The organism is Streptomyces sp. NBC_00104, assembly GCF_045160825.1.
Classification (GTDB): Bacteria; Actinomycetota; Actinomycetes; order Streptomycetales; family Streptomycetaceae; genus Streptomyces.
Genome location: NZ_CP108215.1, coordinates 8,503,875 through 9,426,620 on the forward strand (window position 1 = coordinate 8,503,875; position 922,746 = coordinate 9,426,620).

Consider the following 922,746-nt stretch of genomic DNA (forward strand, 5'->3'; position numbering starts at 1 on the left):
CGCGGACGGGCCTCGGCGATCGACGAGGCCTCGATGACGTCGCGGACCCCGAGGGCCCACAGGTGACGGGTGACGGTGGACCGGACCCGGGGATCCGCCACCACCACCATCGCGGTCGGCTTGTTCGGACGGTAGGCGACCAGGCTTGCGGGCTGCTCGAGGAGAACGGACACCAGGCCTCCGGGGTACGGGACGGGGGCGGGTTCGTCGGCTCGTGGGGTCGAAGCCGGGACGAACCGTGCTTTCAAGGTCACAGAGGTCTTCGGCATCAAACCTCTGCTCCTTTAGAGAATGATCACGATTTAGTGAGTAACAATCCGTGCAATTCGGACACGTCTTCGATCATTCGAAGACCGAACGGTGTCGCTTCGCGTCGATACAAGGCCGAAAGTGGCCGTATCGACAAAGGGATGGTTTCCATCGGCGTGGCGAGGACGCGAAAAAGGACCGCACGCCCCACGGCGTACGGCCCTTGCTCCAGTGCTACGAGGTGCTACGAGGTGCTACGAGGTGCTACGAGGTGTTGCGAGATGCTGCGAGGTGCTACGAAGCGTTCAGCGGGACTGCGGCCCCCGCCGCTGCGGCAGCGTCACCACCGCCGCGTCCCCGGGGTCGGCCCCCGGAGGCAGCCCCGCGATCTGGGCGAGCAGATCGCACCACGAGGCGAGATGCGCGGCGGTGTCGGGGACGCCGCCCAGGACCTCGCGCGGGGTCCAGGACGCCCGGATCTCGATCTGCGACGCGGCCGGCCGCGTCGCCAGCCCGCCGAAGTAGTGCGAGCTCGCTCGCGTCACCGTCCCGCTCGGCTCCCCGTACGACAGCCCCCGGGACTGCAGCGCGCCCGTCAGCCACGACCAGCACACCTCCGGCAGCAGCGGATCGGCCGCCATCTCGGGCTCCAGCTCCGCACGGACCAGGGTCACCAGCCGGAAGGTGCCCTGCCAGGCGTCGTGGCCCGCCGGGTCGTGCAGCAGGACGAGCCGGCCGTCGGCCAGATCCTCGTCGCCCTCGACGACCGTGGCCTCCAGGGCGTACGCGTACGGGGCGAGCCGCTGTGGTGGCTTGGTCGACTCGATCTCGATCTCCGGCCGCGGCCGTGTGGCCCGCAGCGCTTCGACGGCGGAGCGGAACGGCAACGGTGCCGTCTCCGTAGCATCGCGCTCCCCCTCTTTCGCGTCGTCCATCCCGCCAGCGCCGTCCGACAGTCGTCCCTGAGCCGCAGCCATGCCGGAACATTAAGGGGAACCGGGCCTCGGCGCAGGGCAAGACACCCGTGCGCTGGGTCACGGTCGCATCGCGCTCAGCGAACGGCGGCCGGGATCGGTGGCCGGAAAAAGCAGGGTCCCGGTTGTCCACAGCCCGGGCCGTCGCTGTCAAGCGGGCGTGCGAGACTTTGCTGCGTGAGTGCCAACGCCAGCCCCTCGGGCCACCAGCCGACCGCCACGTACAACTCCGCCTTCCTGAAGGCGTGCAGGCGCGAGCCCGTGCCGCACACACCGGTGTGGTTCATGCGGCAGGCCGGGCGCTCGCTCCCCGAGTACCTGAAGGTGCGCGAGGGCATCGGGATGCTGGAGTCGTGCATGCGGCCCGAGCTGGTCACGGAGATCACCCTCCAGCCGGTCCGCCGGCACCACGTGGACGCGGCGATCTACTTCAGCGACATCGTCGTCCCGCTCAAGGCCATCGGTATCGACCTCGACATCAAGCCCGGCGTCGGCCCGGTCGTCGAGAAGCCGATCCGCAGCCGCGCCGACCTCGCCCAGCTGCGCGACCTGACCCCCGAGGACGTCTCCTACGTCACCGAGGCGATCGGGCTGCTCACCGCCGAGCTCGGCGAGACCCCCCTCATCGGCTTCGCCGGCGCCCCCTTCACCCTCGCCAGCTACCTCGTCGAGGGCGGCCCGTCCCGCACGTACGAGAACGCCAAGGCGATGATGTACGGCGACCCCGAGCTGTGGGCGGACCTGCTCGACCGCCTCGCCGAGATCACGGCCGCGTTCCTCAGGGTCCAGATCGAGGCGGGCGCCTCGGCCGTCCAGCTCTTCGACTCCTGGGCCGGCGCCCTCGCCCCGGCGGACTACCGCCGCTCGGTGCTGCCCGCCTCGGCGAAGGTCTTCCGGGCCGTCGAGTCGTACGGCGTCCCGCGCATCCACTTCGGCGTCGGCACCGGCGAGCTGCTGGGCCTCATGGGCGAGGCCGGGGCGGACGTCGTCGGCGTCGACTGGCGCGTCCCCCTCGACGAGGCCGCCCGCCGCGTCGGCCCCGGCAAGGCGCTCCAGGGCAACCTCGACCCGACCGTCCTGTTCGCCGGCACGGAGGCCGTCGAGACCAAGACCCGCGAGGTCCTCGACACCGCCACCGGCCTGGAGGGCCACATCTTCAACCTCGGCCACGGCGTCATGCCCAGCACCGACCCGGACGCCCTGACCCGTCTCGTGGAGTACGTCCACACGCGGACCGTGCGCTAGTGAGCTGGTCCGGAGATCCTGTCGCAGTAGCGGCAGATCCGGTCGATGATCTGGTCGGCGGTCTTGGTCCACTTGAACGGCCTGGCGTCTTCGTTCCAGGTCTTGATCCAGTCTTCGAGCGCGGTCTTGAGTTCGTCGAGGGAGCAGAACACACCTCGTTCGAGGCAGCGCCGCTCCAGTTCGGCGAACCATCGCTCGACCTGATTGATCCACGACGAGTACGTGGGTGTGAAGTGCAGATGGAACCGTGGGTGCGCGAGCAGCCACTCGTGCACCGCCGGCGCCTTGTGGGCAGAGAGGTTGTCGCAGATCACGTGGACCGTCAGGCCGTGCTCGGTCTGGCGGTCGATCTCGTCGAGGAAGCCGCGGAAGTCGACCGCCCGGTGCTGTGCGGACAGCTTCCCGATCACCTTCCCCGTGGCGATGTTCAGCGCCGCGAACAGGTCGATGGTGCCGTGCCGGACGTAGTCGAAGCTGCGCCGCTCCGGCGTGCCGGGCACCATCGGCAGCACAGGCGCTGTCCGTTCCAGGGCCTGGATCTGCGGCTTCTCGTCCACCGCGAACACCACCGCGTTCGCCGGCGGCGCCAGATACAGGCCCACCACGTCCCGGATCTTGTCGATCAACAGCGGATCCGGGGAGATCTTGAAGTTCTCCGTGCGCCACGGCTGTAGCCCGAATGCCCGCCAGATCCGCAGCACACTTGACGGCGAGATCCCCACCCGCCTGGCCAGCTCACGCTTCGACCAGTGCGTCGCCCCGGCCGGGACCTCTTCCAAGGTGCGCACCACCACTTGTTCCACCTGGGCATCGGTGATGGTGCGTGGCACCCCCGGGCGCGGCTCGTCGCTCAGACCGTCCAGCCGGTCACGCAGGAACCGGGCCCGCCACCGGGCCACCGTCTTGCGGTCGGTCTCCAGCCGGGCGGCCACCGCGGTATTGCTCAGCCCGTCGGCACACGCGAGCACGATCCGTGCCCGCTTCGCCAGGCCCTGCGCTGTAGTTCGGCGCTTGGCCCACCCCTGCAACGTCAGCCGCTCGGCTTCGGACAACACCAGCGGCTCCAGCCTGTTGTCCCCCATGGCAACAGCAGACCGCAGACCACAGTGACTGTCACCGGCTGAACCGTGATCTGAAACGGAACACGACTCACGTGGCGAGACCAGACCTCAAGACCGGCTCACTAGGTGTTCTGTCCCGGGAGGTTGGGGACGCGGCTGGCGGGTGGTTGGCCCTTGAGCGCGGTGTGTCCGCGGTGGTGATTGTAGGTATGCGGCCAGTCGGGAAACGTCTCGCGTCGTTCGGCTTCTGAGCGGTAGGGGCGGGCGTAGGTCCACTCGTCCAGCAGGGTGCGGTTGAATCGGGACGGAGCCCCGCCCCCGGGATCAACGGCCGGGCCGGGGCCCTCCGGGCCCCGGACGCGCCGATCTCGGAACTCAGGTCGGCGATTGGTCGGCGTCGGGCCGAAGGCGGTTCGTCGTCACTCACCCACCGGGACGGCACGTTCGCGATGCCGGCAGCCCTCGACCGTGCGGCGGGTCCGTACTCCGGCAGCAGCGGGTACGGACCCGCCGTGCGGGTGTTCGTCAGGCGGCGGTCCGCGGCCGCTCCTCCAGGGGGTGCCGCAGCGCGTTGCGGTAGGCCGCGAGGCGGCTCGTCCGGCCGATGGTCAGGGCTCCGACGAGTCGGCCCGCCCGGTGGTAGGCGATTTCGAGGCGGCGGGCTTCGAGGTCGTACTCGACGACGTGGGCCTCGTCCGCCGCGGCCGGCAGACCGACCGAGCGGATCTTGACGGCGTGCAGGTCCGACCAGAAGGACGGCACGCCCCTGTAGGGCTGCGGTGCCGCCGGGTTGAGGAGCGTGTGCGCGGCGGTGGCCGCGTGTTCCACGGCGTTGGTCCAGTGGCCCAGCGCCAGCGCCTCACCGTCGGCCAGCGGTTGCGGCACCTTGGCGACGTCTCCGGCGGCGACCACATCGGGCACGACCGTCCCGTCGGGGCGCAGGACGCGCAGATACGGATCGCAGCGCACCCCGCCCTCGACCGCGAGGGCGGAGCCGGCCAGCCAGCCGGTCGCGGGGACCGCTCCGAGGGCGAGCACGGCACTGTCGGCGGGCAGTTCGGTGCCGTCCGAGAGCCGGACGCCGGCGATCCGGCCGTCGGCGGACGAGCGGAAGTCCGTGACCGTGGTGCCGGTGCGCAGGTCGATGCCCGCCTCGCGGTGCAGCGCGGCCATGTACGCGCCGCCCGCGGCGCCGATGGCACGTTCCAGCGGCTGGGAGCCCGCCTCGACCAGAGTGACGTGCAGCCCCCGGCCGCGGGCGGCGGCCGCGATCTCGCCGCCGAGGAAACCCGCCCCGACGACGACGAGCCGACGCCCCGGCACGAGTTCGGCCCGCAGCGCCAGCGCGTCGTCCCGGCCGCGGAGGGTGACCACACCCCGCGGCGGTACCGGTCGGTCCGAGGGCCAGCCGCGCGCGGTCGAACCGGTCGCGATGAGGAGCCCGTCGAACGGCAGGCGAGACCCGTCGGACAGGGTGACGGTCCTCGTGCGCTCATCGAGGCCGACCGCCGGCCGGCCGAGGAGCCAGCGGGCATCGAGGTCCCCGGACGACGGCAGTGCGGTGCCGGGGGGCCGCCCGTCGGAGGTCAGCACCTGCTTCGACAGGGGCGGACGGTCGTAGGGGTGGTGAGGTTCGTCGCCGACGATGGTCAGCGTCCCGGGGAAGCCCTGGGCGCGCAGGGCCTCGGCGGTCCGCAGGCCGGCCAGGGAGGCACCCACGATCAGCAGGTCGCGGGGGTCGGTGCGGCTCACGAGGCGGCCGGACCGACGGTGACGGCTCGCACCGGGCAGACCGCGGCGGCCTTCTCGGCCTTGTCGCGCAGGGCCTCGGACGGACCGGCGTCGTACACGAGGTAGTCCTCGTCGTCGAAGGAGAAGATCTCGGGCGCCGCGAAGACGCACTGCCCGTGGCTCTCACAGAGGCTCATGTCCACGGTGATCTGCATGTCTGGCTCCGTTGCTGGTGCAAGGTCGAGTGGGTCGAGTGGAGGGGGCCGGTGCCGCTCAGGCCACCGGCGGGTTGAAGCGGGAGTAGCCGGGCGCCGTCCAGCGCAGGGGCGAGGCCGCGGAGATCTCCCGTACGGCCTCGACGGAGAACTCCACCAGGCGCTGCGCGCCGGGGACCCGCGCGATCTCCTCGGCGTCCCACACGATGCGGGTGGTGCCGGTCAGTTGGAGCGTGGAACCCGTCTCCCAGTCGGGGACGACGAGGCCCGCGGCCGGGTTGAGCATCAGGTTGCCGAGCGTGAGGAACATGGCGTTCCCCACGTAGTCGGGCCAGCGCAGCAGCGTCGGGGAGAGAACCCGTACGAAGCCGGGGTTCCCGCCGCGGTGCGAGGCGTCCGCGTCGCCCCGGTCGGAGGCGGTGGCGATGAAGAAGGTGTCCGCGGTGCTCACCGCCCGGTGCTGGGCGGCGCTGAGTTCCGTGCCGTCGGTGACGGTACGGGCTCCGGCCGCCCTCGCCTCCTCGCTCGGCGGCAGGGTGTGGTGGTCGCGCTTCTGTATGTACTTGGGGCAGTTGGCGATGACCTGGTCGAGGTCGACGCGCAGGCCGCCCCCGTCCCGGACGGCCGTGCCGTTCATCCGCATCCGGCGCCGGGTGGCGGGCTCGATGGCGATCATCCCGATCCTGGCCGGACCTTCGGCCCCGGCCTGCACCATGACCGCCGACAGCGGGTCCTCGGGGAGCGGGAGCGCGTCGATGACGAGGGTGCGGGGGTCGGGCACCCGGAGGAACCCGGGTGCCCCCGTCAGCTGGGTGGCCCAGATCCGGCCTGCGCGATCGGTGCTCCCCACGACGATCATCGGCTGCTCGGCGAGGAATGCCGCCGCGACGGCGGGGACGGAGTCGCCGATGCCGCCGAGGGAGAAGCGTGCCTGGTCGGTGAGGGCCGCACGCTGCTGCACCGCGAGTTCACCGCTGTGATAGGTAGCCACGGCATTCCTTTCCGAGGGGTCCGACAGGGGGAAGTGACCGAAGGGGGGAGCGACCGAAGGGGGAGTGACCGAAGGGGGAGTGACCGAGGGGGTGCGACCGCTTCCTAGAAGAAGCCGCAGGTCGGCGCGCCGGTGGTGGGAGCGTCGGCCGGGTCGGCTCCGGTGGGGGCGTAGATCTCCAGGCGGATGCCGTCGGGGTCGGTGAAGAAGATGCCGCCGGAGGTGGCGCTCTCGCCGTGCGGCACGACGCCGTCGTAGCTGAACTCGGCGCCCAGGCCGCGCAGCACCTCTTCGGTGGCCCTGACCTCTTCGATGGTGTCGACCTGGAAGGAGAGGTGATGCAGGCCGGCCCGGTCCGCGGCGAAGGGGGTGTCGCTCTGCTGCCAGAGGGTGACGAGCAGGCGGGAGTCGCGGCCGAGGAAGGCCCAGCGGCGGCCCTCGTCCTTGCCCTCGGCCAGCACGTCGAAGTCGAAGACCTCGCGGTAGAACGGCAGCGAGCGGTCCATGTCGGTGACGTTCAGTCCGACGTGACCGGTCTGCAGGTTGGGTGCCTTGCTCATCGTCGATCTGCCTTCTGTAGGGGCCACGAGGCGTTCCTCGTAACCGGTGAAAACGAAGTTAGTGGTTAGGGTCGAGGATCGTCAACCGGTGATCAAGGAATGACCGGTTATCGTTGGTGGGGTGATACCCGTCTCCGCCCCGCAGGAAGGACCTGGCCTGTGTCGTCACCCATCGAGGCCGACCCCCGGCCGCTGACCGGTGAGCCCCTTTCCATCGACCTGCTCAACACCCGGTGGATCGACGCCGAGGGGCGCCACGACCTGCTCGACTCCGTCGCGGGCCTGGCGGTGTGGCTGGGCAGCCCACCGGTCCGCCAGAGCCTCGGCGACCGTCCCGTACCGGCCGACGAGAGCACGCTGGACCGGCTCCTACGGGCGCGCGCCGCCCTGGACCAGGCCGTCACCGACCCGGACCGTCCGACGCCGGCCGCCGTGACCGCCCTCAACGACGTCCTGGCGCACGGCCTGGTCCGCCACCTGCTGCGCCCCGACGGCCGACCGGACACCGTGGTCGAGGTGGAGGCGCCGTCCTGGCTGCCGGCCTGGTCGGCGGCCGAGGACTTCCTGCGGCTGCTCGCCGACCGCCCCGACCGGATACGGCCCTGCGCCAACGACGCCTGCGTGCTGCACTTCTACGACGTCTCGAAGAACGGGACCCGGCGCTGGTGCTCGATGGCGGGCTGCGGCAACCGTGCCAAGGCGCGCCGCCACTACGCCCGCCACAGCCCTCTCTGAGCGGAGCGCATCGGGCCCGCGACGCAGTGGCGCCGGCCTGTGTGGGTACGCCAAGGGGCCCGGACCTCGTGAACATCCGAGGCCGGGCCTTGCGTACGGTCCCCTTGCGTACGGTCCCCTCGCGCACGGTCCCCTGGCGGGTGTCCGACCGGCCGCGGCACGAGAGGTACGCGGTCAGTCTCCGTGGGTCTCCGGCACGTCGATGCGGTACTCGACGCCGCCCGCCGCCCGCTCCCTCAGCTCGGCGCGGCGGATCTTCCCCGAGGTGGTGCGCGGCAGGAATGGCACGAACTCGATCACCCGCACCCACTTCTCGGGCGGCAGCTCCGCCCGCACCCGCTCCAGAATCCCGTGTGCCGTACCGGCTCCGACAGGGTGGTCCGCCACGGCGACCACATAGGCCTTGGGCGCCCACAGGCCCACGGGATCGGGCACCGGCACCACGGCCGCGTCGGCCACCGCCGGGTGGCGCAGCAGCACCTCCTCCAGCTCACGCGGGGAGATCCGGTGGTCGAACGCCTTGAACATGTCGTCGGCGCGCGCCAGATAGGTGAGCGCGCCGTCCGGGGTGCGCAGCGCGAGATCCCCCGTGTGGTAGTAGCCGTCGGCGAACGCCTTGTCCGTACGGGCCTCGTCTCCCACATAACCCCGCATCAGACCCACCGGGCGGTCCGTCAGGTCCAGACAGATCTCACCCGGCCGACCGTCCGGGACCTCCTGCCCGGTCTCCGGGTCGAGCAGCACGACCGTGTAGCCGGGCAGCGGGAAGCCCATGCTCCCGGGCGCGGGCGGACACCCCGGGGGATTGCCGATCTGACCGGTGGTCTCCGTCTGCCCGTAGCCGTCCCGCAGGCCGATTCCCCACTCCCGCTCGACCAGTTCGATCAGCGACGGCTCCAAAGGTTCACCGGCCGCCACGGCCTCCCGCAGGGCGGGCGGCCGGGGCCCCAGGCCCTCGGCCGCCATGCCGCGCCACACCGTCGGCGGCGCGCAGAACGTCGAGATCCGCCGGCTCCGCAGGATGCCCAGGATCTCGGCGGGCGTGCTGCGCGCGGCGTCCAGCGCGACGACGGTCGCCTCCGCGTTCCACGGCACGAACAGCGAGCTCCAGGCATGCTTGGCCCAGCCGGGAGCGGAGATGTTGAGATGCACGTCGCCGGGCCGGACCCCGTTCCAGTACATGCCGGAGAGATGCCCGACCGGATAGCTGACGTGCGTGTGCTCCACCATCTTGGGCTTCGACGTCGTACCCGAGGTGAAGTAGCGGAACAGCGGATCGTCCGCGCGCGTGGGCCCGCCGGGGGCGAAGCCCACGGCCGCGCCGGCCGAGTCCTCGTACCGCAGCCAGCCCCCGGCCAGGTCGCCGCCGCCGACACCGATACCGGTCCAGCCGCCGGGGGCTCCCGCGAAACGGTCCGCCAGCTCGGACTCGGCGACGACGTACCGCACGCCGCCGCGCAGCAGCCGGTCGGTCAGCTCCTGCGGGGTCGCGGTGGTGTAGGTGGGGATGACGATCACGCCGAGCTTGATGGCGGCGAGCATCGTCTCCCACACCTCCTCACGGTTGCCGAGCATCAGCAGCAGTGGGTCACCGCGCCGTACCCCGATCGACCGCAGCCAGTTCGCCACCTGCCCGGAGCGCCGGGCCAGTTCCCCGTACCCGATCAGTCGGTCGGTCTCGGGGCCGCCGGAACCGACGATCCGCAGCGCGGCGCGGTCCTGCCGTGCGGCGACGCTGTCGAACCAGTCGAGAGCCCAGTTGAACTCGGCCGGACGAGGCCATCGGAACTCCGCGACGGCCTTGGCCCGGTCGCTACGGTGCAGCAGCAGGAGGTCCCTGGCCGCCAGGAACTCCTCCGCGGGCGACAGCGCCCTCATGCCGAGTCCCCCCTGCGGGCGCCGACCACGCCGGAGCCGCTGCCCGACTGATGCGGGATGATCACCGGCTCGGCCGCGGGGCGTGGCTGCTCGACCGGGCGCAGGGCGTCCACCGCGATGGCGTCGGCGTCCCGGTAGAAGAGCGTGGACACTCCCGGGCGGCTGCTGCCGACCTGGGTGAACCAGCGGGTGTGCTCGGTCGGGATACCGATGGCGTACAGATCGGGCTGCGCCCTGCCCTCCGCGTTCACGACGTGGAACGGGCTGACGGTGACATCCATGCCCCCGGTGACATGACGACTGCCGCCCGGCCCGTCGATCACGTACGGGCGGACCATGCCCTCCGCGACGAGCTGCTGTGTCAGGGGTGAGGTGTCACGGCGCAGGTCGGGTGTCGGGATACGGGCGTCGATCAGGGTGTGCACCAGTCGGGCCGAGCCCGCCACCTGCGGTGAGACGACCCTGAAGCCACCGGCCCGCTCATCGGTCCCGAAGTCGGTCCCGGGGCCGGCCACCTCCACCAGCCCCTGGCGGATCAGCGCCCGCAGCTGCTCGACGCGGGACATCGGGGGACCGGCGGACAGCAGGGCGTTGACGGGCAGGAACCGGCGGTGGAAGAAGCCCGTGTGCGACTCGGGAAGCAGACCGCCGTAGTCGACCGCCTCCCGAACGACGTTGCGGATGTCACGCAGGACGTCCAGCGCGGACTTCAACGGCCCGTCCAGGGTGCCGAGCGCGGCAGCCGCCAGATCCTCGTCCACCACCTTCAGCAGCCGCTCGCGGAACTCCTCGCCGGAGGCGAACCGCGTCTCGCCGAAGGGCCGGGCCAGGGCGTCGAGATCGATCGGCGGTACGCCGTCGAGGCCCATGGCCGACAGCAGGGGGCCCCGCTCCTGTCCGGCGCGCAGCGCGGCGGCGTGAGCATCGGCGAACACCTCCGCCGCCGTCCGGCCGCGGGAGATCCGGACGTGCGTGACGTAGTAGACGTGCTCGACCTCCTGGAGCAGCAGCGGCAGCACGTCCGCGGCGAAGTCCAGCTGGTCGCCGCCGGACTCCTTGAGGCGGGCGGCGCGGGCCGCGCGCAGCGCGTCCGCGGTGAGGAACAGCGCCTTGTGGCTGAAGTCCGGCCGCTTCTGGTTGCGCCCGCGCGCCGGGATGGGCAGCCCGCTGCGCGAACCGGCGACGATCCTCGGCTCCCGGCCGCTCGCCCGGTACACCAGCTCCCCGTCCTCGCCGGTGTCGAACTCGCCACCGCGGCCGACGGTCAGCGACAGCATCACGTCGTAGAAGGACAGCCCGAGACCACGGATGCCCACGGTGCCGCCGGCCGGGATCGTGTCCTCGCCCAGCGGCATGTCGGCCGCCGAGTCGCCGCACAGATAGTGCGTGCCGGGCGTGCGTCCCGTGAAGGCCAGCATCTTTCGCTCGAAGTCGTCCGGGGAGTTGACGGGGTGCCCGGTGGCGAGCACGACCCGGTCGGCCTCCAGCAGATGCGGAGCCGTGTCGAGGCTGAGCAGATAGCCGCTGTCCGCGCCGGTGCGCAGCGCGGTCACCCGGCCGGTGACGGGGACGACCTCCACATGCGGGGGCAGGTTGTCCACGATGCTCTGGTGGACATCGGCGAGGTACTGCCCGTAGCGGACGCGGGGCGCGTAGTCGTCCGGTCCCAGCGGTTCCTCTCCCGCCTCGGCGCGCTGTGCGATCCACTCGCCTAGGGAGGGGCCGGCGCCCGGGCGGTGGGGGCCGCCGTCCGGGGCACCGGAGTACATGGTCACTTGGCTGATGACGGTGTTCATGGTGAACCAGGGGTCCTGGTCCGTGCGCCACACCCGGCCGGCGCCGACCTCGGTCGCGTCGACGAGGTGGATCCGCACGGGACGGGGCGTGGTGCCGTGGGCGGCCCGTTCGGCCTCGGCCGTGGCACGGACGGCGAGCCGCTCCAGGACGGAGATGCCCCGGGGGCCGCTGCCGACGACGGCGATGATCAGTGGGCGCGTATCGGATGAGTATCCGGACACAGGGAATTCCTTGGTGGTGAGGAGGAACGCGCGAAAAGGAAGCCGCACGGCACCGGAGCCGCACGGGTAACCGGGCGGATCGGTCACACGGGCAGGGCGGCGCTGTCGCCGTGCTCGCCGCCGTGGACCGCCGCGGCCCGGTCGAAGGACTCCTGGATGTGCGAGAGCATGCCGAGCAGGTCGTCGGCGCGTAGGCGCTCACGCCCCGGCGCAGGCAGCGCGCGGATCGGCATGGAGCCGGTCGTGTACCACTGGAGGCTGCCGCGCGCGTCGATGTAGCTGCGTGAGCGCTGGGCGTTGTCGGCGTGCAGACAGTACGGAACGTCGAGGATGCCGCGGCGGAACGCCTCCGTCAGGGCGCGGCCCGTGTCGGGGTGGATCTCCAGGACCGCCTCGACGAGGGACCGCGCCTCGGCGAGCACGCCGTACTCGTCCCCGGCGTCCGGCGTGCGCCCCCGCTCCGCGGCGGCGGCCAGCGCGGCCTCCTCCAACGCGTGGACGTTGTCCTGGATGGTGGGGATCCGGTGCGCCTCGGCCGGCGTCTTGACGATCAGGCGCTCGGTGCCGGTGAGTGCGGCCAGCCGGGCGCTGTCCCGCAGCAGCGCGAGGGCGCCCTCGGTGGTGCGCGGGAACACACCCATGTACGTGTAGAGCACGACGTGCCAGTCGAGGCCGGCCAGGTGCTCCCCGGCCAGGGTGCGCAGGGCCAGCAGTGCCTCGACGTCCTGGTCGTGGTGGGTCTGCTGGGCGTAGCTGAGGGAGATGCTGCGCAGCCCGTGCTGCCGGAAGAAGATCCCTTCCAGTACGGACAACGCGATGAGCAGACCCGGCGGGCAGAGCTGGCCGAGCATGCAGCCGCCGAAGCTCTCCAGGTGCGTGCCCGGTCGCGACGCCAGCAGTTCGCAGCTGCGCGCCCAGGCGTCCACCGACTCACGGATCGGGGTTCTGCTGTAGGGCAGGCAGTACGAGACCGGCCCGCCCTCGGTGGCATCGAGTCCGGCGTCCAGGAGGGCGCGGACGATGTGGAGCGGATCGGCCGAGCCGTGCCGTACCTGGACGGCGAATCCGTCGCCTGAGAGGCCCGACACGAGGTCGCGGGTGGTGTCGGCGCCGTGGGCGACGATGGGGTAGCCGTTGAGGTCGGTGCCCTCGGCGAGCGCGTGGCGGGCTGACGCGATGTCCCCGACACGGGTGTAGCTGTCGATCGTGAGGGTGCCCACCGCGCGGGCGCGGGCCTGCTTGACGGCGCGCAGTCCCGCGCGCATGCGCGGCAGGTCGGCGAAGCCCATCCGGGGCTGCACGACCAGTTCCCCGGCCCGGCGGGCGGCGGCGACCGCCGACGAGAACACGCCCGGCCCACCGTCGGGGTGCGTGACGTCGCGACTCCGGGCCGGGACGGGGTGGGAGCCGGTCACCGCGCCCCCACAGCGGTGAGTGCCTGCCGGGGGGCCTGGGTGAGATAGCGGCGGAACTCGGCGACTCCGGCCGCGTCCTCGAAGACGGCGTCGAACCCGGCGGACATCAACTCCGGCCCGTAGGTGCCCGCTTCGGCGCCGCGCACCCCCAGCTTGCCGCCGATGACGATCCGCAGATCGCGCAGGTCCGGTTCGTCGCGCAGGCGGCGGACCGCTCGGGCGCCGTCGAGCGCGCCGTGTCCGTTGACGCTGCTGATGACGACCAGCTCCGGCCTGAGACGCCGGCATTCCTCGATGAGCAGGTCGTCGGGGACGCACGAGCCGATGTTGGTCACCTCGTGCCCCATCTCTTCGAGGAGGAGCTGAAGGAAGACGAGGTTCCAGGTGTGGGAGTCCGAGGAGACGCTGGAGACGAGCACGTGGTGGCCGCCGCGCTCGACGGAGGTATGGGCAAGGGGTTCCGGTGCTTCCGGCCGGTCGGCGCGGACGGACTGGACGCTGTACGAAGACAAGGAACGGCTCTTTCGACTGGCGGAATAGCGGGTCCGCGGATGGCGGATGGCGGGTGCGGGAGAAGCAGAGGGCAGGGGACGGGGCGGGGGCCCGGTCAGGGCGGCGGAGCCCCCACCCCGTCCGGTCACGGGGCCGCGGTGACGCCGACGGGGCGCAGTGGCTTCTGCGGGGTGCTGGCGGCGGCGGGACGGGTGCGGATGGCGAGCACGGTGCAGCCGGTGCGGCTGGACATCTGGTGCTCGGTGCCCGGACCTTCGACGACGAGGTCGCCCTTGACGTACGAGATCCCGTCGCTGTGGTCCAGCACTCCGTCGAGGACCAGCATCAACTCGTAACCGAGGTGCTCGTGGAAGTCACCGTGCGCACCCGGGGGAAAGCGGAGCAACAGGCCGACGGAGTCCTCGTTCTTCGACTCGTCCGGCGCCCACAGCACGTGGTGCTCCACGCCGATACGGCCCGGCTCGGACCAGGGCACCCAGGCGAGATCGCTGAGTTCGAAGCCGCTGCGGAACACGTTCGGGATATAAGAGATGTCCGACACTGTTTACCTCTCGGGATTTCTTGGAATACCTCGAGAAGCGTATGCAGGCCTGGCCGGGGTAGTTCCCTGCTTCCGCCGATGGGCGTTATCAAGATTTTCGATGGCGGCCGGAAAAAGAAAGGGCGGGTGGGGGTGCGGACCGAATCGGTCCGCACCCCCACCCGCCCTCTCGATGGGGTACTGAATGGCGTCACGCCATTTGTGTCACCGCTTCCCTGCCGACGCGCGTCGCCACGTCGCACACGGCCGAGACGGCCGCCCTGGCGAGTTCCGGGCCGGCCCACAGGGCGCGAACCCCGAGCTGGGCCCGGGGGAGACCCGGCAGCACCGCCAGGTGATGGCCCTCCTCGGGCTGACGTAACGATTCGCTCGGAAGCATGGCGATGCCGTATCCGGTGCGGGCCAACTGGCGGGCTCCGCCCATCGATCCGGCCTCGATGACCTGCGGGTCGATGCCGTACGCCTCGCGCAGGGCGGTGACCAGGATGTGGTGCGAGGCGCAGTCGGGGTCGACCGCGAGCACGCGGACGGAGGCCAGTGAGGTAGCCAGGTCCGCGGACTCCACGAGAGCCGTGGATCCCACCGGCACCACTTCGAGAGGGGGAAGCTCCTCGATGACGATGCCGGCGGGCGCGTTCTCGGGAGCGGAGCAGTCGCCGTGCACCAGGGCCACATCCACCTCGCCGGTGCGTACCGCCTCGTAGGCGTTGCTCATGGCCAACTGCCGGGGTGAGACCTGGACCTTGGGGTAGCGGTAGCGGCAGTCACGGATCAGCGAACCGATCCGGGTCTCCAGCAGCAGGGCCGAGGCGCCGATGGTCGTGCGTCCCTCCGTCTCGCCCGATGGATTGAGCGCGCTGGCCATTTCGTCGACGACGTGGAATATTCGAGTCGTGTATTCGTGAAATATTTCCCCCGACGCTGTCAGGCGGACGCCGTGTGGCAGTCGCTGGACCAGCTGCATGCCGACGCGCGATTCCAGCGAACGAATATGAGACGTGACGCTGGACTGTGCATAGCCCAGACTTCTGGCGGCTTTGGTGAGGCTCCCCAACCGGGCGACCTCACGAAATGTCCTGAGTTGATAGAGCGCAAGATCTATCGTCACGGTCCCCCCCATGAGACACGTATCCCCTGTGGAAAAAGCCGATCCGGTCGTTCCGGCAGGGGCGCCGGGAAAGACCTCGCGACGCGTGCCCTGGAATCGGCCACTCCGGAAAGGCGGCCCTCTTCCCCAAGGGTCGTTCTTCCGGGACACTCATCATTCTAACGGCTCAGTGATCGATGTTGCGTTATGTAAGAATCCTGCCATAGGCATGTGCCTCCGACAAGTCACGTCCCCATTCACCCCGTAAGGACCCCTCATGCTCCCCGACGCTCCTGCTTCGGCGCCGGCGGACATCCCTCCGCTGAACGGCGAACCCCTGCCTCTTGAGTTCGTCAACACCGTCTTCCCCGTGCGCGGCGCGCTGTGCGACGGCTTCCGCACCCCGGAGCACGTCGCCTGGTGGTTGGGCGCGTGCCGTCACCGATTCGCGACGCGTATCCCGGACAGCGCGCTGTCCGGGATCGGCGCCTCCGACACGCACTGCTTCGTCCTGCTCAGGGATGCGGCCCGCCGACTGGTCGACGCCTATGTCCACCAGCACGATTCCGATCCCTGGGACGTGGCCCAGGTCAACAGGGTGTCGAGCCTGGGCAGGCCCTGGCCGCAGCTGCGCTGGAACACCGGCGGGCGGCCCATGGCCGTGGAGGTCGGTACGGCCCCGCCGATCGTAGCCGTCCAGGTCGAGATCGCCCATGCTCTGGTCGACCTGCTGGGCGGTGAGTCGGGAATGGAGCCCCGGGCCTGCCCCGCGCCTGGGTGTGTCTTCTTCTTCGACCGCGCGCGCTCCCGCCGGGAGTGGTGCTCGACGGGCTGCGGCAACCGGGCCCGGGCCGCACGGCACTACGCCCGGCATCACCGCCTTTCGGGAACCTGACACACTCAGACAGACGCGAATCTAACGGTCGAAGGTTGAGTGGTCCGTTAGATGAGGTGGACAATCCATGAATCTGCAGCATTGCGCGGGTGCATCGGAATAACCGATCGCTGCCATCTGTGATCACCCCGGTGACGGAGTGCGAGGACGCCATACGTTTTTCGGCGGAAGCCGCACCGCCGTGGAAAGGGCCCCTCGAGTCCTCTCCACGGCCCAGACCGACAGGGGACACCTCATGCTCCGCTCCGCACGTCAGGGCAGAACCTCACTGAAGACCGTCGTGGCCACCACGGCCCTCGCGGGGATCGCCGTGCTGGCCCCGGCCGACGCTGTCGCCGCTCCGTCCGCGCCGGCCGTCGCCGACACTTCGCGAGGCGCCAACGATCACGTCCTGTACTGGAACAACGCCATCCTGGACGTGTTCCGCAAGACCGGCGGAACCCCCGGCCCGCTGACCCGCGGCGGCGCGATCATGGATCTGGCGATCTACGACGCGGTCAACTCGATCCAGACCATCGGCAAGCCGTACCTGACCAAGGACACCACCGCCGCCGGTGTGTACGGCGCCCTCAACACGTCGATCGACTACGCGGCGTACACCAGCCTGCGGGGGGCCTTCCCCAACTACCCGGTCGCCGACCTCGACGCGAAGCTCAAGACGGCGCTCGCCATGCCCGACAGCTCCACCGAGGCGACGCGCGAGCGCGGGCGGCTCCTCGGTACCAAGACCGCGGACGCCCTGCTCGCCCACCGTGTGAACGACGGCTCCGCCGACACCACCCCCTACGTGGTGACCGATGCCCCCGGCCACTGGAGGCCTGCCGCGGGCAAGCCGGCCGGCGCCCCCAACTGGGGCAAGGTCAAGCCCTTCGCGCTGACGTCCGGCTCGCAGTTCCGTCCGGGGACGATCGGCGGGTTCAAGTCCGCCGACGAGCTTCTGAAGAGCCCCGAGTACGCCAAGCAGGTCAACGAGATCAAGCGCATCGGCGGCAGGAACTCCACCGCCCGCACCGCCGACCAGACCCGGCTCGCGCACTACTGGGCCAACGACATCGACGGCACGTACAAGCCGGTCGGCCAGCAGTACGACCACACCCTGGTGATTTTCCGCAAGTACCGGCCGAACGCCAGCTCCTTCGAGAGCGCCAAGCTCTTCGGTCTCACCTCGGTCGCCCTCGCCGACGCGGCGATCGCGATCTGGGACTCCAAGTACAACACCGACTGGGACGTGTGGCGTCCGGCGGACGCCATCACACGCGCCGGTGAGGCTCCGAACCCGGACATCGTCCCCGATCCGGCCTGGCAGCCCGAGGAGCAGGACACCGCGGGCAACAGCTTCAGCCCCAACTTCCCGACGTACGTCTCCGGTCACTCCGGCGTGGGCGCCGCGTGGGCCGGCATCCTGCGGAGCTACTTCGGCACCGACAAGCTCTCCTTCACCGGCGGCACGGACGACCCGCTGGCCAAGGGTGTCACCCGTTCCTTCACCAGCCTGAGCGCCGCCGCGCAGGAGAAGGCCGACAGCCGCAAGTACATCGGTGTGCACTTCGAGTGGGACAACACCGCGGCCCTGTCGCTCGGCTACAAGGTCTCCGACCAGGTGTTCCGCAGCGTTCTGAACTGACGACCGTTCTGAACCGGCCGTTCTGAACCGGCCGTTCTGAACCGACCCGAAAAGCCGCCCGACCGGTCGGCCGCGCCCTTGAGGGCGCGGCCGACCACCCGGGACCGGGTGCGCGTATCCGTCAGGCGGTTCCGTCGTCCCCTCGTACGCGACGGCTGTGCCGGGCGACGCGCACCCGGTTCCCACAGCCCGCCGTGCACCACTCGCGGCGGGCATGGCTTTGCACGAAGTACAGGATGCAGCCGGGCGCGGCGCAGGCCCGCAGCCGCTCCGCCCGCTCCCCGCCGAAAAGGGACACCGCCGCCGCGGCCACCTCCCCGAGGGCCACCCGCCGAGGATCACTCTCCAACCACCGCTGCACGGTCGGGAAACCCGGCTCCGCGGTCAGCTCCTGCCACTGGAGGGCCAGCCGCGCCGTCGCGTTCACCACGTCGAGGTGCGCGGGGTCCGGGGCCCCGCCCGAGGTCCGTACGGCACACAGTTCCCGCAGAGCGCGGCGGAGTTCCAGGAACGCGTCGACATGGGCGGGCCGCGAGGGCGCCGCCTGCCGGAGGGGGTGTGCCAGCGCAGGGGAGAACCGCTCCGCGTGCGTCTCCAGCCAGGCGTCGAGATCCGCCGGCCGGGTCAGCGCGTCCACGAGACGGCCACGCATCCCACCCTTGATGTAGGTGGTGTTGACCAGGTCGAGCGGCAAGGGCTCGCCGGACAGGGGGAGCTGTTCGACGGCTGAACGGCCGCGTACCTGATTCGTGGTGTCGCCCATCGCCCCATCCTGGCCTGATCGAAAACCCTGCGCACAGCTAATGCTTGTTGTTATTGTTCATCCATTAGCTCGTCCATTGGCTCATCCGTTAGCTCATCCATCCGTGCAGTCCCCGTGGAAGGAACCCCGTGTCCGACGCCCCGGTCACCGAAAGCCCTGCCCCCCGCCGGTTAGCGGCCGTACTCTCCAGCAAGGCACCGGCCCGCGCGGCCACCTCCTTCATCTCGGTCGCCACCCTCGGCGGAGTGGTCGCGCTCGTCCTCCTGGTCGCCACCGGCAAGCTGCTCGACCAGACGGTGCTCATCCCGCCGCTCGCCGCCAGCGCGGCCCTCGTCTTCGCCGCTCCGGCGCTCCCGCTCGCCCAGCCCCGCAGCGTCGTCGGCGGCCAGCTGGTCTCCGCCGTCGTCGGCTTCCTCTGCCTGGCCGTGGCCGGCAGCTCCATCTGGACCGCGGCGGTCGCCGGCGGTCTGGCCATCGGCGCGATGGCCGCGGCCCGCACACCGCACTCGCCCGCCGCCGCCACCTCGGTCATCGTGGTCCTCACCGAGCCGCAGACCGCCCTGTTCCTGTTGCTCCTGCTGCTCGCCACGCTGGTGATCGTCGGCGTCGGGATCGTCGCGGGGCGCAGTGGCAAAACGGCCCGCTACCCCACCTACTGGTGGTAGGCCCGGCCGATGACAAGCCGCTATGGACAGCTGCTGTTCACCGAGCAGGTGCGCGACCACCAGGAGAGGCAGGGCAGCCGCCTCAACTACGCGCACATGACGGCGGGACCCGAGACCGCCGACCGTCTGACCGGGCGTGAGACCGCGTTCGCCGCCACCAGGACCAGCTTCTATCTCGCCAGTACGGGCTCCACGGGCTGGCCCTATGTACAGCACCGTGGCGGCCCCCCGGGTTTCCTGCGGGCGCTCGACGAGCGGACGCTGGGCTTCGCCGACTACCGGGGGAACAAGCAGTACATCACCACCGGGAACCTCGACACCGACAACCGCGTCTCGCTGCTCCTCATGGACTATCCGTCCCGGAGCCGGCTGAAGATCCTCGGCCGTGCCCGGACCGCCCACGTCGACGCGTGGCCGGGGTCGGCCGGCGACCTGCTGCCCGGTCGCTACTCGGCGACGGTCGAGCGGATCGTTCTCATCCAGGTCGAGGCGTACGACTGGAACTGCCCTCAGCACATCGAACCCCGCTACACCGAAGCCGAGTTGGAGGAAGCGCTCGGCCCGGTCCGGCAGCGCATCGCGCGACTGGAAGAGGAGAACGCCCGGTTGAAGCAGGCCCTCCGGTCCCACCCCGAGTCCCATGCGTACTGAGCCCCTCGCGGCCTGTCCGTCACCGTCCTTCGCCGCGCACCCGGGGATGGCACGCGCCTTCCCCGGAGGCCGGGCGACCCTGGGACTGATCGCGCCGCTGGAGTCGTTCGCGGGTGACCTTCCCAGCATGGAGGGCCATCTGGAACTCGCCCGCACCGCCGAGGACCTGGGCTTCGCGTCGCTGTGGCTGCGCGACGTCCCGCTCCTCGTACCCGGCCAGGGAGACGGCGGACAGCTCTACGACCCCTGGGTGTACCTGGGGGCCCTGGCCACCGTCACCCGGCGCATCACCCTCGGCACGGCCAGCACCGTGCTCCCCCTGCGCCACCCCGCCCATGTCGCCAAGGCCGCGGTCTCCGCCGACCACCTCTCGCGGGGACGGATGCTGCTCGGCATCGCCGCCGGGGACCGCCCCGCCGAAATGCCCGCCTTCGGTCTGACCGGAGCGGACATCGGAACGCGGCTGCGCGACGGCTGGGACTATCTCCGCCACCTCACCGGACCGTCCACCGGCGGATACTCGTCCCCGCTCGGAGAACTGGGCCCCGGCACCGAGCTCGTACCGAAACCTCTCCACGGCCGACTGCCGATGCTCATGACCGGCCGCGGCGGGCAGGCACTGGAATGGACCGCCGAACACGCCGACGGCTGGCTCTACACCGCACTCACCGTCGAACAGCAGCGCATGAACACCGCCCGCTGGCGCCGCCTGACCGGCGAGGCGGGCACTCCCGGCTCCAAGCCGTACGCCCAGGCCGGCTACCTCGTCCTCCACGACGACCCCCGCTCAGCACCCCGGCCCCTTCCCCAGGGCTGGTCCATGGGGCGCGAACCGCTCATCGAGCTCTTCAAGGCGTACGAAGCGGGCGGCGTCGACCAGCTTCTCCTGAACCTCCGTCACAACACGCGTCCGGCACGGGAGGTGATGGCCGAGCTCGCGGAACATGTGCTGCCGCATTTTCCGACGGAGCGGGGCGCTGAGCAGCCGCCTCCCTGAGCCCCTGTCGACGCGGGGGCCGCCGCGCCCGGTCCGGGCCCCGGCTTCACCAGCCGGGCCGGGCCCGGCGGCCGAACAGCAGGCCGCGGGGCTCGGGCGGGGGTGGGGTGCCGGGGCGCAGGGGCCAGGCCAGGAGCATGCCCGCGACGAAGCCGACGAGGTGGGCCGCGTACGCCACCGAGCCGATCTCGGAGACACCCTCGTCGGACGAGTAGACCGCCTGGAGCACGAACCAGGAGCCCAGCACCAGCCACGCGGGCAGTCTCAGGGGTAGGAAGACCAGGAACGGGACGAGCACCCAGACCCTGGCCCTCGGATAGAGGACGAGATACGCGCCGAGGATTCCGGCGATGGCCCCGGACGCGCCGATCAGCGGCTCGCCGGAGTCGGCGTTGAGGAACGCGTAGCCGTAGGACGCCGCGTAGCCGCAGGCCACGTAGAAGAGCGCGAACCGTATGGGGCCCAGCCGGTCCTCGATGGTGGTGCCGAAGATCAGCAGGAAGAGCATGTTGCCCAGCAGGTGCAGCCAGCCGCCGTGCAGGAACAGCGCGGTGAGGACGGACAGCGCGGGCGACTTGTCGTAGCCCGGCGGGCCCAGCGCACAGCCGCCCGACCGGGCGAGTTCACCGGTGGGCACCAGCTGCGGCAGCTGATGACGGATCAACTCCTGCGGCACCGCCGCGTACTGCTCCAGGAACGCCTGCGTGTGACACAGCCGGGCCAGCTCGCTGTCGCCGGGCACGGAACCGGCGAGACCCGGCATGAAGACGAAGACGAAGACGTTCGCGGCGATGAGTGCGTAGGTCACGTAGGGCGTGCGGCCCACGGGGTTCACGTCATGGACGGGGATGACCACACCGGACTTGTGCCCGGGAAACGGGGCCGGAATCAGCGTGCCCGGTGTCGGCGTGGGCCTCGGCGCCGCCGCCGGTGAACGTGCGGGGCGGGTGGTGCGTATGACTTCTCAACCGCGGATCTACGTGAGGAACAGGCGATGAACGACCGAGTTGCCCCGGCGATGCACGCCACCCCCGATGGTGAGGCCGAGATTTCGCTGGTGGTGCGGCTGCCCTGGGAAGACGTGGCCGCGCTCGGCCAGGAGGCCGGGCGGCTGGCGGCGCGGATGCAGCGGCCGGTGACGCTGGACGAGGCGGTCAGCCATCGGCTGCGCTCTGCTCGGCCCGCCGCGGCGCATGCGAAGCCGGCTGCGGCGCCGACGGCGCCCCCGGCTGTGACCTCGTCCGCTTCGGTGTCCTCGTCCGCCTCGGTGTCCTCGTTGCCGGCTCGGCCGCCGGCGGAGCAGGCTCGGCAGGCGATCGATCGGATCACGGGTACGTCGGCTGTGTGACGGGGGCGCCGTAGGGGTGCTTGCGCGTTGTCGGCCGCGGGATCGTCGTGGCCGGTCGCGCAGTTCCCCGCGCCCCTCAAGAGCCCGAGCGCACCGCCGCTGTCGCCTTTCTCGCCGCCACCAGGATCGGGTCCCAGACCGGGGAGAAGGGCGGGGCGTAACCGAGGTCCAGGGCGGTCATCTGTTCAACCGTCATGCCCGCTGTCAGGGCCACCGCCGCGATGTCGACCCGCTTGCCCGCGCCCTCCCGGCCGACGATCTGGACGCCCAGCAGGCGGCCGGTGCGGCGTTCGGCGAGCATTTTCACCGTCATGAGGGCGGCGCCGGGGTAGTAGCCGGCGCGGCTGGTGGACTCGATGGTGACGCTGACGTACCGGAGGCCGGCCCGGTCGGCGTCCTTCTCCCGGAGGCCGGTGCGGGCGATCTCCAGGTCGCAGACCTTGCTGACGGCGGTGCCGACGACGCCGGGGAAGGTGGCGTAACCGCCGCCGACGTTGGCGCCGATGATCTGGCCGTGCTTGTTGGCGTGGGTGCCGAGCGGGATGTGGCGCAGGCGGCCGGAGACCAGGTCGAGGACCTCGACGCAGTCGCCGCCGGCCCAGATGTTCTCGTGGCCCCGGACACGCATGGCGAGGTCGGTCAGCAGGCCGCCGTGGTCGCCCAGGGGCAGCCCCGCCGCCTTCGCGAGGTCCGTCTCGGGGCGAACGCCGATGCCCAGCACCACCACGTCCGCCGGGTACTCGGTGTCCTCCGTGGCGACCGCGCGGACGCGGCCGTCCTCGCCGGTGCGCAGGGCGGTGACCTCGGCGTCGTCGACCATGGTGATGCCCAGGCCCTCCATGGCCTTGTGCACCAGGCGGCCCATGTCCGGGTCGAGGGTCGACATGGGCTCCTTGCCGCGGTTGACGACCGTGACCTCGTACCCCCGGTTGATGAGCGCCTCGGCCATCTCCACACCGATGTAGCCCGCGCCGACGACCACCGCGCGGCGGCCCTCGGTGGCGGTCAGGGTGTCGAGGAGGGCCTGGCCGTCGTCCAGGGTCTGCACGCCGTGCACCCCGGGGGCGTCGACGCCGGGCAGGTCGGGGCGGATCGGGCGGGCGCCGGTCGCGATGACCAGTTTGTCGTACGCGGTCCAGGACTCGGTGCCCGAGTCGAGGTCCCGCGCGCGCACGCGGGCGCCCTCGACATCGATCTCCACGACCTCCGTACGCATGCGCAGATCGATGTCACGGGCCCGGTGCTCCTCGGGCGAGCGGGCGATGAGCCGGTCCCGTTCGGGGACGTCGCCGCCCACCCAGTAGGGGATGCCGCACGCCGAGTAGGAGGTGAAGTGGCCCCGCTCGAACGCCACGATCTCCAGATCCCCGGGGCCTCGCAGCCGGCGTGCCTGCGACGCGGCGGACATGCCCGCCGCGTCGCCTCCGACGACCACCAGGCGTTCCCTCGAACGTTCTTCACCGCGGCTCATGTTCATGGGAACACGCTACGGGCGTCCCGCATTTCGGGCCGGGCGCCTTCGGTCCGACCGGCCGTCAGTCCTGCTCGTCCTGCTCGTCCATCTCATCCTTCTCGGGCTTCTCGGGTGCGGCGGCCGGGAGCGAACCGGCGGTGCCCTCGGGAGCCGTCGCCGGTGCGGGCCGGCGGGAGCGGGCGAAGCGGAACCACAGGAGCAGGACGAGGGCCGTGGCCAGGGCGAAGGGAAGGATCGCGGCGAGCGCCATGCCCAGCCAGCGGAACACGGCGACGAACGCGTTCCAGCCGCCCGCCAGCGCGTCCATGAAGCCGGGGTCGTCGTCCTCGACGGCCTTCTTCACCGCGGTCTCGGACAGGGAGAGCGTGATGGTGGCGAGGCTCGTGCGGTCCTTCAGGGACTTCTGCTGGGCGAGCAGCGACTCCAGGTCGGCCTGACGGCTGCTCAACTCGCCTTCCAGGGTGACCACGTCGCTGAGTTTGGTCGCCCGGTCCATCAGCTCGCGGATCCGGGCCACGCTCGCCTGCTGCGTCTTGATGCGGCTGTCCACGTCGACGACCTGGTCGGTGACGTCCTCGGCCTTCGTCCTGCGCTCGATCAGCTTCCCGGTGCCCTCCAGTTCGGTGAGGACCTCGTCGTACTTCTCGCTGGGCACGCGCAGGACGACCCGGGTGCGTTCGCGGTCCTTGCCGTCACGGGTCGTGGACTCGTCGCCGATGAACCCGCCCGCGTTCTCGACGGTGGTGCGGGCCTCGTCCAGGGCCGTCGGAACGTCCTTGACCCGCACGGTCAGGGTGGCGGTGCGGATGATGTGGCTCACGGCGATGCGGGTAGGTGCGTCGGCGGCCTTGCCGCCGCTCCGGTCGCGGTCGCTGCTCTCGCCGTTCAGGGCGCCCTCCTGCCGGGCCGCCGAGTCGTCGACCTTGCTCAGGGAATCCGCCCCGTCCGCTCCGCCATCGGCGCCGGCGCCGCAGCCCGTGAGGGCCAGGGCGGCGGCGAGGAACAGGGCGGCCAGGGCCCCTGCGGGCCGCCGGGAACGTCGTACGTGTGTTTCGGCCATTGCGGCGTACCCCCCGAGGGTCGTGGCAGGCGTGCTTGCCCGCCTTGCTGACGATTCTTCGACGCGGGAGGGGGCCGGAACGTTGGCGGGATCCGGTCCCGAAGCGGTCACGGTCGGGACTCGGCGAGGCCACAGGGGCGGACGGTCCCACGGTGGGACCGGCGTCATGACTGTCAGTGACATCTGAGAGGGTGGAGCCATGAGCGGATCACGTACGGACGTCGGGCGCGACGCCGGGCATGTCGTCGTCATCGGGGCCGGGATCGCGGGGCTCGCCGCCGCGCACGAACTGCTGGAGCGGGGTGCGAGAGTGACCGTCCTGGAGGCCTCGGACCGGGTCGGCGGCAAGCTGCTGCCCGGCGAGATCGCGGGCGCGCGCGTCGACTTCGGCGCCGAGTCGATGCTGGCCCGCCGCCCCGAGGCGGTCGCCCTCGCGCGCGAGGTCGGCCTCGCCGACCGGCTCCAGCCGCCCGCCACCGCCACGGCCTCGCTCTGGACCCGGGGCGCCCTGCGGCCGATGCCCAAGGGGCACGTCATGGGCGTCCCCGGCGCCGCGTCCGCCCTCTCCGGGGTCCTGTCCGATGAGGGCCTGGCCCGTATCGAGCGCGACGCCGACCTGCCCCGCACCGAGATCGGCGACGACGTGGCGGTGGGGGAGTACGTGGCGGCCCGCCTCGGCAGGGAGGTCGTCGACCGCCTGGTGGAACCCCTGCTCGGCGGCGTCTACGCGGGCGACGCGTACCGCATCTCGATGCGCTCGGCCGTCCCGCAGCTCTTCCAGGCCGCCCTGACCCACACCTCCCTCACCGAGGCCGTCCGGGAGATCCAGGAGCGTGCGGCCGCCGCCCGGCAGACCGGGCCGGTCTTCATGGGCATCGAGGGCGGCGTGGGCCGGCTGCCGCTCGCGGTGGCCGAGTCGGTGCGGTCACGCGGCGCCGAGATCCTCACCCGGACGCCGGTCACGGAGCTGCGCCGCGAAGCCTCGGGCGGCTGGCGTGTCGTCACAGAAGGTGCCGGAAGCGCCGGGACCCGTGTCCTGCACGCCGACGCGGTCGTCGTGGCCGTCCCCGCCCCGGTCGCCGCCGGCCTCCTGCGCGCCGAGGCCCCGGAGGCCGCCGCCGAGCTGTCCGGCGTCGAGTACGCCTCGATGGCCCTCGTCACGCTCGCCTACCGCCGTGCCGGCGTCACCCTCCCCGAGGGCAGCGGCTTCCTGGTGCCGCCGGTCGACGGCCGCACGATCAAGGCGTCCACCTTCGCCTCCCAGAAGTGGGGCTGGATCGCGGACGAGAACCCGGACCTGCTGGTCCTGCGCACCTCGGTCGGCCGGTACGGCGAGACGGCGATCCTGGACCACGACGACGCCCACCTCGTGGACGTGTCGAGAACGGACCTGCGCGAGGCCACCGGCCTGTCCGCGGCGCCCCTCGAAACCCGCGTCACCCGCTGGGACGACGGCCTGCCGCAGTACCCGGTCGGCCACCACGCGCGCGTGGCCCGCGTCCGCGCACACGTCGGGAAGCTGCCGGGCCTCGCGGTCTGCGGCGCGGCGTACGACGGCGTGGGCATCCCGGCCTGTATCGCGAGTGCCGCCGCCGCGGTCGACCAGATCCACGGTGACCTGCGCGCGGTGCGGGATCTCACCGCCAACCCGGTGCAGAGCCCGCACGGCGGAGCGGGAGAATAGGACCATGAGTGACGACGCCCCCACCACCGAGTCCGGCCGGATCCCGAACAAGGGCAAGCTGGCCAAGGACCTCAACGAGGTCATCCGCTACACGCTGTGGTCCGTCTTCCGGCTGAAGGACGTGCTGCCGGAGGACCGCGCGGGTTACGCCGACGAGGTCCAGGAGCTGTTCGACCAGCTCGCCGCGAAGGACGTGACCGTCCGCGGCACGTACGACGTGTCGGGCCTGCGCGCCGACGCCGACCTCATGATCTGGTGGCACGCCGAGACCGCCGACCAGCTCCAGGAGGCGTACAACCTCTTCCGCCGCACGAAGCTGGGCCGCGCGCTCACCCCGGTGTGGTCGAACATGGCGCTGCACCGCCCCGCCGAGTTCAACCGCTCGCACATCCCGGCGTTCCTCGCCGACGAGACGCCCCGCGACTACGTCAGCGTCTACCCCTTCGTCCGCTCCTACGACTGGTACCTGCTGCCCGACGAGGACCGCCGCCGCATGCTCGCCGACCACGGCAAGATGGCCCGCGGTTTCCCGGACGTCCGCGCCAACACGGTCGCGTCCTTCTCACTGGGCGACTACGAGTGGCTCCTCGCCTTCGAGGCCGACGAGCTCTACCGCATCGTCGACCTCATGCGTCACCTCCGCGCCTCGGAGGCCCGCATGCACGTCCGCGAGGAGGTCCCGTTCTACACGGGCCGCAGGAAGTCGGTCGCGGAACTGGTGGCAGGCCTGGCCTGAGCCCTGTCAGAGGCGCGGGGCCGTCACCGACGCGGCTCCGCCGCGCGGGCGCGATCAGCCACGACCGACGCGCAGCCGCTCCGCGGCCCCGACCCGCGGAGCGTGGGGCTTCTGTTCCGGCCGCGGCGCGCAGGCAGCCCTCCGCTCGGGCACCCGCCCCTCCAACAGGTACGCCTCCAGGTACCCGTTGACGCACTTGTTGGGCCCGCCCGAGACCCCGTGATTCCCGGCGTCCCGCTCGGTCACCAGCACCGACCCCCAAAGCCGCCGGTGCAGTTCGATCGCTCCCTCATAGGGCGCGGCCGCGTCCCGCTCGGCCGCGAGGATCAGCGTGGGCGGCAGCTCACCGGGCCCGGTCCGCACGTCGAGCGGCTGCTGACGCGGCCCGCCCCAGTACGCGCACGGCAGGTTCGTCCACACGTTGTCCCACGTCTCGAAGGGCGCGGTCCGCGCGAGCCGCGTGTTGTCGCGGTCCCAGTCCCGCCACCGCGTCGGCCAGGGCCCGTCGTTGCACTCCACGGCCGTGTAGACGGCGCGGGTGTTCTCCTGCTCGACCGCCGCCTCCGGGTACGGACCGGCGATCCGGGCCAGCGGCTTCGGGTCGCCCTTCAGGTACGCGGAGAGCGCCAGGGCACGCTGCGGCCAGTAGTCGTCGTAGTACGCGGCCTGCAGGAACGCGCCCTGCAACTGCCCCGGCCCGACCTTGCCGCCGGCGGGCCGGGTGGCCAGCCGTGCCGCCGCCCGCTCGTAACTCCGCAGCACCTTGTCCGGGGTGTCGCCCAGCCCGTACACCTGGTGGTGCTTGGCGACCCAGGCCCGGAAGTCCGCCCAGCGTTCCTCGAACGCGGCCGACTGGTCGAGGTTGTTGCGGTACCAGATCTGTGCGGGGTCCGGGTTCACCGCCGAGTCGAAGACCATCCGGCGTACGTGCGAGGGGAACAGCGCCGCGTACAGCGCCCCGAGGTACGTCCCGTACGACGCCCCCATGAACGTCAGTCGCGGCTCGCCGAGCGCGGCACGCAGGACGTCCAGGTCACGGGCGTTGTTGAGGGAGTGGTAGTGCCGCAGCGCGCTCCCGCCCCGCTGCGCGCACGCCCGCGCGTACGCCTTGGCCCGTGCGATCCGCTCCTTCTTGTACGCCTCCGACGGGTGCGTCGGCGCGGGTGAGGGCCCCTGGCGCAGCAGCTTCGGGTCCTGGCAGGACAGCGGCGCCGACCGCCCGACCCCGCGCGGGGCGTACCCGACCAGGTCGTACGCGGCGCCGACGCGCTTCCAGTCCGGGAGGGTGCCGACGAGGGGAAAGAACATCCCGGAGGCCCCGGGCCCGCCCGGATTGAACACGAGCGCCCCCTGCCGGGCGACCTTCCTCCCCTTCGCGTCCTTCCTCGTGGCCTCGATCCGGCTGACGGTCAGCGAGATCTGCTCGCCGTTGGGCCGCGCGTAGTCGAGCGGCACCTCGACCGTCCCGCACCGCACCCCGTCCGGCAGCCCCTCCACCGCCGGACACTTCCCGAACCGGATGCCTTCGGCCGCGGCCCGCTCGGCCGGCCCACTCGTCCGCGTGTCGCCCCCGGCCGGGGGCGCGGCGAGGCCGCTCAGCACCACCGCCGCGACAGTCCCGTAGAGAACGGCAGCTCGCATCGAGGATCCCTCCGAAGCACGACAGCGACAAAAGGATGTTTCGTGTGAGAAGGGGCAAATGTAAAGCACCGGCCGCCCGTGTGTTCTTCCGGGGCGCGGGGGAGTCGCGCGATCAGCACGAACGAACCGCAGCCCGCGACCCGCCCACGCCGATGGCGCTATCGATGGCCGAACGCCGCCCGTAACGCGGCGGACTCCACCGCCCCCACCCCCCGGACGGCCACCGAGACAAGGTCCGCCGAGTCACCCCCGCCCCGTTCCACCACGGCCCCCAACACCCGCACCCCCTCCGCGGACGCCCACCGCGTACACGGCTGCCCCTCGACCCGCACGATGACGAGACAGCTGAGCGTCAGCACCAGCGGCAAGGCGAACCACAAGGCGACCAGCACGCGGTGCTCCTCGAAGCCCTGCGAGGGCAGCATCAACGCCAGCGCCCCCAACCCGCACACGCCCAGCGCGGCGCCCCGTACCTGGGTGACCGCGTCGGCGACGCTCGTGCGCACGGCCTCCGGCACGGCCAGGCCCGCCGCGACGAGCCGGTCGGACAGGCGGCGTACGGGGTCCGCGGTCGCGGCGCTCCGCCGTACGGACGCTATCCGGGACTGCCCGCCGGGGCCTATCGCGCCGATGACCGAGCGTTCCATCTCGTCGCGCCCGTCCGGGTCCACGACCGTCGCCCAGCCGGTGTGGGCGAGGAGGAGGCGGCGCCGGCGGGCCATGGAGACGAGGGTGAGGTCGGCGACGCGCGCCGGGCCGCCGGACAGGAACGCCGCCTCGTACAGCGTCAGCCGGTGGCAGTGGTGGGCGTGGTCCGCGTGGACGTCGGTGTCGGCGTCCGCCGCACGCAGCGAGGTCAGGCACAGTCGGGCACAGGACACGCCGGCGGCGGCCCAGGCCAGGAGGAGGAAGAGGACCCAGAGCATGGCGTGTTTGTATGCGCCGGCCGGAGGCGGTGGCGCGCGATGTCCTTAATCCGGAGGGAAGGTTCCCGGTCTCTTCCGTTTGTTCGCCCTTGCGGCCCGCAATTGCCAGGCCCCGCAATGGCCAGGCCCCGCGAGCGGCGGGACGGCCGAGTTGTCGCGTTGTAGGGTCCGATCGGGGGGTGATCATGTCGGATCGCGGCTGGGACGACGACAGCGAGTACCAGGAGGCGGTCCGGCGGGCCGAGCGGGCGACGCGGTTCGGCTGGTCGGCCATCGGCGGCACGCTGGGGGCCCTCGGCTGTGCGCTGATCGCCGCGGTCGTCGTCTGCGCGGCCGTGGTCGTCGCGTGCGTGTACGTCGTGGTGGCGATGCCGGACTAGTGATCTGGTCCGGAGATCCTGTCGCAGTAGCGGCAGATCCGGTCGATGATCTGGTCGGCTGTCTTGGTCCACTTGAACGGCCTGGCGTCCTCGTTCCAGGTCTTGATCCAGTCTTCGAGCGCGGTCTTGAGTTCGTCGAGGGAGCAGAACACGCCGCGTTCGAGGCAGCGCCGCTGCAGTTCGGCGAACCACCGCTCGACCTGGTTGATCCAGGACGAGTACGTGGGCGTGAAGTGCAGCTCGAACCGGGGGTGCGCGAGCAGCCATTTGTGCACCACCGGTGCCTTGTGGGCGGAGAGGTTGTCGCAGATCACGTGGACCGCCAGGCCAGGATCGGTCTGGCGGTCGATCTCGTCGAGGAAGTCGCGGAAGTCCACGGCCCGGTGCTGCGCGGACAGTTTGCCGATCACCTTGCCGGTGGCGGTGTTCAGGGCGGCGAACAGGTCCACGGTGCCGTGCCGGACGTAGTCGAAGCTGCGGCGCTCCGGGGTGCCCGGGATCATCGGCACTACCGGAGCTGTCCGTTCCAGGGCCTGGATCTGCGGTTTCTCGTCGACCGCGAATACGGCCGCGTTCGCCGGCGGGGCGAGATACAGTCCGACCACGTCACGGATCTTGTCGATCAGCAGCGGGTCCGGAGAGATCTTGAAGGTCTCCGTGCGCCAGGGCTGCAGCCCGAAGGCCCGCCAGATCCGCAGCACACTCGTCGGTGAGATCCCCACCCGCCGGGCCAACTCCCGCTTCGACCAGTGGGGGGCGCCTTCGGGCACCTCTTCCAGCGTGCGCACCACCACCTCTTCCACCTGGGCGTCGGTGATGGTGCGGGGCACGCCGGGACGCGGCTCGTCGGACAGGCCATCGAGACGGCGTTGCAGAAATCTGGTCCGCCACCGGCTCACGGTCCCGCGATCGGTGTCCAGCCGCGCGGCCACCGCGGTGTTGTTCAGCCCGTCCGCGCAGGCCAGCACGATCCGTGCCCGCTTGGCCAGGCCCTGCGCGGTTGTCCGCCGTTTGGCCCACCCCCGCAACACCAGCCGCTCGTCCTCGGATAACACCAGCGGTTGCAGCCTGCTGTCCCCCATTCCACCAGCAGACCGCAACCGCCAGCCGCTGTCACCGCCCAAGCCGAAATCTGAAACGAACCACGACTCACGTGGCGAGACGTGAACTCAAGACCAGCTCACTAGGTGATGCGTGACCGGATGGCGCGTGACCAGCAGGTCCGGCGGGTGGCTCTCAGCCGTCGTCCTCCACTGGCCCGTTGGCGGCCGGCGGCAGGGTGTAGCGGGGTGCGGACGTGGCCGGGGCCGGGGTGGTCGGTGTGGGTGACGGGGTCACCGGGACGGGGGAGCCGGGGTCGTTCAGCGGGCCGGACGTGGCCGGGGAGCCGGTGGGGGCCGGGGCGCCCGCGGCGAGGGTGTCGCGGGCGATCGCGTCGTAGTCGACGAGCCCGGTGGCCTCCAGGACCTTGATGTGGTCGAGGACGGTGGTGTTGGCGTCGTCGGCGAGGCCGCGGACCAGCGAGTTGCGGGTGGTGGCGCGGACCTGGGCGACGACGGAGAAGACCTTGCCGTGCGCCAGGCGCAGGATGTTGGCGAACTCGCGGTCGTAATTCGCGCCCTGCGCCGCCGTCAGGGTGTCCAGCCACGCCTTCTGCTGGTCGCTCGGCTGATTGGGCAGGGGCAGGCCGAGGCGCGCGGCGACGTCGCGGACGCGGGCGTCGAGGACGGTGTGCCCCTCGATGAGATGCTCCCCGGCGGTCCGTACGGCCTCGGTGGTGCCCTTGGTCTCGGCCTGCTGCCCGGCGGGCAGCTCCCACAGCCCCGCCAGCCTGACCTTGGTGACGAACTCCCGGTCCAGGGCGGACAAGGGACCGTACCGCGTCGTCACGGTGGACGCGTTGAGCACGCTGACGTCGGTGCCCGAGCGGTCCGCGTAGGACCAGATCGGGAAGACCAGCGCGATGAGCGTCGCCGTCAGTCCGGCGACGATGAGTCCTGTGCCACTGAACAGTCCCCCTCTGCCGTTGGTGGTTCGCATGGTGCCTCCTGCTCGCGGCACCGCACGCTAGTGCGCAACGGGTGCTGATTGGCCTACGGACCGGTATGTTACTGCCCGGTCTACGCCAACTGCCGTATGCGGAGGAACGGTTGAGGAGGGGGCAAAGCGCGTCGGATGGGGTACGCGAAGGGGTGGATGAATGGCGCTGAAACGTGTCACAAGGGGCGGTGAACCCGTGTGAGGGGCACGGGTTTGTTAATCGCAGCACATCTGCGGGTGAACACCCCGGCTCAGCGGCGTAGCAGCACCCTGCGGGTCGCGCGGGCCAGCCGGGCCGTCGGGCGCTGGGAGAGCGGGGCGGGACCCGAGCGCTCCAGCCACCACCGGCGTACCTCGCGGAGGACGTCCGCGTCGTGGGGGCGGCCCGTGAGCAGCACGTGCTCGGCGAACGAGAGCGCGTCGCGCCGGTAGCCGTCGGTCATCGGGTGGCCCTGCGCGTACGCCACGAAGGCCGGCCGGTACGACGAGCCGAGGATCTCCGGGAGCTCCGGCGCCACCTTCGCCACGACGTCCGCCCGCTTGGCGGCGAGGGCCCGCGCCTGCACGCCGAGCCGTACCCGGTCGAACCCCTCGGGCACCGGCGTCCCCGCGACCAGCGCGGACAGCAGCGCGGCCTGCGCGAGCCCGAGCCGCTGCCGGGCGACGGGCTCGGCCTCCTCGACGGCAGTCGACTCGGCCGCGGGCGCCTTCCTGCCGGGGCTCCGCACCTCGGCCTTCTCCAGCACCCCCCGGATCGCGCCCAGCTCCCGCTCCAGCTCGCCCGGCTCGGGGAAGTTTTCGTCGCGCTCCAGGAGGACGCCCGGCGGGGTCACGCGGGAGGTGAGGTCGGCGAGGACGTCGAGGACCTGCTGGGGGACTGGGTGGGCGTGGCTGTCGTGCCAGACCCCGTCCCGCTCGAAGCCGCCCGCGACATGGACGTACGCGATGGCCTCGACCGGCAGCTCGTCGAGTGCCTTCGCGGGGTCCTCGCCCCGGTTGACGTGGTTGGTGTGGAGGTTCGCCACGTCGATGAGGAGCCGGACGCCGGTGCGGTCGACGAGGTCGTAGAGGAACTGCCCCTCGGTCATCTCCTCGCCCGGCCAGTTGATGAGGGCCGCGATGTTCTCCAGGGCGAGCGGCACGGGCAGCGCGTCCTGGGCGATGCGGACGTTCTCGCACAACACGTCCAGGGCGTCCCGGGTGCGCGGCACCGGCAGCAGATGCCCGGCCTCCAGCTGCGGCGACGCGGTGAGGGCGCCCCCCGCCCGGACGAACGCGATGTGCTCCGTGACGAGGGGGGCGCCCAGTGCCTCCACGCGCTCGGCGAGGGAGCGCAGGCGCTGCTCGTCGGGGCGGTCGGCGCCGCCGAGACCGAGGGAGACGCCGTGCGGCACGACCGTGACGCCCCGCTCGCGCAGCCGCAGCAGCGACTCGGCGATGTGGCCGGGACAGACGTTCTCGGCGACGACCTCGACCCAGTCGACACCGCCCCCCGACCCGGCCATGCGCTCGATGGCGTCGGCGATCTCCGGCCGCCAGCCGATCCCCGTCCCCAACTGTGCGATCTGCTCCATCGTCCCCTCCTCGGTCACGTCGGCCACGGCCGCACCAGGACTGCGTCTCGTCGAGCCGCGTCTCCTTACGGCGGACCTGTGTTCCGGCGTGACGGAGTCATGGCCCCGGCGGCCGGGGCCGAACCCCGTGGAGGGGACCTTCAGAGCAACATTTGAGCTTTCTGTTCGAGCGTTCTACTGGACCTGCGGCTGCCCCTGGTCCTTGTTGATCTCCTCCGGGTCCGGACGGCCGGTGGGGACCTGCCCCGACTGGAAGGGCGACGGCGTCGACTTCACGTCCGGGTTGGTGGACGGCTCGGCGGGGGGCGCGGCGGGCGGCAGCTGACCGGGGACGGGCGGCGGCGGGCCGGTCGGGCTGGCGGTACCGCTGACCGAGTTGTCGGCGATGGTCGCGAAGTCGACCACGCCGGTGCCCTCCAGGATCGTGATGTGGTCCAGCACGGTCTGGTTGGCGTCGGAGGCCAGCTGGCGGATCAGCGTGTTGCGGGTGGAGTTCCGCACGGTGGCGATCGCCGGGAAGATCTTGCCGTGGGCGGCCCGCAGCAGGTTCGCCCAGGTCTTGTTGTACTCGGCCTCGGTCTTGCTGGCGGTCATCTGGTCCAGCCAGCCCTGCTGCTCCGCCGTCGGCTGGTTCGGCAGCTCGACGCCCAGCTTCGCCGCGATGACCCGCGACCGCTTGTCGAGGTCGGAGTGGCCCACGATCAGGTGGTCGGCGGCCTCCCTGACGGCCTGGCTGCCGCTGCGCTCCAGCGCCTGCTGCCCGGCCGGCAGCTCCCACAGACCTGCCAGCCGCACACGGATGAGCAGGTCGCGGTCGGCGGGGGTGAGCGGCCCCCACTGCGTGGTCACCGTGTCACCGGTGAGCGCGGCCGCGGCCGTCGCGTTGCGGTTGGGGTACGAGTAGAAGATGGGGTAGGCGACCGCGGTGAGCGTGCCGGCGATCGCCAGGGCGACGAGGACAGAGCCCTTGGAGCGTCGCAAATGAGCCTCCCGGAGGAAACCAACTGATCGTTGGGGACTGACTGTTGCTTGGGGTGCGGAGGTGCCGCTGTGTGTCGGGTCGGGGTCCCGTTCGGGGCCGGGCCCGGGGCCGCGTCAGATCGTGCCGTTGGCGATCGCGTCGAAGTCGACCTGGCCGGTCTTCTCCAGGAACGTGATGTGGTCGAGCACGGTCTGGTTGGTGTCCGAGGCCAGCTGGCGCACCAGGGTGTTCTCTGTCTGGTTCCGGATCGCCCCGATGGTCGGGAAGATCTTGCCGTGGGCGGAGCGCAGCAGGTTGGCCCACACCCGGTCGTACTGGTCGTCCGTGGCGTTGCTCATCTGCTGCAGCCAGCCCTGCTGCTGCGCGTTCGGCACGTTCGGCAGCTCGACGCCCAGCTGGGACGCCACGGCCCGCGTCCGCTCGTCGAGGTCCTTGTGGCCCACGATCAGGTGGTCCGCGGCTTCCTTGACCTCCGGGCTCTTCGACCGCTGCATGGCCTGCTCGGCGGCAGGCAGCTCCCACAGTCCCGCGAGACGGACACGGACGATCAGGTCCCGGTCGGCGGCCGTCAGCGGCCCCCACTGGGTGTTCACCGTGCTGGAGGCCATGTTGGCCTGGGCGGTGCCCGAGCGGTCGGCGTAGGACCATACGGGGAACGCCAGCGCGCCGACGGTGACGACGAGGGCAAGGCTGGCGATGAGCGAGCCGTTGAGACGCCGCAAAGTGATCCTCCCGGATGATGCCAACTGGTCGTTGGGGCAGTTACTTGGCCAGTACCGGGAAGTACGTGCGGGGTGCCGGTGTTGTTCAACGACCTTTGAACCGGCTGAGGACGGCCGGCTCGGGCGGACGGGACGCGACAGGCGCCGGTCGGTGACCCGTTCGCTGGGCAAGGCTCTCCAGAGGGGCCCCCTCCGCGGCGCACCGGTCGGCGATGGTGTCGGTCAGGGCGCCGAACCGCTCGGCATCCCCGTCCCGGGCGGCGGCGAACAGCCCCTGGAAAGCGGTGGCGAGTGGGGTGTCGCCCGCCTGCAGGGCGAGCTGTACCGCTTCGAAGAGCCGGCTGTTGGCCTCGGCCGGGCTCAGGGAGCCCGTGGCTCCGAGGAACTCGTCGAACTTCCGGCAGGCCGCCGCCGAGGACGCGCCGGTGGCATCGGCGCCGGATGCCTGTCCGAGGGGGCCGACGATGAGCGCGAATGCCACGACGAGAGCCGCCGGGACACAGGCCAGAGCGATGGTGAGGTGCCGGTCGAGCAGTGCCGGACGTGGGTGAGGGGACCGCGGAGGAACGGCCGACAGGGAGAGGGGCGGTGGTACGGCCGGTGCCGGCGGGACAAGCGGGGCCGACGGCACCGACGGCACCGACGGCGTGGGTCGTACGTGCGGTGCGCGGAGAAGTGGCGCGCCGGGGGGACGTTCGTCCCGGAGGTGGGACAGGGCGCGGGAGGCCGCCGCGCCCGCGAGTGCGCAGAGGAACCCGCCGGTCAGAATCCGCAGCAGCGTGTCGCGGATCAGGGACGGCGGAAGGTCCAGCGCGCACCGGCTCGGAACGATGGCGAGTGCGTCGGCGCAGCCGGCCAGGAGGACCCCGGCGAAGAACACCACCGTCAGCAGGGAGCCGGTGAGAAAGGCGGTCAGCAGGGCGAACGGAATCGCGAGCCGGTCGTGGCGGCGTACTCGGACCGTCACGGCGGCGGCGATCCCCTGGAGCAGCATCGCGGCGCCGATCTGCCAGTACGTGAACGCGAGGAGGAAACCGTCCTGCCCGCGCACCGCCTGGCTCACGCCCTCACGCAGCAGCACCCGTTCCAGGAGCTGGAACCACGCGAAAGCGGCGGCTGTGGCGGTGCTCGTCAGCAGCACATGCCGAGCCCACCCGGTGTCGTACGAAGGCCGGCGGCGCCACGGTGCGGCGACCGGGAGCAGCCACACCGCGGCCATGGCCATGACGAGCGGGGTCCACTGGGCGAACCGGAGTGTCAGCGGGTGTTCGACGAGGGCCCACAGCCAGTAGGGACCCACCGGTGCGGAGGCGTCGGCGAGGGCGTACAACTCCCGGGCGGAGTCGTGGACGGGGCCCAGTGCGTCGCCGGCGTCGTACAGCAGCATCCATCCGCTCAGGAGCACCGCGAACGGAAGCGCGGCGGCGAGCAGCCCGGCTTGCCACGCCCTTCTCGGTGGGCGCTCCCCGGTGGCGTGCCAGAGCGCCGCCGACCGGGAGAGCCACGCCGACAGCGCCACCATGAGCGCGCACAGCGCGAGGGACCACACCACTGCCGCCGGTCCCGGAACGAGGGGTCGGTCCGTCAGGACGATGCCGCTCTGGGGTGCGAGCGGCACGCCGACGACCAGCCCGAGACCGAGGCCCAGCGCCGGCAGGAGGACCACCCGGGTGCCACCGCCGAACAGGGCGGCGCGCCAGACACCCAGTCCGATCACGGCGAGGGCGGCGGGGACGCACAGCAGCACGACCGTCCAGCGCGCGTCGAGGGCGTCGAGCCGGTTGAGCACGAGCCACAGAAGGGTGAGCAGTCCGCTCGCGGCGACCGAGACGGCCAGACCGGCGGCGAAGCACTCGGTGAAGCGGAGCCGGAACAACTCCTGCGGCCGCACGATCTCGGCGGCCCGCGCGGCCGCGGACGGGTGCACGGCCAGCGGCCCGCGGCGCCACCAGGGAACGGGCCTACCGCGCGCGGTACCGAGCACGTCCAGCAGCCCCGGCCCCGCGCCCCAGACGGCCGCCCGCACATCGGCGCCGTACTCACGCATCCGCAACACGGACACGCAGGTCACCCGGACGAGGGCCACCAGCACCAGGGCACGCCAGGTCACCGACAGGACGCTGTGGGCCGGTGTGCCGATCAGCGCGACGGCGAGCGGCAGCAGTCCGGTGGGGACGAAGGCCAGGGCCAGGGCGACAGTGAGGTAGGTGACGTCGACGTCCTTGTTCCGCAGGTGCGCCAGTTCGTGCAGGACGACGGCACGGGCACGCTGCGGGGCGAGGCCGAAGGAGGCCACCGTGCCCTGGGCCAGCGCCACGCGGTACCGGCCGCTCCGGCCGAAGGTGAACGCGTCCACCTTGCGGTCGTCCATGCCACTCACCCAGAACTCCGGGGGCCGGGGCAGGCCCGCCTCGCGGCACAGGGCGTGCAGCAGCGCCAGCAGCGGGGCCTGGTCGGGGTCATGAGGTGACAGGGGCTCCAACCGCCTGTGACGCGTCAGGAACCAGGGCAGCAGGACGTAGATCGCCGCCGCCGTCGACGCCAGCAGCAGGATCCCGCCGAGCACCCACCACGCCTTCTCCCGCTCGTACGGGGCGATGCAGGACAGGAAGCCTCGGGTGTAGGAGAGGGGGTCCGTCGCGGGTGGCTGACCCTCCGGGGCCGCCGCGCACCGCTGGTAGACCGCGACGGCCCGGTCACCGTCGGGCGAGAACGTGAAATAGAGCAGGTTGTGGATGAAGGCCGTCGTCCCCAGCAGAGCGGTGACGACGAGGGCCAAGCGGAACTTGGCGCCGCTGGGCAGCGCGAACGGGTCGGGCGGGGCGGACGACACCAGGCCTCCGGCAGGTCACCGGCGGACGCGGGCCGCGCCCGCCAGGGCGTCCGCCAGCAACCGGGCCTGCGTCTCCCTGAGTTCGGCCCTCAACAGAGTGCGGTACGCCTCCTCGCGCAGCCACTCCACCTGGTCGGGTGTCAGCACGCCGTCCGTCTCGGCGTCGGCCTCGCCGTCGCCCCGTCCGAACAGGCCTCCGAGCCATGTCCGTACGGCGGTGCCGCTGCCGTCGGCGAGGTTCGCGGCGAACGCTCCGACGAACGAGGAGAGTGCGCCCTGCACCATCGCGAGGGCGAAGGGAGTGAGCAGGACGACGACCTCGGCGCCGCCGGCGCCCAGCATGCTCTCCTTCGACCCGCCGCCGTCACCTGCCGCCGCTTTCAGCGTTCCCACGGGGTCGCGGAAATAGGCCCGGCTGTTCATTCCGAAGAGGACCATCTCCTGGGGTGCGACTTCGGAAACCACGATGCGGGTCACTTCACGCACCAGATCTTCATCCACCGCCGTGAACCGATCACTCATGGCCGCCCCTTCTTTTCGTGAATGCGGATCAACTGATCTGGCGTACGTAACTCACGCCGTCCAGCATGAGGGACTCGAATGCGTAGCCGTATTCGTTTCCGATGTCGGGTCGCTCGATGTACCAGCTCTCGTAGATGATCGGCCCACCGGGGACGTAGAGGGTCATCCGTGAGTCCTCCACGACCGCCGGTCCTTCCAGTACCTGGCGGTTGTTGTACAGCAGACTCACGGTCCCGTCGCCGAAGAAGGTGATCTTGTCGACCCGGGCGGAGCCCTCTCCGTCCCCGTCCCACTCACCCACCAGTTCCTCGGGCACCTGGCCGGTGATGGATTCTTCCTCGGGAGGGGGTTCGACCTCTTCTTCCCCCTCTTCCTCCTCTTCGGGAACGCTTTCCGTCGGCTCGTCGCTCTGGATCGGATCCGTGGACTCCACGGTCTCGCCGACCGATGATCCTGAATCGTCGTCCCCGGAATCACCGCCGGACGAACCGTCGTTACCGCATCCGCCGAGCAGGAGTGCGAGTAGCAGAGCGAGCAGTGCCGAAATCGCCGAACTCCGGAACAAGGAAATGCTGATGACGCCCCCCGATGCATCAAGCCCGTTGCGGGCGGAATGATGACGATGCCCGGTTTCTATTCCACTCGGCTTGACGCTCACACCTCATCGACCAAAGCGGTCGGAATATTTCCGTCTGCTTTCGTTCGGTGCAGGCTTGTGATCTGAAAGTCGTGTAATCGGGGCGGATGGTGGGTCAAGAACGCAACGCGGTGTGGTCCGCGACCACCGTGCAGGAGCCCGGGGCGACCTCCGTGAATCCCGCGTCGCGGACGACGGGGAGGCCGGCGGTGGTGAGGTCCCGCCAGTGGGCGGGGGCGGCGGTGCGGACGGCGAGCGGGAAGCCCGCGTCCCGCCAGGCGGCGCGGGCCGCGCCGTCGAGGTCCCACCAGGCGAGCTGGGCGCCGTGACCGGCCTGGGCCATCGCCTTGCCCGCCGACATGTCGACCTCGGGGTTCAGCCACAGGACCGGGGCGGCGGGGTCGGGACCGGCTGGCGGTTCCGGGTCGTCGAGGTCCGTGCCGGAGACCTGGAGACGGGCCAGGTCCTTGGGCCAGCCGTCGAGCGGGACCGGCGGGAAGACGCGCACCTCGGCCGACTTGCCCGCCACGGTGATCCCCGGCAGCGCCTCGGCCCGCCGCCACTCCGCGCCGCGCGCCCGCCGGACCACCTTCCGGATCCGGGCGTCCTGCCAGCTCCGCATCGCCTCGGCCCACTCCCCGTCGCCCACCGACCGCGGGTCGCTCAGCATCACCAGCACGGCCCGCGCCGCCGTCTCCAACGCGTCCGTACGCGCCGGGGGAGCGGCCCGCTCGATGCGCGCGACCAGGGGCAGCACGAACTGCGGGGCGTCGTCGCGCGGAGTCCGCTCGTCCTGGAAGGGGCTGTCCTGGGAGCCGGTGGGGGCTCGGGCGGGGTCGGGGGTCGGGTCGCTCGTGGTCACCCGCCCAGTCTGCCAGGCGAAAGATGTGTTCCCTCGACACGTACTCGTTCGGTTGTACGAGGATGGAGGCATGGAACGTCAGTTACCGCTGAGGCTGGAGGGTGTCGGCCGCCGTTACGGGTTCCGTGGCGCCTGGGTGCTGCGCGGCGTCGACCTGGAGATCGCCCCCGGCGCCCTGATCCGGGTGGAGGGCGCGAACGGCACCGGCAAGTCCACGTTGCTCCGCGTCCTCGCCGGGCTGGACGCGCCCACGGAGGGCCGGGTGACAGGGCGCCCGCGGACGGCGTACGTCCCCGAACGCTTCCCCGCCGCACTGCCGTTCACCGCCGCCGAGTACCTCACCCACCTCGGTGCCGTCCACGGCCTGGACCGACCGGCCGCCGCCCGCGCCGCCGCCGAGTGGCTGGAGCGCTTCGGGGCCGCCGAGTACGCCCGTACGCCGATGGCGGAGCTCTCCAAGGGCAGCAGCCAGAAGGTCGCCGTGGCCCAGGCCCTGCTCGCCGAACCGGAGTTGCTCGTCCTCGACGAGGCGTGGACCGGCCTGGACACCGACGCCCGTGAGGAGTTGGAGCGGGTGGTGGCCGAGCGGACCGCTGCCGGGGCGACGGCGGTGTTCGTCGACCATGACCCGCGGCGGCTGGCGGGGGCGCCGGACGCGACGTACGCGGTGGTGGGGGGTGCCCTCAACCTCCGTACTGTCCCCGTCCCCGTCTCCGCCGCTGTCGTCGTCGAGGGGCGTGGGACGGCGGGCGCCCACATCCCCGACGGGGTGCGGAAGTTGGCCACGTCCGTCGAGGAAACGGCCGCCGGGGCACACCGGTTCACCGTCCCGCAGGCCGTCTCGGACACGCTGCTCAGGGCGTTGCTGGGGGCCCGGCCCCCGTGGCACGTGGTGAGCGTGGGCCCGGAACCCGCGGCCCTGGCCGAACCGGAACGGGAACCGGAACAGAAACCGGAATTGGAAAAGGAACTGGAACTGGAAGTGGAAAGCTCCTGATGACCGCCCTCCTCCGTTACCAGGCAGCCCTCCTCGTCCGCTCCCAGCGCTGGCTGCCGCCCGTCATCCTGTACGCGGCGTTCCTGGCCATCGGCGTGCAGCGCGGACAGCCCGTGCTCGACTCCCTCGGCTACACGGCCGCCGCGCTGCTGCCTGTGGCCGCGTGGCTGATGCGGATCTGCGTCACCAACGAGCCGCCCGCCGCCCGCAGTTGTACGGGTGCGGCGGCCGGACCGGGCCGGGCGCATCTGGCCTGCGTCCTGGTCGCGTTCTCGGCGGCCGCGCTCCTCGGCACGGCGGCCACAGTCCTTGTCACGATCATCAGCGCTCCCACGAGCACGGACCATCAGACGCGCGTCGAGGCACTCCCGGCGGGCGGCGCCGGCCTGTTGGCCGTGCTCGTCTGCGCCCTCCTCGGCACGGCCGTCGGCGCGCTCACGAACTGGCCGCTGCTGCGCTCGCCGGGCCGGGCCGTCCCCGCCCTCCTGCTCGGCGCGCTGCTGGCCCTGGTGGTGGCCGGTTCCCCGGCCCGGGCGGCGGTCACGGCCCTGGTCGACGGCTCGCGGCACGCGACGATCCCGGTCCCGGTCCTGCCGCTGATCGCGGCCGGGCTCCTCACGGCCGCCGCCACCGCCGTGGCCTGCGCCCTGACGACCCGCCGCTCCGCCTGAACGGGCGGCCGGCGCTTCAGCCGGAGCAGGCGGTCCGTTCGGCCTCCCGCCATGCGCACACCGGGCACAGGGTGATCCCCTTGTGGGACTCCGGGTACTCGGTGGGCTTCTGGCACAGCACACAGTCGGCGAAGGGCGGGCCGTCGGCCGTGGTCCGCGCCGCGGTCGGGGACGGTCCAGCGGCCGGGGACGGTTCCGCCGTCGTCGGTTCGGATCCGCGGTAATCGCTCATATGTCCAGCGTAGAGCGACCGCGCGGGGGCCGGCTCAGCGTGCTGCCGCCGCCCTCGCTGCCGTCGCCGCCGTGGTCCCGACCAGCTCCGACACCTTCACGAACCGGAACCCGCGTGCCCGGAGCGCCGGCACGATCTTCCGTACGGCCCTCTCCGTGACCGGCGCGGCACTGCGCGTGCAGTGCATGACCACGACGGATCCCGGCCGCACTCCGTCGAGCACGTCCCGCACCACGTCGTCCGCGTCCGTCGCGAACGCGTCCCCGCTCGGCACGTCCCACTGCACCGCCGTCACCCCGGACGCGCTCAGCCGCCGCAGCGCGCGGCCGTCGTAGCAGCCGCCGGGAAACCGGAAGTACGGCATGGGGTCCAGGACCCCCGCTTCACGGAAGACCCGATAGGCCCGCTCCAAGTCCGCCCGCATGCGCTCCGGGGCCATGGTCGGGAGGCCATAGCAGTTCTCGGTGAAGGCGTGGTGGCTGTACGAGTGGTTCGCGACCTCGAACAGCGGGTCCCGCCCGATGGACCGCGCCTGGATCGGATACTCCTCGACCCACCGCCCCGTCATGAACACCGTGGCCGGAACCTTCAGCTGTCGCAGCGCGGCGATCAGCTGCGGATTGTCGAACCGTTCACCCGCGGCGGCCCTGTCCCCCTGATCCGCGGTCATGTCCGCGTCGAAGGTGAGCGCCACGGTCTTGTCGGTGCGGCTCCGGAGGCCGTGCTCGAACACCGGCGTCAGCCCGGCCGGGCCCGGCGCGAGCGTGGGCGGCCGGGGCACCGACGCGGCCGAGGGGCTGGCGGTGGCGTTGACGATGCGCGTCGAGGCGTGCGGAGTGCCGCAGGCGGCGAGGGCGGCGCCGAGTGCGCCGAGTGCGCAGAGCGCGGTGATGCTTCGTACAGGACTGATCACCGTACGAAAGTACGGCGGTGGGATCAGCGGATAGTCAGTTCAGCTGCGGGATGGCAGGGAGTCCGGCCCGAAGTCACCCGCCTGGCCGATGAAGGGCGTCCAGGCGGCGGGGGAGAGGGTCAGCTCGGGGCTGACGGGGAGCTTGGAGTCGCGGACGTGGATGGTGGAGGGGAGGGTGGCGACTTCGACGCAGTCGTCGCCCTGATCGCTGCTGTAGCTGCTCTTGAACCAGACCGGTTCAGCGGTGCTCATAGCGCTCCTCGCATTCGCTCCAACAGGCCCATGGAGTCCTGTGGGGAGAGGGCCTGTGAACGCAGTCTCGCATAGCGCATCGAGAGTGCGGCGACGTCTTTCTGGTCAGCGATCAGGCGGCCGGTCTCCTGCCCCTCGGAGTACGCGTACCGCTTGCAGTCCGGCGTTTCGAGCAGGCGGATGGGACCGGCCAGGCCCGCGTGGTGCTCGCTGTCGGCAGGCATGATCTGAAGGGTGACCTGGCGGAGTTCGCAAACAGCCAGCACATGATCGAAGAGGCTGCGGGTGGCCTCCCGCCCACCCAGTCGCCGCATGAAGACGGCCTCCTCGATGACGAAGTCGAAGGTCGTGTGCGGCCGTTCCCGGAGCAGCCGCTGCCTGTCCGTGCGGGCCGTCAGCCTGCTTTCCAACTCGGTGTCGGACAGCGGCGGAACACGGTTGTTGAACAGATCCCGCGCGTACGTCTCCGTCTGCAACAGCCCTGGGATCAACCGGCACTCGTACGTGCAGAGGCTCACCGCATGCCGCTCCAACTGCGCCCACCGGCGGAACCACGACGCGAGCCCTGGCTGTCGCGACACGTGCTTCGCCGCCCTCAACAGCGCCCCCGTGCCCCCCAACACCTGATCCGCCCGCTCCACGAACACCTCGTCCGCCATCCGCCGCCCCAGCTCGATCGAGGCGACCGTATGGACGCTGAACCGCACCAGTGGTGCGAACTGCTCCCGCATATGTCCGTGATGCTCCCGTAGTGCCTGCACGAACGCCCCGAACGTCTTCAGGCTGTCGGACGGGTCGGGTTCCCAGTCGACGCTCATGCTCGGCCACCTCCGGGTGAGTCGGATCTCCCCACGATCAACTCACCCAGAGTCACGAACGGTTACGCGTACTGTCCATCGAACACGCATGTACGACCCGGTGCCGTACATGCTCGCCGCACACCACCTCTACCAGTCGGTGAGGTCCACCAGGAGATCGCAGTGCGGGTCGTCGGGGCTGGGCCGGTGCCGTTGTTCTTCCTCCACGAGCGAGGGGAGTGAGGCGATGAGGGCGGTGAGGGCGTCGGTGAGACGGATGTCGGCGCCGATGACACCCGTGCCGTCGGGGTGCCGCACGTACAGCCGCAGCAGGCCCTCGCCCCGCATCAGGAAGCCGATCAGAAAGGGGTCCTCGTCGTCGCCGGGGTCCGACAGGGCGCGCAGGACGCCGAGGGCCCGGTCCGGTTCGGACTCGGGGGCGGGGGTGATCCGCTCCGGGTGGAGGCGGATCAGCGTCATCCCCATGACGTCACCGATGTCGTCGCTGCTGTAGAGCTGGGTTCCGGCCAGGGTGGTGCGCAGGATGCCGGGGATGTACGCGGGGGCCACGACGTCGTGGGGGATCTCGTAGAGGAAGGTGATGCCGTCCGCGTCGTCACCGGCGTGGACGGCGATCCGTACGGCGCCCAGGGCGGGCAGCACACCGAGCAGGCGGCAGCCTGCGGAGAGGGGCGCGTTCAGGTAGTACAGCAGCAGACGACTGACCGCCGCCTGCTGCTCCCGGTCCTCGGAGTGCGTCACTTGTTCATCCATGCGGGGCACTTGTTGTTGGGCTGGTTGCGACAGTAGGCGTTGATGACACCGATCTTCTGACCCTTGCCGGCGTCGTACTTCTTGTCCTTGGTGTAGCGCGAGTACTGGACGATGACCTTGAAGCGGACCTGCTGCGGCTGGCTGCCGGTGCGGATGGCGACGCCGTCGTACTCCAGTCGACCGTGGTGGTCGTTGTGGTCGACCTTGCCCTTGATGGCGGCGGTCAGGATCTTACAGACGCGGATGTTGTGGCGGTAGGTGAAGTGCTTCCAGCCGAAGGCCGAGTTGCCCATGCGGGTGACTATCTTGCGCCCGTCGGGGTCCGTCGCCGTGCAATGGACGCGCTTGTCCCAGGGGTTCGGCTTCACCGGGGCGGGCATCGCCTGCGCGGAGCCGGACAGGAGTGTCGTGGTGGTGAGTACGGCGCATGCCAGCGTGGCGGTCCGTTTCATGCTGCGAGCATGACATTTTGATGATTTCTTGCCTATTGTCCTTTGGGGAGCCCTCGTGGCCTGCCGGACTCCGTTGCTCCCTGCCGGTGGGCGCGGTGACCGCTCGGCCGATCGGTCTGTCCGCGCCCACGATCGCAGGGGTCAGGCGGTCATGAGCGACGCCACGGCCCCGTCACCGCGAACGTCGTCCCCGGGGCGTAGCAGTTGACGTACATCGTGTCGCCGTCGGGGGAGAAGGTGACGCCTGCGAACTCGCCCCACTCCGGCTCGTCCGGGGTGCCGATGTTCTGGGCGTTGCGGGCCATGGCGTAGACGGCGCCCTTTCGGGTGACGCCGTAGACGTGTTGCGCGCCGTTGCCGTCCTCGCAGACCATGAGGCCGCCGGTGGGGGCGAGGCAGATGTTGTCGGGGGATTCGCCGGGGAGCTGGAGGTCGGTGTCGGGGCCGAAGGCGATCACCAGGGTGAGGGTGCGGTGGTCGGGGTCGTAGCGCCAGATCTGGCCGTAGTGGTCGGCGGCGGAGCCGTCCGCGCTGCGGGCGAAGGAGGAGACGAAGTAGACGCAGCGGCCGCCCCAGTAGCAGCCCTCCAGTTTCTGCGCGTGGGTGATGCCCTTGGGGCCGAAATCCTGGTGGCGGATGGCGGTCTGGGTGGCCAGGGGGTCGGGGACGTCGACCCATTCGATCCCCTCGAAGCACGCTCCGGGGTCCTGGATGGGGGAGAGGTCGGGTACGCCCGGGACGCGCATCGCCTGGAGGCGGCCGCCCGCGCGCAGTGAACCGAGGCCGCCCTTGGGCTTGTCGGGGAGGAAGCGGTAGAAGAGGCCGAAGGGGCGCTCGAAGGCGTCCTCCGTCTCGTAGACCACTCCGCGCTTCGGGTCGACGGCGATCGCCTCGTGCTGGAAGCGGCCCATCGCCGTCAGCGGTACGGCTCCCGAGCGGCGCGGATCGGCCGCGTCGACCTCGAAGATGAAGCCGTGGTCCTTGGTGTAGCCGTTGGTGCCGGCCTTGTCCTCGTTCTCCTCGCAGGTCAGCCAGGTGCCCCAAGGGGTGGGGCCGCCCGCGCAGTTGACGGCGGTGCCGGCGATGGCGACGCGTTCCGAGAGGACCTTGCCGCGGGCGTCGAGCGTCAGGGACGTACAGCCGCCCTTGGCCATCGGGTCGTAGGTGAGACCCTCGACCGCGGGGACCGGGATACGGCCGGTGTGGCGGTTCTCGTGGTTGCGGACGAGGTGCACGACGCGAGCACCACCGCGTCTGCCGGGGAAGGCGGACATTCCGTCGTGGTTGCTGGGTACCTGGCCCTCGCCGGAGCGGAGGGGGTCTCCCTCTCGGGACAGGACCTGATAGCGGAAACCTTTCGGCAGGTCGAGCAGGCCGTTCGGGTCGGGGATCAGGGGGCCGTAGCCGGAGTGGCCGAGGCCGCTCTGCGCGGCGGCCGTGCCCGCGAAGAGTTCGGACAGGGCTCCGGTGAACGAGATGCCTGCGATGCCTGCGCCCAGGGCGCCGGAGCGGGCCAAGGCCTGACGGCGGGTCACTGACACGGGAATACCTTCCTGTTGGCGGACAGGATGTGACCCGCCTGTGTGTATCACGCGGTCACGGCCACGTGAACCACGCGCAGAGAGGGAGACGGAGGAGTCGGCTCCGTGTCACTCGGTCGGAGGGGGTGGGGAGGGAGGGGGCGGGGGAGACGGGTGGGGCCGCGGAGGTGCGGTGTCCGGCGGTCCCGCCTGGGCTCGTTCCAGGAAGCGGAGCAGTTCCACCGGGAAGGGCAGGACGAGGGTGGAGTTCTTCTCGGCGGCCACCGCCACCACGGTCTGCAGCAGGCGGAGTTGGAGGGCGGCGGGCTGCTCGGACATCTCCTTGGCGGCTTCCGCGAGCTTCCTCGACGCCTGCAGCTCCGCGTCCGCGTTGATGATGCGGGCGCGGCGTTCGCGGTCGGCCTCGGCCTGCCGGGCCATGGAGCGCTTCATGGTGTCGGGGAGGGACACGTCCTTGATCTCGACGCGGTCGATGGTGACGCCCCACTCCACGGCGGGGCTGTCGATCATCAGCTCCAGGCCCTGGTTGAGCTTCTCGCGGTTGGAGAGGAGGTCGTCGAGATCGCTCTTGCCGATGATCGAGCGCAGGGAGGTCTGCGCCATCTGGGAGACGGCGAAGCGGTAGTCCTCGACCCGCACGACCGCGTTCGACGCGTCGACGACCTTGAAGTAGACGACCGCGTCGACGCGGACGGTGACGTTGTCGCGGGTGATGCCCTCCTGGGCCGGGACGGGCATCGTCACGATCTGCATGTTGACCTTGCGGATGTGGTCGATGCCGGGGACGACCATGGTGAAACCGGGGGTTCTGGGCTCGCCGCGCAGGCGGCCCAGACGGAAGACCACGCCCCGTTCGTACTGTTTGACGACTCGGGCCGCGGCCGCGACGTACACGGCGGCGGCGGAGCCGACCGCCGCGGCGGCTATGACCAGCTCTTCGACCATGACGACCCCCTTCGAGCCGTCCCGTATCACCGGGAATTCCACGATATGCCGGGGACGGGGAGATGGGCGAATGCCGTCGGGGAGGAGCACGCGACTCGGCGCCGCCAGGTACCGCCGCGCCCCACCTGTGCGGGGTGACGCGAGGACGCCCCGGTCCGAAGACCGGGGCGCCGGGTTTCCACATCGGGGTCAGGACGTTCCCGATGTCACCTTCTCGGGTTCCGGGACCGTCATCCGTACCGGTTCCGTGCCCGTCGCGCTGTGCCGGGACGCCCAGTTCTCGAGGGCGGTGCGGCAGGCGTGGTCGAGGTGGTGGAGGCCGGTGAGGTGGAGTTCCACAGGGCGGTCCTGGGGGAGGGCCTCGAGGTTGTCGAGGATCTTCGGCAGGCGGAGGAACGTCGCGTTGCCGGAGAGGTAGGCCTGGACCGGTCCGGCGCCCTTGTCTATGACCTCCAGCTTGATGTGCGAGGCCTCCCAGGCGGTCTTGGCCACCGAGAGGGCCAGACCGATCAGTACGCCCTCGAACATGTTGACCGCGACGATCGCCACGGCCGTGGCGATCAGGATCAGCGCCTCGCCCCGGTGCGTGCGCCAGAGGGAGACGACCTCGCGGAACGGGATCAGCTTCCAGCCCGCGTGGACGAGGATGCCGGCCAGGGCGGGGAGCGGGATCAGGGCGAGGGCGCCCGGCAGCAGGGCCACGAAGAGCAGCAGCCAGACGCCGTGCAGGACCCGGGACGCCTTCGTCTTCGCGCCGGCCTGGAGGTTGGCGGAGCTGCGCACGATCACCGCGGTCATCGGCAGCGCGCCCAGCAGCCCGCACACGGTGTTGCCGGCGCCCTGGGCCATAAGCTCCTTGTCGTACTCGGTGCGCGGACCGTCGTGCATCCGGTCCACGGCCGCCGCGCTGAACAGGCTCTCGGCGGAGGCGATGAGGGTGAAGGCGAGGATCGTGCCGAGGATCGCCACGTTCGCCAGCTCGCCGAAGGCATCCAGGCCGGGGGGCTGGATGACGTCCAGCAGGCCCTTCACCTCGACGTTCGCCACCGGGAGGCGGAAGGCCAGGGAGGCGAGGGTGGCCAGGAGCACCGCGGCGAGCGCGCCGGGGACCAGCTGGACCTTCTTCGGCAGGCGCTTCCACAGCACCATCACGGCGATGGTGCCCGCGCCGACCGCGAGCGAGGCGAGCGCGGCGGTGCTGCCCAGGGCGTCGACGACGGCGCCGGGCAGACCCGCGATCTTGTCGATGCCGGAGGCGGGGGCCTTCAGGCCGGCCGCCGCGTACAGCTGGCCCGCGATGATCACGAGGCCGATGCCGGCGAGCATGCCCTCGACGACGGACACGGAGATCGCGCGGAACCAGCGGCCCAGCTTCAGCGCGCCCATGGCGAGTTGCAGCAGACCGGCGGCGAGCACGATCACCCCGAGGGCGGGCAGCCCGAACTGGCGGACCGCCTCGAAGACCAGCACGGTCAGACCGGCCGCCGGGCCGGAGACCTGCAGGCTGCTGCCGGGCATCAGACCGGCGACGAGGCCGCCCACGATGCCGGTGACCAGGCCGAGTTCGGCCGGTACACCGGAGGCGACGGCGACGCCCACGCACAGCGGGAGGGCGACCAGGAACACGACGAGCGAGGCGCCGAAGTCCTGACGCAGGTGGGGGAACCTGGAGTTGAGGGGGGACTTGGAGGTCATGGAGGTCTGGGACGTCATCTCGGACACCTGGCCGCCGCTCACAGGGTTTCGAACGTGTCGGTGTCCGCGCGGTGTTCGCGGACGGCTCCGGTGTGGACCTCGTAGTACCAGCCGCGCAGCCGCAGCCGGCCGTCCGCGAGGCGCTTCTCCACGCACGGGTAGGAGCGCAGGCGCAGGAGCTGGCTGAGGACGTGGTTCTGCACGCCGTCGGCGACGGTCGGATCCTCGACCGCCCCTTCGGGGCGCGGTGTCGCGTGGGTCAGCCAGTCGCGTACGGCGGGTACGGCGTCCAGGTCGTCGCCGCGCACGAGGGCGCCGACTGCGCCGCAGTGCGAGTGTCCGCAGACCACGATGTCGGTGACGCCGAGGACCTCCACGGCGTACTCGATGGTGGCCGTCTCGCCCGTGGGGCGGTCCGGGGCGTACGGGGGGACGATGTTGCCGGCGGTGCGCAGCTCGAAGAGCTCGCCGGGCCGGGCGCCCGTGATCAGGGCCGGGACGACCCGTGAGTCGGAGCAGGTGATGAACAGGACCTCGGGGGACTGGCCTTCGGCCAGCCTGGCGAACTCCTCAGGGCGCTGTCCGAACGTACGGGCGTTGTCGATGAGGGGCTGCATGATGTGGTGACTCCTCCTGGCGCGCCTCGGTGGCGCGTCGGGCTTGCACGACAGAGTGGGGGGAACGGGCTCCGCCGCTCAGCAGCGGAAGACCTGGAGAACGGCCGGGGTGTGGGCCGTGACGGGTCTCGACGTCCGGTGGTGCGGTGTCGAGGGCCGTTCGGGTTCGCTCGCGGCCGCCGGGTTCTCCCCCAGCGACGGACGCGCGTGCGCCCCGGGAACGGTGTGGGTGACCACGCGATGCCGGTCGCGTGCGCGGCGAGGACCGGTCGGGTCCTGTGAGGGTGCGCACGTGCGGATGGTGACGGCCTTGTCACGCACCGGCTTCGCTGTGAGGAGGTTTCCGGGCTCGGCTTTGGCCTTGACATGGCCCAGCGTGTGCGCGGCTGCGAAGGAAGTCGTGGGAGCGAAGAATATGAGGGTGAGCAGGACGGCGGCTAGGGCCGACATGGCGGTCCGGGTCGTCGTACCTCGCAATATGAGCCTCCCCACGGGCAGTTCTCGGTGTCTCCCACGCATCAACAGTTGCTCGACTTGGTCAACCGATGGTCAACCACTGGTCAAGAAACACGTTAACCCTGCAAAGTTGTTTGCAGGGTTAACTTAACGTTGCAAGCTGAAGAGAGCCTGAAAAGCGAGGTCGGGTTGGCCGGAATCGACCCTTGACCTGGGGGAGTTCCCGTGGAGCGGCCTACGGCCGGTGCCTGTGGGCTCAGTGCTCCAGGAGTCGCTGGGCGTCGCGCGCGAGGGCGGTGAGGCGCGAGATGGCGCGGAAGTACTTCTTGCGGTAGCCGCCGTTCAGCATCTCCTCGCTGAACAACTGGTCGAAGGGCAGCCCCGAGGCGAGCACGGGCACCTCGCGGTCGTACAGCCGGTCGGCGAGCACGACGAGCCGCAGGGCCGTGGACTGGTCCGGGACCGGCTTGACGTCGGTCAGGCAGACCGCCTTCAGGCCGTCCGTGAGGGCGCCGTACCGGCTGGGGTGGACCCGTGCGAGGTGGTCCAGCAGGTGCGGGAAGTCGTCGAGCGAGGCGCCGTCGGTGGCGTACGCCGCCTTGGTGACCTCCTCGTCGGAGTACGGCGCCGGTGCCTCGGGCAGGCCGCGGTGGCGGTAGTCCTCGCCGTCGATGCGCAGGGAGCGGAAGTGGGCCGAGAGGCCCTGGATCTCGCGCAGGAAGTCGACCGACGCGAACCGGCCCTCACCGAGCTTGCCCGGCAGCGTGTTCGAGGTGGCGGCCAGCGCCACGCCCGCGTCGACGAGCTTGCCGAGCAGGGTCGACACCAGGACCGTGTCGCCCGGGTCGTCCAGCTCGAACTCGTCGATGCACAGCAGGCGGTGCCCGGAGAGGGTCTGCACCGTCTTCTGGAAGCCGAGGGCGCCGACCAGGTTCGTCAGCTCCACGAAGGTGCCGAAGGCCTTGAGGGAGGGTTCGGCCGGGGTGGCGTGCCAGAGGGAGGCCAGGAGGTGGGTCTTGCCGACGCCGTACCCGCCGTCCAGGTAGACACCGCGGGGGCCGGCGGGGACCTTGGCGGCCTTCGCCCTGCCGAAGCCGAGGAAGCCGCGCCTGCCCGCGCCGGTCGCGTGCGCCCCGCCGAGGCCCGCCGCGAAGCCGCTCAGGACGCGGACGGCCTCGGTCTGGCTGGGCTGGTTCGGGTCCGGGAGGTACGTGGCGAAGCGGACCGAGTCGAAGCGGGGTGGCGGCACCATCTCGGCGACGAGCCGGTCCGCGGGGACGTGTGGCTCACGGGCGCACAGGGACGAGGGGGCCGCTTCGGGTATCGGGCCGATTCCGGACACGGTGGCTGAGGACGACGACACGGTTACCGAGTTTAAGGGTCGTGCCACACTGCACGACATGCGACGCCTGTTCCCTGTGACCGAAGAGACAGCGGCCCGGACACCGGAGGCGACCGGTGATGCGAAGGCGGCCGGTGATGCGAAGGCGGCCGAGGTGCGAACGTCGGGCGAGAGCGAGGGGCTGAGTGCGGCCGGCGGGCCGGATCCCGTCGACCGGGAGTGGAGTCTCGACGAACTGGCCGCGGCGTATGCCTATCCCGAACCCGCGCCGGGCGGGCGGGAGCCCTGGCTGCGGGCCAACATGGTGTCGACGCTCGACGGCGCGGCCCAGCACGGCGGGCGTTCGCAGCCGATCTCCAGCGACGCCGACATGCGGATCTTCGGCACGCTGCGAGGGCTCGCGGACGTGGTGATCGTCGGCGCGGAGACGGTACGTCAGGAGGGCTACCGCCCCGCACGCGCGCGCGAGGCGTTCGCGCAGGCGCGCCGGGCGGCCGGACAGACACCGGCGCCCGCCGTCGCCGTGGTGAGCGCGAGTCTGGATCTGGACTTCTCGCTGCCTTTGTTCAGCGCGCCGTCGGTCCCCACCATCCTGCTGACCGGGGCCGCCGCGGCCCCCGACCGGGTCGCCACCGCCGAGAAGGCCGGTGTCCGGGTGGTGGTCGCCGGGGACGGCATGGGCGTCGACCCCGCCCGGGCCGTACGGGCCCTCGCCGACCTGGGGCTGACCCGGCTGCTCAGCGAGGGCGGACCCCGGCTCCTGGGCCAGCTGATCGCCGCCGAGGTGCTGGACGAGCTGTGTCTGACCGTGGCGCCGATGCTCACGGCGGGGGACGCCCAGCGGATCGCCGGGGGCCCCTCCGTGCCGGTGCCCAAGCGCTTCGCACTGGCGTCCCTGCTGGAGGAGGCCGGGTTCCTGTTCGGTCGCTACCGTCGTACGTGAAAGCGGGCGGAATCCACCGTTCCGTTTAGCGTTCGCCGGGCACACTAGAACCCTGAGGAGTGAGGGCCCGAGGGCCCTCCGAGGAGAAGGGCGCCTGTGGTGTCGTTCACGAGCGTATTGATGATCGAGAAGGCTCTGACGTCCGCGGACGTGGAGTTCGTCACGACCCTGCACGGCGACGAGCGGGCCTCCTTCCATGTGCTGCTCCAGCCGCGCGGCAATCAGGCCGACCGGTTGCTGCGGGCCATCGACGACCTCGCCCTCGGCGAGCTGGACGAGGCGGCGCGGGAAGGGGAGACGCCGGAGGGGGAGCAGGCGCGGGACGCCGGGGAGCGGGCTCTGGAGGTGTCGCTGCAGGCGCTGCGGGTGGCGGGGAGCACCGCGGAGGGGCGGTTGATCGAGGACCATCCGCTGGACGCGTTGAAGTCGCTGGTGGAGGAGGTCGGGGCCGATGAGGTGCTGGTGCTGACCGATCCCCACTATGTGGAGGAGTTCTTCCACCGGGACTGGGCCTCTCGGGCTCGGCACAAGGTGGGGGTGCCGGTGTTGAAGTTGTTCTCCCACAGTCGGGCTTGAGGGAGGGGCGCCGTAGGGGCTGCTGTGTTGCGCCGGGTGCGGGTGCGTCGTGGCTTGTCGCGCGGTTCCCCGCGCCCCCGGAGGGCGCGGCCCCTGGCCCACGGCTACATGGGCGCCCTGGTGTGTGGCTAGGGTGGGGGCGCGCCTGCTGTGAGGCGTGGATCGTCTTCGTACCGTCGCTTGGAGAACAGACATGGCACCCGGACTGCCTACCGCCATGGATCGGCCGCACTTCATCGGGATCGGTGGGGCCGGGATGTCGGGGATCGCGAAGATCCTCGCGCAGCGGGGCGCCAAGGTCGCCGGCAGCGACGCCAAGGAGTCGGAGACGGCCGAGGCGCTGCGGGCGCTCGGGGCGACCGTGCACATCGGGCACGCGGGGGAGCACCTCGCGGACGACGCCACGTGTGTGGTTGTGTCGTCGGCCATCCGGGCGGACAACCCGGAGCTGGCCCGCGCCGCCGAGCTGGGCATTCCCGTCGTCCATCGGTCGGACGCGCTCGCCCGGCTGATGGACGGCCTGCGGCCGATCGCGGTGGCCGGGACGCACGGCAAGACCACGACGACGTCCATGCTGGCGGTGTCGCTCGGGGAGCTGGGGCTGAAGCCGTCGTACGCCATCGGGGGCGATCTCGACGTACCCGGGTCGAACGCGCTGCACGGCGACGGGGAGATCTTCGTCGCCGAGGCGGACGAGAGCGACCGGAGCTTCCACAAGTACGCGCCCGAGGTGGCGATCGTCCTCAACGTGGAGCTGGACCACCACGCCAACTACGCGTCCATGGACGAGATCTACGAGTCCTTCGAGACGTTCGCGGGCCGGATCGTGCCCGGTGGCACGCTGGTGATCTCGGCCGACCACGAAGGCGCGCGGGAGCTGACCTCCCGGCTGTCCGGGGTGCGCGTGGTGACGTACGGCGAGCGCGAGGACGCCGACGTACGGGTGCTGTCGGTCGTGCCGCAGGGGCTGAAGAGCGAGGTCACGGTGGTGCTGGACGGGCAGGAGCTCGTCTTCGCGGTGTCCGTGCCCGGGCGGCACTACGCGCACAACGCGGTGGCCGCGCTGGCGGCCGGCGTCGCGCTGGGCGTGCCGGCGGCCGAGCTGGCGCCCGCACTGGCCGCGTACACCGGGGTGAAGCGGCGGCTGCAGCTGAAGGGCGAGGCGGGGGGCGTCCAGGTGATCGACTCCTACGCGCACCACCCGACCGAGATGACCGCCGACCTGGAGGCCATGCGGGCCGCCGCCGGGGACGCGCGGATCCTGGTGGTCTTCCAGCCGCACCTGTTCTCGCGCACCCAGGAGCTGGGCACGGAGATGGGGCAGTCCCTGGGGCTGGCGGACGCGTCGGTCGTCCTCGACATCTACCCCGCCCGTGAGGACCCGATCCCGGGGGTCACCAGCGAGCTGATCATCGAGGCGGCGCGGAACGCGGGCGCCGACGTCACGGCCCTGCACGACAAGGCAGAGGTGCCCGACGTGATCGCGGGAATGGCGAAGCCGGGTGATCTCGTTCTCACCATGGGCGCGGGTGACGTGACGGACCTGGGCCCGCAGATCCTGGACCGTCTTTCCAGCTGAGGGGCTGAGGCTCATGTCGTACGACGTCGAGAAGCCGGACGAGCAGTGGCGCGCGGAGCTGACACCAGCCGAGTACGCCGTGCTGCGGCAGGCCGGTACGGAGCCCGCGTTCGTCGGTGAGTACACCGACACCAAGACCAAGGGCGTCTACTCCTGTCGCGCCTGCGGTGCCGAACTCTTCACCTCCGACACGAAGTTCGAGTCGCACTGCGGCTGGCCGTCCTTCTACGACCCGAAGGACAGCGACGCGGTGGAGCTGCTCTCCGACCGGTCGCACGGCATGGTGCGCACCGAGGTGCGCTGCGCCCGGTGCGGCTCGCACCTCGGACACGTCTTCGAGGGCGAGGGGTACGCCACCCCGACCGACCAGCGGTACTGCATCAACAGCATCTCGCTGACGCTGGCCGCCGACGAGAGCTGACCTCGGGCCGGGGAGCCGTTGACGCCCTCTCACCTGTCGTCGCCCGTACGCCTGTTGCCGGGGTTGACTACGTGACTACTGTGTGAAGGGTGTTGACGGGGCGGATCGAGCGGAAGACGAAGAGGTCGAAGGCCCGGTCGGGCACCGGCCCCGCCCGTCGGGCGGATCGGGAAGCCCCTCGGACGGGGCCCGTGGCCTGACGTGAACGGACTGGTCTACTTCCTGGCGGCCGGCGTCCTGTGGACCGGCTTCGCGGCCCAACTGCCCGGCCTGCGGGAGAACTGGCGTGACCCGCTGAAACGCGCGCTCTGTGCCGTGATCTTCCTCGCCGGCTTCTGCTTCGCCCTCGGCGCCCCGCCCACCGTCGGCCTCATCAACCACATAGTCGGCGTGCCCAACGCCGCCGCGTGCGTCACCTACGGGGCCGTGAACGCCTTCTCCGCCGCGTCGCTCGTCCTGATCGTCCACTGGCGCGGTGCCGACGACCCCGCCCGGCTGCGGCGGGTCTCCCGCAGGTGGCTGCTCACGTACACCGTGATCATCGGGGTGCAGACCGCGCTCTTCGCGGCCGGGGACGCGCCCGTCGAGCGACGCACGGACTTCGACACCTACTACGCCGGCACGCCGTTCATCCGCGAGATGATCGTCCTCTATCTCGTGGCCCACATGGCGGCGGCCTTCACCACCACGTTCCTGTGCTGGCGCTGGACCCTCCGGATCAGCGGCTGGACGCGGCGGGCGCTGGCCGTGCTCGCCGTCGGGTGGCTGTGCACCAGCACGTACGGCGTGGTCAAGATGATCGCCGTCGCCGGCCGCTGGAGCGGGTACCACTGGGATCCGCTGAGCACCCGGCTGGCGCCGATGCTGGTCACCGTCGGCGCGGCCCTCACCTCGGCGGGCTACGTCCTGCCGCTGCTCGGGCCGCGCATCGACAGCCTCGTGGCCTTCCTGCGCCTCGGCCCGCTCTTCCGGCTCGTCGGCTCCGGGAACAGCAGCATCAGACGCGACAGGCGCGACAGACGCATCAGACGCAACAGGCGCAACCCCTTGCTGTCCTGGCGCTCTCTCGGCGACGTCGAGCTCCGTCTGACCCACCGCACGACGGCCATCCGGGACGGACTTCGGGACGTGTCCGTCCACTTCGACGAGGCCGTCCGGGAGCGTGCCTACCGCCAGGCGCTCTCCCTCGGTTCGAGCACCGCTGAGGCCGAGGCCATCGGGGACGCGGCCATGGTGGCCGTCGCCGCGCTGGTCGGCGCCCACGACCGTGCCGGGGGCCTGGATCCGGCCGTCCTGGACAGCGTCGCCCTCGACGCCGTCGCCGGACTCGCCGGCGGGTACGCGGGCCCCGCGGCCGGCGGGCAGAGCCTGGACACCGGCCAGCCCTCCCTGATCCGGATGTCCCGGGCGGTACGGGCGGGCGTCGTCGAGGGCGCGGTGCGCGCGGAGCGCGCGAAGAGTCGACAGGCGCGATGAAGCCGGGTGGGGGCCGGCCGCGCCCACGCGGCGGAGTCGCCCATCGGCACCGCCCCGCGATCCCTACGGGGCGGTGGTGCTGAGGTCCCGGAGAATCTCCCGCTCTCGCGAGGTGAGTGGGGGGCCCGACAGCGGTGGGAGGACCGGGCCCAGGGCGGTGGACAGGAGCAGGGCGGGGTGGAGCAGGTGGAGGGCGTCCGCCTGGAGGGTGGTCACCCTGCACATGGCGGCGGAGACGCGGTACGAGCCGGTGGCGACGCGGGCCATGCGGCCGGTGTAGGCGGACAGCAGGCGGTCGGCGATCGTGGGGGACTTGCCGCGGACCCCGGGGAACCACTGGTCCTGGCCGACGGACATGGTCCAGGCGGCGTTCACCACCTTCGCGGCCGCCCGCTGCGCCCGGCGTGCCAGTCCGGGCGCGCCGACGCCGGTCCGGTCCAGTTCCCGGCCCAGCTCGCGCGCGCCGAGCGCGGCCACCGACATGCCCTGCCCGTAGACCGGGTTGTAGGTGGCGACGGCGTCCCCGAGTGCCACCAGGCCCTCGGGCCATGTCCCCGACTTCTCGAAGTAGCGGCGCTCGTTGCGGGTGCTGCGGCTGAGGGTCACGTCGGTCAGCGGCTCGGCGCCGGCGATCAGCCGGCTCACGAGGGGGTGGCGCAGGCCGCGCGCGAAGGGCACGAAGTCGTCGGGTGAGCCGGTGGGTTCGGCACCCCGGGTGCCGCTGAGACTGACCAGCCAGCGGTTGCCCTCGATCGGGAGGAGGAGCCCCGACCGGCCGGGCCGGCCGGCCGCCGGGTCCGCGGTGACCTGCGCCGGCGGGAAGGATTCCGCTCCCTCGGGGATGCGGTAGAGACGGGTCGCGTAGACGAGCCCGGAGTCGACCACGTCCTTGCGGATACCGGTGATGCCGAGGGCCGCGAGCCAGTGCTCGACACGGGTGCCGCGGCCGCTCGCGTCCACGACCAGCTCCGCGCGCAGACTCTCCTCGGCCCGGTCCCCGCCTCCGTCACCGGTGATCCGGACGCCGGTGACCCGCTCGGCGGTGCCCAGGAGGCCGGTGGCCGAGGCCCGCCGGATCCTGACGCGGGTGGTGCTCTCGAGGACGGCGTCGCGGACGGTCCAGTCCAGCAGGTCGCGGCTGCCGATGAGCAGGGGGTGGGTGTCGTGGTGGCGTGAGCGCCGGTACCAGCCCTGCGGGCCCAGCGTCACCAGGCCCGAGGTGAGGCCGCGTTCCCGGGCGCCCGCCGCCAGCAGCCGCTTGCGCACGCCGCCCCCGGGCACGAGCTCGTCGATGGCGTCGCGTCCGCTGGGCAGGAGGACATGGGCGTGGCGGCCCTGCGGGAGGCCCTTGCGCGGTCGGGGTGCGTCCGGAAGCTCGTCGCGTTCCAGCACGATCACTTCGTCGACGGACCGGGCCAGGGCCGCTGCGGCGAGCATGCCGGCCATACTCGCACCGATGACGACCGCGGTACGCGGCATGGATCCCCCTGCGCTTGGTGGAAGCCCTCACCGTACCCTCGCGTGCCTGATCGCCCTAGAAGATCAAAGCAACAGTGCGCAGACGAGACCTCCCGGGCCCCCTCGCCTCCCTCGCCGCCCGCACCCGGGGTGGCGGCCCGCAGCTCGCCCAGCCGCTGCTCAACGAGCGTGGTAGGTAAGGTGCTCCGGCGGCTCGGGGGATGTGCGCCGGGGCGCCGGGGCGCCGGGGGACGGGACGCGGCCCCGCCCGGTGACACATCGGGCGGGGCCTCCTTCGTCGGACGGTCAGCTCGTGGCCCGTACCGCGTCGCGGATCACTGACGCGACCTCCTTGGGGCGGGAGACCGCCACCGCGTGGGAGGCGCCCTCGATCTCGGTGACGGTGGCACCGGCGCGCTTGGCGCCGAAGCGCTGGACGTCGGGGTTGATGGCCTCGTCGGCGTCGGCGACGACGGCCCAGGAGGGCTTGGCCTGCCAGGCGGCGGTCGAGGTCTGCTCGGTGAACACCGAGGCGGACAGGGGGCGTTGGGAGACGGCGAGGATCCTGGTGACCTCGGCCGGGACGTCGGCGGCGAAGATGCCGGGGAAGGCGTCCGCCTTGATCGTGACCTCCACGGCGGGGTCGGCGCCCTCGACGGGGTACGTCCACTCGTCGAGGTTGGCGACGAGCGGGGACAGCGGGAAGCGGCCCTGCAACTCGCCCAGGCTCTCGCCCTGTTCGGGGACGTACGCGGCCACGTAGACCAGGCCGACGACGTTCTCGGCGGCGCCGGCCACGGTGATGATCGCGCCGCCGTAGGAGTGGCCGACGAGGACGACGGGGCCGTCGATCTGGGCCGCCGCGGAGGCGACGTACGCGGCGTCGGAGGCCAGGCCGCGCAGCGGGTTCGACAGCGCGCGGACCGGGATGTCCTGGCCGCGCAGTTCCTCGATGACGCCGGCCCAGCTGGACGCGTCGGCGAAGGCGCCGTGCACGAGGAGGACGGTGGGGGTGGGGGACATGGCGGGGTTCTCCTTCTCGGTCGCCGGGTGCGCCCGGCGACCGTGGGTGTCTCGGGGGTCGTGGGTGTCCAGGGGGTCGGGCGGGGTCAGCTGCCGTGCAGCGCGGTGCGCAGGGTGCCCGTGGCCAGCGTGATCGCGGCCTCGGCGGCGTGCGTCTCCCGCAGGGCGTTGAGCATGACGAAGTCGTGGATGATGCCCTGGAAGCGCACGGCGGTCACCGGTACGCCCGCCTCGCGCAGCTTGTTGGCGTACGCCTCGCCCTCGTCGCGCAGGACGTCGGCCTCGCCGGTGATGACCAGGGCCGGCGGCAGGTCCTTGAGCTGCTCGACGCTCGCCCGCAGCGGGGACGCGGTGATCTGGGCACGCTCGGCCTCGTCGGTCGTGTACTGGTCCCAGAACCACTGCATGCCGTCACGGCGCAGGAAGTAGCCGGTGGCGAACTGGTGGTAGGAGCCGGTGTCGAAGCTCGCGTCCGTCACCGGGTAGAACAACACCTGCTGGACCAGCGGGACGTCACCGCGCTGCTTGGCCATCAGGGTCAGCGCGGCGGTCATGTTGCCGCCGACCGAGTCACCGGCGACCGCCAGCCGGGTACCGTCCAGGTCCTTGGACGCGCCCTGCTCGACGATCCACTTCGCGACCGCGTAGTTCTGCTCGATGGCCACCGGGTAGCGGGCCTCGGGGGAGAGGTCGTACTCGGGGAAGACCACGGCGGCGTGCGCGCCGACCGCCAGCTCGCGCACCAGCCGGTCGTGGGTGTGCGCGTCGCCGAACACCCAGCCCGCGCCGTGGATGTAGAGAACCACCGGCAGGACGCCCTCGGCGCCGGCGGGCCGCACGACGCGTGCCCGGACACTGCCCGTCGGGCCGCCCGAGACGGTGATCCACTCCTCGTCGATCTCCGGCTTCTCGATCTCGCCGGACTGCACCTCGTCGACCGCCTTCCGGCCCTCCGCGGGCGGCAGTTCGAAGAGGAAGGGCGGGTTGGCGGTGGCCTCCGCGAAGGCGGCGGCCGCCGGCTCCAGGACCGGCCGGGTCGGCTCGAAGGTGTCGGACATGTGGTTCTCCCGATGTGTCGCGATGTCTTGCGGTGTGGTGCGGCGTGCGGCGCTGCGATGCGGTGCGGCGTGCTGCGCTGCGGCGTGCTGCGGTGTCGAGCGATGTGTTGCGGTGGTGTCGAGCGATGGGGTGTGCGGGACATGCCCGCTGCGCGGGACAGGCCGGCCGTGTGGGACAGGCCGGCCGTGTGGGCCGTGCGGGCAGCGCTTCGGCCAGCACGCTAGAGCCGGAAGGGCGTGGGGAATTGCCCGCCAGCGCACGGAAGCCGGTCCGAGAGCGCACGGACACGCGGAACGCCGAGCCCGGTGCGCTGTGAGGACGAACGCGGTGCGCTGCCGGAACACGGAGAAGGGACCGTCCCGCCTAGCTTCGAACGCGGCGCCGCATTTCGAAGCGTCCCCCTCTCAGGAAAGGCACCCCCCGTGGTCGACATCGACGAGGTCACCGCAACCCCCGGACCCGACCTGCTCACCCCCGACAACTGCGCGGTCCTGTTCGTGGACCACCAGCCGCAGATGTTCTTCGGCACCGGCAGCGGCGACCGCACCGCGATCATCAACGCTGCCGTGGGCCTGGCCAAGGCAGCCCGGGTCTTCGACGTGCCCGTGGTCCTCAGCACGGTGGCCGCCGAGTCCTTCTCCGGCCCGCTCCTGCCGCCGCTCGCGGACGTCTTCCCCGACCACAAGATCGTCGACCGTACGACGATGAACGCCTGGGAGGACGTCGCCTTCGTCGAGGCGGTGAAGGCCACCGGCCGCAAGAAGCTCGTCATCGCGGGCCTGTGGACCGAGGTCTGCGTCGTCCTGCCCGCCCTGTCCGCGCTCGCCCAGGGCTACGAGGTCTACGTCGTCACCGACGCGTCCGGCGGCGTCACCCCGCAGGCCCACGAGCACGCCGTGCAGCGCATGATCCAGGCCGGCGCCGTACCGGTCACCTGGGTACAGGTGCTCCTGGAGTTTCAGCGCGACTGGGCGCGCGCGGAGACGTACGGGCCCACCACCGAGGTGGTCAAGGAGCACGGTGGCGCCTACGGTCTCGGGATCGTCTATGCGCAGGCCGTCATCGGCGAGCACGCGGCGGGCTGACGGCTCACGAACGGCTCACGGACGGCTCACGGACGGTGCTCCGCCCGGCGGAGCGGAAGGAGTGGCGGGTTGTGCACAAGCTGCTGACGGACCTCGTCCACACCCTCGCCCCGCCGCGCGGCGACCGGCACGGACCGCTGCCGCCACTGATGCTGACCCTGACGGTGGTGACCGGGGTCGTGGACGCCGTCAGCTATCTGGGCCTCGGGCACGTGTTCGTCGCCAACATGACCGGCAACGTGGTCTTCCTGGGCTTCGCCCTGGCCGGCGCCGACGGGCTGTCCGCGCTCGCGTCCGTCGTCGCCATGGCCGCGTTCCTCGCGGGCGCCGTGGCCGGCGGCCGGTCCGCGGCGCGGTTCGCGGCCCACCGAGGACGGCTGCTGGCCGTCGCCACGGTGTTCCAGGCGGTGCTGGTCGCCGGGGCCGTCCTCACGGCCGCCGTCTCCGACGACCGGGTCGACGACCCCGTCACGTACGCCCTGATCGTGCTCCTCGGTCTCGCCATGGGCCTGCAGAACGCGGTCGTACGGCGCCTCGGTGTGCCCGACCTCACCACCACCGTGCTGACGCTCACCCTGACGGGCCTGGCGGCGGACTCCGCCCAGGCCGGCGGGGAGGCACCCCGGCCCGGTCGCCGCCTCCTCTCCGTCCTCGCCATGTTCCTCGGCGCCCTCGCCGGAGCCCTCCTCCTGCTGCACACCGACCTCACGCTCACCCTGGGCCTGGCGCTGCTGCTGCTCACGGCGACCTCGGTGGCCGCGTACCGGTTCTCGGCGGCGAACGCGGCCTGGACGAGGCCGCCGGACTGAGACGCGGGTGGTGCCGGCTGCCCGTCCGCCTGCCTCCGGTCTACCGGCTACGAGGCCGCATGCCCCGTCCGCCTGCCGGAACCCGTCCCGCGGAGTCCCGCCACTCGCTCGGTGACATGCCGTACGCCGCCCGGAAGACCCGGCTGAAGTGGGTGGCGCTCAGGAAGCCCCAGCGGCCGGCGACCGAGGCGATGGTACGGCGGTTGCGGACGCCGAGGACGAGGTCGCGGCGGCACTCCTCCAGTCGGCGCCGCTGGATCCAGCGGCCCACGGTCGTGCCCTCGTCCTGGAAGAGCTTGTGCAGATAGCGCACCGAGATGTGGTGGGCCCCCGCGATCACCTCGGGCGACAGGTCCGCGTCGGCCAGGTGCTCGTCGATGAACCGCAGGACACGTGCCACCAGCGGCGACCGGCCGCCGGGGGTGTCCGTCCCGGTCCTCCCCAGTTGCTCCGTGGCGAGGGTGGCCAGCAGGTTCACGGCGTTCCGCGCGAGCATCTCGCCGACCACGGGGGCGGCGGCGACCGCCGTGTCCGCGAGCTCGGACAGGAACGGCGACAGCAGCGTCCCCAGCCGGGAGGACCGGGCGACGGGGGTCGCGACGACGCGCCGCAGGTCGCCGTCGTCCAGCCCCAGTTCCTCGCACGGGACGAGGAAGACCTTGAGCCGGCAGCGCCCGGGGAAGTCCGGTAACGGCGGGTGGTTCGCGTCGTAGAAGCAGATGTCCCCCGGCTGGAGGGAGACATCCGGTGTCCGTCCGGCGGGCGGGACGCCGGCCCCGCGCACCCCCACCAACAGGTACGCGCCGCCGGTCCGCGCGGTCAGCCGGTACGCCCCTGTCCCGGGCCGCCCGTCCCCGGGCAGCCCCGTGGCCCTCCCGTCGAGGGCGGGATCGAGGTCGAGGACCGCGATGCGGAGGCCCGCCGCCGCGAGGGTGCTGGTGTCGGACCTGGTCATCTGTCGCTTCCTCCACGGCTGTTCGAACACACCGTCCATCACTGCACCCGGAGCGTAGGAAGGGAGATGTGAAAAAAGAGTGACCGTGAAGTGACGGTGGCGGCTGTGGGCCTTGCGGTGGGACGGCTGTCCGGAAGCCCTTCACCCAGTAGCTGCTCGCCTGGACTCCGGCCGCCGTACACGCCTGCGCGACCCACTCCTCCAGCCAGGTGCCATCGCGCCGCAGTGGTGGAACAGGTCGTGGACCCGGTCCCACGGCCCGGAGCGTCCCGGCACATCACGCCATGAAGGGGCTAGACGTCACCCGTGCGCGAGTCGTACGTCCGGGCCCGCTCGGCGGCGAAGACGCGCAGCAGGTCGTGCTGGGCGTAGCGGCCCGGCGCGTGTTCGGTGACGAGGTGGGCGTCGGCGAGGTCGTCGAGCAACAGCCGGGCCCGACGGGCCGGGAGGCCGGCCAGGGATGCTGCCGTGTCCGGGTCCAGGTCGGGGCCGGGGTGCAGCGGCAGCAGACGGAACAGCCGGGCGTGCTCCGGCGGCAGACGACGGTACGAGCGGGCGAAGACGGCGCGGAGGTCGGGCGTCTCGCCGACGTCGGTGGTGGCGGGGCCGTTGGGGGCGCGGAACCTCTCATCGGTGCCGACGGGGCCGGGAGGGGAGTCGGGCGTCCCTCCGGGGGCGGCGAAGGCCGTACGGGTGTGGGGTGTTCCTGCGGCGCCGGCGAAGGCCGTACCCGTGTGGGGTGTTCCTGTGGTGTCGGCGAAGGCGTCGAGGCTGTCCCGGGTGTGACGCAGCTCGGCGGCGAGGGCCGGAAGCGGGAGACCGGGGCGGCCGGGGCGGCCGGTGGCGCGGGCGGCGACGATCCGCAGGGCCAGGGGCAGTCGGCCGCACCGGGCGACGATCTCGTCGGCCGCCTCGGGCTCGGCGGTCGGCCGGTCGTGCCCGAGGTGTGCCGCCAGCATCGCCCGCGCGTCCGCCGCCGACGGCAGGCCCAGGCGCAGCGGATGGGCGCCCGAAGCGATCAGCCCCGACAGCCCGTTGCGGCTGGTGACCAGGGTCAGGGAGCCCGGCGACGCGGGCAGCAGCGGCCGTACCTGCTCGGTGTCGGCCGCGTCGTCCAGCAGGACCAGCAGCCGCCGGCCGGCCAACAGGCTCCGGTACAGGCCGGCGAGGGAGTCCGTGCGGCCCGGCATACGCGCGGGCGGTACCCCGAGCGCGGTGAGCATCCCGCGCAGCGCCTCCGCGGGGTCCAGGGGTGCCTCGACCGCGTCGAACCCCCTCAGGTCGACGTGGAGTCGGCCGTCGGGGAAGCGTCCGGCGGCCATGCGTGCCCAGTGCGCCGCGAGGGCCGTCTTGCCGATCCCGGGCATCCCGCTGATCAGCACGGTGGCGGGCGCCGCCGCGTGGAGGGCGCGTACGGTCGGGGGCGCCCCGGCGGAGACGGCGACCGCGTCCGTGAGCTCTGCCAGGCGTCCGAGTTCGGACCGTCTGCCGACGAAGGCCGGGAGGTCGGGCGGCAGCGGGGAGAGGCCGGCGGCGGGGGCGGAAGCCGGTCCGGGCCGTGGCGTGTTCGAAGGGGGTCCCGGCGGTCCGGCCGTCCGGGCCGCCGGGGAGCCCGGTGCCGGGTGCGGACCGGCCGGCCCCCACTCCTGCCGGAGCACCCGGGTGTGGGCCGCGGCCAGTTCCGTGCCGGGTGCCACCCCCAACTCCTCGGCCAGCAGCCGTCGTACACGTTCGTACGCGGCCAGGGCCTCCGCCTGGAGGCCGGAGGAGGCCAGGGCCAAGACGAGCGCGGCGTGCAACGACTCGTCGAGCGGGTCGAGTTCGAGGGCCTGACGCAGCCGGGGCAGCACCTGCTCGGTCCTCCCGCCGAGGAGCGCCGCGTCGGCGGCCATCCGGGCCGTGTGAACCAACTCGCGTTCCACTGCGGCGAACACGGTGTGCTCCCGTACGGCGGCGGGGATCCCCATCGCCACCGGACCGCGCCACTCGCTCAGCGCGTCCACGAAGTGCCGCGACGCCGCCTCGGACCGTCCGGTGGCCGCCGCCCGCTTGCCCCGCTTGGTGAGCGCGCGGAACCGCAGCAGGTCGACCTCGTCCTCGCCCGCCTCCAGGAGATAGCCCCCGGCCCGGCGCAGCAGCCGTCGTCCGGGAGCCCGGGGCGGCAGCCCGGGTTCGAGCAGTCGCCGCAGCGAACCGGCGTACCGGCGCACCACGTTCCGCGCGCTGGCCGGCGCCCGCTCGGGCCACAGCACGTCGACGATCTCGCCCAACGGCACCGGCCGACCGGCACGCACCACCAACAGCCCCAGCAGCGCCCGCTGTTGGGGGAAACCGAGGTCGAGCTCCTCCTCGCCCCGGCGCACCCGAAGCGGTCCCAGTACGTCGAACCGCATCACGTCCCTCCGCATCACGTCTCCCACATCACGTGCCCACAGAAGCGGGTCGGTTGGCTGAGGTCGACCCGATCGGCCCGCCCCGGCACGGCACCTCACGCGAGGTCCTCGCCAGGGAGAGGGCGCCGGTCACCCGCATCGTTCGCTCGCGGTGAGCAGGGACCGGACCCGGTCGGCGTCGGGGTGGCCGAGGGTGATGAGAAGGGTGAGGGCCTGCTGCCGCACCTCGCGGGCGGTGTCGTGGTCGCTCATCGCGGCATGGGTGTCGCCGAGGTGGACGAGGGTGCAGGCCTCCAGGTACGGCACGCCCAACTCCCGGTAGAGGGCGAGGGCGTGGCCGTAGCCGAGGAGGGCGTTCGGGTGGCGGCCGAGGTGGTGGTGGGCGTAGGCGATGGTGTGCCAGGTGGCGGCCTGGCCGTAGCGGTCGCCGAGTTCCTGGAGCAGGGGCAGGGCCTGGTGGCAGTGGTTCAGGGCCTCCCGGTGCTCGCCGAGCAGCGCGTGGTACCAGCCGACGGAGTTGAGGACACTGGCGTACGCGGCACGACGGCCGCTGTTCCGGAACAGCTCCATGGCCAGCCGGTTGTGGTGGAGGGCGCCGGGCAGATCCCCCTCCTGGTCGCGGGTCCAGCCGAGGCTGCGATGGGTGTCGGCGCGCCCGATGTCGTCCCCGAGGCCGGTGAAGAGCTCCAGCGCACGGTCGAGGCGGGGGCGGGCCGACCCGTGCAGACCGAGCCGGCTCTCGGCCCGGGCCAGCGCGCGCAGGCCCCTGGCCTCCCAGGCGGGTTCGGCCATGCGCAGCGCCGCGTCGAGCGCGATCCGCTGGACGGTCGCCCAGTCGTGCCAGTGCCCCCGCCGGTCGAAGAACGGCTCCAGCGCCCAGGCGAGCAGACACGCCGCCCGGTCGCGGCCGGACCGGGCCGCCGCCCCGACGACGGCGAGCAGCACCGGATACTCGGCGGTCAGCCAGGCCAGCGCCTGCGCGTGGCCGACGAGCGGCTCGGCGCGCAGGCCGGCCGGGGGCGGGCCCGGTGGCATCGGGTCCGCGTACGGGGCGAGCAGCGGCTCGGTGGCGTGCGCGCTGTGCAGGTAGTACGCGTACAGCCGCTCGGTGGCTTCCTCGCGCCAGGCGTCCGGGACCTGATCCGCCAGGAGTTCGGCAGCGTGGGAGCGCAGCAGATCGTGCAGGGCGTATCGGCCGGGGGCGGGCTCGCCCACGAGGTGGACGTCGGCCAGCTCGGTCAGGAGCGAGCGCGCCCGGCGTACGGGCAGCTCGGCGAGCGCGGCCGTCGACGCCACGGAGAAGTCCGGGCCGGGATGCAGTGCCAGCAGCGGGAAGAGGCGTGCTGCCTCGGCCGACACGGCACTCAGCGACCAGGAGAACACCGCCCCGACGTTCGCGGACGCGTCGGTCCGGCTGAACGCGTCCAGGCTGCCGTGCGCCGCGCGCAGCTCCGCCGCGATCGCCGACAACGGGAAGCCCGGGTGCGCCGCGGCCCGCGCCGCGACACAGGCCAGCGCCAACGGAAGTCCCCCGCACAGGGCCGCGATCTCCGCCACCGCCCGTGCCTCACCCGCGAGCCGTCCGGCTCCCAGTCTGCGTTCGAGGAACGTCCGCGCCTGCCCGGCGTCCAGCGGACGCAACGCCAGGGTGTGGGCGCCGTGCGCGGAGACCAGGCCCGACAGCTGGTTGCGGCTCGTCACGATGGTCAGACAGCCGGGCGTACCCGGCAGCAGCGGCCGCACCTGCTCGGTGTCCCGCGCGTTGTCCAGCAGCACCAGGTACCGCCGGCCCGCCAACAGGCTGCGGTACAGCGCCGCCTGGGCGTCCACCCCGTGCGGGACCCGCTCCGGGGGGACCCCCAACGCGTCGAGGAAGACCCGCACCGCTTCCCCCGCGCCCATCACCGCACCGGACGGCGCGAACCCCCGGAGGTTGACGTAGAGCTGCCCGTCCGGGAACCGGTCGGCGACCCGGTGTGCCCAGTGCACGGCGAGTGTGGTCTTGCCGATCCCGGCCATACCGCCGATCGCGCTGATCACCACCGTGCCGGCGGGGCGCACGCCGTCGCCGTCGTTGCTGTCACCGCCGCCATCGACATTGACATCGACATTGCCGTCGTCACCGTCGTGGCTGTCACCGCCGTGGTCGGCGAGGAGCGCCAACACCTGCTCCAGCTCGGCGCTCCGCCCGGTGAACATCGGTAGGTCGTGGGGGAGTTGGGCGGGAACGGCGGCGGGTACGGGGGCCGCGCCGTGCGGGGTCGGAGAGCCGGCCGCCGTGGTCACGGCCGCCGTGGTCGCGGCCTCCGAGGAAGCGGCTGCGCGACGCGAACCGGCGCTGTGGGTAACGGTGTTGTGCGTACCGGTGCTGTGCGTACCGGTGTTGTGATGGCCGATGTCGTGCCGACCGCTGCTGTGGGGACCTGCGTGGTGCGGATCGTCCTTGTGCGATGTCGCGTCGGCCCGCCCGGTGGCCCGCAGTACAGTCTGCCGGGCGTCGCGGAGTTCCGGCCCCGGATCGATGCCCAACTCGTCGGCGAGCCTCGCGCGGGCGGCCCGGTAGGTGCCCAGCGCCTCGGCCTCGCGCCCGGTGGCGGCCAGCGCGAGCACCAGCCGGGCCAGCAGCGGCTCGTCCAACGGGTCTGCGGCCGCGGCCTCCTGGAGCATCGGCAGGACGGCGGCGGGACAGTCGGCGCGCAGCGCCGCGTCGGCCGCGTCCCGTACGGCCGCCGGCCGTTCACGATCGACCGCCCCGAACCCGGCGCGGTCCCGCACCTCGGCGGGGAGCCCGTCTCCGACCGGCCCGCGCCACAGACCCACGGCCTCGGTGAGCAGCTTCACGACCCGCGCCGCCGACTCGCGGGTGTCGCCGCCCACCCGACGCGCCTCGTCCCGCAGCGCGCGGAACCGCAGCAGATCCAGGGAGTCGGCGTCGACCAGGAGCCGGTATCCGCCCGCGTCCCGTATCAGCCAGCGGCCGACGGCACGGTTGGGCAGACCGGGCTCCACCATGCGCCTCAGCGAACCCACATGACGGCGGACCACGTTCACGGCACTGTCCGGCGGCCGTCTCCCCCACAGCACATCGACGATCTCGCTCACCGCCACCGGTTGCCCGGCCCGCACCAGCAACAGCCCCAACAGCGCCCTCTCCTGCGGACGTCCCCACGCCGGTGCCGCACTCGCCCGCTCCACCCGCACCGACCCCAGAACCGCGAACCGCACCGGCTCCAGCGCCAATTGGCCCTCCTCGTATCTCGTATCTCGTATCTTCTCCCCGCCCCATGACCATACGTGACTCCGCGTCTTACCCAGAGTTACGCGCATGTCATCGCCCCTGAGGGAGCCGGGCTCGGCACCGTCACCGGTGCGCCGCCCCGCCGGGTCGCCGCCGCCGGTGATACAGCTGTTCATCGAAATCGAATAGGTCTCCGAAAAGAGGGGTGGAGTCGGTGAACTCGGTACGGAAGAACGGTCTTCGGGACTCGGTCGACGCGGCCGGATCGGCCGGGCGGCACGCGGTGGTGGTCGGGGGAAGCCTCGCGGGGCTGCTCGCGGCGCGGGCTCTCGTCGGTCACGCCGAGCGGGTGACGATCGTGGAACGGGACCGTCTCCCGAAGGAGGACGAGGAGGGGACGGCGTCCCGGCCGGGCGTACCGCAGAGCCGGCACCCGCATGTCCTGCTGGAGGGCGGCCAACGCGCCCTGGACGCGCTGCTGCCCGGGTTCATGGCGGAGCTGAAGGCGGCGGGCGCGCCGCGGGTCGGGATGCCGGCGGACATGGTGCAGTTCCAGAACGGCCGCTGGTTCCGGCGGGTGCCCGCGTCGACCCACATACACACCGGGTCGCGGGCGCAGGTGGAGCGGTTGGTGCGGCGTCGGGTCCTCGCCGAGCCGTCGGTCACGCTCGTCGAGGGGACCGACACCGTCGGCCTGCTCGGGGACGCCACACGCGTTCGGGGCGTGCTGGTGCGCGAGCGCGGTGCCGGAGCCCGGGACGAACAGCGGGAACTCGCCGCCGACCTGGTCGTCGACGCCACCGGTCGCGGCACGAAGGCGTCGCGATGGCTGGCGGCCGTCGGAGCGGAGGCCCCGCACGAGGAGATCATCGACACGGGGCTCGCGTACGCCTCCCGCGTCTACCGCGACACCGGCGGAACCCTGGGCGGTGAACCGTCCGCCGACGCGCTCGGCCTCCACATCGTCCCCGACCCCGCACAGCCGTACGGCGCCGTCGTCGTCCCCCTGGAGGACGGCACCCACCTGGCCACCTTCTCCGGCCTGCGCGGCGACGAACCGCCCACGGACGAGGACGAGTTCGAGGCCTACGCCAAGCGGTTGCCGCACCCCGTGGTGCACCGCTGGATACGCGGAGCCGAGCCGCTGTCGCCGGTCTCCGGCTTCCGGCGGACCGCGAACGTACGACGCCGCTACGACCTGCCCGGCCGCCGCCCCGCCGGATTCCTGGCCACCGGCGACGCCCTGTGCACCTTCAACCCGATCTACGGGCAGGGCATGGCCGTCGCCGCGCTGAGCGCCGTGGCCCTGCGGGACGCGCTGGCCGACCCGCGTCGTACGCCCACCACCCGCCGGGTGCAGCGGGCGCTGCTCGCGACGTCGCGGCAGGCGTGGGACATCTCGGCCGGGGCGGACAAGAAGATGCCGGGAGCGATCGGCAACGCGGTCGCCGTCCGGCCCGCGGACCGCGTCGCCGGCTGGTATCTGCGCCGGGTGCAGGAACGCGTCCCGGGCGACCCCGTCGTGGGCCGCGCCTTCCGCTCCGTCGTCTCCCTCAAGGAACCGCTCGGCGCCCTGTTCGCCCCGCCCGTGGCCCGGGCCGTTCTCTTCGGGCCCGCCAAGGAGACCCCTGCCGAGCCGCCGATGACGCGTGAGTGACGTGAGGGAACGGAGGACTCCGCCTCCGGGCCCTTGACTCCGGGGGAAAGCGCTTGCCACACTCGCGACCCGCCACATGGATCGCCTGCCGCAACACCGCCGTACGGCCCGGTCCCGTACGCGCCCGCGCCACTCCAGGTCATCGGCCCGTCGGGTCCCCCGACCGTGGACGACCCGGTCGAATCCGGTTCGACTTGGGTCGACTCAGGTTCTACTCGGGTTCGACCAGGAGTGCGCGGCGGACGGCGGACGCACGGCAGGCGCGCCGATCCCCCCACAGGAGAAGCCGAAATGGGACGCAGAGCCGCAGCCCAGCCCACGGACACCGCCATGCCCGCCATACCTGACGGAGCGTCAAACTCCGCTGCCATGACCGTGGTTGCGGTGGACCCCCGTACCCCCACCGCGCGCCGCACACGAGCCCTCGCCACCGCGGCCTGCGCCACCGCCCTGCTCACCGGGGCCGCCGCGCTGACCGCACCCGCGAGCCCGGCCCCGGAACTCGCCGCGGCCCCGGTTGCCGCCGAGGCGCGGGTCGCGGCGGCGTGCGGCGAGGGCTCGTACCAGGCGGAGGCCGTGCTCAGCGGCTCCACCTGGACCGCCCGGCGCGGCAGCGGCGTCACGTACACCGGCACCGACATGCGCGCGGCGATCCAGGCCGCCGTCAACAGCCTCACCTCCGGCCGGACTTCGAAGGAGCGGGTCGTCGTGCGCGGCTCGGGATCCATCGGCGCCGGCTCCCGGGTCTCGCTGCCCAGCTACACCGTGCTCGACGTGTGCGGCACGATCAACGTCACCGGCACGGGCTCCGGCGACCAGGCGCCCGTCTACTCCCGCGGCACCCGCGACATCGAGGTCCAGCACCTCAACCTCACCGGCACCCCGCTGTACGGGATCTTCCTGCGCAACGTCCAGAACGTCGTCCTCGGCCAGCTCGACATGCGCCTCTCGCGCGGCCTCGGCGTCCGGATCGACAACCGGGGCGACACCAGCCAGTGGACGCGGAACGTCAGGATCGACAACGTGTACGTGTCCGGCGCGAGCAGCCACGCCGTCGAGACGTACGGCGTCGACGGGCTCACCGTGGGCACGGTGACCGCCCGCGACGTCGGTGAGTCAGGACTGCTCCTCAACCAGACGATCAACGCCACGGTCACCAAGGTCGACGCGGACGGCGCGGGCGCCGGCACCGGTTACGCGGCCTTCCGCATGGCCAACCGCAACGGCCGGGTGGGCAGTTCGTACCCGACCAACATCCGGGTCGGCGAGGTGATCGCGCGCGGCGGCGGACGCGGCGTCTTCTGTGTCTCCGAGAGCGGCGGCGCGGTCATCGACCGCGTCAACCTCACCAACACCGGCAACAACGCGATCCTGATCGAGAACTGCTACAACGTGAACCTCGCCGCCCAGAGCGGCACGGTCTCCGGCGGCGGCGAGATCCGGCTCGCGGCGCGATCGGAGTTCGCCAACAACCGTGACATCGCCGTCCAGAACCTGACGGTCACCAACTCGTCCATCAGGGAGAGCCCCTGCGGCGAGAACACCACCTTCCGCAACAACCGCCTGGTCAACAGCACGGAAAGCATCTGCTGACCAGCCCTCCCGCAGGGCGCGCCCGGAACCCGCTCCCGGGCGCGCCCGCCCTGCCGCTCCCGGCTCAGGCCACTCCGGGGGCCGACGCTGCGATCAGGGCGCCGCCGCGTAGCACCGGACGGTCACCGTCTGGTCCGCGCTCCACCGCTGCTCGACCGTGTCCAGTAGCTGCCAGCCGAGCCGTTCGTAGAGGGCCGCCGCGGCGGTGTCGGACGCCACCACGTCGAGCACCGGATGCAGACCGCGCCGCCGCGCCTCGGCGACGGTCTGGGCCATGAGCAACGCGCCGAACCCCCGGCCACGGGCCGACGGAGCGACGAACAGTCGGCTGACCACGGCCGTCTCGTCGACGCCCGCACCCGTACGGGCGCTCCACAGTCCGGGCGCCGCGTCGTCCGCGCCGCTCCGGGACAGGCCGACATGACCGGCGATCCGGCCGTCGAGTTCCACCACCCAGGCGGCGACGAGCGAGGGCGGCGTCAGCCATTCAGCGGGCCGGTCGGGCCGGTTCAGCGGATAGCCGTCGCGTTCGTGGACCTCCGCGAGCACCGGGGCGCAGTTCCCGAGATCGCGATCGGTCCGATACCGGACAACAGGGGTCGCACGTCCACCGGCCTTGCTCTCACTCTTCACGGCTGCATGGAAACACAGTCCACGGAGCCACCGCCGGGAAATTCCACCCGCCACGAGCGGGCCGCTCCCTCCCTCGCCCCGCTCGGCCGACCACCTCCCGAGCCCCTCCCGCCTCTCCCGTACCGCACCCGTCACCCAGGCCTGCTTGACGGCGGTGATGTTACCGGTAACACTGCGAGGGTCCCCGTCACGGAGAGGTGGAGTCCCGCGTGCCCGACACACCGACCGCGCAAGAGGTGAGGCAGATCCGACCGGCCCCGGAGGCAGGGGTGTTCAGCCCTGCCGCGGTGGTCGCGTCCTGTGTCGGCTTCGTCCTCATCGGCGCGCTCCAGGCGCTCTACGGCCCCGCCATCCCCGCCTTCCGTGACGAGTTCGGCCTGTCGCCGTCGGCCGCCGGACTCGGGCTGAGCGCCCACTTCGTCGGCGGGGTCGCCGGCGTGCTGCTCTTCGACCGGCTCTACGGGCGGATGGGCAACCGACGCATCCTCGGCACCTCGTACCTGCTGATGGCCCTCGGCGCCGCGGGCTTCGCCCTCGCCCCGAACTGGCCGGCCGCTCTGGCCGCCGCCCTGCTCGCCGGACTGGGCTTCGGCGGCATCGACTACGGTCTCAACCAGCTCTTCGCCGTCGGCTTCGGCCACCGCTCGACCGCCATGCTGAACATCCTCAACGCCCACTTCGGCATCGGCGCGATCCTCGGCCCGGCCCTGGTCGCCGCCGTCGGCGCCGAGCACTATCCGGCGCTCTTCCTCGCCTTCGCCGCCGCCAACCTGCCGCTGCTGCTCTGCCTGCGCGGCGTCCGCGACCAGGTGCCCCAGCCCGGTTCCGGCACGACCGGGACGACCGGCACGACCGGGACGACGGCGGGCGGGTCCGCGCGCGGCCGCAGCCTGGGCTCGGTGCTCGCCGTGTTCGTCACCCTCTACGTCCTGCACGTCGGCATCGAGGCCGGGGTCGGCGGCTGGGAACCCACCCACCTGGAGACGGTCGGATATGGCGCCGGCGCCGCCGCGACGGCCACCTCCGTGTACTGGCTGATGATGACGGTCGGCCGCTTCCTGGTCGCCCCCCTCGCCCTGCGCCACTCACCCCAGGCGATCATCACCGTCTCCTGCGCCGGCATGACCGTCTGCCTGCTGCTGGCCTCGGTGCCCTGGCTCGCCCCGTACGCCTACGCCGGAGTCGGCCTGTTCATCGCCCCTATCTTCCCCACCGGACTGCCCTGGCTGAACGCGGCCGCACCCCGGGCCCGCCGGGCCGGCGCGCTCGTCATCGCCGCCTCCATGATCGGGGGAGTGGCGGCGGGCCCTGCGCTCGGCAAGGCCATCGAGTGGTCCGGCGTCCGCGCGGTCCCGCTGCTGCTCTGCGCGGTCTCGGCCGTGTGCCTGCTGGCCACCCTGTGGCTGATCCGCGCCACCCGCACCGACCCGCCTGCCCTGTGACCCGGTTGAACCGACCCCGCCCAGCCACCCGTACGCCCGAGCCCCCACCCGTACGCCCGAGCCGCCCACCCGTACGCCCGAGCCCCCCACCCGTACGCCGGATCCGTCCCTGCCGTCGCCCGCCGTACGCCCCAGCCGAAGGGAAACAGCCTTGCGCACGCCCGCTCTGACCACATCGACCGACGGTTTCCTCCTCCACGGTGAACCGTTCCGGATCATCTCCGGCGCGATGCACTACTTCCGCATCCACCCCGACCTGTGGGCCGACCGGCTGCGCAAGGCCCGGCTGATGGGCCTCAACACCGTGGAGACGTACGTCCCCTGGAATCTCCACCAGCCCGACCCGGACAGCCCACTCGTCCTCGACGGACTGCTCGACCTGCCCCGCTATCTGAGCCTGGCCCGCGCCGAGGGCCTGCACGTCCTGCTGCGCCCGGGCCCCTACATCTGCGCCGAGTGGGACGGCGGCGGCCTGCCCTCCTGGCTCACCTCGGACACCGACATCCGGCTGCGCTCCAGCGACCCCCGCTTCACGGACGCCCTCGACCGCTACCTCGACATCCTGCTGCCCCCGCTGCTGCCGTACATGGCCGCCAACGACGGCCCCGTCATCGCCGTCCAGGTCGAGAACGAGTACGGGGCGTACGGCGACGACACCGCGTATCTCAAGCACGTGCACCAGGCGCTGCGGTCCCGGGGCGTCGAGGAGCTGCTCTTCACCTGCGACCAGGCAGGCTCCGGCCACCACCTGGCCGCCGGGAGCCTGCCCGGCGTCCTGTCGACCGCCACCTTCGGCGGCAGGATCGAGGAGTCACTGAAGGCGCTGCGGGCCCACATGCCCGAAGGGCCGCTGATGTGCTCGGAGTTCTGGATCGGCTGGTTCGACCACTGGGGCGAGGAGCACCACGTGCGGGACGCGGAGAGCGCCGCCGCCGACCTCGACAAACTCCTGGCGGCCGGCGCCTCCGTCAACATCTACATGTTCCACGGCGGCACCAACTTCGGCTTCACCAACGGCGCCAACCACGACCAGTGCTACGCCCCGATCGTCACCTCCTACGACTACGACGCCGCCCTCACCGAGTCCGGCGACCCCGGGTCCAAGTACCACGCCTTCCGTGAGGTGATCGCCCGCCACGCCCCGGTCCCGGACGAACCGGCCCCGGCCCCCGCACCCAAACTCTCCGGAATCACCGTGGAGTTGAACCGACAGGCACCCCTGCTGCCGTACGCGACCTCCCTCGAAGCCCCGGTGGAACGCACCGAACACCCGCTCACGATGGAGGAGTTGGGGCAGCGCTCCGGTTATGCCCTCTACCGCACGACCCTCCCCGAGGCGGGCGACGGTCTGCTCCACTTCGCCGGCGGTGTCGGCGACCGCGCCCAGGTCTTCGTGGACGGCGCCCCGGTGGGCGTACTGGAACGGGAACGCCACGACGAGACCCTGCCCCTGCGCGTCCCGACCCCCGGCGCCACACTCGACGTCCTGGTCGAGAACATGGGCGGCGTCAACTACGGCCCCCGGATCGGCGCCGCCAAGGGCCTGCTCGGCCCGGTCACCTTCAACGGCACCGCCCTGCTCGGCTGGGCCACCCACCGGCTGCCGCTGGCCGACCTGTCCACGGTCCCCTTCGCCCCCGCTTCCGCCGAGGCGACCCCGGTCACCGTCCCCGCCTTCCACCACGGCACCTTCGACGTCGACACCCCCGCCGACACCTTCCTCGCCCTGCCCGGCTGGACCAAGGGCCAGGCCTGGATCAACGGCTTCCACCTCGGCCGCTACTGGAACCGGGGCCCGCAGCGCACCCTGTACGTCCCCGCCCCGGTCCTGCGCCCCGGCGCCAACGACCTGGTGCTGCTGGAGCTCAACGCCACGACCAGTTCCCGCGCCGAGTTCACGGACACACCCGACCTGGGCCCGGTGAAGCCCTGATGGCGTCGGCCCACCATCTACGGCTCCCCGTCGGGCAGGAGCCGCCCCTGCGCGGCCACCTCCCCTTCGTCGACGCGCCGGAGGCCGCCGATCCCATCGAGGTCACCAGCCGTTGGCTGACACGGGGCGGCCGTCCGTGGTTCCCGGTCTCCGGCGAGTTCCACTACACCCGCTACCCGGCGGGGGAGTGGGAGGAGGAACTGCTGAAGATGAAGGCGGGCGGGGTGACGGTCGTCGCGGCGTACGTCATCTGGATCCACCACGAGGAGACCGAGGGCCGCATCCGTTTCGACGGCGACCGCGACCTGCGCCGCTTCGCCGAACTCTGCGCCCGCCACGGCCTGGACTTCGTCCCCCGCATCGGCCCGTGGGTCCACGCCGAGGTCCGGGGCGGCGGCCTGCCCGACTGGGTGCTGGCCCGCACGGACGCACCCCGCACCGACGACCCGGCCTACCTCGCCCCCGTCCGCACCTGGTACGCGGCGATCGCCGAACAACTCCACGGCCTGGACCGTTCCCACGGCGGCCCGATCGTCGCGATCCAGATCGAGAACGAGCTGTACGACCAGCCGGGCCATCTGCTCACGCTGAAACGGATGGCCCAGGAGGCCGGCCTGTCGGCTCCCCTCTGGACGTCGACAGCCTGGGGCGGCGTGCGACTGCCGCCCGACGAACTCCTTCCCCTCTACGGCGGCTACACCGAGACCTTCTGGACCGAGGCGGACGGCGGCTGGCCCGACACCTGCCGCAAGCACTTCTTCTTCACCCACCAGCGCGACGACGAGGGCATCGGCGCGGACCTCCGTCCGACGACGGTACGCGGTGGTGATCCGCAGGCGCTGGCCGGTCGATTCCCCTGGGCCACCTGCGAGTTGGGCGGCGGCATGGCGGTGTCCTACCACCGTCGGCCGCGCGTCGACGCCGCCGACATCGGCGCCCTCGGCCTCACCAAGATCGGCTGCGGATCGGTCTGGCAGGGCTACTACATGTTCCACGGCGGCACGAACCCGCCGGGGGACCTCACCACCCTCCAGGAGTCGCACGCCACCGGCTGTCCCAACGACCTCCCCGTCCTCACCTACGACTTCCAGGCCCCCCTCGGCGAGTACGGCCAGTACCGCCCCTCCTACGACGAACTCCGCCTCCAGCACCTTCTGTTGGCCGACTTCGGCCACAGAATCGCCCCGATGGACTCGGTCCTGCCCGAGCGGCGGCCGGCAGGCCAGGACGACCGGGAGACGCTGCGGTGGGCGGTCCGCGGCGACGGCCGATCGGGCTTCCTCTTCGTCAACAACCACCAGCCGCACGAGCCGCTGCCGGACCACCCGGGCACGACGTTCACGATCGAGCTCCCGGGGAGCCCGGCGGATGCGGCGGGCGCGGGGGGCGCGGGGGGCGCGGAGGATTCTGCCGGCTCGGCCGGCTCGGCCGGCTCGGCCGGCTCCGTGAGCGCGGCCGGGCAGGTTCTGTCGTTGCCCAGCGCACCTGTCACGATCCCCCGAGGGGCCTACTTCTGCTGGCCCTTGCGGCTGGACGTCGCCGGGCTGCGGCTCGACTGGGCCACCGCGCAGCCCGTCTGCACGGTCGACGACGGGCGCGGCCGTACGGTCCTGGTCCTGGCCGCGACCGACGGCATCACCCCCGAACTCGCCCTGGACATCCGCACGGTGACGACGGTCCGCGCACCGTCGGGCGAGGTCACCACCGCGGGCGACCGCATCCTGGTGACCGGGCTGCGCCCCGGCACGGATGCGCTGGTCGAGGTCGACACCACCGACGGCGGCCGTGTCGGCCTCCTGGTCCTGGACGCGGCGACGGCCCGTACCGCCTACCGGGGCCCGGCCTGGGGCGCCGAGCGGCTCGTCCTCGCCGACGGCGGCGTCGTCTTCGACGCCCACGCCGACGAGGTACGCGTCCACAGCACGGCCCCGGAACCGTCGTTCGCCGTCCTGCCCGCCCCGGAGCGGGCTCCGGTGGTGGCCGGGGCGATGGTGAAGGAGGCGGCGGACGGGGTGTTCGTCCGCTACACGGTGGTGGCGGAGGACGACGGGCGCCGCGGACCCGGCGGCACGGAAGGCGTACTGCCGGTCACCCTGGTCCGACCCGCGGGCGAGGCGCCGCCGGTCACGACGGGCGTACTGGGACGGGCGAGTGTGCCTGCCGACGAGTACTTCGACACGGTGGCCGCCGAGTACGCCATCGCGCTGCCGGACGATCCACCGCCCGGCACCCTCCTCCGCGTCCACTGGACCGGCGACGTGGGCCGCGCCTCTGTGGGGGATCGCCTCGTCGCCGACCAGTTCCACGCGGGCCGTGTCTGGGACATCGGCCTCGACCGGCTGCCGGCGGAGGCGCTGCGGGCGGAGGGGCTGCGGCTGCGTGTGCTGCCGCTGCCCGCCGGGGCGGCCGTGTACGTACCGGGCTGGACGGGGGACTCCGAGATTCCGGCGGAGATCGTCAGGGCGGAGTGCACCACCGTCCGCACCTGGCCCCTCCGTCCCGGCTGATCCCCGGCTTTCCTCGCCCCCGCCGCCCCTACCCGTCCCATCCTCAAGGGGCTGCGCCCCTTCGACCCCAGCTGCGGGTCCGTCGTGGTTGCTCGCGCAGTTCCCCGCGCCCCTTGAAGGTCCTGCGGCCCTTTAGGGGTGCGGGGAACTGCGCGAGAAGCCCCACCTACCCGCACCCGACAACCCACCCCTCGGGGTCGAAGGGGCAGCGCCCCTGGGGACGGGACGGGTAGGGGCGGCGGGGGCGAAATCCCCGGACCTATCCTGTGGCCCCACGCAGAACACGACAGACCGGCCCCCTCGAAGAAGGAAGCAGCCGCATGCCCCGAAGCACGACGGACGGCAGCGCGGCCGAACGCCCCGGCGGAGCCGCCCGCGGCCGCAGCCGACGCAACTTCGCCGGCTCCCGCCCGGTGATGGACGACGTGGCCCGCCTCGCCGGCGTCTCCAAGCAGACCGTCTCCCGCGTCCTCAACGACAACCCGGCGGTCCGGGCGGAGACCCGGGAGGCCGTGCTGGAGGCCATGCGGACACTCGGCTACCGCCCCAGCCGCAGCGCACGCTCGCTGGCCAGCGGCCGGACCCGGATGCTCGGGGTGATCTCCTTCGACGCGGCGCGCTACGGCCCCGCCTCCACCCTGACCGCGATCAACACGGCGGCCCAGGAGGCGGGTTACCTCGTCAGTTCCATCGCCCTCGACACGGCGGACCGGGACACGGTCGTCCAGGCGGTGGACCGGCTGTCCGCCGAGGGCGCGGACGGGATCATCGCCATCGCCCCCCAGCGTCCGGTCGCCACCGCACTCGCGCGGTCCCGCCCGGACACCCCGATGGTGATGCTGGACAACGGTCTCGGCGACGGCACCCCCGTCGTCTCCTCGGACTTCACGGGGGGCGCCCGGCTGGCGACCGAACATCTGCTGGCCCTCGGCCACCCCACCGTCCGGCACATCGCGGGCCCGACCGGCTGGACCTCCGCCGACCGACGCGCCGCGAGCTGGCGCGCGACCCTGCGGGAGGCCGGCGCACGCGTCCACGAACCCCTCGTCGGGGACTGGAGCGCCGACTCCGGCTACGAGCTGGGGCGGCGGCTCGCGGACGACCCGGACGTCACCGCCGTGTTCGTCTCCAACGACCAGATGGCGCTCGGCCTGCTGCGCGCCCTGCACGAGGCCGGGCGCCGGGTCCCGGACGACGTGAGCGTGGTCGGCTACGACGACATCCCGGAGGCGGCGCACCTGCTGCCGCCGCTGACGACCGTCCGTACGGACTTCTCGTCGATCGGCACGAGGGCGCTGCGCTTGCTGTTGACGCAGTTGGACGACCCGGCGGATACGGGTGAGGCTTTGGAGAAGGACCCGGTCATCCCCGTCGAACTCATCGTTCGTGACAGTACGGGGCCGGCACGGTAGCGCTCCGTGCCGGGGCGCCAAGGTGCGTCAGCGGCTGCGGGTACGCCGAGGCTGATCGCGCAGTTCCCCGCGCCCCCAGAAGAAGCCCACCGACCCGGCACCGAGAAGCTGGGCGGTGCCGGGCCGAGTGCTCTGAGGACCTACGGCTTTCTTGCGATCGCCCCGTACATCGCGATGTCCTCGTCGCGGATGTCCTGCTCGCCCGTGCCGTCCGGGTGCCACTTGTGGACCTGGACGATGCCGGGCTCGACGAGTTCGAGGCCGTCGAAGAACTCGTGGGCCTCGTCGATCGTGCGGAGCCGCATCGGCATGTCGCGGGCCGCGTACTCGCGGGCCACCCGGCCCACCTCCTCGGGGGCGAACTCGGCGGTGCCGATGGTCATCGCCAGATAGCTGCCCGAGGGGAGGGGTTCGAGGAGACGGCGGACGATGCCGACCGCGTCGTCCTCGTCGAGGACGAAGTGGACGATCGCGATCACGGTGAGTGCGACCGGCTCGCTCAGGTCGAGGGTCTCCAGGAACTCGGGGGAGCCGAGGACGGTCTCCGGGTCCTGGAAGTCGGCCTCGATGTAGGCGGTCCTGCCCTCGGGGGTGCTGGCCAGCAGCCCCTGGGACAGGGTGAGGACGATCGGGTCGTTGTCCACGTAGACGACCCGGGACTCGGGGGCCACCGACTGGGCTATCTCGTGGAGGTTGGGGGAGGTGGGGATGCCGGTTCCGATGTCGAGGAACTGGCGCATGCCCGCCTTCTCGGCGAGCCAGCGCACCGCGCGGTTCATCCAGTCACGGTTGGCGCGCATGTGGACCGGCAGGGCCGGCCACTCGTGCGCCATCGCGTCACCGGCCTCCTTGTCGGCCGGGTAGTAGTCCTTGCCGCCGAGGATGTAGTCGTAGATCCGAGCGGAATGCGCGTGCTCGGTGTCGATCCGGTCGGCCGGCCATCCGTTGTCGGGCAACGCCGCCCCTCCCATCAGGTCGTGTGGTCCAGGTGCACGGTCGGGCAAATGCCGGGGGTTCGGCAAGCGGTGAACCCCGGGTTCGAACAGGTGGTGCGTCAACGAGACGTGGCAGCAAGGGAATCAGAGCAGGAAGTCGGCCTCGCCCGCCTTCACTCCGGCCAGAAAGCTGGTCATCTCACGGGGGGTGAAGAGCAGCGCCGGCCCGTCCGGGTCGGTCGACTGGCGTACGGCGACCCGGCCGTCGGCGAGCTTCTTCACCTCGACGCAGGCGCCGCCCGCGTCGTCGCTCCACGGCCGGCGCCAGTCCTGGGTGCCGAGATCACGGGCGGGCATGCCGTTGCGGACGCCGTTGTGTACTCCGTCGGGTATGTGGTGGTGCACGTCAGAGCTCCTTGCGTATCGCACCGAGGAGGACCTCGGTCTTGCGGGCGGGCGCCGACTGCGCGCCCAGCCGGTCCAGGGCCTCGCGGTAGACGACGACGTCGTCGCCCTTGTCGAGGTACACGGCGCCCACCAGACCGCTGAGGTAGACGATGTCCGGCAACTCGGGTGCCCTGAACCGGAAGAGGTGGAACGCACCGGCCCGCATCGCCGGATGCGGACCGTTGTGGAACGGCATGAGCTGGACCGTCACATGCGGCAGCCGGTTCAGCTCGATCAGATGGTCGATCTGGGCGCGCATCACGTCCGGTCCGCCGACCGGCCATCTGAGCACCGTCTCGTCCATCACCACCCACAGCCGCGGCGGTTGCGCACGGGTGAGGAGTTCCTGGCGCCGCATCCGCAGCGCCACCCGCCGCTCGGTGTCCTCGGTCGCCGCGTGCGGGTTGCCGGCCCCGAGCAGGGCACGGGCGTACTCCTCGGTCTGGAGCAGGCCGTGCACGAACTGTGCCTCGTACGCGCGGATCTGGAGCGCCGCCTGCTCCAGGCTGAGGTAGGCGGCGAACCAGTCGGGCAGGACGTCACGGTAGGTGTGCCACCAGCCGCGTTTGTTGGCCTCCCGGACCGACTTCAGGAAGGTCTCGATCTCCTGCTGGTCCCGTACGCCGTAGACCTGGAGCAGTTTCTCGACGTCCGGGAGGCGGAGCCGGGCGACCTTCGCGGCCTCCAGACGGCGGATCGTGGAATGGCTGACACCGATCGCCTCGCCCGCCTGCTCGAACGTCAGTCCGGCACGCGTGCGCAGCTCCTCCAGCTGTCTGCCGAGGATCATGCGCAGCACGGAGGGGGCGCCGCCCCAGTCCGTCTCCGCGGTCACGCCCACCACCCCCTCACGCCGAGCACAGAGGTCATGTCGCACTGCCTTACGGCTCTTGCGCACTTTCCTTCAAGGGTTGCGCGTTGTTGTACGAGTCGCTTCGAGAGCGCAGTCTGACACGATCTTGGCGCGAACGGGGGCGTCATGCGACGCACAAATTGCAAATTTCAACTTGCTGGTTGCGAGGTGTTGTTCGCGGATGCCACAGTGGACGTACCGTCACGGCTTCGGCGAACACCGGGGCCGCGCGGCCAGGTTGGGGGAGATGTGGCCGCAACTCAGCGCTGTCCGCCACGAGTTGCAAGAGTTCGCGGCGAACGGCGAGGCGGCCGTGGCACCGGCACCACCCCGGTGCGAAGGGCCAACGAAAGGCATACGGCGATGGCTCCGCCCACCCTCCCCCCGTCCACGGACCGGTTAGCCCCGACCATGTACCCACCCCTTGGAACAGAGGCCTACGAACCCCACAGAGCGGGCGTGTTCGGACTGCCCGCGGTGCCCGCGTCGGCGGGCGAGGCGCGCAGAACCGTGCGCGAGTTGCTCGGCGAGTGGGGGGTGCGTCCGGAGACCTGCGAGGACGCTCTCCTGATCACGTCCGAGCTGGTCACCAACGCGTTGACACACACGGACAGCGAGTGGATCGTGTGCCGGCTGCACTTCACCGGCCGTCGGCTCCGGATCGAGGTGGAGGACCAGAACAGCGGTCACGCACAGCCTGCCCGGCGTCGTCCGGGCCCCGACGACCAGAACGGGCGTGGGCTCATGCTGGTCGGCATGCTCAGCAGCGACTGGGGGGTGCGCCACACCCCACAACGGTCCGGTCGCGTCGTCTGGGCAGAACTGCCGTCGGAGGGCCGGGAAACCCCCGAGCCCGCCCCTCCGACGGCCCCGCACGAGAACACGGCCCCGCACGAGAACGAAGGTCTCCCCGTGACCGACCCGTCCTGGACCTAGGCCACCTGGCTCCCACCGCCACGTTCGCCGGTGAGGGTGACCGGAGTCCCGCTCCGGTCACCCGCCGGCCTGCCCGGACGTACGCTGCCTCCGCAGTGACCCCCTCACCGCTGGAGGCATGGTGCGCACCGAGTCCGAGATCGACGTCCTCGTGCTGGGCGGGGCAGGCGTCGACACGATCGTGTACGTCCCCGAGTTGCCCCTCCCGTTCGCCGACAGCCATCTGGTGCCGGCCATCGAGACCCGGGCCGGGCAGACCGGTGACTTCATGGCGGTCGCCACGCACGCGCTCGGCCTGCGGACCCACCACCTGGATCTGCTCGGCGACGACCCCGAGGGCGACCTGGTCCGTGCCCTGCACCGCGACCGGGGCGTCCCCTTCACCGAGGCGCCCCTGCCCGGCGGCACCCGGCGGGCGGTGAACCTGGTCGGCCCGGACGGGCGCCGCTGCTCGCTCTACGACGGCAGCCGGAGCCAGGAGGTGGACGAACTGCCGCCGGAGGCGGTCCGGTCACTGGCCGGGGTCAGCCACCACGTCCATGTCTCCATCAGCCAGCCGTGCGCGGCCTCGCTGCCGGTGCTGCGCGACCTGGGAGTGCCCGTCTCGACCGATCTGCACGACTGGGACGGCATCAACCCCTACCACGAGCCGTTCGCGTACGCCGCCGACCTGGTCTTCCTGTCCGCCGCAGCGCTCGCCGACCCGGAGAAGACCATGCGCCGGATCGCCGAGCGGGGCCGGGCCCGGACCGTCGTCGCCACGGACGGGGCGCGGGGCGCCTACCACCTGGCCGACGGCGAGCTGAGCCACATCCCGGCGGTGGCCCCGCCGACGCCGGTGGTGGACTCCAACGGGGCGGGCGACGCCTTCGCGGCGGGCTACCTCTTCGGCCGTCTCACCGGCGAACCGCCGCACCGGTGCGGCCTCTTCGGCGCGATCGCCGGAGCGTACGCCTGCACCGTCCCCTCGACCCGTACCGATTCCATCGGCCGCGCCGAACTGCTCGCCCGGGCGGAGGAGTTGACTCCCTGAGGTGCGGCCGGAGTCGCAGGGGCGCAGGGTCGGGCGGACGCTGGGCCTCAGCCCGGCCGGAGCCCCGCCGCGACCAGGCGCGCCTCCATCTTGCGGCGGGCCGCGCCGAGCACCGCGAGCAGGAGCTCCTTGCTGGACTGGCGTTGGCGCACGTCGCAGAGGACGACCGGGACGGTGGGCGCCAGATCGAGGGCCTGCCGGACCTGCTCGGGGTCGACCTCACGGCGGCCGTCGAAGCAGTTGACGCCGACCGCGAAGGGAATGCCGCGGGACTCGAAGAAGTCGACCGCGGCGAAGGAGGAGTCGAGCCGCCGGGTGTCGGCGAGGACCACGGCTCCGAGGGCACCGCTGCACAGGTCGTCCCACATGAACCAGAACCGGTCCTGGCCCGGCGTGCCGAAGAGATAGAGCACCAGCTCGGGGGAGATGGTGATTCGGCCGAAGTCCAGGGCGACGGTGGTGGAGACCTTACGCTCGACGCCCCTGAGGTCGTCCACGCGTCTGCCCGCCGCGCTGATGTGCTCCTCGGTCGCCAGCGGGGTCACCTCGCTCACCGAGCCCACCATGGTGGTCTTGCCGACGCCGAAGCCACCCGCGATGAGGATCTTCAGGGCGGTGGGTACGACCGGCTCGGAGCTGACGGACACCATCCATCACCCTTTCGACGAGTTCCAGGCCCGGCCGCCGTCGCGGCTCACGCGTCCTGCACGTAATCGGACGGGGTTTCCGAACGGGGCGCCGCACTCAGGTATTTGCCGACCTGCTTGACCAAGGTGCCCATCTCGAACGCCATCATCCCGACGTCCACCTCCTCCGAGGCGATGGCGGCCAGCCGCGCGCCCCGGCCCGCGGCGGTGACGAAGAGGAACGCCCGCTCCATCTGGATGACCGTCTGCTGGACCTCGCCGCCGTGGAAGTGACGGGCCACGCCCCGGGCCAGACTGTGCATGCCCGAGCCCACGGCGGAGAGGTGCTCCGCGTCGTCGAACCGGATGTCCTTCGACTTGCCGATGAGAAGGCCGTCCCCGGACAGCACGATGGCGCAGCGGATCTCGGGTATGCGTGCCACGAGTCCGTCCAGCAGCCAGTCCAGTTGGGGACCGGGTCGTACCTGCTCTGTCATGTCGTGCCTGTTCCTCACGGTCGGTCGGCGCCAGGGGCGGCGCCGGGTCGTCGGGGCGCCGGGGGCAGCGCCCGTCAGGCGGCGCCGGGGCCGGGTCGTGGTGTGCGCGGACCGTCGGTGTCGTCCGGTCCGGCCAGCCGGGCCCGCGTCGAGCCCCACCGGATCGCCACCATGGCGCGGGCCAGGTCGTCCGGGCAGAGCGTGTCCTGTGCGTCGTCGTCCGCTCCGGGTGCCTCGGCCGTGTCCTCGCCGGGCGGAGGCGCGGGTGGAGTGTTCCGGGGGCGCCGGGGCAGGCTTTGGGGGCCCTGGGGGAGGGGCGGGGCGCCGGCCTCGGTGCGGGGCGTGTCACCGCTCATCCGGGTCACCGGGTCGTACCGCGCGTGGTGCCGATGGGGGTCCCTCCGCGCGAGTGCGTTCGAGCGCGGGGGAGGGTGCCTGGCATCTGATTCCTCGTGGGACAGCGAACATCCGATGGCGATGGGGGGTGCCGCGAGCCGCCCGGCCTCCCCTGTGCTCCGGCCTGACACGCCGTCGGCGAATGTCTGCGGGCGGACGGAACGGTATCAGGACCCGAGCCCCGTCGTCAGCATCCGCCGGGGCGCAACTTAGCGCCGCGTGGCGGCGATTGACGAGACGTCCGGAAGCGTGCGACGCGGGCGCGGTACGGCTCGGCGGACGGACCGCTTCCGGAGGGTTCCCGAAAGCTGACTTGTCGACACATCAGCGTCTCAGGATCAGCACTACCCGGCCACATCCGGCGCCTGGGTGGGTGGCTTGAATTCTGCGGCGACCTGCTCAAACATGCACGCATGGCACGACAGTTTGGTATTTGGCGGTGCACAGCGCGGAGGGAAGACGCCTCCGGGCGGGTGTGCCTGGTGGTCAGGTGGACAGTTGCCCGATTCCGGGTCGGCATGACCGAGCAAGTTCGACTAGGAAAGTATCAAAATGTGGACATCACCGTACTCATATCTCACATTCGGGCTCAGATTTCAACAGCCCACGTTTCGGCCAAACCATTTAAACGATCTTGGCGTGAGAGGTTGATTTGTAGACCATGTTGCACGTCGGCCAGGTCCCCCCTTGGAACCACAGCCTGACGTACAGCCACCGCGCCTTCCGGCGCGGGGAAACGCGAGAAGGGCTTGGCGTGGAACACGTCTTCACAACGCAGGACCACGAGGATCTACGGCAGCGTGTACGAGAGTTCGCCGAGCGTGTGGTACGGCCACTGATACCCGAGATGGAGGCCTCCCGTACCGCGCTGGTGGGGCTCTCCCGGCTGATCGCCGAGCAGGGCTGGATCGGCGCCACGATCGACCCGGCCTACGGCGGTATGGGCGCGGGCCATCTCGCCAAGACCGTCATCATCGAGGAACTGGCCCGGGTGAGCGGCGCGATGGGGGCCATGGTCCAGGCCTCCCAGCTGGGCGTCGCCAAGATCGTTCACTTCGGCGACGACAGCCAGAAGAGCTACTGGCTGCCGAAAATCGCCCGGGGAGAGGTACTGCCGACCATCGCGGTCACCGAGCCGGGGTCGGGGGGACACGTAGCCGGCATGGAGAGCAGCGCGGTACGGGACGGCGACGACTACATCCTCAACGGCCGCAAGGTCTTCGTCGGCAACAGCCATGTGGGCGATGTGCACGGTGTCGTGGTCCGCACCGGGCCCGGCTCCAAGGGCATGACGGCCTTCCTCGTCGAGTCCGACCGGCCCGGCTTCTCCCTCGCGCGGCAGGTGCCCTCCATGGGGCTGCACGGATTCAGCTTCGGGGAGCTCATCTTCGACAACTGCCGGGTGCCGGCCACCAACCGGCTCGGTGCGGAGGGCGAGGGACTGGCCGTCGCCTACTCCTCGTCGGTGCTCTACGGCCGCCTCAACCTGACCGCGGTGTCCCTGGGTATCCACCAGGCGGTGTTCGAGGAGACCGCCCGGTACTGCGGTGAGACGCAGCGCTACGGGAAGCCGCTGGGGCACCTGCCCAACATCAAGATCGAGCTGGGGCGGATGCTGCAACGCCTCACCCTCGCACGGCAGAGCGCCTATCTCGCCGCGCATCTGCTGGACAACGGGCGGCCCTGCGACGTCGAGCTCATGTCCGCGAAGCTCTACAACGTCGAGTCGTCCATCGAGTCGGCCCAGGCATCCGTGAAGATGCACGCGGCCTGCGGCATGTTCACCGACCGACCGGTGGAGCGCTATCTGCGCGACGCCTTCCACATCTACGCACCCGCCGGCACCTCCGACATCCAGGGCCTCAGGCTGGGCGAGTTCGCGCTCGGCGAGGACAAGGGCCAGTGGTCCGAGCGTCTCGCCGATCTGGTCCGCACCCCGCGGGTCGAGTCGCGGGAGCCGGAACTGAGCCCGGTCGGCGAACTGGTCTAGGGCCACTCCGGTCTCGTCCGCCGGCGGGGCCGGTCAGCAGAGAAACCGCGGACACAGCGTCGTGTCCGCGGCTTTCGTGAGCCGGGTTCCCGGCGGCCCGTTTCCCCTCGACCTCACCGGACCGGCGGTGCCCGGTGGGGCTCAGTTGCCGCCGGCGATGACCTGGATCTGGTCGGACATCTCCTGCGCCATGTGCTTGATGATCTCCAGCCGCTGCCGCCCCCACGTACGGGAGTCGGTGTCGACGACACAGATCGTGCCCAGGTTGATCCCCGCCAGCCTGTCGACCAACGGCGCGCCCATGTAGGAGCGGATACCGATCTCGTCCACGACCGCGTTGCCCGCGAACCGCGGGTAGTCGCAGACGTCGTCGAGCACCAGCGCCGCGGTCCGCTTGACGGTGTGCGGGCAGAAGCCGTGGTCGAGACGCATCTCCCGGCTCACCGAGGTCTCGGCCGCCTGCCCCTGCGCGATGTTGACGGGTCCGGCGTCCGGCGTGTACAGCCCGGCGAAGAACTGCCGCCTGTCGTCGACGAAGTTGACCATCGCGTACGGCGCGTCCAGCTCCAGGGCGAGCCGACGCGCGAACTCGTCGAACTCGGCCCGGGGGGCGTTGCCGAGCCCCAGCTGGGCGATCCTGGCGGCGCGTTGCGGGCCGGCCGGATCCTCCGGGGTCAGGAGCAGACGGTCGAGCGGTGGCTCATAGGAGGAGTAGGGGCTGTTCATGAGAACTCCGTTCGGGGTCGGCTGAGTTGAGTAAGGATCAACGGAGCACGGGTGGCTGGTACGACGCCACGTCGGGTGTCATGCCGAGCAGATGCTGTACGAGTTCGAGGAGCACGCCCGTACCGGAGCTGCAGTGCCGGGCGTCGCAGAACACGATCGGTGCGTTGGACTTCAGCCCGATGGCGTCGCGGACCTCCTCGATGGAGTACTGGTACGCGCCGTCGAACTCGTTCACCCCCACGACGAACGGGATTCCGCGCACCTCGAAGAAGTCCACCGCCGGGAAGCACGCGTCGAGCCGGCGGGTGTCGGCCAGCACCACCGCGCCCAGCGCCCCGTCGGACAACTCGTCCCACATGAACCAGAACCGTTCCTGCCCGGGTGTGCCGAACAGGTACAGGACGTGGTCCGAGTCGAGGGTGATACGGCCGAAGTCCATGGCCACGGTGGTGGTGGACTTCTCCTCGACCCCGTCGAGGCTGTCGGTACGGACACTGGCCGTGGTGATGACCTCCTCGGTGCTCAGCGGCGCGATCTCGCTGACCGCCCCCACGAAGGTCGTCTTGCCCACCCCGAACCCTCCCGCCACGAGGATCTTCAGGGCGGTCGGGAAGGGGTCAGAGCCGTGCGCGTAGGCCATCAAGCACCGCCTCCAAAACTTCTCGGTTGGCGGCGGAGGCCGCCTCGACGGCACGGGGCGCCCGTGCGGTGAGCGCCTCGTGCTGGACTAGGTCGGACAACAGGACTTTGGTGACGGCGACCGGGAGGTTCATCCGCGCGGACACCTCGACCACCGGCACCGGCCTGGCACACAGGCCGAGCACCGTGTCGTGGTCGGGGCCGAGGTCGGTGCTCGGCAGGATGCCGGTGGCCATCACCAGGGTGAGCAGGTCGAAAGGCGTCGAGGGCCGAGTGCGCCCGTTGCTGACGGTGAACGGCCGGACTAAGCGTCCGGCCTCCTCGTCCAGGAACATCTCGTCCGTCATCGCGTCACATCCCCGCGCTGGACGGTGCGGTCGGGCGACGGGCCGGCGTGGCGAGGAACGGCTGCACGGCCCGGATCAGCATGCCCATCTCGTAGCCGAGCGTCTCGGTGTGCGTCGTCGCGTCCGCGGTGACCGCCAGCACGGCGCCGTGGCCCGCCGAGGCCACGATGAGGATGCCGTTGTGCAGTTCCACGATGACCTGACGGACGGTGCCGCCGTTGCCCAGCACCCTGTCGTGACCGAAGGAACGGCCCAGGGAGTTGAGCCCGGAGGCTATCGCGGCCAGCCGGTCGGCGTCGTCGGCACCCAGATCCACATGTGCCTTGCTCAAGCCGTCGGACGAGAGCAACAGCACCTGGCGGGTACCGGGGACGGTCTTCTTGAGGTTCTCCAGCAGCCAGTCGATGTTCTGTCCGGTGGGGTGGCTATCGCTCACCATGGTGGGGTTCTTCTCCTTGCGGTTGGGGCGGGGCCCAGCGCGTGTCGTCGACGGGGATCGCGTCGGAGGTGGCGCCGGCGAGACCGAAGCCTCGATTGATACCGGCCAGGAGGCCGGGGCTGAAGTTCAGGTCCTGCTCGGTGGTCTCGGGACGTGGAGCGGGTCCCTGGCGGAGCTCGGGGGCCAGGTGCTCCATCGCACGGCGCTTCGGCAGGACCGGCCTGGCGGGCCCACCGGACCCGTGCGGCGCGGCCGACGGACGCTCGTAGCCCGAGGGACGGTACTCGGACCGTACGTCGGAGACGGGCTGCGCCCGCTCGTGCCGGGCTGCCGCCGGGGGCGGCACGGGTGCGGCCGGCCGCTGCGGTACGCCCGCCGGGGGACCGGCCTGGGAGGGGAGGGAGACCGGGTGACCCAGGTGCGCGTGGTGCGGTACGGCGGCCGGCGGAGCCGCGTGGGACGGGATCTCCCAGGCGGGCGCGGACGCCTGCATCGGCTGGGGCGCGGCGGGCGGCCGCACCTGGACCGGTGCCTGGGGCGCCGGCCCCTCCTCCTCGCCCAGCAGCCCCTGCGGGAGCACCAGGATGGCCTGGACGCCGCCGTAGATGTTGCCCTGCAGCTGGACCGCGATGCCGTGCCTGCGGGCCAGGGACGAGACCACGAACAGACCGATCCGGCCGTCGGCGAGCAGCTTGGCGACGTCGATGCGGGCCGGGTCGGCCAGCAGCGTGTTGATCCGGTCCTGGTCCTCCTGGGGGATGCCCAGGCCGCGGTCCTCCACCTCGATGGCGATGCCGGCGGTCACCCGGCGGGAACGCAGGAGGATCTGGGTGTCCGGGTGGGAGAACATCGTGGCGTTCTCGACCAGTTCGGCCAGCAGGTGGATGACGTCGGCGACCGCGTGGCCACGCAGGGTGCCCTCGATCGGCGGCACCAGCTTGACGCGGGAGTACTGCTCGACCTCGGCGATGGAGGACCGCAGCACCTCCGTCAGCGTCACGGGATTGGTCCACTGGCGACGGGAGACCGCGCCGCCGAGCACCGCGAGGTTCTCGGCGTGCCGCCGAATTCGGGTGGCCAGGTGGTCGATGCCGAAGATCCGCCGGAGCAGATCCGGGTCCTCGACCTGGTTCTCCAGATCGTCCAGCTCGCGGATGGTGCGGTGGACGAGCGACTGCAGCCGTCGGGCCAGGTTGACGAAGACCTCGACCTTGTCGCTGTTGTCGTCGGAGGCGGCCTGGAAGTAGCTCGCCGCCCAGACGAGGGCCTCGCGGGCCCGGTGCTGGGCCTCCGTGACCTCGTACTCCAGCTTCTGGTACGGGTCTTCGGCACGTGGCGCCTGGTAGGCGAAGCCGCGCGAGAGCAACTGCTCGCCCCGCTTGAGCCGGGTCAGGTCCTCGTCGAGCGCCCAGTTGCCGGTCGTGATGGCCCGCCGCAGCGACTCGGCGCGCTTGGCGTCGGACCTGGCCCGCTTCCTGGCCGCCATCACGGCCCCGGCTATGCAGCCGCAGCCGAGGACGGCGCCGCCCGCCAGCACGCCCCAGGTGGCGGCGTCGGCCGTGCCCTCCTGCAGTCGCAGGACCGTGCCCGTGACGGCGGTGGATATTCCGGCCATGAACGCGGCCGGGAGTACGGCGAGCCGCGTCAGCCGGGGTTGCGGAGCCGAGGAGTTCGCGGAATCCGACGCCCCGGGCTTTCCGTGCCGGTGACGGGAAGGGGGAGTCGTCGTGTCCGGCCGACCGTGTTCCGGGGTCGTTGCGAAGGGTGGGGGTTCAGGCATCGGAGTCCTCTCGATCAGCCAGTACGCGACAGAGTAACGAAGAACGTCAACTATCTGACCAGCAGCCCTGGACGCTCAGGGGAGGTCTGTCACCTGAAGTGCCGTCAGTGGCGGCAAGGGCCTGCGACGCCTTTTTACCGCCTATTCATGACGCGGCGCCGCAACAGTTCTTCACACCTCGGCCAGGATGCCGCGCCACCTGTGAAAGAGGGACCGTCGGGCGGCGGGTCACCTGCGGGTTCTGTCGTTCGGGCGCTGGTTCCCGGTCGCGCGAAGCGCACGGTTCAGGCCATTCGGCCGTTGTGCTGTCTCGTGTCAACTCGCGCCGTGGTAAAGGGGAGTCGGGCGTGAGGCCGGTTCGGTCGCACATGCTGGGCACGGCGACTCCAAGGAACATTCACACCAGGAGGGCCGGAAAGCGTCCAAGGTCGACGCCCGGCCATGCTTTGGCTAAGCTTTAGACTTCAACGGAACGTTGGGGGCAGCCGGTGTGAGAACCTACTCGACGGGTGATTTTCCGTCATCCGATCCTTTCGCAACTCCCGTGATCTTAACGGGAGTTGCGTCAGCGTATGCTCTGGCGCATCTCCCGGGGGCTGACGCCGTAGCGCCGGCGGAAGGCCGTGCTGAGGGCGCTCGCGGAGGAGAAGCCCACGGAGTAGGCGAGATCCGTGATCGTCATGTGGTCGCACTCCGCGCACAGTAAGCGGTCCCGGACGAGCCGCAGCCGCTCCTCGCGGATCAGTTCGCGGGGCGTGGTCCCCGCCTTCTGCAGGGCCAGTTGGATCTGGCGCAGCGACCAGCCGAGGGCGTGCGCCACCGCCGTACCCGTGAGATGGGGGTCGGCCACGTGGTCGCGCACATAGCGGCGGACCATCGCCTCCACCTCGCCCAGCTGTCCGGGGGCGTCGGGGCGGTCGTCGCCCGCGGTGAGCATGCACACCAGCTCCACGACCCGGTCGGAGACGGCGTTGAACTCCGGGTCGGTGAGATGCTCCCGCTCCTCGTGCAGCCCGGTCAGCATCGAGCCGACGATGCGGCCCAGGCCGGTCGCGAGGTTCAGACCACTGGCGACCGGCGACCTGCTGTTGAGCCGGCCGTCCACCTCGCGGGCCGGGATGGTGAAGATGAACGCGTCGATGGCGTCGCTCTGGAGGCACTGGAACGGTGACGCGAAGGTGACCAGTGCCGCCGTGCCCGGGGTCAGCCGGGCCTCCTCGCCGTCCTGCCGCAGGACCATCTCACCGCTCATCGGCAGCAGCAGCCGGTAGTCCTCGTCCGGGTCCTGGCGCACCTGGCGCATGGTGCGGGTGTACTCGATCTCGTCGGACCGGTACTTCACCAACTGGTACGTGTCAGTGCGCTGACGGACGGTCTCGCCGCGGAAGTTGTCCGACTGGGCGTACTTGAAGCCCATCCGGGACTGGTACGAGCCGATCTGCTCGGTCCAGAAGTCGGCACGCTCGCGCGGGGCCAACTCCTCGGTGGTCAGCGCCTCGACGCTGTAACTTCCCGCGGGCAACGGGCTCCTCCCTTGTGCCGGGCCCCCGACGACGTCCTTGTGGTCACTTACGGTCCGCGGTGCGGAAATCTTCAACTTCTGCTTGATCAAAGATAGTTACCGACCGGTCGGACCCGGAGGGCACCCTAGCGTGGCAAGCGGTTGCCATGCCGCCCGGGCCGGTGTGGCCGAATATGCCGGGGGAAAGTCGCGTGTTCATCCGCGCCCCTTGCGTCACTCGTGCGCCCTGTGACAACTTCCCTGCGCGTCACGGAAAGTACCCGCGCGGTCGCGCCGCTAGCGTCGGGCGCTCCGTCAACTCCCGCCCGGCGTCCCGGACCCGCCGACGCCTGGGGACTTGAGGACGTAAGGACTTGTACTTCATGACCGAACCGATACCGCAGGCGGTGGCCTGGGCCCTGGCAGCGGCCCTGCTCGCCACCGCCGTACTCCTGCTGCGCCAGCACGGGATCACCAGGCGGCAGCGCAGAAGGAACGCCGTCCTCACCGACGACGTGCGGGCCCGGGAGGAGGAACTGCGCCATCTGGTCACGGTCCGCCTGCCGGCCCTCGCCGACCACCCCGGCCAGAGCGTGCCCGGCGTCGGACCGCTCGACGGCCGGCTCGCCGAGACGGAGTTCGGCAAGGGCCTCGACGAGGTGCTCGCCCGCTTCTCCGGCGCCGTCGAGCACGCCCAGATCCGCGCCGACCAGTCCGCCAAGGCCGCTCTCAAGGCGTCCATGCGCTCGATCCAGGCCCTCGCCAACGAGCAGCAGATGTCCATCTCCGAGATGCAGGACCGGCACGACGACCCCGACGTGCTGCGCGACCTTCTCGAAGTCGACCACACCAACGCCCAGTTCGGCCGCCGCGCCCAGGCCATCGCCGTCCTGTGCGGCTCCTGGCCGGGCCGGCAGCGCGCCACCTCCCCGCTCGTCGAGGTCGTCCGGGGCGCCACCTCGCGCATCCGCGACTACCGGCGCGTACGCGTCCACGGCCAGGTCGACATCGCGGTGGAGAGCCGCGCCGTGGAGCCGGTCGTCCTGGCGATCGCCGAGCTGCTCGACAACGCCGCCCGCCACTCCCAGCCCAACACCACGGTCGAGGTGAACGTCCGACACGTGCACAACGGCGCGTGTGTCGTCATCGACGACGCGGGCGTCGGCATGGACGGCCACGCCGTGGAACGCGCCACCCAGCTGCTCAGTGGACGCAGCGAGGTGGACGTCACCCGCCTCGACGACCCGCCCCAGTTCGGCTTCGCCGTCATCGGGATGCTCGCCCGGCGCTACGGATTCACCGTCTCCGTGGACACCCGCTCGCCGTACGGCGGCGTCCGCGCCGTCGCGTTCCTGCCCGCCGCGCTGCTCACCCACCTGGAGCCCGCCGCACCGGAGCCACAGATCGAGCTGACACCCGTGACCGAGACCGCCCCCGCCCTCCGCCGTGCTCCTGCCGACGACACCCCCGACGACACCACCGAAGGCGGTCTGCCCAAACGCCGCCGGCGCACCCCCAAGCGGACGGCCGCCCCCGAGCCGGAGCCCGCGACGGCCGAGGAGATCCCCGGCCGCTCACCCGAGGAGAACGCCCGCATCATGGGCGCCTTCGCCCGCGGCACCCGCTTCGGCCGGGCGGCGGGACGCATCCTCGACGAGGACGAGTACGGTCCCGACCCCACCGCCGGCCCCGCGCGGACCACCCCCCACGAGAACGAAGGGACCCCCCACGCATGATCGAGCCCACGACGAACGAGCTGGGCTGGATGCTCGACGACGTACTGAAGGTGCCCGAGGCCCGCCACGCCATCCTGCTCTCCGCCGACGGCATGCTGCGGGCCCACTCCGCCGACATCGGCCGCGACGACGCCGAGCGCCTCGCGGCCGGGCTCTCCGGACTTCAGTCGATCAGCCGCAGCACCTCCGAGTTCTGCGGCTCGGCCGACAGCCCGTGGCGGCAGACCCTGATCGAGTTCGGGCACGGCTTCGTCTTCCTCGTCGCGGCCGGCGAGGGTGCCTATCTCGCGGTGTCCACCGGCGACGAGGTCGACATGGAGGCGGTGACGTACCGCATGCACAAGCTCGTCGACCGGCTCGGCAAGGTGCTGACCAGCCCGGCGCGGCTGGACACGGGCAGCAGGGCATGACGCCCCGCCGCCGGCCCGAGGGGCGTCTGGTGCGGTCGTACGTCGTCACCGGCGGCCGCGCCCACCCGACCCGCAACACCCTGGACCTGGTCACGCTGCTGATCGCGACCACCGACCTGTCGCTGGCCGGCCTCACCCCCGAGATGCGCCGGATGATGGAGCTGTGCCGCCCCGGCGCGCTCTCCCTCGCCGAGGTCGCCGGCCATCTGCACCTCCCGGTCAGCGTGACCAAGGTCCTGGTCGCCGACCTCATGGACAGCGGCCACATCGTCACCCGCGCACCGATCCCGGCCGCCCGGCCGTCCGACGCCAGAATCCTCCAGGAGGTCCTCGATGGGCTCCGCGCCCGCCTCTGACGACGTCTACCTGCGGCCGACGGTGAAGACAGCGGTCAAGCTGCTCGTCGTCGGTCACTTCGCGGTCGGCAAGACCACGTTCGTCGGCACGCTCTCCGAGATCCGGCCGCTGCGCACCGAGGAGGTCATGACCGAGGCCGGCGCCCTGGTCGACGACCTCGCCGGCACCCGCGACAAGACCACCACCACGGTCGCCATGGACTTCGGCCGGCTCACCCTCAACGACTCCCTGGTGCTGTACCTGTTCGGCGCCCCCGGGCAGCAGCGCTTCACCAAGCTCTGGCAGGACATGACCCGGGGCGCCCTCGGCGCGCTGGTCCTCGCCGACACCCGGCGTCTGTCCCACTCCTTCGACGTGATGGGCGTCCTGGAGGAGCTGGACCTGCCGTACGCCGTCGCCGTCAACGACTTCGACGGCGCCCCCGTGCACGACCTGGACGAGGTGCGCGAGGCCCTCGACCTGCTCGACGAGACCCCGCTGGTGCGCTGCGACGCCCGCGACCCGGAGTCCTCCACCCGGGCCCTGATCTCCCTCGTCGAGTACCTGCTGAGCCGCGAGACCGAACTGGAGCACGCGTGACCCCCGCATCGCCGTCCGGCCCGCCCCCGGGCTGCCCGGCCCACCAGCCCATGTACGGACCGGAGTTCGCCGCCGACCCGGCCGCGTTCTACCGGCGGGCACGCGCGACCGGACCGACCACCCCCGTCGAACTGGCCCCCGGCGTACGCGCCACCCTCGTCACCTCCTACGAGGCCGCCCTGCACGTACTGCGGAGCACGGAGACCTTCGCCAAGGACCCGCGCCGCTGGAACGACCTCAACGACGGCACCGTCCCTCCGGACAGTCCCGTCGTCCCGATGATGATGTACCGGCCCAACGCCCTGTTCTCCGACGGCGAGGAGCACCGAAGGCTGCGCGGCGCCATCACCGACAGCCTGGCCCGGGTCGAGCCCAACACCCTGCGCGGCTACGTCGAGCGCAGTGCCGACACCCTCATCGACCGGTTCGCGCCCACCGGCAAGGCCGACCTCCTCGGTGAGTACGCCCAGGTCCTGCCCCTGCTCGTCTTCAACCACCTCTTCGGCTGCCCGGCCGAGCTCGGGCTGAAGCTGGTCGAGGGCATGTCCGGCATCTTCGACGGGGTGGACGCCGAGCGGGCCAACGAACTGCTCACCGCCACGCTCTTCCAGCTGGTCACGCTGAAGCGGAGGCAGCCCGGACCGGACGTGACGTCGTGGCTGACCCTGCACCCGGCGCGGCTCACGGACGAGGAGATGATCCACACCCTCGTCGTCCTCATGGGCGCGGGCACCGAGCCGCAGCAGAACCTCATCGCCAACGCCCTGCGTCTGCTGTTGTCCGACGACCGCTTCGCCGGAGACCTGTCCGGCGGCAGCCTGCCCGTCGAGGACGCCCTCGACGAGGTGCTGTGGACCGACCCGCCGATGGCCAACTACGCCGTGCACTACCCGAAGCGGGACGTGATGTACGAGGGCGCGCTGCTGAAGGCAGGCGACCCGCTCGTCGTCTCGCTGGCCGCCGCCAACACCGACCCCGCCCTGACGCACGATCAGCGGGCGGGCAACCGGGCCCACCTGGCGTGGAGCGCGGGCCCGCACAACTGCCCCGCGCAGAGCGAGGCCCGGCTGATCGCGTCGGTGGCGGTGGAGAAGCTCCTCGACCGGCTCCCGGACGTCGAACTCGCCGTACCGGTAGGGGCGTTGGAGTGGCGTCCGGGTCCGTTCCACCGGGCGCTGGCCGCGCTGCCGGTGACGTTCCCGCCGGCGGCCGTGGTCGGTGCCACGGCCGAGGCGCCCGCGTCTCCCGAGAGCCGTGCGGCGGGGCCGTACGGCAGCGGTTCCGGCGCCCGACCGCCGGAGCCCACCCGCCCGAAGAGCGGATGGGCCCGGCTGCTGGCCTGGTGGCGCGGCGAGTAGCCGCAGTGTCGGCGGGCCTGACGGACGCGGGCGTCCGTCAGGCCCTGCGGACGGGGAGGCGGCGGTGGCCGTTGGAGATGAACGACTCCACGTGTCCCAACTCCTCTTGCGTGGCGCTCAGTTCGAGCGACGGAAAACGCTCGAAGAGCGCCGGGAGCGCGATCCGGGCCTCCATGCGGCCGAGCGGGGCGCCCAGGCAGTGGTGCACCCCGTGGCCGAAGGCGAGGTGCTCCTTGTCGGTACGGGTGACGTCGAAGACGTCGGCGTCCTTCCCGTGCCGCTCGGGGTCCCGTCCGGCGGCCGCGTACGAGGCCAGGATCGTCTCGCCCTTGGCGATCACCACGCCCTCCGGGCCGCCGAACTCGGCGAGGTCGAGGTCCTCCACGGCGTAGCGCAGCGGAAGGCTCGCCACCGGCGCCTGTACCCGCAGCGTCTCCTCGATCACGTCGTCCCAGGTCGCGCGGCCCTCCCGGACATGGGCGAGCTGCTCGGGGTGGGTCAGCAGGGCGTGCACGGCCTGGTCCAGGAGGTTGACCGTGGTCTCGTGCCCGGCGCTGACCACCAGCACCAGGGTGTCGAGCAGTTCCTGCTCGCTGAGCCGGGTGTCGTCCTCGTGACGGGCCGCGATCAGCCCGCTGGTGAGGTCGTCGCCCGGCGACTCCCGCTTGACGGCGACGAGTTCGCCCAGCACGCCGTACATCCGCTCGTAGGCGGCGGTCATCTCACCGGGCTCGGCGGACGTGTCGAACAGCTTGTCCACCAACTCCTTCAGCACCAGCCCACGTTCCTCGGGCAGCCCGAACAGCTCGCTGATCACCTGGATCGGCAGCGGGTAGCAGAACTCCTGTCGCAGATCGACCGTGTCCCCGCGCCGGAAGCCCTCCTCGACGCGGTCGAGCAGTTGCCCGGTGATCTCCTCGATGCGCGGCCGCAGCGCGGCCGTCCGGCGCGCGGTGAACGCCTTGGAGACCAGGATCCGCAGCCGTTTGTGGTCACCGCCGTACGCGGTGAACATGTTCTGCACCGCGATCCAGGCGAACAGCGGCCACTCCGGGGTGATCTCACCGGCGGCGAACCTCGGCCAGTGCTGTCGCGGGTCCTTGGACACCCGGGGGTCGGTGAGCAGTCGCTTGAGCAGGTCGGGGCTGCTGACGGCCCAGGCCTCGACATCGTGCGGCCCCGGCAGCACGACCCGGGTCGCCGGACCCGTCTCGCGGATACGGGCGGCCTCACCGTGGATGTCACGGCCGGTCGCGTCAATCACCAGGGGGCTCGGGTGGCCCATGGGGGTCCTCCTGCGGTCGAATACAGTCCAACAGCACAACGTGAGCACAACGTAGAAGCCCGGTCACGCTACGGCTTGGTGGCGTCGCCGGGCGAGATCACCTGGCGCGTGCTGCGTACGACGGCAACTTCCCTGCGCGTACTCGCAAGTCGGCTCCCGGACCGGCTCCTAGGATCGGGCGCACCCCCCCCATGAAGAGCCGGTGAGTGCCATGACTGTCAGCAGGGCCCCGCGCTGGATGTGCTCCTACAGCCCCGAAGTTCGCACCGTGCCGGCCGGGCGCTGGTGGAACGCCGTCCGGGTACCGGTCGCCCTCGGCGCACTCGCGCTCGAGTCCCTCGGGGACGACACCGGCGCCGTCATCAAGGACGGCTACGGCGGCATCATGTACTGGCTGGTTCCCCCGGGCGACGGCTCCGCGTGGCGCCTGCCCGACGTCCAGGTCCTCGGCCGGGGCAGCCATGTGGCGGTCCCGCCCCTGCGCCGTACCTCGGGCCCCGGCCTCTACTGGCGCGTCCCACTCTCGAACGACAGCTACTGGACCGACGCCGAACGCCTCCGCGCGGCCCTGACGGCGGCGGTCACGACCACCTTGTGAACGCCGAACCGTTCCTGGGGACTGGGCGGGTGTGAGCCCGTTCGGCCGCGCGCCCCGAACGGTCTTGGGCGAGCTGGTCCCCGGCGTACTCGACCCCGGGGCAGCGACACGCATCCTGTGCGTGGTCCGATCCCGGGAGGCCCCCGCGGCCGGAGGCCGCTGATGAACACAGCCCTGCGCGACCTGGGCAATTGGGTACGGCCAGTGGCGACGGGGAGGCCCCGGACCATCTCTCTGGTGGAGCGGGGGCCCCGCACGCCGGCGCCGTATCCGGCGTCCCAGAGCGCGTGATCACGTTGACCCGGACGGTCCAGGGCGCCACAAGCCAGGAAGCCGACCATCACACGATCGAGTCAATGCGGCCTCGTGCGCTCTTCGGCGAGCAGTTGCCTACCCCGCGCCTTTCGGGGGCGCGGGGTAGCTGCGCGGACGACCACTGGACGACCGGCACTCGCCGAACGGCCTCAACCGCCGAGTTTCGCGGCGTGCTGTTCCGGCTGCCCGGCGGAGCGCTTCCGCCGGGGCTCCTGATCCGGCAGCCAGCCGAAGGCGAGTGTGCTGCCCACCGCGCCCATCAGCAGGCCCACGACGAACCCGCCGATGTTGGACGTGAGCCAGGTGCCCAGCGAGAGCATGATCCCGAGGATGGAGTAGAACAGGCGCTGAGTGGGGTTGAAGAGGATCAGCGACCCGCACACGATCATCAGCGAGGGCAGGAGGTAGCCCGCCAGCCCCTGCATTCCGATCTTCAGGATGACCGGCAGCGGCGCCTTCATGGTCAGCAGGATCTCGGCGCCGCCCAGCACCAGCAACAGGCCCCCGGCGAACGGCCGGTGCCCTCTCCATTCCCGGAATCGGCTCACTGCGGGCAGCCCTCGCTCGTGAACCTCATGTGCAGGTCGGGGAGCTTGAAGACGGCCGCGGTGGCGGCATAGTTGTGCTGGTACAGATCGGTGATGGTGACCGAGTCGGCCTGCTGGCCGTAGACACCGGGCGGACCCTGCTGGTCGACCTTGTCGAACGTGCTGGAGTCACGGCCGATCTCGATGTTGTTGAACGAGGCGTCGCCCTTGATCTCGTCGGAGTCGATCGCCAGGTTCTTCACGCTCACCGGCGTGGACTTGTTGCCGGCGGTGAGGACCAGCTGGATGCCGCCGAGGTCGACGCTCTGGCACAGGTTCGTCAGCTTGCCGCTCTTCACGACCGAGGTCACGACCAGCACCTGACCGCCGGTGTCACCCTGGTTGGGGCTGTTCTCGATCATGTGGTCGAGCGAGCCGAACTGGGCGAAGCCATTGCCTTCGAGCTTGTCGGCGGTGACGACGAACGGCATGCCGGAGATGGCGAACTGGACACCCAGAGCGCCCTGCGCGGTGAGGATCATCAGGCCGGCGGCGACCGCCGTGGCCGGCACCGCCATCACGGCGGCGCGCTTCAGCCGGACCCGCCCGCGTCTTCCGGACGCTTCGGGACCCTCGGGTCTTTCGTTGGTGGACGCCGTGGCATCCGAGGACGAGGCCATGTGTGCTCCCTGGACTTCCAAGTCATTGCAGATGGGGCTTCGACGGCACGTTGTCCTGGCGCGGACAGCGGTTGCGGCGCACGCCTGAGCACCCCTCCCGTGGGTGCAAGGGCTTACTAGCTACGCCGCAGTAGCCATTCGCGAAGTTACCGGGGGTTACTTTCAAGGGTCAAGGTGCTTGTGGCAAAAGGATGTTGGTTGTGCCGCCCCTGTGAAAGCTGAACATCCCTCACCTTTGGTTTTGCCTCGAAGGACCCTGATCCCGCCCCTTCCCGGAGGGGGCCGCGCACTTTCAACTTCCGTCCAATGTCTTGACGTTGACTGTTCGTCAGGTCTACAACTCTCCCGGGTTTCCCCCACGGATCCGTGGCGCCGGATCCGACGCGCAGCGCACGCCACCGTCCCGAACTCCCCGTCGCAGACGGGGTGCGGGTGGCATCACCTGAACGCGCTGCGCGGCCCGACGCAGCACCACCCCTCGCCGCGGTGCCGGGCACGGTCGCCTTCCCCTCCACTGGGCCGTGTCCGGTCCCCGGCTGTCGCTGTCGATCCGTCACGTACGGAGAAGGCGTGTCACGGATCGGCGGCGGCCTCACCGCGCCGTGCGGCATCGCCGCGTTCCCCCGCGCGAACGGTGTCCACTCGCGCGCACATCACCGCAGCCCGCGCTTCGCGGGGGCGGTCACCCGCACCTTCCGAGGGCCGTCACCGGCGGCCCTCACTTCCTGAGAAGAGGCACCCCCATGCGTACGCGATCCCTCCTTGCCCTCGCCGCCACCACCGCCGCCGTGATGGTGGCGGCCGTCAGCCCCGCCTCCGCCGCCGACACCGTGCTCACCACCGGCGGCCTCGCCGGTGACGCGGTCGCGGTCGGCGACGTGCTCAACGCGTCGCTGGCGACCGGCACGACGGGCAAGTTCTACTCCAGCGCGACGGGCACGAGCGGCGTCTCCTGTGCCGCGTCGACCTTCACCGCCACGGTCACCGACAACCCGGCCGCGCCCGGCACCGCCACCGAGCGGGTCGACGCCCACACCTTCGGCAGCTGCACCAGCAACGTCGTCGGCGTGCTCGGTGTCACGAGCGTCACGGTCAACAACCTGCCCTACACCACCACCGTGACCTCGGACGGCGTCGTCACGGTCAGCCCGGCGGAGGGCTCGGTCCTCCAGACCACCGTCGTGCTGCGCACCCTGCTGGGCAGCATCACCTGCGTCTACCAGGCGGCCAGCATCACCGGCACGTCCAGCAACGACGACAACAGCATCAACTTCACCAGCCAGCCGTTCGCGAAGACCTCGGGCTCGTCCCTGTGCTTCAGCACCGGCTACTTCACGGCGAAGTACGCGCCCGTCACGGACGCCACCCAGGGTGACGCGACGGTCTACACCAACTGACTCCGGGCGCTGGTCGGTCACCGGTCCGGCGGCCGGTGACCGACCTGCCGCACACGTCAGTCGTCCGATGCTCTCAGTTGCCCGATCGTCGCCCTGATCACCTGCCCGATCAGTCGTCGATACGAGAGCGGCGCCCGCGTCCGCGGAGGAAGAGGGCGGCGCCCACGGCGAGCACCAGGGCCGTGGCGCCGCCCGCCACCAGCGGCACCAAGGCGCCGCTCTCGTCGGTCGTGGAGGCGACGGGGCTGCCCGCGTCGGCCGCCTGCGCGTCGTCGGCGCCGTCGGTGTCCGCGCCGTCGGTGTCGGCGGGCGGCGCCTCGGTGGACTCCGCCGGCGCCGTGGTGGCGGGCTCGGGCTTCTCGGCGGCCGGCTTCTCGGTCGCCGTCTCCTCGCTCCGGGCGGGCGTCTCCCGCGAACCCCCGTCACCCGCGCCGGAGTCGGCCTGCTTCGCCCGGGGGAACACCACATCGGAGCACGAGTAGTAGGTGTCGACCGTGCTCGTGTTCTGCCAGATCGTGTACAGCACATGGTGCCCGGACCGGTCCGCCGGCAGCTTCGCCGAGAACCGGTAGGAGCCGTTCCGCAGCGGCGGGTCCGTGATCGAGGCGAACGGCTTCCCGGGCAGATCGGACCACTTCAGCGGCTCCGTGGGGTCGTACCCGGGTTTCGTCAGGAACAGCTTGAAGGTCCCGGTGTGCGGGATCGTCGACCGGTACGTCAGGTTCAGCGTGGCGCCGGGGGAGAGGCGGGTCGAGGGCCAGTCGGCGCGGGCCAGGTCGAGCCCCTTGTAGGGCGCGAGCCCTCCGCTGCACAGCCGCCCGTCCGGGACGACCTCCCGGTCCCGTCCGTTCACCCCGGCGATCCGCATGTTGTCCCACGCGGTGAAGGGCGCGCCGTTCGCGGCGACAGCGGCCCTGCACGCCGCGGACCCCTGGCTGCCGCCCTCCGGTGAGCAGGCCGAGACCCGGCTCACCGGATCCGTCGGCGCGCCGTGCGCCCAGGCCGGAGTGACGGCACCGGTGGTGAGAAGCAGCGGAGCCACGACGGTGGCGGCGGCGGTCGTGACCGCGGTGCGACGGCCGGCGGAGCGCCGGGCGGTGGTGCGAGGCGCGGCGCTGCGGCGGGCGGACAAGCGGTACATCCGGTACGTCCGATCCATGGGGGTCGAGAGCTGACGGGTCCACCGTGTCGTACGGGACCCGTGGGTGCCGCGTTCAACAGCGCGCCCCTGTTCGACCGGTCGTATCCGGCCATGCGCCGTGCGGCGGCGGAGCCTCGGCAAACCCGGCGAAGCGGCACATCCGGCCCCGACTGCCGGGCGGCATAGGGGAGTTCCCCGGGGGCCGAGGGTTTTCCCCGTATCCCCACGACCTGGGCCTTGCCTAAGGTCATCGCACAGCCGAACCACAGGTAACCCCTGGTGGCACGGCTCGCGCCTGGCCGGCCTTCGCGCCAACCCTTTCTGGACCCCCGCCGCTTCGACGAAGAAGCGTTTCACTGCCGCTCCTCCCCTGACATGAGCAGGCCACGAAAGGCGAAGCCCTTGCGTACCTCCCCCTCTCGTACCGCCGGACGGAAGCTCATATCCGTCGCCGCGGTCTCCGTCGCCCTGGTGGCGGGCATGACCTCCTCGGTCGCCGTGGCCCAGGCCCCGTCCGCGAAGGCCGACGCCGCCCCCGCCGTCGCCGGTGCCACCGAGGCCGCGCCCGGTACCACCGCCGAGCGCCTGATCGTCGGCTACAAGGCCGGCGCCGCCGAGGCCACGTCGAACAAGGCCGCCGACGCCGACGCCGCGGCCAAGGGCAAGGAGGCCGGCGAGAGCCTCGACTTCCAGCGCCGGCTCGGCAGCGGCGCGGCCCTCGTCGACCTGGGCGAGGACCTCACCAAGACCGACGTCGCCGACGTCATCGCCGAGTACCAGGCCGACCCGCAGGTCGCCTATGTCGCCCCGGACCGCCTGAACAAGGCGCTGGCCACCCCGAACGACACCGAGTACAGCAAGCAGTGGGACCTCTTCGAGGCCACCGCGGGCATGAACGTGCCGGCCGCCTGGGACAAGGTCACCGGCACCGGGGTGACGGTCGCCGTCATCGACACCGGTTACGTCGCCCACTCGGACCTCGCCGCGAACATCGTCGGCGGTTACGACTTCATCGCCGACACCGCCGTCTCCAACGACGGCAACGGCCGCGACAGCAACCCGGCCGACCCGGGCGACTGGACCTCGGACGGCGAGTGCGCCACCGACTGGGAGGCCACCACCTCCTCCTGGCACGGCACCCACGTCGCCGGCACCATCGCCGCCGCCACCAACAACAGCAAGGGCGTCGCCGGTGTCGCCTACGGCGCCAAGGTCTCCCCGCTGCGGGTGCTCGGCAAGTGCGGCGGCTACGACTCCGACATCATCGACGCGATCACCTGGGCGTCCGGCGGCACCGTCTCCGGCGTGCCCGCCAACACCAACGTCGCCAAGGTCATCAACATGAGCCTCGGTGGCGGCGGCGCCTGCACCACCGCGACCCAGAGCGCGATCACCGCCGCCGTGAACCGCGGCACCACGGTCGTCGTCGCGGCGGGCAACAGCAACGCCAACGCGGCCAACTACTCGCCGGCCAGCTGCAACAACGTGATCTCGGTGGCGGCCACCAACCGCGCCGGCGCCCGCTCGTACTACTCCAACTTCGGCTCGGTCGTCGACATCGCGGCCCCCGGCGGCGAGACCCGCACCACCGAGTCGGGCGGCATCCTGTCCACGCTGAACACCGGCACCGCCGGCCCGAGCGGCGAGACGTACGACTACTACCAGGGCACCAGCATGGCCGCCCCGCACATCGCGGGCCTCGCCGCGCTCGTGAAGTCGGCGAACTCCGCGCTGACCCCGGCCCAGATCGAGTCCGCGATCAAGACCAACTCGCGTGCTCTGCCCGGCGCCTGCTCGGGCGGCTGCGGCGCGGGCCTCGCCGACGCGGCCAAGACGGTGCAGGCGGTGACCGGCGGCTCCACGGGGGGCACCACCTTCACCAACACCACGGCCGTCTCCATCCCGGACAACGGCGCGGCGATCGAGTCCTCGATCTCCGTGACCGGCCGCACCGGCAACGCGCCCTCGGCCCTCCAGGTCGGCGTGGACATCACCCACACCTACCGAGGTGACCTGGTCCTGGACCTGGTGGCCCCCGACGGCTCGACCTACCGTCTCAAGGCCTCCAGCTCGGACTCCGCGGACAACCTGGTCACCACCTACTCGGTGAACGCGTCCAGCGAGGTCGCCAACGGCACCTGGAAGCTGCGTGTACAGGACGTGGCGTCCGCGGACACCGGCCGCCTGAACAACTGGAAGCTGACCTTCTGACGCCCGGGCCGAGAGGCCGGGGCCCCGGCTGAACAGCCGGGCACAGAGACCGCCACCCCCCACTGCCGGCGGCCGACCGATGCGAGCGGGCATCGGTCGGCCGCCGGCGCATGTACGAACGAGCGCGCCGTCGGGCGTTAGCGTATGCGTATGTCGACAGAGAAGTTCGAGGGAGCCGGACCGGCCGAGAGGCGGGTCGGAGGACCGGCCGAGGCACCGGCCGGGGGATCCGGTGCGGCTCCGGTCACGGTGGTGTGCCCCCGCTGCGGGGCCTCGGAGCCCTCGGTGCGCACGGTCCCCGACGCCTGCGCGGCCCCCGACTCCCCGCGCTCCGGCCTGTCCGACCGGCTGGCGAAGGCCCCGGGCGTGCCTACGGCCCTCGACAGTTTCACGCACTTCCTGGAAGGGATGGTCCTGGCCGGCATCGGCGCGGGCCTCGCCTACAGCGGCGTGCAGAACGACAAACCCCTCTACACGGCAGGCGGCACGGTCCTCGCCGCCCTCCTCTTCGTCGGCACCCTCTGGGTGATCCGCGGCGAGTCCCGCGAACGCGCCACCGTCGCGGCGGGGAAGCCCCGCGCCGAACACCTGTGGCAGCCCGCCCACTACTGCGCCTCCTGCGAGTCCGTCTTCTACCCCGGTGGCAGCCCGTGGCCGGGCCCGCTGACGACGGACCAGTTCAGGAAGTACGTATGGACCGAGGCCGGCTTCGACCAGCAGATCGACGAGCGGCTGAGCAAGGTGGAACTGCCGCCCCGGACTCCCGCCGGCTCCGGCCCTTCCGGCCCGCAAGGAGCCCCCGGCCATGCCTGACGCTCCCGTGATCCGCGGCGACGACCCGGCCTCCTTCGCGCACAGCGTTTTCGCGGAACGGCATCCCGCCCTCATCCGCAAGGTCCAGGACGCCACGCCCTACGGCCCCGAACAGCGCCGCGCCCTGGACGAGTTGCTGCGGAACACCCTCCACGGCACCGTCGAACCACCGGCCGACGACGAGTGGTGGGACACCTGGAACGTCCGCCGCCACGCCGGCCGCTCCTGGTTCTCGCTTCCCTTCCTCGCCGCCGAGAGCTGCTTCTACCGTCAACTCCTGTGCGCCGTCGGGTACTTCGGGCCCGGCCCCTGGCAGGGCGTGGACCCGTTCCGCCCCTTCAAACTGGCCGAGCTGGACACCCCCGAGGCGGCCGCCGAACTCGCCGCCCTCGGCCCCCTGTCCCACGAGCCCCTCCAGGACCAGCTCAAGGCCCTCCTCCACGGCTCCCTCTGGGGCAACCGGGCGGACCTGGGGTTCCGCATCCAGACGGCCGAGGAGACCAGCGCCGCCGCGTCGTCCCCACTGGTCGCGGACGACAGTGGGTCGCTGCTGTCGCTGCTGACGGACGACGACCCGGGCTCCGGCGTCAGGACTCTCTGCCTGGTCGCCGACAACGCGGGCCGCGAACTGATCCCCGACCTCCTCCTCATCGACCACCTCCTCACCCACGGCCACTTCGACCGTGCCGTCCTGCACCTGAAGCCGTACCCGTACTTCGTCTCGGACGCCACCACCGCCGACACCCTCGACGCCGTACGCCACCTGGTGTCCGCGAAGACCGACGCCGGAGGCCGCCTGTACGCCGCCCTCCGCGACGATCGCCTGACCCTCCGCGCCCACCCCTTCTCCTGCGCCCCTCTGCCCTACGCGGCCATGCCCCCCGACCTGCACGACGACTTCGCCTCCGCCGACCTGACCCTGATGAAGGGCGACCTGAACTACCGCCGCCTGGTGGGGGACCACCTCTGGCCCCCCACCACCCCCTTCACCGAGGTCACGTCCTACTTCCCCGGCCCGGTCGCAGCCCTGCGCACCCTCAAGTCCGACGTCATCACGGGCCTGACCCCCGAGACGGAGACCGCCCTGGTGACAGCCGAGGGACAGGCGTGGCGCACGAGCGGGACGAGGGCACTGATCCAGCTCAAGGTCTGACGACGGCGGGATGTCCTTCGAGAAGCGGGGCGCAGCCCCCGCTTCTCGAGGGGCGCGGGGAACTGCGCGACCAGCCCCCACCGAACCCGCACCTGGGGGTCGAAGGGGCACAGCCCCTGAAGGAAGGGACGGGTAGGGGCGGCGGGGGCGGGAAAACCCCCTGGATTCACGCGATGGTGTGATCATGTCCCCCTGTCCGGATGCCCGCCGCAGGCCACGGGTAGGGCCCGGCCATGACGCAGCCGTTCGAACTCCCGCACTTCTACATGCCGTATCCCGCGCGGCTGAACCCCCACCTCGAAGAGGCCCGAACCCACTCCTCCGCGTGGGCACGGGAGATGGGCATGCTGGAGGGCTCCGGCGTATGGGAGCAGGCGGACCTGGACGCGCACGACTACGGCCTGCTGTGCGCGTACACCCATCCCGACTGCGACGGCCCGGCGCTCTCGCTCATCACCGACTGGTACGTGTGGGTGTTCTTCTTCGACGACCACTTCCTGGAGCTCTTCAAGCGTTCCCAGGACCGCCCCGGCGGCAAGGCCCACCTCGACCGACTCCCGCTCTTCATGCCGCTGGACCTCTCCACCCCCGTCCCGGAACCGGAGAACCCCGTGGAGGCGGGCCTCGCCGACCTCTGGGCGCGTACGGTGCCGTCGATGTCGATGGACTGGCGCCGCCGTTTCGCCGTGGCCACCGAGCACCTGCTCAACGAGTCGATGTGGGAGCTGTCCAACATCAACGAGGGCCGGATCGCCAACCCGGTCGAGTACATCGAGATGCGCCGCAAGGTCGGCGGTGCTCCCTGGTCGGCCGGTCTGGTCGAGTACGCGACCGCCGAAGTGCCGGGCCCCGTCGCGGAGTCGAGGCCCCTCAGGGTCCTGATGGAGACGTTCTCGGACGCCGTCCATCTGCGCAACGACCTGTTCTCGTACCAGCGGGAGGTCGAGGACGAGGGCGAGAACAGCAACGGCGTGCTCGTCCTGGAGACCTTCTTCGGCTGCGGCACCCAGCAGGCCGCCGAGACCGTCAACGACATCCTCACCTCCCGGCTGCACCAGTTCGAGAACACCGCGCTCACCGAAGTGCCCGCGCTCGCCCTGGAGAAGGGCCTCGCCCCGGACGAGATCGCCGCCGTGGCGGCCTACACGAAGGGGCTGCAGGACTGGCAGTCCGGCGGCCACGAGTGGCATATGAGGTCCAGCCGCTACATGAACGAGGGCGCCACCTCCGCACGTGGCCCGCTCGACTTCGGCGGCGTGGTCCTCTCCGGCCCCGCGCTGGTCACCCGGGCGGGGTTCGGCAGGTCGGCCGCCGATGTCGGGGCGCTGCTCGCGACCGCCGCGGCGGAACGGCTGCGCGCCCATGCGCATGTGCCGTACCAGAAGGTGGGGCCCTCCCGACTCCCCGATTTCTACATGCCGTTCAAGGTGGAGCTCTGCCCGCACCTGGACGCCGCCCGCCCCCGCCTCACCGCCTGGATGCACGCGATGGGCATGCTGAGCGAGGGCGTCTGGGACGAGGAGAAACTCGCCGCCGCCGACCTGCCGCTCTGCTCGGCCGGCCTCGACCCGGACGCGACGCCCGAGCAACTCGACCTCAGTTCCGCCTGGCTGGCCTGGGGCACCTACGGCGACGACTACTACCCCCTCGTCTTCGGCCACCGCCGCGACCTCGCCGCCGCGCGCCTGACCACGGCCCGGCTCTCCGACTGCATGCCCGTCGAGGGGGAGCAGGTCCCCGTCCCGGTGAACGGCATGGAACGGGGCCTCATCGACCTCTGGGCGCGTACGACGGCGGGGATGACCCCCGACGAACGACGCGGTCTGAAGGCGTCCGTCGACAAGATGACCGAGAGCTGGGTGTGGGAGGTGTTCAACCAGATCCAGAACCGCGTCCCCGACCCGGTCGACTACCTGGAGATGCGGCGCGCCACCTTCGGCTCCGACCTCACCCTCAGCATGTGCCGGATGGGCCACGGCCCGCAGATCCCGCCCGAGGTCTACCGCAGCGGGCCCGTCCGCTCCCTGGAGAACGCGGCCATCGACTACGCCTGCCTCATCAACGACGTCTTCTCCTACCAGAAGGAGGTCGAGTACGAGGGCGAGGTCCACAACGCGATCCTCGTCGTGCAGAACTTCTTCGGCTGCGACTACCCGACCGCGCTCGGTGTGATCCACGACCTGATGACCCAGCGGATGCAGCAGTTCGAGCATGTCGTCGCCCATGAACTGCCCGTCGTCTACGACGACTTCGAGCTGTCGGAGGAGGCCCGCACCATCATGGACGGTTATGTGACCGACCTGCGGAACTGGCTGTCCGGCATCCTCAACTGGCACCAGCGGGTCGACCGTTACAAGCCCGAGTTCCTGGCCCGCCGAGCCCACGGCTTCGTCCCGGACCGCCCACCGGTGCTGTCCTTCGCTCCGGTGCACGCCGGCTGAGCCCGGGCCGGGTCACGCCGGCGGAATCCCCGCCCGGGTCACGCCGGCCGGCTCACCACCGCCGCCCGGGTCGCGTGCTCGACCGCGGCCCGGGCGAACGCGCGCACGACCGGGTGCGGACGGCTGCCGTCGCCGGCGAGCTCCGGCTGGAAGAGCGTGGCCAGGAAGAAGGGGTGGCCTGGCAGTTCGGCGATCCGGACGTGCCCGTCCTCGTCGTGCCCGGAGTACCGCAGACCGTGCGCGCGCAGGGTGTCGAGGTGACGGGTCGGGCCGTACGCGCAGAAGTACCGCTCGACCGACCGCTCGGCGTTCATCACGGACTGTGCGAGCGAGCCCGGCTCGACGACGACCGTCGCCTCGTGCCCGACCAGGGAACAGGCGAGCGGCTCGATGAGGAAGTCCTCGGCACCCGGCTCGTTCTCGGCGTGCGCGACCCGGGTGAGCCCGCACACGTGCCGGGCGTACTCCAGCAGCGCGTGCTGGAAGCCGCCGCACGTGCCCAGGAACGGGATGCCCTCCTCCCGGGCGGTCCGGATCGCGGAGAGCACCCCGGCCTCGCTCCGGTACGGGCTGCCCGGCACCACCCACACCGCGTCGAAGCCGCGCACGGCTCCCGCGTCGTCGGCGGCGTCCTCGGAGGGGATCCAGTACGCGTCGAGGACGAGCCGGTCGCGTCCGGCGAGGGCGTCGAGGAGGAGCGGGATCCGGCTGTGCGAGACGACGTCGGGGGACCGGTCGCCGACGATGGCCAGTCGCGCGGACCGGGCCGCGGGGGAAGAGGCGGGCTGAGCCGCGTGGTTCGTCATGCCCGTCATCCTGGGCGCGACCCCGACTTCACGTCCAACGATGATTCCTGCACGCTCGATAAGCGTTGCTGATGGACTGCCGATGGGCCGCCTGACGGTCCGCCTGACGCACCGCCTGACGGGTCGCCTGACGGGTCGGCTGACGGGCCGCATGGTGGGCCGGCCGTAGGCCTGCGCGATCCTGTCCGCCATGGATCCGCATCTGCTGCGTACGTATGTCACCGTGGCCCGGCTCGCCTCCTTCTCCGAGGCCGCGCGCGAGCTGGGATACACCCAGTCCGCGGTGTCCCAGCACATCGCCGCGCTGGAGCAGGATCTCGGCGCCCCGCTGCTGACGCGGCGCCCCGTCGTCCCCACGGCCGCGGGCGAGCGGCTCCTCGAACACGCCGGACCCCTGCTGCTGCGCCTGGAGGCGGCCCGCGCGGACGTCGTACGGATGGCGGCCGCACCCGAGCACGGGCTGACCCTCGCGGCGACCCCGACGGCGCTCGGCCCCCGGGCGATCGCCGCGCTGCCCGCCGCCGGGGTGACCCTGCGGACCCTCTCCCGGGACGAGATCCCGGCGGCCGTCGCCACAGGCACGGCCGACCTGGGCCTGGTCGACGGGATCGCCGCCCCCAGCGACCCCCTCCGCCTCCCCGACGTGGCACCCCTGGCCTCCCGGGGCGTCGGCGAGGAACCCGTCTGCGTGCTCCTCCCCACCGGCCATCCCCTCGCCCGCCGCCCCGGACTCCGCCTCACCGACCTCGTCGACGCCCGCTGGCTCGATGCCCCCGGCGCGGGCCTCCCGCTGGACCGGCTCCGCACCGCGAGCGCCACCGGCGGTCTGCGCACCGCCCTCCGCTACGAGGGCACCGACCTGCGCACGCTCACCACCCTCGCCGCCGCCGGACACGGACTCACCGTCCTGCCCCGCCACTTCGCCGCCGACGTCCCCGGCGCGGTCGCCGTCGCCCTCGTCGAACCCCGCCTCGTGCACCGTACGGAAATCGTGTATGGCGGAACGCCCGGCGGAGCGGCGGCGGCACTGGTGCGGGAGCTGACCGGGCCGCGGACGACGTGACGTCGCCAGGGGGCGTACGCCGGATGTGACGGGGTGTCAGTCTCACTCTTTCGTGGCTCGTCGCGCCGTGATGCGCCGGGTAGGTCTCCGGCCGGAGGCGACACCATGGAACAGACCGCGTTGAGACCCAAACCCATGCCGGGGCAGGAGTCCGGTGACGGCCGCCCACCCGGCACCGTCCGGCGTCCGCACGCCGCACCCCGCCGCACCCGGCAACGACTGATCACCCTGCTGTTCGCCCTGGTGACCTGCGCGGTCCTCGTCCTCTCGGGCGTCGGACTCGGCACCATGGGCGCCACAGCGATCGGTGTGAGCACGCTCGCGGAGCCACGGGAGGAGGCGAGGGGGTCGGAACCCTCCGTCCGGTCGGGTGGAGGCGGCCGGACGCCGCCCGATGCCACCCCACCCCCGCGCGCGGACGGTCCGGCGCCCGCACGCCCCACCCTCGGCGTCGAGGTCGTCGACGCTCCCGGCGGCACCGCGGGCGGCGGCGCCCTCGTCGTCGGCGTCCACGTCCCCGGCCCCGGCCACACCGCGGGCCTGGTCCGCGGCGACGTCGTCCTGGCCCTGGGCGGCACCCGGACCGGATCGGCGGCCGACCTCGCGCGAGCGATCGCCGCCGCGCGCCCCGGAGCGGCGGCGAAACTCGTCGTGCGGCACGCGAACGGCACCCGCCGGCACCTGGTCGCCGTCCCCGGAGTCGTCACGTGAGCCGTCCCCGGCGAGCCGTTACGAGGCCACCCTGAAGTGGCTGGTCAGCCGCCCCTCGTCGTCCAGTACGTGGAACGCCAGCCCGGGCGGCGCGTCCCGGTCCGCGACCTGGTCGCCCTCCCAGGGCAGCCGCAGCGTCCAGGTGACCCCGGGGCCGACGATCAGCGGACGCCCGGCGAAGGTGGTCGCGGCGGGCGTGTGGGCGTGCCCGGTGACGATCCCCGCGATCTCCGGCCGCCGCCCCAGCAGCCGGCCGAGCTTCGTCGGCTGGCCCAACCGGTAGGCGTCCGGCAGCGGGTGGTGGAGCGTCACCGGCGGGTGGTGGAAGGCGAGCAGCACGGGCCGCTCGCCGTCGAGTCCGTCGAGGGTCTCCTCGATCCAGGTGTACGTCTGCGCGTCCAGTTCGCCCTCGTCCTGCCCCGGAATGCTGGAGTCGCACATCAGCACGGCCGCGTCCGCGAAGACGTGCGCGCTGTTGACCGGCCCGTCGGCGGGCGGCTCCCCGAGCAGCGCCTTGCGGTAGGGCGCCCGGCTGTCGTGGTTGCCCGGGCAGGTGAGCACCGGGAAGGGCGCCCCGCCCTCCCGCAGCCCCAGGAGGCGCGCGGCCTCCTCGTACTCGGCCTCCGTGCCGTGGTCCGCGATGTCCCCGGTCACCAGCAGCGCGTCCACCCGCCCCGGCAGCCCCCACAGCAGATCCCGTACCCGCTCGGCCCGCCGGGTCGCCCGGTCGCTCCCGTCCAGATGCAGATCGCTGATGTGCGCGAGTACGAGCATCGTCGTACGCCTCCTCGGGCGGTGCCTGACCGTGTCTGACTTAATGGAACAGTCGAATACAAGCATTAGTTCTAACGATTGGACAAGCTGCAGGCATTAGCGGCGCGGGTTGCTCGCGGACCCCTCGTAACCCACTGGCCGGACCCGGCGCCCGAGGGGCACGATGGCGGGATGCTGAGCACCCTTCTCGCCTTCCTCGGCGCCTGCACCCTGATCGCCGCCTCGCCCGGCCCCAGCACGGTGCTGATCATCAAGGAGTCCCTGCGCAGCAGGCGTTCCGGCTTCCTGACCGTGCTCGGCAACGAGACCGGCGTCTTCGTCTGGGGCCTCGTCGCCGCGTTCGGCCTGACCGCCCTGCTGGCCGCCTCCGAGCTGGCGTACGACGTCATGCGGATCGTCGGCGCGGTCGTCCTCGTCGTCTTCGGAGTACAGACCCTGTGGCAGGCGCGCCGTTCCGAGGTCCAGCCGGAGAGCGTCGGGGAGGCGGCCGGGAAGAGCGGCTGGGCCTCGTACCGGGGCGGACTGCTGCTCAACCTCGCCAACCCCAAGGCGGCGATCTTCGCGATGTCGTTCCTGCCGCAGTTCGTGCCCGAGGGTGCGCCCCATCTGCCCACCATGGTGGGGCTCGCCGCGCTCTGGGCGGTCTACGAGATCGGCTACTACGGCCTCTACGTGTGGTTCGTCGGCAGGATGAAGGCCGTGCTCTCCCGGGCGGGTGTGCGGCGGCGCCTGGAGCAGGTCTCCGGAGGCGTTCTGCTGCTCCTCGGCGCGCGTCTCGCGCTGGAGAGCTGACGCCGGAGCCGGACGACGGTCGACGCCACGCGGCAATCGGCTCGCGTGCGCTGCGGCGGAGGGGCAGGATGCTGCCCGTAGCCCCAGGACTTCCGAGCACACGGAGGCATGGATGACCGGCACGCCCGGCGACCGTCCCGCGCCCACGCCGTCCACCGCCGAGGCCCCGCCCGCGCCCTTCACCGCCGACGACCACCGGGCCCGGATGCGGCGGGCGGCGCGGGCCGCCGCGGACGCCGGGCTCGACGGGCTGCTGGTCGCACCCGGCCCGGACCTGGTGTGGCTGACGGGACACCGGCCGCCGGAGACGGAGCGGCTGACGATGCTGGTGCTGCGCGACGGCGTGGACCCGGTGCTGGTGGTGCCCACCCTGGAGGCCCCGGACGCCGCCGAGGCACCCGGCGGCCCCGCGCTCACGCTCCGCGACTGGACCGACGGCAAGGACCCGTACGACGCGGCCGTCTCCGTCCTCGGCCCGCGCGGCCGCTTCGGCGTCAGCGACAACTCCTGGGCGCTGCACCTGCTCGGCCTGCAACGACGGCTGCCCGGGACGACGTACGTGGCGCTGACCGAGGCCCTGCCGATGCTGCGGGCGGTGAAGGACGCGGCCGAGCTGGAGCGGATGGCGGCGGCGGGCGCGGCCGCCGACCGGGCGTACGAGGAGATCCGCCAGGTCCCCTTCGCCGGCCGCCGGGAGACCGAGGTCGCCGCCGATCTGGCCGGGCTGCTGCGGCGGTTCGGGCACTCCCAGGTCGACTTCACGATCGTCGCGTCGGGCCCGAACGGCGCCAACCCGCACCACGAGGCGGGCGACCGCGTCATCCGCCACGGCGACATGGTCGTCCTCGACTTCGGCGGCCTCAAGGATGGCTACGGCTCCGACACCTCCCGCACCGTCCACGTCGGCGAACCGGACGCCGAGGAGCGTGAGGTGCACGACATCGTGCGGGCCGCCCAGGAGGCGGGGTTCCGCGCGGTACGGCCGGGCGCGGCCTGCCAGGACGTCGACCGGGCCGCCCGCGCGGTCATCACCGGGGCGGGGTACGGCGACCGTTTCATCCACCGCACCGGGCACGGCATCGGCGTCACCACGCACGAACCGCCGTACATGATCGAGGGAGAGCAGCGGCCCCTCGTGCCCGGCATGTGCTTCTCGGTCGAACCCGGCGTCTATCTGCCGGGCCGTTTCGGCGTACGGATCGAGGACATCGTGACGGTGACCGAGGACGGCGGCCGGCGTCTCAACACCACCCCGCGCGAGATGGCGGTGGTCGAGTGACCGACCGCGTGCCCCTGCTCCCCTGAACCCCCGGACGACGGCGCGACCATGACCCAGGTACCGACACCCACCGCGGACAGCGTCCGCCGACTGGTCCGTTCCCTGCTGAAGAACGGGGAGGGGCCCGGCGGCGGCAAGGGCGGCGACGGCCCCGAGGTGCGGCCCGTCGCCGGGGACGACACCCACGGCACCTGGTGGGTCGGCAGCCGTCATGTGCTGCGCCTCGCGACCGACCGGCACGCCGTCGGGCGGCAGCGGCGCGAACTGCGGCTGCGGGACCTGGTTCGTCCGCATGTCGCCGTCGCCGTCCCGGTGAGCGTCGCGCACGGCGAGTGGTCCGGCGGGCTCACCTACACGCTCGACACGAGGCTGCCGGGCGGTACTGCCGAGGACCACGACGTGTCCGCCGTGGGCGAGGCGGATCTGGCGGCGCTCCTCACGGGGCTGCGCGAGGTACCGCTGCGGCAGGCCGAGCCGCTCGGGGTGCCCCGGCTCGCCCCGCGCCCGCTGGAGGCGCTGCGTACGGCGGCGGGGCGCGCGGCGCGGCATCTCGCCGCGGCCGACGAGTTCGACGCGGGGCGGCTCGGGCAGCTGACGTCCGCGAACGCCGCGCAGTTGGCGGCGCCGGGCGCGGTGCTGGTCCACCACGGGCTCACCGGGGACCACCTCGTCGTCAGTGCCGACGGCCGGGTCCGCGGTGTCCTCGACTGGGGCGACGCCGTCATCGGTGACCCCGCCGAGGACATCGCCGGGCTCGCCACGGCCGTCGGCGCGCCCGCCGCGGTCCGCGCGGCCACCCTCGCCGGCTACGGCGCCCGCCCCTGCCTACGTGGCCTCTGGCTGGCCCGCTGCGACACGGTCATCGCCCTCGCGGAGGGGGTGCGGGGGCGGGCCCCGGCCCCCCTGCCGGTCCTCCGGAACCGCCTGCGGCGCACCTGGGAGGCGATCCTGCTGGAGAGGGTGACGGATCTGCGGGGCGAGGACTGAGGACTGAGAACTGACGAGGGGCGCCCCATGGCTCGGGTCGTGCGTGTCGTGTGGCGGCCGCGGGCCGTATGTGGCTGATCGCGCAGTTCCCCGCGCCCCTGAAGGGGCTGCGCCCCTTCGCCCGCATGACTGCGGGCAAGCGTGCCGCTGGGGCGATGGGGGCACCTCCCGGTCGAGCGCAGCCGAGAGCGGGGGAGGGTGTGGCGCGGCGGCACCCTGTCAGCGCCGGTAGGCGCCTCCTCCCCCCCGCCCGGCCCCAGCCGCCGGGTGCCGGCTCACGCCACCGTCAGCACCGCACACGACTCCCCGCCAAGCGTCAGCACGCCATCCGCTCCCGGCGCCTGGACCGGGTCCCAGGCCGCCAGCACCCGCGCGTGCGGCACCCCGACGGGAATCGCGGCCGGCTCGGTGCCCAGGTTCATCGCCACACGCACATCCCCCCGCCGGAAGCCCAACCACCGGGCCTCCTCGTCGAAGGCGACCTTGACGTCGGAGAGGTCGGGGTCGGAGAGGTCGGGGAAGGTGTGGCGGAGGGTGATGAGGGTGCGGTACCAGGCCAGCATCCGGGCGTGGGGCTCGTGCGCCGGCTCGGACCAGTCGAGGCACGAGCGGTCGCGGGTCGCCGGGTCCTGGGGGTCGGGGACGTCCTCCTCGGCCCATCCGTGCGCCGCGAACTCCCGGCGCCGCCCCCGCCGTACGGCCTCCGCGAGTTCCGGATCGGTGTGGTCCGTGAAGAACTGCCAGGGCGTCGACGCGGCCCACTCCTCGCCCATGAAGAGCATCGGCGTGAACGGGCCCGTGAGGACGAGGGCGGCCGCGCAGGCCAGCAGGCCGGGGGAGAGGGTGGCGGCGAGACGGTCGCCCTGGGCGCGGTTGCCGACCTGGTCGTGGGTCTGGGTGTAACCCAGCAGCCGGTGCGCGGAGACGCTCGTACGGTCCAGGGGGCGGCCGTGGCGGCGCTCCCGGAAGGACGAGTACGTGCCGTCGTGGAAGTAGCCGCCCGTCAGGGTCTTCGCCAGGCCCGACAGACCGGCCCGCGCGAAGTCCTCGTAGTAGCCCTGCGACTCGCCGGTCAGGGTGGTGTGCAGGGTGTGGTGGAAGTCGTCGTTCCACTGGGCGTGCAGGCCCAGCCCGCCCTGCGCGCGCGGGGTGACCAGACGGGGGTCGTTCAGGTCCGACTCGGCGATCAGGAACAGCGGTCGGGCGACCTCCTCGGCGAGCCCGTCCACCGCCGTCGACAGTTCCTCGAGGAAGTGCAGGGCGCGGGTGTCCTTGAGCGCGTGGACCGCGTCCAGCCGCAGGCCGTCCAGGCGGTAGTCGCGCAGCCAGGCGAGCGCGCTCTCCAGGAAGTACGCCCGTACCTCGTCCGAGCCGGGCGCGTCCAGGTTGACCGCCGCGCCCCAGGGCGTGTGGTGCCGCTCGGTGAAGTACGGGCCGAAGACGGGCAGGTAGTTGCCGGAGGGGCCCAGATGGTTGTGCACGACGTCGAGCACGACCCCGAGGCCCAGCTCGTGCGCCGCGTCCACGAACCGCTTCAGCGCCTCGGGCCCGCCGTACGGCTCGTGCACCGCCCAGAGCGAGACGCCCTCGTAACCCCAGCCGTGCGTCCCGGGGAACGGGCACACCGGCATCAACTGCACGTGCGTGACGCCCAGTTCGACGAGATGGGCGAGGCGCCCGGCCGCCGCGTCCAGCGTGCCCTCCACGGTGTACGTGCCGACGTGCAGCTCGTACAGCACCGCGCCCGGCAGCCCGCGCCCGGACCACTGCGCGCGCCACGCGTACCGCCCGTGGTCGACGACCGCGCTCAGCCCGTCGGGGCCGTCCGGCTGGCGGCGCGAGCGCGGATCGGGACGCACCGGACCGTCGTCGACGGCGAATCCGTAGCGCGTGCCGTCCGACGCCTCCGCCTCGGCCGTCCACCACCCCGGCCGCTCCGGATCGCGCTCCATGGCATGCGTGGCGCCCGCGCGGTGGAGCGTCGAACGTTCGGCCTGCGGTGCCCACACCTCGAACTGCACGGAACGGTTCTCCCTCGGCTGCCGGTCGTGGTCCTGGGTAGTCAGGGGGTCGGCCGCTCCGGGGAAGTACGCGCACACCCCCGGAACCGCTTCTGTCCATCGTGCTGCAAACGAGATCGTCGCGCGCCCGGATCACCGCTTTTGCCCGCCCGCGTCGCTCGTCCGTCGGGCATGTCCGGGGATGGTCACCGTTTACGGCCTGTCTGGACACCTCCGGCCCCCCTGACCGACAATCACCTGCGTGACGTCGTCCTTCGAGTTCCACACATACCCCGCGCGGCTGTCGGACGCCGAGCGCGACCGCGCGCTGAGGGCGCTCCGTGACGGCGTCGCACTGGGCCGCCTGTCGCACGACACGTTCATCCGGCGGATGGAGCTGGCGCTCACCGCCCGCCGCTCCGACGAACTCGCCGCGCTCACCGCCGACCTGCCCGCCGAGAAGCGCTGGTCCCGGCTGGTGCTCGGCACCGTCGGGGCGGTCTCCGGTTTCGGCGTGAAGCTGCGCCGGGCCTGGCAGGCCGAGCGGCTCCCCAAGCTTCAACTGCCGCACCCGGCGAGCGACCACGCCCTGCGCATCGGCCGCGACCCCGCGAGCGGGCTCCGGCTCAGCCACGAGACGGTCTCCCGGGTGCACGCCGAGCTGAGCCGGCAGGGCGGCATGTGGATCCTGCGTGACCTCGGCTCCACCAACGGCACCACCGTCAACGGCCGTCGGGTGATCGGCGCGGCCGTCGTCCGCGACGGCGACCAGGTGAGTTTCGGCCGCATGACGTTCCGTCTCTCCTCGGAATGACCTTCTGACCGATCCCACGGCAAAGCTCTGGCCTGGGATTTACCCAGCGAGTTTGTCAACTTCCCTTCCGTTCGGGGGTGTTGACGTACGTTCTCGGCCGTGACTGACTGTGCTTACACCATGCACACCAGGTGAACCGACGGCGCCACATTCGTGGAGGTGTGCCCTGCCGCCACTCCTCCGCTACCCGACCGTGGACGACTTGTCCGCCCGCGCCGCGGCCCTCGTCGCCCGACATCCGCACCGCGCCCGACTGCGCCGCGTGGGCACCTCACGGGCGGGCACGCCGATGTGGCTGCTGTCCGTCGGACGAGGCAGCCGCCACACCCTGATCGTCGCCGGTCCGCACGCCAACGAACCCGTGGGCGGCGCCACCGTCCTCCGGCTCGCCGAACGGGCCCTGGCCGACCCCCGGTTGAGCGACGCCGCCGACATCACCTGGAACCTGCTGCTGAGCCTCGACCCCGACGGCTCCCGCCGCAACGAGGGCTGGCTGTCCGGCCCGTACACCCTCGGGCACCACTTCCGGCACTTCTTCCGCCCCGGTTTCCTGGAACAGCCCGAGTGGCTGCCCGACGGCGCGGCCGGCGCCGCCCTGCCGGAGACCCGCACCCTGCTCGGCCTCCAGGACGAACTGCGGCCCTTCTTCCAGTGCTCGCTGCACGGCGTCGACATCGGCGGCGGCTTCGTCGAGCTGACCCGTGAACTGCCGGGCATCGCCGAGCGCGTGGCCCGCATCGCCGCCCGCCTCGGCATCCCGCGCGAGCTGAGACCGTACGACACCCTGTACTGGCCCTGCCTCGGCCCCGCCGTCTACCGCATCCCGCCCCCGCGCCGGGGCGACCTGGCCGCCGCCATCACCGAGGCGGCCGTCGAGTCCACCTGGTTCCACCCGCACCGCTACGGCACGGTCACCGCCGTCGTCGAGGCACCCATGTGGGGGGTGACCGCCGTCGAGGACGTCTCCCCGACGCCGGACGCCGACGCCGTACTGCGCACCGTCAGCCGCGCCCTGCGCCGCGACACCCGGCTCCTGGAGGGCATCCTCGCCCGGGTCCGCCCCTCGGCGAGCGGCGGCCCGGACGCGGCCCGGCTCCTCGCCCCGGTCGACGACTATTTACTGGTCGGGCCGGGCCTCGCCGACTCCTGGGACCCCGACGTCCACGACGGCGCCGCCCGGCCCCTGCCCCCGCTCGACACCGCCCGGCTCACCACCCTCGCCATCTCCGGCCGCCGGGTCGCCCTGCGCACAGCCGGGCTGCTGCACCAGCTGGTGACCCGCGCCGGACGCGACCCGGGCGACGCCCTGCCCGAGCTCGACCGGCTCATCGACGAGTGGTGCGCCGAGTACCGCGACGGCTACGGGGCACGCTGGATCCCCGTCGCCCGCCAGGCGGAATACCAGGCCCACGTGGTCCTCGCCGCGTTCGACCTGGCCGCCGGGCGCCCGCGCACGTCGGGGTCCGCCCCCCACGGGACCTGCCCGGACGCCCACGCGGACTCCCGTTCGGGTGAGCCGGATTGGAGTTCCGAGCCCGCCGTGCCGATGCACCGGGAATGACGAACCCCACCCGCGCGGTACGCGGCGGCCTGCTCGCCGCACTCGCCCTCCTCACCGTCGGCGCCTCGGCCCCGGACCGGCCGGCCGCCACCCACGGCGACTGGCTCTACGTCTCCCTCACCCGGGGCGACGCCCGCTCCTCCGACACCCGCGGCACCCTGCTCCTCTGCGACCCGCCCCAGGGCCACGGCCGCGCCGCCCAGGCCTGCGCGGAACTCCGCGAGACCAGCGGGGACATCACCCGCATCCCCCACAGGAACGCCCTGTGCACCGAGATCCACGCCCCCGTCCGAGCCACCGCCGAAGGCCGGTGGAACGGCAGATCGGTCACCTACGAGCAGACGTTCGCGAACGCCTGCGTGATGGCGGCCCGAACGGGAGCGGTGTTCGCCTTGTCGGACTGACGGTCACCCACAGGGGGCGCGGGGAACCGCTCGACCAGCCGCTGACGGCCCGCGGCCGCCCGACAACACGACGAGGCACCCCGGCAGGCGCACTCAGGACCCCGTGTCCCCCCGCGCACACGCCGCGGCCGCCAGCACCGTCCGCACCTGGTGCTCGACCTGGTCACTCACCGGCACCCACCGCGCGTGGAACCGGTCGGCGAAGGACTCGCACCACTCGGCGACCAGCTCTTCGAGGAGCGGTGCCCCGGGGGCGTCGGCATCCACCAGCGCGCGCCGCAGCATCGCCGCGGCCCGCAACGGGAGCCGGCGCCCGAAGGCGTCCACACTGCCCACGTACGCCGTCGACAGATCCGCCGGCGGCCCGTCGGTCCAGTCCCGGGCCAGCCCCGGCACCAGGGCCAGCGCCCACCGGGCGGCCCTCAGCAACGGTCCCTCGGGGCCCGGCAGCCGGGGCAGCGCCTCGGCGAGGACCCGCTCCACCCGGGCCGCGTCCGAGAGGAGCCGTCGCGCCAGATGGCGCAGCGCCGCCGCCGGGGCCGGATGCGGGGCCGTGTCGTCCACCAGGTCGCTCGCCCACATCGGCACCTCCACGACCGCCGTCAGGCCGCCGTACCGGTGGGCGTGGTACCAGGTGCTGTGGCGGGCGTCGTCCGGCATGCTCGGGTACGCCGCGTGGCCCCCGGGCCGCGGCATCACGAACACCCCGGGACCGGAGACGGGCCAGCCCGCGGCGTCGGACGCGCCCATCTCCACCGGTATGCCCAGCTCGGCCGCCGACTTGGCGAACGGCTCGGCGAGCCCCGGCACGTCCTTCGTCAACTGCACCCAGCTGCCGCCGAGATCGGTGCCGTGCAGGGTCACCTGGAGGTAGGGCCGCAGCTCGCTGATCACCCTCAGCAGGGCGTGCGTCTCGGGCGGCAGCCGGTCCGGCGGCAGCACGGACGGCGACCACTCCGGCTGCTCGGGACCGGCCGGCCGGAAGAACCCCAGGTGGTAGTCGAGGAGGGTGCGCGGCGCCGGGGTCGTGTGGAGCCTCGCCCCGTCCGGGTCCGCGCAGAGCACGAAGTGCCAGGAGACATCGGCCCGCAACTCCCGCTCATGGACGATCCGTTGGGCCAGGGCGAGCACCGTGGAGCCGCCGGTCGGCTCGTTCGCGTGGGCGCCCGCGACGACCAGGACGGCCCGTCTCGCCCGGCCCACGGACAGCAGCCACAGCGGCCGGCCGGCCCGCGAGACACCGATCCGCCGCAGCGCGCACAGCTCCGGCCGACGGTTCGTCAGATTCCTTGCGGCCGACTCCAGTTCAGCCACTGTGGGATAACCGAGCTCCAACAGGAGACCCACCCCCGTCCAGTCCACCTGGCATCAGAATCCACACACCCGGCGGAGCCGGGTGTGGATGTGGCCAGTGTCCTTCCGTGGAAGGGGCGGCGCCCAGGGGCGCCCAGTCGCATTCACCGTCACCCGGCACGGGAGTGACCGCTACCCGGCGGCCGAGCCGCCGTCACCCGGCAGTCGAGCCGCCGTCACCCGGCGGCGTATCCACCGTCACTCGGCAGGACGTCACCGTCACCCGCCAGGGGCGTCACCGTCACCCGGCAGGGACGTCACCGTCACCCGCCGACCCGCTCCAGCAGCGCGACCGGCAGCACCTCGAAGAGCTCCGCCATCCGCACGACCCCCGCGAACTCCCGCCCCTCGCCCAGCACATCGGCCCACCGCCCCTCCGGCAGCACGAGCCGGGTGTCCCCCCAGCCGCCGGCCTCCGCCAGCCGCAGCGACAACCGTGTCACCGCCGTGACCACCTCCCCGGACCGCGCGAAGGCCACACAGTGCCCGGCGCCGGCCCCGTCCGCCGACAGCGGCGTGTAGGCCGCCGCGTCCCCGAACACCTCCGGCCGCCGCGCGCGCAGCCGCAGCGCGGCGGAGGTGAGCCGGAACTTCTCGGACTCCCCGTCCTGCGGGGTGAAGGCCCGCCGGTTGTCCGGATCCACCAGCGCCCGGTACTCGCTCTCCGTCCCCTGGTAGACGTCCGGCACCCCCGGCATCGTCAACTGCACCAGGGCCGCACCGAGACCGTTCGCCCGCACGTACGGCTCCAGCTCCTGACGCAGTGCGGCGACCCGGGCGTCCACGGCGGGCCCGCGTGCGACGAAGTCCGCCACCGCCTGCTCGTACGCCGGGTTCTGCTCGGTCCAGGAGGTGTGCAGCCCGGCCTCCCGCACATGCTTCAACAGGGCCCCCTGAAGCCGCTCCTCGGCCGCGGGCCCGAGCCCGAACGCGGTCTGCCAGGCCGCCCACGCCAGTTGCGGATCCGGCACACCCGCCCCGTCCCGCGTCACCTCCGCCAGCACATCGGCCCACCGCCCCGGGCACTCCCCGAGCACCGCGATCGCCGCCCGCACATCCGCACTGCGCTTGGTGTCGTGCGTCGACAACACCGTCCCCGTCGCCGGCCAGTCGCGCTGCACACGGGCGCAGTAGGCGTGGAAGTCCTCCGGCGACACGGCCGGACTCCCCGGATCGCCCCCCACTTCGTTCGCCGACAGCAACGGCACATAGCGATAGAACGCCGTGTCCTCCACCGACTTCGCCCGCAGTGCCGACGAGGTCTGCGCGAACCGCGCCCGGAACTCCGCGTGCCCCGGCCCCTCACCCACCCGGCCCAGCACCAGATCCCGTACGGCGTCCACCGACCGGGCCTCCTCGGGCACCACGAACACCGCGCGCGCCTCGGCCGCGGCCTCCTCGGTGACGACCAGGGCGGCGTCCTGGGAGGTGTACGGCCGGTACACCTCCATCCGTGCGAGCAGCTCGCACAGCGCGGTGCGCAGCGCCCACGGCGCATGGTCGCGCAAGGCCGGCTCGGGGGAGCGCTCGCACAGCCGGTGCGCCACCCGGGTGAGCCGTTCCACCTCCGTGGCCAGCTCGTGTGTGAGCACCCGGTACGCGGCCCGCCGCACGGTCGACTCCCACTCGCCGCCCCGGTCGGCCTGCGCGGCCGTGAAGCGCCGGTACTGCCCCAGCAGCTCACCCGCCCCCGCCGGATCCGTGAACAGTCCGTCGACGTGCCGCAGCGCGTCGTAGCCGGTGGTTCCCGCGACCGGCCACGCCGCCGGCAGCGCCTCCCCGTCCGCCAGGATCTTCTCGACGACGGTCCACCGCCCACCGGTCGCCTCGTGCAGCCGCCGCAGATAGGCGTCGGGATCGGCGAGCCCGTCGGGATGGTCGACGCGCAGCCCGTCGACGACACCCTCCTCCAGCAGCTGAAGGATCTTCGCGTGGGTGGCGTCGAAGACGTCCGGCTCCTCCACCCGCACCCCGATCAGCTCCGAAATGCTGAAGAAGCGCCGGTAGTTCAGCTCGGTGCGGGCCAGCCGCCACCACGCCGGCCGGTACCACTGCGCGTCCAGCAGCTGCGGCAACGGCAGCTTCTCGGTGCCCTCCCGCAGCGGGAACGCGTGGTCGTAGTAGCGCAGCTCCCGCCCGTCCACCACGAACTGGTCGATCTCCGCGCCCAGCGGCCCGCCGAGCACCGGCAGCAGCACCCGCCCGCCCTGCGCCTCCCAGTCGATGTCGAACCACCGCGCGTACGCCGACTCCGGCCCCTCCCGCAACACGTCCCACAGCGCCCTGTTGTGCCGGGGCGCCATGGCCATGTGGTTGGGCACGATGTCCACGACGAGACCGAGGCCGTGGGCCCGCGCGGTACTGGCCAGCGCCCGCAGCCCCTCCTCCCCGCCCAGCTCCCCCCGCACCCGGCCGTGGTCGACCACGTCATAGCCGTGCCCCGACCCCGGCACGGCTTCCAGCACGGGCGAGAGATGGAGGTGCGACACCCCGAGCGAGGCGATGTACGGCACGGCGGCCGCGGCGGCGGAGAAGGGGAAGTCGGGCTGAAGCTGAACCCGATAGGTGGCGGCAGGCACGACAGAGGTCATGCACTCCTACGTACCCGCCCCAGGACATTTGGAGCACCCTGACACGCGACGACACCCTGCTTTCGAGGGGCGCGGGGAACCGCGCGATCAGCCACGGACCACCCGCAGCCAGGAACCGAAGCCACCCCTGCGGCGAATCCCGCGAGCGGGCCGGGCCTAGGTCGGCCGCCTGAAAACAGCCAGGCTCCGATCCACCAGAGTCACCCGGTCCCCGGCCGCCACCTTCGGACCGTCCACCGGAACCGCGTCCTCCCGCCCCGTGTCCACGACCATCTGCCACTGCGGCCCGTGATTGACCGGCACCACGAACTCCAGCGGTTCCGCCGAGGCGTTGACCAGCAACAGGAACGAGTCGTCGGAGATCCGCTCGCCACGCGCACCCGGCTCGGAGATCGCGTTCCCGTTCAGGAACACCGTCAGCGCCCCGGCCCGCGACGAGTCCCAGTCCCGCTGCGCCATCTCCTGCCCCTCGGGCGTGAACCAGGCGATGTCCGACAGCTCGTCGTGCGTCCCTTCCACCGGCCGGCCGTGGAAGAACCGCCGCCGCCGGAAGACCGGATGATCCTTCCGCAGCCACACCATCGCGCGCGTGAACTCCAGCAGATCCCCGAAGACCTCGGCTCCGTCGCCGCCCTCCCCGTCCTCCCGGTCCTCCCCGTCCTCGCCGGCAGGCCACGGCACCCAGGACAGCTCGTTGTCCTGGCAGTACGCGTTGTTGTTGCCGCCCTGCGTCCGCGCGAACTCGTCCCCGTGGCTGAGCATCGGCACGCCCTGCGACAGCATCAGCGTGGCGATGAAGTTCCGCATCTGCCGGACCCGCAGCGCCGTCACCCCGGGGTCGTCGGTCTCGCCCTCGGCTCCGCAGTTCCACGACCGGTTGTGGCTCTCCCCGTCCCGGTTGTCCTCGCCGTTCGCGTCGTTGCGCTTGTCGTTGTAGGAGACGAGATCCCGCATCGTGAAGCCGTCGTGGCAGGTCACGAAGTTGATGGAGGCCAGCGGGCGCCGCCCGTCGTCCTGGTACAGGTCCGACGATCCGGTCAGCCGCGACGCGAACTCCGCCAGTGTGCGCGGCTCGCCCCGCCACAGGTCCCGGACCGTGTCCCGGTACTTGCCGTTCCACTCGGTCCACAGCGGCGGGAAGTTCCCGACCTGGTAGCCGCCCTCGCCGACGTCCCAGGGCTCGGCGATCAGCTTCACCTGGGAGACCACGGGGTCCTGCTGGACGAGGTCGAAGAACGACGACAGCCGGTCCACCTCGTGGAACTGCCGGGCCAGGGTCGCGGCGAGGTCGAAGCGGAAGCCGTCGACATGCATCTCGGTGACCCAGTACCGCAACGAGTCCATGATCAGCTGCAGGACGTGCGGGGACCGCATGAGCAGGGAGTTCCCCGTGCCCGTCGTGTCCATGTAGTAGTGCGGGTCGTCCGTGAGCCGGTAGTACGACGGGTTGTCGAGGCCCTTGAAGGACAGCGTCGGACCCAGGTGGTTGCCCTCGGCGGTGTGGTTGTAGACCACGTCGAGGATGACCTCGATCCCGGCCTCGTGCAGTGCCCGGACCGCCGACTTGAACTCCAGCACCTGCTGCCCGCGGTCGCCCCAGGAGGCGTACGCGTTGTGCGGGGCGAAGAAGCCGATCGTGTTGTAGCCCCAGTAGTTGCTGAGGCCCATGTCGGCCAGACGATGGTCGTTCACGAACTGGTGTACGGGCATCAGCTCCAGTGCCGTGACGCCCAGTGCGGTCAGGTGTTCGATGATCGCCGGGTGGGCGAGCGCCGCGTACGTGCCGCGCAGCTCCTCGGGCAGCCCCGGGTGCCGCATGGTCAGCCCCTTGACGTGGGCCTCGTAGATCACCGTGTGGTGGTACTCGGTGCGGGGCCGGCGGTCGTCGCCCCAGTCGAAGTACGGGTTGACCACGACCGAGGTCATCATGTGCGGTGCCGAGTCGAGGTCGTTGCGCTGGTCGGGCGCTCCGAAGTGATAGCCGTACACCTCCTCCCCCCACTTGACCGAGCCGCTGATGGCGCGCGCGTACGGGTCGAGGAGCAGCTTCGCGGAGTTGCAGCGCAGCCCGCGCTCCGGCGCGTACGGGCCGTGCACACGGAAGCCGTACCGTTGCCCCGGCATCACGCCGGGCAGGTACGCGTGCCGCACGAACGCGTCCGTCTCGCGCAGTTCCACCGCCGTCTCGGAGCCGTCGTCGTCCAGCAGACACAGCTCTACTCGATGCGCGGCCTCCGAGAAGACCGCGAAGTTGGTACCGGCGCCGTCGTACGTGGCGCCGAGCGGATACGCCTGTCCAGGCCAGACCTGCATGGATACGACTCTTCCAGTTGTCGCGCGTCGCTGGGTGCGACTCCGCAGGGAGTCTCCCCCAAACTGATGGAACCTCCTAGGGCATACGTCCCTCCTGCCCAGTGGTGGACACATCGTGACGCCCCGCGGGCCTCCAGTGTCGGGTCATCGCCGTCGACCGCTATGAATCGGCTCACTCCCGAGGTGGTAGCGGGCCGGAACGGGCAAGTCACGTGGGGTAGTTGAGAAACGACCTGTCCATCCGGCTGTATCGGCACCCGCTACCGGAGTACCCTTCCTTGATCGTTGAGTAGGGGCGAGCTCGGGGGAGCGGAAGGCGGTGCGCGGGTGGGCTCGGGAGGGCTGGAGTTGCCTCCTGGTGACGAGGGTCACGAGGGGAACTCCACAGATGTCCCACCCGGCGCGGTGTCCCTGGCGCGGCCGATGGACAGGGGTTCCATCGGCCCCGAACTGGACTGGAACGCCGACGCCTGGCTCGAAGTGCGTACGCGCGCCCAGCGGGCCGGCCGCGCCTACATCTGGCTGAACCTCGTCGAGCAGCGGCTGCGCGCCGTGGTGGCCGCCGTGCTGCGGCCCATCTACGAGCCCGTCCACGGCGACGACTGGGTGGTCGCCGCCGCCGGACCCGCCGGACAGGAGTGGGTGCAGCGGGCCGTCGCGGTACGCGAGGTCAGCCGCCGCAAGGGCTATCTGCTCGACCCCGCCGACGACAACGTGCTGAGCTTCCTCACCCTCCCGCAGCTGCGGGAGCTGATGGTGCAGCACTGGCCCTGCTTCGAGCCGTACGTCGACGAGCGGCGCGACGTGGAACTGGCCCTGGACGAGCTGGAGGTCACCCGGAACGTCGTCTCCCGCAACCGTGCCCTGTCCGAGGCCGTCCTCGCCCAGGCCGAGCGCGCCTCGGCGAAACTGCTGGAGATCCTGGGCGCGGGCAGCGACGTGCCCTCCGCGCGCCGGCTGCCCGTCGACGCCGTCGAGGACCTCGTCGGCGAACGGTACGCGGACGTCGTCGGCGTCCACTCCGACCGGGTGCGGCTGCTGCGGCAGTTCCCCGCCGAGGACCTCTTCGGCGGCGCCCGCCGCCTCGACGCCATCGGCATAGGCCTGAACCTCCTCGTGCAGAACTTCTCCGGGCGGCGGCTGGTGCGGCTCGCCGAGTCGGGCTGCCGGGTGCGGCTGCTCTTCCTGAATCCCGCGTCCAGCGCGGTGAAGCGACGCGAGCGCGAACTCGGCATAAAACGCGGCGAGTTGAGCCGTGCCGTGGAGATGAACATCCTCCATATGCGCCGGGTCCGTTCCAAGCTGCGCGACCCCGGCGCCTTCGAGATCCAGGTGTTCGACGAGACGCCCCGGTTCACCGCCTACCTCGTAGACGGCGACGGCACGGACGGTGTCGCCGTCATCCAGACCTATCTGCGCCGCACCCGGGGCATGGAGGCGCCGGTCCTCGTCCTGCGCGGCGGCAACCGGGTCCTCAAGGCGCACGAGAACGGCGAAGCCGGGCTTTTCGACACCTACCGCGAGGAGTTCGAAGTGGCGTGGGCGGACTCACGACCGGTGTCATGAACCGGGCCGGGGACGGGGCCGTGAACCGGGCCGTGAACGGGACTGTGGCTCCGGCTGTGGCTCCGGCCGTGGCCCGGGTCGCGACCAGGGCTGTCGCCGGGTGGCGGGGCGCCCGGCGGAATGCGGTCCTCGGATTGTCAGTGGCCCATGCGATGGTGGTGGTCACTGGGGGAAAGCACCACCAAGAAGGGGGGCCAGCATGGGTTGGCACCGGCAGCTGCTGATCGGCTTCGACCTGGAGACCACCGGGACGGACCCGCGCGAGGCGCGTATCGTCACGGGCGCGGTCATCGAGGTCAAGGACGGGGAGCCGGTCGGACACCGGGAATGGCTCGCCGACCCGGGCATGGAGATCCCGGAGGAGGCGGTGGCGGTGCACGGCATCACCAACGCCCGTGCCGTGGCCGAGGGCAGACCTGCCGACCAGGTCGCCGACGCCATCGCCGACGTCCTCGTCTCCTACTGGAAGACGGGCGTCCCGGTCGTGGCGTACAACGCGGCCTTCGACCTGACCCTGCTCTCCGCCGAGCTGCGCCGGCACGCCCTGCCGTCCCTGCGCGAACGACTCGGCGGCCGCGACCCGGCCCCGGTCATCGACCCGTACACGATCGACCGCTCCGTCGACCGCTACCGCCGCGGCAAGCGCAACCTCGAAGCGGTCTGCGGGGAGTACGGCGTCCCGCTCGACGCCGCGCACGACGCCTCCGCCGACGCCCTGGCCGCCGCCCGGCTCGCCCGCGCGATAGCCCAGCGCCATCCGAAGGTCGCCGCCCTCGGCCCGGCCGAGCTGCACCGCCGCCAGATCGACTGGTACGCCGAGTGGGCCGCCGACTTCCAGGCCTTCCTCCGCCGCAAGGGCAACCCGGAGGCGGTCGTGGACGCGATCTGGCCGCTGCGCGAGCCGGCGGAGGAGACGGTATGACGACCACGCCGATCTCCCTCCGCGAAGTGCGGGACAGCGACCTGCCGTTCTTCTGGCGGCACGGGTCCGACACCGAGGCACAGCAGGTCGCCGCTTTCACCCGGGACTACCACAACGACCGGGAGCTCTTCGACCAGCACTGGGCGAAGATCCGCGCGAATCCCGACATCCTGCCGCGCACGGTGGTCGCCGACGGCGAGGTCGTCGGCAACGCGGCGGTCTTCGGCCCGCCGGACGAACGCGAGGTCACCTACTGGATCGACCGCGCCCACTGGGGCCGAGGCATCGCCACCGCCGCCCTCACCGCCCTGATCGACCTCCACCCCGCCCGCCCCCTGTACGCCCACGCGGCCGCCGACAACACCGGTTCGATCCGCGTCCTGCGGAAGTGCGGCTTCGTCGTCACCGGCCACGATCGGGGCTTCGCCCTGTCCCGCGACGCCGAGATCGACGAAGTGGCCCTCATACTCCGGGCCGCCTAGAGCGGGCCTCCTCCGGGCTGTCCGGGCTGGGCGTCTCTCAGAACGGATACCACCGGACCGTCTCGTCCCCGTCCCGCAGCGAGGCGACGCGGCGTTCGAACTCGGTCAGTGCCTTGGGGTTGGTCGGCGCGTGTTGGGCGACCCAGGCGCAGCTGGCCGTCTCGCGGGCGCCTCGCAGTACGGAACAGCCGTCCCACGCGCGCACGTCCCAGCCGTACGCCGCGGTGAAGGTGTCGTACTCCCCGGCCGGAAGCCCGTAGCGGTCGTGGGAGAGGGCCATGACGACGAGGTCGTGTTCGCGGAGGTCGCCGGAGAAGGTCTCCAGGTCGACCAGGACAGGGCCGTCGGGGCCGAGGTGGACGTTGCGGGGGAGGGCGTCGCCGTGGATCGGGCCCGGGGGAAGGTGGGGGGTGAGGGCGGCCGCCGCCGACGCGAAGCCGTCGCGGCGTTCGCGGAGGTAGGCCGCGTCCGCCGGGTCGATCGCGTCCCCGGCGAGGCGCAGCCAGCGCTCCACACCGCCCAGCAGTTCACGGCGGGGCAGTGCGAAGGGCGGGGCGGGGAGGGCGTGGACCAGCCGAAGGAGTTCGGCCAAATCGCGCGGCCCGGCGGGGCGTACGGAGTCGGGCAGCCGGTGCCACACCGTCACCGGGTGCCCCTCGACGAGCAGGGCCTCCGGCTCGGCGGCCCGCACCGCCGGGACGTCCGCGTCGGCGAGCCAGTCGGCGACGCTCAGTTCGCGGCGGGCCCGGTCCAGGAGTTCGGCGTCGCGGCCCACCTTGACCACCAGGTCACCGGCGGCGAACACCGCGTTCTCGCCCAGCGCGAGCAGCCGCGCCTCCCCGGCCGCGCCGGGCAGCACACCGGCCGCGGCCAGTACGTCCCGCGCCCGTGCCTCGTCCATCCTTCGCCTCCGTGTCCGTCCGTCCGACGCTCGCCCCGGGGCGTCAGGTTCACGCCATCCAGGGGTCAGTCTCGCATTCGCACAGGTCGGGCCCTGTGCGCGGTGCCTTGACGCCCTGTCATGCCCTCAGCACGATGACGGACATGACCTTGGCGACCGCGACGCCGAAGCGCCCGCGACCGGTGAAGCGGCGCACCTCGGCCGGGGACGGGGAGCGGCGCCTCCTCGACCACGGCGCCTGGTTCCTGGTGCTGCCCGCGCTGATCCCCATCCTGGTGCTGAGCGTCGGACCGCTGTTGTACGGGATCGCGCTGGCGTTCACCGACGCCCAGTCCGGCCGGACCGAACCCACCCGCTGGATCGGCACGCTCAACTTCCAGGACCTGCTGCACGACACCCTGTTCTGGGACTCCTTCCGCATCGGCCTGCTGTGGGCGGTCGGCGTGACCGTGCCGCAGTTCCTGCTCGGCCTCGGCCTGGCTTTGCTTCTCAACCAGCCCCTACGGCTGCGCTGGCTGGCGCGGGCGCTCGCGATCATCCCCTGGGCCATGCCCGAGGTGGTCGTCGGCATCATGTGGCGGCTCGTCTACAACCCCGACGCGGGCATCCTCAACGAGACCATCCGCGACCTGGGCCTCGGCGACGGCCGCGACTGGCTGAGCGGACTGGCCACCGCCCTGCCCGCCGTCATGGTGGTCGGTGTCTGGGCGGGCATGCCCCAGACCACCGTCGCCCTCCTGGCCGGCCTGCAGAACACCCCGCGCGAACTGCACGAGGCCGCCGCGATGGACGGCGCGGGCGCCTGGCGCCGCTTCCGCACGGTCACCTGGCCCGCCATCCGTCCCGTCGCCCTCGCGATCACCGCCCTCAACTTCATCTGGAACTTCAACTCCTTCGCCCTGGTGTACGTCCTGACCAACGGCGGCCCGGGCGGCCGGACCCGCCTGCCGATGCTCTTCGCGTACGAGGAGGCCTTCCGCTACGGGCAGTTCGGGTACGCGGCGGCGATGGGATGTGTGATGGTCGCGGTGATCTCGATCGTCCTCGCGTTCCATCTGGTCGGCCGGCTGAGGCGGGGTGGTGACGCGTGAGGACCGGCAGGGCTGCACGAACCGGTCAGTACGCGGCCCTCCTCGCGTATCTCGTCTTCCTCGCGTTCCCCTTCCTCTGGCTGGTCTCCACCGCCTTCAAACCGGCCCGCGAGCTGGGCAGTCTCCACCCGACCTGGATCCCGAAGGACCCGACCCTCGACAACTTCCGGCAGGCCTTCGACGAACAGCCCCTGCTGCAGGCCGCGCTCAACTCGCTGGTCGCGGCGCTCGGCGCGGCCGTCGTCGCCGTACTGATCGCGACCCCGATGGCGTACGTCATGGCCCGGCACCGCACGACGCTGTCGCGGATGGCGACCGGGTGGGTGGTGGTCAGCCAGGCGTTCCCGTTCGTGCTGGTGATCATCCCGCTGTTCCTGGTGCTGAAGAACCTCCGGCTGATCAACTCCATGCCCGGACTGATCATGGTGTACGTGGTGTGGGCGCTGCCGTTCGCCCTGTGGATGCTCGTCGGTTACGTCCGCGCCGTGCCCGCCGAGCTGGAGGAGGCGGCGGCGGTCGACGGGGCCGGGAAGCTGCGCACGCTGGTGTCGGTGACGGCGCCGCTGCTGGCGCCGGGCATCGTGGCGACGGCGCTGTTCGCGTTCATCACCGCCTGGAACGAGTTCTTCTTCGCGCTGGTGCTGCTCAAGACCCCGGAGAAACAGACCCTGCCGGTGGTGCTCACCCACTTCATCGGCGCGGAGGGCGTGGCCGACCTCGGCCCCCTGGCCGCCGCGGCCTTCCTCGCCACGCTCCCCTCGCTGGTCGTCTTCGCGGTCATCCAGAAACGGATCACGGGCGGCATGCTCGCCGGGGCGGTGAAGAGCTGATGCGCGCACGACGGCTGATCACCACCCTGCTGCTGTGCCTCCTGGCCGGCGGCTGCACCGGCGACGACACCGCCTCCGACGACGGCCGCGTCACCCTCCGCTTCCAGTCCCTGGCCTGGCAGGAGGAGTCCGTCGCGGCCAACAAGGAGCTGGTGAAGGAGTGGAACGCGACCCACCCGGACGTCAAGGTCGAGTACGTCCAGGGGTCCTGGGACAGCGTCCACGACCAGCTGCTCACCTCCTTCGAGGGCGGTGAGGCGCCGGACATCATCCACGACGCCTCCGACGACCTCGCGGACTTCGCGTACGGCGGCTACCTCGCCGATCTGCGCGAGCTGCTGCCGGAGCGGCTCAGGTCGGACATCCCGGAGCGCAGTTGGGAGACGACGACCTTCGGGGACGGGATCTACGGGGTGCCGTTCCTCCAGGAACCGAGGGTCCTGATCGCCAACGCCACCTGGCTCCGCGAGTCGGGCGTACGGGTTCCGACGCCCGAGAACCCGTGGACCTGGGCGGAGTTCCGCGAAGTCGCCGAGGAGCTGAGCGGCGACGGCAGGTACGGCGTCGCCTGGCCGCTGAAGGAACCGGTGTCGGCCACGCTGAACCTCTCCCTGTCGGCGGGCGGGCAGCTGTTCCACCGGGACGCGGACGGCAAGGTCCAGGTCCGCTTCGAGGCGGCCGACGCGGTGGTCCCGAAGACCGTGCACGACGAGGTGAACAGCGACGGGAGCGCGTCGAGCACCACGCTCGGCATGGGCGGCTCCGACACGCTGCCCGGCTTCTTCGGCGGCACGTACGCGATGGTCCCGCTCGGCTTCTCGTACCGTCAGCAGATCGTCCAGCAGGCCCCCGAGGGCTTCGACTGGCAGGTGCTGCCCGCCCCGGCCGGCGCCGACGGCCTCACCCAGGGCGTCAGTCCGCAGACCCTGTCCGTCGCCGAGGACAGCCCGCACAAGGAGGAGGCCGCCGCGTTCATCGACTTCCTCCTCCGCCCCGAGAACATGGTCCGTCTGGCCCTCGGCGACTGGATGCTCCCGACCGGTACCGAGGCCCTCAAGGACCCCGCCCTGCACACGACCGAGCACGACTGGGCCACCGGCACCGCTCTCGCCGCCCATCTGCGTTCCGCCCCCGCCCAGTCCGTGCGCGGTTACCCGGAGTGGAAGGACAAGGTCGCCACCCCCGCCTACCAGGAGTACTACAGCGGCGCGATCGACCTCGACGAGCTGCGCGAACGGCTGGAGGACGACGGCAACCTGGTGCTGGCCCGCTATCAGCGCTGAGCGGCCGGCCGCTCAGGTCACCGTCGAGGGGTCCACAGGGCCGGCACGGTCCGGGAGCCGGAAAGAGATTGCACGAGACGTATCGTCTTGCGTACGGTCGATCCATGACCTCCCACATCGCCATGTTCTCCATCGCCGCCCACGGGCACGTGAACCCGAGCCTCGAAGTGATCCGGGAGCTGGTGGCCCGAGGCCACCGGGTGACGTACGCGATCCCGCCGGCCTTCGCGGAGAAGGTGGCGCGGACCGGTGCCGAGCCGAAGCTCTGGCACTCGACGCTGCCCGGCCCGGACGCCGACCCCGAAGCATGGGGGGCCACGCTCCTCGACAATGTGGAGCCCTTCCTGAACGACGCGATCCAGGCCCTGCCGCAACTCGTCGAGGCGTACGAGGGCGACGAGCCCGACCTCGTGCTGCACGACATCACCGCGTACCCGGCGCCCGTCCTCGCCCACCGCTGGGGCGTGAAGGCGATCTCGCTGTCCCCGAACCTGGTCGCCTGGACCGGCTACGAGGAAGAGGTCGCCGAACCCATGTGGGCCGAGCCGAAGAAGACGGAACGCGGCAAGGCGTACTACGCCCGCTTCCAGGCCTGGCTGGAGGAGAACGGGATCGCCGAGCACCCCGACTCGTTCGTCGGAAGGCCCGCCCGTTCCCTGGTCCTCATCCCGAAGGCGCTCCAGCCGAACGCCGACCGGGTCGACGAGAGCCGCTACACCTTCGTCGGCGCCTGCCAGGGCGACCGCGCGGCACAGGGTGGCTGGTCGCGACCGGCAGGCGCGGAGAAGGTGCTGCTCGTCTCCCTCGGCTCGTCCTTCACCAAGCAGCCCGACTTCTACCGCGAGTGCGTGAAGGCCTTCGGCGACCTGCCCGGCTGGCACATGGTGCTCCAGGTCGGCAGGCACGTCGACCCGGCCGAGCTGGGGGAGATCCCGGCCAACGTGGAGGTGCGGGACTGGGTGCCGCAGCTCGCGATCCTCAGGCAGGCCGACGCGTTCATCACCCACGGGGGCGCCGGGGGCAGTCAGGAAGGGCTCGCCACCGCCGCGCCCATGGTCGCCGTACCGCAGGCCGTCGACCAGTTCGGCAACGCCGACATGCTCCAGTCGCTCGGCGTCGCCCGCCATCTGCCCAGGGAGGAGGCGACGGCCGGGGCCCTGCGGGAGGCGGTCCTCGCCCTCGTCGACGACCCCGAGGTGGCGCGCCGGCTCGACGAGGTGCGGCGGGGGATGATGGGCGAGGGCGGCACCCGACGGGCCGCCGATCTCGTCGAGGCCGAGCTGAGCGGCGGATCGAGGCGGCACTGACCAAGGCGGCACTGACCAAGGCGGCACTGACCAAGGCGGCACTGACCAAGGCGGCACTGACCAAGGCGGCACTGACCAAGGGGCGGATAGCGGGGCAAGCCCGAAGGTTCCACTTTTACCGTGAAGTCCCGGCACGTTTTAGGTAACGGTCCGGTCATTTCATAACGCTCGGGTAACGCCCGGCCTGCGAGAGAAACGCATTGACTCTGTTGCCGGGTTGGACCGTTACCCCCTCCGAAAGGTTGTGTTCGGCGCTTCTTGTACCTCGGGTGAACGAATCCCAAGCTGGATGTGAATTCACTTCGAACGCCAGGAAGTTGACCCATGCGCCGAGACATACCCGACCTCGCGGAAGTGCGCCGCGTCACGCAGAAGAAGCGGGACGCCTGGTGGACCGTGCTGCTCGTCGACCCGGTCGCCACGCCGCTGGTGCGGCTCACCGCGAAGTACACGAGGATCACGCCCAACCAGCTGACCTGGGGCGCCTTCCTGCTGGGCCTGGTCTCGGCCGGCTTCTTCGCGCTGGGCGACTGGCGCTGGCTGATCGCCGGAGCCGTCGTCTACCACCTGAGCTTCATCCTCGACTGCATGGACGGCAAGGTCGCCCGGCTCACCGGCCAGGGCTCCGTGTTCGGCGCCTGGCTCGACTTCGTCTTCGACCGCGTCCGGGTGGCGGCCTGTTCGGTGGCGCTGATGGCCGGTCAGTACCACCGCACGGGCGAGACCTTCTACATCTGGCTCGCCGCCGCCGTCATCGGCTGCGACGCGCTCCGCTACATCAACTCCCTGGAGACCTTCAAGGTCCGCCACACCATGCGCAAGCAGATCAAGGCCCGGCTCCGTGAGGCCCGCCGCGCCGAGAACGAGCGGGAACTCGCCTTCATGGAGGACCTGCTGCGCGAGAACCCCGAGGCCGACATCGAGCAGGACCTGCGCACGGCCACCGCCGAGGTCACCCAGGCCGCGCCGCAGACCCAGGTCGTCGACCTGCACCAGGAGTTCCGCCGCCGCTTCCCCGCCTATCTGCGCATGCGGTCGTTCCTGCTGCGCCACCGGGTCCGCCCCCATCTGATCAGCGGCATCGAGTTCCAGATGGGCGTCTTCATAATCGGCCCGATCGTCGACTCGGTGATGGCGGCGACCGTCGTCTCCGGCGCCCTGCTGCTCGTCTTCGAACTGGCCATCGTCTACAAGCTGTTGCTGTCGACCCGCGACTTCACCCGCACCCTCGACTCCTTCGACCGGGGGGACGTGGCCACGGCGGCCTGAGCCGGCAGAGGTACGCGGACGTGGCCGGGGCGGTGTCACCCTCCCGGCCACGTCCGCGTGGAACCAGCCGTAGGAACCGGCCTGAGACGGGCCTCGGACGGGCCTCGGACGGGCCTCGGACGGGCCTCGGACGGGCCTAGGACCCTTACGCGCTCGTCTCTCAGGGCGAACCTGCCCCGACGTGCATATCGTGAGCCCATGACGACGTACGCGGCGCTCCTGCGCGGGATCAACGTGGGCGGCAGCAAGAAGGTCCCGATGGCCGACCTCCGGACCCTGCTGACCGGCCTCGGCCACGACGGCGTGGCCACCTACCTCCAGAGCGGTAACGCGGTCTTCACCAGCGACCACGGAGACGAGAACTCCCTCGCCGCGGACATCACGACCGCCATCGGGAAACACTTCGGTTTCACCGTCGACGTCCTGGTGCGCGACCACGCGTACCTGGAGTCCGTCCGAGAGGACTGTCCCTTCCCGGCAGCGGAGTTGGAGGGCAAACAGCTCCACGTGACGTACTTCTCGGAGACCGTGGACGCGTCCCGCTTCGAGGGGATCGACCGACAGGCCTTCCTGCCGGAGGAGTTCGGACTCGGAGACCGCGCCCTGTACTTGTACGCTCCGGAGGGCCTGGGCCGCTCCAAGCTCGCGGAGACCCTGTCGAAGCCCCGCCTCCTGAAGGGCCTGATCGCCACGACCCGCAACTGGAACACGGTCGTGAAATTGGCGGAACTGACACGGACCGGTTGACACGGACCGGCTGACCCCGGCCGACCGACTCCGGCCCCGTAAGGCGAATTCCGGGGGCGCGGGGCCGTATCCGTGTGCGGCCCCGCCACGTGGGCGGGAAACATCCCCCGTGCCCGCAGTCGCCACACGGTCGTCACATCCCACTCCGTGGGCGAGCCGTTTAATGTACCCATGCGCTATATCGTCATCGGCGCCGGCGCGGTCGGCGGAGCCATCGGCGGCCGCCTCGCCCAAGCCGGCCACGAGGTCGTCCTGGTGGCCCGCGGCGCCCACCACACCGCCCTGCGCGACCACGGCCTGCGCCTCGTCACCCCCGACGGCGCCCACACCCACCACCTCCCCACGGTCACCGACCCCGCCGCCCTCGGCCACCTCCGTCCCGACGACGTCCTCCTCCTCGCCGTGAAGACCCAGGACACCGAGCCGGCCCTCGCCGCCTGGGGTCCCGCCCCGGTGACCGGCGGCGGCACCGCCGCGGAGCGGCTCCCCCTGGTCTGCGCCCAGAACGGCGTCGAGGGCCAGCGCCTCGCCCTGCGCCGCTTCCACCGCGTGTACGGCGTGTGCGTCTGGCTGCCCGCCACCTTCGTCGAGCCCGGCGTCGTGTCGGCGGCCGGTACCCCGCTCACCGGCATGCTCCACCTCGGCCGCTACCCGCACGGCACCGACGAGACGGCCCACCGCATCGCCGCCGATCTGGAGAAATCCCGGTTCGAGGCCCCGGTCGTACCGGACGTGCGGCGCTGGCAGTACGCCAAGCTGATGGCCAACCTGGGCAACGCCCTCGAAGCGGTGAGCGGCCCGGCCACCGGCGAGGCGGCGGGCGCGCTGTACGCCCGGGTGCGGGCGGAGGGCGAGCGGGTCCTCGACGCCGCCGGGATCGCGTACGCGAGCGCCGAGGAGCAGAGGCGGACCCGGGGCGACAAGATCACCCTCGTCCCGCTGGACGGCGCTTCGCGCGGCGGCGGCTCCTCCTGGCAGTCCCTCGCCCGGGGCACCGGCACCATCGAGGCCGACCACCTCAACGGCGAGATCACCCTGCTGGGCCGCCTGCACGGCGTACCGACCCCGCTCAACGACCTGCTGAGACGGCTCGCGAACACGTTCGCCCACGAGCGCAGGGAGGCCGGTTCGCTGCCGGTGGCGGAGCTGACGCGGCTGGCGGACGAGGCTGTCGCGTTTGTTCAAGAGGACCGGGCGACCCGTCCCTAGCGTGAGGTGCATGAAGAACCACGACACCACCCGCCCGGACCGGCACCCGCACCACCCGTACATGGCCGAATGCGCCGCCGAGGCGGCCCGGATCGCCCGGGGCGTCACGGCGGAACAACTCTCCCGGTCCACCCACTGCGGAGACTGGGACGTCCGCGCCCTGGTCAACCACTGGGTCCTCTACACCTCGCACGGCCTCGAACACCGTGCCCTGCGCAAGCCGCTCCCCGAGGCACTGACCCTGCGCGACTTCACCACCGACCCCGACTGGGCCGACGCCTACGCCGCCCAACTGGACCGCGCGGTCGCGGCGTGGGCCGATCCCTCGGTGTGGGACGGCGACATCGACCTCGGCATGGGCCCGTTCCCGGCCACCGACCTCGCCGGCATGGTCATCAAGGAGATGGCCGTCCACGGCTGGGACGTCGCGGCGGCCACCGGCGAGCGCTTCCGGATCTCCGACGCCGCTGCCGGGTTCATCCTCACCGTCGTGGAGACCCACGGCGCCCTCTACCGCCAGTACGACGGCTTCGCCGACCCGGTACCGGTACCGGCCGACGCCCCGGTGTTCGACAGGGCGCTGGCGTCGAGCGGCCGGGACCCGAAACAGGGTGCCTGACGACGAGGGCCTCGACGTCGTCGTCGTCGTTCAGGCCGCGGTGAGCTGCCACTGACGCAGCGCGGCGGTGTAGCGGCGCAGCAGCAGCGCGGCCACTTCGAGGGAGGGGCCGAGCACCTCGGCCAGGACGTCCGCGCCCGCCGCGTCCGCGCCGGCGGCGATACGGTCCGGCAGCCGGCCGGGCGCGATGACGTACGGCGCCACGGCCACCCGTTCGCAGCCGAGCGCCCGCAGCTCCCGTACGGCGTCCTCCGTACGGGAGAACCCCGCGGGAAACGCAGCGGAGGCGAACGCGGGTCGCACGGCGCACCAACCGGTGTGCCGCCACTCCCGCGCGATTTCTGCGATCACCGCGATCGCCTCCGGGTCAGTGGACCCCGCCGAGGCCAGGACGACCCCGGTCGAGGACTTGTCGGCGGGGTCCAGCCCCGCCTCGTACAGCCGGCGTTCGAGGGCCGACAGCAGCAGGGGGGAGGGGCCGAGGACCTCCGCCTGGCGGACGCGCAGGCTCGGCGGGGCCTCCCGCAGGACCGCCGGGATGTCCGCCTTGGCGTGGAAGGCGCGGGTCAGGAGCAGGGGCAGGGCCACCACGTCCTGTACGCCCTCCGCCGCCAGGTTCTCCAACACCCCGTGCACGGACGGCACGTTGAAGTCGAGAAAGCCGGTCTCCACGCGCAGCCCGGGACGCATCGCCCGCACACGCCGTACGAGGGCGTGCACGGTCGCGGCGTGCCGCGGGTCGCGGCTGCCGTGGGCGATGACGAGAAGGACGGGACTGCGCATGGGGTTCGGCTCTTTCGGCTTTCTTCCTTCAGTGTTTCCTGCGGGGACTGTCAGCGGCTCACGAGGAGGCCGCGGCTGCGGAGCACCCACCGCTCCAGCGGGCTGAAGATCAACAGGTCGATGGCGATGCCGACGATCAGGATGAGGAAGATGGCGAGGAAGACCTGGGACATGCTGCTGTTGGTGCGGCCCGCCTCCAGCAGCTGGCCGAGGCCCATGCCCATGTCCGGGGCCTTCGCGATGATCTCGGCTGCCATCAGCGAGCGCCAGGAGAACGCCCAGCCCTGCTTCAGACCGGCCACATAGCCGGGCAGCGCGGCCGGCATCACGATGTGCCAGGTGCCCTTCAGCCCGGTCGCGCCCAGGGTGCGGCCGGCCCGCAGGAACAGCGGCGGCACCTGGTCGATGCCGGACACCAGGCCGTTGGCGATGGACGGCACCGCGCCGAGCAGGATGACCGTGTACATCACCGACGGCTCCAGGCCCAGCCAGACCACCGCGGGCGGCACCCACGCCACCGACGGCAGCGACTGCAGACCGGAGAGGATCGGGCCGAGTGCCGCACGGATGATCCTGACCCGGGCCACCAGCAGCCCGAGCGGGGTGCCGATCAGCAGGGCCAGCAGGAAGCCGAGCAGGCCGCGGGAGACGCTGGTCCAGATGTATTCGAGGAGGGTGCCATGCAGCCAGGCGCTCTGTACCTCGTCCCACACCGTGGACGGCGCGGGCAGCTTGTAGGTGGGGGCTACCTCCGCCCAGACGAGGAGCTGCCACACCACGAGCGTCAGCGCGACCGCGATGACAGGGGGCAGCACCTTCTGCACGAGGACCTGGCGCAGCGGCGGCCGACCGGTCTGCACCGAGTCCAGCGCGTCGAGGCCCGCCTCCAGGCCGGCGAGGTCGTCGGAGTCCTTGACGTTCTGGCCGGGGCCGGCGTCGCCCTTGGTCTCAGTGCTGCCCATGGCGGCGGATCTCCCTACGCAGTTCTTCGGTGATCTCGACGGACAGCTCCGCCACGGCGGTGTCCTCGATGCGGCGCGGCTGCGGAATGCCCACCGTCCACTCGCGGGCCACCCGGCCCGGGCGCGAGGACAGCAGGACGACGCGCTCGGCGAGCCGTACCGCCTCGCGCACGTTGTGCGTCACGAACAGCACCGAGACCTGGGTCTCGCTCCAGATGCGGGTCAGCTCGTCGTGCAGCACGTCGCGGGTGATGGCGTCGAGCGCGGCGAACGGCTCGTCCATCAGCAGCAGCTTGCTCTCCTGGGCGAGTGCTCGGGCCAGGGCGACGCGCTGGCGCATACCGCCGGACAGCTCGTGCACCCGCTTGCCGTACGCGCCCTTGAGCCGGACCAGACCGAGCAGCTCCTCGGTCCGCTCGCGCCGGTCGTTCTTCGGAACTCCCCTGAGCCTCAGGGCGAGTTCGATGTTCTTGCCCGCGGTCAGCCACGGGAACAGGGCGTGCTCCTGGAACATCAGGGCCGGACGCCCGTCGGTCGAGATGCTGCCCGCGCTGGGCTTGTCGAGCCCGGCGACCAGATTGAGCAGCGTCGACTTGCCGCAGCCCGAGGCCCCCAGGAGGGTGACGAACTCGCCCGGCGCGACATCGAGGGTGATGTCGTCCAGGACGAGCTGCTGCCCGGCGGGACCGGCGAAGGACTTCGACACGTGCTCGATACGGGCGGCTTGCTCGACAGCCTGGACGCCGTCGGCGGCCTTGGCGAGTGCGGTGGCCATGGTCGTCACCTCCTGGGAACTCATCGGACTGTGCGGTTACTTGACGCCGAGACCGGCGTCGTCGACCGCGGGCTCACCCGCGGCCTTGAGGACCTTGTTCAGCAGCGTCAGGTCGTAGATGCCGTCCAGCTTCGGCTTCTCCAGGAGACCTGCCTTCACCGCGTGCTCCGCCTCGGTGTTGAGGGTGGACGCCAGCGGGTCATCGGTGAACTGGATGGACTCCCACGCCGGGTCGAGCACGTCCGCGGGCAGTTCCTTGCCGGTCTCGTCCTTGAGACGGGCGTTCGCCGCGGCCTTGGCCTCGGCCGGGTTGGCGTCGATCCACGCGGTGGTCTTCACCGAGGCGCGCAGCACGGCCTCGACGACGTCCGGGTGCTCCTTGAGGAAGGCCTGCCGCACGATGATGTTCGTGATCACGAACTTCTTGTCCGGCCACAGGTCCGCCTCGTCCAGCAGCACCTTCGCGCCCTCGGCGACCAGCTTGGACGCGGTCGGCTCCGGCACCCAGGCGCCGTCGATGGCGCCGGACTTGTAGGCGTCCGGAGCGATCGCGTTGTCCGTGCGGACGACGGAGACGTCGCCCTTGCCGCTCTGCGCGTCGACCTTCCAGCCCTGGTCCGCGATCCAGTTGAGGAACGCCACGTCCTGCGTGTTGCCGAGCTGCGGGGTGGCGATCTTCTTGCCCTTGATGTCCTTCAGGGACTTGATCTTGTCCGGGTTGACGACGAGCTTCACGCCACCGGACGCCGAACCGCCGATGATGCGCAGGTTCTTGCCGTCCGCCTTGGTGTAGCCGTTGATGGCCGGGGAGGGGCCGATCCAGCCGATGTCGATGGAGCCGCCGTTGAGGGCCTCGATCTCGGAGGGGCCGGCGTTGAAGGTCGTGTACTTCGCCTCGGTCCCGCCGAGCTCCTTCTGGAAGAAGCCCTTCTGGTGACCGACCAGGGCGGTGGCGTGCGTGAGGTTGCCGAAGTAGCCGATGCTCACGGAGTCGAGACCGTCGATCTTCTCGGCCCCGGCGGCGACCTGGGCGGAGTCGTCGTCCTTGGCCTCGGAACCGTAACCGCAGGCGGCGAGAGCGAGAAGGGGAAGCGTGGCGATGGCCGCGAAGGCGCGCCGGAAAGCGGCGGAGCGGTGTGCAGGCACGGGAGGTGTTCCTCTCGGAGGCCCGGCGGTCACGGTCTCTCAGGTCGTGGCCGGGAGGTCGGGTTTTCGTCTACGGCGGTGGGGGGTGAGGGCGCGCAAGCGGTGCGCGTACGTCATCGCACACATCGCGCCACTCCGCCCTGCCCGCTCCCGAGGGCGCCGCTGCCCACACGGCCGCCCTCCTTCGCGAACGTCGCGTAGAAGTCCTGGGGGTTCATGTCAGAAGTCCCACCCGTCGTCGTCGGACTCGTCCTTGACGGGCTCGGGGGAGGCGAACGACTCGCCGACCATGCCGGCGGTCAGCGTGGTGCCGTCGGACGGGTCGATCAGGATGAAGGAACCGGTACGGCGGGAGTCGGCGTAGGAGTCGACCGGCAGCGCCTCGGCGGTGCGGATCTTGACCCGGCCGATGTCGTTCGCGACGAGCTGTCCCGGGTGCGGGTGCAGGGACAGGTCGTCGAGCGTGAGGCGGGAGGGGATGTCCTTGACGATCGCCTTGACCGTGCGGGTGCCGTGCTTGAGCAGCACGCGGTGGCCCACCGTGAGCGGCTGGTCGGCCACATGGCAGACCGTCGCCTCGATGTCCTGCGTGGTCGGGGGCGCGTCCTTGCTGGGCACGAGCAGATCGCCGCGCGAGATGTCGATGTCGTCCGCCAGCAGGAGGGTCACCGACTGCGGGGTGTACGCCGCGTCGACCGGCTTGCCGAGCAGGTCGATGCCCGTGACCTTGGTCGTCCGGCCGGAGGGCAGCACGGTCACCGAGTCGCCGACGCGGAACGTACCGGCCGCGATCTGGCCCGCGTAGCCCCGGTAGTCCGGGTGCTCGGCGGTCTGCGGACGGATCACGTACTGCACGGGGAGGCGGGCGTGGCAGTGCGCCAGGTCGTGGGCGACCGGGACGGACTCCAGGTGCTCCAGGAAGGTCGGTCCGCCGTACCAGTCCATGTTGGCCGACGGCTCCACCACGTTGTCACCGGCGAGCGCCGAGATCGGGATGGAGGTGATCTCCGGGACGCCCAGCTCGGACGCGTACGCCGTGAACTCCTCGGCGATCCGCGCGAAGACCTGCTCCTCGTACGCGACGAGGTCCATCTTGTTCACGGCCAGCACCACGTGCGGCACGCGCAGCAGCGCGGCGATCGCGGCGTGCCGGCGGGTCTGCTCGACGACGCCGTTGCGGGCGTCGACCAGGATCACCGTCAGCTCGGCCGTGGAGGCACCCGTCACCATGTTGCGGGTGTACTGCACGTGGCCGGGGGTGTCGGCGAGGATGAACCGGCGGCGCGGGGTCGCGAAGTAGCGGTACGCCACGTCGATCGTGATGCCCTGCTCCCGCTCGGCCCGCAGCCCGTCGGTGAGCAGCGCGAGGTCGGGGGCCTCCTGGCCACGGCTCGCCGAGACGCGCTCCACGGCCTCCAGCTGGTCGGTGAGGACCGACTTGGAGTCGTGCAGCAGCCGGCCCACGAGGGTGGACTTGCCGTCGTCGACGGAACCGGCGGTCGCGAACCGCAGCAGAGTGGTGGCCGAGAGCTCCTCGGCGGTGATCGTGCTCATGCTTAGAAGTACCCCTCGCGCTTCCGGTCTTCCATCGCGGCCTCGGACATCTTGTCGTCGGCACGGGTCGCGCCCCGCTCGGTGAGCCGGGAGGCGGCGATCTCGGTGATCACGGCGTCCAGCGTGGTCGCGTCGGAGTCGACGGCGCCCGTGCAGGACATGTCACCCACGGTCCGGTAGCGGACGAGGCGCTTCTCGACGGTCTCGCCGTCCTTGGGGCCGCCCCACTCGCCGGCGGTCAGCCACATCCCGGCCCGCTGGAACACCTCACGCTCGTGCGCGAAGTAGATCTGCGGCAGTTCGATGCCCTCGCGGGCGATGTACTGCCAGACGTCCAGCTCGGTCCAGTTGGAGAGCGGGAAGACGCGGACGTGCTCGCCGGGCGCGTGGCGGCCGTTGTACAGGTTCCACAGCTCGGGGCGCTGGCGGCGCGGGTCCCACTGGGAGAACTCGTCGCGCAGGGAGAACACCCGCTCCTTGGCGCGCGCCTTCTCCTCGTCCCGCCGCCCACCGCCGAAGACGGCGTCGAACTTCTCCGCCTGGATCTTCTCCGTCAACGGCACGGTCTGGAGCGGGTTGCGGGTGCCGTCGGGGCGTTCGCGCAGTGCTCCGCGGTCGATGTAGTCCTGCACGGAGGCCACGTGCAGGCGCAGTCCGTGTTCGGCGACCGTGCGGTCGCGGTACTCCAGGACCTCGGGGAAGTTGTGGCCGGTGTCCACGTGCAGCAGCGTGAAGGGGATGGCGGCCGGGGCGAAGGCCTTCAGTGCCAGGTGCAGCATGACGATGGAGTCCTTGCCGCCGGAGAACAGGATCACCGGCCGCTCGAACTCGCCCGCCACCTCGCGGAAGATGTGGACCGCCTCGGACTCCAGCGCGTCCAGATGGGACAGGGTGTACGGGGTGCCGGTCTCCCCGGAGACGGCGGCGACGGTCGTCGTCATGCCAGACCCCTCTCGGTGAGCAGCTTGTGGACCAGCGCCGCGGACTCCTGGACCGTCTGGTCCTGCGACTCGATGCGCAGGTCCGGGGTCTCGGGAGCCTCGTACGGGTCGTCGACCCCGGTCAGCCCGGAGATCTCCCCGGCCGCCTGCTTGGCGTACAGACCCTTCACATCACGTACGGAGCACACCTCGACCGGCGTCGCCACATGCACCTCGACGTACGCGGCACCGCTCGCCGCGTGGCGCTTGCGGACCGCCTCGCGGCTGTCGGCGTAGGGAGCGATGACCGGCACGAGCGCCTTGACACCGTTACGGGCGAGCAGGTCGGCGAGGAAGCCGACGCGCTGCACGTTGGTGTGCCGGTCGGCGCGGCTGAAGCCCAGGTCCGCGGTGAGGAACTCGCGGATCTCGTCGCCGTCCAGGACCTCCACGAGGTGGCCCTCCTCGCGCAGGCGGCCCGCGAGTTCGTAGGCGATGGTGGTCTTGCCGGCACTCGGCAGACCCGTGAGCCAGACGGTGGCTCCGGTGGCTCCGGTCGTCACGTGGTTCTCCTGATTCGTCGCGGGAGCACGGTCCGTCCCAGGGACGGTGCTCCCGTCGGTGTCAGCTGTCTCGGCGGTGTCGGCGGGTACTGCGGCGGTCACAGGTGCAGCCCGCACTCGGTCTTGGCGTTGCCGGCCCAGCGGCCGGCCCGCGCGTCCTCGCCCGGGGCGACCCGGCGGGTGCAGGGGGCGCAGCCCACGGAGGCGTAGCCGTCCATGAGCAGGGGGTTGGTGAGCACGCCGTGCTCGGCGACATAGGCGTCCACGTCGTCCTGCGTCCAGCGTGCTATCGGCGAGACCTTGACCTTGCCGCGCTTGTCGTCCCAGCCGACGACCGGGGTGTTCGCCCGGCTCTCGGACTCGTCACGGCGCAGGCCCGTCGCCCATGCGTCGAAGCGGGTCAGGCCCTCTTCGAGCGGCTTGACCTTGCGCAGGAAGCAGCACAGGTCGGGGTCGCGGTCGTGCAGTCGGGGCCCGTACTCGGCGTCCTGCTCGGCGACCGTCTGACGCGGGGTGATCGTGATGACGTTGACGTCCATCACGGCCTCGACGGCGTCCCGGGTGCCGATGGTCTCCGGGAAGTGGTAGCCGGTGTCGAGGAACACCACGTCCACGCCGGGCCTGGCCCGGGAGGCGAGGTGCGCGACGACCGCGTCCTCCATCGAGGAGGTCACGCAGAAGCGCTTGCCGAAGGTGTCCACGGCCCACTGGAGGATCTCCAGTGCCGAGGCGTCCTCCAGATCACGGCCGGCCTGTTCGGCGAGCGCCTTGAGCTCGGCGCGCTTCGCCGCTTCCGGGTCGGCCGCGTCCTTCGAGGACGCGGATGTATCGGAATCCGCCTGAACGGTAGTCATATGTGATCCCCTCCGCTGTCGGCTCGCTGAAGCCCCCGGGCCAGCAGCCCGAGGAACTTCAACTGGAAGGCTCGATTGCAGGCCCCGCATTCCCACGCGCCGTGACCTTCTTCGTTCGGACGCAGGTCCTCGTCACCGCAGTAGGGGCAGTAGAAAGGGGCGGCTCGCTCGCTCATGAGAGGGCCTCCTCGCTGGCGCGGGTGACCCAGGAGGCGAACCGCTCGCCGTCCTCGCGCTCGTCCTTGAACCGCTTGAGCACGCGCTCGACGTAGTCGGGGAGTTCCTCGGAGGTGACCTTCAGACCGCGTACCTTGCGGCCGAACCCGGCCTCCAGGCCGAGCGCGCCGCCCAGGTGCACCTGGTAGCCCTCGACCTGCTCGCCCTGGTCGTTGAGGACGAGCTGCCCCTTGAGACCGATGTCCGCCACCTGGATACGGGCGCAGGCGTTCGGGCAGCCGTTGATGTTGATGGTGATCGGCTCGTCGAAGTCCGGGATCCGGCGCTCCAGTTCGTCGATCAGCAGGGAGCCGCGCGCCTTCGTCTCGACGATGGCGAGCTTGCAGTACTCGATGCCGGTGCAGGCCATGGTGCCGCGCCGGAACGGCGACGGGTTGACCGTGAGGTCCAGCGCCTCCAGGCCCGCGACGAGCGAGTCGACCTGCTCCTCGGTGACGTCGAGCACGATCATCTTCTGCTCGACGGTGGTCGCGACCCGGCCGGAGCCGTGCGCCTCGGCGAGATCGGCGATCTTCGTCAGCGTGGTGCCGTCGACGCGGCCCACGCGCGGGGCGAACCCGACGTAGTAGCGGCCGTCGTTCTGCGGGTGCACGCCCACGTGGTCGCGCCAGCGCGCCACCGGCTGGTCGGGCGCGGGGCCGTCGACCAGCTTGCGCTTGAGGTACTCGTCCTCCAGGACCTGGCGGAACTTCTCGGTGCCCCAGTCGGCGAGCAGGAACTTCAGGCGGGCGCGGGTGCGCAGCCGCCGGTAGCCGTAGTCACGGAAGATCGAGATGACGCCCTCGTACACGTCCGCGACCTCGTCCAGCGGCACCCAGGCGCCGAGCCGCTGCCCGATCTTGGGGTTGGTGGACAGACCGCCGCCGACCCAGAGGTCGAAGCCGGGGCCGTGCTCGGGGTGGCGGACACCGACGAAGGCGATGTCGTTGATCTCGTGCGCCACGTCGAGCAGCGGCGAGCCGGAGATCGCGGACTTGAACTTGCGGGGCAGGTTCGAGAAGTCCGGGTTGCCGATGATGCGCCGCTGGATCTCGTCCATCGCGGGCGTGCCGTCGATGATCTCGTCCGCGGCGATCCCGGCGACGGGTGAGCCGATGATCACACGGGGGGTGTCACCGCAGGCCTCGGTGGTGGACAGGCCGACGGCCTCCAGCCGCTCCCAGATCTCGGGGACGTCCTCGACCCGGATCCAGTGGTACTGGACGTTCTGCCGGTCGGTGATGTCGGCCGTGCCCCGCGCGAACTCCTGCGAGATCTCGCCGATCACCCGCAGCTGCCGTGTGGTCAGCCGCCCGCCGTCGATCCGAACGCGCAGCATGAAGTACTTGTCGTCCAGCTCCTCCGGCTCCAGGATGGCGGTCTTGCCGCCGTCGATCCCGGGCTTGCGCTGGGTGTACAGCCCCCACCAGCGCATGCGGCCGCGCAGGTCGTTGGGGTCGATCGAGTCGAAGCCGCGCTTCGAGTAGATCGTCTCAATGCGTGTCCGCACATTGAGACCGTCGTCGTCCTTCTTGAACTGCTCGTTGCCGTTCAGCGGGGTGAAGTGCCCCGCGGCCCACTGGCCCTCACCACGGTGACGGCTCACCTTGCGGCGGGGCGTGGCGGGGTTCTGCGGGGTGGCGGCCATGGTGTGTATGTCCTTCGGGAAAGGCGTGGAATCGGCTCTGACCTGCGCTTGCGCGCGCATAGCGGGCACACGCGGGCAGCGTGTGCGGCGCCTGCGCGTCCTTGCGCGGGCTGAAAACAGAGGAAGGTGCGGCGCTGGTGCCCGGGGGTCGTCCAACCCCTCGCGGCAGGGGTGTCAGCTCACCGGACAGATGGCGCTGGACATGCGGCCGAGATCGACGTGCCGCCGACTCACCAAGGCAATTCCAGTTCCAGACATGACGGAAGCGTGTCACGCCTCTTTAGACCGAGTCCACCGTCATCCACATTCCGGACAAGGATGTCTCGCATGTCGAGACGATGTGATGTGGGTCATGGTGTGGAGCCGGCCGCCCCGGGCCAGGGCCCCGGCGTCGGCGCGTCCGCCTCCTCCGTCACCTTCGTGTCGAACAGGGTGAACCCCCGCCGCAGGTAGTTGCCCATGGCGTGCTCCCCGTCCCGGGTGCAGGTGTGCAGCCAGACCCGCTTGGTCGGCGGCAGCCCCGGCCACCGCTCGGCGAGGTCCCAGGCCCGGGCCGTCCCGTACGACAGCAGGTGCCCGCCGATGCGCCGCCCCCGGAAGGCCGGGATCAGTCCGAAGTACACGATCTCCACGACCCCGTCGTCCTGCGGCTCCAACTCGACGTAGCCGGCCGGTGTGCCTCGGTCGTAGGCGACCCAGGTCTCCACGCCCGGCCGGGCCAGGTGCTCCTGCCAGCGGTCGTACGGCCATGCGAGCCGGTCCAGCCAGAGGATGTCGCCGCCGACGGAGGCGTACAGGAAGCGGCTGAACTCGGGGGAGGGGACCTCGGCGCGCACGATGCGGACGTCGTCGCCCTCGGGCGCGGCGGCGGGAAGCAGATCGCTCGGCGAGGTCTGTTCCAGGGACCAGGTGGTGACGGGGCTGCTGCTCATGGGCCCAGAGAATCACGGGCCCCGGCCCGCCTCCAAGGTCGGGCCGGGTCGCCCTGTCGGGCCGGGCCGGCCTTGGACTCGGAGTCGGCCTCGGAGTCGGGCCGCCCTTGGGGGCGGGCCGGGATTCCTAGCTCAGCGCGCTGTCGACGTCCGACAGCCTCACCGCGTACAGCACCCGCTCCGGGATGGGGTCGGTGAGCGTCCACACCTCGCCGGTCTCCGGGGAGTAGGAGAGGGAGGCCGTGTGGCGCCCCCAGCAGGCGTACGACTGGAGGCCCGACGTCTCGTCGGCCTTGTCCTGCGCGCACCGGGCTGCCTCGGCACCCTCCTCGTCCTGGCGCCAGAGAGTGCCGTGCCGGTCGCGCTTCCCGGCGGCCTGGTCGACGTACCAGTCCCCCTTGTGGGCCAGGACACCCCGGACACCCGCGGCCTCGGTCTCGTACGCCTCGGTGGCGACGGCGACGCTCTCGCGCCCGGTGGTGGTGAGCATGCCGGTGCGGTCGGCGGTGGTGTCCAGGGCGTAGCGCCAGATCCGGGCGGGCTCCTCACGGCTCGGCCGGAACCGCTCGCTCGCGACGACCGTGGGCGGTGTCGACGTCCGGTCGAGGGAGAGCGAGCCGAAGCAGGGCACCCCGTCGTTGTCGCGCGCGTCGCAGCCGCCCGCCGGCGGACGGTAGGCGGCGACCGCGGGCAGCGCGTACCGGTAGTGGTGGGCCGACCAGCCGTCGCCGGTCTTGCCGATCACGTCGCTGTCGGTCACATCGGGGCGGAGGAAGCGGGCCAGGTCGAAGACGTACAGGGAATCGTCCCGCTCTCCGCGGCTCTCCGGGCCTCGCGCGGTGACGATCAGCTTGTCCTCGTACCAGACCATGCCGCCGAGCCGGGAACGCAGGCCCTCGAAGCCCTGCCCGTCGGCCGTCGGGACGACCAGCAGAACCCATCGGTACCGGAGGTCCGTTGGGTCGGCGGCGTCGACGAAGGCGACCCTGGCGAGCCCCTCGTCGTCGGTGTCGGCGGCACCGGTGACGCCGGCGGGCGGGCCGCCGGCCCCCGTCGTGTCGCCGGGGGTGTCGCTCTCGACGCCGGTGTGCGTCCAGCCGGCCGCGATGACCTGGTTGTTCCGGGACGTGGTGACCGAGCGGGGGACCCACTTGTCGTCGACCGCGTCGCCCGGCTCCCAGCAGTACGCCCGCGCGGCCACCGGCTCGACGGGCAGATTGTCCTTCTCGGTGGCGAAACAGTCGCCCTCGCCGCGCATCGCGTGGTTCGCGCTCCGCAGCACCTCGTCGACACCGACCCCGCCGCCCATCGCGTGGGAGAGGGTGCGCAGCTCGGTGGTGTCGGTCAGGGTTTCCCGGAGCTGAAGCCCGCGCAGCTCATCGGCGGAGGTGATCGAGGAGAGCGCGCCCGGCGTGGCCCCGCCCGCCGCCTGCGACGTGCTGATCAGGGTGGCCGCCGCCGTGAGCGCCAGCGCGGTCCCCGCCAGGGACGCACGCAGCGCACGTCCCCTTCTGCGTCGACGGTGCCTGCCGCGGTGCTTCATCAAACCTCCCGGGGACGGCCAACTGCCAACCAAGAACAAGATCTTGACGGAGAGGCAGGTGGGGCGGCCTGGCAGCGATGCTACGTCAGTGGGACACGTGTCATGCCGAGGTCCGGAGAAATACAGGGAGATCCCTCACCCCGACGCCATGATCCGTTCACGGGGAAGGGGTTGAGAATGTTTGACGTGCGATCAGGGGTTCGGCTCGGCTCTCTCGTGCCCCGGACGCCGATCCGCCCGGAGCAGGTCACCCGGAGTGACCCCCCGGGCCCTGACCACCCCCGGTGCCACCGAGTACGGCAGGAGGTCCAACGGGGTTGCGGGGAGGCGGACTTCGACATCGGCCCGTTCGGTGAACCGGTACGGCCGGTGGTCGAGGAAGGCGCCGAGGTAGCGGCGTACGCGGGACATCTCGGCGCGGACGGTGACGGTGCGCGCGGGGTCGCCGAACATGTCGTCCGCGAGGGCGGCGGCGCTGCGGCCGCCGCGGTGGAGGGCGAGGAGGTACAGGAGTTCGGCGTGGCGGGGGGTGAGCGCATGGGTCCAGGAGCCCGCGCAGCCGGCGACGGTGACGGTCCAGCGGCGCGGGTGGGAGACGTCGAGGGTGATGTGCGTGGCGGTCGGGGCGGGCGCCGGGTCCGTGGTGGGGCGTATCAGCCAGCCGGCGGGCAGCGGCTCGACGGTGCACAGTCCGAGCGCGGGAAGCCAGCAGCGGCCGGGGGAGAGGGACTGGGGGAGGGCCACACGGCTGGTGTACGGCATACCCGTCACCGCGGCCGTCCAGCCGTCCCGGTCGACGGCGACCGCGCGGCCGCCGATCCGGGCCAGGACCGGCGCCGCCACCGCGCGCAGCTGTTCGAGCGAGGTCAGGTGCAGGTCCCGTAGGCGGGCCTGGGCGAGTTTGGCGACCGTGTCGACGAGCGCGAGGGTGGAGGGGTGCAGCGTCTCCAGGGGTCCGCTGATGTCCACGGCGCCGAGCAGCCGGCCGTCGCGCGGGTCGGTGATGGGGGCGCCGGTGCAGGTCCACGGGTGCAGGGCGCGGACGAAGTGCTCGGCGGAGAAGACCTGTACGGCGCGGCGGGAGACGAGCGGCGTGCCGATGCCGTTCGTGCCGACGGTCTCCTCGCGCCAGTCCGCGCCGATCCCGAGGCCGTGCCCGTCGGCCTTGCGGAGCACCGCCGTACTGCCCTCGCGCCACAGCACCCGGGCGTCGGCGTCCGCGACCATCATGATGTGCTGCGCGGTGTCCGCGAGGGAGAGCAGCCCCTCGCGGAGCACGGGCAGGACGTGGCGCAGCCGCGAGGTCCGGCGGCGGCGCTCGACCTCGTCGCGGCCGAGGAGGTCGGACCGGAAGTCGTGGTCGGGGTCGATGCCGCTGCGCACCGTGCGGCCCCAGGACTCCCGGATCGCGGGGCGCGGGGCGGGACTCGAAGGGCGGCCGTCGAGGGTGGTGGCGCGCACCTCGCCGAGGACCCGGGCCGCCCGGGCGGCGTCCGTGGCGGTGAGCCGCGTGACTTCCATCGGAGAGTGCGGCACATGTTCCTTCCCGGCAGGCCGGTCCGCTCCACGGCCCCTGATGGCCGCGGAAGTCCGGATCCGCGCGACGGCGTTGACTGCGGGCTTCCCAGTCTGCCGCTCTTCGGCCACGGAGGGACACACTCCGGCCACAGAGCGCAGACGAGTTGCAACCCCCTGCAACCCTGGCGAACCGCCGTACGCTCCTTGAAACTTGTTCAACGTCGCCCGTGCGGCGCATGCGCTCCGCTCACCGGGGCCCGAGAAGCGGGGGTGGTGCCGTGTCGGCGCAGCACCACCCCCGCGTCGCACCACTCGAGAGAGGGCGTCCCGCCCGCCGGGCGGGTTTCAGCTCACCGGACGCGCCCGTTCCACCACCGACGCCAGATCCAGGGTGTGCGGCAGCGTGCCGAAGGCCGTGCCCCAGTCGCCGCCCAGCCGGGAGGCACAGAACGCGTCGGCGACCGCCGGGGGCGCGTACCGCACGAGGAGCGCGCCCTGCAGAACGAGGGCGAGCCGCTCCACGAGCCGGCGTGCGCGGGCCTCGATGCCGTCCAGATCGGCGAGTTCGGTCAGCAGGTCCTTGATCGCGCCGTCGAGCCGGTGGTCGGCGCCGCGGGCCCGGCCCACCTCCCTCAAGTAGGCGTCGAGGGCCTGTGGTTCGCGCTGCAGGGCCCGCAGCACGTCGAGGGCCTGGACGTTTCCGGCGCCCTCCCAGACGGAGTTGAGCGGGGACTCGCGCAGCAGACGGGGCATGCCCGACTCCTCGACATAGCCGTTGCCGCCGAGGCACTCGGAGGCCTCGACCACGGTCGGGGTGCAGCGCTTGGTCACCCAGTACTTGGCGACCGGCACCGCGAGCCGCAAGAACGAGCGTTCGCTCTCGCTGCCCGCCCCGGCCGCGTCCACCTCGGCGCTGTCATAGGCTGCCGCCAGCCGCACCGCCAGCGCCGTCGCCGCCTCCGACTCCAGCGCGAGATCGGCGAGAACGTTGCGCATCAGCGGCTTGTCGATCAGCCGCCCGCCGAACGCCTCCCGGTACGTGCAGTGGTGCACCGCCTGCGCCACCGCCTGCCGCATCAGGGAGGCCGCGCCCAGGGCGCAGTCCAGCCGGGTGGCCGCCACCATCCCGATGATCGTGCGCACTCCCCGCCCCTCGTCCCCGACCCGGCGCGCCCACGTCCCGTCGAACTCGACCTCGGCGGAGGCGTTCGACCGGTTGCCCAGCTTCTCCTTGAGCCGCTGGATGCGGAACACGTTCCGCGAGCCGTCGGCCAGTACCCGGGGCACCAGGAAACACGTCAGCCCGCCCGGCGCCTGAGCCAGCACCAGGAACCCGTCCGACATCGGCGCCGAGCAGAACCACTTGTGGCCCGTCAGCTCGTACGTCCCGTCCTCGGCCAGCGGCCGCGCCGCGGTCGTGTTGGCGCGTACGTCGCTGCCGCCCTGCTTCTCGGTCATGCCCATCCCGAAGAGGGCGCCGGCCTTCTGGTCGGCGGGCCGCATGTCCCAGTCGTAGACCATGGACGTCAGCCGCGGTTCCCATTCGGCGGCGAGCACCGGGTCCGTGCGCAGGGCGGGCACCGCCGCGTGGGTCATGGACAGCGGGCACCCGTTGCCCGCCTCGACCTGGGTCCAGACGACGAACGCGGCGGCCCGCCGCACATGCCCGCCGGGCCGTGTCCAGGCCGCCGTCAGCCCGGCCGAGACACCTTTGCCGAGCAGCCGGTGCCAGGACGGATGGAACTCCACCTCGTCCACCCGGTTCCCGTACCGGTCGTACGTCCTGAGCTTCGGCGGGTTCTCGTTCGCCAGCCGCCCCCACTCCTGCACCTGCGCGGAGCCGGCCGTACGCCCGAGCCCCGACAGCTCGTCCCGCGCCTCCTCCAGCACCTCCGGCGCCAGATGCCGCTCGACCGCCTCCGTCAGGACCTCGTCGGCGGCGAAGACGTCGTAGTCCACCAGGGGCGGAGCCTGATTGGTCACGTGGTGGGTGCCGGCTGCCATGAAGGGAATCTACCCCTCGGCAACGCGTCGTCACGGTGAAGCTCACCGGTGTCCGGCGGGCAGGTGTCCGGCGCCGTATCAGGAGGGTCCGGCGCCGGATCGTGGATGCCGGGTCAGACGGGCGCCGCGAGCTCGCCCGTTCCCAGTTCGCCTGTGCCGAATTCCTCCTCAGGGTCCCGTACGGCCTCCCCGTACTGCTCCTGCGGCCAGCCCGGCCGGTAGATGGTGTCGAGGTAGCGCTCCCCGAGGTCCGGGGAGACGGCCACCGCCGTGGTGTCGGGCGAGCCGTTGCGGGTCAGCCACTCGGTGGCACCGCTGACGACCGTGCCGGTGGAGCCCCCGAAGAGGAAGCCGCGCCGGGCCATGCGGTGACAGGCCCGTACGGTGTCGCTCTCCTCAACCCGGACGACGTCGTCCACGTAGGACGCGTCGAGCAGCGCCGGGGTCACGCTCGTGCCGAGCCCCGGGATCATCCGGCGGCCCGGCGCCCCGCCGAACGCCACCGAACCGACACTGTCCACGGCGACGATCCGCACCCGGCGCCGCCGCTCCCAGAACCACTGGGCGCAGCCCATCAGCGTCCCGGAGGTGCCGACCCCCACGAACAGCACGTCCAGACGCGGGAACTGCCGGGCGATGGCGGGCGCCGTGGTGCGGTAGTGCGCCTGCCAGTTCGCCTGATTGGTGTACTGGTCGAGCCACACGTACCGCTGGTCGGTGGCGCACAGCGCGCGGACGTACGCGATCCGGGCGCCGAGGAAGCCGCCGTGCGGGTCGGGCTCGGAGATGACGTGGACCCGGCTGCCCAACGCCTCGATCATGCGCCGGGTCTGCGGATTGCACCGGGAATCGGTCACACACAGAAACCGGTAGCCCCGGCTCGCCGCGATCATGCTCAGCGCGACGCCCAGATTGCCGGACGACGACTCCACGAGCGTCGAGCCCGGCCGGAGACGTCCCTCCCGTTCGGCGGCCCGCACCATCTCGGACGCGGCCTTGAGCTTGATCGAGCCGGCGAAGTTGAAGCCCTCGCACTTCAGGAAGAGCCTGTGTCCGACGACCTGTCGCAGATCGACGTACAGCTCCTCCTCGTTGAAGTCCGTGGGAACGGATATGACTGGCACCGCTGCCCCCCTGGTTGTGCAATGTCGTACTCGCTGCGCCCGGCCCGGTCAGCCGTGGCGGCGCAGCTCGTGGAAGAAGTCGTCCACGACCCGCAGTCCGCCGGAGCGGGCCACTTCGTCGTGGACATATCCGCCGACCGCGAGGTCGAGGACCCCGAGGCCGAAGGGCGAGAAGACCACCGGACGGTCCGCCGGCACGGTCGCCCGGCCGGTGAGGACGTCGTGGAGCGTTCCGTCGAGGAAGTCCCGTGCGCCGGTGAGCTGTTCGGTCAGGTGCGGCGACGTGTTCGCCTTGAGGCAGTGCTCGACGTCGTCGACGAAGTTCGCCGACGCGAGCAGCACCTCGGGCGCGAGATCGCGCAGCGACACGTGCAGCACCAGGGGGTTGTGGGCGAACCACTTCGGTTCACGGATGTGCGGCTCGCCCGCGATCGTCGCGAAAACCACCAGGTCGCTCGCCCGGATCACGTCCTCGGCGCTGTCGTACACGGCCACGCGCCCGCCCGCGTCGGACCGCTCCAGGTACCCCCGGAACCCGGTCGCGCTGTCCGCGGACAGGTCGTGCACCCCCACCTCCTCGAACCCGAACCCGGTCGCCGCGAGGAACGTGTGGATGTACCGGGCGATCAGGCCCGCCCCGAGGAAGCCGACCCGGACCGGACGCGGCGCCCCCCGGCGCGCGCTCAGCCGGCCGGCCGCCAGCGCCGCCGATGCAGCAGTCCGGCTCGCGCTGATGACCGAGGCCTCCAGACACGCGAACGGGTAGCCGGTGACGTGGTCGTTGAGGATGAGCACGGCGGACGCGCGCGGCAGCCCCGACGCCGTGTTCTCCGGGAAACTGGAGATCCACTTCAACCCGTCCACCTGGAACCTCCCGCCCAGCGAGGCGGGCAGCGCGATGATCCGCGAGGACGGACGGTCGGGGAAGCGGAGAAAGTACGACGGCGGATTGACCGTGTCGCCCGTCTTCCCGTCCCCGTGCAACAGGTAGGCCGACTCGACCAGTTCGACGATCTCCCGTTCCCGGCCCCGCAGGGCCCGCTGCACCTGGGCGCCGGAGATCACGGCGAAACCCGGAACCTCGGTCATCAGAACCTCACCTCGTCCTTCGCGTCGGGGACCTGTGTGTCGCGGTCGGTCGGCCGTACCGGATCCGCGAGACCCACCAGCACCTCGCGCGGCCCCTCGAAGGGCTCACGACTGTGGGCGGAGCGGATGTTGTCGACGAGGAGCAGGTCACCGGAGCGCCACGGCTCGCGGACGGTGTGCGCCTCGTAGACCTCGTTGAGCGTCTCGACGACGTCGGCTCCGATCGGGTCGCCGTCGCCGTAGCGGGTGTTGAACGGCAGCCCGTCGGCCCCGTACAGGTCCACCAGGTACTCGCGCACCTCGGGGTCCATGGTCCATTCGTTGAGGAACGCGATCTGGTTGAACCAGCAGCGGCGGCCGGTCACCGGATGCCGGAGCACGGCGGCGCGCCGCTGCCGGGTGTGCAGGGATCCGTCGGGCCGCCAGGCGAACTCGATGGAGTGCGCCCGGCAGTAGGCCTCGACGACGGTCCGGTCGTCGGTGCCGAACGCCTCGGCGACCGACGCGCCGATCTCGTCGTTGTACGAGCGGGTGAGCAGCCAGCCGTCCCGCTCGAACCGCTTGGTCAACTCGGGCGGCAGCGCGGCCAGTACGGCCTCCGCGTCGGCGACCCCGGTCGCCCCGCCCCGCTCGGCGGCTTCGAGGCAGGCGAGGAGCATCAGGCCGGGGAACTCCAGGGTGTAGCTCAACTCGTGGTGCATGCACATCGGTTGGTTCGACGGCCAGGCCGTCGACGAGTACACACCGTCCGCGTACGTCCGCCGGGGCGCGAAGGCCTCCCTCTCGGTCATCAGCGTGTCGGTCAATCCACGGAAGACCGCGCCCACTTCGGTCGCGTCCCGCAGTCCGAGGCCGCGTACGAGGACCGCGCCGTGCTCGGCGACGGCGGCACGCAGGGCGTCCCGCCGGGCGGCCGCCCAGCGGGGAGCGGGTTCGGCGGGGGAGACGGTGAGGAGCGGAGGCCTGCCGGGCGCTGTCCCGATGTCCGGCAGGAGTGCGGGGGCCGAGGACGACGGTGTCGTCCTCGTGTCCTTTCGGCGGCGGCTCGCGGAGCCGCGGCGGCTCAGGAAGCTCATGACGACGACCTCCCCATGGTGTCGGCGACGGTGTGCGCGCCGGCCCTCGTGTCGATCAGCCCGGCCAGCTCGGACAGGACGGGCCGCCCGGTCACGTCCTTGGGGGACACCGCCCGGTCCAGGGCGATCGCGAGCTTCACCGCCGACAGCGAGGTGCCGCCCCGGTCGAAGAAGTGGTCGTGCCGGCCGATGCGGGCCCGTGGCACACCGAGCACCTCCGCCCACGCGGCAGCCAGCCGCTCCTCGGTCGGCGTGACCGGAGGCTCGCCCGACTCGTCCGCCGCCGAGTCGAGTCGCTCGGCCAGCGTGGTCAGCGTGCGCCGGTCGATCTTGCCGTTGGCGGTCAGCGGCAGGCTCTCCCGCCAGTGGAACACCGACGGCACCATGTAGGCCGGCAGCGAGGCCGCCAGCCGGTCCCGCAGCTCCTCGACCGCGAGCGGCCGGCCGGAGTGGAAGGCCACCAGGTGCGCGCCCCGGGCGACCACCACCGCGCCGTCCCGCACACCCGCCACCCCGAGCAGCGCGTTCTCCACCTCACCGATCTCGATACGGAAGCCCCGCACCTTGACCTGGGTGTCCCGCCGGCCCAGGAACTCCAGCTTGCGGTCGGGCCGCCAGCGCCCGTGGTCCCCGCTGCGGTAGAGCCGCTCGCCGGGCCGGTACGGGTCGGTGGTGAACGCCCGCGCGGTGCGCTCGGGATCGTTGACGTATCCGCGTCCCACACACACCCCGGAGAAGACGATCTCCCCCGGTGCGCCCAGCGGCACGAGGGAGAGGTGCTCGTCGACGACGTACACACGGACGTTGCCGACGGGACGGCCCAGTGGCACCCGGCCCCCCTCCGGCGCCCGGTCCATCACCTCGTGGTTGGTGTCGTCCGAGGTCTCCGTCAGCCCGTAGGCGTTGACCAGCGGTATCCCCGGCTCGGTGGCGAACCAGCGCTCCGCCAGCTCCTTCTTCAGCGCCTCCCCGGTGACCGAGACCCGGCGCAGGTCGGGCAGCTCCCGGGGGTGCTGCTCCAGATGGGCGAGGACCGCTTCGAGGTACGACGGCACCACCTGGACCACGTTCGCCCGGCCGTCGGCGATCCGGTCGACGAACCGTTCGACGTCCAGGACCACCTCCTGCTCCACGAGCAGCGTCCGCCCGCCGACCAGCGGCGCGGCCAGCAGCTGCCACAGGGAGATGTCGAAGCACTGCGGCGCGGTCTGCGCGACCACGTCCCCCTCGCCGATGTCGAGGTCGTCGAGCTTGGCGTGGAGGTGGTTGAGCATCCCGGCGTGCTCGCACATCGCGCCCTTGGGCTCGCCCGTGGAACCGGACGTGAAGTAGATGTACGCCAGCCGGTCCGGTGCGACCTCCATGCCGAGGTCGGAGTCCGGGTGGGCCTCGTCGTACGCGTCCTCGACGAGCAGCCGCCGCGCCCCGGGCAGCGCGGGCAGGGCCTCGTCCAGCGCAGCTGTGCTGCCCCGTTCGGTGAGCACCAGCTCGCACCCGGCGCGGGCGAGCGTGGTGGCGATGCGCTCGGCGGGGAAGTGCGGCTCGACGGGCAGGTAGGCGCCCCCCGCCTTGAACACCGCGAGCACGGCGGCCATCCAGTCCAGGTTCCGCTCGGTCACCACCGCGACGACGCCCTCACGGCCGAGGCCCCGGACCAGCAGCGCCCGACTGAGCTGGTTGGCACGGGAGTTGAGCTCGCGGTACGTCCAGCGCCGGTCGCCGTGGACGGCCGCGACGGCGTCCGGGTGCGCCACGACCCGCTGTTCGAACAGCTCGTGCACCCGGCGGTCGGGCAGTTCGCGGTGCGGCCCTGCCAACCCGTCGAGCTGGAACCGGAGTTCGTCGTCCGACACCAGACTCCGCCGCCCGTGCTCGGCGTCCGGTTCGGCGGCCAGCAGGGTGAGGGCGGTGACGTGGTACCCGGCGATCCGGGCCGCGCCGTCCTCGTCGAGCACGTCCGTGCGGTACCGCAGCCGCAGCGCCGGACCATCGTCGCGGTGCACCAGGCCCACCCGCAGGACCACGTCCTGGTCGAGGTCGCCGTCGCCGCCGCTCGTGTCGAGCACGGTCTCGAACGGCGGTTCACCGAGGCCGAGTTCGCGGCGCAGCGCGGCCACCGGGAACCCGGCGTGCGTCAGCAGCTCCGTGGTGACCCGGTGGGTGTGCCCCAGCAGTGCGCGCCAGGTGTCGCCGGGTGCGGTGGTGAGCCGGCACGGCAGTATGCGGCCGTCCTCCAGCCAGCCGGTGGTGACCTCGCCCTCGCCCGACAGCACGGCGAGCACCTTGGCGTGGGCGGCGAGCAGCGCGGCTGTACCGTCCAAGACGGTCAACAGGCCTTCTGGCAGGACGACTTCGTAAGCAGCGACCCCTTTCGCCGGGTCGGCGCTCCACCGCGGAACCACGGTCCGCCCCCCGGCGGTGAGCACCTCGTGCCAGTATTTCCGGGCAGCGTCGCCCGACTCCGACCGATCCATTTCTTTCCCCCGATTCACCGTGATCCGGTGGTCTCCGTCGCCGGGTTCCCGCCCCAGCGCGCGTGCGGCGGCACCTCCTCGCCCTTCATCAGGAAGGAGTCCGGCGCGAGCACGGCCCCCTCGCCCAGCACCACGCCGTAGTGCACGAACGCCTCGACCTCGAGCGTGCAGCCGGCGCCGATCGTGACGTGGTCGGACTTGAAGGTGCCGTCCTCCTGCGAATGCGCCTGGATCTTGCTGCCGGCCGCGAGCGTGCAGTCGTCCCCGACGGCCGTCAGCGTCCGCTCGGTGATGAACGCCCCGTCGTCGAAGACCCGGCGCCCGATCCGCACCCCCAGCAGCCGCCAGACGAAGCTCTTGAACGGGGTGCCGTTGAGCATCGTCAGGTGTTTGTCCGGCAGTTTCCACAGCCGCTCCTGCCGCCAGAAGACGGGGTCGTAGATGGAGCACAACCGTGGCCGCAGCGGCCGGAAGCGGGTCAGGGACCGTTCCACCAGCGTGTAGTAGAAGACGGTGAACACCAGCGCCGCCAGGGGCAGCGCGGCGAGCGCGAGCAGTCCCGCGATGCCGTCGCCGTGCCCGTACAGATCGACGGCGATGAAGCCGAGCACGGTGAGCGCGAAGGTGTGCAGCCAGCGCAGGAACAGGAACAGTCCCATCGAGCGCAGGTTGAAGCGGTTCTTCGCGGCGAGCCGGCGGCGCAGTTCCTCGCCCTCGCGCAGGTGGTCGAAGCGGCTGTCGCGCTCCACCGAGCGGGGGATCTCGAAGGGCGGCGAGCCGAGCAGCCCGACCCCTTCGCGGATCTCGCCGTCGAGCGGGACCAGCACCTTCGTGGCCAGCAGGCAGTTCTCGCCGGTCCGGCCGCCGACCGGGTAGGCGATGAGATTGCCCAGGAAGTTGTGCCCGCCGATCGCCGTCCGGGACACCCGGAACGACGTGGCGGAGTAGTCCGCGTTCATCACCGACAGCCCGTCCGCGACCATCGTGCCGCTGCCGACCTTCACCAGGTACGGCGTCTCGTGCTGCACCGCGGTGCCGAAGTTGGATCCGGTCTGGTCGACGCGTGAGAGGTCGTAGCCGAGGGCCTTGAGGCAGGGGACGATGTACGAGCTGTCGCCGCACAGCCACGTGAAGAACTTGAGGTTGGTCAGGCGGGCGATCGCGCGGTGCACCGAGTAGTGGAAGCCGTACAGCGGATAGGTGCGGTCCGGCTCCACGAGCGGGCGCAGCAGTCGCGGGACGACGAACACGACGACGGCTCCGACGGCGACGGAGCCGGCGAACAGCGCGAGCGAGAGGGCCATCGCCTCGACGTAGAAGCGTGCCGAGGTGAGGTGCCGCGACGCCGGGTCGAGGAGGGTGTCCAGTTCGGGCGCGGCGGTGAGCAGGAGATAGGCGCCGCCGACCGTCAGCGGCACGTACAGCAGCAGCGTCTGGAGCAGGGCGGCGAGGCCGTATCCGGCCCGCCGGAGCGTGCCGCACGGGAGGGGGGCCACCCGGACGTGGTCCACGTCCGTGCGCCGGGCCGGTGAGCCGTGCCGGCTCTCCCCGGCCGGGACCGACTCCTCGGCGCGCAGCGCGGAGGAGTGGCCGAGCTGGGAGCCGTCGCCCAGGGCGGTCCCGATGTCGAGGACGGTGTGCTCGCCGACGAAGACGTCCCGGCCGAGGGTCACCGGGCCGGTGCGGATGCGCCCGGCGCGCGCCCGGTAGCAGAGGAAGACGGAGTCCTTGCGGATCACCGTGCCCGCGCCGATCGTCAGCAGGTCGGTGCAGACCGGGACGGTGCGGCTGAGGATCGTGACGCCCGGTCCGATGCGGGCGCCGAGGGCCCGCAGGTACAGCACGTACAGCGGGTTGCCGACGAACAGGATCATCGGGCTGGTGTGCAGAAGCGCCTTGACGATCCAGAACCGCAGATACGCCGGGCCCCACACGGGGAACTCCACGGGCTTCCACCGCCCGACCAGCAGCCATTTGGCGGCGACCGGCAGGGTGCACAGGGCGAGGAAGGCGAGCAGGCCGAAGACCGCCGAGCGCAGATAGATCTCGACGAGCCCCGAGGCGTCCGCCACCCACTCGTACCCCAGTACGTATCCGGAGGTGGCGAGCAGGCCGTATCCGGCGAAGAGGAGCAACTGCAGCGCCCCGCACAGGGCGTACCGGAACGTGCTGCCGGGGGGTGCGGCCTCGGCGGGCACCGGCAGGGCGGCCGACGGAGCCGGCGCCTCGGCCAGTGCGGCGGCGAGGCCGCGGATCGTCGGGTGGCCGTAGACGTCCCGGATGGAGACCGACGGCAGGTCGGGGTGCTTCCTGACGCGGGCACAGAAATGCGCCATTGTCAGCGAGTTGGCACCGAGGTCGTCGAAGAAATGGCTTTCTGCGGGCACATGTTCGACGCGTGCGACGCCGGCCAGAACTTCGGCGAGGAGTCGCTCGGTGGCGGTGTACGATTCCGCCGCGTCCGGCTCGGCCCCCTGGACCTCGCCCGGTTTTTCCACCACGTGTCGTGGTGCTGGCAATGTCATTGAATTTCTCCGCGACAGGTATTGCGATGGAAGGCGCCCGGGGGTGAACGGGACGGCGCGCGGAATGACAGAAGGAGAGGGGATGGGAAGCGGTGACGCGTGTGGCGGAATTGATCAGGCCTGGTCGGAGCCTGGGCGAATCCCCTGAGGTGTGCTGGGCCGGCACCTGGTCCAGGTGGCCGCAGCCGAATGCAATCCGGATTCTTTCGGTACATTCGGGAACGGGTCAAGGGAGGTCGGGTGATTGACGCTTTCCCGCCCCTTTTCCGATCTCTTCCGGCCTGTCGTACCTGAGCCCGTACGGCGTTTCAGCGGGGAACTTTCCGAAAAGACGGTACAAGCACGCTCGGACGTTCCACTTCCGGCCCCTCATTGATTCAGCCAGCACGTTCATGACAGAAAAGGCGATTTGGAATCACCTTTGGTTTCTGCTGGGTTTCCCTTTGTTTGCTGCCCCGTGACGCGACCGGAGGGAAAGGTGCGCCGCGCGCGGGCCCTGTCGCGACCGACGGCACCGGGAGGTGAGGGCGGCACGCGCAGGCGGATACCTTTAGGGCGTGCAGCCAGCAAGTCAGTCACCCCCACCGTCCGAGAGCCCCCATGGGCGTCTCCACCGCGCGCGTGCCCTCTACCGGGACGTCTCCAAGCGCAGGACCGCCTGGCTGCTCCTGAAGGACACCGTCAACTCCTGCATCGAGTACCGCATCCTGGGCCTCGCGGCCGAGGCGGCGTTCTTCACGCTGCTCTCCGTGCCACCGCTGCTGCTCAGCATGATCGGCCTGCTCGGCTACGTCGACGACTGGACCGGCGCCGACACCATCGCCAGCCTGGAGCTCAACCTCCTGGAGGCCTCGCGCACCGTCCTGTCCGACAAGGGCGTCGCACAGATCGCGCAGCCGATCCTGGACGACGTGATGAAGGGCGGTCGCCCCGACGTCATCTCCATAGGATTCCTCTTCGCCCTGTGGTCCGGCTCCCGCGCGGTGAACGTCTTCATCGACACCATCACCGTCATGTACGGCCTCGACGGCGTCCGCGGCATCGTCAAGACCCGCCTCATGGCGTTCCTGCTCTTCATCGTGGCCCTGCTGATCGGTTCGGTCGCCCTGCCGCTGATGGTCGCCGGGCCCGACGCCGTCGTCCGGATCGTCCCGTGGTCGGCGACCGTCGTCCAGGTCCTCTACTGGCCCGTCGTGATCGTCCTGTCCATCGTCTTCCTGACGACGCTCTACCACGTGTCGGTGCCGGTCCGCTCCCCCTGGGTCGAGGACGTACCGGGCTCCCTCATGGCCCTCGGCATGTGGGTCCTCGGCAGCTTCCTGCTCCGCATCTACCTCACCAGCACGGTCGAGGGGGCGACGATCTACGGCTCGCTCGCCGCCGCCGTCGCCGTCCTCCTCTGGATCGGCGTGAGCGCCTTCGCCGTCCTGGCCGGCGCCGCCGTCAACGCCGCCATCGACCGCGTCTGGCCCGCCGCCGCCACGGCCGCGGCCCGCGCCGCCAACGAGCGCCTCCGCGAGGAACAGGCCGCCGAGTACGTCGCCCGCGCGGCCGCCGCCCGCTCCCACGACCCCGAGGACCCCGACATGCCCTCCGAGTTCCCGGAGCGCTGGTCGCGCTTCCTGCCACCGGAGGACGTGACGTCGAGGCTGCGGTCGCCGGTGAAGAAGACGGACGAGTAGCGCGTTCGCGGTGGCGAGTGCGTCCAAGAGGGTGCACGGGTGAGTCCGCAGGAGCATCGGCATTCTGTGGAGAGCCGGGGGTGCCGTGTGGAGCCGGGGGTGCCGTCGGGGTGTGGGTCTGTGCGGGTCTGAGTGGGTCTGTTGCGGGCTGCGGGTGGTCCGTGGTTGCTCGCGCGGTTCCCCGCGCCCCTGAAGGGCACGGCAGTACCCGGCGGCCACAGGCGTAGCCTTTTTCGTGTGTATGCGGAAAGGGCGTCTCGGCTGGACGGGGCTGTGGTCTGGATCAACAGTCCCGGTGGCCCTGTCGGCCCCGGCTCCGGGCGGGTGCTGCCCGACGGGTGCATGGATCTGCTGTGGCACGACGGCCGGCTCATGGTCGCCGGACCGGACACGCGCGCGTACGTCACCGAAGGGGGACCGAGCAGCTGGGCGGGCCTCCGGTTCTATCCGGGCACCGCGCCCGCCTTTCTCGGTGTGCCCGCGCACGAGTTGCGTGACCGGCGGGTGGAGCTGGCCGATCTGTGGTCCCCGGCGCTCGTACGGCGGCTCACCGCCCGGGTGAACGCGGCGGGTGATCCGGCGAGCGGGCTCGAAGAGGTCGTCCTGGAACGGGCGGCCGATGTGGGGCGCCCCGATCCGGTGCTGCGGCGCGTCGTCGTCGCCCTCGACGCGGGGCGTGCCGTCGCGGCGACCGCCGACGAACTAGGGCTGGGGGCACGGCAGTTGCACCGCAGGTCACTCGCCGCGTTCGGGTACGGGCCCAAGACGCTGGCGCGGGTGCTGCGGCTGCGCCGGGCGCTCGCACTCGCCCGGAACGGCGTGCCCTTCGCCGAGACGGCGGCCCGCACCGGGTACGCCGATCAGGCACATCTGGCGCGTGACGTACGGGAGTTGGCGGGGCTGCCGCTCGGCGAGCTGCTCGGCCGACGGTAGCGGAGGCGGGCCGGGTCGGGTGCCGGTGGTGGGCCGGGTCGGGTGCCGGTGGTGGGTGTCGGCGGTGGGGGACTGTGGTGGGGGCCGGTGGGACGGCTACTCGGGGGCGGGCGCCGGCAGTGGTGCGAAGAGGTCGACGCCGTTGCCGTCGGGATCGAGGATCACGGCGTACCGGTGGCCCCACACCGCGTCCCACGGCTTGAGCTCACCGCGGTACCCGGCGTTCACCAACTCCTCGTACACCGCGTCGACTTCGGCCGGACTGTCGCACAGCAGGGCCAGCCCCGCGCCGCCACCCGTCCCCGGGCGGTACTCGGGGTGGAAGGAGCGGACGGTCTCCTCGGTGTCGAGCAGCAGCCGCAGCCCGCCGGGCAGTTGGGCCTCGGCGTGCGGCTGGTGCTCGGCGCCCTCGGGGAAGGCGAAACCGAGCCGGCGGTAGAAGGTGACGGAGGCGGCCATGTCCGAGGCCACCATGCCGATCGCGTCGAGTCGTGGAGTCATACGGCCACCGTAGGCGGACCGGCGACGGCCGGTCTTGAAGGAATCGGACACCCGCCCACACCCGTCGTGAGACCGGCCCCCGGAGCCTCACCATCCCCTCGTGGCGCGAAGTGGCCCTTGTGGGTAAGCGCTCTCACGGAACGGACTCTTTGGCTCACCTGTGGAACAACTGTGCGGCAGGATGGAGGGCATGCTCAAGCTCCGTACCGCGCGTGTTCTGCTGCCCCTGGCGTTCCTGCCGTCGCTGCTCACCGCCTGCGGGACCGAGAAGGTCGTGGTCGCGGGCCGCGAGCCCCTGATGCCGTCCCCCGACCGGGCCGAACTCCACGCCCGGGCCGAGGCGTTGGGCCTCGCGCCCGGGCTCGTCTATGTCACCGAGTCCCCCGGCTTCACGCTGGCCCGGCAGTCCGTCGGCGTGTACGGCGCCGACGGCTTCTCCGCCGCCTACTGGTCCCGGAAGAACAGCGCCCAGCTCCTGCTCCTCGTCGACCACGGCACGATGACCGCCGGCAGCTGCCCCGAACTGCCGCTCGGCCAGGGCACGGGCGAGCCGGTCGGCTGTGAACGCGACGGGGACGCCTGGTACCGGACCTCGGCGGGACAGCACGAGTACGCCGTACCGGAGGACGGCCACCTCGTCCGGATCAGCGCCGCCGCGGCCACGGTCGACCGCGACGCCCTGCGGGCAGCCGCCCTCGCCGCCCACCGCCCCACCGACGCCGAACTCGCCTTCCTCCTCCCGCCCCGCCACCACGACAAGCCCCGGCCCCCGCACGACGGCATGCCGATCGAACGCGGCGACCTGCCCCCGGCGGGCGACGGAGCACCCGACAACGAGGTGGGCGCCTCGGGCTGAGCCGCGCCGCCACGACGGGAACGGTCCCATGAGGCGGCCCGGGGTGGTGGCCCGACGTGGCGGCAGGGCGGCCGGACGTGGTGGCGTGGTGGCGTGTCGGCCGGACGCGGTGGCGTGGTGCTCCGAGGCGTTGGGCGTGATGTGCCGTCGATCAGGGGGAGGGGATACCGCCCGGCTGCTGCGGGCCGAACGCCGTCATGAAGCGGTCGCGGAACTTGTCCATCCGCCACACCGGCGTGGTGTCGGCGGGCTGCAGACCGTCCGTCCAGCCCCAGTCGGAGATCTTCTCCAGCACCTCGGGGTCCTGGGCGACGATCGAGACCGGCACGTCGTGGCTGGGGTTGTCGCCGGTGACCGTCTTGTTGGGCTGGTGGTCGCCGAGGAAGATCAGGACGGTGTCCTTGGAACCGTACTTCGCGACGTGGTCGACGAGGCTGGTCACCGAGTACTGGATGGACTTGCGGTACTCGTCCCGGACGGCCAGGGGATCCTTCCAGACCTCCGTCGGGTCCTTGCCCTCGGCCTTCTGCAGCGAGTGGTAGACCGACCCGTCGCCGACCTGGTCCTCGGGGATCGTGCTCGGGATGGGCGCCCACGGGTTGTGGCTGGAGGTCAGGATGATCTCCGCCATCATCGGCTCACGGTCCTCCTTGCCGTGCTCCAGCTCCTCGAAGGCCTTCAACGTGTACTGGTCGGGCATGGTCGACCAGCTGAACTTCGGCCCCTTGTAACCGAGTTGGTCGGAGTCGTAGATGTGGTCCAGGCCGAAGTACTTGCCCTCCGGCCAGGCCATCTGGGTGCCCGGGACGATACCGACCGTGCGCCAGGCGCCGGTGCGGCGGAACGCCTCGGTGAGGGTGAGACGGTCGCTCGCGACGAGCTGGGAGTAACGCGACTGGTTCTTGATCCACAGGCCGGACAGGAACGTGGAGTGCCCCAGCCAGCTGCCGGCGCCCGTGATGGGGGAGCGCAGCCAGCCGCTCCGCGACGCGTACCCGGCGTCCTTCAGCTCCTGCGTCTTCCGCGCGAGCGTCTCACCGAGCGGCTCGCCCATCCGCGGGTCGTCGATCGCGGAGCGGCCGTAGCTCTCGATGAACGTGATCAGTACGTCCTTGCCGCGCAGCCCGGTCAGCAACTGGTCAGGCGGTACGTCGGCGAAGGCGTCCACCGCGGCCTGCTTGCGGAACGCCTCCCCGTCCTTCAGCCCGTCGCCCACCGACTCGATCCGGTTCTCCACGAGCGTGGCCGCGCTGTGCGAGGCCACCGGCACGTCGGATATCTCCAGCGTCAGCGTCGAGCAGGTGATCCACGCCGTTCCCAGGACGAGCAGCGTACGGCTCGCCGTGTGCCGGTTGCGCACCATCAGCCTGCTGATCCGCAGGACCGCGAGGGTCATCAGCACCGGCAGCGCCAGCGCCAGCGCGATCAGCCCGACCGTCGCGGCCTGCGCGACCGCGCCGCCGAGCGAGTCCTTCATGAACGACTGTGCGTCGTCCAGCAGAATCCAGTCCAGCACCAGGTCGAACGGCCGGTCCAGGGTCCAGTACGACCCCATGTCCAGCGCCTTGACGATCGTCAGCAGTCCGAGCACCGCCCCGACCACCACCACTGCCACCCGCCGCGCCATCGTCGGCAGTACGAGCAGCAGCCCCGCCACGAGGATCCCCTCCGCCGGGATCCGCAGGAACCGGCCGAAGTCGATCTCGGTGATGTCGTTCGGCACGACCAGCGCGAACAGGACGAGGACGATGGCCAGCCCGGTCACGGCCCAGGCGACGGCCCGCGCGGCCCGGGGGTGCCTCGCACGCCAGCCGGACGGGGACGCGATCCGCTCGGGGCCGGGATCGGGTTCAGGACCGGGCTCGGCGGAGACATCGGGCGCAGGACCGGGCTCCGGGGCCGACTTGGCCTTGAGCTCGGTCTCGTTCCCGTTCCCGTTCCCGTTCCCGTGCTCGGGCTCAGGTTCGGGTGCGGCGGACGGCTCGGGCTCGTCTGCGTCGGCCTTGAGGTCGGACTGGGGCTTCTCGGGGTTCTCCGCTTCGGCCTTCAGGTCGGACTCGGGCTTGTCCGCTTCGGTCGGGAGAGCTGACTGGGGCTTCTCGGGGTTCTCCGCCTCGGCCTTGAGGCCGGGCCCGCCCTCGGACTGTGCCTCCTCGGACTGTCCCTCCTCGGGCTCCGCTGCCGTTGCCTCGGTCTCCGTTACCGCTTCCGGCTTCGGAGGGGCGGCGTCCTCCGGGGCTTTGTCGTCATCCGGCGCCGGTGTCGGTCCCGGAAGCTGCGGAGAGCGTATGTGCGACAACCCGAAGGTCCTTCCCTGTGGAGCATGTGGAGCTCAGTGCTGGTGGAGCGGAGTGGGCCGGGGCCGCGGGACCGCCGGGACACCCGATTGGCCATCCCTATGCGTACGGTCCCACGACGCCAACCGTTCACCCGAACTCAGGGCCGCCGCAACCCCTTCACCGAACCGCGACGCACCCGGCGCCCACCCCTCAGGCCGAGCGCAGCGCCCCCGTGCTGGCCCGCTCCACCAGCCGCGTCGACAACTCGGTGCGGGTGCCCTCCGGCTGGTCGCCCTCCATCATCCGCACGAGCAGCCGAAGCGCGGTCTGGGCCATCTCCGAGAGCGGCTGGCGGACGGTGGTCAGGCCGGGAGTCGCCCAGCGGGCCTCGGGAAGGTCGTCGAAACCGACCACGCTGATGTCGTCCGGCACCCGCAGCCCCCGCTCGGCCAGCGCCTCGTACACGCCGAGGGCCATCTTGTCCGAGCAGACGAAGACGGCGGTCGGAGGCTCGGGGAGGTCGAGCAACTGGAGCATACGGTGGCGTGCGGTGGTCTCCATGAAGTTGCCGTAACGGACGTACTCCGGCCGGTACGGCATTCCCGCAGCCGTCAGCGCGGAGCGGTAGCCCGCCACCCGGTCGCTGCTGCACATCTTGCGCCGGTACCCGGCGATCACGGCGATCCGTTCGTGCCCCAGGGACAGCAGATGGTCGGTGGCGGTCATGCCGCCCTGCCAGTTGGCGGCGCCCACGGACACCACGCCGGCCGGCGGTTCCAGGACCGGGTCGATCAGCACGAAGGGGATGCGGTGCTGGGTGAGCCAGGAGTACTGGGCGGGGGACAGCTCCGCCAGGTTGAACAGCACGCCCGCCGAGCCGCGGGCGGTCAGCTTGTCGAACCAGCCGCGTTCGGGGCGGGCGCCCCGGGTGCGGGTCAGGCCGGCCGAGACCACGACCTCCAGGCCGGCGTCGTGGGCGGCCTGTTCGACGCCGTGCAGCACCGCGCCCGACCAGGAGCTCTCCAGCGAGTGCACGACCAGGTCGACCATGCGCGGTGGTTGCGACGCCTCGAACCGGGGTCGCCGGACATAGCCGAGCCGGTCCAACGCCTCGGTGACCCGGCGCCTGGTCTCGGGGGCCACGTCCTCCCGGCCGTTGACCACCTTCGAGGCCGTCGGCACGGACACCCCGGCCTCGCGCGCCACCACCGCCAGCGTCGGCCCGGCCGTCACGCTCCCGCCCCGCACCATCGCGACTCCACCTCTCAGTGCCCGTCCCGAGGGCCGGTGAAATTTTCGAACAGCGTCGCCCCCGCGACGGAAGCCCGACCGCGTAGCAAGCGCTTCCTACGTTAAGCCCAACTCAACACGGCGGGAAGAAGCAGGGATTCAGCTTGATCTAGCGCGGAACCCCGGGCGTTCACGTCCGGGAGGAAGCGCTTCTCTGGATCGCTCTGACTTGCAGGTGCCCACGGGGCTGCACTGTTGACCTCAGCCAGGTCGCTTCTGGTTCTCGATGTACTCCTTGATGATCTCCAACGGTGCTCCGCCGCACGAGGCGGCGAAGTACGAAGGCGACCAGAAGTGGTCACCCCACAGGTACTTACGGATATGGGCTGGGAACTCCTGGCGGAGCCGCCGGGCAGAGACGCCCTTGAGAGAGCCGACCAGCCGGGACAGGGCGACTTTGGGCGGGTAGTGCACCAGCAGGTGGACGTGGTCCCTCTCCCCGTTGAACTCCACCAGCTCGGTGTCGAAGTCCGCGCACACGTCACGCATGACCTCCTCGCAGCGCCGAAGGATCTCATCGGTGAACGGGCCGCGCCGATACTTTGGTGTGAAGACCAAGTGCGCGTGAAGGGTGTAGACGACTGTTCTACCCCTACGAATATTGGGGTTTGACTCCCAGCGTGGTGACATAGATCAACGATACGATCACGCCTGTGAAACTCGTTGTGCAGGTAAAGCTGATGCCGGAGGCCGGGCAGGCCACCGCGCTTCTCGCGGCCCTGCGCACGGTCAACGAGGCCGCGAACTGGGTGTCGGCGGTGGCGTTCGAGCAGGGCGTGCCGCGTGAGTACGAGCTGCGTAAGCACACCTACGCGGAGTTGAAGTCGCGGGGGTTGGGAGCGCAAGCAGCCCAGCACACCATCAAGAAGGTCCGCGACGCCTACACGACACTCAAGGCCAACATCAAGGCTGGGAACCTCGGCAGACCGGGCTCGAAGCGGCGCAGGAAGGCCGAGTCCAAGCCCGTCGCCTTTCGGCCCGAGGCAGCCCAGCCGTACGACGACCGGTGCCTGAGCTGGCAGTACGACGCGCAGACGGTGTCCATCTGGACCACTGCCGGACGCATCCGGGGTGTGCGGTTCGTCTGTTCCGCCGACGGCCTCAAGATGCTGCGTGAGCACCGGCAGGGCGAATCGGATCTGGTGGAACGCGACGGCGTGTTCTACCTGATCGCTACCTGCGAGGTCCCCGAGGAGAAGCAGTACGAGCCCGACGGGTTCATCGGCGTCGACCTCGGCATCGTCAACATCGCCACTACGTCCACCGGCTACCAGGCCGCCGGGCGCGACCTGAACCACCACCGCAAACGCCACGGCGATCTACGCGGCAAGCTCCAGCGCAAGGGCACCAAGTCCGCCAAGCGGCTGCTGAAGAAGCGCAACCGGCGCGAGCAGCGCCATGTCTCCAACACCAACCACATCATCGCGAAACGAATCGTGACCGAGGCTGAACGCACCTCGGCCGGAATCGCCCTGGAAGATTTGGGCGGCATCCGGCAGAGGGTACGGCTCCGCAAGCCCCAACGGGTCGCGCTCCACTCCTGGGCCTTCGCCCAGCTCGGAGAGTTCATCGCGTACAAGGCACGCCGAGCAGGCGTGCCCGTGGTTCACGTCGACCCTGCCCACACCTCGCAGACATGCTGCGAGTGCGGGCACGTCGACAAGAAGAACCGGGTCGACCAGGCCCTCTTCATCTGCCGGAACTGCGGGGTCGTTGCCCACGCGGACCGGAACGCTTCCCACAACATCGCCCAACGTGGCGCCGTGGTGTGGAACGCGGGGCGTGAGTCACGCGTCCCAGCCACCCCGTAAGGGGTGGCAGGACGGAGGAGCCCACCCAGCCGCCAGCTGGGCACTACCTCCAAGCCCGGCCCTTCAGGACCGGGTCAAGTTGACAGGACCGCCCCAGCCAAAACTTTCGAAACCTCGAACAACGGGCAGGGGGCTCTGCGGAGGGTCGGCCGCGGACCGGGGCGCGGACGCCGGGCTGGGCGAGGCCGGGGCGGCTGTGGGGGCTGGTGGGGCGAAGAATAGAGGGCGGGGGCGGCTATGGGCGCAAGGCGGGCGAGGGATGGGCGAGGGTCGGGTCAGTTCTCTGCGCGGGAGTTCCGGGTCCCGCACCCTGGCCGGAGGCGCGGCTGGGAAGTGCCCGAATCCCCGCACCCGTCACCCGTCACCCTTCATCCGTCTCCCTCACTCGTCTCCCTCACTCCGCCGCGCACACCAGCCGGAATCCGCTGAAGTCCGCTTGGAACTCCGCGGCGACGAGGTCCTGGGCGTGGATGCCGGCCAAGGTGCCGGTGAAGCGCAGCCGGGAGCCGTAGTCGTCGGAGAGGTGGGTGAAGTCCAGGACCGGTCCCATGGGGGTGCGTACGCCGTCGCGGAGGTACCAGAAGCGCGCCTCCGCGCCGTCGACGCTCGCCCCCAGGGTGACCGGCCGCCCCGGCTCGACCTCGACCACGGCCACCTGCCGGGCCCCGTCCTCGTCGCGTTCGAGGAGGCTGAGCACGGTACGGCCCCCGCCCCGCCACTGCTGGCCGCGCTGCGGCTCGCCCTCGGGTTCGGCCCAGGTCAGGTCGAGGGCGACGTAGGACGCGGTGTTGTACCGGAGGGTCAGCCCGGCGGCCTCGCCGAAGGTGCGCGGCCGGGCCTCGACGGTGACCTCCACCTCCGCCCGGTGCTCGGTGATCCGCTGGGCCAACAGACTCTGCTCCCACAGCGATTCGGGACCCTGCCGGCCACGCAGCCGGATCCAGCCGGGACGGGCGGCCGTGTCGGCCCAGGAGGCGTCCGGCTCGGCCCGCAGACTGCTCCACGGCCAGGACAACGTGCCCTCCTGCGCGGCCGGCACGAGGGCGGACGGTAGTGCGCCGGGCGCGAGTACGGAGGGCTGTGCTCCCGGCGCGAGGGCGGACGCCGACGCGGCAGGCACGGCAGGCACGGCAGGCACGGCAGGCACGGCAGGCACGGCAGGCACGGCAGGCACGGCAGGCACGGCAGGCACGGCAGGCACGGCAGGCACGGCAGGCACGGCAGGCACGGCAGGCACGGCAGGCACGGCAGGTGTGCCGACGCCCGGCGGGACCACGGACGCATCGAAGCCCACCGGCGACGCTTTCCCAGCCGCGCCCGCCGCCCCTACGGCCGGTGTCTGCACCACCATGGCCGGTGTCTGCACTTCCACGGCCGATGTCTCCGCCTCCACGGCCGGTGCCTCCACCTCCCCCTGCGGCACCTCCACCTCCACCGCCGGATGCCAACCCCCTTGCCGCAGCCGGGGCCAGCCCTCCGCGTCCCAGGTCACCGCCTGGACGGCGGTCTCCCGGCCCAAGGGGCAGCGGATGCCGTGGTCGGTGTGCAGGGGGCGCGCGGTGAGGTGGCTGAGGAACCACTCGCCGGTCGGCGTCTCGACCAGTTCGGCGTGCCCGGCCTTCTGCAACGGGCTTTTGGGGTCGTCCCGGGTCGTCAGCAGGGGCAGGCCGTCGAGTTCGTACGGGCCGGTCAGTGTGCGGCCGCGCGCCACCCGCACCCCGTGTTCGACTCCGGTACCGCCCTCGGCGAGGACCAGGTAGTACCAGCCGTCGCGGACCAGGAGCTTGGGGCCCTCGATCAGCCGGTCGTGCTGGAGCAGGAGATGGGTGTCGCCCAGGGGGCGCAGGGTGGAACGGTCCAACTCCGTCAGGACGATCCCGGCGAACCGCTTGCCGCCCGGGCGGTGGTCGCTCTGCATGTTGAGCAGCCAGAGCCGGCCCTCGTGGTGGAACAGCGCGGGGTCGAAGCCGTGGCTGGAGATTCGCGCCGGCGCGGTCCAGTCGCCGTCGACCGCCGGGGCCGTGCTGACGTAGGTGTCCAGGTCGAAGTAGCGCGTGCCGACCGACCGCACGATCGTGTAGACCACCCAGAAACGGTCGCCGTCCCAGCTCAGCGAAGGCGCCCAGATGCCGGCCGAGTCGGGGACACCCGCGAGAGAGCCGCCCGGGGCCGCGCCGCGCACATGACCGGCGTACTCCCAGTGCGCGAGATCCCTGGAACGGTGTATCGGGATCGTCGGGAACCACTCGAACGAACTGGTCGCCACGTAGTACCACTCGCCGACCCTGATCAGGGACGGGTCGGGGGCGAAGCCGCGGATGACGGGGTTGCGGGCCACGGTCCTGGCACCGGCTCCCGGCGCTCCGGAGAAGGCCGTCACTTCAGCGCCCCCAGCGTCACGCCCGACCGCCAGTAGCGGCGCATCGCGGTCATCATGACGGCCAGCGGGACGATGGACAGCAGGGCGCCGGTCAGGACGAGGCTGGTCACGTCGATGCCGGACTCCAGCGTCTTGCCGGTCCAGTAGTAGAGGCCGAGGTTGAGCGTCCAGTTCTCCTTGCCGCGCAGGACGGTCAGCGGGAGGAAGAAGGCGTTCCAGGTGTTGACGAAGGCCAGCAGGAAGACCGTCGCGCCGCCCGTGGTCATCATCCGCAGCACGATGCTGAAGAAGATGCGCAGCTCCCCGGCCCCGTCGATCCGGGCCGCCTCCAACAGCTCGAAGGGGACCGTCGCCTCGGTGTAGACCTTGGCCAGATACACGCTGAAGGGGTTGATGAGGCAGGGGATCAGCATCGCCCACGGGGTGTCGACCAGGCCGATCTTCGAGAACATCAGGTACAGCGGGAGTGTCAGCAGGGCGATCGGGATCAGGAACGACCCCACCACGCACGCGAACACCACACCCCGGCCCGGGAAGTCGAAGCGGGCCAGGCCGTAACCGGTCGCCAGCGCGATCAGCGTGCCGCCGAGGGAGCCGACACCGGCGTACAGGAACGAGTTGGCGGTCCAGCGCAGGAAGATGCCGTCCTCGTAGGTGAACAGCTGGTGCAGGTTGTCCCAGAGGTGCATGTCGGAGAACCACATGCCGTTGCTCTGGTACAGCCCCACCCGGTCCTTGGTGGCGGCGACGATCAGCCACCACACCGGGAACAGGCTGTAGACGCTCGCCAGGATCAGGCCGAGCAGGATGAACCGCTGGCCGCCGCGCCCGCGTGAGGCCGCGTCGGGGCCGGCGATCCGCCGTACGGGAGGCACGCCGGACCTCCCGGCCTTCCCGGATCTCCCGGTGTTCCGGGGCTCTTCGGTGTTCCCGGATTTCCCGGGCTTCTTGGGGGAGTCGGTGGTGGTCGTGGCCATCAGTCGACCTCCTTCGAGGTCAGCCGGTAGAAGAGGAGCGAGGCGACGCCGAGGATCAGGGCGAGGAGCACCGACAGGGCGGCGGCGTAGTGGTAGTTGCCCGCGTTGAACGCCTGGTTGTAGATGATCATGATCGGGGTGAAGCCGTCGTCGACGGTCTCCGGGGTGATTCTCCGGAACAGCGCCGGCTCGTTGAAGATCTGGAGCATCTGGATGATGGAGAGCAGTCCGGTCAGGACCAACGCCCCGCGTACGAACGGGATCTTGATGCTCAGCGCGATCCGGGACTCGGAGGCGCCGTCGAGGCGGGCGGCCTCGAACAGTTCGCGGGGCACGCCCTGGAGCGCCGAGTAGATGATCACCATGTTGTAGCCGATGCCGTGCCAGGTGAGCAGGTTGCCGATGGACGGCCACACCATGGAGGGTGCGAAGAAGTTCCAGTCGAACCCGAAGAGGTCGCCGATCGGGGTCAGGGGGCCCACCTCGGGGCTGTACAGGTTGATCCACACGATCGCCGCGACCACGCCGGGGATCATGTACGGGACCAGCAGCACGATCCGGAACCGGTTCGCGGCCTTGGAGGTGAGGGCGTCCAGGAACAGTGCCAGGACCAGGCTGACCAGCAGCATGAACGGGATCTGGACGCAGGCGAACAGCACCACCCGCAGGATGGCGCCCGTGAACGCCGAGTCGGTCAGCCCGAGTCGGTAGTTGTCCAGCCCCGAGAACTCCCGGGTCGCGCCGCCGAGGCCGAGCCCGGACTGCTTCTCCTGGAACAGCGACTCGTAGACCGCGTACCCGATCGGCAGCAGATAGAGGAAGACGAATCCGAGCTGGAAGGGCACCGTGAACGCGGCACCCTTCCAGCGCTGGGAGCGAATCATCGAAGGATGCCTCAGCCCTTGACGTTGATACCGCGCGACTTCAGGTCCTTGACCGTCCACTCCTGCATGTGCGCGAGCAGGTCGGTGACCTTCTGTTCCTTGCTGACGACCTTGCCCCATTCGCTCTGCAACTCGGTGAACATGGCGGTCCAGTTCGGGCCGTAGACCCAGTCCGCGGTGACGGTGCCCAGGCTGTCGGTGACGATCTTCTCGCCGGGCGCGTAGTTGTCGCCGAGCAGCTTCTCGGAGATCGCCTCGGAGACGTAGGCGTCGCTGTCGGCCAGGGCCGGCATGACACCGCTGCCGGTCTCCGGGCTCGCCATGGACTTGACCGCGCCGGTGTCCGTGGACAGCCACAACGCCGCCTCGGCCGCCTGCTTCTTGTACTTGCACTGTTCGGTGACCAGGTTCATGCCACCGCTCTGGTTGGTGCCGGCCGGCGTCTTGGCCGCCTCGCCCTGGTACGTCGGCCAGGGCGAGAGCGCCCACTTGCCGAAGGAGTCGGTGAAGTTCTGCACCATGCCGGACATCTGCCAGGTGGAGATCTGGCGGGTGACCGTGCCGCCCTTGTCGTAGTTGCGCTGCACGGCCGCGTAGTCGGCGAAGGAGAGCTTGGAGTTGAGGTCGTCGTCGATGATCTGCTGGATCACGTCGGCGGCCTTCAGGCTGCCCTCGTCCTGGAAGTCCACCTTCCAGGAGTCGCCGTCGATCGCGTACCAGTGGGCACCGGCCTGCATGGCCAGCACCTCCAGGGTGCTCGGGTCCTCGCCGGCGTAGTTGGTGATGTGGATGTCGTGCTTCTTCAGGACCTTGCCGGCGGCGATGAAGTCGTGCCAGGTCGCGGGTGCCTTGAGGCCGTACTTGTCGAAGACGTCGGTGCGGTAGATCGTGAAGGCGGGCGCCGAGCTGGTGGGCACGCCGTAGACCTTGCCCTGCACCTGGACACCGGCCCACGCACCGGCGTTGAACTTGTCCTCGCTCGACCCGACGTACTCGGTGATGTCGGCGAGCGCGCCCTGCGACACCCAGGTCGTCACGTACTCGGCGGTGTTCTGCAGCAGACAGGGGGCGTTGCCCGCCTTCACCGCGTTGCTGAGCTGTTTCTGCATGGTCAACTGGTCGGTGACCTTGGTGTACTTGAGCTGGACGTCCTTGTGGGAGGCGTTGAACGCCTTGACGAGGGCCTCCTGGCCGTTGGCCCAGCCCCAGAAGGGGAGGGTGACCGGACCGGAGGCTCCGGAGGAACCGTCGTCGCCCGAGTCCGAGCCACCGCACGCGGCGAGCAGACCTGTCAGCGCCACACTCGCGACGGCGACGCGGGCGAACCTTCTCCGAGGGCTGAGGGAGTTCATCGTACGGTCATCCTTCGAGACGTAGACGATCGCGGAAGCGAGGGCGAGGGGGCCGAGGGGCGGCTCGGTGGGGCGACGGCGAGCGAGGCGGACCGTCAGCTCGGGTCTCGGGGCCCCTACGGAACGTTGTAGTAAACGGTTGCTGTGAAACGTAGGTCGCCTGATCGGCTCACGCAAGAGCGCGACGGCAAATTATTACGCCGAATTGTCGCTGGGGTTGCCGGAAGCGGACGTTCGGCGGCCGTTGTGTGACGGGGCGTTCCCAGGTCAGGGGTGTGCCGTGCGGCGGGAAGGCGGGCGCGAGCGCAGGGCTTGCGAGGGCGGGGTGTGAAAACGTTTACGCGGCCCGCGCATTGATTGCGCGCGAGGGTGGCGGGCCGGTTCAGGCGACCCGGGCCAGGTCCGTGTGCCGTACCTGGTGGGCCGGTGGCAGACCCGAGGCGAGACGCTCCAGTTCCTCGACGACGGTACGGCCGAGGCGCTCCAGCTCGTTGCCGAGGGAGCCCGCGATGTGCGGGGTGAGGAAGACGTTGGGGAGGTTGTAGAGCGGGGAGCCCACGGGCAGCGGCTCCGGTTCGGTCACGTCGAGGACCGCGTTGAGCCGGCCGGAGAGCAACTCGTCGGTGAGGGCGTCCGGGTCGACCAGGGCGCCCCGGGAGGTGTTGATGAGGACGCCGCCGTCCCGGATGAGCGCGAGTCTGCCGCGGTCGAGCATGCGGTAGGTCGCGGGGATGTCGGGGGCGTGGAGGCTGACGATGTCGCTGGTGCGCAGCAGGTTCTCCAGCGCCATCGGCTCGGCGCCCAGCGCGGCGGCCTCCGCCGTGTCGACGTACGGGTCGTACAGCGAGACGGCGAAGTCGAACGGTTTCAGCAGGTCGAGGAGTCGACGGCCGACACGCGAGGCCCCGATGACGCCGACCCGGCGGCCGACGTTGCCGATGGCCGCGGTCTCGGCGGGGGAGGGGTAGGTGTGTGTCCGGCGGAAGCGTTCGCGCTGGTCGAAGGTGTCCTTCCCGGCCAGCAGGATCATCGCGAGGGTGTACTCGGCGACCGGCAGCGCGTTGCCGGCCACCGCGCTGGAGACGGTGACCCCGCTCTGCCACAGTGCCCTGCCGACCAGCGCGCGGACCGAGCCCGCGGCATGCAGGACGGTCCGCAGCCGGGGCACCGCCGCGAGTACGTCCGCGTCGAGGTGCGGGCAGCCCCAGCCGGTGATCAGCACCTCGGCCCCGGCCAGCGCGGAGGCGGCGGCGGGATCGGCGAAGTCCCGTACGACGAACTCGGGGTCGATCTCGACCGCCTCCCGCAGCCGTGCCATGAGCGGAGGCGGGAAGAGCAGGGGCAGATGCACCGGATCCATGGCGAACACGGCTCGCGTCGACTGGGCGCTGGGCATGACTCTCCTGGACAGCTGGGGGTGGACGGAAGGACCGCACGAGGCGGTGTGGTGGGGTTTAGAAAACGTCTTCTACCGTAGATCCGAGTCCGACGGGCGGTCAATCGCCATGATCGGGTGTCGTGCGCGGATCACCGCTGGGGGTCGTCCGTGAATGCGCAGGTCGTATGGCTGTGACGCGGGCGACGAGGTGGAGCCGGGCGAGGGTGCTTGGGAGAGGGATGGCCGGCGCTTCGGTGGGGGTGGAGGGAAACCGTGGTCTGGCGTAATCGGTTACCCCGTGTGGCCGGTTGCTGAAACGGCGTGGGGGCGGCGGGATCTTCTGTGGGTGCGCCCGGAGTCCGGAGCCCGGAGCTCGAAAAAGGCAACCGGTTCCCGTGGCTGTGAGGTTCGGGCGCCGATGGACCGGTCCGACGCGTCGACCGGTATGCGCGGCCGACCTGCCGTGTTCACGCTCTTCGGGGACTCGTCGACGCCACGCGAGAGGGTATACGGCAATGTCCCAGGGGTGGTGCGGAGTTTTCGAAAACTGGTCAAGGCCCTTGACGCACTTTGCGGTCAGGAACAAGCTCTGCCTCGTCGGCCGGTAGAAACCGGTTGTTGCGTGGCCGGTTCTCCGTACATCCCGCACAGCCCCGGGCCCGATCGCCCGGGAATATCTTCAACTCCCCTTGCACGTAAGGATGTTGCTCATGACCGACAGCCAGGGCCCCGGTCTGTCCCGGCGCACCCTCCTCCAGGCCGCCGGTGCCACGGCCGCCGCGTACTCCCTGCTCGGCGTGGCCACCGGCACCGCGAGCGCGGACGACGGACCCGAGGCCGCCGACCGGCTGGTGGTGTACCCCGTCCCGACCGGGCTGCCCCTCAACACCAGCTTCTCCGTCAAGGCCCGTACGCCCGGTGGCGCATGGCAGTCGGTGCCCGTGCTGCGGGTCCGTACGAAGACCATCAACGAGAAGACCGGCTCCGGCGTCGTGCGCAGCTCCTCGGTCGCCAACCTGGACTTCCACGGCACCGTGGAGATCCAGGTCACCTCCTCGAAGGGTGCCGTCCCCTCCGCGCGGATCCGCCCCCTGTCGTACGACCTCGCGCACGAGGTGAGCGGCGACACCATCACCTTCGCCCTCACCGAGCCGCGCAACCTCTCCATCGAGATCGGGGACGCCGACGGCGGCGCGTTCGACCTCTACGACAACCTCCAGCTGCACGCCAACCCGATCGAGAGGTGGCGGCCCGAGGAGGACGACCCGGACGTCATCTACTTCGGCCCGGGCATCCACACCGTCACCGACAACGTGGTGAAGGTGCCCAGCGGCAAGACGGTGTACCTGGCCGGCGGCGCGGTGCTCAAGGCGCGCGTGGAGTTCACCCACGTGGAGAACGCCCGTCTGCTCGGCCGGGGCATCATCTACGACTCGGACGCCGCGACCCTGGTGGCGTTCTCCCGCGACATCGAGATCGACGGCATCCTCGCGCTCAACCCCAAGACCGGCTACTCCTGCACCATCGGCCAGTCGCAGCAGGTCACCGTCCGCAACCTGCACTCCTACAGCTTCGGCCAGTGGGGCGACGGCATCGACGTGTTCAGCAGCGAGGACGTGCTGATCGAGGGCGTCTTCATGCGCAACAGCGACGACTGCATCGCCGTCTACGCCCACCGCTGGGACTACTACGGCGACTGCCGCAACATCACCGTCCGGAACTCCACCCTGTGGGCCGACGTCGCCCACCCGGTGAACATCGGTACCCACGGCAACCCGGATAAGCCCGAGGTCATCGAGAACATCGTCTTCAGCGACATCGACGTCCTCCAGCACCGCGAGCCGCAGGTCCTCTACCAGGGCTGCTTCGCCCTCAACCCCGGCGACAGCAACCTCATCCGGGGCGTCCGCATCCAGGACGTCCGCGTGGAGGACTTCACCTGGGGCCAGCTGCTCAACATGCGCGTGATGGCCAACCGGTACAACGCCTCACCGGGGCGCGGCATCGAGGACGTGTACGTCCGTAACCTGACGTACAACGGCACGCACGCCTCCATGGCCATCCTGACCGGCTACGACGCGGACCGGCCCATCAAGAACCTGACCTTCCAGAACCTGACGGTCAACGGCACGGTCGTCCACGACAGGATGAAGAAGCCCGGCTGGTACCTGACGACCGACATGGTCCCGATGTTCGCCAACGAGCACGTCCAGAACCTCCGCTTCCTGGACGCCGACACGCCCGCCGTCACCGCGGCCCCGGAGATCACCAGCGCGGGCGAGGCCACGGCCACCATGAAACGGGCCTTCAACCACCTCGTCACGGCGACCGGTCTGCCCACCTCGTTCGCCGCCGAGGGCCTGCCCAGGGGCCTGAGCATGGACCCGAGGACGGGCCTGATCTCAGGCGTCCCGTCCCGCCCCGGCTCCTGCACGGTCACCGTCTCGGCCGCCAACAGCGCCGGTACGGCCACCAAGTCCGTCAAGCTCACCGTGCTGCACCCGTAGGACCAGGAGACATCTGTGCTTCCCCTCAGCAGACGGTCGTTCCTCGGCGCGGCCGGGTTCACGGCCGTGGCCGGCGCCGGACTCCTGTCCGCCTCCGCCACGGCCGCGTGGGCGGGCTCCACCGGAGCGACCCGCACCTTCACCCATCCGGGCCTGCTGCACACCGCCGCCGACCTGGACCGGTTGAAAGCAGCGGTCGCCGCGAAGGAATCACCGGTCCACGACGGCTATCTGGCACTCGCCGCCCACGCCCGGTCCAAGTCGACGTACACCATCCAGAACACGGGCCGGATCACGTCCTGGGGGCGCGGCCCGAGCAACTTCATGGGGCAGGCGGTCGCCGACTCGGCCGCCGCCCACCAGAACGCGCTGATGTGGTGCGTGACCGGTGACCGGGCCCACGCGGACAAGGCGCGGGACATCCTCAACGCCTGGTCGGCGTCCCTCACGATGATCACGGGCGCGGACGGACCGCTCGGCGCTGGCCTGCAGGCCTTCAAGTTCGTCAACGCCGCCGAACTGCTGCGGTACTCCGGCTACGACGGATGGACGGACGCCGACATCGCCCGCTGCGAGCGGTCGTTCCTCGATGTCTGGTACCCGGCGGTCTCCGGCTACATGCTGTACGCCAACGGCAACTGGGACCTGACGGCCCTTCAGACCGTGCTGGCCATCGGCGTGTTCTGCGAGGAGCCCGTCCTCTTCGAGGACGCGCTGCGCTTCGCGGCGGCGGGCGCGGGCAATGGTGGCGTCGCGGGCCGGATCGTCACCGCCGCCGGCCAGGGCCAGGAGTCCGGCCGTGACCAGGGGCACGAGCAGCTGGCCGTCGGCCTGTTGGGCGACGCGGCGCAGGTGGCCTGGAACCAGGGCGTCGACCTGTGGGGCTTCGACGGTCACCGCCTGCTGGCGAACGCCGAGTACGCCGCCCGCTACAACCTCGGCGGCGACGTCCCCTTCACCCCCGACCTGGACCGCACCGGCAAGTACCTCAAGAAGACCGTCTCGGCCGTCGGGCGCGGCACCCTGCCGCCGGTCTACGAGATGTACTACGCCCACTACGCCGGAGTACGCGGCCTCGACGCCCCGGCTGTCGAGGCGGCTGTCTTCCGTGGTGCGAACGGCGCCCGGGTGGTCGAGGGCGGCAACGACGATCTGCCCGGCTTCGGCACCTTCGCCCACGCCGGGTCGGCGGCCCCCGCGTCGACTCCCGCACCGAGGCCTCCGGCCGGGGTGACGGCGGTGGGTGCCCGTGAGGCCGTGACGGTGGCGTGGCTGCCGTCGGCCTGGGCAACCGGGTACGACATCCTGCGGTCCACCCGCCCCGAGGGCCCCTACGAGAAGGTCGCCACCGGCCTCGACGAGCCGACGTACACCGACACGGACGTGCGCGGGGGACGGACGTACTACTACACCGTCACCGCCGCCAACTCCCGGGGTGTCAGCGGCACTTCGAGCCCGGCGGCCGCCTCCGCCGGTCTTCCGGAGCCCTGGTCCAGCCAGGACCTGGGGACGGTCCGGATTCCCGGCTCCGCCGCGTTCGACGGCGAGCGGTTCGTGCTCCGGGCGAGCGGTACGGCGGACACGTACCACCTGGCGCATGTGCCACTGCGCGGCGACGGCACCGTCACGGCACGGATCGTGTGGCCGCTCAGCTCCCAGTACTCCAAGATCGGCGTCACGCTCCGCGACTCGCTCGACGCGGGCGCCGTCCACGCCTCGATGCTGATCCAGGGGCTGCCGCTGCACACCTGGAGCGGGGTGTGGAGCGTACGGGAGGTGGCCGGGGGCGACATCTCGGCGACCGGCAGTACCCCCGTGCCGCCCTCCCAGCAGCAGGCCATCACCACGTCCGCCGCCTTCCCGATCTCCAGCCTGGGCACGCTGCCGCAGTCGGCGACACCGCTTCAGGCCCCGTACGTGGAGGGCGCGGGCGACGGCTACCGGCTGCGGGCCCCGTACTGGGTAAGGGTGACCCGCACGGGCCGCCGGTGCACCGGGGCGATGTCCCCGGACGGCATCCACTGGACCGAAGTCGGCTCCACTGAGGTCGAGTTGGGGCGTTCGGTGTACGCGGGGCCGGTCCTCACGTCCTGCCTGGGCGTGGACGAGGAGTACGCCGAGACGGGCACCGGGGCCTTCGACAACGTCAGCGTCGTGTCGGCCGCCCAGGGAGAGGTCTGGTCGGTGGCCCGTCCTGCCCGGCGGGTGACCGACCTCAGGGCCACCGCCGGAGCCGACGCGGTCGAGCTGGCCTGGACCGATCCCGACCTCTCCGCCCGCTACCGGGTGCTGCGTGCCACCCACGCCGACGGCCCCTATCTGACAATCGCGACCGGCGTCGCCCCGGTCGGCTTCGGCGCCCGCCTCCGGTACGCGGACGCCACGGGCGCCCCCGGCACGACGTACCACTACGTCGTCACCAAGACGAACAGCGGCGGACGAGGCCCGCGCTCGAAGCCGGCCGCAGCACCGACGCCGAGCCCTTCCCGTCCCCAACTCACCTCTTCCACCGGGGCGTTCGCCAATGCGGGAGACGCCTTCGCGTACCTGATCCGTGCCTCGCACGAACCCGTACGGTTCACCGCGAGCGGGCTCCCCGACGGCCTCCGGGTCGACCGGCGCACCGGTCTGGTCTCCGGAACCCCCACCCGGACCGGCGAGTTCACCGTCACCCTCACCGCCGGCAACGCGGCGGGCGACGGAACCGGCACCCTCACCCTGACCGTCGGCACACCCCCGCCCGCCCCCTGGACCTACGGCGACCTCGGCGACCCGGTCCTCGACGACCGGCTGTTCGGCACCCTCGGCGTGGTCGCCGTCAGCACCCCCGGCAGCACCTCCTACGAGGAGGACGGAACCTTCGTCGTACGGGGCGCGGGCGTCGACCTGACCGTCAACAACCAAGGGATGACAGGCCAGTTCGTACGGCGGCCGATCACCGGTGACTGCGAGGCCGTCGTCCGCCTGGACTCCCGGACCGGGGCCACCGCCGACCGGGTCGGGCTGCTGATGGCCAAGTCGCTGTCGCCGTTCGACCAGGCGGCCGGGGCGATCGTCAGCGGCGGGACCAGCGCCCAGCTCATGCTCCGCACGACCGTGGCCGGACGGTCGGCCTTCACCGGTGACGCCAAGGTCACCACGCCCTGCCTGCTGCGGCTGAAGCGAACCGGGACCCTCTTCGCCGCGGCGGTCTCCACGGACGGAGGCGTCACCTTCACCCCCCTCGCCGAGGGAGAGATCCCCGGCTTCGGTGACGCCCCCTACCACGTGGGCCTGGTGGTCTGCTCCCGCAGCCCGCTGACCCACGGCACCGCGCGATTCAGCGAGGTGAGCATCACCCCCACATAGGCGGCGCCGGGGGAGGGGCGGACAGGGACACCCGCCCCTCCCCCGAAGCCGCCGATCCTCCATGGACGGGAGACGCACCGATGAGCCGCACTTCCCCCCACACCGACCCCGAAGAATCCGCCCACGAAGGCGAGTTGAGCCGTCGCGGTCTGCTCAGGACCGCCGGCGGTCTCACCGCCGCCCTCGCGCTGGGCGCCGCCTCCGTCGCGACCACGGCGGAGGCGGCCCCGGCCACCTTCACCCACCCCGGCATGCTGCACGCCTACGGTGAACTCAACCGCGCGAAGGTGCGGGTGGCCGCCGGAGACGACCCGTGGCTGTCCGGCTGGAACCGCCTGACGGCCAACTCCCACTCCGCGAGCACCTGGACACCCAACCCGCAGGCCACCATCATCCGCGGGGGAACGGGCCAGAACTACGGCATCCTCTACAACGACATCCACGCCGCCTACCAGAACGCGCTGCGCTGGAAGGTCGCCGGCACCACCGCCAACGGCGACGCGGCGGTCCGTATCCTCAACGCCTGGTCCTCGACGCTCACCAGCGTCACCGGCAACGCCGACCGGTTCCTGGCCGCCGGGATCTACGGCTACCAGTTCGCCAACGCCGCCGAACTCATGCGCGGCTACAGCGGATTCAACCTGGACCGGTTCAAGACGATGATGCTCAACGTCTTCTACCCGCTCAACAACCAGTTCCTGAAAAGCCACAACGACGCCTGCATCACCAACTACTGGGCCAACTGGGACCTGTGCACCATGAACTCGATCCTCGCGATCGGGATCCTGTGCGACGACGGCGCCAAGTACGACCAGGCCGTCAACTACTTCAAGAACGGCGCCGGGAACGGCTCGATCGCCCACGCCGTCCCGTACCTGCACACCGACTCCGCCGGCTACGCCCTCGGCCAGTGGCAGGAGGCCGGCCGCGACCAGGGCCACAGCGTCATGGGCATCGGCCAGATGGGCGCCTTCTGCGAGATGGCCTGGTCGCAGGGCGACGACCTCTACGGCTACGACGGCAACCGGTTCATGAAGGGCGCCCAGTACGTCGCCAAGTACAACCTCGGCCAGAACGTGCCCTTCACCAGCTACACCTGGGGCACCGGCCAGAACTGCGCCCAGCAGACCCACACCGCCGTCTCCTCCGAGAGCCGGGGCCAGCTCCGCCCGGTGTGGGACCTCGTCCATTACCACTACGCGCGGCGCCGGGGCCTGTCCGTCCCGTACATCACCGCCATGGCCGAGAAGGTCCGCCCCGAGGGCGGCGGCGGGGACTACGGCTCGACCAGCGGCGGCTACGACCAGCTGGGCTTCGGCACCCTGATGTACGCCAAGTAGCCGACGACCTGCCCCAGGGCCGCCGTCGCCCGAACGGCCGTCAAAGAACCGGCCCGACCGGAATACCGCGAAGGGATGTGGTGCTCTGAGGTGAACGACGGTTCACGAGCGGGCGGGCGTGAGGAGCTGGTGCGCGATGACGGCAGACCGGCAGGACCCCGTGGCCGGTACGCCGTACGGGGACGTACGCGGCACGTACGTGTACGGGGACGGCTACGAGGACGGTGTCGCGGTCTTCCGGGGCATCCCGTACGCGGCCCCGCCCTTCGGCCCCCGCCGGTTCCGCCCGCCCGTCCCGCCCGAATCCTGGGCAGGGGTGCGTGACGCCGTCGCCTTCGGCCCGACGCCTCCGAAACCGCCGTACTCGGAGGCGTTCGCCCGCTATCTGTCGGACCCCGTCGTCCCGGGCGACGCCTGCCTCAACCTGAACGTGTGGACACCGGAGCCGGGCCACGGGGCCCGGCTGCCGGTCATGGTCTGGATCCACGGCGGAGCCCTCACCCGGGGCTCGTCGGCGGTCCCGGTCTACGACGGCGCCTCCTTCGCCCGCGACGGCGTGGTGCTGGTGTCCCTCAACTACCGTCTGGGCGTGGAGGGCTACGGCCTCTTCCCAGACGCCCCGCCCAACCTCGGACTGCGCGACCAGCTGGCCGCGCTGAAGTGGGTGCGGGAGTCGATCGCCGGGTTCGGCGGCGACCCGGACCGGGTGACCCTCTGCGGCCAGTCGGCGGGCGCCATCAGTGTCGGCGCGCTGCTGGCCGTACCCCGCGCGCGGGGCCTGTTCCGGCGGGCCGTGCTGCAGAGCGGGCCGCCCGAGGCCCTGGACCGGGACAAGGTGCGCCGCATGGTTCGCCGGATGGCGACCCGGCTGAAGGTTCCGGCGACCGCCGCGGCCTTCGGCGCCGTGGACCGGTCCCTCCTCGCCGAGGCACAGGCCGAGGTCGGCCGCCTCAGCAGCCCCGTGCTGGGCGGCCCCGCCTTCGGCATCGTCGTCGACGGCGACCTGCTGCCCACCGATCCGCTGGAGGCCCTCACCGAGCACGGCGCGGCCCCGGGGATCGACCTCCTCATGGGCTGGACCCGCGACGAGCACCGTCTCTGGCTCGTCCCCGGCGGCCTCCAGGAGCGCGTCGACCGCCTCGGCGCGGTCGCGCTGACCGCCGCCCGCGCCCGCTGCCACTGCGGCCCCGAGCTCCCGCGGCGCTACCGCGACCTCCACCCCGACAGGGGCATGGCCGACCTGGTCGGCCGGCTCGTCACCGACCACCTCCTGCGCGTCCCCCTGCACCGCGTGGCGGACGCCCGCCTCGACCGGGCCCGCTCCTACCTCTACGAGTTCGCCTGGTCCTCCGGCGTCCCCGCCCTCGGCTCCTGCCACGCCCTCGAACTCGGCTTCGTCTTCGACACCGGGGACACCCCCGCCTCCGCCAGGCTCGCCGGCGAGAACGCCCCGCGCGACCTCGCCACCGCCCTGCACGGCGCCTGGGTCCGCTTCGCGACGGACGGCACCCCCGGCTGGCCCGCCTGGGACCCCTCCCACCCGGTCCGTGTCTTCGACTCCCCGGACGACGGCCGGATCGCCCTCGGCCCCTACGACCCCGAACTCGCCCTCTGGGACGCGGACGCGAGACGCTCCCACAGAGTGCAGGGCGCCGGCACCTTCGTCACCTCCGGCGGAGGCCCGCTCCCGGCCCTGCGCCGCTTCCGCCGCACTCCTTGAGGGGGTTCTCCGCTTCCCCCGTCGGCCGGCGGCGGAGACCGTCGAGACGGCCGGCCTATCCGTGGTCCGAGCCCGGCTCGGCTGGGTCGCCGGGGGGCGTACGGGGCTTGGTGTGCAGGATCTCGCGGGCCTGCTCCGCGGCGCGGGCGGTGCTCTCGGAGACGAAGTCGAGGAAGCGGGCGACGTTCTCCAAGCGGTCGGCGGCCGGAGTGCCGGGGCCGAGGACGCCGACGCCCTGCCGCGCGACCTCGACGAGCTGGGCGATGGCGCGGGCGCTGGCCAGCATCGACTGGTACCAGACGTCGTCGTCGACGATGTAGCGCTCACGGCGGCGTTCGCCCTGTTCCCGGCGGATCATGCCCTGGCTGTCGAGGAACGTGATCGCCTTGGAGACGGACGCCGGGCTGACCTGGAGGCGCTGGGCGAGTTCGGAGGCGGTGAGGCTGCCGGTGTCGGTGAGGGTGAGGCAGGCCATCACGCGGGCCATCATCGTGGGCATGCCCGAGGCCATCATGACGGTCGTGAACACCTCCTCGTACTCGCGTACGGCTTCGGCGTCGCGTCCGTGGGCCTGCTCGGGTGCCTGTGCCTCCCGGGGTGTGGTCTGCCTGCGCCGGTGGGCGCGGCGTTCCGTGGCGCGGTGGGCCAGGTCGGCGCGGTAGGCGGTGGGGCCGCCGTTGCGCAACACCTCGCGCGTGATGGTCGAGGTGGGGCGGTCCAGGCGTCGGGCGATCTCCGCGTAGGCGAGGCCGTCGGCCAGCCCCGTGGCGATCTGCTGGCGCTCCTGCTGGCTGAGCCTGCCTCCCGGCATCGCTGTCTCCTTCGTGCTCGTCGTGCGTCCACCATAGCGTTCACCCTCACTCTGTTGCAACGGAGTCGATGAGGGTCGTTGCGTTAGGCTCAAGGCCGTTGCAACAAATTCATGAGTTCTACCTGCATGAATAGGATTTAGACGCAACGAGTTCGTTGCGGGATATTTGAATGCAACGTAGCTTTTCCATCGTTAGAAACAACGAGCCGAAGGAGAGCACGATGCAGAAGTTCGACACCCCCGCCCCGGTCTCCGCCGTCCTGAACATCCCCGCCGGACGCGTGCAGCTCATCGCCGCCGACCGGGCCGACACCACCGTCGAGGTCCGGCCCGCCGACGCCTCCAAGGGCCGCGACGTCAAAGCCGCCGAGCGGACCACCGTCGACTACCGCGACGGGGTTCTGCGGATCGAGGCCCCGGAGGCGAAGAGCGAGCTCTTCGGCCCCTCCGGATCCCTGGAGGTGACGGTCCGGCTGCCGTCCGGCTCCCGCGTCGAGGCGAAGGCGGCCGGCGCCGAGTTCCGCGGCGTCGGACGGCTGGGCGACGTGGTCGTCGACGGCGCGCTCGGGCACGTCAAGCTCGACGAGGCCGCGAGCGCCCGCCTGACCCTGCTGGCCGGCGACGCCTCGGTCGGCCGCCTGGACGGCCCCGCCGACATCACCAGCGGCAAGGGCGACCTGCGCGTCACCGAGGCCGTGCGCGGCACCGTCACCCTGCGCACCGGGCACGGCGAGATCTCCATCGGCGCCGCCGCCGGGGTCTCGGCCTCCCTGGACGCCGGCACCTCCCACGGCCGGATCCACAACGCGCTGGTGAACACCGAGGGCGCCGACGCCCAGCTCGACATCCACGCCACCACCGGCTACGGCGACATCTCCGCCCGCAGCCTCTGACCCGCGACCTCCGACCCGCGACCTCCGACCCGCAGCCCCTGAAGGAGCACCCATCATGAGCAACCCGGCCATCGCGGCGAACGGGCTGCGCAAGTCCTACGGCGACAAGGTCGTGCTCGACGGCGTCGACCTGACCGTCCCCGAAGGGACGATCTTCGCCCTGCTCGGCCCGAACGGCGCGGGCAAGACCACCGCCGTCAAGATCCTCTCCACTCTCGTCTCCCCCGACCCCGCCTCCGGCGAGATCCGCGTCGGCGGCCACGACCTCGCCGCCGACCCGCAGGCGGTCCGTGCCGCGATCGGCGTCACCGGGCAGTTCTCCGCCGTCGACGGGCTGATCACCGGCGAGGAGAACATGCTCCTCATGGCGGACCTGCACCACCTGTCCCGGCGTGAGGGGCGCCGGGTCGCCGCCGGACTGCTGGAGCGCTTCGACCTGGTCGAGGCCGCGAAGAAGCCCGCCTCCACCTACTCCGGCGGCATGAAGCGCCGTCTCGACATCGCCATGACCCTGGTCGGCGACCCGCGGATCATCTTCCTCGACGAACCGACCACCGGCCTCGACCCGCGCAGCCGCCACACCATGTGGCAGATCATCCGCGAACTCGTCTCCGACGGCGTCACCGTCTTCCTCACCACCCAGTACCTGGAGGAGGCCGACGAACTCGCCGACCGGATCGCCGTGCTCAACGACGGCGGGATCGCGGCCGAGGGAACCGCCGAGGAGCTCAAGCGGCTGATCCCCGGCGGTCACGTCCGGCTCCGCTTCTCCGACCCGGCCGCGTACCGGAGCGCCGCCTCCGCGCTGAGCGAGGTCACCCGGGACGACGAGGCGCTGGCGCTGCAGATCCCCAGCGACGGCAGCCAGCGCGCGCTGCGCTCCGTCCTCGACCGGCTGGACTCCGCCGGCATCGAGGCCGACGAGCTGACCGTGCACACCCCCGACCTCGACGACGTGTTCTTCGCCCTGACCGGCTCCACCGTGCCCACCCAGCGCGACCAGCCCGAGGAGGCTGCCCGATGAGCTCCCTGTCCCTCGCCGTACGCGACTCGTCCACGATGCTGCGCCGCAACCTCCTGCACGCGCGGCGCTACCCGTCCCTCACCCTGAACCTGCTGCTCACGCCGATCATGCTGCTCTTGCTCTTCGTCTACATCTTCGGCGACACCATGAGCGCGGGCATCGGCGGCGGAGACCGCTCCGCGTACATCGCCTACCTCGTGCCGGGCCTGCTGCTGATGACCATCGGCAGCACCACGATCGGCACGGCGGTGTCCGTCTCCAACGACATGACCGAGGGCATCATCGCCCGCTTCCGCACCATGGCGATCCACCGCGGCTCGGTGCTCATCGGGCACGTCATCGGCAGCGTGCTGCAGTCGGTCGCCAGCGTGGTCCTCGTGGGTGCCGTCGGCGTGGCCATCGGCTTCCGGTCCACGGACGCCACGGCCCTGGAGTGGCTGGCGGCGTTCGGGCTGCTCACGCTCTTCGCCCTGGCGCTCACCTGGATCGCGGTCGGGATGGGACTGATCAGCCCGAACGCCGAGGCCGCGAGCAACAACGCGATGCCGCTGATCTTCCTCCCGCTCATCTCCAGCGCGTTCGTGCCGGTCGACGCGATGCCGGGCTGGTTCCAGCCGATCGCCGAGTACCAGCCGTTCACGCCCGCCATCGAGACCCTGCGCGGACTCCTCCTCGGCACCGAGATCGGCCACAACGGATGGCTCGCCCTCGCCTGGTGCCTGGGTCTCGCGGCGCTCGGCTACTTCTGGTCGGCCTCGAAGTTCCACAGCGACCCGGCATAACCGCCATGACGACCCAGGGCGGCGTACCCCGACACGGTGTCGGCGTACGCCGCCCCGTCCGTCCGCGGCCCAGCGGGTCCCCTGCCCCGAGCTGTCTTTCCGGGGGCGCGGGGAACTGCGCGACCGGCCACGAACAACCCGACCCGGCAACCCGCCCGCCCCCCCCGGCAACCCGCCCTCAGCCGGCAGACGCGACCCCGTCCCCCACCGCCCCCACCGCCCCCACCGAATCACGCACCACCACATGCGTCCCCAACAGCACGTGCTCGTCCGGCGATGCGCGCCCCCGCTCCCGCCCCAACGCCATCCGCACGGCAAGCCGCCCCAACTCCTCGTACGGCACACGCACCGTCGTCAGCGGCGGATACAGATCGCGCGCGAACGGAATGTCGTCGTAGCCCACCAGGGACACATCCCCCGGCACCGCCACCCCCGCCTCGCGCAGCGCGGTGAGCGCCCCCGCCGCCACCATGTCGGTCGCCGCCATCACCGCCGTGAAGTCGAGCCCCTCCGCCAACGCCCGCCGCATCGACCGGTATCCGGAGTCGCGCGTGAAGTCCCCGGCCAGCCGCAGCGCCGGGTCCGCCTCGACGCCCCGCGCGCGATGGGCCGCCAGATACCCCCGCTCACGCCCCTGCGCCGTCGTGTGCTCCGGCTTGCCGCCGAGGAAGAGGATGCGCCGGTGCCCCTGGGACAGGACATGCGCGCACAGGGCGTACGCGCCGCCCTCGTTGTCGTACTCGATGACCGTGACCGGCGCACCGGGGTCCAGCGGCGGCCGCCCGCACAGCACGAGCCGTGATCCGGCGGCCGCCAGCGCGTCGGCGACCCGGGCGGTGCGCGACCGGTACTCGGGGGTGTCCGCGCCGCCGCCGACCACGATGACCGCGGCGGCCCGCTGCGCCCGCATCGTCTCGATGAAGTCCCTCTCGTGCGCGGCGTCGCCGTCGGTGCTGCACACCAGGCAGAGATGGCCGAGCCGGGTCGCCTCGCGCTCCACGCCGTGCGCCATCAGCGCGAACGAGGGGCCGGTGATGTCGTCGAGGACGAAGCCGAGGGTGGGTGTGCCGACACCGGCGATCGCCTTGGCGCGGGCGTCGGCGACGTAGTCCAGCTCGCGGACGGCCCGCAGCACCTGCGTCCGGGTCGCCGCGCTCACCGGATAGGCCCCGCCGAGCACCCGCGACACCGTGGCCGCCGAGACACCGGCGCGCGCGGCGACGTCCCGGATCGTGCTGCGGCCCCCGCCGTCGGCGTTCTTCCTGGTCATAGCCCGCCCTACCCCGTCTGTCGGCAACACCTCGGTAACCGGTTTCCCCGGGACGGAGGCTAGCAGCGGGGGAGCGGCCCGGTACGCCGTGTCCGTCGGCTCAGGGGCTACGGCGAGGCCTTCGGCCCAGGGCATACGGCGAGGCCTTCGGCCCAGGGGCTTCAGCCCAGCGTCTTCGCGATCGCCGAGATCGCCTCGGGTCCCACCCGGCAGCACCCGCCGATCAGCCGGGCCCCGGCCGCCCGCCACCCCTCCACCTGCTCGGTGGTGAACGTCGACCGCCCGGTCCAGGCCCGCGCCGACGCGTCCCAGGTCTCGCCGCTGTTCGGATACACGACGACGGGTTTGCCCGTGGCCCGGACAGCCGTCTCGATCGCACCGTCCACGTCGTCGGGCGAGCAGCAGTTCACACCCACGGCGACGACCTCCTCCACGTCCGCGGCGAGCGCGAAGGCCTCCTCCAGCGGCTGCCCGGCGCGGGTGCGGTCGCCGTCGACGGTGTACGACAGCCAGGCGGGCACCTCCAGACCGCGGATCGCCCGCAGCAGCGCCTCGGCCTCGTCGGTGTCCGGGATCGTCTCCAGGGCCAGGACGTCGGGGTAGGTGGCGGCCAGCGCCTCCAGCCGGGGCCGGTGGAACCGTTCCAGCTCGGCCACGCTCAGCCCGTACCGGCCCCGGTACTCGGAGCCGTCCGCGAGCATCGCCCCGTACGGGCCGACCGAGGCCGCCACCAGCAGGGGGCGCGAGATGCCCCTCGCCTTGGCCTCCACCGCCGCGTCCACGGCCAACTCGACGCTCAGGGACATGAGTTCGGCCGCCCGGTCGCGTCGGATACCGCGCTTGGCGAAGCCCTCGAAGGTGGCCTGGTAGCTGGAGGTGATCGCCACGCTCGCGCCCGCCTCGAAGTAGGCGAGATGGGCCTCGGTGATCGCCTTTGGCCGCTCGGCGAGGAGCCGCGCCGACCACAGCTGGTCGCTCAGGTCGTGACCGGCCGATTCGAGCTGGTTGGACATACCGCCGTCGAGGACGAGCGCATCGGCCGCGAGGGTCGCGGCGAAGGGGCCGACACGGGGACCGGGGATGCCGGGGAAGCCGGGCGTGTTGCTGGTCATGCCCTCGACGGTAGTCGAGCCGCGGAGGTGGGCCCACCCGATTGTGTCCAGTACATGAACAGATTGACCACCATGTGGAACGCGGCGATACGATCGCGCCCTCCCCGTCCCCATCACACCGCAGCCCCCGGGAACCGCCATGACCACCACCAGCACCCCCGAGGCCACCGAGCCCGAGCCGAACCCGGTTCCGGCCGACGGGACGGCCTCGGCGACGAACGCGGCCGCCCCGGGCCGCACGTTCGGCCTCACCGCGGCCACCGCCCTCGTCATGGGCAACATCATCGGCGGCGGCATCTTCACCCTCCCCGCCGCCGTCGCCCCCTACGGCACGGTCAGCCTGCTCGCCTTCGGGGTCCTCTCCGTGGCGGCCGTACTGCTGGCGCTGCTCTTCGGAAAGCTGGCCAGGCGCAGCCCCGTCACCGGCGGCCTCTACGTCTACCCGCGCGACGCCTTCGGCCCCTTCGCGGGCTTCCTGTCGGCCTGGTCGTACTGGACGATGTGCTGGGTCAGCATCGCCGCGCTCGCCGTCGGTGTCGTCGGCTACGTCGACGTGCTGATACCCCTGGGCGACAGCAAGGCCGTCCTGGCGCTGGTGGCCCTGGCCGCCCTGTGGCTGCCGGCCGCCGCGAACTTCGCGGGCACCCGCTACGTGGGCGCCGTGCAGATCGTCTCCACCGTGCTGAAGTTCATACCGCTGCTGCTGGTCGCCACCATCGGCCTGTTCTTCATCGACACCGACAACTACGGCCCCTTCAACGCCTCCGGCGAGAGCGCCCCCGGCGCGCTGGCCGCCGCGGCCGCCCTCCTCCTCTACAGCTTCCTGGGCGTCGAGTCGGCCGCCGTCAGCGCCGGCGAGGTCCGTGACCCGGAGCGCACCGTGGGCCGCGCCAGCGTCCTCGGCACGCTCGCCTCGGCGCTGGTCTACATCCTCGGCACGGTCGCCGTGTTCGGCCTGGTCCCGCACCAGGAACTCGTCGAGTCCGGGGCGCCCTTCGCCGACGCGGTCAACTCGATGGCCGGCGGCACCTGGGGCGGCACGGTGATCGCGCTGGTCGCCGTCGCCTCGATCGTCGGCTGCCTCAACGGCTGGGTCCTGCTCAGCGCCCAGATGCCGTACGCCGCCGCCCGCGACGGTCTCTTCCCCAAGCCCTTCGCCCGCGTCGGCAAGGGCGGCGTCCCCGGCTTCGGCGTCCTCGCCACCGCCGTCCTCGGCACGCTCCTCATCGTCGTCAACTACGCGGACGACCCGGACACCGCCTTCCGCGTCCTGGTCCTCATCACCACGTTCACCGGCTGCGTCCCGTACCTGCTCTCCGCCGCCGCCCAGCTCTACTGGCTGGCCAGGGGCACGCGCGAGCGGGTCCGCCCCGCCGGCCTGGTCCGCGACCTGATCGTCGCCGCCCTCTCCTTCGCCTTCTCCTTCTGGCTGATCGCCGGCGCGGGCTACGCGGCCGTCTACCAGGGCGTCCTGTTCCTCTTCGCCGGCATCCCGGTGTACGTCTGGCTGCGCGGTCGGCAGGAGGAGCCGGGGAAGGCCCGTACCGAGGCCGAGGCCGAGGCCGGGCCCGAGGCCGACACCACCACGGCGTAAGCGCGCGGCACGAGACGGGCGGGCGGCCGCTGACCCCCGTACAGCGACCGCCCGCCCGAGCTTTGTCTCATCCAGGGATACGCCGGTCTCAGCCCGTGGCCGCGTGCCGGCCGCCCCGGCGCCGGTTGTTCCTGCGGCGCCGGCTGATCGGTACCAGCAGCCCGGACAGCAGGCCGACGGCGAGCGCGTACGGCCACCAGCCGAGGCCGCTGTCCGCGGAGGCGGCGGCGTTCTGTGTACGGGCGTCCTGCGCGCCGGGGCCGGAGTCGGAGCCCGCGGCGGTCTTGACGGTCGGCGACGGACCCGCCTTCGTCTCGGTCAGGACGACGTCGTTGCCGTCGCCGCCCCGGTAGCTGATCCGGTACGTGTTGTCGGCGAGCTTCACCTTGGCGCCCTCGCGGAGCCCGGTGAACGTTCCGGTGTTCCCGCCCTTGCCCCGGTGGTCGAGCACGGTGATGCTCTCGCCGGGTCCGCCGACGGCGGCCAGGGCCGCGAAGTCCAGCCCGCCCGCCAGCCGCACCGTCCCGTGCACCTTCAACGGCCGCTTGCGCAGCACCAGTTCGCCCTTCCCGGTCTGGGTGTAGCCCCCCGTCACCGTGAGGCCGGCCACGACCACGCCCTCGTTGGTCACCGCCCCCTTCACCGTGCCCTTGCCGGACAGGGACCTGGTCACGCGCAGCCCGGCGGTGCCCACGTCGAGCCTCGCGCCGGCGGTGGTGAGCCGAATGGTCCTGCTGCGGGTGAGAGCCGCCCCCGAGCGGAGCGCCAGCGTGCCCTTGGTGACGGTCGTCGCCCCGGTGTACGTCACCGCGCCGCCCGTCAGCGTTGTCGTGGCCGCACCCGACTGCGTGAGCGAGCCGGTGCCGCCGACTCGCGACAGGGTCACGGGCTTCGACACATTGCGGACGATCAGCGAACCGTTGTTGACCACCTTGTAGAGGTCGCCCTTGGTGTACAGCCCGCCGTCGCCGCCGGACTGGCCACTGCCCAGCCGCAGCACCGCGCCCTTCTCGACCGTGGTGGAGCCGTTGTAGTACTGGACGGCGGCGAAGGTGACGTCGTTGCCCCTGGTCCCCTTGATGACGATGTCCCCGGCGCCGGGCGTGGAGAGCGTGTCGTGGAAGCGGCCGCCGCCGATGGGGGCGCCCAGCGTCACCGGGCCGTTGTAGTCGAACGTGAGCAGCGAACGGGACCGGGCCGCCAGCAGGTTGATGTAGACCGTCTCGGCCGTGCCCGGCATGAAGATCCTGTTCGTGGTGCCGTCGCCCCACTGGACGTTGGCGCCCTTGATGTTGGTGCCGCGCTTGTTGACGTTCTTGCGTGCGGGCGTCCAGTTCAGGGCGGGGTCGCTGAGCGAGGGGTTCGTGTCGCCGCCCTGGTCCGACCAGCTGTACTGGCCGGTGAGGATCACCTTGCTGCCGGGCCGCGACTGGACGTTGATGTCGCTGCCGTACTCGCGCTGGTAGAAGTCCATGCCCTGGGTGACGGTCTGGCCCAGCGGGGTGTCCACGGTCCAGGTGCCCTGGTTCAGGACCTTGCGCGCGTTCGGCAGCGAGGTCGCGAACTCCGGGCGTCCGGCGTTCACGCCCGTGCCGTTGTCGATGACACCGGTGAAGGGATGGGTGCCCGACAGGTCCCAGGTCGCCCAGAGGAACCTCGGCTGGGTGACCAGGCCGGAGCCGCTGATGGTTCCCAGGTTGTACTGGACGTTCTTCAGGGCGAGCCGCAGGGTGCCGTCGACCCGGATGTTGTTCTGGTTGAGCCGGAACGCCGGGGTGCCGTACGGATAGTGGCCGATCACGCCGGTCGAGCCGCTGTCGCCGTACTGGAGGGTCGCGCCCTTCGCGACGGTCACGGCCGGCGGGTCCGGGTTGGCGACGGTGACGTACGGGTGGTTCCCGCCGAGCGTCTTCACCACCTGCCGCTGCCGGGACTTCGGCAGGGTGAAGTCGCTGTCCCTGGTGAGGACCAGTGTGCCGGTGCCGCGCACGGTGAGCGTGCCGGTACCGCTGAACACACCGCCGTACGTGGTCGTCCCGGACGGCACGGTCACCACCGTGTCCCCGGTGAGCGTGACGTTCCGCCCTGCACGGACGTCGGAGGTCACATCGCGGGGGCCTGCGGCGGTCGCGGTCGGGGCGCCGAGCATCAGGGCGGTGACCGCCAGGGCTCCGGCGGCCGCCGCTGTCTTGTGGGTTTGGCTGCGCACGTCATCGGAGACGCGCCGGGGCTCACCCGATAACAGAAACTTCGCCGTGTCCGGCTTCTTCGCGTCGGTTCGTTCCTGTGAGCTTGTGTTCGTCATGCCCGACCCGTTGACCTCGGCGTAACACGCCCTTACCTTTCAGCCGTTCGGAATGACTGATCTTGTGCGAAATGCCGAACGAATCTGTTTTCTTTTGTCTCCCCCCACGTGCAGCACCATCTGCAGAGAGGCAGACCGCGTGAGCCGCGAGCACGAACTCCCCGAACCCCCCAACCGCAGGCTGCTCCTCAAGGGCGCCCTGGCCGCCGGCGCCCTCACCACCCTGCCCGTCGGCGTCGCCCAGGCGTCCACGCCCCAGGCCTCCACGTCCCAGGCCTCCGCTTCCCGCCCGGCGTACGCCAACCCGCTGGTCCGCAACCGCGCCGACCCGCACATCAACCGGCACACCGACGGCTTCTACTACTTCACGGCGACCGCGCCCGAGTACGACCGGATCATCCTGCGCAGATCCCGCACGCTGCGCGGCCTGTCGACGGCCGACGAGTCCGTCATCTGGCGCAAGCACGAGACGGGTGTGATGGGCGCGCACATCTGGGCGCCGGAGATCCACCGCATCGACGGCAAGTGGTACATCTACTTCGCCTCCGCGCCCGCCGAGGACATCTGGGCGATCCGCATCTGGGTCCTGGAGAACTCCCACCGGAACCCCTTCAAGGGCACCTGGGTCGAGCGCGGCCAGTTGAAGACCGCCTGGGAGACGTTCTCCCTGGACGCCACCACCTTCACCCACCGGGGCTCCCGCTACCTCGCGTGGGCGCAGCACGAGCCCGGGATGAACAACAACACCGCGGTCTGGCTGTCGAGGATGGCCGACCCGCTGACCCTGACGGGTCCGCAGGTCCGGCTCACCACACCGGAGTTGGACTGGGAGGTCATCGGTTTCAAGGTCAACGAGGGGCCGTCGGTCATCAAGCGCAACGGCCGGCTCTTCATGACGTACTCGGCGAGCGCGACCGACTTCAACTACTGCATGGGCCTGCTGACCGTCGACGCGGACGCCGACCTCATGGAACCCGCCAACTGGTCGAAGTCCCCGACACCGGTCTTCACCAGCAACGACACCACCAAGCAGTACGGGCCGGGCCACAACAGCTTCACCGTCGCCGAGGACGGCCGCACCGACGTCCTCGTCTACCACGCCCGCCAGTACAAGGACATCGTCGGTGACCCGCTCAACGACCCCAACCGGCACACCCGCGTCCAGCGCCTCGGCTGGAAGCCCGACGGAACCCCCGACTTCGGAGTCCCCGTCGCCGACGCGGCCACCCCGAACAACGGTAAGGAGAGCTGAGATGAGACGTGCGTACGCGATGCTCCTCGCGCTCTGTCTGGCGCTGGCCGGCGCCCTCGTCACCGCCGGCCCCGCCCAGGCGGCGCCGCAGACGATTCCCAACGGCACCCAGTTCACGGACACTTCGGGCAACGCCCTGCACGCCCACGGCGGCGGGGTCATCAAGGTCGGCTCGTACTACTACTGGTTCGGCGAGAACCGGAACTCCGACAACACCTTCAAGTACGTGTCGGCGTACCGCTCCACGGACCTGAAGAACTGGGAGTTCCGCAACAACGTCCTGACCCAGGCCACCGACCCCGAGCTGGCGACCGCCAACATCGAGCGGCCGAAGGTCATGTACAACGCCTCCACCGGCAAGTTCGTGATGTGGATGCACAAGGAGAACGGCACCGACTACAGCGAGGCCCGCGCGGCCGTCGCCGTCTCCGACACCGTCGACGGCAACTACACCTGGCAGGGCAGCTTCCGCCCGCTCGGCACCCACATGTCCCGTGACATCACCGTCTTCGTGGACACCGACGGCACCGGCTACATGATCTCCGCGGCCCGCGAGAACTACGACCTGCAGATCTACCGGCTCACCGCCGACTACACCGGCATCGCCGCCCTCGTCGCCGACCCCTGGCACGGCGGCCACCGCGAGGCGCCCGCCCTGTTCAAGCGGGGCGGCGTCTACTTCATGCTGACCTCGGGCGCCACCGGCTGGAACCCCAACCAGCAGCAGTACGCCACCGCCACCAGCATCGCGGGCCCCTGGACGGCCATGGCCAACGTCGGCGACTCCACGACGTTCGGCTCGCAGACCGCGTACGTCCTCCCCGTGCAGGGCACCTCGACCACCTCGTACCTCTACCTGGGCGACCGCTGGGGCAACGCCTTCGGCGGCAAGGTCAACGACTCCCGCTACGTCTGGCTGCCGCTGACCTTCCCGACCTCCACCACGATGTCCATGTCCTGGTCCCCGGAGATCACCGTCGACACGGCCACCGGCACGATCAGCGGCACCAGTGCCACGTACAACACGCTGATCGCCCGGCACTCCGCCAAGTGCGCCGACGTCACGAGTCAGTCGCTGTGGGCGGGTGCCCAGATCAAGCAGTACGCCTGCAACAGCGGCAACAACCAGAAGTACTGGTTCAAGTCCGTCGGCAGCGGCTACTACCAGCTGATGACCCGTCACAGTTCCCTGTGCGTGCAGGAGAACGCCACCACCGTCACCCAGGAGAACTGCAACTCCTCGGCCACGAACCAGCAGTGGTCGCTGACCACCACGGGCAGCTACGTCAAGGTCGTCTCCCGCGCGAGTGGCGAGTGCCTGGACGTGAACGGCGCGTCCACCGCCGACTCGGCCGCGATCATCACGTACACGTGTGGCAGCGGGACGAATCAGCAGTGGACGCGCGGAACATGACGGACTCTCAGCCCAGGAGGTCGATCGCGTCGATCGACGTCCCCGCACTGAGATAGGACGTCGCCCCCGAACCGCTCACCACGTTGATCCTCAGCACGTTGTACTGACTCGTGTCCGCCAGCCAGGCGGACGCCGGGACGCTGTAGGTGAACGTGTGGTTGTTGCCCCGGTAGGACCCGTTCGTCAGCGACCGGGTGTTCGGCTGGGTGGGCGGGGAGGGGATCGCCGAGGTCCAGGTGTCGTTGACGACGACCTGCGGCCGGCCGTTGGCGTAGGCCGTCGTCACACCGATGCGCAGGGTGTGGGCGGCGGCAGCCTGCGCGGCGGTCAGCCGGAAGTAGACGAGGAGACCACTGTTCACGTCCTTCCAGAGGTAGCAGGGGAAGGCCGAGGTCTCGGTGCCGCTGCCGATCACCACGTTGCCGGTCCAGGAGGCGGCCCGGACGTCCGACGGATGCGCGTACGTCATCAGGTCGGCGTTCTTGAAGCCGCTCGGCGTGCCGTTCCAGTCGTTGATCCGCCAGATCGCGCCCGCGTTGGACGGGTCGTTCGTGGACGGGATCGCGATCGAGTTGAGCGTCGTCGTACCGCCCGCCGTGACCGTCACGGAGGTCGTGTACACCGCCAGCTCACCCTTGAACACCGTGAGCGTGTACGTCCCCGGAAGCACCCCCGCGATGGAGAAGTAGCCGTCCGACGCCCGTGCCGAACCCCAGTACTGCGCCGTCGAGTTGGCGAGCCCCACCGTGTACGCGTACGACGTGTTCCGGCCGGTGATGCCGACGCCCGCCACCCGGCCCCGGCCGCTCGCGGAGGTGTACCCGGACAGGCCGAGAGAGTCCGCCCACGGCGTGGTCAGTGTGCCCGGGAACAGCGACGAGGAGGGCGCCCCGCCGTCCGTGAAGGCGATGACGTACGGGCCCTGGAGGCCGAACCGCTGCTCCTCCGTCTGGTTCTGGCCGTAGTACAGGATCTCGTAGAGGCCGCCGCCGTCCGCGCTCTGGTGGCGCAGCAGGGAGCGGTAGAAGGGGCCGCCGGAGGCCTTCTCGTGGTTGCTGCGGACCATCCACAGGCCGACGCTGCCCGTCTTCCAGCCGATGTAGTCGTAGTCCATCACCCGGAGCCTGGAGTAGTGCTTCGAGCGGGTCTGGCCGTCGGACTTCGCGAAGACGTCCGAGGCCTCGATGGTGGTGGGCGCGTAGGTGTACGAGTCGGGCTCGTCGTTGAGGAACAGGCCCGCCTTCACGCGCACGATGTAGCGGGTCGCCGAGACCGAGGTGTCGGCCTTGTTGGTCCACAGGTAGATGTTGTTCTCGCCGCTGCGGGCCGCGTAGTAGTGCTTCAGCGTGCCGTAGGTGACGGAGACGAGGATGGTCGAGCCGGACTGCCTGATGCTGACGGTCGAGCTGCCGAGGCCGGACTCGATGTGCGAGTTCATGCCGCCGTAGCCCTGGTACTCCGTGCCCCGGTAGACGAGCGAGGACAGGTCGCCGTTGCTCTTCCTGACCTTGAACACGAGGTTCGCGCCGGTGTCGATCACGTAGTTGGTGCCGTCGTCGGTGTAACCGAAGGCCGCGGCGCGGGCGGTGCCGGCCAGCGGTCCGGCGAGCGCGGCCCCGACGGCCGTGGCGGCGGTGCCGGCGACGAAGCCGCGACGGCCCAGGCCGGGCGAGGCCGGTCTGTCGGCGGAGGTGGAGGCGGAGGTGGGGGTGGGGGTGGAGGCGGAGGTGGATTCGGACATGGGGGTCCTCCTCGTGAGGCGTGGGGGGAGTGCGGGTGATTCGGAAGGGTGACAGTTGAATCGTTTTCGCGAAAGGGCTTTCGCCGCAGGGAAGTTGGCAATCTTGTGAAAACCGGCTGACATCTAGAAAGCGCTTGCCAGACGATGTACCGTCCAGCCGCCGGGTCATGTCATTCCTCGGGAGGAGCCGCAATGAGACGTTTCACCATCGCCGCGCTGACGGTGGCGACGACCCTGGGCACCGTTCTCACGGCCGTACCGGCCGAGGCGCACCGGGGCCGACCCGCGCTGGGCCTGGAGAACTGCGCCGAGAACGCCTGCCACTTCGACGTCCCCGCCGGCACGTACGACGTGACCGTCCGCCTCGGCGGCGCGACGGCGGCGAGCACGAAGGTCACCGGCGAGACGCGCCGCACGCTGCTCGCCGAGACGGTCACCCAGGCCGACGAGCCCGTCTCCCGCAGCTTCACCGTCGACGTCCGCACCCCCGAGGGCGAGCCGACCGGCGCCGAGGGCACCCCCGGCCTGGACCTCGTCATCGGCGGCGCGGCGCCCGCCCTCGCCGACATCCGCGTGACCCCCGCCCAGCGGGCCCGTCAGATCTTCCTCGTCGGCGACTCCACGGTCTGCGACCAGCCCGGCGACCCGTACTCCGGCTGGGGCCAGCAACTCCCGCAGTACCTGCGCAAGGGCGTCTCGGTCGCCAACTACGCCGACTCCGGCGAGAGCACGGTGTCCTACCTCGCCGACTCCCGGCTGTGGGCCACGGTCCAGCCGAAGATCCGGCGCGGCGACCTGGTCCTGATCCAGCTGGCCCACAACGACAAGCAGACCGACGAGGCCACCTACCGGGCCAACCTCGAAACCCTGGTCGCGGGCGTCCGCGAGAAGGGCGGGAAGCCGGTCCTGGTCACCCCGATCGTCCGCCGCTGGTTCAACTCCGACGGCACCCTGAACAACGGCACGGCCCTGCTGGTCAACGGCCTCGGCGTCGACCACCCGGCGGTCACCCGCGCGGTCGCGGCCGCCCATGGTGTGCCGCTGGTCGATCTCACCGCGAAGACGAAGGCGCTGGTCGAGTCGCTGGGCACCGAGGGTTCCAAGGCGCTCTACCTCTACAACGAGAAGCGCGACAACACCCACACCTCGGTGCACGGCGCTACCGTCTACGCCGACCTCGTCCGCGACGAACTCGTCGCCCAGGGGCTGGTCCCCGAGGGGCGGACCAGGGTGGGATGAGACCCCTGGGGCGTTCCGACCGGAACCGGGGCGCCCCAGGTTTGTACGCGGGAGGGGGCGGGTGGTTTGGGTGCGTTGGCGGGTGCGGGTGCGTCGTGGTTGCTCGCGCAGTTCCCCGCGCCCCTGAAAAGCAGGGGCTGCGCCCCATGCTTCTCGGCCCGCAGCCCTGCCGATCCAGGCCCGCAGGGGCCTGGTCTCTCAGGGGTGCGGGGAACTGTGCGAGAAGCCCCACGCACCCGCACTCGACAACGCACCCAGCCACCCCGGCCCCTCCCAGTCAGAAAGCGCACCACATGCCCTCCCAGCCCCACGACGACCGCACCCTCAGCCCGTACACCGGTTACACCCGCGCCCACTGGGAGGCTGCCGCAGACTCGCTGCTGGCCGCCGTGGAGCCGTACGCGACCGCCGACGGGGCCCTGTACCACCTCCCGGGCGACCGGACCAGCTGGTCCGGCCGGCTCTCCGACGGGCTGGAGGGGTACGCCCGTACGCTGCTGCTCGCCGCCTTCCGCCGCGACGAGAAGGCGCTCGCGCGGTACGCGGACGGACTCGCGGCCGGGGTCTCGGGCGTCTGGCCGCGCATCGAGGACCGCGGTCAGCCCCTGGTGGAGGCCGCGTCGATCGCCTTCGCGCTGCGTGTGACGCGCGACCTGCTCTGGGACCGGCTCGACGACGGCGTCCGTCAGCGGGCAGCGGCCTGGCTCGGCGACGCGCTCACCGCCGAACCCTGGCCCTGTAACTGGGAGTTGTTCCCGGTGACGGTCGGCGGCTTCCTCGAAGAGATCGGCCATGAACCGGAGTTGGCGCGCCGGGTCATCGACGAGCGGCTCGACCGGATCGAGCAGTGGTACGTCGGCGACGGCTGGTACACCGACGGCGACGGCCGCAAGTTCGACTACTACAACGGCTGGGCCATGCACCTCTACCCGGTGCTGCACGCCTGGCTGGCCGACGACGAACGCCTCCTCGCCCGCTACGGAGACCGCCTGTCGGCCCATCTCGGCGACTACGCCCGGCTGTTCGGCGGCGACGGCGCCCCTCTGCATCAGGGCCGCTCCCTCACCTATCGCTTCGCGACGACGGCTCCGCTCTGGCTGGGCGCCTTCACCGGCCGTACGCCGCTGTCGCCGGGCGAGACGAGGCGGCTGGCGTCGGGCGCCCTCAAGTACTTCCTCGACCGGGGCGCGGTCGACGACCGTGGCCTGCTGTCGCTGGGCTGGCACGGCCCGAACTCCGCCGTACTGCAAGGCTATTCGGGCCCCGCCTCCCCGTACTGGGCCAGCAAGGGCTTCCTCGGCCTGCTGCTGCCGCCGGACCACGAGGTGTGGACGGCGACCGAGGAGCCGGGGCCGGTGGAGCGGGAGGACGGGCTGCGCCCGGTGGGGCCGCCCAACTGGCTGCTTCAGTCCACGCGTTCGGACGGCCTGGTCCGCCTCCACAACCACGGCAGCGAGGACGTCCGCTACGACCCCTTCTACACGCGGCTCGCGTACTCGACGGTGACGGAGCCCGTGCCTCTGGCCGAGCCTGCCGGGACGTACGACAACAGCGTGATCGTCGGCGGTGACGCGAGCCGTGCCGGCATCGAGCCGCTGGGGGTGGGGGTGGGGTGGGCCGCCTCCCGGCACGCGGTCGGTGAGGAGCCCGGGGCCGGAGTGCGGGTCACCAGCCTCGTCGTGGCCCGGGGCGCGGCCGAGGTCCGCGCCCATCTGGTGAGCGGAGCGGCGCCCGGGACACCGGTACGGGTCACCGGATGGGCGGCGACAGAGGGCGTTCAGGTCGAACTCCTCCCCGTTCACGGCCTGTCGGACACGGACGGCGGCCCCGGCCTCGCCGGCGAGATCGGCGAGGCCGACGAGGCCGCCACCCTCTTCGTGGCCCTCGCCCGCCTCACCGCCGACCCCGACCCCCTGCCGCTCCCGGAACTGGTGTCCGTGACGGTGGAGGGGGCTCACGACGTGGTCGTGACGTGGGCCGACGGCGAGCGGGCGGCGTTCCGCTTCGCCTTCGACCGTGGAGCTACGGCTTCAGACGGGCGATCTTCAGCGTCTTCGTGGTCGGTGACGCCCCGTTGAGGGCGGTCGTGTACGACGGGGTGACGGGCGCGTAGGCCCAGGTCAGCGTCCCGTCCTTCAGGACCGCGATGTCGCCGGAGATCCGCGCCTTGACGACCTTGTCGGCGCCCTGGAGCTTGCCGCTCCAGTCGACGAGGCGGAAGTGTGTGCCCGAGAAGGTGCCGGTGCAGGTGCCGCTCGCGCACTTGGCGTTCTTCAGGGTCTCGTAGGAGACGAGGAGCCGGTTCTTGCCGTACGGGGCGACGCGCACGTTGACGTGCTCGGTGCCCTTGGCGGAGGTGAGGTAGACCGGCTTGCCCGAGGGCGTGTTGCGGTTCTTCAGGAACGCGACGGCGACCTGGTGCGTGCTGGTCTTCGGCTTGACCGTCCAGCCCCGGCCGCTGGAGTCGTCCGGGTTCTTCTTGGCGGAGGCGGCGCCGCGCGAGGCGAAGGCGGTGGCGTAGCGGCCGGTGGAGGACTTCACGAGGTCGCCGGTGCGGCCCGCGAAGGTGCCGCCGCAGTAGCCGGCCCAGCACTGCTCGCGCTGGACGACGGGCGCGTTGTCGGGCGCGGCTATGCCGGTGGAGACGAACAGGCCCGAGCGCCAGTCGTCGAAGCAGAGGGAGGTGAAGTCGCCGCTCGTCTCGGCGCGCAGGGCTATGCCCTCGTTGTGGGAGCAGCCCCAGCCCCAGCCGCCGCCGAGCTTCTTGCCCTGGGGGTTCACATACGCCAGCTTGTCGCCGAAGTGGCCGTCGGCGAAGCCGCCCGCGCCGTGCACGACGAAGTAGGCGCCGTACTTCTTGCCGTTCCAGGCGAGCTGGCCGTCGAGCAGCGGGGCCGTGTCGTCGGAGGAGGCGCCGGTCAGCTTGGTGCGCCAGGCCTGCTTGCCGTTCCGGTAGCGGATCAGCGCGGCGGCCGTCTCCTTCCACTTGTTGGTGTCGGCGACCCGGGTCAGCAGCGCGAACCCGTCGTTGTGCGCGACGAGCCCCCCGATCTCCTTCGTCCCCTTGACGACCGAGTCGGCGCCCGCGCGCTTTCCGGCGGCCGTCAGCGGGGTGACGTGGACACCGTCCGACGCGGGCCAGGCGACCCGCAGCGTGCCGTTCGGCGCCACGGCCGTCGCCGTCCGCGTCCACTCCCGGCTGTTGTTGTAGCCCGCCGAGAGATAGGGGAACTTCGCCGACAGGCTCACGGTCGTGTGCGTGACGGTGAGATCACCGGCCGCGGCGGTGGGCGCGGGCGCGGCCCCGGCGGTCGCGTACCAGGCGCCCGCCAGCACGGACGCTGCCACGAGCGAGCCGATGACGGGCTTGCGCGCGAGGTGGCGACGACGGTGTCCGGACGGGGCGGAGGGGGCGGGTGTTGCAGGTGTCATGTTCTGTGGTCGCCGCCGAGGGACGGAAGGTTGCCGTCGGGGCGGCAATTGTTTGAGTCCTCAAGATTCCTCGCGGGGGCACACGCCGGGACTACGCCCCCTCGGGACTACGCCCCCTCGGGACTACGCCCCCTCGGGACTTTCCCGGGGCCAGTGCGTGAGGGCCAGATGCAGCGCCTCGACGGCCTTGTCCCATGACCGTCGTACGTCCCGGGGCGCGCCGAAGCTGCCACCGGCCTCCAGGGCGCAGAAGCCGTGGAAGGTGCTGCGCAGCAGTCGTACGGCGTCCGTGAGGTCGGGTTCGTCGAGGCCGTACGCGCGGAGCATGCCGTAGGTGATCTCGGCGGTACGGCGGAAGCCGGGGGAGGCGGCGACGACGTCCTGGTCGACGCGGATCTGGGTGGCCGCGTACCGGCCGGGCCGCTCCAGCGCGTACTCCCGGTAGGCGCCCGCGAAGGCGGCCAGCGCGTCCTTGCCCGCCCGCCCGGCCACGGCGGCGGTGATGCGGTCGATCAGCTCGCCGCCCGCCAGCAGCGCGACCCGCGTCCGCAGATCCTGGAGGTTCTTGACGTGCGAGTACAGACTCGCGTCCTTCACCCCGAAGTGCCGCGCCAGCGCGGACAGGGTGACCCGCTCGAACCCGACCTCGTCCGCGAGATCGGCCGCGGCCTCCACGACCCGGTCGACGGTGAGCCCGGCACGGGCCATGGAGACCACCTCTTCACCTCGGAGACCCAGGACGCCAAGGCTACCGCCTGGTGATCAAGGGCTCGGAGGCCCTGTGGCCGAGGGGTCGCAGGTCAGCCGATCGGGGCGTACAGCACGCCGAGCTTGTCGATCTCGGTGCCCGCGCGGCCGGTGAAGCCGACGATCTGCCAGCCGGAGGGGGCCGTGAAGGTCTTGGTGTCGGAGGTGGCCGTGCCGGAGGAGAGGGTGCGGCCCTTGTCCGTGCCGAAGGCGGCGGAGAAGATCCGGGTGCGGCCGTCCTTCTGGCCCTGCGTGAGCTTCACGGAGGTGAGGTGCTCGCCGGAGGCCAGGGTGAGCGAGGCCGCAGTGCCGCCCGTACCGCCGTGGGTCAGCGTCGTACCGCCGTCGTGGGTGAGCGAGACCGCGTCGAGACGGGAGCCGCCGCGCAGGGTCAGCGTGCGGGGCGAGACCGTCGAGGGGAGGTTGTCCGCGTCGTTGTACGCCGTGCCGTGCGGACCGCCGAAGAAGTCACCGGCCCTCAGGCCCGAGTTGAGCTTCCAGGAGAAGTCGACCGTGTGCGGGAAGTGGTCGGAGAGGTTGCCGCCCGCCGAGTCGAGGAATGTCGCCCAGTCGTTGTTGTAGCGGTTCGCGGTCAGGTCGACCACGTTGCTGTCCCGGTAGAAGACCTTGTCGACGACCTCGCAGTCATTGGTCGGGGCGGTCGTCGGGCAGACCAGCGCGTCGGCGCCCAGAGCCGGGGCGACACCGCCCTTGATCAGCTGCACCCACGGGTCCGTGAGCCCGTTCTCCGACACGAGCGAGCGGATGTTGTCGCCCGTGCGCGTGTAACGGGTGTTGGTGTCACCCATGACGATCACCGCGTTGCCCGCCGAGTTCGCCTTGATGAACTCCGAGAGCTGCGTGACGTTCGCCCGGCGGGCGGCGAGGGCGGCGTCGTCGGAGTCGGCGTTCGTGTGCACGTTGTAGAGGTCGACGAAGACGCCCTCGTCGAGCCGCACCCGGGCCAGCGAAAAGCCCTTCGGGGTGAGGCAGTTGGTGCCGGTGCAGTTGTTCCACTTCACCCGCTCGAAGTCCTCGAACGCGTAGTCCGAGAGGGTGTTGAGGCCGTCGCCGAACGGCACCCCGCCGCTGGTCGCCGTGCGGTACGGGTGGTTGTCGCCCGCGTACAGCGCCGCGTGGTAGTTGAAGTCCTCCTGCACGTTCACGATGTCGTACGCCCCGAGGCGCGGCGAGATCAGCGGGGTGTTCGTCGCCGGCTTGCCGGAACTGAGCCCCTCCGGGAGGCCGGCGACGTTGTACGTCAGCACGTTGAACGTGCCGCTGGTGGCGGCCGCCGCCGGCGTCGCGCCGGTGGTGGCGAGGCCGGTGACGGCCAGCGCGCCGGCGGCGAGGATGCCGAGCAGTCTTCTCGTGGGGCGTGTGGAGCCTGTGGGACGCATGGGACTCGTGGGGCTCATGGGGCTCTCCGGAGGGCGCGGGGGAAGATGAGCGGTGCTCAGGTTCGATCGCCATCAGTGTGACGTGCAAGGCCAGTTGGGGAAACAGTGAGGGACGTGGCGATCCGCCCTATCCAGGGAACCCGGCGGCCACTCCTTGATCTTTCGACGTTCATGTTTCGCCTCGATCCTCCACAGGCGGCGCGGTAGTCGCGTCGCGGAAGGCAGCCGCGGAAGGCAGCGGCATCAGGAGGCGTTTCATGGGACACGGACACGCGCACGGTCACGGGCATCACCACCACGGACATGACCACGACCATGAGCACGAGGCACCGGCCGCCCTCCCCGCCGCCTTCGACACCTCTGTGCCCGACGAGGCGCTGACCCCCGAGCAGCAGTCCCGCCGCACCCTGCTGCGCCGCGCCGGCCTGCTGGGGGCGGGCCTGACCGCCGCGAGCGTCCTCGGCCAGGCGGCGGCGACCGCCCCCGCGTACGCGGGCACGAACAGCCGTAAGCGAGGCGGCTTCCTGTGGCTGGCCGGTGACCACCACATCCACACCCAGTACAGCAACGACGGCAAGTACCGCGTCGTCGACCAGGTCCGCCAGGGCGCCAGGCACGGCATCGACTGGATGGTCATCACCGACCACGGCAACGCCACCCACGCCAGGATCGGCGTCGAGAAGGTCAACCCGGACATCAAGGAGGCCCGGGCCGCGTATGAGGACACCCTCGTCTTCCAGGGCCTGGAGTGGAACATCCCGGCCGCCGAGCACGGCACGGTCTTCGTGCACCCCGGCAAGAACGAGGTCGCCGTCCTCAAGCAGTTCGAGACCGACTACGACGGCAGCGTGAAGGGCGCCTCGGACTCGACGCCCGCCAACGAGGCGCTCGCCATCGCGGGCCTCGGCTTCCTCGCCGAGCAGGTCCGGCGCCGCAAGGTCAAGGACGCCCTGATGCTCGCCAACCACCCCGCCCGGCGCGGTGTCGACTCCCCGCACGAGATCCGCGGCTGGCGCGACGCGACCGGCGCGAGCGGCCGGATAGCCGTCGGCTTCGAGGGCGCCCCCGGCCACCAGGCCGCCGGCCTGCCCGCACCCCTCGGCATGGCCCGCGCCCGGGGCATCTACGACAACAACCCCAGCGCCAACTCCTTCCCCGGCTACCCGCTGGAGAGCTACCGCACCTGGGGCGGCTTCGACTGGATGACCTCCACCGTCGGCGGCCTGTGGGACAGCCTCCTGGCCGAGGGCAAGCCGTGGTGGATCACCGCCAACTCCGACTCCCACCAGGTCTACGCGGACACCGCCGTGCGCGGCGGCCCGGACAGCGACTACGCGGCCAACGGCAAGCACACCGACCCGGTCCACGGCGGCAAGATCGACATTACCCAGGGCGACTACTGGCCCGGCCAGTACAGCCGCACCCACGTCGGCGCCGACGGCTTCACCTACGCCGCCGTGATGGAGGGCATCCGCGCCGGCCGTATCTGGGTCGACCACGGCCAGCTCATCAGCGGCCTCGATGTCCGCCTCTCGGGCGGCGGCCGCTGGGCCACCCTCGGCGGCGCCCTGCACGTCAAGAAGGGCACCAAGGTCACGCTCACCGTCGACGTGGCGCTCGCCGGTGGCCCCAACTGGGCCGGGTTCGTACCGAAGTTGGCCCGCGTGGACGTCATCCGGGGCGATGTGACGGGCACGCCCGCCGACAAGGACACCTTCACCGCGCCGACCGCGAAGGTCGTGAAGTCGTACGAGGTGAACAAGTCCACCGGCCTGGTCCGGCTCACTTACGGCCTCGGCCGGGTCGACCGTCCGCACTACGTCCGCCTGCGCGGCAGCGACGGCAACCGCTTTGCCGTCGGCCCGATGGGCGCGGCCGTCGACCCGGCGGGCCCCGCCATCGATGTCGTCGGCGACGCCGACCCGTGGCGCGACCTGTGGTTCTACGCCAACCCGGTGTGGGTCCTGCCCTCATGACGCCGTACGCCCTCTCCGTGGACGCCGGGGTCGGGGACCTGCGCGCGGCCGACCACCTGCTGCACACGCTGGCCGCCGAACTCGCCCTTCCCGAGGGCGTGTTCGGCTGTACGCACCTGGTGCGCGGAGACCGGCCACGCGTCGCCCTGTCCCTCGCACTCCCGTCGGAGCCGCTCCCGCGCATCGCCCGGGAGCGGCTCACGGCCCGGGGGTACGAGGTGTCACCCGGCATCCCCGACCCGATGGGCCGCGCGGTGCTCTACCCGGGCGTCTCCTCCCTCACCGGCACGCTGACGATCGCGGAACTGCTCTCCCGCTCCGCGATCGCCCGCGTGACCGTCCTGGGCTCACCCGGCCCACCGGCCCCGGAGAACGAACTGGCGACACGGGATCACGTACGTCCGCACTGGCACGAGGGCGAACTCGTCCTCACCGCCATGCCTGCGGCCGGTGGCGTCCTGGTGCCGTTCGAGGTCCCTGATCCGACGCCGTGCTGCGCGGACCCCTGAGCGGGAAATGCGCATAAAGGGGTGCCCGAAGGCCGTTGGGAGAACTGTGCAACCATTCTCTCCCTTGTGATCCATGTAAGGACAGGGTGCTTTGCGCCCGCCCTATGGCCTTCATTCCGATTCGTGCATTTTTCGGAGCGTTCGAATTGACAACCCTTGACAAGAGCAGACGTGTTCGCCGGAGTGCCGGCGCACGAAGATCCGGTGCGATGACGCTGCGCAAGGCCGCGGCGATCGCCGTGACCGCGGGCACCGTACTGCTGGCCACGCCCGTGGCCTCACCCGCGCAGGCGGCCGCCGCGCCCACGGTCAGCGCCAAGGGCGCCTACCTGCTGGACAACGCGACCGGCACCAAGCTGTTCAGCAAGTACGGCGACACCAAGCGGCCGATGGCCAGCACGACCAAGATCATGACCGCCCGCGTGGTCCTCGGCCAGACCGGTCTCGACCTCGACCGCAAGATCACCATCAGGCAGGCCTACCGCGACTACGTCACGGCCGAGGGTGCGAGCACCGCGGATCTGAGGACGGGCGACCGTGTGACGGTCCGGCAGTTGCTGTACGCGTTGATGCTGCCCTCGGGCTGCGACGCCGCGTACGCCCTCGCCGACACCTTCGGCACGGGTGACACCCGCTCCGCGCGGGTGAAGTCGTTCATCGGCAAGATGAACAAGAAGGCCGCGGACCTCGGTCTGACCAACACCCACTTCGACTCGTTCGACGGCATCTCGACGGCCGGCGAGAACTACACCACCCCGCAGGACCTGGCGAAGCTGGCCCGCAGCGCGATGAAGTACTCGACGTTCCGTACCGTCGTGAAGACGACGAAGACCGTGCGCTACGCGACCACGAGCACCGGCGGCACCCGTACCTACACCTGGTACAACACCAACCAGCTGCTCGCCTCCTACTCCGGCGCCAACGGCATCAAGACCGGCACCGGCACATCCGCGGGACCGTGTCTGGTCTTCTCCGCCACCCGCGGTGACAAGACCGTCATAGGCGTCGTTCTCAACGACGGCTACCGCTACACCGACGCCGCGAAGATGCTGGACTACGGATTCGGCACCAGCACCGCGTCGAGCATGCAACTGCGCCCGCTGCCCACGGGCGCACAGCGGGACTGACCGGGCGCCAGAGGGGACCCGGGAACGCACGCCGTTCCCGGGCCCCGTGCCGTGCGGGCGCCGACGCACCTCCCCTGTGCGGATCGGCGTCCTCGAACGCCTGCGGCGACACGGGCCCGCGACGGCCACCCGCCGCATGTCCGCGCGGCAGCATGCCGGTACCGGTACCGGTGCGGCTGAGGAGGATGCGTGAACGGGCTGATCTCGCTGGTCGGCGTGGCGGTGGTGCTGATCATCCTGCGGGACGTGTTCCACACCCTGTGGCACCCGACCCGCCACGGAGGACTGAGCCGGATCGTCATGACGGCCCTGTGGCGACTGTCCTCCCGCACCAGTCCCCATTGGCGTGCCACGGGAGTGGCCGGGCCGCTCGGCGTGGCGGGCGTGGTCGCGATGTGGACGTGCGGCGTGGCCCTGGGCTGGGCGGTGGTGTACTGGCCGCACATGCCGGAGGGCTTCGTCTTCTCGAGCGCCCTGGAGCCGACCCAGCACTCCCGTCCGGTGGACGCCCTCTATGTCTCCCTGGTGACCGTGGCCACCCTCGGCCTCGGCGACATCACCCCTGCCGAAAGCTGGCTGCGGATCGTGGCACCGCTGGAGGCGCTGGTCGGATTCGCGCTGCTGACCGCCACCGTCTCCTGGGTCCTCGGCATCTTTCCCGCGCTCGCCCGGCGCCGGACGCTGGCGCTGCGCATCTGCCATCTGCGCCGGGCCGGGCTCACCGACGAACAGCTCGACTCCGAGGCGGGAGCCCCCGTACTGGACGCGCTGGCCGCCGAGATCGCCGGCGTCAGCGTGGACTTCGCGCAGTACCCGGAGTCGTACTACTTCCACGACGGGACCGGCGACACCTCGCTGGCGCTGAGCATCGGCCACGCCGCCGCACTCGCCGAGCGGACCCGGCTGGCACAGCACCCCGGTGCTCGCATCGCGTCCCTCGTCCTCGCCGCCGCGCTCGACGACTTCGCCACCGTGCTCGACGAGCGCTTCCTGCACACGGGGAAGCCCCGACCGGAGATCCTCGACGCCTACGCTCGTGACCACGGCGCCGCCCCGCCGGACAGTCACGCGGCCCGCTGAACGGAGAGGCGGGGCATCCGCCGGGACCTGCTGGACCCCGCCCACGACGGACGCACCCTAGCGTCCGTGGCGGGGCACGGGACACGGCTGGACGAGCCCCGCGATCTCCGCTCCGTGCTGATCCCACGCGCCCCACTGCTCGCCCGTCATCGCTCTTCCACGGTGCGACAGCGGCCGGTCGGCGTGATCGCCGACCGGCCGCTGTACGGGCCAACTGCCTTCCTACGCCGTTGTCGAGAACACGAACGAGAACTCCGCCGGCCCCGCCGTCAGGTGGTACTCCGGGAGTGGCCCCGGCCCGCAGGACTGGGAGCCGACGCCCATCTGGCCGTGGTCGAGGTTGACCCACACCGTGTCACCGGACTGAAGGTCCGTCAGATGCCCGGCCACGTCCAGCTGTTCGGTGGTCCAGCGGCGGGCCGTGAACGAGAACTCCGGATCGCCGTCGATGCGCAGTCCGCCCAGCTCCGCCCAACGTACGTCGGGACGGGCGCCGTTCTCCTGGGGGCGGACGTACGGGGTCTGCAGCTCGTCGACCGTGGAGTGGTGACGGCGCACCATGGACGCCGACTTGGTGTCCGGGTAGCCCTCGCCGGGACCGCCGCCGTACCACTTCACGGCGTCCGCCGACGACAGTCCGAAGCGGATGCCGAGCCTCGGCAGCGGCACGGTCCAGTCGCCCTCCGGGTCCACCGACACGGTCAGCTTCAGCCGGGTGTCGTCGGCTGTCCACCGGTAGGTCGTGCGCAGACCGACCTCCCGCGCGGCCGGCGCCACCCGCGTCCGTACGGTTAGCGCGTCGGCGCCCAACTCAACTCCGTCCAGGCGGTGTTGCACGCGATGCAGGCCGAGCTCCCGCCACAGCTTGCTGTAGCAGGTGTTGCCGTTCCACGCGCCCTCGTCGTTGTCGGTGGTCGCCCGCCACACGTCCAGGCGCAGCCCGGTCACGTCAAGGCCGCCGATGGTCTTCAGCGCGCCCGTACGGACGTCGAAGGAGGCCGGGCCGAGATGGATCAGCCTCTCGCTCGCCGTGGGACCGTCGCCAGGCGCCACGGTCGGCAACGGCCTTTCCACGACCGGCAGTTGGGCCCACGCCACCTGGTGGTCCTTCCTGCCCCACGCCGTGTCCTCGGCCAGCAGCGCCCGTACGGTCCACAGCGCCTCGCCCGCCGGTCCGCCGGTCGGCGGCTGCGGCAGCTTCACCTCGGCGGACTCGCCGGGCTTCAGGGCGGGCACCGACAGGGTGCCCGCCTCCACCGTCTTCCCGTCGATCTCGTACGCCCACTCGAAGGCCAGCGAGGACAGATCCGCGAAGTCGAACGCGTTGCGCACCCGGACCGTGCCGGCCGAGCCGTCGCCGTCGATACGGACGGGCTCGATGACCTTCTTGAACTCGATCAGGCCGGGGGACGGCGTCCGGTCCGGGAAGATCAGGCCGTCGCAGACGAAGTTGCCGTCGTGCAGCTCCTCGCCGAAGTCGCCGCCGTAGGCGTAGCCCAGCGTCGGGTGCTTGACGCCGTGGTCGATCCACTCCCAGATGAAACCGCCCTGGATGCGCTCGTGCGCCTCGAAGATGCGCTGGTAGTCGGCGATGCCGCCGGGGCCGTTGCCCATGGCGTGCCCGTACTCGCACTGGATGAAGGGCAGCTGCCGACGCTTGTGGGTGCCGCCGTCCAGGCGCTGGCCGATGCGCTCGGTCTCGGCGTGGTCGGCGTACATCCGGGAGTAGATGTCGGTGTCGCGGCAGTCCCAGTCGCCCTCGTAGTGCACCAGGCGCGAGCCGTCGCGGCCGTGGATCCACTCGGCCATGGCGGTGAGGCCGCGGCCGGTGCCGGCCTCGTTGCCGAGGGACCAGATGACCACCGAGGGGTGGTTCTTGTCGCGCTCGACCATCCGGGCCGCGCGGTCCAGGAGGGCCGGGGTCCAGCGGTCGTCGTCGACGGGGTTGTCCCGCCAGTTCTGCTCGGTGAAGCCGTGGGTCTCCAGGTCGCACTCGTCGATCACCCAGAGGCCGTACTCGTCGCAGAGGTCGAGGAAGGCCGGGTGAGGCGGGTAGTGCGAGGTGCGGACCGCGTTGAGGTTGTGCCGCTTCATCAGCAGCACGTCCTCGCGCATGGTCTCCAGGTCGAGCGCGCGGCCCATCGTGGGATGCCACTCGTGCCGGTTGACGCCCTTGAAGAGGATCGCCTTGCCGTTGACCTTGAGCAGGCCGTCCTCGAGGACGACCGTCCGGAAGCCGATCCGCAGGGGGACCCGCTCGCCCTCGGTGACCAGTTCACCGTCGTACAGCCGAGGCGTCTCGGCGGTCCACGGCTCCACCGGCACCGTCACCGCCTCGCCGGTCGCGACATCGATGTCGAGGGCGGGCACGAGGACCCGGCCGTCGACGTCGGAGTCGACACGCAGGGTCCCGATGCCGCCGACGTGGTCGTAGGAGGCGTGCACGAAGAAGTCGAGGGCGCTGCCCGCCGGGCGGTGCAGCAGAGTGACGTCCCGGAAGATGCCGGGCAGCCACCACTGGTCCTGGTCCTCCAGATAGGAGCCCGCCGACCACTGGTGGACCCGGACGGCGAGGACGTTCCCCGCCGGCTTCAGCAGGTGCCCGACCGCGAACTCGTGCGGCAGCCGGGACCCCTTGAACTCACCGATGTCCGTGCCGTTCAGCCACACCCGGGCGCAGGACTCCACGCCGTCGAAGCGCAACACCGCCCCGCCCTCGGTGAGAGCGGGCCACCCCTCCGGCAGGTCGAAGAACCGCAGATGGTCACCGGTCGGGTTCTCCGACGGCACCCTCGGCGGGTCCACCGGGAACGGGTACAGGTGGTTGGTGTAGATCGGCGCCCCGAAGGCCCCGTCGCCCTGCAGCACCCAGTGGCCCGGCACGGCCACCTCGGCCCAGCCGCCCGCGTCGAAGCCGGGGGCGGCGAACGAGTCGTCCTCGGCGTCGACGGTGGGAGACAGCCGGAAGCTCCAACTGCCGTTCAGCGACAGGGACTGCGCGTCGGAGGACGCGTACCAGGCACGGGGCGGCAGGGCCCCGCTGCCCGGCGAGACGTCCTCGACGTAGTCGACGGATGTGCCGGTGGTGCTGCCGGTGCTGCCGGTGGTGCGGAAAGACATCGGTCTCCTTGCTGATTTCCTAGCCCTTGATGCCGGTCTGCGCGATGCCCTGCACCAGCCAGCGCTGGAGGAAGAGGAAGACGAACACCAGGGGCAGGATGGAAATGGCCGTGGCCATGAAGATCAGATGGAAGTTGACGGTCTGGCCGGTCGTGTAGTTCGAGAGCGCGACCTGGACGGTCCACGCGCTCGGGTCCTGGCCGATGACCAGGGGCCACAGGAAGGAGTTCCACCCGCTGATGAACGTGATCGTCGCCATCGCGGCGAAGAAGTTCAGCGAGTTGGGTACGACGACCCGCCAGTAGGCGCCCATGTAACCGAGCCCGTCCACGCGTGCCGCCTCCTCCAGCTCCTTGGGGAACCCCAGGAAGTACTGCCGGAACAGGAAGCAGGTGAAACCACTGAAGAGGCCCGGAATGATGAGACCCCGGTAGGTGTCGATCCAGCCGAGGGACGACACCAGCACGAAGCTGGGCACGAAGGTCACGGCGGTCGGGACCATCAGGGTGCCGAGGACCATGTAGAAGACCTTGTTGGCGTGCTGGTACGGGATGCGGGCCAGGCCGTAGCCGGCCAGCGAGCAGAACAGCAGGGTGCCGACGGTGTGCAGGACGCCGACGACCGCCGAGTTCCACAGCGAGCGCGCGAAGTCGACCGACGGGTCGTCGAACGGCTCGCTGACGTTGCCCCACTGGATGTCGGTGGGGAACCACTTCCATTCCTCGCCCGTGATCTCCGGGTCCGTCATCAGCGCGTTGCGGACGATCAGATAGAACGGGATGAGGAAGAGGAGCGCGGCGATACCGGTGGCGAGGTAGAGACCGGTCGAGCCGATCACGCTGCCGCTCCGGACGCGACGCGGCTTGGCCGAGACGTCGACCCGGTCCACTCGGTCCGACGGAGGTGTCGTGGTGGTGGTCACTTGGACTCCTCACCCCTTCCGAATCCCATGAACTTGCCCTGGAGCAGGGTCACGAGGCAGATCAGTACGGTGAGGATCAGCGCGCCCGCGCTGCCCGCGCCGTAGTCCTGGCTGTCACCGAGCGCCTTGTAGTACAGCTCGACCAGCGGCGGTCTGCCCCACGTGGTCTTGTTCAGCAGGTTGAAGAACTCGTCGAAGGCCTGGTACGCCGCCACGAGCAGCAACAGGATCACGGCGGTGGAGGTCGCCCGCAGCTGCGGCAGGGTGATGTGCCAGAACGTCTGCCAGCCGGGCTTGGCGCCGTCGATCGAGGCGGCCTCGTACAGCTCCTGCGGGATGTTCTGCAGGGCCGCGATGAAGAGGATCATGTAGAAGCCGGCCTGGAGCCAGAGGCGTACGGTCAGGATGACCAGCCAGTACCACGGCGGATCGGGGCTGGCCAGCCACGCGGTGTTGTCGATGCCGAAGAGGCTCAGGAAGGTGTTCAGCATGCCGAAGCGGACACCGCTGAAGATGGACATCTTCCAGACCAGCGAGGCGGCGACATAGCTGACCGCCGTCGGCAGGAAGAACACCGAGCGGAAGAACGCCCGCATGAACCGCAGCCGGTTCACCATCAGCGCGAGACCCAGCGAGGTTCCCCAGGTCAGCGGCACGATGAAGACGGCGAAGATCGTGAAGGTGACGAGGGAGCGGATGAACTCCTCGTCGGTCAGCATCGTCACATAGTTGTCGAGGCCGACGAACTCGCTCGGTGTGACCGTGAAACGGGCCTCGAAGAACGACAGATACAGGCTCCACAGGATCGGCAGATAGACGAAGATCGCCAGGCCGATCAGGAACGGCCCGGTGAAGAGCCAGAAGTTGAAGGTGGGGGAGCCCCGCAGCCCCCGCCGCGGCTTGGCCGGGGAGGCCTTCGCCGGGGCGGGGCTGGAGACGCCGTCCTTGGTGATGGTCGACATGTCGTGAGTACCTGTCCGCCGGCCTATCCGAACAGCTTCTTCAGTTCCTTGTTGACCTTCGCGTCGGCCTTGGTGAGTTCCTTGTCCGGGTCGCCGCCCTTGCGGACGGAGTTGGCGAGGACGTCCTCCAGGGCGGTGATGCTCGCCTGGGTCCAGCCGATGTTGTCGAAGTTGCCGTACTCGTTGAAGAGCTTGACGCCCTCAGCGGGCAGACCCGACTTCAGCTTGTCGGCCGACGCCGCGATCGAGGTGCGCGGCGGGATGTGGAAGCCGTAGGAGAGCGCCCAGTCCTCCTGGTACTCCTTCTGGTCGATCCACAGCCACTTCACGTACTCCTTGGTGGCTTCGAGGTTCTTGCCCTTGGCGTTGACGAACATCGACCAGCCGCCGTTGTAGACGGACTGCTTGCCCGCGTCGCCGACCTTCGGGAACGGGAAGATGCCGAGGTCGTCGCCGAGCGCCTCCTGCATCTGCGGCATCGCCCACATACCGCACCACTGCATCGCGGTCAGGCCCTGGTTGATCGCGGACGGGTCCCAGAAGTCGGTCGGGGCGTCGAGCAGCAGGTCACCGCTGGTGAACAGCTTGCGCAGCTGCTTGAAGCCGTCGACGACCGCGTCCGTGTGGTAGGCGATCTGGTTCTTGTCGTCGAGGTGCTGCGCGCCGGCCGACCAGATCAGCGGGTTGATCATCGAGTGCAGGGTGTTGCCGAGGTAGGCGCCCTTGACCTTGTCCGTGGTCAGCTTGGCGGCGGCCTCGATCAGCTCCTCCAGCGTCTGCGGGACCTCGACCCCGGCCTTCTCGAACAGCGACGGCCGGTAGAAGAAGAACTGGGGGTCGTCGATCATCCGGATGCCGTATATCTTCCCGTCGACCGTGTGGGAGGCGATGTCGGCCGGGTTGAAGTCGTCCTTGACCGGGTTGATCAGGTCGCTGAGGTCGGCGACCTGGCCGCTCTCGATCATCTGCAGCTGCGGGTGGAACTCGAAGCAGTCGGGGGCCTTGTCCGTGAGCAGCGAGGCGAACAGCTTGCTCTCGAAGTTGGAGCCGGTGATCCACTGCGTGGTGACGTTGGAGTCCTTGTAGGCCTTCGCGTACCTCTTGATGGCCTGCTCGGTCCCGGCCTCGCCGTACGCGTGGAAGTACTGCGTGAGACCGGCGCCCCCGCCGCTGCTTCTGCCGGTGTTGCCACCACACGCGGCCAGTCCGCCGGCGGCGGCCAGACCCAGCGCGGCCCGCAGGGCGGTACGGCGGTCGAGGTTGCTGTTCCTGAATGCCGACATGCTGACGTCCTTGTCTCGAGTACGGCTCGGCTCTGTGCCTATGGCTCGGCGGCTCAGTGCCAGTTGGCTCAAAGGGGCTTGCGGTGCGGGACGTTAACCTTCGGCTAAGGCTTCGGCAAGGGGTTGGACGAAGTCTGTTCGAAGCGTTGTATTCGGTTCGGTGTTCCGAACGTCCGTGCGGTGCAAAGGGTTTGACGTGGGGGGTGAGGGCCGCCGGGTCAGGGTCCGGCGGCCCTCGGCTCAGGGGTGTCGCTGGAGCCGTTCGCGCTCTTCAGCGCGTTCTCGGCGTCGTACGACCGGCTTGCCCGTCGCCGGGGCGGCGCGTTTGCCCGGCTTCTGTCCGACCGACTGGAGCGCCCCTTCGAGCGCGAACGTCGCCGCGCCCAGGCACGCCGGGTCCGTGGGGATCAGGGAGAGGACGATCTCGGTGGCCGCCATCGGGCGCGGCAGCGCGTGCCGGGCGACGGCCTCGCGCACCTCCGCGACCAGGGGCTCGCCCAGGGCGGCCGCGACCCAGCTGCTGAGCACGACCACCTCGGGATTGAACAGGTTGACCAGGTCGGCGATCCCCGCGCCGAGATATCGGGCGGTGTCCCGCACCACCTTGACCGCCACCGGGTCGTGCCGGGCCACGCCCTGCGCGAGTGCCGCGATGGTGGCCGTCTGGTCCTCGGGATGCAGCAGCGTGCTGCGCGGGCTCAGCTCCCGGAGGTTCAGCATGATCCCGGGGGCGCCCACATACGTCTCCACGCACCCGTGGTTGCCGCAGTGGCACAGCCGGCCGTCCAGGACGATCGTGGTGTGGCCCCACTCCCCGGCACTGTTGCTCACCCCCCGGTGCAGCCCGCCGCCCAGGACGAGCCCGGCGCCCACACCGGTCCCGAGGTTGACGATCACGGCGTCCCCGCGCCCGCGCGCGGCCCCGAACCACAGCTCGGCCACCGCGACCGCGCGCAGCGGGTTGTCCAGGTAGAGGGGGTAGGCGATGTGCTCGGTCAGCAGGTCGAGCAGCGGCACGTCGTGCCAGTCCCAGTTGGGCGCGTACTCCGAGATGCCGGTGGCGCGGTCCACCTGCCCCGGCACGCTGACCCCGACGCCGAGCACCCGGGCGCCCTCGATACCGGCCTGCGCGACCACCGAGCCGACGGCGGCGGCGACATGGCCGACCATCTGCTCGGGGAGGCTCTCACCGGCGCGGACGTCCTCCTCGGCGCGGGCCAGGACGTTCAGCGCGAGGTCGAACAGCTCGACATGGACGTACGTCTCCGCGATGTCGACGCCGATCAGCGCGCCCCCCGACGCGTTGACGGCCACCAGTCCCCGGGGGCGGCCCCCCGCCGAGTCCTCGAATCCGACCTCGGTGATCATGCGGAGGTCGAGCAGCTCACCGACGAGCGTGGCGACCGTGGCCAGGCTCAGCCCGGTGGCGGCCGCCAGCTCCTGCCGGGAGGTGGGAGACTTGGCGATGATCTGGCGCAGCACCTCGTAGCGGTTCGCGGTGCGAATGTCGCGTGAGGTGCGCTTCACCGACGACATGATCCCCTCGATCCCTCCAGGCCATGACGAGGCCTGTTGCCCCGGCGCGGTCGCCAACGTTAGGGCGCGGAAGGACTTTCGACAAGGGGTTAGGAAAGGGGCTGTACAAAGTCCCGGCAGGTTGGCGTGCCCTCGAGTGCGAGGGGGAGCCGCGCGACCGAAAACAGACGGCCCGTGGTTTTGGGGCTCCCTCCCCGCGGAGCGCTCAGCCGCCGAGCACGTCCTGTACGAAACGGTTGCGGAACTTGGCCATCGGATCCAGCGCGTCGGCCACCCTGCGGAAATCACCCAGTCGGGGGTACAGCCGCCCCAGCTCGGCCGCCGGGACCGTGAACACCTTGCCCCAGTGCGGCCGGGCGTCGAACGGCGCGAGCACCTCCTCGACCCGCCGCACCACCGGCAGTACGGGTGCCGCGTCCGCGATCCAGGTGAAGTGCAGTGCGACCGTGTCCCGCCCCTGGGCGGGGCTGAGCCACTGCTCGTCGGCGGCCGTCGTACGGACCTCGCAGACCTGCAGCACGGGTGCCACGGAGTGCCGGATCTCGTCCAGCGCGTGCAGGGCAGGCCCGGCGAACGAGCGCGGCAGCAGATACTCCGACTGCAGCTCCTCCCCGCTGCTCGGTGTGAACTCGGCCCGGAAGTGCGGCAGCCGCTCGTGCCAGGGTCCGGGCACACCGAACTGCGCGGTGCAGTTCACCGCCGGCATCCCCGGCACCGGATGCATCGCCTCGGTCGCGGGCGCGGCCCACGGGAAGTCCGTCGTGGACCGGTCCGTGCGCCGCTTGACCCACACCTGGTCGAAGCCCGAGTGCTGCCAGCGGGTGAAGAGACTCACGCTGTACGCAGACGCCGACACGTCGGCGAAGTCCAGCCCGGCCAGGGGGAGTTCACCGAAGACGTGCTGGCTCACCTCGAAGGCCGGCTCCAGGTCGAGGGTGAGCGCGGTGACCACACCGAGGGCGCCGAGCGAGGTGACCGCCCCGCCGAAGCGGTCGTCGCCGCGCGTCAGCGTCAGCGTCGTACCGTCCGCCGTGACCAGCTCGACCTCGCGCACGGCCGCCGCGAGTGGACCGTTCCCGTCGCCCGAGCCATGGGTGCCGGTGGCGACCGAGCCCGCCACCGAGATGTGCGGGAGGGAGGCCATGTTGTGCAGCGCGAGACCGTGGGCGTGCACGGCGTCGGCCAGCTCCGCGTACCGGACACCGCCCCCGACCCGTACCGTACGGGCCGCCGTGTCCACCTCGATCGCCGACGGCAGCCCGGTCAGGGAGAGCAGGACGCCCCCGGGGCCGGGCTCCGCGATCTCGTTGAACGAGTGACCGCTGCCCAGCACCCGCACCCTCTCGCTGTCCGCGACCAGGGCCCGGAGGGCGTCGACGGAGTGCGGCCGGTGCAGCTCCTTGGCGGTGTACGTGATGTTCCCGGCCCAGTTGGTCAGGGTCTCCGTCGTCATGCTCGATGTCCTCCACGTTCCGCGAGCCATGGGGCCCGTCCCGCGGGCCGGCCCCAGCCGTCGGGGCCATCCTCCCTGCCCGTCCATTGACCCTCTCGGGAGCCCCTGCCTACGGTAGAGAGCGGTTGCTGTTCGGCCGTCTCTCCCCTCCGGAAGGTCCTTCCTTGCCCGAGCGTCCCCGCGCACTGTTCGCCATGACGGCCGAGAACCTTCCACAGATCTTCCCGCCGGACGTGCTGTCCCGCCTGCGAGAGACGGTGGACATCGATCCCGCTCTGGTCGCCGCGAACTTCACCGATCCCGAGGTCCGGGAGGTGCTGGCGGAGGCCGAGGTGCTGGTCACCGGATGGGGGTGCCCCCGCATCGACGAGGCGGTCCTCGACGCGGCGCCCAAGCTGCGGGCGGTGCTGCACTCGGCCGGCTCGGTCAAGGGGTTCGTGGCCCCAGCCGTCTGGGAGCGGGGGATCGCCGTCTCCACGGCCGCCGCCGCCAACGCCCTGCCCGTCGCCGAGTACACGCTCGCCATGATCCTGCTGGCCGGCAAGGACATCCTCGGCCGCCGCGAACGCCTGCGGGCCGAGCGCGTCTCGCCGGGCTGGGGGTTCGTCCCCGGTATCGGCAACCACGGCCGCCGCGTCGGCGTCATCGGGGCCTCCCGCATCGGCCGCCGCGTCATCGAACTGCTCCGCCCCTTCGACCTGCGGGTGAGTCTCGCCGACCCCTACGTCGACGAGGCCGGGGCCGCCGCTCTCGGCGTACCCCTCCTGCCGCTCGACGACCTGCTGCGCACGTCCGACATCGTCACCGTGCACGCCCCCGACACCCCGGAGACCCACCGGCTGATCGACCGCCGCGCCTTTTCCCTCATGCCCGACGGGGCCGCCTTGATCAACACCGCGCGCGGCGCCCTCGTCGACCACGACGCGCTCGTCGACGAGCTGCGCGCCGGGCGGCTCTCCGCGATCCTCGACGTCACCGACCCCGAGCCGCTGCCCGCCGACTCCCCGCTCCTCGACCTGCCGAACGCCTTCGTCACCCCGCACCTGGCCGGCTCCCAGGGCAACGAGGTCGCCCGCCTCGGCCTCGCGGTCACCGAGGAGGCCGAACGGTTCGCGGCCGGAGGGGAGTTGGCACACGCGCTGGACCGCGCCACGCTGGCACGCATGGCATGACCACGGGCCCTGCGGGCGACCACGGGCGATTCCGGCGCGCCTTCGCGACGGGCGGGGCGGGGTGCGCGGGCGGGGCGGGGGAGTCGCGCCGGGCGCGGATGACGGTGGGCGCGACCGTGCCTCGCCGGACACCGGCACCGCCACCGGACACCGGCACCGGACGCCAGGAGCGGCGCGACACACACCGGGTGGAGCTCCAGGCCGCCGGAAGAGCCGGCGACACCGTCTGTGAGGCGCGTACGCACCGCGATTCCGCCTGTACCCGCGGCCCGCGCGTACCGCGATCCCGCCCGTAGCCGCGGCCCGCGCATACAGCGATCGCGGCCGTGTCGTATCCCAGCCATGTCCGCTCCCGGCCGTGTCCGATTTCGCCGGTGTCCGTTCCCGGCAAGGCCGCCGCGAGGACATGCCACCCGCTCACCCGCTCACCGGCCCGAGGGCGCGGTCACCGATCCGAGCCGATCGCTGCCCGCGCGCCGGGCGGCGCGCGGGCGACCTCGTCGAGGTGTACGGCACCGGCCTCCCCGGCAGCAGGTTCTGGTGGTCCTCGACGGGGCCCGGCCAGGCCGACGCCGCCCGGATCCGGACGTGCCGAGGGCCCCCGCTCCCACCTCCGCGCGGCCGGAGGCATACCGTGAGGAGGCGAACAATGACGACGGACGACTTCTCACGTGACGTCGGGAGCGAGGAGAACGGGATGGGCAGCCGCACCGCACTGGTGGAGGACCTGATGGAGAGGTTCCCGCACGTGCCACGGGAAGCCGTCTTCAAGGAGGACCTGCTCAGGGGTGGCATGGCCTTCGACGCCTCCGCGCTGAGCGACAACGAGAAGGGCGAGGTCAAGCCGAAGTCGTACTTCATCTTCTCCTTCGACCACGGCACCCTCCCCGAACTCGGCGAGGCCGCCCTGCGCCGCCCGCCGGAGGAGATCATCCTCACCGGCGGCCCGTACGACCTGCGGCGCACGGTCGTCTCCGTACGGGTCAACCCGTCCTCGCCCTACCGCGTGGCCGCCGACGAGGACGGCCTCCTCGGCCTCTACCTCGACGGCACGCGCATCGCGGACGTCGGCGTCCCGCCCATGCCGGAGTACTACCGGCACACCCTCTCCAACGGGAAGTCCGTGATGGAGGTGGCCCCGACCATCCAGTGGGGCTACCTCATCTACCTGACCGTCTTCCGCGTCTGCCAGTACTTCGGCGCGAAGGAGGAGTGCCAGTACTGCGACATCAACCACAACTGGCGCCAGCACAAGGCGGCGGGCCGGCCGTACACGGGTGTGAAGGACGTCGACGAGGTCCTCGAAGCCCTGGAGATCATCGACCGGTACGACACGGCGAAGACGTCCACCGCGTACACGCTCACCGGCGGCGCCATCACCAAGACGGTCGCGGGCCGCGACGAGGCCGACTTCTACGGCCACTACGCCAAGGCCATCGAGGAGCGCTTCCCGGACCGCTGGATCGGCAAGGTCGTCGCGCAGGCGTTGCCCCTCGACGACGTCAAGCGCTTCCACGACTACGGCGTGAAGATCTACCACCCCAACTACGAGGTGTGGGACGAGTACCTCTTCAAGATGTACTGCCCCGGCAAGGAGCGCTACGTCGGCCGCGACGAGTGGCACAAGCGGATCCTGGACTCGGCGGGCGTCTTCGGCGCGCGCAACGTGATCCCCAACTTCGTGGCGGGCGTGGAGATGGCCGAGCCGTTCGGGTTCACCACGGTCGACGAGGCCATCGAGTCGACCACCGAGGGCCTGCGTTTCTTCATGTCGCACGGCATCACGCCCCGCTTCACGACCTGGTGCCCGGAGCCCACGACCCCGCTCGGCAAGGCCAACCCGCAGGGCGCGCCGCTGGAGTACCACATCCGGCTGCTGCAGGCCTACCGCGCCACGATGGACGAGTTCGGGCTGTCGTCGCCGCCCGGATACGGCCCGCCCGGACCCGGCAACGCCGTCTTCTCCGTCAGCTCCTTCATGGACAGCCTCCCGGCCGTCGACGAGGAGACCCCCGGGGAGACCCCCGAGGGGATTCCCGCTCGGTAACTCCTGCGACGGTTGAGTCTTTTGGGGTCGGCATACGTACAACTGCACAGTGTGACCGTTGGTAACCGCATTTGAAGGCGCGGCTTGTCAGTTGTGTGGGAACCGTGAAAAGCTCTGGGGCACCGCAAGGTGGTCCCCCTCCAACTCCCTTGAATAAGAGGGTAGTTGACTATTTTTGCGGACTTCCCCCCTCGCTCTGTTGGATGCAGGAGACCCATGCCCGACCTGCCGAAGCCTCAGGACGCAGCAGAGGCCGCGCTCTTCTCGGAGTGCTGGGACGCGGTGCTGTCGTACGCCGACCTGTGCACGTCCGGTTCGACCGCGGCGACCCAACTGGCCACCGAGGCCTTCACGAACGGCATGCACGAGGCGCACGCCCTGGAGGCCGAACGCGGCGCCGGCCGGCGCGCCCTGCGGCTGCCTCGAATACCGTTCCTCCTGACCTGGGTCAGGACCAGCGCCGCGGTCTGGGAGAGGGACGGCCAGGGCCACCGGCTCGACCCCGATCTGCGCCTCTGGCTCAACTCGGAGAAGGCCGCGCGCTACATCGGCCCGCCGCTGCACCGCCCCCTCGCCCTGCGCGCCCTGCGGGACATGCAGGAACCCGACGCGGCCCTGCTGTGGCTGGCCGAGGTCGAGTCGCTGCCCCTGGGCTCGGTGGCCCGCCGGCTCAGCCTCGACCCGGCGGTCGCCCGGACCGAACTCGACCAGGTGCGGGTGCTGTTCAGGGACCGCTGCCACCGCAGCCGGCTCGACGCGCCCATGCACGCAGACTGCCGCACCTATACCCGGCTACTGGACGCGGTCACCCGCTCGCCCGGCACCGACACCCCCGAGGACCTCTCGCGGCACCTCGCCACCTGCGTGGGGTGCGCCGAGGCCGCGGCCTGTCTCGGCCTGCACGGCGGCGGCCTGCCCGCCGCGCTCGCCGGCGGAGTCATCGGCTGGAGCGGACTCGCCTATCTGGAGCGCCGCCGCCGCGCGGCCGACGCCGGGCTGCTCCCCGGACGCGCGGACTCCACCGGCACCGACCGAGGGCTCTCGCCGGGCAGGGAACCGAGGCCCCGGTTCGGCCGCAACGGGCTGCTCGCCGGAGCCGGCCTCGTCTCCGTGCTGGCGCTCGCCGTCTCCCTCATGCCCTTCGGCGACGAGGAGACCGTCACCGACGGCGCGTCCGCCGGCGAGTCGGCGGTGGTGCAGCGGGACCCCCGCTTCCCGGTGACCGGGTCCCCGTCCGACGGCGGGTCGTCCGAACTGCAGAGCACGTCCCGGCCCGAGAAGACCGGTTCGGGCGACGAGGACGGCAAGGGCGACGGCAACAGCAACGAGGAGCCCCAGGGCGACGCCTCGACGCCGGCCCGCGTCTCCCACGAGCCGGTCGACCCCGGCAAGTCGTCCCGCGCCACCTGTCACGTCCGCTACCAGGTCGTCAACGAGTGGCCCGGCGGCTTCCAGGCAGCCCTCACCGTCACCTCCACCAAGGCTCTCGACGGCTGGCGCGTCGGCTGGACCTACGCCGCGGACCAGCGCGTCACCCAGATGTGGGACGGCACCTTCGATCAGGAAGGCTCCCAGGTCACCGCCACCGCCGCCGACTACAACAAGACCGTCGCGGCGGGCGGCACCTTCGGCGTCGGCTTCCTCGGCATCTGGCAGGGCTTCGACAACCCCGAACCCGTGGACTTCACGCTCAACGGGCGCTCCTGCGCACAGGCGGACTGAGCGCGGGCGGACAGCTCACTCGCGGGTGTGAAGAGCTCGTGGAAGCGGCGGGCTCTTCACACGGCCGCACAGCCGCACGAGCCGACGAAGAGGGAACCTTGCCCGGGCCGGTCCCGGCGGGCGAGAGAGACGAAGAGGCGGGCGATCGCCGTCGAACGCGCACCGGGACTCCCTCCCGAAGCGCCGACGACGTCCTGCGACGGTCGCCACACCTCTTGATCGAACTCCGGGCGCAGGACACTAACATGGGGTGATGGGCACTCCCACCTCGCTGTTGCGGGCCTTTCGGCCCCAAGTCCAAGAGCGTCTCTACGACTTCTACGAAGAGCTGCGGAGCGCCGACGACCTCTTCTGGGACCGCACCCTGGGCGCGTGGATCGCGACCGGGTACGCGGTGGTCAGCAAAGCCGCGGGTGACCCGGGCCTGTCCTCGGTGCGTTATCCCGACATCGAGGCCGTCCCCGAGGAACTGCGGCCGCTGGCCCGGGTCCTGAGCCGGCAGATGCTCTACAGCGACGCCCCCGAGCACGCCCGGCTGCGCGCCCTGATCAGCAGGGCCTTCACTCCGCGGGCCGTCGAGACACTGCGCGCCCGGATCTTCGAAGCCGTCGACCGGATCATCACCCACGCGGCTCCGGCCGGGCGGATGGACATCGTCGCGGACCTCGCCCGACCTCTGCCGCTCACCATCATCTGCGACCTCCTCGACGTACCGCGGCAGGACCGCCCCGCCCTCGCCGCCTGGTCCGAGCCGATCGCCGAAGCCATCGGCAACTCCCGCCTCGACGCCGACCGCAACCGCGAGGCATCGCAGAGCATGACGGACATGCTCGCCTACTTCCGCGAACTCCTCACCCGCCACGACACCCCGCCCGCCCCCCACACCCTGCGCGCCCTGGTGACCGCACAGGCCGAGAACACCGACCAGGACCTCGACGAACTTCTCGCCAACTGCGCCCTGCTCCTGATCGCCGGTCACGAGACCACCACCCACTTCATCGGCAACGCCACACTCGCCCTGCTCCGCCACCCGCACGCGGCCGACCAACTGCGCCGCCGACCCGATCTGATGCCCGCCGCGGTCGACGAACTGCTGCGCTACGACGCCCCGGTGCAGCTGATGCTGCGCCGGGCCCGGCACGATCTGGAACTGGCGGGGCGCACCGTCTCCGAAGGGCAGACCGTGCTCCTGGTGTGCGGCGCCGCCAACCGGGATCCGGCCGTGTTTCCCGATCCCCATGTGCTGGACTTCGAGCGGTCCGGCTCCGGCGGACGGCACATGGCGTTCGGGCACGGCCCGCACTTCTGCCTCGGCGCCGCGCTGGCCCGGCTGGAGGGCGCGATCGTCCTGGAAGCACTCCTCACCAGGCTCCCCGGTCTGCGGCTCGACGGCTCCGCGCCGCAGTGGCAGCGCAGCCTCAACTTCCGCGGTCTCACCCGCCTGGACGTCGCCTTCACCCCTCCTTCGGACGATCACGGCAGCGGTAGTCAGGTCTCGTCGGCCGACGGTTCCCGAGGCGGTGCCGGCCGCGCGACGCAGGCCGGCACCTGCCCCGTCAGCCCGGCGCCCGGCGGTGTCGCGGGCCCGTGACGGCGGCCCCGGCGTGCCACCCGCGTCTGTGGTGCGGGCGGGGCTTCCATAAGTCGCACTGCAGTGGCACTTCAGAAACTCTTGCTTGTCGTGAAGTCCCACTGCACGGATGATCGGACCATGAACGAACGCGACCCTCGACGGGGTGAGGGCCGGTGACCTGGGCCGAGGGGGGCGTCGCCGCCGTCGGCTGGGGCGGAGCGGGGTTGTTGCTCACCGCGTACGCGATGGCGTCGGCCGAACGGATCCCCGCCGGAGGCCGCGCCTTCCAGTTGCTGAACCTGTTCGGCGCCGCCGCCCTGACCGTCAACTCCGGATACCACCAAGCATGGCCCTCCGCCCTGCTCAACACCGCCTGGATCGTCATCGGCCTGGCCGCCCTCGCCCGCCGCGCGCCCCAGGTCCCGTAACCGCGTGCCGCTGTCGGCCGTGCCGTAATTCGGTGGCGTCGAGGACCGTGTAGCTCTAAGGTCGGTGGTGTTCGCGCGGCGACCCACGGTTGCCGCAGGTGACTGTGCTTGATTGAGGAGGTGTGACCGATGGCTGTCGTTGAGATGGGCGCTGCCCGCATCCGGAAGTTCATCAAGTCCACCTCCGTGGCCTCCGGCTGACCTCACTCCTTCCCGCGCCAGTGCGCGCGGTGCCGGGGCCACCCTTGTGAAGGGTCACCCCTTGTCTTTCTCCACTCTCCTGGGTTCGTCCTCGTCCTCCTCGCATCCGCTCGTGCCGTACGGCTGGGATGCGGGCTGGGAGGCCGAGTTCGCCCCGTACGCCGGGCAGGGGCTGCTGCCCGGTCGGGTCGTCCGGGTCGACCGGGGCCTGTGCGACGTCGTCACACCGGCCGGTACCGTCCGCGCCGACACGGAGTTCGTCGTGCCCCGTGACCCGATGAAGGTCGTGTGCACGGGGGACTGGGTCGCCGTCGACCCCGAAGGCCGCGACCCGCGCTACGTGCAGACACTCCTCCCGCGCCGCACCGCCTTCGTCCGCTCGACCTCGTCCAAGCGCTCCGAGGGCCAGGTACTGGCCACCAACATCGATTACGTCGTCATCTGTGTGTCGCTCGCGGCCGAACTCGACCTCGGGCGGATCGAGCGGTTCCTGGCGCTGGCCATGTCCGGTTCGGGTGGCGAGCAACCGCTGCACTCGTCGGCACTGTCCTGGGAGTCCGGCGCGCAGCCGGTGATCGTGCTCACCAAGGCCGATCTCGTACCGGAGGCGGCCACGCTGGCGCATCTGGTGCAGGACGTGGAGACCGTCGCGCCCGGCGTCGCCGTGCTGACGGTCAGCTCCGCGCTCGGCGAGGGCCTCGACGTCCTCGCCGCGGTGCTCTCCGGCGGCACCTCCGTACTGCTCGGGCAGTCCGGCGCCGGCAAGTCGACCCTCGCCAACGCGCTGCTCGGCGAGGACGTCATGGACGTCCGGGCCATCCGCGACGTGGACGGCAAGGGACGGCACACCACGACCACCCGCAACCTCCTCGCCCTGCCCGGCGGCGGGGTCCTCATCGACACCCCCGGGCTGCGCGGCGTCGGCCTGTGGGACGCCGAGAGCGGGGTCGGGCAGGTCTTCACGGAGATCGAGGAACTGGCCGCGGACTGTCGCTTCCACGACTGCGCGCACCTCGCCGAGCCCGGCTGCGCGGTCCTCGGCGCGGTCGAGTCCGGTGAACTGCCCGAGCGACGGCTCGACAGCTACCGCAAGCTGATCCGCGAGAACCAGCGGATCGTCGCGAAGAGCGACGCACGGGTGCGGGCCGAGATCCGGAAGGAATGGAAGCGGAAGGGAGCGGAGGGGCGCGCGGCGATGGAGGCCAAGCGAGGCGGCCGACGCTGACCTTCGCCCGCGGGAGTCCGTGGCCCGTCGCGTGACCGCGGGGAGTCCGCGGCCTGTCGCGCTCCCGCGGCGGAGCCGCATCTCGGCGCGGCACCGCGCCCCTCGGACATGACGCCGCGCCCCTGCTTTCCGGGGGGGCGTCATGTCCGAATCCCGCCAGCCCCGGCGGTCGGCGTGGTCGACACTTGATGTCATGAAGGACGAGGACACCAGGTACGAGGCCGTGCGCAGCAGGGACGGACGGTTCGACGGGGAGTTCTTCTTCGCCGTCGCGACGACCGGGATCTACTGCCGGCCGAGCTGCCCGGCGGTGACACCGAAACGGGAGAACGTCCGCTTCTACCCGACCGCGGCCGCCGCCCAGGGTGCCGGGTTCCGGGCCTGCCGACGGTGCCGACCGGACGCCGTGCCCGGGTCGGCCGAGTGGAACGTGCGCGCGGACGCCGTGGGCCGGGCCATGCGGCTCATCGGGGACGGCGTCGTCGACCGGGAGGGCGTCGCCGGGCTGGCCCTGCGGCTGGGGTACAGCGCACGGCACGTCCAGCGGCAGCTCACCGCCGAGGTCGGCGCCGGGCCCGTCGCCCTGGCCCGCGCCCAGCGGGCCCACACCGCCCGCGTCCTCCTCCGGAGCACCGCCCTCCCGGTCACCGAGATCGCCTTCGCGTCCGGCTTCGCCAGCGTGCGCCAGTTCAACGACACGATCAGGGCGGTGTACGCCATGACGCCGAGCGGCCTGCGCGCCGGGGCACCCCGGCGGCCCGCGGGATCGCCGACCGCCGGTATCCCACTCCGGCTCGCGTACCGGGGCCCGTACCAGTCCACCGCGCTCTTCGACGCCCTCGTCGCCGAGGCCGTCACCGGCGTCGAGGAGGTGACCGGCGGGCGCGGCCACCGCATCTACCGGCGCACCCTCCGCCTCCCGTACGGCACCGGAATCGCCGAGGTCGACGAGCGACCGGGGGGCCGCCGGGCGCGGACGGCGGCGGCCCGGGACGGGGCCGGGCGGGCAGGCCGTCCGTGGCGTGCCGCGTCGTTCCCGGGCGGCGACCCCACCGGTCGGCCCGGCGGCTGGCTCGACGCGCGGCTTCATCTCACCGACCCCCGGGATCTCACCACCGCCGTGCAGCGGCTGCGTCGGCTCTTCGACCTGGACGCGGATCCGTACGCCGTGGACGAACGCCTCCGGGAGGACGCGCGGCTCGCCCCGCTCGTCGCCGCCCGGCCGGGACTGCGCTCGCCGGGCGCGGCCGATCCGGAGGAGTTCGCGGTACGGGCGCTCGTGGGGCGCGAGAAGGCCGAACGGCTGGTGGGGATGTACGGGAAGACGCTGGACGCCCCGCACGGGACGCTGACGCACCTCTTCCCCGAGCCGGCCGCCCTGGCCGGCGTGGAGGGCCCGCTCGGAGCCCTCGCCACCGCCCTCGCCGACGGCACCGCCCGCCTCGACGTGGGCGCCGACCGGGACGACACCGAGGCGGCACTGCTCGCCCTGCCGGGCCTCGACGCCCGAACCGTCGCCGCGATCCGTACCCGCGCGCTCGGCGACCCGGACGTGGCCCCGCCGGACGAGACCGTGCCGGACACCTGGCGGCCCTGGCGGTCGTACGCCCTCCAACACCTCAGGACAGCGGGCGATTCGGAGCCGGACACCGCCGCATGGCGACAGGCACAGGCACAGGCACACAAGCAGGCACAGGCACAGGAAAAGGGAGTTCAGTCGTGAGCACCGCGCAAGGGACGTACTACACCGTCGTCGACAGCCCCGCCGGGCAACTCCTCCTCACCGCCGACGGGTTCGGCGCTCTCACCTCCCTCTCCGTACCGGAGCAGAAGGGCGGCCGGGTCCCGCTGCCGGGCTGGCTGCGCGACCCGGGCCCCTTCCGGGCGGCCGAGGAACAGCTCGCCGCCTACTTCGCCGGTGAACTCAAGGAATTCCAACTGGAGCTGGGCGGCGAGGGCACCGAGTTCCGGCAACGGGTCTGGGCCGCGCTGGAGGACGTCCCGTACGGCGGGACCACCACATACGGGGCCATCGCCGCCCGCATCGGCGCACCCCGTGCCGCCGTCCGGGCCGTGGGCGGCGCGATCGGCGCGAACCCCCTCCTCATCGTCCGCCCCTGCCACCGGGTGATCGGCGCGGACGGCACCCTCACCGGGTACGCCGGCGGCCTCGACCGCAAACGTCTCCTCCTCGGCCTGGAGGGCGTGCTGTAGCTCCGCCCCACCGTGCCCGCGACCGGCCGTACTTGGCCCGCGTCAACCGGCGCGGGCCAGGTGCGTCCAATGGTGTGAGGGTGCGTGCACGGGACCGTCGCGCAGGGAAGTGATGAGGGGCTTGTGTCGCTTCCGCTGAGCGAAGGGCGGCCCCGCATGACCGACAGCCCGACCCGCACGTGGCCCATGACGCGTCCGACGGCCGCCGCCCTCGCCCTCGTCCTGCTCGCCGCGCTCGCCCTCGTCGGCGCCCTCCCCGCGAGAGCCGACGTGCCGTCGGACCCCGCGGCCGCCCGGCGTTGGACCGGCACCTGGGCAGCCGCCGCCTCCGGTACGGCGCCCGCGCTGCCGGGGGCGTCGATCCGCAACGTCGTCCACGTGAGCGTCGGCGGCAGCGCCGCGCGGGTCCGCGTCTCCAACCGGCTCGGTACGGCCGCACTCCGCCTGGGCGCCGTGACGGTCGCGCTGCAGAAGCCGGGAGTGCCGAACAGCCCCGACGCGATGCCCGGTTCCCTCCGCACGGCCACCTTCGGCGGTGCCCGCACGGTCGTCGTCCCGGCGGGCCAGGACCGGCTCACCGACCCCGTGGCGCTGCGCGTCCCGGCGCACGGCAATCTCCTCGTCACGCTGTACACACCGCACGACTCGGGGCCGGCCACGTTCCACCGCTCCGCCCGGCAGACCAACTTCCTCGCGCCGTACGGGAATCGGGCGGCCGACGAGAACGGCTCGGCGTACACGACGGCCATCGGGAGCTGGTACTACGTCACCGGTGTCGACGTACTCGGCTCCTCCGCCGTCGGCAGCGTCGTCACGCTCGGCGACTCGATCACGGACGGCAACGGCTCGACGGCCGACGCCAACCGCCGCTGGCCCGACCGGCTCGCCGAACGGCTGCGCGCGCTGCCCGCGGCCCGCAGGCTCGGCGTCCTCAACGCGGGTGTCTCCGGCAACCGGCTGCTGCGCGCCGGCGTGGGCCCGAGCGCCCTGGACCGGTTCGACGCGGACGTCCTCACCCGCACCGGCGTACGCACGCTGATCGTGATGGTGGGCATCAACGACATCAAGGGCACCCCGAACGTCACCGACCCGGCCGCCCTCACCGCCGCGTACCGCAGGGTCGTGGACCGTTCCCACGCCCGCGGCATCCGCGTCGTCGGCGCCACACTCACCCCGTACGGCGGCCACGGCGCGTACACGTCGGCCCGGGAACGCGTACGGCAGGCGGTCAACGCCTCGATCCGCGGTGACGGGATCTTCGACGCCGTGGCCGACTTCGACCGGGCCGTCCGCGACCCCGTCCGCCCGCACCGGATCCGGCCCGCCTACGACCCCGGCGACCACCTGCACTTCAACGACGCGGGCATGCGCGCCCTGGCCGACGCGGTCGCCCTGTCCGACGTGGCCCCGTGAGGGCCGGCCGGCCCCGCCGATTCCAGCCGGTGTCAGCCCCCGAACACCACGCCCACCCACCCGCCCGCCACCAGCAGGCACGCGAAGAGCTCCGCCAGGACGCTCGACCCGCCCGAGCGCATCGCCGTGCGCGTGGCGGCCTTCGCCGCGCCGTGGTGGCCGAGACGGAGCCGTTCGGAGAGGTAGATGCCCCCGATGAAGCCGGGGATCGCGCCGAGGACGGGGAGCAGGACGAAACCGAGGAAGGCGCCGACGCCGGCGTACACGCCCATCCGGGGGGTGGCGCCGCTCTCCGCCAGGCGCCGGGGCGGCAGGACCCAGCGGAGCGCCCGGGAGGCGAGCAGCACGACGGTGGCGCCCACCAGCACCCACCAGGCCTCGGGCCGCGGGTCCTCCAGCGCCCACCACATGACCCCGGCCCACACGAGCAGCGACCCCGGTACGCCGGGCACCAGCACTCCGCACAGGCCGAGCAGCAGCACCACCGCGACCAGCAGGAGTTCCCACGCTCCCATCTGCCCAGGGTGCCGGACCGCGCGGGAAAGCGCAGGTCAGTACTGTCAGTCCCGGGTCACCCAGGCCCGCTCGTACGCGTGCCAGCCCAGCTGCAGCCGGGTCGTCACACCGGTGAGCTCCATCAGACGTTTCACCCGGCGCTGTACGGTCCTCAGACCCAGGTCCAGCTGTTTGGCGACGCTCGCGTCGGTCATGCCGGCCAACAGCAGGGACAGGATCTCCAGATCGGTGTCGTCGGGGCCGTCCGGTACGTCCTCGGTGACCCGGCCGGCGCCGAGCCGCAGTGGCAGGGCCTGCCGCCACACCGACTCGAACAGGCCCGACAGCAGCTCCAGCAGACCGCTCGCGTGGACGACGAGCGCGGCCGGCTCGGCGGTGTGCGTGGTGAGCGGGACCATCGCGAGTGTCCGGTCGGCGATGACGAGCTTCGTCGGCACCTCGTCCATCACCCGTACCCGCTCCTTGCGGCCCAGCGCGGCGGACAGCTCGGTGAGACCGCTGTCCTCGTCCAGGACGGCCCGCTCGACCACCACGCGGTAGCCGACGCCGCGGCCGGTGGCCTGTTCCTCCGCGGGGTTGTTCTCCGGCCCGGAGACCGCGATCGGAGCGCCGGTGACCATGGCGCAGACCTCCTCCGTGGCGCCGAGCTGAATCTGCAGGAAGCGCTGCGCTATGGCGGCCGAGCCGATCACCACCTCGACCAGGTCGTGTGCGGCGGGCTCGGCGGCGCTCGCCCGGTACTCCTCGGCCAGCAACGCCGCCGCCAGCTCCGCCTTCTCCAGCTCGTGCCGCTGCTGGGTGAGCAGCGCGCCCAGGGCCACGCCGGGGGGCGCGGCCACCCAGCGGCCGGGGCGCGCGGAGGACTGGGCGGCGAGACCGTGCCGCTCCAGCCGGCGCAGGGCGCGTTCGGTGTCGTGCTCCCCGAGCGTGAGCCGGCGCGCCAGGTCCGGTACGTCGGCGGCGCCCACGGACACCAGGGCCCGGTACGCCGACTCGTGCGTCTCGTCGAGACCGATCGCTCCCAGCATGCGGCGACCCCCTCCCTCATCGCGCCGTCCGGCGCGCTTCCGCCTCGGCACATCATCACCGCACCACCGGTCCCACCGACGAGGCGGGGTCCCACAGCGGAATCCCAGGAACATGCCCCACACTCGGGCCGACCGGCCCACGCGCCCGCACCGCGCGCCGGTCACCCCGGCGCCGCCGGGCGGTTTCTCCTGTGGGGGGTGGCACCGCCCGGCGGTCTCTTCGCGCCAAGTCCTCCGCTGCCCACCGCCTCCCGCTTCCCCCTGCTCTCTCGACTCCCTTGCCTCGCACCGGAGTTCGACGTGTAGTCCGACACGCCGTGGTGTCGTCGGCTCTGCGGACCGATTTTCCGGATGCCCCGTTTTCATACGGCTCCTGAGGTGGACAATTAGGGGCATGAGCCAGCAGGGGGAGAGGCCGACCGGTCACGAGGACGACTGGTGGCGGCAGTTGTACGACGACGCCAACGGGGACACGGGCCCTTCGGTGGCGGCCGATTCCCTCGACGACCGTTTCGCCTCGGCGGCGGACACGGTGGGGAGGCCGCCGGCGACACCGGCGACACCGGCGACACCGGTGGATCCGCCGAGTGTGCCGGGTGCGCGGGATGCGTCGACTCCGGGGAATCCGACGAGCGCGCGGGGTGCGTCGGGCCCGCCGGGCGTCTGGGGGGCCGTCCCCGGTACGTCGGGTGCCTGGGCAGCCGTGCCGGGTGCGTCGGCCGCCGGGGGAGCTGCGGGCGGCGGGCCGGGCAGGGCGGGCGGATCGGGTACCGGGCCGACCGCGACGAGTGGACCACGCGCGGTCCCGCACGTCTCGGGCCCGGCCCCCGGCACCCCGGGTGCCCTCTCGGACAGAGTGCCTCCCCAGGGCTCGCCGGGCGGATCCGGTGGACGGGGTGGGCTCGGCGTACCGAGCGGCCAGGGCGGTCAGGGCAGCCAGGGCGGCCAGGGCGAATCGGGCGGGCCGGGCGGGCGGGGCGGACCTGGCGTGCCTGGTGCACCCGGCGTGCCCGGCGCGCGAGACGGTCAGGGCAGGCAGGACGGGCAGGACAGGCAGGGTGGAGGAGGTGGTCGAGCGGGCGACGCGCCGGGTTCCGCCTCAGCCTCTGCGTCCACCCCGCCCGCCCCGCCCGCCGACCGCCCTCCGCGTCCGCCCGTCGACCCCACTCCCTCAGGCCCCACCACGGACCCCTTCCGCCGCAGCGGCCTCGTCCCGCAGCCCGCGCCCTGGGAACCGCCGCCGGCCCAGCCGTCGGGCCCCGTGACCTTCCCGCCCGGGCCCACCCCGCCGGGCTTCCGCGGGCCCGCGCCCTGGTGGCGTACGCCCGCGCACCCACCCGCGCCCACGCATCCACCCACGCGCGCGGTGCCCGCCTCGCGCTCCTCGACGGACGCGCCACCCCCTTACCGCGGCAGCCCCCCGATGGACCCGCCTCCCGGAGCCCCGCCCGGGCAGGACACCCCTCGTGACGGCACACCTCCGCAGGACACCCCCCGTGGCGGACCGCCCGCCCACGACGCCCTCCGCGGCGGCACGCCCCCGCAGGACGCTCCCCACAGCGGCACACCCTCTCCGCCGCCTCCGCGGCTCCCGTCCACGCCGCCCCCTCCACCGTCCTCGTCGGCCCCGCCCCCTCCGCCCGAGCCGTCGGCGTCCCCCCGCCCCGCCGTCGAACCCTCCGACGCTCGGCCTCCCACCCAGCTCGACCTCCCCACCCTTCAGGCGCAGGAGGTCACCCTGGTGACCGGGACCGAGCGGGTGCGGGTCGAGTACGTGGGGTCGGGGCCACCCACGTACGACGCGGAGCCGACCGCGTTGCCGCCGGCGGATCCGGAGGATCTGGGGGATCTGGTGGCGGACACGGTGCTGGACGGCGCGCGCTACGGGGCGTGCACGCTGCGGGCCGCGTCGCTGCGCGGCGACTCGGCGCGCTACCGGGGCGAGCCGCGCCGCGACGCGCTCCTGACCGCCCGTTTCGGTCTGGGCGAGCAGGCGCTCGTCCTGGTGGCCATGGCGACCGGCGCCCGGGCCACGCCGGGAGCGCACCGCGCGGCGACGGAGGCGTGCCGGTGGATCGGGCGGGCCGTCGGGCTCAGCCATGCGCGGCTGGTGGAGGACATCCGGGCGGCCCGGCGCGGTGACCTCAAGTCCGGTCTGCACCGGCTCACCGACCGCAGCCTCGGCAAACTGCGCGCCAGCGCCGTCGAGCAGGGGCTCGATCCGGAGGAGTACACGGCGAGCCTGCGCTGTCTGCTGCTGCCGGCCGACCCCCGGTGCCGTACGCGCGTGTTTTTCGGGGTCGGCACCGGCGGACTGTTCCGGCTGCGGGACGGGGAGTGGCAGGACATAGAGCCCCGGGTCGCCGACACCGCGGGCGCGCCGGTGGTCGGCTTCGGCTCGCTGCCGCACGAGACCCCCGACGGCGACCGCCTCACCATGGACCTCGGCATCACGACACCCCCGAGCCCGTACGAGCCCGCCCCCGCGCCACCCCGCGAGCCCTTCCGTTTCCGCGCCTCCGTGGCCCGCGAGGACGACGTCCTGCTCCTGTGCACCGGCGGTCTGGCCGAACCGTTGCGCGGTGAGGCCCCGCTCGCCGAGCATCTGGCGACCCGCTGGGGAAGCGTCGAGCCACCCGGTCTCGCCGCCTTCCTCGCCGATGCCCAGGTCAGGGTCAAGGGCTACACGGACGACCGTACGGCCGCCGCCGTGTGGGAGGCCTGACGGCGACCACCCGGAGGGCGAGAGGGGCGTCAATCAGCCGCGCCCGGCCGCAGGTTGGCCTGTACCAGCGCAGGATTCCGGCCAATCAACATCATCGGGCGAGCGACCGGTCTCGGTCGGGGGGCGCCATGCGCGTACGGCAGCCGTGTCCCGGTGGTATACGGCCGGATCGGCAACCCCGCAGGGGAGGTTGGGCTGAACGGTCGCGGTCGGGCGGAGGTGCCCGGAGTGGGGGCGTGGCGCCGGGTTCGTCGGGCTGTGCGGTGGTTTCGCGGGAGGGGAAGCGCTCTCACCACGCACGGACGGCTGGCTTGACTCTGTGCGTTTGAAGGCGTACGGAGGGTCGTTGCCGATTCGGCATGAGTGCCGCGATCCGGACGGGGCATGGATCCCCGTGAACGTGTTCGAGCAGGAGGGGAATCGGCATCGGCGTGTGGGCGGGGGTCATGAAGAGGCAGGCGCGAGGGGGCGGTCCCGTGGCGATCGGGGCCTCCTCGGGAGAGGCCGTGGAGGAAGCGGCCGGCGATGCGGAGGACAAGGCCGGTGCCGGACAGCTCAGGCGCAGACTCGGGCGGGCGGACCTGAGGGCGGTGCCCGAGGCCCGCAGGGCTCTGCGGGAGCTGTTGCGGCAATGGGGGCGGCCGGGAAGATCGGAGATAGCGGAACTGCTGACGAGCGAACTGGTCACCAACGCGATCATCCACACCGACCACGACGCGGTACTGACCGCCACGGTCTCACCGCGCGGACTCCATGTGGAGGTACGGGACTTCGTGGGGCGCAGACCCAAGCCGAGGATGTCGAACGCCGACGACGCCACCCACGGACGCGGTCTCCTTCTCGTCCAGTCCCTCGCCGACGCCTGGGGGGTCCAGGCGCACGGGGTGGGCAAGGCGGTGTGGTTCGACCTCGACGGCGGGTTGACGCAGTAACGACGGGGCCCCTCGAAAGGGCGTCGAACCACGAGGCCGAAACCCAGGCCGAAGCCCAGGCCGGACGTGAACCGGCCGGACGTGAACTGGCCGGACGCGAAACGGCCGGACGCGAAACGGCCGGCGGTGAACCGGCCGGACGCGAAACGGACAGGGGCGCGGCTTCGTCGCCGCGCCCCTGTCCGATGTGTGGCTCGTGATCAGCCGAACTGCTGCTCCAGGTCCTTGAGCTTGCGCTCCAGGGAGTCGAGCCGCGGCAGGGCCATCGTGTCGTCCTCCGCGGTGAGGTCGACGGTGATCGACTTGTCAGAACCGTTGCGCACGGGCTGCAGGGAGGGACGCGAACGTACGGGCAGTTGATCCGGCGTCGATATGGCAGGCTCCGAGGCGACCTGAGCCGCGGGCACGCGCTCCACGGTGGTGTCCACCTGGCGTCCGCCACCGCCACCGCCGCCACGACCGGGCAGACCCCGGTGGCCCCGGCTGATGGCCTTGAGGTGGGCGCGCTCCAGGCGTTCCTGCTCCCGCTTGCGCGTCCGGTTCTCTTCCTTGATCCGCTTGTCCTCGCGCACCTCGTCCACGGCCTCGTCCAGGCTGCGCACACCCTCCAGGAGCATCAGCGACCAGGCCTTGTACGTCTCACGCGGGGCCCGCAGCCAGCGGACGATACGGATCTGCGGCAGCGGACGCGGCACCAGGCCCTGCTCGCGCAGTGCGGCCCGGCGGGTCTGCTTCAGCGCGCGGTCGAAGAGCACCGCGGCGGACATGGACATGCCGGCGAAGAACTGCGGGGCACCGTCGTGGCCGAGGCCCCTGGGCGCGTGCACCCAGTTGAACCAGGCCGCCGCACCGGCGAACGTCCAAACGAGTATGCGGGATCCGAGGGCCGCGTCACCGTGGCTGGCCTCGCGCACCGCGAGCACCGAGCAGAACATGGCGGCGCCGTCCAGGCCGAACGGAACCAGGTACTGCCACCCGTTGCTGAGGCCAAGGTTCTGCTCGCCGAAGCCGACCAGGCCGCGGAAGGAGAGCGCGGCTGCGACCGCGGCACAGCAGAAGAGGAGGATGTAGGAGGCCGTGGCGTAGAGGGCCTCCTTGCGCCTGCGGCGCTCCTCACTGCGTTCCCATGAATCCTCGGTCTTCGCGTGCTCCCCGGAGCGCTTGCCGCGCGCGAGCACCGCAACCGCCGCCAGCATGCCCAGGAGCAGTACGGCGCCCGGAAGCAGCCAGTTCAGCGATATGTCGGTCAATCTCATCAGGGGTCCCTTGCATTGGGATAGGGCGTAACGCCCGCCATAGTGGCCCAATCCTCGCGGCCCTCAGGGGGTTTCGGGACAAGAGACCGCCAAAGAAGTGCAATGAGTGACGCCAGGCGGCATTCTGCTCGAACTACCGCGCGAGGGACGGGAGTAGAGTGCGAGTGAGATTACCCGTTCGAATGGTTCTACGGAAAGTTCCTGCGACAAGTGAGGAATTCGTGAACCACCTGTAACCCAACGAGGGTCCCACCCGGAGTGGATCTTACGGCACCTGCCCCGGGCGATCTCCGGGGGGTCGTCCGGCGCGAGGTGTCCCGGTGATCGCTACGGGACGTCAACTGGTGAGGGCGGCAGTGAGTTTCGTGATCCGGTCCGCCTCGCAGGTGCGCGGGCAGGAGGCGCAGGTGTCGTCCGGGGCCACTGTGTAGAACATGCAGCAGCTCGCCCGGTCCCTGGTGGACAGCGACTCGCCGCCGGGGCCGGTCAGTTCGCGGAAGCCCGCGGCGCCCACGTAGGGCCGGGTCGCGCCGGGCAGGAGCAGCTCCAGCTCGCGACGGCAGCGCTCCTGTTCGTCGGGGCCCAGGAGTTCGGCGACGTACCAGATCCCCTCGACGACCTCGTCGGTCGCCATGCCCCACAGCGCGCGTCCGCGCCGCCGCATCCGCGGGCCGAAGCCGCCGAGCACCGGTTCTATGTGCTCGGCGAACGCCGTGCGCAGCTCGGCCCGCAGTGCCTCCTCGTCCGGGACCACCCGGGCGCCCGGCTCGGCGGACGCCGGATCGCCCGGCAGGCAGCTGAACGTTTTGCCACGCACGGCCAGCCGGCTCTGCTCACGCTGGAACGCCACATGCCGGGCCGGGAAACGCGGCACCCGGCGCTGCAGGAACCAGGGGACCGTGAAGAGCAGACAGGCATACCAGGAGTAGCGGTGCAGCCCGAAGGCCGCCACCACGTCCGGGCGGCCCTGCCGGCCGTAGTCCCGCAGTATCTGGGCCTCGTCCCACGCGAGGAACGCGTCGAGCTCGGCTCCGGCCGCCGCGAGCCCGGCGGCGGAGACCCACCCCTCACCTGTGGGCAGTGGATCCGTGGGAGCGAGTTCTGTCACGCTCACCATCGGCAGGACCTCGGTCAGGCGCGCGTACGCGGCCGTCACGGGCGACGTGCGGGACGTGGGGGCCGGTGCCGGTGCTGAGTGGGGCATACGGAGACCGCCGTTTCACCATCGCTGCCAAGTAAGGCTTACCTTACCCGAGGTGGGCGCTCGGGGGCAGGCAGAGGAAGACGCTCCGGTTCGACCTCGGTTCGACCTCGGTTCGACCGGGGCTGCTCGGAGCCAGATCCGGGGACGAATGCCTCTGATCTGGCTCCGCGCGTGATCTGGCTCCGCGCGGCCCGGGTCGGTTGCTGGGCATCAGGCGCTGAGACCCCACAGGCCGAGCTGCTCCCCGGCGGCCTCTGGGTACGCCACGTCGAGGTTGTTGTGTTTCCCCGCAGGTGGCCAGAAGCGCGGTCGGTGACGAGCGAACCGGCTACTCGAACAGATGCCGGTGTGCCCTGCTCCAGGCGATCCTGTTGTCGAGTTCAGTCAGAAGCCCGCCGGCCACCCAGGTGGCTTGGGGCTCATGACCCTGTTCGGCCAGCCGACGCACGAGGTCGGCGTTGTCCTGTTGCCTGCCGATAACGGCGCCCACGATCCCGGCGGTCGAGTCAAGGCCGTACGTGTTGCAGAAGACCTCCAGCCGCCGACGGCGGTCGGGAGGCGCCGGGTAGCGCAGCCAGCGCAAGCACTCGGCGTCGTCGCGGAACGGGGCGACGTACTCCAGCGCGTAGGCCACGTCGTGCAGCCGCGGTGCCGGGCGGGCGAAGTCCCAGTCGATGATTCCCACCGGTTGGTCGCCCTGCCACACGACGTTCCAGGGGCCGAAGTCCCCATGGCAGATGACCTCGTGGTCGCCGGGGCTGCCCGCGCCTGTGGACCAGGTCGTGCCCGGCGGGGGCGAGAAGCCGGCGCAGGCGTCGTGGTAGTCACGCAGCAGCCGGGCGAAGTTCCTCAGGCCTTGGTCATCCACGACCTTGGCCCAGCCCGCGGCCCCGGAGTCGCCCTTGACGAAGGTCAGAACTTCACGCCCTTCACCGTCGATTCCCAGGGGGCGGGGCGCATGGGCGAAGCCGGCCTCCTCCAGGTGCCGCAGTAGCGCGTGGACGCTGGGTGTCCACGGCTGGACGGGCCTGCGGACGGTGTCACCGATCCGCACCACCCGACGATGGGTACCGTCCTGCATCACTTCCTCACTGGCCACCCGATGCACGCTACCCAGCCGCCCGAGCTCGCGGCACCTCGATGACGTCGGCAACGAAAGCGGTCCGAAGCGCGCCTCGACCGGGTTGGCCGCACCAAGGGCGTCGCGACAAAGGTGTGCAAACCTTCGGGCCGGCTCGGCTGTCTCCCCTGATGCCGGACATTCGTTCTCTCCTGGGCTCCGGGATGCGGCCGTTCCTTGCGGACGGTCAACCGCATGCCTTGCGGCCAGCCCTTGAGCAGGCCCCCGGTGAGTTCCGTGCCCCGGGCGCTGTTGCGGACCTCGCCGTAGGTCTCACTGGCCGGGATCCGGGCCGATGCCGGGATCTTCAGGACGTGATGGTGGATAGCCGCTCTGCTGGCCATGCCGACCGAGTAGGGCAGCCATCGGGCCCGGACGAGCCAGGCCACGAACGCGCGGGTGCCGCGCGCGGAGTCGCGGCGGATGAGGGTCTGCGGCCCCCACCCGTAATTCCTTGGGCGGTTGGGCCCAGGGCGAGGCGGGCGGTTGTGAGGTGGTCGGCGATGGTGTTCGAGCCCGCGTTCCCATGCGCCGCCCAGGAGGGCGCAGGTGCCGATGGCTCGTTCGTCCGGCGTGCCCCCATAACCGGCGACAGTTACCGTGGCTACGTTAAGTGACGTCTCATCACTCTTTGGAGTCGATATGGCTGACTGTGCCGCCGTCTCTTCCTCGTTCTGCGCTGTCGCCCCCAGCCCGGAACTGCGCCAGCGCATGCTGGACGAACTCGACCAAGTACGCGGTGGTCCGGGCGAGCTCACGAACCTGCTCGGCTTCACGAGCACGCCCACACGCCTGGGTTTCGACGACGGGACGATCTTCCCGCCGGAGGAGTTCCCGCCGGGGACCCCGCGCGCCACCATCAGCGCGGCGGCGGCCGACCGGGCGCCGCTGCGCGGCACCATCAGGGTGGTCGTCGTCCTGGTCGACTTCTCGGACAAGCCGATGACCAGGACGGCGGCGGACCTCGACAAGCTGTTCTTCTCGGTCGGTGCGATGCCGCACGGCAGCGTGCGCGAGTACTACCGCGAGGTCACGAACGGCTTGGTGGACCTCGTCGGCGAGGTCCACGGCCCGTACCGCATGCCCGAGACCATGGACTGGTACGCGGCCGGCAACTTCGGCATCGGCAGGCCCAGCGGGCCGTTCCGGTCACCGGAGATGGCGAAGTCCGCCGTGGAGGCCGCGGACCCGAGCGTGGACTTCGCGCCGTTCGACAACGACGGGAACGGCTACGTCGACGCTTTCATCGTGGTGCACGCCGGGCCCGCCGCCGACAAGACCGGAAAACCGTTCCACATCTGGTCACACAAGTCGACCCTGCCCGGCGTGCACCAGACCGACGGCACCAAGGTCTACGGGTATCTGACCATCTCCGAAGACGCGAGGATCGGCGTCTGCGCGCACGAACTCGGACATCTGCTCTTCGGCTTCCCCGACCTCTACGACGCGGACGACAGCTCCGAGGGCGTCGGCTCGTGGTGCCTGATGGGAGCCGGCTCCTGGGGCGGAGGCGGAGACATCCCCACGCACCCGTCCGCCTGGTGCAAGGTCAACCAGGGCTGGGCCACGACCAAGGTCGTCACCACCAGCGGCAGTGAGTCCTTCCCGGACGTCAAGTCCAGTCACACCGTCCACCGGCTCTGGAAGAACGGCGCGGGCGGCAGCGAGTACTTCCTCCTCGAGAACCGCCAGCGGACCGGGTACGACGCCTCGCTTCCGGGCGACGGGCTGCTGATCTGGCACATCGACGAGAACCAGCCGAACAACCGGGACGAGAACCACTACAAGGTCGGCCTGATGCAGGCCGACAACCAACACCACCTCGAACTGAACCAGAACCGCGGCGACGACGGCGATCCGTACCCCGGAAGCAGCGGCAACACCACGTTCACCTCCTCCAGCGCACCCGACTCGAAGTCCCACGCGGGCGCCGGTTCCTGTGTCTCCGTCACCCGGATCTCGCCGTCGGCGGCCACCATGACGGCTTCCGTGGCGGTCTCCTGCGGAAAGGCCCCGATCAAGGAGATCAAGGAAGGCAAGGAGATCAAGGAACCGCTCAAGGAGGCGAAGGAGCCGTCCAAGGAGGCGAAGGACTTCAAGGACCGCGTGGAGGGGGAGGTGAAGACCAAGGAGCCGTTCAAGGAGCACAAGGACCTCAAGGACCGGAGGGAGCACAAGACGCCGTACAAGGAGTTCAAGGACGACTTCGACAACTCTGCGGACGTGACGACGCGATCGACCGGCGGGGAGGACGACCCCACCGCCGCCGCCATCGTGGACCTGCAGACCCGGCTCGCCGCGCTGGAGCAGACCCTGGGCGGGGCCGGCGGCACGGGCGATCCGACCGAGCCGTTCATCGGGACCGAACTGCGGCCCGACCTGATCGGCGGACCGCGGTACGGACCGGGCGCCGACGCGCTGCGGGAAGCGGTCGAGGCCGGCGACGCGCAGGCCAAGCGGTCGTACGACAGTCGCCCCCAGCAGTGAGGGGAACGCTGCTGCTCCTGGCCGCCCCCGGCGACGGCGGCGCGGCGGCGGTGGCCCGCGCGCTGTCGGCCCGGGGCGGCCACGGAGGCGTTCTGACGCTCACGCCCGCCGACCTCGCCCGTGCCCGGTGGAGCCACCGGGTGAACGGCGGGGGAGAGGCGTCCACCCGGATCACCCTGCCCACCGGGCAGGTGCTGGACGACCGGACCATCGGCGCGGTGCTGCACCGCCTGCCGGGCCTGCCGCTCACCCCGGGCGCCGAGAACGGCCCCCGCGCCAAGGACGCCCTGTACACGCACAGCGAGCGGCAGGCCCTCGTCGCCAGCTGGCTGCTGTCCCTCGCGCCCCGGGTGATCGGCCTGATCAGCGCGTACGGAACTGCCTACGGCACCCTCTCCCGGACGACGGCCCTCGTCCACGCCGAACAGTGCGGGCTGCCGGTGGCCCGGCGGGGCGGGGCGACGCGCGGCGGCCTGGTGGGCCTGCCCGCCCCCGGGGAACGGCACGTGCCGCGCCTCGCGTGGCCGGGCGGCCCCGGAGCGCCGGTCCCGGTCGACGTGCTGCCGGAGGCACCGGCGGCGTACCACGACAGTCTGCTCATCGCCGGGGACCGCGTGATCGGTCCCCGTGCCGGCGACTACGGCGAGCGCTGCCACCGCCTCGCCGGCGCGCTCGGCACACGGCACTTCGAGCTCCGGTTCGCGCCCCGCCCGACCGGCGCCGTCGTGGCGGACGTGCACCTCTGCCCGCGCCTGGACGACCCGCTGCACGTCGAGGCCACCGCCTCCTTCATGGTGGCCGTCGCCGGACAGCCCACAAGGAGGCCCGAGTGATCCTCTTCTTCGGCCGTACGGACGACCCGCCCCTCACCCGCGCGATCAGCGCCGCACGGGACGCCGACCTGCGGCACCTGGTGATCGACCAGGCCCGCACCGCCCGGTACGACCTCGTCGTCGGAACGGACGCGCTGGACGCCCGGTTGACCGTCGAGGGGATGCGGGTCCCGCTCGGCGACGTGTCGGCCGTGTACGCCCGCCCGCTGGAGCCGCCCGCCGACGGGGACCCGGCGGCCCGGGCGCGAGCGGCGGCATTCCAGGAGTGGTTCGTCGGCTGGCTCGACACGACCCCGGCCGTCGTGGTCAGCCGGCCCGGCGCCATGGAGTCCAACTCCTCCAAGCCGTACCAGGCCCAGCTCATCGGACGCTCCGGCTTCGCCGTACCGGAGACGCTGGTCAGCGACGCCCCCGACGAAATCCTCGCGTTCCGCGCCCGGCACGGCCGGATCATCTACAAGTCGGTCAGCGGCATCCGCTCCATCGTCAGGGAGTTCACCGACGCCGACGAGAGCCGTCTCGCTCTCGTCCGCGGACTCCCGACGCAGTTCCAGGCCTACGTGCCGGGCCAGGACGTACGCGTCCACGTCGTCGGCGAGGACACCTACGCCGCGGCCGTCGACAGCGACGCGATCGACTACCGCTACGCCGACCAGGGCGGGGAGTCCGTCCGGCTCGCCCCGTACGACCTGCCCCCGGACACGGCCCGGCGCTGCGTGGAACTCGCGGCCTCGCTCGGCCTGCCGCTCGCGGGCATCGACCTGCGCCGCACACCCGACGGCGCGTGGGTGTGCTTCGAGGTCAATCCCATGCCGGCCTACAGCTACTACGAGGCGCACACCGGCCTGCCCATCTCCTCGGCGCTCGTCGCATACCTCGACGGCCGCCGGGCCGCGGCTCCCGTGGGGGTGTGAACCGTGGTCCAGGCCGTCGAGAACCTCACCGCACTCACCCTCCGGCTCCTCGCCCGGACCGCCCACCCACGGCTCGACGCGTGGGACCTCGCCACCTGCCAGGTACTCGCCTCCCTCCCCGTACCGGGCCTGGCCGATCTGATCTCCCCCAACCTCACGGGCTCCCGGCTGAGTCTCGGCATCCGGCGCGAGCTCCTCCAGGACGTGGTGCCCGGGGCGACCCTCCACCTCCGGGCGAGACTCGGCTCCTCGGGCGACGTCCTGGCGGAACCCCACCCGGCCACCGGCGACTTCCGGGTCGAGCGGCCCTGACCGGTTCCATTCGGGACCTCTCCCGTAGATCCGGTGCAGCCCCGGTGTCCACCGGCCGATGGACCGACCGAAGGGCACCGACCGAAGGGCACCGACCGATGGACCGACCTCCTTGTGCCCTGGGCGATGCCGCCACCCGAGCCGGAGGACGTCGCCGTGGGCGGCTCCCGGGAGCCGGTGCCACCGTGGCCGCCGTCGGTCAACGGCCATGAGCGCGGCCTTCCAGAGCCATGCCAGGTGGTCCTTCCAGAGCCATGCCCGGTGGTTCGGATCGGCGGCTCAGGGCAAGGGCGGCGACGTCGGTGACGGCGTACCAGGCTCGGAATCCTCTCGCGGCGGGCCTCTTCCTCGCTCCCGACCCCGCTGTGGTGGCTGGCGGATGTTCACGCGGTGGGCGTGGCGACAGCGGATGAGTGGGGCCGGTGCGCGGGCTGGGGACGGCCTGTTCGTCGGCCCGGGCGCATGAGGCCGGGAACGGCCCGGTGCCTCCGCCGCGACCGCATCGCCGCGAAGACCTTGCTCCTCACGCGTTGTCAGATGAGGGAGACGGCGACCAGTGCGGTGGTGGAGCCGCCGAAGACCACGGTGTTGCGCAGGTAGGTCTGAGCGCGCACCCAGTGGGGGAAGGCACCCTCGGCGGCCTGGAGGAAAGTCGCTACTTCGACGCGGGCCAGCTCCGGGTCGCCCTTGCGGCGGAAGGCGGTCTCCACGGACTTCACCGCGGTGAGGTTGCTGCGGACGATCACCACGTTCATCAGCAGCACCAGTGAGTGGGGCCGATTCGCCCGCCGGTGAAGGGTTCGGGGGACTCGGCTCCGGCAAGGGCGTCTTCGGCGTCGTGAGCGACGGGCCGCGCCCGCCCTGGACGGCTCGTTCCGGTCCAGGGTCCCGCCGTTGATGCTTCAGGACTGAACGCTTCAGTGCAGCGCCAAGCTGTTGTCGGGGGTCAGGCCGCTGAGCTTTTCGGGGTTGACCTGGAAACGCAGGTTCTGGATGCGGCCCTCGACGAGGTCGAACGAGAGGGCGCCGACTGTGTGTCCGTCGAGGGTGGCCAGGACACCGAGCTCGCCGTTGATGACGGCCGGCTCCATGGTCAGGGCGGCCAGTTCGGGCTTGGCGAGGAAACCCACGATCCAGCGCGCGACGTGGTCGGTGCCGTGGAGGGGGCGGCGGGCGGCGGTGACCTTGCCGCCGCCGTCGGACCAGGCGGTGACCTCGGGGGCGAGCAGCTCCATGACGGCGTTCAGGTCGCCGCCCGCGCAGGCCTCCATGAACCGGGTGGTGACCTGCCGGCGCCGGGTCTGGTCGGTGTCGAAGCGGGGGCGGCGGGCCTGGACGTGCTCGCGTGCGCGGTGGGCGATCTGGCGGACTGTCGGCTCGGGACGTTCGAGGGTGTCGGCGATCTCGGCGTGCGAGTAGCCGAAGACCTCGCGGAGCAGGAAGACGGCGCGTTCGACGGGGCTGAGGGTTTCCAGGACGACCAGCATCGCGGTGGAGACGCTGTCGGCCAGTTCGGTCTCCGCGGCGATGTCGGGGGAGGTCAGCAGGGGCTCGGGGAGCCACGGGCCGACGTAGGTTTCGCGGGTCGCCCGTGCGGAGGTGAGGCGGTTCAACGAGAGGTTGGTGACCGTGCGCACCAGGTAGGCCTTGGGGTGGCGGATCGCGTCGCGGTCCGTGGTGCTCCAGCTCAGCCAGGTGTCCTGGAGGACGTCCTCGGCGTCGGTGACGCTGCCCAGCATGCGGTAGGCGGTGGCGAACAGGAGCCTGCGGTGTTCGATGTACGGGTCCTGCTCGTCCCTGGCGTCGACCATCGGCTCATGTTGCCAGCGCCGTAACCAGGGCGGCAAGGCCCTGGATCATGGCGCTGGGAGCCGATGCGCCCGTCATGCCGCGGGCCTGCGGGTGGCGCGGCCGCCCCTGGAGACGATGGTGGTGACGTTCACGCGCTTGCTGAATCGGTAGGTCGTGAGCGGGCTGCCGCTGACCATCTCCTTGTACGCGACGGCGCTCCGGCCGGTGAGGTGCACGCGGCGAGGGGTTTCGTCGGCCTTGGTGAACTGGATGACGGCGTCCCGGCGGCCGAGGCTGACCGGCTGGTGGAAGTAGCCGAAGCGGAACGGTTTGACGGCCTTGCCGCGCACGAGCCGCGCGATGGTGTCGGCGGTGTACTGGGCGGTGGGCAGGCCGCTCTGGCAGGTGCCGTGGATCTGTCCCCAGGCCAGACGGACGGCGGCGGCGTCGCCGATGGCGTGGATCTCCGGGTGGGAAACCGAACGCAGGGTGGCGTCGACCAGGATGAGGCCGCGGTCGTCGGTGGCGATCCCGGCGTCGGCGGCCAGCGGCGACACCTTGACGCCGGTGGTCCACAGGCAGGCGTCGGAGCGGACGAGCCGGCCGTCGGCCAGTTGGACGGCGTCGGGCAGCACCTTGGTGACGCGGGCGCCGGTCTCCACAGTGACGCCGAGGCGGTCCAGCGCGCCGTAGAGGTAGGCGCGGGCCTTGGGACCCATCATGCCGCCGGGCTCGTCCAGGCTGATCAGCGTGACGTTCAGGCCGGGGTGGCTCTCGGCGATCTCGGTGGCCGCCTCGATGCCGGTCAGGCCGCCGCCACAGACGGTGACCGTACCGCCGGACGCGGCGACCTCGGTGAGGCGTGTGGCAAACCGACCTGCGATCTCCGGGTTGTTGAGGGTGAACGCCTGGGTGTCGGCGCCGGGGACCTTACCGGTGTCGGTCGAGCTGCCCAGTGCGTAGACGAGAGTGTCGTACCCGAGGGTCTCGGCGCCGTCGACGGTGATCTGCCGGGCCTCGGGGTCGATGGCGGTGGCTGTGCCCTGGACGAACGTGACGCCGGTCCCGGCGAGCAGGTCGGGGATCTGATGGTCGGCCAGCTCCTGACCGGCGGCGATCTGGTGCATCCGCAGCCGCTCGACGAACCGGCTCGAGGGGTTGACCAGGGTGATCTTCACGTCGGTCCGGCGGGTGCGGTGGGCCAGCCGGATGGCGCTGAACAGGCCCGTGTAGCCGGCGCCGAGGACGACGATGCGGTGGCCGTTGTTCATTGGATCTCCCAAGGTCGGGCACCGGCTTCGGTGTCGGTGTCGGTGACGCCCATGGGACAAGCAAGCAGCACCGGACGTGACAGGTCGCCGATGTGAACCACATCACACCATGCCCCCCTAGTTGGTGTGCCGACAGGAACCCGTCGGCTGCCTCGCTCTACGGGGCCGACCGAGGTAGCGCAGGACGCCGAAGAGGGCGGGCTCCGACTGCCGCTCAAGCCGGCATGCATCCGACGCCCCGGCGCTCCCTCTCACCCCCCCCCGGAGGAAGCCGGACTCCGCGAGAGACTCCAGCGTCAGGTCCTCGACGGCGCAGACTGACAGGGGCCCAGGTTCAGCTCAACGCGACGCCCCCCGCTTGGCGTTCCATCCGCAGGAATACCGGCGGGACCCCGGCCCCAACTGTGACCGGCTGCCAGGCAGGTCCGGAGGCGCACCGTTCCGCCGCAGGTCAGCAGGCCGCCGGTGGGGAGTTCCGTAGAGCGGGCCTGTCCCACGCCCGAGCGCGAGGTGGGGAGATTCAGGGAGCCTGAACACCATTCGGTGTCACTCGGTTCGCGGTACTCCTCGCTGGGCGGTGGGTCCGGCGCTGGTTGTTCAGGGCGTCGGTCGCGTGCTCGTCGCAGCCCTCGCGTCCGCCGGCCGGCCCGCAGCGCGGTGTAGGTGAACGGGCGCGTCGGGCCGCGCAGAGTCCACCACACCGGCTCGTCGGCGGCTGGCCGGTGGCCATCCTGAGGCAGGTCGCCGAGGCAGAGCGCCAGCCATGCGAAGGCTTCCGGGGAGGCCGGGCACGCCATCGACGCCCTCACCCGCAGGGGGCGCCGCCGGAGGGCAAGCGCCGTCTGACCACCGAGAGTGTGCCGCGACAATGGCGCGGACGCTGCCGGAGCCGATGCTCCTGGCCACCGTGAACAGCCCTGACCTTCCTCCCGGGTGGGCAGCGGAGCCCAAGTGGGGCGGTTCTCCGGACACTCGGACGTGTCTCACCTACTGGCGCCGTGCAGTTGCTCGGCCAGTCCGACGATGATGCCCTCCGGGCCGCGGAGATAGCAGAGCAGATAGCTGTCCTCGAACCGGGCGATCTCGCCGACGAGTTCGGCGCCGTGAGGGCGCAGGCGGGCAACGGTGTCCTCGAGGTCGTCGACGGCGAACATGACGCGGTGTGTGCCCAGAATGTTGTGCGGCCGGTTGCGCGGCCCGGCGCTGATCACCGCGGGGCTGCGGTACTTCGCCAGCTCGAGCCGGCTGTGACCGTCCGGGGTCCGGAGCATCGCGATGTCACAGTGGACGCCGTCGAGTCCGGTGCACTGGTCGGCGACGAGGCCCTCGACCTCCGCCCTGCCCTCCAGCTCCATACCGAGTTCCACGAAGAACGCGATGGCGGCATCCATGTCCTCGACGACGATGCCGACGTTGTCCATCCGCTGAATCGCCATGCTGGTCTCTCCTTCTTCGTGTCGTGCGGCCGGTGGTGGCCGTTGATGTCCCTGGGACGGAGCCGGTGGCACGTTCTCGACATCCTCGGACCGCCGAACTCCGGGGGACGTCTTTCCGACCGGCGTCAAGCAGGCGGAGGACAGTGCTGCCGACTGCCTCTTGTGCGTGCTGAAGACGGTGGAGAGGTAGGTGTCGTTGGGTGGGAGGGCGAGAAGACGTGGATGTGTATGAAGCGGTGGACAGCCGCCGTGCCGTGCGGGCGTTCAGTGATGAGCCGGTGTCCAAAGAGGTGCTCGGACGCGTGCTGGCCGCGGCGACGCGGACTCCGTCGAGTGGGAACCTCCAGCCGTGGCATGTGTATGTCGTGACCGGCGAGCCCTTGGCCGAACTGAAGAGGCGCGCGACGGCGAGGGCACTGGCGGGAGACCCGGGTGATGAGCGGGAGTATCCGATGTACCCGGCCGAACTGGCATCGCCGTATCGGGACCGTTTTCCGCCGCGGCTGCTCAGCGGTACGAAGTGCTGGGAATCGGGCGCGACGATCCCGACAGGCCCATGAAGATCGCCGCCTTGAACTCGGAGGCGTTCGGGGCGCCGGTCGTGCTGTTCTGCTACCTCGACCGGATGATGGGCCCCGGACAGTGGGGGGACGCGGGGATGTACTTGCAGACGGTCATGCTGTTGCTGAGGGCGGAACGGTTGCACAGTTGCCCCCAGGTGATGTGGACGATGTATCGCAAGACCGTCAGCCAGATGGTAGGAGCCGATGACGGGCTCGTGCTGTTCTGCGGTGTTTCGGTGGGATGCGAGAAGGAAGGCGTGCCACGGCCGCGGACCGGGCGGGCGGACATGACGGAAACCGTGAGCTTCATCGGAGTGTGACCGCCAGGCGGTCGAGATCCACAGGCACGAGGGCAGGAACGGCCACTCCGACTACATCTGGGTCAGGGCCAGGACCCCAGCGTGTGGACTGCCAGGAAAACGCAGAGTGTCAGCTGCACCGCCCCGATGACGCGGTGCCCGATCCGCAGCAGCACGACGGCCGTGACGCCCACCGCCAGGGCCAGAGCACCGAATCCCAGCACCGGCGCCCAGTCCAGGGGCGGCGCGCTGGTCGCTGTCTGTGCGGAGTAGGTGTCCATCCGACCCAGTCCCCGTACGGCGAGCACGATGGCGACCAACATCCCGGCCGCCACGTCCGCCACCAGTACGAGAAGCAGGAGACAACCTGCGGCGAGGGGGCCCTCTCCGCTGGAGGGCTGCTTGTCGGCAAGTTCGGGCATGGCTCGACGATCGCGCGGAATCCACCCTTCCGAACGGCCCGTCACCGACCCGCAACCCAGGCGTGCTCCGCTCTTCATGGGCCCGGGTGAGCGCGGCCGAGCTCGCGCCGCGCGGCGGCGCCTTGTTCTCGAAGGCTCAGCCTCCCCACCACCACGGCCCAGGTCAGGAGAGGTTCGGACGGTACGCCGACGTGCAGACCCACGACCAGTACCAGTGGTCCGGGTGACCCACGACCAGTACCAGTGGTTCGAGACCGCCCTCATGGACACCCCGCCGATACTCCCGTCCTCCACCGCGCCGGCGGCGACACCGCGTCGCCGCCGGCGCGGTGGAGGAAGGCGCCCTCAGGCGTTGGGCCACTGGTCCTGGTCCCCGTCCCGGGCCTGGTCCTGGTCCCGGTCCTGGGCCGGTTCCGGGAACTCCGTGCCGTCGGCATCACCGCGTACATGACCTGGCGGACACGCCAGGCGGTTCCTGGTGACGATGAAGGCGTACGTCTGGTCGGCCGAGGCCGCCAAGGGGGAGGCGTACGACACCGTCGAGATCCCGGCGACGCACACCGAGGCCGCCGACGAGTGGCGCGACAAGCTGCTCGAGGCCGTCGCGGAGCACGACGAAGAGATCACGGAGCTGTACCTGGAGGGCCAGTAGCCCACCGAGGAGCAGCTGTACGCCGCGGTCCGTCGCGTCACCATCGCGTCCGGCACGTCCGGCACGTCCGACGACACCACGGTCACCCCGGTGTTCTGCGGTAGTGCCGTCCCGGGTGTTCTGCGGTAGTGCCGTCCCGGGACGTTTCGCGACGCCCGACGGCGAGGTCGACCACCTGTGCGAGGTCCTGGCCGCCCACGAGGCCACCGAGCCTTTCGTCGGACACACCCAGCGCTCCTTCGTCGTCCAGGGCGACGTACGCGAGACCGTGCCGCGGTACCTGGAGGAGAACCCGGAGACGATCAACGCCATGGCCTACTTCGACCTCGACCTGTACCAGCCGACGAAGGAACTCCTAGAGGCGATCAGGCCGCACCTGACCAAGGGCGGCATCCTCGCCTTCGACGAGCCGGCGCACCCCAAGTGGCCCGGTGAGACCACCGCTCTGAGGGAGGTCTTCGGCCTCGACCATGCCCCTGCGCCAGCTCCCCGGCCGCGAGCCGCCGGTCATCTACATGAAGTGGGGTGAGTGACGGGCAACAAACCCGGCGCGACAGGGCGCGTCCCTCCCTGTCGCGCCACCGGTCACCGGACCTGGGAAGCCTTGGTGCGGGGCCACTGCCGGGGCGCCGAGTGCACCGCCGCGACGGTCCTGCGCCAGGACGTGTCGATGTCGTGCGGATGCCCGTACGTCCTGAAGGTTCTTGACGTGCGAGTACAGGCTGGCGTCCTTGACGCCGAAGCTGCGGGCAAGGGCCGAGAGGGTGACCGCTTCGAAGCCGACCTCGTCAGCCAGAGCGGCAGCGGCCTGGGTGATCCTGTCAACGGTCAGGCCCGCTCGCGTCTTCATCCGCTCTCCTATTTATGTGTAGCTTGCTCCCTTGGGCGATAGGCATGTGCCGCGAAGCGTTAGCCGCTCGGCACGCCATAGTGACGTCGGTCACTCGTTTCATCTCTGGTGGACGTGGGACGCGTACGCCCACTCGCGCCTGGCGGTCCTGGGTGTCAGGGTCGCGGCCTTCGCTTCCCTGTTCGCTGCGGTGTGACTCGCTTCGCCCGAGAGGGCCCGGCCGTCCACGTTGCACGGACTTGACCCGACCCGACCTTGTTGTGCAAGACTCACTGTGAGTTCGAGGCTACCCATCGCTGCGCGAGTGGGTACCGGTCCGTGGAACGACCGGTGCGCTCGATTCGACCCCGATTCGACCCCGTGAGTACCGGCAGCGCGGATCACCGCTCTGAACAGGGAAGATGGGGTGCGGCGGAGGTTACTGGTCTTGACGACCGGCAACAACCCCAGTAGTGACCCAAGCGCCCCCATGTACCCAGTCGGCCGCGCTACTCGACACACGAATCGGCTCGGAGGAGGACCCGTGGAGCAGGCCGGACCGCGCTCGCGCCAGGCCACCGCCGAGAGTGCGCCGGACGCCGCCGCCACTCGTCCGGCGTCGGCCTACCGTGTGCCCGCGCAGCCCGGAGTCGCGGACGTCGACCGGGAGCGGGGCATCGCGGCGGACGGCACCGCCGCGGCGGTACGCGGCGACACCGGCCCCGTCATCGACGCGGCCCGGGGCGAGCACACGCACAGCGAGACGCCGATCCCGCTGCCGCGCACGCAGGGGCGCCCCGTCGTTCAGCGGTCCTCCGTGCGGGGACAGATCCTCGACGCGCTGCGGGCCGCGCTCGCCGGCGGGGAGCTGACGCCGGGGGAGGTGTACTCGGCGCCCGCGCTCGGTGAGCGGTTCGGGGTCTCCGCCACCCCCGTGCGCGAGGCGATGCAACAACTGGCCATCGAGGGCGCGGTCGAGGTCGTGCCCAACCGGGGCTTCCGTGTCGTACGGCGGGGCGCCCGGGAACTGGCCGAGCTCGCGGAGGTGCGGGCGCTGCTCCAGGTGCCGGTGATCATGCGGCTCGCGCGGACGGTGCCGGCGGACCGCTGGGGTGACCTGCGGCCCCTCGCCGACGAGACGGCCCGGGCGGCGTCCTCCGGGTGCCGGGCGACGTACGGGGAGGCGGACCGGGCCTTCCACCGGGGGGTGTTGGGGCTGGCCGGGAACGAACAGCTGATGCAGATCGCGGACGATCTCCACCGGCGTACGCAACTGCCGTTGGGGGGCGGCCAGGTGGGGAGCGGGGGCCGCGTCGAACTCATGGCTGACGCGGCGGAGCACATCGCGTTGGTGGACGCGTTGGTGGCGGAGGACCTGGAAGCGGCCTGCTGCCTGGTGGAGAAGCATTTCGGCACGGTGGGCTGAGGGCGCGTTCTTGACCGCGGGTCGAGAAGCACGGGGCGCGGCCCCTGCTTTTCAGGGGCGCGGGGAACTGCGCGACCAGCCCCTACCCGCCCGTGGACGAACAGCCACCTGACCGGTCACGCCGTCGCGGCCGGCGGTGGTGCCAACTGCCGTGCCAGCCACGTCGGTACACCTCCCAGCAGACGGAACAATCGCCCCGCCTCCTCGCGGAGCCGGGACGCCTCCGGTTCGGATGCGGTGTCGGCCAGGGAGACGAGTGCGGGGGCGGTGCCGACGAGATAGCCCAACTCCTCGCGGATGCGCAGGGATTCGGCGAAGCCGTGCCGGGCCTCGGCCAGCTCGCCGTCACGGAGGGCGAGTCCGGCGAGGTGACGCCAGGTGAAGGACTGCAGGAGCAGGTCGCCATGGGCGGTGGCCCCGGCGTGGGCCCGGCGGTAGGCGGCGCGAGCGGCCTGCGGGGAATGCGCGAGGTTCTCGGCGAGGACACCCCGGCGGAAGTCGAGCAGGGCCCGGCCGGGCGCACCGGGGGCGATCAGCGCCGCCGCCCGGCCGAGCGCGGCCCGTGCCTCGTCGGAGCGGTCCCGGACGCCGAACAGCGTGGCCGCGTAAGCCAGTTGGCCGCGCTCGCAGGCCGCCGCGCCGCGCTCGTCGTCGGTGCGGGCCTGCGCCTCGGCCGTGCGGAGCGCGTCCTCGGCCTCCTCCCAGCCCTGCTCGGTGTAGAGGCAGCGCTCGACGAGCAGCGCGGTCCGCTGGAGCGAGGCCTGTGGGCTGTCGGGTTCTATCAAGGCGGCCGCGTCGACCCAGCAGGCGCGTGAGCGCAGCCGCCATACCGCGGTCTGGAGTGGATCGTCACCGGCGGTCGTTCCGTTACCAGACATGGCGGTGTGCGCCACGTTGCCCTCCCCGAGCACGCCCTTGAGCTTTGAGTGGTGGCCGCATCTCAGCACGGATTCCGGGGCCCGGCCAAGGGGGTGGGTGAAGGAATTCACAAAGTCATGGGGTGCGGACGGCGCACTTGGATCTTCGTCCACCACCCCAAGGCCTCAACTCATGCGCAGGGCCAGGAAGAAGTCCAGTTTGTCCTCCAGTCGGGAGAGGTCCCGGCTCGTCAACTGCTCGATGCGGCCCACCCGGTACCGCAGCGTGTTGACGTGCAGATGGAGCCGTGCGGCGCACCGCGTCCAGGAGCCGTCGCACTCCAGGAACGCCTCCAGGGTGGGGATCAGCTCGGCGCGGTGCCGGCGGTCGTAGTCGCGCAGCGGGTCGAGGAGACGGGCCGTGAAGGCGCGGCGCACGTCGTCGGGGACGAAGGGGAGGAGCAGGACGTGCGAGGCCAGTTCCTGGTGGCCGGCCGCGCACACCCGGCCGGAGCGGGCCGCCGCCACCCGGCGGGCGTGCCGGGCCTCCTCCAGGGCGCCGCGCAGCCCCTCCGCCGAGTGCACGGCCGCGCTGACGCCCAGGGTGAGCCGCCCGTCGTCGTCGAGGCCTGCGGTCAGCGGGTCCCGTACGGCCGCGAGGAGCGTGTCGGCGTGGATTCCGGACTCGGAGCCGGCGGGCTCCGAGGAGAGCGCCGGGAGGGGGACGAGGGCGATGGCCTCCTCACCCGTGTGGGCCACCGCGATCCGGTCCGAGGGTTCGGGGCCCGTCGCCCGGGGATCGACGAGGATCTCCTCCAGGAGCGCCTGGGCGACCGGGCCGCCGTCCATCTCTCCGCCGTCCCACTCGACCCGGGCCACCACGACCTGCCAGTGCGGCGCCGAGCCGAGGCCGGGCAGCAGCACCGGCGCGGCGACCCGCAGCCGGGCCGCGATCTCGGCCGGGGCCGCTCCCGCCTGCACCAGCTCCAGGACCTCCTGGGCGAGCCGTCGCCGTACCGTACGGGCCGCCTCCCGGCGGTCGCGCTCGACCGCGATCAGCTGGGTGACGCCGTACAGCAGGTCGAGCCGCTCGGCGGGCCAGTCGCCGGCGTCGGCCTCCACCGCGAGGAGCCAGTCGGACAGCACGGTGCCGCGCACGTCCCGGGCGGCGGCCCCGGTGCCCGTGCCCCGGCCCGCGCTGCTGATCGGGAACAGCGAGTACGTCGTGGTGCCGACGGCCACGCGATGCGGTCCGTGCCGCCCCGTGCGCGTCGCCGCCAGGTGCTCGGCGGACAGCCGCGCGCACAGCTCGGCGGGGAGGGCGGGCCCGCCGACCTTGGGGCCCGCGACGAGCCGGCCGGCGGGGGAGAGCACCCAGGCGCGGAGGTCCAGGTCGGAGCCGAGCAGGTCCAGGACGACGTCCGGGCCGCCGCCCGCCGGGCCGGAGGTCATCATCCGGCGGTGCCGGTCCACCACGGCCGCCAGATCCCCGGCACGCTCGCCGGAGACCTGCCGTACGACGTGCTCGGTGATCGCCGCGAAGGCCACCGACTCGTTGACCGCGAAGAGCGGCAGCCGGTGCCGGGCGCAGGCCACGACGAGGTCCTCCGGGATGTCACCCAGCTCGGCCTCCCCGGCCGCCAGCGCGGCGACCCCGGCGCCGACCAGGAGCCGTACGAAGGGCTCGGAGTCGGTGGCGTCGCGGTGCCAGGCGAGGCCCGTGAGCACCAGCTCGCCGCCGGAGAGGTAGCGGCTGGGGTCCCTGAGGTCGGTGGTCATCACACCGCGCACGGTGCGGTCCAGCTCGTCCCCGCCGCCGAGCAGCCGCAGGCCCAGCGCGTCGGTGTCCAGCAGTGCGCGCAGGCGCATTCTCGTCCCCGCCGTTCTTGTCTAGAAAACAACGTTCGGTTCGCCCGGGAAGCGTGCCCGTGACTTCCGGAGGAGGGTGGTCGTGAAGGCCGGGGGCCCTGTGTGTGCTGGATGTTTCCAGCCGAAAACGAAGAGGTTGCTGAGGGCCTCCGTTCATACGAATCTACAAGATGAGCCCCTTGGCCAGCCAACTCCTTCATGTTTTCCGTGACTGACCGGGGCGGAGGAGCGCGCTGTGTACTGAAGGTCGAGACACGCGAACAGCCCAGGAACGAGCCGGGCCCGCCGCACACGATCTGGCTCAAACAGAACGACACAAGACGAGGAAGAGAGCCGGTCCCATGGACTTCCTTCGCCCCGCCAGCTGGGAGGAGGCGCTCGCCGCGAAGGCCGAGCACCCCACCGCTGTGCCGATCGCCGGCGGCACCGACGTGATGGTCGAGATCAACTTCGACCACCGTCGGCCCGAGTATCTGCTCGACCTGAACCGCGTCGGCGAACTCTCCGAGTGGGAGGTCGGCGAGGAATCGGTTCGCCTGGGCGCGTCCGTCCCGTACACGCGGATCATGGAGGACCTCCGTGCCGAGCTGCCCGGCCTCGCCCTGGCCTCGCACACGGTCGCCTCCCCACAGATCCGCAACCGCGGCGGCGTCGGCGGCAACCTCGGCACCGCCTCCCCGGCCGGCGACGCCCACCCGGCCCTCCTCGCGGCGGGCGCCCAGGTCGAGGCCGAGTCCGTACGGGGCTCCCGGCTCATCCCCATCGACGACTTCTACACCGGCGTCAAGCGCAACGCCCTCGCGCCGGACGAGCTGATCCGTGCGGTGCACATCGCGAAGGCGGACGGCCCGCAGCAGTACTCGAAGGTCGGCACCCGCAACGCCATGGTCATCGCCGTGTGCGCCTTCGGGCTCGCCCTGCACCCGTCGTCGCGCACGGTACGGACCGGCATCGGCTCGGCTGCGCCGACCCCCGTCCGGGCCAAGGCCGCCGAGGAGTTCCTGAACGCGGCGCTCGACGAGGGCGGCTTCTGGGACAACGGCCGGATCATCACCCCGTCGGTCGCCAAGCAGTTCGCCGACCTGTGCGCCGGCGCCTGCAACCCCATCGACGACGTCCGCGGCACCGCGAGCTACCGCCGCCACGCCGTCGGCGTCATGGCCCGCCGCACGCTGATGTGGACCTGGGAGTCGTACCGCGGCACCGCCGCCCGCACGGAGGGAGTCGCGTAATGCGCGTCAATTTCACGGTCAACGGCCGTCCGCAGGAAGCCGACGACGTGTGGGAGGGCGAGTCCCTGCTGTACGTGCTGCGCGAGCGCCTCGGTCTGCCGGGTTCCAAGAACGCCTGCGAGCAGGGGGAGTGCGGGTCCTGCACCGTCCGGCTTGACGGCGTACCGGTGTGTTCGTGTCTGGTCGCCGCCGGACAGGTGGAGGGCCGTGAGGTCGTCACGGTGGAGGGGCTCGCGGACTACGCGAAACAGCGCGCGGAGCACGGTGGTTGCGCGTCCGGTGCGTGCGGCACGGCCGGTACGGCCGGTACGGCCGGTACGGCCGGTACGACCGGGACTTCGCTCGATGAGGCCAAGCGGTGGGCCGCGACGGGTACGGACTCCCAGACCGGTGAAGGAGGCGAACTCTCCCCGATCCAGCAGGCGTTCATCGACGCCGGCGCCGTCCAGTGCGGGTTCTGCACGCCCGGTCTGCTCGTCGCGGCCGACGAGATGCTGGAACGCACCCCCAACCCGAGCGACGCGGACATCCGCGAGGCCCTGTCGGGCAACCTGTGCCGCTGCACCGGCTACGAGAACATCATGGACGCGGTCCGCCTCGCGGCCGCCCGGCAGTCCGAAGGGGTCTGATCATGGGAACCACCGGCCTGCCCACCAACATCACCCAGGGCTCCCGCACCAAGGGCGGCATCGGCGAGTCCACGCTCCGCCCGGACGGCACCCTCAAGGTCACCGGCGAGTTCGCGTACTCCTCCGACATGTGGCACGAGGACATGCTCTGGGGCCAGATCCTGCGCTCCACGGTCGCCCACGCCGAGATCGTCTCCATCGACACCGCCGAGGCCCTCGCCACGCCCGGCGTCTACGCCGTCATGACGTACGACGACCTGCCGACCGAGGTGCGGAACTACGGTCTGGAGATCCAGGACACCCCCGTTCTCGCCCACGGCAAGGTCCGCCACCACGGCGAGCCCGTCGCGATCGTCGCCGCCGACCACCCGGAGACCGCGCGCCGCGCCGCCGCCAAGATCAAGGTGGAGTACCGCGAACTGCCGGTCATCACCGACGAGGCCTCCGCGACCGCGCCGGACGCGATCCTCATCCACGAGGGCCGCGACGACCACCACAGCGGCCACGTCCCACACCCGAACATCCTCCACCGCCAGCCGGTCATCCGCGGCGACGTGGCCGCGGCCCGCGAGCGCGCGGACGTGATCGTCAAGGGCGAGTACGTCTTCGGCATGCAGGACCAGGCCTTCCTCGGCCCCGAGTCCGGGCTCGCCGTGCCCGCCGAGGACGGCGGCGTCGACCTCTACATCGCCACCCAGTGGCTCCACTCCGACCTGCGCCAGATCGCGCCCGTCCTCGGCCTGCCCGAGGACAAGGTCAGGATGACCCTGGCCGGCGTCGGCGGTGCCTTCGGCGGTCGCGAGGACCTGTCGATGCAGATCCACGCCTGCCTGCTGGCGCTGCGCACCGGCAAGCCGGTGAAGATCGTCTACAACCGCTTCGAGTCCTTCTTCGGACACGTCCACCGCCACCCCGCCAAGCTGTACTACGAGCACGGGGCGACGCGCGACGGCAGGCTCACGCACCTCAAGGCCCGCATCGTCCTGGACGGCGGCGCCTACGCCTCCGCCTCCCCGGCCGTCGTCGGCAACGCCGCCTCGCTCGGCGCGGGCCCGTACGTCATCGACGACGTCGAGATCGAGGCCATCGCCCTCTACACCAACAACCCGCCCTGCGGCGCGATGCGAGGCTTCGGCGCGGTCCAGGCGTGCTTCGCGTACGAGGCGCAGATGGACAAGCTGGCGGCGAAGCTCGGCATGGACCCGGTGGAGTTCCGGCAGATCAACGCCATGGAGCAGGGCACCCTCCTGCCGACCGGCCAGGCCGTCGACTCCCCGGCCCCGGTCGCCGAACTCCTGCGCCGCGTCAAGGCGATGCCCCTGCCGCCGGAGCAGCAGTGGCGCACGGCGGGCGAGGCGGCGGACGTACGACAGCTCCCGGGCGGCCTGTCCAACACCACGCACGGCGAAGGTGTCGTACGAGGCATCGGCTACGCGGTCGGCATCAAGAACGTCGGCTTCTCCGAGGGTTTCGACGACTACTCGACCGCCCGCGTCCGTATGGAGGTGGTGGGCGGCGAGCCCGTCGCCACCGTCCACACGGCCATGGCGGAGGTCGGCCAGGGCGGCATCACCGTCCACGCGCAGATCGCCCGCACCGAGCTGGGCGTCACCCAGGTGACCATCAACCCGGCGAACACCCAGGTGGGTTCGGCCGGTTCGACCTCCGCGTCCCGTCAGACGTACGTCACGGGCGGCGCCGTGAAGAACAGCTGCGAACTGGTCCGGGAGAAGGTCCTGGAGCTGGGCCGCCGGAAGTTCGGCACGTACCACCCCGCCTGGGCGACCGCCGAACTCCTCCTGGAGGGCGGCAAGGTCGTCACCGACGCCGGTGAGGTCCTGGCCGACCTGGTGGACGTCCTCGGTGACGAGGCCGTCGAGGTCGAGGCGGAGTGGCGGCACCGGCCGACCGAACCCTTCGACCTGCGGACCGGGCAGGGCTTCGGCCACGTCCAGTACTCCTTCGCCGCGCACCGGGCGGTCGTCGAGGTCGACACCGAGCTGGGCATGGTCAAGGTCGTCGAACTGGCCTGTGCCCAGGACGTCGGCAAGGCCCTGAACCCGCTCTCGGTCCTCGGCCAGATCCAGGGCGGCACCACGCAGGGCCTCGGCATCGCCGTCATGGAGGAGATCGTCGTCGACCCCACGACCGCGAAGGTCCGCAACCCCTCTTTCACGGACTACCTGATCCCCACGATCCTCGACACGCCGACCATCCCCGTCGACATGCTCGAACTCGCCGACGACCACGCGCCGTACGGGCTGCGCGGCGTCGGCGAGGCCCCGACCCTGTCCTCGACTCCGGCCGTGCTCGCGGCGATCCGGAACGCGACGGGCTTGGAGCTGAACAGGACGCCGGTACGCCCGGAACACCTCACGGGTACGGCGTAGTAGTCGGTCGGGGCGCGTAAGAGCTCGGGGGTGCGGTTCGTCGGCGGGTGCGGGTCCGGTGGGGCTTCTCGCGCAGGTCCCCGCGCCCCTGAAAGACCAGGCCCTGCGGGCCGCCTGAAGACGGCGGACCTGGCGGGCTGGAAAGCAAGGGGCGCAGCCCCTGCTGCACGGGGGAGCCTGACGGCGGTCCTCCTCGTCTTCTTCGCCCTCGACCCGATCGAGAGCCGGCCGGGCGTGCACCAGCCGCCCGCCTGCCGAGTACCTTCCACCAAACCGTGCTTGAGGAGACCGAGAGATGCTGGACATCGCCGAAGAGCTGCGCCGGTGGGTCGAGCAGGGACGTGACTTCGCCGTGGCCACCGTGGTGGCCGTCGGCGGCAGCGCGCCCCGCCGGCCCGGCGCCGCCCTCGCGGTGGACGCCGACGGCACGGCGATCGGCTCGGTCTCCGGCGGCTGTGTGGAGGGCGCTGTCTACGAACTGTGCCAACAGGCGTTGGCGGACGGCGAACCGGTCCTCGAACGCTTCGGCTACAGCGACGAGGACGCCTTCGCCATCGGCCTGACCTGCGGCGGAGTCATCGACATCCTCGTCACACCGGTGCGGGTCGGCGACCCCGCCCGCCCGGTGGTCGCCGCCGCGCTGTCCGCCGCCGCGAGCGGGGAGGCGGCGGCCCTGGCCCGGGTCGTCTCCGGTCCGGCGCAGCTGCGGGGCCGCGCTCTGCTGGTCCGCCCGGACGGCTCGTACGACGGTGGCTACGGCGCCCATCCCGAACTCGACCGCACGGTCGCCGCCGAGGCCCGCGCCCTCCTCGACGCGGGCCGCACGGACACCCTGGAGATCGGTGAGCAGGGCTCTCGGTGCGGAGCACCGCTCACGGTTCTCGTCGAGTCGTCCGTCCCGCCGCCCCGGATGATCGTCTTCGGTGCGATCGACTTCGCGTCGGCGCTGGTCCGCGTCGGCAAGTTCCTCGGTTACCACGTCACCGTCTGCGACGCCCGCCCCGTCTTTGCGACCCGCGCCCGCTTCCCGGAGGCCGACGAGATCGTCGTCGAGTGGCCCCACCGCTATCTTGAGCAGACGTCGGTGGACGCCCGCACGGTCCTCTGCGTCCTCACCCACGACGCCAAGTTCGACGTCCCCCTCCTCCGGCTCGCCCTGCGGCTCCCGGCGGCGTACGTCGGCGCGATGGGCTCCCGCCGCACCCACCTCGACCGCAACGAACGCCTCCGCCAAGTCGGCGTCAGCGAGTTGGAGCTGGCCCGGCTCCGGTCTCCGATCGGGCTCGACCTCGGTGCCCGCACGCCGGAGGAGACCGCCCTGTCCATCGCCGCCGAGATCGTCGCCGCCCGGCGTGGCGGCAGCGGCGTCCCCCTGACCGGCGCGCACACCCCGATCCACCACGACGGCACGCCCGGAGTCATGGAGCTGCCGAGCCTGCGGGTCTCCTGACCCGAACCTGTGCCGGTGACTTGACCCCCCGGGGCGGCAGGAGCGACCGTTTCCGATACGGCAACAGCACTACGGGGGCGGACGGTTGAGCACGGCGAGCAGCGAAGAGCGCCCGGACGGGGTCGCGGGCGCGGGCCCGGACAGCGGAACGGGCCCGGAGGTGACCCACGGCGTGCCGACCTCGGGCACGGACGAGGCCGCGACCGACGGCGGTTCGGGGCAGGGAGCGAACGCGGCGGACGGTGAACCCGCCTCGGGCGAGAGCCGGGACGGCGAAAGCGTGGCCTCGGGCGGGAACTCGTACGGTGGTGGCGTGGCCTCGGGCGGGAGCTCGGACGGGGGTGGTGCGGACGCGGGCGGGAGTCCGGCCGACGGCGGTACGGACCCGGGCGCCGACGGCAGCTCGGCCGAGCCCGAGCCCGAGCCCGAGCCCGGTGCCGGTGACACCCGTGACGAGCGGCGGCTGTCGACCGCGTCGACGACCCTGCTGGGTCTCTTTCTCCTGGCCGAGGTCGTCTTCGTCTGCGGAGCCCTCGTGACGCTCTGGCCGGCGGTGCTGGAGACGGTGGAGCCCGGGGCGGACCCCACGGCCACCGCGCGCTGGTCGCCCTTCGGTCTCGGGAACTGGTCCCTGACCGCGGACACCGCGATGCTGCTCGCCGTGGTCGTGTGCAGCGCGCTCGGCAGCTTCGTCCACGCGGCCACGTCCTTCGCGACGTACGTCGGCAACCGGCGGCTCTACGCGAGCTGGCTGTGGTGGTACCTCCTGCGCGCCGGTATCGGCATAGCCCTCGCGCTCCTCGTCCATCTCCTGTTGCGCGGCGGCCTGTTCGCCGGCAGCTCCGGCGCCGGTGCGACCAACCCGTACGGCTTCTCCGGTATAGCCGGGCTCTGCGGACTGTTCTCCAAGCAGGCCACCGACAAGCTCCGCGAGATCTGCGACACCCTCCTCAGCACCACGGGCGACGGCGACCGCGACCGCCGAGACGGCCTGGCCGCCGCCCGGAACGGGGGCCCGGGCCCGTCCTGACCGGCCCCCGGCCCTCAGGGCTCCCGCCGGGTCACTCCTGCTTGCGCGCCAGCACGTACGCCTGCGGGGTGTTCGCCGTGGTGCCGGGTCCGTCGGCCTCCCGCACCAGGCGCGCCGACTCGACGAACCCGGCGTCCCCCAGCAGCCCGGCGATCAGATCCGGCGGGAAGCGGTGGACGTCGAGGTCGAGGGGGTGACCGTACGCGTGGGACAGGTGCACGGACTCGGCGCCGACCTTGTAGGCCATCGCGAGGAGGCCGCCGGGCGCGAGGACCCGGTGGAACTCGCGGAACATCGCAGGGAGTTCGGTGGGCGGGGTGTGGACTGTGGAGTACCAGGCGAGGGCGCCCGCCAGGGAGCCGTCCTCGAAGTCGAGCGCGGTCATCGTGCCCACGTCGAAGCGCAGTCGGGGGTGGGCCCAGCGGGCCACGGCGATCATCTCCGGCGAGAGGTCGATCCCGCAGACGTCGAGACCCAGCGAGGCCAGATGCCCGGTGATCCGCCCCGGGCCGCACCCCAGGTCCGCCACGCGCCCGCCCCCGGCGCCCAGCACCCGCTCGGCGAACACCCCCAGCATGGCCCGCTCGAACGGGCTGTTCGCCAACTCGTCTCTCAGCAGCTTCTCGTAGTCGGCGGCGACCGTGTCGTAGGACGCCCGGGTGGCGTGCGAGTGGGGTGTGGTCATGGTGCGGGACAGTATCCGGAGGGTCTGACAATGACCGCGAACACCAGCCGGGACCAGGCCGGTCGTGGCTCAGGCCGAACCCCGGCCGTCGTCTGCGAGCAGCCGGTCCATCGCCCGCCCGAACATCCGCCGCGCCAGCCGTCCCAGCGGCCGGTCGAAGAGACCCGGCAGCCACCGCACCCGCAGATCCTCGCGCCACACCACACGGGACGCGCCGTCCCCGTAGGGATGGACCTCGATCTCGGCCCACCCGGTCACGAACGAACCGTGCTTGACGAGACGGCACGTCCCGGCGGCCTCCCCGCTCGGCAGCTGCCAGACCGTGACCTCCATCGGGTCGTCGAAGGCGAGCGGCCCGACACCGCTGCGGGCCACGAACACCGTGCCCACACCGGTCGGGGGAGGCGTGCGGACGGTGACGCGGGTCAGCGGGACGACTTCGGCGTGCCGGGGCCAGTCCGTGAGGCGCTGCCAGGCCCGGTCGGCGGGGAGCCGGGGGAAGCGTTCGAGGAGGAAGAGGACCACGGAGTGATCGTAAGCGAACAATTGCGGACGGGACCGGCCCGAGGCGGGCATCCGGGGCGAGCTCCCAGCCCAGCCCAGTCCAGCCCAGTCCAGCCCAGCCTGGCCCGGCCCGGCTGAGCACCGTCCGGCGCGGCGGACGCGGACTCACACGTCCAGCAACTCCCGTGCCGCCACCGGCATCCCCGTCTCCAGCGACCGGTTCGCCGCCAGCCCCGTCACCAGCGAGCGTGCCCCGTCCACCGCATCGGCGGCCCGCCCCAACCCGTCCGGGACCGGCTCCCCGAACAGGTCGGTCAGCATGCGTACATCGCCGCCGCCGTGGCCGCCTTCGCCCGTCGGTACCTTCACCTCGCGGGGCCGTTCCCAGAAGCGGCGCACCAGGAGCTCGGTCCGGCCGGGCTCTTCGCCGGCCTCGGCGCCGTGCATGACCGGGCTCGCGCCGGTCGTGCGGACGTGGGGGCGGGTCCAGGTGGACTCCTCCACCAGCAGCTCGACACGGCCCTCGCTGCCGTTGAAGGCGATGCGGTAGCCCTCCCAGGGGGAGTAGGCCGTCAGGTGGTAGGTCAGGGTGGCGCCGGAGACGTAGCGGACGAGGACCGCCATGTCGTCCTCGATGGTCACGCCGGGGCCGAAGACGTTCTGGTCCCGGTGGTAGCCGTCCTCCCGTTCGGCGTCCAGGTAGAGCGAGGTGAGGACGGGGGAGTCCTTGAGGTGGAGGGCGAAGGGGTCGCTCTCGGCCGCCGGGGAGCCGTGGGCGCGGGTGTAGTCCCGGGCGAGGCCTCGACGGCGGCCCGCCTCGTCGCCGTAGAAGAAGAGGCCGCCCTGGGCGAAGACGGTGTCGGGGCGGGTGCCGAGCCACCAGTTGACCAGGTCGAAGTGGTGGGTCGACTTGTGCACGAGCAGGCCACCGGAGTCGGCCTTGTCGCGGTGCCAGCGGCGGAAGTAGTCGGCCCCGTGCCGCAGGTCGAGCAGCCACTCGAAGTGCACCGAGCCGACCTCGCCGATCTCGCCGCTCGCGATCAGTTCCCGTACGGCCGAATGCACCGGGTTGTAGCGGTAGTTGAAGGAGACGCGCACCTCGCGGCCGGTCCGCCGCCGGGCGTCCAGGATGCGGCGGGCGCGCTCGGCGTCGGTCGTCATCGGCTTCTCGGTGACGACGTCGCAGCCCGCCTCCAGCGCGCGGACGATGTAGTGGTCGTGGGACCGGTCCACCGTGCACACCACGACCAGGTCGACCCGTTCGCGGCGCAGCATCTCCTCGAACTCCTCGGCCCCGTACGCCGGTACGGGCGGGCGGTCCGGGTGGTCGGCCGCGATCCAGGAGTTGTGGACGGCCATGCGGTGCGTGTTGGGGTCGCAGAAGCCGACCAGGTCGACGCGCTCCGCGAACGGTCCCGTCAGCGCCTCGGTGAACATCCGCGCACGGGCACCGAGCCCCACCACGGCGGCGCGGCGGGGTCGTAGGGAGGTGGTGCAGGGGTCTTGTCGTGACATCCGGACCTTCCCTAGGGTCATACAGGGGGGTGGAAGCGCTTTCTGGCGAAAGAGGTGACCCACTCATGCCCCGAATCAGGACGAGGAAGTCCTGGGAACCCCGTGCGGCGAAGTCCTGGAAACCCCGTGCGGCGGCCACCGCGCTGGCGCTCTGCGGGCTGCTCACCGGCTGCTTGGGACCGGACGGGTCGGGCAGTGTCGGCGGCGATGTCGTCCTGCGGTACACCTGGTGGGGCAACCCGGACCGGGCCGCCAGAACCCAGGCGGCCGTCGACCTCTTCGAGAAACGGCATCCGGGGATCGACGTACAGACCTCTTTCGCCGGCTACGAGGCCTACAAGCAGAAGCTCGCCACCCAGGCCGCCGGAGGCGACGCGCCCGACGTGATGCAGCTCGACTACCGGATGATCGACCAGTACGCGTCCGGGGGCGTGCTCCTCGACCTCGCCGGACAGCAACCGGTCCTGGACACCGCCGAGTTCGAGCCCGGGCTCCTCGCCACCGGCAAGGTCGACGGCAAGCAGTACGCCGTACCGCAGGGGCGCGGCACCGAGACCATGGTCTACGACACCGAGAAGTGGCAGGCCGCCGGCCTGGAACCACCCCGGGTGGGCTGGACCTGGAGCGACTGGGCCGACGCCATGCGGAAGGTGGCGGCGGAGACGGGCGTGCCCGGCGGCACCGACCCGGGGCAGAGCGAGGACGCCTTCGAGATCTGGCTGCGCGGCCAGGGCAGGGCCCTCTACACCGATGAGCGGGAACTCGGCTTCACCGCAGACGACTTGACCCGCTGGTGGACCTTCACCGACGAACTGCGCCGCGAGGGCGCCGTCTCGCCCGCCGAACAGACCACCCAGCTCGACGGCACGGTCGAGAACACCCCGCTCGGCCGGGGCAAGGCCGCCTCCGACGTCAACTGGGACGCCCCCGCGAGCGGTTACCTCGCCCTCGTGCCCACCGGGATCTCCCTCGCCCCGATGCCGGCGGGCGAGGACGGCACCCCCGGCCAGTACTTCAAGCCCTCCATGTTCATGGGGGTGGCCGCCGACTCGGAGCACCCCGAGGAATCCGCCCGGCTCGTCGACTTCATGCTCAACGACGACGAGGCCGCGAAGATCCTCGGCGCCACCCGGGGCATCCCCGTCAACGAGTCGATCCGCGAGGACATCGCGGCCGGCCTCAAGGACTTCGACAAGACCATCTACGACTACCAGGCCACGGTCGAAGGAAAGCTCGACCCGCCGCCCCAGGCGCCCCCGTCGGGCGACAGCGCCCTGCAGACCACCTTCCAGCGCGACTACGACCAGGTGTCCTACGAGCGGATGTCCCCCCGCGAGGCCGCCGAGAACTACCTCACCGAAGCGAAGGCGGAGCTGCGGTCATGACCACCACGCACGTGCCGGCCACCGCGCGCGGCAAGGCAGTCGCCCGGCCCGACCGTCCGCCCCGGCGCCGCCGCCGCGAGGGCGCGGCCTGGGTGTTCCTGTCCCCCTGGGTGCTCGGGGCCTGTGTCCTGACCCTGCTCCCGATGGCCGTTTCCCTCTACCTCTCCTTCACCGACTACGACCTCTTCAACGCCCCTCGGTGGGTGGGTCTGCGCAACTACACCCAGATGTTCACCGAGGACCCGCGCTACTGGCGCTCGGTGCTGACGACCCTGCTGTACGTCGTCATCGCCGTACCGCTCCAACTGGCCCTCGCCCTCCTGGTGGCCCTGGCCCTGAAGAACATGAAGCGCGGCCGGGGCTTCTACCGCTCCGCCTTCTACGCCCCCTCGCTCCTCGGCGCCTCCATGTCCATCGCCCTGGTCTGGCGGGCGATCTTCAACGACGGCGGCACCGTCGACAACCTCCTCGGCACCGGCGGCTGGGTCAACCGGCCCGGCTGGGCGCTGCTCGCGGTCGCCCTGCTCACGGTGTGGCAGTTCGGCGCCCCGATGGTCATCTTCCTCGCCGGACTCCAGCAGATCCCGGGGGAGTTGTACGAGGCGGCCGAGGTGGACGGCGCGAGCGCCTGGCGCCGGTTCCTGTCGATCACGGTGCCGATGCTGTCGCCCGTGATCTTCTTCAACCTGGTCCTCCAGACGATCCAGGCCTTCCAGGTCTTCACCCCGGCGTTCGCGATCAGCGCGGGCAAGGGCGGACCCGCCGACTCCACGCTCTTCTACACCCTCTACCTCTACGACCGGGGCTTCGTCGCCTCCCACATGGGCTACGCCTCCGCCATGGCCTGGGTCCTGCTGCTCGCCATCGGCGCGGTCACCGCGATCCTGTTCCGCACCTCCCGCTCCTGGGTCTTCTACGCCTCCGAGGAGGACCGATGACCACCACCACACCCTCAACTCCCTTAGTACGCAAGCCGGTTGCCTGGCGGCGCGTGGCCCTGCACGCCGGCTGTCTGGCCGCGCTCCTCGTCATGCTCTATCCGCTGGCCTGGCTCCTCGCGACCTCCGTGAAGCCGGCCGACGAGGTCATCGCCAGCCTCGACCTGCTGCCGAGCCGCCTGGAATGGTCCAACTACGAGACGGCTCTCGACGGTGTGAACGACGTCTCGGTGGGCCGGCTGCTCGGCAACTCCCTGCTGATCGCCGGCGGCGCGGTCGTCGGGAACGTCCTGTCCTGCTCCCTGGCCGCCTACGCCTTCGCCCGCCTGCGGTTCCGCTTCCGTGGACCGCTCTTCGCCTTCATGATCGCGACGATCATGCTGCCGCACCACGCCGTGCTGATCCCGCAGTACATCATCTTCAACCAGCTCGGCATGGTGAACACCTACTGGCCGCTGATCCTGCCGAAATTCCTCGCCACGGAAGCCTTCTTCGTCTTCCTCATCGTGCAGTTCATGCGCGGACTGCCGAGGGAGCTGGAGGAGGCGGCACGCATCGACGGATGTGGACCGTTCCGGAGTTTCTTCTCGGTGATCCTTCCGCTGACCCGCCCCGCTCTGATCACCACCGCGATCTTCACCTTCATCTGGACCTGGAACGACTTCTTCACCCAGCTGATCTATCTGTTCTCGCCCGAGAAGTTCACCCTCACCCTGGCGCTGAGGTCCTTCGTCGACGCGTCGAGCACCTCGGCCTTCGGACCGATGTTCGCCATGTCGGTGATCGCCCTCCTCCCGATCGTGCTGTTCTTCCTCGCCTTCCAGCGGTTCCTGGTGGAGGGCATGGCCAACTCCGGGATCAAGGGCTAGGGGTGAGCACCATGCGCACGAGCGGCCAACGCGAGGCGGGCGAGATCTTCGGCCCCCGGATGACGCTGTTCGCGGACGTGCTGAGCGTGGGGATCGCCGTGGCGGTGGTGAGCCTTCCGCTGGTGACCCTGCCCGCGGCGCTCTCCACGGCCTGCGCGGTCCTGCGGGGCGTACGGGAGGACCGCCCGGCCACGGCCGGCCACTTCCTCGTGGCACTGCGGCGACGGCTACGGCCCGGCGACCTCGGCGCGGGGCTCGTGGCCCTCGCCGGCCTGGTCCTCGTCCTCGCCGATCTGGCCCTCGCCGGCGCCGGACTCCCCGGCGGCCGGGCCTTCGCCCTCCTCGCCGCCGCCCTCGGCACCGGCGCCGCGGTGATCGGCCTGCGCGCCTGCGGACGCCCCGAGTCCGTGGACGACTGGCCCGCGGCGGTGCGGGGAGCGGCCCGGGACGCGGTGCGCGATCCGGGCGGCAGCGCACTGGTCGTCCTGGCCGTGGCGACGGCCACGCTGAGCGCCTGGATGCTGCTGCCCCTCGCGTTCCTCGTACCGGGGCCGCTGGCGCTGGCGCTCACCGCCGTCGACGTACGCGGAAAAGGAGTCGCTCCTCACCAGCGTGTGTGATGGGCTGGCGCTCCGGATGTCTTGTGGAGGGTGAGCGGAACGGTGAACAGGCGGCGGCGGAAGAAGCTGTCCCGACGGCTGGTGCTGGCCGCGATGATCGGTGACACCGCCCGTGTCGCCGCCCTGCTGCGGGCCGGAGCCCCCGCCGAGACGACCGACGCGGAGGGGACGACGCCCCTGTACGCGGCATCCGTCCACGGAGCGGCCGAGGCGGTCGGCCGGCTGCTGGCGGCCGGGGCGTCGCCCGACACCGAGAGCGGACACGGCGCGGAAGGCACACCGCTGTGCGGCGCCGCGTGCTGGGGGCACACCGAAGCGGTGCGCGAACTCCTCGCCCACGGCGCCGACCCAGACCTCCGCGAGGACCACGGCACGGGCCGCTCCCCGCTCGACTGGGCGGCCGCCGGCCCCCACCCCGAGACGACGGCTCTGCTGCTCGCCGCGGGGGCCCGCCCTTCCTGAGCGTCTGCCTTCCTGAGCGTCTGCGAACCGCGCGGACGCGTACGGTCGGCTCAGAACGCGTACGGCCCGAACCGGCCCCAGGCCACCACGGCCGCCAGGATCAGCAGCACCAGACTCGGGACGGTCTCCTTGGTCTCCTTGCGGCGGACGTGGTAGACGACAGCGCCGATCATCGTGAGGACGAGGCCGGTGGCCGCGAGCGGGACGAACACCGGGGCTATGTCGAGGGCGGCCGGGAGGATCAGGCCGATGGCGCCCAGGCCCTCCAGCGCGCCGATGGTCTTGACCATGCCCGGCGAGAAGTCCTCGACCCAGGTCATGCCCGAGGCCGCCAGCTTCTCCTTGGACTGGGTGGTCTTCATCAGGCCGGCGGCGAGGAAGGCGGCCGCGAGCAGGCTCGCGATGATCCAGAGGGTGACGTTCATGGCGGACTCTCTCAATTTTTGAGTTGAACTTTCAAGGGAAGTGGGGGTTCAACCTAGAGCCGTGTGAGTTGAAGCGTCAAGTCATTCCCCTACGTGATCACTTGAAGCGGCACGTAGAGTGGGCGCCATGGAGACACCGCAGCAGTCGCGTCGGCTGACCGATGAGGAGATGGAGACCTGGCACGCGCTGGCGGGTGTGATGGTCAGACTGCCGAGCGCGCTGGACGCACAACTGCAGCGGGACTCCGGGCTCAGCCACGTGGAGTACCTGGTGATGTCGATGCTGTCCCAGACGGAGGGACGCACCCTGCGGATGAGCGACCTGGCCGGGTACGTCGGTTCGTCGCTGTCCCGGCTGTCCCATCTCGTGAAACGGCTGGAGAAGAGCGAGTGGATGCGCCGGGAGCCGGACCCCACCGACGGGCGCTACACGCTCGCCGTCCTCACGGACGCCGGACACGCCAAGGTCGTCGAGAGCGCGCCGGGTCACGCCGACGCCGTACGACGCTATGTGTTCGACGCGCTCACCAAGGCCCAGCAGCGGCAGCTGCGGGACATCGGGCGGCGCATCTGGAGGACCGTCGCGCCCGACGACCACTGTCTGCCGCCGTCGGACTGACGCCTCAGGGGTGGTCGGCCGGCGGGCCGGTCGTCCCGCGGACCTCCAGGGCCGGCGTGGTGAGGACGACCCTGCCGGGCCGGGTCGGGTCGGCGATGCGGTCGAGAAGGCACTGGGCGGCGGCGCGGCCCACGTCGTGGCTGGCGTTGTCCACGGTGGTGAGCCAGAGATGGCGCAGGCGTGAGACGTAGGTGTTGTCGTAGCCGACGAGGGAGAGGTCGCGCGGCACCTTCAGGCCCAGCTCCTCGGCTGCGGAGAGGGCGCCCACGCAGGCCATGTCGTTGAACGCCACGATGGCGGTGGGGCGTTCGGGGGTGCCGAGCAGCCGCACCGTGGCGCGGTAGCCGCCCTCCTCCGTCAGGTCGCCCCGCTCGACGGCCGCCAGGTCGCTCAGCCCGTGCTCGCCCATCACCGCCTCGAAACTGCGGCGCCGCAGCGCCCCGACCACGCCGTCCCCCGCGATGTGGGCGATGCGCCGGTGCCCGAGGGCGATGAGGTGCTCGGTGGCGAGGCGGGTGCCGTGCTGGTCGTCGCCCGCGACGACGTCCACGTGGGGGAGCGTGGGCTCGCGGGCGCCCGCGACCACGGTCGGGATGAGCCCGGCCGCCGTGCGCAGGGCCTCGGACGGCGGCAGGGTGCCGACCGCGATCAGCCCGTCGACCCGCAGCTCGGTGAACGTGCGGGTGAGGTCCTCGCCGAGCCGTCGGTTGAGGTGGCCGTCGGCCAGCAGCATGCGCAGACCGTTGTCGTGCAGCCGGGAGTTGAGGCCGTCCAGCAGCTCGACGAACCAGGGGTTGCGCATGTCGTTGAGGAGGACGCCGACCGTGCGGGTACGGCGCTCGCTCAGGCTGCGCGCGGCGGCGTTCGGCCGGTAGCCCAGCTGGTCCACGGCCGCCAGCACGGCCTCCCGCTTCTCGGGGCGCACCTGGTCGGAGCCGCGCAGCACCAGGGAGACCAGTGACTTCGACACGCCAGCCCGCTCGGCGACATCGCGGATCGTCGGGGGTCTCATGGCGTGGACCGTTCCATAGCCGGAGCGCCCTTGTCAAAGGGGTGGAAAGGGGTTGACAGCAGTGGAGAACGCCTCGCAAAGTGAGCGCCGTACGTTCTGGAACGGTCCAAAACGCGGTCCGGGATTCCAGTGAGGGTCCGAGGAAGGGCAGTCATGGTGAGTGCGCTCGGTGTCGCCGTCGTGGGGTTCGGCTGGATGGGACGGGTGCACACCCAGGCGTACGCCCGGGTGCCCCACCACTTCCCGGGGCTGAGCCTGCGGCCCGAGCTGGTCACCGTCGTCGAGGAGGTGCCCGGGCGCGCCGAGGAGGCGGCCCGGCAGTTCGGGTTCGCCCGGACCGCCCGGGACTGGCGCGAGGTGGTCGACGACCCGCGGATCCAGGCGGTCAGCATCACCGCGCCGAACTTCCTGCACCGGGAGATCGGCGTCGCGATGGCCGAGGCCGGCAAGCACATCTGGATCGAGAAGCCGGTCGGGCTCACCGCCGCCGACGCCCGCGCCGTCGCCGACGCGGTCGCCCGGGCCGGCGTCCAGGGCGCCGTCGGCTTCAACTACCGCAACGCGCCCGCCGTCTCCGCCGCCCGCGAGATGATCGCCGCCGGCGAGATCGGCACGGTCACACACCTCCGCATCCGCCTCTTCAGCGACTACGCCGCCCACCCCGAGGGCGCCCTGACCTGGCGGTACGAGCGGGAGCGCGGCGGCAGCGGCGTCCTCGGCGACCTTGCCTCGCACGGCGTCGACCTCGCCCGCTTCCTGCTCGGCGACATCGCCTCCCTCACCGCCGACACCGCGATCTTCGTCCCCGAGCGGGCCCGGCCCACCGGCGCCACCGCCGGCCACACCCGTGCCTCGGGCGGCGAACTCGGCCCCGTCGAGAACGAGGACTACGTCAACTGCCTGCTCCGCTTCGCCTCCGGCGCCCGGGGTGTCCTGGAGGCCTGCCGGGTCTCCGTCGGCGAGCAGAACAACTACGGCTTCGAGATCCACGGCACCAAGGGCGCGGTCTTCTGGGATTTCCGCCGCATGGGTGAACTGGGCGTCAGCAAGGGTGACGTCTACCAGGACCAGTCCGTCCACACGATCTTCGTCGGCCCCGACCACGGCGCGTTCGGCGCCTTCCAGCCAGGCTCCGCCAACGCCATGGGCTACGACGACCTCAAGGTCGTGGAGGCGTACCACTTCCTGTGCTCGATCGCCGAGGGCACCCCGCACGGGACCACTCTGGCCGACGCCGTGTACAGCGCGACCGCGCTGGACGCCATGAGTCGCTCCGCCGAGTCCGGGGCATGGGTCGCACTCTGAGCCCGTGGGCCGTTCCCGGCTCCGAACTGCCGTTGCCCGGGCGTCAGTTGCGGACGAGTAGCTGGAAGTCGAACGAGTAGCGCGAGGCACGGTAGACGTGGGTGCCGTACTCGACCGCGCGCCCGGTGTCGTCGTAGGCCGTGCGCTGCATGGTGAGGAGTGCGGCGCCCTCCGGCTCGCCGAGGCGCTCGGCCTCCTCGGGGGTGGCGATGCGGGCGCCGACGCTCTGGTGGGCGCTGTGCAGGGTGATGCCGGCGTTGCGCATCATCCGGTACAGGCCCGTCGACTCCAGGCGCTCGGTGGCGAGGTCCAGCAGTCCGGACGGGACGAAGTTGGACAGGAACGCCACCGGCTGGCCGTGGGTGAGGCGCAGCCGTTCGAAGAGGTGCACCTCGTCGCCCTCGGCGACGCCCAGGGCGGCCGCGACCTCGGCGGACGCCTGCCGGATCTCGCTCAGCAGCACCTTGGTCGTGGGCTGCTGTCCGGCCGCCTCCAGGTCGTCGTACAGACTGCTCAGCTCCAGCGGCCGTTTGACCTGGCTGTGCACCACCTGCGTGCCGACGCCCCGGCGGCGTACGAGCAGGCCCTTGTCGACGAGGGACTGGATGGCCTGCCGCACGGTCGGCCGGGACAGGCCGAGACGGCCGGCGAGCTCGATCTCGTTGCCCAGCAGGCTGCCCGGGCCGAGCGCACCGTGCTCGATGGCCGACTCCAGCTGCCGGGCCAGCTGGTAGTACAGCGGCACCGGGCTGCTCCGGTCGACGCTGAGGCCGAGACTCCCTGTACTCCCCGTAGTCGCGCTGGTCACGCCCATGAGGGTATCCGTCCGTCCGGATGACAGGAACCCCTGTCATCGCGTTGTCCTTACATGGCAGCGGGATGGGGTCGGTGAGGGACCGCCCGACGGGCCTCCGGGAGGTGGGCCGGCGGCCGGGCGGAAACCCTCGGAGACCGTCGGGGACTCCGTGTCCCGTCAGAGGTGGCGGCGCTGGTTGGCCACCTCGCGGTCGTACGTCACGCGCGCCTCGACGGCCGCCGGGCGGGAGGCGGTCGCCGCGACCGGGACGTCCCACCAGGCCTGAGCCGGGGGAGTGGTGGGCGCCGGGTCGGTCTCGACGTACACACAGGTGGGCCGGTCCGAGGCGCGGGCCGTCGCCAGCGCGTCCCGCAGCTCCTTCACGGTCTTGGCGCGCAGGACGTCCATGCCGAGGCTGGCCGCGTTCGCCGCGAGGTCGACCGGGAGCGGGGCGCCGGAGAAGGTGCCGTCGGCGGCGCGGTAGCGGTAGGCGGTGCCGAAGCGCTCGCCCCCGACCGACTCGGAGAGGCCGCCGATGGAGGCGTAGCCGTGGTTCTGGATGAGGACCAGGTTGACGGGCAGGCACTCCTGGACGGCCGTCACGATCTCCGTCGGCATCATCAGATACGTGCCGTCCCCGACCAGCGACCAGACGGCCGTGCCGGGCGCCGCCTGCTGGACACCGATCCCGGCGGGGATCTCGTAGCCCATGCAGGAGTAGCCGTACTCCAGGTGGTACTGGCGGGGGCTGCGGGCCCGCCACAGCTTGTGCAGGTCGCCGGGGAGCGAACCAGCGGCGTTGATGACGACGTCCTCGTCGCCGACGACGGCGTCGAGGGCGCCGAGCACCTGGCTCTGGGTGGGCACGGCGTGCTCGTCGGCCGGGGTGTAGGCGGCCTCGACGATCCGCTCCCAGCGCTCCTTGCCCACCCGGTACTCGGCCTCGTACGCCTCGCTCACCCGGTGGCCGTCCAGCGCCTCGGTGAGCGCCGTGAGACCGGCCCGTGCGTCGCAGACCACCGTCCGGGCCGCCAGCTTGTGGGCGTCGAAGGCGGCGATGTTGAGGTTGACGAAACGGACGTCCGGGGTCTGGAACAGGGTGTGGGAGGCGGTGGTGAAGTCGGTGTAGCGGGTGCCGACGCCGACGATCAGGTCGGCGGTGCGGGCGATGTCGTCGCAGACCGCCGTTCCGGTGTGGCCGATGCCGCCGAGATCGGCCGGGTGGTCGTACCGCAGCGACCCCTTGCCGGCCTGCGTGGACGCGACCGGGATGCCCGTGGCGTCGGCCAGCGCCTTCAGCGCCGCCTCGGCCTCGCTGTGGTGGATGCCGCCGCCCGCGACGATCAGGGGCCTTCGCGCGCCGCGGATGGCCCGCACCGCCTCCGCCAGCTCGACCGGGTCGGGCGCGGGGCGCCGTACGCGCCACACGCGCTCGGCGAAGAACTCCTCCGGCCAGTCGTACGCCTCCGCCTGGACGTCCTGTGGCAGGGCGAGGGTGACGGCGCCGGTGTCGGCCGGGTCGGCGAGGACGCGCATGGCGTTCAGGGCGGCCGGGATCAGGGCCTCCGGGCGGGTGATCCGGTCGAAGTAGCGGGAGACGGGGCGCAGGGTGTCGTTGACCGAGACATCGGCCTCGGTGGGGTGCTCCAGCTGCTGGAGCAGGGGGTCGGCGGTGCGGGTCGCGAAGTAGTCGCCGGGGAGGAGGAGTACGGGCAGGCGGTTGATGGTCGCCAGGGCGGCGCCGGTGACCAGATTGGTGGCTCCGGGGCCGATGGAGGTGGTGACCGCCTGCGCGGAGAGGCGGTTCAGCTGGCGGGCGTAGCCGACGGCGGCGTGCACCATGGACTGTTCGTTGCGGCCCTGGTGGAACGGCATCGTCTCCTCACCCGCCTCCAGGAGGGCCTGGCCGAGCCCCGCGACATTCCCGTGGCCGAAGATGCCCCAGGTCCCGGCGATCAGCCGGTGGCGTACGCCGTCGCGCTCGGTGTACTGCGCGGACAGGAACCGCACCAGCGCCTGGGCGACGGTCAGACGGCGGGTGGGCTGGGACATCGGGACCTCACAGGGGCGAAGGGTTGGCGTGGGGGCGGGGCTTGTGCGGGGCGGGCTTCGGGTACGGCGGGGTCTGTGCGTGCGGGGCTTCGTGAGCGGCGGGGTGTGTGCGGGGCGGGCTCGGGTCGGTGTGGGCTTGCGGTGTTCCGGGACTTCAGAGCAGCCCGACCGCGGTGTCGACCGCGGACTCCACGCCGCCCTCGGCGGGGTAGAGCAGGGAGCGGCCGACGACCAGGCCCTGGACGGTGGGCAGACGCAGGGCCTTGCGCCACTTCTCGTAGGCGACCTCCTGATCCTTGCCCACGTCGCCGCCGAGAAGCACGGCCGGCAGGGTGGACGTCTCCAGGACCTCGGCCATGGCGTCGGGGTCGTCGGTGACGGGCAGCTTCAGCCAGGTGTAGGCGGAGGTGCCGCCGAGCCCGGCCGCGATGGCGATGGAGCGGATGACCGCCTCGGCGCTCAGGTCGTTGCGGACCGTGCCGTCCACCCGGTGGGAGATGAACGGCTCGACGAACAGCGGCAGTCGGCGTGCCGCCATGTCGTCGACCGCCCGGGCCGTGGAGTACAGGGTCCGCAGGGAGCCGGGGTCGTCGTGGTCGACGCGCAGCAGCAGCTTGCCCGCGTCGAAGCGGAGCCGCTCGATGTCCTGCGGGCGGTGGCCGGTGAAACGGTCGTCCATCTCGAACGAGGCGCCGGCCAGCCCGCCGCGGTTCAGGGAACCCATGACGACCTTGCCCTCCAGGACGCCCAGGAGCAGCAGGTCCTCCAGGATGTCGGCGGTGGCGAGCACGCCGTCCACGCCGGGGCGCTCCAGCGCCACGCAGAGCCGTTCGAGGAGGTCGGCGCGGTCGGCCATGGCGAGGGGGCGGTCGCCGACGCGGAGCGCTCCGCGGGCGGGGTGGTCGGCGGCGATGATCATCAGGCGGCCGGTGGCGCCGATCAGCGGGCGGCGGGTGCGGCGCGCTGCCGCTTCGGCGACGGCCTCGGGGTGGTGGGCGCGGATGCGTGTGAGATCGGGGATGCGGATGGGCAAGGGGGGCTCCGTTCCAGGGGCTGGGCCCCTTTGACCCCTGGGGCGCCTGAGAGCTCGGGGGTGTGGGTGGTGTGGCGGGTGCGGGTCCGGTGGGGGCTGGTCGCGCAGTTCCCCGCGCCCCTGAAAAGCAGGGGCTGCGCCCCGTGCTTTTCGGCCCGCGGGCCCGCCGTCTTCCAGGCCCGCAGGGCTTGGTCTTTCAGCCCCGCAGGGCCGGTCTTTCAGGCCCGCAGGGCCGGGGCTTTCAGGGGCGCAACCCCTGCTTCTCAGGGGCGCAGGGCCTGGCCTTTCAGGGGCACGGGGAACTGCGCGACCAGCCCCCACCCACCCGCGGACGGAGGCGAACCGCATGGTCATCCACCCGTCAACAGCTCCTCGACCTCCTCCGGCGTCGGCATCGCCGAGGAGCAGGCGAGCCGGGACGCGACGATCGCCCCCGCCGCGTTGGCGTGGCGCATGATCCGCTCCAGGTCCCAGCCGCGCAGCAGCCCGTGGCAGAGGGAGCCGCCGAAGGCGTCGCCCGCGCCGAGCCCGTTGACGACCTCCACCGGCACCGGCGGCACCTCGGCGACCGTGCCGTCGCGGTGGACGGCGAGGACGCCCTTGGGGCCCTGCTTGACGACGGCCAGCTCCACACCCGCCTCCAGCAGCGCCTCCGCGCAGGCCCGGGGTTCGCGTACGCCGGTGGCGATCTCGCACTCGTCGAGGTTGCCGACGGCGACGGTGGCGTGCCGCAGGGCCTCGGCGTAGTACGGGCGGGCCGCCTCGGGGTCCGTCCAGAACATCGGGCGCCAGTCGAGGTCGAAGACGGTGATGCCGGACCTGCCGCGGGCCTTGAGCGCGGCGAGCGTGGCCGAGCGGCTGGGCTCCTCGCTCAGACCGGTGCCGGTGATCCAGAAGATGCGGGCGGCGCGGATGGCGAAGCAGTCCAGCTCGTCGGTGCGGATCTCCAGGTCGGGGGCCTTGGGGCGGCGGTAGAAGTACAGCGGGAAGTCGTCCGGCGGGAAGATCTCGCAGAACGTGACCGGGGTCGGGTACTCCGCCACGGGCGTGACGAAGCGGTCGTCGACACCGAACTCCTTGAGCGCCTCGTGCAGGAACGTGCCGAACGGGTCGTCGCCGGTCCGTGTGATCACGGCGGTGCTGTCACCGAGCCGTGCGGCGGCCACCGCGACGTTGGCGGCCGATCCGCCGAGGAACTTTCCGAAGGACTCGACGCGTGCGAGCGGGACGCCGGTCTGCAACGGATAGAGATCGATTCCGATACGGCCCATCGTGATCAGATCGAAGGATTCGGCGGACTCGGGCATGCGCGTCGCTCCTCGGGTGGGGGATGCGGGCCACCGGAGGTCCACGGCGCACGGGGATGCGAGCACGTGTGTCCGGATGTATCCCAGGTGTAGGACCCGAAGCGACCCTCTGTCAAGACTTTGTACTGACATCCTGACCTGCTCGTGAAATAATGTCTTAACAAAGTCTTGACAGGGGGGTCCGCCAGGGGTTTGTATCCCGTCCCAACGAAACAGCGCAGTCGGCCTACCGGCACAATGATCCGGACTTCGAATGTCCGGGCCCGCGCGGGCACTCCGCTCGACGCTGTCCCGTTCCCTTTCCCCCTGTCGCACAGTGAGGTGCAGGAAAGATGGACCGCACGTTTCACTCCCGCTCACGCAGAGTGGCCCCCTTCTTCGCCATGGCCGCGGCGTCCGCGTTGCTCATAGCCGGCTGCTCCAGCGGTTCCGGCGGCAAGGAGTCCGAGGAGGGCGGGGCAGACGCCTCCGCGGGCAAGGCCGACACCCCCCGGATGAAGGTCGCGCTGGTCACCCACCAGGCCCCCGGCGACACCTTCTGGGACATCGTCCGCAAGGGCGCCCAGGCGGCGGCCGCCAAGGACAACATCGAGCTCATCTACTCGGCGGACCCGAACGCCGGCACCCAGGCCAACCTCGTGCAGAACGCGATCGACCAGAAGGTCGACGGCATCGCCATCACCCTCGCCAAGCCCGACGCGATGAAGGACGTCGTGGCCAAGGCGACGAAGGCGGGCATCCCCGTGGTCGGCCTCAACTCCGGTCTGAGCGACTGGCAGAACCTCGGTCTGATGTCCTTCTTCGGGCAGGACGAGAGCGTGGCGGGCGAGGCGTTCGGCAAGCGGCTGAACGACGTCGGCGCCAAGAAGGCCGTCTGTGTCGTGCAGGAGCAGGGCAACGTCGGCCTGGAGCAGCGCTGCGCGGGTGTGGAGAAGACCTTCGAGGGCGACACCGAGATCCTCAACGTCACGGGCACCGACATGCCGTCCGTGAAGTCGACCATCAGCGCCAAGCTCAAGCAGGACACCGCCATCGACTACGTGGTCGCCCTCGGTGCCCCCTACGCCCTGACCGCGGTCCAGTCGGTCGCGGACGCGGGCAGCAAGGCGAAGGTCGCCACCTTCGACCTGAACAAGGAGCTGACGGACGCCATCAAGAGCGGTGACATCGAGTTCGCGGTGGACCAGCAGCCGTATCTGCAGGGCTACTTGGCCGTGGACTCGCTGTGGCTCTACAAGAACAACGGCAACTACAGCGGCGGCGGCGAGGAAGCGGTGCTGACCGGCCCCGCGTTCGTCGACGAGAAGAACGTCGACACGATCGCCAAGTTCGCCGCGAAGGGCACCCGGTGATCTGAATGACCCAAGCAACGGCACCGGCGGCGAGTTCCCCCTCGTCGCCGGCTCCGCCGGCCGGCGCGCAGAAGGACGGGCGCACCGTACAGCGCTCGCTCGGGCGTCGGCTGATGGCCCGCCCCGAGGTCGGCGCGCTGATCGCGGCGATCGGCGTGTACGTCTTCTTCTTCTCGGTGGCCCCGTCCTTCCGTGAGGCCAGTTCGCTGGCGACCGTGCTCTACCAGGCCTCCGTGATGGGCATCATGGCGATCCCGGTGGCCCTGCTGATGATCGGCGGGGAGTTCGACCTGTCCGCCGGTGTCGCGGTCACCACCTCCGCGCTGACCGCGGCGATCATCAGCTTCCAGCTGACGGTGAACGTGTGGACCGGTGTCTTCGTCGCGCTGATCATGTCGTTGGCGGTGGGAGCGTTCAACGGCTGGCTGCTGATCAGGACCGGCCTGCCCAGCTTCCTCGTCACGCTCGGGTCGTTCCTGATCCTGCAGGGCTCCAACCTCGCCGTCACGAAGATCTTCACCGGCAATGTCGCGTCCGACTCCATCAGCGACATGGACGGCTTCGACCAGGCCAAGAGCGTCTTCGCCTCCGAGATCGGCATCGGCGGCGTCGACGTCAAGATCACGGTCTTCTACTGGCTGGCGTTCGCGGCGATCGCCACCTGGCTGCTGCTGCGCACCAAGTTCGGCAACTGGATCTTCGCCGTCGGCGGCAACAAGGACAGCGCGCGGGCCGTCGGCGTGCCCGTGAACTTCACGAAGATCGCCCTGTTCATGGGCGTCGGCGCGGGCGCCTGGTTCGTCGGGATGCACCTGCTGTTCTCGTTCAACACGGTGCAGTCCGGTGAGGGCGTGGGCAACGAGTTCCTGTACATCATCGCCGCGGTGATCGGCGGCTGTCTGCTGACCGGCGGCTACGGCTCCGCGGTCGGCCCGGTGATCGGTGCCTTCATCTTCGGCATGGTCTCCCAGGGCATCGTCTACGCCAACTGGAACCCCGACTGGTTCAAGGCCTTCCTCGGCGTGATGCTCCTGATCGCCGCCCTCGTCAACTTGTGGGTCCGCAGCCAGGCGACCCGGAGGTGAACCACCCCATGACCAACACCAACGGATCAGCGGCCAGCGGTGCGCCCGCGAAAGACACCGCCGAGGACACCGTCCCGGAGGCGGCGGCGCCCGGCCGGGACCAGCCGATCGTCGAACTGCGCGACGCGGGCAAGGCCTACGGCAACATCCGCGCCCTGCACGGTGTGAACCTCACCGTCCACCCCGGCAAGGTCACCTGCGTGCTCGGCGACAACGGCGCCGGCAAGTCCACCCTCATCAAAATCATCTCCGGGCTGCACCAGCACACCGAGGGCGAGTTCGTCATCGACGGCAAGCCGGTGCGCTTCTCCACCCCGCGCGAGGCCCTGGACGCCGGCATCGCCACCGTCTACCAGGACCTGGCCACCGTGCCCCTGATGCCGGTCTGGCGCAACTTCTTCCTCGGCTCGGAGATGACCAAGGGCCCCTGGCCCGTGCGCCGCCTCGACATCGAGAAGATGAAGAAGACCGCGGACGAGGAACTGCGGAACATGGGCATCGTCCTGGACGACCTCGACCAGCCCATCGGCACCCTCTCCGGCGGCCAGCGCCAGTGCGTGGCCATCGCCCGCGCCGTCTACTTCGGCGCCCGGGTGCTGATCCTCGACGAACCCACCGCCGCCCTCGGCGTGAAGCAGTCCGGTGTCGTGCTGAAGTACATCGCCGCCGCCCGCGACCGCGGCCTCGGCGTCATCTTCATCACCCACAACCCCCACCACGCCTACATGGTCGGCGACCACTTCAGCGTCCTGCGCCTCGGCACCATGGAACTCTCCGCCGCCCGCGACCAAGTCAGCCTCGAAGAACTCACCAACCACATGGCCGGCGGCACCGAACTCGCCGCCCTCAAGCACGAGTTGGCCCAAGTACGCGGTGTGGACGTCGAGGAACTCCCCGAGGCGGAAGACCTCACCGTACCCGTGGGCCCCTCGAAGGACGGGACCGCGTGACACCGGCGGCTGCTCCCCGCGAGCAGCCACGCCGCTGACGACGGCCGGGTCGTCAGGACGCCTCTGCGGGTATGACAGCCCCTTCGACGGAAGGGGCGTCCAGGAGAGGCATCCCGACGATCGCGGCCGTTCGCGCCGACGGGGCTTCGGGCGACGGATCCGTTGCCGGTCACCGCGACCCGACAACCCCCGGAACCTGCGGTTCAGCGCTGCCGCCAAGGGACTTGACGGTGTCTCCCCGGCTCGCGGACTTGGCTGGCGATCGCCTTGCTGTTCGGTTACCGGGCCGTCACCATGAGGTGTGCCGCCCGGAGCCGGACGCCCGAGGAGACGCCTATGGACAGGTATGAGCAGCCCTTCGCCACGAGCGTCGTCAGGGACCTGCACGACACCTCACTGGACGAGGTGCCGGAGTCCGCTCAGGAGTCGGTCATGGCAAGGATGCTCGCAGGTGGCGGAGAGCCGGTGGCCGCCTTCCAGTCGTCGCTCTGACCGGCCTGGCCGGAACGACGAGGGATCGTACCGGTGACGGTGGCGCGGCCCTTCCGCCAGTTTGTGATCAAGGTGCACAGCCGTTGCGATCTGGCCTGTGACCACTGCTACGTCTATCAGCACGCCGACCAGAGCTGGCGCGGGCGTCCGGTGACGATGTCGGAGGAAACGTTCCGTCGTGCGGCTGGGCGGATCGCCGAGCATGCCGCCGCGCACCGGCTCACCCGCGTCCATGTCGTGCTCCACGGCGGCGAGCCCCTGCTCGCCGGACGGGAACGACTGCGCGGCTTCGCCCGGGACCTGCGCTCCGCACTGCACGGCGTGGCCGAACTCGACCTGCGCATGCAGACCAACGGACTCCGACTGGACGACGCGTTCTGCGCGATGCTCGTCGACGAGTCCATCGTCACCAGCATCTCGCTCGACGGCGACGAGGCGTCCAACGACCGCCACCGGATCAGGCGGAACGGCTCCGGCTCCTACCGGGATGTGGTGTGCGCGGTGCGTCTCCTGGGTGCACCGCCCCACCGCGGCGCCTTCGGCGGACTGCTCTGCACGGTCGACGTCGAGAACGATCCCGTGGAGGTGTACCGGGCGCTGGCCGAACTCCGCCCGCCCGCCATCGACTTCCTGCTGCCGCACGCCACGTGGGAGTACCCGCCACCCCGCCCCGGCGGCGAGACCGACTACGCGGACTGGCTGATCGCCGTGCACAAGCAGTGGACCGCGGACGGCATGCCGACACGGATCCGGATGTTCGAGTCCATCAGCCGGCTGAGCCATGGCCGCGGCAGCCTCACCGAGGCGCTGGGGCTCGGCAGTTCGGACCTCCTCGTGATCGAGACCGACGGCGCCGTCGAACAGGCGGACTGGCTGAAGACGGCCTATCCCGGAGCTCCGGAGACGGGCATGCACATCGCCACCCACCGCCTGGAGGAGGCCGCCGAACACCGGGGCATCCAGGCCCGCCGCGCCGGACTGGACGGGCTGAGCGCGCAGTGCCGCGCCTGCCCCGTCGTATCGGTCTGCGGCGGTGGGCTCTACGGACACCGCCACCGCACATCCAACGGCTTCGACAACCCCTCCGTCTACTGCGCGGACCTGCTGAAGGTCACCGAGTACGTCCAGTCCACGGAACGCGCCGCCGCCGCCGTCCGCCACGGCTGGCACGCTCTGCCCTGGGCCCACTTCGACGAACTGGCCGGAGGGTACGGCGGCACGGCGGCCGTCCGGTCGCTGGCCGCGGCCCAGAACAGCCAGCGACGGGCCCTGCTGGCGGGCGCCCACCGCGCGGACACCCAGGGTCCGGGCGCCGGCCCCGGGCCCGGCCCAGGACCGAGCCCGGGAAGCGGCGGGCCGGCGGACTCGGTACCGGGCTGGGAGGCGGTCCTCGGTCTGCCCGCGGCCGCCCTGGACGTGCTGCTGGCCGACCCGTACCTACGCGTGTGGGCCCTCGCCTGCGGCCAGTCGGTGCGACGGCGGGCCGAGGGCCACCCGGCCGAGGCCGCGCTGTCGGCCGTCGCCCGCACCGGCGGACAGCTGACCCTGTCCGTCCCGCTGCGGCACGGACCCGAGGGCTCCGCGATCCATCTGCCCGGCGTGGGGCGGCTGTTGCTGCGCGCCGGCAGCCGGGACCGGCGGTCCGGGACGGTCACCGTGACGGCCGCCGACACCGCGCTCACCGTCGAAGGGCGGACCCTGGGCCGGGAACGGCCACCCGACGGCATGATCTGGCAGCCCCTGCGACGCCTGTCCGCGGATGGGCTGGACGTGGCCCTGGACGACCTGGATCCCTCCCGCGACTGTTACGGCTACGAGCCGCTCTCCCGCCTTTCCGAGGCCGAATTCCGGCAATGGGAGGCGATGTTCGGGGAAGCCTGGCAGCTGATCCGGACGGCATACCCCGACTACGCGCAGGGGATCGCCGCGGGCCTGACCACGGTGACCCCGCTCGCGCCCGCACTGTCCGGCGACGACGTCAGCGCCACCTCCCGGCACGCCTTCGGGGCGGTCGGCATCGCGCTGCCCCGCTCGGCCGAAGACCTGGCCATGCTGCTCATCCACGAGTACCAGCACGTCAAGCTGGGCGCGATGTTCGACATGTTCGACCTGCTCGACGGCCTCGACGACCGCCGCTACCACGTGCTGTGGCGCCCCGACCCCAGACCTCTCGACGCGATCGTCCAGGGCGCGTACGCCCACCTCGCGGTCGCCGACGTCTGGTGGATCCGGGTCCGCCGCGGTGCGACCGGTGTCGGACCCGCCCTGTACGAACGCTCCCGCGTGGAGGCGGACAAGTGGCGTACGGCCGTGCTGGACGCCCTCGACACCGTGGCCGGAACCGGCTCCCTGACCGCCCTGGGGCACCGCTTCGTGCGCGGGCTCCGGGGCGAGGCCGAAACCCTGGGCGGAGTGGCCGAAACCGGTCCGATCGCGGTGTAATGACGGGTCAACTCCTGTTCCCCGCACCGGTGTCCGGTACAACTTGCTCTGGCCAACCCCTGGCACCCACAGTAGTTTTCGCGTTCCAATGGATCCTGGAGGAGATCCAGCTGTGATGCTCGGGGCTGGGAGGCCCGAGGTGGGCGACGGGGGAGGGGAAAGGCGAGTCCATGATTCATCCGGCTTCTGAGAAGACACCGGCGACGGTTTCCTCCGATCCGTATGTGTTCTTCATGAGCTATGCGCGGACTCCGTTCAAGGGGGACCGGCCGAAGAAGGACGATTCGGATCTGGCGCTGGAGCAGTTCCATGCCCAGTTATGCAGCGACATCATGCAGTTGACCGACCACGACGGCGAGGAATCACCCGGATTCCTGGACCAGAGGATGGGCGTCGGCGCCGACTGGGAGAACAGACTGAAGCAGGCCCTGGCCACCTGCCGGGTCTTCGTGCCGATCTACACCAGCCGGTACTTCACGCGAGAGTGGTGCGGCAAGGAATGGGACGCCTTCGCGCGGCGTCAGGAGGAACAGCTCCGAACCCGGCCGTACACGGGTAACGCGATCGTCCCCGTGCTCTGGGTGGGGACCCAGCACTGGACACCGCCGCGGGTGGCGGCCAAGGTGCAGTACGCCCACCCCGACCTGGGTAAGGATTACCTGCAGTCCGGTCTCTACGGACTGAAGCAGGCAGGCCGCCGCGTGAAATACCGCAGCTCCGTGTGGGCGCTCGCCCAGATGATCGTCAAAGTGGCTCAGCAGACCAGTCTTGAACCGTGTGACGTGGAGCTGTTCAAAGACCTCCGAAACGTCTTCGAGGGGGACTGACAGGATGCCGATGTTCTTCATGAGCTATGCGCGGGTTCCTGTTCCCCGACACCGGGACGCGTCACAGGATCCCAATCGACTGGTGTTCCGGTTCTTCGACGAGCTGCGCGGCAAAGTGGCGCGTCTGACGAACAGCACACCGGAGCAGGCGGGCTTCATCGAGCTGCCCGGAACACCCGGGGAGAAGTCGATCGAGGCGCTCTACGCCTGCCGGGTCTTCGTTCCGCTGTACTCCAAGCGGTACTTCAGCAACCCCCAGTGCGGGAAACAGTGGACCGCCGTCACCCAGGCCGTACAGGGGATCCGGCCGAGCATAGTCCCGGTCCTGTGGACCCCCCACCTGCCCACCGCGCTTCCCGAGAAGGTCAACGGGCAGTACTTCGAGACTCCGGCCGGTATCGGTGAGGCCGCCGAGAACTACGCCTCCATGGGACTCCACTGGCTGCTCGACCAGATGCTCGATGTGCCCGAACGACCCGCCCCGGAGGACGAGCAGGCGGTCGCGCAGGTCGCCGCCCAGGTGGACCAGGTGACCGACTGGCTCGCCCAGCGCATCGTCGACCAGGCGGCCAGGGTCCCCGAGCGGACGCGGATCTCGTCCGGTGGTGGGCGGCCGCTGACACTGGCGGGGCTGGACGACGCCTTCGCCGACCCGCCCTTCGCCTCCCCGCTGCGCATCACCGTCCTCGCCCCGACCGAGGAGCAGTTACCGGGTGGCCGGGACAACACCCGCTATGGACCGCGCGTCGACGACTGGAGGCCCTACGGGCCGGCCTTCGGTCCCCTGGTCGAGCAGATGGAGGCACTGGCCCGCAACATGGGCTTCCAGCCCAGCGTGCTGCCCTTCCACAAGACCCGGGCCGAGCTGAGAGGCACTGGGCTGCCGGCCGCGCCCTGGATCCTGGTCGTGGATCCCTGGGCGTTGGAGATCCCCCAAATGGCTGCCCAGGCACGGGAGTTCGACAGGGCCAGGCATCCGTGGACCGCGGTGCTCAGTACCCTGGCGGAGGACGACCCGCAGACCAAGGAGGAGTCCGATCGACTGCGCGGTCTGCTGACGACGTGTTTTCCCCGCTTCATCGGCGAGGGGCGTACGGGAGAGCAGGCGGCGGTGCGCGGCCTGGCGGGCGCGGATGTCTTCAGCCGCTGGTTCGGCGAACTGGCCGAGGCGACCAAGATCCGCTATTTGCGGTACATTCATTCGCAATTGTCCCGGAGTGGCACAGGCCTTCGGGACGTTCCGGAGGGCACACCATGACCGGCGATGACGCGGGCGCGGGCAGGATCATCACGTTCTACTCGTACAAGGGCGGTACGGGACGGACGATGGCGCTCGCCAACACGGCCTGGATCCTCGCTTCCTCGGGCAAGAGCGTGCTGGTGGTCGACTGGGACCTCGACGCGCCGGGGCTGGACCGCTTCCTGCATCCGTTTCTGAGCGAGAGCCAGCTGCGCAGCACGCCGGGGGTGCTCGAACTCGTCAGCCGGTCGACCCAGTTGATGCTCCAGAGCTCGAACCTTCTGGAGCAGCCGCACCAGGCCGAACTGGGTTCCGAATCGTCCGCCGCCCTCGACAACTGGGCGGCCGACGGGATTTCCCTCAACAGCTGTCTGATCCAGGTCGACTGGAGTTTCCCCGAGGGCGGCCAGCTCTACTACCTTCCGGCCGGCACCAAGAACAAGGGCTACCTCTCGGCGTTCTCGCAGTTCGACTGGAAGCCCTTCATGGACGGACCGCTGGCCACCAGGTTCCTGGAGGGACTCAAGCACGAGTTCGTCGAGAACTTCGACTACGTCCTCATCGACAGCCGGACCGGACTCAACGACATCTCCGACATCTGCACCGTCAGCCTGCCGCACACCCTGGTCACCTGCTTCACCCCGAGCAGCCAGAGCATCGAGGGCGCGGCCGGCGTCGCCGAGCGCATCGACGGGATGTACGGCAACCGGGACATCCGGATCCTGCCGGTCCCCATGCGGGTGGAGAACGCCGAGGCCGACCGGCTGGACGCCGCGCGGGGGCAGATCCAGTACCGCTTCGACCGGATCGTGCGCAAGCACCTCACCGACCGGGACCCGGAGGACTACTGGGGCAGTGTGGAGATCCCCTACCGGCCCATCTACTCCTACGAGGAGACGCTGGCCCCGTTCCGGGAGCAGCCCGGGGACCCCAAGAGCCTGCTGGCCGCCTACGAGAGACTCACCGAGGTCATCACGGACGGTCAGGTCGCCTCGCTTCCGCGCATCGAGGAGCCGCTGCGGCGGGCGACCCTCGACAGATACACGCGGCACCGCCCGCCGCGCATCTCCGACGTGTACGTCAGCTTCGTTCCGCAGGACCGCAACTGGGCCAACTGGGCGGGCGCGGTCCTGGAACAGGCCGGTTTCAAGGTCCATCTGGCGCAGGAGGGCACGGCCGAGGGCGCACAGCTGAGGGACGAGATCGAACGAGGCGTCGAGTCCGCCTCGCACACCCTCGTCGTCTTCTCCGAGGCCTACCTCAGGTCGTCCCGCTTCCGCACGACCTGGGAGGCGGTCTACGCGGAGGGCGACCGCCGCTCCCACCAGCTCGTGTCGATGCAGGTCGACCGGCAGATCACCCTGGACGCGCCGTTCACGGACCAGCTCGCCGACATGACCCGCTGCGACACCGGGGAAGCGGGCCGGAGCGCTCTGCTGGCGAGCTTCGGCCGCAACGCGGACGCGTTGAGGCACGACCACTTCACGGGCGGCGAACAGAAGTTGCCGCGTTTCCCGGGCGCCGAGCCCCCGGTGTTCTCCGTTCCGCTGCGTACCTCGTCCTTCACCGGACGGACGGAGATCCTGGAAGGCATCCGGGAGAAACTGTGGCAGGACGACACCCGGGCGCTCGTGCTCAAGGGCATGGGCGGGGTGGGAAAAACCCTGCTGGCCCAGGAGTTCGCACACCGCTACAAGAGCGACTACGACGTCGTCTGGCACATTCAGGCCGAGCAGCGGATCCTGGCCGTCGAGCAGGTCGCGGCCCTGGCCGAACCGCTCGGTCTGCCGGAGCGGACGAACCCCACGGACACGGCCAGGACCGTGTACGAGGCTCTCAACCAGGGTGACAAGTACGACAGTTGGCTTCTGATCCTGGACAACGTCCCGGAGCCCGATCACCTCCCCGAGTTCATGATGGACGGCCGGGGCGGCCACATCGTGGTGACCAGTCAGCGCGCCGAGGGCTGGGGACGTTTCGTGGACACCGTCGACGTCCCCGTGTTCGAGCGGGACGAGAGCATCTCCCACCTGCACAGCCGACTGCCCGACTGCGGCTGGACGGAGGCCGACCAGATCGCCGAGGCGCTGGGTGACCTGCCGATCGCGATCGAGCGAGCCGCGGCCTACATCGAACAGACCAGGGCGGACGTCCGCGGCTACATCAAACAGCTCCAGCCCCAGGCCACCGGAGCCCCGGACGAGAACACGGTCGGGGAAGTCGTCAAGTCGAGCACCAACACCTGGGAATTCGCCCTCGGGCAGCTGAAGGAGAAGTTCCCGCCCGCGGTGAAGCTTCTGCAGATCTGCTCCTACTACAGTCCTGAGCCGATCTCGATGGACCTGCTGGAGGGCTTCGAGGTCTCCCGGGTACTGGGCGGGGTCCGCACGGTCTCCCGCGCGTACAAGGAACTCAGCCGCTTCTCCCTGGTCACCGTGGACCGCAAGGCCCGGAGCGTGACGGTGCACCGCATGATGCAGATCGCCATGCGGGAGGAGATGACCGAGGCCGAGCGCGAGGCGGCCCGGGAAGTGGTCTACCGCTCGCTGATCGCCGCGCGGCCGAGCGGGGACGACCCCGAGAACCCCAACACCTGGGAGAAGTACCGCATCATCTGGCCCCATCTCGGCACCCCGTGGGCCGAGACCGCCCCCGACGAAGGCATCAAGGAACTCTTCGTGGACCGCGTCCGCCAGCTGCGCCGACGGGGCGAACTGAGCCAGGCGATGGAGTACAGCCTCAAGCGGGTCGCCTCCTGGTCCCTGGAAGGCTCGCCGGACGAGCGCTGGACCCTCCACATGCGCTTCCAGATCGCCAACATCCTGCGCGCACAGGGCAGATACGAGGAGTCGCTCTCCTTGGACCAGGAGGTCCTGGAACGGCAGCTCGCCGTGCTCGACGACGTCGACGACCAGCACATCCTCATGACCACCAGTAGCATCGCGGCAGACCTGAGAGGCCTGGGCCGGCTGTCCGAAGCACTGCGCTACGACGAGGAGACGTACCAGAGATACGGCGAGATCTACGGCGAGGACCACGCGCGGACCCTCAGCGCCGCCAACAACCTCGCCGTCGCCCTGAGGCTCTCCGGCGACTACCACCGGGCCCGCGATCTCGACCGCAGGACGCTGGAACTGCGCGAGGCGATCCAGCTCCACGACCACCCCCTGACCATCGAGTCGGCGGTGAACCTGGGCCGCGACCTGCGTGACTGCGGCGACTACGAGGAGTCCGTCACGCTGCTGAAGCGCGCGTACGAGCGCTGTCTGCGCAACGCGCGGCTCACCCAGGGGTCCCCGACCGTGCTGAACACGGCCAAGGGGCTCGCGGGTTCACTGCGCAGGGCGGGCCGGGCGGTGGAGGCCGAGGAACTCGTGCGCCATGTTCTCCGGAGCACACCCGAGGGAGAGACGGGAACGACCTCGGAACGCCTGCTGCTGGAGATGAGCCTGGCCGGCGACATGGCCGCGCAGGGGCGCATCGACGAGGGACTGAGCCTGATCCGACGGGTTCTGGGGGACCTGAAGAGCAGTCTCGGTGAAGACCACTCCCACACCATCGCCTGCTCGGTCAACTACGCGGTCCTGCTGCTCGGCGACGGCCTGTCCATGCGACCGGAGGCGGCGGCCGAGGCGCGGGAGCTGCTGCGACTGGCCCAGGTCAAGTTCGCCAAGCTCAACGGCGACAACCATCCCTTCGTCCTCATCTGCCGTGCCAACCTGGCCGTCGCGGACGCCGCGCTCGCCGGGTGGGAGGAGGCCCGCAGAACCAGCGTCGAAGCCTACGACCTGCTCAAGGAAGTGCTGGAGCCCACTCATCCGTCGACGTTGACCTGTGCCGGGAACCTCGCTGTCATCCTGAGCCATCTGGGCAGGGCGGACGAGGCCCGTACCAAGCAACAGGACACGCTGGCGGCGTTGAGCAAGCGCATCGGCAGCGAGCACCCCCGTGTGCTCGCCCTGCAGCAGTGGGATCTCAACTGTCTCGACCTGGAGCCGCACCCGATCTAGCCGCCCCGAGCGGGACGTGCGGTCGTTGCCGGGTGCCGGCAATGACCGCACACGCGGGGGAACATGCGGGGGAAGCCGTCAACGGCGGGCCTCGTCGCGAGCCCAGGCGAGCACCTGTGGCAGCGCCGGCAATGCCGCGAAGTGGGCTGCGGACGGCTGCAGTACGGCCTTGGCCGAGGGAATCTTCCTGGACAGCCAGTGGAAGTGGGCGACCGGGGCGAAGACGTCGTGCTCTCCGTGCCAGAGCATCACGGGCATCGACTCGTCGATCTGCTTGAGGTCGAACCCCCAGTGCGTGCGGAACGCGACCAGATCGTCCACCCAGCCCATCGGCGCGCGCGGATCGTCTGCCGTACTCTCGCCCTGCTCGGTCTGGTCCACGGCGGAGAGATAGTTCCTGAGGAGGTGCTGGCGGATTCCGGCGTCCTCCACGATGACCCGGTCCACCTTGGGCATCTCCCGGTGGAGGGAGGCGAGGAACACCATGGGATCACGCCGGATGGTATCGGCGTTACGGGCCAGCCGGCCGCCCAGCTCGGTCACGTCCGGCGCGTGGCGGTCGAGGAGCTTGTACGTCTCGACATTGGAATCGGACATCCCCTTGAGCCAGTCCAGTCCGTCGCCGTCGGCGTCCGGCGGGGCGAGGGAGACCAACGCGGCGACGCTCACCACCCGGTGGCGGAGGTTGCGCGCCGCGCAGGCCAGGGCATGCGGGGCGCCGCCCGATCTGCCCACCACGGAATACCGGTCGAGACGCAGTGCGCGGGCGATGGCGTCGATGTCCTCGGCGGCGTCGACGACCGTGCGTTTCTCGTGGCGATCGGACCCGCCGTACCCGGGCCGGTCGTAGGCGATGAGCCGCACGCCGAGCTTGTGCAGATCGAAGGTGCGCAGTCGGGGGCCGAGGCGGCTTCCGGGGGTTCCGTGCAGCAAAAACACCGGATGTGCTTTCGGATCGCCCCAGGTTTCATAGGCGATCGTCCGTTCGTCGGACGTCTGCACTGTCGCAACCACCCGATGCCCTCCCGTTGCCAGTGGCCGTGGACTGGAGCGCGGGACCTCCCAGCATTACGCATGGGAAGCCCCGCTCCTAGTAACTGCTCAGCCGTTCTGGCTTCATGTGGCAAGAATTGGGTAAACGTGGCCCGCTCGGCTGTTCATGCCCCAAGGTAGTGCACCGGGCAACGGGTCGCCGGACGAGGACGGAATTGGTGGTGGCCGAGTGAGTCATGGGGTATGCCGCCTCACCGCACTCCTGAGGCCCGTTCCGCCCCTCCGTGGTGCCCGGCACCTGGGTGAAGGCGCGACCACCCGTCCGGAGCAGTACGGACGCTGACGTTCCGGAAAGTGGTGTGTCTCACGCTCCGCCGGCGGGCTCGGGGCGGTGTACACCACGTGGCCGATAGCCCAGTGCGTCGGAGCGGCCCAGGAGGTCGGCCAGCAGCCAGACGATGGCCAACCACATCTCCGTCCCTTGCAGCCCAGGCTCCGGGCCCGGGCCCGCCGCACCCGGTCCGAACCCGAACCCTCTTCCCTCCTGCCAGCGGGTCAGGGCGGCGGTGAGTTGCCGCTCGGCCCACCCGCGGATCTCGGCCGACCGGTACCCGTCGTCGCTTCCGCCCCTGCCGCCCAACTGCCGTGTGCACAGCCACAACGGATGGGCGACGTCCAGTACGTTGCAGGCGTTCTCCCGGCCCGCACCGAAGTAGCGCGGGTCGCGGGCGTGGTCCAGGACCGCGTCCACGACCCGTTCCGGATGGGGGACGGGTACCCCGAACTGGGCGAAGGAACCCCGCGTGAGCCGGTAGTAGCCGTTCACCACCTGGAGGCGGCCCGCGGTGGGTGAGGGACTGCCCCACATGCCGGTCCAGGGGTCGGCCCGGGTGAGGAGCCAGCCGAAGAGGGCTTCGAGGGTGCCTGCGGTGAGGCCGGTCGTGTCAGGTTGTCTCAGGTTCCAATGGGCGGCTGTGGCCCAGGAGTCGATCCAGGCGCCGGCGCCCCACGCCCCATCCCGCCAGGGCAAGTGTTCCAGCCGGGCGATGAGTTGACTGGCCGTCATATCGCTCGCGCCGCGTATCGGTTGTGGCAAGGAAGCGCCCAGGAGGTTCAGCGCGTAGCCCACCGACAGGACGTGGTACAGCGCCGGGCCCTCGCCGGGGAAGCCGTCGGTGTCCATGGGGGGTGGTCGCTCGCCGAGTTCGGGTACCAGGCCGGTCTCCCGGTCCTGGAGTGACACCAGGCGCTCGATGTGTTCGGCCCTGTCCACCTGCCCGGGGGCTGAGGCCAGCAGCAGGTCGGCGATCTCCACGGCGTCGCAGTGGGCCCGCACGGTGGGCGCGGTGCCGGGGCGGTCGGTGTAGTGGTCGCCGTCCCAGCTGAGGGCGAGGATGTCGGCGGCCTGGGCGCGGGCGGTGTCGGCGAACCGGGCGAGCACGTCACCACCGGCCCGGCTTCCCGCCCTCCGCCCCTCGGCCTCTCCGCCTCCTGCCTCCCGTCGATCCCGAATCCTCCGCGCGGGATTCCCCGCCGCCACCGTCCACGCCGGTACGTCCTTCGTCACCACGGCCCCGGCGCCGATCACGCAGTGGTCGCCGATCGTGACGCCGTCGACGACGACCACGTGGGAGCCGATCCAGACGTCGTCGCCGATGGTGATGCCCCGGCTGGTCTGGGGCTGCCGGAAGATCGGCTGGTCGGGGGCCATGGAGTGGTTGAAGCCCAGGAGCGAGGTGTGGGCGCCGATACGTACGCCGGTGCCCAGGGAGATGGTGCCGCGGGCCACGGTGAACGGGTTCAGTGTGCAGTCCGTGCCGGTGGTCAGGTCGCCGGTGACGTAGGCGTGGGCGGCGATGTACGAGTCGTCGCCGAGCCGGAGGAGGCCGGGGAAGACCGCCGCCGAGCCGGCCACGTAGCAACGCTCGCCCACCGCGCTGTCTCCGCCGAGCGACCGCTGCCGCTCCCGCTGCGCGGCCCGTTGCACCTCCGTCGCCTCCTTCTCGAACAGCCAGGGGCAGTGATCGAAACGGTCGGACTGGTCGGACTGGTCGGGGGCGTCTGCGGGCGGCTGCTGTCGGTGATCCATGGGGCGCACGCTAGGCAGACGTGCGCCTCGCGAGGAAGAGGGCCCGAGGGGTGACGCGGTGTACGGGGCCGGGTGGGTGAGAGAGGGCTACGGGCCGGTGTGTCGCGGCTTCCGCGTCGCGGTCGGCATCTCATCCTTTTGTCTCTTTGAAGGCTTGTCGTCATCGCTCCGGGATGGGTCCATGCGTGTGAATGCGAGTGCCACTCCGGTCGTCACGCCCGTCGCCGTTCCGGCGGCCCGCGCGCCGGTCCTCGGCCCCGTCGCCGTGGTCGCCGGAGCCTTCACACTGGCCCAACTCCTGCTCGTACCACCGGGGATGGGGCTCGGCTGGGACGAGACCGTGTACGTCAGTCAGGTCAGCCCGCATGCGCCGCCGGCGTTCTTCAGCGCGCCGCGTGCGCGGGGAGTGCCGTTGCTGGTGGCGCCGGTGGCCGCGTGGTCGTCGTCCACCGGGTTGCTGCGGGTGTATCTGGCGGTGCTGTCGGGGGTGGGACTGTACGTCGCCCTGTGCGCGTGGCGGGGGCTGTTCCCGGTGCGTGTGCGGGTGGTCGCGGGGGCGTTGTTCGCGTCCCTGTGGGTGACCCTCTTCTACGGCCCGCAGGCCATGCCCAACTACTGGGTCGCGGTCGGTGCGCTTGTCTGCGTGGGGTGCTTTCTGCGGGTGCGGAAGGATCCCGGGGACCGGGCGGCGCTGTGGGGTGTGGGCGCCGGTACGGCGTTGATGGCGTGGATGCGGCCCACGGACGCCCTGTGGGTGAACCTTCCGCTGTTCGTGCTGCTGGTGGGCGCACGGGAGTGGCGGCGGCCGCGGCTGCCGGGGGCGATGGTGGTGGGGCTGGGGACCGGGGCGGGGGCGTGGGTCGTCGAGGCGTACACCCAGTTCGGCGGGCCGGCGCGGCGGCTGGCCGACGCGTCGCGGATCCAGGGCGGGCTGGGCTGGAACATCGCCGTCGACGACCAGGTGCGCAGTCTGGTGGGGCGTACGTTGTGCCGTCCGTGCACCGGCGACCTGCCGCATCCGGCGATTTTCGCGTGGTGGTTCGCGCTGCCGGTGCTGGCCGCGATCGGGCTGGCCGTCGCACTCAGGGCCGGGCGGGCGACGCCCACGGTGGTGCCGCTGGTCTGTGCCGCCACGGCCGCGGTCCCGTATCTGTTCCTGATCGGGTACGCCGCTCCGCGCTTCCTGCTGCCCGCGTACGCCCTGCTCGCGCTCCCGGTCGCCGACGCGCTGCTGAGTCTCCTCCGGCGGCCGGGGGGAGCCTGGCGGCCCGTCCTCGGGGCGGTCGTGGTGCTCGGGGTCCTCGGGCATCTGGCGGTGCAGTACGCGGTGCTGGCCCGCACCGTCGAGCGCACCACCGCCTTCCATCGCGACTGGGACCGCATCGCCGCCGAACTGCGTCGCCTCGGCGTGCGGCCGCCCTGTCTGCTGACCGGTGACTACGCCATCCCCATCGCCTACTACGCGGGCTGCTCCTCCGCCCACACCCACGGCAACAACGCCAACACCACCCGGGAGGGCATCCTGCGCACGGCCGAGCGCGTCCCCGTCGCCGCCCTCGTCGCGCCGGGGGGCGGCCCACCCGAGTTCGCGCGCGCGTGGCCCGCTCACCGGGCCGCCGGGTTCCGGCTGTATGTGGCGCCGACGGGGGACCGGGCACGCACGGCGCCCTAGGGGGAGATGACCGGCCGGTGGATCGCGCCGGGCGGGGGATCAGGAAACGCCGGTGATGAAGCCGTCCCTGGCCTTGTCGAAGGTGGGGCGGTAGGCGTCCCAGTCCGCGTCCGGGGCCGAGAGGTAGATGTCGTACTCGCGTTCGCCCTCGCGGCCGAATCCGAGGTCGATGGCGCGGAAGGCGCGGGCCCGGCCCTGGAAGGTGAACTCCCAGACGGCCGCCGGCTGCCCGCGGAAGGTGGTCTGCTGCATACGCAGCTTCCGGTACGAGCCGGGGTAGTTGATCTTGGTGTTCGCCTCGATGTCCTTGAAGTGGGCCAGGGGGTGCGAGCCGGCGGGGTCCACGACACCGATCGTGAGTTCGACCAGGTCTGTCTCGTCGGTGTAGGAGATCGACTCTGCCGTCCGTTTGCCGGCCTTCCAGCCGTCGGGGACGGGGAAGGAGACGCCGAGGGTCTCGTCCGTGACCAGGTGGAAGCCGTCGGGGACGGGGGAGGGGGCGTAGGACGGGGGCGCGGTGGAGCTTCCGCTGCCCGGGGAGGCGGCGCCCCCCTCGGGGTTCGACCTGAGGTAGAGCGCGGCGCCGACGACCGTGGCGGCCACGGTCACCGTGACGGCGACCGTGACGGCGACCGGGACGGCGATCCGGCGCTTCGTCCGACCCGGGCGGGTCGGACGGCCGGCCTCAGGGCCCGCGCCTCCCGGGCCGTGCGCGTCGTGACCGTCGTGACCGTCGTGAGCGTCGTGCGGGGTGCCGGGGGAGCCGCCCCGGCGGCCGTCGAGGTCCGGTCCGCCCCGGCCGCCGCCGTGCTCCCGCTCACGATCGGCCACCGGGTCGGTTCCCCGGTCCGTTCCGCCCCCCGCGCCCTGGCCCGTGCCCCAGCCCGTTCCCGTCCAGCCCGTTCCCGTTCCCGCTCCCGAGAGTGTCCTCTGGTCCGTGTGCCGGCCGCCGGTCGTCCGCTCGTTGTACTCGTCGTACGAGCCCCCGTCGGCCCGGCCCCCGGCCCCCACTATCGGCTGGGCGATCGTCACCTGTCCGGAGACCACGGCCCGCAGTGCGCGTTCGGTCTGTTCCGTCGTGGGGCGGTCGGCCGGGTCCTTGGCGAGGAGGGCCTCGATGAGGGGTTCCAGGGCGCCGCCCCGCTTCGGGGGCTCCAAGGGGTCCACGGCGATGGCGTACGCGGCCTCCATCGCGGTGAGGCGGCGGAACGGCGGGCGGCCCTCGACCGCCTGGTAGAGCGTCGCGCCCAGGGCCCACAGGTCCGAGGCCGGGCCGGGCTTCTGGCCGCGGATCCGCTCCGGGGCCATGTAGTGGATGGAGCCGACCATCTCACCGGTCTTGGTCAGGGTCGAGGCGTCCGCGGTCATCGCGATGCCGAAGTCGGTGAGGACGACGCGACCCTCGGCGCCGAGCAGGACGTTGCCGGGCTTGACGTCGCGGTGCAGGACACCGGCGGCGTGCGCGGCCCGCAGCGCGGCGACCATGCCCAGACCGATACGGGCCGCCTCCTCGGGCGGGAGGGTCCGGCTGTCCGTGAGCAGGTCGGCGAGCGTGGGAGCCGGCACGTACTCCATGACGATGCAGGGCCGACCGTCACCGGCGCCGCCCCGGACACCGTCCGCGTGGCCGTCCGCGTGGCCGTCCACATGGTCGTCCACGACGTCATGGACGACGATCACGTTCGGGTGCGCGATCCGGGCCGCGCTCCGGGCCTCGCGGCGCGTGCGTTCGTACAGGGTGACGAGGTCGTCGGGCGACAGATGCGGCTGCACATGCAGCCGCTTCACCGCGACCTGGCGGTCGAGGACCTCGTCCCCGGCCCGCCACACCGTGCCCATGCCACCGCGGCCTATCTGCTCCGTGAGCCGGTAGCGCCCGGCGACGAGCCGCCCTACGTCCGACACCACGTGCCCTCCGCCAGCCCTGCATACGTTCGATTCGCCTCGTCACCATAACCGGCCCGAGGTGAGGGCAGGGAGGAGGACCGGTCCCAGGGGCGGGCGGTGAGCGGTCCGTGGCGTCACGGCGTCACGGAGTCACGGAGTCACCGAGTGTGTGCCGGTGAAGGGTGCGGGCCGCCCGGTCGGGGGCCCGCACCCTGACAGGCTCGGGTCGCTCGTTCCTCACACCGGCGGGGCGACGAAGACTCCGCGGTCGACGTCGTTGAAGGACTCCTTGGCGACCAGCTCGTTCATCGGGTTGGCGGTGCCCCACTGGTCGGTGACTTCGGGCCGGGAGAAGTCGTAGACGTGCGGGTGCCAGGTGTCCTCGTCCAGCAGTTCCAGCTCCGTCGTGTACTCGACGGTGTTGCCGTGCGGGTCGAGGAAGTAGGTGAAGGTGTTGTCGCCCGCCATGTGCCGACCGGGACCCCAGACCTTCTGGTGACCGGCCCGGATGACGCGGCCCGAGCCGCGCATGTACTCGTCGATGCCGCGCATCTCGAAGGAGATGTGGTGCAGGGAGGTGTGCGGGCCCTTGGCGATGGCCATGGAGTGGTGCTGGTTGCTGATCCGCATGAAGTGCATGACGTCACCGACGTACGGTGAGCTGAGCGTGTCGGAGTGGCGGAAGCCGAGGTGACGCTCGTACCACTCGCGGGTCCTGTCGAGGTCCGGGGAGTTGAGGACGACGTGCGACAGCTTCACGGGGATCGCCTCCTTCTCCTCGATCTTGCGGTGTTGCCGCACCTCGACGTCCGCCGAGACCTCGATGGTCCGTCCGTCGATGTCGAAGAAGCGGAAGCCGTAGCCGCCGCCGGGGGTGTCCACCTTGCCCGGCTGGGCGAGCAACTCCACACCACCCGCGAGAAGTCGCTCGGCGAGCGTGTCGACGTCCTCGGTGCTCGCGGCGCCGTACGACACGAGGTCGAGCCGCTTCTCGTCGGCCTTGCGAAGCCGTACGACGTACTGCTCGGGGGAGCCCTCGGCGGCCAGGAAGGAGATGCCGGAGTCCTCGGCGACCTTGGTGAGGCCCCAGACGCCCGCGTAGAAGTCGAGTTGCTTGTCGTAGTCGGGCACGGCGAGGTCGACGTGCCTGAGGTGGGTGAGCAGACGCATGGTGTCAGTCCTTCCGGAGGAGGGCGGCGGCGTTGGCGCCTCGTACGGCGTGGAAGTCGGGGTCGGTGAGCCGGGCCGCGCGCAGGGCGCCGACCGGGTCCTCGGTGCCCATGTCGAAGGGGAAGTCGGAACCCAGCAGCACCCGGTCGGCACCGGCGACGCGGATCAACTCCCGCAGTACGTCCGGGTCGTGGACGAGCGAGTCGAAGTGGATCCGCTTGAGGTAGCTGCTGGGCGGGTGGGCGCAGCCCGCGCCCGCGTCGGAGCGGGTCCGCCAGGCGTGGTCGGAGCGGCCGATGTGGGTCGGGAGATAGCCGCCGCCGTGCGCGGCGATGATCCGCAGGCCGGGGTGCCGGTCCAGTACGCCGGAGAAGATGAGGTGGGACAGGGCGACGGCGTTCTCGGTGGGCTGGCCGACCACGTTGGACAGGTACCACCGGTCCAGACGCTCGTCGAGCGTGCAGCCGAAGGGGTGCAGGAAGAGGAGCGCGCCCGTCGCGGCGGCCCGGGCCCAGAAGGGCTCGTAGGCCGGGTCGGACAGCTCCCGGCCCGGCGCGTGGGAGGAGATCTCGACTCCCAACAGCCCTTGCTCCAGGGCGTGTTCGAGCGCACGGACGGCCTGCTGCGGGTGCTGGAGGGGTACGAGGCCGAGGCCGCGCAGCCGGTCGGGTGCCTGGGCGCAGTGCGCGGCCGTCGCCTCGCCCGCCAGCCGGTACACCTTCTCGGCCGTCTCCTCGTCCGCCCAGTAGTGGTAGTGCGAGGGGGACGGGCTGACGAGCTGGACGTCCACACCCTGGGCGTCCATCGCGGCCAGCCGTACGGCGACGTCGGTGGCCCTGGGGAGGAGGGCGCGGACCATGGGGCCGCTGACGGCCAGGGAGGCCGGGCCGTTGCGGCGGGCCTCCAGCGCCCTGGCCTCGGCCAGACCGGGGAGCCCGGCCACCGCCTCCTCGACCTCGGGGATCAGGACGTGCGCGTGGACGTCGACGGTGGGGGCGGTCACGGCGCGTCCGTGAGGAAGGCCATCGTGCGGCCGATGAGGCCGGGCACGTCGGCGTCCCGGACGCCGTCCAGCTGCCACTGCCCGAGCTGCACGGACGCCTCGACGACGGTCCGCACGCGCGGGATGCGGCGCTCGTAGTAGGCCTGGAACAGCTCGTCGTCCCATGGCCGTCCGCCGGTGAGCAGCTCGGCCAGCACGGAGGCGTCCTCCAGGGACTGGGCCGCGCCCTGGGCGAGGGTCGGCGGACAGCAGTGCGCGGAGTCGCCGACGAGCACGACTCGGCCGCGGTGCCAGGAACCCTCGACCAACAGCCGGTTGAACCAGGTGTAGTTGACCTTCTTCGGGTCGGTGATGTGCTTGGTGATCTCGGGCCAGTAGCCGCCGTAGTGCTCGGCGAGCCGCCGCATCTCGTCCGCGTACGACTCCGGGGGGATGGAGGCGCGATCGCGGTTGGCCTCGACCACATAGGCGTAGACCGTGTCCTCGCCCGTCGGGCAGAAGCCCGCGATGTACGCCGGGCCGCCGTACGCCAGGTCCGTGCGGACCACGCCCTCGGGGCGCGGGGCCGGCGCGCGCCAGATGGCCATGCCGGTGGGTTCGGGCCGGTCGGTGATGCCGACGGCGGCGCGGGTGGCGGAGTTGAGGCCGTCGGCGGCGATCACCAGGTCGTAGCGGTCGGCGGTGCCGTCGCTGAACCGCACCGACACACCCTTGTCGTCCTGCTCCAGGCGCTCGGCGGTGGTGCCCAGGCGCACACCGGCGCCCGAGGCGCGGACCGCGTCGATGAGGATCTGCTGCAGCCGGGGGCGCCGCATGCCGAGCGTGGCGGGCAGGTCCTCCCCGCCCGTCCTGATGTCCTCGGCCACGTGCGTCACGGTGCCGTCCGGGGTGGTCACGCCCAGCGAGGCGAAGGCGAACCCGGAGGCCTCGATCTGCTCCCAGACGCCGAGTTCGCGCAGCACGCGCAGGGCGTTGCCCTGGAGGGTGATGCCGGAGCCCGTCGTGGCGTTCCAGTCCGGCTCTGCCTCGATCAGGTCCACGGCGAGGCCGGCGCGGCGCAGCAGGACGGTGACGGCGTTGCCGGAGGCGCCGCCGCCGATGACGAGGACTCTGCGGGGGCCGGTTCTCTCGGGCATGGGGAACTCCCTTGTTCCGCCGATCGGTTGACGGCGAGTGGTGGTGTGAGCAGGGGGAGGGGTGGCGGGAGGGGCAGGGGGTTATTTGACGGCGATCGGGTTGACCGGGGAGCCGACGGCTCCGGTGATGGGCAGGGGTGCGGCGGTGAGCCAGAACTCGTACACGCCGTCCGCCGCGCAGTCGTCCGCGAGGGCGTCCGGGTCCCACATCTCGCCGATGAGCAGCCCGAGGTGGGGGATGGCGATCTGGTGCAGCGGCTGGAAGGCGTGCTCGAACTCGTTCGGCCGTACCTCGAAGCCCCAGGTGTCGGTGGCGATCGCCGCGATCTCGGTGCGGTGCAGCCAGCCGGCCGTGGTGAACGACAGCCCCGGAGCGTCGCCGCCCGCGTAGTCGCCCCAGCCCTCGCGCCGGGCGCGGGCCAGCCGCCCGGTCCGTACGACGACGATGTCACCGCGTCCCACGGTCACCCCGTGGGCCTCGGCGGTCGCCGTCAGATGCTCCTCGGTGACGGCGAACCCGTCGGGCAACTCGCCCTCCTCGCCGATCACTCGGCCCACGTCGAGGAGGACGCCGCGCCCGGCCACGTACGGCGCCATGTGCTCGATGCCGGTGACGAGGTCGCCGTCGGAGGTGACGACCTTCTCGGCCCGCCGCCCGTTCCAGGCGTTGCCGTGGTCGAAGATGTGCCCGAGGCCGTCCCACTGGGTGGAGCACTGCAAGGGCATCGCGATCACGTCGTCGGCGCCGCCGATCCCGTGCGGGAAGCCTTGATTGCCCAGTGCCGCGTCCGTGCCCGTGTCGAGCATGGTGTGCACCGGGTTGGTCCGGCGCCGCCAGCCCTTCTGCGGGCCGTTCATGTCGAAGCTCTGCGAGAGCGAGAAACTCACCCCGCGCCGCACGAGGGCCGCACCCTCCCGCCGCTTGGCCTCGTCGAGGAAGTTGAGCGTGCCCAGTGCGTCGTCCTCTCCCCAACGCCCCCAGTTGGAGACCGACTTGGCGGTGGCGGCGATCGCGCCCTCGGGGTCCGCACGGTCGTGGGGGAAGGCGGCGGAGGAGAAGAGGGAGGCAGAGGAGGAGGGGGAGGCGGAGGCGGAGGAGGTGGGAGAGGTCATGACGCGGACTCCTCGGCGACACAGCGGGTGCGCTGGGCGCCCAGCCCCGTGATCGAGCCGTCCATCACGTCGCCGCCCCGCAGCAGCCGTCCCCAGTGCATGCCGTTGCCGGCCGGGGAGCCCGTCAACACCAGGTCACCCGGCAGGAGTCGGGCCGTCCGCGAGGCGTACGACACGAGTCGCGCCACCCCGAAGAGCATGTCCTTGGTGGACTCGTCCTGCATGGTCTCGCCGTTCAGCTTCAACGTGACCCGCAGGTCGCCGGAGTCCGCGACCGAACCAGCCGGCACGATCCACGGGCCGAGCGGGGTGAACCCGGGCGCGTTCTTGCTGCGCAGCCAGTCGGTGCCGATCGCCTTCATGTCCCGGCGGAAGACGGTGGCCCGGTCGGTGAGGTCGTTGGCGATCGTGTAGCCGGCGATGTGGTCCATGGCCTCCTCGACGGACACCCGGTAGGCGGGCCGGGAGATCACGGCCGCCAACTCCAGCTCCCAGTCGGGCTGTTCGGCCCAGGAGGGCAGGACGACATCGTCGTACGGGCCCGTGATCGCGCTCGGCAGACCGATGAACACGTACGGCAGGTCCTCGGCCGCCCGGCGGTCCATCACCGCGGCGATCTCCGCCCGCGCCTCCGCGACCGAGCGGGGGTCGTCGGGCGAGCGGTGGGCGACCTCCAGGTCGATGACGTGCTGCCGGTAGTTGGCGCCGGACTGGAAGATCTGGCGGGGCTCGACGGGTGCGTGCACCCGCAGCCCGTCGAGCGGCTGCCAGGCGTCCGAGGAGGCGTTCGAGACGGTGTCCGGGGAGGCGTTCGAGGTGGCGTCCGGGGACGCGTCCGGGGAGGCGTCAGGGGACGCTGTCGCCGCCAACTCGTGGAGGCGGGGCAGTAGTTCGTCCCAGCGCTCCAGGAGGGTGCGGATCGTCAGGTCCGGGGCGGCCAGGGCCCGCCGCAGGTCGAGCGCGCGGCGGTCCGGCGTGACCAGGGTGGGGAAGGGAGCCCCGTCGAGGGCTGAGACGGTGCCGAGGGCGAAGGGTCCGGCGAAGGCGGCGGACGCGGCTGGGGGTTTCACGAACGTGTCCTCCTCGTTGCGATGCGACTAATCTGGCCCGGCATCTCGTAATCTGGGAAATCGATTCTGTGGATGCGGATCATCCACCCTGTTTATGCCGCAGCCTTCGCACGCGGGAGCGCACCGTGAACCTGGCCAGCCTCGACCTCAACCTCGTCGTCGCCCTGCGCGCACTCCTGGAGGAGCGCAACGTCACCCGGGCCGGCCGCCGGGTAGGGCTGAGCCAGCCCGCGATGAGCGCCGCCCTCGCCCGGCTGCGGCGTCACTTCGACGACGACCTGCTCTCCCGCGTCGGCGGCCACTACGAGCTGACCGCCCTCGGCCAGGTCCTCCTCACCCGCACCTCGACCGCCTGTGACCTGCTGGAACGCCTGTTCACCAGCCAGGCCGACTTCGATCCGGCGGTGGAGTCCCGTGAGTTCACCCTGGTCGCCTCCGACTACGCGGTGGCCGTCTTCGGCGCCGAGCTCGCCCGGGTGATCCACCAGGAGGCGCCGGGCATCCGGCTGCGCTTCACGCAGACGCCGCCCGGGCTCGTCGAGGGGCTCGGCACCCTGCTCAGCACGACCGACGGGCTGCTCATCCCGCACGGCATCATCAGCGACTTCCCCGCCACCGAGCTCTACCAGGACCAGTGGGTCTTCCTCGTCGCCGAGGACAACCCCGAGGTCGGCGAGAGCCTCACCCGGGACGACCTGACCCGGCTGCCCTGGGTGACGTACCAGCGCACGTACGACGCCCCCGCCGTACGGCAGCTCGGCATGCTCGGCATCGAACCCCGGGTCGAGGTCTCCGCCGACAGCTTCACCGTGCTGCCCTTCCTCGTCGCCGGCACCCGCCGCATCGCCCTCGTCCAGCAACTCCTCGCCGAACGCCTCCGCGACGTCGCCCCCGTGCGCGTCATGAAGGCGCCGTACGAGACGGTGCCGCTCCAGGAGGCCCTCTGGTGGCACCCGGTCCACACCCACGACGCGGCCCACATCTGGCTCCGGGAAACAGCGGCGCGCGTGGGGGCGGCGGTGGGCGCGGCGGCGGGGGAACCGGATGCGCGGACGGGGCCGGGAGCCGCGGCGGTCTCCGACGGGGCGGACGATCCTGAGGGAGCGGAGGATCCTGAGGGAGCGATGGATTCCGCCGCCCCGGCCGCATCCGTCCCCGCCGCGCCGGCCGCATCGGCCTCCGCCGAGCCGCCCGCGTCTGACACGAGGTAGGCCGTGCCGCCTCCGGGAAGGGCTGAGTCCTCCCTCGCGTCGGCCGCTCCCGCGCGGAGCGGGCCGGAGGGCTGCCGAGCAGGCAGTCTTGGGCCCTGGCGGGGCTCGGCATCCATCGGGCGGATGGGCGTTATCCGGTACTTCGATCACCTGGAGGCTAGGCGAGGGACGCGGCCTGGCTCATAGTCGGGGCAGTTCCCCGATGCCCGCCGCTCGGGCTTCGGGGGCGTTTCCCCCGGGTGCGCCGGTGCCCCGCGGCGTGGTGACGGCCACGGCGACGGTACGGCCCCGCACTCTTCCGCCACCGCTCGTGGAGTTCCCGTATGCCCGAATCTCTGTCCCTGCCCGCGTCTCCGCCCGCTTCCGCCTCCGGCGCCGTGCCCCACGGCGGCGGCAAGGGGCGTGCCGCGCTCCTCATGGCCGGCAGCTGTCTGCCGGTGCTCGGCGCCGTCCTCATCGCCCCCGTGCTGCCCAGGATGCAGGACCACTTCGCGTCGGTGGCCGGCGCCGAGGTCCTCGTCCCGGTCGTCCTGACCGTTCCGGCGCTCGCACTCGCCCTGCTGGCACCCTTCGCCGGGGTCCTCGTCGACCGGCTCGGGCGCAAACGCCTGCTCGTCGTCGCCACCGCGCTGTACGCGGTCTTCGGCACCGCGCCCCTGTGGCTGGACTCGCTCGGCGCGATCGTCGCCAGCCGGGTCCTGGTCGGCGTCGTGGAGGGCGCCATCATGACCTGCTGCACCACGCTGATCGGCGACTACTACACGGGCCGGACGCGGGAGCGCTACCTCGCCCTGCAGACCGTGTGCGCCTCCGCCTCCGCGACCGCGTTCTTCGTCATCGGCGGCGCGGTCGGCTCGGCGGGCTGGCGCGCGCCCTTCTGGCTCTACGCCGTCGGGCTGCTGCTCGCGCCCGTGATGGCGGCCGCGCTGCCCAGGCCGCGCCCGGGCGGGACCGACGCGGCCCCCGGAACCGGCGTGACCGAGGAGCGCGACGGGGCCACCGGCGCGGCCACGGCCGCCGGAGTCGCTGAACTCCCGGCCCAGGTGCGGCCGTTCCCGCTGCGAAGGCTGGCCGGCATCTGCGTACTGACCGTCTTCGGCGGCATGGTCTTCTACACCGTGCCCGTCGAAACGGCGTACCTGCTCGACGACTTGGGCGTGACGTCCACCGGTGTCATCGGTCTGGCCACCGCGCTCGCCAGCGCCGCCACCGTGGCCGGTTCCCTCGCCTTCACCAGACTGCCGGGCACCCCCGAGAGCCGGCTGCCCGCCGTGCTCGCCCTGTGCGCCGCCGGGTTCGTGGTGATGGGCCTGGCCGGCAACCCCGTGCTGCTGATCGCGGGCGGCATCCTCAACTGCGTCGGCACCGGCATCCTGCTGCCCTCGCTCCTCACCGTGGCGATGTCCCGGCTGGACTACGCCGACCGGGGCCGCGGCACCGGGCTGTGGACGGCGGCGTTCTTCGCCGGAGAGTTCGTCTGCCCGCTCGTGCTGCTCGGCGTCGCCTCGGCGGCGGGCGGCCTGGCCGCCGCCGTCGGACTGCTGGGCATCGCCTCGGCCCTGGTGTCGGCCGGGCTGCTGCTCGCGCGGCGCCGGGTGCGAGCGGTGGAGTCGCGGTAGCCACCGGCGCCGAGCGCGGGCTCCGGCAGCCCCCGCGAGCCTCGTGGTACGGCGGCGGCTGCTCCGGGACGGCGGGCCGTCGGCTCCACCCCCGAGCGGCACGCCCGTTTCCCTTCCCCGCTCATCGCCCCCGTCACCGGCGGCTCCCGCTCCTCGTGTCGTTCTCGACCTTCATGCCGATGGGAAGGGCGATGATGCTCGTATGACCGTGACACCGTTCAACCCGCGTGCACTGCTGGCGAAGAGCCGGCTCGGCGTCCTCGCCACCCTCAAGTCGGACGGCCGCCCCCAGCTGTCCCCCGTCATGCCCTTCTACGACGAGGAGGCCGGAGTCATCCGCGTCTCCACCACCGAGGCGACCGCGAAGACCGCCAACCTGCGCCGGGACCCGCGCGCCGCTCTCGAGGTGACCAGCCCCGACGGCAGGTCCTGGGCCACCGCCGAGGGGACCGTCCGCCTCACCGGACCGGGCACCGACCCCGAGGGCCCGGAGGTCCAGGCCCTGGTGGACTACTACCGGGCCGCCGCCGGGGAGCACCCGGACTGGGACGAGTACCGCGCGGTGATGGTCTCCGACCGCCGGGTCCTCATCACCCTCACGGTCGACCATGTCTACGGCGCCGCGATCGGCTGACGGCGCCGACGCGCACCCCTGACCAGGGCGGCGTGTACCCGTGACCAGGGCGCCGGACGGCGTGCACTTCTGACCAGGGCGCCGGACGGCGTGCACTTCTGACCAGGGCGCCGGACGGCGTGCACTCCTGACCAGGGCGCCGGACGGCGTGCACCCCTGATCAGACGGCTGGGTCGTGCCCGTTCCGTGCGTCGACGGAGGCCATGAACTCCAGCATCCGACGGTTCACCTGCTCCGCGTGGTCCATCCACGGTCCGTGGCCGGTGTCGGAGAAGATCTCCGCCCGGGCCCCCGGTATCAGGCGCGGCACCCGCTCCACCTGTCGCCGGGGGTGCACGAGGAGGCTGCGTCGGCCGAGCGCCAGGTAGAGAGGGGTGCGGACGGTGGACAGTTCCTCGTCGGTGAGGGGCAGGGGAGCGGGGCGGCGGATGCGGTAGGCGCGGACGGCCGTTCTGATCATCGTGCGCAGCTCGGGCACGACGAGGACCGGCTGCTCCAGCCAGGCCGCCAGACGCGGGCGCAGCGCCTTGGGCGCGAAGGTCGCGAAGAGGCTGGCGAAGATCCACACGAAGAAGCGCAGCCCCACCTTCTCCAGCCCGCCGGGGTCGAGGAGCGTGACCGAGGCGAGGCGGCCGGGGGCGCGGTGCGCCTGGTTCAGGGCGAGCCAGCCGCCGTAGGAGGCGCCGACCAGATGGACGCGGTCGAGCCCGAGCCCGGCGAGCGTCTCGTCCAGCCAGCGGGCGGCGTCCTCGGGCCGGTGGATCGGGGCGCGGGGGACACTCCGGCCGGGGTCGCCCGGGGTGTCGAGGGCGTAGACGGTTCGCTCGGCGCTGAGGGCGGGGGTGTTCGGGTACCACATGGCGGAGCAGGAGCCCGCTCCGTGAATCAGGACGACGGGGGTCCTTGACCGGGCCCTCGGGTCGGCCGGGCCGTAGCGGTACACGTGCGTGGTGCCGAACGAGGTGTTCACGTCCTGTTCCTCGCGAGCGGTCGCGCCCAGCGCGTACACCGCCTCGCAGGCTGCGAAGTGGCGGTCGCGCAAGGCGTCGCTCACATAGCGGCCGACGTCGGCACGGTTGCTGGCAACGGTCGGGGACACGTCCACCTCCGAGGTCTCGGTTTCGTGATACGAACGTACCATGATGTTGGTACGGATGTACCATCAAGGCTCCTTGCCGACGAGGACGACGAAGACCATGAGACGAGCGGAGAACGGGTCGATGCCCAGACGCGTGGACCACACCCAGCGGCGTACCGAGATCGCCGAGGCGCTCGTCAGGGTCGCCGGGCGACAAGGGCTGCACGCCGTGGGGATGCGCGACGTGGCGGCGGAGGCGGGCGTCTCCCTGCGGCTCGTGCAGTACTACTTCGAGACCAAGGAGAAGCTGTTGCTCTTCGGGCTGGAGTTGCTGGCCGAGCGGTTCGGGGAACGGGTCGCCGACCGACTCCGGGCCGCCGGGGACGGCACGGGCACCGGCACCGGCCCCCGAGCGACGGTCGAGGCCCTGCTCATGGCGGCACTGCCGACGGACGAGGAGAGCCGCACGTTCCACCAGCTCTACACCTCCTACGCCGTCCTCTCCATGACCGACCCCTCCCTCGCGGCCCAGCCCTTCATCAGGCGGCCCGACGCAGCCGAGGACGCCCTGACCGGTCTCCTGCGGCGGGCGCGGGACGAGGACCTGCTGTGGCCGGGCGCGGACCCCCGACTGGAGGCGATCGGTCTGCTGGCCATGTCCGCCGGGCTCGGCACCAGCGTCCTCGTCGGCCAGCGCGGCCAGGAGGCCGCGACGGAGGTCCTGGAACACCATCTGAACCGGGTCTTCCAGGGTTCGGCGGACCGGGCGGGCTCGCGGTAGGGCGTCCGACGTGGTTCGGCGTAACGTCGTGACTGTGGACTCCACGGCTGGCGGGCTCGTGTCCCGTGTCGCGCGTGAGCTCGTCCCCAGGGCGGACGAGCTGACCGCCGAGGTGGAACGCTGCCTGCGCCGCGAGATGCCCGAACTGTGGGAACACCCCGACGCCATGGCCTCAAAGAACGTCGCCGAGCACGTCGTGGGGGTGCTCTCCGCCCTCCAGTACGGCGTCGACCCGGGCAGCATCGAGGTGCCGTCCGCCGAACTCGCGCGCGTACGCCGCCTGGCCCGGCACGGCATCCCCGTCAGCGCGGTGCTGCGGGCCTTCCGCCTCGGACAGGGCGTCGTCCTCGACCGTCTGCTCGAGGAGATGCCACGCCGCACCGACGACGCGCCCCTGGTCAGCGAGGCCGCGCGTCGCCTGATCAGGGCGGCGACCGGATACGTGGACCGCACCTCCGAGCAGGGCGTCGTGGCGTACGAGGAGGAACGGGACCGGCGGCTGCGGTGGCGGCTGTCGATGGTGAACGAGGCGAGCATGCGCATCGGCACGACCCTGGACATCGTCCGCACCACCCAGGAACTGGCCGACTTCGCCGCCGAGCACTTCGCCGACCTCGTCACCGTCGACCTGCTCGACTCCGCGCTCAACTCCCACGCCACCCCGCCCGACGACCCGCTTCCCGCGTCACCCGTGCTCCACCGGGTCGCCCAGCGGTCGGCCGCCCACCCCGGCCGGGCGCCCGCCCGTCGGCAGCCGCACACCTTCCCGCCCGACTCCCCGCCCTCCCGCGCCCTGACGACGGGCCGGCCGACCAGGCACCGTCTCGACGGCGGACGCCGGGGACCGCACTGGGCCTCGGAGTCCCCGGCCGGCGGGTGTGCCGGGGGCGACGGCCGGGGCGGACGCGGCGGCTGGATCGAAGAGGGCGGTGGCGGGAGGGCCGGGAGTCCGGCGAGCGCGGCGAGTGCCGAGATCGCCGGGCGGGCCGACGACGGCGCAGATGCCGGGGTTGGCGGTGGCGGTGCCGGTGGCGGCCGGGCCGTGAACGGTGGTCGTGTCGGCCGTGCCCGTCCGGTGCACTCCACGCTGGTGGTGCCGTTGCGGGCGCGGGGGGCCACGCTCGGCGTCGCGCAGTTCTGCCGGGACCGTACCCCCGACGCGTTCGACGACGAGGATCTGCTGCTCGCCCAGGAGATCGCGGCGAGGGCGGCGGTCGCCGTCGACAACGCCCGCCGCTACACGCACGCCCGCGCCACCGCGCTCACCCTGCAACGCAGCCTGCTCCCGCGCCGCACCCCGAGGCAGTCCGCCGTCGACGTCGCCTTCCGCTACCTCCCCGCCGACGCCCAGGGCGGCGTGGGCGGCGACTGGTACGACGTCATCCCGCTCTCCGGTGCCAGGGTCGCCCTCGTCGTGGGCGACGTCGTGGGCCACGGCGTCCACGCCGCCGCCACGATGGGCCGTCTCAGGACCGCCGTACGCACCCTCGCCGACATCGACCTGCCACCCGACGAACTCCTCACGCACCTGGACGACGTCGTGATCCGCCTGGCCGCCGAGGTCGAGGAGAGCGGCGCGGACGACGAGGCCGGGGCCGTCCCGGGCCCGGACGCCGGGCCCTCCGCCCCCGGGGCGGCCGAAGGCGCCGGGGACATCGGCGCCACCTGCCTCTACGCCGTGTACGACCCCGTCTCGCGCCGCTGCGCCCTCGCCCGCGCCGGTCATGTGCTGCCCGCCGTGGTGACCCGGGACGGCACCGTCGACTTCCTGGAGCTGCCCCCCGGGCCGCCGCTCGGCCTGGGCGGGCTGCCGTTCGAGGCGGTGGAGTTCGAACTGCCCGAAGGCAGTCTGCTCGCCCTCTACACCGACGGTCTGATCGAGGCCCGGGACCACGACATCGGCGCGGGCCTGGCCCGGCTCCGCGACGCCCTCGCCCGCCCCGCCCCCACCCTGGAGGCCACCTGCGACGCCGTACTCGAAGCCCTGCTGCCCGCCAGGCCACCCGACGACGTCGCCCTGCTCCTGGCCCGGACCCGTGCCCTCGGCGCGGGCCAGGTCGCCACCTGGGAGCTGGAGGCCGACCCCGCCGCCGTCGCGCGGGCCAGGGCGTACGTCACCCGGCAGCTGAGCGACTGGGGCCTGGAGGAGCTGGAGTTCACCGCCGAGCTGGTGGTCAGCGAACTCGTCACCAACGCCATCCGCTACGGCCGGCCCCCCGTCCGGCTGCGCCTCATCCACGACCGCACCCTCATGTGCGAGGTCTCCGACTCCGGCGGCACCACTCCGCACCTGCGCCGCGCACGTGTCTTCGACGAGGGCGGCCGAGGCCTCCTCCTGGTCGCGCAGCTCGCCGACCACTGGGGAACCCGCCGCGCCCGCCACGGCAAGACGGTCTGGGCCGAGCTGAACGACTCCGCGACCGCCGCGTTCCCGGCACAGGCCGCCCTCTAGTGCCGCGGCAGGCAACGGGCACGGCCGCCCGCCGACCGTGTGGTTCCGGGCCCGTGCGGCCGCCCGGTCCTGTGCCTCGCGGAACGCCCCCGGCGTCTGCCCGGAGGGCCGTGAGGGCCAGGGGCGTGAAGCGGCCCGCCGGATGTCCGGCGGGCCGCTTCGGGGACGTCGGGGCGGAAGGGGGAGGCGCCCCGACGAGGCTTCGGGAGCCCTCACCTCACATGTGCACCACCGGGGCCGCGTCGGGGTCGTGGACGGGGGCGCCGCGCCGGTAGAGCAGGAAGCTCACGACCACGCCGGCGGCGAAGAAGACGGCGGACCACAGGTACGCGGTGGAGTAGGCCTCCAGGCCCGCCTGGGCGACGACGGCGGGGTCCTTCGGGTTCCGGCCGACCAGGTAGTCCGCGGCGGCGCTGGTGGAGAGCGTGTTGAGGAGAGCCGTGCCGAGGGAGCCGCCGACCTGCTGCATCGTGTTGACGGCGGCGGAGGCGACCCCGGCGTCCTCGGTGGCGACACCGTCGGTGGCCAGGCTCATGGCCGGGGCCATGATCAGGCCGAAGCCGAGTCCGGCGAGGACCAGCGGCGGCATGATGTCGGTGGTGTAGGAGCTGTTCAGGTCGAGGGCGGTCAGCCAGGCCATCGCGGCGGCGGCGATGCCCATGCCCAGCGGGACCACCGGCTTGGGACCGATGCGCGGGATGAGCATCGTGGAGGCCAGCGTCGAGGTCAGCATCAGCCCGGTGATCATGGGCAGGAAGGCCAGCCCGGTCTCGATGGGCGTGTAGCCGAGGCTCTGCTGCAGGTAGTAGGTGAGGAAGAGGAAGACACCGAACATGCCCGCGCCGATGATCAGGACGGAGACGAACGACGCGCCGCGGTTCCGGTCGAGCAGGACACGCAGGGGCAGCAGCGGATGCGGGGAGCGGGTCTGCCACACCGTGAACGCGACGAGCAGGACGGTCCCGGCGAGCAGGAAGCCCCAGGTCGCCGGCGAACTCCAGTCGTGGCTCTCGGCGTTGGAGAACCCGTAGACCAGACAGAACAGCCCGACGGAGACCAGGACGGCACCGGGCACGTCGATCCTGGCGGTCTTGTCGCGGCTGCCGCGGCCGAGCAGGATCACCCCGCCGACGAACGCGACGGCGGCGAAGACGAGGTTGACGTACAAGGTCCAGCGCCAGTCGAGGTGCTCGGTCAGTACGCCGCCCAGCAGCAGGCCGACGGCGCCGCCGGCCCCCGCGATCGCGCCGTAGACGCCGAAGGCCTTGCCGCGTTCCCTGGGGTCGGTGAACGTCGTGGTCAGCAGCGACAGTGCGGCCGGGGCGAGCAGCGCCCCGAACACACCCTGCCCGGCCCGTGCGGCCACGAGCATCTCGAAGCTGCCGGCCGCCCCGCCGACGGCCGAGGCGCCGGCGAAGCCCACCAGCCCGACCAGGAAGGTCAGCTTGCGGCCGAACAGGTCGGCTATCCGCCCGCCGAGCAACAGCAGGCTGCCGAAGGCGAGGGCGTAGGCGGTGACGACCCACTGCCGGTCGCCGTCCGAGAAGCCCAGATCCTGCTGGGCCGAGGGCAGCGCGATGTTCACGATCGTCGCGTCCAGCACGACCATCAGCTGCGCCAGCCCGATGACGGCGAGGATCCACCAGCGATGGCGATGTGGCGGACCGGCGGTCGGCAGGGGGGACGTGGGGGACGTGGGGGACGCGCCGGTCGGCGTGTCGGTGGCGGTTCGAGGCATGACGAAACTCCGGAGGAAGTGATCAACAGAAGAGAGAGGGGCGGTGGTGCGAGGCGGGACGGCTGCGTCGGTGGAGCTCGTCACGAGGTGGGAGAAACGCCGCGCGAGACGAATCCGCGCGAGACGAATCCGCGCGAGACGAATCCGCGCGAGACGAATCCGCGCGAGACGAATCCGCGCGAGAGGAAGCGGTGAGAGACGAAGCGGTGAGAGAGAAGCCGCGAGCGCAGGAGAAGGGCGGGTCAGGCAGGGCAGTCGGGTCAAGCAGGTCAGTCGGGTCAAGCAGGTCAGGCCGCCGGGGCTCCGGACCGCTCGGCTTCCCGGCTCCGGTGGCCGGTGGCGGTGCCGACGGGGAGCACGGCGGCGATCAGTTCGGGGCCGGGGCCGTCGAGGGCTCGGCGGCGGGCCTCTCCCGAGGAGGCCGGGGAGAACGTCTGCCAGTACCGGGACTGGCGGTTGAGCTTGCCGATCAGCGGCATCAGATGGGTCGCGGCGGGGACGGGGACGCCCAGCAGGTCCGCCGTCTCGTCCCCGAAGGACTGCCGGAGCACGCTGTGGATGAGGTAGCGCAGATGTTCCTCGGACAGGACGGCACCCGGCGCCCCGGCCATCGCGCGGGCCTGTGCGTCGACCATGGCGGTGGTCAGCGCGCGTGAGTTGTCGTCGGGCGCGGCCGTCCTCGCGTCCAGCAGGGCCCGGAGGCGCTCGGCGTCGGCGTGGTCGAGCACGTTCCCGTAGAGGGTCTCGTCCAGGCCGAGCAGATGGGCGACGTACGACCAGTAGCGGTAGAGGGAGTGCTCCTCGTCGGGGTCGATCTCGATCCCGATGGCGGCCAGGGCCCGGAAGGACACGAGGGTGAGGCCGAGCCACGTACGGGCCGGGTCGTCCTGGCCGGTCGGGGGGCGCCGCCGGGCGAAGGTGTTCCAGGCGGACGCGCCGCCCTCGGCCGCTCCCCCCTCGCGCTCGAACGCCGTGAGGCGTATCCGGGCGTGGAGCAGCCGCAGCTGAACGGTGCCCAGGTAGCCGGGGGCGCCGCGCAGCAGCCCTCCCGGTCGCATGGTCTGGCGTGCCCAGACCCCGGCCCCGGCGAGTCGGCGCGGGGCCATCACCGCCGGACTGCCCGCTCGGACGAGGCGACCCGCCACGGCCGGGGACGCGTAGGTGTGGGCGAGTGTGCCGGTGATCGAGCAGAGCCCGAACCACAGCGGAGGCACGGAAAGGCTCACGACGTCGCCCCGGTGCGCCATCAGCGGGTCCACCCCGGGAGGGGTGGACTCCAACTGCCGCAGCAGTGCGGCGACGGCCTCCGGCGCCGGCTCGTGCAGGCTCGCCAGGCCGCCCCGGAGGCCGACGTCGAGGGCCCTCTGCGCCGGGGCGCCGAGGAGGTCCAGCTCGGCGACGACGGCGTCGGCGAGCGGGTCCCCGGCGTGAAGGCCGGTCGCCCGCTCGGCGGTCGTGGGGGTGGGGGTGGGGTGGAGTGCGGTCATGGGTTCTCCATGCGAGAGAAACGCTCTGACACCTGTCAGATTAGCGATAATCTGACAGGTGTCAAATAAGATGCACGTGGGTCCCTAAGATGAGCGGGACCGCCCGCCGCGTCAGGGCGTCAGGGCGTCAGGGCATGAGCTGTGAGCCGTAAGCCGTAAGCGATGGAGGCAAGCGTGGGAGCAAGAGCCGAATCCGCTCGACGGCCGGGGCGCCCCGGCGCGGACACTCCCGCGGTGCCGGAGGAGGAGAGTGTCCTGCGGCGCGGGCTGGAGGCCTTCGCGGAACTCGGCTACGACCGGGCGTCCGCCCGCGAACTGGCCCGCCGCCTCGGCGTCAGCCACAACTTCATCAACGACCGCTACGGCTCCAAGGCGGCGTTCTGGCGCGCGGTGGTGGACTCCGCGCTGGGGTCGCAGCTGGCGAGCCTGCCCGAGGCCGATCCCTCCGCCGACGACGCGGAGAACCTGCGGCGGCTCATCACCGGTTTCTACCGGGTCGCCGCCGACACCCCCCTGATCGCCCGGCTCTTCGTCGACGAACTCAACCAGGACACCGAGCGGTTGGACTATCTCTACGACAACTACATCGGCGTCGTCGTGGGGAACATGGCGTCCATCATCGACCGGCTCGTCGCCGCCGGCCGCATGGCACCCATCCCGATGGACGTGCTCTTCTTCGCCATCGTCCCGACCGTCTCCGGCATGCTGGACGTCCCCCTCGCCCGCCGCCTCGGCCGCCCCGAGTCCTCCTCGCCGGAGCGGACCGCGGCCACGGCGGAGTCGTTGGCGGCGCTCGTGCTCAACGGGTTGCTCGGGACGGGCCGGGAGGGCCGTTCCTGAATCCCGGGGTGCCACCCTGCGTGGGCCGGGATGCGCGGCGTCCCCTCAGCCGTGTGAGGTCGGCCGGTGCGGCCTGCCCCGCGCCGTATGCCCCCCTCGGCCCGGCGCGGAGATCCATCAGAAGCCCTCTAGCGCAGCGGCACCGTGTCGAGCAGTTCGCCGGCCATCCGCTGCGCGGGCGTCGCGGTCTGGTCCGCGATGCGTCGGAAGGTCTCCTCGGCGGGGCGGGCCGGCCAGTCGGCGGGAAGGTGGCGGGCGGGGAGCCGGGGGTCGGTGCGGATGGTCCAGAGCCACTCGCTGACGAGCCGCAGCCGCGTACCGATCGGATCGTCGCCGGGCCCGGAAACGGACTCCGCCCCTGAGTCGGAGCCGGGCGCTTCCGCTGCGTCCGAGGCGGACCCGGAGCCCGAGCGGGAAGCCGCCCCGGAGTCGAGACCGGAAGCAGCCCCGGAGCGGAGACCGGAAGCCGCCCCGGAGTCGGAAGTGGGCCCGGGGCCCGGGGCCAGTAGGGGCGTCCAGCGTTTGTCGAAGGTGACGTAGCGGGCCGCGATGCTCTCCAGGTCCCAGGTGTCGCGGATCATCAGCTCGATGTCGGTGGCGACGTTCGCCTGGGCGTGGAAGATCTTGACGTGGTCGGTGAGCCCGAGCTCGGCGACGACTCCGGCGATGCCGACGTTCCCCGGGGCGATCCACAGCCCGCTGTACAGGGCCCCGAACCCGGACCAGGCCAGCCGTGAGCGCAGGTCGTGGCGCTGGCGCTTCCAGGAGTCCGGGAGGGAGAAGCCGAGGAGGGTCCAGGTGCCGTCCCAGTCGTCGTTGACGGCGCCCTGCCTCCAGATGCGGGTGCGGCCGTCCCACAGGACGCGCGTCGCCTGCGGGGTGAGGCCGAAGTACATCCTGCGGCCCTCGCGTTGGCGCCGCAGCAGCCCGCGGTTGACCATGCGGGTCAGCGTGGAACGTACGGCCTGCTCACCGACGCCGACACGGCCGAGTACGTCGATGATGCTGCCCGAGTACACGCCCAGATCACGGTCGCCCTCCTCCAGCACATGGTTGCCGAAGAAGGCGAGCATGAGTGACTGCGGGCGCGGCTGCGGGCCGTCCGAGATGTCGCTGTCCGGGGTGTCCAGGATGTCGTAGTCCTCCACGGGGCAAGAGTACGGCCGCCCGCCGACACTCCGGCGGGCGGCCGTACCAGGTCACCGGCCGTCGGCGGGGTGGGCGAGGTCGTACGGCCGCAGATAGGGGGTGGGGCGGTACGGCACATAGCGGGCGGGCGTCGTGGAATCGGCTTCGGCGGCAAGGGAGTTGAGGGACTCCGCGTCCGTGCCGCGCCACCTGCCGGTGGTGACGCGCTCCTCCAGGGTGTGCAGGGCGGCGAGCTGCTCGGCGGGGCTGAAGGTGCAGTGCCCGGCGTTGTCGACGTTCGCCTGCCGGAGGAGCGAACCCGACCCGGCGGCCGTGACCGCCCGGCGCAGCGCGCTCTCCGTCTGCACGGGGACGAGGGCGTCGCCGATGGTGTGCACGCTGAACTGCGGCTTGGTCAGCTCGCCGGTGAAGGAACTGGTGCCGCTCATCCACGCGACGGCGTCCGGGTCGGCGCTGATGCGCGGCGCGCGGTCGAGGGTGGCGAGGTCGGCCTTCAGGGAGAGCCCGGCCTTCTTGTACAGCTCCCGGACCTTCTTGCTCACCGACGACTGCCCGAGCAGCTTCGCGTAGTCGACCCCGGTGTTCCAGGACATGTTGCCGCCCGCCCGGACCTCCGCCTCCTGCCGCCGGTTGAACGCGGCGACCTTCAACAGCCCCTTGACGGCGTCGTACTGGTTGACCTGCTGCGCCTCCCAGTCGTCCGCGGCGGGCCGGGTCTGCGTCGGCTGGTTCCAGACCGGGATGTTGTGCAGGGCGGCGGCCAGCGCGATCCGCGCCCGCCCCTCGGCCGTCGACTGCGCCGAGTCGACCACGGTCACCAGTGCGTCCGCCGCGCTCGTGGCGGCCGCCTGGTCCGCCAGTCCCGTCAGGGGCACGTCGGAGTCGGGCGCGAGCAGCGTCTTGAGGGCGAAGACCGGGTCGAGCGTGTTGTTCCAGTTGGCGACGCCGCCGTGGACCAGGCCGCACAGCGACAGCGAGCCGTCGATCCGGTCCGCGTGCCGCTCCGCGATCGCGGTGGTGACGAGCCCGCCGTACGACCGGCCCCAGGCGAGGGTCCGGCGCGCCGCCCCGAAGCGGTCGTCGAACACGGACAGGGTGGCTAGCTGGTCGGGCACCGCGTCCGTCACCGCCCAGCCCGTACTGGCGTACGACGACCCGATCAGCGCATATCCCTCCGCGAGCAGCAGCGCCTTCGTGGCGGTGTCCGGGCCGTTCTGCGCGGGGTTGGGCGTGCCGGCCTGCGTGTAGCCGTGGCTGTAGAGCAGTACGGTGCCGTTCCAGTTCGCGGGAACGTCCATCAAGTACGTTGCCCCGGAGGGGAGTTGCCCCTCGACGTGACTCGGCTCCGCGGTGGCGGCCACGGCCGACGTGGGTACGGCGCTGACGGCGAGCAGGAGGGCCGCGGCGCAGGCGGTACGGCGCGCGGCGCGGATGCGGGCGCCGGGGCGGGGCGTACGGGTGCCGACGCCGGTGCCGGTGCCGTTGTCAGTGCCGGTACGGGTGGGGGTGCCGATCGTCATGCGGAGATCTCCTGGGCGTGGGGGGCGTGGGGGGCGGTGGGGCGTTCGGCGGCGTCCGCCAGGGACGCCTCGTTGCTCTCGCGCACGAAGCAGACGGTCACCGCGGTGATCAAGGCGCCGCCGCACAGCAGCAGGGCGACGGGGGTGCTGCTTCCGCTCCCGGCCACCAGGCTCCCGGCGATCATCGGGGAGAACCCGGCGCCGATGAGCGTGGCGCCCTGATAGCCGAGCGACGCCCCGGTGTAGCGGACCTTCGTGCCGAACATCTCGGTGAGCAGCGCGCCCAGCGGCCCGTACATCACGGACTGGGCGAAGCCGTGTCCCAGGACGACCGCGAGGATCAGCAGTCCGGGTGACTTGGAGTCGACGAGGGCGAGGACGGGGAAGGCGAGTGCGGCGGAGGCGATGGCCCCGGCGAGGACGACCGGGCGGCGGCCGACACGGTCGGAGAGCGCCGACGCGCACGGCAGCACGACCAGCGCGACGGACGCGGAGACCGTGAGCGCGGTGAGCACCTGCGGCCGGGCGTAGCCGATACCGGTGGCGTAGGCGATCAGGTAGCTGGTCAGCAGCGACTGTGCGGTGAACGCGCCGATACCGACACACGCGGCGAGCACCAGCGCGCGCGGGCGGCGCAGTACGTCGACGATCGGCAGCCGGGCCTGCGTGCGGTCCTTCTTGACCTGGGCGAAGAGCGGGCTCTCGACCACCTTCAGCCGGACGAAGAGCCCCACGCCCAGCAGGACGACGCTGAGCAGGAACGGCACCCGCCAGCCCCAGGCGGCGAACTCGTCGCGGGGCATGGCGACGACGAAGGTGACCACGAGCGAGGAGAGCAGGGAGCCCAGCGGTGCTCCCATCTGCGTGAAGCTGGACCACAGTCCGCGCCGCTTCTCCCCGGCGTGCTCCACGACCATCAGGGTGGCGCCGCCCCATTCACCGCCGATGGCGATGCCCTGCAGCACCCGCAGGGTGATCAGCAGGACGGGGGCCCAGACGCCGATGGTGTCGTAGGTGGGCAGCAGGCCGATCAGGAAGCTGGCGCCGCCCATCAGACCCATGGTCAGCAGCAGCATGGACTTGCGGCCGAGGCGGTCGCCGAAGTGCCCGAAGAGGATCCCGCCGAGCGGGCGGGCGACGTATCCGGCGGCGAAGGTCCCGAACGCGGCGATCGTGCCGACCGCCGGGTCCGCGCCCGGGAAGAACAGCTCACCGAAGACGAGCGCGGCGACCGTTCCGTAGACGAGGAAGTCGTAGAACTCGACGGCCGTACCGAGCAGCCCGGACAGCGCGACACGACGCAACTGGCTTCTGCGTTCAGCCTGTTCGGGGCTCGGGGGTGGTGATGCGGTGGGGGACGAGGGCATCGCGGGCTCCCTTGACCGGGGGATGGACACCGCGAACTTAGGCGGTTGTGTAACCATCGTCAATAAAGTGCCCAACATTGACAGCTCCGGGACAGGCGTGGACCGGGGCCGCGTGGAACCCTGCCGCTGTCGGCGCGCGTTGGGTCACGATGGGGACCGTCAAGCCCGTTCCCCGAGGCCGGCTCGTACAAGAGGCCTCCTCCGCGAGGAAAGCAAGGAAGCCATGACCACCATCGCCGTCATCGGAGCCGGGCCGGGTCTCGGCGCGGCCGTCGCCCGTCGCTTCGGCCGTGAGGGGTTCACCGTGGCGCTCGTCGCCCGCGACCCGGAGCGGACGAAGTCACTCGCCGCCGACCTGAGCGACGAGGGCGTCACGGCCCAGGGGTTCGCCGCCGACGTACGCGACCCGGAGGCCCTGGCCGCCGCACTCGACGCGGCCCGCGCGGCGCTGGGGCCGATCGAGGTCCTGCAGTACAGCCCGTCGCCGCACCGGGACTTCATGCTGCCGGTGCTGGAGACCGGTCACGCCGACCTCGTCGGCCCGATCGAGTTCTCGGTCTACGGCTCGGTCGCCGCCGTGCGGCAGGTGCTGCCCGGTATGCGTGCCCTCGGCCGCGGCACGATCCTCCTCGTCAACGGCGGCACGGCCGTGGTCCCGCACCCCGACCGGGCCGGCACCTCCATCGCGTTCGCGGCGGAGAGCGCGTACGGCCACATGCTGCACGACAGCCTCGCGGCCGAGGGCATCCACGTCGCCCAACTGGTCGTGCCCGGCGCGATCGTCCCCGGACACCACCGCAAGGACCCGGCCGTCCTCGCCGACACCCTGTGGGGCATCCACCGCGACCGTCACGGCTTCCGGCACTTCGCCGACGACCTCGACGCCGCGTAGCCGGCCGACCGGCTCTTCCGGGCCGGGGGAGGGGGGCGTAGGCGGTCAGCCCCGGTGCGGGCCGGCAGGGTCGGGACGGGCCGGGCGGCGGGGAATGCGTCGGCGTGGGTGCCGCGCGCCGGGGTGGTCCGCGGGGCGCTCGCCCGGTCCGGTGTCGTCGCCGACGGGGTGGGCCGGGGCGACGCGGAGGCCCGCGAGCCGGCCTCCGCGTTTTCGCCCCCGCAGCCGGGCTCCGCGTCCTCGCCGTCGCAGCCGGCCTCCGCGTCTTCGCCGTCGCAGTCGTCCCCGTGCCGTGACGGGAACCGACCCGCGCGGGGTGGGAGGGCGCCGACCTGCGCCGGGTGGGACGGTGGCGACCCGTCCCGCCACCGCGCGGCGGCCGACGCGCGGGCGTCCGGGGCGGGTGTCACGCTGAGAACACAGGATCCGCGAATGCGAAGGGGAATCCCGTGATCACCACTGACCTCACTCCCGGCTCCCCCTGCTGGCTCGACCTCGGCGCCCCCGACGTCCCGGCCGCGGCGGCCTTCTACCGCGCGGTGCTGGGCTGGGAGTTCGAGCCCATGAGCGACGGCGGGGGCGAGGGGGAGGAGATGGAGGGCGAGGGCGGAGTCTTCCGGAAGGACGGAAAGATCGTCGGCGGGCTCGGCGAACTCACCGAGAAGGGCGCGCGTCCGGCCTGGATGATCTACTACACCGTCACCGACGCGGACGCCACGACCCAGGCCGTGGAGCGCGCCGGGGGCACGGTGCGGGTGCCGCCGAGGGATCTCGGCGACTGGGGCCGGATGGCGCAGTACAGCGACCCGCTGGGCGGCCAGTTCGCCGTCTGGCAGCCGGGCAAGAACGCGGGCTTCGAGCTGGCGGACGAGCCGGGCTCGTTGTCCTGGACCGAGCTGTTCACGACCGATGCCGCGGCCGCCAAGGAGTTCTACGGCGGTGTCTTCGGCTGGCGGTTCGGCGACATGCCGTTGCCGGGCGACGCGGGCACGTACCACCTCATCACCCCCGCCGGACTTCCCGAGGAGCGGATGCAGGGCGGTCTCATGGAACTGCGCGCCGCCGACCTCGGCCTGACGGACGGGCGGCCCTACTGGCACCCTGTCTTCGCCGTCACCGACTGCGACGCCGCGGTCGCCGCCGTCACCGGGAACGGCGGCAGCGTGCAGATGGGACCCCAGGACATGGAAGGCGTCGGCCGGCTGGCCGTCTGCCTCGACCCGTCGAACGCGGACTTCGTGCTCCTCGTCCCCGCCGAGAGCTGACGTCCCGCGAGCCCCCTCGCCGCCTCTCTTCGGCCCGCCCGGACGCCGTCGGAAGCCGTCTCGTTCGGCAATGGCGCGCTCACCGTTGCGTAAAACAGGATCAGCGTCCATCATCCCATCAACAGGAATCCTGTTAATTCAACGTTGCAGCGATGGGCGGGGCCGATCATGTCGTTCAGTGCCAGAATCCAGGCCAGAGGGGTTCAGCTGCTGCTCAGCGGCGTCATGACCCGTGTCCACAAGGACCTGCGCTTCACCGACATCCCGAAGCGGACGGAAACCCTGCGGGTGGAGACCGGTGCCGGACCGGTCGACTGCACCGTCTACCGACCCCCGGTCACGGTCGCCACGCCCGCTCCCGTCTACGTCAACTTCCACGGCGGCGGCTTCATCGTGGCCCGCCCCGAGCAGGACGACCACCTCTGCCGCTACCTGGCCGCCACGGCCGGCTGTGTCGTCATCAACGTGGACTACGCCGTCGCCCCGAAGCGGATCTTCCCCGTCGCCGTCACCCAGGCGTACGACGTCACCCAGTGGGTCGTCGAGAACGGCTCGGCCCACGACTGGGACGGCTCGCGGGTCGCCGTGGGCGGACACAGCGCGGGGGCCAACCTGACCGCCGGTGTCTGCCGTACGGCCCGCGACCGGGGTGCCTTCACCCCGCGCCTCCAGATCATCGACTCCGCGCCGCTCGACATGGTCGCCGACCCGGCCACCAAGCTGTCCCGCATCGCCAAGCCGCTGCTGAGCCCCCAGCTCATGCGGATCTTCACCGCCGCCTACGTCCCGGACCCGGCCGACCTCGCCGATCCCCTGGTCTCGCCCGGTCTGGCCGACGACCTCGCCGGACTGCCGCCCGCCCTCGTCATCACCGCCGAGAACGACCGCCTGCGCGACGAGGGCGACGCCTACGCCAAGGCCCTGGAGGCCGCGGGCGTCCCGGTCACCCACCGCGTCTTCGAGGGCGTCGACCACTACTTCACCCACACCGGTCCCGCGCCGGCCGGCAAGGAGGCGATCGAGCTCATGGCCACCGCCCTGCGCACCGCCCTCGACACGGCGGTCCCGGACGCGGCCTGACGCCGACGCGGCCCGACGGGGGCGAGGTCTGGCCGGGGCGCGATCCGTCGCCGGCGCGGTCTGACGGGCGCGCGATCCGTCGCCGGCGCGGTTGACGTCGGCGAACGGCGACGGGGTGGTCTGAGTCCACGCAGCCGACCGGCGCGGCTCGGGTGGAGCGCCCCGCTCCCCGCGAAACGGACATCTGTCCGGTACGTCATCGTCTCGGCCCTGTGCCCGCTCGGCGATGCGGTCACGTCCTTCGTTCCCGACCCGGCGGCTCCGGGCGGCCCTGTGGGCACTTCCGTGCGCATGGGGCCGCCTCTTCAGCCGTTCTCGATGCCTCGGCCCCGGCCTCGGCCCCGGCGTGGCCGGAGCGGGAGCGCCCTGCCGCCGCCGTGGCGAGTGCGCTGATCCGATGATCCCGCGCACGGCGCGTATCAACTGCCGCGTGTATCAACTGCCGTACGCAATAAGGCGTGTCACCGGTACCGGGAGCTGCCGTACCGTCCTCTCCACCCGCCTGGGCAGACACCGGAACGAACGAAGGGCACCACGTGCAGCTCAACACCCGCGAATGGGGCGCAGGTGACCGGACGGCTCTGCTCGTCCACGGCATCATGTCCGACTCCCGCACCTGGCGACGGGTCGCCCCGGCGCTCGCGGAGCGCGGCTACCGGGTGATCGCCGTGGACCTGCGCGGCCACGGTCTCTCACCACGCGGCGAGTACAGCCCGCGGCTCTTCGCGGACGATCTCGTCGACACGCTGCCCCAGGACGCGGACCTGGCCATAGGTCACTCCCTGGGCGGGCTCACCCTCTCCCTGGCCGTGGAGCGGCTGCGGCCCCTGCGAGCGGTCTACTCGGACCCGGCATGGTCCTCGGCCGACCCCGACCGGCACATCGGCCCCGAGATCTTCGCCTCCTTCAAACAAGCCACCCGCGCGCAGACAACCGCGCTCAACCCGCGCTGGGACGCCGAGGACGTCGACGTCGAGATGGCCACCCTGGCGGCCTGGGACGCCGACTCCGCGCACTTCCTCGGCGGCCGCCCGCTCACCGGCTTCGTCCCCGACCGTCCGGCCGTCCCCTCCCTCGTCCAACTCGCCGACCCCAGCTTCCTGGTCGGCGCCGCGGACGCGGACCGGCTGCGGGCGAGCGGCTTCGAGGTCCGTACGGTCGCCGGAGCGGGCCACACCATCCACCGCGACGACTTCGACGGTTTCATGAAGTCCCTCGACGGCTGGATCTGACCTCCTCGCTCCCCGCCCCGACTCCGTCCACGGCGAGGAGGACGGCCTGAGGGGTTGTCGGACCCCCGTGCCATGTGTCGCGGTGGACGTCGCCGGGTGACGCGTGTGATGCGGTGCCTAGGCCGTGGCGCGAGCTCTCTCGTACAGGACCGGGTCGTGCGCGTTGACGATGCTCAGATCGGAGTCGCCGCGCCGGTGCAGCTCCGCCAGCCGGGCGTGGTTGGCGCGCACCGTCTTCAGGTCGTACGCCACCAGGTTCTCCATGGCGCGCAGGGCGCGCGGCACGGGGGAGCGCCCGTCGAGTGTTCCGCGGTGGTAGAAGGCGTCGCCGGCGTGCAGGATCCAGCGGGTCCCGGTGTCCACCGCGACGCAGGCGTGGCCCCGCGTGTGTCCCGGCAGGGAGATCAGGACGATCCCGGGGGCGATGGTGTCGAGTTCCTGGGCGGCGGCGAATCCGCGCCACGCCTCGCCGTCCGGGGTGTGCTCGACGATCTTCGGGCCGTGGGCCCACTGGGCCGACCGGTACCGGAACCGCTCCCGCCGGGACGGGGCGATCACGGAGCCCAGGGCCTCGGCCGCGGTCGTGTGGATCTGGGCGCCGGGAAAGTCGGACACCCCTCCGATGTGGTCGAGGTCGAAGTGCGTGACGACGATGTGACGGACGTCGTCACGCTGGAACCCGAGGGCCTCGACCTGACGCGCCGCCGTCTCCTCCGCCCGGAGCACGGGCCTGATCAGACGCCGGGTCGGCCCCATCCGGCGTGCGGGATCGGCGATGTCGTGCAGCCCGAACCCGGAGTCCACCAGCACCAGTCCGCCCGGCGCCTCGACCAGCAGGACATGGCAGACCAGCGCGCCGGTGGGCGGGAGCATGGTCCCGCAGTTGAGGTGGTGCACCTTCACGGCAGTACCGCTTTCGAGGTGTCGACGAGAACGAGCCGCGACTCGCTCCCGGCCTCCGTCCGAAGGCCCGCGGACAGCGTACGACCGGGAGCGACCGCCCAACCCTCCCTCATGCACAGCCGATTGCGCCGCTTGACGGAAACCCTGTCCTAGAAGGCCCAAGATCTTCTTGGGCCTTCTAGGACAGGGGCCGGGTGGGCTGCTCGGGCGTGGTGCGGGGGGTCCACTCGGCTCCGGTGCGCAGGCGGAAGGCGGCGACCGCGGCCTCCACGGTGGGGAAGAAGTGCCCGGGGTCGATGGTGCGAGTGAGTCCGTACCGTTCGATCTTGCGCCGTACGGGGTCCTTGAGCTCGGCGAACACGAGGTGTACGTGGGCCGCGTTGAGCGCCTCGTCGAGTTCCTCCAGGACGTCGGCGGCGGTGGTGTCCACGTCGGTCATGGGCTCCGCCGCGACCACGATCCAGCTCGGCCGCGGGTCGGTGCCGGCCAGGCGCCTGATCTCGTCGCGGAAGGCCTTGGCGTTGGCGAAGATGAGCGGGGCGTCGAAGCGGTAGATCACCAGGCCCGGCAGCTGCCCGGCCCGCGGGTAGGAGCGGACGTCGTGGTAGCCCTCCATGCCCTGCACCCGCCCCAGCACTGTGTTGTACGGCCACCAGGCGCGTCGGAAGACGTTGAGGACGGACAGGGCCACGGCGACGGCGATCCCGGGCAGCACGCCGAGCAGGGCCACGCCGGCGAAGGCCGCGAGGCACAGCAGGAACTCCGCCCGGCGCTGCCGCCACAGCCGTACCGCCCCCGGGATGTCGGCCAGGGACAGCGACGCGGTGATGACCACGGCGGCGAGGGCCGGCTGGGGGAGATCGCGGAACAGGCCCGGAACCAGGACGAGCATGAGGACGATGAGCGCCGCTCCGACGACCCCGGTGAGCTGACTTCTGGCCCCCGCGCGCTCCGCCACCGCCGTACGGGAGCCGCTCGTGCTGACCGGGAAGCCCTGGAAGAGACCGGCCGCCAGATTCGCGACCCCGACCCCGGCCATCTCCTGGTTGCCGCGGACCTCCTGCCCCGTGCGGGCCGCGAAGGCCGACGCGTTGGAGATCGTGTCGGCCAGGGACACCAGGGCGATGCCCAGCGCCCCGCCGAACAGCGGTACGAGGTCCGAGAGACGGACGTCCGGGATCGTGAACGGCGGGAAGCCCTCGGGCAGCTCTCCGACCAGGTTGACGCCGCGCTCGCCGAGGTCGAAGACGGTGGCCGCGGCGATCGCGAGAACCACCATCACGAGCACGGCGGGGATCTTCGGCAGGAAGCGTTGCAGGACCAGGATCAGGACGATCCCGCCACCGCCGACCGCGGCGGCGGCCGGCACCACCGCCCCGTCGGCGAGCTCCCGCACGAAGCCGACGCACTCGCCGATCAGGTTGTCCGCCTCGACCTTGAAGCCGAGCAGCTTGGGCAGCTGACCGATCAGAATGGTCAGGGCCAGACCGTTCATATAGCCGATCATCGTCGGTTTGGAGATCAGATCGGCGATGAAACCGAGCTTCGCCACCGAGGCCAGGATCATGATGGCCGCCACCATGAGCGCGAGCACCGACGCCAGCGCGACAGCGCGGCCGGGATCCCCGTCCGCCGCCACCAGGGGCAGCACGGTGGCGGCGATCATCGGCCCCAGGGAGGAGTCCGGGCCCAGCACCAGGATCCGGGACGGCCCGCACACCGCGTATCCGAGCAGACAGAGAATCGTCGTGTACAGCCCGGTGATGGGCGGCAGGCCCGCCAACTCGGCGTACGCCATGCCCTGCGGCACCAGCAGCGTGGTCAGGACGACTCCCGCGACCAGGTCCTTGACCAGCCACTCGCGCCGGTAGGACGACACCGCACGGACCCCGGGAACGGCCCGCAACCGGGAGAGAAGCCCTCGGTTCTTGCGCTGCGTCGCCACCGACCGCCCTTCCGTTGTGCCCCGCTGTTCCTGGTGCTCTCCGGTTGGCGCCCTGGGACTCGGGAGTCACCCAGGGCAAGCGTGGCACGCGAACGGCGAGACCTGTATTCGGCCGGTGAAGTGGCGCTGCTCGAACCGGCGACGCCCGTGCCGTCGGCGCACGCCGTCGCTACGCCGCGGGTCGGGCCCCGGCCCGGCCCCTGTGTGGCTCAGGAGATGCCGGGCCCGGGGCGGGAGAGGCGGATGGCGGCGCGGTGGAGGGCGAGAGGGGGCCTTGCCGACGCCTGCCTCGCGGGCGACGGAGGCCATGGAGACGCCGAGTCCCCTTGGTCTCCCCCTGAATCGCCTGAATCGCCTGAATCGGCGGAGGGACCGGAGTATCCGTGCCCTCCGCCGATGGGGACGAACGGTGGCGTCGATCGGTCAGTTGAGCGCCCACTTCTGGTTCGTCCCGCCGTTGCACGTCCACAGGTCGATCTTGGTCCCGTTGGCGGTGCCGTTGCCGACGGCGTCGAGGCAGAGGCCGGACTGGTTGTTGGTGATGGTGCCGTTGGAGTTGACGGTCCACTTCTGGTTGGTGCCGCCGGTGCAGTCCCAGATGATGACCTTCGTGCCGTTGGTCGTGCCGTTGTTGTCGGCGTCGAGGCACTTGTTGCCGTAGACCACGAGCTCGCCGCGCGAGGTGGACGTGAAGGTCTGGTTGTGTCCGCCGACGCAGTCCCAGAGGGCGGCCTGGGTGCCGTTGGTGATGGTGTTCTTGGCGAGGTCGAGGCAGCGGTTGGAGCCGGTCCCGATGATCTCGTTGCCGTTGGTGCCCGCGATGCCCTGCAGGAGGACGGCGTCGAGGTTGGGCGCCCAGCCGCCGCTGTTGGAGAACTTCATGGTGTTGCTGCCCTTGGCCGTACCGACCAGTACGGAGACGGTGCCGGGGGTGCTCCAGGAGCCCGTCGGCGGGAACGAGACCACCGTGGGCTGCTGGCCGTTGACCTGGAGCGTCGCCGTACGGGCGGTGGTGTCGCCGTTGACGTAGGCGATGGTGGCGAGCTTCACGCCGGAGGTCGAGGCGTTGACGCCGTTGAACGTCAGGGTGTTGGCGGTGCCGTTGCCGATCCAGCCGACCAGCGAGCCGCCCGAGCAGTTCGCGCAGGTGGCGTTGGCGGCGCTGCCGGCCAGGGTGTTGGACGAGGACTCGGCCTCGTAGGTGGTGCCGGAGGCCTCGGTGCCGGAGACGGTGAGCAGCACCGCTTCGCCGGCCGGGACGCTGGTGGTGTAGCTCGTCGCGGAGCTGCCCGCGTTCGTCGCCGTCCATACGTTGCGCACGGAGGCCGAGGCCGCGGTCAGGCCCAGGTCGGACCAGCGGGCCGTGACGGAGGCGGCGGAGGAGGTGCGGTTGAGCAGCAGCACGGCACGCTGGCCGGTGCCCGAAAGAACCTTGCTGTAGACCTGCAGGCCCTTGGTGTCCTCGGCGACCTTGACACCCTGGAGGCCGCGGGCGTCCTGGTCGATGGCGACGACCTCGGAGTTGGTGAGGATGTCGCGGGTCGTGGTGCTCATGGTGGTGAGGTTGTTGCCGGCCAGCAGCGGGGCGCCGGAGATCGCCCACAGGCTCATGTGCGTGCGGTTCTGGGCGGCACTGAAGCCGTTCATGCCGACCATCAGCATGTCGGGGTCGTTGTAGTACCCGGTGTGCTGGGACGACGGGTGCAGCGCCTTGTCGAAGTTGGCCAGCATGTTGGCCGCGGACGGGCTGTTGCCCCAGAAGATGATGTCGGTGCTGGTGCGCCACATGGGGGCCAACCCCGCGCCCCAGTTCCAGGAGTTGCCGGTGCCCCACTCGCAGAACGACAGGACCAGCTTGCGGCCGGTGATCGCGGTCGCGGCGTCGTTGGCGGCGCTGATCGCCCTGTACGTGGTCTCCTGGTCGAGGCCCTCGGCGTTGCCGCCGCACCAGTCGATCTTGACGAAGTCGAAGCCCCACTCCTGGAACGTCTGCATGTCCTGCTGGTAGTGGCCCTCACTGCCGGTGTTGGGCGCGGCGGGCCTGGTGGTGGGGTAGTAGTAGCCGCAGCCTTGCTTGCCCGCGTCGGTGTAGATGCCCGCCTTGAGGCCCTTGCTGTGGATGTAGTCGGCCATGGCCTTCATGCCGCCGGGGAACAGGCTCTCGTCGGTGACGATCCTGCCGTTGCCGTCGCGGGCGCCCTGCCACCAGCCGTCGTCGATGTTGACGTACTTGTAGCCGGCGGCGGACATGCCGGACGAGACGAGTGCGTCGGCCTGGGCCTTGATGGTGTTGTAGTCGATGCTGCTGGCGAAGCTGTTCCAGGAGGCCCAGCCCATCGGCGCCGGCGGAACCGCGACCTGGTTGGTGGTCACCGCGACCGGCGCGGTCCGGCCGAGATCCTCCGACGGTGTCCGGCCACCGCCCAGGGCCACGAGCCCGGCGAGCGCCAGGCTGAGGACCAAGGCCCGGACGACGAGACGTCTTGTCCAGTGGGTCACGGCGGTTCTCGCTGAAGACATGGAGTCAAACCCTTCCCTGAGGCGAATGAACGACAACAGATGCGGACGTAGGGGCAGCACGCGTTTCAGGCGCATGCCAAGAGCTGAACAGGCAGGGAGGTGAAGTTCGCCTGATGGCGGGTGCCGCCGTCCGCAGGCCCGGTCAGGGGACACGCACTCCACGTCCGGACGCGACCAGTCCATCGTGTTACCGTTCACATTTTTTTCAGGCTCCATGCGACTCGGTGGCAGATGGCGCGGCGGGAGGTGGAGCAAGGCTTGCGCCTGAAACAGCTCCGAGGTGGAGCCCTGTGTGCCCCCGGCACCGGGCGTTTACGCGTCAGTGACGCAGGGAGAGTGTGAACGGTAACATTCGGCCCTGCAATACTCCGCGCGGAACTTTTCTCCTGACGTCCCGTCGGGCGAGGTCTGTCGAGTTGTGTCGAGATCTGTCGAGGTCTGTCGTGGGTGATCGAGGGGAACCCCGAGCTGTTGAAGAAGATCGTCACCGCTGCGGGTACGGTATGGCCGTCGATCCCGACTCCGAACGGTGACTCCGTGGACAACCCCACGACCGGCCCGTACCGACGAGGAGCCGTCCCCACCATGCAGGAAGCGACTCCCGCCCCCCGCTCCGGCGGGGGACCGCAGGCTCCGAAGACCGTCAGTATCCGGGACGTCGCCAAGGAGGCGGGCGTGTCCCACCAGACCGTGTCCCGGGTCGTCAACGGTCACCCCAGGGTCAAGGAGTCGACCCGGGCCCGGGTTCTGGACGTCATCGCCGAGATGGGCTACACGCCCAACCGGATGGCCCGGGCACTGGCCGGCGGTGCGGTGCGCTCGGTGACCGTGCTGACCTCCGACACCTCTTTGTACGGTGCCTCAACGACCCTGAAGGGCATCGAGGAGGCGGCGAGGGCGGCCGGCTTCGCGGTCGGGATCAGCGTGCTCGACACCGACTCGGCCCAGCAGCCCGCGGATGTCGCGGCCCGGGTCAGCCGGCCGGGGGAAGCGGTGTTGGTGATCGCCTTCGACGCGGCGGGCGTACGGGCATGGCAGGCACTGCCGAGCGGGTTCCCGGCAGCGGCGGCGGTGGAACGGCCCGAGGACGGCGGCCCGGGCGACCGGCCCCAGCTCTGGCTGGACGACCGGGCGGCCGCGGCTCAGGCCACCCGCTATCTCCTCGGCCTCGGCCACGAGACCGTGCACTACCTGGCGATCCCCTCGTCCACCACCCGCATCGGCCAGCGCGCCGAGGGCTGGCGCGACGCCCTGCGGGCAGCGGGCAAGCCCGTCCCGGAGCCGCTCGACGCCGGCTGGAGCCCCCGCTCCGGCTACCTCGTCGCCCGCTCGCTGCTGGTCGACCCGTCGGTCACGGCCGTGCTGTGCGGCAACGACGATCTGGCACTCGGCGTACTCCGCGCAGCCAGGGAAGCGGGCCGTGACGTGCCGGGCGACCTGAGCGTGGTGGGCTTCGACGACGCCCCCCATTCCGCCTACGCACACCCCGCCCTGACCACCGTCCGCCTCGACTTCGAAGGCCTCGGCCGGGGCTGTTTCGGCCTGCTCCACCGGCTCCTCGAACCCGATACCGCTCCGGCCCTACCCCTGTGGGCCGAGCCGGAGCTGATCGTCCGGGAGAGCAGCGGCCCGCCCCGTACGGCGTGAAGGGACTTCCGAAACACGCCCTAGCCTCGATCTTCTGTGACGGCTCGCTCGTTCAACGGGCGTGCCGTTTCGGTCTGTTGGGCGGGTCACAGTGCGTTGTGGGCCCGGCTGCCGCGTCGGCTGGGCGCCGGGCTCCACGGCTTGGGTGGGGTGCTGTGACAACCGGCGCGCGAGCCGCCTGCTCGAACGGGGGTGGGCATCGGGCGACTTGCGTGGAACAGGTACGTGCGTGGGCCCGGAAATCCGCTCGTCGGGTGCCGCCGCCGAGCCCGGCGGGGTGAGTCGCCTACGCCGTGGGCGCGGGTTGCTCGCCCGAGCCTCGGATGATCAGTCGGGTGGGGACGGTGATGGTGCGTGTTCGGGTTCGGGTGCCGTCGAGGCGGGTCAGGGCGGTGGTCGCCGCCGTTCTGCCGAGTTCTTCCGCGTCCTGGGCGACGACGGTCAGCGCTGGTTCGAGGGCCTCGGCGAGCGAGACGTCGTCGAAGGCGACGACGGCGACGTCCTTGCGCTTGGAGCGGGCGAGTTCGGCGACTATGCCGAGCGCCATGATGTTGTTGCCGGCGAAGAGGGCGGTGGGGGGATCGGGGAGGTCGAGGAGTTGGGCGGTCGCGGCCTCGGCGCCCGGCTGGTCGTGGGCGTTGGCGACGAGCGCGCGGTCGTAGGGGATGTCGGCCTCCCGCAGGGCCGAGCGGTAGCCGGCCTGGCGTTCGCGGCGGGTGTACAGCTGCAGGGGCAGGTCGCCGAGGAAGCCGATGCGGCGGTGGCCGTGGGCGATGAGGTGGGCGACGCCGTCGTGGGCTCCCGCGCGGTTGGAGCTGACGATGCTGTCGGTGGACAGGCCGGCTCCGGGGCGGTCGAGGAAGATCACGGGCAGTCCCGCCTCGCGGTGGGACCTGAGGTGGGTGTGGTCGGCGCCGACGGACGGCACGACCATCAGGATGCTGACGCGGCGGGCCAGGAACTTGTCCGTCAGGGCGCGTTCACGGTCGGGGTCGTCCGCGGAGGAGCCCATGAGCAGCGTCAGACCGCGTTCGCGGACGGTGTCCTCGATGGCGCGGGCCACGGCCCCGAAGAAGGGGTTGGCGAGGTCGGGGATGACCAGGCCGATGGTGGTGTCCGGCCCGCCGACACGGATGTTGCGTGCCATGAGGTTCGGCTGGAAGCCGAGTTTGGCGACGGCGGCGAGCACCTGTTCCCTGGTCCGCGCCGAGGCGGGCCCGTCCTCGTTGAGGACGCGGGAGACCGTCTTGGCGCTGACGCCGACTTCTCGGGCGACGTCGGCCAGGGTGGGTCGGCGGCTCGCTGCCATGGAGGACCGTTTCTTGTGGGCTCGTTCGGTTCCGGCCGCGGCAACGGCCGGAACCTCGGAGGCTTACGTCAGTGGGCTTGGACTCCGGCGGCCTTCGCGGCCTCGGAATCGGCTACGACAGTATCCCCGGCCTCGTCGATGGTGAGTGCGCCGGTCATGATGGCGACGACCTCCGCCATGGAGTAGTCGGAGGGCTTGATCACGGCGGCGCGCCGGCCGAGGCGGTGGACGTGGATCCGGTCGGCGATCTCGAAGACGTGGGGCATGTTGTGGCTGATCAGGACGACCGGCATGCCCTTGTCGCGGACCCGGCGGATGAGGTCGAGGACCTGGCCGGACTCCTTGACGCCGAGGGCGGCGGTGGGCTCGTCCATGACGACCACGGACCGGGCCCAGGCGACGGCGCGGGCGACCGCCACGGCCTGCCGCTGGCCGCCGGAGAGCGTCTCGACCGCCTGCGTGAGCGAGCGCAGACCGATCTTCAGGTCGGCCATGTGCTCGGCGGCCTCCTGACGCATCCGCTTCTTGTCGAGCATGCGGAAGGCGCTGCCGAGGACGCCGGGGCGGCGCAGTTCACGGCCGAGGAACATGTTCGAGGCGATGTCCATGGAGGCGGCCACGGCGAGGTCCTGGTACACCGTCTCGATGCCGTGGGCGCGGGCGCTCTGCGGTCCGGAGAAGGTGATGGGTTCGCCGTCCAGGCGTATCTCGCCGGCGTCGGGGGTCACCGCGCCGGTGAGGGCCTTGATGAGGCTGGTCTTGCCGGCGCCGTTGTCGCCGATGACGGCGAGGACCTCGCCGGGCAGCAGGTCGAAGTCGGCGCCGTCGATCGCGGTGACCTGGCCGTACCGCTTCACCAGGCCGCGAGCCTGCAGGACAGGGGTGGGGGTGCCGGTGGCGGTCATCGGGCCTTCTTCCGGGAGAGCTGGTCGACGGTCACCGCGAGGATCACCAGGATGCCGGTGATCAGGGTCTGGTAGATCGAGGCGACACCCATCAGCTGCAGGCCGTTGCGGAAGACGCCGACGATGAGGACGCCGATGAACGTGCCCAGGACCGACCCCCGGCCGCCGAAGAGGCTGGTGCCGCCGAGGACCACGGCCGTGATGCTGTCCAGGTTGTCGGTCTGCCCCGCCTGCGGGTCGCCGACGCCGGTGCGGGAGATGAGCAGCAGGGCGGCGATGCCGTAGAGGACGCCGGCCACGGTGTAGACGCCGATGGTCAGCCGGGAGGTGCGGATGCCGTTCAGCCGGGCCGCTTCCGGGCTGTTGCCCAGGGCGTACACGTGCCTGCCCCAGCCGGTGTTGCTCAGCGCGTAGGCGAGGAGGAGGAACAGGGCGATGGTGACCAGCGAGCCGTACGTGATGTCGGTGTTGCCGAGCGGGAAGGTCTGCCCGAGCGCCGTCAGCGGGCCCGGCAGGTTGGTGACGGTCTGCTCCTCGGAGTAGATGTGGGTCAGTGCGAACGCCACGTTGAGCATGCCGAGGGTGACGATGAACGGCGGCAGCGGGATCTTCTGCACCAACGCCCCGTTGAGCAGCCCGAAGCCGCCGCAGACGACCAGGCCCAGCGCGATCGCGGCGAGCGGGGGCAGGGAGCCCTCGGCCGCCATCCTGGCGATCACGATGCTGCCGAACGCCATCACGGCTCCGCAGGACAGATCGATGCCCGCCGTGAGGATGATCAGGGTCTGCCCGATGGCGAGGGTGCCGACGACCATGACCTGCTGCACGATCAGCGAGAAGTTCCCGCCGGTGAGGAACTGGTCGCTGGAGACGGAGAAGAAGACACAGGCCAGGAGGAGAGCGACCAGGGGGCCGGTGGTCGGTGCCGTGAGCAGTCGGCGGGCCGTTGTCGGTGCCTTGAGCTCCGAGTACGGCGTGGACGTGCCCGGGGGCGTGGTCGTGGCTGTCATGCGAAGTCCTTGTCGGAAGACAGAAGTCGTTGTCCGCCCTCGTCGGAGGAGAAGAGGACAAGCGGGCGGCCGTCCCCCGGTCAGGGAGGAGGGGACGGCCGCCCCGCTGGGAGGAGGGGCGGAGTCGTACGGTCCTCAGGGGCCGGCTCAGCCCCAGCAGTTCTCCAGGCCGTAGGCGGTGTCCTTGGACGTGACCCCGTCCTGCGCCTTGTCGGTGATCAGCGTGACGCCGGTGTCGGTGTAACCGGACGCCTTCTTGCCGTCCTTGGCGTACGTCACCACGGCCTTGACGCCCTCGGCGGCCATCTTCAGCGGGTACTGCTGCGAGGTCGCGGCGATCGTGCCGTCCTTGACGGCCTCGGTCCCGGTGCAGCCGCCGTCGACGGAGACGATCAGGACGTCCTTCTCCCGGCCCTTGGCCTTCAGGGCGGTGTACGCGCCCAGGGCCGCGGGCTCGTTGATGGTGTAGACGACGTTGATGCCGGGTTCCTTCTGGAGGCAGTTCTCCATCGCGGTCTGGCCCTTGGCCTGGTCGCCGCCGGTGTCCTGGGAACAGACGATGGAGGAGTCGCCCTCCTCGATGCCGAAGCCCTTCAGGAAGCCGTTGTGCCGCTGCACGCCGACGGAGACGCCCGGCGCGAGGTCGAGGGTGGCTATCTTCGCCGACTTGCCCTTCATCGCGGCCTTGGCGTACTCGCCGATCAGCTCGCCCGCCTTGAGGTTGTCGGTGGCGAAGAGCGCGTCGACGGCGCTCTCCGGCTCGGTCGGGGTGTCCAGGGCGATGACCAGGACACCCTTGGCGCGGGCCTTCTCGATCGCGGGCACGATCGCCTTGGAGTCGCTCGGGGTGATCAGGATGCCCTTCACACCGGCGGCGACCATGTTCTCGATGGCCGTGACCTGACCGGCGTTGTCCCCGTCGAACTTGCCCGCCGCGGTGGACAGCTCGGCGCCGTTCTCCTTGGCGGCCTTCTCCGCGCCCTCCTTCATCTTCACGAAGAACGGGTTGGTGTCGGTCTTGGTGATCAGACCGACCTTGACGCTGCCCGAATCGGAGCTCGCGGTGCCCGATCCGGATCCGGATCCACAGGCGGTCAGGGTGAGGGCCGCGACACCCGCGACCGCGGCGGCTCTGAGGAGGGAGGAAGACGGACGAATGGTGCGAGGCATGATCGACTCCTGTGGGATAGCGAGCGGCACGGGGTTGGGATTCAGAGCATGCCGCCCGGGGTGTCATCGTTGACTTATGTCATCGTTGACACTGCCTGGCGAGGATGATGGACTCCGCATCCCGGCAACGTCAATGCCTTCCACCCGTCACAAATCGGCAACGTCTGCGGCCCTCGCCCGCCCGAAGCTCCTCAGTGGCTGCCCGCTACGTGCCCGGTTTGCCTACGCGCTCCAAGAAAAGAGCAGCCATGAGCCCGCGTCAGATCACCGTTCTGGGAGAGTGCGTCGCGGACGCCTTCACCGAACCGGCACGTGCCTCGAACGAACTCGCGCTGCGGGTGCTCCCGGGCGGCGGACCCGCGAATACGGCAGTGGCCCTGGCGCGCCTCGGCACCCCGGCCCGCTTCCTCGCCCGCCTGTCCGGTGATGTGTTCGGGCGCCTGTTCCGGGCACACCTGGAGGCGTCCGGCGTGGACCTGTCGGACGCCGTCACCGCCGCTGAGCCCAGCACGCTGGCCGTGGCGGAACTGGACGCCCAGGGGCAGGCCGCGTTCTCCTTCCACGCGCAGAACACGGCCGACTGGCAGTGGACCTCCGGGGAGCTGGCGAACGTGGATCTGTCCGGCACGGCCTGTGTGCACACCGGGTCCCTGGCCCTGGTCAGCGAGCCCGGCGCGGCAGTGGTCGAGGAGTTCCTGGCGGCCGCCGCTCCCGGGGCCACCGTCAGCATCGATCCCAACGTCCGGCCGCTGCTGGTGAACCCGCAGGTCTACCGCGCGAGGCTGACCCACTGGTGCGGCCTCGCCGACATCCTGCGGCTGAGCGCGGACGACCTCGATCTGCTGCTGCCCGGCACGCCGCCTGAGCAGGCGTGCGACCTCTGGCATGCCGCGGGGGCGCGGCTCGTCGTGATCACGCTCGGCGCCGACGGCGCCCTGGCCTCGCTCGACGGCGAACGGGTGCGGGTGCCCGCGGTGGCGACGCCGGTGGTCGACACGGTCGGCGCGGGGGACTCCTTCACCGCCGGGCTGCTGCACCACCTCGGCGCCGGCGGATTTCTCGGTGGCCGACTCACGGAGCTCGGTGTCGCCGAGGTCGCGGAAGCCTGCCGCTTCGGCACTCAGGTCGCCGCCCTGACCTGCTCGGTGGCCGGCCCCAACCCGCCGTGGCAGGACCAGTTGGCGCCGCTCACGACTGCCGGCGGAGCCTGACGGACCGTCGGGGCGTGCCGGGTCGTCGCGCCCGAACCGTTGACGCATGCGCCGGGTTGCACGCATCATCGGGCCACTCGATGTCATCGATGACACACGTCGACGATGACACCCCTCGGTCGGCCACGTGGACGACGTCGCCGACGAGGGCGTCCCTTTCCGGTCCGTCCGCGCCGGGGCAGCAGGCACCGCCGCGCGGACGGCCGCAGCACAGGAGACCCATGAGATCTGGACCTGTATCCCGGCATGCCCGCATCCGGTTGCTGGCGGCGGTGGCGACGGTCTGCGCCCTGTCCGCGACACCGCTCAGCCCGCAGGCCGTAGCCGCCGACACCCCGACCTACTCCGAGACGTATCGCCCCCAGTTCCACTTCACTCCGGAGAAGAACTGGATGAACGACCCCAACGGGCTCGTGTACTTCAAGGGCGAGTACCACCTCTTCTACCAGTACAACCCCAACGGCGACTCCTGGGGCGACATGTCCTGGGGCCACGCGGTGAGCAAGGACCTCGTGCACTGGGAGGAGTTGCCGCTCGCCCTGTCGCACGACGACGAGGAGATGGTCTTCTCCGGCAGCGCGGTCGTCGACCGGGACAACAGCACCGGCTTCGGTACGAAGAAGAACCCGCCCATGGTGGCGGTCTACACCAGCTTGGCCAAGGACACGGGCATACAGGCCCAGTCGCTCGCCTACAGCACCGACCGCGGCCGCACCTGGACCAAGTACCAGGGCAATCCCGTGATCGACATCGGCTCCAAGGAATTCCGCGACCCCAAGGTCCAGTGGTACGCGCCCACCAAGAGCTGGCTGATGACGGTGTCGCTGTCCACCGAGCACAAGGTGCGGTTCTACTCGTCGAAGAACCTCAAGGACTGGGACCTGCTCAGCGAGTTCGGGCCGGCCGGCGCGACCGGCGGCGTGTGGGAGTGCCCCGACCTGTTCCCCCTCGCGGTCGACGGCGACGAGAACAACATCAAGTGGGTCCTGGTCGTCAACATCAACCCTGGTGGTATCGCCGGTGGTTCGGCCGCCCAGTACTTCGTCGGCGACTTCGACGGCGAGAAGTTCACCGCCGACGACAAGGGCACCTACACCCCGCCGACCGGCACGGTGGTACAGGACTTCGAGGGCACCGACTTCGGCTCGTGGACCGCCACGGGCACCGCGTTCGGCACCGGGCCCGCGGCCGGTGCGGTGGCCGGGCAGGGGACCGTCGCCGGCTTCGACGGCCAGGGCCTCGCCAACAGCTTCCACTCGGGTGACGGCGCCACCGGCACCCTGACCTCGCCCTCCTTCACCGTCGACAGCGCGTACCTGAACTTCAAGGTCGGCGGCGGTCGCCACCCGCACGTGGCCGGAACCGTCATGGAGCAGGGCCCGCCCCCCGAGGGAACGCTCCTCGCCGACTTCGAAGGCGGCACCTACGGCGACTGGACGGCGACCGGGGACGCCTTCGGCACCGCACCGGCCACCGGCACCCTCCCCGATCAGCAGGAGGTCTCCGGCTTCCTGGGAAGCGGCCTGGTCAACAGCTACCTGAACGGCGACTCCACCACCGGCGCCCTCACCTCGCCCGAGTTCACCATCGACAAGGACTACGTCAACTTCCTCGTCGGCGGTGGCAACCACCCCGCCGGTTCCGCCAACCCGACGGCCGTCGAACTCCTCGTCGACGGCGAGGTGGTCCGCAGTACCACCGGTCAGGACGGCGAGGCACTCAACTGGGCCTCCTGGGACGTCAAGGACCTCGCCGGCAAGAAGGCACAGATCAAGATCGTCGACGACAACAGCGGCGGCTGGGGCCACCTCAACGTCGACCACATCATGCTCTCCGACACTCAGGCCCGGCCCGTTTCCCAGGAGACGTCCGTCAACCTGATCGTCGACGGCCAGGTCGTGCGCAGTGCCACCGGTGCCAACAGCGAGACCCTGGACTGGGCCTCCTTCGACCTGCGCCCCTACGCCGGCAAGCAGGCGCGGATCCAGATCGTCGACATGAACACCGCCGGCTGGGGCCACGTCCTCGCCGACCGGTTCACCACCGCGGACACCGCCGCCAAGTCCGTCGTCCAGCGCGCCGACTGGGCCGACTACGGCAAGGACTACTACGCGGCCGTGTCCTGGGAGAACGCGCCGGGCGGCAAGCGGTACATGATCGGCTGGATGAACAACTGGGACTACAGCGGCGCCATCCCCACCTCCCCCTGGCGCGGCGCACAGAGCGTTCCCCGGGAAATGGCACTGCGCACGATCAACGGCCGGATCCGGCTGACCGGCAAGCCGGTGAACGGCCTGGAGTCCCTCCGGCAGCGCCCGGCGACGGCGTCCGGTGTCACCGTCAAGAGCACCTCGAAGACCCTGATCGGCCGCGCGGCCCAGGGCAAGGCGCTCGACATCGAGGCCACGTTCTCCCTCGAGGACGCCGACCGGTTCGGCCTGAAGGTGCGTACCGGCGCCGACGGCGAGGAGACCGTCATCGGCTACGACACCACGACGCAGGAGCTGTACGTCGACCGCACCCGCTCCGGCGCCGTCGACTTCAACAGCACCTTCCCCGGCGTCCAGGCCGCCCCGCTCAAGGCCAGGAACGGCAAGGTCAAGCTGCGGATCCTCGTGGACTGGTCCTCCGTCGAGGTCTTCGGCGGCAGCGGCGAGACCGTGATCACCGACCAGATCTTCCCCGACCCCGCCAGCCAGGGAGTGGAGATCTTCGCCGAGAACGGATCGGTCAAGCTGGACAAGGCCGTCGTCTGGCACCTCGACTCCGCCCACGAGTGACGCCCGTACCCGACGCTCCGCCCACGACAGACAAGGACACGAGACCGTGAAGAAAACCCTGCTCGCCGAGTTCACCGCCCGCGAGGGAACGGAGGCCGAGGTCGCCCGTCTGATCGGGGACTACGCCCTGAAGGTGCGCGAGGAGGAGGGCAACCTCGTCTTCGACGTCTACACCAAGGCGGCCGAGCCGCGCGCGTTCTGGATCTTCGAGGTCTACCGGGGCGAGGACGCCTTCCAGGCGCACCTGAACGCCCCGTACGGCGGCCCTTTCAACGCCGCTCTCACCCCGCTGATCGAGGAGGACGCCTCCGTGCTGACGTTCCTTGATCCGCTGGCCACGAAACCGTAATGAGCCGTTGACAAGGGCCCCCACCCGGGCGCAGTCTCATCCCACACTCACTTGCCAAAACGATTGGGCACCACATGGGCAGGCGGATCGGGATCAAGGACGTGGCGGCAGCCGCCGGAGTCTCGGTCACGACCGTCTCCCACATCCTCAACGAGGTCGAGGGCAAGCGGATCAACGCCGAGACCCGGCAGCGCGTCCTGGAGACGGCCGAGCAGCTGGGGTACGCGCCCAACGGACTGGCCCGTGGCCTGCGGTTGAAGCGGTCGAGCACCATCGGCTTCGTCAGTGACCGGATCGCCACCACCCCCCACGCGGGCCGGATCATCCTCGGAGCGCAGGAGGAGGCCGCCAAGCACGACCTGCTGCTGCTCATGCTGAACACCGGCGGCGACCCGGAGCTGGAGCGCAAGGAGATCGAGCTGCTGCTCCAGCGCCAGGTCGACGGGGTGCTGTACGCGTCGATGTACCACCGGGTCGTCCAGGTGCCGGAGCAGCTGCGCTCGGTCCCCACGGTTCTGCTGGACGCACGCTCGGACGACCCGGCCGTGCCGTCGGTGGTGCCGGACGAGGTCCAGGGCGGCTACACCGCCGTGCGGGAACTGCTCCGTCACGGTCACCGCCGTATCGGCTTCCTCAACAACGTCGACGACATCCCGGCCACCCACGGGCGCCTGGCGGGCTACCGCAAGGCGCTCGCGGAAGCCGGAGTCGATTTCGATCCCCGGCTGGTGGTGGCCGAGACCGCCTCCGCCGCCGGTGCGTACCGCGCGGCGATCAGGCTGCTTCAGGGGACGGAACGACCCACCGCGCTGTTCTGCTTCGCCGACCGGATGGCGATGGGCGTCTACCACGCCGCCGCCGAACTGGGGCTGTCGATCCCGGCGGACCTGTCGGTCATCGGGTTCGACAACCAGGAACTGATCTGTGACGGGATGTTCCCGGGGCTGACCACCGTGGCCCTGCCGCACTACGAGATGGGGGCGCGAGCCGTCGTTCAGCTGCTCGCGCTCGCGGGCGCTCCGGGCCGGAAGGCTCGTCCGGAGGCTCAGGAAAAGCTGCCCTGCCCGCTGGTGGCGCGGGCATCGGTCGCTTCGCCGTCCCGACTCTGACCTCGGAACGGCGAAGCACCACCGATACAGGCGGCCGCGTAACCGGCCGCCGGCACGGTCTTGCAGGACCGTGCCCAGTGAAATGTGGAGGAACCCCATGGAATCGAGAACAAGGCGCCTCGCCGTGTCGAGTCTAGCCGCCCTGACCGCGGCGGTCCTCGTCGCAGGCTGCGCAGGCGGTGGGAGCACCGGCTCGTCGGGCGCCGACGGCGACACCCTGACCCTGTGGACGCACAACGCCGGAAACGCCGCCGAGTACGGCGTCGTCAAGCAGATCGTCAAGGACTTCAACGCGAGCCAGGGCAAGTACAAGGTCAAGATCCAGGCGTTCCCGCAGGGCTCCTACAACGACTCCGTGGTGGCCGCGGCCTCCGCCAGGAAGCTGCCGTGCCTCCTCGACGTCGACGGGCCCAACGTCCCGAACTGGGCCTGGGGCGGGTACCTCGCGCCGCTGGACCTGTCCCAGGGCGAGGTAGCCGTGAAGGACCAGCTGCCCGGCACGGTCGCCATGTACCAGGACAAGACCTACGCGTTCGGGTTCTACGACGTCGCGCTGACCCTGTACTCCCGCAAGTCGGTGCTGAAGGAGTACGGCATCCGTATCCCCACCTTCGACGAGCCGTGGACCAGGACCGAGTTCATGGACGGGCTGGCGAAGATCAAGGCGGGCGACACGTTCAAGAACACGGTGGACTTCGGCACGAGCGACCCCGGCGAGTGGTGGCCGTACGCCTACTCCCCGATACTGCAGAGCTTCGGCGGCGACCTGATCGATCGCTCGGACTACAAGACCGCCAAGGGCGCGCTGAACGGCGAGAAGGCCGTCGAGTGGGGGAAATGGTTCCGCTCGATGGTCACGAAGGGCTACGCGCCGCAGAAGTCGAGCAAGAGCCCCGCCGACGACTTCCGTAACGGCAGGACCGCCATCCAGTGGGACGGCAGCTGGTCCGCCCAGGCCCACGTCGACAAGTTCGGTGACGACCTGGCGATCCTGCCGCCGGTCGACTTCGGTGACGGTCCGAAGATCGGCGGAGCCTCCTGGCAATGGGGCATGAGCTCGACCTGCTCCAACAAGGAAGGCGCGCAGGCCTACCTGAACTTCTCCCGGCAGACGAAGTACTTCGTGGACTTCGCCGAGGCCACCGGCACCATCGCCGCCACCGACGCGGCGGCGCAACAGGTGAAGGGCTACGAGACGGGCGGCCGGTTCGACATCTTCCTCAAGGCGGCGCGGGAGTTCGCGGTGGTCCGGCCGGTCACCCCGGCCTATCCCTACATCTCCACGGTGTTCGCCAAGACGGCTCGGGACATCATGGCCGGCGCCGACGTCAAGGGCGCCCTCGACCAAGCGGTCAGCCAGATCGACAACAACCTGTCGACCAACAACTACTCCACCGGCAGCTGACCGCCGTCCACCCGTCCCGGCGGACGGCGGAGGGGACTCATCCGCTCCGCCTTCGCCGGGACACCTACCTGCCTGGATGTCCCATGGCCACCACCGTGACCCCCATGTCCTCTCGGCCCGGTACCGGTACCGGTACCGCCGCCGACGCCCCACCGACCCGACGTGCGAGGCGAGGGCGCGCACGCCGCGGGGAGAGCCTTGCCGCACTCGGCATGGTGAGCCCCGCCGTCTTCCTGCTGGTGACGTTCATCGTCATCCCCGTGGTGCTGGCCTTCGCGCTGGCGTTCACCAACGCCCGCCTGGTGTCCCCGACCCCGGCCGAGTTCACGGGCCTGCGCAACTTCCGCACCCTGCTGGACGACCCGCTGTTCTACAAGTCGCTGCGGAACACCTTCTACTTCGCCGCCGTCGTCGTGCCGCTGCAGGGCGGCCTCGCGCTGGTGCTCGCCCTGCTCGTCAACGCCAAGGTCAAGGGCGTCAACTTCTTCCGCACCGTCTACTTCCTCCCGGTCGTCACCTCGATGGTCGTGGTCTCCATCCTGTGGACGCTGCTGTACCAGAAGACCGGGCTGATCAACGAGATCATCAACCACCTCACCTTCGGGCAGGTGCGGGGACCGGACTGGCTGACCGACCCCTCCACGGCCATGCCCGCCATCATCCTCATGTCGGTCTGGCAGGGCGTCGGCTTCCACATGGTCATCTGGCTGGCCGGACTCCAGACCATCCCGCAGGACCTGTACGAGGCCGCCGACATGGACGGGGCCACCCGCTGGGTGCGCTTTCGGCATGTGACCTGGCCCGGCCTCAGCGCCACCCGCACCTTCGTGCTCATCACCATCACCATCAACGCGTTCGCCCTGTTCACCCAGGTCAGCGTGATGACGCAAGGCGGACCCCTGGACGCCACCAGCACGGTCGTCCACCAGGCCGTGCAGACCGGGTACAGCCAGCAACAGACCGGCTACGCGTCCGCGATCTCCCTCGTCTTCTTCGTCCTGGTGCTCGCGGTCTCCCTCGTGCAGCGCTTCCTCACCCGGGAGAAGGACTGACATGACCTCCGTATCCCCCGCTCCCGCCCGCCCGGGCCGCCGTCGCAGGCCGTCGCCGCGCCGCATCGGCCTGCAGACGGCACGGATCGTGCTCGCACTGTTCTTCGCGTTCCCGATCGTCTTCATGCTGGTGTCGTCGTTCAAGCCCGACGAGCAGATCTTCGGCGACCTGGACGGCATCAGGGCGTTCCTGCCGGTCGGCCGGCTGTCCCTGGACAACTACGCCGGGGTCTTCGACCGGGTGCCCGCCGTCCGGTTCCTGCTCAACTCCATCGGGATCTCGGTCATCACCGTGGCACTGAGCGTCTTCATCAACAGCCTCGCGGCGTTCGCGCTGTCCCGGATGCGCTGGCGCGGCAAGAAGGTCGTGCTCACCGCGGTGATCGCGACACTGATCGTGCCGTTCGAGACCTTCGCCCTGCCGATGGTCTGGTGGGTCAACAAACTGCCCTGGCTGCAGTGGAACGACGGCGGCCTCACCGTGACCGAAGGCTGGCTGGACACCTACCAGGTGCAGATCCTGCCCTTCGTCGCCAATGCCATGTTCATCTTCCTGTTCCACCAGTACTTCCAGAGCATCCCCAAGGAACTCGACGAGGCGGCGGTCATCGACGGGGCGAGCTGGTTCGGCATCTACCGGCGCATCGTCATGCCGCTGTCCGGCCCGGCGGTCGCCACGGTCGCCATCCTGGCCTTCCTGCCGATGTGGAACGCCTACCTGTGGCCGCTGATGGTCGTCCAGAGCGAGGAACTGCGTCCGGTCATGGTCGGCGTCCAGTACTTCTTCCAGCTCGACCCCTCCTGGGGCGAGGTCATGGCCTACTCGTCGATGATCACCGTGCCGGTGCTGACGCTGTTCGTGGCCTTCCAGCGGGCCTTCGTCAACAGCATCGCCTCCAGCGGAGTCAAGGGCTGACCTCCCTCCGTCTGCTCTACCCGCACCACCGCTGTGCCTCGCGCACCCTTCGAAAGGCCCCGTGTGCCCACGCCGCCCGTCGACCCCCACCTGCCCGCCGTCCACCTGCGACCGCCCCGCAACTGGATCAACGACCCCAACGGGTTGGTCTTCCACGACGGTCACTACCACGTGTTCTTCCAGCACAACCCGTACGCCCCGCTCCACGCGAACGTGCACTGGGGCCACTTCCGCAGCCCGGACCTGATCACCTGGGAACAGCTCCCGGCCGCTCTCGCTCCCACCCCCGGCGGCGACGACGCGGACGGCTGCTTCTCCGGCAGCGCGATCCCGGTCGACGGCCGGCTGGTGGCCTTCTACTCCGCCCACCGCACCGACCGCTGGTGGCAGCCGGTGACCACCGCCGAGTCGTGCGACGGCGGCCACACCTGGGTCAAGCGGCCGGAGTTGCTCATCCCGCGGCCGCCCGCCGGCACGACCATGTACCGGGACCCCTACGTCTGGCGGCAGGACGGCCGCTGGCGGATGCTGGTCGGCTCGGCGCTCGCCGACGGCCGGGGCGCGGCACTGCTCTACGAGTCCCACGACCTGGAGGACTGGCGGTACCGCGGCCCCTTCCACTCCAGCGGTGCGCCGGCCGGCGAAGACCCGGTCGGCTGGGAGTGCCCCCAGTACGCGACCTTCGGCGACGGCCGGGGCGTCCTGATCGTCAGCGACTGGACGCCGCAGGGCGGGCCCAGTCATACGACGGTCCATGTCGGCCGCGAGGAGGACGGCCGTTTCACGGCGACCGAGCCGCCCGTACGACTGGACCACGGACCGGACTTCTATGCCCCCGCCCTGCTCAGAGCCCCTGAAGAAGGCCGGTGGCTGTTGTGGGGCTGGGCGTGGGAGGCCCGCGACGACTCCTGGGCACACGAAGCGGGTTGGGCCGGCACTCTCACCCTCCCGCGCGAACTGACCCTGGCGGACGACGGAACGGTGGGCCAGCGCCCGGCCCGCGAACTGCTCGCCCTGCGCGGCGAACGTGCTGTGCACCGCAGCGGAAACGCCACGGGATCCGGACCGGTCGAACTGGGGGAGGTCAGCCGCAGTTTCGACCTCACCGCCACCCTGACCGCCGACCCGCACGGCGCGACCGGCCTGCGTCTGGTCACCTCCGCGGACGGGGCCGAATACCTGGACATCACCTTCGACGCCGCCACCGGCCGGCTCACCGTCGACCGGGGGCACGCCTCACTCGACGTACGGGCGCGAGCAGGCACGTACAGCCTTCCCTGCCCTGGCGCGAAGGGGCCCGGCGCAGCTGTCCAACTCCGTGTCGTCGTGGACCGTTCGATCGCCGAGATCCATCTCGCCACCGGGCAGGTCCTCACCCTCAGGTTCTATCCGGTCGGCGACGGGCCATGGCGGCTCCAGGCCCGCAGCATGGGCCCCGGCCCCGGCGGCTTCACCGTCGAGGCGTGGGACCTGAACCCCGGCCGAATCCATAGGGAACCGCTGCCGGCGGGGCAGGGGCAGGACGTCATGGCAGGCCGGTGACACCAGCAGCCAGGTCGCACGCCTCCTGGCGCCCCGTCCCTCATGGCACGGCGGTCGCGTGGTTCGGGAGAGGCTTCGATGGCGCACGCACCCAGGGTCCAGGGGGAGCGGGCCGCTGCGGCCGATCTCTTCGGCGAGTTCGCGCTCCACGGTGGTGAGTGGGTCTTCGTCGTCCTCGACGTCTCCGGAGGGGCGGTCGTTCCTGCTTCCTGCTTCCTGCGTCCGCGGACAGCCGCGAGAAGTAGGCAGCAGGGCTCGTGATCCGCGCCTGGCCAGGGGTGGTGGCGCGGCTGCTGAGGCGTTCAGTGTCGTTCGTCGGTGCCGGCGATCTTGGTTGTGGTGATGGCGATGCGGTTCCAGGTGTTGATCGTCAGGATCACGGAGATGAGCTGGGCCAGTTCGGTGTCCTCGAAGTGTTCGGTGGCGCGGTTGAAGACGTCGTCGGGGACGCCGTCGGTGATCTGGGTGATGGCTTCGGTCAGGGCCAGGGCGGCTTGTTCGGATGGGGTGAAGAAGTGGGTTGCGTCGTGCCACTCCTGGACCATGTGGAGGCGTTCTTCGTTTTCGCCGGCCTTGCGCGCGTCGGTGGTGTGCATGTGGAGGCAGTACGCGCAGCCGTTGAGTCGGGACGCGCGGATCTGGACCAGTTCGATCAAGGCTGGGTCGAGGCCCGCGGGACACGGCGTCGAAGCTGATTAGGGGCTTTGAACGCGCGCGGCGCGGATGCGGCGAAGTTGATGCGGGAGAGGCCGGCGTTAACGTCTGTGTTGTTCATGTTGATTAGCCTAGGCACCTGAAAGACTGATTGAGGGGTGCGTTCGGATGGCGGAGTCACGGGTCAATTCTGCCCAGGAGGCGGGCTCTGACCTGCACCTTGAGCTGTCTCTGACGGGGCCTCGTCGGGCTGCGGTGGCGGAGGCGCTGCGGGAGGCGGTGCGCAGCGGGAGGCTCACGGCGGGGAGGTTGCTGCCGCCCTACCGGTCGCTCGCGGCGGACCTGGGGGTCGCTCGCAACACGGTCGCGGACGCCTACGCCGAACTGGTCGCCGAGGGCTGGCTGACCGCTCGTCAGGGTTCCGGTACCCGGGTCGCCAAGCGGGTGGAGGCCAAGCCGCAGCGTGTTCCGAAGAAGGCGCCCGGCCGCAAGGTCGTGGCCCACAACCTCCAGCAGGGGCAGCCGGACGCGACGTCCTTCCCTCGCGCCGCGTGGGCCGCGGCCGTCCGCCGGGCGGTGACGGCAGCACCATACGACGCGTTCGCTCCACCCGATCCCCAGGGACGTCCCGAACTGCGCCGTGTACTGGCCGAGTACCTGGCTCGGGCGCGCGGTGTGTCGACTTCACCGGACCAGATCGTGGTCTGTGCCGGGTTCGCTCACGCGCTGCGGCTGCTGTTCGGCGGCGGGGTGCTGTCCGGGCCGCTTGCGGTCGAGCCGTACAGCCTGCCTTTCCACCGCGGCATCTTGGCCGACGCCGGAGTCAGCACGGTCCCGCTGGGCATGGACGGCCAGGGTGTGCGGACCGATCAGTTGGCATCGCACCCCGGTCTGCAGCCTCGGCGTGGAGCGCGGACCGTCCTGCTCACTCCAGCTCACCAGTTCCCGACCGGTGGTCCGCTGCATTCGACGCGGCGTGCCGCGGCCGTCGACTGGGCGCGCGGTCGTGGCGGCGTGGTGCTGGAGGACGACTACGACGGCGAGTTCCGCTACGACCGTGAACCCGTAGGCGCGGTTCAAGGGCTTGATCCCGACCATGTCGTCTACATCGGCTCGGTCAGCAAGAGCCTGTCCCCGGCGATCCGGCTCGGCTGGATGGTCCTGCCGCCGCATCTGGTCGAGGCCATGCTCGCGGCCAAGGGGCTGCGAGAGGCGTGGACGGGGGTCACCGACCAGCTCGCGCTCGCGGAGTTCATCGCCTCCGGCCAGTACGACAAGCACATCCGCCGCATGCGGCAGCGCTATCGCGCCCGCCGTAACCTGCTCGTCACGACGCTGGCCGAGCACGCCCCGCACATCGCGGTCACCGGCATCGCGGCCGGACTGCACGCGGTCCTCCGGCTGCCGCCGGGCACCGAGGCGTCCACCGTCAAAGCGGCGACATGGATGGGCCTGGCCCTCGACGGCTTGGCGACGTTCGGCCACCCCGACAGCCCCGACCCCCACCATGACGGTCTGGTTGTCGGCTATGCCACACCCCCCGAACACCGCTATCGACCGGCGCTTGACGCGCTGTGCCAAGCTCTGCCACCTGACGCCTGAACCCCGAAAGCGGTGCCGCCCTGGGAAGGGGGCACCGCTTTCGGCGAATCGGTGTCGGGTTTGATCAGAGGTGCGCGAGCGGGCGGTCGTCGGCCTTCGACTCGGCCTGCGGCTCGGGCTGGGTGATCTGCTGGGCCTTGGTCTTGCGCAGACCGAGGGCGGCCAGGGCGGTGATCGCGATGCCCGCGGCGGCGATGAACACCGCGGTGCGCAGCCCGTCGTTGGTCGCGGTGCGCAGTGCCTGGCCGCTGATCCCGTCCAGGCCGGCGTTGGCGACGGCCACCAGGAGCGCGAGGCCGACCGCGCCGCCGACCTGCTGGCTGGTCGATGCGATGCCCGAGGCGATGCCCTGGTCCCGGGCGGCGGCCCCGGCGGTGGCGGCGCCGAACATTAGGGTGTAGCCGGCGCCCTGGCCGATACCGAGCACGACCAGGCCGGGGATCAGCGCGATGTAGGAGGCGTCGGTCGCCATGGTCGCGCCGAGGATCGCGGCACCGACACCGCCCGCCGCCAGCGCGGCGACCAGCACCGGCCGGGTCCCGTGTCGGGTGGCCAGCCGACCGGCGGTCTGCGAACCGGCCGCGATCGCGGCCATCGGCACCAGGAACGCCAGCCCGGTGGTCAACGCGTCGTAGCCGTGCACGCCCTGGAAGTACACGGTCAAGAAGTACAGCAGAGCGCCGAAGGTGCCCATGTAGAGAAAAGTGACGACCGTCCCCACGCTCAGGTCGCGGTTGGCGAACAGCCGTAGCGGCATCAGCGGATCGGCGCTGCGCCGTTCGATCGCGACGAACACGGTCAGCAGGACGGCGCCGGCGAGCGCGGCGGTCAGCACGGCGGGCGAGAGCCATCCGGACTCCGGCCCCTGCACCAGCGCGAACACCACGCCCGTGACACCGATCGTCGAGGTCAGCGTGCCTGCAACGTCCAGCGAGCGGCCGCCGGCGCGTGGCGCGTCCGGTGCGATCAGCGCGAAGGTGAGCAGGGCGGCGGTACCGGCGAGGGGCACGTTGACGAAGAACACCGACTCCCAGCCGAACGCGTCCGTCAGCACACCACCGAGCAGGGAACCGAGGATCATCCCGCTGCCGCCCGCGGTGCCCCACACCGCGAACGCGCGGTTGCGCTCACGTCCTTCGGCGAAGCTGGTGGAGACCAGGGTGAGCGTCGCGGGGAACAGGAATGCGCCGCCGACCCCCTGCACGGCTCGGGCCGTGACCAGCATGGCGGCTGATTCGGCAAGACCGCCGAGCAGCGAGGAGATCGCGTACAGGACGAGTCCGACGGCGAACATCCGCCGTGGTCCCAGCAGGTCGCCGGCCCGCCCGCCGAGCAGCAGGAAGCCGCCGAACGCGACGGCGTAGGCGCTGATCACCCACTGCAGGTTCTGCGCGGAGAAGCCGAGACCGGAACCGATCTCCGGCAGGGCGACGTACACGATGTTGTAGTCGATCGAGATGATCAGTTGGGCGAACGCAAGCAGCGCCAGGGTCGCTCCCGGGCGGCGGCGCAGAGCTGTGGGCATGGTCGAGGGCATGGCGAGACTGCTTTCCGGAGGAGTTCAGGGGGTTTCCTGGCCGGGCCACGGGCGGCGTGGCCCGGCCAGGGGTCAGCGCTCGGCGAGCGCCTCCGACCACACGGGGCTGTCGAAGTAGTGGTTGTCGTACTGCTGTGAGCTGTCGCGGATCTCCTGCACCGTGGCCTCACCCCGGTACACCCGCTCCAGCAGCCGGTAGTAGTCGAAACGGTGCAGGCCGGGGGTGAAGACCACCAGCAGCTCGGCCTCGCTGCCGGGGGCCGGCGCGAACGCGTGCGGCACGGTCGGCGGAACGGTCAGGAACCCGCCCTTGCCCAAGGTCACGATCTCGTCGTTCACCAGGAACCGCATCGTGCCGTCCAGGACGAAGAACATCTCGCTGGCCTTGGTGTGGAAGTGCGCAGGCGCCCCCGGCGAACCCTTGCGGAAAGTCGCCTTGTTCGCAGTGAGCGCGCCATCGGTCTCTCCGGCGTCGGCGAGCAGACCGATCAGGCTCAGCGCACCATCCTGAATGACCTCAACGCTCTCCGGCCGGACCAGGACAGGGCCAACCGGCTGGTTCACAACGGCGTCCATAACGTCTCCCAGATGCTCGGCCCGGCTTCCCACCAGGCACTTCGTGCTGACATCAATGAATCTACGAGAGTCAAAGACCCGTAAAAAGGTTCATTTCAATGCTAGTTTCATGGGTCAATCCACCTCGGACGCCAAGCTTGTGGAACTCCACCAAGCCTCCGCGCAGCACCACCTCGCGGTGGACCGCCGCCACTGCCCGGCGCTGTCGATGCGGATGACGACGAAGAGCCCGAACACGACGACTAGCCACCACCCACACTGACCCTCCATCACCGCAGGTCAGGGCATTGGTCGTTGGATTTTCGGCCACTCCGAGGCCCCTTGGAGGGAGCCCTGATGCTGGTCGCCCTGTAGATCATCACGCCGGGGGCGCGGTAGCGCTGGTGCCACTCAGTCATGAAATTCGAGGACCAGGAGCCGAACCACACAGCTCGTACGGGATCCGCTTCACCCGCCCGTGCCCGGGTTCCCCGCCTCCTGGCCCGCATGCCGGCCGGGCTCAGGTCGCGGAGGGGTCGAGAGCCGCTCACTTCGGGGGAGCCCCCGGGAACTCGTCGTCGATTCCTCGGAGTCTGCGTCCGTTCCTCGGTGTCTGTGTCCGTCCCGGTGGACGTGGCCTCCTGTGCGTCGGGTTCTCGGGGCCCGTGGTGAGAGTAGTGGCCGGAAGGCGGTTCTGACCTCGGTGAACGGAACGCGTTCCGCGCACAAAGATGCGTCAGCTCGTCGTTGACCGGCGGTCCGCGGCAGGGCCAGGGTGAGGGAGCCAGATCGGATTCCGATCTCCCGTTTCCGGTCACCGAACTGCGTGCAGGAGGCCGCGATGCTCCGGACAGACACCCTTGAAGACACCGAACTCGGCGACGACCACGAAACGGCTGCCGTCGCCGCAACCGTGCCCGCCGCAACCGTGCCCGCCGCAACCGTGCCCGCCGCGACCGTGCCCGCCACGATTGCGCCCGCTACGACCGTGCCCGCCGCGACCGTGCCCGCCGCGCCGACCGCACCGGCGGACCGCGGCGAACTGCTGTTCCAGCGCTGCCTGTGGTGCGGCACTCCGGCCTACCGCCGCTCCTTCTGCCGTGCCTGCGGGTCCGTGGCTTTTCGACGGGAACGCAGCGCGGGCGACGGGGTGGTTGTCCGCCGCCACGGCCAGGTCCCGCACCACACGTGGTTCGTCGCGATGAACGAGGGCTTCAACCTGCTCTGCCAGGCCACCGACGCGGCGCCGGTCGCGGTCGGGTCGAGGGTGAGCGTCGTACGGGACATCGCTCCCCTCGGGCAGGGACTTCCCGTCGTCGAGCCCACTCGCCCGCCGACTTCGGACCGCTGGTGGTGACGGAAAACGGCTCGAACGCAGCCGCTCCGCGTGAGCGGGACGATCAGAGAGGAGGGTGCGTGGGCACCCAGCACAACGCGCCGGACGGACAGGCCGGCGCGGTCGAGGGAGTGGGGCGCGGCGCGCTGGAGGGTCTGCGGATCGCCGACTTCTCCCGGGTTCTCGCCGGTCCCTACGCCACCATGCTGCTCGCCGACCTCGGCGCGGACGTGGTGAAGGTCGAACGGCCGGGCATCGGGGACGACACCCGGGCCTGGCATCCGCCGGCGGACCACGACGGCACCTCGACCTATTTCCTCAGCGTCAATCGGAACAAGAAGTCCGTGACCCTGGACCTCACGAGCGAAGCCGGTCGCGAACAGGCCCGCGCCCTGGTCGCCGAGTCCGACGTGCTGGTGGAGAACTTCCGCCCCGGCACGATGGAACGGCTCGGGCTCGGCCCTCGCGAACTCCGCGCCCTACAACCGGAGTTGGTCTACTGCTCGATCAGCGGCTTCGGCAGCGGCGCGGGTGCGGCGATCCCCGGATACGACCTTCTGGTGCAGGCCGTCGGCGGTCTGATGAGCGTGACCGGGGACGCGGCCGGTGAGCCGGTCAAGGCCGGCGTGGCCCTGGTCGACGTGATCACCGGCCTGCACGCCTCGCTCGGTATCCTCGCGGCCCTCCGGCATCGGGACGCCACCGGGCAAGGGCAGCACGTGGAGGTGAACCTGCTCGGTTCGCTGCTGTCGGCCATGGTCAACCAGGCGTCGGCGTTCGCCGTCGCCGGTGTGGTCCCGGGCCGTATGGGCAACGCGCACCCGAGCATCGCCCCGTACGAGACCTTCCCGGCCGCCGACCGTCCGATCGCGATCGCGGTGGGCAACGACCGGCAGTTCGCCGCGCTCGCCGACCTCGTCGGGGAACCCGGTCTCGCTCTCGACGACCGCTTCCGCACCAATGCCGACCGGGTCGCCCACCGCGGCGAACTGCGGGACATCCTGACGCGGCGGCTGGGCACCGTCGGCGCCGACCACTGGTCGGCCGTCCTGCTGGCCGCGGGGGTGCCCGCCGGCCCGGTCAACACCCTTGACGAGGCCTTCGACTTCGCCCGGAAGCTGGGCCTTCCGGGCATCGTCGACATCCCCGCCGCACCCGCCGACGGAGTCGACGGAGTCGAGAGCAGGCCCTTCCGCCAGGTCGCGAGCCCCATCGCGCTGAGCGGTACGCCCGCGCGGTACCGCCTGCCGCCACCGCGCCTGGGCCAGCACACCGCGGAGATCCTGCACCGCCGCCCTTCCGGCCACGACCACCCCTCCGCGTCGAACTGAGCGGTCGGCCGACCGTTCCAGGCGCAGGCACCACGACCGAACCGAACACCCACCACCCGAACACCCACCACCCCCAGGAGCTCACGATGAGCGGCACCAAGCCGATGAAGGACCCCCTCGACCTGCTCGACATCTCCTCCACCCTCACCGGCGAGGAGCGCGAGATCCAGGCCACCGTGGCCAAGTTCCTCGCCGACCGGGTGCGCCCGCACATCGGCGAGTGGTTCGAGAACGCCCACTTCGCGCGCGAACTCGCTCCAGAACTCGGCAAGTTGGGCGTCCTGGGTATGCACCTCGAAGGCTACGGCTGCGCGGGGACGAACGCGGTCAGCTACGGCCTCGCCTGCCTGGAACTGGAGGCGGCGGACTCCGGGTTCCGCAGCTTCGTGTCCGTGCAGGGCTCGCTGTCGATGTTCTCCATCTGGAAGTGGGGTTCGGAGGAGCAGAAGCAGGAGTGGCTGCCCCGGCTCGCCGCCGGTGAGGCCATCGGCTGTTTCGGACTGACCGAGCCCGACTTCGGCAGCAACCCCTCCGGGATGCGCACCCGGGCCGTCCGCGACGGTGGGGGAGACTGGATCCTCAACGGCTCCAAGATGTGGATCACCAACGGCGGCATCGCCGATGTCGCCACCGTCTGGGCGCAGACCGAGGACGGCATCCGCGGCTTCCTCGTCCCCCGCGGGACCCCCGGTTTCACCACGCAGGACATCAAGCAGAAGATGTCTCTGCGCGCCTCGATCACCTCGGAGCTGTACTTCGACAACGTACGGCTGCCCGACTCGGCGCGTCTGCCGCTCGCCGAGGGCCTGCGCGGACCCCTGTCCTGCCTCAACGAGGCCCGCTTCGGCATCCTGTTCGGCGCGGTCGGCGCGGCCCGCGACTCCATCCAGGCGGCCATCGAGTACGCCGACTCCCGCGTGCAGTTCGACAAGCCGATCAGCGCCTTCCAGCTCACCCAGAAGAAGCTCGCCGACATGAGCGTCTCCGTGGGCAACGCCGCGCTGCTCGCCCTCCACCTGGGCCGGCTCAAGGACCAGCACCGCATCCGGCCCGAACAGATCAGCGTCGGCAAGCTCAACAACGTCCGCGAGGCGATCGCCATCGCCCGCGAGTGCCGCACCGTCCTGGGGGCCAACGGCATCTCCCTGGAGTACTCGCCGCTGCGCCACGCCAACAACCTGGAGTCCGTCCTGACCTACGAAGGCACCAGCGAGATGCACACCCTGGTCGTCGGGCAGGCGCTCACCGGCCAGGCGGCGTTCCGCTGACCGCTGACCGCCGACTGCCGACCGCTGGCCGCTGGCCGCTGGCCGCCGACGGCCGACGGCCGACGGCCGACTGCCGGCCGCTGACGGCCGACTGCCGACCGCCGACTACCGGCCGCTGACGGCCCGGCAGGATCACCGAACGCCGAAGGAAGACGCCCGTGAACATCGTCGTACTCGTCAAGCAGGTCCCGGACACGGGTGCCGAACGCACCCTGTCCCGGTCCGACCACCTTCTCGACCGCGAGGACGCCGACCTCGTCCTGGACGAGATCAACGAGCGCGCCGCCGAAGAGGCCCTGAGTCTGAAGGAGACGGCGGACGCCCACATCGTCGTCGTCTCCATGGGACCCGAATCCGCGCTCGAAGCCATCCGCAAGGTCCTGGCGATGGGCGCCGACCGGGGCATCCACATCTGCGACGACCGCCTGCGCGGCGCGGACGTACTGACCACCGCGAAGGTCCTGGCGGCCGCCCTGCGGACCGTGGAGAACGTCGACCTGGTACTCGCCGGCGACGCGACCACCGACGGCCGGGCGAGCGCGGTACCGGCCGTCGTCGCGGACCTGCTCGCACTGCCGCAGGTGACCCAGGTACGGAAGCTCGATGTGGACGCCGGACGGGTGCGCGCCGAGCGTGAGACCGAGAACGGCGAGGCGACGCTGGACGCCCCGCTGCCCGCGCTGGTCAGCGTCACCGAGAAGATCAACGAGCCGCGCTACCCCTCGTTCAAGGGGATCATGGCCGCGAAGAGGAAGCCGGTGGACACGGTCGACCTCGACGACCTGTTCCCCGGCGCCGACGACGCCGAGTTCCTCGTGAGGCGCACCCGTGTGCTGGAGGCCGTCCCGCGTCCCGCGCGCTCAGCGGGAATCCGCATCACGGACGACGGCTCGGCGGGCCGACAGCTCGCCGCGTACCTGATCGCCCAGAAGCTCGTCTGACCCGTCCGACATCTGACCCGTCCGACATCTGACCCGTCTGACCCGTCTGACCCGTCCGAACAGGAACACAGGACCCATGCCCGATGTCCTCGTACTCGTCGACCACGACGGGGAACGTGTCAACAAAACCACTTATGAACTCCTGGCCGCCGCACGGCGGCTGGGCGACCCGGCCGCCGTCGTCGTGGGAACCCCCGGCACGGCGGCGCGCCTCAGGGAATCCCTCGCCCGATACGGCGCCACAAGCGTCCACGCGGCGGAATCCACCGAAGCGGCCGACTTCCTCGTCACGCCCGCCGTGGACGCTCTGGAGCTGGCGGTGAGCGAGACCTCTCCGGCCGCCGTTCTGGTCTCCGCGACGACCGACGGCAGGGAGACGGCCGCGCGTCTCGCGGCACGGCTGGACGCCGGGCTGCTGATCGACGCGGTCGACCTGGACTCCTCCGGCGCGGTCACTCAGATCGTCTTCGGGGGCTCGTACACCGTGCGTTCCCAAGTCACCCACGGGACACCGGTGATCACCGTGCGCCCCGGCTCCTTCGAGCCGGAGGAGCATCCCGGCGGTGCCGTGGAGCGGACACTGGCGCCGCCGGCCGTCGACCCCGCCGGCTCCGCCCGTATCACCGACCGGCGGGCCGTACCCGCGGGCGACCGGCCCGGGCTCACCGAGGCGGCCGTCGTCGTCTCCGGCGGCCGCGGTGTCGGAGGAGCGGACGGCTTCGAGGTGGTGGAGGAACTGGCGGACGCCTTCTCAGGCGCGGTGGGCGCCTCGCGCGCCGCGGTGGACGCCGGCTACTACCCGCACCAGTTCCAGGTCGGGCAGACCGGCAAGTCCGTCTCCCCTCAGCTGTACATCGCCCTGGGTATCTCCGGGGCCATCCAGCACCTCGCCGGAATGCAGACCTCCAGGACGATCGTCGCGGTCAACAAGGACCCGGAGGCGCCCATCCTCGACCTCGCCGACTACGGCGTGGTGGGCGACCTGTTCGCGGTGGCTCCCCGGCTCACCCGGGAGGTGGCCGCCCGCCGCGCCGACGGTTGAGGTGCCGGGCGGCCGGAGGGGCCGTACCGAACCCCCGGACCACGTCTGCCCGGTGATCGAGCGGACGCCGGCGAACACCAGGGAGGGGCGGCCGACGGCCGCCCCTCCCTGGTGTCGCGCGCGGGTGGGGGAGTCGGTGACGGACACCGGTCCGCCGGCCCACCGACCCCCTGCCGGCCCTCAGGCCGCCTGGTAGTCGAAGAAGCCCTGCCCCGACTTACGGCCCAGCAGGCCCGACTCGACCATGCGGCGCAGCAACGGGGGAGGGGCGTACAGCGGTTCGCGGTACTCCTCGTACAGCGCCTCGCCTATCGCCGCCACGGTGTCGAGACCGATGAGGTCGGCGAGGCGCAGCGGGCCCATGGGGTGGGCGCAACCGGCGGTCATGCCGGTGTCGATGTCCTCGGCCGTCGCCGTGCCGGAGCTGACCATCCGCACCGCTGCCAACAGGTAGGGAACCAGGAGGGAGTTCACCACGAAGCCGGCGCGGTCCTGCGTGACGATCGTCTTCTTGCCCAGGGTCTCGTCGGCGAAGGCACGCACGCGCAGTTCCGTGGCCTTCGAGGTATGCAGCGAGGGGATTATCTCGACCAGCGGCATGACGGGGACAGGGTTGAAGAAGTGCAGGCCGACCACCGACTCCGGCCGTCCGGTCGCCGCCGCGAGCCGGGCGATGGGGATCGAGGAGGTGTTGGTGGCCAGCACGGCGGCCGGATCGGTGACCACCTCGTCCAACTGCCGGAACAGAGCCGTCTTGGCCCGCTCGTCCTCCACGGCCGCCTCGATCACCAGGTCGGCCCCGGACAGGCGGGAGAGATCCCCGGTGGCCGAGATCCCGGCCAGCGCATGGGCGCGGCCCTCCGAGGTGATCGCGCGGCGCTTCTCCGCCTTGAGCAGGGAGTCCGCCACGCCGGCCAGACCGGCACGGGCCCTGTCCTCGGTCACGTCGCACAAGGTGACGCGCAGGCCGGCCCGGGCGCAGACCTCGGTGATGCCCCGGCCCATCTGTCCGGCGCCGACGACGCCCACGTGTTTGATCGATGTCATGCTCGATGTCATGCGTTCCTCCGCCTGTCCTACTCCGTCCGGCGGCAGTCGACGGACGCCGCCACGCTCTGTGGTGCCGTGTTGAGCGTAGGCCGGTCACACCCCCTCTGACCTGCTCGGACGATGCGTTTTCCGCGTACAAAGATGCGTCGGTCCGGTGTCGGTCGACGGGGCGGCACGGACGCCACGCCGACCGGATCAGGGGTGGTCCCGACGGCCGTGGAGGCGCGCCCGAGGCCCGAACGGGCCGCGGGTCGCGAAACTCGCCCTGGGCCGGCCGCCCGCCGGGTTCCGTGGTGTCAGCCGGCGGTGACCGTGGCGGCAGCCGCCTCCCGCAGGCGGCGGATCACGCCGCGCACGGCGGGCGAGGTCTCGCCTCTGCGGTAGGCACCCACCAGCCGGGTGGTCAGCGGTACGTCCGCCAGCGGACGGTAGGCCACTCCCGGGATCTGCACGCGGCGCAGCGAGTCGGGGACCAGAGCCACCGCGAGACCCCCTCCCACCAGTGTCAGAGCCGCGATGAAGTCCCGCACCGGGGGAGCGCACCGCGGGCTGAAACCGCCCCGCTCCGCCACCTCCAGAATCTGGTCCCGGCAGCCGTACTCCTCGTCGAAGTGCGGGGCGACGAACCGCTCGTCGCGCAGCTTCGCCGCCGGTACCGCCTCGTACGCCGCCAGCGGTGCGTCGGCCGGCAGCGCCAGGACGACGTCCTCGGTGAGCAGACAGGTGGCCGTGACCTCGGGCGGGTACTCCGGCCTCCAGCGCAGGAACCCGACGTCGATGTCCCCGCAGGCCAACGCCTCCAGCTGCGCCGGTGTCTCCAACTCGCGCACCTGCAGGGTGAGTTGCGTGCCGGGGGCCGCGCAGCGGGTGAGGACGTCGGTCAGCACCCCGGAGAACGCGGCGGAGGCGACGTACGCGATCTGGGCGTGCCCCAGCTCCCCGCGACCGGCACGCCGGCCCACGGCCTCGGCCCGCGCGGCCTGGGCGAGGGTCAGCCGTGCCTCCTCGACGAAGAGCCGCCCGGCGCTGGTCAGCGCCGGGCGGGTGCGTCGTCCGCGGTCGATCAGGCGGACGCCCAGGTGCGATTCGAGCGCCCTGATCTGGGCGCTGAGTGCCGAGGGAGCGAGATGCAGACGGTCCGACGCCCGCGCGAAGTGCAGTTCCTCCGCGACGGTGACGAACGATTCCAGCCAGCGCAGTTCCACCGGCTCCTCCGTCCTGCTGGGCGTGTTCTGGGGCGACCCACCGGCCGTGCGTACGGCCGGTGGGTCGGACACCACGCGGCGGCGTCAGGGCAGAACAGGACCGCCGCGGGGTGAGTACGGTACGCCTGTGGTTCAGGGGATGACGACGTAGTTGCTGAATCCGCCGTCGCGGTCCTCCAGGCCCGAGATGGCCTCGTTGACCCGGGACAGCGGGAAGGGCTTGGCCTGCAGGTAGGACAGGTCCAGGGTGCCCGTGGCCACCATGTCGGCGAGTTCCTGCCCCTGCGCGGTGCTGAACCAGTTGGAGCCGATCAGCTGGACCTGCTCGTCCATGAGCCACTTCACGTCCACGGGCAGCCGGTCGGCCACGCCGCCGACGTTGACCACCTTGCCGCCCCTGCGGACACCCTGCATGGAGTCGAGCATCGTCTCCACCGGAGCCTTGGCGCCCAGCGCGCTGATCACGTAGTCCGCGCCCTCGCCGCCGGTGCGGGACTTCGCCCACTCACCGGTGGAGCCGTCACCCAGCCGGAAGACCTCGACCCGCTCCGGGTCCAGTTCCTTGACGCGCTTGAGGAGTGCCTCGTTGCGACCGGTCCCGAGGACCCGGGCGGCACCGGAGGCCAGCGCGAGCACGGTGGACGCGACACCGAGGGTTCCCGTGACCCCGTCGATCAGCGCGACCTGGCCGGGGCCGGCGGCGGCGTTCTTGAGGGCGCCGTAGGAGGTGCCGATGTAGCCGAGCTTGCCCGCCTGCTCGAACGTCATGGTGTCCGGGATGTTGACGATCGAGTACTGCGGGGCGGTCATGTACTCCGCGAAGCCGCCGTAGGGGTAGAGGTCGAAGATCCGCTGGCCGTCACGGGAGGTGCTGAAGTAGCCGTTCAACGTGAAGTAGCGGCACCGGCTCAGTTCACCGCCCCGGCAGACCTGGCAACTCCCGCAGGAACGCAGGGGGTTGACGTACACCCGGTCACCCGGCTTGGTGTGCAGCACGGCCTCACCGACCGCTTCGACCACGCCGGCGGCGTCCAGGCCGAAGATGGCGGGGAACTTCGGCAACGGCTGATGCGGGAACCAGGTGGGCCAGTTGTTGATCACGTTGGCCATGTTCGGCACGATCCCGCACGCCTTCACCCGTACCAGTACGTCGGTCGGGCGCGGCGTGGGTACGTCGATCGTGTCGATCGACATCGGCTCACCGAGCGTGTGCAGTCGTGCAGCGAGCATTTTCGCCATTGAAATACTCCTTGTTACTGCTCCGTCCCGGGCGGCCGGGGGCGGAGACACCAAGAATTCCCTACGAATGGGGAAAAGGGTTGGGGTAGTTGTCCTCAAGGTCGATGCCGAGCAATCCCATGATGCGGACGCCGGAGTTGTACCAGGCGATGGACAACGACAGTTCGACCATCTGCTTGTCCGTCAGGTGGTCGGCGGCGGCACGCCACGTGTTCTCCGCGACGTCGACCTGGAGCGTGGACTCCTTGGCGAGACGCATCACCGCCTTCTCCGTGTCGTCGAACAGATCGGACGACTCGAAGTCGGCCACCGCCGCGAGCTGTTCCTCGGTGAGCCCGGCCTTGAGTCCGTGCGACTGGTGGTGCGCGACCTCGTACGCCGAGCGGGTCGCGTACCCCACGGTCAGGATGGCCAGCTCCCGCAGCTTGGGACTGAGGTCGGCGGCCCGCAGCGAGTTGGCGTAGGTCAGGAAGGCGTCCAGCTGGGTGGGCGCGTTGGTCAGGGCGAGGAAGATGTTCGCCGTCGGGACCTTGCGTTCGGTTTCGAGCCGGTCGTACAGGGGCTTCTGCGACTCGTCGGCGTCCTCGCGGCGCAGATAGGGGACGCGTGCCATGGGTGTCTCCTCGGGGGACGGAAAGATCAGCGGGTGGACTGGGACTGTTCGAGCAGGAACCGCTCCAGCGACATGGGCTTCGGCGGCTCGGCCGGCGGAATCCGCTTGACCCCCGCGAAGGGCGACGCCTCGAAGTACCACTTCTCCAGCGCCGGCAGGCCCCAGCGGGCGTTCGTGCTCAGCGATCCCGCGTCCCAGCGCACCGGCTCGATCTCGGTGTCGATCGTCTGGTAATGGCTGTTGAAGACCTCCACCCGGTGCCCGTCGGGGTCACGGAGGTAGGCGAAGAGCATCCCGCCCGGACCGTGACGTCCCGGGCCACGCTCCACGCCCTCGCCGTACCCGTGGATGCCCGCGAAGTCGCAGGCGGTGAAGATGTCGTGGCTCTCGGAGACGGTGTACGCGAAGTGATGCAGGGCGGGCCCGGTGTTCTCGACGATCGCCAGGTCCAGGCAGGTGCCCTTGCGGTACATGAACGCGCCCAGCAGCTTGTCGCCGTGCGCCAGGTACTCGGAGTTACGGAAGCCCAGTTCGCCGTAGAACGCGCACAGCTCGTAGGTGTCGGGCGCGAAGGTCTGGTAGTGATCGAGTCGCTGCGCGTGCGCGCCCTTGTGGAGCTGGAAGTCGATGTGCAGCCTCGGCCGGGTCTCCATGTGCGCACAGAGTTCGAGGGGCGTGCCGATGGGGTCGCTGACGTGCAGGGTGCGGCCCTGGTACGGGGCGTCGACCCACTCGGCGGGCAGTCCCCGCTCACGGAACCAGTCGTACGCGATGTCGAGGTCCTCGTCGAAGAAGACCCGGAAGCCGATCCTCCCGCAGGAGCCCGCGCCCTCTTCGTCCAGTTCCAGGACGAGGCTGTGGTGACAGGCCTCCGACAGGCCGCGGAGATAGCAGGTGCGCTCGTCCTCGTCGCTGACGACGAGTCCCAGCACGTTCACATAGAAGTTCCGGCTCTCGGCCAGATCGGCCACGGTGAGCCGGACGTGGCTGGAGCGGGTGATGTTGAAACTCGGGCGCAGATTGACGGGTGGCAGCATGCTGGTCTCCGTGCTCGGATCGGCTCTGGAATTCTGGGTCTCTGGGTTTCGGGATTTCGCTGACTGTAATACGTGATATTTCCACGGCCTTTTTACGGCTTGGTCGTGGAGGCCCGGGATCCGGCGAAGGTGAAGGCGGACCAGCCGCTGAATTCGGCGGATTCACCGAGGGACTCCTCGATGCGCAGAACCTCGTTCCACTTGGCCATGCGCTCGGAGCGGGTGAACGAGCCCACCTTCAGCTGGCCGGCGTCCCAGCCGACGCTCAGATGGGCGATGGTGATGTCCTCGGTCTCGCCGGAACGCGCCGAGACGATCGTGCCGAATCCGGCTTCCTTGCCGGCCCGCAGTGCCTGGAACGCCTCGGTGACCGTACCGGCCTGGTTCGGCTTGACGAGGACGGCGTTCGCCGCTCCGGCGGTGGCCGCGGCCTCCACGCGCTTGGCGTTCGTGACCAGGTAGTCGTCGCCGATCACCTGGCAGCGGTCGCCGTAGCGCCGGGTGAACTCCAGCATGCCGTCGTGGTCGTCCTCGCCCACGGGATCCTCGATGGAGAGGATCGGATACCGCTCGATCCAGCCGCCCAGCATGTCGATCAGCGCCGCGGTGTCGAGCGTGCGGTCGTCCAGGGCCAGCGTGTAGCGCCCGCCGCTGCCGAACTGCGAGGCCGCGACGTCCAGTGAGATGCCCACCTCGGTCGAGGGGGCGAAGCCCGCGGCCCGGATGGCGTGGGTCAGCATCTCCAGCGCCTCCTCGTTGGAGTCGAAGGCCGGCCAGAAGCCGCCCTCGTCCGCCACGCCCTGGGCCTTCCCCGCCGCGCGCATCAGGCTTCCGGCCGCCCGGTAGATCTCCGCGGTCCAGTCCAGGGCCTCGGAGAAACTGTCCGCCGCCGGGCACATCACCATGAAGTCCTGTACGTCGACCCGGCGGTCCGCGTGGGCGCCGCCGCCGAAGATCTGGATCTCGGGCAGCGGGATACGTACGGGGCTGTCGCCCGCCAGGTGCTTCCACAGCGGCACCCCCGCCGAAGCGGCGGCGGCGTGCAGGACGGCCATGGAGGTGGCCACGATCGCGTTGCCGCCGAGACGGCCGCGGTCGGGGGTTCCGTCGAGGTCCACCAGCAGCCGGTCGACGGCCTCCTGGTCACCCGCGTCACGGCCGGCGAGGGCGGGCGCGATCTCGTCGTTCACCGAGCCCACCGCGCGCTGGACGTCGAGTCCGCCGAAGCGGCTGCCGCCGTCGCGCAGGTCGAGCGCTTCGCCCTGGCCCGTCGAGGCGCCCGCCGGTGCGATGGCCCGACCGACCGCGCCGTCCGCGAGCCGGACCTCGACCTCGACGGTCGGCCGACCGCGTGAGTCCCACACTCTGCGGCCGTGGAGCTTGGCGATCCGCGCGTCTGTCATGGCGGTGCAACCTTTCGGAGTTCGGACGACCGGGGTGAGGGTCGGGGAGTCCGTGCCTGTCATCGGGAGAGGGACGTCCGCACGGCCGTGGCGTACGGGGGCATCGCCGACGAGCGGGCGCGGGTGGACCCCGAGGGAGCGGCACCCGGATCGGTACGAGGGCGCTGCGCGTGGGCGAAGGGTCGTACGGCTCTGTTCGCCACCGTGCTAACGATAGCGCAATCGTGCGAACTGTCGGCGGTGATGTCAAGAGGCGGGTTGCGCTCGATGCCCATCTGTCTGCCGTGCGGATCTGCTCTCGCGGTCCATCTCCAAGTAAATGCTATCGTTCGCACGATGCCGCTCCGGCAAGGACTCCGGCGGGCCCGCACGTCTCCTGGACGGACAGCACGGGAAGAGGCGGGCCCGCCGGGCGGGGCGGCCGAAAGGAAAGGGAGCCCGATATGGCAGCCGAGCCCTCTGTGGCGCCGATGACCCTCACCACCGTGGTGGCCAGTACGCGTCCCGGGCGGGTGGGAAGGTCCGTCGCGGACTGGTTCACCACCCGGGCCGCGGAGTGCGAACAGTTCGAGTCGCACACGGTCGACCTCCGGGAACTCGCCCTTCCCTTCTTCGACGAGCCGCACCCGCCCGCCCTGCGGCAGTACACGAAGAGCCACACCCGGGAGTGGAGCCGGATCGTCGAGGCGTCGGACGCGTTCGTCTTCGTCACCCCCGAGTACAACGGCGGCTTCCCCGCCCCGTTGAAGAACGCGTGGGACTACCTCGTCGTGGAGTGGCAGCACAAGCCGGCCGCGTTCGTCAGCTACGGAGGCGTCTCGGCGGGCACCCGGGCGGTGCAGATGGGCAAGCAGGTCGTGGCGAACCTCAGGATGCTGCCGATCGGCCCGACCGTGAGCATCCCGTTCGTCAACGAACTCGTCGAGGACGGTGCTTTCCGGCCCGGCAAGATCCACGAGGCGGCGGCCGAGCAGGTGCTCGACGAACTCGTGCGTACCGCCCGCGTCATGCGCGGGCTGCGCGGCGGAACGCACTGACCTGCCACCGTCCCCGCCGCCCGATTCGGCGGGGACGTGCGAAGGCGCCCGGAGCGGTGTGCTCCGGGCGCCTTCCGCGTGTGCGGGTGGGGTCGGTCGCCCACGGCTCAGCGGGGTCGGGGCGAAGCCTTTCCGCCGGGAGGTGCCGTGCTGCCGCGCAGGATCAGCGATCCGGGGGAGACCGACGTGTACGGTCCGTCGTTGCCCGGCTTGGTCTTCAGGCGGCGCATCAGCCACAGCGCGCAGCCGGTGGCCATCTCCTGGATCGGCAGACCGATCGTCGTGAGTCCGGGACCCCACCAGGAGAACCCCGGCTCGTCACCGAACCCGATCACGGACAGCTCCCCGGGCACCTTCACCCGCTGCTCGGACAGTTCCTCCAGGACTCCCCGGGTGAGCTGGATCGATCCCAGTACGAGCGCGGTGGGGGTGTCCGGGCCCTTCAGCAGCCGGCGCATCGCCTGGCGGCCGTGGTCCACGGACGACGGCGGGCCGAGCTCCGTGCGCCCGGCCCCGTCCGGCAGGCCGCCGTCGCGCAGGGCGCTGCGGAAGCCGCGCAGACGCTCCGCGCCCGTGGGCAGTTCCTCGGGGCCGCCCATGTACGCGATACGCGTGTGGCCCTGGGCCACCAGGTGGGCCGTGGCCACACGCAGCGCCTCGTGGTCGTCCACGCCGAACCACTGGGAGCCGAGCGACGGGTGGCGGCGCAGCAGTTGCAGGTGCGGCATCGTGCGCAGGAGCTTGACCGAGTCGCTGTGCGGGCGCGCGGTGGGCACGATGATGACACCGGCCACGCGGGTCGCGGACAGCTCCCGCAGATGGCGCAGCTCCACCATCCGGTCGTCGTCCGTCTCCGAGAGCATCAGCTGGAAGCCCTCGGCCTCCATGTTCTTGGACAGCTCGTGCGCGATGGTCGAGTAGAAGCTGTTGCGGATGTCCGGGATCACCAGCGCGACCACGTTGCTGGACGCCCCGCGCATCATCCGGGCCGCACGGTTGCCGACGTAGCCCATCTCGGCGGCGGCCTGGCGGACCTTGAACTTGGTCTCCTCGCTGATGCGGGAATCGTCGGCGAGCGCCCGGCCGACCGTGGAGACGGAGACTCCGAGGCGTTCCGCGATGTCTTTGGTCGTGATCACGTAAGGGCCCCCTTGAGGTGACTGATCCCGTGCCGTCACTTTCCGTGTGCCAACGATAGCGCTTGGGTCGCTCTCCGCAGTCGAGAGGGAGGGGCGCGGGAATGATCGTTCCGTGCGTGCTAACGTTAGCATTGCTGGATGGGTCATGCAGTCGTGTTCGGCTGCCTAGTTGCGGAGGTTTCCGTGCGGATCGTCAGGTATGCCGTCGGCGGCGTGCGTCACTACGGAGAACTCGTATCCGGTGAAGCCGGGATCGCGAGATGCGAGGGAAATCCCTTCACCGGACTGTCCCCCACCGGGGACGTCGACGAAATCGGCGACGTGGTCATTCTCGCGCCGCTCGAACGGCCCCGGATCTTCGGATTCGCCTACAACTACGCCTCACACATCGACGAGACCGATCGCGCGGTTCCGGAAGTTCCGGTGTGCTTTATGAAGCCCAGTACGGCGGTGGTGGGTCCGGATGACGCCATCGTCTATCCGGCGGACGGTGAACTGGTCCATTTCGAAGGCGAGTTGGTCGTCGTCATCGGAAAGGAGGCCCGTCATGTGAAGCCCTCCGAGGCCCACGAGTACATCCTCGGCTATACGTGTGGCAATGACGTCAGCGACCGCGTCGTCCAGCGCAGGGAGAGCGCCTTCGGCACGCTTCTGATCGGGAAGGGGCAGGACACCTTCGCTCCCCTCGGGCCGGTCATCGAGACCGAACTCGACCCCTCGGCGCTGTCGCTGACGACCCGTGTGAACGGCGCCGTCATGCAGTCGGCGAGCACGGCCGACCTGCTGCTCGCCGTTCCCGACATCATCGGTTACCTCAGCCGCTACCTGACGCTGCTGCCCGGAGACGCGATCATGACCGGCACACCGTCCGGCGTCGGGCCGATCCGTCCCGGAGACGTGGTCGAGGTGGAGATCGAGGGCATCGGCGTGCTGCGCAACCCTGTGGTGGCCGAGAGCCTCTGACGTCACCCGCCCGTCGGGCGACCACACACAGGGGCCTGCCCACCGCCGAGCGGTGGGCAGGCCCCTGTGGAATGTCGGCGGTGTGCCACCACGCCCTGCTGATGCCACGTCACCGTGTTGCCCCGGGCCTGCGCCCGGGGCAACACGGTGACGGGTGTGCGGTGGGGCGGTCGCTAGCGGGCCGCGTTGTTGAACCGCGAGGTGCGGACGAAGGCCAGGGCGACCACGCCCAGCAGCGGCAGGGCCGTGACCTGCAGCAGCCCGGCCCGGCTCCAGCCGAAGGAGTCCACCAGGCCGGCGAAGAGCAGACCCGAGAACGCCGCCGGTCCGTAGTAGCTGGTGACGAAGAGACCGGAGGCTCGACCGATCTGGCCGGGGCGGACGGCCCGCTGTATCGCGCTGTTGGTGTTGGGGTAGATGAAGCCCAGCCCGAAGGCGCCCATGAGGAAGGCGAACAGGCACTGCACCCCCACCGTGGCGTGGGTCGTGTAGATGCACACGCTGATGGCGGAGACGGCCAGCAGGCTGATCATCAGCAGGTTGCGCTGGTTGACGCGGTCGCCGAGCCAGCCGCCGAACACGGCCGTCATGCCGCCGAAGCCGAGAAGGCTCATGGCCAGCGCGGCCTGCCCGGGGGAGTAGTGCAGCGAGGTGATGAGGAAGGTCGGGTAGAGGCCGAGGAATCCGTAGAGGGCCACACCGCTGATGACCGCGTGGACGGCCAGTGCGACCGTGTTGCGGTTGTAGGCGGAGGCCGGCATGTACTCGTAGGTCCCGGTCGAGGCGACCTTCTCGACGGAGTGCTCGGTCAGGCCGGTCCGCACGAGGAACAGGGAGACGGCGGCGATCAGCAGCCCGGCCGCTCCGAACAGGTAGAACGGCGAGTGCCAGGTGCCGTGCATGCTCATCAGCCCGACACCGATCAGCGGCGCGATGAACACACCGACCGAGTAGCCCACGCCGATGACACCGAAGGCGAGGCCACGTCGCTGGGCGAAGAAGGCGCCGATCGCCGCGAAGATGGCGGCGGACTGCATGCCCTCACCGAAGCCCGAGACGATCCGGTACAGGCTCATGTCGGCGAAACCGGTCGCCAGCGGCGTCGCCATCGTGCCCAGGGAGTAGATCACGATGCTGACCAGCAGCACGGTCTTGCGGCGGAAGCGGTCGAGCAGGTAGCCGGCGGGCAGGCCGGCGAGGGCCATGCCGAGGGTGAAGTTCGTCGCCAGCAGCCCGCCCTGCTCCAGGGAGAACCCGTACTCCTCCCGGATGTTCGGCAGCAGGGGAGGAAAGACCTGGCGGTCCATCGCGTTGACCATGTACGAGAGGACGATCAGCAGGAAGCCCACACCGATCATGGGGCGGGAAAGAGAGGGCCGGTTGCTTTCCTGTGTTTCGCCGACGGGCACTGCGGTGGTGTCGACTTGCGCTGCGTGTGTCATAGCGGCTCCTGAAGAGGAAGGGGCCACGGGCGGACCGTGGCGGAGCCATCGCCGGTACGGGGCCGTACGGGCGAGGGATGAAGCGGTGGGCTGAACCCGGACTCGCGTCGGCGACGGCTGTGCGGTCGTCGACTGGCGGAATGGGGCGACGGGCTGCCGCGCGGTCGGACACCGCATGCGGAATTCAGCCGTTTATCGCCCGTCGGGACGTCCGTGGCTATGGCGTCTTCGACAGCCGGACTTCGTGCGGACACTTGTCGGTCACACGGTCGGCGCTGGCTGAAACCATGAAGGCAAGTGGGGGGCGCGTCAAGACGTGTACGCGGGTTTTCTTCGGCGCTTCTGGCTTTCCCCGAGGCGGCGGGGTTCCTCGGCACTGCGACAGGCCCCGCGGTGGGATGGCGACGATCGGGTGTACGCCGCACCCTTGACGCGTCGAAGGTCCCGAATGCTATCGTTAGCACCACGTGGCTGTGACAAAGTGATGCGACGTGCCCTGGTATCCCGCGATCCGATCCAGGGGCGTACTGCGGCGCCCGCCCCGACCACAAGTCGGCGGGCGCCGACGAGCCCAGTGACCCCCTCCGGCCCACCCAGGGCGACCGACGGCCCATCGGACAAGCTGTCGGCCGGCCCTTACGGGTGGCGATCAAACCCGCTCACCGGACGCGACCGGGCGTGACGCCCGACCGTCCGCCGCGGCCGCACGACTCTGCGAGGACGACCTGCCATGAACCCATCGAGCCGCCCCGGCACCGTGCTGCTCACCGACTACGCCTGGCCCGACGACTCCGTCGAGCGATCCGTCATCGAGGCGGCGGGCCACACCCTGGTGACCGGCCCCGCCGAACCCGCCACCGCCGAAGCCATCGAGGAACTGGTGGCCGAGCACCGGCCCGCCGGCATCCTGACCTGCTGGGCGCCCGTCTCCGCCACCGCGATCGGCACCTCGCCGGACCTGCGGATCGTGGCCAGGCTCGGCGTCGGCCTCGACAACATCGCCGTGGAGGCGGCCACCGACCGGGGCGTCTGGGTCACCAACGTGCCCGACTACTGCGTCGAGGAGGTCGCGGACCACGCCGTCGGCATGGTGCTGGCCTGGACGCGGGGCCTGGCCGTGTTCGACCGGGACGTCCGTGCGGGCCGTTGGGACCCCGCCAGTGCCCGGCTGCGTCGGCTGTCGACGCTGACCTGCGGCGTCGTCGGATACGGACGCATCGGACGCGCCACCGCCGGCCGGCTCGGCGCGTTCGGCTGCCGGATCCTGGCCCACGACCCGCACCCGCCCAAGGACACCCCGGGCGTGGAGATGGTGGGCCTGGAGGAGCTGCTGCGCCGCAGCGACGTGGTGATCCTCCATGTGCCGCTCACCCCGGACACGCACCACATCATCGGAGCCGGGCAGCTGGCGCTGATGCGGCGGGGCGGCCTGCTGGTCAACGTCAGCCGGGGCGGCCTGGTGGACACCGACGCGGTGATCAAGGCGCTCGACAGCGGGCACCTGGACGGAGCCGCCTTCGACGTGCTGGAGAGCGAGCCGCACGTCCCCGACGGACTGCTGGCGCAGCCGGGCGCGCTGCTCACCCCGCACGTCGCCTTCTCCTCCGACGCCTCGGTCACGGAGCTGCGCCGCCGAGCGGCCGAGGAGGTCGTACGGATCCTGGCGGGCGAGGAACCGGCCCACGCCCGCAACAGCCCCCGCGGTCTGCCCGGAGGGTCGGGTGACCGGCGATGACGTCGCCCTCCGCGCCGGTGAGCCCGGACCCGGTGCCGGACACCTCGCTCACCGACTTCCTGCTCACCCACGGGCTCGCCGGGCCCGGCGAACCCGCACGGTGGACGCCGCTGGCCGGCGGTGTCTCGTCCGACCTGTGGCGGGTGGACCTGCCGGGACGCTCCCTGTGCGTCAAGCGGGCCCTGGCCCGGCTGCGGGTCGCCGCCGACTGGCAGGCACCGGTGTCGCGCAACGCGTACGAATGGGCGTGGATGCGGTTCGCGTCCCGGCACCGGCCGGACAGCGTGCCGGAGCTGCTGGCCCACGACGCCGAGGCCGGCCTCTTCGCGATGGCGTTCCTGCCCCCCGAGCGGTACCCGGTGTGGAAGGCACAGCTGTTCGACGGCCAGGTGGAGGTGGCGACCGCCGCGGCCGTCGGAGAACTGCTCGGCACCCTGCACGCGGCGAGCGCGGGCGATGTCACCCTCGCCGCGGAGTTCGCCACCGACGACAACTTCCACGCGCTGCGCATCGAGCCGTACCTGCTGGCCACCGCGGCGGCGCACCCCGATCTGGGCGACGTCCTCCGGGGCCTCGCCCACCGCACGGCCACGACCCACCTGGCCCTGGTGCACGGCGACGTCAGCCCCAAGAACATCCTCGTCGGCCCGGCCGGGCCCGTGCTGCTGGACGCCGAGTGCGCCTGGTACGGGGACCCGGCCTTCGACCTGGCCTTCTGCGTCAACCATCTGCTCCTCAAGAGCCTGGTGGTACCCGGGCACCGAGCCGATCTCCTCGGCTCCGCGCGGGTCCTGGTCGAGGAGTACGTCCGGCGCGTCGACTGGGAGCCCCGGCCGGACCTCGAGGCGCGGGGTGCGGCACTGCTGCCGGCGCTGCTGCTCGCGCGGGTGGACGGCAAGTCCCCGGCGGAGTACCTCACGGACGACGGGCACCGGCTGTTCGTGCGCACGGTGGCATCGGCCCTGCTGAGGGTCCCCGTCCCGACCATGACGGACGTCCTGGACTCCTGGGCGGCCGCGCTCGAAGCCACCCCGACCGAGCCCGGCGGCGACCGCCCCGACTGACGAACCGATGCGTCGGCGACCTTGCATCCGTCGGATCCGTCGGACCCGTCGGACCCGTCGGACCTGATGGACCCGGCCGGACCCGCCGGACCCGCCGGACCCGTCGGACCCGTCGGACCCGTCGGATCCGTCGGACCCGTCGGACCTGATGGACCTGATGGACCTGATGGACCTGATGGACCTGATGGACCCGCCGGACCCGCCGGACCCGCCGGACCCGCCGGACCCGTCGGACCTGATGGACCCGACGGACCGAACAGACCCGATGGACCTGACAGATACGCCAGACACGACGGACCCGACGGACCCGACGGACCTGACAGACCCGACGGACCTGACAGACACGACGGACCCGACAGGCCCGATGGACCTGACAGATACGCCAGATACGCCAGACACGACGGACCCGACGGACACGCCAGACACGACGGACCCGCCAGACACGACCGAGGAGAGATGCATGCGCAGAGTCGTCACCGGCCATGACGAGAACGGCAGGTCGGTCGTCGTCAGCGACGGCCCCATCCCGCGCAGCCGGGAGTTCAGCAGTCTGCCGGGCTGGGTGTCCCGCCTGCCGTGGGCCACCGAACCCGGCGAGCAGGTCAGCCGGGCCGGCGAGGACCCCACACCCAAGGTCACCAGCCTCCTCCCGGCGCCCGGCGGCACCCGCTTCATCGTCCTGACCTTCCCACCGGACACCGCGATGTCCGACCCGGCGTTCGATCCCGTCGCCTTCGACCGGGAACAGCGGGCGGACTCGCCCGGCATCGCGGACCTCATGGAGCCCGACGGCATGCACACCACGCCGACCGTCGACTACGGCATCGTGCTCCAGGGCGACCTCGTGCTCGAACTCGACGACGGCCGCTGCACCCCCCTCTCGGCAGGGGACATCGTGATCCAGAACGGCACCCGGCACGGCTGGCGCAATCGCGGCGACCAGCCGGCCACCATGGCCTTCGTCCTCGTCGGCGCGGAGCGCGACGGCTGACGGGGCGGAGTGGTCCCGGGCCGGAGCCGGCTCCGCGCTCCCCGCGCGTGCGGATGAAAGCCCCACGGCGTCGACGACCCGTGGGGCTGCCGCCGTTCGCCGGACGGCCGAGCCGACAGGCGTCAGTCGCTGGTGTCCGGTCCGCCGGGGCCGGCGAGCGTCTTCTCGGCGTACTGGAGGAACGCGCGGGCCCGATGGGTGGGGATGACGTGCGAGGCGTGGGCGACCACGAGCTCGACATGGTCCAGCGGGTCGCTGAGCGGTACGGATGCCAGGGGGAGCCCTTCGATGCTGGTATCGGTCGGCCAGGTCTGAATCAGGGTGGCGAAGCCGAGACCGCGGGCGACCATGCTGCGGACGGCCTCGATGCTCGAGGTCCGGTACCGGATGTTCGGCCGTGCTCCGGCGAGGGAGAACCAGCGGTCGGCGTTCTGTTGGGCGGGCGGCTGAGCGTAGATGATCAGTGGCTCGTCGGCCAGTTCGGCGAGTGAGACGGACTCCCGCCCCGCCAGAGGGTGGCCGGCGGCCACGATGACGTACGGACGGTTTGCGCGGAGCGTCGTACAGGACAGGCCGGCCTCGTCACCGAATGCGTACAGCAAAGCGACATCGCATGAGCCCTGTACCAAAGCCTGTCTCATTTCGTCCTGCTGACCCTCGATCAGTTCCAGGTCGACCGCAGGGTGAAGCCGCGTGAATCCGTCCACCAGGAGCGGGATCAGGAAAGGTGTCAGGGCCGTGTAGCAGCCGATTTTCAGGCGGCCTGCCAGTCGGCCTTCCTCGGCCTGGGCGCCGGCTGTTATCTCGTCGGCCTGAGCCAACATCGCCCGGGCGCGTCCGAGGATCCGGCTGCCCGCCTCGGTGAGAGAGACCCCTTTCGCCCGACGTCGTATCAACAACTGCACGCCGAGGCGGCGTTCGAGGTCGGCGATCGCTGTGGAGATGCTGGCCTGGGAGGCATGGCACCGTACCGCCGCCGCGCTCATGGAGCCGGTGTCCGCCACAGCGACGAAGTATTCCAACTGCCGGAGGGAAAAACTTGCTGTCATTTCTCTCCTACTGCCATGGGAACCCTCAATAAGCCTTATCGGAAAGTTCTGCTTTTCCTGGCCGTAACGAGGATGTCATCCTAATGCGCAGTTCACCTGTGGAAAAGGCTCGTTTTACGAGCAAGCTCCCGCGTGCCCGACGAGGAGACCTTCATGGCCATGCTTCTTGACCCCACCCGACCCACGGACCGAGGAATGGGGGACGGCGTGCTCGACCGCGTCCGCGCCCTCCTTCCCGAGATCGCCGCACGCTCGGCCGAGGGAGAGGACGCCCGGGCGGTTCCGGCGGAGATCGTCGCCGCTCTGCGCGAAGCCGGTGTGTTCCGGATGGCCCTGCCCCGGGTGTGGGGCGGCGAACAGTACGGGCTGCTGGAAGGAGCCCGGGTGGTGCGGGAGCTCGCCCGAGCCGACGGCTCGACCGGCTGGACCGTCCAGGCCGCGTCGATGGCGTGGTTCTTCGTACGGTCGCTGCCCCGGGAGACGCTGGAGAACGAGGTGTTCGGCAGCGGCGCGGATCTGATGCTCCGAGGGGCGGTGGCTCCGAAGGGGCTGGCGACGCCGGTGAAGGGCGGGTACCGGATCAGTGGTCGATGGCCGCTGGCGAGCGGCCCCTTCACCCCGGACTGGATGCTCGGAGGCTTCCTGGTCGAAGGGGCGCCGCCGCTGCCGGACGGCCGTCCGGACATGCGGGTCGCGCTGTTCCGGCCCGAGCAGGTCACCTTCCTCGACACCTGGGACGCGGTCGGCCTGCGTGCCACGCAGAGCACGGACTTCACGATGGACGACGTCTTCGTGCCCGAGCGTCACACGGGACCGATGTTCGGCGACAACAACATCCCCGCTCCCCTTTACGACCTGCCCTACTCACCCACCGGGGCCTCGCACGACGCCGTCATCCTCGGCGCCCTCGACGGTGCGCTCGACGATCTCGCCGAACTCGCCGCCACCAAGCGGCCGGCGTTCAACCCGAGGGCCCTCCTCGGTGAGGACCCGGTGTTCCAGGAGAAGTTCGCCGAGCTGCGGCTGCGGGCGGGGGCGCTGGCGGCCCTGTCGGAGCAGACCGGACGCATCGTCATGGACCGTGCCCTCGGGGGAGAGGCGCCCACCCCGGTCGAGTGGTTCAGCTACAAGGGCACCACCCAGCACATCCACCACGAGGGCATCCGGATCCTCAACGAGATCATGACCCTCTCGGGCAGCGCGGGCCTGTACAGCGGCAGTCCGCTCCAGCGCCGCTGGCGCGATGTCCGCTGCGTCTCCCAGCACGTGGTCGGCAACACGGGTGCCATGCGGCAGCTCGGCGCGGTCCTGTCGGGCCAGAACTGACACCCCGCTCACTCCCCTCTCGCACCCCTCCGAGGAAGCGATGCCTACGCCACCGACCCCGACCCCCGTCCCGCGCATCCCCGCGATCCGCGCCGAAGCCCGGCCGCACCGCACACACCGACACCGGAAGGGTGGCCTCCGATGAGCCCTCTCCACGCGACACCGACCAACCCTGCCCTGCTGCGCCAGGCGTTCGGCTGCTTCCCGTCCGGGGTGACAGCCGTGTGCGCACTCGACTCCGGCGCCCCGGTGGGTATGGCCGCGAGCACCTTCACCCCGGTCTCCCTGTCACCCGCCCTGATATCGGTCTGCGTGCAGGACACCTCCACGACCTGGCCGAAACTGCGACGGCGAAGCCACGTGGGTGTGAGCGTGCTCGCCCAGGGACAGGACGAGATCTGCCGGTCGCTGGCCGGCAAGGGGGGCGACCGGTTCGCGGGAGTCGACTGGGACGCCGACGAGGGCGGCGGTGTGTACATCCGCGGCGCCAGCCTCTGGCTGAACTGCACACTGCACGCCGAACTCCCCGGCGGCGACCACACGATCGTCCTGCTGGAGATCCAGGGTCTGCGGGCCGAACCCGACAGAGACCCCCTGGTGTTCCACAACAGCAGGTTCCGACGCCTGGCCGTCTCCTAGCGGGGGCCGCCTGCGCGGCCTGCGGCGCCCGCCCCCCCCGCGTGTGACCGTCCTTCTGTCCTTGGCAGCGGCTCCCGCCGCACGCGTTGTTGACATCTGGAGTCCATCGGCTCACTGGTAGGCGCATCGCCATGTGGACGCGGCGCCGGCCTGAGCCTCTACCAGGTCGTCCGCGAGCTACAGACACTCCTCGCCCTTTGGACCGGCGCCTGCCCACCTGCCACCGCGACATCCCCACGCCCCTACGGACCTGACCGAGCCCTACCAGGGGTGCTGGTCCGGTCGGTGGGCGCCCTGAAGCATTCTTTCGCGCCGCCCGCCGCGGGGGTGAAGCAGGATTGCACCGGTGTCCCAGGGCTGATCACGCTCATGAGGGTGTGGACATAGGTGTCCGCCTCGCTGCGGTTGCTGACGCGGGCGCCGTCGAGGAAGCCGTTCCGGCCCGCCCGGATCTCGACGCGGTCGTCCACGGCAGCTCCCCACATCCGGACCCAACTCGTCCCGCATTCCTGGCTGTAGCGGATCTGGATCCAGGCTCCCGTGGCGGTCTCGTGCTCGGCGAGCGTCTCCGGGTCGGCGCCACATCGCGTCGTGATCGGGTCCTTGTTCTGGCATGCGGTGTGCCGACAGAGCGGCCCGGTGGCGGTAGGGGGCGTGGGGGACGGTGCCGCCTCGTTGCCGTGCGACGGGGGGAGGTGGACGAGCACGAGGGTTCCCAGTGCCACGGCGCACAGCGACGCGAGGGCGGTGAGGATGGTTGCGCGCCGGTGTGTGGTCGGGCCGGCGGCAGTCGGAGCGACGCGGGTCGGGGCCGGCTCGCTGTTGCCAGTGCCGGGCGGGCTTGTACGGGCCGGGCCAGGGTCGCCCTCGACTGCCTCACTCAGGCTGGTGTCGGGTGGGGCGGTGGTCGGGGCCGGGGCCGGCGTGTCTTTCTGGGTGCCGGTGTTCTGCCGAGCCGGTTGCTTCTCTGCAGGCTCGCTGTCTTCCGTCCGGTCCGTCCTGGCGATGTCCAGGAGGGCCAACGGGTGGTCGGCGGGTTCGCCCGCCAGACGGCACAGCTCTTTGACCGCGCTGCGGGGCGGCAGGCTCTTGCCGTTGAGATAACGCTGCCAGGACGACTTGCTGAAGGTGGTCGCGTTCGCGAGCTGCGCCAGGCTCAGACCCGTGCGCTGCTTCAACTGCTGCAGTACGACGGCCAGTCGGGCGCCCGGCGGTGAAGGTGCACTCCCTGTCATCCGCGCAACGCCTTCCAGGAGCGCGGTCCCAGCATGCCGTCGACGACCAGGCCCGCTCGCTCCTGGAAGGTCTTGACCGCCCGCAGCGTCAGCGGGCCGAACATGCCGTCGATCCCGCCCGGTGAGATGCCTGCCCGGCGGAGCAGGCACTGCGCCTCGGCGACATCGGTGCCGGTGGCACCGTAGACGATCTCGGTGTCGCGGCCGTCGTTGATGCCGGCCGACCAGCGGTCGTCGACGCGGGTGATGCGGCAGGTGTAGGAAGGCGGCGCCGAGGCCATGGTGGTGGGGGACGCGGCGGGGACGGCCGCCGGGGCGCCGTCCTCGTCGAGGCGCAGCACGAGCAGCAGCGCCGCCAAGAGCGACACGGACAGGGCGGCGAGGCCCGCCGTGAGGGCCATATGCGGAAAGCGGGCGGGAGCCGGTCCGGTCGCGGGCGGTGTCGGCGGCGCCGTCGATGGGGCCGGTGGTGCGGGACGCGGTCCCGTCGGCCTCTCCGGCTGCTCCTGTTCCTCTTCCGCTGTGTTGTTCCGCGTCGTCGCCAGAGACTGTTCGACGGGTTTCGTGCGGCGGCTTTCCCAGGTGTCGGCGGCTATCTCGTGCAGCGCGAGCAGGGGGACCGGGTCGGCGCCGGTGATCCGGGCCAGTGCCTCCACCGCCGCACGGGGCGGCAGGGACGTACCTCCCAGATACCGCTCCCACGACTTGGCGCTGTAGCCGGTCTTGGCCGCGAGATGCCGCATCGTCAGCTCACTGTGGTCCTTGAGCCGGCGTAAACGCGTCGCCAACTGACGAGCAGTGGGATCGAGTTCGGCGGGCAGCGCTTTGGCGCGCGGCATGTCTTCCCCTCATGCGGTCATCAGCGTGAACAGCGGCCTGCTCCGCTGCTGCGCATTCTGCACGAGCCCGCCACATCTGTCACAGGTGTCCCACATGACGTCCCACGGTGCCGCCCCGTCGGAGACTGTCGCCGCAGGTCAGGCGGGTGCTCGTCCCGTAAGACCGCCATCTGTGCCGCAGCTGTGGCCACCGGTCCCGGGCGCCCTGCACCTTTGTCACGCCACCTGTCCCGCCGGGCGGGATCGGGTGCACACCCCACAACCGAAAGAGGAACGCATGCGACCGAACGCTCTGGGCAGGACCATCGCCGGCCTCGTCGCCATAGCCGGCCTCGCCGCCGGCAGTGTGGCGACGGCGGGCACCAGCTTCGCGGCGACCGCGACCACCGCGCAGACGGCGGCGGTCGCACAACCCGCCGCCGTGGCCGCGACGCAGAACTTCGGTCTGACCGCTGCCGAGGCCAGGAACGTCCAGAGGTTCCTCGCGGACCACTGGGGCTACACGGGCGGCATCGACGGCCAGCTCGGCACCAACAGCTGGAAGGCCTTCCAACGCTGCCTCGCGACGTACTGGGGCTACACGGACGCCATCGACGGCGACCCCGGCCCCAACACCATCAAGGCGCTGCAGCGTCTGCTGAAGGACTCCTACGGCTACACGGGCGCCATCGACGGCATCGCCGGTTCGGGCACCCGGGCGGCGTTCAAGCGCTTCGCCGCCTGACCCGTCACATTGACCGGTCACCGGTCACCGGTCCGGCCCGCGCAAGCGGTCCGGCCGGTATGGCCTCTGGGCGACCGTTCCGACCGTTCCGACCGTTCCGACCGGCACGGTCTCTGCGTAACCGGTCCGACCGTTGCATGAGCGACCGCGGCCCGTCCTTGACCGGCAAGGACGGGCCGCTGCTGCGTGTACCCGCTCCCCCCACCGGGCAGGGCTGCTCACGACTGGCCGACAACGGCCGGGCCGAGAGGCGGGGTTGGTCGTCGCATCGACCCCTCGACCGCCAGGCCGCCGCCGTCATCGCGCCGCGCGGTCCTCGAAGCGGACGCGCACCGGACTTCCCCGAGCGAACGCGCTCCGGAGTCCTCCTGGCGGACGAGCGCCGCACCTCTCCAGGCAGACAAGCACGACGGCCCGTCGCCCGACGATGCGTACGCCGCCCTCTCAACATCGACCGAAGGAGAACCTCGCCGCCATGGGAAGACTCACCCCCCTCGCCCCCGCCGAAGACGAAAGCTCACCGCATCGCGACATCCGCCGCACCGCGACAGGGTGGCGCATCCGCATCGGGACCTTCGCAGTCACCGCCGCCATGGTCTCGGCCGGCATCATGCTCGGGGCCGGCCCCGCGTCGGCGGCTCTCGCCCCGATCAGGCTGACCTCCGCGTCCTGCCCCGCCGAGATCGTTCAGGGCCAGACCAGCGGCTGCGTCACGGAGTTGCAGAACCTGCTCAACGCGCACGGCGCCGGTCTGGTGGTGGACGGCCAGTTCGGCTCGGCCACGCTGTACGCGGTCCGTGAGTACCAGGCCGCCACCGCCATCGCCGTGGACGGCCGGGTGGGCCCCGCCACCAAGAGCAAGCTGTACGCGACCGGCGGCAGCGCGCCCGCCCCCGTCAACCTCAATTCCTCCTCCTGCCCCGCGAACATCGTCCAGGGCACCAAGGGCGGTTGCGTCACCGAACTCCAGCGGCTGCTCATCCGCCACGGCTACACGGTCGACGTGGACGGCGACTTCGGCGCCGGGACGGCCGGTGCCGTCCGCAGCTTCCAGTCCGCCCACGGCCTCACGGCCGACGGCCAGGTCGGCACGAACACCAAGCGGGAGCTGTACGACACCGACGAAGCGCCGTCGACCGGCCTGGACCTGAGGTCGGCGTCCTGCCCGGAGAACGTCGTGGAGGGACAGAGCGGCGGTTGCGTCGCCACGCTGCAGTCCCTGCTGAACGGCAAGGGCCACAGCGTCGACGTCGACGGCAGCTTCGGCCCACAGACCCTGGCGGCTGTGAAGGCGTTCCAGTCCGCGAGCGGCCTTTCCGCCGACGGTCAGGTCGGTCCGAAAACCAAGGCCGCCCTGTACGCGAACATCGGCGGTGGCGGCGGCAACGGCGCCCCCGCGCCGATCAACCTGAACTCCGCCTCCTGCCCGAACGAGATTGTGCAAGGGCAACACAGCGGCTGTGTCACCGAGTTGCAGAGCCTGCTCAACCACCACGGTGCCGATCTCGCCGTCGACGGCGACTTCGGTTCACTCACCAACAGCGCCGTCCGGGACTTCCAGGCCGAGAAGGGCCTGTCGGTCGACGGCCACGTGGGACCCAACACCAAGGCCGCGCTGTACGGTGCCGTCACCCCGCCGTCGTCTCCCCCGCCCGGCGGCGGCTACGCCAAGATCCTCGACGTGGCCGCGGCCGAGGCCGACACGGTCGAGGGCAGCGCCCGCGCCAACAGCTACGGCGCTTCCGTGGGACTTTCGCTGTCCACCAGCAACTACGCCTGGTGTGCGGCCTTCGTGAGCTGGGTGGCCAAGCAGACCGGTGCCAGCTCCTACCGCAACTCCTATGTCTCGGGCTGGGTCAAGCAGGCCCGGGCCGGCAACTACCACCTGTCGGTGACCACCAACCCGCAGCCGGGTGACATCGTGGCCTTCGACTGGAACGGAGGCAGCGACTTCACCGGCGGCAACGCGCACATAGGCATCGTGCGCACGGTGCCCGGAGGGTCGTCCTTCACCACCGTCGAGGGCAACACCAGCAACCCCAACGGCGGCGGCGACGGCGTCTACGTCAAGTCCCGTTCCACGAACAGCGGCTATGACGTGGTCTTCATCAGGGTCCGCTGAGCGGCTCTCCCGCGGTTCTCGCCAGGCCGGGTTCGCATACGGCATGCTCCCCGGGGCTCCGGCCCTGGGGCTACTTCCATGTTCCCACCGGCCCGGATCTCGGGCACGGTCACCTCCGCCGGCCCGTCGTCACACATCGATCCCGCAGACGACCTTCCGGTGCGCGTTTGCCCAGCTCAGAATTCGAACGGAAGTGATTCGACGGCGAGGTCACACCGCAATGACAGGACAACGTTGACGGCGGACAGGCGCCAGGAGAAGCGATGTCTCAGGGGCAGTGTTCGGGTCAGCGCGTGCCAGGCCGGGTCGGCCCGGGTCACTTGAGCTTCCGGCGGCCGGTCTCCTTCTTGAGGCCGCCCACGTTGATCGGCTGGAGGATGACGGTGACCGCGCCGACCGAGAAGTGCTGCACCGTGCCGCCGGTGTTGCGCCCGTGGAAGCTGCGCGGCAGCGCCTGCCCGTTGGTCGGATCCGTGCCCGACGTATACATGTCGACGATGCCCTCGTACCCCTGGCGGGCCTTCGCGTCGTTGCCGTCCGCGGCCTGCTCCACGGTGATGCGGTCGTCGCCGTCCACGGCCACCACGGCCGCCACGTGGTAGGGCCACCCGCTGGTGTTGGCGGGCCGCTCGTAATCCCCGTGCCACGCGGTCTCCACGATGGCGAACGCCTGGCCCGCGTTCGGCCGTTCCTCGCCGTTCGCCTGGGGGCCACCCGGCCTGGCGTGCGCGTAGGCCATGGCGCCCTCCGCGTTCTCCCTGTCGCCCAAGCCGAACTGGTTTCCCCCCAGGGCGAATTCGCTGGCGTCCTGCCCCAGGGCCAGCCGCTGCTGGTGCATGATCTCCTCGGCGGTGTGGGCACAGTCCGCGAGGAAGGCCGTCGACGGCTCGTACTCCGCGTACACGCGCCCCGCGATCTCCCCGCTCTGCCCGGTCGGCGTGCAGTGCCGGGGCGCTGGGGCACCATCCGCGACCCAGATGACCGTGGTGTCCGTCCCAGGAGTCACGGTCATGAGATACAAGCCGTTCTCCGAGACCCGTGTCGGCCCCAACTCCACGGTCGCGACGTCGGAAAAGCGCTGAAGGGCCGTCGTGTCGGCGCCGCGCGCCGCGCCCCGGGCCGTGACGTCGGCTTCCCGCTGTACGGGGGCACCTGGCGGGCCTTGGTCGATCTGCTCAGGCGTCCGCCTCATCACCCGGACCGCGTTGGCCTCGGCCTCACGCTCGAAGCGGTCGCCGGGGTCGGAGACACTCAGCCCCGACCCGTTGTCCGTACCGGCCACCGGACCCTGGCGCTGTTGGATGACATGCGTCAGCTCATGGGCGAGGGTGTGCTTGTCGCCGCCGCCGTCGCCGATGACGACATGGCTGCCGGAGGTGTAGGCCCGGGCACCCACCTCGGCGGCGGAGGCGCGGGCCGCGGAGTCGGTGTGCAGGCGGACGTCGGAGAAGTCGGCGCCGAGACGGGACTCCATCTCCTGCCGCAGCGGTGCGTCCAGCGGATTGCCCGGCGCGCGCAACACGTCGTGCACGGCAGAGCGCTGCACCGGCTCCGCCGTGGGCTGTGGGTGGCCGCAGCCCGCGCCGTGCTGGTGCCGGCTCTGCTGGAGCATACGGACGACGGCGGCGTTGCCGGCGGTGCGCTGCAGCTCGACAAGCGCATCGGGCCCCCGCCCTCCCGGCCGCACGGCCGAGCTCTTGGCAGGGCGCTGCGGCTGCTTGTCGTTCTTCATCGGCTCTCGCGCGTGCATGGACTTCCGCTCGTTGGGCTGGCAGTTCGACGGTGCTTCCCCCTACATACCCGGTGCGGCGGTCGCGGGTGAGAGGTGCAGGGGCACGATGGGGTGCCCGTATGGGCAACGTGTCCGCCCTCGCGGGTATCGGCGGACACTGCCCTGGGCGTAGCTACTACCGCGCGTGTTTCCGGCGGTTGGACGGACGGCGACGTCCGGTCCGACTCGGGGGGTGCGGAGTCGTCCGAGAACCCCAACGAGTACCACCCCAGGCACAACCCTGACGGCCACGACTCCTGCCCTCCCACCCTCCCAACAACGTGACAGCGCCCTGGTGCGGGCAGGCACGGCCGGCACCAGGCCGGCGGCGTACGCAAGGGCGCGGTCGACGTCGCCGAGCTCCCGGTGGATCCCGACCCCTCCGATGCCCGGAGTACGTCTCTTTTCAGCCATGCCCCTATAACGTCCCCGCACGGAAAGGTACTTCCGTGCAGGAGGACCCGTCTGACATGTTGCATCCACCACTCGTTTCGTACGGCCCGGCCGGTGCCCTCAGCATGGCCGGGCCGTCTCCGGAGGACGCTTTGATACCCCACATATCCAGCCGCCCTAGACGCACGCTGGTGCTGGCGGCCACGCTCGGCGCCGCCCTCGCGTTCGGCGCCCCGAGCGCCCTCGCGGGCACGCTCCCCGTCGCCCCCTCCACCTCGCCGGCCGCCAAGGCCCACGTTCCGGCCGCCGTGCCGGCTTCCCAGAGTGCGACCTGGGTGGCCGGCACGCGTGCCTACCTCGTGATCACCGCCCCCGGTGACAGTTCGGCGGTCCGCTCCGCGATCGCGGCAGGCGGCGGCACCGTCTTCTCGAACTTCGACGCCATCGGCGTGATCGTCGCCCACTCGGCGTCCAGCGGATTCGCCGCCACGATGCGCGGTGTCGCCGGCGTGCAGCAGGTCGGCGCCACGCGCACCTCGGACGTCCCGGCCGACGCCTACAACCCGGCGCTCCCGGCCAATCCGGCTCAGGCCTCGACCCCGGCCGGAGAACCGGTCCGGGCCGACATGAGCCAGATCAAGGCCGACCAGGCCTGGGCCGTGAACCCGGGTTCCGCCTCCGTCACGGTCGGCATCCTGGACACCGGTGTGGACGACCAGCACCAGGATCTGGCGCCCAACTTCAACGCGGCCGACTCGGTCTCCTGCGCCTACGGCAAGCCCGACACCCGTGCCGGCGCCTGGCGGGACGTCGACACGCACGGCACCCACGTAGCGGGCACCGTCGCCGCGGCCAAGAACGGCAAGGGCGTCGTCGGCGTGGCCCCCGGGGTGAAGATCTCCGCGGTCCGGGTCGCCGAGCCGGGCAACTCCTTCTTCTTCGCCGAGAACACCATCTGCGGCTTCGTCTGGGCCGGTGACCACGGCTTCAAGGTCACCAATAACAGCTATTACACGGACCCGTGGCAGTTCAACTGCCCGGACAACATCGACCAGGCCGCCATCATCGAGGGCGTCAAGCGCGCCCAGGAGTACGCCGAGAGCAAGGGCTCCCTCCAGATCGCCGCCGCGGGCAACGAGAACTACGACCTCGCCCACAAGACGACCGACTCCGCGAGCCCGAACGACTCGACGCCGGTCACCCGCACCATCACCAACGCCTGCCTCGACATCCCGACCGAGCTGCCGGGCGTGGTCACGGTCGCGGCCAACGGCACGGGCGTCACCAAGGCCTCGTTCTCCAACTACGGGCAGGGCGTCATCGACGTCGCGGCGCCGGGCAGCAACGTGTACTCCACCGTCCCCGGCGGCGGCTACGGCAGCAAGAGCGGCACCTCGATGGCCACCCCGCACGTGGCCGGCGTGGCGGCACTCATCGCCGGCGCCGACCCGGGCATCACCCCGGCGCAGATCCGCGCCAAGCTGGCCGCCCAGGCCAACGACGTCACCTGCCCCTCGGACAGCCGCTGCACGGGCACGACGGCCAACAACTCGTTCTTCGGCGAAGGACAGGTCGACGCCCTCAAGGCCGTCGGGACCACCCCGCCGCCCGGCAAGTACTTCGAGAACCTCGCGGACTTCGCCGTCAACGACAACGCGACCGTGGAGAGCCCGATCGCCGTCACCGGCGTGACCGGCAACGCCCCGGCCACCCTCAAGGTGGGTGTGGACATCAAGCACACCTACATCGGTGACCTGAAGGTCGACCTGGTGGCGCCGGACGGCACCGTCTACACGCTGCACAACCACGCCGGAGGCAGCGCCGACAACATCGCCCAGACCTACACGGTGAACGCCTCCTCGGAGGTCGCGAACGGCACCTGGAAGCTGCGCGTCAACGACAACGCCGCCTCCGACACAGGCAAGATCGACGCCTGGAACCTGACCTTCTAGAGAATCAACTCCAAGGGATGCCTGCGGAGGGTGTGGGCTGGGCGGCGGCCGAAGCCGCCGCGAGACGGTCAGGCGAGGACCTGCACTTCAACCAGCCGGCGAGGGGCATCGAGAAGACTCCGGGTGAACATGACATGGCCGACGACCTGCCTGTCGTGCTCGGGGACCAGCGAGAGACCGTCCTCGGGTGTGATGGTGTCCCGCAGGGTATCGACCAGGTCGGCCACGACAAGGCCATAGTCACCGAACGCCTGCAGGTGAACATCCCGCACGGCCTGTCTGTCGCTCGGAAGTTCTTCGCGAAGATCCATGCCCGGAGGATGAAGGCGCCTCCGGGTGGCTCGCACACGGTTTTGGAGCCGAAGGACACGCGGCCAGTGACCGCCCGTTGCACACTGGACAAGCATCCGAACCGAGCGCTCGCTCCGACGGGCGAAGGTTCGCCTCAGCGACGCTGATCAGGGACAACAGTGGCGGATGTCTCGCCCGAACGGTGGAGGAGACGCCGCGACGGGCGGCGTGGGCGTCGGGCTCGGCGCGCCTGCTCACAGGCGGGGGCGGCCGGGGAGACACGGCCGTTCGGAGCGACGGGGCCGCCCCGGCGCTCGACGGGTTCCGGCCCGGCCACACGTGGATAGGCGGGCACGGTGGTACGCCCCGAGGCCGGGAAGGACATCCCGGCATCCGCCGTTCGGCCCAGGATTCTCCGGTCCGGGCCGGTTGCCCATGGCCGTTCGGCCGAGGCGGTGGTCCCTGCCGCGAGGACAGAGTGGAGCCCGGTCCGGCCGGGTCGCACGGGTTCGCCGGACGACCGGGACAGGAGAGACGGGCATGGTGATCCGGGTGGTCGTCGTGGACGACCAGGACATGGTGCGTTCGGGGTTCGCCGCGGTGCTGTCGATGCAGAGCGACATCGACGTCGTGGGGGAGGCCGCCAACGGCAGACTCGGCATCGAGGTCAGTCGCGGCACCCATCCCGACGTGGTGCTGATGGACGTACGGATGCCGGAGATGGACGGGCTGGAGGCCGCTCGGCGGCTGCTCGATCCGCCGCCAGGCGTGGTGCACCGGCCCAAGGTGCTCATGCTGACCACCTTCGACCTCGACGACTACGTCTACGAGGCGCTCCAGGCCGGGGTGAGCGGCTTCCTGCTCAAGGACGCGCCGGTCGCCGAACTGATCCAGGCGGTACGGGTGATCGCCGCCGGTGACGCGCTGCTCGCCCCGTCCGTCACCCGTCGCCTCATCGAGGACGTCGCCCGGCGTCGCCCCGCCGTCAGCCACCGGAAACGCCTGCGGCTGAACGGTCTCACACCACGGGAGACGGAGGTTCTGCTGCTGGTCGCGCGGGGCCTGTCGAACGCGGAGATCGCCGCGACGCTGGTGGTGGCCGAACAGACCGTCAAGACCCACATGACCCGGACGCTCGCCAAGCTCGGTGCCCGCGACCGGGCCCAACTCGTCGTCCTGGCCTACGAGTCCGGGCTGATCACCCCGGGCATGTCCGCCTGACCCGCGCCCGGTGCGGCGACCGGCTCACCGACGGGGACGCCCGACACCGCCCTCGTCCGAACCGGTACGCCCGCGCCCCGGTGCCTCGTACCCGGGTGTGAACCCTTCTTCCAGCTGGGACAGCCGACGGCTGACGGTGGACTTCTCCAGGCCGTACCGCTCCGCCAGATCGGAGGCGGTCGGCCGGGGGAAGGCGCCCACGTAGGGGGTCGTCCCGGGCTGCCATGACGCCATCCCAGCGGCACGGCAGCCGTGTCAGTGGGCTCCGGCTCCCAGCGTTCCACCGCCGTCGGAGGGCGCCTGTGGTGCGGTGTGCCGGGCGACGACGGCCAGTGCCGCGACCGCCACGGCGACGAGCAGCGGGTGCCCGACCAGCCATGTCTGGATGCCTTCGAAGGGGTCGGACGAGGTCAGGGCGGCGCGTTCGAGCGTCCAGGAGACCGAGAACAGCAGGCCGGTCAGGGCCACCCCGATGCGGAACGCGGGGTAGAGGGCGGTGCGGGCCAGGAGGATCAGGGAGGGCATCATCAGGGCGACGACGAGGAGTTGGGTCAGCTCGATGCCGAGGTTGAAGCCCAGCAGCGTGGTCACGAGCGAGCCGCGGCCGAGGCCGAGGTCGCCGATGAGGGAGGCGAACGCCAGGCCGTGCACGAGACCGAAACCGGCTGCGACGACCACCTCGCCGCGAGCCACCAGGGGGCGTAGGGCATGGACCGCGGACACCGCGATCGAGAGGGCGATCAGGGTCTCGACCGGGCGGGTCGGCAGGTCGATCACCCCGGTGGCCGCCAGCGCCAGGGTGAGCGAGTGGCCGAGGGCGAACGCCGTGACGACGTGGACCACACGGACGATGCAGCGGCGCGCCGACGGGGCCGCGTGCCATCGGCCCCCTGTGGCCACCAGGGGTGCCGGGATGAGCAGCATGAGCAGGAACAGCAGGTGGTCTGCGCCCTCGCCCACGTGCTCGATGCCCAGGCCGGCGGTGGTGGCGAAGCCCCGTAGCCATGAACCCTCGCCCGCGGGGACGTCGAGGCTCTGGGTGTCGAAGTCGACGACCCCGAGGGTCTCGGCGTCGTCGGTCTTCAGGATGCCGCGGTCGAAGTCGTACCGGACGGTGACGACGACCTTGTGGGTCAGCAGTTCCTCGACGATGACGTCGTAGCGCAGACGGAAGGTGGTGACCCGGCCGTCGGGCGGGCGGAGTCCGAGCGGATAGACGAGGTGCGCGACCCCGTCGATCGTGCGGACCGACCCGCTGCCGAGCGTGACGGTCCAGGGCCGGTCGTCCGCACCGACGGCCGCGACGTGCTCGGCGGTGTAGCGCTTGAGGAACGCCCGGTCGGCACCGAGCACGCTCGCCCGGGTGAGGTCCCTGTCCACGGCGACGGCCAGGCGGTCGACGGGCAGCTGCACCTCCCCCTCGACCCGGTCGTCGCGGACGTCCAGGAGGACGGCGGAGGTGCTCATCGGGTGGGCGCCGGCCGGCGACGCGAGGCCGCCGACCAGCATGAGTGCCGCGAGCAGGAACACCGGCAGCAGGCGCGCAGCCGGTGTACGCGCGGGCAGGAGGCGGGGCACGGTGAGGATCCCTCGCTCGGGTCAGTTCCAGCCGTAGTCGGCGGTCTGGTCGCGGAAGATCGTGTGCTGGTGGACCCCCTGGACCACGATGCCGCCCTGGTTGGAGAACTCGATCCAGACCGACGGGCCGTCGACCCGTACGTACGTCTCCTTGTTGTCGATGGCCGTCGCGCCGCTCCAGCCCAGATAGGTCTCGTCGTACTCGGAGACGTACTTGGCGACGAGCGCCTCCGCGGCCTCCTCGTCCAGGTCGTCCACCCAGGTACGGATCATCGCCGTGACCTTGTCCTGCTGCTTCTCGGTGAGATCGCCGACCACGACGCCCTCGGGGTCGGGGAACGGGCCGTCGTTGCCGGGGCCGAGCAGCAGGTCGTCGAAACTGCCGTCGATCTCGGCCTTCTCCAGTTCGCCGTCGCCGAGCGATCCGATGGCCGCGATGGTGGTGTCCCGCTTGTCCTGGAGAGGGGCGTACGACGTGCCGTCCGTCTCGAACTCGGACGGCTCGATCGCGGTCAGCGTGGGGGAGAGGCTGACGTCGTCCTTGTAATACGTGAGGTTGTACGCCGCGTGGTGCCCGCCGAACTGGACCATGAACTGTTCGGTCTCGCTGGGCTCGCCGAAGAGGGCCAGGAAGTACTTGTCCGCGCTGTAGTCGTCGCCCCCGCCGGGCCCGCCCCCGCTGCCGGACGCCCCGACCTCGCCGAGGTAGGCGTCCGCGATACGGATCTCCTCCAGCTCCTTGTAGCCCTGCTCGCTGAGGGCGGCCTCCATGACCTTGAGCGCCGCGGCCTTCTGGTCGTCGTCGAGGTCGGCGAACTCGATGCCGTTGCGCTCCACGAACGAGGTCGGGAAGTTCGACCAGCCCTTGGCCTTGGCCTCGTCGTCGAAGTCGTACTGGACGGTCTCCTTCTGGTCGTCGGAGAGCGTCGTGAGGAACGCCTCGGCGGCGGTCACGACCTCGGCGGTGTTCGCCTTTCCGGCACCCGTGCCCGCCGTCGCGGACGAGCTCCGGCTCGACGACGTCTCCGACGAGGAGGAGGACGAGGAGTCGTCGGAGCCACAGCCGGCGACGCCGAGACCGACGCACGTGGCGAGGGCGATGGCGCGGTGCACGAGTGCCCGCCTCCGCCGTCCTCCGCGCGGCGGCCATCCGTGCGCCGGGGAGCCGACGGGGCCGGAGGCCGTGGGGGAATGGGTGACGGTGGACATGGCGCTCCTGGAGTGGTGCGGGGAGGGGACCCCCATCGTGATCGAACCGCATAGGACCCCCATGGGAGCAGTTTGGGAATTGGGTAAAGTCCGACATCACGCCGGCCGCAGTCGGAAGCGTCCGCGACGGCCCGAGGGGGACTTGGTTTCCAGGGGCACCGGCCGCTGGACGACGGACGGTTCTGGGCCATCATGTGGGGGTGCCGAACCGTGTCCTCATCGCCGACGACGATCGTGCGGTCCGCGAGTCCCTCGCACGGGCGCTGAAACTGCAGGGGTATGAGGTCGTCACCGCCGCGGACGGGGTCGAGGCGCTGACCCGAGCCCGCCGGGAGTCGTTCGACGTCCTCGTGGTCGACGTGCTGATGCCGTACGTCGACGGCGTGGCCGTGTGCCGGGTGCTGCGCGCCGACGGTGACCGGACCCCGGTACTGATGCTCACCGCGCGCGGTGACACGGCGGACCGGGTCGCGGGCCTGGACGCGGGCGCCGACGACTACCTGCCCAAACCCTTCAGGGTTCCCGAACTGCTGGCACGCCTGCGCGCGCTGCAGCGCAGGGCCGCGCTCTCGTCGCGGGCCCAGAGGGAAGAACCGGCCGACGGCCTGCTGTGGTTCGCCTCCCTGCGCATCGACCCGGACGCCCGCCGCGCCTGGTGGGCCGACGAGGAACTGCACCTGTCGAAGACCGAGTTCGACCTGCTGGAGCTGATGGTGCGCAACGACGGGATCGTGCTGGCCCACTCGACGATCTCCAGCCGGATATGGGGCTACGACTGCGGGCCGCACACGAACAATCTGGCGTGCTACGTCGGCTATCTGCGGCGCAAACTCACCGACGCCGGCGCGCCCGACCTGATCCACACGGTGCGTGCCGTGGGCTACGGAGTGCGGCGGCCATGAGCCTGCGTCCGCGTTTCACCCTCGCCTTCACCGCCGTCGGAGCCCTGGTGGCGGTACTCGTCGGTGTACTGAGCTTCCGCGCCGCCTCCGACCGTGTCGTCGACGGGGCCAACCGGACGGTCCGACTGGTCGCGCTGGCCGTGGCCGAGGAACAGGACACGACACAGGCCCTCCCCGACGCGGGCACCCGGGACTCGGACGGCCACCCCGGCACGGGCGACGAGGCGGAGCAGCCGGCGATCGTGCGGGCGGTGGCCACCGACGGCACGACCACGCATCTGGGCGGCCCGGACGTGGCGCTGCCGGTGTCCGACACCGGACGGGCCCTCGCCGCCTCCGGAGCCGCCGGACAGGAGGAGGCCACCATGATCGAGGTGGGCGGCGACACCTACTGCCAGCTCACCATCGCCCTGGGTGAGGGGCGGGGGGCCCTGCAGGCGGCCATCCCCCTGGAGCCGACACGTGACGTGCTGGTCGGCATCGCCCAGGAGATCGCGGGAGCCGTCCTCGCGGTCGTGCTGGCCGCGGCGGGCGCGGGCTGGCTGCTCGCGCGGCGCATCACCCGGCCGCTGGTGCGGCTCGCCGGGGCCGCCGAGGAGATCAGTGCCGACGACCACGCCGACCGCGAGGTCCCGGTGGACGGCCGCGACGAAGTCGCCCGGCTCTCGGCGTCCTTCAACACGATGCTCCGCAGGCTCGCCGCCTCCCGCGCCGCGCGGGAGAGGCTGGTGCAGGACGCCGCCCACGAGGTCCGCAACCCGCTGACCAGCCTGAGCACCAACGCGAGCGTGCTGCGCTACGTCACCGAGCTCTCCCCGGACGACCGTGACCGACTCCTCGACGACGTCGAGGACGAGACGCGCGAACTCGGTCACCTGGTCGACGAGCTGGTCGGGCTGGCCCTCTCCCGGAGCCGCGACGAAGCCGAGGAGCCCGTGGAACTGGCCGAGGTGGCCGGCCGGGCCGCACAGCGCCTGCACCGGCGCACCGGCCGGATCGTCCTGCTCGACGCCGACGACCGCGTGGTCCGCGGCCGTCGCCAGGCACTGGATCGGGCCGTGAGCAACCTGCTGGAGAACGCCGCCAAGTTCGACGGCGACGGCGAGGATCCCATCGAGGTGCACATCCGCCGAGGCGCGATCACCGTCTCGGACCGGGGGCCGGGCATCGACGCGGCGGACGCGGAGCGGGTGTTCGACCGTTTCCACCGGACCGACACCGCCCACGGCCTGCCCGGGTCCGGGCTCGGCCTGGCCATCGTCCGTGACGTGGCGGAGGCGCACGGCGGGACCGTCTTCGCGAGAACACGATCGGGAGGCGGGGCCGCGGTCGGATTCACCGTGGCCCCCTCCCGGCTCCTGCCGGCCACAGAACCAGACGTCGCCGCCGCCCCGCAGGAGACGGGCTGACCCCGCAGAGCACGGGTCCCTGCCTCTGGTCGAACTCCGGCCAGAGGCAGGGCCTCCGCTGTTCAGAGGGCGGGTCACCGACTACGGCAGCCCCACCAGGCGCCTGTAGCCGCCCCCGGCGCGCGTTGCGCATCGCTCACATGGTGGCGCGCAGGTGGCTGACGGTGACGAAGTGGTAGCCACGCGCGGTGAGGGTGCGCAGGATCTGCGGGACGGCGGCGACCGACGTGGCGTGGATGTCGTGCATGAGGACGACGTCGTTGCGCTTCACCTTGTCGGTGACCACCTGGGCGACCTTCGCGGCGTCGGGGTACTTCCAGTCCTCCGTGTCCAGGGTCCACAGCACGGGGGAGAGCGAGGTGGCGCCGCGGACCGTGCCGTTGACCGCGCCGTACGGCGGGCGGAAGACGGTGGGGGTCCTGCCTTGCAGTACGTTCACCGCATCCGAGGCGAGGCCGCAGTGCGTCCCGCAGAGGTGCGCGTCTGTTCGCTGCGGGGGCGAGGATGGAGATACGGGGCGCACGCGTCGCCCGCCGTGTTCCTCCTGGACGAGGAGGTCGGATCGTGTTCTTCATGGATCGCCGTGATGCCGGCCGGCGGTTGGCCGCCCGGCTGGAGCACCTCAAGGGGGCCGAGGTGGTGGTGCTGGGCCTGCCCCGCGGCGGGGTTCCGGTCGCCGCGGAGGTCGCCGTGGCGCTGGGCGCGCCGCTGGATGTCTGCCTGGTGAGGAAGCTGGGCGTGCCGTTGCAGCCCGAGCTCGGGATGGGAGCGATCGGCGAGGGCGGCGTACGCGTGATCAACGATGACGTGGTGCGCACCGCGCGCGTCACCCCGGATGAGCTGGCCCAGGTCGAGGTCCGTGAGCGGGAAGTGCTGGAGGCCCGTGCCCGGCGCTACCGGGGCGGGCGGGGACCGGCCCGGATCGAGGACCGCACGGCTCTGGTGGTCGACGACGGGGTGGCCACCGGGTCGACGGCGCGCGCGGCCTGCCGGATCGCCCGTGCCCGGGGGGCGGCACGGATCGTGCTGGCGGTGCCGGTGGCGCCGCGGGACTGGACCGATCGGCTGGGCGAGGAGGCCGACGAACTGGTATGCCTGCACACCCCGTGGGACTTCTACGCGGTCGGGCAGTTCTACGCCGACTTCTCCCAGACCGATGACGACGAGGTCATCGCCTGTTTGGAAGAGGCCGTGGCCCGCCCGGTGAGCAACCGTCGGACCGAGCGGACCGAGCGGCACCATGCCGTGCCCGAGCGGCACCATGCCGTGCCCGAGGACCGTGAGGTGGACGTACAGGCCGGTGCGACGGTGCTGCGCGGGCAGTTGACGGTGCCCGAGGGCGCGGCCGGGGTGGTGCTGTTCGCGCACGGCAGCGGCAGCCGTCGGCACAGCCCGCGCAACCGGTTCGTCGCGGCCGGGCTGAACCGGGCAGGGCTCGGCACTCTCCTGTTCGACCTGCTCACCGAAGAGGAAGAGATCGACAGGGCCAACGTGTTCGACACCGGGCTGTTGGCCGGGCGTCTGGCGGACGCCACCGGTTGGTTGCGTGGTCAGCCCGAGACCCAGGGGCTCGCTGTCGGGTACTTCGGTGCGAGCACCGGCGCGGCAGCCGCGTTGTGGGCGGCCGCCGAGCCGGACGCGCGGATCGCCGCCGTCGTCTCGCGGGGCGGCAGGCCCGACCTGACGGGGCCACGGCTGCCGGCGGTGACGGCGCCGACGCTGTTGATCGTCGGGGGCCATGACGGGTTGGTGCTCGACCTCAATCGCGAGGCACAGGCCCGGTTGCGCTGCGAGAACCGGCTCGCGGTCGTTCCCGGCGCCACCCACCTCTTCGAGGAACCCGGTGCCCTGGAGAAGGTCAGGGATCTGGCCCGTGACTGGTTCACCGACCACATGGCGCCGATCCCGCATGCGGCGGGTCGGTCCTGAACACGGGTGAGCTACTCTGCGCGCATGCGCGGACAGTTCACCGGCTGGCCGGAGCAGGCCATGGACGTGTTGTGGCAGCTCCAGGGAGAACCGACCCACGCGACCCGCGAGCGCTACCGCGCGGACCGCGAACGCCTTGTCCGGCAGCCGATGATCGCCCTGCTGAACGAGGTCGCGGACACCGACCCCCGGTACGAGGACTTCTCCGTCTGGCACTACCGCACCAACTCCTGGTGGTGGCAGCACCAGGGCGCGGTGATCCGACTCGGCCGCAAGATCGAGATCGGTCTGCGGTTCGACCTGGACGGACTGCGGATCCAGGGCGCCTGGTGGTACCCCGATCCCGGCCAGGTGGACATGTTCCGCAAAGCCGTGGTCTCCGAGAGGAGCGGCCGCGAACTGTCCGCCATCGTCGAGGACGTGCGGAAGAAGGGCTACGACGTCTCCGGAGACGTGATGAAACGCCCCCCGCGCGGCTGTCCGGCGAACCACTCCCGTGCCAACCTGCTGCGCCACCGTTCGCTGATCGCCGCCCGTCCCCTCGGCTGCGAGGAATGGCTGCACACCCCCGAGGCGGTCGACCGGGTCCTTTCGGCCGCCGCCGACCTGGACGCCCTGCTGATGTGGCTGGTCCGCCACGTGAAGCGCGCCGCCTGACATCACGAGGGCGCCGAGCGGCATGGGAGCGACCACACCCATGCCGCGGCCCCTGCGTTCACCACGCGAGGCGCCGCCGGAGAGGGAGACCGCCACGCTGCTCCTGCCCTTGGCCACGCGCAGAACGTCAAGCGCGTTGACGGAGAGCCGGGCCCCCGTGCCGCCGAGGGTGTCGACGCCGAGAGTGGCCTCGCGGTCCGCAGGCGAGGACACCCAGAAGGCGGCAGGCCCGACCCCGCGTTCCGTCGCCGTAATGAGCGCTGACGTGGGTCGCGTGACCCGGGCGGGCTCGGCCTTCCGCCGAGCCCGCCACGCCTGCTCCCTACCGGAGCCGGACTCGTGTCACGCCGTCAGCGCTGCAGTGTCAGCAGACCCGGACGGTAGGGCAGGAGACCGTAGTCGCCGCCGGAGCTGGGGCTGCGCCCCTGGTAGAGCAACTGCAGATTGCAGGGATCGACGGTCATGGTCTGATCGGCGCTGGTGCGGATCAGTTCGCCATGGCTGATGTCGTTGGTCCAGGTGGCGCCACTGTTGGCCTTGCCGGCGAAGGGATTGCTCTCGGTCGCGGCCTGGGGGGTCCATGAGCCGTTCAGACTGGTGGCCGTGAACGAGCGGAAGTAGCGGCCCTGCGAGCCGATCGCCTCGACGATCATGAGGTAGCGGTTCTGGCCCTGCAGCTTGTAGACCTGTGGGGCTTCGAACAGGTTGTTCGTCGTATCGCTCATGATCACTGTCGAGGTCGTGCCGAAGCTGCCCGGGAAGTTCCCGATCGGCATACCGGCCCGGTAGATCTTGCCGTTGTCACCGGCGAAGAACAGGTACATGTTCGTCCCGTCACCGATGAGCGTCTGGTCGATGGGGCCTGTTCCGGAGCCGGAGATGCTTCCGGAGAAGAGCACCTGCTGGGATGACCAGCCATTGGGGTTGGTGGGGTCGCTCGACGTCCGGTAGGAGAAGGCGGTCCCGCCCCACTGGTAGGCGAGCACCCAGATGTTCTTCGGCGCGAAGTAGAAGAGCGTGGGCGCGACGGTGGAAGCCGACATCGTGTTCTGGCCGGCCGACGCCATCTCCGACCAGTTGGTGAACAGGCCGAAGTTCATCGAACCCCAACTCGTCCCCGTGTCGTGCGTCGTCGCATAGACGAGTTGCCTGCCGTTGTAGGGGGCGACGGTGAAGTCCTTGAGCGAGACCCACCCCGCCTTGGGCTGCGCCAGCGCGCCCGTCGATGTCCAGCGGTAGGTCGACGGTAGATCGCACGGGCCGCCGGGGCTGTCCGCCCCGACCTTGACGAGCTGCCACTGCTGGTTGGTGCCGCCCCAGTCGTCGTACTGGACGATGTTCGCGCTGTCGGCGGTGGAGGCGCCTTGTACTTCGAGGGCCTTGTTGCTGTGGCGCGAGATGAACCTCACGTAGCCGTCCGAGCTGTCGGCCAGCCGCCACTGCTGGTTGGTGGCGTTCTGGTCGGCCCACTGGACGATCGAGCCGCCGTTCGCGGTGGACCAGTTGTGGACGTCCAGCACCTTGCCCGAGTGGCGGGACTTGATGCGGTAGTAGCCGCCCCCGGAATCGACGAACTGCCACTGCTGCTGGTTCTGATCGTTCCTGGTCCACTGGGTGATGCGGGCGCCGTCGCCGGTCGCCATGTTGTAGACGTCCAGGGCCTTGCCGCTGTTGCGGTTGACCAGCACATACGAGGCGTTGGGGTCCACGGTCGCCGCTTCGGCGGGCTGGGCGCCGAGGAAGGTGGCCACGAGCAACAAGGGCGCGAGGACGGCGAGTAAGCGTCTTGGACTGGCCGGGGACGGGGGGCGAAACCACATCGGAGGGCCTCCTTGGAGGGCGGGGGTGGGGTGACCCCGATGAACTGCGGAGCGGAGGTGCCGGGGGCAGGGATCATCTCGAAACATTTCGAAGAATTCCCGCATGCTTCGACGCCACAAGCTAGGAATGCGGGGCCCTCTGGTCAAGGCCTGTCGCCGAACTGTCTACAAACGGCGCCTCCCCGTTGAGCTTGACAAGCCGTCGCGCCGACCGGCAACACTCCGGAGTTCGCGGTACGGCTCGCCAGTCCAAGACGTCCACGCGGGGAGAGAAGCCGAGCTGGCGGCGTCCGCGCGCTCGTCCCGGCCCTGCCCCCGGCCCGGTCCTGCGGCATCCGTCGACGGCGGCGCCGGGATTCTCGAATGTTTCGGGCGGGGAAACGAAACGTCTTCTGCGGGAAGTATTGACGATCCATCGTCAATACTTCAATCTCCGTGTCTGAGGCCCGGCCATAGTTCGAGATATCGAACCACGTCGGCCCAGAGTGATCTGTGCTGCGGCAGATCCACGCACAGCTGCACGGCAGAACCATGCACAGCTGCACGGCGGATCAGCGCACGGCAGATCCGCCACCAAAGCACCTGCGTCACCCCATCTCGTTCCGGTGAGGTCCGCACCGGCGCATCCTGGCTCTTCGCGCAGTTGGAGAGGTCCGCGACGCCGCGTGGCGGTCCCCCGGCTGAGCCGCGATGGAGTACCGCCATGCCTTTGTCGAAACACCGCCGCCGCCCGCCGAACGTCACCTGCCGGCCGACCGGGTGCCGTCCGTGCCGGTGGAGATCGTCCCAGTCGTATGACCGCGGTGTCCGGTAATTCCGTGCTGCCCGGGTTCCGGCCCACCCCGTCCGTCTGCCGAGTGGGAGCGGACGACGCATTCCCCCGCGCTTCAGTCCTTCCGTGACTTCTACCTTGGAGGCACCGTCATGGGCTCGTATGCCCTTCCCAGACCCGTTATCCGCCGGAAGATCCGCGGCCTGCTGCCGGCGCTGGTCGTCGGCGTCCTCGGCGCGGTCGCCACACTGGTCGCGCCGCCGGCCGCACACGCCGCCGAGAACACGATCGCCGCCGAGAGCACGCTCGGCGCCGCGGCGGCGCAGAGCGGCCGCTACTTCGGCACCGCCATCGCCTCGGGCAGACTGGGCGACTCGGCGTACACGACGATCGCGGGCCGTGAGTTCAACTCGGTGACGGCCGAGAACGAGATGAAGATCGACGCCACCGAACCGCAGCGGGGTCAGTTCAACTTCACCGCCGGTGACCGCGTCTACAACTGGGCCGTGCAGAACGGCAAGCAGGTGCGCGGCCACACCCTGGCCTGGCACTCCCAGCAGCCCGGCTGGATGCAGAGCCTCAGCGGCAGCACGCTGCGCCAGGCGATGATCGGCCACATCAACGGCGTGATGGCCCACTACAAGGGCAAGATCGCCCAGTGGGACGTCGTGAACGAGGCCTTCGCCGACGGCAGTTCGGGAGCCCGACGCGACTCCAACCTGCAACGCACCGGCAACGACTGGATCGAGGTCGCCTTCCGCACCGCGCGCGCCGCCGACCCGGCCGCCAAGCTCTGCTACAACGACTACAACGTCGAGGACTGGACCTGGGCCAAGACCCAGGCCATGTACGCCATGGTCCGGGACTTCAAGCAGCGCGGCGTGCCGATCGACTGCGTCGGCTTCCAGTCGCACTTCAACAGCGGCAGCCCCTACAACAGCAACTTCCGCACCACCCTGCAGAACTTCGCCGCCCTCGGCGTCGACGTGGCCATCACCGAACTCGACATCCAGGGCGCCCCGGCCACGACCTACGCCAACGTGACCAACGACTGCCTGGCCGTCCCGCGCTGCCTCGGCATCACCGTGTGGGGGGTGCGCGACACCGACTCCTGGCGACCGGAGCACACGCCGCTGCTGTTCAACGGCGACGGCAGCAAGAAGCCCGCCTACACCGCCGTCCTCAACGCACTCAACGGCGGCTCCCCTACGCCCCCTTCGGATTCCGGACCGATCAAGGGCGTCGGTTCGGGCCGCTGCCTGGACGTGCCCGGCACCAGTACCACCGACGGCACCCAGCTCAACCTGTGGGACTGCCACAACGGCACCAACCAGCAGTGGACGTACACCGCCGCCGGCGAGCTCAGGGTCTACGGCAACAAGTGCCTGGACGCCGCCGGCACCGGCAACGGCACCAAAGTCCAGATCTACGGCTGCTGGGGCGGCGACAACCAGAAATGGCGCCTCAACTCCGACGGATCCATCGTCGGCGTCCAGTCCGGCCTCTGCCTCGACGCCGTCTCCAGCGGCACCGCCAACGGCACCCTGATCCAGCTCTACTCCTGCTCGAACGGCAGCAACCAGCGCTGGACCCGCACCTGAGGGGACCTGCCACAAACGACAAGGATGAATCGATGAAGACCTACGGTGCGGCTTCCCCCGCCCCTCCACGGAAACATCGCTGGTGGTCCCGGGTCGCCGCCGTGGTGGCGGCGACCCTCGCGATCGGCATGCTCGCCGCGGTGAATCCGGCGCCCGCCGAGGCGGCGACGGTGGACACCAATGCCTGGTACGTCCTGGTCAACCGCAACAGCGGCAAGGCGCTGGACGTCTCCGGCACGTCCAGCGCCGACGGCGCGCGGGTCAGCCAGTGGACACGTAACGACGGAGCCAACCAGCAGTGGCAGTTCGTGGACTCCGGCGGCGGCTTCTACCGCCTCAAGGCCCGGCATTCGGGCAAGGTTCTCGACGTGGCCGGCGCCTCGACCGCGGACGGTGCCGCGATCCAGCAGTGGGCCGACGGCAACGGGACCAACCAGCAGTTCCGCCTGGCCGACTCCGACGCGGGCCACGTCCGGCTGATCAACCGCACCAGCAGCAAGGCGGTGGAGGTGCAGGGCGCCTCCACCGCCGACGGCGGCAACGTCGTCCAGTACACGGACTGGGGCGGCGCCAACCAGCAATGGCAGATGATCAAGCTGTCGTCCGGTGGCGGTGGCGGTGGAGGCGGCGGCGGATGCGGCAACGCCCCGACTCTGGCGAGCGGTACGCACACGATGCAGAGCGGCGGCAAGAGCCGCAGCTTCATCCTCAGGGTTCCCGCCAACTACGACAACAGCCACCCCTACCGGCTGATCTTCGCGTTCCACTGGCGGGGCGGAACCGCCGGCGACGTCGCCTCGGGCGGCACGAGCGGGAACGCCTGGTCCTACTACGGCCAACAGGAACAGTCGAACAACGGCGCGATCCTCGTCGCCCCCCAGGGCCTCGGCAACGGCTGGGCCAACTCGGGCGGTGAGGACATCACCTTCGTCGACGACATGATCCGGCGCATCGAGGGCGGCCTCTGTGTCAACCCGGCTCAGCGCTTCGCCACGGGATTCAGCTGGGGCGGCGGTATGAGCTACGCACTCGCATGCAGCCGGGCGAACGTCTTCAGGGCCGTCGCGGTCATCTCCGGCGCCCAGATCAGCGGATGCAGCGGCGGCGCCCAGCCCATCGCCTACTTCGGAATCCACGGCATCAGCGACAACGTCCTCAGCATCGCGCAAGGACGGTCCCTGCGCGACAAGTTCGTCGCCAACAACGGCTGCACCGCCCAAAGCCCGCGCGAGCCCGCGCCGGGCAGCCGAACCCACATCACCACCACCTACTCGGGCTGCCGTGCCGGATACCCGGTCCAATGGGCCGCGTTCGACGGAGGCCACATACCCGGTCCGGTCGACGGCTCCTCCGGCGAAAGCGGCGTCACCACCTGGACCAAGGCAGAGATCTGGAGGTTCTTCGCACAGTTCCAGTGACACGCCCGCACCAAGGAGGGGCGCAGTGACACTGCGCCCCTCCCGGGCGTTCCGCTGCCCGGCCGACCTGCGGATCGGGCGCTTGCCGGTGATTACTCAGAGCCAGTCACGTCGCTTGAAGATGATGTACAGACTGGTACACACCGCAGCCATCAGGGCGATGGAGAGGGGGTAGCCCAGTACCCAGTGCAGCTCCGGCATGTGCTCGAAGTTCATGCCGTAGACCGTCCCGACCAGTGTCGGAGCGAACAGGATCGCAGCCCAAGAAGAAATCTTCTTGAAGTTGTCTACCAGGTTGCCTTGACCTGCGATTTTGTCGTTCTAGGTGCCCGTGACCTGCTCGGATGCTTCTTTCAGTGTCTTTCAGGTTCGTGCGAAGCTATGCAGCCGATTCTCCCCACACGCTCCCCAGCTCAGCCGAAACTCCCCAGATTCTCCCCAGGGGAACCCCGCTCGAAGGCGGCGACGTGCGAGATTTGCTCGCATAAATCGATCACGGTGAGTGGCGGACGTTGGGGAACCGTCCTGGGCGGTGTCGGTGGCGATCTGGCCCCAGCCTCCGGCAATCGCAGTCGGCGCGGGATGTCTGGGCACGCCGACGGGCCCTGTGGCGTCGGACAGGGCTGTAGAGAGCGTGGAGGAGCGACGCGGCAGGCTCAGCCGGTCTTGGCCAGCGGCCCTTGGGTCATTCTGACTCAAGAGGCGGCTCGACCTGGGGTGTCCTCGAGAGGAGGCGGTGTCACTGCGTGGGCGGTAAGCGGGCAGCTGGCGTGTGGCGTTGAGGGCTCGGTCGGGATGCGTCCTTTCGTCGTGGTGATCAGGAGGTGGCGGTGGATTTCCAAGGTTGCGTGCCATCCCCGGTTTCGCTAACCGGGGATCGGGTCTTAAGAGCGAGGTGACGGACACCGTCTGGCGCGGACAAGGATGCCGATTCCGAAGGCTTACGGCTGCCTCGCCGGTCCGGTACTTCCGACGCCGACGTCTGCTACGGAGTCGCCTCTCCCGAGTCGCCTCCAGACGAACACCCCGTCAGCAGAACGGCGGATATGAGCACTGCCGGCACACAGGCACGACGAACGTAAGCGCGCATAGCGCGACCCCCTATGACTCGGTGGCCCTCCCCAGCCACACGGAGCAGTCAGCGTAATAAGGCACAAGCGCAGTGCGAGGTGAGGCAAGGGTGTGGGAAGGGAGGTACGCGCAAAGCTCCGCTGCTACGCGTCGCATGCTGCGAAGGCGACATGCCGATCACTGGGCGCGGGCCGACGCGCTCAGGTGCTCGACACGGTGCCGCGTCGCTGCTCACCGGGCGGCGAAGAAGCGAGTGTCCCCCGTCGAGCCGACGACCCACGACAGGTGTGCGCGTCGGGCCGGCGACCAGCGTCCGCTGACGACGACCGGCAGGGCCGCGTCAGGCACCGACGCACGGACATGGAGCACTCACAAGAACGCCGCGGAGTCCGTGGCGGACGTCGGGATGGGCTTCGTCCTCTCCGACGTCGGGATGGGCTTCGTCTTCTCCGACGTCGACGACGTGGTCGTCTCGACCTGGACCATCAATGACGGGACGCCGGCAAGGCAGACGCCCCGTCAATTCCTACGTCTGTCAGCGCTGTTGTTCGTCAGTTCGCTGCGGGCCGGTGATCTCCGGGCGCTGAGGACCGCGAATCTCGTCCCGGCGTTCGCGCACCGCCCGAACCGCCTTCTTCGCCTCACGGCAGACGGCAGGGACCCTCTTGAGCGCAGTGACGAGGATCCAGGCGACTGCACCGATGAACGCCACGATCACAGCGGCCCAACCATAGATTTCCATCCGGACCTTGAGAACCTTCCCTGGCAGGTGGTCGGTCCGGGCACAGGCGCACTCGGCCCGACAACGGATGCACACGTGGTCGACGCCGAGAGACGCCCTCGACACGGCACCACCACCCACCACCACACGGCACTGTCCCGCTCCGGGATCGGTGCAGGCTCCATGCCGTTGGCTCCAGCCGATGGTCAGGGCTGCTGAAGAGCGTGGTGGCTGGCCACGTGCTCGTGGGGCGGGTTTCGCCGGTCGCGGCGTGGAGGCGCTGGTCGTTGAACCAACCGGCCCGTCCACGGTGCCGATCGAGGCGTCAACGCCCAGCCTCGATCGGGTGTGCGGTGAACGCGAAAGTCGTGTATCGACCGCCCGAATCCGAATGATGAGCAGTCCCGTCGCGCCTGGTCCAACGACCGTTCTGATTGCGAGAGCCGATCCCTTTCTCTTTCGTCCTGGCATCCCTTGTTGGACATCTGGCCTGTATGACAGGGTGGTTCACGCTTGGAACAATCCGTATCCGGCGTACCGGCTCACACGGGTCGTGGCGTTGTCCGCTCCCCCACAAGGCGGTCGCGCGGCATCGCCCGGGCGGTCACCACCTCCACACCTCCCTCTCCGCACGGCCACACCAGGTCCGCGCTGCTGCTGTTCCCGCATCGGCCCGGGATGAGGCTGCCCAGCGCGCCCTGGGAGAAGGAAAGCCCCTGTGTCTTTCGCTCACCCGTTTCCCGCAAGCCCGGCTCCCGACCCCGAGACCGCTCCAGGAATGTCCGACGACGCCCTCGTCGCCGCGCTGAGGATGTCCCGGACCATCGAGGGCACAGCGCCAGTCGCGGCGTTGATCGCGCGACACGGTCCTTCAGTCTCCGAATATGCGGAGATCTGCGCCTCCGGTTCATCCGTCATTGCGCGAGCGCTCGCCGCTGCGGCGTTCCGCCATGTGATGCAAGGCCTCCAAAGAGCCGGGTCCACTGATGCCCTGCGCCCTCGCCTGCTCGTCGCCGTACGGGACACCGCGCGTGCGCGCTCACAGACCGGCACCGTTTCGGGGCTGTCGTACGACCAGGCCGCGGCCGCCGACAGCGGCAGGCCCCCACCCCATTCGGTCGCCGAGAATCGGCACCTGAGCCAGGTCGCTTTTCTGCGGCTCCCGAGGACCACGCAGTACGTTCTGTGGCATCTGGACGTGGAAGCCGAATCATCGGCCGTTCCTGCAGCCTTGCTCGGAATCGAAGGAGACATACCGCCCTCCGAGTTGGACCGGGCCCGGGATCAATGGCGTTCGGCGCTCCTGCGCACGCATGTCGAGCATGCAGCGGGAAGAGAGTGCCGGGACTACAGCCGCCTCCTCGACGCACCCCCACACGGTGCCGGTACCACGCTGCCCGAGGTGCAACTGCATCTGGATCAGTGCTCCTACTGCCAGGACACCGCCGAACAGCTCAGGCTCTGCGCCACGAGACCGGGCGTACTGCTGGCGGAAGCGCTGCTCGGCGAGAGCGCTCACCCCTATCTGGCTGCTTGCCGGGCACGCCCTTCGCGCACAGCGCCCGTTGCCGCGACCGCCGAGGGAGCCCACGCCCGGCCCTCGGACACCCCGCAGACGCAACAGAAGCCGGCAAGGAGGGGAAGGCCTGGCTCCACCCGCAAGGGCGCGAAGATCTTCGTCGCCGGGATCGCCGCGAGTTCGGCCGCTGTCGCGGCAGCAATCGTCGTGGCCGGCACTTCGTCCGACACCACCGCACCGGCTCCGGCGACACAGCGGCCTACGCCCACGCCGTCACCCTCCTCCCCCACGACCTCGACCGCCCTCCCTGTCCCCCCGGGGAGCGGCCGACTGCGCAATGCGGCCGCGGACCTGTGCATGGACGTCCGGGGAGCGCAGCCCGAGCGTGGCGCGGAGGCCACCCTGTCCGCCTGCTCAGCCGCCAGCACGCAGCGGTGGACCTACGTCGAGGACGGGCTTCTGCGTAACCTCGCCGAACCGGATCTGTGCCTGGACGCCGGCGGGGACGACGAAGTGCTGGATCTGGAGTACTGCGACTCCTCGGGCGACGTCTCGTTCGGGCTCCGCTTCGAGCTGAGCCCCGAAGGAGAACTCCTCACACGCGACGAGAGAAACCTCGTGATCGCCCCCGCCTCGCCCGACACCGGCACCGTTCTGGTACCAAGTCCCCGCAATGGAGAGGCGGAACAGAGATGGCTGGTCGAGCCGGTCCCGGGAGCATCCACACCCCAGTCCGCGACTTGAGACTCGCCGGTACCGAACACGGCCTCACAGGTGCCCCCGGCACAGGCGGACACCATGACGCGTCGGCTCTTGGCCCCGGCCCGGACGGACCAGCACATCCAGCTGTTCCTGCTCCCGCAGCACCTGGAACAGCTTCAACGGCGCCTACGCCCAGGACACTTTCGCGGAGATGCGGACGGCGATCGACGCAGGGGTGAATGGTGCCGGGACCACCGATGAAGAGGCGGCGGTCGAGGGGCTACCACGTGCTGGACGAGTGGTGCGTGCAGTAGCTTCATGGCGTGTCCACGCCCCCGCCGCAGCGGTCTCCCGCGACCCAGCCGTACCTCCTGCCGCCTCCGTACGGGCTCTGGGCTACCGGCCGCCAGAAGATCTCCTTGAGGATGTCGACTTCGCATTCCTGCCCGGTGGCCGGGTCGGTCACGGTGAAACGGGCGGACAGCGGGGCGGTCTCCAGCGCGTGCACCTTCCAGGCCGGCGCGGAGCGTGGCGGCGATGTCGGCCATGGGCGCCGGGTTCTCGGTGGCGACGTCGAGGTCCCGGCTGGGGCGGTTCACGAGGCGGTGTGCCCGCACGGCGTATCAACCGGTGAGAACCAGTGGATACGGGGAACCGAGCGCGATCACATCCGCCAGGAGCCGCGTGTGCAGCTCCGGTATCTCCGTCATGCGGCTGCCCGGGTGCGGGAGGCGAGCTGGGGGAAGGCGTCTTCCCATACGGCGCGCACGGTGCGGCCGACGAGGGTGCGCAGCACCGGCCACAGCTGGAGGAGCAGGTCCTGGTCGAGGTAGCGGGGCAGGTCGTCGTGCAGGCCCTCATGCAGGACAGTGCGGTACAGGCCCATACGCTGGCGCGGCTTGCCCAGGTCGTATGAGGTCATCCCTGACCAGGCCATGTGCAGCGGCAGATCCACGACACCGCGCGTCGGCCCGCGCAACTCGTCCAGCGACTCCGGCAGACGGCGGCGGAACTTCTCCCGGTACAGCGCGAGGTCCTCGGCGTCCGCGCCCGAGACGTCCGTCGGGGTGGGTGCGGGGTGCTGTGGGCTGGAGGGCATGACTCCATTGTGGCGGCCGGAGACAGTGCGAGGGCCATGATGCGTGAGCTGGAGTCCGGAGCGAGCGGGGGCGGATCCCCGGGTGAGCTGGTTGCCGCAGTCCTGCTCAGCCCTGAGCAGGACTGCGGCCTTGACGCTCTGGGTGTCTGCACGAAGGACGATGAGCCCAAAAACCGGCTCTGACCAGTGCACTTCTGGGGTCCTTCCCAGGCCGATACCTTTCCGATGGCGCATCACATGGAGTGTGTTGCCATCCTCGCACCAGCCCGAGAAGGGCTCGACCTGATCTTTGGTCGGTGCGTGTTGTGTGCACTGATGCCCGGGAACGGGCGGTGCGGGAACGGACGGACTCTCAGTCGCAGGAAGCGGCCGCCACCGTACCTTCCGATGGAAAAGACCTACAGCAGTACAGGCTGGCCGTCATCGAAGGTGGACTACACAGGATCGTCGGCGAACAGGGGCAGCCGAAAATTCTCACTGTCTGTGATGTGGCTGCAGCGGCGGCGACGTCGCGCGGGGGTGCCGAACAGGAAGCCATGCGGGCCAGTTGCCGAGAAACCAAGGCGGCGGCTGCCATTCGTTTCTCCCCGGATTCTCCCCAGCGGATGCCAATGCGCAAAAGACCTGGTCAGGAGATCACCCACATCATTTCTCCCCAGGGACTCCTCAGGGGTGCTTCCCGCCCTGTCGTTGGCCGATGCGAGAGCAAAGACCGCAGGAGAATTGGGCTCGACAAGAGGTGGTCAGAGCCAGTCCCGCCGCTTGAAAATTAAGTACAAACTGACACAAACCATCCCCATCAGGCCGATGGCAAAGGGGTATCCGAAGCTCCAGCTCAACTCGGGCATGTGCTTGAAGTTCATGCCGTAAATCGTTCCCACCAGCGTGGGAGCAAACAGGATCGCCGCCCACGACGAGATCTTCTTGATCTCCTCGTTCTGTTCGAAGCCCGCCTCCGCCAGTGCGCGCATCTCCGCGTTCTGTTGTTGGGTGACGAGGGTGGCGTTGACCGTGAGGATGTCGGTGAGGGCCTGGCGGAAGGTGTCGACGCGTTCGCTGGTGTGGGTGACGTGGTCGGCGACGTCGCGGAGGTAGCGCTGGAGTTCGTCGTCCGTCTCGTACTTGGTGAAGCCGGCCATGAGGCCGTGGAGCATGCCGACGAGGGGGCGGGTGGCGCGCTGGAACTCGACCATTTCGCGGGAGAGTTCGTAGATGCGGCGGGATACCTCGGGGTCGCCGCGGAAGACCTCCGTCTCGATCTCGTCGACATCGTTCTGTACGCCGGCGACGACGGGGACGTAGCCGTCGACCACCGCGTCGAGGATGGCGTAGAGGACCGCCTCGGGGCCGAGTTTCAGCAGCTCCGGGGTGTCCTCCATTCGGCGGCGGACGGCTGAGAGGTCGGGGGCCGCGCCGTGGCGGACCGTGATGACGAAGTCGGGCCCCACGAAGACGTGCAGCTCGCCGAAGTCGACCTCCTCGGGAGCGTCGAGGTAGCGGGCGGCGCGCAGGACGACGAAGAGGGTGTCGCCGTAGCGCTCCAGCTTGGGGCGTTGATGCGCCTCCATCGCGTCCTCGACGGCGAGCGGGTGGAGGTCGAACTCGGCGGCCAGGGAGAGGAGTTCGCCCTCGGTCGGGCGGGCCAGTCCGATCCATGCCATGCCGGCCGGTGCCTCTCGCAGCTCGCGGTACGTGTCCGCGAGCGTGGCGTGGGAGGAGACGCGTACGCCGTCCTGGTACAGGGCCGCCTCCACCACGCTGGCCGCCCGCTCGGCCGAGGCCGACCCTGACGGTTCCGGGCTCGGTGGCGTAGGCCCCGTGGATGATGTCGACGGAGGGGGCGGGGTGCGGCGCCAGCCGGACTTCCGGCCGCCCTTCGAGGCTGGTCCGGCGGTCTTCGGCGCCGGGCGGGCGCGTCGATCGGCCATGGGGGATGCCTCCCGAGTTGCGCGTACACGAACGACTGTGTGATCACCGAGCAGGATATACGGGGCAAACGCCGCCAGAGCCGGTGAGGGGTTCGACCGTGGAAGCGGACCGAAACGGCACCGTCGAGGACAGAGCCTGTCCGCAACCCCCGCTAGCGTGCACAGCATGACGAACAAGGCGTCCCGGACCGCCCCCCGGCTCGGCACTCACGCACTCAACCGCGCGACCCTGGCCCGCCAGCTCCTGCTGCACCGGGCGCCCGTGTCCGCCAAGGCCGCCTCAGCCAAGGCCGCCTCCTCCGAGGCCGTGTCGGCCCAGGCCCCCTCCGCCCAGCCAGCCGCCCCCGCATCGGCGCCCCCGCCCCTGTCCGCCCACGACGCCGTCGCGCACCTCCTCGGGCTGCAGGCGCAGAACGTGCGGCCGCCGTACTACGCGCTCGCGACCCGGCTGGAGGGGTTCGCGCCCGAGCAGTTGTCGGAGCTGATGGCCGACCGGGCCGTCGTACGCATCGTCACCATGCGGTCCACGATCCACACGCACACCGCCGAGGACTGCCTCACCCTGCGGCCGTTGGTGCAGCCGGCCCGGGAGCGGGAGCTGAATCTGTTCCGCAAGGGGCTGGCCGGGGTCGATCTCGACCGGCTCGCGGCGATCGCGCGGGAACTCGTCGAGGCCGAGCCGCGGACGTTGAAGCAGTTGCGTGAGGCCCTGCTCGTGGAATGGCCCGACGCCGACCCGTTCGCCCTGGGCATCGCCGCGCGCTGCCGGCTGCCGCTGGTCCAGGTCACCCCACGCGGCCTGTGGGGGAGGAGCGGACAGGTCGCCCTGACCACCGCCGAGCACTGGCTCGGACGCCCCGCCGAACCGGCCCCGGCACCCGAGACCGTCGTCCGGCGCTATCTCGCCGCCTTCGGGCCCGCCTCCGTGAAGGACATGCAGACCTGGGCCGGACTGACCCGCCTGCGCGAGGCGTTCGAGCGGCTGCGCCCGGAGCTGCTCACCTTCCGCGACGACCACGGCACCGAACTCTTCGACCTCCCCGACGCGCCCCGCCCGGACCCGGAGACCCCGGCGCCGCCCCGGCTGCTCCCCGAGTTCGACAACCTGCTCCTCTCCCACGCCGACCGCTCCCGCGTGGTCCCGCCGGACCTCAAGGGCCGCTCCTGGCAAGGGAATCAGGCCTACCGGACCTTCCTCGTCGACGGGTTCCTCGCCGGTATCTGGAAGCTCGACGCGGGTGTCCTGACCCTCGAACCCTTCGGCCGCCTCACCCGGCAGCAGCGGGCCGACCTCGTGGCGGAGGCGGAGCGCACGCTCACCACGCTGCACGGGGACGAGGACGGCGCCCACGGCGAGGAAGGCGCCCACGGCGAGGACGGCGCGTACGACATCCGCTTCGGCACCGTGGCCACGTAACACCCGTGGCCCGCACGGACAGTGGAGAGGGGGCACCGCGAACCGCTCGTGGCAGGTTCGCGGCGCCCCCTGGTAGTACCTGAGGGAGTACCCCAGGAGTCCGTCGGCCGGTGCCAGGCCTCGGTTACGAGGCGATCTGGGCGGCCACCGTGTTGGAGAAGGTGGTCAGCCGGGTGTAGATCCCGGGGTACTGCGCGTCGGCGCAGCCGTAACCCCAGGAAACTATGCCTGCCAGGACGCCCCCGATCATCAGGGGACCGCCGCTGTCGCCCTGGCAGGTGTCAACGCCGCCGGAGGAGTATCCGGCGCAAACCATGGAGCTCGCCACGAACTCGGAGCCGTACGAGCTGGAGCTGCCGCAGACCGAGTCGGCCACGACCGGCACGGTCGCGGTGCGCAGCTGGTTGGAGGAGGAGCCGCCCGAGGAGGTGGTGCCCCAGCCGATGATGCGGGCGGTGGTGCCGGCCGCGTAGACGCTCGTCTGCGAGGAGCTGACGTAGGACGCCGTGGTGTACGGCTGCGCGACCGCGAGCGTCAGCACGGCCACGTCGCTGGTCATGGTGGAGCTGTTGTAGCTCGGGTGGATCCAGATCTTGCTGAGCGTGCTGACGGTGCCGTTCGTGCCGTTGCGGTAGGTGCGGCCACCGACGACGCGGGTGCTGGAGGTGGTTCTGCCGACCATGCAGTGGGCGGCGGTGATCACCTTGGTGGGAGACACGAGAGTGCCGCCACAGAACTGGCTCTGCGAGGCGTTCGTGATCTGCATGACGTACGGGTACGCGCTCGCGGTGGTGGTCGTACCACCCACGATGGGCTGGGGAGCGGCGACGGCGCCGGGGGCGGTGAGCAGCGCGGCAGCGGCGGCGGCAGCGGTGGCCGCGGCGGCGACCATCGACTTCTTGACGCGGTTGAACCCGAACATGGTTCTCCTATGGGGGAGTTGCCGGTGGGGGACGCGCGGGTGGGGGGTGCGGTGCACAGACCTGCGGTGTCGCCCCCGCTCGGGGGAGCCGAGCGGGGGCGGCGGGCCGGTCTGTGTGCCCTGGCGTGCGGCACATCACAAAAACTATGAGCCGGAGTGATCCCCTCCCAAGGGGGGATCCCCCTAAGGGAGTTGAGGAGGGAAAACCCTCGATGACCCGGGCCGGGGTTTGAGCCTAGGCTGGAGTCGCAAGGTCGCTGCGCGCACAGGACCCAGGCCCCGGGAGGGGGCCCGGCAAACCGGTCCCGGGGAGGTCAGTTCGTACGGTGTCCCGCCGCCAGACGCACGATGTCCACACGCGACCGGATGCCCAGCTTCCGGTAGACCCGCGTGAGTGTCGCCTCGACCGTCTTCACGCTGATGTACAGACGGCCGGCGATCTCCCGGTTGGTCGCGCCCTCCATGACCAGCTCCGCGACCTGGCGTTCCGTCGCCGCGAGCACGGCGAGGGCGTCCAGCGCCGACGGCGCGATCGCGGGTTGCTGCGGGGGCGCCGGGGCGACCGTGGCCTCCTCCACCTGGCGCAGCCACGGCAGGGCACGGCAGCGGCGGAAGAGCCGGGACGCCTCGTCGTACGAACCCGGCCCGGACGCGGGCGTCCCCCCTGGCCGGGCGACACCGAGGGCCTGCGGGAGAGTGCGCAGCCCCGCCAGGGCGTACGCGGCCCGCGCCTCCTCCAGTCCGTAGCCCAGCTTGGCCAGCCGGTCCTGAGCCGACGTCAACTGCCGTACGGCGGCGTCCTGTTCACCCCGTGCCGCGCGCACCAGCGCCTCGGCCCGGTCGAGGACGGCGAGCACGCTCTCGCGGCCGAGTCGCAGCGCCTGCTGCCGGGTGACGTCGATGACGTCCTGGGCCTCGGCCAACTCGCCCACCCGCACCAGGGCTTCGGCGAGATCGCCGTGCCACCGGCCGCGTGCGGGGTCGTTGACACCGAGTCTTTCCTCCAACTCTCGTACCCGGCGCAGCGACTGGACCGTCCCCGGGGCGTCCCCCGCCACCAGTTGAGCGTGCCCGAGGGCGCCCAGGGCGCGGGAGAGGTACATCAGGTCGCCGTCCTGCTCGGCGCGCTCGGCGGCCTCACGGGCGAGCGCCCGGGCCCGCTCCACGTCACCGCCGGCGGCCTCCGCGAGCGAGGTGAGCATGGCGGACGCGCCCTCGCCGATGCCGGAGTCCCGGGCGAGGACGTAGCCCTCGCGGGCGAGGTCGAGGGCCCGGCCGCAGTGCCCGGAACGCAGCTCGGTCTCGGCGAGGAAGCGCACATAGTGCACCTCGCTCTCGACCATGCCGCGCCGGCGCACCTCACGCAGCAGCGAGGTGATCGTCGCGCGGGCCTCGCCGAGCTGGTCGCTCATCATCAGCCAGCGGAAGCGGGTCGCGCCCGCCCCGTTGTGATGGCACGCCAGCTGGGGGTCCTGCGGCTCCCTCAGCGCCCGCTTGATCGTCATGGGCGCGTCCGGGTGCCCCATCAGGATCTCCGCCTGTGCCTGGAAGGCGAGCGCGAGCAGTTCGGTGCGCCGGTCCTCGGCCCGCGCCGCCAGCTCCGCCGCCCGCGCGGCCTCCTCCCGGCTCTGGGCGAAGTCGCCTTCGAGGACCAGGGCACGCCAGGCCAGCTGGTAGCGGACCAGGCCGAGCAGCCGCGGGTCGTCGCCCGCGTCGGCGAGGACCTGCGGATAGACGGCGTCGACCTCGGCGAGGGACTGACCGGCCGCGTCGATCACCACCATCCAGGCCCGGACCCGCTCGGCGGGCTCGGTGGCCCGGCTCAGCACCTCACGGGCGATGTCCCGGCCCAGGTCGTTCTCCCCGGCGGTCAGCGCGTCCTCGGCGGCCTGCAACCGCCGCTCGTCCGGCCCCGGCGTCGCGTCCGCCGGGGTGTGCCGGGCCGAGAGCAGCCCCAGCTCGGCGGCGACCGAGGGCGCGCCCCGGTCCCGGGCCACGGCCGCGGCCTCGCCCAGCTGCCCGGCGACCTGCGGATCGGTGCCGTGGGTGGCCAGCGCCAGATGCCGGGCCCGCTCGATGGGGTCGACGGCGGAGGTGGACAGCGCGGCGTGGGCGGCCCGCCGATCCTGGGCGGTCGCCTCGGCGTACAGCGCGGCGGAGACCAGGGGGTGCGCGAACCGCACGCCCGGCCCCTCCCGCTCCGGCGCGAGCAGCCCCAGCTCGACGGCCTGCGCGGTCTCCGCCTCAGCGTTCTCCCGCCCGGCGGCCCGCAGCAGCGCCACCGTGGGCCGGGCACCGGCGCTGGCGACGAGCAGGGTGCGGCGGGCCTCGGCCGAGAGCATGTCCAGCCGGTTCAGGACCAGGGTCCGCAGCGAGGTCGGCACGGGCAGCGGCTCACCCGGACGCGGCGGGGTCGGACTGTCGGCGAGGGCGCGGCCCAGCTCCAGCGCGAACAGCGGGTTGCCGCCGCTGGTGCGGTGGATGTCCCGCACGGTCGAGCGGGGCAGACCGGTGTAGCCGCGGTTCTCCAGCAGCTCGGCGACATGCGTCCTGGACAGCGGAGCGACCCGGAGGGCGAGGGTGTCGGGCGGGGACGCGCGTAGATACCTGTCCTGCTCGTGACCATGCGGGTCCGTCGAGGTACGTACGGCGCACAGCATGCGCACCGGCAGCTCGCCGAGCCGTCGCGCGGCGAACCCGAGCAGCTCGACACTGGCCGGATCCAGCCACTGGAGGTCGTCCGCGACGATCAGCACCGGACCCTTGGCGGCCAGCGCGCGCAGGGTGGACAGGACGGCCAGCCGCAGGGCCAGCCCGTCGCGCTGGAGCGTGGACTCGCCACGGCCGGTGAGCGCGGACTCCAGAGCGGTGCGCTGCGGGGCGGGCAGCTGGTCGGACACCTCGTCCATGACCAGACCGAGCAGATCGCTCAGTGCGAGGAACGGCAGATGCGACTCGGACTCGGTGGCCGAGCAGCGCAGGACCGTCCGTGCCGATTCGTCGTATTCCGCGGCCAGCGCGCGCAGGACGGTCGATTTACCGATGCCCGCGGAGCCGTGGACGAGCACGCTGCCGCCCCGTGAAAGCTGCTCACGGGCCCCCGCGAACAGCTCCTCCCTGCCTATGACCAGGTCGGGGCGGGGTCTCCCAGGCTCCTTGATCTCCCGTCGCACGGGCCACCGCTCCCCTCGAGTGTCGTGTCCGGGCCAATATTAGGCATCCAGTCTTTGAATTTCGGAACGTAGCCCGGGTGTGGGAAATAACAGGAAGGGTACGGCATAAGGAATTTCACATGCCTGTTACATGAAAGATGACGTCCGCCACATCCCGTAAAGGGTGTGGGTCAGGGCAGCAGGCCCGCTCGGCGGGCCGCCACCACCGCCTCCAGGCGCGTATGCGCCCCGAGCTTCCGCATCGCCGAGCGCAGGTACGCCTTCACGGTCTCCGGACGCAGCCCCAACCGCTGCGCCGCGACCGCGTTGGTCGCGCCCATGGCGACGCACGCGAGCACATCCACCTCGCGCGAGGTGAGGGCGATGGTCGTGGCGCCGTCCGCGGCGGGCGCGGTCGGCCCGGTGGCGCCCTCCTCACCGGCCACGCCGACGAGGCGCCCGCACACCCGCAGCAGCTCCGCCCGCAGATCCGGATCGTCGATGCGCGGGGCGAGCGCGCGCAGCGCCCCGTGCGCTTCCCGGACCTCCTCCCACGCCCCGGCGGAATCCCCCTCGGGCACCCGGGTCGCGGCCAGCAGACTCCGCGCCTCGTCCCGCACCACCAGCGCCTGCTCCAGGTCCCGCGCCGCTTCCAGCGCGGCCCCGACCGTGCGCTCACCCAGCGGCTGGGCCGAGCGCAGAGCTCCGTACAGCACTCCGCGCACCTGGCGCCGTACGACCACGGGGACCGCGAGGACGGAGCGGATGCCCTCGGCGGCGACCGCGGCGTCGTACTCGTGGCTGATCTGGCGCGAGACGGAGTAGTCGGTCACCCAGCAGGGGCGGGCCAGGGCCACCGTCTTGCCGCCGAGGCCGTTCCCGGAGTGCACGGCCAGCCCTTGAAGCGCGGTCGTGCGGTTGCCCTGGAGTTCGCTGATGCGCAGTTGCCCGGGACCGGGCTCGACCAGCCCCGCGAAGGCGAGCGGGAGCCCGGTGGCCCGCCGCAGCTGGTGCAGCGCGCCGCGCATGTCCGCCCGGCCGGACAGAGCCGTCCCGACGGAATCCGAGGGATCCAATGCCACGAACTCGCCCTTTCCGCGCGGCGCACCCCCGTTCGGGGGTAGTGAGACGTGTATCACGCATTACACGATGTCAGGCAACGGTCCGGCAATGAGGAGGACACATGTCGGCGAGGACGAGCGCCACGGACGAGTTCCGGGCGGCCCGGGACTTCCTGCTGGCCCATCGTGAGGACTACGCCACGGCCTACAAGGGCTTCACCTGGCCGCGCCCGGAGTACTTCAACTGGGCGCTCGACTGGTTCGACGTGATCGCACGCGGGAACGACCGCACCGCGCTGCACATCGTCGAGGAGGACGGCACCGAGACCGTGCTCTCCTTCGCCGAGATGTCCGCGCGTTCGTCCCAGGTCGCCAACCGGCTGCGGGACCGGGGCGTCCGTGCCGACGACCGCGTCCTCGTCATGCTCGGCAACCAGGCGGAGCTGTGGGAGACCGCCCTCGCCGCGATGAAGCTGCGCGCCGTCGTCATCCCCGCGACCCCGCTGCTGGGCCCCGCCGATCTGCGCGACCGGGTGGAGCGCGGCCGGGTCAAGCACGTGATCGTACGGGCCGAGGACGCCCCCAAGTTCGAGGACGTACCCGGTCGTTACACCCGGACCACGGTCGGCGGCACGGTGGACGGCTGGCGGTCGTACGAGGAGGCCTACGCGGCCCCCACCCGCTTCGAGCCGAACGGCGCGACCAATGCCACCGACCCGCTGATGCTGTACTTCACCTCGGGCACCACCGCCCGGCCCAAACTGGTCGAGCACACCCATGTGTCGTATCCCATCGGCCACTTGGCGACCATGTACTGGATCGGCCTGAAGCCCGGCGACGTCCATCTCAACATCTCCTCGCCCGGCTGGGCCAAGCACGCCTGGTCCAACCTCTTCGCCCCGTGGAACGCGGAGGCGACCGTGTTCATCCACAACTACACCCGCTTCGACGCCGGCCGGCTGCTCTCGGAGATGGACCGCGCGGGGGTCACCACCTTCTGCGCCCCGCCCACCGTGTGGCGCATGCTCATCCAGGCGGACCTGACCCAGCTGCGCACCCCGCCCCGCGAGGTCGTCGCCGCCGGGGAGCCCCTCAACCCCGAGGTCATCGAGCAGGTGCGGCGCGCCTGGGGCGTCACCATCAGGGACGGCTTCGGCCAGACCGAGACCGCCGTCCAGGTCTCCAACAGCCCCGGCCAGGAACTGAAGACCGGCTCGATGGGCCGGCCCGGCCCCGGCTTCAAGGTCGTTCTCCTCGACCCCGTCTCGGGCGCCCCCGACGTCGACGAGGGCGAGATCGCCCTGGACCTCTCCAACCGCCCCGTCGGCCTGATGACCGGCTACCACGGCGACCCGGACCGTACGGCGGAGGCCATGGCCGGCGGCTATTACCGCACCGGCGACATCGGCTCACGGGACGTGGAGGGCTACATCACCTACGTGGGCCGCGCGGACGACGTGTTCAAGGCGAGCGACTACAAGATCAGCCCGTTCGAGCTGGAGAGCGCCCTGCTGGAGCACGAGGCCGTCGCCGAGGCGGCCGTGGTGCCCGCGCCGGACGAGGTGCGGCTCGCGGTACCGAAGGCGTACATCGTGCTGGCGGCCGGCTGGGAGCCGGGACCGGACACCGCGAAGGTGCTGTTCGAGCACTCCCGGACCGTCCTCGCGCCCTACAAGCGTCTGCGCCGCCTGGAGTTCGGCGACCTGCCGAAGACCGTGTCGGGCAAGATCCGCCGCATCGAGCTGCGCGAGGCCACGGCCGAGGGCTCGGACGCGGAGTACCGCGAGGAGGACTTCCGGTGACGGAACGAGGAGACCTTCCGACGACGGCGACGACGACGGAGCGAGGCGGCCATCCGACGACGGAACGAGGCGGCCGTCCGACGACGGAACAAGGAGGCCGTCCGGTGACGGAGCCGTCGTACACGCACGGTACGAGCGACACGGTCCTGCTCGGCGACACGATCGGTGCCAACCTCGACCGGGCGGTCGCGGCCTGGCCCGACCGCGAGGTGCTCGTCGACGTGCCGTCCGGGCGGCGCTGGACGTACGCCCAATTCGCCGCGGACGTGGACCGGTTGGCGTACGCCCTGCTCGCGAGCGGCGTGGCCAAGGGCGACCGGGTCGGTATCTGGGCGGTCAACTGCCCCGAGTGGGTGCTCGTCCAGTACGCCACCGCCCGTATCGGCGCGATCATGGTGAACATCAACCCGGCCTACCGCACCCACGAGGTCGAGTACGTCCTCAACCAGGCCGGTGTCTGCCTGCTCTTCGCCTCGCTCAGCCACAGGACGAGCGACTACCGGTCGATGGTCGAGCAAGTCCGCTCCAGGTGCCCGAAGTTGAGGGAGACCGTCTACATCGGGGACCCGAGCTGGGACGCGCTGATCGCGCGCGGGACGCCGGTGCCGTACGAGGAACTGTCCTGCGACGACCCGATCAACATCCAGTACACCTCGGGTACCACGGGCTTCCCCAAGGGGGCGACCCTCTCCCACCACAACATCCTCAACAACGGTTACTTCGTGGGGGAGTTGATCGCATACACCGAGCAGGACCGGATCTGCGTGCCCGTGCCCTTCTACCACTGCTTCGGCATGGTGATGGGCAATCTCGCGGCGACCTCGCACGGCGCCTGCATCGTCATCCCGGCCCCGGCCTTCGACCCGAAGGCCACGCTGGACGCCGTCCAGCAGGAGCGCTGCACCTCCCTGTACGGTGTACCGACCATGTTCATCGCGGAGTTGAACCTCCCCGACTTCGACGCCTACGACCTCTCGTCCCTGCGCACCGGCATCATGGCGGGCTCGCCCTGTCCGGTGGAGGTGATGAAGCGGGTGGTCGCCGAGATGCACATGACGGAGGTCTCGATCTGCTACGGCATGACGGAGACCTCGCCCGTCTCCACCCAGACCCGGCGCGACGACGACCTGGAACACCGCACCGGGACGGTCGGCCGCGTCCTCCCGCACATCGAGGTGAAGATCGTCGACCCGGTGACCGGGGTGACCCGACCACGCGGTGCGGCAGGTGAGTTGTGCACCCGTGGCTACAGCGTGATGCTCGGCTACTGGGAGGAGCCGGAGAAGACCGCCGAGGCCGTCGACGCCGGCCGGTGGATGCACACCGGCGACCTGGCGACGATGCGCGAGGACGGGTACGTCGAAATCGTCGGCCGGATCAAGGACATGATCATCCGGGGCGGCGAGAACATCTACCCGCGCGAGATCGAGGAGTTCCTGTACGGCCACCCGAAGATCGCCGACGTCCAGGTGGTGGGCGTACCGCACGAGCGCTACGGCGAGGAGGTGCTGGCCTGTGTCATCCCGCGCGAGGCCGCCGAACCGCTCACGCTGGAGGAGCTACGGGCCTTCTGCGACGGGCAGTTGGCGCACTACAAGATCCCGAGCGCGCTGCGGATCCTGGACTCCTTCCCGATGACGGTGTCGGGGAAGGTGCGGAAGATCGAGCTGCGGGAGCGGTACACGACCGAGTAGGGATGCGCCCCGCAAGGAGCGCTCAGGCCTCGGCGCAGGCGGCGACGAGGGTCGTCGCCGCGCGGTTCACCGGCTGCGGGGTGCCCGTGAGGTCCAGGACGAACAGGGAGACGCCCAGGCCGTCGGCGCGGTCGCGGGCGTCGCTCGTGTACCCGGCGAGGGCGAAGAAGACGCAGTCGGTGGACTCCGTCATGGCCGTCAGCCACAGGCACTCGACGTCGCGCAGCGAGGCCGGGCGCACCGACGGGTCCACCTGGACCAGGGCGCCCCGCGTGGCCAGCCCGATCCCGGAGGGCTGGCGCTGGTCGGCGCGGCGGATGTCCCGGTAGCCCAGCCAGCGCAGATAGAGGGCCACGGCGGTGACCGCGTCGCGGGCCGTGCGGATGGTGTAGGGCCGGAAGGCCGCCCGGGGTCCGGCGGGCACTCCGGCCGTGTCCATGGCGCCGCCGGTTCTCAGCGGCCGTACGCCGCCGGCCACGGGAACGCGCAGCACGGTCCCGCAGGAGCAGCCCAGCTCCGGATGGGGCCACTGGTCCGCGCGACCGCAGTCGCCGCAGCGCACGGTCACCCAGTCCTCGTCCCAGGTGTGGTGCGTGACGGAGGTGGGGGCGGCGCGGCGGTCCAGGGGCGGGGCGACCGGGGCGCCGCACGCACAGGGGTAGGCCGGCGCGGCGTACTGATGCTCCCGCCCGCAGTCCGGGCACCGCACCGCCATGCTCTCGCTCATGCTCCCCACCCCACCCCACCCCACCCCACCACCGGGCCACCCTCGAAAACGCCCCCTCATCGTCCTCCAGCCAGGGCTGTCCCGGCAGGGAAACACCCCGAGACGCCGAAGGTGGATTCCGCCGCCCACGCCCTTGACGCTCCTGACACCGCCCCCTACATTGCTTCCAGATAGCAGAAGATTATTTCCGTAATGCGGAAATGTGCACACGTGATACGCCCAGGCAATCGACGAGATACGGAAGTGCTCACCGCGGGGCGCGACGGGAGCGCGAGTCCGGCAGCTGAAGCAGGAGTACGCAATGGCTCGTATGACCGCTGCCCGCGCGGCAGTCGAGATCCTCAAGCGTGAGGGCGTCCGTGACGCGTTCGGTGTCCCCGGCGCGGCGATCAACCCCTTCTACGCGGCCCTGAAGGCCTCCGGCGGCATCCAGCACACCCTCGCCCGGCACGTCGAGGGCGCGGCGCACATGGCCGAGGGCTACACCCGCACCCGCCCCGGCAACATCGGCGTGTGCGTCGGCACCTCGGGGCCCGCCGGCACCGACATGATCACCGGGCTCTACTCGGCCACCGGTGACTCCATACCGATCCTCTGCGTCACCGGCCAGGCGCCCACGGCCGTGCTCCACAAGGAGGACTTCCAGGCCGTCGACATCGCCTCCATCGCCAGGCCCGTCACCAAGATGGCCGTCACCGTCCTGGAGGCAGCGCAGGTCCCCGGCGTCTTCCAGCAGGCCTTCCACCTGATGCGCTCCGGGCGCCCCGGTCCCGTCCTCGTCGACCTGCCCATCGACGTCCAGCTCACCGAGATCGAGTTCGACCCGGACACGTACGAGCCGCTCCCGGTCTACCAACCCGCCGCCACCCGCGCCCAGATCGAGAAGGCGATCGGGCTGCTGAACGAGTCGGAGCGGCCGCTGATCGTCGCGGGCGGCGGGATCATCAACGCCGACGCCTCCGAACTCCTCGTGGAATTCGCCGAGTTGACCGGAGTTCCCGTCGTCCCCACGCTCATGGGCTGGGGTGTCCTGCCCGACGACCACGAGCTGAACGCCGGCCTGGTCGGTCTGCAGACCTCGCACCGCTACGGCAACGCGACCTTCCTGGAGTCCGACTTCGTCCTCGGCATCGGCAACCGCTGGGCCAACCGGCACACCGGGAAACTGGACGTCTACACGGCCGGGCGGACGTTCGTCCACGTCGACATCGAGCCCACCCAGATCGGCAGGATCTTCGCCCCCGACTACGGCGTCGCGTCCGACGCCGGGGCCGCACTGGAGCTGTTCGTGGCGGTGGCACGGGAGTTGAAGGCGCAAGGGAGGATGCCGGACCGCTCCGCGTGGGCGGCCGCCACGCAGGACCGCAAGGCCCGCCTCCAGCGCCGCACGCACTTCGACGACATCCCGATCAAGCCGCAGCGCGTCTACGAGGAGATGAACAAGGCCTTCGGCCCCGAGACCCGCTACGTCTCCACCATCGGCCTCTCGCAGATCGCCGGCGCCCAGATGCTGCACGTCTACCGCCCGCGCCACTGGATCAACTGCGGCCAGGCGGGCCCGCTGGGCTGGACGATCCCCGCCGCGCTCGGCGTCGCGAAGGCCGACCCGGAGGCGTCCGTCGTCGCCCTCTCCGGCGACTACGACTTCCAGTTCATGATCGAGGAGCTGGCGGTCGGGGCGCAGCACCGCATCCCGTACGTCCACGTCCTGGTCAACAACTCCTACCTGGGCCTCATCCGCCAGGCCCAGCGCGCCTTCGACATCGACTTCCAGGTCAACCTGGAGTTCGAGAACGTCAACTCGCCCGAGCTGGGCGTCTACGGCGTCGACCACGTCAAGGTCGCCGAGGGCCTCGGCTGCAGGGCGATCCGGGTGACCGACCCGGCCGAACTGGGCGCCGCCTTCGAGCAGGCGAAGAAGCTCGCGGCGGAGTACCGGGTGCCGGTCGTCGTCGAGGCGATCCTGGAACGTGTCACCAACATCTCGATGTCCACGACGAACGACATCGGCAACGTGGTGGAGTTCGAGGAGATCGCGACGGAGCCGGGACACGCGCCCACGTCGATCAGGGCGTTGCGGGTGTGAGGCGTACGGCGCCGACGGTGCCGCAGGGCCGTCGGCGACGGCGTACGGACGTCTGGGGGCGGCTCATCCGGGGGGTGGGCCGCCCGGCCCCGCGCCCGGGCCGTCGTACGGCAAGGGTGTGCTCCGAGTCGTCCGGCGGTGGGGGAGGGGAGGCCTCGGCAGCGGCGCGACCTCGCATGACGCGAGCCGCTTTGCCGCGCCGCCGCTCATGGCCTCCCCCGTTTCCCCGGTTCTCCCCCGATCCCCGGGCCCCCGTTTCCCCCCGACCCCCGTGTTCCCCCGTGCCCCGTTTCCCCCGTGGGGCCTTTCCCCCGTCGAGGCCCGCCGCCCCCGTGCCGACGGGCCCCGTGTGACGAGAATGTGCCCTGACCCAGGGGTAGTTGAAGCCTTGGCACACGGGTTCAGAGGTTGATTTGAGGGTTCCGTAGACGGTCTACGCACGCTTGCGTAGGCAGCAAGCCGGTGGCCGGTGGCCGGTGATCGGGTTGTCCGACCCTGATCGCACAGTCCCTACCATGGCGACGCGCTGGTGGAACCGGCCGCGGCCGCCGGGTGGCAAGGAGCTCGAACGGCTGCCGGCGGAGGCAGGGGGCCACGGCGGCCGGCGCCGGCGAGTGGAACGTGGTGCGCATGCTGGGCACCCGAGGACCGGCCCGGACGGTGGGTGATCCCACGCGGCCGCGCCGTAGACGGTCCTGTGGCGGGAGTGCGTCCTGCGTGACGGCCGCATCGACATCGAGGACCCGGCCGTCGCGCCCGGACATCGTCATCTCCCCGGCGGCCCTCGCCCTGCTCTCCACCGACGACCAGAGGCAACTCATCCTCCAGGAGACCGAGTTGCGCCGTCGTGCGGCCGGTCTCGAAGAGCTGCGCACGGCGTCGAGGACCCGGACGCCCTCGAACGGGACCTCCAGAGCGCGTTGGAGGGGCAGCACCGCATCTTCGGCGGTCGTTTCGGCGGCGAGGCCGCGCACCGCAGGCTCGCGCCCGGTGACGAGTCGACCTCCCGCTGGTCCGCGGTGACGGCGCCCCGCACATCGTTTGACGGGACTGGACGAGGACCGGCACCGCATCCGCGACGAGTTCGGCATCGAGCCCCGCCGGGCCAGGACGAGTTCGGCATCGAGCCCCGCCGGGCCAGTGCGCTCGTGCTCGTCGGTCACCGCGCCCTCCATCCGGACGTGCCGGAGGCGGAGATCACCGAGGCCCTGCGCACGTTCAACACCCATAGATCCTGGATCCTGGATCTTGGACCCCACCAGGCGCCCCAAGTCCTCCAGCTCTCGAACTCGCCGGCTCTCCGGATCGCGATGGGTCGGACCGCGGCGGATGCGACGGCGCCGGTTCCGCGTCCCTCACGTCGAGACGCGGGCCGGAGCCCGCACCACCGCACTGGCGCGCAGCCGCCGCGGTCCGTGCCCTGCCCGCGTGCTCCGACGCTCACCCCTCATCCGGGTCGGTCGGAAACGGTCGCGGGCGGTGCGTCCGGTGGCTGATGGGTGTCCATCAGGGACCGGACGCCGTTCGGGGATGCGTGAAGTCGATCGCCGGATCGGGCGGTTCGCGCACCGTGCCGGTGTCGGCCAGACCCTCACCCACCGTCAAGAGGCGTACGGACATCGCGGTGCGCCCGCCGACGCCCCTCAGGAAGTCGGCGTATCCCGGACGGTGGTTCCGGTCCGCGACGGCACCTGGGCGCGACAGGACAGATGTCGGCGCCGCCGCGGACCGGAAGTTCGGGGAGCCGGCGCCTCAGACCCGGGCGCCGGAGAGGCGGTCCACGGCGCGCAGCAGGGCCGAGTGGTCGAGGCCGCCGTCGCCCTGGGCGCGCAGCGAGGCGACCAACTGGGCCACCACGGCGCCGACGGGCAGGGCGGCGCCCACGGTACGGGCGGCGTCGGTGACGATGCCCATGTCCTTGTGGTGCAGGTCGATGCGGAAGCCCGGCTTGAAGTCCCGGTTCAGGAAGTTGTCCTTCTTGCGGGTCAGCACGGTCGAGCCGGCGAGCCCGCCGCCCAGGACGTCGAGCGCCGCCTTCAGGTCCACACCCGACTTCTCCAGGAAGACCACGGCCTCGGCGCACGCCTGGATGTTCACGGCGACGATCAGCTGGTTCGCGGCCTTCACGGTCTGGCCGGAGCCGTGCGGACCGCACAGCACGATGGTCCTGCCGAGCGCCTCGAAGACCGGCGCGGCCTCGTCGAAGTCGGCCTGCTCGCCGCCGACCATGATGGACAGCACGGCCTCGATCGCGCCGGCCTCACCGCCGGACACCGGGGCGTCGAGCACCCGGATGCCCTTCTGCTGCGCCGCCCTCGCGAGGTCGACCGAGGTCTGCGGGGTGATGGACGACATGTCGATCAGCAGGGTGCCGGGCCTGGCGTTGCGCAGGATGCCGGCAGGGCCGTACGCGATGGCCTCGACCTGCGGGGAGGCGGGCACCATCGTGATGACGACGTCGGCGTCGCGCACCGCCTCGGCGACGGAGGCCGCCGCGGTACCGCCGGCGGCGGTCAGCCGGTCGAGCTTGTCCTGCTCCAGGGTGTGGCCCGTGACCTCGTAACCCGCTTTGATCAGGTTCTCGGACATGGGGGAGCCCATGATGCCGAGGCCTATCCACGCGATCTTGGGGAGATTGCTCATGGTGAGGGTGCCTCTCTGACTGCTCTGCTGCGTCTGTGGGGTGGGCCACGCCCGTGGGGTGGGCGCTCAGTGCGCCGCGCGGGCCTCTCGGGGGAGCCACTCCAAGGCCTCGGCGCTAGGCCGGTCGCCCGGCTTGTACTCCAGGCCGACCAGGCCCTCGTACCCGGCCTTGGCGAGCTGGTCGAGGTGCTCCTCCAGCGGGACGGTCCCGGTGCCGGGGGCGCCGCGGCCGGGGTTGTCGGCGATCTGCACATGGCCGGTCCTGTCGGCGTACTCGGCGATCACCCGCGGCAGGTCCTCGCCGTTCATGGACAGGTGGTAGAGGTCCATCAGGAAGCGCGCGTTGCCGAGGCCCGACGCCTGGTTGACCTTGTCGACGACGCAGACGGCGGCCGGGGCCGACACCAGGGGGTAGAGCGGCGACTCCACCTTGTTCAGGACCTCGATCAGCAGCATCGCGCCGATCCGGTCGGCGGCCCGCGCCGCCAGGACCAGGTTCCGCAGCGCGAGCGCGTCCTGCTCGGCCGGGTCCACACCGGCGACGCGGTTGCCGTAGAGGGCGTTGAGCGCCCCGCAGCCGACGGACCCGGCGAAGTCCGCGGCCACGTCGATGTTGGCGCGGAACCGCTCCGACTCCTCGCCCGGGATCGACAGCGCGCCCCGGTCGGGGCCCGGGAGCACTCCGGAGTAGAAGTTCAGCCCGGTCAGCCGCACGCCCGCGTCCTCGATCGCGCCCCGCAGGGCGTCGAGTTCGGACCGCGCGGGGGTGGGCGAGTCGACCCAGGGCCACCACAGCTCGACCGCGGTGAAGCCGGCCGCGGCGGCGGCCGCGGGGCGCTCCAGGAGCGGGAGTTCCGTGAAGAGGATCGACAGGTTGACGTTGTAGCGCTGCTCTGCGAATCCCATGGGGCCTCAGGCGCTCCCTTCCGTACTCTTATTTCGTCCTGTTTCCATATTGTGGAATTCACTTTCTACTTAACGGAAGACTGTCGCTGGCCTTTGGGCCTTGTCAAGAGGGCTCGGTGGAAAACGGCACGGGAGATGCCGGTGGGACGCGAACGCGAGAGGGGCGTGTCAATCCGTCGGCATACGCAGGGCGAGGAGGGCCACGTCGTCGGCGCTGCCGGGCGGCATACGGGCGAGCAGTTCGTCGCACAGGGTGTCCAGTGGTGCGTCGGCGAGTGCCAGAGCGTGGTGGCGCAGGCGGCCCAGGCCGGTGTCGAGGTCGCTGCCGGGGATCTCGATCAGGCCGTCGGTGTAGAGCAGCAGGGTGGAACCGGGCGGCAGGGGCTGCGCGGCGTTCGGACGGCTGCCCGCGCCGGGGTCCGGTGGGGCGCCGAGGAGGAGCCCCTGGCCGCCTTCGAGGTACCGCGCGTGTCCGCCGGGGGTCAGCAGCAGAGGCGGCGGGTGTCCGGCACTGGTCCACCGCAGGGTCCATGGACCCGCGTCCGGGTGGCCTTCGACCCGGGCGAGGACGAGGGTCGCCATGGAGACGGTGGTGATGGCGGGCATGGCGTCGTCGAGGCGGTCCACGATGGTGCCCGGCGGCCCGGCGTGGTCCCACGAGTGGTCCCAGGCCAGCGAGCGCAGGATGCCGTGCAGTTGGGCCATCCCGGCCGCCGCCGTCAGGTCGTGACCCACGACGTCGCCGATGACCAGCGCGAGCGTGCCGTCCTTCAGCTCGAACGCGTCGTACCAGTCGCCGCCCACCTGGGAGCCGGCCGGGGCGGGCTGGTAGCGGGCGGCCAGGCGCAGGCGGCCGGGCTGGGGCAGCGGGGCGAGCAGGTTGCGCTGCATGGCCTCGGCGATGGCGCGCTGGCGGCCGAACCGCCGTGCGTTGTCGATGACCAGACCGACCCGGCGGCCGATGTCGCTCACCACCTCCAGGTCGTCGGCGTCGAAGGGGTGCGCCGGGTCGGTTCGCACCACCGTCAGGGCGCCGGTGATCTGCCGTCTGGACCCCAGCGGCACCGTGATGGCGGACGTCGCGCCCACGGTCCGCAGGAAGTCGCCGTGCACGGCGGCCAGGGGAGCCTCGGGCGGGGCGGCCGCCGTCACGACCTCGTCCCACAGCACGGGAGCACCGCCGCGCAGTACGTGGACAAGAGGCGATCGGTCCGCCTCCCCGGCCTCGGGAAGGTGTTCACGCCTGCCCTCCAGCGTGGGGTCCCGGCCCGCGGGACCGGTCACCGCGACCCGGTGGACCTGCCCGGAACCGGCCCGGAGGTCCACCGCCGCCCAGTCGGCGAGGCGGGGAACCAGCAGGCGGCCCAGCCGGGCGAGGGCCTCGTCGGTCTCCAGGGTCTGCCCGAGTACGTCGGTGATCTCCGCGACCAGCGTCAGCCGCTCGGTGAGGTCCTCCAGCGCACTCGTGTAGGCGGCCCGTTCCCGACGCGCGCCATGGTCACCGGTGACGTCGGTGAACAGCACGGCCATGCCCTCGAAGGAGCCGTCGTCCGCCAGCGGGGAAGCGGACCAGGAGATCGTGACCAGACGACCGTCACCGCGCAAATGGCTGTCGCCCTCCCCGCTCGTGGCGACCCCCGCGGCCAGCGCCCGGAGCAGCGGGCACCGCTCCCGGATGAGCGAGCCGCCGCCCGCGTCCCGGTGCAGCAGTTCGTGCGCGTCCTTCCCGCGCATCGCGGTGGCGGCACGGCCCAGCAGCCGCTCGGCGGCCGGGTTGACGGCGAGGATCCGTCCGGTCGACCCGACCACCATCAGGGCGGTGTTCAGCTGCTCGACGACCTGGCGCCAGAACCCCGGCTGGGCCGTCGACCACGACCGCCCCTCGTCTCCCGGACCGGGCACCGCACCCTCCACCATGGGGTCCTCCCGTCGTGGCGGCCGCGCACCGCAGACCGCGGGCCGCAGACGCGTCAGCGGATGCGTCAGCGGAAGTGACACACCGGTGAACGATGGTTCCCCGCCGGGGCCCCGTCCGTACGGCCGACATGACGATCCGTCAGTCCATCTGGCCCCGCGCCTCCCGCGGCGCGGCTTCGCCGTCAGCGGAGGGGACGCCGCCTGGTACGCCGGGACGCCCGCGCCGCGAAGAAGATCACGTCGGCGGCGAAGACCACGATGCCGATGGCCAGGAGAGGGCCCAGGCCCTCCGCCGCGACACCGATGAGTCCCAGTACGACGGCCACCAGGAGCAGCAGAAGGAACAGCGCCATCACCCGGGACCACCTCCTCTGTGCCGTGTGCGTACGGTCAGCGGCGGGCGAGCTGACGTGCGCCTCCTGCTCCCGGCCGGTACGTCATGCCGTAGTGCCGGAAGATCTCCTCCTCCTGCTCGGCCGGCAGCACGTCGTCCGTCCCGATCGACGGGGCTTTCCGTACCTGCCCCTTGTGGTAGGAGACCTTGACGTAGCCCGGGCCGACCACCGCGTCGTCGAGGGGGACGAAGACCAGGCGGTGACGGGTGGGCAGCCCGGTCCGGACGGTGGCCATGGCCGGTTCGTCGGTGACGGTGTCCACGTAGACCGCTTCGAGCATGCCGATCCTGCGCTGTTTCGCGTCGACCACGTCATGGTTGCGCCACTCGCGGATGTCGGCTGAACGGATCATGCCCTGCTCCCTGTCTGCGCGCTCCGCCGGGCGGTGTCGGTACGACGGCCCCGGCGGAGACACGTCAGGGGCCGTCCTGCGGGCCCGAGCACATGAGAGCGCCGACCCCTTTGTCATCGTATGACCGAAACACCTCGCAGGCATCGGGTGCCTCCGCGGGCGGCATGGCGCCGGCCCACGCGCCCCGGAGCTGTGGCGTTCGGGTCAGTCGTGGTCCTCCTCCTCGGCCTCCATGAGCCGTATCCCCTCGTGCGTCAGCATGACGGTCGCGGGCGCGTCTCCGTGGGCCCAGCGGACGGTGACGAGCCCCTCGCCCACCAGATACGTGCAGGCCGCGGCCAGGTCCTGGTCGGGGATCTCCAACTCGTCACGCAGCCTCGCCCCGGAGGTGTCGGGACGGCCACTGCCTTCCATGCCCTCGTACAGGGTTTTCATGATCGCTTCGCGGTGGTTCTTCCGCTGGTGGAGTGTTGCCATGGTCGCCGCCACTCGTGCTGGGCTCCCGGACCGGCTCTCGGTTTTCACTCTACGCCGGGCCTCGGCCCGCGTACCCGACCGAGACCAGGGGTTCGTCGAGGTGCGGGCCGCGGCCGGCCACCGCTCGCCCAGCCGCCGATTCGGGTGTCTGGTCCGTAGGCCGTGGTTGTCGCCCCTGGGGCGACGGCTCCGGGGAGGGGCGCATGGGGCCGTCGCTCCGTCGCCGGTACGGTACGTCGGGCCTGTTCGAGGAGTAGGCTCCAATCACCGAGGATATTTCGCGCACCGGCTTCCAGGCTCGTGTCGTTTTCGGCGATCGAATATGCCGGGCCGGTCGTATTCGGCCCGGGGCAGGGTTCGCGTCATGACCGCGACGATCTCCCACCCGCCGCCAGCCGAAGCCGATGCCCGGTTCTCCTCGCCCTCCCTCCGCCTGTCGCTCGCTCCCGTCGGTTCCGTACCGGCCCTGCTGGACGGCGCATGGTGGCCCCGCTCCCGCGATCTCGGGGCGGAACTTCTCTCGCTGACCGCCGTACTGGATCCGCTGTGGGGGCGGATCACCCGGGTCACGGTGAATCCCGTCCACTGGCCGGTCGTTCCGCGCAAGGTGCTCGTCCACGGGCACGTGGTGAAGGTGGGCTGGTTCCTGTCCGAGCAGGACCCGCACGAACTGCTGTTGCTCTCGTACCGCACGGGCCGCTGGAACCTCCTGGTGGTCCCGCCGCGGACGCCCGCCGTATCGGCCGCCTGGCTGATGGCCGCCGCGAGCGACCCCCTGGGCACGTCGACCGCGAGCCGGTTGATGGAGGAGGCGGCGCGTCTGCGGGCGCTGTCCGACACCGACCGGGCCGGGCAAGCGGTCTGGGACTCCGAAGGAGGACATGAGGCCCGCGATCCGGCCGAGCGTCCGCGTATCCCTGCCGTGACCGCCGTGCGTCCGCGTATCCCTGCCGTGACCGCCCTGACCGCCCTGACCGCCCTGACCGCCGTCATGCCGTATCAGCCGATGGGAAGGTGAGATCCGTGGAGACGTTCGTGACCGTGGTGGTGATCCTGGCGCTGATCGCCTTCGGGGGGCTCCTCATCCACCTGCTCAACTCGCAGCACAGCGACCGCATCGCCGCCTTCCACTACGGCCGGTCCGGGATGCCCGTCGCGGGACCGGCTCCGTCGGCTCCGCGGAAGGTTCGCGGCCGGGCGGGGACGACCGGCACCGGCCGTCGCCGCGACGGCGTACGCGGACGGCTCCACCTTCGGCGCCGCACCCGAAGGGGAGCAGGGTGAGCCCCGTCGTTCCGGCAGGCTCTTCCCGCCGGTCGTCGCACGGGCCGAACCGAGAGCGGGCCCGTTCGGTGACCGGCCGTAGCGGCACACAGGGCAGGCCGGGGTCCTGTCGTGTTCTGTGCCGTCGCGGGGGCCGGGCCCGGGCAAGCGGTGCCCTGCGGCGGCTGGAGCCCGGGGGCCGGTGAGCTGTCCGTCCGCGGTGGATCGCCGGCCGGTCGGCTGATCCTCGACCCCCGCGTCCTTACCGGGCCCGGTTCGCCCTACCGACTCCTACCGGCCGGTTCGCCGTCGATGCTTCCGACAGCGCCGTCTCGGCACAGGGCCGCACTCGTCCAGGACACTCGCCCGCCGGACGTGAATCTTCCCTGCTTCCGTCCGGTTCCATGGCACAACCTCCGGACGACCGGTCCGCCACCGCGCTCACCGAGCCGGACTGCCGGACCGGCCGTTCACCCGTCACCGCGCACCACCCCCGTATCGGCGGCAGCCGCGAGGGCCCTACCCGGCCCTGGCACGCGGCACTCCCGGCGGGCACCGCGAACCGAGGAGCCATGCCCCTTCCCCAGCTGAACGTCTACCGGCACGACCACACCACCCGCGCGCTGATCACCCTCGCGGGCGAGATCGACCTGGCCACCACCCCGCTCGTGCACACCGCACTGACCGGATGCCTGCGCGACGGCATCAGCAGCGTCGACGTCGATCTCACGGCGGTCACCTTCTGCGACGCGAGCGGGCTCAACGTGTTCCTCACGGCGTCCCGGCTCGCCGTCGACGCCGGCGCGACCCTCCAACTGCACTGTCCGCCCCCGATCATGGCCCGCATCATCGACATGACCGGCTCCGGCTTCCTCCTCGACCGGCCCCACGCCGTCCGGCCCTCCTCACACCGGCCCTCCTCGCACCGACCCCCCTCACACCGGGCTCCCGCCGTCAAGGGCGGCACACCATGACGGCCCGGGAACGTCTTGCGGCCGTAGGAGCGGCCCTTGACGTCGTAGCGTTCCCGCAGACGGGCGAACTCCCGGCTGTTGAGGAGGAGTTCACCGGCGAGCCGGGTCAGGTCGGGGGCCTCGGGGGCCTCGGGGGCGGTGCCGGCCAGGGCGCGCAGCCGGGCCACGCAGCCGCGGACCTGGTGTTCCAGTCGTGGAACACCAGGTCCCGCGTGGCCGGGTGGAGGAAGGCGTAGCGGCCGGAGCGGCCACGGGCGGTCGCCGTCAGGTCCGCTTGTCTTCCGCGGACTTCAAGTCCGGCTCGGTGGCGGTCATGTCGAGGAGGACCATCTTGTCGTGGTCGGGGGTGCCGGGGTCGGCGTAGTGGGCGACCAGCCGGTGGCCGGGGAAGCCTTCCAACTGCATGGACTGGTAGGCGAGGGTGAGGTCGCCGACGTCCGGAAGGTGGAAGGTCTTGCTGCCGTGGGTGTGTGCCCGTACGTCGTAACGCTCCCACAGCTGGACGAACTCCGGGCTCTCGGCCAGTAGTTCGTCGACGAGCCCGACGAGGTCGGGGGCGTCCGGGTCGGTGCCGGCCAGGGCCCGCAGGCGTCCCACGCAGGCACGGATCTGTTCGTCCCAGTGGTCGAAGACCGTGCGCGCACCGGGATTGAGGAACACCCAGCGCGCGACGTTGCGCTTCTCGGGCGGCCACTGCTCCATCCCCACGAACAACCGCAGCCCGCCCGGGTTCCACGCGAGCAGGTCCATCGTGCGACTGACCACGACCGCCGGGTTGGGCCGCAGGCTCTCCAGCAGCAACGTGATCCCGGGTCCCACCGACGTGGTGGGCGCCGTCGGGGGCTCGGAGGAGGCGGGGCGGGCGGCGCACACGGCGAGGTCCCGCAGATGCGCGTGCGCGTGCTCGTCCAGCATCAGAACCCGGGCGAGCGCGTCGACGACGGCGGGGCTCGGGTGGGCCTCCTTGCCGCGTTCCAGGCGGGTGTAGTAGTCGATGCTGACCCCGGCGAGCGTGGCCAGCTCCTCGCGGCGCAACCCGGGCGTGCGCCGCAGACCGGGGCCGACCTTGAGGCCGGCCTCCTCGGGTGTCACCCGGGTGCGATGGGCGCGCAGGAAGCGTCCCAGTTCCGTGCCGTCGCTGCCGTTGCGCTGCTCCCGTGCCATGCGGCCAGTGTGTCAGTCCGGTCAGGACGGATCCATGTGCTGGGGCCGGGGGGCTCCGTCACACCCCCGAACCGCGCTCCCCGGCACAACTCGGCCTGCCACGCGACGCGTCGGCCGCGCAGGCTGGACACCGGTCGAAGAACTCGTTCCGCCTCCGGGAGTTCGTTGGCTCATCCGTTGCCTCATCAGGAGATACACCAGTGTCCAGTTCTGTCGCGCCAGGCAGGTCGTCCGCCGGTACCGCCGCCGGGAAGCGCGGCACCGCGAAGGGTGCCCGCTGGGCGCTGGCGGCAGCGTTGCTCGGGTTCTTCGTGATGACGCTCGACGCCCTGATCGTCAACGTCGCGCTGCCCGAGATCGGGCGGGACTTCGGCGGCGGCATGACCGGGCTGCAGTGGGTGGTGGACGGCTACACGCTGATGTTCGCCGCGCTGTTGCTGTCCGCGGGGTCCGTGACCGACCGGATCGGTGCGCGGCAGGCGTTCGGGGCGGGGCTCGTGGTGTTCACCGTCGCCTCGGCGGCCTGTGGCCTCGCACCGGACCTGGGTGTGCTGGTCATCGCGCGGCTGGTGCAGGGCGCGGGTGCCGCGGTGATCGTGCCGGCCTCGCTGGCGTTGATCCGGGAGGCGTTCCCCGCCCGGCGCGGCGCGCCCGGGCGATCTCGGTGTGGGCGATGGGCGGCTCGGTGGGCGCGGCGGCCGGTCCGGTGCTGGGCGGTGTGCTCAGTGAGCTCAGCTGGCGGATGATCTTCTTCGTCAATCTGCCGGTGGGTGTGCTGGCGCTGTTCCTGCTGACCCGGTCCGCCCGCTCGCCCCGCCAGGGCGACGCGCCGTTCGACTGGACCGGGCAGATCGCCGCCGTGGCGGCGATGGGCGGCCTGACGTACGCGGCGATCGAGGCCGGCGCCGTGCGCCCGGGCACGCCGCGCGTGCTGCTCGCACTGGTGGTGGCCTCGATCGCGGCGGTGGTCTTCGTGGCGGCTCAGGCGCGAGGCCGGAACCCGATGGTGCCGCTGGAACTCCTGCGCGCCCGGACGATGGCCCTCTCGGCGACCATCGGGTTCGCGCTCAACGTCGGCTTCTACGGCATGATCTTCCTGCTCGGCCTGTACCTCCAGCAGGAACAGGGCCTGTCGCCGATGGCGACCGGGCTGGCGTTCCTGCCGATGACGCTGCTGACGGCGGTCGTCAGCCCGACCGCCGCCCGGCTCGCCGCGAAGTTCGGGGCACGGATGCCGATCGTCACCGGGCAGCTCCTGATGGCCGCCGGCCTGGTGGCGCTCTGCGTTCCGCCGGCGTCGGCGCCCGCCTGGCTGCTGGTCCTGCTGATGATCCCGGTCGGAACCGGCGGCGGCCTCGCCGTACCGGCGGTGACCTCACTGCTCCTCGACCGGGTCCCCGCCCAGCGCGCCGGCACCGCGAGCGGTGTCCTGAACGCCTCCCGCCAGCTCGGCGGCGCCCTGTCCGTCGCCGTCTTCGGCGCCCTGGTCTCCAACCACGCGCACTTCCTGCACGGGCTGCGCACCAGCCTCCTGACCGCCGCGCTGCTCGTGGTCCTGACCGCGGTGGCGTCCGTACTCGTCGAGGAGAAGACCGCCTGACCTCGACATCGGCCTGGACGGGCCAGGAACTCGACAGCATCGAACACGCGGAGGAACCGCAGATCGCGTCCCTGCGAGGCGGCGGCGCACTGGGCACGACGCCGGCCCGACCCACGGTCACGTCCACCTGAGACCACCCCCCGTGAGCCCACCCCTCCGTATGAGGAGCCGCCCCCACGAGAGCCCTGGTACGGGGTGCCGTCGGCGGGGGCGCGCCGACGGGTGATGCCGTCGGCGCGCCCCCGGCGTCTCGGCCGAGACGGTCAGTCGGCCGAGTCGGTCTGCTCGGTGCCGGCGGGCGGCGCGGCCCCCTCGATGTCGTCGTTGGTCGCGGCCCAGCTGGCCAGCAGGTTCAGGGCGTCCTGGGAGGGGGAGGCGGGCTCGGCGGTGTAGGCGAGGAGGAACTGGCCGGGATCGTCGCCGAGCGGGAAGGCCTCGAAGGGCAGGTCGAGATCGCCGACGACCGGGTGGTGGAGCAGCTTCACGCCGGTGGAGTGCATCCGTACGTTGTGGGCGGCCCAGCGGTGACGGAACTCCTCGCTGCGGGTGGACAGTTCCCCGATCAGGTCCGTCAGCCGCCGGTCGTAGAGATCGCGGCCGGCCTCGGCGCGCAGCATGGCGACGGCGTCCCCAGCGACCTGGTCCCAGTCCCGGAAGAACTCGGTCGCGCGCGGGTCGAGAAAGATGAACCTGGCGTTGTTGGGCGGCCGCACCGGGTCGGCGTAGACCGGGGAGAACAGGGCGCGCCCGAGGTGGTTGGCGGCCAGGATGTCCCCGCGTCCGCTCAGGACGAACGCGGGAGTGCCGACCATCGCGTCCAGGACACGCTGCACCGCGGGCCGCACCCGCTGCTGAGCCGGCCGGCGGCGTGGCGGACGGGTCGCGCCGGCGCCACGCAGGAGGTCGAGCAGGTGGATTCGCTCGGCCTCGTCGAGCCGCAGCGCCTGCGCGATGCCCTCGATGACGCTCTCGGAGACGCCGGTGGCGTTGCCGCGCTCCAGCCGGGTGTAGTACTCGCTGGAGATACCCGCGAGGAGAGCGACCTCCTCACGGCGCAGCCCGGTGACCCGCCGGCGCTCTCCGCCGTACGTGGGCAGTCCCGCCTGCTCGGGGGTGACCTTGGCCCGTCGCGTGCCCAGGAACTCCCGGATCTCCGCACGGAAGTCATCACGAATGTCGCGGTTGCTGCCGTAAGGGTCATTTCTTCCTGCCATGTGCCTCACTCTACGAGTGCTTCCGCGGGGTTGGGGGTCCCTGTCAGTGACCCCCTCATCAGGGACTCCCACCCGCCCGCGACAACCGGTTCTGTTGGTGGTGCACCGCCCACGGCGGTGTGAACGGCCCGGATACGGCGGCGCTCGTGCCGCCGGTCGGCGGTCCCTCCGCGGGGACCGCCCGGAGCCGCTTACTCAAGGATGAGGACCCCCCATGAGCAAGGTCATTCTCGTCACCGGTGCCGGACGCGGTCTGGGCACGGACATCGCCCGCGAGGCCCTCGCCGCCGGCCACCAGGTCGTCGCCACCGGCCGCCGCCCCGAAGAGGTCGAGAAGACCCTGGGCGGACCGCAGGACAACCTGCTGGTCACCAGGCTCGACATCACCAGCGCCGAGGCCGCCGAGGCCGCCGCGCGGGCCACCGTCGACCGCTTCGGCCGCATCGACGTCCTGATCAACAACGCCGGGAACCTCTTCACCGGCTACTTCGAGGAGATCTCGCCCGAGCAGATGCGCCGGCAGTTCGAGACGAACCTCTTCGGCCCGATGAACGTCACCCGCGCCATCCTGCCCCTCATGCGCAAGCAGCGCGCCGGCCATGTCATCACCATCACCTCGACCGCCGGTCTGGTCGGCATGGAGTTCACCTCCGCCTACGCCGCCTCCAAGTTCGCGGAAGAGGGCTGGATGGAGTCCCTGCGCCACGACGTCGAGCCGTACAACATCCACACCACGGTCGTGGAGCCCGGCTACTTCCGTACCGAGCTCCTCGTGGACGGGTCCACCATCTGGCCCGAGCTGTCCATCGACGACTACGCCCCGCGTACCGCCCCGAGGATCGAGGGCATGAAGAGCATGAACGGCCGGCAGCCCGGCGACCCCGCCAAACTCGCCCGCGCCCTGCTCGCCATCGCCGGCCAGGACAAGCCCCTGCCGCGCTTCGTCGCCGGCGCGGACGCCATCGAGGCCGCCGAGGCCAAGGCGAAGGAACTCCTCGCCCAGGCCGAGGCCTCCCGCGAGCTGGGCGGCAGCCTGGCCCACGACGACGCACACGCCTGAGCAGGACGCCCCACACACGGCCGACGCGAGGGCCGCGGTCGGGTGCACCCCGGGGCGGAACCGTCAGCGCCGCCAGGGCGGAATCCGTCAGCGCCCTCAGGGCAGAGCCCGTCAGCGCACCCGTGGCGGAAGCCGCCGGCGGGCGCACGGTGCCCGCGCCGGCCGCGCGCCGATCAGCGCAGCACGGCCGGCCGGGGGCGCACCACACCGATCACCACCACCACCGACCGGGCCCGACGGCCGTCACGACAAGGAGTACCTGATGAAGCACGTATCACTGGGCGGGCTCGATGTCTCGCGCATCGGCCTGGGAGCCATGACCATGGCCGGCACGTACACCACGGGCGGGGAGCTCGACGACGCGGAGTCGATCCGTACCGTCCACCGGGCGCTGGATCTGGGGGTCACCCACATCGACACCGCCGAGATCTACGGCCCCTTCCACAGCGAGGAACTCGTCGGGAAGGCCGTCAAGGGACGGCGCGACGACGTCGTCATCGCGACGAAGTTCGGTCTCGTCTCCCACAGCGGCGGCGGCCCCCGTGTGATCGACAGCAGCGCCGGCAACGTGAAGGCCGCGGTCGAGGGCTCGCTCAAGCGGCTCGGCACCGACCACATCGACCTCTACTACCAGCACCGCGTCGACCCGAACGCACCCATCGAGGAGACCATCGGCGCGCTGGCCGAGCTGGTCGCCGAGGGCAAGGTGCGCCACATCGGGCTCTCCGAGGCGGGGCCCGAGACGATCCGCCGGGCACACGCCGTGCATCCGGTGGCCGCGCTGCAGACCGAATACTCGCTCTGGACCCGCGACGTCGAGGCCGAGATCCTCCCGCTGCTGCGCGAGCTCGGCATCGGGTTCGTTCCCTACTCGCCGCTGGGGCACGGCCTGCTGACCGGGCAGATCCGCACCGTCGACGACTTCACCGATGACGACTGGCGCAAGACCAACCCGCGCTTCACGGGCGAGAACTTCCGGCGCAACCTGCGCATCGTCGACGAGGTGCGGGCCATCGGCGCCGAGATCGGAGCCACCCCGGCCCAGACCGCGCTGGCATGGCTGCTGACCCGCGGTGACGACATCGCCCCCATCCCCGGCACCCGCCGGGTCTCGCGCGTCGAGGAGAACACCGCCGCCGACGGCATCGAACTCGGCGCCGCTCAGCTCGACCGCCTGAACAACCTCACGCCGGCCGCGGGCGAGCGCCACGACGAGGCCAACATGGCCACCGTCGACCGCTGACCGCTGCTGCCGGCCCAACCAGTGCTCCTGGGCCTTCACCATGGACGGATCCGCCTCGCAGCTGGCCGGCAAGAAGGCAGTCGTCGCCGTCACCGCGGGCGTCCCCGCCGAGCACTGCACCCCCGAAGGCTCGAACCAGGCCACTCTCGAGACCCTCCTCGGCAGCTGGCACGCGACCCTGCGGCTCTGCCAGTTCGACATCCAGCAGCCGATGGTCAAGGTGTACGGCACCGCCTTCGGCCTCTCCGACGAGGACCTGGCCACCTCCGCCAAGCAGTACAACGAGCTGCTCGCCGCCTTCGCCGCCTGACCGCCGGCCGCGCCACCGCAAGGTTCGCGGCGCCGCGGAGCTCGCCGAGCGGGACGCACGGCGGCGGTCGAGAGAACACGAACCCGGACGACTGCGTACGGCACCAGCGGGAACTGGTGACTACGACCGACCATCGACGAGGCGACCGACCACCGACGACGTGACCGGGCACCGACGACGCACGCGAAGGCGAGACGTGGACCGCGCCCCGCACCGTCGCCGCGACCTGGTGACGGAGATTTCCGGGAGGCAGAGATGACGGTGAGCCGACTCGGTCTCGTCGTACACGGCGGGCGCGTGGAGGCCGTGGAGGCGGCCGGGGTGGTCCGTGCGTGGTGCGAGGAGCACGGCGTGCGGTGCACGGACATCGACGTATGGCACGACGGTGGGCGGCGCACCGCTCGTGAGGAGGTCGGGGCCGCAGGTGACCCCGACCTCATCGTCACCCTGGGCGGAGACGGCACCTTCCTGCGGGGCGCCCGGCTGGCGGCGGAGAACGACGCCCTGGTCCTGGGCGTCGATCTGGGGCGGGTGGGCTTCCTGACCGAGGTGTCGTCCTCGGCGGTGCGCGAGGCACTGGACGCGGTGCGCGAGGACCGGCTCAGGATCGACACCCGCATGCTGCTCGCCCTCCGGGCGTCCCGCCGCCTGGAGGTGCCGGCGGGCATGGAGGAGTGGGTGCGGTACGGGCGCGGTCCGCTCCTGCCGCCGCCCCAGGTACGCCCCGACTGCGAGGTCGACGACGAGTGGGGCATCCCCCTGGACGTCACCGCGCTCAACGACGTCGTCCTGGAGAAGCTGGTGAGGGACCGGCAGGTGTCGGCCGGTGTGTACGTCTCGGGGCGGCTCCTGGCGTCCTACTCCGCCGACGCGCTGCTGGTGGCCACCCCGACCGGTTCGACCGCCTACAGCTTCGCCGCCGGCGGCCCTGTCGTCTCACCTCGTGCGGAGGTGCTCGTCTTCACGCCGGTCGCCCCGCACATGGCCTTCGACCGGTCGGTCGTCACGGCCCCCGACGAGCCCGTCGGACTGCGGGTCCTCGAACGGTCGGGGCCGGCCGCGGTCAGTATCGACGGCCAAGTGCGGGGCGTTCTGGACCCGGGTGACTGGATCGGCGTGTACGCCGCCCCGCGTCGCCTGCGGGCCGTCCGGCTGGGGCCGATGGACTTCTACGGCCGTCTGCGCGAGCGGATGAACCTGACCGACGCCCCGGCCGCGGTCGCCGACGGATCCCCGGCGCCGTTGTGGTCGGTAACGACCCCTCCGCCGGGAGACCTCGCCCATCTGGCGCTGCTGACGGTCCGGGACGGACCCTCTCCCCTTCTGTGACCGCGGCCTTCCGGGCCACCCGGTTCGGCCCGGGCCACCCGGTTCGGGCACGGCCACCCGGTTCGGGCACGGACACGGACGTCGCGGGATGCCCGGCGGTCCCTCGGGCGGCGGCCGCCCCCGTCGGTCGGCGGTCCCTCGGGCCGTGGCCGCCCCCGACGCTGATCGCCGTGACCATGGCGTCAGGCGCCGGCGGGCGCCCTGAAGGCGTCGAGCTCGTCGCGCACTCGCTACGGCTCTCGCTCTAGCGGCATGTTGGCCTCGTCCCGGACCGCGTCCAGGGCCCCGGGCGCGTCCTGCTCCAGCGGGACCGGCTGGTGCGGTAGGTCCAGGTAGGCCCAGGTGGTCTCCTCGCGTGCGCGGCGGCGCTGCGATCAGGGGCGGATGGGGGTTTTCAGGGCGGTGCGGCCGGCCATGGCGCGGTAGCCGTCCGGCACGCCGTCGAAGCCGACGGCGTGGTCGAAGACGCGGCCCGGCTCGACGGTGCCGTCGAGGATGTCGGGGAGGAGTTCCTCGATGGAGGCGCGGGCCGGGGCGGCGCCGCCTCACCTGCAGGGCGAGGCTCCGTCACGTGCTGGGCGAAGGGATGCCCTGGTCGGTTAGGGTCGCCTCGTGGCGGACGGAGCGACTCCGTCCCGTGAAATTGATGGGCCCGGGGTGCTCGCGGCTGTGAAGCGGTCGACCGACGCACCCCCGTGCCGTCCCGATGTGCCCGCACGACGGGTGATCTGGGCGAACGTGCGGGTCGGATGCGTGTTCTGGGGGCGCGATGCGATTGAGAGTGGAGTTCACGACCGAGCCCTTCGACCTCGACGAGGCCCCGGCGCACGCGCTGGTGGCCCGCGAGGTCGTCGAGGCGGCCGAGCTGGACGCGGTCGACGTCGGCCCGTTCGGCAACACGGCGGAGGGCGGCGCCGACGCCGTGCTCACCGCCGTGGACGCCCTGCTGCGCCGGACCCTGGAGGCCGGCGCCACCCGGATCTCGCTCCAGGTCAACGTGATCGGGGAGGGCGGCGAGTGACCGGCGCCGGTGACGAGCCCTTCGTCGCGGCCGTCAAGCCGCTGGTCGACGCCATGGGCGGGGCCATGCTGCCGCCGGACGAGGCCGGTCCCGACGACGTCGTCCTCTCCTGGGAGGGCACCGCCGTCGTCGCCGTACGGCTGCCGCAGCTCGCCGAGTCGCTGGATCACATCCTGGCCGCGATGGAACGCCAGAAGGGCAGGCCGCTGGCCGACCTCGACCGCAGGGCCAAGCAGGAGGTCGTACGGATACTGGAGGCGCGCGGCGCCTTCTCCGTGCGCCACGGCGTGGAGACCGTCGCGAGCGCGCTCGGCGTCAGTCGCTTCACCGTCTACAACTACCTCAACCGCGAGAAGGAGGTCTGAGGGGCATACCCAGGCCTCGCCGTGGTCCCAGCCTCCCAGTCCCCCCGCCTGGGCCCAGGGCTCAGGGCCCTCCCGCCCCTCGACGTAACCGCGATTTTTCAACAAACTGTTGACGTGGTGTCGTCGCTCGGCGTTAGCTTGCCGTAGTCAGTCCAGCACCACGGCCACGGAGGCTCCCGTGACTTCGCGTTCTTCGACACCGGGCCTCGCCCGTTTCAACACCCTGGAGGAGCACGCGGCCACCGCGGCGCTCCACGAGGCGTGCGCCTCGGCGGAGTGGGGGCGCAGGCTCCTCGTCGGCCGCCCGTACGCCACCGTCGAGGAGCTCTTCGCGGCCAGTGACGCCGCCATGGCCGAGCTGACCGATGGGGATCTGGCGGAGGCGATGGCCGGACATCCGCCGATCGGCCGACCGAAGCCGGGCGACCCGACCTCGGCCCGTGAGCAGCGCGGTATGGCCGGCGCCTCCGACGAGCTCAAGGCGGAGATGCTCGAACTGAACCTGGCCTACCAGGAGAAGTTCGGCCATGTGTTCCTGATCTGCGCCACCGGCCGTACCGGCGAGCAGATGCGCGACGCGGTCAGGGAGCGGATCGGCAACGCGCCGGAACGGGAACGCGAGATCGTCCGCACCGAACTGGGCAAGATCAACCGCATCCGCCTGGCCCGGCTCGTCGAAGTGGAAGAGGAAGCCCGATCATGAGCACCCCCACGACCGCCTCGGTGTCCACGCACATCCTGGACACCACCGTCGGCCGCCCCGCCGAGGGCGTCGCCGTCCGCCTCGCCGCCCGCTCGGGTCGCGGCGCGGACTGGCAGGCGCTCGGCGGCTCGGCGACCGACGCCGACGGCCGGTGCAAGGACCTGCCGGCCCTGCCGGAGGGCACCACCCACGTACGGCTCGACTTCGAGGTCGAGCCCTACCTCGCAAGGACCGTGAAGAAGCAAGCCGATGCGCAGCAGGACGCCCCCGCGAATCGGGACAGCGGTGCCGTGTTCTTCCCGGAGGTGGCGATCACCTTCGCCGTGAACCCCGGCGAGCACTACCACGTACCGCTGCTGCTCAACCCGTTCGGCTACTCCGTATACCGAGGGAGCTAGCACCCATGGCCGACAATTCCCGCCCTGCCCGCCCGGTGTTGGGACAGAACCAGTACGGCAAGGCCGAGAACCGGGTCGTCAAGATCACGCGGGACGGCGCCACCCACCACATCAAGGACCTGAACGTGTCCGTGTCGCTGAGCGGCGACATGGACGAGGTCCACCTCTCCGGCTCCAACGCCAGCGTCCTGCCGACGGACACCACCAAGAACACGGTGTACGCCTTCGCCAAGGAGCACGGCATCGAGTCCGCCGAGCAGTTCGGCATCCATCTCGCCCGGCACTTCGTGACCTCCCAGCCGGCCATCCACCGGGCCCGCATCCGCGTCGAGGAGTACTCCTGGGAGCGCATCGAGCACTCCGGTGAGGGCGCGCACTCCTTCGTCCGCAAGGGCCAGGAGACCCGGCTGGCCCAGATCACGTACGACGGCTCGTCGTGGGAGGTCGTCTCCGGCCTCAAGGACCTCACCGTCATGAACTCGACGGACTCCGAGTTCTGGGGTTACGTCAAGGACAAGTACACGACCCTGCCCGAGGCGCACGACCGCATCCTCGCCACCGACGTCTCCGGCCGCTGGCGCTTCAACTGGACCGACGACGAGCGGCGGATGCCCGACTGGGAGGCGTCCTACGAGCAGGTGAGGAAGCACCTGCTCCAGGCCTTCGCGGAGACGTACTCGCTCTCGCTCCAGCAGACCCTGTACCAGATGGGCGCGCGGATCATCGATAACCGCGACGAGATCGACGAGGTCCGCTTCTCCCTCCCGAACAAGCACCACTTCCTGGTGGACCTGGCGCCGTTCGGGCTCAAGAACGACACCGCCGACGGAGCCGTGTACTTCGCCGCCGACCGCCCCTACGGCCTGATCGAGGCCACCGTCCTGCGGGACGGGTGCGAAGCGAAGATCCCGGCGGACCTCACCAACCTCTGAAGAGACCTCTGAAGTGACCTCTGAAGGACGGACCATGGCAGCAACCCAGCGCCTCGTCATCGAGAACGCGGCGATCGCGACCGTGGACGCGCGGGACACCGAGTACGCGTCCGGTCATGTGGTCGTGGCGGACAACGTCATCGAGTCGGTCGGCGAGGGCAGGGCCCCCGAGGGTCTGACGGACGTCGTACGCCGGATCGACGCGAGCGGGCACCTCGTGACCCCCGGTCTGGTCAACACCCACCACCACTTCTACCAGTGGATCACCCGGGGCCTGGCCACGGACCACAACCTCTTCGACTGGCTCGTCGCGCTCTACCCGACCTGGGCCCGCATCGACGAGCGCATGACGTACGCGGCGGCCCAGGGCTCGCTCGGCATGATGGCCCGCGGTGGCGTGACCACGGCCATGGACCATCACTACGTCTTCCCGAAGGGCTCCGGCGACCTGTCGGGCTCCATCATCCGGGCGGCGAGCGAGATGGGCGTCCGCTTCACACTCGCCCGCGGCTCCATGGACCGCAGCGAGAAGGACGGCGGACTGCCCCCGGACTTCGCCGTCGAGACCCTGGAGGGCGCGCTCGCCGCCACCGAGGAGACGGTCGGCAAGCACCACGACGCCTCCTTCGGCGCGATGACCCAGATCGCCGTCGCCCCCTGCTCGCCGTTCTCCGTCTCCACCGAACTGCTCCGCCAGGGCGCCGAGTTGGCCCGCCGCCTCGGTGTGCGGCTGCACACCCATGGCTCGGAGACCGTCGAGGAGGAGAAGTTCTGCCACGAGTTGTTCGGCATGGGCCCCACCGACTACTTCGAGTCGACGGGCTGGCTCGGCGAGGACGTGTGGATGGCCCACTGCGTCCACATGAACGACTCCGACATCGAGGCCTTCGCCCGTACGAGGACGGGCGTCGCCCACTGTCCGTCGTCCAACGCCCGGCTGGCGGCGGGGATCGCGCGCGTCCCGGACATGCTGGCCGCCGGTGTCCCGGTCGGCCTCGGCGTCGACGGCACCGCGTCCAACGAGTCCGGCGAACTCCACACCGAGCTGCGCAACGCGCTCCTCATCAACCGGCTCGGCGCCCACCGCGAAGCGGCTCTCAACGCCCGTCAGGCACTGCGCCTCGGCACCTTCGGCGGCGCCCAGGTCCTGGGCCGGGCGGGCGAGATCGGCTCGCTGGAGAGCGGCAAGCTCGCCGACCTCGTCCTCTGGAAGCTCGACACCCTCGCCCACGCGTCGATCGCCGACCCGGTGACCGCCCTGGTCTTCGGCGCGGCCGCCCCGGTGACGGCGTCGTTCGTGAACGGCCGGCAGATCGTGGAGAACGGCCGCCTGCTGCACGTCGACGAGGACGCGATCGCCCGCTCCACGAGGGACGAGGCCCGGCGCCTGGCACGGATCGCCGCCGAGGCGTGACGCGCTGAACTCTGGTCGAGGGGGACGGCCCTCGACCAGAGCCGTGTACTTCAGTCAGCAGCAGACGGCGGGAGGCCGGACGGTGTGACGCCGGATGGTGTGACGCTGGACGGTGTGCTGTGGCTCGGGTGGGCGGCAACGACACGTGTGATCTCCAAGTAGGCGCGCTGTAAAGGGAGTTGAAGGTAGTTGAGGTTCGCGCGACCGACTGGGAAAGGCGTGAGGGTGCCGTGGCAGGGGGCTGTGATCCGTCAGGAGAGCGCTGTGAGCCGGTCCCGCACCTGTGCGGCGACCGTGTACGTGTCCCCGGTCGGCTCGGTGGCGAGCGGGCCCGGGTTCCGCGCCCAGCGGTCCTCCAGGGCGAACCAGTCGATCTTCGCGGGCGCGCGGCCCGCCGCCAGCGCGACCCTCAGCTCCTCGAAGTACGTCGACCAGCGCAGCCGGTACAGCCCGCCGACCAGCCCCGCCCACTCCCGGTTGGCGTAGTCCCGCAGCCCCGCGTCCGCGCCCTTCCGTGTTCCCCACACGGTCAGCAGCGACAGATTGTCGTACGCCAGCTGGTCCCGCTCGGCGGCACCCGCACCCCAGGAGCGGGCGTCGGCGACCCAACGGCCCAGCAGGTGACGGGAGTCGGTGGCCATCAGCTCGTCCAGCAGGTCCATGAGCGAGAGCCAGTCACCGCTCAACTCCGCGAAGCGGGCCTCGTCGCCGTCGTCGTACGCCGCCTTGATGTGGGGCAGCATCACCCGGCTGCGGTTGGAGAGCGCCTGACGGGCCACGTCGAGGAGGTCGCGACGATAGGCCGACGACGCTCGCAGCTCGGCTCGTACCTGCAGCAGTTCACCGAGCGCGGGCTCGAAGTCGGCGGCGCTGTAGCGGAGTTGCTTCGGTGACCAGCGGCCGGCCCGTACGACGTTCAGGGCCGGGCGGGCGCCGAAGAGGCCGTCGGCGCCCTCGCTCCACGAGTCGGCGCGGGTGGTGCCGTACGCGGTGCGGCGCAGGATGTCCCAGGCGGCCTCGGCATGCGGATCGCCGGCCCCGTACCGGGCGTGCGCCCACTCCGCGAACCAGCGCTTGAGGTCCAACTCGCCTTCCCGCCAGGCGAGTTCGGAGAACAGGGCGAAGGCGGCCGGGTTGTTGTCCGCAGCCTCCGGCATCAGGGCGATCCCGTGCAGCCGACTGCCGTCCTCGGTACGCCACTTCTCGTACAGCGCGGCCCAGTCGGGGGTGTTCGCGCCGAGCGTGGTGTGGCCGCCGAAGTTCCAGATCGACCCGAAGGCGTACGGGGTGTCGCCCCAGTCGGCCTCGCGGTCGGTGACCGTGGGGAAACGGTCGGAGAGTCCGTCGACGACGAGCATGCGCGTCTTGTCGACGGCGTCGACGATCGCGCGCGGCGGGTTGTGCTGCCAGCCGAGGATCACCCAGGTGGCCCCCGGGTGGGACCGCTGGAGCGCCCGCTCGACGCCCTTCGCCGCATCGGCGACCGGCACGTCACCCGGGTCGCCGCCCTCGTGCAGCAGGTCCATCTTGTACAGGGTCGACGGGCCGAACATCTCGTCCTGCACCCGGTAGAAGGCCGCCGCCACCCGCGTGAACTCGTCCGTGCGCGGGTCCAGCCAGTCGGGGCGCGCGAAGCCCATCCAGTCGCCCTGCGGCACGGTCCGCGCCCCCGGAACGCGCTCCGCGAAACCGGCCGGGACCGTCCCGAAGTAGCCGGGGAACACCGGCGTCATCCCCAGCTCACGCGCCCGGTCGGCGATCCGGCGGCCGAGGACGGCCCGCGCGTCCAGGAGCTGGGAGGAGACGGGGGAGGGGAAGGCGGACAGGTTCTGCAGCAGCCACCACGGCTGATGGGCCGGGCCCGGGATCCACCCCCGCAGCTCCTCCTCCCCGTACCCGAACTCCTGGAACACCCGGTGGTACAGCGCGTCCGCGCCCGCGTAGACGAGGACCTCGTTGTAGCCGTGCAGCGCCAGCACGTCCAGCTCGCGCTCCCAGTACGTCCAGTCGAGGTACGCGCCGGTGTAGCCGTCGTTGGTGTCGTTGAGGGCGAAGCGGTGGGTGACGTTCGCCCGGCGGCTGATCGTCCCGTCGAGGCCCGGCAACTGGCGCGGCAGGAGGTTCGTCTGCTCGCCCGCCCAGTTGATCTCGGCGTACGCGATGTGCCTCAAGTACCAGTTCAGGCCGGTGAGTTGGGTCGCCGGGGTGTCTCCGGCGACGGCGATGTGCCCGGCGCTTCCCGAGACGCGGAAGGTGTCCCGTTCCTTCCCTTCGGTGAACGTGATCTGCCGCCAGTGGTTCGGCAACAGTCTCCGGGCCGCCGACGAGGCCGTGCGCAGAGCATTGTCGGTGCGGGGAGCGTCGTCCGAGGGGATCGCGCGCGCCGAGGTGCAGGCGGCGGCGGAACCGGCGGCGAAGGCGGCGAGCAGGGCACGGCGGGCGAGCGGCATGGTGTCTCCGGGGTGCGGTGGGGGGTACGCCGTGGGAGGAATACCCGCCGAAACCTCACTTGTGCGCAGACACAGGGCCACACGGGGGAGAACCCGGCGTGAATGGCTCCTTCCGCCGCGTCAGCCTACCGTCGGCCGGTGGGCCGGACGCGAGCGTCCCGGCCCCGTCAGACGGCGGCCCCGTCAGACGGCGGCCCCGTCAGACGGCGGCCCCGTCAGACGGCGGGGCCGTCCCAGGCCATCAGGTTCGCCAGCAGATCCGCCTGCTCGATCGCGTCGTCCAGGGCGTGGTGGGTGTGCCGACGGCGGGAGAGGAGGTGCTGAGGCATCGTCCGCTTGGAGACCGCCCGCAGCGGGATTCCGGCCTTCGTCGCGTACAGCGTCTTCATGTCGAGACACCCCGAGTGCCCGAAGGGGCTCTCCCCGGTGAAGCGGATCAGATACCAGTACAGGAAGGTCCAGTCGTACGAGGCCGGGTAGCCGCACATCACCGGCTGCGCGTCGGCGCTGACCTCGCGCACCCAGGAGCTGAAGCGGCGCAGCGCGGCCCCCGGTTCGGCCCCCTTCTCGGCCAGCCGCTGCCGGTCGAGCCCGCTCACCGCCAGCGCCTCCGGCACGAACTCCTCGCTGATGGGCCGCAGTTCACGGTAGAAGGTGCGCTGTTCCGGATCGGCCGCCGTGAAACCGTCCGCGTCCTGCCGCCCCGCGACGGCCGCACCGAAACTGAGCATCGAGTACGGCCCAGGAATCGGTCCGTCGGCCTCGACGTCGACGGAGATGTACAGGCTGGGTTTGATCGGGCGTGATGACATGCGGCGATCATGACGGCGGGCCGACGGGCGGCGCATCCGGATTTCAGGGCCGGGTGAACGCCTCGCAGGGCCGGGAGGCCGGCAGCTTCGAGCGGCAGTCCGAGGCTACGTTGATATGAGTAGATTTCCTGGTTCGGGAACCCCTCGTCACCCTCGACGCGTTGTCGGTAAACAAGGATTTATCCGAATGATCGCTTCGCGTCCGGTGGGGGCCGGTACCGACGGAGAGAACCGGTAAGTCCGGTGGTGACCGTTCGCGAGGCCGGGGGACAGAACGGGGACACACATGGTGCATCGACACCATCGCGAGACCTACTACGTCGTCGACGAGGGCCGGATCCTGGAGTTCGAGAAGGGCGAGGCGGTGGCGCGCGTACCGAGCGCGACCGAGCAGCAGATGGCCTTCCGCTTCTCCCGGTTCGGCGAGAAGGGAGTCCAGCTCGACGAGGCCCTGCGCGGCAAGCTGGCCGAGGCCATGACCACGGGCACGGCCGGCGCCGACCCCGACTCGGGGGAGCCCGGGACATCGATCCCGGCGGGATTCACCTACCTCGGTCAGTTCGTCGACCACGACCTGACCCTGGACCGCACCCAGGTGGGGCTCGGTGAGCCGGTCCCGGTCGAGGATCTGGTGCAGGGGCGCAGCCCGGCCCTCGACCTGGACTCGCTCTACGGCATGGGCCCGCACCACGCGGGCAGTGCCCGCTTCTACGAGTCCGACGGCCGCCTGAGGACGGGCACGACGCTCGGGGTGCCCTTCCCGCCCGAGTCGACGTCCAACATCGACCGCGAGGGCTTCGACCTGCCGAGGGCCGGCGAGGCGGCCGGCGGCACCCGGGCGGACCAGCGTGCCCCGCTCATCCCGGACGCGCGCAACGACGAGAACCTGGCCGTCGGCCAGCTCCACCTGGCGTTCATCCGCTTCCACAACCGCGTCGTCGACCTCCTCGCCGAGCGCGGAGTGCCCGAGCACCGGCTGTTCCACGCGGCCCGGGACATCGTCGTGAAGCACTACCAGTGGGTGCTGCGCACCGACTTCCTGCCGCGCATCGTCGACCCGGACATCGTCGAGCGGGTCTTCACCCGGGGGCGCAAGCACTTCGAGCGGCCCGGTTACACCCGCCCCGGCGACACGCCGACGATGCCCATCGAGTTCTCGGTCGCCGCCTACCGGCTCGGGCACAGCATGGTGCGCGGGGCCTACCAGTGGAACAGCGTGTTCCGCGCGGGCGGACCCGGTCCGATCGCCTCGCTCGGCCTGCTGTTCCGGTTCAGCGGCACGGCGGGCAACCTCACACCGGGCCCGGACGACCTGAGCGACCTCGACGACCCGAACTCCGGGGAGAACCTGCGGCTGCCGAGCAACTGGATCGTCGACTTCCGCCGGCTGTTCGACTTCGGCGAGATCGGCCGGGACGACCTGGTCGTGCCCGAGGGCGAGTTCAACGTGGCCAAGCGGCTCGACACCCTGCTCGTCGACCCGCTGACCACGCTGCCCACGGGTACCTTCGACGGTCGTGGCCGCCCGGCCCCGCCGCCGATCCAGCGCAACCTCGCGTTCCGCAACCTCACGCGGGCCGCGATGGTCGAGCTGGCCACCGGGCCGCAACTGGCCGCCCAGATGGGCTTCAAGCCGCTGACGGAGGACCAGATCCTGCGGGGCAACGGCGGCGCAGTCCTGGAGGGCCTCACCGACACCGAGCGCGCACAGGTCGTGGAGCACACCCCGCTGTGGTTCTACGTCCTGCGCGAGGCCGAGGTGAACGAAGCCCGCCCCGGCAGCCTCACCGGCGTCGGCGGCACCCTCGTCGCCGAGGTCTTCCACCGTGCGATCGAGGGCAGCCGGAGGTCGATCGTGAAGCACCCGGGCTGGCGCCCGAGCCTCCCGTCCCACCGGAAGGGCAGGTTCACCATGACGGACCTGCTGCTCTTCGCCTTCGAGAACGACCCGGAGCTGCTCAACCCGCTGGGCTGAGCGGTGCGGCCGTCCGGCGAGGACCGCAAGCCGTGACGCGACCCCGCTGTCCGGACCGTGGGCCCACGCCCGCCGTCCGGACAGTGGGGACTGCCTTCACGGTCCGGACAGTGGGGGCCGCCTTCACGGCCCGGACAGCGGGGGCCGCCCTCACAGCCCGAACAGTGGGGACTGCCCTCACAGCCCGAACAGCGTGGGGTCCGCCGCCAGCGCCCGGAAGTGCTCCCGAGGGTCCGCCACCAGTTTGCGGATCTTCAGGTCCATCAGCCCGCCGACGCCGGTGATCTCGGCCGCCACGGTGCCATCCGTCCTGCGTACGGTCTGCTCGATGCGGAACGTCTTGCCCTCGCCCCACACGAACACACACGTCACCTCCACCTCGTCACCGGCCAGCAGCTCCCGCCGGTAGCTGATCGTCGTCTCCAGCGCCACGGGCCCGACCCCCTTCGCCATCAGGTCGGCCTGACGGATCCCGGCGGCCTGCAGCAGCGACCACCGCGCGTGCTCGCCGTACTGGAGATACACGCTCTGGTTCAGGTGCCCCTGCACATCGGTCTCGTACCCGCGCACGGTCACCGGAACGGAAAACGGCTCGGCCATGACTTCCCCTATCTGAGGATCTGAGGCGAACAGGACGCGCATCAGCTTACTGAGCGCTTGCTCACCCGCTGGTCCGCCTCGGCGACGCCAGCAGATACCGCTCCCGTGTACGGGGATCCGTGTGCTCGCCCACCTGCCAGCCCGCCCGCTCCAGCGTCGCCGCGCAGGCCCGCAGCGCCTCCGCGTCGGGCTCTCGCACGGCGACGGCCTCCGGCTGGGGAGTGGCCCGCACGCGGTAGCCGCCGCCCGGCGGCGCCGCCGTATCCGCCCCCGCTGGTGGGTGGCCCGCCGCCTCCAGCGCGAGCGCGGCGGCCCGCACCAGATGCGCCCGCTCCCATCCGCACGGGCGGTCCGTGGCGCCGCCCGGATTGGTCATCCGGCGCAACTCCAGGAGTCCCTGCCAGGCGCTGTGCACCTCGCGTGTGCGGGCCGGCCCCGTCGCGGCGGCCTCCTCACCGCCGACGCGCGCGGCGAAGACACCGCTCTCGGTGGGGGCGGAGACGGGGGCGGTGTCCTCCTTGGGGGCCCCTTCCTCGGCCTGGACCGTCTCCCGCACGCGATGCCCGGCCGGTGTCAGGAAGTGGTCGTGCGGCGGGCGGGGATGCCGGAAGGCCAGGCCCCGCTTCACCAGCGCCGCGAGCTGCGTCGGCGTACCCGCCAGGCGTCCGGTCACGGGCTCGGCGGCGTCGATGATCCGCCGCTGGGCGGCGGTCGGCGGTCGTGTCACGGCACCCTCCCTCACCCGAGCCGGCCATGGCCGACCCGCCCCGCGAGAAGTTGGATCGACCCACTCGAAGACTACGAGGAGGGTCTGACATTCCAGCCCGCGACGACCGGACGCCCGTGCTCCGTACCGAGGCGGCAGACCGTGCCCGTGGCCAGCTGGAACAGCGCCCCGCCGGAGGCGGGCAGCCCGAGATAGCGGGCGGTCAGGACGCGCAGGAAGTGCCCATGGGCCACGAGCACCACGCACCCCTCGGTGTTCGCCAGCGCCGCGTGCGCCCTCGCGAGTACCCGGTCGGCGCGCGCCCCGACCTCCTCCGGGCTCTCCCCGGGATGCTCCGGCGGTCCCGGTGCGACCCCGTCCGTGAACAGGAACCAGCCCGGTCGGGTGCGATGGATCTCGATGGTCGTGACCCCCTCGTACCCGCCGTAGTCCCACTCGATGAGATCCGGGTCGACGCGCGCCCCGCCGAGCCCGGCCAGCTCGGCGGTCTCCCGGGCCCGCTTCAGCGGGCTCACGAAGGCGGCGCCGATGCGGTGCGAGCCGAGCAGCGGGGCGAGGCCGCGCGCCTGCTCACGGCCGTTGTCCGTCAGTGAGATGTCGGTCCAGCTGGTGTGCTGCCCGGACGCCGACCACTCGGTCTCACCGTGCCGCACGAGAAGAAGATCACCCATGCCCCCAGGCTACGAGGCCGCGCACCGACGACGACGTCCGCGCCTCACAGGGCACGGGCCCACCGCTCCAGTTCGGTGAACTCCTCCTCCCGCAGCCCCCGACGCGGATCGATCCGCAGCAGGAGTGCCGCCGTGTCGTGGTGCTCGGCCACATGCCGTACGTCGAGGTCGGTGATCATGTCGTCGACCCAGACGAACGGCCGGCCCGCGGCCCACTCCAGGACCCGCCGGGTCTTCCAGTACAGCCCGTCCGGGTCCTCGGCGAAGAGGTTGCCGAACTCGATGACCGGCAGGTCGCGCGGCAGTCCGATCACCGGCCCGATCATCTCGTTGGCCTCGTGCATCCAGGTCGTCGCCCACGCCAACTCGTAGGGCAGCGCGAGCAGTCGCTCCCCGTGCGCCGGATTGAGCCGGATCCGCAGGCCCCGGCGCAGCCGCCGCGACCCCGGTTCCTGCCGGGAGGACCAGTTCGTGGGGTGCACCCGGCGGGTCACATAGCCACGCGGTCGCCACAGCCGGGCGCCGAAGGGATTGAGGGGGCCGTCGACGTCGAGGAGGAGCAGTGGTCGGTCAGTCATGGGGAAGGTCTACCCATGACGTGCCGACGCCCCGCGTCCAGCGCTCAACCGGACGTGGGGCGCGGGTGGTCGGAGGTCAGTGACCGGCGGCGTAGGAGAGAAAGGCCGACCACTGATCCGGTCCGAAGGCGAGGCGAGGGCCTTGCCTGTTCCCACTGACGACGCTCCCGGCACCGCCGCCGGACGCGGAGTCCGGGCGGGGCCTCCTCCTCGTCGAAGCCTGGCCGGCCACTGGGGCACGACAGGGGAGACCTGTACACCAAGACCGTGTGGTGCGAGGTCGCCCTCTCCTGAGCCGAGAAGGGCAATGCCCTGATCCTGACGCCGTCCGGCGCCGATCAGGACATCCACAGCCAACAGCAGGCCGGGGCCGCCGAGAAGGCCTGGGACGAGACAGCGAAACTGACGGCGCGAACGTACGACGCCACGACCGTCCTGTACGAGGCGGGGGAAAAGGCAGACTTCCGGCCGGAGTTCAAGGTTTCCAGGGAGGCGGAGCCCGGTGCCCAGGCGACCTGCGAGGTCTACTGCCGGGAGCCGGGGGAGGATCGGCCCGCCCCCGAGTCCTGCTCGGCCGGCTCCTGACCGCCCCGCCCCCTACTGTCGGTACCCGCTCAGGAACCGCCCGATCCTGCTGATCGCCGCGTCCAGGTCGTCCGCGTACGGCAGGGTGAGGATGCGGAAGTGGTCGGGGGTGGGCCAGTTGAAGCCGGTGCCCTGGACGACCTGGATCTTCTCCCGCAGGAGCAGGTCCAGGACGAACTTCTCGTCGTCGTGGATCTTGTGGACCTTGGGGTCGAGACGGGGGAAGGCGTAGAGGGCGCCCTTGGGCTTCACGCAGGAGACGCCGGGGATCTCGTTGAGCTTCTCCCACACCACGTTGCGCTGTTCGTGGAGGCGGCCGCCCGGGGCGGTGAGGTCGGTGATGGACTGGCGGCCGCCGAGCGCGGCCTGGATGGCGTACTGGGCGGGCGCGTTGGCGCACAGCCGCATGGAGGCCAGCATCGTCAGGCCCTCCAGATAGTTGCGGGCGTGCTGCCTGGGGCCGGTGACGACCAGCCAGCCGGAGCGGAAGCCCGCGACGCGGTACGTCTTGGACAGACCGCAGAAGGTGAGGACGACCAGGTCGGGGGCGAGCGCGGCGGCCGAGTGGTGGACGGCGTCGTCGTACAGGATCTGGTCGTAGATCTCGTCGGCGAAGACCATCAGGCCATGGCGGCGGGCGAGGTCGAGGATGCCCTCGATGATCTCCTTGGGGTAGACCGCGCCGGTGGGGTTGTTCGGGTTGATGATGACGACGGCCCTGGTGCGGTCGGTGATCTTCGACGCCATGTCGTCGAGGTCCGGGTACCAGTCGGCCTGTTCGTCGCAGAGGTAGTGGACCGCCTTGCCGCCGGCGAGGGTGGTCACCGCCGTCCAGAGGGGGAAGTCGGGGGCCGGGATCAGGATCTCGTCGCCGTCCTCGATCAGCGCCTGTACGGCCATGGAGACCAGCTCGGAGACGCCGTTGCCGAGGAAGACGTCGTCCACGTCGACGTCGAGACCCCGGTCCTGGTAGCGCTGGGCGACCGCGCGGCGGGCCGAGAGGACGCCGCGCGAGTCCGTGTAGCCGTGGGCCTGCGGGAGCATCCGGATCATGTCCTGGATGATCTCCTCCGGCGCCTCGAAGCCGAAGAGTGCGGGGTTGCCGGTGTTGAGGCGCAGCACGCTGTGGCCCGCCTCCTCCAGTGCGTTGGCGTGCTCGATCACGGGGCCGCGGATCTCGTAACAGACCTCGCTGAGCTTGCTCGACTGCCGGAACTCCATGCGCTCTCGCCCTCCGGTTCGTTGTGTTGCTTGGTTTTACCAAGTAGGCGCTTGGAAAGTCCAACGACATGTCTAGACTGCGTCCCATGTCACCTCGTCGAAGCTACGACCAGTACTGTTCCGCCGCGCGGGCGCTCGACCTCGTCGGTGACCGCTGGACCCTGCTGATCGTGCGCGAACTGCTGGCCGGGCCGCGGCGCTACACGGATCTGCACGCGGACCTGCCGGGGGTCAGTACGGACGTCCTCGCCTCGCGGCTGAAGGACATGGAGCGGGACGGGCTGACGACGCGACGCCGGCTGCCGCCGCCGGGGGCGGCGTATGTGTATGAACTCAGCGCGCGGGGGCGGGAGTTGCTGCCGGTGCTGCAGGCGTTGGGGGCGTGGGGCGAGGCCGCGCTGGGGGAGCGCCGGCCGACCGACGCCGTGCGGGCGCACTGGTTCGCGCTGCCGTTGTTGCGGGGGCTCGGGGGCGGGAGTGCGGGGCTGGTCGAAGTCCGGCTGGAGGAAGGGGAGTTCCATCTTTGGGTGGGGCCGGAGGACGGGCCGGTCTACGGGGAGGGGCCCGCGCCCGCGGAGCCGGACGTACGGCTGTCGTTCGACGGCGTGGACACCTGCGGTGCGCTCGGCCGGGGGGAGTTGGGGCTGCGGGATGCCGTCCGGCAGGGGCGGGTCGAGGTGGTGGGGGAGGGGGCGCTGGCCAAGGAGTTGCGGGAGGCGTGAGTGAGGGACGTGGGGTCCGATCCGATCCGGTCCGGTCCGGTCCGATTCGGTTCGGTCCGTCTTCGGCTGCGGGTCCGGTGGGGGCTGGTCGCGCAGTTCCCCGCGCCCCTGAAAGACCAGGCCCTGCGGGCCTGAAGGAGCACGGCTCTGTGGGCCTGACGAATCACGGCTCCGCGGGCCTGAAGAACCCTGGTCCTGCGGGACGAAAAGCACGGGGCGTAGCCCCTGCTTTTCAGGGGCGCGGGGAACTGCGCGACCAGCCCCCACCGGGCCCGCGGATGACGGTTGAGGGCGCGCGGCCCCAGCGAAAGGCCCGCCGAACCACGTTGGTTCGGCGGGCCTTTCGCGACCGGTCAGGCACCCGGCGGCGGCACCCGGGCCGGGCGGCCTGAGCCGCGTGTCAGGGTGTAGCCGCCGATCCCTGCCAGCGCTGCCAGCGCCGCGCCCAGCGCCGTCCAGAGCCAGCGGTCGTTCCACCAGCCGGAGGCCCAGCCGTCGTCGGGTTCGAGGGAGGAGAGGACGGCCCCGGCGGAGGAGTCGTCCTCGTCGTCCTGGGACGAGGTGACGGCGATGCCCGGCACCAACGGCTGCGCCAGCGAGCCGTCCACGGCCGCGGCGCCGCCCATGTCCTCGGAGTCGGCCTCGACCTCGGTGTCGACGGGCAGACCCAGGTCGGCCGTGGCCAGCCGGGTCGTGGTCAGGCGGACGTAGTACGTGCCCGGCAGCGGGTCGTCGGCCCACTGCTCCGACCAGGCGCGGACCGTGCGCAGGGTGCAGGACAGCTCGACGGAGCCGGCCTCCGCCCCCGCGGTCCGGGTCTGCGCCCCGTACTGGCAGGCCTGGCGGCGCCGCAGTCCGTCGTACACGTCGATCTGCCAGGTGGAGGAGGACTCGGCCCCCTCGGGCAGCTTGACGCTCGCCCGTACCGTGGGCCGCTGTCCGGCGTCGGCCGGGAACGACCAGTACAGGTAGTCGCCGGTCGAGGCGCTCGCCGTAGCGGTCTGCCCCTGCTCGAACTCCGTGGCCGTACGGAAGGAGGTGCCCGCCTCCGTGGGCGCGTCACCGTCCTCCGAGGGGCTCGCGGGGGGCGTGGAGTCGGCGACGGCGGGGGAGACGGCGGCACCGAGCAGCAGGAGCGCGGCCGTCGCCACCTGGGCCACCGCGGTCCTCGTACGCCGGGCCGGTCCTGTCCTCGTACGCCGGGACGGCGTGGTCCTCGTACGCAACACGCTTGTGATCCGCATCAGTTGGTCCTCCAGACCGCGAGCCGCCAGCGTGACAGCCAGCCCCACAGCACACCCGCCAGGAATCCGGCGAGCACCAGCACGCCGAGCAGCCACCAGCCGCGGCCGAGGCCGAAGGAGGCGACATCGGCGGCCTGGTCGGGGCCGTCCACGACGTCGATGGTGATTTCGAGCGGCAGACCGGGCGTGGTCTTCACGCCGCTCGCCGGCGAGTAGGAGTGGGTCACCTGGAGACAGACCGTCTCGGCGACGTCCTCGTCCTCCTCGTCCTCGGCCTCCGCCTTGGGGTAGCGCAGACCGGTCGAGATGACGTCGGTACGGCCGTTGCCGGCCGCGTCGCCGCGTACGATCTCCCGGTTCTTCGTGGTCACCGCACGCAGCAGCACGCCGTAGTCCGGGTTGACGTCACGGTCGGCCCCGACGCTCACCGAGGCGCGCAGTTCCTGGCCCGGCTTCACGTCCACGCGGTACCAGCGCTCCTGGCCGAACTCCTCGCGGTCGGTGTACAGACCCGACGCGAGCGTCTCCGCCCGCGCGCACGCGTCGGCGCCCTCGACGGCCTTCGGTACGACCACCGGGTCGGCGGCCCGGTCGACCAACTGGTTGACGCGGTCGGTGAGTTCGTCGCGGTGCTCGATCGACGTGTACGTGCCTCCGGTCGCCTCGGCGATGCAGCTCAGCTGGAGCCGCATCTTGGCGTTCGGGACCAGGCCGAGTGTGTCGATGGTCAGGCCGATGCCCTTCGCCGCGATCTCGCGGGCCACCTCGCACGGGTCGAGCGGGGCGCAGGTGTCCTCGCCGTCGCTGATCAGCACGATGCGCTTGGTGCCCTCGCCGCCCTCCAGGTCGTCGGCCGCCTTCAGCAGCGCGGGGCCGATCGGGGTCCAGCCCGTCGGCGTGAGCGTCGCCACCGCCGTCTTCGCCTCGGTGCGGTCCAGCGGCCCCACCGGGTAGAGCTGCGCGGTGTCCTTGCAGCCCGTCTTCCGGTCGTCGCCCGGGTAGTCGGCGCCCAGGGTGCGGATGCCGAGCCGGACCTCCTCGGGCGTGGCGTCCAGCACCTCGTTGAACGCCTGCTTCGCCGCGGCCATGCGGGACTGGCCGTCGATGTCCTTCGCCCGCATCGAACCGCTGACGTCCAGCAGCAGGTTGACCTTGGGCGCGGTGGCCGTGGTCTCGTCGGCGACGGCCGTGGACGGGACCGCGATCCCGGCCGTCAGGACGGCGAGCAGGACGAACACCCCTGCTGTCAGCCGTTGTCTTGTGATCATCGGCGGATCCTATTGATCCGGAGGGTCACCCTTCAAAACGAGACCCCCTGTTGACGGTCCGTTCACCGGACGGACGACGCGAACCCGGCCCCCTCCGGCCCCGCCGACCTCCACTGGTCACCGCAGCGGACTCGGCAGTTCCGCCCAGATGTCGCCGGGCCGCTCCGGCGAAAGTCGCATCAGCGTCAACGCCTTCGTCGGTACGGGCCCCTCCAGCAGCGTGCCCAGATCGGGGGTGCGCGGCAGATCCCGTACGGCGAGGGAGAGAGCCTCGCGCAGTACGGGCGTCGAACCGGCCGTGGCACCGAGCGTGCCCGTGATCAGGGCGCCGAACAGCTTGCGGCGCAGGGTGGTCTCGTCGTCCGTGATGATCCGGCCGGTCATCGCGGGGGCCGGAACGCCGTGCCGGGCGAGGCGGGCGGGGCTGACGCGGATGTCCGCGAGGTCGCGGTAGACGAGGCGGCGGGGGGCACCCGAGGGGGACAGGACCACCAGGAGGTTCTGGCCGTGCGCCTCCAGGGCCACACCCAGGTCGAGCAGCCGGAGGGCGACCGTGAGCGTGAGACGGGTGAAGTCCGCCAGCCAGGAAGGCGACCGGGGCAACTCGGTCTCCGCGAGCGCGGCCACCGGCAGGACCCGCTCACCCGTCGCCGTGTCCGCGTACGTCTCCGGCGACTCGCGCAGCACCGCCGCCAGATCCGGCGAGCCGGCGGTGACCGCGCCGACCGTGCGGGTCACGTGCAGCAACCCGTCGGTGCGGGCGGAGACCTCGGCCATGAAGTCCGACACGATCGCCGAGGTCTCGATCGAGTAGGCGGAGATGTCCCGCACGGAGGAGGTCAGCCGGGCGCTCAGCGCGGTCTTGACGTGCGGTCCGCCGTCCGGGAGGGCGAGGGTGCGCAGGGACATCAGCGGATGGGCCTCGATCACCTCCCCCAAGGGGGACTTGAGCACATGCGCCGCCTGCCACGGATGCACCGGGACCAGCACCCGGCCACCGTCCCGCCACGCCTCCCGCCACGCCTCCGGCCACTCTCCGACGACCAACGCGTCCTCCACGGGCGCGAGCCCCAGCCGCACCACCTGCCGGTGCTCCGGCCCGTAGGCGAGCTGGTCGCCTGCCGAAAAGCCGGGCCGGGAACGGCAGTTGGGGTGGAAGGGATGCCCGTCGACGATCAGTTGCTCCCACTCCCAGCTCTCCCTCGCGGACGAGCTGTCCAAGGAGGCCGCCGGAGCGGTCCGGTTGGCGCGGGACAGCGCCAACGAGGCAACACTGTGGTCGAGTTCGGCGGCGAAGGCGGCGCTGTGCGGAACGGCCAGGGCGGTCATGAGCCGCGCCGGACGATCGTACGACCGCTCGTCGAACCACACGTCCTCGACGCGGGCGGCGGTGCCGTACGGGTCCACGGCCGGGCCGTGCAGTCGGCGGCCGTCGGCGAGGTGGAGCGTGACCCCGTCGCCCCCTGCCGCGTCCCGGCGTACCACCCAGGGCACCGGCTCATGGACGAGGCCCCGCCACAGCCGGGACAGCACGGCCGCCCGGGCGCCGGGCAGCGCGGACGTGTACGGCAGCGTCAGATCGGGGCGTACGGCGCCCAGGTCGGCGCCGAGCGCCGCCTCGGCGTCGGACAACGGGGGACGGTCCACGGACGGGCTCCTCGGGTGCGGGACGGGGTGGTGCGGGTGCGGGTGCGGGGGCAGAGGGGCAGGGGAAGGGCGGGACGGACAGGGAACCCGCGTCGACATCGGCGTACGACCACTGCCCGCCCGCCACTACCGCGACGCATGAGGCGGCGCGGCGAAACGTCACAGGGCCGCTTCGCGACGGCGGCCCGTGCGACCCGTCCCCGAACGGGACGGATCACGGCCGCTTCCCGCCGGGACGGCGCACGACCGCTTCGCGACGAAGCGTGACGGGCAGACATACTGATCACGAGTGCACCGTATGGAACGAATGGACCCCGTGGACGCCAACCCGCCCCGCGACAGCATCGGCTCGGCCGCCGACGCCCACGCCGCCGCACCCCTGCTCAACTGCCTTCTGCGGGAGGCGGGAGAGCCGGTCGAGTCGTCGGGCGCGGTCGGAGTGCACCGCCTCAGGGCCGGCGGTCGGGTCCTGCGCGTACGCGGTACGCGCCGCCCCGCGCACCCCGAGGTGCGCACGGCGGGAGCCTGGCATCCGCTCACCCACACCGAACTCGTCGAACTCGCCGCCGAGGAACTCCGCGCCCTCACCGGCCTGTCCAACTCCGAGCTGCCCGCCGAGATGCTCGACAGCCGCGAGGCCGTGGCCGCCATCCTCGCCGCGCGCGCCCACGCTCCGGCGCCCGAGGACCCCTACCGGCGCTCCGAGCAGTCCCTGATCACCGGCCATCCCTTCCACCCCGCCCCCAAGGCCCGAGGCGGCGGCCCCGTCGCCGGCTGGCTGCCGTACGCGCCCGAGGCGTACGCCCGCTTCCCGCTGGTCCTCCTCGGTGTCCGCGAGGACGCGGTGGTCGAGGAGGGCGACACCACCGCCCTCGACACACTGGGCTCGGCGCCCCCCGGCTACCGGCTCCTTCCCGCACACCCCTGGCAACTCGACCTGGTGGGAGCAGAGTTGGCCGACGCGTTCGCCGACGGCCGCCTCGTACGGCTGGGCCCGGCGGACGGCGAGGTGTGGCCGACGGCGGCGATCCGCACGGTGTACGTACCCGAGGCCGTGCCGGACACCCTGCCCGGCACCGTGTCCGGGGGCGCTCTCCCGGCCGATCTCTTCCTCAAGTTCAGCCTGGACGTGCGGATCACCAACGACATCCGCCGGCTGTGGCGCCACGACCTGCTCGCACTGCGCCGGACGGACCGTGCGGTCACCGAGGCCTTCGCGGGGCTGCCGGCCGCCTGGCTGAGCGACCGGGGCTACCGCACCGCCGACTTCGCGTTCGAGGAACTGGCCGTCCTGGTGAGGGACGGACTGGGCGGCCATGTGCCCGCCGGTGCCACGCCCTTCCTCGCCGCCGCCCTCACCGAGAGCGCGGAGGCCTTCCCCGGCAACCCGCTGGCCCGCGCGGGCGATCCCGAGGCCTGGTGGGAGGCGTATCTGCGCGCGGTCGTCCCCCCGGCTCTCGACGCCTTCCACGGCCATGGTGTCGTCCTGGAGGCCCACCTGCAGAACACCGTCATCGCCTGCGACCCCTCGGGCACGCCCGTGCGGGCCGTCTACCGCGACGCCGAGGGCGTGAAGCTCCTCCCGGACGTGACGCGCGAGGCGGGCTGGGAACGGCTGGTCTACTGCCTCTTCGTCAACAACCTCCTGGAGATCGCGGCGGCCCTGGTCGAACACCACCCGGGGGTCGATCCCTGGCCCGCCGTACGGAGGCGGTTGGGGTGCCACGAGGAGGTACCGGAGATCGCCGGCCTCCTCGACTCGCCCACGCTGCCGGGCAAGACGAATCTGCTGCTGAGATGGACGGGAGCGGACGGCGCGGACGCGCGGTATCTGCCCCTGCCCAACCCGATCAGGCGGCCGCCCGGCCGAAGCGGTCGGCCTTCCACCTGATCAGGGACCGGTGGGACGTCCTGCCGAGGACGGGGAGTTCGCCGGTGGCGGGAACGGGCCGCCGTCATCGGCGAGGCGGGCCGCGGACGGGTCAGTGGGGCTCGCGGACCACGGCGACGCCTCCCGGGGGGACGGTGACGGTGCCGGTGACCGGTGTGCCGGTGAGGAGTTCGACGCCTTCGGCGGGCGCTTCGGCGCCCTTGCCGGTGTGGTCGATGAGGAACAGGTAGTCGGCCCGGGTGCCGCGGCGCCGGACCACCTCGACTCCGGCGGGCGCATCATGCTCCGGTGTCACGTCGGCCTCCTGGCGGATGCGGTGGAGCAGGGCGGCGAGCGTGTTCTGGTCGGGGTGGGTGGCCAGATACCAGGCGGTGCCGTTGCCGTGCTGGTGCCGGGTGACGGCCGGGTGGCCGGCCAGGGGGCCGTCCGCGTGGGAGACGACGGCCTGGGCGCCGGCGAGCCGGACTCGTTCCGACCACAGGTCGGCCGTGGCGCCCGCGGGCACGGCGCCGGTCAGGCCGGTCGTCTCTCCCGGCAGCAGGGGGAAGAGTTCGTCGGTGACCACGCCGAGCACATCGCGGAACGCGCCGGGGTAGCCGCCCAGGTACACGTGGCCGTTCTCGTCGACCATGCCGCTGTGGAAACCGACGGCGAGTGTGCCCCCGCCTTCGGTGAACCGTGCGAGGTTCGCCGCGGCCGCCTCCGCCACCAGGTACAGCGACGGGGCGAGGACGAGTTTGTAGCGGTCGAGTCCGGGGTCGTCGGGGCGTACGAAATCGACGGCTACCCCTGCCCGCCACAGGGGTGTGTACCAGTCGCGCACCAGGTCCTGATAGCGCAGCTCGCCGCTGGGCTGGGAGGGCAGTTCCAGCGCCCACCGGGCGTCCCAGTCCCACACGATCGCCACCTGCGCCGCGACGGTGGAGTCCCGCACCTCGGCCAAGGCCTTCAGGTCCGCGCCCAGTTGGACGACGTCCCGCCAGATCTGGCTGTCGGTACCGGTGTGCGGGAGCATCGCCGAGTGCCACTGCTCGGCGCCTGCCTTCGCCGCACGCCACTGGAAGAAGGCGATGCCGTCGGCGCCGTGGGCCACATGCGCCAGGGCGTTGCGCCGCATCTCTCCCGGCTGCTTGGCGCGGTTGACGGACTGCCAGTTCACGGCGCCGGTCGAGTGCTCCATGAGGAACCACGGGCCGTCGGCGAGCGACCTCATCAGGTCGCCGCTGAGGGCGATGTCGAGTTCCGCCTCCGGGTCGTCGGACATCAGGTAGTGGTCGTTGGAGAGGACGTCCAACTCCGGTGCCCAGCGCCAGTAGTCGAGAGCGTCGAAGGTGCGCAGGACCATGAGGTTGGTGGTCGCCGGGAGGTCCGGAGCGGCCTGGCGCAGCACGTCGCGTTCGGCGGTGCACAGCGAGAGGAGCTCGTCGGAGCAGAACCGCCGCCAGTCCAGTTGGTGGGTGGGGTTCGGCGGGGCCGCGGTGGCGCGGGGTGGCAGGATCTGGTCCCAGTCGTAGTACCACTGGCTCCAGAAGGTGGTGCCCCAGGCGTGGTTGAGGGCGTCGAGGTCGTCGTAGCGGGCGCGCAGCCAGGTACGGAAGGCGGCGGCGCTGGTGTCGCAGTAACAGGCGTCGTTGTGGCAGCCGTACTCGTTGTGGACGTGCCACATGACGACGGCCGGGTGGTCGGCGTACCGCTCGCCCAGGGCGCGGGCGATCCGCAGGGCCGCCTCGCGATAGGCGGGGCTCGACGGGCAGAAGGTCTGGCGGCTGCCGTACGACAGCCGGCGGCCGTCCCGGTCGACCGGCAGCGCCTCCGGGTACGCCTGGAAGAACCAGGCGGGCGGGGCGGCGGTGGGGGTGGCCAGGTCGGCGGCGATGCCGTTCTCGTGGAGGAGGTCGAGGATCCGGTCCATGCGTCCGAAGTCGTACACGCCCTCGGACGGTTCGAGCAGCGCCCAGGAGAAGATGCCGACGCTGACCATGGTCACCCCGGCCTCGCGCATCAGGCGCATGTCCTCGGCCCAGACCTCCTCGGGCCACTGCTCGGGGTTGTAATCGCCTCCGTAGGCGATTCCGGGCAGGCGAAGGCGGCGTGCGGTGCTCACTGGTGGTACTCCGAGTGGTGATGGGGGAGGGAGGTGGGCCTGTCAGCCCTTGTTGGCGCCCAGGGTCAGGCCGCTGACGAACTGCCGCTGGAGCGCGAAGTAGACGATCAGGGTGGGGATGGCGGTGAGCAGGGCGCCGGCGGCGACCAGGTTGGGGTCGGTGAAGTACTGGCCGGAGAGGTTGTTCAGGGCCGAGGTGATGGGCATGTTCTCGCCGGTGGAGATGAGGACGAGGGCCCAGAAGAAGTCGTTGTAGATCCAGATGGAGAGCAGGGTCGCCAGGGCTGCCATGGCCGGGCGGCACAGTGGCAGCACGATCTGCCAGTACAGGCGCCACACCGACGCGCCGTCGACGAGAGCGGCCTCGGTCAGCTCGTGCGGCAGGGAGCGCATGTAGTTGCTGAGCACGAAGGCGCAGAACCCGGACTGGAAGGCCACGTGGATGAGGACCAGGCCGAGGGCGGAGTCGTACAGCTTGCCGGACATGGTGATGCCGGGGATGTCGATGAGCAGGTACAGGCGGTACAGCGGGGTGATGATGACCTGCTGCGGGAGCAGGTTGCCGGCGGTGAAGACCAGGAGCAGGAAGATGTTGACGCGGAAGTCGAAGCGGCTGACGTAGAAGGCGACCATCGACGACAGGAACAGCGTGAGCAGCACCGCCGGGACGGCGATGATCAGGGTGTTCACGAAGTAGTGCGTCATGTCCGACTGGGTGAACGCGTTCGTGAAGTTGTCCAGGCTCAGCTTGTCGGGCCACGAGACGTAGCCCTTCTCGCTGGTCTCGCCGTACGGGCGCATGGCGGCGTACAGGGCCCACAGCAGGGGCGCCAGCCACGCCAGTGCCGCACCCGCGAGGAAGACGTGCAGCAGGATCCGGGCGGGGCGCGGCGGCGTACGGCCCTGGGTCACGACGGTGGTGCTCATGCGCTCCGCTCCTTCCGGAAGGTGCTGATCAGATACGGAATGATCACGACGAGCGAGATCAGCAGCAGGACGACGGCGATCGCCGACCCGTATCCGATGCGGCTGGACTCACCGATGATGTTGTTGGTCACGAGGATCGACAGCAGCTCGGTGCCCTCGGCGCCGCCGTTGAAGACGTAGACGAGGTCGAAGGCGCGCAGGGCCTCGATGATGGTGACGACCAGGACGACGGTGTTCGTGGGACGCAGGGTCGGGAAGATGACGTTCTTGAACGTCTGCCACTCGTTGGCGCCGTCCAGGGACGAGGCCTCCCGCAGGGAGGGGTCGACGCCCTTCAGGCCGGCCAGGTAGAGGATCATCATGTAGCCGGTGTGGCGCCAGGACGCGGCGATGAGGATGGCCCAGAGGTTGAGGTCGGGGTCGCCGATCCAGTCGATGTACGTGCCCGGCTCGTTGGCGCCGATCAGGCTGTTGATCAGGCCCGTGTCGGGGTTGTAGACGAGCTGCCACACGAATCCGATGACGGCCATCGACATGACGACCGGCAGGAAGAAGGCCGTCTGGTACACCCGGCTGAACCGGATCTTCTTGTCCAGCTGTACGGCCAGGAAGAGGCCCAGCGGGGTCGGGACCAGGATCAGGGCGACGAACCAGATGACGTTGTGCTGGACGGCGGGCCAGAACTGCGGGTTCTGCTCGAACAGTTCCTTGAAGTTCTGCAGCCCGACCCACTGGATCCGGTCGAAGCCGATGCCGTCCCAGGTGGTGAAGGCCAGCGCGATCGAGGCCAGGGCCGTCACCCACACGAGAGCCACGTGCAGGATCGTCGGCAGGCCCGCCATCAGGCCCAGGGTGAGCCGGTCGCGCCGGGTGAGCAGGCGTTTGTGGCCGTGTGGGACCTTCTGGGCGGGGACGTGGGCCGAGCCCGGAGGCGGCACGGTGGACGCCTCCGGGATGGCCGGGTGGTCGGTGCGGGTCTCGGTCGTCGTCATGAGGAGGCGAAGATCGTCTTCTTCTGGCGCTCGATGGACGAGAGCAGGCTGTCGACGCCCTTGGGGTCGCGGATGAACTTCTGCAGCGCCGGCTGCATCACCGTGGAGGTGAAGTCCGGGCGGCTGTCGCGGTCCATGTACTGGGTGAGGCTCTTGGCGCCGGAGATCATCTCGTACGCCTTCTTCTGCAGGGGCGTGTACGAGGAGGTGTCGGCCTTGGTGGAGGCGGCCACCACGTTCGGGTCGGCCTTGAGGTAGATCTGCTCGGCCTCGGGGGTGCCGAGGAACTCCAGCAGCTCGACGGCGGCCGCCTTGTTCTTCGGGGCCTTGCTGAGCATGAAGCCGTCGGTCGGGGCCTCGACGGTGTCCTGGCCGTACGCCGGGTCGATCTCCGGGAAGGCAAAGAAGTCCAGGTCGTCCAGGTCGTCCTTGTTCGTGAACTGCTGCCCGACGAAGCTGCCCAGCAGGTACATGCCGGCCTTCTTCGCCACCAGGGTCTGCGCGGCGTCCTGCCAGGTACGGCCGACGGCGCCCTCCTGGTGGTAGGGGAGGATCTCGGCCCAGTTGTCGAAGGCGGCGCGGGTCTTGGCGTCGGTCCAGGAGGCCCTGCCCGCCATCAGCTCGACGTGGAAGTCGTAGCCGTTGGTACGGAAGTTGATCTGGTCGAAGGTGCCGAGCGCGGGCCAGGCGTCCTTGTCGCCGAAGGCGATCGGGACCAGCTTGTCCTTCCGCATCCGCTTGCACAGGGCGATGAAGTCGGACCAGGTGGTGGGGACTTCGTAGCCGTACTGCTGGAAGACGCTCTTGCGGTAGAAGACCGCCCAGGGGTACGTGTACAGCGGCACGAAGTAGTACTTGCCGTCCTCGCCCTTGCTGAGCTTCTGCATCGCCTCGGGGAAGTTGCCCCCGATCGTCTTCCACACGTCGTCGATCGGCGTGGCGAGGCCCTTGGCCGCGAAGAACTGCATGCGGTAGCCCGCGAACCAGTGGAACACGTCGTCCGGCGTGCCCTGCAGGTAGGAGTTGATCTGCTCCTGGAACGTGTTGTGGTCCTTGGTGTTCACGTCGACCGCGATCCCGGACCGCTTCTTGAAGGCCGCGTAGATCTCGGCGAACGCCTTCTTCGGCACCGCGTCCGACGCGTTGGAGCCGAGGGTGACGGACTTCGGGTCGGCGGCCGTGCCGCCGCTGCCGCCACAGGCGCTGAGCAGGGGAGCGCCCGCACCGAGTAGAACGGCCCCACCGAGTCCGCGCACCACGGTGCGGCGGCTGGTACCCGGGAGGGACTGACCAAGGGATGAATGGCGCATTTCGGCTCCTGAGGGGCTGTCATGTCCCGGGCATGGCGCATCGGCTCAAGGGGCATGACGGGAAGCGGTCGCTGATTCGACCAGAAGTAAACGCGATCGAACGTGGTCGATCGGGTGGACGCGTCGAAGAGTGAACGGTCAGGCGACCCGCTGTCAAGACCCCCTCGATGGCGTGCGCGCCGACCTGGGAAATGCCGCGTGGACGGAAGTGGCGCTGTGTGCGCTCTTGACGGGCGACCTCCCGGCTGAGTAGATATGACCGCGCGGTCAGTGACCGCGCGGTCATACTGCTGACCTCGCCTGATGCAGGCATATGCCCGACCGACAGGAGTTCTCATGGCGCGAGTGGTGGGGCGGGGCGCGGAGGCGTCCGCGCCGCGCAGTGAGGACGTGGCTCGTGCGGCCGGTGTCTCGCGCAAGACGGTGTCGCGGGTCCTCAACGACGAGCCGTATGTCTCCGACGAGGTCCGCCGACGCGTCCTCGACGCCGCCGAGGGACTCGGATACCGGCTCAACCACGCGGCGCGGGCGCTGGCCTCGGGGCGCAACCGTTCCATCGGTGTCGTCGCCCTGGGCACGGCCGGATACGGAACCGCCTCGCTCCTCGTGGGTGTCGAAAAGGCCGTGCGGGACGCCGGTTACGCACTGCGGGTGGTCAACACGGTGGACGGCGACCCCGATGGCATCGCCGGCTCTGTGACCTCGCTCCTCGAACAGGGCGTGGACGGCATCGTCGTCTCCGAGCCCATTGTGGAAGGAGAGGTGTCCCTCGAGGTCGACGTGCCGGTCCTCTTCCTGGGCGCACCGCCGGCCTTCGCATCCGCCCGCACCCTGAGCGTCAGCGTCGGCGCCCACGAACTGGCGCGGGCCGCCACCGACCACCTGCTGGATCTGGGGCACACGACCGTTCACCACCTCGCCGGTCCACGACGGTGGTACGCCTCCAAGGACCGTACGGAGGGCTGGCGGGCGGCGCTGGCGGCCCGGGGGGCGTACGAACCCCCCGTGATCGAGGGGGACTGGTCACCCGACTCCGGCTACGAGGCAGGCCGTCGGCTCGCTGCGGACAGCTGCGTGAGCGCGGTGTTCGCGGCCGGCGACGAGATGGCCATCGGCGTGATCCACGCCCTGCGCGAGGCCGGCCGGCGTGTGCCGGAGGACATCAGCGTGGTCGGTTTCGACGGCAACCCCGTCTTCGCCCACGTCACCCCGCCCCTGACCACCGTGCGTCAGCCCTTCGACGCCGCGGCACGGGAAGGGGTCACGTTACTCGTGCACGCCATCGAGGAGCCGCACACCGAGCCGCCCGCGGCGAGCGAGCCACTTGTCGAACTCGTCGTCCGCGGCTCGACCGCGCCCCCGCCGGCCCCGCACGGACGGACGGCGCCTCCGGCCGTCTGAGCAGCACCCATCCCCGTCCTCGGCAGGGCGCCCGGCCGCAGGCCCGACCGCCCCCTGCGCCGGTCCCGACGGCCGACTCACCGCGCGGCCGTCGGCGGCATCGGCACCGCGAGGCACTGCGAGGCGCTGCGAGGCACCGCGAGGCACCGCGACGCCGTCCGCACTCCGGCGTCGCACCGGCCGACGCCGCTCATCGACGCCGTTCATCGACGCCGTTCATCGACGCCGTTCATTGACTCCGCCGCTCCGCCTGGATAGCGCGGGCCACGGCGGGCACCGAAAACATCCCCATCCCTTCCCTTGGGAGCCGCACATGTCCCCTGCGCAGACAGGCGCCAGACCCGGCGCCGCTCCGCGTTCCCGTCCTCTCTCCCTCCTCACGTTGTTGTTGTCCCTGATCGTCGCGGTAGCGACCTTGGCCCTGCCCGCCGCGGGCCGGGCGGAGGCAGAGGCCCGCCCGTCGCAGACCCTGTACACGCCGCCGGCGGACGCGCCCTCGCCCGGTTCGCTCTATCCGCGGGCGATGCGTCTGCAGCACAACGGCTCGGCCAACGGCACGATTCTGTCGACGTTCGAGCAGTACACCAACGGCACACCGGTCTTCCCGATCTACCGCAGCACCGACAACGGCAACTCCTGGACGAAGATCTCGGACGTCGCCGACACCCAGAACGGCTGGGGCATGCGCTGGGAGCCCGAGCTCTTCGAACTCCCCAAGGCCATGGGCGGCTTCCCGGCAGGCACCATCCTCGCTGCCGGAGCCTCCGTCCCCGCCGACCGCGCGGCCATCAAGATCGATGTCTATGCCAGCACCGACCGCGGCCAGACCTGGAGCTTCATCACCAACATCGCCACCGGTGGACGGGCGATATCCAGCAACGGCTACACGCCGGTGTGGGAGCCCTTCTTCCTCGTCTCCGGCGACAAGCTGATCGTCTACTACTCCGACCAGCGCGACCCCGACCACGGCCAGAAGCTCGTCCACCAGGTCTCCACGGACATCCGTAACTGGGGCCCGGTCGTGGACGACGTGGCGGTACCGACCTACGCCGCCCGCCCCGGCATGCCCGTGGTCACCCGGCTGCCCAACGGCAACTACGTCATGACGTACGAGTACTGCGGCGCGCCCGAAGGTGGCTGCTCCGTGTACTACAAGATCTCCTCGGACCCCGAGGCGTTCCTCTCCGCCCCCGGCCAGGTGCTGCGGTCGACCGACGGCACCATCCCCAGCGGCGCGCCCTTCGTCACCTGGCTGCCCGCCGGCGGCCCGAACGGCACCCTCGTCGTCAGCGGCGACACCCAGGACGATCTGTTCGTCAACACGCAGAACGGCGCGGCGAACGCCTGGACCCGTATGCGTTCCAACGTCGCCAGGGGCTACAGCCGGGGCATGCTCCCGCTGGCCGACGGCCACAGCCTGATGGTGCTCAGCGGGGGCCGCGGGCGAAGCACCGGCCTCAACCCGGTCACGTACAGCGTCGTCGACCTGGGCGGCGGCATCTCCAACGGCGCCACCTACACCCTGTCCAACGCGAACAGCGACCTGAAGCTCACCATCGCCGGCGGTTCCACCACCAACGGCACCGGGGCGACCCAGCAGAGCACCACCAACGGCACCGACCAGAGGTGGCGCTTCGCCCAGCAGCCGTCCGGCTACTTCAAGATCTTCAACGTGGCCAGTGGCAAGGTACTGGGCGTACAGAACCAGTCCACCGCCGACGGCGCGAGGATCCTGCAGTGGGACGACAACGGCACCCTCGACCACGAATGGGCCGTCGCCCCGCACCCCGCCGGCGGCTACACGATCACCAACCGCGTGACCGGCAAGTACCTGGAGATCCCGGGTGCCTCCACGGCCGTGGGAACGCAGGCCGTCCAGTGGAGCGGCACCAACTGTGACTGCCAGCGCTGGGACTTCACCCAGACCGCCCTGCCCCCGCTGGGCACCGGGCAGTACGTCCTCGTCAACAAGAACAGCGGCAGGTACCTCGACATCCCCCAGGCCTCCACCGCCACCGGCACGGCTGTCCAGCAGTGGAACAACTCCGGCTGCTTCTGCCAGCTGTTCACCTTCCAGTCCGCGGGCGGCGGAGCCTGGACCATCAAGAACGTCAACAGCAACCTCAACCTGGACATCGGGAGCGGCTCCACCACCGCGGGAGCCGCCGTCGTCCAGAACACACCCTCCACCGCCGACTCACAGAAATGGACACTCACCGACGCGGGCGACGGCTACTACAAGCTCAGGAACGTCAACAGCGGCTTCAACGCCGGTATCGCCCAGTCCTCCACGAGCAACGGCGCTCCGGTCGTCCAGTGGAACGACCTGAGCAACGACGACCAGCTCTGGCGAATCGTCCGCATCAACTGAGCGGCTGCGTCGATCCGTCGTCGACGGCCCGACGGGCCTCCTGCCGGCTCGGGATCGCTCTGCGAACCGAAGGCGGGAGGCCCTGGCACCGTCGGGTGGGGGAGGCGGCCGCCCGGCTCCGCCCGGGCTCGTCGCACAGCCCGAACGACGGAGCCGCTGTCGCTCGACTGGTCGAGCCGTCATGATCGGTACGGTGGGTACCGGGACGACGAGAGGGGCGGCGCGGCCGTGGGCGAGGAAGCGGAGATCAGGACGGCGAAGGAGGCTGCCGACCACGAGCTCATTCTGGCGTTCGGACGGTTGCAGGGGGCGGCCAATCGGCTGGAGTACATTCTCGGCCGGGCGCTCGAGGTGGAGTGCGGCATCAGCCATCTGATGTTCGAGGTGCTGTTGATCCTCGGCCGGGCGGAGGAGCCGGGTCTCTCGATGCGGGCCATCGCCCAGGAGCAGGTCCTGACCACCGGCGGCGCCACCCGGCTGGTGGATCGTATGGAGGCGGCGGGTCTCGTGACGCGCGCGGAATCCCTCACCGACCGGCGCGGGAAGCTGGTGCGGCTGACCCCGCTGGGTGAGGAGACGGCCGTACGCGCGTCTCTGGTCCACCTGGAGAACATCAAGCGGTACTTCGTGGAGCCGCTCCCCGCACCGGACCGCGAGCGTTTCGCGGAGGATCTCCGCGTGCTCAGTCATGCGGCTCGTGACGTGCTGCCACGGCTGCCCTAGCTGTTCTGTCCCGGGAGGTTGTGGACGGTGACAGGGATCACGGCTGATTGATCTTGAAATGGGTGAGGGCCTTCTGGCCTGGTGTGGATTGCGACATCTGCACCAGCAACAGAAAGGCCCTCGTGCCCCACCGTAATGCACCCCTGACCGAGACCGGCCGTCTGCGTCTGGCCCGCTGCGTGGTCGAGGACGGCTGGCCCCTGCGCCGGGCCGCCGAACGCTTCCAGGTCTCGCCGACCACCGCCCGGCGCTGGGCCGACCGCTACCGCCGACTCGGCGAGGCAGGCATGGCCGACCGCTCCAGCCGTCCCCACTCCAGCCCGCGCCGCACCCCGACCCGCACAGAACGGCGGATCATCAAGGTCCGCGTGCTGCGCCGCTGGGGACCGGCCCGCATCGCGCACCTGCTCGGCCTGGTGCCCTCGACCGTGCACCGCGTGCTCACCCGCTACCGGCTGGCCCGCCTGACGCACCTGGACCGGACCACCGGCCGTGTCATACGCCGCTACGAACGCGACAGGCCAGGCGAGCTGGTGCACGTCGACATCAAGAAGCTCGGCAACATCCCCGACGGCGGCGGACACAAGATCCTGGGCCGCCAAGCGGGCCGCAAGACCCGCTCGAACGCCGGCTACAGCTACCTGCACACCGCCGTCGACGACCACTCCCGCCTCGCCTACAGCGAGATCCTCACCGACGAGAAGAAAGAGACCGCCACCGGCTTCTGGACCCGCGCCCAGGCGTTCTTCACGGCGTGCGGGATCACCGTCGAACGCGTCCTGACCGACAACGGCTCCTGCTACCGCTCACGCGACTGGCGCGACCTGCTCACCACGGCCGGGATCACCCACAAGCGAACCCGGCCCTACCGGCCGCAGACGAACGGCAAGGTCGAACGCTTCAACCGCACCCTGCTCGACGAGTGGGCCTACGCCCGCCCCTACCGCTCAGAAGCCGAACGACGCGACGCCTTCCCCGACTGGCTGCACACCTACAATCACCACCGCGGACACACCGCGCTCGCAGGCAAACCACCCGCCAGCCGCGTCCCCAACCTCACAGGGCAATACACCTAGCCGGCGGACCCGCGGAGCGCCGGTGTACTGACCTCAGTCACACCCATGGTCCATCTCGCACGAGTCGGACCCATGGTCCACCTCGCACGAGTCGAAAATACTTGAGGATTCAGATACTGTTTCGTCAGGTGAATTGCTCGCACACGGCGGGCACACGTCCTTGCCGAGGTCCTCGATGAAGCTGGTCTACGTCTTCGACGCCTACTGCGGCTGGTCGCACGGTTTCTCCGCCACGCTGCGCGAGGTGGTCTCCCGCCACCCCGGGCTGCCGGTGGAGGTGGTCTCCGGCGGTCTGTTCACCGGGGCGCGCCGGGTGCCGATCCGTGAGTTCGGCTACGTCCAGGGTGCGAACGCGCAGATCGCGGAGCTGACCGGGGCCGAGTTCGGCGAGGGCTACGAGCGGCTGATCGCCGACGGTTCGTTCGTCATGGACTCCGAGGCCGCCGCCCGCGGTGTCGCCGCCCTGCGCCGGGCTGCCCCCGACCGCGCGCCGGAACTCGCCGCGGCTCTCCAGCACGCCTTCTACGTCGACGGCCTCAGCCTGTCGGAGGCGGCCACCTACTACGGGGTCGCCAGGGCGGCCGGGCTCGACGCCGACGCCGTGGTCTGTGCCTTCGAGGGCCCCGAGGCGCCGAAAGCGGCGGCAGACGACTTCCACCGCGCGGCCGGACTGGGCGTCACGGGCTTCCCCACCCTGCTTGCGATGGACGGCGATGCCGTCACTTCCCTGGCCCACGGCCACGCCACCGCCGACAAGGTCGATCAGCGGCTCGCAGCCCTGGCCGTCACCTGACTTCCTTCTTCTGCCCCATCCCCCCTCCAGGAGTTCCGCATGAGCACGCTCGATTTCAAGGTCCTCGACCTCGACTTCCCGGCCGGCAGCAAGAACAAGACCGCCACCCTCGTCACCGGCGAGACCGAAGCCCTGCTGGTCGACGCCGCCTTCACCCGCGCCGACGGCCACCGGCTGGCCGCCGAGATCCTCGACTCCGGCAAGCAGCTGACGACCGTCTTCATCAGCCACGCCGACCCCGACTTCTACTTCGGCGCCGAAGTGATCGCCGACGCCTTCCCCGACGCCGTCTTCGTCGCCACCCCGATCGTCATCGACCACATCCAGCACTCCTATGAAGGCAAGCTCAAGGCCTGGGCCGCACTCGGCCCCAACCTCCCCACCCGCCTGGTCGACCTCACCCCGCTGACCGGCGACCTCACCCTCGAAGGCCACCGCTTCGAACTCAGGGGCGGCCCCGCCGGCCTGCCCGACCGCCACTACCTTTGGCAGCCCGAGCACCGCGCCCTCCTCGGCGGCGTCCTGCTCTTCCAGCAGGAACACGTCTGGGTCGCCGACACCCCCACCCCCGGCGACCGCGCCGCCTGGACCGACCTGCTCGACGAGATGACCGCCCTCAACCCGCAGCTCGTCGTCCCCGGCCACCGCCTGCCCGGCACCCCGGCCGACGCCTCCGCGATCGCCGCCACCCGCGCCTACCTCCTCGCCTTCGAAGAGGAACTCGACAACGCCGCCGACGGCGCCTCCCTCACCGAAGCCCTCGTCAAGCGCTACCCAGACAACGGCATGCTCATCGCCGCCCAGATCGGCGCGAAGGTCGCCAAGGGCGAGATGAAGTGGGGCTGAACATGACCGAGTCCATCCCCTCCACCACCTACGCCGCCCCCGCCACCGCCCCCGCCGACGTCGTACGGCGTCAGTACCTCGCCTCCGCCGCCGGCGACCTGGCAGCCCTGCGCGCCACCCTCGCCCCCGACGTGGAATGGACGGAGATGGCCGGCTTCCCCCTCGCCGGCACCTACCGCACCCCCGACGGTGTCACCGCCCACGTGATGGAGAAACTCGGCCAGGACTGGGACGGCTGGACCGCCCACGACGACACCTACGTCGTCGACGGCGAGAACGTCGTCGTCCTCGCCCGCTACACCGCCACCAACAAAGCCACCGGCAAGCCCGTCGACGTCCGCGTCGCCCACCACTTCGTCGTACGCGGCGGCCTCATCGTCCGCTTCGAACAGTTCGTCGACACCGCACTCGTCCGCGAGGCGATGAGCGACTAGCTAGCCCTACCACCCGAACCACCGCGAGGCAGGAGTTTTCCGTGTCCGCTGCTGACAACAAGGCGCTCGTGATCGCCTTCTACGAGCAGGCGTTCAACGACTACCAGCCGGAGCAGGCCGTCGCCGCGCACCTCGGCGAGACCTATACCCAGCACAACCCCGAAGCGCAGGACGGCCCGCAGGCGTTCGCCGGTTACGTTCACTGGCTGCGCGGGCAGTTCCCCGAGCTGCGCCTGGACATCAAGCGTGCGATCGCCGAAGGGGACCTCGTGGTCACCCACAGCAATCTGCACCTCAAGCCCGGCGACCGCGGCATGGCCGTCGCCGACTTCTGGCGCGTCGCCGACGGGAAGATCGTCGAGCACTGGGACGTGATCCAGGAGGTGCCGGAGAACAGCGCCAACGACAACACCATGTTCTGAGGTCCGCGGAGGCATCCGTGCCGGGACCGGGGTGCGGATGCCACGCCCTGCGTCGGCCCGCCGCTCAACCGATGTGCACCATGCGCTGCGCATCGGGGCTCATGTCGCGGTGCACGGGCGGGCCATGCACACCTCTTGGATCTTCGACCCACTGCGGGAGCGGCCCACCGCCCGCGACAGGGCGTCCCGTGCCGTGCGGTTGCCGAGCAGTGACCCGGACCGTGCCGAGACCCGAGGGCTGACCGAGGCGTCGCCGCCGTCCCCCCTTCGCCTTCCGTCCCGTCACCTCGTGGCCACCGCGGGGCCGACGCTGCCGTCGGCCGTCCAGGAGGAGTGGGCCGCCCGGGCCGCGCACCGCATCCGTGTCCCCTCCGGCCACGCACCGCATCTGTCTTCCTGACCTGGTCCCGGCCCTCCTGGCCGAGGCCGCCCATCGTGCTGCCGGCGTCCCGCAGTGCTCCAGCTCTCCGCCGGGCCCGGCGCTTCTTTCCCCCATCAGAAAGGCTCCCCCACATGACCAGCATTCCCAGCCGACGCCGTCTGCTCGTGACCGGCGCGGGTGCCGCGCTCGGCTTAGGCGCGGCCGCCGCCACCGTCTCCCCCGCCGCGGCGTCCACCACCGCCCGGACAACAGGAGGCGCCGAGGAGACCCGCACGCTCGACGAGCTCTACCAGGCCGCCCTCGCGGAGGGCGGAAAGCTCGTGATCTACGCGGGCGGCGATGTCTCGACGCAGGCGGACGGCCTCCGCAGCGGCTTCAAGAGCCGCTTTCCCGGGATCGATCTGACGGTGGTCGTCGACTACAGCAAGTACCACGACGTCCGCGTGGACAACCAGTTCGCCACCGACACCCTCGTGCCCGACGTCGTACAGCTGCAGACCGTCCAGGACTTCGTGCGCTGGAAGGAGCAGGGCCGTCTGCTCGCCTACAAGCCGGCCGGGTTCTCCAAGGTGTACGCCCCCTTCAAGGACCCGCACGGTGCCTGGGTCGCCGTGCAGGTGAGCGCCTTCAGCTTCATGTACGGCCCGGCGGCGGTCGGTTCGGACGTGCCCACCAGCCCGCTCGACCTCGTCGACGCCAAGTGGAAGGGGAAGATCGCCTCCTCCTACCCGCACGACGACGACGCGGTCCTCTACCTGTACGCGCTCTACGTGCGGAAGTACGGCTGGGACTGGCTGGCCCGACTGGGCTCCCAGGACGTGCAGTTCGCCCGCGGCAGCTTCACCCCCCGAGACGCCGTCACCAGTGGCCAGAAGGCGATCGGCGTCGGCGGCTCCGGAGCGGCCCTGGCCACCGGGCCCGTCAAGTGGGTGCTCCCCGACGCGGCGACGCCGTTCATGTCCTGGGGGGCAGCGGGCGGCGATCCCGAAGCAGGCCAAGAACCAGACCGCTGCCAAGCTCTACCTCAACTGGCGGCTGTCCACCGAGCAGCAGCAGGCCGCCACCAACGGCTGGTCGGTCCGTACGGATGTCACCCCTCCGACGGGTCTGAAGCCCATCTGGCAGTACCCGAACGGGAACCTCGACGGCTTCCCGCGCTTCATGGCCGACCGTGCCGCGATCGAGCGCTGGAAGCAGACCTTCGCCCTCTACCTCGGAGAGGTCGAGGGAGACCCGTCGCCGGGCTCGCTCGGGCTGCACCCGGGAGCCTGACCGAACTCCGGCAGACCCTGGGCAGGCCGTCACCCTCCGGTAGGGGACTGCCGACAGCGGGGATCGCGTCGCGCGCCGGTGTGCCGGTCGGCCAGGTCGCCGACGGCCGAGCCCTCCGGTAGAGGCGAGTGAAGATCCACGAGTCGGGCCGGCGGGGAGAGGGGCGCAGGCTTCCGCGTGCCCGCCCCGACCCTCGTCCGACAGCGCGGCCGGTCCGGAGTCTCCCTCGCCGGCGCTCGAACGGGGCGACAGGGCCCCGGGCGGCTCGGATCGTCTGGTGATCCGAGCCGCCCGGAGGCCCTGTCCTTGTGTGCGGTCACGTCTGTTCGGCGAGGGGACGGATGGTTCCGCCTTCTCCCGTGGGTCCTGTTGGTGTGACTGTTGCCGGTGTGCGGGGGACGAGGCTGATCAGTAGTGCGCCGATGAGGCCGGGTATGGCCAGCGCGTAGAAGTTCCATTGGAAGGCGAGCCCGGCTCCGATGATGAGTCCGAGCAGGGGTGGGGCGAGCATGGAGCCGAGGCGGCCGAAGCCGAGTGTCCAGCCCAGGGCGGTGGCCCCCATGCGTGTGGGGTAGTGCTTGGAGACGTAGGCGAGGACGAATGTCTGGGTGCCCATGGCGCCGATTCCGCCGAGTGCGACGGCTGCGTAGAGGACGGTGGTGGGCAGCTGGAGGCTGAGCAGGATGACGGCGACGCTGGAGGTGAGGAAGGTGGTGGTGATGATCGGCTTGGAGCCGAGGCGGTCGGCCGCCAAGGAGATGACGAGGGTGCCGATGACGGCGCCGAGGTTGAAGACGAGGAGGAAGCCGAGTGAGGAGCCGGTGGAGTGACCGGCGCGGTGCATGATCTCGGGGAGCCAGGTGTTGAAGCCGTAGATCATGAACAGGCACAGGCAGGTCATCAGCAGGAAGCACAGGGTTGCTGTGAGGTAGGTGCGGGAGAAGAGGGCCCGTACCGGCGAGGTGCTGTCGGTGCCGGTGTGGGGCTGGGAAGGTTCGGGCGCGGGGGTGGTCGTCTGGTCGCTGTCCAGGGCGATGTTCCAGCGGTTGGCGGTCTCTTCCGCCTCGGTGTGGCGTCCTTGTGCCTGGAGGTACGAGATGGACTCGGGCAGGAGTTTGTAGGCCAGGGGGACGACGAGGAGGAGAGGCAGGAGGCCGAGGAGGAACATGGCCTGCCAGCCGAAGCGGGGGATGACGAAGATGCCGGTGAGGGCGGCGATGATGCCGCCGATGGGGAAGCCGCTGAAGAGGATCGCGAAGACCAGGTTGCGTGATTTGGGGTGGGAGTACTCGCCGCTGAGTGCGCTGGCGGTGGGCAGGACGCCGCCGAGGCCGAGGCCGGCGAGGAAGCGCAGGAGGCCGAAGGTTTCCGGGGAGGTGGCGGTGGCGCACAGGCCGGTCATCACCGAGAACCAGGCGAGGCAGCACAGAAGCATTCTGCGGCGGCCCAGCCGGTCGGTGAGTGTGCCGACGGTGGTGGCTCCGATGAGCATGCCGAGCAGGGCGAAGGAACCGATGAGGCCGGCTCCGGCGGGGGTCAGTCCCCATCCGGGTTCGTGGAGGAGAGACGGAATCACCGCGCCGTAGATGACGACGTCGTAGCCGTCGGAGATGACGGTGATGCCGCAGATCGCAAGGACGAGCAGGGTCACGGGTGGCCAGGTGGTGCTGGTGTGACGTCCTTGGTGACTGGTGTCGTGCATGACGTTTCCTCTCACGTGCTTCGCTTTTCGGTGAGGGTTCTCTCGCATCGGGGGGTGCGGTGAGGATGTCCTGGGTGACGGCGTGCGCGGTGTCAGCCGCAGCGTGCGGAGGGTGCGGGCGTGCCCGCTCGGATCGGCGGGTTCGGGCTCTTCCTGGCTGCGTCGTCCGCGACTCACCTCGCACCGCTAAGTGTGCACAGTATGACGGGCCTGTAAAGAGCGGAGTACGGAACTCCTGCATGCGGGTGGTCGGGAAAACCGTTGACCCTCTCCTGCGGTCGCCGGATGTGGCCGGCTTTCGGGGCGGTCTCGGCTACCGCCCGGGAGGTGGTGGCGGTGTGAGACGCCGCACGTCACGAGGGCCCTGTGTGCGGTGGTAGCGCGGCTCGTGCGACCCAAGGAGCGCAGGCGAGTGCCGAGTTGGAACCGGGGGTGGGCCCGTCGTCACGCGTCGGCTGCGGAACTCTCGGCGAGGGGGCTGAGCCTGGTGTTCGGCTCTGGCGGGCCGGGCGGACTCCGGAAGCAGTCAAGAGTGTATGCATTTTGGGCGGCCGGGTGGTCAGGCGACCCGTCAGGGATTCGGCCTCCGGCTAGGCACCGGGCCGGCATGCGTCCACCGCGAGATGAACGCGCGTCGCCTGCACGGTGGTCATGCGACAGCCTGAATGAGCTGCCTGCGCAGCCACGCCCGCCCGGGGTCGCCGGCGGTGCGCGGATTCCACACCAGATCCACTCCGAGCATGGGCAGGGGGACCGGCGACTCCATCACCCGCAGCCCGTTCGGCGCCGCCACCCGCTCCGCGAGCCGACGCTGCAGCAGCGCGACCAGGGGAGTGCCGCTCACCACCGAGGGGATCATCAGAAACTCGAAAACGACGATCCGTACGACGAGCTCGGGGATCAGCCGGGCGAGGACCTGCTGGGCGCCGACGCGCACCCCTTCCGACTCGAACACCACGTGCGGCAGCCGGGCGAGGTCGTCGGCGGTGAGTGTCGTGCCGATGCGGTCGTTGTTCGCGTCGGCGACCACGACCCAGTCCTCCTGGTAGAGCCGCTCCCTCGGCAGCGTGGTCGGCACGGCGTCCGGCAACAGCACCACGTCCGCGGTCGACTCGCTCAGGGTGAGGACCGTCGAGGGCTCAAGTGTTTCCACGTCGAGGCGGACACCCGGTGCGGACGCGGCGAGCGTGGCGCTCAGGGCCGGAAGGACGGTGAGGGCGGCGGCACTGGCCGTCGCGATGCGGAAGGTGCGCTCCGAGGTCGCTGGATCGAACACCGGAGAACTGAGCACCTGGTTGGTCGCGGTCTCCAGGATCAGGTTGACCGGTCCGATCAGTGCGCCGGCGCGCGCGGTGAGTACGTACTCCCGGCCGACCCGCACGAGGAGTTCATCGCCCAGCGTGTGCCGCAGGCGCCTCAGGGCGTTGCTCATGGCCGGCTGCGTCAGCCCGACCGCCTGGGCGGCGCGCGTGACGCTGCGGTGCTCGAGGAGGGCGGCGAGCAACGGGAGCAGATTGAGATCCACGCGATGCAGGCCGGCCATCGTGCTCGTGAACCGCGAAGGAGTATTCACTGCATCTATATATCTCATGAAGAACAGTCATTCGACTGATCGACGGTGAGTGATTACCGTCGATTCCGGCGAGCGCCATCCCGGCCCTATGCAGACCAAGGCCGGCTTCACGGTGAAGACCGGGCTGCCGGGCCTGACGGGTCAGGGGGATCGCCCCGGAGCGCTCGGCCGACCAGCCACGTGCAGGTCCCTGTCTGTCCCTTGCGACGAGGGGACCAAGCCCCGCAAGCCGGTCTCTCCGCCTTTTGACGCGAAGGAAACGTCCCCATGCGCAACGCCCGAACGTCTGCCGATCACCGAAGCGTCGACCGCGAGCTGTCCGGTCCCGCCACGGTCTCCGCGCCGGACACGCTCCGGGGGCCCGGTGCGCCCACCCGACGGCTGACCGTGGGCGTCTTCCCCGGCGCCGGGGGCGTCCATCTGTACCACGCTCTCGACTCCGGCTACTTCCAGCAGGCCGGACTGGAGGTGAACCTCGTCGAGGTCACCTCCTCCGACCAGCAGATGACCGGCTGGAACGACGGCGACTACGACATCATCCACACCTCTCCCGACCACCTGCTGAGGGGCATCCTGAAACGGGATCCGGTGGCCGTTCGGGCCGAGGGCATCGGTGAACTCGCCGTTCACCGGCGTCCCGGCTCACCGTTGCCGACGGACCGGTGGGCCGTCGACAACGCGCAGAGCGCCTTCGCGTTCGTGCTCCGCGCCGTACTCGCCGACATCGCCGGCTCTCCCGTCACCGACGGCCAACTCGTCCCGGTCGGCGGAACCCTGCAAAGGTTCCATGCCCTGCCGACAGGCGCCGTCGACGGGACGACACTGCATCCGCCCTTCGACGTCCTCGCCACCGGGAAGGGTTACCCGCGTCTCGGCGGCCACCTTCAGGTCGCTCCCGACCTCATCACCAACGTGGTCGTCACTCCGCGTGCCACGGGCCACAGTCGGCATACCCGCGCCTACCTCGAGGTCTGTCGCACGAGCACCGAGGAACTGCTGACCTCCGGGGCGGGTGGCGTCGAGGCGGCTCTGGTGCGGCACGGTCTGCCGGCCGCCGCCGCCCGGGCCGCGGTCACCGGCCTCCTCGGCCCGGCCGGTCTGTCCACCTCCCCCGAGGTGACCCTGCGCGGCATGGAAGCGGTGGCCGGCCTGCGCCGTCGCTTCCATCCTGGCTGGGAGCCCTTCTGCCCGCTCCCGTCCCTGATCGGTCCCGGCCAGGAGGGCTGAGCGGGAACAGCAGTCGCTCCATCCGGCCGATCACCCTGCAGGGCGCAGGGGAGTGCATACAGTGCACGCCTGTCGAACCGGGACGTATCCGGTCTTGGCGCCAGGATTCTCCTCTTCCTGCCTTTCTATTCACCCAACCTGCATACACCTGGGTAGACTCCTGGCATGGACAGGCGAAGTAACGTGCCCAAGGAACGGTCTGCGGAGAACGGAAGCGGGGCCAAGGCCCCCTCCGAGCCGTCGAGCGGCACCCCCGGGCAGGCCGCGGGCGGACGCCGACTGGCCCTCGACGTTCACGGACAACTGCGGAACATGATCCTCAGCGGTGAACTGCGTCCGGGCTCGGCGCTGCTCCAGGCCGAGATGGCGCGGAAGCTGGGCGTCAGCCGCACGCCGATGCGTGAGGCGTTCCGGCTGCTCCAGGAGGAAGGCCTCATCGACGCCCAGCCCGATCAGCGGGCCAGGGTGCGGGCAGTGGATCCCGAGGACCTCGACGGCGTCTACGGGGCCCGCATCATGCTCGAAGCACTCGCTGTGAGCATGACGGCCAAGTCGCTCACGGCCGAGGACCTTGAGCACATGGGCGAAGCGTTGCGGCGCATGCGGGAACTGGCGGGCAGCGACCGGATGGACGAGTGGCACGCCGCGCACAAGGAGTTCCATCGCGTCGCGACCCAGTCCGTGGGGCCGCAGCTGCAGCGCATGATCGCGTCGCTCGGCGAGCACGCCGAGCGCTACATCCGGCTGGCCCAGATGGGCGTACCCAGCTCGTGGGGCCGGGCACACGCGGACCACGAAGCGCTGTTGGAGACGCTGCGGCTGAATGACCCGGCGGAAGCGGGACGCGTGATCGCCCGGCACCTCGCGCGTACCGCGTTGAGTGTCCTGGCCGACATCGCCCCGGAGTACGAACCGGCGGCCACGCGGTCGGCACTGGGGATCGCCGGCAACGGTCACTCCTGATGCCGCGTCCGGGCCGACGGCGATGTCACCGCCATGCCGTCGGGCGGGAGGCAGGCACGGTCGGGTCGGCGTCCTCGGCGCGGCTGAAGGCCGCACCGATCCTGAAGGCCGCACCGATCCTGAAGGCCGCACCGAGCGCTGAGGACCGCACCGACCCCTGAGAGGCGCTCGCCTTCCGGCCTACCTGGGGTCGGGGGCTCCGGGGGTGCTCTCCGTCGAGGCGGAAGCCGCCAGGGGCTTCGCCGAGGCGGGCCGAAGAGCCGGGCCGATGGAACGACCGCCCGCGACCGGCGGGATCCGGTGCCTTGATCCCCGTCCTCGGACCTGGGCCGGTGCGTGCGTTTCCGATGCCGCACCGCAGTGCGACCACCGCCACCCGGATATGCGGCGGGGTCGACAGGGCAAGCACTCGGAGCACTCCTCGGTCAGGCGCGCCCTTCCTCCTGGTTGGTGATGAAGTCGGCCGGCATCTCGGGGCACCACACGGCGGCCGGGCAGTCCCAGTCGCTCGGCTTCCAGTCCTCGGTGATGCGGTCCATGTCGCCGGAGTACTCGATCCAGCTGCCCCAGGGGTCCTGGATGTAGTGGAAGAGGTTCGAGCCCAGGGTGTGGCGGCCCAGGCCCCAGCCCTTCGTGTAGCCCGCCGCCGCCATGTTCTGGGCCCCCATGGCGATCTGGTCGATGTCGGCCACCATCCAGCTGGAGTGGTGCAACCCGGGCTGCGCCGCCGGGACGAAACCGAAGACGTGGTGGTCCCCGGGCCCCGAGTTCATGAAGGTCGCTATGCCCCGGATACGGTCCGACAGGCCCAGCCCGAGGGTGCGGGTGTAGAAGGCCTCGGAGGCGTCCAGATCGGAGCTGAAGATCAGCATGTGCCCGAGCCGCTGGGGGCGCGGCCGCTCTGTCGCGGTCAGCCAGCGGGCCTGGTCGATCCGACGCACCCGGTCGCCGATGTTGGCATCCTGCGCGTCCGTGGTGCCGAATTCACGCCAGGCGGCGATGCCCTCATCACGGAGGTTGACCAGGTTGCCTTCGTGATCGCGGAACCACAGCCCGCCGGGCACGTCGGCCGGCGCATCGAGCAGCTTCAGCCCCAGGCCCTCCAGATGCCGCTGCCACTCGGGCAGGGAGTCGGGCTCCACCGCGAAGGCGACATGGTGCAGCCGCTTGGTCGGCCCTTCCATCAGCACCGTCTGGTCCTGCTGCCGGCCGTCGCAGCGGATCACCACCGCGTTGCCGCGCTCGGCCGCCTCCAGTCCGAACGCGTTGTAGAAGCTCGCGCCCGTATCCAGCGAGGGCACCTGGAGTCCGTAGTGCAGAAGGCCTTTGACACGCAACATGTGCTCTCCTCAATGTCCGGACCCACGTTCCCACGAGCCCTCTAAGTGTGTACACCTACACCGATGTAACGTCCAGGCATCTCGGGAAGCTTTTTCGATTCGAAACCGCGGGCTATATCCGTCGTTTCCTGGCATCGCGGGCTCCCCGTCCAGGAGTCCGGGGGCCCCGGGGCGGGGATCGCCCGAGGTGCCGCAGGGGCGATGGCTGGCCCCGAGTCGCACGGTGCGGCACGGTGCGGCACGGTGCGGTTTCCGGGCGGCGGCCACCGTGAAGGCGTCGTAGTGCTCATGGTGGTGCCGTACGGCCTCGCCCTGGTGCCGACCTTGTGTCACCTGAAGGCGGCGCTCGCCGCGCCCCGTATGTGAGGCGATGGTACGTCGACCCGTGGGCGTGCGTCGGGCGGCCGGGATTCGCCGCATCGCGCACCCCCGCGCGATGGGTGCCGCCGGACCGACCACCCGGTGGTCGAGCGGATCGCCCATGCCTCCGCCTCGACCGACGGCATCCGGCAGTCGTAGCCACCCGCATGTCTTCCCGGGTCACTTCCCATTCCAATGTGTATGCACTATGGTCCTGCCACCGATTAAAGAGCCGCCTGTCGGAGGAACGCATGACACCGCCTGAATGGGCCTTGGTGCAGTACCGGGTCGACGACTCGGAGAAAATCGCCGTCGGTGTGAGCACCAACGGGACCGTGGTGCCGGGGCCGCCCGGCACCGAAGGCCTCACGCTGATGGAAGTGCTGGGCCGATGGGACGCGCTCGCGCCGCTGTTGCGCGACTGGACGCCGACGGCGTCGGACGCCGTCGCCGGCGCCCGGCTCGCTCCGCCGCTGACGTATCCCGGCAAGGTGCTCTGCGCGGGCGCCAACTACTGGGACCACATCGCCGAGATGGGCTGTGAACGCCCCGACGAGCTGAGCGACCCCTTCTTCTTCCTCAAGCCGCCGACGACGACCGTGACCGGGCCGGGTGACCAGGTGCCGCTGCCCGACCACCCGGGCTCCCGCGTCGACTGGGAGGCCGAACTGGCCGTCGTCATCGGCCGAGGCGGCCGCAACCTGACGCCCGAGCAGGCCTTGGAGCACGTGGCCGGCTACCTCGCGGCGAACGACATCTCGGCCCGGGACCGCATCAAGGCCGTCAACCCGGTCGCCGATCCGTTCGCCTTCGACTGGCTCGCGCACAAGGGCCAGGACGGTTTCTGCCCGCTCGGCCCCGGCATGGTGCCCGCTTGGCAGATCCCTGACCCGCAGAACCTGCGGATCCGGTTGAGTATCAACGGTGTGCTGAAGCAGGATTCCTCCACCGCGCAGATGATGGTGAAAATCCCCGAGGTGATCGCGGCGGCCAGCCGCCTGACCCGGCTGGAGCCCGGGGACGTCATCCTCACCGGCACACCGGCCGGCGTCGGGTTCCCCCGTGGCGAATTCCTCGCCGCCGGGGACGAAGTAGTCGTCGAGATCGAGGGCATCGGCCTCCTGGAGAACACGGTGGTGGCGTCATGAGCAGCACTTCGACCGCTTCTGAGCTGGGCTGGCCGGAACCGTCGGTGGTTCCCACGACCATGCGCGCCATGCTGTTCCGCCGTTTCGGACCCCCCGACGTCCTGGAGCAGGCCACGATCGACACGCCCCGCCCCGGCCCCGGCGAGGTTCTCGTACAGGTCGCCGCGGTCGGCATCGGTCGGCTGCTCGATCTCACGGCACGCGCGGGCAACCACCCCTACGCCACCATCACACCGCCCCACATCCTGGGCGCGGACCACTCCGGCGTCGTCGCCGCCCTGGGAGAGGGCGTGGACTGCGTCCGGGTCGGGGACCGCGTGGCCGTGCTGCCCGGGGTCTCGTGCGGTCACTGCGCCCTCTGCGCGGAAGGCCGCGAGGAAGTCTGCGACGAACTGACCGTGATCGGCACGCACCGCCCCGGCGCCTACGCCGAGTACTGCGCGGTGCCCGCTCGCAACGTCCACAAGGTGCCGGACGGCATCCCGGCCGCGATGGCGGCCTCGCTGGCGCTCCTCGGCGCGGTGGCCGCCAACCAGCTGACCCAGGCGGGGCTCCGTCCCGGGCACTGGGTCCTCATCCAGGGCGCGGCCTCCGCGCTCGGCGCCACCACGGGCGCCTTCGCCCAGCACCTCGGCGCGAAAATCATCGCCACCTCCCGCTCGCCGGAGAAACGCCGGGCGCTGGCCGCCGCAGGTGCCGACGTCGTGCTCGACGGCACCGACCCGGACTTCGTGGAGCGGGTGCGCGAGGTCACCGGCGGCCACGGCGTCGACATCGCCGTCGACAACCTCGGTGACCCGGCCATCTGGGACGCCACCATCGGCACCCTGGCCCGCGGCGGGACCGTGGTCACCTCCGGTGCCTTCCTGGGGGGCCAGGTCAAGATCGACCTGCGGAGGGTGTACTCCGACTGCTACCGCATCATCGGCGTACGCACCGGGAACGCGGCCGCGGTCAGGGAACTGTGGACGCAGGTGGAGAAGGGGTTCCGTGCCGTCATCGACCGCACGTTTCCCATCGCCCGTGCCGCCGACGCCCATCGCTACATGGAGGACGACAACAACATCGGGCGGGTGGCACTCACCCTGGAACCAGGCGACTGGGAGGCCTGAGAACACGGCTTCCGCGGACACCGGAGCGTCTCCGTCTGGAGCCGACGTGCCACCGTCGCCTCCAGGCACCTCTCTCCGGACGCCGGGCGGTAGCCCCTTCCCGCGCATGCGGGCGGCCGCCTGCGCCGCTACCGAACCGATAGGCACGGCCTATACGGGGCATCGATTTTTGGTCGTGGACCCCTCCCGTACGGCCCGGTTCACTGTGGCCCAAGCTGGCGCGTACCGATCGGGCTCGGTGCCGCGCGATCAGGGAGGCCGCAATGACGCAAACCCCCGACAACGCGAGAGTCGCACAGGCCGCGCGCATCGCGGCGAAACCGTGGTACCGGCAGTTGTACGTCCAGGTACTGGTGGCGATCGTGATCGGCATCGTGCTGGGCTGGCGGTGGCCGGATGTCGCCACCGACATGGAACCGCTCGGGACGACGTTCATCACCGCGATGAAGATGCTGATCGGCCCGATCGTCTTCCTGACCATCATCGGCGGCATAGCGGGCGTCGCCGATCTGAAGAGGGTCGGGCTCACCGGTGTCAAGGCGCTGGCGTACTTCCAGGTCGGCACCATTGTCGCCATGGCGGCGGGCCTGGTGGCGATCAACGTCTTCCGGCTCGGTGACGGCGTGCACGCCGACCCGTCGACCCTGGACACCTCCGGCGACGCGGGCCAGTACATAGAGAAGGGCGAGCACCAGCAGTGGTGGGAGTTCCTGACCCACATCGTGCCGAACAGTTTCTTCGGCCCGTTCGTCGAGGGTGACATCCTCCAGGTGATCTTCCTCGCGGTGATCTTCGGCATCGCGCTGAAGGCGGTGGGGAAGGCGGGCGAGCCGGTCATCGCGGGTGTGCACCGGCTGACCGAGGTCGTCTTCAAGGTGCTGTCGTACGTCATGAAGGTCGCGCCGCTGGGCGCCTTCGGCGCGATGGCGTACGCGATCGGGAAGTTCGGCCTGTCCACGCTGACCAGCCTGGGCTCGCTGATCCTGCTCTTCTACGTCACCTCCGCCCTGTTCGTCGTGATCGTGCTCGGCGGTGTGCTGGCCGCGTACGTGAAGCTGAACATCTTCCAGCTCTTCCGCTACTTCAAGGAGGAGTACTTCCTGATCCTGGGCACGTCCACCGCCGAGCCCGCGCTGCCCGGGCTGATGCGCAAGCTCCAGCACATGGGGACCGACAAGTCCACGGTCGGCCTGGTCGTGCCCACGGGCTACAGCTTCAACCTCGACGGAGCGGCGATCTACCTCTCCCTCGCGACGCTGTACATCGCCCAGGCCACCGACACCCCGCTGTCCGTCACTCAGCAACTCGGGCTGCTCGCCGTCATGCTGCTCACCTCCAAGGGCGCCGCGGGTGTCGCGGGCGGCGGTTTCATCGCCCTCACCGCGACCCTGTCGACGGTCGGTACCGTTCCCGCCGCCGGCATCATGCTCGTCTTCGGCATCGACAAGTTCATGTCCGAGTGCCGGGCCATGGTGAACTTCTCCGGCAACGTCGTCGCCACCCTCTTCATCGCCCGGTGGGAGAACACCCTGGATCTGGCGCGGGCGCGCGAGGTGCTGGCCGGCCGGATGGCGGAACCGCCGGTGGCCGCTGAGACGGATGCCCGGACGGAAGCCACGACAGAAGCCGAGACGGAAACGGTGAAGGCGCGGCCGACTGTGGCTCAGGGTGCCGAGGCGGCGTCCTGATGGTGTCCGTCCTGGTCGCCCCGGACAAGTTCAAGGGCTCCCTCAGCGCCGACGAGGTGGCCCGCGCGCTGGAACAGGGGCTGTCGGAGGGCGCCCCGCACGCGCGGGTCCGGCGCCTCGCGTCGGCGGACGGGGGAGAGGGGAGTGTGGCCGCCGCCTGCGCGGGCCGCTTCCGTCCCGAGAAGGTCACGGTGACCGGTCCGACCGGGCGGCCCGTCACCGCGCCCGTCGCGGTGCATGGCCGTACCGTCCTCATCGAAGCAGCGGCCGTCTGCGGACTCGGCGTCCTGCCGGACGGTCGCAAGGCACCGCTCACGGCCACCAGCCGAGGCATCGGGCAGGCCGTCCGGTACGCGCTGGCGGGCGAGGCCGACACGATCGTCCTCGCACTCGGCGGCGTCGCCACGACCGACGGCGGCGCGGGACTGCTGCAGTCCCTCGGCGCGGTACTGGCCCGAGAGGACGGCACCGCGATCGGCCCGGGCGGCTCAGGGCTCGCCGACCTCCACACCGTCGACCTCGCCGACGCCCGCGCCGCGCTGGCCGGGGTCGGCCTCGTCCTCGCCACCGATGTGGACAACCCGCTGCTGGGACCGACGGGCACGGCCGCCGTCTACGGTCCCCAGAAAGGGGTGACCGCGGACGACGTACGGGAACTGGACGGCGCGCTCGCCGGTTTCGTACGGCGGCTGGAGGCAGCGGGAGTCGCGGAGGCGACACGCCACGCCGACGCCCCCGGTGCCGGGGCGGCCGGAGGGCTGGGGTACGCCGGGATGCTGCTGGGCGGGCGGGTGTGCTCGGGGGCCGACTACTTCCTCACCCTGCTCGGAGCCGACGACCTGCTGGCCGGGAGCGCCTTCGTCGTGACCGGCGAAGGCAGCCTCGACGAGCAGTCCCTGTCGGGCAAGCTGCCGGTCGCGCTCGCCCGACGGGCCCGTCGACTGGGCGTGGCGGTGCACGCGGTGGCCGGCCGCTGCACCCTGCCCGCGGACCGAACCGCCGCCCACTTCCGTTCCGTCCAGGCCCTGACGGACCTGACCGACCAGGACTGCGCGCAGGACAGCGCCCTGTCCGCGCGGCTGCTCGCCCAGTGCGGGCGGACCCTCGCCGACCGCTGGATCGGACACGGAGGAACGGAAACCGGCGGGTAGGCTCGCTCCGCCCGTCGTACCAGTACAGAGCGGGGAGGCACCGTGGACGCCCGGCAGCTGGAGTACTTCCTCGCCATCGTCGAGCACGGAGGTTTCAGCAAGGCCGCCGCCGCCCTTCACGTGGCCCAGCCGTCGCTGTCCCAGGCGATGGCGAACCTGGAGGCGGACCTCGGGGTGGCCCTCTTCCACCGGGTGGGCCGGGGCGTCGTACTGAGCGAAGCGGGCGCGGAACTGCTGGAGCCGAGCCGACGCGTGCTGCGGGATCTGGCTGCCGTGCGGGACACCGCGGCCTCGCTCGCCGGGCTGCACGGCGGCAGCGTCGAGGTCGCCACCATGCCCTCGCCCGGCATCGAACCGCTCACCACCCTCATCCACCGCTTCTCCGAGCTGCATCCGTCGGTGACGGTGAGCACCCAGGCCGCCTTCACCCCGGACGAGGTCGTCTCCCTCGTCCGCAGCGGCGCCTGCGAACTGGGCCTGCTGGGCAGCGCCACCCCCGTGCACCCGTCGGGACTGGACGTCCTGCACGTCGAGGACCAGCCGTTCGTCGTCGTCGCCGCACCCGGCGGGGCGATCGAGGACGACGTCACGATCCGGCCCGAGGACCTGGCCGGCCAGAAGCTCATCGCGTCCCGCACCGGCAGCCTGATGCGCAGCATCGTCGACGACATCACCGTGGGCGGCACCGGAACGGGGATCGTGACGGTCGTCGACCACCGCACGTCGATCCTGCCGCTGGTCCTCACCGGCGTCGGCGTCGCCGTCCTGCCCTCCTCCTGGACCCGGCTGGCCCGCCGCTGCGGTGCCGTGGTCGCACCCATCGAGCCCACCGCGCATCTCCACGTCGCGCTGATCAGCCTGCCCGCGCACCTCACACCGGCCGCGCGCGCCTTCCGCACCCTCACCGAGTCGCTCGCCCGACGACGAGCTCACGGTGCCTGACGCGGGACCGATCGGCTGCGCCTATACGTCGTATCGAAAGCACGTCTTGGACGTGCCGTGACGTCGGTGTGTTGACTCGAAACCGACCGCACGACAGCGAGCCGGAGGCACCCATGACAGCCGCACCCCGCACGTTCCGTATCGCCGCCGTCCCCGCCGACGGGGTGGGCAAGGAGGTCGTCGCCGCCGGGCGAGCCGTCCTGGACGCCCTGGCCGAGGACTCCGGTGGCGCCTTCGCCTTCCGGTGGGAGGAGTTCCCCTGGGGGTGCGCGTACTACGAGCGCACGGGCCGGATGATGGACGAGGACGGGCTCGAGCGGCTCAAGGACTTCGACGCCATCTATTTCGGCGCCGTCGGCTGGCCCTCCGTCCCCGACCACATCAGCCTGTGGGGCCTGCGGCTGAAGATCTGCCAGAGCTTCGACCAGTGGGCCAACGTCCGCCCCGTGCACTTCCTGCCGGGTGTGCGGAGTCCGCTGCGCAAGGCCGACGACACCGAGCTCGACTGGGTGGTCGTCCGGGAGAACAGCGAGGGCGAGTACGCGGGCCTCGGCGGCCGCAACCTCTCCGCCCGTGGGCAGGGCGGCGAAGTCGCCGTCCAGTCCGCGCTGTTCACCGAGGTGGGCTGCGAGCGGATCATGCGGTTCGCCTTCGACCTGGCCCGGACCAGGGCGCACAGGAAGGTCTCCTCCGTCACCAAGAGCAACGCCCAGCAGTACGGCATGGTCCTGTGGGACGACGTCTTCAAGCGGGTCGCGCTCGACTACCCGGACGTCGAGACCGAGAGCGTGCTCGTGGACGCGATGTCCGCCAAGTTCGTCCTGCGCCCCGAGGACCTCTCGGTCGTCGTCGCCTCCAACCTCAACGCCGACATCCTGTCCGACCTGGGCAGCGCCCTGGCGGGCAGCCTGGGCCTGGCGGCGAGCGCCAACCTCAACCCCGAGCGCCGCTTCCCCAGCATGTTCGAGCCGGTCCACGGCTCCGCCCCGGACATCGCGGGCCAGGGCCTCGCCAACCCGATCGGCGCGGTCGGCAGCGCCGCCCTGATGCTGGAGCACTTCGGTCTGCCCGATCAGGCGGCCCGCCTGAACAAGGCGATCGAGGCCACGGCCGCCGCCGGCATCCTCACCCGCGACGTCGGCGGCACGGCCACGACGGAGGACGTCACCAAGGCCCTGATCGACGCGCTCGACACCTGACGGTCCCCGAGGGCGTTCGGCTTCGATCGACGATCCGGCGCCGTCCGGGTGTCGACGACGGAGGCCGTCGGCTCCGGCGCGCACGAGGCTGAAGACCGGAGCCGACGCGCAGGCGGTTCATACCCGCACCGAGTCCAGCGGGATCGTCGGACACAGGGGCGGCTCCTGGTCGGGAGTCAGCGTCGTGCGGCCGTAGACCCAGTCCATGAAGGAGTAGGCGTACGGGTCGCTGGCGCGCATCACGGCGTTGCGCTGTTCCCGCTTCACCCCGGTGTGGTGCCAGAGTTCGCCCCTTGCGCGTGCGGTGAGGACGACACGGGGGCCATTTTCGGTGCGTACGGCCTCGTAGGCGGCGAGTGCCGTCTCCCAGTCGACACCGGCCCCCTGCACGGACGCCGGCACGGATCCCTGCACGGACCGCTTCGCGAGCCGGGCGCCCACGTGGTGGGCCGGCACCCAGCCGTCCTCGACGGCCATGACGGCGTTCTGGGCCGTGTACTGCAGCGGCGGGTGGGCCGCGTCACCGAGCAGGGCGATGCGGCCGCCGTACTCCTCACCAGCGATCACCCCCGGTTACTATGCTCACTTCATGCCGGAGGCCGGAAGCAAGGGGCGGACGGCCATGGACGGGCTGCTGGGGAGGCGGGGAGATCTGCGTGTCGGTCGAAACTCCCCGGATTCGCCCGAGGGCTGATGGCGGGCCGTTCCCTCTGTTGGACGCCTCAGAGACCGACCATGGAGGGCAAGGCCGATGAGGCGGGTGGGTTGAGAAAATGCTGAGGGAAGTCACTGCGACCCGCTACATCGAGCCCCTGCGGGCAGGCGGCTCCGTCCCCGGGATCGTCGAGGCCGACGACCTGGGCACCTACGTCGTGAAGTTCACGGGTTCGGCGCAGGGACGCAAGGCGCTGGTCGCCGAGGTGATCGTCGGTGAGCTGGCGCGGGCGCTCGGCCTGCGCTTCCCCGAGCTGGTCCTCGCGCACTTCGACCCGGTGATCGCCGACCACGAGCCGCACCAGGAGGTGCGGGAGCTGCACGGCGCGAGCACCGGTCTCAACCTCGGCATGGACTATCTGCCGGGCGCGAAGGACTTCACCCCGGAGGTCGCCAAGGAGTTCCGCGTCGACCCCGTCGAAGCCGGCCGGATCATCTGGCTCGACGCCCTCACGGTCAACGTCGACCGCACCGTGCACAGTTCGAACCTCATGATCTGGCCCACGCTCGGCATCGCGCCCCCGCGTCTCTGGCTGATCGACCACGGCGCGGCTCTCGTCTTCCACCACCGCTGGGACGCCTCCGACCCCGCGAAGGCGTACGACTTCCGCCACCACGCCCTCGGCCACTACACCCCCGACGTGCGCGCGGCCGACGCCGAGCTGGCGCCGAAGGTGACGGAGGAGCTGCTGCGGCGCATCGTGGCCGAGGTCCCGGACGCCTGGTTGCCCACCGAGGACGGCTTCGCGTCGCCCGACGAGGTCCGCGACGCCTACGTCCGCTACCTCCACGCGCGCGCGGGGGCCTCCGACGCCTGGCTCCCCACCGACTTCCCCACCCGGGAGGAACTCGCCGCCGAGGAGGCCCTCCGCGCGGCGAAGACACGGCGAGGCCGCCCGGACTGGCTCAAGCGGGTCCCCGACCTGCACGGCAAGCCGGCGGCGGAACAGGATTGGTCGGTGCACCTCGGATGAGTCCCGTCGTACAGATCGAGTACTGCACCCAGTGCCGCTGGCTGCCCCGCGCGGCCTGGCTGGCGCAGGAGCTGCTCACCACCTTCGAGGCGGAGATCGGCGAACTGTCCCTCAAGCCCGGCAAGGGCGGCGTCTTCGTCGTACGCGTCGACGACGAGGTCGTCTGGGACCGCCGCGACCAGGGCTTCCCCGAGCCCACCGCCGTCAAGCAGGCCGTACGCGACCGAGTGGCCCCGGGGAAGTCCCTGGGCCACTCCGACAGGGCCGCGCAGGAGGAGGGCGGCTCGTGAGCCGGGCCGGCTCGTGAGCCGGGCCGGCTCGTGAGCCGGGTCAGCCCTTGAGCTGCTCGTACGCCGGGAGGGTCAGGAAGTCGGCGTAGTCCTCGTCGAGGGCGACCTGGAGGAGCAGGTCGTGGGCCTGCTGCCAGTGGCCGGCCGCGAAGGCCTCCTCGCCGATCTCGGCGCGGACGGCGGCCAGTTCCTCGGCGGCGATCCTGCGGGCCAGCTCCGGGGTGGCCTTCACGGATTCGCCGGCGTGCTCGAACTCCACGCCCGCGTTGATCCACTGCCAGATCTGGGAGCGGGAGATCTCGGCGGTGGCCGCGTCCTCCATGAGGTTGAAGATGGCGACGGCGCCGAGTCCGCGCAGCCAGGCCTCGATGTACCGGATGCCGACCTGGACGGCGCTGACGAGACCGGCGTACGTCGGCCTGGCGTCGAGGGAGTCCACGGCGATCAGGTCGGCCGCCTTGACGTCGACGTCCTCGCGGAGGCGGTCCTTCTGGTTCGGCTTGTCGCCGAGGACCGCGTCGAAGGAGGCCATCGCGATCGGGACCAGGTCGGGGTGGGCGACCCAGGAGCCGTCGAAACCGTCGTTCGCCTCGCGGTCCTTGTCGGCCTTGACCTTCTCGAACGCGACCTTGTTGACCTCCTCGTCGCGCCGCGACGGGATGAACGCGGCCATGCCGCCGATCGCGTGTGCGCCGCGCTTGTGGCAGGTGCGGACGAGGAGCTCGGTGTACGCCCGCATGAACGGTGCCGTCATCGTCACCGCGTTGCGGTCCGGGAGGACGAACTTGGCGCCGCCGTCACGGAAGTTCTTCACGATGGAGAACAGGTAGTCCCAGCGGCCCGCGTTCAACCCCGAGGCGTGGTCGCGGAGTTCGTAGAGGATCTCCTCCATCTCGTACGCGGCCGTGATCGTCTCGATCAGGACGGTCGCGCGGACGGTGCCCTGCGGGATGCCCACGTAGTCCTGCGCGAAGACGAACACCTCGTTCCAGAGGCGGGCCTCCAGGTGGGACTCCGTCTTCGGGAGGTAGAAGTAGGGGCCCTTGCCGAGGTCGAGCAGCCGCTGGGCGTTGTGGAAGAAGTACAGGCCGAAGTCGACGAGCGCGCCGGGGACGGGGGTGCCGTCGGCGTCGACGAGGTGGCGCTCGTCGAGGTGCCAGCCGCGCGGGCGCATGACGACCGTCGCCAGTTCCTCGTCGGGGCGCAGGGCGTACGACTTGCCGGTGCGCTCGTCGGTGAAGTCGATGTTCCGGGTGTAGGCGTCGGCCATGTTCACCTGGCCGAGGACCACGTTCTCCCAGGTCGGCGCGGAGGCGTCCTCGAAGTCCGCGAGCCAGACCCGCGCCCCGGAGTTGAGGGCGTTGATCGTCATCTTGCGGTCGGTGGGGCCGGTGATCTCGACGCGGCGGTCGTCCAGGGCGGCGGGGGAGGGGGCCACCTTCCAGGAGTCGTCGGCGCGGATCGCGGCGGTCTCCGGGAGGAAGTCGAGTGTGGAGGTGCGGGCGATCTCGGCGCGGCGCTCCGCGCGGCGGGCCAGCAGCTCGTCACGGCGGGGCGTGAACCGCCGGTGCAGTTCGGCCACGAAGGCGAGGGCGGCGGGGTTGAGGACCTCGTCCTGGCGGGGCAGGGGCTCGGCGTCGACGATGGCCAGCGGGGACGGCGCTGGTGCGGACATGAGCGGTCACTTCCTTCAGCGGGCGTGGCACCGGGTGTCAGTCGACCCGGGTAGGGCTGTGAACACCCTCGGATGGGCGGGGCGCTTCTGAACAGTGGATACTAGTTTCCTCATGGTGGAAGTTCAATGTTTTGTTGATGTCGAGACTCTTCGGGTCGAGAGGCAGTGGCGCCGGGTGCCACGTCGCTCACGCAACGTGTCGGGGCCGCCCGCTCCGGCCGTGGTGGCTCACTCCAGGTGGATGAGATCGGCTTCCGTGTCGATGTCGTACGGTCGCGCCACGTCCCCGCACTCGACGAGCGTGATCGCCTCTTCGTGCGCCTTCAGATAGGCGCGTGCCCCGCGGTCCCCGGTGGCGGTCGCGGCGACGGCGGCCCAGTGGGCGGTACCGAGCAGGACGGGGTGCCCTCGGCGGCCGTCGTAGGCGGCCGCGGCGAGCGCGCCGCCGGGCTCGCACGCGGCGAGGACGCGGGCCACGGCCTCCGGCCCGATGCCTGGCTGGTCGACGAGCGCGACCAGGGCGGCGTCGGCGTCCGTCCCGATCAGCGACTCCAGGCCGGCCCGCAGCGACGAGCCCATGCCCTCGGCCCAGTCCGGGTTGTCGACCAGTACGCAGCCGGGCAGTTCGGCCCGGGCGCGTACGGTCGCGGCCTCGGCGCCGAGGACCACGTGGATCCGGGCGCAGCCGCCCGCCCGCAGTACCCCGACCGCGTGTTCGACCAGGGGGCGGCCGTGGTGGGTCAGCAGGGCCTTGGGGCGTCCGCCGAGGCGCCGCCCGCCGCCGGCGGCCAGCAGCAGCCCGACGACCTCGCTCCGGCCGGCCGCCGCGTCAGGGGTCGGGTGCCGGGCTGTGCTCAGGGGTGGGTTCCGGGCCTCGTGGTGCGTCATGTCCCCTTGCATACCCGACCCGGCGTGGGCGTGCCGTGAAGCCGGACGGACGGGACGACGGCTTTGCGATGCCCGGGGACTGAATTTCCGTCCCCGTGGTGGCGCTCGCCACACTGATTGGCGTTTACTGGCCCGCGCCACCCCCGGCGCCCGACCGACGCCACGGGGTGGTCGGCCGTGCTTGGGCGTATGGCCATGACTCGCGCACAAGGGAGTGGGCGAGGGGGGAGAGGGCTGTGTTGCGGAGCTTGGGGCAGAGGCCAGTGACCGGCAGTGACGAGGATCCGAAGGTGGCGGGGTTGCGGTCGGCCGTGTCCCGGCTGCGTCGTGAACTGGCCGCGCATCCGGCCGAGTTCCCCGACCGGGGGATCGCCGAGGACGAACTGGCGGTGCTCGCGGCGATGGCCGTCACCGGTATGCCCGAGGTGCCGCGGCTGCGTCGGTCCCTGCTGCTGATCGCCGGGTCCATCGGATCCGTCAGCGCGTTGGCGAGGGGGCTCGCGGAGGTCCGTACGGCGGTGGAACTGTTCGGCGATCCGCCGAGACGCTGAGGCACCGATCCGCTGAGACGCTGAGGCGCTGAACGGATTTCCTTGCTCACTCTCTACCCATTTCCAACCTCCGGGTGCTGCGCCCCTTTGCCCCCCGGATGCGGATGAGTGGGCTTCTCGCGCGATTAACCGTACCCCTTGAAAGCGGTCGATTCATGGGGCCGCATCCGAGGTGGATACGGCCCCACTGATTTCCACTGCTTTTCACCTGCCGATTACCCCGTCTTCGCGTCGCACCGAATGGTTGCGGTGTGCGGAAATCGGGAACTCGCCCGGCTCAGGTCAAAAGGGGTGACGGATCATTCAGCACACCCAGAGTCCGTCGGCCTTGTCGTTGTTGGCGCTGCCGACGTTGGAGCTGGACGACGGAGCGGTGGACGTCCACAGCAGGGCCCAGGACGAACCCGTCCAGTTGTACACGTGGGTCTGGGTTCCTCGGCTCTGGTTGTTGTGCCAGGACGTGGTCTGGTCGTTGAAGCCCCAGTTGGCGAGGTTCTCGAAGTTGCAGTCCGACCAGGTCAGACGGCGTCCGTCGAAGTTGGAGTGCTCGTAGAGGCACGTCCAGAGGTAGCTGCAGTTGGGCGTTCCGAGGGTGCCCATGGGCTCGTTGACGGCCCGGGCCTTCTTCTCGCCCGGCAGCGGGAAGGTCATGACGGCCTTGCCGTCGCGCCACGCGATCTGGTTGACGCCGATCTGCTGTCCGCCGGGGGTCGTGGCCATCTGTTTGTCGATCTGCCGTTGCAGATCGGCGACTTCGCTCTTGCTCAGACCCGCTTTCTGGGCCTGTGTGGCGATGGTGCTCTGGAGTTCGGTCGATGCCGACGTCGGCCCTGCCATTCCGAGCACGGCCATGGCGCCGGCGGCGAGGGTGACACCGATCTTGGTTCTCGTGCGCATGGGATCCAGTTCCCTTCGGTCACGAAGCTCCGGGAATTTCCGAGCGCAGGAAACGGTAATTCATCGACCGATAGCGAGGCAGAGTATTTCCGGCTGTTTATTGACCGAAACATGCCACATCCGTTTTTGGGGTCGCTCCTCGCGATCTTTCCGCTGTCTCGCCGAATTCTTTGATCAGTCGGTGAAAGGCGGGATCGGGCGGGACGGCGCCGCCGTATGGGCGCGGTGCGGAGCGGGAGCGCGCCGGAGCGTCAGCCGCCCGCACCCGAACTGGCCAGGGCCTCCGAGAGCTCCACGGCCACCTGCTGCAGTACGGGCACGATGCGTTCGGTCGCCGTCTCCGTGACGCGGCCCGCCGGGCCGGAGATGGAAATGGCCGCGGCGGTGGGGGAGTTGGGGACGGAGACGGCGAGGCAGCGGACGCCGATCTCCTGCTCGTTGTCGTCGACGGCGTAGCCGAGGGTGCGGACCTCGTCCAGGGCGGCGAGGAAGCCGTCGGGAGTGATGATCGTCTTGTCCGTGGCGGCCGGCATGCCCGTACGGGCCAGCAGGGCGCGGACCTCGTCGGCCGGGAAGTCGGCGAGCAGGGCCTTGCCGACGCCGGTGGAGTGGGGCAGTACGCGTCGGCCGACCTCGGTGAACATCCGCATGGAGTGCTTGGACGGCACCTGGGCCACGTACACGATCTCGTCGCCGTCGAGGAGCGCCATGTTCGCCGTCTCGCCGGTCTCCTCGACCAGGCGCGCGAGGTAGGGGCGGGCCCAGGTGCCGAGCAGCCGGGACGCCGACTCGCCGAGGCGGATCAGGCGCGGGCCGAGGGCGTACCGCCGGTTGGACTGCTGGCGTACGTAACCGCAGACGACCAGCGTCCGCATCAGCCGGTGGATGGTCGGCAGGGGCAGCCCGCTGCTCGCGGACAGTTCGCTGAGGCCCACCTCGCCGCCGGCGTCCGCCATCCGCTCCAGCAGATCGAAGGCGCGCTCAAGGGACTGGACACCACCGGAGGACGACTTGGTGGAGTCGGTCGTGTGGGCGCTGGCGCTGGACGTCGGCACGGGCGCGGTCCTTTCGGGATGGCGGGCGAGGTCGCAGCCTACCGGGCAGTTCGTTGACTACTCGCTTGTGCGTCACTACGTTCTGCGCGGTGGAAGTCTAATTCCGTCTTGTGAAAACATCCAGAGTGGACGCGGTGGGGGCACAGTGGAGGGGTGACCCTTGACGGGGCGGGGGTGGGGGTGAAAACTCCTTCAACAGAACGTTGAATTCCGTTACGCGGAAGTAAATACCGTTACGCGGAAGTGAACGGCGGTACGGCGAGAGGGGTCCCGGTGTCCGAGGCTGAACTGGTGTTGCGCTCGACGCGTGTCATCACCCCCGACGGATCGCGCCCCGCCGCGGTCGCCGTCGCGGACGGCAGGATCACGGCCGTACTCCCGTACGACGCCGACGTACCGGCCGGCGCGCGCCTGGAAGACCTCGGCGACCACGTCCTGCTGCCCGGCCTCGTCGACACCCATGTCCATGTGAACGACCCCGGCCGCACCCACTGGGAGGGCTTCTGGACCGCCACCCGCGCCGCGGCGGCCGGCGGCATCACCACCCTCGTCGACATGCCCCTCAACTCCCTCCCGCCGACGACGACGGTCGACCACCTCCGGACGAAGCGCGAGGTCGCCGCCGACAAGGCGCATGTCGACGTCGGCTTCTGGGGCGGCGCCCTGCCCGACAACGTCAAGGACCTGCGGCCCCTGCACGACGCCGGGGTCTTCGGCTTCAAGGCCTTCCTGTCCCCGTCGGGCGTCGACGAGTTCCCGCACCTCGACCAGGACGGACTCGCCCGCTCCCTGGCCGAGATAGCAGGCTTCGGCGGTCTGCTCATCGTGCACGCCGAGAACCCGCACCACCTCGACGCGGCCCCGCAGCGGGGCGGCCCCAGGTACGCCGACTTCCTCGCCTCGCGCCCGCGCGACGCCGAGGACACCGCCATCGCGACGCTCATCGCCCAGGCCCGGCGGCTCGACGCACGCGTCCACGTCCTCCATCTGTCCTCCAGCGACGCGCTCCCGCTGATCGCCGGGGCCAAGCGGGACGGCGTACGCATCACCGTCGAGACCTGCCCGCACTACCTCACCCTCACCGCAGAGGAAGTCCCGGACGGGGCGAGCGAGTTCAAGTGCTGCCCGCCCATCCGGGAGTCCGCCAACCAGGACCTTCTCTGGCAGGCGCTCGCGGACGGCACCATCGACTGCGTGGTCACCGACCACTCCCCGTCGACGGCCGACCTGAAGACCGACGACTTCGCCACCGCCTGGGGCGGCATCTCCGGCCTGCAACTGAGCCTCGCGGCGGTCTGGACGGAGGCCCGCAGGCGCGGCCACGGTCTGGAGGACGTGGTCGGCTGGATGTCCACGCGCACGGCGGCCCTCGTCGGCCTGGACGACCGCAAGGGCGCCATCGAGGCGGGCCGCGACGCCGACTTCGCCGTCCTCGCCCCCGACGAGACCTTCACCGTCGACCCGGCCGCACTCCAGCACCGCAACCGCGTCACCGCCTACGCCGGCAAAACCCTGTACGGCGTGGTCAAGTCCACCTGGCTGCGCGGTGAACGCATCGTCGCGGACGGCGAGTTCACCGACCCGAAGGGACAACTCCTCACCCGCACCCCCTGATACTCCCCCAAGCTCTCGGCTTCGCTCGACCAGAGGGACCCCCACCCGCACCCGCGGCGGCCGACAACCGAAAGGCAGACCTGATCATCGTGACGGCGCAGCAGCACACCCCGCCTGCGAGCTTCACCGGCGACGCGAACCCGTACGGCGGCGGTGACCCGTACGCGGACTACCGCACCGCCGACTTCCCCTTCACGCGGTACGCCGACCTCGCCGACCGCAGGCTCGGTGCCGGTGTGGTCGCCGCCAACGACGAGTTCTTCGCCCAGCGCGAGAACCTGCTGGTGCCCGAGCGCGCCGAGTTCGACCCCGAGCACTTCGGGCACAAGGGCAAGATCATGGACGGCTGGGAGACGCGCCGCCGCCGGGGCGCCTCCGCCGAGCACCCCTGGCCGACGGCCGAGGACCACGACTGGGCACTGATCCGCCTGGGCGCGCCCGGCGTGATCCGGGGGATCGTCGTCGACACGGCCCACTTCCGCGGCAACTACCCGCAGGCGGTGTCCGTCGAGGGCGCGTGCGTGGCGGGCTCCCCGTCGCCGGAGGAACTGCTCGCCGCCGACGTGAAGTGGACGACCCTCGTCCCGCGTACCCCGGTCGGCGGCCACGCGGCGAACGGCTTCACGGTCTCCGCCGAGCAGCGCTTCACGCACCTCCGCCTGAACCAGCACCCCGACGGCGGCATCGCCCGCCTGCGCGTGTACGGCGAGGTCGTGCCGGACCCGGCCTGGCTGGCCGCCCTCGGCACCTTCGACGTCGTCGCCCTGGAGAACGGCGGCCTGGCCGAGGACGCCTCCAACCTCTTCTACTCACCCGCCACCAACACCATCCAGCCCGGCCGCGCCCGGGTGATGCACGAGTGCTGGGAGACCAGCCGCCGCCGCGACCAGGGCAACGACTGGATCCGCTACCGCCTGGCCGCCCAGTCCGAGATCCGCGCCCTGGAGATCGACACGGCCTACCTCAAGGGCAACGCGGCGGGCTGGGCCACGGTCTCGGTGAAGGACGGCGACGACGGCGACTGGACCGAGATCCTTCCCCGCACCCGCCTCCAGCCCGACACCAACCACCGCTTCGTCCTCGACGGCCCGGTCGTGGCCACCCATGCCCGCGTCGACATCTACCCCGACGGCGGCATCTCCCGGCTCCGCCTCTTCGGCTCCCTGACGGAAGACGGCGAGACCCGCTTGTCGGCCCGCCACCAGGAACTGGGCGGCTGACGAGCGCCCCGTCAGGGGCGCGGGGAACTGCGTGACAAGCCCCGACGCTCCGGCAGGCAAGCACACGGGCGAGCCACCCCCGCACCCCTGGCGGGGGCCTGGGGGCGGCAGCCCCCAGAGGCAGTGACGGGTTCCGCAGAGGCAGTGACGGGTTCCGCAGGGGCAGCGCCCTCAGGGAGGGGACGGGTAGGGGCGGCGGGGGCGACACCCTTCACGCCGCATGCCCCCCGTCCACCGAGAACTCCGCCCCGGTCACGTACTCCGCCCCCGCCAGATACGCCACCATCGACGCGACCTCCGCGGCCGTCCCGAACCTCCCCAGCGCGGTCATCTCCGCCTGGCCCGCCGCATACGGCCCACCCGCCGGATTCATGTCCGTGTCCGTCGGCCCGGGATGCACGACATTCGCGGTGATCCCCCGCTCACCGAGCTCCCTGGCCAGCGCCTTCGTCAACCCGACCAGCGCCGACTTGCTCATCGCGTAGAGCGTTCCGCCGGGACCGGGCACACGCTGTGTCATGCACGTCCCGACGGTGATGATCCGGCCGCCGCCCCCCATCCGGGCCGCGGCGGCCTGGGACGCCAGGAAGACACCCCGCACATTCACGGCGAGCACCCGGTCCACCTCGGCGAGCGGCAGGCTCTCCAGCGGCCCCAGCACCCCGACACCGGCGTTGTTCACGAGCACGTCCAGCCGCCCGCCCAGCGCCTCGGCCGCCCGCCCCACCGCACCCGCCGCCTCCTCGGGATCCCCGGAGTCCGCCCGCAGGGCCACTCCCCGCCGCCCCAGGGCCTCCACGGCCCGTACGACCTCCTCGGCCCCCTCCCTGCCGCGCACATACGTGACGGCCACGTCCGCGCCGTCCCGGGCCAGTCGCATGGCCGTGGCGGCCCCGATGCCGCGGCTGCCACCGGTCACGAGGGCGACCTTGCCGTCGAGAGGACGTCCGCCGTTGACCGGGGGGCCGTCGTTCACAGTTCCGTTCGAAGTAGTCATGCCCCCATCCCACCCGCCGACCCCGCCCGACCGCTGGCGGCGAACGGACGTCGAGGTCGGGCGAGGCCCGTCGAGCCGGCCCGCATCCTCGGTCCGCCGATGAGTTGCGGGCGCCACCGGGGTCTGCCCTGATGACAGAAGAGCCCGCCGGACGGGCGGACCCCACCGGACCACGGCTCCCACCTCGGCGCATCGAAAGCAGGCACCCGCCATGGGCAAGCTCTCCCTCACCTCCTTCGTCACCCTCGACGGCGTCTACCAGGCCCCCGGCGGCCCCGACGAGGACCGCCGCGACGGCTTCGAGCACGGCGGCTGGAGCGTCCCGTACGGGGGCGAGGACTTCGGACGGTTCATCGACGGGGTCTTCGGCCGCGTCGGCGCCTTCCTGCTGGGCCGCAGGACGTACGAGATCTTCGCCGCTCACTGGCCGAAGGTCACGGACCCGGCCGACCCGGTCGCGGGGAAGCTCAACTCCCTGCCCAAGTACGTCGTTTCGAACACCGTGACGGACCCCGAATGGAACGCCACGACCGTGCTCTCAGGGGACCTCGCCAAGGAGGTCACCGCCCTCAAGGAACGCACCGACGGCGAGGTGCAGGTCCACGGCAGCGGGAACCTCGCCCAGTCGCTGTTCGCCCTCGACCTGATCGACACCGTGCACCTGCTGACGTTCCCCGTCGTCCTCGGCGCCGGCCGCCGCTTCTTCGCCGAGGGCGCCCTTCCGACGGCGTTCCGCCACGCCGGGGGCGGTATCACGAGCACCGGGGTGTCGATCCAGACGTACGAACGCGCGGGGCGTCCCGAGTACGGCACGTACGAACTCCCGGAGAATGCCTGACCTGCGACGGGCCTGCCGGCGGTCGGCGGTGTGAAGATCGCGGGCGCCCTCGTGAACTCCGGTTAACTCCCGGAAAACTTACCGGACGTGCCCGGAAAATCATGGAACTTGTCATTGACATGCCACTGTCTACGCGCGTCATCATGTGGCCATGAGATTCCCCCCACGCGCATCTCGCATCGGCGCAGCAGCCGCCGTCCTGTCCGCCCTTCTCGTGGGCGGCACCGTCACCGCCACCCCGGCAGCCGCCGCCGTCGGCAGCATCTGCTACAGCGACCTGCCGTCGCAGGCGTACACCACGCTCAACCTGATCGCCCGGGGCGGCCCCTACCCGTACACGCAGGACGGCAGTGTCTTCCAGAACCGGGAACGCGTCCTGCCGGCCCAGTCCACCGGCTACTACCACGAGTACACGGTGAAGACCCCCGGCTCCTCCACCCGCGGCGCCCGCCGCATCGTCACCGGTGAGGACTACCAGGAGGACTACTACACGGCCGACCACTACGCGTCCTTCGACCTGGTCGACTACGACTGCTGATCCGAAAGCCACCCGTCCCGGCCGTCTGTTCACCCCCCACCGGACAGACGGCCGGGACGGGCCACCGCTCACCGGACAGCCGCCAACGGCACCACGGTCAGCCGGACTTCCGGCTCTCCGCCGCCGCGAACAGGGCGATCGACAGAACGATCAGCGCGATGCTCGCATAGATCTCGTAGCCGTCCAGGGCGCTCCACCGCTGTGTCACCCCCCACTTCAGCTTGCCGGTGAGTTCGTACACCAGACCGCCGGAGCCCTGCAGCAGCGCGATGAACCCGAGAAACTCCAGAAACTGCTTCATGCCCGAGATCCTCGCCCCGCGGTCCCCCCACCTTCATCGGCCGCGGGGCGAGGCCTGTCCGACGGAAGTAGCCGTCCGCGGGGCGACGGGCCGCCGAAAGTCGACGGGGTCACGACTTCGGTCGCGATCCCGGCGGACAGGAGGTGAACGACGGCCGTCTCCGCATGGAAACGACGGCCGTCTCCGCATAGATTCGTCGACCGTGAGTGGTGACAAGCCGGTGCCGGAGCCCCCGACCTTCCCGGGGCGGAGCTGGCTGTTGCCGTCGGCCCTGCTCGACCCCGACCCCGACCACGATCCCGGGAACGGACACCCCGGACGGCCTCCCCGGCGCACCGCACGCGACTGGGTCGTCGACTTCACCTGCTTCCTGCTGGCCGTGTTCATCGGTCTCCTGGGCTTGGACACGGTCAGGAACGAACCCGATCTGCCCCAGGCCTTCGCCGTTCTCGACCAGGTGCTGGGCGCCCTCGCCTGCGCCGCCGTCTGGCTGCGGCGCCGCTGGCCGGTCGGCCTCGCCGTCGCGATGGTCCCGGTCTGCTTCGTCTCCAACACCGCGGGCGGCGCCGGCCTGGTCGCCCTCTTCACCCTCACGGTGCACCGGCCGTTCCGGTACGTGGCCTGGATCGGCGGCGCGTCCCTCGTACTGAACCCGCTGTTCTTCTGGCTGCGCCCCGACCCCGACGTCACCTACCCCTGGGCGGTCTTCCTCGCTTTGCTCCTCACCGCCGCGATCGTCGGCTGGGGCATGGTCGTTCGCTCCAAGCGGCAGCTCATGCTGAGCTTCCGGGACCGCGCCCGACGCGCCGAGACGGAGGCGGCGCTCCGGGCCGAGCAGGCGCAACGGCTCGCCCGGGAGGCCATCGCGCGCGAGATGCACGACGTCCTGGCGCACCGCCTGACGCTGCTGAGCGTGCACGCGGGCGCGCTGGAGTTCCGGCCCGACGCGCCCCGCGCCGAGATCGTCCGCGCGGCGGGTGTCATCCGGGAGAGCGCCCACGAGGCCCTGCAGGACCTGCGGGAGATCATCGGGGTGCTCCGCGCGGGTGAACCCGACGACGCCGGGCGCCCCCAGCCGACCCTCACCGGGCTCGACACGCTCGTCTCCGAGTGCCGCGAGGCCGGCATGAAGGTCGTCCTCGACCAGCACGTCACCGACGGCGCCGCCGTCCCCGCCTCCGTCGGCCGCACCGCTTACCGCATCACCCAGGAGTGCCTGACCAACGCACGCAAGCACGCCCCCGGCGCCGAGGTCACCGTCACCGTGGCGGGCGCCCCGGGCGACGGACTCACCGTCCGCGTACGCAATCCGGCGCCCCCGGGGGAGGTTCCGCACGTCCCCGGCTCCGGCCAGGGCCTCATCGGCCTCATCGAGCGCGCCACGCTGGCCGGGGGCCGCCTGGACCACGGCCCCGAGCAGGACGGCGGGTTCGGGGTGCGGGCCTGGCTGCCCTGGGCCTGAACACCGCCATCACCTCGGCGCCGGTCACCGGCACCACCTCGGCGCCGGTCACGGCGTCGCCTCGGGGCCGAACCCGGGTATCGGCGTGCGCCACGCCATCTCGTCCCGCATGATTGCCAGTTGACTCGTACGACGCGTGCGAGCCGTTCGGCACGGAGCACCTGGTGCGTCTCGGGAGGGACAGCAGAGTGAGTTTCGGGGGACACAACCCGTATCAGCCGCCCTGGCAGCCGAACGGAGGACCGTACCCCCCGCCTCCACCGCCCCAGGGACCGTACGTCCCGCCCCAGCCGGGACCACCACCGTACGGCCCCAACCCCCCTTACCCGTACGGTCCGCAACCGCCGCCCACCCTCGTGCGGCGGATGCGGGAGGACGAATGGCCCCCGCTGAAGGAGTTCTTGAGCGGGCTGCGGCTGCACGGCTGTCTCTGGGCGATGGCCGTGATGTGCGCGTGGCCGATGGTGGTCGGCCTGCTGGTGGGCTACCCCCTGGCCCGCTCGGCCCGCCGACCGGCCCGGCGTGTCTTCCCCTCCCGCGCCCGCCACCGCCTCGTGGACGACGACGTGACGCGGATGCAGCGGAAACGGGCCTGGACGGCCACCCTCATGTCCCTGCTGATCCTGGCGGCGTACGGCAGACCCGAGGACGTGGACCAGGCGCAGCAGCAGTTCATGATGCGGCTGACCATCACCCCCTGGCTGCTGCTGCTCAGCGCGCCCGTGGTCGTCGCGGCCCTCTTCCGCTGGTCGTCGCCGGCCACACGACGGGCCATGCGCACCCCTTTGCGTACCGCCGGGAAATCGGCCCTGTGGTACGTCGGCGCCTTCACCGCCGTGCCGCTCCTCGGCGGCGCGATCTACTCCACACGCACCTACCTGGGGAAGGACATGAACGTCTGGGCGCCGCTCGCCCTCCTCGTGCCGCTGCTCTGGGTGCTGCTCTTCATCGCCTTCGCCTCCGGGCCCGCCGTGCGCAGCGCCTTCAACACCGCCGACGTGCACCCGGCCCTCCCGGCGCTGCTCACCGGAGCCCTGGTGTGGGAGTTCTCCGCCATCAACCTGGCCGTCGGCGGACTGCCGCCGGGCCCGCCCCTGGTCCAGCTCGCCGCCCTCGTCGGCGGCCCGGCCTCGGTGACGGCCGTCGCGTGGTGGGAGGTACGCCGCCTGCGCACCCGGTACGGCGTACGCCTGAGGGCCTGAGGGCCTGAGGGTCTGAGGGCCTGAGGGCGACCGAGCCGACCACCCGGCCCAGGCTGTCAACCCGTACGCGGCACCACGCGCTGCCCCGCCGACCCGTACACCCACGCCGACGCCTCGTCGATGAAGTCGCCGGGGAAGCCGAGGCGGAAGTCGGTGGTCTCCTCCAGCCGGGCCAGCACCTCCGCGGGGAGGACGAGCCGGGCGGCGCCCAGGTTGTCCATCAGCTGCTCGACGCGGCGGGCGCCGAGGACGGGGTGCACGGCGGGGGAGTGGGCCATGGTCCAGGCGATGGCCACCTGGGCCGGGGTGGCGCCGAGTTCGTCCGCGGCGGTCCGCACGGCCTGCGCCACCGCGCGCTCGCGCTCCCCGATCACCTCGGCGGACAGCCGGGTCGCGGTGCCCGGCGTCACCCCGCCCGGCCGGGTGTACTTGCCCGACAGGACGCCGTTCTGCAGCGGGCTCCAGGCCGCCACCGACATGCCGAACGCCTCCGCCATCGGCAGCAGTTCGCGCTCGATGTCCCGGTTGAGCAGGCTGTACGGCACCTGGAGCGCCGACAGCGGCGACCAACCCCGCCACTCCGCGAGGGTGTTGGCGCGTGAGACCACCCAGGCCGGGGCGTCCGAGATGCCGACGTACAGCACCTTCCCGGACCGTACGGCGTCGTCGAGGGCGCGCATCGTCTCCTCGACCGGGGTGTTCCGGTCCCAGATGTGCACCCAGTAGATGTCGACGTAGTCGGTGCCCAGCCGGCGCAGGCTCGTCTCCAGGGAGAGCGCGAGGTTCTTGCGGTGGTTGCCGGCGGCGTTGGGGTCGGTGCCGTCACGGGAGACGGTGTACTTGGTGGACAGCACGAAACGGTCGCGCCGCCCCTTGAGCAGGTCGCCGACGATCCGCTCGCTCTCCCCACCCCGGTAGTTGACCGCCGTGTCGATCACATTGCCGCCGGCCTCCGCGTACACGTCGAGGATCCGCGCGCACTCCTCGGGGGGCGCCCCCACCCCGCCCTGCTCCCCGAACGTCATGGCGCCCAGGAACAGCTCGGAGACGCGGAGCCCGGTCCGGCCCAGGAGTCGGTAACGCACCTGATTCCTCCGTCAGTTGAAAGCCGTACCGGCCGACACTAACGGGTCGGCCCCCGGCAACGCGGCGGTCCACGACGAAGCGTCATTACGGTAGTGCTCCATGACCGACATCCGAACGGTGGGCCGATGACCGTGCTGCGACGAACGATGGGCCGATGACCGTGATCCGACTGCTCCTCGTCGACGACGACCCCCTCGTGCGCGCCGGACTCTCCTTCATGCTGGGCGGCGCCGACGACATCGAGATCGTGGGCGAGGGCGCCGACGGCGACGAGGTGGACGCCCTCGTCGACCGCACGCGGCCCGACGTCGTCCTCATGGACATCCGGATGCCGACCGTCGACGGTCTCTCGGCCACCGAGCGGCTCCGCGCCCGCGCGGACGCGCCCCAGGTCGTCGTCCTCACCACCTTCCACGCCGACGACCAGGTGCTGCGTGCCCTGCGCGTGGGCGCCGCCGGTTTCGTCCTGAAGGACACCCCGCCCGCCGAGATCGTCGAGGCGGTACGGCGGGTCGCGGCCGGCGACCCCGTGTTCTCGCCGGCCGTCACCCGCCGTCTGATGGCACACGCCGCCGGCAGCGCACCCGACACCCGGCGCGCCACCGCCCGTTCCCGCGTCGCCGCCCTCAACGACCGCGAACGCGAGGTGGCCGTCGCCGTCGGCCGCGGCGCCTCCAACGCCGAGATCGCCGGCGAACTCTTCCTGAGCGTGGCCACCGTCAAGACCCACGTCTCCCGCATCCTCGCCAAACTCGACCTCAACAACCGTGTGCAGATCGCCCTGTTGACGTACGACGCGGGACTGCTGGAGGACGACGGGCGCTAGATCCACCTCCGATACACGCCCTGGCAGACGGGCGCCGGAGGACGGGCCCGGAGGGCGCCGGGCGCGGCCGGGGCGAGGGGCGGGGCACTCGTGGGCGGACCGGCACGTTGTACGGGCGAGGGGGGACTCATGGGACAGATGAAACAGACGAAAGTGATCGATCTGGGGGAGTACGGGCCGAGGTTCACCGAGGACCCGCACCCCGTCTACGCCCAGCTGCGCGAGCGCGGCCCCGTCCACCGGGTCCGGCTGCCGAAGCCCGACGTGCACCAGGAGGTCTGGCTCGTCGTGGGGTACGAGGAGGCGCGGGCGGCGCTCGCCGATCCCCGGCTGGCGAAGGACGGCTCGAAGGTCGGGGTGACGTTCCTCGACGAGGAGCTGATCGGCACGTATCTGCTGGTCGCCGACCCGCCCCAGCACACCCGGCTGCGCGGGCTGATAGCCCGCGAGTTCACCGCGCGCCGGGTCGAGCGGTTGCGGCCGAGGGTTCAGGAGATCACCGACTCGCTGCTGGACACGATGCTGCCGCGGGGCCGCGCCGATCTGGTGGAGTCGTTCGCCTACCCGCTGCCGCTCACCGTCATCTGCGAGCTGCTCGGCGTGCCCGAGTTCGACCGGGCGGCCTTCCGCAAGCTGTCCACGGAGGCGGTGGCCCCGACCAGCGGCGAGAGCGAGCACGAGGCCTACGTCCAACTCGCCGCCTACCTGGGCGAGTTGATCGACGACAAACGCAGCTCCCCGCCCGCCGACGACCTGCTGAGCGCCCTGATCCGCACGACGGACGAGGACGGCGACCGCCTGTCCCCCGCCGAACTGCGCGGCATGGCCTTCATCCTCCTCATCGCCGGCCACGAGACCACGGTCAACCTCGTCACCGGCGCCGTCCACGCGCTCCTCACCCACCCCGGACAACTCGCCCAGGTACGGGCCGACATGAGCCTCGTCGACGCGGTCGTGGAGGAGACGCTGCGCCACGAGGGACCGGTGGAGAACGCGACGTTCCGCTTCGCCGCCGAGCCGCTGGACATCGGCGGCACGACCATCCCGGCGGGCGACTCGGTGATGATCGGCCTGACCGCCGCCGACCGCGACGGCACCCGCTATCCCGCCCCCGACCGCTTCGACATCCACCGCGACACCCGCGGCCACCTCGCCTTCGGCCACGGCATCCACTTCTGCCTCGGCGCGCCCCTGGCCCGTCTGGAGGCCCGTGTGGCCGTCCGCGCCCTCCTGGAACGCTGCCCCGATCTGGCCCTGGACGGCCCACCCGGGGAGTGGATGCCCGGGATGCTCATACGGGGGGTGAGGAGCCTGCCCGTGCGTTGGTGAGGACGACTTTTCGCCCCCGCCGCCCCTACCCGTCCCATCCCTCAGGGGCGGTGCCCCTTCTACCCCCATCCGCGGGTCCGGTGGGGCTTCTCGCGCAGTTCCCCGCGCCCCTTAAAGACACGGCCCTGCGCGCCCCTGGAAAAGCACGGGGCGCAGCCCCTGCTTTTCAGGGGCGCGGGGAACTGCGCGACCAGCCACGACGTACCCGCAGCCGCGACCTCACGCGGAACCGTCCGGCCCGGGGCGAAACCCTGCGGGCCGGGCCGGAGGCCAGGGCGCTACTCCCGGCCGCCCGGAATCTCGCCCAGGTTCACCGGCCGGTGTTCCCGCCGGGACAGCTCGCACGCCTCGGCGACCCGGAGCGCCTGGAGTGCCTCCCGGCCGTCGCACGGGTTCGCCCGCTCCCCGCGCACCACCTCGACGAACGCGGCGATCTCCGCCTCGTAGGCGGCGGCGAAACGCTCCAGGAAGCCGGTCCACGGCTTGTCGGCGGGCGGTGGCCCCTTCGGCTCCGTGGACGCGACCGGCGTACGGTCGTCCAGCCCGACCACCACGGTGTCCAGCTCGCCGGCCAGCTCCAGGCGTACGTCGTACCCGGCGCCGTTCACCCGCGCCGCCGTGGCCGTGACCAGCGTGCCGTCCTCCAGCGTGAGCACGGCGGCCGCCGTGTCGAGGTCGTGCGCCTCCCGGAACATCGGGTGCCCGACGTCCGACCCGGTGGCGTACACCGTGGCGACCTCGCGCCCCGTCACCCACCGCACGATGTCGAAGTCGTGGATCAGACAGTCCCGGTAGATCCCGCCGGAGACCGGCAGGTACGCCGCGGGCGGCGGCGTCTGATCGGCCGTGAGCGCCCGTACGGTGTGCAGCCGTCCGAGCCGGCCCGCGCGTACGGCTTCCCGCGCGGTGACATAGCCGGAGTCGAAGCGCCGCTGGAAGCCCATCTGCAGCACCGTCCCGGCCGCGTCGACCTCGGTCAACGCGCTTAAGGTGCCGGGCAGGTCCACGGCGATGGGTTTCTCGCAGAACACCGGGAGGCCCGAGCGTGCTGCCCGACCGATCAGTTCGCCATGGGCCGAGGTCGCGGCCGTTATGACCACGGCGTCCACACCCCAGGTGAAGATCTCGTCCACGCCCGGTGCCACCGTCTCGCCGAGGCGGTCCGCGAGGTCATGGGCCCGAGCCGGGTCGACGTCCGTGATGATCAGAGAGCCGACATCACGATGCCGGCTGAGGGTGGTCGCGTGAAACGTCCCGATGCGACCTGCCCCGATGAGTCCGATGCGCATGGGAAACAAAGTGGGGTCGCACCTGCCGCCGTGTCAATGGTTTGTCCGGACAACCGAACTACGCAACTTCCCGTCACCCAGCACCGGGGCTACGCTCGGCCCGTGCCGAAACCAGAAGTGGCTCCGACCGTGTCGCTCCAGCTCAGCGTCGACCGCAGCAGTCCGGTCCCGCTCTACTTCCAGCTGTCCCAGCAGCTGGAGGCCGCGATCGAGCACGGCGAGCTGACCCCGGGCAGTCTGCTGGGCAACGAGATCGAACTGGCCGCCCGCCTCGGCCTGTCCCGCCCGACCGTCCGCCAGGCCATCCAGTCACTCGTCGACAAGGGCCTGCTCGTACGCCGCCGCGGCGTGGGCACCCAGGTCGTCCACAGCCAGGTCAAACGGCCTCTGGAGCTCAGCAGTCTCTACGACGACCTGGAGGCCGCCGGCCAGCGCCCGGCCACCCGCGTCCTCCACAACGCCACCGTCACCGCCTCCGCCGAGGTCGCCGCAGCCCTCGCCGTCGCGGAGGGCAGCGAAGTCCACCGCATCGAGCGACTCCGTCTGGCCCACGGCGAGCCCATGGCCTACCTCTGCAACTACCTTCCCACCGACCTCCTCGACCTCGACTCCCCCCAGCTGGAAGCCACCGGTCTCTACCGCCTCATGCGCTCCGCGGGCATCACCCTCCACAGCGCCCGCCAGACGATCGGCGCGAAGTCGGCGACGCCGGAGGAAGCCGACCGCCTCGGCGAACCCGCGAACGCCCCCCTTCTCACCATGCAGCGCACGACCTTCGACGACACGGGACGAGCGGTCGAATACGGCACCCACATCTACCGAGCGTCGCGCTATTCGTTTGATTTCCAACTCCTGGTGAGGTCGTGAGCGAGGGGCGCCCCCTGCGCCTTCAAGGGGTGCGGGGAACCGCGCGACCAGCCCCCACCGGACCCGCACCCGAAAAACAACCGATCGCACCCCACGCCCCCACGCCCCACCCAGCGGAGCGTTAAGGCAGAATCGGTCCGATGAGCACTTACCGCGACTTCACCCACCGCGGCTCCGCGCGGGCCACCGTCCTGCGGACCGTGGGAACGCGCGAGCGCCGCTCCCACCTGACGGCCCCCCGCGTCCCCACCGTCGGTATCGACATCGGCGGCACGAAGGTGATGGCGGGCGTCGTGGACGCCGACGGCAACATCCTGGAGAAGCTCCGCACGGAGACCCCGGACAAGTCGAAGAGCCCCCAGGTCGTCGAGGACACCATCACGGAACTGGTCCTGGACCTCTCCGACCGGCACGACGTGCACGCCGTCGGCATCGGCGCCGCCGGCTGGGTGGACGCGGACCGCAACCGCGTGCTGTTCGCCCCCCACCTGTCCTGGCGCAACGAGCCGCTGCGCGACCGCCTCGCCGGCCGGCTCGCGGTGCCGGTCCTGGTCGACAACGACGCCAACGCCGCCGCCTGGGCCGAGTGGCGCTTCGGCGCCGGCCGCGACGAGGACCACCTGGTCATGATCACGCTCGGCACCGGCATCGGCGGCGCGATCCTGGAGGACGGCCAGGTCAAGCGCGGCAAGTTCGGCGTCGCGGGCGAGTTCGGCCATATGCAGGTCGTGCCCGGCGGCCACCGCTGCCCGTGCGGCAACCGCGGCTGCTGGGAGCAGTACAGCTCAGGAAACGCCCTGGTCAGGGAGGCCCGCGAACTCGCGGCGGCCGACTCCCCGGTGGCGTACGGGATCATCGAGCACGTCAAGGGGAACATCGCCGACATCACCGGACCGATGATCACCGAGCTGGCCCGCGAGGGCGACGCGATGTGCATCGAACTGCTCCAGGACATCGGCCAGTGGCTCGGCGTCGGCATCGCCAACCTGGCCGCCGCCCTCGACCCGTCCTGCTTCGTCATCGGCGGCGGTGTCTCGGCCGCCGACGACCTGCTGATCGGCCCGGCCCGGGACGCCTTCCGCCGCCACCTCACCGGACGCGGCTACCGCCCCGAGGCCCGGATCGCGCGCGCCCAGCTCGGGCCCGAGGCCGGCATGGTGGGCGCCGCCGACCTCGCGAGACTCGTCGCCCGCCGCTTCCGCCGCGCCAACCGGCGCCGGGTGGAGCGGTACGAGCGTTACGCGCGGTACGTGGAGGCCCGTCGCACCCCCCAGGACTCCGCGTGACCGCCTCGGTGCCGCATCAGGGCTCCTCCCCGGAGGAGCCGGAGCGGCCCACCGAGAACCGCCGCCACCGGAACCGCCGCCGGGCGATCACTCTGGCGATCATCGTGCTGCTCATCGGCGTACCCGCCGGCTATCTGGTGATCTCCGCCAACCAGAGCCGCGACAGCGGCAAGGACAAGGAGAAGAAGTACTCGGCGACCGGCCTCACCGCCCACTGGCCCTCCCGGGTCCAGCAACGCCTCTACCAGGTGCCGATCCCGCCGTACTCCAAGCACGTCGCGTACTACGAGACGAACAACTGGAAGACCAGCCGTCTCTACGTGCAGTTCTATACGAGCAACGAGGGCCTGGAGAGCTTCCTCAACCAGATCGGCGTCAGCACGGGCGACCTGGACGACGACGAGATCGCGATCCACTCCCGCGACCGGCGGATCGTCGGCTGGGACTTCACCGGCACCGGCCCCTGGTACGGCCTCGTCAACGACCAGAAGAACCCCGCACCCACCCACGACATCGTCGTGAACCGGTCCAACCCGGACCATCCGATGGTGTACGTGGTGTCGCGAACCGTACCCTGACCAGGGAAGACCCCGAGGCGGGCGGGCGTGCGCCCGGTCGCCGGGGCCGATTGTCGGACCCCGCCCGTAGAGTCGGAGACAGCTGATCGGAGCCGGACCCAGGACGGCTCCTCCGACCGAAGGGCGGGAGGTGACCGGACGTATGCGGGACAGAGCTGTTCCCGAGGCCGATGAGGCCGTCCCCGCGCGGACGGCCGTCCCCGTCCGGCTGGCCGCCGTCTTCCTGCCGGCCCCGCTGCCCCGCCACGGCCGGTTCGCCTTCTGGGACCCGGCGGGCGGGGAGCCGCCACCGGGAGACACCGAGGACCTCACGGTCGTCCGACAGCACGGCTCAGGAGCCCGCAGGGGCACCGTCCCGGCCGTGTGCCTGCCGGTCGCCGAAGCCCTCCCCCTGCTCGCCCGGGCCCGGCGCGACCCCGCCGCCCACCCCGCCACGGCCTGCTGGGGCGCGGCCGCGCTGCACGCGCTGCGCCTGATCGCCCGGGGACGGCTGCTGCCCGGACTGACCCCCGAGGGGTACGACGCGTGGCGGGCGGGCCCGCTCGACCCGGACGACATCGCGCACCTCAGGGCCGTCGCCGCGGCACTGCCGTACGAGGGCCACGCGGTCCCGCTGCCCGGCAAGGGACCACTGCGGCTCCCCGAGCCGGAGCCGCTCATGCGGTCCTTCCTGGACGCGGTCGCCGACACGCTGCCACGCGGCCCGGCGGCGCCGTACGTCTCCGGGAAACCGTTCGCGGCGCACGCCGGACAGCGGCTGCCGCACGCGCGAGACTGGGCGGCCGAGGTGGCCGCCGGCATGGACGCGGGCGTCCGTATCTCCCTGCGGCTCGACCTCGCGGCACACGACCTCTTCGACGACAGCGAGGGGGCCCTGCGGGCGGGCGCGGCCGTCGTCCAGGTGCACAGCCTCGCCGACCCCACCCTCGTCGTCGACGCGGCGGCACTGTGGGCGGGTGACGCGGACCACGCCTTCGGGCCACGCGCGCGCGTGGACGCCGCCCTCGCCGTACGACGAGCCGCCCGCGTCTGGCCGCCCCTGGACCGGCTGTCCGAGCAGGACGTCCCCGATGTCCTCGCGCTCTCCGAGGACGAGCTGTCCGACCTGCTCGGCGTCGCCGCCACCCGGCTCGGCGCGGCAGGCGTCGCGGTCCACTGGCCCCGGGACCTGGCCCACGACCTGAGCGCCCGCGCCGAGGTACGCCCGGCGCCCGGCTCCGCCACGGACGGCACCGGCTTCTTCGAGAGCGAGGAACTGCTGTGCTTCCGCTGGCAGTTGGCGCTCGGCGGCGACCCGCTCACCGAGACCGAGATGGACACCCTCGCCGAGGCCCACCGCCCGATCGTCCGCCTCCGCGACCAGTGGGTCCTCGTCGACCCGGCCCTCGTCCGCAAGGCCCGCAAACGCGAACTGGGCCTGCTCGACCCGGTGGACGCCCTGGCCGTGGCCCTCACCGGCACCGCCGAGGTCGACGGCGAGACGGTGGAAGCGGTACCGGCCGGTGCGCTGGCGGCCCTCCGCGACCGTCTGACGGCGGGCATCGGCCCGGTCGACCCGCCCCCGGGCCTCGCGGCCACTCTCCGCGACTACCAACTCCGGGGCCTGGCCTGGCTGGACCTCATGACCTCCCTCGGCCTCGGCGGCTGTCTCGCCGACGACATGGGCCTCGGCAAGACGATCACGGTCATCGCCCTGCACCTGCGCCGGGCCCGCCCCGAACCCACCCTGGTCGTCTGCCCCGCCTCCCTGCTGGGCAACTGGCAGCGCGAGATCGCCCGCTTCGCCCCCGGTGTGCCCGTGCGCCGCTTCCACGGCCCCGACCGCACCCTGGACGACCTCGCCGACGGCTTCGTCCTCACCACCTACGGCACGATGCGCTCGACGGCCCCACGCCTCGCCCAGCAGGAGTGGGGCATGGTCGTCGCCGACGAGGCCCAGCACGTGAAGAACCCCTACTCGGCGACGGCGAAGGCCCTGCGTACGATCCCCACCCCCGCCCGTGTCGCCCTGACCGGCACCCCCGTCGAGAACAATCTCTCCGAACTCTGGGCCCTGCTCGACTGGACGACCCCGGGCCTGCTGGGCCCCCTGAAGTCCTTCCGCGCCCGTCACGCCCGCGCCGTGGAGAACGGCGAGGACGCGGAGGCGGTGACCCGTCTCGCCCGCCTGGTCCGCCCCTTCCTCCTCCGCCGCAAGAAGTCCGACCCGGGCATCGTCCCCGAACTCCCGCCCAAGACCGAGACCGACCACCCCGTCCCCCTCACCCGCGAACAGGCCGCCCTGTACGAGGCTGTCGTGCGCGAGTCGCTGCTGGCCATCGAGACGGCGGAGGGCATCGCCCGCCGGGGTCTGGTCCTGAAGCTCCTCGGCGCCCTGAAGCAGATCTGCGACCATCCGGCGCTGTATCTGAAGGAGGAGGCCGCTGCCGCCGCGGACCGGTTCGCCGCCCGCTCCGGCAAAATGGCCCTGCTGGACGAGCTGTTGGACACGCTCCTGTCCGAGGACGGCTCGGCGCTGGTCTTCACCCAGTACGTCGGCATGGCCCGCCTGATCACCGCGCACCTCGCCGCCCGCGCGGTCCCGGTCGAACTGCTCCACGGCGGCACGCCGGTCACGGACCGCGAACACATGGTGGACCGCTTCCAGAGCGGGGCGACGCCGGTCCTGGTCCTGTCCCTGAAGGCGGCCGGCACCGGCCTGAACCTCACCCGCGCCGGACATGTCGTCCACTTCGACCGCTGGTGGAACCCGGCCGTCGAGGAACAGGCCACCGACCGTGCCTACCGCATCGGCCAGACCCAGCCCGTCCAGGTCCACCGGCTCATCACCGAGGGCACCGTCGAGGACCGCATCGCCGAGATGCTGGAAGCCAAGCGGGCCCTCTCCGACGCCGTTCTCGGATCCGGCGAGGCGGCCCTCACGGAACTGACGGACCGGGAGCTGACCGACCTGGTGTCGTTGCGGAGATCGGCGTGAGCGGGGGACAGGGGACGCCGGAGGGCGCGGCGGGGCGCGCCGGGGAAGGCGTGCGGGCCGGGGAAGAGACCGCGGGCGGGGCTCGGCTGCCCGCGGGAGAGGACGCCGAGGAGCTGGCGAGTCTTCGGGAGGAGACCGACGGGGTGTCCCTGTCCAGCGAGGTGGAGGCGGCAGCGCCCAGGGAGCCCAGGGACACGGACGGGCCGGATTCCGGTGTCGGCTCCCGGCCCGCCGACGCGGCCCGCCGGGCCTTGCGCGCGGCGCGGGAACGGGACCGGCACGAGGCCGAGACCGGTGACCGACGCGGTTCGGGCTCCGCGGCGGCTGCCGGTGGAGCGGGGCCGAAGGGTGCGTCCGGGGCTCGGACAGCCGCGCAGGCCGCCGCCCGGCCGGGTGACGTGGCGCGGGAGGCGTTGCGGAGGGCCGCGGAGTCCAGGGCGGCCGGACTCGAGGAGGCGGCGGGGGAGCGGGGCGCTGCCGAGCCGGCGACGGGCGGGGCTCCGGGTGGGTGGGCGGCGGAGCGCGCTTCTGCCGAGCCGACAGGCGCCCCGCTCGGTGCGGGGCTCGCGCCCGCCGGCCGGGCCGGTGAGGTGGACGAGCTCGGCGCCCGTCCTGGCGGGGAGCCCCCGGCAGGTGCCCGGACGGGTGACGGAACCGAGCCTGGTGCGCGGCCCCGTGAGGAGACCGGGGCGGGTGCTCGCACCGAGGAGAGCACCAACCCTGGCGCCCGCCCCGGCGACATCGCGCGCGAGGCGTTGCGCGCCGCACGCGATGCGGCCGAGCGGGCCCGTGCCGAGGCGGAGGGCACTCGTGCCGAGGCCCCCGGCAAGGGGGGCCGGGTCTCGCGGCGGTCAGCTGGTCCGCCGTCGCCCAACCGGCCGCAGGAGTCGCGAGGGACCCTCGGTGGTGCCGGTGGTGCCGGTGGTGCCGGTGGTGCCGGTGGTGCCGGCGGCGACCGGACGACGGGAAGCCGGGAAACGGGAAGCCGGGCCTCGGGGGACGCCCTGGGAGGCCGGGCCTTGGGAGGTGTCCCCGAAGAGCGTGCCCCAGAGGGTGCCCCCGGGGACGGAGCTTCGGGAAGCCGGGTCCGGGACGTACGCGAACTGCTCGTCGACGCCTTCACGTTGCCCTCCGAGGAGCCGGAACCCGACGAGACCTCGACCATGGGCGCGGACACCGAGCGGGGCGGTGGCGGCGGGGCAGCGGCGGGCGAGGACAGCGAGCCGCCGCCGCAGCGCGAGGCCGGGATCCGCGACCGCGCGCCCCGTGGCCCCGTCGTCGATGCCCGCACCACGCACGACCCGTCCACCGACGCAGGCGGTCCCTCCGCGCGGCGGGAAGCCTCCTCGGCCGTACCCGACGCGGAGGCCGTCCCCGGGCCGGGTGCCGGACGGCACGACTCACCCAACGCCCCGTCATCCGGAGCCGGTCGGCGAGCCTCGCAGGCCCTCGCGTCCCTGAGCGACGGCAGCCCCGCTGCCGACCCCGCCGACGCCGACCGGTCCCGCGGCGACCGGTCCGGCGCCCCGTGGCCGGACGCCCCCTCGACCCCTCGCGTCCCCCGCACCATGGCCGCGCCCTCCCGGGACGGTGAACTGCGGCGTACCTTCCGCCCGTTCCCGTCGCGCCCCTCGGCCGGGGAGGCGTTCGCGGAGAGCTGGTGGGGCAACGCGTGGGTGGCGGCTCTGGAAGAGGGCGCGTTGGACGCGGCGCGGCTGGCGCGTGGGCGGGCGTACGCCGACAAGGGGCACGTGGACGCGATCACCGTCACACCGGGCCTGGTGCTGGCGTACGTACATGGCAGCAGGCCTCGGCCGTACCGGGTGCAGCTCCGCCTGCGGACTCTGGACGACGACGAATGGGACCGCTTCCTGGACGCGGCGGCGGAGCAACCGGGCCACATCGCCGCGCTGTTGGACAAGGAACTGCCGCACACTCTCGCTGGGGCTGGGTCCGGAGCCGCCCCCGAAGGGGGACGTAGAGCTGGAAGCGAACCCGGGCTTGGTTTCGAACCCGGGCCGGGGCCCGAAGCCGGTTCAGAAGGCGGACCGGGGACCGAGGCCGGACCGGGGACCGAAGCAGGACCGGGGACCGAAGCCGGACCGGGACCGCAAGCCGGAGCCGGAGCCGCAGCAGGCCGTGGAACCGGTCCCGCTGCGGGTCCTGGCGCCGGCCCCGCAGCAGGCGTCGGCTCCGGGCGCGGGGTGGGAGTCGGGCGGGGCGTGCGGCTGTTGCCGGGGCCCGGGGAGCTCGAACCCCGTTGCAGCTGCCCCGACTTCGGGCACCCGTGCAAGCACGCGGCCGCGCTCTGCTATCAGACGGCGCGACTGCTGGACGAGGACCCGTTCGTGCTGTTGCTGCTGCGGGGCCGGGGCGAGCGGGACGTGCTCGACGCGTTGTCGCGGCGGAACGCGGCCCGTGCGGCGCGGGCCGCGCAGGAGCAGGAACCCGCGCCGCTGCCCGGTGTTCCGGCCCGCGACGCCCTCGCCCCGCGCAGCCTCCCGCCGTTGCCCGCCCCGCTGCCCCCGCCGCCGCACCCGGAACAGCCGCCGGTGTACCCGGGCGCACCGGGCGGCCCCGACCCGTTCGCGTTGGACCAGCTGGCCACCGACGCGGCGGCCCGCGCGCACGCGCTGCTCACCACGGGACACGACCCGGTGGCCGAACTGACGCTGTGGCAGGACGCGGTACGGCTCGCCGCCGCCCGCCCCGGCTCCGGTCTCACCGCCACGACCCGCGCCCTCTACTCCTCCCTGGCCGCAGCCACCGGGCGCCCCCCGGCGGACCTGGCGCGCGCGGTGGCCGCCTGGCGGCAGGGCGGCCTCGAAGGCCTGGCCGTCCTGGAGGAACCCTGGGACCCCCCGGCCGGCCGCTTCGACCGCGCCCGCCCCCTGCTGCTCGCCGCCGACCTCCCAGCCTTCCGCCCCTGGCGCAACCACCTCACCCACCCCCGCGGCCACGTCCAACTCCGCCTCGGCCGCGACGGCCTCTGGTACGCGTACGAGTCCGAACCGGGCCACGACGACTGGTGGCCGAGAGGCATACCGGACCTCGACCCGGTGGGCGCGCTGACGGGCCTGGGAGCCACGGACGACTGACGGCGACGAGCACGGGCTCCCGGGCCCGGACGCCCGACCGCTCGCCCCGCCACCTCCCCCAGCCGAAGACAGCGACGCGACCCCCGTCACCGAACCCCGCCCCCCGACGCGAGACGCGAGACGCGAGACGCGAGACGCGAGACGCGAGACGCGAGACGCGAGACGCGAGACGCGAGACGCGAGACACGAGACACGAGACGCGAGACGCGAGACACGCGGGGATATTTGTTCGATGTCCTCGTCGGTCGTCCCGCGCAGGCGGTATGCCCGGCCTGTGACCTGCGCTCCGGTGAAGACGGTGTGAGAGTTGCCCGCTGATGTTCGGGAGTCGTCCGGGCGTATTCGGGGGCCTGGGACCGAGCACCAAGGATGGGACGTTAGCGTGGAGCGGTGAGTGAGACGCAGATCCCCGCCCTCCAGTACCGGTTCGACGGGCCGGACGACGCCCCGGTCCTGATCCTCGGGCCCTCGCTCGGCACGACCTGGCACATGTGGGACCGCCAGGTCCCGGAACTGACCAAACAGTGGCGGATCTTCCGCTTCGACCTGCCGGGCCACGGCGGCGCGCCCGCGTACCCCGGCGGCTCGGTCACCGAGTTGGCCGCCCGCCTGCTGGCCACGCTCGACGCCGTCGGCGTGCAGCGCTTCGGCTACGCGGGCTGCGCGCTGGGCGGCGCCATCGGGGCCGAACTCGCGCTGCGCCACCCCGAACGCCTCGCCTCCCTCGCGCTGATCGCCGCCTCGCCCCGCTTCGGCACGGCCGACGAGTTCCGTCAGCGCGGGGTGATCGTCCGGACGAACGGTCTCGACCCGATCGCCCGGACGTCCCCGGACCGCTGGTTCACCGGCGGGTTCGCGGCGGCGCAGCCCGCGATCACCGAGTGGGCCGTGCAGATGGTCCGCACCACCGACCCCGGCTGCTACATCGCCGCCTGCGAGGCGCTCGCCTCGTTCGACGTCCGCGCCGAGCTCGGCCGCATCGGTGTCCCCACACTGGTCCTCGTCGGCTCCGACGACCAGGTCACCGGCCCCGCCGAGGCCCGCACGCTCGTCGCGGGCATCCCGGACGCCCGGCTCGCCGTCGTCCCCGGCGCCTCGCACCTCGTGCCGGTCGAGCAGCCCGCCGCGGTCACCGACCTCCTCGTCCGCCACTTCTCCACGGCCTGGCAGCCCGCCTACGACTCCACCACCGGCCAGGTCGCCATCCCGGCGGCCCCGGTCAAACCGGCCCTCGCCGCCGTCCCGCCGCAGAGCGGACCGGTCGCCGAGATCGCCCCGGCCGCCGTCCAGCCCGAGGCGCTGGGGAGACCGGACCCGTACGACACCGGCCTCAAGGTCCGCCGCGAGGTGCTCGGCGACGCGCACGTCGACCGGGCGCTGGCCTCGGCGGACGAGTTCTCCGGCGACTTCCAGGAGTTCATCACCCGCTACGCCTGGGGCGAGATCTGGGACCGGCCCGGCCTCGACCGCCGCTCCCGCAGCTGCGTCACGCTGACCGCCCTCGTCGCCGGCGGACACCTGGACGAACTCGCCTTCCACACCCGCGCCGCCCTCCGCAACGGCCTCACCCCGAACGAGATCAAGGAAGTCCTCCTCCAGGCCGCCGTCTACTGCGGGGTGCCGGCCGCGAACAGCGCGTTCCGGGTGGCCCAGCAGGTCATCCGCGAGGAGACCACGCCCGAGGAGTGACCGGGCGACGGGCCCGGCTATCAGGGGCCCGGCCACCAGGGGGCGGGGCACCGGTGGCCGGGGGCAGGATGGACCCATGAAGCTCACGAAGAAGTCGCACGCCTGCGTCCGTCTGGAGAAGGACGGACGCACGCTCGTCATCGACCCGGGCGGGTTCAGCGAGGAGGACGCCGCGGCCGGCGCGGACGCCGTCCTGGTGACGCACGAGCATCCCGACCACTTCGACGAAGGACGGCTGCGGACGGCCCTGGAGGGCAACCCGGCCGCCGAGATCTGGACGCTGCGCTCGGTCGCCGAGAAGATCTCCGCCGCCTTCCCGGGCCGGGTCCACACCGTCGGCCACGGCGACACGTTCACCGCCGCCGGGTTCGACGTCCAGGTCCATGGCGAGCTCCACGCCGTCATCCACCCGGAGATCCCGCGCATCACCAACGTCGGCTACCTCGTCGACGGCGGCCGTGTCTTCCACCCCGGCGACGCCCTCACCGTCCCCGACCACGCCGTCGAGACGCTGATGCTCCCCGTCATGGCCCCCTGGAGCAAGATCTCCGAGGTCATCGACTACGTCCGGGAGGTCGGGCCCCAGCGCGCGTACGACATCCACGACGCGCTCCTCACCGACCTCGCCCGCCCCATCTACGACCGCCAGATCGGTGCCCTGGGCGGGGCGGAGCACCTGCGCCTGGCCCCCGGCACCTCGGCGGACGTCTGAGAGCGGCCACTCCCCGGGCGGGACCGGCGTTGTCGGACCCGCCCGGTAGGTTGTGAGGCATGCGCATCGCGACCTGGAACGTGAACTCGATCACCGCCCGCCTCCCGCGGCTCCTGGCCTGGCTGGAGAGCAGCGGCACGGACGTGCTCTGCCTCCAGGAGGCCAAGATCGCCGAGGACGGCTTCCCGTCCGACGCCCTGCGCGAAGCGGGCTACGAGGCGGCCGTGCACGCGACGGGCCGGTGGAACGGCGTGGCGGTGATCTCCCGCGTCGGCATCGAGGACGTGGTCAAGGGCCTGCCCGGCGACCCCGGCTACGACGGCGTCGTGGAGCCCCGCGCGATCTCCGCGACCTGCGGCCCGGTCCGCGTCTGGTCGGTGTACGTGCCGAACGGCCGCGAGGTCGACCACCCGCACTACGCGTACAAGCTCCAGTGGTTCGAGGCCCTCAAGGCCGCCGTCGCGGGCGACGCGGCCGGCAGTCGCCCCTTCGCCGTCATGGGCGATTACAACGTGGCGCCGACGGACGACGACGTGCACGACGTCGCCGCCTTCGAGGGCCTCACCCATGTCACCCCCGCCGAGCGCGCCGCCCTCGCCTCCCTCCGCGAGGCCGGCCTCTCCGACGTCGTCCCCCGCCCCCTCAAGTACGAGCACCCGTTCACGTACTGGGACTACCGCCAGCTCTGCTTCCCGAAGAACCGAGGCATGCGCATCGACCTCGTCTACGGCAACGAGCCGTTCGCCAAGGCGGTGACCGACTCGTACGTGGACCGGGAGGAGCGCAAGGGCAAGGGCGCGTCGGATCACGCGCCGGTCGTGGTGGACCTGGAGGTGTAGTTCACCCGGGTCGTCACAGCAGGCGGAGGTCGACCGATTCGGCCAGCGCCGCCAGCCCCGTTTCGTTCGGATGCAGATGGTCCCCGCTGTCGTACGCGGGAAGCAGCCGAGCCGGACTCCCCGGGTCCCGGAGCACCGCGTCGAAGTCGAGGACTCCGTCGAACTCCTCGCTGCCTCGGATCCACTCGTTCACCGCGACCCGCTGGGCGTCGGCGGCGGCCGTGCAGCGGGTCTCGCCCTCGCAGGGCGCGATCGTCGCCACGAGCATGCGCAGGCCCCGCTCGTGTCCCCGGGCCGCGATCTCCCGCAGTCCGGCGACGACCTCGCCCGCCGTCGCACCCCAGCGGACGTCGTTGACGCCCTCGAAGACCACGACGGTACGGGCGGAGGTCTGGGCGAGGACATCACGGTCCAGGCGGTGCAGGGCGCTCACGCCGCCGGTGTCGGTGGAGACGCCGTCGCCGGGATAGCGGTCGGTGACCACCCGGTTCGCCGAGATCCCCTGGTTGAGGACGCCGTAGCGCGGGATCTCCTCCTGGCTCCGCAGTCGCCCGGCCAGCACGTCCGGCCACCGCCGGTTCGCGTCGGCCGTCGTCTTCTCCCCGTCGGTGATCGAGTCCCCGAGGAGCACGACGGAGCCCGGCCCGCCGCCCACGTCCACGCCGGTCAGCAGCGGCCAGGTGGTGAGCGTCGAGGCGTACGCCGCCGCCGAGCGGTCGCCCGCGTGGTCGCCCGGTTCGCTGACGTACGACGTCTGCTGGGCGAGCCGGTGCACGGGCGCGGCCGTCACGGTTCCCGGCAGATGGAAGCTCACCAGGAGATTGGCGCCCGGGGGCACCTCGAAGCCCAGCGGGTCGCTGAACGCCTGTGCGCCGGCCGGGATCTCGGTGCCCGCCGCACCCCGGAAGGACAGCGGCACCGGCGCGCTGCGGGCGGTCGCGCCCGTCGCCTGCAGGGCCACCGTCGCGCTCCCCACCCGTACCGGCGCCGACGCGAAGGTGTTGTCGAGCCGGATCCGTACCCGGGGCCCGCCCGCCGAGGTGTGGACGACGAGCCGCAGCGTCCGGTCGGTCCAGGGGCCCACGGCCGTGTAGCCGGAGGTGGAGGCGGCCCAACCGCCGGTCCAGCCGCGCGACTCGGGGCGCACGGACAGGGCGAAGACATGGACGTCCCGGTTGCGCGGCAGGGTCACCGAGGCGACCTCGCGACCCCGGGCGATCGGGACGGTGACGACGTACAGGCGTGCCTTCTCGGTGAGTTGACCGTCGGGCGTGTTGATGTGGGGGAGGGCCACGGCCTTGGTCGCGAGCGGGCCGGTGCGCCAGTCGGGCGCCGTGAGGCGGTACGGGGAGCGGGTGCCGTTCGTGTAGCGGACCGTGCCGGTGCCGGTCGCGGCGCCACATGGCTCCGCCGCAGAGGCGCTGGAGCCGGTGTCGAGAACACGACCGTGCTCAGCCCTTCGGGCCTCCGCGCGCTCGTGCCCTCGACACTGGCGCGCCTCCGCAGCTCCGCGGGCGCCGCCCGTGGCGGCGACGAGGAAGGCGAGGGCGTCGCCCCGGCCCCGTACGCGTACGGACTGGCCGGCGGCGCGTACGTTGTCGGGCTCGCCCGCCGTGCGGCGCGGCCAGGTCAGGCGCGCGCCCTGGACGGTCAGCGCACGCCCGGGCGTCCACCCCGCACCCGCCAGATCGGCGGCGGAGAGAGAACCACCGGAGCCGTCGAAGTCGGCCTCGCCCGGCCGGGCGTCCTCGCTGACCGCCCGGTTGTCGAAGAGGCGTTCCAGCGGCGCCGGTTCAGACGCTCCGTCGGCGGCGGCCCGAGCCGAGGCGACGGGTGCGACCGTCGCCAAGAGTGCCAGTACGACGGCCGTTCCCCAGACGCGTCGGCGCACGCGCGCCCCCTCCCGCTCGCTGATGACCTGATGGAGACGATGACGACGGATGCGGCATCGGTACAACGATGAGACGACAGATGCGCCATGAAGCTAAAGAGGCGTCAGGAACCCGTCAATGAGGCGTGCGCGAACTGCGAACAAACTCCCGGCGAACAAGCGGTCCCCGCGCGCCTGTGGTGCGAAGGGTGACGCGGATGACACGCTGAGCACATGAACATCTCTTTCCTGGGCAACTGGCGCAAGAGGCGTGACCCCGCTTTCGGGGTCGCGGTGTTCACCGGCGGCGACGGAGACGACGACGGTCACGAGGGACTCGCCGAACTTCTCTCCGAATGTGAACTGCTGCGCGCGCAGGCCGCGCGGTCCGGTGTCGAACTCGACGACTCCGCGGCCTCGTTGGAAGCGCTCGACCAGCTCGTCCCGCTCTGGCGCGACGACGAGGAGACCCTGGCCTGGCTCGGGAACGACGCCGGGCTCTACCTGGGCACGGTCGTCGTACGGACCGTCCCGGGTGCCCGCTGGGAGATCTGGCCCCATGGCCAGCCGGTGGTGCGCCTTTTGTCCGGCCGTGAGATCGACGTGGTCGAGGCGGGCCAGGAGTGGGCGGCCACCGGTGCGCCGGAACTCTCCCAGCTGTACGCCGAGGTCGCGGAGGGGTGACGGCCTTCCGCGCTGGATCCGCACGGTCTTCCGCGCCGGATTCCGTACTGTCCTCCGCACCGCCTTCGGGCGTGGCCGATTCCTGAAAATACGGCTAATCCATGACCGTGCGTGTCGTGTACGGGGGCCCCTTCCCGCCGGATAGTTTGCGGCACCTGCGACACGACACGACACGGCCGAGAGCGAGTAGGGCGGGCAGGGCATGGCGGTCGATCCGCTGATCGAGATGCACGACGTGAACAAGTACTTCGGCGAGCTGCATGTCCTCCAGGACATCGACCTCACTGTCGGCAAGGGGGAGGTGGTCGTGGTCATCGGCCCGTCGGGGTCGGGGAAGTCGACGCTGTGCAGGGCGATCAACCGGCTGGAGCCCATTCACTCCGGCACGATCCTGCTCGACGGGCAGCCGCTGCCGGACGAGGGCAAGGCCCTCGCGGCGCTCCGCGCGGACGTCGGCATGGTCTTCCAGGCCTTCAACCTCTTCGCGCACAAGACGGTCCTGCAGAATGTGTCGCTCGGTCAGGTCAAGGTCCGCAAACGGAAGAAGGAGGACGCCGACAAGCGTTCCCGCGAACTCCTCGACCGTGTCGGCCTCGCCGACCAGGCGCCGAAGTATCCGGCGCAGCTCTCCGGCGGTCAGCAGCAGCGTGTGGCCATCGCCCGCGCTCTTGCCATGGACCCCAAGGTCATGCTGTTCGACGAGCCGACCTCGGCCCTCGACCCGGAGATGATCAACGAAGTCCTCGAAGTCATGCAGCAGTTGGCGCGCGAGGGCATGACCATGGTCGTCGTCACCCATGAGATGGGTTTCGCCCGTTCCGCCGCCAATCGTGTCGTCTTCATGGCGGACGGCCGCATCGTCGAGGACCGCACTCCGGACGGTTTCTTCACCAGCCCGGAGAGCGACCGTGCCAAGGACTTTCTCTCCAAGATCCTCAAGCACTGACCACCGCCACTGGACCCGGCGCGAGCCTCGACTACGATGAGCGGTTCATCCACTTGGGGTGAGCGAGGCCGTGGACGCCACCCCGGCCGAAGAGGGACGCTGCTGCCAGGCGCGCAGTAGCCAGGGGCCAGGCCCGCCCGGCAGCAGCCGGAGATCACTGCTCGCGCAGCGGGATCGACACGTACGACGGGTCGTTCGGCGGCGAGGAGAAGGTCAGCTGCGCGCCGGTCGGGTTGTGCTCGATGTAGAGCGGGTCGACCGTGTCGACGACCAGGGCGAGACGGTGGCCCGCCGGAACGTCGTAGGCCGTGGAGAGCAACTCCAGGTCCACGCCGAACGGCGTGCCGGGTGTCTCGCCGTGGAAGGTGTACGGCGCGTGGCTGACCAGCTTGCCGAGGCCGAGCGGGCCCACGTCGTACAGGTAGGCGACGAGGGTGCCGCTCTCCTTGGTGGCGGTGACCGTGGTGTGCAGTTTCGCGGTGCCTCGCACGGACTGCGCCGTCGCGTACTTCTCCGACTGCCACACGGCCGCCCAGCGGCGCGGCAGCAGCGGTATCGAGGCCACGGGCGGGAGTTGGGCCACCTGGTCCAGGACGCTGGACAGGAAGACCACCCCGCCGTTCGCGCCCGAGTCGACGTTCGCACGGATCGTGGTGCCGCTCGTCAGGGCGATCTTCTTCCTGGTAGCGGTGACCGACTTCCAGTCCGGATAGCTCTCGAAGGCGCCGCCCGTACGGGACTTGAGCCGCACGGGCTGCTCGCGGTCGATGCCGTTGGCCGTGCCCTTCAGATAGTGGTCGAACCAGCGCTGGGTGTCCGTCCACACGTCGTTGGGCAGCCCGAACAGTCCGGTGACCTCCGTGGTGGCGTGGTCGCCGGGGCGCAGCTCCAGCCGCTTGGGGCCGGTGAGCTTCTCGTAGAAGTCGGCGTACTGGTTGGGCGGGAAGATCGAGTCGCCCCAGGCGTTGGCGAGCATGACCGCCGTGCCGTTGGTGTTGATCTGGTCCAGATAGGTCTCGGGGGAACGTTTCTTCCCCCAGGCGATCATGTCCCCCTCCTTGGCCAGGTTGGAGGCGTAGAAGTTCTCGAATATTTGCTGGAGTTCGGGGCCCTGGCGGCCGGTGATCCGTCCGGCGCCGTCCAGCAGGGCGGCTGCCTGGAGGTGCTGGGTGCGTCCGCCGTAGATCGAGTCGATCAGGTCCGCCCAGCCGCTCAGCGCGGCGACCGCCTTGACGCGCTTGTCGTGCGCGGCGGCGAGCAGGCTGATACCCGCGCCGTACGACAGCCCCGCCATGCCGATGTGCCCGGCGTCGGCCGGGGTGTTGGCGAGGGCCCAGTCGATCACCTTGGAGGCGTCGGCTATGTCGGGTGGTCCCGCCACCTCTATGTATCCGCCGGACTCCCAGAAGCCGCGGACGTTGTAACTGACCACGACATAACCGGCGTCGGCCAGCTTCCGAGCCTGGGCCAGGTACTCGACCTGGGGGAGGCCCCAGCTCGTGGGCAGCACGAGGAGCGGGTACGCGCGTGAGGCGTCGGCGGGTGCGACGACGTTGGCCTTGAGGACCGTGCCGCCGTCGCCCTTGATGTCGACGAAGCGGGTGGTGGGGGTAGCCCGTGGTGCCGGACGCCGCCTGGGCGGCGGGGGCCAGGCCCAGGGCCGTGCCGGCGACCAGGGTGGCCGAGACGGCACCTGCGGCGCTCGTGCGCAGTGCCCTGGTCGTACGCGATGTCGTGCCGTGCGGGTGTCTCACGGGTCGCTCCTCACTCGTGTAAGTGCAAAGTGACCCGACGGTAACCGGACTCCCTTACCGGAAGTAACTCCCCGGTAAGTTACGTGACGGTAACGTTCACCGGTGAACTAGGAGGCGCGGTGCGAGATCTGCGCCGGGGCGGACGGGGTCGGGGCCGGGGCCTGGGCCGCCCGCGTGACGTCCGCGACGAGCTCGACCACATCGGCGCCGTACGCCTGGGAGTTGACGACCTTCAGCAGGAGGACGAAGGTGCCGGTGCCGTACTTGCGGTGCAGGCGCTCGTGGTTGCGGGCGAGGTAGCGGGTGGCGGCCTGGTTGGTGATCGCGCGCTGGCCGCAGAAGAGGAAGACGGGGCGGGCCTGGTCCGGCTGGCCGGTGGTGAGCCGCGCCAGGATGACGTGTTCGGTGATGCCGGGATCCAGGCGGTACTGCTCGCTGCCGATCTGGAAGGCGGCCCGGTGAGGGCCGGGCTCGGGGTCGCTGTTGAAGCTGATGCCGGGCAGCATCGCGGATATGTGCGCGGCCATCCGGCGATTCGAGACCGGGCCTCCCACGCAGAACTCGGTGCGCTCGCCGAATCCCTGCTGCGCCGCGTCCTGGGTGATCATCTGCGCGTGGGAGCCGCAGTCCTTGATCAGCGCGGAGAGCTCCAGCAGCGCGAACACGTCGAAGCGGTGGACCGCCAGGTCCGCACTGGACGGATCACGGTTGACCACCAACAAGGACTCGGAGTTGTCGGGCAGCCCGAAGAAGGTCTGCTTGCGGCGGAGCTTCCGCTTCCACAGGTACGTCCGGACGAACCAGCCCAGCGAGGCACTGAGCCCCGCCGTGATCACGCCGAGGACGATATTGCGCACGTCGTCATTCATGGCCGCGCATGGTAGCGGGCGCCGCCGAACTCTGTCCGAATCCCTGTCCGATTCCGTGCCCGGTGTCCTGGTTCGACGTGCCGTTTCAGGGGTGGCGCGGGTAGGCCGGATGGCCGAGACCTCGCTGACGGGGCCATGGCAGCCGCGTTAGTCTGCGCGGACGGTCCTTGACTGGAGGTACGGATGCGTCTGCGTCGCCCTGTCGCGCGGAAACTGGCTGTACTGGCGGCAACGTCCGCCGTGTTGTCGGTGGGGGCGGCCCCGCCGACCTCCGCCGCTACGGACACCGTCGAGAAGTCCCCGGTCGCCGTCGGCTACGGCGGTGCCGTCTCCAGCGTCGACCCGGACGCCTCCGCCGTCGGCATCGAGGTGCTCCGCAAGGGCGGCAACGCGGTCGACGCGGCCGTCGCCACCGCCGCCGCGCTCGGTGTCACCGAGCCCTACTCGGCGGGCATCGGCGGAGGCGGCTACTTCGTCTACTACGACGCCGAGTCCCGTGCGGTGCACACCATCGACGGCCGGGAGACCGCGCCCCTGAGCGCCGACGAGAACCTCTTCCTGGAGAACGGCACACCGATCCCGTTCGCCGAGGCCGTCACCAGCGGGCTGAGCGTCGGTACGCCCGGCACCCCGGCAACCTGGCAGACGGCGCTGAGGAGTTGGGGCAGCAAGCCACTCGGCAAGCTGCTGAAGCCCGCCGAGAAGCTCGCCCGCGACGGGTTCACCGTCGACGCGACCTTCCGCGCCCAGACCGCCTCCAACGAGGCCCGGTTCCGCAACTTCCCCGCCACGGCCGACCTGTTCCTCCCCGGCGGCGCGCTGCCGGTGGTCGGCTCGACCCTCAAGAACCCCGATCTGGCCCGCACCTACGCGGAGTTGGGCCGCAAGGGCGTCGGGGCCCTCTACCGGGGCGACCTCGCGCAGGACATCGTCGACACGGTCAACAAACCGCCGGTGGACCCGGGTTCGGGCTACAACGCCCGTCCCGGCGATCTGACCACCGCCGACCTCGCCGCGTACCGCGCCAAGCACCAGGCGCCCACCAAGGCCTCGTACCGGGGTCTCGGCGTCTACGGGATGGCCCCCTCGTCCTCCGGCGGCACGACGGTCGCCGAGGCCCTCAACATCCTTGAGCGGACCGACCTCTCGAAGGCGAGCGACGTCCAGTACCTGCACCGCTACATCGAGGCCAGCCGTATCGCCTTCGCCGACCGTGGCCGCTGGGTCGGCGACCCCGCCTTGGAGGACGTACCGACGAAGGGGCTGCTGTCACAGAGGTTCGCCGACTCGCGTGAGTGCCTGATCAAGGACGACGCGGTACTGACCAGCCCCGTCGCGCCGGGTGACCCGCGCAATCCGGTGCCCTGCGCGACCGGCGGTAAGGCCGCGCCGACGACGTACGAGGGCGACAGCACGACCCACCTCACGGTCGCCGACAAGTGGGGCGACGTCGTCTCGTACACGCTCACCATCGAGCAGACCGGCGGCAGCGGCATCACCGTGCCGGGCCGGGGCTTCCTGCTCAACAACGAGCTGACGGACTTCTCCTTCACCCCGGCGAACCCGGCCGTGCACGACCCCAACCTGCCGGGGCCGGGCAAGCGGCCGCGCTCGTCGATGTCGCCGACGATCGTGCTCGACCGGCACGACAGGCCCGTGGTGGCGCTCGGCTCGCCGGGCGGCGCGACCATCATCACGACCGTGCTGCAGACCCTGACCGGGTTCCTCGACCGGGGCCTGCCCCTGGTCGACGCGATCGCCGCGCCGCGCGCCAGTCAGCGCAACCAGACCACCACCGAGCTCGAACCGGGCCTGTGGAACAGCCCGTTGAGGGCCGAACTCGAAGCCATCGGGCACGGCTTCCGGCAGAACCCGGAGATCGGCGCGGCCACCGCCGTCCAGCGCCTGTCGAACGGCAGGTGGCTGGCCGCCGCGGAGACCGTACGGCGCGGGGGCGGCGCGGCGATGGTCGTGCACCCCACGAAGTAGGTCACGAAGCAGGTCTAGGCGACGCGGCCGGGGCTCGGCACAGCGGGTCGGTCGGATCAGTCGGAGGCGGGCGGCGTCGTACGGAAGGCGAGCCGCCCGTCCTCCGCTTCCGCCACCACCCGGCTGCCGGACGGCAGTCGTCCGTCGAGGAGCAGCCGGGACAGCGGGTTGTCGACCTCCCGCTGGATCGTGCGGCGCAGCGGCCGGGCGCCGTACTCGGGCTGGTGACCGTGGCGGGCGAGATGGTCGACGGCCCGCTCGGTGAACTCGACGGTGATGCCCTGCGCCTGCAGCCGGTGCCGCGTCCGCTCCAGCAACAGGTCGGTGATCCGCCGCAGTTGGTCGTCGGTGAGCCGGCGGAAGACGACGATCTCGTCGATGCGGTTGAGGAACTCCGGCCGGAAGTGCTCCCGCAACGGCCGCAGGATCCGCTCGCGCCGGTCCTCCTCGTCCGCCTCGGCGCCGCCCGCCGAGAATCCCAGCCCCGACCCGCCCCGGCCGATGGCCTCCGAGCCCAGATTGCTCGTCATGACGACCACGGCGTGGGTGAAGTCGACCGTGCGGCCCTGCGCGTCGGTGAGCCTGCCGTCGTCGAGGACCTGGAGCAGCAGGTTGAAGACGTCCGGGTGGGCCTTCTCCACCTCGTCCAGCAACAGCAGCGAGTACGGGTGCCGTCGCACGGTCTCCGTCAGCTGACCGGCCTCCTCGTGGCCGACGTAGCCGGGCGGGGCGCCGACCAGCCGGCTGACCGTGTGCCGCTCCTGGTACTCGCTCATGTCGAGCCGCACCATCCGGTCCTCGTTGCCGAAGAGGGACTCCGCCAGCGCGCGGGCCAGTTCGGTCTTGCCGACGCCGGTCGGGCCCAGGAAGAGGAAGCTGCCGATCGGCCGTTCGGGACTGGCCAGCCCGGCGCGTGAGCGCAGCACGGCGTCCGCCACCACGCTCACCGCCTCGTCCTGCCCGACGACCCGCTGATGCAGCCGCTGTTCCAGCCCCAGCAGCCGTTCCCTCTCCTCCTGGGTGAGGCTGCTGACGGGGATGCCGGTCTGCCGGGAGACGACCTCGGCGATGTCCTCGGCGCCGATCTCCAGACTCTGCCCGTCGTCGGCCCGCTTCTCGCCGCGCCCTTCGGCGATCCGCTCCCTGAGCTCGCCGATCCGGTCCCGCAGGCGCGTGGCCTGCTCGTACTGCTCACCCGCGACCGCCTGGTCCTTGTCCCGGGTCACCTGCTCGATCTCCCGCTCCAGGGCCCGTACGTCCGTCCCCTTCGTCCGGGCGCGCAGCCGGACCCGGGCCCCGGCCTGGTCCATCAGGTCGATGGCCTTGTCGGGCAGCCGGCGGTCGGTGAGATACCGGTCCGACAGCGCCACGGCCGCCACCAGCGCCTCGTCGCTGTAGCGGACCTGATGGTGGGCCTCGTACCGGTCGCGCAGCCCGCGCAGGATCTCCAGAGCGTCGTCGCCGTCCGGCTCGGGGACCAGCACCGGCTGGAACCGGCGGGCCAGCGCCGCGTCCTTCTCGATCCGCCGGTACTCCTCCAAGGTCGTCGCGCCGACGATGTTCAGCTCGCCGCGTGCCAGGGCCGGCTTGAGGATGTTGCCCGCGTCCAGCACGCTGCCCTCGCCCGAGCCGGCGCCCACGACCGTGTGCAACTCGTCGATGAAGACGACCAGTTCCTCGGAGTGTGCGCGGATCTCGTCGACGATGTTCGTCAGCCGCTCCTCGAAGTCGCCCCGGTAACGGGTCCCGGCGACCACCCCGGACAGATCCAGGGCGACCACCCGGCGCCCGGCCAGCACATCGGGCACGTCTCCCTCGGCGACGCGCTGGGCCAGCCCCTCCACGATCGCGGTCTTGCCGACGCCCGCCTCACCGATGAGCACGGGGTTGTTCTTGCCGCGCCGGGAGAGCACTTCGACGGTCTGCTCGATCTCCTCCTCCCGCCCGATGACCGGGTCGATCCGGCCCTGAAGGGCGAGGTCGGTCAGGTCGCGGCCGTACTTGTCGAGGGTCGGGGTGGCGGTGGGGCTACGGCGCGGCAGGTCGGAGCGCGGAAATCCGGCGAGGGGGATTCCGGCGGGCGGGGGCGTCGTCGACGGCTCCGACGCGTCCGGCGGCAGCGCGGAGGCCGAGAGGCGCGCGGCGCCGAGGATGTGCCCGGCGGCCGAGTCCGGGTTGGCGGCGAGGGCGCTCAGGACGTGTTCGGGGCCGATGTAGCCGGAGCCGGTGACCCGGGCCAGTTCGTGCGCGTCCAGCAGGGCCCGCTTGACCGCGGGGGTCAGGGCCAGGGACGCGGGTGTCGGCCCCTGGCCCGGCTTGTGCCGCTCCGGGCCCGACCGTTCGTCGATCTCACCGGCCAGCGCGTCGGGGTCGGCGCCCGCGCGGGCCACCAGACTTCGGGTCGGTTCGGCGGTCAGCGCGGCGCGCAGCAGATGCTGGGTGTCCAGGTCGCTGCTGCCGTGCCGTGCCGCGTACGCCGCGGCGTCGGCCACCAGTTGGCGGGCCTGGCCGCTCATCAGCCGGCCGATCTCGATCCGCTGAGGGCGCGGACCGCCGAAGAAACGGGCGAAGAACTCACTGAAGGGGTCCGGACCGTAGCCCTCGGGCCCCGGGAAGCCGCTGTTCATTCGCTGCCGGGTGCCCTGTCGCCGCGCGGCTACACCGGGGGCGTCGTGGGAGTTCCGGTTCGCTTGCGGCCGCGGGTGCGTGGGGGCTGGTCGCGCGGTTCCCCGCGCCCCCGAAGGGCGGGGGCTGCGCCCCCTGCCCTTCATCGGCCCACCCGTAGCCGCGCCACCACGCGCAGGTCAACGGCGCTGTGAAGTCACCGTCACCGTCACCGTGCCGTCAGTACCCGCGGTCCCGCGTCCGTGATGGCGACCGTGTGTTCCGCATGGGCCGCACGAGACCCGTCGTCCGTGCACAGCGTCCACCCGTCCGGTGCCGCGTGGAACCCGTCGCCGCCCCCGCCGATCACCATCGGCTCGATCGCCAGGACCATCCCGTGCCGCAGCCGCATTCCGCGCCCGGGCCGCCCCTCGTTCGGTACCCCGGGGTCCTCGTGCATCCGGCGGCCGATCCCGTGGCCGCCGAAGCCGTCGGGGATCCCGTACCCGGCGGCGCGGCACACGGTGCCGATCGCGTGGGCGATGTCGCCGATGCGGTTGCCCACGACGGCCGCCTCGATGCCCGCCGCGAGGGCGCGTTCGGCCGTCCCGACGAGCCGCAGGTCGGCCGCGCGCGGCTCGCCCACGACGAAGCTGATCGCCGAGTCCCCGGCCCAGCCCCCCAGTTGGGCGCCGAAGTCGATGGAGACGAGGTCGCCGTCGCGCAGCCGGTACGCCGTAGGGATGCCGTGCACGATCGCGTCGTTCACGGAGGCGCAGATCACGGCCGGGAACGGCGTGGGCGCGAAGGAGGGCCGGTAGCCGAGGAACGGCGACGAGGCGCCCGCCTCCCGCAGGACCGTGTGCGCCAGCTCGTCCAGTTCGAGCAGGGAGACGCCCACGTCGGCGGCGTCCCGCACCCTGGTCAGCGCTCGCGCCACGACCTGCCCGGTCTCGTACATCGCGTCCATCGACGCATCCGTCTTCAGTTCCACCATGCCAATTACTATACCGCTCAACGTCCAATTAAAATACCGGTCCGTCGGCGGGGATCGGTATTAGAATGGGGTCATGGTGCGCACCCCCTTGACCCCCGAAGAGCGCGAACGCGGCGAGCGGCTCGGCCGGTTGCTGCGTGAGGCCCGCGGCGGTCGCAGCATGGTCGAGATCGCCGCCGGCGCGGGCATCTCCGCGGAGACCCTCCGGAAGATCGAGACCGGCCGCGCCCCCACGCCGGCGTTCTTCACGGTCGCCGCCCTCGCCCGCGCGCTGGGCCTGTCCATGGACGAACTCGTCACCCGGTGCGCCCCGGCCGCCGGGGCGGTGCCGACGGCCGCGGTGGCCTGAGCCGTTCGCCGCGGTGACCTGAGCTGTTCACCGACGTGGCCGGAGTCGTTCGCCGCCATGGCTTGAACCCCTCACGTACAGCCGTCATGCGACCGCGCACAGCACACTGCGTCCGCTCTGAAAACTTCACGTAGCCGTCCTGTAACACAACTGGTGTTTTCTTGCGGACCGGAGCACTCCAGTCTGCCGGGGAGGATGCGATGGCTGTAGATCAACTCCCCGGTCAGGTGCGGGAGTTCGCGGGATACCTGAACAAGCTGATGACGAAGCTCGACCAGGGCGGTGGCTGGTGCGCCGTCTTCTGGCGGCGTGACCCCGACGGCATGCGAGCCTGCCTGGACGGACTCGAGGTGCCGCCCTGGGACGTCGTGGAAGCGCTCATGCACGACCTCAACACCGCGTACGGTCCCGCCGCCGCGGCCCAGGAGACCCATCGCGCCCGGGCTCTGCACAGCGCTTCCCTGGCCGCGTACGACTCCCGGCCCGGCGGCCGCGAGGCCCTCGGCGACCGGCTCGACGTCATGCTCCGTGAACAGCGCTACGCCGCCGAACGCACCGCCGAGCTCACCCACCGGCTCCAGGCCGCCACCACCCAGGAGGAGGCCGACTCCGTCCGCCTGGACCTGGCCTGGGCCCACGACGACCACGAGCGCGCCACGGCCCGCTGTACGGAACTGCGCACCCGCATCGAGGACGCCGACCGCCGCGCCCCGCACCACCCCGTGCGGGGCGCGGCGCGTGTTCCGGGGAACACCGCCGGGGACGTCTTCCCGGTGCCGGGAGCGGAGGAGCGCACGGCCGATACGGCGGAGCGCCCCGACGGACGTACGCACGCGGACCGGTACGGCGGGGGAGCACCCGCGGATCAGCTCGGCGGCGGACGTATACAGGCGGACCGAATCGGAGGCGGGCGCGCCCCCGACGGCCGTTCGTACGGCCCCCTCGACGGCCGTACCGCCGAGGGGGCCGCCGCGCACGACGCACGGCGCGACACGTACGCGGCCGCCTTCCCGGACCCCGACGAACCCGCCGAGACCACCGCACCCGCCACCCCCGTATCCGCATCCGAGCCCGACCTGCCGACCCCCGACCCGGAATCCGCCGCCCCTGCGCCCCCCAAGCAGCGCGCCAAGCGCCGCCCCCGAGGAGGCGCGCGTTTCGCCGGGGCGATGGAGGCCGAGGAGGCTCCGTCCGGCGCTCCGTCCGTCGTCGAACCCGAGGCCGCACCGGCCGTCGGGCGCAAGGGGCGCGCTCCCCGGGGCGCCCGGTACGCCGGTGTCGCGGAGCGGGCCGGGACGGCGGCGCCGAAGCAGCCGCAGGCGCGGCAGCCGCTGGACGACGCGGCGCGGCGGGAGGTCGCCGAGACGGTGGAGCGGTTGGTGCGGTTGCGCCGGGAGAGCCGCAGCGGGGAGGCGCACGCTCTCCTCGTGGAGGTCGCGTACTGGCCCGCCGCCCGTTTCCCGTTGCTCGCGGCCGACCTGCACCGCGCGGGGCTGGGCGCCGACTGGGCGACCCTGCTGTGGGAGGCCGGCTCGCTGCCCGCCGACCGGCTCGTCGCGGTCGCGGACGCCCTGAACGCGGTCGGCCGCGCCTCGGACGGGGAGCAGATGCTGCGGCAGGGCGTCTCGCGGCCCGCCGAGGAGATCGGCGAAGCGGTGCTCGCCTTCGTCACCGAGGGGCGTGAGCGGGAGGCGCGTGCGCTGCTCGACGTGTACGTGCGCGTGCGTACGCCGGAGGAGGCGGCGCGCACCGCGGAGGCCCAACCGCGGCGGCTCAAGCCCCTCGTGCTGGCGGCGGCACGCGGCGTCTCCGAGGAGCGCTACCGAGAGGTGGTGCACGCGCTGCGCGTGCAGGGGCTCACCTGACCGCACGGCACGCCCGACCCACCCGACGCACCCGGCGACCGCCCGAGGGCGCGGCCGGTCCGGCGCGCGAAACACAGGGGCAATCCCCCACTGGAGTGCGAAACGTGATCGACTCGGCCGGTTGACGACGATGGTCTTGCCCAGCCCGTCGACGGGGCTTAGTTTCAAGCCTCTACGGCCTGCGTCTACGGGCGTAGAGGCTCGCTGAGGTCCCTGTCGAAGGAGCACCTGACATGGCCAACGTCGTACGCGCCGCCCTGGTCCAGGCGACCTGGACCGGCGACACCGCATCCATGGTCGCCAAGCACGTCGAGCACGCCCGCGAGGCGGCCCGGCAGGGCGCGAAGGTGATCGGCTTCCAGGAAGTCTTCAACGCGCCCTACTTCTGCCAGGTCCAGGAACCGGAGCACTACGCCTGGGCGGAACCCGTGCCGGACGGCCCGACCGTCACGCGGATGCGGGAGCTGGCCCGTGAGACCGGCATGGTGATCGTCGTCCCGGTGTTCGAGGTCGAGCAGTCCGGGTTCTACTACAACACCGCGGCGGTGATCGACGCCGACGGCACCTACCTCGGCAAGTACCGCAAGCATCACATCCCCCAGGTCAAGGGGTTCTGGGAGAAGTACTACTTCAAGCCCGGGAACCTCGGCTGGCCGGTCTTCGAGACGGCCGTCGGCAAGGTCGGCGTCTACATCTGCTACGACCGCCACTTCCCGGAGGGCTGGCGCCAGCTCGGTCTGAACGGCGCCCAGCTCGTCTACAACCCCTCCGCGACCCACCGGGGCCTCTCCGCCCACCTGTGGCAGCTGGAGCAGCCCGCGGCAGCCGTCGCCAACGAGTACTTCATCGCCGCGATCAACCGGGTCGGCGTGGAGGAGTACGGGGACAACGACTTCTACGGCACCTCGTACTTCGTCGACCCGCGCGGCAAGTTCGTCGGCGAGGTCGCGAGCGACAAGAGCGAGGAACTCGTCGTACGGGACCTCGACTTCGACCTGATCGAGGACGTACGGCAGCAGTGGGCGTTCTACCGGGACCGCAGGCCCGACGCGTACGAAGGACTCGTACGGCCCTGACGTGGGCACGTACAGCCCTGACACACGCAGAACCCCGTACAGCAGTGAAAGGAGTGGTGCAGCCGTGACCGACGAACTGCTCGGACGCCACAAGGCCGTACTGCCCGACTGGCTCGCGCTCTACTACGCGGACCCGCTGGAGATCACCCACGGCGAGGGCCGCCATGTCTGGGACGCCCAGGGCAACAAGTACCTCGACTTCTTCGGCGGCATCCTCACCACCATGACGGCGCACGCGCTGCCCGAGGTCACCAAGGCGGTGAGCGAGCAGGCCGGGCGGATCATCCACTCCTCCACGCTCTACCTCAACCGGCCGATGGTCGAACTCGCCGAGCGGATCGCGCAGATGTCCGGCATCCCGGACGCCCGCGTCTTCTTCACCACCTCCGGCACCGAGGCCAACGACACCGCGCTGATGCTGGCCACGACGTACCGGCAGAGCAACCAGATCCTCGCGATGCGCAACAGCTACCACGGCCGCTCCTTCAGCGCGGTCGGCATCACCGGCAACAAGGGCTGGTCGCCGACCTCGCTGTCCCCGCTCCAGACGCTGTACGTGCACGGCGGTGTCCGGACCCGCGGTCCCTACGCCGACCTGAGCGACGCCGACTTCATCACGGCCTGCGTCGCCGACCTGGAGGACCTGCTCGGCCACGGCCGCCCGCCGGCCGCGCTGATCGCCGAGCCGATCCAGGGCGTCGGCGGCTTCACCTCACCGCCGGACGGCCTGTACGCCGCCTTCCGCGAGGTGCTCCAGCGGCACGGCGTGCTGTGGATCGCCGACGAGGTGCAGACCGGGTGGGGCCGTACCGGCGACAACTTCTGGGGCTGGCAGGCGCACGGCCAGAACGGGCCTCCGGACATCGTCACCTTCGCCAAGGGCATCGGCAACGGCATGTCCATCGGCGGTGTCGTCGCCCGTGCCGAGGTCATGAACTGCCTGGACAGCAACTCGATCTCGACCTTCGGTGGCACCCAGATCACCATGGCCGCAGGCCTCGCCAACCTGAACTACCTGGTCGAGCACGACCTCCAGGGCAACGCGCGCCGCGTCGGCGGACTGCTCATCGAGCGGTTGCGGGCGATCACCGCCCAGATCCCCGAAGTGAAGGAAGTACGCGGCCGGGGGCTCATGATCGGCATCGAACTGGTCAGGCCCGGCACCGACGAGGCGAACCCGGAGGCCGCGTCCGCCGTCCTCGAAGCCGCCCGCCGGGAGGGCCTGCTGATCGGCAAGGGCGGCGGCCACAACACCAGCGCGCTGCGTGTCGCGCCCCCGCTGTCCCTGACCGTCGCCGAGGCCGAGGAGGGCGCCGAGGCCCTCGAACGCGCTCTGGGGAGCATTCAGTAACACCGGATGTAAGGAAACCCAGTGCCATGATCACCGTCTTGGAACCCGCCCTGTCGGTACGCCAGGTCCTCACCATGGACCGGGTGCTCGCCGGAGAGCCCGAGGTGGTGGCCGGGGCCGGTCAGCTCGACCGGCCCGTGCGCTGGGTGCATGTGGCCGAGGCCCCCGACGTGGGCGTGATGCTCACCGGCGGCGAGATGGTCCTCACCACCGGGGTCCTGCTCGCCGGGAACGAGGACGCCCAGGCCGAGTACATCCGCTCGCTGTACCGGGCCGAGGCCGCGGCGGTCGTCCTGGGCCTCGGCCGGGCCTTCCCGACGCCGCCCGACGTGATGCGCCGGGCGGCGGAGCGGTGCGGCCTGCCCATGGTGGTGCTGCACCGGCCGTTCCCCTTCGCCGAACTGACGGAGGAGGTCCAGTCCCGGCTGGTACGGCGGAAGTTCGCCGCCGTGAGCCTGTCGGAGGCCGTACGCACCTCCCTGACCGGGCTGATCACCGCCGGAGCCCCGCTCCAACGACTCCTCGACGAGATCGCCCAGCACGCGGGCTGTCCGCTCGTCGTCACCAACCTCGCCCATCGCGTCCTCGCCACGGCGGGGGAGCGGTCGGCGGTCGACGACGTACTGCGCGACTGGGAGCGGATCTCCCGGCAGGCGGGCGGCAGCGAGGGCGACGGCTGGGCACGCGCCGAGCTGGGCGGGCGCGGGGAGCGCTGGGGCCAGATCGTGCTGTGCGGATACCGGGGCGACGCCGCCACCGGGCGGCTGCTCGCCGACCGGGCCGCCGAGGCGCTCGTACTGCACCGCATGCTCGGCGGCTCGGCGCACAGCTGGGAGGAGCAGTCCGCGCAGAGCCTCCTGACGGACCTCGTCTCCGGAGTCGTACCGGCCCGGCAACTGCTGCCGAGGGCACGGGCGGCCGGGCTGCCGGTCAACCGCCGTACGTTCGTGCCGCTCGTCGTGCGCGACGGGGACCCGGCCCAACTCGACCGTGTGCTGCGGATGCTGGGGCTCCCCGGGCTCGTCGCCGAACTGGCGGAGGGCGCCACCGCCGTACTCCTCAGCCTCGCCCGGGACCAGGACGCGGCCGCGCTCACCGCGCACTTCGCCACCCGGCTGCGGTCGGAGTCGGGGGAGCGCAGGACCGTCGTGGCGGCAGCCGAGGCGCGGACCACGTGGGAGGACGTGCCGGGCGGGCTGCGCGAGGCTCGGCACGTGGCCGACGCCGTCGCCCAGTCCTCGGCGGCCGGGCTGGAGCTGCCGGTCGTGGTACGCCTGCGTGATGTGCATCTGCGCGGCCTGGTCCGGCTGTTGCGGGACGATCCGCACGTACAGGCCTTCGCCGAGCGGGAGTTGGACGGCCTGCTGCGCGGTGACGGGCACGCCGAGCAGGATCTGCTGCCGGTGCTGCGGACGTATCTCGCGACGGGCCGCAACAAGTCGCACACGGCTCAGCTGCACCATGTGAGCAGGCCCGCGCTGTACCGCCGTCTCGAAGCCATAGAGGCCCGCCTCGGCGTGGACCTCGACGACTTCGAACAGGCCGCGTCCGTCCACATCGCCCTCCTCGCCCACGACGCGCAACAGGGCTGAAACATGCCGGGACCTGCGAAAACGGCGGTGAAACATGCGCCCACGAAGAGGTGACACGGTGGAACGGAGAAGGCCCGCAGACGTGACACCGTGCAACTCAAACCCGACTTCCGGACTTCCTAGGCTCACCGCACACCGAGTGACCGGAGGTCCCGATGAGCAGAGTCATCCGCGCAGCCATCTTCCAGACGGCCTGGACCGGCGACAAGGAGTCGATGATCCAGGTCCACGAGCAGGCGGCCCGCGACGCGGCCGCGCAGGGTGCGCAGGTCCTGTGCTTCCAGGAGCTTTTCTACGGGCCCTACTTCTGCCAGGTCCAGGACAAGGCGTTCTACGAGTACGCCGAGCAGATCCCCGACGGCCCGATCGTCAAGCGCTTCCAGGCGCTCGCCAAGGAGCTGGGCCTGGTCCTCGTGCTGCCGATGTACGAGGAGGAGCAGCCGGGAGTCCTCTACAACACCGCCGCCGTGATCGACGCGGACGGCAAGTACCTCGGCAAGTACCGCAAGCACCACATCCCCCAAGTCCCCGGCTTCTGGGAGAAGTTCTACTTCCGCCCCGGCAACGTCGGCTGGCCCGTCTTCGACACCGCGGTGGGGAGGATCGGCGTCTACATCTGCTACGACCGGCACTTCCCGGAGGGCTGGCGTGCGCTGGGCCTCGGCGGCGCCGAGATCGTGTTCAACCCGTCGGCCACCTCGCGGGGCCTGTCCCGCTACCTGTGGCAGCTGGAGCAGCCGGCGTCGGCCGTCGCCAACGAGTACTTCATCGGCGCGATCAACCGGGTCGGCGTCGAGGAACTCGGGGACAACGACTTCTACGGCACCTCCTACTTCGTGGACCCGGAGGCCCAGTTCGTCGGCGAGGTGGCGAGCGACAAGGAGACCGAACTCGTCGTCCGCGACCTGGACCTGGCCAAGCTCCGCGAGGTCCGCGACCGCTGGCAGTTCTTCCGCGACCGCCGCCCGGACGCCTACGCCCCGCTGACGGCACCGTAACGAAGCACTTCCCGCGCCCCTGTGCCACCTGGGCCAAGCCCTCTGAGGGGCGCGGGGAAGCGCGCGACCGGCCCAAGACGACCGGCCCCTTCCCAACAACCCGAGGGAGCGTGAATTCATGAGCGGCCGTACTCTCATCCGCGGCGGTCTCGTCATCACCGCGTCCGACGAGATCCACGCCGACGTCCTGATCGAGGACGGCCGAGTCGCCGCCCTCGCCGCCGCCGGCACCCCCGCGGCCGAGGCCTGGACCGCCGAACGCACCATCGACGCCACCGGGAAGTACGTCATCCCCGGCGGCGTGGACGCGCACACGCACATGGAGCTGCCCTTCGGCGGCACCTTCGCCTCCGACACCTTCGAGACCGGCACCCGGGCCGCCGCCTGGGGCGGTACGACGACGATCGTCGACTTCGCCGTGCAGAGCGTCGGCCACAGCCTCCGCGAGGGTCTCGACGCCTGGCACGCCAAGGCGGAGGGCAACTGCGCCATCGACTACGGCTTCCACATGATCGTGTCGGACGTGAACCAGGACACGCTCAAGGAGATGGACCTGCTGGTGCAGGAGGGCGTCACCTCCTTCAAGCAGTTCATGGCCTACCCGGGCGTCTTCTACAGCGACGACGGCCAGATCCTGCGCGCCATGCAGCGCTCCGCCGAGAACGGCGGCCTGATCATGATGCACGCCGAGAACGGCATCGCGATCGACGTGCTGGTCGAACAGGCGCTGGCACGCGGCGAGACCGACCCCCGCTACCACGGTGAGGTGCGCAAGGCCCTGCTGGAGGCCGAGGCCACCCACCGCGCCATCAAGCTCGCCCAGGTCGCCGGCGCCCCGCTGTACGTCGTGCACGTCTCGGCGATGGAGGCGGTCGCCGAGCTGGCCAGGGCGCGTGACGAGGGGCTCAACGTCTTCGGTGAGACCTGCCCGCAGTACCTGTTCCTCTCCACGGACAACCTCGCGGAGCCCGACTTCGAGGGCTCGAAGTACGTCTGCTCCACCCCGCTGCGGCCCAAGGAGCACCAGGCCAAGCTGTGGCAGGGCCTGCGCACCAACGACCTCCAGGTGGTCTCCACCGACCACTGCCCCTTCTGCTTCGTCGGCCAGAAGGAGTTGGGCCGCGGCGACTTCTCCAAGATCCCCAACGGTCTGCCGGGCGTCGAGAACCGTATGGACCTGCTCCACCAGGCCGTCGTCGACGGGCACATCTCGCGCCGCCGCTGGATCGAGATCGCCTGCGCGACCCCGGCCCGCATGTTCGGCATGTACCCGAAGAAGGGCACCATCGCGCCGGGCGCGGACGCCGACATCGTCATCTACGACCCGCACGCCGAGCAGGTCATGTCCGCCGAGACGCACCACATGAACGTCGACTACTCGGCGTACGAGGGCAAGCGCACCACCGGCCGGGTCGAGACGGTCCTCTCGCGCGGCGAACTCGTCATCACCGAGCGGGAGTACACCGGGCACGCCGGGCACGGCGTCTACACCCCCCGCTCCACCTGTCAGTACCTCAACTAGGAGTGGCGCCCATCATGGACTTCGGACTCGTCCTGCAGACCGACCCGCCGGCCTCGCGTGTCATCGAGCTGATGAAGCGCGCCGAGAACAACGGCTTCACGTACGGCTGGACCTTCGACTCCGCCGTGCTCTGGCAGGAGCCGTTCGTCATCTACAGCCAGATCCTGTCCAGTACCACGAAGCTGACGGTCGGCCCCATGGTCACCAACCCGGGCACCCGCACCTGGGAGGTCACCGCCTCGACGTTCGCCACGCTGAACGACATGTTCGGCAACCGCACGGTCTGCGGCATCGGCCGCGGCGACTCCGCGATGCGCGTCGCGGGCCGCAAGCCCAACACCCTGGCCCGCATCAGCGAGGCGATGAAGGTGATCCGGTCGCTGGGCAGCGGGGGAGAGGCCGACCTCGGCGGGACCGTGATCAGTTTCCCGTGGATCAAGCCCGGTGCCGAACTCCCGGTCTGGATGGCCGCGTACGGCCCCAAGGCCCTGAAGATGACCGGTGAGGAGGCGGACGGCTTCATCCTCCAGCTGTCCGACCTCTACTTGACCGAGTACATGGTCAAGGCGGTCAAGGACGCGGCCGTGGCCGCCGGCCGCGACCCGTCCGAGGTGAAGATCTGCGTGGCCGCCCCCGCGTACGTCACCGAGGACGACTCCCCGGAGGCCCTGGCCCACGCGCGTGAGCAGTGCCGCTGGTTCGGCGGGATGGTCGGCAACCACGTCGCCGACCTGGTGTCGAAGTACGGCGAACACTCCGCGGCCGTACCGGAGGAGCTGACGGATTACATCAAGGCCCGCGAGGGGTACGACTACTCCCACCACGGGCGCGCAGACAACCCCGACACCCAGTTCGTGCCGGACGAGATCGTGGACCGGTTCTGTGTCATCGGCACTCCCGAGATGCACATCGAGAAGCTGAACGCCCTGCGCGCGCTGGGCGTGGACCAGTTCGCCGTGTACGACATGCACGACGCGCAGGAGAGGGTGATCGACGTGTACGGCTCGACGGTCATCCCGGCGGTCAACGGCTGATCCGGGTTCCCGGAACCGGTCCACGACTGCGAGAATCCGGCCACCCCAAGCAACCGGAACCAACAGCTCCACTCAGTGCCCCCCCCACACCTTGTCTCCCTCCCCTCCGCCGTCCCGGAGGGGAGGGGCCCAAGGCCTCCGCACGGCCTTTCTCTCCCGTCCCACCTCCCCTGATTGGCCTGCCCATGACCGAAACAGTCCCCACGGGGCCGTCGATAGCCCAGTCCGCCGACTCGTCCGGCCGGATCGAGCTGGCCCCCGAGGCCTTCCCCGCCGACAGTCCCTTCGCCAACGAGGACCTGCGCCCCGTACCCGTCTCCGAGCGCAAGTGGACGACGTACAACTTCGCGGCGCTGTGGATCTCCATGGCCCACTGCATCCCCAGCTGGACCCTGGCCTCCGGCCTGGTCGCCCTCGGTATGGACTGGAAGCAGGCCGTCTTCACCATCGCCCTGGCCAACATCATCGTGCTGCTGCCGATGCTGGCCACCGGGCACGCCGGACCCAAGTACGGCATCCCCTTCCCGGTGCTCGCCCGCGCCTCCTTCGGTCTGCGCGGTGCCAACATCCCGGCGATGATCCGCGCGGCCGTCGCCTGCGGCTGGTTCGGCATCCAGACGTGGATCGGCGGCTCGGGCATATTCGCGCTCGGCTCCAAGCTCACCGGCGGTGAGTGGGAGAACGCGGGGAAGATCGCGGGCAACCCGTGGCCGCTGTGGCTCTGCTTCGTCCTCTTCTGGGCGCTGCAGATAGCGATCATCTACCGCGGCATGGACTTCCTGCGGCACTTCGAGAACTGGGCCGCGCCCTTCGTGATCGTCGGCGCGCTCGTGCTGCTGATCTGGATCGCGGTCAAGGCCGACGGCTTCGGCGCGCTGCTCGACCAGCCCTCCAAGCTCGGCTGGGGCCCTGACTTCTGGCCGGTGTTCTTCCCGTCCCTCATGGGCATGATCGGCTTCTGGGCCACGCTCTCCCTGAACATCCCCGACTTCACCCGCTTCGGCGCCAGTCAGAAGGCGCAGACCTGGGGCCAGTCCCTCGGCCTGCCCACCACGATGACCCTCTTCGCGGTCCTCGCCGTGCTGGTCACGTCCGGCTCCGAGGTCGTCTACGGCGAGGCCATCTGGGACCCGGTCACGCTGGCCGCCAAGGCCGACAACGTCTTCGGGCTCCTCTTCGCCCTGATCACCGTGCTGGTCGCGACCATCTCCGTGAACATCGCGGCGAACGTGGTCTCACCGGCGTACGACCTCGCGAACCTCGCCCCGAAGCTCATCAACTTCCGTACGGGCGCGCTCATCACGGGTGTCGTCGGCGTCCTGATCTTCCCGTGGAAGCTGATCTCCACACCCGAGTTCTACATCTTCACCTGGCTCGGCGTGGTCGGCGGTCTGCTCGGCACGGTCGCCGGCATCCTCATCGCCGACTACTGGATCATCCGCCGCACCGTCCTGCACCTCGCGGACCTGTACACGCCCGGCGGGCGCTACTGGTACACGTCCGGCTGGAACTGGCGGGCGATCGTGGCCTTCGTGGTCGGCGGTGTCCTCGCGGTCGGCGGCTCGTACTCGACCGTCTCCGAGGACGGCGTGTCCTCGGGACCGTTCCCGCACGACGGCATGATCCCGTTCCTCAAGCCGCTCGCCGACTACGGCTGGGCGGTGGGCCTGGGCACGGCGATGGTGCTGTACGTGGCGCTGATGGCCGGGGAGAGGAAGAAGACGCAGGAGGAGCGGGCGGCCGTCTGACGGTCGCCGCGACCGGAGCGGCGGCGGCCGTGCCGGAGAGGCGTACCCCTTACTGGGCGTCCTCCAGCACGGCCGCCGCCTCTTTGGCGGCCTTGATGGCGCCCTTGTTGATCTCGTCCGTGCCGGGCGCCTTCTGCGACTCGAAGTCGCTGCCGTTGTACGTGACGACCACCAGGGCGTTGGACATGAGGACGTACACCACGCCCTCGCGGGTCTGCTGCTTGTCCTCGGTGGTGAGGTTCACCACCGAGTAGGCCGCGTCGCCGAGACCGGGGACCGCACCGCCACCGCTCTTCTCCGTGGTGCGCGCCTTATAGGAGCTTTCGGCCTTGTCGTCCGATTGCTGAATCTCGTACGAGACGTCGAGCCAGCGGTAGTCGAAGCCCTTGAGCGCGTTCCAGGAACAGGTGCGGCGCACGGCCTGGTCGGTCGACGCGATCTCCTTGCCGGCCGTCTTCGCGCCCGGAACAAGGGATTTGACCGTTTTCGTCGTGACGCCGGAGCAGGGCGAGGGTGCCTTCGCGTACGTCTTGGACACGGTCGATGTCGACGGCGCGGACTCGGAGGTGGATTCGGGCTTCGCCGCGGTGTCCTGCGTGGAGTCCTTCCCGGCCGGGCTCGCGGACAGCGGACCGGACGACAACGCCCAGCCCGCGGTGGCGAGTACGGCGACCGGCAGCAGTCGCGCGGTGAGGGCGAGCGGCAGAGGGAGATCACGCACAGCGCACTTCTCGGGGTCGAGGCGGCGGTACCGCCGGGCGGTGGGGTACGCCAGTGTCACACGACTGCGTGTAGGACGAAAGTGCGAACTCGCTCCGTGCATACGTGGTGACAGGGGTTCGCGGTCCGGGACGCGGGCGCCGTCCTCGTGCCGGCGGTCCTCGTGTCGGCGGCCTTGTGTCGGCGGCCTTCGCGTCGGTGGCGGAGTCGCGGCTTCCGCCAGGGTGCGTGTCAGGATCGGCCCATGATTCCGATACGCGGCCGTACGGCCTTCCGCGTGGTCCTGACGGTGGCGCTGACATCGGCCGTCGGTGGCTGCGGACTCTCGGAGGAACTGGACCGCGAGCTCGACCCCGACCGTGCGGTGCCCTCGGTGTCGGCCTCGCCGACGGGTACGGACGCGCCCGGGGAGCGGCGGGTTCCGGAGCCGCCCGGGGGCCCGGAGTCGCAGCCGGGCGCGGGGTCGACCGAGGACACCTCGGCCGCCTGCCCGTCCTCCGGGGTGCGGATGCTGCCAGGCCTCGTGGAGTCGGCGATGGGGCTGCGGGCGATGAGCGTGACCCTCACGAACTGCGGCACGAAGCCGTACACCGTCAACGGCTACCCGTCGATCCAGGTGCTCGACGAGAACGGCGAGCGTCATGACGCCGTACGCGTCCTGGAGGGTTCGCGGCACATCACCACCGGTGTGCCCGACTTCGGCCCGCACACCGTCATCCTGAAGCCCGGCGAGGCCGCCAGGGCCGAGCTGGTCTGGCGCAACACGGTCACCGAGGCGGACGTACCCGCCGTCAACGCCCCTTACCTGCGCATCGCCCCGCTGGCGGGCCGGCCCGCCGAAGTCCTCACCCCGGACGGTGGCATCGACCTCGGCAACACGGGACGCCTCGGCACGACGGCGTGGGCGCAGGTCGCCGACGGGTCTTAACCGGTTGCGGGGCCTGCGTGGCGATCAGCACCCTGGAGGCATGAGCCGGTCACCGTACGCCACCGAGTCCCAACTCCCTTCCGTACGCGAGGAGATCCTCGCCTACTACGAGCAGGGGAAGGAGGAAGCGCGCCTCAGAAACGGCGCCGGACGGCTGGAGTTCTGGCGGACGCAGGACGTGCTGCGGCGGCTGCTGCCGGGAGTTCCCGCGCGGGTGCTCGATGTGGGCGGCGGCACAGGGATCCACGCCGAATGGCTGGCCGACGACGGCTACGAGGTCGAGGTCGTCGATCCCGTGCCGATGCACGTGGAGCGGTCCGGGCGGCTGCCCGGGGTCACCGCCCGACTCGGAGACGCCCGCGCACTGCCCGCCGAGGACGCCGCGTACGACGTCGTGCTGTTCCTGGGGCCGCTCTATCATCTGCCCGAACGCCCGGACCGGGTCAGGGCGTTGGCCGAGGCCCGCCGGGCCGTGCGCCCGGGTGGCGTGGTGATCGCGGCCACGATCAACCGGTTCGCGGGGCTCAACGACACCCTCCTGCAAGGGAACTACGTCATCCCGGAGCGTCGCACGCGCGTCGACGCCGTGTCGGCCGACGGAAGGCACCGCTACTCGCCGGAGGACCCGCACTTCACCACCGCCTATTTCGCCGACCCGGCCGAGGTGCCGGGCGAGTTCACCGAGGCCGGGCTCGAACCGGAGGGGCAGTACGGCGTGGAGGGCGTCGCCTGGCTGATGGGCGGCGTGGAGGAGTGGCTGGACGACCCGGAGCACCGGGAGGCCGTGCTGGCGGCGACCCGGCGGATCGAGTCGGAGCCCTCGCTGCTGGGGGCGAGCGGGCATGTGCTGACCGTGGGGCGGCGTTCCGGCGAGGGCTGATCCCGGGGGCCTGCCGGAGCGCTGCGTACGATCATCGAACGCCCGTCGCGCGTTAAGGAGTCCGCCCGTGTTCACCACTCGTCCGACGCTCCAGGGGACCTTCGGAATGGTGTCCTCCACGCACTGGCTCGCCTCGCAGTCGGCGATGGCGGTCCTGGAGGACGGCGGCAACGCCTTCGACGCGGCCGTGGCGGCGGGCTTCGTCCTGCACGTCGTGGAACCGCACCTCAACGGGCCCGCGGGCGAGGTACCGATCATCTTCGCGCCGGCGGACGGCGAGGTCCGGGTGCTCTGCGGACAGGGCGTCGCGCCCGCCGGGGCGTCGGCCGAGCACTACCGGGGGCTCGGTCTGGAACTCGTCCCCGGCACGGGGCCGCTGGCGGCCGCCGTGCCCGGCGCCTTCGACGCGTGGATGCTCCTCCTGCGCGACCACGGCACCAAGGACCTGGCTGACGTCCTGAAGTACGCCATCGGGTACGCGGAGGACGGACACGCGCCCGTGGAGAACGTGGGGGCGACGGTCGAGTCCGTGCGGGACCTCTTCGAGAAGGAGTGGCTGTCGTCGGCGGAGGTCTACCTGCCCAAGGGGCGGGCGCCCCGCCCCGGCGAGCTGTTCCGCAACCCGGCCCTGGCCGCGACCTGGCGGCGGCTGCTCGCCGAGGTCGAGGGGGCGGGGGACCGGGAGGCCCGTATCGAGGCGGCGCGCGAGGTGTGGCGCTCCGGCTTCATCGCCGAGGCCCTCGTCCGGCAGGCCGGACGGCCCACCCTGGACACCAGCGGCGAACGGCACACCGGGACGCTCACGACGGCCGACCTGGCCGGCTGGTCCGCGACCTACGAGGCCCCGGCGACGTACGACTGGAACGGCTGGACCCTGTGCAAGGCGGGCCCCTGGAGCCAGGGCCCGGTCCTCCTCCAGCAACTCGCCCTGCTGCCGCCCGAACCGCCCGCGTACGGGTCCGCCGCGTACGTGCACCTCCTCGTCGAGGGCTGCAAACTCGCCATGGCGGACCGGGAGGCCTGGTACGGGGACGCGGCGCCGGTACCGCTCGGCGAGCTGCTGTCCGACGAGTACAACGCCGCGCGGCGGGCGCTCGTCGGCGACACGGCGTCGTACGAGCTGCTGCCGGGCCGTCCGGGCGGCCGCACCCCGCGACTGAGCGCCCACGCGCGCGTGGTGGCCACCGACGAGCCGGGCTTCCACCCCATGGGGGCCGGCGAGCCCACGGTCGCGAAGGGGTCCGGGAACCTGAGGGGCGCCGGTGAGCCCACCGTCGCCAAGAGTCCCCGGTCGCCGGTGCCGGGGGAGCCCGAGGTCGCGGCGGACGGGAGCGTCCGGGGCGACACCTGCCACCTCGACATCGTCGACCGCTGGGGCAACATGGTCGCGGCCACGCCCAGCGGCGGCTGGCTGCAGTCCAACCCGGTGGTGCCCGAGCTGGGCTTCCCGCTCGGTACCCGGCTGCAGATGGCCTGGCTGGACGAGGGGCTGCCCAACTCCCTCACCCCCGGGCGCCGGCCGCGCACCACGCTCACCCCGTCGCTGGCGCTGCGCGACGGCGTCCCGGTCCTGGCCTTCGGTACGCCCGGCGGCGACCAGCAGGACCAGTGGCAGCTGCACTTCTTCCTCGCCGTCGCCCTCCGCCCGCCGGTCCGCGGCGGCCTCGACCTCCAGGGCGCGATCGATGCCCCGAACTGGCACAACGACAGCTTCCCCGGCTCCTTCTATCCGCGCGGCACGCGCCCCGGCAGCGTCACCGTCGAGTCCCGCATGCCCCCGGAGACCATCGCCGAGCTGCGCCGACGCGGCCACGACGTCGTCGTCGGCGAGGCCTGGTCCGAGGGCCGGCTGTGCGCGGTCGCCCGCGACCCGGAGACCGGGGTGCTGTCGGCGGCGGCGAACCCGCGCGGGATGCAGGGGTACGCGGTCGGGCGCTGAGCCGGGGAGTGTCTCCGTCGGATACGGCCCGGCCCCCGGCGGACGCCGACCGCCCCGGGTATTCACGGCGATTCCCTCCCGAATACACCGAACGGGTGGGGATTGTCAGTGCCGCGTGCTGTCATGGAGACATGATCGAAGACAACGAAACCATCGACGAGTTTCTCGCCCGGCACGCCTCGGACGTCGAGGAAGCGATCCGCAAGGCCGCCGCCGCGGAGATCATGCCGCGCTTCCGGCAGCTCGCCGCGCACGAGATAGACCAGAAGAACGGCCCGCACGACCTGGTGACCGACGCCGACCGCAAGGCCGAGCAGTATCTGACGGAGGCGCTGCCCGCGCTGCTGCCCGGCTCGGTCGTGGTCGGCGAGGAGGCGGTGCACGCCAACCCGGCGTCGTACGAGGCGATCCAGGGCGAGGCGCCGGTCTGGATCGTCGACCCGGTGGACGGCACCCGGCAGTTCGTGCACGGCGAGCCCGGCTTCGGCACCCTCGTCACCCTGGCCCAGGGCGGAGTCCTGCGCGCCTCCTGGACGTACGCGCCCGCCCTGGACCGGCTCGCCGTGGCGATACGCGGCCAGGGGGCCACCGTCGACGGCGAGCCCCTGCGCGCCGGCTCGCCCGACCCCGGCCGTGACCTCGTCATCGCCACCTCCCACCCGGACTACACCACCGAGGAGCAGAAGCGGGCCCTGCTCGGCCTGTGGACGGACGGTGTGGCTCCGCGCGCCTGCGGTTCGGCCGGACTGGAGTATCTCGCCATCGCCGAGGGCCGGTTGGACGCCACAGCCTTCTCCTGGGAGGCCGCGTGGGACCACGCGGCCGGTCTGCTCCTCGTCGAGGAGGCGGGCGGCGCCCATCTCACCCTGACCGGCGAGCCCTTCCGCATCACCGGCGGCAACGCCCTGCCGTTCACCACCGCCCGGGACGCGGCCACGGCCCGCCGGGTCGTGGGGTTGCTGTCGGGCGGAGCCTGACCCGGGGTCCAGGTGGCCCGCCGGGGCGGCTCGGGTCACCGGGGCGCCTCCCCGGTGACCTGGTCCGGGCGGCCGTGCGGAACCGGCACGTCCGTCGGCGGAGTCCACCCTTGCCCGGGCCTGTCGGCGGCCGGGCATATCCTGAGCGAGGTCTGTCGGCGGGCGGGGATTCCGTCGGCGGAGCTTGGCCATCGGCTGACGAAGGGGTCCGGACGTGCCGTCGATGCTCGACGCGGTGGTGGTGGGGGCGGGGCCGAACGGCCTGACGGCTGCCGTGGAGCTGGCCCGCCGCGGGTTCTCCGTGGCCGTGTTCGAGGCGAAGGACACCGTGGGAGGGGGCGCCCGCACCGCCGAGCTGACCCTGCCCGGCTTCCGCCACGACCCCTGCTCGGCCGCGCACCCGCTCGGCGTCAACTCGCCCGCGTTCAAGGCGATGCCGCTGAACCGCTACGGCCTGGAGTGGCTGCACGCCGAGCTGCCGATGGCGCATCCCTTCCTCGACGGCTCGGCGGCCGTGCTGTCGCGCTCGGTGGGGGAGACGGCCGCCTCGTTCGGCCCGCGTGACGCGGGGCCGTACCGCAGGCTGGTCGAGCCGTTCCTGCCCAAGTGGGACACGCTCGCCCGGGACTTCATGTCGCTGCCGCTGTCCTCGTTGCCCCGCGACCCGGTCACCCTCGCCCGTTTCGGCCTCGTGGGGCTGCCGCCGTCGACGTGGCTGATGCGCCGCTTCAAGGACGAGCGGGCCAAGGCGCTGTTCGCCGGGCTCGTCGCCCATGTCATCGCCCCGCTCGGCGGCCTCGCCACCGGCGCCGTCGGCCTGGTCTTCGCGCTGGCCGCGCACGCTGCCGGCTGGCCGGTCGCCCGGGGCGGCTCACAGGCCATCTCCGACGCGCTCACCGCGTATCTCGAAGACCTCGGCGGCACCGTCCATACCGACTACGAGGTCAAGCGCCTCGACGACCTGCCGCCCGCGCGCGCGTACGTCTTCGACACCTCGCCCACCGCGCTGGCCCGGATCGCGGGCTTCGGGAACCACTACGCGTCGTACCGCTACGGCGCGAGCGTCTTCAAGCTCGACTACGCGCTGGACGGCCCCGTGCCCTGGACCGCCGAGGAGGCGCGCCGTGCCGGGACCGTCCAGGTCGGGGCGAGCAGGGCCGAGATCGGCGCGGCGCTCGACGCGGCCTCCCGGCAGGGCCGGGCGCCCGACGCGCCGTTCCTGATCACCGTGCAGCCCAGCCTGGTCGACCCCGGCCGGGCGCCCGAGGGCAAGCACGTCTTCTGGGCGTACGGCCATGTCCCGAACGGTTGGACGGGCGACCTGACGGACGCGGTCGAGCGTCAACTGGAGCGGTTCGCCCCGGGGTTCCGCGACCGCGTCCTCGCCCGCGCCACCGCCGGCCCGCCCGAGCTCGCCGCGCACAACGCGAACTACGTCGGCGGCGACATCGCCTGCGGCGCCGCCTCCGGACTGCAGTTGATGCTCCGCCCCAAGCTCTCGCTCTTCCCGTACAGCACCCCGCACCCGGCCGTCTTCATCTGCTCCTCGGCGACCCCGCCGGGCCCCGGCGTGCACGGCATGTCGGGACACAACGCGGCCAAGGCGGTGTGGCGGAGGTTGCGGCAGGAACCCTGAGGTGGTTCATCGGCGCGCGAAGCGAAGTCACGGATCGACAAAGGTCTTCACGTTTTCTCCGTGTGAATGGTCAAGTCGCGTGGGTAAGTTGCCGCCATGAAAGATCGGAGAGCGGTACCGGGCTCGGGCTCGCGGCCTGCCGTGCGCCTCACCGACCTCGCGCAACTCGTGCGGGCACCGGCCGCCTTGAGCGTCCCGGGCGACGTGCTCGCGGGCGCAGCCGCCGCCGGACACCCGCTGGGCGTGCGGACGTTCGGCGTGATGGGCTCGTCCGTCTGCCTCTACTGGGCCGGCATGGCCCTCAACGACTACGCCGACGCCACGATCGACGCCGTCGAGCGCCCCGAGCGCCCCGTCCCGTCCGGCCGGGTCCCACGCCGCACCGCCCTCGCCGTCGCCGGCGCCCTGACGGCCGGGGGCCTCGCGCTCGCCGCCGCTTCGGGGGGCCGCCGGAGCCTCCTGGGAGCGCTCCCCCTGGCCGGCGCCGTCTGGGCGTACGACCTGAAGCTCAAGTCCACCCCGGCCGGCCCGGCCGCCATGGCCTCCGCCCGTGCCCTGGACGTCCTCGCGGGCGCCTCGGCCGCCGGGCGCGGGCCGGACCGTACGGCCGGAACCGGCGCCGCCCTGCTGCGCGCCGCCGTCCCCGCCGCGCTGGTCGGGGTCCACACCTACACCCTGACCGCCCTCAGCCGTCACGAGATCTCGGGCGCCCCTGCCCGGCTGCCGGCCGCGACCCTCGCCGCCTCCACGACCACCGCCCTCGCCACGGCACTCCCGGTCGTCGGCCCGGCGCTCGCCCGGCGCGCCGCCCGCGGCTCGCAGCGCGACGGCGCCACCACCGCCGCGTGGCCCGGCACGACCGCGGGGGCCACCGGGACCGTGCGCGCGAGCGCCGGCGTCTCGCGCTCGACCGAGGCACGGGCCGCCGTGGTCGCCGCCGGGGCCCTCGCCTACCTCGGCAGCTACGGAACGGCCCAGGCCCGCGCCGTACGGGAGCCGTCGGCCGAGAACGTACGGCGGGCCGTCGGGGCCGGGATCCTCGGCCTGATGCCCCTGCAGGCGGCGCTTACCGCGCGGAGCGGAGCCACGGCCGCGGCGGCGGCCCTGGGCGTCGTACACCCCCTCGCCCGGCGACTCGCCCGGCGCATATCCCCCACCTGAACAGCACAGACCTCCGCAGGAGGAAAGCCGGAATGACCCCGCCCCCCACCCCCTTGAGATTCGGCTACGGCACCAACGGCTTCACCAACCACCGCCTCGGCGACGTCCTCGCGGTCCTCGCCGACCTCGGCTACGACGGCGTCGCGCTCACCCTCGACCACGGCCACCTCGACCCGTACGCGGACGACCTGCCCCGACGGGTGGCCGCGGTCGCCCGGGACCTGGCCCGGCACGGTCTCGACGTGACCGTCGAGACCGGCGCGCCCTATCTCCTCGACCCCTGGGGCAAGCACCACCCGACCCTCATGGCGGACGGGGCCGAGCGCAGGATCGACCTGCTGCGGCGGGCCGTACGCGTCGCCGCCGACCTCGGCTCGCCCACCGTCCACCTGTGCAGCGGCCCCGCGCCGGACGAAGGGCTGCCGGAACGGGACGCGTGGAAGCGGCTCGCGGCGGGCGTCGAGACCGTCCTGGAGACGGCGGGGGAGTACGGCGTCTCGCTGGCCTTCGAGCCCGAGCCGTACATGTTCGTCGACACGGTGGAGCGGTGCCTGGAACTCGCCGAGATGGTCGGCGGACACGAACTGTTCGGGATCACCCTCGACGTGGGGCACGCGCACTGCGTGGAGGACCGGACCGTGCTGGAGTGCGTCCGCCTCGCCGCCCCGCGCCTGCTCAACGTGCAGATCGAGGACATGCGGCGGGGCATCCACCAGCACCTCGAACTCGGCGCCGGCGAGATCGACTTCCCGCCCGTGCTCGCCGCCCTCCAGGACCTCGACCACCGCGGACTGGTCTCCGTGGAGATCCAGGGCGGTTCCCTCGACGCCCCCGAAGTGGCGCGTCGCTCGCTGGACTTCCTCCGCGCGGCGACGGCCTGACCCGGCCCGACGACCACCACCGTCCGTCAGATCCTCCACCCCACAGGGGGTTGTTCCGTCATGGTCTCCACCGGCATGCCGCTCTCCGAGGCGGCCGAACCCTCCGACCCGCGACCCCTCCTTGCCGACCCGCGACCCCTCCTCTCCGGTCACGCACTGGACCCGGCGGCCCGCGCCTGGCTCGACGAGGCCGTGGCCCGGATCGCCGACCGGCCCGCCGCCGTACGAACCCTGTTCCCCGCCGCCCGAAGACGCTGCGGGCGTGCGCGGCTGGACGCGCACTGGACCGTCGACGAGGCGGCCCGCGCCGTCCTGCTCGCCGCGCTGCCGCTGGGCGGCCGGCCGCTCGCCGACGAACTGGCCGGCCTCCTGCGCCACGGCGACCCGGCCGAACAACGGGCCGTCCTCCGGGCCCTGCACCTGCTCGCCGGGCCCCGGGGCGACGGCCCCGCCCGGGAACCCCTCGGCGACCTCGCCCTGCCGCTCGTCCGGGAAGCCCTGCGCGGCAACGACGGCAGCATCGTCGAGGCCGCCCTCGGCCCGTACGGCGCCGGCCGCCTCCCGGACACCGAGTACCGGCAGGCCGTACTGAAGTGCGTCTTCCTGGAGATCCCGCTCGACCGGATCGCCGGGATCGCCGCCCGTGCCGACGCCGAACTCGCCCGTATGCTCGCCGACTTCGCGCACGAGCGGGTCGCCGCAGGGCGCGACGTACCGGCGGACATCTGGCCCGTCGTCCGCGACTTCCCGGCCGCCGACCAGCTCACCGACAGGCTCACCGCCGAGACGCGGGCCGCCACGCCCGACCGCCGCGAGGCCGCCGGGCGCGCCCTGAAGGCGCTCCGGCGAGCCACCGCCTCCGCGGCTTCCGCACAGAACACCGCCTCCGCGCAGAACACCGCCTCCGCGGCTTCCGCGCAGAACACCGCCCCCGCCGCTTCCGCACAGAACACCGCCTCCGTGTAGGACACCGCCTTCGCATCCAGTCGGCATCGCTCACAGGACAACCCGAGGAAGAGGCCTGCCCGTGCGCATTTTCGACCCCCACATCCACATGACCTCCCGCACCACCGACGACTACGAGGCGATGTACGCGGCCGGCGTGCGTGCCGTCGTCGAGCCGGCCTTCTGGCTGGGCCAGCCCCGCACCTCGCCCGAGAGCTTCTACGACTACTTCGACGCGCTGCTGGGCTGGGAGCCCTACCGGGCCGCCCAGTTCGGCGTCCAGCACTTCTGCACGGTCGCGCTCAACCCCAAGGAGGCCAACGACCCGCGCTGCCGGCCCGTGCTGGACGAGCTGCCCCGCTACCTCGCCAAGGACCGGGTCGTCGCCGTCGGTGAGATCGGCTACGACTCCATGACGCCCGAGGAGGACGAGGCGCTCGCGCTCCAGCTCCAGTTCGCGATCGAGCACGAACTGCCCGCTCTCGTGCACACCCCGCACCGCGACAAGGCCGTCGGCACCCGCCGGACCCTGGACGTCGTACGCGAGTCGGGCATCGCCCCCGAACTCGTCGTCCTCGACCACCTCAACGAGCTGACCGTCGGCACGGTCCTCGACAGCGGCTGCTGGGCCGGGTTCTCGATCTACCCGCGGACCAAGATGAGCGAGGACCGCATGGTCACCATCCTCCAGCAGCACGGTACCGAGCGCGTTCTCGTCAACTCGGCTGCCGACTGGGGCCGTTCGGACCCGCTCAAGACCCGGAAGACCGCCGACGCCATGCTGGCCGCCGGGTTCGGCGACGACGCCGTGGACCGGGTGCTGTGGCGCAACCCCGTGGATTTCTACGGGCAGAGCGGCCGACTGGATCTCGACGAGCCCAAGCCCGACGAGGAGTCGAGCTACCAGGGCAACTCCGTCCGGCGCGGCGGGGAGTGAGGGGACGCGTCATGCGCTTCCGGCACCCGGACGGCACCGCCGTCCACCTCGGCTACTGCAGCAACGTCCACCAGGCGGAGGACGTCGACGGCGTCCTCGCCCAACTCGCCACCTACGCCGAACCGGTGCGCGAGCGCCTCGGCGTCGACCGGCTGGGCATCGGGCTCTGGCTCGCCCGCGACGTGGTCACGCAACTGACGGCTGAACCGGGCGAGTTGAGGCGCCTCAAGGACGAACTCGCGATGCGCGGCCTGGAGACCGTCACCCTCAACGCCTTCCCGTACGCCGGGTTCCACCGCGAGGTGGTGAAGAAGGACGTGTATCTCCCCGACTGGGCGGACGAGGCCCGCCTGCGCCACACCCTCGACTGCGCACGCGTCCTCGCCGCGCTCCTCCCGGACGACGCCGAGCGCGGCAGCGTCTCCACCCTGCCGCTGGCCTGGCGCACACCCTGGCCAGCGGAGCGCGCCGACCGTGCCCGCCGCGCCCTGGACCGGCTCACCACCGGGCTCGCCGCGATCGAGTCGGACACCGGCCGCCGTATCCGGGTCGGCTTCGAACCGGAACCCGGCTGCGTCGTCGAGACCACCGCCCAGGCCGTACGGGAGCTGCGCGGCCTCGACCCCGAACGGCTCGGCGTCTGCCTCGACGCCTGCCACCTCGCCGTGCAGTTCGAGGAACCCGGGGCGGCCCTGCGGCGCCTCGCGGAGGCAGGGCTGCCGGTCGTCAAGCTCCAGGCGTCCTGCGCGGTCGAGGCCACCGACCCGGCCGACCCCGCCGCCCGCGCGGCGCTGCGACGGCTCGCGGAGCCACGCTTCCTGCACCAGACGCGCACGGCGGCGGAGCAGGAGGCCCCTCGGGTGCGGGGCGTCGACGACCTGCCGGACGCGCTGGACGGCGCTCTGCCCACCGGCGCGGGCCCCTGGCGCGTCCACTTCCACGCCCCGCTGCACGCCGACCCCGAACCGCCGCTGCGCACCACCGCCGACCAGCTGAGCCGGGTCCTGGCCGGACTGCTCGGCGGGGCCTCGGCCGACTGCGACCACATCGAGGTCGAGACCTACACCTGGTCCGTCCTCCCCGAACCGCCCACCGACCTGCCCGGCGGAATCGCCGCCGAACTCGCCTGGGCCCGCGACCGGTTGACCGGCCTCGGCCTCAAGGAGGACCACCAGTGAGCACCCGAACCGGACGCAGGGAGAACCAGCGATGAGCACCCGAACCGGACGCAGGGAGAACCAGCGATGAGCACCCGAACCGGACGCAGGGAGAACCAGCGATGAGCACCCGACCCAACCGGCTCGTCGTCCTCGACATCGTCGGCCTCACCCCCAAGCTGCTCAAGCACATGCCTGCGGTCGCCGCTCTCGGGGAGCGCGGCTTCCGGGCCCGGCTCGACCCCGTGCTGCCCGCCGTGACCTGCGCGGTCCAGTCCACGTTCCTCACCGGTGAACCGCCCGCCGGACACGGGGTGGTGGGCAACGGCTGGTATTTCCGGGACCTCGGCGAGGTACTGCTGTGGCGCCAGCACAACGCGCTCGTCGGCGGCGAGAAGATCTGGGAGACCGCCCGCAGATCCGACCCCGACTACAAGGTCGCCAACATCTGCTGGTGGTACGCGATGGGCGCGGACGTCGACCTCACCGTCACCCCACGCCCGGTCTACTACTCCGACGGCCGCAAGGAACCCGACTGCTACACCTGGCCGCCGACCCTGCACGACGAACTCACCCACCGGCTGGGCCCGTTCCCCCTGTTCACCTACTGGGGCCCCAACGCCGGCATGCCGTCCACCCAGTGGATCCTCGGCGCCGCCCGCCAGGTCTTCGACGAGCACGACCCCGACCTCACCCTCGTCTACATCCCCCAACTCGACTACGAGCCGCAGCGATCCGGGCCCGACTCGCCCGCCACCATCCGGGCCGCCCGGCAACTCGACGACGCCCTACGCCCGTTGATCGACCACTTCCTGAGCGAGGGCGCCACGGTGGTGGCCCTCAGCGAATACGGCATCACCCCCGTCTCCCGACCCGTGGACATCAACCGGGCCCTGCGCCGCGCCGGTCTGCTCCAGGTGCACACCCAGGACGGCATGGAGTACCTCGACCCCTGGACCTCACGGGCCTTCGCCGTCGCCGACCACCAGCTCGCCCACGTCTACGTACGGGACCCGGCGGACACGGCCGAGGTCGCGAAGATCCTGGCCGAACTCGACGGCGTGGAACAGGTGTTGGACGCCGAGGGCAAGGCGGCCCACGGCCTGGACCACGAACGCTCCGGCGAACTCGTCGCGGTCGCCGACCCCGACGCCTGGTTCACGTACTACTACTGGCTCGACGACGAGCGGGCCCCCGACTTCGCCCGCCAGGTCGAGATCCACCGCAAGCCCGGCTACGACCCCGCCGAGCTGCTGTACGACGAGACCGTCCCCGCGGTGAAGCTGCGCGCGATCGGCCAGGTCGCCCGCAAGAAGCTGGGCCTGCGCTACCGCATCAGCACGGTGCCGCTGAACCCCGCCGGCGTCAGCGGCAGCCACGGGCGCCTGCCCGCCGACCCCGAGGACGGGCCCGTACTGCTGTGCTCCGCACCGGAGCCGGCACGCGAGGGCTATGCCGCCGCCGAGATCAAGGGGCTGTTGCTGGAGTTGGCGGGACTGACCACCCCCGATGACCGGCGCACCGACCCCCGCCCGAGCACCGACTAGCACCGGGAAGAACACAGCGATGAGCACGTACCCCCCACTGCCCACCGAACGTCCCCTGCTCGACCCCGCCCCCGAATACGCCAAGTGGCAGGCCGAGGAGCCGATCCGGCGGGTGACGGTCTGGGACGACAACAGCCCCTGGCTGATCACCCGTCACGACCACGCCCGTGCCGTCCTGGCCGACCCGCGTTTCAGCGCCGACTCCACGCGTGCGGGCTTCCCCGGTCTGCGTCCGCAGGCGCCTCCGCGCGGCCCGGGTCAGTTCTTCGCCATGGACCCGCCGGACCACACCCGACTACGGCGCATGCTCATCCCGGACTTCACCTTCCGCCGGGTCGAGGCTCTGCGCCCCGATCTGGTCCGGATCTGCGCGGACCTGCTCGACACGATGACGGCCGACGGCGCGCGGGAGGCCGACCTCGTCACCGCGTACGCCCTGCCGCAGCCCGCCCTCGTCATCTGCCGGCTGCTCGGAGTGCCGTACGAGGACCACGGCTTCTTCCACCGGCAGGCACAGGCGTTCACCAGCTTCAACACCGGCGACGTCGATGTGCTGGGCGCCCGCCGGGCCTTGTACGGCTACCTCGGTGAACTCCTCGCGGCCCGGACCCGTGAGCCGGCCGACGATCTGCTCTCCCGGCTGGCCACGGAACGGGTGGCGACGGGCGAGGCCACCGTCGAGGAGGCGATCGGCGTGGCCTTCGTGCTGCTGCTCGCGGGATTCGAGACCACCGCGAACATGTTCCCTCTGGCGGTCGTCGCCCTGCTGCGCCACCCGGAACAGCTCGCCGCCCTGCGCGGTGAGCCGGAGCTGTGGCCCGGCGCGATCGAGGAACTGCTGCGCTGGCTGACCGTCTCCCACTGGGGCCTGCGGCGCGTCGCGACGGAGGACGTCGAGATCGGTGGTGTCCGTATCCGCGCCGGGGACGGTGTCGCGGTGGCGATCCAGACCGCGAACCGGGACGCGTCCGTCTTCCCCGGCGCGGAGACCCTGGACGTGCGCCGCGACGCGTCCGGCCATCTGGCCTTCGGCCACGGACCGCACCAGTGCGTCGGCCAGTCCCTCGCCCGCGCGGAACTCCAGGTCGGCCTTCCCGCTCTCTTCGACCGCCTGCCGAATCTGCGTCTGACCGCACCGCCGGAGGAGCTCGCGCTGCCGATGGGCGCGATCCACGGGGTGCGATCGCTGCCGGTGGGCTGGTAGGCCGTCAGGGCCTCGTCCGAGGCCGACGACGCCCGACATATTGGAGGGCTCGCACGTCCCGTCGGCTGATATAGAGGCGGGCATGACCACCATCACCCTCGTCCGGGGCGACATCACCCAGCAGTCCGTCGACGCCATCGTCAACGCCGCGAACTCCTCCCTCCTCGGCGGGGGAGGAGTGGACGGCGCGATCCACCGGCGCGGCGGCCCCGCCATCCTGGCGGACTGCCGCAAGCTCCGCGCCTCGCACTACGGAAGGGGCCTTCCCACCGGCCAGGCCGTCGCCACCACGGCGGGCGAACTGGACGCGCGCTGGGTGATCCACACGGTCGGCCCGGTCCACAGCCAGAGCCTCGACCGCTCCGCCCTCCTCGCCTCCTGCTACCGAGAATCCCTCCGCGTGGCCGACGAGTTGGGCGCCCGCACGGTCGCCTTCCCCGCCGTCTCCGCCGGCATCTACGGCTGGCCGATGGACGACGCCGCCCGCATCGCCGTCCACACCGTCCGGAGCACGGAGACATCGGTCGAGGAGGTCAGGTTCGTTCTCTTCGACGACGAGGCGTACGCGGCGTTCGCCGAACAGACGGGCTGACGCCGTCGCCGAGTGGGAGGCGACCCGGCTCGCCGCTCTCCCGCACTCTGACGGACGAACAGCCGGAGCGTGTCGAACGAAGTCGCACAGGGCTCTCCCTGAGGGGGAAACAGCCTGGTCAGGGTTGTCCGCGGGGTCGGTCGGAGGGAGGGGCGCCGGTCCTGCGATCGGTTGCGGCGGGCCGTACCGCCTTCCACGGTGAGCGCAAGGACAGCTGCTTCGAAAGGAACATGCATGCGCGCCCTCGTCTCCCGTGGTCTTCTCCTGTCGCCCCTGGTCTGCGGGGCACTGGTCTTCGGGCCGGTCGGCACCGCCACCGCGGCCGTCGACGCGGGCCGTACCGCCTCGGACCGTACCGCCTCGGACCGCACCACGCTGGGGATCGCCGCGGTCCCCGAACCCGATCTGGACGATTTCTTCGCCGCGCTGGACGCGGAGATCGACGGGCTCCTGGCGAAGGAGGAGGCCGAAGCGGACGCCCTCGCCGAGCAGGAGATCGCCGAGGTGGAGGCGCTCCTCGCCAACCTCGACCTCGACATGGACGGGCTGCTGGCGAACCTCGACGCCGACCTGGACGCGGACATGGACGCGGATACGGACGCGGATACGGACGCGGTCACGGATACGGACGCGGTCACGGACACCGACACGGACACCGACACCGACGAGGACACGGATACGGACACGGATACGGACGCGGTCACGGACACCGACACCGACACCGACACCGACGAGGACACGGCCACCGACGCCGACGCCGTCGGCACCGACGCGGCCGTGCTGCTCAACCAGCTGGACCTGCTCGACCGCATGGACGAGGCCGACGTACTCGAACCGCTGCTGGACGAGTTGACCACCATCGCCAAGCTCGACGCGAACCAGCTCGACGCGGCCGAGGCGGCCCGGCATGTCGCGGCCCTCCGAACGGCCAACGCCACCGTTCAGCAGCGGCTGCAGAAGCTGGAGGCAGCGGCCCCGGCCACCTCCGGCGGCGCCACCACGGCGGCCGACCCGGTCGCCGATCTGCCGGCCACGCTCCAGACCGCGGTCGACGCCCTGCTCAAGGCGCTGACCTCGCTCGACCTGGGCGCCGTACTGGGTGCGGTCACCGACCTGCTCGCCCCGGTCCTCGGCCTGATCACCGGCCTCCTCGGTGGCCTGGCGCCCCAGCTGCCGGCACTTCCCGCGACCTGACCGCCTCAGCCGGCGCCCGGTGCCTCAGCCGGTGCCCGGTGCGTCAGTCGCCGTCCGGTGCCTCGGCAGACGCCCGGTGCCTCAGTCGCCGTCCGGTGCGTCGCTGAGCCCCAGCCTCAAGTGCTCGACGTGGTAGACGGCCTGGTCCAGCAGCTCGGCGACATGGTGGTCGTGCAGCGCGTACACCACCGAACGGCCCCGGCGCTCGCCCACGACCAGGCCGAGGTTGCGCAGCAGGCGCAGCTGGTGGGAGCAGGCGGACTGTTCCATCCCGACCTCGGCGGCCAACTCGGTCGCCGGGAGCGGGCCTTCGCGCAGCCGGGCCAGGATCAGCAGGCGGGACGGGGTGGAGAGGGCCTGGAGGGTGGTGGCCACCTTGGCGACGTTGGCCGCGTCCAGGCGCACGCGAGGGGTGGCGTCCTGCGCTGCGGTGACGGCTCCATGACCCATGGCGCATATCTTACTCATCGCACATGAAGGCATGAATGAGTCTTCATGTATTCCTGTATGGTGTGCCGCGTGTCTGCCACCCTCACCCCGTCACCGGTCCGCCGTACGCCCGAGCCGACGGCCCCCCGCCGCCGTACCCGGGTCCTCGCCCTGCCCGAGGCCCGCTGGGCGCTGGCCTCGACCGTCGCCTTCCTGCTCGCGTTCCCGCTGGACCTGGCCGGGGCCTCCGCCTGGCTGTACGGCCCGCTCTACGCGATCGCCTACGCGGCCGGCGGCTGGGAGCCCGCCCTCGAAGGGCTGCGGGCGCTGCGCGAGAAGAGCCTCGACGTCGATCTGCTGATGATCGTCGCGGCGCTGGGCGCGGCCGCCATCGGCCAGGTCCTGGACGGCGGCCTGCTGATCGTCATCTTCGCCACCTCCGGCGCCCTGGAGGCCCTGGCCACCGCCCGCACCGCGGACTCCGTACGGGGCCTCCTCGACCTCGCCCCCACGACGGCCACCCGGCTGTCGGCGGACGGCTCCGCCGAGGAGACCGTGCCGACCGGCCGTCTCGCCGTCGGTGACGTGGTGTTGATCCGCCCCGGCGAGCGCATCGGTGCCGACGGGCAGGTCCTGGCGGGGGAGAGCGAGGCCGACCAGGCCACCATCACCGGCGAACCGCTGCCCGTCCCCAAGTCCCCCGGCGACGAGGTCTTCGCGGGCACCCTCAACGGCACGGGCGCGCTGCGCGTCCGCGTCGCACGCGACCCGGCCGACTCCGTGATCGCCCGCATCGTGAGCCTCGTCGAGGAGGCCTCCCGCACCAAGGCGCCGACCCAGCTGTTCATCGAGAAGGTCGAACAGCGGTACGCCGTCGGTGTCGTCGTCGCCACCCTCGCCGTCTTCGGCATCCCGCTGGCCTTCGGCGAGGACCTCACGGCCGCGCTGCTCCGCGCCATGACCTTCATGATCGTGGCCTCGCCCTGCGCGGTCGTCCTCGCCACCATGCCGCCGCTGCTCTCCGCCATCGCCAACGCCGGCCGCCACGGTGTCCTCGTGAAGTCCGCTGTCGCGATGGAGCGGCTGGGCGAGATCGACGTCGCCGCCCTCGACAAGACCGGCACGCTCACGGAGGGCACACCGGAGGTCACGGCCGTACGGCCGCTGCCGGGCTCCGGGCTCGACGAGGACGGGCTGCTGTCCCTGGCCGCGGCCGCGGAGCATCCCAGCGAACATCCGCTGGCCCGCGCGGTGGTCGCCGCCGCCGGCGCCCGGGGGCTACGGATCGCCGCCGCCGACGACTTCGTGGCAACCCCCGGACGAGGGGTGCGGGCGACCGTCGAGGGGTGCGTGGTGACCGTGGGGCGGCCGGGGGAGTACGGGGGCGCCGTCGGCGGTGAGGTCTCCGGGGGCGGCAGTTCCGACGGGACGACCGTTCTCGTCGAGCGGGACGGGGTCGCCGTCGGGACGCTCACCCTGGCCGACCGCCCGCGCCAGGACGCGCCCGCGGCGGTGGCCGCGCTCGCCGCCGTGACCGGTGCGTCGCCGGTCCTGCTGACCGGGGACAACGTGCGTGCCGCCGACCAGGTGGCGGCGGCCACCGGGATCGTCGAGGTGCGCGCCGGGCTGTTGCCGGAGGGCAAGGTGGAGGCCGTACGGGAGCTGCAGGCCGGGGGCGGGAAGGTGCTCTTCGTCGGCGACGGGGTCAATGACGCGCCCGCGCTCGCCGCCGCGCACTCCGGGGTGGCGATGGGGCGGGCCGGGTCCGATCTCGCCCTGGAGACGGCGGACGCGGTGGTGGTGCGGGACGAGCTCGGCGCGATCGCGGCGGTGGTGCGGTTGTCGCGGGCGGCCCGGCGGTTGGTGGTCCAGAACCTGGTGATCGCGGGGGTCTGCATCGCCGTGCTGGTGGTGTGGGACCTGGTGGGGCATCTGCCGTTGCCCCTGGGCGTGGCCGGGCATGAAGGGTCCACCGTGGTGGTGGGGCTCAATGGGCTGCGGTTGTTGCGGGAGGCCGCGTGGCGTAACGCTGCGGGAGGTTAGCGGCGCCTGCGGGGGAGGGCGGTTCGTCTGGTGGCGGCCGCGGATCCGTACGGGCTGGTCGCGCCGTTCCCCGCGCCCCTGGAGGGGCTCGGCGGTCACGAGGCCGCCCCAGCCTCGATGTCGGATTTCCGCCAGCCCGGCACCCTCTCCCTCCCCGATGCTTGAGTCATGCGGAACGGGATGTACGCGGATACGGAGCGGTGTGTGCGGGCCGTGCGGTCGAAGGACGCGCGGTTCGACGGGTGGTTCTTCACGGCCGTGATCACCACGCGGATCTACTGTCGGCCCAGCTGCCCGGTGGTGCCGCCGAAGGCGGAGAACATGACGTTCTATCCGAGTGCGGCGGCGTGTCAGCAGGCCGGGTTCCGGGCGTGCAAGCGGTGTCGGCCGGACACCAGTCCCGGGTCGCCGGAGTGGGATCAGCGAGCGGACCTCGTCGCGCGGGCGATGCGGCTGGTGGCGGACGGGGTGGTGGACCGGGAGGGCGTGCCGGGGCTGGCACGGCGGCTCGGCTACAGCACCCGGCAGGTCGAGCGGCAGCTGCTGGCCGAGCTGGGCGCGGGGCCGCTGGCGCTCGCCCGGGCGCAGCGGGCGCAGACCGCGCGGCTGCTGATCGAGACGACCGCGCTGCCGATGGCGGAGATCGCGTTCGCCGCCGGGTTCGCCTCGATCCGGACGTTCAACGACACCGTGCGGGAGGTCTTCGCGCTGTCGCCGAGCGAACTGCGCGAGCGGGCCACCCGGTCGGCCCGACAGCGCTCCGACTCCCCCGGCACGTCAGGGGTGTTGAGCCTCCGGCTGCCCTTCCGGGCCCCGCTCAACCCCGACAACCTCTTCGGCCACCTCGCCGCGACCGCCGTACCCGGAGTGGAGGAGTGGCGCGACGGCGCGTACCGGCGCACGCTCCGCCTGCCCTACGGCCACGGCATCGTGGGCCTCACGCCGCAGCCCGACCACATCGCCTGCCGGCTCACCCTCAGCGACCTGCGCGACCTGCCCGTCGCCATCAGCCGCTGCCGCCGCATGCTCGACCTGGACGCCGACCCGGTCGCCGTCGACGAGCAGCTGCGCACCGACCCGGTGCTCGCGCCGCTGGTGGACAAGGCTCCCGGGCGACGGGTGCCGCGTACCGTCGACGAGGCCGAGTTCGCCGTACGGGCGGTGCTCGGCCAGCAGGTCTCCACGGCTGCCGCCCGGACGCACGCGGCCCGGCTGGTCGTCGCGCACGGCGAACCGGTCGACGACCCCGAGGGGGGTCTCACCCATCTCTTCCCGTCCCCCGAGGCGCTGGCGGCGGTCGACCCCGAGACCCTCGCGATGCCCCGCACCCGCCGGACCACCTTCACCACGCTGGTACGGCAACTCACCGACGGGCACCTGCACTTGGGCGTCGACAGCGACTGGGCGGAGACCCGCGCCCGCCTCCTCGCCCTTCCCGGCTTCGGCCCCTGGACCGTGGACGTCATCGCCATGCGCGCCCTGGGCGACCCCGACGCCTTCCTGGCCGGCGACCTCGGAATCCGGCGCGCGGCACAGGAGTTGGGCCTGCCCTCCACCCCGGCAGCCCTCACGGCCCGTGCGGCGGCCTGGCGGCCGTGGCGCGCGTACGCGGTCCAGTACCTGTGGGCGACGGACAGCCACCCCATCAACTTCCTCCCCGTATGAGCGCGTACCTATGAGCCCGTTCAAGGTCGTCGCCCCGGCCGCATCCCCGACCGACTCTCAAGGACCTCCCGTGAAGCAGCAGAAGCGGCACACCGTCATCGACAGCCCCTACGGCCTCCTCACCCTCGTCGCCGACGACGGCGTCCTGTGCGGGCTCTACATGACCGAGCAGCGCCACCGCCCGTCCCAGGAGAGCTTCGGCGCACGCGACGACACGCTCTTCGCCGAACCGGAAGAACAGCTGGAGGCCTATTTCGCGGGCGAGTTGAAGGAGTTCACCCTTGAACTCAGGCTGCACGGAACCCCGTTCCAGCGCCTCGTCTGGGAACAACTGGTACGGATCCCCTACGGCGAGACCCGCTCGTACGGCGATCTCGCCGACGCCCTCGGCAATCCCAGGGCGTCCCGGGCGGTCGGGCTGGCCAACGGAAAGAACCCCGTCGGCATCATCGTCCCCTGCCACCGCGTGGTCGGCTCCGACGGCGGCCTCACCGGCTACGGCGGCGGCGTGGAGCGCAAGCGGCGTCTGCTGGACTTCGAACGGGGGACGGCTCTCTTCTGAGGGCCGGGAGGGGGGCGTGCGGGGGAGGTCGGTGGGTGCGGGTGCGGGGTCCGTCACGGCAGCAGGCGGCGCTCCTTCGCCACGGCCACCGCGCCCGACCGGGTCTCCACGCCCAGCTTGCCGTAGATGCGGCCGAGGTGGGTCTTGACGGTCGCCTCGCTGATGAAGAGGGCTCGCGCTATCTCCCGGTTGCCCAGGCCACGGGCCAGCTGACCGAGGATCTCGTGCTCGCGCTCGGACAACGCGGGCCGTGGGCTGCGAAGTTGGGCCAGCAGCCGGTCGGCCACTGGCGCCGACAGCGCGGTACGGCCGGCCGCGGCGTCGCGGATCGCCGCGAACAGTTCGTCGGGCCGCTCGGCCTTGAGGAGATAGCCGGTGGCCCCCGCTTCGATGGCACGGCTGATGTCGGCGTCGGTGTCGAACATGGTGAGCACGAGGACGCGGGGGGCCGGAGCGGGCGGGGCGGTGGGGGAGTGCTGGGCGTCGGCCGGCCGTGAGGTCAGCCGACGGGTGGCCGTCACGCCGTCCACGCCGTCGCCGAGTTGCAGGTCCATCAGTACGACGTCGGGGCGCAGGCGGGCGGCCAGGGCGAGCGCCTCCTCACCGGTGCCCGCCTCACCGACCACCTCGATGCCGTCGGCACTGGACAGCAGCGCGCGCAGCCCGGCGCGTACGACGGCGTGGTCGTCGCACAGCAGGAGCCGCACCGGCGGCCGGCCGACCGGCGCCGGGGTCAGAGGCGCCGGGGTCAGAGGCTGCGGGGTGAGGGGCGGTGAGGGGACCGGCTCGCTCATCGGACGCGCTCCTCGGGGGTGTCGACGGCGACGATCGGCGTACGGGGGACGGCCGCCGACACCACGGTGCCCTCGCCCGGCGTGGACTCCACGGTGAGTGTGCCGCCCGACTGCCGAGCCCGGATCCGCATGGCCGGCAGCCCGTGCCCGCGATCCCGGCCCGGCGCGGCGGCGCTCGCCCGGTCGGCCTCGGCGCTGGCCCGGCGGTCCGCGTCGAAGCCCCGCCCGTTGTCGGCGATGTCCAGCGAGACCTGGTCGTCGAGGCAGGTCAGGGTCAGTGCGGCCCGGGTCGCGGCGGCGTGTTCGCGTACGTTGGCCAGGGCGCCCTGGGCGATGCGCAGCAGTGCGGCCTCGACGCGTTCCGGGAGAGGACCCGGGGTGCCGTCGAGCCGGAACTCCACCGTCAGGCCCGGGCCGCTCTCGCGTTCCGCGAGCGCGCCCAGCGCGGCGGGCAGGGAGTGCTCCGCGAGATCGGCCGGTGCCAGGTCGTGGACGAACCGGCGCGCCTCGGCGAGGCTGTGGGAGGTGATCTCGACGGCTTTCCCGATGTGTCCGCGGGCCGCGTCCGGGTCCGTGCGCCAGACGCGCTCGGCGGCCTGCAGCAGCATCTGCTGGCTCGACAGACCCTGGGCGAGGGTGTCGTGGATCTCCGTGGCCAGCCGCTGCCGTTCCGCCAGGACGCCCGCCCGCCGTTCCGTGGCCGCGAGGTCGCGGCGGGTGCGGACCAGGTCGTCGATCAGGACGCGCTGCCGCGCCGCCTGCCGCCGCAGATGGACGAAGACGGCGGTGGCGACCGCGGCGATGGCCGGCGGGGCGGCGACCATGTTGGGGTTGAGGGGCCCCTGGGACACCCGTATCTCGGCGGCGACGACCAGCGTGGTGAGCAGGACGGCGAGCGGCACCGCGATCCGTGGGGGCAGCGTGTGGAGCCCGGCGAACAGCAGCGGCATGGCACACCACGTGGCGCTCGGCGCGAGCGCGAGCAGCACCACCCAGACCGCCGTCACGGACCCCAGCCAGGCCAGATGCCGGGTGGACGGCCGGCCGCCGGGAGGCGGCGCGGGAGCCAGCAGGTGCCCGAGGCCGTAGAGGAGCCCGAACACCGCGAACAGCGCCACCACCCACCCGGTGCGCGGCCCGCCCTGATCACGCGTCAGGAACCGGGCGAACGAGGAGCACAGCAGCAGGAAGAACGCGGCGTGCACGACGGCGGTCAGCCAGCGTCCGTCCGGATCCGTGCGCCGGTCCTGCGGCCACCCCATCACTTCACCGGCTCTCATGTCGTGCTCGTCGGGTTCGGGTACTTCACAGGTCGCACTCCCGTGTCTAACGTGACCGGCTCCCGACCGCATCAACCGATCGGCTGATACGAGGATCGCCCGAACCGCCCCCGGACCGGAGCCGGTCGACCGAGCCGCACACCCCGCCGCCGCCCCGAGGCTGGCAGCACGACCCGAGCCACCTCGGGAAGCACCGTCCGAGTCCCCTGGGAAGGAAGCCCCGTGCCGCCGACCGAGAAGAACGTCACCGTCAACCGCGCCGCCCTCGGCCACCGCATCACCTACGCCCTGCGCCACCCCGACCGGGTGCCGCGCCACGTGGCCCGTGCCGCCCGGGACATGTGGCTGCGCCACCGCCACCCCGACCACATCGCGTACTACCGCGCGGTGATGCGCTCCGACACCCGCGCCGACCCGGACGCGGCGGTCGGCAGCCGCAGCCGTGAACGGTGGCTGGCACTGGGCGCGATGCAGTTCGACTACCTGCTCGGCCACGGTCTGCGGCCGGAGCACCGCATGCTGGAGATCGGCTGCGGCAACCTGCGGGGCGGCTGGCGGTTCATCCGCCACCTGGAACCCGGGCACTACTACGGCATCGACATCTCGCCCGACATCCTCGCCGCGGCCCAGGACACGATCGTGGAGATGGGGCTGCAGAGACGGCTCCCCGCACTCACCCCCGTCCGCGACCTGACCCTCCGGTTCCTCCCGGACGCCCACTTCGACGTGGTCCACGCGCACAGCGTCTTCTCGCACTCACCGCTCCACGTCATCGAGGAGTGCCTGGCCAACGTCGGCCGGGTGCTGACCCCGGACGGCTGGTTCGACTTCACCTTCGACCGTACCGAGGGCGAGGAACACCACGTCCTGCGGGAGGACTTCTACTACCGCACCGACACGCTCGTCGCCCTGGCCGCGAAGCACGGCCTCCAGGCCCGCTTCATGGACGACTGGGAGAAGCTGCCGCACGGCCAGTCCAAGATCCGCGTCACCCGCCCCGCCGAGCCCCAGCCACCGCAGCCGTCCCAGCCACCGCAGCCGTCCCAGCCACCGCAGCCGTCCCAGCCACCGCAGCCGTCCCAACCGCCGCAGCCGTCCCGGCCGCTCGGCCCGTGAGCCTCAGGCGCTCGCGGTGCTGATCTCGCGCAGCACCTCCGGCAGCGCGGTGCCGATCGGTTCCCGTACGACCTCGTCCGCCAGCTCGTCGTACGGGGTCGGCTCGGCGTTGACGATGATCAGGCGTGCCCCGTGGTCGGCGGCGACCTGGGCGAGCCCGGCGGCGGGCTGCACCTGGAGGCTGGTGCCGACGGCGATGAAGACCTGGCAGGCCTTGGTGATCGCGACGGCCTCGCCGAGGACCACCGGGTCGAGACGCTCGCCGAACATGACGGTGGCGGACTTCAGCACACCGCCGCACTCCAGACAGGGCGGGTCCTCCTCGCCGGCCTCGACCCGGGCGAGGGCGTCCTCCATCGGCGTACGGGCATGGCACCCGACGCACACCACGGACCGTGCGGTGCCGTGCAGTTCGAGGACCTTGCGGGCCGGCATACCGGCGAGCTGGTGCAGCCCGTCCACGTTCTGTGTGATCACCCGCACCGGCACCCCGGACCGCTCCAGCTCGGCCACCGCCCGGTGCGCCACGTTCGGCTCGGCCTTCAGTGTCCGGTTCTGCCGCCGCATCTGCCACGAGCGCCGGCGGATCTCCGGATCACCCATGTAGTACGCGTACGTCACCAGCTTCTCGGCCTCCGGATCCCGCCGCCACAGCCCGTTCGGGCCGCGGTAGTCGGGGATGCCGGAGTCGGTGGAGATGCCTGCGCCACTGAGGAGGGCGACCAGGGGCTTGTTCATGGGGCGAGCGTAGGTCGGCCGTCCGGTCGGGGCGAGTGGATATCGGGGTGGTGTCAGGGGGCCGGCAGGCCGTACGTGCGGTCGTAGTGCTGGGCGACCAGGACGCCGGAGTGGTCGCAGGCGAGCTGCCAGTCGTTGACGCCGGTCTCCACGCCGTCGGTGAAGTTCCACAGGAGCCTGCCCTTGGCGGCGCCGATCGCGTAGAAGCCGTTCCTGTTCTGGTAGGCGGGGACGTAGACCGCGCCGGGGCCGGCGGTGACCGGGTGGTCGATGTTGAGACGCGGGGTGGGGCAGAACCAACGACGGGCGCCGGTCCCGGCGTTGAAGGCGTACACGCCGGCGGGGTCCGTGCCGGTGACGTAGACCGTGTTGCCGTAGCAGCCGAGGGAGGCGAACGTGCCGCGCTCGGGCTTCACCCGCCAGCGGAGTTTGCCGGTGGTGAGATTCAGGGCTTCGAGTTCCCGGCCGATGGCGAACACCGTGCGGTTGAGCACGGCGAGGCCGGGCCGGAGGTCGTAGCCGACGGGGTGCCGCCACAGGACGCCGGAGCTGTCGGTGCTCCGGGTGGTGACATTGCGCAGGCCGTCGGCGTAGACGAAGAAGCCGGGGAGGATGACCGGAGCCAGTCGGACACCGACGTCCTCCGGGCTGATGGGGATGATCTCGGCGCGGCGGCCCGCGAGGTCGACGCCGAACACCGTGTCCGTGGAGGTCGCCACGCCCTGCTCGTCGGACTCCCGCCGGAGCCGGACACCGATGACGGAGACGGCCCGGTCGTCGGTGGCGCCGAGCAGTGTGTCGAACCGGAAATCCGGCCCGAAGTCGATGGTGAAACGTTCCGTTCCGTCGACGGGGTCGACCCCGATCACCGTCGCCCCCTCGCCGAGCGCGATCGCGGCGTCGAAGGCCAGCACGGTCGGTGTGGGCGACTGGCTGATGCCCTCGTAGACCCATGTGGGCCGGGTGCCGTCCTTGAGGTCGAGGCAGACCATGTCACCCGGGCGGGTCTTCAGCAGGGCCGTGCCGTCGTTGAAGACGGCGGGCGCTTGCAGCAGCGGGCCGCTGCGGTAGGTCCACAGCGGCTTCGGGGCCGGGCCGGCGGGCTCCGTGGACGGCGTGGCCGGCTTCTTCCGCCTGTCGAGCACCAGGGCGGCGGCGCCGACGGCGGCGGCGGTGGAGCCGGCCGAGAGGGTGAGGACCGTACGCCGCGACGGGCCGGGGCGCGGCGCGGCGCGGCGGTGTCCGGCGGAGGCGGAGGCGCCTCGGTACGGTTCCGGCTCCTCCGGAGTGGAATAGGGCTCCGTGCGGGCGTAGGGCCCGGCTCCCGGCTGCGGGTCGCCACCGGTTCCGCCGGGGAGCGGCGCCTCGGCCCGGTGGCCCGGATGCCCGGAGCCGTCGTACGGGCGGCCGGAGTCGTACGGCGACGGGTTCTCCGCGGCGCGGGACGCCTCGTCCAGCTCGAAGTCGTACGCGGCCCGGCCCTGCCGCGCGTCGTACCCGGCCCGGCCCTGCCGCAGGTCGTAGGCGGCCGGATCCTGTGGAGACGCGTGGGCGGGACGTGCCTGCTGGGGGCCGTACGCGGCCCGGTCCCCGGCATGGGTGTGGGCCGCCCGGCCCATGTCGTGGCCATGGGGAGACCCGTCCCGGCCGTACGCGCCCGGCTCGGGCCCGGTCCCGGCGGAGGGGAACGCGACCGGGGTGTTCGGTGTGGCGTCGAGGGTCCGCACCGCCGCCGCGCGCAGGGCGATCGAGGAGGCCACCGACGGGGGCAGCCAGCCGTCGCCCGTCAGCTGCTCCACGCCGCCGGGCACGCAGGCCGCGGCCAGCTTGTCCGGGGTGATCCGCAGCCGGGGGTCCTTGGTGAGACAGAGGTTGATGATCTTGTCCAGCGGCTCGGGCACGCCCGTCAGGTCGGGTGTGCTGTGCACGACCTGGTAGAGCAGTGTGGCCGCCGCCGTGCCGCTGAACGGCGCGTGCCCGGAGGCGGCGAAGGTGAGCACCGAGCCGAGCGAGAAGACGTCCCCCTCGGGGCCCAGCGGCTCGCCCGTGGCCTGCTCGGGGCACATGTACTCGAAGGAGCCGAAGAGGGCGCCGGAGCGGGTGAGGTCGTAGCCGTCGCTCGCCCGGACGATGCCGAAGTCGATGACGCGCGGACCGTCGGCGGCGAGGAGCACGTTCGACGGCTTGAGGTCGCGGTGCACCAGCCCGGCGGCCTGCACCGAGATCAGCGCCTCGGCGATGCCGGCGCCCAGGACGAGCACCGACTCCACCGGGAGCGGGCCGTGCGCGGCGACGGCCTCGGCCAGCGTGGGACCGGCGATGTAGTCCGTGGCCAGCCACGGGATGGGGCCTTCCGGGTCGGCGTCCACCACGGGCGCGGTGTATCTGCCGCCGACCGCTCCGGCGGCCTCCACCTCACGGCGGAAGCGGATGCGGAAGTTCTTGTCCCCCATCAGCTCGGGGCGGATGGCCTTGATCGCCAGGGTCCGCCCCTGCGGGGAGCGCGCCAGATAGACCCGTCCCATCCCTCCTGCGCCTAGCCGTGCCACGAGACGGTAGGGACCTAGTTCCTCGGGATCGTCTGAGCCCAGTGGTTCCATGACCTCAGCTGCCTGTTCGGTGATGACGGGCGAGCAACGGCCCGCAGGTGGGGGGAAACCGACTGCTCCGGGCGGCTCCCGGTGACCGTTCCCCCAGGCGCTCCGGATCTCCCGGAGCCACGGCCCGCGCCCGGGCCGCCGGTCACGGGTGTCCCGAGTGCTGCCCCGGTTCCCGAGCGAGGCAACGGGGCGCGATCACTCGGACGGGGGTGAAGTCAGCCTAGATGCTGGAGTGATGAACGGGCAGTGTTTTCAGCCAGCGCTTTAAACTTCTATTAAGTGGAAGGTTCACGCTCTTCACGTTCTGTACAAGGGCAGTTGACACGAGGTCAGGTGACTCCTGTAAGCAGTGGGCGGCGGCCAACGGGCACCGCCGTGGCCGATCGTCGCCGGTTCAGCCCACCCGGTCGCCGTTCTCCAACTCGACCGTACCCGTGCCGTCCGCCAGCGCGTCGAGGGCGGCGAGCACCCGGCGGCCGAGCGTCCCGAGGAGATACCCGGTGAGTTCGGCGTGCGGGACGAGCCGCCACGACAGCAGCTCCTCCTCCTGCAACCGGATCCGCTTCAGCTCCTCCTCGCCGAGCACCCCGCCGTCGTAGACGTACGCCACCAGCGGCGGCCGGCCCACCCCGTGCACCCAGTCCACGGCGAGCAGCCGCCCCGGTTCGACGTCCAGCCCGATCTCCTCCAGGGTCTCGCGCCGCGCGCCCTGCCTCGGCGTCTCCCCGTCGTCCGACTCGATCGTCCCGCCCGGCAGCGCCCATCCCTCGCGGTAGTTGGGCTCGACGAGCAGCACCCGCCCCTCGGCGTCCCGGAAGACCGTGGCGGCGCCGGCGAGGACACGGGGCAGGCTCGCGATGTACGCGGCGAAGTCCGGAGTGGTCATCCAGGAAGGGTAGACGGCTCTTCAAGGGCGGGAATCGGCGCTCGGGGAGCGGAACGACCGGCGCTCAGGGGCCGGAGGCCTCCGCCAACCGCACCGTGCGCTCCGCGAGTTCGCCGATGCGCACCCCGTCGAAGCCGAACACGGCGCTGCGCACGGTGTCCTCCAACGGGTCCTTCCACCGGTCCGGGATCGCCGCCGCCCCGCACAGCACACCCGCCACCGAACCGGCGGTGGCCCCGTTGGAGTCGGTGTCCAGGCCGCCGCGGACGGTCAGCGTGATCGTGCGGGTGAAGTCGCCCTCGCCGTAGAGCAGCCCGGCGGTGAGCACGGCGGCGTTCGGTACGACGTGGATCCAGCCCAGCCCGGCCGTCTCCTCGCCCACCGTCGTGAGCGTCTCCTCCCAGGCCAGCCCGGCGTCGTACAGCGACACGACCCGCCGCACGGCCCGGGCCAGGCGGCTGCTCGCCGGGATCACCGCCAGGGCCTCCTCCACGGCAGCCCGCGCCCCCGGCGCCGTGAAGGCCGTCGCGACCAGTGCCGCCGCCCACATCGCGCCGTACACCCCGTTGCCGGTGTGCGACAGCACCGCGTCGCGCCGCGCCAGCGAGGCCGCGCGGCGGGGCAGGCCGGGGGAGGTCCAGCCGTGGACGTCGGCGCGGATGAGGGCGCCGATCCACTCCTGGTACGGGTTGTCGTACGTGGCGGTCAGCGGCGGCTTCAGACCGCCCGCGAGGTTGCGGTAGGCCGCCCGCTCCGCCGTGAACGTCTGGAGATACGGCAGCCGCAGCAGCCACAGGTCGCCGACCTGCTCGGTGCTGAAGCCGAAGCCGTGCGTCTCCAGGAGGTGGAGGCCGAGGATCGCGTAGTCGACGTCGTCGTCGCGGCAGCTGCCGTGGATCCGGCCGCGCACGCAACTGCGCCACTCCGGCCGCAGCGCGAGCCGGTCGCTCTCGGTGGCCGGCTCCGGGAGGTAGTCGGTGAGCGGCAGGGCCCCGGCCTGCCGCAGATAGCGGTCGATCCGCGCCGGCGTCCACAGGTCCCCCTGCTCGACGGGTTTCCCGAGCATGTTCCCCGCGATCCGGCCCAGCCAGCCCCCGAGAACGCGGTCGGCGAGTTCGGCGCCCACCGGGGGCACCAGGGTCGAGGGGATCGTGGGCGTCATGGTTGCAGGTCTACCCAATTCCGGGCACACCCGCTCGGGGACCGACGTGCGGGTGCGGTGCGGGTGCGGCCGTGCGTGGCGCCCGGGGGCCGTACGGGCGAGGCCCGCGCGTGGGCCGGAGGTCTCCCGGAGCGCGGGTGCCGCGCCGGAGGGACGCCCCGGACCCGTGTGCGGTGGCGTCCGGGGACTCCCGGCCGGCGGTGTGCGCGAGGGTCCCTCGGCCGCCCACTCGCAGCGCCGACAGGCCGCTCTCGGGGCCGCCGACGCTTGCGCGCGCGGTGTTCGGTGGGCGGGACGGGGCATGACGTACGGGGGGCCGGGCGGTTAGGGTCGCAGCGGCGCGACTGCCTTGACGTGCGCAAGGCTTGATGAGCGAGGGGAACGCAAGGTGGCGAACGCCGCAGTGGACGGGATCGGCACGGACACGGCAACCCCGCGGGTGCTGATCGCCGCGGACAAGTTCAAGGGCACACTGACGGCCGTCCAGGTCGCCGAGCGGGTCACGGCGGGCCTGCGCCGGGTGGTGCCCGACCTGGAGGTCGAGGCGCTGCCGGTCGCCGACGGCGGTGACGGCACGGTGGCCGCGGCGGTCGCGGCCGGTTTCGAACGACGCGAGGTACGAGTCGGCGGGCCGCTCGGTGAGCCCGTCACCGCCGCGTACGCGCTGCGCGACGAGACGGCCGTCGTCGAGATGGCCGAGGCCAGCGGCCTGCAGCGGCTCCCCGCCGGGGTCTTCGCGCCGCTCACGGCCTCCACGTACGGCTCCGGCGAACTGCTGCGCGCCGCGCTCGACGCGGGCGCCCGCACGATCGTGTTCGGCGTCGGCGGCAGCGCCACGACGGACGGCGGCGCGGGCATGCTCGCCGCCCTCGGCGCGCGCTTCCTCGACGCAGCCGGTGAGCCGGTCGGCCCCGGGGGCGGAGGCCTGCGCGACCTGGTCACGGCGGACCTGACGGGCCTCGACGAGAGACTCGCGTCGATCGACTTCGTCCTGGCCAGCGACGTCGACAACCCGCTGACCGGGCCGAAGGGCGCCCCCGCCGTCTACGGGCCGCAGAAGGGCGCGAACCCCGAGGACGTGGCCGCGCTGGACGCGGCCCTGGCCCACTTCGCCGCCGTCCTGGAGAAGACGATCGGGGGACGGGCCGCCGAGCACGCTCTCGCCCCCGGCGCGGGTGCCGCCGGCGGCATCGGCTACGGCGCCCTCATCCTCGGCGCGCGCTTCCGGCCCGGTATCGAGGTCATGCTCGACGTGCTCGGCTTCGCGAAGGCGCTGGAGAAGGCCACCCTCGTCATCACCGGCGAGGGCTCCCTCGACGAGCAGACCCTCCACGGCAAGGCCCCGGCGGGGGTGGCGGCGGCCGCCCGGGCCGCCGGCAAGGAGGTCGTGGCGGTCTGCGGCCGCCTGGCCCTCCGGCCGGAGGCGCTGGGGCGGGCCGGCATCCGCCGGGCCTACCCGCTGACGGACGTCGAGCCGGACGTGGAGCGCTGCATCGCCGATCCGGGCCCGATCCTGGAGCGGGTGGCCGAGCGGATCGCCCGGGACTTCCTCACCTGACCCCTGTGGCAGGGGAAACCTGACCCCTACGGCAGGGGAATCAGGTTGCCGTCCATTTCCCTGAAGTACTTGCCGCTGCGGCGGCCCTCCACCTTGCCGTTCTTGAGCCAGTGCTTCGAGAAGTGGTGGATGGCCTCGGCGGTGGTCTCCCAGGCCAGGGAGTGGCCTGAGCTCTCGAAGCAGAACATCAGCTTCTTCGGTCCCGCGATGGCCGTGTAGAGGGCCGGCACGGAGAAGTTCAGGTTGTCGGGCATCGGGGTCGGGCTGTTGGCCGTCCGGTCGAGTTCTCCGTAGAGGATGAGCACGGGAACGTGATCACCGAGCACGTACGTGCCCTCCCTCTTGTGCGGCACCGTGTGGTTGTTCCAGCCCCACCAGTAGGTGTTCCTGTATCGAAGGACGCCCTCCGGCTCGCCGTTGACCTTGGGGCCCCACTTGCTGCCCTCGTGGTCGTTCTGCATGCAGGCGTCCCACACCAGCTCATCGATGCCGGGCTCCCACAGGGCGGCGGGGCCGGTCAGCGAGGCCTTGAGTGCCCTCTTGCTGGTGACGTGCATCGGGAAACCGAACAGGTTCTCCGGCTTGGACAGGGGCAGCGTCTGGGCCTCGGCCGGACGCCCGAAGGGCTGGTCGGGCTTCTCCGACCACCGCCCCTTCGGCGGGAACATCGGGGCGAGCAGGAAGAGGCTCCTGACGTCGTCGGGGTACTGGAGCGCGTAGGGGCCCATCACGAACGCGGCCGCGGACCAGCCCACGAAGTGGATCGGCTTGTCCGCGTCGGGAAGATTCCTGATGTGGTCGACGACGGTCTTCACCTCTGCCCATTCGCTCTCCGAGTTGCCCAGCTGGAAGGCGTACGGCGGCGGGGGAGTGCACGGTTCCGGAAGGGGGTTCGGGACGAGGACCGGTGCCTGCTGGGCGGGGTTCGCGTTGCACGGCACGTCCATCATCGGGCGCGGCGACCGTCCGGAGCCCTGGAGATCCATGATGAAGACGTCGAAACCGGCTTGCGCCAGTTCCTGTGCCCAGCTGTACCGGTTGGGGTTCTCGCCAGGCACCGGTGCGAGGTCGAAGCCCGGCAGTGCCGGCACGCTTCTCCCGTGCAGCATCAGCACCGTCTCGTGGTCGTGCCCCTGGGTGGGCTTGTACTCCCGGACGGGCAGTTCGACTTCGATGCCCTCGTTCGCCGGGATCTGGGACTCGTGCTTGATCCTGTGCTCGATGAGTTCGTACGTGGACATGCGCGTCTCCTGTGGATAGGAGGGGTGTTAAATGCCGTGAAATCCCCTATATTCCACCGTGCGCCTCTTCCTCACCCCTAGCAACTGGGCCCCGGTACGAGGTAGTTGCCCCGTCAAAGGCCAAGCCCGATGCCCTTGAACGCGAAACAGGTGTGGCCCGAGCCGGGAAGGCTCGGGCCACACCTGTCAGCGGTGGAGCGATGTGTCAGGGCAGCTGCGCGGCACGCGCCTCGCGGCGGTTGTCGCGGAAGTTGTTCACCCGGCGTGCCGTGGCGAACAACGGGATCACCGCGCCCATGACGAGCTGCAGGGCGCAGCCGGTCTGGAGGAGGAGCTGGCCGCCGGGGGCGTCGAAGGCCCAGGCCATCAGCAGCCCCATGGAGAGGACGATCCAGGAGAGCATCGCCACCGCGAGGGGACCCCGCGGCTTCGGGTACTCGACCCGGCTCACCATCAGCCACGCCGTGCCGATGATCGCCAGGAGGGTCGCCACGAAGGGCAGCTCCAGGAGGACGATCGACACGACGGTCAGCGCGCCGAACGGCGACGGCATGCCCTGGAAGGTGCCGTCCTTGACCGTCACGCAGGAGAATCTCGCGAGCCTCAGCACGACGGCCAGCAGTACGACGATCGCGCCCACCGCCGCCACTCGCTGGTGCGCGTCGTCCGCGACCATGCCGTAGACGAGGACGAAGTACGCCGGTGCCAGGCCGAAGCTGATCAGGTCGGAGAGGTTGTCCAGCTCCGCGCCCATCGGCGAGGAGCGGAGCTTGCGCGCCACCAGCCCGTCGAACAGGTCGAAGATCGCCGCGCACAGCATCAGGATCACGGCGGTGGCCGCGCTGTGGCGGGCCATGCCCGTCTCCTGGCTGCCGGTGAGGTGCGGGATCAGAATGCCCGTGGTGGTGAAGTACACCGCCATGAAGCCGCACGTGGCGTTGCCCAGCGTGAGGGTGTCCGCTATCGACAGGCGGAGCGACAGCGGCATCTCCTCCGCGTCGTCCTCCACCTCGTCGACGTCGGGCACCCAGCCGGTCCCCGTCTGGCCGGGCTGGGTCTCCGGATCAGTCACGGTCAATGCGAGTCACCCCAGCCACGGTCTTCTGGCCCACCTCGACGTCGATTTCCACACCCTCGGGCAGGTAGATGTCGACGCGGGAGCCGAAGCGGATCAGCCCGATCCGGTCACCCTGCTCGACCTTGGTGCCCTCGGGGAGGTACGGAACGATGCGGCGAGCCACGGCGCCGGCGATCTGGATCATCTCGATGTCACCGAGTTCGGTGTCGAAGTGCCAGACGACGCGCTCGTTGTTCTCGCTCTCCTTGTTGAACGCCGGCACGAAGCCGCCCGGGATGTGCTCGACCGACGTCACCGTGCCGGAGAGCGGCGCGCGGTTGACGTGGACGTTGAGCGGGCTCATGAAGATCGCGACGCGGGTGCGGCCGTCCTTCCACGGCATGATGCTCTGCACCACTCCGTCGGCGGGCGAGATGACCCGGCCCTGGGCGATCTCACGCTCGGGGTCGCGGAAGAACCACAGCATGCCCGCCGCCAGCGCGGTGGCGGGTACGGCCACGGCCCGAGCGGCACCGGAGCGGCGCGAGCGGGCGAGGCTGAGTGCTGCGGTGGCGACGGTCGGGAGAAGCCACGGCGATGCTCCGCGCGCGAGCCGCACACCGGCAAGGCTGTCGCGTGGTGCAGAGGTTTGGCTGTGGGGCATGGATGACCTTCGTAGCGGATGATGCCGCGCGGTGACTGGGGACGGCGGCTTTCCGGGGATGGTACCGGTCGCAGCCCGCAACTGGGCAAGCCAGGAAGCCGAGTCGACGGCCGAAGAGTGCTGACGGGGTGTGATCTTCTTCTCGAAGAAAACACCCCGAACCGGACAACCGACCCCGGACTAGCCTTGGAATCGATACTCTTCGAGCAGCCGACGACCGATGATCATTTTCTGGATTTCGGCGGTACCTTCACCGATCAACAGCATCGGTGCCTCTCGGTAGAGACGCTCGATCTCGTACTCCTTCGAGAAGCCGTAACCGCCGTGGATCCGGAAAGCGTCCTCGACGACCTCTTTGCAGTATTCGGAGGCGAGGTACTTCGCCATCCCGGCTTCGAGGTCGTTTCGTTGGCCCGAGTCCTTTTTGCGTGCTGCGTTCACCATCATCGCATGCGCGGCCTCGACCTTGGTAGCCATCTCGGCCAGCTTGAACTGGATCGCCTGGTGCTGGGCGATCTGCTTGCCGAACGTGTGGCGCTGCTGGGCGTACCGGACACCCAGTTCGAACGCACGCTGAGCGACGCCGCAGCCACGTGCGGCCACATTCACCCGGCCCACCTCGACGCCGTCCATCATTTGGTAAAACCCTCGGCCGGTGGTGCCGCCGAGCACACGATTGGCCGGAATGCGCAGGCCGTCCATGATGAGCTCGGTCGTGTCGACCCCCTTGTAGCCCATCTTGTCGATCTTCCCGGGAATGGTGAGGCCGGGGAGGACCTCTCCGAAGCCGGGCTCCTTCTCGATCAAGAAGGTGGTCATCGACTTGTGGGGGGCCGTGCCCTCGGGGTGTCCTTCGTCACTTCGGACGAGGACGGCGACGAGTGTTGACGTTCCACCGTTCGTCAGCCACATCTTCTGACCGTTCAGGACGTACTCGTCGCCGTCCTTGACCGCCTTGGAGGTGATCGCCGACACATCGGACCCGAGCGCCGGCTCCGACATCGAGAAGGCGCCCCGGACGTCACCGGCCGCCATCCTCGGCAGGAAGTGGTCCTTCTGCTCCTGCGTGCCGTGCTGCTTCAGCATGTACGCCACGATGAAGTGCGTGTTGATGATCCCGGAGACGGACATCCAGCCCCGGGCGATCTCCTCCACGCACAGCGCGTACGTGAGAAGGGACTCGCCCAGACCGCCGTACTCCTCGGGGATCATCAGGCCGAACAGGCCCAGCTCCTTGAGCCCGTCGACGATCGCTTGCGGGTACTCGTCGCGGTGCTCCAGCTCGGTCGCGACCGGGATGATCTCCTTGTCCACGAAGTCGCGGACGGTGGACAGGATCTCCTGCTGAACGTCCGTGAGGCCGTGGGTCTGGGCGAGTCGTGCCATGGCTACTTCTCCTGCTCCCTGAGCTCGGGGCGGCCCGGCTGCTCGCCGCCGCGCTCCTTGATGTACGTCTCGGTCGGCACCAGGACCTTGCGGCGGAACACGCACACCAGCGTGCCGTCCTGCTTGTAGCCCTTGGTCTCGACGTGGACGATGCCGCGGTCGTTCTTCGACTTCGACGGCCACTTGTCGAGCACGGTCGTCTCGCCGTAGAGCGTGTCGCCGTGGAAGGTCGGCGCCACGTGCTTCAGCGACTCGATCTCCAGGTTGGCGATCGCCTTGCCGGAGACGTCCGGCACGGACATGCCCAGCAGCAGCGAGTAGATGTAGTTGCCGACCACGACGTTCTTGCCGAAGTCGGTCGTCTTCTCGGCGTAGTTCGCGTCCATGTGGAGCGGGTGGTGGTTCATGGTGAGAAGACAGAAGAGATGGTCGTCGTACTCCGTGACCGTCTTCCCGGGCCAGTGCTTGTACACCGCCCCGACCTCGAACTCCTCGTAGGTGCGCCCGAACTGCATGCTCACGGCTCTTTCTAGTCGGTGGGGATCTCGAACTTGCTGGTGCGCTGCATGCCGGCGGCACGCCCCTTGCCGGAGATGACCAGGGCCATCTTGCGGCTGGCCTCGTCGATCATCTCGTCGCCGAGCATCGCCGAGCCCTTCTTGCCGCCCGCCTCGGAGGTGCAGTAGTCGTACGCGTCCAGGATCAGCTCGGCGTGGTCGAAGTCTTCCTGCGAGGGCGAGAAGATCTCGTTCGACGCCTCGACCTGGCCCGGGTGCAGCACCCACTTGCCGTCGAAGCCCAGCGCGGCGGCGCGCTGGGCGACCTCGCGGTAGCCGTCCACGTTGCGGATCTGCAGGTAGGGGCCGTCGATCGCCTGGAGGTTGTTGGCGCGGGCGGCCATCAGGATCTTCATCAGGATGTAGTGGTAGGCGTCCGCCGGGTAGCCGGGCGGCTGCTCGCCCACGACCAGCGACTTCATGTTGATCGACGCCATGAAGTCGGCCGGGCCGAAGATGATCGTCTCGACCCGCTGGGACGCCGTCGCGATCTCGTTGACGTTGTTCAGGCCCTGCGCGTTCTCGATCTGCGCCTCGATGCCGATCTTGCCGACCTCGAAGCCCATCGTCTTCTCGATCTGCGTCAGCAGGAGGTCGAGGGCGACGACCTGCTGGGCGGTCTGCACCTTCGGCAGCATGATGCAGTCGAGGTTCTGGCCCGCGCCCTCGACGACCGTCACGACATCGCGGTACGTCCACTCCGTCGTCCAGTCGTTGACGCGCACGACCCGCGTCTTGCCGGTCCAGTCGCCCTCGTTGAGGAACTTGACGATGGTGTGCCGCGCCTCGGGCTTGGCGAGGGGGGCGCAGGCGTCCTCCAGGTCGAGGAAGACCTGGTCCGCCGGGAGGTCCTGGGCCTTCTCCAGGAAGCGGGGGTTGCTTCCCGGCACCGCGAGGCAGGAGCGCCGCGGACGAAGACGGTTCACCTGAGGAACAGGGCTGGTCATGCGGGGACCTCCAGGGGGTCGAGCTTGTTCGCTTTGCGGATCTCGTCGACGATACGGCCGATGATCCCGGTGATGTCGAAGTCCTTCGGGGTGAACACGGCGGCCACTCCGGCGGCCCTGAGCTGTGCGGCGTCCGCGTTCGGGATGATCCCGCCGGCGATCACCGGGATGTCGTGGGCGCCCGCCTCGCGCAGCCGTTCCAGCACGTCCGGGACGAGCTGGGCGTGCGAGCCGGAGAGGATGGACAGTCCGACCGCGTGCACGTCCTCGGCGAGGGCCGCGTCCACGATCTGCTCCGGGGTGAGCCGGATGCCCTGGTAGACCACCTCGAAGCCCGCGTCACGGGCCCGCACGGCGATCTGCTCGGCCCCGTTGGAGTGCCCGTCCAGGCCGGGCTTGCCGACCAGGAAGCGGAGCTTGCCGACGTTCAGGTCCTTGGCCGTCAGGTCCACCTTGCGGCGGACCCCCGACATGGCCGAGCCCTCCTCGGCGGAGACGGCCACCGGTGCCGACGACACACCGGTGGGGGCCCGGAACTCACCGAACACCTCACGGAGGGCCCCGGCCCACTCGCCGGTCGTGACCCCGGCGCGGGCGCACTCCAGGGTGGCCTCCATGAGGTTGTCGGTGCCCTTCGCGGCCTCCTTCAGCCGCTCCAGCGCCTTGCACGGGCGCGGGTGGTTGAAGGGCGGCTGGTAACGGGTGTCGCGCCAGTTCCGCAGCGACTTGGTCACCCGTGCCTCGACCGCCGGGTCGACCGTCTGGATCGCCGCGTCCAGGTCGGCGGTCAGCGGGTTCGGCTCGGTCGACTCGTAGATGTTGACGCCGACGATCTTCTCCTCGCCCGACTCGATCCGGGCCCGGCGCTCGGCGTGCGAGGAGACCAGCTGCGACTTGAGGTAGCCGGACTCGACGGCGGCCATCGCGCCGCCCATCTCCTGGATCCGCTCGATCTCGGCGAAGGACTCCTCGACCAGCTTGGCCACCTTCGCCTCGATGACGTGCGAGCCCTCGAAGATGTCCTCGTACTCCAGCAGATCGCTCTCGTGCGCCAACACCTGCTGGATCCGCAGCGACCACTGCTGGTCCCACGGCCGGGGGAGACCGAGGGCCTCGTTCCAGGCCGGCAGCTGCACGGCTCGCGCCCGCGCGTCCTTGGAGAGCGTCACGGCCAGCATCTCCAGCACGATCCGCTGGACGTTGTTCTCCGGCTGCGCCTCGGTCAGACCGAGGGAGTTGACCTGGACGCCGTACCGGAAACGCCGCTGCTTGGGGTTCTCGATGCCGTACCGCTCGCGGGTGATCCGGTCCCAGATACGGCCGAACGCCCGCATCTTGCACATCTCCTCGACGAAGCGGACGCCCGCGTTCACGAAGAAGGAGATACGGGCGACGACATCGCCCATGCGTTCCTGCGGCACCTGACCGGAGTCCCGCACGGCGTCCAGCACCGCGATCGCCGTGGACATCGCGTACGCGATCTCCTGCACCGGCGTGGCGCCCGCCTCCTGCAGGTGGTAGCTGCAGATGTTGATCGGGTTCCACTTCGGCATGTGGGAGACCGTGTACGCGATCATGTCCGTCGTCAGCCGGAGCGAGGGCACCGGCGGGAACACATGGGTGCCCCGCGACAGGTACTCCTTGACGATGTCGTTCTGGGTCGTGCCCTGGAGCTGGGTGATGTCCGCGCCCTGCTCCTCGGCGACGACCTGATAGAGCGCCAGCAGCCACATGGCGGTGGCGTTGATGGTCATCGAGGTGTTCATCTGCTCCAGGGGGATGTCCTGGAACAGCCTGCGCATGTCACCGAGATGGGCCACCGGGACGCCGACCCGGCCGACCTCGCCGCGGGCGAGGATGTGGTCGGAGTCGTAGCCGGTCTGGGTCGGCAGGTCGAACGCGACCGACAGACCCGTCTGCCCCTTGGCGAGGTTGCGCCGGTACAACTCGTTGGACGCCTCTGCCGTGGAGTGACCGGCGTACGTCCGCATGAGCCACGGCCGGTCCTTCGGTTGCCTGCCTTCGGCGGGCTGACGCTCACTCATGTGCGGACCTCAGATGTTCCGGAAGCGGTTGATGGCGTCGATGTGCTGAGCGCGCTTCTCGTGGTCGCGCACGCCGAGGCCTTCCTCGGGGGCCAGCGCGAGGACGCCGACCTTGCCCTGGTGGAGGTTGCGGTGCACGTCGTACGCGGCCTGGCCGGTCTCCTCCAGGGAGTAGACCTTCGACAGCGTCGGGTGGATCTTGCCCTTGGCGATGAGGCGGTTGGCCTCCCAGGCCTCGCGGTAGTTCGCGAAGTGGGAGCCGATGATCCGCTTCAGCGACATCCACAGGTAGCGGTTGTCGTACTCGTGGTTGTAGCCCGAGGTCGAGGCGCAGGTGACGATCGTGCCGCCCTTGCGGGTGACGTAGACCGAGGCGCCGAAGGTCTCGCGGCCCGGGTGCTCGAAGACGATGTCGACGTCCTCGCCGCCGGTCAGCTCACGGATGCGCTTGCCGAAGCGCTTCCACTCCTTCGGGTCCTGGTGGTGCTCGTCCTTCCAGAACTTGTAGTCCTCGGCGGTGCGGTCGATGATCGCCTCGGCGCCCATGGCCCGGCAGATGTCGGCCTTCTGCTCGCTGGAGACGACACAGATCGGGTTGGCGCCGCCGGCGAGGGCGAACTGGGTGGCGTAGCTGCCGAGGCCGCCGCTGGCGCCCCAGATCAGCACGTTGTCGCCCTGCTTCATGCCGGCGCCGTTGCGGGAGACCAGTTGCCGGTACGCGGTGGAGTTCACCAGACCCGGGGCGGCGGCCTCCTCCCAGCTGAGGTGGTCCGGCTTCGGCATGAGCTGGTTGGACTTGACGAGCGCGATCTCGGCGAGGCCGCCGAAGTTGGTCTCGAAGCCCCAGATCCGCTGCTCGGGGTCGAGCATCGTGTCGTTGTGGCCGTCGGACGACTCCAGCTCGACGGAGAGGCAGTGCGCGACCACCTCGTCGCCGGGCCGCCAGGCGTTGACGCCGGGGCCGGTGCGCAGGACGACGCCCGCGAGGTCGGAGCCGATGATGTGGTACGGCAGGTCGTGGCGCTTGGTCAGCTCGGAGAGCTTTCCGTAGCGCTCCAGGAAGCCGAAGGTGGAAAGCGGCTCGAAGATCGAGGTCCACACGGAGTTGTAGTTGACCGAGGACGCCATGACGGCGACCAGGGCCTCGCCCGGGCCGAGCTCCGGGACCGGGACCTCGTCCAGGTGGATCGACTTGCGGGGGTCCTTGTCCCGGGTGGTGAGCCCCGCGAACATCTCCGTCTCGTCCTTGTGCACGGTGATCGCGCGGTACGACTCGGGGAGCGGCAGGGCGGCGAAGTCGGCCGACGTGGAGTCGGGCGACTGGATCGCGTCGAGGATTTCCTTCACGGTGGTGCCTCCGGCGACGAGCGTCCTGAGGGAGGGACGCTGCTGAGGGTTACGTCGGGTGCTGAGCTGGGTGACTGATGCCGTCGGTTCGGCGGAGGTGGTGCTACGGCGGCGCTTTGTGGCGCGGAAGGGTGCCTGTGACGCAGGCGTCCGGGCGCGCAGACCGTGGTTTGCGGGGACAGCCGACGTACGAGAGTTCTCTGCACGCCGGCCGCCCGGACTCCTTCAACGTATGGCACGCCGTGTCACCCCGCAAGGCACCGAGTGCCAGAAAGTTCGCTCAGGTGAAATCTTTACGTAACACCTGAGCGATGATCGATCAGGCGGGGGTCCAAAAGGGCCTCTGACATGCCAAAACGGCCACCCGGTGGGGTGGCCGTTCTCACAGTTACCGATGAGTAAAGGGTGGTTTCAACCGGGGTTTCAGCGGTCCCGGAGCGCCTCTTCGATCGTCCGCATGACCTCGTCGAGGGGCGCGTCGGTGCGGGCGACGGTCACCAGGACCTCGCCGTGGGTGGAGGCCGTCGCGGCGGCCGCCTCGGGTGCCAGGGTGCGGCCCGCGCCGGTGCTGGTGCCGAACGTCTTGCGGACGATGGCGAAGGCGTGGTCGAGCTGCGTCTCGACGTCGCCCTGCCCGCCGGACCGGAGCCACCGCCGCAGCACGTGGTTGTGCGCGGTGACGACCGCCGACGCGGCCACCTCGGCGAGCAGCGGGTCGTCGTTGCCGTCGTCGTGGGCGTGCTCGTCGAAGTGGCCCAGCAGATAGCGGGTGAAGAGGCGCTCGTAGCGGGCCACGGAGGCGATCTCCGCCTCCCGGAGGGTGGGGACCTCACGGGTCAGCTTGTAGCGGGCGACCGAGATCTCCGGCCGGGCCGCGTACATCTTCATGACTTCCTTGATGCCGCGGCACACCGTGTCGAGCGGGTGCTCGTGCTGGGGTGCCGCGTTGAGCACCGCCTCGGCGCGGATCAGGGTGTCGTCGTGGTCCGGGAAGATCGCCTCTTCCTTGGAGCGGAAGTGGCGGAAGAAGGTGCGCCGGGCGACCCCGGCCGCCGCCGCGATCTCGTCGACGGTGGTCGCCTCGTACCCCTTGGTCGAGAACAGCTCCATGGCCGCGGCCGCCAGTTCCCGGCGCATCTTGAGGCGTTGGGCGGCGGCACGACTGCCCGCGGCGCTCTCCGGAGCGTCGGGCGCAGCTGGTGTACGTGAGGATTTGGCGGGCTGGGACATGCCCCGAACGTACTGCATTCGTGCAGGAGAGTGCGCGTGTCCGGCCATCCCCCCGCCCTGCTCGGACGGGGGAGTGGCCAGGTGGGCGAGCGGGGAGGCGGCGGAGCGCCCCGGTGGCGGACGGGTGCCGGAGCCGAGCAGGCCGCCCCAGTCCGTGTCCGCCGTCGGGTGGCCGTTCCGGTCCCTGTCCGCTCCGCCCGCGTCGCCCGCCCGCTCAGCGCTTGGCATATTCGCGGAAGCCGCGGCCCGTCTTGCGGCCGAGGCAGCCCGCGGCCACCAGGTGCTCCAGCAGTGGCGCCGGGGCCAGCCCCGGGTCGCGGAACTCGCGGTGCAGGACCTTCTCGATGGCCAGTGAGACGTCCAGTCCGACCACGTCCAGCAGTTCGAACGGACCCATCGGGTAGCCGCCGCCCAGCTTCATGGCCGCGTCGATGTCGTCCAGCGTCGCGTAGTGCTCCTGGACCATCTTGATCGCGTTGTTCAGGTACGGGAACAGCAGCGCGTTCACGATGAAGCCCGCGCGGTCGCCGCAGTCCACCGGGTGCTTGCGGACCTTCGCGCACAGTTCGCGGACGGTGGCGTGGACGTCGTCGGCGGTCAGGACCGTGCGGACCACCTCGACCAGCTTCATCGCCGGCGCCGGGTTGAAGAAGTGCATGCCGATCACGTCCTGCGGGCGCGAGGTGGCGCGGGCGCAGGCGACGACGGGCAGCGAGGAGGTGGTGGTGGCGAGGATCGCGCCCGGCTTGCAGACCTTGTCGAAGGTCGCGAACAGCTGCCGCTTGACCTCCAGGTCCTCGGCCACGGCCTCCAGTGCCAGATCGACGTCGGCGAACGCGTCGTACGAGCCCGCCGGGGTGATCCGGTCCAGCGTCTCGGCGGCGGCCTCGACGGTCATCCGGCCCTTGTCGACGGAGCGCGCGAGCGACTTGCCGATGCGGGCCTTCGCGGCCTGCGCCTTCTCCTCGCTGCGGGCGGCCAGCACGACCTCGTACCCGGCCTTCGCGAACACCTCGGCGATCCCGGACGCCATGGTCCCGGAACCGGCGACACCCACCGAGCGGACGGTGCGGCCGGGGACCGTGGCGGCCCCCTCCAGCGGCGTCAGCGCGTCCCGGACGACGGTGGCGGAGCCGGGGGCCTCGTAGGAGTAGAAGCCACGCCCCGACTTGCGGCCGGTCAGGCCCGCCTCGCTGAGCTGCCTGAGGATCGGCGCCGGCGCGTGCAGCCGGTCGTGCGAGGCCGCGTACATGGCCTCCAGGACGGTGCGCGCGGTGTCGACGCCGATCAGGTCGAGCAGCGCCAGCGGCCCCATCGGCAGCCCGCAGCCGAGCCGCATCGCCGCGTCGATGTCCTCACGGGAGGCGTACTTGGCCTCGTACATCGCGGCGGCCTGGTTGAGGTAGCCGAACAGCAGCCCGTCGGCGACGAAACCGGGCCGGTCGCCGACCGCGACGGGCTCCTTGCCCAGGTCGAGGGCGAGATCCGTGACCGCGGCGACGGCCTGGGGCGCGGTCAGCACCGAGGAGACGATCTCGACCAGCTTCATCGCGGGCGCCGGGTTGAAGAAGTGCAGCCCGAGCACCCGCTCCGGACGCGCCGACTCGGCGGCCAGCCGGGTCACCGACAGGGCGTTGGTGCCGGTGGCGAGGACGGCCTCCGGACGCACGATCGCGTCCAGCTCGCGGAAGAGCTGCTGCTTGATCTCGTACGACTCCGGAACCACCTCGATCACCAGATCGGCGTCGGCCGCGGCCTGCAGGTCGGTGAAGGTGCGGAAGCGGGCGAGGACGTCGCCGCGCTCCCGCTCGGTGATCCGCCCACGGGACACGGCACGTTCGGTCGCGGCCTCCAGCGCGGCGACGGCACGGGCGCCGGCCGCCTCGCTGATGTCGATGCCGACGACCTCGCGGCCGGCCCGGGCCAGCACCTCGGCGATACCGGTGCCCATGGTGCCGAGGCCGACCACGGCGATCGTCTTGAACGGGGGCTGCGGGGACAGTGACGAGTCGGAAAGGGGAGTGGCCATCGCGGGACTCCAGACGAGGGTGACGACTGAGGGAAGCGCTGCGGGTACGCGAAGAGCGCGCGAACAGCGCGTGAGATGCGGGTGTTGGTGGTGCCGGGCTGATGAACGCACACGCCCGGTGCCGTCTCCGCGGGGCGTGCACACGCCCGGGGGAACGGCTGAACCGACCGGCCCTGTCCCGAGGCCGAGCCGTACTGGTACTCCAGGTACCGAACCGACTGTGCTCACAACGGCTGCGTCACCAAACCGTCGCGAGCGAACGCGAGTGGGTATCTCGCTCGTCTGAGCTTAACTGGTGGGTAACGAGCGCGCCAGCCCTCGTGTTTGTGATGTACGTCCCCCAAGTGTGTCCGCGCCCGTACGCTCGGTGGCATGGACGAGGAGTTGCGATCACTCACGGAGCGTGTGCGGAACGAGTCGGGGGGCGCGGCGGGATACGAGCGGCTCGTCGCGACCGCGTCCACCGATGAGCTTGCGGCCGTTCTGACCGAGCCGGGGCAGCCGTTGTGGGCGCGGGAGTTGGCGGCGTTCCGGTTGGGTGTCGCGGGCGACAGCCGGGCGTTCGAGTCACTCGTCCTGCTGCTCAACCACCGGGATCCGCCGCGGTGCGCCTCCGCGGCATACGCGCTGGCCCGGCTCGGGGACCCCCGCACCGCGCGCGCGGCGGCCGCCCTCGCGACCAACGAACTCCGCGTCGCCTACGCCCTGCACCCCGTACGCCTGCTCGTCGAGCTCCGTGCCCCCGAGTCCGTCCCGGCGCTGATCACCACACTCCAGCGCCGTCTGCGACCGCACGATCCCTACCGCCGGGTGGCGCTCGCCTGCGTGGAGGGACTGGGGGTTCTCAAGGACGCCCGGGCCAGGACGGTACTGAACGAGGCCCTGGCGCATCCGGCACTCGCGGAGGCGGCGGTGCACGCGCTGGCGCGCATCCCCAGGCAGCGTTAGCGGCCGAGTTCCCTCACGTAGCGAACCTCGGGCACCTCGACCCCGTGCGCCTCGAAGGGCTCCTCGGCGCCGTCCGCGGTGAAGCCGTGGTGTTCGTAGAAGCGGCGGGCCCGGGTGTTCCCCTTCAGCACCCACAGGAGCATGCGGCCGTGGCCGGCGGCCGCGCAGCGCTCGGCGGATGCCCTCAGCAGCGCGGTGCCGACTCCGGTGCCGAAGTGGCCCGGTCGAATGTAGATCGCGTACAGCTCGGCGTCCGCGGTGCGGACTTCGCCGTCGCGGTAGGGGCCGTACGCCGCCCAGCCGATCACCTGGCCGGCCCGCTCGGCGATCACGTTGACCACGGGGTTGTCGGCCTTCGAGAGCATCACGCGGCGCTTCTCGGCGTCCTCGTCCACGTCCATCGCGTCGAGGTACGACCGCGGTACGAGCCCCGCGTACGCCGTCCGCCAGCCGCCCACGCGGATCTCGGCGACGGGGCGGCAGTCGGCGGGGGTCATCTCGCGTATGAGGAGGTCATGGAGGGCGTGGCTCATGGCGGCACCCTAGAGGGGACGGCGGGGCCGGGGCCGCGAATTTCGCGCCCCGGCCCCGCCGTCGGGTCGTGCTCAGCCGCGGAAGCCCAGCAGGCCGTGCAGCGTCGAGCCTCGGGACGAGGCCGACGCGCCCTTGGTGCTCAGGGGCCTCGGGTCGGGGTTCTTCTCGCAGACGGCGTCGGCCTCGCCGTGGCCGCGCGGCACCGTGCCGTCGGTCAGATACGCCGCCAGCCGCTTGTCCAGGCAGGCGTTGCCGCTCAGCGTGATGCCGTGGTTCCCGCCGCCCTGCTCGACGACCAGGCTGGAGCCGCGCAGCAGATGGTGGGTGACGACCCCGCCCTCGTACGGGGTGGCCGCGTCGTCCGTCGCCTGGAAGATCAGGACCGGCGGCAGCGCGGTGTTGGAGACGTCCACGGGGTCCAGGGACTTGGTGGGCCAGAACGCGCACGGTGCGTTGTACCAGGCGTTGTTCCAGGTCATGAACGGCGCCTTCTCGTACACCGCCCAGTTGTCGTCGCGCCACTCCGCCCAGTCGCGCGGCCAGCCCGCGTCACGGCACTGCACCGAGGTGTAGACGCTGTAGCCGTTGTCGCCGGCCGCGTCGACGGCGCCGAAGTTCTCGTACGCCTCGACCAGCGGGTCGTCGTTCTTCTTGTTCACGAAGGCGGCGAACGCCTCGGCGAGATAGGGCCAGTAGCCGTTGTAGTAGCCGCCGGGCAAGAAGGTGTCCTCCAGCTCGGAGGCGCCGACCTTGCCGTCCGCGGGCCTCTTGGCCAGCGCCGACCGCATCACGTACCACTTGGCCTCGATCTTCTCCGGATCGGTGCCGAGCCTGTACGTCTTGTCGTTCTTCGCGATCCAGGCCATCAGCGCCCGGTGGCGGTCGTTGAACGCCTGGTCCTGCTGGAGGTTGTCGTCGTACCAGACCCCGGTGGGATCGACGACGGAGTCCAGCACCGCGCGTCGTACCCGGTTCGGGAAGAGCTTGGCGTACACGGCGCCCAGATAGGTGCCGTACGAGTATCCGAAGTAGTTGATCTTCTTGGCGCCGAGGGCCCTGCGGAGGGCGTCCATGTCCTTGACCGCGCTGATCGTGTCGATGTACGGCAGCACGCTCGCGTACTTCTTGGCGCAGGCGTCGGCGAAGGCCTGGGCGCGCTTGAGGTTGGCCTGCTCGATCTTCGCGGTGGTCGGCAGGGAGTTGGGGCGTACCGGCGCGAAATGGCCCGGCCTGCAGTTCAGCGCGGGCTTGCTCTTGCCCACTCCGCGCGGGTCGAAGCCGATGACGTCGTACTGCGCCGCCACCTTCTTCGGCAGCGAGGACGCGACGTATCCGGCCAGGGTGAGGCCGCTGCCGCCGGGCCCGCCGGGGTTGACCAGCAGGGGGCCCTGGTACTTCTTCGCGGTGTGCGGGACGCGGGAGAGGGCGAGAGTGATCTTCTTGCCGTTCGGCTCGCGGTGGTCCAGCGGCACCTTCAGGGACGCGCACTGGAGCGTCGCGTAGTCGCCGGTGGCGCACTTCTTCCAGGCGAGCTTCGCCACCGGGGCGGCGGCGGAACCGCCGCTCGCGCCGGCCGGGACCGCCGTGACCATTCCGGCCAACACGGCGGCGGTACCGCACAGAGCAGCTGCGCGTTTCTTCATCGTCAGGCCTCCCAGGACGGAGGATTTCGAGCCGTGCACGCCACGGCCTTCGTCGCATCGTCCCGGAGCGCGCCCTCGGAGGAACTCGTTCTCCCCGGACTTGACCCCATCGGGGCGGGAGAAGCGCCCGGATGCCCCGAGAAGGGGCAGAGAAGGGGCAGAGGAGAGTCAGAGGAGGGTCAGCTGTGTCGGCGCCGTGTCCCGGGCCGTCTCCGGCGCGGTCGGCTCGCGCACCGGTGTCCGTCGCGGCAGCTCCGCGCGCCGGGGACCCATGCCGTACTCCTGGGCCAGTTCGTGGACCTGACGGGTGATCTGCCGCTGATACCACTTGGGGGCGTAGGCGCCCTCCGCGTACAGCAGCTCGTAACGCCGTACGAGATGGGGGTGGTGGCGCTCCAGCCAGGCCGTGTACCACTCGCGCGCTCCGGGCCGCAGATGCAGCACCAGCGGGGTCACGGAGGTGGCGCCGGAGGCCGCGACGGCCCGTACGGTCGCGCGCAGCCGGTCGGGGTGGTCGCTGAGGAAGGGGAGCACGGGGGCCATCAGCACCCCGCAGCCGATGCCGAGGTCGGTGAAGGCGCGTACGACGTCGAGCCGGCGTTCCGGGGCGGGCGTGCCCGGCTCGACCGTGCGCCACAGCTCGTGGTCGGTGAAGCCGACGGAGACCGAGATGCCGACCTCCGCCACCTCGGCCGCCTGCCGGATCAGGTCCAGGTCGCGCAGGATCAGCGTGCCCTTGGTCAGGATCGAGAAGGGGTTCGCGTGGTCGCGCAGGGCCGCGATGATGCCCGGCATCAGGCGGTAGCGGCCCTCCGCGCGCTGGTAGCAGTCCACGTTGGTGCCCATCGCGATGTGCTCGCCGTGCCAGCGCGGCGAGGCGAGCCGGCGGCGTACCAGCTCCGGCGCGTTGATCTTCACCACGATCTGTGAGTCGAAGTCCAGGCCCGTGTCGAGGTCCAGATAGCTGTGGGTCTTGCGGGCGAAGCAGTAGACGCACGCGTGCGAGCAGCCCCGGTAGGGGTTCACCGTCCACTCGAAGGGCATCCGGGAGGCTCCCGGCACCCGGTTCACGATCGATTTCGCCCGGACCTCGTGGAAGGTCATGCCGCGGAACTCCGGAGTGTCGAAGGTGCGGCTCGTCACCAGGTCCGCGCCGAACAGCGCGGCGTCCCGGGCCGTGGCGGGGTTCTCGGCCAGATGGTCCCAGCGCATGGACGCCTCCTCGGTTGCTCTGAGCCCAGAATAGAACACATGTTCCCTTGATCGTGCGAACTGGTTTTCGAACATCGTGTGGAGGTCTCGTCGGGGGCCCTCCGGGCAGGCCGCCGCGGGCCCTTCGGGCACCCCGATTTGGGCCGTCCGGCCGGGGGGTGGTTGGCTTTCCGCACATCCCCGAGTTACCAAGTGCTGGAGGAAGTGCAATGGCGCAGGTCGAGGCCACCACCGAACGAGTCGTCGCGGCGGACGCGGAGACGGTGTTCGACACCCTGGCCGACTACAGCGGCACGCGCGGGAAGCTGATGCCGCAGCACTTCAGCGAGTACGAGGTGCGCGAGGGCGGCGACGGCGAGGGCACCCTCGTCCACTGGAAGCTCCAGGCCACCAGCAAGCGCGTCCGCGACTGCCTCCTGGAGGTCACCGAGCCCTCGGACGGCGAGCTCGTCGAGAAGGACCGCAACTCCTCCATGGTCACCGTCTGGCGGGTCACCCCGGCCGGCGAGGGCAGCTCCCGCGTCGTCGTCACCACCACCTGGCAGGGCGCCGGCGGTATCGGCGGCTTCTTCGAGAAGACCTTCGCCCCCAAGGGGCTCGGCCGCATCTACGACGCCCTGCTCGCCAACCTCGCCACCGAGGTGGAGAAGTAGCGCCCGGGCCGGGAGTGGCGTCGCCGACGGTGCCCGGACCAACGGGCGGATCAACGGGCGGACCCCCGGGGAGCGTTGCCGCCCTCACCGGTTCGAGTGGATCTCCCTGACGCTCCCCGGAATGCCGTAACTCGCCGCACTTGCCGACAGTTGCCGCTTAACGCGGGAATTGTGCGGTAAGTGCGACGAGGGAGCGGTACGCATGGGCGCGATCACACTGGTGAAGGACGAGCCGGCCACCACACCCGCGACGCCATCACCCGCGGACGGACCTCCCCGACCTGGTCCGCACCGCGTCCGGCTGGTCTTCTCCGCCCTCCTGCTCGTCCTGCTCCTCGCCGCGCTGGAGCAGATGGTCGTCGCCACCGCCCTCCCCGAGATCGTCGGCGAACTGCACGGCGTGGACCGTATGTCCTGGGCGATCACGGCCTATCTGCTCACCGCCACCGTCACCCTGCCCGTCTACGGCAGCCTGGGCGAACTCCGCGGCCGCAAGGGCGTCTTCCAGTTCGCGCTCGCGGTCTTCGTGGCCGGCTCCGCGCTCGCCGGGTCCTCCCGGAGCATGGATCAGCTCATCGCGTTCCGCGCGCTCCAGGGCGTCGGCGCGGGTGGCCTCATGATCGGTGTGCAGGCGATCATCGCCGACCTCCTGCCGTCCCGGAACCGCGGCCGCTACCTGGGCCTGGTCGGCGCCGTGTTCGGCCTCGCCTCCGTCGCGGGCCCGCTCCTCGGCGGCCGGCTCACGGATCACCTCTCCTGGCGGTGGTGCTTCTACCTCAACGTGCCCCTCGGGCTCCTCACCCTGGCCGTCGTCACCTTCGCCCTGAGACTGCCGAAGCCCACGGCCAAGGGGCGTCTCGACGTCCTGGGGACGCTGCTGCTCGCCGTCGCCTCGACCTGCCTGGTGCTGCTGGCCGGTTGGGGCGGCACCGCCCACGCGTGGGACTCACGGCTCGTCCTCGCGCTCGCCGCCGGCGCGGTCGCGGCGACCGTCCTCTTCCTCGTCGTCGAGCGGTTCGCCCCCCAACCCCTCGTCCCCCTCCGGCTGTTCCGGGACCCGGTCTTCGTCGTGGCCGGCCTCACCGGGATCGCCGTCGGCGTCGCCCTGTTCACCACCGCCACCTACCTGCCGACCCAGCTGCGGATGGTCGGCGGGATCTCCGCCACCGAGTCCGGACTGCTCATGCTGCCGATGATGGCCGGTATCGTCGGCGCGTCCGTCGTCTCCGGCCGACTCATCGGCCACACCGGGCACTACCGGACGTACCCGGTCCTCGGCAGCGCCCTGACCGCCCTCGGCGTGTGGCTGCTGTCCCGCCTGGAGACGGACACGCCCCGGCTGCAGTTCGGCATCTGGACGGCCGTCCTCGGCGCGGGCATCGGCATGGTGATGCCGGTCCTGATCCTCGCCGTGCAGAACTCCGTGCGTCCCGCCGACCTCGGGCCCGCCACCGCCGCCGGCAACTACCTGCGGCAGATGGGCGGCAGCGTGGGGGTGGCCGCCTTCGGCGCGCTCCTCACGGCCCGGCTCGCCGAGCGCCTGCCGGAGCGCGCGGGCACCGTCCTCCCCGACCCCGGCTCCCTCACCCCGGACCTCGTGCACGCCCTGCCCGCCCCGCTGCGCGACGCCCATGTCGAGGCCTACGCGGAGGCCATGCCGGGGATCTTCCCGTACCTCACGCCGGTGCTCGTCCTCGGGATCCTCGTCGCCTGCTTCCTCAAGGAGAAGACACCGGTGCCCTTCGACGAGGTCCGCGCCGAGCCCGCGCCCACGCCCGCCGTCCGGAGCCCGCGGGCGCTGCCCCACCCCTCGGGCGGGGGGACCCCCGTCCCGCCGCGCTCGCCGTACGTCCCCGCGGTCCCCGTCCGCGGCACGGTCCAGCAGTCCGACGGCGCCGTCGTGCCCCGGGCCGCGCTCACGCTCATCGACGCCACCGGCCGGCAGACCGGGCGCGGCGGCAGCGGCGAGGACGGACGGTACGCGCTGTCCACGCCCGGACCGGGGGCGTACGTGCTGATCGCGACCGCCGGCGGCCACCAGCCGCAGGCCGTGAGCGTCACCGTCGGGGACCGCCCGGTCGAGGTCGACATCGTGCTCGGCGGCGCGGGGCGCCTGGCCGGGGTGGTGCGGACGACGGACGGCCGGGCGGTGAGCGACGCGACCGTCACGCTCACCGACGTCCACGGCGAGGTCGTCGTGACCACCCGCAGCGGCGAGGAGGGCGAGTACCTCATCACCGAACTGGTCGCCGGGGAGTACACCCTCGCCGCCGGCGCCCACTCCTACCGTCCGGCCGCGCTCCCCGTCGTCGTCCGGGCCGCCCGCGAGACCCGCCAGGACGTCGAACTCGCCGGGGGAGCCGTCCTGCGGGGCACGGTCCGCTCCGGGGGCGGCCGACCGGTGGAGGACGCGCGCGTGACACTCCTCGACGCCGCCGGGAACGTCGTCGACACGATCACCACCGGCGTCGACGGAACGTTCCGGTTCGTCGACCTCTCCTCCGGCGAGTACACGGTCATCGCCACCGGATATCCCCCCGTCGCCACGGTGCTCCAGGTCGCCGCCGGTGGGAGGGCGGAACGGGACCTGCACCTGGGCTACGCGGACTGAGCCGTCGGGAACGGGACCGCCGACGCCGGTGACGAGGGGCGTGCCAGCGATCGTGCGCCGCCCGTGTGGCCTGCGCGTGCGCCGGAGGCTCCTACGGAGCAATTCGCGTATTGCCACACATCGCGACGCTACGCAGCCGTACGGTAGTGGGGGCGGCGCAGATCTTGCGAGCCGCGGGGAGAAAGGGCCTTGGCCATGGACCGTGGCACCGACACGGGTGCGAAGATCGGCCCCGGAGCCGGTGACGGCACGGCGGAGCACGCCGCGCCCGGCCGCATCCCGCTGGCCGTGGTCCTCGTCGACCGCGCCGGCCTCGTGTCGCACTGGAGCACCGGCGCACGCCGGCTCTTCGGCACAGCCAAGGACGACGCGGTGGGCCGCCCCGCCCTCGACCTGCTGCCCGTCTCCGGCGCCCTCCCGGACGACGACGACATCCCGCCCCACGGGGCATACGGCGGGTACGACGCGCTCGGCCACGACCTGGAGACCTCCCTCGACGGACATCTGTCCTACCCGGCGGCGGGCCGCGCCCGCCTCACCGTGCCCGACGGCGGCCGCGTGGACGTCCTGTGGTGGGCGTACCCCCTGGTCGGCCCGGGCCGGGAGCGGCTCCTCGTGCTGGCCGCCGACGCCGAGACACTGCGGCGGCCGGACGACAACGCGGCCGCGGCCGTGGCCGTCGAGCGCATCGCGCCCGGCTTCGCCCTGCACACCGACTTCCCCGGCGCCGAGGAACTCGCCCGCAGGCTCCCCGAGATCCTGCCCAGCATGAGCGTCGGCGAGGGCGCCCGCATCGTCGCCCAGGTCCTCGAACTGGGCTATCCGATACTGGAGTTCAGCCAGAACGACCGGGTGCCCGTCACCCCGGACTGGGGCGTACCCCGGCGCGCGGAGCGACAGGCGCGCCGCGAACGGGCCGCGCGCGCCGTCGCCGAAGGGCGGCCGGTCCCTCAGGACGTGCGCGACGAGGGTGAGGACCTCGAATACGCGGCCGTACGCGAGCGCCTGGAGTTCCTCAACGAGGTCAGCGGACGTATTGGCACCTCCCTCGACCTGTCCCGGACCATCGTCGAGGTCAGCAGGGCGGTCGTGCCCCGCTTCACCGACGTCGCCGGCACCTATCTGCGCGAACAGGTCGTCGCCGGTGAGGGCTTCCCCGAGGGGGTGCCGGACACGACGACCATGTGGCACCGGGTGGCCGTGGAGCACACCGACGAGCCGGGCCGCTGGGACGACGTCGTACCCGTCGGCGAGGCCATGCCGTTCCCGGCACACACCCCGTTCTTCCAGTGCATGACCACGGGCGAGCCCGTCCTCGTGCCGCGCATCAGCGAGCAGATGGGGCACGCGATCGCCGCGCAGTTCGAGAAGCGCGACATCCGGCCGCTGATCAGCAACCGCTCCATGCTGGTCGTGCCGCTGAAGGCCCGCAACGTGGTGCTCGGCTTCATGATCCTGCTGCGCCACCCGGAGCGCGAGGTCTTCGACGACATGGACCGCGTCACCGGCGCCGAACTCGCCGCCCGCGCGGGCCTCGTCCTCGACAACGCCCGCATGTACACGTACCAGGAGAACGTCGCCGAGACGCTCCAGGACAGCATGCTCCCGCAGATCGAGGCCCACATGGCGGGCTGCGACATCGCCACCCGCTACCTCCCGGGCACCCTGCTCGGGCGGGTCGGCGGCGACTGGTTCGACTCGGTGAAACTGCCCGGCGCCCGCACCGCCCTGGTCGTCGGCGACGTCATGGGGCACGGCCTCAACTCCGCCGCGATGATGGGCCAGTTGCGCACGGCCGTCCAGACCATGGCCGCCCTCGACCTGCCGCCCGCGCAGCTCCTGCGCAACCTCGACGACCTCGCCCAGCGCCTCGGCGAGCACTACCTCGCGACCTGCCTCTACGCCGTCTACGACCCCATCGCGGGCGAACTGCACCTCGCCAACGCCGGGCACATCCCGCCCGTCCTGGTCCGTGCGGTGGACGGCCGCAGCGAACTCCTCGACCTGCCCACGGGCGCGCCCATCGGAGTCGGCGGGGTGCCGTTCGAGGCGGTACGCGTGCGCGTGGAGCCCGGCGACCGGCTCGTGATGTGCACCGACGGCCTCGTCGAGATGCGCGGCGAGGACATCGGCGTGGGCCTCGCGACGCTCTGCGAGTCCGCCGCCCACCCGGCCGCCTCCATGGACGACGCCTGCGACACGATCATCCGCGCCCTCAACACGCGCGGCGGCCGCAAGGACGACGTGGCCCTGCTGATGGCGCGGCTCAACGGCATCGAACCCGAGGACGTCGCCGAGTGGCGCCTCACCCCCGACCCGATCGAGGCGGGCCGCGCCCGCGCCGTCGTCCGCGAACAGCTGTACGTCTGGGGCCTCGACGCCCTCGCGGACACCACCGCGCTCCTGGTCGGTGAACTCGTCACCAACGCCGTACGCCACGCGCGCGGACGGCGCATCGAACTCCGCCTCGTCCGCGGCGACACCCTGCAGTGCGAGGTCTACGACGACGACCCCACCCTGCCGACCCTGCTCAGCGCGGCGCCCACGGACGAGTTCGGCCGCGGGCTGCGCGTCCTGACGACCCTGGCCCGCGAGTGGGGCACGAGCCGGACGGGCGCGGGCAAGACGGTGTGGTTCGAGCTGACGCTGCCGAGGCGGCGCTGAGCCTGCGGGCGGTCGCTTGCGCCGGGGCAGAGGAGAGAGAGCCGGAGCCGGGGGGCGTGCGGGGCGCTGGGCGGCGCGCGTGATCTGAACGAGAGGTGAAGGTGCGCGCACGGTGCTTGTCCTTGCCATCCGGGCGCGATAGACCGGTCTCGGCCGCCGCAGCGGTGGGCCGCGTCGCTGTTCCGGGGGGTTGGGCATGAGCGTGACGAGTCGGTACCGGGAGGCCTGGGAGGGGTTCTGGCGGGAGGCCCCCGACGAACCGGGCGCGGTCTTCTGGGACGCCGGGCCCGAACGGACCGCGGCCGTCCATCTCGCGCTGTTCGAGCCGTACTTGACGGACCCCGCCCTGCCCCTCGTCGACCTGGGCTGCGGCAACGGCACCCAGACCCGGTTCCTGGCCGACCGGTTCCCCCGGGTGATCGGCGCCGACCTCAGCGCCGCCGCCCTCGACCGGGCCCGCCGCGCCGACCCCGCAGGCCGGGCTGCCTACCGCCTGCTCGACGCCGCCGACAAGGCGGACGCCGAGACCCTCCACACGGACCTCGGCGACGCCAACGTCTACGTACGCGGCGTTCTGCACCAGTGCGAGCCCGACGACCGCCAACGCCTCGTCGACACCGTCGCCACGCTGCTGGGAGAGCGTGGCCGGGCGTGCCTCGTGGAACTCGCCGAGGCCGCCAAGCCCGTTCTCATGGGCCTCGCCCAGAGCCCCACCGGCCCGCCCGCCAAACTCGCCCCGGTCTTCCGCCACGGAATCGCCCCGGGCGAGGTCTCCGACGCCGCGATCCCGCAGTACCTGGGCGCATCCGGCCTCACCCTCGTCGCCGACGGCGAACTTCCGCTGGTCACCACGGAGTACGCGGCCGACGGCACCCGGATCGAACTGCCGTCGAGGTGGTACGTGGCGGGACGCACGGCGTAGCGGCGGGAGGTGGCACAGGTCTGCCAGGGGCTGCCGGACACCGTTGGATCCCACGGCGGCCCACGGCGGCCCACGGCGGCCCACGGCGGCCCAGGGCGGCCCAGGGCGGCCCAGGGCGGCAGTCGTCGGAACCGGTGCCAGGACCCCGGTGGAGTCGCCCGTGGTGGCTATCGGCGGTGCAGGGTCTCCAGGGCGGCGGCCAGTACGTGGGGATCGTGGTGGCCCTTGTAGACCGCCGGCGGTTGCCTGTCGAGGTCGAGGAGTCGGGCCACAGCCGTCCAGGCGGTGCGTACGGAGTATTCGACGGTGAAGACGACGTCGTCGGGCACCTCGGCGAACTGACCGATGAAGGCGAGGTTGACCGAGCCGTCGGGCACCACGTCGGGCCGGTCGTCTCGGCGGCGGGCCAGGAACTGGCTGGTGATGTAGGGCATGAGGCAGGGCACGACGGTGGAGGTCTCAAGGACACGGGCTGCCGTCGGCTCGTCGAAGGGCAGGTGGTGCAGGATCTCTTCGAGGATCTCCCGGCCGGAGCACATCGTCATCGGCTTGGGCGTGTGGTTGCCGGCGCGGGCGGGGTGCAGGCCGTAGCCCCACCACACCGCGACGTCCTCGGGCTGGTCGCGGTAGACGGGCTGGCGGCCCGCGACGACGGTGAGCAGCCAGTTGGAGTCGGTGAACGTCATCAGCCCGCCCCGCCCGGTCTCCCGGCCGCTGAACTCCGCGAGCGCGTCCAGGAAGGCGGGGTCCTTGGTGGTGACGGTGAACGACTCCCAGCGGGACTCCTTGACGTGCTTGTCGAAGACGGCCGGGTCGCCGAAGTCGTCGCGGCCCCTGGACAGCCGGTGCCAGAGCAGCCAGGCGTCCGAGTTCCGGGGAGGGGGCGGCGGAGCGGCGACGTGCGAGCCGACGCTGGTGGAGTCGGTCATGGAGCCGTTGGTGACCAGGACCAGGTCGTCGGGGGCCACGTCGATCTGTTCGTCACGGCCGTCCCGGGTCACGTAGATGCGCTGGACCGTCGTGGACCGGTGCCCCGGCGCGAACCCGAGGTCGGTGACGTGACAGCGGGTGTGGACGGTGACGTTCCGTTCGCTGAGCCAGGCGGTCAGGGGCCGGATGATCGAGTCGTACTGGTTGTAGCGGGTGCGGTGGACGCCCGAGAGGGAGGAGAGCTCGGGGAGGAGGTGGATGAAGCGCTTGAGGTAGCGGCGGAACTCGATCGCGCTGTGCCAGGGCTGGAAGGCGAACGTGGTGCACCACAGGAACCAGAAGTTCGTGGTGAAGAAGTGCTCGGTGAAGCAGTCGGTGATCCGCTTGCCGTCCAGGTGCCCCTCGGGGGTCGCCAGGCAGCGCACCAGATCCAGGCGGTCGCGCTCGGAGAATCCCATCGAGCGCACATCGACGATCTTTCCGTCCCTGTCGACGAGCCGTGCGATGTCGTTCCAGGCGAAGTCCTCCTGACCGGCGAGGATCTCCTGTGTCACGGACACCGCGGGGTCGTCGAGCGAGGGGATGCCGGACAGCAGGTCGTACGTGCAGCGGTACTCGGCCTCGAACATCCGCCCGCCACGCATGGTGTAGCCGGCGTCCGCGGTGCCGCCCGCGTCCAGGCTGCCGCCGATGTTCCGCTGCTCCTCGAAGAGGTGGATGTCGGCTCCGTCGAACCCGCCCTCGCGGATCAGGAACGTGGCCGCGGCGAGCGCTGCGATGCCGCTGCCCACCAGATACGCCTTCGCCATCACACAACTCCTCGTTCTCGCCCGTCGATCGGGAACCGCGACCCCACGGTTTCCCACGTCGGCGGGCTCCGTCAGTGGGCCGTTGGTCCCTTGCGGGGTCCGCATGGCCCGCGAGGTGGGCTTCCACGGTGTCCACGTGCGGGGCCGCGGGGCGTGACAGAGCCCGGCCGGCGGACCGTCACCGACCGGGCCTGTACTCACCGTGGGCTCACACCGGGTGAGAGTCCGCCCCGTCGCCGCCGCCTTCGGCAGGACGTGGGGCCGGGCTGCCGCCACGCCACGGCGGTGCCGGCGTGTGCTGGCCGGGGCGCCGGGCGTGGGCGGCCTTGTCGGTCTGGCGGCGCAGCCGGTCCTGGAGTTGGTCGACGAGTTCCCGGCCGGTGGCCGCCTCGGCGAGGACGACCACCTCGCGCCTGCCGACGTGCAGGGCTGCCGTGGCCGACCAGGGACGGTCCGCGTGGTGGGCGGCGGCACGCGTGACGCGCACCTCGCCGGTGACGTCGGGAAGTTCCGGCCGGCCGACGACGGCGTCGATCTTCGTGCGGGCGTACGCCAGGGTCTCCTCGTCCACCTCGCCGTCCGCACGCAGCAGTACGGTGGGCACGGTGGTGTGGGCGTCCTTGCTGGTCATGGTGGTTCCTTTCCTGGACGGGGGAGGGGATGTCCGACGCCGCTCAGGCCGTCGGGCCGGGCAGCCACAGGTCGGGGCCGAAGACCTCGTACCGAATGCGCCGCGCCGGCACCCCCGCGCGCAGCAGCTGTCCGCGTACGTCGCGCATGAACGGCAGCGGGCCGCACAGGAACACCGTGGCGTCGTCGGGCAGTTCGATCCCTTCGAGGTCCATCCGTCCGGCACGGGCGTCGGGTTCCTCCTGACCCGGTCGCTCGTACCAGAAGACGGCGCGGGCGTGGGGGAGTCGCCCGACGAGGTTCCGGGTCTCGGCGCGCAGGGCGTGGTCGGCGGGGGAGTGGTCGGCGTGCAGGAGCAGTACCGGGCGGGTCGAACCGAGGGCGGCGAGCTGGGCCAGCATGCCGGTCATGGGGGTGCAGCCGATGCCCGCGGAGACCAGCACGACGGGGGTGGTGGCGTCGGCCGGGTCGTCGAGGACGACGTCGCCGAAGGGCGCGGAGAGCGTCAGTTCGTCTCCTGCGCGCACGGAGCGGTGCAGCAGGTCGGAGACCTCGCCGTCCGGCGAGCCGTCCGTGCCGGGGACCCGCTTCACGGTGATCCGGCGCAGGTCCCCGCCCGGGTCCGAGGACAGGCTGTACTGGCGCAGCTGGTGGACGCCGTCCGGCATGCGCAGGCGCACGCTGACGTACTGGCCCGCCCGTGCCCGTGGCGCGGCTGCGCCGTCGGCCGGGCGGAGCAGGAAGGACACCACGTCCGGGGTCTCGGTACGGCGTTCGACGACCGTCCACTGCCGCCAGATCCTGCCGGGCTCGAGGCCCGCGTCCTGGTAGAGGCGGGCCTCCTGGGCGATCAGCGCGCCGGCCATCAGCCAGTACACCTCGTCCCAGGCGGCCGCCACGTCGGGGGTGACCGCGTCGCCGAGGACCTCGGCTATCGCGCCGAACAGGTACTTGTGCACGATCGTGTACTGGTCGTCGGTGACCCCGACGGCGACGTGCTTGTGCGCGATACGGCTCAACAGGGCGTCGGGGCGGACGTCCGGCTGCTCCAGCAGCGCGGTCGCGAAGGCGGCGATCGAACCGGCCAGGGCTTGGCGCTGGGCACCGCTGGCCTGGTTGCCGCGGTTGAACATCCCGTCGAGCAGTTCCGGCCGGTCGCGGAACATGGCGCCGTAGAAGCGGGTGGTGATCTCGTCGAGTGCTCCGCCCACGGCGGGCAGGGTGGCACGGACGACGGCGGCGGATTCTGCGGACAGCATGGAGACTCCCAGGCAGGGGGGTGAGGTGGGATCGGCGCCGCGGACGAAGGGGCGACCGTCTTCTGTGTAGCAGGCACCGGACCGCGTTTCGGCGGCGCCGGCCGAAGAGGGGCCGAACGGCCCCACCGATTCAGGCACAGCGGCCCCACGGGTCCCATCCGGGCCGGGGCCGGATGGTGCAGGGACGACCTCCCCCTCGGCCCTGTCCGGTGCCGCTGTCGGAGGCGCCCGACGACGACGGCGTCCGTGTCGCGGTCGGCGAAGGCTCGTGCGGTGCGGACGACGTCGGTGCAGCCGACGAGCACGACGCCTGGGGCGGGCGGCAGACGAGCACGACGCCTGGGGCGGGCGGCAGACAAGCACGACGCCCAGGGCGGGCGGCAGACAAGCACGACGCCCGGGGCGGGCGGCAGGGGTACGGCAGTTCGGTCAGGTCCGGCAGGGCGAGCCCCGGCGGGCCGGCCGGGACGTCGCCGATTGTCCTGAGGCCGTAGCGGTGGTCGAGCCCGAAGGCCGCCACCGCCCGCGTGGCGGGCACCACGGCCGGCAGGGGGCCGGGCACGGCGCGGACGTGCCGGGTGATGGCGGAGAGCGGGGGGCCGGCACGACGGCGGAAAGGAAGGCCGGCACGACGGCGGAAAGGAAGGCCGGCACGACGACGGAGAGGAAGGCCGGCACGACGACGGAGAAGACGACGGTGGCCGGATGGGCGTCCGGCGGGTTCCGCCATGGTCCGGTGCCGGGCCTCGCGAGGCGGAGGCCCGCCCGCGTGCCGGGCGTACGCGGGTGACCCCGACAACGCGGGCGGGCGCCCACCCGTGATGACCGTGCCGGGCCTCGCGAGCCGGACGGGACTTCAGGGCCCACCGGCCCCCGTCGGGGACCAGCGGCCCCTCCACGGCCGACCTCCGGTCCACGACGCTGGAATCACATCCCCGGTCAGGAGGCAGAACCATGATCCGCAGTGTTGTCGTAGGTCTCGACGGCTCGGCCGAGAGCCGTGCCGCGGCGGAGTGGGCGGCCGGCGAGGCGAAGCGGCGTGGCCTGTCGCTCACGCTGGTCCACGTCCTGGAGGCGGTCTCCGAGCCCCTGGCCCTGGCGCGGTTCCTCGGCGGCGAGACGCGGCAGAGGTGGAGCGTACGCATCCCGCGCGAGGTGGCCGAAGGGCTCAAGTCGCGTCACCCCGGCCTGGACGTGTCCGTGGAGCAGGTCCCGGGCCGGCCCGCCGAGGTGCTGACTCGGGCGGCGAAGGACGCCGAACTCCTGGTCCTCGGCTCCCGGGGGCTGAGCGGCATCGGCGGATTCCTCGTCGGCTCCGTGGGCCAGGCCGTCGTGGCACAGGCCGAGCAGCCTGTGGTGCTGGTCCGGGCCGGCGAGCAGGCAGCCGACGGTCCCGTCGTCCTCGGGCTCGACACCGACCACCCCGACGACACGGTGATCGCCTTCGCCTTCGAGGCGGCCGCCCGCCGTGTCACGCCCCTGCGGGTCGTCCACGTCTGGAACCCGCCGCCGTACCTCGCGTACGGCCTGCCCGCCGACCCCGAGCTCGACGCCGCGCTGGGCAAGCAGGACGTCGCCACGCTGGCCGAGGTGCTGCACCGCTGGAAGGAGAAGTACCCGGCCGTCGAGGTCGTCGAGGAGTCCCGCTCCGGCAGTCCCGCCGTCCACCTGGTCGACGCCTCCCGACAGGCGTCCCTGGTCGTCGTCGGCCGCCGGATCCACCGCAGCCCGCTCGGCGCCCACATCGGCTCCGTCACACACGCCGCGCTGCACCACGCCACCGCGCCCGTCGCCGTCGTCGCGCACGACTGACGCACCGGGACCCCGAGGGGTCCTTTCCATCCACCGCGACCGGGCGGAGAACGAACCGGCCGCACACCATCAAGGTCGTTCGTGGCCCCTTGGAGGACCCAAGCCATGCGCATCGTCATCGCTCTCGGCGGCAATGCCCTGCTACGCCGGGGCGAACGCCCCGACGCGGCCGTGCAGCAGGCGAACATCGACCGGGTGACCACCGCCATCGCCGCCCTCGCTCTCGAACACGAGATCGTCGTCACCCACGGCAACGAGCCGCAGATCGGCCTGCTCGCGATGGAGAGCGCGGCCGACCCCGTCCTGACCGCCCCTTATCCACTGGACCTGCTGGGCGCCCAGACCGAGGGCCTGATCGGCTCTCTGCTGGTCCGGGCCCTGCACGACACGCTGCCCGGCCGCAAGATCGCCGCACTCGTCACCCACACCCTGGTACGGGCCGACGACCCGGCCTTCGCGCGGCCCACGAAGCGCGTCGGCCCCGTCTACCCCCAGGACGTCGCCCGCACCCTCGCGCGAAGGCGCGGCTGGCACATCGCCAAGGACGCCACCGGGTGGCGCCAGGTCGTCGCCTCACCCGCGCCCGAGGGCATCGTCGAGACCGAGACCATCCACGACCTGCTCACCTGCGGAGTGCTGGTCATCTGCGCCGGCGGTGGAGGCGTGCCCGTCACCGCCGACCACGACACCGGCGCGCTGCACGGTGTGGAGGCGGTCGTCGACAAGGACCTCACCGCAGCCCTGCTCGCCGAGGAACTCAAGGCCGACTTCCTGCTCATCCTCACCGACGTCCCGTGCGTCTATGCCGGCTACGGCACCCACGACCCGCAGCCCGTCCTCGACGCCACCCCCGACGACCTGCGCCGCGCGGGCTTCCCGGCCGACTCCATGGGCCCCAAGACGGAGGCCGCCGCACGGTTCGTCGAACGCACCGGCGGCCTGGCCGCCATCGGCGCCCTGGACGCGGCGTACGAGATCATCCACGGGAGGTCGGGGACCCTGGTGCGTCCCGATCTGGCTGTGGGCTGAGCGCCGCCGGAACGCGTGCGGCACCCCCTGACGACCGGACCGGGGCTGCCTGGCCGGACGGGCTGTTCCCGCTCGGTCCGGACCGGGCGACGAGGAGCGGGTCCCTGCCTGACAGGGACCTACGGCCCGGTACGAGAGGGACGGGTGGCGCGCCCCAGGTGCGCCGAGAGGCCCTCCCCGGGGGCACCGCGAGCGACGAGCATCAAGAGCGAAGAAGTTCCACGGCTGAGTGAGGGAGAGACCGGCGATGACGGCAACGGTGACGGCTGGACCCCGTGCGGTGACCGAGGCATGGCGAGGCTTCGCCGGTTCGCAGTGGCGGACCCAGGTCGACGTGCGCGACTTCATCCAGGCCAACTACACCCCCTACGAAGGCGATTCGACGTTCCTGACCGCGCCGACCGAGCGCACGCTCGCCGTCTGGGGCAAGGTCGCCCGTCTGTTCCCCGAGGAGCGCCGCCGCGGCATCCTCGACGTCGACACGGGCCTGCCGTCGACCATCACCTCGCACCGGCCGGGCTTCATCGACCGCGACCGCGAACTGATCGTCGGCCTGCAGACCGACGCGCCGCTCCGGCGGGCGATCATGCCGAACGGCGGGCTGCGGATGGTCGAGAACGGGCTGAAGGCATACGGCTACCAGGCCGACCACTTCGTGAAGCGCGTCTTCGGCACCTACCGCAAGACCCACAACGACGGTGTCTTCGACGCGTACACCCCCGAGATGCGCGCCGCCCGCAAGGCGGGCATCATCACCGGGCTGCCGGACGCGTACGGCCGCGGGCGGATCATCGGCGACTACCGGCGCGTCGCGCTGTACGGCACCGCCCGGCTGGTCGAGGCCAAGCGGGCCGAGCGGGCCCTGCTGGACGCGCGGCCCTCCACCCCGGACGTCATCCGTGACCGGGAGGAACTCGCCGAGCAGACAAGGGCGTTGGGTGATCTCGCGCAGATGGCGGCCTCGTACGGCTGCGATGTCACCCGGCCCGCGGCCACCGCCCGGGAGGCCGTCCAGTGGCTCTACCTCGGCTTCCTGGCGGCGGTGAAGGAGCAGAACGGCGCCGCGATGTCGCTGGGCCGCACCTCCACGTTCCTGGACGTCTACCTCCAGCGCGACCTGGACGAGGGCACCATCGACGAGACGCGCGCCCAGGAGCTGGTCGACGACTTCGTGATCAAGCTGCGGATCGTACGGTTCCTGCGCACCCCCGAGTACGACGCTCTCTTCTCCGGCGACCCGACCTGGGTGACGGAGTCCATCGGCGGCATCGGCACCGACGGCCGCCCGCTGGTCACCCGCACTTCCTTCCGCTTCCTCCAGACCCTCTACAACCTCGGCCCGGCCCCCGAGCCCAACCTGACCGTCCTGTGGTCGCCGAGGCTGCCCGAGGGCTTCAAGCGGTTCTGCGCCCAGGTCTCGATCGACACCAGCGCGATCCAGTACGAGTCCGACGACCTGATGCGCCCGCGCACCGGCGACGACACCGCGATCGCCTGCTGCGTCTCCGCGATGGCGGTGGGCAAGCAGATGCAGTTCTTCGGGGCGCGGGTCAACCTCGCCAAGGCCATGCTGTACGCGATCAACGGCGGCCGCGACGAGATGACCGGCGAGCAGATCGCCCCCGAGACGCCCGCGCTGGCCGGCGAGTACCTGGACTACGACGAGTTGTCGGCGGCGTACGACCGCATGCTGGACTGGCTGGCGGCCACGTACGTCAACGCGCTCAACGTCATCCACTACATGCACGACAAGTACGCCTACGAGCGCATCGAGATGGCCCTGCACGACCACCCCGTGCACCGCTTCATGGCGTGCGGCATCGCCGGCCTCTCGGTGGCGGCGGACAGCCTCTCGGCCGTCAAGCACGCGCGCGTGAAGGTCATCCGGGATGCCACGGGACTGGCCGTCGACTACGAGGTCGAGGGCGACTTCCCGGCGTACGGCAACAACGACGACCGTGTGGACGCGATCGCGGCCGCCCTGGTGGAGTCGTTCATGACGAAGGTGCGCGAGCACCCCACGTACCGCGACGCCGAGCACACCCAGTCGGTCCTGACCATCACCTCGAACGTGGTGTACGGCAAGCACACCGGCAACACCCCCGACGGCCGGCGCACGGGCGCCCCGTTCGCGCCCGGCGCCAACCCGATGAACGGACGCGACCGGCATGGCGTGGCCGCCTCGGCCCTCTCGGTGGCCAAGCTCCCGTACGAGCAGGCCCGCGACGGCATCTCGCTCACGACGACCATCACCCCCGAGGGCCTGGGCCACGACCCGGCCGAGCGCGCCGCGCATCTGGCCGGCATCCTCGACGCGTACATGGCCTCCGGTGGATTCCACATGAACGTCAACGTCCTGGACCGGGCGACGCTGGAGGACGCGATGGAACACCCGGACAAGTACCCGGAGTTGACGGTCCGGGTCTCCGGGTACGCGGTCAACTTCGTTCGCCTGACGCGCGAGCAGCAGCTCGACGTGATCAGCCGCACCTTCCACGGATCGCTGTGAACACCACGGTCGAGCCGGTGACGGGCCGGGTCCACTCCTGGGATCTGTCCACGGGAGTGGACGGTCCCGGGACCCGGTTCGTCCTCTTCGTCAGCGGCTGCCCACTGCGCTGCCTGTACTGCGCCAACCCGGACACCTGGCACATGCGCGACGGCAGGCAGACCACCGTCGACGAGGTGATGGCCGAGATCGAGAGGTACCGGGGCTTCATCACCACCGCAGGCGGGGGAGTGACGCTCACCGGCGGCGAGGCCCTGCTGCAGCCCGCGTTCACGGCCGGGATCTTCCGCCGCTGCAAGGAACTCGGTCTGCACACGGCCCTCGACACCTCCGGCTTCCTGGGCGCCCGCGCGAGCGACGAGCTTCTCGCCGACACCGACCTGGTGCTGCTGGACATCAAGTCCTTCGACGTCCGTACCTACCGGAAGCTGACCGGAGGTGACCTGGCCCCGACCCTCAACTTCGCCACCCGCCTGGACCGACTCGGCGTCCCGGTGTGGATCCGCTACGTCCTCGTGCCCGGCTGGACCGACGACCCCGCGGCCGTCGACGGGCTCGGCGGGTTCCTCTCCGGGCTGGGCAACGTCGACCGGGTGGACGTCCTGCCGTTCCACAAGCTCGGCACCCACAAGTACGACGCGCTGGGCATCCCCTTCCCGCTGCGCGACACACCCGCCCCGGATCCCGACCTGACGGAGCGGGTGCGGGAGCAGTTCCGGGAGCACGGCCTGCGGGCGCTGTGAACGCGGACCCCGGGGTGTCCTGTCAGGCGATCAATCCTTCGTAGGGTTGAGGGTGTTGGGGTCCGGCGCCAAGGAACCGGGTGATCAAGCGGGTGGCCGGCTCCGGTTTGGTGGCGAACCCGGCTTCCTCGCCCGGCCCGGCGGCCCGGCAGCGATCGGGGTCGGCTGTCCAGGAGCGCGGGACGTACGGTTCCCGGTCCACCGCCGCATGACCGCTCCACCGATCCCGGAGGGGTTCACCGTCCCTTCGATCGGCCCGCCAGGGCACGAAAACCGTTCGTGGAACCGCGAGGCGGCCAACTACCGTGCACCGCCGTGGACATCGATGACCCCAAAGACCTGGTCCGGCGTGGTTATGACGCGCTCTCCCGTCACTACGAGGAGGCATACGCTGCCGAGGCGAAGTACCAACCGTGGATCAGCGAATTGTGCGGTCGCCTCCCGACCGATCCGGGTTCGGCTTGGACGCCGCGGCGGCAGGCAGAGCCTCGACAGGTGGGCCCGGCTTCCACTGCCGCCCGGGCCGCGGTCCTCGGGACCGCGGGGCGGAGGCCTGTAGCAGCCGGATTCGGTTGTGTCGGCAGCCCGCGCGGCGGTGACCTTCTGGCGCATGCCGGTCGGCCCTACCGGACCATCGGCGGCAAGGAGTCGTGGAAGAGTGCCGGGGGTAGAGGCCCGGTGCCGGTGGCGCACATGCCGTCGAAGGTGAGCCGCAGGTAGCGCCGCCAGGCCGACGGATCGGCAGCCAGCAAGGGTGCGGCGGTGTAGTGCACGCCGCAGATCAGCAGCATCGGAAGCGTTCCCTCCCGGCCCGCGACTTGTGGTTGCACAGCGATCACCCTCCGAAGGGCTGGAGACGACGTCCCCATATTCGTCGTACCAGGTGACCCGGGCCTGCACAGACGTTGATCTGCACGGCGCTCTTCGGGTCGACGGCTTCGTCGACGGCTTCGTCGACGGGTTCCCTGAAGGTGGACGTCCGGTTTCCGTTGCCCCGGTCCGGTCGGCGAAGTCGGCGAGCGCGTGGCGTCGTCCTGGTGGGCGAAACGGTCGGTGACGGCTCTCGCGCTCTTGTGCTTGCCCGAGCCGGGTCGCCGGCCGCGAAGCTGCACGCCGCCTTGAGAAGCGTGGCGCTCGACGCTGTCGGCACCGACGCACCGACGCACCGACGCGGCCCGGGCGGGGGCGTCCGGGCCGCGGTCGGATCTGGCCGAGGGGGCTTGAGGTGGCCTATTCGGCAGGTGCGCCGGCCGGGCCGTAGTAGGCGGTGCGCATGATCTCCTGCATGTCGTCGAGCATGGGCATGCGCGGGTTGGCGGGGGCGCACTGGTCCTCGTAGGCGTTGAGGGACTGCTGGGGCAGGGCGTCGAGGAAGGCGCGCTCGTCCACACCGAGGGACCGGAACGACGGCTCGATGGCCACGGCGTCGCGCAGCCGCTCCACGGCCCAGGCGAGCGACTCCACGCCGTCGCCGGGTGTGGCGGCGGGCAGGCCGAGGGTGCGGGCGATGTCCTGGAAGCGTTCGGGGGCGCGGTAGCTCTCGTACTTGGGCCAGCCGGTGAGCTTGGTCGGGGCGGTGCCGTTGTAGCGGATGACGTGGGGGAGCAGGACGGCGTTGGTGCGGCCGTGAGCGATGTGGAAGGTGGCGCCGAGGGTGTGGGACATGGCGTGGACGATGCCGAGGAAGGCGTTGCCGAAAGCCATGCCCGCGATGGTGCCGGCGTTGTGCATCTTCTCGCGGGCTTCGGCCGAGCCCTCGCGGTCGTTCACCGCCGCTTCGAGGTGGTCGAAGATCAGGCGGATCGCGTGCAGGGCGAGGCCGTCGGTGAAGTCGTTGGCGTAGACGGAGACGTACGCCTCGATGGCGTGGGTGAGGGCGTCGAAGCCGCTGTCGGCGGCCAGTGCCGGGGGCAGCTCGGTGGTGAGCAGGGGGTCGACGATGGCCACGCTGGGCGTGAGCGCGTAGTCGGCCAGCGGGTACTTCTTGCCGGTGGCGGGGTCGGAGATGACGGCGAAGGGGGTGACCTCGGCGCCGGTGCCGGAGGTGGTGGGGACGCACACCAGGCGGGCGCGTGCGCCCAACGTGGGGAAGCGGAAGGCCCGCTTGCGGATGTCGGAGAACTTGTGCCGCATGTCGGCGAAGTCGGTGTCCGGGTGCTCGTAGAGGAGCCACATCACCTTGGCCGCGTCCATGGGCGAGCCGCCGCCGAGCGCGATGATCGTGTCCGGGCGGAAGTCGCGCATGAGGCGGGCGCCGCGCTGCACGGAGTCGATGCTGGGTTCCGGTTCGACGTTGTCGATGATCTGCAGCGTCACGGGCCCGGGACGGCGCTTGAGGACCCGGTCGACGCGGTCGACGAAGCCGAGACGGGTCATCGTCGCGTCGGTGACGATCGTGACGCGGTGGACGTCCGGCATGTCGGCGAGGTAGCGGATGGCCTGCGGCTCGAAGTAGATCTTCGGCGGGACCTTGAACCACTGCAGGTTGTTGCGGCGCGTCCCGACCCGCTTGACGTTCAGCAACTGGGGTGCGGAGACGTTGTTGGACACCGACGTGCTGCCCCAGGAGCCGCAGCCCAGGGTCAGGGACGGCAGCAGGCCGTTGTAGATGCCGCCGATGGCGCCCTGCGAGGAGGGCGCGTTGACGATGATCCGTACGGTCTTGATGCGCCTGCCGTACGCCTCGGCGAGTTCGCGGTCCTCGGTGTGGATGACCGCGCTGTGGCCCTGGCCGTGGAAGGCGACCATGTCGGCGGCCAGGTCGAACCCCTGCTCCTCGGAGCCGGCGCGCAGCACGGCGAGCACCGGGCAGAGCTTCTCGCGGGTCAGCGGCTCGTCCGGGCCGACCCGGTCGGCCTCGACCAGGATGAGCGAGGTGTCGGCGGGCACGGTGAAGCCGGCCTGCTCGGCGATCCACGCCGGGCTCTGGCCGACGGCCGCCGCGTTGACCTTGGGTTCGCAGCCCTTCCCCGTCCGGTCGGCGGGGAACAGGAACGCCTCCAGCTTCGCCTTCTCCTCGGCGGTCGCCAGGTGGGCGTGCAGGGTGCGGAACTCCGCCAGGGCGGCGTCGTAGATCTCGTCGTCCAGGATGACGGCCTGTTCGGAGGCGCAGATCATGCCGTTGTCGAACGACTTCGACAGCACCAGGTCGTTGACGGCCCGGCGCAGCTTGGCGCTCCTGTGGACGTAGGCGGGAACGTTGCCGGCGCCGACGCCCAGGGCGGGCTTGCCGGCCGAGTAGGCGGCCTTGACCATGGCGTTGCCGCCGGTGGCGAGGATCAGGGAGACGCCCGGGTGGCGCATGAGAGTGCCGGTGGCCTCGACCGACGGGGTCTCGATCCACTGGACGCAGTGCTTCGGCGCGCCCGCGGCGACGGCGGCGTCGCGCACGATCCTGGCCGCCTCGGCGCTGCAGCGCTGGGCGGAGGGGTGGAAGGCGAAGACGACCGGGTTGCGGGTCTTCAGGGCCATCAGCGCCTTGAAGATCGTGGTGGAGGTCGGATTGGTGACCGGCGTGATCGCGCAGACCACACCCACCGGTTCTGCGATCTCGACCATGTCCTCGATGTCGTCGCGGGCGATGACCCCGACGGTCTTCATACGGCCCATGCTGTGGGTGACGTGCTCGCACGCGAACATGTTCTTGGCGGCCTTGTCCTCGAAGAGGCCGCGGCCGGTCTCCTCCACCGCGAGCCGCGCGAGCGCGGTGTGCTGGTCCAGGGCGGCGACCGAGGCCTTGTTGACGATGTGGTCGACCTGTTCCTGCGTCAGGTCCTCGTAGTCGGCGAGCGCCTTGAGCCCGTTCGTGACCAGTCGGTCCACCGCGATGGCGGTCTCGGACGGCTCGCCGCCCGGGGCGGCGGCTCGGGTTCGGGCGTCCTGTGAGGTCATGGGGTTGCGCCTCCGTCGTCGAGGTCGTGGGCCGGAAGACCGGCAGCGTCCGTGTCGGGAGCGGCACCGCGTGGTCGGTACCGCTCGCACCATGACCGTCTCGCAGACGGCAGCCGCTCCCCAGGCGTCGAAGGTCCCGACCGGGGCCCGACCGGCCCGGGACACCAGGGCCGGTCGGCCACCCGAGGGCGGGAGGGGCGCCGGAACGCGGACGGAGACGGGCCCTCGGCAGCGCCTGCGAGCGCCGAGGACGTCCCGGGGAGATGGTGGGGCTATGGATGTCCGCTCCGCCCCGGCGCCGAGTGGATCACACCGGACAGGCCGCGCAGCGGGGGTGGTCGGGGCCGCCGTACCGGCGGTACGGCGCCGAAGGGGCGCCGGGGTTCACCGTTCGGGGAGCCAGTGGTGGGCGATCCGTCGGGAGGGGTGCTTCTCGGGTGGGTGGATGTCGTCGTCGCGGAAGGTGAGGCTGTTCATCACGCCCACCACGCCGTCCACCCGCCAGGTCAGCCGGACGGCCACCGGGATGTCGCTACGGCGTTCCAGGCGTCCCTCCAGCATGGCCGTGCCGTCGTGGACCGAGACGACGAGGGTGTGGGGCGGCAGGCACATGGCGCGGGTCAGGACCTCGTCGATGATCTCCTGACGGATCTCGTCGTCGGTGCGCAGGAAGACCCGCAGCAGGTCCCGGCGGGTGGCGATGCCGATCAGACGGTCCTCCTCGTCCACCACGGGCAGGCGTTCGATGTGGTGACGCTCCATCACCCGTGCGGCTTCCGCGACGCGTTGCTCCGGATGCACGGTGATCGCGGGCGTCGACATCAGCTGCCCGGCGGTCATGGCACGGGCCTTGGCGGCGGCGATACGTGCCTTCCGGCGCAGAGCGGGCAGCCGGAGACGGTCTCCCCGGTCCCGTTCGGCCTGTGCCGCCTGCCTGCGCATCAGGTCGGTCTCGGAGATGACGCCGAGAACCTTGTCGTCGGCGTCCACGACCGGCAGGCCGCTGATCCGGTGCCGGGCCAGCATGCGTGCCACGTCCTTGAACGGTGTGTCCTGGTGGGCCTGGATGACCTCGGGGGTCATCACCTCACCGACCTTGGAGGTCTTCACAGCAGTTCCCTTCTCCGCTGGTGCCCGTGGAGGGCCACTGGTTTTCCCCGCGCACGGCCACCGCGGGCCGATCTCCGTCCCCGCCGCGCCAAGTGCTCCCGCGGTGGGCATCGGGGGCCGGAACTCTCGGGTGAGGGCGACCGGCGGCCGCTGCTGTCCCGTTGGACCGTCCCGGGTGGCCGGCCCCTCGATGCCTCTTCAGCCTCCCGCGCACCGGCTCGACGGGGCAGGGCCGACCGGTCCCGAGCTTCCGGGCCGAACTGCCCCCTTGCCGCCGGGCCGGGCCGGCCCTCGACGTCCGGTGGCCGGGGGGAACCTGGAGGTAAGGGCAGGGCGTACCGGATGCGGGAGGCGCGGTGAGTGGTCTGGTGGCCGTGGGGGTGGACGGGGCCCACCGTCTGGTGGGCGAGGCGGTGGAGCGTGCGCGCGCTGTGGCGCCGGGCGTCCATGTCAGCCACGCGGTGGTGCGCGGGTCGGGCCGGCGAACCGCTCGGCGTTGCGCGGGGCGCCCCGGATCTCGGCGAGGGTGTCGGCCGCACCCAGTCCCGGGAGCCGAAGGGCCGCGCGTCGGATGTGCTCCGGGACGGGGAGTACCCGATGAGTGATCCGGTGATCGCGGGCCTCGGCGGTTCCCCCTCCGGTATCGGCCCGGTCGCCGGCCGCGGCCGGTGAGGCGCACCCGCGCAGCCGCGCACCCGCGCACCCGCGCACCCGGACTCCCCGGCGTTCGGCAGCGGGCGGCGCCGGGTACGCGATCAGAACCGGTACGCGTGGGAATGCGCGAACGGCAGAGGGAAAAGGGCCGGTAGGCCCTGGCCGTTCGGCCCGGAAGCGCGCAAGATCTGCGACAGGGAAGGACCGGTCCCGCCCATCCGGCGGGCTCCGGTACAGGAGACAGACGACACAGGACAGGAGCCGTCGATGGCGGACAGCGAGCGACCCGGTACCGACAACCCGATCCGGGTCTTCCTGCTGGACGACCACGAGGTGGTACGGCGCGGGGTGCGCGACCTGCTGAACGACGAGCCGGACATCGCCGTGATCGGCGAGGCCGGCACCGTCGAGCAGGCCCTGGTGCGGGTCCCCGCGCTGCGCCCGCAGGTGGCCGTGCTCGACGTGCGGCTGCCCGACGGAGACGGCGTGACCGTCTGCCGCGAGCTGCGCTCACGCATGCCGGAACTGGCCTGCCTGATGCTGACCTCGTTCGACGACGAGGAGGCCCTGCTCGACTCGATCATGGCCGGAGCCTCCGGATACGTGCTGAAGCAGATCCAGGGCACGGACCTGGTGTCCGCCGTGCGTACGGTGGCCGCAGGCCAGTCCCTGCTCGACCCCAGCGCCACCGCCAAGGTGATGGCCCGGCTGCGCCAGGACCAGCAGCCGGAGGAGGAGCCGGACGCCCTGCCGGGGCTCACCGCCCGGGAGCGGGAGATCCTGGCTCTGATCGGCGAGGGCCTGACCAACCGCCAGATCGGACAGCGGCTCTACCTGGCGGAGAAGACGGTCAAGAACCACATCTCCCGTCTGCTCGCCAAGCTCGGCGTGGAGCGGCGCATCCAGGCCGCGGTCATCGCCACGCAGGCACAGGACCGGCTGCGGCACGAAGGACGCTGAGCCTTCACCGCCGTCGGCACCCGCAGGACCGAACGAACGCCCCTCACCGGACCCCCGTGCGGACCGGTCCGGGTCTTAGCGCCGGCACGGGTGTGTGGAAGTCCGGAGCGGTCGCTGATCCGAGCAGGACGAGGTCCGTGCGCATCGTGTTCCGTGATGGCCGCGTCGGTGTGCGGATTCCGGGTGCTCGGCGGTGCCGCTGGGCAGACACTGGAATCGGCCCGTCGGGTTGCGGGCCTGAACGCCGCCGAGGCCGTGGTGCCGGCCCCCAGGCCGCCCCGCTGACGCGGTACCTGGTGGGGGCCCGCGGCACGGCGGGGCATGACAGGAGGATTCCATGGCTTCGCGCGAACTCGACGAGAAGACGGTGAGCACGCTCGTGGCCGAGGCCGCCGCGGCTCCGTCCATGCACAACGCGCAGCCCTGGCGTTTCCAGTACGTCGCCGACGAGCGTCTCCTGCTGCTGCGCGCCGACCTCGAGCGGGCCATGCCCCGGTCCGATCCCGGCAACCGGGCGCTGTACATCGGCTGCGGGGCGGCGCTGTTCAACCTGCGCGTCGCCGCCGCGCACACGGACCTCGCCCCCGACGTCCGGCTGCTGCCCGAGCCACAGGATCCGCTGCTGCTCGCGGCCGTCCACCTGGCAGACCCGGACGAGCGACGCTTGCGGGAGGAGGACCTGACGCGGCTGCACGAGGCGATCCGGCAGCGGCACACCAGCCGCCACCCCTTCGCCGAGAAGGACATTCCCGATGACGTCCAGGCCGCCTTGCGGGATGCGGCGGCGCGTGAGTCGGGTGTCCTGCTCTTCCCCGGCCCCTGGCACGCCGAGACCGTGCTCGACCTGGTCCGTGATGCGGAGAGCCGCGACGCGATGGAGCCCGGCGCCCGCGCGGACCTCATCCGCTGGACCCGGCTCGGAGCGGAGGCGGACACCGCCGTCGACGGCGTCCCCGAGTACGCCTTCGGCCCGCGCAAACGGGACGGCAAGGCTCCGGTACGGGACTTCGCCGGACGCCGGCCGGTGGCCGACCGCGGCAGCACCGCCTTCGAGCACGCCCCCCACCTGGCCCTGCTGAGCACCCCCGGTGACGCGCCCGCCGACTGGCTGCGCGCCGGGCAGGCCCTGGAACGGGTTCTGCTGGAGGCCACGCTGGCCGACCTGGCCACCTCCCTGACCTCCCACGCCCTGGAGGCCCGCGACCTGCGCCTGCTGGCCCGCGACCCGGGATGGGGCACGGGCTACGTGCAGATGGTGCTGCGACTCGGCTACGGCCCCCGGGGCCCGGCCACCCCCCGCCGCCCGGTGAAAGACGTTCTCGACGTCGTGTGACCGAGGCCCCCGGCCCCGGCAGGCCAGGTCAGGGCAGGGTAGGAAGACAGGAAGACAGGAAGACAGGAAGACAGGAAGACAGGAAGACGTGGCTCTCCGGCCGTCGACGGGTGCGGCGCCGCTCGTGTGCGCCGCGTGTGGTTCGGCCGGCGGCGAGGGGCCGCTGCTCACCGTGTGCCGCGCGCGGCGGCACCGGTGCGTCGATCACGCAGCGCACACGACCGGGCGCCGGTCATGCCGCGGAAGGCGCCCCGGACCCGGACGGCTCCGGGGCGGGGAGCATGGTCAGCAGCATGACGCTGGGCTCGGTGGCACGCACGGTGTGCGGCAGCCGTGCGGGCAGGTGGATCCAGCTGCCGGGCCCCGCCTCGGTCTTCTCGTCGCCCAGGACCAGGTCGAGGCGGCCTTGGACGACCTGGATGACCACGGGGAGGGCGGAGGTGTGCTCGGTCAGTTCCTGGCCGGCGGCGAAGGCGAAGCCGACCACGCGTAGACGGTCGTCGCGGTACAGGACACGGCTGAGGGTGCCGTCCTCGGGCACGGTCAGTTCGGCGGCCAGGTCACTGATCACGGTGGCGGTCATCTCGGGTTCCTCCTCGGGGCCGGGACGGGGTGGGGACGGCGAGCAGGCTGATCGCGCCCAGGTGGGCGCTGTGACGTCGGAACACGCGGCGCATGTGGAGCACACGGCGCAGTGCGGCCGGGTCCCGCAGTGCCCGGCCGGCGATGCGCAGGGCGGGGGCCGGTCCTTCGTCGGCGATGAGGCGACGCGGTTCGAGCAGCGCCATCGGTGCCGTCCTGCGGGCGGTGACGGTGAATCCCTCGTCCGCGAGAAGGTCACTCCAGGCGGTGGGAGTCAGGGGGCGGGCGCCGACGTGGATGGCCTCGCGCAGGTCATGGGTGATCCGTTCGGCGAGTGCCGGGTCCAGGTCGTCGGGCAGCAGGCACAGTTCGTGGATGGCGTAGCGGCCGGTGGAGTCGTCGAGGAGGCGCCTGACCTCTCGTACGATGCGGCGCTTGGCGGCTTCGGGCTGCATGGTCAGCATCGCCTCGCCGTACACGACGGTGGCGTCGCCGTCCGGCAACCGGGTGTCCGCGGCGTCCGACCGTACGGCGCGCACCTGAGTCGCGCCCGGGGCGGTGAGGGCGCTGAGTGCGGCCACGGCGGTGGCGTCGCGGTCGACGGCGGTGTAGGCGGCAGGACGGCGGGCGAGGGTCAGCCGGGCGGTGGCCCCGAGGCCGGCGGCCAGCTCCACGACCCGGTCCTCCGGATCCACGCCCAGGGCGTCCAGCATCCATCGGGTCAGCTCCACACCGCCGGGGCGCAGCACACGCTTGCCCAGCCGGGCCAGCAGCCAGTGGCCGGGCATGCGGGCGGCGTCGAGTCCGTCGCCGGGAAGGGAGATGCCGTTCCGCAGGGCCGAATGGTCTGTCGTTGCCATGCCCGTGCCTCGCTCTCTACGTGCATCGATGCTACTTAGGTAAACCTAACTCGGAGGGGTGGTGGAGTGCGGGGGGCCGAAGGTCCCGATGGAAGGGCCAGTGGGCCCGTCACTGCTTGTGCGGAGGACGGAGTGCAGCGGGCGGAGTGCTCAGGGCGGAGGGCGGCGGTCGGTCAGATCAGGCTGCTCCAGTACGGCCAGAAGCGGGTGAGGACGAGCAGCGCGATCACCCCGTACCAGGCGCCGAGGAGTATCCAGTGCGTGTCCCGGACGACGTACAGCACGGCCCGGGGCACGGGGACGATTCCGCGTTCCAGGCAGTGCAGGGTGACGTACCAGAACAGGGCGATGGTCGCGGCCCAGACGACGGCGCAGTAGGGGCAGAGCGTGCCGAGCTCGTAGAGCGACTGTCCGATCAGCCAGTGCGCGAACACCACCCCGACCAGCGCGCCGGCGTCCAGCGTGAGCCAGAGCCGGCGGTGCAGGCGTGCCCCCGAGAGCACGGCGATGCCCAGAGCGGTCACGGCGGCGAAGGCGCCCAGTCCCAGCAGCATGTTGGGGAAGCCGAACAGGCTGCCCTGCGGGCTGGACATGACGCTGCCGCAGCTCACGACGGGGCCGATGTCGCAGGGTGGTCGGTAGGCGGGGTCACGGAGCAGCCGCCAGTCGTCCACGGTGAGCTGGAAGGACGCGAGCCAGCCGACGGTCCCGGTGAGGACCATCACCCATCCCGTGCGGCGGCTCGCGCCCACCGTGTGCGGACCCGGCGGGGGCGTGGCTTCCGGCACACCCACGCCGGGTCCGTGACTCATGCGGTGACCCATGCGGCTCACCGCGAGCCGGAGGCCGAACGGGGCCGGCCCGCGGCCGTCGGCGCCGCGGCCGGGGTGGCTCGCCTGCGGTAGACCAGGTACGGCCGCGCCAGGTATCCGATCGGGGCGCTCCACACATGGACCAGCCGGGTGAACGGCCAGGCCGCGAAGAGCAGGAACGCGGTGAGAGCGTGCAGCTGGAACAGCAGCGGGGCTCCGGCGATCGCCTCCGGCTGCGGCTGGAGGACGAACAGGCCGCGGAACCACACGGAGACGGTGGAGCGGTAGTCGTATCCGGCGCCGAAGACATTGTGGGCGGCGGTGGCCGTGATGCCGAGCAGGACGGTGGCGGACAGCAGGGGGAACAGGAGTTTGTCACTGCGGTCGGTGCCGAGCCGGATCCGGCGGGTCAGCAGTCGGCGGGCGCACAGCATGCCCAGTCCGGCGACCATGGCGACGCCGGCCACCGAGCCCGCCCAGACGGCCGTGGTGTGGTAGGCGTGCTCGGTGATGCCCACGGCCTCGGTCCACGAGTCGGGGACGGCGAGCCCGACGACGTGCCCGGCGATCACCATGAAGGCGCCCAGGTGGAACAGCGGGCTGCCCCAGCGCAGCCAGCGGTGTTCGAGGAGCTGGGTGGTGCGGGAGGTCCAGCCGAACTGGTCCTGGCGGTAGCGCCAGACGTGGCCGACCACGAACACGGCGAGACAGATGTAGGGGAGGGCGACCCACAGGAGCAGATCGGCGCCGCTCGCTGCGGCAAGGGAGGCAGGCGCGGCGCTCATCGGGGGCCTTCCGGGGTGGAGAGGGGTGGCATGAGGGTGGGCCGGGCCTGGTCGGGCGGGACGAAGGTGCCCGGTGGGGCGAACTCCCCGGCTCCGTACGGGTCGATGCCGACGTCCTCGTTGGGCGGGCCCTGGGCGGCCAGTTCGGCGACGGCCCGCAGGTCGGCCTCGGTGGGCGGCGGCAGGAGGGTCAGCAGCGCGGCCAGGACGTGCCGGTAGGGGGAGTCGGCGTCGGTCAGGGCGCGGTGGATCAGTTCCAGGCCGCGCCGGTGCTGACGCAGTGGCGCCTCACCCGCCCGAGGGCCGGCGAGTGCGGCGAACTCCAGGACGACCGGGAGGTGGTCGGGGAGTTCACCGCCGTCGGTGTCCCATCCGGTGGCGCGGTAGCGCTGGGCGAGGGTGAGCAGGGCCATGCCGCGGCGGCGGGTGTCGCCGTGCAGGTAGTAGGTGAGGTAAAGGCTGCTCTTGCGGCGCAGGTCGAACATCTCGACGTAGTGCCGCTCCAGGGCCTGGGTCTCCTGGCCGCCGCACCAGGCGGTGAAGGCGGCCAGATGCTCTGCGGCGGGTGAGGGCGCCAGCGCCTCCACGGTGGCCGCCAGCACGGGCCGTGCGGCGGCGAGTTCGGCGTCCGGGTACTGCAGCAGCAGCGACAGCAGCCGTAGCAGCAGCGCCCGGTCCTGGGTCTCCTCCGGCGTGAGCCGGGTCGGACGTCCCGGGCGGGCCGCGCGACCCGGGCGGCGCACGGCGGCCCGGACGCGGGAGCGGAGGACGGCGGGAACGGAGGGGAGTCCCCCCAGGCGTTCAGCACCGGGGGAGGGCAGCGGGCTCACGGGTGGCCTCCGGCTGGTGTGTCGGACGTACGGCGGCGCAGGGTGGGGATGCCGAGCATGGTCCTGCGGGGTTCGGCGGTGTCGGAGGACTCGACCGGGCAGCGGTTCTCCATCGCGGTCAGGGCGGCGGCGTCCTCCTTGTGGGCGGCGGGGACGACGTAGCGGTCCTGGTACTTGGCGACGGCGAGGAGCCGGTGCAGGTCCTCGGCCTCGCGTGCGGTGAGGCCGACGGCCTCGAGCGGCGCCTCGTCGCCGTCCTCGCCGAGGGTGCGTTCGCGCATGTACGAGCGCAGCGCGGTGAGCTTCATCAGCACCCCGGCGACGACGTCCGCGTCACCGGCGGTGAACAGCTCGGCCAGGTACTCCAGCGGGATGCGCAGCCGAGTGACGGCGGCGAAGACGTGGTCGGGGTCGTCCTGGTTTCCGCCCGCCGCGTCGACGGCGTCGAGGACGGGGGAGAGCGGGGGCACGTACCAGACCATCGGCATGGTCCGGTACTCCGGGTGCAGCGGAAGCGCCACCTTGTACCTCATCACGAGGTCGTACACCGGGGAGCGGCGGGCCGCGTCCAGCCAGTCCTCGGGTATTCCCGATTCCCGTGCCGCCGCGATCACCTCGGGGTCGCGCGGGTCGAGGAAGACGCCCCGCTGGGCGTCGAGGAGGTCCTTCTCGTCCGGGGTGGCGGCCGCCTCGCCGACGCGGTCGGCGTCGTAGAGGAGCAGCCCCAGATAGCGCAGCCGGCCGACGCAGGTCTCGGAGCAGACGGTGGGCTGGCCGGCCTCGATACGCGGGAAGCAGAAGGTGCACTTCTCGGCCTTGCCGGTGGCGTGGTTGACGTACACCTTCTTGTACGGGCACGCCGTGACGCACATGCGCCAGCCCCGGCAGCGGTCCTGGTCGACGAGCACGATGCCGTCCTCGACCCGCTTGTACATCGCCCCGGACGGGCACGCGGAGACACACGCCGGGTTGAGGCAGTGCTCGCACAGGCGGGGCAGGTGGAAGAGGAAGGTCTGCTCGAACTCGAACCTGACCTTCTCCGCCCATTCCCCGGTGAGGTTCGGGTCGCCGCCCGCGTTCTCGGGTGCGCCGCCGAGGCCGTCCTCCCAGTTGGCGCCCCAGGTGATGGAGGTGGGCCTGCCGGTGAGGACCGAGCGGGGGCGGGCCACGGGGATGTCCCGGCCGGCCGGGGCGTTGACGAGGTTGTCGTAGTCGTAGGTGACGGGCTCGTAGTAGTCCTCGATGGACGGCAGGTCGGGGTTGGAGAAGAGGGACAGGAGCCGCTTGATCCGCCCGCCGGAGCGCAGGACGAGACGCCCGCGCTTGTCCAGCATCCAGCCGCCCTTCCACTGCTCCTGGTCCTCGTAGCGGCGGGGGTAGCCGACGCCGGGCTTGGTCTCGACGTTGTTGAACCAGGCGTACTCGACGCCGGTGCGGTTGGTCCACGTCTGCTTGCAGGTGACCGAGCAGGTGTGGCAGCCGATGCACTTGTCGAGGTTCATGACCATCGCGATCTGTGCCATGACTCGTCCGATAGTGGCTTCGCCACGGGGCATGTCAGTACTCCACATCCTGGCTGCGGCGGCGGATGACGGTGACCTCGTCGCGCTGGTTGCCGGTCGGGCCGTAGTAGTTGAAGGCGTAGGTGAACTGGGCGTAGCCGCCCGCGAGGTGGGTGGGCTTGAGCAGCAGCCGGGTGAGGGAGTTGTGGATGCCGCCGCGCTTGCCGCTGACCTCGGTCTTCGGGACGTTCACGGTGCGGTCCTGGGCGTGGTACATGTACACGGTCCCCTCGGGCATGCGGTGGGTGACCACGGTCCGGGCGGCGACGACGCCGTTGCGGTTGTACGCCTCGATCCACTCGTTGTCCTTGACGCCGATCTTCTCGGCGTCGGCGGTGGACATCCAGATCGTGGGTCCGCCGCGGGACAGATCGAGCATGTACTTGTTGTCCTGGTAGTTCGAGTGGATGGACCACTTCGAGTGCGGGGTCAGATAGCGCACGGTGACCTCGGCCCGGCCGCTCTCGTGCAGATGCTCGTCGCCGTAGTGCCGGGGGGTGTTCAACGGCGGCCGGTAGACGGGCAGTTGTTCGCCGAGCTCGGCCATCCAGTCGTGCTGGACGAAGAAGTGCTGGCGGCCGGTGAGGGTGTGCCAGGGCTTCTTGTGCTCGGTGTTGATGACGAACGGTGAGTAGCGGCGCCCGCCGGTCTCCGAGCCCGACCACTCGTACGACGTCATCACCGAGCGGGGCTGGGTGCGGGTGTCGGCGAACGTGATCCGTTCCGCCTCGCGCTCGGAGGCGAGCCCGACCAGGCCCTCGCTGCCCGTCCGCCGCTCCAGTTCCCGGAAGCCCTCGGTGGCGAGGCGGCCGTTGGTGGTGCCGGACAGGGCGAGGATCGCCTCGCACATGTCGCTCGCGGTGGCGAGCGAGGGCCGCCCGGCGGCGACTCCGTCCCTGACGGTGCCGTTGCGGCGCCGGAGGTCGTCGATCTCCTGGTTCGGGTGGACGGTGACGCCCTTGGTGGTGGTGCCCAGGGTGTCGAGCAGCGGACCCACGGCCCGCATCTTCTGCGCGGTCGCGGCGTAGTCCCGCTCGATCGTGACCAGCTTCGGCATGGTCCTGCCGGGGACCGGTTCGCACTCGCCGGCCTTCCAGTCCCGTACGACCCCGCCGGGCTGGGCGAGTTCGTCCGGGGTGTCGTGCAGCAGCGGTACGGCGAGGACGTCGGTACGGGTGCCGAGGTGCTCGGCGGCCAGTTCGCTGAACCGGTCGGCGATGGTCAGGAACGTGTCGTAGTCGGTGCGGGCCTGCCAGGGCGGGGCGATGGCGGGGGTGAAGGCGTGCACGAAGGGGTGCATGTCCGTGCTGGACAGGTCGTCCTTCTCGTACCAGGTGGCGGCCGGCAGGACGACGTCGGAGAGCAGCCCGGTGGAGGTCATCCGGAAGTCCATGGTGACCAGCAGGTCGAGCTTGCCCTCGGGGGCCTCCTCCCGCCACACCACCTCCTTCGGGCGCCCCTCGGGCGGGGTCTCCTCGGAGCGGACCGCCGCGTCGGTGCCCAGCAGGTGCCGCAGGAAGTACTCGTTGCCCTTGCCGGAGGAACCGAGGAGGTTGGCCCGCCACACGGTCAGTACGCGCGGGAAGTTGGCCGGGTCGTCGGGGTCCTCGGCGGCGAATCGCAGCCGCCCCGACTTCAGCTCGTCGACGATGTGCTCGGCGACCGGACGGCCCGCGGCCGCCGCCTCGTCCGTGAGGTCGAGCGGGTTGCGGTTGAAGCCGGGGTGGCCCGGCGTCCAGCCCAGCCGCACGGCCTGCGCCAGGCAGTCGGCGAACCCCTTGCCCTGGAACCGCCCCTTCCCGAGCGGGGAAGCGAGCTCCTCGGGCCCGAACGCCTCGTAGCGCCACTGGTCGGAGTTCAGGTACCAGTACGAGGTGCCCGCCATGTGCCGTGTGGGCCGCTGCCAGTCGAAGGCGAACGACAGGTGCTGCTGCCCGGTGACCGGGCGGACCTTCTCCTGGCCCACATAGTGCGCCCAGCCGCCGCCGTTGACGCCCTGGCAGCCGGTCATCGTGATCAGCGCCAGGAAGGCGCGGTAGATGGTGTCGGAGTGGAACCAGTGGTTGGTGCCGGCGCCGAGCGCGATCATCGAGCGTCCGTCGGTGCGCTCGGCGTTGCGGGCGAACTCCCGGGCGATCCGGGCCGCCTGCTCCGCCGGAACCGAGGTGATCGTCTCCTGCCAGGCGGGGGTGTACGGCTCCGACGCGTCCTCGTACGAGGACGGCCAGGTGCCCGGCAGACCCGGCCGCTCGACGCCGTACTGCGCCAGCATGAGGTCGAAGACGGTGGTGACCAGACGCCCGCCGACCCTGTGGACCGGAACGCCCCGGACCATCACCGAGCCGCCTTCGGTGGTCCCCTCGTCGAAGCGGGGCAGCGCGACCTCGGCCGTGTCCTCGGCCCGTTCCAGCAGGCTCAACTCCGGTACGACATCGCCCAGGTCGAGATTCCAGCGGCCTCGCCCGGCCTCCCCCCACCGGAAGCCGAGCGAGCCGCCGGGGACCACCGGTTCGCCGGTGGCCCCGTCCAGGAGGACCGTCTTGAACTCCGCGTTCTCCTCGGCCCCTTCCTCACCGCCGAGATCGGCGGCGGTCAGGAACCCGTCGGGGACGAGTCCGTGGTCGTGCTCGCGCAGGGTCACCAGGAACGGGGCGTCGGTGAACTTGCGCAAGTAGTCCTGGAAATAGGGCACTTCGCGGTCGACGAGGAACTCGCGCAGGATCACGTGGCCCATGGCCATCGCCAGCGCGCCGTCCGTTCCGGGGTGCGGGGCGAGCCATTCGTCGGCGTGCTTGACGTTGTCGGCGTAGTCGGGGCTGACCGCGACGACCTTGGTGCCGTTGTAGCGGGTCTCGGTCAGGAAGTGCGCGTCCGGCGTGCGGGTGACGGGGATGTTCGAGCCCCACATGATCAGATAGCCCGCGTTCCACCAGTCGGCGGCCTCCGGCACGTCCGTCTGGTCGCCGAAGACCTGCGGCGAGGCGATCGGCAGGTCCGCGTACCAGTCGTAGAACGACAGCAGCGTGCCGCCGATCAGCGAGTGGAACCGCGCCCCGGCCGCGAACGACGCCATCGACATCGCCGGGATGGGCGAGAACCCGGCGACGCGGTCGGGGCCGTACGCCTTGACGGTGTGCACCTGGGCGGCGGCGACCAGCTCGCTCACCTCGTCCCAGTCCGCACGCACCAGACCGCCCTTGCCACGTGCCCGCTTGTAGGCGCGGGCCTTGGCCGGGTCGCCGGTGATCTCGGCCCAGGCGGCCACCGGGTCACCGAGCCGCTTGCGGGCCTCCCGCCACAGCTTCAGCAGCGCCCCGCGCACATAGGGGTAGCGGACCCGGCTGGGCGAGTACGTGTACCAGGAGAACGACGCCCCGCGCGGGCAGCCGCGCGGCTCGTACTCGGGGCAGTCCGTGCCGATCGACGGGTAGTCGGTGGCCTGGTGCTCCCAGGTGATGATGCCGTCCTTGACGTAGACCATCCACGAGCAGGAACCGGTGCAGTTGACCCCGTGCGTGGAGCGCACCACCTTGTCGTGTGCGTAGCGGTCCCGGTAGAAGCCTTCCCACTTGCCGTCGTTCTCGCCGAAGACGGCGCGTCCGTCGGCCGACACCTCACTACGCGTCAGCAACCGCCGGGTCGCGAGGGGCCAGCCCCGAGCGGCGCGCGACTCCCGCTGCCGTGCGTTCTGATCGTTCTCCATGGCCCGGAACGCTAGGCGGCGCGGCCCCGGGCGCACCTGGGGCCGGCGGTCCCCGCCGGATGGCTTTCCGGCCCCATCCGGCTGGTCGCGATGGGGCCCAATGGCCCCGGTGGTGGGGTCCGGTCGGCCGGGGAACCGGTGCGGCCGACGTTGCATGCTTGGCATCGATCGAACCGCAGATGCCCCATCCGTACGACCGCATTCCGTGCCTGCCGGGCGGCCGATTCCCCCGTCCCCGGCCGCCGCAGGTGTAGCGCGTACGGCGCGTGGCGCCCGGTCCGGTCGCGCGTCCGGCCGTCCCCCACGGCCGGACGCGGCATCCCTCGAGCACATGAGGAAAGAAGGACACCCACCATGGACGGATCACACCGTCGGGCCGGCACCCTGCTCGGGACGGTCGGTACAGCGCTGGCAGCGGCCGGGCCGGTCATGCTGTGGCGGGGCCGCAGCGGCAGGAAGGAGATCCGTACCGAGCTGGCCGCCCAGAGAATCACCTTCCCCGAGCGCGGGCTGCCCGCCGAACTCGCCGCCCACGCCGGACGCCGTGTGGAAACCGGCCCCGAGGCCCACGCCTACGCCGAGTTCATCCAGGGCAATCTCGCCCATGCCACCGGAGGCCGCACCTACGCCGAGATCAGCGCCGAACTGCACGCCGCCGGCGGCGAGGACGAGAAGCTCGCCGAACTGCGCCGGACCGCGTTCATGGGCCAGTCCCTGCGCGCCTCGCTGATGTCCGCCTACCAGGCATGGCACCTCACGACCCTGGTCATGGGCCTGGGCGCCGCACTGACCGGCCTGGGTGTCGCCATGGTGGCCACCGCGGACGCCCTGGCACCCCGCTCTTCGCACCGCTCCTGAACCGCGGCGGCGTGCACGGACGGGACCCTGGACGCCCGCCCGCGTGAGGGCGGCCGGAGGTCTCGCAGGGGCTGCCCCCCGGCACGCCGTCGACGGTCGCCCGTCCGACGGCCCCGTCCGGCCCTGTCGCACCAGCCGCGAAGAGGGACCGTCGGCCCTGTTGGAGAAGACCATCGGCCGCCGCGCCGACCACCGCCGCCGGTGGATGCTGACGGCGACCGATCAGGAGGTATCCCGTGCACGACCACGTCGACCGCCCTCAAGGCCGATTCCACCGCTGTCGCTCGCGGTGGGTGCCGCGCACCGTCCCGACCGGTCACCGTCCGGCCGCCCGCCTCGTCTGCCCTGACTCCAGGGCGGCCGGACGCAGCACCAGGGCGCTGGGACGGGCCGTGCGATGAACACCACCGCCCATGCCATCCGCCACCAGCGGCACAACGCGGGGGAACGGCCCTTCATCGTCATCTGGGAATCGACCAGGGCCTGCCCGCTGGCCTGCCTGCACTGCCGTGCCGAGGCCGTGCCCGACCGCGACCCGCGCGAGCTGGACACCGCCGCCGCGAAGGACCTGCTGCGCCAGGTGGCCGCCTTCGGACAGCCCGCCCCGCTGTTCGTCATCACCGGCGGCGACCCGTTCCAGCGCCCCGACCTCACCGAACTCGTCGCCTACGGCAGGGAGGCGGGCGTCCGGGTCGCGGTGTCCCCGTCCGGCACCCCGACGCTCACCACGCGGCGGCTGCGGGACCTGCACGCGGCGGGCGCGACCGGCCTCTCGCTGAGCCTGGACGGCTCCACCGCCGAGCTGCACGACGACTTCCGCGGGGTGCCCGGGGTGTTCCGCTGGAGCCTGGACGCCTGGGACGCGGCGCGTGCCCTCGGCATGAAGGTGCAGATCAACACGACGGTCGCCCGGCACAACCTGCACGACCTCCCCGACATCGTCCGCCTCGTCGCCGATCACGGCGCGATGCTGTGGAGTGCCTTCTTCCTGGTGCCCACCGGCCGTGGCCGCGGCCTCGGCGCCCTGACCTCCGCAGAGGTGGAGGACGTCCTCAACTTCGTCTACGACGTGGGCCTGACCGTGCCCGCCAAGACCACCGAGGCCCACCACTTCCGCCGCGTCGCGCTGCAACGGCAGATCCTCACCGCCACCGGCGACGACCATGCGGCGGTGCTCGGACTGGGCTCCCTGTACCGGGAGTTGCGCGAGCGGACGGCCGAGCTGGGCCTGGACGCCGGGGCGCGCCGGGTGCGGCGACCGCCCCTGGACGTCAACGCGGGCCGCGGTTTCGTCTTCGTCTCCCACACCGGCACCGTGCACCCGAGCGGCTTCCTGCCGCTGGGCGCCGGAAGCGTCCGGGAGACGCCGCTGACGGAGATCTACCGCACCGCGGAGCTGTTCACCGGACTGCGGGACGCCGATCGGCTCGGTGGCCGGTGCGGGCGGTGCGAGTTCCGCCGGGTCTGCGGCGGCTCGCGGTCCCGGGCGTACGGCGTCACCGGCGACCCGTACGCCGAGGAGCCGTGGTGCGGTTACGTCCCCGGCTCCTTCCCGCACCAGCGGGAACTGGCCGTACTGCTGTCCGGCGGTGCCGACGCGGAGAGCAGGCCGGCCCGTGGACACACGGCCGGCGGCGCCTCGAAGCAGAACAGCGGCGAGGGTGCGCCCCAGCGTCAGGGAGCGTCATGACCAACATCGCGGCCGGGCCCACCGGGGCCGGAAACGGGAGCGAGTCCACCGGGGCCGGAAACGGGAGCGAGTCCACCGGGGCCGGAAACGGGGGTGAGCCCACCGGGACCGGAAACGGGGGTGAGCCCGGCATGTACCCGAACAGGTTCAGGGCGTCCGGCGTGAAGGCCCGGCATCTGCGCGCCCACGTCCTGGTCGTGGCGTGGCTGGGCCTGGCCCTGCCGGCGGTCGCGGCGCAGGAGACGCTGCCGGTGGCGCGCTGGCTGGCCGTGCACATGTTCCTCCTCGGTGCCGTCACCACCGCCATCCTGATCTGGAGCGAGCACTTCGCCGTCGCCCTGTCGCACGCGAAGATCCCCGACGCGCGATGGAGCGCCGCGCGGCTCGCCACGGCCAACCTCGCCGTGGCCGGGCTGCTCGCCGGAGTGTGGACCGCACGGTCCGTTCTGACCGCGCTCTCCGCCGTGTTGCTGGTCGCCGCGGCCGCCGCGCACCTGGTGGTGCTGGTCCGCCTGGGGCGGGGCGCGCTCGGCGGGCGGCTCAAGCCGATCGTCTCCTTCTACCGGGCGGCCACGGCTGCCCTGATCGCCGGTGCCGTCCTCGGCTGGATGCTGGCCACCGGCGGGGCCGGCGGGCCCGACCGGTACGCCGGGCTGCGCATGGCCCACATCCACGTCACCTTGCTCGGCTGGATCGGGCTGCCCGTCCTGGGGACCCTGTTCATGCTGTGGCCGACCGTGCTGGGCGTACGGATGAGGGACCGCACCGTGAAGGTGTCCCGCTGGGTGCTGTGGCTCACGGGCAGCGGGCTGCTGGTCGCGGTCGCCGCTCTGGCACTCGGGTGGCGCTGGCCGGCCGTGGCGGGCCTCGCCCTCTACGTCGAGGGAGCGGCCCTCGCCGTCAACCTCCTCGTCCGTACCGTACGCGGCAACCGGCCCGTCTCCGCGGCGGCGGCATGGATGCTCGCCGCGGCCACCTGCTGGCTGCTGATCGCGGTCGCGGCGGATCTCGCCTGGCTGGCCACCCGGCCCCTCGCGGCGGCACGGACCGGGATCGACGCTCTGCTGCCGGTGCTGCTCATCGGCTTCGTCGCCCAGATCCTGATCGGCGCGCTCACCTACCTGCTGCCGGTCGTCCTCAGCAGCGGCCCGAAGGACCGTGCGGCCGTACGGGCGCTGCTCGAACGGGGCTGGCCATGGAGGCTGGCGGTGCTCAACACCGGTGTCGCGCTGGTGGCGCTCCCGCTGCCCGGCCCGGCCGCGACGGCCGGGACGCTGCTGGTCGCGCTGGCCGGGGCCGCGTTCCTCGCCCTCGCGGTGCCGGTGCTCGTCCGCGCCGGTCGGGGTCTCCTGCAGGACGCGGACCACACCGGTGCGGCACGGCGCCCGGCCCTGTGGGGCACCGCCGCGGGCGCCGTCCTGACCGTGCTGGCCGTACTCGTGGCCAACAGCGGCGGGGACACGGGCGGGGGGACGAGCGCCGCCGGGGCGTCGGGTGCGGGCGCCGGGACCACCCGCACGGTCGCCGTCACCCTGGCCGACCTGCGCATCCGCCCGGCCCGGATCGAGGTCGCCGCGGGCACCGTACTGCGGCTGAAGGTCACCAACAACGACGCTCAGCGCCACGATCTCAAGGTCGAGGACGGTCCCGCCACCCCGATGCTGGGCACGGGCGACACCCGCACACTCGACCTCGGGCGGATCACCGGGGACCGCGCGGCATGGTGCACCCTGCCGGGCCACAAGGCGGCCGGGATGACCATGGACATCGTCGTGAAGGAAGGGACGGCGACGAAAGGCGGCGAACACGAGGAACACACCTCGGCCGCCGCCGACGACGCCGGTCCGGACCTCTCCGCGGACTTCTCCACCGGCTGGCAGGCACGCGACGCCGACCTGGCCCCCGCGCCCGGTGGGACGGTCCACCAGGTCGAACTGCACGCCGCGCACACCACGGTCGAAGTGGCTCCGGGCGTGAAGCAGCGGATGTGGACCTTCGGCGGCACCGCACCGGGCCCCACCCTGCACGGCACGGTCGGCGACGTCTTCGAGGTCACCCTCGTCAACGACGACCACGGCATGGGCCACGGCATCGACTTCCACGCCGGCTCCCTCGCCCCCGACAGGCCCATGCGCACGATCCAGCCCGGCGAGCGCCTGGTCTACCGCTTCCGCGCCGAGAAGGCCGGGGCATGGCTGTACCACTGCAGCACCGCCCCGATGCTCCAGCACATCGGCAACGGCATGCACGGCGCCGTCGTCATCGACCCACCCGGCCTCGCGCAGGTGGACCACGCCTACGTGCTGGTCGCCTCCGAGCTCTACCTCGGCACCCCGGGCAGCACCGCCCAGGTGACGAAGATGCGCGACGGCACCCCGGACGCCTGGGTGTTCAACGGCGTCGCCGACCAGTACGCCCGGCAGCCCCTGAAGGTGAGGGCCGGAGAGCGGGCCCGCTTCTGGGTGGTCGCCGCCGGACCCGGCGACGGCATCGCCTTCCACATCGTCGGCACCGTCTTCGACACCGTGTACAAGGAGGGCGCCCACCTGCTCGAGCCCGGTGATCCGGGCGGCGCGCAGGTGCTGGACCTGGCGCCGGCGCAGGGCGGCTTCGTCGAGACGACGTTCCCCGAGGCCGGCCACTACACCTTCGTCGACCACGACATGCGCCACGCCGAATCCGGGGCGCACGGCATGGTGGAGGTGAGCGACTGATGGACACCGTCGGCTGGTGGTCCCTGGTGCGGTTCGCGCACGTCGCCGGCGCCGCCCTGTGGGTCGGCGGCCAGCTGGCCCTCTCCCTGGTCGTCCTGCCGCTGGCCCGCCGGCTGCTCGCCCCGGAGGCCAAGGACGGCTTCACCGCCGCGGCCGGCCGCCGGTTCGGGATGCTGACCGGAGCGGTGTTCCTCCCCGTGCAGCTGGCCACCGGCTGGGCCATGGCCTGGCACAGGGGCGTCACCTGGGCCTCCCTCGCCGAACCCGGCTACGGCCGCACCCTCGCGGCCAAACTCGCCCTCTTCGTCGTGGTGATGCTCGCCGCGGCCGGCCACGGCATCGCCCACGCCAGGGGCCGCGCCGACCTGGCCCGCGCCCTGGCGGTCGTCTCCCTCGTCGGCTCACTCGGCGTGGTGCTGCTGGCCACGGCCCTGCCCGCCACCTGACACGTGGCCACACCACAGAAGTGGCCACATCCCAGAAAGGGAGGCATCATGCGCGCCCAAGTCCTGCCGGACGCAGCCACCGTGGAGTCGCTCCTGGCGGCGGCCGTAGCGGCCCCGTCGATCCACAACACGCAGCCCTGGCGGTTCCGCCTGGATCGCGACAGCCAGGTGCTGGAGGTCCATTCGGAGCCGGCGCGAACGCTGCCGCTGGCCGACCCGATGCACCGCGCCCAGTATCTGTCGGTGGGCGCGGCGCTCTTCAACCTCCGGCTCGCCGCCGTCCACCGGGGCTGGCGTCCCGAGGTGAGACTGCTTCCGGACCCGCACGTCCCCGGACTGCTGGCCGCGGTGCGGCTGACCGGTCCACTCACCGCGGACGACCAGCCCTGCGACCCCGGCCTCCATGAGGCCATCGCGCGGCGGCACACGAGCCGGATGCCTTTCACCGGCCGACCGGTGCCGGAGCCGATCGTGGCGGAGATGGCGGCAGCGGCGCGTGCCGGGGGAGCGCGGCTGCACGTTCCGGACATCGCCGGAACACGGCGGCTGCTGCGTCTGACCGCCGCGGCCGAGGCACGTCACCACGCCCACCCGGGCCGCACGGCCGAAACCCTCGCCTGGATCAACCCCCCAGGAGCAGGCGCCCCCTACGGCATACCCGTCACCGCCCTCGGCCCCCCGGACGCGGCCGGGCGGATGCCGATGCGGGACTTCACCGGCGCGCTGCCCGCTCTCCGCCGGCCCGCCCTGTGGTTCGAACGCCACGTCCAACTGGCCCTGCTGTGGACGTCCCACGACCGGCGGGAGGACTGGCTGCGAGCCGGCCAGGCCCTGCAGTACGTCCTCCTCACGGCGACCGCCCGCGGCCTGCGCACCTCACTCCTGCACCAGGCCATGGAATGGCCCGACCTGCGGACGGCGATGGCTCTCCCGCGACCCAGGCGGTGCCATCCGCACGTACTGATCCGCTTCGGGTACGGCCCGGAGGGCGCCGGCACCCCGCGGGGACCCGGGATCGTCGCCGAGGCCGCGAGCAGTGCCCGGAACCCGGGCGACCCCCGCACCGCGAACAGCGGGCGGGTGCGCGGCGTCCGGTGGTAGTACGGCGGGCGGTTCCACGGCACGCGGAGGGCTGTGCCTCACCGCGTGCCGAGCGCTCCCCCGAGCTCGCGTCCGGTGACCATCTCGGACTCGATCCGAACGAACACCGCGTCCCGCAGGGGCATCCAGGAGAGGGGGCCGGCCTGCGACAGCCGTTCCTGCTCGGCGGGATCGGTCACCACGGTGGCCCGTCCGGTGACGACCACGCTCCAGCCGGACCGGGTCGCCGCGTCGAAGTCGTCGGCCTCGAAGGCGACCACGACGCCGTCGACGGCGCGCAGGAGGTCCGCGCCCGGCGAGGTGCACAGCAGGACGGAGGCGTCCGTGTCCAGGGAGAAGTTGACGGGGAGGACCGCGGGCAGCGCCTGCCGGGTGTAGACCACGCGGCCGACCGGCACCTTGGCGAGCAGCCGCAGGCACTCCTGCCGGTCGAGTGGGCGAAAGGCGTCGTTCTGGAACATCAGTCCATCCTCCAGGCGCTCGACGTGAGGGGGTAGGGCCGACCGGCCCTACCCCCTCACCGGGACGGCCGGGCCCGGACCCGGGACCGTCCGGCCGTGGGGAGGGACTGATGGCCCCTGACTCCGGTGGGTACTGGCGCGGACAGTGGTGACGGGACGCCGTTCCGCAGGCAAGGGGCCCGCGGTGTGCGTGCGATCCCGGTGGCCCCGTACCACCATGAAGAGGAAAGGGACGGACAACATGGTCCAGCCGTCGAAGTCGAAGAGCGGCAGCTCACCCTCGGGCGCGCCGGTGCCGGGCCGGGCGTGGCTGATGCTGGCCCTGGCCACGGTCGGGTTCGCCGTGAACTTCTGGGCGTGGGCGCTGCTCAGCCCGCTCGGCCCCCGGTTCAAGGACGGCCTCGACCTGTCGTCGTTCGAGCAGTCGCTGCTGGTGGCGGTGCCGGTCGTGGTCGGTTCCCTGGGCCGGATCCCGGTGGGTGCGCTGACCGACCGGTTCGGCGGGCGGGTGATGTTCCCGATCGTGTCGGCGGCCACCATCGTGCCGGTGCTCTACCTCGGCCTGGCCGGGCACTCCTCCCTCGCCGCGCTGCTGGTCGGCGGATTCTTCCTCGGCATCGGCGGCACGGCCTTCGCCGTCGGTGTGCCGCTCGTCAACGCGTGGTTCCCGCCCGAGCGGCGTGGGCTGGCCATCGGCGTCTTCGGCGCCGGCATGGGCGGCACCGCGATCAGCGCCCTGACCACGGTGAAGCTGGTCGACGCGGGCAGCATGTCCACCCCCTTCCTGATCACCGCCGCGGTCCTCGCGGTGTACGCCGTGGCCGCCGCGCTGCTGCTGCGCGACGCACCCGGCCGCACCGTGCCCACCGAGCCGCTGGCCCGCCGACTGGCCGCCACCGTCCGGCTGCCCATCACCCGGCAGGCATCCGCGCTGTACGCGGTCGCGTTCGGCGGCTATGTCGCCTTCTCCGTCTACCTGCCCACCTACCTCAAGACCGGCTACGGTCTCAGCCAGGCCGACGCGGCGAACCGCATGGCCGGCTTCGTGCTCCTCGCGGTGGCGATGCGCCCGATGGGCGGCTGGCTGTCCGACCGGCTCGGCCCGGTCCGCGTGCTGGCCGGCTCGCTGGCCGTGGTCGTGGCCGGTGCCGTGACCCAGTCGTTCACCCTGGCCCTGGCGCCGGTGGGCACCATCGCCTTCCTGGCCATGGCCGCCGCGCTCGGCGCCGGCAGCGGAGCGACCTTCGCCCTGGTGGCCCTGCGCACCCCGGCCGACCAGGTCGGCTCGGTCACCGGCGTGGTCGGCGCCGCGGGCGGCCTGGGCGGGTTCCTGCCGCCGTTGGTGATGGGCTCGCTGTACGGGGCGTACGAGTCGTACGCGATCGGCCTCGCCCTGCTCGCGGTCGTGGCCGCCGTGGCGCTGGGCTTCACCCTCACCACCGTGCGCGCGTCCGCCGAAGGCGGGGAGCGAAAGCCCCGCACCGGTAGCCGGAGCGGGCACGGCACCACCGCCGGCACCACCGCGTAGGGAACATGCACGGGACCGACGGGACCAAGGATCACGGGACCGACGGGGACCAAGGACAGGGAGCAGACCGGTGTGCGAGTACTGCGGCTGCCAGTCCCTGGCGTCGATCGACGAGCTGACCCGGGAGCACGACGAGGTCGTCCGCCTGATCAGCCATCTCCGCCCCGCTCACCAGGCCGGTGACGTGGCCCGGATGGCGCAGGTCGCCCGCGAGATCCGGGCCGTGCTCGGCCCGCACACCCAGGTGGAGGAGCACGGGCTGTTCCCCGCGATGGCCCGGGACTTCCCCGGGCAGATCGCCTCCCTGGAGGCCGAGCACCGCCGCGTCGAGGCCGTCCTGGTGGAGGCCGCCGACGGCGTCACGCCCTCGGATCCGGCCTGGCCGGACCGGCTGGTGGCGGCGATGGCCATGCTGCGCGACCACATCCTCAAGGAACAGGACGGGGTCTTCCCGGCCGCCCTCGCGAGCCTCGGCACCGAGGACTGGGAGGCGGTCGAGGCCGAACGCCTGAGGGCGTGCGGACCCAGGCAGGGGCGCGTGGAGCCCACGTGACCACGCCCGCACGCAGACGATCTCCACCGGGCCATGTACGGGTTGTGGTGTGGCTGTTGACCCTCCGGGGGACAGCGGTCGTAAAGTCGTGTGCGGCCAGAACCGATCACAATTCGAACGGGCAACGGCGCCCGGAGCGGGGTGCACGGTGAGCACGGAGACCAGCCGGCAACGGACGCGGACGGGCCTGGACGGCGAGTTGGCGGAGGCGCTGGTGCGCAGCCGCCGCTTCTTCACCAAGGCGGAGGTCTCCGACGACCTGCGCACCCTGCACCGCGAGGGCGGCCGGCAGGCGGACGACTTCTACCGCGACCGCTGGTCGCACGACAAGGTGGTGCGCTCCACCCACGGCGTGAACTGCACCGGCTCCTGCTCGTGGAAGGTGTACGTCAAGGACGGCATCATCACCTGGGAGGCCCAGCAGACCGACTACCCCTCGGTGGGCCCGGACCGCCCCGAGTACGAGCCGCGCGGCTGCCCGCGCGGCGCCGCCTTCTCCTGGTACACGTACTCCCCGACCAGGGTCCGGTACCCCTATGTGCGCGGCGTCCTGCTGCAGATGTACCGCGAGGCGAAGGCCCGTCTGGGTGACCCGGTGGCAGCCTGGGCGGACATCGTCTCCGACCCCGAACGTGCCCGCCGCTACAAGCGGGCGCGCGGCAAGGGCGGCCTTGTGCGCGCGAGTTGGGACGAGGCGGTGGAGATGGTCGCCGCCGCGCACGTGCACACGATCAAGGAGTACGGGCCGGACCGGCTGGCCGGGTTCTCGCCGATCCCGGCGATGTCGATGGTCTCGCACGCGGCCGGTGCCCGCTTCTACTCGCTGCTCGGCGGGGCGATGCTGTCGTTCTACGACTGGTACGCCGACCTGCCGGTGGCCTCGCCGCAGGTGTTCGGCGACCAGACCGATGTGCCGGAGTCGGGGGACTGGTGGGACGCCGGCTATCTGATCATGTGGGGCTCCAATCTGCCGGTGACGCGGACCCCGGACGCGCACTGGATGGCGGAGGCCCGCTATCGGGGTCAGAAGGTCGTCGCGGTCTCCCCGGACTACGCCGACAACGTGAAGTTCGCCGACGAGTGGCTCGCGGCCCAGCCCGGCACCGACGGGGCACTGGCGATGGCGATGGGGCACGTGGTCCTCAAGGAGTTCTTCGTCGACCGGGCCACGCCGTACTTCACCGACTACGTCAAGAAGTACACGGACCTGCCCTTCCTGGTCGCCCTCGACGAGGCCGAGGGCGAGCCGGGCACCTACACGCCCGGGAAGTTCCTGACCGCCGCCGATCTCGGTGGCGAGGCGGCCGAGGCCGAGCACGCGGAGTTCCGGACCGTGCTCCTGGACGCGGCGACCGGGCAGCCGGTGGTGCCGAACGGCACGCTCGGCGACCGCTACGGCGAGGCCGGCGTCGGCAAGTGGAACCTGGACCTCGGCGACATGCGGCCCGCGCTGTCCGCCGAAGGCGGCGACGAGGCGCCGGTCGCCGTCGACCTGCCGCGCTTCGACGCTCCCGACGGCGGCGCGGGGCGGCTGCGGCGCGGGGTGCCGGTGCGCCGGGTGGCCGGGCGTCTGGTGACGACGGTGTACGACCTGCTGCTGGCCCAGTACGGGGTGGCCCGTGACGGCCTGCCCGGCCGGTGGCCGTCCTCGTACGAGGACGCGGCAGAGCCGTACACCCCGGCCTGGCAGGCGGCGATCACCGGTGTGGACGCGGGGAAGGCGGCGCGTATCGCCCGCGAGTTCGCGGCCAACGCCGAGGAGTCCGGCGGCCGTTCGATGATCATCATGGGGGCGGGCACCAACCACTGGTTCCACTCGGACACGATCTACCGCGCGTTCCTGACGTTGACGACGCTGACCGGCTGCCAGGGTGTCAACGGCGGTGGCTGGGCGCACTACGTCGGTCAGGAGAAGGTCCGTCCGATCACCGGCTATTCGGCGATCGCGACGGCCGCCGACTGGAACCGGCCGGCCCGGCTGATGATCCAGACCGCGTACTGGTATCTGCACAGCGATCAGTTCCGCTACGACCCCTTCTCCGCCGACACCCTCGCGGCGGCGGGACAGGGAGGCCCGTTCGCGGGGAAGGCCACCGCCGATGTGATCGCGCAGTCCGCGCGGATGGGCTGGATGCCGTCGTATCCGACCTTCGACCGCAACCCGCTGGACCTGGCCGACGAGGCCGAGGCCGCGGGCCGCGACGTGGGTGCGCACGTGGTGGAGGAACTGAAGTCGGGGCGGCTGGGGTTCGCGGGTGAGGACCCGGACGCCCCGGAGAACTTCCCCCGCGTCCTGACCGTGTGGCGGGCCAATCTGCTGGGGTCCTCGGCGAAGGGCAACGAGTACTTTCTCAAGCATCTGCTCGGCACCGACTCCTCCGTCCGGGCCACGCAGGCGCCGCCGGATGCCCGTCCGACGGATGTGGTGTGGCGGGAGGAGGCCCCCGAGGGCAAGCTCGATCTGCTGCTGACGCTGGACTTCAGGATGACCAGCACGACCGTGTTCTCCGACGTCGTGCTGCCGGCCGCGACCTGGTACGAGAAGCACGACCTGTCGAGCACCGACATGCACCCCTTCGTGCACGCCTTCAACCCGGCGATCGCCCCGCCGTGGCAGACCCGGACCGACTGGGACGCCTTCCACACCCTCGCCGAGGAGTTCAGCCGCCAGGCCGCCGACCACCTCGGCGTCCGCAAGGACGTCGTGGCCGCACCGCTGCTGCACGACACTCCCGACGAAATGGCCAACCCGCACGGCCGGGTCCGTGACTGGAAGGCGGGCGAGTGCGAGCCCGTTCCGGGCCGCACCATGCCGAAGCTGGTGACGGTCGAACGCGACTACGGCGCCGTCGCCGAGAAGATGGGTGCTCTCGGCCCGCTGCTGGACAGGCTGGGCGCCACCACCAAGGGTGTCACCTTCCACGTGGACAAGGAACTGGACTACCTGCGCCACAAGAACGGCGTCGTGCGCGGCGGAGCGGGCGACGGGCGCCCGTCGATCGCGCGTGACACACAGGCGTGCGAGGCGATCCTGGCCCTGTCCGGCACCACCAACGGACACCTGGCCACGCAGGGCTTCCACACCCTGGAAACCCGCACCGGCAGGCCACTCGCCGACCTGGCGGCCGAGCACGAGGGCAAGCGGATCACCTTCGCCGACACCCAGGCCGCCCCGGTGCCGGTCATCACCTCTCCGGAGTGGTCCGGCTCGGAGACCGGCGGGCGCCGCTACTCGCCGTTCACCGTCAACGTCGAGCGCCTCAAGCCCTGGCACACCCTCACCGGCCGCCAGCACTTCTACCTCGACCACGACTGGATCACCGCGCTCGGCGAGCAACTGCCCGTCTACCGTCCCCCGTTGAACATGGACGCCCTGTTCGGTGAGCCGCGCGTGGGGGACGTCGGGGAGCTGGGTGTGACCGTGCGCTATCTGACCCCGCACAACAAGTGGTCCATCCACTCCGAGTACCAGGACAACCTGTTCATGCTCTCCCTCTCCAGGGGCGGCCCGACGATCTGGATGAGCACGCAGGACGCGGCCAAGGTCGGAGTGCGGGACAACGACTGGGTCGAGGCCGTCAACCGCAACGGCGTGGTCGCCGCCCGCGCGGTCGTCTCCCACCGCATGCCGGAGGGCACCGTCTACATGCACCACGCCCAGGACCGGCTCATCGACGTGCCCCGCACCGAGACGAGCGGCCGACGCGGCGGCATCCACAACTCCCTGACCCGCCTGCTGATCAAACCCAGCCACCTCATCGGCGGCTACGCCCAGCTCTCCTACGCCTTCAACTACCTCGGCCCGACCGGCAACCAGCGCGACGAGGTCACCGTCATCCGCCGCCGCGCCGACCAGGAGGTGACGTACTGATGCCCCATGGCGAAGCCACCATCGGACGGGTGATGGCCCAGATGGCGATGGTGATGAACCTCGACAAGTGCATCGGCTGCCACACCTGCTCGGTCACCTGCAAACAGGCGTGGACCAACCGCACCGGCGTCGAGTACGTGTGGTTCAACAACGTCGAGACCCGCCCCGGCCAGGGCTACCCCCGCCGCTACGAGGACCAGGACACCTGGAAGGGCGGCTGGGAGCTGAACAAGAAGGGCCGCCTCGCGCTGAAGGCGGGCGGCAGGTTCAAGAAGCTGATCCAGATCTTCTCCAACCCCGTGCTGCCGTCCCTCGACGACTACTACGAGCCCTGGACGTACGACTACGAGACGCTGACCAACGCCCCGCTGCAGGACCACACCCCGGTCGCCCGCCCCAAGTCCCTCATCACGGGCAAGGACATGAAAATCGGCTGGTCGGCGAACTGGGACGACGACCTCGGCGGCTCGGCCGCGACCAGCGAGAAGGACGTGCTGCTGAACGAGGTCTCGGAGAAGATCAAGTTCGAGTTCGAGCAGACGTTCATGTTCTACCTGCCCCGGATCTGCGAGCACTGCCTCAACCCGTCCTGCGCGGCCTCCTGCCCCTCCGGCGCGATCTACAAGCGGGAGGAGGACGGCATCGTCCTGGTCGACCAGGACCGCTGCCGGGGCTGGCGGATGTGCGTCACGGGCTGCCCGTACAAGAAGGTGTACTTCAACCACCGCACCGGCAAGGCCGAGAAGTGCACCTTCTGCTTCCCGCGGGTGGAGGTCGGACTGCCCACAGTGTGCTCCGAGACGTGTGTCGGCCGGCTGCGCTACATCGGCCTCGTCCTCTACGACGCCGACCGTGTCCTGGAAGCCGCGTCCACGCCCGACGAGAAGGGTCTGTACGAGGCCCAGCGGCAGGTCTTCCTGGACCCGCACGACCCCCGGGTGATCGCCGAGGCGGAGAAGGCGGGCATCCCGCGGGACTGGGTCGAGGCCGCCCAGCGCTCCCCGGTCCATTCTCTGATCAACACCTTCAAGGTGGCGCTGCCGCTGCACCCGGAATACCGGACGATGCCCATGGTCTGGTACATCCCGCCGCTGTCCCCGGTGGTCGACGCGGTCCGCGACACCGGCCGGGACGCCGAGGACCATCACAACCTGTTCGCCGCCGTCGAGTCCCTGCGTATCCCCGTCGACTACCTCGCCCAGCTGTTCACCGCGGGCGATCCGCAGCCGGTGGACGCGGTGTTGCGCCGCCTGGGAGCCATGCGCTCGTACATGCGCGACATCAACCTCGGCCGCGAGCCGGACGACGCCATCCCCGAGTCCGTCGGCATGAGCGGCGAGCAGATCTACGACATGTACCGGCTGCTGGCCCTGGCCAAGTACGACGAGCGCTACGTCATCCCGCCCGCCCACGCCGAACAGGCCCACAAGCTGGAGGAGTTGGCCACCGAGTGCAGCCTGGACTACGAGGGCGGCCCCGGCATGGGCGGCTCGGGCCCCTTCGGTGAGACCTCCGGCGGCGCCGCCCCGATCGCCGTGGAGAACTTCCACGCCCTGCGCGACCGCCAGACCTCCGACACCCCCGCCACGCCGGGAGACAAGGCCACCCGGGTCAACCTTCTCAACTGGGACGGCAAGGGCTCACCACCCGGCCTGTTCCCCGACAACCCACCCGGCAGCGGAACCGGTGCCGGCGCAGACCGGGACGGGGAGGCCGAGCCGAAGCCGTGAAAGCCATGAAGTGGAAGAGCACGCGCCCCGCCCGGACCGAGTCCTGGCATCCCCTCGCCTGGCAGGCACAGTCCTTGCTGCTCGCCTACCCCGACGAGCGGTTCTCGCAGAGCCTGGCCCTGGCCGGCCGGGTCGCCGGCGTCCTTCCCGACTCCGTCGCCCGCCCCCTGCTCCGTTTCACCGCCCATGCCGAGCGGAGCGCCCCGGCCGACCTGGCCGCCGCCTACGTGGCCACCTTCGACCACCGCAAACGCTGCTGCCCGTACCTGACCTACTACGCGTACGGCGACACCAGGAAGCGCGGCGTCGGCCTGCTGCGGTTGAAGCAGACCTACGCGGCGGCCGGCTGGCGCCTGGGCGACGACGAACTGCCCGACCACCTCGCCGTCGTCCTCGAATTCGCCGCCACCGACCCGGCCACCGGAGTACGCCTGCTCACCGAACACCGCGCCGGCCTGGAACTGCTGCGCCTGGCCCTGAACGACGACGACTCGCCCTGGTCCCACGTCCTGGACTCCGTCTCCGCCACCCTGCCCGCCCTCGCCGGCGACGACCGCGACGCCGTCCTGCGCCTCGCCGCCCAGGGGCCACCCGAGGAGCAGGTCGGCCTCGACCCGTACGCGTCCCCGGTGTTCCTGCCCGATCCCGTCGTAGGAGGTCCCCGATGACCGCGCCCGCGCAGCCCCTCACCCTGGCGGCGGAGGCAGGCACCGGTGGCATCCTGCTGTGGGTCGTGCTGCCGTACGTCGTCCTCGCGGTGTTCGTCCTCGGCCACGTCTGGCGCTACCGCTACGACAAGTTCGGCTGGACCACCCGCTCCTCCCAGCTGTACGAGAGGCGGCTGCTGCGCATCGGCAGCCCGCTGTTCCACTTCGGGATCCTGGTCGTGCTCCTCGGCCACATCGGCGGCCTGGTCATCCCGGAGAGCTGGACCGAAGCGGTCGGTATCAGCGAGGACACCTACCACGTCTCGGCCGTCGTCCTCGGGACGATCGCGGGCGTCGCCACCGTGGGCGGACTGGCCATCCTGGTCTACCGGCGCCGTACCGTCGGGCCCGTGTTCTCGGCCACCACCCGCAACGACAAGGCCATGTACGTCTCCCTGACGGTGACCATCGCCCTGGGCCTGGCCGCCACGGTGGCCGCGAACATCGTGGGCGGCGGCTACAACTACCGGGAGACGATCTCCCCCTGGTTCCGCTCCATCTTCTTCTTCCAGCCGGACCCCGCCCTGATGAGCGAGGCGCCGTTGCTGTTCCGGCTCCACGCGCTCAGCGCCCTGCTGCTGTTCGCGTTCTGGCCCTTCACCCGGCTGGTCCACATGCTCACCGCGCCGCTGGGCTATCTGACCCGCCCGTACATCGTCTACCGCAGCCGCGACACCCGGCTCGGCGCTCGTGCCCCGCGTCGCGGCTGGGAACGCACGGGGTCCTGAGCGGCGGGTCCACCGACCCGCCGGCAGGTTCGGGGCAGGGGCACCCGTGTCCCAGGAACGTCAGGCCTGTGCCTGTGCGGGCAGCGGCACCGTCCAATCCACGAGGGCGCCGGTGGGCTGGTTCGGGGTGAGGGTGAAGCTGCCGCCGAGGTCGGTGGCGCGCCGGCGGAGGTTGTCCAGGCCGCTGCGCCGGGTGACGGCCGGGTCGATGCCGGTTCCGTTGTCGGCGACGCGCAGCCGCAGCCGGCTGCCGTCCGTCTCGGCGGTGACCTCGACAGCGGTGGCGTGCGCGTGCCGGGCCGCGTTGGAGAGTGTCTCCCGCAGCACGGCGAGGAGGTGCTCGGCATGGCCGGCGGGTACGTCGGTGTCGAGCAGTCCGGTCATGCGCAGGGCGGGAGCGAAGCCCAGCACGGCGGCGGCCTGGTCGGTCTCGGCCAGAAGCTTCGCGCGCAGCCCGCCTCGGCTGTCGGTGCGGTCGCGCTCGTGCAGCGCGTAGATCGTGCCCCGTACCGTCTTGATGGTGTCGTCGAGGTCGTCGACGACACGCTGCACACGCTCGGCCACCTGGGGCCGGTCGGAGACGCGGCCGAGTACCGAGTTGAGGGTCAGTCCGGAGGCGAACAGCCGCTGGATGGCCAGGTCGTGCAGGTCGCGGGCGATGCGGTCGCGGTCGCTCAGCACCACCAGGTGTTCGGCCTCGCGTCGGTGCTCGGCGATCTCCAGCGCGAGTGCGGCCTGGTCCGCGAAACCGCTGATCATGCTCATGGTGGCGTCCGAGAAATCGGCCCCGCCGACCCGGTTGGCGACCTGCAGGACCCCGCGGACGTCCTCGCGACCTCCCAGCGGGAGCAGGAACCCCGGCCCCAGGTCGATCTGCGCCGCGGAGCCGCCTCCCGCCTGCGGCTCGTCGGACAGCGCACCGCTGGTGATCCGCTCGTTGGAGTGGTAGACCTTCGCGGCCAGTGTGTTGGCAGCCAGCACCAGCCCCTGCACCTGCTCGGCGCCCTCGCCGTCGGCCGCCTCGATCACCAGCTCGTCGCCGCCGTCGAACGGCACCGCCAGCGTCACCAGATCGGCGCCGGACAGCTCCCTGACCGTCGCGGCGACCTTGTACAGCACCCGGTCCGGGTCGGTACCGGACAACAGGCTGCGGGTCAGTTCGCTGCTCGCCGAGAGCCACCGCTCCCTGCGGCGTGTGTCCTCGTACAGCCGGGCGTTGTCGATCGCGACGCCCGCCGCGGCCGCGAGGGTGCGCAGTACCGCCTCGTCATCGTCGTCGAACTCCGCCCCGCCGCGCTTGTCGGTCAGGTACAGATTTCCGAAGACCTGGTCGCGCACCCGCACCGGCGCGCCCAGGAACGTCGTCATCGGCGGATGGCCCTCGGGGAAGCCCACCGAGTCGGGATGCCGGCCCAGGTCGGCCAGCCGCAGCGGCTCCGGCTCCTTGATCAGCAGCCCCAGAATGCCCTGGCCATCGGGATAGTGACCGATGGTGCGGATGGTGTCCTCGTCCATGCCGACCGTGATGAACTGCCGGATCTTCCCTTCCTCGCCCACCACGCCCAGGGCCCCGTACCGGGCGTCCACCAGGGTGACCGCGGACTCGGTGATCCGCCGCAGCACGACGTCGAGATCCAGATCGGTGCCGATGGCGAGGACCGCGTCCAGCAGCGTGTGCACCCGGTCCCGGGCCGCGCGGACCTGCTCCACCTGTGCCTGCAGGCCCTCCAGCAGCTCATCCAGCCGCAACTGGGGCGCCATCGGGCGGCCTTTGCGCCCCTGTGCTGGACTCTCCGACATTTCCGCTCCCTCTGGAAAAGGTGCCGCTGGCACCTCCTCATCATGCCCGAACGGTCCTGTCGGCATCCGAACGCCTGTAGTAAATGGCCACCCCGGATCCTATGGGCCCATGCCGCCACCTGCTCCCGCCCCGGCCTCCCGTAGCGCCTTCCCGTAGCCGGGCCACGGCGTCCGGGGTGTCGAGGGAGACGTGCGCGGCGGCAGCGCCTGCGGGGGAGACGCGGAACGGGCAGGGCCGGTCAGGACCGCTGGTCCGTTCGGTGACGCCCTGGGCTCTGAGTCGAATCGGCGACCGCTACGTACTAAGCAGGTACGTAGTAGTGGTCGATGATCGGTGAGCCGGAATCTCCGGGTCCCGTGAAGGGGGCGACGTGACAGGACACCTTCTTGGCTGGACGCTGGTGGTGCTGGGAGCGGGCGTGGCCGTCGGGAACCTCGTCCGGATGGCGCTGGTCAGCGGGTGGGCCCGGTACGAGGCTGGGGCCGAGGCCGTCATGGGCGCGGGAATGGCCGTGATGGCGGCGCCCGCGACGGCGGTCCTCTACGGCATGTACGGCATGTGGTGGGCGGCGGTGTTCGCACTGCTCTGTCTCGGGGGCGTGGCCCTGTCCGTACGACATGCCATCCGGGGCGGAGGTGTACGGCAGCTGCGGCACGGCGCCCACCTCGTGATCGGCAGTGCCGCCATGGTGCTGATGACCCTGGCCATGCCCGGCGCCGCATCGGGGCCCGTGCTCGCCTTGGCCGGCTCCTCAGGGCACGGGCACGGGCAGGGAGCCATGGAGGGGATGGAGGGGGCGGGGGCCATGAGTGCCCATGGGGTGACCGAAGCCGCCGCCTCCTCGGGCTCGGCGTTCCTGTGGCGCGCGGCCTTCTGGGCGCTGGCCGCCTACTTCCTGCTCTTCATGGCTCTGGCCGTGCGTGCCCGCCTGCGCGACTCGGGCGGATCATCACCGACCGCGATGGCCGTTCGCAGGGCACGCCACCGCCGGGTGTCCCGTGGAACAGCAGTGATCTCCGTGCCGAACGCTCGTCTGGCCGGGCACGTCGGCATGGGCGGGTCGATGGCGACGATGCTTCTGATGATGACCACGTGACCGCGGGCGGACGATCCTTGCCCGGGGCGGAGGCGTGAGCCGCTGATACGGCTGCGCGACGGCAGGGCCGTCGGGTGCGCTCAGGGCCGGGACGCGGCGAAGTACGGCATGGAGTCCAGGGGGACGATCTCGATGTTCTTGCCGGTGCGTGGCGCGTGGATGGCCTTGCCGTTGCCGACGTACAGGCCGTTGTGCTGGTTGTCGTTGTACCAGTAGATGATGTCACCGGGCTGCAGGTCCGCCCTGGCCACCTTGCGGCCGGCGTCGTACTGCTGCTTGACCGTACGGGGCAGCGAGACGCCTGCCGCCCGCCAGGACGCGCCCGTGAGCCCGGAGCAGTCGAAGGAGTCGGGCCCGGTGGAGCCCCATTCGTAGGGCTTGCCGAGCTGCGCGTACGCGAAGTCGAGCGCGGCCTTGGCCCGGCCACTGGCCGGACCGTTGTACGTGGTGGGGGAGTCGCTGACACCCGCGGAGGTGTCCTCGCGTTCCTGGTCGGCCTCCATCTTGGCGCGCTGGGCGGCCGTCAGGCTGTTGAGCAGTTCGCGCGCCTCGGCGAGCTTGCCCTGGACCTCGTCCTTCTTCTCGCCCGCCTTGGCGCGCGTCTCCTCCAGATCCTTCAGGCGCTGCTGGGCGGCCTCGCGTTCCTGGGTGAGTTCCCGCTGCTTGGCCTGCATCGACCGCAGGGACTCGGCCTGCCGTCCGTTCGTACGGTCGAGCATCTGCGCCCGGTCGAGGTAGTCCTCGGGGTCACCGGAAAGGAAGAGCTGCAGGCTCGGGTCGATGGCGCCGTTGCGGTACTGCTCGGCCGCCAACGGGCCCATCTTGTCCCGCAGTTCGTTGATCTCCTGCTGCTTGCGGGCCAGCCGGTCCTGCGTACCGTCCACCTCGCGCTGCAGTTTCCTCTGCTTCTCGCGGATGGCGTTGTACTCCTCGGTGGGAGCCTCGGCCTCCTCGTAGAGCTTCTCGACCTGCTTGCGCACCTCGTCCACCGTGGTGGGGGCCGCCTGGCTCTGCGTGGGCAGGAGGCTGACAGCACCGGCGGCCATACCGAGGGTGGCGATCCGGGCGCGGCTGGGCGGCTTCGGCCGACGGTGCGTTCCCATGCGCGGGCGACTCCTCTGTGGGCGGCGGACGGGGCAAGGGCTGAGGAGCCGGTGCTGTCCGTGGGACAGGTGACTCGTGAGCCTCGTCCGGAGCAAGCCTGTGAGAACTTAGTAGATTAGTAGTTCGGATCGCAAGCGATCTGGAGCCACAGCAGCCCCACGCGGGCTTCAGCCGATGCCGAGCGGGCAGGCGACGAGCAGCGGCAACAGTGGGACGGCCGCAGCCGCAGCGGCCATGGAGGCCCGGAAGGCAGGGTGCGGGGCCTCGCGCGGCCCGAGGACCCGCCGCAGCCGGATCAGAACGGTCTGGCCGGCCGCTGCGAAGGCACTTTTCGGGGTCCGGGCCGCCGCCATCTCGTACATCGCGGTCGCCAGCGCTCCGCCGGAGTGGGTGCGCAGAGCGCGGTCGTCGGCGACCATCTCCAGCAGGAGTGCCGTCTGCTCGCGGGCGTGGCGGGCCAGGGGGAGCCGCCGGAAGACCGAGTGGAACGCCTCCGCGGCGGCGAGCGCCAGGTGATGGCGGCCCGCGATGTGGGCACGCTCGTGCTCCAGGACGGCCGCGAGCTGTTCCGGTGTCAGTTCTCGTACGGCCGCGTCACTGACCACGATCCTGGGGCGGCGGCCGGGCAGGCAGTAGGCGGCGGGGACGTCGTACGGCAGGACGGTGGCACCCAGGCCGGGCGAGCGGCGGCCCACCAGATCCACAGCCTCCCGATGCCGTGTCCGCGCTCTGCGGGCTCGCGCGAGGTGGAAGGCGAAGCTCGCCGCAAGGGCGGTCCCGAGTGCCACAGGCAGGGAGGCGGCGAGTCGGCCCGCGGCTTCGGGGTCGGCACCGCCCGAGCCGATGTCGAGTCCGCAGGAATGCAGCAGTCCCAGCAGTCCCTCGTGTGCGTGCTCGGTGGGCATGACCAGGTTGTACGCGCTCAGCGCGACCCCGAGCGCGAAAGAGACCGTCAGGGCGTGCCAGACCGCCACCGCCAGGGCGGGGGCCCGGTGCGGCCAGCCGGCTCGCAGCAGCAGGCGAGGGGCGACGAAACCCACCGTCGCCGTGTAACCGACCAGGAGAGGTGCCGCGTTCACGTCTTCGCCCGGTGATCCACGGCTCGCAGGGCCTCGCGGAGCGCGGCCTGCTCCGCCTCGTTCATGTTCTCGACGAAGTGGACCAGCGCCGCCGGGCGGTCTCTGCTCTCACCCAGACCGTCCTCCATGAGCGCGGCGGCGTACGCCTCACGGCTGCGCACGGGGGCGTACAGCCAGGCGCGGCCCTGCTTGCCCCGCAGTAACCAGCCCTTGGTGTAAAGGATGTTGGTGACGGTCATCACCGTGGTGTAGGCCACGGGCCGGGTCTCGTTGATGTCGTCGACGACCTCGCGCACCGTCGCGGGACGGTTCCACGTCCAGAGGCGGTCCATGATCTCCGCTTCCAGGTCACCCAGCCGTCGCATGGTCCTGACTCCCTTTCACCATCGGACGCGCAGGCGAATACGCACGGCCATAGTAGATGGCCGAACCTGTGGTGGCCGACGTGTGCGGCCGGATCGACGCCGGCGTCGATCCGGCGCGACGGCGTTCCGCCGCTGTCCGCCGTGGAGCTCGCCGGGCGGAACCGCCGCCGGGATCGCGGGTGTTGGCCGTCTCCGTCGCGCACGTCGGCGATGACTGACGAAATCCCGTCGCGGCGCGGTGACTTCCGCCGCGCGAGCGGGATCAAGGCGGTGACGACCAGGTCCTGGCGTCCCATCGTCACGGTGCGCCAGGGCGTGGTCGACCGGTGCGGCGAGCGCCAGGGGCCGGTGACGGTGCCACGAGGCGGGCCGTGTACGGCGCGAGCTTTCCCGGCGCGTGACGGGACGCCTCAGCGCACGTCCGGCCCGGTCGTCCGGGCTTGCCGCGCGGTACGAGCGCCGGGGCCACCGCGGCTCCACCGCCCGCGAGTTCGGCACCAAGGAGACAGCCCGAGGCCAGGCCGGCGTGCCCGATCGGGAGGTCGATCAGGAAACCTGACGCGCTGGTTCCCGCTCCGGGGTGCTCCCGGCCTGTGACGCTCACGCTCCGAGTCACGGCAGGACGGCGTCTCCTTCCCGGCGGCTCGGTGACCCGCCGGGCGGCACGCAAGGGGACGCGTGCCGCCCGGCCACGGGGTCATGCCCGGTAGGCGACGTGCGTCATCATCCCGGCCTCGCCGTGGTAGGCGTTGTGGCAGTGCAGCATCCACTGGCCGGGGTTGTCGGCGTCGAAGAACACGGACAGCCTCTTCTTGGGCAGCACGATCGCGGTGTCCTTCCGAGGCCCGCCGGCGCCGAGCTGGTAGGTGTGGCCGTGCAGGTGCATCGGGTGCCACATGGTGGTCTCGTTGACGAAGTCGAGCCGGACCCGCAGGCCCTCCTCGACCAGGAGCGCGTGGGCGTTCGGGTCGGCCATGTCGAACGGTGTGCCGTTGATGGCCCAGTTGTAGTGCATCATGCCGCCGGTGAGCCTGACCTGGTGCGTGACATCGGTCCTGGCGGACTTCAGCCGCACGTCGTCGGCCGCGCGCAGTCGGGAGGCGGTCATGACCGTGCCGCTGAGCTCCTTCGGCCGAACGGTGGCCGAGGGAGCGCTGCCCGAGCCGGTGCGCACGAGGGCCAGGCCGTTCGCGTTCTTCCCCTCGGCCAGGGCGACCAGGGGGAAGACGCCGTCGCCGAGGGTGACCAGTACGTCGTAGCGCTCGCCCATGCCGATCAGAAGCGCGTCCGCCCGCTGGTGCCGGACGGGGAAGCCGTCGGTGTGGGTGATCGTCATCCTGTGGCCGCCGAGGGCGACGCGGTAGGCGGTGTCGGCCCCCGCGTTGATGATCCGCAGACGCACCCTGCGGCCGGGCTTGCCGGTGTAGACGTCCGGAGCGGCCGGAACACGGCCGTTGACCAGGTGGTGGGGGTACTTCACGTCGCCGGCGTCACCGCCGAGCAGGTCGCTCTCGGCGCCCATGAGCATGAACCTCGACGACATCCCGCCCGACGAGGCGGAGGCGGACGGGGACGCGCCGTCGCTCGTGGTCCCCGTGCCGTGCATGTCGTGGCCCTCCATGCCGGAGCCGGAGTCGCCGCCCATGTCCATGCCGCCCATGCCCTGCCCGAGCTCGGCGAAGACCTCGTCGGGGGTGCCGGTGACGCCGTCGACCCAGTCGTCGAGGACGACGACCCACTCGTCGTCGTACGCCAGCGGCTCGCGCGGGTCCTCGACGATCAGCGGGGCGTACAGGCCGCGGTCGAGCTGGACGCCGACGTGCGGGTGGAAGAAGTACGTGCCGGGGGTGTCGGCGATGAACCGGTAGGTGAAGCTGCTTCCGGGGCGCACGGCGGTCTGGGTGGCCGGGGGCACGCCGTCCATGTCGTTGCGCAGGGCGATGCCGTGCCAGTGGATCGAGGTGGCGGTCCTGCCCGGCAGCTGGTTCGTGAGTTCGGCGGCCAGCGTATCGCCGGCGGAGAGCCGGACCTCCTTGCCGGGCGCACGGCCGTCAAAGGCCCAGGTCCTGGCCCTGATACCGGCGCCCAGGTCGAGCACGGCAGGTGCGGCGGTGAGCGTGGTCCGGTGCTGCCTGCCGGTGCCGGCCCGCTTCTTCTCGGCGGCGGCGACAGCCGAACCGGAAGGGCTGACCAGGGCGGGAGCAGGGCCGGCGGAGTCGGTGCAGGCGGCGAGCGCGCCCGCGCCGGCGGCGCCGAGTCCGGCGAGCAGGACGGAGCGGCGGTTGATGCTGTTCACGATGTGAGTCCTCTTGTCCGAGCTGGCATACGGGTCGCGGCGGAGACGGCACACGGGTGCCGTGGGCGCGGCCTAGATGCGCAGTCGGGAGAGGACCGACAGGTCGGGTGGCGCGCGGCCGACCGTCCCGGCGAGCAGCCGGCCCGTCTGCACCTGTTGCGGGTTCGCCGTCGGTGGGGGAGAACCCGGCGGCGGCACGGGAAGCTTGGACACCTCGATGGTGGCCGAGGCGCAGTGCTGCATCCCGCCATCGGCGCAGGCGCTGCCGTCGGCACCGTGCACGGGGGCGGGTGCGTCGAGGCCGTCCGTGTGAACGGGAGCGGACCCGTGCGGAAGGGCGGCGGCGGACGAGGATGTCGTGCCGGGCATGGCATGACCGGTGTGCGGGGAAGAAGCGGCGTGTCGCGGTGGAGCGGACGTGATCGCGGCCGTTTCGTGGTGGACCAGCACGACCAGCACGACCAGCGCGGCGATGAGAACGGCAACGGCGCCACCTGCCCGGTGGACGGCACCGGCACGGACTGCTGTCATCGCCAACGCCTCCGCCCGGGGTCGTCGTCAGTGAGCCCTGTCGGCATGGCTCGTCGCCTGCTCAATATACCCCCGTGGGGTGTCACCCGCCTTCCGTGTCGCGGGGGAGGCAACCGTCGCAGCGTGCGGCGCGCAGCGACGGTGAGGCCGTCGTCGAGCAGGCCGGGAGCGGCTTCCGCGCGCTCCTTTTCAGCTCGTTCCTTCCAGTCTCCGCCCGGCGACCCCTGCCTCGTAGGGGCTGAACGGCCCACCCGCTCGGGACCGTCCGACCCCCGCACGTCGGCCCCGGCAGAGGCACCATGAAGGCAAGGGCAGAAGCTCCATGAGGCGCCGGACCTCACCGTCCGGGCCCGATCGCCGAACGATCCGAAGCAGGTGAATGGCGATGTTCTGGTACGGCCACGACGTCAGTGGATGGGGCTGGTTCGCGATGTCCGCCGGCATGGTCGTGTTCTGGGCGCTGATCATCACGGTGGGCGTGCTGCTCTTCCGCGCTGTGAACCGGCCTGACGAGCACACCCGTACTCCCGCCGCGCCGCAGACACCCGAGCAGGTTCTCGCAGAGCGGTTCGCCCGCGGGGAGATCGACGACGAGGAGTACCGGCGCCGCCTGAACGTCCTGCGCACCGGCCCTCTCACCAAACCGTGAGAGCGGGCCGCACCGGCTGCGGCCTGTGTCCTGCGCCGGGGGAGGCTCTCGAGGGAGGCCTGCGGGACCCCAGGTCCGTGGGCTCCGCGGTGCCGACGCCCGGGAGTGGACCCAACCTCCCGCGCCTCGTGGGAAGTTCCCCCGCCGACGCGTAACGTGAGGCGGCATGAAGATCCCCGTCACCATCGCAAGCTGTCGGAAACCGCTGTCATCAGCCGGACGGCAAGCCTCTGACCTGCGAGGGGACGGACCCGCATGAAAATCCTCATCAGCGCCGACATGGAGGGCGCCACCGGTGTCACCTGGCCGGCCGACGTGCTCCCGGGGACACCGCAGTGGGAGCGGTGCCGTTCGATGTTCACCTCGGACGTGAACGCCGCCGTGCTCGGCTTCTTCGACGGCGGCGCCGACGAGGTGCTGATCAACGAGGCGCACTGGACGATGCGCAATCTGCTGCTGGAGGAGCTGGACGAGCGCGCGCAGATGCTGACCGGGCGGCACAAGGCGCTGTCCATGGTGGAGGGCGTGCAGCACGGCGACGTGGACGGCATCGCGTTCGTCGGCTACCACGCGGGCGCGGGGATGGAGGGCGTCCTTGCCCACACCTACCTCGCGAACTCCGTCACCGGGGTGTGGGTGAACGACGAGCGGGCCAGTGAAGGGCTGCTCAACGCGCATGTCGTCGCCGAGTACGGGGTACCGGTGGTGCTGGTGACAGGCGACGACGTGGCGTGCGAGGACGCCCTGGGCTATGCGCCCGAGGCGCTCAAAGTGGCGGTCAAGGACCATGTGTCGCGGTACGCGGCGGTGTGCCGCACCCCCGCGAGAACGGCCGCCGACATCCGTGCGGCGGCGAAGGAGGCCGCGGCGCTCGCGGTGCGTCACGCACCGGTTCGGGGCGGACCGTTCACCGTGGCGCTGGAGTTCGACGCCGAGCACCTGGCGATGGCCGCGACCGTCGTGCCGGGTGTGGTCCGTACCGGTGAGCGCAAGGTCGCGTACACCAGCCCGACCATGTACGAGGGAATCCGCACGTTCAAGGCGGTCACCACGATCGTCTCGGCCGCGGTGGAGGAGACATATGGCTGAGTCGGCGATGCCCGGGACGACCGCGGACCCCGTGGAGCGGCGGGCCCTGGACGAGGTCGTCCGTTTCACCTCCGAGCTCATCCGCATCGACACCACCAACCGCGGCGGCGGGGACTGCCGGGAGCGGCCCGCCGCCGAGTACGCCGCCGCGCTGCTGGCCGAGGCGGGCCTGGAGCCCACCCTGCTGGAGCGCACCGAGGGCCGTACGAACGTCGTGGCGCGGATCGAGGGCACCGACCCGTCGGCGGACGCGCTGCTCGTCCACGGTCATCTGGACGTGGTCCCCGCGCAGGCGGCTGACTGGAGCGTGCACCCGTTCTCCGGGGAGATCCGCGACGGCGTGGTCTGGGGCCGGGGCGCGGTCGACATGAAGAACATGGACGCGATGATCCTCGCGGTCGCCCGGCACTGGGCGCGCGCGGGCGTCCGCCCCCGCAGGGACGTCGTGATCGCGTTCACCGCCGACGAGGAGGCGAGCGCCGAGGACGGCTCCGGCTTCCTCGCCGACGAACACCCCGGTCTCTTCGAGGGCTGTACCGAGGGCATCAGCGAGTCGGGCGCGTTCACCTTCCACGACGGCGCGGGCCGGCAGATCTACCCGATCGCGGCCGGGGAGCGCGGCACCGGCTGGCTGAAGCTCACCGCGCACGGCCGCGCCGGCCACGGTTCCAAGGTGAACCGGGCCAACGCGATCACGCGACTGGCGGCGGCGATCGCCCGGATCGGCGCACACGACTGGCCGCTGCGGCTCACCCCGACCGTCCGCGCGGCCCTCACCGAACTCGCCGCGCTGTACGGCGTCGAGGCCGACCTCGACGACCAGGGCGGCGTGGACCGGCTGCTCGACAAGCTCGGTCCGGCCGCCGCCCTGGTCGAGGCGACCGTGCGCAACAGCGCCAACCCGACCATGCTGGAAGCCGGTTACAAGATCAATGTGATCCCGGGGGAGGCCGTCGCCCACGTGGACGGACGGTATCTGCCCGGCGGCGAGGACGAGTTCCGCGAGACCCTCGACCGGCTCACCGGACCGGATGTGGAGTGGGAGTACGAGCACCGGGAGGTGGCCCTCCAGGCGCCGGTGGACTCGACGACGTACGCGCGGATGCGGTCCGCCGTCGAGGAGTTCGCGCCCGAGGGGCACGTGGTGCCGTACTGCATGCCCGGCGGCACGGACGCCAAGCAGTTCTCGCGCCTCGGCATCACCGGCTACGGCTTCTCGCCGCTGAAGCTCCCCGAGGGCTTCGACTACGCGGCGCTCTTCCACGGGGTCGACGAGCGCGTGCCGGTCGAGGCGCTCCACTTCGGCGTCCGCGTACTCGACCGCTTCCTGCGGACGGCCTGAGACATGGGATTCGGGGGACGAAAGGACATGGGGGACACGGTGCAGACCCTGGCGTACGGTTCATGGCCCTCACCGATCACCGCGGCGCTCGCCGCCGCGCACGACGGGCATCCCGAGTTCGTGGACTTCGTCGGCGACGAGGCGTGGTGGACCGAACCACGGCCCACCGAGGGCGGCCGGCGCACCCTGGTACGGCGCACGGCCGACGGCACGGAGGAGTCGGTGCTGCCGGCCCCGTGGAACGTGCGCAGCCGGGTCATGGAGTACGGCGGCCGGCCCTGGACCGGTGTCCCGCGGGACACCGGCCACCTGGTGGTCTTCGTGAACTTCGCCGACCAGCGCCTCTACGCGTTCGAGCCGGGCGGCGAGCCCCGCCCGCTCACCCCGGTGTCGTCCGTGGGCGGCGGACTGCGCTGGGTGGACCCGCGGCCGCACCCGGACCGGGACGAGGTGTGGTGCGTCCTGGAGGAGTTCACCGGGGACGGACCCACCGACGTACGGCGGGTCGTCGCCGCGGTGCCGCTGGACGGCTCGGCGGCCGAGGACCGGGGCGCCGTGCGGGAACTCACCGACGACAGCCGGCGGTTCGTCACCGGCCCCCGTCTCTCGCCGGACGGCCGCCGCGCGGCGTGGCTCGCCTGGGACCATCCGCGCATGCCGTGGGACGGCACCTCGCTGCTCGTCGCCGAGGTGACCGGGGACGGCGTGCTGGGCGAGCCCCGGACCGTCGCCGGCGGCCCGGAGGAGTCGGTCGCCCAGGCCGAGTGGGCCGCCGACGGGACCCTCGTCTGCTCCAGCGACACCACCGGCTACTGGAACCTCTACCGCCTCGACCCCGACGGCGGCGACCGCACGGCTCTGTGTGCCCGCGAGGAGGAGTTCGGCGGGCCGCTGTGGAAGGTCGGCTGGCACTGGTTCGCGCTGCTGGACGGCGGGCTCGTGGCCGTGGTGCACGGGCGGGGTGCCACCGCGCTCGGCATCCTCGACATCGAGACCGGCCAGGTCGTGGACGCGGCCGGACCGTGGACCGAGTTCGCCCCGTCGCTCGCCGTGCACGGCGGCCGGGTCATCGGCATCGGGGCCAGCCCCCGCAGCGCGTACGAGGTGGTCGAGCTGGACGCCGCCACCGGCGAAGCCCGTGTGATCGGGGCCGCGCACGACGATCCGGTGGACCCCTCCTTCTACCCCGAACCCCAGATCCGCAGCTTCCTCGGCCCCGCCGGACGCGAGATCCACGCGCACGTCTACCCACCGCACCACCCCGGCCGTGTCGCCCCCGGCACCGAGCTGCCGCCGTACGTGATCTGGGCGCACGGCGGGCCCACCAGCCGCGCGCCCCTGGTCCTCGACCTGGCGATCGCCTACTTCACCTCACGTGGCATCGGGGTGGCCGAGGTCAACTACGGCGGGTCCACCGGATACGGGCGGGAGTACCGCAACCGGCTGCGCGAGCAGTGGGGTGTCGTCGACGTCGAGGACTGCGCGGCGGTGGCGCTCGCCCTCGCCGACGAGGGCACCGCCGACCGGACCAGGCTCGCCGTCAGGGGCGGCAGCGCCGGCGGCTGGACCGCCGCCGTGTCCCTCACCACGACCGACGTCTACGCCTGCGGAACCATCCTGTATCCCATCCTCGACCTCACGAACTGGGGGGCGGGGGAAACGCACGACTTCGAGTCCCAGTACCTGGAGAGCCTGGTCGGGCCGCAGGCCGAGGAGCCGATGCGGTACGTGGAGCGGTCGCCCACCGAGCACGCCGACCGGATCACCGCGCCCTTCCTGCTGCTCCAGGGCCTCGACGACGTGATCTGCCCGCCCGCGCAGTGCGAGCGGTTCCTGGCCCGGATGGAGGATCGGCGGGTGCCGCACGCCTACCTCGCCTTCGAGGGGGAGGGGCACGGCTTCCGGCGGGCGGAGACGATGGTGCGGGCCCTGGAGGCGGAGCTGTCGCTGTACGCGCAGGTCTTCGGGTTGAATCCTCCTGGTATCCCTACTCTGGAGCTCGCCAAGTGACACCGCCCGCCCCACCCGGCCCCACCGGCCCGTCCCACCCCACCGGCCCGGCCCGCCCGGTCACGCCGCTGACCAGGCCCGCCCGCCTCGCCCCCGGCGCCCGGGTGGCTGTCGTCGCGCCCAGCGGGCCGGTGGCCGAGGAGCGGCTCAGCGCCGGGCTGGACATCCTGCGCGGCTGGGACCTCGATCCCGTCGTCGCACCCCACACCCTGGACCGGCACCCCGAGTTCCCGTACCTCGCGGGCACGGACGCCGACCGCGCCGCCGACTTCCAGGCCGCCTGGTGCGACCCGTCCGTGTCCGCCGTGCTGTGCGCCCGCGGCGGCTACGGCGTCCAGCGGATGGTCGACCTGCTCGACTGGGACGCCCTACGGGCGGCGGGCCCCAAGACGCTCGTCGGGTTCAGCGACATCACCGCCCTCCACGAGGCGTTCGCCACCCGGGCCGGACTGGTCACCCTGCACGGCCCCATGGCGGCGGGGGTCGACTTCCTCAAGAACACCGGGGCCCAGGACCATCTGCGCGCCACCCTGTTCTCCCCGGAGACGGTCCGCACGATCCGGGCCGCCGAAGGAAGCACCGCCCTCGTGCCCGGCCGCGCCCGGGGTGTCCTCCTCGGCGGCTGCCTCTGCCTGCTCGCCGCCGAACTCGGCAACCCCCACGCCCGGCCCTCCGCCCGCGGCGCCCTCCTGTGTCTGGAGGACGTCGGCGAGGAGACCTACCGCCTCGACCGCTACCTCACCCAGCTCCTGCGCGCGGGCTGGCTCGACGGAGTCGCCGGCATCCTGCTCGGCTCCTGGGCGCAGTGCGACCCGTACGACAGGGTGCGGGCGCTTCTCGTGGACCGGATCGGCGGGGTCGGGGTGCCGGTGGTGGAGGAGTTCGGGTTCGGGCACGGGGAAGGGGCGCTGACGATCCCGTTCGGGGTGATGGCGGAACTGGACACGGAGGCGGGGACGCTGACGCTGGACGAGCCGGCGCTCACCTGACCGCCCTCCGCCGGGGCCTGCGGAAACGGCGCCCACCGGGCGCGTCCCGCCGGCTCGCGTCATTCTGGAGGTATGAGCCCGAAGACATCGGAACGGAGCGGGACGCACAGGCGCAAGCGATGGGGTGACCTGCTGACGCCCGGCAGGGTCGTCGCGGGCCTGCTCGCGGTGCTCGCGCTCGTCTTCGTCTTCCAGAACACCCAGGACACCGAGATCCAGCTGCTGGTCTCCGAGGTCACCATGCCCCTGTGGCTGGCGCTGCTGGGGACGGGCCTGGTGGGGGCGGTGTGCGGGTACTTCATGAGACGGCGCAGGTGACGCCTGCGCCGACGTACCGTGGCGGGGTGTCCGAGAACGTTCGTCATCTCATCGAAGGCCCTCGCGTCGGGATACGGCACTTCAGGCCCGACGACGGGGCCGAGTTCACCGCGCGGGTGCGGGAGAGCAGGGATCTGCACCGGCCATGGCTGTTTCCGCCGGCCACCCCCGCCGCGTACGCCGCTTACGCGGGGCGGCTCATCGAGGATCCGACGAAGGCCGGGTTCCTGGTGTGCGAGAAGGACGGCGGCGGGCTCGCCGGGTTCATCAACATCAACAACATCGTGGAGGGCGGCTTCCAGTGCGGAGCCCTCGGCTACGGGGCCTTCGCGCATGCCGCCGGACGCGGGCTGATGGGGGAGGGGCTCGGGCTGGTCGTCGAGTACGCGTTCACTTTCCTGGGGCTGCACCGGCTGGAGATCAATGTGCAGCCCGGGAACGCCGCCTCCATCGCGCTCGCCCGGCGGTGCGGATTCCGGCTGGAGGGGTTCTCGCCGGACTTCCTGTTCATCGACGGGGCGTGGCGGGACCACCAGCGGTGGGCGCTCACCGCGGAGATGAGAGGCCGGGCGGACCGGGCATGAGCCCGCCATCGGAATGATCCGTTCCCGTCCCCGGCGGGCGGCCCGGTCCCGCAGGATGAGATCCATGCGGAGCGGAACATCGTCGTCGTCGACGCCCCCTCGAACCTCGGCCTGCGACCGCCCGCCCCGGGTACCGTGCCCGGTTGCCACAAGCTCGCCGGCGCCCTGCGGGAGCAGGGCATCGTGCGGCGGCTCGGTGCGCCGGAGGGCGGGGTGGCGGTGCCGCCGCGCTACGACCGGGGCTACTGGCGGGAGGGCGACGGGGTCTTCAACGCCGCCGCGATCGCCTCGTACACGCGCAGGCTCGCCGACCGGATCGAGCGGCATGTCCGGGCCGGTGAGCTGCCCGTCGTCCTCGGCGGGGACTGTTCGATCCAGCTCGGCGCGTCGCTCGCGCTGCGGCGCATCGGACGGTACGGGCTGGTCGCGGAGTGGGGGTACCTCCCACGCCCTTAAGGCAGTGGGGGAGCGTCCGCCGACTTCCGGCATCCGGGGAACTCCGACCGGGTCGGGGCGGCCGGTGGCGAGGAGCTGGCGCTCGCCACCGGGCGCGGGCAGCCGGACCTGACCGATCCGGAGGGGCTGGGCCCTCTCTGCGCGACGAGGACGTACGGCTCTTCGGTATCCGGGACGCGTTCGAGGACGAGCGTGGCGAACTGGCCGCGCTGAAGATCCCGGTCGTGACGGTCGGCGATCTGCGCACCTGGACCTGGGGTGCGGACGATGTCGCCCGGGTCACCGCGCAGAGCTTCGAGACGCCTGAACTGGGCGGCTTCTGGGTGCACTTGGACGCCGACATGCTCGACCCGTCCGTCATGCCCGCCGTCGACAGCCCCGACCCCGACGGGCTCCTCCCCGACGAACTGACCGCGCTGCTACGCCCGTTGGTCCGCTCACCGCACTGCGTCGGCCTCAACGTCGCCATCTACGACCCCGATCTGGACCCCGACGGCACGGCGGGCGAGCTGCTCACTGACCTCGTCGTGGCCGCCTTCGCCGAGCCGGCCGGGTGATCGCCCGCCGCCGGGTTCCCCGACCGGTCCCGCGGGCCCGGGACTACCCCGCCGCTCTGCGGTCCGCGTACTCGTAGACCGAGCCGTCGGGATGGACCGCGATGAGGTTGCGGCCGACCGGGGTGGGGATCGGGCCGGCCAGGACGCGGGCGCCGGAGGCGGTGAGGACCTGGTTGGCCTCGTCGACGTCCTCCACCGCGATGGTGGCGGTGACCTTCCGCAGGACCTCCAGCTCCGACTCCGGGCCGCTCATCAGCAGGAAGCACCCGACGGCGGCGACTTGGACGCCACCGCGTTCGAAGCGCATCGCCGGTCCGCCCGAGAGTCTCTCGTAGAACGGGACCGCGGCCTCCAGGTCGTCGACGCAGATACGGAGCGTGGTGCCGAGAATCTCCATGGGGGAAAGCCTAGTTGGGGCCGACCGGGGATGGAGATCGTTTCGGGCGGTTCTCGTTCCCGTCGCCGTCGCGCGCCGCGTTACCCGGGCACGGGCCCGGGTACTCGGGTGCGATGGACCGCTTGGATCATCTGGAACATCTGGACAAGCACCTGGTCGACGAACTGGCGCAGGTGGCCCGCGAGACCGTCCGCGACGAGCTGCGGCAGCAGACCCGTAAGCAGCGTCGTACGGCCGCGCTGTACGCCGCGTCCGGGGCGCTCGCCCTGTACGCGGGCGCCGCCCTGGCGCTGGCCCTCGGTCTGGCGCTGTCGCTGGGCCTGCCGGACTGGGCCGCCGCGCTGATCACGGCCGTCGTGCTCGGAGTGGCGGCGTATGCGCTGAGGGGCGCGGCGCGGCCTTCGGCCGGGCGCGAGGGAGAGCTCGCGGCGGACCGTGACCGGGTCGCCGGTGGTACGGCGCCGGGGACGCCCCCGGGTGGGACGGGGCCGGCCGGCTACCCGCCGGTGCCGCCCGTCGCGCCCGGCGGTGGGACCGGGGCCGCGGGCGGACCGGCGCCGGGTATGCCGCCCGGTGCGCCGCCCCCGGCCGGCGTCGACCCCGAGGATCCGCGCCACCGGGGCCGGTGACGGCGGGGTCGCCCCAGGAAGCGGGCGGGGAGCGGGGCCGGGACGGCGAAAGCGTCCCGGCCCCGCTCGCCTTGTGGCCACGTGTGGTCGGTGTGGATCGGGTTGTGGTCGGGACCGACCGTGCGCTCGGCGCTCCACGCGGGGTCGTCGCCTGCCGCCTGCCGCCTGTCGCCATGAGCAGGACATGCACTCGGCCCAGACGATGACCAGACGATGGGGAGAGGTAGCACCGTCTGGGCCGAGAACCCTGGGGGTGGGGCCGGTCAGCGGGGGCCCCGCTCGAGTTGCGGCAGCACCTTTGTGCGGTAGAAGTCGAAGAAGCCGCGCTGGTCGCCGCCGCCTGCGCGACGACCGCCGGGTGGATCCGGGCGGTAGGGCAGGTCACGGCCGTCTCGATGGGCAGCGCCACGGCCTCGGAGCGCGCGCCGATCACCGACCACACGAACGGGCTCCGGCCCTGGGCGTCGTTCCACGGGTGGACGTGGTCAGAGATCCACAGACAGTCGAATCCGGCCTGCTCCGCCTCCCCCAACTCTCGACTTCGCTCGAGCCGGGGGACCCCCACCGCCTGCTCGATCAGCTCCGCGGGACCGAACTCCTCGGTCGCCAGGAAGTAGCCGTACTCGGGCATGGGGGCACCTCCGCGAGGGGTGCGGTCGGGGTCGGGGTCGGGTCGCGGTCCGGGTACCCGGAGGTCACAGGGGAAACCCACGGACGTTCGGGCGCCCAGCCGGTTTGGGCGCCTTGGCCAGGGGGACGCGGAAGGCTCGTACGCCACAGGACCCATACGCCTGAGGACGCTCAGGACCCCTACGCCTGAGGACGCTGAGGACTCCGTATGCGCGACCCCGCCGGAGGCGAACCGTGAGTCGACCCCGCATCGTGATCGTCGGTGCCGGCTTCGCCGGCTACCGGACGGCCCGCACCCTCGCGCGGCTGACCCGGGACAAGGCCGACATCACCCTGCTCAACCCGACCGACCACTTTCTGTATCTGCCCCTGCTGCCCCAGGTCGCCGCAGGCATCCTGGAACCACGCCGGGTCACCGTCTCCCTCGCCGGCACCCTGCCCCACGTACGGGTGGTGCTCGGCGAGGCCGACGACATCGACCTCGACGCGCGTACCGTGCGCTACTCGGACCCCGAGGGCGGTGTCGGCACGCTGACCTACGACCGGCTGGTGCTCGCCGCCGGGAGTGTGAACAAGCTGCTGCCCATCCCGGGCGTCGCCGAGCACGCCCACGGCTTCCGGGGGCTCCCGGAGGCCCTGTACCTGAGGGACCACGTGACCCGGCAGGTGGAGCTGGCCGCCGGCGGCGAGGATCCCGGGAGCTGCGGCGCGCGGTGCACCTTCGTGGTGGTCGGCGCCGGGTACACCGGGACCGAGGTCGCCGCCCACGGCCAGCTGTTCACCGACGAGCTGGTCGGGAAACAGCCGTTGCGGGAGGGCATGCGGCCGCGCTGGATACTGCTCGACGTCGCGAAGCGGGTGCTGCCCGAGATGGACGAGAAGCTGTCGCGGACCGCCGACCGGGTGCTGCGGCAGCGAGGTGTCGACGTGCGGATGGGGACCTCCGTGAAGGAGGCGACGTCGGACGGAGTGCTGCTGACCGACGGGGAGTTCGTCGACACACGCACGCTGGTGTGGTGCGTGGGCGTACGGCCCGATCCGCTCGCCGAGTCGCTGGGGCTGCCGATGGAACGCGGCCGGCTGCTCGTGGAGCCCACGCTGCAGGTGCAGGGCCGGCCCGAGGTGTTCGCCTGCGGGGACGCGGCCGCCGTGCCCGATCTGACCAAGCCGGGCGAGTACACGCCGATGACCGCGCAGCACGCCTGGCGGCAGGGCAAGGTGGCCGGGCACAACGTCGCCGCGTCCCTCGGCCGCGGCGAGCCCAAGCCCTACCGGCACAGCGACCTGGGCTTCGTCGTGGACCTCGGTGGCGTCGAGGCCGCCGCCAACCCCCTCGGCATACCGCTCTCCGGCCTCGCCGCCGGTGCCGTCACCCGCGGCTACCACCTCGCCGCCATGCCCGGCAACCGGATCCGTGTCGCCGCCGACTGGCTCCTCGACGCGGTACTGCCCCGCCAGGGCGTCCAGTTGGGCCTCGTACGGTCCTGGTCGGTCCCCCTGGACACGGCGTCACCGGAGCTGGCCAGGATGCCGGGCGCGCCGGAGAAGGACAGGGAGAAGGACAGGGAGAAGGGCAGGGGGACGCCGGAGAGTTCCGGGCGGCGGGGGGCGGTGGAGGAGCGGACCGCGCCCGACCGGGCCGGGGTGTCGAGCGGACCGGGGGCCGCACACAAGGATCAGGCCCCTGACCGGCCGGCGCCACCGCCCCAGGCGCGGCGCGAGGTGTCCGAAGACCGGCAGAAGCCCGCCAAGGGTTCGGAAGGAGAGTCATGAACAGCCGTCAACTCACTGAGCTGGCACAGCAGTTGCGGGTGGACAGTGTGCGTGCCTCGGGGGCCGCGGGCTCCGGGCACCCGACCTCGTCCATGTCGGCCGCCGAGCTGATGGCGGTGCTGCTCGCCAAGCATCTGCGGTACGACTTCGAGCGGCCGGTGCACCCCGGCAACGACCGTTTCGTGCTGTCCAAGGGGCACGCCTCGCCCCTGCTGTACTCCGCGTACAAGGCGGCCGGCGCGATCAGCGAGACCGAGCTGATGACCTTCCGCAAGCACGGCAGCCGTCTCGAAGGGCACCCGACGCCGCGCAAGCTGCCCTGGGTGGAGACGGCCACCGGATCGCTCGGCCAGGGACTGCCCGTCGGCGTCGGCATCGCGCTGGCCGGGAAGCGGCTGGACCGCACCGGCTACCGGGTGTGGGTGCTGTGCGGGGACAGCGAGCTCGCCGAGGGCTCGGTGTGGGAGGCCGCCGAGCACGCCGCGTACGAGCATCTGGACAATCTGACGGCGATCGTGGACGTCAACCGGCTCGGGCAGCGCGGGCCCACCCGGCACGGACACGACCTGGACGCCTACGCCCGCCGCTTCGCGGCCTTCGGCTGGCACACGATCGAGATCGACGGCCATGACGTGGACGCCGTCGACCGCGCGTACGGCGAGGCCGATTCCACCAAGGGCCAGCCCACCGTGATCCTCGCCCGCACCCTCAAGGGCAAGGGCGTCGAGGCCGTCCAGGACCGCGAGGGCCTGCACGGCAAGCCGCTCAAGGACGCCGACGAGGCGATCGCGGAACTCGGCGGTGTCCGCGACCTCCGCGTCGAGGTCCGGCAGCCGCCCGCCGCCCGGATGCTGCACGCCGTACGGACCGGGCACCTGGAGCTGCCGCGCTACGAGATCGGCGACGAGGTCGCCACCCGCGACGCGTACGGACAGGCACTCGCCGCGCTGGGCACCGCACGCGGTGACGTCGTCGCCCTGGACGGCGAGGTCGGCGACTCCACGCGCTCGGAGTTCTTCGCCAAGGAACACCCCGACCGCTACTTCGAGTGCTACATCGCCGAACAGCAGCTGGTGGCCGCCTCGGTGGGCCTCGCGGCGCGCGGCTGGGTACCGTACGCCGCCACGTTCGCGGCGTTCCTCACCCGTGCCCACGACTTCATCCGCATGGCGTCGATCAGCGGGTCCGGCCTCAACCTCGTCGGCTCCCACGCGGGCGCCGCCATCGGCCAGGACGGGCCCTCGCAGATGGGCCTGGAGGATCTGGCGATGATGCGCTCGGTGCACGGCTCGACCGTGCTCTACCCGTGCGACGCCAACCAGACCGCCAAGCTCGTCGGCACGATGGCCGGCCTCGAGGGCATCCGCTATCTGCGCACGTCCAGGGGCGACTCGCCCGTCCTCTACAGCCCGACCGAGGAGTTCCCGGTCGGCGGCAGCAAGGTGCTGCGCGCCTCGGACACCGACCGGCTCACCGTCGTCGCGGCCGGGGTCACCGTCCACGAGGCCCTGAAGGCGGCCGAGGCGCTGGACGCCGAGGGCATCCAGGTCCGGGTGATCGACCTCTACTCGGTCAAGCCCGTCGACCGCCGCACCCTGCGCGAGGCCGCCGAACGCACCGGTTGCCTCCTCACCGTCGAGGACCACCACGAGGAGGGCGGTCTCGGCGACGCGGTCCTCGACGCCTTCCTCGACGGCCGCCCGGTGCCCCGCCTGGTGCGCCTCGCCGTCCGTACGATGCCGGGCTCGGCGAGCCCGCGGGAGCAGCTCCGAGAAGCGGGCATCGACGCGGAGGCGATCACGGCGGCCGGACGGCTGCTGGTGGAGCACGCGATCGCGCCCTGACCGGCCCGTCGACGAGCGGCCCCATACGGCCCCCATGCAGCCCCCATACGGCCCACATACGGAGAGGAGTCGACCAAAAGGTTTGGCCAACGGACGTGGGGCCACTCGGTGTTCGAGGTGGCCATGTCGAACACATCCAACACATCAAAAACACAGAGTTCACGTAAATCCCAAGAACCGGACGAACCGGAAGCGGCACAGGAACGGGCGGACGACCGGCCCAGCCCCATGCAGGTGCTGCGCCACGCGCGGACCCAGCTCGCGGAGCTGACCGGCATGGCGCCCGAAACCGTGTCGTCGTTCGAACAGACCGAGGACGGCTGGACGTTGGAGGTCGAGGTCCTGGAGATCGCCAGGGTCCCCGACACGATGAGCCTGCTCGCGAGCTACCGGGTGGAGCTCGACCCCGAGGGCGAGCTCACCGGATACCGACGCGTCCGCCGGTACGAGCGCGGGAGGGCCGACCCACATCGCCCTGGTGGCCGCTAGGCCGTCGTCCCGCACCAGAACCCACAGACAAGGAGGATCGGCCGGCATGACCGTAGTCCCGGCACAGCAGTCCGGCGGCGGAGGCGGCAGCAGTGGCCTCTACGACGTCCTGGAGCTCATCCTCGACAGGGGGCTCGTCATTGACGCGTTCGTGCGAGTCTCCCTGGTCGGCATCGAGATCCTGAAGATCGACGTCCGTGTCGTCATCGCCAGCGTCGACACGTATCTGCGCTTCGCCGAGGCGTGCAACCGGCTCGACCTGGAGGCGGGGCCGCGCAAGAACCCCGGCCTGCCGGACCTCGTGGGTGAGATCACCGAGTCCGGCGCGCGCGGCAAGTCCAAGGGGGCGCTGTCCGGCGCCGCCGAGACGATCTCCGACGCGTTCAGGCAGTCCCGCGAGGAGAGCCAGTCCGAGTCGCGGCCACGTGCCCGCAAGACCACGAGCTCGCGCAAGAGGGAGGAACAGGAGTGAGCACGTACGTCTACGGCATCACGGCGAGCTCACACCCCGCCCTCCCCGAGGGCATGGGCGGCGTGGGCGACCCGCCGCGCCCCGTGCGCGTCATCGAGGAGGGTGAGCTGGCGGCGATCGTCAGCGAGGCCCCCGAGGGGCTGCGCCCCAAGCGCAAGGACCTGCTCGCCCACCAGAACGTCCTGAGTGAGGCGGGCGCCGGCGGTCCGCTGCTGCCCATGCGGTTCGGCAGCGTCGCACCGGACGACGCGTCCGTCACCGGGGTGCTCGCGGAACGCGCGGAGCACTACCTGGAGCGGCTCCGCGCCCTCGACGGCAAGGTCGAGTACAACGTGAAGGCCAGCCACGACGAAGAGGCCGTGCTGCACCGGGTGATGGGCGAGAACCCCGAGCTGCGCGCCATGACCGAGGCGAACCGGCAGGCGGGCGGCGGCACCTACGAGGACCGGCTGCGGCTCGGCGAGATGGTCGTCGCCGCGGTGCAGGCCCGGGAGGCCGAGGACGCGGCGGAGCTGCGGCGGGCGCTGGAGCCGACCGCGGCGGCCGCCAGCGCGGGGCCCGACTCCACCGGCTGGCTGGCCAATCTGTCGTTCCTCGTGGACCGGGAGTCCGCCGCGGTGTTCCTCGACGCGGTGGAGGAGGTCCGCAAGAGCCATCCGCACATCGAGGTGCGGGTGAACGGGCCGCTGCCGCCCTACAGCTTCGTCGAACCGGGGCCGGCGCAGCCCGCTGAGACGACGCACTGACAGCGCGTTCCGCGCGGGTCCACGGCGCGTCGCGCACACGGCGCTCCAAGGCCGAGGAGGCGAGTACATGGGACTGATCACCGAGGTGCTGCTGCTGCCGTTCGCACCGGTGCGCGGCAGCCTCTGGGCGGTGGGACAAGTGGTCACCGAGGCCGAGCGCCAGTACTACGACCCGGCGGCCGTCCGTGCCGATCTCGCCCGCCTCGAGCAGCGGCTCGACGCGGGCGAGATCGATGAGGAGGAGTTCGACCGTCTGGAGGACGAACTCCTGGACCGGCTGGAGATCAGCTCGCAGAGGAGCACAGGAACCGGGAACGGAACGACATAATGAATCGAATCGGACTGGGCCTCGCCGTAGGGGCCGGGTACGTCCTGGGACGTACAAGGAAGATGAAACTCGCGTTCGCCGTCGGCACCATGGTGGCCGGCAAGCGGATGCACCTGAGCCCGCGGGCGCTCGCGGACCTGGTGTCCCAGCAGCTGCTGAACAACCCGCAGTTCAAGGAGATCGGGGACCAGCTCCGCGGGGACCTGCGCGGTGTCGGCAAGGCGGCCACCGGGGCGCTGGTCGAGCGGCAGATCGAAGGGCTCGCCGACCGGCTGCACGGACGCACCTCGCAGGTGCGCGACCAGCTCGCCGGAGTGGCACCGGACCTGCCGGGACGCGGCGGGAAGGACCGCGCGGACGAGTACCCGGACGACGAGTACGCCGACGACGAGTACGCGGACACCCGCGACGAGTACGACGACGAGGGCGACGGCGGCGAGTACGAGGACGCCGAGAGCCGCGGGACGGATGGCGAGGAGCCCGAGGAGGAGCCCTCGCGCAAGCGGCCGGCGAAGAAGTCCCCGCCCAGGTCGGAAGGGAAACCGGCCGCCAGGAAGGCCCCCGCCAAGAAGACAGCCCCTTCGGGCTCGGCCGCGCGGAAGAGCGCGGCGAAGAAGACCGCGGCCAAGAAGACGGCCGCCAAGAAGACCGCCCCGGGCAGGGCCCCGGCCAAGAAGGCCGCTCGCAAGGCCACCCGGTCGCGGACGACGAGGGGAGGCGGCGAAGATGACTGAGACCCTCGGCGCGGCGACCGGCCGCGCGACCAGCCAGGCGACGGACCGGGCGAAGGACGCGACGAAGAGCAACCCGCTCACCGACCTGGCCCACAGCGAGGCCGTCGACCACCTCAAGGCCGAGGCCCAGGAGTATCTGGCCGCCCAGGTCCAGCGGCTCCTCGTCGGCGCGGGCCGCAAGCTCGGCGAGACGACCGGCAAGCTCAACGACATCGCCGAGGGCAACAGCCCCGGCTTCGCCAAGCTCGCCCTCGACGGCGGCCGCAAGCTCGCCGAGGGCAAGGGGCCGCTGCGCACCGCCCTGGAGGTGGGCGCGGGCCGCGCCAAGGACAACGTGGTCGGCGGGCTCAAGAACCTCTTCGGCGGCAAGGGCAAGCGCAAGGGCGGCTCGGGCAGCAAGCCCACGGTGATCATGGAGTCCATCGACGTCGGGGTGCCGCTGCGCACCGCGTACGACCAGTGGACCCAGTACCAGAGCTTCAGCACCTTCGCCAAGGGCGTGAAGAGCGCCAACCCGGCCGACGACACCCATTCCGACTGGCAGATGAAGGTCTTCTGGTCCAACCGCAGCTGGAAGGCCCACACCACCGAACAGGTGCCCGACGAGCGGATCGCCTGGACGTCGGAGGGGGCCAAGGGAACCACGAAGGGCGTCGTCTCCTTCCACTCCCTCGCGGACAACCTCACGCGGGTCCTGCTGGTCATCGAGTACTACCCGACCGGCCTCTTCGAGAAGACCGGCAACATCTGGCGCGCCCAGGGCCGCCGGGCCCGGCTCGACCTCAAGCACTTCGCCCGCTTCATCTCGCTCAGGGGCGAGGCCGAGGACGGCTGGCGCGGCGAGATCCGCGACGGCGAGGTCGTCGTCAGCCACGAGGACGCCCTCGCGGAGGAGGAGCGGGAGGAAGAGCGGGACGACGAGGCCCCGGAGGACGAGGCGCCGGAGGACGACGAGGCCGAGGCCGAGTACGCGGAGGAGGAGGCGGAGCCGGACGAGGAGCCGCGCGACTTCGACGACGAGGCCGACGCGTACGCCGACGAGGGCGGGGAAGGCGACGCGGAGGACGCGGACGAGGCCCCGGAGGAGGAGTACGAGGACCTTCCCGAGGCCGAGGGCGATGCCGGGGAGGACATCGACGAGGAACCGTACGAGGATGAGGACGAGGAACGGGCCGCCACCGTGGGCGGGAGCCGCCGCCGATGACGTTCCCGAGCCGAGTCCCCGAGCCGTACGGGCAGAACGGGAGTGCCAACCTGGCCGACATCCTGGAGCGTGTACTCGACAAGGGCCTGGTGATCGCGGGCGACATCCGCATCAACCTGCTCGACATCGAGCTGCTCACCATCAAGCTGCGCCTGATCGTCGCCTCCGTCGACAAGGCCAAGGAGATGGGGATCGACTGGTGGGAGACCGACCCGGCGCTGTCGTCCCACGCGCGCCGGGACGAACTCTCCCGTGAGAACGCCGAGTTGCGTGCCCGGCTCGCGGAGCTGGACGACGGCGGGTACCGGCGGGAGCCGGAGCCGGCCATCGAGCGCGGCCGCGCCAGAGAGGAGCCCTCATGACCGGACTGCGTTACGTGTACGCCGTCTGCCGCCCCTTCGACGCGGCGCTCCAGTCCCAGCTCACCGGGGTCGCGGGCGCGCCGCCCCGGCAGCTGCGCCACCACGACCTGATCGCCTTGGTCAGCGAGGTGCCGGAGCGCGACTTCGCGGAGCAGCCGCTCCGCGCCCATCTGGAGGATCTGGACTGGCTGACCGAGACCGCCCGCGCCCACCAGAGCGTGATCGACGCGCTCACCGTCGTCACCACGCCCCTGCCGCTCCGGCTCGGCACCGTGTTCCGCGACGACAGCGGCGTTCGGGTGATGCTGGAGGCCCGCGAGGAGGGCTTCCGGCGCACCCTGGACCGGCTGGCGGGGCGGGTGGAGTGGGGCGTCAAGGTGTACGCGGAGTCCGAGGAGCAGGAGCCGGCCCAGGCACCCGCGAAGGTCTCCAGCGGGCGCGACTACCTGCGGCAGCGGCGGCGGAGCCACCGGGCCCACGAGGAGATGTGGGAGAACGCCGAGCGGTTCGCCCGCCGGCTGCACGACACCCTCTCCGAATTCGCGGAGGACACCCGGCTGCACGCTCCGCAGAATTCCGCGCTCTCCGGAGTTCCCGGCCGCAATGTGCTGAACGCGGCCTATTTGGTGTCGCGCGCCCATTCCGAGGAGTTCGTGGAACTGGTGGACCGCACCAAGGGCGAAGAGCCGGGATTGCGAGTGGAACTCACCGGGCCGTGGGCGGCCTATTCCTTCAGCGGAGAGAGCGGAGAGAGTGAACAGAGCGGGGAGGGCGGCCTGTGACCGTGATCGAACGTCGTGAGGTGGCCCTCGTCGATCTCCTCGACCGGCTCCTCGCCGGCGGGGTCGTCATCACCGGTGACCTCACGCTGCGTATCGCGGACGTCGACCTCGTCCGCATCGACCTGAACGCTTTGATCAGTTCCGTGAACGCACAGGTTCCGTCACCCTGGGGAGGCATCGAGTGACCGGCCGCAACCGCCTCGAACTGGAGCCCGACACGGTGGAAAGGGACCTGGTCAAACTGGTCCTGACCGTCGTCGAGCTGCTCCGTCAGCTCATGGAGCGGCAGGCGCTGCGCCGTTTCGACACCGGGGAGCTCTCGGAGGACCAGGAGGAGCGCATCGGGCTCACGCTGATGCTTCTCGACGACCGGATGACCGAGTTGCGCGAGCGCTACGGCCTGCGGCCCGAGGACCTCAATCTGGACCTCGGGCCGCTGGGACCGTTGCTTCCGCGGGAGTGACTGCGGGACTACCGCGGGAGTGAGCGCGGGAGCGAATCCACCTGCGGTACGGGTGAATTCGCCACCTGTACCAGCGGCCCCTTCTTTTCAGACCGTCTTACGGCAGAGAATTTCTCCGTGCAGTACGGCGAACCAGCCGTCCTCCTGCCGCCCCCATTCCCGCCAGGCCGCCTCGATCGCCCGGAGCCGGTCGAGCGTCGCGTGACCGCCCTGTGTGGCCCGTTCGGCGTACGCGGAGGCGACCGTCCGGTCCGCCCACAGCCCGCTCCACCAGGCCCGCTCGTCCGGCGTGGCGTAGGTCCAGGTGGCGGAGGTGGCCGTGATGTCGGTGAGCCCGGCGCGCAGCGCCCATGACTTCAGCCGGCGCCCCGCGTCGGGCTCACCACCGTTGGCGCGGGCCACCCGGCGGTACAGGTCCAGCCAGTCGTCCATGCCCGGGGATCCGGGGAACCAGGTCATCGCCGCGTAGTCGGAGTCGCGGACGGCGATCAGACCGCCCGGCCTGGTCACCCGGCGCATCTCGCGCAGCGCCTGCACCGGGTCGCCGACGTGCTGGAGCACCTGGTGCGCGTGGACCACGCAGAACGTGTCGTCCGGGTAGTCCAGCGCGTGGACGTCCGCGACCGCGAACCGCACGTTGTCCAGGCCGCGTTCGGCGGCCGTCGCCCTGGCCTGCTCCAGGATGCCGGGCGCGTGGTCGACCCCGGTGACCTGCCCCTCCGGGACCAGGGCGGCCAGGTCCGCGGTGATCGTGCCCGGACCGCAGCCGATGTCCAGGATCCTCATGTGCGGCTTCAGCGAACCGAGGAGATAGGCCGCGGAGTTGGCGGCCGTCCGCCAGGTGTGCGAGCGCAGTACCGACTCATGGTGTCCGTGCGTGTAGACGGCGGTCTCTCGTGCCTTCGACATGGCCGTTCCCCTTCCACGAGGTCCGTGAGGTCCGCGAGTTCGTGCTCGAACCGTACGTGACCGTGCCGAATACTGAGACCGCCGTCTTGAATGGTGGACTTGCCCGGTGGTCAGTGCATCGGCACCGGCCGGTAGACCGTCAGCGCCTCCGGGAGCTTCCGGAGCGTCAGATCCCCCTCCACCTCGGTGACTTCGCCGTCGTACGCGAGCAGCGTGCCCGGCGCGATGCCCTCCACCCGGAGCCGCCGTACGCGGACCGCCGCGTGGGCCGGGGTGCGGGTCAGCGGGCCGGCGACGGCCGCCGCCAGCAGCCGCAGACCCGGGCGGCGGCCGCCGTGCACGACCCGGACGTCCAGCAGCCCGTCGGCCAGGTCGAAACGCCGGGCCGGGGCGAGACCCAGCCGGTGGTACGTGCCGTTGCCCGCGAAGAGCAGCCAGATCGGGCGCGGCCGGCCCTCGAAGGTGGCCTGGAGCGGATGGCGGTCGGAGCGCAGGACACGCAGTGCCGCGATCACGCCCGCCGGCCAGCCGCCGATCAACTTCTCCCAGCGTTCGCGCTCCCGCACCAGCTCGGGATAGACGCCCAGGCTGAACGTGTTGAGGAAGTGGCCCTCCGTGTCCCCGGTCGTGAAGTGCCCCAGATCCACCCGGACGGCCTCGCCCTGGCGCACCGCACGGCCCAGGGCGCGCACGTCCTCCACACCGAGGTCGTACGCGAAGTGGTTGAGGGTGCCGCCGGGGAGTACGGCGAGGGGGAGGCCGTGACGCAGGGCCACCTCGGCGGCGGCGTTCACCGTGCCGTCGCCGCCGCACACGCCGAGCACCCGTGCGTGGGCGGCGGCCTTCTCCAACTCGGCCGTCACGTCCTCCGGTTCGCACTCCACGGTCTCGGCGCCGGGCAGCACGTCCCGCAGGGCGCGCACCCGGTCCGACGTCCCCGAGGCCCGGTTGGCCACCACGACCAGGCCGTCGCCGTCCGGCAGCGCGGGCGCGTCCACGTACGGGCGGCCGGGCGGCGGGAGCTGGTCACGGGTCGGCACGATGCCCCGTACGGCGTAGGCGGCGCCCACACCCAGGGCGGCGCCCACCAGGACGTCGCTCGGGAAGTGCACGCCCGTGTACACGCGGGACAGCGCCACCGCGGTCGCCAGCGGTGCGACCGCCGCACCCCAGGCGCGCGACTCCAGGGCGACGCCGGCCGCGAAGGCGGCGGCGGAGGCGGAGTGGCCCGACGGGAACGACGTGGTGATCGGCTGCCGCTTCAGCTGGCGGGTCAGCGGGACGTTGTCCAGGCCCGGGCGGGGGCGGCGGATGGAGCGCTTGCCGAGCGTGTTGATCGTCGCCGAGGCGAGGGCGAGCGAGGCGACGCCCCGGGCGGCCGCCCTGCGGGCCCGCGGACTCCGGGTCGCCGCGATCGCCGCCGCCGTGGCGAACCACAGCACACCGTGGTTCGCGGCGCGGCTCAGCTTCGGCAGCATGGGGTGGGCGCCGGGCCAGTCGCGGGTCGCCACCGCGTTGAACAGGCGACTGTCCGCGGCGAGGAAATGGTCGCGGAGGATGTGGTGGCCCGGGGGGCGGACGGTGAGGTCGACGTCTGGGGTCATGTGTCCACGGGTACCCCATGGCGCCGGAACCGTGTCGGGCGGGGTGGGGTGGCTGAGCCTCGGCCGGTCCGGGGCCGGTGGGACCGCTGAGCCTTCGCGGGTCGGGCGCCCGGCGCCGGGGCTGGGCGGGGGTGGGTTCCGCTCACCGGTGCTTGACGGGTGCCGCCGCGCCCACCCGTGCCGCCCCTGGCGGCACGACTGCCCGCGGCCACGTATGGGCGTCGGCGGAAATGGATTTGCCCGGTCGTGCCCCACCTCGGACAATGCGCCCCATGGGACATCTCGAAGCCGCTCATCTGGAGTACTACCTGCCGGACGGGAGGGCGCTGCTCGGGGACGTGTCCTTTCGGGTGGGGGAGGGCGCGGTGGTCGCGCTCGTCGGGCCGAACGGGGCCGGCAAGACGACGTTGTTGCGGCTGATCTCCGGGGAGCTGAAGCCGCACGGCGGGTCGGTCACCGTCAGCGGGGGGCTCGGGGTGATGCGGCAGTTCGTGGGGTCCGTGCGGGACGAGACGACCGTGCGGGACCTGCTGGTGTCGGTGGCGCAGCCGAGGATCAGGGAGGCCGCGAAGGCGGTCGACGCCGCCGAGCACGGGATGATGACCGTGGACGACGAGGCGGCCCAGCTGAAGTACGCGCAGGCCCTCTCCGACTGGGCCGAGGTGCGCGGCTACGAGGCCGAGACCCTGTGGGACATGTGCACCATGGCCGCCCTGGGCGTGCCGTACGAGAAGGCGCAGTGGCGGCAGGTGCGGACGCTGTCCGGCGGCGAGCAGAAACGGCTCGTCCTGGAGGCGCTGCTGCGCGGCACCGACCAGGTGCTCCTGCTCGACGAGCCCGACAACTACCTCGACGTACCCGGCAAGCGCTGGCTGGAGGAGCGGCTGAAGGAGACCCGCAAGACCGTGCTCTTCGTCTCGCACGACCGGGAGCTGCTCTCCCGCGCCGCCGAGAAGATCGTGAGCGTGGAGCCGGGGCCGGCCGGCGCGGACGCGTGGGTGCACGGCGGCGGGTTCGACACCTATCACGAGGCCCGGCGGCAGCGGTTCGAGCGCTTCGAGGAGCTGCGGCGCCGCTGGGACGAGAAGCACGCCCAGCTGAAGAAACTCGTACTGACGCTCCGTCAGGCAGCCGCCGTCAGCCATGAGATGGCCTCGCGGTACGCCGCCGCCCAGACCCGGCTGCGCAAGTTCGAGGAGGCCGGGCCGCCGCCCGAGCCGCCGCGCGAGCAGGACATCACGATGCGGCTCAAGGGCGGCCGCACCGGCGTCAGGGCCGTCACCTGCAAGGGACTTGAGCTCACCGGCCTGATGAAACCCTTCGACCTGGAGGTCTTCTACGGCGAACGCGTCGCCGTCCTCGGCTCGAACGGCTCGGGCAAGTCCCACTTCCTGCGGCTGCTCGCCGGCGACGGCGTGACCCACACGGGGGAGTGGAAGCTCGGCGCCAGGGTCGTGCCGGGGCACTTCGCGCAGACGCACGCCCACCCCGAGCTGGAGGGGCGGACACTGCTCGACATCCTGTGGAAGGAGCACGCCCAGGACCGGGGCGCCGCCATGTCCCGGCTGCGCCGCTACGAGCTGACCCAGCAGGCCGAGCAGGCCTTCGACCGTCTCTCCGGCGGCCAGCAGGCCCGCTTCCAGATCCTGCTCCTGGAGCTCCAGGGCGTCACCGCCCTCCTGCTCGACGAGCCCACGGACAACCTCGACCTGGAGTCGGCGGAGGCCCTGCAGGAGGGCCTCGAAGCCTTCGACGGGACCGTCCTCGCGGTCACCCACGACCGCTGGTTCGCTCGGTCGTTCGACCGGTATCTCGTCTTCGGCTCCGACGGCCGGGCGCGGGAGACACCGGAGCCGGTGTGGGACGAGCGGCGCGTGGAGCGCGCCCGCTGACCGCACCGGCTCCCGCGCGGGTCACTTCCAGCGCAGCAGGGCGCCCAGGCCGCCGACCGGTATCCCGCCGTCCGCGGCCTCGGGCGGGGCCGTCACGGAGAGCGCCGGGGCGCCGGTCGCCACGGCGGACCGCAGCAGGGCGTCGTCCGCGCGGGCCGACCGGGCGTCCTCCTCGGCGAGGCCGAGCGTGCGCAGCTCCGTACGGCGTACGGCCAGCTGGTCAGGGTCCTCGCCGACCCACAGCGCGCGGTGGGTGTCGGGCCCCTCGGGGCGGACGAGGAGCTCGTCGATGCGGTGCTCCCGCGCCGCCTCCACCAGCTCGGCCACGTCCTCCACGGCCCCCGGGCGCCCCTCGGCGTCGGGGCTGCGCGCCGCCACGAACCGCTCGACCTCGTCGGCGGCCCGCCGGCGTGCGTGCTCGGCGCGGATGCGCTCGACATCCTCGTCCAGCAGCCTGCTGGGCGCCCCGTGCGAGGCCTCCGCCACCCGGTCGACCAGCCGCTTCGGCAGCCGGTCCCGCACCGCGTGCCGTTCGCGGTCCTCACCCACGAGGACCAGCAGGTCGGCGCGGGTCTCCTCCTGGCACACGGCGAGCGCGTCGGCGACCTCCGCCGCGTTGTGCTCCCAGGTGTTCTCCACCCGCAGCTGGAAATGCCGCTCGGACCAGTCGGCGGTACTCGTGCGGTGCACGGGCCACTGCCGCCCGGTCACCGCCCCGGCGTCCTCGCCGCCCAGCGCGCCGCGCAGCTCGAACCGCGCACCCCGCCGGTCGATGTACGCCACCAGACACACCGGGGCCTCCCCGGCCAGGTCCAGCAGCGGTGCCGTACGGGGCAGCGGGGCCCAGAACGCCTGGTTCGCCGGTGGCGGCGAGACGAGCACCGGGTCCAGGACGATCTGGCCGTCCCGGGCGAAGAACGCCCTGCCGTACGGCTCGGCGTCGTGGCGCAGCTCCTCCACCGCCCCGCGCACGGCCCGGCTGGTCGCCTCGTCCGCGCCCTGCTCGGACAGCTCACGGGAGACGGCGGCCGCCGTCAGCGACCGCTCGTGGGCCATGGACTCCGAAGGGGCGGACGAACCGACGTACACAGAGGCCCAGGGCCCGGGATGTTCGTACAGTGGATGGAGAAACGCGAGATCCATGGCTCCCTCCCGGATGCCACTCGGGGTAATGCTTGCCGGGCGGGTACCCGGACCTCATGGAGGAACACGAAGATCGGGGTACCACCATGACCGGAGTGCACCCGGACCAGCTGGACGACCAGCAGTTGATGAAGGAGCTGGAGTCGATCCACCGCACGCGGCACGACACGCTGCTGCACGGATCGACCGAGGCACTGCGCACCCACAACGAACGGATGGCGCAACTGGAGGGCGAGTACCTGCGCCGCCACCCACGCCGGCCGGTCGTCCCGGGCCGCACACGCCACGGCGCGCGGGATCGAGGACCGGCGACGACATGATCACGGATGCGAGGACGTGTGCGCTGCTCGACCGGCACACGCAGGCTCAGGACCTCTTCGGGGCGCGGGTCCACGCCGTCCGCGACGACCAGTGGGGGGCGGGTACGCCCTGCGCCGAATGGACGGTCCGGGACCTCGTCAACCACCTCGTGTCCGAGCAGTTGTGGGTGCCGTCGCTGGTGCGGGACGGCTGCATGATCGAGGAGGTCGGCGACACGTTCGAGGGGGACCTGCTGGGGCCGGACCCCGCGGCGTCCTGGGACACGGCGGCGCACTCGGCGCGGGAGGCGTTCGCGGGGCCCGGTGCGCTCGAACGTACGGTTCATCTGTCGTCCGGGGACACTCCGGTGACCGCGTACTGCGCGCAGATGGTCGCCGATCTCGTCGTGCACGCGTGGGATCTGTCGCGGGCGATCGGGGCGGACGAGCGGCTGCCGGGGGAGTTGGTGCGGTTCGCGGTGGAGGAGATCACCCCGTACGCCGGGGAGCTGGAGAAGAGCGGGTTGTTCGGGCCGCCGGTGGAGCCGCGGCCGGGCGCTGACGCGCAGACCAGGTTGTTGTGCCTGCTCGGACGCAGGCCTTAGGGCCGTGCAGACCCTCAGGGCCGTGCAGGGCTCGGGCCCTGGTGTGCGTTGCGGGCCGCGGGTGCGTGGGGGTGATCGCGCAGTTCCCCGCGCGGCTGAAAGACCGAAGGGCGCCCCTTGGCCCAAGGGGCGCCCCCGTCGTCAGCAGCGGGCCGGTGGGCGGTCCCAGTGGCGGTGGGCCGCGATCGCTGCCACGAACTCCCTGGTGAAGTCGTCGGCCGCCGCGCCCGGGGCCGTGTCCGTCACGATGCCCCGGTCCGCCACCACCCGGTGGAACTCGGAGGAGAGGCGGACGCCCTCGGGCTGGAGTGCGGCGACGATGCCGACGCCGGAACCGAGGGCGGCGATCGGCTTGCCGTGACGGTAGGCGTCGCGGACGAAGCGCATGGCGTCGGGGTCGGTCGACGAGGACGGCGTGGCGACCGGGCCGCCGGGGAGGAACACCGCGTCGTACAGGACCGACGCGACCGTCGGCAGGGCGCGGTCCACGGTGTACTCCGCGCCGTCCGCGCCGCGTACGGTGCCGTCCTGGGCCGCCAGGGCCTCGACGATCGCGCCCTCGGCCGCCAGCACCTCCCGCACGCCGGTCACCTGCTCGGCGTCCACGCCGTCGGCCACCAGGACGGCGATCCGGCGGGTGCGGATGGAACCGGGGCCGCGCTGCGACTCCAGGCTGAGGGCGGGGGAGGTGAGCTTGTACGGCACCGCCTCGGCGTCCGAGGGCACCGGAACGCCGATGCCCTTCGCCACCTCGGTCGCCAACTCCGGATCCACCTTGGCCAGTTGTCCGACCGTGCGGGCGCGGACGGTGAGCGCGCCGACCTTGCCGAGTTCGAAACGGAAGGCTGCCACGATGTGCTGCTTCTCCCAGGGGGCCATGCTGTTCCAGAACATCGCCGGCTGGCTGTGGTGGTCCTTGAAACTCTCGCTGCGGCGGCGGATCTTGGCGCCGTCGACACGTTCGGCGTAGTGGGTGTAGGCGTTGCCGTCGACGCCCGCGTGGGCCGGGCAGCCGGCGCCGAGGGTGTTCGGGGAGTAGTTCGTGCCGCCGTGGATCGCGGACTGGTGGTAGCCGTCGCGGTGGTTGGTGCGCACCGGGGCCACCGGGCGGTTCACCGGCAGCTGACTGAAGTTGGGGCCGCCGAGGCGGATCAACTGGGTGTCCAGGTAGGAGAAGTTGCGGGCCTGGAGCAGCGGGTCGTTGGTGAAGTCGATGCCGGGGACGACGTTGGCGGTGTGGAAGGCGACCTGTTCCGTCTCCGCGAAGAAGTTCTCGGGGTTGCGGTCCAGCACCATGCGGCCGATCGGCCGTACCGGCACCTGCTCCTCAGGAATGATTTTCGTGGGGTCGAGCAGGTCGAAGTCGAAGGCGAACTCGTCTTCCTCCGGCACGAGTTGGACACCCAGCTCCCACTCCGGGTACTCGCCGGCCTCGATCGCGTCCCACAGGTCCCGGCGGTTGAAGTCCGGGTCCCGGCCCTGGCACTCCTGCGCCTCGTCCCACACCAGCGAGTGCGTGCCCAGCTTCGGCTTCCAGTGGAACTTCACGAACGTGCCCCGCCCGTCGGCGGTGACGAAACGGAAGGTGTGCACGCCGAAGCCCTGCATCATGCGGTAGCTGCGCGGGATCGCCCGGTCCGACATCAGCCACATGATCGCGTGCAGGGTCTCCGGCTGGAGCGACACGAAGTCCCACAGGGTGTCGTGCGCCGACGCGCCCGTAGGGATGTCGTTGTGCGGCTCCGGCTTCACCGCGTGCACGAAGTCGGGGAACTTGATGCCGTCCTGGATGAAGAAGACCGGGAAATTGTTCCCGACCAGGTCGTAATTGCCCTCCGACGTATAGAACTTGGTCGCGAAACCGCGTACGTCCCGCACGGTGTCCGCCGAGCCGCGCGGCCCCTGCACGGTCGAGAACCGTACGAAGACCGGGGTGCGGACCGACGGGTCCTGGAGGAACGCGGCGCGGGTGAACTCCGCGCAGGACTCGTACGGTTCGAAGTAGCCGTACGCGCCCGCGCCCCGCGCGTGGACGACCCGCTCCGGGATCCGCTCGTGGTCGAAGTGGGTGAGCTTCTCCCGGAAGTGGAAGTCCTCCATCAGCGTCGGCCCGCGCTCACCGACGGTCAGGGAGTCGTCGGTGTGGTCGACGGCCACGCCCTGGTCGGTGGTCAGGGGGCCCGACGCCGGGTCGTCCGGGTGGGCGGCCTCACGCTGCCGCTGCTTGCGGTCCATGGGGGAGCTCATCCGGCGGCCTCCTGGGAGAACACATCGAGGAACGCCTCGCAGAACGCCTTGAGGTCGTCCGGTTTGCGGCTGGTGATCAGCTTGCTCGGGCCGTGGCCGCAGATCTTGACCTGCTCGTCGACCCAGGTGCCGCCCGCGTTGCGGATGTCCGTGCGCAGGCTCGGCCAGGAGGTCAGGACCCGGCCGCGGACCACGTCCGCCTCGACCAGCGTCCACGGCGCGTGACAGATCGCGGCGACCGGACGGCCCCGCTCGAAGAACTCCCGGACGAACGACACGGCCTGTCCGTCCATACGCAGGAAGTCCGGGTTGGCCACCCCGCCGGGCAGGACCAGCGCGCCGAACGACTCGGCCGGCTCCTCGCCCACCACGGCGTCCACGGGGAACGTGTCCGCCTTGTCGAGGTGGTCGAAGGCCTGGATCCGACCCGGCTTCGTCGACACCAGCACCGGCTCGTGGCCGGCGTTCTCCGCCGCCTGCCAGGGGTCGGTCAGCTCGATCTGCTCGACACCCTCGGGTGCGGTCAGGAATGCGATACGCATCGCTGCTCAGTCTCCTTTCCTTGGCTCGGTCCCTCGCTCATCGGGCCACCACCCGCAGTGCGCAGCTCCGGGTCCGAAGAGTCCGGTACGTACATGCCGTGCTCCACACCGGACGTGAGGTACTCCACCACCGCCCGGTCGACCCGCTCGCCCGGGCAGATCACCGGCACGCCGGGCGGGTAGGGACTCGCGGGCTCCGACCGCCCCTCAGGTCGGGGCCCCGCCCGGCCAGGTGTCCGGCGCGGCCCGGCTGATGTGGGCGAGCGCCGACCCCGGTTCCTGCGAGACGGCCAGGTCGCCGAGGCTGACCATGCCCACCGGGTGCCCGCGCTCCATGACGGGGAGCCGGCGTATCGCGTGGTCGCGCATCAGCGCGACGGCGGCGGACACCTCGTCGTCCGGGCCGACCACGACCGGGTTCGGGGTGCAGACGGCCTGGGCGCTCACCGTCAGCGGGTCCGCGCCGTCGGCGACGGCGCGCAGCGTGATGTCGCGATCGGTCAGGACCCCGACGACCCGCCCGTCCGTCGCGACGAGCACGTCCCCGATGTCCTGGGCCCGCATCAGCTGCGCCGCCTCGACGAGCGAGGCGTCCGGGCGGACCGCCACCACACCTGGCGTCATGACTTCCCTCACGAACTCGGCCATGGCTCTTCCGGGCCTTTCGTCGCTCCGCCCCGACCGCGGGGGCACGCCCACATCGGCGTGACGCTGCCCGCAGTACCCGCGAGCAGGGGGCCTATGTGTCCCCGTCGTGTGCGGATTCCGTGCCGCCCGCCGGGGGCCGCGACGCACCGCCCCCGGTCTCGTCCTGGGCGTGGACCACCGCCTCCGCGAGCCGGTGGACCGAGTCGTAGCGCTCCTTGCGCGGCAGCCGCTCCAGGGGCTCCACGAGCCCGTCCGGGGCGTGCCGGTCGCGCAGCACACGGATCAGCTCGGCGGGGCCCGCCGGGAAGGACGTACGGCCCAGGACCCGGCCCAGCTCCAGCCGCAGCGCCTCCACCCGGGCGGGCGCACGGCTCGGCGTCACCGGCCCGTACGTGACCTCCGGGTCGTCCTCGGCGTACGGCTCCGGGTCGTGCCATTCCTCCGTCCGGGTGGGGTGCCCAGAACGGAGCAACCCCTGCAGTTCGTGCTTCATCTCGTCGTCGCGGTGGGCGCTCATCCGGTTGCTGCCTCGCTGCATGACTCCCCTCCAGATCGGTTGGTGGCCCCCCGCGTACCCGAAGACCCTGGGCCGACACGGACGCGGCTGACCCGATTCCGTTTGGCGCCCGGGTTTGCCCGTCCGCGCGGGGGAGACCCGGCGAGACACCCCCCACCGCACATTCCCTGGGGAAGGACCGGGCTCATGGCGGTAGTCGCTGTGATCATTCCGCTGCTGATGCTCGGCGTCGTACTGGCGCTGGGCCGCTACGAGGAGATGGTGCTGCCACCCGTCGAGCGGACCGACCGGCCGGAACAGGCCGTGCCGATCCGCTGAACGGGTGACCACGGAGACGGCGCCCGGTGTCCAGGGCCACCGGGCGGGGGCTCCCCGCCGCTCACGACTTCTTTCCGCTGTCGGACGAAAGAAGAAAAGTTCAGTCCCCGTGGCCCTGACCTGGGCACTGAACTCTTCTCTGCATGGAAGGAAGTAGCGACCCTCGCGCGGAACAGTTCAGTGCGCAGCCCACGATCGCACCGGGCCGCCCACCGCACCAGCGGCTCTCGGGTCAGGCTGGGGTCCAGTGCCCTTCTCGTCCAGCCATTCCAGCCCCCACAGTGTCAATGTCCTGGCGGCAGATTCCGGAACGCGATCGTGGAACTTCCGCCGGGCTTCGGTCACCGAGGCCACGCTCAGTCCTTCCCAGCCTCCGGCGTAGACAGGGGAGTCACGGGCTGGGCTGCCTGTGAGGGCTTCCCAGATCCACGCTGCGGCGTGGCGTTGCCGCTGGCGAGTAACGCCCATCTGTACTGGACGGAAGATCGAGAACAGGCTGTCATAAGGGACCTCGAGAAGTTCGGATAGCACTCTCCGGCGAGCGGCGTAGTCAATGGCTCCTCGTTTCCGCAATAGATCGGCCAAAGTGCAAATTCCGTTCCAAAAAGCCTGAGAGTCAGGGATTCGCTGGGTAGTTTTTCCCCAATTCCCTTTGCGGCGCTGTGGAGCGTCTAGCGAGTCTTCGGCTTGGGCCCAAGTCTCTGCCCCGGCCAGGCGAGCGAGTGCGAGGGAGCAGAAGTGCCTGCCGACGACAGGTGTGGTTCCAGGAAGGTGAACGGCCATGACGTTGCGGTAGTCATCAGCGTCTATCAGATTCGGAATATGCCGGAACTCCAGGGCGACGAATGATCCAGTGGGAACGGCGCCGGCGATTCGGTTCTGGTGGGGAACGATCGCAGTCATCATGCGATGCAGTCCCGCCGGGTGCTGGATGCCGCGCAGCGGGTTGCGGCCACTGTGCCTGGTTTGCCGTTCTGCGGCCAACCTGCGCGCCCAAGGAGCAAGATGGCGTGCCCCAGCACCCCAGTCGGAGGCGTTCAGGATGGGTTCCGTGAGTGCAAGGGCGGCGGCAGCTTCGGACGCGGTGCCCGGCATCACGCCGGACCCACCAGGTACCGCGCGAGGGCTCAGTGCGCGCTGTGTGCGGACGGCGGCGAATGCGTCCGCGGCGAACCCGGGAAGTTCCGCGAGTTCGTCATCGTGGACGACTAGTCGCGCAGCTGCCGTCAGGTAGCGCAGAGCATCGAACCATTCGGCGCCGGAGACAGGCTCGCCTGCCAGCCGGGCCGCACCGCCGTCGGCAATGGCGAGCGCGCACTTGCAGATCAACCAACGCATGTGGGACCGAGAGAGTGGGGATGTCTGTGATCCGCTGGCGGCATACTTAGCCGACACCATGACGGGACTCATCGCCCCCACGGTGGTCACCCTGCTGGATGCGGCAGGCGCGCGCTGACGCCGCGTCCTTCCGGAAGCATCCTTGGCCTCCTGGCTCCGCGCCCGGGGGAGGCCGATGGCGGTGAGCGTGCTACCGAGCATGCCGCAGGCAAAGAAACGTGCCGTCCGGTCGGTATCGGCACCCAGCGCCAGATGCACGCTTCCCAGATCCTCATCCAGCCCGCCCGGACGACCTCGCCGAGCAGGTCGTCGCCCTGCGCCCCGCCGGCCGCCACGATGGCGTATCCCTGCATCTGCATGAGAAGCGTTTCGGGGTGCGTCGAAATCAGCCGCGGTTAAGCGTTCGCCATTGCTCGAAGGGCTGGCGGGCTCCCGTCCTCATGGTGGGAGGCGACGGTCAAAGAGGCCGTCGGCGCCAGTCTGCTCGCTCGCCTATGGCGCTGTGAAGAGCATCGGGAAGCGCAGGCCCAGCCACGGTTTGCGGCCCCAGACGACGACCTTGGCGCGGGCCATGGCGGTGGGGGCGGTCCAGCGGCCCAGGGCGAGGAGGAGGAAGGCGATGGGGGCGATGGCGATCGTGCAGTCGGGCCGCCGGGGCGGGGTGTCGGTGACCGTGGGCACGCCGTCCGCGAAGGTGACGGCGAAGCGGTCGCGGGCGATCCGCAACAGATAGCACGCGTGGTGGCCGGCCGCGTCGGCGTTCACAGCACGCGGCATGGCCAACCGCATGAACGGCAGCGTGAACGCGACTACTTCCCGGTTGACCATGTGGGGCCCGCGCAGCGCGACCGCGATGTCGTATCCGTGCCCGAGCAAGTGCGTGAGCAGGTACGAGCCCAGGGTCGCCATGTCCATCGGCCCCATCGGCGTCAGCACCGCCTCCCGCGGGCTACGGCCGGCCGCGGTCGCAACGAAGGCTCGGGCGGTATCCGCGATCTCCGCGCCGAGGACCGCCGGATCCCGCTGCGGGAAGACGGCCAGAGCCGCACGGTTGGCCGCCGCGAGGCCGCTCGGCGTCCCATCGCCGTACGGGCGGTCCTCTCCCGCCCCGATGTCCGCCATCAGCTTCCCCGCCAGCGCGAGATGAGCCGCCGCCTCCCCTACCGTCCACTCTGCGCCCGGCAGCGGCGTGTGCGGGTCGGCCCCTGCCTGGAGCAGCTCCGCGATCCGGTCGGCAGTGGCGACAATGGCGTCCTCGGGTGTCATGAACGCGATCGTGTCTGCGCTCGGACCTGCTGTCCAGTGTCTTGCCGGCCCCGCTCTCCGCCTGTACACAGCTTCCTGGGCGCGAAGGGCGCTTTGGCCGATGCGATCATGCGGGAGTTCGGTCACGCTGCCCCTGGCGACCAGCTTGGTTCTCGACGTCCCAGGAGTCCTTGGGTGGCGAGTCGGGGGGAGAGAAACGGGGGCCCGCCTCCAGCCCGACTGTGCGGTCGCCCTGCTCGGTGAGCCGAAGGGCGGGGACGGACCGCCGTAGCCGAACCCGCGATGATCACGGCGACATCGTGGGTGGAAGCGTCGTTCTGCTCCTCCTGATTCGGCAGGAGTTCATCCGCGACACGTGCTTCCTCATGGAGGCCGGGTGAGGTCCGGTGGGGTCGCCACGAGACGTCGGTCAATCGGCGAGCCGGTCCCCGCAGGCAGGGTCACCGCGTCCCACCCTCACTGTCAGTCGAGGGTGGTGGTGGACCCGGACGGCGACCAGTGGGGCGTGTCGATCGGCGAGTAGTACGTGTCCTTCTGGTCCAGGCGCTCCATCCGGCGTTCGGAGTGCTCCTTGATCACCTCAGGGTCGAGCGGCGTCTCGAACGCGTTGTTCACGAGGGTGTATTCGGCGGCGAGTCGTCCCACCGGAGCGATGGCACCGAAGTCGATCCGGCCACCCACATAGAGGTCATCTCGGATGTAGAAGCGCACCACATTGCCCCAGACGGCGTTGTTGAGTCCGTCGGGCGCCGAGAAGATGTGCTCGACGGTGCACTCGAACGCGATCGGCGCGCCCTTGATACGGGGCGGGCGAACGGCCTCGGACGGCACCTTCTCCAGCCCGACCGCGTCGAACTCGTCGACGTCGGGCTCGAACTCGAAGGCGCTGCGGTTCAGCCCGTCGATCTGCGGCAGGGTGGCCATGTTGGTGACGAACTCGCCGGTGTCCCGGATGTTGACGAAGCTGTCCTTGAGCGTGGCACCGTCCGAACGCGGCTGGAACGACAGCGAGATCCGCGGCGGCTTGCGCCCGACGACCGTGAAGAAGGAGATAGGAGCCAGGTTGCCCACGCCCTCGGTGGACAGGGTGCTCACCCAGGCGATGGGGCGGGGGATGACGCTGCCGATGAGCAGCTTGTAGGCGGACTTCGCGTCCAGGTCGGCGGAATCGATGATCATGTGGTGTCCTCTGGCTGGCGGCGAGTGGGGGAGCGGGGGATCAGCGGCCCTTGAAGGGCAGGACGGGCCGGGGGCGGCCCTCCTTGAGGGCCTTGGCGGCGGAGACCAGGCCGTCCTTGACGTCCTCGGTCTCGAAGAGAGGGACGGCCAGGTCGAACAGCTGCCGGTCGGCGGCAGGGATGCCGCCTGTGGCCCAGGCGCGCAACAGGGCCTTGTGCACGACGTGCGCCCGGGTGGGGCCTTCGGCGATCTTTTGGGCGAAGGCCTCGGCTTCGGTGCGCAGTTCGTCGTCGGGGACGACACGGTTGATGACCCCGGCCTCGGCCATGACCGTGGCGGGTACCTGCTCGGAGGTCAGTGCCCATTCGAAGGCGCGGGCCCGGCCGGCCCGTTCGGCCACGCGGTGGATCCCGCCGAGGAGGGTGACGATGCCGAGCGACTGCTCGGGATGGCCGAAGCGGGCGCTCTCGGCGGCGAGGATGATGTCGGCCCGCAGCGCGAGCTCGAAGCCGCCGCCGTAGCACAGCCCCTGCACCGCGGCCACGACCGGTATCGGGAGCTGCTCGAACCGGTTGATCACGGACAGAGCGTGGTCGAAGTCGGCCCGCAGGCTTGTGCGGTCGGTGTCGACCCAGGGCCGGAAGTCGCCACCGTAGCTGAAGTCGGGTCCCTCGGCCCGCAGTACGACGGCGCGGGCCTGGCTGCGCGTGAGGGCGTCGACGATCTCGCTGAGCTCCTGGGTGAACTCGGGCGCGAAGCGGTTCTGCGGAGGATTGTCGAGGACGATCGTGGCGACATCGCCATCGATGGAGTGGGTGAGAACAGGCATGACATTTCCTTGGCTCTGGACAGTACGGGCGGGCTCGCGGCCCATCAAGTGAGGCGGTCGCGAAACCGGTTGGGGCGGATTGCGCGACGGTGGGGAAGTGCGTGCTGTGCGGGGCGAACTGGCCTCCGCCGCCGATGAGTGTCAGCCGGCCGGGTTTCAGGACCTGTCCGCGGCGCGCCGGCGCGGGCCCGTCAGCGATACCAGGTCAAGAACGCGTCGAGGTGTGCGGCGATCGCGCCGAGCCGCTCCAAGCGCGTGGCTGCTCTGTCGACGACGGCAGTGCGGGCGGTATGGGGGCGTGATGGCACGACGGGGCCGACACGTTCCACGGTGACGCGGGGGTCATCGGCGGCGCGACAGCGGTGCCGCCACGGTTCTCCCGCTCCGGAGCGCCATGAGGTTCCTGGGCGCTGTGGAGGCTGACGAGCTCATGAGCGACACCCTTCGTGTGGCTGCGTTGCCGATCCAGCTAAAAGGACTGTACGCCGGTAGCTCATTTCATTTCAAGGTGGCAGGGGGTGTCGTACTCTGAGGCAGTGGCCACATGGCCACGGTCATGTCGGCCATGACGACGAGTGAAGGGGGCAGGGCCATGGCGTGGTCCGCATCCACGCGGTACGAAGTCGAGCCCGCTCCCCTCGGGCTGGCGCTGGTGCACGACCTGCTCAACACCATCTCCGCCGGCCGCCCCCGGGCAGCAGATCTTCTGGACGACCTCGCCGACGCGCAGGCATGGGCCGACCAGGCGCTGGAGTGCTGGGCCCAGGAGACGGCGCAGGCCGCCGCGCAGGTGCGGCTCACCGAGAACGATCTCGAAGAACTCCGCGGCCTGCGTGCCGAGTTGAGGCGGCTTCTCGCCGCACCGGACGGCGACGGCCCACGCGGCGACGACACTGACGTGGCGCCCGCCGTTCACGTCGCGGCGGCGGCCTTGCGGATGGACCGCAGCGGGCGGGTCGTCCTGGAGCCGCGCGGACAAGGCTGGCGATATGTGGCCGCCCTGGTGCTCCTCGAGATGTTCCAGGCCCAGCAGGCGGACACCTGGCGCCGGCTCAAGATCTGCCGCAACGCCCGTTGCACGACGGCCTTCTTCGACCGCTCCCGCAACAACAGCGGCGTGTGGCACTCCACCAAGACCTGCGGCAACCCGGAAAACCTGCGAGCCCACCGGGCGCGTCAGCGCGTGCGGACCGCCGGGTAGGAGGCCAGGGTTTGTGATCCGCCCGTTGTCCCTCTCGCGGTTCGGCTGAGGCGATCCCGCCAGAGCGTCAAGAAATCCTCAGTCCTCATGCATCACCGTGACCCGCGCGAGGATCAGGGTGGTGGACCGCTCGCGGTGGCGGGCCGCAGGCCATCCGCGGTGGGGCGTCCGTCGAAGAGAAACGCGGCTGCCGCGCCCGGGCGCGGCAGAACCCACCGAAGGCTCGTCTGCGGGCGGCCGGCGGCAGCCTCGCAGGCTTCGTACGCGCGACAGGGGCGCCCGACGCCAGGCACCCCTGTCCGTCAGCGCGCGGGATCAGGGCGAGACACCGTCCCTTTCCAGCAGGTCCTCCAGGTGGGAGGCGAGAAGGGAGACCGCGGCGCGGTTGTCCTGGTCGGTCATCTGCTGGAGATCGCTGAGCACCGACCCCAGGCGCGAGCCGAGCAGCCATTCGAACAGGGCGGGTGAGCCGGACCACCGGTGCAGCCGCTCCATGCGTGTGCCGAAGAAGGACAGCAGGTCGCGCGAGGAGCTGATATTGAGCACCGGCGGGGCCAGGCTGTTGCGGGAGTCCTCGTCGAGGTCGAGGCACTCGAGCTGCCCGGCGATGGCGGCACTGGGTGCGAGCAGGCACGGCACCAAAGCCTGGAGTGTGATCGCGCTGTCCTCGAAGACGGGTTTCGGCGGTTTCTGCGTGAGACCGTCCGCCGAGCAGTCGATGTACACCGTCCCCGGTGGCGATTGAACACTGCCCTCGTCGAGCCGGACGCCGGCCGAGTCGATGCGGCGTGCCGCCCGGCGAGAGCGTCGGCTGCGCGGGAGCACTCGCCGCCGCCGGCGTGACCTGCTTCGCGTATGCCCGTCTGGAGTGGGTCGCCTGCGATGGCAAGCGCTCCGTGGCGGAGCTCCTCGACCTCGCCATGGACGCCGTTTCTCCGCTGTCCGGGCCGTAGCACCTCCGGCGGCCACCCGGCCTGGCTCACCGCAACCGCGCGGCTCGCGGCACGGCTAGGTCGAACAGGTGCTGGTCGGCGGTTGCGATGCCGCCGGCGGCCCGGGCGCAGCAACGCGTTGTGCACGGCGTGCGCCCGGCGTGGCCTACAGCGATCTTCCGGGCTGAGGGCTCGGCTTGGGTCTGCGTGGCCCCGTCCGGGGCCACGCGGTCGACTCGATGGTCTCCGCCTCGGCCATGACGAAGGCGGTGACCTGTTCCCGACTGCCCGGTCCGGACGTGCAGGCCCGCGACGGGCGGTCCAGGTGATGGCTGGCGGTGCTACGCGTGCGTCGGTCAGGCCGAGACGTCACGTCCGTGCGGCCGGTCGGTGCGTACGGCGGCATCGAGGACGTCGGTGGGGACGGCGTCGAGGAGCAGTTCGGCGCTGCGGAACATCGTGAAGGCGCCGACCTCGTCGCCGGTGCCCCACGAGATGTGGATGCCACCGTCGCGACAAGGTCCCGTTCCTGTCCAGTCCGGCGGGAGTCTTCCGACGGCCGGATACCCGCTGACATGACTGTGATCTATTTGCTCATCTCAAGAGCTACTTGAGCAACATAATCAAAAGGCTTACGCTCATTGCATCCAGTGCAGATCCTCGAGCTCGGGGCAGCCGCTCTTTCGGCTGGAGCAGAACACGCAACCCACTACTCGGTCCGGGCCTGCGGGACCGCGCCGCCGCCAGGGCGGCTTGGAGGTCGAACGCATGACACAGGTGACCCAGCGACCGCCGTTTGTCGAGGGCTCCTCGACCGGCACGTCCCACGCGGCCGATCGTGTCCGTCATCGGACGGTTCAGGCCGGCAGGCTGGAGGTTCCGATCCTCGAGGCCGGCAGCGGGCCACTCGTTCTGTGCCTTCACGGGTTTCCCGACCACGCCGCCAGCTGGGCAGGACTTCTCGACCGCCTTGCACAGGAAGGGTATTGGGCGGTAGCACCCGCACAGCGTGGATACTGGCCCGGTGGCGCGGCACCCGACGGCTCCTATCGCGCGTCCGCGACCGGCCAGGACGTCCTCACCCTGATCGAAGCGCTCGGGCGTGAGCAGGCGGACCTCATCGGTCACGACCTCGGCGCCCGGGCGGCGTACGCGGCAGCCGGCCTCGACGCGACGCGTGTCCGCAAGCTTGTCGGCATGTCGGTTCCCTACGGCCCTCAACTGCGCACCGCATGGGTCACCGACGGCGACCAGCAGCGACGCAGCTGGTACATGTTCTTCTTCCAGACGGCCATGGCGGAGGCGGCCGTCGAGTTCGACGACTTCGCCTTCATCGACCGGCTCTGGTGGGAATGGTCGCCCGGCTACGAGCTGCCGGACGCGGAGCGGGTCGCGCTCAAGGGGACCCTCCGTGCGCCAGGAGTCCTGGCCGAGACCCTGGGCTATTACCGCCAGTTGTTCACGCCTCCCGCCGACGAGGGGACCCAGGCTGCGGAAGCCCGGGCGAGCGGTGCCATCACCGTCCCGTCCCTCTACCTCCACGGGGCCGACGACAACTGCATGTCCGTGGAGTTGAGCGACGGCATGGAGGCCGTGTTCACGAGCGGCTTCGAACGCGTCGTGGTGCCCAGCGCAGGGCACTTCCTGCACCTCGAGCAGCCCAAGGCCGTCGCCGACCACATCCTGGGCTTTCTGAACAGCTGACTGCCGCCCCCGGCCGGTCGGAGGGCACTGTCTTCGTCCTCTTCCTCGTGCCCGTGCTGCTCTGCGAGGCCATATGAAGGGGGAGCTTTGAGCGCAGCCGTCAGTCGTGGGCAGCGACAAGGTCCTTTGCTCCGCCCGACGCCCGACGCTCCGAGGTGCGCGGCGCAGTCGGACACCAATCTCGGTGGCCCCGGGCCGTCTTCCGGGGGACGGTCCGCCGCCGGCGGCGTCGCTGCGCGAAAGGCGGCCCGGTGAACGTGCCCTTCTCGGGCGCGTTCGGGGGCCGCCTTCGCTCAGGCGTGCCCTTTGTGCCCGACGGCGCGCAGGAGAAAGGGCAGGAGGCGGTCGGCGGTCTCCGCCGCGGTCGCCGCGTCCACCTGGTCCGGCGGCAGAGGGGTGAGGAAGAACCTGCTGACCATGGGACCGAGGACCAGGTCGCCGAGCAGGTCGGCATGCTCCACCGGCGGGATCTCGCCCCGCTCCGCCGCACGCTTCGTGATCTCCTCCATGCGTCGGCGCATGGGCAGCACGAACGTGTTCGTGAGGGCCTCGGCCAGCGGGGTGTTGTGCCGGGCCTCCCCGATCAATGTCTGCAACACCCCTCCTTCCTTCCCGGTCAGGGAAGCCGCCTTGTCCCGGAGCAGGGCGCGGAGGTCGCCTTCGAGTGTGCCGGTGTCGGTGTGTGTCGTGAGTTCCTGGGCGTAGGCGGCGGCAGCGTCGACGACCATGACCTCCTTGGACGGCCAGCGGCGGTAGAGAGTGGCGGTGGACACTCCGGCGCGGGACGCGACGGCGGCAGTGGTGAGCGTGCGGTAGCCGCTCTCGGTCAGGACGGCCATGGTCGCCTCCAGCAGCGCACGGTCGCGGGAGGCATCGCGGGGGCGTCCCCGGCGTGCCTGAGCCTCGGTCATCGGACGGCTCCCGAAGAAATCCGGCGGGGCGTATGGGCGGCGGAGCGCACTGGTTGGGCGGGCTGCCATACGGAACGTTGAGTAAGGGTGCGGTAGGTCACACGACAAGTGTACAAGCTTACGAAACGAAATGCTTTCGTTTCGTATATGCTCCTCGGTATGAACACCAACGCACCCACCGGCGGTCAGCCGGACATCGCCGTTAAGGCGGCCTCTGCGGCGGGGACCGTCGCGCGACTGCGGGCCACGTTCAACACCGGCCGCACCAAGCCCGTCGCCTGGCGGAGGCAGCAGCTGCAGGCGTTGAGGCGTCTGCTGACGGAGCATGAGGACGTGTTCGTCCAGGCGCTGCAGACCGACCTCGGCAAGAGCGCGACCGAGTCGCGCATGACGGAGATCGGCTTCCTGGTCAGGGAGATCGACCACACCCTGAGTCATCTCGACCGGTGGCTGCGTCCGAAGAGAGCCTCCGTGCCCCTGTCGCTCATGCCGTCCCGGGCCTGGACCGTGCGTGAGCCGCTGGGTGTCGTGCTGGTCATCGCGCCCTGGAACTACCCGCTCAATCTGGCGCTCGCGCCGGTCATCGGTGCCCTGGCCGCCGGCAACGCCGTCGTCCTCAAGCCCAGCGAGGTGGCCCCCTCGACCTCGGCCGTGCTCGCCCACTGGCTGCCCCGGGTCCTGGACCCGCAGGCCGTGGCTGTCGTCGAGGGCGGCGTGCCGGAGACGACCGCCCTGCTGGAACAGCGCTTCGACCACATCTTCTACACCGGCAACGGCGCGGTCGGGCGCATCGTGATGACCGCCGCGGCCCGTCATCTCACCCCGGTCACCCTGGAGCTGGGCGGCAAGAGCCCCGCCGTCGTCGAACCCGGCACCGACCTCGCGACGGCCGCCCGCCGCATCGCCCTGGGCAAGTTCATGAACGCGGGCCAGACCTGCGTCGCACCCGACTACGTGCTGGCGATAGGTGAGGCGGGCGCCGAGATAGAGGCCCACCTGACGCAGGCGGTCCGCGAGATGTACGGCACCGATCCGGCTCGCAGCAACGACTACGGCCGTATCGTCAACGAGCGCCACTTCGACCGGCTGACCGGCCTGCTGAACGACGGCCGGACCGTCGTCGGTGGCGACCACGACCGCGACGCCCGCTACATCGCCCCGACCGTGCTGGCCGACGTCGACCCCGACTCCCCGGTGATGCGCGACGAGATCTTCGGCCCCATCCTGCCCGTCGTGCGCGTCCCCGACCTGGACGCTGCCATCGCCTTCATCACCGGAAGGGACAAGCCGCTGGCCCTGTACGCCTTCACCGCGTCCAAGCGCTCCAAGCGGCGCCTGACCGCGGAGACGTCCTCCGGTGGCCTGGCCTTCGGCCTCTCGCTCCTCCAGCTCGGCGCGCTCGACCTGCCCTTCGGTGGCGTCGGTGAGAGCGGCATGGGCCGCTACCACGGCTCGTACTCGCTGGACACCTTCAGTCACCTCAAGTCCGTCCTCGACAAGCCGCTCAAGCCGGACACGCTGGGCGTGGCCACCCCGCCCTACACCCGCGGCAAGGACCGCATCCTGCGACGCATCACGTGAGCCGGATCGGCCACGAGCAAGAGGGTGCGGCGCGTGATCACCCCCCCCGCAACCAGGAACGACCAGCCTGAACGTCACGACCATCGCCGAGGCGGGCCTCCGGGCCCGTCCTGGCACCGGATGACGGTCGCCGACCGTCGCAAGGATGAAAGGAGCAGGGGAAGAGGCACCCGCGAGGGCGCCGCCTCCCCGACCGCCATGAACAAGATCGACTACCGCACCCAGACCACCTTGATCACCGGGGCGAGCGCCGGACTCGGCGCGGAGTTCGCCCGCCTGCTCGCCGAGCGCGGCTCGGACCTCGTGCTGGTCGCCCGCCGCGCGGACCGGCTGGAGGCCCTGGCCGACGAGCTGTCCGCGAAGTACCAGGTCACCGTCACGGCGGTGCCCTTCGACCTCACCGTGCCAGCCGCCGGCGAAGCACTGGCCAAGGAGGTGGGCCGGCGCGGGATCACCGTCACCAGCCTCGTCAACAACGCCGGGTTCGGCACCCACGCCCCCTTCCGCCAGGAGGACGCGGAACGCGTCCAGCAGGAGATCGGCCTGAACGTGGCCAGCCTGGTCGACGTCACCAAGGCGTTCATCGACCAGCTGACCGGATTCCTGGTCAACGTCGCCAGCTCCCTCGGGTACCAGCCGTGGCCGAACGCCGCCGTCTACGGGGCGACCAAGGCCTTCGTGCTGAGCTTCACCGAAGCGCTGTGGCAGGAATCGCGAGGGACCGGCCTGCGCGTGCTCGCCCTCTCTCCGGGCCCGACCCGCACCGAGTTCTTCGACACGCTCGGCTCCGACGACATGGCCCGCGGCGTCCGGATGCAGACCCCGCACCAGGTGGTCGCCACCGCACTGCGCACGCTGGACCGGCGCAACCCGCCCCCCAGCGTCGTCTCCGGCACCTTCAACTGGGTGACCACCCTGACCTCGCGCTTCACCACCCGCCGAGCCAACGTTCTGGCCTTCGGTGCGCTGACCAAGTGGCAGATGCGCTCGAGTGGGCCCAGCCACTGACACGCCTGAGCTTCGCGACGGCACCGGCCCGTGCGAACACGGTGCCCACCCAACCCCCCTGCCCATGGCTCGCCGTGCCCGTCACCGAGCCGATCTGTAGGGGAATCATGCACAGAAAGAGACCGCCATGAAGGTGAAGGCTGCCATCGCGACCGCCAAGGAACAGCCGCTCGTCATCCAGAACGTCGAGATCGACGAGCCCCGCCCTGACGAGGTGCAGGTTCGCCTGGTCGCCACCGGTGTCTGTCACACCGACGCGATCGTGCGCGACCAGTGGTACCCCACGCCGCTTCCGGCGGTACTCGGCCACGAGGGCGCGGGCATCGTGGAGAAGGTCGGCTCCGCGGTCACCGGCATCACGCCCGGCGACCGCGTCGTGCTCAGCTTCGCCAGCTGCGGTGCCTGCGCCGGCTGCAACGCCGGCCACCCCGCCTACTGCACCGACTTCGCCATGCGCAACTTCGGTGGCGCTCGCCCGGACCGCAGTACGGCCTTCCGTGCCGAGGACGGCTCCGCCGTCTCCTCCCACTTCTTCGGACAGTCCTCCTTCGCCGGCGTGACGAACGTCGCCGCGCGGAGCGTGGTGAAGGTGTCCGAGACCGCCCCGCTCGACATCCTCGGCCCGCTCGGCTGTGGCGTCCTGACCGGCGCGGGCGCCGTGCTCAACGTGCTCAAGCCGACGCCCGGCTCGAGCTTCGTGCTCTTCGGTACGGGCGCGGTCGGCCTCTCCGGCCTGCTCGCGGCAGTGGCCGCAGGCGCCACGACCGTGATCGCCGTCGACATCGTCGACAGCCGCCTCGAGTTCACCAAGAGCGTCGGCCACGCACACGATCAACAGCAGGAACGAGGACCCGGTCGCCCGCATCAAGGAAATCACCGGAGGCGGCGCGGACTACGCACTGGACGCGACGGGCAACAAGGTCGTCTACCGCCAGATGATCGACTCGATGGGCCTGCTCGGCCACGCCGCGATCGTGGGCTTGGCAAAGCCCGGTACCGAGTCGCCCGTCGACATCGGCAGCTCGATGCTCACCGGTGCCAGCGTGACCTTCGTCCTTGAGGATGACGCCGTGCCTCAGGTGCTGATTCCGCAGCTGATTGCTCTCTACGAGGCCGGCAGGTTCCCGTTCGACAGACTCATCAAGCACTACGACTTCGAGGACATCAACCAGGCCTTCGAGGACAGCGAGGGCGGGGTCACGCTCAAGCCGGTGGTCACCTTTTGAGCACCCGGCACGGGAGAGAGCGGCGACTCTTTCCCTTGTCCAGCGGAAACCGGGCGGTTTACAGTGACACCGCCTCGGGATTGTTGAACGATCCTCCTGTCACCCGACGCGTAGTGCGCCTGGACCACGAAGGGACCGATGTGAGCAGGAACGAGATGAGCGTGCCCCGCTCCGTCCAGGAGGCGGTGCACGCCTGCGCGGTCCGGGCGACGCAGGGCTCGGCGGCCTTGGCCAGGGCGTCGGACGAGGAGATCGACGCCGCCCTGCGGGCCATGGCGGAGCGACTGCACACGTCGCGCGACCTGCTGACAGCGGCGAATCAGGCCGACCTGCGAGCGGCCGCATCGAGCGGGATGTCGGCGGCACTGCAGGATCGCCTGCGGTTGACCGGCCCGCGGCTCGAGGACATGGCCGCGGCGTTGCGCACACTGGCGGACGTGCCGCACGAGGCGCGGGACAGGGTTCTCGAGGAGCGTCCCGACGGGCTGGTCCTGCTGGAGCGCCGCCGCCCGGTGGGGGTTATCGGCGCGAACTTCGAGGCGCGACCGAATGTGACGCTCGACGTCGCCTCCCAGTTCCTCAAGTCCCGCAACGGCGGCGTACTGCGCACCGGTTCAGCGGCCCTGCGCTCCTCCCAGGCCCTGGTCACTCACGTGATCACGCCCGCTCTCACCGACGCGGGACTGAACCCGGACGCCATCCAGCTGGTGCCGAGCGAGGACCGAGCAGCGGCATACGCGTTGGTGTCGCTGCCTGACACCATCCCCTTGGTCATCCTGCGCGGCAGCGGCGACAGCACCCGGGAGCTCGGCCGAGAGGCCGCCCGCCACGGTGTGCGCACGCTGGCCCACGCGGACGGCGGCGCAGTGCTCTACGTGGCCCCAGACGCCGACGAGAAGCTGGTGCACGAGCTGGTCACCAGCAGCCTGGACCGGCTGGGCGTCTGCAACCGGCTCAATCTGCTCCTCATCGACCGGGCCGTCCATGACAAGCTGCTGCCGGGCATTCTCAAGACCCTCGAAGACCTGGGCATCGCCGCATCGCTGCCGCCGCACGCCCACCCGCGCGGCTACGAGTGGTCACTGGACTCCGAGCATGCGGCAACGGTGACGATCGACGAGGCGGACGGCCCGGTCCAAGCCGCACGGATCGCCAACGAGGAGACCTCCGGACTGGCGGCCGCCATCGCCACCCACGACCCGGACACCGCAGCCCGGTTCATGGACGCCTACGGTGGCTCAGGCGTCTTCTGGAACTCCACCACACGCCTCCTCGACGGCTTCAAGCTTCTGCGCCTGCCGGAAACCGGCATCAACATCGACCGCGTCCCCGGCCCCCGCGGCCCCGTCACCTACCGCGACCTGTACCTGCGCCAGTACATGGTTCGACCCGCGGCGTCCCCGCACAGGTGAGCGGATGCCGCATCGAGACGCGGTCACCCTTCATCGCCCGGATTTCGGAGGCTGAGCCAGTCAGGCTTTTGGCCCACGGGAATGGAATTTGTTGCTCGTGACTCCAACGGGCTGGCGCCCGAAGGAGCCCGCGCCGAACTCGTTCACGCAGTCAGCTGGCGTGGGCGGCTACGCAGGCGGCGACGCACGTTGGGAGGCGCGGAAGGCCAGGGGGGTCTGGCCGGTGTGGCGTTGGAAGAACTTGCCGAAGTGGGTGGCGCTGGTGAAGCCGAGGTGGGCTGCGATGGTGGAGGCGGGTTCGGTGCCGTGGGCGAGGAGCCGCTTGGCTTCCAGGGTGAGGCGCTGGTCGAGGTAGTCCTTGGCGCTGAGGCCCGCCGCGGTCTGGGTGGCGCGGGTGAGCGTGCGGGTGGAGTAGCCGAGTTCGCGGGCGTAGTCGTCGATGCGATGAGTGCGGGAGAGACCTCGTTCGACAGCGTCGCGAAAGCGCAGGAAGGGCTCGGGGGCGGATTCCTCAGCCTGGCCGTGCTGCTGCAGGTGGGCCAGGCGCAGGAGTACGACGTCGAGCAGGCGGTGCAGCAGGGCGGTGTGCACCGGCAGCGGATGGCGGTCCCACTGGGAGAACTCCGCGGCCAGTTGCTCGGCCGCAGTCGCCAGTACGGGGGCCTCCGAAGGATCGGGGCTGTACAAGGGCATCGGGGCGGTGCCGGTGCCGAGCCCGGCCAGTTCCGCGGTTTCGGGGGCGACGAAGTCCTCCTGGAAGAAGATCAGGACGGCCTCGGCCTGGTCGGGGTTCTGCCACTGGTGTACCTGGCCGGGCCGGATCCACAGCCAGGAACCGGGCGGCAGTACGTACCCGGTGAAGTCGACGCGGTGGCGCAGGGTGCCGGCGGTGACCAGCATCAGGGCGTGGAAGTCCTGCCGGTGCGGGGTGGCGATGTGCCAGGGCCAGTCACGGGTGCGGTCGCGGAAGTCGGCCAGGGTCATGACCTCCATGCCCGCAGGGGTTCCGGCCGGAGGTTGGAAAACCACCTTCGGCAGGCCCGTCTCCCGCCGACCATGCTTCTGCCGCGCTTGTCGCCTGTGGACCATCACGAGACCGCAGCGTACCTCGCTGGACCTTCGGTTCCGGCCCAGTATGGAGTTGTTCCAGGGGCGCGGGCCCGTGGAGTGGAAAGCCAGCGGAAAGCCGACTGTGTCCGTTGCGGCCGATAGCCGGTCGCGAGCCGGCCGTCAGCGATCCGCCCCTCCCCGCGTCCCCTCATCACCGCTCATCCACCTTCCGACAGGAGCACAGTCATGCACGGCACCCTCACGGTCATCGACAAGGGCCAGGTCCGCATCCACAGCTACGTCTCGCCCGAGGACGGCCTGGGCGTCACCACCCAGCTGATCGAGACGCCGTCGCGGATCATCGCCGTCGACGCGCAGTTCGTCCTGGCCTACGCCGACGAGGTCGTCGCCTACGCCAAGAGCCTTGGCAAGCCCCTTGACCGCCTCGTCATCAGCCACGCGCATCCGGACCACTACCAGGGCGCAGCCCGCTTCGGCGTCCCGGTGCACGCCCTGCCGGAGACCACCGCGGAGATCGTCGCCATGGGCGCCAAGACGGATCTGCCCACCGGCACCGCGATCCCGCTCGCCGACATGACTCCGACCGTGGAGATCACCCCGGGCACCGAGGTCATCGACGGCATCCCGTTCGTGTTCGAGAAGGTCACCGGCGGCGAGATCCACACCACCCTCGTGATCAAGCTGCCCGAGCAGGGTGTCCTGGTCGCTCAGGACGTCGTCTACAACCACACCCACCTGTGGTTCCTGGACAAGGACTTCGACGGCTGGCAGGCCAACATCGACCGCTTCGCGGCCGAGACCGAGTACGACACCATCCTGCCCGGCCACGGCGAGCCGACCACCCCAGCCGTCTGGGCCGAGCTCACCGACTACGTCAACGCCGGCCGGGAGCTACTCGGTGACGACGGCGACGCCTACAAGAAGGCCATCACCGAGCGCTACCCCGCCTACCAGGGCGCAGCCCTCATCGACGTCGCCAACGCCTACATGTTCGGCCCCAGGAATTGAGTCAGTCCGACCTTCCAGGAAAGCGCACAAGTCCCAAGAGAGGGAACATCGTGACTTCCCACATGCCCAGCCGGGGCATGACCACCCGTCGCGTCCTCGTCGCCACGGTCGCCACGTCCGCCCTGCTGGGCGCCGCGACCGTACCCGCCTTCGCCTCGCCGCCCGTCAGCGCGGGTCACGCCATCGGGCACGTCGACGGCGGCGCCCGGCTCGACTACCAGAAGACCGTTGCCGTACGCGTCCTCAAGGAAGCGTTCGAGCGGGGTGACACCGAGATCGTGGACAGGTTCGTGCGGGCCGACTACATCCAGCACAACCCCCTCGCGTCCGATGGCGCCGAGGCGTTGAAGAACTTCGCTGCCGGGTTGCATCAGCAGTTCCCCGACACCGAGTACGACGTCAAGCGGGTCATCTCCGAGAACGACCTCGTCGTGGTGCACTCCAACCTCGTACTGACGCCGGGAAGCCGAGGCTCGGCCGTCGTGGACATTTTCCGGTTCCTGGACGGCAAGATCGCCGAGCATTGGGACACCCTGCAGGACGTCCCCGACGGCAGCGTCAACGGAAACGACATGTTCTCCACCGTCAGTCGGCCGCAGACCGGGCAACCTGGTCCGCGCTCGCTCACAGCCGCCAACAAGGCGCTCGTCACCAAGGCATTCGACCGGCTCATCGTCGACAAGGATCTCTCCGCGCTCGACCTGTACTGGAGCGCCGGGTACCACCAGTACAATCCCGGCATCGCGGATGGTGTGGCCGGTGCACGGGAGGGGCTCGGGGCGTTCTTCCGGGCGTTCCCGGAGCTGACCGTCTCCCGCAAGCGCGTTGTCGCCGAGGGCGATCTGGTCGCCGTCCACAGCCACTACGTGAACGCGCCCGGCGAGCGCGGGCAGTCGGTCGTGGATCTGTTCAGGGTACAGGGCGGGAAGATCGTCGAGCACTGGGACGTGCTTCAGGACGTGCCGGCCACTTCCGCCAACGACAACACGATGTTCTGAATCTGAGGGGCGTTCAACGAGAACAGAACGCCCCTTTGCGTTCCAGTAGGTTCCTCGGCTGGTGGGTGGGATCTCGCTTTCAGCACGCCGGATCACGGCCGCTGCGGCACACGGGTCGGGACGGCCCTCGGCGAGCCGCCCATCGGTCCGTCCGTGTGCCCCGGCGACCTCGCCCGGACACGCGGACGGAGCTCACCGCAGGGGCCGACGACTGAAAGCAGTCCGCCAGGTCGGTGATGCATGTCCGCAGTCGGCGGCCTGATGGGGAGTACCGGCGCCGGGCCCGCCCCGTTTGCGGCGCCTCCCATCGGCGTGCCCCTGGCCGTCGTGGAGGAGTTCGACTTCAAACGCTTGTCCGAAGCTGCCCGCGGCCCAGATCCGCGACGTGGCCGCCCTGCGCAAGGACCTCGGCGTGCTGGTCAACCGCCGCATCCGCCCACGCGAAGCCCTCGAGAACACCTCTGGCCGGGCGACTTCGGGCTCTGATCTCTCGGCGACTGGGTGGACCCCGGAGAGTCGACTCGTTTCGCCACGCCCTTGCCGGAAGAGGGAGCCGAATCCGCAGGAGGCACGTCCGTAGCGTCAGGGCTCACCTTTGCGGACGTGAGACCTGTCGGGACGCGTTCCTGAACTGGATCGGGCTCTGTCCGGCTCGGGATTGGAAGTATTTGCTGAAGTTGGTGGCACTGCTGAAGCCGAGGTGTGCGGCAATACGGACGGCGGGCTCGTCGCTGTGGGCCAGGCGGCGCTTGGCCTCCAGCATGACTCGTTCGTCGATGAACCCCTTGGCGCTGGTACCGACCGCGGATGCGGTTGCCCTCGTGAGCGTGCGCGGGGAGTAGCTCAGGTTTCTGGCGTAGTCAGCGACCTCACGGGTCTTGGCGAAGTCGCGCTCGACCGCCTCGCGGAATCGGCGGAAGGTGGCGCTGTCTTCCGTAGTGCCGGGAAGCCCACTCGGCTGGTCGGCCAGCCGGAGCACCAGCACGGACAGCAGGTGTCGCAGGACGGCGATGTGCACGTCGAGCGGACTGTCGCCGACGGCACCGAACTCGTGACAGAGGTGCTCGATGGCCAGATCGACGCCGTGGACGTCGACGGCGTCGTACTGCACCGGGCTGCCCGGCGTCTCCAAGCGCGCCGCGACCACCGTGGCCGGATCGAGGAAGTCGCTTTCGAAGAGCACGAGATGCCCCTCGACCTCGCTCAGGTCCCCCCCACCTCTGGGCTTGCCCCGGACGGACCCACAACCAGCTATCGGGGATCGCGTCGTACGCGGTGAAGTCGACCTCCTGCTTCAGCGTCCCGCTGACGGTGGTGATGAGGTGGTGGAAATCGGGGCGCTGTGGCGTGACCCCGTGTCGGCGATGCGGTCGGAGCCTGGAGAAACAGGCCGCCTCCGAGGCACTCTCCGCTCGCCAACCGGCTGTCCTGCGGACGCTCGCCGACCGCGATCGCCGCGGGCGCGCCTCAGATGCTGGCGCGAGCACTGCAACCTGCACCGCCCCAAGCGCTACAGCCACCGCCCGCGACGGGTCTTCTGCACGTCCGCGCTGGCTACACACACGGCGGCGGTGAACGGGTTGGTACGGCACTCGACGAGGCCCATCTCGTGGCCGACCGTGCCAGGTGGCGCGTGACCGTGGCAGCCACGTTCCGGAAGCGCTCCGCCGGGGAGAGAGGCGGCGGCGGTCACCCGCCTGGGGAGGCGGTTCCAGCAGTGGCCGGAACCGCCTCTGTCTCACGAGCCGGTTGAGGCCGGGACCGGGGCGAGGTGAGTTTGGAACCACGACAGCGCGGCGCCGCTGGATTCCTCGAAGTGCACCTTGTAGGCGTCGAAGTGCCCGCCGGGCAGCAGCACCAGCTCCTTCGGGGCCAGCGCCCGCTCGAAGGCGGCGAGCTGGATGTCGGCCGGGATCACCGTCTCGCCGGTCCCGACGATCATCATGAGCGGCTTGGGCGAGACCCGGGTGATCCATACGCCCGGCTCGTACAGCCGCGCGGCCCGGCTGGAGCGCGCCGTCACCGTGTTGTTCTCGCGGCCCGGCGGAACCAGGTCACGGTAGAACCGCAGCGCGTCCGGGCTGGGGTACAGGGCCGGGTCGGCCGGATCGTCGCCGATGGAGGTCTGGTACCGCAGTTCACCGCCGGCGGCCAGGGCGCGTTCGTCCTCGGCCTGGGCGAGTTCGAAGGCGGCGATGCGCTCCGGCGGAACCTTGCGCTGCCACTGCTCGAATCCGCTGATGGTGGGCACCTGCGACACCACGCACTTGATCCGCACGTCGGTCGCGCCGAGCACGATCGCATGACCGCCCGCGAAGCTCGTACCCCACACCCCGATGCGGTCCGCGTCGACCTCCGGCCGAGCCTCCAGGAAGCTGATCGCGCGGCGCCAGTCCGCGATCTGACGCCACGGGTCGACGTCGTTGCGGGGCTCGCCGTCGCTGGCGCCGAACGTGCGGTGATCGTGGACGAGCACCACGAACCCGGCGTCCGCGAACTTGCGCGCGTACGGGTCGAGGCCCATCTCGCGGTTGCCGCCGAATCCGTGCGCCATCGTGATCGCGGGGCGCGGACCCTCGGCGTCCGGCAAGTAGAGCCAGCCGCGCAGCGTCACGCCCCCGTCCGCCGTGAACTCTACGTCGATGCGTTCGGTCATGGTCATTCGCCTTCCGGGAAGTTGAAGTACTCGGCGGGGATGAGGCCGGCCGCGGTCAGGGGCGCCCCGACCTTCGCGTTGATCTGCACCACGGCGCCGAGGGGGCGGTGGTGGATGGCGATCTCCGTGATGAGCCCTTCGTCATCACGTGTGAGGATCGTGATCCCCTTCATCTCGAAGCCACCGAACGCGCTGGCCTCCCACTCCAGATACGTCCGCGGGCCGTCCTGCACCTTCCGGACGAACTCGAGCCGCTCGTACGCGGAGCTCACCGCGGCCATGAGGGCCTCGACCTGCTCCTTGCGCTCCAGGGGCTTGGCGAGGGCGCTCGCCTCCATCCGCACGTTCGGCGAGAGGGCGGCCGCGAAGGACTCCTCGGTGCGCTGCTCGAACGCACTCGTCCAGGCCTTGGCCGGGCGGCCGTCGGCGGGGTTCGACGCGATCTCCTCGACGACCGCCGTGATGACGGCGGCGACGGCTGCCGGGTTCTCGGCGTGCGCCCAGTGACCCGCGCCGGCGATCGTCTGCGAGGCGGCGCCGGGGAAGCGGGGCGCGACATACGCGGAGACGACCTCTTCCGTGACGAAGGGGTCGTTCTCCCCGCGCAGGATGGCGACGCTCCCGTGGAACTTGGTGGGCTGCTGTCCGTCCGGGTGCCCGTTGTTCCACGCCGTCGCCGTGTCGGAGATCGTCGACGGGTCGACGTGCAGCGTCACTTGGGCGAGCCGGTCATTTTCCTCGGCCGGGAACGCGGTGGCGAGAGCGCCGCGGAAGGCACGCTGCGCGTCGAGTCCGAGATCGGGTGCCTGGAAGGGGGCGATCTGCTCCGGGGGAAGGTGAGTGCCCGCCAGCGGGATCGGGTTGACCAGGACGAGCGAACGCACCTGCTCGGCCAGGCGGGCGGCGGCGAGCTCGGCGATCTGGCTTCCCATGCTGTGGCCGACGAGCACGACGGGGCCCTCCGTCGCGCGCACGACGCTCTCGAGGTCGTCGGCCCAGCGGGCGAGTGTGAACGGCCCGTGATCCGAGGCGCGCGTACCCATGCCGGCGAGCTCGAACGCGATCGAGGGGATCGACCGCTCGTCGAGGACGGTGCGGACGCTGTTCCAGATGGCGCCGTCGTCCAGGTATCCGTGGACGAGCACCGCGGTCGGAGCCTGCGTCGCTGGGCTGTTCATCTCGTGTCTCCTTTGACGATCGCTCTCTTGCGGCGACGAATCGGAGCCAGTGGCCCTCGGGATTTCTCGGTCGACGCGAGCTCTATGACGTAAGCATAGGGTCTATGCTTGCGTCAATGTCATCGCTCCGTGAGCGACAGAACGAGGACCGGGCCTTCCGGCTCCCTCCACGTTCCGGCCGGAGTGGGAGCGACCACCCGAGAATCCGAGGAGTCCACCAATGACGTCGAACGCCTTGACCTACGCCGTGCACATCGCGGACGGCATGCCGACCACCAACGCCGACGTGCCGCCCGATCAGAGGGAGCGTTCCTGGTCCCCGACCTCGAGCATCCTCATCTCGAGCGAGGGGGAGGCGCTGCTGGTGGATCCGCTCTTCACGATCGCGCAGTCAGAGGGCCTGCTGCACTGGCTCAACGAGCGTGAGGCCCCTGTGACGAGCGTGTACGTCACGCACGGCCACGGGGACCACTGGTTCGGCCTCGGAGCCGTTCTGCAGCAGTACCCCGGTGCGCGGGCCTTCGCGCTACCCGAGGTCGTCGAGGATATGGCCTACCAGTCCTCGCCCGAGGTCCTCAAGGCGGTTTGGCGCGCCTGGTTCCCCGAGCAGATCCCTGAGCAACTGGTGCTCGCCGAACCGCTGGAGGGCGAGGTCCTGACGGTGGGCGGGGCGGAGGTCCGCCCGGTCCGCCTGGGACACACGGACAGCGACAACACCACCTGCCTGCACGTTCCCGACCTGGGGCTGATCGTCGCGGGCGACGTGATCTACAACAACGTGCACCTCATGCTGGCGGCGTCGGACGCGGACGGGCGAGCCGAGTGGCTGAGGGCTCTCGACACGGTCGAGGCGCTGGCGCCGACCGCGATCGTGGCGGGACACAAGGATCCGGCCGCCGACGACGATCCCCGTCACATCGAGGAGACCCGTCGTTACATCCTTGATTTCAACAGCGGGGTGCGTCGCACCGGCAGCACCCTCGAGCTCTACGAGTACATGCTCGAGCGCCACCCGTCGCGCATCAATCCCGGTGCTCTGTGGGGCTCCTGCCGGGCCGCGAAAGGCTGAGTAGCCGGGGCTTGTATGGTCGGGCGGCCCTGCGGCGCGTTACGCGCGCGCGGCCGCCCGGCGCTGGCGCGAGGCCCGCAGGTTCACGGCGTTACCGCAGATGCGCACGTCATGCCAGGCGCCGTTGTTGGGATTCGTGCCGTCATAGAACGCAACCGAGCAGACCCGGTTACGGCACATCTTCAGACGACGCCACGTACCCGTCAGTTGGGCGTTCGTGATTTCGTTGAGCACGGCCGCGACGACCCACGCGACGTCCTTGCCGTGCGGCGCCAGCGAGAAGACGCCGTCGCCGTCGATCCGCACCTCGAGCGCGCCGCTCACCCCCTTCGGCGCGGATCGGACCGGAGCGTCGCGCACCGCACCGGACACCGTCATCTGCAGCGACGCGCGTAGCTGCTGAAGCCGCACCAGCCCCGGTTCATCGACCTCGATCGCCGGCGCCTCCGCCCCGGTACGTCGGCTCCATTCGTCCAGCGCACTGGAGAGCCATGACGTCGCGGAAGCCGGCGTCGAGAGCAGGTCCTCGAGTGCGGGCTTGCCGGCGGCACGGGTGTTCAGGACCTCCTGGACGAGGATGAGCGGTCCGGTGGCGATGCGGTCGGTGTAGCGTTCGCTCGCAAGTTCAGACATAGGCATAGCTTATTAGCTCCAGTCTTCATTGGCGAGGAGAACGGGATCACCGCCGGAAAGACCCTAACGGCGACGCCGTGTGTTCGACGCGCCGGCGAGTGCGCGGCACCGCGTGGTGACCGTAAGAGCGGGGGCGCTGCACTTCACGCTCATCGAGCCTGTCCGTGGCGCCCGCGCTGTAATTTGACATAAGCATAGAGGCTATGTCTGCGTCGCATGGTGTCGACCTCGGTGCACTGTCACCCCGCAGGCCGGCCATGTGAAATCGCTTGAGAGGTCGCGCGATGCCCGAACGCGTGGAGGAACAATGATCGACAAGACCGTCGAGGACACCGCGGCCGCCGTCTCAGGGATCCGTGACGGCGCCACCGTGATGATTGGTGGATTCGGCCGCGCGGGCCAGCCGGTGGAGCTGATAGACGCACTCATCTCCCATGGCGCACGCGACCTGACCGTCGTCAACAACAACGCAGGCAACGGCGACACGGGTCTTGCCGCGCTTCTCGCGGCGCGAAGGGTACGGAAGATCATCTGCTCGTTCCCCAGACAAAGCGACTCGTAGGTGTTCGACGGCCTCTACCGTGCGGGAGAAATCGAGCTGGAGCTCGTGCCGCAGGGGAATCTCGCCGAACGCATCCGCGCCGCGGGCGCGGGCATCGGTGCCTTCTTCTCGCCCACGGGTGTCGGCACGCAGCTCGCGGAGGGTAAGGAGGTGCGCACGATCGACGGCCGCGACTATGTGCTCGCGTACCCGATCCGAGCCGATGTCGCCTTGATCAGCGCCCTGCGGGCCGACCACTGGGGCAACCTGGTCTACCGCCGGACCGCCCGCAACTTCGGCCCGATCATGGCGGCCGCTGCGGCCACCACCATCGCCCAGGTCGACCAGATCGTGCCGCTCGGGGACATCGACCCCGAGACCGTTGTGACGCCCGGCATCTTCATCGACCACGTCGTCGCGGTGGGAGAACGCCGCTGGCTCGACGAAGGCGTGTTCGTCGGCGGCGTCGACATCGAGGGAAGTCCGCTGGCACAGGAGGAGAGCCGATGAGCACGCGCATCAGCCGCACCGACCTCGCGCGTCGCATCGCGGCCGACACCCCCGAGGGATCGGTCGTGAACCTGGGTATCGGCGCCCCCACCCTTGTGGCCAACTACCTGCCGGACGACACGGAGGTCGTCCTGCACACCGAGAACGGGATGCTCGGCATGGGGCCCGCACCCGAGCCCGGCAGCGTCGACCCCGACCTGATCAATGCCGGCAAGCAGCCAGTCACCGCGCTTGCGGGCTCGGCGTACTTCCACCACGCCGACTCCTTCGCCATGATGCGCGGCGGACACCTGGACGTGTGCGTGCTCGGTGCGTTCCAGGTGTCGGAGAACGGCGATCTCGCGAACTGGTCGACGGGCGAGCCCGGCGCGATTCCGGCCGTCGGCGGAGCGATGGATCTCGCGATCGGCGCGAAGTCGGTCTACGTGATGACCGACCTGCTCACCAAGCAGGGCACGCCGAAACTTGTCGCTGCCTGCACCTACCCGCTGACCGGAGTCGGCTGCGTGACCCGCATCTACACCGATCACGCGGTGCTCGACGTCACGCCCGACGGACTGCGCGTGCGCGAGACGTTCGGCGACAACACGGTGGACTCCCTGGCCGCCCTGACCGGCCTCGACCTCGCCGACGTCACCGACGCTGCGGCATCCCTGGAAGGTAGCTGACATGCCCGCGAGCTTCGTGTACGACGCCGTGCGCACCTCCTTCGGACGGTACGGCAAGGCCCTCGCCGACGTGCGCCCCGACGACCTCGCCGCGATCGTCATGCGCGCGACCGTCGAGCGCACGGGCCTGGATCCCGCGCGCATCGACGACGTCATCTTCGACCAGGCAGGCGAGGACAACCGCGACGTCGCACGCTTCGGCGCGCTGCTCGCCGGATTCCCCACCTCGGTCACGGGAGTCACGGTCAACCGCCTGTGCGGGTCCTCGGTCGAGGCCGTCATCCAGGCCTCGCGAGCCGTCGAGGCCGGAGACGCCGACATCGTGCTCGCGGGCGGTGTGGAGTCGATGAGCCGCGCGCCGTACGTCGTCGAGAAGAGCACCAAGCCCTTCCCCGCGGGCAACCAGACGATGTGGAACACCTCGATCGGATGGCGCATGGTCAACCCTCGCCTGCCGAAGGAATGGACGATCTCCAACGGCGAGAGTGCCGAGAAACTTGCCGGGATCCACCGGATCTCACGTGAGGAGCAGGACGCGTTCGCTGCGCGTAGTCATCGCCTGGCCGCCCGCGCATGGGCGGACGGCACCTTCGACCGTGAGATCGTCCAGGTCGACGGTCACCACCTCGCCCGCGACGAAAGCATCCGCGACGAATCCACCGTCGAGGTGCTCGCCGGCTTGCGCCCCGCGTTCGCCGCCGACGGCACGGTGACCGCCGGGAACTCCTCGCCCCTCAATGACGGTGCTTCCGCCGTGCTCGTCGCCCGCGAGGGTGTGCTCGACGGCGAACCCCTCGCCCGTATCGCCGGCCGCGCGACGTTCGCAGACCCAGGTCGCCGCCGACGCGCTGGGACTCGCCGTGCGCGCCGTCGACTTCCGGCCCGGGGATTCCCTGTACCCGCAGACCCCGCCGCACGGCGGCTCGATGACCATGGCGGGGCCGGAGAACCGGTGGCGGGGCTGCTGCGGCCGGGGAACGCGGGCTCCAACATCGCCAGTGATTACATTGAGGCTGCCGAGCTCGCGCTCGCTCAGCTGCCCAAACGCTACCGGCGCGGACGGCAGACACTCATCCGCTGTGACTCCTTCGGCGGCACCCACGAGTTCGTGGCCTGGCTCGCCCAGTGCGGGCGAAGGCTGTCGTGCTCGGTCGGCAGACCATCATCCACGCCGCCGTCATGAAAGTCCCGGCCAGCGCGTGGACGCCGGCCGTCGAGCCGGACGGCGAGATCCGAGATGGCGCCTGGGTCGCCGAACTCGACGGCGACCGCCTCAGGGCTGGCCCACAGGCATGCGGCTGATCGTCCGTAAGGAACGCTCGTACCCCGGTGCCCCCCGGACGTCACGCCACGTGTCGGAGTCGGCTGTCCCGGCCAGCAGTGCTGCAGCGCACCGAGGCCAGTCTGCGCTCCCATGCCCTGGTAGCCGGCATCCGCGAGGATCCCAGGAACGGGTCCTCGGCCAGGAGCTGGGCCAGTCCCAGCTGTCTCGCCTGGGTGATGTCGGCGCAACTGCCCGGCCTACGTAGGTACGGCACTGAACAGTTCACCGCGCTACTGAACTGACCACTGAACTGTTGCGTGCGCAACTGAACTCTTCAGTGCCGTTCAACACCGCCCTTGTCCTTCTCCCGGTTGCCCGGCAGGAACTCCTGCACCTTCGCCTTGAATCCCTGCTTGACCATGGACCCCCGGTCGGCGTCGCCCTTGAGGATCGAGGCGGCCGTGGACTCCATCTGCTCCCAGGTGGCGTGCGGCGGGATCGGCGGCACGGCCGGATCGGTGAGGAACTCGACGACCGCCGGACCGTCCGCCGCGAGGGCCGCGCGCCAGCCCGCCTCGACGTCCTCGGGCTTCTCCACCCGGATGCCGGTCAGCCCCAGGGAGCGCGCGAAGGCGGCGTACTGGACGTCCGGCAGCTCCTGCGAGGGCAGGAAGGACGGCTCCCCGCCCATCGCCCGCAGCTCCCACGTCACCTGGTTCAGGTCGTGGTTGTTCCAGACGGCCACCACCAGCCGCGGATCCTCCCAGCGGTCCTTGTACTTGGCCGCCGTGATCAGCTCCGCCATGCCGTTCATCTGCATCGCGCCGTCCCCGACCAGGGCGATCGCCGGACGGTCCGGGTGCGCGAACTTCGCGCCGATCGCGTACGGCACCCCGCAGCCCATCGTCGCCAGCGTGCCCGACAGGGACCCGCGCATGCCGTCCCGCATGGTGATGTGCCGGGCGTACCAGTTCGCCGCCGAACCGGAGTCCGAGCAGATGATCGCGTCGCCCGGCAGCAGGGGATCGAGGGCGTGGGCCACGAGTTCCGGGTTGATCGGGTCGGCCGACAGCTCCGCCCGCCGGGCCGTCACCTCGCGCCAGCGCGCCACGCCCGCGCACACCTCGTCGAACCACTCCCGGCCCCGCTCCGGATCGATCAGCGGGATCAGCCGTTCCAGCGTCGCCTTCGCGTCCCCGACCAGGTTCACCTCGTACGGGTAGCGCATCCCGACCATGTGCGGGTCGATGTCGATCTGCACGGCCCGCGCCTTGCCGAAGTCCGGCAGGAACTGCGAGTACGGGAAGGACGAGCCGATGGTCAGCAGGGTGTCGCAGTCGCGCATCAGCTCATACGAGGGGCGGGTGCCGAGCAGGCCGATCGAGCCGGTGACGTAGGGGAGTTCGTCGCTCAGCGCGTCCTTGCCGAGGAGCGCCTTGGCGACGCCCGCGCCGAGCAGCTCGGCGATCCGCGCCACCTCGGCGCGGGCCCCGGCGGCGCCCTGCCCGATGAGGATCGCGACCTTGTCCCCGGCGTTCAGGATCTCGGCGGCCCGCTCGACCGACTCCGTCGACGGCACCGCCGTCCAGGCGCCGCCGCCCAGGCTGGAGGGGACCATCTTGAACTCGTGGGTCGGCGCCGAGTACTCCAGTTCCTGCACGTCGCCCGGGATGATGACGGCCGTCGGCGCCCGGCGCGCGTACGCGGTGCGGATCGCCCGGTCGAGGACGTTCGGCAGCTGCTCGGGCACGGTCACCGTCTCGACGAAGTCCGAGGCCACGTCCTTGAACAGGGTGTGCAGGTCGACCTCCTGCTGGTAGGAGCCGCCCATCGCACTGCGGTGCGTCTGGCCGACGATCGCGAGCACCGGCACATGGTCCAGCTTGGCGTCGTACAGGCCGTTGAGCAGGTGGATCGCTCCGGGACCCGAGGTCGCCGCGCACACTCCGAGCCGACCCGAGAACTTGGCGTAACCGACCGCCTGGAACGCGGACATCTCCTCGTGCCGCGCCTGGATGAACCGGGGCCGGTCCTCGGCGCGTCCCCACGCCGCGAGGAGGCCGTTGATGCCGTCGCCGGGATAGCCGAATACCTGTTCGACCTCCCATGCGCGCAGCCTCCGCAAGATGTGATCGGCGACCGTGGTGCTCATACTGGACCTCCCGGGGTGTGATCTCCCGCCCGAGTCACCCGCCGGGGAAAGGGAAAACCTGCATGTGTTTGCCGCGCATGATCCGGGGCAAGCGCAAAGCAGTGCTTCGGACAGGAGGCACGTCCGTGGAAGAGGCGATGTTTCCATCACGGGTGTGCCGTCCGCTGTGCACATCCACGCCCCCACGGTGACCGTCCATCCCAGAGCACCATTCAGGGAGTTGCGACGCACCATGCGTACTCAGGCAAACGCGAAGCACCACCCGCACGACGACGCCCCCGACACCGCGGAGGCGTTCCGGAAGCTGGCCTCGCTTCCCCCCGGCCAGCAGCGGGACACTCTGCGTGAACAGATCATCGAGGCGTGGCTTCCCATGGCCGAACGGCTCGCGGGACGGTTCCGCAGCCGCGGCGAGAGCTACGAGGACCTCCGCCAGGTCGCGTCGCTCGGTCTGGTCAAGGCCGTCGACCGCTACGACCCCGAGCTCGGGAACGCCTTCGAGAGCTATGCCGTACCCACCGTCACCGGTGAGATCAAGCGGCACTTCCGGGACCACATGTGGACCCTGCATGTGCCGCGCCGGGTCCAGGACCTGCGCAATCGCGTGCGGTTCGCCAGCCAGGACCTGTCCCAGACGATCTCCGGGCGGCGGCCCACCGTCGCGGAGATCGCGGCACACGCGAACATGAGCGAGGAGGACGTCCAGGTCGGGCTCGAAGCCCTGGAGAGTTTCACGGCGCTGTCGCTGGACGCGGAGCTGCCGGGGAGCGAGGACGGCTACTCGCTGAGCGACGCGTTGGGATCCCCCGATCCCGCGCTGGACACGGTGGTGGACCGGGAGGCCGTGAAGCCTCGGCTGGCCGCGCTGCCGGAGCGGGAGCGGGCGATCCTGTACATGCGGTTCTTCGGGGACATGACGCAGAGCCGGATCGCGGAGCAGTTGGGGATCTCCCAGATGCATGTGTCGCGGCTGATCAGCCGGTGCTGCGACCGGCTGCGTGATCAGGTGATGCGGGATGCCGTATAACGCCGTCGGGGCGCGGGGCGCGGGGCGCGGGGCGCGGGGCGCGGGGCGCGGGGCGCGGGGCGCGGGGCGCGGGGCGCGGGGCGCGGGCTCGTCCCGCCCACGCGGCCCGGCCGCCGACCGCACGTGAACACAGTCCCGCGCCCCTAGGCAGGGCTTCTCATGGCCAGTGCGACATGGCGGGACAGCGTGTCCATCGCCTGGGCCTCGGCCATCGAGAAGGCCAGGCGGGCTCCTGAGCGGAAGAGGGTCAGGACGCCCTTGACGTGGCCGTCCGGGGCCGGCAGGGGCACGGTCAGCAGGGAGGTCACGTCCGCTCGCACGAGGACGGGGGCGCCGGAGCTGTCGTGGCCGAAGGCGTCGGGGTCGGCGGGGCGGATCTGGAGGGCGGGGGAGCCGCCTCGGGCGGCGTCGACGACGAGGGGGCAGGTGGCCGGGTCCTGGGCCGCCAGGAGCTTCGCTTCTCCCTCGGAGGGAGCCAGCACCGTCGTACGCGTGAGGGTGGGGCCCGCCGTGTCGGCCACCACCCAGTCGGCGAAGCGGCCGTGCAGGACGTGGGCCGCCCGGTCGAGGGCCGTGCCGGCGGGGGCGGTGAGCAGGGCCGTGGTCATGGCGTCGACGAGATCCATGAGGGCCACGTGCCGGGTGGTCTCGGTGAGGTCGGGCAGCGGGCGGAGGGGCTCGACGGTGGGCATCCGGTGCCCGGCGGGTTGCAGGGTGACCAGGACGGTGGTGCGCGGCTCGCTGCCGGGGCGCAGCGCGGTGAGCGTGGCCCGTACCGCCAGTGCGGGGCGCTGCTGGAGGTGGACGTCGATGCTGCGGTCGCCCTCGCCACGGCCCACGGCGGCCACCTGGGAACGGAACGCGCCCCGGTCGGCGTGGGCGAGGAACCCGCTGAGCGGACGGCCCGTCGCATAGCCGGACCGTACGCCGGTGAAGGCGGTCGCGGCCCGGTTGAGACGACGCACCACCGTCTCGCGGTCCACCAACAGGACGGGCAGCGGCAGGCTTTGGAAGACGGTCTTCAGCAACTGGTGCTCCTGCGCGGCGGACGACGAGACGCCGACCGGGCCCGATGTGCTGAGCCGCTCGTACCAGGGCCACAACTGGTTCGCGACATGGTCCAGTTCGAAGATCGCCGCGTCCAGGACCGTCGGGAGATCGCCGGTCGGCACCGAGCGGGCCGTCTTGAGCTCCGCGACACGGCGCACGAAATCCGCGAGTTCTTCACCGAATTCGTCCGTCTGCGTCATGCGACGAACGTAGCGCCTGGCAGGCGTCGAAGGGACGGCCGGATCGAAAGCGGGAACCTCGTTTTCCGTGCAGGTGAGCGGGAAGGCGACCGGAAGAGGGAGGCGCGCATCATGCCGGAAAGCGAACAACTCGGCCGCGTGGGCCGGGAGTCGGCGGAATCCGCACATCCGGGCAGGAGGCTCTCCGAACTCGTCGAACAGGCCGTCCGTTGCACCAGCGACTGCTGCGGCGCCAGCGGCATGGTCTCCGACGCAGGCACCGAGCGGCCCGCCGCCGTCACCCACCCCGACCTCGCCGGACTCGTCGCGGTCCAGCTGCGCTCGGGCGACGGTCCGATCCCGGCCGCGCTGGATCGCGGGAAACCCGTCGACTCCGCCGATCTGCTGCACGAGGAACGCTGGCCGGAGTACCGGGCCGTGGCCCTCGACGCGGGCGTACGCTCCAGCGTCACGCTCCCCTTCAGGCGCTCCAGCCTCACCGTGACCCTCAGCCTCTACAGCTTCCGCCCCCACGCGCTGGAGGACGCCCCGCACGGCCCCGCCCGCGCCCTCGGCGCCCTCGCCGCGACCTGCATCGTCCGCGACCGCTCCTACCGGGCCGCCCTCACCGAACTCGACCAACTCGGCGCCGCCCTGCGCTCCCGCCCCGTCGTCGACCAGGCCTGCGGCATGGTCATGCACGTCCTCGACTGCGACGCCGACGCCGCGTTCACCGTCCTGCGTCGCATCTCCCAGGGCACCAACCGCAAACTGTCGGACGTCGCGTCCGCGGTCGTGGAGAAGAGGGGCAGGGGTCTGGAGAGGGAACTGGTCTCCCTTTCCGGCTGAAGCACCCCGAAGGCGCGCGGGGAACCTCGCGACCGGCCACGACAGATCCGCAGCCCGCAACGGACCGGGACTCCCGAGCCCGCAACGGACCGGCGCTCCCACGGCGCTCGACCGGCACCTGCACGGTGCTCCCACGGCACCCGCACGGCGCCTGCACGGTGCTCCCACGGCGCTTGACCGGCACCTGCACGGTGCTCCCACGGCACCCGCACGGTGCTCCCACGGCGCTTGACCGGCACCTGCACGGTGCTCCCACGGCACCCGCACGGCGCCTGCACGGTGCTCCCACGGCGCTTGACCGGCACCTGCACGGTGCTCCCACGGCACCCGCACGGCGCCTGCACGGTGCTCCCACGGCGCTTGACCGGCACCTGCACGGTGCTCCCACGGCGCTCGACCGGCACCCGCACGGCACCCGCACGGCACTCGACCGGCTCACCCTCACGGCGCTCATCGGCTCACTCCGCGGAGCGGAACGGCTCACCCTGCGGAGCGGAACGGCTCACCGCGCGGAGCGCACCGTCACCCGGTCGGCTGCCCGCGTCCCGCGAATGGTGCCCGGCGGCGCGCGCCCTGCCCGGCTCGGCGCTCTGATGGACGCGGGGCACGGCGGTCGTGCCCCGTCCGCCGGAGTCGGCCGAAGGAGCCCCGCCCATGCGCCGCAGAGCCCGTGTCCTGTCCGCCACCGCCCTGATCGGTGCCGTCCTGGGCACCGCCGCCCCGCCCGCGTACGCCGAACCGACGGCCGAGGTGAGCCCGTACTCCGTCGAACCGGGCGGCACGCTCACCTTCTCCGTCGCCTGCGACCCCACCGGCGGCCCCGCCCCCGAGACCATCGACGCCAGCTCCCAGGCCTTCGAAGAGGGCACCGTCACGCTGCAACGCCTCCCCGGCGACGACGACTCCGCCGGCGGCCCCTCGTACCAGGGCACCGCCAAGATCGCGCCCGCCGCGGACCTCGAGACCAGCGCCGACGCGGCGGACTCCACCAGCGAGTGGGGCGTCGACGGCCTGTGCCCGGCGGCCCCCGGCGGCGAGGGCACACAGTGGAGCGCCGCCTTCGACGTCTCCCTCGGCGGCGACCAGCCCCACCCCACGCACCAGCCGACCCAACAGCCGACCCAGCAGCCGACGCATCAACCGCCCCACCAGCCCACACACCTGCCCTCCCACCACACCACCCAACCCACCGCTCCGGTGCAGCGCGGCGTCCACGCGGGCGACGGCGGTGCCTTCACCGACTCCGTGCCGGCCATGGTCGCCGGTGGCCTCCTCATCGCGGGGGCGCTCGGCGCGGCCGTGCACCGGCTGCGCCGCCGGGACCGGTGGACGCCATGACCGCGCGGGCGGTCCCGCCGGAGTCGCGAACACCCCTCGGACATCTCGCCGCCGCGTCGGCGCGGCGCATGTCGCCGCTGTGACCGGCGCAACTCGCGGCAGTGCCCTTGGGGCGCGCGAGCCTGGGTACTGACAGGCCGAGGACGCGCACGACGCCTGGCGTGGCACGACGGCGCACACTCGCGGCACGACGGAGCACCATCGACCTCCCGGAGCGATCCCGGAGCGCGAAGCGCCGAACAACGCACCACGACTGCGCGGAGGCACCCATGCGGCGGACGGATCCCGAAGGGCACGGTCCGGTCCGCTACGGCCCACCCCTTCCCGCCCAGGGCCTGCCCGTCCTGCCCGAACTGGCCGCCGTGCTCTCCGCCGCCGCGGGCCACCCCGACCCCGTACCGCTCGGCGGCGATCCCGCCCTCCTGGACGCCGCCTGCGGCTACTGGGACCGGCGCGGACTGCCCACCGCACGGGACAGGGCCGTCGCGGCCCCCGGCGCCCCCGCCCTGCTCCTCGCGCTGACCGCGGCGATCGGCGGCGACGTCCTGCTCCCCCGGCCGTGCGCCGCCTGGTGGGAGCCCCAGGCACGGGCGTTGGGCAGAACCGTCTTCCATGTGGCCACGCCCGCCGAGTGCGGGGGTGTGCCGGATCCGTACGCGCTGCTGGAGACCGTGCGCAGGATGCGGGCCGAGGGCGGCGACCCCCGGATGCTCGTGCTGTGCGTCGCGGACGACCCGACCGCCACCGTGGCCCCGCCCGAACTGGTGCACGAGGCCATGGAGGCGGCCCTGGGGGAGGGGCTGCACCTGGTCAGCGACGAGACCTGGCGCGACACCGTGCACGACCCGCATGACACCGTGCTGCTCAGCCCCGCCGAGATGCTGCCCGACCGGGTCACCGTCGTCACCGACCTCGCCGGTGCCTTCCTGCCGCCGGGCTGGCCGGCCGCCGTCGCCCGGTTCCCGGCCGGCGGGGACGGCACGGGACTGCGCGACCGGGTCCTCGACGTGCTCACCGCGCTGGGCGCCCGGGTCGCCACCCCGGTCGCCGCGGCCGCCGCCCACGCCCTCGACGAGCCCGCCCCCGTCACCGAACGGCTCGCCACCTCCGTACGCCTGCACGCGCGGCTCGCCGCCGCCGCGCACCGTGCCGTCGTGGGCGCCGGGGCGCTCGCCCTGCCGCCGCGCGCCGGACGGCACCTGTACGCGGACCTCGCCCCGCTGCGCTCGTCCCTCGCCGCATACGGCGTCGGTGACGCCCAGGAGGCGGAGGACTTCCTCACCGCCCGGCTCGGGATGCCCGCGCCCGGCGGCCACCGGTTCGGCGACGACCTCGGGGAACTGCGCGTTCGGCTGTCCACCGACACGTTCCTCGGCACCACCGACGCGGAGCGCGCCCAGGCCCTCGCCGCGCCGGACCCGCTGGAACTTCCGCATATGGAACGCGCGTTGGCGGCTTTCGCGGCGGCTTTCGAGGACCTTCGATGACGAGGCACCTCCGGGCCGAGGGGCCCGGCCGGCCTCCGCCTCTCGGCGACGACGACCCCTAGCGTTCCTCAGCGGCCTCAGCGGCCTCAGCGGCCTCAGCGGCCTCAGCGGCCTCAGCGGCCTCCAGCCACCTTCAGCGGCCTCCAGCCACCTTCAGCGGCCTCCAGCCACCTTCAGCGGCCTCCAGCCACCTTCAGCGGCCTCCAGCGACCCTCACCGACGACGATCCTTCGTGACGACGCTCAGCGATGGGAGCCTCCTCGATGACGCAGCAGTCCGAGTCGACCACCTCAGCGACCCCTCCCACGACGACCCCCGAGGACACCGGCGGTCCGGCGTCCATGGCACCGTCCAGGTCGGTCTTCGCCCGCCCCCTGGCACCCCCGCCGCTCACCGAGCCCCGCCCGCTCGACGAGCGGCGCCGCTGGCCCCGGTCCTTCGCCGACCGGCTGACCACGCCCCTGCCCGGCCTGAAGGCCTTCGCCCGGTTCGCCCGCGAGGGCTCGGTCCGGCCGGGGGCCGACGGGCTCGCCGACATCCCGCGACTGCCGTACGAGCCCGGCCCGTTGCCCCGGGTGGGCACGCGGACCGTCGCCGTCTCCTGGGCGGGGCACGCGAGTTGGGTGGTGCGCATCGGCGGGCTCACCGTCCTCACCGACCCCGTCTGGTCCCGCCGGATCCTCGGCACCCCGGCCCGGATCACCCCCGTGGGCCTCGCCTGGGAGGCCCTGCCCCGCGTGGACGCGGTCGTCATCAGCCACAACCACTACGACCACCTCGACGCACCCACCCTGGCGAGACTCCCGCGCGACACCCCGGTCCTCGTGCCCGCCGGACTCGGCCGCTGGTTCCGGCGGCGGGGGTTCGGCCGGGTCACCGAGCTGGACTGGTGGGAGGCCGCCGAACTCGACGGCGTCCGCTTCGACTTCGTACCGGCCCACCACTGGTCCAAGCGCACCCTCACCGACACCTGCCGCTCACTGTGGGGAGGCTGGGTCCTCACGGCACCCGACGGCAAACGCCTCTACTTCGCCGGCGACACCGGCTACGGCCACTGGTTCTCCCTCATCGGCCGCCGCTACCCCGGCATCGACCTCGCCCTCCTGCCCATCGGCGCCTACGACCCCCGCTGGTGGCTCAGCGACGTGCACTGCGACCCGGAGGAAGCGGTCCGCGCCTTCCAGGACCTGGGGGCCCGCCACATGGCCCCCATGCACTGGGCCACGTTCGTCCTCTCGGCGGAACCGGTCCTGGAGCCCCTGACCCGCGTACGGGCGGCATGGAACGCGGCGGGTCTGCCCCGAGAGAACCTGTGGGACCTCCCGGTGGGCGGATCCCGGGTGCTGGACTGATCGACGGAGCGCACCCGTGCCCCAGCAACGGGCGCGGGGAACCGCCCGATCGAGCACGACGGACCCGCGGCCCGCGACGCACCGCGAGCCCCGGGCTCTCAGCGGACCATCCGCCGCCAGACGCTCGGCACCACACTGAGCAGCAGCGTCAACGCGACCGCCGCCAGCACCCCTTGCCACGGCTCCTCGAACAGCGACCCGCCCAGAATGCCGATCAACTGATACGTCACGGCCCACGCGAGGCACGCCGGCAGATTCCCCCGCGCGAACCGCCGCAACGGCATCTTCGCCAGCAGACAGGCCAGCATCACCGGGAGACGTCCGGCCGGCATCAGCCGGGACAGCACCAGCACGGCCACCCCGTGGTCGTCGAGCTTCGCCTGGGCCTGGGCCAGCCGGTCCTCCGGCGCCCGCCGCCGGATCGCCTCCAGCCAGCGCGAGCCGTTCTTGGAGCCCATCCCGCGCCGTCCCAGCCAGTACAGCGCGATGTCGCCGAGGAACGCGGCGACCGACGCCACCACGAACACCAGCAGCAGCGCGAGCGGCGCCGTCTGATGGAACGCCACCACGGCCGCCGAACTGACCAGCGCCCCGGTCGGCACCACCGGCACCAGCGCCCCGATCAGCACCAGCAGGAACAGCGTCGGATAGCCGATCGCCTGCTGGGTCGACGCGTACGGCACGGGAGTGCTCGCGGCGGTCAGGACGATCACCGGGCGTCCTCCGTGGCCTCTGTCGGTCCTCGTCTCATCACGCCACCCCCGGTCTTACGCTGCCCCCGTGCTCCAGCCGGTGCACGGCCACGTCGGGGGCGTGCACGGCGGCGAGGCGTACGAACTCCTCGCCGGGGGAGTGGAATTCATGGGGGCGCACAGCGTCCATGCCGATCGGCCAGTACGTGCCGTAGTGCACCGGCACCGCGCTCCGGGGCGCGAGCAGCGCAAGCGCCTCCGCCGCGCGCCCCGCGTCCAGGTGGCCCTCGCCGAGGTACGGCCCCCAGCCGCCGACCGGCAGCAGCGCCACGTCGACCGGCCCGACCTCCTTGGCCATCGTCTCGAACAGCCCGGTGTCCCCGGCGAAATACGTCCGCGCGTCGCCCTCGATGACGAAGCCGAGCGCGGGCGAGCGATGCGGCCCGATCGGCAGCCGCCGCCCGTCGTGCCGGGCGGACACGGCACGTACGACCAGGTCACCGACCCTGACCTCGTCCCCGGGTACCGCTTCGGAGAGCTGTAGATGCGCCAGCCTGCGCAGCCCGGGGACCTGGCGCGCGGCGCCCTTCGGCACCACCAGCCGCGTACCCGGGGCGAGGCGGGCCAGCGAGGGAACGTGCAGATGGTCGGCGTGCAGATGCGACACCAGCGCGACGTCCGCGACCGCCGCCTCCGGCGGGGGCGGCGCACCCCGGCGCCTTCTCAGATGTGCGAGCCGGCGCGCGAACAGGGGGTCGGTCAGCACCCTCGTACCCGAATCCTCCACGGTGCAGGTCGCATGACCCCACCAGGTGATCTCCACCGGCACTCCGTTCGCCTCCTTCGCGCTACTCCCCCGAGCCTACGGGCTGGAGTAGGGTCTGCGGCCTGGGTCTGAGGGGGACACCGTGGGAGACAAGGGAGACACCAGTGGCGCCTCCGGTACGGCGTGCCGGGATGCCGCTCGTGGGTGTGGTGGGGCGGCGGGACGGGCGGCCGTGGTGCGGGTGGCGGCCATAGCGAGCCTGACGCCGTTGGAGGAGCTGGAGGCGGATCCGTTCCTGGTCGACTCCCGCAGCCAGCACGCCATGTGCGCCCGCTGGGCCGCCGAGCGCGGCTATGTGGTGACGCGCGAGCTGCTCGTACGCGGTCTGCGCCCCGACCACGGCGCCCTGTGGGCCGACGTCGACGCCGGCCTCGTCGACCTCTTCGTCGCCCCCAGCCGCCGCGTCCTCGAACGCGCCCTCGCCTCCGTCGACGACTTCACCGCCGAGTGCGCCAGACGCGGTATCCGCGTCGAGACCGTCGGCCGCGCCGAACCCGCCTACGACGCCCAGATGAAGGCCCACGTCCACCGCCGCCTGTCGATGCCGACGGCGGGCTACGACGGCCGCTGAGCGGTGACGGCCGCGCCATTGCGGGCGCCGGATCACCTGATGAGGGGCGCGGGGGAACCGCGCGGCCGGCCACGACGAACCCGCGGTCCGCGACGACCCGCAAGCCCCGAGCCGTCCCCGGACCGTGCCACGCCCCTGCCCCCCGTGCCACCCCGAATGCCGCCCCGGCGCCCCCACCCCTTATGACAGGCTGGGCCCACGACAGGACGTGAGGTGGCCGAACGTGGGCGGTGGTCGTTGGCGAAGGGTACTGAGCGGGGTCTGGCGGATGTTCGCCGTCTGGGCGGTGTCCACGCTGACGATGCTGGTGCTCGCGGGCGCGCTGCCCGACTTCCGGCTGCAGTCGGAGACCGGCGAGAGCGCCACGCAGATCGCCGTCACCGCGGCCTTCGGCGCCGGCGCGTTCGGTCTGCTGTCCTCGCTCGTGTGGCCGCTGCTGGTGCGGGCGCTGCTGCTCGTCCCGGCGCTCGTCCTCGGCCTGCTCGTCTTCTTCCTCAACGGCTCGCTCCTCCTCCTCGCCCTGCGGATCAGCCCCTCCGGACAGGGTGAGGCCGCGCCCGAGACCGCCGTGGTGGTCGCCGCGGTGATGTCCGCCGTCGCCTCCGCCACCGGTGGCGCCCTCGCCGTACGCGACGACGACGCGTACCGGCGCCGCCTGTACCGGCTGGCCGACCGCCGCCGCAGGCACGCCGAGGGCCGCCCGGGGCCCGCCGGACCCGGCACCGTCTTCCTCCAGCTCGACGGCGTCGGCCACGACGTCCTGGAGGCGGCGACGGAGAAGGGCCTCATGCCGACCGTGGCCGAGTGGCTCGGCCTTCTGCCACCCCTTCCGCCGGCCGGGACGCCCCGCCCCCGGCCCACCCACCGGCTCACCCCGTGGCACACCGACTGGTCCAGCCAGACCGGCGCCAGCCAGCTCGGCATCCTGCACGGCACCAACCACGACGTGCCGGCCTTCCGCTGGTACGAGAAGGACACCCGGGAGGTGATGGTCTGCAACCGGCCCTCCAGCGCCGCCGAACTCCAGCGCCGGGCCATCGACCGCACCGGCGACGGCGGTCTGCTCACCGTCGACGGCGCCAGCCGCGGCAACCTCTTCAGCGGCGGCGCCGACCAGCTCGCGCTCGTGCTGTCGATCGCGGCCCGCCGGGGCCGGCAGAACCGTTCCCGCGCCGGGTACTTCGCCTATTTCTCGGACCCGGCGAACGCCGTCCGCACCGCCATGTCCTTCGTCGCCGACGTCCTGCGGGAGATCGGCCAGTCCACCCGCGCCCGGTTCGCCCACCAGCGGCCCCGCGTCAAGCGCGGCGGCCTCTACCCGTTCATCCGCGCCTTCGCCACCGTCATCGAGCGCGATGTCGTCGTCTCCGCCGTGATCGGGGACATGTTCGCGGGCCGCGCGGCGATCTACGCCGACCTGGTGGCGTACGACGAGGTCGCCCACCACTCCGGCCCGCACAGCCGTGACGCCGCGAAGATCCTCGAACGCCTCGACCGATCCCTGGCGTTGATCGCCCAGGTCGCCGAACACGCCCCGCGCGCCTACCGGATCGTCCTGCTCTCCGATCACGGCCAGAGCCCCGGCGAGACCTTCCTGGGCCGCTACGGGCTCACCCTCGGCGACCTGGTCCGCGCCGGCTGTGGCCTGCCCGTGCCACGCCGGGCCCAGCGCACCCACAGCGGCGCGGAGGCACGGGCGGCCGTACGGGCCGCGCTGCGCATCCCGGTCGAGGAGGGCGTCGAGGAGTACCGGCCGACGCGCCGCTCCGAGCCGATCGTCCTGGCCTCCGGCAACCTCGGCCTCGTCTCCTTCCCGGACGTCTCCCACCGGATGAGCCGTGAGGAGATCGACGCCCGCCACCCGGCCCTGCTCGCCACCCTCGCCAACCACCCGGGCATCGGTTTCCTCCTCGTCCGCAGCGAGGAGCACGGCGGCGTCGTCCTCGGCGCGCACGGCGCGGAGATCCCGGTCGCCGAACTGAGCGACGAACACCCGGGCCCGCTCGCAGACTTCGGCCCCGGCGCCGCCGACGCCGTACGCCGCACGCACGGCTTCCCGCACACCGCCGACATCATGGTCAACTCCTGGTACGACCCCGCCGACGGCGAGGTCCTCGCCTTCGAGGAACAGATCGGCTCCCACGGCGGCCTCGGCGGCTGCCAGTCCCGCCCCTTCCTCATGTCGCCGCTGGCCCTGTCCGAGCCGGCGGAGGAGGACGAGGAACTGGTCGGCGCGGAGAAGATCCACCAGGTCCTGAGGCGATGGCTGCGCGAGTCGAACGGCCCCCAGGTACCGCTGGCGCACGACAGGGCGCCCCACAGGGGCGCGGGGAACCGCGCGACAAGCCACGACGGATCCGCGCCCGCCAAAGAACAGAACCCGGCAGACGCGTAGGCGCCCGGCCCGCAGAAAACCGGCTGCGGCGAGCGCGGCGCCCGGCCCGCAGAAAACCGGCTGCGGCGAGCGCGGCGACCGGCCCACACTGTTCGCATCGGACGCCGCACACCCGCGCGCCCCTTTCGCACACCCATGGAGCCCCCGCCTTGCAGGCCGCCGTGACCGTCACACCCTCCCGTATCCCCGAGCTGCTCCTGGGCCTCGCCACCGTGCGCCCCGTCTTCGTCTGGGGTGCCCCCGGCATCGGCAAGTCCTCCCTGGTCAGGGCCTTCGCCGAGTCGCTGGGCCTGGAGTGCGTGAGCCTCCTCGGCACGCAGCTCGCGCCGGAGGACCTGATGGGCGTACCGCAGATCCGCGACGGGCGCTCGGTGTTCTGTCCGCCGGAGGCGATCGCCCGCGACGAGCCGTACTGCCTGTTCCTGGACGAGCTGAACGCGGCCACCCCGGACGTGCAGAAGGCCTTCTACTCGCTGATCCTGGACCGCCGTATCGGCAACTACGAGCTGCCGAAGGGGTCGATCGTCATCGGCGCCGGCAACCGCGCCACCGACAACGCCCTCGCCCGCCCCATCGCCTCCGCCCTGGTCAACCGCCTCACCCACGTCCACCTCCAGGCGTCGGCGAAGGACTGGCTCGGGTGGGCGGAGGGCAGCGGCATCCACCCCTGGGTCCTGGACCACCTCACCGACCGCCCGGACCACCTGTGGTCCAAGCCGCCGAAGAGCGAGGAGCCGTTCTCCACGCCCCGCTCCTGGCACATGCTCTCCGACGCGCTGCACTCCTTCGGGCGCGACCTCGACGAGGAGACCCTGAAGGTCCTCGCGCACGGCACGCTCACGCCCGCGCACGCGGTCGCCTTCTGCGGTTACGTCAAGATCGTGCGCAGCCGGTTCGGCATCGAGGCGATCCTCAAGGGCGAGGCCGGCTGGCCCCACCGACTGGAGGACCGCGACCTGCTCTACTACCTCGCCGACTCCTTCCGCGGCCGGCTGATCAAGGAGTTGCCCGCGAGCAAGCAGCACATGTCGGCGAACGGGCGGCAGACCGCGTACCGCGCCAAGTCCCTGCTCGTGCAGCTCGCCGAGATCTCCGTCGAGGTCGCCCAGACCGTCATCGCCGCCGGTACCGACGGCAACCCCGTGCTGCCCGCCTGGTTCCTCGTCGAGGCGGCCCGGGACATGCCCCGGCTGGTGGAGGCGCGCCGGTGAGCGCGGCCGGCGGCAAGGGGCAGCACAAGCGGAAGACGCAACGGGATTTCGCCGACGAGGCGTTCGAGGCCGGACTGACGACGGTGCGGGCCAACTCCGCGCTGTACGCGGTCCGTTTCGACACCTGCCGCAAGGAGAAGTGCGCTCTCGCGCCCCGCGACGGCCTCGTCCGCGTCGACTCCGAGGGCGTGCTGCACGCGCACCCCGACCGGCTCGCCGCACCCGACGCCTGGGCCTGGGCCATCGCCCACGCCGCCCTCCACCTCGGCTTCGGGCACGTCCCGGCGGCCCAGGGGGAACGTGCGCAGCCCGACCGGTTCGACCTCGCCGCCCGCTGCGTGGCCGTCAACCGCTTCCTGCTCACGTTCCCCGTCGGCCTCACCCCCGAGAACCTGCCCGCCGGCTATCCGGACGGCGACGAGACACGACTCGCCGCCCGCTGGCGCCGCGACGGGCTCCCGGCGGCGTACGGGCACTGCGGCACGGCCGGTGGCGAACCCGACCAGCTCCTCCTGACCCGGCCCAAGTGGCAGGGACAGCCCCCGGACTGGCAGCTCGCCTTCGCGCACGCCCTCACCAGCACCATGTCCGCCGCGATGGACATGGCCGGCGGCCGCCGCGAGTCCCTCTACGACGAGCCGACCCGCAAGCGGCCCTGGGAGAAGGCGCTGAGCTGGTTCATCTCCTCCTACCCGCTGCTCGGCGGCATCGCGGCCGGCATCCGGATCGTCGCCGACGTCGAACTCGCCCACGCCCACGGCATCTCCGTCGCGGCCGTCGACGCGGAGGCCGGCGAGATCTACATCAACCCGCTCCGGCAGTTCGAGGACGAGGAATGGCGGTTCATCCTCGCCCACGAGATGCTGCACGCCGCCCTGCGCCACGGCGACCGCTGCGGCACCCGCGACCCGTATCTGTTCAACGTCGCCGCCGACTACGTCATCAACGACTGGCTGCGCGAGATGCAGGTCGGCACCATGCCCGACGGACTGCTGTACGACTCCGCGCTGGCCGGACTGTCGGCCGAGGAGGTGTACGACCGGATCGTCGGCGACCCGCGCCGGACGCGCCGGCTGTCCACCCTGCGCGGCAAGGGCGCCGGTGACATCCTCGGCGGCCCGCTCGGCGCGCCCCGCGACTACGTGGACCTCGACGAGTTCTACCGCCGGGGCCTCGCCCGGGGGTTCGATCTGCACGAGCGGCAGGAGCGCGGTTTCCTGCCCGCGGGGCTGGTCGAGGAGATCCGTGCCCTCAGTCACCCACCGCTGCCCTGGGACGCCCGACTGGCCCGCTGGTTCGACGAGTTCGTTCCCACACCGCAGGCCGTACGGACCTATGCGCGTTCCTCGCGCCGTCAGTCGGCCACTCCCGACATTCCGCGCGCCGGACGGTACTTCCCGCCCGAGGAGGTCGCCCGCTGCACCTTCGGAGTCGTCCTCGACACCTCCGGCTCCATGGAGCGGACGCTGCTCGGCAAGGCGCTGGGCGCGATCGCCTCGTACGCCGAGGCCCGTGACGTACCGGCCGCCCGGGTCGTGTTCTGCGACGCCGCCCCGCACGACGCGGGCTTTCTCCCGGTGACCGAGATCGCCGGGCGCGTCCGCGTCCACGGGCGCGGCGGCACGGTGCTGCAGCCGGGCATCGACCTGCTGCACCGGGCCGACGACTTCCCGCCGGGCGCGCCGGTCCTCGTGATCACGGACGGCTGGTGCGACGTGCTGCGCGTGCGGCGTGAGCACGCGTATCTGATTCCACAAGGCGCTCGTCTGCCGTTCACCGCGCGAGGGCCGGTGTTCAGGGTGAGATGAGGCTCGGACCGCCCGGAGTGTGATCGGATGGGGGCAGGCAACCCGGAACCAGGAAACGGCAACCGGGAACCACATGCGAAAGGAATGACCGTGGCTACCACGCGCTCCGCACACACCGTCTGGGAAGGCAACCTGCTCGAGGGCAACGGTGTCGTCACCTTCGACTCCTCCGGTGCCATCGCCGAGCAGCCCGTGACGTGGGCTTCCCGCGCCCAGGACGCGAACGGCAAGACCAGCCCCGAGGAGCTGATCGCGGCCGCCCACTCCAGCTGCTTCTCCATGGCCTTCTCCCACGCCCTCGCCGGTGCCGGGACCCCGCCCACCAAGCTCCTCACCTCCGCCGACGTGACCTTCCAGCCGGGCGAGGGCATCACGGGCATCCACATCACCGTGGAGGGCACCGTGCCCGGCCTCGACGAGGAGGGCTTCGTGGCCGCCGCCGAGGACGCCAAGGTGAACTGCCCCGTCAGCCAGGCTCTCAAGGCCGTACCGATCACCCTCTCCGCCAAGCTGGCCTGACCGACTGCTTCGCACGCCCCATTGACAAGAGCCCACTCAAGTTTTGTGCTGGTGGTGGGGACACTTGGCGGAACCTTGCGGAATCCTGCTGGAAGGGGACGGCGATGGGGCGTGCGGTCGGGGTCGATCTCGGTACGACGAACCCGCACGTCTCGGCGAAGGACCTCGCCACCGGCCGCGAGCAGAAGATGACGGTGACGGGTGGCTCCGTCCTCCCCGAGGACGACATCGACCGCATGATGCGGGAGGCCGAGCAGTACGCCGACGACGACCGCCGGTGCCGCGAGGCCGCCGAGACGCGCAACCACGCCGAGTAACTCGTCCACCGGACGGAGAAGTTCCTCCGCGACAACACCGAGCGCGTCCCCGCCGACAGCCGAGCCGAGGTCGAGTCCTGAAACGCCTCCTGGAAACCGTTCCTAGAGACTGAGCGGGAGTGAGTCCTGTTGCCAGAACTCATGCTCGGCCGAACGCCCCGGACGGTGTTGGGCGTTCTGGTTGCCCGCGTTCTCTCCGCGTCCGGGCGGCACGGATCGTGTCCGTGGTCCGGGAATGCGGCGGCGGGGTTCCTCACGCCCAGGAACAGAACGCTCCTGAACGCACTCCAGCGGCAGCAGCTCCAAACCCCCGAGGACACCGCCGCCCTCCGCGCCGCCACCGAGCACCTGGCAACCGTCAGCCAGCGCATGGGCCAGGCCATGTACGCGGCGGCCGCGGCCTCCGGCGGCCCGGCGGACGAGCCGCCGCCCGGCCCGGCCGACGAGCCGCCGTCCGGCCCCGCCGAGGAGGAGGGCGTCGTCGACGCGGAGATCGTGGACGACGAGAAGGGGCCGAAGGGGGGAGCGGCGTAGGCCGGGGCCGGACCGTACCCGGCGAGCGGCCGGGGTCAGTACCTCTCGCGGTAGTGCCGCAGGATCTCTCTCGTGTGCTCGGCGGAAGCCGCGTGGGCGGCCATGTGGTCGAGGACTTCGAGGTGGAGGGCCACCTCGGTGCGGGAGTCGAGGTAGAGGGCGCCGGTGAGGTACTCGGTGTACACCATGTCGGGGAGTTCGGGTTCGGCGAAGCGGAAGAGGGAGAAGGGGGCGTAGGTGCCCGGGTGGGGCCCGCTGGCGAACTCGCACACCTGAAGGATGACGTGGTCCTTCTCGGTGATCTCCAGCAGCCGGTCGATCTGGTCCCGCATCACCTGGGAGCGGATGCTCACCGGACGCATGAGGGCCGTCTCGTCCATGATCACCCACAGGTGCGGCGGCTTCTCCTGGGTGAGGAGCTTCTGCCGGGCCATCCGCAGCGACACATGGCGTTCGATCGTCTCGGGACCGGTCTGGCCGACGGTCCCGGCCTCCATCACGGCCCGCGCGTACTCCTCGGTCTGCAGCATTCCCGGCACGAAGTGCGGCTCGTACTGCCGGATCAGATGCGCCGCGCCCTCCAGGCTGACGTACACGCTGAACCAGTCGGGCAGCACATCGTGGAACCGCTGCCACCAACCCGGCTTGTTCGCCTCCTCGGCCAGCGTCACGAACGCGGCGACCTCGGGCTCGGCGACGCCGTACGTCGTCAGCAGGACCTGGACGTACGGGATCTTGAGCGCCACATCGGCCGTCTCCATGCGCCGCACGGTCGCCGGAGCGACCCGGAGGACCTGCGCCGCCTCCTCGCGCCTGAGCCCGGAGGCCTCCCGCAGTTCCTGGAGCCGTCTTCCGAGCACCACCTGACCCACGGTGGGCGCGGGCCGCCGCTCACTCACGCCACGCCTCCCCACGCGCCGAGATGTGCGAACAGTCTGTCATGCTCCGGTGACATCTCACAGGGCCGGCCGGAACCCGACCTCACAAGGTACGGGGAGCCATGACCTCGGAGGTAATCGACGGCGGTACACCCCGCGCGACAGGGTGGTGTCACGGAACCCGACCACCATGTCGACGGAGAGTGATGTGCCCATGTCCGTACCCGTCCCCACGACCCGGCTCGCCGTGCTCGCCCGGACCACCGACCCCCGGACCATGCTGCGCCGCTTCCTGGCAGGCGACGCGGTGGTGACCGGGGCGAACGGGCTCGCCTACCTCCTCGCGGCCGGACCTCTCGGCCGGTTCCTCGGCGTCGACTCCGGACTGCTCGTCGCCCTGGGCGCGTTTCTCGCGGTGTACGCGGCGGGCGTCGCCCTGGTGGCCTCGCGCGAGCGTCCGCCCGCGCCGGCCGTACGGGCCGTGATCGAGGCGAACCTCGCGTGGACGGTCCTCAGCCTCGTCGCCCTGGTGCTGTGGCTGACGCCGAGCACGGCGGGCGCGGTGTGGACGCTGCTCCAGGCGCTGACCGTGGCCGGGTTCGCGGCGGCGCAGTACACCGCCCTCCGCGCGGCCGGGAACCGGACATCAGTTGAGTGAGCGTCAGAACATCAGCGCGTGAAGGTACTTGACCGTCGCCGGGTCGGCCGGGAGGAACGTCTCGATGGCCAGCTCGGCCACGGTCACGTCCATGGGGGTGTTGAACGTGGAGACCGAGGAGATGAAGGACAGCACCCGGCCCTCGTGCTCGATCCGCATCGGCAGCGCGAAGTAGGCGCGCGCCTCGGCCCCGGGCCCCTCGCCGGGCTCGTCGTCGGTCGTGCCCGACGGCAGCGGGTACGCCGCCACCTCCTCGTACAGCGCGCGCAGCGGCGCCGAGCGGCGCAGCGCGATCTGGCGTTCCATCTGCTCCAGCAGATGCCCGCGCCAGGCCCGCAGGTTCCGGATGCGTGGCGCCAGGCCCTCGGGGTGCAGCGTCAGCCGCATCGCGTTGAGCGGCGGCACGAGGAGCGACTCGGGAACGCCGTCCAGCAGCATCGTGATACCCCGGTTGGCGGCCATCACGTCGTACATCGCGTTCATCACCAGCGCCGGATACGGCTCGTAGCCCTCGATCAGCCGTTCCACGCCCTCGCGCAGGGCGTCCATCGACGGGTCGTCCAGTGGGGTCTCCGGGTAGTGCGGGGCGTAACCGGCCGCGAGGAGCAGCGCGTTGCGCTCCCGCACGGGTACCTCCAGGTGCTCGGCGAGCCGTAGCACCATCTCCTCGCTCGGGCGGGAGCGGCCCGTCTCGACGAAGCTGATGTGGCGCGCCGAGGAACCGGCGCGCAGCGCCAACTCCAGCTGACTGACCCGCCGTTGCTCCCGCCAGGCCCGCAGCAGCGGGCCCGCGCCCCGGTCGGAAGGGGTGGGGGGACGGCCCGGGGAACCGGTCGGGACAATGGTCATGCGAAAAACGTAACCGAGGCGATCGAGGAGTGGCTCGTGTACAACCCGTGGAACCCGTCCTGGGAGGCGACCGCCGTCTACCGGGCACGGGTACGAGGGTGCCTGCTCGGCGGCGCCGTCGGGGACGCGCTCGGCTATCCGGTCGAGTTCTCCTCGCTGGCGCAGATCCGCTCCACGTACGGAGACCGCGGCGTGACCGGTCTCGTACCGGACGGCGACGGGGTCGTGGGCCGGGTCAGCGACGACACACAGATGACCCTCTTCACCGTCGAGGGCCTCCACCAGGCCCACGAGCACGAGCGGCTCAAGGGCGTCGACGGTGTCTGGTCCGAGCTGGTCCGGGGCGCCTACGGCCGCTGGCTCGACACCCAGCGGCAGCCCGGCCCCGACCCGCGCGCCGTCTCCGGCCTCGCCGCCCGGCCGTGGCTGTACGCCCGCCGCGCCCCGGGCAACGCCTGTCTGTCCGGCCTCGCCAAGCCGTACCGATCCGAACCCGCCGTCCCGCCGGGACGGCCCGGGCCCATCAACCCGGACTCCAAGGGCTGCGGCACGGTCATGCGCTCGGCCCCCTTCGGGCTGGCCCGCGTCCCGGCCGAGACCGCGTTCGAGCGGGCCGTGCAGAGCGCCCGGATGACGCACGGCCACCCCACCGGCTACTACGCGGCCGGTGCCCTCGCCGCGATCGTCGCGCACCTGATGGCCGACGAGTCCCTGGAAGGCGCCGTGCTCCGCGCGCTGCGGCTGCTCGCCCGCCACCCCGGCCACGAGGAGACCACCGCGGCCCTGACCCGCGCCCTCGACCTGGCCGCCGAGGGCGCCCCGACCGCCGAGAAGGTCGAGTCCCTCGGCGCCGGCTGGGTCGCCGAGGAGGCCCTCGCCATGGGCCTGTACTGCGCCCTCGCCGCGCACAGTGTCACCGAGGCCCTGCTCCTGGCCGTCAACCACTCCGGCGACAGCGACTCCACCGGCTCCCTCTGCGGCAACCTCCTCGGCGCCCACTACGGCGACCACGGGCTGCCCCAGGAGTGGGTGGCGGCGACGGAGGGCCGTGCCGAGATCACCGTCCTCGCGGACGACTTCGCGGCGGAGTGCGTACGGATCTGATGCGGCCGAACGTCGTTCGCGCGGCCGGATGCGTACGCCCCGGGCCGTCGGCCGGGCGTCTGACCAGGGACTCGGCGGCCCGCTTGTGGCACGCTGAGAGGGACCGCACGTCACGACGGAGGGGACGTTTCGGAAGGAGTGGGCCATGCCCGTCGAACCCTTGTCGCAGAAGGAGATCGAGGACCGGCTGACGGAGCTTCCCGGCTGGTCGCTGGACGGAGGGCGGATCGCCCGCTCCTACCGGCTGGGCTCGCACTTCGCGGCGACCGCGTTGGTCGTGCACATCGCACAGACACAGGAGGAACTCGGCCACCACTCCGACCTCACCCTCGGTTACCACACGGTGTCGCTGACCATCAGCACGCACAGCGCGGGCGGCGCCGTCACCGAGAAGGACTTCGAGCTGGCCCGCAGGGTGGAGGCGCTCGCGCCCGGCCACGGGGCGAGCTGAGGCGGGTGTTGGACTACGACAAGGAGGCCGGCGACTACGACGCCCTGCGCGGCGGCGAACCCCGCGCCGAGGCCGCCGCCCGCGCCGTACTGGGCCTCGTCCCCGAGGGCACCCGCCGACTGCTCGACATCGCCTGCGGCACCGGGATCGTGACCCGGCGGTTCGCGGCGGCGCGGGACGGGATGCGGGTCACGGGCGTCGACCTCACGTACGCGATGGCGAGCCGGGCCGCCGCCCGGCTGCCCGGCTCCGTCGTGATCGGTGACGGCCGCCGACTCCCGTTCCGCGACGGGCAGTTCGACGCCGTCACCAGCGTGTGGCTGCTGCATCTGCTGCGCGGCCCCGACGACGTACGGGCCGTGGTCGGCGAGTGCGCCCGGGTGCTGCGGCCCGGTGGCGTCTACGTCACCACCGTCGACAAGGGGGCCTCCCACAACGTCGGCAGCGACATCGACGCCGTCCTCGCCCGGCGCCCCCGGGCACCGGCCACGGACCCCTCGGCGGCCGTCGAGAAGTACGCCGACGAACACGGACTGCGCACCGCCGGACAGGCCCGCTTTCCAGGACGCGGGCAGGGCCGCAGCCCCCGCCGGACCCTCGCCGACCTGCGCCGCGGCTGGTTCGTCACCCTGCCGCCCGGCGACCCGCTCGCCGATGACTTCGCGGTACGGCTCGCCGCCCTGCCCGACCAGGACCGGGCGCGCCCGGACCCGGAGTTCACGCTGCGGGCGTTCCGCAAGGCATGAGGGCGGTCGGCCGGTCAGGACACCGTCGTCCGCCTGAACTCCCTGACCCAGCTGGTCAGCCGACTCGCCCCGCCGTTGCCGTACCGGTGGCTCCGGCCTTACCGGTGGTCCCGGCCTTACCGGTGGTCCCGGCCTTACCGGTGGTCCCGGCGGGCAGGGAATCGGCCAAGTAGGCGTCGAGGTCGGGGTATTGGGGCGTGAGGACGTGGCGCACCCAGGCGTCGCGCTCGTGCTGGATCGGGGGGAGTTCCCAGACGCATCCGATCCATGGCCGGTCGGTGGCGACGAAGTGTGTGGGGTCGGTGTCCGGGCAGCCGAGCACCGGCTGGCCCGCCGCCGCGCCGGCGAAGTGGAGGACGTTGTCCCACACCCAGCTGTAGACGTTCAGGTAGGCGCCGTCGCCGCCGCCCCGGTGCAGTACGACGAAGGTCGCGGGCGGTGTCGTCGAGTCCGGCTCCGGCAGCAGTTCCGGGAGGATCGCGTACGCCGCCTCCGCGACCTCGGGCGCGATGCCGGCCGGGTCCGCGGTGACGTGGTAGCGCTTGATCCGACGGCCGGCCACCTCGACGGGCGGCGGCACGGTCAGCAGTTTCTCGGTGAAGGGCATGGCGGCACGTTAGGGCCGCTTCCCTGCCATCCTGTGTCAGTGAAGGCCGGCCGACTCGTCTCGATCCTCCTGCTGCTCCAGACCCGGGGCCGGATGACCGCCGCCCAGCTCGCCGAGGAGCTGGAGGTGTCGGTACGTACGGTCTACCGGGACGTGGAGGCGCTGGGCGCGGCCGGCGTCCCGCTGTACGGCGACGCTGGCCACGCCGGGGGCTATCGCCTCCTCGACGGCTACCGCACTCGCCTCACCGGTCTGACGAGAAACGAGGCCGAGGCCCTGTTCCTGGCCGGCGCCCCCGGCCCGGCCGCCGAACTGGGTCTCGGCGCGGTGCTGGCCGCCGCCCGGCTGAAGGTCCGCGCCGCCCTGCCCGTCGAGCTGCGGGCGCACGCGGACCGGGTCGCAGGCCGCTTCCACCTGGACGCCCCCGGCTGGTACGCGGAGGGCGACGACACCCCGTTCCTGCCCGCGGTCGCCGACGCGGTCTGGAACGGACGGGTCCTGTACGTCCTCTACCGCCGCTGGGCGGAGCCCACCGACGTACGCAGCCGCCTCGAACCGTACGGCCTCGTCCTCAAGGCGGGCCGCTGGTACGTCGTCGCGGGCCCGGGGCCCCGCACCTTCCGGGTCGACCAGATCCTCGAACTCACCTCCCCCGACGAGGAGTTCACCCGCCCGGACGACTTCGACCTGGCCGCGTACTGGACGGCGTACCAGCGTGACTTCCATGCCCGGTTGCACCGGGGCGAGGCAGTGGTCCGGCTGGCGCCGGGCGTGACCCTCTCCGGGGCCGTACGGGTCGACGGGGGTACCGGGGGCGACGGGCGTGCGGGAGACGATGGGCGTGCGGGGGACGGCGGGTGGACCACGGTCCGCGTGCCCATCGAGTCGGTCGAGCGCGCGCACGGCGAGTTCCTGCGTCTGGGCGGGGACATCGAGGTGCTGGAACCGGCCGAACTGCGCGGAAGAATCGCCCGGACCGTGGCCGAACTGGCCGAAAGATACGGCAACGTGGCCGGGAACGGCGGCGACTGAGAGTGCGGAACCCGTCCGTCCTTTCTGGAGGTTCGTCACGTGCAGCACCCGCACAGGCACCACAGACGCCGAGCCCTGCGCTCGCTGGTGACGGCGGCGCTCGTCGCCGCCGGACTCACCACGTTCACCGGCACGCCCGCCGAGGCCGCCACCGCCCGCCAGGTCGAGGCCCTCGACCGGGGCGTGGTCAGCGTGCACGTCGACAGCGGCAACCTGGTCAGCTGGCGCTGGCTGGGCACCGACCCCAACGACGTGTCCTTCAACGTCTACCGGGCCGGAACGAAGGTCAACTCGGCTCCGGTCACCGGCTCGACGAACTACTTCCACTCCGGCGCCCCCGCCCAGGCCGACTACACGGTCCGCGCCATCGTGAACGGGGTGGAGCAGAGCGACTCGGTGCACGCGGTCCAACTCCGCACCGGCTACAAGGACGTCCCGATCAGCGCGCCCGCCGGCGGCACCACCCCGGACGGCGTCGCGTACACCTACGAGGCCAACGACGCCTCCGTCGGCGACCTCGACGGCGACGGCGCCCTGGAGTTCGTCCTGAAGTGGCAGCCGACGAACGCCAAGGACAACTCCCAGTCCGGCTACACCGGCAACACGATCATCGACGGCATCAAGCTCGACGGCACCCGGTTGTGGCGTATCGACCTGGGCCGCAACATCCGTTCGGGCGCGCACTACACGCAGTTCCAGGTGTACGACTACGACGGCGACGGCAGGGCCGAGATCGCCGCCAAGACGGCGGACGGCACGGTCGACGGCACCGGAGCGGTCATCGGCAGTTCCTCCGCCGACCACCGCAACTCCAGCGGCTACATCCTGTCGGGCCCCGAGTACCTGACCATGTTCAACGGCCAGACCGGCAGGGCGATGCAGAGCGTGGACTACGTCCCGGCCCGCGGCACGGTCTCGTCCTGGGGCGACTCGTACGGCAACCGCGTGGACCGCTTCCTCGCCGGGACGGCGTATCTGGACGGTGCCAGGCCTTCGCTCATCATGGCGCGCGGCTACTACACCCGTTCGGTGATCGCCGCCTGGGACTGGCGGGGCGGCTCCTTCACCCGCCGCTGGACCTTCGACACCAGCTCCTCCACCAACTCCGGCCGGGGCTACGACGGCCAGGGTTCGCACAGTCTCTCCGTCGGTGACGTCGACAACGACGGCAAGGACGAGATCGTGTACGGCGCGATGGCCGTGGACGACAACGGCAACGGTCTGTGGACCACCAGGACGGGCCACGGCGACGCCCAGCACCTCGGCGACCTCGACGCGTCCACCTCCGGCCTGGAGTACTTCAAGGTCTCCGAGTCCACCTCCCAGCCCGCCGAGCTGTACATCAACCCCGCGAGCGGCGCGGTCCGCTGGCAGCTCGCCGCCTGCTGCGACAACGGCCGGGGAGTCGCCGGGGACGTCTACGCGGGCAACGACGGGCCCGAGATGTGGTCCGCCTCCGACTCGTCCATCCGTGACGAGGCCGGCGCGACGAAGGGCCGCGAGCCCTCGTCCGTCAACTTCCTCTCCTGGTGGGACGGCGACCCGGTCCGCGAACTCCTCGACGGCACCCGGATCGACAAGTACGGCACCTCCTCCGACACCCGTCTGCTGACCGGCTCCGGGGTCGCCTCCAACAACGGCACCAAGGCCACCCCCGCGCTCTCCGGCGACATCCTCGGCGACTGGCGTGAGGAGGTCGTCTGGCGCACCAGCGGCAACACGGCCCTGCGGATCTACTCGACCCCGATCGAGACGAGCACGAAGATCACGACCCTGCTCCACGACCCGATGTACCGCACGGGTCTGGCCTGGCAGAACACCGCCTACAACCAGCCTCCGCACACCAGCTTCTTCATCGGCCACAACATGCCGACGGCGCCCCGGCCGACGGTGTACACGCCGTAGGAACCGGTCCGTGGGCGGGCAGGGCTCGGCGCGCCCGGCCCGCCCACGGTCTCCGGTGGGACGGTGAGGTCCTCAGCCCAGCGTCAGCGACGCCTGTACGGGCAGATGGTCGCTGGGGAACTGGCCGTTCGACGCGTAGGTGTTGATGGCCGCCCGGTGCGCCGTGACGCCCGGCGTGGTCAGGATCCAGTCGATGCGGTCGCCGCCCGGGGTCAGCGGGCGGTAGCCGTGGAACGTCGCGTAGAGGTCGCCGCGCTCGGCCGCCGTGTCCCAGCTGTCGACGAGCCCGGCGCCCAGCATCGTGTCGTAGACCGTGTTCCTGTGGGCCGCGACGTTGAAGTCGCCGGTGACGACGAGGGGGAGCGACGGGTCGAATCCGGCGATGCGCCGGGCGATCAGGGCCGCGGCGCGATCGCGGGCGTACTGGCTGGCGTTGTCGAGGTGGGTGTTGAGGACGTAGAACTGTCTGCCGCCGTCCTGCAGATCGCGGAAGCGGACCCAGGTGACCATACGGATGGAGCCGCCGCCCCAGGTGTTCGACGCGGGCACCTCCGGAGTGTCGGAGAGCCAGAAGTGCTGGTGCTCGACGGGCGCGAGCCGGCGGGTGTCGTAGAAGACGGCCATGAACTCGTCGCGGTTGCCGCCCGCGCGACCGGTGCCGATCCAGCGGTAGTGCGGTCCGAGGTCGGTCTCGATGTCGAGCAGCTGCTGGTGGAGGCCTTCCTGGGTGCCGATGACGTGGGGTGCCTCCTGCCGCAGGAGTGCCCGCATCACGGGCCTGCGCACGGCCCAGCTGTTGGGCCGGGTGGTGTTCGCGTACCGCAGATTGAACGACATGGTGTCGAGACGGGGGGCGATGGCGGGTTCCTCCTCCGCGGCGACGGCTGGTTCGGCGGACAGCCCGGCGTGGGACAGGGGCAGCAGCACCGCCGCGGCGAGTGCGGTCTGCAGGCTGAGGCGACGCGTGACTCGTCTGTGGTTCGGCACTGAGGCTCCTTCTGCGGCGGCTTCCGGGCGAGTCGTGCGCACATCAGTGTGGAACGGCTTTCCATGTTAGGCATGAACATGTCGATATATCGAGGTGTACACGGCTCGAAGAGAGCGCGGATACCCGAGCGTTCGAAGAGGGCGCGCGCCGACCCGGGCGCGCGCCCTCTGCCCGTCCCGCTCGGGTGTCAGGTCACCGTGCAGGACTGGTCACCGAGTGTGAACGCGGTCGGTCTGCCGTTCGTCCCCGACCGGCTTCCGGTGAAACCGAAGCTCACCGACGAACCGGCCGCCACCGTGCCGTTCCAGCTGATGTTCCTGGCCGTGACCGCCGAACCCGACTGTGTGTGGGCGGCGTTCCAGATCTGGGAGACGCTCTGGCCGTTGGGGAAGGTCCAGCCGAGAGACCAGGAGGTCCACGCGCTCGTGCCCGTGTTCGACAGCTGCACGTCCGCCTGGAAGCCCCCCGACCACTCGTTGGTGACCTTGTACGTCACCGCGCAGGCTCCCGTCGGCTCGGGGTCCGGATCCGTACCGCCGCCCCCGCCGCCCGTGTCCGAGGAGTCGCCGTAGACGACGCCGCGCCCGTTGGTCGCGACGTAGACCCGCCCGTACACCCTCGGGTCACCCGTGATCGCCGCACCCGTCCAACCCCACTGATGGGCGTCGTCGTTGATCCGGGTCCAGGTCGCGCCCTTGTCGGTCGAGCGGAAGATGCCGCGGACACCGCCGATTTCGGCACTGGTGTAGAGCGTCTGGTACGAGGCTCCCGTGGCCGCCTTGCCGAAGCCGATCGTGTCGGCCTGCTCGACGCCCGAGAGCTTGCTCCAGGTGGCGCCGCCGTCCGTCGAGTGCCACAGGCCGTACGCCCCGTCCGTCGCCCCGCCCGCCAGCCACACATCGCCCTTCACCCCGGGCAGCGCCTTGAAGCGCACGCTGTCGCCGCTCGGCAGGCCGGTCGCGTTCGACGCGGTGAAGGTGGCGCCGCCGTCCGTACTGACGTAGAACTTCCCGGACTTGAAGCCGTAGAACGTCTTCGGGTCCACCCGGTCGGACTCCACGGTCGCGCCGGCCGGGATGCCGCTCGACGCCGACCACGCGTTGCCGAAGCCCGTCGCGTACTGCACGCCCGTGCCCGTCGGGCTCCACACGAACCGGCTGCCGTCCGAGGCCGCCGCGACCGTGCCGCCGCCGCTCACGCCCGACGGGTCGGTGCCCGCGAACCAGTTGGCGCCGTTGTCCGTGGAGAACGCGATGTGCGGACCGGAGTCCAGATTGCCCACGCGCACCACCGTGTTGGGGGTGGACTCGGCGAAGTCCAGGCTGGTCGTCGTCGTGAAGTTCGGCTGCGTGAACATCATCGACGGGACCTTCGTCAGATCCGTGTGCCGGAATCCGCCGATGTCACCGAGCGCGCTGAGCAGCGGGGCACCGGACGGCGGCGAGGCCAGGTCGTTGACGGCCGTCTCCTCCAGGCCCTGCACCATCGGTTTGATGGCGAACTGGCCGCCGCTGTCCCAGTTCCCCAGGTTCTCCGTACCGTAGATCGTCGCTCCCGTCCCGTACATCATCCGGTCGGAGTTGAACGGATCGATCTCCAGCGCCTCGGTCATCCAGCCGAGTTTGGGGGTCTGCTCCGGCGGCGACGGGTTGGCGCCCCAGGTCAGCCAGGGGGAGGACGAGACGTCCATGGTGTAGCGGTTCGAACGGTTCGGGTACGACGTGTAGTCCCAGGCCCGGGTCCAGGTCGCGCCGCTGTCCGTCGAGCGGAAGATCTGGGTGTCGGGCCACCAGGCGCTGTACGCCGTCGCCATGACCGTGCCCGGATCCTGCCGGTCGACGGTCAGCCCGCTGAAGCCGTAGTACGTGTCGGCCTCCGCCACCGGGCTGATGTCCGTCCAGGTGCCCGTCGCGGTCGCGTACCGCCACAGCCGGCCCTTGCCGCCGTCGTACGGCCCGCCCTTGTCGCTGTACGACAGATACAGATGGCCGTTCGTCGCGTCGAGGACGCCCTTGTGGGCCAGATATCCGGTCGGCTGCCCGGCCACCCGCGACCAGGTCGCCCCCGCGTCCGTCGAGCGGTAGACGGCGTTGTCCTTGTCGGCGACCCCGACGTAGATGGTCCTGGTCGCGTTCCCGGACGTACCGGTGGTCTCGTCGAAGGTGACCCACACGATGCCCTGGTTGTCGCTGGAGTACCCGCTGGTGTCGGACGGGTCGGCCACGTAGTTGCCGACGTTCGGGAAGTTCGTCACCTGCGACCAGGTGGCCCCCGAGTCCGTCGACCGCCACAGCCCCTTGCCGCTCGGCGCGCCCAGATACAGCACGCTGTTCCGGTTCGGGTCCACGGCCAGCCGCTCGCCCATGCCCCGCCCCGGCATGTTCCCGCCCAGCTTGAACGGCAGGTCGGCCTTCTGCCAGCTCGCGCCCCGGTCGGACGACCGCAGGATCGCCCCGTTCCCCGGGTCCCAGCTGTTCGTGTACGTACCGGCCGCCACGTACACCTTGTTCGGATCGACCGAGTCGGAGGCGAGGCTCACGACACCCGTGTGCCCCCAGTCGTCCCAGCCGACCGAGTCGAGCAACGGCGTCCACGTCTTCGACGACTCCACCCAGCGATAGGCACCGCCGATGTCCGTACGGGCGTACGCCAGGTTCCGCTCCTTACGGTTGAAGACGATGCCGGGCACGAAGCCGCCGCCGTCGATCCGGGCGTTCTTCCAGGTGTAGGTGTCGGCGGCGATGGACACCGACGTGTCATTCTTTCCGGCCTTCTCGGCGGCGATCACGGGTGGGGATCCGGCGAGCAGGCCGGCCGCGAGAGCCAGGACGGTGGTGAGGATGCGGGTTCTTCGCACCGTGGGGGTCCTCTCCTGACGAGTGGGGGGAAGTTCTCAGAAAAGGGCACAGCACCCCGCGCCCCGAAGGGGCGCGGGGCTGTGCTCGATTTGCGGCTACCGCCGCGTGGGCGCGACCAGCCACAGACGGCCGTCGGCCGTCAGCCGTCGTGCGACCTCGGCGGCTCTATTCCAGGAGCTCCGCGTACGAACCCATGGCCAAGGCGATGTCCGCCTGAGCCCAGAACCGGTGATACGTGAACGACGGCGCGGCGCCACCGGCCAGGTACGCCTCGATCTTCGACCAGGCCGGATCGTCCTCGTAGAACGACCGGATGGAGTCGAACGTCGACGACGAGTTGATGGCGTCGCCGTTCGGCATCGTCCCGGTCCATCCACTCGGCACGTACACCCGGTCGTCGAACCGGTTGTAGTCGGCCCGGGTCTCCGCGACGGCGATCCCGAGCCCGTCCTGGTGGTGGTCCCACATGCCGTCGAGCAGTGCCTTCGCGACCCGGGCCGCGTCGGCGTCACCGGAGCGGTCGGCGTAGTACGTCAGCGTCTTGGCGTACGCGGCGGCCACCCCCACGTCGTCGGTGTAGTCGGCGACGGTGACATGAAGTCCCGCGTTGGCACCGGGACTTGACGCGCTCCAGGTGTCGGGCGCACCGGACCACTGCAGCGTGGACGGGATCCGGTACGTGCCGTCCGGGTTGATCGTCGTCTTGGAGAGCGCCCAGTCGACCCACTTGTCGAGGACGGTCTTCGCGCCGGCGTTCCCCGTCTGCTGGTAGTACTCGGCGACCCGCTCCATGGACCACGCCTGGAAGCCGAACCACTGGTTGGACGGCGGGTCGTGGTACACCGGCTTCTCGTCGTAGAACATGCCGTAGAAGGTCGGCGTCCCGGCCGGGGGAGTGGCGTACCGACCCGCCCAGCTGTTGGTGGCGCCGCCCGCGATGCCGCCCTCGTCGGACTGCAGCCAGCGGTAGAACTCGATCTGCCGGTCGAGGGACTTGGCCCAGTCCGCCTGCCCGGTCGTCGACTTGGGCTTCAGCGGGGCGTAGTTGGCGAGGGCGTGGGCGGCCAGCGGGTTCTGGTAGCCGCCGTGCGTGTGGCTGGAGCCGATCCGCCAGGCCCAGCCGGCCGCCGTGTCGGTGGCGCCGCCCCACGCGTAGTACCAGGACATCAGGTAGTGGGAGGCGTCCTTGCCGGTGCCGGCCGGGCAGGACGTGGCGCCCACACAGTTCCCGATCTTCTTGAAGTACTTGTCGTACATCGCGTAGCGCAGATAGTCGCCCATCTTCGCGGCCTTGCCGATGGTCGCGGAGACGTCGGCGCCCTTGCCCTGCTCCTTGGCCCAGATGTCCGCCCAGTACGCGGCCTGTACGGCACGCGCGTCGGCGTCCGGGGCGTTGGTGAACTTCCACTGCTTCGAGTACGACGCGTCACCGGTGAACAGGTCCAGGTACCCGTTCGTGCCGCCGTACTTGAACTGGTCGCAGGTGGGCTGCGGGACGGTCTCCCACACGGACTCCTGCGGCCCGCGCTGGAAGGTGTTGATGTACGACGGGCCGGTGTCCGTCGGCCCCGCCTCGCACTTGCCGGGCGAGTTGCCGTAGCCGTAGACGTTGTCGACGTCCTGCAGCCAGTGCATGCCGTACACGTCGTCCGTGCCGTACGCGCTCTTCAGCTCGGCGGCGATGGGGTCCGGGCCGACCGAGACACCGGTGTTGAGCTGCGCCGGATACTCATTGGGGGTGTCGTGCTCGGGTGCGTACGTCGCCGGCTTGGAGGCGTTGTAGAAGGAGTTGGTCGGCTGGTCGGCGTGGGTCGGGATCATGAACTTCTCCATGATGTCCCAGGCCCCGTTGAACTTGGACCAGTCGCCCGTCACCTTGCCGTACATGGCCTGCAGCCACAGGAGGTAGCTGTACGCCTCCGAGGTGGTCTCATGGCCGTGGTCCGGCGCCTCGACGATCAGCGTCTCCACCGAGTGGTACGGGATGCCCTCGGGGGAGAAGTAGCCGTTCGCCGGGTTGGTGATCTTGCCGTAGAGCTCCAGGAAGCGCTCGTCGTACGTGCTCGACGCGGCCAGCTGGGTCACGGTCACCGAGGCCTTGGCGTGGCCGGTGGCCGTCGAGTCGAAGACCGCCGAGCCGGTGCCGGACGCGCCCGCGCCGATGGTCACCTTCTGCGCGGTGTTCCAGTTCGACGACGTGAAGGTCAGCGACGCGCCGCCCGTCACGGAGAGCCCGGTGTTGCCGGACGCCCGCGCGGTCGTCACCGTCACGTTCCCCGACGGCTGTGTCGAAAGTTTCACGTCGTAGGTGCCCGACTGGCCCTGACGCACGCCCAGTTGGGTCGGCGAGACCACCACGGCGGGACCCGAGGCGACCGTGATGCCGACCGGTGTGGAGTTCGCCGACGCGCCCAGGCTGTCGTACGCCTTGGCCACCAGGGAGTGACTGCCCACGGTCAAACCGGTGGCCGAGAAGGTGTACGGCGAGGTCGTGTCCGTGCCCAGCAGCGTGGTGTCGTCGTAGAACTCGACCTTCGTGACCGTCGCGCTGTCCGCCGCGGCGGCGGTGGCCGCCATCGGAACGGCGGTGCCCTGCGAGTACACCGCGCCCGGCGCCGGGCTGGTCAGTACCGTGATCGGCGGCTGGTGCGCGCCCACGCAACTGGTGCCGTTGATCGCGAAGTCGGTCGGCGCGGCGTTCGTGCCGCTGTAGGTGAACTGGGCACCGGTGGTCACCGCGGCCCCGACGGCGATCGTCCCGTTCCAGGACGCGTTCTTCGCCGTCACGGCCTTGCCGGACTGCGACCAGGTGCCGCTCCAGCCGTTGGAGAGCGTCTGGTTGCCCGCGTAGGCGTACGTCAGGGTCCAGCCGTTGATGGCCTCGGTGCCGCGGTTGCTGATCGTGAGCTCGGCGGTGAATCCCGAGCCCCAGTCATTGGTCTTGTAGTCGACGTTACAGGCGACTGCCGCCGCACTGGCGGGAGTCGAACCCGTGCTGAGCATCGTCACGGGGAGGACGAGGGCCGCCACCACGGCGGTCCACAGGCGCCGCGTGGCACGGCGTCTCCTTCTGGGGTGCATGCTCTGGTTCCTTCCGTGCGGCTCTTACGAAGGTGGGGGCGGAGCAGCAACAACAAGCCTTGAACCAGTGGGAGCGCTCCCATATTGAGGAGGGGGCCGCAGAGGGTCAAGGTGTTTGAAGAGTCGAAATGATTCGATCAGGGAGAAAAGATTCGTCGAACGCAATAACGCAACACCTCTGTTTTTTACCGTCACTTGGCGCTACCTTCACCAGCACCAGTGGGAGCGGTTCCATCAGTCGACGCGTTCGTCCCAGACGCGTCCGAGCTGCGAGGGCCGCTCAGAGAACACCCCCAGTGTTCAGGTCTTTTACTCGCCTCGGCGACAGCGCGACGACTCCTCCTCGTACACCCCACTACGGAAGAGGAACCCGCACTCATGAGCCGTACCAGAACAGCACTCCTGGCCGCGTTGGCGCTGGTCGCCGGCGCCGCCGGGACCTCCATGGCCGCCGTACCGGACGACGTCGGCGCCCAGGCGATCCCCTGCACGGTCGACTACAAGGTGCAGAACCAGTGGTCCACCGGCTTCACCGCCGCCGTCACGATCACCAACAACAGCGCCGCGAAGACCTCGTGGGCCGTGAAGTGGTCGTACGCGGGCAACCAGCAGGTCGGCAACGGCTGGAACTCCCGGATCACGCAGAGCGGTACGTCGGTGACCGCCGCGAACGAGACGTACAACGGCGCGCTGGCGACCGGCGGTTCGGTCAGTTTCGGCTTCAACGCCACCTACAGCGGCACCAACGCCCTCCCGACGACCTTCACGCTCGACGGCGTGACCTGCAACGTCGACGACGGCGGCGGTGGCGGCACCGACCCGGACCCGGGCACACCGGGCACGAAGGTGGACAACCCGTACACCGGTGCCAAGGTGTACGTGAACCCCGAGTGGTCCGCGAAGGCCGCCGCCGAGCCGGGCGGCAGCCGGATCTCCAACCAGCCCACGGGCGTCTGGCTGGACCGGATCGCCGCCATCGAGGGCGTGGGCAGCGGCATGGGGCTGCGCGACCACCTCGACGAGGCGCTGCGGCAGAAGGGGTCGGGCGAACTGGCCATCCAGCTGGTGATCTACAACCTGCCCGGCCGTGACTGCGCGGCGCTCGCCTCCAACGGTGAGCTGGGCCCGACGGAGATCGGCCGCTACAAGACCGAGTACATCGACCCGATCGCGGCCGTCCTCGCCGACCCGAAGTACGCCGGCCTGCGCATCGTCACGACCGTCGAGATCGACTCGCTGCCCAACCTCGTCACCAACACCGGCAGCCGCCCGACGGCCACCCCCCAGTGCGATGTGATGAAGGCCAACGGCAACTACGTCAAGGGCGTCGGCTACGCGCTCAACAAGCTCGGTGACGTGGGGAACGTCTACAACTACGTCGACGCCGGCCACCACGGCTGGATCGGCTGGGACGACAACTTCGGCGCCTCCGCCACCACGTTCAAGGAGGCGGCGACCGCCGAGGGCGCCACGGTCAACGACGTCCACGGCTTCATCACCAACACGGCGAACTACAGCGCCCTCAAGGAGAACAACTTCACCATCAACGACTCCGTGGCCGGCAAGTCGGTCCGCGAGTCGAAGTGGGTCGACTGGAACCGCTACGTCGACGAGCTGTCCTTCGCCCAGGCCTTCCGCAACCAGCTCGTCTCGGTCGGCTTCAACTCGAACATCGGCATGCTGATCGACACCTCCAGGAACGGCTGGGGCGGCAGTGCCCGGCCCACCGGTCCCGGCGCCACGACCAGCGTGGACACCTATGTCGACGGCGGCCGCTACGACCGTCGCCTCAACACGGGCAACTGGTGCAACCAGTCCGGAGCCGGCCTCGGCGAGCGTCCGAAGGCCTCCCCCGAGCCGGGCATCGACGCCTACGTGTGGATGAAGCCGCCGGGCGAGTCCGACGGGTCCAGCTCCGCCATCCCGAACGACGAGGGCAAGGGCTTCGACCGCATGTGCGACCCGACGTATACGGGCAACCCGCGCAACAACAACAACATGTCCGGCGCCCTGGCGAACGCGCCGATCTCCGGGCACTGGTTCTCCGCCCAGTTCCAGCAGCTGATGCAGAACGCGTACCCGGCGCTCTGAGCACGCTCGGATGAACCGGTCCGCCAGGGGTCAGCTCTGCTTCCCCAGCCCCTGGCGGACCGGTGGCAGGTCTGTGTGAGGCGCGACACGATGGCGGGGTGGGCGGGTGCGATGAGTTCCGCGCGGTGCGGCGGTCTTCATCGCCGTAAGCCCGTGCGAGAACGAGGAGTGAGAACCCCATGCGCATCGTGATCTGCGAGTTCATGAGCCTGGACGGTGTCGTGCAGGCGCCCGGCGGTCCCGACGAGGACACCGAGGGCGGGTTCGCCCACGGCGGCTGGACGCACCCGTTCTTCGACCCGGAGGTCGTGGGCGGCGCCTGGGACGCCGCGCTGAACAAGGCGGACGCGCTGCTGTACGGGCGCCGCACCTGGCAGATGATGGCCGCGGCGTGGCCCGACCGGGCGGGCGACCCCTTCGCCGACCGGATGAACTCCATCCGCAAGTACGTCGTGTCCGCGACGCTCGCCGACTCCGAGCTGACCTGGCAGAACACCACGCGTATCCCGGGCGAGGAGGCCGTCGCCCACATCCGTGAACTCCGCGAGGCCGACGGCGGCGACCTGCTCGTCATCGGCAGCCCGACCCTCGCCCGCACCCTCCTCGGCGAGGGCCTCGCCGACGAGCTCGTCCTGATCGTCATGCCGGTCCTGCTCGGCGGCGGAAAGACGATCTTCCCAGGCGACGGCGCCAAGCACCCCCTGGAGCTGGTCTCCACGACCACCAGCGGCACGGGCGCGAACGTCTGTGTCTACCGGGTGGCCGAGAAGGGCTGAATCGGCACGGGGATTTGCCGATACGGCAAGGGGACTTGCTGCTCTCCGGTGCGTCGGAGCAGGCTGGCGGCACCCGGAAGAGAGGGCTCACCGTCATGGGACAGCACCACCACGGCCAGGGTCGGCACGAGCAGGGCCACGACCACGGCCACCACCACGGCCATCACGACCGTACCGACATCGACTGGGCCGAGCTGGCCGAGCATCTGGAGGGGCAGGCTGAGCTGTTCGCGCCGCTGAACCGGCAGGCCGCCGCCTGGGTCGCCGCACGGCAGCCCGAGCCGGGACTGGTCGTCGACGTCGGCAGTGGACCCGGGGTCGTGAGCTGTCTGCTGGCCGACGAGTTCCCCGGCGCCCGGGTCGTAGCCCTGGACGGCTCCGGCCCTCTGCTGGAGCGGGCCGACGCCCGGGCCGAACGCCTGGGTCTCGCCGACCGGTTCGACACCCTGCAGGCCGAACTGCCGCACGGATTGGGTGACTTGGCATATCCCGCCGACCTGCTGTGGGCAAGCCGCAGCCTGCACCACCTCGGTGACCAGCGCGCCGCACTCGCCGCCTTCGCCGAACGCCTCGCTCCCGGCGGCACGTTGGCACTCGTCGAGGGCGGGCTGCCCAGCCGGTTCCTGCCGCGCGACATCGGCATCGGCCGCCCCGGGCTGCAGTCCCGGATGGACGCGGCGGAGGACCGTTGGTTCACCGAGATGCGGGCCGAACTGCCCGGCAGCGTCCCGGAGAGCGAGGACTGGCCGGGGCTGATGGCCGCCGTGGGCCTGCGCGACGCCACGTCCCGCACCTTCCTGCTGGACCTGCCGGCCCCGGTCCCGCAGGCCGCCCGCGACTACGCCGTGGCCTCGTTCCGGCGCGGCCGGGGAATCCTCGCGGACTTCCTCGACGCCTCCGACCTCGCGACCATCGACCGGCTCCTCGACCCCGACGACAAGGCGAGCCTGTACCACCGCACGGACCTCTTCGTCCTCGCGGCCCACACGGTGCATCTGGCTCAGCTGTGATCTCGGCGTGCGGGCGCGGAGCGGCGCGGCGGCGGGCGGGTCGGTGGCGGGCGGTAGGCGGGTCGGTGGCAGGCGGGTCGGTGGTAGGTGGTCGGCCGCCGGTGGCCAGCGGCCGGTGGTCCGTGTCAGCACCGCCCCGTGCGACGGCTCGGCCCTCGCCAAGGGCGTGGCCGACGGGTCCGAACGGGTGTCGGAGGCGGCGGCGCCCCGGCTGTGCGTGGTGCCGCCGTACTGGTCCGTGACGGGCGGTGCTCGCGGGTGTTGCCCCCGTACCGCCCGATGCCGAAGTCGCCCTTCCCCGGCGGCACTTGACTTCGAGAGTGCTCCAAGTGATGGACTCCGCACGTCGACCGGAGTCCAGAGGGTCGGCCGGAACCACAGAGGGGGACATCCATGACCGACGCTCCAGTCGCGCTCATCACCGGCGGCGCCACCGGTATCGGAGCCGCCGTCGCCCGGCAACTGCTCGACCACGGGCACCGGGTGGCCGTCACCGGGCGCAGGGCCGAGCGGCTGCGCGCGTTCGCCGCCGAACTCGGCGACCCGGAGGAGCTGCTGACCATTCCGGGCAACGCGGCCGAGTACGCGGACGTGCGGGCGGCGGTGGACGCCACGCTGAAGGAGTTCGGGCGGATCGACACAGTCCTCGCCAACGCCGGGATCGGCACCCACGACACCGTCGCCGAGGGGGACCCCGCCGGGTGGACGGAGATGGTGCTGACCAACGTGCTGGGGCCGGCCCTGCTCATCCGGGCCGCCATCGACGCCCTCAAGGAGACCCGGGGGCGGATCATGCTGGTCGGCAGCGTCGCCGGCTTCATCCACGGCCCCGGCAACATCTACGGGGCGACCAAGTGGGCGGTCACCGGGCTCGCGGAGAACACCCGGCGGCAGGTCACCGAGTGGGGCGTGGGCGTGACCCTGATCGCGCCCGGCCGCGTGGAGACCCCGTTCTGGGACGCCTACGGCAGCCTGCCGCCCGGCCATCTCCTCACCGCCGACCAGATCGCCGACTCCGTCGTCTGGGCGATCCGGCAGCCGGCCGGAGTCGACGTCAACACCGTCGTCGTACGGCCGATCGGGCAGCCGGTCTGAGAGCACGGCCCATCGGGCGGCCCGTCCGGCGTTTCGGAACCACGGCCGGCCGAGCCCCGGGCCACGGCCCCGCCCCGAACGCACGAGACCGCCCGCCGGAATCATCCGGCGGGCGGTCTCCGCGCTCTCGGCGAGCAGGCGTCGGCCGTGGGCGCGCCCTCAGGCCTGGTTGAACGTCGCCGGGTCCGGGCCGAGGCGCCGGTCCTCGTTCAGCGCGCTGATCGCGGCGATGTCCTCGGTGTCCAGGGAGAAGTCGAAGACCTCGATGTTCTCCTTGATCCGGGCCGGAGTCACGGACTTGGGGATGACCACGTTGCCCAGCTGGAGGTGCCAGCGCAGCACGACCTGGGCCGGGGTGCGACCGTGCTTCTGTGCGATCGCGATGATCGCCGGGACCTCCAGGAGGCCCTTGCCCTGACCGAGCGGCGACCAGGCCTCGGTGGCGATGCCCTGCTCCGCGTGGTACTCGCGGGACGCGAGCTGCTGGAGGTGCGGGTGCAGCTCGATCTGGTTGACCGCCGGGATGACGTTCGTGGCCTCGATCAGCGTGTTCAGGTGCTCCGGAAGGAAGTTGGAGACACCGATCGCCTTCGCGCGGCCGTCCGCGTAGAGCTTCTCGAACGCCTTGAACGTGTCGACGAACGTGCCCCGGGCCGGCGTCGGCCAGTGGATCAGATACAGATCCACGTACTCCAGGCCGAGCTTGTCCAGGGACTCGTCGAAGGCGCGGAGGGCGGAGTCGTAGCCCTGGTCGCTGTTCCAGAGCTTGGTGGTGACGAAGAGGTCCTTGCGGGCGACGCCCGAGGCGGCGATGGCCCTGCCGGTGCCCTCTTCGTTGCCGTAGATCGCGGCCGTGTCGATGCTGCGGTAGCCGGCCTCCAGCGCGGTCGTGACCGCACGCTCGGCCTCGTCGTCCGGCACCTGCCACACGCCGAAGCCCAGCTGGGGCATCTCGACGCCGTTGTTCAGGATGATCGGGGGGACCTTGCTGCTCACGAGCTCTCGATCCTTAAGTCGTCGGGTGGTACTTCCCATCGTCAACGATCACGGGGCGCGATGCATTCCTGAGCGGACCGCTCGCGCCCCGAATCGCAGATTGGCCGAAATGGATCCGGCGGTTCCAGAGTATCGGTCTGGACCATTGACCGACCGCGGTCGCGCGGGGAGCCTGTCCACTGCCGCAACGCGCATCGGTGAATCCCGGTCGCATACGTGAATGGATGGCTCATGACCCCCACGCGAAGGAACGTCCTCGGCGCCGCGCTCGGCGGTGCCGCCGCAGCCGCCGTCGGGCTGCCGGCCCCCGCCGCGCACGCCGCCTCCTGGCAGCTGAAGTGGTCCCCCTCGGCGAGCGCCGACGGACTGCGCGCCTTCGAGACGATCGAGGACGACCGCGCCGACTCGCACACCTCCGCCGCGCCGCACATCTACGCCACCGGCGACACCTGGCGGTTCGACATGCACACCGTCGACCGGGACACCTCCACCGACCGACAGCGCCAGGAGGTCACCGGCCTGCGCACCGGGAGCGGCTTTCTGCGGTGGACGGAGGGCCAGACCTGGCGCGTCACCTACGGGCTGTACCTGCCGGCCTCGCTGAAGGCGACCACCAGCTTCACGCACATCATGCAGATGAAGCAGCCCGGCGCCGGCACCTCGCCCCTCGTCGTGCAGTCCCTGCGCCGGGTGAACGGCGCACAGACCATCGAACTGAAGCTGCCCATCGACGACATCCTCATCGGCCGCACCGATCTGGCGCCGCTGCACAACTCCTGGGTCGACGTCGACTTCCAGGTCAAGGTCGGCAACGGCTCGGCCGGTTCGGTGCGCTGGATCCTCAAGAAGGGCTCCACCACCCTCATCGACGTCTCCCGCACCGGCGTCGACACCTTCCTCGCCGACCGGCTGCGCCCCAAGTGGGGGATCTACCGCTCCCTCGGCGACACCTCGGGCTCCCTGCAGAACTGCCACATGCTGCTGCGGGACTTGCGGGGCTACCAACTGGTCTGACCGCACAGCGGGGTGGCCGGCCCGAGCGGTCTCACGCCCGGCACCCCGTGAGGCACCCCGAGCGGTCTCACGCCCGGTACAGCGCCTCCACCTCGGTCGCGTACGTCTTCTCGATCGCCTTCCGCTTCAGTTTCAGCGACGGCGTCAACAGACCGTGTTCCTCGGTGAACTGGTGCGCGAGGATCCGGAACGTCCGGATCGACTCGGCCTGCGAGACCAGGGTGTTGGCGGCGACCACCGCCCGCCGCACCTCGGTCTCCAGCTCCGGGTCGCGCACCAGCTCGGCCGCCGACAGCTTCGACTTGCCGTGCATCTGGAGCCAGTGCTCCACCGCCTCCCCGTCCAGGGTGACCAGGGCGGCGATGTACGGACGGTCGTTGCCGACCACGATGCACTGGGCGACCAGCGGATGGTCGCGTACCCGCTCCTCCAGGATCGCGGGCGAGACGCTCTTGCCGCCCGAGGTCACCAGGATCTCCTTCTTGCGCCCGGTGATGGTGAGATAGCCGTCCTCGTCGAGGGAGCCCAGGTCACCGGTGGCGAGCCAGCCGTCGTGCAGGGTCTCGTCGGTGGCCTTCTGGTTGTTGAGATAGCCCTGGAAGACATTGGGGCCGCGCAGCCAGATCTCGCCGTCGTCCGCGATGTGCACGGTCATCCCCGGGATGGCCTGGCCGACCGTGCCGTACCGGGTGCGCTCCGGCGGGTTGGCGGTCGCGGCCGCCGTGCACTCCGTCAGGCCGTACCCCTCGAAGATGTGGACGCCCGCGCCCGCGAAGAACAGTCCGAGCCGCCGGTCCATCGCCGAGCCGCCGGACATCGCGTACTTGATCCGGCCGCCCATCGCCTCCCGGATCTTGCCGTAGACGACCTTGTCGAAGAACTGGTGCTGCATCCGCAGCCCCGCCGACGGACCGGGCCCGATGCCCCAGGCCCTCGCCTCCATCGCGTCCGCGTACTTCACGGCGACCTCGACGGCCTTCTCGAACGGCCCGGACCTGCCCTCGCGCTCGGCCTTGCGCCGGCTCGCGTTGAACACCTTCTCGAAGATGTACGGCACGGCGAGGAAGAAGGTCGGCTTGAACGCGGCGAGGTCGGGCAGCAGGACGGCCGCGTTGAGCTGCGGCTGATGGCCGAACTTGACCTTCCCGCGGATACCCGCGACCTGCACCATCCGCCCGAAGACATGGGCGAGCGGCAGGAACAGCAGCGTCGCCGCCTCGTCGCCCTTGCGGGACTTGAACAGCGGAGCCCAGCGCTCGATGACCGTGTCCGCCTCGACCATGAAGTTGGCGTGCGAGATCACACAGCCCTTGGGGCGGCCCGTCGTGCCGGAGGTGTAGATGATCGTCGCGATCGAGTCGGGAGTCACCGCGAGGCGGTGCCGGTGCACCACCTCGTCGTCGAGATGCGCCCCCGACTCGTACAGCTCCTGCACCGCGCCCACGTCCAGCTGCCAGAGCCTGCGCAGCTGGGGCAGCCGGTCGATGACCGTGGCGATGGTCATCGCGTGGTCCTCGTGTTCGACCATGGCCGCCGTGCACTGGGAGTCGTACAGCATCCAGAAGACCTGCTCGGCGGAGGAGGTCGGGTAGATGGGGACGACCTGGGCGCCGACGGTCCACAGCGCGTAGTCGAAGAGGGTCCACTCATAGCGCGTACGGCACATGATGGCGACCCGGTCGCCGAACCGGATGCCCTGCGCCAGCAGCCCCTTCGCCAGCGCGAGGACCTCGTCGCGGAACTCGGCGGAGGTCAGATCGCGCCACTCGCCCTGCTCGTCCTTGCGGCCGAGCGCGATGTATGTCGGGTCCTCCTGGGCGTACTCGAAGACGACGTCGGCCAGGCCGCCCACCGGCGGCGCCGACGCCAACGGGGGGTTGGTGAACTCGCGCAAACCCGCTCCTCGTGGCGCTCCGCACAGCGCGTGAAAGCTACCTCACCGGGAGAACGGGCGGGAGGGGTTGTGTAGGAGGCGCATGGGGGCACTCGGCGCGGACCGGAGCCGAATAATGACGCGGATGGGGAGGTATCCGGCGCGGTTCCTGACGGCGCAGTAAGTTCCGGGACCGTAATCTCCACTGAACCCCCACGCCCCGGCCACGGTGAGCGACCTTGTGAACACGGTCTGGCCTGGGGGAACACGAACACTGCTCATGTCTTCCGCGTCTGTGGAGCCGGGGTGCCGACGGGTCCGTGGCTGCTACCCGCACACCCCGCACACCCCGCACACCCCTCACACCCCTCGCGCGCGGCCGTGGAGTCGGTCGCCGCCGGAGAGGACGGCCGCCGCCAGCGCGTCCGCCGCGCTCGACGCGGCCCCCGGGCGCCGACCGTGGACGAGGACGAAGTCGACCTCGCCGAGTTCGGGCAGTCCGGCCCGCTCGGGGACGCGGACCAGGCCGGGAGGCACCAGGCGACGCGAATGCGCCATCACGCCGAGGCCCGCCCGGGCGGCGGCGATGAGCCCGTTGAGGCTGCCGCTGGTGCAGGCGATGTGCCAGGCGCGGCCCTCGCGCTCCAGTGCCTCCAGGGCGAGGGCGCGGGTGATGCCCGGCGGTGGATAGACGATCAGCGGGATGGGCCGGTCGGGGTCGAGGCGGAGCCGTTCCGCGCCGATCCACACGAGCTTGTCCGTCCACACGGGTTCGCCGCGCGGGTCCTCGGGGCGCCGCTTCGCCAGCACCAGGTCGAGCTTGCCCGCCGTGAGCTGCTCGTGCAGCGTGCCCGACAACTCGACGGTCAGCTCCAGGTCCACCTCGGGATGGTCGTGCCGGAAGGCCTCCAGAATCTCCGGGAGCCGGGTCAGTACGAAATCCTCGGACGCGCCGAAGCGCAGCCGCCCGCGCAGCCGGGTCCCGGTGAAGAACGCCGTCGCCTGCTCGTGCACCTCCAACAGCCGCCGGGCGAAACCGAGCATCGCCTCGCCGTCCTCCGTCAGCTCCACGGAGTGCGTGTCCCGTGAGAACAGCAGCCGCCCCGCCGCGTCCTCCAGACGGCGCACATGCTGGCTGACGGTGGACTGGCGCAGCCCCAGCCGCCGGGCGGCCTGCGTGAAGCTCAGCGTCTGGGCCACGGCGAGGAAGGTACGCAAGTGGGAGGGGTCGTACACGAGCACCACCGTACCCGCTTATCGGAGAACGCGATGACAGTCAGTGCGGTATGACGGATTCCCGATCACGGGTCCGGGGAGGACGATGGAGAGGGGCATTCCGGCCCCTGGACGCACTCTCATCGACAGCACGTGGAGCACCGTGAAACGCCTGAAGTGGCCGAGCTGGATGCCGATCGATCCGTACATCGCGCTGTTGCTCGGGACGGTGGGCCTCGCGGCGCTCCTTCCGGCGCGGGGTACGGCCGCCGAGGTCGCCTCGGGCGCGTCCACGGCCGCGATCGCCTTCCTCTTCTTCCTCTACGGCGCCCGGCTCTCCACCCGCGAGGCGCTGGACGGCCTCAAGCACTGGCGGCTCCACGTCACCGTCCTGGCCTGCACGTTCGTCATCTTCCCGCTGCTGGGCCTGGCCGCCCGAGGCCTCGAACCGGTGTTCCTGAGCCACTCCCTCTACACCGGGCTGCTCTTCCTCACCCTCGTCCCGTCGACCATCCAGTCGTCGATCGCCTTCACCTCGATGGCCCGGGGCAATGTGCCCGCCGCGATCTGCGCGGGCTCCTTCTCCTCCCTCGCGGGCATCGTCATCACCCCGCTGCTCGCGGCGGCCCTGCTCGGTGGCGGCGCGGGCGGCTTCTCCGCAGACTCGCTGGTGAAGATCGTGCTCCAGCTGCTGGTGCCGTTCCTGGCCGGGCAGCTCGCCCGCCGCTGGATCGGCGGCTTCATCACCCGTCACAAGCGGATCCTCGGCCTCGTCGACCGGGGCTCGATCCTCCTCGTCGTCTATGTCGCGTTCAGCGAGGGCATGGTGCGGGGGATCTGGAGCCAGGTCAGCCCGCTGCGGCTCGGCGGACTGCTCGTCGTCGAGGCCGTGCTGCTCGCGGTGATGCTGCTGCTGACCTGGTACGGCGCCAAGGCCCTGCGCTTCGGCCGGGCGGACCGGATCGCCATCCAGTTCGCCGGCTCGAAGAAGTCCCTCGCCTCCGGACTGCCCATGGCGAGCGTCCTGTTCGGCCCCGAGGCCTCCCTCGCCGTGCTGCCGCTGATGCTGTTCCACCAGATGCAACTCATGGTCTGCGCGGTCATCGCCAAACGCCGCGCCAAGGACCCGGTGGAGAAGCCGGCGGTCACGGAGCGGCAAGACGAAGCGATACGAACCGCGGTCGGTACAGGGACACGTTCCGCGTGATGTTCAGCTGCGCCGCGGCCGCGTCGGCGTCCAGCCAGTTGACGTCGTAGCTGAGCACCAGCCGCCCGTCGCCGTCGACCGCCCGGTGCGCCTGCGGGTTGTACGCCGCGACCCCGCCGCCCGGCAGCGGCGGGCTGAAACCCTTGGTGGGCCCGTGCCATGGCCCGGTGGGGGAGCAGGCCCAGTAGGCGGTGACGGTCGTCAGCCCCTCGGTACCGGCCGCCATGGTGAGCAGCACATACGTGCGGCCGTCCCGTACCACGGTGAACGCGCTGCCCACCCCCTTGTCCTCCCCGTTCCCGAGCACCGCCGCCGGCCGCCCCCGCACCGCCCACCGTGAGCCGTCCCAGTACTCCCACGCCCCCGGCTCCCCGAGCCGGCCGCGCGGCACCCGGGCGACATAGGCGTGCGAGGTCGGCCGGGAGGCGGCCTGGGCGTCGGTGCCGCCGAAGACGTACGTCCAGTCGCCCGCGTCCACGGCCGTCGTGCCGAACAGCACCCGCCGCGCCGGATCGGCGACCGACCCCTGGTCCAGCACCGTCGTGATCCCCTCCAGCCGCAGATCGGGCAGCGACAGCGTGGCCACCTCGGTCGCGGTGGGCACCCCGTAGATCCACGGCGACCGTCCCGCCGTACGGGTCCACAGCAGCACCCGTACGACCTTCTCGTCCGAGCCGGGGGAGCGGGGCTCGACCCGGGCGGCCACCGGCCAGCGCCACTGCTGCGGGGCCGGGTCCGGGAAGACGGGGGCCGGGAGCGTGGATTCGAGACGGCCCGACGTGGACATCACCACGGCCGAGTTGCGCACCAGGGGCGACGCGATATCCCGCCACGCCACGGACTCGCCTGCCGGGTTGGGCGGTGGGTGCACCTGGCCCAGATAGGTGTCCGAGAACAGCCACAGCACCCGCCCGTCGGGGAGCCGCACCGAATGGGTGCCGTCGCCCCCGGTCCAGTCGTCGGTGCGGGTCGCGTCGTCGCCGTACCGGGTGAACTCGCCGTTCAGGGACGCGTCCGGGTCCCAGCCCCGGACCGTACGGGCCGTGCAGGCGCCGCCGCCCTCCCGGTCGTCGTCCGGGAGGGCGGTGAGCAGCACGGCCGCGAGGGCCAGGACCAGGGCCAGGACGACGACCGGTCCGGCCCCCGTCCGCTGTCGTGCTCCCGCGTCGTCGGGCACGGAAGTGACGTTAGTTGCCTCCGTCCACCCGGTCCATGGGCAGTCGCAGGATCTCGCCCCGCGTCGTGGCGTCCCGAGTGGCGAGCCCGGCCACCTCCACGTCGCTCAACGCCCTTTCGTACAGGCGTACTTCGTCGATGGCGCCGGTGAAGTGGACCCGGCTGTCGACCCGTTGACCGATGTGCACCCCGAACGGCGAGTTGCGGCTGACCGATCCGGGGATGTCGGCGGTGCTGAACGGAGTGCCGTCGACGAAGAGCGTGAGCGCCCCGCCACCCCGCCGCAGCACGAGTTGATGCCACTCCCCGTCGTTGTAGGCGCCCGTCGACCGGACCGACGTGCTCCGGGGCGTCGAGGCCCCGTCCCGCACGGTGATCAGCCCGGTCAGCCGACCCGCCGCCGGTTCCCCGCGCAGCCACACCTGCGGCTGTGTCGTCCCGACCCCGCCCATCCACAGCATCGGCTGCTCCCCGGTGGTCGCCGCGTAGCGGAACCAGAGCGATGCGGTGAAGTCCTTGGTGCCGAGCGGGAGTCGAGGCCGGTACGGCAGTCGTACGGCGTCGTCGGCGCCGTCGAACCCGATCGCGCCGCCGAACCTGCCGTCCGTCGGCAGGGCGCCACCGAGCACGGCCGCCCGTCTGCCGCCGGGCGCCCTGTCGGGCGTCGTCGGGTCCGGGCCCCGGCGCGGCTGCAGCCAGTCCTCCGTGAACCGGGCGAAGCGGATCTCGTCCCGGGCGTCGACCGCCCCGCCCTCGTACAGCAGCCCGACGACGTCGTTGCCACCCTCGCCACCGTCGATCCGGACCAGGTCCGAGTAGCCGGACCAGTCCGTGGTGACGACCGTGCCCCGGTCCACGCTCTCCCAGGTGCGTCCACCGTCGTACGAGGAGCGCACCGCCATCGTCCGGCGGCGGTCGGGGTCGGCCGGGGCGGACAGCAGTGTCCGGTCGCCGAGGCGCAGCACGGAACCCTGCACCTGGGGCGTGTACAGGTCCGGGAGCGCCCGGAAGGGTTCGGCGAAGCTGGTGCCGCCGTCCCGGCTGACCGTCTGGCTGCGATGGCCCGGGTCGGTGCCGTCCTGTTCCCGCCCGCTGACGAACACCGTGCCGTCCGCGCGCTCGGCGAGCGTCAGTTCCGAGGGCTTCTGGCGGAAGGTGCCGTCGTCCGCGATCGGCCACGAGTCCGTGGCGCCGACCTTCCAGTTCTCGCCGCCGTCGTCGCTGGTGACGAGCGCCGCGTGGTTGGCGGTGACCCGGCCGTCCGCCCAGCTCTCGGCGTTGACCCCGAGGACGAGCCGCCCCGCGTGCCGGCCCCGGGTGAGCTGGATGCCGTGCACGGGGCCGGTGGCGTACCAGGAGTTCCAGCCGGCCGGGCGGATCTGGTCGCCGAGACCGCGCGGCTCGGACCAGGTCAGCCCGTCGTCGTCGCTGAACTGGAGATGCGGCGCGCGGTCACAGGGGACGTCACAGCTCGCGCTGTCCAGCCGGCCCTTGTTGTACGTCTGCGTCAGCACGATCCGGCCGGTCCTCCGGTCCACTACCGGCGCGGGGTTCCCGTGGGTGTCGCCCCCGCCCTCGTTGACCACCCGCAGCGGGCCCCAGGTGCGGCCGCCGTCCGTGGACCGCTTGACCACGAGGTCTATGTCGGCCGCGTCCCCGCAGTTCAGGACCCGGCCTTCGGCGAAGGCGAGCAGGGTTTTCTCGGTGGTCCGGACGATCGCCGGGATCCGGAAGCAGGCGTAGCCGGGGTCCTGGGAGGCCTTGAAGAGGACCTGCTGCTCGAACTCGGCGGCGCCGGGCCGTTGTTCGGTCGCGGCTCCGGCGGGGTGGGGGAGGGTGAGGAGAGCGGCGGTGGTGATCACCGCGGTGAGGGAGCAGGTGAGGGTGGTTCTGAGACGTGCGTGAAGACTCGACGGCACGGTGCGGCCAGCCCTTCATCCGTCTGGGCGATGGGACATAGGACGTCCTATGTCCCACGTGCGGCCACAGACGCTACTTGGGGGTTCAGGGGGCTCACAAGAACCGTGCGCCGGTCGTGACTGGGCGTGTCGTACGACGAGGTGACGATCGGTCAGGCGGTCGCGGGACAGCTCGGGGGGTTCGGGTTCGTCGGCGGGTGCGGGTCCGGCGGGGCTGCTCGCGCAGTTCCCCGCGCCCCTAGAAGATCCAGGCCCCTGCGGGCCTGAAGGACCACGGGCCTGCGGGCCTGAAACGCGACGGGTCCGCGGGCCTGAAAAGCGACGGGTCCGCGGGCCTGAAAAGCACGGGGCGCAGCCCCTGCTTTTCAGGGGCGCGGGGAACTGCGCGACCAGCCCCCACCCACCCGCACCCGGCGACGCGCCAGTGGACCAACGACGCGTACCCGGCAGTCAAACGGCGGAGCCCCTGGCGCAGGGGGCGCTCCCCGCCGATGGGGCCCCGCCGTCGTGGACGCGGGGCGCCGCTCAGCCCTGCCCCTGATCGACCGCGGCAGCGGCCCGCAGGGCGATGCGATGCTCACCCGCGTACACGTTCATGGAGGCGCCCCGCAGGAAGCCCACCAGGGTCAGCCCGGTCTCCGCCGCCAGGTCGACCGCGAGCGACGACGGCGCCGACACCGCCGCCAGCACCGGGATCCCCGCCATCACCGCCTTCTGCGCCAGCTCGAACGAGGCCCGCCCCGACACCAGCAGCACCGTCCGGGACAGCGGCAGCGACCCGCTCTGCAGGGCCCGCCCCACCAGCTTGTCCACCGCATTGTGCCGCCCCACGTCCTCCCGGACGTCGAGCAGCTCGCCGTCCTCGCCGAACAGGGCCGCCGCGTGCAGACCCCCGGTCCGGTCGAAGACCCGCTGGGCCGCGCGAAGCCGGTCGGGGAGGCCCGCGAGGAATGCGGGGTCGAGCCGGACCGGGGGAGCGTCACCGCCGTGGGTGTCGTCGATGGCCCAGCGGGCGGTCGTACGGACGGCGTCCAGCGACGCCTTGCCGCACAGCCCGCAGGACGAGGTCGTATAGACATTGCGTTCGAGCGTGATGTCGGGGATCACCACACCCGGCGTGGTCCGCACGTCCACCACGTTGTACGTGTTCGCGCCGTCCGCCGTCGCGCCCGCGCAGTACACGATGTTCTGCAGGTCCGACTGCTCGGCGAGCACCCCTTCGCTGACCAGGAACCCCGCCGCCAGCGCGAAGTCGTCGCCCGGGGTGCGCATGGTGATCGCGAGCGGCTTGCCGTTCAGCCGGATCTCCAGCGGTTCCTCGGCGACGAGCGTGTCCGGGCGGGTGGAGATGGCGCCGTCCCGGATGCGGATCACCTTGCGTCGTTCCGTGACTCGTCCCATGTCGTGTCTCAGTCCCGGTTCTGTACGTGCTGGTAGCCGAAGCGGCCCTTGATGCAGAGGTTGCCGTGGGTCACCGGGTTGTCGTGCGGCGAGGTGACCTTCACGATCTCATTGTCCTGCACATGGAGTGTGAGGTTGCAGCCCACACCGCAGTACGCGCACACCGTGGTCGTCTCCGTCTGCGCCGACTCGTCCCAGGTGCCCGCCGCCCGCATGTCGAACTCCGACTTGAAGGACAGCGCGCCCGTCGGGCAGACCTCGATGCAGTTCCCGCAGTACACACACGCCGAATCGGTCAGGGGAGCGTCGTGTTCCACGGCGATCCGGGCGTCGAAGCCCCGCCCGGCGACCGAGATCGCGAACGTGTTCTGCCACTGGTTCCCGCAGGCGTCCACGCACTTGTAACACAGGATGCACTTGTCGTAGTCCCGCACGTACAGCTCGTTGTCGACCCTGGGTTCCTCGTTCAGCCGGGCCGCGTCCGGGCCGAAGCGGTCCGGCTTCGCCTCGTACTCCTTGATCCACCCGGCGACCCGCGGGGTCGTCGAGAGGTCGACCGAGGAGGCGAGGAGTTCGAGGACGACCTTGCGGCTGTGCCGGGCGCGCTCGGTGTCGGTCCGTACCTCCATGCCGGGCTCGGCCTCGCGGGAGCAGGCCGGGACGAGGGTCCTGGCCCCCTCGACCTCGACGACACAGACCCGGCAGGCGTTCTTCGGGGCGAGCGTGTCGCCCTGGCAGAGGGTGGGGACGTCCTTGCCCGCCGCCCGGCAGGCGTCGAGGATCGTCGAGCCCTCGGGGGCGCGCACCGGCGCCCCGTCGATGGTGAACTCCAGGAGGCGACGCGGCACTCCCAGCGGGATCACGGTCATACGGCGGCTCCGGTACGGCGGGTCCGGCGATGCGTGGTCATTCGTACGCCCCCAAGCGGTCGATCGCGGATTCCACGGCGTTCCACGCGGTCTGTCCGAGACCGCAGATCGAGGCGTCCCGCATCGCGCGGCCGACCTCCCTGAGCAGCACGATGTCCCCGGCGGCGTCGGCACCCGTCCGCTCGACGATCCGGTGCAGCGCCTCCTCCTGCCGCACGGTCCCGACCCGGCACGGCACGCACTGCCCGCACGACTCGTCCCGGAAGAACTCCGCGATCCGCAGCAGCAGCCGGGGCAGCGGCACGGTGTCGTCGAAGGCCATCACGACCCCGGAGCCGAGCGTGGTGCCGGCCTCCCGCGTGCCCTCGAAGGTGAGCGGGATGTCCAGTTCGTCGGGGCGCACGAAACCACCGGCCGCGCCGCCGAGGAGAACGGCCCGCAGCCGGTCCCGTACCCCGGCGAGCGTCAGCAGGTCGCCGAGCGTCGCCCCGAAGGGCAGCTCGTAGATGCCGGGCCGGTCCACGCTGCCCGACACACAGAACAGCTTGGGCCCGGTGGACCGCCCGGTGCCGATCGCCGCGTACGCCGGGGCGCCCATGGTGAGGATCGGCAGGACGTTGACGAGCGTCTCGACGTTGTTCTCCACCGTCGGCTTGCCGAACAGCCCCTTCTCCACGGGGAACGGCGGCTTCGAGCGCGGCTCGCCCCGGTACCCCTCGATGGAGTTGAAGAGGGCCGTCTCCTCCCCGCAGATGTAGGCGCCCGCGCCCCGGCGGATCTCGATGTCGAAGGCGTACCCCTGACCGAGGACGTCGTCGCCGAGCAGGCCCCGGGCGCGCGCCTGGGCGAGGGCGTGCTCCAGTCGGCGCATGGCGCGTGGATACTCGCCCCGCAGGTACAGGTGGCCCTGGTGCGCGCCGGTCGCGTACGCGGCGATGGTCATCGCCTCGACCAGGGCGAACGGGTCGCCCTCCATGATCACGCGGTCCTTGAAGGTGCCCGGTTCGGATTCGTCGGCGTTGCAGACGACATAGTGCGGATGGTCGGGCTGCGACGCCGTGGCCTGCCATTTCCGGCCGGTGGGGAAGGCGGCGCCGCCCCGCCCGACCAGGCCCGAGTCGGTCACCTCCCGGATGACCCCGGCGGGGCCCAGCTCGAAGGCCCGCCGCAGGGCCGTGTAACCGCCGTGGGCGCGGTAGTCGTCGAGGGAGGTGGGGTCGACGACGCCGACGCGGGAGAGGAGGGTGAGGCCCGGTTGCCCGGCCTGCGGGACCGCCGTCGCGGCCGGGGGTTCCTCGTCCGCCGAGTCGGGCGCGCTCGCCGCGAGCACGGCCGCCTCGACGGTCGCCGGCGCCGACACCGCCGTACGCACCGGATCCCCGGCCGTGATCGCGAGGGCGGCCGGTGCCCGCTCGCAGAGCCCCAGACACGGGCTCCGCTCCACGCTCACCCCGCTGCCGAGGCCGAGCCGGGCCTCGATCCCGGCGCACAGGCCGGCCGCCCCGGCCGCCGCGCACGCCAGGTCCGTACACACGTGCAGGACGGTCGCGGGGCGCGGCTTGACCGAGAACATCGCGTAGAACGTGGCCACGCCGTACGCCTCCGCGGGCGGGACGGTCAGCCGGCGGCACAGATAGGCCAGCGCCCCCTCGCTGATCCAGCCGATCCGGTCGTTGATCGCGTGCAACCCCGGCAACAGCAGGTCACGGCGCTCCCGGTCCTCCCTGCCGCCCCGCGCCCACCGCAGATCGGCGGCCCGCATCTCGTCGCGGGCGGCGCCCTCCCAGGACGACTCGGGGGGCCCGAGCAGGGCGTCGACGGCCGCCCGTTCGTCGTCCGTCGGTTTGCTGTCACCGAAGTGCAGGTCCACTTAACTCACCTCACGATGGTCGCGACGGGCAGCTTCTCGATCCGGATCGCCGACGCCTTGAACTCCGCCGTGCCGGCGATCGGGCAGTTCGCCTCGATCGTCAGCTGGTTGGTGTCCACCTCGTCGGGAAAGTGCATGGTCATGAAGGCGAGGCCGGGCCGCAGGGCGAGGTCGATCCACACCGGCGCCACCACCGACCCGCGCCGCGAGGACACCTGGACCTCCTCGCCCACCACGACCCCGTAGCGCTCCGCGTCCTCCGGACACAGCTCGATGTACTCCCCGCGCCGCAGTGGCGAGGCGTAACCGCCGCTCTGCACACCGGTGTTGTACGAGTCCAGCCGTCGCCCGGTGGTCAGCCGGATCGGGAACTCCTCGTCCGTCAGGTCCACCGGCGGATCGTGCCGGACGATCCCGAAGGGTGCGAGCCTGCCCCGGTTCGCGGGGTCCGGCTCCCACAACCGGCCGTGCAGATAGGTCGGTTCGATCCTGTCCGTGTCCGGGCAGGGCCACTGGATGCCCTGCTGTTCCTCCAGACGCTCGTACGTCATCCCGTAGTGGTCCGGTGACACCGACCGCAGCTCGTTCCAGACGGCCTCGGCGTCGGCGTACTTCCACTCGTGCCCGAGCCGCGCGGCCAGGTCGCAGATGATGTCGATGTCCTCGCGGGCCTCCCCGGGCGGGGTGACCGCCTTGCGTACCCGCTGAACCCGTCGCTCGCTGTTGGTGGTCGTGCCGTCCGTCTCCGCCCATCCGGCGGTTGCGGGCAGCACGACGTCCGCCAGCTCGGCCGTCTTCGTCAGGAAGATGTCCTGGACGACGAGGAAGTCCAGCTCGCTCATCCGCCGTACGGCCTGCTCGCTGTCGGCCTCGGACTGTGCGGGGTTCTCCCCGATGCAGTACACGGCCTTCAGCGAGCCCTCCTCCATGGCCTCGAACATCTCCGTCAGGTTCAGCCCGTAGTGCGGCTGGATCACGGTGTCCCACGCCGACTCGAACTTCAGCCGCGATCGCGGGTCGAGGATGTCCTGGAAGCCGGGCAGCCGGTTGGGGATGGCGCCCATGTCGCCGCCGCCCTGCACGTTGTTCTGGCCGCGCAGGGGCTGCAGGCCCGAGCCGTACCGCCCCACATGCCCGGTCAGCAGGGAGAGGTTGATCAGTGCGCGGACGTTGTCCGTGCCGTTGTGGTGCTCGGTGATGCCGAGCGTCCAGCACAGCTGGGCGCGCTCGGCCCGGGCGTACGCGTGCGCCAACTGCCGTATGGCGGCGGCCGGTACGCCCGTCACCTTCTCGGCGAGGGACAGGGTCCACGGTTCGACGAGCGCCCTGTACTCCTCGAAGCCGGTGGTCGCCCGCTCGATGAACGCCTTGTTGACGAGACCCGCGTGGATGATCTCGCGGCCGATCGCGTGGGCCATCGGGATGTCGGTGCCGACGTTCAGCCCCAGCCAGCTCTCCGCCCACTCGGCGGTGGACGTCCGCCTCGGGTCGACGGCGTACATCCGGGCGCCGTTGTGGATGCCCTTCAGCACGTGCTGGAAGAAGATCGGGTGCGCGAAGCGGGCGTTGGAGCCCCACATCACGATGACGTCGGTGTGCTCGATCTCCTCGTACGAGGAGGTGCCGCCGCCCGAGCCGAACGCGGCGGACAGCCCGGCGACGCTCGGCGCGTGACAGGTGCGGTTGCAGGAGTCGACGTTGTTGGTGCCCATGACCACGCGGGCGAACTTCTGCGCCACATAGTTCATCTCGTTCGTGGCGCGGGCGCAGGAGAACAGGCCGAACGCGCCGCGGTTGCGTTCGATGCCGCGGGCGGCCCGGTCCAGCGCCTCCTCCCAACTCGCCTGCCGGAAGGGCTCGTCGCGGGAGTCCCGGACGAGCGGCCGGGTGAGCCGGGTGTAGGTCTTCGGGCTTCGGTCGCGTTTCCTCATCGGCGGTCCCCAGGGTTCATGCGGCGCTCCTCGGAGTTCATGCCGCGCTCCTCAGCGCGAGCAGGTCCGAGATGGCGTGGACGGTGCGGAGCGTGGGCACCTCGACACCCGTGACGTCCGCCAGCTCGACGACGGCGGCCAGCAGGACGTCGAGTTCCAGCGGTTTGCCGCGCTCCAGGTCCTGGAGCGTGGAGGTGCGGTGGTCGCCGACGCGTTCGGCGCCGGCCATCCGGCGTTCGATGGAGACGCCGACCTCGCAGCCCAGGGCCTCGGCGACGGCCAGCGTCTCGGCCATCATCGTCTCGATGACCTTGCGGGTGCCGCCGTGCAGACACATCTGCCGCATGGTCGCGCGGGCCAGGGCGCTGATCGGGTTGAAGGAGATGTTGCCGAGCAGCTTGATCCAGATGTCGCCCCGGATGTCGGGTTCCACCGGGCACTTCAGGCCACCCGCCACCATGGCCTCGCTGAACGCCCGGCAGCGCACCGAGACCGTACGGTCCGGCTCGCCGATGGAGAACCGGGTGCCTTCCAAGTGCCGTACGACACCGGGTCCTTCGAGCTCGGTGGCCGCGTAGACGACACAGCCGATGGCCCGTTCGGGCGCGAGCACCGCACTGACCGCGCCGCCGGGGTCCACGCTCTCGACCCGGTGGCCGTCGTGCGGGCCGCCGTGCCGGTGGAAGTACCACCAGGGAATGCCGTTCTGGGCGGCGATCACCGCCGTGGTGCCGTGCAGCAAGGGCTCGATCAGCGGCCCGCACGCCGCGTACGAGTTGGCCTTGAGGCCCAGGAGGACGAAGTCGACCGGGCCGATCTCGGCCGGGTCGTCGGTGGCGTGGGCGCGGGCGGTGAAGTCCCCGCGCGGACTGAGCACACGCACCCCGTCCCGCCTCATGGCCGCGAGATGCGGTCCACGGGCGACGAGATGCGTGTCGGCGCCGGCGCGGTGGAGCGCGGCGCCGACATAGGCGCCGATCGCACCGGCGCCGAGAACTGCGACTTTCATGGTGAGGGAGCTCCGTTCGGTCGAGGGATACCGCGGAGATGACGCTCGGTTCGAACTCTGTCGACGAAATATTGTCTACAGTATGGAAGTTGGGCCGACAAGACTTCGCGCAACGACCGGGCAAGGCATTACTCGGACATGAAGGTGTCCGGTACTCGAAGACGAGCCCGGCCGGGAAGCGACCGTTCGGCGCGCGGTGGATACCGTTCATCGCATACGGTCGACGTGCCGCCTTCTCAACTCCCGTGCCACTGCCTACCGTCCGGGATCATGAGTCCCCCCGTCGCACCCCCGGGCTGGAGCCGCTGGCTCGTTCCCCCGGCCGCGCTCTCCGTTCATCTCTCCATCGGACAGGCCTACGCCTGGAGCGTCTTCAAGCCGCCGCTCGAATCCGCGCTCGGCCTCAGCGGCACCCAGAGCGCACTGCCGTTCCAGCTCGGCATCGTCATGCTGGGCCTGTCCGCCGCGTTCGGCGGCACCCTCGTCGAGCGCAACGGGCCGCGCTGGGCGATGACCGTGGCGCTGATCTGCTTCTCCTCCGGATTCCTGATCGCCTCGCTCGGCGCGGCCACCGAGCAGTACTGGCTGATCGTCTTCGGCTACGGCTTCGTCGGCGGCATAGGCCTCGGAATCGGCTACATCTCGCCCGTCTCCACCCTGATCAAGTGGTTCCCGGACCGGCCCGGCATGGCCACCGGCATCGCGATCATGGGCTTCGGCGGCGGCGCGCTCATCGCCTCGCCGTGGTCCGCCCAGATGCTGGAGTCCTTCGGCTCCGACTCCTCCGGCATCGCCCTCGCCTTCCTGGTGCACGGACTGTCGTACGCCGTGTTCATGCTGCTCGGCGTACTGCTGGTCCGGGTCCCGCGCACCGAGAGGCCGGTCGACACCGGACCGAGCGTCCTGGCGGGCCCGCAGATCTCGGCCCGTAACGCCATCCGCACCCCGCAGTTCTGGTGCCTGTGGGTCATCCTCTGCATGAACGTCTCCGCGGGCATCGGCATCCTGGAGAAGGCCGCCCCGATGATCACGGACTTCTTCGCCGACTCCTCCACCCCGGTCTCCGTCACCGCGGCCGCCGGTTTCGTCGCACTGCTCTCAGCGGCCAACATGGCGGGCCGTATCACCTGGTCGTCCACGTCCGACCTGATCGGGCGCAAGAACATCTACCGCGTCTACCTGGGCGTGGGCGCGCTGATGTATCTGCTGATCGCCCTGTTCGGCGACTCCGCCAAGCCGCTGTTCATCGTCTGCGCCCTGGTCATCCTGTCCTTCTACGGCGGTGGCTTCGCCACGATCCCCGCCTATCTGAAGGACCTCTTCGGCACCTACCAGGTCGGTGCCATCCACGGTCGGCTGCTCACCGCCTGGTCCACGGCCGGCGTCCTCGGACCGCTGATCGTCAACTGGATCGCGGACCGGCAGGAGGAGGCGGGCAAGTCCGGTCCCGACCTCTACGGCATGTCCTTCTTCATCATGATCGGGCTGCTCGCCATCGGCTTCGTCGCCAACGAGCTCGTCCGGCCCGTCCATCCCCGCTTCCACATCCCCGCCCCGAGGGAGGCCGCCGATGTCGTCCAGCGACAGCAGTCCGAATCCGCCTGACCGACGACCCCTGATCGTCTTCGCCTGGGTGTGGGTGGGGGTGCCGCTCGGTTACGGACTGTACGAACTGGTACGAAAGGCTACGCAACTGTTCACCGGGTGAGTGCGCGGATCTCCTGGGGTCTGACAGAAGCCCACAACCCGGGCCACGCATTACTGTCGCCTCACCCGCCCTCGTACCCGCGAGTCACTGATCAGACTGGTGGATCCCGCTGACCACAGGCAACGAGGGGAACCACCCATGAACGGCTCGCGAATCGCCGCCGTCGGCCATTACCAGCCCGCCAAGATCCTCACCAACGAGGACCTGGCGGGCCTGGTCGACACGAGTGACGAGTGGATCACGAGCCGTGTGGGCATTCGCACCCGGCACATCGCAGGTCCCGACGAACCGGTCGACGAGCTGGCGGGCCATGCCGCCGCCAAGGCCCTGGCCTCGGCCGGTCTCGGCCCGGAGGCCATCGACCTGGTCGTGGTCGCCACCTCCACCGCCATCGACCGCTCCCCGAACATGGCGGCCCGGGTCGCGAACCGGCTCTCCATCCCGAACCCGGCCGCCATGGACGTCAACGTCGTCTGCGCCGGGTTCACCCACGCCCTCGCCACCGCCGACCACGCCGTGCGTGCCGGCGCCGCCACGCGGGCGCTCGTCATCGGTGCCGACAAGATGTCCGAGGTCACGGACTGGACCGACCGCACGACCTGCGTCCTCGTCGGGGACGGGGCGGGCGCGGCCGTCGTCGAGGCCGCCGAGGAGCCCGGCATCGGGCCGGTGCTGTGGGGATCGGTGCCCGAGATGGGGAACGCCGTCCGCATCGAGGGCACCCCTCCGCGCTTCGCGCAGGAGGGCCAGAGTGTCTACCGCTGGGCCACCACCAAGCTGCCGCCCATCGCCCGCGCGGCCTGCGAGAAGGCGGGACTCACGCCCGCCGACCTCGCCGCGGTCGTCCTCCACCAGGCCAATCTGCGCATCATCGAGCCCCTCGCCATGAAGATCGGCGCGGTCAACGCCGTGGTCGCGCGGGACGTCGTCGACTCCGGCAACACCTCGGCCGCGAGCATCCCCCTCGCCTTCTCCAAGCTCGTCGAACGCGGCGAGATCTCCAGCGGCGACCCCGTGCTGCTGTTCGGTTTCGGCGGCAACCTGTCGTACGCGGGACAGGTGGTCCGCTGCCCGTGAACAGGGTGTTCGTGGTGATGTGCACAGCGATGTGACGAGGCATACTCGTCGGTCCCCTGGTCATCGCAGGTCGTAGACTGTAGACGAAAGACAATCCATACTGGCTGTTGACTCGGACTTTCCAGTTCTTTCCAGTACGGGCCGTTGACTTTCCGTGTGCAGTACACCCAGTGGTGCTCTGGAGGGGGACCCGATGTTGTCGACCGGACTTCCGCAAGGGGCGGTACCCAAGCTCGAACGCCCCGGTCCCCTGCGGGACCGCGTCTACGAAGCCCTGCTCGAACTCATCACCACGCGCGCGCTGCGCCCCGGCCAGCATCTCGTCGAGAGCGAACTCGCCGGGCACCTCGGGGTGTCCCGGCAGCCCGTCCGCGAGGCCCTGCAACGCCTCAACACCGAGGGCTGGGTCGACCTCCGGCCCGCCCAGGGTGCCTTCGTCCACGAGCCGACGGAGGCGGAGGCCGACCAACTCCTCACGGTCCGCACCCTGTTGGAGGCCGAGGCCGCCCGCCTCGCCGCGGCGAACGCCGGCACGGCGGGCATCACGGCGCTGGAGGAACTCTGCGCGGAGGGCGAGCGAGCCGTCGCCGCCGACGACGTCGACGCGGCCGTCGCCATGAACGCCCGCTTCCACGCCAAGGTCATGGAACTGGCCGGCAACACGGTCCTCGCCGAACTCGCCGCCCAGGTCGACCGCCGCGTCCGCTGGTACTACACCCCCGTGGCCCGCCGGCGCGGCCACCAGTCCTGGATCGAACACCGCGACCTCATCACCGCCATCTCCGCCCGCGACGAACAACGCGCGACGGAGGTCATGCGGGCGCATACGGAGCACACGCGGAAGACGTATCACGAGCGGCCCCGGCCGTAGGCGGCGACGGTTCAGGATCGCGGATCGGACAGATCGAACGTGGCTACGCCTCCATGGCTCAGGGTCACGAACGCGTCCGGGCCGTCGAAGTCGACGTCGATGGCTTCGCTGTGCAGATCGATGTCGACGAGATCTCGGCCGGCGACGCTGCGCACGGTCGGGCGCTGCAACACCTGGAAGGCCATCGGGACGGTGAGGAAGAGCAGCGGCCACAGGCTCGGACTGTCTCTGATCACCGAGAGCATGACGCCGAATCCCAGAAGGCACATCGAGTTGTAGAACCAGTGCCAAGTGCGCGTCACCCGCACAGAGGTGATGCGGACGCTCGATCCCTGAGTCAGCGCCAGGAGTGCGCCGCCACGGATCGGCAGGACGACCGCGAGCCGCCCTGGACTGGCGAAAGCCATGGTGTGGGAAAGGGGTACGGAACGGCTCGGCAGTTCCCCGACCGACATCATCGTGTCGAGCACGTCCTTGCCCGTGACGACGATGAACGACAAGCGCCCCGAGTTGACGACGGCACACTTCTGAACGGCTTCCATGCGGCTGTGGAGGAGCTCGACGGCAGAGCCTGAATCAGAACGCCAAGCCCGGGCGTGAATCGCCTGTTCGAGGTCGAAGAGAAAATCATTGCCGTGATGGAGCCACGTACAGGAGACATCGGCCGAGGAAGGGCTGTCCCTCTCCCAGTTGATTCGCCAGAGAACGCGTGAGGCCTTCGTGCCTATGGACGTGTGCGTTACCGTCGTGTCGTTCGCGCAACTCACGATGGACGGTCGCCCCCGCACTTTTCCGAGAGAGACCGACATCACGGTGTTCCGATGGGCGGATATCACTTCATGGGACCACTCCGCGTCGTCGAGGGTGAAGACTCCGACGGATCCCCGGCGGTCCCCCGCGGCGACCACGAGTTTCCCGCCCAGAAGTCCCGCTGTCAGGGCCGAGATGTTCGACGCGCAGGAGCCTATGTGTTCGCTCGTCGCATCCCCCAGGTTGTACACGAACACTTTCTCCGCAGAGTTCGCGATGAGCAGGGGGGACTCTTCGTACGCCAGACAGACGGATTTCTCCGCAGGGTACGGCAGGTCGTGGCGCGTGATCTCCGCACCGTCGGACGAGTTCCGCACGAGGGCGAAGCCGGGGTGGACCACGACCACGACACGTCGGTCGCCCAGTTGGGCGGTGTGGACGGCGATGGGTTCGCTGAATCGATCCGTACGGCTCACTCGGGCACCTCGGGGAAGTCCCAGATCCGTACGGTGCCGGAGCGCTCCCCGGCCGCGATCACCACATGACCGTGGCGCAGTTCCATGACGCGAACCTGACTCACGGCTGATCGTGTGTCGTAGAAGTCGGAAACGGCGACGTCGGGCCGTGTCAGTGAGAAGACCTCCAACGGCCGTTCGCAGTAGTCGTACCCGGCCACGACGAAGGTGTCGCCGTTCCGCGTGCGGACATCGACGTCGCAGACGCTCTCCGGGCAGGTGCGGATCTGCTGAGGGGCCTGGTTCGGATGGAGCCGGAAGATCCTGTGGGAGTTCTGCCCCACCAGGAACTGCGGCGGGTCTGTCCCGGGGACGATCTGTATGCCTCGTGCGTAGCCGCTTCCGCCGGAGCACTGCCGGGTACGGCCGGTCTCCAGGTCGATGAGCATGACGCCGTACCAGTCACTGACCACGGCCGACAGCCTCCCCGCGACCGCCGTCACCGCGACGGACGCGTTGCTCCGCATGAAGTCGCATGCCCTGTCCAGGCAAAGAGGAGGCAGGGGCGTCGCCCGCAGTACGTCGAACCGATACAGCGACAAGCCGTCGCTCAGGCAGAACAGGAGGAGATCGCCGCCGACCTCGGCAAAGGCCACGGCGGTCGTTTCGCTGTCGTAGCCCGCGTTGTCGACGGGCCGGCTGCACAGCGGCTGCTTCCCGCGGAACATGTCCCACAGCTCGACCTCGGTCGCGCTGCTCGTGGCCATGAAGACACGACCGTTCCCGACCACCATGTCCAGGCCCGTGACGCGCTGGCCGTTGACGACGGTACCCCTGATGACCCGTTGGCCGACATCCACGTTCCACACCTCGATCTCGCCCTTGGTGGACGCGACCGCCAGATGTCTGTCCCCGGCGTACGTGAACGCCGTCATGCGGGTGATCTCGCCCGTGAGCCGGGTGAGGGTGTAGCAGCTGCGCCGGGGCCGCATGTCGACCCAGCGGGCCTTCCAGGGCGACGAGTCGGGGACCGGCTCCATGCGGGATCGGAGCGTACGGGCGTCGTGGGTGCTGACCGCCAGGTCGAGGGCGGCCGGCCGCAGGTCCGGTGTGGAGCGGCGGAAGTCGGCGGCGGCCTGCCGGTAGGCGTTGATCGCCGTTCGGACCTCCGTCATGTCCCGGTCGGCGGGCAGACGGTGACCGTCCAGGGCACCGAGGAGCCGGTGGGGGATCGCGTCGAGCAGATAGGCCGGGTCGAGTACCAGTTCATTGAGGACGTCGTGGCCGCCTGCCTTGGCGATGTGGGTGGCCAGGTAGGCGCGGGTGTAGAAGCTCGCCCGCCGCCAGTCCCGGGTGCCGTCGGCACGGAGAGGTGTGTGCTCGACCAGGAAGTCCACGAAGCACCGGTGGACCGCCTGCGGATCCGGCACCCTGCGCAGATGCTCGGTGAGCGACAGATGGTGGGGGCGGTAGACGTCATGGCCCTGGTCGGTCGACCTGACCGCGTAACTTCCCACGTGCTTGCGCAACCACTGAAGGCTGGTGTGGTCATAGCTCCGCCTCGCCATCCGGCCGGCGAGCGCCGCCCAGATGTCCTCGTAGGGAAGGCCGTTGCCTTCGGCGAAGGCCAACGGGCGCAGGAGATCCAGGGCTTGCGCGGCCTTCTCGTGGCCGAGCCGTTCGGTCAGGTCCCGTTCCAGGATCTCTCCCGGCAGACGCGGCAGTTCCTCCTCCCAACCAGGTCTGAGGACAGGGGGTTCGGGCAGGCCGGCGAGCATCTGGGACAGCAGACGGCCCACCAGGAAGGACGGCCCCGCCACTCGGGCGATGCCCTCGGCCACCTGTGACACCGTCGCGGGCAGACCACGGAACGGGCTGGCCTCGGTCGCCTGCAACAGGGCGTGCTCGATATGGCGCCGCATGCCCTCCGGATCGGCGAAGTCCCCGTCGAGATCGACGACATCGCACAGGTCACCGAGGCGGGAGGCGAGTTCTGTGCGCATACCGAGGACCAGGCGTACGGAGCCGTCCATGAGCAGTGGCTTCACAACGGCGTCGACCAGCAGATTCGGGTCGTCGGACTCGTCGACCGCGTCGATGAGGACGACCGGGGTGGCCGACGACGCCGAGCGGTGGGCGTGCGACAGAGCGTCGATGACCACGTCCGCCTTCAGCCCGGCCGCGTAGATGACCACGGTGAAGCTGTGAGAGCGAGGAAGCGCTTCCTCGCCCACACCGACTCGATCCTGCGGCACGTTGGGGTGGTGATCGGGGTCGGCCAGGGTTGCCACCAGCCCGAGAACGGCCGTTTTTCCGGACCCCGGCCCACCCGACACGATCAGGCCCGACCGGTTGTTCGTCGAGCCGGCCAGCCATGTCGCGATCCGGCGCAGCGCCTCCTGCCGCCCGGTGAAGTCCCAGGTGGCGCCGTCCGACCGGACCGACGCCCTGGCCTTCGGGAGGAAGTGCTGGGTGAAGGCCTCGTCCTTCCACTTGGCGGAGGCCTGCCATCGTTCGACCCGCGCACGCTCGGATCCGGTCCGGAGATCCTCGAACTCGCCCTCCGTCCGTCCCGTCCCGACGTAGACCGTGACGTTGCGCATGTCACCGCCGGAGGCGACCACGCCGACGCCCCTGGCGTTCACGATGTTCGGGCGAAGGAGGCTCGACCGTATGCCCGGGCGGTTCTTCATGACGCCGTCGGATCCCCTTCGGTCACCTTGGTGTGCACGTTCCGTGCGTCGCCTCCCGTGGTGACCGCACCGATTCCGGACGCGCTCACCCCCTCGCCCGGCGTCGGCAGCGGACGGACCGCCGTGAGGGTGGCCGGGCTCAGGGTGACCTCGGTCGAGACGTCGGTCATGCTCCCCGCGCCGGCGATCGACCCGATTCCGGCGGCCGTCACGGACGTCGCCCGGCCGGCCCGGTCCGAGAGCGTCAGCCACGCCTGCAGGCCCGCTCCGATGATCACCAGGACGATCACCGTGGCCCACCAGGCCAAAGCCCAACGCTCCGTGAGTAAACCCGTGAACACGTTCACCGCGGTCGCGAGCACCACCGTCGCGGCCGCGGCTGTCGCCCGCTTCGTACCGTCGCTCATGATCTTCCCCCTCCTTGCCGCGGGGTCACGGGCGCGGCACGTCACGTCCGTCGACCCCTGCCCGACCCCCCCACAGGGGGTGCCGCTGTCACCTACCCCAACCGTGCGTCGCACAAGCGAACTATCCCTTCGTGTGCTGATTTGATGCATTGCGACCATGCGGGTCCGAGATCTTTTGGGTATCGAACACTCCTTTGTCCTGTGAGTGGAGAAAGTCGGCGGCAATCTCTGCGTAACTTCTTCCCAGTCCCGGTAGTCGCTGCTACGTTCCCCTGCGAAAGGTCGGTCGTGGGATCTGGCCGGAACCTGACGGACGTAGAGGCCGGTTGAGGCGGGGAGGGGCTTGTGAGACGTATGACGGCTCGACCCGCCAACGCGCATCAGGCCAGGCTGTTGCGTCTGTTGCGGGACGGTGGGCCCAACTCCCGTGCGCAGCTGGGGGACCGGATCGATCTGTCCCGGTCGAAGCTGGCCGTGGAGGTGGACCGGCTCCTGGAGACGGGACTGGTCGTGGCCGACGGGCTCGCCGCCTCGCGCGGTGGCCGCCGGTCGCACAACATCCGGCTCGCCCCCCAACTCCGCTTCCTCGGCGTCGACATCGGCGCCACCTCGATCGACGTGGCCGTCACCACACCGGAGTTGGAGATCCTCGGCCACATCAACCAGCCCATGGACGTACGGGACGGTCCGGTCGCCGTCTTCGAGCAAGTCCTGTCCATGGCAGCCAAGCTGAAGGCCTCCGGGCTCGCGGAGGGGTTCGACGGCGCCGGCATAGGCGTCCCCGGACCGGTCCGCTTCCCCGAGGGCGTCCCCGTCGCCCCGCCGATCATGCCGGGCTGGGACGGGTTCCCGGTGCGCGAGGCGCTCAGCCAGGAACTCGGCTGCCCCGTCATGGTCGACAACGACGTGAACCTGATGGCGATGGGGGAGCAGCACGCGGGCGTGGCCCGTTCCGTGGGCGACTTCCTCTGCGTCAAGATCGGCACCGGCATCGGCTGCGGCATCATCGTCGGCGGCGAGGTCCACCGCGGTGCGACGGGCAGCGCCGGCGACATCGGGCACATCCTCGCCGTACCGGACGGCCGCCCCTGCGCCTGCGGGAACCGGGGCTGTCTGGAGGCCCACTTCAGCGGCGCCGCACTCGCCCGCGACGCCAAGGAGGCAGCCCAGCAGGGACTTTCGGCCGAACTGGCCGCCCGCCTGGAGACCAACGGCACCCTGACCGCCGTCGACGTGGCCGCCGCGGCCGCCGCCGGCGACGCCACCGCGCTCGACCTGATACGCGAGGGCGGCAACCGCACCGGCCAGGTCATCGCCGGACTCGTCAGCTTCTTCAACCCCGGCCTGGTGGTGATCGGCGGCGGGGTGACGGGCCTCGGCCACACCCTGCTCGCCGCCATCCGCACCCAGGTCTACCGTCAGTCACTGCCTCTCGCGACCGGCAATCTGCCCATCGTGCTGGGGGAGTTGGGGCCCACCGCCGGAGTCATCGGCGCGGCCCGTCTCATCAGCGACCACCTGTTCTCACCCGCGTAGGCCCGCGCGAGCGCGCGCCGGCTTCCCCACCGACACAGCACACCGGCACGGCGCATGCTCCGACGCGCCCTGCTCCGCCCTGCCCGAACACGCCTGCCCAGCAGGCGGATTCGCCCTGCAACCGGCCCGCACGCCCGCCAAGGGGATCTCATGGCACCAGAACCACCGCTGCTCACCATGTCCGGTATCACCAAGTCGTTCCCCGGGGTCCGGGCCCTGGACGGCGTAGATCTCGACGTCCAGGCCGGAGAGGTCCACTGCCTGCTCGGCCAGAACGGAGCCGGGAAGTCCACCCTGATCAAGGTCCTGGCCGGTGCCCACCAGCCCGACGACGGCACGATCACCTGGCGGGGCGAACCCGTCACCCTGAAGTCCCCGATCGCCGCCATGGGCCTCGGCATCGCCACCATCTACCAGGAACTCGACCTGGTGGAACACCTGTCGGTGGCCGAGAACGTCCACCTCGGGCATGAACCCACCGCCGCCGGCTTCGTCGTACGGGGCAAAGCCGCTCGTGCGTCAACAGCCGCTCTTCTCAAGCGACTTGGACATCCAGAGGTCGATCCGGCGCGGCTCGTCGGTGAGTTGTCGGCCGCCCAGCAGCAGATCGTCTCCATGGCCCGGGCGCTCTCCCACGACGTACGGCTCATCGTCATGGACGAGCCGTCGGCCGCGCTCGACCCGGACGAGGTCGACAACCTGTTCAGGATCGTGGGGGACCTGACCGCCGACGGGGTGGCCGTCGTCTACATCTCGCACCGCCTGGAGGAGATCCGCCGGATCGGCGACCGGGTGACCGTGCTGAAGGACGGGCGGGCCGTGGCGGGCGGGCTGCCCGCGAAGTCGACGCCGACGCGCGAGGTCGTGGCGCTGATGACGGGGCGGAACGTCGAGTACGTGTTTCCCGATCGCCCGTCCGTGCCGCCGACAGAAGGGACGCCCGTGCTGGAGGTGCGGGGGCTGGCGCGCACCGGCGAGTTCGAGGGGTTCGACCTGGAGGTGCGCCCCGGCGAGATCGTCGGCCTCGCCGGACTCGTCGGCTCGGGACGGTCGGAGATCCTGGAGACGATCTACGGCGCCCGAAAGCCAACGGCCGGTCAGGTCAGCGTCGACGGGCGGCCGTTGCGGCTCGGCAGCGTACGGGCCGCCGTACGGGCCGGGCTCGGACTCGCTCCCGAGGAGCGCAAGGCGCAGGCGCTGCTGATGCTGGAGTCCGTCACCAGAAACGTTTCCGTGTCGTCGATGTCCCGCTACGCACGCGTGGGCTGGATCGACCGGGGCGCCGAACACCGCGCCGCACGGGCCGCGACCCGCGAGCTGTCCCTGCGCCCCGACAACCCGGACGTACCGGTCCGCACCCTCTCCGGAGGCAACCAGCAGAAGGCGGTCCTCGCCCGCTGGCTGCTGCGCGGCTGCCGGGTCCTGCTGCTCGACGAGCCGACGCGGGGCGTCGACGTGGGTGCCCGCGCCGAGCTGTACGCGGTGGTCCGCCGGCTCGCCGACGAGGGGCTCGCCGTGCTGCTGGTCTCCAGCGAGGTGCCCGAAGTCCTCGGCCTCGCCGACCGGGTGCTCGTCCTGCGCGAGGGCCGGGTCGTCCACACCGCACCCGCCCGTGAACTCGACGAACACCGCGTACTCGACCTTGTGATGGAAGGAAGCCCCGTGACCGCAGAAGGGAGCCCGGCGTCATGACCCAGCCCGTGTCCCCGCCCCGGGGCAGTGCCGACAAGGTGACACCCGTCAGCGAGCCGCCGGCCTGGCGTGCCCTCGTCTTCCGCGCCGATGTCCGCACCCTCTCGCTCATCGGTGTCCTCGCCGCGCTGATCGTCATCGGCGGCGTCACCAAACCCGACGAGTTCCTCGACACCCGCAACCTCCAACTCGTCCTCACCCAGGCCTCGGTGATCGGTGTCGTCACCGTCGGCATGACCTTCGTCATCACCTCCGGCGGCATCGACCTGTCCGTGGGCGCGATCGTCGCCCTGGCCTCCGTCTGGGCGACGACCGTGGCCACCCAGGAGTACGGCTTCGCCGGCATCCTCTTCACGGCGGTGATCGTCGGCGTCGGCTGCGGCCTGGTGAACGGGCTGCTCATCGCCTACGGCGGGGTGGTCCCCTTCATCGCCACCCTCGCCATGCTCGCCTCGGCGCGCGGCCTCGCCCTCCAGATCACCGACGGCAGCACCCAGATCGTCGGCGTGGACGCCATCCTGGACCTCGGTGAGCGCGACGCGTACATCCTCGGCATACCGCCGCTCGTCCTGGTCTTCGCGCTCGTGACGATCATCGGCTGGCTGCTGCTGAACCGCACGACGTTCGGCCGGCGCACGGTCGCCGTCGGCGGCAACGCGGAGGCGGCCCGGCTCGCGGGCATCGACGTCCGCCGCCAGCGGCTCTACCTGTACCTGCTCTCCGGGCTGTGCTGCGGCATCGCCGCGTTCCTGCTGATCGTGCTGTCCGGCTCGGGCCAGAACACCAACGGCAACCTCTACGAACTCGACGCCATCGCCGCCGTGATCATCGGCGGCACCCTGCTCAGCGGCGGCCGGGGCACCATCACCGGCTCCGTCGTCGGCGTCCTGATCTTCACCACGATCACCAACATCTTCGCGCTCAACAACCTGCAGACCGATGTCCAGCAGATCGCCAAGGGCGCGATCATCGTCGCCGCGGTCCTGGTCCAGCGACGTACGGCCAGTTCGACCTGAACCACCGAAGAGCCGACACGGGAAAGGTTCACCGCCATGTCACAGTTCACCAGCCGCAGAGGACTGCTCTTCGGGACCGCCGCCGTCTCGGCCGGCGCCCTCCTCGCCGGTTGCACCAGCAATGAATCCAAGGACGATCCGGCCGGCAACGAGCAGACGGTCGCCGACGACAAGCCCGGCAAGGCGGTCACCATCGGCTTCGCCGGACCGCAGGCCGACCACGGCTGGCTCAACGCGATCAACCAGAACGCCAAGAGCCGCGCGGAGCGGTACGAGGACGTCACGCTGGAGATCACCGAGGGCTCCAACGACACCGCCCAGCAGATCGGCCAGATCGAGACCCTCATCAACAAGAAGGTCGACGTCCTGGTCGTGCTGCCCGCCGACGGCAAGGCGCTCACCCAGGTCGGCCTCAAGGCGATGCGGGCCGGCATCCCCGTCGTCAACCTCGACCGGATCTTCAACTCCCCGCAGGCGTACCGCTGCTGGATCGGCGGCGACAACTACGGCATGGGCCTCAACGCCGGGCACTACATCGGCGAGCAGCTCAAGGACAAGAGTGACGCCCGCGTCATCGAGCTCGCCGGGCTCGACAACCTGGAGCTGACCAAGCAGCGCACCCAGGGCTTCGACGACGCGCTGAAGAACTACCCGAACATCAAGAAGGTGGCCCGGCAGGCCGCCGAGTTCACGGTGGAGTCCGGTCAGGCCAAGATGGCTCAACTCCTCCAGGCGCAGTCGAACTTCGACGCGCTGTGGAACCACGACGACGACCAGGGCGTGGGTGCCCTGCGCGCCATCGAGCAGGCCGGGCGCGACGACTTCCTGATGGTGGGCGGCGCGGGCGCGCTGTCCGCGTTCCAGGCGATCAAGAAGGGCGACGGGGTGCTGAAGGCGACCGTCCTCTACCCGCCGACCATGGCCGCCTCAGCGATCGACCTCGCCCGCGCACTCGGCCAGGGCAAGGGGGTCGGTGGTCTCGCCGAGTTCGAGATCCCGAGTTCGCTGACGCTCTACTCGGCCGTCGTCGACAAGGACAACGTCGACCAGTACATGCCCACCGGCTTCAAGTGACGGCTCCCGCCGGACGGGCCCGAACGGCGACGAGGTCCGGGGCAGCGCAGGACGGAGCCCCGGACCACCGACTCGGGCCCCACCCCCCCACCGCGCCGCGACCACGAGGAGGACACACGCATGGGACAGCCGCAACAGCCCGACCAGGCCGAGGCGGAGGAGTCAGGAGCCGCGGGGTCGGACGCCGGGGCAGGTCGCAGGGCTGGAGGCGGGATCGTGGCAGGCGGCGGGGGCGGGCCGGCCCAGGGCGAAGCCCGGACCGGGACGACGACCGGTGTCCGTACCCGTGCCGGGGCCTGGCCCGCCGGGCTCGCCGGTGGGCCGGACAAGCCGTCGTTGCGGGTCGGGATGGTCGGGTACTCCTTCATGGGGGCCGCGCACTCGCAGGGGTGGCGTACGGCGGGGCGGGTCTTCGACCTGCCGCTCAGTCCGGTGCTCGCCGCCGTGTGCGGGCGGGACGCGGACGCGGTGCGGGCCATGGCGGACCGGCACGGGTGGGCCGGGACGGAGACCGACTGGCGGGAGCTGATCGCCCGGGACGACATCGACCTCGTCGACATCTGCACCCCTGGGGACAGCCACGCCGAGATCGCCCTCGCCGCGCTGGCCGCCGGCAAGCACGTGCTCTGCGAGAAGCCCCTCGCCAACACGGTCGCGGAGGCGGAGGCCATGGCGACGGCGGCCGAAGAGGCGTACACGCGCGGCAGGTTGGCCATGGTCGGCTTCAACTACCGCCGTGTCCCCGCCACCGCGCTCGCCCGCCGCATGGTCGCCGAGGGCCGACTGGGCGCCCTGCGGCATGTGCGGGTGACGTACCTTCAGGACTGGCTGGTGGACCCGGAGTTCCCCCTCACCTGGCGGCTGCGCAAGGAGTCCGCCGGCTCCGGAGCGCTCGGCGACCTGGGCGCCCACATCGTCGACCTCGCGCAGTACCTGGCCGGAGAGCCGGTGACGGGCGTGTCCGCGCTGATGGAGACCTTCGTACGCGAACGGCCGCTGCCCGCAGGTGCGTCCAGCGGTCTGGCGTCCTCCGGCGGCACGGCCGGACGGGGCGCGGTCACCGTGGACGACACGGCCCTGTTCACCGGCCGCTTCGCCTCCGGCGCCGTCGCGTCCTTCGAGGCGACCCGCTTCGCCACCGGCCGCAAGAACGCCCTGCGCATCGAACTCAACGGCGAGCGCGGCTCGTTGGCCTTCGACCTGGAACGGCTCAACGAACTCGCCTTCCACGACCACACCGAACCCGCCGCCCACGCGGGCTTCCGCCGCATCCTGGTCACCGAGCCCGATCACCCCTACCTGGACGCCTGGTGGCCGCCGGGGCACGGCCTCGGCTACGAGCACACCTTCGTCCACCAGGCGCGCGACCTCGTGCACGCCGTCGCGGCAGGGAGCAGGCCCGAGCCGTCCTTCGCCGACGGGCTCCAGGTGCAGCGCGTCCTCGCGGCGGTCGAGGAGAGCGCCGAGAAGAACTCCGTCTACACACCGACCCACACCCCCACCACGGTCTGAGGAGGCCTCGGACATGCCGCGCGACTTCACGCTCTTCACCGGCCAGTGGGCCGACCTGCCCCTCGAAGAGGTCTGCCGCCTCGCCCGCGACTTCGGCTACGACGGCCTCGAACTCGCCTGCTGGGGCGACCACTTCGAGGTCGACAAGGCCCTCGCCGACTCGTCGTACCTGGACTCCCGTCACCAACTTCTGGAGAAGTACGGCCTGAAGTGCTGGGCCATCTCCAACCACCTGGTGGGACAGGCCGTCTGCGACGCCATCATCGACGAACGCCACCGGGCCATCCTGCCCGCCCGCATCTGGGGCGACGGCGAACCCGAGGGCGTACGGCAGCGGGCGGCCGTCGAGATGGCCGACACCGCGCGGGCCGCCGCCGCCTTCGGCGTCGACACCGTCATCGGCTTCACCGGCTCCTCCATCTGGCACCTGGTCGCCATGTTCCCGCCCGCCCCGGAGTCGATGATCGAGCGCGGCTACGACGACTTCGCGATGCGCTGGAACCCGATCCTCGACGTCTTCGACGCCCAGGGCGTGCGGTTCGCCCACGAGGTCCACCCGAGCGAGATCGCCTACGACTACTGGACGACCCAGCGCGCTCTGGAGGCGGTGGACCGGCGTCCGGCGTTCGGCCTGAACTTCGACCCCTCGCACTTCGTGTGGCAGGACCTCGACCCGGTCGGCTTCCTGTGGGACTTCCGCGACCGGATCTACCACGTCGACTGCAAGGAGGCCCGCAAGCGCCTCGACGGCCGCAACGGCCGCCTCGGCTCGCACCTGCCCTGGGGCGACCCGCGCCGCGGCTGGGACTTCGTGTCGGCCGGCCACGGCGACGTCCCCTGGGAGGACGTCTTCCGGATGCTCCGCTCGATCGACTACCGGGGACCGATCTCCGTCGAGTGGGAGGACGCCGGCATGGACCGGCTCCAGGGCGCACCCGAGGCCCTGACCCGCCTCAAGGCGTTCGACTTCGAACCGCCGACGGCCGCCTTCGACGCGGCGTTCGGCGGCAACGACTAGGCCCAGGCGACGCAGGGCCACCTGTCGACCGGGCCCCCACGGTCCGGTCATGTCTCCGGGGTGACGGCGCACCCCGGCGTACCGCACACACCCGTACACCTCCGTACGACCAGCCCCTCTCTGGAGGCATTTCGTGCACCCGTACGACGACGACAGACACCCCACCAGCATCCGCAGACGCCGCAGGCTGCGCGGGCCGATCGCACTGCTGAGCGGTCTGCTGCTCGCGGGCGCCTCGCTCTCGCTCACCGCGCCCGCCGCGGGCGCGGCCGACGCCGACCCGAAGTCCGCCGCTGCCGCCGCGGCCGAGGACTTCCAGCAGGTCACCCTAGCCAAGGGTGAACCGGAGGTCGGCGAGCCCATGTCGCTCGCCGTCCTCCCGGACCGGTCGGTCCTGCACACCTCGCGCGACGGCGAACTGCGTCTGACCGACACGGCGGGCAACACCAGGCTCGCCGGCAAGCTCGACGTGTACAGCCACGACGAGGAGGGTCTCCAGGGCATCGGTGTCGACCCGGGTTTCGCCGACAACCGGTTCATCTACCTGTACTACGCGCCCCCGTTGAACACCCCGGCCGGTGACGCCCCCGAGACCGGAACGGCCGCCGACTTCGCGCCCTTCGACGGCGTCAACCGGCTCTCCCGCTTCGTCCTGAAGACCGACGGCACCCTCGACAAGGCCAGCGAGACGAAGGTCCTCGACGTCCCGGCCTCCCGGGGCATCTGCTGCCACGTCGGCGGCGACATCGACTTCGACGCGGCGGGCAACCTGTACCTGTCGACGGGCGACGACAGCAACCCGTTCCAGTCGGACGGCTTCACCCCCATCGACGAGCGGTCCAACCGCAACCCGGCCTTCGACGCCCAGCGCACCTCCGGCAACACCAACGACCTGCGCGGCAAGATCCTGCGCATCAAGGTGAACGCCGACGGCTCGTACGCCGTCCCCGACGGCAACCTCTTCGCGCCGGGCACGGACAAGACCCGCCCCGAGATCTACGCGATGGGCTTCCGCAACCCGTTCCGCTTCAGCGTCGACAAGGAGACCGGCGTCCTCTACGTCGGCGAGTACGGCCCCGACGCGGGCGCCGCCAACCCCTCGCGCGGCCCGGCCGGACAGGTCGAGTTCGCCCGTGTGACCAAGCCCGGCAACTTCGGCTGGCCGTACTGCACCGGCAAGAACGACGCCTACGTCGACTACGACTTCGCCACCGGCACCTCGGGCGCGGCCTTCGACTGCGCGGCCCCGAAGAACACCTCGCCGAACAACACCGGCCTCACCGACCTGCCGCCCGCCGAGCCCGCCTGGATCCCCTACGACGGGGCCTCCGTCCCGGAGTTCGGCGACGGCTCCGAGTCCCCGATGGGCGGCCCGGTCTACCACTACGACGCCGCTCTCGACTCCCCGGTGAAGTTCCCGCAGGCGTACGACGGCGACTTCTTCGCCGGTGAGTTCGGCCGTCGCTGGATCAAGCGGATCACGAGCGACGCCGACGGCACCGTGCAGTCGATCAACAACGTGCCCTGGACCGGCACCCAAATCATGGATATGGCCTTCGGCCCGGACGGCGCGCTGTACGTCCTCGACTACGGCATCTCCTGGTTCGGCGGCGACGAGCACTCGGCCCTGTACCGCATAGAGAACGCCACCGACGGCCACTCCCCGGTCGCCCAGGCCGCCGCCGACCGCACGTCGGGCCAGGCCAAGCTGAAGGTCCGCTTCTCCTCCGCCGGCACGAGCGACGCCGACGGTGACGCGCTCACCTACAGCTGGGACTTCGGCGACGGCGGCACGTCCACGGCGGCGAACCCGACGCACACCTACAAGAAGAACGGCACCTACACGGCGACGGTGACCGCGAAGGACACCTCGGGCCGTACCGGCAGCGCGAGCGTGCAGATCGTGGTCGGCAACACCGCGCCCAAGGTCGAGCTGCAACTCCCGGCGGACGGGCAGCTGTTCGCCTTCGGTGACGCCGTGCCGTTCAAGGTGAGGGTCAGCGACCCGGAGGACGGTCGGCCGATCGACTGCTCCAAGGTCAAGGTCACCTTCGTCCTCGGCCACGACAGCCACGGCCACCCCGTGACCTCCGCCAACGGCTGCACCGGCACCATCCAGACCAGCGCCGACGGCGGCCACGACGAGAACGCCAACATCTTCGGGGTCTTCGACGCCGAGTACACCGACGGAGGAGGCGGCGGCCAGGCCCCGCTGACCACCCACGACCAGAACGTCGTCCAGCCCACCCACCGCCAGGCCGAGCACTACAACGACTCCTCGGGCATCGTGGTACAGGCGAAGGACACGGCCCACGGCGGCAAGACGGTCGGCGACATCTCGGGCGGCGACTGGATCTCCTTCGAGCCGTACGTCCTGTCCGACGCCACGAAGATCACCGCACGCGTCTCCTCCGGGGGCGCCGGCGGCAGGCTGGAGGTCCGCGCGGGCTCTCCGACCGGCCGGGTCCTCGGCAGCGCGACCGTGCCGGTGACCGGCGGCTGGGAGAACTTCCAGGACGTCACCGCCGACCTGTCCCGTGCCCCGCGCGGCACCACCACGCTGTACCTGGTGTTCAAGGGGAGCGGCTCCGGCGGCCTGTTCGACGTGGACGACTTCACCTTCACGAAGCGGTGAGGGGGCGTCATGCCGACGAACGGACGTGTGTGGGCCGCGCTGGGTGGCGCCGCCCTGCTGATCGGATGCGTGTCGGGACCGGCCGTGTCCGATGAGGCGGGCGGCTCCGGGGGCCACGGGGACGAGCGCCGGGTGCTCGTGTTCTCCAAGACCGCCGGGTTCCGGCACGATTCGATCCCCGAGGGCGTCGCGGCCGTACGGGAACTGGGCGCCGCCCACGGCTTCGCGGTCGACGCCACGGAGGACGCCGGCGCCTTCACCGCCCGCAACCTCGGGCGCTACGACGCCGTGGTGTTCCTGTCGACGACCGGTGACGTCCTCGACCCGGCCCAACAGGGCGCGTTCGAGCGGTACATCAAACGCGGGGGCGCCTATGTCGGCGTCCACGCGGCCGCCGACACCGAGTACGACTGGGCCTTCTACGGCGGACTCGCGGGCGCGTACTTCCAGGGGCACCCCGCGATCCAGCCCGCGACGGTCGACGTCGAGGACCACGCCCACCCGGCCACCGCCGGTCTGGGCGCGACCTGGAACCGCACGGACGAGTGGTACAACTACCGCTCCAACCCCCGTGAGCGGGCCCATGTCCTCGCCTCGCTCGACGAGTCGTCGTACAGCGGCGGCACCATGAACGGCGACCATCCGATCGCCTGGTGCCAGGACTACCAGGGCGGCCGCGCCTTCTACACCGGCGGCGGCCACACCAAGGAGTCCTTCGCCGAACCCGCCTTCCGGCAGCACCTGTTGGGCGGCATCCGGTGGGCGATCGGCGAGGCCCGGGCCGACTGCCGGCCGGAGAACGGCTACCGGCCGTTGTTCGACGGCACGCGGGCCTCGCTGGACGGCTGGCGGCAGGCGGGCCCGGGCTCCTTCACCCTGGACGACGACGGCACGATCACGTCGTCCGGCGGGATGGGCATGCTCTGGTACGCGGACCGGAGCTTCGGGGCCTACTCCCTGAAGCTCGACTGGAGGATGTCCGGCGCCTCGGGCGACGACAACTCCGGTGTGTTCGTGGGCTTCCCGCCCTCGGACGACCCCTGGTCGGCCGTGAACAACGGCTACGAGGTCCAGATCGACGCCACGGACGTACCCGAGAGGACCACCGGGTCCGTCTACGGCTTCCGGTCCGCCGACATCAGGAAGCGCGACCGCGCCCTGAACCCGCCGGGGGAGTGGAACACGTACGAGATCCGCGTGGAGGGCGAGCGCCTCCGCGTCTGGCTCAACGGCGTGAAGATCAACGACTTCACCAACACCGATCCGGCACGGAGCCTGCGCGACGGTCACTTCGGCATCCAGAACCACGGGGCCGACGACCAGGTGTCCTTCCGCGACATCCGGATCAAGGAACTGCCCGCGCGGGCCGCCGCCGCATCGGCTGCGGCGGCGGCCCGGACTCCGGGCGACTGAACGGCGGCGGGCGGGGGACGCCGGACCTCCGCCCGCCGTCTTCCCCCTTCCCCTCGGAGGGGTCCCGGCTTTCCGCATCACCCGCTCGACAAGGAGGCTGCCCATGCCCGCGTCCGTGTCCGTTTCCCCACCGAGCGTCGGCGTCTGGCTGATCGGAGCACGCGGTTCCGTCGCGACCACCGTCGTCGCGGGCTGCGCGGCCGTCGCGGCGGGCCTGCACACCCCGACGGGCATGGTCACCGAGACCCCTCTCTTCACCGACACCGGCCTCCCCCCGCTCTCCTCCCTCGTCTTCGGCGGCCACGACACCACGGACTGCCCCCTGCCCAAGCGCGCCGAAGCCCTCGCCGCAGGCGGCGTCCTGCCCCATGACCTCCCCGCGGCGATCAGCTCCGAACTGGCCGCCGCCGACCGGGAGATCAGGCCCGGCGGCCCCCTCCCGGGCGACACGAGGGGCCCCGACGAGCTGATCTCCTCCTACGCCGCCGACATCCAGGACTTCGTACGACGCCGGAACCTGACCCGAGCGGTGGTGGTGAACGTGGCCTCCACGGAACCCACTCCCACCGGCACTCCCACCGGCACCGGCACCGGCACTCCCACCGGCACCGGCACCGGCACCGCCATGCCCCCCAGCTCCTTGTACGCGGCGGCCGCCCTACGCGCCGGCTGCCCCTACGTGAACTTCACCCCCTCGACCGGCCTCCACCACCCCTCACTCGCCTCCGCCGCCACCTACTCCGGCCTCCCGTACGCGGGTCGCGACGGCAAGACCGGGCAGACCCTGCTCCGGTCGGTCCTCGGCCCGATGTTCGCCCAACGGGCCCTGGCAGTCCGGGCCTGGTCCGGCACCAACCTCCTCGGCGGTGGTGACGGTGCCGCCCTCGCCGACCCGGCCGCCGCCGCTGCCAAGAACGCCGGCAAGGCACGCGTCCTGACCGACAGCCTGGGCGCGACACCCGAGGGCGAGACCCACATCGACGACGTCCCCGCCCTCGGCGACTGGAAGACGGCCTGGGACCACATCGCCTTCGACGGCTTCCTCGGCACACGGATGGTTCTCCAGACGACCTGGCAGGGCTGCGACTCCGCGCTCGCCGCTCCGCTGGTCCTGGACCTCGCCCGCCTCCTGGCCCGCGCCCACGAAGCGGGCCTCTCCGGACCCTTGCCCGAGCTGGGCTTCTACTTCAAGGACCCGATGGGACAGGGCCCGGCGGCCCTGGGGGATCAGCACGCGGCGCTGGCGGCGTTCGCGGAGCGACTGCGCCCCCGGACACGGCCCGTTCCGCAATTTGGGCGCGAGCCGGGGCTGGGACTGGGGCGCGAATCGGGGCTGGGGCTGGGGCGGGAGCCAGAGCCGGGGTCGGGGTCGGGGCGTGAGCCGGAGCGGGGGCGTGAGCCGGGGTTGGACCGTGAGCCCGAGCCGGGGTTGGGGTCGGGGCGTGAGCCGGAGCGGGGGCGTGAGCCGGGGTTGGACCGTGAGCCCGAGCCGGGGCCGGAGCGTGAGTCGGGGCGTGAGCCAGGGGTGTGCGAGGAGGTTCGATGACCCGCCGCCGGAACACCCCCCTCTCCTTCGGCTACGGCACCAACGGCCTCGCCGACCTGCGTCTCGACGACGCCCTTGGTCTCCTCGCCGACCTCGGCTACGACGGTGTCGGTCTGACGCTCGACCACATGCACCTCGACCCCCTCGCTTCCGACCTCGCCGCCCGCACCCGGCGGCTCGCCCGACGGCTGGACGATCTCGGCCTGACCGTCACCGTGGAGACCGGCGCCCGCTACGTCCTCGACCCCCGCCGCAAACACGGCCCCACGCTGCTGGACCCCGACCCCGACGACCGTGCCCGCAGGGCCGACCTGCTGATCCGCGCGGTGCGGATCGCCGCGGACCTCGGTGCCCACGCGGTGCACTGCTTCAGCGGGGTCACCCCGCCCGCCACGGACGAGGACACCGCCTGGAAACGCCTCCCCGACGCACTCACCCCCGTCCTCGACGCCGCCACCACCGCCGGCGTCCCCCTCGCGATCGAACCCGAGCCCGGTCACCTCCTCGCCACGCTCGCCGACTTCCACCGCCTCCGCGAGGCCCTCGACAGCCCCGCCGCCCTCGGCCTCACCCTCGACATCGGCCACTGCCAGTGCCTCGAACCCGTCCCTCCCGCCGACTGCGTCCGCGCGGCCGCGCCCTGGCTCCGCCATGTCCAGATCGAGGACATGCGCCGCGGCGTCCACGAGCACCTCCCCCTCGGCGACGGCGAGATCGACTTCCCACCCGTCCTGGAAGCCCTGGCCGCCGTGGGCTACGGCGCCCTGACCGTCGTCGAACTGCCCCGCCACTCGCACGCAGGCCCCCACTTCGCCGAACAGTCCCTCTCCTTCCTGCACCGAGCGACCGGCCGAACGGCCTCTCCCGGGAGCACCTCGTGATTCACCACCGCACCCCGGCCGACCCGACGGCCCACACAGCCCACCCGGCCCTCGCCACGCCCGCCGACCTGCGCGGCCACCTGAACGCCCACCTCGCGGTCGCCGCCCGCGACTGGCTGCGCCGAGCGCTGGACGAGGCCGCCGACCAGCCGGGCACCCACGGGCCCATCTCCGTCTGGGAGCTGCGCCTCGCCGAGGCGGCCCGGCGCTGCGGTACCGACCACGCCGACGCCGTCCGCGTGCTGATCCTGCACGCGGCCCGCGCCGACACCGACGCGCTCACCCGGGTCTACCGCCAGGGCACCGCCGACGAACGCCGCGCGGTCCTGCACGCGCTGCCCCACCTCGTGCCGGGCCCCGACGCGCTGCACCTCGTCGAGGACGCCCTGCGCACCAACGACACCCGTCTCGTCGCCGCCGCCCTCGGCCCGTACGCGGCCCGCCACCTGGCCCCGCACCAGTGGCGGCACGCCGTGCTCAAGTGCCTGTTCACCGGAGTGCGCGTCGACGAGATCACCGAGCTGACCCGCCGCGCCCACGGTGACCTGGAACTCGCCCGCATGCTCGGCGACTTCGCCGAGGAACGCACCGCCGCGGGCCGTCCCGTACCCGAGGACCTGTACCGCGTCCTGGCCCTGACCGCGCTCCCACCGGCCGACGAGATCGGCACCGACGGCAAGGAGTCCTGATGCGCATCTTCGACCCCCACATCCACATGACGTCACGCACCACCGACGACTACGAGGCGATGCACGAGGCGGGCGTCCGCGCGGTCGTCGAGCCGGCCTTCTGGCTGGGCCAGCCCCGCACCTCCCCCGCCTCCTTCCTCGACTACTTCGACTCCCTGCTGGGCTGGGAGCCCTTCCGCGCCGCCCAGTACGGCATCGCCCACCACTGCGCCCTCGCCCTCAACCCCAAGGAGGCGAACGACCCGCGGTGCACGCCCGTGCTGGACCAACTGCCCCGCTACCTGCTGAAGGACCGGGTCGTGGCCGTCGGAGAGATCGGCTACGACTCCATGACACCGGCCGAGGACCACGCGCTCGAACACCAGCTGTACCTGGCCGCCGACCACGGCCTGCCGGCCCTCGTCCACACCCCGCACCGGGACAAGCTCACCGGTCTGCGCCGCACGCTCGATGCCGTGCGGGCCTCCGCCCTGCCCGTCGAGCGGGTGCTGTTCGACCACCTCAACGAGACCACCGTCAAGGAGGCCAAGGCCAGCGGCGCCTGGCTCGGCTTCTCCGTCTACCCGGACACCAAGATGGACGAGGAGCGCATGGTCGCCGTCCTCCAGGAGTTCGGCCCGGAGAAGGTGCTGGTCAACTCCGCCGCCGACTGGGGAAGAAGCGACCCCCTCAAGACCCGCAAGGTCGGCGACGCCCTGCTCGACGCCGGGTTCGACGAGGACGACGTCGACCTGGTGCTGTGGCGCAACCCGGTCGCCTTCTACGGACTGAGCGGCCGCCTCGCCCTTGACGTCACCGCGACGGACACCACGCACGAGGGCAACAGCATCCTGCGCGGCGGGGAGTGACCGATGCGCTTCCGCCACCCCGACGGCTCCACCGTCCACCTCGCCTACTGCACCAACGTGCACCCGGCCGAGACCCTCGACGGTGTCCTCGCCCAACTGCGCGACCACTGCGAGCCCGTACGCCGTCGCCTCGGCCGCGACCGCCTCGGCATCGGCCTGTGGCTGGCCAAGGACGCCGCCGCGGCCCTGGTGACCGACCCGTCCGCCCTGCGCGGCCTGCGCACCGAACTCGACCGGCGCGGCCTCGAGGTCGTCACCCTCAACGGCTTCCCCTATCAGGGCTTCGGCGCCGAGGAGGTCAAGTACCGCGTCTACCAGCCCGACTGGGCCGACCCCGAACGACTCGACCACACCACCTCCCTCGCCCGCGTCCTCGCCGGGCTCCTCCCCGACGACGTCACCGAGGGCACCATCTCGACCCTGCCCCTGGCCTGGCGCACCGCCTACGACGACACCCGCGCCGCCCGGTCCCGCACGGCCCTGCGCACCCTCGCCGAACGCCTCGACGCCGTGGCCGAGCTGACCGGCCGCTCCATCCGCGTCGGCCTGGAACCCGAACCCGGCTGCACGGTCGAGACCACCGCCGACGCCATCGGCCCCCTGACCGACATCGGCCACGACCGCATCGGCATCTGCGTGGACACCTGCCACCTCGCCACCTCCTTCGAAGACCCGCACACCGCCCTGGACGCGCTCACCCGAGCCCGCGTCCCCGTCGTCAAATCCCAGCTCTCGGCCGCCCTGCACGCCGAACACCCCCACCTCCCCGAGGTCCGCGAAGCCCTCGCCGCCTTCGACGAGCCCCGCTTCCTGCACCAGACCCGCACCTCCACCGCCGCCGGCCTGCGCGGCACGGACGACCTCGGCGAGGCCCTCACGGGCGACGCCCTGCCCGACGCCTCTCCCTGGCGCGCCCACTTCCACGTCCCGCTCCACGCGGCCCCCGCCGCACCCCTCACCTCCACGCTCCCGGTACTCAAGGCCGCCCTCACCCACCTGGTCGGCGGCGCCCAGCCCCTCACCCGCCATCTGGAGGTCGAGACCTACACCTGGCAGGCCCTGCCGGCCGAGCTGCGCCCCAGCACGCGCGCCCAGCTCGCCGACGGCATCGCCGCCGAACTCGCCCTCGCCCGCGACCTGTTGACGGACCTCGGCCTCAAGGAGCTGCCATGAACCCCAAGGAGCTGCCGTGACGCCGCCGCAACCCGAAGCCGGTCCCACCCCTCTCCTCGTCCTGGACGTCGTCGGCCTCACCCCTCGTCTCCTCGACCACATGCCCCGCCTCAAGGCCCTCGGTCAGTCCGGCTCCCGTGCCCCGCTCGGCACCGTCCTGCCCGCCGTCACCTGCGCCGCCCAGTCCACCTTCCTGACCGGCACGCTCCCCGCCGAGCACGGCATCGTCGGCAACGGCTGGTACTTCCGCGAACTCGGCGACGTCCTGCTGTGGCGCCAGCACAACGGCCTCGTCGCCGGCGACAAACTGTGGGACGCCGCCCGCCGCGCCCACCCCGGCTACACGGTCGCCAACATCTGCTGGTGGTACGCCATGGGCGCCGACACCGACCTCACCGTCACCCCCCGTCCGATCTACTACTCCGACGGCCGCAAGGAACCCGACTGCTACACCCGGCCCCCGGCCCTGCACGACGAACTCACCGCGGAACTCGGCACGTTCCCCCTGTTCCACTTCTGGGGGCCGGGCGCCGACCTGGTCTCCAGCCGCTGGATCATCGACGCGACCCGCCACATCATCCGCACCCGCCACCCCGACCTGGCCCTCTGCTACCTCCCTCACCTCGACTACGACCTGCAGCGCTTCGGCCCCGACGACCCGCGCTCCCTGAAGGCGGCCGCCGACCTCGACCGGGCCGTGGCGCCCCTGCTCGACGACGCCCGCGCGGAGGGCCGCACCGTCGTCGCCCTCTCCGAGTACGGCATCACCCGCGTGGACCGCCCCGTCGACATCAACCGCGCCCTGCGCCGCGCCGGCCTCCTCGACGTGCACACGCAGGACGGCATGGAGTATCTCGACCCGATGGCCTCACGGGCCTTCGCGGTCGCCGATCACCAGATCGCCCATGTCTATGTGCGCCGCCCCGAGGACCTGGAAGCCACCAGGGAAGCCCTCGCCGAACTGCCCGGCATCGACCGACTCCTGGACGACGAGGGAAAGAAGGCCCATCACCTCGACCATCCGCGCTCCGGCGAGTTCGTCGCCGTCGCGGAGCCGGACGCCTGGTTCACCTACTACTACTGGCTCGACGACGACCGCGCGCCCGACTTCGCACGCACCGTCGAGATCCATCGCAAACCCGGCTACGACCCGGTCGAGCTGTTCATGGACCCGCTCGACCCGTATGTGAAGCTCAAGGCGGCCACGGCACTGGCCCGCAAGAAACTCGGTCTGCGCTACCGCATGGCGGTCGTGCCGCTGGATCCCTCGCCTATTCGCGGCAGCCACGGCCGCCTTCCCACGAGCGACGACGACGGTCCGCTCATCATCTGCTCCACCCCCCGAGCCGTCGGCGACCGCGTGGCGGCCACCGATGTGAAAGCACTCCTGCTGCGACTGGCCGGTCTCTCCTGACCGGTGACAAGCACCCACACGTCCTGACTGGTCACAAGTGAAGCACTCGCCACTGACAACGCCCGCCCACACAGAGGAGTTCCAGGCATGAGCCGCACCGACAAGACGGATCCCGAACTCGCCCACCGCCTGAGCAGACGAGGCATGCTCGGCGTCGTCGCCGGCGCCACCGTCGCCGCCCTGCTGGGCGCGGCCGCCCCGGCCCAGGCCGCCGCGGGCACCGAAGCCGCCGCCGCGGGCAAGGGCCGGGGCCGCCCCGTCCTCCCGCCCGGCCGCCTCGGCATCCAGCTCTACAGCCTCCGCGACAAGGTCTCCACGCTCGGCTTCGCCCCGGTCTTCGCCGAGTTGGAGAAGTACGGCTACGACGAGGTCGAGTTCGCCGGCTACACCCAGGGCTCGGCGGGCCCCATCACGCTCGCCCAGCTGAAGCGGCTGGCCCGCGATCACGGCCTGACCCCGATCGGCAGCCACGTCGGCTACTACTCCAGCGACCCGAACGCGTACACCTTCGCCCAGAACCTCACCAAGGTCCTGGACGACGCCCAGGCCCTCGGCCTGAAGCACATCGGCACCGCCGCCGGACCCTTCCGCTACGGCATGACCGTGGACGCGATGAAGCGGGCCGCCCACGAGTTCAACACCTACGGCGCGGCGGCCAGGGCGCGGGGCATGAAGTTCTACCAGCACAACCACTCCGAGGAGTTCTCCTTCGCCACCGACAACCCCAAGGTCCGCCTCTACGACGTCCTGCTCCGCGAGACCGACCCCGACCTCGTCTTCCTGGAGATGGACATCTTCTGGGCGTACGTGGCCCAGTTCCGCTTCTCGAAGCGGCCCGACGGCACCTCCGCGCCCTTCGAGCCCCTCGACTACGTCCTCCGCCGCCCGAACCGCTACCCGCTCTTCCACGTCAAGGACGGCGAGAGCGACCCGTCGAACCCGTTCGGCTACCGCATGACGGACGTCGGCGACGGCGACATCGACTACCAGAAGTTCATCTCGGCCGTCACCCGGCTGAGGGGCCACCGCCTCGCCCACCACTGGCAGGCCGAGCACGACAACCCCGCCGAGTCCTTCACCTTCGCCCGCCGCTCCAGCGAGCACCTGCACTCGCTGCGGGAGAAGTGCTGACCGAGGCCGGGGAACCGACGGCAGCAGGCGGCCGCCCCGTGGTGCGAGACCACGGGGCGGCCGCCTGCTGCCGTACGCGCGGGCGTCAGGCCACTTCGTCACCGAGCGGACGGGGGTTGGGAGCGATGTGCCGGGCACGGGGCCGCCCCGGCGGGTGCAGGAAGACGGCCACGCACCCGGCGAACAGCGAGATGGAGCCCGCGAGCACGAAGGCGCCCGCGTAGTCCCAGGCGCCCACGACCACGGCGCCCATGCCGGAGCCGAGCAGGCCCGACACCAGCTTGGAGCTGTAGACGAGACCGTAGTTGGAGGCGTTGTTGTTCTCGCCGAAGTAGTCCGCGGTCATCGCCGCGAACATCGGGAAGATGGCACCGCCGCCGAACCCGGAGATGCTGGAGAACACCAGGAACAGCGGCAGGTTGTTGATGTTGCCGGACCAGAGGATGCCGTACTGCGACAGGCCCAGCACGATACAGACGAAGATCAGGCACTGCTTGCGGCCGTAGCGGTCGGAGAGCCAGCCGATGACGCCGCGTCCGGTGCCGTTGACGATCGCCTTCAGGGACATGGCGGTGGCCACGATCCCGCCCGCGAAGCCGGCCTCGTTGCCGAACGGCACCTGGAAGGCGATACCGAAGATGTTCACACCCGAGGTGCACAGCAGGCAGAACCACATCAGCGCGACCCGGCCGGTCCGCCAGGCCTCGGCCGGTGTGTACTGCTTCACGGCCGGCGGGTTCTTCTCCAGCGCGCGCCGCGCGCGCGGGTCGTCCGGCTTGCGCAGTGGGTCGACCTCGGCCGGCCACCAGTTCTTCGGCGGGTCCTGGAAGAAGTGACCGGCCACGGCGACCACCGCCGCGAGGAACACGCCCACGCAGACGAGCACCCAGCGGAAGTTTGTCAGGTCCATGAACCCGGTGAAGATGAACACGAAGGGCACCGAACCGTAGGCGAAGCCGCCGTTGACGAAGCCGGTCTTGCCGCCCTTGCGCTCCGGATACCACTTGCCGACCATGTTCACGCAGGTCGCGTAGACCATGCCGGCGCCCATACCGCTGAACATGCCGAACCCGACGTACGCGACGACGACGTGCGGTGCGAACGCGAGGGACAGATATCCGAGCAGGGTGCCCACCGCGCCCAGCATCATCGCCCAGCGGGCGGGCAGCTTGCCGCTCTCGCGGAGCTTCCCGGCCGGGAAGGCCACCGCGGCCTGGAAGAACACCCACACGCCCAGCATCCAGAAGATGTGCTGGTTGCTCCAGCTGTGCGCGGTGTGCAGGGTCTCCTCGGCGGACGCGAACGCGTACTCCGCCGAGCTGATGCCCATCATGCCCACCCACGGCAGGATGACCATCCACTTGCGTGTGCGCCCCATGATGTCCAGGTCGGACTCGCCGATCCGGTACATCCGGCCGCCTGCGTCCGTCACCTCCCGGTAGGGGACGGATGTGGAGATGTCAGTTGTTGCCATGTCGATCGAACCCTCCGCGTGGAAGAAGTCTGGCCAGCGCCCCCTGTCCGTGCTTCTTTGCGCCGGGGCCCGCGGTGAGCGGTCGCCGCGGGCCCCGTGGTTCGAGCCGTCGCTCAGCTCATCGATCGCCCCCCAACAGCCGCGCCGCCCGCGCCCGTCACAGCAACCCCGCGGCTCGCGCCGAGCGAGCTGCCTCACGCCCGGGGGACAACCCCCGGACCCCCGGCCGGACCACAGCGAGCGCGCCCGTCACAGCAACCCCGCGGCTTGCGCCCAGCGAGCTGCGTCACGCCCGGGGGACAACCCCCGGACCCCCGGCCGGACCACAGCGAGCGCGCCCGTCACAGCAACCCCGCGGCTCGCGCCCAGCGAGCTGCGTCACGCCCGGGGGACAACCCCCGGACCCCCGGCCGGACCACAGCGAGCGCGCCCATCACAGCAACCCCGCGGCTCGCGCCCAGCGATACTTCGCGCCGAGCACGGCCACCGGCTTCTCGGTCGTGTACGGGTACGCCACGACCCCCCGCTCGAAGAGGTACTGGCAGGCCTCCTCCACCTCGACGTCGCCCGCGAGCGACGCGACGACCGGCTTCTCGATGCCCCGCTCGCGGAACTCGGCCACCACGCGCGCGGTGAGCTCGGCGAACACCATCGGCGGGGTGACGATGGTGTGCCAGTAGCCGAGGACGAGCGCGTGGATGCGCGGGTCCTCCAGGCCCAGCCGGATCGTCGCCTCGTACGTCGACGGCGGCTCGCCCCCGGTGATGTCGACCGGGTTGCCGGCGGCCCCGAACGGCGGGATGAACGTCCGGAAGGAGGCGTCCAGGTCCGGCGGGATCTCCATCATCGTCAGTCCGTTGTCGGTCACCGCGTCCGACAGCAGCACACCGCTGCCGCCCGCGCCGGTGATGATCACGATGTTGTCGCCCCGGGGAGCCGGCAGCACCGGCAACGCGCGCGCGTACTCCAGCATCTCGTTCAGCCCCGGCGCCCTGATGACACCGGCCTGCTTCAGGATGTCCTCGTACACGGCGTCGTCGCCCGCCAGCGCGCCCGTGTGCGAGCCCGCCGCCTTCGCCCCGGCCGCCGTACGGCCCGCCTTCAGGACCACCACCGGTTTCTTCGGGACGGTCGCCCGCGCGGCCTCCACGAAGGCCCGACCGTCCTTCAGGTCCTCCAGGTGCATCGCGATGCACTCGGTGTGCGGGTCCTCGCCGAACCAGGTCAGCAGATCGTCCTCGTCCAGGTCCGATTTGTTGCCGAGCCCGACGATCGCCGACACACCCGTCTTCGTGGTCCGCGCGAAGCCCAGGATGGCCATCCCGATGCCACCGGACTGTGAGGTCAGCGCCACCCCGCCCTTGACGTCGTACGGCGTGCAGAACGTGGCACACAGGTCCTGCCACGTCGAGTAGTAGCCGTAGATGTTCGGCCCGAGCAGCCGGACGCCGTGCCGCTCGGCGATCGCCACGATCTCGTCCTGGAGTCCGTGCTCGCCGGTCTCCGCGAAACCCGACGGGATCAGTACGGCGTTGGCGATGCCCTTGCGCCCCACCTCCTCCAGCGCCGCGGCAACGAACTTGGCGGGGATCGCGAAGACCGCCACATCCACCTCACCGGGAACGTCCGTGACACTCTTGTACGCCTTGCGGCCCAGAATGTCATCGGCCTTGGGGTTCACCGGATGGATCTCCCCGGCGAAACCGCCGTCGACGAGGTTGCGCATCACCGAGTTGCCGATCTTGCCCTGCTCGTTGGAGGCCCCGATCACGGCCACCGACGAGGGCTGCATCAGCCGGCGCATCGATGTGAGGATCTCCTCGCGCGTGTACCTGCGCCGGGGCTTCGGCACCGACTCCGCGAGGATCACCCGGATGTCCGCCGCGACCGCGCCCTCGGGAGTGGCGATCACCGGGTTGAGGTCCACCTCGGCGATCTCCGGGAAGTCCGCGACGAGTTCGGAGACCCGGCGGATCTGCTCGGCGATCGCCCACCGGTCCACGGCGGGTGCCCCGCGCACCCCGCGCAGGATCTCCGCCGCGCGGATCGCATCCAGCATGGAGAGCGCCTCGTCCGGGTCGACCGGCGCGAGCCGGAACGTCACGTCCTTGAGGACCTCCACCAGCACCCCGCCGAGCCCGAACGCGACGACCTTCCCGAACGTCGGGTCCGTCACCGCGCCGACGATGACCTCCTGCCCCTTCGGCAGCAGCTCCTGCACCTGGACGCCCTCGATACGGGCGGCGGGCGCGTACGCGCGCGCGTTGTCGACGATCCGGTGGAACGCGGCCCTCACGTCCGCCGCGCCCTCCACCCCGACGATCACACCGCCCGCGTCGGTCTTGTGCAGGATGTCCGGCGAGACGATCTTCATCACCACCGGCCCGCCGAAGCGCGCCGCGAACGACACCGCCTCCTCGACGTCCCGCGCCAGCTCCTCGCCGGGTACGGCGATCCCGTACGCGTCGGCGATCACCTTGCCCTCGGGGGCGGTCAGCGCGCTGCGCCCCTCGGCCCGTACGGCGTCGAGGAGTCCACGCACCCTCAGCACCCGGTCTTCGGCCATCAATCAGATCACTCCGTTCGACTTGAGCAGGCGCAGTTCCTCGTCGCCGAGGCCGAGCTCGCCGACGTAGACCTCTTCGTTGTGCTCGCCGAGCAGGGGTGAAGTGGTCACGTCCACGGGGGAGTCGGACAGCTTCAGCGGGCTGCCGACGGTCACGAAGTCGCCGCGCTCGGGGTGCGGCACGGTGACGACCATCTCGTTGGAGACCAGGGACTCGTCCTCGATGATCTCCTTGGTGGAGAGGATCGGCCCGCACGGGATGTTGTGGGCGTTGAGCCGCTCCAGCACCTCCCACTTGGGGAGCGTGGACGACCACTCCTCGATGAGCTGGAACATCTTGTTGAGCTTGGGGAGCCGGGTCTCCGGTGTCGCCCACTCGGGGTCGTCCGCCAGTTCCGGCCGGCCGATGAGTTCGCTCATCGGCTGCCAGCCGACGGGCTGCACGATGACGTACACGTAGTCGTTCGGGCCGCCCGGCGCGCACTTGACCGCCCAGCCGGGCTGGCCGCCGCCGGACGCGTTCCCGGACCTGGGAACCTCGTCGCCGAAGTCGTCGTTGGGATATTCACGGAGCGGGCCATGTGTCAGCCGCTGCTGGTCCCTCAGCTTCACCCGGCAGAGGTTGAGGACCGCGTGCTGCATGGCCACATTGACCCGCTGACCGCGCCCGGTGTTCTCCCGCTGGTACAGCGCCGCGAGAATCCCCGCCACGGCGTGGATGCCCGTGCCCGAGTCCCCGATCTGGGCCCCCGTCGCCAGCGGCGGCCCGTCCTCGAAGCCGGTGGTCGCCATCGACCCGCCCATGGCCTGCGCGACGACCTCGTACGCCTTGAAGTTGGTGTACGGGCCGTCGCCGAACCCCTTGATGGAGGCATAGACGATCCGCGGATTGATCTCCTGGATGCGGTCCCAGGTGAAGCCCATGCGGTCGACCGCGCCGGGTCCGAAGTTCTCGACCATGACGTCGGAGCGCCGGATCAGCTCGGTGAGGATCTCCTTGCCGCGCTCGGTCTTGGTGTTGAGGGTGATGCTCCGTTTGTTGCAGTTGAGCATCGTGAAGTAGAGGGAGTCGACGTCCGGGAGGTCACGCAGCTGCTTGCGCGTGATGTCGCCGCTCGGCGCCTCCAGCTTCACCACGTCCGCGCCGAGCCAGGCGAGCAGCTGGGTGGCGGACGGGCCGGACTGGACGTGCGTCATGTCGAGGACGCGGATGCCTTCGAGAGCCTTGGTCGACGTTCCTGCGGTAGGGGTCATCGGGGGCACCTCACTTGTACATCGTCTGGTTCATGGTTCCGGGGGCGTACGCGTCCGGGTCGACCCAGACGTTGATCAGCGACGGCTTGCCCGACTCACGGGCGCGCCGGAGTGCCGGGCCGATGTCGGCGGGGTCGCGGACCTCCTCGCCGTAACCGCCCAGCATCTGGGCGAACTTGTCGTAGTGGACGTCGCCGAGGGTGTTGCCGACGCGCTCGCGCTCCAGGCCGTACTTGGCGGCCTGGCCGTAACGGATCTGGTTCATCGAGGAGTTGTTGCCTACGATGCCGACGAAGGGGAGGTCGTAGCGGACGAGGGTCTCGAAGTCCCAGCCGGTGAGGGAGAAGGCGCCGTCGCCGAAGAGGGCCACCACCTCCTTGTCGGGCCGCGCCTTCTTGGCGGCGAGTACGAAGGGGACGCCGACGCCGAGCGTGCCGAGGGGGCCCGGGTCCATCCAGTGCCCGGGTGACTTGGGCTGCACGACCTGACCGGAGAAGGTGACGATGTCGCCGCCGTCGCCGATGTAGATGGAGTCCTCGGTGAGGAAGTCGTTGATCTCGCTGACCAGCCGGTACGGGTGGATCGGCGAGGCGTCGGACCTCAGGCTGGGCAGCCGCTTCTCGATGGCGGTCTGCTCGGCGGCGCGCAGCTCGTCGAGCCACTCCTTGCGCCTCGACGCGCCCCCGTTGATGCGTCCGGAGGCTGCCTCGGTCACCGACTTCAGAACGAGGCCCGCGTCGCCGACGATCCCGAGGTCGATGTCGCGGTTCTTGCCGACGGTCCGGTAGTCGAGGTCGATCTGCACGACGGTCGCGTCCGGCGACAGCCGCTTGCCGTAGCCCATGCGGAAGTCGAAGGGCGTTCCGACGATGACGATGACGTCGGCGTGGGAGAAGGCGTACCGGCGGGAGAGCTGGAAGTGGTGCGGGTCTCCGGGCGGCAGGGTGCCGCGCCCCGCGCCGTTCATGTACGCCGGGATGTTCAGCGTGCGCACCAGATCGATCGCGGACTCGGTTCCCCGGGTCGTCCACACCTGGCTGCCCAGCAGGATCGCGGGCTTCTCGGCGTGCACCAGCAGGTCGGCGAGCTTCTCGATGGCCTCGGGGTCGCCGGCCGAGCGGGTCGAGGCCCGGTAGGCCCCGGCCTTCGGTACCCGCGCCTTCTCCACCGGCACCTTGGCGTCCAGGACGTCACGCGGGATCTCCAGGAACGAGGGGCCGGGGGCGCCGTGGTAGCACTCGCGGAACGCCATCGACACCATGTCGGCGGCGCGGGCGGTGTCCGGTACGGTCGCCGCGAACTTGGTGATCGGGGTCATCATGTCGACGTGCGGCAGGTCCTGCAGGGACCCCATCTTGTGCTGGGTGTGCGCGCCCTGGCCGCCGATCAGCAGCATCGGGGACTCCGCGCGGAAGGCGTTGGCGACACCGGTCACGGCGTCGGTCGTACCGGGGCCGGCGGTGACGACCGCGCAGCCGGGCTTGCCGGTGATGCGGGCGTAGCCGTCGGCGGCGTGGGCGGCGACCTGCTCGTGGCGGACGTCGACGACCTCGATGCCCTCGTCGACGCAGCCGTCGTAGATGTCGATGATGTGGCCGCCGCACAAGGTGTAGATGACCTCCACACCCTCCGCTTTGAGTGCCTTCGCGACGAGGTGACCACCGGAAATGAGGTCCTGGCTGTTGCCGTCGGGCATGGCGAAGTCCTGTCCCTTCGTAGGGGTTTTCGTGGGGTCTTCGTGGGCTCTTCGTGGCGTCTTCGTACGGGTTGGAGCGCTCTCACGGTTGATTGCATACAGTCGACGAATACTGTATGAAGCTTGTTATCCCGCATCCGGTGGGTGGTGTCCAGGGGGCGTGCGGCACTTTTGAGTCAGGAGCCGGAATGGACCTTTTCGAGCACCAGGCAAGGGAACTCTTCGAGGAACACGGCATCGCGGTGCCACGGGCCGAGGTCACCGACTCGCCCAAGGAGGCCCGCGAGATCGCCCGCGGGCTGGGCGGACGCGTCGTCGTCAAGGCCCAGGTGAAGACCGGCGGACGCGGCAAGGCGGGCGGGGTGAAGCTCGCAGCCGACCCCGCCGCCACCGAACTGACGGCACGGCAGATCCTCGGCATGGACGTCAAGGGCCACACCGTCCGCAAGGTGATGGTCGCCGAACCGGTCGCGATCGAGAGGGAGTTCTACGTCTCGTACGTCCTCGACCGCGCGGCCGGCCGCTTCCTCGCGATCGCCTCGGCCGAGGGCGGCATGGAGATCGAGGAGGTGGCGGCGACCAGGCCGGAGGCGGTGGCCCGGATCCCCGTCGACCCCGCCGAGGGCGTCACCTCGGCGAAGGCGGCCGAGATCGCCGAAGCGGCGGGCCTGCCCCCGCAGACCGTCGACGTTCTCATGCGGCTCTGGGAGGTACTGACCCGTGAGGACGCGCTCCTCGTCGAGGTGAACCCCCTCGTGCGAACCGAACAGGGGCAGATCCTCGCCCTCGACGGCAAGGTCACCCTCGACGACAACGCGAGCTTCCGGCAGAGCCGTTGGGGTGACGAGGGCCTCGCGCACGACGACCCGCTGGAGGCGGCCGCCGCCGCGAAGGGCCTCAACTACGTGAAGCTGGACGGCGAGGTCGGCGTCATCGGCAACGGCGCCGGACTCGTCATGTCCACCCTCGACGTGGTCGCGGGCTGCGGCGCCCGCCCCGCCGACTTCCTCGACATCGGCGGCGGTGCCTCCGCCCAGATCATGGCCGACGGCCTCTCCGTCATCCTCTCCGACCCGGCCGTGAAGTCCGTCCTCGTCAACGTCTTCGGCGGGATCACCGCCTGTGACGCGGTGGCGGACGGCATCGTGCGGGCCCTGGACAGCGTCCAGTTGACCAAACCGCTGGTCGTCCGCCTCGACGGCAACAACGCCGCACGCGGCCGGGCGATCCTCGACGCCCGCGACCACCCCCTCGTCCACCAGGCCACCACCATGGACGGCGCCGCGCGCCGCGCCGCCGACCTCGCCCACGCGAACTGAGGAGCCCGGACATGGCCATCTACCTCATCAAGGAGAGCAAGGTCCTCGTCCAGGGCATGACCGGCGGCGAGGGCATGAAGCACACCCGCCGCATGCTCGCGGCCGGCACGAACGTCGTCGGCGGCGTCAACCCCCGCAAGGCCGGCCGGACCGTCGACTTCGATGACCGTGCCGTTCCCGTCTTCGGCTCGGTCCACGAGGGCATCGAGGTCACCGGCGCCGACGTCACCGTCGTCTTCGTCCCGCCCGCCTTCGCCAAGGCGGCCGTCGTCGAGGCCGCCGACGCCGGCATCGGCCTCGCCGTGGTCATCACCGAGGGCATCCCCGTCCACGACTCCGTCGCCTTCACGGCGTACGCCCGGTCCAGGGGCACCCGGATCATCGGCCCCAACTGCCCCGGCCTGATCACCCCCGGCCAGTCCAACGCGGGCATCATCCCCGCCGACATCACCAAGCCCGGACGCATCGGCCTCGTCTCCAAGTCCGGCACCCTCACCTACCAACTCATGTACGAGCTCCGTGACATCGGGTTCTCCACCTGCGTCGGCATCGGCGGCGACCCCGTCGTCGGCACCACCCACATCGACTGCCTGGCCGCCTTCCAGGACGACCCGGACACCGAACTGATCGTCCTCATCGGCGAGATCGGCGGCGACGCCGAGGAACGGGCCGCCGCGTACGTCCGCGACCACGTCACCAAGCCCGTCGTCGGCTACATCGCCGGATTCACCGCCCCCGAGGGCAAGACGATGGGGCACGCGGGCGCGATCGTCTCCGGCTCCTCCGGCACGGCCCAGGCCAAGAAGGAGGCGCTGGAAGCGGTCGGGGTGAGGGTCGGCGGCACCCCCACCGAGACGGCCCGGCTCGTGCTCGCCGCCCTGGAGGACGAGGCCTGACCTCACTCCCCGCTGTTGTGTCCCCCGCCCCCGACTGTGCACCGAGAGCGGAGAAACCCATGGCACCACCCACAGCCACGCCCACCCTCACCCTCAAATCCGGCACGGCCTGGACCGACGCCTGGCAGCGGTGTCTCGCCGTCGCCCCCGAGGCCTTCCGGGACGACCGGGTCCTCAACCTCTGGAACCGCTCCTGGCAGGCCGACGGCCGGGCTCTGCCGGCCACCAGCCCCGTCGACGGCAGCCCCGTCGCGGGCCCGCCCCGACTGGACGGCGCCACCGCGCATCAGGCGGTGCGCGCCTCCCTCGACCAGCACCGGGCCTGGCGCCACGTCCCCCTCGCCGAACGCCGCGCCCGGGTCGCCGCCACGCTCGACGCCCTCACCCAGCACCGCGAACTGCTCGCTCTGCTCCTGGTCTGGGAGATCGGCAAACCCTGGCGGCTCGCGCAGGCCGACGTGGACCGGGCCATCGACGGCGTCCGCTGGTACGTCGACGGCATCGAGCCCATGGTCGAGGGGCGCGTCCCGCTCGACGGCCCGGTCTCCAACATCGCCAGCTGGAACTACCCGATGAGCGTGCTCGTGCACGCGATGCTGGTCCAGACACTGGCGGGCAACGCGGTCATCGCCAAGACCCCGACCGACGGCGGCGTCGCCTGCCTCACCCTGGCCGGCGCGCTCGCCGCCCGCGAGGGCCTCCCGGTCACCCTCGTCAGCGGCAGCGGAGGCGAACTGTCCAAGGCGCTGGTCCGGGCCCCCGAGATCGGCTGCGTCTCCTTCGTCGGCGGCCGCGACACCGGCGCCGCCGTGGCCACCGCCGTCGCCGACCTCGGCAAACGCCACGTACTGGAACAGGAGGGCCTGAACACCTGGGGCATCTGGAACCACACCGACTGGGACACCCTCACCGCCGTCATTCCCAAGCTCTTCGACTACGGCAAACAGCGCTGCACGGCGTACCCGCGCTTCGTCGTCCAGCGTGAACTGTTCGACGAGTTCCTGGCCGCGTACCTTCCGGCGGTCCGCACCCTCAGGGTCGGCCACCCGCTGGCCGTGGAGCACCCCGACGACCCGCACCCGAAGCTGGACTTCGGGCCCGTCATCAACACGGCCAAGGCCAAGGAGCTGACCGACCAGGTCGCCGAGGCCGTCGACCGGGGCGCCGTACCGCTGCACCGGGGCCGGCTCGCCGACGCGCGCTTCCTGCCCGGCCAGGACACCGGCGCGTACGTCCAGCCCGTCACCCTCCTGAACCCGCCCCCGTCCTCCCCGCTCCACCACGCGGAACCCTTCGGCCCGGTCGACACGATCGTCCTGGTCGACACCGAGGCCGAACTGCTCGCCGCCATGAACGCCTCGAACGGCGCGCTCGTCGCCACCCTCTCCACCGACGACCACGCGACGTACGAGCGGCTGGCACCCCAGATCCGGGCGTTCAAGGTCGGCCACGGCACACCCCGCTCCCGCGGCGACCGCGACGAGCTCTTCGGCGGCTTCGGCGCGTCCTGGCGGGGCGCCTTCGTCGGCGGTGAGCTCCTCGTCAGGGCCGTCACGCGCGGCCCGGCGGGGGAGCGGCTGCCGGGCAACTTCCCCGACTACCACCTCATGCCGTCCGCCGCCTGACGTGGCCGGTTCGTGACCGTCCGCTCACCCCGGGTGAAGCCGTGCGGACCTGCTCGTCAGAGGCCCGCACGGCGCCGTCCGGAGCCCGGAAACGCAGGTGAAAGGCACCCCGAAACCTTGGTATTGTTGTCCATGTCGCCGCGGGGAACACCCCCGTCCAGGCGACAGACACCTAGTCCGGGTGGCGGAATGGCAGACGCGCTAGCTTGAGGTGCTAGTGCCCTTTATCGGGCGTGGGGGTTCAAGTCCCCCCTCGGACACATCTAGACATCTAGTAGGCGCATGGATGGTGCCGACCGGTTCTCGGTCGGCACCATCCTTTTTTTCATGTTCTCCATGGGGATGGGGCTGTGCCCCGGCCCTGGCTCACGGCGTGTACGGGGCGTCGCTGTGGTGGAGTTCGACCATGGCGGGTTCCGTCACCTGGTAGACGGCGGTTCGCCTGAGCGTCACCACGGCCGTCGGCTCGGAGTCGCCGCGGGTGAGGTAGACGACCGTCGCCTGCCTCACGGGCGCCGAGGAGATGTCGATCGAAACCACCGGCGTACGATCGCCGAGCGAGACGGCGGCGGCCGGTACCGGCGTTCCGGCGTCGTTGCGCCAGGTGACAAGGCCGTAGAACTTGCCCGTGCCCCCCGTGGTGACCTTGATGGCACCCACGGCGTCCGCCGCCGCGTCGCCTGTCATGTCACCGATGCCGCACTGCGGCTGCAGCTCGATCACCACACCGTCGCCTTCCCACCGTCCGTCCGTGAAGGCGACGGTGGTCCCCTCGGGGGCGTCGGGCAGCCGCATGGAGGAGTTCTGCAGCTCGGCGTTCCGCAGCTGATCGCAGGTCAGCGCACTTGCTGTGCCACTGCTGCCCGGCTTCTTCGAAGTGTCCGGCGATGCCTTGGCCGATTCTTTTCCCTCGTCCTTGACCGCGTCGCTGTCGGGTTTCTTCGAGGAGGCGGGAGGCTTCGGAGGCTTCGATGCCGAAGCCTCCCCGCCGGTCCCCGTGTCTTGGCATCCCATCGCGGCCGACGCCACTACGAGGGTGGCGATCAACCGCGTTCCCCGTCTCGTCCATCTCCGGGTTCGATTCACCGCAGGTTCCCCCTTTTGTTCGATTCATAGAGCCTCAGGCACGGCCAACAGGGTCGAAGACGCGCCATTTTGCGCCACGGTTGCGGATGTCAGGCGGAATCGTCCCACGAGGTGGTTCGTACGGGTCAGGGGGTCAGGGGGTCAGGGGGTCAGGGGCGGCGCGGACGGACCTCACTCTCTCGCCCGTCGGCCACTTCAGCGGTACGTGCGGTGGGGCCGCCGAGCCGGTCGCACATCTGGAGTCGGCGGGGCACGCTGGAAGCAACCACTCGTGACGTGCGGGCGGGCCCGGTGCGGGGACGAGCCCCCGTGCCGGTGCAGGGGAAACAGGACGAGGTGACCACGCATGCTCCATGGGGTGGTGCCACCACTGCGGCGGATGTGCCGCTGCCCTCTCGGCCAGGAGGGGAGCGGCAGTCCTGTCCGGCCTTTCCGCCTGGTCGGACCGTCGGACCTGTAGAGCCCGTGGTGGAACCCAGGGAACCCAAGGGGCCGAGAGAACCCACTCCGAGTCCCCCGGGTGGCGGCCGGCCGGGCAGGCCCGGGAACAGGAGCCACCTCCGCGGCCGGGGGCACCGTTCGACGAGACTGCGCCACTTCCTCCACACCAGGGGCACCCGCGTATGGCGGCGCGGCAAGGAAGTGGAGCTGATGCACAGGGCCATGGGCTTCGCGGCGCTGGGCCTGGTGACGTTCGCCCCGCTGCTGATCGTGGTCGCGGCGGCCGCCCCCGTCCAGGAACGCGGCTTCGCCCTGTGGATCGTGGACGGCATGGGCCTGTCCGGGCGCCCCGCCGACGCCGTGCAAGACCTCTTCTCCGCACCCCGCAAGGTCCTGAGCACGATCAACGTCCTGAGCATGGTGCTGCTCGTGCTCTTCGGCGTGACGTTCGCGGGCAGTGTCCAGACCGGTTACGAGAAGGTCTGGGACCTGTCGGCCGGGCGCTGGCACACCGTTTGGCGACGCGCGGTGTGGCTCGTCGCGATGACGGCCTACCTCTTCGCCGAAGCGCAGAGCGGCGCCCTCCTGGGATCGGGACTCCTGCGCTCATCGGCCCGGGGCGTGCTGTCCGCGCTGCTCGGCGTGCTCTTCTTCTGGTGGGGACAGCGCTTCCTGCTCGGCGGCCGGATCTCCTGGCATGCCCTCCTGCCGGGCGCCATCGCCACGATCATGGGCCTCGGCGGCCTGCGCGTGTTCTCCTACCTGGTCTTCTCCCCTCTCATCGTGAGCAACGCGGCCTCGTACGGTGCGGTCGGCACCGTCCTGATCGTGACGTCCTGGCTCATCGGGGTCGGCTTCGTCGTCTTCGGCGGCGCCCTCGTCGGCCGCTATTGGTATCTCCACGAACCGCACCACATCCCGCATCCCCACAGCCGCTCCCGGAAGCACTGATAGCACCGCACCACCGCACCACCGCACCACCGCACCACCGAAGCGCCGAAGCGCCGAAGCGCCGCCGCGGTCGGCGGTGCCGAGGCACGCTTGTCGGGTGCCGTGGATCGGCCCGCTGAAAAAACGCGGTGCCCCACCCGCGTCCGCTTCCCTAGAATCGCCCCACATCGCGCGCCGCACGACACCGCGGCGCGCGTCGTGACGAGTGGACGCAGACCGATCGAGGGGAGCCCGGCCGTGTGTGACCGCACCGCTGTCGTCGTTCCCCGTTCCCTGTACGACGTGATCCTCGTGTCCTCGTCCGTCCGGTGCCCGCTGCGCGGCCGGTACCGGATCTCCGTGACGCACGTCTGACTTCGCACCCGGGTGCCCGCGGTGGAGCGACAGCTCCGGCCGTGCCGCGCCCCTGCCTCGCCGTCCGCGTCCCGCACGGAAATCGCGCTGCCCCGAAACAGCTCAGCTGAAAGGCCACGGGCCATGCGCAGCAACGTCGACAACCGCAACAACCGCAACAACCGCAACAACCGCAACAACCGCGACAACCGCGACAACCGCGGCAACCCCCTGACCGCCGTCCGCAACCTGGGCATCCTCGCCCACGTCGACGCCGGCAAGACCACCGTCACCGAGCGGTTCCTGTACGCCACCGGGACCACGCACAAGCGGGGCGAGGTCCACGACGGCACGACCGTCACCGACTTCGACCCGCAGGAGCGCGATCGCGGCATCACGATCTTCGCGGCGGCGGTGAGCTGTGCCTGGGACGGCCATCGCATCAACCTGATCGACACACCGGGCCACGTCGACTTCGCCGACGAGGTGGAACGGTCGCTGAGGGTGCTCGACGGCGCGATCGCGGTGTTCGACGCGGTCGCGGGCGTCGAGCCGCAGAGCGAGTCGGTGTGGCGGCAGGCCGACCGGCACGGCGTACCGCGCATCGCCTTCGTCAACAAGCTGGACCGGGCGGGCGCCGACCTCGACACGGCCGTCGAGTCGATCCGGCGACGGCTCCATCCGGCGCCGCTGGTGGTGCAGGTGCCGATCGGTACGGAGGACGGCTTCACCGGCGTCGTCGATCTGCTGCGCATGCGGGCCCTGGTCTGGGCGGACGGCGGCGACACGGCCGAGGAGGGGCCGGTGCCGGACGCCCTGCGCGAGGAGGCGGAGCGACGTCGACGGCGGCTGGAGGAGGCGGTGGCGGAACTGCATCCGACGGCGCTGGAGGAGTTCTGCGCGCGGTCCACGCTCTCCGCGCGGACGCTGGCCTCCGCGCTGCGCGACCTCACCCGCACCGGTGAGGGCGTGGTCGTGCTGTGCGGCTCGGCCTACCGCAACCGCGGCATCGAACCGCTGCTCGACGCGGTGGTGGCGTATCTGCCGTCGCCGTCGGACGTGCCGCCCGTACGCGGTACGCACGACGGTACGGAGCAGGAGCGGGCCGCCGACGCGCACGTGCCGCTCGCGGCCCTGGCGTTCAAGGTGAGCGCCACGGCCACGGGACGGCTGACCTACCTGAGGCTGTACTCGGGAACGATCCGGAAGGGGGACACCGTGCTGGACGCGGGCACACGGCGCACCGAGCGGATCGGCCGGATCCTGCGGGTCCGGGCCGACCGGCACGCCGAACTGGACCGGGCGGTGGCCGGGGACATCGTCGCGGTGGTCGGGCTGAAGTCCGCCTGCGCGGGGACCACCCTGTGCGCGCCGGCGGCGCCGCTGCTCCTCGAACCCCCGTCCGTCGCCGACCCGGTGGTGTCGGTGGCCGTCGAGGCACGCAGGAGCACCGACACCGACCGGCTCGCCACGGCCCTGGCGCGGCTGGCCGAGGAGGACCCCTCGCTGGTCGTGCGGACCGACCCCGAGACCGGTCAGACGCTGCTGTCCGGCATGGGCGAACTGCATCTGGAGGTGGCGGTGGAGAAGATCCGGCAGAGCCACGGGCTCGAAGTCGCCGTCGGCCGGCCTCGTGTGGCCTATCGCGAGACGGTCGTCCGCGGGGTGTCCGGTCTGGTCTTCCGGCACGTCAAACAGGACGGCGGGGCAGGGCAGTTCGCCCATGTCGTCCTCGACGTGGCACCCCTGGAGGCGGACGGCGACGGCGACGGCGACGGCGGCGCCCCCACGGGCTTCGTCTTCCGCTCGACCGTCGTCGGCGGCCGGGTACCGCAGGAGTACGTCCGCGCGGTCGAGGCCGGCTGCCGTGACGCCCTCGCCGAGGGGCCCCTCGGCGGTCACCCGGTGACCGGGCTGGGCGTCACCCTGACCGACGGGGCGACCCACTCCAAGGACTCCTCGGAGATGGCGTTCCGTACGGCCGGGCGGCTCGCGCTCCGGGAGGCACTGCGCACCGGGGTGATGGGGCTCCTGGAGCCCGTCGCCGATGTCACCGTCACCGTGCCCGCGGACGCCGTGGGCGGGGTGCTCGGCGATCTCGCGGCGCGCCGGGGCCGGGTCTCGGACTCCGCGCCCCGGGCGGGCTCGGTGGTGATCACCGCGACCGTGCCCCTGGCGGAGCTGTTCGGGTACGCGACCCGGCTGCGCAGCCGCACCCAGGGCCGGGGCACGTTCACCACCCGGCCCGCCGGGTACGCCCCGGCACCGGTGGCGATGGCCGGCGACCGGTAGGAGAACGCGACGGTGCCGCCCGTGCTCGGCACGGGCGGCACCGTCATCGTCCTCGGGCCGGAGGAATCATTCCCATCAGGCCCAGGGGTTCACCGCCGTGAAGGAGCTGTCGGCGCGGAAGGTGTCCGTGGCCTGGTACTGGTCCACGCGCAGCTCGTAGTTGTAGTGGCGGAGGTAGCGGCCCGGGTAGTTGTACGACTCCAGGCGGACCGAGCCGGCGGCCGTGCCCGGCCGGGCGCAGTACGTGGCGTCCTTGTCGAACACGGTCGTGCCGTTGTCCGTGTCGAAGCGGACCCGGAAGTCCCAGTGCCGCAGATAGCGGCCGGCGGAGTCCCGGAAGGAGTAGCAGTTGGCGTCCGCGAGGCCGGGCACGACCGTGAAGGTCGCGCTCTGCTTGACGGCGGTGGTGCTGGAGGAGGTCACCGGGTCGACGTAGCCGAGGCTGTCCGAGCGGACCACGGCGTAGCGGCCCGTGTAGTTGACGGACTGGAGGGACCGGGTGGTGTTGGTCGGCAGGGTGACGCCGCCGGACACGGTCTCCTTGAGGACGGTCAGGTGGCGTACGAAGCCGGTGAGGCCCGGCAGTTCGGTCGGGGTCGACCAGGTGGCGAAGTTGTCGTAGCTGTCGCTGTACCAGTACTTCTGGTCGCCGTAGGCGTCGTAGTAGATCCGCCAGCCGCCGTTGTCGAGCTGGACGAGCGCCGGGCCCTCCTTCCCGGAGCCGAAGCCGGCCCAGTTGCCGGTCTTCTGGAAGGTGTACGGGCCGGTGAGGCTGGAGGCGGTCGCGTACTCGATGTACTTCGTCGTCTCGTTCTTGGTGAACGCGTGGTAGGTGGAGCCGATCTTGACGATGAAGGTGTCGATGTAGTTCGGGCTGATGCCGGACAGCACGGTCGGCGCGGACCAGGCGGTGAGGGCGGAGTTGGTCGCCGTCAGCTTGTACGGCTTGAAGATCCACTCTCCGTCGGCCGCGACGGACGCGGACAGGATGATGTTGACGCTGCCGTTGGTGTCGACGAACCACTCGGGCGCCCAGGCGCGCTGCAGACCGCTGATCGGGACCGTGTAGTCATAAAGGAAGGTCCAGTTGAGGCGGTCCGTGGAGCGGGCGAAGCCGATCGTGGTGGAGAGCGCCGACCAGGTGCGGGTGGTGTAGGTGAGGTAGTAGTAGCCGTCCGTGTGCTTGAAGATGCTGGGGTCGCGGATCAGACCGGAGGGCGGGGTGTACGCGGGGCCCTTCCGGAGGGTGAACGCGGTCGCGTCCGGCGAGTCGTAGACGTACATGTTCGACTCGCTGCTGTTGGTGAACGCGGTCATGGTGTACCGCGTCGCCTGCCCCGCCGACGGGTGGGCGGCTCCGGCCGGGCCGGCGAGGGCGGTGGTGAGTCCCAGGAGGGCGGCCACCGAGGTGAGGAGGGCGAGGACCGCCCTGAGGGTTCTGTTCAACGCTCGTCCCATTTCTGCGTGAACTGCCCTGAGGCGTCGGATGTTGTTCGAAATTTCGGCTCTTGTGCGGAACTTCGGTCAGAAGATAAGAGCAGGTCATGGGCGCGTCAATGGATCGCACAGGATTGTGCGAGACGAGATTCCGGTTATCCGCCTCCCGGGCCGACGGCGTTGCCTCCGACCCGGTGTTTCCCCAGGTCATGACCGGTTTCCCGAGCGGCTCACAGGAGGGCAACAGGAAACCTGTCGACCCCGGTGAGCGGCGGGGGCAACTCTGATGACGACAGCACGCAGCAAGACCCACGACCAAGGGGGAACGATGCGCAAGCTCAAGGCGATGCGGACCGCGGCGGCACTGGCTCTGGCCGTCGGCACGATGACCGCGGTGGGCGCGAGCCAGGCCCAGGCGGCTCCGCAGGCCACCGTCCACGGCTGTGCCTCCGGGTATGTCTGCCTGTACCCGGGCGCCGGCTGGAACAACGACCGGCCGACCCTCACCTACTACCGGTACGGCACCTACAACCTGAACAACGTGACCGGCACGTACCGCATCCTCAACAACCAGACCGGCAACGCCTGGTTCCGCACCTGCACCGGGTACAACGGCGCGGGCTGCGAGGGCTACCTGTACCCCAACACCTACATCGACAAGAACATGACGCCGATCAACTCGGTCGTCGTGGGGCAGTAGCCCCGGTTGCCCGATCACGTGCGCGAACGTCCGGAACCGTCGGCCCACGGTTCCGGACGTTCGTGTTTTCGCCACTCCGGGTGAAAGGCTTGGCCCCCCTCACCGCACCGACAGTAACCTGGGCATCCGCCGTCTCACGGCCCGCACTGCCTTGGGGGACACCTTGGGGGACCCGCAGCTCGGAGATGCACCAGACCACCGAAACGACCGGGACCGGACCGCGCTGACCACGCAGTCCTTCCCCGCACAACTGCGACGACTGCGGCGGGAACGCGGACTGTCGCTCACCGACCTGGCACGGCAGACCCACTACAGCAAGGGCTACCTCAGCAAGATCGAGACAGGTACGAAACGCGCCACCGTCGACGTCGCCCGCCTCTGCGACCAGGTGCTGCGGGCCGAGGGCGAGTTGCTGCGGTTGGTGCGGCATGCCCCGCCCCGCGACCGCGAACCCGAACCCGAGGTCTCAGCCGGGCCACGGCAGTCGGGCGGGGCGTGTCCCTACCGCGGACTGGCGGCCTTCACCCCCCAGGACGCGGAATGGTTCTTCGGCCGGGAACGCGCGACGGCCGCACTGGTGGAGCGGATCTTCGAACAGATCGGCAGTGGACCGCTGATGCTGGTCGCCCCGTCCGGCGCCGGCAAGTCGTCCCTGCTCAACGCCGGTCTCGTCCCCGCCCTGCGGCGTGGCGACTTCCCGATGCCGGGCGCCGACCGCTGGCCGGTGGTGCTGCTCACCCCCACCGCACGCCCGCTGGACGAACTCCTGGAACGCACCGCCAAAGCGGTCGGCGGCGACCTCGGCCTCACCGTCGAGGAGGTACGCGACGACCCCGCCGCCCTGCTCGACGCCGTGAGCGCGATGTCGGACGAACCGCCGGCGGCCCCGGGGGACCGCAGACCACCGCCCCCGCGGCCCGTCCTGATCGTGGACCAGTTCGAGGAACTGTTCACGCTCTGCTCCGACGACGAGGAACGACGGGCCTTCGTCCGGGTGCTCCGCGCCCTGGCGACCACCGGGCCGACGCAGGACACGCACGCGCCGGCCGTCGTGGTGCTCGGCGTCCGCGCCGACTTCACCGGCAGCTGTCTGGGCCTGCCCGAACTGACCCCGGTCCTCACCGAAGGGCTGTTCGTCCTGGAGCCGATGTGCGTGGCCGAGCTGCGGGAGTCGATCACCCGTCCCGCCGAACTCGCCGGTGTCACCCTCGAACCCGGTCTCGTCCCCCTTCTCCTGCGCGACGCCGGACTGCGCGACGAACCGGGGACGGCACTCCAGGGCACCGCTCCGACCGTCGGCGTCGGCGCCGACGAGACGCCGTCCGGCGCCCTCCCCCTGGTCTCCCACGCGCTGCTCGCCACCTGGCAGCGCCGCACGGACTCCGCGCTGACCGTCGACGGGTACGAACGGGCCGGCGGCATCCAGGGAGCCATCGCCCGCACCGCCGAGAACGTGTTCGCCCGGCTGTATCCGGCCGAACAGAAGACGATCCGCCGCATCCTGTCCCGGCTGGTGCTCGTCGCGGACGGCGCCGGAGCGACCCGGCGCCGGATGAGCGGGGCCGCCCTGATGGAACAGCTCGGCGACGCGGACGGCGCGGCCGCCGCACTCGACGCCTTCGTACGGGCCCGCCTCATCACCATGGACAGCGACACGATCCAGATCACCCACGAGGCCCTGCTGCACGCCTGGCCCCGGCTGCGCGACTGGATCCACGCCGACCGGGCCGGACTCCTCCTCCACCAGCAACTCGCCCACGCGGCCGCCGAATGGGAGCGCGAGGACCGCGACCCGTCCGCCCTCTACCGGGGCACCCGCCTGGACACCGTACGGACCTGGGCCGACGAGTCGGACGGCTGGAGCCGCCTCGGCCCCGGCGAGGAGGCCTTCCTGAGAGCGAGTCAGGCCGAGGAGGACGGCCGCCGCAGACAGGCCGTACGGCAGGTCCGGCTGCGGCAGTCCCTGCTCGCCACGCTCGTCGTGCTGCTCGGCCTCGCCGTGACCGCCGGCGGCCTCGCCCACCAGCAGCGGGCGGGCGCTCTCGACCAGGAGCGCGTCGCCCGGTCCCAGGCCCTCGCCGTGCGGTCCGCGTCCCTCGCCGGGGGTCGGCCGGAGGCGTCGATGCTGCTCGCGGAGGAGGCCTACCGGGCCGACACCACCGTCGAGGCCCGCGGCGCCCTCCTCAGCACCCAGTCCCAGCCCTTCTCCGCCCGCCTCGGCGGCTACCGGGGGCCGGTCAATGCGGTGGCCTTCGCGCCGGACGACCGGACGCTGGCGACGGCCAGCTCCGACGGGACCGTCACCCTGCGCGGCGCGGGCGGCGACCACCGGACGCTCGCCACGTTCGCCGTCCCCGGCCGTGTCCGCTCGGTCGCCTTCGGCCCCGACGGCCGCACCCTCGCCGCCACTTCGACGGACGGGCCGGTGACCCTCTGGGACGTCGCCGGCCGCCGCCGGACGGCCGTCCTCTCCGCGAGTACGAAGGGGGCCCGGGCGGTGGCCTTCGACCCGCGCGGCGGAGCGCTCGCCGTCGCGACGGCCGACGGAACGGTCCAGCTCTGGAACACCGGGCGCACCCCCCGGCGCACGGCCTCGCTCACCGGCCACGAAGGCACCCTCAACGCGCTGGCGTACGCCCCCGACGGCACGATGCTGGTGTCCGCCGGCGCCGACCGGACCGTACGGCTGTGGGACACCGACCGCGCGCGGCGACTCGACGTGTTCGAAGGCCACACCGACGAGGTGCTGGGCGCGGCGTTCTCCCCGGACGGGCGGCAGGTGGTCTCCGGCGGCATCGACCGGACCGTACGGCTGTGGGACGTGCGCGACGGCCGGACGACCGCGACGTTCACCGGCAGCAGCGACGACATCAACGCCGTCGCCTACACACCCGACGGCGCTGCGGTGATCGGCGCGGTCGGCGACGGCACGACCCGGCTGTGGGACGTACGCAGCGGCCGGCAGACCGCCGTGCTCGCCGGACACACCGACTACGTCCTGGGGGTCGCCGTGACCTCCGACGGCGCCCTGCTGGCCACGGCCGGCTTCGACCAGTCCGTCGTCCTGTGGGACCTGGGCGGACCGGTGCTGACGTCGCGTCCGTTCACGGAGGTCTGGCAGGCGGTGTACAGCCCCGACGGGAAACTGCTGGCCTCCGCCGACACCGACCACACCGTCCGGTTGTGGGACGTACGCGGCCACCGGCTCCTGAAGCGGCTCACGGGCCACACCGAGACGGTCTTCTCGGTGGCCTTCGCCCCCGACGGCAGGACCCTCGCCTCGGCGAGCTCCGACGGCACGATCCGCCTGTGGGACGTGGCCGGGCGCAAGCCCCTGGCGACGCTCACCGGCCACACCGGGGAGGTCTTCTCGGTGACCTTCGCCCCCGACGGCAGGACCCTCGCCTCGGCCGGCGCCGACCGCACGGTCCGCCTCTGGGACATCGCCTCGCGGCGCGACGTCGCCGTCCTCAAGGGCCATGAGGACTACGCCAACGACGTCGACTTCAGCCCCGACGGCCGCACCCTGGCGAGCGCCGGCGACGACCTGACCGTACGGCTCTGGGACGTCGCCTCGCACCGCCCCCTGGCCGAACTCACCGGCCACACGGGCGCGGTACGCGGCGTCGCCTTCAGCCCCGACGGCCGCACCCTCGCCAGCAGCGGCAACGACGGCACCGTACGCCTGTGGGACGTCCGCGGACGCCGCCTCGAGACCGCCCTGACCGGCCACACCGGCGCGGCCCGGGGTCTCGCCTTCTCCCCGGACGGCCGCGTGCTCGCCAGCAGCGGCAACGACCGTACGGTGCGTCTGTGGGACGTCGCCACGCGGCGGCCGTGGGCGACACTGACCGGCCACGCCAACGCCGTGTGGGGCGTGGACTTCGCCCCCGACGGGCGGACGGTGGCCAGCAGCAGCACCGACGGCACGGTACGGCTGTGGGGCCTCGACCCGGCGGCCCGGCTGGCGGAGATCTGCCGACTCAGCGCGGGGATCGGCCCCGACGAACGCGAAAACCTGCTGCCGGGGGTGCCGGTGTCGTCGGGACCGGCCTGTGACCGCACCTGAGGGCGAGCCTCGGCCGACCGTGGACGGCCCTGCTCACAGGGGTTTCCCGGCTGTTTCCCCGTTGCCCGATCGACCGGGGCGACTCCCGGACCTCGACGGGCGGGGCGTGGCGCCAGCAGGCTGCTCCCTGACCACACCGCACACATCCCCGCCGCTTCAACCACGTCGACAGGAAACGGGGGTCCCGGCATGGTGAGCCGGACCGGACTCATCCGCACAGTGATCGCACTCCTGGCCGTCCTCCTCTGGGCGCCGGTGTCCACGGCCGCCACCGCGCAGGCCGCACCGGCCGCTGCCGCCGACGAGTGCCGCGCCCTCGCGCCCGGCGCCTCCGCGGCCGCCGAGCGGGCGATCGCCGCCGCCTGCGCCGAGGTCGCGGCCGGCACCTGGTACACCTGGGCCGGCGGCCACGGCGCCCAGCCCGGCCCCACGTACGGGCAGGTCGACCCCACCGACCCGGCCAGTGAACACGACCCCGAGCGGCGCGGCTTCGACTGCTCGGGCCTGGTCCGGTACGCGTACGCCCAGGCCACCGGTTCCGACATCCTCAACGGCGTGGCCAGCCAGCAGTACTACACGCACCGCGCCGCCGACCGCTTCACCGCCGCCCAGGGCCTCGCCCCGCTCCTCCCGGGCGACCTGCTGGCCTACGGCACCTCGCAGAAGCTGCACCACATCGCCATCTACCTCGGCGCGGGCAAGATGGTCGAGGCCAAGCAGTCCGGCACCAAGCTGATGGTGAGCGATGTCCGCCTGGGCGGCGGCTACTTCGGCGCCGTCCGCGTCAACACCGGCGAGGTCACCGGCCACATCCACCAGACCTGGGGCACCGGCGTCTGGACCAAGGCCGAGCCCGCCCTCAAGGCCGCCCGCGTCTACGCCTTCCCGAACTCCACCACCATCCGCGTCGAGTGCCAGAAGCACGCGGAGAAGGTCACCGCGGAGGGCTACGAGAACGACGTCTGGTCCTACCTGCCCGACTACAAGGCCTGGGTCACCAACATCTACATCAAGGGTCCGGCCTGGCTGGAGGGGGTGCCCGAGTGCAAGTCCTGAACCTCTGAACCTCGCGCGCTGATCACACACGCGCCGGTGACCGCCAAAGGGGGGCGGTCACCGGCGCGCGTTTGGGCTTGGAAGGGCAGCTGGTGCTGTTCGAGGAGTAAGGAGGCATTCACATTCAGTGCGCAGTGGCGGGGGGAGTAATTTGTTGACGCCGTCAACGAATCTAGTCGTTGATGGCTCCACAGATAGCTGTGTACGGTGTGGGTATGGCAGACACCTCCCCGACATCGACGAATGCGTTGGTCACCGGCGCCGAGATCGCCCGGCTCGCAGGCGTCACTCGTGCCGCTGTCTCCAATTGGAGGCGGAGGCACAGTGACTTTCCCGTGCCCGCCGGGGGCGGTGTGAACAGCCCGCTCTTCGACCTGACCGAGGTGCAGGCGTGGCTGGACAAGCAGCGCAAAGTGCAGGATGTCTCCATCGAGGTCCAGCTGTGGCAGGCGCTGCGCGGGGCGTATGGCGACGAGATGATCGGCGGGCTTGTCGATGTCGCCCGGCTGCTCGCCGGGGAAGAGTGCCCGAAGGATCTGCCGGAGGGCGCTGTCCGGCTTGCTCGAGACCTGATCGGCAGCGGTTCCGCCTCCGAGGTGGTGGGCGCTCTCGCGGAGCGCTTCACCGACTCCGTACGCCGGGCCGGTTCGGACCAGGTCACTTCACCACGCGTGGTCCGTGCCGTGCGTCGCTTCGCCGGTGACGTGGCGGGCGACGCGACCCTTTTCGACCCGGCCTGCGGCATCGGCACGCTGCTTCTGGCCGTGGGGCCGGAGCGAGGGCCCCTGCGGTACGGGCAGGAGTCCGACATCCGCAGCGCCCGCTTCGCGCAGCTCCGCGCGGATCTCACCGGTCGCGAGGGCGTCGACATCGGGACCGGTGATTCCCTGCGTGACGACCTCTGGGCGGACGTCAAGGCCGACCTCGTCGTCTGCGATCCGCCGGTCGGTGACACCGACTGGGGGCGCGAGGAGCTGCTCCTCGACTCGCGGTGGGAGTTCGGCACTCCGTCGCGTGCCGAAGGCGAACTCGCCTGGCTCCAGCATGCGTACGCCCATACCGCCCCTGGCGGCCGAGTCCTCATGGTCATGCCTGCCTCGGTCGCCTACCGCAAGGCCGGCCGCCGTATCCGGGCCGAACTCGTGCGGCGCGGCATCCTCACCCAGGTCACCGCTCTCCCGCCCGGCACCGCGTCCTCCCACGCTCTCCCCGTGCACCTGTGGCACCTGCGCCGGCCGCGCACGCTCGGTGACGCCGTGACCAGCGTCCGCATGGTCGACCTGACCGCGACAGAACCCGACGCGTCCCTGGAGCCGGCCCCCGGCCAGGTGGCGGACGTACCCTTGATCGACCTGCTCGACGACACGGTGGACCTCACACCCGGCCGCCATGTGGCGGAGTCCCATCGTGACTACGCGGCGGAATACGTCGCTCTGCGGCAGGAGTTGACGGAGCAAGTGAGACTGCTGGCCGAACTGCTGCCGGTACTCACAGCGGGCGACGGACCGGGTGCCGTCGACGGGCCCTCCGTCAGTGTCGCCGACCTCGTCCGAGCCGGGCTCATCGAGTACGGCGATCCCGAGCCGGTCTCGGTCAGCGACCAGCTCGACACGGACTACCTCCAGGGCTTCCTGCGCAGCGCCGCGAACACCCGGCGCTCCACGAGCGCCAGCGGCACCTTTCGCCTCGACGGGAAGGGGGCGCGCATTCCGCAGATGGACATCGCCGAGCAACGCCGGTTCGGGGCGGCCTTCCGAGTGCTCCAGGAATTCGAGGAACGCGCCCGCAGGGTGGCTGAACTGAGCCGGGAAGCGGCGTTGCTGGCTCGGGACGGGCTGGGTAACGGGGCGCTGAAACCGGAGGACTGACGATCCACCACTGCCATGCGCGTCACGTCAGTTCGGCTGAGGTACGAACGGACTGGCGATCCCGCTCCATGACACCGCCAGCGCCTCGCGGGCTCGCGTGCACGCCACGAACAGCAGGCACCGCTCCCGCAGCAGATCGGAGTCGTGCTGCAATGCGTCCACGGAGACGGGCGTCACCTCGCGCGCGAACGGCACCGCGCTCGCCGATGCCCCGAGCACGGCGACACAGCGGAACTCCAACCCCTTCATGGCGTGCATGGTGGCGAGCCGAACCCCGTCCACGCCCGGCCCAGGGGTGTCCCTGACGCGGACCACAGGCATCCCGGCCGCGGCCAGCTTGTCGTGGACCTTGTCGAGCAACACATTGAAGCGGGCGCACACCCCGATCTCCGAGGGCCGGATGCCATGGGAGATCCACTCCTCGATCCTCCCGACGAGCGCGGCGACCTCTGCCTGTTCGGATCCGTAGCCGTCCACGTGCGGCCTTCGGCCGTGCAGCAGCGAGCGGTAGCCGGCGAGGCTGTCGCTGCCCGCGCCGCCCAGGTCGTCGACGTTCACCGGGCTGAGGATGCCGGTCGACCAGGTGAGGATCTCCTCCGTGCTCCGGTAGTTGATGCGCAGGCGGTGGGTGCGTCCCGTCACCGTGACGCCCAGCGAGCCGAGCGAGACCTTCGAGTCGTAGATCCGCTGGTGCGGGTCGCCCGTGATGAACAGGTCGTCACTGCCGGACGCCGCCGCACCACGCAGGACGCGCCACTGGGCGGGGTGCAGGTCCTGGGCCTCGTCGACCACGACGTGGTTGTGCGTGGGAGCCGAGTCGGCCAGCAGATCGGCCGCGCGGGCACACACCTTCAGATACGTGGTGGCCTTCTGGAGACGCAGCATCTCCTCGAACAACTCGACGCCGGGCCACAGCTGTTCGCGTCGTGCCACCGACAGCGCACTGCCGCGACCGCGCCGCAGGGCGGCCTTGTACGCGTCCAGTGTGCGCAGGTTCTGCGCGAGTACGACGTGCCGGTACTCCTGAGCCAGGAACTGCTCCGTCCACGGCAGCCCGAGCTTCTTCACGACGCGCTCCCACAGCTGCCGTTCCTCCCGGTCACCGATGGGGGAGGGGGATCTGCCGTCGAGGCGGGTCACGACGCCATGCGCGTAGGCGTCGACCGTGGTCACGTCCACTCGGCCGAGCAGCGACTCGTCGCCGTCGAGGAGCAGGGACAGGTTCTCGCGCAGGGAGGAGGCCAGCGCGTTGGTGTAGGTGGTGAGCAGGACGCGGGCGTCGGGGGAACGAGTGAGAAGGTGCTTGACCCGGTGCAGGGCCGCGACCGTCTTGCCGGTGCCCGGACCGCCCGTGACCTGGACCGGGCCGCCGTACGACACCCGATACGCGACCCGGCGCTGCGACGGGTGCAGGAAGACCCGCCATGCCGCGAACGGCTTCTCCAGGATGTCGGCGAGTTCCTCGGGGCCGGTGATCAGGGTGATGCGGCTCGTGGTGTTGGCGATGGCGATGGCGAGGCTTTCGTCCGGGTCGGGGCCCGCGTCGACCGGCCGACGCACCGCGACCACGTCCCGGTACACGTCCTCGGCGCCGAAGCCCTCCGCGAGGTACTGCAGCACCTCGAACTGGTCCTCGGGCAGCAGCGTGCCGAACGCTTCCAGCTGCGGCTTGTCGACGATGGTCCGTACGGCCCTCAGGACCTGGTCGTCGATACCCAGTTCACGCAGCACGGTGTCGGAGTACTTCGCGAACAGCAGCGAGGGCGCGGCGGCCGCCGCCTTCTCCAGAGCCGGGGTCAGCTGCTCGATGGCGACCACGTTGCGGACTTCCAGCGCCCGCGTCGCGGAATTCGTGGTGTACAGCCTCTTGGCCGCCCACGTGTACGCGTCGTCGTGGCGGACGACGTTGACGAGCAGGAACACATCGCTGCCGTCGTTCGGTGCGAGGACCACGCCCCGCCAGAAGTCGTTGATGCGGATCGTCCGCATCCGCGGGTCGCGGGCGTTCTCCACTGACTCCAGGTGCAGCCCCTTGTCCGCATGCAGTTCGGGCACGGTGAGCTGCTGGAACTTCTGCATCGCCTTGCGCACGCCGGCCCTGACGGGCTTCTCCAGGACGTCGTAGCTCTCCCAGAAGCTGTTGGCGAACGCGAGCTGCGGCACGAGGTGAACTCCCCACCCTGGACGGACACTCCGCAGTCGATCATACGCGCGGTGTGTTCACCAGCCGGAGGGCGATTGCTTCGATGTCCGTGAGCAGTCCGGCCGGTTCCTGGTCCAGGGCGAGGGCGTGCTGGTGGATGAGGATGCCCGCATGGCGCACTTCATGGGCGGCGTGCGGGGCGTTGCCCTTCGCGTACAACAGGTGTCCTTCGCGCAGGCCGAGGGCCGTGCAGTACGCCAGCATCTGGTACAGGTCGGCGTCCGGGTAGCCACCCCGTTTCTCCGCCTTGTACTTGGCGTCGACGACGGCGCACGGGGGGCCGCCGTCCGGCCCGTACAGCACGAAGTCCGGCTTCATGCGGATCGCGGCGGCTTTGTCGAGGTGGTGAGGGTCCTGGAGCCGGGCGGTGTGACCCGAACCGGTGGTTCGGAACGCCTCCCGCAGGGCGACCGTCACGAAGTCCTCGAAGAGCTTGTTCATGTCGAACAGGAACCCGTCGATGCGCAGCCCGCCGGGCGAGTGCTCGGCGGAGATGCCGTCCAGGACAGCGCGGGAGAGGTGCAGGGCGTGGTGGTACCGGGCGTTGAGGCGGGTGGGCAGCCAGTCGGGGACCGGCTGCCCGCGCACGATCGCGGTCACGTCGGCCAGCCGGGCACGCTGGTGCAAGAGCCTGCGGCGTACGTCGCGCGGCACACCGGGCAGCCGAAGGAGACGTTCGACGGCCGTACGCAGGATGCGGTTCTCCGCGATGTCGGTGGTGAACTCGTCGTACGCGATCTCCACCGGCAGTGTCGCCCCGAAGCGCCGTCGTATCTGCTCGGCCTCCCGGAGCCGTCCGCGTACGACGAGAGAGCTCTCCTCCGTAGCCTGGTACCCCTGCAGTAGTCCTTGCCGCAGTGCCCGGTCCACCTGCCGCTCCACCCCGTGGGCGAGCGCGGGCACCAGATCACGGTGCTCGGCGACCTCGACCTCCCCGTCCCGCCAACTCCCCTTGGGATCAAGGCTGTAGCCGAGCAGGAAGAAGAGGCGGACGATGGGCACCTTGGGTGTGACACGCACGGTGACCGGCTCGCAGCCCGGCACGGTCACGGCCACCGCCCCGACCTTGCTGCCCGCCCGCAGCGACCAGTGCCCCGGTGCGTACGGGTCGGGGGTCGCCTCCACGATGTCGGCGGCGGCGAGCGCGCGACCGACGGGCTCGGGGAGGGCGCGGCGGACGGCCGGCGCGTGCTCCACCAGCTCTACCGGCGCCACGGGCTCGGCAGGGTTCACGGTTTCCGCGGCGGACGTCACCCCAGTGACTCCCGCAGCGCGGTCAGCCCGTACCGCTTCTCGATGTCCACGCCTTCCCCGTAGTGGTGCTCCTCCAGCAGCGGAAGGATCTTCGTCCGCCAGGTCCGCTCCAGACCGCCCTCCCGGTAGACGCCCTTCTTCATCAGGTACGAGGGCCCGATGCGGAAGTCGGCGTCGTCGATACGGGAGTTGAGCGCGTCGAGTAGATCGGCGGGCTCGGTGTCCTTGCCCTCCTTGGCCAGCCAGCGGCGCAGCAGACCGCTCGTGGGCTCTGTACGGGGCGACAGCTCGACGAAGGCGAAGCGGCGGCGCATCGCCGCGTCCACGAGGGCGATGGAGCGGTCGGCGGTGTTCATCGTGCCGATCACGAACAGGTTCGGCGGCAGTGCGAAGTCGTCGCCCGAGTACGTCAGTCGTACCGACTTGTTGCGGTACTCCAGCAGGAAGTACAGCTCGCCGAAGACCTTCGCCAGGTTGGCGCGGTTGATCTCGTCGATGATCAGGAAGTGCGGGATGTGCCGGTTGCCCTCCCGGGAGGCGAGGTCGGCGAGTTCGCGCAGCGGGCCCGCGGTGAGCCGGAAGGCGACCTCTCTGGTCTGCGGGTCCTCCTGGGGCCGGAAGCCCTCGAAAAAGTCCTCGTAGGCGTACGACGGGTGGAACTGCACGAGTTTGACCTGCTCGGGCCCGCTGCCGAGGAACTCGGCGAGCTTCAGCGCCAGGTACGTCTTGCCGGTGCCCGGTGGCCCGTACAGCACCAACTGCCGCTCGTCCCACAGCAGGTCGCGCACCTCGCGCAGCCACTCGGTGTCGTGCACGAGGAGTTCACCGGCCAGCTCGTCCGTCGGCTCGGGCAGCTCCAGCTCGCGGCGGGCGGTGAGCGCGGGGATCTCCACGCTGGGGTCCCGCTCTATGGCTTCGGCCTCCTCGACCAGTTCCTGGTCGGTCAGACCGAGCCCTTCGATGTGGGCCTGGACCGAGGTCAGGTCGACGACGTCGTGCTGGATGGACAACTTCTGCTGGAGCTCCTCCGGAAGCCCGTCGTACGGGTGCCCGGTCGGCTGCCATTCCACCGGCCGACGCAGGTTGGAGCGCCGGTCCTCCGACTCCGTCTGTTCCGGCTCACCGGTGATCTCACCGACGTACAGGTGCCCGCCGGATATGGTGCACACGGTGTCGCCCGGCTTCATCCGGGACAGGAAGGCGTGCAGGTCCTCGACGAGTTGTTGCTGCTGGCTGTATGTGGCCGTGGACTCGTAGTCCTCCTGGACCAGGATGCGCAGCTCGTCCTTGCCGATGCCCTGCCGGACGCCCTGGCGCAGGCGGGAGGCGGCGAGGGTGACGAGTCCCTCCGGAAGCCACCGGCGCCGGACCAGGTCGAGGCCCGAGACGTTCGAACCGCGCACCAGCCAGGGGCGGTTGGGTACGGCCGGCGACTGTCCGACATGGTCGATGAGTGCGCGGCCATCGGCGGATTTCCACACCCCCCACCCGTTGGCACTGCAGCCCATGAGGATTTCGGCGGCGGCCGACGGCGAGGTGCACTCAATGTCCGATACCGTCTCCAGATATCCCCGCCAGCGGTCGGACCTGCGGATCACACCTGTGTCGATCAACTGCTGCCGCGTGTAGTACGACGGTGGTTTCCGCGCGGCGAACGAGGGCACAGTGTTGGCCCGGACCGGAGACCCCGCCGCGACGACGAACATCCGGCTTCCCTTGGCGCCCTTCTCCGGCAGCAGCCGCCCCCGGGCCACCATCTTGCCGTTCGGCAACCTCAGCCGGAACTCCGGCAACTCGTCGGCCATGGAAATCCCCCTCGACACCCACCGCTCCGATCTTGCCTGCAGACTACTGGCCCCCACTGACAGTCCGGTTCCCCTCGTCCATGGCCCGGCTTCCTAGGATGTCCTTTCGCATCCGGGAGGGGATCACATGACAGTGAGCGGTACGGACGGGCTGTCGGAGAAGGAGTTCCGGCAGGGGCGCGCGGACTGGTTGGAGATCAGGGCCGGGGACCTCGCCGCCGTGTTAGAGACCGCCGGACCCAGGTTGTACAGGTTGCTTCCCAGCGATCTGGGGGACCTGACACTGGTGGCGGCGGTGACGGTCGCGCGGGTGGCGGCGGACGAGGCGCGGGCCCAGCCCGTGGCCGAGACCGTCCGATGGCTGGAGCGGCTGATCCCAGGAGGGCACCTCCACGATCTGGAGGGAGCGGTACGAGAACTCCGGTCCCGCCTCGCGGCCGGCGGCGAGCCGGCCCTGTGGTCCTGGAACGCCGAGGGCTGGGAGGAGATGCTGCTGTGGCGGTGGAGGCGGAGTCAGCCGGCTACTGACGACCTGTCACGTGCTCGCGTGGGATGGCGGGTACGTTGGTCGGCGGACATCCCGGGGATGGGTGCCGTCGACTGCCCCGAGTGGGCGCCGCGTCGACATGGCAGGCAACTCCTCACGCCCACCGAGTTCTTCGCCGGTGAGCCGGAGCCGCTGAGGTTGCTGGCGCAGGCAGTGCTGGACGCACCCGGCACGGCCGCCGCGGTCCAGGACGCGGTGCTGTTGCGGGAGGAGCACCTCCAGGGCGCGGGGCACCTGGTGTGGCTGGCCGAGCAACAGGCCGGCGTCGAACAGCTCGAAGCGTGGCGCCGCAGACATCAGGCCACAGGATCGGAGGCCACCCGGGCGTTCCTCGCGGAGCTGTCCGAAGGGGTCAAGAGATACATGTCGCTGGTACTCCAGCCGGTCGTCGACGCCCTCTCCGCGTGCGAGCGTGCCCTGCTCGGCGACAGCAGGCACGGTGCGCGGCGCTCCGCCGCCGACTACCTGGACGCGTTCCTCGACGCGCAGGAACAACCGGGCGAGGAGGCATGGCGGGACGAACGGCTGAGCGCGGACGTCGAACAGCAGGCGCGGGCCCGTCATCTGCTGGGCGAGACGACCTGGCACGGCATGCTCGGCACGGTCCCCGTCTGGTACCGCATCGTCACCTCCAGGGAGGAGAGGGCGGCCGCGCTGGCCTACTCCGGGAAGCCGTCGACGTCCGTCGTCCAGGTCAGGACCGGCGCGGGCGTCCAGAGGAACCTTCTCGCCGACCTGTTCGGGCTCCCGGCGGACGAGCACGAGGAGTGGTACCCCGAACCCGGCATCGAGATCGACTACGCCCCGGACAGCGCCTTCGATCTGTGCGCGCTGCTGGCAGTCTCCCAACTCGGCCACGCCCGGTTGGAGTTCCTGATGCGGGGTGCCGACGGGAGTTTCCAGCGGCTTCGCTCGGTGCGGGCACGGGTCCGGGAGGACGACACCGCCGCCTGGCGGCGCTGGGCGCTCGGGGAGCTGTCGGAGCTGGTCCCGGACCCGGAGGACCTGGCGGACCTGATCGCCCGGGAGGACGACGACGGCACGGACGAGGACGACGCGGCGGATGCCCGGACGCGCGCCGACGACCGTACGTCGTCCGACTCCGGCACGTCCGGGTCCGGCCCCCGGTCCGCGCGCGACGGGCTGCCCGAAGCACTGCTCAACAAGGTCAGGGCGCTGCTGCTGAAGGCGGAGAACCCGGCTGCCACCGAGGACGAGGCCCGCGTCTACCTTGACAAGGCCTACGAGCTCATGGCCAAGTACGGCATCGAGCAGGCCATGCTGGACGACGACGTGACCGAGCCGGAGCGGCCGGTGGACCGGATCGTCGATCTCTACCCGCCCTACGTCAAGGAGGGGCGCCGGCTGCTCGCCAGAATCGGCTACGAGATGCGCTGCCGGTCCGTGTACCCCGGCGGCAAGGACAACCGTCACCGCGTCCACCTCTTCGGTTTCGAGACCGACCTCCAGGCCACCGAGGTGCTGTTCGCGAGCCTGCGCCTGCAGATGCTGGAGGGCGCGGACAACGCGGACCGCCTGCATCGCCCGGAGACCGAGGACGCCCGCGCCTACAAGCGTTCCTGGATGCTCGGCTTCATCCGCGAGGTGACCGCGCGGATCGGTGCCGCCCAGCAGGCCGCGAGGGCGGCCGCCGAGGAGGAAGCAGGTGCGGACGAGGAGGTGACGAGCGGACGCAGTGTGGCCCTCGTCCTCGCCGACCGTACGACCTTCGTCGAGGCTCGCCTCGCCGCGCAGTACCCGAAGCTGAACAAGACGCGTCCGACGAAGTTCAAGGGCACTGGTTACTGGCAGGGGGTTGCCGACGGCCGGCACGCCGACATCGGCGGCTCGGCCGTCGCGGACGAGGAACCGAACGTGCAGCTCACCCGCTGAGGGACCCGGAGCAGGTCTGTGGGCCGGGTCTGAACGACAGGTGGGCCGCCGGGCGAGGTGACAGCGGAGCTGTTCCCTTTCCGGCGGCCTCCTCCCGGCCCGCCGTGCGACGTTGACCGCAGCGACGGTCCAGTGATCTTCGCTGTGTCAGGTGGGAGGTTGCCCGACGTGGATCGCCTCACGGCAACTTGTGCAGAGCACCCGTGTCTTGCGGCGTCGCTTGATCATGAGGGCGGCCCAGTCGGGCTGTTGTTCTCCTGGGTTCCCGAGGTCGGCGGGCCTGCGGATGTGGTGGACCTGGACGTTGCCGGGTCGTCCGCACAGCTCGCACCACCGGGCGCGGCGCCGGACCGACCGGCTGGACGCTTCTGAGGGCGTGCTGGGTCAGGAGGAGCGCCAGCGGTTGCGGCCGTCGGAGCCGGGGCCGCAGACCATGGGGGTTCCCGCCTTGGTGACGCCGGTCGCTCCCTGCGGAGAACAGAACGAGCCGGGGTGGACGGTGCCGACGCTGCTGCCGCCGCCGGTGGAGCCGCCGGACGAGGACGAGGAGCCGCCGCCCGTGGAACCGTCCTCCTCCTCGCTGGTGCTGTTGTCGCTCTCGTAGTCGGGATCGTTGGCCGGGATCTTGTAGGTCGTGTCCTTCGCCTTCGGGCAGTCCTGGACGAGGTCGGCGTCGGTCCACCGGCCCAGGTGGAGGCCGACCGTGGTGGTGGCGGTGACCTTGGTTCCCTCGCCCGGGGACTGGAAGCACACCCGCCACTCGGCGCCGTCCTCGGCGGCCTCCTCAGCGGTGGGGGAGTCGATGTCGAGGTAGACGTCGTCGAGCGTGACGCTGTCGAGGTCGATGCCGGCCTGCTTCAGATCCTTGATGGCCGTGTTGTAGGTGGCGCCGACCACGTCCGGCATCTTCGGCCACGGGAGCGGGCCGCCGTCCTTCTCGGGGCACGGTTCCCCGCTCTTGACGGCCGCGAAGTCGATGCTCTTCGCGGCCGTGTCGGCTTCCTGGAAGCACACCGTCCACAGGGACCGCATGATGATCGAGCGGTCGTCCTCGGCCGCGTCGTGGCGACCAGTGGTGAAGCCTGCGGAACGTGCGAGCTTCTCCGCCTCGTTCAGTGGTTTGCCGGTGTAGTCGGCGGCCTTGCGGACCTTCGCGGGGGTCGGGGAGGAGGTGGCCTCGGCACTCACCCCGCCGTCGTCCCGCGCCTTGGCCTCGGGCTGCTTCGTGGCACTCTCGTCGAGTTGCCCGCCCAGGCCCGCGCCGACCGCCAGCAGGACGAAGGCTCCGAACGTCGCGCCCAGTTTGGCGAGCCAGCGCCACTTCGGCAGCACCCAGACCGCCACCATGGCGGCGATCATCGCGACGAAGCCGAGCCCGAAGCTGAACGCGCCGAGCAGCGCGACGAGGGCGAGGAGCCCCAGCACGGCGGGAGTGGTCTTCCACCAGGGCTGGGATGGGGGCGAGGTGTTGTACGGGTTCATAGGGCGCTCTTGATCTCTCTGGGCCGGACGGAGCTGATCGGCGAGGATCAGCTTCATGGTGCGGTAGGTGCCGTAGTTGGCTTCGTCCTTGGGGCGAACGATGGGGAAGGTGTCGAGGATGTGGTCGGCGTCCTCGCGGGCGAGGCGGCGGACCGCAGGGGGCATTTGCCCGGGGTGTCCGGCCCTGGCCCCACAAGGGCGTCACCACAGCAGCATGATCTGCTCACCGCCGTTGTCGTGCAGGGCTCGGTGGGGGGGTGCCTCGTTCGGCGAGGAATGCCTTCACCGCGGTCAGGTGGGTGTCGCTCAGTGCGAGGGCGACGAGGCGTCACGCCCGGGTGACGGCGACGTACAGCACGCGCAGTGCCTCGGCGGTTTCGGGGTCGTTCCCGGCGGTGGCGCCTGTCGTCCATGCCTTGACCAGCAGGTCCGAGCGGCGGTCGTCCTCCTTACCGCTGCCGACAGGCGGGACGACGATCAGGACGGCGTCGGATTCGGATTCCTGGCCTTTCACCGCGACGGCTCGATGAGGCATGCGGGTCGGACACGACGGTGCAACGGGAAGTGTGCGTTACGAGCCTGGCATTAGTATGTTAGCGACGCCAACACACTTCCACTCGCTCGGGACTTGACCGTGTGTGCGCACGGTGATCAGTCGAGTGCGGAGCAGCCGTCGATGGGGCTCCGGAGGACGACACCGCTAACTCCGTTCACAGTCCGAACAGTTGCTAACGTTGCCAGGGAGTCGGTGATCGGAACGGGGGAGACGATGACGTTCGGCGACGAGTGGGCGCAGTTGGTATCGGAGGCCCAGCAACGGCAGTCCGTGGGGATGCGGCTCAACCAGCTGGAGCCGGGATCCGCCGGTGCCGGCATGGATCTGGTGGTCACGCAGGACGATCTCGGGGCGGTCGGTCATGAGGCGTTCCTGCTCCACGGCGAGTTGCACGAGAAGGCGGACATCGTGGGTGCGGGCGCCGACAAGAACGGAGAGGGGTCGACCGCGCGGGCGGCCAAGGAGTTCGCGGACCGCAACATGACCATGGGCGGCGAGCTGTACACCACGCTGTCGGTATGGGACTCGCAGGTGAAGACCGTCCTGCAGATGTGCGCGCACATCTCGAACCACCTCGACTACTCGAAGAAGCTGCACGCCAATGAGGACGCGGCGATCGCGGCCGCCGTCCGCGGCCGGGACGGGACCGCCATGCCGGTTTCCGAGATCTCCAAGTACGTGAGCTGACGAGGAGGTCGCACCACGATGGGCACGTTCACCTATTCCGATCTCATCGCGCTCGATCTCGGCAGACTGAACGCGGCCGTGTCCGACTGGGAGACGATGGTCGGGAACCTCGACAGGCTCCAGGCCGATGCCAGGGACGGACTGCTGAAGAAGTCCGAGGGGGCCCGCTGGCAGGGCGTCAACGCCACCGTCACCAAGGACTTCGTGCGTGGCGCCGCCAAGGAGTTCGCCGATCTCCACAGAGAGGCGCAGAGCATTCACCACGTGCTCGCCGACGCCCACGCCGAGCTCTCGCAGATCCAGAAGCGCGCCAAGGCCCTGACCGAGGAGGCACGCAAGGGGAGTCCGGACCGTAGTCCCGACCCAGACCACGGCCTGCTCGTGACGGACGGCGGGAACGGGACGGTGAAGGTGATCGAGGCGGTGTGCGACGTGAACGGAACGTCCCAGCGCACCAGGGACAGGATGCAGTGGTACGCCGACACCCTGACCGGTCTGGTCGCCCACGCCGCCGAGATCGACGCCGCGGTCACCCGGGCCCTGCGGAAGTCACACGGCGGCGACCCGCACAACGCCGGCCACGCCACCTACACCTCGCTCGACGAGGACCAGCTGCCGCGTGCGATGAAGCTCGCCTCGCTCGGCGAGGACGCGAACGCCGGGCAGCGGGCCGAACTGCGGCGGCTGTGGCAGTCACTGAGCCCGGAGGCGCGCGCCGAACTTTGGAAGGCGCGCAAGGACGACCTGCTGGCAGCCGGACTGCTCAGTCCCACGGTCAAGCAGATTGCGCCCGACAGGGGCTCGGGGCGGCATGGGGCGGAGGAACCCACCTTCACCGAGTTCATGACCAAGGACAAGATGAGGATGCTTGCCTCGGGCTCCGACTGGCAGGGCATGAACGATGCCTCCCGGCACATGCAGCACTACCTCGAGAACTCGGGGGAGCCGCTGGACCTGCCGGTGGACAAGATGCTGCACGACGACGAGGGACTCCGTATCCACGCCGAGGAAGCGATCCGCGGGAAGCAGGACGGGTGGCGGGAACAGGCGCTGGAGGAGTTCCGGCGCAATGGCGGCCGACCCGTCACCATCCCGGTGGAGACCGGCAACAGCGACTACAGCTTCCCCCAGGGCACACAGGACAACTGGTTCTACGCGGTCGGCTCCACCCGTACGAACGTCACCGGCGTGGTGACCGTGGTGCCCGGGGCCGACGGTGAGCCGAAAGTCGGGCTCGACTACCAGGTCAACGCCTGGGACCGCTACAACTGGGACGAGGGCAAGGGCGTCACCATCGGCCCGCTCAGCATTCCGGACGGCCAGCCGGCGCGGCTGCACACCACCGGTCTTGCCCAGGAGTTCGACATGCAGGGCAGCAGTTCCGTGAAGCACTACGATCTCGGTTCCGCGACGCCGAACAACGATCCGCTGCCCGCGCCGGACGATCCCGGCCGTGAAGGCACGAGGCAGGACCCGGGCAGGGAGAGGACGAAACGTTGAGCCGAGCGACCACCGCAGCTCCGCCACCGGAGGGGAAGCGCCGGCCGACGGGCGTGCGCAGGATGCTCGTCGTCCTGGGCGTGGTACTCACGGCGGCGGCCGGAGGGATCGCCGCAGTGGCGCTGCTCGGTGACCGCGCCGTGTCCGAGACGGCGGCCAAGGAGAAGAAGTGCTGCTGGGAGAAGGGCGTCACCCCCGCCGGACTCAGTGACCGGATCGGCATCAGAATCCCTGAGGAGGCTACGGACCGAAAGGCCGCGTTGAAGACCAACTCCCGTTACGACACGGGAATCCTGGCCTTCACCCTGCCCGAGGACACCGCGAACGGCTACCTCTCCCGGATGGTGCCCGAAGACACCAAGATGATCGCCAACATCGCTCCGAAGCCCGACGCGTACAAGGGGGACGCTCCGTTCACGCACCTGGGGCTGACGGAGCCGGAGACGATCACCTCGAATTTGGGGAAGACCGCTCTCTGCCCCGAGGACACAGAGACCCCGGAGGGGAAGTACCTGCGCAGCTGCGTCGACATCTACGCCCATGAGTTCGAACCGGGCAGTACGAGGATCTATGTCAGGTCGAGTGGCGGTGCGGGCCAGTGAGCGCCCCCGGGGGCGGGGCGCGTACTCCGTGTCGGTCAGTGCAGTACTGAGCCGATCCACTTCGTCGCCTGCTCCGGCGTGCTGCGGGTGTCGACGCCGAGGACGTGGATGGTGCCCAACAGGCCGCTGGGGCCGCGCACCTGGAGGGTTCGCCGGGCGTGACTGCCCGGCTGGGGATGGACGATGACGGCCGTCGAGGCGTCGGCGGACGCGTAGCCGCTTCCGTAGGTGAGGACCTGGTGGACGTCGGCCGCGCTCACGCCGTGGCGGTCGTAACGCTTGTACTTGGCGTCCACAGGCAGCAGCGTGCGATGTGCCGCGTCGTGTCCTGGAAGTCCCGGAAGGCTGAGCAGGAGATCGGGCCGGAAGGTCGAGGCGCTGCCCAGGTCTCCGCGGACCGTGATGCCGACGCCGCTTCCGCCGGGTACGGCGTGGCCGCCGTGCGGGCCGACGGCCTCGGTGCCGAGACGGCGGACGACGGCCTCCCAGAGCGCGGGCATTCTGAGCAGGAGTCCGTCCGCCGTGGTGCCGTGGTCGGTGAGCAGGTCGGTCACGCCTCCACCGCGCAGCAGCAGGCGGGCCCAGGTGTGGGCGGGCCGGTAGCGGGCGTTGAGGCGGGTGTAGTGGGTGCGGTCCAGGGCGCGGAGCGCCGCGGCCGGGGTCGGGGCCTGCGGAAAGGCGCCGGCGGCGCCGTGCAGGGCGCGCGCAAGGTCGGGACTGGCGGTCAGGCCGAGCGCTGCCTTCAGTGCGCTCCCCAGAACACGGTTGTCCCAGATGTCCGCCTCCCGGTCGAAGGTGCGGACGTGCAGCTGGTCCAGTTGCCCGTAGCGGCGGGTGGCCTGGGCGGCGATGTCCAGGCGTCCCCGGAGTACTGGTTCGACGCTCCGGCGGCGTACGTAGTCCCGGCGCACTCCCTCGCGCAGCAGCCGCTCGCACTCTTCGTGCAGGGCGGCGGCGACCAGGTCGGCGTAACCGTCGGGGCCGGTGGCCCACCGCCTGGCCGTCGCCGGGACGGGCGCGCCGAGGGCGTAGGCGAGCCAGCTCATGAGCTGCTCTCCGGGAATGGCGAACTTGGGTGCGACGACCACGCGGACACGGTCCAGGACCAGGACCCCGACGGTCGCGTCGGCCTTGAGCCGCCACCCGGTGCGCTCCCTGGTCAGGGTGAGGCAGCCCCGTGCCTGGAGGGCGTGCAGGCGGTCGACGTCCCGGGGAGTGAGCTGATCGGGCTCCAGCGGGGCGGACTCGTACTCGCCGAGCTGGACCGGGGTGCGGTCAGGCATCCGGGCCGGGAACGCCGCTGGTGAACTCGGTCGCCAGCGCGTCCGCCAGGTCCTGCGGGGGCATGAGGAGCGGACGCCCGGTCTCGGCGTCCACCAGGCCGCCGAGGATACGGTGCAACAGGTCCGCCCGGCCGAGGCAGTAGTCCTCCAGGAGCGGGATCACCTCGTGGTGGAAGGCCGCCGCCAGATCCTCCTCGGTGGCGATCGGCTCTCCGTCGCGCAGCAGGTAGGCGTGCCCGATCTGGTGGTCGGCGTCGAGATGGCGGGCGATGCGCATGTTGAGGGACTCGAAGAACGCGGCCAGGTCAAGGGGACCCACGGTCCCGGCAACCGCGTCCGGGTCCGGGCCCACGGGCAGGAAGGCGAACCGGCGGCGGACCGCGGCGTCCAGGTGGCTGATGCTCCGGTCGGCGGTGTTCATCGTGCCGATGACCCGGACGTTCGGAGGTACGGAGAAGCGTCGCCTGCTGACGGGCAGGGAGACCGGCAGGTTCCGCTTGTCGAGTTCGAGGAGCGTGATCAACTCGCCGAAGATCCGCGGCAGGTCACCGCGGTTGATCTCGTCGATGACGAGCAAGAACTTCTGGTCGGGATCGGCGGCGGCCCGGCGGCACAGGTTGTGGAACAGGCCGTCCGTGAGGGCGAGGGTGAGCCCCGGGCCGGTGGCGCTCAGCTCCGGCTTGAAGCCCTCGACGAAGTCCTCGTAGCCGTAGGAGGGATGGAAGGTGACCATGCGGACACGCTCGCCGTGCAGCATCTCGACCTGCGCCTCGGCACGTTGGCGGGCATCGGCACCGAGTACGTCCGCGTGGCCGTCCAGGGCGAGGGCGGCGCCGAGCGCGAGCCGGGTCTTGCCCGTACCGGGCGGCCCGTGCAGGATCACCTGCCCCTTGCGCTCCAGCGCGTCCAACACGGCCTGTACGTCTTCGGGCAGCGCGACCGGCGTGCCCGTCTGCGCCTGGCCCGTATCCGGGACGGAGTCAGAGCCGGAGCCGGAGTCGGCGTTGCGTGCGGTGAACCTGGCGAAGAGGGACGCGTCGACCTTGGCGAAGGTGGACCGCCACCCATGCTGGGGCTTCGGCAGTTTCTGCGCGTGGGAGAGGTCCCAGGTCACCGGGACGACGTGGTGGAACGCCGGCCGGTCCGGGTCGTAGCGGTAGCTCCCGTCCACCCTGCCGGTGGCCAGGACCTCGTCCATACCGCGGTTGGCGACGACCCGGTCTCCCGCCTCCAGGTCTCGGAAGGCCAGCAGTCGGCGGGCGAGGGTCAGGCTGCCACCACTGCTGCGCGGCCAGTGCGCGTCCAATGCCTGCTTCAGCTCGGTGTCGCTCTGGTACTGGCCGAGATCGCCGAGCTCGTCCCACCCGACGCAGATGAATGAGCCGTCCCGGCATTCCTCCCACAGACGGCCGCGCTCGCCGGGCGCGATCTTCCAGATGGTGCGTTGCCGGGGGTTGAAGTGCTTGTACAGGAAGCGCATCACCTCCTGTCCCGTCCAGCCCTCGAACTCCTCACGGGTCCGCACGAGTTCTCGCAGTTGCCGGTTCGTGCGCGAGGCGGGGACGCCGGCCTGCGCCTCGCCGCCGAGCAGCGTGACGAACGTCCGCAGATGCTCGGCCGCGTAGATCGGCAGGAAGTGCTGGGGGAAGTAGGTCGCCAGGGACTTCGTCACCAACGTCGGCCCGTACCGCAGCACTTCGAGGTCGTCCAGCGCCTCGAAGTCTCCTGCCCCGACGGCGTCGAAGGCCCGGACGAACTGTCCGCGCAGTTCCGCCCAGGCCTCCTGCGGATCCATTCCCCTCAGCGGAGCGGCCAGCCGCCATTCGCCGGAGTTGTGGTGGTACATGATGTGCTTCGCGGCACTGCCGCCCCTGATGCTGCCCAGACTCGGGGTGAGGAACTCCAGCAGCCGGCAGTACGTCGGCGCCGACCCGGGCGGCGCGGCCTGCCCGAGCGCGTAGCGCTCCAGCGGCAACTCCGCCCACTCCTCCAACGGGAACTGGGCCAGCACCTGCTTGCGCTCGTCCTCGGCAGTCGCCTCGACGTCCGCCACGGAGGTCCGGTCGAACTCGGCCGCCGCCGTGCGCACATCCACCGCGTTCGTCATGGAGGCCATGATGCCGGAGCGCGCGGTGGCGTCCCCATCGCGCGGCGAGGTTGGGCAACTTCCTGCGTGCGACTCAGGTGGCTGGCACGATGCTCAGCACGTCGAGGTGGCCTCCTGGGCGGCGGGCGCCAGGGCGATGGGAGAGATCGTGCAGGACTGGATCTACATCCTCAATCCGAACAAGGACACCCTCGACGGGGAGCCCTCCGACAAGGAGACCGTGCGCCGTCTCGCCCACGAGGACCCCGAGCTTGACCTCTGGCTCAGCAGACGAAACCGCATGAACCCTGGCGACCGCCTGTGGTTCTTCTTCAGTCAACCTGAGTCTGCGGTGGCCGCGGTGGCCGAGGTCGACAGGGAGCCGCGTGAGGACCCCGACGACCCCGATTTCTCCTACCGGGTCGACGTGACCCTGCTGACCGGGCCCACGGACACTCTGTACGGCAACCCGGTGGGCCGGGGCGACCTGGAACTCGGCCAGGTTCGGTCCGTGCAGAAGGTCAAACCGGCGGCGTTGCAGATCCTGCTCGCGAGAGCCGGCATGTGAGACGACCGTCGCGGAAGACTGGTTGAGGCGATCTTGCGAACGCGCCTGGACGTAGTCGCCGAAGGCTTACCGCCGATCAGCCGTCGACGCGTCGCCCGTGCCCCGGGGAAGGTCTTCGACCCTGGCGAGAACTCCTTCGGACAGCGCCTTGAACTCCTTGAAGCAGGTCTTCACGTACTGCTGGGTGCTGCCCAGCGCACCGTCGGCCGGCCTCAGATCGAACATGGGCTTGCGCGCGTCGTGCGCCAGGGGCATCAGGCTTCGGTAGTTCCTCATCGTGGCGATGCGGTGGCTGTCGTCCCCGCGCGAGGGCGGGGACTCGCCGAGGACCGCCGAGGAGTAGACCCAGGGAATGCGCTGGAGCCATCGCTGGTACGCCTTGACCGGCCTGTCGAGGCGCATTTCCGGCTGCATGATGACGTACCCCAGCGGCTGCATGCTCGCGCGAGGAGCGGAAATGGTCTCGGGCACTCTGGGCAGGACGAGGGACTGCCAGTCGCTGCGCCACTGGCGCAGCGTCGGGCCCAGGTTGCTCAGGCCCTTCAGGGAGAACAGGTCCGCGGCCAGGGGCATCAGTACGGTGTCTGCCGAGATCAGCGCGGCCCGGTTGATGGCACCCAGGTTGGGGCCCACGTCGATCAGTACGATATCGGCGTCCACGGCTCGCGCCGCCTGCTCGATGATGCGGTGGAACGACGTGGACGTGCGAATGGCCGCGACATCGCCCGCATATGCGCGTGACCATTCATTGGACAGTTTGTCCTCGAAACGGCTCAGGTCGAGACTCCCCGGCAGCAGCCATAGGTCCGGCTGGAGCCGGGCCGGCTCGACGACCGCGATGTCGCCCGTGCCCTCCAGGATGGGACGGACGGCGTCGGCGATGGTCTGGCCGCTGCGCACCCGCCCCGTGCCCGGTAGGCCCGCCATGGCCGCTCCCTGGTTGATGAGCTCCGAAGAGTTCTCCCAGAGCTCTTCGATCTCGGTCTCCTCCAGGCACATCGACGTGAGGTTGGCCTGGGGATCGAGATCGACCGCCAGCACACTCAGGCCGAGTCGCCTGATCATGTGGGCGAGGTGATAGGTGAGGGTTGTTTTGCCCACACCGCCCTTGTTGTTGAACAGCGCGATCGAGGTCATGCGGCCCTCCGGATGACGACGGCCCAGGACGTGTCGTCTACCTGGAACTCGGCGGGCGGGTTTCCGTTGGTCTCCAGCGCCTTCCTCACCCGGCCGATACCCCGGCCGAACCGGTTCACATAGCCGAGGCCCTTCATCGCGGCGGCAAGGGAAGGATTGCGGTAGTCGGTGACCCGGTCGAAGTTGTCGTCCCGGACCTGCCCGAAAGGCCCACCGGGGTTGGTTACCTCGATGCGGTCGTCGAACCACACGATGCGGGTCGGCGCGTACGAGGTCTCGTAGTTCCGGTGCATGAGGGCATTCATGCAGAGTTCCCGCAGTGCTTCCAGCGGATAGTCCGGGCGGGGCGTCTCGCGGAAGCCGTCCTCCACGAGGCGGGTGCGCAGATTGCTCCGCAGGAGGGGTTCGAGCCGGGCCGACAGCCCGACCAGGTTCTGCCGCAGTTCCTGCTCGTCCGCGACGGGGGCGTCGAGGTCCGTGCCCTGATAGCGGACGAACTGGAGGTACGCACCGGGAATGTGGCTCCCGGGGTCGAGGCCGACGGTGAGCAGGCCGAGCACGGTCGGCGTACCTTCCGGCGTCATGAGGTGGAGGGACGACAGCTGGAGGTCCACCGGACGGCCGTTCTCCTCGATGACCTCGGGCGCGACCATGGAAGGCAGATACGACTGCCGGAACAGGTCGAGGTCCAGGTCGTCGAGGCGGGCAAGAGACAGCGGCCGTGTGTCGAACGGGATGTCCTTGGCGCGACGCCGCTCCGCCAGCACGCGCTCGTCCTCGCGGCTCGCCCTGCGCGTGGTGGGGCCGGGACGGACCCAGATGACGCCCTCGAACCGGACTGGTGGGGTCGCGCAGGCCTCGACATGGAGCCGGATGACCGGCTTCCCCCGGAAGACGGCCCGATCGACGGTGAGCGACGGGCGGTCGAGGATACGGCCGTCGTCCCGCAGCTCGGTGAGCTGAAGGAGCGCCCGGTCGCTCAGGTCGACATCGTCGACCGGGCGCCCCTTGTCGTCCACACCGATGAGGACATCGCCGCCCCCACGGCCGCACAAATCGTTGGCCATGGCGCACACCGCGTTTCCGATGGCGTCTCCACGTCTCCCCTCGCGTTTCGCGGTGCGCTTGAACTCAAGGGACGCGGACTCCTGCGTGCCCAGGAGGTCGGCAAGATCCGTACTGTTGTCGCTCACGGTGCCCATTGTGCCGTGCGGGGTGTGCCCAGCAGCGTTCCGAGCCCGGTGGTGGATCGGGGCCGGCGCCTGTGGGCCCGGCGGACGACATCAACCGCCGGGCCCGATCCATCCCCAACGAGGACATCACGGACCGGCGCAATCTGGACCTTCAGAAATCGGTGTCGGAGGCCGCCGATCCTGACACCAGCCACCTGGAGCGGGCTTACCAGGAGTTGGGGGTCACGCTCGGCCGGCAGATGCGACCTTTCCAAGGCGGTCCAGCGCGGCTTCAGCGTCGAGGACCGCATCATCGAGCCGCGGCTGACGGATGAGGGCGAGGAGGGGCGGTCTCTTCGGTTTCCGCTTCTGAGCTGATGTGGCCAGGAGGAGCCCTGCCGCCGTGTGTCATGCTGTGGCGGTTTTCGGAAGGGGAGGGTGAGATGACTGAGAAGCCGCTGACGCACAAGCAGGCGCTCGCCGCGGTGATCCAGGCGCTGGGAGGCACCTGGGACACCGAACGTGCCGTACTGGCTCTACGAGTCGCCGGGTACCGGCCGACGGACGACGAAGCCGCGGGCAAGGAGGCCCGCCGCAACCTGCGCGAGCTCGCCCAGGACAGTGTGATCGTGAGGCCGGACCTGGACCAGGCCGTGTATCGGCCGGCGTAGTCGCCGCCGCAGGGCTCCGTCACTGACCCGTCAAGGGATGAGCTCCGGAAGCCGTTCGTGGTGATGTGTACCTGGAGACCTGCGCCGCTGCCGGAACGGCTCGTGTCCCGGCAGCGGTGTCATCTCTTAACTCGTTGCGGTCAGAGCTCCCATACTTGATCCGGGTCGTCCAGTGCCGCCCGGACCTGAGAGAGGTCTCCGATGTCCGCGAGCGGCGAGCTCTTGGCGATGTCGACGATCCCCCGCACGACGGTGTGCAGCACTTCGCCGTTGCCCTCGTCGAGTGCTCTGTCCAGCCGGGCGAACATCTCCTCGTAGAGGTTGCGTCGTTCCGCGAATGCCTGTGCGAAGTACTCCTTGAGGACGGCTTCAGCGGCCCGGATCCGAGCGACTTCCGTGGCTTCGTAGGCCTCCAGCCGGGCTCTCTTGGTGCTCTCAACCTCGTGAACGTGGATGCACTCTCGGGCGGCGTCGACAATCTGGTTCAACGCGGCGAAGCCGTCCATCGCACGAACGGAGCCCTTGGCCGCGTTGACGACCTTGCCTACATGCACCTTGGGCCGGTCAGCCATCATGAGTCTCCTCGGTCAAGGGTCTGTATCTGATGGTGAGGCTTGCGCTGCGCTCGTCCAACTTGCCTTCACTGTCGACAATCGGAGTCGCAGCCACGTCGCGGACCGCCATGGTCAGTGTCATGGCCCGCTGGAAGCGCGCGGCGTGCCTCGGTGGATCGAACGGCTCGGACTCCAGAAGCTCCAGCGCGTCGAGCACTCGGAAGGTGAGGTCCGTGAGAAGCCCGCGCAGTTCCGCGGCGCGGGCGTCGACGCCCTTCAGGCGGGCGTCCGTCTCGTCGAGCTCAGCCATTGCCACGGCGATCTGCGCCTCGAACTCCCTCGCCCGGGTGAGCGCCTTCGTGCCTTGGCCCTTGACGACCAGTCCACCGACGAGCAGCGCGGGACCGATGGTGACGAAGTTGAGCGCCGTGGCTCCCAGGGCCATCCCGCCGCCACCTGATGCAAGCGACCCACCACCCAGGAAGGCGAGGGCCGCACTTTCGGCCGCGGCGCCCGTCAAGCCCGAGATCGCCACTCCGGTACTCGCGACTCCGAAGCTGCTCGCTGCCGCCGTGATCCCAGCACCTGCGCCCGCTCCTGCCGCCGCGGATCCGAGAGCCCCACCGATCCATCCCACCGCGTCGACATCGAGGCCGCGAAGCCCGGGGATCTTGGTCATGGTGGCGTCGACGCCCTCCACCAGCAGCCGCTCGCTCTCGCGCACCTGCCGCTCGTGGCGACGCAGGAAGTCGCCCATGCGTACGACGACATCGGTGAACGCCTGCCTCTGCTGTTCCCCCAGCGCCTCAAGGGCGGTGTTCGTCGCCGCCAGTTCGTCCTCGGTCTGGGCTCGGCGTCGCTCGTAGCCCTGGCCCGCCTCCTTGAGCCGCTCCCTCGAACGCTTCAGGTCGTGGAAGCCTTTGCCGCCGAGGATGGCCCCGCTACCACCGGTCGCCACACCGACACCGATGAGTAGGACTGGTATGAAGAATGGCACGATCTCCCCCTCAATGACCCATGACCCTGCGCGAACCAGTAAGTTCAACCGCTCTGTTCCCGTTGCTGGGTGCGGCGGAAGGGGCCACGCGTGCTATCGATGCGCGTTGTTGGCGCCTCAAGCATGACGGTAGCTTGTTAACGGCGTCAACGCGCTTGCGCGATTTCCGGGGATCCGAATTTGTGTACGCGCTGGGGTGTCAGCCCAGGCGGTCCTGCCGCTCGGCGGGTACGGCTCCACGCCCCAACGGTCGGCGCCTGGAAGCCCGTTGCCGCGTCGGCGCCGTTAGCCTGTGGGTATGTCGGAGCGTGTCATGCCCGGTCGCACGGACGGCCTGATCACCCTGGGTGCCGCGGACGCTCTGTGGGTCCATCTGACGGCCGACAGTGCTGTGCCGACGGCTTCTGGGGCATTCACCCGCTCTCCTGCCCATGCCCGGGTGGGGTACGTCCTGCTCGGCGGCCATGTGGTGGCGACGCTGAGGGCGAGCGGCGGTCAGTGGAGTGTCCCGGAGGGTGACGTGCGCCGGGCGGCCGCGGAACTGAACGCGGTGGGAATGGACCGGCAGGACCTGGTTCGCATCGGTCCGTTTCGTGGGGCGCCGAGGCAGGAGTGCGACGAGGAGACGCCGCTGCGTTGGCGCCGGCGCATCACGGGGGAACTGCGGGAGGTGGGCGGCCCCGAGCGGGCAGCACGACGTGACCTCGGCCGGCCGTACCATCTGGCGGGGATCGACTGGCGACAGATGCTCGTGGAGCAGACCCGCGACGGGACACAGCGCACGTGGTGGCTGCCGCGCGCCATGGTCAGGCTGCTCGACGCGGCCGAGCACGCCGAAGCGCAGCGGGTGCAGGCCGCGCGGACCCGCCGGGCAGGCGCAGCCGCCACCGGGCCGCCCTCCCACCCCCGGCGGGCCCGAGACGCCGACGGTCGGCGAGACGTCGACGGTCGGCAGACGACGAGCCCCGAGGGCCCCACCGCCTCACCGCGCCCGTACAACGCAGAGCTGGAAGGCCAGCTGTACTCGGTGCTCACCAGGAAGCCCGGTACCTCCCGCAGGGTGGCCGGGTGGGCGTGCGCCGTCTGCCGCACCGCGCCCGCCACGGTGCTCGACCACTGCCACGAACACGGCTACGTCCGCGCCCCCGTCTGCCAGTCCTGCAACACACTGGAACGTCCCGACCACCTGTACAGCAACGACATCCGGGTGGCGAACCGCTACACACGCCTCTTCCACACCGACACCGACGGCTGGCTCCGCCACTGGCACCGCTGCCCCGGCTGCCGCGCCCGCGCCACCCTGCCCCTGCCGCACCTCGCCGCATGGACCGCCCACATAGCCTGCCGATCGCTGCGCCCGACCCACCGAGCCCCCCGCGGGCGCACACCCTGCGGTGTTCTGCGCGTGTCCTGGACGGGCAGTCAGAACACGCCCCGTTCCTGCCTGCTCACGGTCGCCGTCGACTGCTGCCCCTCCGGCGAGCACCGCGTCTTGGCGCGCGTCCCCTACCGCGAAGCCGTCGAGCGGTTTCGCGTCTGGTTGGCCGAGACGGCCCCCGCCGTGGCCGCCGCGGCCGGTCCCGACCGCGTGGACGACCTCCCCGCCCAGTCCCGGCCAGTCATCGCGGACACCAGCGGCGAGGGCCTGGCACTGTTCTGAGCGGGCACCGGGAGGCCTGACGCCCCAACACCCCAACGTCACCCCGCAGTTACCGGCCCCCGACACGTCACCCCGCACGTCTGGCGAAACGCGCGGCAGAACTCTTAGAACTCCTAACGAAATGATCTTCGAGCTGGTTGGATCACTCCGGGACTGACGACCTGGGGGTGTGCGGTGGCGCGGCCGAAGCCGTGGGAAGCCGAAGACGAGCTGTGGGCGGTGATCGAGCGACGTGCCGGACTTCCGGACGTCGAAGTTGCAGAGATGCGCAAGGCCGTAATGGCGGCGAGATTTCCTGACGGGTCGTGCCGGTGGGGCGGATCAGTGGGTGAAGGCGACAGATTCAGCGAGATCCTTCTGGGTCTCGAGCGCGGTGAGACGTTCGGTGAGTGCCGCGTGGATTGCGCTATAGGTGTCGGAGCCGAGAGTCAGGCGCAGTGGCGGGCTCGGGTGGCGGGTGGTGTCGTAAATGGCGGCGGCGAGCTTGGCCGGATCGCCGGTGAAGACGCTCTCGTCTGCGGTTTCCAGGTAGTGCCGGGTCTGGCCGACGGCATTGTCGCGGTAGACGGTCGTTTCGGTGGTGTATTGCAGGGCCGAAGCGAAGCCTGTGCGGGTGGCGCCGGGCTCGACCAGAGTGAGGTGAATGTTGAAGTCGGAGACCTCGCGGCTGACGCTCTCGGTGAAGCCCTCCAGCCCCCACTTGCCCGCGTGATAGGAGCTGTGAGTGGGGATACCGACCTGGCCGCCCACGCTGGAGATCTGGATGATCCGGCCACCGCCCTGCTCGCGCATCGGCTGCAGGAAGGCGCGGGTGATCACCATCGGCGCGAGCAGGAGCACCTCGATCTGGTCGCGAATCTGCTCGACGGTCATTTCCTCGGCGGCGCCCACAACCGCGTATCCGGCATTGTTGACCACAATGTCCACCGGCCCGGACCGGAGCGTCCTGCCGACCACCTTGTCCACATCGGCCGGCCGCGTGAGGTCGAGGATCTCGACAGCCAGCCGGTCGCCGTGTGTCTCGCGCAGGTCTTCCAGAGCTGCCGGGCGGCGGACCGTCGCCGTAACGCGGTCGCCGTTCCGGAGGGCGTGCTCGGTGAGATGGCGGCCCAGTCCACCGGAGGCTCCGGTGACGAACCAGTGACGTGAGGCCTTGTCGGAGGGAGCGGGCATGGGGGTCTCCTGAAGTAGAGTGATACCGGAATCTGTTCCGTTTAAAGCTAAGCGGAACGGATTCCGGAAAGCAACTGGAGACCGACACCGAAGGAACCCGCATGCCCGCCACGCCCCGCCGCACCAGGAGTGACGCGCTGCAGAACCGGGAGCGCCTGCTGGAGGTCGCCGCGCAGGCCTTCGCCGAGCAGGGGCTGGGCACCGCGCCTGCCGCCATCGCCAAGCAGGCGGGCGTCGGTGTCGGAACGCTCTACCGGCACTTCCCGACTCGGGAAGTCCTCATCGACGCCGCCTACCGGCGTCAACTCACCCAGGTGTGCGAGAAGGTGAACGACCTTCTCACCCAGCACCCGGCCGCCGAGGCCACCCGGATGTGGATGGAACACTTCATCCGCTACGCCACGGCAAAGAGCGGAATGTCCGAAGCCCTCAACGCGGTCATCGCCTCCGGCATCGATCCATATTCCGACAGCCGCGCACTCCTTACCGACGCCGTCGCCAGCCTCCTCGCGGCCGGCGCCCGAGACGGAAGCCTGCGCACGGACGTCGCCCCGGACAATGTCCTACTCCTCATGGGTGGCATCGCCTATTCCGTGCAGCACGGCACCGAAGAGCAAGCCCGTCCGCTCGTCGACCTCTTCATGGACGCGCTGACCAAGGACTCGACCGCGAGCTGAACCCGAGCTCCCGGACCGGCACACCAACGCGAGCGCAGCCACGGTCAGTTCATCGAGTGGCTCCGTCGGCACTCACGAGGTTCTGGACACATGCCGCGCACCGAGTTCTGAGCGCATTCCGTTAGGAGTTCTTACCGGAACTCATGCAGAAGGCGCCAGCGTTCACACCGGGGTGAACGCTCGATCCTCGCCAAAGTCGGCTGGCTCAACTCCGCGCGCACGGTCAACTCCCGCGTTCCGTGGGCCATGAAGTGGCCCCGGTCGGCTACGGAGGATCCCGGCCGGGGCCGTGCCGCGACTGTCAGGCGCGGGCCTGGACGACGAGCGTGCCGATGTGCCCGGCTTTCGGGGCATCCACCACCATCGCCTCAGCGGACGTGAAACCAGCCCGGAACAGGTGCCGCTCCCACACGGCGGGCTTGTAGCTGTACCGGTACGTGAACATGGCCTTCCCCGCGAACCCGCCCTTGTACATGCCCTGCGGCCCGTAGGCGCCCGGGATGGCCGGCGGCTGGGAGAACACGAAGACGCCGCCCGGGACGAGGTGCTTGTGGACGAGGGGGAAGAGGCAGGACGGGTCGGTGAACCAGGCCGCGCCGAAGATGGAGTACACGGCGTCGTACCGCCCCTCGTCGGCGGCGAGCCAATCGACGATCTCTCCCGGCTCGATCCGCACCCCGAGCGGCGCCCACTTCTCGCCCGCGAGCGCCACCATGCGCGGCGACAGATCGACCCCGGTGGCCTTGACGCCTTGCTGTGCGAGGTGGGCGAGAGCGCGGCCGGTGCCGCATCCGATCTCGAGCACGGTCTCCGGGCTGCCGAGGAGTTCGGGACCGGGGCCGTGGCCGGCGTACTGGGTCCAGCAGAACGACGGCTCGGCGTCGTCCTTGAACGCGGACTCGGCGTACGCGTCCCACAGTTCGGTCTCGGCGGCGATGTCGTGCGGCACGGGCACAGCTGTTCCTCTGGTCGTCGGGATGCGGGAGCCCCCGCCCTCGGGGAGCCGTGAGGGCGGGGGCGACTGTAGTCGGGGCCAGTGGCTGTCGGGGACCTTGTCGTCGCACGGTGAGCAGTCCGTGCCGTCGATGGCCCACAGCTCCTCGTCGATCGCCCAGCCCTGGGAGCACCGTTTGTTTGTAAGCACCTGTTTGGTCTCCAGTGCACGGGGGTGAAGTGGCTCCGCGGAGTGAGAAGTTGATCTGGCTCCACTTGGCTGTCGGCGGCCACTTCACATTCCCCAGGTACGGCCAGATACGTGATCACAGTCGGTGATCGATGAGGGCTGGGTCACAGCGGGCCTCCGAGAACGCCTGGTAAGCACGGCGTATGGAGGAACTTGCACGGCTCAGCGATATCGAGCAGGCCGCAGCCGGCGACGGACATCCGGTCTGGGCCGCCCAGGGACAAGGCGGTGACGGCCTGGGGCCGGGGGTACGGGCCTGGTGCCACGGCGCGGCGCTGGCGGTGGCGAGCCCGAACCCTCAACAGGACCGGCTTGCGGTCAAGGGCGACGGCACCGACGTGGCCGTGTTGGTGCGGCGGATCCTGGAGGAGATCGGCCCGTCCTACCGAGTCCTGGGGGAAGCTGCCTTGATCGATGCGCTGGTGCGGCAGCTGCCCAACCTGGCGCCGGTCCACAACTTCTTCTGGATGGAGGCCACGTCCCCATCCGGTGCCGCCGCCGCAGGCGTGCGATGGCTGAACGCCCGCGAGGAGAAGGAGGCGACCTCGCTGTTCGACCGCTTCTTCCCTGACTCCTACGCGCAGCCGGGACGCGCGGGCATGCGCCGCTGGGCCGGGGTCGTCGGCGAGGTGGACAGCAGCGTCGGGGCGGAGCCGCTAGCGGTGGCGGCGGACGCGTGGTCCGCGGCCGGGTGCGGGTTCATGGGCGGGGTGGTCACCCACCCCGCCGCCCGCGGACGCGGTCTTGCGCGGGCCGTGTCCGGCTTCGTCGTGGACGCCCTCGTCAACCAGCACGGCCGCGCCGCGCTCATGGTGCTCACCGGTAACGCGCCGGCCATCGCCACGTATGAACGCCTCGGCATGGCCAAGCGCCTGTTCGGGGCGGCGCACATCGTGGCCCGGTGAGGCCAGGGCTCCACCTGGCAAGCCAACGCCAGCCCGCTCACGCGGAGTGATCACTGGCGGCCAGATAACCGTCCCGGCCAGCGGAACCACCCGATCGAAGTGGGGCCGAATCACCTTGCTACAGGGGCGCGAACACCCTCCCCGCACGCCCCCTCGAGCCTGCCCATGGAGCCAAAGGAACTCGGTGCAGCGGAGCCCAAAGAAGTGCTTAGAGACACCGTTTGCGGACAACCGTGCCCTGATCCAAGTGGACCTGCAGGGACCGCTCCACGCGATCAAGAACGTCGTCAACCAGTTCAACCCGCAAGTCGACGGCACGCGCCGAAGGTACCGAGAGCGTCATACGGGCGACCGTAGCAACGGGACAGCCGGCAGCGGGCCATCCCGGCCACAACCACGGTCCTCGCGGGCCTGTGCACTGTGGTTCCTTGCTCTGGCCGGGCAGCACACGGCCCCCAGAGCCGAGTTGAGCTCTGGGGGCCGTGGCCCGTGCCCCCTCAGCCGAACGGCCGGCCGGGGCTACTTGGCGTGCCTCGCGGGTGGGCGCCGTCCACGGGCCGTCTGCGGGAGCCGCTACCGGCCGAGTGGACCGTGGCCGGTCCGGCAGCGCGGGCAGCGGCACGGGGGCCACACGAGGGACACCGGCTGGAGCGTGGCTGTGCCGGGGGCGTACGCAGTCGCAGCCACGCTGACCCGGCGCCCGTCGTCATCGAGGCGGTAGGTGCTGATGGTTATGCGGGACTTGCCCGGTTCGGGAGGGGTTCCGGCCTTCACCGTTCATCCCCCGACGTGTGGCAGGGGGCGTGCAGTGCCGCATCGGCAGGAAGCCGACCGCCCCGGGCCGGAACACGTCCGTCACGCGTCTCACGGCACGCTTCGTGCACCGGGCCGTGGCCGAGGGGCGGGACTCTCACCGTGTGCCCGCGGCTCACCGCTCGCCACCGCCGCGGTGGGACGCGGGCGGCAGCGACAGGACATCAGGCACGGGCGGGAAGTGCGGGGCGCAGTCCCGGCACGCGTACACCGTGAAGCCGGGACCGGAACCCTGGTGCACCTCGGAGACGACGACCGGCGTTTCGGTGATCGCACAGCAGCGCACACACATACGCACGGGCACGCGCGTCCCACCCGGGACGGTCTCGGGGCGCTCGCTCCGCTCGCTCATCGGGCCACCGCCTCAGCGCCGACCACATGCCGGTCAAGGTCGATGCCGAAGTCGGCGGCCATGACCATGACGACACGGCGCTGCTGCTGCCGTGCCCGCTCACCCTCCCGCTCAGCGAGAACGACATACGGTCGGACCACGGTCGTCGCCTCGCCGGGCAACGGCTCTTCGAGGCCGTACGGCGACCGCCGCACCGGAGGCCAAGGCGCAGGCGGGCGGGGCGTCTCCGGCATACGCGCGGGGGTTAGGCAGACGGCGCGCCCGGCCGCGCGGCGCCTGCCCGTGCCGGGCGCGAACACACCGGCCGAGACGCTGCTGCGGATGACGGAGGCCGCCGCCTGGTGCTCGGCCGACCCACTGTGCGCCGAACACACAGGTCAGGGATTCGGCAACCTCAACCGGGCGGCCTGCCACGCCTGTGCCCTGCTGCCCGAGACCAGCTGTGAGACCGGCAACACCCTCCTCGACCGTGCCCTCGTCGTCGGCGGTGAGCACGTGCCGGGCTATCTGGAGTCCATCGTCGCCGCTGCCCGTTCCGCAGCCGCCGACGCCCTGGAGGAGACGTGACACTCACCTACCTCGACCTCACCACGGAGCAGCGCTCCAGCCTCGACGGACTGCCCTTCGACGGTCATCACCTGATCAGCGGCCCGCCCGGCAGCGGCAAGAGTCTCCTGGCGGTCCAACGGGCCGTCATGCTCGCCCTCACCGGCACCCCGACGGTGCTGCTGACCTACTCGAATCTCCTGCGCCAGTCACTGGCCGGGGCCGTGCACACGCTGGGCCCGGCGGACCGAAGCGTGCGCGTGAGGACCGCGCACACCTGGCTCGCCGAGTGGTACGGCGGCACGCCCCCGAAGTGCGACGACGGATGGTTCGACTGGCCCGCGCTCTTCGAACGAGCCGTGGAGGGCGGGCCGGTCCCGGGACTCACCCTGGTCGTGGACGAGGGCCAGGACCTGCCGCCCGAGTTCTATCGCCTGTGCCGACTCCTGGGAGCACGGATGACGGTGTACGCGGACGAGTGCCAGCGGTTGGCCGACACGAACTCCACACTCGCCGAGATCGCCGGGCGCCTCGGCCGGTGCGGCCTGTACCAGATCGATGGCAACCATCGCAACACGTACCAGATCGCGTCTCTCGCGGCCCACTTCCACACGGGAGCCGGCTCCCCTCCGCTTCCCGACCGGCAGGGACCCCCGCCGAGACTTCATCACCTGCCCGAACGAGGCGCCGCCGACCTGCTGGTCCTGCTGGCGGAAAGGCATCCGGGACGGAGCATCGGCGTCATCGTCCACTCGAAGCACACCCAGTTCTCGTTGCTCGGCACCCTGAAGCGCAGAGCACCGCGGCTCAAACCGCAGCTGTACACCTCCGACGCGAGGGACGGCCGTTACCGCACGCTGGACCTCGGGCGTCCCGGCATCGTGCTCGTCCACCGCAGGAGCGCCAAAGGGCTGGGGTTCGACACGGTGGTCATCCCCGACACGCACGCCGACTCGGCAGCCGATCCCACGTCGGCCGCGCTGCGCATGACCTACTACGTGCTTGCCACACGTGCGCGCAGCGAACTCCATCTCGCGTACGAAGGGGATGTGGAACCGCCCTTGATGGCGCAAGTGGGGTCGGGTGTGTTGTTGCGTGGGTGACGGACCCATCGGGAAGTCCTCGCCCGGCGGTGGAATGTGGAGAACCGCTGTGCGGAGTTATGGGGCCTGGGCCCGTGCCGCACCATGGTGAGCGGCGACCCTGCCCGACCTGGCCCGGGCTTCGGGGGCGCCGCCCGCTTGGAGCGATGCTCGTAGTACCCGCCCACCCCTGCCGCGAGCCCTCTCCCTGCAGGGAGAGGGCTCGCGGCAGGGGTGCGTCGAGGCGTGCTCGGCCCGTGCCTAGGCGGCCGCCCCCCGCACCTCGTCCAGCCGCACCGGCCGGTGCTCCGCCACCGACAGGGTCGCCGCCTCGGCGATCCAGCTGGCCTCCAGGGCGTCGGCGACCGTGCAGGGGGAGGTGCGGGTGCCGGCGACGACCTCGGTGAACGCGGTGAGTTCGGCGCGGTAGGCGGGGGCGAATCGGTCCATGAAGAAGGTGTGCGGGGGACCGGCGGGGAAGGTCACGCCCGGCTCGGCGGAGCGCAGCGGGAGCTGGGTGTCGAGGCCGGCGGCGATGCTGTCCTTCATGCCGTGGACCTCCAGACGGACGTCGTAACCCCGGGCGTTGTGGCGGGTGTTGGAGATGACGCCGATGGTGCCGTCGTCGAAGGTGAGGAGCGCGGACGCGGTGTCGACGTCACCCGCCTCCTTGATGTACTCCGCACCCTTGTTGCCGCCCGTCGCGTACACCTCGACGACCTCGCGGCCCGTCACCCAGCGCACCACGTCGAAGTCGTGCACCGCGCAGTCCCGGAAGATGCCGCCCGACACCGCGACATAGGCCGCCGGCGGCGGGGCGGGGTCGAGGGTGGTCGACCGTACGGTGTGCAGCGCGCCCAGCTCACCGCTGAGGACGGCCTCGCGGGCGGCCACACAGCCCGCGTCGAAGCGGCGGTTGAAGCCGATCTGGGCCTCGATGCCACTGTCGCGCACGGCACGCAGCACGGTGAGGCTCTCCTCCACCGTCTTCGCCACCGGCTTCTCGCAGAACACCGGGATGCCCGCCTCGACGGCGGCCAGGATCAGTCCCGGATGCGCGTCGGTGGCGGCGGTGATCACGACCCCGTCGATGCCGGAGGCGAAGACGGCCTCGGGCGAGTCGGCCACGGTGGCGCCGTACTTCTCGGCGGCGGAGGCGGCGGCCGCGGCCAGCGGGTCGGAGACCACCAGCTGTTCCACGACGTCCAGCCCGGCGAGAGTCCCGGCGTGGAAGGCGCCGATGCGGCCCAGCCCCAGGATGCCAATGCGCATGACGAGTGTCCCTTTCGAAAGTGCAGATGAACCAGGTTGACAGGCAGGTCAGTGGTCAGTCCGAGGCGCCGACGACGTTCTGGTCCCAGTCGATCACCGAACCGGTGACCACGCCGCTGCGGTCGGACAGGAGGAAGACCACGAAGTCGGCGATCTCGTCGACCTGGCCGAGCTTGCCCATCGGGAGGCCCGCGGCGGCCCGTTCCCGCCAGTCGTCGTCCGCGTCGTGGAACTCGCGCTGGATCGCGTCCTCGCCCTCGGTCTCCGTCCAGCCGATGTTGAGGTCGTTGATCCGGACGCGGTCCCAGCGGTGGGCGTGGGCGGCGTTGCGGGTGAGTCCCGCGAGGCCGGCCTTCGCGGCGGAGTACGGGGCCAGGTGCGGCGGGCCGCCGTGCGCGCAGTTCGAGCCGATGTTGACGATCGTGCCGGGCGCCGTGCGGGACACCAGGTGCTCGACCACGGCCTGCATGGCGAAGAAGGGGGCGCGCAGGTTGATCGCGATGTGCGCGTCGAACAGTTCGGGCGAGGTGTCGAGGAGCGAGCCGCGTGAGGTCAGGCCGGCCGCGTTGACGAGGCTGTCGACCCGGCCGTGTGCGGCGATCACCCGCTCCACGGCGCCACGCACCTGCGCCGGGTCCGTCAGGTCCGCTTGGACGAACGTCGCGCCGGTGTCCGCCGCGAGCCGCTCGCCGACCTCGGCTCGGCGGCCGGTGAAGGCGACGGTCGCGCCCTCGCGCAGGGCCGCCCGGACGACGCCCGCGCCGACGCCCTGGCTGCCGCCGTTGACGAGGACGACTTTGTCCTCCAGTAGTGCCATGGGTTTTTCCTTTCGATCGGCTCCGGCGGGTCGTGCCGGGGCCTGTGGCGGGCTGGGCGTAGGGCCTTTCATGGCTTCCACAGCGCCTCCGCCTCTGTCAGTCTTGGGGCGCGGGGTCCCTCGTACAACCCGCAGCGAGCCATCAAAAACCCATCAACTGGTTCACCGTCGCCCACCATCGAGATCCAGGACACATCGCCATGGCGCACCCCTACACGATCCGGGAGATCGCCCGGCAGGCCGGGCTGAGCCAGGCCACGGTCGACCGGGTCCTCAACGGCCGGGGCGGGGTGCGGGAGAGCACCGCCCGTGAGGTGCACCAGGCCGTCAAGGACCTGGACCGGCAGCGGACGCAGGTGCGCATCGGCGGCCGTACGTTCATGGTCGACATCGTGATGCAGACCCCGGAACGCTTCTCCACGGCGGTGCGGGAGGCGCTGGAGGCCGAGCTGCCGTCCTTGCACCCGGCGGTCGTGCGGTCGCGCTTCCACTTCCGGGAGACGGGGTCGGCCTCGGAGATGGTCCGGGTGCTCGACCGGATCGGGCGGCGCGGCTCGCAGGGCGTGATCCTCAAGGCGCCGGACGTCCCGGAGGTCACCGCCGCCGTCGAACGGCTGGTCGCGGCCGGGGTCCCGGTGGTCACCTTCGTGACGGACCTGCCGAACAGCCCGCGCGGCGCGTACGTCGGCATCGACAACCGGGCCGCCGGGGCGACCGCCGCGTATCTGCTCCGGCAGTGGCTGGGCGACCGGCCGGGCGCCGTCCTGGTGACGATAAGCCGCAGTTTCTACCGCAACGAGGAGGAGCGCGAGATGGGGTTCCGCGGGGTGATGCGGGCGGTCGCGCCGGGGCGGACGCTCGTCGAGGTCACCGACAGCGACGGCCTCGACGCCACGCAGCGGGACCTGGTCCTCGACGCGCTGAAGCGGGAGCCGGGGATCGCCGCCGTCTACTCCATCGGCGGCGGCAACACCGCGACACTCGACGCCTTCGCCGCGCTCGGCCGGGAGCCGCACGTCTTCGTCGCCCACGACCTCGACCACGACAACACCCGACTGCTGCGCGAACACCGGCTCTCCGCCGTGCTCCACCACGACCTCCGGCAGGACGTGCGCCGCGCCTGCCAGGCCATCATGCGCGCCCGCCAGGCCCTCCCCGACGAGGGCCCGTTCCTGCCGTCGGCGATCCAGGTGGTGACGCCGTACAACATGCCACCGGGGGCCGGGGCCGGGGCCGTCACCCCCTAGCCGGGGAGGGAACGTCGGCCGCCGCCCGTCACGTACGCCGCTACGTCGGCGGTCGTACTCCGGTTGCGCGTGCAGGTGCTTGCGCAGGGACGTGCCCGTGGCGGAGCCGAGGTGGCCGGCGATCTCGTCGAACGGGAGGTCGGTGGAGTCCAGGAGGTGGCGGTGGGCGTCCTGATCCACACCGCCGCCGGGGGAGTGGGGACACCTCGCCCTGCAGATCGCCCAGGCGCGCGGCGCGTACGTCATCGGCACCGTCGGCATGAGCAAGCACGAGCTGCCGCGTGAGCCGGGCGCGGACGAGCTGATCGACTACCGGAGCACCGACTTCGCGGTGGTCGACGGGACTTTCCCGCTCGCGGAGGTGGCCGAGGCGCACGCCCACGGGGAGACCGGCTGCCGGACGACCGGGAGGGTCGTCCTCACCGTTCGCCGCGTCCCTGCCGCGCTTCCTCTGGTCGTGGGGCCCCTGAGCCGGGCCCCGCGCCGGATCGGCTCGCGGCGGGCGGGCGCCGCCGGCAGAGACGGTCAGCTCGTGACGAGCTCGGCCGTCCGGCGCTCGGCGGGGGCCTCCACGGACACGGACACGGCGACGGTCACCGTCTCGGTCACGGTCGCCGGGGCCGTCGTCAGCGCGTCCCGGCCCTCCCGGTTGCGGAACAGCCAGGCGATGTCCCGCCCGAACGACCAGAGCAGCGAGCCCAGCGCCAGCGCGACCAGGCCGAAGCCCGCCGCGTACGGCAGCAGACCGGAGGCGGCGACCAGCAGGAAGACACCCTGGACCGCGGCGACCGTCTTGCGGGCCATGCTGTGCGGGAGGGAGTTGTTGAGCCACGGCATGACCTTGGCGGCGACGACGAAGACGTACCGCATGAGACCGATCAGCAGCACCCACGGACCCATCGACATGGAGACGTACACGCTCAGCACCAGGATCAGGAACGCGTCGACCTCCATGTCGAAGCGGGCGCCCAGCGCGGTCGAGGTGTTCGTGCGCCGGGCCACCTTGCCGTCGACACCGTCGAGGATCAGGGCCACGGCGGTCAGGCCGACGAAGAGCGAGACGGGCGGCGAGCTCTCGAAGGAGTCGGCCACCAGGGCGGTGACGGCGCCGACGAGTATCGCCCGCCCGAGGGTGACGCGGTTGGCGGGGCCGAAGGTGCGGGTCCGGGTGCGCAGCAGCGCGCGGTTGAGGACGGCCCAGGTGGCGAGCCCGAAGGCCAGCCCGGTCAGCCAGCCCGCCGGGCCCAGTCCGATCGCCGTTCCCAGGTAGGCGAGGAGCAGCACCTGGGCACCCGCGCCCACCGTCGTCTCCGACAGCAACAGTCGGCCGTCGTATGTGTTGATCAGGGCCACCGCATACCTTCCGAACGTGTGACAAGTGGATCATCGCCGCGTACCGTGTCCGCGACTCCCACCGCTGCGTACGTGGCGAACCGCTCGACCGTTCACGGAGACGCACATGAAACCGACAGCCAAGGCCTTCTGGCTACGCGCCCCGGGGCAGGGCGAGATCCGTGCGGAGACCCTCGCCGCACCCGCCGAGGACGAGGTGCTCGTCCGCGCGCTGTACTCAGGAGTCAGCCGGGGCACCGAGACGCTCGTGTTCCGCGGCCACGTGCCCGAGAACCAGCACGCGACCATGCGCGCGCCCTTCCAGGAGGGTGATTTCCCCGCTCCCGTGAAGTACGGCTATCTCAGCGTGGGGCGGGTGGAAGAGGGGCCGGACGCACTGGTCGGCAGGACCGTCTTCTGCCTGTATCCGCACCAGAGCCGCTACGTCGTTCCCGTGAGCGCCGTCACCGTCGTGCCCGAGTCCGTGCCGGCGGCGCGGGCCGTTCTGGCCGGGACCGTCGAGACCGCCGTCAACGCCCTGTGGGACGCGGCTCCGCTCGTCGGGGACCGGATCGCCGTCGTCGGCGGCGGCATGGTCGGCTGCTCGGTCGCCGCGCTGCTCGCCCGCTACCCCGGCGTGCGGGTCCAGCTCGTCGACGCCGACCCGGCGCGCGCCGACATCGCCCGCGCGCTCGGCGTCGACTTCGCGCTGCCCGAGGAGGCGCTGGGGGAGTGCGACCTCGTCGTGCACGCCAGCGCCAGCGAGCAGGGACTCGTACGCTCCCTCGAACTCCTCGCCGCCGAGGGCACGGTCATCGAGCTGAGCTGGTACGGCGACCGCCGGGTCGCCCTGCCGCTCGGCGAGGCCTTCCACTCACGCCGGCTCACCATCCGCAGCAGCCAGGTCGGAACCGTCTCCCCGGCCGGACGCGTCGGACGTACGTACGCGGACCGGTTGGCGCTCGCCCTGGAACTCCTCGCCGACGCCCGCTTCGACGCGCTCGTCACCGGAGAGTCCGCCTTCGAGGAACTCCCGGACATCATGCCGAAGCTCGCCGGCGGAGAGCTGCCGGGGATGTGCCACCGGGTGCGCTACGACGCCGAGTGAGCCAGAGGTCGAGCGTTCCGGTCGCCCCACCCGCCCCTGAACTGCCCGAACGGAACGCTGACCTCCGAAGAAACCGGAAAACTCGGCTGAACAACGGGTAGGGAGCAGCCGTACTACACGGCATGCCCCGGCCCGGGGGCAGACGCACCGCACTGGAGGGTCGTCCGTTGTTCAGCATCACCGTCCGCGATCACATCATGATCGCCCACAGCTTCCGCGGGGAGGTCTTCGGACCCGCGCAGCGCCTTCACGGCGCCACCTTCCTCGTGGACGCCACCTTCCGGCGCGCCGAACTGGACGACGACAACATCGTCGTAGACATCGGGCTGGCCACGCAGGAGCTCGGTGCCGTGGTGAGCGAGTTGAACTACCGCAACCTCGACAACGAGCCCGACTTCGCCCACACCAACACCTCGACCGAGTTCCTGGCCAAGGTGATCGCCGACCGCCTCGCCGAGCGGATCCACAAGGGCGCCCTGGGGGAGAACGCCAAGGGCATCGCGGCACTCACGGTCACCCTGCACGAGTCGCACATCGCCTGGGCGAGTTACGAGCGTGCCCTGTGACCGACGTGACCATCGACCGGGCGGCCGTCGGCACCGCCCAGGCATACGGCAGCGCTGTCCAGGCAGACGGGGGAGAGCAAGTGAGGCTCGGCTATGTGCCCGTGCAGAACGCGGCGCTGAAGAACGCCGCGATCATCCCCATGTCGCTGCGTTCCGTGCACTTCGTGATGCCGGGCGGCGTCGACGACCTGGCCCGCCCCAGCGGCGGCAACGCCTACGACCGGCGGATCTGCCTCGACCTGCCCGGCTTCGGCTGGCAGGTGCACAAGCACGCCATCGACGGCAGCTGGCCCAGCCCGTCCGAGACGGCCCGCGCCGAACTCGCCCGTACGCTGCGCGAATTCCCCGACGGCACGGTCGTCCTGCTCGACGGCCTGGTCGCCTGCGGCGTCCCCGAGATCATCCTCCCCGAGGCCGAGCGCCTCTGCCTGGCCGTGCTGGTGCATCTGCCGCTCGGTGACGAGACGGGCCTGGAGCCCGAACTCGCCGCCGAACTCGACGCCAAGGAGCGCACGACCCTGCGGGCTGTGTCCGCCGTGATCGCGACCAGCGACTGGGCGGTCCGCAGACTCGTGTCCCACCACGGGCTCGCCCCCGAGCGGGTCCATGTCGCCGCCCCCGGCGCCGACATCGCGCCCCTCGCCTCCGGCACCGACGGCGTCTCCCGGCTGCTGTGCGTGGCCGCCGTCACCCCGCGCAAGGGGCAGCACCGGCTGGTCGAGGCCCTCGCGACCGTCACCGAACTGCGCTGGAGCTGCGTGCTGGTGGGCGGCCTCGACCAGGAGCCCGAGTACGTCGACCACATCCGCACGCTGATCGCGAAGTTCGGCCTGGAGGACCGCTTCCACCTCGCCGGACCGCAGGCGGGCGCGGAACTCGACGCGAGCTACGCCGCCGCCGACCTCATGGTCCTCACGTCCTACGCCGAGACGTACGGCATGGCCGTCACCGAGGCCCTCGCGCGCGGAATCCCCGTCCTGGCCACGGATGTCGGCGGTCTCCCCGAGGCCGTCGGCCGCGCCCCCGACGGTGGCGTCCCCGGCATCCTCGTACCGCCGGAGAACCCCGCGGCCATCGCGGCGGAGCTGCGCGGCTGGTTCGGGGAGGCCGACGTACGGCGCCGGCTGAAGGCGGCCGCGCGCGGGCGCCGGGCCGCGCTGGACGGGTGGGCGACCACGGCCCGCAGCCTCGCCCATGTCCTGGGCCGGCTGCGGCACGAACCTCGGAGGGCCGCATGACCACTTCTGCCGATATGACCACAGCCGCGGGCGGACCCCGGTCCCAGGGGGCGACCGCTTCGGCGGGTGCGTCCGCGGCCGCCGGGCCGACGGGTTCCGCCGGCGCGTCCGGCACCGGCGGGGCCGCGGCCGTTCCCGGGGCGGCGCTGAGCATGGCGGGGCGCGGGGGCGGGACGCCGGAGCCCGAGGGGCATCAGTACGCGCCGCAGTGGCTGGAGTTGCGCGAGAGCGCCGACGCCGACGCGCGGGCGGTGGACCTGCTCGACCCCCTGCGGATACGCCTCGCGAACCTGCCCGGTCGAGCCACCGCGCTGACCGTCCACGACCTGGGCTGCGGGACCGGCTCGATGGGCCGCTGGCTCGCGCCCCGGCTGGACGGTGCCCAGCGGTGGGTCCTGCACGACCAGGACCCGAACCTGCTGCGCCTGGCCGCCGCGCGGGCGCCTCGCGCCGCCGCAGACGGCAGCCCCGTCACGGTCACCACGCGGCGCGGCGACATCGGGCGGCTGACGGCGGACGACCTCGCGGGTGCGTCGCTGGTCACCGCGTCCGCGCTGCTCGACGTCCTCACCCGCGAGGAGATCGAGGCGCTCGCCGCGGCCTGCGCGGGCGCCGGTGTTCCCGCCCTGCTGACGCTGTCGGTCGTGGGCCGCGTGGACCTCGTCCCCGCCCACCCCCTGGACGCCGAACTGGCCGAGGCGTTCAACGCCCACCAGCGCGCGAGCGATCTGCTCGGCCCGGACGCGATCACCATGGCCTGCGAGGCCTTCGCCCAGCAGGGCGCCACGGTCCGGGTCCACCCGAGTCCCTGGCAGCTCGACGCCCGGCACACCGCCCTCACCGAGGAGTGGTTGCGCGGCTGGGTCGGCGCCGCGTGCGAACAGCGCCCCGACCTCGCCGAGCGCGCCGACGCCTACCTCCGCGACCGTCTCCGGGCATGCGCGGCCGGCGAACTCCGCGTCGTCGTCCACCACAGCGACCTCCTGGCTCTGCCCCGGCCCAGGGGCGGAGCCTCATGACGGCGCCGGTGGAGGAGACGGTCGAAACCCACCCGCCGACGACGGGGGACCGCGTACGGGTACGCCCGCGCGGAGTCCGAGCCCGCGTGCAGGCGAGCGCGCCCGGGACCCGGGCGAGGGTGCGCGCGATCACGTCCGGCGCGGGCCCGCGGGAACTGCCGGCCGCCGTGGCGGCACCGGGCGGGGACCTGCGCGAGTCGGCCTCGGACGCGGGTGGCGAAGTGGCCTCCGCCACCGCGGACCGTCGTATGCCGTCGGCGGAGGCCACCGGCTCGGACGGCGCCGCCGACGCGACCACGCCGGCCCGCGGTGCGGCCTCGGTGGCGGTCGGCTCGCACGCCGCTTCCGACACGGTCACGCCCGCCCGCCCCACGGCCCCGGCGGAGAACGTCCCGGCGGAGAACGTCCCGGCCGGGAGCGGCTCGGACGTGACGTCCGCGAAGTCCCGGTCCGGCGGCCGGAGCCGCGTCGAGGCCGACGCGGTGCCCCGCGAGGCGACGGCCCGTGCGACCGCGAGCGTGGCCCCGCACGAGGCCCCGGCGGTGTCCGCCGCGACGCCGGGCGTCACCTCACCGGAGACCCCCGCCGCGTCCCGCCCCCGTTCCGGGTTCACCCGCGTCCTGCGCACCCACTTCGGCACGCTTGCCGGAACGGTCATCCTCGCCGTCGTCCTCTGGCGGACGGGAACCGGCGTGTTCGTGGACGGTATACGGCGGATCGACGGGGGAACGCTGGCGGCGGCGGTCGGGATCGGCGTGCTGACCACGGTGTTCAGCGCGTGGCGCTGGTGCGCCGTCACCCGCGCGCTCGGGCTCCGGCTGCCGCTCGGGCCGGCCGTCGCGGACTACTACCGCGCGCTGTTCCTCAACGCGGCGCTGCCCGGCGGTGTCCTCGGCGACGTGCACCGAGCCGTGCGGCACGGGCAGAGCTCCGGTGACATGGGCCGGGGCGTACGCGCGGTGGTGATCGAGCGGACCGCGGGTCAGTTGGTGCTGGCAGCCGTGGGCGTAACGGTCCTGCTGGTGCTGCCGTCACCGGTGCTGGAGCAGACCCGCCACGCGGCGGGAGTGACGGTGCTCGCCGCCCTGGGCGCCCTGGCGATCTGCGCGGCGGTCCGGATGGGCCGGAAGCCGGGCGTGGGCGGAGGCAGGGGCCGCCGGGTCCGCGCCGTCCTCACCGAGGCGCGCGGCGCGCTGCTGAACCGCGACAGCGGATTCGCCGTCCTGATCTCGTCCGTGGCGGTACTGGCCGGATACGTGGCGATGTTCCTGCTCGCCGCACGCGTCGCCGGGTCCACCGCGACCCCGCTGGAGCTGCTGCCGCTCGCGCTGCTGGCCCTGATCGCGATGAGCCTGCCGCTCAACGTCGGCGGCTGGGGCCCCCGGGAGGGCGTCACCGCCTGGTCCTTCGGCGCGGCCGGCCTGGGCGCCTCCCAAGGGCTGACCGTGGCCGTCGTCTACGGTGTCCTCAGCTTCGCGGCCGCCCTGCCGGGGGCCCTCGTGCTCGTCGGGCGCTGGTACGGCTCCGTGCGGGCCCGCCGTCAGTCGACGGACGTGCTCGCGGAAGAGGGCGCCGACGGAATCGCTCCCGTCTCCCAGGTGTCCGAGGTGACCAACGAGAAGTACGCCCCGAAGGAATGGACGAACCCCGCCAGCAACTCCTTCCCCTTCGCGGCGGATGCCAGGGACGGACGGCCGATGACACCGGAATCGGTGTAGGCCGACATACCGAGGGAGAGGAGATGACGGCGGTCGTCGGCAAGGAAATCGGTGGTCTCGTGACCGGGCCGGACCAATTCGGGATGGCAATGCAGAAGTATGGAGGTCTCTATTTCTCCCGCATGCATATCACTGAGCAACGAGGTCTGTACGCCCGCCCGTTCGCGCGCGGCGTCCCAGTCCTCCATCGCCGGGAAAAGAGCCATTCGATGTCCCTCCGCGGTGGATTCCTGGACGACATTGCCCAGAACATAATTCCCGCCGTGACCGTTCACCACCACCAGTGCCTCGACGCCCGACCGGCGCAGGGACGCGGCGATGTCGCGGACCATCGCGTGCAGGGTCGTCGCGGAAATGCTGACCGTGCCCGGCCAGGCCGCGTGCTCGTGCGAGCAGGCGATGGTCACGGGCGGCAGGAGGTGCACGGGGTACGCGGCGGCTATCTCCCGGGCTATGGCACACGCGACGAGCGTGTCGGTGGCCAGCGGCAGATACGGGCCGTGCTGCTCGTAACTGCCGACGGGAAGCACCGCGACCTGTCGGCCGCCCTCCGCCCCCCGCGCGCGGACGTCCGAGGTGGTGTCCGTCGGAACAAGACTCGAACTGCTCATCTTTTCACGGCCTTTCGTCTCTGCTGATGCTCCGTCATTTTCGCATGACGCCAGGGCTTACCAGATAGGAACCAGATCATGACAGAAAATGTTGGTGTACTCGGCACGAATGCCCAGTCCTCCGGCGCCGTACGTGTGGTGAACGCCCCCCTGCCCACGACCTACGGTGACTTCGAGGCCGTAGGTTATCTCGACCAGGATCGCGGCGAGGAACAAGTGGCTTTGGTGTACGGCGACATCAGCGGCGGTGAGGGAATTCTCATCCGGCTGCACTCGGAGTGCCTGACCGGTGACGCGTTCGGTTCCCAGCACTGCGAATGCGGCGAGCAGCTCGACAGCGCGCTCAGGGCCATAGTCGCCGAGGGCCGAGGGGTTCTCGTCTATCTGCGCGGCCACGAGGGGCGCGGCATCGGCCTGCTCGCCAAGCTCCAGGCGATGAAGCTCCAGGCCGAGGGGCTGGACACCGTCGAGGCCAACCTCGCCCTCGGTCTGCCGGTGGACGCCCGCGACTACCGGGTGGCGGCCGAGATGCTGCACGACCTCGGCGTGCGGTCGGTCCGGCTGATGTCGAACAACCCGCGCAAGCGGGAGGCGCTGCTGCGCCACGGCATCGAGGTCTCCGAGCAGGTGCCCCTGCTCATCACGCCGTGCGAGGACAACATCACCTACCTGCGCACCAAGCGCGAGCGGCTCGACCACTACCTGCCGCACCTGGACGCGGTGGTCCGCTCGTCCTGAGCGCCGGGGTTCGCGCGGCGGCCGCCTCGGAGGCGACTCCGACACCGGCCGTCGCGCCCGCCGGGCGTCCGTCTTGGGACGCGCTCCGCATGAACGTTCGCCTGTGGTGGAAGACCTGACTCGGTCGGGCCATCCGACCACGGTCGGACGAAGGGAGCGTTCGTGATCCGCAGCGCACGGGTCGTCGTCATCGGCGGAGGCGTCATCGGGACGAGCATCGCCTACCACCTGGCCGCCGCCGGGGTGGACGACGTCGTCCTCGTCGAACGCGACGAACTGGCCTCCGGATCGACCGCGAGGGCCGCCGGCGGGGTCCGCGCGCAGTTCTCCGACGAACTCAACATCCAGCTCGGGGCCCGCAGCCTGGAGGCGTTCGGTCGCTTCGGACAGGAGCTGGGCCACGACATCGGACTCCACCGGGTCGGCTACCTCTTCCTCCTGACGACCCCCGACGAGGTCGCCCAGTTCGAGGCCGGCGTACAGCTCCAGAACGACCTGGGTGTGCCCAGCCGGATGCTCGACCCCGCCGAGGCCCGGCGGCTCTCCCCGCTGATCTCCACCGAGGGCCTGCTCGCCGCCGCGTTCTCGCCCGACGACGGGCACTGCACCCCCGAGTCCGTGGTCCACGGCTACGCCGCCGGGGCCCGCCGCCACGGCGCGACCGTGCTGCGCAACTGCGAGGCCCTGGGCATCGAGACCTGGCGGGACACGATCACGGCGGTGGTCACGAGCAAGGGCCGCATCGTCACCGACACGGTCGTGTGCGCGGCCGGCGCCTGGTCCCGTTCGGTCGGCGCCATGATCGGCGTGGACCTCCCGGTGGAACCCCTGCGCCGCCAGATCGCCGTCACGGAACCGGTCCCCGGCCTCCCGCCGAACCTCCCGATGACGATCGACTTCACCAGCAGCCTCTACTTCCACACCGAGGGCCCCGGCCTGCTCGTCGGCATGTCCGACCCCGACGAACGGCCCGGCTTCGCCACCGACACCCACGACCGCTGGATCCCGCGCCTGTACGAGGCCATGGAGCGCCGCGCGCCCGGCCTGCTCGACCTGCGCCGGACGGGCGGCTGGGCGGGGCTGTACGAGATCACGCCGGACCACAACGCCCTGATCGGCGAGGCCGGTTCGTGCTCCCGCTTCCTCTACGCGACGGGGTTCTCCGGCCACGGGTTCCTGCAGGGCCCGGCGGTCGGCGAGGTGGTCCGCGACCTGTATCTCGGGCGCGTACCCTTCGTCGACATCAGCCCGCTGAGCGTCGACCGGTTCACGGCCGACTCCCTGCGCCCGGAGGCCAATCTCGTATGACCGATCTCCACCTGTGGCTCCGCCACGAGACCCGCACCACCGAACGCCGCACCCCGATCGTGCCGTCCGACGCCCGGCGGCTCGTGGAGAGCGGAGTGCGGATCACCGTCGAGGACTCCCCCCAGCGGATCTTCCCCCTGGAGGTGTACGAGGAGGCCGGCTGCCAGGTCGCCGACCCCGGCTCGTGGGTGTCGGCGTCGGCGCGGGCGGTGATCGTGGGGCTCAAGGAACTCCCGGACGCTCCCGCCGAACTGACTCACCGTCATATTTTCTTCGGGCACGCCTACAAGGGGCAGCCGGGCGCCGAGACGCTGCTGCGCAGGTTCGCGGCCGGGGGTGGTGCGCTGCTCGACCTGGAGTACCTGGCCGACGACCGGGGCCGCAGACTCGCCGCCTTCGGCTTCTGGGCCGGCTATCTGGGCGCGGCCCTCGCAGTGCTCCACCACCGGGGTGTCCTGCGGGCCCCGCTCCAGCCCACCTCCAAGGAGGCGATGGAGGCCGAACTCCGCGCGTCCACCGGTGACGTGAGCGCGCTGGTCATCGGCGCCCTGGGCCGCAGCGGCCGGGGTGCGCGGGTGGCGCTCGGCGAGGCGGGCGTCGAGCCGACCTGCTGGGACCTGGCCGAGACCCGCGACCTGGACCGACCGGCCCTGCTGGCCCACGAGTTGATGGTCAACACGGTCCTGACGACCAGCCCGGTCCCGCCCTTCCTGACGGACAAGGACCTCGACGGACCGGACCGCCGGCTCAGGACCCTCTCCGACGTCACCGTCGACGTCGGCTCTCCCCTGAACGTCCTGCCCGTCTACGACACGACCACGGAATGGGACCACCCCGTACGGCGGCTGCGCGAGCACCCTCCGCTCGATCTCATCGCCATCGACAACCTGCCCTCCCTGCTGCCCCGGGAGGCGAGCACCGACTTCTCGGCCGCGCTGCTGCCGCAGCTGCTGGACTTCGAGACCGGCGGCGCATGGGGCCGCTGCCTGGACCGGTTCCGTCAGGTGAGCCTCGAACTGGGGCTCACAGAGAGGTAGTTGCCCGATGACCGAGGTGGTTCCCGCGAGCGGCACCGTCCACTGGGTCGGTGCCGGCCTGTCCACGGGCAGCGGCCTGGCGGCGCTGTGCGACACCGCCGCCCGGGTGCGGCTGTGGCACCGTACCGAGGAGCGCGCCGAAGGGGCCCTGGCCGCGCTGGGCCTGGCGGGCCGCGCGGAGCCCCGCGCCTTCACCCTGCCGGCGCTCGTGGCCGAGCTGGCCCCCGGGGACATCGTGGTGTCGATGCTCCCGGCCCCGGACCACGCCCCGCTGCTCGACGCGTGCGTCGGGGCGCGGGCCCACTTCGCCTGCTCCAGCTATGTCTCGGACGCGGTCCTGGAGTTGGTGCCGGCGGCCGGGGCGGCGGGGCTCACCGTCCTCACCGAGGCGGGCCTGGACCCGGGCATCGACCACCTCTTCGCGCACAGCCTGATCGCCCGGGCGACCGAGGCGATCGGACCGGAGACGGCCGCCTCGTACACCCTCACCTCGTACTGCGGCGGTGTCCCGGCCGTGCCCAACGACTTCCGGTACCGCTTCAGCTGGGCACCGGCCGGCGTGCTCAACGCTCTGCGCTCACCCGCCCGTTACATCGAGGACGGCGCCGAGACGACGGCCGACCGCCCGTGGACGGCCACCCGCCCCCACGCCGTCGACGGCGAGAGCTTCGAGGTCTACCCCAACCGTGACAGCGTCCCCTTCGTCGCCCAGTACGGCCTCCCACCGGCCTGGAAACCGCAGACCTTCGTCCGTGGCACGCTCCGCCTGGACGGCTGGCTGACGGCCTGGGCGCCGGTCTTCGCGGAGCTGGCAGGCGACGACGACCAGCGCATCGCCGCGCTGGCCCGTGAACTGGCGGCCCGCTACCCCACGACCGATGCGGACCGCGACCGCGTCGTCCTCGCGGTCTCCCTCGACGTGCATGCCGGTTCGGGCGAGGCGTGGTCCGGCCGCTACCTTCTCGACACCGTCGGCACGGAGAGGGAGAGCGCGATGGCCCGCCTGGTGTCGCGCCCCCTCGCCCTCGGGGTGGGGCACATCCTGGACGGCTCACTGCCGACGGGGCTGAGTCGGGCGGCGGAGACGGGCGAGCGGTCACAGGCGTGGCTGGGGGAGCTGGAGCGCGCGGGGATCGACTTTTCGCTGCGCGTCGGGGAGTGAGGGGGTGGGGGCGGTTCGAGGGCCGCCCCCAGGGGTGGGTCAGGCGGCTGCCGCCACGTAGTCGCCGTACATCAGGATGATCGTCGGGATGCACGTAAGAGTTGCTATTGCGATCATCGCAAACCTTCGCGGCGTGGCGCGTGGCGCCTTGGGGATCTTTCTCAACGGATACCTCTCGGACAGGATTAGCTCACTTGTTCCCTGCTGGAATGGCTGTTCGCAGCATGGGAAGCCTAGCGAGCTCCGCCTGTGCGCGCATCCAAGATCGCGAAGTTGTCGATCATGACCGCAGTAACTTACGCAACCTATCAAACTCGATCACTTGTGAGCGGATACGTTCCAGTCCGGCCCCGGCCCGTGCCTCTTCCTCATCGGCATGGATGCGCCGGGCCGCCTCCAGCGCTTCCCCGAAGTGGTGTTCCGCGGCCGTCGGCCGCCCGCGTGCGAGCTCGCAGTCGCCGAGGGCGAGCTGGGCCTGGACCTCCTCCAGGGCCGCACCGATGCTCCTGGCCAGGGAGAGCGCGCGCCGGATGAGGTCCTCGGCCCGGTCGGTGTCGGACAGGTCCTGGTAGGCGCGCCCCAGTCGGGTGAGGGCGATCGCCTCGTTCTTGCGGGCGCCCATCCGTCGGAAGACCGGAAGCGCCGCCCGGCACAGCGGGACCGCGGCCGCGGCGTCGCCGGTGGCCAGGTGGATCTCGGCGATGTTGATGTGCAGGATCGCTCTGTCGGACGGGCTCCCCGTGCGCTCCGCGAGGCGCAAGGAGTGCTCGGAGGTCCGCCGGGCGCCTTCCGGGTCTCCGGTCCGGAGATACAGATGGCCGAGGTTGTTGAGCGTCTTCGCGAGCATGCGCTGGTCGTCCGTGGCCTCGAACCCCGCGATCGCGCCCCGGAACCAGGAGAGCGCGTCCTCGTGCTCACCCAGGTACAGCAGACAGATGGCGATGTTGTTCTGGCAACGGGCCTCGGACCACCGGTCACCCGTCGCGGCACAGAGCGTCAGGCACTCCTTCTGCAAGGCCAGGGCCTGCTGGTTCAGGCCCAGGTGCCAGTGCAGTATGCCCAGTTCCCGCAGCGCTTCGGCCTGGACGTCCCGGTCGCCGATGGCCCGCGCGCGCTCCAGTGCCTCCCGGGCGGTCCGGTCCGTTTCCGCGAACCGCCCGGTCGCCGTGTACGCCGTGCTCAGATCCAGCAGGGCCCGGCACAACGCGTCCTCGCGTCCGACCGCGCGCCAGTACTCGGTGGCGGCCTCGTGCAGCCGCACCGAATCCGTCCAGTAGCACTCGCCGTCGAGGAAGCCCGCCAGCACATGGCTCAGCAGGGCGGCGCGATCCCCCGATCCGTGCTGCCGCAGCAGGTGTTCGGCGCTCAGCAGGTTCTGTCGCTCGGTGGTGAACCAGGACAGGGCTTCGCCGACGGTGGAGGCCTCGGGGACCGCTACCGCGGTGGTGGCCGGTGCGGCCGGGGACGCGATGTCCGCGTCGGGCACGGCCAGGCGTATCCGGCGCGGATACAGCACCCGGTCGCAGTGGTCCGCCGTACGGAGGTAGTGGTCCGCCAGCCGGGATCGTGCCGCCCCGCGGTGTTCCTCGGGGTCCTGGGCGGTGCAGAGCAGATGGGCGTACTCGCCCAACAGGTCGTGGAAGCGGAAGCGGTTGGGGACCGGCTCCTGGAGCACGTGGCTCTGCAGGAGTGACTCCAGGAGACGTTCCGTCTCGTCGAGGGGGCGGCCCAGGAGGGCGGCGGCCGCGCAGGAGCCGAACTCGGGGCCCGGATGGAGGCTCAGCAGGCGGAAGGCGGACTGCTCGTCGGAGGAAAGGGTCTGGTAGGAGACCTCGAAGGCGCGGGCGATCTCCGAATAGCCGTCGCGGATCTGCGCGAGGCGGTCGGTGGGTCGGGAGAGCAGTTCACGCAGCACGGTGAGGTCCCAGGACGGGTGCGCGCTCAGCCGGTTGGCCGCGATCTCGATCGCGAGGGGCAGATGACCGCACAGACCCACGATCCGCTCGATCTCCGCCGTGTCGTCCGGCCGCCCGCCCGGGTCCTCGGGACCGCGGACCTCTTCCAGCCCCGCGAACGCGCGGAAGAGCGCCACCGCGTCCGCCGTCGGCAGCACGTCCAGTGCCAGAGAGCGTCCGCGCGGCAGGCCGACCAGCCGGCGGCGGCTCGTGATGAGGACGAAGCACTCCGTCGTGCCGGGCAGGAGCGGCCGCACCTGTTCGGGACCCGCGGCGTCGTCGAGGACGATCAGTGCCCTCCGGTGGCCGAGGGCCTGACGCCACAGCGCCGCCCGTTCCTCCACGTCGGAGGGTATGTCCTGCGGCGGTACTCCCAGATAGCGCAGGAGGGTCGCGAGTGCCGCCGCCGGGGCGAGGGGCTCCTGGCCCTGGGCGTGGGCGCGCAGGTTGAGGTAGATCGAGCCCTCGGGGAAGCGATCGCCGAACTCGTGGGCGGCGCGAATCGCCAGCGCGGACTTGCCGATCCCGGCCATCCCCGAGATGGACTCCAGCGTGACGATCGCGCCGTCGCGCGAGGCCGTCTCGATGGCGGAGCGAATCCGGTCGATCTCGGTACGGCGGCCGACGAGAGGAGCCTGTCGGGGGAGATGGTCGGGCACCGGGCGCGGTCGGGACGGTGCGTCAGGGGGCGGGACCCGGTCGTCCGCGGGTCTTCGGGTGAGTTCGTGGAGGGGGGCCCTGGCGAGGATGTGCCGGTGGATACGGGCCAGTTCCTCACCGGGATCGGTGCCGAACTCGGATCTCAGAATCCTGCGGACGCTCTGATGGACGTGCAGCGCCTCCGCGTGCCGTCCTCCGCCGTAGTACGCGATCATGAGCCGGCCTGCGAGGGTCTCGTCGCCGCGGTACTCGTCGACCAGGGGTGCCAACTCGCCCGCCACTTCGGCGAACCGGCCGAGGCGGAGCTCCACGGCGGTCCGCGCGGTGATGACACCGCGTCTCCGCTCCGCGAGGGTGCTCCGGACCCGCCGTGCCCACAGGCCGGGCAGGCCGGCCAGCGGCTCCTCCCAGAGGCCTTCGGCTTCCTGGAACAGCGTCGCCGCCCGTGTGTCGTCGCCCTCGGCCGCCAGCGTTCCGGCCCGGTCGGCGAGCCGGAGGAAGCGGTGCCAGTCCACGGTCTCGGGGTCGGCGACCAGGGTGTACGTGTGGGTGCGATGGGTGATGGCCGGGGTCGTCGAACCCGGTGCCGCGGTCCGGATCGCCCGGCGGACGCGGGACACATAGGTGTGGACGTTCTCCCGAGCGCGTGCCGGAGGGTCGTCCCAGAGCCGGTCGACGAGGGTGTCCAGGGGTACGGGGCGGCCCACGTCGAGGGCCAGGGCAGCCATGAGCAACTGCTCCTTGACGGAACCGAGACCGAGCCGGCGCTCCGGGAAACCGAGGCCGACGGGGCCGAGAACATGGATCTCCACCAGCGTTCCTCTCGCCGGCACACCCGTTCCAGGACCGCGCAGACTGCACAGGATGACACCTCGTCACCTGGGAAACCAGACAGTCATCGAACTGTCGGCCGAATCTTTGTCCTTTATCCGGGAGCCGTGGCGGGTAGGCCACCTCTGATCTGTGTAGATGGCACACGTCGGTGCCCGTCGCGGGCTCGGATTCGACCACGGGGGCGGAGAGAATGAGCGGCGACATCGAAGGAACCGGCCGGACCAGCAACCTCGTCGGCGGAGCCGCACGGGTGTCGGGCGTCGTGGTCCAGACGGCCGAGGTGCACGGTGGCATCCACACCCACATGTGGCAGTCCGCCGCGGCGCCGGTCACCCCCCTGCCCGTGCCTCGTCAATTACCGCCAGCCATACGCCACTTCACGGACAGACAGGGCGACCTCGACGCACTCGGGCGGCTCCTGCCGCACCGCACCGGGCTGGTCGTGGTGACCGGGCCGGCCGGGGTGGGCAAGTCCTCCCTGGCGACTCGGTGGCTCCGCCGCATCGGCGACGACTTCCCCGACGGGCAGCTCTACGCCGACCTCCGCGGCCACGACCTCGCGGACGCGGCCGGACCGGGCGAGATCCTCGGACGGTTCCTCCGTTCGCTGTATCCCGGCCCCGTACCGGCGGACACGGCCGAACAGAGCGCGCTGTGGCGCTCGCTCACCTCCGGGCTGCGGCTCGCCGTCCTGCTGGACAACGCCTGCACCGCGGCCCAGGCCCGGCCGCTGCTGCCGGGATCCGACGAGAGTCTCGTGGTCGTCACCGGCCGCCGCAGACTGACCGGGCTCGGCATCGACGGAGCGGTCTTCCACACCCTCGATGTGATGCCACCCGACGCGGCGGAGGAACTGCTGATCAGAGCCGTCGGCCGGGAGCGGGTGGCCGACGACCCGGCGGCCGCGCGCGAGGTGGTCAGCCTGTGCGCGGGGCTGCCCCTGGCGGTGTGCGTGGCATCGGCCCGGTTGGCGGCCCGCCCCCGGCAGCCGCTGCGCGTCCTGGCCGACGCGCTCGCCCGGCCCGGTGACCGACTGGCCGTCCTGGCCGTGGAGGGAGAGACAGCGGTGTGCGGAGCACTGGACGAGTCCTACCGGGCGCTGCCCGCCCCGGCCGCCCGGCTCTACCGTCTGCTGGGACAACTGCCCACGCCCGAGCTGGACAGCCGGCTCGCGGCGGCGGCGGGCGCCCTCACCCTCGACGAGGCGGACGGACTGCTCGATGTCCTCGTCGAGTCCCACCTCCTCCAGGACCTCGGTGAGGACCGCTACCGCTTCCACGACCTCATCCGTCTCCACGCCCGCCAGCACGGGGCCGACCACGAACGCGACGAGGCGCTGCGCCGCTCGGGCGACTGGTACCTCGCGGCCGCCACCGCCGCCCAACAGCTGATCACTCCCGCGCAGTTCACCCTGGAACGCGCCGACGAGCGGTGGCCGGATCTGGAACCGCCGTTCACCGACGAACCGGGCGCCCTGAACTGGCTCGAGGGGCACCACGTGAATCTGATGGCGGTACTGCGCGACGCCGCCCAACGCCACTGGTCGACGCTGACCTGGCAGCTCGTCGACGCCATGTGGCCGCTCTTCCTACGGCTGCGTCACTACGATCTGTGGATCGAGGCCCACGAGCTCGGGCTCGCCGCCGCCCGGCGCGCCGGGCACGCCGAGGCGGAGCGCCAGATGCTCAACTCCGGTGCCATCGGCCTGAGCGCGGCCCGGCGTACCGAGGAGGCCATCACCTGGTACGCCGCCTCGCGCGACGCCGCTCGGGCCGCAGGAGACCGTCGGGACGAGGGGCAGGCGCTGCTGGGCCTGGGGGCCGCCCACTACGAGACGGGACGACTCGCCGAAGCCGTGACCCTGTTGGAGGAGGCCGTCTCCCTGTGGGAGGACGTGGGGTATCCGCGCGGCACGGGGCTGGCCCGGACAGTGCTGGGCGAGATCGCGTCGGCCTCGGGTGAACCGGCGGCGGCCGTACGGCACTTCGAGCGCGCCCACGCCATCCTCACGGCCGTGCGCGACCCGCATGACGCCGCGCGGGCGCTGGCCTTCCTGGGGCGGGCCCGGGCCCGGTCCGGTGAGATCGAGGAGGGTATGGAGCAACTCCGCGTCGCCCTGGGAACGTTCGAGCGGTCGGGTGCCGTTCACTGGCAGGCTCGCACCCTGGAGATGCTGGGGCAGTCCGCGCAGGACGCGGGCGACCCAGAGGCCGCCCGCGACTACTACCGGCGGGCGCTGCCGCTGGCCGCGACCGTCGGCGCGGACGACGCGCGCCGGGTGAGCGCGCGATGCGAGGGGCTGCCGGGGGAGTGACCGGTCCGGGCCGCGGCCAGCCACGTTCCACCCGTCAACGGCAGGACGACCAGGAGACAGCCGGGGTGCGTGGCCAGCAGTCCGCTCGCCTCCCGGCCGGCCACGGCGGCGTTCGGCCTCGGCCGTCGGCCGACGAGTACGTCCGCCAGGTCCCGGCGGCAGGTGCGATCGTCGACGTCGCCCCAGAGGCACCCGGCGAACCACGCGGCGCCGGCCGCCCCGCGAGCGTGTCCGGTTTGGGGCGCCGTGGGCCCGTGGGCGACCACGCGGCTGATGGCTGTTCGGGACAGGTCGCGCGGTCCCCCACGCTTCTTCCCGGACGCGGTCACGCCGACACGCCCATGCCGGCGCCCGGCCAGATCCTGGAGGCGTCCGGTGCCGGAAGGGGCCGGGTCGCCGGAGCGTGGGCCGGCTGGCCCAGTCCCAGCAGGCGGTACAGCAGTGCCCGCATGTTGCGGTTGAAGCGGCCCGGTTGCGAGGTGATGCGGCCCGCGATCCGCTCGTACGCGGGACGGCGGTACTCGGCGGTCGCGTACGCGAACTGCCCGGTCAGGGGATGGAACGGGGAGAGGGCCGGAGCCAGCAGAGCCAGGTCGGCGGCCGGCGAGGCAGGGTTGGTCTCGCTCTCCGCCGCACCGGCCAGCAGGATCGGGGCCTGGGTCAGTGTGCTGTACAGCGTCACCGAACCGTGGTCACCGACGACGAGGTCGGCGGCGCAGAGGACGGGGCGCCAGTCCATGTCGGGGGGTACGACACCCAGTCCCCGCTCCGTCCAGGACGCGAGCCACGCGCGTACCTGGCGGGAGCCGTGGCCGGACCACACGTTGGGATGGACGAGGGCGACGAGGCGATGGCTGTCGTCGCGGAGTTCGTGGACGAGGCGGGGCAGGAGGGTCTCGAAGCGGGCGAAGGCCGACTCGGGGCCCCAGGTGGAGGTCACCGCGACCAGGCGCCGGCCGCCGTGGAGGCCCAACGCCCGCCGGTAGGCGTCCCGTTCGGGCAGGCTCGCGGCGATGCGATCGTGCGCCGGGTCGCCGACCACATGGGCGACGGGCAGCGCCTCGGGGCAGGAGCGGGCCAGCGCGTCACGGTCGGCCTCGTGGGCCAGGACGACCGCGGCCGGCGGCTCTCCGCCGGGGCACAGATCCTCGCGGCGCAGCCCGAAGACCGCCGAGTCCGGTGCTCCGGCGAAGCGCTTGAGGAAGCAGGCGCCGTGCGGCAGCAGCACCACGCGGGCCCGCACGCGCTCCATGACACGGGGACCCGCCGCGACCGCGAGGTCGAACTCGGTGCGCGCCGCCTCCTTCCAGGGCAGCACCACGCCGCCCGACCGCCTCAGATAGCGGACGGTGCCGTCGCTGAGTTCGTGCGGCGGGACGGTGAACACCACCTGGATACGGAAGTCCGACTCCAGCAGTGCGACGACGTCGAGCAGGCGCTTGACGTAGGTGACCGTGTGCGCGACCACCAGGACGGTTCTGCGCCCGGTCAGCGTCAGCCACTGCCGGGCCGGAGCCCCGTGGATCCGCGGGAGGCGCGAGGACTGAGCGGGTGTACCGAATGCCGACATGACATCCCCCGTGTCGTACAGCCGATTGGATACGAGCGCTCATGCCCGCGCGACTGGACGGTGCCCTTGCCGGTTCCTTGCAGAATCCTTGCCCCGGCCCCGGGAAGCGGTCGGCCTGGCCCGGATCGGGCTCAGCCCACGACGGCCTCGTGCACCAACCGCTTCAACTCCGGATAGACGGAGAACGACGACCGCCGCCGGACCTGCGTCATGAACTGAACCGTCAGGTCACGGCGCGGATCCACCCAGAAGGTCGTGGTGGCGGCGCCGGTCCAGCCGAACGTGCCCGGGGAGGACGGGCATTCGGTCGCGGAGGGGTCGATCACCACGGAGACGCCGAGCCCGAAGCCGACGCCCACATTGCCGGGTTGGCGGTGGAAGGCACTGCCGTACGTGTGGATGTCGACGCCGCCCGGCAACTGGTTGGTGGCCATCATGTCCACGGACTCGGGGGACAGGAGCCGTACGCCGTCGAGTTCGCCGCGGCGGCGCAGGAACTCGGCGAAGCGGTGGTAGTCCCGGGCGGTGGCGACCATGCCGCCGCTGCCGGACAGGAAGCGCGGCCGGCCGCGCAGCGGGAGACCGGGCACGGGCGCGATCGACCCGTCCTCCTGCTCGCCGTACAACTCGGCCAGCCGGGGCGCCTGTTCGGGGCTGACCCGGAAGCCCGCGTCCGTCATGCCGAGCGGGCCGAGGATCCGCTCGGCGAAGAACGCGTCGAGGTCCTGCCCCGACACCACCTCGACGATCCGGCCGAGGACGTTGGTGGAGACGGAGTAGTTCCACTGCGAGCCCGGCTCGAACTGCAGGGGAAGGCTCGCGTACTCCGCGCACGTCGTGGCCAGGTCGGCGCCCGGCCGTACGGAGTTCTCCAGGCCCGCGTCGCGGTAGAGCGCGTCGACGGGGTGGTCGTAGTAGAAGCCGAAGGTCAGGCCCGAGGTGTGGGTCATCAGATGACGCACGAGGATCGGCTGCTCGGCCGGGCGGGTCCGGACGCCGGCGCCCTCACCGGACTCGTACACGCGCGGTTCGGCGAACTCCGGGAGGTGGCGGGAGACCGGGTCCGTGAGCGACAGCCGTCCCTCCTCGATCAGTATCAGCGCCGCGACCGACGTGACGGGCTTGGTCATGGAGTAGACCCGCCACAACGTGTCGGTCTCGACGGGGAGCCGGGCCTCGCGGTCGCGCTGCCCGTACGTCGTGAGGTGGGCGACGCGACCGCCGCGGGCCAGGGACAACAGGTAGCCGGGCAGCCGGCCCTCGTCGACCTGAAGGCCCAGGTACTCGTCCAGGCGGGCCAGGGTCTTCGGGTCGAGGCCGGCCTCGCGCGGCTCGACGTCTCGGCTCAGTCGTTCCATGGTGGTTCTCCTCCGGTGGCCCGGGTCACGGCTCGCGTTCATCCTTCTTGCCTTCATCGTTCCGTACTGATCGCGTTCCATCCCTCGCGGGGCGGGCGGGTCGGGGCATTCGCAGGGCAAGAGGCGCACCGAGCGCGGCCACACCGGCCAGGAACAGCAGCGCGGGGCCCGAGCCGAGCGGCATGAGCGTGGTCGCGGCCGCCACCCCCAGCGTCGGGCCGACGTTCATCGCGGTCTGCTGCAGCCCGCCGGCCACCCCCGCCGACTCCGGCGGCGCATGCCGTACGACGACGGCGGTGGCGGTGACCATCAGCGCGCCGAAACCGGCACCCAACAACAGGAACCCGCCTCCGGCCAGCACCGTCGACGACCCGGGGCCGAGCCGGGACAGCGCCAGCACACCGAAGGTGAGCAGCGCCGTCCCTGTGAGAGCCGTGGGACGGGCGCCCCACCGGCGCAGCAGTACGGCCGAGAGCGGCGCCCCGAGCACCATCGTCACGCCGCCGGGCAGCGCGACGAGGCTCGTGCGCAGCGGGTCCATGCCGAGCACGTCCTGGAGGACGAAGCTGCACACGAACAGCGCGCCGAGCATCGCCGCCGACGCGACGACCAGCATCCCGAGCGCCGCGCACACCGTGGCCGAGCCCAGCACGGCGGACGGCAACAGCGGCTCGGGGGTGCGCTGTTCATGGCGTACGAGGGCGAGGACGCATACGGCGGCGATCAGCAGGCCGAGCACACCCGTGGCCGTCCAGCCGTGCTCCGGCACCCCGACCAGCGTGTGTACGACAGCCGCCAGGGCCACGGCGAGCAGCGCGGCGCCGGGCAGGTCGAGGCGGGCGCCGGAAGCCTGCCCCGCCGGCTCCGCAGGCCTCTCCCGCCCCGTCTGCGGGGCGCGCACCGTCAGTGCCAGCAGGCCCATGACCAGTGCCGGTACGACGTTGAGGAAGAACACCGCCCGCCAGCCCACCTGGGCGACGAGCACACCGCCGACCAGCGGACCGGCGGCGACGGCCACGCCGATGGCGCTGGTCCGCAGCGCGATGGGCATCCCCAGCCGGTCGGGCGGGAGCGCGGCCCGCAGCATCCCGAGCGTGGCGGGCTGCAACAGCGCGCCGAAGACGCCCTGGACGACCCGCAAGCCGATCACCCAGCCCACACCGGGCGCGAACCCGATGCCCGCGGAAGCCACCCCGAAGCCCAACACCCCCCATGCGAACACCCGTTGATGCCCGAACCGGTCCCCGATCCGCCCCGCGAACACCAACAGCCCGGCCACCGCGATCAGATAGCCGGTGCTGGTCCACTGCACCTCGGTGAGGGAGGCGTCGAGGTCGCGTCGCAGGGTCGGCTGAGCGATCGTCAGCACCGTTCCGTCGAGGGCGACGATCACGGCACCGAGCACGCTGTTCGCGAGGGTGAGACGGCGGTGCGGAGCGGATATTCGCCCACTCCGGTCGACACCGGCCTGCGTCGTGGGTGCCGTCATCGCTCCTCGCCGCCCAGGTGCGCGTCCAGCGCGGTGTGCAGCAGGGGTGCGAAGTCATCGGCACCCGTGGTCAGTTGGAGGCTGCCCCACGTCCACAGCTGGGCGATGCCGTAGAGGTTCGCCAGCAGCGCGCCGGCGACGAGCCGGGCGTCGGCGTCCGGCCGGGCCCGCCCGACGAGGTCCACCAGCAGGGTGAAGATCGGCAGACTGCTGTCGCGCAGCCCCAACTCATTGCTCTCCAGCAGATCGTGACGGAACATCAGTTCGTGCATGCCCCGGTTGGTGAGCGCGAAGTCGAGATACACGCGGCCCAGCGTCGCGATCTGCTCACGCGGGCTCGCCGTACCGTCCCCGAGCGCCGCGACCCCCCTGACCGCCAGTTCCTCGAATCCCCGGCGCGCGATGGCCGACAGCAGTTCCAGGTGGGTCGGGAAGTATCGGCGCGGCGCCCCGTGTGACACCCCCGCCCGCCGCGCGATCTCCCGCAGGGACAGCGCCTGCACACCCTCGGCGGTCACCAGCTCGACCCCGACATCGACCAGCCGGGACCGCAGCCCCGTGTTCGGCTCGCTCATGGACACTGTCTACCAGGAGGATGTAGACAGTGTCTACTGAGCAGGCTGCCCGCTGGTCCGCTCGCCCGCCTACTCCTTGGTGCGGTCGGCTGCCCTTTCCAGTACGCACAGCCGGCCCTCGTCGGGATCGCCGATGTACATCCACAGGACGGGGTGCTTCGACGTGCCCCGGGCCTCGTACTCCGTCCACACCGTGCCGGGTGTGAAGGTCAGTTGAACCTCCGACGAGGGTTCGCCCGAGTCGGGGCCGTCGTGGGTGTAGAGCTCCCAGGTGCCCGCGCCCGGATCCGGCGCCACGGCGGCGTTGAGGTCCCCGTCGCTGAAGTCGCCGCAGATCCCGTCCGAGGCGAACGTCCCGTTCTCCTCGAGCGTCAGCCGCCCGCCCTCCTCGTCGACCCATGTTCCGGTGATCTCGGCCGTGCTCATGGCCAAGGGCTCGCCGTCGGGAATCGGGACCGACAGGCGGCTCACCAGCAACAGCAGGGCCATCGCGCCGATCCCGAGCAGGAAGAGCAGGCCGCACCCCGCCGCGCCGACGAGCGGGACGATCAGGGCGATCCGCCAACGCCGTCGGCTCGTCTCGGCCGACGGCCATCCCCACCATGGAGGCGGGGCGGCTCTATAGGGGTCCTCGCCGCGCTTCAAAATCGTCCCCCCGTGGTGTGGTGCCGCGTGGTCGCGGCAGTGCGGTCATCATGCCGCTGAGCTGCGCGGGCCTCCGCGTCAGGGTCGTTCTCGCGGGGCCCGCCGCCACGCACGGGCCCCCGGGCACCTCGGGGTGTCCGGGGACCCGGAGCGGGACTCGGTCGTGGCTCAGGCCGCGACGCGCTCCCGGTCGTTCTTCTCGCGCGGGGCGCGGGTGCCGAGGAGTTCGGTCGGGATCCTGTGGGTCTCGCGGGCGGTGAGGACGGCGAGAACCGGGGGGACGCACAGGGCCGTGGTGAACAGGGCCACGGCGAACCAGTCGTCGCCGTCCGGGCCAGCGATCTGCGCGGCGAAGGTGACGGCGAAACCGGCGATGGCGAAGCCGATCTGGGTGCCGATCGCCATGCCGGACAGCCGGACCCGGGTGGAGAACATCTCGCCGTAGAAGGAGGGCCAGATGCCGTTCGCGGCGCTGTAGACGACACCGAAGGTGACGATGCCGAGGATCAGGACCAGCGGGTAGGCGCCGGTGGAGATCGCCCACAGGTAGACGAACATCATCACCGCGCTGCCGGCCGCGCCGATCAGGAACACCGGGCGGCGGCCGATGCGGTCGGAGAGCGTGGCCCACAGGGGGATCGCGGCGAGCGCGACCAGGTTGGCGAGCGCGCCCACCCACAGCATGGACGAACGGGACAGGCCGACCGACTCGCTCGTGCCGTACGCCAGCGCCCACACGGTGAAGATCGTGGAGACCGAGGCGACCAGCGCGCCCGCGATCACCCGCAGCACGTCCGCCCAGTGCTCACGCAGCAGGACGACCAGCGGCAGCTTGGCGACGCCCTCGGACTCGGTCTGCTGGGTGAAGGCCGGGGTCTCCTCCAGCGTGCGGCGGATGACATAGCCGACGACGGCGACCGCGATGCTCATCCAGAACGGCACGCGCCAGCCCCAGGACAGCAGCTGGTCCTCGGGGAGCGCGGCGATCGGGATGAAGACCAGGGTGGCGAGCAGCTGCCCGCCCTGGGTGCCGCTCAGGGTGAAGCTGGTGAAGAAGCCGCGCCGGTCCGCCGGTGCGTGTTCCAGCGTCATCGAGTTCGCGCTCGCCTGCTCACCGGCGGCCGATATGCCCTGGAGCACACGGCAGAGCACCAGGAGGACCGGGGCGAGGGTGCCGACCTGGTCGCGGGTGGGGAGGCAGCCGATCAGGAACGTCGACACGCCCATCAGGATCAGCGTGAAGACCATGATCTTCTTACGGCCCAGCCGGTCGCCGAAGTGCCCGAGGAACAGGGCGCCGACCGGCCGCGCCGCGTACGCGACACCGAACGTGGCCAGCGACAGCAGGGTCGCGGTGGCCGGGTCGGACTCGTCGAAGAAGACCGTCGGGAAGATCAGGGCGGCGGCGCTGCCGTAGATGAAGAAGTCGTAGTACTCCAGGGCGCTGCCGATCCAGGCGGCCGTAGCGGCCTTCTTGGGCTGCCCGGGAGGTGCGGCGGGGACGGACACGGCGTGCTCCTTCGAGGGATCTCCCCCATGAGAGAGGAGTGAAGAGGAGGAAGGCAAGGCGAGACGGGCGAAGCGGGGGGAGGGGGCTGGGAGCCGGGTCCCTGGGGTGATGGGGCGGCCGCGCCGGGTGCTACCCGGCTAATTAACGCACTGGATAGTTAGTAGCGGTTGGCTACGGATGTTGCGCCGACGTTTCCCGGGTGTCAAGAGGTCATGCCGAAGGATCTTCCGGACGAGACCCGACCGAGACCGTTCCGCTTCCCCGCGGGCGGGCCACGATGCGTTGCCCTGCCCCTGCCGCCGGCCTGCCGTCTGCCGGCCCTCGGTGCGCGGCCGGTCCGCCTGCAGTCCAAGGAGCGGTCCGCCGTCAGGCCGACGCGCGGTCCGTCGTCAGTCCGACGCGCGGTCCGCCGTCAGTCCGACGCGCGGTCCGCCGTCAGGTACGCGATCACCATGTCGCCCAGCATCTGGCGGTAGTGGTCGCGCCGGCCGGGGGCGACCAGGTCGCGGCCGAAGAGGGCGCCGAAGGTGTGCCTGTTGGCGACCCGGAAGAAGCAGAAGGAGCTGATCATCGCGTGCAGGTCGACGGCGTCGACGTCGGCCGTGAACAGGCCCGACCGCCGGCCCGACTCCAGGATCCGGCGGATCACGTCCAGCGCGGGCGAGCCGATCTTGCCGAGCATCTCGGAGGAGGCGATGTGCTCGGCCTCGTGGATGTTCTCGATGCTCACCAGGCGGATGAAGTCGGGGTGCGCCTCGTGGTGGTCGAACGTCACCTCGGCCAGTCGCCGGATGGCCGCGACCGGGTCCAGATGCTCGACGTCCAGCTCCTGCTCCGTCTGCCGGATCACGGAGTACGCCCGCTCCAGCACGGCGGTGAACAACTGCTCCTTGCCGCCGAAGTAGTAGTAGATCATCCGCTTCGTGGTGCGGGTTTGGGCGGCGATCTCGTCGACCCGGGCCCCGGCGAACCCGGAACGGGCGAACTCCCTGGTCGCGACGTCGAGGATCTCGGCCTTGGTGCGGGCGGCGTCACGGATGCGCCCGTTCGGTCGTGCCGGTTCTTCGACGCTGGTCATCGCGTTCCTTCGGGCAAGGGGCCAGTGACCGCGATTGTAGAAGCCCGCGCTCGTCGGCTCGGCGCCGCGTTCCCGGACGCGTTCGCGAGGAGGACTTCCCCTGCGCGATCCCGGCTGCTATGACTAACGTACTAGTTCGTACATTAGTGAGCCGCTCAGGAGGCCCCGCCGTGCCCAAGGTCTCGAACCCTGTCTCTTCGCGGGACTCGTATCTCGTCGGCCTCATCGGTTCCGGAATCGGGCCCTCGCTCAGCCCCGCCCTGCACGAGCGCGAGGCCGACCGGCAGGGGCTGCGCTATCTGTACCGGCTGATCGACATCGACGACCTCGGCGTCGGGCCGGAGGCGGTGGGAGACCTCGTACGCGCCGCCCGTGACCTGGGCTTCGACGGGCTGAACATCACCCACCCGTGCAAGCAGCTCGTCATCGAGCACCTCGACGGGCTCGCCCCGCAGGCCGCCGCACTCGGCGCGGTCAACACCGTCGTCTTCGAGGACGGTCGCGCCATCGGCCACAACACGGACGTCACCGGCTTCGCCGCGTCCTTCGCCCGAGGCCTGCCCGACGCCCCGCTGGAGAAGGTGGTGCAGCTGGGCGCCGGGGGCGCCGGCGCGGCCGTCGCCCACGCCACGCTCACCCTCGGCGCGGAGCACGTCACCGTCGTCGACCCGATGCCCGACCGGGCGACCGACCTCGCCACCTCCCTCAACCGCCACTTCGGTCCGGGGCGGGCCGCCGCGGCGACACCGGACGCGCTGCCGGTGCTGCTGGGCGCGGCCGACGGGGTCGTCCACGCGACGCCCACCGGGATGGCCGCGCATCCCGGGCTGCCCTTCGCCGCGGAGCTGCTGCATCCCGGGCTGTGGGTGGCGGAGGTGGTGTACCGGCCGTTGGAGACGGAGCTGTTGCGGGTCGCCCGGGAGCTCGGCTGCGCCACGCTCGACGGGGGAGGGATGGCGGTGTTCCAGGCGGTGGACGCGTTCCGCTTGTTCACCGGGCGGGAGCCGGACGCCTCGCGGATGCTGGCCGACATCGCGGAGCTGGCCGGTGTCGCTGGTGTCCGTAACTGAGCGCCGTAGGGGCGCGCCGGCCTGTCGGACGCGGGTTGTCGGTGGCTGGTCGCGCAGTTCCCCGCGCCCCTCACGGGGCGCCCGATGACGAGCGCGCTGCCACACCATTGAGCCTCGAAGGAGCACCACCATGCGTACCTCCATCGCCACCGTCTCCCTCAGCGGGTCCCTCACCGAGAAGCTCACCGCCGCCGCGCGGGCCGGCTTCGACGGGGTGGAGATCTTCGAGAACGATCTGCTGGCCAGCCCGCTCGCGCCCGAGGAGGTCCGGGCTCGCTGTGCGGATCTGGGGCTGAGCATCGATCTCTATCAGCCGATGCGGGACATCGAGGCCGTGCCGGCGGAGGTGTTCGACCGCAATCTGCGGCGGGCCCGGCACAAGTTCGAGCTGATGGGCCGCCTCGGTGTCGACACGGTGCTCGTCTGCTCCAGCGTCCATCCGCTCGCCGAGGACGACGACGCGCTCGCCGCGTACCATCTGCGTCAACTGGCCGATCTTGCAAAGGAGTTCGGGATTCGGGTCGCGTACGAGGCGCTGGCGTGGGGGCGGCACGTCAGTACGTACGACCATGCGTGGCGCATCGTCGAAGCGGCCGACCATCCCGCGCTCGGCACCTGCCTGGACAGCTTCCACATTCTCGCCCGCGGGTCCGACCCCAAGGGAATCGAGGACATCCCCGGCGAGAAGATCTTCTTCCTGCAGCTGGCGGACGCCCCGCTGATGGCGCTGGACGTGCTGCAGTGGAGCCGGCACTACCGGTGCTTCCCGGGACAGGGCGGCTTCGACGTCACCGGGCTGGTCAGGCATGTGAGGGCCGCCGGATACGACGGGCCGCTGTCGCTGGAGGTCTTCAACGACGTCTTCCGGCAGGCCGAGGCCGGGCCCACCGCCGTGGACGCCCACCGCTCGCTGCTGATGCTCCAGGAGGCGGCGGGCATCGCCGCGCTGCCGGAGCGGGTGGTGCCCACGGGGGTCGCCTTCGCCGAACTGGTCACGCCCGACGCCGAACCCGTGGGCGCGCTGCTCGGTGCGCTCGGCTTCGCGCGCACGGCCCGGCATCGGAGCAAGCCGGTGGACCTGTGGCAGCAGGGCGAGGCGCGGGTGCTGGTCAACACCGGGCCGGCCGCGCGGCGCGACGGCACCCAGCTCGCCGCGATCGGACTGGAGTCACCGGACCCGGCCGGCGCCGCCCGCCGGGCCGAGTCCCTGCTCGCGCCGGTGCTGCCGCGCCGCCGGGCCGCCGAGGACGCGGCGCTGGACGCGGTCGCCGCGCCCGACGGCACGGAACTCTTCTTCTGCGCCACCGACCGTCCCGAACTCCCCAGCTGGACCGGGGACTTCCGGCCCGTGGAACATGCGGGGGACGCGGGCCACGTCCACCGCGTCGACCACCTCGCGCTGACCCAGCCCTGGCATCAGTTCGACGAGGCCGCCCTCTTCCACCGCACGGTGCTCGGCCTCCATGCCAGCGACAGCGTCGATGTCGCCGACCCCTACGGCCTGTTCCGCAGCAGGCCGGTGACCAACGAGGACGGCACCGTCCGGATCGCCCTCAGCGTCGGTCCGGCTCCGACCGACGACATCGCACGCGCCCAGCACATCGCCCTGACCACGGACGACGTCGTCGCCGCGGCCCGTGCCTTCCGCGCGGCCGGGGGCCGGCTGCTGGCCGTCCCCGCGAACTACTACGACGACCTGGCCGCACGGTTCGAGTTCGCCGACGGCGAGCTCGAGACGTATCGCGCACTCGGCGTCCTCTACGACCGTGACGCGGACGGCGAGTTCCGCCACTGCTACACCGAGACCGTCGGCCGCGTCTTCTTCGAACTCGTCCAGCGGGACGGCGGGTACAAGGGCTACGGCGCGCAGAACGCGCCCGTGCGGCTCGCCGCCCAGCACGCCCAACGGCCGCTCAGGTAAAGGGAGTCGGGGGCTACTGGCGGCTGACGGTACGCGTCACACCGGTGACGACCGTCGTCGCCAGGATCCAGCCGGTGATGATGAGGACGTACGACAGCCACTGAGTCGGGCCCTCGGGCGCGTACGCCCGCTCCTGTCCGAAGTCGATGATCGGCAGAAGCAGGTCGAGGGTGTAGAAGACCGAGTTGAAGACCGGAGCCTCGTCCGCCTTGAGCGGGCTCGGCGGGTGCACCGCGTACGCCACCGAGCCCACCGCCATCAGCGACAGCAGCCAGACGGCCGCACGCAGCGGACGGAAGCCGTAGCCGACCGTGGCGTCCTGGGCGTAGCCCCAGAGCCGCCCGTGCCACCGGAGCGTGGCGCGATGGCGGCGTTGCTTGGCGAGCTGGACGCGCCGGGCCGCGTCGTCGTCGCCGATCCTGCGGTACGCGGCGGTCAACTGCTCGTAGGAGTACGGCAGATAGCTCTCCGCGTCCCGTTCCAGCATGGGCAACCGCCGCTGGGCGGGCTCGTGCGGGATGAGGGAGGTGTAGGTGAGGCTGTTCAGGAGCACCTTCTCCGGCAGCATGTCCGGCTCCAGGACCAGTACCTCTATCTGGGCGCGGCGCATGTTGAGGACGCCCTCCATCGGAGGACCGTCGCGCAGCCACAGTTCGCTGATGACGGAACTGCTCACCCGCAGCGCCATGGCGCCGGGATTCGACAGCCGCGCGTACGCCAGGTCCAGCTGGCCGCCCACCCGGGCCCCGCGCAGCTCGATCCGGCCGCGTACGTCCGCGTGCCGCAGCACGACATCGGACTCGGTGGCCAGTGTCTCCGCGGCGAGGGCGGTGCCGCCGGGCCGGTGCAGCCGTGCGTGCCTGAGGTCGACGGTGCCGGCGACATGGGCGCCGCCGAGCCGGACCTCGCCGTCCGCGCGCAGCCCGGGGGCGCACAACTCCTCCCCGATCTCCGCCTGGTTGAGCCGCAGTGCGGGCTCGTCGTCCGCCGCGGTGAACTCGGCCCGCTCCATGAACAGCGTTCCGGAGATCTGCGCCCCGGTCAGCTTCACCGGTCCCCGGAACCGACAGCCCGTCAACCGCAGCCCGCCGTCGACCCGCACCCTCGCCGAACGCAGGCCTGGCAGCACGGACTTGGTCAGATTGAGGTAGGTGAACTGTGCGCCCGAGAAGTCGGGAACCTCGTCGAAGTGGCACTCGCTCAGGCGCACCACACTGCCGACCGTCGCGTACTTCAGCTCCAGTCTGCCGGTGATCCGGGCGCCCGCGATCTTGAGGGCGGCCACCTCGCCCTCCTCCTGGGGCGCGGTGAGCAGCAACGCCCTTAGCACCCGGGCCCGTACGGTCCGCTCCGGGCCCCACCCGGCGCCGGCCGCCGCGTCCTCGGCGGTCGTGACCTCCATGGTCCCGAAGTCCACCGCCGCGCCCAGCGGAAAGGCGTCCCACACCCGGCGCTCGGCCACCGTCAGATCGTTGATCATCATCACCGGGAATCTCACCCGCAACGCTTGTACCTGTCAACTACCGGGATCCGGCCCCGCGTTCCTGGCCGGATCCCGGTCGGTCGCACCGGCCCCCCGTCCGCTAGTGCCCCCAGGCCTCGGCATGGCCCCGGTGCGCGTCCGTGAGGCCGTTCGTGAAGAACCGCTCGTAGTACTCGTTCTCCACGTGGTGGACCTGGAGCCACACGCCCGGGACATGGATCGCGTCCGTGTGCGCCGGGAAGCGGCCGTGTGTACGGAGGATGTACTCGCAGATGTCCCGGGCGCAGTCGATCACCCGCTCCTCGTACTCACTGGCCTCGGTGAGATAGCGCTGCCCGTAGTCCTCCCGGTAGATGCGGGCGAAGACGTCCCGGTCGGTGTAGACGCCCTGGGGGCCGAACTTCTCCTTGATGACCGTCTCCACGGCCTCCGACATGGTCCCGAACGTGGGCGGGCACGCGGCGGCGATCAGCGGGGCGCCGCCGTCGGGGGAGGGGAGCCGCACCGGGTGCGAGCGCACCTTGGCGTACTTCGGCAGGGGGACGTGCCAGCGCCAGATGTCGGCGGGGCGCCAGCGCGGGGTGACGAAGTCGAAGCCCAGCATCCTGCCGTACGCCCGGGAGAACTTCGGGTCGCCGAGGGCGATCTGCGGGTTGATGGTGGCGTGGATCCAGGCGCCCAGGCCCATCGCCTCGGCCGTGAGCATCAGGTTCTGCAGCAGCAGGTCCGCCTCGATCTGGGTGCGCATCGGGCCGAGGGCACCGAGGGGCAGCTTCAGATCCCCGTTGAGGAAGCCGTTCTTCACCCACTTCCTCACCCCGGCGGGCCGGTAGAAGTTGCGGTCGTCGACGAGGGTCGGGCGGGCCCCGTCCGGCTGCGTGAGCAGATACATCAGCGCGTTCACGTACTGATGGGAGAGATCGACCACCGGGAACAGCAGGGTCGTTCCGGCGAGGTTGGACAGGAAGCGGTTGGAGTCCAGGTACGCCGGGAAGTCCCGCTTGCCGGGAGCGACGTCGAGGCGGTGGTCCAGGACCTTCACCTTCGCCTCGCGCGCCCGCGCCATCAGCGTCTCGGCGTCGAACGGCTCGTCGGGCGCCGGCTTCAGCCTGCGCAGGAAGTAGGTGCCCGAGTCGTTGACGAGGAAGAAGTGGGTGCCCTGTGCGTTGTCCGGGCTCCCGGCGGTGCGGCCCGCCATCGTCAGGTTGGGCTTGGACATGATGGGTGTGCCGTTGTCCGGGTCCTCGAAGGGCCGGTCGGGCATGGTGAGCCCCGTGGTGCCGGTGATCGCGATCAGCACCGCCTCCTCCAGCTCGGAGAGCGGCTGCACCGCGTTGCGGGACGTGTAGGTCATGGTCCCGGCGGACACCTTGGCACCCCGGCTCACGCGGTGGGTCCGGCGGCGCCACACGGTCCGCAGCAGCGGGCGCCCGAAGAGGTCGGCGAGGCCCGGGTGCGTGGTGGCGACGGTCGTACCGGGCTGATCCTGGACCGCGAGCTGCTCGCCGGCCCCGGGTATCGCGGACAACCCCTGGGATCCGGGCAGCTCGGACTGCTCGTCGGTGAACGTCATTCGATTTTCCCCCGTTGTGTGGTTCGGACCCGGGGGCGTGTCACACCCCCGGGTCGTGTGTCACGGCGTCATGGTGAACCGCCGTCGCTCGCAGGGCCGTTGCTCGTCTCCCGAACCGTCCGCCACGGCGCGAACGCGCTCGCCCCGCGCGGCAGGAGAGGCGCCAACTCCGGGCAGTGGCGCAGGACCACGGAGTTCATGCCGCCCTTCTCGACCCAGTCGATGCCGAGCGGTGTGTAGACCTCCGGCCGGTAGTCGACGGTCAGGAAGCGGTCGCTCTGCAGCCGTCGGCTGGCCATCAGGATGAAGATGCGGAACGCGGTGTCGCTGAACCCGAAGCCCTCCGGCGGGTTCTCCGCGAACAGCCCGACCACCGTGTCGATCTCGTCGACGCCGCGGTAGACGTCCTTCAGCCGCGCCAGCGTCTCCGGGTTCTCCGTCAGCTCCTCGAAGGAACGGATCCGCCCCCGGTGCAGTCCGGCCCGGAAGTCGTTGTAGCGCGGCACCCCGCGCCGGCGCGTCCGGACGAGGTCGACGACCGACAGGTCGATGATCTCCCCGTCGCGCTCGAAGCGCTGCAGCGAGCGCGGGAAGTTGTGCAGCGTGATCGCACCCGGGTGGGCGATGCCGAACGAGTACAGGGCGTTCGCGAGGCCCGTCTTGCGGATCTGTGCCTCGGCCGCCCCGCCCTGGATGTCCAGGAAGCCCACCGTCTCCAGCCGCCGCCCGAACTGGTGCTCCCGCAGCTCGAAGTCGTCCGGGATCAGCGGATGCATGCGGTAGACGGTCGTGAAGTCCTCGGTCAGCGAGTACGGCGCCGCGTGGTGGTCCGGCAGCGTCTTCGGGATGCCGGTCAGCGAGTGCGCCTCGAACAGCCACAGACCCAGCTGGTTGAGCCAGTTCCTGGGCGGGCCGGACCAGTTGGTGTGCAGCGCCAGATCGATCGCCTCGGTGGCGAGGATCGCCGGCGTCCACTCCACGGTGTGGATCTTCGCGATCAGCGCCGACACCACGAGCCGGGCCGTGTGGTAGACCTTCTCCTCGCTCATCGACGGGTACTCGGCACGCAGCGCGTCGCACACCGCGTTGTGCTCCCGCGCGAACAGCGTGTGCAGCGAGCTGAGCCCCATCCACCAGCTCTCGTTGAATCCGGTGAGCGGAATGCCGTTCGGGCTGCCCGGCAGGTGGCCGTCCTCCAGGCGGAGTTTCGCGCCCCCGTCCGGCTCGCGCAGGAAGCGCGCGGTCCGCTCGTCCTCGCCGTACACCTCGGAGCCGTCCCACCAGTGCGAGGCGGAGTTGGCGAACAGGATCGGCGGGCGGCCCGGAGCCTCCAGCCCCTCGTTCTCCGCGAACCGCATCACCCGTTCCGTCGGCCCGCCCGGCACGTTCCGCCAGTCACCGTCGAAGCCGGGCGGCAGCGGCACCTCCACGCTGCGGTCACCGGTCTTGTACCGCCGGTGGTTCACCCAGTCGTGCACCTGGAACTGGATCCACGCCGCCGCCAGCACGTTCAGCGAGGTCGCCGGCACGAAACTCTCCCGGTACAGCAGCTGCCTGCTGACCGTGACCGGGTTCGGTGTGTCGAAGGTGTCCGGCCGGTAGTCCGGCTTCAGGTTCCGCCCGAAGGCGGCTCCCACCGCGCCCATCCCCGGGGCCGACAGATCGTTGTACGTCCCGTCGTACGACCGCTCCGTGCGCAGCCGCTCCGGGACCGGCTCCGGCACGGGCTGGGCCTTCGGCGGCGCCTCGCGGACCTCGGTGTCGATCAGGTTCAGCTTGCGCAGCACCCTCCGCAGGAACACCAGGTTCAGCAGACTGAGCGACAACGGCAGCCGGTGCCACGGCACGACACGGTTCAGCAGCCCGAAGACGGCACCCACGGGACGACCGAGCACCCTGTTGCGCCACGGTTCCGCGGTGACGAAGCGCAGCCCGAGACGGTGGGCGCCACTCGCCTGGTACCCGGCCTTCCGCGCCCGGTTGATATGGCCCAATGGCCGGAAGTCGTCCGTCGTGTACCAGGGATTGAAGGTCAGATCCTCGATCCGGCGCGCGGCCGCGCGTGCCTCGGCGCCGTCCAGCTCCTGGGCGGGGATGGTGAGCCGGGCGACCGGCACCGACGGCGCCACCGCGTCCTTCCACTCCACCGCCGCGTCCTCGATGGGCGTGCGCCGCTCGTCCACGTACCGCTGCACACACAGATCGAACGCCACGTCCGCCTGCCCGAGGCGTCGCGCCAGCTCCCGGTGCAGAAAGTCCGGGTCCCGGCGGTCGGGCGCGGCCGCCGTCGGCGTACCGGGCGCCGGCCGCAGCAGATACCGCACGGGCCCGGCCTCGCCCCACAGAATGGCCCCGCGGCTCCAATAGGTCTCGTTGGCAAGGGAGTCGACGGTCCGCCGGGTGGCCGCCCGCACATTGCGCCGCATCCGCGTGGCCGTCGCCGGCCCCACCGCCAACGGCAGCTTCACGAACAGCCCGAAGGCCTTCTGGAGCGGACTCCGGGCCCCTGCCATGGCCTTGGCGAACGCCACGAACTCCCGCGCGTCGCTCGCGTGCGACACCGGATGACTGGTGGCCAGCAGGTCATGGCTCACGCCCTCCGCCACCTGGATCCGCACCGCCGCGCCCCGCAGGTCCGGCGAGCCGTCGCCCTGCCGGATCCCGCTCGCGTTGGACAGCCGGACCACCGCCGGATAGTCGGCGCCGGGCTGCGCGAAGCCGACCCGCAGCGCCACCGGGAGGTCGTCGTGGAAGCGCAGCCGCGCGTTCTCCACGCCCAGCGGCGCCTTCGCGTGGAACGCCCGCGCGGTCCCGCCGCCCCCGGCCCGCCGGTTCCTGACCTGGACCTCCATCAGCTCCCGCGCCAACCGCTCGAACACGAGCCGCTCGGCCTCGGGGCTGCCCCCGTCGTACCGCTCGTACCGCTGATCGTGCTGCCCGGTCTCGGCCATCGGCGTTTCCTTCGTACGGACGTACGGATGCGTGCGGAATGCATGCGAAGCGCATACGGGACAGGGGCCGCACGCTACCGGCGGCGGGGTTCCGGCCACAGCGACAGTTCACGCCATGTGCACATCTGACAATAATGCGGGTGAATATCGCATTCCGCCATGTCGCGGTCGCGTTCGAGGGCAGGGGCTAGCGTGATCGGCATGACTGTCGAGGGTGGGGCGCCGGACTTTCCGTACGGCGGCGAAGCGCTCATCGGTGGCTCGGTGAACGCCGGTGCCGTCTTCCGGCGGGGCGCCCACGTCGACCGCCCCGCGCCGGCCGCCGCGCCCGCCCTCCACGCCCACCTCCACGCACTGCGCAGGCACGGCTTCGACGGGGCGCCGCTTCCCGTCGGCCTCACACCGGACGGCCGCGAGCGGCTGACCTTCGTCCCCGGCGAGGTGCCGCTGCCGCCGTTCCCGCCCTGGGCGCTGACCGAGAGCGCCCTCGCGTCCGTGGGGACTCTGCTGCTCGACCTGCACGCGGCGAGCGCGGCCCTCCCGGTCGACACCGGTGCCGCCTGGCCCCGGGACCTGGCCGACCCCGAGGGCGGAACGATCCTCTGCCACAACGACGTCCGCCCCGACAACGTCGTCTTCCGCGACGGCCGTGCCGCCGCCCTGATCGACTTCGATCTGGCGGCCCCGGGCCGCCCGCTCTGGGACGTGGCCATGACGGCCCGCTACTGGGTCCCCATGCTCGACCCCGAGTCGGCGGCCGCCCTCTACCCGGGCGGCGCCCTGGACGCGCCCCGGCGCCTGCGCGTCCTCGCCGACAGCTACGGCCTCCGCGCACCCGACCGCGCGGCCCTGCCCGACGTCATCGAGCAGGCCACGGAGGCCTGCCGGGCCTTTGTGGCCGCGCGAGTCGCCGAAGGCGACCCCGTCTACCGCCAGGTCCTCGCGGAACGGGGCGGCTGGACTCGCTGGGATCGCGTCCGAACCTGGCTGACGACCCACAGGGACACCTTCACCACCGCCCTGCTGCCCTGAGGAACGTCAGCCACCCGCGCCCCGAAGGGACGCGGGGAACCGCGCGACCGGCCACGACGCTCCGGCACGCACCCACGCACCCACGCACCGAAGACGCCCCAGCCTTGCTTCGTCGCTTACTCGTCGCTTACTCGTCGCCTACTTCGTCGCTACTTCGTCGACTCGACCGCGTGCCCGCCGAACTGGTTACGCAGCGCGGCGATCATCTTCATCTGTGGGGAGTCGTCCTGGCGCGACGCGAACCGCGTGAACAGTGACGCGGTGATCGCCGGCAGCGGCACGGAGTTGTCGATGGCGGCCTCCACCGTCCACCGCCCCTCACCCGAGTCCTCGGCATAGCCGCGCAGCTTCTCCAGGTGCTCGTCCTGGTCGAGCGCGTTGACGGCGAGGTCCAGCAGCCAGGAGCGGATGACGGTCCCGTCCTGCCAGGAGCGGAACACCTCGCGGACGTCCGTCACCGAGTCGACCTTCTCCAGCAGCTCCCAGCCCTCGGCGTACGCCTGCATCATGGCGTACTCGATGCCGTTGTGGACCATCTTGGAGAAGTGCCCGGCCCCGACCTTGCCGGCGTGGACGTAGCCGTACGGCCCCTCCGGCTTGAGCGCCTCGAAGATCGGCTGGAGCCGCTCGACGTGCTCCTTGTCGCCGCCGACCATCAGGGCGTAACCGTTCTCCAGGCCCCACACGCCCCCGGAGACACCGGCGTCGACGAACCCGATGCCCTTGGCGCCCAGCTCGGCCGCGTGCTTCTCGTCGTCCGTCCAGCGGGAGTTGCCGCCGTCGACGACGGTGTCGCCGGGCGACAGCAGCTCCGCCAGCTCGTCGACGACGGACTGGGTGGGGCCGCCGGCCGGGACCATCACCCAGACCGTGCGCGGGCCGTCGAGGCGCTCGACCAGTTCGGCCAGGCTGCCCACGTCGGAGACGTCGGGGTTGCGGTCGTAGCCGACGACGGTGTGGCCGGCGCGGCGGATCCGCTCGCGCATGTTGCCGCCCATCTTGCCGAGACCGATCAGGCCCAGCTGCATCGCTGTCATGTCAGTTCACTGCTCCCTGCGCGTCATGAACGTGTCGAAGTGTGCGGTAGGCGGCCACCAGAGCGGCCGTCGAGGCGTCGAGGCCGGGCACGTCGGCACCCTCGGCCAGGGCGGGCTCCACCCGTTTGGCGAGGACCTTGCCGAGCTCGACGCCCCACTGGTCGAAGGAGTCGATGTTCCAGATCGCGCCCTGCACGAACACCTTGTGCTCGTACAGCGCGATCAGCTGACCCAGCACCGACGGGGTCAGCTCCGGCGCCAGGATCGTCGTCGTCGGCCGGTTGCCGCGGAACACGCGGTGCGGTACCTGTTCCTCCGGCACTCCCTCGGCCCGCACCTCCTCCGCGGTCCTGCCGAAGGCCAGCGCCTGGCCCTGCGCGAAGAGGTTGGCCATCAACAGGTCGTGCTGCGCCGCGAGTTCGGGGCCCAGCTCGGCGACCGGCCGGGCGAACCCGATGAGGTCGGCCGGGATCACCTTGGTGCCCTGGTGGAGCAACTGGTAGTACGCGTGCTGCCCGTTGGTGCCCGGTGTCCCCCACACCACCGGCCCGGTCTGCCACTCCACCGGCAGCCCGTCCCGGCCCACGTGCTTGCCGTTGGACTCCATGTCCAGCTGCTGCAGGTAGGCCGTGAACCTGGAGAGGTAGTGCGAGTACGGCAGCACGGCGTGCGACTGGGCGTTGTGGAAGTCGCCGTACCAGACGCCCAACAGGCCCAGGATCAAAGGGGCGTTGGCGTCGGCGGGGGCCGTGCGGAAGTGCTCGTCCACGATCCGGAAGCCGGTCAGCAGCTCCCGGAAGCGGTCCGGGCCGATCGCGATCATCAGGGACAGCCCGATCGCCGAGTCGAAGGAGTACCGTCCGCCGACCCAGTCCCAGAACTCGAACATGTTGTCCGGGTCGATGCCGAACTCGGTGACCTTCCCGGCGTTCGTCGACAGCGCCACGAAGTGCCTCGCCACCGCCTTCTCCTCGCCACCGAGCCCGGCGAGCAGCCAGGAGCGCGCCGAGGTGGCGTTGGTGATCGTCTCGATCGTGGTGAAGGTCTTGGACGCGACGACGAACAGCGTCTCGGCCGGGTCCAGGTCCCGCACCGCCTCGTGCAGGTCGGCGCCGTCCACGTTGGACACGAACCGCACGGTCAACGACCGGTCCGTGTACGCCCGCAGCGCCTCGTACGCCATCGCCGGGCCCAGGTCGGAGCCGCCGATGCCGATGTTGACGACGTTGCGGATACGGCTGCCGGTGTGGCCGGTCCAGCCGCCGGAGCGGACCCGGTCGGCGAACGCGGCCATCCTGTCGAGCACCGCGTGCACCTTCGGCACCACGTTCTCGCCGTCCACCTCGACGACCGTGTCACGCGGGGCCCGCAGCGCCGTGTGGAGGACGGCCCGGTCCTCCGTCACATTGATGCGCTCGCCCCGGAACATGGCGTCCCGCAGCCCGAACACATCGGTGGCGGTGGCCAGTTCCTGGAGGAGGGCGAGGGTCTCGTCGGTGACCAGGTGCTTGGAGTAGTCGATACGCAGATCGCCGACCCGGACGACGTACCGTTCCGCCCGCCCGGGATCCGTCGCGAACAGTTCGCGCAGGTCCGCTTGGAGCATCGGGCCGGCGCGATGGTCCTCCAACTCCGCCCACTCGGGGCGCCGGTCGAGCCGGGGCGTGTCAGTCATGGGTGGCTGCCTCCCCGGCGCCCTCGCCGCCGCGCAGGGCGACGGCGTACATCTCGTCGGCGTCGAGGCGCCGCAGCTCCTCGGCGATCAGCTCCGAGGTGGCGCGCACCTTCAGGGCGAGGGTGCGGGACGGCTGGCCCGGCAGGGTGAGCGTGGCGAGCGGGCCCTCGGGGCGGTCGATGACGATCTCGCCCTTCGCGGTGCCGAGGCGCACCCCTGTCACGACCGGCCCGGCGGTCAGCACACGCTCGACGGACACACCGAGACGGGCCTCCAGCCAGCGGGCCAGCAGTTCGGCGCTCGGGTTGTCGCCCTCGCTCTCCACGGCGGCCGCGGTGATGGGCTCCTTGGCCTGGTCGAGGGCGGCCGCGAGCATCGAACGCCACGGCGTCAGCCGGGTCCAGGCGAGGTCGGTGTCGCCGGGGGTGTAGGAGGCGACGCGCTGTTCGAGCGCGGCGAGCGGGGTCTCCACGGCGTACATGTCGGTGATCCGGCGCTGGGCGAGCGCGCCCAGCGGGTCCTTCGCCGGGTTCTCCGGCGCGTCCACCGGCCACCAGACGACCACCGGCGCGTCCGGCAGCAGCAGTGGCAGGACCACCGAGTCGGCGTGGTCGGACACCTCGCCGTACGTCCGCAGGACGACCGTCTCGCCGGTGCCGGCGTCCGCGCCTACCCGCACCTCGGCGTCCAGGTGCGACTTGGTGCGGTCCTTCGGGGTGCGGGCGTGCCGCTTGATGACGACCAGGGTGCGCGAGGGGTGCTCGTGCGAGGCCTCCTCGGCCGCCTTGATCGAGTCGTACGCGTTCTCCTCGTCCGTCACGATCACCATCGTGAGGACCATGCCCACGGCGGGCGTGCCGATGGCCCGGCGGCCCTGCACCAGCGCCTTGTTGATCTTGCTTGCCGTGGTGTCAGTCAGGTCGAATTTCATGGCCTGCGCCAGCTCCGTCCGTCTCGTGCGAGCATCTCGTCCGCTTCCCCGGGGCCCCAACTGCCCGAGGCGTACTGCGCGGGCCTGCCGTGCTTGGCCCAGTACTCCTCGATCGGGTCGAGGATCTTCCAGGACTCCTCCACCTCCTGGTGGCGGGGGAAGAGGTTGGCGTCGCCGAGCAGCACATCCAGGATCAGCCGTTCGTACGCCTCCGGGCTGGACTCGGTGAACGACTCGCCGTACGCGAAGTCCATGGTGACGTCCCGGATCTCCAACGAGGTACCCGGCACCTTCGAACCGAAGCGCACGGTCATCCCCTCGTCGGGCTGGACGCGGATGACGATCGCGTTCTGCCCCAGCTCCTCGGTGGCCGTGGAGTCGAACGGGGAGTGCGGGGCGCGCTGGAAGACGACCGCGATCTCCGTGACCCGCCGGCCGAGGCGCTTGCCGGTGCGCAGATAGAACGGCACACCCGCCCAGCGGCGGTTGTCGATGCCCAGCTTGACCGCCGCGTACGTGTCGGTCGTCGAGGACCGGTCGATGCCGTCCTCCTCCAGATAGCCGGGCACCTGCTCGCCGCCCTGCCAGCCCGCCGCGTACTGGCCGCGCACGGTGTGCCGGCCCAGGTCCTCCGGGAGCCGTACGGCCTTGAGCGCCTTCAGCTTCTCGGTCAGCAGCGACTCGGCGTCGAAGGCCGCCGGTTCCTCCATGGCGGTCAGGGCCAGCAGTTGGAGCAGGTGGTTCTGGATGACGTCACGGGCCGAGCCGATGCCGTCGTAGTACCCGGCGCGACCGCCGATGCCGATGTCCTCGGCCATCGTGATCTGTACGTGGTCGACGAAACTCCGGTTCCAGATGGGCTCGTACATCTGGTTGGCGAAGCGGAGCGCCAGGATGTTCTGGACGGTCTCCTTGCCGAGGTAGTGGTCGATGCGGAAGACCTGTTCCGGGTCGAACACGTCGTGCAGGACCGCGTTCAACTCGCGGGCGCTGGCCAGGTCGTGGCCGAACGGCTTCTCGATGACCGCGCGCCGCCAGGAGCCCTCGGGCGGACTGGCCAGCCCGTGCTTCTTGAGCTGCTTGACCACGTTCGGGAAGAACTTCGGCGGCACGGAGAGATAGAACGCGAAGTTCCCGCCCGTGCCCCGGGAGCTGTCCAGTTCCTCGACGGCCTCGCGGAGCCGCTTGAACGCCTCGTCGTCGCCGAAGTCGCCCGGGATGAACCGCATCCCCTCGGAGAGCTGCTGCCAGACCTCCTCGCGGAACTCGGTGCGGGCGTGCTCGCGGACCGCGTCGTGCACGATCTGCGCGAAGTCCTCGTCCTCCCAGTCCCGGCGGGCGAACCCCACCAGCGAGAAGCCCGGCGGCAGCAGACCCCGGTTGGCCAGGTCGTACACGGCCGGCATCAGCTTCTTGCGGGACAGGTCACCGGTCACCCCGAAGATGACGAGCCCGGACGGGCCCGCGATCCGGGGGAGCCGGCGGTCGTCCGCGTCCCGGAGCGGGTTGAGCCACTCGTCGGTCATTCCCCATCAACTCCCTTGCTGTTCAAGGACTTCGCCACCGCGTCCAACAGGTCCTGCCACGCTGCCTCGAACGTGGCGACACCCTGGTTCTCCAGCAGGCGCACGACCTCGTCGTAGGAGACACCGAGCGCCTCCACGGCCGCGAGGTCGGCGCGGGCCTGCGCGTAGCCGCCGCTCACCGTGTCGCCGCGGATGACGCCATGGTCCGCGACGGCGTCGAGCGTGGCCTGCGGCATCGTGCTGACGGTGCCGGGCGCGACCAGCTCGTCCACGTACAGGGTGTCCTTGTACGCCGGGTCCTTCACGCCGGTCGACGCCCACAGCGGGCGCTGCTTGTTCGCCCGGGCCCCGGCGAGGGCGGTCCAGCGTCCGCCGGGGTGGGTCGTGCGACCCGCCTCGCCGAACACCTCTTCGTACGCCTCGTAGGCGAGCCGCGCGTTGGCGAGTGCCGCGCGGCCTCTGAGGGCGAGCGCCTCGTCCGTGCCCAGCAGGCTCAGCCGCTTGTCGATCTCGGCGTCGACGCGGGAGACGAAGAAGGAGGCGACGGAGTGGATGGCGGACAGGTCGAGGCCCGCCGCCCGCGCCTTTTCCAGGCCCGCCAGATAGGCGTGCATCACCTCGTAGTGGCGCTCCAGCGAGAAGATCAGCGTGACGTTGACGCTGATGCCGAGCCCGATGACCTCGGTGATCGCCGGCAGACCGGCCTTCGTCGCCGGGATCTTGATCATCACGTTCGGGCGGTCGACGAGCCAGGCGAGCTGCTTGGCCTCGGCGACCGTCGCCGCGGTGTCGTGCGCCAGCCGGGGGTCCACCTCGATGGAGACCCGGCCGTCCCGGCCCGCCGTCGCGTCGTACACCGGGCGCAGGACGTCGGCGGCGGCGCGGACATCGGCGGTCGTCATCATCCGTACGGCCTCGTCGACCGTCACCCCGCGCACGGCGAGGTCGGCGAGCTGGTCCTCGTAGCCCTCGCCCGAGCCGATGGCGGCCCGGAAGATGGACGGGTTGGTGGTCACGCCGACGACGTGGCGCGTCTCGACGAGCTTCGCGAGGTCGCCGGAGGTGACGCGTTCGCGGGAGAGGTCGTCGAGCCAGAGGGAGACGCCCTCGTCGGAGAGGCGCTTCAGGGGTTCCGTGGCGGTGGTCGCCACGGCTGGTTCGGTGGTCACAGTGATCATCTTCCTTCAGGCGCTCGCGTCAACCGCGGACGGCGTCGGGCCGAGTCGTCGCATCGAGCACGGCCTTCGCGGCGGCGACGACGTTCTCGGGGGTGAAGCCGTACTCGGCGAACAGGGTCTTCGCGTCGGCGGAGGCGCCGAAGTGTTCGAGGGAGACGATGCGGCCGTGGTCACCGACGTAGCGGTACCAGGTCAGACCGATCCCCGCCTCGACCGCCACGCGGGCCTTCACGGACGGTGGCAGCACGCTCTCGCGGTAGACGCGCGGCTGTTCCTCGAACCACTCCACCGACGGCATCGACACCACCCGCGCCCCGACCCCCTCGGCCTCCAGCCGCTCGCGCGCGGCGACGGCCAGCCGCACCTCGGAGCCGGTGGCGATCAGGATCACGTCAGGCGTCCCGGTCGAGGCCTCCCGCAGGACGTAACCGCCCTTGGCGGCCTCGGTGTTGACCGCGTACGTCGGCACGCCCTGGCGGGTCAGCGCCAGTCCGTGCGGGGCCGGATTCGTGGCATGCCGCTTCAGGATCTCGGCCCACGCGACGGCCGTCTCGTTGGCGTCGGCCGGGCGGACGATGTTCAGGCCCGGGATGGCCCGCAGGGAGGCCAGGTGTTCGACCGGCTGATGGGTGGGGCCGTCCTCGCCCAGACCGATGGAGTCGTGCGTCCAGACATAGGTCACCGGGAGCTGCATCAGCGCGGACAGGCGGACGGCGTTGCGCATGTAGTCGGAGAACACCAGGAACGTGCCGCCGAAGATACGGGTGTTGCCGTGCAGCGCGATGCCGTTCATCTCCGCGGCCATCGCGTGCTCACGGATACCGAAGTGGATCGTGCGGCCGTAGGGGTTCGCCTCCGGCAGCGGGTTGTCCGCCGGCAGGAACGAACTGTCCTTGTCGATGGTCGTGTTGTTCGAACCGGCGAGGTCGGCGGAGCCTCCCCACAGTTCGGGTATCACGGCGCCCAGCGCCTGGAGCACCTTGCCGGACGCGGCCCGGGTCGCCACCTGCGTGCCCTCCTCGAACACGGGCAGCGCCCGCTCCCAGCCCTCGGGCAGCCGGCCCGCGACGACCCGGTCGAACAGCCCGGCCCGCTCGGGGGAGGCGGCCCGCCACTCGGCGATCCGCTTGTCCCAGGCGGCGTGCGCCTCGGCACCCCGGTCGAGGGCCCGGCGGGTGTGGGCGAGCACGTCGTCGGCGACGTCGAAGGTCTTGTTCGCGTCGAAGCCGAGGACCCGCTTGGTGGCGGCGACCTCGTCCTCGCCCAGCGCCGAGCCGTGCGCGGCCTCGGTGTTCTGCGCGTTCGGCGCGGGCCAGGCGATGATCGTGCGCATCGCGATGATCGAGGGGCGTCCGGTCTCGTCCTGCGCGGCCCGCAACGCGTCGTACAGGGCGTGGACGTCGATGTTCCCGTTGAACGCGGGCTCGATCCGCTGTACGTGCCAGCCGTAGGCCTCGTACCGCTTCAGTACGTCCTCGGAGAACGCGGTGGCCGTGTCGCCCTCGATGGAGATGTGGTTGTCGTCGTACAGGAAGACGAGGTTGCCGAGCTTCTGATGGCCCGCCAGCGACGACGCCTCGGCGGAGATGCCCTCCTCCAGGTCGCCGTCGGAGACGATCGCCCAGACGGTGTGGTCGAACGGGGACGCCCCCACGGGTGCGTCCGGGTCGAACAGGCCGCGTTCGTAGCGGGCGGCCATCGCCATGCCCACGGCGTTGGCGACACCCTGGCCCAGCGGGCCGGTGGTGGTCTCGACACCGGCGGTGTGCCCGTACTCGGGGTGGCCCGGCGTCTTCGAACCGTGCGTCCGGAACGCCTTCAGGTCGTCGAGCTCCAGCTCGTACCCGGCGAGGAAGAGCTGGGTGTAGAGGGTCAGTGAGGTGTGGCCGGGGGAGAGGACGAAGCGGTCACGGCCGGTCCACTCGGGGTCGGCGGGATCATGACGCATCACCTTCTGAAAGAGCGTGTACGCGGCGGGTGCGAGACTCATCGCCGTTCCCGGGTGCCCGTTGCCGACCTTCTGCACGGCGTCGGCGGCCAGCAGGCGGGCGGTGTCGACGGCGCGCCGGTCGAGTTCTGTCCAGTTCATCTTCAAGAAGTCCTCGATGGATACGGCGGAACTGCTCGGACGTCTTCAAAAGTAAAAGTCTGACTTATATTGGGGAAGGTCGCGGTGTGCCAGCCTTCGGTGAAACTGGGACACCGACGACGCGGCGGCGAGGACATGACGGACAGAGACTTCCCGGACGGCGACCGGATCAAGACCTTCCCGTTCCCCGTCGACCGCAGTCTCTCCGGCGTCGGCATGCAGGTCGGCCCGATGGACGACCGCGGACCCTGGAGTGCGGACATACCCCTGGAAGGGGTCCACCGCATCGACTTCCACGTGGTGCTGCTGTTCGACGGCGGCCCGGTGCGCCACATGATCGACTTCACCGGGTACGAGGTGGGTGCGGGCGACGTGTTGTGGATCCGCCCGGGGCAGGTGCATCGCTTCTCACGCGCGACCGAGTACCGCGGGACCGTCCTCACCATGCAACCGGGCTTCCTGCCCCGCGCCACCGTCGAGGCGACCGGCCTCTACCGCTACGACCTGCCGCCGCTGCTCCGCCCCGACGATGCCCAACTGGCGGGCCTGCGCGCCTCGTTGGCCCAGCTCGAACGCGAGTACGTCGATACCGGCACGCTGCCGCTCAGCCTCCACACCGCCGTGCTGCGCCACTCCCTGACGGCCTTCCTGCTGCGCCTCGCCCATCTCGCCGCCAGCTCGGCGGAGGCGCCGCGCCGGCCCGACGACACCACCTTCACCCGCTTCCGGGACGCCGTCGAGCGGGGTTTCGCCGACAACCACAGCGTCAGCGCGTACGCCGACGCCCTCGGCTGCTCCCGTCGCACCCTCGTCCGCGCGGTCCGCGCCGCGACCGGCGAGACCCCCAAGGGCTTCATCGACAAGCGGGTCGTCCTGGAGGCGAAGCGGCTGCTGGCCCACACGGAACTGCCGATCGGCCGCGTCGGCGTGGCCGTCGGCTTCCCCGACGCGGCGAACTTCTCCAAGTTCTTCCAGCTGCACGCCGGGACGACGCCGGTGGCGTTCCGGGCGGAGATGCGGTGACCCTCCGGGAGGGGAACGCGGACGACCGGCCGAAGTGACCGTCGGCGGTGACGGTGACGACCGGCGTGGCATGCCCAAGGGGCCCCGCGCGTCCGCGCGAAGCCCCTCGCAAGGCGCCGACCCGACCCTCAGCGGCCGAAGTTGAACCAGTTCACGTTCACGAAGTCCTGCGACTGACCGCTGGTGAAGGTCAGGTAGACATCATGGGTGCCGGTGATCCCGCCGATGTTCGCGGGCACCGTTCGCCAGGACTGCCAGCCACCGGTGTTGGCGATCGAGAAACTGCCGACCGGTGTGCTCGTACGGCTGTCGAGTCTGACCTCGACCAGGCCGCTCACCCCGGCGTTGGCGCCGGAGGCCACCCGGGCGACGAACTGGGTGGCGGCCGTGGACCCGAAGGTGACGTTCTGGAACAGTGCCCAGTCGCCGTTGGCCAGGGAGCCGATGTTCTGCCCGCCGCCGGTGTCGGTGGTGGTCTCGGTGAGGGTGCCGCTCTGGCTGTTGTACGACTCGGCCTGGATGGCGCTGTACGCGTCACGGGTGCCCGTCGGCGGCGGTGTGGTGGTTCCGCCGCCGGCCGACAGCACCTGCACGTAGTCGACGACCATGGGGACACCGGACCGGGTGTCGCCGTCCAGCCCGCCGCCGAACGCGTCCGGGAAGGCGCCGCCCATCGCCACGTTCAGGATGATGAAGAAGCCGTGGTTGGTGGCGTTGGACCAGGTGGTCGCGTCGACCTGGTTCGCGTTGACCGAATGGAACTGGGTGCCGTCGACCGAGAAGCGGATCGTCTCGGGGGTCACCGAGCGGTCCCACTCCATGGTGTACGTGTGGAAGCCGGACTGGCAGGTCGTGCCCGGGCAGGCCGTGGAGTTGCCGATGCCGGTCGTCTCGTTGCACGGGCCGCCGGGGTTGGTGCCGCAGTGGATCGTGGCCCAGACCTGGTTGCGGCCCTGGACGTTCTCCATGATGTCCAGCTCGCCGACGCTCGGCCAGTTCTGGTAGTTGCCCCGGTAGGGGGCGCCCAGCATCCAGAACGCCGGCCAGTAGCCCTCGGCGGCCGTGCCGGTGACGTTCGGCATCTGGAGCCGGGACTCGACCCGTAGCTTCCCGCCCGCCGGGGGCTGGAAGTCGGTGCGGTTGGTCTCGATCCGGCCCGAGGTCCATCTGCCCGCCGAGTCGCGGATCGGGGTGATGCGCAGGTTGCCGTTGCCGTCGAGGGAGACGTTGTTGGTGCTGTTCGTCATCGTCTCGACCTCGCCGGTGCCCCAGTTCGCGGGGCCGCCGGGGTAGGAAGTGCCGGTCGCGTACTGCCAGTTGGAGGTGTTGACGCCGGTGCCGGCGGTGCCGTTGAAGTCGTCGACGAAGACCTGGGTCCAGCCGGCGGGCGGTGTGGGGGCGGCTCCCTGTGCGGTCGTCGCCCAGGCCGTGGCCAGCGCCAACGCGCCGGCCACGGCGAGGAATACGCGCCGGAGCGGGCGGCGGCGTCCGAGGGGTATGCCGGGGGTTTCACTCATAGCGGCCTCTTCGGGTGTACGGAGTGAAATGCGCGGGTGGGGGGAGCGCTCCGTGGAGTCCCGTCCTGAGAGCGCTCTCAGAGAAGAGCGTGCGGTCAATGTGCGCTCCGGCGCTGCGGTCGTCAAGAGTTAAAGCGGAGAAAGTCCGTGAGGGAGGGGCGAGTTCACCTTGTGAAGGTCGGCTGTTCTCGGGCGGTAACCGGCCAAGGGGGCGGGATGACGGCCGACCGGCCTCCCGGCGGCGGCGCTCAGTCCCCGGCGGCGGACGCGGACGGCCGGGACTCCGGCTCGTCCGGGCTCACCGAGAGCGCCGTGTCCCCCGCCACCGCCACGATCGCGTCGTCCACGAGCAGCACCCGGGGCGGGGCCTCCGCCGCGATGTCCCCCGGGTCGTCGAGCGCGTCCGTCCGCCACAGCTCGGCGCCCGTGCCGCCGTCCAGGGCCAGCAGCCGGCCGAACCGGTTGGCGAAGTAGATCTCGCCACGGGCCTTCGACACCGCCGGAGCGGACAGGTTCTCCATGTCGGTGGCCCGTTCCCACAGTTCCTTGCCGCTGGTCGCCGACACGGCGGTGACCGACCCGCTGGTCCGCACGAAGTACACGACCCCGTCCACCAGCGTCGCCGAGCCGCGCAGAGCCCGCTTCAACGGGATCCGGGTGACCTTCCCGGTGTCCGGGTCCACCCGCAGGAACGCGTTGTACGGCCGCTCGTACCCGGCCTGGTACACCTCCTCGGTGGTCTCCGCCGCGAGGAACAGCGGCCGTCCGTCGACGGCGCCCAGGGCGAGTGACTTCTTGGGCAGCGCGGCGAGTTCCTGCCGTGTGCCGCCGTCCGGATCGAGCCGTACGAGCGTGAACGGGCTGGTGTCGAGGAACTCGCGGCCCTTCCAGCACAGTTCGTACGGGTCGTCGCCGAGCACCGAGGGAACGCAGCTCACGTCGTCGGGCACGGGCGTCCGCCACAGTTCGTCGCCCGCCGTGTTGTAGGCGACCAGTCGCCGGTGGTCGGGCGCGAGAGCGAGGATGCCGCCGTCGTAGAGGTAGGGCGGGTCGCTGGCGCTGATGGGCCGGGCCCAGCGCTGCTTCCCGGTCGCGGTGTCCAGGGCCACCAGGCGCCGGGTGGTGGTGTCGGGTTCCGCGTAGACGTAGACCAGGCCGTCCCGCACGCCGATGGGGTGCGAGGTCTGGGGCAGGGTGCCGTACCGCCAGCCCATCTTCCCGGTGGCGGCGTCCACCCGCGTGACGACGAAGCCCGTACCGCCGCAGTACAGGTCCGTTCCGTCCGTCAGACACCCCGGTTCCTGGTAGCCGGTGGCGACGTATTCGGCGGGGAAGCCGTCGTCGTTGCGCAGCGGCGTGCGCCACGGCTGCCAGCCCTGGGGGAGGGACACGGAACGGTAGTCGGCGCCGGCGCCGCCGCCGGACGACGTGGAGCTGTCCTCGGCGGCCGCGTACACGAGCAGCGCGGCGCTCAGCGCGGTGACGGTGAGAGCGGCGCCGAGGCCGACGAGGATCAACTGCCGTTTGGCGCGGCGCTTCGCACGGCGTCCGTCCGCCGGTCGGTCGTTCACGGGTCGGTCGTTCGCCGTCCTGGCGTCCGCCCGTCCGGCGTCGGTCCGCCCGTCGTTCGTCGGCCGGTCGAGCGGCATGGGCGCGGGTCCGGCGACAGTCGAGCGCGCCTCGGACGAGGTCGGCAAATCCAGGAACTGACGGTGCAGTTCGGCGAGATCCGGGCGGGCGTCCGGGTCCTTGTCGAGGCAGCGCTCGGCGATGCTCCGCACCGGCTCGGGCACCGCGTCCAGCTTCGGTGCCTCGAACATGACCTGGTAGCCCGCCAGATAGGGGCTCTCCGCCTTGAACGGGCTGTGCCCGCTGGCCGCGTACACCAGCAGCGACCCCAGGGAGAAGACGTCCGACGCGGCGGTGACGTCCCTCGGCGAGCGCAGCTGCTCCGGCGACATGAACGGCGGCGTGCCGATCACCCGGCCGGTCACGGTGAGCGGCAGGTTGTCGACGGCGCGCGAGATGCCGAAGTCGATGACACGCGGGCCGTCCTCGGCCATGAGGACGTTCGCCGGCTTCAGGTCCCGGTGTACGACACCCGCCCGGTGGATGTCCCGCAGCGCCTCGACGAGCCCGAGCGCGAGGCCCCGGATGTCGGCCCCGCTCAGCGGACCCTTCTCGCGCACCAGATCGGAGAGGGTCGGCCCCGGCACGTACGACGTCGCCATCCACGGCCGGTCGGCCTCCGGGTCGGCGTCCACGACGGGGGTGGTGAACGCCCCGCTCACCCGGCGCGCCGCCGCGACCTCCTGGCGGAACCGGGAGCGGAACTCCTCGTCGTCGCGGTACTGGGAGTGCACCAGCTTGATCGCGACCAGTCGCCCCGACGCGGACCGGGCGAGATAGACGACCCCCATGCCGCCCGCGCCGAGCCGGTTCTCCAGGACGTACCCGCCTATGACGGTGGGATCGTCGTCCCTCAGCGGCATTTCCCACCACGCTCTTGTCCGTACGGCAGCTGCGGCGGATCAGCCTATGGGATGGGGGAGGGGCTGCCGGACCAGGGGCGCCGGAGAGCGGGGCCAGGCCGTGGCACCGATCGGTGCCACGGTGTCGGAGAGCGCTCCCGGCGGAGCGTCCTGCCCGAACCGGTCGGCCGCGAGCGCCTGGTGCGGGCGAACACCGCCCTCGTGAGCCTGAGGGCCGGCGCCGACATCGCGGGCCGTGGCGCCGACGGCTTCCTGGTCCGGTTCTTCGACGCTCCCCTGGCGGTGCTCGGCGGGTCCGTCGCCTACCTGGCTTCCGCCGTCGGCCCCACCGGCATCGTCCGACGACGCGCTCCCGCAGCGGAACGGGCGACGGAGAGGGCGGCGGAACGGGCGACGGAGAGGGCGACGGAAGGGGCGGAGCCAGCGGCCGGCCGACGACGGCTGCGCGTTTCGGCTGCCGACGTCGAGATCCGCGACGACGTCCGTCGTCGGTGCCTCCCGTTTTATTCGATGGCTCCGCCCGGTGCGACCCGTTACCTTCCCCTCATGGCGTTGACTCACGGCACGTGCACGGACCGGTTCGCCGCGGTACGCGAGGCGTTGGCGGCCTCGCTGGACGACAAGGACGTGGGCGCCTCGGTCGCCGTGTACGTGGACGGCGAGCCGGTGGTCGACCTCTGGGGCGGGTACACCGACGCGGACCGCACCACCCCGTGGGAGCGGGACACGCTCACCCCTGTGTGGTCCACCACCAAGACGATGACGGCCCTGTGCGTGCTGATGCTCGCCGACCGGGGCGAACTGGACCTGCACGCGCCGGTGGCGACGTACTGGCCCGAGTTCGCGGCGGCGGGCAAGGAGAACGTACGCGTCAGCCATGTGCTCGCGCACACGGCCGGCCTGCCCCGCTTCGTCGCGCCCACGACGCTGGAGGACCTGTACGACTGGCCGACCGTCACCTCCCGGCTCGCCGCGCAGGCGCCGGCCTGGGAGCCCGGTACCGAGGCCGGCTACCACGCGGTCACCCAGGGGTATCTGCTCGGGGAGATCGTCCGCCGGGTCACCGGCCGCAGCCTGGGCACCTTCCTCGCCGAGGAGGTCACGGGCCCGCTGGGCGCCGACTTCCACATCGGACTCGCCGCCGAGCACGACCACCGGGTGGCGCCGATCATCCCGCCGCCCTCCTCCCCGCCCCGGGGCGGCCCACGGCCCAACCCCGAGATACGGGGCGGCACCGCCAACACGACCGCCTGGCGGCGCGCCGAGATCCCGGCCGCAAACGGTCACGGCAACGCCCGCTCGGTCGCCGCCGTGCAGTCGGTGCTGGCTTGCGGCGGAGCGGCCCGTGGTGTGCGGCTGCTGTCGGAGAAGGGGTGCGAGCGGGTCCTGGAGGAGCAGTTCGACGGCACGGACAACGTCCTGCGCGTCCCGATGCGCTACGGCATGGGCTACGGCCTCAACGGCGGCCAACTGCCCAACCCCCGCACCTGTTTCTGGGGCGGCTGGGGCGGCTCGATGGTCCTGGTCGACCTCGACGCCCGGATGACCGTGGCGTACGTGCCGAACCAGATGATCGACGAAGGAGTCGGCGACGACCGGGCCTTCACGATCCTCGCGGGCGCCTACGAGGGCCTGTCGGCCTGAACCCGACGGCGTAGCCGTATCGGCGGCATCAGCTCACCGGCCCAGGGGCTTCCCCTGGGCCGGTGAACTGCGCGGCACCGGCCTCTGGCAAGATCATCTGCTCTCGGGGGAACCAGAACCCCGCATTCCCCCTCTTCCAGGGTCGGGGGGCGCCGAGTTGATCACCGCGGTCACCGCCGACCTGCCGCAACAAGGTGTTCATGCCCTGTGCATGGTCCTGCTCCGAGAGTCCCGTCCACCATCGGATCACGACCACCCGCCGATCATCACCCAGGAGTCCGCATGTCCAGCCGCCGTCGTTTTCTCGCCGGTACCGCCGCCGTCGGCGCGACCGGGGCGGCGGCCGGATGCGTCGCGCACGAGGGACGCGAGGCCGGTGTCCGCGAAGCCGCCGCTCCCGAGGTGAGCCGGCCGTCCGCGCCGGTCGTGCCCGCCGCCCGGACCCCGTCACGGCGGCCGAACTTCGTCGTCGTCCTCGCCGACGACCTCGGCTACGGCGAACTCGGCTCCTACGGCCAGAAGCTGATCGACACCCCGCGCCTGGACGCCCTGGCCGCCGAGGGGCTGCGCTTCACCGACGCCTATGCCGCCGCCCCGGTCTGCGCCCCCTCCCGCTGCTCCCTCCTCACCGGGCTGCACAGCGGCCACGCCACCGTCCGCGAGAACCCCTGGGGCCCGGGCGGCCAGGGCGCGCTCACCGAGCGGGACTTCACGTTCGCGGAGGCCCTGCGCGCCCTCGGCTACCGCACCGCGCTCATCGGCAAATGGGGCTTCGGCCCCGAGCGTCCGAACCAGCCGAGCCACCCCAACTCCCGGGGTTTCGACCAGTTCTACGGCTATCTCACGCACAAGCACGCGCACGAGTACTACCCGACGTACCTGTGGGACAACGGCGAGAAGCGGGACATCCCCGAGAACCGGGACGGCGCCCGCGAGATCTACGCCCCCGACCTCATCGAGGACCGGGCGCTCGGCTTCGTCGACGCCCACAAGGACCAGCCGTTCCTGCTGTTCCTCGCCCCGACCGTGCCGCACGCCCCGAGCCGTGCCCCGAGGCTCGGCGCGTACGCCGACGAGCCCTGGACCCGGCCGAACAGGGCGCACGCCGCCCAGGTCACCGGCCTGGACACCCTCGTCGGCACCATCGTGGACCGGCTGAAAACGCACGGCATCGACCGGCGCACCGTCGTCCTCGTCACCAGCGACAACGGCCCGCACGAGGAGGGCGGCACCGACCCCGACCTCTTCGACGGCAACGGCCCGCTGCGCGGCTACAAGCGCAACCTGTACGAGGGCGGCATCCGCGTCCCCCTCATCGCCTGGTCCCCGCAGCGCGTCCCGGCCGGCACCACCGACCGGCCGACCCCGCTGACCGACCTGCTGCCGACCCTCGCCGAACTCGCGGGCGCGCCCGCCCCGTCGGACATCGACGGGCTCTCCGCGGCACCGCTGCTGCGCGCCGGCGGCGCCGAGGCCGCGCGCCACGGCCATCTGTACTTCTACCGCAACCACAGCGGCGTCACCGGCCGCGCCGACCGGGTCGACGGAGGCCGGGCCCGGCGGCTGGCCGAGGCGGTGCGGCGCGGCGACCTCAAAGCGGTGAGGTTCGCACCCGGCCAGGACCGTGAGGTGCCCGACGACCGGTGGGAGGTCGAGCTGTACGACCTCGCCCGGGACCCCGGTGAGCGGAACGACCTCGCGGCGGCGCGGCCCGCCCAGGCCGACGCGCTGGTGGGGCTGATGCGGTCCTCCTGGGTCGACGACTACCGGCGCAAGCCCTACGGCGTCACCCTCCAAGTGGCTTACGAAAGCGGGAAGTTCCTCGTCACCGCGCACTTCGCCAACGGCTCCGCCCGACCCTGGACCGCCGCCCGTCTCGCCCTCACCGCGCCGAACAGCTGGCAGGTGCGCGACCTCGGCACGGTCACCACGGACCGCATCCGGCCCGGTGGCCGGTTCGCCGCCCGCTGGGAGGTCACCCCGGCCGCGGACACCGACCAGGGGTGGCTCACGGCCCGGGGCACCGCCACGCACGCGGGGGCCGCGGTGACGTACACGGCGCAGGCACCGGCCAGGAAGTAGGCGTCGGAGGACCGGCCGCCGGTGAGGAAGTAGGCGTATCGGAGGACGGCCGCCGGTGAGGAGGCAGGCGTCGGAGGACTGGCCGCGGTCAGGAAGCGGACGTCGGACGTCGGCCGCCGGCCGGGACGCGACGCCGACGCCGGTCAGGAAGGGGCAGTGCCCCGGCCCGGAATCAGGGCCCCCGGCGGGGTTCGTCCGGCCGCCAGCCCAGCGCGCGCGAGATCCCCCGTGCCGCCACCCGTACAGCGGGTGTCAACACCGGTACCTGCGCGCCTGCTTGGGGTACCACGACCGACACGGCGGCCACCACGGCCCCGCCCGGACCGCGCACCGGGGCGGCCACCGAGAGCGCGTCCTCGGTGACCTGACGACTGCTCACCGCCACGCCCGTGCGCCGGACTTCGGCGAGGGTGCGGCGCAACCGGGACGCGTCGGTGATGGTGTACGGCGTGAAGGAGGTCAACGGCCCCTGGCAGTAGGTCTCCTGGGACGACGGGTCGCCGTGCGCGAGGAGCGCCAGGCCCACGCCCGTGGCGTGCAGCGGCCAGCGGGCACCGACCCGGATGTGGACGCCGACGGCCGAGCGTCCGGAGAGCCACTCGATGTAGACGACCTCGTCGCCGTCGCGGACCGCGAGCTGCACGTTCTCGTGCGTCGCCTCGTACAGGTCCTCCAGGTACGGCAGCGCGATCTGGCGCAGCGCGAGACCGCGCGGGGCCAGCGCCGCGAGCTCCCAGAGCCTGAGCCCGACGTGGTAGATCCCGTCCGTGTCCCGCTCCAGGGCGCCCCACTCGGTGAGCGCGCCCACCAGGCGGTGGGCCGTGGTGAGGGTCAGCCCGGCCCGGCGGCTGATGTCGGTCAGGGAGAGCGCCGGGTGGTCGTGGTCGAAGGCGGCCAGCACGGCGAGCAGCCGGTCCGGGGCGGACCGGGCGGTGCCCGGCGGCGCGGCCGGCCGGGGTGCCGTCCCCGGCGACGGCAGTGCGTCGGTGGTCATGGGCATGGCGTCACCCCAGTCCGGCTTCGGCGACCTTCTGCAGCAGCACGTGGAGCGTGTCCCGCTCGGTGGCGTCCAGGGGCTCCAGCAGTTCGTTCGTGACGCGCTGCCCGGCCTCGTCGGTGTCGCGGAGGAAGGACCGGCCGTCCTCGGTCAGGACGATGATCCGGCTGCGGCGGTCGTCGGGGGAGGGTCGCCGCTCGGCGAAGCCCAGCTTCTCCAGGTCGTCCACCAGACCGACGATCGCGCTCGGGTCGTAGCCGAGCGACGCGCTCAGCTCCCGCTGGAGCACGCCCGGGGAGGTGGCCAGGAAGCGCAGCAGCGCGTAGTGCCGCAGCCGCAGGCCCGACTCCTGGAGGGAGGAGTTGAACAGCTGCCCGGACCGCAGGCCCAGGCGGTACAGCAGATAGCCCGTGTCCGCGTGCAGTCCGCGCATCCACGGCTCGTGCGCGTCGATCGAGGCGGCGTCCTGTGTCTGCTGGCGGGCGATGGCGGGCTCCCTGGTCGAGGCCCCCGGCGTGGAGGCGGTGCGTACGTACCGCCTCAGCATGACGCAACGCCCGGGGAACAACAACTATTGACGTCAACAACTATTGCTCTTAGCTTCGATCTCGTAGCCGCAGTCGGCAGACGCTCGGCAGCGTCGGCCGTCGCACCCCATCCGAAGGGACCCCCTCGTGCCCAGCATCGATCTCACCGGCAAGGTAGCCGTCGTCACGGGCAGTGGCCGTGGCCTCGGCCTGGCCTACGCACAGGCCCTCGCCGCCGCCGGCGCCTCCGTCGTCGTCAACGACATCGACGAGGCCGTGGCCGAAGCCGCCGTGAAGTCCATCACCGAGGCGGGCGGCAGGGCCGTGGCCGAGGTGGTCCCGGTCGGTACGACCGAGGCGGCCGACCGGCTGGTGGGCCGCGCGGTGGAGGAGTTCGGACGGCTCGACATCCTGGTCACCAACGCGGGCATCCTGCGCGACAAGGTGCTGTGGAAGATGTCCGACGACGACTTCGACGCGGTGATCACCACCCACCTCAAGGGCACCTTCACCTGCGCCCGCGCCGCCGCGATCCGTATGCGCGAGCAGGGCGAGGGCGGCTCCCTGATCCTCGTCGGCTCCCCGGCCGGCCAGCGCGGCAACTTCGGCCAGACCAACTACGCCGCCGCCAAGGCCGGCATCGCGGCCTTCGCCCGCACCTGGGCGATGGAGCTGGGCCGCGCGAACATCACCGTCAACGCGATCGTCCCGGTCGCCGCCACCGCGATGACCGAGACCATCCCGGTCTTCGCCCCGTACGTGGAGGCCCTGCGCGAGGGCAAGCCGTTCCCCGACTTCCTGCGCAAGGGCGAGGGCTTCGGTACCCCCGAGGACTGCGCGGCCCTCGTCCCGTTCCTCGCCTCCGAGGCGGCGCGCGGTGTCACCGGCCAGGCCATCGGCATCGGCGGCGACAAGGTGGCACTCTGGTCGCACCCGCAGGAGATCAAGACGGCGTACGCGAACGGCGGCTGGACCCCCGAGGCCCTCGCCGACGTCTGGCCGACCTCGCTGGGTGCCGAGCCGCAGACCGTGGGCGTCCCCGCCCCGAAGATCCCGGAGGCGTGATGAGCCCCGCAACTCCCGCCATGAACGTGGACGAGCTGGTCGCGATCGACGTCCACACCCACGCGGAGGTGTCGTCGAAGGAGGGCACCTCCTCGCTGGACGACGAGCTGCACGACGCCTCCTCCGCCTACTTCAAGGTCGAGGGCAAGCGGAAGCCGACCCTGGAGGAGACGGCCGCGTACTACCGCGAGCGGAAGATGGCCGCCGTGATCTTCACGGTGGACGCGGAGTCCGCGACCGGCACCGAGCCCGTCCCGAACGAGGAGGTCGCGGAGGCGGCCGCCGCCAACGCGGACGTGCTGATCCCCTTCGCCTCCATCGACCCCTTCCGCGGCAAGGCGGGCGTCAAGCAGGCCCGCCGCCTGGTCGAGGAGTACGGGGTGAAGGGCTTCAAGTTCCACCCCAGCGTCCAGGGCTTCTTCCCCAACGACCGCGCGGTGGCGTACGCCCTGTACGAGGTCATCGAGGAGACGGGCACGATCGCCCTCTTCCACACCGGCCAGACGGGCATCGGCGCGGGCGTCCCCGGCGGCGGTGGCATCCGGCTGAAGTACTCCAATCCGCTGCACGTGGACGACGTGGCCGCCGACTTCCCGCACCTCAAGATCATCCTGGCGCACCCGTCCTTCCCCTGGCAGGACGAGGCGCTGGCGGTCGCCACGCACAAGCCGGGCGTGCACATCGACCTGTCCGGCTGGTCGCCGAAGTACTTCCCGCCGCAGCTCGTGCAGTACGCGAACACCCTGCTCAAGGACAAGGTGCTCTTCGGCTCCGACTACCCCGTCCTCACCCCCGACCGCTGGCTCGCCGACTTCGAGAAGCTGCCGATCAAGGACGAGGTCAAGCCGAAGATCCTGAAGGAGAACGCCGCCCGGCTGCTCGGACTGACGAAGCCATGACGACGCCATGAGGAAACCGTGAGGGACCACCCCATGTGCAATGACGGACAGGGGCACAGACATGCGCAATGAGGGACTGGGGTCGTGGCCCGCCCGCCGGGCCCGCAAGACCCCGCAGCGCACCGCGCTGATCCACGGCGACACGAGCATCACCTACGGGGAGCTGTACGAGCGCACCACGCGCCTCGCCCACGCCCTGCGCGCCTCCGGCGTACGACGCGGCGACCGCATCGCCTACCTGGGGCCCAACCACCCCTCGTACCTGGAGACGCTGTTCGCCGCCGGCACCCTGGGCGCGGTCTTCGTCCCGCTCAACACCCGCCTCGCCGGGCCGGAGATCGCCTACCAGTTGGCGGACTCCGGGGCCAAGGCGCTGGTGTACGGCCCCGGTTTCACCGGGCTCGTCGCGGGACTGCCGGGCGACACCGACGTCCGTACCTACGTCGAGACCGGCACGGAGTACGAGGCGCTGCTCGCCGGGGCCGAGGCCGAGCCGATCGACCAGCCCGTCACCGCCGACGACACCTGCATCATCATGTACACCTCGGGGACGACGGGCCGCCCCAAGGGCGCGATGCTCACGCACGGCAACATCATCTGGAACGCCGTCAACGTGCTCGTCGACCAGGACGTCATCACCGACGAACGCGCCCTGGTCTCCGCCCCGTTGTTCCACACGGCCGGGCTGAACATGCTCACCCTGCCGGTACTGCTCAAGGGCGGCACCTGTGTCCTGGTCGAGGCCTTCGTCCCGGAGGCCACCTTCGACCTGATCGAACGCCACCGGATCACGTTCATGTTCGGCGTGCCGACCATGTTCGACCACCTGGCCCGGCACCCGCGCTGGGCCGACGCCGACCTGTCGTCGCTGCGGATGCTGTCCTGCGGCGGCTCACCGGTGCCGACCCCGCTCATCGCCAGGTTCCAGGAGCGCGGGCTCACGTTCCTCCAGGGCTACGGGATGACGGAGGCGGCCCCCGGCACGCTCTTCCTCGACGCGGAGCACGCCGTGAGCAAGGCCGGTTCGGCGGGCGTGCCGCACTTCTTCAGCGATGTACGGGTCGTACGGCCGGACATGACCCCGGTCGACGTCGACGAGCCCGGCGAGGTCGTGGTCCGCGGACCCCATGTCATGCCCGGCTACTGGGGACTGCCCGAGGAGACGGCCGCGGTCTTCGCCGACGGCTGGTTCCGCAGCGGGGACGCCGCCCGGATCGACGAGGACGGCTATGTCTTCATCGTCGACCGCATCAAGGACATGATCATCTCCGGGGGCGAGAACATCTACCCCGCCGAGATCGAGGACCAGCTCCTCGCCCACCCCGACATCGTGGAGTGCGCGGTCATCGGCGTACCGGACGACAAGTGGGGCGAGGTGCCGCGTGCCGTGGTCGTGCCCCGGGAGGGCTGTGCCCTGGACGCCGACGAGGTCCTGGCCTCGCTGGCCGGGCGGCTCGCCAAGTACAAGATCCCGAAGTCGGTGGTGATCGCGGACGAGCTTCCCCGCACCGCCTCCGGAAAGCTCCTCAAGGCCCGGGTGCGCAAGCGCTACGGCACCAACTCTTAGCTAAGGAACGTCATATGGGCATCACCGTGAACGGCATCGACGAACTCAAGAAGCTCGCCGGCAGCGACCTCGGCACCAGTGAGTGGATCGAGGTCACCCAGGAGCGCATCAACACGTTCGCCGACGCGACCGGGGACCACCAGTGGATCCACGTCGACCCGGAGAAGGCCGCGGAGGGCCCCTTCGGCGCGCCGATCGCCCACGGCTATCTGACCCTGTCGCTGTTCATCCCGCTGTTCACCGAGCTGCTGGACGTCGAGGGCGTCTCGACGAAGGTCAACTACGGCCTGAACAAGGTGCGTTTCCCCTCCCCGGTGAAGGTCGGCTCGAAGATTCGCCTGGTGGGCAGGCTGGCCTCGGTGGAGGACGTACCGGGCGGCGTGCAGATCACCGTCGACGGCACGATCGAGATCGAGGGCGCCCCCAAGCCGGCGGCCGTGCTGCAGAGCCTGTCCCGGTTCTACGCCTGAGAGCGTCCGGCAGCACCGGAGCGCCGTCGAGCCTGAAACAGCCGTAGGGCGGAGCACCCCGAGGGGTGCTCCGCCCTACGCGTGTCCAGAAACAGACGTCGCCGGAGGCACAGTCGACCGCGGTGGGAGCTGCGCAACCGTCCCACGGCCGAATCCAGGGCATGAAACGAGCCACTGGTATGTCTCCGTACAAGGGGGGTGGTTCGTGCTGCCGGGGCCCGAGGCCGGTAATCGGTGGCAGGCCGGTGCAACGGTTCCGTGCCTGGTGGGACGCTGGGACGGCCGTGCCGCGACCGGCGTGCGACATCCCCCGGCCGCTGGTACGGCGCTGGGGCGCCATGGAAACGGAGGCCGGCGATCCGTGGCGGAAGTGGCTGGAGTTGGCTGGGTTCCTGCGGCCGGTTTCTGGCACAGTGTGCTCGGGCGCGGGGATCGGGGGATCCAGGGGGCGCCCTCTCATCTCCGTACACACAGCGCTGCCGTCTGACCCACGTGCCGCGCCGCCGTTCAGCACGGCAGCAAGTGAAAAAAAGGGGGACGCCCGTGTCTGCGTGCACGGAGTCCGAGCGGTTCGCCGCCTGTTTGCGCTCGCTCAAGGAGCGATCGGGACTCAGTTACGCGGCGCTCGCCGCGAAGGCCGGAACAAGTGGGTCCAGCGTGCACCGCTACTGCCTGGGCAGTTCGGTACCGCAGGACTACGGCACCGTCCACCGCCTCGCGGTGGCCTGCGGCGCCAGCCCGGAGGAGCTACGGACGCTGCACCGCTTCTGGGCCGTGGCGGACGCCGCCCGGGATCCGGGGCCGACGGATCCGGGGCCGACAGGGCCGGGGCCCATGGATCAGGAGCGCACCGGGCCCGAGCGCACCGGGCCCGAGCGCACCGGGCCCGAGCGCACGGAGCCGACGACGTCGCCGGAACCGGAACTCGCCCTGCTGGAACCGGTCATCGGGCCGCCGGAGCCCTCGCACGGTTCCGGGGCCGTGGGCCGGAGGCGTCGACGGATCCGCGCCGGCATCGCCGTCGGCCTGGCGGTGCTGTTCCTCGGCGGGATGGCGTGGAACCTGCCGTCGCTCGGCCCGGCCGAGGGAAGCGAAGGCGGCCCCGGCCAAGTCGCCGGGGAACGCCCGAAGGAGGACGGCCGGCCGCTCTTCACGTCCGGGTGCCGGGAGGTGGTGGCCATGGGCCAGCACGACACCTGCGTGCGCGAGGTGCAACGACTGCTGCACGCCAAGGGCGCGGTGATCGACGTGGACGGTGACTTCGGGCCGCAGACCCTGCGCCGGGTGACCGCCTTCCAGGTGTTGGCGGGGATAGATCCGCCCAACGGTGTGGTCGGCGACTCCACCAAGCGGGCGCTCTACCGGTCCGGGGCGCGCATGGACACCTGGACGCAGGACGAGGTGCGGCGGCGCATCCGCGCGTGTTCACCGAGGCACCGGACCGCGCGGTCGCGATCGCCGACTGCCAGTCCTTCCTCGACCCCCCGCACATCCTGCCGAACACCAACGGAACCCGGAACTGGGGCCTGTTCCAGATATCCGACGCCCGTCTGAAGGAGCTGGGCGGCACGCCTGGCAAGGCGCTCGATCCGGAGTGGAACATCCACGCGGCCAAGCGGTTGTGGAGCCGGGACCGGGGCTTCGGTGACTGGCCCCACTGCGATCGGGCGTTCCGCGGCAGCCCCAGCCCCAGCCCCTCGCCGTAGCGGCTGAGGGGCGTGGGGGACTGCCGGCCGGCCGTGGCTGGTCGCGCGGTTCCCCACGCCCCTGCGAACGTCATGCTCAACCGACGTCCACGAACACGGGGTTCGAGTAGAACCAGGTGTCCTTCCAGGGATCGCCGTCGCCCGGCTCGTGCGGGATCGGACCGTGCGGATCGACGGACGCGCCCAGGTGACCCGTGCCGTTCCTGTTGCCGTCGCTGCCCCGCAGCCGGAGGTAGAAGGACTCGTCCCCGGCCGTGATCGGGACGCGGAGGGTGTACGTGCCCTCGCGGCCGCTGACGTCCCTGGTGTGCACGACCTTCGTGTCGGGGGCCTGCCAGGCGTCCCGGTCGGTCACCGGACCGCGCACCGCACCCCGGATGACGTCGACGTGGGCCAACTCCGGCAGGATTCCCTGGGGGTTGGCACGGGAGGCGGTCGTCACCGTCACGTTCAGGGTGAGCTTCTCGCCCTTGCGGACACGCAGCCGGCCGCCCAGGGTGACGCCGCGTCCGTCGTCGCGGTCCCGCTTGACGCGGACGTCGAGGCCGTCGAGCAGATGGCCGTGGTCGAGCCAGACGCGGCCCGCCCGCAGGCCCGCCATCACCGACCGGTAGCCGTAGCGGGTGACGCCCACGTGGGTGCGGCTGAACTGCCCGGGCCAGAAGTCGCTGCCGGGCTGCGGGGTGTCGGTGTTCACCGGGTCGGGCAGCCTGCCGGTGTTGTCGAAGTTCTGCCCGGCCGGCCAGTCGCCGTTCTTCCAGGTGTCGAAGACGATCCGGTGGGCGTCCGAGTTGGTGGTGATCGAGAACAGCTTGCCCTCGGCGAGCATGGCGTCCCAGAGGCCGCCCACGGTCGCCGTCGACCAGTCGAAACCGCCGTACGTGAGGAATGCCTCCGCCGGGTAACCGGGCCAGGACTGGGCGGACGGCTTGTTCTCGTACTCCCCGCGCACCGAGGTCGCGCCCCGCCAGCCGGGGATCGCCGCGCCCTGGGCGCCGGGCGCGCCCTCCATGCCGATCATGATCTCGGGGGCAGCGTCCCGCCAGCCGCGCAGCTCGTGCGGGGAGTCGATGCCGAGGCGCAGGGGGTGGTTGGCGAGGACCAGCACGTCGTCGACGTAGCCCGAACGCCGTTGCTGGGCAAGCCACTTGATCGCCTTGACGGCGTGCGCCTCGTTACGGGCGGTGTCCGCGCCGCCCACGGAACCGTCCGTGTAGCCCAGCAGCTTGCCGTCGTAGGCGCGCTCGAAGCGGGTGAGGAGGTCGACCTCGTGCCGGCCCGGGGTCGTGAAGACGGTGCAGTGCTCGGCGGCCGGGATGTACCACTCCAGACCCTGGAAGATCAGCTGCCGCGGGTTCTCGGCCCGGGCCCTGAGGACCTCCTGGTGTTCCAGTGCGGCCCCGAAGTCGGCGTGCCCGAAGTTGGAGTGCTCGGTGAACACCATCCAGTCGAGCCCGTACTCGGCGCCCGCCGCGGCCAGTTGGGAGAACGTGTACTTGGCGTCGTGGCTGTAGACGGTGTGGATGTGGTGGTCGCCGACGAGGTAGGCGAGCCGCGGGTCGTCGCCCCCGTAGGGGCGGGAAGCGGCGGAGGCCGGTGCCGCCAGGGAGCCGCCGGCGCCCATCGCGAAGGCGGCGCCGAACAGGCCCGCACCGCGCAGGAGTCCGCGGCGCGACACGCCCTGCGGGTCGAGGTCGGCGGGGGAGACGGACGGATCGGCCCAGGTGGGCAGTTGTCGCTCGTAGGTGTCGGATATGTCAGATGGATTGGACATGGTGTGTGGTTCCTTCGCGTCTCAGTGGTTCATGAACGACTTGACGGGAAGCGCCCGTTCGACGATGCGGACGTCACCGAGCCGCCCGTACAGGATCTGGTCGATCTCCCCGCCGTACTCGTAGCCGCCGAGGATCCAGGGCAGGCCCACGGAGGTCAGCCCGACGGCGTTCGCCTTCGGGTTGCGCACGACCGGGCAGCCCTGGACGTAGAGCGTGGTGTGCTTGCCGTCGTTGACGACCGCGAGGTGCCACCACGTCTCCAGCGGGGTCTCCTGGCCCCAGTTGGTCGCGATGCCCTGCTGGTTGAGCGGGCGCACCGCCCACTGCGGCTCCCGGTCGTTCGACAGCGACAGCGTGGCCAGCGGCTCGTCCGGGTCGTCGGCGGTCTTGCCCGCCGCGCCGCCCGTGCCGGTACGGCCGAGGACGCCCGCCCAGGCGTGGTTCGACGGGTTCCAGTCGGCGGGCAGCCGGTAGAACGCCTCGATGGTGTAACCGCCCTTGAACGTCGCCGAGTTGATCGGGGCCCCGTCGACCGTGCGCAGATACGCGCCCTTCAGCGGGGGCTTGCCGCCGTGGAACTCCAGGCTGCCGTGGCCGGGCTGGTCCGGGTGGTGGTCGGCCGACCAGGTGAGCGTGGCGCCCCCGACCGTGACCAGGCTGAGGTCGTTGCCGCGCCCCGAGCGGTCACGGATCGTGCCGCTGACCGCCGACCCGTCCTCCTGCCCGTCGAACCGCCAGTACGCGACCGTGCCGGGCACCAGCATCTTCGCGACCGGCCGCGACGCGCGCGCGGGCACCGGCGCGAAGCCGGCGAACCGCTTCTCGAAGTCGATCCCGACCGTGAACCGGTCGGCGTCGCCGGAGAGTTCGCTCTCCTGCCGCTCCAGCTCGTTGAGGCCCTCGGCGGCCCTGCCCAGGATCCACGGGGAGATCGTCTCCACGTCGACGGTGTTCCGGTCGAGGTCGAAACGGTAGAGACGGATCATCGCGGCGCCGCCGAAGTACCGGTTCTGGTAGTTCGTGAGGTGCAGATGGACATCGTTGTCAGCGGCGTTCTTCCGGGTCGTGCGCGCCGCCGGCCAGTAGTGCCCGTTGAGGGTGAGGAAGATCTGGTCGTGGTCCTTGATCAGCTGGTCCCACAGCGTCTGCCCGTACGAGGAAAGGGAGTCGTCCCCGTCGACCAGTTCGTGTGTGGTGAGGACGACCGGCGTCCTCGGGTGCCGGGCCAGGACGTCCTTCGCCCAGGCGAAACCCTTCGCGGACAGCCGCCAGTCCAGGGCGAGCACCATCCACTGCCGGCCGCCCGCCTCGAAGAGGTGGAAGGAGTTGTAGCCGTCCGGGGAGGCGCCCCCGAAGGTCGGCCTGCCCTCGAAGCGGGCGGGCCCGAAGACGTCCAGGTACGGGGTCGAGCCCCGCTGGTCGTCGGTGGACGAGCGCACGTCGTGGTTGCCCGCGAGGACGCTGTAGCCGACGCCCCTGCGGTCCAGCAGCCGGAAGGCCTCGCCGATCGCCGCGGTCTCCTGGGCGGTGCCGTTCTGGGTGAGGTCCCCGAGGTGGGACAGGAACACGATGTTCTCGTCCTCACCGTGTTCCAGAAGGTAACGCAGGGACGCCTCGACGGGCTTCCCGTCGATGCTCGGTCCGTCGAAGAGGTACTGGGTGTCGGGCATGACGGCGAGCGTGAAGCGGCGGCTCGCGGGGTCGGGCTCGCGGCGCCGCACCGCCGCCGCCTGCGCCGCGGCGGTGGACAGCGTGACCGTCGCCGCCGCGCCCAGCAGGGCGGTGGCACGGAGGAAGTTACGTCTGCCCGAGTGGGTCTGGGCAGACTCCTGCCCCGGTTCGTGCGAGGTGCACACAGTGACTCCGTAGAAAGGGTTCGTGGGTCAGAGCGCCCGCAGCGTCCACGACCAGCGGTGGACGCCCGGCGGGACGAGATACGCGGGCGAGGTGTCGGGCCCGCACGACGCGGTGCCCAGTCCGCGGTGCGCCGCGTCGATGTGGACCACGCAGCCCGGCCGGGGTGTCAGTTCGTCGTGGTGCGCGGCGGCCGTCAGGTCCTCCGCGCGATGGCGGGTGACCGAGACCTGGCGGGGCCCGTCCAGCCGTACCGACAGGACGTGGCCGTCACCGGAGAGCGTGAAGTGCCGTACGCCGTGCCGGCCCCCGCTCTCCTGCGGCCGCAGATAAGGGGTGAACAGCTCCTCCACGGGGGCCGAGTGGTGTCCGACGGGCGCCCCGGCCGCACGGTCCGGGTAGCTCTCCCAGGGGCCCTGCCCGTACCAGGCGAGGCGGTCGAAGTCGTCGACGGTCTCGAACACCGTGCCGACGCGGGCCACGTCCGTCAGCTCCTCGGGCAGCACGGCCGTCTCCTCGACGAGCACCCGGCCGTCCACCAGCGCTGTGAACGCCTGTTCGTGCTCGACGGCGCCGGCACCCGTCGTCCAGCGGGACCGGACCCGCACGGTGGCACCCTTGCGCTCCACGGAGACCGGCTCGCGCTGCGCGCGGTCCAGGCCCAGGTCGCGCCAGCGCTCGGCCATACCGCCGAGGACGTCGTTGTCGGTCGGGGCCCGCCACAGGCTCAGGGCCGGCGGGGAGGTGAGCAGCGGGTGCAGCAGCAGCCCGTTCTCGTCGGTCTCCGGCGGCGGGATGTGCCCGAGGTCCTCCTCGGCGCCCACCACCGGCTCCCGCTCGTCCGCCTCGTACCACTGGACCTGCGGCAGGCAGACCTCGGTGCCGCGGGGTGCCCAGGGCTCGTCGGCGGCCGTCGTCACGCGCAGGGTCAGCCAGATCTCACCGGCCCCGCCCGGTACCTCGGGCCGGTCGATCACGGCCGAACCGCCGGGCGGTACGGCGGGCAGCCGGGCCGGCAGCGTCCAGGTGCCGCCGTCGGCCGCCGCGAACTCCCACTCGGCGGCCAGCCACGACAGATCGCGGAAGTGCTGCCGGTTGTGCACCCGCAGCACCCGCCAGGTGCCCTCGCCCTCCACGGACAGCCGCACCGGGGCGGCGATCTCCCGGTGCTCGAACATCACCGGCTTGGGCGTGCGGTCGGGGAAGACGACCCCGTCGGCGATGAAGGCGCCGTCGTGGACGGTCTCGCCGAAGTCGCCGCCGTAGGCCCAGCGCAGACCGGGGCCCGCGACTCCGTTCTCGTACAGCCCGGCGCCCCCACGCCCGGCCGGTCGTCCGTCGTTCACACGCTGGAGGATGCCGTGGTCCCAGAACTCCCAGATGAACCCGCCCTGAAGACCTGGGGTGGCCTCGATGGCGGCCCATGTGTCGGCCAGGGTGCCGTTGCTGTTGCCCATGGCGTGCGAGTACTCGCACTGGATGAGCGGCCTGGTCTGCTCGCCCGACAGCGCGTGCGCCACACAGTCCTCGATGGGCGCGTACATCGGGCAGGCGATGTCGGAGGCGTCGTCCGTGGCCGCCCAGTCCAGCTTCGCGGCCCCCTCGTACTGAACCGGCCGCGTCGGATCGTGCCGCCGCAGCCAGCCCGCCGCCGCGTCGTGGCCCGCGCCGTAGTCGGACTCGTTGCCCAGCGACCAGACGATCACCGACGGATGGTTCTTGTCCCGCAGCGCCATCCGGGAGACCCGGTCCACGAAGGCGCCCAGATAGCGCGGGTCGTCGGCGATCTCGTGGGCGTGGTCGTGCGACTCGATGTCCGCCTCGTCGACGACGTAGAAGCCGAGTTCGTCCGTGAGGTCGTACAGGGCCGGGTCGCCCGGATAGTGGGAGGTGCGGATCGCGTTGAAGCCGAACCGCTTGAGCGTCAGCAGGTCGGCGCGCATGTCCTCGTACGACACCGTCCGTCCCGTCAGCGGATGGAAGTCGTGCCGGTTCACGCCCCGGATGTAGACCCGCTCGCCGTTGACCAGCAGGTCCCGGCCGCGGATCTCGACGTCGCGGAAGCCGACCCGGTGGTACGAGGTGTCGGCGACCGTGCCGTCGGACCGGTGCAGGCGGACGGTCAGGTCGTACAGCTCGGGGGTCTCGGCGTTCCAGGTCCGTACGTCGGGGACGACCGTCTCCATGCGGGCCTCGCCGAGGAAGTCGGAGACCCGGTCGTCCTCGGCGTTGGACCGGTCGAACTCGCGGTCCTGGGTGAGGAGTTCACCGTCCAGCTCCCCGCTGACGTACCACCCGGCGGGCAGCGTCCCCGTCCCCGTCCCCGCCGCCGAGCGCACCCGGCAGTCCACCCGCAGCTCCCCGTCGCGGCGCGCCCGCACGCTCACGTCCGCGAGATACAGCGGATCGGTGGCGTACAGCAGTACCGAGCGGGTGATCCCGCCGAGCCACCACTGGTCCTGGTCCTCGATGTGCGAGGCGTCGGACCACTTCACCACCGTGAGCCGCACGGTGGCCTTCTCCCCGGGACGCACCAGGCCGGAGAGGTCGAACTCGGCGGCCAGATGGGAGTCCTTGGAGACACCGGCCGGCCGCCCGTCCACATGGACGAGCAGCACGCTCTCGGCGGCGCCGACCTGCAGGACGATCCGGCGGCCGGCCCACTCGGCGGGTAGGTCGACCTCCCGCTCGTACACCCCGGTCGGGTTCTCCGCCGGAGAGTCCGGCGGGAACTGGGGCCACGGCATACGGACGTTGGTGTACCGAGGTGGGTCCTCCGCCACCTGGAGGGCCCAGGAACCGGGGAGCTGGGCCCAGGACCAGCCGGGGCCGGGTTCCCGGTCGGGCGAGGGCAGCAGCTGGAACCGCCAGCGGCCGTCGAGCGACAGCGCCCGGTCGCGCCGGTCGACGGCGTTCATGGGCAGCCGCCCCCAGGAGGTCACCTCGGGTGCTTCCCAGGGGCGCAGGGCGAAGAGTGCGTCGGTCATGACCGTTCCGAAGTGGGTGGTGACAGGGGGGACATGGTCGGCCGGGGCAGGATGCGGCCCCGCAGGCCCCAGGCGGGGTCCACGGGGATGCCGAGACGGTCCAGGACGGTGGGGGCGATGTCGACGAGGCGGGGCGTGTCCAGCAGAGTGCCGCCGGGCATGCCGGGTTCGGCGAGGACGACGAAGACCTCTCGCTCGGCGCGCGTGTCGCCTCCGTGGCCGCCGGTGTCGAGATGTCCGTGGTCGGTGGTGACCAGGACCGTCCAGTGCTCGTCCGCGCGGACGGGGTCGAAGCGCCGGGCGTCGACGGCGGCGAGCAGCCGCCCGAGGTGGGCGTCCTGGGCGAGGAGGGCCCGGTCGTAGGCGGGGCTCAGGGGACCCGTGGCGTGGCCGGCCTCGTCGGTGGCGCCGAAGTACACGAACACGACGTCCGGGTCGTCCTCGGTGAGCCAGCGCACGGCGGTGCGGGCGACGAGGCTGTCCGCGCTCTCGTAGCCGTCCCTCTCGCCGTCGTACCGGACGCGCCGGCCGATGGCGGGGCCCAGGGTGCCGCGCAGGACCAGTTCCGGCCAGGACACCGCGGCCATCGTGCGCAGACCGGGCCGCGCCGTGACGGCGCGGGTGAGGAAGTCGGGGTGGCGGGCGTAGTCGGCGCCGGTGAAGTCGTTGCCGGTCACCCCGTGACGGTCGGGCCACACCCCGGTCAGCACGCTCGACCAGCCGGGCCCGGAGTCGGTGTAGGCCATGCTGGTGGACGGCCCGTCCTCGGCCTGACCGTCCACCTCGCCGTAGGGCAGCAGACCGCTGCCGTGGGCGCCCGCGGCCATCAGGCCGTGCAGTACGGGTGCCGTGGACGGCGGGCGAAGCGGGACGGGGCTCCCTCCGGCCGGCGGCCGGGGGAGGGGCAGCCGGTCGAAGCGCACCCCGTCCATCCCCACCACGAGCACCTTGCCGCGCCCCGGCCGTCCTGAGCCGCCGACATCCACCATCGCGCACCTCTCTCCCGGGGAGCGGTTCAGCTGCCCTGTACCGCGCCCTCGGTGGCGCCCGCGATGAAGCCGCGCGCGAAGATCGCGAAGACCGCGACCAGCGGCAGGGACGCCATGAGTACACCGGCCATGACCATGCTGTAGTCGGTGTTGTGGCCGACGTTGAGCTGGGCCAGCTCCACCTGGAGGGTGACGTGCTCGGGATTGGTGAGCACGATGAGGGGCCAGACGTAGTCGTTCCAGGCACCGACGAAGGCGTAGATGGCGAGGAAGGACAACGCGGGCTTGATCATCGGCAGGGCGACGTTCCAGTACTGACGGAAGAACCCGGCGCCGTCGATGCGGGCCGCGTCCAGCAGTTCGTCGGGCACACCGTTCTCGATGTACTGGCGCAGCCAGAAGATGCCGAAGGCGTTGGAGAGCGCGGGCCAGACCAGCGCCTTGAGCATGCCGACCCAGCCGACCTCGGACATCAGGATGAACTGCGGCAGGACGGCCAGCTGGAGCGGCAGCATCATGAACACCAGCAGGGTGCCGAAGAGCCACTTGCGCCCGGGGAACTCGAACTTGGCGAAGGCGAAGGCCGCCAGGGAGTCGACGAACAGCACCAGGACCGTGGTGACACACGCGACGACGACCGTGTTGAGCATCGACCCGAAGAAGTCGATGGTGTCCAGCACATGCCGGATGTTCTCCAGCAGATGGGAGCCGAAGGTCAGCTTCGGCGGGCTCTTGTAGATGTCCCGGGTGGTGTTGGTCGCCATCACGATCGTCCACACGAACGGGAACACCGAGATCAGGACGGCCAGGACGAGGAAGACGTGCGCGGACAGGCCCTTGGGGCGGCGCTGGCGCTTGGCGCCCGTGGCCGGCCGCGGCGTGACGGCGGTCGTCATGACTTCCTCCCTCGTTGCACGATGCGCCAGTTGATGACGACGAGCACGATGATCAGTACGAAGAAGGCCCACACGATGGCCGCGCCGTAGCCGTAGTCGTTGTCGAGGAAGGCCGACTGGTAGAAGTACAGCAGCGTGGTCAGGCCCGCCTGGCCCGGACCGCCGAGGTTCTGGTTGGCGGCGTTGCTGGCGAAGAGCACCTGGGGTTCGCTGAAGCTCTGCAGGCCGTTGATGGTCGAGATGACGACCGTGAACAGGATGATCGGCCGCATGATCGGAATGGTGATCTGGAAGAAGGTGCGGACGGGGCCGGCGCCGTCCATCCTGGCCGCCTCGTAGACCGAGTTCGGGATGGACTGAAGGCCGGCCAGGTAGATGATCATGTTGTAGCCGGTCCACATCCAGGTCATCAGCAGCGCGATGACCACCTTGATCAGCCACGGGTTGCTCAGCCATGGGACGGGCGAGATGCCGACCATGCCCAGGATCGCGTTGACCAGGCCGAAGTCGTTGCTGAACACCGCGCCGAAGAAGATCGCCACGGCGACGATCGACGTCACGTTCGGCACGTAGAGGGCGATGCGGTAGAAGCCCTTGAAGCGGCGCACCGAGTGCAGCAGCGTCGCCAGGACCAGGGCGCCGAAGAGCGTGGGAACGGTGGACAGGACCCAGATCAGCAGGGTGTTGCGGATCGACAGCCAGAAGACCGGGTCGCTCCAGAGGAACTCGAACTGCTGGAATCCCACGAACTGCTTGGTGCCCAAGCCGTCGTAGCGCTGGAAGGCCAGATACAGCGAATAGAAGACGGGGACGAAGGAGAAGACGACGAAGATCAGGTAGAAGGGCGAGATCGCCAGGTACTGCCGCCAGTACGACAGCACCCCGCGACGCTCGGGCCGCGCGACGCCCGCGGGCGGGGTGCGCCGCGGGCGGAAGCGGGCCGGGCCCGGCCCGCCACGGTGCTCTGGCACCGTGGCGGGGCCGGTGACCGGAGGTGATGCCACCTCAGTTCACCCCCTGTCGCCGGGCGATCTGCTTGGCCTGGGAGACCGCGTCCTTCCAGGCGTCGTCGGGCTTCTTGCCCTTGGCCTCGATGCTGGTCAGCTCGGCCATGAAGGGAGCCATGACCGCCGAGTCGGCGGGGGCCTCGTAGCTCACGGGAATGGCCTCGGCGGCCGGGCCGAAGACCTCGATGATCTTCTGTCCGCCGAAGAAGGCGTCGGGGCCCGTCATGGCCGGCATCGCGTACGTCTCCGGGGAGGCGGGGAAGATGGCGGCGTCGGTGAAGCTCTTGGCGTTGTTGTCCGGGCTCAGGATCCAGCTGATGATCTTGAATGCCTCTTCGGGGTTCCGGCACTGCTGGGGCAGGGTCAGATAGGAGCCGCCCTGGTTGGCCGGTCCGCCCGGGGTCGCGCAGACCCGCCACTTGCCCTTGGTGCCCGGGGCCGCCGACTCGATGTCCAGCGCGTGCCAGGCGGCGCCGACCTCGGTGGTCAGGCTCTTGCCGACGGCGGCGTTCCAGCTCTGGTCGTTGATCTTGGCGTCGAGGCCGAGGGTGTAGGCGCGGACCGCGGTGTCCCACGCGGCACGTATGTGGTCCTGGTCGCCGATGAAGTGGTTGTCCTGGTCGATGAACCGCTTGGTGCCCTGGCCGACCGCGATGCTGAACACCGAGCCCATGTTGTTGATCAGGAAGGTGCCGGGCAGCGCCTTCTTCAGTTCGGTGCCGAGCGCGAAGTAGTCCTCCCAGGTCTTGGCCTCGGCCGCGACCTTGGCCGGGTCGCTGGGCAGCCCGGCCTTGTCGAACTGGTCCGCGCGGTAGAAGAGCGCGGTGGGGCCGATGTCGATCGGGAACCCGATCTGCTTGCCGTCCTCGGTCTGGGCGAGCTTGGTCTTCCACTCCAGGTACTGCGACGAGATCTTCTTGAAGCCCAGGTCGTTCAGGTCGAGGAAGCGGTCGGCGTTGGGCAGGAAGGAGGCGATGTCCTCGCCCTTGATGCCGGTGATGTCCGGCACGGAGGAGCCGCCCGCGGCGAGGGTGGTGGTGAGCTTCTGCTTGAAGTCGCCGCCTATGGAGGAGCTGGTCAGTTTGACCTGGCCCTTGAAGTGCGTCTTGGCCTCGGCGACCACCTTGTCGCTGAGGGCTCCGCCCCAGTACCACATGGTGAGGTTCTTGCCGTTCTTGGTGCCGCCGGATTCCGAGTCGCCGCCACAGGCGACGGTCAGGCCGGAGGCCGCCGCGGTGAGCACGGCAGCCTGGAGGAAGCCTCTACGGGAAAGGTCCACGGGTCACTCCTGTTTGTTCCTGTTCGTGGTACTAAGGGGCGTTTTTTCGTGGGGCTCAGTGCGGCCGGGCGGGCGGGGTGACCGGGGCGTGACGCACCGGTGGGCCGAGGTCCGCCGGGATGCGGTGCGGGAGGAAGCCGTAGGCCTTCATCAGGTCGGGGTCGGTCAGCGAGCGCCACCAGCGGTCGACGCCGTACCAGCCGGGCGCCGCCAGGCCTCCGCCGTGGTGGCCCACGGACAGTCCGGCGGACAGGACGGCGAACCGCAGCCGCTCCACCAGCGGCCAGCCGCCCAGGGAGGCGGCGACGAAGCTCGCGCCGAAGACGTCGCCGGCGCCCGTCGCGTCGAGCACGTCGACGTCGAGGGCCGGGACCTCCGCGTACTCGCCCGTCGTCTGGTCCACCGCGACGGCGCCATCGCCGCCACGCGTGACCACGGCCACCGGCACCAGCTCGCTCAGCGTGCCGAGCGCGGCGACCGCGCTGTCGGTCCGGGTGTACGCCATCGCCTCGGTCTCGTTGGGGAGGAAGGCGTGGCACAGGGCGAGTTGGTCGAGCAGGTCGCCGGACCACTGCTGGGTGGGGTCCCAGCCGACGTCCGCGTAGATGTGCGTGCCGTTCGCGGCGGCCTTGGCCAGCCACTCGCGCGGCTCGGCCTCGATGTGCACCAGTGCCGTGCGCGACTCGGGCGGGTCGCCCATCAACACGTCCTGGGAGTAAGGGGGTTCCTGGCCGTGGGTGACCAGGGCCCGGTCATGACCGTGGGCGAGGGAGACGGTGACGGGGGTGTGCCAGCCGTCCGCGGTGCGCGAGAGGGAGAGGTCGACGTTCTCCTGGCCGGCGAGGACGTCACGGCAGTAGCCGCCGTAGTAGTCGTCGCCGAAGACCGTGGCCAGGGAGGTCCGCAGGCCGAAACGGGCCGCGGCCACCGCCAGGTTGGCGATGCCGCCCGGACCGCAGCCCATGCCGTCGGTCCAGATCTCCTCGCCGGGTGTGGGCGGCTTTCCCAGCCCCGTGAGCACGAGGTCGTAGAAGAGCAGCCCGGTCAGCAGCACATCGGGCCGGTCGTCGTCCACGCGTGCACCCTCTCGTCGAGACTTTCGAGGATCACTCTTCAAAAGTCTTCAATTTCGGTGCACAGATCGTGCGCGCCTCCGAGGTGTTTGGCAAGAGTCAAGCAGAAGTGAGCATAGAAATGATTGGGAATGACGAGTACTGTTCAGCGCGTGCTGGCAGAGCGACGACACCAACTCATCCTGCGGGCCCTGCGATCAGGCGGCCCGGCGGCGGTCACCGACCTGTCCGAACAGCTCGGCGTGAGCCCCGCCACCATCCGGCGTGACCTCCTCAGGCTGGAGGAGGAGGGGCTGCTCACCCGTGTGCACGGCGGCGCGGTCGTGGACGAGGGCGACCAGCCCTTCGCCGAGGTCGCCGAGGTGCGGGTGGCCGAGAAGGACGCGATAGCGGCGAAGGCCGCCTCGATGGTCCGCGACGGTCAGTCCGTGCTCCTCGACATCGGGACCACCGCCTACCGCCTGGCCCGGCAGCTGCACGGCCGCCGTCTCACCGTGATCACCAGCAACCTGGTGGTCTACGAGGAGCTGGCCGACGACGAGGGCATCGAACTGGTGCTGCTCGGCGGCATGGTCCGCCGCGAGTACCGTTCCCTCGTCGGCTTCCTCACCGAGGACAACCTCCGGCAACTGCACGCCGACTGGCTGTTCCTCGGCACGAGCGGGGTGCGGCCCGGCGGACAGGTGATGGACACGACCGTCGTCGAGGTCCCGGTCAAACGCGCGATGATCAAGGCCGGCGACAAGGTCGTCCTGCTCGCCGACTCCGCGAAGTTCCCGGGTACGGGGATGGCGCGGGTCTGCGGTCCCGGGGAACTCGACGTGGTCGTGACCAACGGGTCGGTGGACCCGGGCACCCGGTCCTCGTTCGAGGACGCGGGGGTCGAAGTGGTCACGGTATGACCGCCCCCGCGGGGGGACGGCTGACACGTGTCGGGACGGCCCGCACAGACGCACGATCGGCAAAGGTGGTAGTTGCGTGAAGCTGACGATTCTGGGCGGCGGAGGATTCCGGGTGCCCCTCGTGTACGGGGCGCTCCTCGGGGACCGCGCCGAGGGCCGGGTCACCCATGTCGTGCTGCACGACCTGGACGCCGAGCGGCTCTCCGCCGTCACCCGCGTCCTGGCCGAGCAGGCGGCGGACGTGCCCGACGCCCCGGCGGTGACCGCCACCACCGACCTCGACGAGGCCCTCACCGGCGCCGACTTCATCTTCTCCGCGATCCGCGTCGGCGGCCTGGAGGGCCGCGCGAACGACGAGCGGGTGGCCCTCGACGAAGGCGTCCTCGGCCAGGAGACCGTCGGCGCCGGCGGCATCGCCTACGGCCTGCGCACGGTCCCCGTCGCCGTGGACATCGCCCGCCGGGTGGCCCGGCTCGCCCCCGACGCCTGGGTCATCAACTTCACCAACCCGGCCGGCCTGGTCACCGAGGCCATGTCCCGCCACCTCGGCGACCGCGTCATCGGCATCTGCGACTCACCGGTGGGCCTCGGCCGCCGTATCGCCCGTGTCCTCGGGGTGACGAACCCCAAGGAGGCCTGGATCGACTACGTCGGCCTCAACCACCTCGGCTGGGTCCGCGGCCTGCGCGTCGCCGGCCGCGACGAACTCCCGCGCCTGCTCGCCGACCGCGACCTCCTCGGCTCCTTCGAGGAGGGCAAGCTCTTCGGCGTCGACTGGCTCCAGTCCCTCGGCGCGATCCCCAACGAGTACCTGCACTACTACTACTTCAACCGCGAGGCCGTCCGCGCCTACCAGGCGGTCGAGAAGACCCGGGGCGCCTTCCTCAAGGACCAGCAGGCCCACTTCTACGAGGAGATGCGCCGCCCCGACGCCCACGCGCTCAAGGCCTGGGACCGCACCCGCGCCGAGCGCGAGGCCACCTACATGTCGGAGAACCGGGAGACGGCCGGCGCCGGCGAACGCGACGCCGACGACCTGTCCGGCGGCTACGAGAAGGTCGCCCTCGCCCTGATGCGGGCCATCGCCCGCGACGAACGCACCACCCTCATCCTCAACGTCCGCAACAAGGGAACCCTCTCGGCCCTCGACACCGAGGCCGTCATCGAGGTGCCCTGCCTGGTCGACGCCAACGGCGCCCACCCGGTCGCCGTCGCCCCCCTGCCCGACCATGCCACCGGCCTGGTCTGCGCGGTCAAGGCCGTCGAACGCGAGGTCCTCGCCGCCGCCGAGGCGGGTTCCCGTACGACCGCGGTGAAGGCCTTCGCCCTGCACCCGCTGGTCGACTCGGTCAATGTGGCGCGCAGGCTGGTGGAGGGATACATCGAGGTCCACCCGGGCCTGGCGTACCTTAAGTAGGCCCACCGCCGGAAAGCGCTTTCCCCCGCTCGCTCCCTCTCTGGAGACCCGTCATGCACGACGAACGCCGCCGCATCGAGGAACGCGTCGAGCGCGTCCACACCCAGCGCGTCAAGCCCGCCGTCTACGCGGCCTCCGTGCCCTTCGAGGTCGAGGCCTGGCAGGCGCCGGGCGAGCCCGTCCCCTTCGAGGAGGCCGCAGGCGCCTCGTACACACCGTTCGCGATGGACACCCCCTGGGGCCCGCCGTGGGGCACGACCTGGTTCCGGATGCGCGGACAGGTGCCCGCCGAGTGGGCGGGCCGCCGCGTCGAGGCGGTCATCGACCTCGGCTTCGTCGGCGACTGGCCCGGCAACCAGGCCGAGGCCCTGGTCCACCTCGCCGACGGCACCCCGCTGAAGGCGGTCAACCCGCTCAACCAGTACGTGCCGATCGGCAACCCCGTCCGGGGCGGCGAGACCATCGACTACCTGGTCGAGGCGGCCTCCAACCCCGACATCCTCGCCGACAACTTCTCGAAGATCACGCCCCTGGGTGACATCCTCACGGCCGGGGACAAGCCGCTCTACACCTTCCGGCGCGCCGACATCGCCGTCCTCGACGAGGAGGTCTGGCACCTCGATCTGGACCTCCAGGTGCTGCGCGAACTGATGGTCCACCTCGGCGAGCACGAGCCCCGCCGCCACGAGATCCTGCACGCCCTGGACCGGGCGATGGACGCCGTCGACCTCGACGACGTCTCCGGCAGCGCGACGGCCGTCCGCGAGATCCTCGCCCCCGTCCTCGCCAAGCCCGCCCACGCCAGCGCCCACACCATCTCCGGTGTCGGCCACGCCCACATCGACTCCGCCTGGCTCTGGCCCATCCGCGAGACCAAGCGCAAGACGTCCCGTACCTTCTCCAACGTCACCGCGCTGGCCGACGAGTACGAGGACTTCATCTTCGCCTGCTCCCAGGCCGTGCAGTACGAGTGGGTGCGCGACAACTACCCGCAGGTGTGGGAGCGGATCAAGAAGGCCGTCGACAAGGGCCAGTGGGTACCCGTCGGCGGCATGTGGGTCGAGTCCGACGGCAACCTGCCCGGCGGCGAGGCCATCGCCCGCCAGCTCGTCCACGGCAAGCGGTTCTTCATCGAGCACTTCGGCATCGAGACCAAGGGCGTCTGGCTGCCGGACTCCTTCGGCTACAACGCCTCCTACCCGCAGCTCGCCAAGCTCGCCGGCAACGACTGGTTCCTCACCCAGAAGATCTCCTGGAACCAGACCAACAGGTTCCCCCACCACACCTTCTGGTGGGAGGGCATCGACGGCACCCGCATCTTCACCCACTTCCCGCCGGTCGACACCTACAACGCCCGCTTCAGCGGCGAGGAGATGGACCGCGCCGTCCGCAACTACCAGGAGAAGGGCGCCGGCACCCGCTCCCTCGCGCCCTTCGGCTGGGGCGACGGCGGTGGCGGCCCCACCCGCGAGATCATGGAACGCGCCCGCCGCCTCGCGGACCTGGAGGGCTCACCGAAGGTCGTCGTCGAACACCCCGACGAGTTCTTCGCCAAGGCCCGCGCCGAGTACGAGGACGCCCCCGTCTGGAACGGCGAGCT

General features: G+C 71.2%; 750 protein-coding genes, 1 tRNA gene and 28 pseudogenes (2 of these 779 running past the window's edge). 408 read left to right on the forward strand and 371 right to left on the reverse strand.

Going from position 1 to position 922,746, the window contains the following annotated elements; genetic code table 11:
- Together OG272_RS37290 and OG272_RS37295 are read right to left on the reverse strand one after the other, a co-directional pair.
- Positions 1-173, reverse strand: partial view of a response regulator transcription factor gene (locus OG272_RS37290; RefSeq protein ID WP_033529424.1) — the 5' end (the start) only. Its footprint begins 487 nt before the window's first position; 173 of the gene's 660 nt are visible here — the first part of the coding sequence; it begins with the start codon at positions 171-173; the stop codon falls past the left edge of the window.
- A gap of 381 nt (positions 174-554) precedes the next feature.
- Complete coding sequence (locus tag OG272_RS37295; RefSeq protein ID WP_405896115.1) at positions 555-1,184, reverse strand: DUF3000 domain-containing protein; 630 nt, start codon at positions 1,182-1,184, stop codon at positions 555-557.
- Between the two features lie 216 nt (positions 1,185-1,400).
- Here OG272_RS37295 and hemE point away from each other — a divergent pair, with 216 nt between their 5' ends.
- The gene (hemE, locus tag OG272_RS37300) at positions 1,401-2,468 is read left to right on the forward strand and encodes a uroporphyrinogen decarboxylase (RefSeq protein ID WP_326575811.1); all 1,068 of its coding nucleotides are present in this window, start codon (positions 1,401-1,403) and stop codon (positions 2,466-2,468) included.
- Here the strand turns inward: hemE and OG272_RS37305 are convergent.
- The 6 genes and pseudogenes from OG272_RS37305 to OG272_RS37330 form a co-directional block, all read right to left on the reverse strand.
- A complete protein-coding gene (locus OG272_RS37305) occupies positions 2,465-3,550 on the reverse strand; it encodes an IS630 family transposase (protein ID WP_327727393.1) in 1,086 nt (361 codons plus the stop codon). The genes hemE and OG272_RS37305 overlap by 4 nt on opposite strands.
- Positions 3,551-3,651: 101 nt before the next feature.
- Positions 3,652-3,843 (reverse strand): annotated as a pseudogene (locus tag OG272_RS37310) (integrase core domain-containing protein); the annotation flags it as partial.
- A gap of 211 nt (positions 3,844-4,054) precedes the next feature.
- Positions 4,055-5,281, reverse strand: a complete 1,227-nt coding sequence (locus OG272_RS37315; protein ID WP_405895558.1) for an NAD(P)/FAD-dependent oxidoreductase — start codon at positions 5,279-5,281, stop codon at positions 4,055-4,057.
- Entirely contained in the window at positions 5,278-5,475 is a 198-nt protein-coding gene (locus OG272_RS37320) for a ferredoxin (RefSeq protein WP_326575807.1), read from the reverse strand. Before OG272_RS37320 ends, OG272_RS37315 begins: the two co-directional genes overlap by 4 nt.
- Positions 5,476-5,533: 58 nt before the next feature.
- The gene (locus OG272_RS37325) at positions 5,534-6,466 is read right to left on the reverse strand and encodes a pyridoxamine 5'-phosphate oxidase family protein (RefSeq protein ID WP_405895559.1); all 933 of its coding nucleotides are present in this window, start codon (positions 6,464-6,466) and stop codon (positions 5,534-5,536) included.
- A 104-nt stretch (positions 6,467-6,570) separates the two neighbouring features.
- Positions 6,571-7,026 (reverse strand): VOC family protein, encoded by a 456-nt coding sequence (locus OG272_RS37330; protein ID WP_326575803.1) that lies wholly within the window; start codon positions 7,024-7,026, stop codon positions 6,571-6,573.
- A 159-nt stretch (positions 7,027-7,185) separates the two neighbouring features.
- Between OG272_RS37330 and OG272_RS37335 the strand changes: the two genes are divergently transcribed.
- Positions 7,186-7,761 (forward strand): CGNR zinc finger domain-containing protein, encoded by a 576-nt coding sequence (locus OG272_RS37335; protein ID WP_405895560.1) that lies wholly within the window; start codon positions 7,186-7,188, stop codon positions 7,759-7,761.
- Between the two features lie 174 nt (positions 7,762-7,935).
- Here the strand turns inward: OG272_RS37335 and OG272_RS37340 are convergent, their stop codons facing one another.
- The 7 genes and pseudogenes from OG272_RS37340 to OG272_RS37370 all read right to left on the reverse strand — a co-directional run.
- Positions 7,936-9,639 carry an AMP-binding protein gene (locus tag OG272_RS37340; RefSeq protein ID WP_405895561.1) on the reverse strand — a complete coding sequence of 568 codons (1,704 nt, stop codon included), beginning with the start codon at positions 9,637-9,639 and terminating at the stop codon, positions 7,936-7,938.
- Positions 9,636-11,657 (reverse strand): FAD/NAD(P)-binding protein, encoded by a 2,022-nt coding sequence (locus OG272_RS37345; protein WP_327727389.1) that lies wholly within the window; start codon positions 11,655-11,657, stop codon positions 9,636-9,638. The genes OG272_RS37340 and OG272_RS37345 overlap by 4 nt, the downstream gene beginning before the upstream one ends.
- 83 nt (positions 11,658-11,740) lie before the next feature.
- On the reverse strand, positions 11,741-13,072 hold the full coding sequence (locus tag OG272_RS37350) for a methylaspartate mutase (protein ID WP_405895562.1): 1,332 nt from the start codon (positions 13,070-13,072) through the stop codon (positions 11,741-11,743).
- Entirely contained in the window at positions 13,069-13,584 is a 516-nt protein-coding gene (locus OG272_RS37355; RefSeq protein WP_326575793.1) for a cobalamin-dependent protein, read from the reverse strand. The genes OG272_RS37350 and OG272_RS37355 overlap by 4 nt, the downstream gene beginning before the upstream one ends.
- A 125-nt stretch (positions 13,585-13,709) precedes the next feature.
- The gene (locus OG272_RS37360) at positions 13,710-14,126 is read right to left on the reverse strand and encodes a cupin domain-containing protein (RefSeq protein ID WP_326575791.1); all 417 of its coding nucleotides are present in this window, start codon (positions 14,124-14,126) and stop codon (positions 13,710-13,712) included.
- 190 nt (positions 14,127-14,316) lie between these two features.
- Entirely contained in the window at positions 14,317-14,991 is a 675-nt protein-coding gene (locus tag OG272_RS37365) for a substrate-binding domain-containing protein (protein WP_328224761.1), read from the reverse strand.
- A gap of 57 nt (positions 14,992-15,048) precedes the next feature.
- Positions 15,049-15,246 (reverse strand): annotated as a pseudogene (locus OG272_RS37370) (LysR family transcriptional regulator); the annotation flags it as partial.
- Positions 15,247-15,490: 244 nt separating this feature from the next.
- On the opposite strand from OG272_RS37370, the gene OG272_RS37375 reads away from it, so the two are divergent.
- Together OG272_RS37375 and OG272_RS37380 are read left to right on the forward strand one after the other, a co-directional pair.
- Positions 15,491-16,108, forward strand: a complete 618-nt coding sequence (locus tag OG272_RS37375) for a CGNR zinc finger domain-containing protein (protein ID WP_326575789.1) — start codon at positions 15,491-15,493, stop codon at positions 16,106-16,108.
- Positions 16,109-16,343: 235 nt separating this feature from the next.
- A complete protein-coding gene (locus tag OG272_RS37380; protein ID WP_326575788.1) occupies positions 16,344-17,732 on the forward strand; it encodes a hypothetical protein in 1,389 nt (462 codons plus the stop codon).
- A 121-nt stretch (positions 17,733-17,853) separates the two neighbouring features.
- On the opposite strand, the gene OG272_RS37385 is transcribed toward OG272_RS37380, so the two are convergent.
- Positions 17,854-18,495: a CGNR zinc finger domain-containing protein gene (locus tag OG272_RS37385; RefSeq protein ID WP_405895563.1), complete on the reverse strand. Its 642-nt coding sequence runs from the start codon at positions 18,493-18,495 to the stop codon at positions 17,854-17,856.
- A gap of 128 nt (positions 18,496-18,623) precedes the next feature.
- Here OG272_RS37385 and OG272_RS37390 point away from each other — a divergent pair, with 128 nt between their 5' ends.
- The 3 genes from OG272_RS37390 to OG272_RS37400 are packed head-to-tail and all read left to right on the forward strand — an operon-like array spanning position 18,624 to position 20,808.
- Positions 18,624-19,160 (forward strand): HPP family protein, encoded by a 537-nt coding sequence (locus tag OG272_RS37390; RefSeq protein ID WP_326575785.1) that lies wholly within the window; start codon positions 18,624-18,626, stop codon positions 19,158-19,160.
- A 9-nt stretch (positions 19,161-19,169) separates the two neighbouring features.
- Positions 19,170-19,811 (forward strand): pyridoxamine 5'-phosphate oxidase family protein, encoded by a 642-nt coding sequence (locus tag OG272_RS37395; RefSeq protein WP_326575783.1) that lies wholly within the window; start codon positions 19,170-19,172, stop codon positions 19,809-19,811.
- Complete coding sequence (locus tag OG272_RS37400) at positions 19,801-20,808, forward strand: TIGR03571 family LLM class oxidoreductase (RefSeq protein WP_327727387.1); 1,008 nt, start codon at positions 19,801-19,803, stop codon at positions 20,806-20,808. The genes OG272_RS37395 and OG272_RS37400 overlap by 11 nt, the downstream gene beginning before the upstream one ends.
- Before the next feature lie 46 nt (positions 20,809-20,854).
- Here OG272_RS37400 and OG272_RS37405 read toward each other — a convergent pair whose 3' ends face one another.
- Complete coding sequence (locus tag OG272_RS37405; protein ID WP_326575779.1) at positions 20,855-21,664, reverse strand: rhomboid family intramembrane serine protease; 810 nt, start codon at positions 21,662-21,664, stop codon at positions 20,855-20,857.
- Between the two features lie 138 nt (positions 21,665-21,802).
- Between OG272_RS37405 and OG272_RS37410 the strand changes: the two genes are divergently transcribed.
- Positions 21,803-22,156: a hypothetical protein gene (locus OG272_RS37410; RefSeq protein ID WP_327727386.1), complete on the forward strand. Its 354-nt coding sequence runs from the start codon at positions 21,803-21,805 to the stop codon at positions 22,154-22,156.
- Between the two features lie 76 nt (positions 22,157-22,232).
- Here the strand turns inward: OG272_RS37410 and OG272_RS37415 are convergent, their stop codons facing one another.
- Together OG272_RS37415 and OG272_RS37420 are read right to left on the reverse strand one after the other, a co-directional pair.
- Positions 22,233-23,633, reverse strand: a complete 1,401-nt coding sequence (locus OG272_RS37415; protein ID WP_405895564.1) for an FAD-dependent oxidoreductase — start codon at positions 23,631-23,633, stop codon at positions 22,233-22,235.
- A gap of 58 nt (positions 23,634-23,691) precedes the next feature.
- Positions 23,692-24,690 carry a DUF4349 domain-containing protein gene (locus OG272_RS37420; protein WP_405895565.1) on the reverse strand — a complete coding sequence of 333 codons (999 nt, stop codon included), beginning with the start codon at positions 24,688-24,690 and terminating at the stop codon, positions 23,692-23,694.
- Positions 24,691-24,889: 199 nt separating this feature from the next.
- Between OG272_RS37420 and hemG the strand changes: the two genes are divergently transcribed.
- Together hemG and hemQ are read left to right on the forward strand one after the other, a co-directional pair.
- The gene (hemG, locus tag OG272_RS37425) at positions 24,890-26,374 is read left to right on the forward strand and encodes a protoporphyrinogen oxidase (protein ID WP_327727383.1); all 1,485 of its coding nucleotides are present in this window, start codon (positions 24,890-24,892) and stop codon (positions 26,372-26,374) included.
- A gap of 4 nt (positions 26,375-26,378) precedes the next feature.
- The gene (hemQ, locus tag OG272_RS37430; RefSeq protein ID WP_326575773.1) at positions 26,379-27,110 is read left to right on the forward strand and encodes a hydrogen peroxide-dependent heme synthase; all 732 of its coding nucleotides are present in this window, start codon (positions 26,379-26,381) and stop codon (positions 27,108-27,110) included.
- A 54-nt stretch (positions 27,111-27,164) separates the two neighbouring features.
- On the opposite strand, the gene OG272_RS37435 is transcribed toward hemQ, so the two are convergent.
- Positions 27,165-28,751 (reverse strand): alpha/beta hydrolase, encoded by a 1,587-nt coding sequence (locus OG272_RS37435; RefSeq protein ID WP_327727382.1) that lies wholly within the window; start codon positions 28,749-28,751, stop codon positions 27,165-27,167.
- A 158-nt stretch (positions 28,752-28,909) separates the two neighbouring features.
- Positions 28,910-29,677: a TIGR04222 domain-containing membrane protein gene (locus OG272_RS37440; protein WP_405895566.1), complete on the reverse strand. Its 768-nt coding sequence runs from the start codon at positions 29,675-29,677 to the stop codon at positions 28,910-28,912.
- Between the two features lie 185 nt (positions 29,678-29,862).
- On the opposite strand from OG272_RS37440, the gene OG272_RS37445 reads away from it, so the two are divergent.
- A complete protein-coding gene (locus tag OG272_RS37445) occupies positions 29,863-30,057 on the forward strand; it encodes a hypothetical protein (RefSeq protein WP_327727380.1) in 195 nt (64 codons plus the stop codon).
- Here the strand turns inward: OG272_RS37445 and OG272_RS37450 are convergent.
- From OG272_RS37450 to OG272_RS37490, 9 genes are all read right to left on the reverse strand, one after another.
- Positions 30,054-31,139, reverse strand: coding sequence for an IS630 family transposase (locus OG272_RS37450; RefSeq protein WP_327727379.1), 1,086 nt, complete (start codon positions 31,137-31,139; stop codon positions 30,054-30,056). The two genes, OG272_RS37445 and OG272_RS37450, sit on opposite strands and share 4 nt — an antisense overlap.
- A gap of 154 nt (positions 31,140-31,293) precedes the next feature.
- Complete coding sequence (locus tag OG272_RS37455; protein ID WP_326575767.1) at positions 31,294-32,097, reverse strand: DUF4142 domain-containing protein; 804 nt, start codon at positions 32,095-32,097, stop codon at positions 31,294-31,296.
- 251 nt (positions 32,098-32,348) lie between these two features.
- On the reverse strand, positions 32,349-33,671 hold the full coding sequence (locus tag OG272_RS37460; protein ID WP_405895567.1) for a DUF692 domain-containing protein: 1,323 nt from the start codon (positions 33,669-33,671) through the stop codon (positions 32,349-32,351).
- Positions 33,672-33,845: 174 nt separating this feature from the next.
- Positions 33,846-34,652 carry a DUF4142 domain-containing protein gene (locus OG272_RS37465; protein ID WP_326575763.1) on the reverse strand — a complete coding sequence of 269 codons (807 nt, stop codon included), beginning with the start codon at positions 34,650-34,652 and terminating at the stop codon, positions 33,846-33,848.
- Positions 34,653-34,766: 114 nt separating this feature from the next.
- A complete protein-coding gene (locus OG272_RS37470; RefSeq protein ID WP_327727377.1) occupies positions 34,767-35,375 on the reverse strand; it encodes a DUF4142 domain-containing protein in 609 nt (202 codons plus the stop codon).
- Positions 35,376-35,460: 85 nt separating this feature from the next.
- Positions 35,461-38,208: a M48 family metalloprotease gene (locus OG272_RS37475; RefSeq protein WP_327727376.1), complete on the reverse strand. Its 2,748-nt coding sequence runs from the start codon at positions 38,206-38,208 to the stop codon at positions 35,461-35,463.
- A gap of 15 nt (positions 38,209-38,223) precedes the next feature.
- Positions 38,224-38,730, reverse strand: coding sequence for a hypothetical protein (locus tag OG272_RS37480; protein WP_327727375.1), 507 nt, complete (start codon positions 38,728-38,730; stop codon positions 38,224-38,226).
- 28 nt (positions 38,731-38,758) lie between these two features.
- Positions 38,759-39,388, reverse strand: a complete 630-nt coding sequence (locus OG272_RS37485) for a hypothetical protein (RefSeq protein ID WP_327727374.1) — start codon at positions 39,386-39,388, stop codon at positions 38,759-38,761.
- 94 nt (positions 39,389-39,482) lie between these two features.
- The gene (locus OG272_RS37490; protein WP_326575753.1) at positions 39,483-40,229 is read right to left on the reverse strand and encodes a peptidyl-tRNA hydrolase; all 747 of its coding nucleotides are present in this window, start codon (positions 40,227-40,229) and stop codon (positions 39,483-39,485) included.
- Positions 40,230-40,299: 70 nt separating this feature from the next.
- On the opposite strand from OG272_RS37490, the gene OG272_RS37495 reads away from it, so the two are divergent.
- Positions 40,300-41,226, forward strand: coding sequence for an ABC transporter ATP-binding protein (locus OG272_RS37495; protein WP_327727373.1), 927 nt, complete (start codon positions 40,300-40,302; stop codon positions 41,224-41,226).
- Positions 41,226-41,897 carry an ABC transporter gene (locus OG272_RS37500; protein ID WP_327727372.1) on the forward strand — a complete coding sequence of 224 codons (672 nt, stop codon included), beginning with the start codon at positions 41,226-41,228 and terminating at the stop codon, positions 41,895-41,897. Before OG272_RS37495 ends, OG272_RS37500 begins: the two co-directional genes overlap by 1 nt.
- A gap of 16 nt (positions 41,898-41,913) precedes the next feature.
- Here the strand turns inward: OG272_RS37500 and OG272_RS37505 are convergent, their stop codons facing one another.
- From OG272_RS37505 to zapE, 11 genes are all read right to left on the reverse strand, one after another.
- Complete coding sequence (locus OG272_RS37505) at positions 41,914-42,129, reverse strand: hypothetical protein (protein ID WP_326575747.1); 216 nt, start codon at positions 42,127-42,129, stop codon at positions 41,914-41,916.
- Between the two features lie 34 nt (positions 42,130-42,163).
- Positions 42,164-43,042: a polysaccharide deacetylase family protein gene (locus OG272_RS37510; protein ID WP_327727371.1), complete on the reverse strand. Its 879-nt coding sequence runs from the start codon at positions 43,040-43,042 to the stop codon at positions 42,164-42,166.
- A 39-nt stretch (positions 43,043-43,081) separates the two neighbouring features.
- Positions 43,082-43,294, reverse strand: a complete 213-nt coding sequence (locus OG272_RS37515; RefSeq protein WP_327727370.1) for a DUF397 domain-containing protein — start codon at positions 43,292-43,294, stop codon at positions 43,082-43,084.
- Positions 43,291-44,112: a helix-turn-helix domain-containing protein gene (locus OG272_RS37520; RefSeq protein WP_405895568.1), complete on the reverse strand. Its 822-nt coding sequence runs from the start codon at positions 44,110-44,112 to the stop codon at positions 43,291-43,293. The genes OG272_RS37515 and OG272_RS37520 overlap by 4 nt, the downstream gene beginning before the upstream one ends.
- Positions 44,113-44,241: 129 nt before the next feature.
- Positions 44,242-44,865: a hypothetical protein gene (locus tag OG272_RS37525; RefSeq protein WP_327727368.1), complete on the reverse strand. Its 624-nt coding sequence runs from the start codon at positions 44,863-44,865 to the stop codon at positions 44,242-44,244.
- Positions 44,850-45,317, reverse strand: coding sequence for a hypothetical protein (locus OG272_RS37530; protein ID WP_327727367.1), 468 nt, complete (start codon positions 45,315-45,317; stop codon positions 44,850-44,852). Before OG272_RS37530 ends, OG272_RS37525 begins: the two co-directional genes overlap by 16 nt.
- 149 nt (positions 45,318-45,466) lie before the next feature.
- Positions 45,467-46,852, reverse strand: coding sequence for an alkaline phosphatase PhoX (locus tag OG272_RS37535; protein WP_326585577.1), 1,386 nt, complete (start codon positions 46,850-46,852; stop codon positions 45,467-45,469).
- A gap of 114 nt (positions 46,853-46,966) precedes the next feature.
- Positions 46,967-47,803 carry a slipin family protein gene (locus tag OG272_RS37540; protein WP_326575736.1) on the reverse strand — a complete coding sequence of 279 codons (837 nt, stop codon included), beginning with the start codon at positions 47,801-47,803 and terminating at the stop codon, positions 46,967-46,969.
- Positions 47,804-47,992: 189 nt separating this feature from the next.
- Positions 47,993-49,516, reverse strand: a complete 1,524-nt coding sequence (locus OG272_RS37545) for a SulP family inorganic anion transporter (RefSeq protein ID WP_326575734.1) — start codon at positions 49,514-49,516, stop codon at positions 47,993-47,995.
- Positions 49,517-49,536: 20 nt separating this feature from the next.
- Positions 49,537-50,115: a carbonic anhydrase gene (locus OG272_RS37550; RefSeq protein WP_327727366.1), complete on the reverse strand. Its 579-nt coding sequence runs from the start codon at positions 50,113-50,115 to the stop codon at positions 49,537-49,539.
- Positions 50,116-50,827: 712 nt separating this feature from the next.
- Positions 50,828-51,973, reverse strand: a complete 1,146-nt coding sequence (zapE, locus tag OG272_RS37555) for a cell division protein ZapE (RefSeq protein WP_405895569.1) — start codon at positions 51,971-51,973, stop codon at positions 50,828-50,830.
- Here zapE and OG272_RS37560 point away from each other — a divergent pair.
- From OG272_RS37560 to OG272_RS37580, 5 genes are all read left to right on the forward strand, one after another.
- Positions 51,972-52,856: a pyrimidine reductase family protein gene (locus OG272_RS37560; RefSeq protein WP_405895570.1), complete on the forward strand. Its 885-nt coding sequence runs from the start codon at positions 51,972-51,974 to the stop codon at positions 52,854-52,856. The genes zapE and OG272_RS37560 overlap by 2 nt on opposite strands.
- Positions 52,857-52,976: 120 nt before the next feature.
- A complete protein-coding gene (locus tag OG272_RS37565) occupies positions 52,977-53,432 on the forward strand; it encodes an indole-3-glycerol phosphate synthase (RefSeq protein ID WP_326575727.1) in 456 nt (151 codons plus the stop codon).
- Positions 53,433-53,625: 193 nt separating this feature from the next.
- Positions 53,626-55,011: a UDP-N-acetylmuramate--L-alanine ligase gene (gene murC, locus OG272_RS37570; protein ID WP_405895571.1), complete on the forward strand. Its 1,386-nt coding sequence runs from the start codon at positions 53,626-53,628 to the stop codon at positions 55,009-55,011.
- Positions 55,012-55,024: 13 nt separating this feature from the next.
- Entirely contained in the window at positions 55,025-55,432 is a 408-nt protein-coding gene (msrB, locus tag OG272_RS37575; RefSeq protein WP_086757636.1) for a peptide-methionine (R)-S-oxide reductase MsrB, read from the forward strand.
- Positions 55,433-55,633: 201 nt separating this feature from the next.
- Positions 55,634-56,908: an MAB_1171c family putative transporter gene (locus tag OG272_RS37580; protein WP_405895572.1), complete on the forward strand. Its 1,275-nt coding sequence runs from the start codon at positions 55,634-55,636 to the stop codon at positions 56,906-56,908.
- A gap of 63 nt (positions 56,909-56,971) precedes the next feature.
- Here the strand turns inward: OG272_RS37580 and OG272_RS37585 are convergent, their stop codons facing one another.
- The 3 genes from OG272_RS37585 to OG272_RS37595 all read right to left on the reverse strand — a co-directional run bounded on the left by OG272_RS37585 (position 56,972) and on the right by OG272_RS37595 (position 60,447).
- Entirely contained in the window at positions 56,972-58,387 is a 1,416-nt protein-coding gene (locus tag OG272_RS37585) for a pyridine nucleotide-disulfide oxidoreductase (RefSeq protein WP_327727361.1), read from the reverse strand.
- A gap of 285 nt (positions 58,388-58,672) precedes the next feature.
- Entirely contained in the window at positions 58,673-59,389 is a 717-nt protein-coding gene (locus tag OG272_RS37590; protein ID WP_326575717.1) for an alpha/beta hydrolase, read from the reverse strand.
- An 86-nt stretch (positions 59,390-59,475) separates the two neighbouring features.
- On the reverse strand, positions 59,476-60,447 hold the full coding sequence (locus OG272_RS37595) for an alpha/beta hydrolase (protein WP_327727359.1): 972 nt from the start codon (positions 60,445-60,447) through the stop codon (positions 59,476-59,478).
- Positions 60,448-60,870: 423 nt separating this feature from the next.
- Between OG272_RS37595 and OG272_RS37600 the strand changes: the two genes are divergently transcribed.
- Entirely contained in the window at positions 60,871-61,533 is a 663-nt protein-coding gene (locus tag OG272_RS37600) for a hydrolase (RefSeq protein WP_326575713.1), read from the forward strand.
- Between the two features lie 71 nt (positions 61,534-61,604).
- A complete protein-coding gene (locus OG272_RS37605) occupies positions 61,605-62,342 on the forward strand; it encodes a YoaK family protein (protein ID WP_327727358.1) in 738 nt (245 codons plus the stop codon).
- A gap of 40 nt (positions 62,343-62,382) precedes the next feature.
- Here OG272_RS37605 and OG272_RS37610 read toward each other — a convergent pair whose 3' ends face one another.
- From OG272_RS37610 to OG272_RS37620, 3 genes are all read right to left on the reverse strand, one after another.
- Positions 62,383-63,297, reverse strand: coding sequence for a helix-turn-helix domain-containing protein (locus OG272_RS37610; protein ID WP_327727357.1), 915 nt, complete (start codon positions 63,295-63,297; stop codon positions 62,383-62,385).
- A gap of 293 nt (positions 63,298-63,590) precedes the next feature.
- A complete protein-coding gene (locus OG272_RS37615; RefSeq protein ID WP_327727356.1) occupies positions 63,591-65,705 on the reverse strand; it encodes a BTAD domain-containing putative transcriptional regulator in 2,115 nt (704 codons plus the stop codon).
- Between the two features lie 114 nt (positions 65,706-65,819).
- Positions 65,820-68,930, reverse strand: a complete 3,111-nt coding sequence (locus OG272_RS37620; RefSeq protein WP_405895573.1) for an AfsR/SARP family transcriptional regulator — start codon at positions 68,928-68,930, stop codon at positions 65,820-65,822.
- 281 nt (positions 68,931-69,211) lie between these two features.
- Here OG272_RS37620 and OG272_RS37625 point away from each other — a divergent pair, with 281 nt between their 5' ends.
- Both OG272_RS37625 and OG272_RS37630 read left to right on the forward strand, forming a co-directional pair.
- A complete protein-coding gene (locus tag OG272_RS37625) occupies positions 69,212-70,585 on the forward strand; it encodes a monooxygenase (RefSeq protein WP_405896116.1) in 1,374 nt (457 codons plus the stop codon).
- A gap of 369 nt (positions 70,586-70,954) precedes the next feature.
- Positions 70,955-72,178 (forward strand): hypothetical protein, encoded by a 1,224-nt coding sequence (locus OG272_RS37630; protein ID WP_327727354.1) that lies wholly within the window; start codon positions 70,955-70,957, stop codon positions 72,176-72,178.
- A 93-nt stretch (positions 72,179-72,271) separates the two neighbouring features.
- Here the strand turns inward: OG272_RS37630 and OG272_RS37635 are convergent, their stop codons facing one another.
- Entirely contained in the window at positions 72,272-72,727 is a 456-nt protein-coding gene (locus OG272_RS37635; RefSeq protein WP_405895574.1) for a GNAT family N-acetyltransferase, read from the reverse strand.
- A gap of 293 nt (positions 72,728-73,020) precedes the next feature.
- Between OG272_RS37635 and OG272_RS37640 the strand changes: the two genes are divergently transcribed.
- The 4 genes from OG272_RS37640 (at position 73,021) to OG272_RS37655 (ending at position 80,105) form a co-directional block, all read left to right on the forward strand.
- Complete coding sequence (locus tag OG272_RS37640) at positions 73,021-74,253, forward strand: MFS transporter (RefSeq protein ID WP_327727352.1); 1,233 nt, start codon at positions 73,021-73,023, stop codon at positions 74,251-74,253.
- A gap of 151 nt (positions 74,254-74,404) precedes the next feature.
- Entirely contained in the window at positions 74,405-76,186 is a 1,782-nt protein-coding gene (locus OG272_RS37645) for a glycoside hydrolase family 35 protein (RefSeq protein WP_405895575.1), read from the forward strand.
- Positions 76,186-78,693 carry a beta-galactosidase gene (locus OG272_RS37650; RefSeq protein WP_405895576.1) on the forward strand — a complete coding sequence of 836 codons (2,508 nt, stop codon included), beginning with the start codon at positions 76,186-76,188 and terminating at the stop codon, positions 78,691-78,693. Before OG272_RS37645 ends, OG272_RS37650 begins: the two co-directional genes overlap by 1 nt.
- A gap of 320 nt (positions 78,694-79,013) precedes the next feature.
- Complete coding sequence (locus OG272_RS37655) at positions 79,014-80,105, forward strand: LacI family DNA-binding transcriptional regulator (protein WP_327727349.1); 1,092 nt, start codon at positions 79,014-79,016, stop codon at positions 80,103-80,105.
- A gap of 140 nt (positions 80,106-80,245) precedes the next feature.
- Here OG272_RS37655 and OG272_RS37660 read toward each other — a convergent pair whose 3' ends face one another.
- The 3 genes from OG272_RS37660 to OG272_RS37670 all read right to left on the reverse strand — a co-directional run bounded on the left by OG272_RS37660 (position 80,246) and on the right by OG272_RS37670 (position 82,322).
- A complete protein-coding gene (locus OG272_RS37660; protein ID WP_326575697.1) occupies positions 80,246-81,061 on the reverse strand; it encodes an SAM-dependent methyltransferase in 816 nt (271 codons plus the stop codon).
- Between the two features lie 123 nt (positions 81,062-81,184).
- Positions 81,185-81,445: a DUF397 domain-containing protein gene (locus OG272_RS37665; RefSeq protein WP_326575695.1), complete on the reverse strand. Its 261-nt coding sequence runs from the start codon at positions 81,443-81,445 to the stop codon at positions 81,185-81,187.
- 1 nt (position 81,446) lies between these two features.
- On the reverse strand, positions 81,447-82,322 hold the full coding sequence (locus OG272_RS37670; RefSeq protein ID WP_326575693.1) for a helix-turn-helix transcriptional regulator: 876 nt from the start codon (positions 82,320-82,322) through the stop codon (positions 81,447-81,449).
- A 477-nt stretch (positions 82,323-82,799) separates the two neighbouring features.
- Between OG272_RS37670 and OG272_RS37675 the strand changes: the two genes are divergently transcribed.
- Entirely contained in the window at positions 82,800-83,276 is a 477-nt protein-coding gene (locus tag OG272_RS37675) for an ATP-binding protein (protein ID WP_326575691.1), read from the forward strand.
- Positions 83,277-83,394: 118 nt separating this feature from the next.
- Positions 83,395-84,309: an adenosine kinase gene (locus OG272_RS37680; RefSeq protein ID WP_326575689.1), complete on the forward strand. Its 915-nt coding sequence runs from the start codon at positions 83,395-83,397 to the stop codon at positions 84,307-84,309.
- A 47-nt stretch (positions 84,310-84,356) separates the two neighbouring features.
- On the opposite strand, the gene OG272_RS37685 is transcribed toward OG272_RS37680, so the two are convergent.
- The 3 genes from OG272_RS37685 to OG272_RS37695 all read right to left on the reverse strand — a co-directional run bounded on the left by OG272_RS37685 (position 84,357) and on the right by OG272_RS37695 (position 85,788).
- A complete protein-coding gene (locus OG272_RS37685) occupies positions 84,357-84,959 on the reverse strand; it encodes an ATP/GTP-binding protein (RefSeq protein ID WP_327727348.1) in 603 nt (200 codons plus the stop codon).
- Between the two features lie 44 nt (positions 84,960-85,003).
- The gene (locus tag OG272_RS37690; RefSeq protein ID WP_405895577.1) at positions 85,004-85,432 is read right to left on the reverse strand and encodes a roadblock/LC7 domain-containing protein; all 429 of its coding nucleotides are present in this window, start codon (positions 85,430-85,432) and stop codon (positions 85,004-85,006) included.
- A 74-nt stretch (positions 85,433-85,506) separates the two neighbouring features.
- Positions 85,507-85,788: a hypothetical protein gene (locus OG272_RS37695; protein ID WP_326575683.1), complete on the reverse strand. Its 282-nt coding sequence runs from the start codon at positions 85,786-85,788 to the stop codon at positions 85,507-85,509.
- 794 nt (positions 85,789-86,582) lie between these two features.
- On the opposite strand from OG272_RS37695, the gene OG272_RS37700 reads away from it, so the two are divergent.
- The gene (locus OG272_RS37700; RefSeq protein WP_405895578.1) at positions 86,583-87,818 is read left to right on the forward strand and encodes an acyl-CoA dehydrogenase family protein; all 1,236 of its coding nucleotides are present in this window, start codon (positions 86,583-86,585) and stop codon (positions 87,816-87,818) included.
- A gap of 141 nt (positions 87,819-87,959) precedes the next feature.
- Here the strand turns inward: OG272_RS37700 and OG272_RS37705 are convergent, their stop codons facing one another.
- The 6 genes from OG272_RS37705 to OG272_RS37730 form a co-directional block, all read right to left on the reverse strand.
- Positions 87,960-88,544 (reverse strand): GAF domain-containing protein, encoded by a 585-nt coding sequence (locus tag OG272_RS37705; RefSeq protein ID WP_326575681.1) that lies wholly within the window; start codon positions 88,542-88,544, stop codon positions 87,960-87,962.
- A gap of 37 nt (positions 88,545-88,581) precedes the next feature.
- Complete coding sequence (locus tag OG272_RS37710) at positions 88,582-89,184, reverse strand: ATP/GTP-binding protein (protein WP_326575679.1); 603 nt, start codon at positions 89,182-89,184, stop codon at positions 88,582-88,584.
- Positions 89,162-89,530 (reverse strand): DUF742 domain-containing protein, encoded by a 369-nt coding sequence (locus OG272_RS37715; RefSeq protein WP_326575677.1) that lies wholly within the window; start codon positions 89,528-89,530, stop codon positions 89,162-89,164. The genes OG272_RS37710 and OG272_RS37715 overlap by 23 nt, the downstream gene beginning before the upstream one ends.
- 4 nt (positions 89,531-89,534) lie before the next feature.
- Entirely contained in the window at positions 89,535-89,969 is a 435-nt protein-coding gene (locus OG272_RS37720; protein ID WP_326575675.1) for a roadblock/LC7 domain-containing protein, read from the reverse strand.
- Positions 89,956-91,749, reverse strand: a complete 1,794-nt coding sequence (locus tag OG272_RS37725; RefSeq protein WP_405895579.1) for an ATP-binding protein — start codon at positions 91,747-91,749, stop codon at positions 89,956-89,958. Before OG272_RS37725 ends, OG272_RS37720 begins: the two co-directional genes overlap by 14 nt.
- A 565-nt stretch (positions 91,750-92,314) precedes the next feature.
- Positions 92,315-93,271 carry a helix-turn-helix domain-containing protein gene (locus OG272_RS37730; protein ID WP_327727347.1) on the reverse strand — a complete coding sequence of 319 codons (957 nt, stop codon included), beginning with the start codon at positions 93,269-93,271 and terminating at the stop codon, positions 92,315-92,317.
- 362 nt (positions 93,272-93,633) lie between these two features.
- Here OG272_RS37730 and OG272_RS37735 point away from each other — a divergent pair, with 362 nt between their 5' ends.
- Genes OG272_RS37735 through OG272_RS37755 form a run of 5 tightly spaced genes read left to right on the forward strand, consistent with a single transcriptional unit; the run spans position 93,634 to position 97,690 of the window.
- Positions 93,634-94,986: an ATP-binding protein gene (locus OG272_RS37735; protein ID WP_327727346.1), complete on the forward strand. Its 1,353-nt coding sequence runs from the start codon at positions 93,634-93,636 to the stop codon at positions 94,984-94,986.
- Positions 94,983-95,396, forward strand: coding sequence for a roadblock/LC7 domain-containing protein (locus tag OG272_RS37740; RefSeq protein ID WP_326575667.1), 414 nt, complete (start codon positions 94,983-94,985; stop codon positions 95,394-95,396). Before OG272_RS37735 ends, OG272_RS37740 begins: the two co-directional genes overlap by 4 nt.
- On the forward strand, positions 95,393-95,752 hold the full coding sequence (locus OG272_RS37745) for a DUF742 domain-containing protein (protein WP_326575665.1): 360 nt from the start codon (positions 95,393-95,395) through the stop codon (positions 95,750-95,752). Before OG272_RS37740 ends, OG272_RS37745 begins: the two co-directional genes overlap by 4 nt.
- On the forward strand, positions 95,730-96,332 hold the full coding sequence (locus tag OG272_RS37750; RefSeq protein ID WP_257567796.1) for an ATP/GTP-binding protein: 603 nt from the start codon (positions 95,730-95,732) through the stop codon (positions 96,330-96,332). Before OG272_RS37745 ends, OG272_RS37750 begins: the two co-directional genes overlap by 23 nt.
- A gap of 50 nt (positions 96,333-96,382) precedes the next feature.
- Positions 96,383-97,690 (forward strand): cytochrome P450, encoded by a 1,308-nt coding sequence (locus OG272_RS37755; RefSeq protein WP_327732096.1) that lies wholly within the window; start codon positions 96,383-96,385, stop codon positions 97,688-97,690.
- Between the two features lie 37 nt (positions 97,691-97,727).
- On the opposite strand, the gene OG272_RS37760 is transcribed toward OG272_RS37755, so the two are convergent.
- Positions 97,728-98,975: a cytochrome P450 gene (locus OG272_RS37760; RefSeq protein WP_326575661.1), complete on the reverse strand. Its 1,248-nt coding sequence runs from the start codon at positions 98,973-98,975 to the stop codon at positions 97,728-97,730.
- Positions 98,976-99,186: 211 nt separating this feature from the next.
- On the opposite strand from OG272_RS37760, the gene OG272_RS37765 reads away from it, so the two are divergent.
- Positions 99,187-99,573 (forward strand): hypothetical protein, encoded by a 387-nt coding sequence (locus OG272_RS37765; protein ID WP_326575660.1) that lies wholly within the window; start codon positions 99,187-99,189, stop codon positions 99,571-99,573.
- A 464-nt stretch (positions 99,574-100,037) separates the two neighbouring features.
- Here the strand turns inward: OG272_RS37765 and OG272_RS37770 are convergent, their stop codons facing one another.
- Complete coding sequence (locus OG272_RS37770) at positions 100,038-100,436, reverse strand: DUF6114 domain-containing protein (protein ID WP_326575658.1); 399 nt, start codon at positions 100,434-100,436, stop codon at positions 100,038-100,040.
- Positions 100,433-101,095 carry a DUF6230 family protein gene (locus OG272_RS37775; RefSeq protein WP_326575656.1) on the reverse strand — a complete coding sequence of 221 codons (663 nt, stop codon included), beginning with the start codon at positions 101,093-101,095 and terminating at the stop codon, positions 100,433-100,435. Before OG272_RS37775 ends, OG272_RS37770 begins: the two co-directional genes overlap by 4 nt.
- A gap of 743 nt (positions 101,096-101,838) precedes the next feature.
- Here OG272_RS37775 and OG272_RS37780 point away from each other — a divergent pair.
- The gene (locus OG272_RS37780) at positions 101,839-102,492 is read left to right on the forward strand and encodes a Tat pathway signal sequence domain protein (RefSeq protein WP_326575654.1); all 654 of its coding nucleotides are present in this window, start codon (positions 101,839-101,841) and stop codon (positions 102,490-102,492) included.
- A gap of 109 nt (positions 102,493-102,601) precedes the next feature.
- Here OG272_RS37780 and OG272_RS37785 read toward each other — a convergent pair whose 3' ends face one another.
- The gene (locus OG272_RS37785; RefSeq protein WP_327727344.1) at positions 102,602-103,633 is read right to left on the reverse strand and encodes a lytic polysaccharide monooxygenase; all 1,032 of its coding nucleotides are present in this window, start codon (positions 103,631-103,633) and stop codon (positions 102,602-102,604) included.
- 402 nt (positions 103,634-104,035) lie between these two features.
- On the opposite strand from OG272_RS37785, the gene OG272_RS37790 reads away from it, so the two are divergent.
- From OG272_RS37790 to cyc2, 4 genes are all read left to right on the forward strand, one after another.
- The gene (locus tag OG272_RS37790) at positions 104,036-105,844 is read left to right on the forward strand and encodes a S8 family serine peptidase (protein ID WP_326575650.1); all 1,809 of its coding nucleotides are present in this window, start codon (positions 104,036-104,038) and stop codon (positions 105,842-105,844) included.
- A gap of 150 nt (positions 105,845-105,994) precedes the next feature.
- A complete protein-coding gene (locus OG272_RS37795) occupies positions 105,995-106,657 on the forward strand; it encodes a hypothetical protein (RefSeq protein WP_327727343.1) in 663 nt (220 codons plus the stop codon).
- Positions 106,650-107,810 (forward strand): damage-control phosphatase ARMT1 family protein, encoded by a 1,161-nt coding sequence (locus OG272_RS37800; protein ID WP_327727342.1) that lies wholly within the window; start codon positions 106,650-106,652, stop codon positions 107,808-107,810. Before OG272_RS37795 ends, OG272_RS37800 begins: the two co-directional genes overlap by 8 nt.
- A gap of 233 nt (positions 107,811-108,043) precedes the next feature.
- Positions 108,044-110,251 (forward strand): germacradienol/geosmin synthase Cyc2, encoded by a 2,208-nt coding sequence (gene cyc2, locus OG272_RS37805; protein ID WP_405895580.1) that lies wholly within the window; start codon positions 108,044-108,046, stop codon positions 110,249-110,251.
- Positions 110,252-110,289: 38 nt separating this feature from the next.
- Here cyc2 and OG272_RS37810 read toward each other — a convergent pair whose 3' ends face one another.
- A complete protein-coding gene (locus OG272_RS37810) occupies positions 110,290-111,057 on the reverse strand; it encodes a glutamine amidotransferase-related protein (RefSeq protein ID WP_328224238.1) in 768 nt (255 codons plus the stop codon).
- A gap of 190 nt (positions 111,058-111,247) precedes the next feature.
- Between OG272_RS37810 and OG272_RS37815 the strand changes: the two genes are divergently transcribed.
- Positions 111,248-112,120 (forward strand): LysR family transcriptional regulator, encoded by an 873-nt coding sequence (locus OG272_RS37815; RefSeq protein ID WP_327727339.1) that lies wholly within the window; start codon positions 111,248-111,250, stop codon positions 112,118-112,120.
- Positions 112,121-112,225: 105 nt separating this feature from the next.
- On the forward strand, positions 112,226-112,831 hold the full coding sequence (locus tag OG272_RS37820) for a PDZ domain-containing protein (protein ID WP_327727338.1): 606 nt from the start codon (positions 112,226-112,228) through the stop codon (positions 112,829-112,831).
- 18 nt (positions 112,832-112,849) lie between these two features.
- Here OG272_RS37820 and OG272_RS37825 read toward each other — a convergent pair whose 3' ends face one another.
- A complete protein-coding gene (locus OG272_RS37825) occupies positions 112,850-113,605 on the reverse strand; it encodes a phosphodiesterase (RefSeq protein WP_327727337.1) in 756 nt (251 codons plus the stop codon).
- A gap of 171 nt (positions 113,606-113,776) precedes the next feature.
- On the opposite strand from OG272_RS37825, the gene OG272_RS37830 reads away from it, so the two are divergent.
- The 3 genes from OG272_RS37830 to OG272_RS37840 all read left to right on the forward strand — a co-directional run bounded on the left by OG272_RS37830 (position 113,777) and on the right by OG272_RS37840 (position 116,663).
- A complete protein-coding gene (locus OG272_RS37830; RefSeq protein ID WP_327727336.1) occupies positions 113,777-114,397 on the forward strand; it encodes a LysE family translocator in 621 nt (206 codons plus the stop codon).
- Between the two features lie 112 nt (positions 114,398-114,509).
- Positions 114,510-115,676: an aminopeptidase P family protein gene (locus OG272_RS37835; protein ID WP_327727335.1), complete on the forward strand. Its 1,167-nt coding sequence runs from the start codon at positions 114,510-114,512 to the stop codon at positions 115,674-115,676.
- Positions 115,677-115,724: 48 nt separating this feature from the next.
- The gene (locus OG272_RS37840) at positions 115,725-116,663 is read left to right on the forward strand and encodes an aminoglycoside phosphotransferase family protein (protein ID WP_327727334.1); all 939 of its coding nucleotides are present in this window, start codon (positions 115,725-115,727) and stop codon (positions 116,661-116,663) included.
- A 275-nt stretch (positions 116,664-116,938) separates the two neighbouring features.
- Here the strand turns inward: OG272_RS37840 and treZ are convergent, their stop codons facing one another.
- On the reverse strand, positions 116,939-118,684 hold the full coding sequence (gene treZ, locus OG272_RS37845) for a malto-oligosyltrehalose trehalohydrolase (protein ID WP_327727333.1): 1,746 nt from the start codon (positions 118,682-118,684) through the stop codon (positions 116,939-116,941).
- Between the two features lie 241 nt (positions 118,685-118,925).
- Between treZ and OG272_RS37850 the strand changes: the two genes are divergently transcribed.
- From OG272_RS37850 to OG272_RS37860, 3 genes are all read left to right on the forward strand, one after another.
- A complete protein-coding gene (locus OG272_RS37850) occupies positions 118,926-119,477 on the forward strand; it encodes a DUF1707 and FHA domain-containing protein (RefSeq protein WP_326575631.1) in 552 nt (183 codons plus the stop codon).
- 193 nt (positions 119,478-119,670) lie between these two features.
- Positions 119,671-121,038, forward strand: a complete 1,368-nt coding sequence (locus tag OG272_RS37855) for a M14 family zinc carboxypeptidase (RefSeq protein ID WP_327727332.1) — start codon at positions 119,671-119,673, stop codon at positions 121,036-121,038.
- Positions 121,035-121,442: an SSI family serine proteinase inhibitor gene (locus tag OG272_RS37860; protein ID WP_326575627.1), complete on the forward strand. Its 408-nt coding sequence runs from the start codon at positions 121,035-121,037 to the stop codon at positions 121,440-121,442. Before OG272_RS37855 ends, OG272_RS37860 begins: the two co-directional genes overlap by 4 nt.
- A 93-nt stretch (positions 121,443-121,535) precedes the next feature.
- Here the strand turns inward: OG272_RS37860 and OG272_RS37865 are convergent, their stop codons facing one another.
- From OG272_RS37865 to glgX, 3 genes are all read right to left on the reverse strand, one after another.
- Positions 121,536-122,789, reverse strand: coding sequence for a M14 family zinc carboxypeptidase (locus tag OG272_RS37865; RefSeq protein ID WP_327732095.1), 1,254 nt, complete (start codon positions 122,787-122,789; stop codon positions 121,536-121,538).
- Positions 122,790-123,058: 269 nt separating this feature from the next.
- Entirely contained in the window at positions 123,059-125,386 is a 2,328-nt protein-coding gene (gene treY, locus OG272_RS37870; RefSeq protein WP_405895581.1) for a malto-oligosyltrehalose synthase, read from the reverse strand.
- Positions 125,387-125,542: 156 nt separating this feature from the next.
- Positions 125,543-127,699, reverse strand: coding sequence for a glycogen debranching protein GlgX (gene glgX / locus OG272_RS37875; RefSeq protein ID WP_328224241.1), 2,157 nt, complete (start codon positions 127,697-127,699; stop codon positions 125,543-125,545).
- Between the two features lie 327 nt (positions 127,700-128,026).
- Here glgX and OG272_RS37880 point away from each other — a divergent pair, with 327 nt between their 5' ends.
- The 3 genes from OG272_RS37880 to OG272_RS37890 all read left to right on the forward strand — a co-directional run bounded on the left by OG272_RS37880 (position 128,027) and on the right by OG272_RS37890 (position 130,669).
- Positions 128,027-129,265, forward strand: coding sequence for an SAV2148 family HEPN domain-containing protein (locus tag OG272_RS37880; RefSeq protein WP_326585573.1), 1,239 nt, complete (start codon positions 128,027-128,029; stop codon positions 129,263-129,265).
- A 199-nt stretch (positions 129,266-129,464) separates the two neighbouring features.
- The gene (locus OG272_RS37885) at positions 129,465-130,187 is read left to right on the forward strand and encodes a 3'-5' exonuclease (RefSeq protein WP_326575621.1); all 723 of its coding nucleotides are present in this window, start codon (positions 129,465-129,467) and stop codon (positions 130,185-130,187) included.
- The gene (locus tag OG272_RS37890; protein WP_326575619.1) at positions 130,184-130,669 is read left to right on the forward strand and encodes a GNAT family protein; all 486 of its coding nucleotides are present in this window, start codon (positions 130,184-130,186) and stop codon (positions 130,667-130,669) included. The genes OG272_RS37885 and OG272_RS37890 overlap by 4 nt, the downstream gene beginning before the upstream one ends.
- A 37-nt stretch (positions 130,670-130,706) precedes the next feature.
- Here OG272_RS37890 and OG272_RS37895 read toward each other — a convergent pair whose 3' ends face one another.
- Positions 130,707-131,570, reverse strand: a complete 864-nt coding sequence (locus tag OG272_RS37895) for an aminoglycoside phosphotransferase family protein (RefSeq protein ID WP_327727329.1) — start codon at positions 131,568-131,570, stop codon at positions 130,707-130,709.
- 143 nt (positions 131,571-131,713) lie between these two features.
- On the opposite strand from OG272_RS37895, the gene OG272_RS37900 reads away from it, so the two are divergent.
- The 8 genes from OG272_RS37900 (at position 131,714) to OG272_RS37935 (ending at position 139,925) form a co-directional block, all read left to right on the forward strand.
- Positions 131,714-132,661, forward strand: coding sequence for a sugar ABC transporter permease (locus OG272_RS37900; RefSeq protein WP_328224242.1), 948 nt, complete (start codon positions 131,714-131,716; stop codon positions 132,659-132,661).
- Entirely contained in the window at positions 132,658-133,491 is an 834-nt protein-coding gene (locus OG272_RS37905) for a carbohydrate ABC transporter permease (protein ID WP_326575613.1), read from the forward strand. Before OG272_RS37900 ends, OG272_RS37905 begins: the two co-directional genes overlap by 4 nt.
- A complete protein-coding gene (locus OG272_RS37910; RefSeq protein ID WP_327727327.1) occupies positions 133,491-134,774 on the forward strand; it encodes a sugar ABC transporter substrate-binding protein in 1,284 nt (427 codons plus the stop codon). Before OG272_RS37905 ends, OG272_RS37910 begins: the two co-directional genes overlap by 1 nt.
- A gap of 104 nt (positions 134,775-134,878) precedes the next feature.
- Positions 134,879-136,081, forward strand: coding sequence for a macrolide-inactivating glycosyltransferase (mgt, locus tag OG272_RS37915; protein WP_405895582.1), 1,203 nt, complete (start codon positions 134,879-134,881; stop codon positions 136,079-136,081).
- Positions 136,082-136,405: 324 nt separating this feature from the next.
- Positions 136,406-137,350: a CDP-alcohol phosphatidyltransferase family protein gene (locus OG272_RS37920; protein ID WP_405895583.1), complete on the forward strand. Its 945-nt coding sequence runs from the start codon at positions 136,406-136,408 to the stop codon at positions 137,348-137,350.
- Between the two features lie 198 nt (positions 137,351-137,548).
- Positions 137,549-138,097 carry a DUF1697 domain-containing protein gene (locus OG272_RS37925; protein ID WP_327727324.1) on the forward strand — a complete coding sequence of 183 codons (549 nt, stop codon included), beginning with the start codon at positions 137,549-137,551 and terminating at the stop codon, positions 138,095-138,097.
- Positions 138,098-138,268: 171 nt separating this feature from the next.
- Positions 138,269-139,306 (forward strand): ketopantoate reductase family protein, encoded by a 1,038-nt coding sequence (locus OG272_RS37930; RefSeq protein ID WP_405895584.1) that lies wholly within the window; start codon positions 138,269-138,271, stop codon positions 139,304-139,306.
- Between the two features lie 10 nt (positions 139,307-139,316).
- Positions 139,317-139,925 (forward strand): TIGR03086 family metal-binding protein, encoded by a 609-nt coding sequence (locus OG272_RS37935; RefSeq protein WP_327727322.1) that lies wholly within the window; start codon positions 139,317-139,319, stop codon positions 139,923-139,925.
- Positions 139,926-139,955: 30 nt separating this feature from the next.
- Here OG272_RS37935 and OG272_RS37940 read toward each other — a convergent pair whose 3' ends face one another.
- The 20 genes from OG272_RS37940 to OG272_RS38035 form a co-directional block, all read right to left on the reverse strand.
- The gene (locus OG272_RS37940) at positions 139,956-140,708 is read right to left on the reverse strand and encodes a CbiX/SirB N-terminal domain-containing protein (protein ID WP_327727321.1); all 753 of its coding nucleotides are present in this window, start codon (positions 140,706-140,708) and stop codon (positions 139,956-139,958) included.
- A 50-nt stretch (positions 140,709-140,758) separates the two neighbouring features.
- Entirely contained in the window at positions 140,759-141,670 is a 912-nt protein-coding gene (locus OG272_RS37945; RefSeq protein ID WP_405895585.1) for an ABC transporter permease, read from the reverse strand.
- On the reverse strand, positions 141,657-142,445 hold the full coding sequence (locus tag OG272_RS37950) for an ABC transporter ATP-binding protein (RefSeq protein WP_327727319.1): 789 nt from the start codon (positions 142,443-142,445) through the stop codon (positions 141,657-141,659). Before OG272_RS37950 ends, OG272_RS37945 begins: the two co-directional genes overlap by 14 nt.
- Before the next feature lie 36 nt (positions 142,446-142,481).
- On the reverse strand, positions 142,482-143,591 hold the full coding sequence (locus tag OG272_RS37955; RefSeq protein ID WP_327727318.1) for an ABC transporter substrate-binding protein: 1,110 nt from the start codon (positions 143,589-143,591) through the stop codon (positions 142,482-142,484).
- Positions 143,592-143,810: 219 nt separating this feature from the next.
- Positions 143,811-145,145 carry a GTP-binding protein gene (locus OG272_RS37960; protein ID WP_327727317.1) on the reverse strand — a complete coding sequence of 445 codons (1,335 nt, stop codon included), beginning with the start codon at positions 145,143-145,145 and terminating at the stop codon, positions 143,811-143,813.
- 2 nt (positions 145,146-145,147) lie between these two features.
- Positions 145,148-146,086, reverse strand: a complete 939-nt coding sequence (gene cysD, locus OG272_RS37965; protein ID WP_327727316.1) for a sulfate adenylyltransferase subunit CysD — start codon at positions 146,084-146,086, stop codon at positions 145,148-145,150.
- Entirely contained in the window at positions 146,083-146,628 is a 546-nt protein-coding gene (gene cysC, locus OG272_RS37970) for an adenylyl-sulfate kinase (RefSeq protein WP_326575588.1), read from the reverse strand. The genes cysD and cysC overlap by 4 nt, the downstream gene beginning before the upstream one ends.
- Positions 146,629-146,726: 98 nt before the next feature.
- On the reverse strand, positions 146,727-147,482 hold the full coding sequence (locus tag OG272_RS37975; protein ID WP_326575586.1) for a phosphoadenylyl-sulfate reductase: 756 nt from the start codon (positions 147,480-147,482) through the stop codon (positions 146,727-146,729).
- Positions 147,479-147,658, reverse strand: a complete 180-nt coding sequence (locus OG272_RS37980; protein ID WP_055540327.1) for a hypothetical protein — start codon at positions 147,656-147,658, stop codon at positions 147,479-147,481. Before OG272_RS37980 ends, OG272_RS37975 begins: the two co-directional genes overlap by 4 nt.
- Positions 147,655-149,346, reverse strand: a complete 1,692-nt coding sequence (locus OG272_RS37985; protein WP_326575581.1) for a nitrite/sulfite reductase — start codon at positions 149,344-149,346, stop codon at positions 147,655-147,657. The genes OG272_RS37980 and OG272_RS37985 overlap by 4 nt, the downstream gene beginning before the upstream one ends.
- 174 nt (positions 149,347-149,520) lie before the next feature.
- Complete coding sequence (locus OG272_RS37990; protein WP_309474722.1) at positions 149,521-149,604, reverse strand: putative leader peptide; 84 nt, start codon at positions 149,602-149,604, stop codon at positions 149,521-149,523.
- A gap of 92 nt (positions 149,605-149,696) precedes the next feature.
- Complete coding sequence (locus tag OG272_RS37995) at positions 149,697-150,278, reverse strand: GNAT family N-acetyltransferase (RefSeq protein ID WP_327727315.1); 582 nt, start codon at positions 150,276-150,278, stop codon at positions 149,697-149,699.
- 127 nt (positions 150,279-150,405) lie between these two features.
- A complete protein-coding gene (locus OG272_RS38000) occupies positions 150,406-151,821 on the reverse strand; it encodes a hypothetical protein (RefSeq protein ID WP_327727314.1) in 1,416 nt (471 codons plus the stop codon).
- 192 nt (positions 151,822-152,013) lie between these two features.
- A complete protein-coding gene (locus tag OG272_RS38005; protein ID WP_327732094.1) occupies positions 152,014-153,342 on the reverse strand; it encodes a GAF domain-containing protein in 1,329 nt (442 codons plus the stop codon).
- A gap of 342 nt (positions 153,343-153,684) precedes the next feature.
- Positions 153,685-155,343 carry an acyl-CoA dehydrogenase family protein gene (locus OG272_RS38010; RefSeq protein ID WP_327727313.1) on the reverse strand — a complete coding sequence of 553 codons (1,659 nt, stop codon included), beginning with the start codon at positions 155,341-155,343 and terminating at the stop codon, positions 153,685-153,687.
- A 113-nt stretch (positions 155,344-155,456) separates the two neighbouring features.
- Entirely contained in the window at positions 155,457-156,467 is a 1,011-nt protein-coding gene (gene sbnA, locus OG272_RS38015) for a 2,3-diaminopropionate biosynthesis protein SbnA (protein ID WP_326575573.1), read from the reverse strand.
- A gap of 48 nt (positions 156,468-156,515) precedes the next feature.
- The gene (sbnB, locus tag OG272_RS38020; protein ID WP_328224245.1) at positions 156,516-157,556 is read right to left on the reverse strand and encodes a 2,3-diaminopropionate biosynthesis protein SbnB; all 1,041 of its coding nucleotides are present in this window, start codon (positions 157,554-157,556) and stop codon (positions 156,516-156,518) included.
- Positions 157,556-158,632, reverse strand: coding sequence for a TauD/TfdA family dioxygenase (locus OG272_RS38025; protein ID WP_405895586.1), 1,077 nt, complete (start codon positions 158,630-158,632; stop codon positions 157,556-157,558). The genes sbnB and OG272_RS38025 overlap by 1 nt, the downstream gene beginning before the upstream one ends.
- Positions 158,629-161,106 (reverse strand): non-ribosomal peptide synthetase, encoded by a 2,478-nt coding sequence (locus OG272_RS38030; protein WP_405895587.1) that lies wholly within the window; start codon positions 161,104-161,106, stop codon positions 158,629-158,631. Before OG272_RS38030 ends, OG272_RS38025 begins: the two co-directional genes overlap by 4 nt.
- A 14-nt stretch (positions 161,107-161,120) precedes the next feature.
- Positions 161,121-163,631, reverse strand: a complete 2,511-nt coding sequence (locus tag OG272_RS38035; protein WP_327727309.1) for a Pls/PosA family non-ribosomal peptide synthetase — start codon at positions 163,629-163,631, stop codon at positions 161,121-161,123.
- A gap of 557 nt (positions 163,632-164,188) precedes the next feature.
- Here OG272_RS38035 and OG272_RS38040 point away from each other — a divergent pair.
- Positions 164,189-165,313 (forward strand): YihY/virulence factor BrkB family protein, encoded by a 1,125-nt coding sequence (locus tag OG272_RS38040; protein WP_327727308.1) that lies wholly within the window; start codon positions 164,189-164,191, stop codon positions 165,311-165,313.
- Positions 165,314-165,550: 237 nt separating this feature from the next.
- Positions 165,551-166,246: a DUF6597 domain-containing transcriptional factor gene (locus OG272_RS38045; RefSeq protein WP_327727307.1), complete on the forward strand. Its 696-nt coding sequence runs from the start codon at positions 165,551-165,553 to the stop codon at positions 166,244-166,246.
- Between the two features lie 96 nt (positions 166,247-166,342).
- Here OG272_RS38045 and OG272_RS38050 read toward each other — a convergent pair whose 3' ends face one another.
- Entirely contained in the window at positions 166,343-166,747 is a 405-nt protein-coding gene (locus OG272_RS38050) for a VOC family protein (RefSeq protein WP_327727306.1), read from the reverse strand.
- 190 nt (positions 166,748-166,937) lie between these two features.
- On the opposite strand from OG272_RS38050, the gene OG272_RS38055 reads away from it, so the two are divergent.
- Positions 166,938-167,603: a hypothetical protein gene (locus OG272_RS38055; protein WP_327727305.1), complete on the forward strand. Its 666-nt coding sequence runs from the start codon at positions 166,938-166,940 to the stop codon at positions 167,601-167,603.
- Between the two features lie 151 nt (positions 167,604-167,754).
- Here OG272_RS38055 and OG272_RS38060 read toward each other — a convergent pair whose 3' ends face one another.
- From OG272_RS38060 to tnpA, 3 genes are all read right to left on the reverse strand, one after another.
- Complete coding sequence (locus OG272_RS38060; RefSeq protein ID WP_405895588.1) at positions 167,755-169,902, reverse strand: sulfatase; 2,148 nt, start codon at positions 169,900-169,902, stop codon at positions 167,755-167,757.
- Between the two features lie 190 nt (positions 169,903-170,092).
- The gene (locus OG272_RS38065; RefSeq protein WP_326575553.1) at positions 170,093-171,133 is read right to left on the reverse strand and encodes a LacI family DNA-binding transcriptional regulator; all 1,041 of its coding nucleotides are present in this window, start codon (positions 171,131-171,133) and stop codon (positions 170,093-170,095) included.
- Positions 171,134-171,373: 240 nt separating this feature from the next.
- A complete protein-coding gene (gene tnpA / locus OG272_RS38070) occupies positions 171,374-171,802 on the reverse strand; it encodes an IS200/IS605 family transposase (protein ID WP_326575551.1) in 429 nt (142 codons plus the stop codon).
- A 50-nt stretch (positions 171,803-171,852) separates the two neighbouring features.
- On the opposite strand from tnpA, the gene OG272_RS38075 reads away from it, so the two are divergent.
- A complete protein-coding gene (locus tag OG272_RS38075; RefSeq protein ID WP_327732211.1) occupies positions 171,853-172,983 on the forward strand; it encodes a transposase in 1,131 nt (376 codons plus the stop codon).
- Positions 172,984-173,377: 394 nt separating this feature from the next.
- On the opposite strand, the gene OG272_RS38080 is transcribed toward OG272_RS38075, so the two are convergent.
- The 5 genes from OG272_RS38080 to OG272_RS38100 form a co-directional block, all read right to left on the reverse strand.
- Positions 173,378-175,321: a glycoside hydrolase family 43 protein gene (locus tag OG272_RS38080; RefSeq protein ID WP_405895589.1), complete on the reverse strand. Its 1,944-nt coding sequence runs from the start codon at positions 175,319-175,321 to the stop codon at positions 173,378-173,380.
- 38 nt (positions 175,322-175,359) lie between these two features.
- Complete coding sequence (locus OG272_RS38085; RefSeq protein ID WP_327727301.1) at positions 175,360-176,340, reverse strand: carbohydrate ABC transporter permease; 981 nt, start codon at positions 176,338-176,340, stop codon at positions 175,360-175,362.
- A complete protein-coding gene (locus OG272_RS38090; RefSeq protein ID WP_326575545.1) occupies positions 176,340-177,224 on the reverse strand; it encodes a sugar ABC transporter permease in 885 nt (294 codons plus the stop codon). The genes OG272_RS38085 and OG272_RS38090 overlap by 1 nt, the downstream gene beginning before the upstream one ends.
- Before the next feature lie 11 nt (positions 177,225-177,235).
- A complete protein-coding gene (locus tag OG272_RS38095) occupies positions 177,236-178,576 on the reverse strand; it encodes an ABC transporter substrate-binding protein (protein ID WP_405895590.1) in 1,341 nt (446 codons plus the stop codon).
- A 382-nt stretch (positions 178,577-178,958) separates the two neighbouring features.
- Complete coding sequence (locus tag OG272_RS38100; RefSeq protein WP_405895591.1) at positions 178,959-179,972, reverse strand: hydroxyacid dehydrogenase; 1,014 nt, start codon at positions 179,970-179,972, stop codon at positions 178,959-178,961.
- 692 nt (positions 179,973-180,664) lie between these two features.
- Between OG272_RS38100 and OG272_RS38105 the strand changes: the two genes are divergently transcribed.
- The 4 genes from OG272_RS38105 (at position 180,665) to OG272_RS38120 (ending at position 188,869) form a co-directional block, all read left to right on the forward strand.
- Positions 180,665-182,461: a putative Ig domain-containing protein gene (locus tag OG272_RS38105; protein ID WP_405895592.1), complete on the forward strand. Its 1,797-nt coding sequence runs from the start codon at positions 180,665-180,667 to the stop codon at positions 182,459-182,461.
- A 15-nt stretch (positions 182,462-182,476) separates the two neighbouring features.
- Positions 182,477-185,809 (forward strand): alginate lyase family protein, encoded by a 3,333-nt coding sequence (locus OG272_RS38110; protein ID WP_405895593.1) that lies wholly within the window; start codon positions 182,477-182,479, stop codon positions 185,807-185,809.
- An 80-nt stretch (positions 185,810-185,889) separates the two neighbouring features.
- Positions 185,890-187,149: an alginate lyase family protein gene (locus OG272_RS38115; RefSeq protein ID WP_327727297.1), complete on the forward strand. Its 1,260-nt coding sequence runs from the start codon at positions 185,890-185,892 to the stop codon at positions 187,147-187,149.
- 136 nt (positions 187,150-187,285) lie between these two features.
- Positions 187,286-188,869: a carboxylesterase family protein gene (locus OG272_RS38120; protein ID WP_327727296.1), complete on the forward strand. Its 1,584-nt coding sequence runs from the start codon at positions 187,286-187,288 to the stop codon at positions 188,867-188,869.
- Positions 188,870-188,924: 55 nt separating this feature from the next.
- On the opposite strand, the gene OG272_RS38125 is transcribed toward OG272_RS38120, so the two are convergent.
- Positions 188,925-189,680 carry a helix-turn-helix domain-containing protein gene (locus tag OG272_RS38125; protein ID WP_328224249.1) on the reverse strand — a complete coding sequence of 252 codons (756 nt, stop codon included), beginning with the start codon at positions 189,678-189,680 and terminating at the stop codon, positions 188,925-188,927.
- 221 nt (positions 189,681-189,901) lie between these two features.
- Here OG272_RS38125 and OG272_RS38130 point away from each other — a divergent pair, with 221 nt between their 5' ends.
- From OG272_RS38130 to OG272_RS38140, 3 genes are read left to right on the forward strand one after another with little or no spacing between them, the layout of a single operon-like run.
- Positions 189,902-190,573, forward strand: a complete 672-nt coding sequence (locus OG272_RS38130) for a DUF4097 family beta strand repeat-containing protein (protein ID WP_327727294.1) — start codon at positions 189,902-189,904, stop codon at positions 190,571-190,573.
- Between the two features lie 55 nt (positions 190,574-190,628).
- Positions 190,629-191,597: an ATP-binding cassette domain-containing protein gene (locus OG272_RS38135; protein ID WP_327727293.1), complete on the forward strand. Its 969-nt coding sequence runs from the start codon at positions 190,629-190,631 to the stop codon at positions 191,595-191,597.
- On the forward strand, positions 191,594-192,379 hold the full coding sequence (locus OG272_RS38140; RefSeq protein WP_327727292.1) for an ABC transporter permease: 786 nt from the start codon (positions 191,594-191,596) through the stop codon (positions 192,377-192,379). Before OG272_RS38135 ends, OG272_RS38140 begins: the two co-directional genes overlap by 4 nt.
- 178 nt (positions 192,380-192,557) lie before the next feature.
- Here the strand turns inward: OG272_RS38140 and OG272_RS38145 are convergent, their stop codons facing one another.
- Together OG272_RS38145 and mmuM are read right to left on the reverse strand one after the other, a co-directional pair.
- Positions 192,558-193,649, reverse strand: a complete 1,092-nt coding sequence (locus tag OG272_RS38145) for a LacI family DNA-binding transcriptional regulator (RefSeq protein ID WP_328224250.1) — start codon at positions 193,647-193,649, stop codon at positions 192,558-192,560.
- A gap of 161 nt (positions 193,650-193,810) precedes the next feature.
- Positions 193,811-194,761 (reverse strand): homocysteine S-methyltransferase, encoded by a 951-nt coding sequence (gene mmuM / locus OG272_RS38150; RefSeq protein WP_327727290.1) that lies wholly within the window; start codon positions 194,759-194,761, stop codon positions 193,811-193,813.
- 139 nt (positions 194,762-194,900) lie between these two features.
- Here mmuM and OG272_RS38155 point away from each other — a divergent pair, with 139 nt between their 5' ends.
- Positions 194,901-196,355: an amino acid permease gene (locus tag OG272_RS38155; protein WP_327727289.1), complete on the forward strand. Its 1,455-nt coding sequence runs from the start codon at positions 194,901-194,903 to the stop codon at positions 196,353-196,355.
- 88 nt (positions 196,356-196,443) lie between these two features.
- On the opposite strand, the gene OG272_RS38160 is transcribed toward OG272_RS38155, so the two are convergent.
- Positions 196,444-198,564: an autotransporter gene (locus OG272_RS38160; RefSeq protein ID WP_405895594.1), complete on the reverse strand. Its 2,121-nt coding sequence runs from the start codon at positions 198,562-198,564 to the stop codon at positions 196,444-196,446.
- A 235-nt stretch (positions 198,565-198,799) separates the two neighbouring features.
- Here OG272_RS38160 and OG272_RS38165 point away from each other — a divergent pair, with 235 nt between their 5' ends.
- Entirely contained in the window at positions 198,800-199,912 is a 1,113-nt protein-coding gene (locus OG272_RS38165) for a glycoside hydrolase family 43 protein (RefSeq protein WP_327727288.1), read from the forward strand.
- A 1-nt stretch (position 199,913) separates the two neighbouring features.
- Positions 199,914-201,326: an RICIN domain-containing protein gene (locus OG272_RS38170; protein WP_326575515.1), complete on the forward strand. Its 1,413-nt coding sequence runs from the start codon at positions 199,914-199,916 to the stop codon at positions 201,324-201,326.
- 7 nt (positions 201,327-201,333) lie between these two features.
- Here the strand turns inward: OG272_RS38170 and OG272_RS38175 are convergent, their stop codons facing one another.
- Positions 201,334-203,067 carry a rhamnogalacturonan lyase B N-terminal domain-containing protein gene (locus OG272_RS38175; RefSeq protein WP_405895595.1) on the reverse strand — a complete coding sequence of 578 codons (1,734 nt, stop codon included), beginning with the start codon at positions 203,065-203,067 and terminating at the stop codon, positions 201,334-201,336.
- 192 nt (positions 203,068-203,259) lie between these two features.
- Between OG272_RS38175 and OG272_RS38180 the strand changes: the two genes are divergently transcribed.
- Both OG272_RS38180 and OG272_RS38185 read left to right on the forward strand, forming a co-directional pair.
- Positions 203,260-204,306 carry a rhamnogalacturonan acetylesterase gene (locus tag OG272_RS38180; protein ID WP_328224253.1) on the forward strand — a complete coding sequence of 349 codons (1,047 nt, stop codon included), beginning with the start codon at positions 203,260-203,262 and terminating at the stop codon, positions 204,304-204,306.
- 293 nt (positions 204,307-204,599) lie between these two features.
- Positions 204,600-206,384 (forward strand): DUF2264 domain-containing protein, encoded by a 1,785-nt coding sequence (locus OG272_RS38185; protein ID WP_328224254.1) that lies wholly within the window; start codon positions 204,600-204,602, stop codon positions 206,382-206,384.
- On the opposite strand, the gene OG272_RS38190 is transcribed toward OG272_RS38185, so the two are convergent.
- The 3 genes from OG272_RS38190 to OG272_RS38200 form a co-directional block, all read right to left on the reverse strand.
- A complete protein-coding gene (locus OG272_RS38190; RefSeq protein ID WP_327727282.1) occupies positions 206,329-207,738 on the reverse strand; it encodes a hypothetical protein in 1,410 nt (469 codons plus the stop codon). The genes OG272_RS38185 and OG272_RS38190 overlap by 56 nt on opposite strands.
- 123 nt (positions 207,739-207,861) lie before the next feature.
- Complete coding sequence (locus OG272_RS38195) at positions 207,862-208,446, reverse strand: TetR/AcrR family transcriptional regulator (protein ID WP_405895596.1); 585 nt, start codon at positions 208,444-208,446, stop codon at positions 207,862-207,864.
- Between the two features lie 92 nt (positions 208,447-208,538).
- Entirely contained in the window at positions 208,539-209,903 is a 1,365-nt protein-coding gene (locus OG272_RS38200; RefSeq protein ID WP_327727281.1) for a jacalin-like lectin, read from the reverse strand.
- Between the two features lie 239 nt (positions 209,904-210,142).
- On the opposite strand from OG272_RS38200, the gene OG272_RS38205 reads away from it, so the two are divergent.
- From OG272_RS38205 to OG272_RS38220, 4 genes are all read left to right on the forward strand, one after another.
- Complete coding sequence (locus tag OG272_RS38205) at positions 210,143-211,861, forward strand: PHP domain-containing protein (RefSeq protein WP_327727280.1); 1,719 nt, start codon at positions 210,143-210,145, stop codon at positions 211,859-211,861.
- Complete coding sequence (locus OG272_RS38210) at positions 211,858-212,370, forward strand: hypothetical protein (RefSeq protein WP_327727279.1); 513 nt, start codon at positions 211,858-211,860, stop codon at positions 212,368-212,370. The genes OG272_RS38205 and OG272_RS38210 overlap by 4 nt, the downstream gene beginning before the upstream one ends.
- A 209-nt stretch (positions 212,371-212,579) precedes the next feature.
- Positions 212,580-213,497 carry a serine hydrolase gene (locus tag OG272_RS38215; protein ID WP_328224255.1) on the forward strand — a complete coding sequence of 306 codons (918 nt, stop codon included), beginning with the start codon at positions 212,580-212,582 and terminating at the stop codon, positions 213,495-213,497.
- A gap of 189 nt (positions 213,498-213,686) precedes the next feature.
- Positions 213,687-214,577, forward strand: coding sequence for a potassium channel family protein (locus OG272_RS38220; RefSeq protein ID WP_326575496.1), 891 nt, complete (start codon positions 213,687-213,689; stop codon positions 214,575-214,577).
- A 222-nt stretch (positions 214,578-214,799) separates the two neighbouring features.
- On the opposite strand, the gene OG272_RS38225 is transcribed toward OG272_RS38220, so the two are convergent.
- The 6 genes from OG272_RS38225 to OG272_RS38250 all read right to left on the reverse strand — a co-directional run bounded on the left by OG272_RS38225 (position 214,800) and on the right by OG272_RS38250 (position 223,853).
- The gene (locus OG272_RS38225; protein ID WP_405895597.1) at positions 214,800-217,697 is read right to left on the reverse strand and encodes a glycoside hydrolase family 2 TIM barrel-domain containing protein; all 2,898 of its coding nucleotides are present in this window, start codon (positions 217,695-217,697) and stop codon (positions 214,800-214,802) included.
- A 19-nt stretch (positions 217,698-217,716) separates the two neighbouring features.
- A complete protein-coding gene (locus tag OG272_RS38230; RefSeq protein WP_326575492.1) occupies positions 217,717-218,619 on the reverse strand; it encodes a carbohydrate ABC transporter permease in 903 nt (300 codons plus the stop codon).
- Positions 218,616-219,581 carry a sugar ABC transporter permease gene (locus OG272_RS38235; RefSeq protein WP_327727276.1) on the reverse strand — a complete coding sequence of 322 codons (966 nt, stop codon included), beginning with the start codon at positions 219,579-219,581 and terminating at the stop codon, positions 218,616-218,618. Before OG272_RS38235 ends, OG272_RS38230 begins: the two co-directional genes overlap by 4 nt.
- A gap of 23 nt (positions 219,582-219,604) precedes the next feature.
- Entirely contained in the window at positions 219,605-220,864 is a 1,260-nt protein-coding gene (locus OG272_RS38240) for a sugar ABC transporter substrate-binding protein (protein ID WP_326575488.1), read from the reverse strand.
- A gap of 240 nt (positions 220,865-221,104) precedes the next feature.
- Positions 221,105-222,400, reverse strand: a complete 1,296-nt coding sequence (locus OG272_RS38245) for an ROK family transcriptional regulator (RefSeq protein WP_326575486.1) — start codon at positions 222,398-222,400, stop codon at positions 221,105-221,107.
- A gap of 205 nt (positions 222,401-222,605) precedes the next feature.
- Entirely contained in the window at positions 222,606-223,853 is a 1,248-nt protein-coding gene (locus OG272_RS38250; RefSeq protein WP_405895598.1) for an FAD-binding protein, read from the reverse strand.
- A gap of 164 nt (positions 223,854-224,017) precedes the next feature.
- Between OG272_RS38250 and OG272_RS38255 the strand changes: the two genes are divergently transcribed.
- The 9 genes from OG272_RS38255 to OG272_RS38295 all read left to right on the forward strand — a co-directional run bounded on the left by OG272_RS38255 (position 224,018) and on the right by OG272_RS38295 (position 235,848).
- Positions 224,018-225,025, forward strand: coding sequence for a hydroxyacid dehydrogenase (locus OG272_RS38255; protein ID WP_405895599.1), 1,008 nt, complete (start codon positions 224,018-224,020; stop codon positions 225,023-225,025).
- 697 nt (positions 225,026-225,722) lie between these two features.
- Positions 225,723-227,072 (forward strand): radical SAM protein, encoded by a 1,350-nt coding sequence (locus OG272_RS38260; RefSeq protein ID WP_327732092.1) that lies wholly within the window; start codon positions 225,723-225,725, stop codon positions 227,070-227,072.
- A gap of 216 nt (positions 227,073-227,288) precedes the next feature.
- Positions 227,289-228,794, forward strand: coding sequence for a cellulose-binding domain-containing protein (locus OG272_RS38265; RefSeq protein WP_327727271.1), 1,506 nt, complete (start codon positions 227,289-227,291; stop codon positions 228,792-228,794).
- A gap of 253 nt (positions 228,795-229,047) precedes the next feature.
- Positions 229,048-230,385, forward strand: coding sequence for a cytochrome P450 (locus tag OG272_RS38270; protein ID WP_326575478.1), 1,338 nt, complete (start codon positions 229,048-229,050; stop codon positions 230,383-230,385).
- A 155-nt stretch (positions 230,386-230,540) separates the two neighbouring features.
- Positions 230,541-230,795, forward strand: coding sequence for a hypothetical protein (locus OG272_RS38275; protein ID WP_326575476.1), 255 nt, complete (start codon positions 230,541-230,543; stop codon positions 230,793-230,795).
- A 262-nt stretch (positions 230,796-231,057) separates the two neighbouring features.
- Complete coding sequence (gene rsgA, locus OG272_RS38280) at positions 231,058-232,221, forward strand: ribosome small subunit-dependent GTPase A (protein WP_326575474.1); 1,164 nt, start codon at positions 231,058-231,060, stop codon at positions 232,219-232,221.
- A 193-nt stretch (positions 232,222-232,414) separates the two neighbouring features.
- A complete protein-coding gene (locus OG272_RS38285; protein ID WP_327727270.1) occupies positions 232,415-233,944 on the forward strand; it encodes an AlkA N-terminal domain-containing protein in 1,530 nt (509 codons plus the stop codon).
- Positions 233,941-234,435, forward strand: a complete 495-nt coding sequence (locus OG272_RS38290) for a methylated-DNA--[protein]-cysteine S-methyltransferase (protein ID WP_326575470.1) — start codon at positions 233,941-233,943, stop codon at positions 234,433-234,435. The genes OG272_RS38285 and OG272_RS38290 overlap by 4 nt, the downstream gene beginning before the upstream one ends.
- Positions 234,436-234,591: 156 nt before the next feature.
- Positions 234,592-235,848, forward strand: coding sequence for an SGNH/GDSL hydrolase family protein (locus OG272_RS38295; protein ID WP_327727269.1), 1,257 nt, complete (start codon positions 234,592-234,594; stop codon positions 235,846-235,848).
- A gap of 32 nt (positions 235,849-235,880) precedes the next feature.
- Here the strand turns inward: OG272_RS38295 and OG272_RS38300 are convergent, their stop codons facing one another.
- Together OG272_RS38300 and OG272_RS38305 are read right to left on the reverse strand one after the other, a co-directional pair.
- The gene (locus tag OG272_RS38300) at positions 235,881-236,363 is read right to left on the reverse strand and encodes a DUF456 domain-containing protein (RefSeq protein WP_327727268.1); all 483 of its coding nucleotides are present in this window, start codon (positions 236,361-236,363) and stop codon (positions 235,881-235,883) included.
- 45 nt (positions 236,364-236,408) lie between these two features.
- Entirely contained in the window at positions 236,409-237,392 is a 984-nt protein-coding gene (locus OG272_RS38305) for a helix-turn-helix domain-containing protein (protein ID WP_327727267.1), read from the reverse strand.
- A 988-nt stretch (positions 237,393-238,380) separates the two neighbouring features.
- On the opposite strand from OG272_RS38305, the gene OG272_RS38310 reads away from it, so the two are divergent.
- Entirely contained in the window at positions 238,381-240,117 is a 1,737-nt protein-coding gene (locus OG272_RS38310; protein WP_405895600.1) for a protein phosphatase 2C domain-containing protein, read from the forward strand.
- 446 nt (positions 240,118-240,563) lie between these two features.
- Positions 240,564-241,049, forward strand: a complete 486-nt coding sequence (locus tag OG272_RS38315; protein WP_327727264.1) for an ATP-binding protein — start codon at positions 240,564-240,566, stop codon at positions 241,047-241,049.
- Between the two features lie 200 nt (positions 241,050-241,249).
- On the opposite strand, the gene OG272_RS38320 is transcribed toward OG272_RS38315, so the two are convergent.
- The 4 genes and pseudogenes from OG272_RS38320 to OG272_RS38335 all read right to left on the reverse strand — a co-directional run.
- Positions 241,250-242,305 carry a DUF2637 domain-containing protein gene (locus OG272_RS38320; protein WP_326575458.1) on the reverse strand — a complete coding sequence of 352 codons (1,056 nt, stop codon included), beginning with the start codon at positions 242,303-242,305 and terminating at the stop codon, positions 241,250-241,252.
- Positions 242,306-242,642: 337 nt separating this feature from the next.
- Positions 242,643-243,509: a (2Fe-2S)-binding protein gene (locus OG272_RS38325; protein ID WP_327727263.1), complete on the reverse strand. Its 867-nt coding sequence runs from the start codon at positions 243,507-243,509 to the stop codon at positions 242,643-242,645.
- Between the two features lie 328 nt (positions 243,510-243,837).
- Entirely contained in the window at positions 243,838-244,608 is a 771-nt protein-coding gene (locus OG272_RS38330; RefSeq protein WP_327727262.1) for an aminoglycoside phosphotransferase family protein, read from the reverse strand.
- Between the two features lie 167 nt (positions 244,609-244,775).
- Positions 244,776-245,158: pseudogene (locus OG272_RS38335) on the reverse strand (IS1380 family transposase); the annotation flags it as partial.
- Between the two features lie 113 nt (positions 245,159-245,271).
- Between OG272_RS38335 and OG272_RS38340 the strand changes: the two are divergent.
- Genes OG272_RS38340 through OG272_RS38355 form a run of 4 tightly spaced genes read left to right on the forward strand, consistent with a single transcriptional unit; the run spans position 245,272 to position 249,175 of the window.
- Positions 245,272-247,116 (forward strand): M6 family metalloprotease domain-containing protein, encoded by a 1,845-nt coding sequence (locus tag OG272_RS38340; protein WP_327727261.1) that lies wholly within the window; start codon positions 245,272-245,274, stop codon positions 247,114-247,116.
- On the forward strand, positions 247,113-247,949 hold the full coding sequence (locus OG272_RS38345; RefSeq protein WP_327727260.1) for a hypothetical protein: 837 nt from the start codon (positions 247,113-247,115) through the stop codon (positions 247,947-247,949). Before OG272_RS38340 ends, OG272_RS38345 begins: the two co-directional genes overlap by 4 nt.
- The gene (locus OG272_RS38350; protein WP_326575448.1) at positions 247,946-248,863 is read left to right on the forward strand and encodes an alpha-L-glutamate ligase; all 918 of its coding nucleotides are present in this window, start codon (positions 247,946-247,948) and stop codon (positions 248,861-248,863) included. The genes OG272_RS38345 and OG272_RS38350 overlap by 4 nt, the downstream gene beginning before the upstream one ends.
- A 3-nt stretch (positions 248,864-248,866) precedes the next feature.
- Positions 248,867-249,175, forward strand: coding sequence for a hypothetical protein (locus OG272_RS38355; RefSeq protein ID WP_327727258.1), 309 nt, complete (start codon positions 248,867-248,869; stop codon positions 249,173-249,175).
- 533 nt (positions 249,176-249,708) lie between these two features.
- Here OG272_RS38355 and OG272_RS38360 read toward each other — a convergent pair.
- The 4 genes from OG272_RS38360 to OG272_RS38375 form a co-directional block, all read right to left on the reverse strand.
- Positions 249,709-249,930 carry a hypothetical protein gene (locus OG272_RS38360; RefSeq protein ID WP_405895601.1) on the reverse strand — a complete coding sequence of 74 codons (222 nt, stop codon included), beginning with the start codon at positions 249,928-249,930 and terminating at the stop codon, positions 249,709-249,711.
- 162 nt (positions 249,931-250,092) lie between these two features.
- Positions 250,093-250,986, reverse strand: coding sequence for an RNA polymerase sigma-70 factor (locus OG272_RS38365; RefSeq protein WP_326575442.1), 894 nt, complete (start codon positions 250,984-250,986; stop codon positions 250,093-250,095).
- Between the two features lie 72 nt (positions 250,987-251,058).
- The gene (locus tag OG272_RS38370) at positions 251,059-252,237 is read right to left on the reverse strand and encodes an FAD-dependent oxidoreductase (protein ID WP_328224262.1); all 1,179 of its coding nucleotides are present in this window, start codon (positions 252,235-252,237) and stop codon (positions 251,059-251,061) included.
- Between the two features lie 983 nt (positions 252,238-253,220).
- Positions 253,221-253,673: a VOC family protein gene (locus OG272_RS38375; RefSeq protein WP_326575438.1), complete on the reverse strand. Its 453-nt coding sequence runs from the start codon at positions 253,671-253,673 to the stop codon at positions 253,221-253,223.
- Positions 253,674-253,891: 218 nt separating this feature from the next.
- On the opposite strand from OG272_RS38375, the pseudogene OG272_RS38380 reads away from it, so the two are divergent.
- A pseudogene (locus OG272_RS38380) lies at positions 253,892-254,556 on the forward strand (nitroreductase).
- 62 nt (positions 254,557-254,618) lie between these two features.
- On the opposite strand, the gene OG272_RS38385 reads toward OG272_RS38380, so the two are convergent.
- Positions 254,619-254,957, reverse strand: a complete 339-nt coding sequence (locus OG272_RS38385; RefSeq protein WP_326575434.1) for an inner-membrane translocator — start codon at positions 254,955-254,957, stop codon at positions 254,619-254,621.
- A gap of 475 nt (positions 254,958-255,432) precedes the next feature.
- On the opposite strand from OG272_RS38385, the pseudogene fusA (OG272_RS38390) reads away from it, so the two are divergent.
- Positions 255,433-255,717, forward strand: a pseudogene (fusA, locus tag OG272_RS38390) (elongation factor G); the annotation flags it as partial.
- Positions 255,718-255,736: 19 nt separating this feature from the next.
- Positions 255,737-256,142: pseudogene (locus OG272_RS38395) on the forward strand (class I SAM-dependent methyltransferase); the annotation flags it as partial.
- Between the two features lie 152 nt (positions 256,143-256,294).
- Here the strand turns inward: OG272_RS38395 and OG272_RS38400 are convergent.
- Positions 256,295-256,459: pseudogene (locus OG272_RS38400) on the reverse strand (TetR family transcriptional regulator); the annotation flags it as partial.
- 523 nt (positions 256,460-256,982) lie between these two features.
- Here OG272_RS38400 and OG272_RS38405 point away from each other — a divergent pair.
- Positions 256,983-257,864: a GntR family transcriptional regulator gene (locus OG272_RS38405; RefSeq protein WP_405895602.1), complete on the forward strand. Its 882-nt coding sequence runs from the start codon at positions 256,983-256,985 to the stop codon at positions 257,862-257,864.
- A 116-nt stretch (positions 257,865-257,980) separates the two neighbouring features.
- On the opposite strand, the gene OG272_RS38410 is transcribed toward OG272_RS38405, so the two are convergent.
- A complete protein-coding gene (locus OG272_RS38410; protein WP_326575430.1) occupies positions 257,981-258,757 on the reverse strand; it encodes a hypothetical protein in 777 nt (258 codons plus the stop codon).
- A gap of 150 nt (positions 258,758-258,907) precedes the next feature.
- Positions 258,908-260,590, reverse strand: coding sequence for a PucR family transcriptional regulator (locus tag OG272_RS38415; protein WP_405895603.1), 1,683 nt, complete (start codon positions 260,588-260,590; stop codon positions 258,908-258,910).
- 341 nt (positions 260,591-260,931) lie between these two features.
- Here OG272_RS38415 and OG272_RS38420 point away from each other — a divergent pair, with 341 nt between their 5' ends.
- From OG272_RS38420 to OG272_RS38440, 5 genes are all read left to right on the forward strand, one after another.
- Positions 260,932-261,822 carry a xanthine dehydrogenase family protein subunit M gene (locus OG272_RS38420; protein ID WP_326575426.1) on the forward strand — a complete coding sequence of 297 codons (891 nt, stop codon included), beginning with the start codon at positions 260,932-260,934 and terminating at the stop codon, positions 261,820-261,822.
- Positions 261,822-262,451, forward strand: a complete 630-nt coding sequence (locus OG272_RS38425; protein WP_405895604.1) for a (2Fe-2S)-binding protein — start codon at positions 261,822-261,824, stop codon at positions 262,449-262,451. The genes OG272_RS38420 and OG272_RS38425 overlap by 1 nt, the downstream gene beginning before the upstream one ends.
- Positions 262,452-262,453: 2 nt before the next feature.
- Positions 262,454-264,841 carry a xanthine dehydrogenase family protein molybdopterin-binding subunit gene (locus OG272_RS38430; RefSeq protein ID WP_405895605.1) on the forward strand — a complete coding sequence of 796 codons (2,388 nt, stop codon included), beginning with the start codon at positions 262,454-262,456 and terminating at the stop codon, positions 264,839-264,841.
- Between the two features lie 295 nt (positions 264,842-265,136).
- Positions 265,137-266,291, forward strand: coding sequence for an XdhC family protein (locus tag OG272_RS38435; protein ID WP_405895606.1), 1,155 nt, complete (start codon positions 265,137-265,139; stop codon positions 266,289-266,291).
- 85 nt (positions 266,292-266,376) lie between these two features.
- Positions 266,377-267,321, forward strand: coding sequence for a hypothetical protein (locus OG272_RS38440; RefSeq protein WP_405895607.1), 945 nt, complete (start codon positions 266,377-266,379; stop codon positions 267,319-267,321).
- 31 nt (positions 267,322-267,352) lie between these two features.
- Here the strand turns inward: OG272_RS38440 and OG272_RS38445 are convergent, their stop codons facing one another.
- The 3 genes from OG272_RS38445 to OG272_RS38455 form a co-directional block, all read right to left on the reverse strand.
- Positions 267,353-268,006 carry a class I SAM-dependent methyltransferase gene (locus OG272_RS38445; protein ID WP_327727246.1) on the reverse strand — a complete coding sequence of 218 codons (654 nt, stop codon included), beginning with the start codon at positions 268,004-268,006 and terminating at the stop codon, positions 267,353-267,355.
- Positions 268,007-268,075: 69 nt separating this feature from the next.
- Positions 268,076-268,531 (reverse strand): SRPBCC family protein, encoded by a 456-nt coding sequence (locus OG272_RS38450; RefSeq protein ID WP_327727245.1) that lies wholly within the window; start codon positions 268,529-268,531, stop codon positions 268,076-268,078.
- A gap of 144 nt (positions 268,532-268,675) precedes the next feature.
- Positions 268,676-270,025, reverse strand: coding sequence for a Gfo/Idh/MocA family protein (locus OG272_RS38455; protein WP_405895608.1), 1,350 nt, complete (start codon positions 270,023-270,025; stop codon positions 268,676-268,678).
- 65 nt (positions 270,026-270,090) lie between these two features.
- On the opposite strand from OG272_RS38455, the gene OG272_RS38460 reads away from it, so the two are divergent.
- From OG272_RS38460 to OG272_RS38480, 5 genes are read left to right on the forward strand one after another with little or no spacing between them, the layout of a single operon-like run.
- Positions 270,091-271,410, forward strand: a complete 1,320-nt coding sequence (locus OG272_RS38460; RefSeq protein ID WP_327727243.1) for an ABC transporter substrate-binding protein — start codon at positions 270,091-270,093, stop codon at positions 271,408-271,410.
- Positions 271,407-272,348: a sugar ABC transporter permease gene (locus tag OG272_RS38465; RefSeq protein ID WP_327727242.1), complete on the forward strand. Its 942-nt coding sequence runs from the start codon at positions 271,407-271,409 to the stop codon at positions 272,346-272,348. Before OG272_RS38460 ends, OG272_RS38465 begins: the two co-directional genes overlap by 4 nt.
- Positions 272,345-273,217 (forward strand): carbohydrate ABC transporter permease, encoded by an 873-nt coding sequence (locus OG272_RS38470; RefSeq protein WP_405895609.1) that lies wholly within the window; start codon positions 272,345-272,347, stop codon positions 273,215-273,217. Before OG272_RS38465 ends, OG272_RS38470 begins: the two co-directional genes overlap by 4 nt.
- 11 nt (positions 273,218-273,228) lie before the next feature.
- Positions 273,229-273,837, forward strand: a complete 609-nt coding sequence (locus tag OG272_RS38475) for a hypothetical protein (protein WP_327727241.1) — start codon at positions 273,229-273,231, stop codon at positions 273,835-273,837.
- Positions 273,838-273,879: 42 nt separating this feature from the next.
- Complete coding sequence (locus OG272_RS38480) at positions 273,880-274,299, forward strand: ankyrin repeat domain-containing protein (protein ID WP_326585569.1); 420 nt, start codon at positions 273,880-273,882, stop codon at positions 274,297-274,299.
- 50 nt (positions 274,300-274,349) lie between these two features.
- Here the strand turns inward: OG272_RS38480 and OG272_RS38485 are convergent, their stop codons facing one another.
- Positions 274,350-274,724, reverse strand: coding sequence for a DoxX family protein (locus tag OG272_RS38485; RefSeq protein WP_326575403.1), 375 nt, complete (start codon positions 274,722-274,724; stop codon positions 274,350-274,352).
- Positions 274,725-274,851: 127 nt separating this feature from the next.
- Here OG272_RS38485 and OG272_RS38490 point away from each other — a divergent pair, with 127 nt between their 5' ends.
- Positions 274,852-275,343: a MarR family transcriptional regulator gene (locus tag OG272_RS38490; protein ID WP_328224264.1), complete on the forward strand. Its 492-nt coding sequence runs from the start codon at positions 274,852-274,854 to the stop codon at positions 275,341-275,343.
- A gap of 4 nt (positions 275,344-275,347) precedes the next feature.
- Here OG272_RS38490 and OG272_RS38495 read toward each other — a convergent pair whose 3' ends face one another.
- Positions 275,348-276,355, reverse strand: coding sequence for a LacI family DNA-binding transcriptional regulator (locus OG272_RS38495; RefSeq protein WP_326575399.1), 1,008 nt, complete (start codon positions 276,353-276,355; stop codon positions 275,348-275,350).
- 153 nt (positions 276,356-276,508) lie between these two features.
- Here OG272_RS38495 and OG272_RS38500 point away from each other — a divergent pair, with 153 nt between their 5' ends.
- Positions 276,509-277,660 carry a Gfo/Idh/MocA family oxidoreductase gene (locus tag OG272_RS38500; protein WP_326575397.1) on the forward strand — a complete coding sequence of 384 codons (1,152 nt, stop codon included), beginning with the start codon at positions 276,509-276,511 and terminating at the stop codon, positions 277,658-277,660.
- A gap of 43 nt (positions 277,661-277,703) precedes the next feature.
- Here OG272_RS38500 and OG272_RS38505 read toward each other — a convergent pair whose 3' ends face one another.
- From OG272_RS38505 to iolC, 4 genes are all read right to left on the reverse strand, one after another.
- Positions 277,704-278,474, reverse strand: a complete 771-nt coding sequence (locus OG272_RS38505; protein ID WP_327727237.1) for a GntR family transcriptional regulator — start codon at positions 278,472-278,474, stop codon at positions 277,704-277,706.
- A 159-nt stretch (positions 278,475-278,633) separates the two neighbouring features.
- Positions 278,634-280,508 (reverse strand): 3D-(3,5/4)-trihydroxycyclohexane-1,2-dione acylhydrolase (decyclizing), encoded by a 1,875-nt coding sequence (gene iolD / locus OG272_RS38510; RefSeq protein WP_328224265.1) that lies wholly within the window; start codon positions 280,506-280,508, stop codon positions 278,634-278,636.
- Positions 280,509-280,662: 154 nt separating this feature from the next.
- Entirely contained in the window at positions 280,663-281,541 is an 879-nt protein-coding gene (locus OG272_RS38515; RefSeq protein ID WP_327727235.1) for a deoxyribose-phosphate aldolase, read from the reverse strand.
- Between the two features lie 350 nt (positions 281,542-281,891).
- Positions 281,892-282,848, reverse strand: coding sequence for a 5-dehydro-2-deoxygluconokinase (gene iolC / locus OG272_RS38520; RefSeq protein ID WP_326575389.1), 957 nt, complete (start codon positions 282,846-282,848; stop codon positions 281,892-281,894).
- 332 nt (positions 282,849-283,180) lie between these two features.
- On the opposite strand from iolC, the gene OG272_RS38525 reads away from it, so the two are divergent.
- The 8 genes from OG272_RS38525 to fxsT all read left to right on the forward strand — a co-directional run bounded on the left by OG272_RS38525 (position 283,181) and on the right by fxsT (position 295,246).
- The gene (locus tag OG272_RS38525) at positions 283,181-284,200 is read left to right on the forward strand and encodes a sugar ABC transporter substrate-binding protein (protein WP_327727234.1); all 1,020 of its coding nucleotides are present in this window, start codon (positions 283,181-283,183) and stop codon (positions 284,198-284,200) included.
- 5 nt (positions 284,201-284,205) lie between these two features.
- Positions 284,206-285,285 carry an ABC transporter permease gene (locus tag OG272_RS38530; protein ID WP_405895610.1) on the forward strand — a complete coding sequence of 360 codons (1,080 nt, stop codon included), beginning with the start codon at positions 284,206-284,208 and terminating at the stop codon, positions 285,283-285,285.
- Between the two features lie 8 nt (positions 285,286-285,293).
- Entirely contained in the window at positions 285,294-286,235 is a 942-nt protein-coding gene (locus OG272_RS38535) for an ATP-binding cassette domain-containing protein (RefSeq protein WP_405895611.1), read from the forward strand.
- A gap of 336 nt (positions 286,236-286,571) precedes the next feature.
- Positions 286,572-286,727, forward strand: coding sequence for an FxSxx-COOH cyclophane-containing RiPP peptide (gene fxsA / locus OG272_RS38540; RefSeq protein ID WP_215450081.1), 156 nt, complete (start codon positions 286,572-286,574; stop codon positions 286,725-286,727).
- A gap of 33 nt (positions 286,728-286,760) precedes the next feature.
- Positions 286,761-289,169: an FxsB family cyclophane-forming radical SAM/SPASM peptide maturase gene (locus tag OG272_RS38545; RefSeq protein ID WP_405895612.1), complete on the forward strand. Its 2,409-nt coding sequence runs from the start codon at positions 286,761-286,763 to the stop codon at positions 289,167-289,169.
- Positions 289,170-289,339: 170 nt separating this feature from the next.
- Complete coding sequence (locus tag OG272_RS38550; protein WP_327727228.1) at positions 289,340-289,996, forward strand: TIR-like protein FxsC; 657 nt, start codon at positions 289,340-289,342, stop codon at positions 289,994-289,996.
- 19 nt (positions 289,997-290,015) lie between these two features.
- Positions 290,016-291,254 carry an FxsC protein gene (gene fsxC, locus OG272_RS38555; RefSeq protein ID WP_327750279.1) on the forward strand — a complete coding sequence of 413 codons (1,239 nt, stop codon included), beginning with the start codon at positions 290,016-290,018 and terminating at the stop codon, positions 291,252-291,254.
- Entirely contained in the window at positions 291,251-295,246 is a 3,996-nt protein-coding gene (gene fxsT, locus OG272_RS38560; RefSeq protein WP_326575373.1) for an FxSxx-COOH system tetratricopeptide repeat protein, read from the forward strand. Before fsxC ends, fxsT begins: the two co-directional genes overlap by 4 nt.
- Before the next feature lie 78 nt (positions 295,247-295,324).
- Here fxsT and OG272_RS38565 read toward each other — a convergent pair whose 3' ends face one another.
- Together OG272_RS38565 and OG272_RS38570 are read right to left on the reverse strand one after the other, a co-directional pair.
- Entirely contained in the window at positions 295,325-296,260 is a 936-nt protein-coding gene (locus tag OG272_RS38565) for an alpha/beta hydrolase (RefSeq protein ID WP_326575371.1), read from the reverse strand.
- A gap of 343 nt (positions 296,261-296,603) precedes the next feature.
- Entirely contained in the window at positions 296,604-298,328 is a 1,725-nt protein-coding gene (locus tag OG272_RS38570) for an acyltransferase (protein ID WP_327727227.1), read from the reverse strand.
- Between the two features lie 181 nt (positions 298,329-298,509).
- On the opposite strand from OG272_RS38570, the gene OG272_RS38575 reads away from it, so the two are divergent.
- Positions 298,510-300,000, forward strand: a complete 1,491-nt coding sequence (locus OG272_RS38575) for a hypothetical protein (protein ID WP_327727226.1) — start codon at positions 298,510-298,512, stop codon at positions 299,998-300,000.
- Positions 300,001-300,039: 39 nt separating this feature from the next.
- Here OG272_RS38575 and OG272_RS38580 read toward each other — a convergent pair whose 3' ends face one another.
- The 6 genes from OG272_RS38580 to OG272_RS38605 form a co-directional block, all read right to left on the reverse strand.
- Positions 300,040-301,908: a serine/threonine-protein kinase gene (locus OG272_RS38580; protein ID WP_327727225.1), complete on the reverse strand. Its 1,869-nt coding sequence runs from the start codon at positions 301,906-301,908 to the stop codon at positions 300,040-300,042.
- A 216-nt stretch (positions 301,909-302,124) separates the two neighbouring features.
- On the reverse strand, positions 302,125-303,057 hold the full coding sequence (locus tag OG272_RS38585) for a VOC family protein (protein WP_326575363.1): 933 nt from the start codon (positions 303,055-303,057) through the stop codon (positions 302,125-302,127).
- A 4-nt stretch (positions 303,058-303,061) separates the two neighbouring features.
- Positions 303,062-304,060, reverse strand: a complete 999-nt coding sequence (locus OG272_RS38590; protein ID WP_405895613.1) for an amidohydrolase family protein — start codon at positions 304,058-304,060, stop codon at positions 303,062-303,064.
- Entirely contained in the window at positions 304,057-305,196 is a 1,140-nt protein-coding gene (locus OG272_RS38595) for an FAD-dependent oxidoreductase (RefSeq protein ID WP_327727223.1), read from the reverse strand. Before OG272_RS38595 ends, OG272_RS38590 begins: the two co-directional genes overlap by 4 nt.
- An 81-nt stretch (positions 305,197-305,277) precedes the next feature.
- Complete coding sequence (locus OG272_RS38600) at positions 305,278-306,309, reverse strand: cyclase family protein (protein WP_327727222.1); 1,032 nt, start codon at positions 306,307-306,309, stop codon at positions 305,278-305,280.
- Positions 306,306-307,379 (reverse strand): fumarylacetoacetate hydrolase family protein, encoded by a 1,074-nt coding sequence (locus tag OG272_RS38605; protein WP_405895614.1) that lies wholly within the window; start codon positions 307,377-307,379, stop codon positions 306,306-306,308. Before OG272_RS38605 ends, OG272_RS38600 begins: the two co-directional genes overlap by 4 nt.
- 125 nt (positions 307,380-307,504) lie before the next feature.
- On the opposite strand from OG272_RS38605, the gene OG272_RS38610 reads away from it, so the two are divergent.
- From OG272_RS38610 to OG272_RS38620, 3 genes are all read left to right on the forward strand, one after another.
- Positions 307,505-308,590 (forward strand): LysR family transcriptional regulator, encoded by a 1,086-nt coding sequence (locus tag OG272_RS38610; protein WP_405895615.1) that lies wholly within the window; start codon positions 307,505-307,507, stop codon positions 308,588-308,590.
- A 323-nt stretch (positions 308,591-308,913) separates the two neighbouring features.
- A complete protein-coding gene (locus OG272_RS38615; RefSeq protein ID WP_405895616.1) occupies positions 308,914-310,209 on the forward strand; it encodes an MFS transporter in 1,296 nt (431 codons plus the stop codon).
- A 202-nt stretch (positions 310,210-310,411) separates the two neighbouring features.
- Positions 310,412-310,843: a PPOX class F420-dependent oxidoreductase gene (locus tag OG272_RS38620; RefSeq protein WP_326575351.1), complete on the forward strand. Its 432-nt coding sequence runs from the start codon at positions 310,412-310,414 to the stop codon at positions 310,841-310,843.
- A 160-nt stretch (positions 310,844-311,003) separates the two neighbouring features.
- On the opposite strand, the gene OG272_RS38625 is transcribed toward OG272_RS38620, so the two are convergent.
- The gene (locus tag OG272_RS38625) at positions 311,004-311,984 is read right to left on the reverse strand and encodes an alpha/beta fold hydrolase (RefSeq protein ID WP_405895617.1); all 981 of its coding nucleotides are present in this window, start codon (positions 311,982-311,984) and stop codon (positions 311,004-311,006) included.
- Positions 311,985-312,063: 79 nt separating this feature from the next.
- On the opposite strand from OG272_RS38625, the gene OG272_RS38630 reads away from it, so the two are divergent.
- Positions 312,064-312,702: a TetR family transcriptional regulator C-terminal domain-containing protein gene (locus OG272_RS38630; RefSeq protein WP_327727218.1), complete on the forward strand. Its 639-nt coding sequence runs from the start codon at positions 312,064-312,066 to the stop codon at positions 312,700-312,702.
- Positions 312,703-312,736: 34 nt separating this feature from the next.
- Entirely contained in the window at positions 312,737-315,154 is a 2,418-nt protein-coding gene (locus OG272_RS38635; RefSeq protein WP_405895618.1) for a SpoIIE family protein phosphatase, read from the forward strand.
- A 217-nt stretch (positions 315,155-315,371) separates the two neighbouring features.
- On the opposite strand, the gene OG272_RS38640 is transcribed toward OG272_RS38635, so the two are convergent.
- Positions 315,372-316,892, reverse strand: coding sequence for an MFS transporter (locus OG272_RS38640; protein WP_327727216.1), 1,521 nt, complete (start codon positions 316,890-316,892; stop codon positions 315,372-315,374).
- A 287-nt stretch (positions 316,893-317,179) separates the two neighbouring features.
- Positions 317,180-318,379, reverse strand: coding sequence for an oxygenase MpaB family protein (locus OG272_RS38645; RefSeq protein WP_405895619.1), 1,200 nt, complete (start codon positions 318,377-318,379; stop codon positions 317,180-317,182).
- Positions 318,380-318,613: 234 nt separating this feature from the next.
- Between OG272_RS38645 and OG272_RS38650 the strand changes: the two genes are divergently transcribed.
- Positions 318,614-319,219: a TetR/AcrR family transcriptional regulator gene (locus tag OG272_RS38650; RefSeq protein WP_327727213.1), complete on the forward strand. Its 606-nt coding sequence runs from the start codon at positions 318,614-318,616 to the stop codon at positions 319,217-319,219.
- A 128-nt stretch (positions 319,220-319,347) separates the two neighbouring features.
- On the opposite strand, the gene OG272_RS38655 is transcribed toward OG272_RS38650, so the two are convergent.
- Genes OG272_RS38655 through OG272_RS38665 form a run of 3 tightly spaced genes read right to left on the reverse strand, consistent with a single transcriptional unit; the run spans position 319,348 to position 323,255 of the window.
- On the reverse strand, positions 319,348-320,367 hold the full coding sequence (locus tag OG272_RS38655; protein WP_327727212.1) for a PaaX family transcriptional regulator C-terminal domain-containing protein: 1,020 nt from the start codon (positions 320,365-320,367) through the stop codon (positions 319,348-319,350).
- Between the two features lie 51 nt (positions 320,368-320,418).
- A complete protein-coding gene (locus OG272_RS38660; RefSeq protein WP_405895620.1) occupies positions 320,419-321,888 on the reverse strand; it encodes an alpha/beta hydrolase family protein in 1,470 nt (489 codons plus the stop codon).
- Positions 321,885-323,255 (reverse strand): MFS transporter, encoded by a 1,371-nt coding sequence (locus OG272_RS38665; protein WP_405895621.1) that lies wholly within the window; start codon positions 323,253-323,255, stop codon positions 321,885-321,887. Before OG272_RS38665 ends, OG272_RS38660 begins: the two co-directional genes overlap by 4 nt.
- A 223-nt stretch (positions 323,256-323,478) precedes the next feature.
- Here OG272_RS38665 and OG272_RS38670 point away from each other — a divergent pair, with 223 nt between their 5' ends.
- The 4 genes from OG272_RS38670 (at position 323,479) to OG272_RS38685 (ending at position 327,724) form a co-directional block, all read left to right on the forward strand.
- Positions 323,479-324,147, forward strand: coding sequence for an SDR family NAD(P)-dependent oxidoreductase (locus OG272_RS38670; protein WP_326575338.1), 669 nt, complete (start codon positions 323,479-323,481; stop codon positions 324,145-324,147).
- A gap of 449 nt (positions 324,148-324,596) precedes the next feature.
- Positions 324,597-325,412 (forward strand): VOC family protein, encoded by an 816-nt coding sequence (locus OG272_RS38675; RefSeq protein ID WP_327727209.1) that lies wholly within the window; start codon positions 324,597-324,599, stop codon positions 325,410-325,412.
- A gap of 168 nt (positions 325,413-325,580) precedes the next feature.
- Complete coding sequence (locus OG272_RS38680) at positions 325,581-326,492, forward strand: alpha/beta hydrolase (RefSeq protein ID WP_326575334.1); 912 nt, start codon at positions 325,581-325,583, stop codon at positions 326,490-326,492.
- Between the two features lie 536 nt (positions 326,493-327,028).
- Positions 327,029-327,724 carry an alpha/beta hydrolase gene (locus OG272_RS38685; RefSeq protein ID WP_327727208.1) on the forward strand — a complete coding sequence of 232 codons (696 nt, stop codon included), beginning with the start codon at positions 327,029-327,031 and terminating at the stop codon, positions 327,722-327,724.
- Between the two features lie 117 nt (positions 327,725-327,841).
- On the opposite strand, the gene OG272_RS38690 is transcribed toward OG272_RS38685, so the two are convergent.
- The 3 genes from OG272_RS38690 to OG272_RS38700 form a co-directional block, all read right to left on the reverse strand.
- Positions 327,842-328,627: an MBL fold metallo-hydrolase gene (locus tag OG272_RS38690; RefSeq protein ID WP_327727207.1), complete on the reverse strand. Its 786-nt coding sequence runs from the start codon at positions 328,625-328,627 to the stop codon at positions 327,842-327,844.
- Positions 328,628-328,805: 178 nt separating this feature from the next.
- Entirely contained in the window at positions 328,806-330,572 is a 1,767-nt protein-coding gene (locus tag OG272_RS38695; RefSeq protein ID WP_405895622.1) for a SulP family inorganic anion transporter, read from the reverse strand.
- A 423-nt stretch (positions 330,573-330,995) separates the two neighbouring features.
- On the reverse strand, positions 330,996-333,092 hold the full coding sequence (locus OG272_RS38700) for an RICIN domain-containing protein (protein WP_405895623.1): 2,097 nt from the start codon (positions 333,090-333,092) through the stop codon (positions 330,996-330,998).
- A gap of 585 nt (positions 333,093-333,677) precedes the next feature.
- Between OG272_RS38700 and OG272_RS38705 the strand changes: the two genes are divergently transcribed.
- A complete protein-coding gene (locus OG272_RS38705) occupies positions 333,678-334,739 on the forward strand; it encodes a LacI family DNA-binding transcriptional regulator (RefSeq protein WP_327732089.1) in 1,062 nt (353 codons plus the stop codon).
- Positions 334,740-335,025: 286 nt separating this feature from the next.
- On the opposite strand, the gene OG272_RS38710 is transcribed toward OG272_RS38705, so the two are convergent.
- The 4 genes from OG272_RS38710 to OG272_RS38725 form a co-directional block, all read right to left on the reverse strand.
- Positions 335,026-336,048: a LacI family DNA-binding transcriptional regulator gene (locus tag OG272_RS38710; protein ID WP_327727203.1), complete on the reverse strand. Its 1,023-nt coding sequence runs from the start codon at positions 336,046-336,048 to the stop codon at positions 335,026-335,028.
- Between the two features lie 68 nt (positions 336,049-336,116).
- A complete protein-coding gene (locus tag OG272_RS38715; protein WP_326575323.1) occupies positions 336,117-336,953 on the reverse strand; it encodes an ATP-binding cassette domain-containing protein in 837 nt (278 codons plus the stop codon).
- Complete coding sequence (locus OG272_RS38720) at positions 336,950-337,963, reverse strand: ABC transporter permease (protein ID WP_326575321.1); 1,014 nt, start codon at positions 337,961-337,963, stop codon at positions 336,950-336,952. Before OG272_RS38720 ends, OG272_RS38715 begins: the two co-directional genes overlap by 4 nt.
- Positions 337,964-338,110: 147 nt before the next feature.
- Positions 338,111-339,133, reverse strand: a complete 1,023-nt coding sequence (locus OG272_RS38725) for a sugar ABC transporter substrate-binding protein (RefSeq protein ID WP_326575319.1) — start codon at positions 339,131-339,133, stop codon at positions 338,111-338,113.
- A gap of 248 nt (positions 339,134-339,381) precedes the next feature.
- On the opposite strand from OG272_RS38725, the gene OG272_RS38730 reads away from it, so the two are divergent.
- The 9 genes from OG272_RS38730 to OG272_RS38770 all read left to right on the forward strand — a co-directional run bounded on the left by OG272_RS38730 (position 339,382) and on the right by OG272_RS38770 (position 349,758).
- Positions 339,382-340,344: a carbohydrate kinase gene (locus OG272_RS38730; protein ID WP_327727201.1), complete on the forward strand. Its 963-nt coding sequence runs from the start codon at positions 339,382-339,384 to the stop codon at positions 340,342-340,344.
- A gap of 221 nt (positions 340,345-340,565) precedes the next feature.
- Entirely contained in the window at positions 340,566-343,124 is a 2,559-nt protein-coding gene (locus tag OG272_RS38735) for a GH32 C-terminal domain-containing protein (protein ID WP_327727200.1), read from the forward strand.
- 46 nt (positions 343,125-343,170) lie between these two features.
- Positions 343,171-343,473, forward strand: coding sequence for an antibiotic biosynthesis monooxygenase (locus OG272_RS38740; protein WP_327727199.1), 303 nt, complete (start codon positions 343,171-343,173; stop codon positions 343,471-343,473).
- Between the two features lie 74 nt (positions 343,474-343,547).
- Entirely contained in the window at positions 343,548-344,582 is a 1,035-nt protein-coding gene (locus tag OG272_RS38745) for a LacI family DNA-binding transcriptional regulator (protein WP_327727198.1), read from the forward strand.
- Between the two features lie 124 nt (positions 344,583-344,706).
- The gene (locus tag OG272_RS38750) at positions 344,707-345,987 is read left to right on the forward strand and encodes an extracellular solute-binding protein (protein WP_327727197.1); all 1,281 of its coding nucleotides are present in this window, start codon (positions 344,707-344,709) and stop codon (positions 345,985-345,987) included.
- A gap of 212 nt (positions 345,988-346,199) precedes the next feature.
- Positions 346,200-347,039, forward strand: coding sequence for a carbohydrate ABC transporter permease (locus OG272_RS38755; protein WP_405895624.1), 840 nt, complete (start codon positions 346,200-346,202; stop codon positions 347,037-347,039).
- Between the two features lies 1 nt (position 347,040).
- Positions 347,041-347,955, forward strand: a complete 915-nt coding sequence (locus OG272_RS38760) for a carbohydrate ABC transporter permease (protein WP_327727195.1) — start codon at positions 347,041-347,043, stop codon at positions 347,953-347,955.
- 63 nt (positions 347,956-348,018) lie between these two features.
- A complete protein-coding gene (locus OG272_RS38765) occupies positions 348,019-349,497 on the forward strand; it encodes a glycoside hydrolase family 32 protein (protein ID WP_328224283.1) in 1,479 nt (492 codons plus the stop codon).
- A 78-nt stretch (positions 349,498-349,575) separates the two neighbouring features.
- Entirely contained in the window at positions 349,576-349,758 is a 183-nt protein-coding gene (locus OG272_RS38770; protein ID WP_327727193.1) for a hypothetical protein, read from the forward strand.
- Between the two features lie 41 nt (positions 349,759-349,799).
- Here the strand turns inward: OG272_RS38770 and OG272_RS38775 are convergent.
- Positions 349,800-350,272, reverse strand: a pseudogene (locus OG272_RS38775) (carboxymuconolactone decarboxylase family protein).
- Between the two features lie 47 nt (positions 350,273-350,319).
- On the opposite strand from OG272_RS38775, the gene OG272_RS38780 reads away from it, so the two are divergent.
- Complete coding sequence (locus OG272_RS38780; RefSeq protein WP_326575299.1) at positions 350,320-351,753, forward strand: PLP-dependent aminotransferase family protein; 1,434 nt, start codon at positions 350,320-350,322, stop codon at positions 351,751-351,753.
- A 64-nt stretch (positions 351,754-351,817) separates the two neighbouring features.
- Here the strand turns inward: OG272_RS38780 and OG272_RS38785 are convergent, their stop codons facing one another.
- Positions 351,818-353,290, reverse strand: a complete 1,473-nt coding sequence (locus OG272_RS38785) for an MFS transporter (RefSeq protein WP_328224284.1) — start codon at positions 353,288-353,290, stop codon at positions 351,818-351,820.
- Positions 353,291-353,362: 72 nt separating this feature from the next.
- Complete coding sequence (locus OG272_RS38790) at positions 353,363-353,866, reverse strand: cupin domain-containing protein (RefSeq protein ID WP_326575295.1); 504 nt, start codon at positions 353,864-353,866, stop codon at positions 353,363-353,365.
- Between the two features lie 109 nt (positions 353,867-353,975).
- On the opposite strand from OG272_RS38790, the gene OG272_RS38795 reads away from it, so the two are divergent.
- From OG272_RS38795 to OG272_RS38820, 6 genes are all read left to right on the forward strand, one after another.
- Complete coding sequence (locus OG272_RS38795) at positions 353,976-354,128, forward strand: hypothetical protein (RefSeq protein WP_327727190.1); 153 nt, start codon at positions 353,976-353,978, stop codon at positions 354,126-354,128.
- Positions 354,129-354,686: 558 nt separating this feature from the next.
- Positions 354,687-355,202 (forward strand): Zn-ribbon domain-containing OB-fold protein, encoded by a 516-nt coding sequence (locus OG272_RS38800; RefSeq protein ID WP_405895625.1) that lies wholly within the window; start codon positions 354,687-354,689, stop codon positions 355,200-355,202.
- Positions 355,203-355,261: 59 nt separating this feature from the next.
- Complete coding sequence (locus OG272_RS38805) at positions 355,262-356,512, forward strand: CoA transferase (protein WP_327727188.1); 1,251 nt, start codon at positions 355,262-355,264, stop codon at positions 356,510-356,512.
- Between the two features lie 86 nt (positions 356,513-356,598).
- Positions 356,599-357,780, forward strand: coding sequence for an acyl-CoA dehydrogenase family protein (locus OG272_RS38810; RefSeq protein WP_327727187.1), 1,182 nt, complete (start codon positions 356,599-356,601; stop codon positions 357,778-357,780).
- 158 nt (positions 357,781-357,938) lie between these two features.
- Positions 357,939-358,721 carry an electron transfer flavoprotein subunit beta/FixA family protein gene (locus OG272_RS38815; protein ID WP_327727186.1) on the forward strand — a complete coding sequence of 261 codons (783 nt, stop codon included), beginning with the start codon at positions 357,939-357,941 and terminating at the stop codon, positions 358,719-358,721.
- A gap of 76 nt (positions 358,722-358,797) precedes the next feature.
- Entirely contained in the window at positions 358,798-359,763 is a 966-nt protein-coding gene (locus OG272_RS38820; RefSeq protein ID WP_405895626.1) for an electron transfer flavoprotein subunit alpha/FixB family protein, read from the forward strand.
- Between the two features lie 180 nt (positions 359,764-359,943).
- On the opposite strand, the gene OG272_RS38825 is transcribed toward OG272_RS38820, so the two are convergent.
- From OG272_RS38825 to eno, 6 genes are all read right to left on the reverse strand, one after another.
- Entirely contained in the window at positions 359,944-360,810 is an 867-nt protein-coding gene (locus tag OG272_RS38825) for a 3-hydroxybutyryl-CoA dehydrogenase (RefSeq protein WP_326575285.1), read from the reverse strand.
- 299 nt (positions 360,811-361,109) lie between these two features.
- Positions 361,110-362,090, reverse strand: a complete 981-nt coding sequence (locus OG272_RS38830; protein ID WP_326575283.1) for a LysR substrate-binding domain-containing protein — start codon at positions 362,088-362,090, stop codon at positions 361,110-361,112.
- Between the two features lie 60 nt (positions 362,091-362,150).
- Entirely contained in the window at positions 362,151-363,257 is a 1,107-nt protein-coding gene (locus tag OG272_RS38835) for an alcohol dehydrogenase catalytic domain-containing protein (protein ID WP_327750211.1), read from the reverse strand.
- A gap of 61 nt (positions 363,258-363,318) precedes the next feature.
- Positions 363,319-363,870, reverse strand: coding sequence for a carboxymuconolactone decarboxylase family protein (locus tag OG272_RS38840; RefSeq protein ID WP_326575279.1), 552 nt, complete (start codon positions 363,868-363,870; stop codon positions 363,319-363,321).
- A 26-nt stretch (positions 363,871-363,896) separates the two neighbouring features.
- A complete protein-coding gene (locus tag OG272_RS38845; protein ID WP_326575277.1) occupies positions 363,897-364,907 on the reverse strand; it encodes a VOC family protein in 1,011 nt (336 codons plus the stop codon).
- Between the two features lie 92 nt (positions 364,908-364,999).
- Positions 365,000-366,310, reverse strand: coding sequence for a phosphopyruvate hydratase (eno, locus tag OG272_RS38850; protein ID WP_327727184.1), 1,311 nt, complete (start codon positions 366,308-366,310; stop codon positions 365,000-365,002).
- 443 nt (positions 366,311-366,753) lie between these two features.
- On the opposite strand from eno, the gene OG272_RS38855 reads away from it, so the two are divergent.
- Positions 366,754-367,347, forward strand: coding sequence for an NAD(P)H-dependent oxidoreductase (locus OG272_RS38855; RefSeq protein ID WP_327727183.1), 594 nt, complete (start codon positions 366,754-366,756; stop codon positions 367,345-367,347).
- A 107-nt stretch (positions 367,348-367,454) separates the two neighbouring features.
- On the opposite strand, the gene OG272_RS38860 is transcribed toward OG272_RS38855, so the two are convergent.
- Positions 367,455-368,486: a LacI family DNA-binding transcriptional regulator gene (locus OG272_RS38860; RefSeq protein WP_327727182.1), complete on the reverse strand. Its 1,032-nt coding sequence runs from the start codon at positions 368,484-368,486 to the stop codon at positions 367,455-367,457.
- Positions 368,487-368,624: 138 nt separating this feature from the next.
- Between OG272_RS38860 and OG272_RS38865 the strand changes: the two genes are divergently transcribed.
- Positions 368,625-369,449: a fumarylacetoacetate hydrolase family protein gene (locus tag OG272_RS38865; RefSeq protein WP_327750210.1), complete on the forward strand. Its 825-nt coding sequence runs from the start codon at positions 368,625-368,627 to the stop codon at positions 369,447-369,449.
- A 173-nt stretch (positions 369,450-369,622) separates the two neighbouring features.
- On the opposite strand, the gene OG272_RS38870 is transcribed toward OG272_RS38865, so the two are convergent.
- On the reverse strand, positions 369,623-370,891 hold the full coding sequence (locus OG272_RS38870; RefSeq protein ID WP_405895627.1) for an MFS transporter: 1,269 nt from the start codon (positions 370,889-370,891) through the stop codon (positions 369,623-369,625).
- Positions 370,892-371,621: 730 nt separating this feature from the next.
- Here OG272_RS38870 and OG272_RS38875 point away from each other — a divergent pair.
- The 3 genes from OG272_RS38875 to OG272_RS38885 all read left to right on the forward strand — a co-directional run bounded on the left by OG272_RS38875 (position 371,622) and on the right by OG272_RS38885 (position 374,681).
- The gene (locus tag OG272_RS38875) at positions 371,622-372,626 is read left to right on the forward strand and encodes a C-terminal binding protein (RefSeq protein ID WP_327727179.1); all 1,005 of its coding nucleotides are present in this window, start codon (positions 371,622-371,624) and stop codon (positions 372,624-372,626) included.
- Positions 372,623-373,690: an aminoglycoside phosphotransferase family protein gene (locus OG272_RS38880; RefSeq protein ID WP_327727178.1), complete on the forward strand. Its 1,068-nt coding sequence runs from the start codon at positions 372,623-372,625 to the stop codon at positions 373,688-373,690. The genes OG272_RS38875 and OG272_RS38880 overlap by 4 nt, the downstream gene beginning before the upstream one ends.
- A gap of 460 nt (positions 373,691-374,150) precedes the next feature.
- Positions 374,151-374,681, forward strand: coding sequence for a cupin domain-containing protein (locus OG272_RS38885; protein WP_327727177.1), 531 nt, complete (start codon positions 374,151-374,153; stop codon positions 374,679-374,681).
- A gap of 122 nt (positions 374,682-374,803) precedes the next feature.
- Here the strand turns inward: OG272_RS38885 and OG272_RS38890 are convergent, their stop codons facing one another.
- Positions 374,804-375,730 (reverse strand): LysR family transcriptional regulator, encoded by a 927-nt coding sequence (locus tag OG272_RS38890; protein ID WP_328224286.1) that lies wholly within the window; start codon positions 375,728-375,730, stop codon positions 374,804-374,806.
- A 153-nt stretch (positions 375,731-375,883) separates the two neighbouring features.
- Here OG272_RS38890 and OG272_RS38895 point away from each other — a divergent pair, with 153 nt between their 5' ends.
- Together OG272_RS38895 and OG272_RS38900 are read left to right on the forward strand one after the other, a co-directional pair.
- Positions 375,884-377,056 (forward strand): acyl-CoA dehydrogenase family protein, encoded by a 1,173-nt coding sequence (locus tag OG272_RS38895; protein WP_326575258.1) that lies wholly within the window; start codon positions 375,884-375,886, stop codon positions 377,054-377,056.
- A gap of 141 nt (positions 377,057-377,197) precedes the next feature.
- Complete coding sequence (locus OG272_RS38900; RefSeq protein ID WP_405895628.1) at positions 377,198-377,695, forward strand: flavin reductase family protein; 498 nt, start codon at positions 377,198-377,200, stop codon at positions 377,693-377,695.
- Positions 377,696-377,937: 242 nt separating this feature from the next.
- Here OG272_RS38900 and OG272_RS38905 read toward each other — a convergent pair whose 3' ends face one another.
- The gene (locus OG272_RS38905) at positions 377,938-378,930 is read right to left on the reverse strand and encodes a helix-turn-helix domain-containing protein (RefSeq protein WP_327727174.1); all 993 of its coding nucleotides are present in this window, start codon (positions 378,928-378,930) and stop codon (positions 377,938-377,940) included.
- On the reverse strand, positions 378,927-379,769 hold the full coding sequence (locus OG272_RS38910; RefSeq protein WP_327727173.1) for a peptidoglycan-binding protein: 843 nt from the start codon (positions 379,767-379,769) through the stop codon (positions 378,927-378,929). The genes OG272_RS38905 and OG272_RS38910 overlap by 4 nt, the downstream gene beginning before the upstream one ends.
- A gap of 277 nt (positions 379,770-380,046) precedes the next feature.
- Between OG272_RS38910 and OG272_RS38915 the strand changes: the two genes are divergently transcribed.
- Together OG272_RS38915 and OG272_RS38920 are read left to right on the forward strand one after the other, a co-directional pair.
- The gene (locus OG272_RS38915) at positions 380,047-380,493 is read left to right on the forward strand and encodes a peptidoglycan-binding domain-containing protein (RefSeq protein WP_326575250.1); all 447 of its coding nucleotides are present in this window, start codon (positions 380,047-380,049) and stop codon (positions 380,491-380,493) included.
- A gap of 475 nt (positions 380,494-380,968) precedes the next feature.
- Positions 380,969-382,615: a peptidoglycan-binding protein gene (locus OG272_RS38920; protein WP_405895629.1), complete on the forward strand. Its 1,647-nt coding sequence runs from the start codon at positions 380,969-380,971 to the stop codon at positions 382,613-382,615.
- Positions 382,616-382,931: 316 nt separating this feature from the next.
- On the opposite strand, the gene OG272_RS38925 is transcribed toward OG272_RS38920, so the two are convergent.
- Positions 382,932-384,365: a DUF4157 domain-containing protein gene (locus tag OG272_RS38925; protein WP_327727171.1), complete on the reverse strand. Its 1,434-nt coding sequence runs from the start codon at positions 384,363-384,365 to the stop codon at positions 382,932-382,934.
- Between the two features lie 605 nt (positions 384,366-384,970).
- Here OG272_RS38925 and OG272_RS38930 point away from each other — a divergent pair.
- Positions 384,971-386,731 (forward strand): S8 family peptidase, encoded by a 1,761-nt coding sequence (locus OG272_RS38930; RefSeq protein WP_405895630.1) that lies wholly within the window; start codon positions 384,971-384,973, stop codon positions 386,729-386,731.
- A gap of 68 nt (positions 386,732-386,799) precedes the next feature.
- On the opposite strand, the gene OG272_RS38935 is transcribed toward OG272_RS38930, so the two are convergent.
- Positions 386,800-387,042, reverse strand: coding sequence for a hypothetical protein (locus OG272_RS38935; RefSeq protein ID WP_326575242.1), 243 nt, complete (start codon positions 387,040-387,042; stop codon positions 386,800-386,802).
- Positions 387,043-387,562: 520 nt separating this feature from the next.
- Between OG272_RS38935 and OG272_RS38940 the strand changes: the two genes are divergently transcribed.
- Positions 387,563-388,243, forward strand: coding sequence for a response regulator transcription factor (locus OG272_RS38940; RefSeq protein ID WP_327727169.1), 681 nt, complete (start codon positions 387,563-387,565; stop codon positions 388,241-388,243).
- Positions 388,244-388,267: 24 nt separating this feature from the next.
- On the opposite strand, the gene OG272_RS38945 is transcribed toward OG272_RS38940, so the two are convergent.
- From OG272_RS38945 to OG272_RS38955, 3 genes are read right to left on the reverse strand one after another with little or no spacing between them, the layout of a single operon-like run.
- Positions 388,268-388,477 (reverse strand): winged helix-turn-helix domain-containing protein, encoded by a 210-nt coding sequence (locus tag OG272_RS38945; RefSeq protein ID WP_327727168.1) that lies wholly within the window; start codon positions 388,475-388,477, stop codon positions 388,268-388,270.
- A 21-nt stretch (positions 388,478-388,498) separates the two neighbouring features.
- Positions 388,499-389,821 carry a HupE/UreJ family protein gene (locus OG272_RS38950; RefSeq protein ID WP_327727167.1) on the reverse strand — a complete coding sequence of 441 codons (1,323 nt, stop codon included), beginning with the start codon at positions 389,819-389,821 and terminating at the stop codon, positions 388,499-388,501.
- A gap of 21 nt (positions 389,822-389,842) precedes the next feature.
- Positions 389,843-391,030: a DUF3500 domain-containing protein gene (locus OG272_RS38955; RefSeq protein ID WP_405895631.1), complete on the reverse strand. Its 1,188-nt coding sequence runs from the start codon at positions 391,028-391,030 to the stop codon at positions 389,843-389,845.
- A gap of 200 nt (positions 391,031-391,230) precedes the next feature.
- On the opposite strand from OG272_RS38955, the gene OG272_RS38960 reads away from it, so the two are divergent.
- Positions 391,231-391,932 (forward strand): response regulator transcription factor, encoded by a 702-nt coding sequence (locus OG272_RS38960; protein WP_327727164.1) that lies wholly within the window; start codon positions 391,231-391,233, stop codon positions 391,930-391,932.
- On the forward strand, positions 391,929-393,341 hold the full coding sequence (locus OG272_RS38965) for a HAMP domain-containing sensor histidine kinase (RefSeq protein ID WP_327727163.1): 1,413 nt from the start codon (positions 391,929-391,931) through the stop codon (positions 393,339-393,341). The genes OG272_RS38960 and OG272_RS38965 overlap by 4 nt, the downstream gene beginning before the upstream one ends.
- A gap of 136 nt (positions 393,342-393,477) precedes the next feature.
- Here the strand turns inward: OG272_RS38965 and OG272_RS38970 are convergent, their stop codons facing one another.
- Entirely contained in the window at positions 393,478-393,780 is a 303-nt protein-coding gene (locus tag OG272_RS38970) for a hypothetical protein (RefSeq protein WP_327727162.1), read from the reverse strand.
- A 125-nt stretch (positions 393,781-393,905) separates the two neighbouring features.
- Between OG272_RS38970 and OG272_RS38975 the strand changes: the two genes are divergently transcribed.
- Both OG272_RS38975 and OG272_RS38980 read left to right on the forward strand, forming a co-directional pair.
- Positions 393,906-395,270, forward strand: a complete 1,365-nt coding sequence (locus OG272_RS38975) for a phosphoribosyltransferase family protein (RefSeq protein ID WP_327727161.1) — start codon at positions 393,906-393,908, stop codon at positions 395,268-395,270.
- A 24-nt stretch (positions 395,271-395,294) separates the two neighbouring features.
- Positions 395,295-395,927: a DUF2461 family protein gene (locus OG272_RS38980; RefSeq protein ID WP_327727160.1), complete on the forward strand. Its 633-nt coding sequence runs from the start codon at positions 395,295-395,297 to the stop codon at positions 395,925-395,927.
- Positions 395,928-396,277: 350 nt separating this feature from the next.
- Here OG272_RS38980 and OG272_RS38985 read toward each other — a convergent pair whose 3' ends face one another.
- A complete protein-coding gene (locus tag OG272_RS38985; RefSeq protein WP_405895632.1) occupies positions 396,278-397,747 on the reverse strand; it encodes a non-reducing end alpha-L-arabinofuranosidase family hydrolase in 1,470 nt (489 codons plus the stop codon).
- 924 nt (positions 397,748-398,671) lie between these two features.
- On the opposite strand from OG272_RS38985, the gene OG272_RS38990 reads away from it, so the two are divergent.
- Together OG272_RS38990 and OG272_RS38995 are read left to right on the forward strand one after the other, a co-directional pair.
- The gene (locus tag OG272_RS38990) at positions 398,672-400,120 is read left to right on the forward strand and encodes an endo-1,4-beta-xylanase (RefSeq protein WP_327727158.1); all 1,449 of its coding nucleotides are present in this window, start codon (positions 398,672-398,674) and stop codon (positions 400,118-400,120) included.
- A gap of 32 nt (positions 400,121-400,152) precedes the next feature.
- Complete coding sequence (locus OG272_RS38995) at positions 400,153-401,538, forward strand: RICIN domain-containing protein (RefSeq protein WP_405895633.1); 1,386 nt, start codon at positions 400,153-400,155, stop codon at positions 401,536-401,538.
- A 96-nt stretch (positions 401,539-401,634) separates the two neighbouring features.
- On the opposite strand, the pseudogene OG272_RS39000 reads toward OG272_RS38995, so the two are convergent.
- Positions 401,635-401,826 (reverse strand): annotated as a pseudogene (locus OG272_RS39000) (CorA family divalent cation transporter); the annotation flags it as partial.
- A gap of 1,174 nt (positions 401,827-403,000) precedes the next feature.
- Here OG272_RS39000 and OG272_RS39005 point away from each other — a divergent pair.
- Both OG272_RS39005 and OG272_RS39010 read left to right on the forward strand, forming a co-directional pair.
- Positions 403,001-403,549 (forward strand): hypothetical protein, encoded by a 549-nt coding sequence (locus OG272_RS39005; RefSeq protein ID WP_405895634.1) that lies wholly within the window; start codon positions 403,001-403,003, stop codon positions 403,547-403,549.
- 1,183 nt (positions 403,550-404,732) lie between these two features.
- On the forward strand, positions 404,733-405,593 hold the full coding sequence (locus tag OG272_RS39010; protein ID WP_405895635.1) for an RICIN domain-containing protein: 861 nt from the start codon (positions 404,733-404,735) through the stop codon (positions 405,591-405,593).
- 337 nt (positions 405,594-405,930) lie between these two features.
- Here OG272_RS39010 and OG272_RS39015 read toward each other — a convergent pair.
- The 3 genes and pseudogenes from OG272_RS39015 to OG272_RS39025 form a co-directional block, all read right to left on the reverse strand.
- Positions 405,931-406,261: pseudogene (locus OG272_RS39015) on the reverse strand (hypothetical protein); the annotation flags it as partial.
- Positions 406,258-406,650 (reverse strand): hypothetical protein, encoded by a 393-nt coding sequence (locus OG272_RS39020; RefSeq protein ID WP_257538158.1) that lies wholly within the window; start codon positions 406,648-406,650, stop codon positions 406,258-406,260. The gene OG272_RS39020 and the pseudogene OG272_RS39015, both read right to left, overlap by 4 nt.
- A gap of 743 nt (positions 406,651-407,393) precedes the next feature.
- Entirely contained in the window at positions 407,394-408,578 is a 1,185-nt protein-coding gene (locus OG272_RS39025) for a magnesium and cobalt transport protein CorA (protein ID WP_405895636.1), read from the reverse strand.
- Positions 408,579-408,744: 166 nt separating this feature from the next.
- On the opposite strand from OG272_RS39025, the gene OG272_RS39030 reads away from it, so the two are divergent.
- Complete coding sequence (locus OG272_RS39030) at positions 408,745-409,995, forward strand: winged helix DNA-binding domain-containing protein (protein WP_405895637.1); 1,251 nt, start codon at positions 408,745-408,747, stop codon at positions 409,993-409,995.
- A 124-nt stretch (positions 409,996-410,119) separates the two neighbouring features.
- Here the strand turns inward: OG272_RS39030 and OG272_RS39035 are convergent, their stop codons facing one another.
- The 3 genes from OG272_RS39035 to OG272_RS39045 all read right to left on the reverse strand — a co-directional run bounded on the left by OG272_RS39035 (position 410,120) and on the right by OG272_RS39045 (position 415,151).
- Positions 410,120-410,917: a serine protease gene (locus OG272_RS39035; protein ID WP_327727153.1), complete on the reverse strand. Its 798-nt coding sequence runs from the start codon at positions 410,915-410,917 to the stop codon at positions 410,120-410,122.
- A gap of 314 nt (positions 410,918-411,231) precedes the next feature.
- Entirely contained in the window at positions 411,232-414,090 is a 2,859-nt protein-coding gene (locus OG272_RS39040; protein ID WP_405895638.1) for an AAA family ATPase, read from the reverse strand.
- Positions 414,091-414,260: 170 nt separating this feature from the next.
- Positions 414,261-415,151: a response regulator transcription factor gene (locus OG272_RS39045; RefSeq protein ID WP_405895639.1), complete on the reverse strand. Its 891-nt coding sequence runs from the start codon at positions 415,149-415,151 to the stop codon at positions 414,261-414,263.
- Positions 415,152-415,252: 101 nt separating this feature from the next.
- On the opposite strand from OG272_RS39045, the gene OG272_RS39050 reads away from it, so the two are divergent.
- Together OG272_RS39050 and OG272_RS39055 are read left to right on the forward strand one after the other, a co-directional pair.
- Complete coding sequence (locus OG272_RS39050) at positions 415,253-416,932, forward strand: AMP-binding protein (RefSeq protein ID WP_405895640.1); 1,680 nt, start codon at positions 415,253-415,255, stop codon at positions 416,930-416,932.
- Positions 416,933-417,036: 104 nt separating this feature from the next.
- Positions 417,037-418,626: an AMP-binding protein gene (locus OG272_RS39055; RefSeq protein ID WP_327727149.1), complete on the forward strand. Its 1,590-nt coding sequence runs from the start codon at positions 417,037-417,039 to the stop codon at positions 418,624-418,626.
- A gap of 22 nt (positions 418,627-418,648) precedes the next feature.
- Here the strand turns inward: OG272_RS39055 and OG272_RS39060 are convergent, their stop codons facing one another.
- A complete protein-coding gene (locus tag OG272_RS39060; protein WP_327727148.1) occupies positions 418,649-419,353 on the reverse strand; it encodes a hypothetical protein in 705 nt (234 codons plus the stop codon).
- A gap of 301 nt (positions 419,354-419,654) precedes the next feature.
- On the opposite strand from OG272_RS39060, the gene gcl reads away from it, so the two are divergent.
- Entirely contained in the window at positions 419,655-421,439 is a 1,785-nt protein-coding gene (gene gcl / locus OG272_RS39065) for a glyoxylate carboligase (RefSeq protein WP_405895641.1), read from the forward strand.
- 1,752 nt (positions 421,440-423,191) lie between these two features.
- Here the strand turns inward: gcl and OG272_RS39070 are convergent.
- The 6 genes from OG272_RS39070 to OG272_RS39095 all read right to left on the reverse strand — a co-directional run bounded on the left by OG272_RS39070 (position 423,192) and on the right by OG272_RS39095 (position 428,129).
- The gene (locus OG272_RS39070) at positions 423,192-424,082 is read right to left on the reverse strand and encodes a 2-hydroxy-3-oxopropionate reductase (protein ID WP_405895642.1); all 891 of its coding nucleotides are present in this window, start codon (positions 424,080-424,082) and stop codon (positions 423,192-423,194) included.
- 66 nt (positions 424,083-424,148) lie between these two features.
- The gene (locus OG272_RS39075) at positions 424,149-424,988 is read right to left on the reverse strand and encodes a TIM barrel protein (protein ID WP_327727145.1); all 840 of its coding nucleotides are present in this window, start codon (positions 424,986-424,988) and stop codon (positions 424,149-424,151) included.
- Between the two features lie 168 nt (positions 424,989-425,156).
- Complete coding sequence (locus OG272_RS39080; RefSeq protein WP_328224290.1) at positions 425,157-426,905, reverse strand: SpoIIE family protein phosphatase; 1,749 nt, start codon at positions 426,903-426,905, stop codon at positions 425,157-425,159.
- 182 nt (positions 426,906-427,087) lie between these two features.
- The gene (locus tag OG272_RS39085) at positions 427,088-427,258 is read right to left on the reverse strand and encodes a hypothetical protein (RefSeq protein ID WP_327727142.1); all 171 of its coding nucleotides are present in this window, start codon (positions 427,256-427,258) and stop codon (positions 427,088-427,090) included.
- Between the two features lie 37 nt (positions 427,259-427,295).
- Entirely contained in the window at positions 427,296-427,652 is a 357-nt protein-coding gene (locus OG272_RS39090) for a PRC-barrel domain-containing protein (RefSeq protein WP_327727141.1), read from the reverse strand.
- A gap of 204 nt (positions 427,653-427,856) precedes the next feature.
- Entirely contained in the window at positions 427,857-428,129 is a 273-nt protein-coding gene (locus OG272_RS39095) for a hypothetical protein (protein WP_326575173.1), read from the reverse strand.
- A 364-nt stretch (positions 428,130-428,493) separates the two neighbouring features.
- On the opposite strand from OG272_RS39095, the gene OG272_RS39100 reads away from it, so the two are divergent.
- The 3 genes from OG272_RS39100 to OG272_RS39110 all read left to right on the forward strand — a co-directional run bounded on the left by OG272_RS39100 (position 428,494) and on the right by OG272_RS39110 (position 430,366).
- Positions 428,494-429,147, forward strand: coding sequence for a DUF5994 family protein (locus tag OG272_RS39100; protein WP_405895643.1), 654 nt, complete (start codon positions 428,494-428,496; stop codon positions 429,145-429,147).
- A 5-nt stretch (positions 429,148-429,152) separates the two neighbouring features.
- A complete protein-coding gene (locus OG272_RS39105; RefSeq protein ID WP_327727139.1) occupies positions 429,153-429,413 on the forward strand; it encodes a hypothetical protein in 261 nt (86 codons plus the stop codon).
- A gap of 383 nt (positions 429,414-429,796) precedes the next feature.
- Positions 429,797-430,366: an STAS domain-containing protein gene (locus tag OG272_RS39110; RefSeq protein WP_327727138.1), complete on the forward strand. Its 570-nt coding sequence runs from the start codon at positions 429,797-429,799 to the stop codon at positions 430,364-430,366.
- A 68-nt stretch (positions 430,367-430,434) separates the two neighbouring features.
- On the opposite strand, the pseudogene OG272_RS39115 reads toward OG272_RS39110, so the two are convergent.
- Together OG272_RS39115 and OG272_RS39120 are read right to left on the reverse strand one after the other, a co-directional pair.
- A pseudogene (locus OG272_RS39115) lies at positions 430,435-430,533 on the reverse strand (hypothetical protein); the annotation flags it as partial.
- 97 nt (positions 430,534-430,630) lie between these two features.
- The gene (locus OG272_RS39120; protein WP_327727137.1) at positions 430,631-431,530 is read right to left on the reverse strand and encodes a helix-turn-helix transcriptional regulator; all 900 of its coding nucleotides are present in this window, start codon (positions 431,528-431,530) and stop codon (positions 430,631-430,633) included.
- A gap of 200 nt (positions 431,531-431,730) precedes the next feature.
- Between OG272_RS39120 and OG272_RS39125 the strand changes: the two are divergent.
- Positions 431,731-433,130 (forward strand): annotated as a pseudogene (locus OG272_RS39125) (MFS transporter).
- 263 nt (positions 433,131-433,393) lie between these two features.
- Here the strand turns inward: OG272_RS39125 and OG272_RS39130 are convergent.
- Positions 433,394-434,344, reverse strand: coding sequence for a helix-turn-helix domain-containing protein (locus tag OG272_RS39130; protein ID WP_405895644.1), 951 nt, complete (start codon positions 434,342-434,344; stop codon positions 433,394-433,396).
- Positions 434,345-434,558: 214 nt separating this feature from the next.
- Between OG272_RS39130 and OG272_RS39135 the strand changes: the two genes are divergently transcribed.
- From OG272_RS39135 to OG272_RS39150, 4 genes are all read left to right on the forward strand, one after another.
- Positions 434,559-435,404 carry an SDR family oxidoreductase gene (locus tag OG272_RS39135; protein ID WP_405895645.1) on the forward strand — a complete coding sequence of 282 codons (846 nt, stop codon included), beginning with the start codon at positions 434,559-434,561 and terminating at the stop codon, positions 435,402-435,404.
- Positions 435,405-435,666: 262 nt separating this feature from the next.
- Complete coding sequence (locus OG272_RS39140) at positions 435,667-436,647, forward strand: aldo/keto reductase (protein WP_327727133.1); 981 nt, start codon at positions 435,667-435,669, stop codon at positions 436,645-436,647.
- A 40-nt stretch (positions 436,648-436,687) separates the two neighbouring features.
- Positions 436,688-436,957 carry an NAD(P)H-dependent oxidoreductase gene (locus tag OG272_RS39145; RefSeq protein WP_326575167.1) on the forward strand — a complete coding sequence of 90 codons (270 nt, stop codon included), beginning with the start codon at positions 436,688-436,690 and terminating at the stop codon, positions 436,955-436,957.
- 255 nt (positions 436,958-437,212) lie between these two features.
- Complete coding sequence (locus OG272_RS39150; RefSeq protein WP_327727132.1) at positions 437,213-438,286, forward strand: NAD(+)/NADH kinase; 1,074 nt, start codon at positions 437,213-437,215, stop codon at positions 438,284-438,286.
- A gap of 374 nt (positions 438,287-438,660) precedes the next feature.
- On the opposite strand, the pseudogene OG272_RS39155 reads toward OG272_RS39150, so the two are convergent.
- A pseudogene (locus tag OG272_RS39155) lies at positions 438,661-438,831 on the reverse strand (IMP dehydrogenase); the annotation flags it as partial.
- Positions 438,832-439,055: 224 nt separating this feature from the next.
- On the opposite strand from OG272_RS39155, the gene OG272_RS39160 reads away from it, so the two are divergent.
- The 6 genes from OG272_RS39160 to OG272_RS39185 all read left to right on the forward strand — a co-directional run bounded on the left by OG272_RS39160 (position 439,056) and on the right by OG272_RS39185 (position 443,119).
- Positions 439,056-439,307, forward strand: coding sequence for a hypothetical protein (locus OG272_RS39160; protein WP_326575161.1), 252 nt, complete (start codon positions 439,056-439,058; stop codon positions 439,305-439,307).
- A complete protein-coding gene (locus OG272_RS39165; RefSeq protein ID WP_326575159.1) occupies positions 439,304-439,672 on the forward strand; it encodes a helix-turn-helix domain-containing protein in 369 nt (122 codons plus the stop codon). Before OG272_RS39160 ends, OG272_RS39165 begins: the two co-directional genes overlap by 4 nt.
- A 178-nt stretch (positions 439,673-439,850) precedes the next feature.
- Positions 439,851-440,375: a 2-oxo-4-hydroxy-4-carboxy-5-ureidoimidazoline decarboxylase gene (gene uraD, locus OG272_RS39170; protein WP_327727114.1), complete on the forward strand. Its 525-nt coding sequence runs from the start codon at positions 439,851-439,853 to the stop codon at positions 440,373-440,375.
- Positions 440,372-440,773 (forward strand): hydroxyisourate hydrolase, encoded by a 402-nt coding sequence (gene uraH / locus OG272_RS39175; RefSeq protein WP_326575155.1) that lies wholly within the window; start codon positions 440,372-440,374, stop codon positions 440,771-440,773. The genes uraD and uraH overlap by 4 nt, the downstream gene beginning before the upstream one ends.
- A gap of 5 nt (positions 440,774-440,778) precedes the next feature.
- A complete protein-coding gene (gene pucL / locus OG272_RS39180; protein ID WP_327727113.1) occupies positions 440,779-441,705 on the forward strand; it encodes a factor-independent urate hydroxylase in 927 nt (308 codons plus the stop codon).
- Positions 441,706-441,739: 34 nt separating this feature from the next.
- The gene (locus tag OG272_RS39185) at positions 441,740-443,119 is read left to right on the forward strand and encodes an 8-oxoguanine deaminase (protein ID WP_326575150.1); all 1,380 of its coding nucleotides are present in this window, start codon (positions 441,740-441,742) and stop codon (positions 443,117-443,119) included.
- 251 nt (positions 443,120-443,370) lie between these two features.
- Here the strand turns inward: OG272_RS39185 and OG272_RS39190 are convergent, their stop codons facing one another.
- Both OG272_RS39190 and OG272_RS39195 read right to left on the reverse strand, forming a co-directional pair.
- Complete coding sequence (locus OG272_RS39190) at positions 443,371-445,569, reverse strand: alpha-N-acetylglucosaminidase (protein WP_405895646.1); 2,199 nt, start codon at positions 445,567-445,569, stop codon at positions 443,371-443,373.
- A 215-nt stretch (positions 445,570-445,784) separates the two neighbouring features.
- Positions 445,785-446,381 carry a 3'-5' exoribonuclease domain-containing protein gene (locus tag OG272_RS39195; protein ID WP_326575146.1) on the reverse strand — a complete coding sequence of 199 codons (597 nt, stop codon included), beginning with the start codon at positions 446,379-446,381 and terminating at the stop codon, positions 445,785-445,787.
- A gap of 286 nt (positions 446,382-446,667) precedes the next feature.
- Between OG272_RS39195 and OG272_RS39200 the strand changes: the two genes are divergently transcribed.
- On the forward strand, positions 446,668-448,356 hold the full coding sequence (locus OG272_RS39200; protein WP_326575144.1) for a heme peroxidase family protein: 1,689 nt from the start codon (positions 446,668-446,670) through the stop codon (positions 448,354-448,356).
- 177 nt (positions 448,357-448,533) lie between these two features.
- Here the strand turns inward: OG272_RS39200 and OG272_RS39205 are convergent, their stop codons facing one another.
- From OG272_RS39205 to OG272_RS39225, 5 genes are all read right to left on the reverse strand, one after another.
- The gene (locus OG272_RS39205; RefSeq protein ID WP_326575142.1) at positions 448,534-448,956 is read right to left on the reverse strand and encodes an acyl-CoA thioesterase; all 423 of its coding nucleotides are present in this window, start codon (positions 448,954-448,956) and stop codon (positions 448,534-448,536) included.
- A 61-nt stretch (positions 448,957-449,017) separates the two neighbouring features.
- A complete protein-coding gene (locus tag OG272_RS39210) occupies positions 449,018-449,683 on the reverse strand; it encodes a hypothetical protein (protein WP_326575140.1) in 666 nt (221 codons plus the stop codon).
- Positions 449,684-449,754: 71 nt separating this feature from the next.
- Positions 449,755-450,354 carry a histidine phosphatase family protein gene (locus OG272_RS39215; RefSeq protein ID WP_327727110.1) on the reverse strand — a complete coding sequence of 200 codons (600 nt, stop codon included), beginning with the start codon at positions 450,352-450,354 and terminating at the stop codon, positions 449,755-449,757.
- 44 nt (positions 450,355-450,398) lie between these two features.
- Complete coding sequence (locus OG272_RS39220; RefSeq protein WP_327727109.1) at positions 450,399-450,932, reverse strand: HAD domain-containing protein; 534 nt, start codon at positions 450,930-450,932, stop codon at positions 450,399-450,401.
- Positions 450,933-451,529: 597 nt separating this feature from the next.
- Positions 451,530-452,738, reverse strand: a complete 1,209-nt coding sequence (locus OG272_RS39225) for a pyridoxal phosphate-dependent aminotransferase (RefSeq protein WP_326575132.1) — start codon at positions 452,736-452,738, stop codon at positions 451,530-451,532.
- Between the two features lie 86 nt (positions 452,739-452,824).
- Between OG272_RS39225 and OG272_RS39230 the strand changes: the two genes are divergently transcribed.
- Positions 452,825-453,460: a helix-turn-helix domain-containing protein gene (locus OG272_RS39230; protein ID WP_327727108.1), complete on the forward strand. Its 636-nt coding sequence runs from the start codon at positions 452,825-452,827 to the stop codon at positions 453,458-453,460.
- A 353-nt stretch (positions 453,461-453,813) separates the two neighbouring features.
- Here the strand turns inward: OG272_RS39230 and OG272_RS39235 are convergent, their stop codons facing one another.
- From OG272_RS39235 to OG272_RS39245, 3 genes are all read right to left on the reverse strand, one after another.
- The gene (locus OG272_RS39235) at positions 453,814-454,704 is read right to left on the reverse strand and encodes a hypothetical protein (protein ID WP_405895647.1); all 891 of its coding nucleotides are present in this window, start codon (positions 454,702-454,704) and stop codon (positions 453,814-453,816) included.
- Positions 454,704-455,972, reverse strand: a complete 1,269-nt coding sequence (locus OG272_RS39240) for a VWA domain-containing protein (RefSeq protein WP_405895648.1) — start codon at positions 455,970-455,972, stop codon at positions 454,704-454,706. The genes OG272_RS39235 and OG272_RS39240 overlap by 1 nt, the downstream gene beginning before the upstream one ends.
- 117 nt (positions 455,973-456,089) lie before the next feature.
- A complete protein-coding gene (locus OG272_RS39245; protein ID WP_327727105.1) occupies positions 456,090-457,619 on the reverse strand; it encodes an IucA/IucC family protein in 1,530 nt (509 codons plus the stop codon).
- A 307-nt stretch (positions 457,620-457,926) separates the two neighbouring features.
- Here OG272_RS39245 and OG272_RS39250 point away from each other — a divergent pair, with 307 nt between their 5' ends.
- Positions 457,927-459,510 carry an IucA/IucC family protein gene (locus OG272_RS39250; RefSeq protein WP_327732087.1) on the forward strand — a complete coding sequence of 528 codons (1,584 nt, stop codon included), beginning with the start codon at positions 457,927-457,929 and terminating at the stop codon, positions 459,508-459,510.
- A gap of 91 nt (positions 459,511-459,601) precedes the next feature.
- Here the strand turns inward: OG272_RS39250 and OG272_RS39255 are convergent, their stop codons facing one another.
- The 4 genes from OG272_RS39255 to OG272_RS39270 are packed head-to-tail and all read right to left on the reverse strand — an operon-like array spanning position 459,602 to position 464,843.
- A complete protein-coding gene (locus OG272_RS39255) occupies positions 459,602-461,614 on the reverse strand; it encodes a beta-galactosidase (RefSeq protein WP_405895649.1) in 2,013 nt (670 codons plus the stop codon).
- Between the two features lie 42 nt (positions 461,615-461,656).
- The gene (locus OG272_RS39260; RefSeq protein WP_326575120.1) at positions 461,657-462,541 is read right to left on the reverse strand and encodes a carbohydrate ABC transporter permease; all 885 of its coding nucleotides are present in this window, start codon (positions 462,539-462,541) and stop codon (positions 461,657-461,659) included.
- Positions 462,538-463,533: a sugar ABC transporter permease gene (locus OG272_RS39265; protein ID WP_327727100.1), complete on the reverse strand. Its 996-nt coding sequence runs from the start codon at positions 463,531-463,533 to the stop codon at positions 462,538-462,540. Before OG272_RS39265 ends, OG272_RS39260 begins: the two co-directional genes overlap by 4 nt.
- On the reverse strand, positions 463,530-464,843 hold the full coding sequence (locus OG272_RS39270; protein ID WP_405895650.1) for an ABC transporter substrate-binding protein: 1,314 nt from the start codon (positions 464,841-464,843) through the stop codon (positions 463,530-463,532). Before OG272_RS39270 ends, OG272_RS39265 begins: the two co-directional genes overlap by 4 nt.
- Positions 464,844-465,179: 336 nt before the next feature.
- On the opposite strand from OG272_RS39270, the gene OG272_RS39275 reads away from it, so the two are divergent.
- The 10 genes and pseudogenes from OG272_RS39275 (at position 465,180) to OG272_RS39320 (ending at position 474,563) form a co-directional block, all read left to right on the forward strand.
- The gene (locus tag OG272_RS39275) at positions 465,180-466,244 is read left to right on the forward strand and encodes a LacI family DNA-binding transcriptional regulator (protein WP_326575115.1); all 1,065 of its coding nucleotides are present in this window, start codon (positions 465,180-465,182) and stop codon (positions 466,242-466,244) included.
- A gap of 313 nt (positions 466,245-466,557) precedes the next feature.
- Positions 466,558-468,615: an RICIN domain-containing protein gene (locus OG272_RS39280; protein WP_327727098.1), complete on the forward strand. Its 2,058-nt coding sequence runs from the start codon at positions 466,558-466,560 to the stop codon at positions 468,613-468,615.
- A 228-nt stretch (positions 468,616-468,843) separates the two neighbouring features.
- Positions 468,844-469,338, forward strand: a complete 495-nt coding sequence (locus tag OG272_RS39285; RefSeq protein ID WP_326575111.1) for a MarR family transcriptional regulator — start codon at positions 468,844-468,846, stop codon at positions 469,336-469,338.
- A gap of 122 nt (positions 469,339-469,460) precedes the next feature.
- Positions 469,461-470,414, forward strand: a complete 954-nt coding sequence (locus tag OG272_RS39290; protein ID WP_405893138.1) for an IS481 family transposase — start codon at positions 469,461-469,463, stop codon at positions 470,412-470,414.
- Between the two features lie 175 nt (positions 470,415-470,589).
- Positions 470,590-471,207, forward strand: coding sequence for a DsbA family protein (locus tag OG272_RS39295; protein ID WP_326575109.1), 618 nt, complete (start codon positions 470,590-470,592; stop codon positions 471,205-471,207).
- Positions 471,208-471,246: 39 nt separating this feature from the next.
- Positions 471,247-472,053, forward strand: coding sequence for an MBL fold metallo-hydrolase (locus OG272_RS39300; protein WP_405895651.1), 807 nt, complete (start codon positions 471,247-471,249; stop codon positions 472,051-472,053).
- A gap of 2 nt (positions 472,054-472,055) precedes the next feature.
- Entirely contained in the window at positions 472,056-472,487 is a 432-nt protein-coding gene (locus tag OG272_RS39305) for a nuclear transport factor 2 family protein (protein ID WP_327727095.1), read from the forward strand.
- Positions 472,488-472,528: 41 nt separating this feature from the next.
- Positions 472,529-472,909, forward strand: a complete 381-nt coding sequence (locus OG272_RS39310) for a nuclear transport factor 2 family protein (RefSeq protein WP_405895652.1) — start codon at positions 472,529-472,531, stop codon at positions 472,907-472,909.
- 124 nt (positions 472,910-473,033) lie between these two features.
- Complete coding sequence (locus OG272_RS39315; protein WP_405895653.1) at positions 473,034-473,309, forward strand: hypothetical protein; 276 nt, start codon at positions 473,034-473,036, stop codon at positions 473,307-473,309.
- 113 nt (positions 473,310-473,422) lie between these two features.
- Positions 473,423-474,563: pseudogene (locus OG272_RS39320) on the forward strand (ABC transporter substrate-binding protein).
- A gap of 316 nt (positions 474,564-474,879) precedes the next feature.
- Here the strand turns inward: OG272_RS39320 and OG272_RS39325 are convergent.
- Together OG272_RS39325 and OG272_RS39330 are read right to left on the reverse strand one after the other, a co-directional pair.
- Positions 474,880-476,265: an aromatic acid/H+ symport family MFS transporter gene (locus tag OG272_RS39325; protein ID WP_327727091.1), complete on the reverse strand. Its 1,386-nt coding sequence runs from the start codon at positions 476,263-476,265 to the stop codon at positions 474,880-474,882.
- A gap of 649 nt (positions 476,266-476,914) precedes the next feature.
- On the reverse strand, positions 476,915-477,838 hold the full coding sequence (locus tag OG272_RS39330) for a LysR family transcriptional regulator (protein WP_328505750.1): 924 nt from the start codon (positions 477,836-477,838) through the stop codon (positions 476,915-476,917).
- A 267-nt stretch (positions 477,839-478,105) separates the two neighbouring features.
- Between OG272_RS39330 and OG272_RS39335 the strand changes: the two genes are divergently transcribed.
- Positions 478,106-479,065 carry a hypothetical protein gene (locus tag OG272_RS39335; protein ID WP_327727089.1) on the forward strand — a complete coding sequence of 320 codons (960 nt, stop codon included), beginning with the start codon at positions 478,106-478,108 and terminating at the stop codon, positions 479,063-479,065.
- A 165-nt stretch (positions 479,066-479,230) separates the two neighbouring features.
- Positions 479,231-480,028 (forward strand): GntR family transcriptional regulator, encoded by a 798-nt coding sequence (locus tag OG272_RS39340; protein ID WP_327727088.1) that lies wholly within the window; start codon positions 479,231-479,233, stop codon positions 480,026-480,028.
- Between the two features lie 425 nt (positions 480,029-480,453).
- Here the strand turns inward: OG272_RS39340 and OG272_RS39345 are convergent, their stop codons facing one another.
- Positions 480,454-481,368, reverse strand: coding sequence for a VOC family protein (locus OG272_RS39345; protein WP_327727087.1), 915 nt, complete (start codon positions 481,366-481,368; stop codon positions 480,454-480,456).
- Between the two features lie 201 nt (positions 481,369-481,569).
- Here OG272_RS39345 and OG272_RS39350 point away from each other — a divergent pair, with 201 nt between their 5' ends.
- The 7 genes from OG272_RS39350 to OG272_RS39380 all read left to right on the forward strand — a co-directional run bounded on the left by OG272_RS39350 (position 481,570) and on the right by OG272_RS39380 (position 488,968).
- A complete protein-coding gene (locus OG272_RS39350) occupies positions 481,570-481,734 on the forward strand; it encodes a hypothetical protein (protein ID WP_327727086.1) in 165 nt (54 codons plus the stop codon).
- Positions 481,735-481,979: 245 nt separating this feature from the next.
- Positions 481,980-482,876 (forward strand): fumarylacetoacetate hydrolase family protein, encoded by an 897-nt coding sequence (locus tag OG272_RS39355; RefSeq protein WP_327727085.1) that lies wholly within the window; start codon positions 481,980-481,982, stop codon positions 482,874-482,876.
- The gene (locus OG272_RS39360; protein ID WP_327727084.1) at positions 482,873-483,988 is read left to right on the forward strand and encodes a zinc-binding dehydrogenase; all 1,116 of its coding nucleotides are present in this window, start codon (positions 482,873-482,875) and stop codon (positions 483,986-483,988) included. Before OG272_RS39355 ends, OG272_RS39360 begins: the two co-directional genes overlap by 4 nt.
- A gap of 263 nt (positions 483,989-484,251) precedes the next feature.
- On the forward strand, positions 484,252-485,676 hold the full coding sequence (dctA, locus tag OG272_RS39365) for a C4-dicarboxylate transporter DctA (RefSeq protein ID WP_327727083.1): 1,425 nt from the start codon (positions 484,252-484,254) through the stop codon (positions 485,674-485,676).
- Positions 485,676-486,827 (forward strand): glycerate kinase, encoded by a 1,152-nt coding sequence (locus OG272_RS39370; RefSeq protein ID WP_328224307.1) that lies wholly within the window; start codon positions 485,676-485,678, stop codon positions 486,825-486,827. Before dctA ends, OG272_RS39370 begins: the two co-directional genes overlap by 1 nt.
- A 42-nt stretch (positions 486,828-486,869) precedes the next feature.
- A complete protein-coding gene (locus OG272_RS39375) occupies positions 486,870-487,769 on the forward strand; it encodes a LysR family transcriptional regulator (protein WP_327727081.1) in 900 nt (299 codons plus the stop codon).
- 113 nt (positions 487,770-487,882) lie between these two features.
- Entirely contained in the window at positions 487,883-488,968 is a 1,086-nt protein-coding gene (locus OG272_RS39380; RefSeq protein ID WP_327727080.1) for a tartrate dehydrogenase, read from the forward strand.
- A gap of 117 nt (positions 488,969-489,085) precedes the next feature.
- On the opposite strand, the gene OG272_RS39385 is transcribed toward OG272_RS39380, so the two are convergent.
- Positions 489,086-489,535, reverse strand: coding sequence for a hypothetical protein (locus tag OG272_RS39385; protein ID WP_327727079.1), 450 nt, complete (start codon positions 489,533-489,535; stop codon positions 489,086-489,088).
- Between the two features lie 206 nt (positions 489,536-489,741).
- On the opposite strand from OG272_RS39385, the gene OG272_RS39390 reads away from it, so the two are divergent.
- Positions 489,742-490,656, forward strand: a complete 915-nt coding sequence (locus tag OG272_RS39390; RefSeq protein ID WP_327727078.1) for a HipA family kinase — start codon at positions 489,742-489,744, stop codon at positions 490,654-490,656.
- Positions 490,653-490,946 carry a SelT/SelW/SelH family protein gene (locus OG272_RS39395; RefSeq protein WP_327727077.1) on the forward strand — a complete coding sequence of 98 codons (294 nt, stop codon included), beginning with the start codon at positions 490,653-490,655 and terminating at the stop codon, positions 490,944-490,946. Before OG272_RS39390 ends, OG272_RS39395 begins: the two co-directional genes overlap by 4 nt.
- 40 nt (positions 490,947-490,986) lie before the next feature.
- Here OG272_RS39395 and aceB read toward each other — a convergent pair whose 3' ends face one another.
- Positions 490,987-492,621 carry a malate synthase A gene (gene aceB, locus OG272_RS39400; RefSeq protein WP_327727075.1) on the reverse strand — a complete coding sequence of 545 codons (1,635 nt, stop codon included), beginning with the start codon at positions 492,619-492,621 and terminating at the stop codon, positions 490,987-490,989.
- Positions 492,622-492,849: 228 nt separating this feature from the next.
- Positions 492,850-493,509, reverse strand: coding sequence for a nucleotidyltransferase family protein (locus OG272_RS39405; protein WP_327727074.1), 660 nt, complete (start codon positions 493,507-493,509; stop codon positions 492,850-492,852).
- A gap of 263 nt (positions 493,510-493,772) precedes the next feature.
- On the opposite strand from OG272_RS39405, the gene OG272_RS39410 reads away from it, so the two are divergent.
- Entirely contained in the window at positions 493,773-494,060 is a 288-nt protein-coding gene (locus OG272_RS39410) for a DUF5955 family protein (RefSeq protein ID WP_327727073.1), read from the forward strand.
- A gap of 303 nt (positions 494,061-494,363) precedes the next feature.
- Here the strand turns inward: OG272_RS39410 and OG272_RS39415 are convergent, their stop codons facing one another.
- Both OG272_RS39415 and OG272_RS39420 read right to left on the reverse strand, forming a co-directional pair.
- Complete coding sequence (locus OG272_RS39415) at positions 494,364-494,957, reverse strand: peptidase inhibitor family I36 protein (RefSeq protein WP_326575067.1); 594 nt, start codon at positions 494,955-494,957, stop codon at positions 494,364-494,366.
- Positions 494,958-495,208: 251 nt separating this feature from the next.
- Positions 495,209-496,012, reverse strand: coding sequence for an IclR family transcriptional regulator (locus tag OG272_RS39420; RefSeq protein ID WP_405895654.1), 804 nt, complete (start codon positions 496,010-496,012; stop codon positions 495,209-495,211).
- 273 nt (positions 496,013-496,285) lie between these two features.
- Between OG272_RS39420 and allB the strand changes: the two genes are divergently transcribed.
- Both allB and alc read left to right on the forward strand, forming a co-directional pair.
- Positions 496,286-497,626, forward strand: a complete 1,341-nt coding sequence (allB, locus tag OG272_RS39425) for an allantoinase AllB (protein ID WP_328505743.1) — start codon at positions 496,286-496,288, stop codon at positions 497,624-497,626.
- A gap of 89 nt (positions 497,627-497,715) precedes the next feature.
- Positions 497,716-498,846: an allantoicase gene (gene alc, locus OG272_RS39430; RefSeq protein ID WP_326575061.1), complete on the forward strand. Its 1,131-nt coding sequence runs from the start codon at positions 497,716-497,718 to the stop codon at positions 498,844-498,846.
- A 211-nt stretch (positions 498,847-499,057) separates the two neighbouring features.
- Here alc and OG272_RS39435 read toward each other — a convergent pair whose 3' ends face one another.
- Complete coding sequence (locus OG272_RS39435; protein WP_327727070.1) at positions 499,058-499,843, reverse strand: SDR family oxidoreductase; 786 nt, start codon at positions 499,841-499,843, stop codon at positions 499,058-499,060.
- Between the two features lie 211 nt (positions 499,844-500,054).
- On the opposite strand from OG272_RS39435, the gene OG272_RS39440 reads away from it, so the two are divergent.
- Entirely contained in the window at positions 500,055-500,681 is a 627-nt protein-coding gene (locus OG272_RS39440) for a dihydrofolate reductase family protein (protein WP_327727069.1), read from the forward strand.
- A gap of 151 nt (positions 500,682-500,832) precedes the next feature.
- Entirely contained in the window at positions 500,833-501,219 is a 387-nt protein-coding gene (locus OG272_RS39445; protein ID WP_326575055.1) for a ribonuclease domain-containing protein, read from the forward strand.
- Between the two features lie 97 nt (positions 501,220-501,316).
- Here the strand turns inward: OG272_RS39445 and OG272_RS39450 are convergent, their stop codons facing one another.
- Positions 501,317-501,520: a hypothetical protein gene (locus OG272_RS39450; RefSeq protein WP_328505741.1), complete on the reverse strand. Its 204-nt coding sequence runs from the start codon at positions 501,518-501,520 to the stop codon at positions 501,317-501,319.
- A 202-nt stretch (positions 501,521-501,722) separates the two neighbouring features.
- Here OG272_RS39450 and OG272_RS39455 point away from each other — a divergent pair, with 202 nt between their 5' ends.
- Positions 501,723-502,982, forward strand: coding sequence for a histidine kinase (locus OG272_RS39455; RefSeq protein ID WP_327727068.1), 1,260 nt, complete (start codon positions 501,723-501,725; stop codon positions 502,980-502,982).
- A gap of 365 nt (positions 502,983-503,347) precedes the next feature.
- Positions 503,348-504,184: a hypothetical protein gene (locus OG272_RS39460; protein WP_405895655.1), complete on the forward strand. Its 837-nt coding sequence runs from the start codon at positions 503,348-503,350 to the stop codon at positions 504,182-504,184.
- Positions 504,185-504,240: 56 nt separating this feature from the next.
- Here the strand turns inward: OG272_RS39460 and OG272_RS39465 are convergent, their stop codons facing one another.
- A complete protein-coding gene (locus tag OG272_RS39465; RefSeq protein ID WP_326575047.1) occupies positions 504,241-505,269 on the reverse strand; it encodes an aldo/keto reductase in 1,029 nt (342 codons plus the stop codon).
- Positions 505,270-505,424: 155 nt separating this feature from the next.
- On the opposite strand from OG272_RS39465, the gene OG272_RS39470 reads away from it, so the two are divergent.
- The gene (locus OG272_RS39470; RefSeq protein WP_326575045.1) at positions 505,425-506,096 is read left to right on the forward strand and encodes a response regulator transcription factor; all 672 of its coding nucleotides are present in this window, start codon (positions 505,425-505,427) and stop codon (positions 506,094-506,096) included.
- Positions 506,097-506,234: 138 nt separating this feature from the next.
- Positions 506,235-507,425, forward strand: a complete 1,191-nt coding sequence (locus OG272_RS39475; protein WP_405896117.1) for a cytochrome P450 — start codon at positions 506,235-506,237, stop codon at positions 507,423-507,425.
- Positions 507,426-507,703: 278 nt separating this feature from the next.
- Here the strand turns inward: OG272_RS39475 and OG272_RS39480 are convergent, their stop codons facing one another.
- Positions 507,704-508,714 carry a Gfo/Idh/MocA family oxidoreductase gene (locus OG272_RS39480; RefSeq protein ID WP_326575043.1) on the reverse strand — a complete coding sequence of 337 codons (1,011 nt, stop codon included), beginning with the start codon at positions 508,712-508,714 and terminating at the stop codon, positions 507,704-507,706.
- Between the two features lie 129 nt (positions 508,715-508,843).
- On the opposite strand from OG272_RS39480, the gene OG272_RS39485 reads away from it, so the two are divergent.
- From OG272_RS39485 to OG272_RS39520, 8 genes are all read left to right on the forward strand, one after another.
- The gene (locus OG272_RS39485) at positions 508,844-509,581 is read left to right on the forward strand and encodes a GntR family transcriptional regulator (protein ID WP_326585559.1); all 738 of its coding nucleotides are present in this window, start codon (positions 508,844-508,846) and stop codon (positions 509,579-509,581) included.
- Between the two features lie 140 nt (positions 509,582-509,721).
- Complete coding sequence (locus OG272_RS39490; protein WP_405895656.1) at positions 509,722-510,867, forward strand: ROK family glucokinase; 1,146 nt, start codon at positions 509,722-509,724, stop codon at positions 510,865-510,867.
- Positions 510,864-511,445: a sugar kinase gene (locus tag OG272_RS39495; protein ID WP_326575039.1), complete on the forward strand. Its 582-nt coding sequence runs from the start codon at positions 510,864-510,866 to the stop codon at positions 511,443-511,445. The genes OG272_RS39490 and OG272_RS39495 overlap by 4 nt, the downstream gene beginning before the upstream one ends.
- A gap of 142 nt (positions 511,446-511,587) precedes the next feature.
- Complete coding sequence (locus OG272_RS39500; RefSeq protein ID WP_327727065.1) at positions 511,588-514,422, forward strand: SNF2-related protein; 2,835 nt, start codon at positions 511,588-511,590, stop codon at positions 514,420-514,422.
- Positions 514,419-517,520 carry an SWIM zinc finger family protein gene (locus OG272_RS39505; protein WP_405895657.1) on the forward strand — a complete coding sequence of 1,034 codons (3,102 nt, stop codon included), beginning with the start codon at positions 514,419-514,421 and terminating at the stop codon, positions 517,518-517,520. The genes OG272_RS39500 and OG272_RS39505 overlap by 4 nt, the downstream gene beginning before the upstream one ends.
- A gap of 390 nt (positions 517,521-517,910) precedes the next feature.
- Positions 517,911-519,209 carry a 4-carboxymuconolactone decarboxylase gene (gene pcaC / locus OG272_RS39510; RefSeq protein ID WP_326575034.1) on the forward strand — a complete coding sequence of 433 codons (1,299 nt, stop codon included), beginning with the start codon at positions 517,911-517,913 and terminating at the stop codon, positions 519,207-519,209.
- 76 nt (positions 519,210-519,285) lie between these two features.
- Entirely contained in the window at positions 519,286-519,921 is a 636-nt protein-coding gene (locus tag OG272_RS39515) for an MBL fold metallo-hydrolase (protein ID WP_326575033.1), read from the forward strand.
- Between the two features lie 59 nt (positions 519,922-519,980).
- Positions 519,981-520,760 (forward strand): exodeoxyribonuclease III, encoded by a 780-nt coding sequence (locus tag OG272_RS39520; RefSeq protein ID WP_326575031.1) that lies wholly within the window; start codon positions 519,981-519,983, stop codon positions 520,758-520,760.
- Positions 520,761-520,773: 13 nt separating this feature from the next.
- Here the strand turns inward: OG272_RS39520 and OG272_RS39525 are convergent, their stop codons facing one another.
- A complete protein-coding gene (locus tag OG272_RS39525) occupies positions 520,774-522,651 on the reverse strand; it encodes an SGNH/GDSL hydrolase family protein (RefSeq protein WP_327727063.1) in 1,878 nt (625 codons plus the stop codon).
- 213 nt (positions 522,652-522,864) lie between these two features.
- On the opposite strand from OG272_RS39525, the gene OG272_RS39530 reads away from it, so the two are divergent.
- On the forward strand, positions 522,865-523,314 hold the full coding sequence (locus tag OG272_RS39530; RefSeq protein ID WP_326575027.1) for a DUF6278 family protein: 450 nt from the start codon (positions 522,865-522,867) through the stop codon (positions 523,312-523,314).
- Positions 523,315-523,516: 202 nt separating this feature from the next.
- Positions 523,517-524,260 (forward strand): amino acid ABC transporter ATP-binding protein, encoded by a 744-nt coding sequence (locus tag OG272_RS39535; protein WP_326575025.1) that lies wholly within the window; start codon positions 523,517-523,519, stop codon positions 524,258-524,260.
- Between the two features lie 154 nt (positions 524,261-524,414).
- Here OG272_RS39535 and OG272_RS39540 read toward each other — a convergent pair.
- Positions 524,415-526,014 (reverse strand): annotated as a pseudogene (locus OG272_RS39540) (alpha/beta fold hydrolase).
- Positions 526,015-526,121: 107 nt separating this feature from the next.
- On the reverse strand, positions 526,122-526,883 hold the full coding sequence (locus OG272_RS39545; RefSeq protein ID WP_326575021.1) for a hypothetical protein: 762 nt from the start codon (positions 526,881-526,883) through the stop codon (positions 526,122-526,124).
- Between the two features lie 183 nt (positions 526,884-527,066).
- Here OG272_RS39545 and ggt point away from each other — a divergent pair, with 183 nt between their 5' ends.
- The gene (gene ggt, locus OG272_RS39550; protein ID WP_405895658.1) at positions 527,067-528,872 is read left to right on the forward strand and encodes a gamma-glutamyltransferase; all 1,806 of its coding nucleotides are present in this window, start codon (positions 527,067-527,069) and stop codon (positions 528,870-528,872) included.
- Positions 528,873-528,928: 56 nt separating this feature from the next.
- On the opposite strand, the gene OG272_RS39555 is transcribed toward ggt, so the two are convergent.
- On the reverse strand, positions 528,929-531,499 hold the full coding sequence (locus tag OG272_RS39555; RefSeq protein ID WP_328224314.1) for an ATP-dependent Clp protease ATP-binding subunit: 2,571 nt from the start codon (positions 531,497-531,499) through the stop codon (positions 528,929-528,931).
- A gap of 206 nt (positions 531,500-531,705) precedes the next feature.
- On the reverse strand, positions 531,706-532,473 hold the full coding sequence (map, locus tag OG272_RS39560; RefSeq protein ID WP_326575015.1) for a type I methionyl aminopeptidase: 768 nt from the start codon (positions 532,471-532,473) through the stop codon (positions 531,706-531,708).
- Between the two features lie 73 nt (positions 532,474-532,546).
- On the opposite strand from map, the gene OG272_RS39565 reads away from it, so the two are divergent.
- The 9 genes from OG272_RS39565 (at position 532,547) to OG272_RS39605 (ending at position 544,008) form a co-directional block, all read left to right on the forward strand.
- Entirely contained in the window at positions 532,547-532,822 is a 276-nt protein-coding gene (locus OG272_RS39565) for a helix-turn-helix transcriptional regulator (protein WP_327727059.1), read from the forward strand.
- Between the two features lie 200 nt (positions 532,823-533,022).
- Positions 533,023-534,687 carry a hypothetical protein gene (locus OG272_RS39570; RefSeq protein ID WP_327727058.1) on the forward strand — a complete coding sequence of 555 codons (1,665 nt, stop codon included), beginning with the start codon at positions 533,023-533,025 and terminating at the stop codon, positions 534,685-534,687.
- 233 nt (positions 534,688-534,920) lie between these two features.
- Positions 534,921-535,763 carry a nitrilase-related carbon-nitrogen hydrolase gene (locus OG272_RS39575; RefSeq protein WP_326575009.1) on the forward strand — a complete coding sequence of 281 codons (843 nt, stop codon included), beginning with the start codon at positions 534,921-534,923 and terminating at the stop codon, positions 535,761-535,763.
- 64 nt (positions 535,764-535,827) lie between these two features.
- Positions 535,828-537,114, forward strand: a complete 1,287-nt coding sequence (locus tag OG272_RS39580; RefSeq protein WP_326575007.1) for an aspartate aminotransferase family protein — start codon at positions 535,828-535,830, stop codon at positions 537,112-537,114.
- A gap of 26 nt (positions 537,115-537,140) precedes the next feature.
- Entirely contained in the window at positions 537,141-538,706 is a 1,566-nt protein-coding gene (locus OG272_RS39585) for a PucR family transcriptional regulator (RefSeq protein WP_326575005.1), read from the forward strand.
- Positions 538,707-538,861: 155 nt separating this feature from the next.
- Positions 538,862-539,704: a nitrilase-related carbon-nitrogen hydrolase gene (locus tag OG272_RS39590; protein WP_328505734.1), complete on the forward strand. Its 843-nt coding sequence runs from the start codon at positions 538,862-538,864 to the stop codon at positions 539,702-539,704.
- Positions 539,705-539,822: 118 nt separating this feature from the next.
- Positions 539,823-541,226 carry a dihydropyrimidinase gene (gene hydA / locus OG272_RS39595; RefSeq protein WP_326575002.1) on the forward strand — a complete coding sequence of 468 codons (1,404 nt, stop codon included), beginning with the start codon at positions 539,823-539,825 and terminating at the stop codon, positions 541,224-541,226.
- A gap of 14 nt (positions 541,227-541,240) precedes the next feature.
- Entirely contained in the window at positions 541,241-542,260 is a 1,020-nt protein-coding gene (locus tag OG272_RS39600; protein WP_326575001.1) for a TIGR03842 family LLM class F420-dependent oxidoreductase, read from the forward strand.
- A 185-nt stretch (positions 542,261-542,445) separates the two neighbouring features.
- The gene (locus OG272_RS39605) at positions 542,446-544,008 is read left to right on the forward strand and encodes an NCS1 family nucleobase:cation symporter-1 (RefSeq protein WP_326575000.1); all 1,563 of its coding nucleotides are present in this window, start codon (positions 542,446-542,448) and stop codon (positions 544,006-544,008) included.
- A gap of 49 nt (positions 544,009-544,057) precedes the next feature.
- Here OG272_RS39605 and OG272_RS39610 read toward each other — a convergent pair whose 3' ends face one another.
- Entirely contained in the window at positions 544,058-544,729 is a 672-nt protein-coding gene (locus OG272_RS39610; RefSeq protein WP_327732084.1) for a hypothetical protein, read from the reverse strand.
- 243 nt (positions 544,730-544,972) lie between these two features.
- Between OG272_RS39610 and OG272_RS39615 the strand changes: the two genes are divergently transcribed.
- The 14 genes from OG272_RS39615 (at position 544,973) to OG272_RS39680 (ending at position 560,706) form a co-directional block, all read left to right on the forward strand.
- Entirely contained in the window at positions 544,973-545,656 is a 684-nt protein-coding gene (locus OG272_RS39615; RefSeq protein ID WP_327727054.1) for a DUF4232 domain-containing protein, read from the forward strand.
- Between the two features lie 40 nt (positions 545,657-545,696).
- Entirely contained in the window at positions 545,697-546,536 is an 840-nt protein-coding gene (locus tag OG272_RS39620; protein ID WP_327727053.1) for a methyltransferase domain-containing protein, read from the forward strand.
- A gap of 67 nt (positions 546,537-546,603) precedes the next feature.
- Positions 546,604-548,475 carry a gamma-glutamyltransferase gene (locus OG272_RS39625; protein WP_327727052.1) on the forward strand — a complete coding sequence of 624 codons (1,872 nt, stop codon included), beginning with the start codon at positions 546,604-546,606 and terminating at the stop codon, positions 548,473-548,475.
- Positions 548,476-548,606: 131 nt separating this feature from the next.
- Complete coding sequence (locus OG272_RS39630; RefSeq protein WP_326574996.1) at positions 548,607-549,452, forward strand: inositol monophosphatase family protein; 846 nt, start codon at positions 548,607-548,609, stop codon at positions 549,450-549,452.
- Positions 549,453-549,675: 223 nt separating this feature from the next.
- A complete protein-coding gene (locus OG272_RS39635; protein WP_326585557.1) occupies positions 549,676-551,088 on the forward strand; it encodes an NAD(P)/FAD-dependent oxidoreductase in 1,413 nt (470 codons plus the stop codon).
- Positions 551,089-551,184: 96 nt separating this feature from the next.
- Positions 551,185-552,249, forward strand: a complete 1,065-nt coding sequence (locus OG272_RS39640) for an SCO3242 family prenyltransferase (RefSeq protein ID WP_327727051.1) — start codon at positions 551,185-551,187, stop codon at positions 552,247-552,249.
- 32 nt (positions 552,250-552,281) lie between these two features.
- The gene (locus tag OG272_RS39645; RefSeq protein WP_327727050.1) at positions 552,282-553,130 is read left to right on the forward strand and encodes a sugar phosphate isomerase/epimerase family protein; all 849 of its coding nucleotides are present in this window, start codon (positions 552,282-552,284) and stop codon (positions 553,128-553,130) included.
- Positions 553,131-553,190: 60 nt separating this feature from the next.
- A complete protein-coding gene (locus OG272_RS39650) occupies positions 553,191-554,096 on the forward strand; it encodes an EboA domain-containing protein (protein ID WP_327727049.1) in 906 nt (301 codons plus the stop codon).
- A 61-nt stretch (positions 554,097-554,157) separates the two neighbouring features.
- Positions 554,158-555,012 carry a TatD family hydrolase gene (locus OG272_RS39655; RefSeq protein WP_405895659.1) on the forward strand — a complete coding sequence of 285 codons (855 nt, stop codon included), beginning with the start codon at positions 554,158-554,160 and terminating at the stop codon, positions 555,010-555,012.
- A gap of 11 nt (positions 555,013-555,023) precedes the next feature.
- The gene (eboE, locus tag OG272_RS39660) at positions 555,024-556,190 is read left to right on the forward strand and encodes a metabolite traffic protein EboE (RefSeq protein WP_405895660.1); all 1,167 of its coding nucleotides are present in this window, start codon (positions 555,024-555,026) and stop codon (positions 556,188-556,190) included.
- A gap of 101 nt (positions 556,191-556,291) precedes the next feature.
- Positions 556,292-557,716 carry an alkaline phosphatase family protein gene (locus OG272_RS39665; protein ID WP_405895661.1) on the forward strand — a complete coding sequence of 475 codons (1,425 nt, stop codon included), beginning with the start codon at positions 556,292-556,294 and terminating at the stop codon, positions 557,714-557,716.
- Between the two features lie 19 nt (positions 557,717-557,735).
- Positions 557,736-558,920 (forward strand): cytochrome P450, encoded by a 1,185-nt coding sequence (locus OG272_RS39670; protein ID WP_326574989.1) that lies wholly within the window; start codon positions 557,736-557,738, stop codon positions 558,918-558,920.
- An 82-nt stretch (positions 558,921-559,002) separates the two neighbouring features.
- Entirely contained in the window at positions 559,003-559,512 is a 510-nt protein-coding gene (locus OG272_RS39675; RefSeq protein ID WP_327727045.1) for an O-acetyl-ADP-ribose deacetylase, read from the forward strand.
- A gap of 234 nt (positions 559,513-559,746) precedes the next feature.
- On the forward strand, positions 559,747-560,706 hold the full coding sequence (locus tag OG272_RS39680; protein ID WP_327727044.1) for a hypothetical protein: 960 nt from the start codon (positions 559,747-559,749) through the stop codon (positions 560,704-560,706).
- 81 nt (positions 560,707-560,787) lie between these two features.
- On the opposite strand, the gene OG272_RS39685 is transcribed toward OG272_RS39680, so the two are convergent.
- Complete coding sequence (locus tag OG272_RS39685; RefSeq protein WP_326574986.1) at positions 560,788-561,156, reverse strand: metalloregulator ArsR/SmtB family transcription factor; 369 nt, start codon at positions 561,154-561,156, stop codon at positions 560,788-560,790.
- A 57-nt stretch (positions 561,157-561,213) separates the two neighbouring features.
- Here OG272_RS39685 and OG272_RS39690 point away from each other — a divergent pair, with 57 nt between their 5' ends.
- The 3 genes from OG272_RS39690 (at position 561,214) to OG272_RS39700 (ending at position 565,405) form a co-directional block, all read left to right on the forward strand.
- Positions 561,214-563,178, forward strand: a complete 1,965-nt coding sequence (locus OG272_RS39690) for a heavy metal translocating P-type ATPase (protein WP_327732083.1) — start codon at positions 561,214-561,216, stop codon at positions 563,176-563,178.
- 180 nt (positions 563,179-563,358) lie between these two features.
- Entirely contained in the window at positions 563,359-564,843 is a 1,485-nt protein-coding gene (locus OG272_RS39695) for an AlkA N-terminal domain-containing protein (RefSeq protein ID WP_327732082.1), read from the forward strand.
- A 70-nt stretch (positions 564,844-564,913) separates the two neighbouring features.
- Positions 564,914-565,405, forward strand: a complete 492-nt coding sequence (locus tag OG272_RS39700; protein ID WP_327727043.1) for a methylated-DNA--[protein]-cysteine S-methyltransferase — start codon at positions 564,914-564,916, stop codon at positions 565,403-565,405.
- Between the two features lie 53 nt (positions 565,406-565,458).
- On the opposite strand, the gene OG272_RS39705 is transcribed toward OG272_RS39700, so the two are convergent.
- Complete coding sequence (locus OG272_RS39705) at positions 565,459-566,112, reverse strand: response regulator transcription factor (RefSeq protein WP_327732081.1); 654 nt, start codon at positions 566,110-566,112, stop codon at positions 565,459-565,461.
- Positions 566,113-566,195: 83 nt separating this feature from the next.
- On the reverse strand, positions 566,196-567,461 hold the full coding sequence (locus tag OG272_RS39710) for a sensor histidine kinase (RefSeq protein WP_405896118.1): 1,266 nt from the start codon (positions 567,459-567,461) through the stop codon (positions 566,196-566,198).
- Positions 567,462-567,701: 240 nt separating this feature from the next.
- Between OG272_RS39710 and OG272_RS39715 the strand changes: the two genes are divergently transcribed.
- Positions 567,702-568,595, forward strand: coding sequence for a class I SAM-dependent DNA methyltransferase (locus tag OG272_RS39715; protein ID WP_405895662.1), 894 nt, complete (start codon positions 567,702-567,704; stop codon positions 568,593-568,595).
- A gap of 3 nt (positions 568,596-568,598) precedes the next feature.
- On the opposite strand, the gene OG272_RS39720 is transcribed toward OG272_RS39715, so the two are convergent.
- The 4 genes from OG272_RS39720 to OG272_RS39735 form a co-directional block, all read right to left on the reverse strand.
- Positions 568,599-569,333 (reverse strand): SIR2 family NAD-dependent protein deacylase, encoded by a 735-nt coding sequence (locus OG272_RS39720; RefSeq protein WP_405895663.1) that lies wholly within the window; start codon positions 569,331-569,333, stop codon positions 568,599-568,601.
- Positions 569,334-569,386: 53 nt separating this feature from the next.
- A complete protein-coding gene (locus tag OG272_RS39725) occupies positions 569,387-571,933 on the reverse strand; it encodes a protein kinase domain-containing protein (protein WP_405895664.1) in 2,547 nt (848 codons plus the stop codon).
- A 394-nt stretch (positions 571,934-572,327) separates the two neighbouring features.
- A complete protein-coding gene (locus OG272_RS39730; RefSeq protein ID WP_326574978.1) occupies positions 572,328-572,819 on the reverse strand; it encodes an NUDIX hydrolase in 492 nt (163 codons plus the stop codon).
- A gap of 64 nt (positions 572,820-572,883) precedes the next feature.
- A complete protein-coding gene (locus OG272_RS39735) occupies positions 572,884-573,981 on the reverse strand; it encodes an ADP-ribosylglycohydrolase family protein (protein WP_326574976.1) in 1,098 nt (365 codons plus the stop codon).
- Between the two features lie 439 nt (positions 573,982-574,420).
- Here OG272_RS39735 and OG272_RS39740 point away from each other — a divergent pair, with 439 nt between their 5' ends.
- Positions 574,421-575,539: a glycerate kinase gene (locus OG272_RS39740; protein WP_328224776.1), complete on the forward strand. Its 1,119-nt coding sequence runs from the start codon at positions 574,421-574,423 to the stop codon at positions 575,537-575,539.
- A 26-nt stretch (positions 575,540-575,565) separates the two neighbouring features.
- Here the strand turns inward: OG272_RS39740 and OG272_RS39745 are convergent, their stop codons facing one another.
- From OG272_RS39745 to OG272_RS39790, 10 genes are all read right to left on the reverse strand, one after another.
- On the reverse strand, positions 575,566-576,780 hold the full coding sequence (locus OG272_RS39745; RefSeq protein WP_326574974.1) for an alpha/beta fold hydrolase: 1,215 nt from the start codon (positions 576,778-576,780) through the stop codon (positions 575,566-575,568).
- 205 nt (positions 576,781-576,985) lie between these two features.
- Positions 576,986-577,807, reverse strand: a complete 822-nt coding sequence (gene pssA, locus OG272_RS39750) for a CDP-diacylglycerol--serine O-phosphatidyltransferase (RefSeq protein ID WP_326585551.1) — start codon at positions 577,805-577,807, stop codon at positions 576,986-576,988.
- A 37-nt stretch (positions 577,808-577,844) separates the two neighbouring features.
- Positions 577,845-578,501, reverse strand: a complete 657-nt coding sequence (locus tag OG272_RS39755) for a phosphatidylserine decarboxylase (protein WP_327727039.1) — start codon at positions 578,499-578,501, stop codon at positions 577,845-577,847.
- A 180-nt stretch (positions 578,502-578,681) separates the two neighbouring features.
- Positions 578,682-579,887, reverse strand: coding sequence for an acyl-CoA dehydrogenase family protein (locus OG272_RS39760; RefSeq protein ID WP_326574965.1), 1,206 nt, complete (start codon positions 579,885-579,887; stop codon positions 578,682-578,684).
- A gap of 2 nt (positions 579,888-579,889) precedes the next feature.
- A complete protein-coding gene (locus OG272_RS39765) occupies positions 579,890-580,402 on the reverse strand; it encodes a MaoC family dehydratase (protein WP_326585550.1) in 513 nt (170 codons plus the stop codon).
- 14 nt (positions 580,403-580,416) lie between these two features.
- Positions 580,417-581,391: an HpcH/HpaI aldolase/citrate lyase family protein gene (locus OG272_RS39770; protein ID WP_405895665.1), complete on the reverse strand. Its 975-nt coding sequence runs from the start codon at positions 581,389-581,391 to the stop codon at positions 580,417-580,419.
- The gene (locus OG272_RS39775; RefSeq protein WP_405895666.1) at positions 581,388-583,436 is read right to left on the reverse strand and encodes a protein meaA; all 2,049 of its coding nucleotides are present in this window, start codon (positions 583,434-583,436) and stop codon (positions 581,388-581,390) included. The genes OG272_RS39770 and OG272_RS39775 overlap by 4 nt, the downstream gene beginning before the upstream one ends.
- Positions 583,437-583,445: 9 nt before the next feature.
- The gene (gene ccrA / locus OG272_RS39780; RefSeq protein WP_326574959.1) at positions 583,446-584,783 is read right to left on the reverse strand and encodes a crotonyl-CoA carboxylase/reductase; all 1,338 of its coding nucleotides are present in this window, start codon (positions 584,781-584,783) and stop codon (positions 583,446-583,448) included.
- 423 nt (positions 584,784-585,206) lie between these two features.
- Positions 585,207-586,013 carry a TetR family transcriptional regulator gene (locus tag OG272_RS39785; RefSeq protein ID WP_326574957.1) on the reverse strand — a complete coding sequence of 269 codons (807 nt, stop codon included), beginning with the start codon at positions 586,011-586,013 and terminating at the stop codon, positions 585,207-585,209.
- Positions 586,014-586,227: 214 nt separating this feature from the next.
- On the reverse strand, positions 586,228-588,042 hold the full coding sequence (locus tag OG272_RS39790) for a 3-hydroxyacyl-CoA dehydrogenase family protein (protein WP_326574955.1): 1,815 nt from the start codon (positions 588,040-588,042) through the stop codon (positions 586,228-586,230).
- 372 nt (positions 588,043-588,414) lie between these two features.
- Here OG272_RS39790 and OG272_RS39795 point away from each other — a divergent pair, with 372 nt between their 5' ends.
- A complete protein-coding gene (locus OG272_RS39795; protein WP_328224325.1) occupies positions 588,415-588,990 on the forward strand; it encodes an adenylosuccinate lyase in 576 nt (191 codons plus the stop codon).
- On the opposite strand, the gene OG272_RS39800 is transcribed toward OG272_RS39795, so the two are convergent.
- From OG272_RS39800 to OG272_RS39810, 3 genes are all read right to left on the reverse strand, one after another.
- The gene (locus OG272_RS39800; protein ID WP_328224326.1) at positions 588,987-589,523 is read right to left on the reverse strand and encodes a GNAT family N-acetyltransferase; all 537 of its coding nucleotides are present in this window, start codon (positions 589,521-589,523) and stop codon (positions 588,987-588,989) included. The two genes, OG272_RS39795 and OG272_RS39800, sit on opposite strands and share 4 nt — an antisense overlap.
- A gap of 72 nt (positions 589,524-589,595) precedes the next feature.
- On the reverse strand, positions 589,596-591,167 hold the full coding sequence (locus OG272_RS39805) for an alpha/beta hydrolase (RefSeq protein ID WP_327727034.1): 1,572 nt from the start codon (positions 591,165-591,167) through the stop codon (positions 589,596-589,598).
- A 168-nt stretch (positions 591,168-591,335) separates the two neighbouring features.
- Positions 591,336-592,379 carry an Rv2578c family radical SAM protein gene (locus tag OG272_RS39810; protein ID WP_328224327.1) on the reverse strand — a complete coding sequence of 348 codons (1,044 nt, stop codon included), beginning with the start codon at positions 592,377-592,379 and terminating at the stop codon, positions 591,336-591,338.
- Positions 592,380-592,588: 209 nt separating this feature from the next.
- On the opposite strand from OG272_RS39810, the gene OG272_RS39815 reads away from it, so the two are divergent.
- The 4 genes from OG272_RS39815 to OG272_RS39830 all read left to right on the forward strand — a co-directional run bounded on the left by OG272_RS39815 (position 592,589) and on the right by OG272_RS39830 (position 599,229).
- Positions 592,589-593,032, forward strand: coding sequence for an SRPBCC family protein (locus OG272_RS39815; protein WP_326574945.1), 444 nt, complete (start codon positions 592,589-592,591; stop codon positions 593,030-593,032).
- Positions 593,033-593,234: 202 nt separating this feature from the next.
- On the forward strand, positions 593,235-595,643 hold the full coding sequence (locus tag OG272_RS39820) for an MFS transporter (protein WP_405895667.1): 2,409 nt from the start codon (positions 593,235-593,237) through the stop codon (positions 595,641-595,643).
- 195 nt (positions 595,644-595,838) lie between these two features.
- The gene (locus OG272_RS39825) at positions 595,839-598,307 is read left to right on the forward strand and encodes a SpoIIE family protein phosphatase (protein WP_405895668.1); all 2,469 of its coding nucleotides are present in this window, start codon (positions 595,839-595,841) and stop codon (positions 598,305-598,307) included.
- Between the two features lie 196 nt (positions 598,308-598,503).
- Complete coding sequence (locus tag OG272_RS39830; RefSeq protein ID WP_327727020.1) at positions 598,504-599,229, forward strand: class I SAM-dependent methyltransferase; 726 nt, start codon at positions 598,504-598,506, stop codon at positions 599,227-599,229.
- A 167-nt stretch (positions 599,230-599,396) separates the two neighbouring features.
- Here the strand turns inward: OG272_RS39830 and OG272_RS39835 are convergent, their stop codons facing one another.
- The 3 genes from OG272_RS39835 to OG272_RS39845 form a co-directional block, all read right to left on the reverse strand.
- On the reverse strand, positions 599,397-600,971 hold the full coding sequence (locus tag OG272_RS39835; protein WP_405895669.1) for an oleate hydratase: 1,575 nt from the start codon (positions 600,969-600,971) through the stop codon (positions 599,397-599,399).
- A gap of 205 nt (positions 600,972-601,176) precedes the next feature.
- A complete protein-coding gene (locus OG272_RS39840) occupies positions 601,177-601,599 on the reverse strand; it encodes a hypothetical protein (RefSeq protein WP_328505713.1) in 423 nt (140 codons plus the stop codon).
- A gap of 43 nt (positions 601,600-601,642) precedes the next feature.
- Positions 601,643-602,857 carry a globin domain-containing protein gene (locus OG272_RS39845; protein WP_405895670.1) on the reverse strand — a complete coding sequence of 405 codons (1,215 nt, stop codon included), beginning with the start codon at positions 602,855-602,857 and terminating at the stop codon, positions 601,643-601,645.
- Positions 602,858-603,811: 954 nt separating this feature from the next.
- On the opposite strand from OG272_RS39845, the gene OG272_RS39850 reads away from it, so the two are divergent.
- The 4 genes from OG272_RS39850 (at position 603,812) to pflA (ending at position 608,950) form a co-directional block, all read left to right on the forward strand.
- On the forward strand, positions 603,812-604,669 hold the full coding sequence (locus tag OG272_RS39850) for a universal stress protein (protein ID WP_327727016.1): 858 nt from the start codon (positions 603,812-603,814) through the stop codon (positions 604,667-604,669).
- Between the two features lie 105 nt (positions 604,670-604,774).
- On the forward strand, positions 604,775-605,698 hold the full coding sequence (locus OG272_RS39855) for a carbamate kinase (RefSeq protein WP_326574929.1): 924 nt from the start codon (positions 604,775-604,777) through the stop codon (positions 605,696-605,698).
- 247 nt (positions 605,699-605,945) lie between these two features.
- Positions 605,946-608,207, forward strand: a complete 2,262-nt coding sequence (gene pflB / locus OG272_RS39860; protein WP_327727015.1) for a formate C-acetyltransferase — start codon at positions 605,946-605,948, stop codon at positions 608,205-608,207.
- A complete protein-coding gene (pflA, locus tag OG272_RS39865) occupies positions 608,204-608,950 on the forward strand; it encodes a pyruvate formate-lyase-activating protein (protein ID WP_327727014.1) in 747 nt (248 codons plus the stop codon). The genes pflB and pflA overlap by 4 nt, the downstream gene beginning before the upstream one ends.
- Before the next feature lie 61 nt (positions 608,951-609,011).
- Here the strand turns inward: pflA and OG272_RS39870 are convergent.
- The 4 genes and pseudogenes from OG272_RS39870 to OG272_RS39885 form a co-directional block, all read right to left on the reverse strand.
- Positions 609,012-609,164 (reverse strand): annotated as a pseudogene (locus OG272_RS39870) (IS701 family transposase); the annotation flags it as partial.
- A gap of 409 nt (positions 609,165-609,573) precedes the next feature.
- Positions 609,574-609,741, reverse strand: coding sequence for a hypothetical protein (locus OG272_RS39875; protein ID WP_326574922.1), 168 nt, complete (start codon positions 609,739-609,741; stop codon positions 609,574-609,576).
- 439 nt (positions 609,742-610,180) lie between these two features.
- Complete coding sequence (adhE, locus tag OG272_RS39880) at positions 610,181-612,841, reverse strand: bifunctional acetaldehyde-CoA/alcohol dehydrogenase (protein WP_326574920.1); 2,661 nt, start codon at positions 612,839-612,841, stop codon at positions 610,181-610,183.
- Between the two features lie 384 nt (positions 612,842-613,225).
- Positions 613,226-613,951: a CBS domain-containing protein gene (locus OG272_RS39885; protein ID WP_405895671.1), complete on the reverse strand. Its 726-nt coding sequence runs from the start codon at positions 613,949-613,951 to the stop codon at positions 613,226-613,228.
- Between the two features lie 447 nt (positions 613,952-614,398).
- Here OG272_RS39885 and OG272_RS39890 point away from each other — a divergent pair, with 447 nt between their 5' ends.
- From OG272_RS39890 to OG272_RS39900, 3 genes are all read left to right on the forward strand, one after another.
- A complete protein-coding gene (locus OG272_RS39890) occupies positions 614,399-614,623 on the forward strand; it encodes a hypothetical protein (protein WP_326574916.1) in 225 nt (74 codons plus the stop codon).
- A 249-nt stretch (positions 614,624-614,872) separates the two neighbouring features.
- Positions 614,873-615,565 carry a response regulator transcription factor gene (locus OG272_RS39895; protein WP_326574914.1) on the forward strand — a complete coding sequence of 231 codons (693 nt, stop codon included), beginning with the start codon at positions 614,873-614,875 and terminating at the stop codon, positions 615,563-615,565.
- A gap of 337 nt (positions 615,566-615,902) precedes the next feature.
- Positions 615,903-616,898, forward strand: a complete 996-nt coding sequence (locus OG272_RS39900; RefSeq protein ID WP_327727012.1) for an Acg family FMN-binding oxidoreductase — start codon at positions 615,903-615,905, stop codon at positions 616,896-616,898.
- 232 nt (positions 616,899-617,130) lie between these two features.
- On the opposite strand, the gene OG272_RS39905 is transcribed toward OG272_RS39900, so the two are convergent.
- The 7 genes from OG272_RS39905 to OG272_RS39935 all read right to left on the reverse strand — a co-directional run bounded on the left by OG272_RS39905 (position 617,131) and on the right by OG272_RS39935 (position 626,032).
- Positions 617,131-617,481 (reverse strand): cupin domain-containing protein, encoded by a 351-nt coding sequence (locus OG272_RS39905; protein ID WP_326574911.1) that lies wholly within the window; start codon positions 617,479-617,481, stop codon positions 617,131-617,133.
- Entirely contained in the window at positions 617,459-618,340 is an 882-nt protein-coding gene (locus OG272_RS39910) for a methyltransferase domain-containing protein (RefSeq protein WP_327727011.1), read from the reverse strand. The genes OG272_RS39905 and OG272_RS39910 overlap by 23 nt, the downstream gene beginning before the upstream one ends.
- Before the next feature lie 173 nt (positions 618,341-618,513).
- Positions 618,514-619,152, reverse strand: a complete 639-nt coding sequence (locus tag OG272_RS39915; protein ID WP_327727010.1) for a vitamin K epoxide reductase family protein — start codon at positions 619,150-619,152, stop codon at positions 618,514-618,516.
- Between the two features lie 17 nt (positions 619,153-619,169).
- A complete protein-coding gene (narI, locus tag OG272_RS39920) occupies positions 619,170-619,937 on the reverse strand; it encodes a respiratory nitrate reductase subunit gamma (protein ID WP_326574906.1) in 768 nt (255 codons plus the stop codon).
- The gene (gene narJ / locus OG272_RS39925) at positions 619,934-620,767 is read right to left on the reverse strand and encodes a nitrate reductase molybdenum cofactor assembly chaperone (RefSeq protein ID WP_326574904.1); all 834 of its coding nucleotides are present in this window, start codon (positions 620,765-620,767) and stop codon (positions 619,934-619,936) included. The genes narI (OG272_RS39920) and narJ (OG272_RS39925) overlap by 4 nt, the downstream gene beginning before the upstream one ends.
- Positions 620,764-622,323 (reverse strand): nitrate reductase subunit beta, encoded by a 1,560-nt coding sequence (gene narH / locus OG272_RS39930; protein WP_326574902.1) that lies wholly within the window; start codon positions 622,321-622,323, stop codon positions 620,764-620,766. Before narH (OG272_RS39930) ends, narJ (OG272_RS39925) begins: the two co-directional genes overlap by 4 nt.
- 1 nt (position 622,324) lies before the next feature.
- Positions 622,325-626,032 (reverse strand): nitrate reductase subunit alpha, encoded by a 3,708-nt coding sequence (locus tag OG272_RS39935; protein WP_405895672.1) that lies wholly within the window; start codon positions 626,030-626,032, stop codon positions 622,325-622,327.
- 354 nt (positions 626,033-626,386) lie between these two features.
- Here OG272_RS39935 and OG272_RS39940 point away from each other — a divergent pair, with 354 nt between their 5' ends.
- The 5 genes from OG272_RS39940 to OG272_RS39960 all read left to right on the forward strand — a co-directional run bounded on the left by OG272_RS39940 (position 626,387) and on the right by OG272_RS39960 (position 632,841).
- A complete protein-coding gene (locus tag OG272_RS39940) occupies positions 626,387-626,890 on the forward strand; it encodes a hypothetical protein (RefSeq protein ID WP_326574898.1) in 504 nt (167 codons plus the stop codon).
- Between the two features lie 397 nt (positions 626,891-627,287).
- Positions 627,288-628,580, forward strand: coding sequence for a TIGR04053 family radical SAM/SPASM domain-containing protein (locus tag OG272_RS39945; RefSeq protein WP_405895673.1), 1,293 nt, complete (start codon positions 627,288-627,290; stop codon positions 628,578-628,580).
- Positions 628,577-631,294, forward strand: coding sequence for a multicopper oxidase domain-containing protein (locus OG272_RS39950; protein ID WP_327727007.1), 2,718 nt, complete (start codon positions 628,577-628,579; stop codon positions 631,292-631,294). Before OG272_RS39945 ends, OG272_RS39950 begins: the two co-directional genes overlap by 4 nt.
- Positions 631,294-631,740, forward strand: a complete 447-nt coding sequence (locus OG272_RS39955; RefSeq protein WP_326574892.1) for a hypothetical protein — start codon at positions 631,294-631,296, stop codon at positions 631,738-631,740. Before OG272_RS39950 ends, OG272_RS39955 begins: the two co-directional genes overlap by 1 nt.
- 48 nt (positions 631,741-631,788) lie before the next feature.
- The gene (locus tag OG272_RS39960; protein ID WP_327727005.1) at positions 631,789-632,841 is read left to right on the forward strand and encodes an Acg family FMN-binding oxidoreductase; all 1,053 of its coding nucleotides are present in this window, start codon (positions 631,789-631,791) and stop codon (positions 632,839-632,841) included.
- A 38-nt stretch (positions 632,842-632,879) separates the two neighbouring features.
- On the opposite strand, the gene OG272_RS39965 is transcribed toward OG272_RS39960, so the two are convergent.
- Positions 632,880-633,302, reverse strand: coding sequence for a pyridoxamine 5'-phosphate oxidase family protein (locus OG272_RS39965; RefSeq protein ID WP_327727003.1), 423 nt, complete (start codon positions 633,300-633,302; stop codon positions 632,880-632,882).
- Between the two features lie 241 nt (positions 633,303-633,543).
- Between OG272_RS39965 and OG272_RS39970 the strand changes: the two genes are divergently transcribed.
- From OG272_RS39970 to narI (OG272_RS39995), 6 genes are all read left to right on the forward strand, one after another.
- Entirely contained in the window at positions 633,544-634,830 is a 1,287-nt protein-coding gene (locus OG272_RS39970) for an MFS transporter (RefSeq protein ID WP_327732077.1), read from the forward strand.
- 70 nt (positions 634,831-634,900) lie between these two features.
- Complete coding sequence (locus OG272_RS39975; protein ID WP_327727002.1) at positions 634,901-635,383, forward strand: hemerythrin domain-containing protein; 483 nt, start codon at positions 634,901-634,903, stop codon at positions 635,381-635,383.
- 148 nt (positions 635,384-635,531) lie between these two features.
- On the forward strand, positions 635,532-639,254 hold the full coding sequence (locus tag OG272_RS39980; protein WP_405895674.1) for a nitrate reductase subunit alpha: 3,723 nt from the start codon (positions 635,532-635,534) through the stop codon (positions 639,252-639,254).
- Positions 639,254-640,984: a nitrate reductase subunit beta gene (gene narH / locus OG272_RS39985; RefSeq protein WP_328224334.1), complete on the forward strand. Its 1,731-nt coding sequence runs from the start codon at positions 639,254-639,256 to the stop codon at positions 640,982-640,984. Before OG272_RS39980 ends, narH (OG272_RS39985) begins: the two co-directional genes overlap by 1 nt.
- Positions 640,985-640,989: 5 nt before the next feature.
- Positions 640,990-641,652, forward strand: a complete 663-nt coding sequence (gene narJ, locus OG272_RS39990; RefSeq protein WP_328224335.1) for a nitrate reductase molybdenum cofactor assembly chaperone — start codon at positions 640,990-640,992, stop codon at positions 641,650-641,652.
- Entirely contained in the window at positions 641,649-642,419 is a 771-nt protein-coding gene (narI, locus tag OG272_RS39995) for a respiratory nitrate reductase subunit gamma (RefSeq protein ID WP_328224337.1), read from the forward strand. The genes narJ (OG272_RS39990) and narI (OG272_RS39995) overlap by 4 nt, the downstream gene beginning before the upstream one ends.
- 60 nt (positions 642,420-642,479) lie before the next feature.
- Here the strand turns inward: narI (OG272_RS39995) and OG272_RS40000 are convergent, their stop codons facing one another.
- Positions 642,480-644,219: a GAF domain-containing protein gene (locus OG272_RS40000; protein WP_405895675.1), complete on the reverse strand. Its 1,740-nt coding sequence runs from the start codon at positions 644,217-644,219 to the stop codon at positions 642,480-642,482.
- Between the two features lie 371 nt (positions 644,220-644,590).
- Here OG272_RS40000 and OG272_RS40005 point away from each other — a divergent pair, with 371 nt between their 5' ends.
- Entirely contained in the window at positions 644,591-645,316 is a 726-nt protein-coding gene (locus OG272_RS40005; protein WP_327727000.1) for a DUF5134 domain-containing protein, read from the forward strand.
- Between the two features lie 80 nt (positions 645,317-645,396).
- Here OG272_RS40005 and OG272_RS40010 read toward each other — a convergent pair whose 3' ends face one another.
- From OG272_RS40010 to OG272_RS40030, 5 genes are all read right to left on the reverse strand, one after another.
- The gene (locus OG272_RS40010; protein ID WP_405895676.1) at positions 645,397-646,419 is read right to left on the reverse strand and encodes an NlpC/P60 family protein; all 1,023 of its coding nucleotides are present in this window, start codon (positions 646,417-646,419) and stop codon (positions 645,397-645,399) included.
- A 168-nt stretch (positions 646,420-646,587) separates the two neighbouring features.
- Entirely contained in the window at positions 646,588-647,499 is a 912-nt protein-coding gene (locus tag OG272_RS40015) for a M56 family metallopeptidase (RefSeq protein WP_327726998.1), read from the reverse strand.
- Positions 647,496-647,864: a BlaI/MecI/CopY family transcriptional regulator gene (locus OG272_RS40020; protein ID WP_326574869.1), complete on the reverse strand. Its 369-nt coding sequence runs from the start codon at positions 647,862-647,864 to the stop codon at positions 647,496-647,498. The genes OG272_RS40015 and OG272_RS40020 overlap by 4 nt, the downstream gene beginning before the upstream one ends.
- Before the next feature lie 697 nt (positions 647,865-648,561).
- The gene (locus OG272_RS40025) at positions 648,562-650,160 is read right to left on the reverse strand and encodes a multicopper oxidase family protein (RefSeq protein WP_328224339.1); all 1,599 of its coding nucleotides are present in this window, start codon (positions 650,158-650,160) and stop codon (positions 648,562-648,564) included.
- A gap of 72 nt (positions 650,161-650,232) precedes the next feature.
- Complete coding sequence (locus tag OG272_RS40030) at positions 650,233-650,691, reverse strand: hypothetical protein (RefSeq protein ID WP_327726996.1); 459 nt, start codon at positions 650,689-650,691, stop codon at positions 650,233-650,235.
- A gap of 385 nt (positions 650,692-651,076) precedes the next feature.
- On the opposite strand from OG272_RS40030, the gene OG272_RS40035 reads away from it, so the two are divergent.
- The 8 genes and pseudogenes from OG272_RS40035 to OG272_RS40070 all read left to right on the forward strand — a co-directional run bounded on the left by OG272_RS40035 (position 651,077) and on the right by OG272_RS40070 (position 658,685).
- Complete coding sequence (locus tag OG272_RS40035) at positions 651,077-651,340, forward strand: SHOCT domain-containing protein (protein WP_326585548.1); 264 nt, start codon at positions 651,077-651,079, stop codon at positions 651,338-651,340.
- A gap of 255 nt (positions 651,341-651,595) precedes the next feature.
- On the forward strand, positions 651,596-652,429 hold the full coding sequence (locus OG272_RS40040) for a M55 family metallopeptidase (RefSeq protein WP_326574865.1): 834 nt from the start codon (positions 651,596-651,598) through the stop codon (positions 652,427-652,429).
- Positions 652,422-653,771, forward strand: coding sequence for a M20/M25/M40 family metallo-hydrolase (locus tag OG272_RS40045; protein ID WP_327726995.1), 1,350 nt, complete (start codon positions 652,422-652,424; stop codon positions 653,769-653,771). The genes OG272_RS40040 and OG272_RS40045 overlap by 8 nt, the downstream gene beginning before the upstream one ends.
- A 27-nt stretch (positions 653,772-653,798) precedes the next feature.
- Entirely contained in the window at positions 653,799-655,781 is a 1,983-nt protein-coding gene (locus OG272_RS40050) for an LpqB family beta-propeller domain-containing protein (RefSeq protein ID WP_328224340.1), read from the forward strand.
- 104 nt (positions 655,782-655,885) lie between these two features.
- Positions 655,886-656,770, forward strand: a complete 885-nt coding sequence (locus tag OG272_RS40055) for an LD-carboxypeptidase (protein WP_327732076.1) — start codon at positions 655,886-655,888, stop codon at positions 656,768-656,770.
- A 72-nt stretch (positions 656,771-656,842) separates the two neighbouring features.
- A complete protein-coding gene (locus OG272_RS40060; RefSeq protein WP_327726993.1) occupies positions 656,843-657,088 on the forward strand; it encodes a LapA family protein in 246 nt (81 codons plus the stop codon).
- A gap of 26 nt (positions 657,089-657,114) precedes the next feature.
- Complete coding sequence (locus OG272_RS40065; protein ID WP_327726991.1) at positions 657,115-657,672, forward strand: GNAT family protein; 558 nt, start codon at positions 657,115-657,117, stop codon at positions 657,670-657,672.
- Between the two features lie 60 nt (positions 657,673-657,732).
- A pseudogene (locus OG272_RS40070) lies at positions 657,733-658,685 on the forward strand (arginase family protein).
- 43 nt (positions 658,686-658,728) lie between these two features.
- Here OG272_RS40070 and OG272_RS40075 read toward each other — a convergent pair.
- Positions 658,729-659,082, reverse strand: coding sequence for a VOC family protein (locus tag OG272_RS40075; protein WP_326574856.1), 354 nt, complete (start codon positions 659,080-659,082; stop codon positions 658,729-658,731).
- Positions 659,083-659,195: 113 nt separating this feature from the next.
- Between OG272_RS40075 and OG272_RS40080 the strand changes: the two genes are divergently transcribed.
- Positions 659,196-659,711, forward strand: a complete 516-nt coding sequence (locus OG272_RS40080) for a phage holin family protein (RefSeq protein ID WP_405895677.1) — start codon at positions 659,196-659,198, stop codon at positions 659,709-659,711.
- 322 nt (positions 659,712-660,033) lie between these two features.
- On the opposite strand, the pseudogene OG272_RS40085 reads toward OG272_RS40080, so the two are convergent.
- Positions 660,034-660,342, reverse strand: a pseudogene (locus OG272_RS40085) (LLM class flavin-dependent oxidoreductase); the annotation flags it as partial.
- A gap of 233 nt (positions 660,343-660,575) precedes the next feature.
- On the opposite strand from OG272_RS40085, the gene OG272_RS40090 reads away from it, so the two are divergent.
- The 12 genes from OG272_RS40090 (at position 660,576) to OG272_RS40145 (ending at position 669,538) form a co-directional block, all read left to right on the forward strand.
- Positions 660,576-662,114, forward strand: a complete 1,539-nt coding sequence (locus tag OG272_RS40090) for an NAD(P)/FAD-dependent oxidoreductase (RefSeq protein WP_405895678.1) — start codon at positions 660,576-660,578, stop codon at positions 662,112-662,114.
- Positions 662,111-663,958, forward strand: a complete 1,848-nt coding sequence (locus OG272_RS40095) for a transketolase (RefSeq protein ID WP_327726985.1) — start codon at positions 662,111-662,113, stop codon at positions 663,956-663,958. The genes OG272_RS40090 and OG272_RS40095 overlap by 4 nt, the downstream gene beginning before the upstream one ends.
- 123 nt (positions 663,959-664,081) lie before the next feature.
- Positions 664,082-664,447 carry a gas vesicle protein gene (locus OG272_RS40100; protein ID WP_326574848.1) on the forward strand — a complete coding sequence of 122 codons (366 nt, stop codon included), beginning with the start codon at positions 664,082-664,084 and terminating at the stop codon, positions 664,445-664,447.
- A gap of 46 nt (positions 664,448-664,493) precedes the next feature.
- Positions 664,494-664,919, forward strand: a complete 426-nt coding sequence (locus OG272_RS40105; RefSeq protein ID WP_326574846.1) for a gas vesicle structural protein GvpA — start codon at positions 664,494-664,496, stop codon at positions 664,917-664,919.
- Positions 664,916-665,665 carry a GvpL/GvpF family gas vesicle protein gene (locus OG272_RS40110; protein WP_326574844.1) on the forward strand — a complete coding sequence of 250 codons (750 nt, stop codon included), beginning with the start codon at positions 664,916-664,918 and terminating at the stop codon, positions 665,663-665,665. Before OG272_RS40105 ends, OG272_RS40110 begins: the two co-directional genes overlap by 4 nt.
- 67 nt (positions 665,666-665,732) lie before the next feature.
- Entirely contained in the window at positions 665,733-665,993 is a 261-nt protein-coding gene (locus OG272_RS40115; protein ID WP_327726984.1) for a gas vesicle protein GvpG, read from the forward strand.
- The gene (locus tag OG272_RS40120) at positions 665,993-666,727 is read left to right on the forward strand and encodes a DNA primase (protein WP_327726983.1); all 735 of its coding nucleotides are present in this window, start codon (positions 665,993-665,995) and stop codon (positions 666,725-666,727) included. Before OG272_RS40115 ends, OG272_RS40120 begins: the two co-directional genes overlap by 1 nt.
- The gene (locus OG272_RS40125; RefSeq protein ID WP_328224344.1) at positions 666,720-667,931 is read left to right on the forward strand and encodes an SRPBCC family protein; all 1,212 of its coding nucleotides are present in this window, start codon (positions 666,720-666,722) and stop codon (positions 667,929-667,931) included. Before OG272_RS40120 ends, OG272_RS40125 begins: the two co-directional genes overlap by 8 nt.
- Positions 667,928-668,293, forward strand: a complete 366-nt coding sequence (locus tag OG272_RS40130) for a gas vesicle protein (protein ID WP_326574836.1) — start codon at positions 667,928-667,930, stop codon at positions 668,291-668,293. The genes OG272_RS40125 and OG272_RS40130 overlap by 4 nt, the downstream gene beginning before the upstream one ends.
- Positions 668,290-669,075, forward strand: a complete 786-nt coding sequence (locus OG272_RS40135; RefSeq protein WP_327726981.1) for a GvpL/GvpF family gas vesicle protein — start codon at positions 668,290-668,292, stop codon at positions 669,073-669,075. Before OG272_RS40130 ends, OG272_RS40135 begins: the two co-directional genes overlap by 4 nt.
- Complete coding sequence (locus tag OG272_RS40140; protein WP_033529791.1) at positions 669,072-669,260, forward strand: gas vesicle protein; 189 nt, start codon at positions 669,072-669,074, stop codon at positions 669,258-669,260. The genes OG272_RS40135 and OG272_RS40140 overlap by 4 nt, the downstream gene beginning before the upstream one ends.
- On the forward strand, positions 669,257-669,538 hold the full coding sequence (locus tag OG272_RS40145; RefSeq protein ID WP_033529790.1) for a gas vesicle protein K: 282 nt from the start codon (positions 669,257-669,259) through the stop codon (positions 669,536-669,538). The genes OG272_RS40140 and OG272_RS40145 overlap by 4 nt, the downstream gene beginning before the upstream one ends.
- 87 nt (positions 669,539-669,625) lie before the next feature.
- Here the strand turns inward: OG272_RS40145 and OG272_RS40150 are convergent, their stop codons facing one another.
- Positions 669,626-670,447, reverse strand: a complete 822-nt coding sequence (locus tag OG272_RS40150) for a class I SAM-dependent methyltransferase (RefSeq protein WP_326574826.1) — start codon at positions 670,445-670,447, stop codon at positions 669,626-669,628.
- Between the two features lie 110 nt (positions 670,448-670,557).
- Positions 670,558-672,051 (reverse strand): phosphatase PAP2 family protein, encoded by a 1,494-nt coding sequence (locus tag OG272_RS40155; RefSeq protein WP_328224345.1) that lies wholly within the window; start codon positions 672,049-672,051, stop codon positions 670,558-670,560.
- A gap of 272 nt (positions 672,052-672,323) precedes the next feature.
- On the opposite strand from OG272_RS40155, the gene OG272_RS40160 reads away from it, so the two are divergent.
- Positions 672,324-673,943 carry an ATP-binding cassette domain-containing protein gene (locus tag OG272_RS40160; RefSeq protein ID WP_328224346.1) on the forward strand — a complete coding sequence of 540 codons (1,620 nt, stop codon included), beginning with the start codon at positions 672,324-672,326 and terminating at the stop codon, positions 673,941-673,943.
- 21 nt (positions 673,944-673,964) lie between these two features.
- On the opposite strand, the gene OG272_RS40165 is transcribed toward OG272_RS40160, so the two are convergent.
- Positions 673,965-675,086 (reverse strand): Vms1/Ankzf1 family peptidyl-tRNA hydrolase, encoded by a 1,122-nt coding sequence (locus tag OG272_RS40165; RefSeq protein ID WP_328224347.1) that lies wholly within the window; start codon positions 675,084-675,086, stop codon positions 673,965-673,967.
- A gap of 56 nt (positions 675,087-675,142) precedes the next feature.
- On the opposite strand from OG272_RS40165, the gene OG272_RS40170 reads away from it, so the two are divergent.
- Together OG272_RS40170 and OG272_RS40175 are read left to right on the forward strand one after the other, a co-directional pair.
- Complete coding sequence (locus tag OG272_RS40170) at positions 675,143-675,406, forward strand: DUF6158 family protein (RefSeq protein ID WP_326574819.1); 264 nt, start codon at positions 675,143-675,145, stop codon at positions 675,404-675,406.
- A complete protein-coding gene (locus tag OG272_RS40175) occupies positions 675,403-675,990 on the forward strand; it encodes a TIGR03086 family metal-binding protein (protein ID WP_327726977.1) in 588 nt (195 codons plus the stop codon). Before OG272_RS40170 ends, OG272_RS40175 begins: the two co-directional genes overlap by 4 nt.
- Before the next feature lie 141 nt (positions 675,991-676,131).
- Here the strand turns inward: OG272_RS40175 and OG272_RS40180 are convergent, their stop codons facing one another.
- The 5 genes from OG272_RS40180 to OG272_RS40200 form a co-directional block, all read right to left on the reverse strand.
- Positions 676,132-678,237 (reverse strand): catalase, encoded by a 2,106-nt coding sequence (locus OG272_RS40180; protein WP_327726976.1) that lies wholly within the window; start codon positions 678,235-678,237, stop codon positions 676,132-676,134.
- Positions 678,234-678,779, reverse strand: a complete 546-nt coding sequence (locus tag OG272_RS40185; RefSeq protein ID WP_327726975.1) for a type 1 glutamine amidotransferase domain-containing protein — start codon at positions 678,777-678,779, stop codon at positions 678,234-678,236. Before OG272_RS40185 ends, OG272_RS40180 begins: the two co-directional genes overlap by 4 nt.
- Positions 678,761-678,949: a hypothetical protein gene (locus OG272_RS40190; RefSeq protein WP_405895679.1), complete on the reverse strand. Its 189-nt coding sequence runs from the start codon at positions 678,947-678,949 to the stop codon at positions 678,761-678,763. The genes OG272_RS40185 and OG272_RS40190 overlap by 19 nt, the downstream gene beginning before the upstream one ends.
- Before the next feature lie 37 nt (positions 678,950-678,986).
- Entirely contained in the window at positions 678,987-679,427 is a 441-nt protein-coding gene (locus tag OG272_RS40195) for a CBS domain-containing protein (protein WP_405895680.1), read from the reverse strand.
- Between the two features lie 91 nt (positions 679,428-679,518).
- Positions 679,519-679,965, reverse strand: a complete 447-nt coding sequence (locus tag OG272_RS40200; protein WP_326574809.1) for a DUF2795 domain-containing protein — start codon at positions 679,963-679,965, stop codon at positions 679,519-679,521.
- 165 nt (positions 679,966-680,130) lie between these two features.
- On the opposite strand from OG272_RS40200, the gene OG272_RS40205 reads away from it, so the two are divergent.
- The gene (locus OG272_RS40205) at positions 680,131-680,262 is read left to right on the forward strand and encodes a hypothetical protein (protein WP_326574808.1); all 132 of its coding nucleotides are present in this window, start codon (positions 680,131-680,133) and stop codon (positions 680,260-680,262) included.
- A gap of 177 nt (positions 680,263-680,439) precedes the next feature.
- Here OG272_RS40205 and OG272_RS40210 read toward each other — a convergent pair whose 3' ends face one another.
- The 4 genes from OG272_RS40210 to OG272_RS40225 all read right to left on the reverse strand — a co-directional run bounded on the left by OG272_RS40210 (position 680,440) and on the right by OG272_RS40225 (position 684,874).
- Entirely contained in the window at positions 680,440-681,858 is a 1,419-nt protein-coding gene (locus OG272_RS40210) for a hypothetical protein (RefSeq protein WP_405895681.1), read from the reverse strand.
- Positions 681,859-682,092: 234 nt separating this feature from the next.
- The gene (locus tag OG272_RS40215) at positions 682,093-682,866 is read right to left on the reverse strand and encodes a maleylpyruvate isomerase family mycothiol-dependent enzyme (RefSeq protein WP_328224349.1); all 774 of its coding nucleotides are present in this window, start codon (positions 682,864-682,866) and stop codon (positions 682,093-682,095) included.
- Positions 682,867-683,328: 462 nt separating this feature from the next.
- On the reverse strand, positions 683,329-684,045 hold the full coding sequence (locus tag OG272_RS40220) for a flavin reductase family protein (protein ID WP_327726971.1): 717 nt from the start codon (positions 684,043-684,045) through the stop codon (positions 683,329-683,331).
- 40 nt (positions 684,046-684,085) lie between these two features.
- On the reverse strand, positions 684,086-684,874 hold the full coding sequence (locus tag OG272_RS40225; RefSeq protein WP_327726970.1) for an enoyl-CoA hydratase/isomerase family protein: 789 nt from the start codon (positions 684,872-684,874) through the stop codon (positions 684,086-684,088).
- 592 nt (positions 684,875-685,466) lie between these two features.
- Here OG272_RS40225 and OG272_RS40230 point away from each other — a divergent pair.
- The gene (locus OG272_RS40230) at positions 685,467-686,075 is read left to right on the forward strand and encodes a CGNR zinc finger domain-containing protein (RefSeq protein ID WP_328224350.1); all 609 of its coding nucleotides are present in this window, start codon (positions 685,467-685,469) and stop codon (positions 686,073-686,075) included.
- Positions 686,076-686,390: 315 nt separating this feature from the next.
- Here OG272_RS40230 and OG272_RS40235 read toward each other — a convergent pair whose 3' ends face one another.
- Entirely contained in the window at positions 686,391-686,801 is a 411-nt protein-coding gene (locus OG272_RS40235; protein WP_328224351.1) for a hypothetical protein, read from the reverse strand.
- A gap of 62 nt (positions 686,802-686,863) precedes the next feature.
- On the opposite strand from OG272_RS40235, the gene OG272_RS40240 reads away from it, so the two are divergent.
- Both OG272_RS40240 and OG272_RS40245 read left to right on the forward strand, forming a co-directional pair.
- On the forward strand, positions 686,864-687,028 hold the full coding sequence (locus tag OG272_RS40240) for a hypothetical protein (protein ID WP_327726967.1): 165 nt from the start codon (positions 686,864-686,866) through the stop codon (positions 687,026-687,028).
- Positions 687,029-687,775: 747 nt separating this feature from the next.
- A complete protein-coding gene (locus OG272_RS40245) occupies positions 687,776-688,711 on the forward strand; it encodes an alpha/beta fold hydrolase (protein ID WP_405895682.1) in 936 nt (311 codons plus the stop codon).
- 293 nt (positions 688,712-689,004) lie between these two features.
- Here OG272_RS40245 and OG272_RS40250 read toward each other — a convergent pair whose 3' ends face one another.
- Positions 689,005-689,622, reverse strand: coding sequence for a TetR/AcrR family transcriptional regulator (locus OG272_RS40250; protein WP_327726965.1), 618 nt, complete (start codon positions 689,620-689,622; stop codon positions 689,005-689,007).
- A 159-nt stretch (positions 689,623-689,781) separates the two neighbouring features.
- Here OG272_RS40250 and OG272_RS40255 point away from each other — a divergent pair, with 159 nt between their 5' ends.
- The 5 genes and pseudogenes from OG272_RS40255 (at position 689,782) to OG272_RS40275 (ending at position 694,849) form a co-directional block, all read left to right on the forward strand.
- Positions 689,782-691,203 (forward strand): aldehyde dehydrogenase family protein, encoded by a 1,422-nt coding sequence (locus tag OG272_RS40255; protein WP_327726964.1) that lies wholly within the window; start codon positions 689,782-689,784, stop codon positions 691,201-691,203.
- Between the two features lie 198 nt (positions 691,204-691,401).
- Positions 691,402-692,211, forward strand: a complete 810-nt coding sequence (locus tag OG272_RS40260) for an SDR family oxidoreductase (protein WP_327726963.1) — start codon at positions 691,402-691,404, stop codon at positions 692,209-692,211.
- 127 nt (positions 692,212-692,338) lie between these two features.
- Positions 692,339-692,620 (forward strand): annotated as a pseudogene (locus OG272_RS40265) (alcohol dehydrogenase catalytic domain-containing protein); the annotation flags it as partial.
- 463 nt (positions 692,621-693,083) lie between these two features.
- Complete coding sequence (locus OG272_RS40270; RefSeq protein ID WP_327750281.1) at positions 693,084-693,437, forward strand: hypothetical protein; 354 nt, start codon at positions 693,084-693,086, stop codon at positions 693,435-693,437.
- Between the two features lie 140 nt (positions 693,438-693,577).
- Positions 693,578-694,849, forward strand: a complete 1,272-nt coding sequence (locus OG272_RS40275) for an aldehyde dehydrogenase family protein (protein WP_327726962.1) — start codon at positions 693,578-693,580, stop codon at positions 694,847-694,849.
- A gap of 168 nt (positions 694,850-695,017) precedes the next feature.
- Here the strand turns inward: OG272_RS40275 and OG272_RS40280 are convergent, their stop codons facing one another.
- The gene (locus tag OG272_RS40280) at positions 695,018-695,842 is read right to left on the reverse strand and encodes an AraC family transcriptional regulator (RefSeq protein ID WP_327312460.1); all 825 of its coding nucleotides are present in this window, start codon (positions 695,840-695,842) and stop codon (positions 695,018-695,020) included.
- A 303-nt stretch (positions 695,843-696,145) separates the two neighbouring features.
- Between OG272_RS40280 and OG272_RS40285 the strand changes: the two genes are divergently transcribed.
- Positions 696,146-696,928, forward strand: a complete 783-nt coding sequence (locus tag OG272_RS40285) for an MBL fold metallo-hydrolase (protein WP_327726961.1) — start codon at positions 696,146-696,148, stop codon at positions 696,926-696,928.
- A 50-nt stretch (positions 696,929-696,978) separates the two neighbouring features.
- The gene (locus tag OG272_RS40290) at positions 696,979-697,926 is read left to right on the forward strand and encodes an ester cyclase (RefSeq protein WP_405895683.1); all 948 of its coding nucleotides are present in this window, start codon (positions 696,979-696,981) and stop codon (positions 697,924-697,926) included.
- A 589-nt stretch (positions 697,927-698,515) separates the two neighbouring features.
- On the opposite strand, the gene OG272_RS40295 is transcribed toward OG272_RS40290, so the two are convergent.
- From OG272_RS40295 to OG272_RS40305, 3 genes are all read right to left on the reverse strand, one after another.
- Entirely contained in the window at positions 698,516-699,109 is a 594-nt protein-coding gene (locus tag OG272_RS40295; RefSeq protein ID WP_327726960.1) for an AraC family transcriptional regulator, read from the reverse strand.
- Between the two features lie 555 nt (positions 699,110-699,664).
- Entirely contained in the window at positions 699,665-700,582 is a 918-nt protein-coding gene (locus OG272_RS40300) for an alpha/beta hydrolase (protein ID WP_327726959.1), read from the reverse strand.
- 2 nt (positions 700,583-700,584) lie between these two features.
- Positions 700,585-701,760 (reverse strand): alpha/beta hydrolase, encoded by a 1,176-nt coding sequence (locus OG272_RS40305; RefSeq protein WP_327726958.1) that lies wholly within the window; start codon positions 701,758-701,760, stop codon positions 700,585-700,587.
- Between the two features lie 220 nt (positions 701,761-701,980).
- Between OG272_RS40305 and OG272_RS40310 the strand changes: the two genes are divergently transcribed.
- Positions 701,981-702,829, forward strand: a complete 849-nt coding sequence (locus OG272_RS40310) for an MBL fold metallo-hydrolase (RefSeq protein ID WP_405895684.1) — start codon at positions 701,981-701,983, stop codon at positions 702,827-702,829.
- Between the two features lie 39 nt (positions 702,830-702,868).
- Here the strand turns inward: OG272_RS40310 and OG272_RS40315 are convergent, their stop codons facing one another.
- The gene (locus OG272_RS40315; RefSeq protein WP_327726956.1) at positions 702,869-703,462 is read right to left on the reverse strand and encodes a CGNR zinc finger domain-containing protein; all 594 of its coding nucleotides are present in this window, start codon (positions 703,460-703,462) and stop codon (positions 702,869-702,871) included.
- Between the two features lie 307 nt (positions 703,463-703,769).
- Between OG272_RS40315 and OG272_RS40320 the strand changes: the two are divergent.
- The 4 genes and pseudogenes from OG272_RS40320 to OG272_RS40335 all read left to right on the forward strand — a co-directional run.
- Positions 703,770-704,513, forward strand: a pseudogene (locus OG272_RS40320) (3-oxoacid CoA-transferase subunit A).
- Positions 704,510-705,181 (forward strand): 3-oxoacid CoA-transferase subunit B, encoded by a 672-nt coding sequence (locus tag OG272_RS40325; RefSeq protein ID WP_405895685.1) that lies wholly within the window; start codon positions 704,510-704,512, stop codon positions 705,179-705,181. Before OG272_RS40320 ends, OG272_RS40325 begins: the two are co-directional and overlap by 4 nt.
- Before the next feature lies 1 nt (position 705,182).
- Positions 705,183-705,983, forward strand: a pseudogene (locus OG272_RS40330) (thiolase family protein); the annotation flags it as partial.
- Positions 705,984-706,109: 126 nt separating this feature from the next.
- A pseudogene (locus OG272_RS40335) lies at positions 706,110-706,515 on the forward strand (transposase); the annotation flags it as partial.
- A gap of 264 nt (positions 706,516-706,779) precedes the next feature.
- Here the strand turns inward: OG272_RS40335 and OG272_RS40340 are convergent.
- Entirely contained in the window at positions 706,780-708,597 is a 1,818-nt protein-coding gene (locus OG272_RS40340) for a thiamine pyrophosphate-requiring protein (protein WP_327726954.1), read from the reverse strand.
- Between the two features lie 232 nt (positions 708,598-708,829).
- Here OG272_RS40340 and OG272_RS40345 point away from each other — a divergent pair, with 232 nt between their 5' ends.
- A complete protein-coding gene (locus OG272_RS40345) occupies positions 708,830-709,624 on the forward strand; it encodes an RNA polymerase sigma factor SigF (protein ID WP_326574804.1) in 795 nt (264 codons plus the stop codon).
- Positions 709,625-709,767: 143 nt separating this feature from the next.
- Here OG272_RS40345 and OG272_RS40350 read toward each other — a convergent pair whose 3' ends face one another.
- A complete protein-coding gene (locus tag OG272_RS40350) occupies positions 709,768-710,874 on the reverse strand; it encodes a PAS domain-containing protein (RefSeq protein WP_405895686.1) in 1,107 nt (368 codons plus the stop codon).
- Positions 710,875-710,985: 111 nt separating this feature from the next.
- On the opposite strand from OG272_RS40350, the gene OG272_RS40355 reads away from it, so the two are divergent.
- Positions 710,986-711,702 carry a GAF and ANTAR domain-containing protein gene (locus tag OG272_RS40355; RefSeq protein WP_326574800.1) on the forward strand — a complete coding sequence of 239 codons (717 nt, stop codon included), beginning with the start codon at positions 710,986-710,988 and terminating at the stop codon, positions 711,700-711,702.
- 179 nt (positions 711,703-711,881) lie between these two features.
- Here the strand turns inward: OG272_RS40355 and OG272_RS40360 are convergent.
- Positions 711,882-712,136 (reverse strand): annotated as a pseudogene (locus OG272_RS40360) (hypothetical protein); the annotation flags it as partial.
- A gap of 220 nt (positions 712,137-712,356) precedes the next feature.
- On the opposite strand from OG272_RS40360, the gene OG272_RS40365 reads away from it, so the two are divergent.
- The 3 genes from OG272_RS40365 (at position 712,357) to OG272_RS40375 (ending at position 715,879) form a co-directional block, all read left to right on the forward strand.
- Positions 712,357-713,040, forward strand: a complete 684-nt coding sequence (locus OG272_RS40365) for a hypothetical protein (RefSeq protein ID WP_405895687.1) — start codon at positions 712,357-712,359, stop codon at positions 713,038-713,040.
- 269 nt (positions 713,041-713,309) lie between these two features.
- Positions 713,310-714,527 carry an aminotransferase class I/II-fold pyridoxal phosphate-dependent enzyme gene (locus OG272_RS40370; protein WP_328224356.1) on the forward strand — a complete coding sequence of 406 codons (1,218 nt, stop codon included), beginning with the start codon at positions 713,310-713,312 and terminating at the stop codon, positions 714,525-714,527.
- Positions 714,528-714,790: 263 nt separating this feature from the next.
- Positions 714,791-715,879 (forward strand): MBL fold metallo-hydrolase, encoded by a 1,089-nt coding sequence (locus tag OG272_RS40375; RefSeq protein ID WP_327726950.1) that lies wholly within the window; start codon positions 714,791-714,793, stop codon positions 715,877-715,879.
- Between the two features lie 98 nt (positions 715,880-715,977).
- Here the strand turns inward: OG272_RS40375 and OG272_RS40380 are convergent, their stop codons facing one another.
- Positions 715,978-716,592 carry a VTT domain-containing protein gene (locus tag OG272_RS40380; protein WP_327726949.1) on the reverse strand — a complete coding sequence of 205 codons (615 nt, stop codon included), beginning with the start codon at positions 716,590-716,592 and terminating at the stop codon, positions 715,978-715,980.
- 37 nt (positions 716,593-716,629) lie between these two features.
- Positions 716,630-717,400: an MBL fold metallo-hydrolase gene (locus OG272_RS40385; RefSeq protein WP_326574791.1), complete on the reverse strand. Its 771-nt coding sequence runs from the start codon at positions 717,398-717,400 to the stop codon at positions 716,630-716,632.
- Between the two features lie 172 nt (positions 717,401-717,572).
- Between OG272_RS40385 and OG272_RS40390 the strand changes: the two genes are divergently transcribed.
- The 6 genes and pseudogenes from OG272_RS40390 to OG272_RS40415 form a co-directional block, all read left to right on the forward strand.
- On the forward strand, positions 717,573-717,968 hold the full coding sequence (locus OG272_RS40390) for a hypothetical protein (RefSeq protein ID WP_326585545.1): 396 nt from the start codon (positions 717,573-717,575) through the stop codon (positions 717,966-717,968).
- Positions 717,969-718,236: 268 nt separating this feature from the next.
- Positions 718,237-720,363 carry a phage holin family protein gene (locus OG272_RS40395; protein ID WP_405895688.1) on the forward strand — a complete coding sequence of 709 codons (2,127 nt, stop codon included), beginning with the start codon at positions 718,237-718,239 and terminating at the stop codon, positions 720,361-720,363.
- A 149-nt stretch (positions 720,364-720,512) separates the two neighbouring features.
- Positions 720,513-721,574: a MoxR family ATPase gene (locus tag OG272_RS40400; RefSeq protein ID WP_326574789.1), complete on the forward strand. Its 1,062-nt coding sequence runs from the start codon at positions 720,513-720,515 to the stop codon at positions 721,572-721,574.
- Positions 721,571-723,382, forward strand: coding sequence for a DUF2201 family putative metallopeptidase (locus tag OG272_RS40405; protein WP_405895689.1), 1,812 nt, complete (start codon positions 721,571-721,573; stop codon positions 723,380-723,382). The genes OG272_RS40400 and OG272_RS40405 overlap by 4 nt, the downstream gene beginning before the upstream one ends.
- Before the next feature lie 90 nt (positions 723,383-723,472).
- Complete coding sequence (locus tag OG272_RS40410) at positions 723,473-723,901, forward strand: OsmC family protein (protein ID WP_326574785.1); 429 nt, start codon at positions 723,473-723,475, stop codon at positions 723,899-723,901.
- A 146-nt stretch (positions 723,902-724,047) separates the two neighbouring features.
- Positions 724,048-724,296: pseudogene (locus tag OG272_RS40415) on the forward strand (Hsp70 family protein); the annotation flags it as partial.
- 24 nt (positions 724,297-724,320) lie between these two features.
- Here the strand turns inward: OG272_RS40415 and OG272_RS40420 are convergent.
- Positions 724,321-724,485 (reverse strand): annotated as a pseudogene (locus OG272_RS40420) (IS200/IS605 family accessory protein TnpB-related protein); the annotation flags it as partial.
- Positions 724,486-724,527: 42 nt separating this feature from the next.
- Here OG272_RS40420 and dnaK point away from each other — a divergent pair.
- Positions 724,528-724,752 (forward strand): annotated as a pseudogene (gene dnaK / locus OG272_RS40425) (molecular chaperone DnaK); the annotation flags it as partial.
- Positions 724,753-724,787: 35 nt separating this feature from the next.
- On the opposite strand, the gene OG272_RS40430 reads toward dnaK, so the two are convergent.
- Complete coding sequence (locus tag OG272_RS40430; protein WP_327726947.1) at positions 724,788-725,651, reverse strand: helix-turn-helix transcriptional regulator; 864 nt, start codon at positions 725,649-725,651, stop codon at positions 724,788-724,790.
- A gap of 193 nt (positions 725,652-725,844) precedes the next feature.
- Here OG272_RS40430 and OG272_RS40435 point away from each other — a divergent pair, with 193 nt between their 5' ends.
- Entirely contained in the window at positions 725,845-726,288 is a 444-nt protein-coding gene (locus tag OG272_RS40435) for a hypothetical protein (protein WP_405895690.1), read from the forward strand.
- 3 nt (positions 726,289-726,291) lie between these two features.
- Here the strand turns inward: OG272_RS40435 and OG272_RS40440 are convergent, their stop codons facing one another.
- Positions 726,292-727,137, reverse strand: coding sequence for a helix-turn-helix domain-containing protein (locus OG272_RS40440; protein WP_405895691.1), 846 nt, complete (start codon positions 727,135-727,137; stop codon positions 726,292-726,294).
- A 36-nt stretch (positions 727,138-727,173) separates the two neighbouring features.
- Between OG272_RS40440 and OG272_RS40445 the strand changes: the two genes are divergently transcribed.
- From OG272_RS40445 to OG272_RS40455, 3 genes are all read left to right on the forward strand, one after another.
- Complete coding sequence (locus OG272_RS40445; protein ID WP_327726944.1) at positions 727,174-728,241, forward strand: ADP-ribosylglycohydrolase family protein; 1,068 nt, start codon at positions 727,174-727,176, stop codon at positions 728,239-728,241.
- A gap of 145 nt (positions 728,242-728,386) precedes the next feature.
- A complete protein-coding gene (locus tag OG272_RS40450; RefSeq protein WP_326574775.1) occupies positions 728,387-728,692 on the forward strand; it encodes a 4a-hydroxytetrahydrobiopterin dehydratase in 306 nt (101 codons plus the stop codon).
- Between the two features lie 5 nt (positions 728,693-728,697).
- A complete protein-coding gene (locus OG272_RS40455; RefSeq protein WP_327726943.1) occupies positions 728,698-729,438 on the forward strand; it encodes a class I SAM-dependent methyltransferase in 741 nt (246 codons plus the stop codon).
- A 55-nt stretch (positions 729,439-729,493) separates the two neighbouring features.
- Here OG272_RS40455 and OG272_RS40460 read toward each other — a convergent pair whose 3' ends face one another.
- A complete protein-coding gene (locus OG272_RS40460; RefSeq protein ID WP_405895692.1) occupies positions 729,494-730,045 on the reverse strand; it encodes a hypothetical protein in 552 nt (183 codons plus the stop codon).
- A 39-nt stretch (positions 730,046-730,084) separates the two neighbouring features.
- Between OG272_RS40460 and OG272_RS40465 the strand changes: the two genes are divergently transcribed.
- Together OG272_RS40465 and OG272_RS40470 are read left to right on the forward strand one after the other, a co-directional pair.
- A complete protein-coding gene (locus tag OG272_RS40465) occupies positions 730,085-731,077 on the forward strand; it encodes a helix-turn-helix transcriptional regulator (RefSeq protein WP_405895693.1) in 993 nt (330 codons plus the stop codon).
- A 39-nt stretch (positions 731,078-731,116) separates the two neighbouring features.
- The gene (locus OG272_RS40470; protein ID WP_327726939.1) at positions 731,117-732,982 is read left to right on the forward strand and encodes a rhamnogalacturonan lyase; all 1,866 of its coding nucleotides are present in this window, start codon (positions 731,117-731,119) and stop codon (positions 732,980-732,982) included.
- Between the two features lie 72 nt (positions 732,983-733,054).
- On the opposite strand, the gene OG272_RS40475 is transcribed toward OG272_RS40470, so the two are convergent.
- The 3 genes from OG272_RS40475 to OG272_RS40485 form a co-directional block, all read right to left on the reverse strand.
- Entirely contained in the window at positions 733,055-733,969 is a 915-nt protein-coding gene (locus OG272_RS40475; RefSeq protein ID WP_327726938.1) for an endonuclease/exonuclease/phosphatase family protein, read from the reverse strand.
- A gap of 188 nt (positions 733,970-734,157) precedes the next feature.
- On the reverse strand, positions 734,158-736,827 hold the full coding sequence (locus tag OG272_RS40480; protein WP_405895694.1) for a cellulose binding domain-containing protein: 2,670 nt from the start codon (positions 736,825-736,827) through the stop codon (positions 734,158-734,160).
- 166 nt (positions 736,828-736,993) lie between these two features.
- Complete coding sequence (locus OG272_RS40485) at positions 736,994-739,909, reverse strand: glycoside hydrolase family 48 protein (protein WP_328224357.1); 2,916 nt, start codon at positions 739,907-739,909, stop codon at positions 736,994-736,996.
- A gap of 378 nt (positions 739,910-740,287) precedes the next feature.
- Here OG272_RS40485 and OG272_RS40490 point away from each other — a divergent pair, with 378 nt between their 5' ends.
- From OG272_RS40490 to OG272_RS40505, 4 genes are all read left to right on the forward strand, one after another.
- Positions 740,288-742,000, forward strand: a complete 1,713-nt coding sequence (locus OG272_RS40490; RefSeq protein ID WP_405895695.1) for a glycoside hydrolase family 6 protein — start codon at positions 740,288-740,290, stop codon at positions 741,998-742,000.
- Positions 742,001-742,179: 179 nt separating this feature from the next.
- A complete protein-coding gene (locus tag OG272_RS40495; RefSeq protein ID WP_327726935.1) occupies positions 742,180-742,776 on the forward strand; it encodes a dihydrofolate reductase family protein in 597 nt (198 codons plus the stop codon).
- Between the two features lie 95 nt (positions 742,777-742,871).
- Complete coding sequence (locus OG272_RS40500; RefSeq protein ID WP_405895696.1) at positions 742,872-743,786, forward strand: class I SAM-dependent methyltransferase; 915 nt, start codon at positions 742,872-742,874, stop codon at positions 743,784-743,786.
- A 393-nt stretch (positions 743,787-744,179) separates the two neighbouring features.
- Complete coding sequence (locus tag OG272_RS40505; RefSeq protein ID WP_326574757.1) at positions 744,180-744,881, forward strand: SDR family oxidoreductase; 702 nt, start codon at positions 744,180-744,182, stop codon at positions 744,879-744,881.
- A 159-nt stretch (positions 744,882-745,040) separates the two neighbouring features.
- Here the strand turns inward: OG272_RS40505 and OG272_RS40510 are convergent, their stop codons facing one another.
- Complete coding sequence (locus tag OG272_RS40510) at positions 745,041-745,877, reverse strand: aldo/keto reductase (protein WP_327726933.1); 837 nt, start codon at positions 745,875-745,877, stop codon at positions 745,041-745,043.
- Positions 745,878-746,108: 231 nt separating this feature from the next.
- Between OG272_RS40510 and OG272_RS40515 the strand changes: the two genes are divergently transcribed.
- Positions 746,109-746,891, forward strand: coding sequence for a Tat pathway signal sequence domain protein (locus OG272_RS40515; protein ID WP_405895697.1), 783 nt, complete (start codon positions 746,109-746,111; stop codon positions 746,889-746,891).
- A gap of 67 nt (positions 746,892-746,958) precedes the next feature.
- On the opposite strand, the gene OG272_RS40520 is transcribed toward OG272_RS40515, so the two are convergent.
- Both OG272_RS40520 and OG272_RS40525 read right to left on the reverse strand, forming a co-directional pair.
- Positions 746,959-748,785 (reverse strand): AMP-dependent synthetase/ligase, encoded by a 1,827-nt coding sequence (locus OG272_RS40520; protein WP_326574754.1) that lies wholly within the window; start codon positions 748,783-748,785, stop codon positions 746,959-746,961.
- A gap of 339 nt (positions 748,786-749,124) precedes the next feature.
- Positions 749,125-750,000, reverse strand: a complete 876-nt coding sequence (locus tag OG272_RS40525) for a LysR substrate-binding domain-containing protein (RefSeq protein WP_327726931.1) — start codon at positions 749,998-750,000, stop codon at positions 749,125-749,127.
- 142 nt (positions 750,001-750,142) lie between these two features.
- Between OG272_RS40525 and OG272_RS40530 the strand changes: the two genes are divergently transcribed.
- Positions 750,143-751,186 (forward strand): bile acid:sodium symporter family protein, encoded by a 1,044-nt coding sequence (locus tag OG272_RS40530; protein ID WP_405895698.1) that lies wholly within the window; start codon positions 750,143-750,145, stop codon positions 751,184-751,186.
- On the opposite strand, the gene OG272_RS40535 is transcribed toward OG272_RS40530, so the two are convergent.
- The 7 genes from OG272_RS40535 to OG272_RS40565 all read right to left on the reverse strand — a co-directional run bounded on the left by OG272_RS40535 (position 751,125) and on the right by OG272_RS40565 (position 761,361).
- The gene (locus tag OG272_RS40535) at positions 751,125-752,363 is read right to left on the reverse strand and encodes a hypothetical protein (RefSeq protein ID WP_405895699.1); all 1,239 of its coding nucleotides are present in this window, start codon (positions 752,361-752,363) and stop codon (positions 751,125-751,127) included. The genes OG272_RS40530 and OG272_RS40535 overlap by 62 nt on opposite strands.
- 10 nt (positions 752,364-752,373) lie before the next feature.
- Positions 752,374-754,281: a sialidase family protein gene (locus tag OG272_RS40540; RefSeq protein WP_327726928.1), complete on the reverse strand. Its 1,908-nt coding sequence runs from the start codon at positions 754,279-754,281 to the stop codon at positions 752,374-752,376.
- Positions 754,282-754,806: 525 nt separating this feature from the next.
- The gene (gene fdhD / locus OG272_RS40545; protein ID WP_328224362.1) at positions 754,807-755,682 is read right to left on the reverse strand and encodes a formate dehydrogenase accessory sulfurtransferase FdhD; all 876 of its coding nucleotides are present in this window, start codon (positions 755,680-755,682) and stop codon (positions 754,807-754,809) included.
- 8 nt (positions 755,683-755,690) lie between these two features.
- Complete coding sequence (locus tag OG272_RS40550) at positions 755,691-756,551, reverse strand: 2Fe-2S iron-sulfur cluster-binding protein (protein WP_327726927.1); 861 nt, start codon at positions 756,549-756,551, stop codon at positions 755,691-755,693.
- A 37-nt stretch (positions 756,552-756,588) separates the two neighbouring features.
- Positions 756,589-758,421, reverse strand: a complete 1,833-nt coding sequence (locus OG272_RS40555) for an NAD(P)H-dependent oxidoreductase subunit E (RefSeq protein WP_405895700.1) — start codon at positions 758,419-758,421, stop codon at positions 756,589-756,591.
- A 5-nt stretch (positions 758,422-758,426) separates the two neighbouring features.
- Positions 758,427-760,352, reverse strand: coding sequence for a molybdopterin-dependent oxidoreductase (locus OG272_RS40560; protein WP_327726925.1), 1,926 nt, complete (start codon positions 760,350-760,352; stop codon positions 758,427-758,429).
- A 37-nt stretch (positions 760,353-760,389) separates the two neighbouring features.
- Entirely contained in the window at positions 760,390-761,361 is a 972-nt protein-coding gene (locus OG272_RS40565; RefSeq protein ID WP_405895701.1) for a 2-dehydropantoate 2-reductase, read from the reverse strand.
- 270 nt (positions 761,362-761,631) lie between these two features.
- Here OG272_RS40565 and OG272_RS40570 point away from each other — a divergent pair, with 270 nt between their 5' ends.
- The 3 genes from OG272_RS40570 (at position 761,632) to OG272_RS40580 (ending at position 765,017) form a co-directional block, all read left to right on the forward strand.
- The gene (locus OG272_RS40570) at positions 761,632-762,966 is read left to right on the forward strand and encodes an OFA family MFS transporter (protein WP_326574744.1); all 1,335 of its coding nucleotides are present in this window, start codon (positions 761,632-761,634) and stop codon (positions 762,964-762,966) included.
- A 241-nt stretch (positions 762,967-763,207) separates the two neighbouring features.
- A complete protein-coding gene (locus tag OG272_RS40575; RefSeq protein WP_327726923.1) occupies positions 763,208-764,146 on the forward strand; it encodes a beta-ketoacyl-ACP synthase III in 939 nt (312 codons plus the stop codon).
- A 193-nt stretch (positions 764,147-764,339) separates the two neighbouring features.
- Positions 764,340-765,017, forward strand: coding sequence for a GntR family transcriptional regulator (locus OG272_RS40580; RefSeq protein ID WP_327726922.1), 678 nt, complete (start codon positions 764,340-764,342; stop codon positions 765,015-765,017).
- 11 nt (positions 765,018-765,028) lie between these two features.
- Here OG272_RS40580 and OG272_RS40585 read toward each other — a convergent pair whose 3' ends face one another.
- Genes OG272_RS40585 through OG272_RS40595 form a run of 3 tightly spaced genes read right to left on the reverse strand, consistent with a single transcriptional unit; the run spans position 765,029 to position 769,322 of the window.
- On the reverse strand, positions 765,029-766,243 hold the full coding sequence (locus tag OG272_RS40585; protein WP_328224364.1) for a hypothetical protein: 1,215 nt from the start codon (positions 766,241-766,243) through the stop codon (positions 765,029-765,031).
- Positions 766,240-768,915 (reverse strand): hypothetical protein, encoded by a 2,676-nt coding sequence (locus OG272_RS40590; RefSeq protein WP_405895702.1) that lies wholly within the window; start codon positions 768,913-768,915, stop codon positions 766,240-766,242. Before OG272_RS40590 ends, OG272_RS40585 begins: the two co-directional genes overlap by 4 nt.
- Positions 768,912-769,322, reverse strand: coding sequence for a hypothetical protein (locus OG272_RS40595; protein ID WP_405895703.1), 411 nt, complete (start codon positions 769,320-769,322; stop codon positions 768,912-768,914). The genes OG272_RS40590 and OG272_RS40595 overlap by 4 nt, the downstream gene beginning before the upstream one ends.
- Before the next feature lie 354 nt (positions 769,323-769,676).
- Between OG272_RS40595 and OG272_RS40600 the strand changes: the two genes are divergently transcribed.
- The 15 genes from OG272_RS40600 to OG272_RS40670 all read left to right on the forward strand — a co-directional run bounded on the left by OG272_RS40600 (position 769,677) and on the right by OG272_RS40670 (position 788,900).
- A complete protein-coding gene (locus tag OG272_RS40600; RefSeq protein ID WP_326574741.1) occupies positions 769,677-770,858 on the forward strand; it encodes an ROK family transcriptional regulator in 1,182 nt (393 codons plus the stop codon).
- A gap of 150 nt (positions 770,859-771,008) precedes the next feature.
- Positions 771,009-772,550, forward strand: a complete 1,542-nt coding sequence (locus OG272_RS40605; protein WP_327726918.1) for a sugar ABC transporter ATP-binding protein — start codon at positions 771,009-771,011, stop codon at positions 772,548-772,550.
- Positions 772,547-773,566 carry an ABC transporter permease gene (locus tag OG272_RS40610; RefSeq protein WP_327726917.1) on the forward strand — a complete coding sequence of 340 codons (1,020 nt, stop codon included), beginning with the start codon at positions 772,547-772,549 and terminating at the stop codon, positions 773,564-773,566. The genes OG272_RS40605 and OG272_RS40610 overlap by 4 nt, the downstream gene beginning before the upstream one ends.
- Positions 773,567-773,602: 36 nt before the next feature.
- The gene (locus tag OG272_RS40615; RefSeq protein WP_326574738.1) at positions 773,603-774,640 is read left to right on the forward strand and encodes a substrate-binding domain-containing protein; all 1,038 of its coding nucleotides are present in this window, start codon (positions 773,603-773,605) and stop codon (positions 774,638-774,640) included.
- Between the two features lie 120 nt (positions 774,641-774,760).
- Positions 774,761-776,152, forward strand: coding sequence for a Gfo/Idh/MocA family oxidoreductase (locus OG272_RS40620; RefSeq protein ID WP_328505682.1), 1,392 nt, complete (start codon positions 774,761-774,763; stop codon positions 776,150-776,152).
- A 13-nt stretch (positions 776,153-776,165) separates the two neighbouring features.
- Positions 776,166-777,170: a sugar phosphate isomerase/epimerase family protein gene (locus OG272_RS40625; protein WP_405895704.1), complete on the forward strand. Its 1,005-nt coding sequence runs from the start codon at positions 776,166-776,168 to the stop codon at positions 777,168-777,170.
- Positions 777,171-777,303: 133 nt separating this feature from the next.
- Positions 777,304-779,805, forward strand: coding sequence for a PQQ-dependent sugar dehydrogenase (locus OG272_RS40630; RefSeq protein WP_405895705.1), 2,502 nt, complete (start codon positions 777,304-777,306; stop codon positions 779,803-779,805).
- Between the two features lie 9 nt (positions 779,806-779,814).
- On the forward strand, positions 779,815-781,218 hold the full coding sequence (locus tag OG272_RS40635; protein ID WP_327726913.1) for a ThuA domain-containing protein: 1,404 nt from the start codon (positions 779,815-779,817) through the stop codon (positions 781,216-781,218).
- A gap of 103 nt (positions 781,219-781,321) precedes the next feature.
- Positions 781,322-782,764 carry an inositol-3-phosphate synthase gene (locus OG272_RS40640; RefSeq protein ID WP_405895706.1) on the forward strand — a complete coding sequence of 481 codons (1,443 nt, stop codon included), beginning with the start codon at positions 781,322-781,324 and terminating at the stop codon, positions 782,762-782,764.
- Entirely contained in the window at positions 782,761-783,645 is an 885-nt protein-coding gene (locus OG272_RS40645; protein WP_327726911.1) for a sugar phosphate isomerase/epimerase family protein, read from the forward strand. Before OG272_RS40640 ends, OG272_RS40645 begins: the two co-directional genes overlap by 4 nt.
- Positions 783,642-784,334, forward strand: a complete 693-nt coding sequence (locus tag OG272_RS40650) for an EboA domain-containing protein (RefSeq protein ID WP_327726910.1) — start codon at positions 783,642-783,644, stop codon at positions 784,332-784,334. The genes OG272_RS40645 and OG272_RS40650 overlap by 4 nt, the downstream gene beginning before the upstream one ends.
- Positions 784,334-785,182 (forward strand): TatD family hydrolase, encoded by an 849-nt coding sequence (locus OG272_RS40655; RefSeq protein WP_327726909.1) that lies wholly within the window; start codon positions 784,334-784,336, stop codon positions 785,180-785,182. Before OG272_RS40650 ends, OG272_RS40655 begins: the two co-directional genes overlap by 1 nt.
- A 3-nt stretch (positions 785,183-785,185) precedes the next feature.
- Positions 785,186-786,355 (forward strand): metabolite traffic protein EboE, encoded by a 1,170-nt coding sequence (eboE, locus tag OG272_RS40660; protein ID WP_405895707.1) that lies wholly within the window; start codon positions 785,186-785,188, stop codon positions 786,353-786,355.
- Positions 786,356-786,371: 16 nt separating this feature from the next.
- Positions 786,372-787,769, forward strand: coding sequence for a nucleotide pyrophosphatase/phosphodiesterase family protein (locus OG272_RS40665; RefSeq protein ID WP_405895708.1), 1,398 nt, complete (start codon positions 786,372-786,374; stop codon positions 787,767-787,769).
- Positions 787,770-787,856: 87 nt separating this feature from the next.
- Positions 787,857-788,900 carry a sugar phosphate isomerase/epimerase gene (locus OG272_RS40670; protein ID WP_328224371.1) on the forward strand — a complete coding sequence of 348 codons (1,044 nt, stop codon included), beginning with the start codon at positions 787,857-787,859 and terminating at the stop codon, positions 788,898-788,900.
- An 85-nt stretch (positions 788,901-788,985) separates the two neighbouring features.
- Here OG272_RS40670 and OG272_RS40675 read toward each other — a convergent pair whose 3' ends face one another.
- The 4 genes from OG272_RS40675 to OG272_RS40690 form a co-directional block, all read right to left on the reverse strand.
- A complete protein-coding gene (locus tag OG272_RS40675; RefSeq protein ID WP_328224372.1) occupies positions 788,986-790,374 on the reverse strand; it encodes an OFA family MFS transporter in 1,389 nt (462 codons plus the stop codon).
- A 433-nt stretch (positions 790,375-790,807) separates the two neighbouring features.
- Positions 790,808-792,940, reverse strand: coding sequence for an acetate--CoA ligase family protein (locus tag OG272_RS40680; protein WP_405895709.1), 2,133 nt, complete (start codon positions 792,938-792,940; stop codon positions 790,808-790,810).
- Between the two features lie 3 nt (positions 792,941-792,943).
- Positions 792,944-794,194 (reverse strand): formyl-CoA transferase, encoded by a 1,251-nt coding sequence (gene frc / locus OG272_RS40685; protein ID WP_327726902.1) that lies wholly within the window; start codon positions 794,192-794,194, stop codon positions 792,944-792,946.
- Between the two features lie 10 nt (positions 794,195-794,204).
- Positions 794,205-795,890 (reverse strand): thiamine pyrophosphate-binding protein, encoded by a 1,686-nt coding sequence (locus OG272_RS40690; RefSeq protein ID WP_326574724.1) that lies wholly within the window; start codon positions 795,888-795,890, stop codon positions 794,205-794,207.
- 188 nt (positions 795,891-796,078) lie between these two features.
- Here OG272_RS40690 and sucC point away from each other — a divergent pair, with 188 nt between their 5' ends.
- From sucC to OG272_RS40710, 4 genes are all read left to right on the forward strand, one after another.
- On the forward strand, positions 796,079-797,209 hold the full coding sequence (gene sucC, locus OG272_RS40695) for an ADP-forming succinate--CoA ligase subunit beta (protein ID WP_405895710.1): 1,131 nt from the start codon (positions 796,079-796,081) through the stop codon (positions 797,207-797,209).
- A gap of 11 nt (positions 797,210-797,220) precedes the next feature.
- Positions 797,221-798,105 carry a succinate--CoA ligase subunit alpha gene (sucD, locus tag OG272_RS40700; RefSeq protein ID WP_405895711.1) on the forward strand — a complete coding sequence of 295 codons (885 nt, stop codon included), beginning with the start codon at positions 797,221-797,223 and terminating at the stop codon, positions 798,103-798,105.
- A 59-nt stretch (positions 798,106-798,164) separates the two neighbouring features.
- Entirely contained in the window at positions 798,165-799,730 is a 1,566-nt protein-coding gene (locus OG272_RS40705; RefSeq protein WP_405895712.1) for an aldehyde dehydrogenase family protein, read from the forward strand.
- Between the two features lie 175 nt (positions 799,731-799,905).
- A tRNA-Leu gene (locus tag OG272_RS40710) sits at positions 799,906-799,990 on the forward strand.
- Positions 799,991-800,096: 106 nt separating this feature from the next.
- Here OG272_RS40710 and OG272_RS40715 read toward each other — a convergent pair.
- The gene (locus tag OG272_RS40715; RefSeq protein ID WP_405895713.1) at positions 800,097-800,525 is read right to left on the reverse strand and encodes a hypothetical protein; all 429 of its coding nucleotides are present in this window, start codon (positions 800,523-800,525) and stop codon (positions 800,097-800,099) included.
- Between the two features lie 942 nt (positions 800,526-801,467).
- On the opposite strand from OG272_RS40715, the gene OG272_RS40720 reads away from it, so the two are divergent.
- On the forward strand, positions 801,468-802,208 hold the full coding sequence (locus OG272_RS40720; RefSeq protein ID WP_405895714.1) for a ribonuclease BN: 741 nt from the start codon (positions 801,468-801,470) through the stop codon (positions 802,206-802,208).
- 477 nt (positions 802,209-802,685) lie between these two features.
- Complete coding sequence (gene fusA / locus OG272_RS40725; RefSeq protein WP_405895715.1) at positions 802,686-804,833, forward strand: elongation factor G; 2,148 nt, start codon at positions 802,686-802,688, stop codon at positions 804,831-804,833.
- 75 nt (positions 804,834-804,908) lie between these two features.
- On the opposite strand, the gene OG272_RS40730 is transcribed toward fusA (OG272_RS40725), so the two are convergent.
- Positions 804,909-806,279 (reverse strand): glycoside hydrolase family 43 protein, encoded by a 1,371-nt coding sequence (locus OG272_RS40730; protein ID WP_326574718.1) that lies wholly within the window; start codon positions 806,277-806,279, stop codon positions 804,909-804,911.
- A 277-nt stretch (positions 806,280-806,556) separates the two neighbouring features.
- Here OG272_RS40730 and OG272_RS40735 point away from each other — a divergent pair, with 277 nt between their 5' ends.
- The 4 genes from OG272_RS40735 (at position 806,557) to OG272_RS40750 (ending at position 813,963) form a co-directional block, all read left to right on the forward strand.
- Positions 806,557-806,970 carry a hypothetical protein gene (locus tag OG272_RS40735; RefSeq protein ID WP_326574717.1) on the forward strand — a complete coding sequence of 138 codons (414 nt, stop codon included), beginning with the start codon at positions 806,557-806,559 and terminating at the stop codon, positions 806,968-806,970.
- 163 nt (positions 806,971-807,133) lie between these two features.
- Positions 807,134-811,039, forward strand: coding sequence for a helix-turn-helix domain-containing protein (locus OG272_RS40740; protein ID WP_405895716.1), 3,906 nt, complete (start codon positions 807,134-807,136; stop codon positions 811,037-811,039).
- A gap of 189 nt (positions 811,040-811,228) precedes the next feature.
- Entirely contained in the window at positions 811,229-812,095 is an 867-nt protein-coding gene (locus OG272_RS40745; RefSeq protein ID WP_327726895.1) for an NlpC/P60 family protein, read from the forward strand.
- A gap of 215 nt (positions 812,096-812,310) precedes the next feature.
- Positions 812,311-813,963 carry an N-6 DNA methylase gene (locus OG272_RS40750; RefSeq protein ID WP_327726894.1) on the forward strand — a complete coding sequence of 551 codons (1,653 nt, stop codon included), beginning with the start codon at positions 812,311-812,313 and terminating at the stop codon, positions 813,961-813,963.
- 27 nt (positions 813,964-813,990) lie between these two features.
- Here OG272_RS40750 and OG272_RS40755 read toward each other — a convergent pair whose 3' ends face one another.
- From OG272_RS40755 to OG272_RS40765, 3 genes are read right to left on the reverse strand one after another with little or no spacing between them, the layout of a single operon-like run.
- On the reverse strand, positions 813,991-816,126 hold the full coding sequence (locus OG272_RS40755; RefSeq protein ID WP_327726893.1) for a UvrD-helicase domain-containing protein: 2,136 nt from the start codon (positions 816,124-816,126) through the stop codon (positions 813,991-813,993).
- Between the two features lie 40 nt (positions 816,127-816,166).
- On the reverse strand, positions 816,167-817,420 hold the full coding sequence (locus OG272_RS40760; RefSeq protein ID WP_327726892.1) for a 5-methylcytosine restriction system specificity protein McrC: 1,254 nt from the start codon (positions 817,418-817,420) through the stop codon (positions 816,167-816,169).
- Positions 817,417-819,225, reverse strand: coding sequence for a DUF4357 domain-containing protein (locus OG272_RS40765; protein ID WP_326574711.1), 1,809 nt, complete (start codon positions 819,223-819,225; stop codon positions 817,417-817,419). Before OG272_RS40765 ends, OG272_RS40760 begins: the two co-directional genes overlap by 4 nt.
- A gap of 127 nt (positions 819,226-819,352) precedes the next feature.
- Here OG272_RS40765 and OG272_RS40770 point away from each other — a divergent pair, with 127 nt between their 5' ends.
- Positions 819,353-821,665, forward strand: a complete 2,313-nt coding sequence (locus OG272_RS40770; RefSeq protein WP_327726891.1) for a DUF2786 domain-containing protein — start codon at positions 819,353-819,355, stop codon at positions 821,663-821,665.
- A 147-nt stretch (positions 821,666-821,812) separates the two neighbouring features.
- Here the strand turns inward: OG272_RS40770 and OG272_RS40775 are convergent, their stop codons facing one another.
- The 3 genes from OG272_RS40775 to OG272_RS40785 form a co-directional block, all read right to left on the reverse strand.
- Positions 821,813-821,989: a hypothetical protein gene (locus OG272_RS40775; RefSeq protein ID WP_405896119.1), complete on the reverse strand. Its 177-nt coding sequence runs from the start codon at positions 821,987-821,989 to the stop codon at positions 821,813-821,815.
- A gap of 60 nt (positions 821,990-822,049) precedes the next feature.
- Positions 822,050-823,312 (reverse strand): PASTA domain-containing protein, encoded by a 1,263-nt coding sequence (locus OG272_RS40780; RefSeq protein WP_405895717.1) that lies wholly within the window; start codon positions 823,310-823,312, stop codon positions 822,050-822,052.
- Between the two features lie 163 nt (positions 823,313-823,475).
- Complete coding sequence (locus tag OG272_RS40785) at positions 823,476-823,682, reverse strand: hypothetical protein (protein ID WP_405895718.1); 207 nt, start codon at positions 823,680-823,682, stop codon at positions 823,476-823,478.
- 234 nt (positions 823,683-823,916) lie between these two features.
- Between OG272_RS40785 and OG272_RS40790 the strand changes: the two genes are divergently transcribed.
- From OG272_RS40790 to OG272_RS40800, 3 genes are read left to right on the forward strand one after another with little or no spacing between them, the layout of a single operon-like run.
- Complete coding sequence (locus OG272_RS40790) at positions 823,917-824,390, forward strand: hypothetical protein (RefSeq protein WP_326585542.1); 474 nt, start codon at positions 823,917-823,919, stop codon at positions 824,388-824,390.
- A gap of 18 nt (positions 824,391-824,408) precedes the next feature.
- Entirely contained in the window at positions 824,409-825,890 is a 1,482-nt protein-coding gene (locus OG272_RS40795; RefSeq protein ID WP_405895719.1) for a hypothetical protein, read from the forward strand.
- Positions 825,887-826,492, forward strand: coding sequence for a hypothetical protein (locus OG272_RS40800; protein ID WP_405895720.1), 606 nt, complete (start codon positions 825,887-825,889; stop codon positions 826,490-826,492). Before OG272_RS40795 ends, OG272_RS40800 begins: the two co-directional genes overlap by 4 nt.
- A 35-nt stretch (positions 826,493-826,527) precedes the next feature.
- Here the strand turns inward: OG272_RS40800 and OG272_RS40805 are convergent, their stop codons facing one another.
- Together OG272_RS40805 and OG272_RS40810 are read right to left on the reverse strand one after the other, a co-directional pair.
- Positions 826,528-827,775 (reverse strand): 5-methylcytosine restriction system specificity protein McrC, encoded by a 1,248-nt coding sequence (locus OG272_RS40805; RefSeq protein WP_327726886.1) that lies wholly within the window; start codon positions 827,773-827,775, stop codon positions 826,528-826,530.
- A complete protein-coding gene (locus OG272_RS40810; RefSeq protein WP_327726885.1) occupies positions 827,768-829,882 on the reverse strand; it encodes an AAA family ATPase in 2,115 nt (704 codons plus the stop codon). The genes OG272_RS40805 and OG272_RS40810 overlap by 8 nt, the downstream gene beginning before the upstream one ends.
- Positions 829,883-830,018: 136 nt before the next feature.
- Here OG272_RS40810 and OG272_RS40815 point away from each other — a divergent pair, with 136 nt between their 5' ends.
- A complete protein-coding gene (locus OG272_RS40815) occupies positions 830,019-830,429 on the forward strand; it encodes an EVE domain-containing protein (protein ID WP_327726884.1) in 411 nt (136 codons plus the stop codon).
- A gap of 66 nt (positions 830,430-830,495) precedes the next feature.
- On the opposite strand, the gene OG272_RS40820 is transcribed toward OG272_RS40815, so the two are convergent.
- Together OG272_RS40820 and OG272_RS40825 are read right to left on the reverse strand one after the other, a co-directional pair.
- Positions 830,496-831,566: an AAA family ATPase gene (locus OG272_RS40820; RefSeq protein ID WP_327726883.1), complete on the reverse strand. Its 1,071-nt coding sequence runs from the start codon at positions 831,564-831,566 to the stop codon at positions 830,496-830,498.
- Positions 831,563-832,768 (reverse strand): ATP-binding protein, encoded by a 1,206-nt coding sequence (locus tag OG272_RS40825; protein WP_327726882.1) that lies wholly within the window; start codon positions 832,766-832,768, stop codon positions 831,563-831,565. The genes OG272_RS40820 and OG272_RS40825 overlap by 4 nt, the downstream gene beginning before the upstream one ends.
- Positions 832,769-833,181: 413 nt before the next feature.
- On the opposite strand from OG272_RS40825, the gene OG272_RS40830 reads away from it, so the two are divergent.
- Complete coding sequence (locus tag OG272_RS40830) at positions 833,182-833,409, forward strand: hypothetical protein (RefSeq protein ID WP_327726881.1); 228 nt, start codon at positions 833,182-833,184, stop codon at positions 833,407-833,409.
- Positions 833,410-833,549: 140 nt separating this feature from the next.
- Here the strand turns inward: OG272_RS40830 and OG272_RS40835 are convergent, their stop codons facing one another.
- Together OG272_RS40835 and OG272_RS40840 are read right to left on the reverse strand one after the other, a co-directional pair.
- On the reverse strand, positions 833,550-833,984 hold the full coding sequence (locus OG272_RS40835) for a hypothetical protein (protein WP_327726880.1): 435 nt from the start codon (positions 833,982-833,984) through the stop codon (positions 833,550-833,552).
- The gene (locus OG272_RS40840; protein WP_327726879.1) at positions 833,974-834,960 is read right to left on the reverse strand and encodes a hypothetical protein; all 987 of its coding nucleotides are present in this window, start codon (positions 834,958-834,960) and stop codon (positions 833,974-833,976) included. Before OG272_RS40840 ends, OG272_RS40835 begins: the two co-directional genes overlap by 11 nt.
- A gap of 298 nt (positions 834,961-835,258) precedes the next feature.
- On the opposite strand from OG272_RS40840, the gene OG272_RS40845 reads away from it, so the two are divergent.
- Positions 835,259-836,620, forward strand: coding sequence for an endonuclease domain-containing protein (locus OG272_RS40845; protein ID WP_405895721.1), 1,362 nt, complete (start codon positions 835,259-835,261; stop codon positions 836,618-836,620).
- A 321-nt stretch (positions 836,621-836,941) separates the two neighbouring features.
- Here OG272_RS40845 and OG272_RS40850 read toward each other — a convergent pair whose 3' ends face one another.
- The gene (locus OG272_RS40850) at positions 836,942-837,793 is read right to left on the reverse strand and encodes an SDR family oxidoreductase (RefSeq protein ID WP_326574703.1); all 852 of its coding nucleotides are present in this window, start codon (positions 837,791-837,793) and stop codon (positions 836,942-836,944) included.
- A gap of 101 nt (positions 837,794-837,894) precedes the next feature.
- Here OG272_RS40850 and OG272_RS40855 point away from each other — a divergent pair, with 101 nt between their 5' ends.
- Entirely contained in the window at positions 837,895-838,470 is a 576-nt protein-coding gene (locus OG272_RS40855) for a TetR/AcrR family transcriptional regulator (RefSeq protein ID WP_327726877.1), read from the forward strand.
- Between the two features lie 301 nt (positions 838,471-838,771).
- On the opposite strand, the gene OG272_RS40860 is transcribed toward OG272_RS40855, so the two are convergent.
- The gene (locus OG272_RS40860) at positions 838,772-839,425 is read right to left on the reverse strand and encodes a class I SAM-dependent methyltransferase (protein ID WP_405896120.1); all 654 of its coding nucleotides are present in this window, start codon (positions 839,423-839,425) and stop codon (positions 838,772-838,774) included.
- Between the two features lie 371 nt (positions 839,426-839,796).
- Here OG272_RS40860 and OG272_RS40865 point away from each other — a divergent pair, with 371 nt between their 5' ends.
- The gene (locus tag OG272_RS40865) at positions 839,797-840,558 is read left to right on the forward strand and encodes a GNAT family N-acetyltransferase (protein WP_405895722.1); all 762 of its coding nucleotides are present in this window, start codon (positions 839,797-839,799) and stop codon (positions 840,556-840,558) included.
- A gap of 928 nt (positions 840,559-841,486) precedes the next feature.
- On the opposite strand, the gene OG272_RS40870 is transcribed toward OG272_RS40865, so the two are convergent.
- Both OG272_RS40870 and OG272_RS40875 read right to left on the reverse strand, forming a co-directional pair.
- A complete protein-coding gene (locus OG272_RS40870; protein WP_327726874.1) occupies positions 841,487-841,723 on the reverse strand; it encodes a hypothetical protein in 237 nt (78 codons plus the stop codon).
- Positions 841,720-841,863 carry a hypothetical protein gene (locus tag OG272_RS40875; RefSeq protein ID WP_327726873.1) on the reverse strand — a complete coding sequence of 48 codons (144 nt, stop codon included), beginning with the start codon at positions 841,861-841,863 and terminating at the stop codon, positions 841,720-841,722. Before OG272_RS40875 ends, OG272_RS40870 begins: the two co-directional genes overlap by 4 nt.
- 142 nt (positions 841,864-842,005) lie before the next feature.
- Here OG272_RS40875 and OG272_RS40880 point away from each other — a divergent pair, with 142 nt between their 5' ends.
- Positions 842,006-842,290, forward strand: a complete 285-nt coding sequence (locus OG272_RS40880; RefSeq protein ID WP_405895723.1) for a hypothetical protein — start codon at positions 842,006-842,008, stop codon at positions 842,288-842,290.
- Complete coding sequence (locus OG272_RS40885; RefSeq protein ID WP_405895724.1) at positions 842,287-843,372, forward strand: DNA helicase; 1,086 nt, start codon at positions 842,287-842,289, stop codon at positions 843,370-843,372. Before OG272_RS40880 ends, OG272_RS40885 begins: the two co-directional genes overlap by 4 nt.
- A gap of 240 nt (positions 843,373-843,612) precedes the next feature.
- Here the strand turns inward: OG272_RS40885 and OG272_RS40890 are convergent, their stop codons facing one another.
- Together OG272_RS40890 and OG272_RS40895 are read right to left on the reverse strand one after the other, a co-directional pair.
- On the reverse strand, positions 843,613-844,623 hold the full coding sequence (locus OG272_RS40890) for a Gfo/Idh/MocA family oxidoreductase (RefSeq protein WP_327726871.1): 1,011 nt from the start codon (positions 844,621-844,623) through the stop codon (positions 843,613-843,615).
- A gap of 55 nt (positions 844,624-844,678) precedes the next feature.
- Positions 844,679-845,440, reverse strand: a complete 762-nt coding sequence (locus OG272_RS40895; RefSeq protein WP_327726870.1) for an SDR family oxidoreductase — start codon at positions 845,438-845,440, stop codon at positions 844,679-844,681.
- 200 nt (positions 845,441-845,640) lie between these two features.
- On the opposite strand from OG272_RS40895, the gene OG272_RS40900 reads away from it, so the two are divergent.
- Both OG272_RS40900 and OG272_RS40905 read left to right on the forward strand, forming a co-directional pair.
- Positions 845,641-846,687, forward strand: coding sequence for a LacI family DNA-binding transcriptional regulator (locus OG272_RS40900; RefSeq protein WP_405895725.1), 1,047 nt, complete (start codon positions 845,641-845,643; stop codon positions 846,685-846,687).
- Positions 846,688-846,855: 168 nt separating this feature from the next.
- Positions 846,856-847,114, forward strand: a pseudogene (locus OG272_RS40905) (zinc-binding dehydrogenase); the annotation flags it as partial.
- A 98-nt stretch (positions 847,115-847,212) separates the two neighbouring features.
- Here the strand turns inward: OG272_RS40905 and OG272_RS40910 are convergent.
- Entirely contained in the window at positions 847,213-848,040 is an 828-nt protein-coding gene (locus OG272_RS40910; protein WP_326574682.1) for a CDP-alcohol phosphatidyltransferase family protein, read from the reverse strand.
- 106 nt (positions 848,041-848,146) lie between these two features.
- Here OG272_RS40910 and OG272_RS40915 point away from each other — a divergent pair, with 106 nt between their 5' ends.
- The 5 genes and pseudogenes from OG272_RS40915 to OG272_RS40935 form a co-directional block, all read left to right on the forward strand.
- A complete protein-coding gene (locus OG272_RS40915) occupies positions 848,147-849,127 on the forward strand; it encodes a zinc-binding alcohol dehydrogenase (protein ID WP_405895726.1) in 981 nt (326 codons plus the stop codon).
- 167 nt (positions 849,128-849,294) lie between these two features.
- Positions 849,295-849,693 (forward strand): 6-carboxytetrahydropterin synthase, encoded by a 399-nt coding sequence (locus OG272_RS40920; protein ID WP_326574680.1) that lies wholly within the window; start codon positions 849,295-849,297, stop codon positions 849,691-849,693.
- Entirely contained in the window at positions 849,690-850,931 is a 1,242-nt protein-coding gene (locus tag OG272_RS40925) for a glycosyltransferase family 4 protein (protein ID WP_326574679.1), read from the forward strand. The genes OG272_RS40920 and OG272_RS40925 overlap by 4 nt, the downstream gene beginning before the upstream one ends.
- Positions 850,928-851,950 carry a methyltransferase domain-containing protein gene (locus OG272_RS40930; protein ID WP_326574678.1) on the forward strand — a complete coding sequence of 341 codons (1,023 nt, stop codon included), beginning with the start codon at positions 850,928-850,930 and terminating at the stop codon, positions 851,948-851,950. Before OG272_RS40925 ends, OG272_RS40930 begins: the two co-directional genes overlap by 4 nt.
- A gap of 248 nt (positions 851,951-852,198) precedes the next feature.
- Positions 852,199-853,377 (forward strand): annotated as a pseudogene (locus OG272_RS40935) (lysylphosphatidylglycerol synthase domain-containing protein); the annotation flags it as partial.
- Positions 853,378-853,490: 113 nt separating this feature from the next.
- On the opposite strand, the gene OG272_RS40940 reads toward OG272_RS40935, so the two are convergent.
- Entirely contained in the window at positions 853,491-854,279 is a 789-nt protein-coding gene (locus OG272_RS40940) for a creatininase family protein (protein WP_405895727.1), read from the reverse strand.
- Between the two features lie 78 nt (positions 854,280-854,357).
- Here OG272_RS40940 and ribA point away from each other — a divergent pair, with 78 nt between their 5' ends.
- From ribA to OG272_RS40960, 4 genes are all read left to right on the forward strand, one after another.
- Positions 854,358-855,017 (forward strand): GTP cyclohydrolase II, encoded by a 660-nt coding sequence (ribA, locus tag OG272_RS40945; RefSeq protein ID WP_326574676.1) that lies wholly within the window; start codon positions 854,358-854,360, stop codon positions 855,015-855,017.
- A 162-nt stretch (positions 855,018-855,179) separates the two neighbouring features.
- Positions 855,180-856,325 carry an FAD-binding oxidoreductase gene (locus OG272_RS40950; RefSeq protein ID WP_326574675.1) on the forward strand — a complete coding sequence of 382 codons (1,146 nt, stop codon included), beginning with the start codon at positions 855,180-855,182 and terminating at the stop codon, positions 856,323-856,325.
- Positions 856,322-857,362 carry a saccharopine dehydrogenase gene (locus OG272_RS40955; protein WP_405895728.1) on the forward strand — a complete coding sequence of 347 codons (1,041 nt, stop codon included), beginning with the start codon at positions 856,322-856,324 and terminating at the stop codon, positions 857,360-857,362. Before OG272_RS40950 ends, OG272_RS40955 begins: the two co-directional genes overlap by 4 nt.
- Before the next feature lie 7 nt (positions 857,363-857,369).
- On the forward strand, positions 857,370-858,524 hold the full coding sequence (locus tag OG272_RS40960) for a saccharopine dehydrogenase family protein (protein ID WP_328505644.1): 1,155 nt from the start codon (positions 857,370-857,372) through the stop codon (positions 858,522-858,524).
- Positions 858,525-858,804: 280 nt separating this feature from the next.
- Here the strand turns inward: OG272_RS40960 and OG272_RS40965 are convergent, their stop codons facing one another.
- Complete coding sequence (locus OG272_RS40965; RefSeq protein WP_327726864.1) at positions 858,805-861,951, reverse strand: tetratricopeptide repeat protein; 3,147 nt, start codon at positions 861,949-861,951, stop codon at positions 858,805-858,807.
- Between the two features lie 212 nt (positions 861,952-862,163).
- Here OG272_RS40965 and OG272_RS40970 point away from each other — a divergent pair, with 212 nt between their 5' ends.
- Positions 862,164-864,287 carry a tetratricopeptide repeat protein gene (locus OG272_RS40970; RefSeq protein WP_326574671.1) on the forward strand — a complete coding sequence of 708 codons (2,124 nt, stop codon included), beginning with the start codon at positions 862,164-862,166 and terminating at the stop codon, positions 864,285-864,287.
- A 325-nt stretch (positions 864,288-864,612) separates the two neighbouring features.
- On the opposite strand, the gene OG272_RS40975 is transcribed toward OG272_RS40970, so the two are convergent.
- The 7 genes from OG272_RS40975 to OG272_RS41005 form a co-directional block, all read right to left on the reverse strand.
- Complete coding sequence (locus OG272_RS40975) at positions 864,613-865,857, reverse strand: hypothetical protein (RefSeq protein WP_327726863.1); 1,245 nt, start codon at positions 865,855-865,857, stop codon at positions 864,613-864,615.
- A gap of 131 nt (positions 865,858-865,988) precedes the next feature.
- Complete coding sequence (locus tag OG272_RS40980; protein ID WP_326574669.1) at positions 865,989-867,215, reverse strand: serine hydrolase domain-containing protein; 1,227 nt, start codon at positions 867,213-867,215, stop codon at positions 865,989-865,991.
- A gap of 25 nt (positions 867,216-867,240) precedes the next feature.
- On the reverse strand, positions 867,241-868,704 hold the full coding sequence (locus OG272_RS40985; protein ID WP_327726862.1) for an MFS transporter: 1,464 nt from the start codon (positions 868,702-868,704) through the stop codon (positions 867,241-867,243).
- Positions 868,701-869,279, reverse strand: a complete 579-nt coding sequence (locus OG272_RS40990; protein ID WP_327726861.1) for a TetR/AcrR family transcriptional regulator — start codon at positions 869,277-869,279, stop codon at positions 868,701-868,703. Before OG272_RS40990 ends, OG272_RS40985 begins: the two co-directional genes overlap by 4 nt.
- 69 nt (positions 869,280-869,348) lie before the next feature.
- Entirely contained in the window at positions 869,349-869,924 is a 576-nt protein-coding gene (locus OG272_RS40995; RefSeq protein WP_327726860.1) for a hypothetical protein, read from the reverse strand.
- Between the two features lie 168 nt (positions 869,925-870,092).
- The gene (locus OG272_RS41000; protein ID WP_327726859.1) at positions 870,093-871,433 is read right to left on the reverse strand and encodes an MFS transporter; all 1,341 of its coding nucleotides are present in this window, start codon (positions 871,431-871,433) and stop codon (positions 870,093-870,095) included.
- A gap of 413 nt (positions 871,434-871,846) precedes the next feature.
- Positions 871,847-872,512, reverse strand: coding sequence for a TetR/AcrR family transcriptional regulator (locus tag OG272_RS41005; RefSeq protein WP_326574664.1), 666 nt, complete (start codon positions 872,510-872,512; stop codon positions 871,847-871,849).
- Between the two features lie 170 nt (positions 872,513-872,682).
- On the opposite strand from OG272_RS41005, the gene OG272_RS41010 reads away from it, so the two are divergent.
- The gene (locus tag OG272_RS41010; RefSeq protein WP_328224394.1) at positions 872,683-873,582 is read left to right on the forward strand and encodes a shikimate dehydrogenase; all 900 of its coding nucleotides are present in this window, start codon (positions 872,683-872,685) and stop codon (positions 873,580-873,582) included.
- 130 nt (positions 873,583-873,712) lie between these two features.
- A complete protein-coding gene (locus OG272_RS41015) occupies positions 873,713-875,503 on the forward strand; it encodes a bifunctional sugar phosphate isomerase/epimerase/4-hydroxyphenylpyruvate dioxygenase family protein (RefSeq protein WP_405895729.1) in 1,791 nt (596 codons plus the stop codon).
- Positions 875,504-875,516: 13 nt separating this feature from the next.
- On the opposite strand, the gene OG272_RS41020 is transcribed toward OG272_RS41015, so the two are convergent.
- The 3 genes from OG272_RS41020 to OG272_RS41030 all read right to left on the reverse strand — a co-directional run bounded on the left by OG272_RS41020 (position 875,517) and on the right by OG272_RS41030 (position 881,510).
- A complete protein-coding gene (locus OG272_RS41020; RefSeq protein ID WP_328224781.1) occupies positions 875,517-876,986 on the reverse strand; it encodes a membrane-associated oxidoreductase in 1,470 nt (489 codons plus the stop codon).
- Between the two features lie 100 nt (positions 876,987-877,086).
- Positions 877,087-878,559, reverse strand: a complete 1,473-nt coding sequence (locus tag OG272_RS41025; RefSeq protein ID WP_405895730.1) for a hypothetical protein — start codon at positions 878,557-878,559, stop codon at positions 877,087-877,089.
- Positions 878,560-878,627: 68 nt separating this feature from the next.
- Positions 878,628-881,510, reverse strand: a complete 2,883-nt coding sequence (locus OG272_RS41030; RefSeq protein WP_405895731.1) for a peroxidase family protein — start codon at positions 881,508-881,510, stop codon at positions 878,628-878,630.
- Between the two features lie 201 nt (positions 881,511-881,711).
- Here OG272_RS41030 and OG272_RS41035 point away from each other — a divergent pair, with 201 nt between their 5' ends.
- Positions 881,712-882,542, forward strand: a complete 831-nt coding sequence (locus OG272_RS41035; RefSeq protein WP_405895732.1) for a phosphotransferase — start codon at positions 881,712-881,714, stop codon at positions 882,540-882,542.
- Positions 882,543-882,691: 149 nt separating this feature from the next.
- Here OG272_RS41035 and gnd read toward each other — a convergent pair whose 3' ends face one another.
- Genes gnd through tkt form a run of 6 tightly spaced genes read right to left on the reverse strand, consistent with a single transcriptional unit; the run spans position 882,692 to position 890,978 of the window.
- Positions 882,692-883,570 (reverse strand): phosphogluconate dehydrogenase (NAD(+)-dependent, decarboxylating), encoded by an 879-nt coding sequence (gene gnd / locus OG272_RS41040; protein WP_326585541.1) that lies wholly within the window; start codon positions 883,568-883,570, stop codon positions 882,692-882,694.
- A gap of 10 nt (positions 883,571-883,580) precedes the next feature.
- Positions 883,581-885,254, reverse strand: a complete 1,674-nt coding sequence (gene pgi, locus OG272_RS41045) for a glucose-6-phosphate isomerase (protein ID WP_326574657.1) — start codon at positions 885,252-885,254, stop codon at positions 883,581-883,583.
- On the reverse strand, positions 885,247-886,185 hold the full coding sequence (gene opcA / locus OG272_RS41050) for a glucose-6-phosphate dehydrogenase assembly protein OpcA (protein ID WP_326574656.1): 939 nt from the start codon (positions 886,183-886,185) through the stop codon (positions 885,247-885,249). Before opcA ends, pgi begins: the two co-directional genes overlap by 8 nt.
- Positions 886,182-887,711, reverse strand: coding sequence for a glucose-6-phosphate dehydrogenase (gene zwf, locus OG272_RS41055; RefSeq protein ID WP_326574655.1), 1,530 nt, complete (start codon positions 887,709-887,711; stop codon positions 886,182-886,184). The genes opcA and zwf overlap by 4 nt, the downstream gene beginning before the upstream one ends.
- Entirely contained in the window at positions 887,708-888,889 is a 1,182-nt protein-coding gene (tal, locus tag OG272_RS41060; RefSeq protein WP_405895733.1) for a transaldolase, read from the reverse strand. The genes zwf and tal overlap by 4 nt, the downstream gene beginning before the upstream one ends.
- A gap of 19 nt (positions 888,890-888,908) precedes the next feature.
- Positions 888,909-890,978 carry a transketolase gene (gene tkt, locus OG272_RS41065; protein WP_405895734.1) on the reverse strand — a complete coding sequence of 690 codons (2,070 nt, stop codon included), beginning with the start codon at positions 890,976-890,978 and terminating at the stop codon, positions 888,909-888,911.
- A gap of 135 nt (positions 890,979-891,113) precedes the next feature.
- Here tkt and OG272_RS41070 point away from each other — a divergent pair, with 135 nt between their 5' ends.
- Complete coding sequence (locus OG272_RS41070; protein ID WP_327726849.1) at positions 891,114-892,001, forward strand: AraC family transcriptional regulator; 888 nt, start codon at positions 891,114-891,116, stop codon at positions 891,999-892,001.
- Positions 892,002-892,129: 128 nt separating this feature from the next.
- On the opposite strand, the gene OG272_RS41075 is transcribed toward OG272_RS41070, so the two are convergent.
- Together OG272_RS41075 and OG272_RS41080 are read right to left on the reverse strand one after the other, a co-directional pair.
- Positions 892,130-893,518, reverse strand: a complete 1,389-nt coding sequence (locus OG272_RS41075) for a glycoside hydrolase family 16 protein (protein WP_327726848.1) — start codon at positions 893,516-893,518, stop codon at positions 892,130-892,132.
- A 248-nt stretch (positions 893,519-893,766) separates the two neighbouring features.
- Positions 893,767-896,010, reverse strand: a complete 2,244-nt coding sequence (locus OG272_RS41080) for a protein kinase domain-containing protein (protein WP_405895735.1) — start codon at positions 896,008-896,010, stop codon at positions 893,767-893,769.
- 546 nt (positions 896,011-896,556) lie between these two features.
- Here OG272_RS41080 and OG272_RS41085 point away from each other — a divergent pair.
- Positions 896,557-897,654, forward strand: coding sequence for a serine hydrolase domain-containing protein (locus OG272_RS41085; protein ID WP_405896121.1), 1,098 nt, complete (start codon positions 896,557-896,559; stop codon positions 897,652-897,654).
- Between the two features lie 282 nt (positions 897,655-897,936).
- The gene (locus OG272_RS41090; RefSeq protein ID WP_405895736.1) at positions 897,937-899,736 is read left to right on the forward strand and encodes a sulfatase-like hydrolase/transferase; all 1,800 of its coding nucleotides are present in this window, start codon (positions 897,937-897,939) and stop codon (positions 899,734-899,736) included.
- Between the two features lie 172 nt (positions 899,737-899,908).
- On the opposite strand, the gene OG272_RS41095 is transcribed toward OG272_RS41090, so the two are convergent.
- Both OG272_RS41095 and OG272_RS41100 read right to left on the reverse strand, forming a co-directional pair.
- Entirely contained in the window at positions 899,909-900,730 is an 822-nt protein-coding gene (locus tag OG272_RS41095; protein ID WP_327732071.1) for an IclR family transcriptional regulator, read from the reverse strand.
- A gap of 10 nt (positions 900,731-900,740) precedes the next feature.
- Positions 900,741-901,166, reverse strand: coding sequence for a MarR family transcriptional regulator (locus OG272_RS41100; RefSeq protein ID WP_326585540.1), 426 nt, complete (start codon positions 901,164-901,166; stop codon positions 900,741-900,743).
- A 241-nt stretch (positions 901,167-901,407) separates the two neighbouring features.
- Here OG272_RS41100 and OG272_RS41105 point away from each other — a divergent pair, with 241 nt between their 5' ends.
- From OG272_RS41105 to OG272_RS41125, 5 genes are all read left to right on the forward strand, one after another.
- A complete protein-coding gene (locus OG272_RS41105) occupies positions 901,408-902,325 on the forward strand; it encodes an SDR family oxidoreductase (protein ID WP_326574646.1) in 918 nt (305 codons plus the stop codon).
- Between the two features lie 20 nt (positions 902,326-902,345).
- Positions 902,346-903,224: an amidohydrolase family protein gene (locus OG272_RS41110; protein WP_405896122.1), complete on the forward strand. Its 879-nt coding sequence runs from the start codon at positions 902,346-902,348 to the stop codon at positions 903,222-903,224.
- Positions 903,225-903,285: 61 nt separating this feature from the next.
- Entirely contained in the window at positions 903,286-904,791 is a 1,506-nt protein-coding gene (gene menE / locus OG272_RS41115) for an o-succinylbenzoate--CoA ligase (protein WP_328224402.1), read from the forward strand.
- Positions 904,792-904,805: 14 nt separating this feature from the next.
- Positions 904,806-905,261 (forward strand): MaoC family dehydratase, encoded by a 456-nt coding sequence (locus OG272_RS41120; RefSeq protein WP_326574644.1) that lies wholly within the window; start codon positions 904,806-904,808, stop codon positions 905,259-905,261.
- A gap of 543 nt (positions 905,262-905,804) precedes the next feature.
- Positions 905,805-906,815: a helix-turn-helix domain-containing protein gene (locus tag OG272_RS41125; protein WP_405895737.1), complete on the forward strand. Its 1,011-nt coding sequence runs from the start codon at positions 905,805-905,807 to the stop codon at positions 906,813-906,815.
- Between the two features lie 228 nt (positions 906,816-907,043).
- On the opposite strand, the gene OG272_RS41130 is transcribed toward OG272_RS41125, so the two are convergent.
- From OG272_RS41130 to OG272_RS41165, 8 genes are all read right to left on the reverse strand, one after another.
- Complete coding sequence (locus OG272_RS41130) at positions 907,044-908,741, reverse strand: PHP domain-containing protein (RefSeq protein ID WP_405895738.1); 1,698 nt, start codon at positions 908,739-908,741, stop codon at positions 907,044-907,046.
- A gap of 21 nt (positions 908,742-908,762) precedes the next feature.
- A complete protein-coding gene (locus tag OG272_RS41135; RefSeq protein WP_405895739.1) occupies positions 908,763-910,598 on the reverse strand; it encodes a LamG-like jellyroll fold domain-containing protein in 1,836 nt (611 codons plus the stop codon).
- Positions 910,599-910,625: 27 nt separating this feature from the next.
- Positions 910,626-913,583, reverse strand: a complete 2,958-nt coding sequence (locus OG272_RS41140) for a glycoside hydrolase family 2 TIM barrel-domain containing protein (RefSeq protein ID WP_405895740.1) — start codon at positions 913,581-913,583, stop codon at positions 910,626-910,628.
- On the reverse strand, positions 913,580-914,572 hold the full coding sequence (locus tag OG272_RS41145) for an alkaline phosphatase family protein (RefSeq protein WP_328224405.1): 993 nt from the start codon (positions 914,570-914,572) through the stop codon (positions 913,580-913,582). Before OG272_RS41145 ends, OG272_RS41140 begins: the two co-directional genes overlap by 4 nt.
- A 26-nt stretch (positions 914,573-914,598) precedes the next feature.
- On the reverse strand, positions 914,599-915,468 hold the full coding sequence (locus OG272_RS41150; protein ID WP_327726839.1) for a carbohydrate ABC transporter permease: 870 nt from the start codon (positions 915,466-915,468) through the stop codon (positions 914,599-914,601).
- A complete protein-coding gene (locus tag OG272_RS41155; protein ID WP_326585538.1) occupies positions 915,465-916,349 on the reverse strand; it encodes a sugar ABC transporter permease in 885 nt (294 codons plus the stop codon). The genes OG272_RS41150 and OG272_RS41155 overlap by 4 nt, the downstream gene beginning before the upstream one ends.
- 124 nt (positions 916,350-916,473) lie before the next feature.
- Complete coding sequence (locus OG272_RS41160; RefSeq protein ID WP_327726838.1) at positions 916,474-917,754, reverse strand: ABC transporter substrate-binding protein; 1,281 nt, start codon at positions 917,752-917,754, stop codon at positions 916,474-916,476.
- A gap of 55 nt (positions 917,755-917,809) precedes the next feature.
- On the reverse strand, positions 917,810-918,829 hold the full coding sequence (locus OG272_RS41165; protein ID WP_326574636.1) for a carbohydrate kinase family protein: 1,020 nt from the start codon (positions 918,827-918,829) through the stop codon (positions 917,810-917,812).
- Positions 918,830-918,979: 150 nt separating this feature from the next.
- On the opposite strand from OG272_RS41165, the gene OG272_RS41170 reads away from it, so the two are divergent.
- From OG272_RS41170 to OG272_RS41180, 3 genes are all read left to right on the forward strand, one after another.
- Complete coding sequence (locus OG272_RS41170) at positions 918,980-919,729, forward strand: DeoR/GlpR family DNA-binding transcription regulator (RefSeq protein ID WP_326585537.1); 750 nt, start codon at positions 918,980-918,982, stop codon at positions 919,727-919,729.
- Between the two features lie 76 nt (positions 919,730-919,805).
- A complete protein-coding gene (locus OG272_RS41175) occupies positions 919,806-921,146 on the forward strand; it encodes a 6-phospho-beta-glucosidase (RefSeq protein WP_327726837.1) in 1,341 nt (446 codons plus the stop codon).
- Between the two features lie 53 nt (positions 921,147-921,199).
- On the forward strand, positions 921,200-922,746 hold the 5' portion of the coding sequence (locus OG272_RS41180; RefSeq protein ID WP_405895741.1) for an alpha-mannosidase. Its footprint extends 1,501 nt past the window's final position; the window shows 1,547 of its 3,048 coding nt (coding positions 1-1,547); its start codon is at positions 921,200-921,202; its stop codon lies off the right edge, out of view.

Coding starts and splice junctions, on each gene's coding strand:
- OG272_RS38985 (WP_405895632.1), bottom strand. CDS start 397,747: ATGTGGTTTCGCCCCCCGTCCCCGGCCAGTCCAAGACGCTTACTCGCC.
- OG272_RS40035 (WP_326585548.1), top strand. CDS start 651,077: ATGTTCTGGTACGGCCACGACGTCAGTGGATGGGGCTGGTTCGCGATG.
- OG272_RS40135 (WP_327726981.1), top strand. CDS start 668,290: ATGACCGGACTGCGTTACGTGTACGCCGTCTGCCGCCCCTTCGACGCG.
- OG272_RS38905 (WP_327727174.1), bottom strand. CDS start 378,930: ATGACAGGGAGTGCACCTTCACCGCCGGGCGCCCGACTGGCCGTCGTA.
- OG272_RS38445 (WP_327727246.1), bottom strand. CDS start 268,006: ATGACCACACCCCACTCGCACGCCACCCGGGCGTCCTACGACACGGTC.
- OG272_RS39795 (WP_328224325.1), top strand. CDS start 588,415: ATGGACGAGGAGTTGCGATCACTCACGGAGCGTGTGCGGAACGAGTCG.
- OG272_RS40490 (WP_405895695.1), top strand. CDS start 740,288: ATGAGCCGTACCAGAACAGCACTCCTGGCCGCGTTGGCGCTGGTCGCC.
- OG272_RS40495 (WP_327726935.1), top strand. CDS start 742,180: ATGCGCATCGTGATCTGCGAGTTCATGAGCCTGGACGGTGTCGTGCAG.
- msrB (WP_086757636.1), top strand. CDS start 55,025: ATGTCGTACGACGTCGAGAAGCCGGACGAGCAGTGGCGCGCGGAGCTG.
- OG272_RS40340 (WP_327726954.1), bottom strand. CDS start 708,597: ATGAGCACCACGGTCGCCGATCACATCTTGCGGAGGCTGCGCGCATGG.
- OG272_RS37995 (WP_327727315.1), bottom strand. CDS start 150,278: ATGAGCAGCAGCCCCGTCACCACCTGGTCCCTGGAACAGACCTCGCCG.
- OG272_RS40220 (WP_327726971.1), bottom strand. CDS start 684,045: ATGATCATCGATTCCGCCGACCTGGACGCGAAGTCCGCCTACAAGCTG.
- OG272_RS40580 (WP_327726922.1), top strand. CDS start 764,340: ATGTTGTCGACCGGACTTCCGCAAGGGGCGGTACCCAAGCTCGAACGC.
- OG272_RS39605 (WP_326575000.1), top strand. CDS start 542,446: ATGACCGAAACAGTCCCCACGGGGCCGTCGATAGCCCAGTCCGCCGAC.
- OG272_RS38430 (WP_405895605.1), top strand. CDS start 262,454: ATGGGAACCACCGGCCTGCCCACCAACATCACCCAGGGCTCCCGCACC.
- OG272_RS38265 (WP_327727271.1), top strand. CDS start 227,289: ATGCCCGACCTGCCGAAGCCTCAGGACGCAGCAGAGGCCGCGCTCTTC.
- OG272_RS37910 (WP_327727327.1), top strand. CDS start 133,491: ATGCGCGCACGACGGCTGATCACCACCCTGCTGCTGTGCCTCCTGGCC.
- fxsA (WP_215450081.1), top strand. CDS start 286,572: ATGGACAGGTATGAGCAGCCCTTCGCCACGAGCGTCGTCAGGGACCTG.
- OG272_RS37595 (WP_327727359.1), bottom strand. CDS start 60,447: ATGTCCGACACCTTCGAGCCGACCCGGCCGGTCCTGGAGCCGGCGGCC.
- OG272_RS40970 (WP_326574671.1), top strand. CDS start 862,164: ATGAGCGGCGACATCGAAGGAACCGGCCGGACCAGCAACCTCGTCGGC.
- OG272_RS39785 (WP_326574957.1), bottom strand. CDS start 586,013: ATGTCCCAGCCCGCCAAATCCTCACGTACACCAGCTGCGCCCGACGCT.
- OG272_RS38755 (WP_405895624.1), top strand. CDS start 346,200: ATGGTGAGCCCCGCCGTCTTCCTGCTGGTGACGTTCATCGTCATCCCC.
- fdhD (WP_328224362.1), bottom strand. CDS start 755,682: ATGGGACGAGTCACGGAACGACGCAAGGTGATCCGCATCCGGGACGGC.
- OG272_RS39445 (WP_326575055.1), top strand. CDS start 500,833: ATGAGATTCCCCCCACGCGCATCTCGCATCGGCGCAGCAGCCGCCGTC.
- OG272_RS40785 (WP_405895718.1), bottom strand. CDS start 823,682: ATGCCTCATCGAGCCGTCGCGGTGAAAGGCCAGGAATCCGAATCCGAC.
- OG272_RS38535 (WP_405895611.1), top strand. CDS start 285,294: ATGACCAACACCAACGGATCAGCGGCCAGCGGTGCGCCCGCGAAAGAC.
- OG272_RS38855 (WP_327727183.1), top strand. CDS start 366,754: ATGGCAGCCGAGCCCTCTGTGGCGCCGATGACCCTCACCACCGTGGTG.
- OG272_RS37765 (WP_326575660.1), top strand. CDS start 99,187: ATGACTGTCAGCAGGGCCCCGCGCTGGATGTGCTCCTACAGCCCCGAA.
- OG272_RS39630 (WP_326574996.1), top strand. CDS start 548,607: ATGATCGAAGACAACGAAACCATCGACGAGTTTCTCGCCCGGCACGCC.
- OG272_RS38360 (WP_405895601.1), bottom strand. CDS start 249,930: ATGAACGTGGTGATCGTCCGCAGCAACCTCACCGCGGTGAAGTCCGTG.
- OG272_RS39620 (WP_327727053.1), top strand. CDS start 545,697: ATGAGCCGGTCACCGTACGCCACCGAGTCCCAACTCCCTTCCGTACGC.
- OG272_RS38925 (WP_327727171.1), bottom strand. CDS start 384,365: ATGCACGCGCGAGAGCCGATGAAGAACGACAAGCAGCCGCAGCGCCCT.
- OG272_RS38235 (WP_327727276.1), bottom strand. CDS start 219,581: ATGTCGACCATCACCAAGGACGGCGTCTCCAGCCCCGCCCCGGCGAAG.
- OG272_RS37775 (WP_326575656.1), bottom strand. CDS start 101,095: ATGGCCTCGTCCTCGGATGCCACGGCGTCCACCAACGAAAGACCCGAG.
- narI (WP_328224337.1), top strand. CDS start 641,649: ATGACCGCGCCCGCGCAGCCCCTCACCCTGGCGGCGGAGGCAGGCACC.
- OG272_RS37830 (WP_327727336.1), top strand. CDS start 113,777: ATGCTGAGCACCCTTCTCGCCTTCCTCGGCGCCTGCACCCTGATCGCC.
- OG272_RS40365 (WP_405895687.1), top strand. CDS start 712,357: ATGCGCCGCAGAGCCCGTGTCCTGTCCGCCACCGCCCTGATCGGTGCC.
- OG272_RS39130 (WP_405895644.1), bottom strand. CDS start 434,344: ATGGCAGGAAGAAATGACCCTTACGGCAGCAACCGCGACATTCGTGAT.
- OG272_RS38415 (WP_405895603.1), bottom strand. CDS start 260,590: ATGCGCCTGCGCGCACTGCTGGACACCGACGCGCTGGGCCTGCGGCTG.
- OG272_RS40150 (WP_326574826.1), bottom strand. CDS start 670,447: ATGTCGAAGGCACGAGAGACCGCCGTCTACACGCACGGACACCATGAG.
- OG272_RS37780 (WP_326575654.1), top strand. CDS start 101,839: ATGCGTACGCGATCCCTCCTTGCCCTCGCCGCCACCACCGCCGCCGTG.
- OG272_RS37930 (WP_405895584.1), top strand. CDS start 138,269: ATGCGCTATATCGTCATCGGCGCCGGCGCGGTCGGCGGAGCCATCGGC.
- OG272_RS40305 (WP_327726958.1), bottom strand. CDS start 701,760: ATGAACAGCCCAGCGACGCAGGCTCCGACCGCGGTGCTCGTCCACGGA.
- OG272_RS39070 (WP_405895642.1), bottom strand. CDS start 424,082: ATGAGCAATCTCCCCAAGATCGCGTGGATAGGCCTCGGCATCATGGGC.
- OG272_RS40960 (WP_328505644.1), top strand. CDS start 857,370: ATGACCGAGGTGGTTCCCGCGAGCGGCACCGTCCACTGGGTCGGTGCC.
- OG272_RS40000 (WP_405895675.1), bottom strand. CDS start 644,219: ATGTCGGAGAGTCCAGCACAGGGGCGCAAAGGCCGCCCGATGGCGCCC.
- OG272_RS38880 (WP_327727178.1), top strand. CDS start 372,623: ATGACGTCGCCCTCCGCGCCGGTGAGCCCGGACCCGGTGCCGGACACC.
- OG272_RS37950 (WP_327727319.1), bottom strand. CDS start 142,445: ATGGCCACCGCACTCGCCAAGGCCGCCGACGGCGTCCAGGCTGTCGAG.
- hydA (WP_326575002.1), top strand. CDS start 539,823: ATGAGCGGCCGTACTCTCATCCGCGGCGGTCTCGTCATCACCGCGTCC.
- OG272_RS40675 (WP_328224372.1), bottom strand. CDS start 790,374: ATGGCAACAACTGACATCTCCACATCCGTCCCCTACCGGGAGGTGACG.
- OG272_RS38940 (WP_327727169.1), top strand. CDS start 387,563: ATGGTGATCCGGGTGGTCGTCGTGGACGACCAGGACATGGTGCGTTCG.
- OG272_RS38155 (WP_327727289.1), top strand. CDS start 194,901: ATGACCACCACCAGCACCCCCGAGGCCACCGAGCCCGAGCCGAACCCG.
- OG272_RS38915 (WP_326575250.1), top strand. CDS start 380,047: ATGCGACCGAACGCTCTGGGCAGGACCATCGCCGGCCTCGTCGCCATA.
- OG272_RS37545 (WP_326575734.1), bottom strand. CDS start 49,516: ATGACGTCCCAGACCTCCATGACCTCCAAGTCCCCCCTCAACTCCAGG.
- OG272_RS37945 (WP_405895585.1), bottom strand. CDS start 141,670: ATGGGCAGCACTGAGACCAAGGGCGACGCCGGCCCCGGCCAGAACGTC.
- OG272_RS41120 (WP_326574644.1), top strand. CDS start 904,806: ATGGGCATCACCGTGAACGGCATCGACGAACTCAAGAAGCTCGCCGGC.
- OG272_RS39135 (WP_405895645.1), top strand. CDS start 434,559: ATGAGCAAGGTCATTCTCGTCACCGGTGCCGGACGCGGTCTGGGCACG.
- OG272_RS39335 (WP_327727089.1), top strand. CDS start 478,106: ATGCGCAACGCCCGAACGTCTGCCGATCACCGAAGCGTCGACCGCGAG.
- OG272_RS38245 (WP_326575486.1), bottom strand. CDS start 222,400: ATGTCGTCGGTGAAGCGCACCTCACGCGACATTCGCACCGCGAACCGC.
- OG272_RS39565 (WP_327727059.1), top strand. CDS start 532,547: ATGGTGCGCACCCCCTTGACCCCCGAAGAGCGCGAACGCGGCGAGCGG.
- OG272_RS39965 (WP_327727003.1), bottom strand. CDS start 633,302: ATGTTCCAGAACGACGCCTTTCGCCCACTCGACCGGCAGGAGTGCCTG.
- OG272_RS39325 (WP_327727091.1), bottom strand. CDS start 476,265: ATGCACGACACCAGTCACCAAGGACGTCACACCAGCACCACCTGGCCA.
- OG272_RS40605 (WP_327726918.1), top strand. CDS start 771,009: ATGGCACCAGAACCACCGCTGCTCACCATGTCCGGTATCACCAAGTCG.
- OG272_RS38000 (WP_327727314.1), bottom strand. CDS start 151,821: ATGAAGCACCGCGGCAGGCACCGTCGACGCAGAAGGGGACGTGCGCTG.
- OG272_RS40020 (WP_326574869.1), bottom strand. CDS start 647,864: ATGCGACGGCTGGGTGACCTGGAAGCGGAGATCATGGACCGCCTCTGG.
- fusA (WP_405895715.1), top strand. CDS start 802,686: ATGCGCAGCAACGTCGACAACCGCAACAACCGCAACAACCGCAACAAC.
- OG272_RS41005 (WP_326574664.1), bottom strand. CDS start 872,512: ATGACCAGCGTCGAAGAACCGGCACGACCGAACGGGCGCATCCGTGAC.
- OG272_RS37295 (WP_405896115.1), bottom strand. CDS start 1,184: ATGGACGACGCGAAAGAGGGGGAGCGCGATGCTACGGAGACGGCACCG.
- OG272_RS40930 (WP_326574678.1), top strand. CDS start 850,928: ATGACCACTTCTGCCGATATGACCACAGCCGCGGGCGGACCCCGGTCC.
- OG272_RS40325 (WP_405895685.1), top strand. CDS start 704,510: ATGAGCACGCGCATCAGCCGCACCGACCTCGCGCGTCGCATCGCGGCC.
- OG272_RS38100 (WP_405895591.1), bottom strand. CDS start 179,972: ATGCCCAGCGCCCAGTCGACGCGAGCCGTGTTCGCCATGGATCCGGTG.
- OG272_RS39690 (WP_327732083.1), top strand. CDS start 561,214: ATGGTGTGCCGCGTGTCTGCCACCCTCACCCCGTCACCGGTCCGCCGT.
- OG272_RS37895 (WP_327727329.1), bottom strand. CDS start 131,570: ATGGACGAGGCACGGGCGCGGGACGTACTGGCCGCGGCCGGTGTGCTG.
- OG272_RS39185 (WP_326575150.1), top strand. CDS start 441,740: ATGGCAGCAACCCAGCGCCTCGTCATCGAGAACGCGGCGATCGCGACC.
- OG272_RS37720 (WP_326575675.1), bottom strand. CDS start 89,969: ATGGTGAGCGATAGCCACCCCACCGGACAGAACATCGACTGGCTGCTG.
- OG272_RS40940 (WP_405895727.1), bottom strand. CDS start 854,279: ATGAGCAGTTCGAGTCTTGTTCCGACGGACACCACCTCGGACGTCCGC.
- OG272_RS38670 (WP_326575338.1), top strand. CDS start 323,479: ATGACCACCATCGCCGTCATCGGAGCCGGGCCGGGTCTCGGCGCGGCC.
- OG272_RS38630 (WP_327727218.1), top strand. CDS start 312,064: ATGCCCAGACGCGTGGACCACACCCAGCGGCGTACCGAGATCGCCGAG.
- OG272_RS39490 (WP_405895656.1), top strand. CDS start 509,722: ATGAGCACTTACCGCGACTTCACCCACCGCGGCTCCGCGCGGGCCACC.
- OG272_RS39140 (WP_327727133.1), top strand. CDS start 435,667: ATGAAGCACGTATCACTGGGCGGGCTCGATGTCTCGCGCATCGGCCTG.
- OG272_RS39950 (WP_327727007.1), top strand. CDS start 628,577: ATGACCAACATCGCGGCCGGGCCCACCGGGGCCGGAAACGGGAGCGAG.
- OG272_RS40075 (WP_326574856.1), bottom strand. CDS start 659,082: ATGGAGATTCTCGGCACCACGCTCCGTATCTGCGTCGACGACCTGGAG.
- OG272_RS38205 (WP_327727280.1), top strand. CDS start 210,143: ATGGGACACGGACACGCGCACGGTCACGGGCATCACCACCACGGACAT.
- OG272_RS40125 (WP_328224344.1), top strand. CDS start 666,720: ATGACTGAGACCCTCGGCGCGGCGACCGGCCGCGCGACCAGCCAGGCG.
- OG272_RS38190 (WP_327727282.1), bottom strand. CDS start 207,738: ATGACACCTGCAACACCCGCCCCCTCCGCCCCGTCCGGACACCGTCGT.
- OG272_RS38490 (WP_328224264.1), top strand. CDS start 274,852: ATGGAGACACCGCAGCAGTCGCGTCGGCTGACCGATGAGGAGATGGAG.
- OG272_RS37690 (WP_405895577.1), bottom strand. CDS start 85,432: ATGACAGAGCAGGTACGACCCGGTCCCCAACTGGACTGGCTGCTGGAC.
- OG272_RS38530 (WP_405895610.1), top strand. CDS start 284,206: ATGACCCAAGCAACGGCACCGGCGGCGAGTTCCCCCTCGTCGCCGGCT.
- OG272_RS39295 (WP_326575109.1), top strand. CDS start 470,590: ATGAAGCTGGTCTACGTCTTCGACGCCTACTGCGGCTGGTCGCACGGT.
- OG272_RS38715 (WP_326575323.1), bottom strand. CDS start 336,953: ATGACCGCCACCGGCACCCCCACCCCTGTCCTGCAGGCTCGCGGCCTG.
- opcA (WP_326574656.1), bottom strand. CDS start 886,185: ATGAAATTCGACCTGACTGACACCACGGCAAGCAAGATCAACAAGGCG.
- OG272_RS40045 (WP_327726995.1), top strand. CDS start 652,422: ATGGCTGAGTCGGCGATGCCCGGGACGACCGCGGACCCCGTGGAGCGG.
- OG272_RS37400 (WP_327727387.1), top strand. CDS start 19,801: ATGCGTACTGAGCCCCTCGCGGCCTGTCCGTCACCGTCCTTCGCCGCG.
- OG272_RS40595 (WP_405895703.1), bottom strand. CDS start 769,322: ATGAGCGACGGTACGAAGCGGGCGACAGCCGCGGCCGCGACGGTGGTG.
- OG272_RS37920 (WP_405895583.1), top strand. CDS start 136,406: ATGCGCCGAGACATACCCGACCTCGCGGAAGTGCGCCGCGTCACGCAG.
- OG272_RS39060 (WP_327727148.1), bottom strand. CDS start 419,353: ATGAGCGAGAGCATGGCGGTGCGGTGCCCGGACTGCGGGCGGGAGCAT.
- OG272_RS40175 (WP_327726977.1), top strand. CDS start 675,403: ATGATCACGGATGCGAGGACGTGTGCGCTGCTCGACCGGCACACGCAG.
- OG272_RS40780 (WP_405895717.1), bottom strand. CDS start 823,312: ATGCCCCCTGCGGTCCGCCGCCTCGCCCGCGAGGACGCCGACCACATC.
- OG272_RS40590 (WP_405895702.1), bottom strand. CDS start 768,915: ATGAAGAACCGCCCGGGCATACGGTCGAGCCTCCTTCGCCCGAACATC.
- OG272_RS38055 (WP_327727305.1), top strand. CDS start 166,938: ATGCTCAAGCTCCGTACCGCGCGTGTTCTGCTGCCCCTGGCGTTCCTG.
- OG272_RS38215 (WP_328224255.1), top strand. CDS start 212,580: ATGACGCTGCGCAAGGCCGCGGCGATCGCCGTGACCGCGGGCACCGTA.
- OG272_RS39270 (WP_405895650.1), bottom strand. CDS start 464,843: ATGCGCCATTCATCCCTTGGTCAGTCCCTCCCGGGTACCAGCCGCCGC.
- OG272_RS40805 (WP_327726886.1), bottom strand. CDS start 827,775: ATGCCTGACCGCACCCCGGTCCAGCTCGGCGAGTACGAGTCCGCCCCG.
- OG272_RS37800 (WP_327727342.1), top strand. CDS start 106,650: ATGCCTGACGCTCCCGTGATCCGCGGCGACGACCCGGCCTCCTTCGCG.
- OG272_RS40260 (WP_327726963.1), top strand. CDS start 691,402: ATGAACAAGATCGACTACCGCACCCAGACCACCTTGATCACCGGGGCG.
- OG272_RS40185 (WP_327726975.1), bottom strand. CDS start 678,779: ATGCGTATCGCATTCCTGACCGCACCCGAGGGTGTCGAGCAGATCGAG.
- OG272_RS37560 (WP_405895570.1), top strand. CDS start 51,972: ATGCGACGCCTGTTCCCTGTGACCGAAGAGACAGCGGCCCGGACACCG.
- OG272_RS37650 (WP_405895576.1), top strand. CDS start 76,186: ATGGCGTCGGCCCACCATCTACGGCTCCCCGTCGGGCAGGAGCCGCCC.
- glgX (WP_328224241.1), bottom strand. CDS start 127,699: ATGCAGGTCTGGCCTGGACAGGCGTATCCGCTCGGCGCCACGTACGAC.
- OG272_RS37525 (WP_327727368.1), bottom strand. CDS start 44,865: ATGGATGAACAAGTGACGCACTCCGAGGACCGGGAGCAGCAGGCGGCG.
- OG272_RS37840 (WP_327727334.1), top strand. CDS start 115,725: ATGACCCAGGTACCGACACCCACCGCGGACAGCGTCCGCCGACTGGTC.
- OG272_RS39735 (WP_326574976.1), bottom strand. CDS start 573,981: ATGACGCCCACGATCCCCTCGACCCTGGTGCCCCCGGTGGGCGCCGAA.
- OG272_RS41025 (WP_405895730.1), bottom strand. CDS start 878,559: ATGACGTTCACCGACGAGCAGTCCGAGCTGCCCGGATCCCAGGGGTTG.
- OG272_RS40600 (WP_326574741.1), top strand. CDS start 769,677: ATGACGGCTCGACCCGCCAACGCGCATCAGGCCAGGCTGTTGCGTCTG.
- OG272_RS37610 (WP_327727357.1), bottom strand. CDS start 63,297: ATGACCAGGTCCGACACCAGCACCCTCGCGGCGGCGGGCCTCCGCATC.
- OG272_RS38050 (WP_327727306.1), bottom strand. CDS start 166,747: ATGACTCCACGACTCGACGCGATCGGCATGGTGGCCTCGGACATGGCC.
- OG272_RS40485 (WP_328224357.1), bottom strand. CDS start 739,909: ATGCACCCCAGAAGGAGACGCCGTGCCACGCGGCGCCTGTGGACCGCC.
- treY (WP_405895581.1), bottom strand. CDS start 125,386: ATGACCTCTGTCGTGCCTGCCGCCACCTATCGGGTTCAGCTTCAGCCC.
- OG272_RS37810 (WP_328224238.1), bottom strand. CDS start 111,057: ATGACGAACCACGCGGCTCAGCCCGCCTCTTCCCCCGCGGCCCGGTCC.
- OG272_RS40010 (WP_405895676.1), bottom strand. CDS start 646,419: ATGGGAACGCACCGTCGGCCGAAGCCGCCCAGCCGCGCCCGGATCGCC.
- OG272_RS38615 (WP_405895616.1), top strand. CDS start 308,914: ATGCCCGAATCTCTGTCCCTGCCCGCGTCTCCGCCCGCTTCCGCCTCC.
- OG272_RS39050 (WP_405895640.1), top strand. CDS start 415,253: ATGTCGGCGAGGACGAGCGCCACGGACGAGTTCCGGGCGGCCCGGGAC.
- tnpA (WP_326575551.1), bottom strand. CDS start 171,802: ATGTCACCACGCTGGGAGTCAAACCCCAATATTCGTAGGGGTAGAACA.
- mgt (WP_405895582.1), top strand. CDS start 134,879: ATGACCTCCCACATCGCCATGTTCTCCATCGCCGCCCACGGGCACGTG.
- OG272_RS40435 (WP_405895690.1), top strand. CDS start 725,845: ATGTCCGTACCCGTCCCCACGACCCGGCTCGCCGTGCTCGCCCGGACC.
- OG272_RS39350 (WP_327727086.1), top strand. CDS start 481,570: ATGGCTGGCCCCGAGTCGCACGGTGCGGCACGGTGCGGCACGGTGCGG.
- OG272_RS38660 (WP_405895620.1), bottom strand. CDS start 321,888: ATGACGATCGGCACCCCCACCCGTACCGGCACTGACAACGGCACCGGC.
- OG272_RS38385 (WP_326575434.1), bottom strand. CDS start 254,957: ATGCCCGAACTTGCCGACAAGCAGCCCTCCAGCGGAGAGGGCCCCCTC.
- OG272_RS38680 (WP_326575334.1), top strand. CDS start 325,581: ATGTCGTTCAGTGCCAGAATCCAGGCCAGAGGGGTTCAGCTGCTGCTC.
- OG272_RS38895 (WP_326575258.1), top strand. CDS start 375,884: ATGGCCATGCTTCTTGACCCCACCCGACCCACGGACCGAGGAATGGGG.
- map (WP_326575015.1), bottom strand. CDS start 532,473: ATGGTGGAACTGAAGACGGATGCGTCGATGGACGCGATGTACGAGACC.
- OG272_RS38170 (WP_326575515.1), top strand. CDS start 199,914: ATGAGACGTGCGTACGCGATGCTCCTCGCGCTCTGTCTGGCGCTGGCC.
- OG272_RS40255 (WP_327726964.1), top strand. CDS start 689,782: ATGAACACCAACGCACCCACCGGCGGTCAGCCGGACATCGCCGTTAAG.
- OG272_RS40795 (WP_405895719.1), top strand. CDS start 824,409: ATGGGCACGTTCACCTATTCCGATCTCATCGCGCTCGATCTCGGCAGA.
- OG272_RS38010 (WP_327727313.1), bottom strand. CDS start 155,343: ATGGCAGCCGGCACCCACCACGTGACCAATCAGGCTCCGCCCCTGGTG.
- zwf (WP_326574655.1), bottom strand. CDS start 887,711: ATGACCGACGAGTGGCTCAACCCGCTCCGGGACGCGGACGACCGCCGG.
- OG272_RS40955 (WP_405895728.1), top strand. CDS start 856,322: ATGACCGATCTCCACCTGTGGCTCCGCCACGAGACCCGCACCACCGAA.
- OG272_RS39095 (WP_326575173.1), bottom strand. CDS start 428,129: ATGGCAACACTCCACCAGCGGAAGAACCACCGCGAAGCGATCATGAAA.
- OG272_RS38845 (WP_326575277.1), bottom strand. CDS start 364,907: ATGCTGCCACCCGTCAATCTGCGCCCGAGTTTCAACATCACCCGCTCC.
- OG272_RS41090 (WP_405895736.1), top strand. CDS start 897,937: ATGTCCAGCCGCCGTCGTTTTCTCGCCGGTACCGCCGCCGTCGGCGCG.
- OG272_RS39235 (WP_405895647.1), bottom strand. CDS start 454,704: ATGCGGATCACAAGCGTGTTGCGTACGAGGACCACGCCGTCCCGGCGT.
- OG272_RS39570 (WP_327727058.1), top strand. CDS start 533,023: ATGGCTGTAGATCAACTCCCCGGTCAGGTGCGGGAGTTCGCGGGATAC.
- eboE (WP_405895660.1), top strand. CDS start 555,024: ATGCGCTTCCGGCACCCGGACGGCACCGCCGTCCACCTCGGCTACTGC.
- OG272_RS40810 (WP_327726885.1), bottom strand. CDS start 829,882: ATGACGAACGCGGTGGATGTGCGCACGGCGGCGGCCGAGTTCGACCGG.
- OG272_RS39545 (WP_326575021.1), bottom strand. CDS start 526,883: ATGAATGACGACGTGCGCAATATCGTCCTCGGCGTGATCACGGCGGGG.
- OG272_RS39845 (WP_405895670.1), bottom strand. CDS start 602,857: ATGCTGTCCGCAGAATCCGCCGCCGTCGTCCGTGCCACCCTGCCCGCC.
- OG272_RS39340 (WP_327727088.1), top strand. CDS start 479,231: ATGGACAGGCGAAGTAACGTGCCCAAGGAACGGTCTGCGGAGAACGGA.
- OG272_RS38260 (WP_327732092.1), top strand. CDS start 225,723: ATGGGCAGCCGCACCGCACTGGTGGAGGACCTGATGGAGAGGTTCCCG.
- OG272_RS37440 (WP_405895566.1), bottom strand. CDS start 29,677: ATGCTCTGGGTCCTCTTCCTCCTCCTGGCCTGGGCCGCCGCCGGCGTG.
- OG272_RS38935 (WP_326575242.1), bottom strand. CDS start 387,042: ATGGATCTTCGCGAAGAACTTCCGAGCGACAGACAGGCCGTGCGGGAT.
- OG272_RS40770 (WP_327726891.1), top strand. CDS start 819,353: ATGACAGTGAGCGGTACGGACGGGCTGTCGGAGAAGGAGTTCCGGCAG.
- ribA (WP_326574676.1), top strand. CDS start 854,358: ATGACAGAAAATGTTGGTGTACTCGGCACGAATGCCCAGTCCTCCGGC.
- OG272_RS41030 (WP_405895731.1), bottom strand. CDS start 881,510: ATGGCCGAGACCGGGCAGCACGATCAGCGGTACGAGCGGTACGACGGG.
- OG272_RS37415 (WP_405895564.1), bottom strand. CDS start 23,633: ATGAACATGAGCCGCGGTGAAGAACGTTCGAGGGAACGCCTGGTGGTC.
- OG272_RS37520 (WP_405895568.1), bottom strand. CDS start 44,112: ATGAGCGTCGACTGGGAACCCGACCCGTCCGACAGCCTGAAGACGTTC.
- OG272_RS38075 (WP_327732211.1), top strand. CDS start 171,853: ATGCCGGAGGCCGGGCAGGCCACCGCGCTTCTCGCGGCCCTGCGCACG.
- OG272_RS39710 (WP_405896118.1), bottom strand. CDS start 567,461: ATGGGGTGGCCGCAGGACCGGCGCACGGATCCGGACGGACGCTGGCTG.
- OG272_RS39770 (WP_405895665.1), bottom strand. CDS start 581,391: ATGACCAGCCCTGTTCCTCAGGTGAACCGTCTTCGTCCGCGGCGCTCC.
- OG272_RS37380 (WP_326575788.1), top strand. CDS start 16,344: ATGCTCCGCTCCGCACGTCAGGGCAGAACCTCACTGAAGACCGTCGTG.
- OG272_RS37745 (WP_326575665.1), top strand. CDS start 95,393: ATGACGCCCCGCCGCCGGCCCGAGGGGCGTCTGGTGCGGTCGTACGTC.
- OG272_RS38645 (WP_405895619.1), bottom strand. CDS start 318,379: ATGACCGCACTCCACCCCACCCCCACCCCCACGACCGCCGAGCGGGCG.
- OG272_RS40515 (WP_405895697.1), top strand. CDS start 746,109: ATGACCCCCACGCGAAGGAACGTCCTCGGCGCCGCGCTCGGCGGTGCC.
- OG272_RS38460 (WP_327727243.1), top strand. CDS start 270,091: ATGCCCCGAATCAGGACGAGGAAGTCCTGGGAACCCCGTGCGGCGAAG.
- OG272_RS40870 (WP_327726874.1), bottom strand. CDS start 841,723: ATGAGCGAGCGGAGCGAGCGCCCCGAGACCGTCCCGGGTGGGACGCGC.
- OG272_RS38790 (WP_326575295.1), bottom strand. CDS start 353,866: ATGGACGCCGTTGTGAACCAGCCGGTTGGCCCTGTCCTGGTCCGGCCG.
- OG272_RS37615 (WP_327727356.1), bottom strand. CDS start 65,705: ATGCGGAGGGACGTGATGCGGTTCGACGTACTGGGACCGCTTCGGGTG.
- OG272_RS37985 (WP_326575581.1), bottom strand. CDS start 149,346: ATGGCCGCCACCCCGCAGAACCCCGCCACGCCCCGCCGCAAGGTGAGC.
- OG272_RS39480 (WP_326575043.1), bottom strand. CDS start 508,714: ATGCGCATCGGACTCATCGGGGCAGGTCGCATCGGGACGTTTCACGCG.
- OG272_RS37495 (WP_327727373.1), top strand. CDS start 40,300: ATGGAACGTCAGTTACCGCTGAGGCTGGAGGGTGTCGGCCGCCGTTAC.
- hemQ (WP_326575773.1), top strand. CDS start 26,379: ATGAGTGACGACGCCCCCACCACCGAGTCCGGCCGGATCCCGAACAAG.
- OG272_RS38300 (WP_327727268.1), bottom strand. CDS start 236,363: ATGGGAGCGTGGGAACTCCTGCTGGTCGCGGTGGTGCTGCTGCTCGGC.
- OG272_RS37940 (WP_327727321.1), bottom strand. CDS start 140,708: ATGCGCAGTCCCGTCCTTCTCGTCATCGCCCACGGCAGCCGCGACCCG.
- OG272_RS39280 (WP_327727098.1), top strand. CDS start 466,558: ATGTCCCCTGCGCAGACAGGCGCCAGACCCGGCGCCGCTCCGCGTTCC.
- OG272_RS40705 (WP_405895712.1), top strand. CDS start 798,165: ATGGCACCACCCACAGCCACGCCCACCCTCACCCTCAAATCCGGCACG.
- OG272_RS38495 (WP_326575399.1), bottom strand. CDS start 276,355: ATGAGACCCCCGACGATCCGCGATGTCGCCGAGCGGGCTGGCGTGTCG.
- OG272_RS39305 (WP_327727095.1), top strand. CDS start 472,056: ATGACCGAGTCCATCCCCTCCACCACCTACGCCGCCCCCGCCACCGCC.
- OG272_RS37530 (WP_327727367.1), bottom strand. CDS start 45,317: ATGAAACGGACCGCCACGCTGGCATGCGCCGTACTCACCACCACGACA.
- OG272_RS39855 (WP_326574929.1), top strand. CDS start 604,775: ATGCGCATCGTCATCGCTCTCGGCGGCAATGCCCTGCTACGCCGGGGC.
- OG272_RS39895 (WP_326574914.1), top strand. CDS start 614,873: ATGGCGGACAGCGAGCGACCCGGTACCGACAACCCGATCCGGGTCTTC.
- OG272_RS38770 (WP_327727193.1), top strand. CDS start 349,576: ATGGCGCACGCACCCAGGGTCCAGGGGGAGCGGGCCGCTGCGGCCGAT.
- OG272_RS39815 (WP_326574945.1), top strand. CDS start 592,589: ATGGCGCAGGTCGAGGCCACCACCGAACGAGTCGTCGCGGCGGACGCG.
- OG272_RS38820 (WP_405895626.1), top strand. CDS start 358,798: ATGCCCGATGTCCTCGTACTCGTCGACCACGACGGGGAACGTGTCAAC.
- OG272_RS39035 (WP_327727153.1), bottom strand. CDS start 410,917: ATGTTCGGGTTCAACCGCGTCAAGAAGTCGATGGTCGCCGCCGCGGCC.
- OG272_RS40645 (WP_327726911.1), top strand. CDS start 782,761: ATGACCCGCCGCCGGAACACCCCCCTCTCCTTCGGCTACGGCACCAAC.
- OG272_RS40375 (WP_327726950.1), top strand. CDS start 714,791: ATGACGCAGCAGTCCGAGTCGACCACCTCAGCGACCCCTCCCACGACG.
- OG272_RS41035 (WP_405895732.1), top strand. CDS start 881,712: ATGACTGTCGAGGGTGGGGCGCCGGACTTTCCGTACGGCGGCGAAGCG.
- OG272_RS37990 (WP_309474722.1), bottom strand. CDS start 149,604: ATGTCTGGAACTGGAATTGCCTTGGTGAGTCGGCGGCACGTCGATCTC.
- OG272_RS38145 (WP_328224250.1), bottom strand. CDS start 193,649: ATGACCAGGAAGAACGCCGACGGCGGGGGCCGCAGCACGATCCGGGAC.
- OG272_RS37330 (WP_326575803.1), bottom strand. CDS start 7,026: ATGAGCAAGGCACCCAACCTGCAGACCGGTCACGTCGGACTGAACGTC.
- OG272_RS40370 (WP_328224356.1), top strand. CDS start 713,310: ATGCGGCGGACGGATCCCGAAGGGCACGGTCCGGTCCGCTACGGCCCA.
- OG272_RS39230 (WP_327727108.1), top strand. CDS start 452,825: ATGTCACCTCGTCGAAGCTACGACCAGTACTGTTCCGCCGCGCGGGCG.
- OG272_RS39395 (WP_327727077.1), top strand. CDS start 490,653: ATGAGTCCCGTCGTACAGATCGAGTACTGCACCCAGTGCCGCTGGCTG.
- OG272_RS38600 (WP_327727222.1), bottom strand. CDS start 306,309: ATGACCTCTCCCACCTCCTCCGCCTCCGCCTCCCCCTCCTCCTCTGCC.
- OG272_RS38595 (WP_327727223.1), bottom strand. CDS start 305,196: ATGCCCGAGAGAACCGGCCCCCGCAGAGTCCTCGTCATCGGCGGCGGC.
- OG272_RS39840 (WP_328505713.1), bottom strand. CDS start 601,599: ATGACCAGCAAGGACGCCCACACCACCGTGCCCACCGTACTGCTGCGT.
- OG272_RS40620 (WP_328505682.1), top strand. CDS start 774,761: ATGGGACAGCCGCAACAGCCCGACCAGGCCGAGGCGGAGGAGTCAGGA.
- OG272_RS37710 (WP_326575679.1), bottom strand. CDS start 89,184: ATGGCCTACGCGCACGGCTCTGACCCCTTCCCGACCGCCCTGAAGATC.
- OG272_RS39615 (WP_327727054.1), top strand. CDS start 544,973: ATGATTCCGATACGCGGCCGTACGGCCTTCCGCGTGGTCCTGACGGTG.
- OG272_RS37975 (WP_326575586.1), bottom strand. CDS start 147,482: ATGACTACCGTTCAGGCGGATTCCGATACATCCGCGTCCTCGAAGGAC.
- pucL (WP_327727113.1), top strand. CDS start 440,779: ATGGCCGACAATTCCCGCCCTGCCCGCCCGGTGTTGGGACAGAACCAG.
- OG272_RS39765 (WP_326585550.1), bottom strand. CDS start 580,402: ATGCAGTTCGGGCGCACCTACGAGGAGTTCGAGGTCGGGGCGGTGTAC.
- OG272_RS37630 (WP_327727354.1), top strand. CDS start 70,955: ATGACCGTGGTTGCGGTGGACCCCCGTACCCCCACCGCGCGCCGCACA.
- OG272_RS40310 (WP_405895684.1), top strand. CDS start 701,981: ATGACGTCGAACGCCTTGACCTACGCCGTGCACATCGCGGACGGCATG.
- OG272_RS39910 (WP_327727011.1), bottom strand. CDS start 618,340: ATGGCAACGACAGACCATTCGGCCCTGCGGAACGGCATCTCCCTTCCC.
- zapE (WP_405895569.1), bottom strand. CDS start 51,973: ATGTCGTGCAGTGTGGCACGACCCTTAAACTCGGTAACCGTGTCGTCG.
- OG272_RS40990 (WP_327726861.1), bottom strand. CDS start 869,279: ATGAGCGAGCCGAACACGGGGCTGCGGTCCCGGCTGGTCGATGTCGGG.
- OG272_RS40080 (WP_405895677.1), top strand. CDS start 659,196: ATGGACCGCTTGGATCATCTGGAACATCTGGACAAGCACCTGGTCGAC.
- OG272_RS39790 (WP_326574955.1), bottom strand. CDS start 588,042: ATGGCCACTCCCCTTTCCGACTCGTCACTGTCCCCGCAGCCCCCGTTC.
- OG272_RS38585 (WP_326575363.1), bottom strand. CDS start 303,057: ATGCGTCTGCTCACCCACCTCAGGCACGTCGACCTCGCCGTGCCCGAC.
- OG272_RS40500 (WP_405895696.1), top strand. CDS start 742,872: ATGGGACAGCACCACCACGGCCAGGGTCGGCACGAGCAGGGCCACGAC.
- OG272_RS39220 (WP_327727109.1), bottom strand. CDS start 450,932: ATGACTGACCGACCACTGCTCCTCCTCGACGTCGACGGCCCCCTCAAT.
- OG272_RS37760 (WP_326575661.1), bottom strand. CDS start 98,975: ATGGGCCACCCGAGCCCCCTGGTGATTGACGCGACCGGCCGTGACATC.
- OG272_RS39670 (WP_326574989.1), top strand. CDS start 557,736: ATGAGCACGTACCCCCCACTGCCCACCGAACGTCCCCTGCTCGACCCC.
- OG272_RS37980 (WP_055540327.1), bottom strand. CDS start 147,658: ATGAGCGAGCGAGCCGCCCCTTTCTACTGCCCCTACTGCGGTGACGAG.
- narH (WP_328224334.1), top strand. CDS start 639,254: ATGCCCCATGGCGAAGCCACCATCGGACGGGTGATGGCCCAGATGGCG.
- OG272_RS40165 (WP_328224347.1), bottom strand. CDS start 675,086: ATGGATCTCGCGTTTCTCCATCCACTGTACGAACATCCCGGGCCCTGG.
- OG272_RS41130 (WP_405895738.1), bottom strand. CDS start 908,741: ATGTCCAATCCATCTGACATATCCGACACCTACGAGCGACAACTGCCC.
- OG272_RS40300 (WP_327726959.1), bottom strand. CDS start 700,582: ATGACCGAACGCATCGACGTAGAGTTCACGGCGGACGGGGGCGTGACG.
- OG272_RS40120 (WP_327726983.1), top strand. CDS start 665,993: ATGAATCGAATCGGACTGGGCCTCGCCGTAGGGGCCGGGTACGTCCTG.
- uraH (WP_326575155.1), top strand. CDS start 440,372: ATGAGCACCCCCACGACCGCCTCGGTGTCCACGCACATCCTGGACACC.
- OG272_RS39720 (WP_405895663.1), bottom strand. CDS start 569,333: ATGAACAAGCCCCTGGTCGCCCTCCTCAGTGGCGCAGGCATCTCCACC.
- dctA (WP_327727083.1), top strand. CDS start 484,252: ATGACGCAAACCCCCGACAACGCGAGAGTCGCACAGGCCGCGCGCATC.
- OG272_RS38375 (WP_326575438.1), bottom strand. CDS start 253,673: ATGGCGATTCAGCGGATGGACAACGTCGGCATCGTCGTCGAGGACATG.
- OG272_RS40280 (WP_327312460.1), bottom strand. CDS start 695,842: ATGGAGGTCATGACCCTGGCCGACTTCCGCGACCGCACCCGTGACTGG.
- OG272_RS37480 (WP_327727375.1), bottom strand. CDS start 38,730: ATGAGTGATCGGTTCACGGCGGTGGATGAAGATCTGGTGCGTGAAGTG.
- OG272_RS37795 (WP_327727343.1), top strand. CDS start 105,995: ATGTCGACAGAGAAGTTCGAGGGAGCCGGACCGGCCGAGAGGCGGGTC.
- OG272_RS38005 (WP_327732094.1), bottom strand. CDS start 153,342: ATGGAAGTCACGCGGCTCACCGCCACGGACGCCGCCCGGGCGGCCCGG.
- OG272_RS38305 (WP_327727267.1), bottom strand. CDS start 237,392: ATGCTGGGAGCGATCGGTCTCGACGAGACGCACGAGTCGGCGTACCGG.
- OG272_RS37785 (WP_327727344.1), bottom strand. CDS start 103,633: ATGTACCGCTTGTCCGCCCGCCGCAGCGCCGCGCCTCGCACCACCGCC.
- OG272_RS41100 (WP_326585540.1), bottom strand. CDS start 901,166: ATGCGCGGACTGCACGCGGACACGGGCTATCTGCTGTACCGCCTGGGC.
- OG272_RS40115 (WP_327726984.1), top strand. CDS start 665,733: ATGGGACTGATCACCGAGGTGCTGCTGCTGCCGTTCGCACCGGTGCGC.
- tkt (WP_405895734.1), bottom strand. CDS start 890,978: ATGAACTGGACAGAACTCGACCGGCGCGCCGTCGACACCGCCCGCCTG.
- OG272_RS38125 (WP_328224249.1), bottom strand. CDS start 189,680: ATGCCGGGAGGCAGGCTCAGCCAGCAGGAGCGCCAGCAGATCGCCACG.
- OG272_RS38745 (WP_327727198.1), top strand. CDS start 343,548: ATGGGCAGGCGGATCGGGATCAAGGACGTGGCGGCAGCCGCCGGAGTC.
- OG272_RS38710 (WP_327727203.1), bottom strand. CDS start 336,048: ATGGCAGCGAGCCGCCGACCCACCCTGGCCGACGTCGCCCGAGAAGTC.
- OG272_RS40835 (WP_327726880.1), bottom strand. CDS start 833,984: ATGATGGCTGACCGGCCCAAGGTGCATGTAGGCAAGGTCGTCAACGCG.
- eboE (WP_405895707.1), top strand. CDS start 785,186: ATGCGCTTCCGCCACCCCGACGGCTCCACCGTCCACCTCGCCTACTGC.
- OG272_RS38825 (WP_326575285.1), bottom strand. CDS start 360,810: ATGACATCGATCAAACACGTGGGCGTCGTCGGCGCCGGACAGATGGGC.
- OG272_RS39530 (WP_326575027.1), top strand. CDS start 522,865: ATGAACATCTCTTTCCTGGGCAACTGGCGCAAGAGGCGTGACCCCGCT.
- OG272_RS38760 (WP_327727195.1), top strand. CDS start 347,041: ATGACCTCCGTATCCCCCGCTCCCGCCCGCCCGGGCCGCCGTCGCAGG.
- OG272_RS37890 (WP_326575619.1), top strand. CDS start 130,184: ATGACGACCACGCCGATCTCCCTCCGCGAAGTGCGGGACAGCGACCTG.
- OG272_RS39535 (WP_326575025.1), top strand. CDS start 523,517: ATGGCGGTCGATCCGCTGATCGAGATGCACGACGTGAACAAGTACTTC.
- OG272_RS40815 (WP_327726884.1), top strand. CDS start 830,019: ATGGGAGAGATCGTGCAGGACTGGATCTACATCCTCAATCCGAACAAG.
- OG272_RS40440 (WP_405895691.1), bottom strand. CDS start 727,137: ATGACCATTGTCCCGACCGGTTCCCCGGGCCGTCCCCCCACCCCTTCC.
- OG272_RS38875 (WP_327727179.1), top strand. CDS start 371,622: ATGAACCCATCGAGCCGCCCCGGCACCGTGCTGCTCACCGACTACGCC.
- OG272_RS40460 (WP_405895692.1), bottom strand. CDS start 730,045: ATGCCCTTCACCGAGAAACTGCTGACCGTGCCGCCGCCCGTCGAGGTG.
- adhE (WP_326574920.1), bottom strand. CDS start 612,841: ATGACCTCACAGGACGCCCGAACCCGAGCCGCCGCCCCGGGCGGCGAG.
- OG272_RS39520 (WP_326575031.1), top strand. CDS start 519,981: ATGCGCATCGCGACCTGGAACGTGAACTCGATCACCGCCCGCCTCCCG.
- OG272_RS37725 (WP_405895579.1), bottom strand. CDS start 91,749: ATGCCTGAACCCCCACCCTTCGCAACGACCCCGGAACACGGTCGGCCG.
- ggt (WP_405895658.1), top strand. CDS start 527,067: ATGCGTCTGCGTCGCCCTGTCGCGCGGAAACTGGCTGTACTGGCGGCA.
- OG272_RS40735 (WP_326574717.1), top strand. CDS start 806,557: ATGACGACAGCACGCAGCAAGACCCACGACCAAGGGGGAACGATGCGC.
- OG272_RS39875 (WP_326574922.1), bottom strand. CDS start 609,741: ATGCTGCTGATCTGCGGCGTGCACTACACCGCCGCACCCTTGCTGGCT.
- OG272_RS38900 (WP_405895628.1), top strand. CDS start 377,198: ATGAGCCCTCTCCACGCGACACCGACCAACCCTGCCCTGCTGCGCCAG.
- OG272_RS39390 (WP_327727078.1), top strand. CDS start 489,742: ATGCTGAGGGAAGTCACTGCGACCCGCTACATCGAGCCCCTGCGGGCA.
- OG272_RS39405 (WP_327727074.1), bottom strand. CDS start 493,509: ATGACGCACCACGAGGCCCGGAACCCACCCCTGAGCACAGCCCGGCAC.
- OG272_RS38035 (WP_327727309.1), bottom strand. CDS start 163,631: ATGACATTGCCAGCACCACGACACGTGGTGGAAAAACCGGGCGAGGTC.
- OG272_RS38340 (WP_327727261.1), top strand. CDS start 245,272: ATGGCTGACTGTGCCGCCGTCTCTTCCTCGTTCTGCGCTGTCGCCCCC.
- OG272_RS39240 (WP_405895648.1), bottom strand. CDS start 455,972: ATGATCACAAGACAACGGCTGACAGCAGGGGTGTTCGTCCTGCTCGCC.
- OG272_RS37750 (WP_257567796.1), top strand. CDS start 95,730: ATGGGCTCCGCGCCCGCCTCTGACGACGTCTACCTGCGGCCGACGGTG.
- OG272_RS40225 (WP_327726970.1), bottom strand. CDS start 684,874: ATGCCTGTTCTCACCCACTCCATCGATGGCGATGTCGCCACGATCGTC.
- OG272_RS38175 (WP_405895595.1), bottom strand. CDS start 203,067: ATGTCCGAATCCACCTCCGCCTCCACCCCCACCCCCACCTCCGCCTCC.
- OG272_RS40550 (WP_327726927.1), bottom strand. CDS start 756,551: ATGACCGTGATCCCGCTGGGAGTGCCGCGTCGCCTCCTGGAGTTCACC.
- OG272_RS40315 (WP_327726956.1), bottom strand. CDS start 703,462: ATGTCTGAACTTGCGAGCGAACGCTACACCGACCGCATCGCCACCGGA.
- OG272_RS38575 (WP_327727226.1), top strand. CDS start 298,510: ATGCGTGTGAATGCGAGTGCCACTCCGGTCGTCACGCCCGTCGCCGTT.
- OG272_RS38995 (WP_405895633.1), top strand. CDS start 400,153: ATGAAGACCTACGGTGCGGCTTCCCCCGCCCCTCCACGGAAACATCGC.
- OG272_RS40170 (WP_326574819.1), top strand. CDS start 675,143: ATGGAGGAACACGAAGATCGGGGTACCACCATGACCGGAGTGCACCCG.
- OG272_RS38870 (WP_405895627.1), bottom strand. CDS start 370,891: ATGACACACGCAGCGCAAGTCGACACCACCGCAGTGCCCGTCGGCGAA.
- OG272_RS40450 (WP_326574775.1), top strand. CDS start 728,387: ATGCCCGTCGAACCCTTGTCGCAGAAGGAGATCGAGGACCGGCTGACG.
- OG272_RS40030 (WP_327726996.1), bottom strand. CDS start 650,691: ATGACAGCAGTCCGTGCCGGTGCCGTCCACCGGGCAGGTGGCGCCGTT.
- OG272_RS38240 (WP_326575488.1), bottom strand. CDS start 220,864: ATGTCGGCATTCAGGAACAGCAACCTCGACCGCCGTACCGCCCTGCGG.
- sbnB (WP_328224245.1), bottom strand. CDS start 157,556: ATGACCGAGGTTCCGGGTTTCGCCGTGATCTCCGGCGCCCAGGTGCAG.
- OG272_RS39640 (WP_327727051.1), top strand. CDS start 551,185: ATGAAAGATCGGAGAGCGGTACCGGGCTCGGGCTCGCGGCCTGCCGTG.
- OG272_RS37565 (WP_326575727.1), top strand. CDS start 52,977: ATGATCGAGAAGGCTCTGACGTCCGCGGACGTGGAGTTCGTCACGACC.
- frc (WP_327726902.1), bottom strand. CDS start 794,194: ATGACCCCTACCGCAGGAACGTCGACCAAGGCTCTCGAAGGCATCCGC.
- OG272_RS40895 (WP_327726870.1), bottom strand. CDS start 845,440: ATGGCACTACTGGAGGACAAAGTCGTCCTCGTCAACGGCGGCAGCCAG.
- OG272_RS40250 (WP_327726965.1), bottom strand. CDS start 689,622: ATGACCGAGGCTCAGGCACGCCGGGGACGCCCCCGCGATGCCTCCCGC.
- OG272_RS40850 (WP_326574703.1), bottom strand. CDS start 837,793: ATGCCCGCTCCCTCCGACAAGGCCTCACGTCACTGGTTCGTCACCGGA.
- OG272_RS38720 (WP_326575321.1), bottom strand. CDS start 337,963: ATGACAGCCACGACCACGCCCCCGGGCACGTCCACGCCGTACTCGGAG.
- OG272_RS37815 (WP_327727339.1), top strand. CDS start 111,248: ATGGATCCGCATCTGCTGCGTACGTATGTCACCGTGGCCCGGCTCGCC.
- OG272_RS41145 (WP_328224405.1), bottom strand. CDS start 914,572: ATGGTGGATGTCGGCGGCTCAGGACGGCCGGGGCGCGGCAAGGTGCTC.
- OG272_RS41080 (WP_405895735.1), bottom strand. CDS start 896,010: ATGCCGCTGAGGGACGACGATCCCACCGTCATAGGCGGGTACGTCCTG.
- menE (WP_328224402.1), top strand. CDS start 903,286: ATGCGCAATGAGGGACTGGGGTCGTGGCCCGCCCGCCGGGCCCGCAAG.
- OG272_RS38250 (WP_405895598.1), bottom strand. CDS start 223,853: ATGACGACGGAGACCCTGACCAACTGGGCCGGGAACATCACGTACACC.
- OG272_RS38810 (WP_327727187.1), top strand. CDS start 356,599: ATGAGCGGCACCAAGCCGATGAAGGACCCCCTCGACCTGCTCGACATC.
- pflB (WP_327727015.1), top strand. CDS start 605,946: ATGACGGCAACGGTGACGGCTGGACCCCGTGCGGTGACCGAGGCATGG.
- OG272_RS38065 (WP_326575553.1), bottom strand. CDS start 171,133: ATGGTGCGGGGCGGGAGCGTGACGGCCGGGCCGACGCTGGCGGTGGTG.
- OG272_RS37365 (WP_328224761.1), bottom strand. CDS start 14,991: ATGGCCAGCGCGCTCAATCCATCGGGCGAGACGGAGGGACGCACGACC.
- OG272_RS39355 (WP_327727085.1), top strand. CDS start 481,980: ATGACACCGCCTGAATGGGCCTTGGTGCAGTACCGGGTCGACGACTCG.
- OG272_RS38990 (WP_327727158.1), top strand. CDS start 398,672: ATGGGCTCGTATGCCCTTCCCAGACCCGTTATCCGCCGGAAGATCCGC.
- OG272_RS39585 (WP_326575005.1), top strand. CDS start 537,141: ATGATCACCGTCTTGGAACCCGCCCTGTCGGTACGCCAGGTCCTCACC.
- OG272_RS40985 (WP_327726862.1), bottom strand. CDS start 868,704: ATGACGGCACCCACGACGCAGGCCGGTGTCGACCGGAGTGGGCGAATA.
- OG272_RS39830 (WP_327727020.1), top strand. CDS start 598,504: ATGAGCGTGACGAGTCGGTACCGGGAGGCCTGGGAGGGGTTCTGGCGG.
- OG272_RS41015 (WP_405895729.1), top strand. CDS start 873,713: ATGCGTACCTCCATCGCCACCGTCTCCCTCAGCGGGTCCCTCACCGAG.
- pgi (WP_326574657.1), bottom strand. CDS start 885,254: ATGACTGACACGCCCCGGCTCGACCGGCGCCCCGAGTGGGCGGAGTTG.
- OG272_RS40680 (WP_405895709.1), bottom strand. CDS start 792,940: ATGGCCGAAGACCGGGTGCTGAGGGTGCGTGGACTCCTCGACGCCGTA.
- OG272_RS39090 (WP_327727141.1), bottom strand. CDS start 427,652: ATGATCCGTTCAGCCGACATCCGCGAGTGGCGCAACCATGACGTGGTC.
- OG272_RS41110 (WP_405896122.1), top strand. CDS start 902,346: ATGAACGTGGACGAGCTGGTCGCGATCGACGTCCACACCCACGCGGAG.
- OG272_RS39020 (WP_257538158.1), bottom strand. CDS start 406,650: ATGCCCTCCAGCCCACAGCACCCCGCACCCACCCCGACGGACGTCTCG.
- OG272_RS38185 (WP_328224254.1), top strand. CDS start 204,600: ATGCCCTCCCAGCCCCACGACGACCGCACCCTCAGCCCGTACACCGGT.
- OG272_RS37395 (WP_326575783.1), top strand. CDS start 19,170: ATGACAAGCCGCTATGGACAGCTGCTGTTCACCGAGCAGGTGCGCGAC.
- OG272_RS40625 (WP_405895704.1), top strand. CDS start 776,166: ATGCCGCGCGACTTCACGCTCTTCACCGGCCAGTGGGCCGACCTGCCC.
- OG272_RS40205 (WP_326574808.1), top strand. CDS start 680,131: ATGGCGGTAGTCGCTGTGATCATTCCGCTGCTGATGCTCGGCGTCGTA.
- OG272_RS37705 (WP_326575681.1), bottom strand. CDS start 88,544: ATGAACAGCCCCTACTCCTCCTATGAGCCACCGCTCGACCGTCTGCTC.
- OG272_RS39955 (WP_326574892.1), top strand. CDS start 631,294: ATGGACACCGTCGGCTGGTGGTCCCTGGTGCGGTTCGCGCACGTCGCC.
- OG272_RS39760 (WP_326574965.1), bottom strand. CDS start 579,887: ATGGCACGACTCGCCCAGACCCACGGCCTCACGGACGTTCAGCAGGAG.
- OG272_RS38665 (WP_405895621.1), bottom strand. CDS start 323,255: ATGCCCTCGTCCCCCACCGCATCACCACCCCCGAGCCCCGAACAGGCT.
- OG272_RS40980 (WP_326574669.1), bottom strand. CDS start 867,215: ATGGAACGACTGAGCCGAGACGTCGAGCCGCGCGAGGCCGGCCTCGAC.
- OG272_RS38455 (WP_405895608.1), bottom strand. CDS start 270,025: ATGTCACGACAAGACCCCTGCACCACCTCCCTACGACCCCGCCGCGCC.
- hemG (WP_327727383.1), top strand. CDS start 24,890: ATGAGCGGATCACGTACGGACGTCGGGCGCGACGCCGGGCATGTCGTC.
- OG272_RS39100 (WP_405895643.1), top strand. CDS start 428,494: ATGACCGCGACGATCTCCCACCCGCCGCCAGCCGAAGCCGATGCCCGG.
- OG272_RS40355 (WP_326574800.1), top strand. CDS start 710,986: ATGCCGGAAAGCGAACAACTCGGCCGCGTGGGCCGGGAGTCGGCGGAA.
- OG272_RS40200 (WP_326574809.1), bottom strand. CDS start 679,965: ATGCAGCGAGGCAGCAACCGGATGAGCGCCCACCGCGACGACGAGATG.
- fxsT (WP_326575373.1), top strand. CDS start 291,251: ATGACCGGCGATGACGCGGGCGCGGGCAGGATCATCACGTTCTACTCG.
- OG272_RS39345 (WP_327727087.1), bottom strand. CDS start 481,368: ATGTTGCGTGTCAAAGGCCTTCTGCACTACGGACTCCAGGTGCCCTCG.
- OG272_RS38140 (WP_327727292.1), top strand. CDS start 191,594: ATGAGCTCCCTGTCCCTCGCCGTACGCGACTCGTCCACGATGCTGCGC.
- OG272_RS39215 (WP_327727110.1), bottom strand. CDS start 450,354: ATGGGTGATCTTCTTCTCGTGCGGCACGGTGAGACCGAGTGGTCGGCG.
- OG272_RS37825 (WP_327727337.1), bottom strand. CDS start 113,605: ATGCTCGTACTCGCGCACATCAGCGATCTGCATCTGGACGGGAGCGAC.
- OG272_RS39085 (WP_327727142.1), bottom strand. CDS start 427,258: ATGGCGCTGTTCCTTCTGCTGCTCCTGGTGGCCGTCGTACTGGGACTC.
- OG272_RS37835 (WP_327727335.1), top strand. CDS start 114,510: ATGACCGGCACGCCCGGCGACCGTCCCGCGCCCACGCCGTCCACCGCC.
- OG272_RS39110 (WP_327727138.1), top strand. CDS start 429,797: ATGGCACAACCTCCGGACGACCGGTCCGCCACCGCGCTCACCGAGCCG.
- iolD (WP_328224265.1), bottom strand. CDS start 280,508: ATGTCCCAGCCCACCCGCCGTCTGACCGTCGCCCAGGCGCTGGTGCGG.
- OG272_RS39650 (WP_327727049.1), top strand. CDS start 553,191: ATGGTCTCCACCGGCATGCCGCTCTCCGAGGCGGCCGAACCCTCCGAC.
- OG272_RS37860 (WP_326575627.1), top strand. CDS start 121,035: ATGACGAACCCCACCCGCGCGGTACGCGGCGGCCTGCTCGCCGCACTC.
- OG272_RS39905 (WP_326574911.1), bottom strand. CDS start 617,481: ATGACCGCCACCGTGATCAGTGACCTGGCCGCCGAACTGACCGTGCCC.
- OG272_RS40820 (WP_327726883.1), bottom strand. CDS start 831,566: ATGACCTCGATCGCGCTGTTCAACAACAAGGGCGGTGTGGGCAAAACA.
- sucD (WP_405895711.1), top strand. CDS start 797,221: ATGGCCATCTACCTCATCAAGGAGAGCAAGGTCCTCGTCCAGGGCATG.
- sucC (WP_405895710.1), top strand. CDS start 796,079: ATGGACCTTTTCGAGCACCAGGCAAGGGAACTCTTCGAGGAACACGGC.
- narH (WP_326574902.1), bottom strand. CDS start 622,323: ATGCCCCGTGGCGAAGCCACTATCGGACGAGTCATGGCACAGATCGCG.
- OG272_RS39745 (WP_326574974.1), bottom strand. CDS start 576,780: ATGTCCACGTACGAACTCATCGAGCACAGGATCAAGCACGAGTCCCAG.
- OG272_RS39800 (WP_328224326.1), bottom strand. CDS start 589,523: ATGAGCCACGCCCTCCATGACCTCCTCATACGCGAGATGACCCCCGCC.
- OG272_RS39900 (WP_327727012.1), top strand. CDS start 615,903: ATGGCTTCGCGCGAACTCGACGAGAAGACGGTGAGCACGCTCGTGGCC.
- OG272_RS38320 (WP_326575458.1), bottom strand. CDS start 242,305: ATGAGATTGACCGACATATCGCTGAACTGGCTGCTTCCGGGCGCCGTA.
- OG272_RS40095 (WP_327726985.1), top strand. CDS start 662,111: ATGAACAGCCGTCAACTCACTGAGCTGGCACAGCAGTTGCGGGTGGAC.
- OG272_RS40285 (WP_327726961.1), top strand. CDS start 696,146: ATGCACGGCACCCTCACGGTCATCGACAAGGGCCAGGTCCGCATCCAC.
- OG272_RS40060 (WP_327726993.1), top strand. CDS start 656,843: ATGAGCCCGAAGACATCGGAACGGAGCGGGACGCACAGGCGCAAGCGA.
- OG272_RS37540 (WP_326575736.1), bottom strand. CDS start 47,803: ATGGTCGAAGAGCTGGTCATAGCCGCCGCGGCGGTCGGCTCCGCCGCC.
- OG272_RS40195 (WP_405895680.1), bottom strand. CDS start 679,427: ATGGCCGAGTTCGTGAGGGAAGTCATGACGCCAGGTGTGGTGGCGGTC.
- OG272_RS37385 (WP_405895563.1), bottom strand. CDS start 18,495: ATGGGCGACACCACGAATCAGGTACGCGGCCGTTCAGCCGTCGAACAG.
- OG272_RS39275 (WP_326575115.1), top strand. CDS start 465,180: ATGGCGCGAGTGGTGGGGCGGGGCGCGGAGGCGTCCGCGCCGCGCAGT.
- OG272_RS40915 (WP_405895726.1), top strand. CDS start 848,147: ATGAAACCGACAGCCAAGGCCTTCTGGCTACGCGCCCCGGGGCAGGGC.
- OG272_RS39825 (WP_405895668.1), top strand. CDS start 595,839: ATGGACCGTGGCACCGACACGGGTGCGAAGATCGGCCCCGGAGCCGGT.
- cyc2 (WP_405895580.1), top strand. CDS start 108,044: ATGACGCAGCCGTTCGAACTCCCGCACTTCTACATGCCGTATCCCGCG.
- OG272_RS39575 (WP_326575009.1), top strand. CDS start 534,921: ATGGCCAACGTCGTACGCGCCGCCCTGGTCCAGGCGACCTGGACCGGC.
- OG272_RS40825 (WP_327726882.1), bottom strand. CDS start 832,768: ATGGGCACCGTGAGCGACAACAGTACGGATCTTGCCGACCTCCTGGGC.
- OG272_RS39265 (WP_327727100.1), bottom strand. CDS start 463,533: ATGACGACGACCGAGACCCGCACCGACCACCCGGCCATCCCGGAGGCG.
- OG272_RS40745 (WP_327726895.1), top strand. CDS start 811,229: ATGGTGAGCCGGACCGGACTCATCCGCACAGTGATCGCACTCCTGGCC.
- OG272_RS38485 (WP_326575403.1), bottom strand. CDS start 274,724: ATGAACGTCACCCTCTGGATCATCGCGAGCCTGCTCGCGGCCGCCTTC.
- OG272_RS38115 (WP_327727297.1), top strand. CDS start 185,890: ATGAGCCGCACTTCCCCCCACACCGACCCCGAAGAATCCGCCCACGAA.
- OG272_RS39250 (WP_327732087.1), top strand. CDS start 457,927: ATGGACCCCGTGGACGCCAACCCGCCCCGCGACAGCATCGGCTCGGCC.
- OG272_RS39890 (WP_326574916.1), top strand. CDS start 614,399: ATGTCAGCCACGCGGTGGTGCGCGGGTCGGGCCGGCGAACCGCTCGGC.
- OG272_RS38195 (WP_405895596.1), bottom strand. CDS start 208,446: ATGGCCCGTGCCGGGCTCACCGTCGACCGGGTCGTGGAGGCCGCGGCC.
- OG272_RS37585 (WP_327727361.1), bottom strand. CDS start 58,387: ATGCCGCGTACCGCGGTCGTCATCGGTGCGAGTATGGCCGGCATGCTC.
- OG272_RS40345 (WP_326574804.1), top strand. CDS start 708,830: ATGCGTACTCAGGCAAACGCGAAGCACCACCCGCACGACGACGCCCCC.
- OG272_RS40610 (WP_327726917.1), top strand. CDS start 772,547: ATGACCCAGCCCGTGTCCCCGCCCCGGGGCAGTGCCGACAAGGTGACA.
- OG272_RS38725 (WP_326575319.1), bottom strand. CDS start 339,133: ATGCCTCGCACCATTCGTCCGTCTTCCTCCCTCCTCAGAGCCGCCGCG.
- OG272_RS39695 (WP_327732082.1), top strand. CDS start 563,359: ATGTACGCGGATACGGAGCGGTGTGTGCGGGCCGTGCGGTCGAAGGAC.
- OG272_RS38365 (WP_326575442.1), bottom strand. CDS start 250,986: ATGGTCGACGCCAGGGACGAGCAGGACCCGTACATCGAACACCGCAGG.
- OG272_RS37410 (WP_327727386.1), top strand. CDS start 21,803: ATGAACGACCGAGTTGCCCCGGCGATGCACGCCACCCCCGATGGTGAG.
- OG272_RS41075 (WP_327726848.1), bottom strand. CDS start 893,518: ATGAGTGAAACCCCCGGCATACCCCTCGGACGCCGCCGCCCGCTCCGG.
- OG272_RS37960 (WP_327727317.1), bottom strand. CDS start 145,145: ATGAGCACGATCACCGCCGAGGAGCTCTCGGCCACCACTCTGCTGCGG.
- OG272_RS39475 (WP_405896117.1), top strand. CDS start 506,235: ATGAAACAGACGAAAGTGATCGATCTGGGGGAGTACGGGCCGAGGTTC.
- OG272_RS38090 (WP_326575545.1), bottom strand. CDS start 177,224: ATGATTCGCTCCCAGCGCTGGAAGGGTGCCGCGTTCACGGTGCCCTTC.
- OG272_RS38085 (WP_327727301.1), bottom strand. CDS start 176,340: ATGGCCACGACCACCACCGACTCCCCCAAGAAGCCCGGGAAATCCGGG.
- OG272_RS39150 (WP_327727132.1), top strand. CDS start 437,213: ATGACGGTGAGCCGACTCGGTCTCGTCGTACACGGCGGGCGCGTGGAG.
- murC (WP_405895571.1), top strand. CDS start 53,626: ATGGCACCCGGACTGCCTACCGCCATGGATCGGCCGCACTTCATCGGG.
- OG272_RS40845 (WP_405895721.1), top strand. CDS start 835,259: ATGTCGGAGCGTGTCATGCCCGGTCGCACGGACGGCCTGATCACCCTG.
- OG272_RS38840 (WP_326575279.1), bottom strand. CDS start 363,870: ATGGCACGCGTCCCCTATCTGCGCCGCGAGGACGCCGACGAGTCGCAG.
- OG272_RS39730 (WP_326574978.1), bottom strand. CDS start 572,819: ATGACCACTCCGGACTTCGCCGCGTACATCGCGAGCCTGCCCCGTGTC.
- OG272_RS37505 (WP_326575747.1), bottom strand. CDS start 42,129: ATGAGCGATTACCGCGGATCCGAACCGACGACGGCGGAACCGTCCCCG.
- OG272_RS38270 (WP_326575478.1), top strand. CDS start 229,048: ATGGGCACTCCCACCTCGCTGTTGCGGGCCTTTCGGCCCCAAGTCCAA.
- OG272_RS38625 (WP_405895617.1), bottom strand. CDS start 311,984: ATGGTACGTTCGTATCACGAAACCGAGACCTCGGAGGTGGACGTGTCC.
- OG272_RS37450 (WP_327727379.1), bottom strand. CDS start 31,139: ATGGGGGACAGCAGGCTGCAACCGCTGGTGTTATCCGAGGACGAGCGG.
- OG272_RS39515 (WP_326575033.1), top strand. CDS start 519,286: ATGAAGCTCACGAAGAAGTCGCACGCCTGCGTCCGTCTGGAGAAGGAC.
- OG272_RS41140 (WP_405895740.1), bottom strand. CDS start 913,583: ATGACCGACGCACTCTTCGCCCTGCGCCCCTGGGAAGCACCCGAGGTG.
- OG272_RS39120 (WP_327727137.1), bottom strand. CDS start 431,530: ATGGCACGGGAGCAGCGCAACGGCAGCGACGGCACGGAACTGGGACGC.
- OG272_RS37925 (WP_327727324.1), top strand. CDS start 137,549: ATGACGACGTACGCGGCGCTCCTGCGCGGGATCAACGTGGGCGGCAGC.
- OG272_RS39775 (WP_405895666.1), bottom strand. CDS start 583,436: ATGAGTGAGCGTCAGCCCGCCGAAGGCAGGCAACCGAAGGACCGGCCG.
- OG272_RS38435 (WP_405895606.1), top strand. CDS start 265,137: ATGCTGGACATCGCCGAAGAGCTGCGCCGGTGGGTCGAGCAGGGACGT.
- OG272_RS41085 (WP_405896121.1), top strand. CDS start 896,557: ATGGCGTTGACTCACGGCACGTGCACGGACCGGTTCGCCGCGGTACGC.
- OG272_RS39915 (WP_327727010.1), bottom strand. CDS start 619,152: ATGAGTCACGGACCCGGCGTGGGTGTGCCGGAAGCCACGCCCCCGCCG.
- OG272_RS40560 (WP_327726925.1), bottom strand. CDS start 760,352: ATGAGGAAACGCGACCGAAGCCCGAAGACCTACACCCGGCTCACCCGG.
- OG272_RS40245 (WP_405895682.1), top strand. CDS start 687,776: ATGACACAGGTGACCCAGCGACCGCCGTTTGTCGAGGGCTCCTCGACC.
- OG272_RS38095 (WP_405895590.1), bottom strand. CDS start 178,576: ATGAACTCCCTCAGCCCTCGGAGAAGGTTCGCCCGCGTCGCCGTCGCG.
- OG272_RS38640 (WP_327727216.1), bottom strand. CDS start 316,892: ATGCCTCGAACCGCCACCGACACGCCGACCGGCGCGTCCCCCACGTCC.
- OG272_RS39960 (WP_327727005.1), top strand. CDS start 631,789: ATGCGCGCCCAAGTCCTGCCGGACGCAGCCACCGTGGAGTCGCTCCTG.
- OG272_RS37420 (WP_405895565.1), bottom strand. CDS start 24,690: ATGGCCGAAACACACGTACGACGTTCCCGGCGGCCCGCAGGGGCCCTG.
- OG272_RS39680 (WP_327727044.1), top strand. CDS start 559,747: ATGCGCGCCCTCGTCTCCCGTGGTCTTCTCCTGTCGCCCCTGGTCTGC.
- OG272_RS39555 (WP_328224314.1), bottom strand. CDS start 531,499: ATGAACAGCGGCTTCCCGGGGCCCGAGGGCTACGGTCCGGACCCCTTC.
- OG272_RS38465 (WP_327727242.1), top strand. CDS start 271,407: ATGACCACCACGCACGTGCCGGCCACCGCGCGCGGCAAGGCAGTCGCC.
- OG272_RS40105 (WP_326574846.1), top strand. CDS start 664,494: ATGACCGTAGTCCCGGCACAGCAGTCCGGCGGCGGAGGCGGCAGCAGT.
- OG272_RS41020 (WP_328224781.1), bottom strand. CDS start 876,986: ATGATGATCAACGATCTGACGGTGGCCGAGCGCCGGGTGTGGGACGCC.
- OG272_RS38835 (WP_327750211.1), bottom strand. CDS start 363,257: ATGGCGAAAATGCTCGCTGCACGACTGCACACGCTCGGTGAGCCGATG.
- OG272_RS39850 (WP_327727016.1), top strand. CDS start 603,812: ATGATCCGCAGTGTTGTCGTAGGTCTCGACGGCTCGGCCGAGAGCCGT.
- OG272_RS39725 (WP_405895664.1), bottom strand. CDS start 571,933: ATGGAACCACTGGGCTCAGACGATCCCGAGGAACTAGGTCCCTACCGT.
- OG272_RS38965 (WP_327727163.1), top strand. CDS start 391,929: ATGAGCCTGCGTCCGCGTTTCACCCTCGCCTTCACCGCCGTCGGAGCC.
- OG272_RS37740 (WP_326575667.1), top strand. CDS start 94,983: ATGATCGAGCCCACGACGAACGAGCTGGGCTGGATGCTCGACGACGTA.
- OG272_RS40635 (WP_327726913.1), top strand. CDS start 779,815: ATGCCGACGAACGGACGTGTGTGGGCCGCGCTGGGTGGCGCCGCCCTG.
- OG272_RS40790 (WP_326585542.1), top strand. CDS start 823,917: ATGACGTTCGGCGACGAGTGGGCGCAGTTGGTATCGGAGGCCCAGCAA.
- OG272_RS37900 (WP_328224242.1), top strand. CDS start 131,714: ATGACCTTGGCGACCGCGACGCCGAAGCGCCCGCGACCGGTGAAGCGG.
- OG272_RS37755 (WP_327732096.1), top strand. CDS start 96,383: ATGTACGGACCGGAGTTCGCCGCCGACCCGGCCGCGTTCTACCGGCGG.
- OG272_RS39435 (WP_327727070.1), bottom strand. CDS start 499,843: ATGACTACTTCGAACGGAACTGTGAACGACGGCCCCCCGGTCAACGGC.
- OG272_RS38470 (WP_405895609.1), top strand. CDS start 272,345: ATGACCACCACCACACCCTCAACTCCCTTAGTACGCAAGCCGGTTGCC.
- OG272_RS39225 (WP_326575132.1), bottom strand. CDS start 452,738: ATGGAGTTCCGGCAGTCGAGCAAGCTCAGCGAGGTCTGTTACGAGATC.
- OG272_RS39675 (WP_327727045.1), top strand. CDS start 559,003: ATGACCACCATCACCCTCGTCCGGGGCGACATCACCCAGCAGTCCGTC.
- OG272_RS38920 (WP_405895629.1), top strand. CDS start 380,969: ATGGGAAGACTCACCCCCCTCGCCCCCGCCGAAGACGAAAGCTCACCG.
- gnd (WP_326585541.1), bottom strand. CDS start 883,570: ATGCAGCTGGGCCTGATCGGTCTCGGCAAGATGGGCGGCAACATGCGC.
- OG272_RS38945 (WP_327727168.1), bottom strand. CDS start 388,477: ATGGCGTCATGGCAGCCCGGGACGACCCCCTACGTGGGCGCCTTCCCC.
- OG272_RS39600 (WP_326575001.1), top strand. CDS start 541,241: ATGGACTTCGGACTCGTCCTGCAGACCGACCCGCCGGCCTCGCGTGTC.
- mmuM (WP_327727290.1), bottom strand. CDS start 194,761: ATGACCAGCAACACGCCCGGCTTCCCCGGCATCCCCGGTCCCCGTGTC.
- OG272_RS38295 (WP_327727269.1), top strand. CDS start 234,592: ATGACCGACAGCCCGACCCGCACGTGGCCCATGACGCGTCCGACGGCC.
- OG272_RS40350 (WP_405895686.1), bottom strand. CDS start 710,874: ATGACGCAGACGGACGAATTCGGTGAAGAACTCGCGGATTTCGTGCGC.
- OG272_RS40230 (WP_328224350.1), top strand. CDS start 685,467: ATGGCGTGGTCCGCATCCACGCGGTACGAAGTCGAGCCCGCTCCCCTC.
- OG272_RS40155 (WP_328224345.1), bottom strand. CDS start 672,051: ATGACCCCAGACGTCGACCTCACCGTCCGCCCCCCGGGCCACCACATC.
- OG272_RS38505 (WP_327727237.1), bottom strand. CDS start 278,474: ATGGGCGTGACCAGCGCGACTACGGGGAGTACAGGGAGTCTCGGCCTC.
- OG272_RS38890 (WP_328224286.1), bottom strand. CDS start 375,730: ATGACAGCAAGTTTTTCCCTCCGGCAGTTGGAATACTTCGTCGCTGTG.
- OG272_RS40130 (WP_326574836.1), top strand. CDS start 667,928: ATGACGTTCCCGAGCCGAGTCCCCGAGCCGTACGGGCAGAACGGGAGT.
- OG272_RS37375 (WP_326575789.1), top strand. CDS start 15,491: ATGCTCCCCGACGCTCCTGCTTCGGCGCCGGCGGACATCCCTCCGCTG.
- OG272_RS39200 (WP_326575144.1), top strand. CDS start 446,668: ATGGTGCATCGACACCATCGCGAGACCTACTACGTCGTCGACGAGGGC.
- OG272_RS39590 (WP_328505734.1), top strand. CDS start 538,862: ATGAGCAGAGTCATCCGCGCAGCCATCTTCCAGACGGCCTGGACCGGC.
- OG272_RS38225 (WP_405895597.1), bottom strand. CDS start 217,697: ATGTCTTTCCGCACCACCGGCAGCACCGGCAGCACCACCGGCACATCC.
- OG272_RS37305 (WP_327727393.1), bottom strand. CDS start 3,550: ATGGGGGACAACAGGCTGGAGCCGCTGGTGTTGTCCGAAGCCGAGCGG.
- OG272_RS39025 (WP_405895636.1), bottom strand. CDS start 408,578: ATGGCCGATCGACGCGCCCGCCCGGCGCCGAAGACCGCCGGACCAGCC.
- OG272_RS40750 (WP_327726894.1), top strand. CDS start 812,311: ATGGCAGACACCTCCCCGACATCGACGAATGCGTTGGTCACCGGCGCC.
- OG272_RS39205 (WP_326575142.1), bottom strand. CDS start 448,956: ATGGCCGAGCCGTTTTCCGTTCCGGTGACCGTGCGCGGGTACGAGACC.
- OG272_RS39635 (WP_326585557.1), top strand. CDS start 549,676: ATGCTCGACGCGGTGGTGGTGGGGGCGGGGCCGAACGGCCTGACGGCT.
- OG272_RS38200 (WP_327727281.1), bottom strand. CDS start 209,903: ATGAGCCCCACGAGTCCCATGCGTCCCACAGGCTCCACACGCCCCACG.
- OG272_RS40395 (WP_405895688.1), top strand. CDS start 718,237: ATGTTCGCCGTCTGGGCGGTGTCCACGCTGACGATGCTGGTGCTCGCG.
- OG272_RS40830 (WP_327726881.1), top strand. CDS start 833,182: ATGACTGAGAAGCCGCTGACGCACAAGCAGGCGCTCGCCGCGGTGATC.
- OG272_RS37320 (WP_326575807.1), bottom strand. CDS start 5,475: ATGCAGATCACCGTGGACATGAGCCTCTGTGAGAGCCACGGGCAGTGC.
- OG272_RS38025 (WP_405895586.1), bottom strand. CDS start 158,632: ATGAGCTTCCTGAGCCGCCGCGGCTCCGCGAGCCGCCGCCGAAAGGAC.
- OG272_RS40890 (WP_327726871.1), bottom strand. CDS start 844,623: ATGCGCATTGGCATCCTGGGGCTGGGCCGCATCGGCGCCTTCCACGCC.
- OG272_RS38700 (WP_405895623.1), bottom strand. CDS start 333,092: ATGTCTTCAGCGAGAACCGCCGTGACCCACTGGACAAGACGTCTCGTC.
- OG272_RS39460 (WP_405895655.1), top strand. CDS start 503,348: ATGCGGGAGGACGAATGGCCCCCGCTGAAGGAGTTCTTGAGCGGGCTG.
- OG272_RS40865 (WP_405895722.1), top strand. CDS start 839,797: ATGGAGGAACTTGCACGGCTCAGCGATATCGAGCAGGCCGCAGCCGGC.
- OG272_RS38550 (WP_327727228.1), top strand. CDS start 289,340: ATGATTCATCCGGCTTCTGAGAAGACACCGGCGACGGTTTCCTCCGAT.
- OG272_RS38420 (WP_326575426.1), top strand. CDS start 260,932: ATGGACTTCCTTCGCCCCGCCAGCTGGGAGGAGGCGCTCGCCGCGAAG.
- OG272_RS39685 (WP_326574986.1), bottom strand. CDS start 561,156: ATGGGTCATGGAGCCGTCACCGCAGCGCAGGACGCCACCCCTCGCGTG.
- OG272_RS37455 (WP_326575767.1), bottom strand. CDS start 32,097: ATGCGAACCACCAACGGCAGAGGGGGACTGTTCAGTGGCACAGGACTC.
- narI (WP_326574906.1), bottom strand. CDS start 619,937: ATGAGCGCCGCGCCTGCCTCCCTTGCCGCAGCGAGCGGCGCCGATCTG.
- OG272_RS40670 (WP_328224371.1), top strand. CDS start 787,857: ATGAGCCGCACCGACAAGACGGATCCCGAACTCGCCCACCGCCTGAGC.
- OG272_RS39360 (WP_327727084.1), top strand. CDS start 482,873: ATGAGCAGCACTTCGACCGCTTCTGAGCTGGGCTGGCCGGAACCGTCG.
- OG272_RS38425 (WP_405895604.1), top strand. CDS start 261,822: ATGCGCGTCAATTTCACGGTCAACGGCCGTCCGCAGGAAGCCGACGAC.
- OG272_RS39380 (WP_327727080.1), top strand. CDS start 487,883: ATGACAGCCGCACCCCGCACGTTCCGTATCGCCGCCGTCCCCGCCGAC.
- OG272_RS40690 (WP_326574724.1), bottom strand. CDS start 795,890: ATGCCCGACGGCAACAGCCAGGACCTCATTTCCGGTGGTCACCTCGTC.
- OG272_RS38180 (WP_328224253.1), top strand. CDS start 203,260: ATGAGACGTTTCACCATCGCCGCGCTGACGGTGGCGACGACCCTGGGC.
- OG272_RS38735 (WP_327727200.1), top strand. CDS start 340,566: ATGAGATCTGGACCTGTATCCCGGCATGCCCGCATCCGGTTGCTGGCG.
- OG272_RS39935 (WP_405895672.1), bottom strand. CDS start 626,032: ATGGAGAACGATCAGAACGCACGGCAGCGGGAGTCGCGCGCCGCTCGG.
- OG272_RS40715 (WP_405895713.1), bottom strand. CDS start 800,525: ATGCGGCTGCCCGACGCCCCCGAGGGGACCACCGTCGCCTTCACGGAC.
- OG272_RS39440 (WP_327727069.1), top strand. CDS start 500,055: ATGGGCAAGCTCTCCCTCACCTCCTTCGTCACCCTCGACGGCGTCTAC.
- OG272_RS38730 (WP_327727201.1), top strand. CDS start 339,382: ATGAGCCCGCGTCAGATCACCGTTCTGGGAGAGTGCGTCGCGGACGCC.
- OG272_RS39030 (WP_405895637.1), top strand. CDS start 408,745: ATGACGAACAAGGCGTCCCGGACCGCCCCCCGGCTCGGCACTCACGCA.
- narJ (WP_328224335.1), top strand. CDS start 640,990: ATGAAGTGGAAGAGCACGCGCCCCGCCCGGACCGAGTCCTGGCATCCC.
- fsxC (WP_327750279.1), top strand. CDS start 290,016: ATGAGCTATGCGCGGGTTCCTGTTCCCCGACACCGGGACGCGTCACAG.
- OG272_RS40900 (WP_405895725.1), top strand. CDS start 845,641: ATGGCGCACCCCTACACGATCCGGGAGATCGCCCGGCAGGCCGGGCTG.
- OG272_RS37685 (WP_327727348.1), bottom strand. CDS start 84,959: ATGGTGTCCGTCAGCTCCGAGCCGGTCGTACCCACCGCCCTGAAGATC.
- OG272_RS37885 (WP_326575621.1), top strand. CDS start 129,465: ATGGGTTGGCACCGGCAGCTGCTGATCGGCTTCGACCTGGAGACCACC.
- OG272_RS39075 (WP_327727145.1), bottom strand. CDS start 424,988: ATGGGATTCGCAGAGCAGCGCTACAACGTCAACCTGTCGATCCTCTTC.
- OG272_RS39970 (WP_327732077.1), top strand. CDS start 633,544: ATGGTCCAGCCGTCGAAGTCGAAGAGCGGCAGCTCACCCTCGGGCGCG.
- OG272_RS39820 (WP_405895667.1), top strand. CDS start 593,235: ATGGGCGCGATCACACTGGTGAAGGACGAGCCGGCCACCACACCCGCG.
- OG272_RS39080 (WP_328224290.1), bottom strand. CDS start 426,905: ATGGTGGAGGGTGCGGTGCCCGGTCCGGGAGACGAGGGGCGGTCGTGG.
- OG272_RS37695 (WP_326575683.1), bottom strand. CDS start 85,788: ATGAGCGGTGACACGCCCCGCACCGAGGCCGGCGCCCCGCCCCTCCCC.
- OG272_RS39945 (WP_405895673.1), top strand. CDS start 627,288: ATGAACACCACCGCCCATGCCATCCGCCACCAGCGGCACAACGCGGGG.
- OG272_RS40215 (WP_328224349.1), bottom strand. CDS start 682,866: ATGACACCCGAGGACGCCATTGTCGCCACTGCCGACCGGATCGCGGAG.
- OG272_RS39500 (WP_327727065.1), top strand. CDS start 511,588: ATGCGGGACAGAGCTGTTCCCGAGGCCGATGAGGCCGTCCCCGCGCGG.
- OG272_RS38120 (WP_327727296.1), top strand. CDS start 187,286: ATGACGGCAGACCGGCAGGACCCCGTGGCCGGTACGCCGTACGGGGAC.
- OG272_RS39315 (WP_405895653.1), top strand. CDS start 473,034: ATGCACACCTCTTGGATCTTCGACCCACTGCGGGAGCGGCCCACCGCC.
- OG272_RS40565 (WP_405895701.1), bottom strand. CDS start 761,361: ATGAAAGTCGCAGTTCTCGGCGCCGGTGCGATCGGCGCCTATGTCGGC.
- OG272_RS40050 (WP_328224340.1), top strand. CDS start 653,799: ATGGGGGACACGGTGCAGACCCTGGCGTACGGTTCATGGCCCTCACCG.
- OG272_RS39450 (WP_328505741.1), bottom strand. CDS start 501,520: ATGAAGCAGTTTCTGGAGTTTCTCGGGTTCATCGCGCTGCTGCAGGGC.
- OG272_RS38800 (WP_405895625.1), top strand. CDS start 354,687: ATGCTCCGGACAGACACCCTTGAAGACACCGAACTCGGCGACGACCAC.
- OG272_RS38475 (WP_327727241.1), top strand. CDS start 273,229: ATGCGCACGAGCGGCCAACGCGAGGCGGGCGAGATCTTCGGCCCCCGG.
- OG272_RS38105 (WP_405895592.1), top strand. CDS start 180,665: ATGACCGACAGCCAGGGCCCCGGTCTGTCCCGGCGCACCCTCCTCCAG.
- OG272_RS39160 (WP_326575161.1), top strand. CDS start 439,056: ATGCGATTGAGAGTGGAGTTCACGACCGAGCCCTTCGACCTCGACGAG.
- OG272_RS41095 (WP_327732071.1), bottom strand. CDS start 900,730: ATGACCACCGACGCACTGCCGTCGCCGGGGACGGCACCCCGGCCGGCC.
- OG272_RS40160 (WP_328224346.1), top strand. CDS start 672,324: ATGGGACATCTCGAAGCCGCTCATCTGGAGTACTACCTGCCGGACGGG.
- OG272_RS37680 (WP_326575689.1), top strand. CDS start 83,395: ATGGTGCGCACCGAGTCCGAGATCGACGTCCTCGTGCTGGGCGGGGCA.
- OG272_RS37435 (WP_327727382.1), bottom strand. CDS start 28,751: ATGCGAGCTGCCGTTCTCTACGGGACTGTCGCGGCGGTGGTGCTGAGC.
- OG272_RS40615 (WP_326574738.1), top strand. CDS start 773,603: ATGTCACAGTTCACCAGCCGCAGAGGACTGCTCTTCGGGACCGCCGCC.
- iolC (WP_326575389.1), bottom strand. CDS start 282,848: ATGCCCGAGTCCGCCGAATCCTTCGATCTGATCACGATGGGCCGTATC.
- OG272_RS40640 (WP_405895706.1), top strand. CDS start 781,322: ATGCCCGCGTCCGTGTCCGTTTCCCCACCGAGCGTCGGCGTCTGGCTG.
- OG272_RS39645 (WP_327727050.1), top strand. CDS start 552,282: ATGACCCCGCCCCCCACCCCCTTGAGATTCGGCTACGGCACCAACGGC.
- OG272_RS39940 (WP_326574898.1), top strand. CDS start 626,387: ATGGACGGATCACACCGTCGGGCCGGCACCCTGCTCGGGACGGTCGGT.
- OG272_RS37340 (WP_405895561.1), bottom strand. CDS start 9,639: ATGAGGGCGCTGTCGCCCGCGGAGGAGTTCCTGGCGGCCAGGGACCTC.
- OG272_RS37655 (WP_327727349.1), top strand. CDS start 79,014: ATGCCCCGAAGCACGACGGACGGCAGCGCGGCCGAACGCCCCGGCGGA.
- OG272_RS40180 (WP_327726976.1), bottom strand. CDS start 678,237: ATGAGCTCCCCCATGGACCGCAAGCAGCGGCAGCGTGAGGCCGCCCAC.
- OG272_RS38705 (WP_327732089.1), top strand. CDS start 333,678: ATGCAGGAAGCGACTCCCGCCCCCCGCTCCGGCGGGGGACCGCAGGCT.
- OG272_RS38285 (WP_327727270.1), top strand. CDS start 232,415: ATGAAGGACGAGGACACCAGGTACGAGGCCGTGCGCAGCAGGGACGGA.
- OG272_RS37550 (WP_327727366.1), bottom strand. CDS start 50,115: ATGCAGCCCCTCATCGACAACGCCCGTACGTTCGGACAGCGCCCTGAG.
- OG272_RS38325 (WP_327727263.1), bottom strand. CDS start 243,509: ATGCCCCACTCAGCACCGGCACCGGCCCCCACGTCCCGCACGTCGCCC.
- OG272_RS39300 (WP_405895651.1), top strand. CDS start 471,247: ATGAGCACGCTCGATTTCAAGGTCCTCGACCTCGACTTCCCGGCCGGC.
- cysD (WP_327727316.1), bottom strand. CDS start 146,086: ATGACGACGACCGTCGCCGCCGTCTCCGGGGAGACCGGCACCCCGTAC.
- OG272_RS40505 (WP_326574757.1), top strand. CDS start 744,180: ATGACCGACGCTCCAGTCGCGCTCATCACCGGCGGCGCCACCGGTATC.
- OG272_RS38980 (WP_327727160.1), top strand. CDS start 395,295: ATGCGCGGACAGTTCACCGGCTGGCCGGAGCAGGCCATGGACGTGTTG.
- OG272_RS38910 (WP_327727173.1), bottom strand. CDS start 379,769: ATGCCGCGCGCCAAAGCGCTGCCCGCCGAACTCGATCCCACTGCTCGT.
- eno (WP_327727184.1), bottom strand. CDS start 366,310: ATGACAGACGCGCGGATCGCCAAGCTCCACGGCCGCAGAGTGTGGGAC.
- aceB (WP_327727075.1), bottom strand. CDS start 492,621: ATGTCCGCACCAGCGCCGTCCCCGCTGGCCATCGTCGACGCCGAGCCC.
- OG272_RS40040 (WP_326574865.1), top strand. CDS start 651,596: ATGAAAATCCTCATCAGCGCCGACATGGAGGGCGCCACCGGTGTCACC.
- OG272_RS38525 (WP_327727234.1), top strand. CDS start 283,181: ATGGACCGCACGTTTCACTCCCGCTCACGCAGAGTGGCCCCCTTCTTC.
- OG272_RS41070 (WP_327726849.1), top strand. CDS start 891,114: ATGACGGACAGAGACTTCCCGGACGGCGACCGGATCAAGACCTTCCCG.
- OG272_RS37935 (WP_327727322.1), top strand. CDS start 139,317: ATGAAGAACCACGACACCACCCGCCCGGACCGGCACCCGCACCACCCG.
- OG272_RS40720 (WP_405895714.1), top strand. CDS start 801,468: ATGCACAGGGCCATGGGCTTCGCGGCGCTGGGCCTGGTGACGTTCGCC.
- OG272_RS39805 (WP_327727034.1), bottom strand. CDS start 591,167: ATGAAGAAACGCGCAGCTGCTCTGTGCGGTACCGCCGCCGTGTTGGCC.
- OG272_RS37820 (WP_327727338.1), top strand. CDS start 112,226: ATGGAACAGACCGCGTTGAGACCCAAACCCATGCCGGGGCAGGAGTCC.
- OG272_RS38955 (WP_405895631.1), bottom strand. CDS start 391,030: ATGTCCACCGTCACCCATTCCCCCACGGCCTCCGGCCCCGTCGGCTCC.
- OG272_RS38135 (WP_327727293.1), top strand. CDS start 190,629: ATGAGCAACCCGGCCATCGCGGCGAACGGGCTGCGCAAGTCCTACGGC.
- OG272_RS39195 (WP_326575146.1), bottom strand. CDS start 446,381: ATGTCATCACGCCCGATCAAACCCAGCCTGTACATCTCCGTCGACGTC.
- OG272_RS40100 (WP_326574848.1), top strand. CDS start 664,082: ATGTCGAACACATCCAACACATCAAAAACACAGAGTTCACGTAAATCC.
- OG272_RS38795 (WP_327727190.1), top strand. CDS start 353,976: ATGGGTCAATCCACCTCGGACGCCAAGCTTGTGGAACTCCACCAAGCC.
- OG272_RS40575 (WP_327726923.1), top strand. CDS start 763,208: ATGAACGGCTCGCGAATCGCCGCCGTCGGCCATTACCAGCCCGCCAAG.
- OG272_RS38030 (WP_405895587.1), bottom strand. CDS start 161,106: ATGGATCGGTCGGAGTCGGGCGACGCTGCCCGGAAATACTGGCACGAG.
- OG272_RS37515 (WP_327727370.1), bottom strand. CDS start 43,294: ATGAGCACCGCTGAACCGGTCTGGTTCAAGAGCAGCTACAGCAGCGAT.
- OG272_RS39665 (WP_405895661.1), top strand. CDS start 556,292: ATGAGCACCCGACCCAACCGGCTCGTCGTCCTCGACATCGTCGGCCTC.
- OG272_RS39755 (WP_327727039.1), bottom strand. CDS start 578,501: ATGCCCCACAGCCAAACCTCTGCACCACGCGACAGCCTTGCCGGTGTG.
- OG272_RS38570 (WP_327727227.1), bottom strand. CDS start 298,328: ATGGATCACCGACAGCAGCCGCCCGCAGACGCCCCCGACCAGTCCGAC.
- gcl (WP_405895641.1), top strand. CDS start 419,655: ATGGCTCGTATGACCGCTGCCCGCGCGGCAGTCGAGATCCTCAAGCGT.
- OG272_RS38500 (WP_326575397.1), top strand. CDS start 276,509: ATGGTGAGTGCGCTCGGTGTCGCCGTCGTGGGGTTCGGCTGGATGGGA.
- OG272_RS39370 (WP_328224307.1), top strand. CDS start 485,676: ATGGTGTCCGTCCTGGTCGCCCCGGACAAGTTCAAGGGCTCCCTCAGC.
- OG272_RS39415 (WP_326575067.1), bottom strand. CDS start 494,957: ATGCGCACGAGAACCAAGATCGGTGTCACCCTCGCCGCCGGCGCCATG.
- OG272_RS37590 (WP_326575717.1), bottom strand. CDS start 59,389: ATGTCCCCCACCCCCACCGTCCTCCTCGTGCACGGCGCCTTCGCCGAC.
- OG272_RS38780 (WP_326575299.1), top strand. CDS start 350,320: ATGGCGGAGTCACGGGTCAATTCTGCCCAGGAGGCGGGCTCTGACCTG.
- OG272_RS40975 (WP_327726863.1), bottom strand. CDS start 865,857: ATGTCGGCATTCGGTACACCCGCTCAGTCCTCGCGCCTCCCGCGGATC.
- OG272_RS38885 (WP_327727177.1), top strand. CDS start 374,151: ATGCGCAGAGTCGTCACCGGCCATGACGAGAACGGCAGGTCGGTCGTC.
- OG272_RS40855 (WP_327726877.1), top strand. CDS start 837,895: ATGCCCGCCACGCCCCGCCGCACCAGGAGTGACGCGCTGCAGAACCGG.
- OG272_RS41150 (WP_327726839.1), bottom strand. CDS start 915,468: ATGACGACCGCCGTCACGCCGCGGCCGGCCACGGGCGCCAAGCGCCAG.
- OG272_RS38785 (WP_328224284.1), bottom strand. CDS start 353,290: ATGCCCTCGACCATGCCCACAGCTCTGCGCCGCCGCCCGGGAGCGACC.
- OG272_RS38865 (WP_327750210.1), top strand. CDS start 368,625: ATGGGTCATGCAGTCGTGTTCGGCTGCCTAGTTGCGGAGGTTTCCGTG.
- OG272_RS38130 (WP_327727294.1), top strand. CDS start 189,902: ATGCAGAAGTTCGACACCCCCGCCCCGGTCTCCGCCGTCCTGAACATC.
- OG272_RS39190 (WP_405895646.1), bottom strand. CDS start 445,569: ATGCCGCTCGCCCGCCGTGCCCTGCTCGCCGCCTTCGCCGCCGGTTCC.
- OG272_RS39470 (WP_326575045.1), top strand. CDS start 505,425: ATGACCGTGATCCGACTGCTCCTCGTCGACGACGACCCCCTCGTGCGC.
- OG272_RS37735 (WP_327727346.1), top strand. CDS start 93,634: ATGACCGAACCGATACCGCAGGCGGTGGCCTGGGCCCTGGCAGCGGCC.
- OG272_RS38315 (WP_327727264.1), top strand. CDS start 240,564: ATGAAGAGGCAGGCGCGAGGGGGCGGTCCCGTGGCGATCGGGGCCTCC.
- OG272_RS37500 (WP_327727372.1), top strand. CDS start 41,226: ATGACCGCCCTCCTCCGTTACCAGGCAGCCCTCCTCGTCCGCTCCCAG.
- OG272_RS39260 (WP_326575120.1), bottom strand. CDS start 462,541: ATGAGCACCACCGTCGTGACCCAGGGCCGTACGCCGCCGCGCCCCGCC.
- OG272_RS37445 (WP_327727380.1), top strand. CDS start 29,863: ATGTCGGATCGCGGCTGGGACGACGACAGCGAGTACCAGGAGGCGGTC.
- OG272_RS40570 (WP_326574744.1), top strand. CDS start 761,632: ATGAGTCCCCCCGTCGCACCCCCGGGCTGGAGCCGCTGGCTCGTTCCC.
- OG272_RS38370 (WP_328224262.1), bottom strand. CDS start 252,237: ATGAACAACGGCCACCGCATCGTCGTCCTCGGCGCCGGCTACACGGGC.
- OG272_RS38620 (WP_326575351.1), top strand. CDS start 310,412: ATGACCGTGACACCGTTCAACCCGCGTGCACTGCTGGCGAAGAGCCGG.
- OG272_RS40655 (WP_327726909.1), top strand. CDS start 784,334: ATGCGCATCTTCGACCCCCACATCCACATGACGTCACGCACCACCGAC.
- OG272_RS39145 (WP_326575167.1), top strand. CDS start 436,688: ATGGACGGATCCGCCTCGCAGCTGGCCGGCAAGAAGGCAGTCGTCGCC.
- OG272_RS37715 (WP_326575677.1), bottom strand. CDS start 89,530: ATGACGGACGAGATGTTCCTGGACGAGGAGGCCGGACGCTTAGTCCGG.
- tal (WP_405895733.1), bottom strand. CDS start 888,889: ATGATCACTGTGACCACCGAACCAGCCGTGGCGACCACCGCCACGGAA.
- OG272_RS40765 (WP_326574711.1), bottom strand. CDS start 819,225: ATGGCCGACGAGTTGCCGGAGTTCCGGCTGAGGTTGCCGAACGGCAAG.
- OG272_RS39810 (WP_328224327.1), bottom strand. CDS start 592,379: ATGCGCTGGGACCATCTGGCCGAGAACCCCGCCACGGCCCGGGACGCC.
- OG272_RS38210 (WP_327727279.1), top strand. CDS start 211,858: ATGACGCCGTACGCCCTCTCCGTGGACGCCGGGGTCGGGGACCTGCGC.
- OG272_RS37460 (WP_405895567.1), bottom strand. CDS start 33,671: ATGGAGCAGATCGCACAGTTGGGGACGGGGATCGGCTGGCGGCCGGAG.